Source organism: Yersinia sp. SCPM-O-B-9106 (C-191) (assembly GCF_026183365.1).
GTDB classification, from domain to species: Bacteria; Pseudomonadota; Gammaproteobacteria; order Enterobacterales; family Enterobacteriaceae; genus Yersinia; species Yersinia rochesterensis.
Genome location: NZ_CP110791.1, coordinates 920,026 through 1,842,771, shown reverse-complemented (window position 1 = coordinate 1,842,771; position 922,746 = coordinate 920,026). Strand labels below are relative to the sequence as shown.

Sequence of the window (922,746 nt, the reverse complement as noted above, 5' to 3'; positions counted from 1 at the left end):
GTAAAGAAGACTAAAATAACTACGGCTGATATTACCCGTAACAGCTTGCTTTTATCTTCAAAACGACTGGTGAAATAGTCCGGTAAGGTCAGAGCATTATTATTCGCTTCGGTATGAACCCGTAAACGGCCAGCCACTAATTTCCAGTTTAAATAAGCACCAATGGTCAAACCTATAGCTATCCAGCTCTCGGATATACCCGACAAGAAGATAGCCCCCGGTAATCCCATTAATAACCAGCCGCTCATATCGGAAGCCCCAGCGGACAATGCCGTCACCACGCTCCCTAAACTTCGCCCGCCTAGAATATAGTCATCAAAGCTTTTGGTCGCCCGATAAGCCACAAGACCAATGAGGATCATCCCAACAATGTAAACTAAAAAAGTCACCAACATCGGTGTATTCATGGTCATGCTATATCTCCATTTTGTATATTATCGTTTTAATATCCCATGATATTGAGTGTTTGCCCTGTAAGGCTGCACCATGCTTTCTCTCTGGTTTGTCGGAACGTGACACTGAGTTGCACCAGAGATGGGCGCTAAAATCTGAAATACACTACACGTTAGCAAATGGCTATCTTGCGGTTGCTATCTTGTGGTTGCTATCCTAGTTGAGTCTTTTCTTCCGCCACAACAATTTAAACAAATTTATTACAAAAATTTCACTCTGCGTCACATTAAGCCCTGTTGGTAGTGACACCCAACACGACAAAATGAGTGATACTTAAGGTAAACCCCCTAAAAACCTACTGTTATTAGTGCCAGCCACAGTTTTACTTAATATTTGAACAATCTGGATCACCGGATAATTGTTAAAAACAAGACTGAATTCACACTTCGCTTATACAGCCGATTTAACACGGTTGCACAAAGTTGCAACATGCTTGATATTGTTTGCATTAAAATACTAACCCCCCTGATTAAGGAGCCGGACAGTATGGCTAGCACTACAATGGGCGTGAAGCTCGACGAAGCAACACGCGACCGAATTAAGGCCGCCGCACAACGTGTTGATCGCACACCACACTGGCTGATTAAACAGGCCATTTTTAACTATTTGGAGCGGCTGGAAAATAACAGCGAATTACCGGAACTCCCAATGGCACAGACGTCCTCTTCATCTGAAGCGGACGATATTATGCCGCAAATTACTGAGAATAATCATCAACCTTTCTTAGAATTCGCCGAACAAGTGTTGCCACAATCCGTTACCCGAGCAGCCATTACAGCGGCCTACCGCCGCCCGGAAACAGAAGCCATTCCTATGTTATTGGAACAGGCCCGTTTACCCGAAGATTTAGCCCAAGCAGCGCATCAACTCGCTTATTCCATTGCTGAGAAACTAAGAAATCAAAAAAGCGCTAATGGTCGTGCCGGTATAGTGCAAAGTTTGCTGCAAGAGTTTTCCCTGTCGTCCCAAGAGGGCGTGGCATTGATGTGTCTTGCGGAAGCACTGCTGCGTATTCCTGACAAACCAACTCGTGATGCGCTGATCCGCGATAAAATCAGCAATGGCAATTGGCACTCTCACTTAGGCCGTAGCCCGTCCATGTTTGTCAATGCGGCGACCTGGGGCTTACTGTTTACCGGCCGTTTGGTCTCAACTCATAATGAAACCAAACTTTCCAGTTCATTAAATAGGATTATCGGTAAAGGGGGGGAGCCGCTGATCCGCAAGGGCGTAGATATGGCAATGCGCCTGATGGGTGAGCAATTCGTCACCGGTGAAACTATCGCCGAAGCCTTAGCCAATGCGCGCAAACTGGAAGATAAAGGGTTCCGCTATTCTTACGATATGTTAGGGGAAGCGGCGCTGACGGAAGCCGATGCTCAGGCCTATTTGCTCTCCTATCAGCAGGCTATTCATGCTATCGGCAAAGCCTCCAATGGCCGCGGTATCTATGAGGGGCCGGGGATCTCAATCAAACTTTCGGCCCTACACCCGCGCTATAGCCGTGCCCAATACGAGCGCGTAATGGATGAGCTTTACCCACGTTTGCTGTCTCTGACTTTACAAGCCCGCCAATATGACATTGGAATTAATATTGACGCGGAAGAAGCCGATCGTCTGGAAATTTCACTCGATCTGCTGGAAAAACTCTGCTTCGAGCCAAAATTGGCCGGTTGGAATGGTATCGGTTTTGTGATTCAGGCTTACCAGAAACGCTGCCCGGCCACCATTGATGCAGTGATTGAACTGGCGCAGCGCAGCCGCCGCCGGCTGATGATTCGCCTGGTCAAAGGGGCATATTGGGACAGCGAAATAAAACGCGCTCAAGTGGATGGTTTGGAAGGTTATCCGGTTTATACCCGCAAGGTTTATACCGATGTTTCTTATCTGGCCTGCGCGCGTAAGTTATTGGCCGTCCCTAGCCTGATTTATCCACAATTTGCGACACACAACGCACATACTTTATCTGCAATTTATCATCTGGCCGGACAAAACTACTATCCCGGCCAATACGAATTCCAATGCCTACATGGTATGGGCGAACCGCTGTATGAGCAGGTGGTGGGTAAAGTTGCTGAGGGCAAACTGAACCGCCCATGTCGCATTTATGCCCCGGTTGGTACTCATGAAACCTTGCTGGCTTATCTGGTACGCCGCCTGTTGGAAAACGGGGCCAACACTTCATTTGTCAACCGCATTGCGGATGCCACACTGCCGCTGGATGAGCTAGTGGCTGATCCGGTCAGTGCAGTAGAAGCCATTGCAGCCAGTGAAGGCCAACTTGGTTTACCGCACCCGCGCATTCCTTTACCGCGTGAGTTGTATGGCGAGAAACGAGCTAACTCCAGCGGTTTGGATCTGGCGAACGAGCACCGTCTGGCATCTCTTTCCAGCGCTCTGCTGGCCAGCGCGAGCCAAGTGTGGCGGGCAGAACCGCTGATTAATGCAGAACTTGATAGCGGCGCGGAACAGGGTAATAAAATGGAACAGCCGGTCATCAACCCGGCAGAACCGGCAGATATCGTCGGCTACGTTCGTGAAGCAACCGATGCAGAAGTCAGCCGTGCATTGGATGCAGCCGCCAGTGCCGGGGCGATTTGGTTTGCTACTCCCCCTGTCGAGCGCGCCGCTATTTTAGTGCGTGCTGCCGAGTTGATGGAAAATCAGATGCAAACACTGATGGGCATACTGGTGCGCGAAGCCGGTAAAACCTTCAGTAACGCGATTGCAGAAGTCCGTGAGGCGGTTGATTTCCTGCATTATTATGCCGGAATGGTGCATGATAACTTTTCCAATGATAGCCACCGCCCACTCGGCCCAGTGGTTTGCATCAGCCCGTGGAACTTCCCGTTGGCGATATTTACCGGTCAGGTTGCTGCCGCATTAGCCGCTGGTAATAGTGTTTTGGCAAAACCGGCGGAGCAAACCCCGCTGATTGCTGCTCAAGCAGTGCGTATCTTGCTGGAGGCCGGTATCCCACAAGGTGTGCTCCAATTGCTTCCCGGCCAGGGTGATAGTGTCGGCGCAGCCTTAGTTAATGATGCCCGCGTGCGCGGCGTGATGTTTACCGGTTCAACTGAAGTGGCGGCTATTTTACAACGCAGCATCGCCGGCAGACTCGATCCACAAGGCCGTCCAACCCCGCTGATTGCCGAAACTGGCGGTTTGAATGCCATGATTGTTGATTCCTCGGCGCTCACTGAGCAAGTGGTGACCGATGTAGTCGCCTCAGCCTTTGATAGCGCCGGTCAGCGCTGCTCGGCCTTACGGATCCTCTGTATTCAGGATGATGTTGCCGAGCACACGCTACAAATGCTGCGGGGCGCCATGGCTGAATGCCGCATGGGTAACCCAGAGCGCCTGTCTACCGATATCGGGCCGGTTATTGATTCGCAAGCCAAAGCGGGTATTGAACGACATATTCAAGCAATGCGAGCTAAAGGGCGCAAAGTGTATCAAGCCGCCAGAGCCAATAGTTTGGACGAAACAGAGTGGCAGCGCGGGACTTTTATCAAACCGACATTAATAGAACTGGATAGCTTTGATGAGCTACAAAAAGAAGTTTTCGGCCCGGTTCTGCACGTCGTGCGCTTCCAGCGCCAAAATATCAGTGCGCTAGTCGACCAAATTAATGCTTCTGGTTATGGTTTAACGTTAGGTATTCATACCCGTATTGATGAAACCATTACTCAAGTCACTGAAAAAGCCAAAGTGGGGAATCTCTACGTCAACCGCAATATGGTCGGGGCCGTAGTTGGCGTCCAACCTTTTGGCGGTGAAGGCCTCTCCGGGACGGGGCCTAAAGCCGGTGGCCCACTGTATCTGTATCGCCTCCTGTGTAGCCGGCCAGAAGATGCAGTAATCAACACGCTTGTTCATCAGGATAATGGGCAAGTGCAAAATATCTTAGGCCGTGAAGCACTACAAACGGCCCATCATGCTCTGGCTAAATGGGCTAATGAGCACCAAAATACTGCATTAATTCAGTTGGCTGCGCGTTATGGTGAGCTGGCACAAGGCGGCACTGTCCGGCTATTACCGGGGCCTACCGGTGAACGAAACACCTACGCCCTGTTACCTCGTGAACGTATCCTGTGTCTGGCAGATACAGAGGCGGATGCACTGACACAATTGGCTGCAGTTTTAGCGGTCGGGAGTGAAGTGCTATGGCTGGAAAATACGCTACAAAAAGACTTATTCCGCACATTACCCACGGTTGTAAAATCACGCATTACTTTCGCGAAAGATTGGCAAACAGCTAACATCACCTTTGATGCCGTTATCTATCATGGAGATGCAGATCAACTACGCACCTTATGCGAGCAGATAGCGCAAATTGATGGGCCAATTGTCTCAGTACAAGGCTTTGCACGCGGTGAAACCAATATCCTGCTAGAGCGTTTGCTCATTGAGCACTCATTGAGTGTCAATACTGCAGCCGCGGGTGGGAATGCCAGCTTGATGACTATCGGCTAAGCTTTCAGGTAATGAATATGTATAAGTGAGTTTCATCTACCAAGGCCCTTCGGGGCCTTATTTTTGACTTAAGCAATAACACCGCCAGCGGAATCTTTTCCGAGAGTCCCCGCAATTCGGGGTGCAAAACTGCAAGCATCTTCTTTTTCTCCAGTCATATCCTGCATCATTGAACTAGCGCCCTTGTGTCCTGAAGTGAGTCTAACCCATTATTAATTAAAACAAACCGCTGGGCGGTACATGCGCTTAGCTTTCTTCTTAGTGAATATATTGTGTACAACAACATTCAGAGGTGATAATTATATTCATGGCTGATAAAAAGATTATCAATGAAACGCATCAAATTGCTAGCCGACGGGGAAATGGTCAATTGCGCCGTGAAATATGGGTTGACCGTTTCGGTACCATCACCCGTTATAATTTGGCTTATATTAATCACTGTCTATCGCAAGGTGATAATGGTCGGGTCATCGGTTATGACAATGCCCATGGTTTTCATCACCGCCATTACTTGGGCGCAATTGAATCAGTTGATTTTGTCAGCTTTGAACAGATAGAAGATTGCTTTCAAAAGGATTGGACTTCACTAAGGAGAAGTTAATGGACAAGCTAGTTATCAAAACAGCAACGGAAGATGATTTTTTTAAACGAGGCAAAAAACTCGCTACTCTCGCCGATGCGGGGCAAACATTACCGGAAGAGCACACCATTACGTTCGAAGACCCGCTAGAGATGGTACGGGTATTAAGTGCCGCACGGATTGTTCTGCTACGAACAGTGAAGATGTATCCGGGTTCTATCACCTCCCTCTCTACTCGCCTAAAAAGGGATCGTAGTGCCGTCACTCGTGATGTGGCTATTCTGAAAAAAGCCGGGTTGGTCACTGTTGAACAAAAAGTGTTACCGGGCCATGGGCGGATGAAAGAAGTTAAAACAACAGCTTATCGCCTTAAACTCGAGGCCTTCCTTTAGAATTCTTGCCAATAAAACCATTATCAATAAAACTATCGCCAAAACGGGGGCTAGATGATTGCCCCCACAATGACTTGGCATGTCTCGCTGGAAATCAGGTTAATCAGCGATTATTCAAAAATTTATCAAGGAACTGCCGCGTACGTTCATGCTGTGGATGAGCAAACAGCTCTTTTGCTGGCCCTTGTTCAACAATGCGCCCGTGGTCCATAAAGATAACGCGGTCCGCCACATCACGAGCAAAACTCATTTCATGAGTGACGATAACCATCGTCCGCTTTTCTTCTGCCAGTGCGCGAATAGTGCCTAATACTTCGCCCACCAGCTCCGGGTCCAATGCAGATGTCGGTTCATCAAACAGAATAACCTGAGGTTGCATCGCCAGTGCTCGTGCTATAGCTACTCGTTGTTGCTGCCCGCCGGATAAGCGGCGAGGATAGGCGTCTTCCTTGCCACTTAACCCAACTTTTGCCAGCAACTCACGCGCACGTTTTTCAGCCTCTGCTCGTTTTTCGCCTTTGACGATAACCGGCCCTTCAATAATATTTTCCAGCACCGAACGATGCGGAAACAAATTGAAGCTCTGGAAGACAAACCCGACTTTCTGCCGCAATGCCCGAACTTGCCGCTGCTGCTTGCTAATAGGGATACTGCCATCAATCTCTATATCACCGACGCGAATAATTCCAGAGTCAGGGATCTCAAGCAGATTGATGCTACGCAACAGAGTCGTCTTACCGGAGCCGCTCGGGCCAATGATCGCAACAACTTCACCGCTATTCACTTCAAGTGAGATACCGTGCAGCACCTGTTGACCTTTAAACTGTTTGGTCAGTTTTTTAACGTCGATGGTACTCATGGTTACTCCTGATCCTGACGATTAACATGCGCTTCCAAGCGATTTTGTAATGCTGACAACACTGTTGCCATGATCCAATAAATCAGCGAGGCTGCCAGATACATAGTGAAAACTTCCAAGGTGCGGGAGGTCACCAATTGCGCTTGTCGGAAAAGTTCGGGAACCTGGATAGTCGCGGCCAGAGAAGTGTCTTTGACTAAACCGATAAAACTGTTACCTAACGGGGGCAAAGCAGTACGGCCAGCTTGCGGTAATATCACCCGATAGAGGGTTTGCCACCGCGTCATCCCGATACTGGCGGCGGCTTCCCACTGCCCTTTCTCAATGGATGAAATAGCGGCTCGTAATGTCTCTGATGTATAAGCTGCGGTATTGAGTGATAAGCCAATCAAGGCGGCAGGCATAGGATCCAGCTCAATCCCAAATTGCGGTAAACCGTAATAAATCATAAACAGTTGGGCAATTAATGGGGTACCACGGAAAATGGAGACGTAAAAGCGAGAGAGAAGTGAAAGGGGCAAGAAGCGAGATAACCGCATCATGGCTAACATAAAACCTAATGCCAGACCAAAGAACATCCCCCCCAGACTAAGCTGGAGGGTAAACCAAGCACCTTTCAATAAAAATGGTGCTGAATCCAGCACCAATTGAATACTTTCTTGCATTATTTAGTGACATCCGCGCCAAAATATTTTTCGGAAATCTTGGCCAAAGTGCCGTCTTCTTGCATTTCAGCAATGGCTTTGTTGATAGCCGCTAACAACTCAGGGTTGTTCTTACGCAAAGCTATACCAGATTCCTGACGGGCAAATGCCGGGCCTGCAGCCGCTAAAGTGTTATTGGTTTTCTTCACCAAATCCAATGCCGCTAAACGGTCAACTAAAATAGCATCTGTACGACCTACACGAAGATCTTGATACTTAGTTGGGTCATCATCATAGGTACGAATATCAACATCTTTTAGATTCTCACGTAACCATTGCTCATAGTTACTGCCCAACCCGACACCCACTTTTTTGCCGACCAGATCTTCAGGCTTGTTGAAATTGCCTTCATTACCTTTTTTGGTCAGAACCTGAATACCCGAAACTGTATAAGGCGTTGAGAAATCGTATTTTTTCTTGCGCTCATCTGAAATGGTAACTTGGTTAATCGCCACATCAATACGCTTAGATTCCAATGAGGCCAACATACCATCCCATTTGGTCGGGGTGATTTTTGCTTTGACGCCCATATGCTGCGCCAGAGCATTGGCGAAATCCACTTCAAAACCCGTAAGCTTGCCGTCTTCACCTTGGAAACTAAACGGTGGATAAGTTCCTTCCAACCCGACAATCAGAGTTCCTCGATCCTTAACCTGATCTAGCAGGTCACCCGCAGCGTAAGATTTCACATTCAGGCCTGTTGCCAGCGCAACTGCCACCATACCCAAGACCATCCGACGACGTACAATTGAAAAGCCCATACATACTCCAACTGTCATGTTTATTTTTGATATTCAACACTTTATCAGTGTTTTTAATGGATTAAAGGAATATAAACTAATAACGATAGCTATAAATGGAATAAGCAATAACCAAAGACTACACCTGCGGATGATAAGCAAATAGCGCAGGTGCACCGCCGGTATGAATAAACAAAATCGGGCCATCATCGCGAAACTTGTTCTGCTCGAGGCCATCCAGTAAACCAGCCATCGCCTTACCGGTATAAACCGGATCCAACAATATCCCCTCCTGCCTTGCCAACAGCCCAATTGCCGCCAGCCCTTCTTCGTTGGGCATGCCATATTGCGGTGCGAAATAATCATCCCACAGGGTAATGTCTGCCAACGCGTCGGTGAACCCAAGAGATTCGGCGAGTGTTTTCTGGATATCTGTCACTTTCGGGCGCTGTTCTTGTGCTTTACGCGAGACAGTGACGCCAATCAGTTCTGCTTGGGGTAACAGTTGCTGTAAACCCACGGCCAGCCCTGCATGGGTACCCGCGCTACCGGAAGCGACAACCACCGAACTAAAGGTGACATTCCCGGCCGACTGAGCCGCAATTTCCAATGCGCATTGCACATATCCCAAGGCACCTAGAGCATTAGATCCCCCGACTGGCACGACATATGGACGAAAACCCTGAGCCTCGATACGGGTTGCCAACTCAGCCAATTGTTGGTTTGGATCATGTAATCCATCGCACATCACCACATCAACATTAAACAAATCCAGCAGCAATCGATTGCCATTGGTCAGATAGTTTTCCTGCGAGGTACCGATAGGATTCTCAAGTAATGCAACACAATGTAATCCCAATTTTGCAGCAACCGCCGCCGTTTGCCGCACATGGTTAGATTGGATAGCGCCAGCGGTAATCAGTGTATCAGCGCCCTGTCTCAGTGCATCCGCCGCTAAAAACTCCAATTTACGCAGCTTATTGCCCCCAAGCGCCAGCGGCGTGACATCATCACGTTTGATATAAATTTCACGTCCCAGATAATCGGAGAGTCGCGATAGTTTTTCCAACGGCGTGGCATTACCGACCAGATCCAAACGCGGAAATTGCGCCAATTTGTGTTGAAGCGTCACAGGCCCCCCAAGAAATTAATCAAGTTATTTTAACTCTGTCCCAAAGCAATTGGCGTTAAAGATCAACAGTATGCGAACCCCAATGAACTGATTTAAGCCAGTGACTCGGGTAAGTGGGTGCTGCTAACCCTGCTACTTCAAGTACAAAATGGAAATATAGATTTATCAGAAGTAATCGTAATAATCACTTATTTTTATTATAGATGCCGGAGAACAATAATGCAGGGGAATGCATTAGATAATAAAACGCCCAGTCAAGGAAAACCTTGCTGGGCGCGGAATCACTGAAAATATTGATTTAATAATTTTACGTTATATTAGCGGTAGTCTCGGTAAAAACACCGAGTTTTCTCAACTAAGGTCAACCCGTCATTAGCCTTAGTAGCTTTTTTGCCATGCTAAATATTGACCATATTTACGCAAAGCAATACGGTAATTGTTATGTGCGGCATTTGGCAGTTCATCAATAATACTTTGATGAAGAGTTTCACTGGCGCATGTTTCTCTGGTAAATGTTTCTGCTGGATAATTTCTTGCAACCAGCATTTCATCTAAGCGACGTAGACGCACAACATATTCGCGCACAGTGCTATGGCTCATTTCAGTTTGTTCAAATAAATACTGTTTGAACGCCATAATATCGAAATAACCCGGTGTGCTATTGCAATATATCTCACTGCAAAAACGGCATAACGCGGTTAATTCATGCTGAAGCTTTAACCAGACTTGATCATCAATCGGTTGATCCATTCCGGCAATGGCTTCTTTATTGATAATTTGTCCGCGAAAAACCAACGCCATACGATCAAGCTGTTTATGGCAATGTGAACAATGAGTTTGGCCGTGCTTATAATCTTTTAAATAACGGCTCAGCGGCCGCTTTTTTAACTGAAGTCCTGGCATAAGAAGACCTGCATTAATAAAGTTAAACACTGTGATGTCACTGAGCGAAAATGAATTAAGAGTCGTTATTCAGGCGGCTGCGTAAGCGTTTTATCGCCTGGCTATGAAGCTGACTGACGCGGGATTCCCCCACTTCCAGCACGGCTCCGATTTCTTTCAGGTTCAGTTCTTCCTGGTAATACAGCGTCAACACCATTTTTTCACGTTCCGGCAGGGCCTCGATCGCTTCAATGACACGTTGGCGCAGATTTCCTTCCAATAAATGTTGTAGCGGGTTGGCATCCTCATGCCCTTCCAGCATGGGCTCGACACTTTCACCCTGTTCTTCCCGCCATTCGTCATAGGAAAAAAGCTGGCTGTTGTTGGTGTCCAACAAAATCTGACGGTACTCCGCCAAATCGATATCAAGAATTTGTGCCACTTCTTGCTCAGTCGCCGGACGCCCAAGCCGTTGTTCAACTTTTTGCATGGCACTGGCTACTTCGCGCGCATTGCGCCGCACACTACGCGGTGCCCAATCTCGGCTGCGCAGTTCATCCAACATAGCGCCACGTATACGTTGTACCGCATAAGTGGTAAATGCAGTTCCTTGTAAAGCATCGTAACGCTCAACAGCATTCAGCAGACCAATCCCCCCAGCCTGCAGCAAATCATCCAATTCCACACTGGCGGGCAGGCGCACCTGTAAACGCAACGCTTCATGGCGAACCAGAGGAACATAGCGTTGCCAGAGGGAATTCTTATCCATCACGCCTTCGGCGGTATACAGATCACTCACTAGACAGGCACCTAAGGGTAAGAGGGTCGTACCATTATCCTGTCCGGTCAGTCAGACAATCGCCTGAATAGGCCTATAAAAAGGCGGCTATTTGACTTATGCCCATTACTTTTACTGTTAACCTATTGCAAGGACTGCAAAAATAGAGCGCTAAATAGCGGTGAAAAAAACCTGAAAATAAACAATTCACGCCCGATTTGAACTTATATTCTGAGGAAATAACCCTGTCGATTATTTCCTCAGCGTAAAATTCCTATCGCGATATAAAAACCCCGCCAAAAAGGCGGGGCTGAATAATGCAGTATTTCTGAGGAATTAACGCAGCAGAGACAATACAGTTTGTGGAACCTGGTTTGCTTGAGACAGTACAGAAGTACCTGCTTGTTGCAGAATCTGTGCACGGCTCATGTTTGAAACTTCAGTCGCGTAATCAGCATCTTGGATGCGGCTACGTGCTTCAGTCAGGTTGTTTACTGTGTTGTTCAGGTTGGTGATGGTAGAGTTGAAACGGTTTTGAATCGCACCCAATGAGCTACGCAGGGAGTCGATTTTATTGACCGCGCCATCCAAAGTTTCCAACGGATTAGCAGTTTTAGCGGTGGCAGTTTTAGCATCAGTGGTGATGGTGCCATCAGCTTGTTTGAATACTGCTTTACCTGAACCGTTAGTGACTGAACCATCCGCTTGCGCGAAATAGCTAACTTGGTTGTTAGTGGTTAAGGTGCCATCTTTGGCAACAAAGGTATTCGCTGCTTTACCGGCAGTATCAACAGCAGTAGAGCCCGCAGTGAATGCAACACCCGTCGTTGCAGTGCCAAATGCTTCAGCACTCAATGCCCCTTTTACGGTGAATGTCCCAGTAGTACCACCAGCGGTGGTCAGTGTTGCGCCACCTGCAGTAGTGATAGTTGCAGGGATAGCAGTACCACCACCGTTTTTCATTACGCCATCAAGGGTAGCAAGAGCAGGGCCACCTGCGCTGTTTTTAGTCAGGTTACCAGTTGTATCCAGGTAAAGTGCCGCGCCATCATCTGCCGCAGTGATTGCCCCTGCTTTGTCGATAATAACGTCTTGTTTTGTGCCGCCAATATCAATTGTTGCTTTAGTGGTATCACCTGCTTTTGGATTCAGATAATTAATCGCATCTGCCGAAGCAACCGTTGCCACACTAAAGTCGAATGACTTGCTTGCTGAATTATAGGTGAATGCTGCGGTAGTAGACGCCCCCAAACCTACATCCGTAGCAGGAGTAGTCGTAACAGCTGTACCATTTGCCAAATTACCTAATACATCAGCACTGGTCGCACCTTTCAGGCCAGCTGAACCGCTATATTCATTAGTTCCACCAACTTGTGTAAAACCGGCAGTTTTCAAATCTGCTAAAGATGCTGCAGTATTGGCTACGCCGCCTTTACCATTGACGTTGAAACCATCCAGACCCAAGGTCTTAGAATTGATTTCTTTCAGATCCAGTGAGATAGTTTCGCCGTCGTTTGCGCCAACCTGAATTTTCAGGCTGTCAGTTGAAGCCAACACTTTAACGCCGTTAAATTGGGTTTGGCTGGATACACGGTCGATTTCATCTAAACGTTGTTGAATTTCGTCTTGGATTGAATCCAGGTCGGTTTGTTTGTTGCCTTCAGAAGAAGCCTGAACCGTCAGCTCACGAACACGTTGTAAGTTGTTGTTGATTTCGTTCAGTGCGCCTTCAGTGGTCTGAGCGATAGAAATACCATCGTTAGCGTTACGTGCCGCCTGAGTCAAACCACGGATGTTAGAAGTAAAACGGTTAGCGATCGCCTGACCTGCGGCATCGTCTTTCGCGCTATTAATACGCAGACCAGAAGACAAACGCTCAATGGCGGTGCCTAAAGAAGACTGGGATTTGTTCAGGTTGTTCTGAGTCAGCAGAGACAAGCTGTTAGTGTTAATTACCGCCATAGTGTTATTCCTTAAATGCTATTGGGTTATGGTTTGGGCTTACTGCCCACGGCTTCATCACCGTCACAACTTGTATCGGCGCTCTTTAAGGAACCTTTAGTCATTCAGGGAAATAATTTTAAAAATCTCCGGAAATCTCTCCTTACCTCAGTCCTAATCAGTGATTTATTCAATGGGACAAATAGCACCCTGTTATCCCCCGTTATTCCGCCCATCATAAATTCTGTTTTATGTGTAAACTTTTTTCCTCTCTGGCCGATAACCTGTTAACGACACTTGAATATTAAGGATTAGACATGGCAAGTATCAGTTCTCTGGGTAGTGGGTCAGGAATGAATTTAAACGAATTGTTAGATCAGCTAACAACATCGGAAATGACTCGCTTAACCCCGCTGACTAACCAGCAGTCTAGCTATAAAAGCAAGCTTACTGCATTTAGCGTCCTGCAAAGTTCCTTGGCAAAACTAGAAACCGCATCTGCGACATTAAAAAAAGCGGACACATTAAACTCCACAGCGGTCAGTAGCACGAATACTGCGTTTAGTGCTACGACAGACAGTAAAGCCACTGCGGGAAGCTATGTCATTGAAGTAACAAATCTGGCGAAAGCACAATCCTTATTATCTAAAGATGTCCCTAATGTGACAGATAAATTAGGCAATGATAATGCTACCCGCACTATTACTATTAGCCAACCGGGCCAAGAAAAACCGCTAGAGATTACATTAACTAATGAACAAACTTCTCTGGCAGATATCCGAGATGCAATTAATAAAAAAGAAGGTAATGTCAACGCCAGTATTATGAAAGCGGATGATAATACCTATTATCTAGCATTAACTTCTAGAGACACTGGCACAAAATCAGAAATGAACATCAGTGTTACTGGTGATGAAACTTTAAATGATTTTCTGAATTACACGTCAGGTAGCACTGGCGGCAGTGGTGCAATGACGCAGAAAGTCAAAGCGGAAGATGCGCAATTAACAGTCAATGGCGTATCAATTACCCGCCAAAGTAATACCATTACGGATGCGCCACAAGGCGTTACCATTAATCTGAAAGCAGAAACTAAAGCAGGCACACCAGAACAACTGATAATAACCCGCGACAGCAGCGCGACAAAAGCGGCTATTCAGGGTTTTGTCGACGCCTATAATTCTTTGCAAACTACATTTGCGTCACTGACCAAATACACGGCGGTGACAGCAGGTAAAGATCAATCCAGCAGCAATGGGGCTTTAGTTGGTGATGGTACATTAAGAACTATTCAGACTCAGTTAAAAGGTCAATTAGCCTCTACTCAATCCGGTGATTTGCAAACACTGGCTAGTATGGGGATTACTCAAGACCTGGACGGCAAATTAGTCATAGATTCCACGAAACTAGATACTGTATTAAAAGATAAACCTAATAGTGTGACCGCTTTCTTTGTCGGTGACGGCAAAGCGACGGGTTTTGCTACTCAAACTGATAATCTACTTAATGGTGCTTTGGATACGACAAAAGGCACATTAAAAGCTGTCACTGACGGCATTAATAAATCATTAAAAAGTCTTGATAACCAAGTCATATCCACGACTGACAGTATCAATGCCAATATTGAACGATACAAAGCACAATTCACACAGCTGGATAAAATGATGAGTTCATTAAATAACACTTCCAGCTTCTTAACGCAGCAGTTCTCTTAAAGGGATAGAGCATGTACAACCGATCAGGGAGTCAGGCCTACGCTCAGGTAGGATTAGAGAGCGGGGTAATGAGTGCCAGCCCCCATCAATTGATCGTGATGCTATTCGACGGGGCGCAAAGCGCCCTGGTTCGTGCCCGCATCTTGATGAATCAAAGAGATATTCCTGCTAAAGGGGCCGCGATCTCTAAAGCGATTGATATTATTAATAACGGCCTGAATGCCGGGCTAGATTTGGAAAAAGGCGGTGAAATGGCAGAGAATTTGTCGGCTTTATATGACTATATGTCTCGGCGTTTGCTGCATGCCAACTTGCATAATGACGAACAAGCTATTACAGAAGTGCTCGCTTTGCTCGAAAACATTGCGGATGCCTGGCGGCAGATCGGCCCCAATTATAAACCAGATTAGGACCCCATTAAATGGAACGTCACCAGCACCTTTTGTCCGATTATCAACAAATCCTGACCCTCAGTGAGCAAATGTTAGTGCTGGCGACCGAGGGTAATTGGGATGCGCTGGTTGATCTAGAAATGATTTATCTTAAAGCAGTTGAAAGCACTGCTAATATCACTATTTCTTCATGCTCATCGCTAGCACTGCAAGAGTTATTACGAGAAAAGCTTCGTGCTATCTTGGATAATGAAATTGAGATTAAGCGTCTATTGCAATTGCGTCTTGATGCATTAAGTGAGTTGGTTGGCCAATCAACAAAGCAACAGGCGGTGAATAATACTTATGGTCAGTTTCCTGACCATGCATTATTGTTAGGTGAAACTCAGTAATATTCAATTCATAAAATCATAAAATATCGATGAATTACTGAGCAATAGGATAAATTTGAAATTATTAACATGAAGATAGATTTTTATTATCATTTTTTAACATGAGGTTATATTGGCGCTAACAATTACTCATATCTAACTGGCTATTATTCTCACTCCTAATACTTTTCGTCAAGATAGTCGGTTATTGTCATTTTTCTATTAAAATAAGTTGCCAGCCAGCTATTCAAAGCGTAAAGATATTCTCAGGCTAAAATTGTGAAATGAATGTCGATGGAACGTATAATTAATTTTTGCCCTGGAGTGGGTAGCTCTGCACATATTATTCAACACACAGAACTACTGCTCACCTCCGTCTATATTGAGCAACCTTTGCTCATTATGGTTAACCGTGGGCATAAAATTATTCGCTGGAATAATCAGGAATACACTATCCGAGCAGGTGAAATAGTTGCTATCAGTAGCGGCCAGACAATTGATATTATTAATGGCTTATCTGACGATGGGTTATTTTTTAGTCACCAACTGCGTTGTGACCCGCATTTGATAGCGACCTTTGCTAATCATCCCGCATCAACTGGCCTTAGCGTTATTCCTGGAGTTATGCCAGTGCGTAATTTAGCACCGGAATTTATGAATACATTCGGGAGTACATTTAAAGCAATATCCGATATAGGTGATATTCCCCCGGCGATCATCAGGCACCGCATGCTGGAGTTGTTACTTTGGTTAGCACAATGTGGTGTTAAATTTAGATTAAACGATGACCTGTCATTAAGTGAGAAGGTGCGCCGTTGTCTGGCACTTGACCCACACAAAATATGGTCAGCGGCTACAGTTGCCGATCATATGGCAATGAGTGAAGTTGTATTACGGCGAAAATTAGCGGCCGAAAATATACTCTTACGGGATTTGATGATTGATGTGCGCATGACCAGCGCTCTACGTTTGTTACAAGGTACCGACTGGCCAATTTCATTGATTGCTAATCAGGTAGGTTATGAGAGCGCATCACGTTTTGCCGAACGTTTTCGCAAACGTTTTGGATTTGCTCCTACAGCCATACGTGGGCATCATCGTTTACAACCTCCCAATAACGATCCACCAGAAGTCAATTATCATCATTATTTAAACCTGATTTAGGGCCTAGTACACATCATACTTAAAATTGCCTGTGTGCCCACTATCAACGCCTACATCCGTATTTAGGTATCCACATCTTTTATCGATAATCATCCTGACTGCTAAATACTGCTTTTAGATATTCCACACGTTAAAACCTTATTTTTTAATACCATCACTAGATTTTTCTTCCAATAATATTGGATTGATATCAATAAAAATCTTTACAATCATGTGATTAGACATAACTTACTGAAAAAAATAAGAATATGCTAGTTAGACAGGTGCATTCTATGATTAAGATTGATTAAATAATAAACTATCAGGATGGACATGATGCCCAGTAACCTGTTCAAACTAAAAAAACGCTATCCTTTGCATATTCAGATCGCAGCCTTTTTCACTCTGCTGATTATCTCAATTGGTACCGTGATCATTATTTTTGGTTATAGCCAACTGACTAAACTGACTGAAATTAGCACCAATAGCCAATATCAAAAAACAGGGGAGGCTATTGCGGCAGAATTAGATGCGATAACACGACCAATGATGATGTCCGTTAACCTCCTCGCCAGTATGCAAATCACAGAATTATCGACACTTGAACAGCGGATGGCTTTTGTGAGTAAATTTGTTGAAGTTCTGAAACAGAATGACTACGCCAGTGCTGTGTATAGCGCTTATCCTAATGGTGATTTATTTATGCTACGTCGCCTAACAGAGGCTAATCGTACATTATTTCATGCGCCAGAAGGTGCTGAGTGGATGATTCAAAGTAATCGTTTTCTCGATAGCTTACCGGAGAAACGTTTTATTTATCTGAATGAGAAACTGCAGCCCATTGCTGTAATGCCACGCGATAATGATAACTATGATCCCAGGAGGCGAGATTGGTTTATTCTGGCCTCGGCAAGCCCCAACTTGGTCACCTCCCCTATTTATATTTTCAAAGGTACTGGTGAAACTGGTTTTACCTATAGTCGCCGATCTGAAAATAATCAGTCAATTATTGGGTTAGATGTTTCCCTAGCCTCGTTATCACAATTTTTAATAAGACAAAATCTACCTCTGGGTAGCCAAGCCATTATTATAAATTCTCGTGGTGAAATTATCGCGAGCCTACCTAATCCGCAAGAAAGCACAGCAAACCCAATGGATGCGGACAAACAGATTTCGGTATTACAAACATTGCTAAACACCCAAGAGAATAACGCTGAGTACAATATTGATAATAGCCGTAGTATCATTTTTGATGCACAAGATAAGCGTTGGTACGGCTCAATTGTCGACATTAATAATAGCGGAAATAAATATCAGTTGGTCATTGCCACTCCAGCAAGCTACCTTACTGCTGATGCGAATTCAATTCGTCATTATTCAACCTTTATTGCATTTATCCTACTGTTACTCAGCTTACCTCTTGTTTGGTATTTCTCACGCAAAATATCCAATCCACTGATTCGTCTTCGCAAAGATGCTGACGCTATAAGCAACTTATACTTCGAAGAAGGCCAATCAGAGCAATCCATGATTGAAGAAGTCGATGAGTTGCACAAATCAATGTCAAAAATGAAATCAACACTGAAGCAATTCATTTCAATGGGCAATATGTTGACGGCAGAAAACAGCTTCTTCCGACAAATGCAGGGGTTATTAAGTGAAACGACAGAAATTGCAGCAATGACTGGTGGGATTATATTTCTTGCCGATAAAGATGGAGGGATATTTACACCGACGGCGTTTCGCTGGAATGGCGAAAATATTCCAGTGGCAGAAATGGCGTCATTAGATATAAAAGAAAATAATTTCGCCACTTTCCAGCCAGTGCTAGAAGGGCAAACCATTGCTGGAACTTTAAATGAAAATAATATATTCAGTCAATTACAAGACTTTCTGCAACCTTATTTGCCACTGCGTTTTGTTGCTGTACCCATGAAAACTCATGATAAACAACTCTTGGGTTTTTTATTGCTATTTACCCCGTATCAATTAAATGCAGAGCGTGAAAATTCTAAAATTCAATTAGTTAATGCACTGGTCGGTAGTTTATCTGTTTCAGTAGAAACTCAGAAGTTATTACAAGAGCAAAAAAACCTGCTCAATGCATTTATTGAGCTCATTGCGGGTGCTATTGATGCCAAAAGTGCTTATACCGGTGGGCACTGTCAGCGAGTGCCCCAAATAACCAAAATGCTCGCCAGAGCTGCGGTGAATATCAAAGAAGGGCCTTTCGCTAACTTTAGTTTATCTGAGAATGAGTGGGAAGAACTGCATACAGCATGCTGGTTACATGACTGTGGCAAGATAACCACACCTGAATTTGTGGTGGATAAATCAACTAAACTGGAGTTAATTTATGACCGTATCCATGAAATACGGATGAGGTTTGAAGTCTTAAAATGCGAAAAAGAGATCGATTTCTTGCGCCGCCATGCCACGATTAATGCTAATGACACTGAACAACAATTATTGGTGGCTGAATTGCGTCAGTTAGATGATGACTTTTACTTTATCGCGCACTGTAATATCGGCGGTGAATTTATGTCCGATGACGCCATAGCGCGTATCCAGCACATTGCCGGGTATCACTGGACTCGCACATTAGATGATAATGTCGGTATTGCTCACGAAGAACGCGAGCGTAAAGCTCGACAGCCAGTTGCCTCAATACCCGCGCAAGAACCGATGCTGGCAGATAAGGAAGAACATCTCATTTACCGAGATAGTAACAATAAGCGCAAGGAATATTATGATTTCAAAGTACCAGAACCGACTTTGCTTTATAACCGAGGTGAGATTTATAACCTCAGTATTCGGCGTGGAACATTGACCGAAGAAGACCGCTATAAAATTAATGAACACATTATGCAAACAATTGTGATGCTCAAAAAACTGCCTTTCCCGCGCACCATGGCAAATGTAGCCGCTATTGCTGGTGGGCATCATGAGCGCATGGACGGTAAAGGATATCCTTGCCAACTCACTTATAAACAGATGAGTATTCCAGTACGAATGATGGCTATTGCCGATGTATTTGAAGCCCTGACCGCAGCCGACCGCCCTTATAAACCAGGAAAGTTATTATCCGAAGCACTGAATATTATGCTAAATATGGTGAATGAAAATCACCTGGATAGAGAACTGTTTATTTTATTCCTACAATCCGGCATCTGGCAGGAATACGCCATTACCTACCTGCAAGCCGATAAAGTAGATAATATTGATATTTCAGCTTTACTGCAAAAACTTGGCAACCAGGATATTTCGCTGGCAGAAACTGTTTAAAAGACAAGAAAGAGAGAGTAATGGCTGAACAGTAACGCTATGCTAAATCTCATCTTGAGAGGTTTTTATTGGAGTCAGCGAATGTTCTACAACTACGGTGAGATAGAGATTAATCATCTTAAGCGGCGGGACAAAAAGATGGCGGCGGCTATTGAGCGGCTCGGAATGATAGCCCGCCCATTATCACCGGATTTGTTTGCTGCATTAATCAGAAATATCGTTGACCAGCAAATATCAGTTAAAGCGGCGCTCACTGTTAACGCACGCCTGTTGGCATTATTGGGTACAGTGACACCGCTCACGGTTGCCGCTGCGTCTATAGAAGCAATTCAAGGCTGCGGGATGACCATGCGTAAAGCCGGATATATCAAAGGCGCAGCCGACGCGGTACTCAATGGTTCACTGGATTTATCCGTTATTTCTCAGTTACCCGATAATGAGGTTATTTCCCAGCTATCAAATCTTAATGGTGTGGGTATTTGGACCGCAGAAATGTTGCTTATTTCTTCACTTTCTCGCCCAGACATTCTCAGTTGGGGAGATTTGGCCATCCGCCGCGGTATGATGAATTTATATCGCCACAAAACGCTACCGCGAGAACGTTTTGAACAATATCGCCGCCGCTACACGCCTTATGGCACAACTGCATCATTGTATTTATGGGCATTGTCACATGAAGAAATGGTATGACACAGTTTATAGCGGTTATTGATATATTTCTCTATTCCTCAAGATACTGTCCCCCCATTCTGTCTAAAGCATTTGCCAGCCATCTAATATTATTGCATGACGGGTTTGGGGCCCCAAACTTTGAAGTACAGGAACTTTTCATCTGCCCAACCCAATAGGCTTTAAGAATGGATACATCAACTAACTTCATGCATGTAATTCGTTCTTTAGTGACATACCGATTACTGCAAACAGCTTCAGAGACTTTCATTATGGCAGGGACGGGCAAGATAGATTGCGGTTCAGCAGCACCGGCAAAAATAGGAAAAGAAACGAAGAATATGATCAAAAAACTTCTCATAGCAGCCACCTATATAAATTCATTTAAAGGATAAATATCGCTTTAAATTGTTACATAAATGTTGAATGAGAAATTGTTCTGTGGTGCGAACTCAATTATCACAATAATAAAAGTATCTCTTGGGCTGGCATTTCATTGCTCAAAGCCCAAGTTATTTTATTCAGCCGTCTGAAAAACCGTCACACACCCATATTCATGACATCTTGATAAGCGGCAACTAGCTTATTACGCACTTGGATACCGAGCTGCAAAGAGACAGATGATTTCTGCATATTCACCATCACATCATTTAGGCCGACACCGGGCACACCTAATTCAAAATTCTGCGCCAGAGTACGGGCTGTCTGCTGGTTATCACTGATTTTACCAATAGCCGCTTTTAATTCGCTGGCAAAACCGGCCTCAGCGGGCAGTGTTCTTGCTGAACCCGATGCTTGCAATGCAGTCACTTGCAATTGCTGTAAAACCCCTTCAATACCTTGAACAGACATGCTCATCCCCAAAATGCGTCAGTAGGCCAATAACTGCGTGGCAAATAGGTGCGCTAATGCGGATATTTGCCATCCAGCAGGTATTACTTTTTTCAGGTTGACACCCTAACACATCATTTTTGCGCTAAAGCGGCTAAATAGACCCAAAAATACCGGCTTATTGAGCCATCAAATTTCCACTTACAGCAAATAATGGCATGCCGATATAGTCCAAATAATTCGAGTTGCAGGAAGGCGGCAAGGGAGAGAATCCCAATGAGCTTACTGTAGTAAGTGATTCGGGTGACAAATCTGCCGAGAGCAGATTTGAACGCTGCCTGCGGCGGCCTCACAGAGGCGAGGCCCATGGACGGGCCGAGTAACGAGCGTGGCCAACGCACATGCGGCTTGAAGTATGGCGAGTATAACAGGGGATATCAGCTATTGATGCTTTATCGCTCACAGCACTTGGGAGTCTGTTTTGTTCCAACACATTAGTTACATAAAAAATACTAACTCAAACGTTGTTCAGCTTGGCCAAGGACGTGTATGAATGCCTCGATAACTGGCGGTGAAAATCGTGAGAATAACTTTACGACGACACTGGCACGCCTACGCGCGAATCCGAAAATCCCACTGTTGATTGCAGCGGCTGCGGCCATCGCTATTATTGTCGCGTTGATGTTATGGGCTAAAAGTCCAGATTATCGCGTCCTTTATAGCAACCTGAGTGATCGTGATGGCGGTGATATCGTCACGCAATTGACGCAACTGAATATTCCCTATCGTTTCGCGGATACTGGCGGAGCGCTGTTGATCCCGGCAGATAAAGTGCATGAAACTCGTCTGCGTCTGGCACAACAAGGTTTACCTAAAGGTGGTGCCGTCGGTTTTGAATTGCTGGATCAGGAAAAATTTGGCATTAGCCAATTCAGCGAGCAAGTCAACTATCAGCGAGCACTGGAAGGTGAACTCGCTCGAACTATCGGCACACTTGGCCCGGTACTGAATGTCCGGGTACATTTAGCAATACCGAAACCTTCGCTATTTGTTCGTGAGCAAAAATCGCCAACAGCCTCTGTCACACTCGCCTTGCAACCTGGCCGCGCACTCGATGATGGTCAAATCAATGCCATCGTCTACATGGTTTCCAGCAGTGTGGCGGGTTTACCCCCTGCAAGTGTCACTGTGGTGGATCAAACAGGCCGTTTGCTGACGCAATCTGATAGCGCGGGCCGCGACTTAAATGCGGCACAACTTAAATTTACTAATGAAGTGGAAAACCGTTTCCAGCGCCGCATTGAAACTATCCTGGCACCGATGGTGGGTAGCGGCAATATTCATGCGCAAGTCACCGCACAAGTTGATTTTGCCAGCCGTGAACAGACCGATGAAGAGTACAAACCGAATCAGGCCGCCAACCAAGGAGCAGTACGCTCTCAACAAGTCAGTACCAGCGAACAACTGGGCGGCACTAATGTCGGCGGAGTTCCGGGGGCATTGTCTAATCAACCATCAGTGACCCCAGTTGCACCAATTGAAGTCCCTCCAGCCACCCCCGCAGCGGGTGCCGGTGCAGCTACGAATACTGCCAATGCAGCGAACCGCCCGGCGGTGACCACGACTGCTGCTAAACAGACGGCGACGTCAAGTAATAGCCGCCACGACCAAACCACCAACTTCGAAGTTGACCGCACTATCCGCCACACCCAGCAACAAGCAGGTATGGTGCAGCGCCTCTCCGTCGCCGTGGTCGTCAATTACGGCATGGATAAAGCGGGCAAACCTATTGCGCTGAGCAAAGAGCAATTAGCGCAGGTGGAATCACTGACACGCGAGGCCATGGGCTTCTCTACTGACCGTGGCGACACTCTCAATGTGGTCAATACGCCATTTAATGCTACTGGCGAAGATACCGGTAACAGTCTGCCATTCTGGCAGCAACAGTCGTTCTTTGATCAATTGCTTAATATTGGTCGCTATTTGCTCATCTTACTGGTCGCGTGGATCTTATGGCGCAAACTGGTTCGCCCACTGATGGAGAAAAAACAAGTAGCGGATAAAGCAACAGCGTCGGTCAATAGCATAGTACAGACCGCACAAGCTTCTGAAACAGCGAAACAAACTAAAGAAGAGCTGGCCCTGCGTAAGAAAAATCAGCAACGAGTGAGTGCTGAAGTTCAGGCCCAGCGTATACGCGAACTTGCGGATAAAGACCCACGTGTTGTCGCGCTGGTTATCCGTCAATGGATGAGTAATGACCAATGAGCCTGACCGGAACTGAAAAAAGCGCCATCATGCTGATGACACTGGGCGAAGACCATGCCGCAGAGGTATTCAAACACCTTTCCTCGCGCGAAGTGCAACAGCTCAGTACCACCATGGCCAGTATGCGGCAGGTTTCTCACCAACAGTTGGTTGATGTATTGGCTGAGTTTGAAGACGATGCCGAGCAATATGCGGCTCTGAGTGTGAACGCCAGCGATTATCTACGCTCGGTGCTAATAAAAGCATTGGGCGAAGAACGTGCATCCAGCTTGTTAGAAGACATTCTGGAATCACGCGAAACCACCAGTGGCATGGAAACCCTCAACTTCATGGAGCCGCAGATGGCGGCCGACCTGATCCGCGACGAACATCCGCAGATTATCGCCACTATTCTGGTTCACCTGAAGCGCGCTCAAGCGGCCGATATTCTGGCGCTGTTCGACGAGCGTCTGCGCAACGATGTCATGCTGCGTATTGCGACCTTCGGTGGGGTTCAACCAGCCGCATTGGCGGAATTGACCGAAGTGTTGAACAATTTGCTGGATGGCCAAAACCTCAAACGCAGCAAAATGGGCGGTATCCGCACTGCGGCCGAGATTATCAACCTGATGAAAAGCCAGCAGGAAGAAACCGTTATGGACGCAGTACGCGAATACGACGGCGAGCTGGCACAGAAAATTATCGACGAAATGTTCCTGTTCGAGAATCTGGTCAGTGTCGACGACCGCAGCATCCAGCGTTTACTACAAGAAATCGACAACGAATCGCTATTGATTGCCTTGAAAGGTGCCGATCAGGCGCTGCGCGAGCGCTTCCTCAGCAATATGTCACTGCGTGCGGCAGAAATTCTGCGCGACGATCTGGCCACCCGTGGGCCGGTGCGTATGTCACTGGTCGAAAACGAGCAGAAAGCCATCTTGCTGATTGTCCGTCGTTTGGCGGAAAGCGGCGAGATAGTCATCGGCGGCGGCGAGGATATCTATGTCTGATAGGATTAATGCCCTGCCCTGGCAGCCCTGGTCACTAAATGATTTTGCCAGCCAACCAGAACCTACTGCTGCCACCGCGCCGCCGGATATCAGTATGTTGTTTACTGATGAGCAAAAAGCGGATACCGCGCCAACGGAAAGTGATCAGCAACAAACACTGATGAACCTGCAACTCGAAGCCGAGAAACAGGGCCGCCAGCAAGGGTTTGCCAAAGGGTTGCAAGAAGGCTTGGATAAAGGTTACCAAACCGGTTTGGAAGAGGGACACCAGCAAGCGCTGGCAGATGCTGAGAAACAGTTAGCCCCGATCACCGCGCACTGGCAAACCTTAGTCGATGATTTTCAAAACACCCTTGATGCGCTGGACAGTGTGATTGCCTCGCGATTGATGCAAATGGCCTTAGCAGCAGCAAAACAAATTCTCGGGCAACCGGCAATTTGCGATGGCACCGCGTTACTGGCTCAAATCCAGCAAATGATTCAACAAGAGCCGATGTTTGCCGGTAAACCGCAATTACGGGTGAATCCGAATGATTTAGCCGTGGTGGAACAGCGCTTAGGCTCGACTTTGAGTTTGCATGGCTGGCGCTTATTGGGTGATAGTCAAATTCATCCCGGCGGATGCAAAGTCAGCGCCGAAGAAGGCGATTTAGATGCCAGCCTGGCAACACGCTGGCATGAGCTGTGCCGCCTGGCAGCACCGGGAGAATTATGATGACCGCTCGCCTTGGCCGCTGGCTCGCATCGATGGACAAGTTCGAAGAACGTATCAGCCAATCAACCACCATTCGCCGTTACGGGCGGTTGACGCGCGCCACAGGTTTGGTGCTAGAAGCCACCGGTTTGCAACTTCCCCTCGGCGCAACCTGCCTCATTGAACGCCATGATAACGGCGAAGTTCAAGAAGTTGAGAGTGAAGTGGTGGGTTTTAATGGCCAGCGTCTGTTCTTGATGCCGCTCGAAGAGGTCGAGGGAATTGTGCCCGGCGCCCGTGTTTATGCCCGCATCACCACCGGCGGGGCTTCTGCCAGTAAACAATTACCACTCGGCCCAGAATTACTGGGGCGTGTATTAGATGGCAGCGCCAAGCCGCTTGACGGCTTACCTGCACCAGAAACCGGTTATCGGGCTCCCCTGATTACCCCCCCCATCAATCCATTACAACGTACCGCGATTGAACAGGTTTTGGATGTTGGCGTGCGCACAATTAATGCCCTGCTGACGGTCGGTCGAGGTCAGCGTATGGGCTTGTTCGCCGGCTCCGGGGTGGGGAAAAGTGTCTTGTTAGGCATGATGGCCCGCTACACCCAAGCAGATGTCATTGTGGTTGGGCTTATCGGTGAACGTGGCCGTGAAGTTAAAGATTTTATCGAAAATATTTTAGGTACCGAGGGGCGCGCGCGCTCGGTAGTTATCGCCGCCCCCGCTGACGTATCGCCGTTGCTGCGCATGCAAGGCGCAGCCTATGCCACCCGTATTGCAGAAGATTTCCGCGACCGTGGCCAACATGTGTTGCTCATCATGGACTCCCTGACGCGCTACGCCATGGCACAACGCGAGATAGCACTGGCAATCGGCGAACCCCCGGCAACCAAAGGTTATCCGCCCTCCGTATTCGCCAAATTACCGGCACTGGTTGAACGCGCGGGTAATGGCGTGTCTGGTGGCGGCTCGATTACAGCATTTTATACGGTACTGACCGAGGGCGATGATCAGCAAGACCCGATTGCCGACTCTGCGCGCGCCATTCTCGATGGTCATGTGGTGTTATCTCGCCGTCTGGCAGAATCCGGTCATTATCCCGCTATTGATATCGAAGCTTCTATCAGCCGTGCGATGACCTCACTGATTGATGAGAATCACTACAGTAAAGTTCGCCAATTTAAACAGTTACTTGCAAGTTTCCAACGCAACCGCGATTTGGTCAGCGTAGGAGCCTATGCCGCCGGTAGCGACCCATTGTTGGATAAGGCCATTACCCTCTACCCGCAAATGGAAATCTTCTTGCAGCAAGGTATGTATGAACGCAGCAGTTACGAAGATGCCTGTCAGCATCTGAAAAGTCTGTTTCCGGGCTAATAGCTAACCCCCTGCTGCGTCAAGCACGAAATATATGTCTGCCCAAAGTGGTTGCCGCTGCAGGTAGGCAGCAAGAGAAGGAATCCCGATGAGCTGACTCTCGTCAGTGATTCGGGTAAGTGAACGTAGCTAACAACCCTGCGGCGTCAAGCACGAAGGGTATTGAGGAATACGATGAAAAGTCAGTCACCTCTCATCACCCTGCGCGACCTGGCTCAAAAGGCGGTTGAACAGGCAACGACCCAATTGGGGCAGGTGCGCTTGTCCTATCAGAATGCTGAGCAGCAACTGAGTATGTTGCTGTCTTACCAGGATGAATATCGGGTGCGGCTGAATGACACGCTGAGTAATGGCATGGCCTCCTCCAGTTGGCAAAATTATCAGCAATTTATTCAAACATTGGAGCAAGCCATTGAGCAACATCGTCATCAGTTGGCCCAGTGGAATGTAAAAGTTGAACAAGCAGTGAAGCATTGGCAAGAAAAGCAACAGCGGCTAAATGCATTTGAAACGCTGAACGAGCGAGCTGAAACCACCGCACGTTTGCACGAGAACCGTTTGGATCAAAAACTGATGGATGAGTTCGCCCAGCGCGCCTCACAAAGGAGTCTACATTCATGAATCTATCTCTCTTGCCTACTGCTATCACTGCAAGTGAAGCCGAGGGCGCAGCATCCTCGACATCTATTGCCGCGTTGTTTACCGACGCGGGATTGCCGGCCGATTTTGCCAAACTTCTAGGCGACCAGTTGGGAAAAGAACTCACCGCCCTGGATGCTTCAACCCTAAAATCATCTTTAGCCGCGGCGACTGACATCACCCCTGAAGTTGACAGTAGTAAGTCAACCGTCGGTAACAGCAAGTTGAATCAGTTGTTGGCCGCATTGGGGGATATCAGTGCTGCGCTGCCAGCGGGTTTAACCCATGCAGGACAAACTGGCGATGCCGCAGGCATCAAGAAAACCACCATCAATGAGAGTGGCAAGCCGGATAGTGCCAGTGATAAAACTCACGATAAAGTCGACCCCGCCGCATTACAAACCTTGCTGGCAATGTTGCCGCATCAGGTGGCTAACACATTGAGCGGGCAAAAAGCCCCCCAGACTGATACTAATGGCCTGACGAACAATAAAACGACGGCCAAGCAAGATATTGCCACTCTCACCAGCTTGACCTCACAAGATAAAGGTTTAGCCGCACTGATTGGTGGCACCCTGGTCAGTATGAAAAGTGATAAGGCCATGGACAGTGTAAAAAATGATAAAGCCATAAACAGTGACGATGTATTGGCGGGTGTAGCCACGAAAACAAAAATAACGGCTGCGTCGGATAAGCCAGCCCCGTTGAGCGCGAAAGATATCGACAACAACACGCTCAATGCGAAAGCCGCCCCACTGGCAGCACAAGCTGAAACCATCACGCCCGCCGCTGCGGTGGATAAAACCTTGGTCAGCTCAGCTCCCCAGGCCCATTCTCTTCCCCCGGTATCCAGCCCTCTTTTGCCAACTACAGCTACCGCCAGCGCCCATGTCAGTGCGCCCGTCAGTGGTTATTTAAGTGCGCAACTGGGCAGTCAAGAATGGCAACAATCACTTGGGCAACAAGTGATTATGTTCAGTCGCAATGGGCAACAAAACGCCGAGTTGCGGCTCAACCCGCAAGAGTTGGGTGCGTTGCAAATCAGTCTGAAAATAGAAGATAAGCAAGCACAATTACATTTTGTTTCAGCTCATAGTCAAGTTCGGGCCGCGATTGAAGCCGCTATGCCAAGCTTACGCACCGCCTTGGCCGAAAGTGGTATTGAGTTAGGCCAAAGTAGTGTCGGCAGTGAAGGTCAATGGCAACAAGCACAGCAACAGAGCCAACAAAATCAGCAAGATTTCGCCTCACGCGGTCAGCCAGGTTATGGTGAAGTCGCCTCTGGCGAAGCACAGGTGAGCACGCCGCTGGTCACACCAGCCGCATTGCAAGCTCTGGCCAATGGCAATGGTGGCGTTGATATTTTCGCCTAAAAGGCGCTGTTAATTTCACCAAAAGGGGACAAACGGACAAGCTAGGCCGTTTTTCTCCACCTATTCTGCCTATTGGGATTAAGGATAAGCGGGATAATCATCAGCAATAATTCGGATAGCTTGGTGTCAGTGGCCCCAGGCTGTTATACCCAAAATAATTCGAGTTGCAGGAAAGCGGCAACTGAGCGAACCCCCAAGAGCTTACACAGGTAAGTGACTGGGGTGATTGAGCGCAGCCAACGCACATGTAGCTTGAAGTCTGACGGGTATATTGTGATCCACCGGTTTGATACCAAAACAGGAATTTGCCTTCTCCATGTCTCAAAATACCTTCCCGGCCAAGCGTAAGAGTTCAATCTGGGTGATCCTGCTGGTGCTGATTGCGGTGGCAGCAACTGCGGGTGGCGGTTATAGCTGGTGGGCACTCAAGAAGAGTCAACCAACCACAGCGAAAGTCGCTCCTGTCATCCCGGTATTCATGCCCTTGGAGACCTTTACGGTCAATCTGATCACGCCGGATAATAATCTGGATCGTGTGCTTTATATCGGATTAACGCTAAGGCTCCCCGACGATAGCACGCGTGCAAAACTCAATGACTATCTGCCGGAAGTGCGCAGCCGGTTACTGTTACTGCTCTCTCGTCAATCCGCTGATAGTCTGGCGAACGAAGAAGGCAAGCAGCGCTTAGTCGGTGAAATTAAAAACGTTCTTAGCCCGCCAATGGTTAAAGGTCAACCTAATCAGGTAGTCAGCGATGTGCTGTTTACCGCATTTATATTGCGATAATCATTATGGGCGATAGTATTCTTTCACAAGCAGAGATTGACGCACTGTTAAACGGTGACAGCGGGGGTGATGAACCCGAAGCCGTCACTGGAAACGAGACAGACGTTAAGCCTTATGACCCGACGACCCAGCGACGTGTGGTGCGTGAGCGCCTACATGCGCTGGAGATAATCAATGAGCGGTTTGCCCGTCAGTTTCGGATGGGGCTGTTTAACCTGTTACGCCGCAGCCCGGATATCACGGTTGGCCCAATAAAAATCCAGCCATATCATGATTTTGCCCGCAACTTGCCGGTGCCAACCAACCTCAACTTAATACATTTGAAACCATTACGCGGGACGGCGCTGTTTGTTTTCGCCCCGAGTCTGGTGTTTATTGCCGTTGATAACTTGTTTGGTGGTGATGGCCGCTTCCCGACAAAAGTGGAAGGGCGCGAATTTACCCACACAGAACAACGCGTGATTAACCGGATGCTACGGCTAGCGCTGGATGCATATCGTGATGCTTGGGCTCCCATCTATAAAATTGATGTGGAATATGTCCGCTCTGAAATACAGGTGAAATTCACCAATATCACCACCTCCCCTAACGACATCGTGGTCACGACACCTTTCCAGGTGGAGATCGGCGCGTTGAGTGGGGAGTTTAATATCTGTATTCCGTTTGCCATGATTGAGCCATTGCGCGAACTGCTGACCAACCCGCCACTGGAAAACTCCCGTCAGGAAGACAGCCATTGGCGTGAAACGCTGGTCAAGCAAGTTCAGCACTCTGAGCTGGAATTGGTCGCTAACTTTGTCGATATCCCGCTGAGATTGTCGCAGATACTCAAACTACAGCCGGGGGATGTGTTACCGATAGATAAACCTGAGCGACTGATTGCGCATGTCGACGGCGTGCCAGTGCTGACCAGTCAGTACGGGACATTAAACGGGCAATATGCCCTACGTGTTGAACATTTGATTAACCCTATTTTGAATGCTCTGAATGAGGAACAGCCCAATGAGTGACCCTAAGTTTCCGTCTGATGATGGAAAGGAATCCGTGGATGACCTGTGGGCTGATGCGTTTAATGAGCAACAGGCAGTGGAGAAACCAGCGGCCACTACCGAAGGCGTATTTAAATCACTGGAAGCACCCGATGTCCTGGGCAACCTGCAAGATATTGATTTGATTCTCGATATCCCGGTGAAACTGACCGTCGAGCTGGGCCGCACCAAAATGACTATCAAAGAGTTGCTGCGCCTGTCTCAAGGTTCAGTCGTTTCCCTTGATGGCCTGGCGGGTGAACCTTTGGATATTCTGATTAACGGTTACCTGATTGCACAGGGTGAAGTCGTGGTGGTTGCGGATAAATACGGCGTGCGCATCACTGACATTATTACTCCATCAGAACGTATGCGTCGTCTGAGCCGCTAATGACCGCAGCACAAAGGGTGGCAATAACATCAACTGAATCAACATCGGCAGCTGTTGCTCCGGTAGCGGCGAAGACTTCAGTAGCAACTGATATTCCGGTGACTACGCCGCAGACCCCCGTCACCGGATTTGCCGCCAGCCACCCCGGCACCGCCACGCAACAAACAGCCCCGGCGATGCCCGCAGGCTCAGTGTTGACCCAAGTCGGCAGTGTGCTGGGGGGGATTTTGCTGTTGATTTTATTTGCCGCCTGGCTGGTGCGCCGATGTGGTTTTGCGCCACAAGCCCGCAACAATAAGCTATTGAATGTGCGAGCCAGTTGTCAGGTCGGCCAACGCGAGCGAGTGGTCATTGTCGAAGTAGACAACACTTGGTTGGTATTAGGTGTCACCGCCCAACAAGTAACGCCGCTCCACACACTGGAACGCCCTCCGGTTGACGAACCCAGTACCGCGCTGTCGTCTGACACAGGAAAACCGGCTGATTTTCGCCAACTTCTGAACAGCTATTTATTAAACAAAAAACCGCTATTAAGCAAGAACTCAAAACATCCGGAAAAATCGGCATGATGTCTCTGCGTCCGCTCATGAATAAAGTCCCTTTGCTGCTGCTCGGCCTGCTCTGCTCTCCGGCGGCATTAGCTCAATTACCGGGCATTATCAGCCAGCCGTTGGCGAATGGTGGGCAAAGCTGGTCTTTACCCGTACAGACGCTGGTTTTTATCACCACGTTGAGTTTCCTGCCCGCCGCATTGCTGATGATGACCAGCTTTACCCGCATCATTATTGTGCTTGGTTTGCTGCGCAACGCATTGGGCACCCCCTCAGCACCACCCAATCAGGTGATGCTAGGTTTAGCGCTGTTTCTGACGTTTTTCATCATGTCGCCAGTGTTTGACAAAGTTTATCAAGATGCTTATCTGCCCTTCAGTCAGGACAAGATAAGTATGGAAGTGGCGATGGATAAAGGCTCGCAACCATTACGTGAATTTATGTTACGCCAGACCCGCGAAACTGACCTGGCTCTGTATGCCCGGCTAGCTAATCTGCCGCCATTGGAAGGGCCGGAAGTGGTGCCAATGCGCATTCTGTTGCCCGCCTATGTCACCAGTGAGCTGAAAACCGCTTTTCAAATTGGTTTTACTGTATTTATTCCGTTTTTGATTATCGACCTGGTGGTGGCCAGTGTGCTGATGGCGCTGGGGATGATGATGGTGCCGCCCGCCAGTATTTCGCTGCCTTTCAAGTTGATGCTGTTTGTATTGGTTGATGGCTGGCAGTTGCTACTGGGTTCTCTGGCACAAAGCTTTTATAGCTGAGGTAGATACATCATGACACCAGAATCGGTAATGGCCCTCGGCGTTGAGGCAATGAAAATCGCCCTTGCATTGGCCGCGCCATTATTACTGGCTGCATTGATTAGCGGCTTAATTGTCAGTCTGTTGCAGGCCGCGACACAAATTAATGAAATGACACTGTCATTTATCCCTAAAATACTGGCTGTTTTTGCTACGTTGGTTATCGCAGGCCCATGGATGCTAAACTTGATCCTCGACTATATGCGTAATTTGTTTACCAGCTTGCCGACGTTGATTGGCTAAGCATGGTCTCTCTTGATACCACTCAACTCAGCGTCTGGGTCAGCCAGTATTTCTGGCCATTAATCCGCATATTAGCCTTGATAAGCACCGCACCGGTATTAAGCGAAAAGCAGATAAATCGCAAAGTCAAAGTCGGTTTAGCGGTATTAATTACCTTTCTGGTTGCCCCCTCCCTGCCCCCGGTCAATATTCCACTCGTCTCCAGCGGTGCGGTATGGGTCGCGGGTCAGCAGATATTGATTGGGGCCGCTATCGGGTTAACCATGCAGTTTGCTTTCGCCGCTATCCGCTTGTCTGGCGAAGTGATTGGTTTACAAATGGGATTGTCTTTCGCTACCTTCTTTGACCCTTCTGGCGGGCCAAACATGCCGGTTCTCGCCCGGTTGTTAAACTTATTGGCGATGCTGTTATTTCTCAGCTTTGATGGCCATTTGTGGCTAATTTCTTTATTAGCGGACAGTTTTCATACTTTACCTATTCAGTTCGAGCCGCTGAATGGCAATGGTTTCCTGGCATTAGCACAGGCCGGTTCATTGATCTTTATGAATGGGCTGATGCTAGCCTTGCCACTTATTACCCTGCTACTCACCCTAAATATGGCATTAGGCATGCTGAACCGCATGACACCACAACTTTCTGTTTTCGTTATAGGTTTCCCGCTGACATTGACGGTCGGTATTATTTCGCTGGGCTTAATTATGCCTCTGTTAGCCCCTTTTACCGAGCATCTGTTTGGCGAGTTTTTTGATCGGCTGGCGAGTGTTATCAGTGGCTTAGCGTATTGACTTATACCCAAAATAATTGGCTGGGTATCCTGTGGGGCTAGCCCACAGGTTGAAAGCAGATTATTTATTCAGTTGGAACAGAGACAAGCCCTGCATATTGGTGAATGTGGTGTAAGAAGCCTGTAAGGCGGCCTGCTGCATGACATAGGAAGAGATAGCAGAGTTCCAATCCACATCCACTAAATCACTCATCCGCTGCTTATTGATCAAAGTGCGATCCGCCCCCAAACTATCAAGATTGTCCAACTCTTGCAGTTGAGTACCAATTTCTGCCTGAACAGATAACACATTATTCAATGAGTTAGCCATACCACGGATGCCTTTGTCCATCGCCACATTTACTTGTTCTTTAACCTCATCGGTCGCACCTTGTATTGGCGTTTTGAGGGCATTGAGAGCAGTATCGATGGTGTTAAAGATATTCTTTTCAGCATCTACCGGCTTACCATCAACATCATTCGGCTCGGGTTTGGCATTGCTGGTCAGCGCCATAAAGACACTATCACCGGTGTGACCGACCGTCATTGACCGATTCGCATCGACTTTTTGCTCAATCGCCACATCTCCGCCCACATAAGTCACTTCACCGGTTTTGCTAACAGCAAAAGGCGGCTTATCACTTTGAAAACCCCCAAAAATATAGCGGCCATTACCATCAGTGGTGTTCGCCTGATTAACCAGTTGGTCTTTCAAACCCTGTAACTGAGTTGCATAAGAGGCGCGGTCATCATCACTCAAAATATCGCTCTTCGCGCTGATAATGACACTTTGAATTGACTGAATGGTGCTGGTGGCTTGTGCCAAAACCGTGGTTTCCAGTGATGAACTCTGGCGGGCGAAGCTACGTGCCAACGCGTACTGGTTATTCTCTGACTCGGCTTGTGACAACATCACCGCCTGAGATGCCGACATCGGGTCATCCGAGGGATTAACCACACGCTTGCCAGTGGAAAGTTGTTGGCCTGACTGCATCCAAAGGGATTGAGCATTGGTGATGCCCTGCATATTTTGCTGGTACAGCATGCTGGTACTTAAGCGCACGATGTCAGTTCCTTTTCGTAACAGCTTAGTCAGTCGGCCCACACAAACCGCCATTCTGACTAAACCTAAAATGAGATAAGCAGCGGCAATGCCGCTAACCAAAACTTAACCGCGCAGACTCAGCAACGCGTTAAACAGCGTCGAAGCGGTCTGGATAACTTGGGCATTGGCCAGATAATATTGCTGGAAACGCTGTAAGTCGCCGTACTCTTCATCCAGGTTAACCCCAGAAATAGACTGCTGTTCCGCTGACAACTGCTTGACGATATTGGCCTGTGCTGTGCTGTTAGTTTTCGCCGTCGCCGTCTGGTTACCGACATTACTGACCAACCCGGCATAAGCGCCAGAAAATGTCGCTTTACCATCAACCAGTTTTTGGGTTTGCAGATTCAATAGTGCTTGCGCGTTGACGTTGTCACTCGCGCCGCCATCCGCAGTACCGCCCGCAGCAATCATGCTGGAGTCCGTAATGGCGACCTGCAAATTAGCGGCAACATTGGAAACTGTTTTAATGGTGAATTTATCTTTGGCTTCTGGCCCTGGCGTACCATTAGTAACGCTGACCGCGATACCGTCGAAGTTCAGTGTGGGTTTGCCATCTTTATCAGTTCCGGCCGTGGTAGGAACTTTAGTATTGTCCGACAAGCGCGTGACTTGCCAATCCGTACCATCGAACTCCACCGTGTAATCACTGGCTTTGACTTTCGAGGTGTCGGTGTAACTGACGGTTAAGCTGGCATCACCCTGATTTTTCGCGTTTTTCAACACAGAAGGTTTAGCAAAACTAAAGAAATCTTCGCCCCCATCACCATTAGCATCAAAACCCGCTTTATGCTGAATATTAAAACTATCGGCCATCACCAAAGCTAATTGGCCCAATTGGTTGCGTGCGCTATCTAGCGCTTCACTGCGGAATTTCAGTGTTCCGCCGAGCGAACCGCTAGTCAGGCGACTTTCATCAATTTCAATGGTATCGCTAGTGCCGTGCTTATAGCCCAACGTGAGGCGGGTTGCATCGGCGCTGGAGGGAATGGCTTCCACTTTATAAGCATTCGGCCCTTGCACCAGTGATAAACCACCGGCAAATGACACATTGTAAGCATCGCCATCTTGCTGAGTGACTGCCACCGGCACAATCTGGTTTAACTCGGTAACCAGTTGATCGCGTTGGTCGAGCAAGGCGTTTGGTTCGCTACCGCTGCTACCGCGCAGGCGGGTAATCTGGTCATTTAACTTGGCAATTTGCTCAGCATAGTTATTAATTTGCGCCGCACTGTCACTTATCTTTTGATTGACGCCATTGTCCATATCACGCAGATATTTATCCGCATTCTGGAATTGGTTAACTAACCCTTCGGCCTTGCCCAAAACCGTTTTACGGGCTGCGTCATCACCCGCGTTACTCACCAGATTTTGCAAGTTGTTGAAGAAATCCTGCATGGTGGTTGAGATGTTATTGGAGGTGTTAGCCAGTAAATTATCAATCTGCGAGATTTGTTGATAATAGGTCGTCAGTCCACTGCTTTGGGTTTGTGATGCGCGTAACTGGTTGGTAATAAAGGCATTATACTCACGGTTAACACCGGTCACTGCCACGCCATTACCAATAAATCCCGCTGGACTTAATGTCCCGCCATTTTGGGCAAAAATAGTGTTCTGGCGGTTATAGCCAGCCACCTGAAAATTACTGATGTTGTTACTGACGGTGCTCAAGGCATATTGGGCTGCGCTCAGACCACTCATCGCAGTATTCATTAAACTATTGGACATGAAGAGATCCTTTTACCGCAGGCGATTTACATCACGCACCTGCATTTATTAATATTGGGATACTGCCTGAGGGGATCTACGCCCCCGCACAGCCTATTCAGAGTATCGGCCCGAGTTTGGAAAACTTGAGTAAAAATATGGGTGTAAACTGGGTTCAATTTTCAAAATGGCCAGTAAAATAACCTATTAGAAGAGAGAGTCCAGATTGCTGCTATAGGCTTTCACTGCTTGCTCGCCGGCATTCTTCATTTGCTGAATAACATTGACCAATTTTTGGGCATATTGCGGGTCAGTTGCATAACCAGCGCGCTGCAAAGCATGGGCACCTTGTTCAGGGCTTTGGGCGGCAGCCACATTGGCGTAGCGCGGGTTTTGGGTCAGCAATTTGACATAATCACTGACCGCCTCGACATAAGAGCCATATACCCGGAAGCGCGCAGTGGTTTTCTTCGCCACACCTTGCTCATATTCCGTGGTGGTAATTTCACTGACCGGGCCATCCCAGCTACTGCCCGCTTTAATACCAAATACGTTATAGCTGCTTTTGCCATCAGCCGTTGGGATCTCGCGCTGACCCCAACCGGATTCCAGCGCGGCCTGCGCCATAATAAGTTGGTGCGGGATGCCACTTTGCTGGCTGGCAATTTGCGCCGGAATAGACAGTCGCGCGACGAAATTACCGGTGCTTTGCGGCAGTGAAACTGGGCTATTGGCTGGCGGTGTCGGCATTGCCCGACGAACCATTTGCTCCAATGCTCGCGCCGGAAGAGTTTGCAAGACTTCATTATCCAGCATCATTGGCACCGTGCCGGCAGTTTCACTCGGTGAAGAGGTTCCTGAAAGCTGCTCCACCATCATGTCAGCCAGTCCAAGTCCCTTGAGCGACATTTGCTGCGCGATTTGCTGGTCATACATTGAGGTATAGAGCCGGGTCTGGTCACTGTTCATGATCCCCTCTTGCGGCAAGGCGGAGCGCATGCTTTTAAGCATCATCTGCACAAACATCCCCTCCACCTGCTGGGCAACCTTCTTTAGGTTGCCATCAGGATCTCTCGCCGCGTCACGTTTCAAGGTATTCAGTGATTGGGCATCATAGGCTGCTCCGAACATTTCATTGGCGCTGCCGGACATTGCCATCAAATCGCTCATTAGATAATTTCCAATTTAGCCCGTAAGCAGCCGGCACTCTGCATCGCCTGCAAGATAGACATCAAATCAATCGGTGTTGCCCCCAAGGAGTTCAAAGCGCGCACCACATTATTCAGATTCGGGCTAGCATTGACGCGTTGCAATGCGCCCCCCTGCTGCTGAACGGAAATCTGGGTATTCGGTGTCACGACAGTCTGCCCACCACCAAAAGGAGTATCTGGCTGGCTGACAGTATTCTGTTTATCAATTACCACTGACAAGTTCCCTTGCGCCACGGCACAAGAGTCAAGCATGACGTTGCGGTTCATTACCACCGAACCAGTGCGCGAGTTAATAATGACTTTGGCATCACCCGCATCAATATTCACCGGGATGTTTTGAATATCCGCCAGGAAACGCACTTGAGAACTGTTACCCCGTGGCACCAAAACCTGGATAGTGCGAGCATCGATGGCGGTCGCGGAACCAAAACCGCGTTGGCGGTTAATAGCATCACTGACCTGTTGTGCAGTGGTGAAATCTTCAGTATTCAATTGCAGATTAATCACCCCATCCGTGCCAAAGGTGGTGGGCAGCTCGCGTTCAATGGTCGCGCCATTGCTAATGCGCCCGCCAGTCAATTGGTTGACCTGAACACTGCTGCCGCCGGAGGAAGCACCGGCCCCGCCCACTAGCACGTTACCCTGCGCCAAAGCATAAACCTGATTATCAACCCCTTTCAGTGGGGTCATCAGCAAGGTGCCGCCACGGATACTTTTGGCATTCCCCATTGAGGACACCACCACATCGATGGTTTGCCCCGTGCGGGAAAATGCCGGTAGCTTGGCAGTGACCATCACCGCCGCCACGTTTTTGAGTTGCATATTGGTGCCCGGTGGCACGGTAATACCCAATTGCGACAGCATGTTGCTGAGACTTTGCGTGGTAAACGGCGTCTGCATGGTCTGGTCACCGGAACCATCCAAACCGACCACCAGACCATAGCCAATCAATGCGTTATCGCGCACTCCCTGAACGGTCACCAAATCGCGGATACGCTCGGCTGACGCCGGAAATGACCCCAGCGTAAACAGCACAATAAGCTGCATGATAAATAGGGTGAAAAGTGACTGTTTACGCATCAATGGGCCTCTTAGTATGGCGAAACATTAAGGAAGAACCGCTGCAACCAGCCCATGGTTTGCGCTTCATTGATATAACCATTGCCCACATACTCGATGCGCGCATCAGCCACCTGAGTTGAGGTCACTGTATTGCTGCCACTGATGGTGCGTGGGTTGACGACCCCAGAGAAACGAATGAATTCAGTTCCCTGATTAATGGCGATTTGTTTCTCACCCACCACATGCAAGTTGCCGTTAGCCAGCACTTGATCCACCGTCACCGTGATGGTGCCACTGAAGGTATTGTTAGCATTTGCCCCGCCCTTGCCACCAAAGGTGCTATCACCAGAAATATCCAAATCAGCACGCGCATTACCCAATAATCCCTCCAGATAGCGCGGCGCGGTGGCGACACCAAATTTGCTGGAACCGTTACGGCTGGCATTGGCAGAAGAACTTTTGCTGGCACTGACATTTTCCTGCAAGGTGATGGTCAGTGTGTCACCGATATTACGCGGGCGACGGTCTTCAAATAGCGGCTGATAACCATAATTCATCGGCTGGGCAGCTTGGAAAATAGAGCCATTTGGAAGTGGCGCACTGGCAGCGGCTGGTTGTGCTGACGTCGAGCCATCCACCAAGGGTTTATGTGGAATATACGCACAGCCATTGAGCAATAGCATCGCCATCAACGGCGCACTAATCCATCTCAACTCACCTAATTTTCGCAGCGGCGATGTATCCATCTCTGATTATCAATCCTGTAACCTGTTAGAGGCTGGCAAGGTCAGCCATTCTGCGGCTATCAGGGGGCGCTCTTGCCCCCCGAGAGCGGATTTACAGCTGTGTCAGTTTTTGCAACATCTGATCTGAAGTTGAAACCGCTTTACTGTTGATTTCATAGGCGCGTTGCGTCTGGATCATATTGACCAACTCTTCCGCCACATTGACGTTAGAAGTCTCAACATACCCTTGATACAACAAGCCACCGCCGTTCAGGCCCGGCGTCGTTTCATTCGGCGCACCGGAACTGGCAGTTTCCTGGTACAGGTTTTCACCGACACTTTCCAGGCCGCTGTTGTTAATGAACGTAGCCAGAGTCAGTTGTCCCACTTGCTGCGTGGCCGTTTGCCCCTGCAAAGTGACACTGACGATACCATCGCGCCCGACGGTCATACTTAATGCATTGGCCGGAATGGTAATCGCCGGTTGAATCTGAAAACCACTGGCTGTCACCAGTTGGCCATTTTGATCAACCTGGAAAGAACCGTCGCGGGTATAGGCATTGGTGCCATCAGGCATCTGCACCTGAAAGAACCCCTCGCCTTTGATAGCCACATCTTTGGTGTTATCGGTTTTGGACAGGTTACCTTGGCTATGTAAACGCTCAGTGGCCACCGGGCGAACACCGGTACCAATCTGCAAACCCGATGGCAAGGTGGTCTGCTCGGAAGATTGTGCTCCCGGTTGACGCATCGTTTGGTACAACAAATCTTCAAACACCGCCCGCTGACGTTTAAAGCCATTGGTGCTGACGTTCGCCAAGTTGTTGGCGATAACATCCATATTGGTCTGCTGTGCATCCAAGCCGGTTTTGGCAATCCAGAGTGATCGGATCATCAGTTTATTCCTCTGCGCCTATGCGCTTAGCTGATTGCTAACAGCTGGTTAGCGCGCTGTTCGTTTTCATCCACGCTGTGGATGACTTTCATCTGCATTTCGAAACTGCGGGCATTGGCAATCATATCGGTCATAGCTTCAACCGCTTTCACGTTGCTGCCCTCCAGCACCCCCGGCATCACTTTGATGAGCGGGTCATTAGCCAACTGAGCACCACGCGCCTGTTGGGTCGCGGCTGTCAGATGGAACAAACCGTCATCGCCGTGCATCACTTCACCGGCAGTGGCTCTCACTCGCTTAATTTGCCCCAACTGAGCAATGGTATTCGGTGAATCACCGGCGTTCAGTGCCGAGATAGTGCCGTCCGCAGCAATAGTGATCGCCGCCTGAGGGGGGACATCAATCGGGCCGTTGTCACCCATTAATGGATAACCCTGCACAGTCATCTGCCCGTCAGCTGAGATCTGAATATTCCCGTTACGGGTATAGGCTTCAGTGCCATCAGGCAATTGAACCGCTAAATAGCCATCCGGCTGCAAGGCCACATCCAACGGGCGACCGCTGTAGTTCATCGTCCCCTGGCTGATATCTACCCCTGGGGTCGACGCCGTGACCATAGTGCGCGTGGCCATACTTGGCCCATCAATAGGTACGGCCCGCATCGCCGCTAACTGCGCGCGGAAACCCGGCGTTGAGGCGTTAGCCAGATTATTAGCGGTAACCGCTTGCAGTTCGAGGGACTGCCGGGCAGCCCCCATTGCGGTATATATTGCGTGATCCATGAGCGAGTCCCGTCAGTGCGATTAACGCAGGTTAACCAGAGTTTGTAAGATCTGATCCTGGGTTTTGATGGTCTGCGCGTTCGACTGATAGTTACGCTGCGCCACAATCATGTTCACCAGTTCTTTACTCAAATCCACGTTAGAGGACTCCAGTGCGCCGCTGGTCAAGGTGCCAAAGCCGCCGCTGCCCGCCGTCCCAAGAATCGCGTTACCCGAGGAAAGGGTTTCTTTCCAGACGTTATTGCCCTCAGATGACAAGCCTTCTGGGTTAGCAAAGTTAACCATCACGATTTGGCCCAGCAATTGGGTCTGTTGGTTTGAATAAGTCCCGACCACCGAGCCGTCGTTGTTGATTTGGAAGCCAGTGAATTCGCCCGCTGCATAGCCGGTTTGGTTTTGGGTAACAATGCTGTCGGTGCCGGTATTTTGCTGCTTGCTACCCGCCACATTCAGCGCGAACTCTTGTGCCGGCGCACCATTAACGACCCCCATTGGGATGGTCATATTGAAATCAGTGGTGCTGGCTGCATTGGTACCATTTGTCACACTTTTCAGTGCACCATTAGTATCAAACAGCATTGAACCGCGTTTCTCGGCAACTTGTGCGGGAACGGCGCTGCTATCACGGGTGTAAACATCCCAAGAGTTACCATTTACAGCATCTTCGGAGCGCTTAACATAAAACACGTTGATTTCATGGCGGTTACCCAAGCTATCAAAGGTGGTCATGTTATTCACAAAGCTATAGGTATCGGGCTTATCGGGATCAAACGTCGGGGTGGTTACACCGCCACTGGTTGTATCGGCTGGAATGATGTCGTGCGTCGAGGTCAGGTTTGCCACCATATTACCGGCGGTGGTGGCTTTCGCTGGGATCATGCCCTGTGGGATAGACAGCGGAATCGGGTTGGCCCCTTGCTGTACTGTCGGCGGCGTCCCTGTGGCCGGGTAACCGGTCAGGTTGAGGCCCTGCATGTTGACGATATTGCGGTTCTCATCGAGCTTAAACTGACCGTTGCGGGCATAGAAGATGCCGCCGGTGCTGTCTTGCATGCGGAAGAAACCATTTTGGCTGATAGCCAGATCCAGACGGCGGTTGGTGGTGGTGGTGGTGCCGTCGTTAAAGTCCTGAGTAATTCCCGCAACCTTAACGCCCATCCCGGTCTGAGAGCCGGCGAACATATCGGCAAAAGAAACTGAACCGGCTTTAAAACCTGAGGTTGCCGAGTTGGCGATGTTGTTACCGATCACATCCAGGTTACTGGATGCTGCGTTCAAGCCGCTGACTGCTTGAGAAAAGCCCATTTTCTTCTCCGTTAAATTCGGGGTCCGTTACAGACCTAAAGCGTTGATGACATATCAAACGCTGTTTTTAATCATCAAGACCTGAGTGAATCACCGTCTTGTCTGTTGTGTTGTGCTGTTACGATTTACAAAATTTGGCGCACTTGATCCAGCGTGGTGGTACCCGCCAGACCCAAGTCCAGTTTGGAACCATCGGCTCCTTTGGTCACACCGTTGACAATGGCGAAGCTCAAAGGTGTCGCTACCACCGATGCACCGCCGTTAGTGGCAGTGATCGCCACGGTATAAGCGCCGTCCGGTGCATTACCACCGGCCTCCAGTGAGCCATCCCAGGTAAAGGCATGCACACCCGCCGTCAAGCCGCCAATCTCTATCGTTCGGACTGCCACGCCATTACTGTCGGTGATGGTGGCCGTCACTTTGTCAGCAGCTTGCACCAGCTCAACACCGAATGGGGTGGTGGTCACAACGCCGTCTTTACTCCCTGCCAACACATTGGTTCCTGGAATCATCACGCCGCGACCAATCAGGCTGCTAGCTTGCAATGATTGGCTGTTATCAATTTGGCCGGAGATAGAACCCAGAGTGGTGTTCAATTTTTCAATGCCGCTCACGGTGTTGATCTGCGCTAATTGCGTGGTCAACTCGTTGTTTTGCATTGGATTGGTCGGATCCTGATTTTTCAACTGTGCCACCAACAACGTCAGGAAACTGTTTTGCAGATCCTGGCTGGTGCTGCCGCTGGCTGAACCGGTGCCGCTAGTGCTGTTAATCCCGTAATCACTATCAGTCAGGGAATTCGTAATGGCCATGTGTACAGGCTCCTGTTATTGACCTAATGTCAGCGTTTTGAGCATCAACGACTTCGTCGTATTCAACACTTCAACGTTGGCCTGATAACTGCGCGAAGCTGAGATGGTGTTCACCATCTCGCCGGTGATATCAACGTTAGGCATCCGGACATACCCCTTGGCATCGGCCAGTGGGTTACCGGGTTGAAAAACCAAACGATCCGGCGCAGGGTCATCAACGACTTGTGCAACACGCACACCACCGGTTTCTTGCCCCGGCTGAGCCGCAACCTGAAACACCACTTGCTTAGCACGGTAGGGTTGACCATCCGGGCCAGTCACACTGTCGGCGTTTGCCATGTTACTGGCGCTGACGTTCATCCGCTGCGACTGAGCTGATAATGCTGAACCGGCAATATCAAAAATATTCAGTAAAGACATCCGTCTTATCCTTGTTGTAACACTGACATCATTCCTTTGATCTGACCGCCAAGAACGGTCAAATCGGTCTGATATTTCAGGCTGTTATCGGCAAAATTGGTACGTTCACGATCCATGTCCACCGTGTTGCCATCCATTGATGGCTGGTCTGGAACCCGGAATAATAAGTCCAGGTCAGGCGGCTGAACTGTGCTTGCAGGGATATGACGGGCTGACGTTAAACTGAGTGACACCCCGGTTCCACTGACTCGACCTTGCTCCATCACTTTTTTCAGTTGGCTGGAGAAATCAATATCACGTGCCTGAAAGCCGGGCGTATCCGCATTAGCAATATTGGACGACAGGATCTCCTGTCGTTGCGCGCGCAAATTAAGCGCCTCTTGTTGAAAACGCAGAGCACCGTCCAGTTTGTCGAGCATAGTCCCCCCGCAAGGTTAGAATTTGGAGTCGACAGCATAAACGCCGCACAGGGAAGCCTATCGTCAGAATAAGAGCAAAATGCGTCGCTATTTATCCCCTTAGCCTTGTCGAGGTACAGGTACACTAGTGTGCAAGAGGGGGAGACCCTGACATACCGGGTTGTGTGGACGGAGGGAATATTGATGACCATGAAAAGAAATGACATCCTAACAATAGCTTTCGGGCTAGTGTTTATGAGTCAAGCATTGGCGCATCAGGCGATGGCGGCAGATTTATCGGCACAGGTAAATCAATTCTTTCGCCAGCAATATCCCGATAAAAGCAGTCAGGTTAATGTCATCATCAAAACCCCGCAGAGCCAGTGGCCACAATGCGAGACGCCCGAAATTACGCTGCCAGCGAATGCCCGTCCTTGGGGAAATATCAGCTTATCAGTGCGGTGCGAGGGTTTACGGCGTTTTATTCAGACCCAAGTACAGGTTAGCGGCCATTATGCTGTGGCCGCCCGTCAACTGACGGCAGGGGCGAAAATCACACCGCAAGATATTGAAATGAAGCAAGGCCGGCTCGATACCCTGCCCCTGAGCACGTTATTGGAACCCAGCTTTGCTCAAGGCGCAGTGAGCTTACGGCAAATCAATGCCGGTCAACCACTGACTCGTAATATGTTGCGCCGCTTGTGGATAGTTAAAACCGGGCAAGATGTGCAGGTTTTAGCGCAGGGTGAAGGATTTAATGTTAACGGCAGTGGCAAGGCCATGAACAATGCCGCGGTACAAGATAATGTCCGGGTGCGCATGGCGTCGGGTCAAATCGTCAGTGGCACCGTGGCTGACGATGGTACAATTAAGATAATGTTATAGTGATTAAAGTTTTTTTAACCTTTGCCGATAATCTTAATATGCAGTTATTTGCAGGTTAAACAGTGACAATCCCGCCATTCTTTTGCTGAAAGATAAAAGTCTCGCGGGTCGATAAACGTCAATCCCGCTATAAAGGGAGCAACACCATATGAGTATTGAACGCACCCAACCGTTATTACCGGCAACACAAGTGCAACCACGGGAAACCAGTGATATTGCGCAGCAAACGCGGAAACAGTCTACCCAGACAAAAACGCCGGTGAGTGGTACTGAGGTTAAATTGAGTGATGCGCAGGCGAAATTGATGCAGCCGGGCAGTCAGGACATCAATGTAGAACGTGTCGAAACCTTAAAACAGGCGATTCGTTCAGGTCAACTGACCATGGACACCGGTAAAATTGCCGATGCTTTGCTCAGAAATGTCGCAGATGATCTGAAGAACAGCTAAACATAAAATAATCGTTAACCGTAAAATCGTTAACCGTAAAAGGATAGGTGGTGGTGGAAAGATTACAAACCAATCTGGACCAGCAACTGGAACTGCTTGAATCCCTGAAAGCTGTAGTAGCACAAGAACAGCAATTACTGTGCTCCGGTCGGATTCAAGGCATGGTGCTGCAAGGTGTCACTGAACAAAAAAGTTCAATTTTGGCTACCTTGGCTTATCTGGACCAGACCCGGCTCACCACAGAAAAAACTATCAATATTCAAGCGCCGTATAGCAGCGTGAATGAGTTAGCCACCCGCTGGCAACGTATATTGGCACTGGCCGAAAAGTTGCAATACAGTAACCTGCACAATGGGCTATTACTGCAACAGCATATTGAATATAACACTCAGGCGCTGGCTGTTCTGAACACGCGCCACGGCCAGACATTGTATGGGCCAGATGGTCACTCTAAAGGCGCCAGTTTGCTGGGCCGCAAGATTGGCATTTAACGGCACTCCGCCATCAGTGCACTCAAATTTAATTATCCCAGAATTGACTCATCCGCAGAATTAAATTGCCGCACAGCGGGGTTTAGGTCTGCGTGAACCCTCTACGTTAGCCTTTATTTTCAATCTTATCTGACGTTATTACAGCCTGCATAAAAAAGGATTTTTTCTCTTTTTCCGCGATGCGTTACTCTGACATTACTAGGCAAATACTGGCTTAGTTTAAAGGAGGAGACATGGAAAAACAGCGTGCAAGTTTATTGTTTAGCTTGGTTTTTGTCACCGTTATGGCGATGTCAGCACATTCAACAGCTCAAGCCGAGGAGCTCAATAGCAGACCTCCCTTGCCAATCCCAATGTGCTACGGTTGCTTTTCTCCGATAGGATTTTAGCGATAATTGACTATCACTTGGTTGCTAATCACTTGAAGTGGCGGATTTACCCGCCCTTTTCCTGCAATAAAGTACACAAAAGTCAGTTGAGTAGCAGCCGCTTCCCCCGCCAGCCCGCGGCTTTGCCCGCTGCCCCCTTCAAGGGGCATACAGCGGGTCGGCGTACACAATTTAACTTGTAAACCATCTGGTGCTGCCGACATTAATTGGTAGCGCCAACCTACCGACACAATTCGCGCATTTTCTTGAGCCAGTGCAACCGGTGATTGCAGCGGTTTGGCGGAAATAGCCACTCCGCGAAAACTCTGTGTAATGCCAATATCATCTGCCACCCACGTACCTGAAGCCGCAGCATTCAGCGGCAACATACTCAGCGAAAGCACACCACCCAGAATCAGTGGGAAAAGACGAGTTAGCATCAAGCGGCTCCTATGGTTGAAGTCATACGGATCTGGCGATTATCGCCAATCTCCAGATTAGACAGCACCACCATCTGCGGTAGGCTACGGCGCAAGAAACGCGCTAATAATGCACGGAGCGCGTGGTTAACCAGTAATACTGGCGGTGCGCCTAGCATTTCCTGACGTTGCAGTGCTTGTTTGGATTGTTCTAACAGACGGTCAGCCAGACCCGGTTCTAAGCCGCTGCCACCTTGAAGTGCCTGCAATAACAAGCGCTCTAATGCGGCATCCAGCCCAATAACCTGAATTTCGCCGGTTCCGGGGAACCATTGCTGGGCAATTGAGCGCCCCAGCGCAACGCGCACCACAGCAGTTAACTCATAAGGATCAGTTTGATTTGGCGCATGCTCAGCAAGTGTTTCAATAATAGTGCGCATATCGCGAATGGAGACCCGCTCCATTAAAAGGTTTTGCAGCACTTTATGCAGCGTGGTTAAGGTCACCACACCTGGGATAAAATCTTCTGTCAGCTTCGGCATTTCTTGTGAAACCCTGTCCAGCAGTTGCTGTGTTTCCTGACGTCCGAACAAATCGCTCGCATATTGGCTAATCAAATGATTCAAGTGCGTGGCAACAACTGTACTGGCCTCGACCACAGTAAAGCCCTGAATTTGCGCTTGTTCGCGTAATGCACTTTCAATCCATACCGCCGCCAAACCAAAGGCTGGATCATGGGTTGCTTCACCGGGCAATGTCCCGACAGCATTACCGGGGTTGATCGCCAGCCAGCGGCCCGGATGGGCTTCACCACTGCCAATTTCGACCCCTTTCATTAATATCCGATAACTAGCGGGCGGGAGTTCCAGATTATCTCTGATATGAACCACCGGCGGCAGATAGCCCATTTCTTGGGCAAACTTTTTACGAATACTGCGAATTCGGCCTAGTAACTCACCATTCTGCTGGAAATCGACCATCGGAATCAGGCGGTAACCGACTTCCATACCCAATGGGTCTTCCAACTGGACATCGGACCAAGTGGCTTCAGCGGTTGGCTGATTATCTTGTACCACTGGCGCTTCTGCCGCTGCCGGTTGCTGAGATTGTTTACCGCGCAAACGCCAGGCTAATGCTAACAACGCAGCAGTAAACAGCAGGAATACAAAGTTAGGCATTCCGGGCACCATACCCAGTAAACCCAATACCGCTGCACTCAAAACCATCACCCGCGGGTTGTTGAACAACTGGGTGACCATTTGCTGGCCAACATCCTGATCAGTGCTCACGCGGGTGACAATAACACCCGCCGCCGTGGAGATAACCAACGCCGGGATCTGCGCCACTAAGCCATCACCGATGGTCAATAATGTATAGGTTTCGGCGGCATGGCCCACGGCCATGTTGTGCTGAAGCACGCCCACTAATAGGCCGCCGACCACGTTAATCACCATGATCAGTAGCCCTGCGACCGCATCACCACGAACAAATTTACTGGCCCCGTCCATTGAGCCATAAAAATCCGCTTCCTGTGTAACATCAGAACGGCGCTTTTTCGCTTCGTCTTCACCAATCAAACCGGCATTTAAGTCGGCGTCGATGGCCATCTGTTTACCGGGCATACCATCAAGGACAAAACGCGCGCCAACCTCGGCAATACGCCCGGCCCCTTTGGTGATAACCATAAAGTTGATGATAACCAAAATGACAAAGACCACGATACCGATGGCAAAGTTGCCACCCACCAGAAAATGGCCAAAGGCTTCAACGACGCGTCCCGCCGCCGCTGCACCGGTGTGACCGTCCATCAGAATGATACGGGTGGAAGCAACGTTTAGGGATAAGCGCAATAACGTCGAGAACAGCAGAATAGTCGGGAAGGCCGCGAAATCCAAAGTGCGCTGGGTAAACATGGCAACCAGCAACACCATAATCGACAGCGCAATGTTGAAGGTAAACAACAAATCAAGGATGAAAGGCGGCAGCGGCAACACCATCATCGACAAGATCATTAAGATTAAGATTGGCCCGGCAAGAATTTGCCACTGGGTATCTTTGAAGTTGCCCGGTAAACGAAGCAGGGCGGCCAAATTAGCCATTAGTCAGTCTCACTCTCTGTTGCAAAATCCAGACCTTCCGGTACCGGTAGATGTTCAGGTTTTTTCGGGATTAGCCCACCTTCCCGCTTCCAGCGTTTCAGCTGATACACCCAGGCAAGGACTTCTGCCACCGCGGCATAAAGGGTGGCTGGAATATGTTGGCCCACATCACTGTGCCGGAACAAAGCCCTGGCCAGTGGTGGCGCTTCTAACAAAGGAATCCGATGTTCAGCGCCCAATTCACGAATACGCAATGCAACCGCCCCCGCTCCTTTCGCCAAAACTTTGGGCGCACTCATTTTTGCTTCGTTGTACTGCAATGCGACGGCATAGTGAGTTGGGTTAGTCACTATGACATCGGCTTTATGCACATCAGCCATCATCCGTCGGCGGGCCATCGCCCGTTGTTGTTGACGAATGCGCCCTTTCACATGCGGGTCACCCTCTTGATCTTTGAATTCATCACGTATTTCCTGTTTGGTCATACGCAATTTTTTAATATGGTTGGTTATTTGGAAAAACACATCAAACGCGACCATCGGAGTGAGGCCTAAAACCACCACCAATCCACAAAAAATAATCAAGTGGAGCGCATCACCTAAAGCCGCCACCGGTGGTGCGGCCATTAACCGCATCATATCTGGCCAGTTATGCCACAGGAATATTCCGGTCACCCAGCCGACCAAGGTGGCTTTCAAAATGGCTTTCAGTAGTTCAGCCAATGCCTGAGAGGAAAACATCCGTTTTAAGCCCGCAATTGGGCTCATCCGCATTAGGTCAAACTTGATTGATTCGCCGCTAAACAGCACGCCGCCCAACAGCATCGGAACTGCCAGCGCCACTATCACCAATCCGGCAAAAATGGGTATCATCGCTATTAGAGTTTGGCGCAGTAACATGCCAATTTGCCGCAGCATTTGCTTATCATCACTGATGATACCGTGATCAAAATGCAGCCCTTGGGTAATCATGGCGGCCAGTTGGCGTGCCATCGATTCCCCCGAAATCCACAGAATAGACAAACCGGCCCCAAGCATTAGCATTGAAGTCAGTTCGCGCGAACGCGGGATCTGGCCTTTTTCGCGGGCCTTCTCCAGCTTATGGGATGTGGGTTCCTCACTTTTTTCTGCATCGCTATCTTCAGCCACAGCAGGTTTTCCTGTTTAGCGTAAGCGTTCCCAAATCAGGGAAATGACTAAATATCAAAATTGCTGTCTAGGATGACAAAAATTCAGTAAGTCTATGGCTTGAACAACGTGATAATTGAGGGGTTATTTGCCGGATGAATGCATTAGAATAGCTGCGACTGTCTGTTAGCTGGCTAGTTGTAGTCAAATTTTGATAACCGAAAACGCCCATAGTTTATGATATTATTTGTTGAAATGTCACCCTACCCCGATGATTAAATCAAGCCGATAATTAAATTATTTTTAAGAAAAAATAGACATTCAGTGTTATATAAATATCAGGCTAGCATTAATTTAATATTTACATCTGAAAAAAACTATAAGTGCAGCACAAAAACCGGATTAGCCCTATTTTTATTAATTAGCCGGACATATTAAAAGGAAATTAAAATGAAACGATTTGACGTTACATATGATGTTCTTAATAATAAGCGCAAAAAAATCAGCCTAATAAAATCCGCTAATATCCTCATAATAAGAATGCATCAGGATGCTAACTTTGCCAACATAATGACCAATGTCATTAACAACAGTGGCATACAATATGAGGTTATTTTTAATATCTTCACGGCCAACACCTATGTCGTCAGCATAAAAACTTCAGAAAGTAACATTAGCGAGATAAAGGAAAGTATCGCCAATAATAAAGAGGTTAGATTCGCAGGGAATGCATTCATTAATGAAGAAAATAAAAATCCAGTTATTTACACTGAAAATCTTTTTATTCAGTTCAAAGATTATTTAACCGAGGATGAATGTGAAAAAACAATCAATGAATATAATCTAATCATTAAGAATAAAATATCATTTCTTAACAATGCTTACTTTGCTTCCACACCAGAAAATACTGGTGAAGATACTTTTACTATTGCCGAAAACATTTTAAATCGTGAGGATATTGAACACTGTCATCCGGAATTAATTCATCATAAAAAATCTAAAACCATTCATCCTAATCAGTGGCATTTAAAGAAAACCATCGTACATACTGAAGTTGAGGTAGACGCCAGCGCGAATGTTGAAAACGCCCATAAAATCACCTTAGGCAAGGGTACAACCATTGCTGTCATTGATGATGGGTTCGATCTTGGTCATCCAGAGTTTTGGCGTGAAGGTAAAATTGTCCATCCTTGTAACCTGAAATATGGGGATATAGGTAACTTCGAGGGGATAAGTGAAGATCCCTCACCAGAACCCGGTGACAACCATGGTACCGCTTGTGCTGGAGTCGCCTGTGCCGATGGCCACTATGGTGCTTCCGGCGTAGCCCCTGAAGCTAAACTGATGCCAATACGGCAAGCTGGGGGGTTAGGTTCACAGAGCGAAGCTTTCGCCTTTGTCTGGGCCGCAAGGCATGGCGCGGATGTTATCTCTTGCAGTTGGGGGCCAGCAGATGGCCTGTGGTTAGACCCAGATGCCCCAGAGCATAATGTAGTCGCCGAGATGCCAGCACTTACCCGAAAAGCCATTGATTATGCAGTAAAAAAGGGGCGTAAAGGTAAAGGCTGCGTTATCTTTTTTGCGGCCGGAAACGGCAATGAGCCCATCGAAAATGATGGTTACGCTAGCCATGAACAAGTGATTGCCGTCGCTGCCTGCAATGACCGGAGTAAACGTACCGTTTATAGCGATTATGGTCAGTCACTCTGGTGCTCCTTCCCCAGCGGCGACATCCCTGCACCTCACATGCGCCATCCATATCCTCTCACCAAGGGTATCTGGACCACTGATATACGTCTTGAAGACGGCTATAGTTCTGGCGATGTATTCACTGGAGATATTTTTGGTAATTACACCGCTATATTTGGGGGCACCTCAAGTGCCTGCCCTGGTGCTGCTGGCGTGGCTGCATTAATTCTCTCGGTGAATCCCTCACTGAAACATTATGACGTCAAAGACATAATCCGTTACAGCTGTGACAAAATAGATGAAGAATACGGGGAATATGATGAAAATGGCCACAGTAAATGGTACGGCTATGGGCGAGTCAATGCCGAGAGAGCGGTGATACTGGCCAAAGAATGGAAGAAATGAGCCACTCCGCCGGAAGTAACCTCAAACGATATTATTGCGAAAGTAAATAAAGCAGATGAGGGAGCCCTCATCTGCATTTAGGGTCGTCAGTCAGCTTAAAAACCTAAGCTATCGAGCAGGTCATCAACTTGATCCTGACTGGCAATAACGCCCGCACCATTTTTATCCATTTGCGGCCCATTGAGTAAACTGTCAGCTGGTTTTTGCGGTTTTGACGGCATATCTGGAATGTTCTCCATCAATACCATTAGCAACTGTTTCTCAATCTCTTGCACCACATCCATCATGCGCTTGATAACCTGACCGGTCAGATCTTGGAAATCCTGCGCCATCATGATTTCCAATAATTGCGCATTGGTAAATGAAGTGTGTTGCGGCACGACATCCAGATATGCGCGAGTATCTGTCACCAAGTCGCGGGCATCTGACAGCTCGATGGGATTAGCAAACCATTCATCCCAACGAACTTTGAGCGCCTTAGCTGACGACTCCAACTCATTCTGGCGCGGCTGTGCTGCTTCAACACAGTTCAATGCTCTTTCAGCGGCCTGTGCCGTCATATGAACCACATAGTCCAGACGGTCACGAGCATCTGGAATAGCTTCTGCAGCTTGAGCAATAGCTTGATCAAGACCCAATTCGCGCAGACTGTCACGTAACATCCGCGTCAATTGACCAATACGGCTTATTATATCACTGGCTGATGCCGCATCTGTTGCGGGCATTTGATGGTTACTCATCTCGCCTCCTTACATACCCAATTTTTCAAAGATCTTATTGAGTTTCTCTTCCAAGGTAGCGGCAGTGAAAGGTTTCACTACATAACCACTGGCACCGGCTTGCGCTGCTGCGATGATATTCTCTTTTTTAGCTTCGGCAGTTACCATCAGAACTGGCAGAGAACCAAGAGCACCATCACCACGGATAGTTTTTAGCAGGTCCAAACCATCCATATTCGGCATGTTCCAGTCAGAAACCACAAAATCAAAACCACCCGTTCGTAATTTATTCAATGCGTCTACGCCATCTTCGGCTTCTTCCACATTGTTAAAACCCAGTTCTTTCAGCAGGTTTCTGACAATACGACGCATGGTCGAAAAATCGTCTACCACTAAAAATCTGAGATTCTTATCCGCCATACCAACTCCTAAAGTTTGTTGCTCACCGCTGAGCGATTAAATACCAACGCCCGATTTCCACCGGAAAATTTCTACTAGATTCGCAGGGCTTGGCCGCTGCTTATCTGTGCCAACATGCGCTGACTTATCTGATTCAACTCCAAGATTTCATTAACGCCGCCCATCCCAATAGCTTCACGCGGCATGCCGAAGACCACACAACTGGCTTCGTTTTGTGCAATGGTATAAGCCCCTGCGCGATGCATTTCCAATAAACCCGCCGCACCGTCATTGCCCATTCCCGTCAGGATCACACCGACCGCATTGCGCCCGGCATACTGCGCTACTGAACGGAAAAGCACATCGACCGAGGGACGGTGGCGATTAACCGCAGGCCCGTCATGGATACGCACCTGATAGTTTGCCCCACTTCGTGCCAGTTCCATGTGCCGATCACCGGGCGCAATATAGGCGTGTCCGGGCAATACCCGTTCACCGTCTTCTGCTTCTTTCACCGTAATTTGGCACAATTTATTGAGCCGCTCGGCAAATGAACGGGTAAAGCCTGGTGGCATATGCTGTGTTATCAACAAGGCCGGGCTGGTCGGTGGCAACGGTTGCAATACCGTACGGATAGCTTCTGTTCCCCCCGTCGAAGCGCCGATCGCAATGAGTTTTTCGCTACTGAGCAACGGCGTATGAGTCAGCATCACAGGGGCATTTTCTGGGCCACGCTGGGGTAACCGAGCTTTAGCCGCCGTGCGGATTTTCTCCGCAATTAATTCACTGTAAGCCAGCATCCCTTCGCGAATACCCAGCTGAGGTTTAGTGACAAAATCAATTGCCCCTAACTCCAGCGCCCGCATAGTTATCTCGGAGTTTTTCCCGGTTAATGACGACACCATCACCACCGGCATTGGCCGCAGACGCATCAGTTTTTCAAGAAAATCCAAACCATCCATTCGCGGCATTTCAACATCGAGTGTTAATACCTGCGGATTAAATTTTTTAATTAAATCACGGGCAACCAACGGATCGGGTGCCGCGGCAACCATTTCCATGTCTGGGTGACTGTTAATAATCTCTGTCATTAACTGGCGCATCAACGCGGAATCATCAACGCACAATACTCTGATTTTACTCATCACCTCTCCTTGGTCAGCCCATAAACGGTCTGCCCGCGCAAATAGAATTCCCGACTAATTTGGCTGAAATTCTCCGAGTGGCCTGCAAACATCAAACCGCCGGGTTTTAGCAAAGGGACAAAGCGACGCAAAATGCGCTCCTGCGTTTCTTTATCAAAATAAATCATCACGTTACGACAAAAAATAGCGTCAAATTGCCCCGGCAATGCCCATTCGGGTGCTAACAGATTCAACTGCTGAAACTGAATCATATTGGCAAGCTCCGGCCGCACTCTAACCATGCCCTGATGAGGGCCGGTGCCACGCAGAAAATAGCGCTGCATTTGTTGTGCCGACAATGAACGCAATTCATCTTGGCGATACACACCGCTGGTAGCTTTCTCCAGAACTTGTGTATCAATATCACTGGCCAATATTTGGCAAGAACCCGACCGATTCCCCAATACATCACAGAGTGTCATGGCGATGGAGTAAGGTTCTTCACCGGTCGAGGCCGCGGTACTCCAAACCGAATAATTCCCTGACCGCTGGCGAGCATGCTCTGCCAGAATCGGGAAATGGTGCGCTTCACGGAAAAATGCCGTGAGGTTAGTGGTCAGAGCATTAACAAATGCCTGCCACTCTGCACTGTTAGGATCGGTCTCCAGCAAAGCCAAATATTGACCAAAATCATCAATTCCCAGCAATCTTAACCGCCTCACCAGGCGGTTATAGACCATTTCCCGTTTGTGGGAGGCCAGGACAATCCCAGCCCGTTGGTAAATAAGTTGGCAAATGCGTCGGAAGTGAACATCCGAGAGCGGGAGCCGTTGAATCATCTGGGTCAGGGGAGACCCAGACTCTTGGGGTGATGGTTTCATTCGGTCTCACCCCACCATGCCGTCTTTATTACACCGTTTGACAATCTGGGGTTTCCTTTGCAGCCGCTGTTTTCACAACAAATTGCTTACCACTGCTTGCTGCCACTTGCCCCTCCCCGCCGTCGCTATCCTGCTCCAAACGAAAAACAGACACTGCATCAGAGAGCATACCTGCTTGCTCTTCCAGTGCATTAGCCGCAGCCGCAGCCTCTTCTACTAATGCGGCGTTTTGCTGAGTGACCTGATCCATCTGTGTTACCGCGAGTGAAACCTGCTCAATACCTCGGCTTTGCTCATCCGAAGCGGAAGCGATTTCACCCATAATGTCGGTCACCCGAGTCACTGAGCGAACAATCTCTTCCATGGTGGTACCCGCATTTTCGACCAGTGTGGAGCCCTGGCGAACTCGGCTAACCGATTCATCGATTAACCCTTTGATTTCTTTTGCTGCTTGCGCACTGCGCTGGGCTAAATTGCGTACTTCACCGGCCACAACAGCAAACCCACGCCCTTGTTCACCGGCCCGAGCCGCTTCAACCGCAGCATTCAGTGCCAGAATATTAGTTTGGAAGGCAATGCCATCGATAACGCTGGTAATTGCGCCAATTTTCTGCGAACTGGTGGAAATATCATGCATTGTTTTCACAACACTGCCGGTTAACTCACCACCTTTGGCTGCCGTCCCCGATGCTTCTTGCGCCAGTTGTGTTGCCTGACGGGCATTATCGGCATTCTGTTTCACTGTCGCCGTCAATTGCTCCATACTGGCCGCAGTTTGCTCCAATGAAGCGGCCTGCTGTTCGGTTCTTGCAGACAAATCATTGTTACCGGCAGATATTTCCTGAATCCCGGTTAACATGGATTCTGTCCCATCGCGAACATGGCTAACCGTCGTGATAAGCGACTGTTGCATGGTGCGTAAACTGGCAAACATCTGGCTGATTTCATTGCGGCCAGCGACAGTAATCTGACCGGATAAATCCCCCTGAGCAATCCGGTCAAAATGAGCACGCATAATCTTCAATGGCGTGACGAACATGGTTCGTAGCCAGATAAGTGAAGAAATCGTCATCACGATCACCATCAGAATCGCCCCACCAAATATCCACATGGAGAGGTGATAAGCCTGTTGGTTCTCGCTGCCAGCATCCGCAACCGCTTCATTGGCATACTGCAAATACTGAATAAAATCGGCCTCAAACAGATCTTGGGTTTTCTGAGTGGGCTGATCCATAAAACTCTGTAAATTGCCGGCTTCCAGGAAATCGATTAATTGCCGTAAGGAAACACGTAAATTCTGATAACTGTTTTTTGTCGCGTCTAGCAACTCACCACCGGTATCACTCTCATCAAGACGAGGTACTGCCAAAAACTGATTAAAATACAGATCCGCTTTTTGTAGTGAACTACGCGCATTACCCATTAGCGCGTTGACTTGCTCCTGAGGGACTTTGAGAGCCGAGCGAGTCGCCGCCCGGTTTAAGGTATTACGCGCCTGAAGTAAGGATACCCAACTGAGGCTTAATGCATCCCGCTGCTGGCTACTGAGATCCACTCGATTTAAATTTTGATAGTCTGAACGAAAAGCAGTAAATGACAGACCACTTGAAATTAACTGTATCGAGCAAATCAATATCAGTAACAGGAAAAAGCTGGTAGAAATCCGGATTCGGCCAAACATCGTAACCTCTTCTCAGCCGGCTCGTTGGCCGGCTTTATTTATCCCCGTCATACTTCAAGCTGCATGTACGTTGGCTGCCTTCGCTACTCGGCCCATCCTTGGGCCTCGCCTCTGCGAGACCGCTGCAAGCAGCGTTCAAATCTACTTCATGCAGATTTTTCACCCCCGTCACTTACTTATGTAAGCTCCTGGGGATTTTCTTAGTTGCCGCCTTCCTGCAACTTGAATTATTTAGGGTATATGTTTTGTGTAGGGACTGGACTAGAAAGTTTCCCAATTATCTTGCAGGTCACTTCCCAGTGTTTTTTTAGCAGTACCGCTCTTATCCTGTGTCGGCTGCTTAGTTTTTTTCACATCTTTTTTGCTACTATCGTTATCCATATGCAGGACAAATACGGACATGGATTGGGTTAACATACTGGCTTGTTCTTCCAGTGCGGCGGCGGCGGAAGCAGATTCCTCCACCAAAGAGGCGTTTTGTTGTGTCACACGGTCCATTTCTGTCACCGCCTGACCTACTTGATCAATACCTCGGCTTTGCTCATCAGAGGCGGAAGCGATTTCGCCCATGATGTCAGTGACGCGGGTCACCGCATTCACGATATCGCCCATGGTTTCACCGGCACTTTCAACCAGCACAGAACCCATATCGACACGGTTAACTGAATCTTCAATCAACCCTTTAATTTCTTTGGCTGCTTGCGCACTGCGCTGAGCCAAATTGCGCACTTCACCAGCTACAACGGCAAAGCCACGGCCTTGCTCACCGGCACGGGCAGCTTCAACCGCGGCATTCAATGCCAGAATATTGGTTTGGAACGCGATGCCATCAATGACGCTGGTGATATCAGCAATTTTCTGCGAGCTACCGGCGATCTCATGCATGGTTTGCACCACATTAGCGACCACTTTTCCGCCTTTTTGCGCGGTTTCTGAAGCACTCAATGCCAGTTGGCTAGCCTGACGAGCATTTTCAGCATTCTGTTTCACCGTGGCAGTAAGCTGCTCCATGCTGGCAGCGGTTTCTTCCAGTGATGCGGCCTGTTGCTCGGTACGTGCTGACAAATCATTGTTACCGGCAGCAATTTCTGATGCACCGCTGTAAATAGCATCAGCACCTAAACGTACATCGCTGACGGTGGTAATCAATTCAGATTGCATATGTTTCAAACTAGCGGCCAAGGTGCCCATTTCATTGCGGCTCTGCACCTCAATATTCTGAGTTAAATCACCATTAGCAATATGTTTGATATGCTCAATCAAGTGTTTCAGCGGGTTAATCAAGATGTGCTGCATACCCAACCAAACAATGACAATTACAGCAAATACCGCAATCAGCACGAAAATAATGACACTCATCGCGTAAGTGAAAGAGCGGTTGCTGTCTTCTACTGCGGATGCATATAGACGATCGTTTTGGGTCAGATAAGTGTTGTAATCCTGCTCAAAAGCATTTTGGAAACTGGAGGTGGGTTGGTCAAAAAACTCATTGATCTTACCTGACTCCATTAATTGGATAAGCTCGGTCAATGCACCGAAGTATTGGTCATAGGTTTGTTTTAGTTTTTTAGCTGATTCAACATCTTGTTGGCTATCCAACGGAATTTGTTCGTAACTTTTAAAACGATCCGCCGCCATGCCCAATGTGCCTTTAGCTGAAGCCAAAAGGTCATTCACTGTTGGGCCACTGCCGGTATGATTCACATCCATCATATAGCGGATGCCGGCACGGTTCAGCGTATTACGTGTTTGCAACAGATTTACCCAGCTTTCATTCAATACTGATTGTTGCTGACGGATAACTTGTAAAACCTCAAAGTTTTCTTTGTCATTTTTCAATGAGTTGAAGAAAAGCCCGCCGGAAACCAGTTGTAAGGCACCAAATAGCACTAACACCAGCAGCAGGCTGGTGACCACTTTCATACGCTTGAACATGTTATCCCTTCATAAGTACGTCAAAATATAGGTATATCTAAATACGGGTACGCCAAAACATAAATGTTTAGTTAACTGTGTTATCGGCACTGTAAGAGGGAACTTTACCGGGAAGAGGGATTATTTTACCGGGGAGCTGCTGGAGTTACGGGGAGATACTGGCGTTAATCCGGTAAAATTTTGGCTTGATACCGGTTGAGTGTTGATATAAATGAATATGCAGAGTAGCCGTAATGGCTACTCTGATAATCAAATGAATAAGCAATAAAACTTACCCTTTCGCCACTGAATCAAGCAATGACATCTCTTCACTGCTCAGCAACTTCTCAATATCAACCAAAATCAGCATCCGCTCACCCAGTGAGCCTAAACCGGTCAGATACTCAGTCGCCAGCGTCACCGCGAACTCAGGAGCTGGGCGGATTTGCTCAGCGGTCAATGACAGCACATCAGATACGCCATCAACCACAATACCGACGACCCGCTGACCAAAATTCAGCACGATCACCACGGTATTTTCGTTATAGGTGACACCCTGTTGGGCAAATTTAACCCGTAAATCAATAATAGGAACTATAACGCCGCGTAAGTTAGTGACACCTTTAATGAAAGCCGGGGTGTTAGCGATGCGGGTCACTTGATCATAACCGCGGATCTCTTGGACTTTCAGAATATCAATGCCGTACTCTTCAGCACCCAGCGTAAAAATCAGGAACTCTTGTCCTACCGTTTCGCCAGCCAGCTTCGTGACGGTTGCTAGTCCTGCCATGTTTTTACCCTTCAATCAATAGGTTGAATTTATGTTTTTTTTCAAGGCTCTATTACGCGACGGCAACATCATCGGCCGTGACACGTTTTTCCCGGTTTAAGGCCTGCAATGCCGACACATCAACAATAAGGGCCACACTGCCATCACCCAATATGGTGGCGGCAGAAATACCTGGGACCTTCCGATAATTACTTTCCAGATTCTTCACAACCACCTGATGCTGGCCAATCAATTGGTCTACCAGCAGGGCATAACGGCGACCGGCACTTTGCAGAATCACAACAATGCCTTGGGTGGCTTCAGTTTTTGCATTTTCAACATCAAATACACGGAACAATTCCACCAGCGGTAAATACTCACCACGCACTTGCAATACGCGTTCACCACCAGCCAGTGGATGTAAATCCTCAGCCAATGGTTGCAGTGATTCCATTACAGCATTCAATGGCAAAATAAACACTTCATCACTGACTTTGACAGACATGCCATCAAGGATAGCCAGCGTTAATGGCAGCAAGATACGGATAGAAGTGCCTTTGCCCGCCTGGAAACTGACTTGCACATGGCCGCCCATTTCCTGAATATTTCGCTTAACTACATCCATCCCAACACCACGACCGGAAACATCGGTCACCTGCTCAGCAGTCGAAAATCCAGGCGCGAAAATCAACATCCCGACATCTTCATCAGTCATATGCTCATTAACAGCCATACCTTGAGACTGAGCTTTCGCCAGAATTTTCTGCCGGTTAAGTCCTGCTCCATCATCAAGAACTTCAATACAAATATTGCCGCCTTGATGTTCTGCGGACAGTGTCAAATTGCCTACCGGAGCTTTACCCGCCGCGATGCGGGTTGCAGGATCTTCAATACCGTGGTCCAAACTGTTACGCACCAGATGGGTTAAGGGATCGATAATGCGTTCAATCAGACTTTTATCCAGTTCAGTCGAACTGCCAAGCAGTGTGAGTTCAACTTGCTTATTCAGCTTACTGGCTAAATCGCGCACCAACCGCGGGAAGCGGCTGAAGACATATTCCATCGGCATCATACGAATCGACATCACTGACTCTTGCAAGTCGCGCGCATTACGCTCCAACTGCCCCATGCTATTGAGCAAATCGCCATTAATCACCGGGTCTAAGGTACTGGAGCGCTGAGCCAGCATAGATTGCGTGATAACCAGTTCTCCCACCAGGTTAATCAGTTGGTCAACTTTCTCAACCGCCACGCGGATGCTGGTTGACTCACTGGCTTTTGCTTTAGGTTTCACATGCTCGGCACTGGTAGCTTCGACCTTAGATATATTCTTGGCTTCTGCAATCGGGGCGGCGGCAACTGGCAGCACTTGCGCAGCAATCGGGGCAGCGACAGCCACCTCAACCACCGGCTCTTGCACTGATTCGGCCGGTACAAAGCTAATCTGCTCTGGTTCCAATACAAAACACAGCACGGCGCTGATATCATCTTCACTGACTGATGTAATCAGAGTCGCTTCAAGACTATCTGTCCCTTGCTCGGTATCTTTAACATCGCCAAGATTGCCCAATTCTTCCAGCATCAACGGAATTTCTTGTTCTTTCAAACCAGACAGCCGAATACGCATTCCCCCCTGAACCAACGCCGGAGACTTGCTGCTGGCCTTGGTTTCAGCACTTGAGGCCGCTGTCGCAACATGATTAGTGGTTTGCTGTTCTAAAGCTTCGAGTGCCAGTTGGCGTAATGCATGACAAATATACTCAAAGCTTTCTGCATTAGGTTCTTGAGAGGTTTTGTAGGCGTCCAACTGTTCCTGCATAATATCTTTCGTTTCCAAAAACAGGTTGATGATATCAGTGCTCAAACGCATTTCGTCGCGACGGGCACCATCCAACAGGTTTTCCAACAAATGGGTTGTTTCTTGTAATACCGAAAAACCAAATGTTGCGGCACCGCCCTTAATCGAGTGAGCAGCACGGAAAATAGCATTAAGTTGTTCATTATCTGGTGCCAACGGGTCCAGCAATAACAGGTGCTGTTCCATGTCTGCCAGCAGTTCATCTGCTTCATCAAAGAAAGTCTGATAAAACGCGGTAATATCCATGCTCACGGTGTCACCTCTACTGTGCGTCGCGGCTTGTCGGAGAGACCGGTGCATTACTTGCAGGTGCCGCTGGCAACGATGTCGTTGGCCCGCGGGCAACTTGAGTAACATTCTCCGTGCTCGATTGTTGTGTTTGTGATGCTGTTGCTGGCGGTACTTGCGCTTTCACCGGCTCAGCCGTTGCCGCTGACGAAGCGGTTGTTGCCGAAACCGTGCTTGTTGAAACCGCTATTGCTGCTTTTCCTGTGGTGCCAGGTTGTTCAGTAGGTAGCGCTGCCCCCGTAGCCACGGGTGGTGGCGCAACAGTATTAGGCGCAGTCACCGCAGGCGTCGTGCCAGTGGAATCAATCTGTTTTAAGCTTTCAGCTTTTTCTATATCAAGCGCCCTGTTATCTAAATTCTCATGCTCAATATCATGTTGAGTTTGTTTATTCAGCACCAAGATACTAATGCGGCGGTTAACAGGGTCATCTGATGCTTGCTCTTTTAGGCGCATTGTCGACGCCATGCCCACCACGCGTAATACTTTGCCCTCATCCAATCCCCCAGCCAATAATTCACGCCGTGAGGCATTGGCACGATCGGCCGACAGTTCCCAGTTACTGTACCCACGTTCGCCCGTGGCGTAGGGCAAGTCATCGGTGTGTCCAGACAAACTGACCTTGTTGGGGATGTCATTCAAGATTGGTGCTATAGCACGTAAAATATCGCGCATATACGGCTCAACCTGGGCGCTCCCCATTTTGAACATTGGTCGGTTTTGACTATCAATAATCTGAATTCTCAGCCCTTCATCCATCATGTTGATCAACAGATGTGGCCGCAAAGCTCTGAGCCTCGGATCGGACTCAATTAATTGATCCAGTTTTTCCCGTAATTTATTAAGCCGATACTCTTCTTTGCGACGTTCTTCGGAATCAATGTGCTTACGCACTTCACCCACTTGCTGGGTCGGGTCATCACCGCCGCCGGGAATCGGGCTGGTGCTATCACTGCTTTTCTCACCATGGGTCAGTGCGACTTTCAATGGCGTACGAAAATACTCTGCAATTTGTGTCAGCTCTTGCGGGCTGGAAACCGACAGCAACCACATCACCAGAAAGAAGGCCATCATTGCTGTCATAAAGTCCGCATAAGCAATTTTCCATGATCCGCCATGATGGGCTTGAGCATGTTTAGCTTTGCGCTTTTTGACCAGAATAACGGGGTGGTTCTGATGCTTCATGCGTCCTCTTCTGTCGCTTGCTGTGCCGGAGCTTTCACTCTGCGCACATGCTCTTCCAGCTCAATGAACGATGGCCGTTCCGTGGTGTAAAGTGTTTTACGACCAAATTCCACGGCAATTTGCGGGGCATATCCGTTCAAACTGGAAAGCAAAGTCACCTTGATGCACTGCATCATTTTGGTGGTTTCTGCGCTCTGTTGACGTAGCAATGTCGCCAATGGCGAAATAAATCCATACGCCAACAAAATACCCAGGAATGTCCCTACCATCGCATGGGCAATTAACGCCCCAAGCTCTGCGGCAGGTCGGTCTGCGGATGCCAAGGCATGCACCACCCCCATCACCGCGGCAACAATACCGAATGCAGGTAAAGAATCCCCGACCATCGCCAGACTACCTGCAGGCACTTCACATTCTTGCTCGTGAGTTTCTATTTCTTCATCCATCAAAGCTTCGATTTCAAAAGCGTTCATGTTCCCACTGACAATTAACCGCAAATAGTCGGTAATGAATTCCACCAATAGCTTATCGGCCAAAATCCTTGGATAATTAGAGAAAATTTCACTTTCCAAGGGACTTTCTATATCCCGCTCTAGCGAGAGCATGCCCTGTTGGCGGGATTTGGCGAGTAAGCGGTACAACAGCGCCATTAAATCCATATAGAGGACTTTGTTATATTTAGAGCGGCGCATCAGTTTTGGCATGGCCTTCAGCGTGGCTTTTATCGCTTTACCGTTGTTGCCCACAATAAATGCGCCAATACCCGCTCCGCCGATAATTAAAAATTCAGCGGGTTGATATAATGCACCGAGGTGACCACCGACAATGATGTAGCCGCCAAAAACCGCCCCTAAGACCACGATATAACCCAAAATAACTAACACGCGATATCCTTAGCAAAGTGTGTGGGTGGAAGGTGAGGCGTTAGCACCCTTTGAGTGCTATAAGTTGCCAATAACAGGCGACAGGGACGGTATCCATACCGCTGCTGTCACCCAAAATTCTGACAACTCAAAGAAACTCAAACTGCGCGTCTAACCTGCTCATCCAGCAGTTGTGAAGTTATATCGGCAGATTGCGGAGAAAGTTTACGTTTTTTTACTGCGCGGGAAGGTGGCTGGCAGAGACTGCAAACAAAGCTGTTTCGCGGTTGATGTGCATGGGTGATAAAAGTCCCACCACAGCAGTTACAGCCAGAAAGCTGCAACATGCCACTATCGACGAACCGAACCAAGGTCCAGGCTCGAGTTAATGCCAATAATGGCGGTATTCCGGACTGATCTGGACACTGTTCGAGATAAAGACGATAAGCCTTAATGACGGCCTCAACACCGGTGCATTGACCACTTTTTAGCAAAAAACTATAAGCGTTATAAAACATCGATGAATGGATATTCTGTTCCCAGGTCATAAACCAATCGGTCGAAAACGGCAACATACCTTTAGGCGGAGGACTGCCTCTCAGCTCTTTATAAAGCTTAATTAAACGCCCTCGACTGAGTTGCGTTTCGCTTTCTAACATCTGCAAACGCGCGCCTAAAGTTATCAACTCCATAGCTAAATGAATGTCTTTTGCTTCCTGAACAATACTTTTCTCAACCATCGGTCATGCTCTTTTCTTAGGCGCACTACCGTCTTTTAACGATAGCTCGTGGAGTAAATGACTCGACAATAAAATTCCTGTATGGATTTGCTGCAAGTCATCCACACGAGATTCTTTCGTCAGATGATGAATTGTATTGTGATCACTGAAACGGAAATGACAGACCAATTGGTTAGTCTCAGCTAATTTAACCATCTGCGGTAATGTTAACTGCGCTAGTGCATCGGCCATAGTATCCGTAATACCCAAGCGAAACATCGCTGAGGCTTTCTCATCGTTAATTAACCGCTGTGCTAAGAGCAAATATGACAAATTAATATCATAAATATGTTTGAGTAATTCAGACGTACTCATTTTATACATCCCGACTGATTATGCTTTAAAACATAAGTTGGATGATAGAATTCTTCACCCAAGACCTGGGATCCTTCCCGTTATACAGTTAATTAAAACCTATAGAACTAAAAGTAATAGAAGCTTACTGGTGCTACATGACAAAAAATACCGTTTTGTATGAAATAACATGTCATCTGCCTGACAGTTTGATTTTGTGTTGCTTACTGCTCTGATATTGCACCTTCGACATGTGAATTTTCTTACAAATTATTAGGAATATTCCTAAACAGGCCCAACTCTACTCCCGAATCGCTAGCACATACAATGTGACTAGCGATTTATTTTAAATGCAATGTGACAAAGGTCACAAAAATAAAATATAAAAAAGAAAAATCTCTCTTTTTTTGGTTGTTTTTTGACCTGAACAGTGTTCGAAAAATAGCCAAAAGTAAAAAAATAGCTAAAAAACTAAGGATATAGGGCCAATTCTTAGTACTTTTAGATCGGTTCGAACAAAAACACTTCCAAAACGAAATGGCAGGATATAAATCCGTCTTAATGGCAAATCATCAGAACTAAGATCTGACAAGTCACTTTATAGTTCGGCACCTCTATAGGTAACTATCCAAAACCATATTGGTTTAACGAATATTTATGCCGTGTTAAAAAGTGCCTTTCATCGTTTATTTATTAACCTATCTGTCTATTTACGTTAAAAGGGCCTAAAACCTGTATTAAAAAAGGTAACAGAGGTAACCATATGTTTCACTGTTACTCCCCTTCACGTATTTTTATCAAAAAAAATATTTTCAACCTAGGATGATATCCATTACTTTAATAAGGAAATTGTTCTTGGAATGTAAATAGAATTAATTAATTATTTTTAAATCATAAGTCTTAGATATCATTCTTTATAATTGTTTTTATTTAACTGCATGTTAAAAGGGACTTTTTTATTAGCTACTGCCAAATGTGATTTAAATCTCATTTCTTAAGTATATGATCCCCTAATCTTTATCCTACAGTCGCGCTTATGGGATCTTAATAATGGGATACAGTAATGTACTGGTCGCAGTGGCCCTTTCACCCGATAGCCAACAGTTGGTAGATAAAGCCGTTTCTATCGTGCGGCCTTATAACGGCCGGGTTTCATTGATTACGCTGACAACAGAACCCGAAATGTACAATAGCTACGCGGCCCCCATGCTGGGTGATTTACGGTCCGTTTTACAAGAGGAAGCTCAGTTATTTATGGATGAATTAGCTATCAATGCTGATTATCCCATCGAGAACCGAACGGTGGTTCATGGTGAGTTCGCTGACAGCATGGCTTATTTTTGTCAGCAACAACATATTGACCTAGTGATATGTGGCAATCACAGCACAAGGCTAATGAATAAATTTTCCTGCTCAGCTTCTCGCCTGATTAATACCAGCATGGTAGATGTTCTGATAGTCCCTCTTTGATAAAAACGAATGAGTGATGCACCGTTATATGCAGCTCTGGTTAATGCTGGAGATGGGGTGGCTGGGGTGCCGTCTCGCGGATTGAAGTGTCGCAACATCCAAACTTCCCGGTGGGAGTTTTAATGATTTCCTACTGCAAATACCCCCTTGGGTGGAGCAAGGAAACATCAAATTTCGCGAAGATTTTGTTGATGGGTTGGAATGCACCACAAGCCTTTATTGGGTTATTACAAGGTAAGAACTTTGACAAGCTAGTGATTCGCGTGGGTAATGAATAGTCATTATAGTTCCGGGGCCTATAGGCCCCGGATTTCTTTATCTTAAGTATCCATAAATTCTGTTAGAACCATTTGCCGAAGCGGCGGATATAAAACTGTTTCATCAGTTGCGCAACAACACAATAACTGATCAATGTTCCTGCCAACCATGGGAAATATTGCCATGGCAGTGGTTGTAGTCCGACTAATGTTCCTAATGGTGAGAATGGAATATAAATACCTATCGCCATGATAACCCCAGTAGTTAATAGCACTGGCAATGCAGCGGTGCTTTGAATAAACGGAATTTTCTGCGTACGCAACATATGAACAACTAATGTTTGCGACAACAAACCTTCAATAAACCAACCTGACTGGAACAAAGCCTGATGCTCGACACTGTTGGCCGCGAAAACAAACCACATTAGCGCAAAAGTTGTAATATCAAAGATCGACGAAGTCGGCCCAATCCACAGCATAAAGCGGCCAATATTTTTAGCATCCCACTTACGCGGTTTGCGCAAAAACTCTTTATCCATTTTATCCCACGGCAGAGAGAGCTGGGAGATGTCATACATCAGGTTTTGCAGCAGTAAATGAATGGCCAGCATCGGCAAGAATGGAATAAAAGCACTGGCAACCAATACAGAGAAAACATTACCGAAGTTAGAGCTGGCGGTCATGTTCAAATACTTGATAATATTCCCGAAAGTTTCGCGCCCTTTAATAACACCCTCTTCCAATACCATTAAATTCTTTTCGAGCAAAATGATATCAGCTGACTCTTTGGCGATATCGGTGCCGGTATCAACCGAGATTCCCACATCAGCATCGCGCAATGCCGGAGCATCATTAATACCATCCCCGAGGAAACCAACAGTATGACCATTGCTTTGCAGCATTTTCAGCACACGAGACTTTTGCAGCGGAGTCAGTTTGGTGAACACCGTGCGCAATTCCACTTCACGCGCCAGTGTTTCATCATCCATATGCTCAATATCAAGACCACTCAGTGGCTCTCCGGGTTCCAACCCAACATCGCGACAGATTTTAGCGGTAATAATCGGGTTATCGCCGGTTAATACTTTTACCGCAACACCATTTTCCCGCAATGCGGCAATCGCGGCCTCGGCACTTTCTTTTGGCGGATCAAGGAAGGTCAGTAATCCTTGCACAACCAACTCACGTTCGTCGGCAATACTTAAAGGGACCTCGCTGACTTCGGTGCCTAATTCGCGGGTTGCCAGTAGTAAAACACGAAAGCCGTCTTCATTATATTGCGTGGCTAATGCCAACAATGAGGCGCGGCGGGCTTCATCAAGCGGATAGATTTCATCGCCTTCGCGCACTGAAGTACAGATACTTAGCATTTCTTCTACTGCACCTTTGCAGATCAGTTTTTGATGTTGCTGATCATCTTTCACCACAATCGATAAACGACGGCGAATGAAATCAAAGGGTAATTCATCAACTTTATTGAAGCTGCGTAAAGCATCAATTTCTGGCTTGCCACGGCTGAATTTAATAACCGCCTGATCCATCAGATTGCGCATGCCGCTTTGATGGAAACTGTTAAGCCATGCCAGCTGTAATATTTTACTGTCATTGCTGCCAAGAACATTTAAATGGTGTTCAAGAATGATTCGGTCTTGCGTTAATGTCCCTGTTTTATCGGTACACAGCACATCCATCGCACCAAAGTTTTGTATTGCATTCAATCGCTTGACGACGACTTTTCGCCGTGACATCGCTATTGCACCTTTAGCCAGGTTAGAGCTGACGATCATCGGCAACATTTCAGGCGTTAATCCAACCGCCACTGCCAAAGCAAACAGCGCCGCCTCACTCCAATCCCCTTTTGTAAAACCATTGATCAGCAATACGATCGGCACCATCACCAACATAAAGCGAATTAATAACCAACTAACACTATTAACCCCTCGGTCAAAAGCAGTTTGAGCGCGATTGCCCACAATGGATTTCGCAAGTGACCCGAAATAAGTATGCCCGCCGGTGGCGACAACCACGGCCATGGCCGTTCCACTGGCAACGTTCGTCCCCATCAAACAAATATTAGATAACTCAAGTAATTCACTTTCGCTACTGGCATCTGCTTCCACTGATTTCGGTGCAATTGACCCCATTGCATCATATTTCTCAATGGGTATAGCTTCACCGGTCAGAATTGCCTGACTGATAAATAAATCTCTGGATTTAATCAGGCGCAAATCAGCTGGAATCATATCCCCGGCAGATAATAAAATAATATCGCCCGGTACCAACTGTTTAATAGCTATTTCCTGTTTTTTCGGCTGGGCACTATGGCTACTGCGACGCAATACCGTGGCCGTGGTACGCACCATTGATTTCAGCGTTTCTGCGGCTTTATTGGTGCGGTATTCCTGCCAAAAACGCAGTAATCCACTGATTAAAACCATGGTCACAATAATGCTGACACCGACAAGATCTGTTTCCTCGCCACGTTGTAGCGGTAACCAATAATCGGTTACAAAGCTGATTGCAGCCAAAATCATTAAAACAAAAATAAATGGGTTATTAAATGCAGCCAGTAATTGAATCAGAGCTGGCGGTGCTTTCTCATGCGCAACTTCATTAATCCCGTATAATTCCAGCCGCTCTTTGGCATCTTCCTCTGTTAGCCCATTCAAGTTAGCATTTAACTTAGATAATGTTTGATCCAAGCTATTTTTAGCCTCTAATGCAATAGTAAAAGGTTTTTTATTATTATTGCTACGGCTTGTACCTGTCTTTTTAAATTTGGTCATGACGCTTCTCTTTTAATTCTAAATGCACAGGATTTATCCGCTCCATTATTGAGAGATAAATGTGCCGAACTATTATTGCGCTGCCAATTTTATATTTAATCAGCAGCAGCTAATTAAGTTAACTCCGGGGTGATCGTCCATAACAACTCCTTACTACCACATGGGTCAGTATTATTGACTACTAATTTGAAATTAGATTGATTTCCCAACTTATGCTGGCAATTCTGATGCAATGCGCCAATGAATAGCACTGACACTCCGCTCCAGACTGACTCGGCAAACAATGCTTTCAATTTCTTTTTGTGCTGCTGGCGTCGCCATTATTTCAGCACAAACTTCTAGCTGACCGGGCTTGGCGATATCGGCACTGCATAATGATTGCAATCGTAATGCCATACCATTCAATGCCTGTAAAATCAGAGTGCGAACCAATACTTCATCTTCCGTACCACATGTCACGTGAATGCGGTAACGCACTTCTAAATCAACAGCTTGTTGTTGAGGTTGCATATTAATGCGTTGCGCTGCCTCGCGTAACAATATATTGGCACATAAAATAACGGCGGTTGCAGCAACAGCATTCCAATACAATCCCAGGCCGCAAAGCACGCCAATTCCAGCGGAACACCACAAGGTAGCCGCCGTATTTAAGCCCCGAATATTCATGCCTTCGCGCATAATAACGCCAGCCCCCAAGAAACCAATTCCTGAAACCACTTGAGCAGCAATACGGCCCGGACTATCAGGAGAGGTGGCATAAGAGCTGAGAATAAATACCGCCGCACCAGTCGCAACTAATGCATTAGTCCGTAAACCAGCCATACGTTGACGCCATTGCCTTTCGGCACCAATTAATGCGCCCAGGCACATTGCCAGTAATAAATTTATGACAAAAGGAGTTAATGCCATGATTCTCTCCATGAATTAATCATTGGTAGAATAATCATGTGCTATTTAGCACACAGGTAATTGTGCTGATATATACCCAAGGGTAAGTCAGCAGTAACCGGTGTTAGCGCCAGGAGGAAAGAGTGAGTGGCTATTAAATACCATAAAAAAACCCGAATTAATATCCTCGATGATTATCCATCGAGTAGAATCATTATTGGGTATGCACAGCTCGGGAAATACAGAGAAGGTGCTGCCCGCCATGTTTCGGCAAGCAACAAATCGGTCGGGAGATAAGTTAGCTTGCCTTGCTTATTTGACTACTACTTTGCGTATCCATTAGTTTCTCCACCGAAATTTTTCAAGAGTATAGTTGTCTGTGATAATCATGTAAAGGTTATATTTCTAAACAAAACTTAAACCGATTAAGAACAATTAAAATAATAATGATAATAGCGAAAATATAAGACGTAAATTAATCCTATTTCACTGCTGGATATCCTATTGCTATAAATAAGACCTCCCCAGAAAACAACAACCGAAGATTACCCCAAACTACCCAAAATAATTTATTGGAGAACGACGATATCGCCTCGTGGCAAAATACCTACGCGGTGAACTCCATTAACATTCCCAACCTAGCAAGTACAGCAAGGCATTGAACCAGGGACACCTATCAAGTCCTTGACGTTATTACATAAATACAATGAACCTTTCACCAAAAATGAGAGCGCGATCTCATTTATAACCCTAACTATTTTAGGTCTGTTGCCGATAGGTTCTTAAAGGAGTGTTGAGATTATTTTAGATATAGGGGTGGATTAATTTTAAGTAGCGATGCCAGTGCTCCAATTATTGATGTTACCGTCAGACAGCTGACAAAGCGGCAACTTCGAATGTATGAGTATATCAGGCAAGGACCTTTCCTCGAGCGACTATAGAAACGGAACTGACAATGAAACGTGGAAGTACGCATAAGCCATTGGATTTAAAAATAACGCCAGAACATAATAAAGAGACGAAAGTATTGTTTGTTAATAATATGCGTCTGGTTACTTTGTTTATCGCCATTTTGGCGGGAATATTGCTTTTATTTGCAGCGGCAATTGGTACATCTGGCTACTTCTTGAAACAAAGTAACCAATCGCTTGAAGAAGCGACTCAAGAACTGGATATACGCCTAGGGCTCTCTAACAGCTCAAACCACTTGCGTACTGCACGACTTATTCTGATTCAAGCAGCATCATCGGCACGTATTGGTGATGCCACGGGTTATCAACAGGGCTTGAAGAATGCAGAACATCTTATTACTCAGTCGCAACAGATGTTTGATCTCTACTATAACCGCCCCACTAAATCCGAAACTGATATCGCCTTAGATAGCCCACTGAAAAAAGCTTATGAACAATATCGCGACGATGGCATGAAACTCATGCTGGAAGCGACTAAAGAGGGGCATTTTGAAGAAGTTATCTCGTTAGAGGCAGAAAAACTTAATCCGTTAGATGACGCCTATAACGAGCCGCTGCTAAAAGCATTTAAATATCGTACAGAACTCGCCAACCAAATTAATCAGTCGGCTCAGCAAGAAGCGCACCTCGGTTACATACTGATGGGTGGTGCCTTTATTCTGGCTATTTTACTGACAATAATCGCTTTTTTAGTGATCAGCAAGGTCATTATCAAGCCGATTAACTGGTTGGTAGTGCGTATTCAACGTATTGCTCAAGGGGATTTAACACAAAGCCCCGTGGCATTTGGCCGCAATGAAATCGGTGTGTTAGGTCATAATATTCAACAAATGCAAGATTCGTTAGCTTCCACGGTTGAGGCTGTACGCAGCAGTGCCGAATCTATATATCAAGGCTCCAGCGAAATCGCACTGGGCAATACGGATCTTTCAGCACGAACGGAGCAACAAGCCGCTTCACTTGAAGAGACAGCAGCTAGCATGGAGCAACTGACTGCAACGGTTAAACAAAATGCGGAAAATGCCCACCATGCCAGCCAACTGGCTGCGAATGCATCAGGTAAAGCTGCCCAAGGTGGCGATATCGTGAATGATGTTATCGACACGATGGATAAAATATCCCTCAGCTCAATGAAAATTGCTGAAATTACTAACGTCATTAATAGCATTGCTTTCCAAACCAACATTCTGGCGTTGAATGCTGCGGTAGAAGCGGCCCGAGCAGGTGAACAAGGCCGTGGATTTGCAGTCGTCGCCAGCGAGGTTCGCCATTTGGCGCAGCGCAGCGCTGACGCAGCAAAAGAGATAGAATCGTTGATTGAAGTCTCGGTTGATCTTATTGGTGATGGCTCAATTCTGGTCTCTGATGCGGGTAAGACAATGAAAGAGATCGTCATGGCCGTCACGCATGTGACTGATATTATGGGCGAGATCGCATCAGCTTCTGATGAACAAAGCCGCGGCATCAGTCAGGTTGCGCAAGCGGTATCCGAGATGGACAACGTAACACAGCAGAACGCCTCTTTAGTGCAGGAAGCGTCAGCCGCGGCGGCTTCTTTAGAGCAACAGGCCGAGATACTGACCCAGGCGGTTGCAGTCTTCCATTTAAATGGTCGCAGTTCAACTCCCTCTCTTAAAACACCAACGCCTTCATCAGGGGGACAGAATAAAACTGGCGGAAATAAAAAGTCTGCCGATGACTCGCTGAATTGGGAAACTTTCTGAGTTCTCGCTAACGACAATTCAGCCGAGCTATGATTGCAAAAGCTGATAGCATAACCGGAGGTAAGGCTCTCGCCTTCCTCCGGTTTTTTATTGTCACTTGCTGTGCGTCAGGCAGATAAAAGGGTTGCAAACGCTATTGATGAAGTGGCTCAACAAAGGTGCCATCATGGCTATCAATTTCATTAAAGAACCAAACACCTGCGGGGTAATCTTCCAGTGAAACCAGATACATAACACCCTCGCTGAACTGTTCCACCTCTAAAACAACCCCCTCACGGCGTGGGCCACCATCGGTTTTTACTGTCACCCGATCATTTACTTTCATGATATTACCTTTGATTAAGTCAATGCTGCTAGTGTAGTACAAAATTAGGTGAGAATGATAAGGTTTACGCACAATCAAGTGTATGCTTTTGATGAATATATTTAAGCAGAAAAATGAGAGTGGACGATGTTCGTACCGAGAGTATGTAGAAGAAATCAGCAGGCGGGAGGAAAGTAAGAGTGAATAAGGCAGTTTGCTTCATACTAGAAAGTAAAAAACCCGCCTTAGCGGGTTTTTTTATAATCAGCCAAAGGCCAATTAGATTGCAGTTACGTTTGCTGCAGACGGACCTTTAGCACCGTTCTCGATAGAGAACTGTACATTCTGGCCTTCAGCCAGGGTCTTGAAGCCTTGATCTTGGATTGCAGAGAAGTGCACGAACACGTCTTTGCTGCCATCAGCTGGAGTGATGAAACCGAAGCCTTTAGACTCGTTGAACCACTTTACTTGACCTTTCATCATGTTAGACATGTGTATTTCCTTTATTAAAAAATTTTGCCACCATGGGCGTGTTATAGCCGGTTATCAGTCGTTACTTATGGAGGCACTATGAAGGAAATTCGTCAGTGAAGAGCTATCAACGATAACGCTTTAAATATGAACCACTTTACTCAAGATGTCGTGCATAAATAGGTCTGTACCACAGGCCGAGACGCATTAACTCATGACCGGCTTTTAATAGCAACTCTTTTTAGCAAGCAAGCGGAAGATTCTTGTGTGCATGACTAAAATAAGACCAAAAAAGCTATTTATTATACTCTTGAGGCTTTGTTTTAATGATGTTTGCTACTTGGGCTGAAAGTTTATCCCTTGAATTTGCTATCATAAACACTCACCTATTTTTGAGAGAAATACATGAAGCACAAGTCTGCCACTTTAGATGATGTCGCACGCCAGGCGGGTGTTTCTTATCAAACGGTATCCCGTGTTTTAAACCAAGCCCCTCATGTCTCGCTAAAAACCCGGAATAAAGTTGAATTGGCTATGGCTGAGCTGAACTATATTCCTAACCGGGTAGCACAGCAATTAGCAGGCAAGCATAGCCTGACTCTCGGGCTAGCGACCTCTGACCTTTCTTTACATGCTCCCTCGCAAATAGCTGCCGCAATAAAAAGAAAAGCCCGCCAACTGGGGTATAACGTGGTCATTGCCATGGTCGATGACCATAGTGAACATGCCTGCCAACAAGCTATAAACGAGTTACTGGCTCAACGAGTTGATGGGATTTTAGTCAATGTTCCTTTGAAGACAAAACGCAGCCATGAAATTACTGAACAATGTGCAGATACGCCGGTTCTTTTTCTTGATGTTGACCCCCGTTCTGGGGCTTTCAGCGTCTTATTTGATCCCAAAGTAGGCGCAATTCAGGGTGCAAACTACATCATCGCATTGGGCCATCAGCAAATAGTGCTTATCTCCGGCCCCAAAGATGCTATTTCAGCCCAATTGCGCCACCAGGGGTGGTTGCAGGCATTGAATAATGCCTCACTTTCACCACAAGCGGTTTATCACGGAGAATGGAATGCACAAAGTGGTTATCAGGCGACACAGAAGCTTATCGCCGGTAATACTCCATTTAGCGCCATCCTGGTCGCTAATGACCAAATGGCGCTAGGCGTACTGCGCGCTCTGCACGAATACAATATCGAGGTGCCGAAAGAGGTTTCTGTCATTGGTTATGACGATACTGCGGACAGCGCCTATTTCCAGCCTCCACTGACCACCATCAGACAAAACTTCAGATTATTAGGGGAAGAAAGTGTTTCCCGACTGATAGTCAGGCTACACCATACGATTGAGCCGCCCTCTCAATCGTTGTCATTAGAGACTGAACTGATAATACGCCAGACTACAGCCTCTTTTAATCCTGCACGGTACAAAAACGAATAAATGCGATCGTTCTCGACTATTTAACTCACAGCTATTTACTTTACTTTCGGCTGAATTCATCTTGAACGCATCAAAATTGTGAGCGCATAACATTTAATTACTGTTCAAAGTAGTGCTAACAAAACAAGCTCAATTTCGCAAAAGATAAGGCTGAAATGATGACGGTACAGCAAGAAGTTAAACAGCGGGTTAAACCAGCCCTATCACAGATTTTATCTCGCCGAGATTGGGAAAACCCGCAAATAACACAGTACAACCGCCTTGAAGCGCACCCTCCATTTTACAGTTGGAGAAATATCAGTGCCGCTCAAGATGATAATGATTCCCCACAGCGGCAATTACTGAATGGGCAGTGGACATTTAGTTATTTTACGCGGCCTGAATCAGTACCCGATGAATGGGCTGAGCAAGACTTCCCAGGATCAGCGTCAATACCAGTCCCTTCAAATTGGCAACTCCATGGTTACGACACCCCGATTTATACCAATGTGCGATACCCAATTCCCGTTGACCCACCGCGAGTGCCACAGGACAACCCGACAGGCTGTTATTCTTATAATTTTACCTTAGATCCCGATTGGCTCTCGTCAGGGCAAACCCGCATTATTTTTGATGGCGTGAGTTCCGCATTCTATCTGTGGTGTAACGGCCAGTGGGTTGGGTATTCCCAAGACAGTCGCCTGCCCGCCGAATTCGATCTCACTCCTTATTTGCAAGCAAACAATAACCGCATCGCCGTTCTTGTATTGCGTTGGAGTGATGGTAGCTATCTGGAAGATCAGGATATGTGGCGCATGAGCGGGATTTTTCGTGATGTCAGCCTACTACACAAGCCTGATATTCATTTGCGGGATGTTCATATCACAACGCATTTATCGCCCGAATTCAGCTCCGCCCATTTAGATGTGATGGCGGCAGTTAATATTCCATTGATTGATATCAATAACACGCAAGTGATCGAAGCCTATCAAATCCGGGTGCAACTTTGGTTGGCGGATACGTTAGTTACCAGTTTGCAACAACCTCTAGGTACTCAAGCAATTGATGAAAGGGGGAATTATGCTGATCGCACTCTCCTAAACCTACGGGTAGAGCAACCCTTATTATGGAGTGCTGAACAACCTACGCTCTATCGAGCCGTCATCTCGCTACTTGATAACCAGCAAAAACTTATCGAAGCGGAAGCTTATGATGTCGGTTTCCGCCAAGTGGCCATTCATCAAGGGCTACTCAAGATTAATGGTAAAGCGGTACTAATTCGTGGGGTGAATCGCCATGAGCATCACCCCCAAACAGGTCAAGCTATAGATGAAGAAAGTATGCTGCAAGATATCATTTTAATGAAACAGCATAACTTTAATGCCGTAAGGTGTTCACATTACCCCAATCACCCACTGTGGTATCGCCTGTGCGATCGCTACGGTTTATATGTTGTCGATGAAGCCAATATCGAAACACATGGAATGCAGCCTATGGGGCGGTTGGCAGACGATCCACAGTGGTTTTCTGCTTTCAGCGAACGAGTTACCCGGATGGTTCAGCGCGACCGTAACCACCCTTGCATTATTATCTGGTCATTGGGCAATGAATCAGGTCACGGCGCTAGCCACGATGCACTTTATCGCTGGATAAAAACCAATGACCCCACTCGCCCAGTACAATATGAAGGTGGCGGTGCAAATACCCAAGCTACTGATATTGTTTGCCCAATGTATGCTAGAGTGGATGAAGACCAACCTTTCCCAGCAGTACCTAAATGGGCGATAAAAAAATGGATTGGTCTACCAAACGAATCTCGTCCGTTGATTTTGTGCGAATATGCCCATGCAATGGGCAACAGTTTTGGTGGGTTTTCCCGCTATTGGCAAGCATTTCGCCAATACCCTCGGCTACAGGGGGGGTTTATTTGGGATTGGGTAGACCAAAGCATCAGCCGTAATGATGAAAATGGTCAGTCTTATTGGGCTTATGGCGGTGACTTTGGCGACAGCCCCAATGACCGACAATTCTGTATGAATGGATTAGTTTTTCCTGACCGTACCCCCCACCCAAGTCTGTATGAAGCACAATGCGCGCAGCAATTTTTCCAATTCGGGTTGCTTAGCACAACACCGTTGGTAGTCAGCATTACCAGTGAATATCTGTTCAAAAACAGCGATAACGAGCACCTGTATTGGCGTATCGAGTTAAAGGGAGAATCAGTTTTGGAGGGTAATCTCCCACTAGATTTATCGCCTGAAAGCACACAATACCTTACATTGGCAGATCAATTACCGACCATCAGTGAGCCAGGTGATTTATGGCTAAATGTTGAAGTCAGGCAAGTAAAAGAGACTGCTTGGTCACCAAAGCATCATCGTAGTGCATGGCATCAATGGCGTTTACCGCATTCACTCTCTGTTCCCCAAAATTCCTTAGCTAGCTTAGCTGAGTCTGATTGCCTCCAACTGCACCAAGATGCGGAATATATTACTGTGATTCATCAACAGCAGCGCTGGCTATTTAGCTGCCAAACCGGATTGATGGAACAATGGTGGGTCGATGGGAAAAATAGATTGCTCACTCCATTGCGTGATCAATTTGTCCGCGCACCGCTGGATAACGATATTGGTATTAGTGAAGCAACACAAATTGATCCTAATGCTTGGGTTGAACGCTGGAAAAAAGCAGGAATGTATCAACTGGAACAACGTTGTTTATCCTTACAAGCGGATATCTTGTCTCAGACTATACAAATCAGCGCTGAATATATCTATGAGTTTGCCCAAGAACAATTATTACATACTCATTGGTTATATCGCTTTGATAAACAAGGCCGTATGACCATTGATGTCCGAGTTCAAGTTGCCACATTGCTCCCCCCACCGGCCAGAATAGGTATGTGTTGCCAATTATCTGATATTTCTGAAAATGTTAGTTGGTTGGGATTAGGACCACACGAAAACTATCCTGACCGCCAACTCTCGGCACAATATGGTCACTGGTCGCAACCCCTTGAACAGATGCACACCCCCTACATATTCCCAAGTGAAAATGGATTACGTTGCAAAACTAATGCATTGAATTATGGAAATTGGCAATTAACGGGGCAGTTCCATTTTGGTATCAGTCGTTACAGCACACAGCAACTCATGATGACCAGCCATCAGTATTTACTTAAGCCAGAACCAGGTACCTGGCTTAATATTGATGGTTTCCATATGGGCGTTGGTGGTGATGATTCATGGAGCCCCAGCGTCCATATCGATAACTTACTGACATGTGAAACTTATCAATACCAGGTCTGCTGGCAATACAAAAGTGAGATATAACAGGAGACGAGAAGCTGATATTTTCACTGGGTTAATGCATAATTTCGGATTAATACCTATATAGAACCAAGAGAAACACCACTAATATCATTATGTTCCAAACATCTCTTAGTCCCGATTATTGCCATGCAATGAGTCATACATGTAGTACTCCTTTGTAAATTTATGCGCCCACCCTATTGGGCGCTTTTTTATCTTCTGCTCCCCTTTGATGATTTTGTCTTTTGCATATGTGTCATAAGTTAAGCACATTCACTCCATGAATTATTTACGTTACGGGGCTAAGATAATCACTCAATCATAGGCATAGCTTCTGACTCAGTATCTTCATGTTACAAGAGGAATATTATGACATTGTTAACTAATCTCCCAACGAACATGGTCACGATCGAGATTACTCAACCTGGCGGCCCTAAAGTCTTAGTCCCCGTCGATCGCCCGACACCTATGCCAGCTGCAGGTGAAATACTGGTTAAGATTTCAGCTGCCGGAGTTAACCGCCCTGATGTCATGCAACGCCGTGGACAATATGCACCACCAGCGGGCGCCTCCGATATTCCAGGATTAGAGGTCGCAGGTGTCGTGGTTGCTGTTGCGGCTGATGTCTCACGATTTAAAATTGGAGACAAAGTGTGTGGGTTAATCGCGGGTGGTGGTTATGCCCAATATTGCGTAATACATGAAACCAACGCTTTACCTATTCCACCTAACCTCACTGAAATTGAAGCGGCAGCGTTACCCGAAACTTTCTTTACCGTATGGACTAACCTCTTCCAACGGGGTCATTTTACCGCTGGTGAAACTGTCTTAATTCACGGAGGCTCTTCAGGTATTGGGACTACAGCAATAATGTTGAGCAAAGCATTTGGCGCAAAAGTAGTTATCGTCACTGTGGGGTCAGAAGAGAAACGTCAGGCGTGTTTGGCACTAGGTGCAGATATTGCTATTAATTATCACACTGACGATTTTGTTGCCGAGGCTAAACGAGTCACCGCAGGGAAAGGTGTCGATGTTATTGTCGATTTAATTGCTGGTGATTATGTCGCACGTAATTATGAAGCTGCCGCAATGAATGGTCGCATCGTGCAGATTGGCACTCAAAATGGGAATGCCAAGGACTTGAATTTGATGCTAATGTTGCTAAAACGTCTAACACACACAGGATCCACATTGCGCTCGCGTACTGTGGCAGAAAAAGCGCTCATCGCTAAAGAACTGGAGCAACACGTTTGGCCATTGCTGTGTAATGGTCAAGTAAAACCACTGATATTTAAGACATTTCCACTGAAAGAAGCCGCTAAAGCCCATGAATTAATGGAAAGCAGCACGCATATCGGTAAAATTGTCCTGACCACTGATGGCTGTTCAGCGCTATAATTAGCTTCACTATGAAATTTCATCAGGTGAAATTTCAGAAAAAACGATTGTTTTCATCTGATGAATGAATAATATATCTACTCAATTGCCTATTTAACTATAACAGTTTTGCTAACTAATTCCTTAAACTGATATACATTAAATTTAACTTTTCATGTTAAACTATAACAAACCATTATGGTTTAACTTTATTAGTTATTAATTACAAGGTCATCATTATGGACATAATTAAAAAAATATTAACCGACGACATCGCAAGAATAAATCAGAAAGAAAAAAGAGATGGTCGATTAAAATTTAACAGCGATTTTGTCTACAAGCACCCCTACCTTTGCCTTGCGATGCTAATATCATACTTTTTTGTCTTAATTTTAATGTACTTAACGCCCTACTTTGGCACGGGTTATATGATTGCCTTCACTGTTTTCTTTGTCTTGATGTCTGCTGTTCTCATGATGGAAATCAAACCCGTATTTAAATTCGACGATATTGGTATTCTTGATTTACGCGTTTGCTATAACGGTGAATGGTTCTTTAGCCGTGCGCTATCAACACAGGCAATTGATGAAATATTAAATAGCAAGGATATCAGCGATGATTTTAAAATCCGCTTTAAACATATTATTAGTAATAAAGGTGAAATAGACTTTTATGATGTCTATGACTTAGCCTATTTGCAAAAAAAATCTATGCGTACCAATGAGCCGAATCAAACTGCATCGTTGGCCAGTACCTCGGCTATCCGGTATTAATCACGACGATCTAACATGGCTTTGCCCTCTGCCGACCTCGGTAGAGGATATACTTTTGTGTATCAAATCTACTTTCTCAAAGACAAATCAGTAGCGGCGAGCACTACTGCTTCAATAGGCAATATTGTCCAAGCCTTTGTTGATGCGACTAACACGAACAAACACGCCTTTTTCTCATCAAACTCATTATATTTATTAGGAAAATTCCGCGAACATATTAAAATGACACCTATAATGATCCTATTGTTTCGAATCATAAAAGGTGGATAGGCATGGACAAGATTGATGAGCAATTGATTACTATTTTAGCAAAAAATGCACGGATATCTTTGAAGGACCTATCACAACAAGTCAACCTCTCCTCCCCCAGTACCTCTGAACGTTTACGACGTCTCGAAGAACGTCATATTATCCGCAGTTACACACTAGATTTGAATCAACAGGCATTCGGGTATAGCTTGCAGGCTATTGTACGTGTCAAACCGCGGGCAGGAATGCTACGGATAACTGAAGAAATGATTCAGGAAACACCTGAATGTGTTGAGTGTGACAAAGTGACCGGCGACGACTGCTTCATTAGTCGTTTATATATTCATTCAATGGAGCAATTGGATACGATTATTGACCGTTGGTCAGAACACGCCGAAATTCAGACCTCAATTGTTAAGTCATCCCCAATAATACGACGTTTTCCACCCTTAGTGCAGTTGATCAAGGAAAGTAAAATTTGAAATCTGTACCCTAGCCCTCATTTTATCTATAATTAAAAGTTATTCTTGACATAATTAATATATATAAGCGAATAGCTGATGAGTAATAATCAAAGCAACGCGTCAGATTCATCGATTCTTACGCTCCCCTATACCCGTTGGGGTCAAGATAACGCGCAAAACTCCAGTGCCGTCGAGGCTCTGGAGCAAGGTAAAGTGCTTTTTCTGCCTCATTTGGCATTTGAGCTGAGTGAACAGGAAATGCAACTGCTTGACCCCGCCTTGGTGGATGTAAAACGTAAAAATATCAGCTTTAAGCCGTTGGAGGGGACACTAACCGGCGTCACTGATGAAAGCAAAGTGACATTAACCCGCCAATTGCTCGAACGTTATTATCAGAATTGCCTCAGTCTGGTGAATCAATTACTGCCGGATTATATCTCTGCCCTGCACAGTCCAACTAATAGCCTACGTTTGCACCCGGTTACTGCCTGGCGTGATAAAACATCTTGGCGTAAAGATGATAGCCGCTTACATGTGGATGCTTTCCCTTCACGGCCTAATTATGGTGAGCGAATCATCCGAATCTTCACCAATATCAACCCTCATAATGAGCCACGCTCATGGCGTATAGGGGAAGATTTTTCGCAATTAGCCAGTCGCTATTTACCGCAACTCGACAGTTATTCCCCTGTCAGTAGTTGGTTGCAGCATAAAATCGGGATAACCAAGCGCCGCCGCAGTCATTACGATCATTTAATGCTTCAACTGCACGATAAAATGAAGTCAGACTCTGATTACCAAAAAAATGGTTTGCAGCAAGCTATTGATTTCCCAGCGGGTTGTAGCTGGATCTGTTTTTCAGATCAAACGCCTCACGCGGCGATGGGCGGGCAATTCATGTTGGAACAAACTTTCCTGTTACCGGTTGAGGGGATGAAGAACCCTCAACAATCCCCACTAAAAATACTGGAATCTTTAACGCAAAAGTCACTGATATAGCACATTGCTGGCGATTGAATACTGCCTACATAAAATCCGCTGACAATGCGGGTTTTTTATTCCAGCCTATACATGATAAAAAAATGCTTATACGACTTGATCTCTACTAAAAAAATAAATATCATTTTTCACAGTATGTAAGCCAACTCCATAATAGCTTAACTGAGGCAAACAAATTGACCTTATTGAGCGAAGTCTATAGATAAAAGTTATTTAGCTGTTCGGTTTTATGTTAACAATAGGTTTATATCTTAGATATTGGTTTTATTTTAGGTGTGAAATTTACACTCGATACCTATTGAACCTTATCAGATAACTATTGGAGGTTAATATGGTTAAGGTCTATGACAGAAATAGAAACCAAATTATTCCTGGCAAACGTGTCATGGTCGCACAAACAGGAGAAATTGACGTAGCAAAGGCTATTCATGCCGAGGGTTTGGCACCTATACAAGCTGAGCGCGAGCGGGTTGTAGAGCTGCTACATACCGGTGAACGCCATGTGCCTTTCGATTTAGTCAGACTAGGTTAATAATACTTAAATTGTAATGCTTCCGCTAATTGAACACTTGTCTTATTGATGCTATCACTTGCTTCTGGGGCTTATCTATATTTAATAGATAGCCCCAGCTTTTATTTATATAGCATTAATCATAATAAATCACTGTTAATAACCACAGATAATAAACCCACATTACACTGTGGTCTTTTGACTTATTCGACAATACGCATTAACTCCGAATAATTTCAGCCTAAATATGACATACAGGCTCGATCACTTGGGCGACTTTCTTTTGGAAAGTCTCAAGCTGACAAAGTTTGTTATCACCCTCGTTCTCACAACCTTCAATGGCAATCGGAACAATTCTTGCCGGGTTATTCTTCAAGTCTAACTTATCAGCATTGCGCAACTGCTCCATCGTTTGATAGAACATTTTCACGGCCACATAGTGTTGATGGTTATCCGGATTCTGCCATAATTCAAAAACGAGTCCGCCACCTGGCGGGGTGTTATCGGGCTGCTGCGGTAATTGCCAATTAGCTCCTAACATACCGGCAATGTTGGCGATATTGGTGTCATGTCCTCCGAGAAACAGCAATTTGGTTTGCGGTGATAGCGGCAAGGTTTGTCCCTGAGCATCACGTTGCAACACTAATGCCGTATCAATTTGCTGCAATAGCGGAGTTCCTTTATGCCGGGCGATATAAGGGGTTTTGGCCATCAAATCGAACTGTGCATTATGCAGTGACAATAATGAAACCCAATTTTCTTCACCGCTGAGACGGTGCCAGGCGACATCGGGCATGGCCTGCGAATTTTGTAACAGGAAAATTTCACCCAATGTCGACGATAGCGCCAGTGGCCCACTCAATGAAACTTTTGTCCCTTCTTTATTTACTTTGATTTCATTTGCTGCAAAAGTCGCGAAATCACAGCTTTTTCTGTTTTGTTGCAATGACTGACAATAAGGTGAAGCTGTAAAATTCAGCACCTCGCCCATCAGGGCAAAGGGCTTGGCATAGCGCTGACTCAGCTCACTTAATGGCCCACCCAGTCGTTCTTCAACAGCCTGATAAGTTTTCGTTGGGTCCAATTTACAGACCCCCGCCTCGACAGTGTGGAATAACGGGTCAACTTTTTTCAAATCAGCTTGATAATGTACTTTTAGGCCGCAATCCGGGGCGATACCGTCCAGAAATGCCTGTCCGGTTAAGCGGGTGCGTTGGTCAATATCAGCCTGCACATAGACGGCCCCGTCTGCCGGGCACCCCGCTGGCAACAGCCCATGGCTGCGGAAATACTCACCATAAAAACCGCCCATTAAGGTGACTAACTCTGCTCCTCGCGGCGTTAAATAGCCCGCTTTTACTGGCCATTGAGGCCATTTGTCAGGTGTGACATCATTCATTAACTGTGTTTGTTTCGTCGGGGAACGAACACCGTGGCGGCTCAAAATCACCACGCGCTCCAAAGTGTAACCGGTAGGTTGTGCTGCAAGCGGTGCAGCACTCAGCGTAGAACTACTCAGCACCAAAGTGAGTGCCGACAACCACAGATATTCTTTTGCTATTGTCATAATTTTATATCCTTATTAAAACTACGAATACTTTTGCCCTATCGAGTATGGTCGAGGATCACAAACCTAACAATGTAGAAAGCAATGCCACTCCATCCATGAAGTGAGTTGACGTAAAATTTCAACCTGAACACGCTAAATTTGATTCGCTTCTCATTGTTATAACGATAATTAGCCGATTATGTTATTGACGATACTTATACTTAAAGGAGGCATAAATCCGGTCATTATCCGGGCAGTATTTGGCACATTAGGATTGATGGATATAGCCCATAATCCAGCGGCTATACATACAAATGATAAGGAATCTGACATGCGGAAAGCAGGTGATATCGATAGAGTCATGTCGGCCAGACAACTTCCCAATAAAGCCGTAGCCCTGATTCTTGCAGGTGGTCGCGGTTCACGTCTTAAAGATCTTACGTCTGTCCGAGCAAAGCCCGCTGTTCATTTCGGCGGAAAATACCGCATTATCGACTTCGCACTATCAAATTGCCTTAATTCAGGTATTCGTCGCATCGGCGTGATAACGCAGTATCAGTCTCATACTTTGGTGCAACATATCCAGCATGGTTGGTCATTTCTCAGTGAAGAGATGAATGAGTTTGTGGACTTATTGCCCGCGCAACAACGCCAGGGGCGGGAGCACTGGTATACCGGCACCGCAGATGCGGTTTTCCAGAATTTAGATATTATTCGCCGCTATCATGCTGAATATGTAGTGATTTTAGCGGGAGATCATATTTATAAGATGGATTATTCTCGCATGCTGCTCGATCACGTAGAAAGTGGCGCAGCCTGCACCGTGGCCTGTATCGAAGTGCCCAAGGCGGAAGCAACGGCCTTCGGTGTGATGGAGGTCTCCGAAGAGTTACAAGTGAAAATGTTTTGGGAGAAACCTGAAGACCCTCCCACTCTGCCCGGAAAGCCTAATAGCAGTCTGGCCAGTATGGGGATTTATGTGTTTAACGCCGAATTCCTGTTTGGTCTACTTGAGAGCGATCACGCGGACGAAAACAGCAGCCATGACTTTGGCAAAGATATTCTGCCGAAAATCACCGAACAGGGCCATGTTTGGGCACATCCGTTCTCATTATCTTGTGTTTCCACTTCACCCGACGCCCCTGATTATTGGCGTGATGTCGGGACATTAGATGCCTATTGGCAAGCAAACCTCGACCAAGCGGCTATCACGCCAGAATTAGATATGTATGATTCACATTGGCCGATACGCACCTATGCCGAGCCATTGCCACCGGCAAAATTTGTACAAGATCGCTCTGGCAGCCATGGTATGACCATGAATACGTTGGTGTCAGGCGGCTGTTTTATCTCCGGCTCAGTCGTGGTCAACTCGGTGTTATTTTCTCGAGTACGAGTCAATTCATTCTGTAATATCGATTCTTGTGTATTACTACCCGACGTCAATGTGGGGCGATCTTGCCGGCTACATCGCTGTGTCGTAGACCGTGCCAGTGTTATCCCCGAAGGCATGGTGATTGGTGAAAACGCGGATGAAGATGCTCGTCGTTTTTATCGTTCGGAAAGTGGAATTGTACTGGTCACCCGAGAGATGTTAGCGAAGCTGTAAGGCCGTGGAGCTATCAATATTGAGTTGCCCAAGCATGGACAAGTAGGGAATAGTTTATATAATCAGGCCAAACGAATAAAAGGGTCTGAATATGTCATTTACTGAATGGGTCATTTTAGGTGTAGTGATTGGTTGTGCCGCTGGCGCTTTACTGAAGATTTTTGGCAAGAAAAAAGCCCCTTAGACCTTTCTGTTCCCTGATTAATAAAACGGCGCTGATACTGTGCCGTTTTATTATCTTTGCCAATAATAATTTCTCACTGCACAGCTATCAAGTCAGTCACGGGTGCAACAACCATTACCAACCACAATAATAAACTGCTGACCATCGCACGCCGCAACAATTTAGCCGCCCCTAGCCAGCGCGAGTCTAACGAGCGCCCATCCGTCGTTTTTTTCCCCCACAACTGTGCCAATGCAGCATCAAAATCTGCCGTTTGTGGCTCGTGGGCATAGAGCAATGTAAATAGGCGCTCATCAAGCCATAAGCGCCAACAATAATAATGTGTCACACCCGCCAACAGCAGTAACAATCCCGCGACAATACTATCGGCACCCCACAGGGCAAAGATTATCGGCGGCACAGTCAACGCAGCAAGATAACGCCAACTGGCAAGATGAATTGTCAGAACCTGCCCAGCCACCGGGTGATTTAACATGTAATTTTCCTTCTTTGCGCAAGAGCCTGCAAATGCTGAGGCTGCAATACCACTTGTGGGCGAACTTGCCGTAATAATTCAGCCGCTGCTTGCGGTGTAGCTACTCGCCCTTGATCAAGTAACCATGCGGCAATCACCAGCGCGCTGCGAGACATTCCCAGCGCGCAATGCACCAAAACTGTGCCATGTTGCTGATGTAATTGATTAAGTTTTGTGACCGCCAGAGCCAGTTGCTGCTGATTGGGCACCATTAAATCCATCAATGGGCAGCATATATAAGGTTTATTGCGGCTATAATCGCTGCGACTAAATTCTGCTGTGACATCCAATGTGCTTGCCTGTAATAGCGGTGCTCGTGGATAACTGCCGATAAAAACACCATCAGCCACCGGTACGGCTTGCGGCAAGGGGCGGGTGAACGCATACATCGACAGCCAGGCCCCCAATCGATAAGGCCATAATAGCAGCCGTGCTGACGGCGATAGTCTGCCATCGGCCTCTTTTTGGAACACCCCAATCCCCCAACCACAATAACCCGCCGTCACCGCGAGCAAAGAAAGTGCAGGCCACACCAGCACATAACCCCCACCTTGCAGCCCTAGTCCTAGCCCTCCCACTAATAAGGCGACGCTACCGTACCAAAGTGCCAGTTTCAGGGATGAGCGACTGGGTCGTTGCCAGCACCAATGGCTTTTTATCGGGATCAGATAACTGACAATCACTCCCGCTGCTAATCCCGTTGCAATATCAATGACATGGTGTTGCCAGGTAGTCAGGACAGATACTGCAATCAATGCAAACCAGCCAGTCATCAGCCAACGCCATATCCCTTGGCAATGTGGCCAAAAGTGCAGCCACAGCAACCAGGCCAGCATGATGTGCAATGACGGTGCCTGATTGTAAGGCAAATCAAACAGTTCGAGTTGCTGAAATAACCAGCCGAAAGGCCCATCAGTGACTGGGCGAATAAAGCTGAATTTGAGTGGAAACAGCAGGAAGCCCAAGCACGCCACCAGCGATGCCATGATTAACCTGAGTGCATGGCGAGTCTGTTCGCGCAACGAAGTGCAGATAAATAATGATAGACCATAGAGCAGGTCAATACTCCAATAGGGCACAATCGTCCATGGCAAAAAAGGAATATGGTGCTCCCAACCATACACCACACTACTTACCCCGGAGCGGCTGGCAGTAAACTGATTGGTCTGGCCGTAGCTGATAAAAAACAGTGGAGCCAGCAACAGCAGCCACAGCACAGCACGCCGCCAGAGTTGCTTGCGTGTTACCGTACTATCCCCCTCAGTCATCAGCACGGCGCACCGCCAGAGAGACCGTAAAAATGCCCCACTCATCAATCAGTTGATGACATTTATCAAAGCCGGCCTGCTCAACCAGAGCATCCATCTCGCCCTGACTGCGGACTCGCATAACCCACGGCTGTCCATCTTGATGGCTGGTCAATGCACGAGCAATCATTTTAAGTTGCGGATGCCAAGGTTGGCCGGTGTAAATCAATACGCCTCCGGCAGGAACCGCCGCCGCCAACCCCGCCAATGACGCCTCAATTATGTCATTTTGGGGGAATAACTCATATAAGCCGGAAACAATAGCCAGTGTCGGATTTGGGGCCAAACTTGCCAATGAATCTCGATCGAAAGCATCGCCTTTTTCAAAACGCGCAACCGCGGTCAAATTACGCTCTGCAATCATGGCTTGCCCTTTATCCACATTCAGCTCGCTATAATCTCGCAGTAGAATTTGCTCAACATCATGCTGGTCAGTCAGCGCATCCAACACATAGCGGCCATGACCTGCCGCAATATCCACAATGCGCAGCGGCATGTTTTTATCGCGCAACTGCTGAAGTGCCATTTGAATGCTTTGCTGCAAATGCACTTTGCGCATGCGAATGCCGCGCCAACCAATACTATTAAGGTATTGTTTATCAATATACTGCCCCAGCTTATTTTTGCCCTCCGGCTGGTTGCGGTAGACATAATCCAGCGTACTGCCCGAGTCAAAACCGGTTTCAAATCCCAAACGCACTCCGGTAGCACTGCTGCCCAACGTCTTCATGCCATAACGCAATGCGCTATAGTACAGCCCTTCGGCAGAGTAAGGTTTCAGCGGCACTTGCAGCGCACGATAGCAATCGGCACTGACGCTCCAGCGGTCTTCATAGCGGTAACTATGCTGAGGCAATTTTTCGCCATAGAGCCGTTCAATAAAGGCTCGCATCTTATCGAAGGCCAGTTGCCGGTCTTGCTCGCCCAAAGTATCGTGATAAAAGCCGGGCAATATATGCTGTTCTTTCACCGGGCTGCTGAGTCGCTGATAAAATTTCTGCTGCGGCGCACGGTGAACGACAAAATCATCGCCGGAAATCAGCAATTGTGTTGGTAGGGTTATTGCTGCGGCATCTTGCACAATGCGCTCGGCGGCACGGTAAAGATCCAACAGGATATTGACGGCAATCGGGCGGCTAACCAGCGGGTCGTTATCAAAACTGGCCACCCGCGATGCATCATGGGTCAGGAATTTACCTTTAACATAGGATTTAACGTAAAACAGCCCGCGAAACCGATGCATCAGAGTTAATCCTGGGCGAGCAAACGGCACATACAATTTCACCTTAAACGCTGGTGAGGCTAAAATCATACCGCGAATTTTGGGCGCATAATCATGTACCCAGGTCGAGACCAGCACCGCCCCAACACTTTGAGCAACCACCATAATATCCTGCATCGGCACTTGGCTATCAACAGCAGCAAAACGGACGAATTCATCAACATCTTGCACCGAACGCGCCAAACTTGGGCTGTATCCTCGGTCCCCCGGTGACTGACCATGCCCACGCGCATCCCAAGCATAAAATGTCACATCCGGCAGCATCAATTCATCAACAATATGCTGTAAGCGCCCCGAGTGTTCATGACCACGATGAAACAGCACTATCACACGTTTTGCCGGGCCATTCTGCGCGGGCCAGCAACGGTAGAATAATGCCGTCTTGTCACTGGTGGTGAAGGTCAGTTCCTGAGCAACACGATGTCCTTGAGTCACGGTATTTTCCTTGTAGCGAGCTGTTGCAAAGTGATAAACCGCTGCTGTAATTCGGTTCGGAATATCTGTTTGTCATCATGAAAATACAAAGGTTTATCAACATAAATATCAATAAAGAATGGCACTGGAATACGCTGTCCTTTACCCATCGCCCGCCCTAAACCCTGCATATATACTGGGGTTATCGGGGTGGTAGGGAATTGTCGGCTCAAATACCACAGACCCGATTTAAACTCAGAAAATTTCTCTGGCTCACCGCGCGTCCCTTCAGGAAATAGAATGACAATTTTATTATTGGCTAGCGCCTCAATACATCCTGCCAACGGGTCACTGCCCTTACCTGCGCCACCACGCGTTACCGGAATAATGCCAATCACTTTAATCGCGAACCAGGCAATAGCTCGATGACGTAAAAAGTAATCGGCAGCAGCCACCGGATGAACCTGCGACAAAGTTGAGAGTGGGAATAAGGTAAACAGCGTCAATATATCCAGATGGCTATTATGATTTGCCACTACAATAGCTGGCCCTTTAAGGGGCAATTGTTTTCGCTGCCAGACAGAAACCCCCAGCCATACCAGCACTACCGGATACGCCACGCATAATGTAAAAATCCAGCGTAATAGTCGGTTCACGACCAGCCCTTAATAATAAAAATAATGGATGAAATGGAAGAACAGCGGCGCGGTATAAATGAGAGAGTCCAGACGGTCGAGAATACCGCCATGACCGGGCAATAATTTGCCCGAATCTTTCACTCCAAGATCACGCTTAACCGCCGACATCACTACATCGCCACAGAAACCGGTTAACCCAATCAATAATCCGGCAAATAGTGAGAAAGTGAGATTCATCGGCGTTAATAGTGGCCCCAGAATACCTGCTAATACCATGGTTGTTGCTGTCCCACCCAGTAAACCAGCCAGGGTTTTATTTGGGCTGACCGTGGGTGTCACTTTGATGCGGCCGAATGATTTTCCCCATAAATATTGAGCAATATCATTCAGTTCGGTCAACGCCACCAAGAACACCACTAATAGCGCCCCCTGCCCACCAATACCACCCGGTAATACCAGTAAAAATGCCACATGGCTGAGGGCAAATACGGTGGTCATTAAACCCCAATGCATATTCGATACCGCATGTAAAAAACCTTTGGTATCACCAATCAGCACCATGCGTACCGGTAGAAACAGGAATGCATAAATCGGAATAAAAATAACGAACATGCCGTACCATCCCATACCAATCCACAGATAATGAATAGGAATAGCGAGATACATCCATAGCAAAGGAATATTGTCAGAACGGCGGGTAGAAATAAGAGTCAGGAACTCTTTTAATGCCAGAAAACTGATAAAACCAAAGATAACCAGTGACAGCCATTTGGGGCTAATCATCGCCACGGCAAAAACAATAATAATCAGCCACCAGCTAGTAATACGCTGACGCAGTTCCAGCCAATCTTTTTGCGGATAGCGCAGTATCAACCCCCCAATAATTAAACTGGCCAAGGTTAATAAAGCAAAAATAACCACCAAACTGAAAGTTAGCGTTGAGTTCATATTATGCCTCTGGCCTTAGCGCTGCCCGGCAGCGATTGATACATGTCCACAACAATAAAACTGATGCAAAAGCAAATAACCATCCGGAATACAGCAAAGCATTTGGCCACAAGGCAACGGCTAGCCCATACGCACCGAATAATAGCGCCCGGTCACTTTTTCCCAGCGGCCCCTGATATCCCCGTGGGCGGCCCAATGTTTGTGCCATCACACCGCAGAACTCAGTTAATAAGGCCAAGAATACCGCTAATATTACTAGCTCAGGGCGTGCATAAGGGAGCAAAGCAAAGGGCAGATAAAGTGCAATATCCGAAACAACATCGCCAATCTCATTCAGTAAAGCGCCTAAACGCGACTGTTGATTGAACTCTCGCGCCAACATGCCATCAATAGCATTCAGCGCCATGCGGAAAAACAGAAATAGGGGAAGCAGGAGAAACATCATTCGCGTGGGATAGATGGTTAATGAAATGCCGACTATCAGTGAAGCTATCAGAGTCAATAAAGTCACTTGATTCGCCGTCACTCCTTGCCGATATAACCGAGTCAAACATGGGCGAAGTAGCGCCTGAAACCGCGGTTTAATATCATAAAGCGTCATAAATACACCTGTGCATTGACCTGAGAAAGTCAGCAATAGCCTAATGGGTGGTTATTTGAATGATTCCACACCAAATGATTCTAGAAAGGTATCACTTGTGACCCAAGAGACCAACAGGAAAAACAAATAGAGCGAGATGCATCTAATTGATTTGTAGGAATTTTCTTACATTCAGTGCGGCTATTGAGTACACTGGCCGCCCTTAAAATTAAAAAGCAGCCATTATCGGCCGCCTTTCGCATTGACGAACTCACTCATCCTGATTAGCGCGAAACAGGAACAGCGACTTCCGGTTGCACAAAACCATAGCGGCTCAGTGGGGTAACTTTAACTGATGTAGGTGACGACTTAATCGCGAATTGCTTGGTGACACCCGGCATAATATAAGGGCTGCCCAAGGGAACAACTTCATTGCTCGGCACTAAAAACACCTGCGGGCCAAGGCGGACTACATGTTTACTCGGGTTCTTAATAATCAAGTTGTTGCCGGATGTAGAGATAACCAATTCCTGCCAAGGGGTTTTAATCTGTGGCACAGCATTTGGCTGAATGAGAAAACCAATTTCTTGACGAATTGGCATCACTGTTGCGTTACCCGGTACCTGTTCTACACCTTCAAATGAAGCTTTTAACAATACTTCTGAATCCAGTACCGTGCCTTTCTTTAATACAAAGTTAACTTGCTGACTTTGCCCGGCATCAATACGTGTTACCGGCGGAGAAATCAAAATTTGCTTACTCAGATTCTTACCATCTAAGTCAACCAATTTGGTCACCAGCAAGATCGGGTTCGCCGAGGTGTTTTCAATAGTGAAACTGGTGCGGCTATCACTTTCCTTTAAAATGACCGTGGTGCTTTCTAATTTGAAAGATGCATTAGATGCCAAACTCCAGCAGCTTAACAACACCAGTAAATTGAACATAAAAAACGATTTAACACGTTTGAGAATATGAGTATAAGCAGTCATTGCACTCATACTGTCATGACTAACCATCGTATTTTTCATAATAGATCCTATGTCTAAAAAATATTTACTGAGCACCTGCTTGTTGTTAAGCATTTAAAATTAATGACATACAGCGTCAGTAACTTCATATAATGCATCCGGATCAAACTTATCCGGCTCAACATAACTCACCACACATTCATTACGATTGGTGGCTTTAACACGTAACGTTGCACCAATCGCTTTGTTTTCCAACATAAAGTTGCCATCACCAATAATGGTTCCCAGGAAGTTACCCTTTTCATCAAGCACATTGGCCCCCACTGGCAACATTTCACCGTCGCTATCACGAATACTCAGCAACAACTGACGAGTTTCTGTTGCTTCAAAATTACGGGTAGCGACTGTGCCACGTGTCATCTTCAAATCTGCACTAGTACTGTTAAGGCGAATATTCAATGGCAATGTTTTAGTGCTTATTTGTGCTTTTGATGCCGTATAGGGCATTACTGAGGGCAATAATGCCGTCCCGGCATAATCAGTAATCGATGTGCCACTGCTGGGCGACGAAATACGCAAATTGGACTGACTCGGTATATTCACTACCGCAAAAGTATCACCAATTGCTGACGAAGAAGTGGCAAAAGTGCTATTGGCATAAGCCATTGAACCATTGGCAGAAATATAAGCTGAGCGGCTATTGTTGGTTGCCTGAGAAACCCCGCCCGCCAATTGTGTATACGCCGAATTCATATTCATGGCCCCATTAATGCGCCGCTGGCTATCACTGCCAGTTATACCCACTTGGTAACCTTTGTTGTCTCCCCAGCGGCCTTGATAGGTGCTACCTAAGGTCATATTGCCATTATTACGCTGCATCCGACCACTGAGCGATCCGTTGCCCAATGGCATAGTGATACCCACATATAGCGCATTTTGCCCCTGTGAAGTGGATTGAAAACTTAGCGTCGTGGTCACCCGGCCAAATTGTTCACTTGCTGAGAATGTATGTGAAACGCTATCAGCCGCCTGATAATACATATTATTAGACAAAACATAGGAAAAAGCGCCCCAGCGAGGATGCGCCCATGTCATCGCTGCCGACGTGGAGTTTTTCAGTTTGCCGTACACTAGATAATTCAGATTATTGCCACTGCTCAGGGCATTATCTGGCGACCAATAACTCGATGAGTCATATACTGTCGACAATGAAGCACTCAAATTGCCATTAATGGAGACCTGATTTTGTAAGGTAAACTGGTAACCTTGCCCGACATCTTTAGTATTAGAGTAACTTGCCGCTGCCGAAAACCAGGCATTCTCCAACCCACTATAAAGATTTTGTACATTGATATTTTGATAATCAGGGGAAAGCAGCCCAGCAGAAGTCATACGCAATGCGCTCATCGGGTTAAAAGACATCTCACCCGATACCAATAGTGGCGACTTGCTCTCACTGTCATTCAGACTATCGCGATAACGGCCTAATCCCAGTTGGTAGGTCGTCGCCTGCTGTTCAATGTTAGGATCCAGCGCATTCGATACTGTAAAATGCTGCTGGGTACCATCTTCCTCAATAACATCAACATCCGTAACCACCCCACTGGAAAAATTGCTGATATTAGATAATGAAAATGGGCCTGGAGGTACGACGGTGCGGTAAATAACCCGTCCACGCTGGCGAATTTCAATAGTGGCGTTGGTATTAGCAATACCTTCAATGGGAACCACTAACTGCGTATTATTTAATTGAGCATTATCGGAATATATCTGGGCACCGGCGATCGGTAAGCCGGAATATGTGTCACCGACCAAACCAAACTCACCTAACTGCACCACTGATTTCAATGATTCCACCGCGCGTAATGCGTAGGTTTCCTGATTATCGTAATGGCCTACTCCTTGATTATAGGTATAGGAGCCCCGGTTACGCAGTACCCAGTTATTAAAGTTAATTCCCGGCTGAAACTGCCCTTGGAATAAATTAAGATTATCGCTATTGCTCTCAATTCGCTGACCGAACAAATTATAGTTCAGTAATAATGCATGACCGCCACTTTGGTAATCACTGCCTTCCATCTCAGGATCAAATGCCTCTTGAGGCAACGTCATTTCCACCCGGAATTGGCCGGGAAATAGTTTTATAGCCACACCAGGCCATAAGGCTTCAATATTTTCACAACTGTCGCCACTGTCTTTGTGGCGGAGCTTCAATGCAATCAGCAACTTTCGATCTACACACAAATTCCCCTCACTGTCGAAGGTAACTTCAATATGATAGGTTTTATTGGCATTCACAATGATGGTGACATCATGCTGACCGGGTAAAAACTTATCTTTTTTGCTGAAAAAATCCGCTAACTCCGCTGAATACCCCAAATTTTCTAGTGTTTTTATATCAAATGTCACCGCGCCCTCTTTTGTTGCGGAGAAAACCGCTACAGGAAAGAGGGATAAGAGGAGTGCTGTAAATGAAAATGCAACACAACGCGCAAACACAATGGTGTCCTAAAAATAAGGAAAACGGGTGGGCTAATAGAACATATTGCTTTACGCAATAAAAAGTACAGCAGCTATTAAAAATTGAAAACAGTCTGATGTATAGGATTTTTATGAATTAAATACTAAAAGAAAAATTCATGGTCGCAGAACCATCAATATTGATATTTTCAGTGATAGCCCCACCCATGCTTGTTGAGCCTGCCAATGTCGGTGTTACCGTAAAATCGGCACTGAATACTTTACCTGCTTTTGCTGTAGTCGCATTTTCAGACCAGCCAAAGCGGAAATTATTGGTGAGCGTCTCTAAAGTATGTCCACCCTGCAATATGTTATTAGCATCAATAAAATAGAGTAAGCTGCTCACTCCATCGACAGTAGCATTGCTCATCGTGGTTTTATAAAAACCCAGTTTCCCGCTACCATTCACAAAACCTAAACCGAAATTGTGAATACCGGTGTTATCGCTCACAGAAGCTTTGCGGTTATCAATCGCGTTTAAGCTCAGATATGTCACACTATCACAAGTAACTGTCCAAGTTTTTGTGATCGATGGTAATACTGTCACTGCTGTGCCACTTTTTATCTGGCTTGATGAAATCTCACCGACATTATAAATACCGCCATCAGGTGCATTAATAGTACAGGTTGGAATACCAATCTTTCCTGTCACTTTTAATTCTGCAGAAGGCGGGGCCGCCTGTACGGTGGCAGATAGAATTAATGAGGTGAAAAGAACTAAATTGAAAGTATGCATTTTCATAAAATGATGAGTCCTTCCAATATATGAATATTGTCACACTTATCCATAACTATGCTCTTAAGACAAAATTGAGAGCAGAAATAAAAATCTGCCCTCAATTTATACCGTGACGAACAGGTTATTTAGATACCGAATGCAAAGTTCATCGTCAATGAACCGTCGATTTCTGCATCTTCAGTAATCGGGCCACCCATCGTCGTGGTACCCGCCAAAATCGGGCTAACAGTAATATCAGCAGTAAACACTTTACCGGTGCTCTGGGTGTTAGCAGCAGATGACCAACCGGTGCGCAGACCTGTTGTCAACGGAGCCGTTGTTGCTACAACGAAAGTTGAGGTCGCGGATGAGAAGACGTTGGATGTTTTGCCATCAACAGTGGCACTCTTCATCTGTGCAGTGTAATAACCAATTTTACCGGTGTTATTCACGTTACCCATACCGAAGTTAGTTGTTCCCGCAACACTGGCAGATGCCGTGCGGTTATCCACTGGTGTAAAGTTCAGGTAAGTTTCCGCATCACAGCTTATTGTCCAGGTTTTAGTCATCGGCGTCAGGGCCGTAGTCGCAGTACCTGATTTAACTAAAGATGAAGACAGGTTACCAAAATCGTAAACACCCTCATCCGGAGGTGAAATGGTGCAGCTTGGCACAGTCAACGTACCGACTACTTTTAATTCTGCAGTCGGTGCTTCTGCATTGGCGGCATTAATACCAAAAATTAAAGAAGACAGTACAGTAATTCTAGCCAGTTGCTTTTTCATTTAAATAGTCCTGATATAATGTTTATCGCGTTGCGATACCCAAAATTTATAGGCTGATGCCTGGGAGTTGAATTAACTTTTTATTGGGTTGACCAAAATAAAAAAATGAAATCAAAGTTTATGCAGCTATTAAACGTTTTAAGACATTCCTTGTATATAAGACTGCAAGCTAACTTGATGTAGGAAAGGTCTTACACACTGGTTAATCATGGCGTGATTTTGGCGAATAAACTCTCTTAATCTACTTTTAATCGCGAAAAAACGAGAGAACATATCGAAAAAAATATTTCAAAGAAAAATCAATTAAATAAATAACAGTTGATTTTTTATGGCTCTATTTTAATTTTATATTTCATTTGCCCCCCTGATGGAAAAATATATTAACCAGCAGTTTAATACTCAATTATTATAAATAATAATTCCACAGTGCTATTTGATACTCATTTCAATGAGTGTCTGGTGGCATCCGTCGATAACCTCACTCTATCCCCGCGCCCCGGCTATGCAAAACTGTAGTGGTCAACTTAAGCAGCAACCAGTTGCCTTGCCAGCTAAAGCATCTGCGGTATAGCGGCCGCCAATAAAATCAACCTGCTCACAATGGCGTAGAGCTACACTGATAGGGTCATTTGCGCTGGTATTGATTTGTGGGGTGAATATCAGCAAACGATTACCAGCAAGCAATGAGCAAGCCGGATGTATTATTTATCGCCTTGCTTTGCCAACTTACTGTGATAAAGATCGCTGAATTTTTTTTCTATAAGTGCTTGAATAATGAAAGAGCATGAGGCGTTTTGCCCCTCAGAAAACGGATATCTTCATCAGTTTGCGAGGCGGGCCTTTCAAGTGCTCGGGTATCTCTTCATGAAACGGTTGCGTTCATGCCCCTTTTTACGGCATGTTTACAACAACACTTCCCTGCTTTAGACGTTCGAATTATCACTTTGTGAGCAACCTGATGATTAAGTGGCTGTGGAAAGCAAATCAACCGCAAGCGGAGATGCTTGCACAGTGGCGTGAAGCGCTGAATATCCCTCTATTGGCACCTTTAAATGACGAGGAGCAACAGCGGCTGGTTTCTGTCGCCAGCCATTTGCTGCAACAAAAACGCCTGCTACCACTGCAAGGGTTAGTATTAACGCCGTTGATGCAGGCTCGCTTAACACTGTTATTCGCCCTGCCAGTGATGGAGTTGGGAGCTAAATGGCTAGACGGTTTCCATGAAGTGCTGATTTATCCGTCCCCTTTTGTGGTTGATGACGACTGGCAAGATGATGCGGGCTTGGTCCACACCGGGCAAACAGTGCAGTCCGGTCAGAGTTGGGAACAGGGGCCGATTGTACTGAATTGGCAAGATATTCAGGACTCGTTTGATTTGTCAGGTTTTAATTTGGTTATTCATGAGGCGGCCCACAAACTGGATATGCGCAATGGCGGTCACTCAAACGGCGTGCCACCGATTGCCATGCGTGATGTTGCGGCGTGGGAATATGACCTACATCAGGCGATGGATAATATTCAAGATGAGATAGATATGGTGGGTGTCGACGCTGCCAGTATGGATGCATACGCCGCCAGTGATCCTGCGGAATGTTTTGCGGTGTTATCCGAATATTTTTTCAGTGCACCTGAGCTATTGGAAAACCGTTTCCCGGCGGTTTACCAGCATTTCTGTACTTTTTATCGTCAAGACCCGCTGGCCAGACTAAAACGGTGGGAAAACGATAATAAAAACGCCGAGATCTTGCATCCACTGAATTAGTTATTGGCTCAACGCCTTAAACCATAAAGGCATAAAATGGCGAATTCACCTGATTTAGCCATTATCTCTCTCTGTCTTGCTCAGATGCTGAGCAGTCGAGCCAAATGTACCAATTTAGCGTTGACAGTATCGGGCATGCTAGATATCATGCGCCCCGTTCACACGATTCCTCTGTAGTTCAGTCGGTAGAACGGCGGACTGTTAATCCGTATGTCACTGGTTCGAGTCCAGTCAGAGGAGCCATATTAGAGAAGCCCGCTTAGGAAACTAAGCGGGCTTTTTGCTATTTAGCTGTTGGTGGGCGGTTATAGCAATCGGCGGCCAGATTCGCCAGCCAGCTGAAAGTTGGTTATTATCCCACCCCACTTCCCCTTCGGGCAACCTGATGTCTATGATTTACGATACCTTTATTGCCCCGCCGTGCCATGACAAGATAGAGATTCTCTATCAGGACGAGCATTTGGTGCTTATCAATAAACCTGCTGGGCTGCTCAGCCTTTCGGGGAAAAACCCACAAAATCTCGACTCGGTGCATCATCGGCTGGTACAAATATTCCCCGGCTGCACTCTGGTTCATCGCCTTGATTTTGGGACTTCCGGGCTGATGGTGATTGCCCGCAATAAAGTTATTAATGCTGCCCTCTGCCAGCAGTTCAGTCAGCGCACCGTAACCAAGGTGTACAGCGCACTGCTTTGTGGACATCTGGACGACAACGAAGGAATCATAGACGCGGCGATTGCCAAAGACCCAGCACTGTTCCCACTGATGTCGATTTGCCCAATCAACGGCAAACCCGCCCGTTCCCACTATCAGGTCATTGAGCGTTTTTATCACGAGTTGGAAGACAATAAGTTGGAAAACAATAGATTACTGCCATTGACACGGGTACAGCTAACCCCGGAGACCGGGCGTACCCATCAACTCCGCATCCACTGCCAGCAGTTGGGCCACCCTATTTGGGGCTGCGACTTATATGGCGGTCGCCTGCTACCAGGCACCGAGCAAACACCGCGGCTGATGCTGCATGCCAGTGAGCTACATTTTATTCATCCCATCAGCAAAGAGTGGATCAAAGCCCGTAATACCTGCCCGTTCTGAATGAGAGAAGCCCATTTAAGGTTAATGACAAAGTGCCCGCTATCCGCTGCGGCGCACCATTTTTTCGGGTAACCGCAGCGCTTGTTTCGCCATGTCCGACACCGGCTGGTGGGTGCTTAACCAGCGTTATCTTAGTGTCTGGATGTGATTTCTGAGATTGATCAGCAGCATATTGCATCGCTTCGCCATAGTTACTGTCTCGAGATGCCATCACAAATTCATTGGCCAGGACACCGAATGTGGTGGTCAATAACACGGTTGCCATCAATATACGCTGGAATATGAAATTTATATATTTACTTTTAAATCATATGGTTAACTAGATTAATTATTTGTGTGGCGACATAAAATAAATAGCCCACTGGAGGAAACCTCAGTGGTCTATTTGATGATTAGCTTGTTTTGCAGGAAAGTACTACCGCGTGTAAAAAGTGCTACAGCACATAAACAGTATTACAGCGCATAAAAAATCAGTGCAGCAATGCCACCAAATAAAATCCATTTAATCAGATAATAAATTGTGCGGTTCCAGGCTTTTAAGCGTTTACCCACCTTTCGTACCGCATAGATATATTTGAACGCTCGGTTGACACCACCGGTTCTATCCCCTTCTTCATTGGGGGCCGTGGCGGCACTCATTAAATGACGGCCCAACCAATGGTTAATCCATTGTGCCCAGCGATAGCGCATCGGGCGTTCAATATCACAAAATAAAATGAGCCGGTTTTGTCCACTGTGATTTTCGGCATAGTGAATATAGGTTTCATCAAACAATATTCCTTCACCGTCACGCCAGCTATAAGTGGTGCCATCAACATCAATAAAGCAGCGGTCATCATTCGGCGTTATTAAGCCAAGGTGGTAACGCAAAGAACCTGCATAAGGATCACGGTGGCGAGGTAAACGGCTGCCGTCCGGCAACTCAGCAAACATCGCCGCTTTCACCGATGGCAATCCTTTTAATAATGTGGTGGTGTGTGGGCACAATGTCATTGCCGATGGGTGGCTGTCTTCATACCATTTCAAGTAAAAGCGCTTCCAACCCGTTTTAAAAAAAGAATTAAAACCAGCATCATTATATTTATCTGATGCTTTGATTTGCTGGATTTCCATTAACGCCTGACCTTCTTCCCGAATTTTTAACCAGTTATCTCGCAACACGGTCAGTTCGGGGAAAAGATCCTGCTTTAAATAGGGCGTGGTGGGGACGCGTGAGAATAAATACATGAAGACATTGATCGGAGAAACAAATGTCGAATGGTCTGAGAGCTGACGCCAAAATCTATAACGCACTTTCCCACGGAAATGCACATAGGCTACACACAAGATGAAAACCAATAGCACTATATATTTCATGATGTCCTATCAATAAATATTTTTGGTAGCTAAATATTTAGTCTATTCCCATTAAATTTTCCAACTAAAAATAATTTAAAATAATGACAAGGCCGATAACAGCAGATTAGGAGCTATCCTTCAATCTATTGAAGTCATGTATAAACTCGGCGTTTAGGCGCGCCTAATGGCCCTGGCCCTTGCTGAGGATCGTTTTTGTGGTCAAACTAAATGTATTCTTCGCTATGGAAAAAACCATTGGGATTGACATGAGCAACGCCATTTCACCAAGCTGGTCGTTTGACCTTAATAACTGTCTATTACCCCATTTTTGATATCAATTTGATTAGTATTAGGGATAAAATCCCCGCGAAAGCAGGGATAGGAAAGGTTAAAATATGTAACGTATACCCAATAAAAATTCGCTGGAAACCAAACGTGCTTTCATCTGTTCATCTTGTAATGCTCTGGCATTTGCAAACTGATTGAAACCACTTTGAACATCCCCCATATCAGTATAGCGATAGCCAAGGTCTAAAATCAGTGATTCTATAGGTGAATAACTAACACCGGTGCCAATTGTATAGGTCAGATTGTTCTGTGTGCTACTCGCGTATTGACGGGCAGGATTACCTTGCCATCCATCTGAGCTAATTTTTGCAACACCGATACCCAATGTGCCATATAAAGCGAAACCATGACTTAGCGCAATATCACGATAGCCATTTAGCATTAACCGCTCGGCATTGATATATTGATGATTAAAACTGGTTGGGAAGCGAGTAGAACCACTGGTGTAAGTAGATTTTTTTTTGGCTACATATTCACCTTCAGTACGCCAACCATTACCAAATTGATAACCGGCCGCTATTGAACCATTGTAAAAATTATCGCTATCTTGGCCAGAGACAAATGAACCAATTCCAGGACGGCTGCTGGTGTCCATATTTTTAGCATCCTGGAATGTTCTCAATACTTTGATTGAACCATAATAACCTTCTTGTTCAATACTATTGGCAGATACAACATTTGAAGTGGCTAATAGCAATCCTGTGATAATAGCGAAAGTGCAATTTCTATTCATTATATGTATTCCTTACATATTTTGTTTATTTACGATTCATACTGAAATTTTATTTATATTTATTTACCAAACGATTTGTGGCATTAGGCTATTTAAGTATCTAGCCATGTGAATGGTAATCATGTTTATATGAAGAGTAAATTCGTAGCACTACCCATTATTTAGGTATAAATACCTATTGTTGAGCTTTAAATTGAGGGCCTAAATGGGAGGATACCTTATGAAAAAGAGCTAGCTCTTTTTCAGTGACAGCAAGTTTCTCAGGATTAGTAAGCAATAAGTGTTTGTATATCGCTATCATTTAATGTGAAACAGCCAGTAAAACAGCGCCCTGCGGGAAAATCTCCACTTAACTCTCGTAATAATTGTAATTCAAAACGCCCCGTGTCCAGCGAGTAACTCAGTAATTGAGCTTCAAGAAAATCAAAATAACGTCCAAGCTGTGGGTATATCGCTTTAAATAAGCTTTCTTTCGCGGAAAAAGCCAATGTTAGCAAGTGATTAAAAGGTAATGGCCCATCTTGTAAATGCTGATATTCTTCTTCATTGAGAATACCCGGCCACAAGTTGGCAGCTCTTTCTACAGGAATTAAGCTTTCGATATCCAGACCAATACCATGCAATCGGCGCTGGGATTCTAAAGGCTCAGCAGCGGGTGTTATTATTTGTGCGGTGCACAAAGCGCGTTGATTATTATGGCTGATGCTGCCGATCAAACCGGTCGGCCACAGTGGTGCGCGATCGATGCCATTCGTCAGCGGATAATCGCGCACTTCCAACATATTGAGAACTTGCCTGGCAACAAAACGCCCGGCCAGATATTCAGCACGCCGTTTAGCAACCGCTTTTTGTAAACTGCCCGGAAACGCGATGCCATATACGGTAAACAACTCATCCCGATATTCATTCACATCAAAATCACATTTAGCCAGAAGCCCGTGAAACAAGGGTTGATCATTCAGACCGGCGGCGGGTAATGCAGCAAAGGTAAAATTACGGATAAATACCGACGTCACAGGTTCTCCTAATCATCTTAATTAATGGCGTTTCATAGTAGTAGTTAACCTTCTTTGTCACAACATCAGAACCCCGCTATTTAAACTAAAACGTTCTCTACTTCAAGTTGCACCTCATTTATAACCCGATAATTCATGTCTATCACCACGCGGTCAGTTGATTACAAGACGATATGAAATGACACTTCACAATTATTGAAACGCAGTTCCTTACGTTTCTTTTTCTGTGACACTGGTCAATTTAAAAGCAAATGTAACCCGCTAGGTTTATCACCTTGGGGATAAAGGAATAGCCCTTTTATATAAATATTCAATTATTAGAAATAATCTCTTTTTATCTACTCTTTTAATGACTTCTGGAGACCACTGAATGAAATTCCCTAAGCCGCTACCAACACTCTGTCTGGCTATTGCTGCTATTTTATTTAGCCCAATAGCCGCCGCCCAGCAAATTAAAGCTGCCGATGTTCATCCTAAAGATTATCCCAATGTAGTCGCAGTTAAAAATATGGGTGACAAACTGAAGACCGTGACTGACGGGCGATTGGAAATTAAAACTTTCCCCGGCGGGGTATTGGGTGATGAAAAGCAAATGATAGAGCAGGCTCAAATGGGGGCCATTGATATTATTCGTGTTTCCATGACCCCTGTTGCCTCTATTTTACCGGAGATCAGTGTCTTTACTCTGCCCTATATGTTCCGCGATGAAGATCACTTGCATAAAGTGCTTGATGGAAAGATTGGCCAGGAAATTGGCGATAAAATCACTAACAATAAAAACTCAAAATTAGTCTTCCTCGGTTGGATGGATGCAGGCACCCGTAATCTCATAACCAAACAGCCGGTCATTAAACCAGAAGATCTCAAAGGCATGAAAATCCGAGTGCAGGGCAGCCCTATTGCACTGGCAACACTAAAAGCCATGGGAGCCAACTCACTCAGTATGGGTGTCAGTGAAGTGTTCAGCGGGATGCAAACCGGGGTTATTGATGGCACCGAAAATAACGAGCCAACTTTTGTCGCGCATAACTACCTGCCAGTGGTTAAAAACTATACTTTGAGCGGCCATTTTATTATTCCAGAATTGTTCCTTTATTCGAAAGTTAAGTGGGATAAATTATCTCCTGAAGATCAGCAAACTATTCTAAAACTAGCAAAAGAAGCGCAGGTAGAACAGCGGGTCTTATGGCAAGCCTATGTGCAGCAATCTCATGACAAAATGAAAGCTGGCGGTGTGAAATATCATGAAATCGATCATGACTATTATTACCAAGCCACTCAGCCGGTACGTGATGAATTTGGTAAAGATTATCAGGACTTAATCCAGCAAATTAGCGCGGTCCAATAATATTCTTTTGGCGGTATTAATTATTTTAATACCATCGATATATACCCAAAGTCATTGGTGTTGCAGCAAGACGGCAAGTAAATCATTCCTGATGAACTGACACAAAGATTGTGATTCGGGTAAACAAGCGCCACTAACACCGCTGCAATACCAAAGACGAGGGGTAATCTGAGGTCTCCGCTATGGCTCGCTCTTATCTATCAACGATGGATGCTTTATATCGCCTGTCAGTTTGGGTGGCGGGTATTGCATTAATTATTATGGTTGCAGTTATTCCCATTGGGATATTCACCCGTTATGTCCTAAACGATGGTTTATCCTGGCCCGAACCCGTGGCTATTTTATGCATGGTGACATTTACCTTTGTGGGCGCGGCGGCCAGTTACCGTTCGGGTTCACATATTGCTGTCAGCATGGTTACTGACCGGCTCTCTGAAGCGGGTAAAAAAATCTGCCTAATATTGGTGGATTTGCTGATGATATTAATCAGCCTGTTTATTCTGGTTTACAGCTTTATTTTGTGTAGCGAACTTTGGTCACAGCCCGTGGCGGAGTTCCCATTACTGACTGCCGGGCAAACTTATGTTCCTCTGCCGGTAGGCTCGGCAATTACCCTGTTGTTTATTATCGAGCGCTTGTTCTTTGGCTCGCAGACCCACCGCCCGGTAGTCATGATTGGCAATTCATAATTTGGGGAACTTTGCCTTATGGACGCATTTATTTTAGTTTTTACCTTGGCAATTTTGTTGGCTATTGGTGTGCCGGTGGCTTATGCCGTCGGCTTGAGTGCCATTGCTGGCGCATTTTGGATTGATTTACCGCTGGAAGCGGTAATGATTCAAATTACCAGCGGCGTCAATAAATTCTCATTATTGGCTATTCCCTTCTTTATTCTGGCCGGTGCCATTATGGCTGAGGGAGGAATTGCGCGGCGGCTGGTGAATTTCGCCTATATCTTCGTCGGGTTTATCCGTGGCGGTCTGTCACTGGTGAATATCGTCGCCTCGACTTTTTTCGGTGCTATTTCAGGGTCTTCAGTGGCGGATACCGCCTCTATTGGCTCGGTGATGATCCCGGAAATGGACAAAAAAGGTTACCCTCGTGACTTTGCGGCGGCGGTTACTGCCAGTGGTTCGGTTCAGGCAATATTGACGCCACCTAGCCATAACTCAGTGATTTATTCATTAGCCACCGGCGGTACTGTCTCGATCGCGGCGCTGTTTATTGCTGGGATCTTGCCGGGTCTGCTACTCAGTTTTACGCTGATGTTAATGTGTGTCGGCTTTGCTTATAAGCGGGGTTACCCCAAAGGTGAGCGGGTGCCGTTCCGTCAGGCGCTTAAAATCTTTGTCGACACATTATGGGGGCTGATGACGGTGGTCATCATCATGGGCGGGATCCTTTCTGGCGTGTTTACTGCCACTGAATCCGCCGCTATTGCCTGTTTATGGTCATTTTTCGTGACCATGTTTATCTATCGTGATTACAAATGGTCAGAGTTACCCAAGCTGATGTATCGCACGGTAAAAACCGTCACTATCGTCATGATTTTGATAGGCTTTGCCGCCAGTTTTGGCGCGATCATGACCTATATGCAATTACCCGAGCGTATCACTGAGTTCTTTACCTCGGTTTCAGACAATAAATACGTCATTCTGATGTGTATCAATATCATGTTGCTGCTGATTGGCACCTTGATGGATATGGCCCCGCTGATTTTGATACTGACGCCAGTGCTGATGCCAGTCACCAATTCATTGGGTATTGATCCGGTGCATTTCGGTATGATTATGTTGATTAATCTGGGAATTGGCTTAATTACACCGCCGGTGGGGTCGGTGCTGTTTGTTGCCAGTGCGGTGAGTAAACAGAAAATTGAGCAGGTGGTAAAAGCCATGTTACCGTTCTACGGCGCACTGTTCTTAGTTCTGATGCTGGTGACGTATATACCGGCAATATCGCTGTGGTTGCCAAGAGTCTTTGGTGTCTACACCGGCTAACCGCCATCTATCATAAATAAGTCGGGCCGCTGACTGGCCCGACATACAGAAACACTTCTAAATCAATACCATAAACTCATTATTGGCCACCCCACCAGCAGCAACATGGTAATGTAGAACACCCCCATGATCCCACCCAGCCGCCAGTAATCTTTCGATTTCACATAGCCGCAGCCATAGATAATGACGCCAGGGCCGGTAGCATACGGGGTCAGAACCCCCATGATCCCGATGGATAATACTAACAGCATGGATAAATGCTCCATCGGCACCCCGCTCAACCCTTTACCAACGGCTAAAATCACCGGTAGCATGGTGGCGGTATGGGCAGACAAACTCGCGAACAGGTAGTGGGAGAAATAGAACACCAACACCAATGCCACCACCGTCATATTTGGCGAGAAACCGTCAAGATGAGTGCTCATGGTGTTAGCGAACCAATCAATAAAGCCGGAGCGGGTCAGGCCATTGGCCATTACGACTAATGTTGCCAGATTGACCAAGGTGTTCCAGGCGCTAGAATATTTAGTGATGTCTTTCCACGACACCACATGCAGCGCCAGCATCAAGGATACCGCCAGCAAACCCACTGCGGTTGCATCAATAAACTTACCGCCAAACACCCATAAACATAGGCTCAACAGCACCAAACCAATCAGAATCATCTCTTTGCGGGTCAGCGCTCCCATTTCACTTAGCGCTGTTTGTGCCCAAGCCGCGACCTCATCACTTTTGGTGACTCCGGGCTTATACAGCACGTAAGAAAGCCACGGCGCGACGATCAGTAAAATCAAGCCGACGGGCAGGAATGCCAGGAACCACTGCATCCAGCCGATATGAACACCAGCAATTTTATTCACAAACTCAATACCCAACACGTTAGGTGCTGCGCCAGTGACAAACATTGAGGAGCTGATGCTGGTACCAATAACCATCATCCACATCAGATAGCCGCCGATCCGCCGTGACGAGGGATCATGCGGATAGGAGTCAAACAGTGGCGGCAGGTTTTTCACCACCGGGAATACCGTGCCGCCGGTTCGGGCGGTGTTCGATGGTGTGAATGGAGCCAATAAGATATCAATAATAACAATGGCATAGCCTAGCGTCAGTGTGCGTTTGCCCATGAATTTCACCATGAACAGGGCAATTCGACGGCCCAACCCGGTGGCTTCATAGCCGAGCGCAAAAATAAATGCCCCGAATACTAGCCAGACAGTGGTACTGGAGAACCCTGCCAGCCCCCACTTCAATGATTCTTTACCGCCATTAAAGCTGGCATCCGCCACTTCAGCGGGACTAAATAGCACCCAGTCAGCACTCAGCACGCAAATAGTCACCGCGATAAAACTTATCGCCGTGGCCGGAATCGGCTCTAAAATCATCCCGACAATCATGGCGACAAAAATTGCAAAATAGCGCCAGGCTTGAGGTGGCATACCTTCCGGGGTGGGTATCAACAGCAGAACGGCCAACACCACAAAAGGCGCGAGCGCTTTCCATAATTTCTCTTGCGACTTCAACATAGAGAGACTCCTATAGCGGCTACGGGGCCAATAGCTATTGCTGGCCCAATAACAACGTTATTATTTTTGTGAGGGAGATGATGTGGGAATTGCGCCAGAAACCAGGTCAGGATCAGCAGGTCAGCACTGCCGCCAGGGCTAAGGTTGCGGGCGATACATTGGGCGTCAAACATTCGCACCCTCAATTGGCTAACAGGGTCGTCCATCCCTGCCGGTGAGAGTGAGGCCAGCAGCTCTGTCGCCTGTTGTTGCAGCCATTGCAGCCCCGCCATACCGCCACGGGAGACCACATTGGTATCGCGATTGACGGACATCAACATCAGCAAGGTATGCAATAAGGCATGGTCAGGTTGTACCCCATCGGCGAGTAAGCGCCGATACAGGGGTAAAGCATGGGTTAATACTGTTGCAAAGCCGGATTCAGCTTCACCACGCGCGCCCGTCAGACCATGTTGATAAAACAGGCGCTGCCCGGCGGTGTGTTGTGGGTTTGATTGGCGCAGTTCGCGCTCAGTCAGCCCACGGCATAAGCTGGCAACCTCCTGACACAGCGTCTGCGCGCTTATCAGGGCCGCACGCGCTTTCAACCGCCCCAGCGCACAGCAAATCAGCCCCAGAGAAAAAATACTGCCTTTATGGGTATTTACCCCGCCAGTGGCTAAAAACATCCTGTTTTCACACGCCAGTCCCAATGGCCGTAGGCCGGTCAGTGCCGCCTGTCCGTGCAAATGACTGTGACGGATGCCGTGCTCAATAAAACGGGGCAGCCATGGCGCAATAGCATCAGCGCTGTGATAAAAATCTTGCAGCGTCATGTCCTGATGGGCACCACAATTAACACGATCGACTAAACCGGGCTTGGGTGTCAGGTTGACTTCGGCCAACATGGCCTGAAAAGCTAAATTGCCATACTTTTTGCTAAAGTCACCGCCAGCCCAAACAGCAGGCGACGAAACCGCCATGTTGTCAGTGCGTTGCAGTTGTGGCATTGAGCATCAACTCCATCTGGGCCAATAATTCGTCAAGCGAGTGAGTCTGCGCTCGGGCGCAAACATTGGCTGGGCGATGACATAGCAAGCAACGGCGCGGAGCCAAACCCACATCACGGCGCGACAAAATTCGCCCCGAAACATCCAGCACATCGATATCCCATAATCTGCCCTGCGGATGCTTTAGCTCGAGTAACAGCGCGGCGTCTTTGACTTGCTCGGCGGGGAGATCAACCGCTATCAAGCCCTCACAGCCGGTCGGTAGCGGGAAAACCTCTTGCTGCAATACTGGCCAACATTGCTGTTGACCAAGTGCGGTGATCGCCTGCCACGCTAGCGAAAATAGTTTGCGCGTCAATGGGTTATCTTTGACCGCTCCCGGTGCCACCAATGTCAGTGAAATCAAGGTGACTGAATGACGGGCCAGCCAGGCCTGTTGTCGGCTCTGGCGGGACTCACGGCTGGTCAACAATTCCGGCAAGCTAATAGGCCGATTAGCGGCTAATGCAGGGGAAAGTGTATTCATCGTCTACTCCTGTATCTGATGAACAACATCAATCACCGAACCGTCGCGGTAGCGCACCACCGCCACTACCCGGTCAGTGAATTTGATCGGTTGCGGTTCGCCAGTCAAAATCAACGCGCGCTGATAGAGCCAGTCGATGGTCACTACCGGTAACCCCGCTTGCTGCAAACGCTCCGCCAATTCTGGCCGTGCCGGATTCACCGCAATACCATGATCGGTCACTAAAATATCCACACTAGAGCCGGGTGTGACGCAGGTCGTCACTGCCTTGACCAAAGTCGGAATACGCCCGCGTACCAATGGCGCGACAATGATTGACAGCCGGGCAGCAACCGCCGTATCACAGTGACCGCCCGATGCCCCGCGCAACACGCCATCGGAGCCGGTCAGCACATTGACATTAAAACCGGTGTCAATTTCCAGCGCGCTCAGCACCACCACATCCAGTCGGTCGACTGACGCGCCTTTCGAGCTGAAATTGGCATATTGGTTGGCACTGATTTCGATATGACGTGGGTTACGGGCCAGCGAAGAAGCCGCTTGTTTATCAAAACTTTGCACATCCAGCAGCTTGGTAATCAGCCCTTTTTCGTGCAAATCCACCATAGTTGAAGTGATGCCGCCGAGTGCAAAGCCGGCAGTGATATTGCGGCGTAACATTTTGTCTTCGAGGAAGCGCGCCACCGCCAGTGATGCCCCGCCAGTCCCGGTCTGCAAAGAGAAACCCTCAACAAAATAACCCGAACCGGCGATCACTTCCGCTGCACGGCGAGCAATCAGTAACTCGCGCGGATTGGAGGTCATTCGGGTGCTATCTGCGCCAATCTTGTCGGCATCCCCCACTTGTTCGACCTGAACAATCAAATCTACTTGATCTTGGGTAATACTCGCCGGGTGATGAGGATAAGCCACCAGCGCTTCAGTCAGCAGCACCACGCAATCAGCATATTCGGCATCAACACGGGCATAACCCAAGGAACCACAACAGGCATTGCCACTAAAACCATTGGTATTACCGAACTCATCGCAGGCCGGCACCCCAATAAAGGCGACATCAATGCTCAGCTCGCCGGACTCAATCAAATTCACGCGACCACCGTGGGAATGAACTTGCACCGGTTTAGCTAATAACCCACGGGAGATTTCCTCCGCCAGCGGCCCGCGCATGCCGGAGGTATAGATTTCGCTAACCACACCATTACGGATATGCTCAACCAGCGGCGAATGACACTCGCTCAGGGAACTGGAAGCCAAACGCAAGTTTTTGAACCCCATGGCGGCAATGGCATTCATCACCAGATTTAAGGTCAAATCACCAGCACGGAAAGCATGGTGGAAGGAAATGGTCATGCCATCTTGCAACCCACTGCGGCGAATGACATTTTCCAATGAATCACAAATTTTGATATTGCGCGGCTTCTGCGCCTGTAAATTTGCTTTAGAGGTGTTTTGATATAAGTGATACGCCGGGCTGTTATCCTGACAGTGACTTAAGCTTTCAACTCGTTGTTGCCTATTCATTTTTTATTCCTCACGCAGGCCGCTGACCGCACGTTGCAAAACCAACCGCGCCCGTTCAATCACCGGGCTGTCCACCATCTTGCCGTTCAGGGAAACCACACCGCGCCCTTCGGCTTCGGCCGCAGCTGCGGCATTGACCACCGCTTGGGCATGGCGGACTTCTTTCTCAGTCGGGGCATAGAGGTTATGTAACAGTTCGATTTGGCGGGGGTTTATCAAGGACTTGCCATCAAAACCCAGTTGCTTGATAAGTGCTGCTTCCTGCAAAAAACCGGCTTCGTTATTGGCATCGGAATACACGGTGTCAAAGGCCTGAATCCCAACGGCGCGGGCGGCCTGCAAAATTGAACAGCGGGCAAACAGCAGCTCAATGCCTTCGGGAGAGCGCTCGGTGCGCAAGTTGCGGACATAATCCTCGGCCCCCAGCGCAATGCCCATTAAGCGCGGCGACGCCTGTGCAATAGCCAGCGCCTGAGTGATACCCTGCGCCGATTCAATCGCCGCCAACAGGCCGGTGCTACCCACTTCACGGCCACATTCCGCCTCAATACGGCTGATTTCGTGCGCCATATCTTCGACATCTTTCGCGCTATCCGTTTTCGGCAAACGCACAATATCCGCGCCCCCGCGCACCACGGCGTCTAAATCAGCCAGGCCATAAGCAGAATCCAACGCATTGACTCGCACAATGGTTTCTACATCTTGATAAAGCGGATGTTGCAAGGCGTGATAGACCAAACGACGAGCGGCATCTTTTTCGCGCAGAATAACCGAGTCTTCGAGGTCAAACATCAGCGCATCCGCCTGATAAATAAAGGCGTTACTGACCATAGCGGCATTGGCACCGGGCACAAATAACATGCTGCGGCGCATTCTGTTTTTCATTTCGGGTTTCATCAATGCGCTCTCCATGGCAGAATTTTTTCATCGCAGGCTCTCAGCAACGCGGTTTCCAGCCGTGCTTGCAAAACGCAATCCAGCGCGCCTTTGTCGTCAATGATCAGTTGCACCCCAGTTACCCGATATTGTTCCAGCAACGCCAATACGCTGTAGCGAATGGCTTCGCCAAACTGTTTGTCTACACTGCTGTGTATTTGCAGATCTATTTCGGGTGGATTTAATGGCGCGATACGCACCATAACGTCGCTCGACTCCAATGTTCCGGCGACGGCCTCTCTAATAATTTTCATTTTTCACCTGATTAACTTGTCTTCAAATTCGTGGTCTCTGACTTACCCGTCAGTCCCTATTTTGGTGCCCTGCTTTAATCGGCTGCTTTTAGTCAGCTATCTTTAATCCGTTAAAGCGGGGCTTAACTCTTTACTAACGTTGCACTTTTCTCTGGGCTAGTTGCCTTTTGCGCGCGCTGAGCCAGCAGACGTTGTAAGTAATGGCAGGTAGCGATGGGGACTAATTTGCGAATAGTTTCGCCGTCTCCCTGCGCCAGTAATTTGCGAACCCATGAGGCGGAAATAGCGGTGTTGTGATATTTAAGGCGCTCAATTTCCACCAGCAAAATTGGCGGATAAGGCAAGGACGGTGTTTCCAGCCAGAGGCTCATGTCGTGGTTATATTTGGCGGTGACTGTGCAAAATGGCTCCGTGCCGACAAAGCGATGAGTGATACCCAGTGCCGGAGCCAGGTATTGGCGGAATATTTTCAGATCGATTTCGGTATAACAATCATCCGCTACACCTTGGTCTTTAATGAAATAACAAGGGAAAGTCGCGCGGGAAATCATATATTCCGAGCCGGGGTGTACGGTAAGGTTGGCAATATCTTGTGTGCCCTCGAGCACTAATTGCAGCCGGTCTTCATACGGAAAACGCGAATTGTCTTCTTTCACCAAAAATAGATGTAACCAATCGCACTGGGCGGCGGCTTGCCGCACCAAATATTGATGCCCGCGCGTAAATGGATTGGCATTCATGACAATTGAGCCAATTTTCTGCCCCGGCTGGCGTAGTTGACTTAATTGTTTGGCATAGCGCAATAAACGGCAGTCGCTATTTTCCATCAACACCACAATGTCCGGGACACTGGCTATAGGATAAAAGCCACAAGCTTTAAATAAGCTCTCATTTTTAGTTTTGGTATAAATAAACAAATGGCTGTGATGGCGCTCATAGGCCAGATTGACCAGCTCTGTTGCCAATGTTAGCGCCAGCCCTTCGCCCCTCACCTGCTCACTGATTGCTACACATTTGATAATATTGCCTGCAATACCACCGCAGGCCAGCAGCGTTTCATTACGACTTACGGTAATAAACACCTCAACGGTGGTATCTATATTCAGATCATTCGCACGCAAGAATCGTGTTATTTCTGCAATCTGTTGATGGTCTGAACGATTAATTCGATTAAATACCGTATCCATAACTCACTCTCTGCCATAACGTTTATATAACAAATAAAAAACAAGTCAAAAAATCAGCAATTAAATAAACAATTACTGATCATTTAAATAAAAATTCACATAAAAACAACAAGATAAAATATCATCATGTGGCTTTGTTTTTAATTTTAATTAATTTGTGAGCACATGCTAAACATAAAAATAGCGCGGTTAATTGACCTATTTCACATATAAGATAGTAAATATAAGTTATTTAATGGTTTTAATTTTCTTAATTATTAATATATTATTTTATTTCTCTTAGCTATTTAATTATTGACTGAATTAACTTATGTTAATGCCAGTGCAATAGCCCATATGTTAATTAAGGTGAGTAATGTGTCGATCCCCTCTGCCGATCTCTTCACATCAGGCAAATTAAAATGGCGCAGCCGGATATGGAGCCGGTTGCAAAACATGGCTTTCCCACTGCGCATATTTCTCCTGCTATTAACTGTCTCTATTCTGTTAGTCGGGGCGCTGGATCGCTTTCTCAGCCATAATTTTGAGCAATATCTGCTGGATCAAGTCAGTAAAACTGCAATGAATCAGGCCAAAATAATCGCCTCAATGGATTCTGTAGTGAATGCGGTTAAGCATCGCGATAAAGCCCAATTAGCCCACATTGTCGACCGGCTGGGGAATAGTTCGGACCTTGATTACCTGGTGATTGGGGATACTCAGTCCATTCGCCTTTATCACCCTAATCCGCAAATGATTGGCTACCCAATGCAATGGACTAAACCCGGTGCCTTGGAAAGGGGCGAGAGCTACATTATTTTCGGTAAAGGATCTATCGGCGAAGCTATGCGGGCTAAAACCCCCATCCGCGATGAGCAGGGAAAAATCATTGGCGTGGTTTCTCTGGGTTACTTGATCAGCAAAATAGACCACTGGCGATTAATTTATTTATTGCCACTCACCCACTCTTTTATTCTCGTGTTGGGTGTATTGCTGCTGCTGTCATGGTTGTTTGCTCACCATATCCGCCGCCAAATGATGGGGATGGAACCGAAAGAAATAGCGCGCGTGCTGCGCCAGCAAGAAGCCTTGTTTGGTGCAGTATTTGAAGGACTGTTAGCGGTTGATCCTGAGGGCAGGATCACTGCAATCAATCAAAATGCGCGTAAAATGTTGCATATTTCCGCCACGCCACAGCAATTGATTGGTCGCAAAGTCAGTGAGGTGGTTTCTCCTGACCACTTTTTCCTCGATCAAAGTGGTGATAATCGCCAGGATGAGCTGTGTACCTTAAATGGCTTGAATGCCATTGCCAACCGAGCGGGTATTTGGTCAGAAGAGGGGGTATTTCAAGGCTGGGTGGTGAGTTTTCGCAGTCAGGATGATATTCATACTCTCAGTGCCCAACTCAGTCAGATTAAGCAATATGTCGAAAATCTGCGCACCGTGCGCCATGAGCATCTCAATTGGATGTCGACCATGAGCGGGCTGTTGCAGATGAAAGAGTTTGACCGGGCGTTGGAAATGGTAAAAACCGAATCCTCTTCTCATCAAGCACTGATTGATATGCTGCGCACCGCATTTAATAACCGACAGATTGCCGCGTTATTATTTGGCAAATACCACCGGGCCAAAGAGTTAGGGCTGACATTGAATTTTGTCCCCGGCTGCCAGTTACATCATTTGCCCGCCACTATTGGCGAAAATGAATTGGCTGCCATTATGGGGAATCTGCTGGATAATGCTTTTGAGGCTAGCCTCAAAAATGCTGAGGGTGATAAACAAATTGAAATTTATCTGTCCGATGAAGGTGATGATGTGATTTTAGAAGTCGCCGATCACGGGTGCGGTATCGACCCACAATTTCAAGATAGTCTGTTCGAACGGGGTATCAGCTCTAAAAATTCAGATGAACACGGCATTGGCCTGTATCTGGTCGCCACCTATGTGCAGCAAAGTGGCGGCACCATTACGATAGAAGAGAATCCGCCACGCGGCACCTTATTTACCGTCTTTATTCCGAAGACACATTAATTTCAAAGACGGGGAGACCCCATGGAATGTCTTAATATTTTAGTGGTAGAAGACGAAACACCACTGGCAGAAATGCATGCAGAATTTATCAAGCAAAGCAGCCATTGCCATGAAGTCTGGTTGGCGGGCAATTTACAGCAAGCCCGCAGCATGGTGGCTCGCTTTCATCCTGATTTGATTTTGTTAGACAATTATCTGCCCGATGGCAGCGGTTTGGCCTTATTACGCGAGCTGACCTTACAGGGGTTTTCTGGTGGAATTATTTTTGTCACTGCGGCCAGCGACAGCGAAACGGTCTCTGAAGCTATCCGCTATGGGGTTTTCGATTATCTGATAAAGCCGGTGGCCTACGAGCGGCTCGAACAATCTCTGGCTCGCTACAGTCATCGCCATCAAGTCTTGCAAGATGGCACCAAAGTCAATCAGCGCCAAATTGATGAAATGTACAATACCTATGCGCGTGGCGAGCAAAAAGTGACCTTGCCATTGGGTATCGACCAAATGACATTGGATAAAATTCAGACATTATTTAGTGATAATGTCGATGAATACACCGCTGAAAATGTCGCGAAAATGCTCGGGTTAAGCCGCACTACCGCCCGCCGGTATCTGGAATTCTGCGCCGCTAATCATGCCCTACAAGCAGAAATTATTTACGGTAAAGTGGGCCGACCACAGCGTATCTATCGCAGTAAAAAACCGGTGTAATCATTACCGAACGCCCTCTTCGCGCTCCCTACCCTCCTGTGGAGCGCTGAGTTTTTCACTGAGAATAGCTTATTTCTCCATCAGATTTTTCCCGCATATGTTAAGCCTCTTACATTTTTGATAACAATTATTGCCACCCTAATGATTGATGAGCATCATGCACGTCTATGTTCCGCAATAATGAAAAATTATGATTAATGTCGCGTTGATAGATGACCATATTGTTGTCCGCTCTGGTTTTGCCCAATTGTTATCGCTGGAGAGAGATATACGCATTATTGGCGAATATGGTTCGGCGGCAGAGGCCTGGAGCAATCTGCCCATGACAGATGTACACGTCGCCGTGATGGATATCTCAATGCCGGACGAAAGCGGGTTAAGTCTGCTCAAGCGCCTGCGCCAGAAAATGCCACATTTTCGTGCCATTATTTTGAGTATTTATGACACCACCGCCTTTGTGCAAAGTGCCATGGATGCTGGTGCCAGCGGCTATTTAACTAAACGCTGTGGCCCGGACGAATTGGTTCAGGCGCTACGCACCGTCAATGGCGGTGGCCTCTATTTATGTGCTGATGCCCTGCGCGCCTTGCGTCATATGCCGCAGCAGCCGCAACAACTGGCGGTGTTAACACCGCGCGAGAAAGAGATTTTCCAGTTATTAATCAATGGAATTAGTGTCAAATCCATTGCTGAGCAACTATCACTCAGCCACAAAACCGTCCATGTTCATCGGGCCAATATTCTGGGTAAACTGAATTGCGAAACCACGGTCGAACTGGTGCACTTTGCGCTGCAACATCAATTACTGGCAGGGAACTGACATGTGGCAATTGCGCTCAGTGGGGCTATCGCTGTTTCTGGCTATTTTCTTCTCACTGAGTTGGCTGGCGCTGTGGACGATTAGTTTTTATCTGAGTGACGATGGTTTACACGCCGTTTTATTACTGCCGCAAGGTCTGCGGCTGGCCTTGATGATATTGCTGCCGCGCCGCTATTGGTCAGTCTTGTTACTGACAGAGTGCGCCGCATTGTGGTGGCTGCACAGTGAACAATTGCAACCTACCGTGTTGATTATGCTGTCACCGTTCCTCAGTTTGCTGCCCGCTGAGCTGACCCAACGTTTTTGGCACCATTACACGCTTTATTGGCAGCGGCTGTTATTGTTGCTTGCCGCCGTCACCGGTAACAGCCTGCTACACGGGTTGGTGCTGGGCTTCTGGCTGCCATTGCCGTTAACCCAGACGCTGCTCGCCACCTTTACTGGCGGCATTTTGTTAGTGCCATTCACCTATCTCATCTATGAATATTTAAAGCAGCAGCATATCCGAAACTTGTTTTCGCAACAGATGCCAGACCCACCGCTGCGCACCTCGCTGCTGATTTGGTGCTCGCTAATTTTTGCCATTGGGGTTTGTGTGCAAATCGCTATTGCCCCCAATATGGAGCGATTGCTACTGATTTTTGTCTTTCTGCCCAATGTGTTTATGGCTTACAAATTCGGCTGGCAAGGCGGGGTATTGGCGGCGGTGTTAGGTAGCCTGATGATAACCGTGACCCGTCAGGCCAGTGGGGCATTTCATGATTTGGCGGAACTGGAATTATTTCTCTCCACTCAAGCACTGTTAGGGCTGACGCTGGGGATCGCCATCAGCCGCCAACAGCAGTTGGCGCAACATCTGCACCGTTACCGCAATCAGTTGGAGCAAGAACTGCAAACCCGCCGCAAACTGATGAAACGGTTAGTACGCACCGAGGAAGATGTGCGCAAAGAAATTGCTCGCGAGCTGCACGACGAAATCGGCCAGAACATCACCGCCATTCAAATTCAGGCGATGCTGGTCAACCGCAGTGCGCCCTCCCCGGCGGCACAATCTGCGGCTAATCAAATCAGCAGCTTATCGCAACGTATTCACCAAACCACCCGCCAACTGCTACGCCAATTACGCCCACCGGTGTTGGATGAAATGCCACTGGATCAAGCCCTGCACCATCTGGCAGAAGAATTCGCTTTCGCCGAGCAAGGTATTCATTTCCAGTTGGATTATGCGCTGCCCGCGCCCCCCGGCGAAGACGTGGTGGTGTTTACGCTTTACCGGCTGGTGCAAGAACTGCTCAACAACATTAATAAACACGCTAATGCCAGCAATATTCAGGTTAGCCTGCGCCTGTCCGACAATATCATCACACTGGAAGTCCGTGATGACGGCACGGGAATTCCAGTGCAGCCGCAAGGTGGTGGATTAGGTTTACGCGGTATTGAAGAGCGCGTGCGCGCTCTGGGCGGCGACTGGTTATTGCAACGCCGTTTAGGAACCCGAGTGGTGGTCAATCTGCCGACCCATGTCCGCACCAGCGACTCTGTGAACCTGCCCACAGAACTGAATCAAACCCCCTCATAACTAAGCATTATTCCTAACCATCTACAACCTTGTCTCATCTCTTTTACTTTTTCCTTCCTTACACTCAACACAATTACCGGAGGAGTCCATGTCAGCACCGTCATTGTCGTCAAAGACTATATCCCCTGAGCCTTTGACGCCGGAACAGGTGAATGCGCGCTACCGCTACTGGCGACCGCGCCTGATGGCCGCCATGGTGATGGGCTATGCCGCCTTTTATCTGACCCGCAAAAGTGTTAATTACGCCATGCCAGTGATGCAACTGGAGCTGGGGTTAGATAAAGGGGACATCGGCTTGCTGGGCACCCTGTTTTATTTGGCCTATGGCGGCTCAAAATTTGTGTCCGGCATTGTCAGTGACCGCACCCAAGCGCGCTGGATTATGGGCATCGGTTTGATGATGACCGGGATACTGAATGTGGTGTTTACCCTGTGCCACTCCCTGCCCGCCTTGTTGGTGGTCTGGACTTTAAATGGTTTCTTTCAGGGCTGGGGCTGGCCGCCTTGTGCCAAATTACTGAGCACATGGTATTCCCGCAACGAACGCGGGACTTGGTGGGGCTGCTGGAATACCTCAATCAGTATTGGCGGTGCCGCCGTACCTTTGTTATCGGCCTTTCTGGCCTCGCACTATGGTTGGCAGTCCGCACTGTTAGTGCCAGGGGCCATCGGCATCGTATTAGGTATTTGGTTGTGTTGGCAATTGTGCGACAAGCCACAACAGCAAGGTTTGCCGACCATCGGCCAATGGCGGCGTGACCCACAAGATCAGTGGCAGGAGCAGCAAAGCCCCCCCATGCCGATGGGCCGTATTTTTCGCGATGCTATTTTGCGCAACCGCACCATCTGGTTATTAGGGGTTTCTTATGTGCTGGTTTACCTGATCCGCATCGCACTCAATGATTGGGGCAATATTTGGTTGGCGGAGAGCCATGGCGTCAATTTACTCAGTGCCAACGCCACTTTATCGCTGTTTGAGTTAGGTGGGTTATTTGGCGCGTGGTTCGCTGGTTGGGGATCAGATTTGTTATTTCGCGGTCAGCGCGCACCAATGATTTTGTTATTCGCACTGGGGCTGTTTCTGACCATGACGGCCCTGTGGCTGGCACCGGTAGATAACTATCCACTGCTGTCGGTGACATTTTTCAGTATCGGTTTTTTTGTTTTTGGGCCACAGATGCTCATTGGCCTGGCAGCCACCGAATATACCCATAAAGATGCTGCCGGTACGGTCACTGGGTTTCTCGGGTTATTTGCTTATCTCGGGGCAGCACTGGCGGGGTGGCCGCTGGCGCAAGTATTACAACATTATGGCTGGCAAGGCTTTTTTGCCCTGCTAACACTGGCATCGGCTGGCGTTGGGTTGTTATTGATGCCGCTGTTGATGGCCGGTATTAATCGATTAAAAACAGTTCGTTAAGTCAATAAAAGTACGTTAAGTAAAGTAAGTCATACCTCTACAATTGTCATCTTTATAACTGTCATATTTATAACTACAACTCTGCTTGCCCCGCACAACGGGCGCATAAGAATATAAAAAGGATAATGTTATGAAACTTACCTCTCTCTCAGCACTGATAGCCGCGGGCCTCGCACTGAGTGCTTTTACCACTGTCGCCAAAGCGGAAGGCCGTTTGGTGATTTATTGCAGCGCCACCAACGCGATGTGTGAAGAAGAAGCCAAAGCGTTCGGCGAAAAATACGATGTCAAAACCAGCTTTATTCGCAATGGTTCCGGCAGCACACTGGCCAAAGTCGATGCAGAGAAAAAGAACCCACAGGCTGATGTTTGGTATGGCGGCACTCTGGATCCGCAGTCTCAGGCCGGTGAAATGGATTTACTCTATCCCTACGCCTCCCCTAATCTGGCGCAAATCATGCCGCAATTCCGCGATCCGGCAAAACGCAAAGGTAACTATTCCTCTGCGGTATATATCGGCATTTTAGGGTTGGGTGTGAATACCGACCGCCTGAAAGAAAAAGGTCTGCCAGAACCTAAGTGCTGGAAAGACCTGACCAACCCAATTTACAAAGGTGAAATCCAGATTGCCGATCCGCAAAGCTCGGGTACCGCCTACACCGCGCTGGCCACTTTCTCACAATTGTGGGGTGAAGATGCCGCATTCGATTACCTGAAAAAACTCAATGCCAACGTGTCGCAATACACGAAATCGGGCATCGCCCCAGCCCGTAATGCTGCACGTGGTGAAACCACCATTGGCATTGGCTTCTTGCACGATTACTCGCTGGAAAAAGAAAAAGGTGCACCGCTGAAACTGATTTCACCTTGCGAAGGTTCTGGCTATGAAATTGGCGGCGTCAGTATTCTGAAAGGCGCACGTAACCTGGATAACGCCAAGCTATTCGTTGACTGGGTATTGTCAAAAGACGCGCAAGAATTGGCATGGCAGAAAGGCCAGTCTTACCAAATTCTGACCAACACCACCGCAGCGACCTCCCCTAACTCACTCAAGCTCGATGACTTGAAATTGATTAATTACGACATGGACACTTACGGTGCTACCGAAATGCGTAAGAAGTTGATCACCAAGTGGGTCAATGACGTCAAGATGGGCAAATAACAGCCTACAAAATCAGCGAACCATAAAATAACTTAGCGCTTTTTCTATAACCGAGCCATTGGCGTTGTAGCGAACACTGCTGCAACGCCAAGGATGAAGGTTAGATCTGGGGAACACCATGACTCACTCACATGTTCTGCGGCTCCCGCAGACACGGGATACCATTTTCTATTGGTTGGCTTTCTCCGTGGCTGCTTTTGCCTTACTACCTGCGTTCAGTTTGGATTATGGCCTACTTGATGCCAGCCGTTCTGAGCTACTTGCCGCCTATGGCTGGTCCAGCTTAAATATCAGTATTGTATGGTTTGCCTTGCCATTAGTGCTGCTTTTCCGACCGTTTTCCCCACAAGGGCGCGAACATCGTGCTCGCCACCTATTTGATGCTGGATTCGCCCTATTTTGCGCCTTATTCGTGGTGATCACCTCAGCCTGGGTTGAGCGCGGACTGGGCTTTGCAACTATCGGGTTGTTTATCGCCTTAGGCGCGGTCATTACGTTAGCGCTAGCTCGCCTTGAATGGCTGGGAGGCGATCGTTTTGTCCTCGGATCGCTGGTCACCATTATCGCGTTGATCACTGTTTTTATTCTGTATCCCAGTATCGCTATCTTCATTCCGATGTTTACCGATGAAAGCGGGGCTTTTGCGCCATGGCAATTTATGGCCATCCTCGGGCAAGCGCATATCCTGCAAGTGATCTGGAATTCATTCATGCTGTCGGTGGCAGTGGGTATTGGCTGTACTTTCTTTGGCATGGTTTTAGCCATATACACCACGAGAATTGCTAAACGCTCAGCATTGTTGGGGCGAATTTTCTCAATTTTGCCGATTGTCACCCCGCCATTTGTGGTTGGGTTGGGTGTCACCTTAATGATGGGCCGTTCCGGTTACGTGACCGAGTTAATGGTCACTTGGTTCGGGCTGACAAACACTAACTGGCTCTATGGTTTTACCGGTATTTGGTTGGCGCAAGTTTTGGCCTTTACGCCGATGTCATTTATGATCCTCGACGGCGCGATTAAAACAATTCACCCGTCACTGGAAGAAGCTTCCTATACCTTGCGCGCCAGTCGCTGGCAGACTTTTCGGCAAGTGTTTCTGCCGCTGTTAAAACCGGCATTGGCGAACTCATTCTTAATAGTCATCGTGCAATCACTGGCTGATTTCAGTAACCCGCTGGTCTTGGGGGGGAACTTTGACGTGCTCGCCACGCAAATTTACTTCTATATTACCGGCGCTCAACTTGATTATCCGGCGGCCTCGACCCTGGGTGTCATTCTGCTAATGTTCTCGCTGTTTATCTTCTGTATCCAGTATATGTGGATAGGCAAGCGCTCCTACGTCACCATCTCCGGTAAGTCCTCGCGTGGCGATGTCCAACCCTTGCCGGTTTCACTGGTATGGGGCACTACGGCCATGCTGTATGTGTGGATTGCCTTTAACGTGTTGTTGTACGGCAGCATTTTCTACGGCAGTTTCACCGTCAACTGGGGGGTTGATTACACCCTGACACTGAATAACTTTAACCAGCTATTTGGGCAAGGTTTCAGTGATGGCGCATGGCCTTCGTTGCTCGATACGCTGCTCTATGCCGGTATTGCCGCCCCTATCACCGCCGCTCTGGGGCTACTCATTGCCTATATCGTGGTACGCCAGCAATTCCGTGGCAAAAAAACCATCGAATTCAGCACGATGCTATGTTTCGCCGTGCCGGGTACTGTTGCTGGGGTCTCCTATATTCTGGCCTTTAACAGTGCGCCAGTGTATCTGACCGGCACTGCGGCCATCGTCATTATCTCGATGGTGATGCGAAATGTGCCCGTCGGGATACGTGCCGGGATTGCGGGTCTTGGACAACTGGATAAATCGCTGGATGAAGCTTCGCTCAGCTTACGAGCGGGTTCGCTGCGTACTGTGATTTATATTTTGCTGCCATTGCTGCGCCCGGCGATTTTATCAGCGCTGATTTATAGCTTTGTGCGGGCGATGACCACCGTCAGTGCCATTGTTTTCCTGGTGACGCCGGACACGCGAGTCGCCACCTCCTACATCCTTAATCGGGTGGAAGATGGTGAATACGGCATCGCAATTGCTTATGGCTCCATTCTGATTGTGGTGATGCTCGCCATCATCTTCCTGTTTGATTATCTGGTTGGCGAAGCGCGTATTGCCCGCTCGAAAGCCAGTAATGCTGAATAACGGCGCACTGATAAGGTTTAATATGATGACTAACGAAAACTATGAATCTGATAAAAATCATGGGTCTGATAAGAAACATTTTGTCGAACTCAAACATATCACCAAGCGTTTTGGCACCAATACCGTTATCGATGATTTAAATCTGGCTATTCCAAAAGGCGAAATGGTCACCCTATTGGGGCCATCCGGTTGTGGCAAAACTACCGTATTACGCTTGGTTGCTGGGCTGGAAAAACCCACTGGCGGACAAATCTTTATCGACGGTGAAGATGTGACGGATAGATCTATCCAGCAACGCGATATCTGTATGGTATTTCAGTCCTATGCCCTGTTTCCGCATATGTCGCTCGGCGAAAACATTGGTTATGGTCTAAAAATGTTGGGTCGCCCAAAAAATGAAATTCGCGACCGGGTGAAAGAAGCGCTGGCACTGGTTGATTTAGAGGGGTTTGCTGACCGTTTTGTTGATCAAATATCGGGGGGGCAACAACAACGCGTGGCGCTGGCAAGGGCGCTTATCCTGAAGCCCAAAGTGCTGCTGTTTGATGAGCCGCTCAGTAACCTGGATGCCAACCTGCGCCGCAGCATGCGCGATAAAATTCGTGAATTACAGCAGCAGTTCAATATTACTTCGCTGTATGTCACACACGACCAAAGCGAGGCTTTTGCCGTTTCTGATACCGTATTGGTCATGAATAAAGGCAAAATCATGCAAATTGGCGCACCGCAGACATTATACCGCCACCCAGCTTCTCACTTTATGGCCAGTTTTATGGGGGATGCCAACGTCTTCCCAGCACGGATCAACAGTGATAGCGTCGAAATTTTTGGTTATCACATTCCGCGTCCACAGGGATTTGCTGATGGATATCAGCAAGCTACCGTGGGAGTAAGGCCTGAGGCCATTACGTTGAGCCAACAAGGTGACCCAAGCCAGCTCTGCACTATCAATAAAGTGGCTTATATGGGGCCACAATATGAAGTTCTGGTCGATTGGCAAGGCCAATCATTATTGTTGCAAGTGAATGCCACACAATTACAACCCGCTCCCGGCGACAGCTATTACCTGCAAATTCATCCGTATGGCATGTTTGTCTTAACGGATGCCCCACAATAAATGCCCCGGCGGGCAGTCTGATCACACCACTGCCCGCCATTTTACTGGTTATCAAATCGTTTTTTTTGTGGGTAAACATTGAGCTAAAAGCTAAAAATCTCAACAAGTTGCACAAACTGTAAGCAAACAATCCAAATTTACTGTTTCCCCTTTGACATGTACCTCATACCCCGCTATTATTCGCCCCGTTCACACGATTCCTCTGTAGTTCAGTCGGTAGAACGGCGGACTGTTAATCCGTATGTCACTGGTTCGAGTCCAGTCAGAGGAGCCATATTAGAGAAGCCCGCTTAGGAAACTAAGCGGGCTTTTTGCTTTGGTTTTGATCTCACCATTTATCGTAATAGCGAGATTCTTAAAGCACCATTATGAATTTTTCATTCCCTCGCCCTGATTAATCCATTATAAAATAATTTGCTATCTATCTGATATTTATACTGGAATAGGATAAACGACATATCATGGAAGTTTCCTACATGCAGTAATGAAAAATCGGATATTTTTACAGTTAGAATGATTATTTGACTATTTTTTCTCTTTTTTTGAATGATTAATTCGAATTTTAATAAAAAAAATCCCAACTCTTTTATAATCAATTCACTAAGCAGAATAAAGCTGATGGTATGAATTTGGTTAAGCAGCCACTACATGAGTAAGAATCTTTTCTTGATAATCTATAATTAGAGATTAAAATCACCGAAATAGTACCTTACATATACGCTAAATAATTCGTGTGGCAGGAAAGCGGCAAGCAAGAGAACTCTGATGAGTCAATGATTTGGGTGATTAAAGGTAGCTAACGCACATACAGTTTGTAGTATGGCGGGTATAATAATAGTTTGAGCATCGGCAGTAGCAGTTCTTGTTTATCTCATCTTGGGTAATCATTTAAAGTCGATCGGTGCTAACGAGCAGCAGTGAATTAACTCTGCGAATCCCAAGATATAACGGTTTACGGAGATAACATGACAAAATCAGTAATGATAGTTGATGACCACCCAGCAATTCGTGTCGCTATTCGTGCTTTACTGTCACAAAGCAATGAGTTTTCAACTATTTACGAGTCAGTTGACGGCAGTGAAGCCCTAGAAACATTAAAAAATAATCCTGTTGATCTGGTTATTATCGATATTGAACTGCCGAACTTTGATGGTTTTTCATTGCTGAAAAAACTACAGCAACGTGGTTTTACCGGTAAGTCATTATTTTTGTCCGCTAAAAATGAGCAGGTTTTTGCTGTGCGAGCATTACAAGCCGGCGCGAATGGCTTCATTAGTAAAAATAAAGATATTAGTGAAATTCTTTTTGCTGCACAGAACGTATTACGTGGGTATTCTTTCTTCCCATCTGAGACTTTGACCCAATTAGCTGGGCAACCCTCAAGTCATGATCCTGTCAATCGGGCTCGCTTGTTGTCAGAACGCGAGATTAATGTTTTACGTTACCTGGTCAATGGTCTCTCTAATAAACAGATTGCCGATGAGATGTTTATCAGTAACAAGACTGTCAGTACCTATAAAACACGTATCCTAACTAAACTAGGACTAAGTTCTGTAATTGAACTGGCGGATTATGCGCATACCCATAATTTGGTCTAGCTCAGACTGGTCTAATTTACCGCGTACCGCGTTATCTTTATATCGTTTGTTCTCTTTACGCATTTTACTGTGCTGTTTGCTATTACTAAGTGGGCAACTTTATGCAGCCCCAATGACAAGCCGTCAGGGATGTGATACTGGTCAACCATTGACAATACACAGTATCGCGAACAGTTACAGTGAAGACTTACTGCTGCCCCCGTCCACTGACGCGCGCCAATCAAGCCGGCGTACTGTGAAAGTGGGGGTGGTTATTGATGCTAATACACCCTTTGTCGTGAATCGCGATGATACTTCTATTGAAGGTATTGTTGCGGATTATCTAAAAATCATCAGTGATGCCAGCCAACTCTCTTTTCAGATGATTGGTTATTGTGATTATGGCTTGGTATTGAATGCATTAGAAAATGGTCAGGTTGATTTAATGGCTGGCACCCCTATGCCCGCTCAACCAGGGCTGATTGCTTCCCATGCTTTCTTTACTAACCGGCATGTGGAGGTTCGCAGCAAAAATTGGGACCCCACCAAACGCACCCATCCGGAAACGGTGGCCATCGTGAATAATGAGCCACTCTCACCGGAGTTTTTGTTTAATTATCATGCCGATAAAATCGTTGCTTATCCGAATCAATTGCAAGGATTACTGGCTGTAGCCTATGGTAATGCCGATGTGTTTGTCTCCAACGCCACATCAGCCAACTATTTGATTGACCAATTGCAACTGCTGACATTGCAAATTCGTAATTTTGCCCCTTATCACCCCGCCCCTTACACCTTTCTGGCGCTGGAAAAAAATCAAAAACTGATCGATTACATTAATCAGATTCTGGAATTACTGCCCAGCCGGGCCACGGGTGATATTCAACAGCGCTGGTTTGGCAGTAAGCATCATTACAATATTGATGCCAAATTACTTTTGACAGAACAAGAAGTTGCCTGGATTCAACATCATCCGGTGGTGAGTTATGTGGCGCCATTGGATCTGGCTCCGCTGATTTTTCGTGATCGCCAAACAGGCGAAATGGCCGGTTTTTCTATCGATCTCATTGATATTATTTCACGCCGAACCGGGATTAAATTTAAACCGGTTTATAGCAAAGATACCGGTGAGTCGATGCGTGATTTTATTGCTGGGAAAATAGATATGCTGCCCATTGTGGCAGTCCGTAATGGGCAATACGGCAACAACCTTTACTCCTTGCCTGTCGCCCAATCTTTGTGGGGCATCTTGACGCGAGAAGATCGCATTGATATCAACAACGTAGCGGATTTAGCGGGCAAACGGGTCGGTATACAAGCGGGCAGCACTTCCGGTGGAATTATTAGCAACCCTCTTTTAGCCCAAAAAATCACCTTTGTAGACGCGCCTGATACCATGACATTAGTGCGTTGGTTACAACAAGGAAAAGTCGATGCGATTATCAAGAATATGATGACCGCTAACTACCTGTCGGCACAGAACTTCACTCCCAATATTAAAACGGTGGCCGTCACCGGAGAAGAACCCTTGATGATGGCATTTGCCATCAGCCCGAAATTACCTGAATTAAAAGCCATCATTGATAAAGTCATTGAGTCAATTCCTCCGGAAGAGTTAGACAATCTGATCAGTGAGTGGAGTACATTCAAACCTAAACCGACCTCCTTTGATGAGCATTCATTGGAGAATGAATGGCTAATGTTGGCGCTAAAAATAAGCTCCGGTCTGCTGTTGGTCTTCGGCTTGTATCTTTGTTATCTGGTGTTCAATAAACGCCGCCAGGCCAAGTTGTTACAGGCTCGTTTACGGCAACAAGAATCCATTATTAATGCCCTGCCATTCGCTGTTTTTATTCGCACTAAAAAAGGTGAATTAGCGGTTTATAACAGTCACTTTGCCGCTGCACATCAAGATAAGCTGAACGACATGCTCAATCAGAAGACTGAGCAAGCCCACTGGCCAATGACCAGCCCACTTGATCGTGAGATAGATAAATATTGTCGTTATGTCTTACGAGACAGACAGCCCCAAATGGTGGATTTGTCTCTTGAGATCAACAAGGAATTGCGTGATATTTTCCTGTGGATTATTCCACTGGATAATGCGGAACGCAGTCTGCTGGGCGGCTGGCTGGATATCAGCCAACGCAAAACTGTTGAGCGCGAACTGGAAGCCGCCCGTGTCGAAGCCGAAAGTGCTAACCGCACTAAGAGTACGTTCCTGGCGACGATTAGCCATGAACTGCGCACACCAATGTACGCCATTATGGGGTTATTGGAGCTGGAAATACGCAGTGACCAGCCGGTGGATAAAAACACGCTGGTGACAGTTTCCAAATCAGCTCAATCACTGATGCTACTGCTGGATGACATCATCGACTCCGCCAAAATCGAAGCCGGGCAGTTGAGTGTTCACCCTGCTGTGGTGGATTTCCGTCAGGAAATAGAGCGGATGTTCACGATTTATCAGCCTATCGCCGATGAACGCAATCTAAGATTCTCTGGCTGGCTGGATGACCATATCCCTGATTTGGTGATGGTTGACATGCTGCGGGTACGGCAGGTAATGGGCAATCTATTGGGTAATGCCCTGAAGTTTACCGAACAGGGCGGTGTGTCAGTGGATATCACCTGGGAATCTATCGATGAGAAGCATGGCATAATGAATATCGATATTACAGATACCGGTATTGGCATTTCCCCTGCGGCACAGGCCACATTATTCCAACCATTCAGCCAAGCTAACGAGGGTAAATCACCGCGTTTCGGTGGCTCCGGTCTGGGGCTGTGGATCTGTCATCAATTGATTCACAAAATGGGTGGGGAAATAACATTAGAAAGTCAGCTTGGCAAAGGAACCAGTCTGTTTATTACATTGCCGCTGGAAATTGCCACAATCAGTGATTTGCCACCAGATTCAATCATTATTGACGTAGATGAAAATCAACTTAATCAGTTGAAAAACTTGCGTATTTTGGTGGTGGATGATTTACCCGCTAACCGCCAATTGCTACAGCAACAATTAGCCTTTATTGGTATCGAGCAAGTCATGAGTGCCGAAAATGGCGCTGAAGCTTGGCAAATATTGCAGCATTATAGTTTTGATGCTGTCATCACGGATTACAATATGCCGCTGATGAATGGTTACGAACTGGCCACCCACATCCGTAATAGTGCGACGATGAAAGATATGATCATCATTGGTTGCACCGCTGATGCGCGGGAAGAAAGTGCCACCCGTTGCAATGATGCAGGGATGAATGACTGCATGGTTAAACCCGTGACTATCGATACGCTGCGCACCACTTTGCTGCGTCAGGAGATTATTGGCAGTTATGTGGATACGGGACATCATCACACTGTGATTAATGATGTTACAGTGCAGAATCGCGGTCAGCAGGAAGAGATAAATTCAGGTGAGAACGAATATCTTGTTGTTACTAAACAACAATCTCCTCTAGTAGCAGCGCAGGATAAACTAAAATCCCTATCGGGAGGCAATGCTGAAGTGGAGTTGCAATTATTACAATTTTTACTGGAAAGCAATGTGCACGATACCGGGGTGCTGACACAACTGTATACGCGCCTCACTGTTGATGATGACAACACAGTTTCTGCTGATATTTATAAAGAAATGGCGAGTTTGGTTCATCGGATTAAGGGTGGTGTACAATTAATTGATGCCCAGATACTGGTAGATAGTTGTATTAAATTCGAATCCTTACTGCACGAACAAGATAGACATGCTGCTTTGGCTCATGGTACTGGCTATCTGGCGCTATTGGCTGAGATGAACCAATTATTGGTAGATTTGATAGCTTCATACTCTGAGATAGACAGCCCGTCGCCATAAAATAGAAATTAAAATGATGTTATTACTGAAAGCTCGTCAGAATTTTGACGGGCTTTTTTAATTTCTGATTATTTATATTTAATGACGAAAATATAGCTTTATATAAGAATCCATCATAACTCATTGTAATAAATGAAAATTATAATTCAACCTCATTTTAAAAGGACAAGTTCCTACAGGTTTTGTGGGAAATTTCACATATAAAACAAGGACGCCTCTCATTCTGTCGCTCAGGCTTTCCCCTTACACTACCACCGGCCCCAAAACCGGGTAGTGAATACACATAATGGAGGATCATCTTCAACGTAATAATCGCTTATTTTGTTGAATGATAAAGATCGCCGTTTACAAAAAAATATACCCTAAATAATTCGAGTTGCCGTCAACACACATGCAGCTTGAAGAATGATGGGGAGAAACATCATAAATTTAAGTGGGAATCTCATGGGAAAAACACTAATAGCGTTGGCGCTACTCACCCTACCGAGCATAGCGTTAGCTGCGACTTCAAATAACACTATCAAGTTTCAGGGAGAAGTTGCCGAACAAACTTGTATGGTTGATATCAATGGCACAGCCAACACCCCCGTTGTTCTGTTACCAACCGTCTCGACCAGTAACTTGAATCAAGTTAACTCAATCGCCGGTAAAACTAATTTCACTATCAACCTTACTGGCTGCAACATCGCCATACAAGACACCAAAATTAGTTCCGTTTTTCAAGGGATGAATGTCACACCCGCAGGTAATTTGGGCAATGTTGGGACAGCAAAAAACGTCGCTATTCAGTTACTTGACACTAATGGCGCACCAATCCGTATGTCTGGAGGCAGTGTTTCAGTTCCTGGAATTACGCTGGTCACTGGCGCGACATCCGCATCACAGGATTTAGCTGCTCAATATATTACGGAAGAAGGTCGCGCGACTGCAGGGAGCGTTATCGCTTCAGCTCAATATGCGATCACCTACCCCTGACTATTCGTGAAATCCGAACGACTTCATGAATATGTTGGCCAACCGGTAACGGAGCCGATACAAACTAGAAAAAACAAGGATAAGTAAGCACTATGACACTGATTGCCCACAAAATTATCGCCTGCTCGTTGTTGCTGCTTAGCGGCGTACCCTTATGGACGCAAGCCAGTGTTGTCATGACAGGGACACGAATCATTTATCCTGAGGGTACACGGGAGAAAGTGTTACAGCTCAGTAATAAAGATAACCACCCCAATTTGGTCCAATTATGGATGGATGACGGAAATAATCAGTCTTCGCCATCAAAAAGTGATGTCCCTTTCGCATTGACGCCACAAATATTCCGTATGGAAGCACAAAGTGGGCAAGTAGTCCGTTTGTCATATATCGAGCATAATTTACCTAAAGATCGCGAATCGGTTTTCTATCTGAATTTCTTACAAATTCCCGCCTTAAAAAAAGAAAATACACAATCTGAGAACAAGCTTGTTTTGATCGTTAATAACCGGTTGAAAGTCTTTTATCGCCCAGCAGCATTAAAAGAAAATGTCGACACCTTAGGTGAAAAGATTCGTGTCAGTGTGGAAAGTACCAGCAGCGACAAAATCAAGATAGATAATCCCACAGCTTATTATATCAGCCTGCGCGATGCCAAACTGGTCAGTGATGGGAAAACTATTTCATTTGCTACCAATGAGATGTTTGCTCCTAACTCAACCACTGACCTGGCTTTTCCTGCTGGGGTGAAAGCCAAAAAAGGCGAATTGTTGACGCTGAACATGGTTAATGATTATGGCACCAGCATCTCCTACGACTACCATTTGTAATGCTGCTGTGATAATGACCCTGAACGCGCCTGACGACAGAGATAACCCGTGAGGTTTGCTCCTTGGCTATCCTATTTGCTCACACAGAGTCTGTTAGTCAGTCATTCCGTGTCAGCGGCAGATGAGAGCAAACAAGACGAATATGTGTTTGAAGATGCGCTATTGCGCGGCTCAACCCTCGGCTTGGGTTCCATCTCCCGCTTTAATAAAAAAGACAGTTATGAAGCAGGCAAATACCAGGTTGATATCTATATGAACAGCAAATTTGTTGATCGTATCGAGCTGATGTTTATCACCAAAGGTGATGCTGTTGTTCCCTGCTTATCAGTGTCACAACTGCTACAAGCTGGCGTTAATGAAAATGCGCTAGAAAATGCCAATCCGGAAGATAACTGCCTGGATTTTAAATCCCTGCTGCCAGCCAGTGACTATCACTTCGATTATGCCAAATTGCGTTTTGATTTATCGGTTCCGCAACTGTTTGTTAAGCATGTCCCGCGCGGCTATGTTGACCCCCGTAATCTTACGGCGGGAGAAACTATTGGTTTCAGCAATTACAACTTAAACCAATATCATGTGAGCTATAACAAAGAGGGAATTAAACGCAGCACCAATTCAAGCTATTTGAGTTTGAACAGTGGTATCAATGCTGGGATGTGGCGCTTTCGTCAGCAAGGTTCTTTGCGCTACGACGATATTCGTGGAGCAGACTGGACATCTAACCGGTTGTACAGCCAACGCGCCCTGCCCACTATTGGCAGTGAAATAACCTTGGGTGAGACATTCAGCTCAGGCCAATTTTTCTCCAGTCTCGGGTTTAGCGGCATAGCCCTAAGCACGGATGACCGCATGTTGCCGGAGTCGCAACGGGGCTATGCTCCTGTTGTCAGAGGGATTGCCAGGACTAATGCAAAAGTCACGGTATATCAAAATAATCGGTCAATTTACCAAAGCACCGTTTCACCCGGCCCTTTTGAATTCAATGACTTATCTGCCACCAATTTTGGTGGCGACCTCACTGTTGAGATTCAGGAAGCCGATGGCAGTATCAGTACCTTCCAAGTACCTTTCTCCTCTGTACCCGAATCATTACGCCCCGGATATTCCCGCTACAACTTTGCAGTCGGCCAGGTTCGTGATCTTGGTAGCCATGAGGTATTCAGCGAACTGACTTACCAACAGGGGGTCAGTAATGCTATTACGGCCAATACTGGGGTGCGCATAGCCTCTGGATATCAGGCCGTTATGCTGGGAGGCGTTTTCACTCACTATATTGGGGCCTTGGGGTTGGATGCGACCTATTCACATGCCAACCTCCCCGGTAATATCAATTCACCCGATAATAGCGATTCATCCCGCAATACAAAACAGAATGGCTGGATGGCGCGTGCTTCTTTCAGCCGTACCTTTGAAGCAACCAACACCACATTATCCGTCGCAGGCTACCGCTATTCCACTGAAGGTTATCGTGATTTAAGTGATGTTTTGGGCATACGGGCGGCAAGTCATGGCAAAGCATGGAGCTCAGGGACTTACCAACAGCGCAGCCGGGCTGAGATATCACTTAACCAGAATCTCAACAATTACGGTTCGCTGTATTTAACCGCCTCTTCGCAGGATTATCGTAATTCGCGCAAGCGGGATACCCAGTTGCAACTGGGTTATGCCAATACCCTATGGCGCAATACCAGCTTTAACCTTGCGGTTTCACAGCAAAAAACCGGTGGCGGCAACAATGAAATTTACTTTGTCGACCCCGGCAGCGGTATGCCAGCAGCCAACGGAGCGAATCAGCTCGCGACTAATGAGACTGTGGTGCAAATGTCCATTTCATTCCCATTAGGGGGCAGCCCACAAGCACCTTATATCTCCGCTGGAGCGGTTAACAGCCGGGTCAGTGGTGCGAGTTATCAAACCTCCCTCGCCGGTGTGATGGGTGACGATCAGTCTTCCAGTTACAGTATGGACTTCGCGCGCAGTGAACAAACCAAAGAAAACACCTTTAGTGGCAGTTTACAAAAACGTTTGCCAAGTACTAGCTTAAGCAGCAGTGCATCACGCAGCCCTGGTTATTGGCAAGGTTCCACCAGTGCGCGAGGTGCGGTGGCCTTCCACAGCGGCGGTGTCACGTTGGGGCCATATCTGAGTGATACTTTTGCGCTGATAGAGGCCAAAGGTGCCAGTGGGGCCAAAGTGATGTATGGACAAGGGGCGAAAATTGACCGTTTCGGTTATGCCTTGGTCCCAACCTTGACGCCGTATCGCTACAATACCATCACCCTCGATCCCGATGGGATGGATTTCAATACTGAACTTCAGGACGGCGAGCGGCAAATTGCTCCCTACGCGGGTTCAGCGGTGAAAGTTAAGTTCCGTACCCTCAGCGGATACCCCCTCTTAGTGACGGTCAAATTGTCTGATGGTAGCCAAGTGCCTATGGGGGCGGTGGTTTACAGCACCATAGGCACCGCTGATAACAAGGACGGCGATGCCCCTCAACATGTGGAGATCGGGATGGTAGGCCAAGCCAGTCAGGCCTATTTACGCGCTGAACATGCCAGTGGGACGCTGTTATTGGTATGGGGAGATGCCGTCAATGAAAGTTGCCTGTTAGATTACGATTTAGGCACGCCGAACAATGATAAACAGCTGTATAAACTCGATGCCTTGTGTGTCGTTACCCAGCATTGAAGCAGAGAAACAGTATGAATCCTATGATACGCCACCGCACTCATCTCTACCGAGATAAGCCCCTTTTCTCTCGTCGCTTGCGATTATTTTTCTCACTCGTTTTATTGAGTTTCGCGATGCCCGGCTATGCTCAATGCGTCTGGAAAGGTGCCAATATCGGCGGCGATAACTACGGCGCTTCATTGCAACTCGGCAGCGTCAATATAACCAGCAATTACATTCAACCCGTTGATTCAATTTTGGCTTCCAGCATCATCAGCCTAGTCCCTGCCCGCTTCTGGTCAGACCCTGAAGCTGTTATCTATGAGTGTGATGTGGCCGATAAAGACAGTTTATTTGAAGTGTTTGCCACTAATGGCGACAGCAATGTCGGTGGCTACACCAATATGGGCGACAACTATTTTCAGACCTTTTTCCCTTATACCGCATTAAAACTGATTCACGTCGAGAGTGGCATCGAGTTCAACCGAATCTGGCAGCAAGTCCCGCTAAAAAAATACGATATAGTGGGTAATAAAATTCAGATTAAAGGCAAGCATTTCAGTCAAATACGTGCAGAGTTGAAAAAGGTGGGTTCGGTGGATCGCACTCCAGGCCCTTCCAGTTGGGGGTGCCCTGGACCTGCGGCAGACAACTATTCCGGCAGCTACACCTGTAATCAGCCTAATGGTTATGTGGTATTCAAAGGCCCCGGCATGCCAGTGCCGGAAACCGGATATGATTCAGCGACTAATTATCAGACTTGGGGAACAGGTCGCTATATGGCATTTGGTATGAATACCTCGCCGGTTTCTATCCTGACACGTAAAAATACCTGTGTGGTGCGCAATGTTACGCCTTATGTGGTTTTCCCCATTATCACCGTCAATGAACTCAATGATAATCAAACACGTAGCGCAGAAATCACCGTCGATATCGAATGCCAATCCGGCACAGAATCGGGTATTAATCGTGGACAAACAGCGCTGGGTATCCAAACATCATTACCGGGGTATTTGATAGCGCAAGGGTTAGGGTTGGTCAATTCTGCTGGCGGGGTCAGTTACTTACTCTCCGATCATTATGGCACTGATAGCCGTATTGCCACTGGCGTTGGGATCAGTCTCAGTGACAGCAGCGGAAATGCCATGAATTTTGTCGGCTGGGGCGGGTGTATCAGCAATTGTGCCGCCACGACCAGTGCCGGTTGGTACCCGATTCTCACAGGAGCCAGTGCCAATGGCAGTAACGCTGCGGGATTCAACAATTATCTACATCACTTTACCGCGACATTAAAAAAACTGCCTAACGGCACTCCGACAGCCGGTAAAGTGGATGCCACCGCCTATGTTTTGGTGAAAATACAATGAGATACTTTTGTCTATTTTTGCTTATATTCAGTGTTAATCAACCGGCTATCGCGGGCCTGGTTGCAGCCTCAACCCGAGTCATTTATCAGCCAGAGTCACGCGAACGCACGCTGATGCTGGCGAATACCAATGATTACCCAGTCGTGGTACAAACTTGGATAGATGATGGGGATGTGGACAGCACACCAGATCAAGCTAAAGCGCCCTTTATGGTGTTACCTGCGGTATTTAAAATGCAGCCCGGAGCTGCACAAGGGCTGCGAATCATTAATAAAGGTGACAATCTACCCACGGATCGGGAATCCGTGTACTGGCTTAATTTGTATGAAATCCCACCAAAATCAAACCGCAATGCTGAGGCTTATGCTCAAGTGGCGATAGCAATGAACACCCAGATGAAGATTTTCTATCGTCCCAATGGATTAACACCTAAACCCGATGAAGCAATGAAAAAGGTCAGTTTTACCCTGCAAAAACAAAATCAAAAATATGCTCTCACTGCTCATAACCCCACGCCATATCACGTTTCATTCGGTCAGATTCAGCTAAAAGACCGGCAGAAAAGCCATATCATCGCGCAGGAGATGAACATGATGATGACTCCATTCACCCAGCGGCAATATCAATTTGAGTATCCCCCCACATCACTCAGCGGTGAACTCACCTTGGACTATATATATTTTGATGATGCTGGTAACCAAGTAAAAAACAGTCAGTTAGTAAAAGTGACACCGTAACACTGACCAAAGAATCTGAATCAAAATTCAATAAAAGACTAGAAAATGCACAAGTTTGCTGAAAAACAAGCCAATAAGCTCATTCTCTCAGCAAACGCGCATTTTTAATGTTTTTCTACTTTGACAAACGGCACCACCCCCGCTATTATTCGCCTCGTTCACACGATTCCTCTGTAGTTCAGTCGGTAGAACGGCGGACTGTTAATCCGTATGTCACTGGTTCGAGTCCAGTCAGAGGAGCCAAATTTTAGCGCCCTGGAATTCTTTTGAATTCCGGGGCGTTTTCTATTTCAGCGCTCAATACCGTCACGACAACACCGCACGATCAAATTGCCAACATGCTGGCACGCGCGACTGCTGGGGATGAATTTCTTGATGCGGCTAAAAAAGCTTTATGGGGTGAAAAATAGCATTTTAGCCACCAATAAATGCTCAACAGCCCCGCCCTACTGAACTCTCCAGCAGAGAAAGGCCGTCGAGGATAATGCTCATATTACTGATTCAAGGCTTTTTTGGCATCCAACGCCTTGTGGATAGCGGCTTCCAATTCGTTAGCTTCGAATTTCGCTACATAGGCATCGGCCCCTACTTTGCGGACATGGTCTTCATTCGCGCTGCCCGATAACGAAGAATGGATAATGACCGGGATATTCTTCAGGAACTCATCCCGTTTGATATTCAACGTCAGTGTAAAGCCATCCATCTCCGGCATTTCTAAATCGGTTAGCACAAATGAGATTTTATCCGAAATTGGGCGGCCTTCGGCCCTTGCCTCTTCCGCTATCTTCTTGATTTTATTCCACGCTTCCAGGCCGGTGATATGCATTTCTGCGGGAATATCCATCATTTTTAGCGCCTGTTCCAGCATGGAGCGGGCGACTTTAGAATCTTCAGCGACTATGGCCACCGCGCCCGGTTTCAAATCGAAAGTTTTGGTCTTCTCGCTATCAATTTGGACATTGCGGTTGGCCGGAATAATGTCATATAAAATCTGTTCAACATCTAATACCAGCGCCAGCCGGTTACTGGCTTTATCATTGTCGAGACGCGCGATGCTGGTGATATTACGGCTGTTGACCCCCGCGTCGGCCGCCAGCACCTGGCTCCATTCCAGGCGGACAATATCATCAACAGACTCCACCGCAAATGCCTGGGTACTGCGGGCATATTCCGTCACCAGTAAAATGTTCAACCCAGTTTTGGGTACACAGCCGACGATAGCCGGGAGGTCAATCACAGGAATGATTTCCCCACGAATATTCGCCATGCCCATCATGGGTGAAGCCATACCCGCCGCTTTGGTTAAGCTTGGCATCGGGACTATTTCACGTAATTTGAATACGTTAATACCGTACAGTTCAGACTGTTGTTCCTCCTGAGATTCCCCCAAACGAAACAGTAACAACTCAAATCTGTTAGAGGAGGTGAGATTCGTTCTCTCTTCAATCTCTTTTTGAAAATTATCCATACTTTCCCCGGTACCTTTTTTCTAAAATAGAGAAACTTGTCTCTCTATTATTATCGGCAATGGGTAGAAAATGCTTAATCATTCGACTGATGAAACCGAGAAAACTTTTCAATCCGCGCGCTAAACTGCTACTGACCCGCAAACACTCTTTCACTAAGAAAATCGATAAATACCCGTAATTTAGGCGTGATATAACGCCCGGAGGGCCACACGACATGCAAGCTGACGGTGCGTTTCATATAGCCGTCCAGCAAGGTGCGCAACTTACCTTCCGCCAGTGTATTTCCCATAGAAAAGTCCGGCAGGCAAGCAATCCCCAACCCGCGCAGAGCAAAACACATTCTGGTTTCAATGTTATTGCACACCATCGAAATGGGGATTTGCAAATCCGGCTCATTGGGCAACGGCCAGGTTTCCAATTTGCCACTGTTGGGATAGCGGTAGTGCAGGCAAATATGGTTAGCCAGCTCACTCGGGTGCATCGGCTCCCCATACTGTTCCAGATAGGCGGGTGAAGCCACTAGCAGCACGTTGGACTGCCCCAACTTACGGGCAGATAGACGGGAATCTGTCAGTTCACCGGTGCGGATCACCGCATCAAACCCCTCTTCGACTACATCAACAATCCGGTCACTGAAATCCAGATCCAGTGCAATATCGGGATAAGCCAACATAAAATCAGCCAATACCGGCAACAGCAAGGTGCTTACCAAGGGAAAACTGACCCGCAATTTACCGCGTGGCTTATCAGCTAATTGCGACATTTCCAGCTCAGCAGCCTCGACCTCGGCTAAAATTCGCCGACTGCGCTCAAGAAAAAGTGCGCCTTCAGAAGTCAGTGCAATACTGCGAGTGCTGCGGTGAAACAGCCTTACCCCCAACCGAGCTTCAAGCCGGGCAATACTTTTACCGACCGCTGAAGCAGAAACGCCCAAGACACGCCCTGCCACCACAAAGCTGCGGGTCTCGGCCACTTGGACAAACACCGCCAGACTGCTCAAGTTATCCATCACATCTCCTATTGCGGACATTCTTGTCCTTTAACACTGGAAATCTACCCCACTTTATCCGGATTGAGTAGCTATCTATTGTTAGATTGCAATCCAGAGTTAAGTCATCATTCATTCAGATTAAGGAATTACTATGTTTGCCAATTCGTTAGCGCCAACACAGCCAGAACTGCTGGCAATCAGAATTAATGCCGTGATTGACAAGGCGCTCGCCGAACAGCGCTTGGTCGGTGCTGTGGTCATGGTGGCGCTTAATGGCGAAACCCATTTCAACCGAGCAGCGGGTTGGGCGAACCGCGAAAACGAACATCCCATGGCGACCAACACTCTGTTTCGATTCGCGTCCATCAGCAAACCGATTGTTTCCACCGCAGCCATGGTGTTAGTCGCACAAGGTAAACTCGACCTTGATGGCGATATTCGCCGCTGGTTACCTGACTTTCAACCACGACTGGCTGACGGGGAATTACCCCAAATTACGGTGCGCCAATTACTCAGCCATACCGCCGGTTTGGGCTATCGTTTTGTTGAAGCGGATGAAAATGGGCCTTATGCGCGCGCGGGCATCTCCGATGGCATGGACCAATCAACCATCACACTGAGTGAAAATTTACGTCGATTGGCGCAGGTGCCGCTGTATTATGCGCCGGGAACCGCATGGGCTTATTCATTGGCAATTGATGTTTTAGGCGCAGTGATTGAGCAAGTTTATGGTCAGCCATTAGATAAAGCCGTGCGGGCGTTGGTCACCGGGCCGCTACAGATGGATGATACTGACTTTTTTGCCCATGATGTCAGCCGGTTAGCGACACCTTATGTCAATGATATTCCTGCGCCCCACCCCTTGCAGGAAGGGGAAATTGCCGTGGTGTTTCCAGATACCGTAGGTATTGAATTTTCCCCTGCTCGCGCGCTCAATCGCGATGCTTTTCCTTCTGGCGGTGCCGGGATGGTGGGCAGTGCCAGCGATCTATTGCGCCTGTTGGAAACCCTGCGTCAGGGCGGTTCGCCCTTATTTCCGGCTGAATGGGTTGATGAGATGGGCCAGGATCAAACTCGCGGTATGACCTTACCGGATTCCCCCGGATTGGGCTTTGGCTTAGGTTTTTCCGTCCTGCGCTCGCCACTCGAGGCCAACTCCCCCGAGTCCGTCGGTACATGGAGCTGGGGCGGCGCGTATGGCCACTCATGGTTTGTTGATAAGATTCAAGGAATAAGCGTCGTCGCTTTGACCAATACTCTCTACGAAGGGATGTCCGGACAGTTTGTTAACGACCTGCGTGATGCTGTCTATGGTGTTGGAGAGCATGGTGTTGGAGAGCATGGTGTTGGAGGCCAATAATGAAAACAGCACCCTTTCCTCTCGCGGCCTTATTGGCACTGGCGATGACCGGCTTTATTGCCATCATGACCGAGACATTGCCCGCCGGATTATTGCCACAAATCAGCCAGGAATTGGGCGTTTCACAAGCATTGGCGGGCCAATGGGTCACTCTTTATGCTCTGGGTTCGTTAGTGGCGGCCATCCCATTGATTGCGCTGACCCGCAGTTGGGGGCGGCGTAAAGCCTTACTCAGCGCTATTGTCGGGTTTTTCTTATTCAATACACTGACGACTATTTCGCCGTGGTTCAGCTTAACCTTGCTGGCCCGTTTTATGGCCGGTGCCGCGGCAGGACTGGCCTGGGGACTGATTGCCGGTTACGCTCGCCGCATGGTGCAACCTCATCAACAAGGGCGCGCAATGGCGGTTGCCATGACCGGCACACCGCTGGCATTGGCGCTGGGTGTGCCGTTGGGAGCCTGGTTGGGCACAGTGCTCAGTTGGCGCAGCGCATTCGCCATTATGTCAGGATTAACTTTGCTGTTGATTGTCTGGGTTATCGTGAAAGTACCTGATTATCCGGGGCAATCGGCCAAACAGCAGCAACCCGTGCGCAAAGTCTTCATCACCCCCGGCGTGCGCCCCGTTTTGTCGGTTATCGTCCTGTGGATGCTGGCGCACAATATTCTTTATACCTATATTGCGCCTTTTATCGCTCCAGCAGGGTTAGGAAATCAGGTCGATAAAGTGCTGTTAGTCTTTGGGATCAGTGCGCTGGCGGGAATTTGGCTGACCGGGTTAGTGGTGGATCGCTGGTTGCGTGGCGCGGTATTACTGAGCATTGGCACCTTTGTTTTGGCGGCATTGATATTGGCTATTGAAGGAGGAACGCCCGCCGCTATTTACGGCAGCATGGTGTTGTGGGGGCTGAGTTTTGGCGGCGCACCCACCTTATTGCAAACTGCGTCGGCGGACGCCGCAGGGCAAGATGCTGATGTGGCGCAGTCAATGATTGTGGTGGCGTGGAATCTGGCGATTGCGGGCGGTGGGATAGTCGGTGGCTTGCTGCTACAAAGCGCCGGTGCAGCCAGTTTCCCATGGGCGGTGCTAGGGTTATTATTCCTGGGGTTAATTATTGTGTGGCAAGCTCAGCAATACGGCTTCAAGCCGGGCATTCGTAGCGCAATGCGCGCTGCAAAATGTTGAAGTGATAAGTCTATACCCTAAATAATGCGAGTTACAGGAAGGCGGCAAGCGAATGAGAGCAGCCAACACACATGCGGCTTGAAGTATAACGAGTTTAAAACACCCACTATTCGGTGGGTGTTTTAAATAGAATTAATTGGCGTAGATAATTTTATCGGAATAAAGTGCTTCAATTGCTTGCTTATGTATATTTTTCTTTTTGTCGGTGACAATAATATCAATATCGTTGATATCACTTATTTTCATTAACCCGCTTTGACCAAACTTACTGGTATCACATAAAATCACTTTCTGTCGGCCCATTGCCAGCATTTTCTTAGCTATACGCCCTTCATCCAGATTTTTCACCATCACACCAAAGTCACTGTCTATTCCGCCCACCCCAACAAAGGTGAAATCAGTATGAATGTCATTCATTTGTTCAATTGTCTGAATACCTAAATTCGCTTTATAAGTATGATTATATTCGCCGCCTAAGACATGCACGACAGCCATATTATTTTTACTTTTTATTTGATCGGCAATTAAGGATGAATTGGTAAAAACGGTGAATTTTACTAATGGTAAGAATGAAGCGAAAATAAGTGTGGTAGTACACGAATCAATAAATAAGCTATCGTTTTCAGTCACCAGTGAGGCGGCATATTGGCCAATTAACATTTTTTCCTGGCGATTTAAATCCATTCTTTGGGCAAAACTGCCCTCTTGTATATTCTGAACCTTTATCGCACCGCCGTGGACTTTAGTCACTTCGCCACTCTTTTCCAAATAGGAAAGATCTCTGCGGATCGTTTCAGACGTCACACCCAATTCCTCGGACAAACCAATAACAGAAACCTCACCAAGACTATCCAGCTTTTCCAAAATAAACTGTTTACGTTTGATCTGATTCATAAGAATAAAGGCCCGAAGCTGTGCAATATATTTCGTGTCATTCTACGCAATAATTTCATGAAAAAAAAGGCGATTCAGTCACAGTGGCCAGAGTTGATTAATGGCAAAAGCAACCCCGTGCTGGTTATTATCCTGACTGACTCTATCTGCGCAAGATTTGACAAAATCACTGGCATTGCCCATGGCCACGCCGACAGCAGAAAACTGAAACATACTGATATCATTCTCCTGATCGCCAATACTGACCACAAATTTTGAGCTAATATTTAAGTGCTGAGATAAGTAATGCAATGCTTCCCCCTTAGTGATGCCCTGTTTCATTATTTCATAATAATGGTGACTGGTTTTACTGAGTGAGTATTGGTGGTGAAAATCTTCATCTATTTTATCGGCAACACTATTAATAAAATCAGCCGAACCGACAATAGAGATTTTAACAATATCATCTCGCTGAGTAATATCCTTAGGTTCAATAGACACCAATTTCATAGCAAAGAGTTGAGATTCATAGCGCGTGTAATCACTGACATTCGCTGAGCTGGATATAATATTATCGCGGGTAAAAAAATGATGTGGGAATTCATTTTCTGCCAGCATGGTTATTGCATTTTGCACCGCCCCGCAGCTCAATGGTGTAAAACAAATATCTTTCTTCTCAACTGCGTCATATATCCATGCGCCATTAAACGAAATAAAGTAGCGAATCAGAGGCTCTAACTCAGTATTATGGACAACAGCTGCGATAGCCTTAACCGGCCGGGCTGAACATAAAACCACCGTGCCCTGATGATGAATAACATGCTTTATTGCACGGATATTCTCAGCTGATATTTGGTTTTCCTGATTGAGTAAAGTGCCATCAAGATCAAGAGCCAATAACCTATACATATTTTAACTCCAATAAAAAAGGGAGAAAATATTATTGCTAATACATTCTCCCACCTGGCTAATATCCTACCATCAGTGAGTAATAAACTGCGTTACCACATTTTTGGCCGCATTGCAGACCACATTATCAATCGCGGTGCCCACCACCAGAATATTAACGCCGGTATCTTTAAATGCTTTGGCATTTTCCAAGTTAATACCGCCCTCGGCTAACGTCGGGACAGAAACCGCGCCGACCAATGCCAACAGGCGCTGTTTGATAACATCAGGAATATCGCCAGCGCCAACACCTTCATAGCTCATGCCGGTCATTAAACCAATCATATCAACACCTAATTCCTCCATCTTTTTCGCCACTTCAGCAACATCCGCCGGAGTTTCAGCCGCAATACCGAAGGTATGCAAATCACTCGGGTGACCAATATAAGCATCCACTGTCAGGCCATATTTATGGGCTAAATCGACCAATTCTTTTAAATCTTCAAAACTGGATTTATGGGTATGTAAACCATCAGCACCAGATTGAGCTATCAATAAAATATCCTGTTCAGTCACCGGAGTGGGCACTGTTTCAGTAAAGCCTCCGGCAATTCCGACAGTAATGAAAATATCGTCCGCCACCACATTGCGCACCCCCTGCACCGCTTCCGCCATTTGCCCGATAGTTATTTCATGGCGGATACGCTCGGCAGCATGCATATTCGTCACACCATTATGGCCACGCGCCAATGCTAATGCCGGGTGATTCGGTTCTAATAATTTAACACCTGAATCGCATACTGCTTTCGCTAAGCGAGCATCATCTCCGGTTATTCCAGTACTCAGAATAGTTTGACCGCCATGTAACGCAATTGCGTTGCGTACTTTATCCATAGCGACGGAACGTTTTTTACTCATATCAGCGTTGAACATATTTACCTCTACTTGATTTATATAAAACTGCTTTTTTAATTGTTAACTTTTAGCCGAAATCCCTGGTGTTGGTGATTCGGGTACAGCCTTTTTAATTGCTACAAATTTATTAGCTAACAGAGTGATAACGCAGGTCAACACCAGTGTTACCGTCATAACTATCGCCATATAAAAAGCGTTATTTGATAAGAATGGTGAGGCGAAAGCAGGGACATAAGCCACACCTTTAATATTTAAGAATCCCAGTAACATTCCGCCGACACCGGCTGAGAATATCGCGCCAGCGAAGACGACTTTATTAGAGAACATAAACGGATAAGCTGATTCGACGAACGTCCCGAAGCCCAAGTTAATTAATAATCCTGGGGCGGCAACCGCAGCTTCACTTTTTTCTCGTGGTGCAATGACGTTTGCCAGGTTAATGCCGGCCGCAACCATCACCAGCCCGACCATATCCACGGCACCAAGGAAACTGACACCGGATTTTTCCATTTCCAGCAAGACCAGTGGCAATATTACGGCGTGATAAACTCCCCCCAGAATAGCTGGCCAAATAACCAAACCTGCCAGTAATCCCGCTAAAATTGGGCTGAAAGCCAGGGTGGCTTCGATAGCCAATTTAATATAGTCACCTGCAGCTAAGGCCAGTGGACTAAGCAGGTAATACATCACCAAACCGGAGAATAAACCGGACAAACCGCCCGCCACAATGTTGGTAGTGGTCATTGGGAATTGCCATTTCAGACACAGCCCGAACAGATAGCGCACCATAATACCCGCGCCGATCCCGCCCAGAATACCGCCAATTAACCCGCCTTCAACTGATAGCACACCGGCAACCACACCCGCCACAATCGACACTTCATCTAGCTCGGAAACCTGTTTGGCCGCAATAACCGCGACAATCACCGGCAGTCCCTTGAGCAACAATTCAAAGATAGCATTCAGTGATTGCAGCCCTGGGATATGGCTGAGCGCCAACACAATAGCCATGGCGATAAAACCGGGTAAAGCCGGGATCATGATGCTGCGAATATTGATTCTTTTTAACAGACTTTTATCGCTACCCGGCATATTGGCATCGGCGCTGCCCAATACTGGGGTATATTTTATCTGCCAGTGTTTGCACAAAGAGGCAGTAAAAGAGATGGCCCGGGTACGGCTATTGGTGCCAGTGGTGCCGGAGGTGGCAATCACATTGGCACCTTTGGAAGTGATAATCGCCATTGAGGTGCCGCCAGTGCCGACAATTGGGATTTTCTTTTCTATCGCCGCCAGAATAGCTTCTTTATTACTGCGATCAGGATCAGCACTCATAATGATGATGCCGTCGATAGCACCGGCTCGGATTTGGGCCGCAATGGCTGCATCCGAGGATTTTACCGCGTTATTCACCTCTGACAATTTTCCCTGGAAGCTAATCTGGGGTTTATCGCTGTCCTCTGCGGTAATTGAATACACAGCAGCGGCGGTGGTCGGTTTTGCCACATCCATTGATTCTTCCGCTGCAATAAATTGCACCGCACTGACACCTAACCCCACAGAGTGAAGTTGAGTATAAATTTCTTGTAGAAGTCTTTCGGGGTATGCACCACCGAGATTGAACAGATTTCCCCCGCTGCTTCCGAGTATTGCTACATTTTTCATGTCGGGCCTCAAAAGATAAGAAATGTTATAAAGTGTTATTATGTTTTTAACTGCAATTCACAATCACAGAAATAACAATTCAAAGCAACATTAAACAACATAACATCACTTATTAGCCCCATTAACCTAATAGCTATTAACTTCATCAAGAAAGTAAAATCCTCAACAATTTAAACCAATATTCTTTAAAATTAAGATAGGTCAACATTAAAAGCCACAAAGTTGCTTTTTGTTGTTTTATTTTGTTTTGTTGTTTTCGTGATGAAGTTCAAATATTAGCGACGATCGTCACTTAAAGAGGGAAATCAAACAGAAGAATGCAGAGTGGCTTATTGCAGACATAATCGATAGCGGCTAATAAGCCGCCATGACTGCCATCATAATCAAGCCTTTGGCCGATAACGCCATAACCAGCGGCCAGTGGACATGCGGCGATAAAACAACACGCCGCGCACTATCCAATCAAGGAACATCCCCATCCAAACGCCGGTAACACCAAACCCTAATGTCACCCCCAGAATATAACCAGCGACAATACGGCATCCCCACATTCCGGCGAGTGCCACCCACATGGTGTAACTGGCATCTTTCGCCCCTTTCAGCCCTGAGGGCAGCACCCAAGCCGCCGCCCAAATCGGCATAAATAGCGCATTAATCCAAATTAGGTGCTTAACGACTGCGATAACCCCTGGTTCATGGGTATATAACGACGCCAGAAATCCGGCACTGGGGATCGACAGCAGGGCAATAAAACACACCCCAAGAGTCGATAACCAAAAGATATGTTTGAGTTGACGGATAGGCTGCAAAATCTGCCCTTTCCCCAAGCGAGTCCCGATAATGATCGTCGAGGTATATCCCAGCGCATTACCCGGTAAGTTAATCAGCCCGACGATGGAAAACGCGATAAAGTTACCCGCTATCACTTCGGTGCCCATTCCAGCGACAAAACGCTGTGTAATTAGTTTGCCGATGTTAAACATCACCGACTCAACACTAGCAGGAATACCAATACTTAAAACCTCAAACATAATGGCTGAGGTAAAGGGCATAAAATAGGCTTTAAAGGGGATCCGCAGCGTATTATTTGCCCCGAAAATCAGCACTAACACCACCACCAAAGCGCCTAAGTAACGGGAAAGCGTGATGCCGATACCCGCCCCGACAAAGCCCAGTCCCGGCCAACGCCCCACGCCATAAATCAGCACGCTACTGATAGCAATATTGAGAATATTCATGGCGATATTGATAAACATCGGCAACCGCGTATTACCGGCACCGCGCAATGCGCCGCATCCCACCAGAGTTATCGCCATTGCCGGGTAATTCCACACCGTCAAATGCAGATAGGTCAGCGCCATCTTTTTGACTTCAGGATCAGCCTGGCTGGCCATCAGATTGATAATGGTGTCTCCGGCAAAATGTACCAGCAGCACCAATAATAGCGAGATTAAGACCAGCAGAGAGATGGATTCGCGCGCTGCGGTTTGTGCCTGTTTGCGCTTACGTTGCCCCAAACTGAATGACACCACCACCGACGTACCAAGCGCTACAGAGGCAAAAAAAGCGGCGATGAGCATATTGAAGCTGTCGGCTAACCCGACTGCGGCCATGGCTTCTTTGCCCAACCAACTGACTAACAGAGTGCTAAACACCCCCATCAGCAGCACACACAGACCTTCAATAAACAGTGGGATCGCCAGCGGCGTTATCTCTCGCCAAAACAGCACTCGATAGGATTTCCGCTTTTTATACCATGCATTTTCGCAAAAGATTTTCAACTTAATATACTCGAATTATTTAAGGTATATACTCGATAAAAGTCGATATACACATTATAACAGAACAGTAAATTAATTTATATGAAACATCATTTCACAAAAACACCAATGAAATAGTTATGCAATAAAACACACATAAATATGCGAAATCTCTTTGACTCTACCCCTAGTTTTGCGATATCAATGTAGGCATTGAAACCTTTGCCAGACAGACCTAATTTATACAGGATTTAATTGATGACAACTATTCTCAAACACCTTCCTATTAATCAGCGTGTTGGTATTGCTTTTTCTGGTGGTTTGGATACCAGCGCGGCCCTATTATGGATGCAGAAAAAAGGGGCGATTCCTTACGCCTATACTGCCAATCTGGGCCAGCCTGATGAAGAAGATTACGAAGCTATTCCACGTAAAGCCATGGAGTACGGTGCAGAGAAAGCTCGCCTGATTGATTGCCGTAAACAACTGGTTGCTGAAGGGATTGCCGCTATTCAATGTGGCGCTTTCCACAATACCACCGCGGGTGTGACTTACTTTAACACCACCCCACTGGGCCGTGCGGTCACTGGCACCATGCTGGTTGCCGCCATGAAAGAAGATGGCGTGAATATCTGGGGTGATGGCAGCACTTATAAAGGTAACGATATAGAGCGTTTCTATCGTTACGGCCTATTGACTAATGCTGAACTAAAAATTTATAAACCTTGGCTGGATACCGATTTTATCGATGAATTAGGTGGCCGCCATGAGATGTCCGAATTTATGATTCAATCCGGTTTCGACTACAAAATGTCGACCGAGAAAGCCTATTCCACTGACTCCAACATGTTGGGGGCGACTCACGAAGCCAAAGATCTGGAATACCTGAACTCTAGCGTCAAAATCGTTAATCCGATTATGGGCGTAAAATTCTGGGACGAAAATGTCGTGGTGAAAGCGGAAGAAGTGTCTGTCCGTTTTGAGCGCGGGTATCCGGTTGCGCTAAATGGTGTGGTGTTTGAAGACAGTGTAGAACTGATGATGGAAGCCAATCGTATTGGTGGGCGTCATGGTTTGGGGATGAGCGATCAGATTGAAAACCGTATTATCGAAGCTAAAAGCCGTGGTATTTACGAAGCCCCAGGAATGGCATTGCTGCACATTGCTTATGAGCGCCTGCTGACCGGTATTCATAACGAAGATACCATTGAGCAATACCATGCTAATGGCCGTGTTCTGGGCCGTTTGCTGTATCAAGGCCGTTGGTTTGATCCACAAGCGCTGATGCTGCGTGACTCGGCCCAGCGTTGGGTTGCCAGCGAAATCACCGGTGAAGTGACACTGGAACTGCGTCGTGGTAATGACTATTCCATCTTGAATACTGTGTCTGAAAATCTCACTTATCAGCCAGAGCGTTTGACCATGGAAAAAGGCGACTCTGTATTTTCACCAGATGACCGTATTGGTCAGTTGACTATGCGTAATCTGGATATCACTGATACCCGTAAGAAACTCTTTAGCTACGCCACCACTGGGTTATTATCTTCTTCAGCCGAGGTAGGTTTGCCACAGGTGGATAATAATAATTTGGGCGCGCGCGGGATTCAGGATAAGAACAAGTAACTCTTTTTAAATACCAACCGGATCAGTTTTAAGTGATCCGGTTTTTTTTGCAATGGCGTTCCACTTTAGAACGCCACTTAAAATCATAATAATCAATGTGATAACTGCCGTTCTTTAAACTCAACTGGGTCATGTTTATATTGGAAAGCAAAAACAAAAATAATCACCAGAACAACAGTATACGCGGCAAAAGATAACCAAATACTATTCCAATCCTTTACACCATTGACGGTAAAATAATCAACCACATGCCCACTGGCTATCGCGCCGACATAAGCTCCGACGCCATTGACCATCGTCATAAATAAGCCTTGTGCGCTGCCTCTGATATTATGATCGACTTCTTTCTCGACATAAATTGCACCAGAAATATTAAAGAAGTCAAAGGCACAACCATATACCACCATGGATAACAGTAATAAAAAGATGCCAGTGGCAGACGGGTCACCATAGGCAAACAAGGTGAAACGTAGAGTCCAGGCAATCATACTGACCATCATCACGCGCTTAATACCAAAGCGAGATAAGAAGAACGGAATGGTGAGAATGAAAAATACTTCGGCGATTTGTGCCATCGATAATAAAATTGATGGGTATTGAACTACCAGACTGTCGTGATAAATCGGATTTTTTGCAAAATCATGCAGGAATGGACTGCTGAAAGTATGACTAATTTGTAATGAGGCACCCAGCAACATAGCAAACAGGAAGAAAATGGCCATCTTCTTCTGTTTAAATAATACGAAAGCATCAAGCCCTAAAATATTAACCCACGTGCGGTCTTTTTTAATATTAGAGGTTGGACAGTTGGGTAACGAAAGAGCGTACATCGCTAATATCAATGCAGCACCTGAAGCAATATAAAGCTGAATATTGCTCAATTCAAACCCGGACAAACTGATCGCCCACATGGCAAAAATAAAACCAATGGTGCCAAAAACGCGCACTGGCGGGAAATCTTTAATTGTATCCAACCCGGCTTTTTCTAAACAAATATAAGAAATGGTGTTAGCTAATGCAATCGTCGGCATATAAACCATCGCATTGAACAGCATAACAAAGAACATAAAATTAGGGTCTGTGATATTCGCCGCAATCAGCAATGCAATTGCCCCCAATAGATGGCAACAAGCATAGAGAATATTGGCTTTTATCCAACGGTCAGCAATGATACCAATAATACTCGGCATTAAAATACAGGCAATTCCCTTGGCCCCATAGACCAAACCGACTTGTGAACCGGTAAAATTCAGCGTATTCATCATGTAAGCGCCCAGTGTCACTAACCAAGCTCCCCAGATGAAAAACTGCAAAAAGAACATAACTTTAAGCCGTTTTTTTATTATCATTTTTATTCTCCGTGATACTAACGTGTCGAGGGAGTTATTTTTGCTTATTGAGTTTGTAGGGGACTTCCCTCTTCAGAGATATCCTTTCGTACTTGAAATTGCGCGGTTATGAGCGGTAACACCAAATACGAAAGGGTTAGAGTTTGTCGATCAGCTTTGTGCTTTGCTTTTCAAGAAAGCTTCAATCAGTTTGGTGAAGTTAACTGACGCTAATTTTGCACATTTTAAGGTTTGTTCATGGGATAGAACCACATCGGAAAGGCCTTCAGCCAAGTTAGTAATCGCGGTCAATGCAATCACTTTCAAACCACAGTGTGCTGCAGACAAAACCTCTGGCACCACAGACATGCCCACTACGTCACCGCCAATAATTTGCATCATGCGAATTTCAGCTGGCGTTTCAAAACAGGGGCCAGGATAAGAGACAAACACCCCCTCGGTCAGAGGAATATCAAGTTGTTGGGCAATATTAGCCATATCGGCGCGCAAATCTTTATCATAGGCATTCGCCAGACTAAAGAAACGTGGACCAAAACGATCGTCATTAGGCCCAACCAGTGGCGTGCCCGGCATGGTATTAATATGATCTTTCAGCATCACCACTGAACCTGGTAATACTTCTGGCCGTAATGAACCGGCAGCATTAGTACAGAAAAGGAATTCGCAACCCATGAGTTTAAATGTGCGCACTGGGTTGGTCATGATACTCATGCCCTTACCTTCGTAAAAGTGGCCACGGCCTTTCATGCACATCACAGGAACACCAAATAGGGTGCCTAAAACTAATTCACCGGCATGACCGTGAACTGAGCTTACGGGGAAACCGGGGATATCAGCGTAGCTAATGGTGGTTTCATTGCTAATTTGGGCGACTAAATCACCGAGTCCTGAACCTAAAATAAATGCAATTCGGGGCTTAAATCCGGGTTTTATTTTCTGAATAACATCGACAGCTTGAAATGGTAATTCACTGAAATCAGCATCAATATTTGAATTTACTGTTGTCATAATAATAACCCTTAATTATTTTCATTTAATGTCTATCAAATAAGCATGTTAAATAATAAATATTGTAGAGACATAGGTAATCTATCGTAGTGGGTTATGACGTAACCAATACTAAAAACCTGCTTATCGATACTTAAAAGGTAATGGTTCAGTGTCTGTTTCCACGTAATTATCGTCGATCACAAGATGGTAATAGGGATAGACATGACAACCAGGATACTTAAAGCACATTTACAAATGCTGGGATTTACCGCGCTACTCGGCGGTTCTTTTATTGCCAGCGCAACCATCAGTAATGCATTACCGCCCATGGTTATTACTTGGCTGAGATATGCCATCGCCAGCCTGCTTTTTATTGTTTTGCTGGTAAGCCAGGGTTTACTAAAGCGACCTAACTATCGCGACGTAGGCCGCTATACTCTCATTAGCCTGCCACCGCTGCTCTATTTTGCTTGTATGATATTTTCACTTCAGACGACCAGTGCATTAAATTCAAGTGCGTTATACACCACTGTGCCCTTAATGAGCATGATAATGAGCGGGGTATTACTGAAAGCAAGATCCACATGGTCAGTATTTACAGCTTTATTAATGGGTATTTTGGGGGCATTACTCATCATTTTTAAAGGCGACTTGTCCCAGTTATTGCAATTGTCATTAATTCCATCTGATTATCTATTTCTATTTGGTTGCCTGGGTATGGCACTGAATCCTATCGTGGTGAAAAAATTACATCGAGGTGAACCCGCACTGGTTTTGACTGGCTGGAGTTTAATTTGTGCCACGTTATTATTGACAGCGATCGTTGTTTATCAACTTCCTAAGATTGAATGGCGCAATATCAGCGTAATAACCTGGAGTGGCGTTTTTTACCTTGCCACTTTTGCTACCGCATTAAGTTTCTTTTTGTTCCAAAAAGCCTGTATTGTGCTGTCTCCAGCCAAAGTCTCCGGTTATGTGTATCTGATTCCGCTGTCAGTTATTGCGACAAATGTGATGTTAGGACAGGTAATAAATTGGCAGGAGATAGCCGTTGGAGCCGTTTTAGTCATTATCGCGATGGCTATTTTAGTCAAGGCTAAGTGATATTGACTCAGCCCGCATTTAAAATAACTCAAGCAGCCGCTCTAATGCCTGAGTCATCGCGCCAGGATGATAAACGGCAAACAAATCGGCAGAGAGATTTTCTTTCAGTGGGATAAATTTAATATTTGGCCAAGGAATTTCCTGCATGCTTTCAGGAACTAAGGCGATACCCAGATTGCTGTTTACAAAAGCCAATTGGGTTTGTGGCTCATCAAATTGGTAAATAGTCCGCGGCTTACAGCCAGCACTAAGGCAGCTATTATATATATTTTTTGAGTAACCGGAGTTAGTAAAGGTGAGAAAGATTAAGTTCTGACCCGATAAGTCTTTTAGAGAAAGTATTTCACTCTCGGCCAGTTCACTCTCATGAGATACCGCCACCGCTACGCGTTGCTTTTCGACCCGCTGATAGACTAGCGCAGGATTCTGTTCCAAATCAGCACAGCGCCAAAATCCGATATCAAGTTTCTTATTTAATAATGCTTCATACTGCTTACTCGGCGGGAATTCATGCAAAGACCACGTGGTATTAGGATTAAGTGTATTGAAGTTCTTAAACTTCTCTAATAGCTGATGCCAAAGAGCTGAACCAATGATACCGATATTAAGGTGGCTTTGTTCATGGCGAGCAATATAAGAGACACGGCTTAATGAATTTTCAATATTCTCGAAAACTTCTTTCATTTCAGCCTGCATCATTTCGCCAGCAAGGGTTAATACAACATTGCGGCTATCCCGTATAAACAAAGGGAATCCTAAGGCATCTTCTAATTCTTTAATTTGTAAACTGAGTGGCGGCTGAGAGATATGTAGGCGTTCAGCGGCTTTTCCGAAGTGCAATTCTTCTGAAACGACTAAAAAATAGCGAATCATTTTTAAATTGATACGGCCGGAAAAAAGAAGCTTCTGCATGCATTATATCCAATTATTTTACTGCTTAACCTGCATTATGTTTTTGATACTAACATTATCTGATCACCCAATGACTAAAAAACCACCCGAATGATTCAAAGCCATTGGATTTTCAGATAGATATAGCTAACACCCCTGCAATGTTTAGGGCGACGGGGGCGCGGGCAATTCGATATTACTCTCCGCCAACGAACCCATATTGTTATACATCGCACAGGCCGCATCCACTAAATGCATAGCAAGCGCTGCGCCGCTGCCCTCGCCTAACCGCATGTCCATTTGTAAATAAGGTTCCAATTGCAAATGATTTAGAGCAATAACCGCGCCTTTTTCGGCCGACAAATGAGACGGAATCAGGTAATCACGCACTTTGGGTTCGATACGGCAAGCTGCCAATGCGGAAGCATAGGAGAGAAAACCATCCAGCACTACCGGCAAACCCGCCGCCGCCGCGCCTAACATCACCCCGGTCATGCCCACCAGATCAAACCCCCCCACTTTCGCCAGTACATCAATACCATCATTGGCGTCCGGTTGATTGGTTTCAATCGCGCGCCGCACTACGGCGATTTTGTGATGTAATTGCTCGCTGGGGAAGTTCGCGCCGATGCCTACCACTAATTGTGGGTCGCTGTCGGTAAACACACTAACCATCGCCGCTGCGGGGGTGGTATTCGCTATACCCAGCTCACCGACGCCAAACACTTTCACTCCGTCCGCCGCCTGCTGTAATGCTAACGTGGCGCTGGCAACCAGTAACTCTTCGGCCTGTTGGCGAGTCATGGCCGTTTCACGTGCAATATTGCCACTGCCACGCGCCACTTTCATATCGATCACGCCGGGGAGTGTATCGCTATCGATGCCCACATCCACTATCTTCACTTCCGCACCCGCGTTAGTCGCCAACACGCAAACACCGGTTACGCCTTTCACCATATTCAATGCCTGAATCATCGTCACGGCCCGCGGTGAGATAGCCACTCCCTCATCGAAAACCCCATGGTCGGCCGCCATGACAATGATTTGCTTGCGATCAACTTGATGGCCGTATAAACCGCGCATTCCTGCCAATTGGATAGCCAATTGCTCCAAACGGCCTAAGCTGCCGCAGGGTTTGAGCAGGCCATCTAGCCGCACTTTTGCTCGGCTCATCGCCCTACTATCCAACGGCCCAATCCTGCGCAGAATGGATGAAAGTGTTTGCATGCCTTTAACCTCGTGTTGCGGGCTGCCAAACAGCCCGGCTGTTGAACGCACGCAGAGTGACAAATCCATCATGGATTTCCAACACGCTGTATGCCCCTTGCTCAAAATGAAAATGCCACATGGCGACCGCTGGCATAGCCAATAAGCGCGCCAGCATCAAGCTTAAGACCCCTTGATGGGCCACCACTAACTGATTTTTTTCGCTATCTTTGGTTGAAAGCAGTGACTGAACCACACTTTCTATTCGGGTTGAAAATTGTGGAAAAGACTCCCCACCGGTGGGGCTGGCCTGTTGCCAGTCAGCTACCCATGCCGCCCACGCATCAGGATCTTCATGTTGTAAATCATGATGATGGCGCATTTCCCATTCACCGAAATTCATTTCATTTAATTGGTCATCAACTGATTTGTTATCAACTGATTTATTATCAACTTCCGCATTGAGTGAATGCCCCGCCAGCACGATATCGGCGGTATGGCGGGCGCGCAGCAATTGGCTGCTAGCAGCGTGAGCAAACTCCACCTCCGCCAACCAACCCGCGACATTACCGGCCTGCTCTACCCCCAATGGGGTTAACGGCACATCGGTCAGCCCGCAAAAAACACCGCGTAAATTAGCTTCAGTTTGCCCATGGCGCACTAGAAAAAGTCGCATAGAATGGCTCATTAAGAGTTCCCAGAAATCGGCAATGTCATAGCAGCGCCAGTAAGAATACCAACTCGCCTACTTCAGCCGCCGCGCCCAGCGTGTCACCGGTTTGCCCACCTAAACGGCGGTGCAGATAAGCGGCCAATAACAGCACCACCATCATGCTGATCACCAGCGCTAATAGCGCCGCACCTTTGCCGAGTAACAGGGTTAATATCGCGCCAGCCACCAATGTGACGGCCGTTTGTTTCCCCGTAACTTTGCCGATATAAATATTGCCCAACCCGTTGCCTTCACGGGCATAGCGCTGGCGATACATCAGCAGCACAATCACCGTGCGCCCGACCACTGAAGCCGCGGTGAGCATCATTAGCATAGGCGCATCGCGCAGGGCCAGCTCACTGACCACCAGCACTTTTGCCACCACGATAAATATCAGCGCCAAACCGCCATTGGTGCCGAGGCGGCTATCGCGCATGATCTCCAACATTTGTTCGCGTTTGCGGGCAGAAAATACCCCATCACAGGTGTCGGCCAGCCCGTCGAGATGAAAAGCACCGGTAATGAGCGCCAGCGCCAACACATACCCCAAAGCCGCCAGTGGTATGCCACACCAAGGTGACAGCACGCTAAAAACTATCGCGCCGAGCACCCCGACAATCAGGCCAATGAGGGGGAAACCAATAATTCCGCGCTCATAGTTATCCATCGCCAGCCCTTGAGTCCAGCGCTCTGGCACTGGAATGCGGGTCATAAACTGCAATGTTGCGAGAAATAAACGCAGGCTCATTTAATCTTTACCTCGATGCCCGACACCACTAAATACACCTCATCAGCGGCGGCGGCCAGGCGCTGGTTAACTCTGCCAGCGATGTCGCGGAAATGCCGCGCCAGCCGGTTTTCCGGCACTATCCCCATGCCCAATTCATTGGTGACCAAATAAATGGGTGCATGGCTACGGGTGCAAGCGGCCAGCAACTCAGTCATTTGCTGCTGAATATTCACTTCAAGCGCCGCAAAATCCATCTGCTCCGGCGGCGTATCGCCCGCCAGCTCAAACAATAAATTGGTGATAAGTGTGGTAATGCATTCCAACATCACAGCTTCGCCGGGTTCGACCTGCTGCTCCAGTACCGCACCCAAATCCTGATAACCTTCCCAAGTTCGCCAGTGTGCTGGGCGGCTGGCGCGATGTAATGCAACCCGCTCGGCCATTTCCGCATCCGTCACCACCGAGGTGGCAATGTAAAACACGCGATCGGCAGCTTGCGCTGCCAAACGTTCGGCTAATGAACTCTTGCCACTGCGCGCTCCGCCGGTAATTAAAATCACTGCACGCGCTCCTGTTGATGTGCTGCCATTAGTTTAATAATTCTATCTATATCAATATTTTCCCGCATGCTTGATGCCAGAATATCGAACTGTTGTTGTTTATGTTCAGCATAATTCACTGTCACGCCGTCGAAGGCGGTCAGCCCTTTGCGTTGGCGCAAGCTATCCAATAACGCGCGGGTAAAATGGTGGCTGTCAAACAGCCCGTGGATATAGCTGCCCAATACGCTGCCCTCAGAATTCACCGCGCCATCCCCCCACTGCTCGGCTTGCCCATTGCGTAAGGTTAAGCGCGCAAAAGGGGTCGCGCCGCTGCCCAACAAGGAAACACCCATGTGGATTTCATAGCCTTCAAGTGAGTGATCAGCGCAATTTTCTAGTATTCCCGGCAGGTTAGTTTGGCAATAGCCACTCACTCGCGTGGTCACTTTCTCTGGCGCGAACTCAGTTTCTACATCCAATAACCCCAAGCCATCCATCTGCTCAAGACCCGACTCCACGCCGTCAATAATGCGTTTCCCGAGCATTTGATAACCGCCGCAAATCCCTATCACTGGCACATTATGCTGATGTTGCGCCAATAACGCCGCCGCTAGCCCGCTGTGGTGCAACCATTGCAAATCCCCCAGCGTATTCTTGCTGCCGGGCAGGATAATCAGGTCTGGCTGGCCCAACGCAGACAACTGCGAAACATAGCGCAGGCGCACATCGGGCTGAGCGGCCAGTGCATTAAAATCGGTAAAGTTGGCGATATGTGGCAAGCGGATTACCGCAATATCCAGTGCCTTTTCTGCCGTATCCTGATATTTACCCTTTTGTAGCGCGACACCATCTTCATCTTCCAAATCAATATCTAACCACGGCATCACCCCCAACACCGGGACATTTGTCAGGGCTTCAATCTGTTCCAGGCCGGAAGTCAGCAGCGCGATATCACCGCGAAACTTATTGATTATCACCCCTTTGACTCGCGCTTTTTCATGTGGATGCAGCAAGGCCAAAGTGCCATAAATAGCCGCAAAAACACCGCCGCGATCAATATCGGCCACCAGCAATACTGGCGCATCGGCCATTTCAGCCATACCCATATTGACGATATCACGGTCGCGCAGATTAATTTCCGCCGGGCTGCCCGCCCCTTCCAGCACCATGACGTCATATTCGCGCGCCAGACTGTGGTAAACCTCGCTGATTTGCTGTTGTAATTGCGGCTTGTATTGATGATATTCCACCGCATCCATATTGCAGGCCACTTTGCCCATTAAAACCACTTGTGCCTTGCGGTCACTGGTGGGCTTGAGCAACACCGGGTTCATGCGGACATCCGGCGCTATTCCAGCGGCTTCGGCCTGAAAAATCTGCGCCCGCCCCATCTCTTCACCTTGCGGTGTAATGCCCGAATTGAGCGCCATATTCTGCGATTTAAACGGCGCACAGCGATAGCCATCTTGCATAAAAATGCGGCATAACCCTGCCACTAATACACTTTTACCGACGTCAGAGGCGGTGCCTTGCACCATTATCGATAAATTCATCACTGGGCGACTCATCGCACTTCCTCCGTTTCCCGCTGACGCATCAGCGCAAAAAGTTGTTCTTCCGTTTTACACAGCGGCAAACCCAGCTCAGTGTGCATTTTGACCAACCACGGCTGAACCAGCCCAGCGGCTTGTAGTTTATCTTGTTGCAGGAATACCTCGGTGGTTTCACCGGCAATCATCAGGTGGCCATGGGATAAGACATAAAGGTAATCACAAACCTTATAAATCAAATCAATATCATGGCTGGAGAGAATAACCCGTTTTCCCTCTGCAACAATACGCTCAATGAGAGTAATCATGTGCTGCCGCCCTGCCGGGTCTAGCCCTGCGGTGGGTTCATCCAGCAACAGATATTCCGCCTCCATCACCAACGCACCAGCAATGGCCACCCGTTTTTTCTGCCCATGACTCAAATGTTGGATAGATTTATGGCGAAATCCCTGTGCATCAACCAAGGTCAATGCCCGGTCAACCCGCTGGGCAATAATATCTTCTGGCATGCCCAAATTACGCAGGCTGAACGCGATGTCGCTGTCAATATCAGTATAAAAAATCTGCTGCTCTGGGTCTTGAAATACCGTCGTCACTCGCTGGCGCAATTCACGTAAGCTAGCTTTCTTATAATTAAGCGGCTCGCCTTGCCACAATACCGCACCTTGCTGGGGTTGCAGAATACCGGTCAGATTCATAAATAACGTGGATTTACCACAACCATTGGCCCCCAAGACACCGGTGACCGCATGCTGACTGAAATCCAGTGTCAGGTCATGCAATACCTGCTCATCTTGATAGCTGAAACCTAGCTGCCGGGTGGCTAACATTACATTCTGCCTTACAGGTGGAAATCGCCCTGATAGAGTTTCATATCCAGCGAGATGACCATCTGCTGATAGCGAATCATCACGCGGGTAAATAGCATACCAACCAACATTGCTAGCGAGTGGTAGCCGGTACGCAATGAGATATAACCAAATCGCAAAGACTGCGCCTGTTGAATCGCGGCCGCCTCTTCAATCAGAATAAAGATAAAACGCCAGGTCAGCAGAATTTGCTCGGTCAACAAACGCGGCGCATGACAGCGCTTAAGTATCTGAATAAGCTGTGGGAAAGGCGTATTCAGCACAAACCAGAAGGTGGCTGCCAATGCCGCCAAACTGCGCCACAGGGTTTGATTGGCGGTGGTTAAACCGACTCTATCCAGCCCAAACCACCAATGACCGACCTGTACGCCCCACCACAAACTCTCCGGTTGGCGCGAGAGGGATAGCACAATGATCACCAATCCCACCAACAGGAAAGAAAGTGGTATTGCCAGCCAGCGCAAATAGCGGCGCGGCCCCACTCGCAGCAGATAACATGTCAGCCCGGCGATAAACACCAATAACAGCGCCTGATACATCGGCGGGCTAAGCATTGCCAACAAGAGGAAAACGGCATATAGCACCAGTTTTCCCATTGGGTCGGCCTGTCGCCAGCGGCTTTGATAACTTAGTTTATCAATCCCCAGCATGCTCACCGCGTTTCCCCCGGTAATAGCCCAAGATATAAAAGATCACCGCCGCGCCAATAGAACCTTGTAAGGTGAACAGCAGACTTTCGATTTCACCACTGGCCGGTTCATACAGCGGCGTGAACCACGGCTGATAATCAGGAGCCGTCACCTGGATCAGGGCTTCAGCTTCACCGTCTGAGCCGCCGAATTCGCCGCCGTGATCAATAAAGAATGGCAATATGACCAGCGCGATAACCATCGCCAGCAAAATAAGTGTCTTTTTCATGTTAGTGACTCCCTGCGGGAATTAACTGCCGTTTGGTTAATTGGTCATAAATCATCACCGTCAATAAACCTTCAGCAATGGCAATCGGGATCTGGGTAATGCAGAACACACCCATAAATTTGATAATCGAACCGCTGACACCAAATTGCGGGTCAGGGAAGGCCAAACCAAGCTGCACCGAGGTGACAAAGTAAGTGGTTAAATCCGCCTGCATGGCGCAAAGGAACACCCCGACATCACGGCGCAACCCCGCTTTACAGGCCAGTTTCCATACCATGTAACCCACTACCGGCCCAATAACCGCCATTGACATGCCGTTAGCGCCTAAAGTCGTCAAACCGCCGTGCGCCAGTAATAACGCCTGGAACAGCAGCACAATGGCCCCCAGTACCGCCACCACCACCGGCCCGAACAGAATAACCGCCAGCCCGACACCGGTCGGATGTGAACAACTGCCGGTCACTGATGGGATTTTCAGCGCCGATAACACGAAAATAAACGCCCCGCACAGCGCCAGCAGCACTTTTTGATTGCTGTCTTCGGAGACAATCTGCTTTAAGCGCACCAACCCCATAAACAAGCACGGCAGGAACAACACCCACCAGGCCAGCGCCCACATCGGCGGTAAAAAACCTTCCATGATGTGCATGGCGAAAACATCATTCGGGGCCATCGTTAGCAGGATTGCCATAACAACCCCGGTGTACGAAAGTTTTTTTAACTCTTTTTCCATTTCCATGAGTGACTCCCATCACGTTGAGCATCTAAGTAGAATCAGATAATCATTTGTTTTTAAATAACTCTCTGCTGCTTATTCACTAAAATGGTCGAGAAATAGGGCAATGGCTGATCAGCGGCAATACTATCCAACTGCCGCCAGCACACTTCTCCCGGCAATGAGGCTTCTGACATCAACAGCGCGTGTGGGAACAGATTGAGCCGGCCCAATAGCGCCTGAATTTGCGCAAAGCGGCCATAGACTTTCATCAGCACCACGCAGTCGTGGTCTTGCAGCGCGCGCTCCAGCGCTGCTTCTGGGGCGGTGCAAGACATAATCGCCAGCGATTGTTGCTCCATCGCCAATGGCAATGCAGCGCGGGCGGCAATGGCAGCAAAAGAAGTTACACCCGGCACAATTTCCAACCAATCTGGCCGACCAATACGCTCTAGCAAAAATACCCAGGTGCTGAATAACATGGCATCGCCGAGGGTGATAAAGCCCACCTGACGGCCTTTGGCGACTTCCGCCTGTAACTGCTGCGCCACTTCATCCCAGACCGCTTGTTTTTCATTGTTATCCGCACTCATCGGGAAATGGCAGGTGCGAATTTCAGTATTTGGCGATAAATATTCGCGCACAATGGACAGCGCCAGACTGTCGCCGCCTTTGCGCCCCGCCGGGGCATACAGCACATCCAGTTTGGCTATCAACCGGGAGGCCCGCACCGTGATTAAATCACTGGCTCCGGGGCCGACGCCCAATGCATAAAGTCTGCCGCTCATTACGCTGCCTCCTGTTGTTTTTGCTGTAAAGCGAGGCCCAAATGCCCGACAAACATCTGGCGAATCAATGGGTTTTCCCCCAATCCTTGCAACCATGACTGAGCACTGATACCGGCGGACTCCAGTTGTGTGCGCCATGAATCTGGCTCGTCAGAAGCCATGTCATTGATGGCGTGATCGCCCGCCACCAGCATCAATGGCATTAAGTGCACTTTGCGCACCCCCTGTTGCTGTAAGCGGGTAATGATGTGGCTGATTTCCGGGTAACTTTCAACCGCACCAACCAAGGCAGGGAAGTTCAGCGAGGTCATTAAATGGTCAAGACAGGCATAAGCTGAGAAAGCATAGTGACTGGCTCCGTGGCCCATAAATACCACCCGCTCATCCACCGCCAGTGGGGGCATTTGCGCTTGCAGCGCCACCAGCAATTGCTGGTAATCGGCAAAACTGCTCAACAGCGGCGTACCAAGCACCAGATGACGAAAAGAGTCGTTAAAACTGCGCACTTCATTGGTGATTTTTTCGTATTCATCACCATTAATCACATGCAATGATTGGATGGCGACATCTTGATAACCTTGCTCAGCCAGTTGTTTCAGCGCTTCTCGCGGATTATTGATCTGCAAGCCATCGCGTTTGCGTAGCTTGCGAATGATCATTTCTGAGGTGAATGCGCGGAACACATCGCGATCACTGTAAGCCGCCGCTAATTGCTGCTCGCAAGCATCAATATTCTTTTGCCGGGTGTGTTCATAACTGGTGCCGAAACTGATCACCAACAGTGCTTTTTTCATTTTATTGTCCTCGTTGTTCTTGCCAGTGGGTCAGATTGCTGCCAGTGCATCAGATGTTGGGTGAATTCATCCAATGAAGTCACTTGTTGCCCAAAACTGCCCAACACCACGGCGGCCGGGCGGCGCACCACAATGCAGGGAATATTCAGGGCCAGACAGGGAGCCACTTTTTCTTGATAGCCACCTTGCGCGCCAGACTCCTTGGTGATGACCACATCAGGCTGACAAAACTCATACAGCGCGTGATTGAATTGCGCGCTAAATGGCCCGCGCAGCGCAATAATATTGTCCACCCCCAGCCCCAGAGCCTCACATTGACTCAACACTGCCGCCGTCGGTAACACTCGCGCTAATAGGGTTTTACCGGTCAGCCCCTGTTGATACTCCGCCAACTGTTTGCTGCCCGTGGTCAATAACACTCGAGGCCCCAAGTCTTGCGCCACAGCACAAGCTGCCGCTGCACTGTCGACTTTGTAGAGCAGTGGGTGATTGAGCGCTGCAATTTCACTCGGGCGCTGATAACGTGTCAGCGCCACTTTAGATTGCCCGCAGGCGGCGGCGACATTGTCACTGAGCAGGTCGGCGTAGGGATGTGAAGCATCGACCACCCACCGCACTTGCCGATTGATAAGAAAATCGGCCATTTCCGCCGCATCCATCCGCCCGACCAATATCTCGCCACCAATATCACCCGCCAGTTGTTTACCTGCATCAGTGGCGACCGACAGGCTGTAGCGCTCGCCAGCTTCATCCAGCAATTGACAAATCAGCCGTGCATCACTGGTTCCACCGAAAATATGGATAGGCGGATAGCCCTTGGTCATAATGAATAACCCCGGGGGGTAATCATTAGCCCGTTACGGCAATAAGTGGCCTGATTGCCAACAATCACCAAACTGGTCATGTCCACCGGCTCGTAATCCATGTCACCTAATGTAGTGAGCCATTTTTCCTGTTTTTTGCGCCCCGCTGCTTTCACCACACCCACCGGTGTTGCGGCTTTCTTCCACGGCTGCATCAGCTCAAACGCCCGCGCCAAATGCCCTTCGCGGCCACGGCTGCGCGGGTTATAGAAACAAATAACAAAATCCGCCTGCGCCGCCGCGATAATGCGTTTTTCAATCACGGCCCACGGCGTCATCAAATCACTCAGACTGATATGACAAAAGTCATGCATCAGCGGCGCGCCGAGTAAAGAGGCGGCTGCAATACTGGCGGTGATACCGGCGACCAGTCGCACTTCCAAATCCAACTGTTGCTGGGTGACCAGTTCCAACACCAAGCCCGCCATACCGTAAATACCGGCGTCACCGCTGCTGATCAGCGCCACCTTATGACCGGCCAGTGCCAGATCAATCGCCGCCTGACAGCGCTCAATTTCTTTACACATACCCGTTTTGATCACTTGCTTATCCAGGGTCATGGACTTGACCAGATGGGTATAGGTTTTGTAGCCGACAATAATTTCCGCCTCGCGGATAGCGGCGATAGCCTCCGGTGTCATCATTGATTCACTGCCCGGCCCGATGCCAATCACGGTTAACATTAATGCGATACTCCCAGAGTGATGGTGACGCCCTGCTGGCGCAGAGTATTGCCAACCAATTTACCGTCGCTCATCAGCCAGGCGACCGGTTGTGAAACGCTGCCGACACCCACCGTTTGGCGGACAAAATCAGAAGCAGGAAAACGTTGCTCGTGGCGGCTCAGTTCGCCGACACTGAACAGTTCGAAAGGCACCCGCCAGCATTTCGCCAACTGATGCAGCGCCGGCTCATCTTTTTTGATAGTGACACTGCCGATGGCTCTCAATGCCATGATATCGAAGTGATTTTCAGCCATTTGCTGTTGCAGTAATTCAACCAGTGTTTGCAGCGAGGTCGCGCGGCGGCAACCAATCCCTGCTACCACCCGGCGCGGCACCAGCTTATAAACCGGTAAGGCGGCGAGTTGCTCGGCGGGCAGCGGCAAAATATCGCGCAGCGTGATGCACACCAATGCATCCAGCGCGGGCAATTGATCCAAAGAGTCAACCGGCACGAACCCTCGCGTGTCGCAGCGATCCCGCTCCGCCAACAGCGGTGCATCCCACCACAGCCCGACTTTTTGGCTGCTCACCAACATTTGATTGACCACTTTGACCGCGTGGCGGAAATCCTGCATTTCAGCATCCAATTGGGTCGCCAGTGTGTCCAGCGCCGCCATTTCGTTAACATCCGTGGCGGTGGTTATCACCGGATCGGCCCCCAAAATTCCTGCCAAATAGCGGGTTAAGGTATTCGCCCCACCCACATGACCCGACAGCAAACTGACGACGTGTTGCCCGCGCTCATCAATCACCACCACCGCAGGATCGGTCATTTTGTCATTCACCAGCGGTGCAATAACGCGCACTGTCAGGCCAATTGCCCCCACCACCACCAGCGCTGAATATTGCTTGAATGCCTCGCGCAGGGTATCGCCAAAGCTGCCGTTGAAGGGCAAAAAACCCGCTTCCAATAGCTTGTCACTGGTAAAACAAGTCAGCGGTAAGTGGGTCTGCAAGCGCCGTGCCAGCCGCACTCCGCCGGGGGTCAGACAAAATACCGCGATTGATTCAGGCTTGACGATATTCATGGCTAAACCCCGCGTCATACAGTTTGGAATAGTGGTATTCATCGCCGAGGAACGCCCCCACCAAAATCAGCGCCGTTTTATGAATGGCTGCTGTCCGCACCAACTCGGCGATATCTGCCAGCGTGCCGCGTACCGTGCGACTTTCAGCCCAAGTGGCTTTGTACACCACTGCAACCGGCGTATTGGCAGGATAGCCACCGGCGATTAAGCGCTCGGCAACTCTGTCCATTTCTTGTACCGACAAGAAAATCGCCATTGAGGTTTGGTGAGCGGCGAAAGCTTCCAGTTGCTCCAAGGGTGGCATCGGGGTGCGCCCCTCAATACGGGTGATAATCAAGCTCTGCGCCACTTCCGGCACGGTATATTCCACCCCCAGTTGAGCAGCGGCCCCCAAGAAAGCACTGACGCCCGGTACGGAAACAAAGCCTATGCCGTGCTCGCCCAGCACTTCTCCCTGTTCACGAATAGAACCGTACAAAGAGAGATCCCCGGTTTGCAACCGCACTACCAACTTGCCCGCGCGCACACCATCCACCATCAGGGTGATGATTTGCTCCAGATTCAAGCCCGCACTGTCGTGACATTCCGCTTGGGGGGAGCAATACGCCAACAGCTCGGTATTAATAAGCGACCCGGCATAAATGACCACCTGCGCCTGTTGCAGCAAGCGGTAGCCTTTTAGCGTAATCAGCTCTTTGTCACCCGGCCCGGCACCAACAAACCAGACCTTTTGCGTATCCCAGGAGGGTATAGCAGAGGTAGGGATAACCGGTGTCGATACGGTATTAGGATGCTCGGACATTGCTCGCCTCCATGTGGCAGGAAATAAGATAAGTAGGATTATTCGGCTTAAAATAGTGCCCGCTACCCAAAGGGGTCAGAGTGGAGAGTTGCAATTGCACACAATCCAATTCACTAACGGCACAGGTCTGTAAATGGCTTAGCGCCTCATTGAGGTTATTGAGCAAAATAAAGGTCAGAACCAAACGACCACCGGGGTTAAGCGTCTTCAGCGACCAGTCGATAAGATCAGTTAAATGGCCGCCGCTGCCGCCAATAAAAATGGCATCGGCTTTATCGGGCAGAGGAAGAGGGGCTACACCGGCGACGATGTTCACATTGCTGCACCCTAGCCGCTGGCAGTTTTCATTAATCAACTCAAGGGCGGCCGGGTTGCGTTCAATGGCAGTGACGCGTAAATGAGGGAAACGCAACGCCGCTTCCAATGCCACGCTGCCGGTACCCGCGCCAACATCAATCAGGTGAGTCGCATCCGACAAATCCAGCCGCTCCAGCGCTAACACTCGCACCGCTTCTTTGGTCATCGGGACTTTTTGTCCGCGCGTATTTTGCCCACGAATAAACAGCTCATCTTTCATTGAGGATCACCACCACATTCATGTTATAACTCGCCGCCACGCACTCAACGGGCAGGCGATGAATTCGTTCGTCGGGTTGCGAAAGGTTTTCACCAATAATCAAGGTGCGCGCGAGGCCGCGTTGCTGGAGCGCATCCGCAATAGCCCGTGGGCCAATAATGTTGTCGGTCACCATCGCCACTTTGTCGTGCTGGAAGATCCAGTCAAAATCGGGTTCTCGACCATGGCTGCTGGTGAGGAAAAGGTCATTCATGTCCAACGCCACTTTGGCGCACAGATATTGAATCGCGCTGATGCCGGGGACGATATGCAATTCCTCGGCGCTGAAGTTTGCCGCCAGCAATTTGCCGATGCCGTATAGCAGAGGGTCGCCCGAAGCCAACACCACAATGGCGCGGTTTTTATTGTTATCCAGCCACTCTAATAGCCCCAGTAGGTCGGCATCCAACAAGCGCGACTCTTTGATACCGCAGCTAAATGTCGCCAGATGGCGTTTGCCCCCCACCAGCACCTCGGCATGCTCAATCGCTCTTTGTGCTGTTGGCGTCAGATAATCAGTATTACCGGGGCCGATGCCCACCACAGTTATCATCGAAATACCTCCACAATCTCATCCAGTGCTCGGCTGCTACCCAGCACCTGATTATCAAAAGAGAATAAAATGGCATCGCACTGGGGCGGATTAACCGAGAAGCGCATCATTTCGCTAATACGCTCACAAATGCGCTCCGCGATACGCGAATACACGCCCTGCCACCCCTGTTCAGCAATCAGTTCCATTGCCGCCTCAGTGGTATCGCACTGATTAACTTCGAGTAATAGCGCATGCGGCGCGCCCATTAATGCTAAATTCGCCACCAGCGTTTCCATGCGCCCATCGGCAATGTGGCTGTGAGTGTGGAAGATACCGGCGGCCACTTTGACTAACTTACCGGGGTGCCCGACCAACAAGACCTGGCGGAATCCCAATCGCACGGTTTCTTGCAGCATATAGCCGACAAAATTACTCATCGTGACCACCTGCTGGCTATCCAGCCCCAAATGGTCGCGGACAAAGCGCTCGCCGTGATTACCCGGCACCAGAATGACGCGATCCTCACCGGCTGCCCGTTTCATCTCTAACTCCAACGCCAACGAACGTTTCCAGCTCTCTTCAGACATCGGCGTGACAATGCCGGTGGTGCCGATGATGGAAATTCCGCCCAGAATCCCTAGCCGCCCGTTGTAGGTTTTCTTCGCTCGTTCCTCGCCTTCCGGCGCGAAGATTTCGACTTCTGCACCGCGTAACGGGCCAATAACCTCGCGCACGGCGGCCTCGATGGTCTGGCGCGGTGTGCGATTAATGGCGCTGCTGCCGATCGGCAGACCAATGCCTTTGCGGGTGACAGTTCCAACCCCCTCACCGCCACGCAAGGTGATTTCAGCCTGTTCAGTGAGAGTTACACGAGCAAAAATCAGCATGCCGTGGGTAGCATCGACGTCATCGCCACCATCTTTGCGAATCGCCGCCGTGGCTTGCTGGCCTTCAATTAGCGGCTGCTCGACATTCAGACACAAGGTGATGCCAGACGGAGTGACAATGGAAATCTGGTCAATCACTTGTTGCCGCAGCACCATCAGCGCCGCTACTTTGGCCGCCGCCGTGGCACAGGAGCCAGTGGTATAGCCTTTGCGGTATTGCTTGCCGTTATGCCAAATGCTGTCTAATTGCTGGTTTTGCCGCGCAATATCATCACTGACCCGACCGTCACTCATAGCTCGCCTCGCCACTTCTCCCTTCACAACTGCGCACCTCGCAACTGGTAGAGGATGGCGTTGATAATCGCCGCCGCCACATTGCTGCCCCCTTTGCGCCCCAATGCAGCAATGCACGGCAAATGACTTTCGGCCAACGCCTCTTTGGATTCTGCCGCGCCAACAAACCCCACTGGCACGCCGATGACCGCCACGGGTGCAGCTTGCCGCTCTAATAAACGGAATAACGCGGTCGGGGCATTGCCGAACACAAACAACTTTTCGCCCGGTTCCTCCAGCGCCACATCCACCGCCGCCATTGAGCGGGTAATGCCCTGCGCGGGCGCAGTTTCCACCACTCGCGGGTCACTGATATAGCAGCGGCATTCGCATCCCATTTGCTTCAGCAGCGTTTTGTTAATACCCGACATCGCCATGGTGGTGTCGGTGTACAGCGTGCATCCCCGGCCTAATCCCTCGGCAATGTGGGCCAGCACATCCGGTGAGAAATGCAGAATATCCAGCCAGTCAAAATCCGCTGTGGTGTGGATAACCCGCTTGATCACCGCTTGGTGCATCTCACTGGCGAAACGATAGTCCGGCCGCTCAGTGGCAATAATGTCGCCAATAATGACAAAGCTATTTTGTTCTATTTCCTGCGGATTTTTCATATAGTTCATGGGGTTATCCTTATTAAATACCGACCAACAGCAAGTGGATCAGGGCGAACAATAACAGGGCCAATAGCGACGCCATCATCATCAAATGGATGCTGCGCGGAATATCACTCAGCGCGACTTCGCGCCGGTCATCACCAATCCACGGCTTCTCGACCCGCTCACCAAAGTAATCATTCGGGCCGCCCAGACGAATGCCCAGCGCCCCAGCTACAGTGGCTTCCGACCAGGCACAGTTAGGGCTGGAATGCTGATAGCGATCGCGCCAGCCAATACGCAGAGCCTGACGATAATCAGCTTGGATCAGCCAGGCCGCGGCACTGAGCAGCAGCCAGCTCAGGCGCGCGGGAAGCCAATTGGCCCAATCATCCATTCGGGCGGAGACATAACCCATCGCGCGGTATTTCGGCGTTTTATAGCCCACCATCGAATCAAGGGTATTGACCGCTTTGTAGGCCATTGCCAGCGGCGCGCCCCCTAACAGCAGGAAAAACAGCGGCGCAATCACGCCATCGACACTGTTCTCCGCCACGGTTTCTACCACTGCGCGGGTCATTTGCGGCGTCTCCAACTGCGAAGTATCGCGCCCGACAATCCATGACAGTTTTTCGCGACTTTGTGCCAAAGAACCCTGCTGTAGCGCATCAAAGACCAACAATGCCGCGTCACTCAAACAACGCCCAGCCAGCAAGGTGTAAATCATCCACACTTGCGCCAGCCAGCCGAGCCACGGGTTAATCTCTGTCATCAGCCATAAAAATCCCCAACTGACGAGCCAGGTGATGCCCACCACCAACACCCACAACAGGGCACCGCCCCATTTCAGGGCCAGCTCGCTATGACACACAGCACGAATCCTCCGTTGCAGCCCGGTAATCAAGTTGCCAATCCACCGCACCGGATGCGGCCAACGCGGCGGATCGCCGAGCCAATTGTCCAATAGGAAAGCCACAAACCACGCCGCGAGGGTCATAGCACACTCCGGGCAGCGGTCAGCCAGCCATTCAATAAACCGGGGCGTTGGGCAAAGTGAATATGCAGATAGCTGGCTTGGGTACGTTGCACTTGATAGCCACTGTGCCAGCGCTGGATAACCTCGCCGTCGCGCCATTTACTGCTATCAAAAACGGGTGTCAGCGGGCTGGTAAAATCGGAGTAATGGAACTCATGGCCGCGCAATATTTCGCCTTGCGCAGCTAATAATGTGTCACTGTGGGCTTGCGCCTGACAGTAACCAAAGCGGGTCAAGCGCTTCCCCATGCGGCTTTCACCGGGCAAAATCCCCACCATCCCATGGCGCTGCCCGCGGTCATCGGTAAGACCGTCACCCAAATACATCAAGCCACCACATTCGGCATACAAAGGGATTTGCTGGCGATGAGCTTGCTGTAATGCGGTGTGCATGGCGGTATTTTCTGCCAGCGCACTGGCGTGAATCTCGGGATAACCGCCGCCCAAATAAATCATCTGGCAATCAGGCAAGCTGCGGTCATGCAGCGGACTAAAGCGCTGGATACGCACTCCAGCCAGCTCCAGCAAATCAAGGTTATCGGGGTAATAAAAATTGAAAGCTTCATCTTCGGCTAAGGCCAGTGTCAGCCCGTCGGCCAAAGCTTGAGGTGGTAATGTCGGCGGGGTTCCAACCGGAAGTTCAGTGCAAGAGGTCAGGGCCAGTAACCGGTCAAGATTGATAAACTCTTCGACCTGTTGGGCCAACTGCTGCCAGCGTGGCGAATTATCGGGTTGTTTGGATAGCCCACCGGCTCGCTCCTGTGCCGGAATCAGCCCTAAATGGCGCGATGGCAAAACCACATCGTCCATGACCGGCAAGCGGCCCAAAACTGGAATTCCGCAATAGTGTTCAATAGCGTGGCGAATAAGTTGATAGTGATTTTCTGAATTGACGCGGTTAACAATCACCCCAGCAATGGTGAGGTCAGGGTCGAATTGACAGAAGCCCAGTACCGTCGCCGCCACGGATGTCGACACCGCTTTGCCATCCACCAGCAAGATAACCGGGCAGCCCAATTGCTTGGCCATCGCCGCACTGCTGCAATAATCGGGGTCAGTGCCATAGCCGTCATATAGCCCCATGACACCTTCAATCACGGCGACATCAGCATGGCGCATATGTTGGTTATACAGCCCATTGAGGGTGGCCGGCGGCAACATAAAAGCATCGAGGTTACGCGACGTCACGCCACTGACTGCGGTATGCCAGCCAGTATCCAGATAATCCGGCCCGACCTTAAACGGCTGCACCGACAATCCACGCGCCATCAGCGCCCGCAAAATACCCAAGGTTACGGTGGTTTTACCGCACCCGCTGCCGGTTCCTGCGATGATAAATGCTTGTTTGCCTGAGCATTGCATAAAAAAATCCCGCCATTTCAAGCGGGATATGCAGTGTCAAAAAGGTGCATCTACGCAACGTCACCGCTGCGCGCATCTGATGACAACCCGCTTCCCACCGAAGGAGTTGAAACTCTTTTACTGATTTGGCTGGTCTTCTGGCTTAGCGTCACCCTCCCCCGCTACCTTCCCAATCCTGTGGATCAGTGGTTTCAGCGGGTTCGTCAGCATCACAGCAGCGGGGGCTGCGGGGGATTGTCACCCCCTTCCCAATCATGTCTTGAGGACAAGCACACGACATAACCATTTCAGTAACTACAATTATCTAATTACAGTAGATTCTGTTATTTAATTTCTTGTTTCGTTATCTCATTTATCTCTTTATTTACACTGTTATAACAGAGTGTTTATTCATTATTAGTCTGATGGAATTTCTTAAAATTAATATACTCTTTTCTGTTCATAAAAAATGGTGAATTTGATTTTTTGATAGGGATTTTTTTGCATCACCACAACAAATTATTGTCGAAACCATGAGTAATTTAAAATTAAAAACAGTAACTTACAAAGTTTTAAGTCCACTTGGCCTATAGCAAATTATTGTCATTAATTATTTTAAGTAGTTAATTTTTAGTTTGTTTATTTAAATAGAAAACCCAAGTGCACGACCAAATTGCATAATATTAAATCAATGATGGTTACTCCATCTTGCTGCGTTCAGAAGAAAGTGAGCGAAATACCTGCGGTGTCACATTGTAGGTCTGACGGAACACTTTGCAGAAATAGCTGGTCTGGGAAAAACCTAGATTCTTAGCAATGCTAGCAATGCTCCAATCACTGTGCTGCAACATCTCTCTGGCATTAGCCATCCGTTGCTGATTGACCCAGGCATTAAAGCCGATGCCGTGATATTTTTTAAACAACTTGCTGAAATAGTAAGGGCTGAGATACACCTTAGCCGCGACTTCTTCCAGCCGCAATTCTTCCGATAAATGCGCATCAATATAACGCAGTGCTTTCTTCATTTTGCTGTCATGGGGGTGAACCGGCCGTATTCTGCCGGGTTCTTTGCTGCCCATGTTGTCATTGATAACCACAAAGTTGAGATGTTTTTTGAGACAATTTTCAACAATCAGCTTTAATAAATCTGCCGACGCAATCACGCGCGAAAAATCGATAATGGGCACATTGTGGAATTCATCCATCAGTGCCGGATCTTGCTGCCAATGATTATCAACATTAAGAATATCAATAAGATAAACATCTGAGTGCAACCGCACCTGCCCGCATAAAACAAACCCTACCAAATGACCGGCAATAACCAGCGGAATAGAGAAGTCAGTTAACCCGGCGTGGCAGCGATAAATACAAGGTTCATTGGATTTTGAGGCTTCCAAACCACCGCAACGATCACTCATGCGGCAACGAAGATGATTCACCGGGTCTTGTCGCATCAATTGACAAAATGGCGTGAAATTAAAGAGATCAGAAATTTCTTCGCCGTGAATATTGACCACCACCACAGCCAGCCCAGTTGCCTGAGCAAAATCCTGCGCGATTTTATTTATGAGCTCTGAGTTTAGAGAACTGGCAGAAATCATGATAAAACCTCTCAGTTAATTTATTGTTATTAGTTTTTTGTTTGTTGCCATATATCATCCCTGAAATGATTAATGTGTTATTTTTTTGTTATATTTTACTCCTATTTACCCAGTAGAAACCTATTTCCCTATCAAGGTTTATGTTTTGGTAAAATGAAAAAAATACCAATTCACTTTACCAGAGTCATAATCAACAGGGGACTATAATCAGCCCATTAGCCCGAATAGATCACGAAATTTCCTCATCCCGTTTCACTCTTTCAAGATGAGGAAACTGGCATTCATTTATATACTGGCTTCCTCATCCTCTAACTTGCAGGTATTACACGGCAGGTTTTTGCCAATGAAGAAGCGATAAACCGCTGCGCCGAGGCAGGCCCCAATAATCGGTGCGATAATCGGGATAATGAAATAAGGGATATCACGACCACCGGTCATCGAGATTTTTCCCCAACCGGCAAAGAAGGTAAACAATTTAGGGCCAAAATCACGGGCCGGGTTCATGGCAAAACCGGTTAATGGCCCGGTTGAAGCCCCTATCACCGCCACCAGAATACCAATCAATAACGGCCCTAATGCGCCGCGCGGTACTCCGTTACCATCATCCGTCAGCGCCATAATCAGCCCCATCAATATCGAGGTAATTATGATTTCAACAAATGCAGCTTGCCATACACTGATAGCCGGTGAAGGGAAAGTACTGAAAATACTGGCTAATTGCAGGCTTTCCAGACTACCGCGCACCATCTGATGGGCAGTTTCAAAATCAGTAAATAAGTTGTGATACAACATATAAGATAGCGCTGCGCCACCAAAAGCACCGGCAATCTGTGCAATGCTGTAAGGAATCACTTTGCGCGCGGGGAAACAAGCAAACAGCCAGAGAGCAATAGTGATGGCGGGGTTGAGGTGAGCACCGGAAATCCCGGCGGTTAGATAGACCGCCAGTGAAATCCCCAGCCCCCATACAATACAAATTTCCCACAAACCAAAACTGGCACCAGCCACTTTCATCGCCGCCAAACAACTAATACCAAAAAATAAAAATAGCCCGGTGCCGAGAAATTCAGCCATACATTGAGCTTTGAGCGAGTCGTTCATAGGGTTACCCTGCTTACGGTTAAATTAATACGTTATATACCCTAAATAATTCGAGTTGCAGGAAGGCGGCAATTGAGTAAATCCCCAGGAGCTTACATAAGTAAGTGACTGGGGTGAACAAAAGCAGCCAACGCATATGCAGCTCGAAGTATGACGGGTATGGTATTGCACGGCCCTTGACGCAACCACTATAAAGAGACGGGAAATGAAAGTGTTGTTGTGATTCGCCATTAATTAAACAAAAAATAGAGTTTCTATAACAAATTATTGCTATTACCCACGCCAGAACCCTCTTGGAACCCAGTCAATACGCAATTTATGATTTAATTAAAAAATGTGACTTTATTGCTTTTTATTCTTTCCGTTATTGCAATCAAGCTCGCATTTCCTGCTTTAATATGAGCCATATTTCATCTTTTCATTGTGTGCGCGATTATCAAATAAAATACCAATTGTCATCACCTTAATTGTAATTATGAATATGCAAAAACCAATTATTATCACCTATCCATTAATAAATAGACTTATAAAATAATCAGTTAAATAATTTCGTGACAATAATTTGTTATTTCATCGCTAACCATTCCCGCCAGTAAATTCAATACAGCCATTCTTTTTCATTGCTTGTTTGTATATTCAGTCTCAGCACGAACCTGACAACGTTATTACTGAATATAACAACATTACTTTTGAACATGGCAATTCAAGCCAAAGCAATACCCTAAATAATTCGAGTTGCAGGAAGGCGGCAATTGAGTAAATCCCGATGAGCTTACTCAGGTAAGTGATTCGGGTGAACGAAAGCAGCCAACGCACATGCAGCTTGAAGTATGACGGGTAAGGGCACCTGATATTCGTCGAGGTATATATGCAACAAGAAGCACTAGGAATGGTGGAAACCAAAGGGTTGGCCGCAGCCATTGAAGCTGCTGACACCATGGTGAAATCGGCCAATGTGACATTAGTGGGCTATGAAAAAATTGGATCTGGCCTGGTCACCGTTATCGTCCGGGGTGACGTGGGGGCCGTTAAAGCCGCCACTGATGCAGGCGCGATTGCCGCCGCTAACGTGGGCGAAGTGAAATCTACCCATGTTATCCCACGCCCCCATACCGATGTAGAAGCTTTTTTACCAAAGGGCAATTTACCTAAGGGAAATAAACCATGAGTAGCAATGACCTGGTCGACCAAATCATGGCGCAGGTGATAGCAAAAGTCAGCGAGCACGCCCCAGCGTCTTCTGCACAACCCTCTTATAAACAACGAGGTACGGCTATGGCTGAGAAAACTTGCAGTTTAACGGAATTTGTTGGAACCGCGATCGGCGACACAGTCGGACTGGTGATCGCTAACGTCGATAGCGCCCTATTGGACGCCATGAAGCTAGAAAAACGCTATCGCTCGATTGGCATTTTGGGCGCACGTACTGGCGCTGGCCCACACATCATGGCAGCTGATGAAGCAGTAAAAGCCACCAATACCGAGGTGGTCAGTATTGAATTACCCCGTGATACCAAAGGCGGTGCCGGTCATGGCTCGCTAATTATCTTCGGCGGTGATGATGTTTCTGACGTAAAACGCGCCGTCGAAGTGGCATTGAAAGAGTTAGACCGGACATTCGGCGATGTTTATGCCAATGAAGCTGGCCACATTGAACTGCAATACAGCGCTCGCGCCAGTCATGCCCTGGAAAAAGCTTTTGGCGCACCACTGGGCCGCTCTTGCGGCGTGATCGTCGGCGCACCAGCTTCGATTGGTGTTTTGATGGCCGATACCGCCGTGAAATCCGCCAATGTTGATGTGGTGGCTTACAGCTCCCCCGCACAGGGCACCAGCTTTAGTAACGAAGTGATTCTGGTTATCTCCGGCGATTCTGGCGCAGTCCGTCAGGCAGTTATTTCTGCCCGTGAGATTGGCAAAACGGTATTAGCCACTTTAGGTGCTGAACCGAAAAACGACCGCCCGTCTTATATCTGACGCCACAGTGAGGCTGTTTCATGAAATCGAAAAGATTTGAAGCGTTGGCGAAACGCCCGGTTAATCAGGACGGCTTTGTCAAAGAATGGATCGAGGAAGGCTTTATTGCCATGGAAAGCCCGAATGATCCAAAACCTTCCATCAAGATTGTCAATGGTATGGTGACCGAGCTAGACGGCAAACCACAAAGCAGTTTTGACCTGATTGACCACTTTATCGCCCGCTACGGTATTAATCTGGAGCATGCGGAAGAAGTGATGAAGATGGATTCCATCAAGCTGGCCAATATGCTGTGTGACCCCAATGTGTCGCGCCGCACCATTGTGCCACTGACGACCGCCATGACACCGGCCAAAATCGTCGAGGTGGTTTCCCACATGAATGTGGTGGAAATGATGATGTCGATGCAGAAAATGCGCGCCCGTCGGACTCCATCACAGCAAGCTCACGTGACCAACGTGAAAGATAATCCGGTGCAAATTGCCGCCGATGCTGCGGAAGGCGCATTCCGTGGTTTCGATGAGCAAGAAACTACCGTGGCTGTTGCCCGCTATGCACCATTCAACGCCATTGCGCTGTTGGTCGGCTCGCAAGTTGGCCGCCCCGGTGTACTGACTCAATGTTCGCTGGAAGAAGCCACCGAGCTGAAACTGGGAATGCTGGGCCACACCTGTTACGCCGAAACTATCTCGGTTTATGGCACTGAGCCGGTGTTTACCGACGGCGATGATACCCCATGGTCGAAAGGTTTTCTCGCCTCATCTTATGCATCACGCGGCTTGAAAATGCGTTTTACCTCCGGCTCCGGCTCTGAAGTCCAAATGGGCTACGCCGAAGGGAAATCCATGCTGTATCTCGAAGTGCGCTGTATTTACATCACCAAAGCCGCCGGGGTTCAGGGGCTACAAAACGGCTCGGTCAGTTGCGTCGGTGTGCCGTCTGCGGTGCCATCCGGCATTCGCGCCATTTTGGCCGAAAACCTAATTTGTTCGGCGCTGGATTTAGAATGCGCGTCCAGTAACGACCAAACCTTTACCCACTCAGATATGCGCCGTACCGCCCGTCTGCTGATGCAATTCCTGCCGGGCACTGACTTTATTTCCTCTGGTTATTCTGCGGTGCCGAACTACGACAACATGTTCGCAGGCTCCAACGAAGATGCCGAAGACTTTGATGATTACAACGTGTTGCAGCGCGATCTGAAAGTCGATGGCGGCCTACGCCCGGTATTGGAAGCTGACGTGGTGGCCATTCGCAATAAAGCCGCGCGCGCCCTGCAAGCAGTATTCGCCGGAATGGGTTTACCGCCAATTACCGACGAAGAAGTGATTGCCGCAACTTATGCCCACGGCTCGAAAGATATGCCGGAGCGTAACATCGTCGAAGACATCAAATTCGCTCAAGAAATCATCAGCAAAAACCGCACCGGCCTGGAAGTGGTGAAAGCCCTGGCGCAAGGCGGCTTTGAAGATGTGGCGCAAGACATGCTCAACATCCAGAAAGCCAAAATTGCCGGCGACTATCTGCATACCTCGGCCATCATCAAAGGTGACAATCAGGTGTTGTCGGCGGTGAATGATGTCAATGACTACGCGGGACCAGCGACCGGTTACCGGCTGGAAGGTGCACGTTGGGAAGAAATTAAAAATATTCCAAACGCGCTTGATCCGAATGAGCTTGGCTAAGGGGTTCACGAGATGGTGGATATTAACGAAAAACTGTTACGCCAAATTATTGAGGGCGTATTACAGGAAATGCAGGGAGACAAAAATACTGTTTCCTTTAAGCAAGATACCCAGCCCGCGGCAGCGGCTGTTGCGTCCGGGGATTTTCTCACTGAAGTCGGTGAAGCCCGTCCCGGCACTCATCAGGATGAAGTCATCATCGCTGTCGGCCCGGCATTTGGCTTGTCGCAAACCGCCAATATCGTCGGTTTATCGCACAAAAATATTCTACGCGAAGTCATTGCCGGTATTGAGGAAGAAGGTATCAAAGCGCGGGTGATCCGCTGCTTTAAATCCTCCGACGTGGCTTTTGTCGCCGTTGAAGGTAACCGCCTAAGTGGCTCCGGAATTTCTATCGGCATCCAGTCAAAAGGAACCACGGTAATTCATCAGCAAGGTCTGCCGCCGCTCTCGAATTTAGAGCTGTTCCCACAGGCCCCGCTGCTGACACTGGAAACCTATCGCCAGATTGGTAAAAACGCCGCTCGTTACGCCAAGCGGGAATCACCACAACCGGTTCCGACCCTGAATGACCAAATGGCACGGCCAAAATATCAGGCCAAATCCGCGATTCTGCACATTAAAGAAACCAAATATGTGGTGACTGGCAAGAATCCTCAGGAACTCCGGGTGGCGCTTTAACAAAGGAAAACACAATGAATTCCGAAGCTATTGAATCCATGGTTCGCGATGTGCTCAGCAAGATGAACAGCTTGCAAGGCCAAACGCCAACTGCCGCTTGTGCTCCAGCGGTCAGTTCGCGCAGTGATGCCAAAGTCTCTGATTATCCGTTGGCGAATAAACACCCTGACTGGGTGAAAACCGCCACCAATAAAACATTGGATGACCTAACACTGGCGAATGTTTTAAACGGTAGTGTCACTTCACAGGATTTGCGTATTACCCCGGAAATCCTGCGTATTCAAGCATCTATTGCCAAAGACGCGGGCCGCCCGCTGCTGGCAATGAACTTTGAGCGCGCCGCTGAGCTGACTGCGGTACCGGATGACAAGGTGCTGGATATCTACAACGCCCTGCGACCATTCCGCTCCAGTAAAGAAGAGTTGAATGCCATCGCCGATGAGCTGGAACAGACCTACAAAGCGACCATTTGTGCCGCATTCGTGCGCGAAGCCGCCGTTTTGTATGTCCAGCGCAAGAAGCTAAAAGGCGACGATTAACCCAGTGATATCAATCAAGGGGAAGCGTGCCCTGGGCGCGATAGCCCCGTTGATCACGACATCCAGTTATTAGTCATTTGAGGATCGGATATGGATTACATCGTCGGTGTAGACATCGGCAACTCATCAACAGAAGTCGCATTGGCACAATGCATGGCTGACGGTCAGTTGCACTTTGTTACCAGTACCCTGACCGAAACCACCGGTGTCAAAGGGACGCAGCGCAACATTTTTGGCATCACTAAGGCGCTGAATATGTTGGTGGAAAAGGCCGGTATCACGCTGAGTGATATCAGTCTAATCCGCATCAACGAGGCGACCCCGGTTATTGGTGATGTGGCGATGGAAACTATCACTGAAACCATCATCACTGAATCCACCATGATTGGCCACAATCCGAAAACCCCCGGTGGGCTGGGGTTGGGTGTTGGGCTGACCATCACTCTTGATGAGCTAGTCACTCGCGATCCTACCCAGCCTTACATTCTGGTGGTGCCCTCCGCAGTTGATTTTGCCGATGTCGCAGCCGTGGTGAATGCCGCTAACGGCGCGGGATTTCGCATTACCGCGATTATCTTGCAACGGGATGATGGGGTGCTGGTCAGCAACCGCCTCACTCACCCGCTGCCCATCGTCGATGAGGTATTGCATATCGACCGTATCCCGATGGGCATGCTGGCGGCGGTTGAAGTTGCCATGCCGGGTCAAGTCATTGAAACCCTCTCGAATCCTTATGGTATTGCCACGGTCTTCGGGCTGAGCGCTGAAGAAACCAAAAACATCGTCCCAGTGGCGCGCGCCTTAATTGGCACGCGCTCTGCGGTGGTGGTGAAAACCCCCGAGGGCGATGTTAAAGCCCGCTCTATTCCGGCTGGGCATCTGGAGCTATTTGCCAATGGCCGTACCCTGCGGGTGGATGTCGCAACCGGTGCTGAGGCCATCATGACCGCGGTCAACAGCTTCCGCCATCTGGACAATGTCAGTGGCGAAGCGGGCACCAATATCGGCGGCATGCTCGAACACGTCCGCCAAACCATGGCTGAACTGACCAACAAACCCACCAATGAAATCTTCATTCAAGATTTACTGGCGGTTGATACTGCGGTGCCAGTTAATGTCACTGGTGGTCTGGCGGGTGAGTTTTCGCTGGAACAGGCGGTGGGTATCGCCTCAATGGTGAAATCTGATCGCCTGCAAATGGCGCATATCGCCAGTGAAATCAAAAAAAGCCTGAATATTGAGGTGCAGGTCGGAGGGGCAGAAGCTGAAGCAGCGATACTCGGCGCGCTGACCACACCTGGGACGCGACGGCCACTTGCCATCCTCGATTTAGGGGCTGGATCTACCGATGCCTCGATCATCAATGCGCAAGGTCAAATCGTTGCCACCCATCTGGCGGGTGCTGGCGATATGGTCACGATGATAATCGCCTCTGAGCTGGATCTCCAAGACCGTTATTTAGCTGAAGACATCAAAAAATACCCCTTGGCAAAAGTGGAAAGTTTGTTCCACCTGCGCCACGAAGACGGCAGCGTTCAGTTCTTCCCACAACCGCTGCCGCCTGAAGTTTTTGCCCGATTAGTGGTGGTCAAACCGGATGGTTTGGTGCCACTGCCGGGAGATTACGCGCTGGAAAAAGTACGCAATATTCGCCGCTCTGCCAAAGAGCGGGTGTTTGTCACCAATGCACTTCGTGCTCTACGGCAAGTCAGTCCGACCGGCAATATCCGCGATATCCCCTTCGTGGTGCTGGTTGGTGGCTCCTCACTGGACTTCGAAATCCCGCAATTGGTTACCGACGCTCTCTCCCACTACAAGCTGGTGGCGGGTCGCGGCAATATCCGTGCCAGTGAAGGCCCGCGTAATGCGGTCGCCACCGGGCTGATTCTGGCCTATCAACGGGAGAGTTATTGATGAACTTTACCCAGGATGCGCCCGCGATTGTTATCAGCCTAACCCCGTCAACCCCCGAGGCGGTCTGGCACCCGGTATTACTGGGAATTGAGGAGGAAGGCATTCCCTGGCAGTGGCAGCAAGACGATGACACGGATGCCGTACAACGCGCCTGGCAGGCGGCGACTCGCTCTCCATTATTGGTCGGGCTGGCGTGTTCTGCCGACGAAGTGATTGTGCATTTTCGCCATTTACCGCCCGCCAACCCGCTGTTCCGGCAGCCACTGGCACAAGACGAAGACCCATTACGGCGGCTGGGCAACAACGCCGCCCGGTTAGTCAAAGGCTTACCGTTTAAATAATCACACTCAAATTAACAAGGAACTCATATCTATGAATAACGCATTAGGACTTATCGAAACCAAAGGACTGGTCGCGGCCATCGAAGCGGCTGACGCCATGGTCAAATCGGCCAACGTACAACTAGTGGGCTATGAAAAAATCGGCTCCGGTCTGGTGACTGTCATGGTTCGCGGCGATGTCGGCGCAGTGAAAGCCGCTGTTGACGCCGGTTCTGCGGCAGCCAGCGCGGTGGGTGAAGTGAAATCTTGCCATGTGATTCCGCGCCCGCACAGCGATGTAGAAGCCATTTTACCGACCTCTGCCTAAAGGTAAGAAGAGGAGCACAGCGTGAAAACGTCACTGGGTTTACTGGAAGTTAGCGGTCTAGCGCTGGCAATTGGCGCGGCGGATGCCATGGCAAAAGCGGCATCCGTTGCCCTTATCGGAATAGAAAAAACCAACGGCTCCGGCTGGATGTTAATCCGCCTGACCGGTGATGTTGCTTCAGTTCAGGCGGCAATCAGCACCGGTGCTGCCTTTGCTGAACTGCATCACGGGCTGGTCTCAAGTGCCGTGCTGGCCCGCCCAGCAGATGCCCTGATGGCGCACTGGCAAGCCCCCAAAATTGAGCCGATGGCCGCCGAACCGACCACCTTGAGCCAACCTGCACACGAGGTTGTCGTCGCGGCGGTTATGACTGAGATATCCGCAGATGAGGAGACGGAGGCTGAAGAGGCAGAGACCCCACCGCCTGCCAATAGCGCCACCGATGATGCACCAGAAATTGCCTTGGGTGTGGCAATAATGGATTTGGATGTAGCAAGACAAAGTGCAGAAAGTGAGGCCCCGCCAGCTCCTCGTGTGAGCTGCAATCTCTGCCTCGACCCGGCTTGCCGACGCCATAAAGGTGAGCCTCGCTTTCGCTGTATCCACTTGGGTAAACGAGGAAAAATCTGATGGAAAAAGCGTTACTGGAACCCGTTGTCAGCAAGATCCTCGACGAAATGCGTCTTCGTCCGATCCCGCTTGGGGTTTCCAACCGTCACCTGCATCTCTCAGTGCAGGATTATCAACAATTGTTCCCCAATCAGCCGCTGATGGAGAAAAAAGCGCTGCTCCAGCCCGGCCAGTATGCCGCCGAACAGACTGTAACCTTGGTCGGGCCGAAAGGTAGCTTGAAAAACGTCCGAATTTTGGGGCCACTGCGTCGCCACAGTCAGGTCGAAATCTCCCGTACCGATGCCCGCATACTGGGTATCAATGCCCCTCTGCGCATGTCGGGCAATCTGGACAACACACCTGCAATCCGGTTGGTCAGTCCATATGCCGAGTTGGAATTGCCGCAGGGTGTGATTGTGGCGCTGCGCCATATTCATATGTCACCGCTGGATGCCCTTATCTATCGGGTCAAGCACGGCGACCGAGTGCAGGTGGCGATTCAGGGCAGTGGCCGCCGGTTGATTTTGGATGATGTTGCTATCCGCGTTTCACCGCAAATGAAACTGGAAATGCACATTGATACTGACGAGGCCAATGCAGCGGGCGCTGACGACCCCGCCGCGTTCGCCACGTTATTAGGCCCGTCACGGACAACGCAGCCATGAATCTGACTCAGGCGCAAACCGAACAGCTGGTCAGCCAGATTGTCACGCGGTTGGCTGAGCGCGAACGCCGGGTTCACGCCCTGCGGCTGCCGCAGCTACGCGCCGGGCTGGACTCATCGATATTCGTGCTCCATGCCACGCTGCACGTAATGTTGCCGGATTTGGCGTTTATCCACCGACTGGCGCAGTTCGATGCCACTTGCCCGGCGGTGGCGGCGCTGAATGAGGCCTGGTCGTGGGGCATGAAAGTGCATATCAGTTTGCACCGCCAACTGCTGCCAGCCCTGCCCACCGCGGCACTGCGCCCATTACCACTGAGTTTCAGTGACAGCCAAGGTCTGGCGGTGCGGCTACACGCTGGCAAGGTGTTGAGTTATCGCGATATTGCCACACTTGGCCCCGGTTGGTTGCTGATTGACCACCACACCTTGGTTACACCGCTGGCACAAGAAACGCTGTCAGTCCGTCACATTCAACTGTTAAGGCAGGAGTAAATCATGCAACTGGCCCGAGTGGTAGGTTCTGTGGTCTCAACGCAAAAGTCACCGACGCTGATTGGTAAGAAACTGCTGTTGGTGCGCCGCGTCGCTGGCGATGGCTCATTGCCACCGGACAGCAACACGCCGGATGAAGTGGCGGTCGACTCCGTCGGTGCGGGTCAGGGCGAGCTAGTGCTGCTGTCCGGTGGTTCCAGTGCTCGGCGTGTTTTTGCCGAACCTAATGATGCTATCGACTTGGCAATTGTCGCCATCGTCGATGAATGCTCTTACTGATGATGACTGTTCTTACTGATTAAACGGTGATTTTATGAGCATCTATACCAAAACCGGCGATGCGGGCACCACAGCCCTGTTCACCGGCCAGCGAGTCAAAAAAAGTCATCCTCGGGTGGAAACCTACGGCACCCTGGATGAGCTGAATGCGGCACTTAGCCTGTGTGCCCGCGTGGCACAAGGTGAAGAAAACCTTCAGTTACTTGATGCCGTACAACATCAACTATTTTATTTCAGCGCCGAGCTGGCCAGCGAAGGGATCGAAACCCCTCCGGTCGGGCGGAAAAGTATTAGCGAACAAGATATTCAGGCGCTGGAACAGGCGGTGGACCGCTGCATGGCGCTATTGCCGCCGGTTCACGGCTTTATCTTGCCCGGCAACACTGAAGCAGGGAGCCGCTTACATTTTGCCCGCACCTTGACGCGGCGCTGTGAACGTCGGCTGATTGAGTTAGCAGAGCAAGTGCCGGTGCGCCCGGTGTTATTGCAATACCTTAACCGGCTATCCGATTGCTTGTACGCCCTGGCCCGTGATGAAGATCAACGCCAGCAATTACAGCAAACAGCACAAACGGTGGTGGCACGCTATTTAGCGGCAACCACGGAGAAACCGACAGCCGCGACGACTCAACCCTTGACCACAGGACTTGAATTTTCTGATGTTCATCAGTTAGTTAAGTTAGCCGTTGAGGCCGCCATGACATTACAGATTGCAGTGGTGGTAGCACTGGCCGACCGCCACGGCAACCTGATAATGACCTACCGCATGCCCGATACCCTGCTAGTCAGCAGCGAATTAGCACCGAAAAAAGCCTGGACCGCCGTCGCCTTAAAAACCGCTACTCACCAACTGAATGCGGCTATTCAACCGGGGGCCGACCTGTTCCAACTGGAGGCCAGCACTGGCGGCAAAGTGGTGAGCTTTGGCGGCGGCTACCCATTATGGCGCGGCGGCAAATTGGTCGGGGGTTTAGGGATAAGTGGCGGTAGCGTTGCACAAGATATGCACATAGCAGAAGCGGCCATATCGGCTTTACATCTGAGGAATGAATAATGAATACCAATGACCTTGAATCTCTCATTCGCACTATCCTCACCGAGCAACTGACGCCCGTAACGGCCTCGGCCTCCAGCGCCATTTTTGCCAGCGTGGATGAAGCCATCAATGCCGCTCACAGCGCATTTTTGCGCTATCAGCAAAGCCCAATGAAAACCCGCAGCGCCATTATCAGCGCAATTCGTGAGCAACTAAAGTCACAACTGATTTCCCTATCTGAGCGCGGTGCCAGTGAAACCGGCATGGGTAATAAAGAAGATAAGATCCTGAAAAATAAAGCGGCATTGGAAAACACACCGGGCATTGAAGATTTGTCCACCACCGCCCTGACTGGCGACGGCGGCATGGTGTTATTCGAATATTCGCCATTTGGTGTCATTGGGTCGGTCGCCCCCAGCACCAATCCGACCGAAACCATTATCAACAACAGTATCAGTATGTTGGCGGCCGGTAATGCGGTGTATTTCAGCCCACATCCCGGCGCTAAAGCCGTGTCACTGGATTTAATCGCCCAAATCGAGGAGATCATTTTCAACAGTTGCGGCATCCGCAATCTGGTGGTGACCGTGCAAGAACCGAGTTTTGAAGCCACTCAACAGATGATGGCCCATGACAAAATTGCTTTACTCGCCATCACTGGTGGCCCCGCCATTGTCGCCATGGGCATGAAAAGTGGCAAGAAAGTGGTTGGGGCCGGGGCCGGTAATCCGCCTTGCCTGGTGGATGAAACTGCCGAATTAGTCAAAGCGGCGCAGGATATCGTGGCTGGCGCTTCATTCGACTACAACCTGCCGTGTATTGCCGAGAAAAGCTTGATTGTAGTGGAAAGTGTAGCTGACCGTTTATTGCAACAGATGCAAGCCTTCGATGCATTGCTCATCAGCCAGCCACATGAAGTGGACAGCCTACGCCAAGCCTGTCTCACCCCGCAGGGTCATGCCAATAAAAATTTGGTGGGTAAAAGCCCGATTGAATTGCTGAAAGCGGCGGGCATCGCCTGCCCGGCTAAAGCACCGCGTCTGTTACTGGTCGAAGTGGCCGGTGACGATCCATTGGTCACCACCGAACAATTGATGCCGCTGCTACCGGTAGTGCGGGTAAAGGATTTTGATGCTGGTCTGGCGCTGGCGCTGCAAGTCGAAGGCGGTCTACATCATACCGCAACCATGCATTCGCAGAATGTCTCGCGCCTAAATCTGGCCGCCCGCCTATTGCAGACTTCCATTTTTGTTAAAAACGGCCCGTCTTATGCCGGGATCGGCGTCGGTGGTGAGGGCTTTACCACCTTCACCATCGCCACCCCGACCGGGGAAGGCACCACTTCGGCGCGCACCTTTGCCCGCCAACGCCGCTGTGTGCTGACTAACGGTTTCTCCATTCGCTGAGCGAGGATGTATGAAAACTTTTTTCCTGCAAACGCGCATTTATAGCGGGGAAGGCAGCCTCAAAGTGCTGCAACGCTTTCATCAGCGCAAAATTTGGATAGTTTGCGACGGTTTTTTGGCGACCTCGCCGCTGTTGGATAAGCTCAAACAGGCGCTGCCCGCAGACAACCACATAACTTTGTTCAGCGATATCACGCCGGATCCAAATATCGCCACAGTGGTGAAAGGGATTGAGCAGATGCAAGCACTGCGCCCCGACATGGTGATCGGTTTTGGTGGCGGCTCGGCACTGGATGCCGCCAAAGCCATTGTCTGGTTTAGCCGCAAGCAGGGGCTGGAGATAGAAACCTGTATCGCCATCCCTACCACCAGCGGCACCGGCTCGGAAGTCACCAGCGCTTGCGTGATAAGTGACCCAGAAAAAAGTATTAAATATCCGATATTTGACGATGATATTTACCCTGACATTGCCATTTTGGATGCCGCATTGGTGGCCAGCGTGCCGCCCGCGATTACCGCCAATACCGGGTTGGACGTACTGACTCATGCACTGGAAGCCTATGTTTCACCGCGTGCCAGTGATTTTACCGATGCACTGGCAGAAAAAGCGGTGCAACTGGTATTCCGCCATCTGGTAACCGCCTGCCGTAAAGGTGATTGCTTGATAACCCGTGGAAAAATGCACAATGCCTCGACACTGGCGGGCATGGCATTCAGCCAGGCGGGGCTGGGGATCAATCACGCCATCGCCCACCAATTAGGCGGGCAATTTCATATTGCTCATGGTTTGGCGAATGCCCTGCTGCTGGTGCCAGTGATTCGCTTTAACGCCGCCGATGCCCGGGCGCGTAAACGCTATGCTCGGCTGGCGAAACTGTGCCATTTCAGCCCGGCCAATGGTGACGATCGCGGGGCGGTCAATCAGCTTATTCACCAAATAGAATTGCTGAAACGCCAGTGCGGGCTACCTCAGCCGTTGGCGGCAATGAAAATCAATGAACGCCAGTTGCAGCAACACATTCCAGACATGATTGCCGCCGCTCAGGCCGATGTGACATTGCGCACTAATCCACGCCCAGCTGACGACAAAGATATCCGCGGAATTATCGAGGCGCTTTATGAGTGATATTCAGATGCCGGATACTCATTTTCTGTGCACTCCCTCCGCTGATAGCGAGCTGGTGCAATGTGACGCCGCGACTATCCAACAGCGGGTGCGGGATGCTGGTGTGGTTGGGGCGGGTGGTGCCGGGTTCCCCACGGCGATGAAATTACAGGCGCAGGCGGAAATTTTTCTGGTTAATGCCGCTGAGTGTGAACCGCTGCTGAAAGTAGACCAACAATTAATCCCTCGTCAGGCGGCAAGATTGGTGCGCGGCGTGCTGTATGGCATGGTCGCCACCGGTGCGCGCGAAGGCATCATTGCCTTAAAAGCCAAATATGAGGAAGCCATTGCGGCGCTGACACCGCTGCTACCACCGCAAATTCGGCTGCATATTTTACCCGATGTTTACCCCGCTGGTGATGAAGTGATCACCATCTGGTTGGCGACCGGTCGCCGGGTTCCGCCCGCCGCGCTGCCCATCAGCATTGGCGTGGTGGTGAATAATGTGCAAACTTTGCTCAATGTAGCTCGAGCAGTGGAACAGCAATGGCCGGTGACCCGCCGCACTCTGACAGTCAACGGCACAGTGGCACGGCCCTTAACCTTGACGGTGCCACTGGGTACGCCTTTGCGAGAGGTGCTGGCACTGGCTGGTGGCGTGACCATCAACAATCCGGCCTATATCAATGGCGGCCCAATGATGGGCCATGCCCTGCATGACCTTGACCAGCCGGTGACCAAAACCACTGGCGGCCTGCTGGTGCTACCCGCTGACCATCTGCTGATTACCCGCCGCGCCCGCAGTGACCAGGATGTGCTCGCCATCGCCCGAACCGTCTGCGAGCAGTGCCGCATGTGTACTGAACTCTGCCCACGCCACCTGATTGGCCATGAACTGCCGCCACATTTACTGGTGCGGGCGATTATTTATCAGCAAGTCTCCACGCCAGACATCTTGCTCAGCGCCCTGACCTGCTCAGAATGCAGTCTGTGTGAAAGCTACGCCTGCCCGGTAGATATCTCGCCAATGCGCATTAACCGCCTGCTGAAAACCCAGTTGCGTGCGCAAGGTGCCCGCTATCAAGGAGAACTGCGCGCAGCCGACCCAATGGCAAATTACCGCCTGGTGCCGACATCACGGCTAATTGCTCGTTTGGATCTGACTGACTGGTATCAAGCCGCACCTTTCAGTGAAGAAAACTATTTGCCGCAGCAGGTGATATTGCCGCTGCGCCAACATATCGGTACTGCCGCACAAGCCATTGTCACAGTCGGAGATCAGGTAGAACACGGCCAGTTGATTGGGCACCTCCCGCATGACGCCTTGGGCGCACCGCTACACGCCAGTATTCGGGGTGTCGTCACGGATGTCAGCGCCAACACCATCACGATTCGTCGCGGCATTTAACAGGAGTAAGCATGTCACAAGCCATTGGAATTGTTGAATTAAGCAGTATCGCCAAAGGGATGGAAGTCTGCGACTTAATGCTGAAAAGTGCCAATGTCGACCTGTTGGTCAGCAAAACTCTGTGCCCCGGCAAATATTTGCTGATGGTCGGGGGCGACATCGGAGCGGTGACTCAGTCGGTGCAAAACGGCGAACGGCATAGCGGGCACTTATTGGTCGATAGCATCGTGCTACCCAATCTTCACCCGTCAGTATTACCCGCCATCAGCGGCTTAAATCGGGTGGAGAACCGCCAGGCAGCAGGTGTGGTGGAAACCTGGAGTGTAGTGGCCTGCATCACTGCCGCTGACCGGGCAGTAAAAGCCGCCAATGTCACTTTGGTGCGTATTCATATGGCTTTTGGTATCGGCGGCAAATGTTATCAGGTGCTCAGTGGCGATATTGCTGATGTGCAAACCGCAGTCGAAGTCGCCAGCCAATGTGCCGGTGAAAAGGGATTATTGATTTACAGCTCAGTTATCCCGCGTCCCCATGAGGCGCTGTGGCGTCAGTTAGTTCAGGAGGCATGATGGAAACCAACAATACCCCCGAGCGCGTGATTCAAGAATATGTTCCCGGCAAACAGATAACTCTCGCGCATCTGATAGCCAACCCGAATAAAGCACTTTACAAAAAACTGGGACTAAACGATGTCAGCAGCGCCATTGGTATTCTGACCATTACCCCCAGTGAAGCTTCGATTATTGCCAGTGATATCGCCACCAAATCGGGTGCGGTCGAGATTGGTTTTATTGACCGTTTCACTGGCGCAGTGGTGTTTACCGGCGATGTTTCTGCGGTGGAGTACGCGTTGAAACAGGTGATTCACACCCTCGGCGACATGATGAAGTTTACCGCCTGCCCGATGACCCGGACTTAATGCCATGCAGCGCATCATGTTGATTGGCCCCAGTCAATGCGGCAAAACGTCGCTAATCCAGCGTTTGCATGGCGAAGCGCTGAATTACCAGAAAACCCAGTCCATTATCTGGCAGGACAATGCCATAGATACACCGGGTGAATATCTGGAAAACCGCTGCTTATACAGTGCGTTACTGGCGAGCGCTTGTGAGGCCGATGTGGTGGGGTTGGTGCAAAACGCCGATGCCACACAGAGCTGGTTTGCGCCAATGTTGGCACAGGTTTTCAACAAACCGGTGATCGGCATTATCAGCAAAGCCGATACCGTCAGCCACGCCGCTCAACTGAGCTGGGCGGCGGACTGCCTGACGCAAGCAGGCGCACAACATATTTTTATCACCTCGGCGCAAACCGGCGAGGGGTTAACTGACCTTATGACTTATTTAAAACATTGTGGAGAGTCGCATGCCCGGTAAGATTATGGCGATTAACGCCGGCAGTTCTTCGTTGAAATTTCAGCTTTTTTCCATGCTAAATGGTGAACAAGTGCTATGTCAGGGATTAATTGAGCGCATTGGTATGAATGATGCGGTATTTAATCTGCGGGCCGGTGATGTGCAATGGCGAGAAACTCTCCCCATCGCGGATTGCCGCCAGGGGGCTGAATACCTGCTCAGGGCGCTGATTGAGCACAATATTATTGACTCGTTGGATGAAATTATCGGCGTCGGCCATCGGGTTGCCCATGGCGGTGAGACCTTTGCCGATTCAGTGCTAATAACCCCGCAAGTGTTGAGTAACATTGAACAACTTTGCGCATTAGCGCCCTTACATAACCCGGTGAATGCACTGGGTATCCGGGTGTTTCAACACGCCCTACCCCATGCCCACGCGGTGGCGGTGTTTGATACCGCGTTTCACCAAACACTCAGCCAAACCTCATATTTATATCCATTACCCTGGCGTTATTATGCAGAACTGGGCATCCGCCGTTACGGCTTCCACGGCACCAGCCATAAATATGTCAGTGCAGTCTGTGCCGAGCGCATGGGGCGGCCCGTGGAAACACTACGCATTGTCTCCTGTCACCTTGGCAATGGCTCCAGTATTTGTGCTATCAGCAATGGCTGCTCGGTGAATACCTCCATGGGCTTCACCCCACAAGCGGGTGTGATGATGGGAACCCGCAGCGGCGATATTGACCCGTCTATTCTGCCTTTTATTCAGCAAACGGAAGGCAAAAGTGCGGCCGAAATTAACCATCTGATCAATAACCAATCCGGCTTGCTGGGTATTTCCGGCATTTCTCATGATTATCGTGATGTGGAACACGCCGCCGACAATGGCAACCGCCGCGCCGCAGTAGCCCTTGAGCTGTTCGCCGAGCGGATCCGTGCCGTGATTGGCAGCTATATCGTGCAACTGGGCGGGATTGATGCGCTTATCTTTACTGGCGGCATTGGCGAAAATTCACGTAGCGCCCGCCAGCAGATATGTCGGGAATTGGCGTTCCTTGGTATTGAACTGGATAAAGAGAAAAACCTCAAAAATCAGTTTTTTATTCAACAAGATAACGCCCCAGTACAGATTGCCATCGTCAATACCAATGAAGAATTAATGATTGCCCGTGATGTCCTGCGCGTGGCACTGAATCTGCCGGTACAACCGGCCCTCGCCGCACAATGAGAGGCAATATGAAAAGTGGGAAAGTTTGGCTAGTGGGCGCGGGGCCGGGGGATGCGGCGCTGATTACAGTCAAAGGCTTACATGCTATTCGCCGCGCCGAAGCGCTGGTCTATGACCGGTTGGTTTGTGCGGAATTATTGGCTGAAGCCCCGGACGGCTGCGAAATGATCAATGTGGGTAAAACGCCCAATCATCATTTGGTGCCGCAAACACAAATTAATCAAATTTTGGTGGATTGCGCCCAGCGCGGCCTGAATGTGGTGCGGCTCAAAGGCGGTGACCCTTATGTGTTTGGCCGCGGCGGTGAAGAGGCTGAAGCATTGGCATTGGCGGAGATTCCGTTTGAGGTGGTGCCGGGGATAAGCTCAGCCATCGGCGGGCTGGCCTATGCTGGGATCCCGGTGACTCATCGTGATTATGCTTCAGGTTTTCATGTGGTTACCGGCCATTTGCGCCAAGGTAATGAGCCGCAGGACTGGGCGACACTGGCAAAATTGGACGGCACTCTGATTATCCTGATGGGAATGACGCAACTGACGACCATTTGCCAGCAATTGATTGCTGCGGGTAAAGCGCCGAACACCTCCGCAGCGGTGGTGATGTATGCCAGCCATCAACAGCAACAAGTCGCCAGTGGCACCTTGACCACCTTAGCTGATCAGGTGGCTGCACAAGGGTTAACTGCGCCGGCGTTGATTGTGATTGGTGATGTAGTGCGCTTGCGCGAAATTCTGGCATTCACGCCAGAAGCGCTGTCGCTAAACTCAATTCCCTCGCTTATGGTAATCTAATGCATAACCTAAATAGGGGAATAACGCAGCAATGAGTGAGCATGGTGGGAATGTGCTGGAAATGGCACTGAAAATCGGCACAGATGCAGAAAACATCCTTGATTTCAGTGCCAATATTAATCCGTTGGGAATGCCAGACTCCCTAAAAATTGCCATTATTGAACAGTTAGCGCGCGCGGAGCATTACCCTGATGTTGAGTATCGCCAATTACACAGTGCGCTAGCCCGCGCTCACCATTGTTTGCCGGAAAACATCATGGCAGGCAATGGGGCTACTGAACTGATTTATGCCGTGGTGCATTATCTGCAACCGCGCAGTGCCCTGTTGCTGACACCGGGTTTTGCTGAATATCGCCGCGCCCTGCAACGAGTCGGTTGCCAGATTCATGATTATCAGATGAGTGAAGCTGATGGCTATCAGCCCGATGAGCGGTTACTAGACGTTTTAGTGCAATTGCGCCCTGATTGCCTGTTTTTAGCAACGCCGAATAACCCCACCGGCCTGATGCCTGATGCGGCGCTGTTGCAAGCTATTGTGCAGTGCTGCCATCAACACCACATTGCGCTGATTGTCGATGAGGCCTTTATTGATTTCCTGCCCAATGCGCCGGGGCTTATCCCACAATTGGCTGATTTCCCCCAACTTTATGTCTTGCGTTCCCTGACTAAGTTTTTCGCGATCCCAGGGTTACGTTTGGGTTACCTGCTCAGTGGCAATCTGGCGGCTATGGCGCAAATGAAACAGCAGCGCGAACCCTGGACTATCAATGCTTTCGCCGCGCTAGCGGGTGAGGTTATTCTTGATGACCAACCTTATATTCAGGCGACGCATGAGTGGCTCAAACAGCAGCGGCCTTGGTTATATCAGCACTTAGCGGATTTACCCGCATTGCAGGTGTGGCAAGGGTGCGCCAATTACATTTTCCTGCGCTGCCTAAGGCCAGAAATCAACCTGCAACAAGCATTATTGCAGCAGCATATTTTGATTCGCCACTGTGCCAATTACCCCGGTCTGACCGGCGACCATTACCGTGTGGCCATCAAAAGTGCAACCGATAATCAGCGGTTGGTCACCGCCTTGCAGCAGGTTTTGGGTCATGGCTGAAGCCCGCTGCCCCGCGTCCTGTGGTGAGTTAATTCAGGGCTGGATATTGGGAGGGGAAAAGCTGATTTCCTGCCCGGTAAACTGGTTTAGCACCGTGTCAGTCACCGACGGTGTTCCAGACGGCCACGAACGGCCACGTATGCGCCAAATGCTAAGGGCGGTATTAGCTTACTTCGACCAACCAGCAGAGATGGCCCGTGGCCTGCATATCAGTTTTGATTCCACTATTCCGGTGGCAAAAGGGTTGGCCAGCAGCACAGCCGACATTGCTGCTACCGCACTGGCCACCGCCCGTCATCTGGGTGAAACACTGGATGAAGCCGCCCTTGCTACTTTGTGCGTCAGTCTGGAGCCCACTGACAGCACTTTATTTCGGCGGCTAACCTTATTTGACCACCAAACCGCCGCCACGCAGATTTCTTATGATTGGCAGCCTTCCATGGACATTCTGCTGCTGGAAAGCCCGCATATTCTCAACACTGAAGATTATCATCGTCGTCATCGCCAACCCACATTGTTGGCGGGTGCCGCCTCACTGGAGCGGGCATGGCAACTGTTTACTCAGGCCGCCGAACGCCACGATAACGCCCTGTTGGGCCAATCCACCACCCTTAGCGCACAAGCCAGTCAGCACTTGTTGGTCAAACCGGACTTTTCCGCCCTCTTGGCGTTAGTGGAGGAATTGGATTTATATGGGCTGAATGTGGCACACAGCGGCAGTGTGGTGGGGTTGCTATTAGATCGCCAACTTCATGATGTAGAACACATTCATTGGCAATTACAACAACGCAACATTAGCCAGAATTATCCGCGCCAACACTTATTAACCATGGTACCCGGCGGGGTACGATAGCCTTCATAGGCCGCCATTCAACTCTAACTAGCCGTGATTATCATCAAATTCATCAAACCAGAATGTCCATGCAATACGCGCTGCAATTCCCTTTACGCCGACCATTTCGATGCAACTCTCTTGACTTCCCCCCTCAGAACCATGACCTCAGTCACAAACCAGGAAAGCAGCCATTTTATCCATGTAAATAGCATTCAAAGATATGGGGAAAATAGCCACCGAGGCAGTAGAGTCCACCTACAGGAAATGTAGTGCATATGTAAAATCTGCTTCCTGATAAATCTTCATTTTATTAAAAACATAAATATAACTTAAGTCATACAGAATATTACGCCAACACCTAACTACGATAGCCTCAACCTACATGAACTCCCGGAGCCTTAGATGAAAAAACTGAGTGTAAAAACGTTATTAGCAGCTAGCCTGTTCAGCATGATCGCCTGCTCGGGCAGTGCATTGGCGCAAGAAGTGGAAGTCGTCAATATCTCGAAAATCGCCGGTATGCCATGGTTCAATCGCATGGGCGAAGGGGTGGAACGCGCCGGTAAAGATCTTGGGATCAAAGCCTATCAAGTCGGCCCTTCCAGCACTGATGCCCCACAACAAGTTAAAATTATTGAAGATTTAATCGCCAAGAAAGTCAGTGCCATCAGCATTGTACCGAACGATGCCGATGTACTGGAGCCCGTATTTAAGAAAGCGCGTGAAGCTGGAATCGTGGTGTTAACCAACGAGTCTCCTGGGCAGCCAAGTGCTAACTGGGATATTGAGATCATCGATAATGCCAAATTTGCCGCAGATAATGTGGAAGAAATGGCAAAAGCGATGGGCGGCAAAGGCGGTTATGTGATTTATGTTGGCAGCCTGACCGTGCCACAACATAACCTGTGGGCAGATCTATTTGTTAAATACCAAAAAGAGCATTATCCAGAAATGTTTGAAGTGACCAGCCGTATGCCGGTCGCCGAGAGCATTGATGACTCACGCCGCACTACACTGGACTTGATGAAAGCGCACAGTGATTTGAAAGGCATCGTCGCTTTCGGTTCACAAGGCCCGATTGGTGCTGGGCGCGCAGTGAAAGAAAAACGCGCGAAAAACAATGTTCATGTGTTCGGCATGATGATCCCGTCTCAGGCGGCATCACTGGTGAAAAGTGGTGACATCGCGATGGGTGTGACTTATGACCCAGGTTCAGCCGGTTATGCTATGACTGCGGTGGCTGATAAAGTGCTGAAAGGCGAGAAAATCGAAACCGGCATGGATGTTCCCGGGGTGGGTAAAGCGGAAGTTAATCAAGATAAACGTCTGATTCAATTCCATAATGTGTTGCGCGTAACCAAAGATAACGTGGATTCACTGTATTGATTTACTGAGTTATCGCAGAGCCGGATGCCCTGTCCGGCTCTGTCATTAATATCCGCTTGGATCGAGAGGAAGTAAGATCTATGCAACCATTTATTACCCTGGAAAACATCAGTAAAACCTTTTATGGCGTTAAAGCGCTCAATAAGGTGGCTATGACCCTGTTACCAGGTGAGGTTCATTGCCTCGCAGGGCAAAACGGTTGTGGCAAATCCACACTGATCAAGATTATCTCCGGTGTTTATCAACCCGATGCCGATGCCGCGATGACTATCGATGGCAAAACCTATTCAACCCTGACCCCCATTGAATCTGTCCGGCTGGGGATTCAGGTTATTTATCAGGATTTATCATTATTCCCCAATCTGACCGTGGCTGAGAACATTGCCATGAATCATTATCATCATCATCTATGGGTGAATAAACGTCAGATGCGGGAAACCGCCGAGCGCGTCATCAATAGCATTGATGCCCATCTTAATCTGGATGAATTGGTTGAGGATTTACCCATCGCCCAGAAGCAGTTAGTCGCTATCTGTCGTGCGCTGGCGCAGGATGCGCGTTTGATTGTGATGGATGAACCCACCGCGTCTCTGACCCGGCAAGAAGTTAACGGCTTGCTGCGGGTGGTGCATGAACTGAAATCACGCAATATTTGCGTGGTATTTGTTAGCCACCGGTTGAGTGAAGTGCTGGAAATTTCAGACCGCATTACGGTGCTAAAAGATGGTAATTGGGTCGGAACCTACCCCGCCGCTGAAGTTGATAACCCACGGCTGGCTTGGCTCATGACCGGTATGAAGTTTGATTTTCAGGTCTTACCCGCTTACACCCCATCACGCCCGCCAGTGCTGGTGGTGGAAGAACTTTCCCGTGGCAACGAATATCACAATGTCTCACTGACTTTACATCCGGGCGAAATTATCTCGCTGGTCGGCCTGTTGGGTTCCGGGCGAACCGAGTTGTGTCTCAGTTTATTCGGTTTAACCACTCCCGAGTCGGGAACCATTCGTATCAATGATAAACCAATGTATTTCAGTAGTAACCGCGATGCCATCGCCGCCGGTGTGGGTTATGTTTCGGAAGACCGCATGAGCACCGGACTGATTATGGCGCAATCCATCCGCGACAATATCAGCGCCACAGTTTTACACCGGCTGAAAAACACCTTCCACCTGATGCGTACTGAGCGGGTCGATACATTGGTCGAAGACATGGTAAAGCACCTGTCGATTAAAATTGGCAGCAGTGACTTACCGGTCAATACCTTATCCGGTGGGAATGCGCAGCGCATTGCTATCGCCAAATGGCTGGCAACTGAGCCGCAAATATTAATCCTCGACTCTCCGACAGTCGGGGTGGATATCGCCAACAAAGCCGGTATTTATAATATTATCAATGCATTGTCAGCGCGTGGCATTGCGGTATTGATGGTGTGTGATGAGATTGATGAAGCTTACTTTAACAGCCACCGTATTTTAGTCATGCGGGCCGGCCGACTTGTGCAGGAATTCTTGCCAAGTAACAGCAGCGAAGCAGCCATTGCGGAGGTAGTAAATGGCTAACCCCCATGCACTCAATAAATCGGATGTCGGTAAAACAGGTTTATTCAATAAAGAACATCTGAAACGCCATGAAGTTATGTTGGCTTTCACTATATTGGTTATTTCGACTTATCTGACTTTCGCCAGTCCCGATTTTCTGACACTCGCCAATATTTATGACTTGATAAATAACTATGCCATGTTAACCATTTTGGCCTGTGGTTTATTTATCGTGTTGATTTCTGGCGGTATTGATATTTCATTCCCGGCGATGACCATCATCTCGCAATATGTCATGGTGACATTAATTGTGAAGTTCGGTGGTAACTTCCCGGTGGCATTCGCACTGGCGGGCGGTATCGGCTTATTGCTGGGGCTGATTAATGCGCTGTTAGTTAATCGCCTGCGCGTGCCGTCCATCATTATTACCATTTCCACGCTGAATATATTCTACGGATTACTGCTGTATCTCAGCCGAGGAATTTGGCTGTATACCTACCCAGAATGGTTCGAACATGGGCCGATGCTGTTCGCCTTTACCGCTGCTGATGGCTATGACTATGGCCTTTCGCTACCGATTTTGACTTTGCTGACGACGATTATCGTCACAGCTTTGCTGATGACTCGCACCAGTATTGGTCGGCAAATTTATGCCTTAGGCGGTAATCAGGAAGCCGCCTCCCGCATGGGGTTCAGCATCCTTAAGCTGCAACTGTTTGTTTATGGCTACATGGGCTTTTTATCCGGCATTGCCGGTGTGGTGCAGTCTTACACCGTTTTGACGGTGGCCCCAGATTCACTGCTCGGCTATGAACTCACTGTATTGGCGGCGGTAGTGCTGGGCGGCACCAGTATTATCGGCGGGCGCGGCACTTTAACCGGTACCCTGCTGGGAGTGATTTTGCTGGCGATATTGCAAAATGGTTTGAATTTACTGGGTATTTCGTCGTACTGGCACACCGTGGTTATCGGTCTGGTGATTGTCATCAGTATCAGTGTGACGGCCTGGGGCCAACGTCATAAGGTAGGGATATAACCATGTCGAAAACAACTCAACGGGATCATACCGAGCGCTGGCTGGTGGCACTGCTGGTGTTGGTGGCGGTGGTGTTCAGTGTGCTGATCCCACAGGTATTCTGGTCTGCGGCTAACTTCCAATCCATTGCCTCACAAATCCCCGTCGCTGGGGTATTAACACTGGCAATGGCAATCACTATGCTGACCGGAGGGATTAACTTATCAATCATTGCTACCGCCAATGCCAGTGCGCTGGTGATGGCCTGGGTTTGTACCCACCTTGAGCCAACATTCAGCTCAATGATGCTGATGCTATTGGCCGGAGCCTCAGTTGCTTTGGTGGTTGGGCTGATCAATGGGGTACTTATCTCGGTGGTCCGCGTCTCCCCTATTCTGGCGACATTGGGCATCATGACCTTGCTCAAGGGCGTGAATGTGCTTATCTCCAAAGGGTCGGCGATTTCTAACTTCCCCAACTATGTGCTGGCATTGGATCGCAATAACTTTCTCGGGGTGCCGGTGCCGTTATATTTGTTCATCGCGGTCGCTCTGATTATCTGGTTAATACTGGCCAAGACCCCGCTGGGCCGTCAGATATATCTTTCTGGCTCCAACGAAAAAGCCACCTTTTTCTCCGGGATTAATACCCGCCGCACACTAATTTGGGTGTATGTGATTTCATCGTTACTCTGCACTGTCGCGGCGTTGTTGATGATGTCCAAACTCAACTCCGCCAAAGCGTCCTACGGCGAGTCACTGTTACTTATCACTATTCTAGCAACGGTATTAGGCGGGGTTAATCCTGATGGCGGGTTTGGTAAGATTTTCGGCATTGTATTAGCGCTGTTCTTGCTACAAATGCTGGAAAGCGGGCTGAATATCATGGGGGTGAGTAGCTATATCACCATGGCATTGTGGGGTTCGTTGCTGCTGGCGTTTATCTTTGTCAAAGGAATCAACATTCCAGCGTTTCGTTTCTTGCGGCAAAATAAACCGTCAAGTTAATGTATTGATAGAAAAAAGAAAAGGCTGGCAATTGATGCCAGCCTTTCTATTAATAGCTACAAAAAAACTATCCCGCTTGAGCTAAAGTTACTTAACTTCACCCATCGCTTTCAGTTTTTTCGACAATTCACGACGTTCTTTAGACAGATCGGCGTTTTTGATGATGTAATCATCAACACGATCTTCGTAGTCACCACGCATGTTAGCGATAATGGCCTGAACCTCTTCAATGCTCATCCCTGGCTTGATGTATTCACTCAGGTTATCGAGCAACAGAACGCGTTTTTGGTTATCACGAATTTTCTTTTCGTTATCAACGATTTCACGCTGTAATTTATTTTTGCGACGGAACATACGCACAAACTCCAAAACGTCCTGGAAAGTTGGCTTAGTTGCATTATCCATTTTCATACCTTCACTTAAGTTTTACACAAATTCAATTGCTGGTGACCAGGCTACCTGCACCATACCGCTTTGCCGTACCTGGTGACAAGATTCATTGACTTATCTTACCTGCTTTACCCGCCAGACAGAAATATCATCTGCCTTAAAACCGGATTGATCACCTGCGCAAGGTCATATTAATCAGATCGTCCAATTCCTCAAGTTGTTTGGTTAACTCCAGACTCAGCCAAACATAGCCGTAAATTGGCGTTTCTATCTGCTGTTCTTGTGTGACAACCAACATCAATGATTTCAATTCGGTTGAAATTTCGCTCAACTCACCCGCGACTTCCCGCTCTCGAGCCGGTGAACCATCGCGCAAACTGTCACTTAAAGTATTAAGCGTACGGGCCGTCATCAATTGGGCGCTGCGCAGCCCTTTGGCATTGAGCATAATAAAATGACTTTCTCGCGATGACCAATAAGCATCCACCAGTAATTCCAGTGTGCAAATCAGATTGCGGCTGAGTGTCTGGATAGCCTCAAAAACATCTTTATTAATATGAGATTCTTTACTGGCTGGTGCAATAAAAGTACGCATTTTAACCGATTGATTGAGCGCAGCTTTTAATTTTGGCTCTAATCGCGGACGATCGATAACATTCGGCGATAAGTAGGCGGTGTAAATTTGGCTGATAGCGCGCAAGTTATCACTCATTTGCATACGCCAATGGGTAAAGGCGCGTTGCGGATAGACACTGGTAAAAACTAACGCCAATAATGAGCCAAAAATAACATCGCCGCTGCGCCACAGTGCCGTGTTCATATCCCCCGGAGCTGACCCACAGACCACTGCCAGCGTGATACCAATCAGCAGAGCCATATAGGGGCGTTTGCCCAGAGTCAGATAACCACACAGGAACATTACAGCGCCACACCAAACCAGCATCAGAGTGAGAGAATATGACTCAAGATAAAGGGCGATCAGACCGGATATTGCGCCAAAAACAGTCCCGCCAATGCGCTGCATAGCTCTGGACAACACATTCCCCCAATAGGATATCGGCCCCATGACCACCACTAAGGTGATCAGCGGCCAAGTTCCTTCAGGGACGGCCAACAAGCGGATAATCAGGAATGTTAGGATAAAAGCCAGAGTAATACGCAAAGCATGAGTCAGGCGGTAATGGGTGTAAATCAGGTTATCCAGCGGCGATATTTTTTTATTCAAGCGCACGACAGACCTACTTCCAATAAGATACTAAAAACTAAGTCTAGCTGAGTTATTACACTCTGGCATCGGATTAACCGTTACTAAAAGTGGCGGGAATAAATCGGAGGGAACTAAATAATCCCCGTCAGCGATGGCTAAACGGGGAAATAAGCTTATTTAAAATCAACTGCCATTTGTTGTTGGATTGTCATGCCAAAGCTCGATTCTACACAACAAGCAATATAATCGGTAAAACGGGGCGACCTTGGCATCCCCAAACTGAGCAATCGCTCATTACTGAAACGTACATTTAGCACGGCAAAAGAGCCGTATAAGCGCATGGCTTTCAACATTAAACGCTCATTACATGGGCCGAAAATACCTTTCAGTTGCTTACGCATCTGCACCAAAGCACCATATTCTACCTGGCGATAATCTGCCCCCATGGGTTGTTGTCGAGCTGCTGACGACATGGCCTGATCAATCTCAGCAAAACTGACACTGTCTTTCTCTCCAGCAGAAATATGATAGATATTTTCCGGTAAGTTTGGATGCAGCAAAATACACACTAAGGCGTCAGCACAATAATCGACTGGAATAACATCAATATAGTCATCCAGAGAGCACATAAACTTGCGCAGCATTAATGCCATGCGGAATACCCAGAAGATGCTGCTAGAAGGTTGGCAGCCCAAACGAGTATGCCCGACAACAATTGATGGCCGGGCAAATACCAATGGCAACCCCGGACATTCTTCCGCCAATAAGCGCTCAATGGCCGATTTAGATTTAGTGTATTCCACTAAATGTGCATCATCTTCTGCCGATAGGATCTGCTCATTCACTACAGTATCGGCATCGGGAGTACAAGACATGGCGGTGCCCACATGAATGAATCTTTGTAAACCGGCGACCTGAGACATTCTTTTGCCGAAGGCTAATGTGCCGTCGACATTAACTTTCCAGATTAATGGGTTATTACCAAATGATGCGACGGCGGCACAATTAATAACATGCGTCACTTCATTGATACGCGGGTCATTAATAAAACTGTCAGGTTCAGCTAAATCCCCTAATAGAATATGATGTGTCATTATTTTATTCAGCCGCCCAGCAGGCAGATAAAACTTTGCCAGATTTTCTCGAATACGGGTTAATCCCTGCTCCGGTGTTTTGGCCCTAACTAATAATAAATAATTAAAATCTGAGTTTTCCAACAATAATTTTTCAAGCACTGCTCCGCCCAAAAAACCTGTGGCACCGGTTAACAGAAGTGTTTTCACCATTAATCCTACATATTTTATTAAGTATGCAGATTATATAAGTAGCTAATTAAACAGCAGGTAAATATTAGTTAGAACGACACTGATTGACTAAAACATAATTATTTCAAAATAAATCCTGACACCCTAACCCGCCTGAAATGATATTCTAGCACTAATGCCATGGGTCACTGCGACTGACCGCGGCGGTGTCCCATCATAAAGAATAGCCATAAGAATTAAGGGTTAAACTGAATAATGTCAGATAAAAATAAGTCACCAACATTTTACATTCACGATTATGAAACCTTTGGTCAGCGCCCGGCGTTAGACAGACCCGCGCAGTTTGCCGGAGTGCGTACCGATTTGGAGTTCAATATCATCGAGGAACCATTGGTGGTTTACTGTGCCCCCGCCGATGACTATCTGCCGCAACCAGAGGCCGTGATGATAACCGGCATCACCCCGCAACATGCCTTAGCCAATGGGGTTAATGAAGCCGAGTTTGCCCGCCAAATTCATCAAGCTTTCAATGTGCCCGGCACCTGTATTCTCGGCTACAATAATATTCGTTTTGATGATGAAGTTAGTCGCAATATTTTCTACCGCAATTTCTATGATCCCTATGCTTATAGCTGGCAAGGCGGTAATTCCCGTTGGGACTTGCTCGATGTCATGCGCGCTTGTTATGCCCTGCGTCCAGAAGGCATTGTCTGGCCAGAAAACGAAGATGGCTTACCCAGTTTTAAACTTGAGCATTTAACTAAAGCCAATGGTGTCGAGCACTTACATGCCCATGATGCGATGTCCGATGTGCACGCCACCATCGCCATGGCAAAGTTGGTCAAACAAGCGCAACCCCGGCTGTTTGATTACCTCTATCAGCACCGCAGCAAACATAAAATTAACGCATTGATTGATATTGCAGATATGACGCCACTGGTTCATGTGTCTGGCATGTTTGGTGCCGCGCGGGGCAACACCAGTTGGGTTGCGCCGCTAGCATGGCATCCTGAGAATAAAAATGCGGTAATTATGTGCGATTTGGCGGGTGATATGTCGCCACTATTGGAGCTGGATAGCGATACTCTGCGTGAGCGGCTGTATACCCGCCGCGATAAACTCAATGCTCAAGACGCGGCCGTCCCCTTGAAGTTGGTGCACATTAATAAATGTCCGGTATTGGCACCGGCGAAAACGCTGCTGGCTGAGAATGCCGAGCGGCTGGGGATTGATCGTCAGCGCTGTCTGCAAAACCTGCAACTATTGCGGCAAAACCCGCAAATACGCGAAAAAGTGGTCGCTTTGTTTGCTGAAGCGGAGCCTTTTGCAGTGTCTGATGATGTAGATGCCCAGCTGTATAATGGATTTTTCAGTGATGCTGACCGCGCCACCATGAAAATCATTTTACAAACTGAGCCACAAAATCTACCCGCGCTCGATCTGACCTTCCAAGACCCACGTTTGGAAGCGCTGCTATTTCGCTTCCGCGCCCGTAATTATCCGAATACTTTGACGGACAGTGAGCAACAGCGCTGGTTAGAGCATCGTCGCGAAGCACTTAATCCAGAAAGAGTGCAAGATTATGTACTGCAACTGGAACAGTTTTATAACCAGTATGAGGGCGATAAAGAGAAGTTGGCACTACTGAAAGCCCTGTTTGACTATGCCAGAGATCTGGTGAGCTGATATTGATAATGGATTTAATCCAATAAAAAACGGAGCCGTCAGGCTCCGTTTTAATCAGCAATAACACCATATCCAATCAACAAGAACACATGGCGTTACTGTGCAAGCTCACCAGTAAACTGAGGTAATGCCTGACGGAAAGCGCGAGTTTTCCAGACCATATAAAGCAGGCCAATTGCGCCCCATACCAGCCCCAGAGTCATAGAGCTACTTTCCAGATTAACCCACAGTACACCCACTGTCCCTGCACCAATCATCGGTAGAATCAGGTAGCTGATATGATCCCTAACTGTGCGGTTGCGGCGCTCGCGGATATAGAACTGTGAAATCACCGACAGGTTAACGAAGGTGAAAGCCACCAGCGCACCAAAGTTAATCAATGCAGTTGCCGTGACCAAATCAAAGGAAATAGCAGACAATGCCACGCCCCCCACCAACAATACGTTGATGGCTGGAGTACGCCATTTTGGATGCACGTAGCCAAATATTCTCTCAGGGAATACCCCATCGCGCCCCATCACATACAGCAAGCGCGAAACGCCGGCGTGTGCCGCCATACCTGATGCCAACACCGTGACACAGGAGAAGCACAGAATCACTGACTGGAAGAATTTGCCGGCCACAAATAGCATGATTTCCGGCTGTGATGCATCGGGGTCAGTGAAGCGCGAAATATCCGGGAAATAGAGTTGCAAGAAGTAAGACACGACAATAAAAATCACGCCGCCAATCAATGCAGTCAGGAAAATCGCTTTCGGGATCACTCTCCCGGCATCTGGCGTTTCTTCAGACAGCGAACTGATGCCATCAAAGCCAAGGAATGAGAAGCACAGTATCGTGGCCCCGGTTATCATCGGCACCAAATGAGCATTTTCAGAATAGAACGGACGTGGGCTAACCAGCGTACCTGTCCCTTCACCTTGATAAACACCGTGAATCAGCAGCCCCATAAAGACCACCATGACAGCGACCTGAACCACAACGATGATCGAGTTCAGGTTAGCGACCACATTAATGCCACGCAGGTTGAATAGCGTCATCAAGCTGACCAATGCGCCAACAAAAATCCATGATGGCACACCTGGGAAAATCGCTTCGAGATAAATTTTTGCCAACAGAATGTTAATCATCGGCATGAACAGGTAGTCCAGCAGTGATGACCAACCCACCATAAAGCCAACATTCGGACTAATGGATTTCTGGGCGTAGGTATAAGCCGAACCCGCAGACGGGAAACGCTTAACCAATTTGCCATAGCTGACGGCAGTGAACAGCACTGCTATCAACGCAATGGCGTAAGAAGTCGCGACGTGACCATCGGTCAGGCCGGAGACAATACCAAAAGTATCGAAAATGGTCATCGGCTGTAAATAAGCCAAGCCCATCATCACCACTTGCACCAACGTCAGTGTTTTTCTGAGCTGAACGCGGTTATTGGTGCCAGTTTGATTGGTGCCGACTGCAACAGTAGCATTATGCGTCATGATTCAGCCTCCCCATACCTTTGACCCAATTTGCAAGTGTAGCTCGCAGGTCAGAGGTGACGGGGAAACTTCGTATCTGCCTGGGACACGTAAGTGGGGAAATAAGAGCGGTGTAACGGGTATTTGCCATACCTGTTGCGCCATAATCGCTGCATGTGCAGCGCATACCGGTGGGCACCGGTGCCAGTGTAAATAATTGCCCCATCTTTCTTTCCTCATAACGGCGATTTTCGTATGTGAATAATCGCTCGCGGACCTGTTTATCTATCCGGATCGTTGTCCGGCCTCTTGATTTGTGAAAACACGAATGCAAAAAAATAACCGACGCGTTTAAACGTCGGCTATTCCATGGCGCGTATTTTGCCCTAACTTGAGAGCAAAAAACAAGATGTTAAACGGCTTGAAACAATATTCTTATGGCAGTTTGATCTAAACGGCTATTTCTATGCTGTATCAGTGCTGAGCGGCAATTTCTACCCGCTCAATTGCTGTCCATATTTTGTCTGAACTCAGCTCAACAGGCAGATAATGAATTGACTCGCTCGGCTTCAGAATTCGACTAATCACACGCTCAATAGCATCACGGTCATTAATATCAACATCCAGCGCAGCCAAATGCGTTGGTAAACCTAATTTATTAAACGCCACAATCAGTGATTGCAGTGCTTCATCTTGCTCCAGCAGGGCTGTTTGAACCAAAATTCCATAGGCAACTTTGGTGCCATGCAGGAAATGCTCGGTCTGGGGCAGCAGTGTCAGCCCATTGTGTACTGCATGAGCCGCCGCAACACGGGTATAGCGCTCGCCCAGCCCACCGACCATGCCCCCACCGGCAATAATTGCATCCACTACATCAAGGAAATCTTGCGTTAGTTCCCCCTGCTCCACCGCCTGTAATGCAGATTCGCTCTGTTTGAGCAGCACATTGCGAATGTCCAGCGCGGCCTGTAAACCCAAACGAACGGTCAAAGACAATGTTTCCGGTTGCGGGCTTAGCACCACCGCTTCGTACCATTTCGCCAATGTATCGCCAATTCCCGCCAATAGATATTCCACTGGTGCCTGCAAAATAATACGCGGTTCTACTAACACCAACTGGTTGGAATCTTTAAATATTTCAAAATTTAGCGCTTGCCCGGCATCGTTATACCACACGGAAAGTGGTGTCCAGGCCGCGCAGGTTGCCGCGATCGTGGGAATAGCCACCAGTGGCAAGCCAAGTTTACGCGCCACCACCTTGGCCGTATCCAATACTGCACCACCGCCAATACCGATCACCACTTGTCGGTCACTGCCCGCAGCCTTCACTAAATCAGCAACAGTAGATTCACTGCAATGACTGGAAAATAAAGCTCGCACCGCTTGTGGCCCATGGAAAGCCGCTGGAAGATAATCACTGGCCGCCGCCAAGGCGCGCTCACCATAGATCCACAGCGCATTTTCCAATGTTGCTTGAGGATAAAACTCGCTCAGCTTTTCGATAGCGCCTGGAAAAGAAAAATAGTTGGCAGGCCCCACCTGCACTCGGATTGCGTTCGTGCTCATGGCGCGTTCCTTTTAAAGGATGATCTCATCAGTATTTTTCTCATCTTAAAGGCTAAGTTGCCAATGTTTAATAACTTTTTGATATACCTTAACTATTTTAGTTTGTTGCGAATAATGGAAATTGTGTTAAAAAGAAGTCTACCGCAGCATTATTGACTGCCTATTCCGTCAAAATACTTCATAGGGCAGTGATAGAAATTTATGTCCAGTATCACCTCATCCTCCCGCCTTGAGATGCGGAATATATCTATCTCATTTTCTGGATTCCATGCCCTACAACAAGTTGATTTCACACTGGAAGGTGGGTCTACTCATGCGCTAGTCGGGGCTAATGGTGCAGGGAAATCGACGCTGATGGCGATTCTTTCCGGCGCTCACAATCACTATCGCGGCGAGATCTATATTGATGGCCAGCAGATAGACATTCACTCCCCCCGCCAGGCAAAGCAGCACGGTATCCATGTGGTTCAGCAAGAGGTTGATGTCGCATTGATCCCTACCCTGTCTGTGGCGGAAAATATTATGCTGGATACGCTGGCGGAACAGGGGCATCTGTTTAATTGGCCACAACTTTATCGCCAGGCAGAAGCGCTACTCGGGCAGCTTGACCTCAAGTTGAATGTGCGCCAGCGGCTGGAATCCTGCACATTGGCGGAGAAACAACAGGTTCTATTGGCCCGCGCCCTTTCCCATCAATGCCGTTTTCTCATTCTGGATGAACCCACCGCCCCCTTGGATCAAGAAGAGAGTGCGCGTCTGTTTAAAGTGGTGCGCCGCTTGCAATCCGAAGGGATGGCCATTGTGTTCATTTCGCACCGCATCCATGAATTGCGCGAAATTTGCGATCAATTGACCGTATTACGCGATGGTCGCAAAGTCAGCCATGATGCAATGGGTGACCTGAGTGGTGAGCAAATTGTCGAAAAGATGCTCGGCCACACTTTGGATGATATTTTCCCACCCCGACGAACGGCGTTTAGTGAAAAAATATTATTGTCTGTCAGTGGGTTACATGACCAACACAAATTACGCGATATTTCCCTGACATTGCATGAAGGGGAAATATTAGGGATTGCCGGGTTAGCTGGCGCGGGAAAAACCGAATTGTGCAAAGCATTGTTTGGTGCTACGCCCAGCCGTGTTGATCAGGGTGAATTACAGGGCAAACCTTGGAAACCGCGTTCACCGGATCGCTCCGTCGAGCAGGGGCTAGCTTTAGTGCCCGAAGAACGGCGCAAAGAAGGTATTTTTATCCACGAAGGTATCCCAATGAACCTGAGTGTGGCCGCTGATGACAGTTTTTCCCGCTGGAGTATTTTTAGCCGCCGCCAAGAGTTGAGCTGGGCCAAAGAGTTGATTGCGCGCTTGGGGGTGCGAACGTCTTCGCCGCAGCAAAAACTCGCCCGCTTGTCGGGGGGGAATCAGCAGAAAGTGGCGATCGGCAAATGGTTGCGCGGCGATGCGCAGGTATTGATTTTTGATGAGCCAACCAAAGGTGTGGACATCAAAGCCAAGCAGGATCTGTTCAAGCTGATTGACGGGTTAGCGCAACAGGGAAAAGGCATTATTTATGCATCCGGTGAATTCTCAGAATTGGTCGGTTTATGCTCTCGTATCTGTGTGTTGTGGGATGGGCGAATTGTTGCCGAGCTAAACGCCGCAGATGTCGATGAAGAAACATTATTATTATTTTCAACCGGAGGAACCCCTCAGTGAGCAAAGAAATACCCCTGCCGGACGCGCAGCCATGGCGTCACCAGTTGTTTGATTTTCTCTACAAATGGGGGATGTTGCTCACCGTCGTGGCGCTAATCGCGCTATTTGGTCTGGCCTCAGATAACTTCCTCGACCCAAACAATATCATCAATATATTGCGATCCATTGCCATAGTGACAGTGATTGCTATCGGGGTGTCTATTTCCCTGTCTGTGGGGGGGTTTGACTTATCGGTCGGTTCGACTGCTTCGCTGGCCAATGCCATCGTGGTTTCACTCTTTGTCTGGTACGGATTTGGCACCGCTGGGGCAATTATCCTGACCTTGCTCATTTGTACATTAGTGGGGCTATTTAACGCATTTCTGATTGTGGTGCTGAAGATCCCCGATATGCTGGCGACCCTTGCCAGTCTGTTTGTCATTCAGGGCGTGGCGATGACGTACAGCTACGGCGGCTCTATCACGCAGAATATGTTGCTGCCGAGCGGCGATATGGCGGAGGGCGTCATTCCTGAGATATTCTCAGCGCTGGGTCAAGTGCCGGTTATCGTGCTAATCATGTTGGCGGTGACTATTGTAGTGCAGTTGTATTTGTCATTAACCAAGCATGGTCGCCGGATGTATGCCATTGGTGGCAACCCAGAAGCGGCGCGGCTGGCGGGCATCCGTACCGTACGTTATCGGGTGTTGGCTTATGTATTTTCATCTTTGCTAGCGGCACTGGGCGGGATTTTACTGGCATCACGCATTGGCTCGTCACAAGTCAACGCCGGCGGTGGTTACCTGATGGACGCCGTTGCTGCCGCCTATATTGGCTTTTCACTCGCGGGTTCCGGCAAACCCAATGCTTTCGGCACCTTAATTGGCGCGGTTATCCTTGGTGTGCTGCAAAACGGGCTGGTGATGCTGTCAGTACCTTACTACGCAATGGATATCATCAAAGGGTTGGTTCTGGCGCTGGCCTTAGCCCTGACTTATATTCATCAGAAGCGGTGATTGGGTATTGATCCTTATTTCGTAATGTTTTCAATGCCCATCCATTCGAGGCGTAGCGAGCGAAAGTATTTTGGGCTTGGGCAGTGCTCAAGCCCAAAATACAAACGCGCAGTAGCCGTATCATTAATTCAAAGGCATTCTGGCTGGATCGGGGTACTGATACTCAAACCCCAACTCACTGCAAATCTTACTGCCATCAATCTCGCGAATGGGTTCTTCAATATCTTCAGGCGCAAACTCGGGCGGAGTCAGTTGTAACGCGCGCGCGCATTCAGGATAAAAATCCCGTTTTCGTGGGTGAATTGGCGCGCACAAATTATAAATATGCCCGCCTCTGGGCAGGTTAAGCAGCAGTTCGATGGCGGATATCACATCCTCCTGATGCACCAGATTTACCCCCTGCGAGCCACCTTTCACATTGGTTTTACCCGCCAGAAAACGGCCCGGATGGCGATCAGTCCCCACCAACCCCGCCAGACGCAAAATATCCACCGAAGTATTCGGTAATTTATGCAGCCAGAGTTCAAGTTCTGCCAGCGTTTTACCCGCTGTGGTCACCGGTTGCAGTGGAGAACTTTCTTTAATTCGGCCCCGAGTTTCGCCATACACTGAGGTCGAGCTGGTAAAAATAATGCGCGGCACACCAAACGCCAGTGCACTGTCGACCACCATCTGTACCGCTTGAAAATACTGTGCCCCGCCGTCAGCCGTGCGGCTGGCGGGTAAGGTGATAACCAGCGCATCCACCGTCATCAGTTGTGCCAAATCATCTGGGTCACAAATCAACTCGGGGGTGAGTTGCAATTGAAAGCAATTAATCCCGCTCATTCTGACGGCTTCGACGCCATCCGGCGTGGTTTTACTCCCCACAACCTCAATTCCACGACGAACCAATGATTGCGCCAACGGCATACCCAGCCAGCCCAATCCAATAATGGCTACTTTTTTCATCTCAATTGCCCTCGACCGGTTCATACCGCCACACTCCATACTAATAACCTACGAGAATTAATGTAACTTAATAATTGCTCGATATTATGAATCTGTTTTTGTTCGTTGGCGTAATCGCCATATGTAACAATTTCCTGCTTAAACTGACATCAAATAGAGTGATAATCGCTAAAAATAAAACCAGCGCCAGCAGATGGCACGTGGTGTACCGCCGTAAAATAAAATCATCAGGTGAAAAAAAGGTTGCGCGGTACTAGTCAGATGGTTTACGTTGATTGACAGAAATTATGTCAGAAAGCCCAAATAGAGAAATTATTATGAATCGCGTTCAATTTAATCACCATCATCACCATCATCCTGACTAGTCTTGCAGGCCGATGTGTGCTGGAAGACGGTTAACGAATCTTCCAGGTGGCGGTAGAACGCAATAGAGAAAGCCCTCGGAAGATTATCTTCCGAGGGCTTTTTTGTTGCCCACCATTTTATAAATTAGATTTATAAATTAATAGATTAAGAGGATTACCATGTTGGATAAAACGCGTTTACGCATTGCGATGCAGAAATCAGGCCGCCTAAGTGACGATTGCCACGAATTATTATCGCGCTGCGGAATTAAAATTAATTTACAACAACAGCGCCTGATCGCTTTCGCGGAAAACATGCCGATCGATATCCTGCGAGTACGTGATGACGATATCCCAGGGTTAGTGATGGATGGTGTGGTTGATCTGGGGATTATTGGCGAAAACGTGCTGGAAGAAGAGTTGCTGAGCCGCCGTGCTCAAGGTGAAGACCCACGTTATTTCACTTTACGCCGTCTGGATTTCGGTGGTTGTCGCCTGTCACTGGCCGCCTCACTGGATACCGAATATACCGGCCCGCAATGTTTACAAAATAAGCGCATCGCCACTTCTTACCCGCACATTTTAAAACAATATCTTGATAAACAAGGGGTAACTTTCAAATCCTGCTTGCTCAACGGCTCAGTTGAAGTAGCTCCACGTGCCGGTTTAGCCGATGTCATCTGTGACCTGGTATCCACTGGCGCCACATTGGAAGCCAACGGCCTGCGCGAAGTTGAAGTGATTTACCGCTCTAAAGCCTGCCTGATTCAACGTGATGGCGAAATGCCAGCCGATAAGCAACAGCTGATTGACCGCCTGATGACCCGTATTCAGGGTGTGATTCAAGCGCGCGAATCCAAATACATCATGATGCACGCGCCAAGTGAGCGCCTGGATGAAATCATCACCCTGCTGCCGGGTGCCGAGCGCCCTACCATTCTGCCACTGGCCGGTGACAAAAGCCGCGTAGCGATGCACATGGTCAGTAGCGAGACCCTATTCTGGGAAACCATGGAAAAACTGAAAGCGCTGGGTGCCAGCTCCATTCTGGTGTTGCCGATTGAAAAGATGATGGAGTAAAGAATGCAGCCGACGAATTTCAATACCTTAATCAACTGGCAGCAATGCAGTGAAGAGCAGCAAAAAGCGCTGTTGAGCCGCCCAGCTATTAATGCATCAGAGCGAATCACCGCAACAGTCAGTGAAATCCTTGACCGGGTGAAAATCGAGGGCGATAGTGCTTTGCGTGATTTTAGCCAACGTTTTGATACGGTTAAAGTTGCTGACATCCGCATCAGCCGCGATGAGATAGCCGCCGCCGCAGGGCGCTTGGGTGACGACATCAAACAGGCCATGGCGCAAGCGGTGCGTAATATTGAAATCTTCCATAACGCGCAGAAAATGCCGGTGGTGGATGTTGAAACGCAACCGGGTGTGCGCTGTCAGCAAATCACCCGCCCGATTGCCTCCGTCGGCTTATATATTCCTGGCGGCTCAGCTCCGCTGCTTTCTACCGTGCTGATGCTTGGCACTCCGGCGCGTATTGCCGGTTGCCAGCGCGTGATTTTATGCTCCCCACCGCCGATTGCCGATGAAATTCTGTATGCCGCGCAATTATGTGGCATTCAAGAAGTGTTCCAAATTGGCGGAGCGCAAGCGATTGCTGCGATGGCATTTGGTAGTGAGTCAGTGCCGAAAGTGAATAAGATCTTTGGGCCGGGCAATGCTTATGTCACTGAAGCAAAACGTCAGGTCAGCCAACGTTTGGACGGTGCGGCGATTGATATGCCGGCTGGCCCATCTGAAGTATTGGTTATCGCCGACAGCGGCGCTACACCGGCGTTTATTGCCGCTGACTTGCTGTCTCAGGCCGAGCACGGGCCGGATTCTCAAGTAGTCTTACTGACGCCAGATGCCGCGATTGCTCAAGCCGTTGCGGTCGAAGTTGAGCGCCAACTCCAGCAGTTATCGCGCGCGGATATTGCCCGTCAAGCATTGGAAAGCAGCCGCTTGATCATCACTAAAGACTTGCAGCAATGTATTGAAATCAGCAATCAATACGGGCCGGAACACTTGATTCTGCAAATCCGCCAGCCGGAAGAAATCATTGATCAGATCGATAACGCCGGTTCGGTGTTTATGGGTGACTGGTCGCCAGAATCGGCCGGTGATTATGCCTCTGGCACCAACCACGTATTGCCGACTTACGGTTATACCTCAACCTATTCCAGTTTAGGGCTAGCCGATTTTGTTAAGCGCATGACCGTGCAGCAATTAACCCCGCAAGGTTTGCTGGGACTGGCATCAACCATTGAAACGCTGGCTCAGGCTGAACAACTGACCGCCCACAAAAACGCCGTTACCCTCCGTGTCGCTGCCCTGACAGCCGCTAATAAGGAGCAAGCATGAGTAACTCTGCCAATGTCACTGATTTAGCCCGGGCCAATGTCCGCGCACTGACCCCTTATATGTCAGCCCGCCGCTTGGGCGGTAATGGCGATGTGTGGCTCAATGCCAATGAATATCCGCTGGCCACTGAATACCAGTTGACGGCGCAAACCTTTAACCGCTACCCCGAGTGCCAGCCCAAATTGGTTATCGAGCGCTATGCGGCTTACGCCGGTTTAGAAACTGACCAAGTCTTAGTCAGCCGTGGGGCCGATGAAGGGATTGAGCTGTTAATTCGCGCCTTCTGCGAGCCGGGTCAGGATGCTATTCTGTTCTGCCCGCCAACCTATGGTATGTATGCTGTCAGTGCCGAAACTTTTGGTGTTGAGCTTCGCACCGTGCAGACCAAAACAGATTGGCAATTAGATGTGCCCGCGATTAAAGAAAGCTTAGATCGGGTGAAACTGATTTATATTTGCAGCCCGAATAACCCAACCGGTAATTTGATCAACCCGGCTGACTTACGCGCAGTGCTGGAACTAGCACAAGGCCGCGCTATCGTGGCTATCGACGAAGCTTATATAGAGTTCTGCCCACAGGCCTCGGTGAGCGGTTGGCTAAAAGATTATCCGAATTTAGTTATTTTGCGCACCTTATCGAAAGCTTTTGCATTAGCCGGTTTGCGTTGTGGCTTTACGTTAGCGAACAGCGATATCATCCAACTGCTGCTTAAAGTGATTGCGCCGTACCCATTATCAACACCAGTGGCGGATATTGCTGCACAGGCGCTCAGCCCACAGGGCCTTGAGCAAATGCGCCAACGGGTCAGCGAAGTAAAAGCCAATCGTGAATGGCTACAAAATGCGTTACAAAACTGCGCCTGTGTTGAACAAGTGTTTACCAGTGAAAGTAACTACTTATTAGCGCGATTCACAGCCTCCAGCAGTGTGTTCAAAACACTGTGGGATCAGGGCATTATTTTGCGAGACCAAAACAAGCAACCGAGCCTATCGAATTGCCTGCGTATCACGATAGGTACCCGCCAGGAATGTGAGCGAGTGGCTGCCGCCCTTGCTCCTTTACCTGGTGTTGATAGCCCGAATAACACTAATACCTCCAGCCTCCGTAAGGAAACGATATGAGCCAGAAATTTCTTTTTATTGACAGAGACGGCACCCTGATTGCTGAGCCACCAGCGGACTTTCAGGTTGATCGGCTGGACAAGCTGGAGCTGGAGCCAGACGTCATTCCAGCATTGCTGGAACTGCAAAAAGCAGATTATCGTTTGGTGATGATAACTAATCAAGATGGGCTGGGCACTGCCAGTTTCCCGCAAGAAACTTTTGATCCGCCACATAACCTAATGATGCAGATTTTCAGCTCTCAGGGGATCAATTTCGAACAGGTTTTGATTTGCCCGCACTTACCGGCAGATAACTGTGATTGTCGTAAGCCAAAAACAGCATTAGTCGAAAACTATCTGGCCGAAGGTGTGATGAACAGCGCCAACAGCTATGTTATCGGTGACCGCGAGACTGACCTGCAATTAGCGCAAAACATGGGTATCAGCGGCTTGCGGTATCAGCGCGATGGGCTGAATTGGTCACAGATTGCCAAACAACTGACCCAGCGTGATCGCCATGCTCACGTTAACCGTGTCACCAAAGAAACTGCCATTGATGTTGATGTCTGGCTGGACCGCGAAGGCGGCAGTAAGATCAAAACCGGCGTAGGTTTCTTCGACCATATGCTGGACCAAATCGCAACACACGGCGGTTTCCGGATGGATATTCAGGTCAGTGGCGATCTGTACATTGATGACCACCACACCGTGGAAGATACTGCGCTGGCGCTGGGTGAGGCTATTAACAACGCACTGGGTGACAAACGCGGTATTGGGCGTTTTGGTTTTGTGCTGCCAATGGATGAATGTCTGGCTCGTTGTGCATTAGATATTTCCGGCCGTCCACACTTGGAATACAAAGCAGAATTTAACTATCAGCGCGTGGGCGACCTCAGCACTGAGATGGTCGAGCACTTCTTCCGCTCTCTCTCTTATGCCATGGCCTGCACCCTGCACCTGAAAACCAAAGGCCGCAATGATCACCACCGGGTGGAAAGCCTGTTTAAAGTGTTTGGTCGTACTTTGCGCCAGGCAATCCGTGTTGAGGGCAACACCCTGCCAAGTTCCAAGGGAGTGCTGTAATGGATGTGGTGATTCTGGATACCGGTTGCGCCAACCTCTCCTCTGTCACCTACGCGGTGCAGCGTTTAGGTTATGCGCCGGTTATCAGCCGCGACTCGGAAATCGTGCTGCGGGCCGATAAGCTGTTTCTACCTGGCGTGGGTACCGCTCATGCAGCAATGGAGCAATTGAAGCAACGCGAGCTTATCGAGTTGATTAAAAGCTGCACCCAGCCAGTGCTGGGTATTTGCCTCGGAATGCAGTTGCTGGCAACCAGCAGCGAAGAGAGCGGCGGGATTGAGACGCTTGGCATTATCGATACACCGGTAAAACAGATGACAGACTTTGGTTTACCGTTACCGCATATGGGTTGGAACCAGATCACGCCACAGGCGGGAAATCATCTGTTCCGCGGTATCCCAGACGGAACTTATTTCTACTTTGTGCACGGATACGCAATGCCAATATGCCCAAATACCATCGCCCAAGCCAATTACGGCGAGCCGTTTACCGCCGCAGTCGAAAAAGACAACTTCTTTGGTGTGCAGTTTCATCCGGAACGCTCCGGAGCGGCTGGAGCCCAACTGCTGAAAAACTTTTTGGAGATGTAAGCACCATGATTATTCCCGCTTTGGATTTGATCGAAGGCAAGGTGGTGCGTTTGCATCAAGGCGATTACGGTCAACAGCGTGATTATGGCAATCACCCGTTACCGCGCTTACAGGATTATCAGCAGCAAGGTGCTCAAGTATTGCATTTGGTTGATCTGACTGGCGCTAAAGACCCCGCAGCCCGCCAAATCCCATTATTACGTGAGTTACTGGCCGGTGTTGATGTGCCGGTGCAAGTTGGCGGCGGTATCCGTAATGAGCAAGATGTCGTCGCACTACTGGAAGCTGGCGCAACACGCGTTGTTGTGGGTTCAACCGCGGTTAAACAACCGGAAATGGTACAGCAATGGTTTGAACGCTATGGTGCCGAGGCCATTGTGCTAGCGCTGGACGTGCGTATCAATGATGCAGGCCGCAAAGAAGTCGCAATCAGCGGTTGGCAGGAGAATTCTGATGCCACGTTAGAGCAAATTGTCGAACAATACCTACCTTTCGGCCTAAAACATGTGCTCTGTACAGACATCTCACGCGATGGCACCTTAAGTGGCTCAAATGTTGAGCTGTATCAGGAAGTGTGCCAGCGTTACCCGCAAGTGGCATTCCAGGCCTCCGGTGGCATTGGTTGTCTGGATGATATTGCTCGTTTGCGCGGCAGTGGTGTACAAGGCGTGATCGTGGGCCGCGCGCTCTTGGACGGCAAATTTAACGTGAAGGAGGCGATTGCATGCTGGCAAAACGTATAATTCCTTGTCTGGATGTGAAAGACGGCCAAGTGGTTAAAGGCGTCCAGTTCCGCAATCATGAAATCATTGGTGATATCGTGCCGCTGGCACAACGCTATGCACAAGAAGGCGCTGATGAGTTGGTATTTTACGATATCACGGCCTCCTCTGATGGCCGAGTGGTCGACAAAAGCTGGGTATCACGGGTTGCGGAAGTGATTGATATTCCATTCTGCGTTGCAGGTGGAATTAAGAGTGTGGAAGATGCCGGTCAAATCCTAACCTTCGGTGCGGACAAAATCTCCATCAACTCACCAGCACTGGCTGATCCGACGTTAATTACCCGCTTGGCCGACCGCTATGGCGTACAATGCATTGTGGTGGGCATTGATACTTGGTATGACGCAGAAAGTGACAGTTACCAAGTTTATCAATTTACCGGCGATGAAAAACGGACCAAAGCCACCACCTGGCAAACCGAGGATTGGATAAAAGAAGTTCAATTACGTGGGGCCGGTGAGATTGTGCTAAATATGATGAATCAAGATGGCGTGCGTAACGGTTATGATTTGCGCCAATTGAAACAGATGCGAACTCTCTGCAATGTCCCGTTAATCGCCTCTGGCGGTGCCGGAACACCAGAACACTTTCTGGAAGCATTCCGTGATGCAGATGTCGATGGTGCGCTAGCAGCCTCCGTATTCCATAAGCAAATCATTAATATCGGCGAATTGAAAAAGTATTTGTCTGAACAAGGTGTGGAGATAAGAGTGTGTTAAGCGAACAACAAATTAACCAACTGGATTGGGACAAAGTCGACAATCTGATGCCAGCCATCGTTCAGCATGCCGTATCCGGCGAAGTTCTGATGATGGGGTATATGAATAAAGAAGCGCTGGCAGTGACAGAAGAAACCGGCAAAGTCACTTTCTTCTCTCGCACTAAACAGCGCTTATGGACCAAAGGCGAAAGCTCCGGCCATTTCCTGAATGTAGTGAATATCTACCCTGACTGCGATAATGATACCCTGCTGATTCTGGTCAATCCTATCGGCCCAACCTGCCATTTAGGTAATAACAGTTGCTTCGCCCCAGCGGCCAGCGATTGGGGTTTCCTATATCAACTCGAGCAGTTGTTGGCATCACGTAAGTCAGCAGATCCAGACAGTTCTTACACCGCAAAACTGTATGCCAGCGGCACCAAGCGTATCGCGCAAAAAGTGGGGGAAGAAGGAGTGGAAACCGCCCTTGCTGCCACGGTGAATGATCGTGAAGAACTGACAAATGAAGCATCGGATTTGATGTATCACTTGCTGGTTTTATTACAAGATCAGGATTTAGATCTAAGCAAAGTCATTGGCCGCCTGCGCGAACGCCACGAGAAGTAATTTTCTTATTGGTTCTCTTACTGGCAAAAAAACGCCCTCGACTCAGCATCGAGGGCGTTTTTATTAAGGCAAACTTTTAAAATCAGCGACTGTCTGTTCTTTCTAAGTTTGTCTTAATAGCAAACCTATTCAAGGCGTAGCGAGCAAAGGCAGTCTGGGGGCGCCCAGCGTGGAGTGACCCGGAGCGTACACGAAGTACGTGAGGAGTCCGAGCACTGCACAATCCCATAATGGCAAAGCGCAGTAGCCGTTAAATAGATTATTCCATCCACTCGGTGTGGAACACGCCTTCTTTATCTGTACGCTTATATGTATGTGCGCCGAAATAGTCGCGCTGCGCCTGAATCAAGTTAGCTGGCAGTACGGCTGAACGGTAGCTGTCATAATAGTTAATCGCCGCAGAGAATGTTGGTGTTGGGATACCGTTTTGAACCGCATAAGACACAACATCACGCAACGCTTGCTGATATTCATCAGCAATTTGCTTGAAGTAAGGTGCCAACAGCAGGTTTGCGATATCCGCATTTTCTGCGTACGCGTCAGTGATTTTTTGCAGGAACTGAGCACGAATAATACAACCAGCACGGAAAATCTTGGCAATCTCGCCGTAATGCAGATTCCAGTTATTTTCTTCGGAAGCCGCTTTCAACTGAGAGAAACCTTGCGCGTAAGAAACTATTTTACCCAGATACAATGCGCGACGAATTTTCTCAATGAACTCAGCTTTATCACCAGTGAAAGGCTTCACTGTCGGGCCAGTGAGCACTTTAGATGCCGCAACACGCTGATCTTTCAGGGAAGACAAATAACGAGCAAACACAGACTCAGTGATCAATGTTAATGGCTCACCTAAGTCCAGAGAACTTTGGCTGGTCCATTTACCGGTACCTTTATTTGCTGCTTCGTCCAGAATGACGTCAACCAGATATTTACCTTCTTCATCTTTCTTGGTAAAGATGTCTTTAGTAATATCAATTAGATAGCTGTTCAGTTCACCTTTGTTCCACTCAGCAAAGGTGCTTGCTAACTCTTCGTTGCTCAAGCCCAAAGACTGTTTCAACAGAGAATAAGCTTCAGCGATCAACTGCATGTCACCGTATTCAATGCCATTGTGAACCATTTTAACGTAATGGCCCGCACCGTCTGCACCAATATACGCAACACAAGCATCGCCATCATCAGCACGAGCAGCAATTTTCTCAAGAATAGGAGCAACTAACTCGTAGGCTTCTTTCTGACCACCAGGCATGATGGATGGGCCTTTCAATGCCCCCTCTTCGCCACCGGAAACACCAGTACCGATAAAGTTAAAACCTTGTGCAGAAAGTTCGCGATTACGACGGATGGTGTCTTTGTAGTAAGTATTACCACCATCAATCAGAATGTCGCCTTTATCCAAGTGCGGCGTCAGTGAAGCAATCGTTTTATCAGTGGCTTCACCCGCTTTCACCATCAGCAGGATACGGCGCGGCTTTTCTAGTGAATCAACAAACTCTTCAACGGTGTAACTCGGCACCAGATTTTTACCTGGATTCTCAGCAACTACTTCATCGGTTTTGTCTGATGAACGGTTAAAGATAGAGACGGAATAGCCGCGGCTTTCGATATTGAGCGCCAAGTTACGGCCCATCACTGCCATACCGACAACGCCGATCTGTTGTTTGGACATTAAAAAACTCCTGTCTGAAGAGATGACACCTGTTATCGGCCTTGAAGCCAACAGGTTTTTGATGTGGGAAACATGTTAACTCAGGATTATGTCCGCTGGGTAGTGATTGGTGCGATAGATAGCACAACTGACTAGTTGCTGTTCGCACACGTTTGCTTTATCAAAGTGAACAGTGAATGTGATTTAATTTATCATGCTGATTTGTAGAAAAAAAAAGCAATCACCAAGATTGCTTTTCATATATCGCTGCATTGGCTTACGCCAGAAATTCTTTCAACCAGGCCTTAAACTCAGCGCCTTGCTTTGGATGACGTAAACCGTAAGCAACATATGCCTGCATATAACCGAGTTTCTCACCACAGTTATAAGACTTACCAGTTAATCCAACAGCTTCTACTGATTTAACTTCAGCCAGAGCATCAATAGCATCTGTCAGTTGAATACGCCCCCAAGCTCCGGGCTTGGTTTGTTCCAACAGTGGCCAAATATCTGCAGACAGGACATAGCGCCCCACAGCAGAAAGATTTGATTGTAAGTCAACTGGGCTTTGCGGTTTTTCAACCATGGCCTTAATACGGCTACTTTCACCAGGTTCCAAATCAGCTTTTTCACACGAAATGACCGAGTAGTTTGATAAAGCCTCTGGTTCAACCGAATGTACTAATACTTGGCTGTTGCCGGTTTCTTCGAAACGTTTAACCAATTGAGCCAGATTATCTCGGGTTAAATCCGACATTGCGTCATCAATCAGCACATCCGGCAACAACACCGCGAATGGTTCATTCCCTACCAGGGGTTTGGCACATAATACTGCATGGCCTAATCCTTCTGCATGCCCTTGGCGAAGGTGCATAATCGTCACTCCCGGCGGGCAGATAGATTGCACTTCTTCCAATAATTGGCGCTTAACACGCGCCTCCAGCATGGCCTCTAGCTCATAAGAAGTATCAAAATGATTTTCTACCGCATTCTTTGACGAATGAGTTATTAAAATAATTTCTTTAATACCGGCAGCAACACACTCATTAACTACATATTGGATTAATGGCTTATCGACAATAGGTAGCATTTCCTTGGGGATAGCTTTGGTGGCGGGAAGCATTCTCATGCCTAAACCGGCCACAGGGATTACTGCTTTCAATTTGGTCATAATTAACCTACTGATTTTTAATGCAAATTTAAAATCATTCTCTATTCTGGCACTAAACCGATATTAATCGATTTGTTTTTTCAGCCAAGCAGTAAAATTTTCACCTTCGGTGTTATGGCGAACGCCATAAGTGACAAAGGCTTTCATATAGCCTAATTTGTCGCCGCAATCGTGAGATTTACCCGTCATATGGAAAGCTTCAACCGGTTCTTGCTCCATTAACATCGCAATGGCATCAGTAAGCTGAATTTCATCGCCAGCACCGCGCGGAGTTTTTTTCAGTAATGGCCAAATATCTTTAGACAACACATAGCGCCCAACCACAGCAAGATTAGAAGGCGCATCAGCTACAGAAGGCTTCTCTACTACAGCTGTCATCAGGGTGCTTTCACCTGGTTTTAAATCAACATGGCCACAATCAGCAATACCGTACTTGGAAACGTCCGCTTGAGGCACCGGCTCGACCATGATTTGGCTATGCCCAGTTTTCTCAAAGCGCTGAATCATACTGGCAAGATTCTCTTTAGACAAATCAGCTGTTGAATCGTCAAGTAGTACATCTGGCAGCAGCACAATAAATGGGTTATCGCCCACCATCGGTTGAGCACAAAGTACTGCGTGCCCCAGTCCTTTGGCATGGCCCTGGCGCACTTGCATAATGGTGACATCGGGCGGGCAAATATTTTTAATCTCTTTTAATAACTGCCGCTTAACCCGTGACTCCAGTGCCGCCTCCAATTCAAATGAGGTATCAAAATGGTTTTCTATCGCATTTTTGGACGAATGGCTTACCAGCACGATCTCTTTGACTCCGGCGGCAACACATTCATCTACGATATATTGAATCAGAGGCTTATCAACCACTGGCAGCATTTCTTTCGGAATCGCCTTCGTCGCTGGCAACATGCGGGTGCCAAGCCCGGCAACAGGAATAACGGCTTTCAAACACTTCATTGCTATGACCTCTTCAACTTTAAACAGTTAAATCTGGTTGGATTAATTCTGTACACTTGGCGAAATAAACTGGGATTATCCCTTATCCATCTACTCGCATCAAAGTTTACATCAGAATTTTTCTGATTACATTCTTAAAATACCTGTAAACACCTCATTTTTGTCAATCATCAGACAGACTGAATTAACATTGCATTATCAAAAAAAATTTATAAAATTATGTAATGAAATATTATCTATCAATAATTTCATTATTGAGAACAATATAACCAGACACTATTTTCTCAGAAATAAAATATTCTAAATAACGTGTTCTTGAATTACGTCCTAATTTTTCAGATAGCTCAAATATTACTCCATAAGTTATCCATCGCTGCTCTTAATGCTTTTGGATCTGATGGCGGTACAAGCAATCCTATCTATTGACCGGTATTAATAAATGTTGTCTTAGTTTCTATTTCACTTGAAATTAAAGGTTTGTCATGCATCGCACCTTCTAATAAAGCAATACCAAAAGCTTCAAACGTCAATGAACGAGGAAAATCACAGCACAGCAAAGTGTTAAAAGTGCTGTTTTATCTTCATTAGAAGATAACTCCAATCGGTTAAATCCGATGTATAATGTGGCCTTTGAGGTTTACTCTGGCCACGCAATATTTATTGTTTCTGTTATGATCCAGCTCTGGTTTATCGCCATGGGTAGAATCCTAAAAACTAGAACCGTTTTCGTTGTCGTGAGTGTCACTCTGTATTCCAACTGACCAACACTTCTCAGGTCAGAAAACTCAGAGTAAAAGGGTAAATCATTGACAAAACCTTCAACGGCGCAGGCGTTTGGGATACGGCAAGAACCCTAAAAGTCTAAATTTTCTTTGATAAAGGCATGTTCTACTTTTGACAGGATAGGTGCTTTACACTCATCATGATTTCTACTGATTATCCAGTATAGAATATTAAATTTAACTAGGAGAATTCTGTTAGCTCTCTTTATCTGGTTGACACGCTAATTATAAATTAGCGTAATTATTTCATTACGTTATCTTCATTGATTTCCTTTTTACGTTTGTATTTCTTGTCATGAATATCAGCTATTTCTTATATTAAATTTGAAAATTTGATCTTATAAGCCCATTATTCGTTTTAGTGTCATAATTCGTAGAAATAAAAGGTGAAGTTAGATATATGGAATGGATCGCAGATCCTACTATTTGGGCGGGGCTAGCAACGCTGGTTGTGCTCGAAATTGTATTGGGTATTGATAATCTAATATTTATTGCTATTTTGGCGGAGAAGCTACCCCGTCATTTACGAGATAAAGCGAGAGTAACAGGGCTGTTGTGCGCACTGCTGATGCGCTTGGTGTTATTGGCGAGTATCTCTTGGTTAGCGACATTAACTGCGCCATTTGTCACACTTTCTGGGCATCCATTCAGCGCTCGTGACTTGATCATGCTAATCGGTGGGATATTCTTGTTATTCAAAGCCACCATGGAGCTCAATGAGCGCCTTGAAGGTAAGGATCATCAACAAAATCAGCAGCGCAAAGGCGCTCGTTTTTGGCCTGTCGTGGCACAGATCGTGGTGTTGGATGCTATTTTCTCCCTCGATTCGGTGATTACCGCCGTCGGCATGGTCGATCATCTGGCGGTCATGATGGCTGCGGTCTGTATTGCAATTGGCCTGATGCTATTAGCCAGTAAGCCATTGACTCGCTTCGTGAATGCGCATCCAACGATTGTCATTCTCTGTTTGAGCTTCTTGCTGATGATAGGTTTCAGTTTAGTGGCTGAAGGCTTTGGTTACCGTATTCCGAAAGGTTATCTGTATGCGGCTATTGGTTTCTCAGTCATTATTGAATCACTGAATCAGTTTGCACAATTCAACCGCCGCCGCTTCCTATCGACTGTCCGTCCTTTACGTGAAAGGACAGCAGAAGCGGTGCTGCGTATGCTCAGTGGCAAGCATGAAGAAGCTGAATTGGATAACCATACAGCTAATCTGATTGCTGATAATACTCGGGTGGGTCAAGAGGTGTTCAACCAACAAGAACGCCGGATGATTGAGCGGGTGTTAGGGCTGGCACAGCGGACGGTGAGTAGCATCATGACCTCACGCCATGATGTTGAGTATCTCGACTTGAATGATCCGCCAGAAAAATTGACTCAGTTGCTGACGAAGAATATGCATACCCGAATTGTCGTCACCGAAGATAGTTCAACAGATGAACCGCTCGGCGTTATTCATGTCATTGATTTGTTGAAGCAACAATTAACCAATGAAAAACTCGACTTGCGAGCATTGATTCGTCAGCCTTTAATTTTCCCTGAGCAAGTCTCTTTGCTGATGGCGCTTGAACAATTCCGCCAGGCACAGACCCATTTTGCCTTCGTGGTGGATGAATTCGGCTCTATCGAAGGGGTGGTGACGCTGACCGATGTGATGGAAACCATTGCAGGTAATCTGCCTGTTGCAGGTGAGGAATTAGATGCCCGTCATGATATTCAGCAAACCGATGATGGCTGCTGGATAGCCAATGGCTATATGCCGTTGGAAGATTTGGTGCTCTATCTACCACTGCCGATTGATGACAAACGTGAATATCATACATTGGCTGGATTATTGATGGAGTATACCCAGCGGATCCCTCAGGTCGGTGAGCAACTGAAAATTGGTGACTATCTGTTCGAACCTCTTGAGGTGAGCAGTCACCGCATCTTAAAGGTGAAGATAACGCCACTGAAGGTTCCGGATCCTGATTATGAAGTGTAATTAGTGGGTAGCGTAATATTTAGGCCGCAGAAATTGGCCATGTGAATGATAAAAATAGAACCGGGTTGCTTATTGCTACCCGGTTTTTTTATCATTATTTGTGCTTTTTATGACAATTTTTAGATGTTATAAGTGCACAGGAACCAGAATTTCAGTAGCGACAATCACCACCACTAGCCCAACTAATACCGGAACTGAGGTGCGTTTCACTACTTCGAAAGGTGAGATTTTTGCCATCCCCGCCACCGCAACTACCACGCCAGAAACCGGGGACAATGTACGCCCCAAATTTGAAGCTTGTAGCATTGGGATCACCAGATAAGCCGGGTTAATTCCCATTTGTCCTGCCAGTTTCGGGATCAATTCAACAAATGCATAGAATGGCGCATTACCTGAGCCGGTCGTCATCGCCGCCAGCATGGTGATAGTGACCAATACCAGCATCATAATAATGCCACCTGTGCCGAATGATTGTGCCAATCCAATCAGCCCGCTGATAAAACCAACGGTACTCAAACCCTGCGCAAATACCCCAGCAGCAACTAACAGCATGACCACTGTCGCGAATGCATCAGCCATCCCCCGATAAGCAACCTCGAGTCCGGTAAAGACCGTTTTTGCATTGAAACTGCGCAAGAACTCAATCACTGCAGCAATCAGCATACAGATGACCAATACCGTAATGATGTGTAGTTCCGGCCCCCATTTGCCATCAAATATCAGCACACCAATAATAGGTGTGAAAGGTAAAATGGCGTAAAAACTCGGGGCATTGGTCGTGATGTCATTAACATCCATCATTTCATGCTTTTCCTGGCTTTTGCTATCCAGATAACGCTGCCAGAAAAAGTGAGCAATAGCCATGCAGACAATCGCCGCAATGGAGATGGGTAATGTGGTTTTAAAAGCAAAATCGACCAGCGGCATTTCAGAGGCTTTTGCTGCCAGCACAACATCGCCAGAGGTGGGGGCCAGAATGATAGCTGCGGGTGATGCACAAATTGCGGCAGCAGCCCCCCGACTGATACCCACGTTAACCATCACTGGGAACAATGTCGCCATCAATAATACGCCCAACCCGGTTGCCGATGACACCGCCAAAGACATCAAACAGGCCACAATATAGGCCGCGACCATCAATAAATACGGGGAGTTGATCATTTGTAGTGGTTTGGATGCAATCTTAACCACCACATCATTCGCGCCAATGTGGGTCATATACGCGGCAAAGCCACATAACATCATGATCATCATACCGAGGTCGCCACCACGGCTCATCAGCAAGATTTTGACGTACTCAACAATGTCTGTCGCCCGCCAACCGGTTGGCGTCGCACTGGCGGGTAACACGTTTTTGCCCATCAGGGCACTGATAGTTAATAACAATAAACCGCCGACCATGAGCACGCCGGTGGCTGAATAGCCTTTAATAATATAACGGCCAACACCAATGGCCACTACAACCCCAATCAAAAGATCTAACATATACCCTCTCTTACCGAAAAATCGCCTGTTGCTGAATACCCTGCGCTTTCAACACCACCGCACCGCTAGTGGCCCGCTAATTACTTGGGGTGTAAATCATTATTGTTGTTAAGACACGGAAATTGCTCTGCACTCTGCCCAAAGTCCATGGGCGAGTTTATGACATCTATCAATGATTCGCAGAGATTTTAGAAACAAATGTTAGTTTGTGAGCAAGAGAGAGGATTTTATGTTTAGAAAGGCGACATTGGAGAACAATATTATAACTGAAGAATAACAAAGTCAGACCACCACCTCCGATAACTATCATTGCTATCGAAGATGGCGCCCTTTTTTAAAGCTTATCAATCAGCTTCTTAAGATCCTTACTTCCGCGGCTCTGCTGAGTACGTTCAGCCCAATCACTGAGTGCTTTTTTAGCCCGCTGTTGTAATTCATTCCGCAAAAGCTGCTCAACATTCAGTTGATAGCTGAGTTGAGCCCATGGACCATAAATACGCAGTGGAATGTCCGTATTTTGCAGCATTTTGACCAAGCTATCTTGCCCGCTCCAACCTTGCATCACACGTACTGACAGATTCATGTCAGCTTGCTTCGCCGGTAGATTGAGTTCTCCGCTGCCTTTAATCGCAATCAAAGTAGAGTCTGCAACCAGATTGCTGACATTCATCCGCCCTTTGTTCAGAGTCAAATTTGCTTGCAGCTGTTTAACCGCGGTATAGCGCTCATCGCGGTCTTGAGCTTTAACATCATTGGAACTACGAGTGACCGCCTGCTGAATGAGTTTCTGAATATTCAGCCCCTCTAACCTTGCATCATTCATGCTGAACTGCGCATCCCCCTTCCAACGATGAGTGAATGCCTTAACATTAATGCCATCGCCGGACAACTGCGCTTTCATGGAGAATTTACCGGTCATCATCTGCGGTAAATCTGCTGCCGCTAATACCGGCCCTAATTCCATATGGTTTATCACCGGATTAATCGCGGTGAGGATTTTCTTGCCCGTGACATCCAGTGAACCCGGCAGTGAAAAATCACCGCCCAAAGCGCTGCCCGTTAAACGGCTAATCTGGACATCACCTTGTTGGTTTGATGCTTGTAAATTAAATTGGCTGACTTTTATTGCACGATAAACCACATTATTCGCAGTCAGTGTCATTTGCGCCGAAAAATCACGGAATGCCTGTAAATCCTGCCCAACATCATCATCGACTTGAATAGCAATAACTGGTGCGGTTACCGTCGCCGCTTTGGCCGTGGCTTTAGTGTCGGCGGTGCTCTTGGGTTGCCAACCGAAAATGGAATCCAAGTTGAGATTATCAGCAGCCAAATTAATAACATACTCAGGAACTGGGCCAAAAGTCGCTTTGGCACTGCCTGTCAGTTGGTTATTATTTGCCTTGAAACTCAGTTTATTGAGCAACAATTGCTGAATATCGCGTTGATAACTGGCTTCTAATGTCCCCTCGCCGCTCACACCACCGACAGGAATATCTGCACCTTCCAATTTATAGGTAAATTGGCTGATATTCGCGCTGAACTGCTGTGGATAATGGCGCATATCGGCGTCGGCAACCAAGGAGAAAGTGACATCCCGCTGATTGCGGTTAACACGGCTGTCGAGTGTTATATGGACTTGTCGTTGAGGGTCTTGGCTAAGTTCAAGATTAATATCGCGAACATTCACTTGATCATTATCTGACCGTTGCCAAATTAGCAGACTGTCAGCAACCTGGACTTTATTGATATCGAGTTTCCAGGCGCGATGTTCATCAAGAGGTGCATTACCCGCTGGCGCAACCGGCGCCCCTGGTTCCTGCTGTGCCTCACTATCCGGCGTTAAACGGATAACCGCACCTTTTAGCATGACCTGTTTAACATCAAGCTGATGCGATAACAGTGGCCAGAGCTTAACATCCAGGCGCATATTTTCAGCACTGACTACCGGCGCAGCAGCACCGGGGGCCGTTAACGCAGTCCGACCCGCAATGATGCTAAGTTGAGGCCAGACATGCCAACGTAAATCACCGTCCAGTTGCAGATGATAGCCACTTTTTCTTTCAACCTGTTTGACCATATAAGCACGAAAGTCATTAGGATTTACTAGCAATACCAATGCGCTCATTCCTGCCACCAGCACAACCAGCAGGATAATCAACGTCGTTAGTAATCGTCTCATGACATCCTCTTGTCTTATTAAGCTAAAGGTCTTATCAAGTTAAAAGTCTTATCAAGCTACAAGCCTTATCAGGCGAAAATCTCAGCGAGAAAAGGACTAATCTTTATCAATACGGCTGGCTACAGCACCTTGTTGGCCACGATATTTGGCATCCTGACGGCTATTATAAGGGCGGGCAGCGGGGCCTGAGAGTGGCTCAAAACTCAGCGCACCAATCAGCATGCCAGGGCGCAGTGCCAATGGCAGCTTACCTGAATTATAGAACTCCAGCACAATCCTACCTTGCCAGCCGGGATCTATCCTGTGGGCGGTCACATGCACCATCAATCCAAGGCGGGCCAAGGAAGAGCGGCCATCAAGCCAGCCGACCAAATCATCGGGAATAGTCACTGATTCCAGTGTAACCGCCAGCGCCAACTCACCGGGATGCAGGAAGAATGCTTCTCCTTCAGGCAGAATGATTTCATCACTCATGACCCGTTCCAGCGCTGCGCTGACTTCATCTTTCGGGCCGCTTAAGTCAATAAAACCCGCAGTATGCCCGAGGAAGACACGAAATTTATTCCCTAAGCGGACATCGACTGTCGCACCATTAATACGTTCTACTGGCGGGCGGGGGTCAATCCCCAATTTACCGCTGTCCAGCCAAGCTTCTATGTCACGGTCGCACAGTCTCATTGCTAAAATCTCCATCAAAATTCGCATGTTACAGCTTGCATACTATGAAAGCTGCCATATTAAGAAGCAAAGATCCAGACGAACATTACTCAAAGAACTGGCTAATTTTCGCTTTTAGAATATCGATCGCAATACGGTTTTTGCCGCCGCGCGGAACGATAATGTCAGCATATTGCTTGGAAGGCTCGATAAACTGCAGGAACATTGGGCGCACTGTTTTCTGATATTGAGCCATGACGGAGTCCATGGAACGGCCACGTTCATTAACATCACGCTTCATACGGCGCATCAAACAGATATCCAAAGGGGTGTCGACAAAGATAGAAAAGTTCATTTCCTGGCGCAGACGAATGTCAGTCAACAGTAAGATCCCTTCCAAAATAATCACTTTTTTCGGTTCTAAATGGACGGTTTCTTTTTTACGCGTGTGCTCAGTATAACTGTAAAGCGGCAGTTCAATCGGCTTGCCTGCTTTCAGTGATTGCAGATGTTCCAACAATAAATTGTGGTCCATGGCGCTGGGATGGTCATAGTTAGTTTTGACCCGCTCTTCCATTGACAGGTGACTTTGGTCTTTGTAATAACCATCCTCAGGAATGACGCCAATATGTTGGTCACCAACCTGTTCACGCAATTCACGATACAGCGTACTGGCGATAAGACTTTTTCCGGAGGCTGAGGCACCCGCTATCCCGATAATGACGCACTGGTGTGCTTTGTCAGTCATAAAATTAAAGACCTGATTACGAAGTGTGAGGGGAGACAAAGCACGCTAAGTGCTTCGATCGCGCCAATTATAAGGAGTTAACGGGTTTGATGCCAGCACAATACCCTGCGTCTTTGGCGTTGCAACTGTGTTGACTGCGCAACGCCAAAGACTTTAGAGAGAGAAATAACCGCGATTACACCGCGCGGAATGAAATTTCCGTCGGAATCGCTTCGCCCTGCCAGTACATTTCTGCCGCAACGTTGGATGCCAGTTGGCGATAGATATCAGCAAATTCGCTATCAGGATGACTGACAACCGTTGGCTCGCCGCGGTCGAGGTCTTCGCGCAGTGAAATATGCAGCGGAATTTGGCCCAGTAGTTTGCAATGATATTTCTGCGCCAGTTTCTCTGCCCCGCCGGTACCAAAAATAGGTTCCAGATGGCCACAATTACTGCAAATATGCATGCTCATATTCTCAATAATACCCAGCACCGGCACATGCACTTTCTCAAACATCACAATGCCTTTCATGGCATCAATCAGGGCAATATCCTGTGGCGTGGTCACCACCAGCGCACCGGTGACTGGAATATTCTGTGACAGCGTCAGTTGGATATCACCGGTACCTGGCGGCATATCAATGACCAAATAATCCAAATCCGGCCATAAGGTATCTTGCAGCATCTGCATTAAGGCCTTGCTGGCCATCGGGCCGCGCCACACCATCGCGTTTTCGTCAGTCACCAAATAACCAATCGAGTTAGTGGCAATACCGTGGGCCATAATCGGCGCCATATGTTTGCCATCAGGGGATGTTGGCCGCTGCTGGGTGGTGCCCAACATATTTGGGATGGAGGGGCCATAAATATCAGCATCCAGAATACCGACTTTTGCGCCTTCCTCCGCCAAGGCCAATGCCAGGTTCACAGCGGTGCTGGATTTCCCCACCCCGCCTTTACCGGAACTGACCGCGACAATGTTACGCACGCCTTTGACGCCCGGTTGATCATTGGCGCGTTTTAGCGTGGTGATATTATGAGAAAGTTTCCAGTCAATGGCCTTAGCACCGGTCACTGCCAGCAATTCTCCGCTGGCCGACTCTTTCAATGCATCAAAACCAAATTGCCAGGCAAAAGGCATCACCAGCTCGATATGCAGCACATTGTCCAATAGGGCACAGTGATGAATAGCGCGCAACTCAGTTAGGCTCTTTTGCAAGGTTGGGTGTTTAAAGGCAGCAAGAACCTTTGAAATTTGTAATTGCAGCAGGTCAGGGGTGGTCTGCTCGGGGGATTTTTGGCTCATCCCGGCTCCTTGTATTTATCGTTATTAACCAACAATCGTTTTTAACCAAAATATACTCTAAATAATTCGAGTTGCAGGAAGGCGGCAATTGAATAAATCCCGATGAGTTGACTTCAGTCAATGATTCGGGTGAATGAGAGCAGCCAACGCTCATGCAGCTTGAAGTATGACGAGTATATAGTGTACCAGAACTCCGTCATGCCTGTGTCGTCAAAGTAAATCGATTATAACTTAAGGCAAAGTGCAGGTTTCCTACCCTAGCGACGAGCCGGTATATCGGTTAACATCAAAGACCCTTTAATCGACATAAAGAAAGCAATTTCCCACTATGGCTCAAGTCGCGAAAAAAATATTGGTGACGTGCGCGCTACCATACGCTAACGGTTCTATACATCTCGGTCACATGCTCGAGCACATCCAGGCAGACGTATGGGTCCGTTTCCAGCGAATGCGCGGCAACCAGGTTCATTTTATCTGTGCAGATGATGCCCACGGCACCCCAATCATGCTAAAAGCTCAGCAATTGGGTATCGAACCAGAGCAGATGATTGCCGAAATGAGCCAGGAGCACCAACAAGATTTCGCCGGTTTCGCTATCAGTTATGATAACTATCACTCGACTCACAGTGATGAAAACCGTGAACTGTCGAGCCTGATATACGGCCGCCTAAAAGCGAACGGTCATATCAAAAATCGGACTATTTCTCAGCTCTATGACCCTGAGAAAGGTATGTTTCTGCCCGATCGCTTTGTGAAAGGCACTTGTCCGAAGTGTAAAGCGCCGGATCAATATGGCGATAACTGCGAAGTTTGTGGCGCAACCTACAGCCCGACTGAACTTATTGACCCAAAATCTGCGGTTTCCGGTGCTACGCCGGTCATGCGCGAATCTGAGCATTTCTTCTTCGACTTACCTGCTTTCAGCGATATGTTGCAAGCCTGGACACGTTCTGGCGCACTGCAAGAACAAGTTGCGAATAAAATGCAGGAATGGTTTGAGTCGGGCCTGCAACAGTGGGATATCTCCCGTGATGCGCCTTACTTTGGTTTTGAAATCCCCGATGCGCCAGGTAAATATTTCTACGTCTGGCTTGATGCCCCTATCGGCTATATGGGCGCATTCAAAAATCTGTGCGATAAGCGCGGCGATTTAGATTTTGATGAGTTCTGGCGTAAAGATTCTACAACCGATCTGTATCATTTCATCGGTAAAGACATTGTTTACTTCCATAGCTTGTTCTGGCCAGCCATGTTGGAGGGCAGTAACTTCCGCAAGCCAACCAATCTGTTCGTCCATGGTTATGTCACGGTAAACGGCGCAAAAATGTCGAAATCCCGTGGCACATTCATTAAAGCGGGCACTTACCTGAAACATCTGGATGCCGATTGCCTGCGTTATTACTACGCCGCCAAGCTCTCTTCACGTATTGATGATATCGATTTGAATCTGGAAGATTTTGTCCAGCGCGTTAATGCCGATATCGTCAATAAAGTGGTCAATCTGGCTTCCCGTAATGCCGGTTTTATTAACAAGCGTTTTGCTGGTAAGTTAGCCGGGAACCTTGCTTCACCTGAATTATATAAAACCTTTACAGATGCCGCCGTCAGTATTGCGGATGCTTATAATAGCCGCGAATCAAGCAAAGCGATTCGTGAAATTATGGCGCTGGCCGATGTTGCCAACCGTTATGTTGATGAACAGGCTCCTTGGGTTGTGGCGAAAGAAGAAGGCCGTGATGCTGACTTGCAAGCTATTTGCTCCATGGGCATCAACCTGTTCCGGGTCTTGATGACTTACCTCAAGCCGGTGCTACCTGCGCTGACCGAACGTACCGAAGCTTTCCTCAACACTGAATTAACTTGGGATAGCATCGAACAACCCCTGTTAGGTCATCAGATTAATACTTTTAAAGCGCTATTTAACCGTATTGATTTGGATAAGGTGAACGATATGGTCGCTTCTTCTAAAGAAGATATGGCTGCGACAGCAGTGACAGTAACCGGTCCATTAGCCGATGACCCGATCCAGGAAACCATCAGTTTTGATGATTTTGCTAAAGTGGATATGCGCATCGCGCTGATTGAACAAGCAGATTTTGTCGAGGGTTCAGATAAGTTACTGAAACTAAAACTGAATCTCGGCGGTGAAACGCGTCAGGTCTTCTCTGGCATTCGTTCGGCTTACCCTGATCCGAAAGTCTTAGAAGGTCGACTCACCATGATGGTGGCAAACCTGGCTCCACGTAAAATGCGCTTTGGTATTTCAGAGGGTATGGTGATGGCAGCCGGCCCTGGCGGCAACGATATCTTCCTGCTTAGTCCGGACAGTGGTGCTCAACCCGGCATGCAAGTAAAGTAATATCGAGCTAGAAGACGAAAAAGCCAGTCATGGGAGTCCTGACTGGCTTTTTATTGCCAACATATTGATTGAAATCTGACCGTTACTCTCTATGCGTGATAGGTTGCTGCTCACGTTGCCGAGCTTCCAACCAAAATAGGATATTAATAAATAAACTGAGTGAGAAAATTAAAAATAAAATACTGTCCAGTAAAGAAATCTTAATAAGTGCATCAATAATAATATTCTTATGATGTTTTACTTCCACAAATCCTGACGAGAAAAACCAGAACAAACCAACGGCCCCCACGATATTCAATGCCACCACCGGCCAATACCACTTAGCCAGTAAAAAGAAAATCCACGACAACATCATTAACGCAATAATGGCATCATCTAACTCAAATAATAGAAAAAAGCTTAGATATAATAAACTAAAGCTGATCAGTGCCAATCCGAATGGATATTCGTTAGGTAAGGCAGAAGCCCATTGTTTTCTACGTTCACATGCGAGTGGTTTTATATCAAAAATATTGATAAGTATCAGATAAAGTAAAAATGAACCCAACAAGAAAAACATCAGTACGCCGTGCAAAAAACAATAAGCGAACGGAAGAAAGTGGAACATCAATAAACAGGGACTTAACTTTTGGCTCGCCAAACGGTATGAACAAGGTAGCAACAACACCAATGAAAGTACGGGAAAGAAGGACGAAACTGAAAGATACAAAACGTCATCAGTCAAATCAGGAAATAAAATCGTCACCAGAAACACAATAACCATTAATGCGAATAAATAACGAAAAAATAGAAAGAAGAACTCACTACGCGACATATAGCGGCAAATAGGGTTATCAATAAATCCATTATTGATAAGATAATCTAAATCCATTTTCGCCATCTCAACGCCATCTTTCCTGAATTTATATAGGTTGCTAATTTTACCCATAGTGACTTTAATCCTTTAAAAATCATTAAACTTAAAACGATGAAAATTGACTCATTTCATGACAGTTAACATCTTTTATTTTATTGTTGTGGCTCAGGTCTATTTAGAATACCAGTCATGAGTATGCAGTGAAATAAAATATTAACCCTGATGTTCGTTGTAATAAAAATAGACCATAAAACTTCTATTGAAATAAAACCACTAAAACAAAAAGGTTATTGGTATTATTTGCTCTCATTATACTCACCCCCTCTCCGTCTTTCGCTGTTTATTTCAGCTATCCAAACTAAAAGACATAAGGCAATCCAAAAATTCATAACAAAGTTAATTCCTTATCTAAATAGTTATGGTTATGATGTTCCACAGAGACAGATAGACGTCTAGACACAAAGATAGCCATAATAATGATAGCAACGTACACATTGCATAACATATCAACACCATGACGGAGTTCCAGATGAAAAAATTTTCTTCCCCATTACTGGCCCTGAGCCTATTGACGGCACTGCCAGTATTCGCTGCGGACACCGCCACAGTAGCCCCAATTCCAGACGCGATAGCCAACCATGAAGGGCAGATTAAAATTGCGGTAATTCGTAATTTGGGTTCTGACGACAACACAACACAGTTCTTGTCAGGTGTATTAAAAGAGGGCAAAAAGCTCGGTTTCAAAGTCGATACTTTCTTGAGTAATGGCGATGATGCACGTTTTCAGGACTTTGTTAACCAAGCTATTAGCCAAAAATATGATGGAATTATCCTTTCCCAAGGCCGTGACCCTTACTCAACTGAACTGGTTAAACGTATTGCCGCCAGCGGCATTGCGGTGTCTGTATTTGATACCGCCATTCAGGGCGATATCCCCGGCTTAACTGTGACTCAACAAGACGACGCCTCCTTGACCAATGAATCTTTCGGTCAATTAGTCAAAGATTTCAACGGGAAAGCAAATATTATTAAACTCTGGGTAGCCGGTTTCCCACCAATGGAACGTCGCCAGGCCGCTTATCAGACATTACTAAAACAGAATCCGGGCATTGTTGAACTGGAGTCTATTGGTGCTGTTTCATCTGATGTTCAAGGTGATACCGCGAATAAAGTGGGTGCCGTCTTGGCAAAATACCCAAAAGGTAAGATCGACGCTATCTGGGGAACTTGGGATGCCTTTACTCAGGGCGCTTATAAAGCCTTGCAGGAAAATGGCCGCACTGAAATCAAGCTGTACAGCATTGATATCTCGAATCAAGATTTACAACTGATGCGTGAAGCTAATAGCCCATGGAAAGTCAGTGTTGCTGTCGATCCTAAGCTCATTGGGGCGGTTAACTTGCGCCTGATTGCCAAGAAGATTGCTGGTGAAGAAACCCCCGCTAGCTATGAATTCCGTGCAGCCTCTATTCCACAAGCCCTGTTGGCAAGCCAACCCGGCCCGGTTAACGTTGCTGGTTTGAGTAAAATTATCCCTGGCTGGGGCCAATCTGATGATTTCAACTCGCCTTGGTTTGCTACCCTTGCGGCCAAGAACGGTCAGTAATGAACCCGTAAAAATCAATGTGGTTAATCGATTTGGAGTGAAATAAATGGCAGCGCAAGGAGTCTTGCCGACACCAGAATACAGCCGCAATATGCGGCTGATTGGTCATAGCGATCAGGGCGGCAAACCAGATGGTGTGCAGGTGATGGTGCATCGCGGTTACGCCTATGTCGGCCATATGGTGTCGCAGGGTGTCTCAATTATTGATGTTCGAGATGCCAAAAATCCCCGCCCCGCGGGTTTTATTGCCGCACCACCCAATACCTGGAATGTGCACTTACAAGCCCATGATGACCTGTTACTGGTGATTAATGCTCGTGACCTCTTCGCTGACGCCAGTTTTGCCGAAGAAAAAGTGTATTACACCCAGTCAGTTGCCCAAACGGTCAGTACCCAGCAAGAAGGCCGCGGTTGGAGTGCCGGTTTACGCATTTTTGATATTTCGACACCGGATAAGCCGCGCGCGATAAGTTTCCTGCCACTTGACGGCATTGGTATCCACCGAATCTGGTATGTCGGCGGGCGTTGGGCTTATGTTTCTGCGCTGTTAGATGGTTACAGTGATTATATCTTTCTCACCATTGACTTGGCTGACCCGCAAAAACCGCAGGTTGCTGGCCGTTATGCTTTACCCGGCATGCATACTGCGGCGGGTGAGCAAGCCACTTGGCCAGACGGCAAACGCTATGCATTGCATCATGCCATTATCAGCGGCGACACTGCATATGGCAGTTGGCGCGATGGCGGCCTAACCTTGTTAGATGTCAGCGACCGCTCTGAGCCAACGCTTATCAGTCATCGTAACTGGAGCCCACCATTTGGCGGTGGCACACATACTGCATTGCCCCTGCCCGACCGCGATTTATTGGTGGTGCTGGATGAAGCGGTACTGGATAACCAAGAGGATGGCGAGAAGCATATTTGGTTATTCGATATTCGTGAGCCGAGCAATCCGGTGAGTATCTCAACCTTCCCGGTGCCTGATGAGCAGGATTATGTGAAAAAAGGCGCTCATTTTGGCCCACATAATTTGCATGAGAACCGGCCTGGTAGTTTTATCAGCTCATCACTGATTTTTGCAACTTACCAGAATGCCGGGGTTCGTGCTTATGACATCAGCAACCCCTATCAGCCGAAAGAGACGGGGGCTTTAGTGCCCGCTGCGCCGGAAAAAATGATGGATAAGCGACCCGGTCGCCCACAAGTCATTCAGTCGTGTGATGTGTTTGTTGATGCTCAGGGGATTATCTACAGCACCGATTATAATGGTGGTTTATCTATCATCGAATATTTAGGTTAAAAACCTATAAATGGCTGGTCGATTCAGGTCGATCGGCTATTTGCAAAAATTTTTCTTCCTCCCCCTCTCTTTAGTTCCTGCAATAGTCTACTGTAATTGGCTGAGCCGCTCTGTGGTAATGCTGTTCGAGTCATTCTTTTGATTGAAAAAACCGCATAGAAACAGTTCATTACCCAAAATAATTATCAATAAGAAAATGCCATGAAAGGATTTCCATCGCGAGTCACTAATCTGCTGATTGCCTCATTGGTCTTGACCATTGGGCGAGCCGTCACACTCCCCTTTATCACCATCTATTTGGCCGAGCATTTTCAGTTGGCTCCCGATAAGGTTGGGCTGGTGCTTGGGGCGAGTTTAACCTTAGGTATTTTCACCAGTTTATACGGCGGCTATCTGGTGGATAAATTCAATAAGAAACAGTTGATTCTGCTAGCCGTCACCCTATTCTCGGTGACCTTTTTTAGCTTGCCGTGGGTTGAACATCCGGCGTGGATTATCCTGATTCTGGCATTATTGCATTCGGCGTACTCGGTCTACGCTATTGCCATTAAAGCCTGTTTTGCTGACTGGCTACCGGTTAATGAACGTATTAAAGCTTTTTCGGCTAACTACACGTTAGTGAATGTTGGCTGGGCGATCGGCCCAGGGTTAGGGGTGTTGGTCGTCAACATCGGCCCGCAAGTCCCTTTTATCATTTCGGGAATACTGGCGTTATTGGTGGCCATTATCTTGAAATTCAGAATAAACAGCGCTGATATGTCAATCGCCGAACAGACACAGACCGAATCCGTGCCAGATTTCCGCCAGACATTCCGTATTTTGCGCCATGATAAGCGGCTGATTTATTTCACTATTGGGAGCATGCTCAGTGCAGTGGTTTTTGGCCAGTTCTCCGGCTACTTATCTCAATACCTGATTACCGTGTCTGATGCCAAATTTGCTTATCAAGTGATTGGTGCCGTGATGACGGTCAATGCGGCCATTGTCATTACTTTGCAATACCTATTAAGCCGCCGTATGAATCAACAAAATTTAATGCGTTGGCTAATGCTCGGCACACTGTTCTTTATTATTGGCTTGTTCGGATTTATGGTGGCTCAGCAGTCAATTCCCGTGTGGATGCTGGCGATGGCGATTTTCTCATTGGGTGAGATTATTGTTATCCCGGTCGAATACCTGTTTATCGATTTTATTGCCCCAGCAAATCTTAAGGGTAGTTACTATGGGGTACAGAATCTCGGTCAGTTAGGTGGTGCGGCTAATCCGGTACTTTGCGGCTTTTTGTTAGCTTATGCAGCACCAGAAATGATGTTCTATATGCTGATTGTTGCAGCTATTTTGGGGCTGGCATTCTTCTATCGCGGCTACCAACTGGCTAAAAGGCAAGAAGAGCCGACAGCCAGCCCCCTGTAATTTGAAAAATGATGGGTATTTTATTCATACTGTGATGACTGGCACAGTGCTAAACTTAATTGTATGATGAATACATTCTGTCACTCAGGACTCTTTTTATGCGCAATGTGACTTCACTTTGCTGGCAGTATCTGCGGGCTTTCGCCATTATCTACCTGTGCTTATGGGCGGGTAAGGCGCTGGCCTTGCTGCTGCCCATCACCATCCCCGGTAGCATCATCGGCATGCTGATTTTGTTTGCCTTGCTTGCCTCACAGGTTTTGCCTTCAACCTGGGTGAAGCCCGGCTGCCACCTGTTGATCCGCTATATGGCGCTACTGTTTGTGCCGATCGGTGTCGGCGTAATGCAATATTATGATCAACTGACCAAGCAATTTGGCCCGATCGTGGTTTCCTGTTTTGTCAGCACCCTGATTGTAATGTTGGTGGTGGCTTACAGCTCGCATTATGTCCACCGTGAACGCAAAGTGATTGGTTCTCCGACCCACACGGAGGAAGACAAATGATCAGCAACTTATGGTGGTCACTACCACTGACTCTCATTGTGTTCTTCAGCGCCCGTCGTTTGGCCCGCTGGCTGAAAATGCCGCTGCTCAACCCATTATTGATATCAATGGTTGTCATCATTCCATTGTTGTTAGTGACACATATGCCCTATGCCAACTATTTCGCGGGCAGCAAAATCCTGAATGACCTGTTGCAGCCGGCAGTGGTGGCATTGGCTTTCCCGCTGTATGAACAGCTGCATCAGATCCGTGCCCGCTGGAAATCTATCATTAGCATCTGTTTTATCGGCAGTATTACCGCCATGGTCAGTGGCACTGCCGTTGCCCTGTGGATGGGGGCAACCCCTGAAATTGCAGCCTCAGTATTGCCGAAATCCGTCACTACGCCGATCGCCATGGCCGTGGCCGAATCTATTCATGGTTTACCGGCCATCAGTGCGGTATGCGTTATTTTTGTCGGCATTCTGGGGGCCGTTTTTGGTCACAGCTTGTTGAATCTGTTAAAAATCACCACCAAAGCCTCGCGCGGCTTGGCAATGGGAACCGCTTCGCACGCCCTCGGTACTGCCCGTTGTGCGGAGTTAGATTTCCAGGAAGGGGCGTTCAGCTCGCTCGCCTTGGTTATCTGCGGGATTATTACTTCACTGCTGGCGCCCTTTTTATTTCCGATACTGCTACATTTATTTGGCTGAGGATGACGGTATAAATTTGAGATACATCTCTCATTTGGGATTTTACTTGCATAGATTTCATATATAACGAGATCCACATCACACCAAGAAAACCCTAAGCTGCCTAAAATAGTTTCCCGTAACTATTGGAGAGAACCCTATGCAAGCACGTTTCCATGACGCTTGGGCTACGTTGCCCGCCTCACTGCAATCCGCCCTTGAACCTATCTTGAGCGCAAACGATTTCCCTGCAATGCTGACAGCTAAGCAAGTTGAAACAGTGAAGAGCATCAGTGGGTTAGATGACGATGCGCTAGCATTTTCGTTGTTACCACTGGCCGCCGCTTGTGCGCTAACGCCTATCTCCCATTTTAAGGTCGGGGCCATTGCCAGGGGGGTTAGCGGTAATCTCTATTTCGGTGCCAATATGGAGTTCAGTGGTGCCCCATTGCAACAAACCATTCATGCCGAACAGTGCGCTGTCACCCATGCATGGCTGCGCAATGAGGCCAGCTTGGTTTCTATTACCGTTAATTACACGCCATGTGGTCATTGCCGCCAGTTTATGAATGAATTGAACAGCGGAACTGGCCTGCACATTCATCTACCAGGCCGCCCGGCTTCAACACTGGGACAATATTTACCTGACTCTTTCGGTCCGAAAGATCTGGATATCACCACCCTGCTGATGGACCCGGTCAATCACGAATATAAAGTGACTGACACTGACGCCTTGACTCAGGCGGCACTTAATGGTGCAAACCACAGCCATGCACCTTACAGCCTTTCTCACAGCGGCGTGGCATTAGAAACTGCAGATGGCAACATTTATGCAGGCCGTTATGCTGAAAATGCGGCATTCAACCCGAGTTTGCCACCACTGCAAGCCGCATTGATCCTGACCAATCTTTCAGGCAAAGATTGTGGTGCTATTCGCCGCGCAGTGCTGGTCGAAGGCAGCCAGCCGATACTGACTCAGTGGGCTGCAACTCAAGCCACACTGGCCTCCCTTGGTTGCTCTGATGTAAAACGCGTGACATTTTAAACGAATAGCGCTTAATCCGGGGTTATCTGACTAACCCCGGTTATCACTTTGCTCAGTCACCACCCGGCTGGCGACAGTCAGTAATAAATCAGTCCCCACCACGGCCTGAAGGGCTATCAGCAAATGAGGCTGTACCAGATACTCCTCCAATGTGATGTTTTTTTGTGCCAGCAGGTGAGTTTTATCTGCCATGCAAACAAAATGCTCCTCGAATGACAACGCAGCATGCAATGGCATGCGGGGTATTGCGCAATAAAACACCGCATGTTGCTGATTAGCTATTGAATCTGTAAGTTGGCTCGCACTTTTACCCACAGTTGTTTTATTTAACTAACAAAAGCTGTACATATTTTTCTTATCTTTTAGGATCGGGGTAACAATTACTGTCTCTACCCAAAGTCAAAGAGTAAAACTCATGGAACTGGAATACGAAAGTAAGCGCCCCTTGTACATCCCTTACGCTGGCCCCATCCTATTGGAATTCCCTTTATTGAATAAAGGTAGCGCCTTCACTAATGATGAGCGCAGCCACTTCAATTTACACGGCTTATTACCGGAAGCGGTTGAAACCATTGAGGAACAGGCCGAGCGTGCTTACCGCCAGTATCAAGATTTCAAAAACGACGATGATAAACATATTTATCTGCGTAATATTCAAGATACCAATGAGACTCTGTTTTACCGCCTGCTGGAAGCCCATCTCAGTGAGATGATGCCCATTATTTATACCCCGACTGTAGGCGAAGCTTGCGAACACTTTTCGGATATCTATCGCCGCGCGCGCGGGTTATTTATCTCCTATCCGAACCGTGAACACATTGATGACATGCTGCAAAATGCCACCAAGCAGAATGTTAAGGTTATCGTGGTCACCGACGGCGAACGTATTCTTGGCCTTGGCGATCAGGGTATCGGCGGTATGGGCATTCCCATTGGGAAACTCTCACTGTATACCGCGTGTGGTGGTATCAGCCCAGCTTATACTTTGCCAGTGGTGTTGGATGTGGGCACCAACAATCCACAACGCCTGAATGACCCGCTGTATATGGGCTGGCGTCACCCGCGAATTTCCGGCGATGAATATTATGCATTTGTTGATGAGTTCATTCAGGCAGTAAAACGTCGCTGGCCGAATGTGTTGTTGCAGTTTGAGGATTTTGCTCAGAATAACGCGACTCCGCTGCTTAACCGCTATCGTGATGAGTTGTGCTGTTTCAATGATGATATTCAAGGTACTGCAGCGGTCACCTTGGGTAGCCTGATTGCCGCCAGTCATGCCGCTGGTAGCCAGTTGCGCGACCAAACAGTCACCTTCCTCGGTGCCGGTTCTGCCGGTTGTGGTATTGCTGAGCAAATCATCGCACAGATGATCTCAGAAGGATTGAGCGAAGAACAAGCCCGGGCGCGCGTCTTTATGGTCGACCGTTTCGGCCTGTTGACTGACAAACTCCCTAATTTGTTGGATTTTCAAAGTAAACTGGTGCAGAAGAGTGATTCACTGCAGGGCTGGAATCTGAGCAGTGACTCAATCTCATTGCAGGATGTCGTGCGTAATGCCAAGCCCACTGTCCTGATTGGCGTTTCTGGTCAGCCAGGGCTGTTTACCGAAGAATTGATCCGTGAGATGCACAAACACTGCGCGCGCCCAATCGTGATGCCACTGTCGAACCCAACATCGCGGGTAGAAGCACGGCCAGAAGACATTATTAACTGGACCGATGGCGCCGCACTGGTGGCGACGGGCAGTCCTTTCTCACCCGTGAGTTATAAAGATAAACTGTATCCAATTGCTCAATGCAATAATTCCTATATCTTCCCCGGTATTGGCTTGGGAGTATTGGCATCCGGCGCCAAACGCGTGACTGACGGCATGCTAATGGCTGCCAGCCGCGCATTAGCCGGGTGTTCACCACTAGCGCTTAATGGTGAGGGGGCATTGTTGCCGAATATCGACGATATTCAAGCTGTGTCAAAAACCATTGCAATGCAGGTCGGTAAAGCCGCACAGTTGCAAGGCGTCGCCATTGTGACCTCAGAAGAAGCACTGGCAAAAGCCATTGAGCATAACTATTGGCAACCACAGTATCGTACCTACAAGCGAACTTCGTTCTAAATCCTACCCGGCCCGCACTTTTACGTTGGCCGAGTAACGAATGCAGCTAACGCCGTTGTAGCGCCAAGGGCGAAAAGACATTGGCATTACAGCCAGGCTGGCTGTAAGAGAATCCCGAATCACTGACTCAAGTCAGTGATTCGGGTGAACGAGCGCAGCTAACGCAGTTGTAACCCTAAGGGCGAAAGATATTATGTTGCGCGGCATGGGCAGGTACAGTAGCCTTGCAACATCACCAGTGAGTTGAATGCATTAAAGGCCTCAGAATGTGGAAACGCCTGATTATTAGCTTAATTATCATCGCAGGGTTGCTGATGGTGACAGCTATTGCGCTCGATCGCTGGATCAGCTGGAAAACAGCCCCTTTTATTTATGATGAGCTACAAGACTTACCCCATCGGCAAGTCGGTGTGGTGTTGGGTACTGCCAAATATTACCGTACCGGTGGTATTAATCAGTTCTATCAATACCGCATCCAAGGAGCATTAAACGCCTATAACAGTGGCAAAATCAGTTACTTACTGCTTAGCGGTGATAATGCTCTACACAGTTATAACGAGCCAATGACCATGCGCCGTGACCTGATCGCCGCAGGGGTTGCCCCCTCTGATATCGTGTTGGATTATGCAGGTTTTCGCACGCTAGATTCTATTGTGCGCACTCGTAAGGTGTTTGATACTAATGATTTTATTATCATTACTCAGCGTTTCCATTGCGAGCGGGCATTATTTATTGCTCTGCATATGGGGATTCAAGCGCAGTGTTTTGCCGTGCCATCCCCCAAAAATATGCTCAATGTCCGGGTCCGCGAGATCTTTGCCCGCCTCGGCGCACTGTCTGATCTCTATGTTCTGAAACGTGAGCCGCGCTTCCTTGGGCCATTAATTCCTATCCCTGAGGTACACGTCATACCCGATGATGCACAAGGCTATCCGGCAGTATCGCCAGAACAGTTAGTTGAACTGGAACAACGGCTGGCAGAAGAAAAAGCGAAAAAAACTGCATCTACACCTACACCTACACCTACACCTGCACCTGCACCTGCACCTGCACCATGATTTTGAATTGGTTTTTACTCTTGCCCCGCTTTTGTTTTTGCTCTTGTTTTGCTTTTGCAGTTAAGCGCAATCAGAAATATTGCCGACAAAGATTGCAGGCCGAATGAGCCGCATGGATGCGGTGAAAGGGGCTGTCGAGCTGGAATGCGACAACACTGCGTAGCAGTTTTGAACAACGCTTGTGTTGGCCCGGAGGGTAGCCTCGAAGAGGCTATAGTCGGCCCCGGTTCGATTAGCATGCAAACTGCCGGAGGGTACTGCGAACAGCAGTAATATTTCGCGCCAGCGCGTAATTCCACAAGGGGGCCGCCACCCCCTTTGGCTGTTGGTTCACTCAAGGACAGGTGAGCCGTGAAGCACTGACAACCGAACCGGATCACTGAATATCTAACTTACTGAATTTGTGAACTCCTGAATCAACACCACTGGACTATAAAAAACTCCCCCTTTGCCCTAGAAATTCCCCCACATCGCTTTCAACCTCCCCCATTTCCTGCAATAACTGCAAGGTTTCCAGTGCTTCATCCTCATCCAGCCGACTCATGGCGAACCCCACATGCACCAAAACCCAATGACCGATTAATGCTGCACTGGCCTGCTCATCTGCGGCCACCAGCATAATATTCACCGAGCGACGTACACCGCAGACATCCACCCATGCCGTGCCCGGTTGAATGTCATCTAGCGCGACAACTTGCCCTGGGATCCCTATACACATAATCCGGCTCCTGCTGTATCACGGCATAAAAAAAGTAAATTCATTCCACCTCCAACCGCTTAATCATCACGCCATCATCAGCCGCGCCAATACGCAAATGACTGCCGCCACACAATGGACAGCGAGTCACTTTACTGCTGAGCAAATTAATGGATTGCTGACAGTCATGGCACCACACTTGTGATTGCTGCTGGCTAAGATGCAAAACGCAGCCTTCAGCCAAAGTGCCACGGCACACCAGCTCAAAGCAGAACTCCAATGCCTGCGGCTCGACACAAGAAAATGCGCCGGTTTCCAGCCACACCCCGGTAATTCTCTGCGCACCATGCAGCCGTGCCTGCTGTTCCATCATGGCAATAGCGTTTTGGCACAAGGTAATCTCATGCATGACTGTTCTCCCTGTGTGGATTTAACTTACAAAAATAATGCAAAGACGGTGCCAGTAATTCCGCGCTTTCTACTGAAACGACATTCAATTTAACAAACTGATAAATAATGATATTTACCAAAATCCCCTCGCAATAAATTCACTGGATGAATAATTACTGTCGAAGTGTCATCAAACAGCGGCAGTTTCGTCACTAATGTCGACACCGACCTGTGGCAATCCCCCTGTTTTTACTGCCTTTTAAATTCATCCCCTTTATCTGCAATCACCTTAATGCCCTACTGGCGGGGCTTCACCGCTCTTTTGTATTGGCCTCCGCCGGACTGGCACAGAATATGCTTTGTCGCTGGGAAATGATTTCTATCTGCCTGACTGTCACCAGATTTTTGTCCCGGAGGGTATGGCCATGAACCGCTTTGTGATTGCGGAGCCAAGGCTTTGTATTGGATGCAATACCTGTATGGCTGCTTGCAGCCAGGTGCATAAAGCCAAGGGTTTACAAGAACATCCCAGATTGACCGTGATGCGTAACGCCACGGTTACGACGCCAATTCTCTGTCGCCACTGCGAAGATGCATGGTGCGCACGAGTTTGTCCGGTCAATGCCATCACCCTGACCAATAACGCCGTCGAATTGGATGAAACCACCTGTATCGGCTGTAAGCTTTGCGGTATCGCCTGCCCATTTGGCGCTATCACCCCAGCGGGGAGTAAACCATTGGGGGTGCCAGAAACTTTCCCTGAATACATTCCGATGACCACGTTATCTGATGTGCCATTCAGCCCGGTCAATATGAATCCGTTCCTTGCCTGGAATGCCGGAGTTCGCACTGTCGCAGTGAAATGCGACTTATGTAGCTTCCAACCGCAGGGGCCGGAATGTGTACGGGTTTGTCCGACCAATGCCTTGATGTTGGTGAATGAACACAGCATTGAGCAGGCTAATCGCGCCAAGCACCTGGCCGCCGCCAGCGGATTTGCCAACGAGCTGCCCTTTATGGCCACGGACACCGCGTACGCCATCTCTCACGAGGAGCAGAAAAGATGATGAGTTCGCTTGAGCTATTATGGCTCTCCTTACTGCTGTATCTGGCTGGCGCATTGCTTTCTCTGCTTTTGGCACGGCGCGAAACACTGGCGATTTATGCCTCTGGGCTGGCGTCATTACTGGGTGGCGTTGTTGGTCTGTTGGCTGCTGCGCCCACACTGCTGGGGGGCGGGATAATCACTTTCATCACCGCCGGGCCATTCCCATTCGCGGCATTCAGTTTGCGCCTTGATCCATTAGCGGCATTTATGCTGATGGTCATCTCACTGTTGGTGGTGATAACCGCCCTCTATTCACTGGCCTATGTGCAGGAATACAAAGGGCGCGGGGCATGGGGAATGGGGGTCTTTATGAACTTATTCATCGCCTCAATGGTGGCGCTGGTGGTGGTGGATAACGCTTTCTACTTTATTATTTTCTTCGAAATGATGTCATTGGCATCTTACTTCCTGGTGATTTCCGATCAGGACGACGACGCCATCAGCGCGGGCTTGCTCTATTTTCTGATTGCCCACGCCGGTTCCGTGCTGATCATGATTGCTTTCTTCCTGTTGTACCGCCTGAGCGGCAGTCTGGAGTTTGCTGCTTTCCGTCAAGCTAACCCGCAGCCGATCATGGCCTCGGTTATCTTCTTGTTAGCTTTCTTCGGTTTTGGTGCCAAGGCCGGGATGCTGCCGCTCCATGGCTGGTTGCCACGGGCGCACCCTGCTGCCCCGTCCCATGCTTCAGCCCTGATGTCCGGTGTCATGGTTAAAATTGGTATCTTCGGCATCATCAAAGTGGGCATTGATTTGCTCGGCGCGAGCCAGCTTTGGTGGGGCGTGGTGGTCTTGGGCTTTGGCGCAGTCTCCTCCGTGCTCGGCGTGCTGTATGCGCTGGCGGAGCACGACATCAAACGCCTGCTGGCATACCACACCGTCGAGAACATCGGCATCATCCTGATGGGTGTTGGGGTCGGCATGATAGGGATTGCCAGCCATCAGCCAGTATTAGCCGCTCTTGGCTTACTTGGCGCACTTTACCATCTGCTTAATCACGCCGTCTTCAAAGGGCTGCTGTTCCTTGGGGCCGGTGCGGTCATTTATCGCTTACATACCAAAGACATGGAGAAGATGGGAGGCTTAGCCAGAATGATGCCTTATACCGCGCTGGCCTTTCTGGTGGGATGTATGGCGATTTCCGCCCTACCGCCATTCAATGGTTTTGTCAGTGAATGGTTTACTTATCAATCGCTGTTTACCATGACCAAAGATGGCGGCTTTATTATTCGCCTGGCCGGGCCGATTGCTATCGTGATGCTGGCAATCACCGGCGCACTGGCGGCGATGTGTTTTGTGAAAGTTTACGGCATTAGTTTCTGCGGGTTGCCGCGCACAGAAAAAGCAGCCCTCGCGCGGGAAGTCCCCTGGCCGATGACCGCAGCTATGCTGTTGTTGGCACTGCTGTGTTTGGTATTAGGGATAGGTGCCACCCACGTCGCACCGGTGATTGCCCGCATTGCCGCTAGCTTGATAACCGCCCCGCCAGTGCCTTCTTTGCAGGTCGCCCAAGGCGCGGTGTTATTCCCGCAACACAGTTCTCAGGCCATGCTGTCCACCCTGTATATTTTCTTCGGTTTACTGATATTGCCACTGGTGATTTTGTTAGTCGTCAGCCGCTACAAAGGCAGCCGTTTAGCATTTCGCCATGGCGGTGATCCTTGGGCTTGCGGCTATGCCTGGGAGCAGGCGATGACTGTCTCTGCCGGTGGTTTTACTCAACCTCTGCGAGCCATGTTTGCCCCACTCTATCGGCTGCGTAAAACACTCGATCCCGCGCCAATGATGCAACGCGCGCTGGAACATTCCGTCAGTGGCGCGGGCCGGGTGGAACCGGTCTGGGACGACAAAATTGTGGCTCCGCTTATCCGTTTGATCCAATGGCTCAGCCAACGAATTCAATGGCTGCAACAGGGCGATTTCCGCCTCTACTGTCTGTATGTGGTCGCCGCGTTGGTTACCCTGCTGATCATTGCGGCTATTTAAGGAGACGAGCAATGCCAACTATTGATATGCCCGCGGTCTCTATGATTGCTTTCGCCATCGTGCAAGCGCTGGTGATGCTAGCGCTGGCACCGCTGATGGCGGGGATCTCGCGCATGGTGAAAGCCCGGATGCACTCGCGCCGTGGGCCGGGCGTCCTGCAAGAATATCGAGATTTAGCCAAGCTGCTGAAACGCCAGGATGTAGCCCCCGCCAATGCTGGGATTATTTTCCGCCTGATGCCCTATGTACTGCTGGGCAGCATGTTGTTGATTGCCATGGCGCTGCCCATTTTCACTCTGGCCTCCCCCTTTGGGGTGGCGGGCGACCTGATAACCCTGTTGTATCTGTTCGCGTTGTTCCGCTTCTTCTTCTCACTGGCGGGTCTGGATAGCGGCAGCATCTTCGCCGGTATTGGTGCCAGTCGAGAGTTGACGCTGGGGGTGTTGGTCGAACCGACATTAATTCTGTCACTGCTGGTGGTCGGGTTAATTGCTGGTTCCACCAATATCGGCACCATCAGTACCGCCTTGTCTCAAGGGCACTGGCAATCACCGACGGCAACGGCTCTGGCGCTATTGGCCTGTGGTTTCGCGGTGTTTATCGAGATGGGCAAAATTCCGTTCGATGTCGCCGAAGCAGAACAAGAGCTACAAGAAGGGCCTCTGACTGAGTATTCCGGCGCGTCACTGGGCTTGGTCAAATGGGGCATTAGCTTAAAACAGGTGGTGGTAGCGCAGCTTTTCCTCGGCGTATTTATCCCCTTTGGCAAGCTGGCGGTACTGAGTGGGCCGGGCTTGCTATGGGCGCTGGTGGCCGGTGTTATCAAATTGGTGGTGCTGTTTGTACTGGCCTCCATCGTGGAAAACAGTATTGCCCGCGGGCGCTTCCTGTTGACCTCCCGTGTTACCTGGCTGGGGTTTGGCGTCGCCGCCCTGTCTCTGGTTTTCTATCTCACCGGCCTTTAAGGAGCTAATAAACCCATCATGGATAACATGGCTCTTATGGATTCAGTCCTTATAAACATCGCCCTTGCGACCATTCTGCTGCCGTTTGCCGGTGCCATCCTCACGGCCTGTTTACCACAACAATGGGCAAAATGGTCTTGCACTTTCTTTTCACTGCTGGCCACTCTCGGCACTGTGCTGCTGGCTTATGCCTATCTGAGTGGCGGCAAGATTGATGTCACTTTTGATCTGATTCATTACGGTGATATGGCGCTGTTCGGCCTGACCATCGACCGCATCAGCACCTTGATTGCTTTCGCCGTGGTGTTCCTCGGTTTGCTGGTTAGCATTTATTCCACTGGCTATCTGACATTAGGTAATCGCGAGCATCCTCACGAAGGCACCAACCGCTACTATGCGCTGTTATTAGTATTCATCGGCGCGATGGCTGGGCTGGTATTATCATCCACGATACTGGGTCAGTTGTTCTTCTTTGAAATTACTGGCGGCTGCTCGTGGGGATTGATTGGCTACTATCAAAGCCAGAAGTCACTGCGCTCAGCGCTAAAAGCTTTGCTGGTCACTCATGTGGCCGCTATCGGCCTGTATTTGGCGGCGGCAGTGCTGCTGGTCAATACGGGCACTTTTGCTTTAACCGCGCTAGCGCAACTGGATAACAACACCAAAATCATGGTGTTCGGTGGCATCCTGTTTGCCGCTTGGGGGAAATCCGCCCAACTGCCACTGCATATCTGGTTGCCAGATGCGATGGAAGCGCCGACCCCAGTCAGTTCCTATCTGCATGCCGCCTCGATGGTCAAAGTGGGCGTCTATATCTTCGCCCGTGCCATTTATTCTGCCGGTGACGTGCCGCAAATTATCGGCACCGTCGGCATGGTGATGGCGGTTATCACCCTAATTTATGGCTTCTTTATGTATCTGCCGCAAAAAGATATGAAGCGGCTGCTGGCCTACTCCACCATCACCCAGTTGTCTTATATTTTCTTCGCGCTGTCTCTGGCTATCTATGGGTCAAAACTGGCCTTTGATGGCGGCATTGCCTACATCTTCAACCACGCGTTTGCCAAGAGCTTATTCTTCCTGGTCGCCGGGGCGCTGAGCTACAGCTGCGGTACCCGCATGTTACCCAAACTCAAAGGCATCATGGGCAAAATGCCGCTATTGGGCGTTGGATTTTGTGTCGCCGCACTGGCTATCACCGGAGTGCCGCCGTTTAACGGTTTCTTCAGCAAATTCCCCATTTTCGCCGCCGGTTTCTCACTTTCTGGTGAACATTGGCTGCTAATACCGTTATTGGTGCTGGCCCTGATTGAATCAGTAGCGAGCTTCGGCTGGTTCCTCTACTGGTTCGGGCAAACCGTGCCCGGCAAACCATCAGAAGCCGTCGCCAGTGCCAAACCGCTGCCGTTGGCCATGCAGGGCGTGTTGGTGGTGCTGGTGATTATGTCTGTGTGCTCAAGCTTTATTGCCGTCGCCTGGCTCGGATAAGGGAGTAAAAAATGACCGGAACACTTCTTGTCAACAATATGGTCGTCAACAACCTAGCTGGCCTGCTGATCATTACCTCGCTACTGGTAATTATTGTCAAAAAGCCCGCCACCTCGGCGCTGTTTTATGCGCTGCAGTCACTGGTCTTGGTGCTGATTTTCCTGGTATTAGCCGAAACCTTGCACGCCCACGAGCTGTATATGTGGTCGCTGACCGCCTTTATCACCAAGGTGATCTTGGTGCCGTGGATTATGTACCGCGCTTTTCGCCAGATGGAAGACCCCAAAGCCGACGGCGGTGTGATAGGGACGGCCAGTCTAATATTTATCGCCGCCATTATCATTTTACTGAGCTACTTCGTGGTCGAGCCGGTGCAATTGCCGATGGTCAGCGCCCTGAAACCGGCGCTGGCGGTGTCACTGGGGCACTTCCTGATTGGCCTGCTGTGTATCGTCACCCAGCGCAATATCCTGAAAAATATCTTCGGCTACTGCCTGATGGAAAATGGCGCTCACCTGATGTTGGCGTTACTGGCTTTCCGCGCACCGGAGTTGGTCGAGATTGGTATTGCTACCGATGCCATCTTCGCGGTGATTGTGATGACGTTAATGGCGCGCAAAATTTACCGCACACTGCACACGCTGGATGTTAAACAACTGACAGCGCTAAAGGGGTAATGAAATGAGTCATACTGACCTGCTGCTGTTACTGCTGGCGATACCTCTGATAACCTCGCTGCTGGCATTTGCTTGCCGGGCTTTGGGCCGTGCCGCCCGCATGGCAACCACTTGGGTACATTTTGCCGGCATCAGTTTATTGCTCATAGTGGCCTTGATGGTGGTATGCCGGATCGCCGTTGGCGGGGAAATTCTGGCGGTTCACAACTGGCTGCATATTGACAGCCTCAGCGCGTTGTTCCTCGCTATTCTGGGGGTTATCGGTTTTATCACCGGCCTTTACTCCCTCGGCTATATGCGCCATGAAGTGAATAACGGCGAAATTACCGTCAGCACGCTGTGCAATTATTACGGCTTTTTCCATCTGTTCCTCTTCACCATGCTGTTGGTGGTGACCAGCAATAATCTCATTCTGATGTGGGTCGGCATTGAAGCCACCACTCTCAGTTCGGCCTTTTTGGTGGGATTATACGGCCAGCGCTCCTCACTGGAGGCGGCGTGGAAGTACATTATCATCTGTACCGTGGGGGTGGCTTTCGGGTTATACGGCACAGTATTGGTGTATGCCAATGCGGCCAATGTGCTGGCAGACCCCAGCAGTGCCATCTTCTGGACAGTCGTCGCCGAACATGCCAAAGAGCTAGACCCTAGCCTGATGCACCTGGCATTTGTCTTTATTCTGATTGGCTTTGGCACCAAAACCGGCCTGTTTCCCATGCACTCATGGCTACCGGATGCCCACAGCGAAGCCCCCAGCCCGACCAGCGCCTTGTTATCCGCCGTGTTACTCAACTGCGCGCTGCTGGTGATCATTCGCTATTACATCATTATCAGCGCCGCTATCGGGCCGCATTTCCCACAAATGTTGCTGTTGGTCTTCGGCATGATGTCAGTTGCCGTTTCCGCATTCTTTATTCTGGCGCAGCGCGATATGAAACGTTTGCTGGCTTACTCCAGTGTGGAGAACATGGGCTTGATCGCCGTGGCATTGGGCATTGGTGGCCCGCTCGGGGTATTGGCCGCACTATTCCACACTATGAATCACAGCCTGGCAAAAACCTTGCTGTTCTGCGGTTCGGGGAATGTGCTGCTGAAGTATGGCACGCGAGATATGGGCGCTATCAAGGGCATTATCCGCGTTGCGCCATTCACGGCGGTGATGCTGGCTGGCGGCGCATTGGCACTGGCCGGGATGCCGCCGTTTAACGTGTTTGTCAGTGAATTTATGGTGGTCGCCGCCGCGATTAAAGCCGGTCATATCACCTTAGTGATTATCTTGCTATTGCTGCTAACCCTGGTACTGGCCGGGTTGGTGCGCATGATCGCCAGCACTGTATTGGGCACTCCACCGGAGGCGGTCAGCAAAGGTGAATTGGGCATTCTGACCACTGCGCCAATGGCTATTTTATTGCTGTTGATGCTGTTGCTCGGGGTACATATTCCCGCACCGGTCACCCGTTTGCTGACTGATGCGGCGCAGATTGTGCTCAATAATGACAGTCGTGACCCCGCCCAGCAGCCTTTTATCTTGCCGTGGCAACAAATTTCTCCACCCCCAACGATAACTCAGCCCATTCCATCCGTTGCACAAAGCCATACCGTTGTACAACTTACCCCGACTCGTCAGGAGATGTAACGTGACTCACGAACCCCCTATTTCAGTTTCAGGGCAACCGCCACATGGTGGTGAAAAACTGGGCGCCGCTTATGTAGCCCGCCTGCGGGAACAATTTCCGGCAGCAATCCTTGATGAAGAGTGGCAAACCCCAGACCAACTGACGATTACCATTAAGCTGAACAGTCTGCCGGATGTGGTTGAACACCTTTATTATCAACAAGGTGGTTGGCTGTCAGTGCTATTCGGCAATGACGAACGCAGTTTGAATGGCTATTTTGCTATTTACTATGTGTTGTCGATGGAGGGCCGCGAACAATACGGCGTTGATACCGGCAAAGAATACGGCGACAAATGCTGGGTGATTGTCAAAGCGCTGATTAGCCCCGAGCGCCCCGAGTTCCCCTCCGTGACACCACGAGTTCCGGCGGCGGTCTGGGGGGAGCGCGAAGTGCGCGATATGTATGGCTTGCAGCCCATTGGCCTGCCTGATGAGCGCCGTTTAGTGCTGCCCGATGATTGGCCGGACGACCTTTATCCATTGCGCAAAGACACCATGGATTACCGCCAGCGCCCAACCCCCACCAGCAACACTGAAACCTATCAGTTTGAAAATGAAGCGGGCAGCAGCAGCCGGGTCGTGCCCATCGGCCCGATGCATATTACCTCCGATGAGCCGGGCCACTTTCGGTTGTTTGTTGACGGCGAAGACATTATTGACGCCGACTATCGCCTTTTTTATGTGCATCGCGGCATGGAAAAACTGGCTGAAACCCGCATGGGCTATAACGACGTAACTTTCCTGTCAGATCGCATCTGCGGTATTTGCGGCTTTACTCACAGTGTCGCTTACACCTCGTCGATTGAGAATGCGCTCGGCATTATCGTGCCACCACGGGCGCAGATGATCCGCACTATTTTGCTGGAAGTCGAGCGGCTGCACAGCCATCTGCTCAATATCGGATTGTCCTGCCACTTTGTCGGTTTTGATACCGGTTTTATGCAGTTCTTCCGTGTGCGCGAAAAAGCCATGACCATCGCCGAGATGCTCACCGGCGCGCGTAAAACCTATGGCCTGAATCTGATTGGCGGGGTACGGCGCGATATTCTGAAAGCCGACCGCCTCAAAACTCTACAATTGGTCTCAGAGATGCGCGCCGATATCAGTGAGTTGGTGGATATGCTGATGAGCACCGCCAATATTGAGCAGCGGACTGTCGGTGTTGGCTTGCTGGACCGCAAAATTGCCCGTGATTTCAGCCCAGTTGGCCCGATGATCCGCGCCAGTGGCTATGCCCGCGATATGCGCCATGACCACCCTTACGCCAACTACGCCAATGTCCCTAAAGAGTTGTTTAGTCTTGATGGCTGTGATGTACATTCGCGCCTGCTGGTGCGGGTGCGGGAATTCTTTGACTCGCTGGTGATGATTGAATACGGGCTGAACCATATGCCGGGCGGGCCGCTGCTGGAGGAAAAAGTCCATTATCAGCCATACAAATTTGCGCTCGGTTTTTCAGAAGCGCCACGCGGCGAAGATGTCCACTGGAGTATGACCGGCGACAATCAAAAGCTGTTCCGCTGGCGCTGTCGCGCCGCCACCTATGCCAATTGGCCGGTGCTGCGCTATATGTTGCGCGGCAACACAGTTTCTGATGCGCCATTGATTATTGGCAGTCTCGATCCCTGCTACTCCTGCACCGACCGGGTGACATTGGTGGATGTGCGCAAGCAGAAATCCGTCACCGTGCCGTACAAAGAGATCGAACGCTATGGCATTGAGCGCACCCATTCGCCGCTCAAATAGAGGGATGAAGAATGTTAAAACTGTTTAAAACCATCCTGAAAGTTGGCGATACCACGGTGAAATATCCGTTTAAGCCGCTTGAGGTCAACCACGGCTTCCGTGGTAAACCACAATATGATGCCGAGCAATGCATTGCCTGTGGTGCCTGTACCATGGCCTGCCCCGCCAATGCGTTGACCATGGAAACCGACCTTACTGGCGGGACTCGACAATGGCAATTGTTCTTGGGGCGCTGCATTTTTTGTGGTCGCTGTGAGGAAGTCTGCCCGACCCGCGCCATTGTGTTATCACAAGAATTTGAGCTGGCGGTATTCAATAAAGCCGATTTATATCAACGCGCCAGTTTTACTCTCGCCCATTGCCAGCAGTGCCAGCAGCCCTTTGCGCCGAAAAAAGAAGTGGATTACGTCATGGCGCTACTGATTCACTCCGGAATGAGCGCTGAAGATGTCGAACAACAACGGCCTCATTTTGAAACCTGCCCGGAGTGCAAGCGGAAACAGAATATTGTTAGTCAGCATAATGTGATGCTCAATCAGCACCGCAATGAGGGGATCAACTCATGAGCCAACTAGATTCATTAAAACCGGCCTGGGGGCACCATATCAGCCAGCCAGTTGCGCTTGACTCTTCTATCGCCCAGCTAAAAAGTAAATTACTCAAAGATATCAAACGCTCGGCTTATGTATATCGAGTGGACTGCGGCGGCTGCAATGGCTGTGAAATCGAGATTTTCTCCTCGATTACGCCGGTATTCGACACTGAGCGCTTTGGTATTAAAGTGGTGGCCTCGCCGCGCCACGCCGACATTTTACTGTTTACTGGCGCAGTCACTCGCGCCATGCGCACACCGGCCTTACGCGCCTATGAATCGGCCCCTGATCCTAAAATCTGTGTCTCTTATGGCGCTTGCGGCTGCGGCGGGGGCATCTTCCATGACTTGTATTGTGTCTGGGGCGGTAGCGACACCATTGTGCCGATTGATGTTTATATCCCCGGCTGCCCTCCTACCCCCGCCGCCACCATTTATGGCTTTGCGGTAGCGCTGGGTTTGCTGGAGCAAAAACTCAAAGCTGAGGATCATCAAGAAGCCGCCGATGAGCGCGTGGCGCTGATCCACCCGGATGCGCCACTCACACTGCGGGTATTGTTAGAGCGCGAGGCCCGCCGCATGGCCGGTTATCGTCAAGGGCGGGAAATCACCGACAGTTTCTTATCACTGCTGGTCAATCAACCGCTGCAAGAGCTGGAACAGCGCTGTCAAAGTTACCTCCACCAGCAAGATGACCCGCGCCTAAGTGAGATATTTGCCAGCCTGCAACAGATAACTCTGCAACAACTCACTCTATAACAACTGGCGGGAGGGTATGTTGATGGCCGCTAAAGTGATTTTTTATGCGCTAAACCAGAAGTTCCTCGACAGTGATGAGGATATGCCCGAGCAAGCGCAGCAAGTGATGTATTACTCGCTGGCTATTGGCCACCATGTTGGAGTCATTGATTGCTTAAAAGCCATCATGGAATGCCCGCTGAATGAGTATGAACAGTGGTTCAGCCAGTTACCCGAGGGCGAAGCTCGCCGCAAAATGGCCGGCTTGCTGAAATTTGGTGAAATCACCATCGACAGCACCCATACCCAATTACTGGCCCAAGCCTTTGCGCCACTGGCTGAAGACCCTACTTCGCTGCACCCGCAGTGGAGCCAACAACTGCTGCAAACCCTGTACGATATTGAGCAGGAACCGGCCATTTATTTAATGGTGAAACGCCGCCCATGAATCATCAACATCCCATCACAAATTTAGTATTAACCGTCGGCAATAGCATGATGGGCGATGACGGCGCAGGCCCGCTGCTAGCCGAGCGCATGACCCAGCAACCCTTAGCTGACTGGCAAGTTATCGACGGCGGCTCGGCACCGGAAAATGTGGTGCATCGGATTCGTGCTTTGCACCCCACGCGCTTGATTATCGTTGATGCCGCCGATATGGAACTGCCGCCAGGTGAGATTCGTATTATTGATCCGCAGCGAATTGCCGAGATGTTCATCATGAGCACGCATAATTTACCGCTCAATTTTCTGATTGATCAGTTAAAGGAAGATATCAGCGAAGTTATCTTCGTCGGTATCCAGCCCACCTTAGTGGCGTTCTACTTCCCGATGACCGACATTGTCAAACAGGCCGTCGAAACACTGTATCAACAACTACCCCATTGGCAGGGTGACGGCGGTTTTAGCCACCTTTGATTAGGTGACGGTGTGGTGTCGTCAAATTTGCCGACGTCACACCCGCCGACAGTTTTTTCCAGTTATCTCCCCTCGATAAAAAACCATAAATCCTTTTAAAACAATTAGATTGATTAACTTCTATCGAACCTCTTCAACTTGGCATAAACCATGCAATATGTGAGGTAATGAGCCAGATTTGCGAACCTAAATGCAAATCTGCCAGAACTTTCTATTTGGAACCGTAAGGAGAGGAAACAATGAACCGGTTCATAATCGCAGACCCAAAAAAGTGTATTGGCTGCCGCACCTGTGAGGTTGCCTGCGTGCTGGCACACAATGGCGGCAAACTGGACACCATGACCAAAGCCAATTTCGCCCCGCGCTTGAAAGTGGTCAAAGGAATGAATGTCAGCACCGCCATTATGTGTCGTCACTGTGAAGATGCCCCTTGTGCCAATGTTTGTCCGAATGGCGCGATTGTGCGGGCCGCTGACAGCATCCAGGTATTGCAGGAGAAATGTATTGGCTGCAAAACCTGCGTTGTTGCCTGCCCTTACGGTGCCATGAATGTGGTGACCAAACAGGTCGAAGTGATGTTCAACGGCCTCTCACAGGGCTTTTGCCTGAAAGCTGAAGCTCAAAAGTGTGATTTATGTGAAGGTCGCGCCGCCGGCCCGGCCTGTATCTCGGTGTGTCCGACTCAGGCGCTACACCTGATTGGCCGCGACACCCTGCAAGCCATGCTACGCAAGAAACAAATGCGCGCCGCACTGGACGAAGCCAACGAGATGAACTTTTGAACGAAGGATAATTAATATGCACAAGGCACTCACTGTCTGTCCTTACTGCGGCTCCGGCTGCAAAATCAATTTACTGGTCGAAAATGGCAAAGTTGTTGGCGCTGAAGGGGCAAATGGCGTCACCAATCAGGGTGAACTTTGTCTGAAAGGCTATTATGGCTGGGATTTTCTCAATGATACCAAGCTACTGACCCCGCGCTTAAAACAGCCGATGATTCGTCGTCAAAAAGGCGGCAAGCTGGAAGCAGTTTCTTGGGACGAAGCTATCGAATTCGCCAGCAGTAAACTGCGCGCTATTAAAGAAAAATATGGCCCGGAAGCCATTATGCACACCGGTTCTTCCCGTGGGCCGGGCAATGAAACCAACTATGTAATGCAAAAATTTGCCCGCGCCGTCACTGGCAGCAACAACATTGACTGCTGCGCTCGTGTGTGTCACGGCCCATCAGTGGCGGGTCTGCAAGTGACATTGGGTAACGGCGCGATGAGTAATTCCATCTGCGAGATTGAAGATACCAAATGCATTTTAGTGTTTGGCTATAACGCCGCAGATTCTCACCCTATCGTGGCCCGCCGCATTCTCAAAGCTAAAGAGAAAGGCGCTAAAGTCATTGTTTGCGATCCTCGCCATATTGAAACAGCGCGCATTGCCGACCTGTGGCTGCCATTGAAAAACGGCTCCAATATGGCGCTGGTGAATGCATTTGCCAATGTGCTGATAACTGAAGAACTATACGATAAAGACTATGTTTCGCGTTATACCGAAGGTTTTGATGAGTATCGCGAAATTGTTGCCAAATACACACCGGAATATGTCGAAAGCATCACTGGCTTGCCAGCACAAACCATCCGTGAAGCAATGCGCATCTATGCTGCCGCGCCCTCTGCCACCATTTTGTGGGGCATGGGAGTAACCCAATGGGGTCAGGGCGTAGATGTTGTTAAGGGATTATCTGGATTGGCATTACTGACGGGCAACTTAGGCCGCCCGAATGTTGGCGTTGGCCCGGTGCGTGGACAAAATAACGTGCAAGGTGCCTGCGACATGGGCGCATTGCCCAATATGTACCCCGGTTACCAACCCGTTACTGACCCCGCGACACTAGAAAAATTTGCCAAAGCTTGGGGTGTTCCTTCGCTTTCCAACAAAATTGGTTACTCGCTGACCGATGTTCCGCACAAGGTTAAAGAGGGAAAAATCAAAGCCAACTACGTGATGGGCGAGGATCCGCTGCAAACTGAACCCGACCTTTCGATGATGCGCGAAGCATTCAGCGAATTGGAATTGCTGATTGTGCAGGACATATTTATGACCAAAACGGCTGCCGAAGCGGACGTCATTTTCCCGGCAACATCGTGGGGTGAACATGAAGGCGTTTATTCTGCCGCCGACCGGGGCTTCCAACGTTTTGAAAAAGCTGTAGAACCCCAAGGTGATGTAAAACCGGATTGGGCAATTATTAGCCTAATGGCTACGGCGCTCGGCTATCCGATGAAATACAACAATACTAAAGAGATTTGGGACGAACTGCGCGAGCTGTGCCCACTGTATTACGGCGCAACTTACGAAAAAATGGCCGGTTTAGGCTATATTCCGTGGCCTTGTACCACGGAAGACAGTCCCGGCACACCGTGGCTATATGCCGGTAATAAGTTCGACCGCCCTGGCGGCAAAGGACTGTTGTTTGCCAGCGAATGGCGCGCGCCAATGGAACTGGTGGATGAGGAGTATCCGCTGGTGCTGTGTACCGTGCGTGAGGTCGGCCACTATTCCTGCCGCTCAATGACCGGTAATTGCTCAGCATTACAAACACTGGCCGACGAACCAGGTTATGTGCAAATCAGCCCGCAGGATGCTGATAAAATGCACTTGCAAGACCAGCAATTAGTGTGGGTTGAATCACGGCGCGGCAAGGTTATTACTCGCGTGTCAGTCAGTGAGCGTATCAATGTTGGTGCGGTATATATGACTTATCAGTGGTGGATTGGCGCTTGTAATGAGCTGACACTGGACCATCTGGACCCTATTTCCAAGACACCGGAATATAAGTATTGTGCGGTGAAACTAGAGGCCATTACAGATCAAACGTGGGCGGAAAACTACGTGCAGCAAGAGTATAGCCAGTTGAAGGCGCGGTTACGTCGAGAAGCCGAAGTAAGTTAATAGACTAACGGCTACTGCGCTTTGCCATTCTGGGTTTACGCAGTGCTCGCCACCGTCATGTACTTATGTACACTCCGGTGGCTGTGCGCTGGGCGCGCCCAGACTGGCTTTGCTCGCGACGCCTAGTCCGAGTAGAAAGATTTATCACGCCTTGGTTCAACAGGGTGACCGGTAATTAGATATGGATCTTATTTTTGAGTTACTCCATTCCATCTTCATCTTCGATACTTTTTACTGATATTCCTAGCCGCTGCATGCGGGATAACAGTGTCGTACGTTTCAGCCCTAACTTAATTGCCGCCCCTTTTGGCCCGGCAACCACGCCATTAGTTTCCCGTAATACCCGAATAATTCGCGCACGTTCGGATTCTGAAAATTCCGGTTCTTCACTCTCAGGTAATAAAACTTTGTGAACAACCTTTTCAGACACCGGTTTGGCTACTTCTAATGGTGATAAATGATATTCCAGTTCTTGTAACTGTAAATTTAACGTGGTGCCACGGCTGAGGATCACCGCCCGCTCAATCACATTTTCCAGTTCACGAATATTACCCGGCCAAGGTAAGCGACTGAGCAAACGCAATGTCTCACTCGGAATGGTATCGATAGTGCGGTTCATACGTTTGGCTATTTTCTGAGTAAAGAATTTCACCAGTAAAGGAATATCTTCAGGGCGTTCACGCAAAGGTGGAATCACAATTGGGAAAACATTAAGTCGATAATAGAGATCACTGCGGTATTCCCGATTCACCATCATCGTTTTTAAATCGCGGTTGGTTGCGGCAATTAGCCTAACATCAACCGGAATAATTTTACTGCCCCCCAATCGTTCTATTTCGCGCTCTTGTAGTACCCGTAGGAGTTTCGGTTGCAGCTCAAGAGGAATATCACCGACCTCATCGAGAAATAACGTACCGCCATCTGCCATTTCAAATCGGCCAATGCGCTGTGATGATGCGCCGGTATAAGCTCCTTTTTCATGACCGAATAAGTCACTCTCCATTAAGCCGGAGGGGATAGCCGCACAGTTCATTTTCACCATGCGTTTATTCTTACGGGTGCTCAAATTATGGATAGCGCGAGCAATTAACTCTTTACCTGTTCCTGTTTCACCCAAAATCAGCACTGTACAATCACTGGAGGCCACCATTTCAACCTGTTCCAGCACCGCTTGAATAGCGCTACTTTGGCCGATGATTTCACCAAACTCTTCATTATGAATAATTTGATCAGTCAAATAGAGATTTTCATTGACCAGTGAATCTTTCAAACGGGTAATTTCGTTATAAGCCAAAGCGTTATCGACTGCGATAGCAATTCGCGCAGCTATTTGTCGCAGCAACTTGAGGTTACTGTCGGTGAAAATATCACTTTGGCATTGTGCTAGTTTTAATACGCCCAGCATCTTATGACCGAAAAATAGAGGTAACAGACAGACTGCCTGTAAGCCAGCGTCCAGCATATTTTCCAGTTGTTTATCATCCGGAGCCAAGAGAGCAATATCAGCCAGATTGACCAGCAATAATTCCCGGCTATGTAAAACCTGCCCGGCTAATGTACCTGTTATATCCACCCAGGATTGCTGATGCTGCACCGCTTTACCAGACTGATAGCGGGTAGAAAAAACATTCAGTTTATTTTTGTCATTGTGGGTGCCACATATTGCCAAACTGATGTAATCAATATTGAAAAAGCGATGTATTTCTTTCGAGACTTCTGCTGCTAATACATCCAACTCCAGTTTAGAAATAACCGTATTGGTGACATCAACTAATATCCGGAAATGATCCCGTTCAAAGCGTAACCGTTCACGCTCGGAAAATGCTCGGTTTATCTCAGTAATATTGTTCACCGCAATGGCCACTACCTCGGCCAATAATTCCAGTAAAGTAATATCTTGCTCATCAAACTGGCTGTCATCGGTTTTAATAAACTCAACACAGCCCGACCAGTGGTTATCATGGCCCAAAGGAAAATGGCAACCAGAATGTAATTCCTGATACGGCGCTAAATCGCAGACAGCAGAAAACTCCCTTTGCATACGCTGATGGTCAGTTTGCAAAGGCGTTTGTTGCTGCCAGGCCTGGCCACCAGGGCCTTCGGCAAATAAAATATTTTGCGACTCCACGACAGTATCAGACACATCATCATGGGTATAGAGGGTCATTTGGTTATACAGGGGGTTAAGCAGTAATAAATTGACCCGTTGGAAACGGATGACAGAAAAAGAGAGTTTCCTGAGTTCATTAACTAAATCGGTTATATCCCGCAGTAATAATAACTTTTTCGATACCCTGAACAATGTGTCTTGCCAAACTTGAGCCAATGTGGGACGGGGTAGTTTTTTTGCGCTATCCATATATACCCAAAGTAATTAAGCCCAAAAAATGGATGATAACTACTTTAATGTATTGAAATGAACAAATATATATTAACCAACGATAAGCTTGATCTGGATTAATAAACTATTTCACCACATTAGCCTATGACAATTCATGATTGAAATCACGTCTCATTCAGATTAAAAAATCCAATAAAACATTAAGTTACATTAAAACATATCGTGACAATTTATATCCATCACCGGCACATCGATGTATAGATTATTATATAGCGATATGACTAATACTGACTGAAAATCACCAATAGAAATACTTAATCTGACTCATCACCCAATTTATAATCGCCCCATCTGTTTCATGGTATGGAAAATGCATGAAACTCCTGCCACTAAAATAAATATTTATTTTTATCTTAACAATAAAATAAGCAACAAGGAGTTATCAATGAGTATTGAAAATCCCTTTGATCTACGACTTCCGGTTGATATGGCAAAACTTGCAGAGCAAGTTGGTATATATAAGGCCACTAAGAATCCCGCTACAACCTTTTATTTAGCCATGACAGCAGGTGTTTTTATCTCCATTGCTTTTGTCTTCTACATTACAGCTACCACCGGCACCGCAGGTGTGGCATATGGGCTGGCAAAATTAGTCGGCGGTTTATGTTTCTCCCTCGGCCTGATTCTGGTAATTATTTGTGGTGCTGATTTATTCACCTCTACAGTGTTGATTGTGGTAGCGAAAGCCAGCGGCAAGATAAATTGGCGGCAATTAATGGCCAATTGGATCAATGTCTATTTTGGTAATTTGATTGGCGCATTGTTTTTTGTTGCTCTGATTTGGTTTGCTGGCCAGCATACCGCGGCGAATGGTTTATGGGGCTTAAATGTGCTGCAAACAGCCGACCATAAATTGCACCATACCTTTGTAGAAGCTGTGTGTTTGGGGATATTAGCTAATCTGATGGTCTGCCTGGCTGTATGGATGAGTTATTCAGGCCATACTTTGACAGACAAAATCGTGGTGATGCTACTTCCCATTGGCATGTTTGTTGCCAGTGGATTTGAGCACAGCATTGCTAATATGTTTTTGATCCCATTAGCTATTGTGATTCGTGATTTTGCATCACCTGAATTCTGGCATTCAATTAATGCAGCACCAGAGCAATTCCCTGCCCTCACAATGTCTAATTTTATTATTAATAATCTTATTCCGGTGACTCTCGGTAATATCATTGGTGGCGGATTATTAGTAGGTTTGACCTACTGGATTATCTATCTGCGTAATCCGGCTCACTGAATTTAGTGCGCCAGACATCATGGTATCTTTCGACAATTATGACGAAAAAAATGACAATTAAAAGCCAGCCGAGTTTGACTCTGGCTGGCTTTTTTGACTGCTAATGGTCGATTATTTCTTCTTAGCGTATTTCAGTGAGTCCAGTGCTACCGCAAAGATAATAATCGCGCCCTTAATAATGTACTGCCAATACGGGTTCACACCGATATAAGTCAGCCCGTAGTTAATCACAGTAAAGATGATTACCCCGGTCACCACGCCGATAACCGTACCGACACCGCCGCTGAATGACACCCCGCCGACCACGCAAGCGGCGATTGCGTCTAACTCATACATGAAGCCTAAGTTATTCGTCGCACTACCGATACGGCCAGCTTCCAACATCCCGCCGAATGCATAGAACACACCAGACAGCGCATAAATCATGATTAAGTTTAGTGGCACATTCACACCAGAAACTTTTGCTGCCTCTGGGTTACCGCCGATGGCGAAGATATTTTTACCAAAGCGCGTTTTATTCCACAGTACCCAAACAAAAACGATAGCAATCACAGCATAGAAAGTAATGTAAGAGAGTTTGAAATCACCAAATCGCAAGAACCCTTGTGCAAAGGTTGAGAATGCAGGGTCAAAACCGGCAATCGGTGATGCGCCCACGAAGTCGTAATACAGGGAGTTAATCCCGTAAACAATAATCATGGTGCCCAATGTGGTAATAAATGGTGTCACATTCAGGTAAGCAATGATAATACCGTTGACCAATCCGATAATCGCACCAATCAAACACACGGTTAAAATAACGATCGGAATAGGTACAGTCTGCAAATCTGGGAAAACTTTATTAACGTTATCCATGGCTTGCAGCATTGTAGCTGCAACCACTGCCGCTAACCCCACCTGACGACCGGCGGATAAGTCAGTCCCTTGAGTCACAATCAGCCCCGCAACACCGAGCGCGATAATAATACGCACAGAAGATTGGGTCAGAATATTACTTAAGTTCATCAGGCTTAAAAATGTCGGGTCCTTGACAATAATTATTGCCAGCAATACGAATAATACGACGTAAATCCCGCTCTCTTTAAGGTAAGTGAGCATGCTTTTCTTATTTAACGCATTCATAATAAGAACCTTCGACTAGATTAGAGATGCAAGGATGCAAGACGTAATATTTCATTTTGCGTGGTTTGTTTTGTTTCAACAATTCCCGCAACCTGACCATTACTCATTACCAAAATTCTGTCAGTAATCCCTAATAGCTCAGGCATTTCAGAGGAAATAATAATAATTCCTTTGTCTTTCTTCGCTAGTTCAGTCATTAACTGATAGATTTCAAACTTAGCACCGACGTCAATCCCCCGAGTCGGTTCATCCAACATTAATATTTCTGGTTGAGTCAGTAACCAACGGCCAATAATAACTTTCTGCTGATTCCCACCCGATAAAGAACCAATACTGGTGCGATGACCGGGTGTTTTTACTCGCATAGCGTCAATAACCCATTGGGTGTCGCTTTTCATGCGGGTATTATCCAGCAGCCCAAATTTATTTTTATAATTACGAATATTAGAAATTAGGGAATTAAAGCCAACATCGAGATAAGCATAAATCCCGGTTGAACGGCGCTCTTCCGTCACTAAGGCAAAACCGTGATTAATAGCTTCATTGGCGCTGTGATTATTAATACTCTTACCATGCAACTTAATAGTGCCAGCAACTTTTTCACGGATACCAAATAAAGTTTCAACAATATCGGTGCGCTTTGCCCCCACCAACCCGGCAATTCCCAGAATCTCACCTTTATGCAAATCAAAGGACACATCACGGATTGAAGGTTGGCGCAATGAGGTCAGATTTTTCACTTCCAGAATGACTTCACCGGGCTTATTAAGGCGATCTGGGAAACGTTGACTCAGTGAACGCCCGACCATCATTGAGATTATCTGGTCCATGGTCAGCCCTTCCAGTGGTTGGGTCACAATCCACTGACCATCGCGCAAAATAGTAATTTCATCACACAGCTGGAATATTTCTTCCATTTTATGGGAGATATAAACAATTCCGCAGCCGCGACCTTTTAATTTGCGGATAATCGTAAATAAATGATTAACTTCTTTCTCAGTTAATGAAGAAGTGGGTTCATCCATAATGACGATTTTGGCATTGTAAGAGAAAGCTTTGGCAATTTCGATCATTTGCATTTGGGATACCGATAAAGTGGCAACTTTATCGCGTGGATCAATATCAATATCCAATTCATCGAAGATTGCTTTGGTATCTTTGTACATTTTATCTTGATCGACAAAGAAACCCTTAGTTGGATAACGCCCCAACCACATATTATCCATTACGGTGCGTTGTAATACCAGGTTTAACTCCTGATGCACCATAGAAACACCATGTTCCAATGCTTCTTTAGAACTTTTAAATTCTATTTCTTGCCCCTGAAAGATAATACTTCCAGAGTCTTTTTTATAGATACCAAACAGACATTTTAATAGCGTTGACTTACCTGCACCATTCTCTCCCATTAAGGCATGGATCGAATTTGGCCGCACTTTAAGATTTACGTTATCTAACGCCTTTACGCCCGGAAATGATTTATCAATATTACTCATTTCCAGCAACCACTCACGAGGTTGTGCTGTATTAATATCGGCCATAGTTGTACCTGGCTAAGAATTGCCACTGACGTCCTGGATATATACAGCACCAGTCGTTTAGCGCATATTCAAAATAAGGATCAATGCAAAAAAACCTTCCGCCCCGGTGCTGGTCACCCAAGAACGGGGCCAGAAGGTTATTAATAACGTCTTTACCCATAGCGGTTAGAGCTGCTGTGGGTACATCCCATCACGGCTACTGGCTATTATTTAGTAAATTCAGCCAAGTTATCTTTATCAACACCTACATATGGAATTCGTACGATTTTGTTTTCGATTTTCCATTTAGTGCCTTCGGCAGCAGGTTTGCCATCGGCCAGATTTTTAGCCAGATCAAAGGTCGCTTTAGCTTGATTGTTGGCATCGTTCAGAACAGTACCGGCCATTTTACCTGATTTCACCAGAGCTAATGCTTCTGGTAAGGCGTCAACACCAAAGACTGGAATGCTGGTTTTGTTATGCGCTTTCAATGCTTCCACTGCGCCCATTGCCATGGCATCGTTATTAGCGATCACCACTTCAATTTTGTTGGCGTTCGGGCCAGATAGCCACGCATCCATCTTATCTTTAGCCTGTGCGGTATCCCACATTGCGGTATCTAACTGCAATTGTTGTGTCGGGATGCCTTTCTCGTTAAGGGTCTTGATAACATAGGTGGTACGAGCTTCTGCATCTGGGTGACCTGGCTCGCCTTTCAACAGCACAAATTGAATTTTGCCGTCTTTGTTCAAATCCCAATTTGGATTGGCTTGCCAATGTTTGGCGATTAACTCACCCTGGATAACACCAGATTCTTTGGAATCAGTCCCTACATAATAAGCTTTGTCATAGCTATCAAGCGCTTTGCGTGAAGGTTCTTTGTTATAGAACACGATTGGAACATCGTTTGCGCGGGCTTTATCAATAACCACCGGCGCTGCGGCTGGGTCAACCAAGTTGATTGCCAACGCTTTTACGCCTTTCGCCAGCAACACGTCGATTTGATCGTTTTGCTTGGATTGGTCATTCTGAGAGTCATTCATCAGTAAGGTAACATCAGGAGATGCTTTAGCATCTTTCTCGATAGCTTTACGGACCACGGACATAAAGTTGTCATCATATTTATAAATAGTGACACCAATACGGGTATCAGCTTGAGCCGCCGCGCCGAACATCATGCTGGCAACCAGAGTCGCTAATGTGAAAACCTTCTTATTCATTTGTATCTCCGGGTTTATGTAGGGTAGTACAGGGTGATAACACCATCGCCTTAACGTGAGAAAAACCCATCGTTCAAAGCAGCTGACACTCATATCTTTCGTCCTTGAACACACTCCACTCCGAAAAGCTGCCTGAGTCGTCAAAAACCATGTCATTTACAAACTCGTCGTTTGCGGAACTCGCGTTTGTAAATCGCTATTCTAAAACCCGCTACCGTGTATTTTTTTATCCGGTAACTGATGACATATTGATACATTCAGGTAGAAAACAACTAGAGCATAGACGGGCCGTTGTTAAGAATCTGTGAATTTTCTCACAGATTGAAAACGGTTACACAAGAATAAATACCGAACTAGTGAGCAACACCACAAATTGCGACAGAATGCCGGGGCACCAGCGTAGGATTAAAACAATAGACCGCATGTGAGTCTGGCGCACGGCTGGCACCTTCAAGCGCCAGCTCTGTGGCTAAAGTTGCCATAGAAACAATAGGATAGCGGACTGTGGTTAATTTAGGGCTGGTATAGCGAGCAATCGGGATATCATCAAAACCCACCAGCGAAAACTGCTCAGGGACACTGATACCATTTTCTTTTAGCACCGCCAGTGCGCCAGCAGCCATTGAGTCGTTATAGGCAAACACTGCACTGAGTTGCAAATTGCGCCCCAGCAGGTCAATCATAGCCCGCTCTCCTCCGGCTAAGTCCGGAGTACCATAGGCGCGCCAAGTATCAGGTACAGTAATACCGGCACCCTCAAGTGCCTTGAGGTACCCAATCTGGCGCTGCATTACATCATCTATGGGGTGATTAGAACCGAGGAAACCAATGCGCTGATGACCATGTTTGAGCAGCAGGCGACACGCCATTTGCGCACCGCTAACATTATCTAATCCGACGCAACGATGCTCAAACCCGGGAATTATTCGATTAATCAGAACCATGCCGGGAACTTGGTCCAAAAAGGCAATTAATTCACCGTCACTCAATGCCTTAGCGTGAACCACCAAAGCATTACATCGCTGGCGGAGTAACACCTCAATGGCGTGCCGCTCCTTATCTGCTTGGTGATAACTATTGCCAATTAATAGATATTTTTGATGTCGCTGTGCAACAGTGTCTACCGCTTTCACCAATGCACCAAAAAAGGGATCTGATACATCCATCACGACCACACCGACCGTATCACTGCTTTGAGTTGCCAGCGCCTGTGCATTGGCATTAGGTCGGTAGCCCAGCTCTGACACCGCTTTCAGCACGGCAGCCCGAGTTTCTGGCCGAATAGAGGCGCTGTTATTAAGCACTCTTGAAACTGTGGCCAGCGAAACGCCCGCCCGTGAGGCCACATCGCGAATTGTAATACTGTTTCCAGTTGAATGCAGAGCGGCCATGACCTTATCCTGTGAGTCTTATTTTATCAATAAGTCGCCATGCATACGTTGAGCACAACCTGTCATGGCAGGTGGCCTATCCTACCCAGTTTATTGAGACTGCCACGTGAAATACGTCACAAGAAAGAAAACGTTTACATACAAATTTGCAACTGTTCAATCATTATCCTGTTTTAGACGCATTCAAGACTTGGTGTTGCGCGGCTGTAACGATTGACCACAAGCATAGGCGGTCAATTTACGCCAAAGCCATTCGACTGGCCCTTGGGCAAAATAATGCAGCCATAACAAGGAGAAGAGGATATTACATAGCCAGACCAATGGAACTACAGCTAACAATTGCAGACGATCTAGCTGCTGATAGAAGCCGAGATGATAGAAGATAAAAGTGCATATCAATGTCTGCAATAAATAATTGCTCAGTGCCATGCGGCCAACCTGTGCCAACCAATGGCTAACTCGCCAGCCCGCCAATGTCGGCCAGAAGCCATAAAGCAAGGCCAAATAACCTACCGCCTGCAGAGGCGCGCCCAGCTCACGCGGCACTTGTAGCAAAAAGCCGGTCCAACGGAAATCCCATCCGACCAACCATTGCAGCGCCACACCCGGTATTTGGATAACTAATGAAAGCGGTATCAAACAAGCAGCCAGCACCCGATAATGGCGCAAACTGAATTCCCCACGTAGCCAACCGCAACGCATCAGCCCGGCCCCCAAGAGCATTGAGCCTGCCAGTTCCCAGCCATATTGCGCGCCGATAGCAATCAAATTGGATGACAACAGATCCAGCCGGTTTTTCCAAGCCTCCGCCCCACCCTGTAATTTCCAGAATTGCTCATATTGCAAATCTGCTGGCCCCGGTTGCCAAAAGCGGCCCGGCTCGCCGCTGGTGACAAAACCCAGTAGCAATAACACCGCCACCCCCAGCAAATAAAGCACCGCCCCGGTGCGCAATAAACTGGTTGCATCTTTAGCATCACGAATCATTCGCCAGCACACCAGGCCGATCAAACCATAAGCTAAAAGAATATCGCCATCCCAGAAGAAAATGCCGTGAATCAACCCTAATAACAATAAGAGGGAAAGCCGCGCCCGTATCCAGCCTTTGCCACGTTTAAGCAGCAGTTCAAGGCCAGCACCAAATAAAATGGCAAAAATAGAGAGGAACTTTGCTTGAGCGACAATATCAAGAATGGCCCATGTCCAGCTATCAGACACAGAGGGAAGACCAAGATAAGCAGGATTAAGATAAGCAGCCTTGGGAAGGCCAAAAGCACTAATATTGAGCAGAAGAATGCCAAGAATGGCCAGACCTCGCGCGCTGTCTAACGTTGCGATGCGTTGACGCATACCCGACATCCTGTATAGGGGCACCCAATGGTGCCCTTTTTGGCAAAAGGCTAATTAACCGTGGTGATATTAGCTATTATGACGAACAGCGCGCAGGAATTCCTGGCGAGTATTCTGACTGGATTTGAACAACCCGCCCAATGACGTGGTGGTGGTCGCACTGGTCGCATCGCGAATCCCACGCGCTTTCACACAATAATGCACGGCATCAATAGAAACAGCGACATTATTTGTCCCTAACAAGGTCTGCAAGGCCAGCAGGATTTGCTGCGTCAGCCGCTCTTGTACTTGTGGGCGCTGGGCGAAAAACTGCACAATACGATTGATTTTGGATAAACCAATCACACTGTCTTTCGGGATATAGGCCACTATTGCCTTACCATCGATAGTCACAAAATGATGTTCACAAGTGCTGGTCAGGGTGATATCACGCACCGTAACCATCTCATCGACCTTCATTTTATTTTCGATCAGGGTAATTTTAGGGAAGTTCTCGTAATCCAGACCGGAGAAAATCTCATCAACATACATCTTGGCGATACGTCTTGGTGTATCGGCCAAGCTATCGTCAGATAAATCAAGATTCAGCAATTGCATAACTTGCGTCATATGCTCCTGAATCCGGGTCTTGCGCGTTTCGGCATCTAATTCTTGTTTGCGCAATGGGGTTTCAAGACCACGGGCCAGCAGTGCTTCATGAACCAGCTCAGCTTCTTTACTCAGCGATGACATTCTTTTCTCCAACAGGCGTACGTGTCTGAGCGAGATAAACATGATGTAGATCACGTTCAGATTTTGCTCTCCACTTTAGTTGAGAGCAAAATGATTATCCAGTGATTGTTCTTGATATCCAATGATTGTTCTTGATCTCCGATGATTGTTATTGATCTCCGATGATGGTTATTCATCTGCAGCGGCACTTTTATCATGATGAAATTGTTGCGTCTGGATGAGCAGCAATCTCCCGCGCACGGGCTGGGGTTTTAATCACCAAAGCCCCGGCAATCATCAGTGCCACTATTGCGACATATAATGCGGGTTCCAACCGGTGGGTCAATGCGGTCGAAATCGCGGATAATATCGGCCCAACCAACTGCCCGATAGCATAGCCGGTGGTCAATAAACCGGCCATATACCGGGTGTGTTCCGGGGCCAATTCGCGACCATGTTGCAAAGAAAGTTGGACGACACTCAAAAAACCACCGCCGGTTAATACAGCACCCAATGCCAGTCCGCTCACACCTGGCACCCATTCTGCACACAGCACCCCTAAGGCCTGTACCCACAGGGTTAATGCCAGCCGTGTTTGTGATGTCAAACAATGGCGCGTCAGGATACCGAGGGTAATACCTATTACGGCGGCACCACCGAAAACAGGCCAGACAAACTGCGCAAATAGACTATCAGGGAAACGGGCTGTGGCCATCTGCGATAAAAACGTGGCGGGTAAAATATAGCCAAACCCCGCCAGACTGTAACTCCACACCAACCGTTTCAGTGCTGGAGTTAAAGTCAGTGGCACAGCGGCAAGATGAGGACGATGCAATTCCCCACTGCGCGGTAAATTAATACTAATGGCAGCAACAATAATCAACGCCAATACGCCATACACTAGCCAAGCTTCTCCCGCCGATAAGCCATAGCTATGGATTAGCACAGCCAACATGCCGCTGATGAATATGCCAGCCCCCGGCCCAGCAAAGACAGCCGCACTCAGCGCAGGGCGGCCAAAATGTGCCAATCGCTCATTGGTCCAGGCGGCAACCAGCACCATCGACCAGCCACTGGCCCAGCCAATAGCAAAACGTACCACGCCATGCCACCACGGCCCGTCAACAACAGCGGATAGCAGTGTCAACGCCGCCGCCCCCCATATCCCTAGCCATAAGCGGCGTTCAACATGGCGGCTGGCCCGCATGGCATCAAAAGCACCAAATAAATATCCCAGATAATTAACTGCCGCAACCAGCCCTGCCCCGGTCAGGGTGAATTGATGTTCCGCTATCATCAGTGGCACTTGGGGAGTGAAAGCAAAACGCCCTATCCCCATAGCCACCACTAATGCCAGAAAGCCACTCAATGCAATTCTTAATGCCATCAGCCCCGCCTATCTATTTCTGTCAGCTCATTACCGCAGACAATCTGTTAAAAGAAAGTTGCGAATATCATGCCTGAGCATTAGAATCACAAAAAATGAATAATAGTCACTAAGTTCATCACAAAAAGAGAACACTTATGGATCTGACCCAGCTGCGCATGTTTTGTTGTGTAGCAGAAACAGGTTCCGTTGCCCGAGCAGCGGAGCAGATGCACCGCGTCCCCTCAAATTTGACGACACGCCTGCGCCAGCTTGAAATAGAGTTGGGTGCAGACCTGTTCATCCGTGAAAAACAGCGCCTGCGCCTTTCGCCCATGGGTCACAATTTTCTTTGCTATGCCAACCGAATTCTGGCGCTGAGCGAGGAGGCTATGAGCATTACTCATGCAGGTGAACCTGCCGGTAATTTCCCTCTCGGCTCGATGGAAAGTACTGCGGCCACTCGCCTGCCCAATCTGCTCGCGGCTTATCACCAGCGCTATCCCAAGGTCTCTTTATCACTGACCACCGGGACTTCCGGCGAAATCATTGAACAAGTCCGAGCCGGAACACTGGCGACCGCATTGGTCGATGGCCCGGTGCAGCATGATGAACTGCATGGTTGCCGCTCTTTCGAGGAGCAATTGGTGATCATTTCCTGTCTGGATCACCGACCTATTCTGCAAGCCCGTGATGCCGTGGATGAAACTTTGTTTGCTTTTCGTCCCAGTTGTTCATATCGGCTACAGCTGGAAAGCTGGTTCCGTCAGGCGGGCTGTTTACCTGGACATATCATGGAAATCCAGTCCTACCACGCCATGCTAGCTTGTGTGGCTAGCGGAGCGGGGTTAGCGCTGATACCGCATTCAGTATTGACTCTGTTACCCGGCCACGAGCGAGTACAGGTGCACCACCTGCCACCCGATATTGCCGAGACGGCAACCTGGCTTATTTGGCGCAAAGATGCCTTTAGCCCTAATGTTCGCGCCCTCAAAGAATTAATCATTGAACAGATTGAAACTCAGTAATTGAGCGGGCAGAGCTACTTTTTCCGGTCATAATTTATACAAGTATCGTTTGCTGTTATCGGTAACGATCACATGAAACATATATGATACATGTATGTTTCATAAAGAATATATTTACACCCTAAATAATTCGAGTTTCAGGTAGGCGGCAACGAAATGAACCCAAGGAGTTGAGATAACTCAATGACTCGGGTGAGTGATGGCAGCCAACACACCTGCAACTTGAAGTATGACGGGTATAACACTCATTACGCAGAAACTATAGGAGCAACACCATGGAGATGATTAAAACCCGCGCCGCAGTCGCATGGGGGCCAAACCAGCCGCTATCCGTTGAAGAAGTCGATTTAATGCCGCCACAAAAAGGCGAAGTCCTGGTGCGGATTGTCGCCAGTGGGGTTTGCCACACTGACGCCTATACCTTATCGGGTAAAGATCCTGAAGGCGTATTCCCGGCCATTCTGGGTCACGAAGGTGGCGGTATTGTAGAAGCCATTGGCGAAGGCGTGACCAGTGTTGCAGTGGGTGACCATGTGATCCCACTGTACACACCTGAATGTGGTGAATGTAAATTCTGTCGCTCCGGCAAGACCAACCTGTGTCAGGCGATCCGCAGCACACAAGGTAAAGGCCTGATGCCTGATGGCACGACTCGCTTCTCTAAAAATGGCCAGCCAATTTTCCATTACATGGGCACCTCGACTTTCTCCGAGCTGACCGTCGTGCCAGAAATATCACTGGCAAAAATCAATAAAGAAGCGCCATTAGAAGAAGTTTGCTTGCTCGGTTGTGGCGTCACCACCGGCATGGGGGCCGTTATCAATACTGCCAAAGTAAAACCGGGCGATACCGTGGCTATCTTCGGCTTGGGGGGCATTGGTTTATCGGCGGTTATTGGCGCACAAATGGCCGGTGCCAGCCGAATTATCGGGATTGATTTGAATACCAGCAAATTCGAGCTGGCCCGCAAACTGGGCGCGACTGACCTGATCAATCCGAAAGATTATGATAAACCTATTCAGGATGTGATTGTCGAGCTGACCGATGGCGGCGTAGATTTCTCATTTGAATGTATTGGCAACGTCAATGTCATGCGTTCAGCTTTAGAGTGCTGCCATAAAGGTTGGGGCGAATCAGTGATTATTGGTGTCGCCGGTGCCGGTGAAGAGATCTCAACCCGTCCATTCCAACTGGTGACCGGCCGCGTCTGGCGTGGCTCTGCATTTGGTGGTGTAAAAGGCCGTTCAGAATTACCGGGCATTGTGCAGCAATACCTGGATGGAAAATTCGCCCTGAATGATTTCATCACCCATACCATGGGGTTGGATCAAATCAATGAAGCCTTTGATTTGATGCATGAGGGCAAATCCATTCGTACCGTGATTCATTTCGGCGATTCTGCCCAAAAACATACTTTACAAAACAAATAGATCAGGAAGGCAGACAACGCATGAATACGTCACTTGAACTTCTCGAAGAGCACCGGATGTTTGGTGGATGGCAGCAACGCTATCGCCACGCCGCCAGCAGCCTGAATTGCAATATGACGTTCAGCATCTATCTGCCACCACCACGGGATGATAACCCGCCGCCGGTAGTTTACTGGCTATCGGGGCTAACCTGTAATGATGAAAACTTCACGCTAAAAGCGGGCGCACAGCGTATCGCGGCTGAGCTAGGATTGGTGCTGGTGATGCCGGATACCAGCCCACGCGGTGATGACGTACCTAATGATGACGGTTATGATTTAGGCCAAGGAGCTGGGTTTTACCTGAATGCAACACAAGCCCCTTGGTCTAAGCATTTTCATATGTACGATTATATCAGTCAGGAGTTGCCGGCATTAATTCGCCAGCACTTTAGTGTCAGTGGGCGTCAATCTATCTGTGGTCACTCAATGGGCGGGCACGGTGCGCTGATGTTAGCGCTGCGTAACCCGCAGCAATATCAATCGGCCTCAGCTTTCGCGCCGATAGTCAATCCGTGTCAGGTTCCGTGGGGCCGTAAAGCCTTTAGTGCCTATCTGGGGGCAGATGAAAGCCAATGGTTACAATATGATAGCTGCCATTTACTAACACATGCAGAAACCCAGTTGCCGATGTTGGTGGATCAGGGAGATGTCGATCAGTTCCTTGCCGATCAACTACAACCGGCAAAATTAGCCGAGTTGGCACGTCAGCGTAGCTGGCCTCTGACTCTGCGTATTCAGCCTGGCTATGATCACAGCTATTTCACCATAGCGACATTTATTGAAGATCATCTGCGTTTCCATGCGGAACATTTACACCCATAACGGATACAACTAATTAGATTACCCATATTAAATAGCTTAAGCCCCTTCGGGGGCTTTTTATTTGATAGCAGATATATAACTTATTATCGTTACGAAAATAACTAATAAGTGGAAATTTTAATAATATAATTAATAAACATCTATAAAAAACATGTCGAGAAAAACATTGATAAAATCGTAAAAAAGAATTACAAATAACTGACTCAACACTTCTCGAAATTGAGTAAAAGCAAAAGGAAATGACTTAAATGGAGAGTTATATGTATACTTCACACCAACCCAATAGAAAAACAAATAATGCCAATTTAGCGGCATTGAAAACCAAGTTAGAATCGTTAGAGCAATCATTTAAAAAAAACTTACTCTCGATAAGTGACGATGAGATAGAAAACCTAATAAACAGTAATATCAATAATAAAATTACCGCATGGAATTGGTCAAAAAGCTTCACACAATAGCAAATTAACTAATGCGATTACTTTATAGCAACAGAATTAAGATGCTTTTATTAGCATCTTAATTCTTGGGGCCGCATAGCTTAATATAAAGGTAAAAGATATCACTATTAATTATAAATTAACCATTATTATATTTTATTAAGAACAGTGAGATATCCATGTTAACCAGTGAGTTTATCAATGATCTGAAACTAAGCCCAATATCAAGTCTGTTAGCAATTCTAATAACAGCTATCGGATTAATATCATTGTTTTTTGTATTACTCATTTATTTAACAAACTCACGTATTGAAAAACATCATGAAAACTACAAAGATATCTATCGGATAGAGACATTATTTAATCTGCCTAATGGGGATGAGGTGAAATCAGCACAAGCTCCCCTGCCACTTATTTCAGTATTAAAAAATGATAACAACATCAAACATGTCGACTTTATAGCCCGTATTTTTACCCGTTTACAGGTTAACGATAAGATACATTCAAATGTTGATATCTATGCAGTAAGTGCCGAGTTTCTTAACACATTAAATCTTTTTCAACAAAAAATTCCCCATCTGGCACAAAATGAGATTATTATTACCCCTGAATTTAATCGGCAATACCTTCATCTGGAAAATCCTCAAGGGCAAGTTATTACATTGGGTGATAAAGGCCAGTTCGTCATTAAAGATGTGGTTGAGTTCAATAAATCTAGCCGGTTTAAAACCACTGCGGTTATCGCATTCGCTCCCGAAATAATAGATGATTATCATGATAAAAGACATGATTGGTATGATATGCATGCCTATGTTTTTATCACGATGAAATCAGGAATGAAACCAACCCCAGAACAACTGAACTCATTCGTTATCAGACACGCACCTCAACTTCCCGGCGCCCCATTTAGCCCCGAAGAATTCATTCGGCTATCAGCGCGTAATATTGCTGATATCCATTACGACAATGCACTACCGGATGAAATAAGCACGGTAACTTCACCATTATACTTAAACATTTTATACGTTTCAGGCCTATTTGTCTTTTTTACTACCACTATGAATTTCTTTAATATTAATAATGTAATAAACGCAAAAAAGAGAAACAGTTTTTATATAAAAAAAGCAATCGGTGCATCTCGTTATCAGCTAATCACAGAAGCATTTTTTATCGCTACATTACAAACTACATTAGTGCTTTTACTTGCTCTTTTTAGTTTAATGGCGCTTACGCAGTTTTCCTATAGCATCAAGGAACTTATATTTACCCAAGGTAACAATGACTTCTCAACCGCATTTTCTATTACTGCAGCGATAACTTATGCCGCTATTTTACTCGCACATTATACTTTTTTAATGACTTTTATCTTACCCAATAACAGTTATTATAGTGGAATTTATACGCAACCGCCTCACTCTCTTCGCATAAATAACATTATGTTCTGCATACAGATTATTATTGCTGGAATTATCATTTACTTGTGGTCAGGAATAATGACACAAATACATTTCATGAAAAATTACAACTTTGGTTATGATAAAGAGAGTGTAATAACATTCGAATTAAGTGATGAGTTAAAATCAAATACTGCCATCAATAGTTTACAGGATGAATTAATGAGTAAAGTTGGCATTGTTAATATTGCCATAAGCAGTTGGCGACCATTTGATATGTCTCGCAGTAATATTCATGTATTCCATAACCATCAACAAGAAAAAGATAAATTAGTTACAGTCAACACCCTTAGTGTAAATGAGAATTTCATTAGCACCTGGGGTATAAAAATAATAGCAGGTGACAAAAACCCACTATTACCCAGTGATAACAGCAATATCCACCATGCTATTGCCACAAAGTCTTTTATGACATTAATGGGAATGCAATCCTATGAACATACACTTAATACTTTATTTTATATTAATGAAAATGATTCACAACAATCCGTTAGAGTTTTGAAAATAATAGATGATTTTTATCTTGCAGGTCGAGAGGAGACTCCCTCTCCATTACTTATCTTTATTAAAAAAGATAGTCCTCAACGTTATGGATCTATCAAAATTAAAAATATGCCGGATATAGGAAAGATAGTCGATATATTAAAACGTTACCATGTTAATAGCGAACAAATAGTATCAGTCAATAATTTACATAAAGAATATTTTAATGACAACATACTAATACAGAAAACAATCAATGCTGTAACACTGTTTTCAGTAATGTTAATGTTGATGAGTACCACAATAATTGGAATTTCGGAGACAAAACGGCTCGATAAAACCTTACAAATAATGGAGACAATTGGTGGTTCTATTTACACCCATATTACTTTCTTTATACAACAAAATATTATACCCATCCTTATCGCATCGGTAATATCACTCCCTATAAGTTTGTTGCTATTGCATAAATGGTTGGCACAGTACAGTTTGGTCAAAGGGCTATCCTATGTCTATGCCACAGGATCGCTCATTATTTTCATTTTAAGTATTGTTGTTATTATGGTCATCACGTTCATTTTCAGTAATATACTGAAAAATAGAAGTAATAAATAAAATTATGGATATAAAAATAGAACCATCCGACTCTGTGAATATAACAGCTAAATTAGTGGTTTTTAGTTTATTAATTATTTTTTTTGCGGGGATTTATTATATTTATTATTTATCTTCTACTCAACGTATATTACTCATTTCTCGAGAAGATGCTGTTTTTCATACGACCAAAGCAGAAGTGTATCAGGATGTACTGATTACCCGAGCCACCACTGTACCGAGAGAAAGCATTATTGTATCAAGTGAACGCGGTGGGAAAGTGACTGAAGTCGTCAAGCAGGCATTTGATACTGTCGTAAAAGGTGATGTCATTGCTCACTTATCTAACTACGAATTTATGCTGGAAGCGACATCGCGGATAGCGAATATTACCGAACAAATAAATAATCTTCGTAATATGAAAATGCAGTTGGAACAAGATGATCGAGATACAAAACTTAATTTACAAGAAGCTCTACATCAAATAGTTATAATATCTAAAGATTTGAATCGGCACCAAGTTCTTGATAAAGCATCCATGATTGCAAAGTCGGAGCTGGAATATAAAACAGACATATTGAAAAATTGGAAAATAAAAAGTGACATATTGAGAGAACATGATGAAAAAAATAAAAAATCATTTCCATCACAATTTAAAAACATAGATGATTCTATTTTTCTACTTGAGAGAATGATGAAGACTATTGAAAATGGTATGAAGCAATTAGTCATAAGCGCACCTATTGATGGAACTTTATCGGTTCTGGATATTGAATTAGGTCAGCAAATAAAACCAGGAGGAAAAATAGCGACAATCGATAATTTAACATCATATTATTTTAATGTTTACTTTAGTGAATATTACCTCGATAAAATAAGACCACAAAGCCATATTATTTCATCAATAAATGGTAAAAATATAAAACTATTTATTGAATCGGTTTCAACTATTGTTGAAAATGGTAAATTCAAAGCAAAATTGGTACCACTACAAGAAACTATTATGCCACTTAAACGGGGACAATCTATAGAAATACAAATCCCATTACAAGAAGAAAAAAACAATGTGTTAATGGTTCCCACTGATAGTATTTTTTCGGACAAGCAAGGGAGTAATTATATCTATATTTACCAACCAGAAGATGATAATGCAATTAAATATCAAGTTGAAATTAACCGCCGCAACTCAATGAAAACAGAAGTCACAGCAGGATTGAAGATAGGACAAGTCATAGTGATGCCTCCAGCCACCAATAATAATGAATACGACATCATAGGGTTCAAATAACATGTTGAACATGCAAAATGCTGAAAAGTGTTATACCACCAAAACGATTAAAACCAGAGTTATTAATCAAATTAGCTTTAGTGTTGAAGAAGGGGATTTTGTTTCTATTATGGGGCCGTCAGGATCGGGTAAATCAACATTGCTTAATATTATTGGTATGTTTGACAACCTTGATAGTGGATCATTTACCTTGGCAGGAAAAGAAATCGTCCGCATGAGTTACTCTCAAAAAACAACATTAAGAAGAAACTTGATAGGTTATATATTTCAATCATTTAATCTAATTCCACATTTATCTATTTTTGATAATATTGCCTTACCCCTTAAGTATCGCGGTATTGCCAAAAAAGATCGTATTGAAAAGGTAAGTCAAGTTTTAAGTCTTTTTGGTATCGATAACCGTAGCGGGCATAAACCGGTGCAATTATCAGGTGGTCAACAACAAAGAGTCGCAATTGCCAGAGCAATGGTATCTAACCCTGCGTTGCTCTTAGCTGATGAGCCAACTGGAAATTTAGATAGCAAAAATGCCCATACGGTACTTCAGCAGTTGAAAAATATAAACCAAAAAGGAACCACTATTATTATGGTAACACACTCAGATGAAGCTTCAACATTCGGAAATAGAATAATAAAAATGAAAGATGGTAAACTAACATGATAAAATAGGAATGTATTATGGAAAATAAAATACCGGTAAAAAACATTGATTACGTTACAATTAACGGTATAGATAGATATAACTTGGAAAAACTAGATGCATGTGAATATAAAACCCTATCAGCCTATCTCATAGGTAAAATACCAGCAGAGCAATTACTCGATACCAATGAACTGGAGATATTCAATAAATCATTAAAAAGAAATATTTCGGTAAAACCTATTAAAGCAAAAAAACTGGTTATCGTATTGAAGGCGACTCGCTTATGTAACCTTCGTTGTACCTATTGTCACTCATGGGCTGAAGGCCCTAATCAGACAGTTTCATTTCATACACTAGCCCATACAGTTCGGCAGATCCTAGCTATTCCTAATGTAAATAGATTTGAGTTTGTCTGGCATGGCGGTGAAATTACACTGTTAAAGCCAGATTTTTTCAAAAAACTCATTTGGCTACAACAGCAATTTAAGCGGCCAGAACAATATATCACTAATACGATGCAGTCAAATATCGTGAATCTTTCTGAAGAGTGGTTAACCTTTATTAAGGGCATCGGAATGAACGTTGGGATCAGTCTCGATGGTATACCCGCAGTTAATGATAAACGGCGAGTTGACTACCGAGGAAAGGGTACATCTGAACGGATCGCCAGCGGGATAAAAAAACTACAGCATTACAATATATTATATGGTGCACTGATAGTTGTTGACCGCGAAGTATATCAAACCGACATGAAAGAGATGTTGACTTACTTTATTTCAATAGAATTGACTGGCATTGAGTTTCTTAATATTGTACCAGATAATCGCTTGACCACAGGGGAATATGTTGGAAATAATTTCATCAGTTATGCTGAATTCATCAAATTCTTATCAGATCTATTTATTATTTGGATAAAAGATTATCGTGAAAAAATACACATTACTATTTTCGAGGATTTTATTAAGGTGTTGGAACATCCTGATAAAAAACTCACTGCCTGTTATTGGTCTGGCAATTGCTCACAAGAAATCATTACACTGGAACCTAACGGAGATGTATCTCCCTGTGACAAATATAGAGATGATGCCAATAGTATTTATGGCTCGATATTGAATACTGATTTAGCCGACCTGCTCGCAAACTCATTACATAATCAACAAGCTATCAGTGAAGAAAAAGAGGCAACTGAGAAAATGCGCCATTGTGAATGGTTTTCTATTTGTCACGGCGGTTGCCCCCATGACCGAGTTATTAATCGTAGACATACCGAAGGATATAATGATGCATGCTGTGGGACTAGAGACTTACTGGAAACTATTCGGCGTTATTTAGTGAGCACTAACTGAAGCTATGGCGGATAATACTTTTCTGACATTAGCGGAAAGTATCTTGCGACACTCTCCGCTAACTTTAATGCGAACAACACTGATATTGCAATTACCTCACCAAAATCGACCAAAACATAGTGCTGGTTTATTCGCGCTGACTTATTTAGTGTACCGGTGCTATCGCATGTGAATAGTCAGATACTGGTTGTACATTATCAGGCTTTGGTTCTTTCACCTTGACAACAACTTTTGGTTTTAACGGTTTCACGGTGAATATATTCCATTCTACCGGTTTGCTCGCATTAACCACCTCAGCTTCGGCCAAGGTTTTAGTACCGTTGTGATTAATCACAACATCTTTTGTCCCATAAAAACCTGACATCTCAGTAATACCTTGTTTATTGGTATTACTACCTGAACCGCCAAACTCTGCCATTTCATCGCCCGCAAAGTCAGTCGTCCCCATATAGGATAGATTTAATCTAAAATCTTTGTTATCAATAAGATAAAACTCTTTAACACTTTGAATATGCAAATTACCGCCAATATCAGCCCGCACACTATCGACAACTACTTTTTCCCCTTTCAGCAACATATCTTTGCCGTTTTCTAAGAAAGTGCGTTCGGTGTTTATACGACTATTCTGATGTTTAATAACCCATTGGTTATTTTTATCATCTTTAATATTAAAACTGCCTCCTGTTAACTTGTGTTCTGTAGGAGTATCTGTATTTAAACCTGATATTGTTGAACCACTGGCACTGGCTGAAATAAAGAAGTCTATATTATCTTTAGGGGCTTGGCTTTGTGCTGATTCTAATAATATGCCTCCGTTTGCTGCGGTGATATCAACCTGCCGAGCTTTAACCTGTAACCCCTGAGCATAAATGGCTTCTTTATTGTCACTCTTAGCGCTAATAGCAACATTACCGCCACTGTAAATAGTGGCTCCCTCACTAAACAATGTTGATTCATTAACTCTCTTTTCTTCAGCCGTAAAACCAATACCGCTTTCCGTTGTACTATTATCATTAGAGCTAGCTTTGCTTATACTGAGCACCAGACTACCACCGGCTTTATCTTCACGAATTGCACTATCAGAAACCGATGCTAACAGCTTAATATTATTCCTAGAGAATAATTTAACATTTCCTACCGATTTATCCTCGTTGTCAATATTAGTACCTGCCAATATCAAGTCACCATTACCCGCTGCTAACCTCACATTCTCCAGAGTAGTAATGCTGCTTTTGATGGCATTATTATAAAAACTATTTTTTTGCTCTGTATGGCCCTTCCCCTCAACGGCTAAGCTTTGAGAGCCGGACTTCAAACCAAGTTTAACCCCCCCTTCTATTTGTGTTGCTTGAAAGTAGCCACTATCAGTGATGTCAATTTTAACCCCCAATTCGGACTGAAACACACTAGGTAGTGCTTCCTGGGTGTAAAAACCATTTTTATACACTCTGCCTTCCCCCTTACCAGAGATTTTTATATCATTACCCGTGCTGGTTGCCACTCTCAGGTCCCCCTGCCCACTCAGCTTTCGCTCATTATCTTTTTCACTATTAATAGCCGATTTATTAAAGTAATTTTTAGCATGAAGATTTATTAGCTCGTCACTCTGATATTGAGTTCCTTCGTCAATAAACTTATTATTATCTGGCAGTTTAATCTCCCCTCCGGCACGGATTGAAGTCACAAACACCACTGTACTGTCTTTATATTTATCGGTTTGACTGCCTTGTGCCGTGATATCTACACCTGCAGTAGGCACTTTTAGCTTGGGCAGAACTACACCATTTTTAGCTATATCGTTCTCTAGCACTTTTTTAATCGGTCGTATTATCCCACTGTAATCAATATTGAAACCGAATCCGCCTGAGATATCTTCTTTATCCGTTTTTCCAAATGAACTATTGTGACTGGCTAAATTAGTGATATTTTTCCTTCAGCCAACAACTCGCTCACTGCCACATGCTGAGCGCCTTGTTGAATAATATCGCCATGAGTATAAATACTAATGTCTTGCGCACTATCTAAACGGGAAACAATACCACTATTCGTAGCAAGGTGACTTTTCTCATTATTAACATTAACACTTACTCCATTCCCGGATTTATTTATACCACCGGTGTAATAAGCGCCACCACTAGTAAACTGACTTGTCTTATCAGTAACATTGCTATTTCTGGCGGCAAAAAGACCGATATTCTGAAGACTTCTAAAAATTATACGATCTGTAGTTTTTTTTAATGCCGCAACATAAAGTTCTCCCCCCCAGAGTTGAATTAATATTGATCCCGCCCGCGGTTATTGTGGACACGTTTTACTCACTTATTGAGCTAATCTCTGTGTCTTTGACATGCTTAATCATAAAATCTGCATTGTATTGATCTTTAAGAGGAATCAAATAAAGGAAAAGAGTCATACTGCTCAAGGTAGTATCAGACTGTGGCCTCTTTGCCCCCTATCAATTCACCCGCATAACAATCTCTGCCATAATGCCTCTCTCAATTGATAGATTGCCCAGCACCCGTTATAGCTTCTGGCGACGGTGCCCTCAGATCACGGAGTTCAGCATGGATCACGGTAATACCTCGGATTTACTCTCTCTGGAGCAAGCGCTGACGAAAATGCTGTCGCAGATCACGCCATTACAGACCAGCGAAACCATAGCGCTCACTGATGCTGCGGGACGTATCACAGCTAGTGCAATTACATCACCGATTGCCGTGCCACCTTTCGCTAATTCAGCTATGGACGGTTATGCTGTGTGCTGTAATGAACTTAGCAGTACCCTGCCATTACCGGTGGCGGGTAAAGCTTTCGCAGGCGCCCCCTTTAAAGATGAATGGCCAGCAAATAGCTGTATTCGGATCATGACCGGCGCACCTATTCCCGCAGGTGCCGATGCTGTTGTCATGCAAGAACAAGCGGTTGTGAGCGAGCAGGGTGTTACATTTAGCGGCAATATACATGCTGGACAAAATATCCGGCTGGCAGGTGAAGATATTCAGCAAGGGGCGGCTGTTTTTCCTGCCGGCGTTAAACTCGGTGCTGCACAGTTACCGCTATTGGCATCATTAGGGATTGCCGAACTTACCGTGTTCCGTACATTGAAAGTGGCTATTTTCTCTACCGGTGATGAATTGAAGCCAGTCGGTCAGCCCTTGGGAGAGGGGGAAATTTACGATACCAATCGCTTTGCGGTACGTTTAATGCTGCAGCAATTAGGTTGCCAAATCATTGATCTTGGCGTCATCCGTGATGACCAACAAGCATTACGCAATGCATTTGAACAAGCCAATGCATCTGCTGATTTGGTCATTAGTAGCGGTGGGGTTTCCGTCGGCGAAGCGGACTATACCAAACAAATGTTGGAAGAACTGGGTGATGTAGGTTTCTGGAAATTAGCGATAAAACCCGGTAAACCTTTTGCTTTCGGTAAATTAGAAAATGCCTGGTTCTGTGGCCTACCAGGTAACCCCGTCTCTGCGGCACTGACATTTTATCAATTGGTACAACCTCTCATTGCTAAACTTTCCGGTCACTCTGATTGGCAGCCACCGTTACGTTTGAAAGCAAAAACAATAACAAAATTGAAAAAAACACCGGGCCGGCTAGATTTCCAACGTGGCGTTTTCTCAACTAATGCTCAAGATGAGTTGGAAGTGCGCACGACAGGCCATCAAGGTTCACATGTATTTAGCTCATTTAGCCAAGCTAACTGTTTTATCGTCCTTGAGCGGGAACGTGGTTCAGTAAACGTCGGCGAAGTTGTTGAAATAGAACTATTTAATGGATTATTGATTTAGTGAATTATTTTAACAAAAAATTACTAGGATACTGATATGTTGCCTGAACTTTCCGATGCACAAACTCTGCGTTATAACCGGCAAATCGTTTTGCGGGGTTTTGATTTTGACGGACAGGAAAAACTCAATGCAGCCAAAGTATTAATTGTTGGATTAGGCGGTCTCGGGTGTGCAGCAGCACAATATCTGGCAGTAGCAGGTGTAGGCCATCTGACATTACTGGATTTTGACACAGTTTCTCTGTCCAACTTGCAACGGCAAGTTCTGCATCGTGATGACCGTATCGGTGTGTCTAAGGTCACCTCAGCAGCAATAACTTTAGCGGAGATGAATCCTGGCCTGACACTTAAAACAATTGATATTCAGTTAGATGATGAACAGCTTGCTATTGCCATAGCTGAGCATCAATTGGTGCTGGATTGTACCGATAATGTCGCCAGCCGTGAGCAACTTAACCGTCTATGCCATACCCAACGTAAGCCACTGATTTCTGGTGCGGCAATTCGCATGGAAGGACAAGTGAGTGTCTTTACATATCAAGAGGATAAACCTTGCTATCGCTGTCTCAGCCGCTTGTTTGGTGATAACGCTCTGACCTGTGTTGAGGCCGGAGTAATGGCTCCATTGGTGGGTATTATTGGTAATTTGCAGGCGATGGAAACGATAAAACTACTGGCTGATTATGGTCAGGTGATTTCAGGCCGCATATTAATGTATGACGCCATGACGGCAGAGTTTCGCAGTTTAAAGCTGGTAAAAGATGCCAAATGTGAGGTTTGCGGTCAAGACTGATGAGATATGGGCATAAAAAAAGCTGATGCATTGCATCAGCTTTCTTATCAACACTCAATCAAATAATCAGGACTGAATACCTTGGCTACGCAGATAATCTTCGTAGTTACCGGTAAAGTCGATCAGCTTGCTTGGTGTCATTTCAATCACTCTGGTCGCCAATGAACTCACAAACTCACGGTCATGAGAAACGAAGATTAACGTGCCTTCGTACATTTCCAATGCCATGTTAAGAGCTTCAATCGATTCCATATCCAAATGGTTAGTTGGCTCATCCATTACCAGAATGTTAGGCCGCTGCATCATCAGCTTACCAAACAGCATCCGTCCTTTCTCACCACCAGACAAGACCTGTACTTTTTTCTTGATATCGTCCTGGCTAAACAGCAAACGGCCCAGCACACTGCGCACAGCCTGCTCGTCATCTTTTTCCTGTTTCCACTGACTCATCCAGTCAAATACCGTCAGATCGATTTCAAAATCGCTGGCGTGATCCTGTGCATAGTAGCCGATCTTACTGTTTTCAGACCATTTTACGGTACCCGCATCCGGCTCATAATCCCCTACCAACGTTTTCAGCAAAGTAGATTTACCGATACCGTTCGGCCCGAGGATCGCCACTTTCTCACCCACTTCCAGCCGCAGATCCAGCTTTTTAAACAGTGGGCCGTTATCAAAACCTTTGGTTAGCAATTCAACTTCCAGTGCATTACGGAACAGCTTTTTATCCTGATCAAAGCGGATAAACGGGTTCTGGCGGCTGGAGGCTTTCACTTCATCAAGCTGAATTTTATCAATTTGACGAGCGCGTGAAGTTGCCTGTTTGGATTTCGAAGCGTTGGCACTAAAGCGGCTAACGAAAGATTGTAACTCAGAGATCTGGGCCTTTTTCTTGGCGTTATCAGAGAGCAGACGATCGCGAGCTTGAGTCGCCGCCGTCATGTATTCATCATAGTTACCCGGATAAACGCGCAGTTCGCCGTAATCTAAATCCGCCATGTGAGTACACACCATATTCAGGAAGTGGCGGTCATGGGAAATAATGATCATGGTGCTGTTACGTTCGTTTAGAATTTGTTCCAACCAACGGATAGTATCGATATCCAAGTTGTTGGTAGGTTCGTCGAGTAACAAAATTTCCGGATCGGAGAACAAGGCCTGTGCCAGCAATACACGCAATTTGAAGCCGGGAGCGATTTCGCTCATCAGACCATAATGTTGTTCAACCGGAATACCGACACCGAGCAACAATTCACCAGCACGGGCTTCTGCACTGTAACCATCCATTTCACCATAAGCCACTTCTAGATCAGCGACTTTATAGCCGTCTGCTTCGCTCATTTCGGCCATGGCGTAAATACGATCGCGCTCTTCTTTTACTTCCCACAGTTCGCCGTGACCCATAATAACGGTGTCGAGCACTGTGTTGTTTTCAAAGGCGAATTGGTCCTGACGTAACTTACCCAGGCGCTCATTCGGGTCAAGGAATACGTTACCACCGCTGGGTACTAAATCACCGCCAAGGATTTTCATGAAAGTGGATTTACCACAACCATTAGCACCGATTAGGCCATAGCGATTACCGCCACCGAATTTTACTGAGATGTTTTCAAACAGCGGCTTGCTGCCGAATTGCATGGTGATATTGTTAGTACTTAGCACAGAGCTCGCTCTCGATTGGATTACTGAATAGGGATATTCAAGAATTATAGAAAATGTGATTCGGCGCGCATTATGCCACAAGATGGCAAGAGTATCGCCTCCAGTTTGCATGAAATCTCAGCAAGAGTGGAAAAGCGGGTGAGATTAAGGCTAAAAGCTGGGGTACAGTTTAACCGCAGCGTTTTATATCAATGTGCCATTTGCTGAGTAAGCATATGAAATCTTATCGCTAACTCATCTTATCCTGAACTTGATAAATAAAAGAGGCTATATTGCACGACCAATACAATATAGCCCTCCGCCCTGACTCCCACATAACCTACTACCCTATAACCACTTCGGATTTCGGGTAAACGAGATGGTTAGCCAGCGATGCGGCCCAGATTCACCAATTGCGCGGGATATCTCATCGCGTATTTGGTCAAAATAAGATACACCGCTATTCTCCATTTCAGGTGGAATAACCACATGAATCTCAACAAACAAACCTCGACCAATGCGAGTAGCGTAATGTGAATAATCTATAAATTGATATTTCGCCATTAGCTTATCCATTATATTTTCCATGGAAGCATCCAGCGTATCCGGTGTCATTTGTAATACTTCACGGACGGCGGCAATGACGGTTTTTATCGGAACGGTTATCAATATCAGTGTTAACAGCGCCAATACACTAGGGTCAGTATAAACGATCAAATGCTCATAGCGGGTGCCTTCCATACTCCAGGAAAGCAAAAAGGCCACTAATAAAGCCGAGCTGATACACGCCGACATCAGCCAACTTTTGGTATCTAATGCGATTAACTCAGACTTAACGCGTTTATTTAAACGACGTTGCTTTAGGAAGATAGTAAAACAGAAAATGCTGACTACCAGAGCATACACAATCGCCCAACCTAGCTCTAATTCACGCCCGCCATCAATAATGCCTTTAATCGCGTTAACAAAAGCATACAAACAGAGGAAGGCCAGTAAACTACCATTAAAAGCCAAGACTAGCGGCTCTACATGCCAAAAACCATATTGAAAACGCCGGCTGTTCGGTTGACCCAACAATCGGGATACTAATAGAGATAAACTGCACATCCCTGCGTCTAAAGCAGAGAACATACCATCGAAAATAATCGACATAGACCCACAGACAATACCAAAAACAATCCCCATGATAGCAATGAATAAAGTACAAAAAATCGAACGTCGTAAAATCTGCTGTTCAAGTTTAGTATCGTGCAGCATCGGTGCTGCTTGTCCACTATATGTCGTCATGATTACAACCTATTTTATAGTTATCTACTTTATAGTAACCTACTGTTTTATAATCATATATTATCACCCGCCCAACTTGACGTGTAAATCTCGACAGAAACAATGAAAGTTAATCAGGCCAACAATAGTGTGTCATATTATTCCCTTTTTACCAGTAAATTACGTTGTCACGCCGGAACAGTAAGCGGGTTAATGTCTTGTTTTTACATATTTAAAATAAGATATTTTTTGTTATAAGGGAGGGATAGCGTTAATGAAAGAAAATGACTATTCATCAATATAGTATTTCTACATTAGGATATATAGCGACAAAACTTAATATTCTATTACAGACGAAAAAAATCCGCCCGAAAGCGGATTTTTCCAATACAGTATTCACCCTTAGAGATGAATGCTGATTATCCTAAGCAGTTGCTTAGAAAGTGTAACCTACGCCAGCAACCCAAGTGCCAACGTCAACGCTACGAATGCGGCTTTGCTCGTAAGAAACGTCAAAGGCAACATTTTGCATTGGGTTGAACTGCACGCCTGCACCATAAGTGAAGCCGTAATCGCTGGTGCTGTTTTTGTCGCTAGGAGACGTTGGGTAGTTCTGGCTGAAACGGCCATAACCCACACCTACTAAGCCATAAACGCTAGCCCAATCGTTGATACGGTAAGCTGGGCCACCGGTGATCGCGTTGTATTGTGCTTTGTTGTAAACAGATGCGCTGTCGCCGAAGCTGCTTTTTTCAGTGTGAGTGAAAGAGGTAATGTAACCCAGTTGGGAATCGCTCCACTCGTAACGGTACTTCAGGTTGAAGCCTGAAGATTTGTTAGCAACACCTTGGTAATCGCTCTGGGCATAACCACCAGAAACGGTGCTTTGACCTGCAAAGGCTGACCCTGCGGTCACTGCTAATACACAAGCTGCTACAGCTGAAAGACATGCAATTTTATTCATAACCACCTCGAAAAACGCAAATTATTAGATGAAACTTGAAAACGATGAAATTATAACAAAAAATAGTATGAAACTCTGCCCATGAATGATTGTCTAATTATTTATTTGGTGTAACAAAGAGTTTCAAGTATCTTCTATCTTACTAATACGTTTACGAATTTTGGGTATTCTACGCCATTTTGTGACACTCATCACCAAAACCCATTCCAGACTAATCTTAATTATTCAGTTCAATAAAACACCAGGAAAAGTATTAAAAATAAGCAGCATTAGAAAATATTTTTTTATTTCCGCTTTTTCTTCGCCATTTTTATGTCAATTGGTAATTTTTAAACACTTAACAGACATTTCATTTACACTGGCAAGGATTGATATCTACTATTTTTCTTTGAGGTTCAAAAGGATGTCCTTGTCTCCTTCTTCCAAAAATTCACTCCCGTTACTCCCGATTCTCTTGCTCGTGATCGCCATGATCTCAATACAAAGTGGCGCATCGTTGGCGAAGAGTCTGTTCCCGCTGGTCGGCGCACAGGGGATAACCTCATTGCGACTGGGTATCGGCACGCTGATTCTGTTTGTTATTTTTAAACCCTGGCGGATGCGGTTTGAAGCCGGTAGTCGGTTGCCCTTATTGATTTATGGAATTGCCTTGGGTGGCATGAATTTCCTTTTTTACCTGTCATTGAAAACAGTGCCATTAGGTATTGCCGTCGCGTTGGAATTCACCGGCCCACTGGCAGTCGCTATGCTCTCTTCACGCCGCCCGGTCGATTTTATCTGGGTCGGGTTGGCGATTTTGGGCCTATGGTTCCTGTTACCGCTGGGAAACAGCATCGGAACCATTGATCTATTTGGAGCGGCCTGTGCTCTGGGCGCAGGTGTCTGCTGGGCGCTTTATATTGTTTCGGGGCAAAAAGCCGGTGGTGATCATGGGCCGGGTACCGTAGCGATTGGCTCTCTGATTGCTGCGATAATTTTCTGTCCAATTGGTGTAGCTTATAGCGGTATGGCACTGTTCAGCCCGGCAATTCTGCCAGTGGCATTGGCTGTAGCTATTCTGTCAACGGCATTACCTTACTCACTTGAAATGGTCGCACTAACCCGCTTGCCCACCCGCACATTCGGCACATTGATGAGTTTAGAGCCAGCATTAGCAGCGATTTCAGGGCTGGTATTCTTAAATGAACATCTGACACTGATTCAATGGCTGGCACTGGCATCTATTATCAGCGCCTCCATCGGCGCTACCCTGACCATCAAACCTAAACCGCAAATTGACGAAATTGCTTGAACAGGAGCCACAGATGAAAATCAGAATTGCAACAACAGCCGATTTTGCTGAAATTTGGCCACTTTTTCAGGCGGTAATCCGTAGCGGCGACACCTATGTGTTCACCCCAGACACGCCCGAACAAGATGCTTATGATTACTGGTTTGGTATCGGAGTGCGGTGCTGGGTGGCGTTGCATGAGGGACGAGTTGTCGGTATGTATAAATTAATCGATAACCAGCGCGGCCTGGGTAATCATGTTGCGAATGCGTCTTTTATGGTCGATGGAAATGCACGCGGTCTGGGCATTGGCAAAGCACTTGGAATCCATTGTATTGAACAGGCAACAGCCCTCGGTTATCGCGCCATACAATTCAACTTTGTGGTCAGCACCAATACCCTCGCGGTTGCTCTGTGGCAAAAGCTAGGTTTTGAAATTCTCGCCACACTGCCAGGCGCGTTTAACCACAGCCAATTGGGTTATGTGGATGCCTATGTTATGCATCGAGCACTGGTTCCTCATCAGAGCTGACGCTCAGTTCCCCCAGAGAAACTTTATCGAGTACGCCAGCCCAGTCATTCCGCGAGCTGGCGTTTTTTATTGATTATTTCTCATTTTTTGCATCCAAAACACCTAGCTGATTCGTATAGGTAGAGGTGAGGCACGACTTCACCTCAATCCACCCACGCTCTAAATAATTCGAGTTGCGGGAAGGCGGCAAGAGAGAGAACTTCGATAAAATTACATAAGTAATTGATTCGGATGATAAATAGGTCTGGAGCAGATTTGAACGCTGCTTGCAGCGGCCTCACCAAGGTGAGGCCCATGGACAGGCCGAGTAACGAACGCCGCCAACGCACATGCAGCTTGAAGTATGACGAGCATAGAAGGAATACATTATGAAAACGCTTATTCGTACCACTGTGCTCGCGTCCTTAGTGTTCAGCAGTATTTCTATGGCCGCTATGAACTCCGAAGATGTCATGGTGGGCGGGGCTTCAATGTTGCCAAGCAAAAACATCGTCGAAAATGCGATGAATTCCAAAGATCACACCACCTTGGTGGCCGCCGTTAAAGCGGCCGGGCTGGTGGATACCCTAGAAGGCCCCGGGCCATTTACCGTATTTGCGCCCACCGATGCCGCGTTTGCAAAATTGCCCGCAGGTACGGTTGAAAATCTGGTCAAACCAGAAAATAAAGCCATGCTTACCCAAATCCTGACCTATCACGTGGTGCCGGGGAAATACGATATGCAGCAGTTAGCAAGCAAAATTAAAGCGGGCGGCGGGAAGGCTGAGCTGAAAACTGCAAATGGCGAATCATTGTGGATCATGAACAATGGGCCGCATAACATTCAGTTGAAAGATGCTAAAGGGAATGTCGCCAATATCAGCATCTATGATGTACAACAGAAAAATGGTGTGATCGACGTTATTGATACTGTTCTGATGCCTAAATAAAACCCGTCTATACTTGCACCTTACGGGTTTTTTAGGGATAGGCGCATGAATGAATGTTCTGTAGAACAACAGATTGGACTGATCGATGCTATTGCTCAAGGCGATCAGTCCGCTTTTGAACAGCTTTATCGTCTGACCTCCCCCCGATTATTCGCCGTCGCATTACGAATCCTGCGTAATCATGCCCGGGCAGAAGAAGTTTTACATGACAGTTTCCTCAGCGTCTGGAATCGGGCGGGAAATTACAACGCGAAGTTAAGCTCGCCATTAACCTGGCTGACGCATATTGTCCGTAACCGTGCCATTGACCTGATGCGCGGCTGTGATAATAGTTTGCAAGTGCTTGATGATGAACAAACCGATGCGCTGGCTGATAATGCGCTCACGCCACTGGCGCAATTGCAGCAAGACAGCGAAGCCAAAAAGCTGGCTGAATGTTTAACACATCTGCCCACAGAACAGCGACAAAGCCTTATGCTGGCTTACTACCAAGGGCTGTCACACGGGGAGATTTCAACTCATCTGCAACAACCTCTTGGCACGATAAAGAGCTGGATTCGTCGTGCGCTGGATCATCTGAAGGATTGCGTAGGATTATGAAAAATAGACGCGAATATGACTCAGCACTGGCCGCAGAATATGCGCTGGGTACCCTACGAGGGCTGGCCAGAATGCGTTTTACCCGAAGAATTCGCCGCGATCCTCAACTGGCGGCCGATGTTGCCAGTTGGCAAAGTCTGTTTACGCAGTTGGATAATCAATTAGCTCCTTTAGCCCCGCCTGAACGGGTCTGGAAACGACTGGAATTGCAATTGCCGCCAATTAATATCCGGCTGGTTAATAACAATCGCTGGCCTTATCTGGGCTGGGCGGTGGCCGCCGCATTGGCCGTATTTTTGCTGATTCCACGTTTATTGGTGTCCCCACCCACCACCTTGCCGGTAGCGGTCTTGTCAAATAGTCAGCAAACTAGTCAATGGGTGGTCACTCTGGAAAAATCGACCCGCAGTTTGACCTTAACACCCTTGAATCTGGTCGCCATCAGTGACAGTAATAGTCTTGAATTATGGCGTATTCCCGCCGGAGAAAAACCACATTCATTGGGGTTATTAAATGCTCAGGGGCCGACACACCTGACACTGGCTGAAAACCAGTTAACCGGCGATTCATTACTGGCAATCAGTTTGGAACCTCACGGCGGGTCGCCCACTGGCCAGCCCACCGGGGCCGTATTGTTCAGTGGACCACTACAAAATCTGTGATTTTTCTCTCGGAGGCCATACATGCAAGACTGGGATCCTGATTTATATCGCCAATTTGAAGCAGAACGCACCCGCCCCGCTCACGACCTGCTAGCACATATTCAAGCAGCAACACCGCAGCGTATCAGTGACTTAGGTTGTGGGCCGGGTAATTCCACGCAATTGCTGCGCGAGTATTTTCCTGATGCCCAACTGGTCGGCATTGATAACTCCCGCGCCATGTTGCTCAGTGCGCAACAGCGCTTGCCCGATTGCGCTTTTCTCGAAGCCGATATCCGCCAATGGCAACCTTCAGAGCCGCAAGACCTGATTTATGCCAATGCATCGCTACAGTGGCTCACTGACCACCAGCAACTCTTCCCTTACCTATTTTCTAAACTAGCTGCCAACGGAATACTTGCCGTCCAGATGCCGGATAATCTTGATGAGCCGAGCCACAGGGCAATGCGAGAGGTCGCCGCAAACGGCCCATGGCAGCAAACGCTACAGGAGGCTGGGGCTGAGCGGGTAAAGGTGCTCACCGCCAATCAGTATTATGATTTGCTGGCTCCTCATGCTGAACAAGTCGATATTTGGCGCACCACCTATTATCACCCGATGCCCTCCGCGCAGGCGATTGTCGATTGGCTACGCGCAACCGGTTTACGCCCTTTCCTTGAGCCGCTCTCTGAATCTATGCGATTGGATTTCCTGCAAGATTACCTGACTATTATTGATGCGGCATATTTACAACAAGTTGATGGTCGGCGCTTACTCGCGTTCCCGCGCTTATTTATTGTTGCCCGAGCACGGTAATAACCCTTTGAGTATGCCGGTTAAATTAATTTTCCGGCATACTGGAATGATATAACGCAGTAAAATAGTCAATGAAGAAAATAATCTATATTTAAAATATAAAAATACATATAAATCATAGTGATAAATATTATCAATTGAGCACAATAATAAGAATGATAATATTTTAGCAATGAAACATTAAATGACACTTTAAAACACACTTAGCAATAAGCTATTTAATTGATAGGCACTATCTGCCCCACAAAATTAAATATCTTTGTTATACTTATCCCGGTGAAGAAATTGGTAATCAACTCAATAAAGGGATACCTATTATGAGTACAGCAAAACTGGTAAAAGCAAAATCTTCCGAACTCATCTATACACGAAATGACGTTGATGAACATACTAAAGAGCTTACGATTAAGCTATTAAATGAGCTGGTTATTCAGTTTATTGATCTGTCACTTATCACCAAACAAGCTCACTGGAATATGCGCGGAGCTAATTTTATTGCGGTCCACGAAATGCTGGATGGCTTCCGCACCACCATTAACGACCATCTCGATACTTTTGCAGAACGCGCGGTACAATTAGGGGGCATTGCACTTGGCACTGCACAGCTAGTGACTGAAAAAACCCCATTGAAGAGCTATCCGACTCGTATTCATAGCGTGCAAGACCACCTGAAAGAGTTAGCCGACCGATATGGTGTGGTGGCGAACTTTGTGCGTAAAGCCATCACTGAAGTCAAAGATGAAGATAGCGCAGACATGTTTACTGCCGCCTCACGCGATCTTGATAAGTTCTTGTGGTTCCTCGAAGCCAATCTTGAAGATCAGCGCTAATATCGCCGATAGATTTCAAAGCGCAGGAAAACATTAACTGAGAACAGCCAACATTCCTGTCATTTGAAGCAAATAAGACAGGGCCGGTTATCCGGCTCTGTTCACGAAGATGCCCCCTCTCTTCCCTCCCTGCCCGATTTTCAAACCAAAACCCGATACAGTTAACAATATTGTTACATAAGCGTAAGCTATAGATTGTTTATTATTGACTATATAGTTAATAATAAGTAAACAATTGAATGGTTGCACCAAAATGATATTTTTGCACCATTTAAGGGCGTCAATTTGGTGCAAAAATCGCAGACTAAGTATTCGCCTACTAATTACTTAGAGAAATGTCTCTATTTTTAAATAACTTGCATTTCTGGCACGTTTTTTTCATATTGCACACTGAAACATAAAAATGGATCCCCATGCCCCACGCCATTGAGGTTGCAGTTTGGCTGCAATATCGACAACAAAGGGTATATCCACAAAAGCACAAAGGAACTCCCACTTATGAAGTCACTTGTCAAAGTTTCATTGGCCGCTCTCGCGCTGGCCTTTGCCGTTAGCTCCCACGCCGCAGAAAAAGAACTGATTGTTGCCACAGACACCGCTTTCGTTCCTTTTGAATTCAAACAAGGGGATAAATACGTCGGTTTCGATATCGACTTATGGGATGCCATCGCGAAAAAACTGGATCTGAAATACACCCTGAAGCCAATGGATTTCAGTGGCATCATTCCTGCGTTGCAAACCAAAAACGTGGATCTGGCACTGGCTGGGATCACCATCACCGACGAACGTAAAAAAGCCGTCGATTTCTCTGATGGTTATTACAACAGCGGCCTGCTGGTGATGGTCAAAGCGAATAACAACGACATCAAAGGCGAAGCTGACCTGGCAGGCAAAGTGCTGGCAGTGAAAAGCGGCACCGGCTCTGTCGATTATGCTAAAGCCAACATCAAAACCAAAGACTTGCGCCAATTCCCAAATATCGATAATGCGTATTTGGAGTTAGGTACTGGTAATGCTGACGCCGTATTGCATGACACACCAAACATCCTTTACTTCATCAAAACTGCCGGTAATGGCCAGTTCAAAGCGGTGGGCGACTCCATTAAAGCTCAACAGTATGGTGTAGCATTCCCACAAGGCAGTGACCTGCGCGAAAAAGTTAACGCCGCGCTGAAATCCCTGAAAGAAGACGGCACTTACGCTGCAATTTATAAAAAATGGTTCGGCGTAGAACCTAAGTAATTCATTTTTTTGAAATTTTTATACTCTGAAAGTTCGAAGTATGACGAGTATAGACCAGGAGAATATCCATGCAGTTTGAATGGAGCGCTATTTGGCCCGCCATCCCAATCCTGCTTGAAGGCGCCAAGTTAACCCTATGGATTTCGGTCCTGGGGTTGCTTGGCGGCCTGATTATTGGGGTTATAGCAGGTTTTGCCCGCGCCTATGGCGGTTGGCTGAGCAGAAATATCGCATTAGTATTTATTGAATTGATCCGTGGCACGCCGATTGTGGTGCAGGTGATGTTCATCTACTTTGCGCTGCCGATGATGATGCCCGTGCGCATCGATCCCTTCTCAGCAGCCGTTGTGACGATCATGATTAACTCAGGTGCCTATATTGCGGAAATTACCCGTGGTGCAGTGCTGTCAATCCACAATGGGTTCCGTGAAGCTGGTCTGGCGTTAGGTTTGTCCAAACGCGATACCTTGCGCTATGTTATTGCGCCTTTGGCTCTGCGCCGCATGCTACCGCCATTAGGTAACCAATGGATCGTCAGCATCAAAGACACCTCACTGTTTATCGTGATTGGCGTAGCCGAACTGACTCGCCAGGGTCAGGAAATTATTGCCGGTAACTTCCGCGCCATGGAAATTTGGAGTGCGGTTGCGGTTATCTACCTGATAATCACCTTGGCTCTGAGCTTTGTTCTGCGCCGGTTAGAAAGAAAGCTGAAAATAATATGATTGAATTCAAAAACGTCTCCAAACACTTTGGTAAAACCCAGGTGCTCCACGACATCAATCTGAATATCACCAAGGGAGAAGTGGTGGTGATTATTGGTCCTTCCGGCTCGGGTAAATCCACCTTGCTGCGTTGTATCAATAAACTGGAAGTCATTACCAGTGGTCAGTTAATTGTTGATGGCCTTGATGTCAATGACCCCAAAGTGGATGAACGCCTGATTCGCCAAGAAGCGGGGATGGTGTTCCAACAGTTTTATCTGTTCCCACATCTGACTGCGCTAGAAAACGTGGCATTTGGCCCAGTTCGTGTGCGCGGTGCTTCTAAGGAAGCCGCCAATAAGCTCGCGATGGAGTTATTGACCAAAGTTGGGTTGGAAGAACGCGCCCATCATTATCCGGCAGAGCTATCCGGTGGCCAACAACAGCGTGTGGCTATCGCCCGTGCATTGGCGGTAAAACCTAAGCTGATGCTGTTTGATGAGCCGACCTCGGCACTGGACCCTGAGTTGCGTCATGAAGTTTTGACCGTAATGAAAGATTTGGCCGAAGAAGGCATGACCATGGTCATCGTCACCCACGAAGTGGGCTTCGCGCAAAAAGTAGCATCGCGCCTAATCTTTATTGATAAAGGCCGGGTAGCACAGGACGGTGACCCAGATAGCTTGATTTCAAATCCACCCAGTGAACGTTTACAGGAATTCCTGCAACACGTTTCCTGATGTGTATTTTATTATCACGTTAAAATGACGACGTTAGAATAGATGATGGCGGGTATCTTCACTGATATCCGCCATTTTTTATGCTGACAGCTGGTTATACATGAGTTTGCTGATTCTTGACCTGAGAAAACGCTGTCATCAACTTCACCACATCCTGCATACCTATATTCACTTGATGAATGACTTCACCGGCATCTTGAGTCAGCGTGACCCCACCTCCGGCCTGCTCAACACAAACGCCCATCCCCTTGATGGCCGCCATAGCACCATTTTGAATAGTCTTGGTCATCTGCTCGATTTCAGTAGCGGCCTTACGTGAACTTTCTGCCAGAATTCGCACCTCACTGGCCACCACAGAAAAACCTTTGCCGTGTTCACCCGCATGGGCAGCTTCTATTGAAGCATTGATTGCCAATAAATTAGTTTGCGAGGAAATTTTGCGAATGGCTTCCACAATGGTGCCGATCTCTTTCGAGCAACGCCCTAACTCACTGATAACCGCCGAGGTTTCGCGCGCCACAGATTCCACTTCCTGCATGCCGCGCACCGCCTGTTGAACAATCTCCGCCCCTTGTGATGCCGAGCGGTCAGTGGTTAATGATAAATGGTGTACATCGCGAATCAGGTTTTCTTCATGTTCCTGCTGCAACATCAATTGTGTAATATCCTGAGCAATCTTCACCACTTTTAGCACTTGCCCCTCTTTATCCATAATCGGGTTATAACTCGCCTCCAGCCAGACCCGCTCGCCGCGGCTGTTCACGCGTTCAAAGCGCCCGACAATAAACTCACCTTGAGCTAGCCGCTGCCAATGCTGACGATATTCGTCTGAGTGCGCAAATTCAGGGAGACACAAAATCTGATGAGACTGATGCCGAATATCGGCCAGTGAATAACCAATAACATGCAGCAAATTATCATTGGCATCTAAAATAATACCCTGCGGCGTGAAAGTAATCATTCCCATTGAACGATTAAGCGCTGCCAATAAACTCTGGTGTTCCTGAGATTGCACAATACGCTCAGTCACATCACTGGCAATTTTAATAATTTCCACCACTCGCCCTTTATTATCGAGCACCGGCGTATAGGTTCCTTGCAGCCAGATAATAGAGCCATCTTTACGAATGCGCTTAATATTATCGGTAATAGGCCGCCCTTCATTGAGTAATTGCCAGTGACGACGATAAGCATCACTTTGCACATAATGTGGGTCACAAAACAATCTATGATGCTTCCCGAGGACCTCCTCCCGTTGGTATCCCATTGATTGTAAAAATAAGGTATTAGCGTGTTTTACTGTGCCATCCGGCTTGAAAATAATCATGGGGATTGCATTGTCAATCGAGGTCAGTTCGGCGCGCTTCGATGCATGAGATGAGCTGAAATTGAACAACATAAGTCGCGTCCTTATGGTGAAAGATTGAACTGCAAATAAGTCATGTGACTATCAACATGTTTGCACGACAAAAAACCAGAAAATCAGAATAGAATTTTCTTTACGTTTTATTCTTCACCCTGGACGATGAGGTAGTTGGTTAGTAAAAATAAACACAGAAAAAAATCAAAATAAAACTTACACTTGTCGGCTATTTTGCCTGACTAAGAATTATCTTAATTAGCATAGCCGAAAGTATTTAGATTGACAGCCAATTGAGTAATATTGAAATAAAACAGTAGAAAATAGGGCTGTATCCAGATAATTAAATATTGCCTATAGGCGGCAAGTAAACGTATCCCGATGAGCTGACAAAGGTCAGTGATTCGGGTAAGTGCATGCAGCCAACACCCCTGCGACGCCTAGGGCGACGGGGATTACCAGCGCTCAGCTTTCCAGGCGACCTGCTGCTCCGGCGTCAGGAAAGTCCATGCCACAAACCGGCTGACTTTCTGCCCCTGTGCCATATCAATGGTACGAACTTCAACTGCATTGGCATAACGCAGAGCATGATAAATCGCCGGTAATGTGGTTTTTTTCGAAATAAGTGAAGTAAACCAGAAGCAATTTTGCGCTTTCGTCGCGCTCTCTGCCACCATGCGGCTGACAAAACCTTCTTCCCCGCCCTCACACCACAGCTCACTATTTTTTCCGCCAAAGTTTTGCACCGGTTTAGCGGCAACTTCACCTTTACCCAATTTGTGCAATTTCCGGCGAGTGGTTGCGGCCGCTTCTTCTGCTGAACCATGGAATGGCGGGTTACACAATGTGGCATCGTAACGTTCATTCACCGCCAGAATACCTTCGAAAATCGCCTGCGGATCTTTTTGTTGCTTAAGTCGCAGAGTATTTTTCAGTGTTGGATTCATGGAGACCACCATTTTCGCCGCACTGAGAGCTTGCGAGTCAATGTCAGTGCCGGTGAAACGCCAACCGTATTCCCGTTGACCAATAATGGGGTAAATGCAATTGGCACCGACGCCAATATCCAACACCGCAATATTCTTACCTTGCGGGATAACACCGTCATTGCAGCTGGCTAATAAATCGGCCAGATGATGCACATAATCCGCACGACCAGGAATAGGTGGGCACAAAAAGTCTGCGGGAATATCCCAATACTCAATGCCATAGAAATGTTTTAACAATGCCTTGTTCAGCATTTTGACTGCCAGCGGGGAGGCAAAATCGATAGAAATATCACCGTAGGCATTCGGGGCCAAAAAAGGGATTAATTCAGGGCAACTGACTGAAAGCGCATCAAAGTCATAACGCGAGCGATGACGGTTGCGCGGGTGCAATCCACTTTTTTCTTTAGGGAATACTTTTTTGTTTTCCATCGTACTGACTCTCTGATAAGCATTTTCTGGCGCGTAAGATAGCATAAATTCGCGGCGAACGGGCCAGCAGCGCAAGAGACAGCTCGCTATCTGCCGATTTATCTCAAAGATTGCCGATGGTTATCACTTTGATTTTTTATATCCTGAGGATATGAACCCAGATAATTATCAATCAAATATTTTGAATAATTAACTCAATTGTATCCGGTTTTAAAATCTCTGCAAGGGCGTAATATAGCTTCCATCGAAAGGGAGCGCCCTTTCAACCTTAAAATCGAATAGGAATACATCATGAAAAACATCAAAAATTTCGTTGCAGTTATCGCCCTGTCTACTCTGTCTTTCGCTAGCTTTGCCGCAGAACACATCAACAGCCAAGATGCGGCTAAATTAGAACAAGTCGGTGTTATCTCCGTTAGTAACGTCACTGACCTGAGCAGCTTGAAAGCACAACTGGCCGAAAAAGCAGATGCCGCCGGTGCTAAAGCTTTTACTATTACCTCAACAACCGGTAATAACTTGATGCACGGTACTGCGACTATTTATAACTAATTGATATTTATATTATATTTTAGCAATGCTCGCTGCCCTTATTGAGCCATAGCATTTCTGAAAGAGAAAAAGCCCATCAGCCAACCTGATGGGCTTTTTTATGTCGACAAAACACCGAATCACATTGATAGGAGTCGGGCATTTATTGCACTGGCAAATGTGCGACACATGGCCTCATCACCTTGCTGATTGTCAGCCAGTTGCTCATCTCCATCAACCACCCGCATAGTCACGTTTAAGTCAAAATCTGCTACCGGTTGTGGGCGTATTGCCGCCAGTTTAATTGTTTTCAGGGCTTCATCCCAAGCTTCTTCAACGGTTTGATTACAAACCTTCGCCAGATAATCTGGATTGAAGCTTTCCCCTGTCAGGCTGCGCAATGTTTCATCGTGAGTGACACTGTTGCCGGGCCGCCAATAATGTTCTGCAAGATCGGGGCCGATAGCGGGGTTGTCCGTCAGATAACCATCGCGGTTGAGGAAGAATGCTCGTGTTTGTTCTACCGCCATCAATGCCAATAAATAACCTTGATAGGAGCAAGCAGACTCCATTGATAATAAATGCGGAATAGCCAGTGTCGGGCGTGGGCTGCCACTGACACCCAGAATTTTTAATTCAATGTCTCGGGCCAGTTGAGTTATCGCTTCTGGTGTGCGTTGTGCATCATCCCACTGATAAAGTTGCCATTCAAAATAGGGCACTAATAAAATATGCCGATCATTAAAAGCTCGCATGGGTTGTCGCGCCTGAATGCTTTCCTGAATCAATACGTCAGGAATCGATTCGCCCTGACTGTTCTTAGCATAACGTTTTAACCAATCGGCATCATCAAGCAAGCTATCGCAGAACATAGATTGCGTTTCGGCGTAGGCCATTGAGGTTGGAGGGAATTCTTGTGAAAAACAGGGAGCATTTTGCACAATATTAGAAAAATGGGCCGCATGCCCACCTTCATGAAATAAGGTATTTAGCCCCGACGCCCCACTTCCAACCTGATCGGGCTTGGCCAAACTGGTGAAATTGATGCGCGCCGGAACCCAGTGGCCTTGGTCAACAAAAGGCGGCACCGGCCCATGCATAAAACCATTTTCATATTTCCCTTTACGCACCAGCAGATCCAAATTCATCTGTGCGCCGCGAAAACCAACATGTAGCCGCTTAAAACTATTAACCCAGCGGTCAAGTGACTCGGCAAAGGGAAAATAAGGATCTAGTAGGCGGGTGACATCTCCCCCGCTGGCAAAGCGAATATTCCACGGCTCCAGCGTTTCAAGGCCTTTTTCCTCAACGAGTTGCTGCAAACTACGCAAATTAGCCTCGTGAGTTTGTTCTTCAAAACGATCCAAAATGGCAAATAACTGTTCCGGCGTCATCTGCTCGGTTTTATTCACTTTGTAATCAAAGTAATTGCGATAACCCAATTTCCGCGCAAAACGATTACGCAAACTAATTAATTCTGGCAAGCCATTATGCAATAGCCATTGTTCCAACTCTCGCAATGCCAAGTGCGAACTGTGCCGACATTCTGCATTTTCATTAGTGCCCTGGTTCGTCAATAACTCACCCAGAGAGGCGGAAACCCGCTCACCGGCAGCATTTAAATGGGTTAGAGTGAAGCTTTTTCGCCGTTGGTAAAGGGATGATTCTGCGGCAATAATTTCATCAAGTAGGGCTTGTGTGTTGAGGTCTTCAATAGCATTACAATCAAAAAAACGGTACCACCCTTGCAACCCGTGCAGTAGTGCATCGCGATCCACGGTGGATGGCTCGTTTTCCAACTGGGCAATCAAGTCACGCAGTTCTTTCAAGCGGTGGCTCTGTGCGATAAAACGCTTATAAACACTCTCGGCTGTAGAGAATTGCTGAGCAATATCCTCCCCACCTAGCCCCATATAATTCTGCCAAAAAAGATCTTCTTTAGCCTGATGGACAGCCAGGTAATCCTTATTCAGAGCAGTAAAGTAGTCCAAAGCTTGTCGCATAGTGTTCCTTTTCAGCAATTATTCATTAATATCAATTTAAGTCAGTAAAAATCAAATAATAGTGAGTTTATCACCCTCAAAAAAAGACAACAAAACATGATTAAATTAAATTAGCAAAACCATTAAAATCAAATAGTAATAAAAAGACAAATACAAAAAAAAAACATCACGGATGTAATATTTAAATTATCCACTAAAAATACACATTAACTATAGCCATCTACCGAATGATAGTAATGCCTTATAAGTCATTAATTTGTTGCCGTGCCTGTTCGATAGTCTCCGCCCGCCCAACGGCTACCAAACAGCAAGCAAGCTGCTTTTGGATAGAATCTGGAATGGGTACAACACTGGCCAAACAATCTTCAATCCAGCGGGCGGTAATGGCAGCCTCTTTCGACGAGGGTAATGCCAGTTCGGCCGGCTCGGGTTGGCGTTCCAACAAAATTTGCTGCTCACCATTATCGATATAATGGATGGGTGGGCAACGTAATGGGTTGGCATAAACCTCCCCTTCAGTCCCTTGCTGTAACAGGGCCGGAGCACTGATCGCCTGGAAGAAACCGCCGACTTTTTGCATATATTCTGGATGAGAAACACTGGCAAGGCGCAGTGCTTGGTCGCGAACAAATGGCGTTGCCAATTTTGCCAATGTATGGCTGCTATTTCGCACCCCCATACGCCAGCGTTGCTGTAATTGATCGTCTAATTGAGCGGACAATGCTGAAACAGGAATAAACACCGGCAGCCCATCATCCAGACGCTGTTGAGCCTCTGTAGCACTGTGTGACCAAGGGATATTCAGGTGTTGGAAAATCTCGGCGCTGGTCACCCGGCTACTGTCTTCTGTCACGCCGTGTACCACCACCGGTAGCCCAAGGCGGGCTAGCAATAACGCCAATAATGGGGTGAGATTAGCTTGTTTACGTGCGCCGTTATAACTCGGAATAACCACTGGTAATGGGCGATTTTGCGGTGCCCGCAGTGACATCACCTGTTCCTGCATCGCCTGATAAAACCCCAAAATCTCCTGTTCAGATTCACCTTTAATACGAAATGCAATCAGAATGCCACCCAGTTCCAGCTCCGGTACTTGCCCGGCCAACATGGCTTTATATAGTTCATATGCGGTCGTCTGATCCAGATCCCGGGCATGATTTTTACCGCGCCCAATCTCTTTGATAATTTTGCTGTAATCCATGGTGCGGTATTTCGCCTCTCAATGTTCCGTAACTCTATACCCGTCATCCTGCAAGTTGCCTGTGTTGGCTTTTTTTATTACACGGCCGCTGCAACTCGAATTATTCAGAATATAAATAAGTTGAATACTTCTGAAACTTTATCACCAATAGTGATGAATGTGCCCGAAATTGTTACTGCGGTGAATATGGAGTAAAGGCCCCGACCAGCGCTTCAATCTCCAGTGCGGGATATTGATCGGCCAAAGTGAGTAATCCACAGCAATGAGCTGAATGTCTCTATGGATTGTCCAGCTCTTCGGGCCGGCTAAATAGCACTTGATAAATAGCGCCGCCCAAAGCTCCGCCCACCAAAGGGGACAACCAAAATACCCATAATTGTTGCAAGGCAATTCCACCGGCAAAAATAGCCACACCGGTGCTACGAGCAGGATTTACCGAGGTGTTATCCACTGGAATACTGATTAAATGAATCAATGTATAAAATAGGCCAATGACTAAAGGGCCGACTACTGCGGGGGTCGCTGCATCCGTCACCCCCATAATCACCATGACAAAACCCATGGTTAAAATCACCTCGGCCAGCAATACCGAGAGTAAACTGTAACCTCCGGGGGAGCGCACGCCAAAACCGTTACTGGCAAACCCGGCACTGACATCAAAACCGACTTTGCCACTGGCGATTAAATATAAAACTGTTGCGCCAGCTAATCCCCCAAGCACTTGCGAAAGAATATAAGGCAGTAATTGCGCGCCAGAGAAACGGCCACCCACCCATAAACCGAGTGATACCGCAGGATTAAAATGCGCACCAGAGATATGCCCTAATGCATAGGACATCGTGACCAGCGCCAGCCCAAATGCCAACGCCACACCGAGAAACCCAATCCCCGCCTCCGGGAACATTGCAGACAATACTGCACTGCCACATCCGCCTAATACCAACCAGAAAGTGCCAATAAATTCAGCCATTAGCTGTTTCATATTGATCGACCTCAGTCCGCTAAATATATTGATAGCAGTTAGCATTGCCGCGAATCAATAGCAGCAATGTACACCGGAGGTACCACTTGACGTGTTAGTGTCTGCTTACCCGCGGCTGGTATAAGCTTAGTCACTGAATTTATGTCTATCAGAAAAGATGTCAGATCAAATTATTTTTTAAAATATAATTAATAAAGGCAATGAGTTTTGCTGTGATTTGAGGTTAGATGCGAGTGGAATTCGCTTATCAGAAAGGCAACCTCGACTATAAATAATCAATCGCCCCGCTCTGATAACCGAATCCTATTATAAAGACGCCCGTTTCTTCCGCACTCTCTTACCCGCCTTAGCGGCCACTTTCACCGGCAGTGCAGGAATACTTTTTCCCTCGGGCATATCTGGCTGCTCAATGGGGAAAATCGGCAACGCCGCCAATAACCGCGAGCCATAGCCCTTGGTTAACAAACGCCGGTCATAAATAACAATTTCACCGTGACATTGATGACTTCGAATCAAGCGCCCGACCTGCTGTATCAAGTTAAATGAAGCACTTGGCAAGCTCTGCACTTCAAATGGATAGCGTTTCAATGACTTAAGCCATTCACCCTCGGTCAAAATAACCGGGCTGTCGATAGGTGGAAATGAAATTTTGTGAATATGAACCTGAGTCAATAAGTCCCCTTTCAAATCCAGCCCCTCGGCAAAAGATTGCAAGCCAATCAACACACTGGCGGTGCCATTCTTCACCCGCTTACGGTGTTCTTCAACCAGCCGATAGCGCGGTTGATCACCTTGGACTAACAGCATTAAACGCAAATCGGTAACATGGCTGAGAAAAGTTTGCATCGCCCGATGGCTGCTAAACAGGACCAACATACCTTTATGTCGCCCACTGGCTTGCTGCGCGCGGAAGAAATGCGCCATTTCTGCCAAATGCTCAGCTTCATGAGCCATAGTCGGCTCAAAGCGCATTTTGGGAATAATCAGCTTCCCTTGCTCAATATGATTAAAGGGTGATGACAAGGTTTCAAACCGGTCTCCGGCCTTTTCGCTCAAACCGCTCAATTCCTGCAAACGCGCAAAACTATTGAGTGAACGCAATGTAGCTGAAGTGACTATTACATGGGGCACTTTGCGCCACAGCATTTTATCTAGTTGATCACTAACACGAATTCCCACGCAATGAAAATAGAGATGAGTTTGGTTCTCGCGATAATCCCGAGTAATCCACTTGGAAATCGGTGCATTCGACGCTTTTTCCATGGCAGCCAAACGCCAAAGCTTACTCATGGCCTCGAGATAACCCAATGTCCGGCTCATTTGCAAAATGGCACGATGTAACCGCACAATATCGTGCTTACCGGTTTGTTCGCTCAAATCATTAAGAACAAACTCAGCCAGACCACGTAGGGCATCCGTCAACTTGAATAATTTGGCGCAATCTTCCGTCAAACTGCCCGGTAACTCGCCCATTTCGAAGCGATATACTGCCGGGCTACCATCGGCGGGTAAAAGTTGACTAACTTGCTGTTCTACACTCAACATCAGCTCACGCAACTGCTCGCAGTGATCCTTCAAACGCTCAGGATTCGCCAGACCCGGCGGGTTTTTCGGCCGGTATTGCACCATGCATTGATCTACCAGCCGGGCAATCATATCCAGCTGCATATTGGCAAAAAAAGCGGTGATTTCACCCTCAATTTCTAGCGCATCCCGTGCTACATCGGGCAGATGATGGCCCTCATCCAATACCAGCAGCAGCTCTTTGGGATTGGGCAATACGGATTCAGTTTCCAATGCCGCCATGACTAATGCATGGTTGGCGACCACCACATCAGCATTTTCGATTTCTTTGCGGGCAATAAAAAATGGGCATTCACGAAAATAATGACAATTACGCCCGAGGCAGTTGGCCTTATCGGTACTTAATTTGGCCCACAAACTGTCACTAAGTGATAACTGATGATGGTCACGCAGGCCATCCCAAACATGACTATTCAAAGACTTAGACAGTGCCAGGCACGTAGCCTGTTCCTCACCATTAGCAGGGGCTAATTCATCACCGAGAAAAAGTGATAAATCCCCTTGTCCGGACACATCCGTGCACATCGCCGCAAGATTACGTGGACAAACATACCGCCCGCGCCCAAAGGCACCGGTGAACTTGAGGTCAGGAATAATCTTCTTCAACAGCGGCAAATCTTTACTGTAAATCTGATCCTGCAACGCCACATTTGCGGTACTGACCACCAGCGGCTTGCTTTCTGCCCGGCTGACGGCAATGCCGGGGATCAGATAAGACAGTGTTTTGCCAACACCCGTCGGGGCCTCAATAGCCAAGTGACGGCCTGCGTCGCCGGCCAGTGTTTTTGCCACTTCGGCAATCATCTGGCGCTGTGGAGCACGGGAAATAAAGTCCGGGATCTGTTGCGAAAGAGCCTTATACCACTGACTAATTTGTTCTTTTACTGCTGGGGACAACGCCATGCATATCTTATCTAAACTGAATGTTGCCCTATTGTCCCACACCGTCGCGCTCACGTCAGCCCGAAAGCACTATACCCGTCATACTTCAAGCTGCATGTGCGTTGGCTACGCTCAATCACCCGAATCACTTACAACAGTAAGCTCATCGGGGTTCTCTCTCTTGCCGCCTTCCTGCAACTCGAATTATTTAGGGTATAGATAAGTGTCAGTTTAGTGCAGCTGAAAATGCATAATATTTACGCAAAATCGTAGTTATTTATATTTTGTCATAAATATATCACACAGATGCGGTAAAAATTCTGCGCTGGATGAATTCAGACAGATATTGAATACAGCAAAAAATTCTACTATTCGCGTCTTTTCAAATAAGAGAAACAGGGCATAAATATGAAACGTAATATTCTGGCAATCCTAATACCGGCTTTATTAGTTGCCACTTCTTCACACGCAGCAGAAATCTACAATAAAGATGGTAATAAACTGGATTTATACGGGAAAGTAAAAGCTCTGCATTATTTCTCTGATAATAGTAAAAGTGATGGTGACAAATCTTATGTTCGCCTTGGCTTTAAAGGTGCCACCCAAATCACCGACCAATTAACTGGTTATGGTCAGTGGGAATATAACTTCGCCGCTAACTACGCTGAAAGCCAAGAAACAAAAGACAACAAAACACGCTTAGCATTTGCGGGTTTACGTTACGGTAAATTAGGTTCAATCGATTATGGTCGTAACTATGGCGTATTATATGACATCGCGGCCTGGACCGATATGCTGCCGGAATTTGGTAATGACAGCTACACCAGAACAGATAATTTCTTGACTGGCCGTACGACTGGCGTGGCAACTTACCGTAATACAGATTTCTTCGGTCTGGTTGATGGACTGAAATTCTCCCTGCAATATCAGGGTAAAAATGGCAACGAATCCGACAACACCAATGGCCGTGCAGATGCCACCAAACAGAATGGCGACGGCTTCGGCATGTCTTCCAGCTACGCAATTGGTGCGGGTGTCAGTGTGGGTGCAGCTTATTCTTCATCTAACCGCACCACAGCCCAGAAAGAAGGTCGATTTGGTAAAGGCGATAAAGCTGATGCCTGGACAACTGGCCTGAAATATGATGATAACGGTGTTTACTTAGGTGCAACTTACGCTGAAACCCGCAATATGACACCTATTTCTGGTACTGCGGTTATTAATAATGTTTCAACTGGCGTTAGTGGTTTTGCTAATAAAACTCAGAATATTGAATTGGTCGCACAATATCAGTTCGATTTCGGTTTAAAACCTTCTTTGGCTTATATTCAATCTAAAGGAAAAGATATCGAAGGTGTTGGCGATGCTGACCTGGTCAAATACATTGACATCGGTGCTATATATTACTTCAATAAAAACATGTCAACCTATGTAGATTATAAAATAAACCAGTTGAACAATGATAATAAACTGAAACTGAATACAGATAACGTTGCTGCGGTTGGCCTGGTCTATCAATTCTAATCTGGTGATTTAGCATTATCCTCATTGCTTTATTGTTTGAATGTTTCATCGTGTTTTGTGAATTTATTTTATTAGCAGTCATCACATTTTGCCGGGAGGTCACTCCCGGTTTTTTTATTACTTATTAATAATTTATTTATTAACAGGAACAGATAATAACCCGACGCCACGCAGCGCTTCAGTTTTGTACATTTGACTCGCTGTATCGGAAAAATCAGCCTGTTCAATCCCTTTCTGCAATCGATCTTTCTCTTTATCTTCCGCGATAACCCGTTGATTATGTTGCAGCGCACGGGTAGATAAAAAAATGTATTCACTCTGTGCTGCCTCAGCGATGGGCATAAAAAGCAGTGCCAACAGTGTCGCCAGGCCGAAATAAGAACGTGTCAGATTAATAATACGCATCCTAATCTGGCCCCCCATCAGCAAACGTATTGCCCCATAACCCACTCACCTTATTTGATAATTGTCATATAGGCTCAGTTGTGTACCCTGATTTTATGCATCATCCCTTAAGCAATTTGTACTTTCTTGATAAGAGTAGGTTTTGTCACTGCTTATTAAACCAACTGGTATTGATTATAAGAATAACTATCTGTTTTAACGAAAATTTTAGACGAAAAATTAAAACGTAAATAAATGATAAAAACCTTTGCTAACGATAGCTATTCTCATGTTTACTGGTACATCTCTATTTTATTGTTCCTTTCCTATTGAATAACTATGCTGAAGCAAAATAGCCGTAATCTGTGGTTGCTGGTCGGTTCACTTTTCACCTTATACTTCGTCTGGGGTTCTACTTATTTGGTCATTCGAATCGGGGTCGAAAGCTGGCCACCGCTGATGATGGCAGGATTACGCTACCTGATTGCCGGGGTATTATTGTTCAGCTTCCTGGCTATTCGTGGTCATGCCCTCCCCACTTTGCGCCAATGGATGGGTGCCAGCACGATCGGTATTTTATTATTGGCTATCGGTAATGGGTTAGTCACCATTGCAGAACACCAGCATGTTCCCTCCGGCATTGCCGCCGTGATGGTGGCAACTGTTCCACTCTTCACTTTGTGTTTCAGTATGTTATGGGGGATGCGGAATACTAAACTGGAATGGTCAGGCATTGCTCTTGGGCTGGTAGGTATTATATTGCTCAATACCGGCAGCAACTTATTAGGCAATCCACTGGGCGCGCTGCTGATATTACTGGCTTCTGCTAGTTGGGCTTTTGGCTCGGTCTGGAGCTCACGAATCGCGTTACCTAATGGGCCGATGTCCGGTGCAGCGCAAATGCTGGTCGCTGGCGTTGTTTTGCTGCTTGCCAGTACGCTAAGTGGCGAAGAACTGACCCAAACTCCCTCGATGGCGGGCATTCTGTCACTACTTTACTTGATTGTTTTTGGCTCAATGCTTGCCATCAGTGCTTATATGTTCCTACTGAAAAATGTCCGCCCAGCGGTGGCAACCAGCTATGCCTATGTAAACCCAGTCGTTGCAGTATTGTTGGGTATTAGTTTTGCCGGTGAAAGTCTCTCTACCCGAGAGTGGTGGGCATTAGCCGTCATTGTTTCTGCGGTGGTTTTGGTCACTTTGGGGAAATTTCTGTTTAAATCTCGTTAATCTCTATGCTCTAAATAACTCGAATCGCAGCTTGAAACATCACGAGCATATACAGCAAGAATGCAACATGGTTGTTTCATTTAGTAAACAGGATATAATTCACGCTATTTAGATAAAAAGTGAAAATAATTATGCTGAGAAAAGCACTCATTATTCTGATTGCAGTTATGGCTCTGAGTTCTTTAGGTGGCGTTTTTCTGGCTGGGTTGAACATTTATACCCGTTCAACAACTCCACATGAAACTGAAACCACGGAATCCAGTCCATTGTCTGATATTGGCCCTGCGGGCTTGTCCAACAATGGTCAGGAATCACCGTAAGCACCCATCCAATAGCGGTATTTCTGCTGCAAAAAAATCTGCAAGCCCCTGACCCGTTCAGACACCAATGAACTGTGGGGGCATAATAGATTTAAGGGTAAAACTTCCCCCTACCAGTGCCCAATGCCCGGTAATTTCACCATCATCACTGATATATTTGCCAGTCATATAGTGACCCCCCTGAATATCGCCTTATCCATTGGTCATCATGATCATCAAGACGGCCATTACACTGATATAATACCGAATGATAATTCACCAATTGGACTGATGTCTGCCACACAGCATTCAGGAAGAGATAGGCTGGGCTGGCGTAACAGAAATAAAAGCCTATGACAGCATGAACAATACACAACACCAGACCATATTTGCACAGGTGAGTATTTCACTGTTAGTGAAAAAATAATTTAACAAATTGATATTTATACTATTTTTTTGCTGAGAAGTTCTTCATGACTGGCTGCGTGATTGAAGTTTAGGATGGCTGTTTTACTATTGTCTTTATACCTCTGCCTTAGCCTATCTCATCGAGAATCAAGGCTTCCTTATTGCCTGTTTTAAAGGGTTATTACGCCTAATGCAGCAGCCTTTTCTTGCATCTGTTTAATAACGTTATAGGCCGACCAGGGTAATACGCTAAATCCATTGATCAATAATATAGCCTTAGCTGAAGTCGCCGCTGGCGAATTGACTGTGGCTCTGATGGCCTGACGTATCTGGATAAGCTCTTTTTCAGATGTTGTCACCGAAGTAATAAGTGGTAACCCAGGTGCAACGTCAGTTTTCGCGATAATCTTTAACCCGGTAACGGCCGCTGGATTATCACGCTGTAATAATGCGAAGCTAACACAATCTATCGCGGCAATATCTGCTTGCCGTTGTTGAATCATTTCAATTGAACGATAGTGGCTACCCGAGGCTACACGACGCGAAAAGAAACGCCCATTAACCGCCAATGGGGCAATCAAAACACGTAACGCATTATACCCTGATTGGGAGTTTGTGCTGTTGTAGACAACTGTCCGATGACGAAAGTCAGACAATTGCTCGCCTTGTTCGTCGCCACGAACAACCACTAAACTGCGGTAATATTCACCAGAACAATAAGGTGATTGATAACTGAATACCCCAACCAACCGTACCTGTTGTTGCAGCTGAGTCACCAGAGGAAAACCACAAGTCTGGCTCAACAGCAGTGTAGGGTCGCGCCAATGCTGTAATAAATCTAAAGGCCAGAGTAACTGTTCACTTACTCCTGACACACCATGCCTGCGCAGCTGTTGCGATAATAACTGCCAAAAAGGCCGTACATCTTGTTCCGGCCGAACCCCATACATGGGCAGTGAAATCATTATAGCCACCTACTTAAAAAGAGCAGCAGACTGGAGGATCAGTTATGTTTTACGGCAGGGAGAGATTGTAATTCCCGCCAACGAGACAAACGCCGGTTCCAACGGGTAAAAATCATATCCGTAATAATTGCCAATAAGGCGACTACAATTGCGCCCTGGATAACATAAGCAGTATTAAAACCGCTTAGTCCGATAATAATTGGAGAACCTAGAGTTTTCGTCCCGACAGTTGAAGCGATAGCAGCAGTACCAATATTGATAATGACTGACGTTCGGATGCCCGCGACAATAACCGGTGCTGCCAAAGGCAATTCCACACGCCATAAAATCTGTCGGGCGCTCATCCCCACCCCTTCGGCTACCTCACGGATATCCCTGGAAACAGACTCAATACCCGTAATAGTCCCCTGTAAAATAGGTAATAAACCATAAAGCACTAAGGCAATAATGGCAGGTTTTTCGCTAAAGCCCATCACAGGGACGGCAATAGCGAGTACCGCAACAGGTGGAAATGTCTGCCCCATCGCGACAATAGTTTCTACCACCGAACGAAACTCTTTCCCTGCCGGGCGAGTCACTCCAATACCTGCGCTAACCCCAATGAAAACAGCGATAATACTGGAAATCAGTACTAAAAAAACATGGGCAATCACCAGTGACCAAAATGTATCCTGCATATAAATAGGTCTGTCGAGATCAGGGAATAGCGCCGAAAAAAAACCGCCCAAAGACGTCATACCAAAAACTAAGCCTGCCAGTAAGAGTAATGCCCAACAGAGAGGGTCTTTTAAACAATACAATAATCCTGACTTGAGTTTTTCCAGAGGGATCTCTTTCACATCACCTGTTTTGACAGCAGTCGGTTTCATGATCCCCCCTTATCCGCATCAGCTATCAGATCAGCAAAATAAAGCACCCCCAATGATTGCCCATATTCGTCAGCAACCAGTAATTTATCTGTCTGACGCGACACAAACAGGGAGAGTGCTTCACGCAAGCTAGTCGTACCGAGTATTGGTTGTCCAACCAAAGTTTCACCACGCCTTACTCGTTGTTCAGCCCGTCCAAGTGATAACAGCTTGATACCAAGATCACTGCGACCAAAGAAATCACGAACAAAGTCATTAGCGGGTTGAATTAACATTTCAAGAGGTGTCCCTTGCTGAATAACTCGCCCGCCATCCATCAACACTATACGATCAGCCAAACTCAAAGCTTCATCAATATCATGAGTGACCAAAACAATAGTCCGACCCGATAACTGGTGAATACGGGTAATTTCGAACTGCAATGCTGAACGTGTCACTGGGTCTAATGCACCAAATGGCTCGTCCATCAACAATACTTCTGGATCTGCCGCCAAAGCTCGGGCAACACCTACCCGTTGTTGCTGCCCTCCTGATAATTGATGAGGATAGCGATGAAGAAACTGTTCGGGATCCAGGTGCAATAACTCAAGCAATTCAATAACCCGTTGACGGATTCGCTCCTGAGGCCATTTGAGCAATTGCGGTACGGTGCCAATATTGCGTTCCACAGTCCAATGGGGGAAGAGCCCTATGGATTGGATTGCATAGCCCATGCGACGTCGTATATCTTCGGACTTATAATTACGAATCTCCTCACCAGCAAAATGGATCTCCCCCTCATCATGTTCAATAAGTCGGTTAATCATTTTTAATGTGGTCGACTTACCGGAACCCGAGGTTCCAATCAGCACAGTAAATTCCCCTTTAGCAATCTGTAACGTTAGGTTATCTACTGCCCGTTTGCCGGCAAAATATTTAGTTACCTGATGGAAATGAATCATCGATGCGAAGTATCCATAAAAATAATGATGAATTTAAACAGCGAATCAACTAATACCGCCATCACTATCACGGGGATTACGCCCAACAGCACCAAATCCAATGCACTGCTCAGTAAACCTTGAAATACAATCGCGCCCAATCCCCCCGCCCCAATCAACGCAGCGACAACAGCCAACCCGACGGTTTGCACAGCAATAATACGAACTCCGGATAAAATAAATGGCATTGCAATCGGTATCTGAACCTGAAAGAACAGCTGAGTGCGGGTCATTCCCATCCCTCGCGCCGATTCAACAACACTGTCAGGTACGGCCTCTAACCCAGCAACTACATTGCGTACTAATGGCAATAAAGCATAAAGCACCAGTGCAACGATAGCAGGAGCTAACCCGATACCACTCACCCCATGCTCCGCTAACCAAGGAATAGCCGCAGCCAACCCAGCTAAAGGGGCTATCAGCATGCCAAACAAAGCAATGGATGGAATAGTTTGAATAATATTCAATGTTGAAAAAATGGTGCCTTGAAAGCGATGAGAGCGAAAGCAGAATAGACCAAGGGGAATGCCCAAGAATACGGCAGGTATCAGTGTTGCCAACAGGATTTGAAAGTGTCGCCATAATGCATCATCAAACACATCTTGGCGATTAACGTACTCTTTCATTAATGACAATTGATCAAGTTGCCCGGTTGCCAACAATATTACCACTGGCAGAACTAACAAAACACTCGCCAAACTACGCCAAACAGGATTCACAACCGCACGGGCCAAGCTATCAACAGCAATCAATATGCTCATCCCACTCATCAACCAAAATCCACTACCGAGTGACGTGCGCGCGAGGCTTTCTTCGCCACCAGCAAGTTGTGTAGCTGTTGTTCCAGCCAGTAACAACAGGCTGAACAACAGTATTTCGGCTATCAAAACTGTTGACCAAAACACCACAATATTTTGTTTAAAGAATGCAAAAGCAGATAGCATCAGTATCGGCACTAACAGCCACCAAACAGGCCCTGCTATCAATGATATTAATGAAATACCCTGACCAGAGATCAACCGATTCGGTGCATGGCTCACAAAAGAAAAGCCTACCCCCGATAAAATCATTAAAAGAACCAGCGCCAGCAGAACTCGGTTTTTTACAACCATAAACCCCATCTCCCTGACAGATAATCCTTTTATAACAATAGATTATCTGTTTATTCGATGGCGCTATAGGCGATAGAATAAATACCTATAGCACCATCCCAGATATACATCACTATCCTTTAACAAACCCTTTTTCTTTCAGATAATTAGCAGCAACTTTCTTCGCATCCTGACCTTCTACTGCAATGCGAGCATTCAGTTTTTGTAGGGTTGCACTATCAAGTGTGGCAAATACGGGATCAAGTAAAGCAGGAATATTAGGATGCGCTTTCAATGTGGCTTCACGAATTATTGGGGTTGGTGCATAGATAGGTTGTACACCTTTAGTATCTTCCAATGTTCGTAGCCCTAATGCAGCGACCGGACCATCAGTTCCATACGCCATGGCGGCGTTAACTCCAGAGGTTTGCTCAGCAGCCGCTTTAATTGTTACCGCCGTGTCACCACCAGCCAATGACAGCAGTTGGTCTTGATTTAATGTGAAACCGTATGCTTGTTGGAAAGCTGGCAGGGCATCAGGCCTTTCAATAAATTCAGCTGAGGCAGCCAATTTGAATTTGCCCCCCGCATTTATCCATTTACCTAAATCATCTAATGTTTTCAAATTATTCGCATTAGCTAGATCCTGGCGAACAGCAATGGTCCAAGTGTTGTTCGCTGGCGCAGGTGAAAGCCACACCAACTTATTCTTCTCATAATCCAATTTTTTTACTTTTTCATAGCCTGCTTTTGCATCTTTCCAGGCAGGGTCTTTTTCATCAGAGAAGAAAAAAGCGCCGTTACCCGTGTATTCAGGGTAAATATCAATCTCACCAGCGGTGATAGCTCCACGCACCACTTTGGTAGTGCCCAACTGGGATTTATTGGTTGTTTTAATTCCATTAGCATCAAGAACCTGCACTATAATATTGCCCAGCAATGAGCCTTCAGTATCAATTTTTGAGCCAACACGGACAGTATCAGCAGCCTGTGATGCTCCGCCTGACACAGCCAATATTACTGTGGCTAACGCAAAAATCCGGCTACGGGTTAGGGTCTTTGCCATGCTTTACCTCTATGTGCTCAAGGGTTAATGAAAGTTATCTCGTTAATGTCTGTAAAACGCCGATACTAACAAGGCATAAAACCAAAACCATTAACAAATCAGCAATCATATTAGATTTAGTCAAAAACAAACCAAATAACCAATTGATATTAAATATATTATTCAAGCCAAACTAGGCTAGAAGGCTAATCTATCTTATGCATAACAGTATGATAGCTAAGTATTTAAAAGAATTTTGCTGATAAGATTAACCGTTAAGATTACACAAATAGCTGTATATAACAACAGTAAAATACGGGTCGATGAAAACAAGTCCTATGGTTTTATAGGTATCCCAGCGTCCTCGCTTTCACTTTGATCGGCGCTTTAGACTGACTCGGGCCGCCTATCTCCACTGTCAATCACAGTGTCTCGTATACTCTCAGTCAGAGCTTTATTTTCACTATCGTAAAAGGGATGGATTTCTATCTCCAAAGCTGTAAAAACAAATGCTTCGAACCATTCAGTATAGCCGTTCACCACGAATTGCTCGCTGCGATGCTGATATTGGACTCGACTTTCCAGATAAATCTGGCGTAACCCATACCAAGGTAAAGCAGGTAAATCATGATGGACCAAATGATAGTTGAGGTTTAAAAATAGTAGACGCCACGGCCATGCCGCCTCATTTAAGGTAGAACGTGCTGCGCTATTTTCAGCTGCACGATGCTCAAAAAAGGATCTAACTTTGGTCAGGCTAAGTGCTGGATAGCTAATCACCAAAATATAGAAAATAGCCGAAATACCATAACCAGCCATCCAGTGAAACAATAAGCCAAGTAAACCAAAATGAACCAACCACATCGTAATGGCAGGGCGATCGCCAGTAATAAATGCACTGATTGCGCTGCGAATAGTATCAATGATATCCAGTGCTGGCCCTAGAATTAATCGGCCAATAAAAGTATTGCTAATACGCACAATGCTTTTGAATAATGGCGGCAAACGCTGCCATTGTTCTGCAGTGTAATAATAGCACTCTGGATCTTTTTCTGGGTGAGTCAAGTCTTCGTCGTTGTGGTGCTGAATATGGGAATCACGATAAAGACCATAGGGATACCAAACTGCTAATGGCAAAGTGCCTAATAGTTGATTAAACCGTCGCCAGCGAGTTGGATGACCGTGGATCAGTTCATGTTGTAGCGACATATACCACGCGCTTAATAATATTAGCAATGTACTACCAAGCACCAAGCCTAATTGCTGCCAATAGATAACGCAGGCAAACCAGCCAGTATAAATAATCCCAATCAATATCCAGGTAGGCAATTCCAATCGCCATATCCAAGAACGAAATAACAATTTTATCCGCGCTCGTTGCTGCTCGTTAAGGTAATAAGCGACTCCGGCTTCACGGTGATTCAATTTGGTATCAGCAGAAGACATATTAAAGGCTCATACTTGGCATAATTCCAGCCAGTATTAACTTAATAATCTCTGCTGCTAACTAACTTAAAATACTATGTAAATCTGAGAATGAGATAATCATCCTATATAATGATGTAACAGAGGTCGAAAAACATTGAGCTATTGTCAACCATATCAGTCTTCTACTACATTAACCCAGCACAACTCTTCTGCTGAAATAGCAATAGCATCTAGCACTTTGGAGACTTTCCAACCTTCTTCGAAATCTGGCCACATACGATCTCCAGCAGCAATTCCGTTAATCAAATCACGGATTTCGACCGTTTTTTGGTCGTTAAATCCAATACCATGCCCAGAACTCACACAAAATGCTGCGTAGTCCGGATGTAATGGCCCTGTAAGCAATGTTTTAAATCCTTGCCTGGACTGAGGTTCATCATGACGATAGAGTTGTAATTCCGCCATGCGCTCTTGGGAATAACTAATTGTGCCCTTAGTTCCCGTGACCACATAGGTCAAACCCATTTTACGGCCACATGCAATACGTGATGTCTCTATAGTCCCCATTACTCCATTAGCAAAACGCACGAGTGCTCCTGCCTGATCTTCATTTTCTACCGTCCGTAACAAAGAGGGATTTTTCGGGTCGGGCCGCTGTTTAATGACTGTCTGCATATCCCCACATACACTTGTGATATCACCTACCAGATAATGGGCCATATTGACTATATGGGCGGCTAAATCGCCCAATGCTCCTAACCCTGCCTGCGCCTTAGTACAATGCCAATCTAACGGTGTCTGCGGGTCTGCCAGATAATCTTCATTATGAGTGCCGTAAAAATGCACGATCTCGCCAATCTCGCCATTGGCAATAATCTCCCGTGCTAACTGACTGGTGGGATTCTTTATATAGTTAAATCCCACCAGCGTTTTCACACCTTTTTCACGTGCCGCTTCAGTCATTTCTTTGGCATCTGCTGCATTAAGAGCCAGAGGTTTTTCGGAATAAACATGCTTGCCATGGCTTATAGCCGCGAGAGCAATTTCCTTGTGTAAGAAATTTGGTGCACAAATATCTACTACATCAATAGCTGGGTCGGCTACCAATTCTTGCCAATTTGCAGTCGATCGGGAGAAACCAAACTCAGCAGCACGTTGCCGGGCCAATTCTGGCGTGACTTCTGCCAGCATTTCTAATATCGGTACCCCCTTTAAAGGAAAAACAGTCGCAACCTGTGCATAAGCAATGGCATGGCAACGACCAATATATCCGGTGCCGATAAGGCCAATTCGAACCTTTTGCATTTTATTTCCTCGTCTGGTTAAGATTAACTCCACACCAAAAAACTTTGCATGTTAAGGGTTATACGAAATTAAAATTTCACATTCAAGTGGAGGATGAAATTAAAAATCCTTTTTGCGAGCTAGTACAATTAATCGGTTAAACCCAATGAAAACTTGCATTAATAAGTATTAAATCTCACCATCCAGCTCACAAAACTAAAGTATAAAACACAAAAAATGAATTATTCATTTTCTTTCATTATAAAAATGAAAAAAAACCTCAATTTTCGAGGCACTACGCATCACTGATAACTCAAGGTTTCAATACCGTCATTTCGTTATATAGTAAGCACTGCAATGAAGCATTTAACTAAGCTGCTTCTGTATAACTTCGACAGGAAATTTGCGATGAACTCACCTTTTCTGGTAACACCACGATGGCTGGCAGATCATATTAATGATATCGATATCACTATTCTGGATGCCAGAATGTCACCTCCGGGACTGACCCCTAAAAGAAATATTCAGGCCGAGTTTGAACAAGGGCATATTCCTGGGGCTGTTTACTTTGATATTGATGCAGTTGCAGATAACAACACCGGTTTACCTCATATGTTGCCATCCCCACAAGTATTCAGTGAGATGGCTGGTCAACTAGGGATCAATGAGCAGCAAACCCTAGTCATTTATGATGATGGCAATTTGTTTTCAGCACCGCGAGTTTGGTGGACATTCCGTATATTTGGTGCCAAAAAAGTATATATATTGGCTGGTGGCTTTAGTGGGTGGCAGCAAGCAGGTTTTACATTAGAGAGCGGCCCGACACACCCAACACCTCAAACCTTCAAAGCAATATTCAATGGCGCCGCAGTCAAAAGTGTTGATGAAGTTTTAGCCGCACTAGGAAACAATGAAATACAAATTATAGATGCTCGCCCGGCTGGTCGATTTAAAGCACAAGATCCAGAGCCGCGTCCCGGCCTGCAGTTGGGCCGTATTCCCGGTAGTATTAATGTGCCTTGGGGAAGCCTGATTGAAAATGGCAATCTGAAATCACCACAAGAACTGAAGAGTATTTTTGCCACCCAAGGTGTGGACTTGGCCAAACCTATTATTACCAGCTGTGGCTCAGGGGTTACGGCTGCGGTGATTGTTCTGGGATTAGCTGCAGTAAATGCAACATCGGTGTCTTTATATGATGGCTCTTGGGCCGAATGGGGATCATCAGATTCTCTACCAATCGATAACACTCGACTGCCATAAAGTCACTTAAATAGTAGACAGGACACGGATACTATCAAGCTCGATATTAGTATCCTGTCCTCCTACTCTAGATAAAAATCGAACGAAGTTTGAATTCCTAGATATTTCTATTCCAAATATTATCACTATGAAAATAATCTCGTAACCTCTCATTTGCCGTATGCAAGTCAATATATAGTGTGAAATACTTTACCGTCCCACGACTCTCGAAAAATGGATATTCATCAAAAGGATGCGAGGATTACATTTAATTAAAAAGGGTAGAAAATTGATATTTTAAATGAATTAAACTATAAGAAATATATTTAAATAAAAAAGGAATAGCATAATGCCACTCCTTCTTTACTTGAAATTAATATTGGCCTTTTATATCAAAATAATTAATTTTATTTTTTAGGTCCACGAATACGCAATGTCAAACCTTTAAGGAAATAACGCAATACCTGATCACCACAAGGACGGAAGTTTTTACTGCCTTCTTTACGGAACAATGCATTTAACTCAGGCTTAGATACTGGGAATTCGACCGCGTTGAAAACATCGTGCATATCGGTATCTTTCAATTCAAATGCCACACGTAGTTTTTTTAGCACTATATTGTTCGTAATGACTGGCTCTACCGCTGGCGCAGGGAACTTGTCATCCTTACCACGTCTAAAGAAAATCAGGCCATTGAGGAAATGTGCCATCACCAGGTCAGGACAATCCTGATATCCAGCTTCGTCTTCTTTTTTAAGAAAATTAACGACATCCGCATTGTCCACGTCAAAATCAGCCAGCTTAATGATCTCTGTTATCTTGGTATCGTTTACGTTAAGCATATAGCGAACACTACGGAGCACATCGTTGTTGATCATATTACTGCCCTATTCCTATTATTTAGATTAGGCGCGCGCGAATATCGCAAGAAAAAAATCGTCTTTAACGCCTAGCGGGCAGTATTGTATAGATCAACACCGATTTTCTCAATGTAAATCTGGCTGATAATAAAAATACACATATAGCAAAAATTGAAAACCATGACATATAATTATTTATTAGTTATTTCTAATAAATAACTAATAAGGGTAAGAGATAAACAAACAATAAACTTAACCATTAAAATACATATTAAGTCTTAGCTTTAATATTATTAGTTGGTTGATAAAGTAGAATTTCCTCACCAATAATATATTTCTTCCGTAAAGTGGAAGAAACTTTATCCATGATCATTACAATGACAACCATTATTAAAGTAATAAACATAACAACATCCCAATTCCATAGTCTCATATTCTCAGCATAAACTAAGCCTATACCGCCAGCGCCCACAAAACCTAATACTGCGGCCGAACGGGTATTGGATTCAATCTGATAGAGGCTGAGAGCTAAAAAGGTGGGAAAAGATTGAGTGAAAATGCCAAAACGCTGTTTTTGTAATGCATTAGCTCCCAGAGCAGTTAAACCGCGATTAGGTGATTTATCTACCGCTTCATGCCCTTCTGCATAGAGTTTACCGAGTAAGCCCATATCTTGCATAATAATCGCCAGCACCCCAGCAAGTGGCCCCATCCCGACAGCACGGACAAAAATCAGCCCCCAGATCGCCATATCAATACCACGGAAAATATCCAAGAAACGGCGCACGACAAATGAAATAAGGCGTAAACCCGGCGTCGACATCACATTTCGCGCAGCCAAAAATGAAAGAGGCAAAGCAATCAAGGTTGCAGTGATTGTTCCGGCAAAAACAATTGCTAAGGTAATAAAAATCTGACCGAAGTAATATCTAAATGGCCAATTAACAAAATCATGCCAGACAAACATCCGTAAAAAATACCGGCTTATTTGCTGGCTACCATTAACAAATGTCTGCCAGGGAATACCAAAGGTTTTGAAGAAAAAAAGATAATATAAAAAAATGCCTACAGCAATTATCGTGACCGATTTTATATACCGTTTTTGCTGTAAGAAAATCTGCGGATGCTGTTGTTTCACTATTGCCAGCTGCTCGGCGCTCAAGTGGTCTGTCAACATTATGACACGCCCTCTACAACTCGTTTGCGTAATTTACCGGATGTATAATCCAGTAACGAAACTACAATAATAATCAGTAATAATGTCATACTCACCTGATCATAACGATCCAGTTTTATTGAGGTCATCAACTCCTGACCGATTCCCCCCGCCCCCACCAAACCCAAAATGGTCGATTGGCGAAAATTAATTTCCAACCGCATAAAACTATAGGAAAGAAATATGGGTTTTACTTGTGGCCAAAGCGCAAAACGCATCCGTTGTAATTTACCGGCACCACAAGCAGCAAGACCGCGAACAGGTTTATCTGATGCAGTTTCCAATGACTCGTAAAACAACTTAGTTAAGCTACCAATAGTATGTAATGCCAACGCCAAAAAACCGGGAATAGCCCCAATACCAAAAGCCATGACGAACATCACCGCCCATGCCAATTCTGGCATAGTGCGTAAAAAGGCAACAAAGGTGCGAATAGATAATCTCAACCACGATGGACTATGAGTATTATTCGCTGCTAAAAAGGCAAAAATAATAGCAACCATAACCGACAAAATCGTCGATGCCACCGCCAGTTGTAGAGTTTCCCAGATTAGCGGTAACTGAATTGGCAGACGATAACCCCAATAAGCCAAGGAGCCTTCCGTATGACCATCTGCAAATAATTTATGCCAATGGAGTACGGGAATAGTTTCAACTAGATAATCAAAAAAATGCGGAATAGAAATAAAAATAGTATGTAAATTAAACTCAGCAATATTTCCTGCACCAAGATAGATAATTGCCAACATCAATGACCAAATCAACGTTTCACGTTTTTGTTTAGCGCGAACCTTTTGATAGTAATAGTTAAAGTCTGTATTCAAAATTAGCTACCACCTAAAAATGATAGCCCCGATAAACCAGAGCTATCATATTTTATCCGCAGGACCGACTTAACGGTCGCCTTTGGTTAATTCGCGCTTCATATCAATAATAGTTTGATACTCGCTGAGTGATGTTTCACCAATATGCTGTTTGCCACCCATCGCTTTGATGAAACAACCATGATCTTCTTTATCCAGTTTTTTAACCGCAGCCACTAGCTGCGCTTTAAACTCAGGTGGCAAAGCACCGCGGACTAAAATCGGGCCATTAGGAATAAGGGGAGATTCCCAGATAATACGGAGCTGCTTCATTAAATCTGGGTGATCCATACGAATCATGCGGGTAAATGCGCCGCTAGTATATCCAGTATTATAATCACCGATCATCGATGCCCAAGTTACTGCACCGTCAAATTGGCCATTAATGACCCCAAGAATATCTTGCTCATGCCCGCCAGAGAATGTCACGCTAGAGAAAAAATTGTTATATTTGTTATCTGGTGTCCCGCCTAATTTCTGTTTAAATATCTGATTGGGGATCAAGAAACCAGAGGTTGAATCTGGGTCAGCAAAGCCAAATGCTTTACCCTTTAAGTCTTCAATCTTCTGATAAGGGCTATCTGCTTTTACGACGACGACAGAGTGATAGCCGCGAGATTGGTCAGTATCATCAATAGCAATACCTACAATATCAACAGCTTTAGGATCTTTGATATAAACAGAAGCAAAAGAGGAAGGAGACATACTTAATACTAGGTCAATCTTTCCACCTAACAAACCTTGAATAACGCCGGAGTAATCAGATGCGTTATGCAAATTTGTTTTAACATTTAATTCCTTCTCTAAGAATTCCTTAACACATATATTATCGCCAATTTGCTGTGTTGCATTCTGCCCGCCAAGGATACCCAGATTAATTTCTTTTGGTGCATCCGCTGCTGTGGCATTAAATATCATTACACTTGCCACTAATGAGGTAAGACAAAGTACTTTCTTCATTAAAATAACCTATTCTGATAAAGGGATAAGTGGGAGTTAATGCAAAAGCTCAGGTGATTCGTCACTATATATATCCTGAATAATGGTGTCATTTAGCATAGAGGGATGACCGTCAAAAATAATTCGCCCATGAGCAATACCAATAACTCTAGTACAATAATCTTTCACTAAATCGACAGAGTGTAAATTAACAACCACCGCAATATCATTTTCACTTATTTTCTGTAATGTATTCATAATACGAGTCGTATTCTTAGGGTCCAAAGAAGCGACAGGCTCATCAGCCAATAATATTTTTGGGTTTTGCATCATGGCGCGGCAAATAGCAACACGCTGCATTTGTCCACCCGAAAGGTTTTCTGCGCGTTGCAAAGCATGCGGCAGCATATTAAGCCACTGTAATAATTCGATGGCTCTGGCGCGATCCTGGTCCGCAAATATCTTAAAAAATGATTTTAGCGTGGAGGTGTAACTGAGGCGACCTAATAAAACGTTAGTTATAACATCAAGGCGAGGAACCAAACAGAAATCCTGAAAAATCATACCACATTTAGCTCGCCATTTACGCATCTGCTTTGTCGTCAGGGCGGCTATATTTTGTGTTTCGTTATTATCATGGTAATTAATAATTTCACCAGCACTACTGGGAATAGTGCCATTTAAAACATGTAGTAACGTAGATTTACCAGCACCAGAACGACCAATTATTGCGACGAATTCACCCGCATGAAGCTCAAAATTAATATCATCCAGAACTCGGTGTTGTGACTTATACGCCTTAACCAAACCTTTAACAGCAAGTACCTTTTTACGCGGTTCTGACACCGCAGCTGGGTAATCAGCCATAGTGAGTTTGCATAATGCCTGGCCCATGTCATATTTCTCATATTGCCTTTAGTCATGTGCCATTAACGAATATTTCTATTACATATTGATGATATTTTTATGAGAGAAAGGTGACAAAATTTAGCCACCTTTCTTATATTCTTGATGAGCGAGCATTTTCTTGTTTAATGCTTATTTAGTCAAAAAATAATTATTTAAAATCACTATAATAAACACCTGAAAAGTTGCTAACTTCTTAACTTTCGATAGACAAGCAGCACAACCAGTGAGCCAATAACCGCCACCACAAAGCTACCAAGGTTAAATCCATCAACCTTACCCATCCCAAAGAAAGTACTAATATAGCCACCAACTAACGCACCTACCACACCAAGGATTATAGTCATAATAAAACCACCGCCATCCTCTCCTGGCATAATCCATTTAGCTAAAATCCCAGCGATAAGACCAAAAATAATCCAAGATAGTATGCCCATAAACACCTCCATAAAATTAATTTTCACTGATAGCTGGCTTGCCTATCTCACTTATTACAAACTTAACATTACGGCCTTAAACCACTATCGTCATAGTTAAGTTAAGACCCAAATAACAAAATCTGCAAATCAGATCTGTCATGTCCAGTTGAAATTAAATAATGGACTCACGGGGTGAAAAAATATGATTAACCCCCTGTTGCTGTAGCTTTTTCAGTAAATCATACCCGCCATTCGGCACACTATGGGCAAATTCTCTTTCGCTGGCAAAAATGGGGCTGGCCCAATATATATTAACCGGGTCATCTTGCTGGAGAGGCAATATTAGGCTGTCTGCATTAGCATAAAGCTTTGATGACAAGACATAACCCTCATACCCTTGAGGGGCGACTTCTGATTCCAATGTATGCCCCTCCCCCAGCCAAGTTATTTTACTCCAAGGTACATGAGCAAAACCTGCCAACGCACTAGCCATATGGATAGCATTGTCCTCATTAACAAATTGGCTATCAATCGCTATAGCCATTTCGAAACGCCGATATTTAGCAGCATCGTCATTAAATAATATTTCGACCCATGGTTGGGGACGAATACTAACCCCCAACGTCAGAAAGTAATATATTCCCTCTTTTTCGTGCTGTGAGATAGCCATAGGCGGCCACTTACCTTGATCGATGGCATAATATTTAACCGATGGACCAAAGTGTTGTTCATAGCACTGAATATACTCAGCCTGCAATGCAGGCCATGGATTCCCTTCCTCCTGCTGCCAAACCCGCCAAAATTGGCGAGTATTTTGTGCATGAGTATATTGGGGGTTAGTAGAAGCAGACCCCAAAGGTAATGTTAGCGGATTGTCTTTAATGCAACTGGCAGAATAACAAACAGAGTGATCAATATATAAGCTCCACCCGGGAATAATCGCCAGTAATTGCCCCTGATACCATAATGCTGCGCCATCATCACTTTCTGACCAGATAATCGAAATAAACTGTGCATCAAGTTCAGCCTCGCCAGCTACATTACGGCAAAACTCTGCCGCCAAACGCGGAGCTAGTCCTTGTTCAAGGGCGGTATTATCAGCCGATATTGGAGCTGCGACCAAATTTCTCACCCAGCAAGCGCGGACGGGGAAACGTTCTTCAAATGCTTCTTGCGGATAAATATAGAAGTAGACAACCCGTTGGTCTTGTTGCACCACAGCTACTAATGTCTGGTTTTCATTACTGACTTCGGCCAGTACCTCAGATTCTTTCATATCGCCTCAACTCTATCGGCAAAGGATTTCAGGCTAAACACGCTGTATTGCATGCCGTAAAATAAGTCTATTAGCGGGAGTACACATAATCTTATGCCAATAACTCTATACTGAATAATATAAAAAGGTGATCATAAAAACTCAGTGATAGTGTAAAACGACTTATCCCTTTAAATCATCAGCAAAAGTCTCAAAAATTATCAGTATCAACATGAGTATCTAGACATATATTTTTATAACTGATTCAATATGTTCCTACAGAAGCAGACTCTAATGAGGAAGTATGGCCTAAAGATTAATAGCCAATAGTTGATAGTCTACCGTCTGTTTTCACGCTAAAATGCAAACATTGTTTCTCGTAGAATTGAAGGCTGATATGGCATATATACCGAAGAACTACGCGCGTCTAGAAAGTGGGTATAGGGAGAAAGCATTAAAGATTTTTCCGTGGGTTTGCGGTAAATGCTCACGAGAATTTGTTTATTCCAACCTGCGAGAACTAACAGTTCACCATATTGACCATGACCATAGTAATAACCCAGAAGATGGCAGCAATTGGGAGATGCTATGTCTTTTTTGTCATGACCATGAACACTCTAAATATACAGAAGCAGACCTGTATGGCTCGACGGTGATTGCCGGGGATGATGCGCAGAATGATCAGGGTGTTGCCACCCATAATCCATTCGCCAATTTGAAGTCTTTGATGAAGAAATAAACCTATTTGGCCGTGATACGCAGAGCGGCCAAGACTTTATAATGACAAATCATACAATAGTTAGAAACCGAGCAATTGCCGGTATGAACGGTTTTCTTGTTGTTCTACTAATAATCCCAATCCGTTAGCTAACTCTCGGCATTCTGCCTTAAGATTATCAAGGGCAGCAAAATCATCAGTCATGATGGCTATTTCAGCAAAATTACCTAACTCCGCCAAACTATCAACCGTAACGTGGAACTTCCCAATAAAATAGATGCTACGTTGTTTTTCTAGTGTAAACGCGGGTTGATACCCTAGCGTTGACAACATGCTCTTCACTTTATCGATATCTTCAATATTGCTCGCTTCACAGCGTTCCGTACCCGGCCCCTTGACTATCCATAAACGAATGCCTGATGGATTCATTTCGCGTAAAAGCATACTGATCTGTTTAGCCGCTAAATCGCCACCATTAGCTTCCAGATAGATATCTTTTTCATGATTATTGACAGTAAATGGCACTGCTTTATGCATTGCTAACTGTTCATGTAATTGAGTGAGGTTCGATACTTGAAACTTCAACTCAACTTCATATTTACCCACAAAATGCTCACTCATAAAATACCTTATTAATCAGCGTAGTTCTTGTATCCGATCCTATACCTCATCGCGTAATGATCAAAACTCTTATCAAGATATTAAAGGGCGAATCCATCACTATCCTCTGTCTTGCCCTCTCAATTAATCATCAGAGTTAGTAATATTTAAAACACAGTAATGTGAATACTGAATGCTTTTTAAGCAAAAAAAATGTGAGCAAACTCGCAAAGTACACGTTTTATCAGGAAAGCATTCCGCCCCTCATGTTTACTTCATTGCACCAAAATAGCTGTTTCATATCGGACTGAACGCGGGTGTGAGGTCCAACGCTATAAAAAGTAAATGTCATTACAGGGAGCCGCACGAATGAATCACTCTTATGATGAAAAAACGCAAACCTTACTGACTCAATTACAACATATCGTAGGCGCGCGCTACTTATTGACTGGCGAGCGACAAACTGAACGCTATCGTTCAGGCTTTAGGTCAGGGGCAGGTTCTGCCCTCGCGGTTGTGTTCCCCTCTACATTGTTACAGCAATGGCAGTTGCTGCAAGCCTGTGTTGCAGCCGATACTATCGTTATAATGCAAGCGGCTAATACAGGGCTGACTGAGGGGTCGACCCCTAGTGGTGATGATTACGACCGCCCCATTGTTATATTAAATACATTGCGCCTTAATCAAATTCAGCTACTCAATGATGGTAAACAAGTCATTGGTTTTCCTGGTAGTACATTGAATCAATTAGAAAAACGCTTAAAACCTTATGATAGAGAGCCTCATTCTGTCATTGGATCTTCCTGTATTGGTGCTTCCGTCATCGGAGGTATTTGCAATAATTCAGGTGGTTCATTGGTTCAAAGAGGCCCTGCATACACGGAAATGGCGCTATTCGCACAAATTGATGCACAAGGTGAATTGCAATTAATTAACCACTTAGGAATTTATTTAGGCGATACACCAGAAGAGATTTTACAATGCTTGGAGCGAGGCAATTACCCTGTCAGTGATATTGATCAGGGGACCCAACAAGCATCCGATCATGAATATGCGACGCGAGTGAGAGATATTGATGCGTCAACACCGTCACGTTTTAATGCCGATCCACGGCGTCTCTTTGAGGCCTCTGGATGCGCAGGTAAATTAGCTGTATTTGCTGTTCGGTTAGATACATTCCCCAGTGACAAACAGCAGCAAGTTTTCTATATCGGTACCAATCAGACTCAGGTCTTAACTGAGTTACGGCGTGCTATTTTACGTGACTTCAAACATTTACCCGTTGCTGGCGAATATATGCATCGCGATATTTTTGATATTGCAGAAGTGTATGGCAAAGATACATTTGTGATGATCAACAAAATGGGCACCAATAGCATGCCGCGTTTTTTCACCTTAAAAGGTAAAATTGATGCCCGCCTTAATAAGGTTCCCTTTCTAATAGATCATTTAACTGACCGTATTATGCAAGGTTTCAGCCAGGTACTCCCCAATCATTTACCCAAGCGTCTTAAGAGTTACCGTAGTAAATATGAGCATCACTTGATGCTGAAAATGTCAGGTGAAGGGATAGCTGAAGCACAGCAATTTTTAAAAGATTTTTTTGCCACGGCCGAAGGTAATTTTATTACCTGTACTGCTGATGAAGGTAAAAAAGCTTTTTTACATCGTTTTGCCGCGGCAGGAGCGGCTATTCGTTATCACGCAGTTCATGCCGATAAAGTAGAAGATATACTGGCACTGGATATTGCTTTGCCGCGTAATGAGGAACAGTGGTTTGAGACGCTACCACCCGAAATAGATCAATGTCTGGTCGCCAAACTCTATTATGGTCATTTTTTTTGCCACGTTTTCCATCAGGATTACATCGTGAAGAAAGGGGTCGATACGCACGCCCTAAAACAAAAAATGTTGGCGCTTCTGAATGACAAAGGGGCGGAATACCCAGCTGAACATAATGTCGGGCACCTCTACATAGCCAAGCCGGCATTGAAGGCGTTTTACCAGCAGATCGATCCTACTAATAGTTTTAATCCAGGGATCGGCAAAACCTCGAAACTTAGATATTGGCAGACAAAATAACTGTGTTGAGGACGGATATCTGACAAATTAAAATAACTTAAGCATTATCCGAATTCCTGCAACATACCGTATGAATTCTTCCAGACAAACTATAGTCATAGTCTGACACCAACGAAAGTTGGTGTGGCTATCACATGTTGGTTTTGATACGGAGTCTGGGAGAACAAATGAAAATAATACTGTGGATTATTGCAATCATTTTTATTGTCGGTTTATTGACCATTACTGGTGTATTTAAACTGATTTTCTAATTGTTATCAGTAAGGCAATAGCTATTAATCCAATACTATAGGCAGAGTTGCAGGCTGGTTGCAAACTCTGCCTTTCAGTGACTATTACTGTATTTATTCAGTCACTTGAGCTAAACGCCCTTGAGCATCTTTTTGCTGACGATAACTTTTTGCGGCCCCAGGAATGGGTGCAGCCTTGCCAGTTTCCATCCAACTGCGCAGGCGGTTCGCATCCGCAAAATGAGTATATTTGCCAAAAGCATCCAAAATAACCAATGCAACAGGGCGATTACCAATAACAGTACGCATTGCCAGACAATGCCCGGCCTGATTGGTAAAACCGGTTTTAGTCAGCTGAATACTCCATTTATCGTTATAAACCAGATGGTTAGTATTGCGGAAAGGCAACGTATAATTGGGGTCACGGAACGTAGCCATTTTCTCGGTCGTGGTACTTAATTGACCAATAAGTGGGTATTGTTTGGACGCTATCAATAATTTAGTGAGGTCACGCGCCGTCGACACATTATTGATCGACAGACCGGTCGGCTCGACATAGCGAGTTTTCGTCATTCCTAGCGATTTAGCTTTTGCATTCATCGCCTTAATAAAGGCGTTATATCCACCGGGGTAATGATGAGCCAAACTGGCTGCTGCGCGGTTTTCCGACGACATGAGTGCCAGCAACAGCATATCTTTTCGGCTAATTTCACTGTTCACTCGAACCCGAGAAAATACCCCTTTCATTTCTTTGGTTTGATGGATATCAACCGAAATAATCTCATCAAGCGGCAACTTGGCATCTAATACCACCATTGCTGTCATCAGTTTGGTGATTGAAGCAATCGGCACAACTTCATCTGCATTATTGGCATAAATGACTTTATTTGTTTGTAAATCAACAACCATCGCGCTCCCCGAAGCCAATTCAAGAGGGGCCTTTCCTTTAACTTCATTGCCTCCGCCACTCGCTATCGCGGCAGGGACGACACTGATAGAAGTAGATAAAAGCAAGAAACTTAATAGTGCAAAACGGATTTTCACATGCATGTTAGTCAGCTTAAATAGGTTGTCTGGAGACATTATGGTTGATCCGGCGCATTATAAATTACAGTAATGCCCTACGCACCACACATTCTTAAAATGATTGTTACAAAGATTAAAACTGCCTAATCACTGCTCAACAGTAAACATTTCAGAAAGAAAACAAAGCCGAAATTATGATAATGACTATTTTGAAAGATAGTTTTTGTTTATAAAACAATCAACATGAAACGGTAGGCTAGCTTCTGCTGTCAACATTAAATCTTAGTAAATGTATCACCGGACATTTTAATTAATCAAAATAATCTCAACGGTGTATCAATAATGAGAAAAAAAATATGTATTAGATTAAATATCACCCTATACTTGCCAACATAAATTTTTAGATAAATCTAATTTTTAGGTGCTTATATGGGAACAACAATTTTTGGCATTCTCTTCGGAGTATTTTTAATCGCAGCGGGCCTTGCTGACATTCATGATGAAAACTTGGCATCTTTGACATTTTGGGTTGATGCGTTGCTGATTTTTGTTGGGGCAGTATTCCTATTAGGTATTGCTAAATTTATCGGCCGCAAGAAAAAGTAACCTCCAGTTCTTTATCAAAAAAGGCGCTTAAAGCGCCTTTTATTTGCGTTTACCTTACGCCAAATCTGTCATCACCCGTTGAGCAATTTCAAAGTAAATAATCAGGCCAGTGCCATCAATAAAGGTCGCAATAAAGGGGGCCGACACCACCGCAGGATCTATCGATAAGCGCTTTAATACCATCGGAATAATGGAAGAGATAATAGCGCTCCATACTGTGATAGCAACGACAGTTAAGCTCACGACGATAGTGACTTCCATTCCTACCCCAAGGAACCAGGCGCGGATCCAAGCAGCTAAACCAATAGTTGCCGCGACCATTAGAGAAGTAGAAACCTCTTTACGCAATACTGCGCCGATATTGCGTAAACTAACTTCACCTAATGCCATCGCTCGTACTAAAGTGGAGGTAATTTGTGTTCCACTGTTCCCACCCGTACCAATTAATAATGGGATAAAAAATGCCAAGGCAATAGCGGCTTCGAGTTGTTCCTCAAACGCTTTTAATACCGTGCCAGTATAAGCCTCTGCGACAAATAGTAGTAATAACCAAACAACCCGTTTGCGCCATAATGTTACTGGGCTGGTTTGTAAGTATGGCTCATCAAGAGGAAAACTAGCGCCTTGTCTTTGGGCATCATCGGTATTTTCATCTTCAATCAACTCAGCAATATCTTGAGCCCTTAATACTCCCATTAATTTGCCGTGACTTAATACTGGAACGATATCTAAACCGTTTTTTGACAATAGACTGACCGCCTCATGACGCTTCTGGTCTGGCGATACTGAGAAGTAATTTTGATTTATAATTTGAAAAACTTTTATATCTTGCTGTTCTTCCGTCAATAATTTTTTAACTGAGAGTAAACCAAGCAAATGCCGATTATCATTAGTGACCAATAATTGTGTCGGTATTTCATCATCAGAGATATTCTGCAAGAAATAAGTTTTAGCCTCAGCGACTGACATATCAGCAGACACCGTAATATAGGCATCACTCATATAAGCGCCTAAAGTCGATTCCTTATCTTCGCCTGAATGGAGCTGTCCTTGCTTTTGCAAGGCTAAATCGAGATGTGAACTCATAAAAGACCCTATTACTGTTATTAATTAATTAAACAGTCCTCACATAGGGGCGTAACCAGATTAGAGAGTGCTCTATGGCTATCTCCGTGTCTAAGTTTTAGCACTATACAACGTATCTGATTTCTCAGAAGTTACTTTGGGCTATACCTTAATCCGATATAGCCTGTCCTAACCTTGGGCGTCTCTGGACGTCGTCAGATCAGTAACCTGTGTTTGTATAGGAGCCTCGCCTAACGAGATACTGCATTTAAAATGCCCGCACACTATAAGCGTGATACTTAAAACAAATCAAAAAAATAACCATTCTCGTTTAAGGTGTATTTAGTTTTCGCTTAAAATAATAATTAATATTTATTAATGTTTTATTGCTATTTAATCAATTTGAAATAACTCCTGAGATGGTCATTATTCCGACTGTACGAGTATATCCACTTAGGTTATATTCCTTTAAATCCCAGTAAAAATGCCATTATGGTATAGCTATCATCTATATAACATCACCAGAATAAGAAGGAACTTATTGATGCGAATCTTAGTTAATACATCTATATTATTTATGTGTTCTGTCGTAGGGGCGGGGTCTGTATCCGCTAATGAAATAATCTTATGGCGAGAACCCGCTCCTATTGTGAAAGAAGGAAAATATTACAGTCTTATCGTCGATCGGGGGCAACTACAAAAAGCAGTCAAGAATACCAATAATGATTATCTTTTTTCTGAAAAAGGGAACGGTATTAAGCCGTTAGTGTTAATTGGCTCTCCTCTTGAGATTTCAGAGTTTTTGCTTAAAAACGAAACTCGTGGTATCGAAAACCATATCAAAGAACTACCAGATATCTATATGGGCATCACGAATTATGTGCCCCAGAAACGTTTTACCGGGTTATTTCCATTACATGACTTATTAACCAAAAGTGTTGAGCAAGCACTAAAATTCGTGCCAGTAGGTACTATTCTGACTGATGCAGCCGGTATTCCTTCAGATCTAAACGAAATGTATGATGTGATTAAGATATTGAAAAATAAAGACAAAAGTGATGGGAGACTTCTTTATGTCAAGTTTAGCTATCTACCGGAGGATGGAATGAAAAAGGTGGGTAGAAAAACAGTCAGTTTCGGTAAGATACTTAAACAAATGCAGGATGGTAAGAAATAAGCCAACAACGAATAGCAGCAAAAACGGCACCCTGGCAAACACTTTCAATTAGTTCCTGAGTCAGTGCTTGAAATGCCTAAAGCTAAATACGTTGAATAGCGAGCGCAATTTCTTTCGAGGTTTTTAACGCGCGGATTTCGCCAAATAAATCCGTGGCTTCAGCATATTCTTTACGCAAATATCCTAGCCACTGTTTGATACGGGCAACATGATATAAGCCCGTATCGCCCTGCTTTTCTAGCTGAACATATTTTTTCAACAGTTTGACCACTTCCGGCCACGGCATTCGCGGTTCGTTATACTTCACGACTCGGCTCAAGTTTGGCACATTCAGCGCCCCTCGGCCTAACATTACGGCATCACAGCCCGTCACTTTCATACACTCTTGTGCGCTCTGATAATCCCAAATTTCACCGTTGGCGATCACCGGAATAGTGAGCCGCTGGCGGATCTCACCGATCGCCTGCCAGTTAATGCGTTCAGCTTGATAACCATCTTCTTTGGTACGGCCATGTACCGCCAGTTCTGTTGCACCCGCTTGTTGTACCGCATCGGCAATTTCAAACTGACGATCGCCCGAATCCCAGCCTAGACGAATTTTTACTGTTACCGGTAAATGAGCCGGAACAGCCTCGCGCATGGCTTTGGCTCCCCGATAAATCAGCTCGGGATCTTTCAGCAAGGTAGCCCCACCACCACTGCCATTAACCAGTTTTGACGGGCAACCACAGTTCAAATCGACCCCGTAAGACCCCAAATCAACCGCACGAGCGGCGTTTTCCGCCAGCCATTCTGGGTATTGGCCTAACAATTGGATACGAACCTGAGTGCCGGAGGAAGTGCGGCTCTGATGATGCAGTTCCGGGCACAGGCGATAGAAAGATTTTGCCGGCAATAGCTGATCGACCACCCGTAAAAACTCGGTGATACAAAGGTCGTAATCATTGACTTCACTAAGAAGCTCGCGCACCAGTGAGTCTAATACACCCTCCATCGGCGCCAGTATTACCCGCATGCTAATGACCCCACCCCTCTATCCACGCCGTGAATAAGCCCTGCCCAGTGCCTATAAAACCAACATAGTATAATAGTAAAAAAGACCGGCAATGATACGGGGGAAGCAGGGGATAAAACAAGGGATAACCCAGTAATGACATGAATTCAGATGAAAAAAAAACCGCCTCCGAAGAAGCGGTTTTATCAGCGAATACTTTCTAGCTTATTCGCCTGGATTGCGGCTACGACCACGTGAAGACGGGCCTGCTGGGCGGCGTTGACCATCAGCCTGGCTGCGTGGACGGCTGGCACGACTATCACCGCGACCTGCTGCACCACCACCATTTTGTGGACGACCCGCACTGCTACCACGGCCCATTCCAGGGCGCTGCGCACCGCGGCCCTGACGACCATTTTGAATCGGATCCGCTTTAATGCTTGGGTCCGGCTCATAGCCATCAAGTGCAATACGCGGGATTTCACGTTTCAGTAAGCGCTCAATATCACGCAACAGTTTATGTTCATCAACACAAACCAGTGAAATCGCCTCGCCAGTGCGTTCCGCGCGGCCTGTACGGCCAATGCGGTGCACGTAATCTTCCGGTACGTTTGGCAACTCATAGTTAACTACATGAGGTAACTGATCAATATCCAAACCACGCGCGGCGATATCAGTCGCTACCAATACACGGATTTTACCATCTTTAAAATCAGCCAGCGCACGGGTACGCGCACCTTGGCTCTTGTTGCCGTGAATTGCGGCGGCTGTAATACCGTCTTTATTCAATTGCTCGGCTAAATGGTTAGCGCCGTGTTTGGTGCGGTTGAACACCAATACTTGTTGCCAGTTGCCTTCGCCAATCATCTGAGACAGCAACTCACGCTTGCGGTTTTTATCAACAAAATGAACGCTTTGTGCAATTTGTTCAGACGCTGTGTTACGGCGCGCGACTTCAACAGAAGCAGGGTTATGCAACAACTTGCTGGCTAACCCTTTAATCTCATCAGAGAAAGTAGCAGAGAACAGCAAGTTTTGGCGTTTGGCTGGCAGTTTGGCCAAGACACGACGGATATCGTGAATAAAGCCCATATCCAGCATGCGGTCAGCTTCGTCCAATACCAAAATTTCAATTTTGGACAAATCAACAGCGTTCTGATGTTCCAGATCCAGTAAACGGCCAGGGGTGGCGACCAAAATATCCACACCACCGCGCAATTTCATCATCTGTGGGTTAATGCTAACGCCACCAAATACCACCAGCGAACGCAGCTTCAGGTATTTGCTGTAACTCTGTACGTTTTCGTCAATCTGCGCAGCCAGTTCGCGGGTTGGCGTCAAAATCAACGCACGCACCGGACGACGGCCTTTAATTGGCTGTTGATCCTGACTCAGCAGTTGCAACAACGGCAAGGTGAAACCAGCGGTTTTACCCGTACCGGTTTGTGCACTGGCCATTAAATCACGGCCTTCCAGTACCACAGGGATTGCCTGACGTTGAATCGGTGTCGGCACAAGGTAGCCCTGCTCTTCAACAGCACGCAGGATGTCGGCGTTTAGGCCGAGAGAATCAAATGACATATTACGAGAAGCTCCAGATCTTCCCAATCCTGGCGATAACGTCAGGTGCAGTTTCAAGGGAAGATTATCAGACGAGGCATGAATTGAGGCATTACCACGAGGATTGGCACAAACTGCAGTGCACCATTGCGGCTGATTATAGCAGATGTTGGCAAGAAAAGGGAGATTTACGCATTTCTTAAGAATTTTATTAACTCAAACATCAACAGAATTGATTTATTAGCATCGATTAACCCATTCAGGATCACAAAAACAGGGCGAATTGCGGCCATAACTTTACATATTCTCAGTAGAGACCTAAAGTTAATCATACGATTGATTTGCTATTTGGCTATCATTATTATTAGCGCAAATCTTATCCACATAGACCCAAAGTTTGGGTAATAGCATTGAGTATGGAGCCTATGTCCCATTCCACACCTCACGTTTTAACACCATCAATACCGATGACAACCCGCGGTGAACAAGCGCGCCAACAACTGATACAGGCTGCGACCGAACTGTTCGGCGAACTGGGTTTGAAAGGGGCAACCACCCGCGAGATTGCACAACGGGCAGGACAGAATATTGCCGCGATTACCTACTACTTCAATTCTAAAGAAGGTTTGTATCTGGCGGTAGCACAACAAATTGCGGATTTTATCCGGCAGGCATTTGCGCCACTGGCATTGGATATTGACCAGTTTCTGCGGCTGCCGAGCCAGGAGCAAAGTCCAGAGCAGCAGTTACATTTTATTCGCCGTGGTTTGCTGGAATTCAGCCATTTAATGACACAGCCGGAAACGCTAAATATCAGCAAAATCATGGCGCGTGAGCAACTCTCTCCCAGTGATGCATATCTGCTGATTCATGCTCAGGCTATTGCGCCCTTACACCAAAAACTGAATTTGTTGCTGGCGGCATTCATTGGTGCTGATGCAAGTGCGACGAAAACCATTCTTCATACTCATGCATTGATTGGCGAGGTTCTGGCTTTCCGCATGGCGCGGGAAACTATCCGCCAGCAAGTGGGTTGGCTGGAGATTGGTAAATCTGAAAGCGAGATGATTAATCAAGTGCTTATCGAACATATTGACCTGCTGCTTTATGGGCTGCGGGCTAAAACATCACGGTGAAATCATTGACCTTGTAGTCATAAAAAATCGGTAATAGATAGGGAGCATTATGAATCGCAAGAAGATTATAGTGGCCGTCGTCATCGTCGCTTTGCTGGCGACCATCGGTTACGGATGGAATTATTATCGTCAACAACAGGACGCGACATTGACATTATATGGCAATGTCGATATTCGCACCGTGAATCTTGGCTTTAGGGTCGGTGGTCGGCTGGCTTCTCTGGCGGTTGATGAGGGGGATAAAGTTCAGCCGGGCGAAGTCTTGGGCAAACTGGATGACGGCCCGTATCTCAATGCTCTCAAACAGGCCCAGGCCAATGTGCAAAGTGCGCAAGCCCAGTTGGATTTACTGAAAGCGGGCTACCGAGAAGAAGAAATTGCCCAAGTGCGGTCTGAAGTCTCTCAGCGCGAGGCCGCATTCAGTTATGCCGACAGCTTCTTAAAACGCCAACAAGGGCTATGGGCAAGCAAGGCCGTATCAGCCAATGAGCTGGAAAATGCCCGTACCGCGCGCAGTCAGGCCCTGGCTAATCTGCAAGCATCAAAAGATAAACTCGCCCAATACTTGAGCGGTAACCGCCCGCAAGAAATCGCGCAGGCCGAAGCGAATCTGGGGCAAAGTGAAGCTGAATTGGCGCAAGCCCAACTCAACTTGCAAGACGCCACCTTGCTTTCGCCTTCTGGCGGAACCGTGCTGACGCGCGCAGTGGAGCCGGGCACTATTTTGTCTGCCAGTAATACCGTATTTACACTCTCACTGACGGATCCGGTTTGGGTGCGGGCCTATGTCAGTGAACGCCACTTGGGACAAGCCATACCGGGGACTGAGGTCAAAATCTTTACCGATAGCCGCCCAGGTAAACCTTATCACGGCAAAATTGGCTTTGTTTCACCGACCGCCGAATTTACCCCTAAGAGTGTGGAAACACCGGACTTGCGAACCGACCTGGTTTATCGCTTGCGAATTATTATTACCGACGCTGATGAGTCACTACGCCAAGGTATGCCGGTCACCATCAGTTTTGCACAACCTTAAGGCGGCATAAGTTATGAATGGCATTCAGCATCTTATTACTCTGGAAGGTGTCGAAAAATCTTTCCCCGGACTAGAAAGTCCGGCGGTTGCCAGCCTAACTACTGAAATCCGCAGCGGGGCAGTCACCGGTTTGGTCGGGCCAGACGGTGCAGGTAAAACTACGCTGTTACGGATGTTGGCCGGGTTGCTTAAACCCAGCCAAGGCAAGCTGACGGTCGTCGGCCTTGACCCTGTAGAAAATGACCGCCAGTTGCATTCCATCCTCGGCTATATGCCGCAAAAGTTTGGTTTATATGAAGATTTGACGGTGATGGAAAACCTGACGCTGTATGCCGATTTACGGGGCGTTACCGGTGAACAGCGCCGCCAGACCTTCGAGCGCCTGCTAACTTTTACCGATTTGACCCGTTTTACGGAGCGGCTGGCGGGCAAGCTATCCGGCGGCATGAAGCAAAAATTGGGCTTGGCCTGTACTTTGGTCGGGCAGCCCAAAGTCTTGTTGTTGGATGAGCCGGGTGTCGGTGTCGACCCCATCTCGCGCCGCGAGCTATGGCGCATGGTTCATGAGTTGGCGAGCGACGGTATGCTCATTCTCTGGAGCACATCTTATCTGGATGAAGCCGAGCAATGCCGCGAGGTTTTGCTACTCAATGAGGGCAAATTGCTCTATAGCGGCGCGCCACAAGAGCTGACGCAGCGCATGAGCGGCCGGACTATTCTTGTCGCAGCCCAAACCGGCACTAATCGCAAATTACTACAACACGCTTTGGCGCTACCTCAGGTCAGTGATGGCGTTATTCAAGGCAAATATGTGCGGCTAATTCTCAAGCCGGGCGTAGACCATGGCCAGATATTATCCCTGTTAAATCAATCTAATGGCGAGATTCTTGAGGCTGAACCACGCTTTGAGGATGCCTTTATCGACTTGCTGGGCGGCGGCCCGGCCAGTGAATCCGCACTGGCGAAAATCATGCCCAAAGTCGAGGGCAACCATGATGAAACTGTGATTGAGGCCCAAGAATTAACCAAGAAATTTGGTGACTTTGCCGCCACCGACCATGTGAATTTTCAGGTCAAACGCGGGGAAATATTTGGTTTGCTCGGGCCGAATGGTGCCGGTAAATCGACCACATTTAAAATGATGTGTGGTTTGCTGGTTCCCAGTAGCGGCAAGGCTTTGGTGCTGGGTATGGATCTGAAAACCAGCTCCGGTAAAGCGCGCCAGCATTTGGGGTATATGGCGCAGAAATTCTCACTGTATGGCAATCTGACGGTGGAGCAAAATCTGAAATTTTTCTCCGGTGTTTATGGCCTACAAGGGAAAACTCAACGCGAAAAAATAGCCGATATGACGTCGGCGTTTAATTTCACACCCATTCTCAAGCAAACGCCCGACTCACTGCCACTTGGGTTTAAACAGCGCCTGGCGCTAGCTTGCGCTCTGATGCATGAGCCAGACATTCTGTTTCTGGACGAGCCGACCTCCGGTGTTGACCCCCTCACCCGCCGTGAATTTTGGCTGCATATCAATGGGATGGTAGATAAAGGGGTGACCGTCATGGTCACTACCCACTTTATGGATGAGGCCGAATATTGCGACCGCATCGGGCTGGTTTATCGTGGCAAAATTATTGCTGCGGGCACGCCAGATGAGCTAAAGCAGCAAGTTGCCACGGATGAAAAACCTAATCCATCAATGGAAGAAGCATTTATCGGGTTGGTTCTGCGCTATGACCAGCAAAACGATAAGGAGCAGCAATCATGACCGAGCCATATGATTCCCATGTAAATAAATCGCCGGTAAATGAGAGTGAAACTTATCAAGACACCGGATTTTCTTGGCGTCGCCTGCGGGCGCTATGTCGTAAAGAAACCCGGCAAATTCTGCGCGACCCCAGCAGCGGGCTGATCGCCTTTGTTATCCCATTGTTATTGCTGTTTATTTTTGGCTATGGCATCAACCTGGACTCCAGCAAACTGCATGTCGGCATTCTAATGGAGCAACAGAGTCAACCGGCGCAAGATTTGGCTAACGCGTTCGCCAGTTCGCCCTATATCTCCCCGCAAATCAGTGATAACCGTCAGGCGCTGATTCAAGCTATGCAAGCCGGTAAAATTCGCGGGCTTATTGTGATTCCAAATGATTTTGCCGAGCAACTCGCACGGCCAGAGAGTAAAGCACCGATTCAGGTGATTACTGACGGCAGTGAGCCGAACACCGCCAACTTTGTGCAAGGTTATGCCCAAGGTGTATGGCAAATCTGGCAACAACAGCAAGCGCAAAATCTGGGGCAAAAGAATGATCCGCTGATAGAAATTCAGGTGCGCTATTGGTTTAACCCCGCCGCCATCAGCCGACATTTCATCATTCCGGGCGCAATTACCATTATCATGACAGTGATTGGCGCGATCTTGACGTCACTGGTCATCGCGCGCGAATGGGAACGCGGCACCATGGAGGCGCTACTTTCTACTCAGGTCACGCGCAGTGAGTTATTACTGTCAAAACTTATCCCCTATTATGTGCTCGGGATGGTCGCCATGACGCTATGTATGGTGGTCGCAGTGTTTATCCTCGGGGTGCCTTATCGCGGCTCATTGTGGATACTATTTGTCATGACCAGCTTATTCTTAGCCAGCACACTGGGCATGGGGCTGCTGATTTCGACCATCACGCGCAACCAGTTTAATGCGGCCATGGTGGCACTGAACGCCGCATTTCTACCCGCGGTTATGTTGTCAGGATTTATTTTCCAAATCGACAGCATGCCCGCCGTGGTCCGCGCCGTCACCTATATTATTCCTGCCCGCTATTTTGTCAGCAGCTTGCAAACTCTGTTCCTGGCGGGTGATATCGGTACCGTTTTGGTGATTAACCTGTTGTTTTTAATTGCATCTGCCGCCGTATTTATCGGCCTGACGGCATGGAAAACGAATCGTCGATTAGATTAGGTCGTCGGCCAGATTAACCGAAGGGAGTTAACGATGTTTCATCGCCTTTACACATTGATTATTAAAGAGTTGCAGTCGCTGCTGCGCGAACCGCAAACCCGGGCGATATTAATCATGCCGGTGATATTGCAGGTGATTTTATTCCCATTCGCCGCCACATTAGAAGTGACCAATGCCACTATCGCCATTTACAGCGAAGACAGCGGTAAGGCGTCAATAGAACTCACTCAGCGCTTTGCTAAAGCCGAAGCATTTTCTCATGTGTTGCTGCTGCACAGCCCACAAGAAATTCAGCCGGTGATTGATAACCAGAAAGCCTTGCTGTTAATTCGTTTTCCTGCGCAATTCAGTGCGGATTTGGCCAATGGCAAAACCACTCAGTTACAGTTGGTTCTGGATGGTCGCAATTCCAACAGCGCCCAAATAGCAGCAAATTACATTCAGCAAATCGTACAAGAATACCAATTAGAATTGACCAAGGGACAAATCAAACCCAATAACAGCGAGCTAGTGATTCGAAATTGGTATAACCCGAACTTGGATTACAAATGGTTTGTGGTGCCATCATTGATAGCGATGATTACAACTATTGGCGTATTGATTGTCACGTCACTGTCAGTCGCACGGGAGCGGGAACAAGGGACACTGGAACAGCTTTTGGTTTCACCACTGACAACCTGGCAGATATTTATCGGCAAAGCCGTTCCGGCCCTGATAGTCGCCACTTTCCAGGCCACTATCGTATTGTTTATCGGCATATTTTTCTACCAAATCCCCTTTGCAGGGTCACTGGCACTGTTTTATGGCACTATGCTGCTCTACGGCTTGTCACTGGTCGGTTTTGGTTTATTAATTTCATCGCTATGTTCAACTCAGCAACAAGCCTTTATTGGCGTATTTGTCTTTATGATGCCCGCAATATTGCTTTCTGGTTATGTCTCTCCGGTAGAGAACATGCCTATTTGGCTGCAAAATATCACGTGGATCAATCCTATCCGCCACTTTACTGATATCACCAAACAGATTTACCTCAAGGATGCCAGCTTCGACATCATTTGGCACAGTTTATGGCCGCTGTTGGTAATAACCGCTACCACGGGGAGCGCGGCCTACGGGATGTTTAGACGAAAAATCGCGTAACACCGCCATTTTCTGTACTCACGAAAAACAAAAAGGACACCAATACGGTGTCCTTTCAAATTTAGAGTTGCGTACGCCGGGCAAGTTTGCCGCGCCGCAGCCCTTAATCAACCAACTTAGCGGCGGTTGCCGAAAATCCGCAACAGCATCAGGAACAGGTTGATGAAATCAAGATACAGGGTCAATGCGCCGACGATGGCATACTTACGGAAACCATCTTTATCATTGGCATCTAACTGCGCGCCCATGTTTTTCAATTTCTGGGTATCGTAAGCCGTCAGGCCAACAAATACCAAAACACCGATGTAAGTCACAGCCCACATCAACGCCGGGCTTTTTAGCCAAATGTTAACCAAAGACGCCAGAATGATACCGATCAGGCCCATAAACAGGATGCTGCCCATACCACTCAAATCACGTTTAGTGGTGTAGCCATAAAGGCTCATAGCACCAAACATCCCGGCACAAATGACAAAAGTGCTGGCGATGGATGCGCCGGTGTACAGTATCAAGATGCTGGAGAGTGTCAGCCCCGTGAGTGCAGAGTACAGCATAAACAGTGAGGTTGCGGCTGATCCACTCAGGCGATTAATCATGCCGGAGATAACAAAAACCAAACCAAGCTGAGCAATAATCAACCCGAAGAACAGGATTTGATTTGACTGCAAAGCAAAAATAATTGAAGGGGTGTTCGCTGCGTACCATGCGACTACCGCTGTTAATAACAGACCACAGGTCATCCAGCCGTATACCTGCGCCATATATGCCTGAATGCCAGAGTTGGCACGTTCGACAATTGAACCATTAGAGCGTGGATAGCGATCCATGGTAGTTACCTTATGCATATAAATAATGATACAGGCCATCAACTGACAGCCCACCGACTCTTTTAGGGTACCACAGAAATAGGGCAAACAAGGGAGTAAAAATAGGTATTTAGGGCCAATCTTTACACGGGTTTACTTACAGTTTACCAGCGCTTAGCTGCGGCATGATCACTGTCGCGTGATTCAACCCAACGTTCGCCATCAGTGGTTGCTTCGCGTTTCCAAAATGGTGCCCGTGTTTTCAGATAGTCCATAATAAACTCAGCAGACTCAAACGCCATGCTGCGATGAGCGCTGGTCACGCCAACAAAGACGATTTCATCTCCGGGGAACAATGGCCCAACCCGATGAATCACTGACACGCGCTGTAAGGGCCAGCGGCTACGTGCTTGAGCAATAATTTCAGCCAGCGCTTTTTCTGTCATGCCAGGGTAATGTTCTAGTGTCAACGCACTGACATTGCTACCCAAATTATGATTACGGACTTTGCCGGTAAAGGTCACCACCGCCCCGTCTTCATCACACTGCGACAACCAAGTGTATTCTTCGCCGACATTAAATGCTGCTGGCCCGACACGAATGCGCGTGTTGTCCATCATTAACCTCCCGTCACCGGTGGGAAGAAAGCCACTTCATCCCCTGCGGCTAAGGGGTGTTGAGCATTGACCAGCGATTGATTCACTGCCGTGAGCAATTTCCCTTCTTCAAGAGCCAACTGCCAGCGGTCACCTCGTTGACACAAGGATTGGCGCAAAGCGTCGACGGTTGAAAACTCAGCCGCCACTTCCAAGCGATCAACCCCCACCAGCTCACGCACCTGAGCAAAAAATAGAATCTGAATCATGGGTTCACCTTAAAATCACCGGATTTCCCGCCACTTTTCGCCAACAGGCGAACCGGGCCAATTATCATGTCCTTTTGTACGGCTTTACACATGTCGTAAATGGTCAGTGCTGCGACGGATGCCGCTGTCAAAGCTTCCATTTCCACCCCAGTTTTACCCGTCAGGCGGCAGCAGGACTCAATGCGAACCCGATTGTGTTCCGGCTGTGCTTCCAACTGAACTTCGACTTTGGTCAGCAATAGCGGGTGGCACAGGGGAATCAATTCCCAGGTTTTTTTTGCGGCTTGAATACCGGCGATCCGTGCGGTGGCAAACACATCGCCTTTATGATGGCTACCATCAATAATCATCGCCAATGTCGCGGCATGCATTTCAACAAAAGCTTCCGCACGCGCTTCACGCACAGTTTCCGCTTTGGCAGAGACATCCACCATATGGGCTTCGCCGGCGGCATTAATGTGAGTCAATTGGGTCATATATAACCTCTGTTCTTAATGTTGCAGCCGATCAGCCACCAATAAATGATAAATTTTGCGTAATGCCGCTATTCCCTTGATGCAAGAAATGAGTTTGCTTCTTGGTTTGCAATGCACTTTGAATGCGCGCCATTAATTCATATTGCTGGTCATCACTGCCTAGCAAATCACGCAGCGAAATACCCTGCTCGCCAAATAAGCATAAATGCAGGTTTCCCAGTGCAGAAACACGCAGACGGTTGCAACTGGCACAGAAGTCTTTCTCATACGGCATGATAAGCCCAATCTCCCCTAAGTAGTCCGGGTGATGGAAGACTTGAGCTGGGCCATCACTGCGCGCGCGCTCTTGCTGTTGCCAGCCTTGCAGGAGTAGTTGCTGACGAATGACATCACCGGAAACATGGTGTTTGCGGAACACATTGCCGCCCTCACCGGTCTCCATCAATTCAATAAATCGCAGTTGAATGGGGCGAGATTTTATCCAGTTAAGGAATGCCCCAAGATTCTTGTCATTAACATCCCGCATCAACACCGCATTGATTTTGACTTTCTCAAAACCCGCATCAAAAGCCGCATCAATACCTTGCATCACTTGATGGAATTTATCTTGCCCGGTGATGGCATGAAATTGTCGAGGGTCGAGGCTATCAACACTGACATTAATCGCCGTCAACCCCGCCTCGCGCCACTGAGCGGCATCACGCGCTAAACGATAACCATTGGTGGTCACCGCCAAAGTGCGGATTGCGGAATTTTGACGAATGGTGGCGATAATATCGGTGAAATCGCGGCGCATGGACGGCTCGCCGCCGGTTAAACGGATCTTTTCAGTTCCTAGCATAGCAAATGCACGGCTGACGCGACTTATTTCGTCAAGGCTCAGGAAACTTTTTAATCCGTCCGGGCGATAGCCATCGGGCAGGCAATATGTGCAGCGAAAATTGCACACATCAGTAATCGATAGGCGCAAATAATAGAATTTGCGCGCAAATGCGTCTGTAAGTTGTACCATAACACCTTTCCAAATACGGGAGATGCAGGCATTTCTACCTCGCACCCTGGTGGCATAAAGCCACGGCCAGAGCATCATATTGTCCATAAAAGCAACAACGTAGACACCAAGGCTAGGAGTTTGCGCTCAGGTGCTGCTTGCTCACAGCTAACTGAACCATGGTTAAAAAGCAAAATTCGTTACAGCGGCTAGCGGCTAAAAACCTTACTTTCTTTACAGATTCTAACGCTAAAACGGCAAGATAGCCAATCGCTGTTTTACGTTATATATTTTTATATACAACGACTTACAATACAAAACCCAAGGTTATTGAGCTTATTTTATTCCGAAGCTAATACTTTGTTTAAAATCACGAAAACCATGGCTTTTATCGCGTTTTGGCAGCAAATCCGTTAACTTATGCAGCAATTTCCCCATTAGCTATGCTTATTACAATATTTAGGCAGGAAAAATATGCGAAATCGCACATTAGCGGATCTCGACCGGGTAGTTGCATTAGGTGGAGGCCATGGGCTGGGGCGGGTGATGTCAGCTCTTTCTTCTTTAGGTTCACGCCTGACCGGTATTGTTACCACCACTGATAATGGGGGTTCGACCGGCCGCATACGCCGATCCGAGGGTGGAATTGCCTGGGGGGATACTCGTAATTGCCTGAATCAATTGATCACTGAACCCAGTGTAGCTTCCGCAATGTTCGAATACCGTTTTACTGGCAATGGTGAGCTAGCGGGCCATAATCTGGGCAATTTAATGCTCAAATCGCTGGACCATCTTAGTATCCGCCCTCTTGAAGCCATTAATCTGGTGCGTAGCTTGCTGAAAATCGATGCCTGGTTGATCCCAATGTCAGAACAGCCCGTCGACTTGATGGCCATCGATGCTGAAGGGCACCCGATTTACGGTGAAGTCAACATTGACCAACTTGCACATATGCCGAAAGATTTGCTGCTATCACCCCATGTCCATGCGACGAAGGAAGCAATTGAAGCTATCAGCCAGGCGGATGTTATCTTAATCGGGCCGGGCAGTTTTTTGACGAGCTTAATGCCACTGTTATTGCTCGATGACCTCACTCAAGCTCTACGGCGCAGCTCTGCCAGTATGATTTATATTGGCAACCTGGGGCGCGAGCTAAGTGTTGCCGCCGCTGAGTTGTCTTTGCACGAAAAGCTGACAATAATGGAAAGTAAGATTGGCAGAAAAATCATTGATGCCGCAATTGTCAGCCCACGCATTGATATCAATGGTGTTAGGGACAGAATCATTGTACAACAGCCCTTGGAAGCCAAAGATATCCCTTATCGCCATGATCGGGAGCTACTGCGCCAAGCACTAGAAACCACCTTACAGCAATTGGGTGGGGCTAATTCTGTGTCAGTGGGCTAGTCCTGTGAGTGACGAAATTTTTCTTCCAAAGCCGCAGTATCATTCATGTGGATATATAGCTCTTCCACTTTAGTGCGCGCCCACGGAGTTCGCCGCAAAAACTTCAAACTAGATTTAATACTCGGTGAGCTGATGAAACAGTTGATCCGAATGCGGTGTGCTAACTCTTCCCAGCCATAGTGCTCGACCAGTTTGGTCAACAGTTGTTCAAGGGTAATGCCGTGTAACGGATCTTTTGATACATGGTCGCTCATCATTTGCCCTGTTTATTTATCTATTAACCCTAAATTTAGCGGCACACCTTACGAGGAATCGAGGTATGCCGCAAGATATTAAGATATAGCGATGAATTGCTGGCGCAACTGGTGTACTTGATCGCGTAATTCTGCCGCCTGTTCGAACTCCAGATTTTGCGCGTGTGTGTACATTTTCGCTTCCAACTCTCGGATTTTTTGGTCAAGCGCTTTCGGTGCCAGAGATTGGTAATCATGGATGTCAGCCACTTTACCGCCCCGCCCTTTCCCTTTACCGCGCAGTGAAGGTTGGCCCAATTGCAAAATATCGCCGACTTTCTTGTTAAGCCCCTGTGGAATAATGCCGCGCTCTTCATTGTAAGTTTGCTGCTTAGCCCGGCGGCGCTGCGTTTCACCAATGGCTTTCTCCATCGAGGCCGTAATTCTGTCACCATAAAGAATTGCTTTACCATTGAGGTTACGTGCTGCACGGCCAATGGTCTGGATTAAGGAGCGCTCGGAGCGCAGGAACCCCTCTTTATCAGCATCAAGGATAGCGACAAGAGAAACCTCCGGCATATCCAGCCCTTCTCGCAGTAAGTTGATCCCCACCAGCACATCAAACTCGCCCAGACGCAAATCGCGAATAATCTCTACGCGCTCAACGGTGTCAATATCCGAATGCAAGTAACGCACCCGCGCACCATGTTCTACCAGATACTCCGTTAAGTCTTCGGCCATCCGCTTAGTCAGCGTGGTCACCAGTACCCGCTCATTAATCGCCGCGCGGATGCGGATCTCTGACAGCAAATCATCCACTTGTGTTGCCACCGGGCGCACTTCAATCAATGGATCGAGCAAGCCGGTTGGGCGCACCACCTGTTCAATAATATCTCCACCGGATTTCTCCAGTTCGTATTTACCGGGAGTGGCAGAGACATAAATGGTTTGCGGCGCCAGCGCCTCAAACTCTTCAAAGCGCATTGGGCGGTTATCCAGTGCCGATGGCAGCCGGAAGCCATATTCCACCAAGGTTTCTTTCCGCGAACGGTCACCTTTGTACATGCCGCCGATTTGCGGGATGGTAACGTGGGATTCATCCACAATCAGCAAACCATCCGCCGGGAGGTAATCAAAGAGGGTTGGCGGCGCTTCACCTGGGCCACGACCAGAAAGATAGCGAGAATAGTTTTCAATGCCGGAGCAGTAGCCCAGTTCATTCATCATTTCGAGATCAAACTGAGTTCGCTGTGTAATCCGCTGTTCTTCAACCAATTTATTGTTGGCTAATAACACCTGACGCCGCTCAGCTAGCTCAATTTTGATGTCTTCCATCGCCTGTAAAATACGCTCCCTCGGGGTAACGTAGTGCGTTTTAGGATAGACAGTAAAACGGGGAACTTCATGCTGTAGTTGGCCGGTGAGCGGATCAAAAATGGACAGTCGCTCAACTTCTTCATCAAATAATTCAACCCGCACCGCCCACTCATCAGATTCCGCTGGGAAGATGTCGATAACCTCGCCACGCACCCGGAAAGTGCCGCGCTGAAACACTTGGTCATTGCGGCTATATTGCAATTCTGACAAGCGCCGTAAAATTGCGCGCTGATCAATTATCATGCCCTTGGTTAGATGCAGCATCATTTTCAGGTATAAGTCGGGATCACCCAAACCATAAATGGCGGAGACCGAGGCCACCACCACCACATCGCGTCGCTCCAGCAGGGCTTTAGTCGCTGACAGCCGCATTTGCTCAATATGCTCGTTTACCGAGGCATCTTTCTCAATAAAGGTATCAGAGCTTGGGACATAGGCTTCGGGCTGATAATAGTCATAGTAGGAGACGAAATATTCCACCGCATTATCGGGGAAAAACTCTTTCATCTCGCCATAAAGCTGTGCCGCCAAGGTTTTGTTGGGCGCTAATACCATAGTGGGCCGATTCAAATCAGCAATAACATTGGCAACCGTAAAGGTTTTGCCCGACCCCGTCACCCCCAACAGCGTCTGATGGGCCAGACCATTTTCCAGCCCCTCCTCCAGTTTACGGATGGCCTCAGGCTGATCACCCGCTGGCTTAAACTCAGAATGTAGTTTGAATAATTTACTCATGAATTTGCTACCCGCCGGAGAAATACACACTGTCAGGAGGCTAATTATGAAAGCCCCATAGATTTTTTCCACTGCTATGATACTGGATATAAAACCAGCTTCAAGCAGCAAAATGCCGAAATAGCTCTCAATGCGATATCCTTTGCATTGTTACAGTGACATGTTGCTAACATTTGCACCCTAAACGTATTTTATCCCCAGCCGTTCACATAAATACATTATTGATAGTCAATTGATTAAAGTTCATCCATATGTATGAACTATATTTTTGAGTGCTTGATTTTAATTAACTAATTGAAATTTAAATAAATTACAAAAAAGCCGAGAATCCGGACAACATGAGCGTAAGCCGCGTCCGCTCTCGCTTGCCATCAGTTTTCTATGGCTAATGCACAAGGTTATCCACAGGAATGGTGGATAACTCATTCAAGCCCATAAGGGCCGCGTGTTGGCGAAAAGCAAAGCTTAGCGATTTAATTGTGACAAACTGGCTTTTTTAGTGTTTTTTTTACATATTTATTTCACCGCATATTTCAATTAGTGCTAATAAATCTATTTGCTAATTCTATAATTTCAGCATCCTACGTGTACAAACTTAACAATCACCTGCGTGACTATATTTTTTGCACCATGTTATGCTTGATAGCACTGCTTAAGTGCAAAAAAATGCCACTCCCCTCCGATCCCTCCCACGGTTTGGGCTATTTGAGTATATCTTCGCGCGCCAAAACTATTTACAGCCCATTAACATACATATTTTAGCTCGCTTCAGCGCAACTTGGCCCAAGAGTTGCTTGATCTTGATAGAGAGATACTCACAACCACTCGTCAAAAAGATGGTTTTTATGCTGTGCTGCCGCTACCCAGTATGCAGATTTGCTGGTTAATCCTCACTAGCCGTTACAGAACACCGGGATACCTGTGAACAACTGAGACTGACTAAGGAGAAGCACTGATGCTGAGTTTAACCGCTGTAAATCAATACTATGGGCAGAATCATATCCTTTGGGATATCAATCTGGAGATTCCTCGCGGCCAATGTACCTGCCTAATTGGCCGCAACGGCGTAGGGAAAACCACGTTAATTAATTGCATCATGGGCCATCTGCCAATTAAAAGTGGCACCATGACCTGGCAGCCTAACCATGAACCACCACAGAATTTGCTACAGCATCCTGTCGAGGAGCGCACCGCGCTGGGTATCGGCTATGTTCCTCAAGGGCAACAGATATTTTCCCAAATGAGTGTCGAGGAGAATATGTTGATAGCCGTGTTGGCTGGCCGCCATCCATCGCGCCATATTCCGGGCTGGGTTTTTGAGTTGTTTCCCCAGCTATATGACAAACGCAGTCTGCGGGGTGGCGAACTGAGCCGCAATCAGCAGCAGCAGTTGGCTATTGCTCGTGCACTGGTGACCGAACCGGAGTTGCTTATCCTTGATGAGCCGGGCAGTGGTGTATTGCCGCCATTACGTGAAGAAATCGGTAATATATTGCACCAACTCAGCAGCAGCTTTGGCATGACAGTATTGTTAGTCGAGCATAGATTGCCGTTTATTCAACATGTTGCGGATAGATTCTGTCTGATGGCGGACGGCAGAAATGTGGCACAAGGGACATTAGATCAGTTGGATGAAAATATGATTATTGAGCATTTAGCCCGTTGATATGGCGCAGGCAAGCTCCGTCAGCAGCATATTGGTGCCAAAAGAAAAAGTGGGCTAATAACCGGTATTAGCCCTTTTCAATACCAACTAACTAAAAATGCGTATTTACCGCGCCACAGCCAGCAAACTTAAATCCAGATAGTCACCCAGATCAGAGCGCGTCGTCGCAGGATTATCAGCCAGATCATCCAAATGAGGAATCACGCCCAATAAGGGGGCGCTGATCATCTGTGTCAGTGTTGCCATGTATTCAGTTTGTCGCCGCCCCGCTGGGATCACTTCATTAGCGACCCAGCCCACCAGACTCAGCCCCGCCTGCTTAATAGCCAAAGCGGTCAACAATGCATGATTAATGCACCCCAATTTTATCCCAACAACCATAATCACCGGCAATCGTTCTTGTTGCACCCAATCAGCAAAAGTGGCTTGTGAAGAAAGTGGCGTAAACCAGCCACCCGCCCCCTCGACCAGTATCCAGTCAGCGGATTGCTCAAGCTGGCGCAACCCTTCAGATAACACAGACAAATGAATCTCTTGCCCTTCACTTACACTGGCAATATGTGGCGAGGTCGCCTCCAGCAATGTCAGCGGGTTCACCTGTGCATAAGACAATACTTGAGTGCTGTTGGCCTGTAATGCCAGCGCATCACTGTTACGCAAACCATCAGCCGTCATCTGGCTGCCCGAGGCCACCGGTTTATAACCGGCAGTGCGATATCCCTCAAGTGCAGCAGCTTGTAATAATGCACAGCTGGCAACTGTCTTTCCGACATCAGTATCTGTGCCGGTGATAAACCAACGTTTAGTCACGATAAATAACCCCATAAACTAAATGGTAACTCAGCGGGTAATAACCGGATTGCCTGTTATAAGCGCACTCTAAGGCCATTAGGCGTTGGCGGCCACTCAACCCAGCCTCACGCCCCTGATGCACATGTGTGGCACCAATGCCCTGTAGCGAACGCATAAGCGCAATGACATTCGGAAATTGTTGCTGATATAACTGCGGTGTCAGAGTGTGTCGGTAATCTTGGCAGGCCGCGCTAATATGTTGAAATGGCAGGAAATCATTCACATGCCGCTTGCCATCAACCTGTTGCCATGCCCGCCCCAACTCATCAAGCGAGCCACTCGCCAGTGTTGAAAACAGAATGACTCCCCCACGGCGTGTAACCCGATACAGTTCAGCCAGCGCCACCGGTAAATCAGCGCACCACTGCACCGCTAAGTTGCTAAAACTGATATCAACTGATTGATCAGAAAGCGGAATATTTTCAATATCAGCAAGAAGATAGTCATCGGCAACCTGGTGTTGGCGGGCGTGCTCCAGCATCCCAGCCGCCAAATCCAATGCAATAACCTGCTTATCGCGCTCGCGCCACAGGCGAGAAAAATGCCCGGTGCCGCAGCCCGCATCCAAGACAGTTCGCCCCGGATGCTGCGCGCCGAGGGCCAGCAAGGTATGGCCGGTTTCCCGCTGTAAATCGGCGGCGGTGTCGTAGCTGCCAGCCGCCCGACTAAAAGCTGCGGCAATCGCCGGTTTATTCACTTTTGATTTATTCACTGTCGGCTGATTCACTGCCCGCTTCTTACCCCATACGGGCGGTGCATTCTCAGTGGCAAACGCCATATAGCACCTCCAGCAGCTGGTCGATATCTTCACTTTGATGAGCCGCACTCAGGGTAATGCGCAATCGGGCACCACCAGGGGGAACTGTCGGCGGGCGAATAGCCGTGACCCACAACCCCGCTGCGCGTAGCTGTTCCGCTAATATCAGGGTCTGCTGATTGTCTCCCACCAAAAGCGGCTGGATGGCGGTTTCAGATGCCCCTAATGGCAGCGGTAAATCTGCCGCGCCGTGACGAAATTGCACAATACGTTGCTGAAGTTGTTGCCGTAAATCATCACCTTGCTGAATACGCAGCAATGCGGCTTGTAACGCACAGGCCTGTGCTGGCGGCATTGCGGTGCTGTAAATCAGGTGACGCGCATATTGCAGTAAATATTCGGCGACAGGTTCCTGACACAATACTGCCGCGCCGCTTAACCCAAACGCCTTGCCAAAAGTGACCACCAATAGCTCGGGTTTCACCCCTTGTAACTGGCAACTGCCCCGCCCCGCGTCACCCCGCACGCCGATACCGTGGGCATCATCCACTAATAACCAGCCCCCTGCCGCCGCAGTGTGTTGGTGTATAGCCGCCAATGGCGCGCTGTCGCCATCCATGCTAAAAACGCCTTCCGTCACCACCAAAGTTTGCCCTGAACACGGCTTATTGAGCAGTTTTTGCAGGGAATCGGGGTGATTATGAGCAAAACGCCGCAGTTGAGCTGGCGAGTGTGCAGCGGCCTCCAGCAAAGAGGCGTGACTGAGTTTATCCGCCAAAATTCGGTCATCGGCGGCAGTTATCGCCGCCAATACCGCCTGATTAGCCGCATAACCGGAGATAAATAACAACGCGCGCGGGTAACCCAGCCAGTCAGCCAATTGCTGTTCCAATTGGGCATGAGGCAAGCTGTAGCCCGTCACATGGCCGGAGCCACCGCTACCCACGCCATAGCGCTGCGCCCCTTGCTGCCAGGCCGCAATCACCGCGGCATCCTGACTCAATCCCAAATAATCATTACTGGAAAAGTTAAGATATTGCCGTGCGCCGGTCTGCAACCAGCGCCCATTAGCGCCGTCATTCATTTGGCGACTGCGATAAGCGGCTGCATCGCGCCGTTGCTGCAAACCCTGCTCTATTTTGTCTTGCCAGCTCATCAGACAGCCGCGTTATAAAATTGAACTGAGTCTTCGGGCGATGAGTCGCCGTGTAATAATTGATCGGCCAAGACTTGCTGCTGTTCACGATCGCCGTGATGAGTTGCCGTCTGTTGTGGATTCAGCCCCAATTTGCGGAACAGTTGTAAATCTTTATCTTCTTCCGGGTTCGGTGTGGTGAGTAATTTGCAGCCGTAGAAAATGGAATTGGCCCCCGCCATAAAGCACATGGCCTGGGTCTGTTCATTCATCTGCTCGCGGCCAGCAGAGAGCCGCACATAGGAGGTGGGCATCATGATGCGGGCAATCGCGATAGTGCGAATGAATTCGAAAGCATCCACATCTTCGTTATTTTCCATTGGGGTGCCTTTCACTTTGACCAGCATGTTGATCGGCACACTTTCCGGCGGTTTCGGCAAATTCGCCAGTTGCACTAATAGCCCGGCGCGGTCACGAACCGTCTCCCCCAGCCCGACAATCCCACCGGAGCAAACCTTGATGCCGGCATCACGCACTTCGCTTAGGGTATCGAGCCGCTCCTGATAACTGCGGGTGGTAATGACACTGCCATAGAACTCCGGCGAGGTATCCAGATTGTGATTGTAATAATCCAACCCGGCATCGGCCAAACGGTGGGCTTGCTGCTTGTCCAAGGTGCCAAGTGTCATGCAGGTTTCCATGCCCATCGCCTTGACACCTTCGACCATTTTTTCCAGATAAGGCATATCGCGTTCATGAGGGTTTTTCCAGGCCGCCCCCATACAGAAACGCGTTGAACCCGCCGCTTTGGCTTTTTTCGCTGACTCCAGCACTTGCTCGACCTGCATTAATCGCTCACTTTCCAGCCCGGTTTTGTAGCGCGAACTTTGTGGGCAATATTTGCAATCTTCCGGGCAAGCACCGGTTTTAATCGACAACAAGGTACTGACCTGAACCTGGCGCGGATCAAAATGCTGACGATGAACAAGTTGTGCTTCAAACAATAAATCCAACAAAGGTTTTTCAAACAGGGCTTGGGCTTGCCCGACTGTCCAGCGAATATAATTTGCCATTACGGCCTCTCTAAGGAAGAGAAAAAAGTGTCGTCAGTGTAAATAAACTCGATATACTGTCAACCATTCTTGCATCAATTTGGTTTACAACAGATCCTCATGACACCTTCTGACCTGGCTTTTGACCAACGCCATATTTGGCACCCCTACACCTCAATGACCGACCCGCTCCCTTGCTATCCAGTGGTGGCGGCTGAGGGCGTTGAGCTACAACTGGCTGATGGTCGGCGGCTGATTGATGGTATGTCGTCATGGTGGGCAGCTATTCATGGATACAACCACCCGGCACTGAATCAGGCGGCACACCAACAGTTGGATAAAATGTCGCATGTGATGTTTGGCGGTATCACCCATCCACCAGCAGTGAAACTCTGCCAACAACTGGTCGCCATGACACCATCGGCGCTGGAATGTGTGTTTTTGGCCGATTCGGGTTCGGTGGCGGTCGAGGTTGCCCTGAAAATGGCATTGCAATACTGGCAAGCAAAAGGGGAGCGGCGGCAGCGGATTTTGACCCTACGCCATGGTTATCATGGCGATACCTTCGGCGCGATGTCAGTGTGTGATCCGCAGAATTCCATGCACAGTTTGTATCAAGGTTATTTAGCTGAAAATCTGTTCGCGACCGCGCCACAATGCCGCTTTGATGAGGAGTGGAACCCAGAAGACATCACGGATTTTGCTGCGATGATAGCAAAACACTCTGGTGAGATTGCGGCGGTGATTTTAGAGCCAATAGTGCAAGGCGCGGGCGGGATGCGGATTTACCACTCCAGCTACCTGCGCGAAGTGAGAGCATTGTGCGATCAGCATAAAATTTTGTTAATTGCCGATGAAATCGCCACCGGTTTTGGCCGCACCGGTAAGCTTTTTGCCTGTGAACACGCACAAATCGTGCCGGACATTCTCTGTCTGGGTAAGGCGCTTACAGGCGGATATTTGACTTTATCGGCCACACTGACCACCCGTAAAGTGGCAGAAACCATCAGTAATGGTGATGCCGGGTGCTTTATGCATGGGCCGACATTTATGGCAAACCCGCTGGCTTGCGCGGTGGCCTCGGCTAGTTTGAATTTATTGGCTGAAAATCACTGGCAACAGCAAGTTTCCGCCATAGAAATACAATTGAAACAAGCACTTTCACCATTAGCAGAGCATAAAGCTGTTGCTGATGTGCGGGTATTAGGGGCCATCGGGGTAGTGGAAATGAAACAGCCGGTTAACGTCGCCCGCCTACAACGCGGCTTTGTCAAACACGGCGTGTGGATCCGGCCCTTTGGCAAGCTGATTTACCTGATGCCGCCTTATATTATTTCGTCGGAGGCATTATCTCGACTGACTGATGCAGTGGCTTCTGCGGTGGACAGTGCCAATTAGAAAAATGACCTTATTGGCGTCATTGTCGCAGTCAGTTTGGATGCGGGCAGCGCACAGTAACCGGAGCGTACAAAAAGTACGTGAGGATTACGAGCACTGCCCAAATTCAAAATGGCAAGTAAAATAGCCTATTTCGCCAAAATACTGACCCACATCGGGCCTTTCCCGACCGGATAGCGATTTAGCGTGGTCAGCTCGCCGCTGTTCTGGTCAATACGATACACGGCAATATGATCAGATTTCTGACCAGAAGAGATCAAGAACTGGCCGCTGTGGTCAATATTGAAACCGCGCGGCTGTGCTTCAGTCGGATGATGCCCGACCAAGGCAATTTCTCGCCCATCTTCAGAAACACTGAAAATCCCCAACAAACTGGCGGTACGGTCACTAATATACAAATGACGGCCATTTGGCGTGATATGAATATCAGCTGCCCAACGGGTATCACTAAAACCAACCGGCATGGCATCCAGTGTTTGAATAATCTTATATTCTTGTCCGTTATTACTGATTTGGTATACATCAACCGAGCTATTCAGCTCATTCACACAATAAGCCACCTGCTGATTAGGGTGGAAAGCCATGTGACGCGGGCCAGCGCCAGCGGTAACTGTCACACTCGCCTGTGCGTGTGGTGTTAATTTGCCCGCAGCACTCAAATCAAATAAACGCACTTTGTCTTCTTTCAGACAAGGCACCAACAGGATTTGATTGGTCGGGTCAATATTTGCCGAGTGCGGCGCAGGTAAGTCATCAAGCTGCTGAATGGGTGCCTGTACCACACCATGCTCATCAATGGGGCTGATACTGACACAGTTGAAACTGTAAGAAGCAGAGAACAAGAAACGGCCTTGTAAATCCGTACCAATATGAGTTGGGCTGCCCGGCAGTGGCGCCATACCGGCGGCGGTCAAGGTGCCATCGTCGCCAATATTGTAGCTAACAATACCAAAGTCAGGGCGAACTCCAACATACAGATGGCGCTGGTTGGGGTTGATTGTCATCGGCTGCACCTGGCCCGGTACTTCCACCGTTTGCAGTAAAGTTAATGCACCAGAGGAATCTAATTGCCAGACATGAATCTGTTGACTGTCTGGGCTTGCCACGTAAACCACTTGCTTCATCTTTACTCCTTAGTCGAACCTGTTGGGCAATGCTATTAACATATTATTTATACCCTAGATAATACAACAGTCCGCCGTCGCGCGGCTCAAAACTTATCCCGCTTATTTTTAACCGATTATGCCCCCCACTCCCAAGCCAGGTTTAATCAGCCTGCTATCCGGTGTACCATCAGAAAATACTATCCAAACATATTATTTATATACTTTTTAATAAAACCGGGGCTGCCATGACATACCGTATTATTGCATTGGATCTGGATGGAACACTTCTCGACAGCAAGAAACGCATTTTGCCAGAATCTTTATCCGCACTGGCCCAAGCACGGGCTGAAGGTGTGAAAGTGGTGGTGGTCACTGGCCGCCATCATGTGGCGATTCACCCGTTTTATCAGGCTTTAGCACTAGACACCCCCGCAATTTGCTGTAATGGCACCTATATTTATGATTATAAAGCCAAAAAAGTTTTGGATTCCAATCCATTACAACCCCAGCAGGCGGTTCAGGTATTACAATTGCTGGAACAAAGTGATATCCACGGGTTGATGTATGTCGATGACGCTATGCTCTATCAGCAAACCAGCGGGCATGTGGTTCGTTCCCTGAGTTGGGCCGAGTCATTGCCGGTTGCCCAGCGCCCAACACTGCTGCATGTCGAGAGCTTATTAGATGCTGCCCATAGCGCCAATGCTATCTGGAAATTTGCAACTTCCCATGCCGATATTGAGCAATTAAAAGCATTCGCCAACAAAGTAGAAAATGACATGGGGCTGGCGTGTGAATGGTCGTGGCATGACCAGGTGGATATTGCGCAAGCCGGTAATAGCAAAGGGATGCGCCTGCAACAATGGGTTGAATCTCAAGGTTTGAGCATGAAAGATGTGGTGGCTTTTGGCGATAACTTTAATGATTTAAGCATGCTTGAGACCGCCGGTTTGGGTGTGGCGATGGGCAATAGCGCCGATGCCATCAAACAACGGGCTGATTTGGTGATTGCCGATAACGAACAGCCGGGTATTGCCGCCGTTATCCGCCAGCATGTATTGGCTTAATCATTAAGTCTAAAGACTAAAAAAGCGCCTTGATGATGGGCGCTTTTTTATTTCTTTCATTATCAGTATGTTGAGCTTAATTTTTGCGATTAAACGACACACTTTTTATCTGTGCGTAAACCCACTGACCGGGCTTCAGCCCCAGCTCATCCCGCGCCCATGGTGTAATTCTGGCCCATAACCATTGGTCGCTAACGGCCAGTTTGACATCAATCTGCCCATCAACTTCAAGACATTCGGCTATTTTTACCGGCAAGATATTACGAATACTGCTGTTTTGCGGTGGCTGCAAGACTAATGAAACATCGGCCGCATTAATCCGGATACGCATTGAGTCGCCCTCTTGCGCCTCCAGCTTGCCGACCCACAACCGCTGGTCGCCTAATGCCAATGCCGTCATTGCATAGCGGTCATGATGACCAATGACACTCACCCGCAATATGCTGCTCGGCTCTTCCCGTTGCAGCCATGGGCGCAGTGCGCTACTGGCCCACACTTCCTCCAATCCACCTACCGCCCGAACTTTACCGGCATCCATCACCATCACTTGATCCGCCAGACGCAAAATCTCATCCATACTATGGCTGACATACAATATCGGCGTATTGACGTCTTGCGCCAAGCGCTCCAAATACGGCAATAGCTCACGTTTACGCGGCAAATCCAGCGAAGCCAAGGGTTCATCCATCAGCAGTAGCTCAGGGGCGGTCAGTAATGCACGGCCAATGGCCACCCGCTGTTTTTCGCCACCAGACAGGGTGAGTGGGAAGCGGCCTAATAACGCCTCGATACCCAGCAAACCGACAATGGTATCAAACTGCCCGCGCATGGACGGGCTCATGCCGTATTGCAAATTGCCCATCACGCGATAATGGGGGAATAAGCGGGCATCCTGAAAGACATACCCCACACGGCGTTTTTCCGGCGGCAGATAAATCCGCTGTTCTGTATCCACTAATACCCGGCCATTGAGCACAACTTTGCCTTGCTGCGGGCGGGTTAGGCCGCCAATCACATTGATCAATGAGGTTTTGCCGGCTCCCGACAAACCAAAAATAGCCGTAATCCCTTGCGCCGGTAAATTAGTGGAAACTTGCAGATTCAAATCACCCAATTGTTGAGTGAAATCCAGTTCTAGCATGGTGCCCCCATGCGTTTTTTACCCCAACGAGCCAACCATTCCGACAGCAACAGAGAAACCAGCGACAGAATAATGGCGATAATACACAGCCGCGCAGCCGCAGCTTCAGCACCGGGTGTTTCAATTAAGGTGTACATTGCCAATGGAATGGTGCGGGTTTCGCCGGGGATATTGGAAACAAAGGTGATGGTCGCGCCAAACTCCCCCAGTGAACGGGCAAAAGACAATACTGTGCCAGCAATGACGCCCGGTAAAGATAGCGGCAGTGTAATGGTGAAAAACACCCGCCACGGATTTGCCCCAAGGGTACGTGCAGCCAGTTCCAGGCGGGTATCGACCGCTTCCAGCGCCAGTCGGATGGCCCTGACCATCAACGGGAAAGCGACCACCGCCGAGGCCAACGCCGCACCGCGCCAACTGAAACTGAAATTGATGCCAAACCAGCTATAGAGCCATTCGCCAATAAAACCGCGCCGACCCATGCTTATCAACAGCAAATAACCAATCACCACTGGCGGTAGCACCAGTGGCAAGTGAATCACGCTGTCTAACAAGGACTTACCGGGAAAGCGGCAGCGCACTAAAATCCATGCCATTAAAATACCTAATGGCAAACTGAACACCACGGCAACACCAGACACCTTCAGGCTCAGAATGATGGCCTGCCACTCATACTCGCTCAATATCATTAGCGTGTAGTAAATCCATATTTTTCGAAAATAACTGCCGCTACTGGGCTTTTCAGGTAATCATAAAAAGCTGTAACGGTAGGATTTTCATGACCTTTGACAATCGCCATTGGGTATTCAACCGGCTTATGACTCGCTGCCGGGAATACCCCCACAACTTTCACTTTATCGCTGGCAATAGCATCTGAACCATAGACGATACCCAGTGGCGCTTCGGCCCGTTCGACCAGTGCCATAGCACTGCGGACATTATTGGCCCGCGCCATTTCTGGGGCTAAAGTTGACCAGGCACCTAAATTCTCCAGTGACTCTTTGGCATAAATCCCAGCAGGAACATGATCAGGATCGCCGACAGCCAGGCGGCCGCCCTCTAACAATTTCTTCCAATCGGTTTTTTTATCAATCTCGACTTTATCAATTTTGCTGTCTTTTGGCGCGATCAAAACCAGCTCATTACCTAACAAGGTATAGCGGGTGTTAGCCACCATTTGTTGTTTATCAATGACATAATCCATCCATTGCTGGTCAGCAGAAATAAACAAATCCGCCGGTGCGCCCTGTTCAATCTGGCGTGCCAGAGTCGAAGAGGATGCATAAGAAGCCACGACATCAACTTGCTTCTCTTTTTTATACTGTGCCGCAATGTCTTGCAGCGCATTGGTCAAAGAGGCAGCAGCAAAAACTGTCATGTCAGCCGCCATGGCCGAACTGGAAAATGCCGCTAACAGTGCTGCACTCGCGACCCATTTATTCACTTTACCGTATTGATTCTTCATCTTATTCTCCACATGAGTGATATCGTTATATACATTGAAATATAACGCAACACTCCGGGCAGGTCATTCAGTTTATCGGCAAGATGTGAGGTAACTTGAGTTGTCGCAAGATAGCGCAAGAAATGTAGCAAAAGATAAAAACGAAAATGCCCGGCGTTCGTCCGCCAGGCATTTATAAGATGGATACCAACACGTCAAAAAATTTTAATGACTTTAGATTAAGCGCGTTCTTTCTTATTACTGCTTTTGGAGATGATGTTAAATACCTCACCCAGCCCATAGATCAGGCCCAAAATCACTGCCATCACTACTGGGACCATGACCACAGCAAAGAGCAGACTTTTCAATAGATCTAACATATCAACCTCTCATGACCACTTTATAGCGCGATAAACCACGTTATCACAATAACCAATAGATATCATTCGCTGTAATTTATATGATCAATGAATGAATCCAGTTATTTTAACCCACACTAAAAGAATGTAACCTGCCAAAAGTGCGGTTTGAGCCTCGGTGCTATCCACTTGATGTTCATTAACTATAGACCGACTGTTGAGTCATCACCCCCGTTTCCCGCTGGAGCAAATCATCATGCAGGCCGAAATCCTACTTACGTTAAAACTTCAGCAGCGACTGTTTGCCGATCCGCGACGAATTTCATTACTTAAACAAATACAAAATACAGGATCTATCAGTCAGGGCGCGAAACTCGCCGGAATTAGCTATAAAAGTGCCTGGGATGCCATTAATGAAATGAATACATTGGCAGAGGAAACACTGGTCGAACGCGCGACTGGTGGCAAGGGCGGCGGCGGCACGTTTCTGACCCGTTATGGCGAGAGATTAATTCAACTCTATGATTTACTTGCGATAATTCAGCAAAAAGCATTTGATACTCTGAAAGACGACTCAATGCCGCTGGACAGTTTACTCGCGGCCATTTCTCGTTTTTCACTGCAAACCAGCGCCCGTAATCAATTTTTCGGTACCCTGATTGAACGCGACCACCAGCATGTCCAGCAACACGTCAATATTCTTTTATCTGACGGGAAAACCCGGCTATCTGCGGCGATAACCCAGCAAAGTGCTGACCGACTACAACTGACAACCGGTAAAGAAGTATTAGCACTTATCAAAGCGCCTTGGATAAAACTGGTGACTGACCAGGCGTTGGCGGGTGCAGCCGATAACTCTCTGCCAGGGACGGTAAGCAGTATTGAGCAGGGTAATGAGCACAGCGAAGTTATCCTGACCTTAGCGGGAGGTGCTAGCCTCTGTTCGACACAGAATAACAGTGAACTGCATAAGCTTAATTTACGCGTGGGCAGCCCAGTTATTGCACAGTTCAATGCTGATCGAGTCATTATCGCGACACTTTGCTAAATAATTCAGATTAGTTATTAACCGTGGGCAAGATATTTACCTGTTGACATTTAACCCTATACCACCTATCCCTACACTATTATTACGTTGCAGAATATGGGAAAAGTGATGTCTGAGTTGCAAATATCGCAAGGTTGTTTTCGTCTGAATGACACCAAGACACTCATCTTGCCCGAGCTTTCTATTTCCTCCGGTGTTCAGCAACAACCTGGCGATAGCTGGGCATTTGTCGGTGCCAATGGCAGTGGAAAATCGTCATTGGCCAAAGCCTTATCAGGGGAACTGACCCTGCTTAACGGTAGCCGCCAGAGCAATTTCAACCATATTGTGCGCTTGTCCTTCGAGCAACTCCAACAATTAGTCAGCGAAGAATGGCAGCGTAATAACACCGATTTACTCAGCGTCGATGAAGATGATACCGGGCGTACCACGGCCGAAATCATTCAGGAAGAATGTAGTGACCCGCCGCGTTGCCAACAGTTAGCCGAGCAATTTGGCATCAGCCACTTACTCTCACGCCGTTTTAAGTATCTTTCGACCGGCGAAACCCGCAAAACACTGCTGTGCCGGGCATTAATGCCGCAACCCGACTTGCTGATTCTGGATGAGCCGTTTGACGGTCTGGATGTGGCCGCCCGCGCGCAGTTGGCGGGCATGTTGTCCACACTGTCGGCCCACGGGGTCACACTGGTTTTAGTGCTTAACCGCTTTGATGATATTCCCGATTTTGTGCAACACGTTGGCGTGCTCGCCGATTGTCAATTGACCCATACCGGCCCGCGCCAACAGATCCTTGCCGAAGCTCTGATTGCTCAACTGGCACACAGTGAAAACATTGATGGTTTGTTATTGCCCGAGACGGAAAACCCACAGCAACACACCCGTCCTCCACAAGATAACCCGCTGATTATATTGCGTAATGGGGTAGTTGAATATAATGACCGCCCCATTTTGCATAACCTGAGCTGGCAGGTTAACCCCGGAGAACACTGGCAAATTATCGGCCAGAATGGCGCAGGGAAATCAACTTTACTCAGTCTGATTACTGGCGACCATCCACAAGGTTACAGTAATGATTTGACACTATTTGGCCGCCGCCGTGGCAGCGGGGAAACCATCTGGGATATCAAGCGCCATATCGGTTATGTCAGCAGTAGCTTGCATTTGGACTACCGTGTCAGCACTAACCTGCGTACCGTGATTTTATCCGGCTTTTTCGATTCAATTGGTATTTATCAGGCGGTATCAGACCGCCAGCAGCAGCTTGCCGATCAATGGCTGGCTTTGCTGGGGTTTACCGCCGCAACTGCCGACCAGCCTTTCCACAGTTTATCTTGGGGGCAACAGCGCTTAGCACTGATCGCCAGGGCGCTGGTCAAGCACCCCGCACTATTGATTCTTGATGAGCCGCTACAAGGTTTGGACCCACTCAACCGCTTGTTAGTGCGACGTTTTATTGATGTGATGATCGGCGAGGGGGAAACTCAACTGCTGTTTGTCTCTCACCATGCAGAAGATGCTCCGCAGTGCATTACCCACCGGCTGACCTTTGTTCCCGATGGTGATATTTATCAATATCAGCAGGAGAAATTGCCCCTCTGAATGCGGTTAAAATATTCATATAATTATATTATACTGAAAAATAACAACCTCTTTTCATCCCCATTCTGGGGGTTATTTACAGTCATTTATGCTACTATTCCCGCCGTCAGATATGATTCATGCTGACGGCGGGGATGGTTTCGATTATCTGGTTTAAAATAGTTAGGATTTAACAACTAAAGGGACGATTTATGTGGGGCGTACTTGCTGCATCACTGCTTTTCTTATCAATTAACCGGGTACTTTCCCTGTTTCTTTTGGCTTTATCATTATCTGTAGCCCTTTATCACGGCGTTCTGACCCTACCCTCTGCGGGGTTCTTGCTGCTGACACTGATAGTTGCCCTGCTGCTAAAGAAATACCGCCAACAAAAATGGCTTGCCGCCGGGCTAGAATTGCTCTTAGTACTCGCTGCTATCGCCTTATTCCTGCATCTGGTTCCTGGTTTTAATAACCTAAAAATATTAGATAAAGTCAAGGTTGGGCCGCTCAGTGCCGCCTTTAGCATGTATTACAACCTTGATAAGGCGCTGGTACCCTTTATTTTACTTGCTTGCCTGCCCACCTTGTTTGTTGCGAAAAAGCATCTATCTGTCGGGCGGCTCGGCTGGGTAAGTTTGATTGTTAGTATCCCGGCATTGCTACTGCTGGCGGTCGCCTTAGGTGGTTTGAAAGTTGAAATGCACACGCCAGCATGGGTTGGCTCCTTTGTTATCGCCAACGTGTTTTTTGTGTGTTTGGCCGAAGAAGCACTCTTTCGCGGCTATTTGCAGCAACGCCTAAGCCAATGTGTGGGGAATTATCCCGCGCTGCTGCTCACTGCCCTACTATTCGGTGCTGCGCATATAGCAGGTGGCCCACTATTGATGGTATTTGCCGCATTGGCTGGGGTGATTTATGGTTTGGCGTGGCTATGGAGTGGCCGTTTATGGGTGGCCGTGGCCTTTCATTTTGGCCTGAATTTAATGCATTTGTTGTTCTTTACCTATCCGCTGTATTCCGCTCACTGATTTTTACTGACTATCTTTTGCTGACTACAGCTTTTTACTGACAACAGAATCTTTACTGGCTACAGCCCGGCCCGATGCCATTTTCCCCACGGCATCAGGCCGTGGCTATCACTAACAGTGATATTCCTGCTAAATTTATGGGTGAGAACGCTACCATTTCCCTTCTGTTTATCATGCCCAAAGTTTCTGCATCTTTGTCCATTCTGACTAATTGCCCTGTATTTATACCCTGATAGAGATTAAGCTAAACTAAATTTAAATGTAAACGATTCCATTGTTGAGCGCAGATCACCTTTTCTCACATAATGGCATGCTATCTTTCTGAGACAAAAATGATTCGAGGAGCCTTTATGTACGTTCTGGTAACAGGTGGTAGCGGTTACATTGGTAGCCATACCTGTGTACAGTTGATTGAAGCGGGTTACAAGCCCGTTATTATCGACAACCTTTGCAACAGTAAATCCAGCGTATTAGCTCGGATACATCAATTGACCGGCTACACACCTGAACTTTATCAAGGTGATATCCGTGACCGCGCCCTACTCGACCAAATATTTGCAGCTCATTCTATTCATGCTGTCATTCATTTTGCGGGCTTAAAAGCCGTGGGCGAATCTGTCAGTAAGCCGCTGGAATATTACAATAATAATGTCTTCGGCACCTTAGTGTTGCTGGAAGCGATGCGCGCCGCCGGGATCAAAAACCTTATCTTCAGTTCTTCCGCCACGGTGTATGGCGACCAACCGCAAATTCCTTATGTTGAAAGCTTCCCGACCGGTTTACCTTCCAGCCCATATGGCCGCAGCAAATTAATGGTTGAGCAAATTCTGCAAGATGTTCAATTAGCTGATCCGCAATGGAATATGACTATCTTGCGCTATTTCAACCCGGTGGGAGCGCACCCGTCAGGGCTAATGGGGGAAGACCCACAGGGCATTCCGAACAACTTGATGCCGTTTATTGCGCAGGTTGCAGTAGGCCGCCGTGAATCACTGGCGATATTCGGCGATGACTACCCGACCCCTGATGGCACTGGGGTGCGTGATTATATTCATGTAGTCGACTTAGCTGATGGCCATGTCGCGGCGATGAAAACACTGCACAACCAGCCCGGCGTACACATCTTCAATTTGGGTGCAGGTGTTGGCCACAGTGTTTTACAAGTGGTCGAAGCTTTCAGCAAAGCTTGCGGTAAGCCCCTGGCTTACCATTTTGCACCACGTCGCGCCGGCGATCTCCCAGCTTATTGGGCAGACGCCAGCAAAGCCGCAGAACAGTTGGGCTGGAGAGTCAGCCGCTCACTGGATGAAATGGCCGCTGATACCTGGCGTTGGCAATCACATAATCCTCAGGGCTATCCCGATTAAGGTATTGTTATGACTAATTTTAACCCTGTGGATCATCCACATCGCAGATATAATCCACTAAGCGATCAGTGGGTATTGGTTTCGCCGCATCGGGCCAAGCGCCCATGGCAAGGTCAGCAGGAAGCACCCGCGACTGAGAGTTTACCCGCGCACGATGCTGATTGTTTCTTATGCCCCGGTAATACTCGGGTGACCGGCGACGTCAACCCTGACTACCCGTCAACCTATGTATTCACTAATGACTTTGCCGCGCTCATGCCCGACACCCCCGACGCGCCGCAAAGTGATGATCCGCTGATGCGCAGCCAGAGCGCACGCGGCACCAGCAGGGTTATTTGCTTCTCACCGGATCACAGTAAAACATTGCCGCAACTGACATTACCCGCACTGGAAGATGTCATCCAAACCTGGCAACAACAAAGTGCCGAGTTGGGTAAAATTTACCCTTGGGTACAAGTATTTGAAAATAAAGGCGCGGCCATGGGCTGCTCGAATCCCCATCCGCATGGGCAAATTTGGGCCAATAGCTTCCTGCCCAATGAAGCTGCGCGCGAAGACCGGCTACAACAGCAATATTTCCAAGAACATCAATCACCTATGCTGCTCAATTATGCCGAACGTGAGCGCCGTGACGGCAGCCGGACGGTGGTTGAAACCGAGCATTGGTTAGCCGTGGTGCCCTATTGGGCGGCGTGGCCGTTTGAAACCTTGCTGCTGCCCAAAACCCATGTCCTGCGTTTAGAGGATTTATCCGATGAACAGCGCCGTGATTTGGCTATTGCCCTGAAAAAGCTGACCAGCCGCTACGACAATCTGTTCTCATGCTCTTTCCCTTACTCAATGGGATGGCACGGCGCGCCTTATAACGCAGACAACAACAAACATTGGCAGTTACATGCACATTTTTATCCGCCATTACTGCGCTCTGCGTCAGTACGGAAATTTATGGTGGGTTACGAAATGCTGGCCGAAATCCAGCGCGACCTGACAGCAGAACAGGCGGCTGAACACCTGCGGGCAGTCAGTGATGTTCATTATCGAGAAGCCGGAGTCAAATAATGAGTTTAAAACAGCATACCCAGGCCATTTTCCGCCAACAGTTTGGTCATGAATCGGACATCACCATTAAAGCGCCGGGGCGCGTCAATCTGATTGGCGAACATACCGATTATAACGATGGCTTTGTATTGCCCTGCGCCATTGATTATGAAACCGTGATAAGCATTGGCAAACGCGATGACCGCCAGATTCGTGTCATTGCGGCTGATTATGAAAATCAACAAGACATATTCTCGCTCGATGAGCCAATTGTCCCACATGCGCAATACCGTTGGGCAGATTATGTGCGCGGGGTGATAAAACACTTGCAGCTGCGCCATGCCGATTTTGGTGGGGCAGACTTAGTCATCAGCGGCAATGTCCCACAAGGTGCTGGCCTGAGTTCATCGGCTTCTTTAGAAGTGGCTGTCGGACAGGCGCTGCAATCCCTCTATCAGTTGCCCCTGAGTGGCGTGGAACTGGCGCTCAATGGGCAAGAAGCTGAAAATCAGTTTGTCGGCTGTAACTGCGGCATCATGGATCAGCTGATTTCAGCACTCGGCCAGCAAGACCATGCGCTGCTGATCGACTGCCGCACGCTTGAAACTCGCGCAGTAGCGATGCCCGAAAACGTGGCAGTGGTGATTATCAATTCCAATGTGAAGCGCGGTTTGGTTGATAGCGAATACAACACCCGCCGCGAGCAATGTGAAACCGCAGCGCGCTTCTTTGGGGTTAAAGCCCTGCGCGATGTTGACGCGAAACTGTTCTTCTCTATTCAGGATGAGTTAGACCCGGTGGTAGCTAAACGTGCTCGCCATGTGATTACCGAAAATGAGCGCACTTTGGCAGCGGCGGATGCATTGGCGGCTGGCGATTTGAAATTGATGGGGCAATTGATGCACGAGTCTCATATTTCAATGCGTGATGATTTTGAGATCACAGTTCCGCCGATAGATAGCCTGGTGGATATTGTGAAATCTGTTATTGGGGAACAAGGTGGTGTCCGAATGACTGGCGGTGGTTTTGGCGGCTGCATTGTCGCGCTAATGCCAAACTCGCTGGTCGAGCAAGTTCGTGCGGCTGTCGCGCAGCAATATCCGGCATACAGTGGCGGCAGGACTGAAACCTTTTACGTTTGCCAAGCTTCACAAGGAGCAGGTTTATGCTGAAAAACGACTCTGCATCACCAAGCAGTGTTGACCAGTTAGCACCGGATGGTCACCCCTTTGAATTGACCGAATTACATAATAAAGCGGGCATGAGCGTGACGCTGATGGATTGGGGCGCTACCTGGTTATCAGCAATATTGCCACTAAAAGGGGGCGAAAAACGTGAGTTGCTGCTGGGCTGCCAAACCCCGGCCGATTATCTGCATCAAGCGGCTTATCTCGGCGCGACAGTTGGCCGCTACGCCAACCGCATCGCGAAAGCACAAATCACCGTGGAGGGCGAAATCCTCCATCTGATACCCAATCAAGGCGAGAACCAACTACATGGTGGCCCGGAAGGGTTCCATAACCGGCGCTGGACAAAGGTTAAACAGGATGAAAAACAGGTGACTTATCAACTGTTTTCTCCTGATGGCGATCAGGGTTTCCCCGGTAATCTAACCGCCGAAGTGCAGTATCTGCTGACCGAGGATAATCGCCTGGAGATTCGCTATCAGGCTCAGGTTGATAAAACCTGCCCGGTAAACTTAACCAATCATGCGTACTTTAATCTCGATGGCGAAGGGCGAGACGTGCGGGCACATCGATTACAGCTGTTTGCTGACCGCTATTTACCGGTCGACAGTGATGGGATACCAACCGGCGGACTCGAAAGTGTTGAAAAAACCGGCATGGATTTTCGTCAAGCGAAAACGCTGGCACGCGACTTCCTGCAAGACCGTTGCCAACAGCGGGTTAAGGGCTACGACCATGCCTATCTACTGCATCGCACCTGTGGTGCTACCGAAAGCCCGGCGGCGCACCTGTGGTCGTCTGATAATCAAGTTCAAATGAGCGTTTACACCACCGCACCCGCATTGCAGCTCTATAGCGGTAATTTCCTCGGCGGAACACCCGCACGTAATGGCGGAACCTATGCCAGTTACACTGGCGTCGCTCTGGAAAGTGAATTCTTACCTGATAGCCCTAATCACCCGGAATGGCCACAACCCGATTGCTGGCTAAAGCCGGGGAAAGCCTACCACTCAACCACTGTTTATCACTTTATTGCGCTTTAACTTTATTTCGCTATACGCTGTTAGCATTACCACTCCGGTGGCAATGCTAATGGCATAATATATAACCAAAACCTACCCTTATTGATAAACAGCATCTACGCTTAAGACATCTGTCAGGCGGTCATACTGGCATCTTGCTCGCCCTTTCAGACCCTAACGTTACTGAATAAACAGTGCTTAAATAAAGGGAACTCTTATGCGTCTAACTACCCTATGGTTACTCTCAGCCGGATTACTACTCAGTGCAAATGTGATGGCGGCGGAGACAGCAGTGAAAACACCCTCGCCCGCTCAGGCAGCGCAACAGAAAAAAATGACCGACTGTAATCAGCAAGCTGCGACTCAATCGCTGAAAGGCGATGACCGCAAGAAATTTATGAGCCAATGCTTGAAAGCACAGGTTCATCCAGATGAAAAAGCCCTCACACCACAACAGCAGAAAATGAAAAGTTGTAATGCTGAAGCTGCGACCAAAGCGCTAAAAGGCGATGCACGCAAAACTTTCATGAGCACTTGCCTGAAGAAAGCCGCTTAACTTTATGGGGTCAGTTCAAACCCCGCAATCTATGGGGTATTTACCACCCCATAGATTAATTAGTTATAGCTATAGCAGAATCGATTCGACTCCCTACCTTACGTTCCCTTAAAAAATTGGCTATGGTTAAACACAAACGATTGCTGTCTGTGGCAATCACGCAATATAATGATAATAGTTATCATTGAATAAGTTAGATTGAGGAGTTTGAACTATGGCAGTAACAAAGCTGGTTCTGGTACGTCACGGCGAAAGTCAATGGAACAACGAAAACCGCTTCACCGGTTGGTATGACGTTGACTTGTCTGAGAAAGGTCGTACTGAAGCAAAGGCAGCAGGCAAGCTGTTGAAAGATGAAGGTTTTACTTTTGATTTCGCCTACACCTCAGTATTAAAGCGCGCTATCCATACCTTATGGAGCATTCTGGACGAACTGGATCAGGCTTGGCTACCAACGGAAAAAACGTGGAAGCTGAATGAACGTCATTACGGCGCATTGCAAGGTCTGGATAAATCAGAAACTGCGGCAAAATACGGTGATGACCAAGTCAAACTGTGGCGTCGTGGTTTTGCTATCACCCCTCCAGCACTGGATAAAAGTGATGAGCGCTTCCCAGGCCATGACCCGCGTTATGCAAAATTAACCGATGCAGAGCTGCCAACCACTGAAAGCCTGGCTCTGACGATTGACCGCGTTATCCCTTACTGGGAAGAAGTGATCAAACCACGTATCGCCAGTGGTGAGCGCGTTATCATCGCCGCCCACGGTAACTCACTGCGCGCGCTGGTTAAATATCTGGATAACCTGAATGAAGACGAAATTCTTGAGCTAAATATCCCAACTGGCGTGCCTTTGGTGTATGAGTTTGATGAAAACTTCAAACCAATCAAACACTACTATCTGGGTAATGCTGATGAGATCGCGGCTAAAGCTGCTGCGGTAGCCAATCAGGGTAAAGCGAAGTAATCATTCCTGATTCGTGCCATTAAAAAACCCCCGCGCATCATGGATGCCGGGGGTTTTTATTTGCCAGTGATTGGGAGGAATACCGCCCGAATTCAAAATGACAAGTACGATAGCCGTATTTTACCAGTAGGCGTTATCCGCGTAGGCAGTTTGGACGCGGACAGCGCGCAACAACCGGAGCGTACACAAGTACGTGAGGATTGTGAGCACTGCCCAAATTCAAAATGGCAAGTACGATAGCCGTATTTTACCAGTAGGCGTTATCAGCGTAGGCAGTTTGGACGCGGACAGCGCGCAACAACCGGAGCGTACACAAGTACGTGAGGATTGTGAGCACTGCCCAAATTCAAAATGGCAAGTACGATAGCCTACTAACGGCGTTCTTTCACCGCGTCAGCCAACTGGCGTAGCAACACTTCAGTATCTTCCCAACCAATACACGCATCGGTGACACTTTTGCCGTAAGCCAGTGGTTCGCCACTTTCCAGATTCTGGTTACCTTCTATCAGATGGCTTTCAATCATCACGCCCATAATAGATTTTTCGCCCTGCGCAATCTGGCGACAAACGTCGGTTCCCACTTCCATTTGCTTTTTGAATTGCTTACTGCTGTTAGCATGGCTGAAATCAATCATAATTTGTGGTTCGAGGCCGGCTTTGCTTAAGCCTTCCTTCACCGCCGCCACATGCGCACTGCTGTAATTCGGCTCTTTACCGCCACGCAAAATGATATGGCAATCATCATTACCGGCAGTGTTTACAATCGCCGAATGACCCCATTTAGTCACTGACAGGAAACAGTGTGGCGCGCTGGCAGCATTGATAGCATCAATAGCGACTTTAATGGTGCCGTCGGTGCCATTTTTAAAACCAACCGGGCAAGACAGCCCAGAGGCCAGTTCGCGATGAACTTGTGATTCAGTGGTACGGGCGCCAATAGCCCCCCAGCTCATCAGGTCAGCCAAGTATTGCGGGGTTATCATATCCAAAAACTCACCCGCAGCCGGTAAGCCACTCTCGTTAATGTCTAATAGCAACTTGCGCGCAATACGCAGACCATCATTGATGTCGTAGCTACCATCCATATGCGGATCGTTAATCAGACCTTTCCAACCCACCGTGGTACGCGGTTTTTCAAAATAGACGCGCATCACCACTTCAAGCTCACCTTGTAGCTCTTCACGCAATGTCAGCAAACGGGCCGCATATTCTTTGGCCGCTTGGGTATCGTGAATTGAGCATGGGCCAATCACTACCAGCAAGCGATCATCCTGAGCGCGCAAGATGTTGTGAATAGCAGTACGGGTCTTGGATACCGTCTCTGCTGCATTGTTACTGGCCGGAAACTTCTCTAACAGGGCAACAGGTGGGAGGAGTTCCTTAATTTCATTAATCCGTAGGTCATCATTCAGGTAGTTCATAGCTCTTCCATTAAGTCTTGTGACGATCATCGCACAACGTCTGTCTGTATTAATCTAGTTGAACCAATCTAACGGGTGAATGGGACGCTGTAAATCGACTTTATTGTATTAGGGGCTCAGTACAGATAAACAACGATATAGCTATTATCTATAATACATATCAATCATTGAATGAAATCCTATCAGAGTTAACTTTCTCGTCCTGTTTTCACCTTTTATGGTTAAAGGATAAATATGTCTGCATCATCATTTTTCCCGCAAGACAGCAACAGCAAACGTCTGCTAGTCGCTTTCGCGGTCACCACGGTGTTTATGGTGGCTGAGGCCATTGGTGGCTGGCTATCAGGCTCACTGGCGCTCTTAGCCGATGCCGGGCATATGCTGACGGATTCTGCTGCATTATTTATCGCCTTAATGGCAGTCCATTTTTCGCAGAGGAAGCCGGACTCTCGCCATACCTTTGGTTATTTGCGCCTCACTACGCTGGCTGCTTTTGTTAACGCCGCCGCATTATTATTGATTGTGATGCTGATTTTTTGGGAGGCGGTTCGGCGCTTTTTTACCCCTCATGAAGTGATGGGCGGGCCGATGTTAATCATCGCCATCGCGGGGTTATGCGCGAATATTTTCTGCTTCTGGATACTTCATCGCGGTGAGGAAAAAAAGAATATTAATGTGCGAGCCGCCGCTTTGCATGTCATGGGGGATTTATTAGGTTCAGTCGGGGCTATCGTGGCGGCAGTGGTGATCCTGACCACCGGCTGGACACCAATAGACCCGATTTTGTCAGTATTGGTCTCGGTATTAGTGTTACGCAGTGCCTGGCGGCTGTTGAAAGAAAGTTTTCACGAGCTATTAGAGGGGGCACCGCTAGAGATTGACATCAATAAACTGCGCAAAAATCTCTGCACCAGCATATATGAAGTGCGGGATGTCCATCACGTCCACTTATGGCAAATTGGTGACCAACGGCTGATGACGCTGCATGTGCAAGTGATCCCGCCGCAAGATAATGATGAGTTACTGCAACGCATTCAGCACCATCTGCTGCATCATTATAATATTGGCCATGCCACCATTCAGATGGAATACCAGCACTGCAAAGCACCAGATTGCGGCATTCATCAAGCGGCCAGCGCAGGAGAGCACCATCATCACCATCATTAATAGCCATCAGTCAGGCGCATGCTCTGTAGCACCTCGCCTGACTGACATTTCCATCAACAGCTATTGGGATTAAGTATTAATCACTCTGAGTAGACAGTGGGCGTGAATGATTCCGCGCCGCACTCTTAATCCACAACCAAGAACCATTCAGGGCGATCAGGGTCAGTATTACATACTCCAACGCCATGGCGTAGACGCCCTGATAGGCGAAAATGGCCACACTGATGACATCAATAACCACCCAAATCAGCCAGTTTTCAACATATTTCCGAGTCATCAAAATCATCGCCACAATGGATAAGACCATCATAGTAGAGTCCCAGAATGGGAAAGCATCTGGCTGCAATTCAGGCATTTGGACATTGGCACCCAAGCTTTGCATCACTGTCACTGCCGCGCGGGTCAGCCAGGCAAAGACGGTATCAATATGCAACGTCATCAAAGCGATGCCCGCCACGCAGACGGCACCCCACGCCAATGCTTTCGGCAAAGATAGCCAGCGGATTTTCAATTCAGCTTGGTTATCAGGAGTTTGTTTGCTCCAGGCATACCAACCATAAATATTGGCAACAAAGAAGAACAGCTGTAACAACAAGCTGGCATAAAGTTGAATCTGGAAGAAAATCACCGCAAACAACGTCACGTTTATCAACCCAAACAAGTAGTTGATGATTTTCTCTTTGCTGGCAAACCAGATACACAGCAACCCGAACAGTGTCCCAATCGCCTCTATCCATGAAAGGTCATACCCGCCCGCACCCAGCGGAATATGAACTAATATATTGCTGGTACTGAAGAAATCCATCTGGTGACCCTTTTGCAGTTAATACATCTGTTTTATAGCTGGTGGAGTGAAGGGTTTACCACACCTACGGGCACTCCGGCGACTCACGTCGCTACGACCCGAACGGCACAATTCCCCTTCATTTGGCTTTGCCGTCAGTATGAAATGTTTAGGCATTGCCTTTGATCTGTAACTTCAACTGATTGGCAAAATCCAACATGCGATTTAGCGGTATCAGTGCCTGCTGACGCAATTCTTCATCAACATGTATCTCATGCATTGCTCCACCCTGCTCCAGCCCCTCAGCAATCGCTCTGAGGCCATTCATCGCCATCCACGGACAGTGAGCGCAACTTCTGCATGTCGCACCTTCACCCGCCGTCGGTGCTTCAAACAATTCTTTATCGGGGCAGGCCTGCTGCATCTTGTAAAAAATGCCACGGTCTGTTGCGACGATCAGTTTCTTTTGTGGCAATGTTTTTGCCGCCGTAATTAACTGACTGGTTGAGCCGACAGCATCAGCCATATCGACCACCGCTTGCGGTGACTCTGGGTGAACCAAGACAGCGGCGTCCGGGTGTAAGGCTTTCATTTGGGCCAGCGCCTGGGTTTTAAACTCGTCATGGACGATACAGGCCCCTTGCCAGCACAATACATCCGCGCCACTCTTTTTCTGCACGTAGCTACCCAGATGCTTGTCGGGTGCCCAAATTATCTTCTCGCCCAAGCTATCGAGATGCTCGATTAACTCAACCGCAATACTGGAAGTAACCACCCAATCCGCACGGGCTTTTACTGCCGCCGAGGTATTGGCATACACCACCACGGTGCGGTCAGGATGGCTATCGCAAAACGCCGCAAACTCATCAGCTGGACAGCCTAAATCCAGTGAACATTCAGCATGGAGAGTTGGCATCAATACTTGTTTTTCAGGATTGAGTATTTTGGCCGTTTCCCCCATAAAGCGCACACCGGCGACCAATAAAGTCGATGCCGGATGATTATTGCCAAAGCGCGCCATTTCAAGGGAGTCAGCGACACAACCGCCGGTTTCTTCAGCCAGTGCCTGAATTTCAGGATCGGTATAATAGTGAGCGACTAACACGGCATCGCGTTGCTTCAGCAGTGTTTTGATTTTCTCACGGTAAAAGGCTTTTTGATCCACATCCAATGGGACTGGCCGCGCAGGGAAAGGATAAATAGCCGCATTCACATCAAAAGTTTCGCTCATCGCTCACATCTCTATTGCCAGTTATTCCGGAGCCAGTATATCACTCAGGCCACCAGTAAGATTAGTTTGTTTTTTATCCTAAACAAAATACTCAATATTTAGCGAAAAGTCGCTCAAATTTGTCTGATAATGGCGAAAATGTTTAATAGAGTTAAATATGAGGCAAAAAGTTGAGTGATAGAAAGGATATCAGAGGATTATAGGGGTCTGTTTGGCGTTCTAGAATGAGAAGTATAAATGAGATTGTAGGGGAAAGGTATAACCGGGTGAAAGATAACGTCATAATGGTGGGTCGTGCGGGATGATTCGTCCTGCGGACTCGCCCTTCGGGTCAACGCTAGCGCGTTGCTGTCTCGCTTCGCTCGGCTCGAACCTGAACGCAGGATCTCACCCACACGATACTGTGTAGTATGCGGCTTCTGAGTCTGGGGGGATATTTCGATACTTGAAATAATGGTGGGTCGTGCGGGATGACTCGTCCTGCGGACTCGCCCTTCGGGTCAACGCTAGCGCGTTGCTGTCTCGCTTCGCTCGGCTCGAACCTGAACGCAGGATCTCACCCACACGATGCTGTGTAGTATGCGGCTTCTGAGTCTGGGGGGATATTTCGATACTTGAGATAATGGTGGGTCGTGCGGGATGACTCGTCCTGCGGACTCGCCCTTCGGGTCAACGCTAGCGCGTTGCTGTCTCGCTTCGCTCGGCTCGAACCTGAACGCAGGATCTCACCCACACGATGCTGTGTAGTATGCGGCTTCTGGGTCTGAGGGGATATTTCGATACTTGAGATAATGGTGGGTCGTGCGGGATGACTCGTCCTGCGGACTCGCCCTTCGGGTCAACGCTAGCGCGTTGCTGTCTCGCTTCGCTCGGCTCGAACCTGAACGCAGGATCTCACCCACACGATGCTGTGTAGTATGCGGCTTCTGAGTCTGAGGGGATATTTCGATACTTGAGATAATGGTGGGTCGTGCGGGATTCGAACCTGCGACCAATTGATTAAAAGTCAACTGCTCTACCAACTGAGCTAACGACCCGCTGTAATGCGGTACTTCATAACATAATGGTCGGTCGTGCGGGATTACTCGTCCTGCGGACTCGCCCTTCGGGTCAACGCTAACGCGTTGCTGTCTCGCTTCGCTCGACTCGAACCTTTACGGTTCTCATTCCTACGATTTGATACCCTGATAATTCTTCATAATGGTGGGTCGTGCGGGATTCGAACCTGCGACCAATTGATTAAAAGTCAACTGCTCTACCAACTGAGCTAACGACCCATTATGTTTACTGCTTGATGACAATTCACTGCCAGTCGTGTGGAATAAATCCACTCGAGGTATTTTAGACAAAACAGGAAGAGGAATATCTATGCGATGATTTCAACTTCTTACATTCAAACCAAACTGCGAAAGAATGGTGGGTCGTGCGGGATTCGAACCTGCGACCAATTGATTAAAAGTCAACTGCTCTACCAACTGAGCTAACGACCCGCTGTAATGCGGTACTTCATAACACAATGGTGGGTCGTGCGGGATTACTCGTCCTGCGGACTCGCCTTTCGGGTCAACGCTAACGCGTTGCTGTCTCGCTTCGCTCGACTCGAACCTTTACGGTTCTCATTCCTACGATTTGATACCCTGATAATTCTTCATAATGGTGGGTCGTGCGGGATTCGAACCTGCGACCAATTGATTAAAAGTCAACTGCTCTACCAACTGAGCTAACGACCCATTATGCTTACTGCGAACGATAATTTCCTGTTGCTTTAACGTTTTACAAGTTGTCTTGGCAACGGCGGCATATATTACTAATTTCTCTTCACAGTGCAACTTAAATTTCTGTAAAGACGTCTAACTGCTTGTTCTTCGCTCGCTAAAGCCCAGAAATTAGTCAATAAGACCAATTCCTGGGCTCGAAAAAAGCTAAAGTGCAGATAAACGTTTCTGTGCCTGTTTAGCAGCATCAGTGTTGGGATATTGCTTGATCACTTGTTGATAAACCGCCTTAGCTTTATCACTTTGGCCTTTATCCTGCATGATCACCCCGACTTTAAACATCGCTTCTGAACTTTTTGGGGACTTTGGATAATTTTTTACAACAACAGCATAATAATACGCAGCATCGTCTTTCTTACCTTTGTTGTAATACAACTGCCCTAACCAGTAATTGGCATTAGGCTGGTAAGTCGACTTTGGGTACTGTTTCACAAAACCTTGGAAAGCAGTGATCGCTTGATCGTATTGCTTTTTCTCAAGAGCCAGAGAAACGGCTGTATTGTAATCGCTGTTTTCATCACCAGTACTTGCTGCAGGTGCCGCTGTAGCCGCTGCTGCGCCTGCGGTGGCAGCATCAGAACTTCCAGCCGTTGCATTATCTGCCGCAGCGCCAGCAGCCGCAGGCGTTGAAGTAGACGCCCCCTGACCACCGCTCAGACTATCCATCTGCTGATAGATCTGTTTTTGCCGCTCAACAATTTGATTGAGCTGATACTGATTTTCTTGGATCTGACCGCGTAAACTATCTACATCGCGTTGCGAATCTGATAGTTGTTGCTGAAGTTGAGTTAATAGTTGGCTGTGAGCGTTGGAAATACGCTCAAGTTGAGTGACCCGATCTTCTACCGAGCCGGAGCCGACATTACTGATTGGCGCTTGGGCAGTAGCGGCCCATGGGACCGCTACGCCAACCAATAACGACAGACCCACTAAGTGACGTCTGAAGTTACTGTTCATGCGATTCTCTTAGTAAACCAGAACTGCACGACGGTTTTTAGCAAATGCTGCTTCGTCATGGCCCAGTACTGCTGGCTTCTCTTTACCGTAAGAAACGATAGAGATTTGGTCAGCAGAAACGCCTTTACCTTGCAGATACATTTTCACTGCGTTTGCACGACGCTCGCCCAACGCGATGTTGTATTCTGGCGTACCGCGTTCATCCGCGTGGCCTTCAACAACAACTTTGTAAGATGGGTTGCTACGCAGGAATGCAGCATGTGCATCCAGCATTTGAGCGAAGTCAGAACCGATATCGTATTTATCGAAACCGAAGTAAACGATATTGTTCTTTTGCAGTTCTTGCATCTGAAGACGCGCTTGCTCTTCGGAAGACAGGTTGCTGCCGTTTTCTGTACCAGTGCCAGCGCCCATGCCAGATTGGTCATTATTTGCGCTTTTGTTGGAACTACAAGCCGCTACAGCCAGAACTGGCAAAGCCAACATTAGCCCTTTTAGCACTTTGTTCAGTTGCATCTCTTTGATCCTTTTTTATAGTTTGCCATACATACGTATTTACACATGCATCACAGATACGGCGACCAGGCAGGAAATTTGACCTGTCCATCAGTTGCCGGAAGACGCGCTTTGAAACGCCCATCAGTCGAGACCAGCTGTAACACGGCTCCCAGCCCTTGTGTCGAGCTATAGATAACCATGGTGCCGTTAGGCGCGATACTAGGCGTTTCATCCAGGAACGTGTCCGTTAATACTTGAACGGCTCCCGTTACCAGATCCATTTTGGCGATGTGTTGTGCCCCACCATTGGAACTAACCAATACCAGGAACTTACCATCAGGACTCACATCTGCGTTCTGGTTCTGAGAACCTTCCCACGTGATTCGCTGTGGCGCACCGCCATTAATATTCACTTTATACACTTGTGGACGACCGCCCTGATCCGAGGTATAGGCCAGGTTTTGGCTATCCGGGAACCAGCTTGGTTCAGTGTTATTGCTACGGCCATCGGTCACCTGGCTGATTTGGCCAGACCCCAAGTCCATAACATACAAATTCAAGCTACCGCTTTTAGACAAAGCGAAGGCCAATTTGGTACCGTCTGGTGAGAAAGCTGGCGCACCATTATGACGTGGGAATGAGGCCACTTGTCTGATTGCACCATTTGCCAGCGTCTGAATAACCAGTGCTGATTTGCCACTCTCAAAAGTTACATAAGCAATTTTGCTACCATCTGGAGACCAGGCTGGTGACATCAAAGGCTCTGGAGAGCGGTGAACCACAAACTGGTTGTAGCCATCGTAATCAGAAACTCGCAATTCATGTGGGAATTTGCCGCCGTTGGTTTGCACCACATAAGCAATTCGGGTACGGAACGCACCTTTAATCCCGGTCAGCTTTTCAAAGACTTCGTCACTGGCAGTATGCGCGGCATAACGTAACCACTGTTTAGTCACTTTATACTGATTTTGCGCCAATACACTACCCGCAGCACCAGAGGTATCCACTAACTGGTAAGAAACCACGAAGCTGCCATCAGCACTTGGCTGAACCTGCCCTACAACCACGGCATCAATACCCAATGCAGTCCAGGCAGCAGGTGTCACTTCAGCTGCAGTAGACGGTTGCTGTGGCATACGCGCCGCATCAATTGGGTTAAATTTACCACTGTTGCGTAAATCTGCGCCGACGATCGCGCCAATCTCTTCCGGTGGTGTACCTGGCCCCATCCATTTGAATGGCACAACGCCAATTGGACGAGCAGAATCTACCCCTTGGGTAATTTCAATGCGAACTTCCGCGTGTAAAACAGAAGCCCATAAAACTAAAAAGCCTAGCGCAACTCGACATGCCTGCTTCATCTTGTCTCCCTTACCCGAGCGGGATGCCCGCGATAATTAGCAGAATTTTAACAAACCAACGCAAACAAAACTACATAATACATGGTTGCTTAACAGAGTATATCCCCGTCAATCAAACCTTATTGAGGTTTAAATACAAGCGGAGCATTCTTAAACACCTCATAAACATCAGAACTTGGTGGTTTAGGGATCTTCGCTTGTTTTGCTGCGGCGATTGCAGCCTGGCACAGTGCCGGGTCGCCCCCTTCCGCTTTAACATCAATTAATAGACCATCTGGTGCCAATTTAATTCGCAGATCACAGGTACGGCCTTTGTAAAGATCTGCATCATAAAATTTACTTTGGATCGCGGCAGTAATCTGGCCTAGATAGCCACTGACCTCCGCGCCTGATGCCCCGCTCTTCTTGCCACCACCTTTACCGGCAGCGGCGGCACCGGCACCTGATCCACTTTTCGGCGCATTCTTGGAATTTGCCAAGCCACCGAATAAATCATCAACATCTGTTGCCGCGGCAGCTTCTGCGGCAGCTTTCTTTTTGGCCTCAGCAGCAGCGGCTTTCTTAGCGTCAGCAGCTGCTTTTTTCTCAGCATCAGCGGCGGCTTTCTTTTCAGCGGCCTCTGTTGCAGCTTTTTCAGCAGCTTCTGCGGCTTTCTTCGCATCAGCATCAGCTTGCTTCTTCGCAGCAGCAGCGACTGCAGCCTCTTTCTTGGCCTCAGCTTCCGCTTTTTTCTGTGCTTCAGCCTGCGCTTTCACCAGCTTATCCGCTTCTGCTTTGGCTTGAGCTGCAGCGGCCTCGGCCTGCTTCTGCTCCTCTTTAGCTTTCGCCGCAGCAGCGGCGGCCACTTTTTGTTGCTCAGCCGCTTCTTTTTGCTGTTCAGCAGCCTGTTTTTTCTGTTCTTCAACCGCCTGCTTGGCATCTTCTTGTGCTTGCAGACGCTCTTTTTCCAATTCTTTCAGACGTTGTTGCTCAGTCGCCTGTTTTTGCTGTAATTCTTCAGCTTGCTGATCGGCTTTCTTCTGGCGTTGTTGTTCCGCCCGTTTAGCGTCCGTCTGCTGCTGTTGCTGGCGGTTATACTGCTCTGTCACCGCGCCCGGGTCGACCATAACGGCATCAATAACTTCGCCGCCAGCACCGCCGCCGCCCATTTCAGTCGTCTGCGTCAGAGAGCCCCAAATCAACAGGGCAATCAATACGATGTGCAGAACCACCGACACTATAACAGCGCGATTCAGCTTATCATTTTGCTCGGTTGCCTTACCCACGCTCGATTTCCACACTCGATGTCCGCGCTCTATTGCTAAAAAACGGAACTGCCAAAAACAGGGTATCTACTGGCTGGATTTACTATCAACCCAGCCAATATCAACGCAAATTTATATCGGTTGAGTCATTAAGCCTACCGATGTCACTCCAGCCTGATGCAGCATATTAAGGGCCTTAATAATTTCATCATAAGGAACCTCTTTCGCGCCGCCGATCAGAAATACAGTTTTCGGATTCGATTTCAACCTTGCTTGAGCCTCTGCCACCACTTGTTCTGAGGGTAGTTGCTCCATCCGCTGATGGTCAATAACCAGCGAGTATTGGCCCACACCTGAGACTTCGACAATCACCGGAGGATTATCATCGCTGGAGACAGTTTTTGAATCCGTCGCGTCAGGTAAGTCCACCTCAACGCTTTGCGTGATAATCGGCGCGGTCGCCATAAAGATCAGCAATAGCACCAGCAAAACGTCGAGCAAGGGAACAATGTTAATTTCAGACTTAAGCTCGCGCCGTTTACGACCACGTCCTCGCGCCATACAACCCCCTACTTATTTGCTCTCGGCGCTGGCAAAAGCCTGGCGATGCAGAATAGCAATGAACTCTTCCATGAAGTTGTCATAGTTTTGTTCAAGTTTATTCACACGCTGATTCAGGCGGTTATAAGCCATAACAGCAGGGATAGCGGCAAACAAGCCGATCGCCGTGGCAATCAGTGCTTCAGCAATACCCGGTGCGACCATTTGCAATGTCGCCTGCTTGACTGCACCCAGAGAAATAAAGGCATGCATAATCCCCCATACTGTACCAAACAGACCGATATACGGGCTGATGGAACCAACAGTACCAAGGAAAGGAATATGAGTTTCCAGCGCTTCTAATTCGCGGTTCATCGAGATGCGCATCGCACGGGAAGCACCGTCAATCACCGCTTCAGGCGCATGGCTATTTGCACGATGTAAACGCGCAAACTCTTTAAATCCGGAATGGAAGATTTGCTCGGAACCACCCAGCGTATCACGGCGAGCCTGACTCTCTTGATACAGGCGAGACAGCTCTATACCGGACCAAAATTTATCTTCGAAGGCTTCAGCATCGCGGGTAGCCGCATTCAGAATACGCGTTCGCTGAATGATTATCGCCCATGAAGCAATAGAAAAGCCCATCAATACCAGCATGATAAGCTTAACGAATAGGCTTGCCTGCAGGAATAAATCCAGAATGTTCATGTCAGCCACTACTTAAACTCCGCGACAATAGACTTAGGAAGCGCTCTTGGCTTCATTTGGTGTGGATCGATACATGCGATCAATACTTCTGCACTACTCAGAAGATTGCCATGTGAGTCGAGAATTCGTTGAGCAAACGAGAGAGAAGCCCCACGCATTGCGGTAATTTCACTCTGAACCTCCAGCATATCATCAAGACGTGCAGGTGCCAGGTATTCTACCGTCATGCGGCGGACAGCGAAAGCGACATGCTCACTGAGCAATTGCTGCTGGTGAAAATTGCGTTGGCGCAACATTTCTGTGCGCGCCCTTTCATAAAAGGCAACGTAGCGTGCGTGGTAAACCACGCCACCAGCATCAGTGTCTTCAAAGTAGACACGAACCGGCCATCGAAACAACGTATTACTCACTCTACTTCCCAGTAATGCAGTTAACGGACACACTATACTGAAGAGTGATAAGGTTTGGAATCACTTGCAAGAATAGAACGAAAATAATTATGGGCCAGGCGGCCCATAAAGGAGAGTTTGTGTTCAGATTAGGCGAAATATGACCAGATTAGACAAAAAAGTAGAATAATCCCGCGCCCAAGATCACAATTGCTGGAAGTGGTGAGAAAAAAGCGCGTAACCACATCCGTTTTGGACGAAAACCAACGCCATGAATCACACCGGTACAAACCGCCCACACGATAAACACCTCTTGCCAGACTTCCAGTGAGCTAGTTGCCGCCGCAAAACGCGAAGGGTCCCAGAACACACAAAAAGCCACAGCAAATGCGAGCACCAGTGAAAGGGCTCGTAGCGAGCCCTTGTCCATTAGATTGTATAGCTTATCGGACAACATCATCTTCGCCATTATTAGCGGCTTTCGCTGCTGCGTTGGCTTCACTCTGCTCCAGCGCCAGGGCAGTAATGATACCAAAGGAGCAGGCCAGAAGTGTCCCTAGAATCCAGGCAAAATACCACATGCTTTATGCTCCTTAGTACAGTGAATGCTTGTTGTTTTCGATGAACTCTTTATCAATGCGCCCGAACATCTTGTAGTAACACCAGCTGGTGTAAATCAGGATGATAGGAACAAAGATTATCGCAACAATGGTCATCACTTTCAGCGTTAACAGGCTTGATGTTGCATCCCACATTGTCAGACTGACATTTGGCACTGTGCTTGACGGCATAACGAATGGGAACATAGTGACCCCAGCAGTCAGTATCACACAGGCAATGGTCAGTGATGAGAACAGGAACGCCCAAGCCCCTTTTTCAAAGCGCGATAACAAGATGGTGAACAGAGGCAAAATCACGCCCAGTGCTGGCAGCGCCCACAAGCTTGGATACTTGTTGAAGTTAATCAACCATGCACCTGCTTGATGTGCAACTTCTTTGCGCATCGGGTTAGATTGAGCTGCTGTATCCAATGCTGAGGTCACAACAAAGCCATCAATACCATTAACTAACCAGATACCGGCCAGCAGGAAGGCAACGCCCATCACCAACGCAGAGATTTGCGCCGCAGCACGGGAACGCAAGTGCAACTCCCCACGGGTACGCATTTGCAGGTAAGTCGCACCCTGTGTGACCAGCATGGTCAAGCTGACCACCCCTGCCAGTAAACCAAACGGGTTTAACAACTGGAAGAAGTTACCGGTGTAGAACAGGCGCATGTAGCTGTCCATATGGAACGGCACACCTTGCAGCAAGTTACCGAACGCCACACCGAACACCACCGCAGGCACGAAGCTACCGACAAAAATGCCCCAGTCCCACATATTACGCCAGCGGCTGTTTTCCAGCTTAGACCGGTAATCGAAACCGACCGGGCGGAAGAATAACGCAGCCAACACCAAAATCATCGCAATATAGAAGCCGGAGAATGCCGCGGCATACACCATTGGCCAGGCAGCAAACAGCGCCCCACCCGCAGTTATCAACCAAACCTGATTACCATCCCAGTGAGGGGCAATCGAGTTAATCATAATGCGACGTTCTGTATCATTCTTCCCGATGATGCGCAGCAGGATACCGACACCCATATCGAAACCATCAGTGACTGCGAAACCAATCAGCAGTACACCGATCAGCAGCCACCAGATAAATCGTAATACTTCATAATCAAACATAAGTGGACTCCTGTTTACCGTGCTTCCTGCACTGGGGCAGTCGGCTGCTCAAAATGATAACGGCCAGTTTTCAGGCTGCTAGGCCCAAGGCGCGCGAATTTGAACATCAGGTACATTTCTGCCACCAGGAACAGCGTGTACAAACCGCAAATCAGCCCCATGGAGAATAAAATATCCCCGGCGGAGACGGATGAGTTTGCAATTGCTGTCGGTAGCACCTCACCGATGGCCCATGGTTGGCGACCATATTCCGCCACAAACCAACCTGCTTCGACTGCAATCCACGGTAACGGAATACCGAACAATGCGGCACGCAGTAACCATTTCTTCTCACCAATCCGACCACGAATCACATTATAGAAGGACAGGCCGATGATAATTAACATCAGGAAACCACAGGCCACCATGATACGGAAGGCAAAGTACAGCGGCAGAACGCGTGGAATGGAGTCCTGTGCTGCTAACTGAATTTGCTCTTCAGTCGCATCGGTAACGTTTTGTGTATAACGCTTCAGTAATAGACCGTAGCCCAAGTCTTGCTTCGCCTTACTGAATGCTTCACGCACGGCTGGGTCAGTATTACCGGAACGTAATTTTTCTAACAGACTGTAAGCATGGATACCATTACGGATACGGACTTCGTGCTGAGACATCAAATCACGTAAGCCGATAACTGGCGTATCCAATGAACGGGTCGCAATTATCCCCAGAGCGAATGGAATCTGAACCGCAAACCGGTTCTCCATGGTTTCCTGATTGGGGATGGCAAATAGCGTGAAAGCCGCCGGAGGTGGCTGAGTTTCCCATTCTGCTTCAATCGCAGCCAATTTGGTTTTCTGCACGTCACCCATCTCATAACCGGATTCATCACCCAGCACGATAACAGACAGCACGGCAGCCATACCAAAACTCGCAGCAATAGCAAAGGAACGTTTGGCGAACGGAATATCACGGCCTTTCAATAGATAGTAAGAACTGATACCCAGAACAAACATCGCGCCAGTGACATAACCAGCGGCCACAGTGTGAACGAATTTCACCTGAGCAACTGGGTTTAGCACCAACTCTGAGAAGCTCAGCATTTCCATACGCATGGTTTCAAAGTTGAAGTCAGATGCAATCGGGTTTTGCATCCAGCCATTCGCAACCAAGATCCACAGTGCAGAGAAGTTAGAGCCTAATGCAACCAGCCAGGTTACTGCCAAATGCTGGTGTTTACTCAGACGATCCCAACCGAAGAAGAATAGACCGACGAAAGTAGATTCTAAGAAGAACGCCATTAAACCTTCGATTGCCAGAGGGGCACCGAAAATATCACCGACGTAATGTGAGAAATATGACCAGTTGGTCCCGAATTGGAACTCCATAGTCAGACCAGTAGCAACACCCAGAGCAAAGTTAATCGCAAATAACTTACCCCAGAACTTGGTCATATCTTTATAGATTTGTTTGCCAGACAGCACATAAACCGATTCCATAATTGCCAACAAAAACGCCATACCCAGCGTTAATGGGACAAATAAGAAATGGTACATTGCCGTTAAGGCAAACTGTAACCGTGACAGTTCGACAATATCAAACATCTTGACTCCTTGCTCCTCGCACGAAGACTCCGACTTGCGGCAACTGGACCTCCGTTATATTGGAAGTTTAGTCATTACCCGCAGTGAATGCCCAAAAAACACAACAAAAATAACAATATCAACTACCCAGTATTACACCGCGGTAATAGTACGCTTCTAATCCCACACAATAAATAGGATTTTACGTGACCCAGCTTCGAGTTCTGGATACAGGTCAATAAATAGGCCATTTGCCTATCATATCGTAATTTGATCCAGAACAATTTAAGCCCATATGAACATTATTGCTATATTCAAAAGTTGATTTAGAACAATTATTTCTTTCTAATGTTAATTAAAAGTTCAATTGTTTTTATATAATCCACAACTGTTAACGGAATGTAATTTTATAGTTTAGTTCGTGCTTTATTACGTGGTTATTATGCGATCCAGGTTAACTTTTAAATTTATTATTTTCAGAGTGAGTTAAATCACATTTCCGAGTTTTACATGAATATATTAGTCCATCCTGAGGGAAGCGTTCGCAAGTGTTGCTATTTTGTTGCATGATAAAGTGCTATTACCTGATAAATGAATCTCCTACAATGAAAAAAATAGCACTCACCACATTACTCTGTATCAGCTCCCCCGCTTTCGCTGCACCACAAATTGATATTACTATCTTGGGAACCTCTGATTTACATGGCACTTTCGTACCATGGGACTATGCCAGTGACAGTGAAAATCTGGCCGGTAGCCTAAGTCAAATAGCCACCAAAGTGCATAAAATACGGGCTGAACAACCGAATATTATTCTGGTGGATGCCGGCGATACTATTCAGGGCAACTTTGTCGAAACCTTTAAAAACGAACCTATCAGCCCAATGATCCTTGGCTTTAATGCTTTGAAATATGACGCCTGGGTGATGGGTAATCACGAATTCGATTTTGGCTTGAAAGCTCTTTCTACCTCATTAAAGCAATTTGACGGCGCAGCACTGGCGGGCAATATTTTCTGGGATTCAGGTAAACCCTACCTGCCCTCTTACAAAATAATTGAGCGCCAAGGGGTTAAAATCGGCATTATCGGGATGGATACTCCGATGACCGCCGAGTTTGCTCAGGGTACTGACCGTATTAATGGCATCCATTTCACTGATCCAGTGCAGGAAGTGAAAAAGGTCATTCAGCAGCTCCAGCCACAGGTAGATGCCATTGTTCTGGTAGCGCATATGGGAATCGACAATGAGAATCAGCGGCCCGGAACCGGTGTTGGCGATATCGCCAAAGCCAATCCAGAACTTGCTGCCATTGTCGCGGGCCATATGCATGTAAAAATTGATAAAGCGGTGGTCAACGGCGTCATTATTACTGAGCCGGATAAATATGGCCGTGCCCTTTCCCGTATTGACCTGAAATTTGAGCAACGCGACGGGAAATATCACCTTATAGAGAAAGACAGCTACACCTACCCTATCAAGGGGATTGAGTCTGATAAAACGCTGGAATCACTCTATCAACCTTACCACGATATTTTGCGCGCCAATGCTAATCGAGTGATTGCGAAACTGAGCGGTACAAATTTAGTCCCGCCGGATGAGATTAAAGGTATTCCGCAAGTCCATGTGCAAGACACCGGTATCAGTGCACTCTATCAAGAAGCCGCCCATTATTATGCCCCGCAGGCCCAAGTCATCGCCTTGCAGATTGATAATGACCGTCCCAAAATGGATGTGGGTGATATCACGGCTAAAGACATTGCATTCAACTATCAATATGCTGGCGGTGAAATTACGGTTTATGCCCTGACTGGCAAAGAACTGAAGCAATATATGGAGTGGTCGGCTGACTACTTTAACCAAGTTAAGCCGGGCGACGTAACCTACAGCTTTAACCCGCAGCGCCGTGCCTCTAAATATTCTACTAATGACTTCTTTGATGGGGTGACATACACCATCGATTTACGTCAACCCGCAGGGATGCGTATCACCGACCTGCGTCTCAATGACGGAACCCCCGTCACAGATATCACTCCCATACATTTGGGCATGAACAGTTATCGGATGGGGCATTTAACGCAAAAAGGCGGCGTGCTGGAAGGACAATCATTCCCGATATTATCGGACAGCAAAGCCCAATATGGTGAAGAAGAAGGCACTATCCGTAACCTAACAATTCACTATCTGACGGATGTTAAAATGGGGAAATATGAGGGAAAACCTCAACAGCGCTGGCATTTGGTGGGACTGGAAGGCTATGAGAAAGAGCGGCAGATTGTTAAACAACTGATTAATAACGGCACCATAGCAGTGCCAGCCACGGATGATGGCCGCTATACCAACATTGCATCGATCAACATAAAAGATAAGCTGTTCAAAGATAAAACCAGTTACGACGCAGCGCTGACGACATTGCAGCAACAAGTGTCGGGCAGCAAAAATGAGCAAGTTAAACAGCAGGCTCAAACAGATATCGCTCTTATTACGGAGCTGAATAAATTCTGATTAGGTATTAAAAAGGCCACCCTAAGGTGGCCTCTATATCACAAGATTATTATCACAAGATTATTTATTGCTCTGATAAACTGCTTTAACAGCATTGCCGATTTCAGCCAGGCTACGGACGGTTTTCACCCCCGCAGCTTCCAGCGCAGCAAATTTATCATCCGCAGTTCCTTTACCGCCTGCAATGATGGCGCCCGCATGGCCCATACGCTTGCCTTTTGGTGCAGTCACACCAGCAATGTAACCCACGACAGGTTTGGTCACGTGATCTTTAATGTAAGCTGCGGCTTCTTCTTCTGCGTTGCCGCCGATTTCACCGATCATCACAATCACTTCAGTTTGCGGATCTTCCTGGAACAACTTCAGGATATCGATGAAGTTAGAACCTGGGATCGGGTCGCCACCGATACCAACACAAGTGGACTGACCGAAACCGATATCAGTAGTTTGTTTTACTGCTTCATAGGTCAAAGTACCTGAACGGGAGACAATACCCACTTTGCCCAGCAAATGAATGTGACCCGGCATGATGCCAATCTTACATTCACCTGGGGTGATAACACCAGGGCAGTTCGGGCCGATCATCCGTGCATCAGACTGTTCTAATCTGACTTTTACCACCAGCATATCCAGTGTTGGAATGCCTTCAGTAATACAGATAATTAATTTAATACCGGCGTCGATAGCTTCCAGAATCGAGTCTTTACAGAACGGAGCTGGTACATAGATAACAGAGGCCGTAGCACCGGTCGCATCTACCGCTTCACGTACAGTATTGAATACTGGTAAGCCCAAATGCTGGGTGCCGCCTTTGCCTGGCGTTACGCCACCCACCATTTTTGTGCCATAAGCAATAGCTTGTTCGGAATGGAAAGTCCCTTGGCTACCGGTAAAACCCTGGCAAATAACTTTGGTGTTTTTATCAATTAAAATAGACATTATTTAGCCCCCACTGCCGCTACAACTTGCTGAGCCGCATCTGTCAGGCTGGTCGCAGCAATGATATTCAAACCGCTGTCTGCCAGTTTTTTGGCACCCAGTTCGGCGTTATTCCCTTCCAGACGAACGACCACTGGCACATTGACACCCACTTCTTCAACTGCACCGATAATGCCGTCAGCAATCAGGTCACAACGCACAATCCCGCCGAAGATGTTCACGAAAACCGCTTTTACTTTGTCATCAGACAAAATGATTTTGAAGGCTTCAGTCACACGCTCTTTAGTAGCACCACCGCCGACATCAAGGAAGTTAGCCGGCTCACCGCCGTGCAGTTTCACGATGTCCATAGTACCCATGGCCAGACCAGCACCATTTACCATGCAGCCAATGTTGCCATCCAGCGCCACGTAATTCAGTTCCCACTGCGCAGCATGAGCTTCACGGGCATCTTCCTGGCTAGGATCTCGCATTTCACGCAGTTCGGGTTGACGGAACAAGGCGTTGCCATCAGCACCCAATTTGCCATCCAAACAAATCAGATCGCCCTGCTTGGTGATAACCAGCGGATTGATCTCAACCATCGCCAAATCGCGTTCCAAGAACAAGGTCGCCAGACCCATAAAGATCTTGGTGAACTGAGTCACTTGCTTACCGGTCAGACCCAGTTTGAAAGCCAACTCGCGGCCCTGATAAGGCTGCGGGCCAGTCAATGGATCCAATGCGATTTTGTGGATCAGTTCTGGTGTTTCTTCAGCAACTTTCTCAATCTCAACACCGCCTTCGGTGGATGCCATAAACACCACCCGACGGGAGCTACGGTCAATAACCGCGCCCAGATATAGCTCTTTGTCGATATCAGTCGCCGCTTCAACTAAAATTTGGTGAACGGGTTGGCCATGTGCATCAGTCTGGTAAGTCACCAGTTTTTTGCCCAACCACTGTTCAGCGAAAGCACGAATATCTTCTTTGCTATTAACCAGTTTCACGCCGCCCGCTTTACCGCGACCACCAGCATGCACCTGACATTTAACCACCCACGGGCCAGCACCGATTTTAGATGCGGCTTCTTCTGCTTCACGCGGTGTGGTACAGGCGTAGCCAGTTGGCGCTGGCATGCCATACCGAGCAAACAGTTGTTTTGCCTGATATTCGTGTAAATTCATGATGTTCTATCCATATAAGGTCTGAGTTGAGCCGAAGCCTACCAGGTAGCCTGATTGCACGGAGGCAGGTAATCAACACCTTGCAATCAGACTGACCTTGTCATTTATCTTTTTTATACGTCGAGCAGTAAGCGAGCTGGATCTTCCAGCATCTCTTTTACCGTCACCAAATAACCAACGGATTCACGGCCGTCAATCAAACGGTGATCGTAGGACAGTGCCAGATACATCATTGGCAGAATCACTACCTGACCATCTACCGCCATAGGCCTGTCTTTAATGGCATGCATGCCAAGGATTGCGCTTTGTGGCGGGTTAATGATCGGAGTCGACATCAATGAGCCGAATACACCGCCATTGGTAATAGTGAAATTACCACCGGTCAGTTCTTCAACTTTCAATTTGCCGTCACGGCCTTTTATAGCCAGTTCTTTGATTTTCTTCTCAATATCAGCCATGCCCATGGTGTCCACATCACGCAATACCGGAGTAACCAGACCACGCGGAGTAGAAACGGCAATACTAATATCAAAGTAATTGTGGTAAACCACGTCTTCGCCATCGAGGGAAGCATTCACTTCTGGATAGCGTTTCAGTGCTTCAACGACCGCTTTGATATAGAAAGACATAAAGCCCAAACGGACACCGTGGCGCTTCTCAAAAGCTTCGCCATACTGCTTACGCAGATCCATAATTGGCTTCATGTTGATTTCGTTAAACGTGGTCAACATCGCGGTGCTGTTTTTAGCTTCCAACAGACGCTCGGCAACACGTTTACGCAGACGCGTCATCGGCACGCGTTTTTCACTGCGGCCAGCAAGAGCGGCTACAGGTGCAGCGGCTTCAACTTTGGTTTCCACTGCGGCTGGAGCCGATTTCCGGTTTGCCAGATGACTATCGACATCTTCACGCGTGATACGCCCGCCCACACCACTGCCTTTAATGGCCGAAGCATCAAGGCTATGTTCAGCAATCAGGCGACGAATCGCTGGGCTGAGAGTATCGTTGCTTTCAACTTCCAGGCTAGCAGTCTGGCGCTGAGCCGGAGTTGACTCCGTGCTTTGGCTTTTTTCTTCCGTCGGTAAGCCGGAACTGTCACTGGGGCGAATACGGCCCAATACCTGGCGTGAGAGCACGGTCGCGCCCTCATCTTCCAAGATGACATCCAAGATGCCGTCCTGACTCGCCGGAACTTCCAGAATCACTTTGTCCGTTTCAATTTCGACCAGCACTTCATCACGTTTGACACTATCGCCCGGTTTCTTGTGCCAGGTTGCTACAGAGCCATCGGCGACAGACTCAGGGAGGTCAGGAACATTAATATCTACGCTACTCATTCTCTATCCTTTATGTGTTAACCGGTCGCTATTCAACAGTCAGCGCGTCATTAACCAGCGCTTGTTGTTGTTTTTGGTGTACGGAAATGTATCCAACTGCCGGTGAAGCTGATGCTGGACGGCCTGCATAACGCAAGGATGCGCCAAATGGGATCACTTCACGGAAGTTATGCTGGCTGCAATACCAGGCGCCCTGGTTAAGCGGCTCTTCCTGACACCAAACGAAATCATGCACATGAGCAAATTGTTCCAGCACCGCTTGTACCGCGTGATGTGGGAACGGATAAAGCTGCTCGATACGCACGATAGCAACGTCGGTTTGCCCGTTTTTGCGTCGCTGTTCCAGCAAATCATAATAAACTTTGCCAGAGCACATCACGACACGCTTAACGCCTTTCGGGTCCAGCTCATCGATTTCACCAATGGCGGGTAAGAAGCTACCATTAGCCAATTCATCCAGCGAAGAAACTGCTAATGGATGACGCAACAATGATTTAGGTGACATCACCACCAGCGGACGGCGCATACCACGTAATGCCTGACGGCGAATCATGTGGTAAACCTGTGCAGGTGTTGAAGGGATACACACCTGCATGTTTTGTTCGGCGCAAAGTTGCAGATAGCGTTCCAATCGTGCCGAGGAGTGCTCTGGCCCTTGCCCTTCATAACCGTGCGGCAACAGCATAACCAGACCACACATACGGCCCCATTTCTGCTCGCCGGAACTGATGAACTGGTCGATAACGACTTGAGCACCGTTGGCAAAGTCACCGAACTGCGCTTCCCAGATAGTCAGAGTGCGTGGTTCTGCAGTGGCATAACCATATTCAAACGCCAAAACAGCTTCTTCCGATAACACCGAGTCCCATACCTGGAAATCGCCCTGCCCGCTGTGAACATTAGCCAATGGCACATAAACTGAGCCATTTTTCTGGTTATGAATCACCGCATGGCGATGGAAGAAAGTCCCGCGCCCAGCATCTTCACCAGATAAGCGAATGGGGATCCCTTCATCGACCAGAGTGGCGTAAGCCAGTGTTTCAGCACCGCCCCAGTCAAATGGTTTCTCGCCGCTTGCCATCAAAGCACGGTCGCCATAGATTTTGGCTACACGGGATTGCATTTCAATGGCTTCTGGCGCATGGCTGATACGGCGCGCCAGCTCTTGCAGGCGTTTCATCTCAACTTTACTTGGATACTCTTCATCCCATTCGTGGTTCAGATAGGGTGACCAAGTGAAGGATTGAAGATTCATTGGACGCCATTCTTCCACCACACAGTCACCATGATCCAGTGCATCACGGTACAGGTTGACCATTTCCGTGGCATCTTCCAGGCTGGCGATATTTTGCTCAGTCAGCTTGTCAGCATAGATTTTGCGCGGCGTCGGGTGTTTTTTGATCTTCTGATACATCACTGGCTGTGTTGCACTTGGCTCATCGGCTTCGTTATGCCCATGGCGGCGGTAGCAAACCAGGTCGATCATCACGTCACGTTTAAAGGTGTTACGGAAATCCAACGCCAGACGAGTCACAAACGCCACAGCTTCAGGATCATCAGCATTCACGTGGAAAATTGGGGCCTGTACCATTTTGGCGATATCAGTACAGTATTGGGTAGAGCGCGCATCCAGTGGGTTCGAGGTGGTGAAACCAATCTGGTTGTTGATAACAATGCGCACTGTCCCGCCCACTTCATAGCCACGGGCTTGAGACATGTTCAATGTTTCTTGTACTACGCCCTGCCCGGCAATCGCCGCATCACCATGAATAGTGATTGGCAATACCATATTGCTGCGCGCTTCATCCAGACGATCACGACGAGCTCGCACAGAACCGATGACTACTGGGCTAACAATTTCCAAATGTGAAGGGTTAAAGGCCAGCGCCAAGTGAACCAGGCCGCCTTCGGTTTCCACATCGGATGAGAAACCTTGGTGATATTTAACGTCACCAGTCCCCAGATGCTCTTTATGTTTGCCGGCGAATTCATCAAACAAATCTTCCGGTTTTTTACCCAACACGTTAATCAATACGTTCAGGCGGCCACGGTGCGCCATTCCCAGAACTACTTCACGTGTTCCGTTTTTACCGGCATGGCGAATCATTTCTTTCAACATGGTGACCAGCGAATCGCCGCCCTCCAGCGAGAAACGCTTAGCACCAGGGAATTTAGCCCCTAAATAACGCTCCAAACCTTCAGCTGCAGTCAGTTCGCTCAGGAAGCGGCGCTTTTCTTCATCGCTGAATGTTGGTTTCCCGACCACCGACTCAATCCGCTGCTGAAGCCAACGTTTCTCTTCAGTATTGGTGATGTGCATGTATTCAGCGCCAATCGAACCACAATAGGTCTGTTTCAGGGCCGCATACAAGTCAGACAGCTTCATGGTTTCTTTGCCGATAGCAAAAGAACCCACATTGAAAGTGTTCTGGAAGTCGGATTCGGTCAGATGGTGATAAGCTGGGTCAAGGTCTGGAACAGACTCCTGCTTCCACAAACCGAGTGGGTCTAGGTTGGCATGTTGATGGCCGCGGAAGCGGAAGGCATTGATTAACTGCAACACCTTAACTTGCTTGGCATCATTTTCAGGATCACTGATGGATGAGTTATAACGAGAGGGATCCTTCGCCAGGCGACGGAAATACTCACGTGTTTGAGAGTGGAACTGATCAGGTTTTACACCCGTCGTAGGTAGTTGTAGAAAAATTGAACGCCAACTATCATCAACGGAACCAGGATCGGTTAAAAAGTCTTCATAGAGCTGCTCTATGTAGGACTGGTTCGCGCCCGCCAGATAGGAGGAATCCAGCCAGGCCTTCATTGCGCCGTTCTGCATCATGATCCCTTAAGCTTTGAAGCTTCAGTTTTCGCCGTGGTTAACATATACACCGTAATATCAACGGTTTGCCGTAAAAACGGTTCACTCGACGTGCTTAATACACGTTCTGTTATGGACCTTAACGGTCCCGTTCAAGGAACCTCTAAAAACGGACAATTTGTCGGCTTTTAGAGATTCCCTACCTTTAAGCAACCTGGGGAAACATCCCCAGGTTAATAAACTCACATCATGTACTACGTTGCAACTATCATGTGCACTGTAGCGCTTATCATGCGCTACGCTGTGACTATCATGCACTACGCTGTAACAACATAGACTTAATGTGACCAATTGCTTTGGTCGGGTTAAGGCCTTTAGGACAAACACTGACACAATTCATGATGCTATGGCAGCGGAAAACACTAAAAGCGTCGTCCAGATCATCCAAACGTGCTGTTGTTTCAGTATCACGGCTATCTATCAGGAAGCGATAGGCAGCCAGTAACCCTGCTGGGCCAACAAATTTATCCGGATTCCACCAAAATGACGGGCAAGATGTGGAGCAACAGGCACACAGGATACATTCATACAAACCATCCAGTTTTTCGCGCTGTTCCGGCGATTGTAAATGCTCACGTGCTGGCGGATTTTTGCCATCATTCAACAGGTAAGGTTTAATTTTCTCATATTGAGTATAAAACTGCCCCATATCGACCACTAAATCCCGCACCACCGGCAACCCCGGTAATGGGCGAATCACAATCTTTTTACTGCCTTTTTGCAAAGCCGAAACCGGTGTAATGCATGCCAGCCCATTTTTGCCATTCATATTCAACCCGTCTGAGCCACAAACACCTTCACGGCATGAGCGACGAAACGACAGCGTCGGATCTTTTTCTTTTAACTGGATAAGGGCATCCAGCAACATCATATCCCGACCTTCTTCCGCTTCGAGGGTATAATCCTGCATATGCGGCGCGTTATCGACATCCGGGTTATAGCGATAAATTGAAAACTCAAGCTTCATGACCTTTTCCTCCGCAACGGGTTAGAATTTAACCCTATCAACACAACACATGCATTAGTAAGAACGCACTTTCGGCGGGAAGGCCGCGCGTAGCTTAGGTTGCATGTTTACCTCACGGCGGGTCATGCTTTCGGTGTCTGGCAAATAGAGCGAGTGACACAACCAGTTAGCATCATCACGTTCCGGGAAGTCGAAGCGGCTATGCGCGCCACGGCTTTCGGTACGGAAGTTTGCAGACACGGCAGTGGAAAACGCGGTTTCCATCAGGTTGTCCAATTCCAGACATTCAATACGCTGGGTATTGAATTCACTGGAGGTGTCATCCAAACGGGCATTTTGCAGACGTTCGCGGATAGTTTTTAGTTCTTCCAAACCATTGGCCATAGCATCACCTTCACGGAACACCGAGAAGTTATTCTGCATACAGGCCTGTAATGCTTTGCGGATCTCAACCGGATCTTCACCTGAGCGGGTGTTATTCCAACGGTTCATGCGCTCCAGTGATGCTTCGATATCAGAATCACTGGCATCGCGGCTAGCGCCCTGCTCCATCAAAGACTCTTGCAGATGCATACCGGCTGCGCGACCAAATACCACCAAGTCCAGCAATGAGTTACCTCCCAAACGGTTTGCACCGTGGACGGAAACACAGGCAATTTCACCCACAGCAAACAAACCTGGGATGACAACATCTTCACCCTTTTCATTAACTGTAATGGCCTGGCCAGTTACTTTGGTCGGAATTCCGCCCATCATATAATGACAAGTTGGGATAACCGGGATAGGTTCTTTAATTGGGTCAACGTGAGCAAAGGTGCGTGATAGCTCAAGAATGCCCGGCAGGCGGGATTCCAGCACATCTTTACCCAAGTGATCCAACTTCAATTTGGCATGCGGGCCCCACGGGCCATCACAACCACGGCCTTCACGGATTTCAATCATAATGGAGCGCGCGACAACATCACGACCCGCCAAATCTTTGGCGTTTGGCGCATAACGCTCCATAAAGCGCTCGCCGTGTTTATTCAGCAGATAACCGCCTTCACCACGGCAACCCTCGGTCACCAACACACCCGCCCCGGCGATACCCGTCGGGTGGAATTGCCACATTTCCATGTCCTGCACCGGAACACCGGCACGCAGGGCCATGCCCACACCGTCACCGGTATTAATGTGCGCATTCGTGGTTGACTGGTAAATACGTCCAGCACCGCCGGTCGCCAGCACAGTCGCCCGCGCTTTGAAATAGACCACTTCACCGGTTTCAATGCAGATAGCGGTACAGCCCACAAAAGCGCCGTCCTGATTCTTCACTAAATCCAGTGCATACCATTCGGAGAAAATCGTGGTGTGATTTTTCAGGTTTTGCTGATAAAGGGTGTGTAACAGTGCATGCCCGGTACGGTCAGCCGCCGCCGCAGTACGCGCCGCTTGCTCACCGCCAAAGTTGAGCGACTGCCCACCAAATGGCCGCTGATAAATGCTGCCATCTTCTAAACGGGAGAAAGGTAGCCCCATGTGTTCCAGCTCAAGGACAGCTTCAGGGCCGGTTTTACACATATACTCAATGGCATCCTGGTCACCGATATAATCGGAACCCTTTACCGTGTCATACATATGCCATTCCCAGTTATCTTCATGGGTATTACCCAGCGCAACAGTGATACCCCCTTGCGCAGATACGGTATGGGAACGGGTTGGGAAAACTTTGGATATCAGGGCGCACGACAGCCCCATTTGTGAAATTTGCAGTGCCGCGCGCATACCTGCGCCGCCCGCACCAACAACAACAGCATCAAACTCTCTGACCGGCAGTTTCATTTAAGCACCCCACACCACAATGGTTCCATATAATAGATAAACCAGCAGCGTAATCACGACGGCTAGTTGCAACACCAATCGTATCGCTATCGGCTTGATATAGTCCGTTAATACCTGCCACAAACCAATCCAGGCGTGAGCCAGAATCGACAGCAATGTCAGCAGGGTAAACACTTTTGTGATGTGCGAAGCAAAGAAGCCACGCCAGATTTCGTAGGTGATATCTGGGACAATGACGACAAAGCCCAGAATATAAAGAACATACAGAGTGATGACGATCGCAGAAGCACGTAGTAACAGCCAGTCGTGTACTCCATTACGCCCTAACGCAGAAGCATTGCTTACCATACAAGGACTCCAGCTAAAACTGACAGCACCAAGGTTAACACCATTGCTACTTGGGCGGAGCGGGTCCCCGCAGCCAAGCTCTCTTCGATATAGCCGAAATCCATTAACAAGTGACGGATGCCACCGCAAATGTGATAGGCCAGCGCAGTCAGTATTCCCCAGAAGATGAATTTAACAAAAAAGCTATTCATGACAGCCGCAGCTTGTATGAACCCTTCTTGCGAAGAGACAGACAAACCTAACAGCCAAAGGAGGATACCCACGGCAACGAAAGTAATTACGCCAGAGACTCGGTGTAAAATGGACGCTATCGCAGTAACAGGAAATCGAATCGTTTGCAGATCCAAATTGACAGGTCTTTGTTTTTTCACGGTTTTGCCCACACAGCTCTTATTATTTTCCTTCCTCCGGGCCTGGGCGTGGATCAGACAGCGTTAAGAGCCGAAACCCTTCACATCGCACATTTAAACATAACATCCTGAATGCTTAGATGACGTGTTCTATATAACGCTGGGTGCTCCTACTTCAGGGTAATCCGGAGACCTGGCGGCAGTATAGGGGGTTCACATTCTTATTACAATTCCCACACAATCTGATTGGTAACATTTCCCCTGAACAGTGATTACGATCACGATTTACATAATTGGCATAAAATTAATTATCTGATTTGACAAAGAATAAACATTTAAATTACAACTATGGTGAAAACAAACCCTATCATTCACTAAAGGTGTGCGGATACACTTCCCCATAAGCTTAAGTTATGCAACAGTGTACTCAGTAATTACCCCCATATGTTTCGTAGGAAAATGAAAAACGAATTATAAGAAATCAACAAATCTCTAACAAAAAAGCAACGTCAGTTGACGATTCGCATGATTGAGTCGTCCGCCGCATTGGTAAGACACTCTGTACCCTAATTCACTTTTCAAGGTGAACACAGAGACGTGCTGATGAGGGAATGCCCTGCGGGTATCCAAGACATTTAGATTGTTAGGGGTTTTAAAATAAGCGCTAAGGAGACTGTAAATGGCTAACAAAAAAGCGACGCTGAATCTGGACGGCGAAGCTGCGATCGAACTGGGCGTGCTATCCCCGACCATCGGCACTGACGTTATTGATGTTCGTGCCCTAGGTTCTAAAGGTTATTTTACCTTTGACCCCGGTTTTACCTCTACCGCATCCTGCGAATCAAAAATCACTTATATTGATGGTGACGAAGGTATTCTGCTGCACCGAGGCTTCCCAATTGCCCAATTGGCCAAGAACTCTACTTATCTGGAAGTTTGCTACATCTTATTGTATGGCGAAACTCCGACCGCAGAAGAGTATGAAACCTTCAAAGCGACAGTCACCCGCCACACCATGATCCACGAACAGATAACCAGCCTGTTCCGCGGATTCCGCCGCGACTCACACCCAATGGCCGTGCTCTGTGGGGTGACGGGCGCACTGGCGGCTTTCTACCACGATGCGCTGGATGTCAATAATGAGCGCCATCGTGAAATCACCGCTTTCCGCCTGCTGTCCAAAATGCCGACGGTCGCCGCGATGTGTTACAAATATTCCATCGGCCAGCCATTTGTTTATCCGCGTAACGACCTGTCCTATGCCGGTAACTTCCTGAACATGATGTTCTCTACACCTTGTGAGAAATACGAAGTTAACCCGGTACTGGAACGCGCTATGGATCGCATTTTCATCCTGCATGCCGACCATGAGCAAAATGCTTCGACATCTACGGTGCGCACCGCCGGGTCTTCTGGTGCGAACCCGTTTGCTTGTATCGCTGCGGGGATCGCTTCCCTGTGGGGGCCAGCTCACGGCGGTGCTAATGAAGCCTGTCTGAAGATGCTGGAAGAGATTAAAACTGTTGAGCACATTCCAGAGTTTATCCGTCGTGCAAAAGATAAAAATGACTCATTCCGTCTGATGGGCTTCGGTCACCGTGTGTATAAAAACCACGATCCGCGCGCAACTGTTATGCGTGAGACCTGCCATGAAGTGCTGAAAGAGCTAAAACTGGAAGACGACTTGCTGAAAGTGGCGATGGAGTTAGAGCATATTGCGCTGAACGACCCGTACTTCATCGAGAGAAAACTGTATCCAAACGTCGATTTCTATTCAGGTATCATCCTGAAAGCGTTGGGAATTCCATCTTCTATGTTCACGGTAATCTTTGCTATCGCCCGTACCATTGGCTGGATTGCTCACTGGAATGAAATGCACGACGAAGGCATTAAAATTGCCCGTCCGCGCCAACTTTATACCGGTTATGCAGAACGTGATTTTAAGAGCCAACTGAAGTAATAGGCCGACTTTTTGCTATTTGATGTAAAAACGCCACCCTCTTAGGTGGCGTTTTTTATACCCAAACTCATTGGAGTTACAGGTAGGCAGCAAGCAAACACCCCTGTAGCTTCAAGGACGAAAGGTAGGATCAGTGGATTGCACCACCGGCAATATGCGAATCATGATCAATTTGTAAGGCGATGGAAATCGCCAGTTCCAAAGCAATCACCACGGAGTGCGCTGACATACTTGGCGCGCCAGGGTGGTTTACTGCCTGTTCCGGTAAATAAGGGATATGAATAAAACCGCCCTTAACTTCATCATTAGCCTGATGTAACCGATGTAATAAACCGTACATTACGTGGTTACAGACATAGGTTCCGGCAGTTTGAGACACTGAGGCCGGAATTCCCGCCTCGCGAATGCCCTGCACCATGGCCTTGATAGGCAGACGGGTGAAGTAGGCTGCCGGGCCATTTTCCACTATTGGCTGGTCTATGGGCTGCTTTCCCAGATTGTCTGCAATGCGGGCATCGTCAATATTAATGGCCACCCGCTCGATGCTAATCTCGGCACGACCTCCCGCCTGACCAATAGCCAACACCAATACTGGCTGAACTTCATCTATGGCGGCATTCAGCGCGATCAGGGCTTCGCCAAAAGCGCAAGGTAATTGGCGGGCCACCACTTTGGCCCCGCCGAGCATCAGATCATTGAGCTGTTTGACCACTTCCCAGGAAGGATTAACCCGCTCCCCGTCAAATGGCTCAAACCCGGTAATTAATACACTTTTCATCGTCTCTCCTAGAGGAACATCAAGAAATACAGTAAAAATACGTTAACAATCAAGAGAGTGACCCCTGTTGGGATCTGAGCTTTGATCACCGCATTTTTATCTGGCAGCTCCAATAATGCAGCAGGAACAATGTTAAAGTTGGCCGCCATTGGGGTCATTAGAGTACCGCAATAACCTGAGAACATCCCGATAGCGGCCATCACTGCGGGGTTACCACCGTGCTGCAACACTAAAATTGGGATACCAATACCGGCAGTGACAATAGGGAAAGCCGCAAAGGCATTACCCATGATCATGGTTAACACCGCCATGCCAATAGCATAGACTGCCACGGCAATAAGGCGATGATCTACCGCCAGATATTCCTGAGTCAGATGGGCAATCGCCGTCCCAACACCCGCAGTAGTAAACAGCAGGCCGAGCGTCGCCAGAATCTGCGGCAAAATAAATGCCCAGCCGATGGAATCCAGCAAACGCCGCGCTTCTTGCACTGGTTGAGCAGCCGTTTCGCGGGTTAGGAACACCGCAATCAGCAAGCCGAGTACACAGCCGACCGTCATCGAGAATAAGGTCACCAAAGTGGCGTGGTTACCGGCACCAAATAACCACAGATCCAAAGCCGGAATATTATTAAACAGCAGCACGCCGATAACCGTCACCACAGGGATGGTCAGTGCCGGAAGAAACAGCCGGTTACCGAGGCGCTTGGCGCTCACTTCGCGCTCTTGCTCGGTGCGCTGATGATAACTGCCCAGTTTTACCCCGCCGAAACCGGCAATTAGCGCCATAATAATGACCACCACACCGACAGTGATATTGAGAACCCGTTTCTCATCTGGCCCTTCGCCCGCCAAGGTATTTGCCAGGCGGTAAGTCCAATCTCCGACCAGGAAAATCAGCCCGTACAACCCCCAAAACAGCCCGGTTGTCACACGGCGCGGGTTAGCTTTATCGCGAAACGACATCACTGCGACCATCAGCAATACAGCGCCAGCTAGCCAATATAAATATTGTTGTTGGAAAATCATTTGTTGTCTCCCTTGGTTGCCAGGGCAGACTGATTCAACGCGGTTAATTCAGCGGCGAGATGTTTATCTAAACGTTGTAAGCGATAGGCATGAATCAAGAAAGCACAAATCGCCGTCGGGATCCCCCACAGGGCGATATGCAGCGGCTCAGTTTGGATACCACCGGACTCCAGCATAAAGTTATGCATAAAAATGATGGCACCGAAGGCGACAAAAATATCCTCACCAAAGAACAACCCCACGTTATCTGTCGCGGCCGACATGGCGCGCAGACGATAACGTACTTTTTCCGGCAGCTCGCCATAACGGGTTTTCGCCGCCCCTTCCGCCATCGGAGCCAATAGCGGCCGCACCATCTGTGCATGACCGCCGAGGCTGGTTAACCCCAGCGCTGCCGTGGCTTCACGGACAAATAAATACACAATCAATAAGCGGCCAGAAGTGGCACTTTTAATTTGCGAAATCCACGCCTGCGCCCGCTCTTTCAGGCCATGACGCTCCAGCAAGCCAATAACCGCCAACGGCAGTAACAGAATCAGGGGCAGATTACGGGTGTTGAGAAACCCCTCACCCAGTTTTTCTAAAATGGTGGCTATTGGCATCAATGCTGCCACGCCCGTGATGATCCCGGCGCTTATCACCACCAAGACGGCGTTAATGCGCAGTAAAAATCCGATTATAATTGCCGCGATCCCTATCAGCGGCCAAAGGTTGACTGTTTGTTCCAAGATGACGCTCCTGTCATGATATTGAAAATGTTATAGATTTATATCTGTAATGCTATTGCGATCAGGACTGGCGCTTATGATCAAAATAGAGTTTTAATGTCTCTTATTGCGCGGTGATGATGATATTTTGCTGCTGAAAACTGTCACGTAAACGGCGGGCAAAATGCAATGCATGGGCACCATCACCGTGTACACAAACCGTGTCCGCCTGCACCGGCACCCAGTTGCCATCACGCGCCTGCACTTGATGACGTTGCACCATGTCTAAGGTTTGTGACAAAGCCAAATCGTCACTTTCGATCAGCGCATCAGGTTGATTGCGCGGCACCAAGGTGCCATCGCCTTGATAGCGGCGGTCAGCAAATACTTCTTGTCGAGTCACTAAGCCCACTCGCTCACCGGCGCGGATGAGTTCGCTCCCCGCTAATCCCACCAAGCGCAACGACGGGTCGACAGCCTTAACCGCCTGAGCAATAGCCTCTGCCAGTTGCGAATCCAATGCCGCCTGGTTGTACAACATGCCGTGCGGTTTCACATGCTGCATAATCCCCCCTTCGGCTTTCACGATGGCGGCCAGCGCACCCAGTTGGTAAACCACTTGCGCGAAAACTGTCTCGGGCGGTAATTGCATGGCGGTGCGACCAAAATTCTCGCGATCCGGGAAGCTCGGGTGTGCGCCAATAGCGACCCCATACTCCATAGCCCAGCGCACTGATTGGCGCATGGTCTGCGCGTCACCCGCATGAAAACCACAGGCGATATTGGCGGAACTGACTAATTGCAACAGCGCCTGATCATTGGCACAGCCCTCGCCTAAATCTGCATTTAAATCAACTTTCATTTTGCCTCCGTGCATTTAGCTTCCGTGGCATCGAACCCTTGCTGTAAACCCCATTCAATCTGCTGTAGATAATGGCGTTGTTCTGACTTGGCACGAAGTGCCTCTTCGACGCTGCACTGAACAAAATGCACTGACTCCCCAAGTCGAAGTTGCGCCAAATGGTAGAGATCCGCTTCAATCACGCAGGCAATACGCGGGTAACCGCCAGTCGTTTGCGCGTCCGCCATCAACACAATGGGCTGGCCGTTATGCGGCACTTGCACCACGCCGGGCAATAACCCGTGCGACAGCATCTCGCGTGAAGTGGTGCGGGTTAACTCACGCCCCGTCAGGCGATATCCCATCCGATTACTTTGCGGGCTGAGTTGCCAGGCTTCGCGCCAGAAAGCGCCCTGCGCAACATCGTCAAATTCATGATATTCCGGCCCCGGTACCGCGCGCACCCGGTTACCAAATAACATTTGTTTTATACCAACAGATTCACGCGGTAAACGCGTCGGCTGGCCCAATGGCAAGTTGTCGCCCTCTTTAATCAACCGTCCCTGATGACCACCAAAGCCCGCTTTTAAATCTGTACTGCGCGACCCCAAGCATTCCGGCGCATCAATACCGCCGGAAATCGCCAGATAACTACGCATACCATGGTGCGGCACACTGAGTTTTAACTGTTGACCGGGCTTGACCGGGTAACGCCAGCCCGTCCAGAGCAGTTGATCACCCAACATCGCCTCACAGCCCGCGCCAGTGACCGCAATCCAGCCCGGTTGGGTAAATTCAGCCATAAATTGGCCCAATGTAATTTCCAACCCGGCAGCGCCAGCATCATTCCCTACTAGCATATTCGCCATACTCAGCGCCGGTAAGTCGAGCGCACCGCCCTGACTGATACCTAAACGGCGAAAACCGCCGCGGCCACTGTCTTGCACTGTGGTATAAATACCTGCACGAATTATTTTCAGCATACGCCCTCCTTTAAGGGCAGGAAGCGCACATTGTCACCAGGCCGCAATAAGGTTGGCGGCATTTCTAACGGATTAAAGAGCGCCAATGATGTGCGGCCAATAAGCTGCCAGCCACCCGGTGTTGCCAGCGGATAAATACCCGTTTGGCTCCCGCCAATCCCGACTGAACCCGCAGGAACCACCAGCCGTGGCTCAGCGCGCCGTGGTGTTGCCAGTTGTTCCGGCATTCCCCCCAGATATGAAAAGCCCGGTTGGAACCCGAGAAAATAGACGATATAACTCACCCCCGCATGGCACTCAACCACCTGACGCTCAGTCATACCGGTATAACGCGCTACCTCCGCCAAATCAGGCCCAGCCTCACCGCCATAAATAACCGGGATAGTGACATCGCGCGATTCAGGCACTAATGACTCGCTTTCTTCCCACCAGCGTTGCAGCCGTTCAATGGCATCCAACGCGGTATGCTGTGGATCGGTCAGCAATAAAGTCAGGTTATTCATTCCGGGGATAGCTTCCAGAACATCGGGATGATGAATCAGGCGATCAGCTAGCCCCCAAATCCGTTGCTGGCTTATTAATGTGACTGGCGGCTCTAGCTCCAGAACCACCGCACTTTCTCCCAGTAAATAGCATCGAGCTCGTTGCACTCCCGTCCCCTATCGCTTTCGTTTTTATTAGATATATAGCAGTTATAAGAACATATTTATGCGTTAGCACCTAGCCGCTGTCAATAGAACAGAACTAACCCATAGCTACTAACAATGACTAAACCGGGTGAAAAGACCGATATTCATCACTGTAAAAGCTTATTTTTAAGGTTTTTTAACAAAAATAGCGGGAACTGTATTATTTTTTCTTATTTAGAATCAGGGGAAAGCGCGGAGATATTCTTAAAAATTGCCGTTTTATCATTCAAATGCAGCCAGAGGAGTATTTCAAATAGCTGAATAGCCGATAAACCATTTATTTTGTGTGGTTTAATGCTGCGTGATGGAGGGGATATCAACGGCAACTTATGCACCGAGACTGATCGCCGGTGCATAATGCTGCATTAGGTCAAGCGGGGTTAGGGATATCAATAAAGATAACGTCGAGTTGATAATGGGTTGCGAGCCATTCACCTAGCGCTTTAATACCATAGCGCTCGGTTGCATGGTGCCCAGCCGCATAAAAATTCACTCCCATCTCACGGGCGATATGAATAGTTTGCTCAGAAACCTCGCCAGTTATAAATGCATCGACACCAAACTCAGCGGCTTGCTGAATATATCCTTGCCCGCCCCCGCTACACCAGGCGATACGGCGCACATCCGTCGGCGCGTGTTCGCCACAATGTAACACCGGACGCCCCAATAATTTTTCCAATCGCTCACGTAAAATCACAGCATTTAGTGGCGCATCAAATTCACCATACGGCAGCAGAGATTCAATTTCTCCCTCCACCCGAATTCCCAGTAATTTCGCCAGTTGCGCGTTATTGCCTAATTCCGGGTGTGCATCCAGCGGCAAATGGTAGCCATACAGATTGATGTCGTTGATTAATAAGGTTTTCAATCGGTTACGTTTCATTCCCCGCACCACTGCCGGTTCATTTTTCCAGAAATAACCGTGATGCACCAAAATGGCATCCGCCTGCTGCGCCACTGCCGCATCCAGCAGCGCCTGACTGGCCGTGACACCAGTAACAATACGCTTTACCTCCGCCTTTCCTTCAACCTGCAAACCGTTGGGTGCATAGTCTTGAAAAGCTGAGATATTAAGCTGATTATTGAGTAGAGTTTCGAGTTCGGTATTACGCATTTAATCAGTCCCATGAATATATGCTATTAAATAAATTCTATTAAGATATATACCCAAAGTAATTGTAGGTGCAGGTAGGCAGCAAGTGAATAACAAATCGGTCGGGAACCGATTTGAACAGCATTTATGCTAGCCCGTAGGGTGAGCCTCAAGGATGAGGCTCATTAATCCCGATGAGCTTACTCAAGTAAGTGATTCGGGTTTGTGAACGTAGCTAACACCCCTGCGGCTTCAAGTACGAAGGGAATATTTAAAATTTCCGGCTATCACCTTGATCCATAATGATAAAATCAACCCCCATATCATTACCTTGCGTAAGCTCGGCCGCAATCACTTTGCGCACATCCTGGCCCTGTTTGAATGAGGGTTTGATATGGCTAATGACCACCGGTAAGCCTTTTAATGGCTGCCCTTCGCCGCTGTACTTCTCAAGATTCTTCAATTCTTTCAGTAACCACTTGGGGGTCATGTGGCCATACAATTTGCCATCATCCACTTCATTAGGATATGAAACTTCAATAATCATCCCTTTCAACTGCTGCTTTTGGACCTTTTCAGCCAACTTGCGCCACACTGTATCCAGATTTTTTGACTTTTCTATCTCATCCGGGCCGGTATCGCCAAAATAGGCAAAAGCCGCCTTATTGCTGGCGATAATATTGCTGCTAATCAGCAACATAGAAGATGGCGATTTATCATGACTGAGCGGATACATTTCGCCGGTTAAACGGGTTAGTCCTAAGCTTAAAGGCTGATTCGGGCGCACCAGTTGCATGCGATAGGTCCCCAAACGTGTGCCACTGCCACTGTCGGTAAAATTGGGCCAAACACGCCAGTTAAAATAGTAGTTCCGCAATACATCAATAGTATCGGCTGATGCATAAATAGTTTTTTTACTGTCTTCCGGTGAACCAATAATCAGGCCAGATACATGGTCAAGATGGGCATGGCTAATAAAATAGCTGTTGATGCTTTGGCGAAAAACATAACCCTGCCGAGTGAGCGGAGCGGCCTGTTCGGCTGTCACATCAGAAAAATGACCTTTATCTAGCGCCTTGGCTATCCCCGGCAACACCGAACCGGCATCCAACGCCAAATACACTGGCTGGCTATCATCACGAATCAGATAGGAAGTCAGATTGCCATCACTGACACCGCCATCTACCCCCAGAGCCACCACTTCAAACCCTGCCGCCGCCAAGGTGCTATAAAGGCTAAAAGAGAAAACCAATCCGGCGTTAAGCAGCCGGTTACGGCGCTTATTACTGCTGACTTGACTGACAGTTGCTGCCGATTGAGTCGAAATATAAGTCAAAAACATGAAGGCTCCAGGTGATTAGGGATCCTTGCTGCCATCCCGCTTAGCGGCTTCAAATGCCGCGAGTGTAGCCAATCTGGCCTGCTTATGGTCCACCAGCGGTGGTGGGTAATCCAATGGTTGCTGCTGTCGCTCGGCCCAACGCCATGGTTGATGGATATCGCTGTCGGGTACTGCCGCCAACTCAGGTAACCAGCGGCGAATAAAAGCGCCATCTTTATCAAAACGCTCTCCCTGCGTGGTGGGATTAAAGATGCGAAAATAGGGTGCGGCATCAGTCCCGGTTGATGCTGCCCACTGCCAACCGCCATTATTAGCGGCCAAATCACCGTCCAATAATTGCGACATAAAATAGCGTTCGCCGTGCCGCCAGTCGATCAACAAGTCTTTGACCAGAAAACTGGCACTGATCATCCGCAAGCGGTTATGCATCCAACCTGTGGCATTGAGCTGCCGCATTGCTGCATCAACAATAGGATACCCTGTTCGCCCCTGCTGCCAGGCGATTAATTGCTGTTCTGAGTGGTTCCATATTACTGCATCAGTCCAGGTAATAAAGGGATGGTGCTGGCATAACCGAGGATAGGCTACCAGTAAATGACGATAAAATTCACGCCATATCAATTCATTAAGCCAGATAAAGGCCCCACCATCGGCATTCTCCAGCACCTCCGGACATTCAGCGCGTAGGCGATTAACACATTGACGAGGCGAAAGTATTCCCAGCGCCAGATAAGGTGACAGGCAACTGGTGCCCGCAACTGCGGGGAAATCACGTTGCTGCTGATAGTCCGGCGCATCCTCGCGACAAAAACGGCGCAAGCGCTGTAGCGCGGCCTCTTCCCCCGCAGGGAATAGCTGATTATCAACCGGCTGTTGTGGGTAATCGAAAGGAGCCAAGGGTTGCGCGGGGGGCACAACTGCGGTGGCACGGGCTTTCGGTGCCGGAACACTGCGGCAATCACTCATCATTAACCGCTGGATAAATGCACGGCGAAACGGAGTGAAAACTTTATACATTTCATTATTGCCCGTCAGGACAGTGCCCGGCGGCAATAGCACACTGTCATGAAAGCCGTGACAGGCGATAGCGCGTTGACTCAGTAATGTCGTCAATGCCTCATCGCGCACACGTTCATTCAACTCATACTGTTGGTTATAAAACAGCGCATCCACATGCTGTTGCTGACAAAAATCATTCAGCCAGATTATCGAGGCCTTAAAATCATCACACTGATGATAGTGCAGCGGGATTCCCCGTGCGGCGAGCGCATCCTGCAATAATTGCAGATTTTGCAGCAAAAATGCCGCCTGTCGCGGTGCCATGTCATGCGCCGCCCATTGGGCTGGCGTGGCGATAAATACTGCCATTACAATGGATTGTGGATCCTGACATGCCGCGTGTAGCGCCAGATTATCAGTTAGACGTAAATCATTACGGAACCAAATAAGATGTGTAGCCATGCTTTAGCCTTGCGCTGAATAAAACGTAAAATAGTGCTGCCCAGCCAGATAATCATTTGGGAATTCAACCTGATAGGTCGCTATCTGCGCAATCGGCGTGCTGAGAGGCAATTTACCTAAACGATATTGATCAATAAGCTGTGCCAAAGCCTGACGCTGCGCTGAGGTGAGATAAGGCCGAAAATAGCCCTGCACATGCATCAGCACATTAGTGTGGTTAGCCACCGTCGGAGAATGGGACAGTAAATGCAGTAAACGCTGGCGATACTCAGCAGTAAACTCAATCAATGATGGCCATTTATCCATTGCCGCAATAAAAGGTCCAATTTCACGGTATTCCGGTTGTGAATGCGCTAATAACACTAATTTATATCGGCTATGAAACTCCATTAATTTGCCACGGGTAATACCCGCCTCACAGAGGGCATCGAGTTCATCGCGCGCATGGCAATATACAATACTCGGTGTTTGCGACATCTGACTGTTTTGCGGCATTTTATTCTCCATAGCTTTGGCTGTGTTGAACAATTTATTTCATCATAACAGCTGTAGCCAAAGAACCACGGTATTGGTTGATCTCTTTATATAAAAGCACTCTGTGTTCGCAATAAAAAAATGCCACTCAGCATTAGCTGAATGGCATCACGAAATCTTATCTACAACGCGCTATCAATAGGCTTTATCGCTATGACGCACACAGGGTAGTGTTAGCCCACAGCCCAGCTATTTTTTGTTGTATTTGAGTATCCATTTGCCCAATAAAGCTGGATTTTCCATCAGATACAGGGAAGTTGTTCATATTCTGAACCAAGCCATCAATGGCGGAATCTGTCAGGGCCTCATAGCCATGAGGTGAGCCATTGACTCCCTTATCACTCACCACAATCGCGGCGCGTTTACCATTAAAGTAATCATTAAAGGTCACTGAACCCACTCGCTCAAAATCACCTTGTGCCGAATCATCAGCAATTGGCCGTCTGACTAAAATGGTCAAATCATAACCACTGCGCTGGAGCCACAAGTCACGCCAACTGACATTATTAATCAGAATTTTATCTTCGCGACTGATATCAGTAACCGTACAATCAATCACCGATGTGCTGACGACAAAGCTATCAACCCCATCAAGGCCGCTAAATTTGTTCTGATAGCCGCCGAGTTCAAGCATGTCATCACCCTCGCCGCCCAAAAACTCACTGAATTTTGAAATAACGTCGGCAATCAGATGATCATTCCCATCACCGCCCATAATGACGCTTGAGTAACCCATCAATTTTATCGTATCGCTACCTTGATCTCCTGACACGCTATTTTCATTACCAAATACGACACCGTAATCATTGCCTTCCCCTAACTCAGCAACATTATTATTGCCCATAAGAACAACGTAATCCTGACCTTGCTTACCGTCAGTGCGATTATAATGACCGGCGACGACGGCATAATCGTCCCCATCCCCCATGTTGACAGTTCCAGCCTCACCGAAGATAAATGCTTTATCATTACCGGCGCCCAAGTTGGCATGATTTATCCGCCCAGCAAGAACAGCAGTATCATCACCTGCCCCGCCAAACATTGTGTTTTCACGGCCCATCAAGACGCCAGTATCATTGCCCTGACCACCGGTGAAAACGTTGGAAATCCCCATGCCATAGAATGCATCATCTCCCTGCCCACCCCAAAAGTTGTTATTATCGCCAAGATAAGCACCTAAATCGTTACCATGCCCGCCCAGTGTGAAGTTGTAATTCCCCAATGACCAATTCAGGTCGCCATCCCCACGTAGATAACCGCTATTACGCAAGAAATCGAACGTTTTCTCTTCCATATTAAGCAGATCTTGGGCCATATTCTGTTTCAGATTACTGACCCTATCCGCCATTTCAGTTTGCTTGTCTTTATTGAATAACGTAGCAAACAGGTTAGGTAAATTAAGAGAACTGAAACCAAATGCCTGATCTGTACTTTCTGGGGGCTGGGTAGTTCTGGACCCCGATGCATTAACAGTCGCGGTCTCATCTCCTTCATTTGGAGCCTGGTCTTGCAAACCATGAGTTTGGGCGAAAGAGGTAATCGCATTTTCACCCATACTTAAATTCGCTTTTAAGTCATTCAGTAATTTCTGCGGATCACTCAGTGCATTAAGCTTTTCACCACCAAATTCGGCCACAACCTCTATCATTTCTTTTAATATTTTTTCTCCATCGATATCTTCGCCGGTACGGGAAACAATATTACCCGCAGCATCATAATCAACACCAAAAACATCACCTAACGTCATATCACTTTCGACTAATGATAATTTAGCAATTAACTGATTTTGAATCTGCCTTGGCATATCATCAATACTATAAGTCATGGTGGTTTTGACTCTACCCGACCGGGTAACCTGCTGGGTACTGATAGCAAACAACGAACCCAAATTAATATCCATAATCGATTGAATATTACCGCCAAAAGTAAAGTTCCAGTTACTGTTGGTCACAATGATATCGGCCCCTTGACCACCGACTGCAATATTAAAGACCATAGTGTCATTTAACTTACGCAACTTATCTGCTTTGGTTGTTTTTACCTGATGGCTATCTTCTGTAGTAGATGGCTTTCCTAACCATTGGTTATATTTCTTATTCAATGTCGCATTAATATCACTTTTTAGGCCACGTCCACTACGAATAAGTTGAGAATCTATTTCAATCAAACTGTGATATTCCACATTACTGGTACTGTCCAATGCAGATAAGTCGTTGAGATATTGTTTCGCACCAGAGAAGGTCCACTGCTGTGCTTGGGCCTGCAACCAATCACCACCATACCCTTCAGTAGCAATATTCTCTAATGCAACGCAGATTCGTGTCGCACCATCAAATGGATTAACTAATGGTGGGGATAGCACGGTTTTTTCTGTCATAAATATCAAGTCATTACTGTGACCATAATTAAAACTAATATTGCGAGACCCCATAAATGCTTGTACGCCTTCAAAGGCCTGATAACCGCCAATATTAACGCTGTGTTTACTCATACCATCACCAATATGGATCATGATATTATTATCACCAAACGCTAAGGTTTTAAATCCACCATGACCGACTTTTATACCCAGATTTGAGGTACCCCAATTGATCGAGGTAAATTCATCATCACCAATCTGAATATTTATATTACCAGCGTAACTTACCGCCTGATCATTATCAGTAGATGGGGCTACAGTATCAATCCTTTGTTTCCTTTCTGGCGGGGAAAACTCTTCTGTATTACGACCAATAGCGCCACTTGCGGGTGAATCAATATCCTTAGCACCAACGCGATGAATATCGATTTCAGCCAAGTGCACATTGTTATTGACTTTTTCTGTAATACTTTCTATTTGCCCCTCACTGTTCAGCCGTAATATGACTTTATCACTACCCACTTTGTGTTTTAAGTTGCCATTATCATCCAGTGTAACTTTACGCCCTTGCTCATTAACAAGGACTCGAGTATTTCGTGCTGCAACATCAGCTTTAATGCCTTGCTGGCCTAATTCCGTAATAAATTGTCGGGCAAAACCTTGCTGTCTGCTTTTATCTACCAGTGAACATCCTACCAGGCTAATATAGTTTGGCGTGCTTTTGATATGGTAATCATTATTGAGTTTATCTTTAAAACGTTTCATTCTGCTGGCTAATTCAGTAGCAGAGACATTAGCCATGGTTTGATTATCTTGACCATTTTTGCCATCACGCCCATGGCCAACTAACTGCCAACGAAGATGACCTTGTAATGAAGCAGGATCGCCCGCTACCACTCGGTACTGCCCATCTGAATCAAGCTGAACCAAAATAGAACCTGGATGTTTGGCCGCTAAATTAACCGCCGCTTCAGCGACAATAGGGTCGTTTTCTAATTGAACAATAATTTGGGAATGGTATCGGCTGCCGTCATTCACTTGATCTTCCGTCACCGGTCTGTTATACGATTCGTTGATTTTTAGTGGGTTATACTCACCATCACCCAAAGTTTTTAAGCGGGATAATGGTACGGTTAGTACATCTTCTGCTTGCCCCAAAGGATCATTATTAACGAAGCGAACACTATCTTGATCCGCAATCATAAGTAAGTGTCTATTGCCCTTCAGTTTATTTATCTTACTAACGTAAGGCGTTAGTTTATTGGTGGCACTGACAATATCAGATTCCTGCACCTTAATACTGTGGGTGAAATTATTGTTTTTATCTGATAATTCAATCGTAATTGAGGTTATACTATCATTATTTTTAGCATCTTTACCTGTGGTAAAGTCAATAACCTTCCCATTAGTTTTCTTATCGAATTTAAATACATCCCCTGAATTTTTAAACTCATTGATTATAAATGTATCCTTACCTCTGCGCCGCAAATCCCAAACACCCTCAATTTTTTTAATTTCTTTATCTGATGTAAATATATTAAATTCTAAAGCAAAAAGCTGATCTTTTCTCCCACTCGGCTCATATGAGTTTCTATTCTTTGTAAAGCCATCCATAAATTCTTTAAATGATTTATAATCATGAAATGAAACACCACCATAATTAGGTTCGAAGAACGACCAGATATGGCCACCTTCCTTCTTATGGATAGCAATAGACATAGCATGATCTTTTGATTGTATTGCAACAAATGTATCTTCTGTCGGATTCTCCAACCTCCCCATCGTGTCTACATAGCCTTCTTTAGATGGATTAAGAGCGTCATTTATATTCACTGATTTTAATCCATATCTCGCTAGCTCCCCACCATAATCATTATTAGCTTCGATATTTTGAAGTTTAAACTGCTCAACCATCCGATCAGATATTTCCGCAGAACTTGCGGTCTCGCCGAAATAGCTTAATATTTTTTCATCAAAACCTGGTTTTTTTGTTAAACCATATGGGGCCATAAATTTATTCAAATCACCAAGGTGTTTTTTAGTATTAACCTTGTCATTTTTATGCTCTTTCTCGAAATTATATATCTCATCAATAATCTCGGCACTTGAGTAGAAAGACTGACTGTCTTGCAACTTTAAAGTACTGACTAAATCCATATCACGCGTTTTTTTATCATAACTGAGAGAAAATCTATTATATGTGTTTCTAACATCACTATTAATGATATCCTTAGCATTTTTAGAATTCACCTTATTCAGGTTTTCAATGTAAGAAAAATAGTCTTTCGCTCCCTCCGGACCATAATTACGAACTGCTATTATATGTTTGGCTGACAATCCGAAACAAACGCCTGACCACATACCCATTGCACTTTTAACCTTTCCATGAGTTACATGCTGTTTACTTAGTTTAAGAATAGTCATCTTGCTAGGAAATAATATTGCCGAAGTTTGTGAGAAATCAAAAGATAGTGCTTTATCATTTTTGTGATGACTGTATTTTCCCATCCCTTGCTTACGAAACCAATTCATCAAAAACGAATGGTTAACTATATCTGGATAATCCGTATTGCTCTTTGCCGTCGCAACTAATGACTGCTCCCTTAATTTTGACTGACCTGTAGTAAGACCCTCTTCTACCGCCGAACTATTGGATATTTCATTGGTAATTCTCCCATCAGCGGGAGCCAAAGGTTGTCTATCAGGAATGAAACTTTCATCAGGAGAAATAGAAGCATCAGAGACCTCTTTAACATCGGTATGGTAGGCTTTTTGGCTTTGATTCAGACCGCTGCCCCCAGCCTCCCGCCTATTTTTGGGTGTATCGCTTTCACTACGTTTAACACTTTTAGCCTCTCTTGCCGCAGCATCCGCCTCGTTATTAGCCTCTTTAAGATGGCCCTCACCACAGCTTTCAGCGGTAACGACATCTTCCTGAGCCTTTCTATTTGCTTCATTAGCCTTTGTGTTCTGTTGCTGAGCCTCTGTTTTTCTTTTCTCTGTTTCTAACTCAGCAGTGGCTTTTGCGACATCTGCTTTATTTTTATCCTGCTCACCTTTTGCTAATGCAGACTCAGACTGAGCAATCGCGTCATTCATCGTAGATTTGTACTCATTAGCTTTAGCTTGAGACTTATCTAAATTATCATGCGCAGTTTTTAAAGATTCGCCGAGTTTCTCGTTTACGTCCTTTAATAGAGTTTCAGCAAAGTGTTGTCGATAACTCTCTCCCGTTTCTGTATTTTCATCAACAGAAATACCTTTAATGCTCTTACCTATTCTTTTCTGCTCAGTTAATAATTCATTTGCCTGTTGCTCCATTTGTTGCTGGTAATCTGCACCAGTGGCTGCTAAAGCCGCTTTATCAGCACCCTCTATCTGCGACTGGATAACAGACGCATTTTCAGTCTGCTTATCCTTATATCGCTGGAACTGTTCAGCATCGTCCTCTGCCCGAGCCTTATCTCCACCAACTTTTTTCTCAATTTCAGAATGAGTTTCAGAGTGCTGAACATCGTCTTTTATTGACGTATCATCAGAACCACCTAACGCCTTTGATGCATTATTTCTTGTACTTTCTAAGTTGGGTGCATCTATATTAGTCACATTATCGCTTTTAGCATTAAAATCATAAGCTGCACTTTCAGACTCAAAACTACTACTGACCGCAGTCTCATTTAAGTTGAAACCATTAAGATTATTGACCTCTGGTAAATTAAAGCCACCATGGCCATTTCTGAATCCGGTCGTCTGCCCTTCATTGCCATTAACCAGATAGTCAATCGCCTGGCTACCTGACCGACCCAGCAGATTTTGTTTTATGTTACCAAACAATGCTGATAATTTATTGCTCTGTGTATTACTGGATGCTACAGATAAACTATAATAATCTCCATTACCCACTTTGATAGAGACATTATTACGTCCATAGATTGCGACTACAGATAAACCATCGCCAACATTGATATTAGCATTGGCTTGACCTTTCATCACCGCAACATTTAATCCATCACCAACTTTGGTGTTAACATTATATTTACCCCAAGCAACATTAACTGAAGTACCATCACCTATTTTAGTATTGATATTGGTATCACCATAAACAGCGGTAACATTTAACCCATCACCAATATCTGTCGTGATATTAATCTTCCCTTTAGCAACGGTTATTGTATTGCTATCGCCGACAGTAGTAGCGATATTATTATCTGCCCATAATACATTGTAGACATCTCCATCACCTACTTTCATCACAATATTATTATTGGCCTTCGCCACTACCACACTGTTGCCGCTACCGACAGCAGTAATAATATTCTGCTTACCCCATGCAAAAGTATAGTTATCAATATCCCCTATAGCACTAACAATATTAGCATCACCTTTTGTTATAGTGACTTCCTGACCATTTCCTACTCTAGTAATAACATTACCTTTACCTTTGACAAAATTATATCGATCGCCATCGCCAACCTGAGTAATAACATTCAGTTCTCCCCACACTGCATTGATGCCAGTACCATTACCTATTTTTGTAATGATATTTCCTTTCCCTTTAGCAATGCCAATGGTCATACCATTACCAATATGGGTCATAATATTGCCAGTTTGGGATATTAATAAACCAATAGTAGTATCATTACCCACTTTAGTGAGAATATTACCTTTTCCGTGTAATACAACCGCGGTTATTCCTGTTCCCACATGAGTGATAACATTCCCATCCGCTTTTGCCAAAATACCCATAAAACCATCGCCGACTTTGGTAATGATGTTCCCTTTAGCTAAGGCTATTCCGCCAGTAATACCGTTACCAATATGGGTCATGATATTCGCTTTGCCGACCATAATGGCGAGTGCAGTTCCATCACTAACCTTGGTCATTACATTTAGCTTACCAATGAAAACCCCGATACCTATAGATTCACTTTTATGATTATTTATCTGAGAATAAACATTTATATTTCCGACCATGACGGCAACAGTCAGCCCGGAACCTACCTTGGTAAATATATTTGCCTTTCCGATCATTAACGCAAAGGTTTCTCCATGACCAATGTGGGTCATCACATTAGCAATACTGATCATCGCCGCTAATGTCACACCATCACCAACTTTAGTGAGAATATTCCCCCCCTTGGCCAGCATTAAAGCAAATGTTTGGCCATTACCTACTTGGGTTAGAATATTTCCTTTGGCAATCATTAACGCTAAAAGATCACCATCACCGACTTTAGTTATCACATTTCCTAAAGCAGCCATTAATACATAGGTATTACCATCCCCTATATGAGTCATAATATTACCGGCGGCAAGCATAGCTGCAATCGTGGTTCCATCACCTACTTTAGTATAGATATTTCCACCGCCAGCCATCACACCTAAAGTCTGGCCATCCCCCACATGAGTAAATATATTCCCTAAGCCAAACATAATACCGTTAGCGCTGCCATTGCCTACTTTGGTTAGAATATTCCCGCCACCTAACATGATAGCATTGGTGTTCCCGCCACCAATATGGGTTAATACATTCAAGCCGCCAGCCAGAATAGCTCGCATATCTCCACGGCCTTTTTTAGTCACGATATTTGCCGCCGCTACAGCAATAACAGTTGTCCTGGCATGGTGTTCATCATCACTAATATGGGTGATGATATTCCCCAAGCCAAGAGCAATAATGGTCAAATCCCCCTGACCCATGCTGGTTAGCACATTGCCACCACCACCGACGACAGAAAACAGTGACCCTTGTCCTTTTTTGGTCAGCACATTTAAACCGCCAGCAGCAATCCAGAAAGCCTCTCCATCGCCAATTTGAGTATGCGTATTTAATCCACCTAGCATCTTCACAATACTATTTCCATCACCACTGTGGACAGAAATATTACCTAAAGCGATCAGTGTGACATCATATTGACCATTACCTAGACGCACCATGACATTAACTGCACCACCAGCATTAACTTTCATGTCCCCTTTTTGACTTTTATGCACTAATACATTAGCCAGCCCACCGCCGTTAAATATCAGGTTGCCCTCACAGCCACTCTTAACAATAATATTGGCTATCCCACCACCGGTAAAATCGGTATTACCTTTAACTGCTGCATGGGTGATGATATTTGCTGCACCGCCACCTGTAAAAGTAACATTTCCAGTAACAACATCAGACTCGATAACATTGGCAATACCTCCCCCTTCAAAGTTTATATCATCACTTGAGTTAATTAAGTTCATATTTGTGATATTTGCTACTGCATTAGGTTTTAGTCTATTTAATTGTTTATCTACCATAACCTCTTTATTAATATTAAATGAAATACTGTCAATAGTCGGTACATTGGCCGTGTTCACAACGCGTCTATACCGACCAATATTAGCAGAGCCAGTACGTTCTACTAATCCATCAGGAATTTTATTTATTTTAGCGTTGGGAGTATAAATCCGTCCTTTTCGTACGGAACGTTGATAAGGTATAATTTTCATTCCCTGACAGGGTGTCAATATCGTCTCATCGTCAATATTGACACGCGTATAAGCATCACTTATTACAATTTCATAAATATAATCTCTACTCACAAAATAATAAGCACCTGGCTTACCTGTTGATTTAATTGCCGAGAGTGAGTTACCATCTGAAAGCTTAATTGCATTTAATGTTAAATTATCCTTTTTTAAAAGTAGTTCATTTTTATATTTCAACAGTATGCTGTCTCCTCCAAACCATTCTTTCGACAGCTCACCTGAATACTCATTTTTTATCTTTGTTGCTTTAAAATTATAATTAATATCAACCAAATCATTCAAGCCATAACCATCTCCAGAAGTTCTATACCACCTGTTTGATATTATATCAAACGAAAATATAGTTGTAGTTTTTTTAGTTTTTACATCTCCTGTTTTTTTATCCTGAAATAGGTACACTTTAGTCAAAGCTTTAAAATCATCACCAGCATGGTGATACCTGTGTACATATAAATAGTAACCCTCCTTTTTTACAGCACTAACTTTACCGGTGCTAATACCAAGCGTTTCATTTTCAAAGCGAGCATCCCCTAAAACAATATCGTCTAATGTTAACTTGCCATTAGTACCATAGCCTTTTGATTTACGAGTAATCTTATTATATGCACCTATAGCGAAAACATTCATGCTGCCACTGTTTCCAGTGTGGTTTATAATATTAGCACCAGAAACTACAGTGGCATCAATATTACCGTCTCCCTCCTTAATGATATTCATTGCCCCTGTGCCACCGTTCACGGTTAACTTCCCCGTAGTATCTAAAACCTCCAGATATGCTGCTCCTCCTTTTATCGTATCATCACCGCTCCCAGTTTCGACCTTTGCAGCAATAGATCCGACGAAAATATCATCATCTCCGCCACGGGCATATATCACTCCACCAAGACCGATCGCATCAATATCATTATTACTATCATCGCCATTATAAACACCGGTAAAAAAATACTCTGCACTTCGATTAGATGCTTTACTCATGGAATATCCTTATTAAGTTAAATTTTAAACCATTGGATTTTGGGTTTATCTGAAGAACATTGTTTATTGAGTTGCCCCCGGATAGCACACACCCTTTCTCCCTTTCTGGAAGAATGTATATTCCTGCGCAAATCAGTTACCATCATTTTTGCATGACCGTAAGGGGCTATCATTTCTGGGAAAAACATATTACTGCCAGACTGCCAATCTTCTTTTCTAATATCACGCTCACCTGAAAGTATTTCGTTCATGTTTTTTTCAGATAAAAACGCCCAATTGCAAAATGCAAGTGGGTTACCCTGTTCATCTTCATAATAACGAAATTGATTTAATATAATCGCCGGGTAAATCTGCTGAAACCATTCCGAAACAAAATAAGCTCTATGCAGCGGAGAACGCTGCGTTAACAGCATTACTCCACCCATTATTTTTTGTATTTCGGATGATTCTAGCGATGTGAATTTATTTTTTATCACTACCAACCACCAACCTATTATTCCATTAACTTATATTTTATTTTTTAGTGTTTTTTCTCCGTCACTTTTAATTTCATCATTACCTTCCCCATCACCACTAAGTGGTAATAAGTTGGCATTAATCATATTGTCAATTTCCTGCTGCATTCGAGGATCTTCTAGCATATTCTTTACCATTGATACCATATACATAAAACCGGATGCTGGCATATGTACAACTTGTTTTAACTCAAGTTCGCTATCGTTTTTAGCCGCCATGCCCTTTGCCATTTGCTGCTGATTTTGACTAACAAAATAGAGTGAAAAAACACCTTTGTTATAATTGACTAACGATGTTGTCTGTACGTAAATCTCCATATTATCTCCATATACAATTAATAGCTAACCATGCTTAGCAGATTTATGCTGCATCATAAAGAATGGTAATTGAATTAAAATCAAATAAATAATAATGATATTAATAAAATATAAGCACTTTAATTGCGAATGAATTCGAATTAAGAATTGGTTTATAATATGGGTTGGTCATTATTTAATGCTGAAAGAGTGCATCAATGAAAAGGCCCGTGAACACATCATGTTCACGGGCCTTGTGTTGAACTATTCTTTTAGATCAATAAAAATCTTGCGGCGCCATTTCAGACTGTGCCAGCCAGACGGGTTTATCACTGGTTTTGAGCCAGACACGGTGCAGATAGCTATAGAAGCGGGCGCGGTCTTTGCGGAAAAGCATCACTGGCAGCGCCAATAACCCCATCAGAATCACTGCGATACGACGCAAGATAACCTGATGCAATGGGTATGCGTTGTACATGGACATAATAACCCTCCTTTAAAACGCCTTTATGTAACCGCTAGCCCTAATTCGCAGAGGGCCGATTACCGCGTGGCGTTGAAAGTAAAATAAACAAAATTGGTAACTGGACAAAATTTTACCGCATTGATTGAAAGTTTACCACTCATCCGACCACTGAATCATGTAAAAAGCACAAAAAAACCACCAATTCTGTAATTTTGTTACAGGTAAGTTAATTTAATTTTATAATTTGTTTCACGTAGGCTAATAACCCTGTGAATTAGAAAGCCGAACACATTCACCAAAAAAATATCGATCCAGATAACTCGATTGACTAGATTACATCGGCGCTGAGTGATTTACACTCACTTCTTGGTTATTTATTGACCGTTTTTATACTTTTTTTACACCTCTCACCGCTTTTTTATCAAGAACTTTTCTTACAACTTCCTAAGCTGCTGTTATCAAAACTTGGTTATCAAAACTTGATCATCAAAAAACTGGGTTATCAAAAAATAAGACCTGTGGAGGTATATCGTGAGTGTCAGCATCATTTGTGGTGCGCTGCTGGTTCTGCTGCTACTGGGCTATCTGGTTTATGCCTTATTTAATGCGGAGGACTTTTAAATGGCGGCATCAGGATTTCTGCTTATTGCCAGCTTTATGTTGGTGTTGTTGGTGCTGTCCCGTCCATTGGGAAGTTTCTTGGCGCGTCTTATTGAGGGTGAACCTTTCGCGCCATTACAAAAGGTCGAGGCCGGTTTATGGTGCTGTAGTGGGGTAAAAAACCAGGAAATGAACGGCTGGCAATATGCGCTGGCCATTCTCAGTTTTAACCTGCTGGGCGTGGTGCTGCTGTTCGCACTATTAATGATGCAAGGCTCGTTACCACTGAATCCGGAAAATATGCCGGGGCTATCATGGCATTTGGCGCTGAATACTGCGGTGAGTTTTGTCACTAACACCAACTGGCAAGCCTATAGCGGGGAGAATACCCTCAGTTATCTGAGCCAAATGGCCGGTCTGACAGTACAAAACTTCCTGTCAGCGGCTACCGGTATTGCGGTGGCTTTTGCGCTGATCCGCGCATTTGCCCGCCATTCAGCCAGCACACTGGGCAATGCTTGGGTCGATTTGGTTCGCATCACTTTATATGTCTTATTGCCAATTTCACTGCTCATTGCGCTGGTTCTTGTCAGTCAAGGCGTCTTACAGAATTTGGACGGTTACCTGCATATCACCACCCTCGAGGGGGTAAAACAGACCTTGCCGATGGGGCCGGTGGCCTCGCAAGAAGCCATCAAAATGCTGGGTACCAATGGCGGCGGTTTCTTTGGTGCTAACTCCGCACATCCGTTTGAGAACCCGACGGCGTTTAGCAACTTTGTGCAAATGCTGGCGATTTTCCTGATCCCCTGCGCATTGTGTTTTTCTTTCGGCCAAGTGGTCGGGGATAACCGTCAGGGCCATGCACTGATCTGGGCCATGTCACTGATTTTTGTGGTGGCGGTGGTGGTAGTGATGTACGCCGAGCTGGCCGGGAACCCGCATTTGATGCTGTTGGGTGCCGACAGCAATATCAATATGGAGGGTAAGGAATCCCGCTTCGGTATCCTGGCGACCAGCATGTATGCCGTGGTCACCACTGCAGCATCTTGCGGTGCGGTTAACGCCATGCATGACTCCTTTACCGCGCTGGGTGGCATGGTGCCCATGTGGTTGATGCAAATTGGTGAAGTGGTGTTTGGAGGCGTCGGTTCCGGTTTGTACGGCATGCTGTTATTCGTGCTGCTGACCGTGTTTATTGCCGGGCTGATGATTGGTCGTACCCCTGAATACCTCGGCAAGAAAATTGACGTATTTGATATGAAAATGACCGCGCTGGCGATTTTGGTCACGCCAACGCTCGTGCTGTTAGGCACCGCACTGGCGCTCTGTACTGATGCTGGTCGTGCAGGGATTCTTAACCCCGGTGCGCATGGTTTTAGTGAAGTGCTTTACGCCCTTTCCTCAGCGGCCAATAACAACGGCAGCGCCTTTGCTGGCCTCAGTGTCAATACACCGTTTTATAACCTGCTACTGGCTGCGGCGATGTTCTTGGGTCGCTTCGGGGTGATTCTGCCGGTGCTGGCGATTGCCAATTCATTGGTGGCGAAGAAACGGCAACCGGCTGGCAACGGCACCCTCCCTACTGCCGGGCCACTGTTCATCGGCTTGCTGGTGGGCACCGTATTATTGGTGGGCGCATTGACCTTTATCCCAGCTCTGGCTTTAGGCCCGGTCGCCGAACATCTACAAGTTTGGTTAACACTTTAATTTTACTACCCAAAGAAGAGAATAACTATGACCCGCAAACAACGCGCAATTTTTGAGCCAGCACTGGTTCGCACTGCGCTGCTTGATGCCGTGAAGAAACTGGATCCGCGCGTCCAGTGGCGCAATCCGGTGATGTTCGTGGTGTATCTGGGCAGTGGGCTGACCACCCTGATTTGGCTGGCCATCTTAAGCGGCCAGACCACCGGCAGCGCCATGTTTACCGGCAGTGTTGCCCTGTGGCTATGGTTTACCGTGCTGTTCGCCAACTTTGCCGAAGCATTGGCCGAGGGGCGCAGCAAAGCGCAGGCGGAAAGTCTGCGCGGAGTAAAAAAAACCAGTTGGGCGAAAAAACTGACCGAAGCCCGCTTTGATGCGCCGCAACAAAAAGTCTCCGCTGACAGTCTGCGCAAAGGTGATGTGGTGCTGATTGAAGCCGGTGACACCGTGCCCTGCGACGGTGAAGTGCTGGAGGGCGGAGCCTCGGTGGATGAAAGCGCCATTACCGGTGAATCTGCGCCGGTTATCCGTGAATCCGGCGGCGACTTCTCCTCGGTAACCGGCGGGACTCGGGTGCTGTCAGACTGGCTGGTGGTTCAGTGCAGTGTTAACCCCGGCGAGACTTTCCTCGACCGCATGATAGCCATGGTGGAAGGGGCCAAACGGCGCAAAACCCCCAATGAAGTGGCGCTGACCATTTTGTTGGTGGCACTGACCATCGTCTTTTTACTGGCGACCGCGACTTTATATCCATTTTCGGTCTTCAGTGTTGAAGCCAACCATGCCGGTTCACCGGTCACCATCACCGTGTTGGTGGCGCTGCTGGTTTGCTTGATCCCCACCACCATCGGCGGGTTGTTATCCGCCATTGGTGTGGCCGGGATGAGCCGCATGTTAGGGGCCAATGTGATAGCCACCAGCGGGCGCGCTGTCGAAGCTGCCGGTGATGTCGATGTGCTGCTGCTGGATAAAACCGGCACCATCACGCTGGGTAACCGCCAGGCATCAGAATTTTTACCCGCACCGGGAGTGACCGAGCAACAACTGGCGGATGCCGCGCAACTCTCATCGCTGGCCGACGAAACCCCGGAAGGCCGCAGTATTGTGGTGCTGGCTAAACAGCGCTTTAACCTGCGCGAACGCGACTTGCACAGCTTGAATGCCACCTTTGTGCCCTTCTCAGCACAAACTCGCATGAGCGGCGTGAATGTACAAGACCGAATGATTCGCAAAGGTGCGGTCGATGCAATTCGCCGCCATGTGGAATCCAATCAGGGTCACTTCCCACGCGCGGTAGAAGATGCGGTGGAAAGTGTGGCGCGCACCGGCGGCACCCCTCTGGTAGTGGCTGATGGCCCTCGGGTGCTGGGGGTGGTGGCGCTGAAAGATATCGTCAAAGGCGGAATTAAAGAACGTTTTGCTGAACTGCGCAAAATGGGCATTAAAACGGTGATGATTACCGGTGACAACCGCCTGACTGCGGCGGCGATTGCGGCTGAAGCTGGAGTCGATGATTTTCTGGCCGAAGCCACACCGGAGGCTAAGCTGGCCTTGATTCGCCAATATCAAGCAGAGGGCCGACTGGTGGCCATGACCGGCGATGGCACCAACGACGCCCCGGCACTGGCACAGGCAGATGTGGCGGTGGCGATGAACTCCGGGACTCAAGCCGCCAAAGAGGCGGGCAATATGGTGGATTTGGACTCTAATCCGACCAAGTTGATTGAAGTGGTGCATATCGGCAAACAAATGCTGATGACCCGTGGCTCGCTGACCACTTTCAGTATCGCCAACGACGTCGCCAAATATTTCGCCATCATTCCGGCGGCGTTTGCGGCCACTTATCCGCAACTTAACGCCTTGAATGTAATGCAATTACATTCACCGGCTTCGGCAATATTGTCGGCGGTTATCTTTAATGCGCTGGTGATTGTGTTCCTGATCCCGCTGGCGCTAAAAGGAGTCAGTTACAAGGCGATGAGCGCCGCCGCCTTACTGCGCCGCAATCTGTGGGTTTATGGTCTGGGCGGGTTACTGGTGCCGTTTGTCGGAATCAAACTCATCGACCTGGTGCTGACGGCGTTAAATCTGGCCTAAGGCCGCTTAATGTAAACTAAGACAATAATGTATTTCGTCACGACCACTGCCACCTTGGGTGGCCGGTTTTAAGACCCAAATTGAGGTAATAAAAGATGTCATCGACCACGAATATGTCATCCACAAGCCGCATGTCCTACCTGCGCCCTGCATTGGTTTTGCTGATATTACTGACACTTATCACCGGAATAGCTTATCCTCTGTTGACCACTGGGCTGGCAAAACTGATGTTTCCACAGCAAGCGAATGGTTCACTGGTGATGCTGGGTGATGAGGTGGTCGGCTCTCGCTTGATCGGCCAAAACTTTACTCAACCGGGTTATTTTGCCGGCCGCCCATCGGCAACCGCCGATATGCCTTATAATCCAATGTCGTCCGGCGGCAGCAACTTGGCTGCCAGCAACCCGGATTTGGATAAAGCCATCAGTGAGCGCGTTAAATTACTGCGCCAGGCAAACCCAACACAAACAGGGCCGGTGCCAGTTGATTTGGTGACCGCTTCCGCCAGTGGTCTCGACCCGCAAATTTCACTGGAAGCAGCCTATTATCAAGCTCCACGCATTGCCAGCATTCGTCAAATGCCGCTGTCTGAGGTCAAACAATTGATTGATGGCAATGTACAGAAAGCAACGCCAAATTTCTTCGGTGAATCCGTTGTCAACGTGCTAAACCTGAACATGGCACTGGATGCCCAAAGTCACGTGAAAATCCCAGCTACTCCGGTAAAATCTTAAGGACATAACATGGTGGATGCAGAACCAACCCGCCCAAACCCCGACAGTCTGCTTGCGGCCGCGAATGAAAAATCGCGTGGCCGACTAAAAGTCTTTTTTGGGGCTTGCGCCGGAGTGGGCAAAACCTACGCCATGCTACAAGAAGCCCAGCGCCTGCGGGCGCAGGGACTGGATGTGTTAGTCGGCGTTGTCGAAACTCACGGGCGCAGTGAAACCGCCGCCTTGCTGGAAGGGCTGACAATCCTGCCACCAAAGCGGATTCATCACCGTAATCGGCAGGTTCGTGAATTTGACTTGGATGCCGCCCTCGCCCGCCACCCCGCCCTTATCCTCATGGATGAACTGGCCCACAGCAATGCCCATGGCTCCCGCCATCCCAAACGCTGGCAGGATGTTGAAGAGCTGCTGGATGCGGGCATTGATGTGCTGACCACCGTCAATGTGCAGCATTTGGAAAGTCTGAATGATGTGGTCGGTGGCGTCACTGGTATTCGGGTGCGGGAAACAGTACCCGACCATATGTTTGACGAGGCCACGGAAGTGGTCTTAGTCGATCTTCCCCCTGATGACCTCCGCCAACGGCTCAATGAGGGGAAAGTCTATATTCCAGGGCAGGCCGAACGCGCTATTGAGCATTTTTTCCGCAAGGGTAATTTGATTGCACTGCGCGAGCTGGCTCTGCGCCGCACAGCGGATCGGGTTGACGACCAGATGCGCGCCTTTCGCGACACTCAGGGGCGCGAGCGTGTTTGGCATACCCGCGATGCTATTTTATTGTGTATCGGCCACAACAGCGGCAATGAAAAACTGGTGCGGACCGCAGCCCGGCTGGCGGCGCGATTGGGCTGCATTTGGCATGCAGTTTATGTTGAAACCCCACGGCTGCACGGCCTGCCGGAAGCCAAACGTCGCGCCATTTTGCGCGCCCTAAAACTGGCGCAAGAGTTAGGGGCTGAAACCGCAACTTTATCGGAACCCAGTGAAGAGCGGGCGATATTACGTTACGCCCGCGAACATAATTTGGGCAAAATCATTATTGGCCGCCGCACTGAACAACATTGGAAACTGCGTGGCAGCTTTGCCGACCGTCTGGGTAAACTCGGGCCGGATTTAGACTTGGTCATTATTGCACTGGAGGGGGATACCCCCGCCAATGTCGTGAAAGAGGCCGACTCGCGAACTTTCACTGAAAAATGGCGGATGCAATTACGCGGCTGTGTCGCGGCCATCGGCCTGTGTGCGCTGATCACGGTATTATCACAGTGGCTAATACCGGGGTTCGACCAAGCCAACCTGGTGATGGTTTACTTGCTCGGCGTAGTGATTATTGCGCTGTTTTATGGCCGCTGGCCTTCCGTCTTGGCCGCATTTATCAATGTCGTCAGTTTCGATCTATTTTTTGTCCAACCGCACTGGTCACTGGCGGTTACTGATGTGCAGTATTTACTGACTTTTGGCGTCATGCTAATTGTTGGCATCGTGGTGGGGAACCTAACAGCCGGGGTGCGTTATCAAGCCAGAATTGCCCGCTACCGCGAGCAACGCGCCAGACATCTGTATGAAATGTCACGCGGATTAAGCCGCGCCCTCACCCCAGCAGATATTGCCAAAACCAGCCGTCATTTTCTTTCCAGCAGTTTTCAGGCCAAAACCGACCTGCTGCTGCCACAAGAAGATGGGCGCTTACAACAAATTACTACCGATGAAGGAGGCGCGCTTTCCGTCGATGAGGCCATTGCCCGCTGGAGCTTTGACAAAGGTGCGCCAGCTGGCGCGGGTACCGATACCTTGCCGGGTGTACCTTATCAATTGCTGCCGCTGACGGCATCAAAACAAACTTACGGGGTGCTGGCGATTGAACCGGCCAACCTGCGCCAGCTTATGGTGCCGGAGCAGCAGCGCTTGCTACAGACTTTCACCAGCTTGATTGCCAACGCGCTGGAAAGGTTGCATCTGGCTCGCAGCGCCGAATTGGCCAAACTGGATGCGGAACGCGAGCAACTGCGCAACTCCCTGCTGGCGGCACTTTCCCATGATTTGCGTACGCCGCTAACCGTGTTATTCGGTCAGGCGGAAATCCTGACACTGGATCTGGCTGCCGAAGGTTCACGGCATGCGCCGCAGGCCAATCAAATCCGCCAACAAGTGCTGAGCACCACCCGGCTGGTCAACAATTTACTGGATATGGCCCGCATTCAATCGGGCGGTTTTAACCTGCGCAAAGAGTGGCAGTCACTGGAAGAAATCGTCGGCAGCGCCCTGCATATGCTGGAAACCACATTAAGCCATCATCAAATTAAGGTCGAATTACCGGATGAAATGGTGTTAATCAACTGTGATGGCAGCTTGTTGGAGCGGGTGTTTATTAACCTACTTGAAAATGCCCATAAATACGCCGGTTACGCAGCATTATTGGGGATTAGAGCCAAGGTGCAAGGCGAGTGGCTGAATGTCGAAGTCTGGGACAATGGCCCCGGAGTCACAACTGGGCAGGAACAACTGATTTTTGATAAATTCTCCCGTGGTAACAAAGAGTCAGCTATTCCGGGGGTGGGCTTGGGTTTAGCCATTTGCCGTGCCATTATTGATGTACACGGTGGGCGTATCTGGGTGGAAAAAAGTCAAGATGGCGGCGCGAGCTTCCACTTTACCTTGCCACTGGAGAAAGCCCCGGAAATTGACAGTGAAAACATTGATACTGAGGAAACGTGACGATATCCCCGACTAACATCCTAATTGTTGAAGATGAAAAAGAGATCCGGCGCTTTGTTCGAATTGCGCTGGAGGGTGAAGGCTGGCGCGTATTTGAAAGTGAAACCCTACAACGCGGCCTGATTGAGGCCGGAACCCGTAAACCCGACCTCATTATTTTAGATTTGGGTCTGCCGGATGGTGACGGTTTGACCTATATTCAGGATTTACGTCAGTGGAGCGCCATCCCGATTATTGTGTTATCGGCCCGTAACAATGAAGAAGACAAAGTGGCCGCACTGGATGCTGGCGCTGATGATTATCTCAGTAAACCCTTTGGTATCAGTGAATTACTGGCGCGAGTGCGAGTTGCTTTGCGCCGTCACAGTGGGGGCAGCCAGGAAAGCCCGCTGATAAACTTTTCAGATATCAGCGTGGATTTGATTAACCGCCAAGTCACCCGTGCCGGTGTTGACCTCCACCTGACCCCGATTGAATTTCGGTTACTTTCAGCATTATTGGCAAATGCGGGTAAGGTCATTACCCAACGCCAATTACTCAACCAAGTTTGGGGGCCAAATTATGTCGAACACAGTCATTATCTGCGCATTTATATGGGCCACTTGCGTCAAAAATTAGAAACCGACCCTACCCGCCCTAAACATTTATTAACAGAAACGGGGGTGGGTTATCGCTTTATTCCGTAACGGTTTATTCACTATAAAATCCCTCTCAAGGCTATGAAAAATAAACTTAACGGCGTAGCATCAGGTTTTTAATGATAATAGGTCTTATTTATTATGAGCACTTGGTTGATTTATGCCCTACTGTCCGCTGTTTCAGCATCTTTAGTCGCCATCTTCGGTAAAATCGGCCTGCAACATTTGGATGCCAATACCGCAACCGCCGTGCGGGCTGTGGTGATGGCGCTATTTTTGGTCGGCGTGGTGGTGGTTCAGGGAAAATTCAATCTGGTCGGCACCGTATTAGCCGATAAAAAAGCGCTACTTTTTGTGGTGCTCAGTGGTGTAGCGGGGGCGTTATCCTGGCTATTCTATTTTATGGCCATCAAGAATGGTAATGTCTCACAAGTTGCGCCCATTGATAAACTCAGTGTGGTTTTTGCCGTGATTCTGGCCTTTATCCTGTTTGGCGAAAAGATTTCATTAATTGCAGGGCTAGGTGTGGCACTCATTACTGCGGGTGCATTGATGGTGGCATTGGGGTGATTTTTATCTTATGCAACATTATATATGACCTCAAAACAATGGACTAGTGAACTGAGCCACTAACCGTATTGTATAAAATCATCTTCTTTAAATATAAGCCATATGTTTAATAATACATTCCACACCACACATGTCTTGCTTAATATCAATTAAGATATAAAACATTTCACACTAAAAAATAATGAATAATAATGTCATTGAACTTTATTTAAATAAGCTGATTTTATAAAATATAAATCAGACACAATGTCTAACATTAGATAAAAGGATTTCATCTTGCAAAAACATACAAAAAAATCAAATAGTAGAAAAACGCCACTATTGGGAGAATTAATACAGAATGGTAATTCTGAATCTATTTTTATTGATTATATATCACCTGAAAAAATATTCTTCGAATATTCGGACTCGACACTGACTATAAAATTCCGGGATAAAAACGGTGACATCTATGCTATAAAAAAGCACAATGTAATTAAAGATGGTCAATTCTTGATTAAATCCATCATGATCCGCGATAAAGAGGGAGTCAAGCACGAATTATTTTTAACCTTAACAAAAACCCACAAAAGAGAAAATTTTTACGACGGCCCCGATAAAGATCTTTTGCTCACCAGAGAAGACCTACCAAATTACTCAGCACATCACCTCATCACCAATACCCCCCCCCTCTAAAGAAACCACACTGAAAGATAATGATAGTTTCGTCGGGCATAAATATATGAGAAATGTGGTCACCGGCGGCAAGGGTGACAATATCATTCAAGGTGGCGATAAAAATGATAACTTAGGGGGCGGCACCGGAAACGATATTATCTATGGTCATGCCTCTTTTGACGCCCTATTTGGTCAAGAGGGTGATGATATTTTAATTGGGGGGGAAGGCAATGATGGCTTAGCCGGTGGTGCTGGCAATGATATTCTGGATGGTGGTGATGGTAACGATGAACTACACGGCGATGCGGATGCCTTTGCCTGTTTTGCCAGTGAAAGCAGTTGGCGCGGCAATGATATAATATTTGGTGGAAAAGGTAACGATAGAATAGAGGGACAAAAAAACAATGACTATTTAGCTGGTGGAACCGGCAATGATTTATATGTCTTTTCTGCTTATGATGGCATTAATATGATAGTTGAATACAGTGGCGAAGAAAATACAATTAGCATTGACGATTATTTCTTTCACCAACTAAAGCTTAATCGTTATGGCAATCACTTGATGATATCGAGTACCGAAGAACATCCTAATAACCTGGTCATTGTCATCAAAGACCAATATTCTGAAGATGGCTATAAAGTTAAAAACTTACAGACGAAATCGTATCTTAGTCATGGCAGTGAGTCTGATAAAAAAATTCATGCAGTAATGATTAATAATATAGTGAAAAAATACAATGGAGATTCTGAAAAATTAATGGCTGCATTGAGCAAGATAAAAGATTTTGGTGATTCTTATCAAACTGAACTCTCTGATGTTTTTTGTGAAAAAACACCTGATTTTGAACAAATAACAAGGGGAAACCTGACTAATGTACTTATTGAGAAGAATAATGCATTGCGAGAAATGTATGAAGAAAAATCTTTCTATTTTGGTGATAACTTGCCTGACATAACTTATATTACTCAGGCGCTCTCTTCTTTTGCTCCCAAAGAAGCCTATCAATCCAATATAAAATATTTAAAATCCCCAATACCGATGGATAGTTTTTCTGGCGGCTTGGTCACTGTCGAATATTAACAACAGCGAGTATCGCCGTTGTTTTTTTGCTTATATGGGTGTTGGCGAAATAGCGCCAACTGGCGCTATTTCTTACCTGTAATGGCTATTTACCGGCTAATACTGCACTGACAATATCGACGGCTTCCTGCTCTATCTTTTCGCGATGCTCCGCGCCTAAGAAGCTTTCACAATAAATCTTGTAGGCGTCTTCGGTACCCGATGGACGCGCAGCAAACCAGCCGTTGTCGGTCATCACTTTCAACCCTCCAATGGATGCGCCATTACCTGGGGCAGCCGTCAGACGGGCAGTGATTGGGTCACCAGCCAGCGTACTGGCTGTCACCATTTCTGGTGACAACTTGGACAGGGCGTTTTTCTGTGCTTGGGTTGCTGGCGCTTGAATACGGTTATAACTTGGTGCGCCAAAGCGTTTCGCTAAATCGTCATAATGGTGCTGTGGATTTTTGCCGGTAACCGCGGTGATTTCAGCGGCCAGCAAGCACATGATAATACCGTCTTTATCCGTCGACCAAGGTTTGCCATTAAAGCGCAGGAAAGATGCCCCAGCGCTCTCTTCACCACCAAATCCAAAGCTGCCGTCGTGCAAACCCTCAACAAACCATTTGAAACCGACCGGAACTTCCACCAATTTACGGCCTAAATCAGCCACCACTCTATCAATCATCGCGCTGGATACCAGCGTCTTACCCACCGCCACATCAGCGCCCCATAGTGGGCGATGCTGGAACAGATAATTGATTGATACTGCCAAATAATGGTTCGGGTTCATCAGGCCAACTGGCGTCACAATACCGTGGCGGTCGTAATCGGGATCATTAGCAAAGGCTAAATCGAATTTATCACGTAAAGCCAGCAAGCCCGCCATCGCACATTCTGATGAGCAATCCATGCGGATCACACCATCATGATCCAGATGCATAAAGCGGAAAGTCTGATCGATAGAATCATTAACTAACGTCAGATCTAACTTATAATGTTCGCCAATACGCTGCCAGTAGGCGATACCTGAACCGCCTAGTGGGTCAACACCTAATTTCAGACCAGCCTGCTGAATAGCAGGAATATCAACGACATCGACCAAACCTTCAACATACGGCTGAATCAAATCCTGCTCACGCAGATGGTTGCCGCGCCAGGCCTTATCCAACGTTTGACGTTTGACACCCTCTAACTTCAGACTGAGTAACTGATTGGCGCGTTTTTCTATCACCGAGGTCAGATTAGTATCAGCCGGGCCGCCATTCGGTGGGTTGTACTTGATACCGCCATCTTCAGGGGGGTTATGGGATGGCGTGATGACAATGCCATCGGCCAAATTTTTACCCTGCGCGTTATAGCAAAGAATGGCATGAGAAATCGCCGGGGTAGGAGTGAAGCCATTATCTTGCTGCACCACAACATCGACACCATTCGCCGTCAGCACTTCCAGCACCGAAATAAAGGCCGGTTCAGACAGCGCATGGGTATCTTTACCCACATAACATGGGCCAGTAATGCCGTGCTGATGGCGAACTTCAGCAATCGCCTGCGCGATGGCCAGAATATGCGCTTCATTAAAACTGTGGCGCAATGAGCTGCCACGATGGCCCGACGTCCCAAACCTGACTGCATGGTCCTGATTTTCAGCATCAGGTTGCAATACATAATATTGCGACGTCAACTGAGCAACATTAATCAAATCGCTTTGCTGAGCAGCTTGCCCAGCACGAGGGTGATTAGCCACAGTCACTACTCCCTATCTCCCCTTCACACTTGAAATCGCAGGATTGTTAGCTGCAACTCCAAGTTGTTTGGGTATTGTTTCAACGAAATTAGATAGTCCCGCACACTTTATCGGTCAAGTCTGGCGGGAACTGCATTGTCAGCATGATATGTTGCACCATACTGCGTTTACGCTCGGTATTGGTATTAGTAATCACCCAGTATGGCGTACCGGGGACATGTTTGGGCTTGGTGTGTGTCCCGTTTTGCAACAAAGTCTGTTGGTCACCAGCAAAATAAACTCGAGTACGGCCATGTAAAGATTCGGTCGCCTCGGCAAATGCCTGTGCATCCAGGGTATAAAGTGTTGATAACACCAACATAAAGCGGTTAACCGCCCTATTTTGCTCAGCATACTCATCGGACAGCAGCAACTCACGGACTGCGCGTACGCGATCCCGTGGCGCCGAAGCTGGCGCTATTTTGGCTACTTCATTATTAGCTGATAAGTTATGAGTAGATAAGCTGGGTATCGGCTGACCGGCCGTAAACTTCAACATGCGCCGCAAAATATCGGACGCGCTCTCACCAATGTGTTGCGTATGGCTGGCGATATAGCGATAAAGCTCTTCGTCGAGTTCAATAGTTTTCATCTTTATCCAAAACAATAATTCAATTGATTTTTATATATTCTTTATGACAGTTCATGAAAAATTTAATTTTGATCTACATTTTTCAACCATCTGGTTTCACGATACTTCGCCACTTTCCGTTAGATTAACAGACTCTAGGGGGGCATCCAACTTTCCCCTCAATGACTTTGGATTGCCGCCAATATGATTGGATCACTAAACAGCATGATTAGATAGGTAATTAAGCAGCAGAGGGTTATTTATCAGCATCCAAGAGCAGCAGTGACCAATACTTAAATTGGAGAACCTCATAGGATGAAGATGCTGTAGAAATACTAACCACAGAAAGGATTGATTGATTTATCTGCCCGGATAATGGCAGATAACATTCATTCTCACTTTTGGTTTCAAGTACATTCAGTCATGCTAACCTAAGCAGAATGTCTCTCTGTATGAACATCGCCATGAAATTAAACTTCCGCTTACAAAATGCACTTTCTCCTAGCCCTTCCCTACCCATTATTCTGATCCATGGGCTATTTGGTAACTTGGATAACCTCGGGGTACTGGCCCGTGACTTACATCAAGACCATGACGTGATTCAGGTCGATTTGCGCGACCACGGTTTATCCCCTCGCTCACCCACAGTGAATTACCCTTGCATGGCGCAGGATGTGCTGGAGTTGATGGATAACCTCAGGATAGAAAAAGCGATTATTATCGGCCATTCCATGGGCGGTAAAGTGGCAATGGCCATGACGCCAATCGCACCCGAGCGCATTGAAAAACTGGTCGCGATAGATATCGCGCCGATCAATTATCAAGTGCGCCGCCATGAAACCATTTTCGCCGCCCTTAATGCGGTCAGTGCCGCAGGGGTGACGCAACGCCAGGAAGCCGCTCAGTTGATGCGCGAATTCATAAAAGAAGACGGCGTTATTCAGTTCTTATTGAAATCATTCCACAATGGAGAATGGCGGTTTAACGTGCCCGCATTGTGGGATCAATACGAAAATATTGTTGGCTGGCAGCCGATCCCCCCTAGCTCACACCCTATTTTGTTTATTCGCGGTGAACTGTCGCCCTATATTCAAGACAGTTATCGCGATGAGATTGCGCGCCAGTTTCCGCAAGCCCGAGCTCATGTCGTTGCCGGAACCGGCCACTGGGTTCATGCGGAAAAACCGGATTCTGTGTTACGCGCAATTCACCGATTTATAGATTAAAGCTGTTTTATCACTGAAAACAGCCGCGGCGAAAAATAGTGCTGAACAAAAAATGAACCGCGCGCAATGGATGTTGATTAAAAATCATACCCTGGGGAAAAGAAATGTATTTCCTGTGGAAAAATTGTGCAAAAAAGAATGAATTAGACCAATCTAATCACAGTAAAGCATTGTCGTTGCTCGGTTGGCTAGGGTATTATGGCGCGCTATAAATTTGCTGCGGAGTTTGGTGGCAAATGCAAATTCAGGCTGTTAGTTCATACTGAAATTAGTTGACATTGCAGGGTTATGAGCGATGTCAACTAATGAAGGTATCGGCCTGAAACGTGTAAACCGAATCATCAGAAATTTCTGATGTAAATCCCTTGTAGTACCGCTACCTATGGCAAAAGAACAAACGGATCGCACGACGCTGGATCTGTTCGCAGATGAACGCCGTCCGGGGCGCCCGAAAACAAACCCATTATCCCGTGATGAACAGCTTAGAATTAATAAGCGAAATCAACTACGGCGCGATAAAGTACGTGGCTTACGACGCGTGGAACTGAAGATTAATGCCGATGCCGTCGATGCTCTCAATAGCCTTGCTGAGCAGCGTAACATCAGCCGTAGTGAACTGATTGAACAGATGTTACTGGCTCAATTAGAACACTCACAAAAAGGGTTTTAATCCTGTCGGTTTTAGCCCCCATTGGTTTCAACCCCATTGGTTTTACCCCCATTGGTTTTACCCCCATCGGTTATCACGACGGCGTGGCGTAAGTGATTACGCCACGCCAATATCCTTACAGTCGTTTTTGAAAAACAGTCTTTGAAAAATAGAGCTAGAAAGTTTCCCAGTTTGTGTTGTTATCCACCTTACTCGTCGGCGTCGCCGCTAAAACCGTAGCCCGAGGTTTGGTTACCGGTTTGGCTCGCTCATCATCTGACCGCAATTTAAACACGGCTACCGCTTGGTTTAACTGAGCCGCCTGTTCCTCCAGCGAAGCCGCCGCTCGGGAAGCTTGCTGCACCAGCGCAGCATTTTGCTGAGTCACACTGTCCATCTCCGCCACCGCCTGCCCGACCTGAGTGATGCCTTTACTTTGCTCATCAGACGCCGAGGCTATCTCGCCCATTAAATCGGTGACATTGGTGATGGAACGAACAATTTCATCCATAGTTATCCCGGCACTTTCTACCAATGCCGAACCGCTGCTAACACGGCTTACTGATTCGGTTATTAAGCTATCAATCTCTTTCGCCGCCTGTGCACTGCGCTGAGCAAGATTGCGGACTTCACTGGCGACCACGGCGAACCCCCGACCTTGCTCTCCGGCTCTGGCCGCTTCAACGGCGGCATTTAGTGCCAGAATATTGGTCTGGAAAGCAATACTGTTAATTACCGTGGTAATTTCGGCTATTTTGCGTGAACTAGCGGAGATATCATCCATGGTATGCACCACATCGGCCACCAGCGCCCCCCCTTTTTTGGCGGTGATAGAAGCATTTGCCGCCAGTTGACTGGCGTGATGTGCATTATCTGCATTGTGTTTTACCGTTGCCGTCAACTGCTCCATACTCGCGGCTGTCTCTTCCAACGCCGCCGCCTGCTGCTCAGTGCGCGATGATAAATCCGTATTACCGGCAGAAATTTCTGCCGCCCCGTGATAAATCCCATCCGTGCTGCTGCGGATAGCTTTTACCGTGTTAGCTAAACTGGCCTGCACATCACGTAGCAGTGGAAACAATTGCCCGACACAGTTACGACCAAAATCCGCGATGGGCTGCCCAAGCTGGCCTGAAGCAATCACCCGAAAATGTGCGCGAATATTATCCAGCGGGCGCACCATGTTGATGACCAGGTAGCGATCCGTTACTAGCAAAATCACTAATCCCGCCACCAAAGCAGAGATTAATATCATGCTACTGATTTTGGTCAGACGAGCAAATTGCTCTTTAGCCACACCGATGGCTTTAGAGGCGGCATGATTAAAATCCTCCGCAACAGATCCATATTGGCGACTTAGCGCTGGCACTGTTTTTTTGGCTAAGTCCTCATAGACCGCGCTATTGTTATCCATTGCCGCCTGATACAGCGGCGTCACACCCTGATCAATTAATCCGCTCCACCCATCAATCACCCCATTCACCAATGCGGGGTCAATTTGTGCATGGTCGATGGCTTTAAACTGCGCCAACTTTTTTTTCAGATTCTCAAGTGCAACATTGGATGATTTGAGTTCTTTATCGGCATCCGCAATATTACCGCCCTGTCGATAATCTACTGAACGGGCCAGGCGTGTAACCATCCGAAAATATTGATCCGTCCCCTGATTGACCAAATTCATATTTTCAACCAACACACTGCTGGCATTAGTGGATTGTGTTAGTTGATTCAGTGATAACAATGTATAACCCGATACTCCGCCCCATAGCAGGCAAAAAGCCCCAAGCACCCAAAGTAGTGCGGCTCTGATGGTAATATTTCTTAAAAACTGCATGTTAGTTCCCCTTATATATCGGATACTTACCGTTAAAATCCTGGTGTTATTTGATGACCGAAAAGCAATAAAGGACGTTCCATACAGCTAACGACAACTCCTTTCCCGGCAAATTTTCATTTGACGGTTTCCCCCCTGGCACCGCAAATTGCAACCTTTCGGTTACATGAAGGTTATCGGCAATGACGTTATAAGGTTGAGCGACTCACAAAAATTTTATATCGCATAAACTTGATATCGGCCTGGCGAGATTTTCTGGCATTATATGGCCCTATACATGTGTTATATTATTGGGCAGAGCGCTCAGTAATTTGCATAACTATTTGAATTTAAGGGTATTAAGTTATATGGCAACTGTAGGCATTTTCTTTGGCAGCGATACTGGCAATACCGAAAACATTGCCAAGATGATCCAAAAGCAACTGGGCAAAGATGTTGCTGAGGTTCATGACATTGCCAAAAGCAGCAAAGAAGATTTAGAAAGCTTCGATATTCTGCTGATCGGTATCCCAACCTGGTATTACGGTGAAGCCCAGTGTGATTGGGATGATTTCTTCCCGACACTGGAAGAGATCGATTTCAACGGCAAGCTGGTCGCGTTGTTCGGTTGCGGCGACCAAGAAGATTACGCAGAATATTTCTGTGATGCGATGGGGACTGTGCGCGATATCATCGAACCACGCGGTGCTGCTATTGTCGGCCACTGGCCAACCGCAGGCTACCACTTCGAAGCCTCCAAAGGCTTGGCGGATGATGATCACTTTGTCGGTTTAGCTATTGATGAAGATCGCCAGCCAGAATTGACGAATGAACGTGTTAGCGCTTGGGTAAAACAGATCAGTGAAGAACTGAATCTCGCTGAAATTACCGGTTAACTTGCCGTGTCGGAAACGCGAGGGTGATGTTAAACATCAAACCGCGTTTCCGTTACCTCTAACGCCTCTCGCTATATACCCTAAATAATTCGAGTTGCAGGAAAGCGGCAAGTGAGTGAGGCCCGAATCATTGACTGGCCGAGTAACGAGAGCAGCCAACGCACATGCAGCTTGAAGGATGACGAATAGACTTGTTAAGCCGCCCACAGATCCGCATATTCATCCGTGCAAAATGAAAATAAACCGCTACAAATTTGTAACGTTACACCCAGCAACCATATACTTAAATGATGCAACAATCCCACCCATCAATACATTGCATGATTAATGGGGCAAAGTGTGCAATTATATCTTTGTTAACAACCACGGTTTTCATTTGGGGCTAGCAGTTCTATAATGAGACGCAATTGAGAATATTGCGCCACGGATGTCATAGGCTGAACGGCCTTAATTTGAATCGATAGTAATAGGACTGAATCCGCATGACTGACAACAACAAAGCCTTAAAAAATGCAGGCCTTAAAGTAACGCTGCCCCGGCTTAAGATTCTGGAAGTGTTACAAGATCCGGTTAACCATCACGTCAGCGCGGAAGATCTTTATAAAAAGCTGATCGATATCGGTGAAGAAATTGGTCTGGCGACGGTTTACCGCGTACTGAACCAGTTTGATGATGCTGGTATTGTGACCCGCCACAATTTCGAAGGCGGTAAATCAGTCTTTGAATTGACGCAACAGCATCATCACGATCATCTGATTTGCTTGGATTGCGGCAAAGTGATTGAATTTAGCAATGAAGAGATTGAAAAACAGCAACGTGATATTGCTGAAAAGCATGGCATCAAGCTGACCAATCATAGCCTGTATCTCTATGGCCACTGTGCCACTGGCAATTGCCGTGAAGACGAGTCTGCGCACGATCCAAAATAATATGGTTTTATCTCATTGATCATATAAAGATTTTCACATAATGCTGAAATAAGCAATTCGCAAGATGGCCGCCTTTCCCACAAGTTATTTCAGTTGGGAGTCAGGTGGTCATTTTTGTTACTGATCTCCTGCATCCCTCTCTTCGTGACAAATTCATTTTTTCATTACTCATTTAATGGCCATTCACATGAATTTGAAACAAAAAAAACCCCGGACTCGCCGGGGAAAAAACCATCAACTCAACTTCACATAATGTTGTTTACCTATACCCTAAATAATTCGAGTTGCAGGAAGGCGGCAATTGAGCGAATCCCTAGGAGCTGACACAAGTCAGTGACTGGGGCGAACAAAGACAGCCAACGCACATGCAGCTTGAAGTATAACGGGTATAAAAGCCTGGCAAACAGGAGTTAACATCAGACACAGCACTTTGACAGCAATAATCAGACTTTAACCGGCTCCGCACGGCTACTACGTTTACCATCCGGACTTGTCGAGCGAATCAACACGTCACCGCTGACTTTAGGTTGGGCTTTGACATCATATTTCTGCCATTGCTTACCGCCATCAGTGGAATACTCGATAATCAGCCCCGGCAAGGAAATGTTAGCTTCCAACTCCCCTGTAACGACACGCGCCCCCGGAACCGGTAAGCGGTAAGCAACACCGGCTTTATCCAGTTTCGCCAATTCACGTTGTCCCATAATATTGGCAAAACGCTGCCAATCTGAGTTCAACGCCTTAGTATCGACCATATGGGTTTCGCCACCTTTGTACTCGCGGCCCGCTTTATAATCTTGCTCCCATGGCGCACGATGCCAGGCACGTTCGGCCAGTGGTAATACCCGCGGAAAAATCATGTATTCCATCTGTTCGTCAGTCCGAACAGTTTCATTCCATGATTGGCCTGAAATACCGTGCACACCCGGCCAAGGTTTATCACTCTTGGCGCTGAAGTGATTACCGTCGCGGTCGACCGAGGTTTCAGCATTTTGCGGCATGTTATCCGGCGCGAAACTAAAGACTTTGGCTTCGTCGTTGAAGCGAGTTGCCCAGTAATAACCGCGTTCATTTGGGTTAACTTCATACGGCATGTCGAAATAGACATAATCTGGGTTGGACGCGACCACTTCATAGCCTTTATTGGCCCAATCATTGACTGAATCGGCCCCGCCCCAATAGAGGGTATCCCAGAAGTTAACGCCCACACGTTTGGTCGCAAAATCTTTCGAATCTTTGGCATCTTTAAGGCCATCTTGCCAGGCTTGCATTTTTTCGATGCCGTGGGCATTCACCAGCTTGCTGACTTCAATGGCGAAGTGGCTGGAAAGATGCTCAACATCCTGAATTTTTCCTTGCTTGACCATGTCCTGACAAACCTGTGATTTGGCCCACGGCTTATCTTCAACACTCTTATCAATGATGCCTTTGCCCGGCTCAATCGGGCTATTTTTGTCCTGGAACCCGGCCCCCAGACGGATGTTCTTGGCCTCATCGCCGCCAAAATGCCAAGTGTTTAGCGGCATACCGGCTTCTTTATGCATCTGAGCCATTTCGCCGATCACTTTGTCGACAAAGCGCTTAGAAGAATCCAGACATGGGTTGAGATAACTTTTGCGCTCATACAGTTGAACCGAGGTCGTTTGAGAATCATCAGTCGGGTCAACCAGACGGAATTCGTTGGCTTCTTTTTCTTTGCCCTGCTTCATCAAATTGTTGTAGCGGGCTTCCATTGATACCACGGCCGCACGAGCATGGGCTGGCATATCAATTTCAGGAATGACATCAATCTGACGCGCTTTAGCGTATGTGAGAATATCGATGTAATCAGCGCGGGTAAAATGGCCGGAACCCAGATTATTGCTATCCGGGCCAGAACCCAATTGTGGCAATAAACAGGTGGTTTCCGTTAAATCGTGGCAACGTTTGCTACCGACATCCGTCAGTTCTGGCAAACCTGGGATCTCAATACGCCAGCCTTCATCATCACTGAGGTGGAAATGGAATTTGTTCAGCTTGTAAGCGGCCATTTGATCGAGTAAACGCAGCACCGCATCTTTGGTTTTGAAGTTACGCCCGACATCCAGGAAGACACCACGATATTCAAAGCGCGGCGCATCTTTGGCCTCCAATGTTGCAATCTTCTTGCTACCGTCAACCGGCACTAAAGAAAGAATCGATTGCAAACCGTAGAACACCCCAGCAGGGTCAAAACCTATGACTTGCGCCCCTTTTTCGCCGATTTTCAGCTCATAGGCACCAGAAACGGCTAAATCACCTTTAAAAGCAGACGGTTGAATCAGCGTTTTAATCGGGAAGCCAGCAGAATCCGACTTCAAACCCAGTAACTCAAAACGCTGTTGTGCAGCATCAGCGGCTGGTTTTGGTAAAGCGCTCAGGTCAAGAGCAACGCCTTGACTCAAATCAGCATCTTGTTTGTGAATCTTCACTTCCATCGGCGTCGGGATAATCTGCCCGCGCAGGTTAGCTGCTGCCAACCTTTTCACTGCTTCGTTTTTAACAAAACGGGATTCCGGCGTCATCAGCACATTATTGTCGTCTTTAGTGCGCTTCCACTGATCGCCAGTAAACTGAGTCAGATATTCATTAATATCCTCAGTATCGGTGCTTTTCAGGACTTTTGGTTTCGCATCACCTGAAGTGGCATACCAACGCGGCATAAAGTCAGTGGCAAATAACTGCCAGTATTCGCCGGTGATCGGGATTTCAACCGCCTGATTGGCGGGGAAGCCAGTGAATTTAGCGGTAGGTTCAATTTTATGCAGGTCGCCAGTCAGGTGAGTAATTTTGAATTGGTCGTCATCGGTAGTCAGAATCCGACGGATGCTGTGGAAGTAAATGGCCCAATCTTGGCCTTTGATCTCATCCCCGGTGTTGGTCAAAGTAATCAAGACCTTATTACATGATGCCCAGTCAGCCCCCAACTTGGCACAATCCACGCCATTTTCAGCAGCGCGGTTATCTAGTATTTTATAGTTAACTTTCAACGTGCTGAGTTGATCCACAAGCTGTTGGTTAGTGGTGTCCGCATGCGCGTACCCCATCAAGCCAAAGGTTGCGGTTATTGCCGCTAACGCGTTCAATCTGAATTTGTTCATCACTAACCTCATCCGTAATGAATAATCACTGCCAAAATCGCTACTGGCAGTCATTATTGTTAGTTCAACTTTTGTCGTGAACTTAATTAATTGTTTTTGCGAATTTCTTGCCACAGCTTGCCACACTGCGCGTCATAGGCTTGACCATTGCCGGTATGGGCTGCATCAATACAACGCTGATAATCCAATACCCGGACAGTCTCTTTGTCCGTAAAAGCTTGATGTGCTTTTTCTTGTTTCAAGACGTTCAGCACCGCCTGACACGGGATCAATCTTTCTGGTTGGCCTTCGCTGGCATTGATACAAGCACTGTAAGCTTGCTTAAGTTTGCTGTCTTCCGGCTGGACTGGGCCTTGTGTGGCGCAAGCACTTAATCCCATTACTGCGGCAATGATAAAAAGGACTTTTTTCATGGTGGCACTCCATTATGTCCCCGGCACGGTGGCCGGGGATGGCAATCAAACGGGGTAAAATCAGAAGATAGTAAATGGCGCGATCACGATGAATTTGACGTCTTTTTCATCCTGGAATACGTTGCCGAAACCGCCACCATAGCTTGGGATATTGGTGTGGTTGTCATACATGGTGTAATGCAGTTTGAATAATGTGCCTTTCGCCCGGCCTTCTTGCAGGGTATACAGCACGTCAAAGTTCCATGCAGATTCTTTCAAACGCACATTCTGGTCATAAATTGGATTGGTGCTTGGTTTGGCATCCCAACCATAAGCATAAGAAGTCCCGACTGACCAACCGGCCATATTCCAGTTTTTCAGGTCATACATCACGCCACCAAACAGCGCTTTTTCGCCGTTGGCGTTGAAGTCAGAGCGGGAATCCCACCACACGTCCAAGCGACCATTGGAGGTTGCGTAGCCTGGGGTCATACGTTGCAGGAAATAGCCTTGGTTACCGTCAGCTTTGGCCCAAGTCCCCTCCAGGCGTAAATCAAATGGCCCAGTGGTATAGCCGAGAGTCAATGCTTGCAGCCAGGCAAGGCCGTCATAGACGTCATTAACATCTTTGAAACCGCCATCGACTTTGTCTTTCGCACCGTAGAATTGATAAGAAGTCCGTAGATCATTACCCGCAACTGGGAAAGCATAAGAGGCTTTAGCAAAGTATTGGTCCATGTAATCTTTGGCTTGACCGAATGCGGTTTCCAGTACCAGCTTGTTTTTAAAGTCGTATTTGGCACCAATTGAGTGCAGGTAACTTATGCCGGTCTTACCATCAGCTTGACGGAAGTTGTACATATTCTGATACCAAGGCGCTTTATATTCATCAGTCCACATGTAAGACATGGACAGTGCGCCCGCTGTATCAAAATCAAATTTCGCGCCGCCTTCAGCACCACGATAGGTGCCTGGCATAAAGCTCCAGTGTGGAGCTAACAGTGTCTGGCCAGTCGGTTGGATATAACCACCACGCGCCCAGAAATCACCTAATTTAAATTTGGCTGCTGCTTTGTAAATACTGACGCCACTCTTATCGCCGGTCCATTTTTCATCCCAACGGGTTTTGGCATCACTGAAGCCAATTTCGTTTGGGGCCGCTGGGCCGCTGTTAGTCATTTCAACTGCGCCGAAAGCCGCTAAATCAATACCGAAGATATCTGCGGCATAGCCGGATGAGAAATCGAGATTGGCGTTAAAGGTGGAGTGATGCAGGTTAGCGACATACTTGCCATACTCTGCGCTACCCGGCGTTAAATCCTTACGGTCACGCTGACGCTGCCAATAGTAAATACCACCCGTCAGTGATGAATCATCAACAAAGCCTTCTGCCTTGGCTTCAGGGGCTGCCATAAACCCCGTTCCTAACAATGCACCCGCGACTGCGAGCGCTAATGTTTTACGTTTAGCACCGTGCGTAACCATATGAAAAAATTCCTCTTTGACATCACATTTAAAGTGCCGTCCCTGTGTCCACCACAGCTCACAGGTTTAGCCTCAAAAAACCCTAGTGGGTAAAGTTTTGCTGGGAAGAAACCTCCACCAGCAGTTGCTCATAAAAAACAAACTTCGCTGTCGAAATACACACTCACGAAGCTTGTTGCTGGAAGATAGACTATTTTTCGCGACGCGAATTATCAATCAAAAAAGGAGCTAATTATTCAAAGTATGACAATGAGCACATAACTATGAAAAAATATTACAGAGTTCACAAAAGCTTAAAAAACAATGCATAAGAGGATATTTATAAAGCAAAATCGTCTCATATTGACATCTTGAATGGTTTCAGCTTAACCAATAAAACATAAGATTTATCCGATTAAAATGGTGTTATTTACTTAGTTAATTCGTAAAGCGAATATTTAAGAAAGACTTACAGACAGCCACTCAAAGGAGGGAAAAGAATACAATCAGTCGAGATTGACCAAAGAAGAGGATGGGAAAGAGAGAAAATTGAAAGGATAGGGCCGTGTTTAGTAAAACTAACAATAACCCTATAATGGGCATAAAAAAGGCGTGGACTAAGCCACGCCAATTAAGGTAAATCCAGCAATTATACTCTAAATAATTCGAGTCGCAGGAAGGCGGCAAGCGAGATAATCCCGATGAGCTTACTGTAGTAAGTGATTCGGGTTATTGAGCGAAGCCAACGCACATGCGGCTTGAAGTATGACGAGTATAAAATTAGTTAGTCACCTTAGCAGCCCAGGTATCACGCAGACCCACAGTGCGGTTAAACACCAACGCATCGGGGCGTGAATAGCGACTATCCGCACAGAAATAACCTTCTCTTTCAAACTGATAGGTTCTTTCTGGCGTCGCATCAGCCAAGCTTGGTTCAACAAAGCCCTGACGGATAATCAAAGACTCAGGGTTGATGGTGGATAAGAAATCTTCCGCCGCCGCTGGGTTTGGCACACTAAACAAACGGTCATATAAACGGATTTCCGCTGGCAATGCATGCTTGACTGAAACCCAATGAATAACGCCTTTCACTTTACGCCCATCAGCAGGGTCTTTGTTTAAAGTCTCTGCGTCATAGCTGCAATAAAGTGTCGTGACATTGCCTTCTGCGTCTTTTTCAACACGCTCAGCTTTGAGCACATAAGCATTACGCAGGCGCACTTCTTTACCCAGAACCAAGCGCTTGTATTGCTTATTCGCTTCTTCACGGAAATCAGCGCGATCAATATAAATCTCACTGTCGAAAGGTACCTGGCGGGTGCCCATATCCGGGTTATTCGGGTGATTTGGCATGGTCAGCCACTCTTCCCCTGGCGCACGGTTCTCGATAACCACCTTGATGGGGTCAAGAACGGCCATAGCCCGTGGCGCATTTTCGTTCAGATCATCACGGATACAGGATTCCAGCGCCATCATCTCAACGTTGTTATCCTGCTTGGTGACACCAATACGGCGGCAGAATTCACGGATTGATGCTGCGGTGTAGCCACGACGACGTAAGCCAGAGATGGTCGGCATACGGGGGTCATCCCAACCCTCTACCACTTTCTCGGTCACCAATTGGTTCAGCTTACGCTTCGACATAATGGAGTATTCGAGATTCAGGCGAGAAAACTCATACTGACGCGGATGACATTCAATGGAGATATTATCCAGCACCCAATCATACAAGCGACGGTTATCCTGGAACTCTAAAGTACAGAGTGAATGGGTAATTCCTTCGATCGCATCAGAAATACAATGGGTAAAGTCATACATCGGGTAGATGCACCACTTGTTACCTGACTGGTGATGCTCAGCAAACTTAATGCGATACAACACCGGATCACGCATGACCATAAAAGGTGAGGCCATGTCGATTTTAGCGCGCAAGCAAGCGGTGCCTTCAGCAAAACCACCGGCACGCATCTTCTCAAACAGTGCCAAGTTTTCTTCCACACTGCGATCGCGATAAGGGCTATTTTTACCCGGTGCGGTCAGCGTGCCGCGATATTCGCGCATCTGCTCGGCAGTCAGTTCATCCACATACGCCAAGCCCTTGTTAATCAGCTCTACAGCGTACTGGAACAATTGATCAAAATAGTCTGAGGAGTAACGGACATCACCGCTCCAGGTGAAGCCTAGCCACTCGACATCGCGTTTAATCGACTCGACGAACTCGACATCTTCTTTCACCGGGTTGGTGTCATCAAAACGCAGGTTGCATTGGCCCTGATAGTCTTGTGCAATACCAAAATTCAGGCAAATAGACTTCGCATGACCAATATGCAAGTAGCCGTTTGGCTCAGGCGGAAAGCGGGTATGAACCGACGTGTGTTTGCCGCTGGCTAAATCTTCGTCAATGATCTGACGGATAAAATTACTCGGGCGGGCTTCTGCCTCACTCATTGTTCTATTCCTCAATGCAAACGCAACAAATATAACCGCATATAATCCAACAAGCCCGGCCCGGAAACAACCGTTTGTTACAGGAAATAAAACAAAAAAACGGGAAGAGATCGCTCTCTTCCCGCTGCTTTGATTAAAACTCAGGCCAGTGACTCAGTACATCAGCACTTTTTCACTGCGAATCTTAAACTCATTATTTACCTTGGATCTCAAGTTATTTGCCTTGGATCTCAAACAACTGGCTTTGGCCGGCAACCACAGAACCCCCCGCCAATACCGAGATACCGGCATAATCATCAATATTACTGACGACAACTGGGCTAATCATTGAGCGCGCATTAGCATTCAGATAAGCCAAGTCCAGCTCCAATACCGGTTGCCCAGCAACCACAGTGGCACCTTCTTCAACCAGCCGTGCAAAGCCCTGGCCGTTCAGTTTCACCGTATCAATCCCGATATGAACCACAATTTCAGCGCCGGTTTCAGTTTCCAGGCAGAAGGCATGGTTAGTATTGAAGATTTTTACGATGGTGCCGTTCGCCGGAGAAACCACTATTTTATCCGTCGGACGAATAGCAATACCCTCACCTACCGCTTTGCTGGCAAAGGCTTCGTCAGGAACTTCTGCCAAAGCGACAACATCACCAGTAATTGGAGAAACCAATACCAGGGAAGCTGTTTTTGTGGTGTTAATGACCGCCTGAGGCTTGGCCGCAGCAGGAGCAGCAGAGCTACTTGCCGCAGGAACCGGGCCACCAGCCAATACCGTACGCATTGCCGAAGCAATCAGTTCCGCACGGGTCCCCACAATCACTTGCACACTTTGTTTGTTCAGACGAATAACACCTGAAGCGCCTAAACGCTTGGCGACACTGTCATTGACCAATGCAGAATCTTTCACGTTCAAACGCAGACGGGTGATGCAAGCATCAATACCTGTCAGGTTATCTGAACCGCCAATGGCACTAATGTAACGACGCGCTAAACCATTAATTTCGCTTTCGTTAACTTCAGGTGTCTTATCAACATTGACGTCATAACCATCTTCTTCACTGCCTTCAACAGCCAGTTCACGGCCTGGAGTCAGCAAGTTGAATTTCTTGATGGTGAAACGGAATACCACGTAGTAAATAGCGAAGAACACCAGACCTTGCGGGATCAACATGTACCAATGTGTCGCCAGCGGGTTACGCGAAGACAACACCATATCCACCAGACCGGCGCTGAAACCAAAACCTGCAATCCAGTGCATACTGGCTGCAATGAACACAGAAATACCGGTCAGCACGGCGTGGATGAAGTACAACACTGGAGCCACGAACATGAAGGAGAATTCAAGCGGCTCAGTGATACCGGTAAAGAAGGCAGCAAATGCCCCCGCCAACATGATACCCGCCACTTTCGCTCTGTTTTCCGGACGGGCACAGTGATAAATCGCCAGCGCAGCACCCGGTAAACCAAACATCATGATTGGGAAGAAACCAGCCTGATAACGACCAGTGATACCGACAACAGCTTTACCACTATCGATGGACTGTTGGCCACCCAGGAAGTTAGGAATATCGTTAATACCAGCAACGTCAAACCAGAACACAGAGTTCAGGGCATGATGCAGACCGACAGGGATAAGCAAGCGGTTGAAGAAAGCATAGATACCCGCGCCCACAGAACCCATATCTTTGATGTATTCGCCGAAAGTCACCAATGCGTTATAAATCAGTGGCCAAACGTACATCAGAATGAAGGCAACCACGATCATCAGGAAAGACGTCAGAATCGGAACCAGACGGCGACCGCTGAAGAAAGAGAGTGCTTTTGGCAATTCAACGCTGCTGAAGCGGTTGTACAACTCAGCTGAGATGATACCCACCAGGATACCCACGAACTGGTTGTTGATTTTGCCGAAAGCAGCAGGAACCTGATCAACCGGAATCTTTTGAATCATCGAAACCGCGGCTGGCGAACACAGAGTCGTCAATACCAGGAAGCCTACAAAGCCGGTCAGTGCAGCAGCACCGTCTTTATCTTTTGACATACCATAAGCCACACCAATGGCGAACAGCACGGACATATTATCGATGATGGCGGCACCGGACTTGATAAACAATGCCGCTAGCGCATTATCACCACCCCAGCTGACCGGGTCTATCCAGTAGCCCACACCCATCAGTATCGCGGCTGCAGGCAGTGTGGCCACTGGGACCATCAGAGCCCGACCTACTTTTTGCAAGTAACTAAGAATATTCACCTTTCCCCCTATTCGTCCGATATCGGACCCTTTAAGTAGTTTATTTATTTGACTCACTACCTTTTAGAAAAACGCATGGCACACTTTCTATTTATTCACGGCACGTATTACTCATTGCGGAGTGTAAAAAATTTATTTCGTAACGCAAATTAAAACCCCCTATTTTGTGATAAATGTCACCAAAAACCAGTCAAAAAGCACCAATGCACTAGCCATGACACAAAACTTATTTTATCATTCGAAAAATGAACAAAGCATTGTACCAGCGCATGAGTCAAAATCTGAGTTACGCTTATCTGAATGATTCAATCCGCGTAGAGTATAGCCACTATTAGTAATCAAAGAGGTGCAAGATGAGACTTATCCCACTGAAAAACACCACAGAAGTTGGTAAATGGGCCGCACGTTATATCGTTAACCGCATCAATGCATTTAAACCAACCGCCGAGCGTCCATTTGTACTGGGTCTGCCCACTGGCGGCACACCGATGGAAGCGTATAAGCACTTGGTTGCGCTGTATAAAGCAGGCGAAGTTAGCTTCAAGAATGTGGTCACTTTCAACATGGATGAATATGTTGGGTTGCCGCAAGAGCACCCAGAAAGCTACTACACCTTCATGCACACAAACTTCTTTGATCATGTCGATATCCCTGCTGAAAATATCAATCTGCTGAATGGTAACGCGCCTGATATCGATGAAGAATGTCGTCGTTACGAAGAAAAAATGAAGTCTTACGGCAAAATTAACCTGTTCATGGGTGGCGTGGGTGTTGATGGCCACATTGCCTTTAATGAACCGGCCTCTTCTTTAGCCTCTCGCACCCGCATCAAAACCCTGACCGAAGAAACTCGCATCGCGAACTCACGCTTCTTTGGTGGTGATGCAAACCTCGTGCCGAAATATGCACTTACCGTCGGTGTAGGCACATTGTTAGATGCTGAAGAAGTGATGATTCTGGTGACCGGTCGCGGTAAAGCGCAAGCCTTGCAAGCCGCAGTCGAAGGCAGCATCAACCACATGTGGACCATCAGTTGCCTGCAACTGCATGCTAAAGCCATCGTGGTGTGCGATGAACCATCGACGATGGAATTGAAGGTTAAAACTGTAAAATATTTCAGCGAGTTAGAAGCTGAAAACATCAAGAATCTGTAAAAATCATTAGGGGGCTAAGATGTACGCTTTAACTCACGGCCGTATTTATACCAGCCATGAAGTACTGGATAATCACGCTGTTGTCGTGGCTAACGGATTGATCGAACGTATCTGTCCTGCCGATGAACTTCCGGCTGGCATTGAGGTACGCGACTTAGGTGGTGCCATTCTGGCCCCCGGTTTTATTGATGTTCAGCTTAATGGCTGTGGTGGTGTGCAATTCAATGATTCGCTTGAGGCCATCTCCGAAAAGACGCTGGAAATCATGCAGCGCGCGAATGAAAAGTCAGGATGCACCAGCTTCCTGCCAACACTGATTACTTGCAGTGATGAATATATGAAGCACGGCATTGATGTCATGCGTGCATATCTGCAAAAAAACCAGCATCAGGCTTTAGGCCTGCATCTGGAGGGGCCTTATATTAGCCCACAGAAAAAAGGCACTCATAACCCGGCGTTTATCCGTAAACCTAGCGCTGAAATGATTGATTATCTGTGTGCCAATGCTGATGTCATAACCAAAGTGACTTTGGCTCCAGAAATGGTTGACACCAAATATATTCGTCAGCTGACAGAAGCCGGTATTTTGGTTTCTGCCGGTCATTCAAATGCGACATATCCGCAAGCTCGTCAAGGTTTTGCCGCCGGTATCCGCTTTGCCACGCATCTTTATAATGCAATGCCTTACATCTCTGGGCGCGAACCGGGCCTGATTGGGGCAATTTTCGACACGCCAGAAGTGTACACTGGCGTCATTGCTGATGGGTTACATGTAGATTGGGCCAACATTCGTAATGCGAAGAAGCTGAAAGGCGAAAAGTTGGTGCTGGTCACTGATGCAACTGCTCCGGCTGGCGCGGGTGCTGAAATTGATCAATTTATTTTTGCTGGTAAAACAATATACTATCGCAATGGTTTATGTGTGGATGAGAATGGCACACTAAGCGGTTCAGCACTGACCATGATAGAAGCGGTACAAAATAGTGTTGAGCATGTTGGCATTGCACTGGACGAAGCATTGCGCATGGCGACACTTTATGCGGCCCGCGCGATTGGCGTGGATAAGCAGTTAGGGAGTATTGAAGCTGGCAAAGTGGCCAACCTGACTGCCTTTACCCGCGATTATAAAATCACTAAAACCATCGTTAACGGCAACGAGGTTTTAAAATAAGCGAGTAATTTTATTGATGAGCACCGGCGTACAGTCACAAATTGGTAATGTGGATCTTGTGAAACAACTCAATGGCGCCGTTGTTTATCGGCTTATTGATCAGCAAGGCCCGATTTCGCGCATTCAAATTGCCGATCTCAGCCAGCTAGCTCCCGCCAGTGTCACCAAAATTACTCGTCAACTGTTGGAGCGCGGGCTGATCAAAGAAGTCGATCAGCAAGCCTCCACCGGTGGTCGCCGGGCGATTTCTATCGTGACCGAAAATCGCCAATTCCATACCATCGCTGTCCGTTTGGGCCGCCATGATGCCACTATCACACTGTTTGATATGAGCGGTAAGTCGCTGGGTGAAGAGCACTATCCCCTACCTGAGCGCACACAAGAAACTCTCGAACACGCATTATTTAATATAATCAGTCAGTTTATTGAAGCTTATCAGCGCAAATTACGTGAACTGATCGCCATCGCCGTCATTCTCCCCGGATTAGTTGAGCCGAGCAAAGGTATCGTGCGCTATATGCCACATATCAATATTAGCAACTGGCCGTTAGTCGAAAATCTGCAAAATCGGTTTAATGTCACCAGCTTCGTCGGCCACGATATTCGTAGTTTGGCACTGGCTGAGCACTATTTTGGTGCAACCCGTGACTGCGAAGACTCCATTTTGGTTCGTCTGCACCGCGGTACTGGCGCCGGTATCATTGTTAACAGCCAAATATTTTTAGGCAGCAATGGCAACGTAGGTGAGATAGGCCATATTCAAATTGATCCCCTTGGCGAGCGCTGCTATTGCGGTAATTTTGGTTGCCTGGAAACCGTGGCATCTAATGCGGCTATTGAAAACCGCGTACGCCACTTGCTCACGCAGGGCTATCCGAGCAAGTTAACCTTGGATGATTGCCATATTAGTGCCATCTGCAAGGCTGCGAACAAAGGCGATTTGCTGGCAAGTGAGGTGATTGAACACGTCGGCCGCTACTTGGGGAAAGCCATCTCCATTGCGATCAACTTGTTTAACCCGCAAAAAGTCGTGATTGCCGGGGAAATTATTGAAGCCCATAAAATCCTGCTCCCCGCCATTCAAGGTTGCATAAATACACAAGTGCTGAAAAACTTCCGCCAAAATCTCCCCGTGGTCACTTCTCAGCTTGACCATCAATCAGCCATTGGGGCTTTTGCCTTGGCCAAGCGCGCCATGTTGAACGGCGTATTACTGCAACGCTTGTTAGAAAATTAATCCCTTATAGATAAGACTTTGGCAGGGTCAACTTCACCATCGGCCATGTTATAGTGGCTCATTGCTGCGGCTAAAAGAGTAATTTAAACAATGACAATTAAAAGCGTTATTTGCGATATCGATGGTGTATTGTTGCATGATAATCACCCAGTACCCGGTGCTGATGTATTTCTGGCCCGAATTCAAGAAGCCGGAATGCCGCTGGTTATTTTGACCAACTATCCCTCACAAACAGCTCAGGATCTGGCTAACCGTTTTCATTCTGCGGGGCTGGAAGTGCCGGAAAGTGCTTTTTATACCTCAGCAATGGCAACGGCCGATTTTCTGCGCCGTCAAGATGGTAAAAAAGCCTATGTGGTGGGTGAAGGCGCATTAGTTCACGAATTGTATAAAGCAGGTTTTACCATTACTGATATCAATCCTGATTTTGTGATTGTGGGTGAAACCCGCTCATACAACTGGGATATGATGCATAAAGCGGCCTATTTCGTCGCCAATGGGGCGCGTTTTATTGCCACCAACCCCGATAGCCATGGTCACGGTTTTTCACCGGCCTGTGGCGCATTGTGTGCACCTATCGAGAAAATTTCTGGCCGTAAGCCATTTTATGTCGGCAAACCTAGCCCATGGATTATCCGTGCTGCACTGAATAAAATGCAGGCGCATTCAGAAAGCACCGTCATTGTGGGGGATAACCTGCGTACTGATATTTTGGCGGGCTTCCAGGCGGGTCTTGAGACTATTTTGGTGCTATCCGGTGTCTCGACATTAACGGATATTGAAGCGATGCCATTCCGCCCAAGCTATGTTTACCCCTCCGTTGCAGAAATTGACATCATCTAATTTCAGTTGGCGGTCATGGCCGCCATACTCCCCTTTTCGCCGCTATCCTTTTCCAAGTTGCGCCCTTTTTTAGTGCAACGCACCAAAGTTTCTTGCCATTACGCCCTCTTTTGGCGCATTTTCTTTTTATACCCTGAGTCCTTAAAGCTGCAGGGTTGTTAGCTGCGCGCACTTCCCCGTAGCATCATAAATTGGCGTATTTTTTGCATGTTTTCTACAAACTAATCGGATGAATGCATCGTCATTGGGCATAGCTTGCATCAATCACAGGCAAGTATGAGAAAACAGTTCCAGCGATGACTGACTAAAATTCAACATCCTCACCGCCAAAGCAGAAAAGTTAGGGAGATTATTATGTGTTCTATTTTCGGGGTCCTCGACCTTAAAACCGACCCCATTGAATTACGCAAAAAAGCGCTGGAAATGTCACGTTTAATGCGCCACCGCGGCCCAGACTGGTCTGGTGTGTGGGCAAATGATAAAGCCATACTCGCCCATGAACGCTTATCTATTGTTGACGTCAATACAGGTGCTCAGCCACTGTATAATGCTGCTCACACGCACATTCTGGCAGTCAATGGTGAAATCTATAATCATCAAGCATTGCGCCAGCAATACGCTGACCGCTATGAATTCCAAACCGGGTCTGACTGCGAAGTTATTCTGGCACTGTACCAGGAGAAAGGGCCTGAATTCCTTGATGATTTGCAAGGCATGTTCGCTTTCGTTTTATACGATACAGAAAAAGATGCCTATCTGATTGGCCGTGATCATTTGGGTATTATCCCGCTGTATATGGGCCATGACGAACACGGTAATATGTTCGTTGCTTCCGAAATGAAGGCCTTGGTGCCGGTTTGCCGCACCATCAAAGAATTCCCTGCTGGAAGCTATCTGTGGAGCCAGGATGGCGAAATTCGCGAATATTATCATCGTGACTGGTTTGATTTCGATAATGTCAAAAACAACGTAACTGACAAAGTTGAACTGGCGAACGCATTAGAAGACGCGGTAAAAAGTCATTTGATGTCTGACGTACCTTACGGCGTGCTGCTGTCCGGTGGGCTGGATTCCTCTGTGATTTCTGCCATCACCAAAAAGTTTGCCGCTCGCCGTGTCGAAGACGATGAGCGCAGTGAAGCTTGGTGGCCACAACTGCACTCCTTTGCTGTTGGCCTGATTGGCTCGCCCGATTTGCGTGCGGCCAAAGAAGTTGCCAACCATTTAGGGACTGTGCACCATGAAATTCATTTCACCGTGCAGGAAGGTCTGGATGCCATCCGTGATGTGATTTATCACATTGAAACCTATGATGTCACCACCATCCGCGCCTCAACACCAATGTACTTGATGTCACGTAAAATCAAGGCGATGGGTATCAAAATGGTGCTGTCGGGTGAAGGCTCTGATGAAGTCTTTGGTGGTTATCTCTATTTCCACAAAGCACCGAACGCCAAAGAATTGCATGAAGAAACTGTGCGCAAGCTATTAGCCCTGCACATGTATGACTGCGCCCGTGCCAACAAAGCCATGTCTGCCTGGGGTGTTGAAGCCCGAGTCCCCTTCCTGGATAAAAACTTCCTTGATGTCGCGATGCGCATTAACCCACAGGATAAAATGTGCGGTAATGGCAAAATGGAAAAACATGTCCTGCGTGAATGTTTTGAATCTTATCTGCCACATAGCGTCGCCTGGCGTCAGAAAGAACAATTCTCCGATGGTGTGGGTTACAGCTGGATTGACACATTAAAAGAGAAAGCAGCCGAGCAAGTCACTGATCAACAGATGGAAACTGCTCATTTCCGTTTCCCATACAATACGCCGTCTTCAAAAGAGGGTTATTTGTATCGCGAAATTTTTGAAGAGTTATTCCCACTACCAAGCGCCGCTGAGTGCGTACCTGGCGGCCCGTCAGTCGCATGTTCATCAGCTAAAGCTATTGAGTGGGATGAATCATTCAAAAGCATGGATGACCCATCAGGGCGCGCTGTAGGTGTGCATCAGGATGCCTATAAATAATTGAACCCAATGGCGGGGTGTGACTCTGCTTGTTCGACTATGTTGCTTTCAAGGCCGCCCACGGGTGGCCTTGTCTTTTGTTGGCAAATTCAACAATTAATCACTATAAGTGCTGCTTTAATCACCAGACTGTTCACAAGCCAAACAAACAAACCCCTTCAGCGCTTTTTTGGGAAAAAATTAGTTGACGCAATTCGGCCATATACGCATAATGCGCCCCGCAACGCCGATGAAGGTTGTGCAGAAAAAAGATGGCTACGTAGCTCAGCTGGTTAGAGCACAGCACTCATAATGCTGGGGTCACAGGTTCGATTCCCGTCGTAGCCACCATCTTTTTTTATGTATGCGGGAGTGGCGAAATTGGTAGACGCACTAGATTTAGGTTCTAGCGCCGCAAGGTGTGCGAGTTCAAGTCTCGCCTCCCGCACCATTTTCATCGGTTGTCACAGTAGATGGGATATCGCCAAGCGGTAAGGCACCAGGTTTTGATCCTGGCATTCCCAGGTTCGAATCCTGGTATCCCAGCCATTTCTCTGAAATGGTTTGTCGTTAAACACAAACACTGTTAGACGCGAGTTGTACTAAGTCAGTAAAAGAATTGTATTTCAGTTGGGATATCGCCAAGCGGTAAGGCACCAGGTTTTGATCCTGGCATTCCCAGGTTCGAATCCTGGTATCCCAGCCATACAATTTCTCAAGGTTAAAGATTTTAAGATGGCTACGTAGCTCAGCTGGTTAGAGCACAGCACTCATAATGCTGGGGTCACAGGTTCGATTCCCGTCGTAGCCACCATCTTTTGGGGTATCGCCAAGCGGTAAGGCACTGGATTCTGATTCCAGCATTCCGAGGTTCGAATCCTCGTACCCCAGCCAAATTTAGAAAAGCTCGCTTCGGCGGGCTTTTTGCTTTTCTGAATTTTGTTTTTTCACTGCGATGAAATTTGAGTTTTGCTTTTCAGCATTTGAGTTTTGCTTTTCAACAAAATGTTGAAAACTGCGCCCACAGTCGCCAGGAAACAATTTTTCTGGCGACAATTCATTAAAATATCTACAACCCTAATGCATACTTCAACGCGTGCTCTTTAAGTTTACCGGCGCGTTGAGCTGCCATCAGTGCCAAATTACGCGCAAATTTCACGGCGGGTAAATCATTACTAAATGCAGTGTAAAACACATCCATCCCACTTTGCATAATCAGATTATCGGTACGGCGACGGCGCTGATAACGTAATAACACCGGCTCACTGTGCCAAGATTCAGCCTGTTCGCGGGCCTGATTCAATACCTCCAGCAAAGCATCCACATCCCGATATCCCAGATTAACCCCCTGCCCGGCCAACGGATTAATGGTATGAGCTGCATCGCCCAATAATACTAACCCCGGCTGCACATATTGCTGCGCATGGCGGCGAACCAAGGGGAAAGAACCTGCAGCAATGGCCTTAACGGCCCCCAGACGGGACGGAAAAGCTGCGGTAATTTCTTGATTCAATTGTGCCATCGGCATCATTTGAAGCTGCCGAATGCGCTGCGGGCTGTCGTACCAAACCAATGATGCCCAGTTATCAAACAAAGGTAGGAATGCTCTTGGACCAGAAGGGAAAAACTGCTGCCAGGTGGTGTCTTGCTGAGCAGTATCGGTCTCGACAGTAATTAACATACAGGACTGCCGATATTGCCAACCACTGGTGCCAATTCCGGCTAAACGACGCACCAAAGAATTGGCTCCATCCGCGCCTATCACTAAATGGCCCTGTATCTCTTGCTGCGCATCTAAGGTAATTTTCCAGTAGTCTTCTACTCTGACCATCGTTTGCAGCCGTGATGGGCACAGTAACGTCAAATTGGGGCATTCTGCCATCTGTTGCCATAGCGCCAACTGTAAAACCCGGTTCTCGACCATAAAACCTAATTCAGGTAAAGACAGCGAGGCCGCATCAAAGACGACTTGAGAACCCGGCTGTTCCCATGTCTCCAGCCGGCGATAAGGCGCATAGCGCATCTGCTGCACCGGTGACCAGGCCCCAAGCTGTTTAAGCAAAGACACCGACGTGCATCCAATCGCAGAAACTCGCAAATCCGGAGCACTTTCAGCTTCAAATGGCAGCGGAGCCTCATGCTCCAGTAACGCCACTGACCAGCCAGTTTGTGCTAACCCAAGTGCGGCGGCAGCCCCAACCATACCGCCACCCACGACCACAACATCATAATTTGGTTGCGATTTATCCATTTTGGCTATTCTTCAAAGTTAAAATAATACCTGCATTTTGTCTGCATGCAGTGTACCGGATTTTTCATCACTCCACAGAATAAGTAAGCCGTTATGCGGTGGTCATCGCAACTGCAAATGACTACAATAGCCCCATAATCATGGAGCCTTTGTGCTACCCACTATTCTATGACGGCACACAGCCCAGAGCACTGCGCCGAACGCGATGTGACTTTTAAGATGAATTCTTGGCGGTAGATAGACAATGACAAAAAAACTACACATCAAAACTTGGGGCTGCCAGATGAACGAATATGATTCATCTAAAATGGCTGATTTACTGGCCAGTACCCATGGTTACCAGTTGACAGATATCCCGGAAGAAGCGGATTTATTGCTGCTCAACACTTGCTCCATTCGCGAAAAAGCCCAAGAAAAAGTGTTTAGCTTGCTAGGCCACTGGAAACTGCTAAAAGAAAAAAATCCGGAACTCATTATCGGTGTGGGCGGTTGTGTCGCATCACAAGAAGGTGAGCATCTGCGCCAGCGCGCCCCTTGTGTTGATGTGATTTTTGGGCCACAAACTCTGCACCGCTTGCCGGAAATGATTAACCACGTAAAAGGTACTCATAGCCCAGTGGTGGATATCAGTTTTCCAGAAATTGAAAAATTTGACCGTTTGCCGGAGCCGCGCGCTGATGGCCCTACGGCCTTTGTCTCCATCATGGAAGGTTGCAATAAATACTGCACATTCTGTGTTGTACCTTACACCCGAGGTGAAGAAGTCAGCCGACCAAGTGACGATATCTTGTTTGAAATCGCACAGTTAGCAGCTCAAGGCGTACGGGAAGTGAATCTACTCGGGCAGAATGTAAATGCTTATCGTGGCGCCACTTATGACGGCGATATCTGTAGTTTTGCCGAGCTATTGCGGCTAGTTGCCGCTATTGATGGTATTGATAGAGTGCGTTTCACCACCAGCCATCCGATTGAATTTACTGATGATATCATTGATGTTTATCGAGATACGCCCGAGCTGGTGAGTTTCCTGCATCTACCGGTACAAAGTGGCTCTGACCGCATTTTGACCATGATGAAACGGGCGCATACCGCACTGGAATACAAAGCGATTATCCGCAAATTGCGTCAGGCGCGTCCTGATATCCAGATTAGCTCTGATTTTATCATTGGTTTCCCCGGTGAAACTCAGCAAGATTTTGAGCAAACCATGAAGCTGGTCGCGGATATTCGTTTTGACACCAGTTACAGCTTTATTTACTCCTCACGCCCCGGCACACCTGCGGCAGAACTCCCGGATGATGTTTCTGACGAGGAGAAAAAACAGCGATTACACATCCTACAAGAGCGCATTATTCAGCAAGCAATGGAAATTAGCCGCGAGATGGTGGGCACCGTGCAGCGCATTTTGGTGGAAGGCACATCCCGTAAAAACCTCATGGAATTGGCAGGCCGCACCGAAAATAACCGGGTGGTCAACTTTGAAGGCACTCCTGAGATGATCGGCAAATTCGTTGATGTTGAAATTGTTGATGTTTATGCCAGTTCACTCCGCGGCATGTTGGTGTGTACTGAGGACCAAATGGATCTGCGGACTCATGAGTCACCGCAATCAGTCATTGCCCGAACCCGCAAAGAAAATGAGATAGGTGTCGGCCTTTATCAGCCCTGATTTCGATTTTTCGAGCCAGCCCGCACCAGCAGGCACTGCATTGTCAGTGCCTATTTTATTTTAGCGGCGCGCTGCGCAGATTCGGATTTTTTAAGTTGCGCCATTCATGAGCCGCTATTTCAATAGGGGTCGAAGGCACGGATTCATAAGTAAACTTGCGTCAGTACCGTGCACCATGAATAATTCACAAATGACATGTATGATTGACGTATAGCCGTGATATCACACAACCAATTTTTGTGAATGATATCCCCCAGCAATGGGAGTTACAGCCAAGTTTCAAATAAACCGGCCCTAAGTGACCCAGAGGAACGCAGTGACTCAGAGAAACAGTTTGCACGTAGTGACACAAGAAATCTTGCTGGAACCCGCCGATAATCAGCGCCTGCTGAGTTTGTGCGGCCCTTTTGATGACAATATCAAGCAGTTGGAACGCCGGTTAGGTATTGAAATTAATCGTCGTGATAACCGTTTCAAATTAGTCGGTAAGAATATCTGCGTTGTTGCAGCGGCAGATATCCTGCGCCATCTGTATGTCGATACCGCTCCGATTCGTGGTGTTATCCCAGATATCACACCAGAAGATATCCACCTCGCGGTGAAGGAAAGCCGGGTGTTAGAGCAAACCGCTGATAGTGTGCCGGATTACGGGAAAGCCGTGACCATCCGCACCAAACGCGGGATGGTTAAGCCTCGCACACCAAATCAGGCACAATACATCGCCAATATTCTCGACCATGATATTACTTTCGGGATTGGCCCTGCCGGTACCGGTAAAACCTACCTGGCTGTTGCTGCAGCTGTCGATGCTTTGGAGCGCCAAAATGTACGGCGTATTTTGCTGACGCGCCCAGCGGTTGAAGCCGGTGAAAAGCTGGGTTTCTTACCCGGTGATCTCAGCCAAAAAGTCGACCCTTATCTACGCCCGCTCTATGATGCTCTGTTTGAAATGCTGGGCTTTGAGCGCGTTGAAAAACTGATTGAGCGCAATGTAATTGAAGTGGCTCCGCTGGCGTATATGCGCGGCCGCACACTGAATGACGCGTTTATCATTCTGGATGAAAGCCAAAACACGACAGTTGAACAGATGAAAATGTTCCTGACCCGCATGGGCTTCAACTCCAAAGCGGTGATTACTGGTGATGTTACGCAAACTGATTTGCCACGCCACCAGAAATCCGGCTTAAGCCATGCCATTGAAGTGTTATCAGAGGTAGAGGAATTGAGCTTTAATTTCTTCCATAGCGAAGATGTGGTGCGCCACCCAGTTGTCGCTCGCGTCGTCATTGCCTATGAAGCTTGGGAAGCCGCAGAACAAAAACGTAAAGATGTGATTGCCGAACAACGTAAGCGGGAAACCCATACCCCGTCTGAGCAGGAGGCTCCGTGAGCCAAGTTATTCTCGATTTACAAATTGCCTGTGCCGATAGCCAGGGTTTACCGACCGAAGCCGATTTTCAACATTGGTTGGAAGCTGTATTGCCGCAATTTCAGGAAGTCTCCGAAGTCACTATCCGTGTGGTTGATGAAGCAGAAAGCCATGAGCTGAATCTGACCTATCGCGGTAAAGATAAATCGACCAATGTCTTGTCTTTTCCCTTTGAGGCCCCACCTGAGATTGAACTGCCATTACTCGGTGATTTAATCATTTGCCGTCAGGTAGTTGAACAAGAAGCAGTTGAGCAAGAGAAAGCACTACTGGCTCATTGGGCGCATATGGTTGTTCACGGCAGTCTCCATCTGCTAGGGTATGACCACATCGTTGACGATGAAGCAGAAGAAATGGAGTCGATTGAGACTGAAATAATGCAAAGTTTGGGCTACCCAGACCCGTATATTTCAGAGAAAGACCCCGAGTAACCCCGTTATACAGGGTGTATACCACCCCGTTAATTGGGGTAAAGCTGTCGGCAGTGTGTGTTTACCACTGCCGATAAAATATAATCTTACATGGGTAAACTTAACTAAAACGCCATGAGCGACGACCACTCACAAAACAATGATAGCCCCAGTCCCAAGAAAGGGTTCTTTACTCTCATCCTTAACCAGTTATTCCACGGCGAACCCAAAAACCGTGGTGATCTGGTAGAGCTTATCCGTGATTCTGAGCAAAACGATTTGATCGATCCCGATACCCGCGACATGCTGGAAGGGGTGATGGATATCGCCGAACAGCGCGTACGGGACATCATGATCCCCCGCTCTCAGATGGTCACACTAAAGCGTAATCAAACGCTGGATGAGTGTCTGGATGTGATTATTGAATCTGCTCACTCCCGCTTTCCGGTGATCAGTGAAGATAAAGATCACATCGAAGGTATCCTAATGGCCAAGGATTTGCTGCCGTTTATGCGCACAGATTCCGAGCCATTCAGTATTGATAAAGTCTTACGGACGGCGGTTGTAGTGCCGGAAAGTAAGCGTGTCGATCGGATGCTGAAAGAGTTCCGCTCCCAACGCTATCATATGGCTATTGTCATTGATGAGTTTGGTGGCGTTTCAGGCCTGGTGACCATTGAAGATATTCTTGAGCTGATCGTTGGCGAAATAGAAGATGAGTATGACGATGAAGAAGATAGAGATGTTCGTCAACTCAGTCGGCACACATACACGATTCGTGCGCTGACACCCATTGAAGATTTCAATGAAGTCTTCAACACCCATTTCAGCGACGATGAAGTGGACACTATTGGTGGTTTGGTGATGCAGGCGTTTGGTCATTTACCTGCCCGCGGTGAAACCATTGAAATTGAAGGTTACTTATTTAAAGTTGCCATGGCAGATAGCCGACGTATTATTCAGGTTCATGTGAAAATCCCGGATGATGCTCCGCAACCAAAACTGGAAGAATAAATCCTCGATGCCTATCGCTTCACTCCTTCAACGCCAGTGGGTTCGCGCCCTACTGGCGCTATTTTTTGGCGCCTGCGGTACGCTGGCCTATTCACCATTTGATAGTTGGCCCGCAGCCATTGTTTCACTGTTTGGTTTACTCAGCCTGACATTGAATCGCAGCACCAAACAAGCCGCTTTTATCGGCTTTTGTTGGGGTATGGGGCTGTTTGGCACTGGCGTTAACTGGGTTTATGTCAGTATCTCTGAATTTGGCGGCATGCCGACGGCCATCAATATCTTCCTGGTGGTATTGCTGGCGGCGTATCTTTCGCTCTATACCATGCTGTTTGCCGGTGTATTAGCCCGCATATGCCCGAAGGCGACTTGGTGGAGACTGGCGATTGCGGCCCCCGTGGTGTGGCAGTTGACTGAATTCTTGCGCGGTTGGGTATTAACTGGCTTCCCATGGCTACAATTTGGTTATAGCCAAATCAATGGCCCACTACGCGGTATTGCCCCCATTCTTGGCGTCGATGGCATCACTTTCATGCTGATGTCGATCAGCGGATTACTGGTTTACGCCTGTTATCAACGCCGGATAACTGCGGCAATTATTGCAGTAGCCATGTTATTACTGCCGTGGCCGCTGCGCCAATTACATTGGTTCACACCGGAACCTGAACGCGCGGTTAATGTGGCGATGGTGCAAGGTAATATTGCTCAGTCAATGAAGTGGGACCCTAAAGTCCTGCTCTCGACCCTGCAAGTCTATCTGGATGAGACCCGCCCATTTATGGGTAAAGCTCCCATTATCATCTGGCCAGAATCTGCCATTCCTGATATTGAAACTGATCAAACCGGCTTCCTGACGATGGTTGATGACCTAATGCGGGCCAATCACAGCAGCTTGATCACCGGGATTGTAGATGCACAGCGCCGGCCGGAGGGTAATGGTTACCACTTCTTCAACAGTATCATTGTGTTAGGCGATAAAGAACCCTACCAATATCCGACCCGTAATCGCTATAGCAAACACCACTTGGTACCCTTTGGTGAGTTTGTGCCGCTTGAGTCCCTGCTGCGCCCACTGGCACCGCTGTTTGATTTACCTATGTCGACATTCAGCCGCGGCGATTATGTGCAGCCACAGTTAAATGTGGCCGGGTTTAACCTGACTGCCGCTATTTGTTATGAAATCGTCTTGGGCCAACAGGTTCGAGATAACTTCAGGCCGGATACCAACTTCTTGCTAACGGTCTCTAATGATGCATGGTTTGGTCACTCTATCGGGCCATGGCAGCATTTCCAAATGGCACGCATGCGCGCCCTCGAATTAGGTCGCCCTCTGTTGCGCAGTACCAATAATGGTATTACGGCGGCAGTTGGCCCAAGCGGTGAAGTCTTGGCACAAATTCCACAGTTCACCCAGCAAGTCCTGGAAGTTAAAGTCACGCCAACGATCGGCATGACCCCTTATGCCCGCTTTGGCTCGTGGCCAATGTGGATTATCACCTTGGTACTGGCGGCATTGACGTTATATCGTGCTGTCCGCTGTCGCCCTGACAAAAATAAACCAAAGTAACCTGAGCGCCTTATGTCATTGAAACCTGAATATATCCTCACGACTGAAGCACAATTAAGTGAGCATTACGCCTCGCCCAATCAGAACGTGTTGAAAAAACAAATAGATCACATTGATGATTATGCCAAAAAGCTGATTGCCGCCGCACCTTTCGCGGTGTTGGGGACTCTGGGCGCTAATGGAATAGACTGTTCGCCCAAAGGCGGGGATGCGGGTTTTATTCATGTGCAGGATAGCAAAACACTGATGTTGCCAGACAGGGCGGGCAATAACCGCCTGGATGGTATTCGTAATTTGCTGCATAACCCATTTATCGGCATCTTGTTCTTGATCCCCGGTTGGACTGAAGGTTTCCGGGTGAATGGCCGGGCAAAAATATCCATCGACCCACAACTGTGTGAGCGTTTTAGCCAAAACGGCCACCCCGCTCGCAGCGTGTTAGTGATTGAAGTCGATGAAGTATTTATCCACTGTGGCCGCGCAATCACCTTTGCTGACTTGTGGAACCCAGAGAAACATGTAGAGAAAGAAAACGTTCCAACAGCGCTGGAAGTTTTTAAAGCTCATTTGGCTATCAATAATCATCAATTAAGTTAGTCATCAATTAAGCTAACCTGCTGTTAAAATGAGGCAATACTTAAGCTAATTGATAGTATTTCATGATTGGCTACAGGTTAATTAACTCATCTCCCCCAGATAATTTTTCTTAGCCCTGATAAACAGGGCTATTTATCCGCACGACTTTCCCTCGACTGGCACAGACCTTGCATCGTTTCTAATCAAATAGTGTTAGTTATTTCCTCATATCTAGCTTGTATTCAGCCATCAAAGGGGATTCCCTCAGTGAATCGGCGAAGGTCAGTTTCGAATGAAGAAATAGCAGTTATTCGCCCGCACATTTATGGGGCGCATCACGCACCCTAATAGTGCGGCACTGTTTTACTGCCTCTATTTGGTGCGATTTGCGTCCCAAAAAACAAACATTTATTCATCATTTGCATAACAATTTGCTATTTTTTAAAGATAATCTGATACAAGTAACAATGAAAATAGCGGGTTGACCAACAAATATCTTTGGTTATGCAAGCACCAAAAAATAAGACGATTTTTGGATATTTCTTGTTTTTAACATGACTACATTTTAAGTATCACAACATCGAGTTAGAAAATATTAAGTAAAAAACAACATTAGAGGAGTTGGACCATGCATATGCGTAAATTGGCGTTAGCGCTACTGTTAGCTGGGATGGCAAGTGGTGTAGCCCAAGCAGAAGAAGCAGTAAAGGCAGATGCTTCTGCTGACACACTGAAGAAGATCAAAGATAACGGCGTTATCGTGGTCGGCCACCGTGAGTCTTCCGTTCCATTCTCTTATTATGATAATCAACAGAAAGTGGTTGGTTATTCACAAGATTATTCCAACTTGATCGTCGATGCGATCAAGAAAAAACTTAATGCACCCGACCTGCAAGTGAAACTCATCCCCATTACTTCGCAGAACCGCATTCCGTTACTGCAAAATGGAACCTTTGATTTCGAGTGTGGTTCCACCACGAATAACCTCGAGCGTCAGCAACAAGCCGCATTTTCTAACACCATTTTTGTTGTCGGTACCCGTTTACTGACCAAAAAAGGTTCTGAAATCAAAGATTTCAAAGAGTTAGCTGGAAAACCTGTGGTCGTGACATCGGGCACCACCTCTGAAGTCTTGCTCAATAAATTGAATGAAAAAGACAACATGAATATGCGCATCATCAGCGCCAAAGACCACGGTGACTCTTTCCGTACCTTGGAAAGTGGTCGCGCAGTGGCCTTTATGATGGATGATGCTTTGTTGGCTGGCGAGCGAGCAAAAGCCAAGAAACCGGATCAATGGGACATCGTCGGTACTCCGCAATCTCAGGAAGCTTACGGCTGTATGTTGCGTAAAAACGACCCAGCCTTTAAAGCTCTGCTGGATGAAACCATTGCCACCGCACAAACCTCTGGTGTGGCTGAAAAGTCCTTTGATCGCTGGTTCAAAAACCCAATTCCACCTAAAAATCTTAACCTTCATTTCTCACTGTCTGATGAAATGAAGGTGCTGTTCAAAGCCCCTAACGATAAAGCATTGAACTAACAATAATAATCAGGGTGGGCGATGCCTACCCTACAGATTGATGATGAACCGATGGGATACAGGAAATGAATGCGGGGTGGCCGTTCCCCACTCCGCATTTTTTTGTTAACCCTCGGGAAGCCGCAACGCATTGGATCATCAGTCATCAGGGTGGCTTATCCATCCTTTTAAGGGAGTTTGTTATGTCAATAGACTGGAACTGGGGCATTTTCTTGCAACCTGCCCCTTTCGGTAATACCACCTATTTCGGCTGGATTTGGTCCGGCTTTCAGGTCACTGTCGCATTATCATTGTGCGCTTGGGTTATCGCTTTCTTCGTAGGTTCATTATTTGGGATTTTAAGAACAGTTCCCAACCGCATTCTGTCTACCATAGGGGCCACTTACGTCGAGCTGTTCCGTAATGTGCCGCTTATTGTGCAATTCTTTACCTGGTATCTGGTGGTCCCTGAGCTTTTACCGGCCAATCTTGGCATGTGGTTCAAAAGTGAGTTAGATCCGAATATCCAGTTCTTCCTTTCATCAATGATGTGTCTGGGTTTATTTACCGCCGCTCGTGTTTGTGAACAGGTACGTGCCGGGATTCAATCACTGCCTCGAGGTCAAAAAGCGGCGGGTTTGGCGATGGGGTTAACTCTGCCGCAAACTTACCGCTATGTTTTATTGCCCAATGCCTATCGGGTCATTATTCCCCCGATGACCTCAGAAATGCTCAATTTGGTTAAAAACTCAGCGATTGCATCAACAATCGGGCTGGTGGATATGGCGGCACAAGCAGGGAAATTGCTGGATTACTCAGCTCACGCCTATGAGTCGTTTACTGCCATCACCCTTGGTTATGTATTGATCAACGCTATCATCATGTTGTTGATGCGATTAGTTGAAAAGAAAGTGCAGTTGCCCGGCAATCTGGGGAGTAAATAATGTACGAATTTGATTGGAGTTCCATCGCCCCCAGCCTACCATATCTGCTGCAAGGTTTGGCCGTTACCGCCAAAATAACCCTTATCGCCATTGTCTTTGGGATTATCTGGGGCACGATTCTGGCCGTGATGCGGCTGTCGCCGATTAAAGCCATCCGTTGGTTTGCCACCGCCTATGTCAACGTGTTCCGCTCTATTCCTTTGGTGATGGTGCTGCTGTGGTTTTATCTGGTGGTTCCGAGCTTATTACAAAATGTGCTGGGCTTATCACCAAAAACTGATATTCGCTTAATCTCTGCCATGGTAGCCTTTTCATTATTTGAAGCGGCTTATTACTCAGAAATTATCCGTGCCGGGATCCAAAGCATCTCTCGTGGGCAATCCTCTGCAGCTCTGGCGTTGGGCATGACCCAAGGTCAGTCAATGAGACTGGTTATTCTGCCCCAGGCTTTCCGCGCCATGGTGCCATTGCTGTTAACCCAAGGGATTGTATTATTTCAGGATACATCGCTGGTATATGTCCTTAGTCTGGCGGATTTCTTCCGCACCGCGACCACTATTGGCGAGCGGGACGGGACTCAGGTCGAAATGGTGCTGTTTGCCGGTTTGGTGTATTTCGTTATCAGTTTTTCCGCGTCGATGCTGGTTAACTATTTGAAGAAAAGGACTGTTTGATGATTTCCCTGAAAAATGTTTCTAAGTGGTACGGCCACTTTCAGGTGCTGGCTGACTGCACCACCGAAGTAAAAAAAGGCGAGGTCGTGGTGGTCTGCGGCCCTTCTGGCTCAGGTAAATCGACCTTAATCAAAACTGTTAATGGGCTGGAACCAATTCAAAAAGGAAACATTACAGTAAATGGTATTGCTGTGAATGATAAGGGCACCAACTTGGCGCAATTACGCTCCAAAGTCGGCATGGTGTTCCAGCATTTTGAACTGTTCCCACACTTGTCTATCATTGAAAACCTGACACTGGCACAAGTCAAAGTGCTCAAACGCGATAAAACAGAAGCGCGGGAAAAAGGACTAAAATTGTTAGAGCGTGTCGGTCTTACCACCCACGCAGATAAATTCCCCTCTCAGTTATCTGGTGGCCAGCAACAGCGTGTGGCGATTGCCCGCGCACTGTGTATGGACCCTATCGCCATGTTGTTTGACGAACCGACTTCAGCCCTTGACCCAGAAATGATCAACGAGGTGCTGGATGTGATGGTCAAACTGGCGCTAGAGGGCATGACCATGATGGTAGTGACCCACGAAATGGGCTTCGCCCGTAAAGTCGCTAACCGGGTTATTTTCATGGATGAAGGGAAAATCGTCGAAGACAGTAACAAAGATGATTTCTTTAACAATCCTAAATCTGACCGTGCCAAAGACTTCCTGGCGAAAATCCTGCATTAACCGCCCTCCTCCCCTGCGCCGGTGGGGGAGGAAATTTGCTCTGGTTCTCTTTTTACACCCGCCGAGATTGCTTATCCATTTTATTGTGCGCATCCTCCAAAGAATGCTGCCACTAAAAGAGGAAAAGTGATGTCCCGCTCTATTATCATTGATTGCGATCCCGGCCATGACGATGCTATTGCGCTGATTTTGGCTCTGACCTCCCCCGAACTGAATGTACAAGCCGTGACCACCTGTGCTGGCAACCAAACCCCTGATAAGACTTTGCGCAATGCGCTGCGGATTTTAACATTACTTGAGCGCCAGGATATTCCGGTGGCTGGGGGGGCATTGAAGCCGCTACTGCGCGAACTGATTATTGCTAACAATGTTCACGGTGAAAGTGGTTTAGATGGCCCATCGCTACCTGATCCGGGCTTCGCGCCACAAGCTGAGAATGCCGTGGAACTAATGGCGAGAATATTGCGTGACAGCCCTCACCCCGTGACCTTGGTGGCAACCGGCCCGCTGACTAACGTCGCTTTGTTACTGGCTGGCCATGGTGCTCTGGCGGCCAAAATAGACCGCATCGTTATCATGGGCGGGGCGGTGATGTTAGGAAACTGGACGCCTGCGGCTGAATTTAACATTTTTGTTGACCCCGAAGCAGCTGATCGTGTCTTTAAATCGGACATCCCCATTACCATGGCGGGGTTGGATGTCACTCATCAAGCACAAGTGATGGATGAGGACATTGACAGAATTCGTCAGTTGAATAATCCAATCGCCGAGGTAGTTGCGGACTTATTGGATTTCTTTATGTTGTATCACCGACAAGAGCGCTGGGGTTTTCAAGGTGCGCCATTGCATGATCCTTGCACCATCGCCTGGTTATTGGCACCGGAATTATTCACCAGTATTGAACGTTGGGTCGGTATCGAAACCCGTGGTGAATATACCCAAGGGATGACAGTGGTTGATTATTACCAACTCACTGACAATAAACCTAATGCAGAAGTTCTGATGGGCATTGATCGAAAAGGATTTATTGATTTACTGGTCGAACGTATTGCTCGCTACGGCAAATAAGCTTTTGACACTCCGCCAGCGCGGAGTGTCTCTTTTAGCCTAAATCAGCTTTAGGGCTGGAAAGGCCGGCGATTAAATTGGTCATGACCACATTTAGGGCAAAGCGGCAACACTTCTGGGGTATAGAAAGCCAGGTGATAATGGCATTTTTCACAGACCAGGTTCCCCAGCCCGACCACCTCGCCACTGTGATAAACCCCATGGTGGCTGACATCTTTGAACACCTCACGCCACTCCAACTGTGTTTTGTCGGTGATATCAGCCAGCTCCTGCCATAAACTTTCTTTAATAACTCGCATAAATACGCTATCAGTAAATTCATCCTTACTCTCTTCATAGCTACGAGCAAATTCCTCCAGATCTCGCCGCACCGCCTGAATAATTTGCTCGACTTCACTGCGAGTTAAGTCTTCTAACGCATCTAGCCGCTGCTCAGCGCTGTCCACCAGCTTGTCGATATCACGTTCACCATTTTTCAAGCGTTCAGTCAGTGATGCCACCAACTCACGATAATATTGAGCTACCTTGTTCATACAGTCTCCTCGATCCACGGTTGTGATAAAGCAAATTGTGATAAAGCAAAAGTTGTGACAAAGAAATAGGGATAAAGTGCCTGTTTTGCTTACTTCGCTCCTGTTATCTGCGGGTACTTACTCTGATATTAAAGCTAACGTTAATAATTTTAGTCGTAAATGACTGAAGTCACGTCATCATCAGGTTGTTCTCGCGTCACTTTGATGATTTCTGCCATTCACTGCGCAGAAAATGCCTCCTGTAGGATGCAGAGTGTTGTTGCCGCTGCCGCTTATCAGCTATGCTATGCGGATCTCTCTTTATGATATGAAACAGATGATGCTACAGGCGTAGCTGTTTTTCACTATAGGACCACCGGCCGCCATGCAAGAGCAATACCGCCCAGAAGATATCGAAACGCAAGTACAGCTTCACTGGCAAGAGAAGCAAACTTTTAAAGTCACTGAAGATACCAGCAAAGAAAAATATTACTGCCTATCCATGCTGCCGTATCCGTCAGGGCGCCTACATATGGGGCACGTTCGTAACTACACCATTGGTGATGTTATCTCCCGTTACCAGCGCATGCTGGGCAAAAACGTGTTACAGCCTATCGGTTGGGATGCATTTGGCCTGCCAGCTGAAGGCGCGGCGGTCAAAAACAACACCGCACCTGCCCCTTGGACTTACGACAACATCGAATATATGAAGAACCAGTTAAAATTACTGGGCTTCGGTTATGACTGGGATCGCGAGATTGCCACCTGTAAACCTGATTATTACCGTTGGGAACAGTGGTTCTTCACCAAGTTGTATGAAAAAGGCATGGTCTACAAAAAGACCTCGGCGGTTAACTGGTGTCCACACGACTTAACTGTGTTGGCTAACGAGCAAGTGATCGACGGCTGCTGCTGGCGCTGTGATACCAAAGTTGAACGCAAAGAAATTCCACAGTGGTTTATTAAAATCACCGATTACGCTGACCAATTGCTTAATGACCTGGACACGCTGGAAAGCTGGCCAGAACAAGTTAAGACCATGCAACGTAACTGGATTGGCCGCTCTGAAGGGGTTGATATCGTTTTCGATGTCGCCGACAGCGAAGAGAAATTCTCCGTCTACACCACTCGCCCAGACACCTTTATGGGTGTGACCTACCTGGCGGTTGCTGCGGGCCATCCATTGTCATTGCAAGCCGCGGCCACCAACCCGGCACTGGCTGATTTTGTTGCTGAATGCCGTAACACCAAAGTTGCCGAAGCTGAAATGGCCACGATGGAGAAAAAAGGCATGGCAACCGGCCTGTATGCCATCCATCCACTGACGGGTGAAAAACTGCCTATCTGGGCGGCTAACTTTGTCTTGATGGATTACGGCACCGGTGCAGTCATGGCGGTTCCAGGCCACGATGCTCGTGACTGGGAATTTGCGACCAAATATAACCTGCCAATCAAGCCGGTCATTTTGGCGGCTGACGGCAGTGAGCCAGACTTGAGTCAGGAAGCGATGACCGAAAAAGGCACCCTGTTTAACTCGGGTGAGTTTGATGGTCTGAATTACGAAGATGGTTTCAATGCTATCGCCGACAAACTGGTCGCACTGGGTGTCGGTCAGCGCAAAGTCAATTACCGTCTGCGTGATTGGGGTGTTTCCCGTCAACGCTATTGGGGCGCGCCTATCCCGATGGTAACACTGGAAGACGGCACTGTAGTGCCAACACCTGAAGATCAACTGCCGGTCATCCTGCCGGAAGATGTCGTCATGGATGGTATTACCAGCCCGATAAAGGCCGATCCTGAGTGGGCTAAAACCACCGTCAATGGTATGCCTGGCCTGCGTGAAACCGATACTTTCGATACCTTTATGGAATCTTCCTGGTATTACGCGCGCTACACCTGCCCACAATATGATGAAGGGATGCTGGATCCGGCGGCGGCTAACTACTGGCTGCCAGTCGATCAATACATCGGCGGGATTGAGCATGCCATCATGCACCTGATGTATTTCCGCTTCTTCCACAAACTGCTGCGTGATGCCGGTCTGGTGAATTCAGATGAACCCGCCAAGCGCCTGTTGTGTCAGGGTATGGTGCTGGCGGATGCCTTCTACTACACCGGCACTAGCGGTGAGCGCATTTGGGTTTCTCCGGCTGATGCCATTGTTGAGCGTGATGACAAAGGCCGCATTGTTAAAGCAGCGGATGCCGAAGGCCATGAACTGGTTTATGCCGGTATGAGCAAAATGTCGAAATCGAAAAATAACGGTATCGACCCACAAATCATGGTAGAAAAATACGGTGCCGACACCGTGCGCCTGTTTATGATGTTTGCTTCACCAGCAGAAATGACGCTGGAGTGGCAGGAATCTGGTGTAGAAGGCGCTAACCGCTTCCTGAAACGCGTCTGGCGCTTGGTGTTTGACCACACCACTAAAGGGGCGGTAGCCGCACTGGATATCGCCAGCCTGACGGAAGAACAAAAATCTTTACGTCGTGAGTTGCACAAAACAATTGCCAAAGTCACTGATGACGTGGGCCGCCGTCAAACGTTCAATACCGCCATTGCTGCGGTGATGGAGTTGATGAACAAGCTGGGCCGCGCACCTCAGGAAACTGAGCAAGACCGCGCTCTGTTGCAAGAAGCATTGCTGGCAGTGGTGCGTATGCTATATCCATTCACCCCTCACGTTTGCTTCAGCTTGTGGCAAGCTCTGGGTGGCGAAGGTGATATTGATATCGCACCATGGCCAATTGCAGATGAACAAGCAATGGTCGAAGACTCTAAATTAGTGGTCATACAGGTTAATGGCAAAGTGCGGGGCCGAATTACTGTGCCTGCCGATGCCACTGAGCAGCAAGTCCGTGAGCGCGCTGGTCAAGAGCACTTGGTGGCTAAATACCTGGATGGCGTTACCGTGCGTAAAGTCATCTATGTCCCAGGCAAACTGCTTAACCTGGTTGTAGGTTAAGACAAGGAGGAGTTGTGCGACATCGTATTCTGACGCTGTTGCTGGGGTTGGCGGTGCTAGTCACCGCTGGCTGTGGCTTTAATTTGCGAGGCACCACTCAGGTGCCACCTGAGCTACAAAAACTGTTGCTGGAAAGTAGCGATCCTTATGGCCCGTTAACTCGTGCGATACGCCAACAATTGCGTTTAAGTAACGTCACTATTGTTGATGACCCGATGCGTAAGGACCTACCGATACTACGGATTATTGGCTCATCCCAGAGTCAGAATACAGTGTCAGTCTTCCGTAACGGTGTGACGGCGGAGTATCAGTTAGTCTTGCATGTACAGGCGCAAGTTCTGATTCCAGGTCATGATATTTACCCAATACAGGTCAATGTCTTCCGTACTTTCTTCGATAACCCGCTAACAGCACTGGCGAAAGCGGCGGAAGCCGATGTTTTACGTCAGGAAATGCGTGATCAGGCGGCTCAACAGTTAGTGCGTAAGCTTTTGGTTGTGCATGCTGCTGAAGTGAAAAATGCACGGGAAAATGGCGATGCACTAACGAAAGGTAATACTGCTCCTGGTGCCGCTAAAACGGCTGTTGTCGAAGAAATCAATATTGGCAAACCTGCTGTCAGTACCCCGGCCCAATGATCCGAGTCTATCCTGAACAACTTGTCGCGCAGCTCCATGAGGGGCTGCGTGCTTGTTATCTGTTATGTGGTAACGAACCCTTATTGTTACAGGAAAGCCAAGACCATATTCGCCGTGTAGCAATATCCCATGATTTCACCGAGCATTTCAGTTTCGCGCTGGATGCTCACACTGAATGGGACAATATTTTTAGTCTTTGTCAGGCACTGAGTTTATTTGCCAGCCGCCAAACTCTTCTATTGAGTTTCCCGGACAGCGGATTGACCGCGCCAATGAATGAACAGTTAGTTAAATTATCTGGCTTGCTTCACCCTGATATCTTGCTGATATTGCGGGCAAACAAGCTGACTAAGGCGCAAGAAAACAGCGCTTGGTTTAAGGCCCTCAGCCAGAATGGTGTTTTTGTCAGTTGCCAAACACCAGAACAAGCGCAGCTTCCACGCTGGGTAAGTATTCGCGCTAAGAGTCTGAATCTAGAGGTAGATGATGCCGCCGTTCAACTGCTTTGCTACTGCTATGAAGGTAACTTGCTGGCGTTATCACAAGCATTGGAGCGGCTCTCCTTGCTTTACCCTGACGGCAAACTAACACTGCCCAAAGTAGAGCAAGCCGTCAACGACGCCGCACATTTCACCCCGTATCACTGGCTTGATGCCTTACTGGCAGGGAAAAGCAAACGCGCCTGGCATATTCTGCAACAATTGCAGCAGGAAGACAGTGAGCCAGTTATCTTACTGCGCACACTTCAGCGCGAATTATTACAGTTGTTAACGCTAAAGCGCCGAATGGAGCAAGTGCCACTGAGAACCTTATTTGACCAATTCAAAGTGTGGCAAAATCGCCGTCCGATGATGACTCAAGCACTACAGCGCCTTTCCATGCAACAACTGCAACAAGCTGTGCATTTATTAGCACAGATAGAAGTCCGTCTGAAACAGGACTATGGTCAGTCAGTCTGGCCGGAGTTAGAAACACTATCTATGCTGATGTGTGGAAAAAATTTACCTGAGAGTTTTTTTGATGCCGAATAAATCCCCGACTCGCACGCTGTATGCCCTGTTCGGTGGGACTTTTGACCCCATTCATTATGGTCATTTAAAGCCAGTTGAAGCATTGGCTCAACAAGTCGGTTTACAACACATTATTTTGTTGCCTAATCATGTCCCTCCGCATCGTCCACAACCTGAAGCCAATGCACAACAGCGGCTAAAAATGGTCGAGCTGGCAGTGGCCGACAATCCTTTGTTCAGCGTTGATTCACGCGAGTTATTACGCGATAGCCCGTCATTCACCATTGATACACTGGAAGCACTGCGTAAAGAACGTGGTGCTACACGGCCTTTAGCGTTTATTATTGGGCAAGACTCATTACTGTCGCTGCATAAATGGCATCGCTGGCAATCATTGCTAGATGTGTGTCACTTGTTGGTTTGCGCTCGGCCTGGCTACTCGCAAACACTGGAAACACCTGAATTACAGCAATGGCTTGATGCCCATCGTGTCTTTGAACCAGAGGCGTTAAGCCTGCGGCCCCATGGGGCAATCTATCTGGCAGACACACCTTTATTGAACATTTCTGCTACCGATATTCGCCATCGGCGTCATAATGGCGAAAGTTGCGATGACTTACTGCCTCGTGCAGTACAGAGATATATTGAGTTACAAGGTTTGTATCGCCAAAAAAATTGAAGTTGCAGGTAGGCAGCAAGAGAATGACAAATCGGTCTGAACCGATTTGAACAGCATTTATGCTAGCCCGTAGGGTGAGCCTCAAGGATGAGGCTCATTAGCCCCGATGAGCTTACTCAGGTAAGTGATTCAGGTGAGTGAACGTAGCGAACACTCCTGCGGCTTCAAGTATGAAGGCGGTTCGTGGCTGAGGGTTTATATCGCGATGCATTTACCCATGTTATACTCCGCCGCTAAATTTCAGGTATTCGCTGAAAAAACGTTACATTCTAACTGTTCATACCGGTAACTGTTCGCGGGATCTCCTGCAAACAATACTTAAGAACGTTATATACCCAAAGAACTTGACGTTGCAGGTAGGCAGCCAGCGCACGAATCCCGAAGAGCTTACATGAGTAAGTGACTCGGGTGAGAAAGTGTAGCTAACACCCCTGCTACTTCAAGTACGAAGGGTATAGACAGAAATCACCCGAGGGGGAACCTTTGCAAGGTAAAGCGCTCCAAGAATTTGTTATCGACAAGCTCGATGATTTAAAAGGCCAAGACATTATCACTCTGGATGTTCAGGGTAAGTCCAGCATCACTGATTTCATGATTATTTGTACCGGGACGTCCACTCGCCATGTTATGGCACTGGCAGATAACCTGGTTCAGGAATCGCGCGCGGCTGGCATGATACCTTTTGGTATCGAAGGTCAGGGTGTCTCTGACTGGGTCGTCGTCGACTTAGGCGAAGTCATTGTGCATGTGATGCAAGAAGAAAGTCGCCGTATTTACGAACTGGAAAAACTCTGGAGCTAAGCGGTGAAACTGCAACTGGTAGCCGTCGGTACAAAAATGCCAGACTGGGTGCAGACAGGTTTTATCGATTACCTGCGCCGCTTTCCCAAAGATATGCCCTTCGAGCTGGTAGAGATACCCGCAGGTAAACGGGGTAAAAATGCGGATATCAAACGCATTTTGGAAAAAGAAGGCGAGCTAATGCTGGCGGCGGTTGGGAAAAACAACCGTATTGTCACGCTGGATATCCCAGGGACCCCCTGGGAAACCCCACAATTGGCTCAACAATTAGAGCGCTGGAAGCAAGATGGCCGAGATGTCAGTTTGCTGATTGGCGGGCCGGAGGGGTTAGCCCCAGCCTGTAAAGCCGCCGCCGAGCAGAGCTGGTCGCTCTCTCCGCTGACGCTACCTCATCCTTTAGTCCGTGTTTTAGTTGCCGAGAGCCTCTATCGCGCCTGGAGTATTACGACCAATCACCCTTATCACCGGGAATAGGTGGGCGATGAATCTGAGTGAAATGATAACCCTGAATAGAGTGAAGCCAGTAGCAGGATGAAAAAAGAACTTAATCCTTTTCGCGACTATTCGGCTGAATCAGCCTTGTTTGTCCGTCGTGCCCTGGTGGCCTTTCTCGGTATCCTGCTGCTTAGCGGAATATTGGTCGCAAACCTATACAATTTGCAGATAGTCCGTTTTGAAGACTATCGCACTCGTTCCAATGAAAACCGCATTAAGCTGGTTCCCATCGCCCCAAGCCGTGGCATGATATTTGACCGTAACGGCACCCCGCTGGCGATGAACCGGACAATTTATCAGTTAGAGCTGATGCCGGAAAAAATTGAAGACCTCCCCGCCACCCTCAATGCACTGCGCCCCGTAGTGGATCTGACGGATGAGGATATCGCCAATTTTGAAAAAGAGCGTAAGCGCTCACGCCGATTTACTTCAATTGCGGTCAAAACACCACTCTCCGAAGTACAAGTCGCTCGCTTCGCCGTTAATCAATTCCGCTTCCCCGGCATTGAAGTCAAAGGCTATCAGCGCCGCTTCTACCCTTATGGTTCAGCACTGACACATGTCATTGGCTATGTTTCCAAGATTAATGATAAAGACGTCGAACGTCTGGATAAAGACGGAATTCTCGCTAACTATGCAGCAACGCACGATATCGGTAAGCTAGGTATTGAACGCTATTATGAGTCTGTGCTGCACGGAAAAACCGGTTATGAAGAAGTTGAAGTGAATAACCGTGGCCGGGTCATTCGTCAACTGCATGAGCAGCCACCACAGGCCGGTAAAGATATTTATCTGACGATTGATTTGCATCTGCAAACCTATATTGAGCAATTGTTGAGTGGCAGCCGCGCGGCTGTTGTTGTTACCGACCCGCGAACCGGTGGAATTTTAGCCTTGGTATCCAACCCCAGCTATGACCCTAACCTGTTTGTCGATGGCATCTCCAATAAAGATTATCAGGGGCTATTGAACGACCCGAATCGCCCACTGATAAACCGTGCCACTCAAGGTGTTTACCCGCCCGCTTCGACGGTAAAACCCTATATTGCTGTTTCGGCTCTCAGTGCCGGTGTTATCACCAAAAACACCAGTCTGTTTGACCCCGGCTGGTGGCAACTCCCCGGTTCAGAAAAACGTTTTCGCGACTGGAAGAAATGGGGCCATGGCCGGTTGAATGTCACCAAAGCGCTGGAAGAGTCGGCCGACACCTTCTTCTATCAGGTTGCTTATGACATGGGGATTGACCGCTTATCCTCCTGGATGACCAAATTCGGTTATGGTGAATATACCGGTATCGACTTATCCGAAGAACGAGCTGGCCTGATGCCGACTCGCGAATGGAAACAAAAACGCCATAAAAAGCCATGGTATCAAGGGGATACTATCCCCGTGGGCATCGGTCAGGGATATTGGACTGCCACCCCGATCCAGATGGCAAAAGCATTGACGACCCTGATTAATGATGGTGCGGTTAAAACACCGCATTTGTTGCAAAGCACCCGTATTGATGGCGTTTTAGTGCCTTATAAACAAGAAGATACCACCCAAATTGGTGATATCCATTCCGGTTACTGGGAAATCGCCAAAGATGGCATGTATGGTGTAGCCAATCGCCCTAACGGAACCGGCCGTAAATTCTTTGAAGGTACGCCGTATAAGGCTGCGGTAAAATCCGGTACGGCGCAGGTTTACAGTTACGAAACCTACAATGCTCATAAAGTGGCCGAGCATTTGCGTGACCATAAATTAATGGTCGCCTATGCCCCCTACGAAAACCCGACGGTCTCTGTCGCCATGATCTTAGAAAATGGCGGTGCCGGGCCTGCGGTGGGGACAATTACTCGCCAAATTCTCGACCATATATTGTTGGGCGATAACAACACTGAATTGCCGGACGCAACTCCTCTGCCTCCGGGAGTTGAAGCAGACTAGCGAAGGCAAATTAGTTGAAGCGGATTAAGGTAACTCATGACTGATAATCAACAAAAAGGCTCTTTGTGGTACAAAATGCACATTGACCTGCCGTTTCTAATTTGCGTATTGGCGCTGCTGGCTTATAGCGCCTTCGTGATGTGGAGCGCTAGTGGTCAAGACATCGGCATGATGGAACGCAAGGTAGGTCAAATTGCGATGGGCTTGGTTGTGATGCTGGTGATGGCGCAGATACCGCCCCGCGTCTACGAAAGTTGGGCGCCCTATCTCTATTTCGTTTGTGTCATTTTACTGGTGCTGGTCGATGCATTTGGACAAATCAGTAAAGGGGCGCAGCGCTGGCTGGATTTAGGTTTCATCCGCTTCCAACCCTCTGAAATTGCGAAAATTGCGGTTCCATTGATGGTCGCCCGCTTTATGAACCGTGACGTCTGCCCGCCCTCATTGAAAAATACCGGCATCGCACTGATTTTAATCTTTATGCCGACTTTATTAGTCGCCGCGCAACCCGACCTTGGCACCTCTATCCTGGTCGCCGCCTCCGGGTTATTCGTTTTGTTCCTTTCCGGTATGAGCTGGCGCTTGATCGCGATTGCCGCGGTTTTGGTTGCCGCATTTATTCCTATCCTGTGGTTCTTCCTGATGCATGGCTACCAGCGCGATCGCGTGATGATGCTGCTCGACCCGGAAAGTGACCCACTTGGGGCTGGCTATCATATTATTCAGTCTAAAATTGCTATTGGTTCCGGTGGGTTATCAGGGAAAGGCTGGCTACACGGAACTCAGTCACAGTTGGAATTCTTACCCGAGCGCCATACAGACTTTATCTTTGCCGTGTTAGCCGAAGAATTGGGCTTAATTGGTGTGCTGGTGTTATTAGCCCTTTATCTGTGCCTTATTATGCGCGGCCTGGTGATTGCGGCCCACGCGCAAACCACCTTCGGCCGGGTGATGGTCGGGGGGTTAATGCTGATACTCTTTGTCTACGTGTTTGTTAACATCGGCATGGTAAGTGGAATTTTACCTGTGGTTGGCGTACCTTTGCCTTTGGTCAGCTATGGAGGCTCGGCGCTGATAGTGCTGATGGCCGGGTTTGGTATCGTGATGTCGATACATACTCATCGAAAAATGTTATCTAAGAATTTATAGAGGTGAGCAATGCGTAAGGAATGGCTTTGGATAGGCATCGCAGGCGTGCTGTTATCAGCATGTACCAGTCAGCCTCCGGCACCCCAGCAACAAGTGCAGCAGACATACAACGGCCCGGTGGAAGAAATCGGCGGTGCAGAACCACGCTATGAGCCATTTAATCCTAGTTTTAATCAGGATTATAAGGTTAATGGCCAGTCCTATAGCATTGTCAAAGACCCGCAAAACTTCAGTCAGATTGGCCTCGCAGCGTGGTATGGCGAAGAAGCCAATGGCAACACCACGGCTACTGGCGAAACTTTTGATCCCAATGCATTGACAGCGGCCCACCCCACTCTGCCTATCCCAAGCTATGTGCGAGTCACCAACATCAGCAATGGTCGCCAGATTGTGGTTCGAGTCAACGACCGCGGCCCTTACACGCCTGGTCGGGTGATCGATTTATCCAAAGCAGCAGCCGATCGCCTAAATATTTCAAATAATACCAAAGTGAAGATTGATTTTATCAATGTGGCACCGGATGGCTCATTATCTGGCCCCGGCATGGTTGGTACCACTATCGCGAAGCAAAGCTATGCATTGCCAAGCCGCCCAGACCTGACGTCCAGCGAGATGGGAACCCCGGTTCAGCAAGATGCTCCCGCAGTCAGTGCGCCTGTCCGCCCTATTGATAATAGTCATTTGTCCGGTGCAGATACTAACCAGCCAGTGGCCCCACAAAGCAGCGGCTTCCTGCGTGCATCAACGCCAGTCCCGGCGGGCGTGCTAGAAAGTTCAGAACCCACGACAGTGAGTTCACAACCTGTACAGCCGCCGGTGGTCGCCAACCCCGGCCCGGTGACCTCATCAGAGGCCGCGACACCATCATCGGGTGGTTATGTGGTTCAAGTCGGTGCGTTGAGTGATGCACAGCGCGCGCAAACTTGGCAGCAAAGTTTGAGTCAACGTTTTGGTGTGCCGGGGAAAGTGGCCGCCAATGGCAGCGTACACCGCGTTCAACTTGGGCCATTCAGCAGCCGCCAGCAGGCCGTTGAACTGCAACAACGCCTGTCGAGCGAAGCTCAGCAGCAGTCATTTGTGGTTGCGGCACCTTAAATCATACATACCTTGTAGCAATTTAAGGCCCGTCTACTAAAAATAACCGTAACTCTCAGTCCAAACAGGATGTTACGGTTAAAACTATAAACGCTACATACGTTTATAACCCAATTAATTGGCGTTGCAGCAAGGCAGCAACGTCAAGTAAGAAGGCTATGGTATGATGTAGCACTTTTTTAACTTACTCCCACGGATGTTGTTGTCCTGATCATGAAATATGTAACTACTTCTCGCATTATCAAGAGCTTGATGCTCGGCACTGTCATTGTTATGAGCGCAGCTTCTGCTGCAAACGCTGATGACGTCAATTTAAAAACCATGATCCCCGGTGTGCCACAGATCGACGCGGAAGCCTACGTTCTGATTGATTACAACTCCGGCAAAGTATTAGCAGAAATGAATGCGGATACGCGCCGCAACCCGGCTAGCCTGACAAAAATGATGACCAGCTATGTTATTGGGCAGGCAATCAAATCAGGTAAAATCGGGCCAGAAGATATGGTTACCGTGGGTAAAGATGCTTGGGCGACTGGCAACCCAGAGTTCAAGGGCTCCTCGTTGATGTTCCTGAAACCAGGCGACCGTGTGCCGGTATCTAAACTGACCCGTGGTATCAACTTGCAATCAGGTAACGATGCCTGTGTCGCGATGGCCGATTACGTTGCCGGTAGCCAAGACTCATTCGTAAACCTGATGAACAACTATGTTAAAGCGCTGGGCCTGCAAAATACCCAGTTCAAAACCGTTCACGGTTTAGATGCTGAAGGGCAGTACAGCTCAGCACGCGATATGGCATTGATCGGGCAGGCGCTGATCCGCGATGTCCCGGATGAATACGCCATTTATAAAGAAAAAGAATTTACCTTCAATAATATCCGCCAGACCAACCGCAATGGTTTGTTGTGGGATACCAGCTTGAATGTTGATGGCATCAAAACCGGCCATACCGAAGCGGCGGGTTATAATCTGGTAGCCTCGGCTACCGATGGGCAGATGCGTTTGATTTCGGTGGTGTTAGGCGGCCATACCTTTAAGGGCCGTGAAACTGAAAGCAAAAAACTGCTGACCTGGGGCTTCCGTTTCTTTGAAACCGTAGCGCCACTGAAAGTCGGTAAAGAATTTGCTTCTGAACCGGTCTGGTTTGGTGATAGCGACCGTGTACAATTAGGGGTTGATAAAGACGTTTACCTGACAATCCCACGTGGCCGGATGAAAGATCTGAAAGCCAGCTATGTACTTAATACCCCTGAAATTCATGCACCACTGGCGAAGAATCAAGTTGTCGGGATGATTAACTTCCAGTTAGATGGTAAAACCATCGATCAACGCCCACTGGTGGTGATGAACGAAGTTAAAGAAGGCGGTTTCTTCAGCCGCATGGTGGATTACATCAAGCTCATGTTCCACCGCTGGTTTGGCTAAGCCCTAGCTTGAAAAACCACAAATAAGTCCCATATTATAAATAATGTCAAACTCCCGCCTCGGCGGGAGTTATAATTTTATAGTCGGCAATAATTTTTCCGACAACAAACTGTCCGTCAACCCCAGGAGCGCACATGAAAACTAAACTGAATGAACTGCTTGAGTTCCCTTGCCCCTTTACCTACAAAGTCATGGGCATTGCTGAACCTCAACTGGTTAACCAGGTGGTTGAAGTGGTACAGCGCCATGCTCCGGGCGATTATACCCCCGAAGTAAAACCGAGCAGCAAAGGCAACTATCACTCTGTTTCCATCACCATCACAGCGACCCATATTGATCAGGTGGAAACGCTGTATGAAGAATTAGGTAACCTGGAACTGGTCAGAATGGTGCTGTAGCGCTATTCCAATACTGCCTTTTCACCTATGGTCCGAACTGCTGACTCAGCTTTCGGGCCTTATTTTTATCTCTAAATTATTCTTTCAATCACCAAACTATCTCTTTCAATCGCCAAAACAGTGGCTCCTCACTGCTGGGCTGGTATACTGACACCACCATTTCTGTAACCAGATGATGCCTCGCTTGCAACAACACAAGATCATTTTACGCCAGCTAGGGTTACAACCCTATGCCCCCGTATCTCAAGCCATGCATAATTTCACTGAGTTTCGCACCGATAGCAGCGCAGATGAAATCTGGCTGGTTGAGCATCAACACGTTTTTACTCAGGGTCAGGCAGGAAAAGCTGAACATGTTCTGATGCCCGGAGATATTCCGGTTATCCAGAGTGACCGAGGGGGTCAGGTCACCTACCATGGCCCTGGTCAGCAAGTCATGTATATCATGATTGACCTCAAGCGCGCCAAATTGGGCGTGCGGCAATTAGTCACCGCGATTGAGAATACTGTCATTGAGACGCTGGCTCATTTTGACATTGATTCACGGGCTCGCCCGGATGCTCCCGGTGTGTATGTTGGCCAACAAAAAATTTGCTCATTGGGCCTGCGTATTCGTCGAGGCTGTTCATTTCACGGCCTGGCACTCAATGTTGCCATGGATTTGGAGCCATTCCAGCGCATCAATCCATGCGGTTACGCCGGCATGCAAATGACTCAGGTCAGCGCGCTAAAAACGGGTACCACTATTGCCGATATCCAACCCATATTAGTGCGCGAGTTTACCCGTGAATTAGGCTATTCACCGGCAGAACAGCAATCCTGGGCATTGGCGGACTATTTACCTGTTGGTACCCAATAGCTCAATAACTGTCAATATGTGGTATTCAAACGCCCTATAGCATCCCATTTACAAACGCCTACAAAATTGGGGGCTGAATGGGACGGGCTAAAGATGATATAATTTTTAAACAATTTTCAAAAATTTTTTAACGAACGCCACATCCTGTTGAATTTAATAAAAAATCTCAAATTGAGAGATTCAGAACTGGAACCTGTACGATTATGAGTAAACCGATTCAGATGGAACGCGGCGTCAAATACCGCGACGCAGATAAAATGGCGTTAATCCCGATTAAAACCGTGGTTACCGAACGCCAAGAGCTGCTACGAAAACCCGAGTGGATGAAAATCAAGCTTCCTGCTGACTCCAGCCGCATTCAGGGTATCAAGGCTGCAATGCGTAAAAATGGTCTGCACTCGGTTTGCGAAGAGGCCTCCTGCCCTAACCTGTCGGAGTGCTTTAACCACGGTACCGCGACATTTATGATCCTCGGGGCAATTTGTACTCGCCGTTGCCCATTCTGCGACGTTGCCCATGGCCGCCCGGTAACACCGGATGCCAATGAACCAGAAAAACTGGCTCAAACTATTAAAGATATGGGTTTGCGCTATGTCGTTATCACCTCTGTTGACCGGGATGATTTGCGTGATGGGGGGGCTCAGCACTTTGCAGATTGCATCTCAGCGATTCGAGCCAAGAATCCAACAATTAAAATAGAAACGCTGGTGCCTGATTTCCGTGGCCGTATGGATCGCGCATTAGATATTCTGACTGTCACGCCACCGGATGTGTTTAACCATAATCTGGAAAACGTTCCCCGTGTATATCGTCAGGTTCGCCCAGGGGCTAACTATGAGTGGTCGCTTAAATTATTGGAGCGCTTTAAAGAAGCTCATCCAGAGATTCCTACCAAGTCTGGGTTAATGGTGGGTTTAGGTGAGACTAATGCCGAAATCGTGGAAGTTATGCATGATTTACGCCGCCACGGCGTCACTATGCTGACGCTAGGGCAATATTTACAGCCGAGCCGCCACCATTTACCGGTACAGCGCTATGTCAGCCCGGCAGAGTTTGATGAGATGAAAGCGGAAGCAATGGCAATGGGCTTCACTCATGCAGCTTGTGGCCCATTTGTGCGATCCTCTTACCATGCAGACTTACAAGCAAAAGGGTTGGAAGTAAAATAAGCAAATTGGCCTGAATAAATGCTCAGGTTAATTTGGATGAAATATTTTATTACACCTTAAATAATAAATAATCAAAAACGGATTTCCATTGGAGATCCGTTTTTAATTTTCAGCCTGTTTCCATTATCAACCACAGAAGAATTGCCGATAAGACCCCGGCTAATTCATGATCATTCTTCTATAGCAACCGAAATGGCAGCCAAGCAAGCATAATCAGTCTTTATGCTCGATCGGCGGTTTGGCTTCTGTTGCTGTTTTAGACTCAGCGGTCGTGTTGGCTGGCGGAGCATCATCATTGCCCATGGCTTTTTTAAAGCCTTTCAAGGCCGCACCTAAGTCAGCACCCAGTGTGCGCAGTTTGCTGGTACCAAACAACAACACAATTAATATGCCGACTACCAATAATTTGGTAATACTGAGACCTTCCATATGCACCTTCTTGATTAGCACTGTTTATTAAAACATGGGCTATTTACGAATAAATTGCCGATTAAAACAAGAGTAATATGTAACAGATTTCGTTAGTGAACTATGATTTACTCAGAGTCTTTTCTCACTTATTTTGACTCATTCCGGATGAGACATTGCCGTTAACATCCCCCCAAAGCAGAAACAACGAGGGAATCGCCAATTGCCTTATTCAAGTAGAATAAACACCCGCAGATCTGGGTTAAGTTTTGCTAAAAGGACTTATTTACCTCGCGTATTTGGCTTAGGCGTTGGTATGTTTTGTGTCGGCTCAGTACTCTACACCCAGAATGCTCCATTATGGCTTTGGTTCATGCTCGTCCTTAATGGATTAGTCTGGCCACATATTTCATACCTATTGGCTACACGCTCTGAACAACCGTTTGAACAAGAAATCATAAATATGAAAATAGACTCAGCACTGGGTGGTGTCTGGGTCGCAATAATGTCATTCAATGCTCTGCCATCCGTCGTGATTCTTTCAATGATGAGCATGAACAATATTGCTTCTGGCGGGAAAAACGTTTTTTGCAAAGGCCTTGCATTGCAGATTGCCTGTAGTTTACTGACTGCATGGATATTTAATTTACCCTTTAAACCTGAAACCTCGCCACTCCAGGTCTATGCCTGTCTACCGATGATAATTATCTACCCCTCCCTACTTGGATTAGTCACCTACCGAACCGCAAAACGCCTGGCCGAAAATAAAGAAGAGTTATTGCGTATTAGTGTTAGGGATGGATTAACCGGGCTTTATAATCGCAGGCATTGGGAACATCAACTACATAATCAATTTGATAGTTGCCGACGCTACCAACACGGTGCCACACTTATTTTACTTGATATTGATAACTTCAAATCGATTAATGATACCTTTGGTCATGCCGTGGGTGATGAAGCTATTACTGTTCTTGCCGAAGAATTATTGCTAGGACTGCGGGCCATCGACATTGTTGGCCGTTACGGCGGGGATGAGTTCGGTGCTATTTTGCCTAATACTACGGCAGAACAAACACGGGAAGTATTAATGCGAATTCAGGAAAAACTGGCTGATTTAGTTTTTACCCACGCTCCATCCTTACAGCTTAGAGTCAGTGCTGGTATCGCAGATTACCGACACGATATGATTAACTATCAGCAATGGCTAAAAGCCGCCGACTCTGCGCTGTATCTGGCAAAAGACAATGGCCGTAACCGCATTGAACTGGCAAGCTAAATAACGGCAAAGTACCGGCATAGTGTTATCTCTAAAGAAAGGTGTTTATGTTTAATACATTACTGGCAGTATTTATTGGTGGTGGAGTGGGTAGCGTCGCTCGTTGGCTAGTCAGTATGAAGCTAAACAGTTTTTCACCCAATATCCCCGTGGGTACGCTTATTGTAAACTTGGTTGGCGCTTTTATTATCGGCCTGACATTAGCACTATTCACCCGAATCACACACATTGACCCCGTTTGGAAATTACTGATTACCACGGGTTTCTGCGGTGGCCTGACGACATTTTCAACCTTTTCAGTTGAAGTTGTCTATTTACTTCAGGATGGGAAATTAGCTTGGGCTGCTGGTACAGTTGCACTTAATCTGGCCGGTTCACTGGCTATGACTATGCTGGCTTTCATGTTAGTTAATTACTTTGCGGGTCAATAAGCGCGGGCATGACAGCACTATTTTTTACATCGTCTTAATGTTTTATTAATCTACAGACTGGATAATTATTTAGTTAAGAACAGTTAACAGCTGGGGTGACTGATGTGCTGGATAAATCCCATGTTTAGTTTACCTAAAACAGGAACCGAATGGCTGGCAGTCATTTTTTGCCTATTGATCACCGCCGCTTTCTTAAAGGCATATCTCTTTTAGTTAATTCCCTCGGGGCTAGAAATAAAAAACCCGCCTGATAAGAATGAGGCGGGTTTTAAGAAATATTGGCTACTTAGATAGCGATAACATTAGCAGCAGATGGCCCTTTGGCACCGTTCGTGATTTCAAATTCTACACGCTGGCCTTCAGCAAGAGTTTTGAAACCGTTGCTAGCGATGGCTGAGAAATGAACGAAAACGTCTTTACTGCCATCTTCTGGGGTAATGAAGCCAAAACCTTTAGATTCATTGAACCACTTAACGCTACCTTTAATCTTAGACATCAAACTTACCTTTACGTGAATGTTGGACACAAAATGTGTGTCCAATACAGTACAGCAATAGAACCGTTTTTTGTCCACGGTAGAGATCACAAAAATTAGATAAAAAGTGAAAAAGCCATCTTTTCTGCTCAATTACTAGCACAGAAATCCATATTTTTTTCTTTTACAACACAGCCTAAAGGGCTCAAAGAAAGTACCAGACTGTATCTGAAAGCGATTCACCTGTATTATACTTACCCATTGGATACGCTAATATGAGATGCATGATGAACGGTAGAATAACAACTTTTTTTGAAGATAAAGGTTTTGGTTTTATCACCGATGAGAACGGAGATAACCGTTATTTTCACGTTATTAAAGTTGCTAATCCCGAGATGATCAAAAAAGGCGCGGAAGTCACTTTCGAGCCGACAACCAATACTAAAGGGTTATCCGCATTTGCAGTGAAAGTGGCCATTGAGAGCAAATACATATTCATTGCTAATGAGAGAATCAAACTCACCAGTATCAAATCATTCAATACCTTTACTAAAGAAGTTCCTGCGCAGGCTGAGATCGATAAAGCCAACACCATCCTTTCAGTCAACTTACTGATGAATAAAATTCGGCCGCAGGAAGAAGATATTTCAGAAAAAACCGTGCCATTGAAAATGTTATCAATAACTACGTTCCAAAATACCACCTACACATTCTCTGAGCATGAGGTTGATATCGACAGTACGATTGCCAAGTTGAAGAGTATTTAGTCTGTTTTTTACTGAAATAACGCGGCATCGCAACCCATAAACAGCCCCAAATAACTTTGGGGCTGTTTGGGGGGCTCCCCAGGGTTTTGAAGCTGGCATCCCTGCCCGCTAGCACAAGAAAATCCCTTTGGTATTCTCTGGTGTCGACGGAAAAAGCAACCAAAATTCAGTCCATTTTCATATTAACTATTTGAACATAAACATTTTAATTAACTCAACATCAGTACGGGCACCCAGCTTTTTCATGGCAGACCGTTTTTGCCCACTAACTGTTTTCTCACTCTTTTTCAAAATTCTGGCGATATCCCCGCCCGAAAATCCTTCATTGAACAATTTCAATACGATATTTTCATTAGGCGTCAAATATTGTCGCTCTGACGATGGCTGACTTAATACTTTCGGGGATTTTCGCTCAGTTAGACTCTCTTTAAGTCCGCGAACCTTACGTTTAAAAACAGTTGAAATCTTGTTGGTAACAGTATCGATGGAGTCTTCTCTGAAGATCATCGTGACATTACTGAACCTTGGGATACCCTGTAAAAAGCTATTCAATCGGGAATCACAAATTAAAAAAACATCTGCTTCTGAAGGCGCTTTATCCAGACGTTTTAGAGCATCAAAAAAACTAAACTCATCAACTCCAATAAAAATGATATCTGCTGAATAAAATGCTTTACGATAGAATTTAATCTCTTTTTTAAACCCTAACGATGTAAATATCTTTTTTACGATGGTTACCATACCCAACGTTTGATATTTGTCGTTATCAACGATCATACAGCTTATCATATTGGCTACACCCGCTAGTGCTTCAGCACCCTATGAATTGTTAACTCACATCTATTTGTGATGAAATAAAAGCTATTAGAAATTATGTAGATAGCCCAGAACACACCTTACTTTGCAGTAAACCATAAGGGAACGAGGATATATATAGGATGTCAACACCGGAGAGTGTAGGAAACGTCTTTTTCTAAAAAGAATATTTCTTAGTTGTTTATTTAGCTTTAAGTCTACCAGACGTGACAGCAATGGGATTATATGTAAAAATAGTGAGAAATTAGTAGCCTAAACAGGAAGGTTCTAATGCTATACCTACGTTATCTGAAGCTGGATATCTCGTTTAACTTTATTTTAAGCCAAACAACTTTATGAGAAACGTCGGTTTACATGCGCTGAAAACATTAAGCTGTTTTTCTGCCGTTACCTTTTATTCTGCCAGTAAAACTTGTACTGAACAGTGTTTTCTCGGTGGAGAAGTGATGGGTGTTCTGTACTTTTTATCGATCATCGCAACCCCACTTTTCTTTATGATTATTGGTTATATCGACTCAAATGATGAGATAGATCAGGCAGATATACTCAGAAAGTTAAAATCTATAATAACTATTATTATTTTCTGGAACGTACTTTTCTACTTTATCAACGAAGATGGCTTCAAGCGGGGTTACTTCCTGCAAAGTTGGCTTTTATTCAGTATTGCTATTATTTATCTAATCAACCCAATAATCTCTAAGATATTAAAAAGTAACAGAACAGCAATCATAACCCTCTCATGCTTGGTTATATTTTCTGTTTCTATCGATTTAATCAGTGCATTCAGTGAAAAACCCTACCTAATTGATTTTCCGCAATACTTTAGATTATGGACGTGGATCTTCTATTATATGACCGGCAGGTTCCTTTGCTCCAAAGTTTGCCAAAGAATAACCAAAATGCCGAGAGTACGTCTTGCAGCAAAAGTTCTTCTTATCCCGACAGCAGTTTCCATGTATTTCTATGAAAGTTTTATGTCGATGTATGTCTATAAAACAGTAAATGCCAGCTATTTCCTCGATAACCTACATGTTTTAATACTGAGTTTATGCTTATTTGTCATATTTGATAACTTTGACACTAAACATGAATGGATAAAGAAAACATTAGCCTATATCAGCCCATCCATGATTGGGGTTTATATTTTGCATGATGGAATTTTCTATTTCATCGCCAGCGCATATAACTTATCGGATGTCACATTGAGGTTCACACTGCTGTTATCCGTATTTGCTGCATCAGTGCTGTTATCACGGATTTTATTACTCAATAAATATACGTCGCGCTTTATCTCATTTTGATTTATTTCATCGCTAACACATATCCATTTTTTCTGTGACACATGGGCATCACGCCTGTACTCCTGTAAGTGTATTTGGTCAGATGGGGGGTCGGGCTGGAATCTCGTCTGGCACGATGTCAATTTGACATGACCATGAGGGAATACGATGTCTACCTCTGCACTAAACCAGTTATTTGGAACAGTCCATGCCATTGTTGAAGGTTCAGCCACCAATGAAAGCCTGGAAGAAATGGCGCTATCGGTAGGAAGTGAAGTCACTGCATTATTTAAAGCATCAAGTGTCATTCTTGCTACCAAGAAAGCATAAGAGCGCCCTATCTTCATAGATTCTATTTTTATAATAGAATAAGCCGCCATCAGGCGGCTTATTTAATGTCGAATGCAGGACAAAACCGCCGCATGATCACTGCGGTCGGTATATATCTCTGTAATGAGCTAATCTCTCCTGGAAGAAATCGCATTCATCCGGCGAAAGTTTCGCTTCAATTTCATCAACATTTATTTTCTTTTTTTGGTTTTCCATAAAAGCAACCGTGGATGCCACAAAGTCCAGGCTGGTATGGCAATATGCTGAAACGAGTTTCTCAAGTGCTGACATATTATCCCCCTTATGTGACAATGCACATCATGAAAGTTAACACAAATAATTATATTAAAAATGAGATCAATATCAACTTAAACAGGATTCATCTCCTGTAAGAGCCCCGCCCTGTGTGACTTGATTGATTTTACTGACATTACCCTGAAACTGGATATTTTGTCGCGGATAGCTGTTTTTTAGCGGGATTTACGTTATCGTTTGGCTAGCCAACTTGAAACTCATCATTTATAACGAGAATTGAAATGAGAAAAACGACGATGATTATGATCGCGATTGCGCTGGTAGTATTCGCTTACACGCATTTTACCGGAGCCTAGCGCTATTAGACCTATGTTAAAAGTCATTGCACAAGATTTTATAAAACCTGAGCACATCAGTGATGTCACGCCACTCTATAAAGAATTAGTGGAAAGAACAAAACTTGAGCCACTATGTATTTCCTATGATTTATTTATCGATCATAAAGATCCCGGCAACTTTATTTTTATCGAAGAATGGCCAGACCAAGCGGCATTAGATATACATTGCGCTTCAGAGCATTTCAGGCGACTGGTTCCACAAATCAATCAATATCAGCGAAAAGAGTGCACACTCATCTTTATGCACTCTTTTAAATAGCCTTTAAAAACAAAGCGCTATGGTGCAAGTTGCTCCTCTTCATGATATTGATTCTGCCACATGGCCGCGTACTGGCCATTTTTCAGCAATAACGCCTCATGCCGCCCACGTTCAACTATTGAGCCCGCTTCCATCACAATAATTTCATCGGCATCAATAATGGTGGATAAGCGGTGAGCAATGACCAGAGTAGTATGGTCGCGGCTAACTTCGCGCAGGTGGGCCTGAATTTCGCGCTCAGTATGAGTATCTAACGCGCTGGTCGCTTCATCAAAAACCAAAATAGCTGGGTTTTTAAGAATAGTCCGCGCAATCGCCACTCGCTGTTTCTCACCCCCCGACAACTTAAGCCCACGCTCCCCTACTCGCGTGTCATAACCATCTGGCAAACTAATGATAAAATCATGAATATGGGCCAGTTTCGCCGCGCGTTCTATTTCTGTAAAACTGGAAGAAGTTCTGCCGTAAGCAATGTTATAACGCAGCGTGTCATTGAAGAGCACTGTATCTTGCGGCACGATGCCAATAGCCTCACGTAAACTTGCTTGAGTTACATTGCGGACATCTTGATCATCAATATAAATCGCGCCATCAGTGACATCATAAAACCGGAATAATAGACGAGATAGTGTTGATTTGCCGGCTCCCGATGCGCCAACAACCGCCACTGTTTTGCCCGCAGGGATAGTGAAACTCACTTTATTCAGAATAGGTCTACGCGGATCATAACCAAAACTGACTGAGTCAAACCGCACTTCCCCCTTTGTAAGATGTAAAGCCGGCGCATCAGGGCGATCAGTAATCTCTTTTTCCACCATCAACAAATCGAGCATATTCTCCATATCAATCAATGCTTGTCTGATCTCAGAATAAATAAACCCAAAGAAATTGAGCGGCTGGTACAGCTGAAGAAGGTAAGCATTTACCAACACAAAATCACCAATGCTCATACGGCCTTGTGTGATACCTTGCGCCGCCATGGCCATCATCACCACCAACCCGATGGAAATAATTGCCGTCTGCCCGAGACTTAACGCCGTAAAACTGAACTGATTTTTAATTGCAGCATATTCATACAGTTGGCGCGAAGTATTAAAGCGCTCAGCTTCAAACTCTTCATTACCAAAATATTTTACCGTTTCATAATTTATCAGGCTGTCGATAGACTTGGTGTTAGCGTCTGAATTAGCTTGATTTAGCTCACGCCGAAAACGGGTTCGCCAACTAACCGCCACAACAGTAAATAGGATATAGCATGCCACTGTCGCCAGAATGGCGACCGCAAACCAGCCATCTAGCAAATGCCACATGATAAGAGAGACCAGGGTTATCTCAAATAAAATGGGGAATATAGAGAACAAAATGCGGGAAAGCACTGTCGCAACCGCTTGTGTACCGCGTTCAATAGATAAAGATAACCCGCCGGTTTGCCTGTCCAGATGAAAACGCAAACTTAGTTCATGTAATTGTTTAAATACCCGTAAACCAAGTAATCGAGTCGCATTCTGGCTGACGTGCACAAACATCACGTTACGCAATTCTTCGAATAGGGAGGCACTAACTCTCGCGACCCCATAAGCAATTATCAAGGTGATGGGGATAGCCATCATCTTGGCATTTTCACTGCTTAATGTGTCGATCATCGCCCTGTAAGCAAGGGGCACAAGTGTGGTACTGACCTTAGAAACCACCATAAATATGACGGCGGCAATCAGGTAATACCGGAGTTTCGAGTTATTTTTAGGCCACAAGTAAGGTAATAGAAATTTGAGTATACGGGAGCGATCCATATTTATGTATTTGTCATCTCAGGTGAAATGGGAATCATTACTTTTTATATTCTGCCACGTATCAAGGTAATAGCCTAATAAACAAGGCAATATCTTGCTCTAAATAATCATGCGTTTTTGATAATTTATCGGGGACTGGCTGGATACCCGCTAACGGGCATAGGTAGGGTGCGGCTTCCGAATTGGCTCATAATATACGCTTTCGAAAACCGCTATTAAAAATATAATTATTCGTTGAAGAACCAGTATCCCTGATTAACCAACTCAGTTAACTCCGCAATGAAAGCCGGATTACGGAGTGCCTCACCCAGCTCTTCCTTGCCGAGAATAGTATAGCGACACAGCGCATCAGCGGCTGTAGAGTCACAGATTTCCAACCGCTCACTATTGATAAAGAAACTGTCGCCCACTTGTAGAACCCGCAGCCCACTAAGGCGAGTCAAGGCTTCACCATCCGTCAGGGCGTCGACAATCTCTTTCGGCTCGTAAGGCGGCTCCGCCGGAGCAATGTCCAACTCATGGCGCGGTGTCGTTGCAAAGCGGCCAAACCATTGCTTAAAGTCTTCTGGTTGATTAATCATCTCGATCATCATCCCACGCAGGCGGTCGAGTTCATATTCTTCAACCCGGCCTGGATGTTCTCGACAGGTTAAATCAGGGTCGCTGTAATGCTCATTACCAAGATCGTTTTCCAGCGCATAGTCAGCAAAACTGCTGATTAAATCCCGCCCATTTGGCCCGCGAAAACCCACCGAGTAGTTAAACGCCGTTTCGTGAGTGAAACCATCGTGTGGGAAGCCCGGTGGAATATATAAAATATCGCCCGGCGCTAAATCTTCATCAATAATGGGGGTGAATGACTCAACATGCAGCAGTGCCGGATGTGGGCAAAACTGCTTTAACGGTAGCTTATCGCCAACCCGCCAACGGCGGCTGCCCATCCCTTGGATAATGAACACATCATATTGATCAATATGCGGCCCAACTCCGCCACCAGGGACAGAAAAGGAGATCATCAAGTCGTCTAAACGCCAATCTGGCAGCACACGAAACGGCCGAACTAATTCAGCTGAGGGGGCATGCCAGTGGTTAACCGCCTGAGCCAACAGTGACCAGTTGGTTTCACCTAGATTATCAAAGTGCTCAAATGGCCCATTACTCGCCTGCCACTGGCCATTTGTATGGCTGACCAGACGGCTATCTACCTCAGCTTCCATTGCTAAGCCCGCCAACTCGTCCGGCGTAATCGGATCGACAAAATTCGGGAAGGCATTTTTTAATACAACTGGCTGTTTTTGCCAATATTTCTCTAAAAACTCGGGCCAATTAAGGTTAAGTTGATAAGCCATACTTTCATACCACTGAGAAAATAAATGGCCTTGATTATAAAGTGGAGCCACCCCGACTGCCTTGTCATGGGTCAATGACACTCATCAGTTAAGTAAAAACAGATCATCTGTATGCTCCGTGAAGCCAAGGCTGGGATTTTGGGCGTTCAGGTCATGCGTATTCTGAACAGCATGACGTTATTCCTTGGCTATCCGCATAGGGACAATGACAAACCTATCCTTTAATGTGATAAAATGTGTAGAACAGGTGAATATCAATACAATAGCCTGTTATTTGTCACTTTTTTATATTTATTAATTTTAATTTCAAGAGGTTAGCGTGATGGGTTTACCAAACTGTCCGAAGTGTAGTTCTGAATATACATGGCAGGAAGGGGAAAAATTAAATTGCCCAGAATGTGGTCATGAGTGGTCGGAAAATAGCGATTCTGCAGCAGCCGATGAAGGCCTGGTGGTGCGTGATGCCAATGGTAATTTACTGGCTGACGGTGATGCGGTAACTGTTGTTAAAGACCTAAAAGTAAAAGGCAGCTCTTCAACCCTGAAAATCGGAACCAAAGTGAAAAGCATCCGTCTGGTTGAAGGTGACCACAATATCGATTGTAAAATTGATGGATTTGGCCCAATGAAGCTGAAATCTGAGTTTGTGAAGAAAAGCTAATAGCTTAACCAGCTGTTTTCCCCTTGCCCAGTGCGGTTCTGCGGAGCAAGGGGATTTGCTAGCACCGCCTATGATTGCGGCTTAGTTTCCTGCTTGAGAAAATCACTCAGGAAATATTGCGCATTGCCCTCATTAGAAAGCAATTCACTATACATAATAGGATGGTCGCCTTTCTCGCCAGGTAAATATAATTTCCCTAAATTATTGTTATTAATGATCAAAACTACAATTTTCTTCCCATTAACATTGACACTATAGTCACTGCGCTCGTCTTTCTTCTCAACATCCATAATTTGAATTTTCTTATCCCAATCATGGTCGGCATTTGTTATCTGTACTAATGCCTTATTTTCAGAGCGAGGGCCATAACGCAATGTCCAAACTTCAATACCTTCATTGCCTTGCCAGGCCTTAACAGAATCAGCAACTTCAGGGCGAACAGGTTCGGCAGCGAAACTTGTAGCGGATACCGCACATAACAGAGTAAGAAAGAAAAGTTTTTTAAACATCCAAGAGTCCTTTTGTGTTAATTGAAAACGACAATCCTAATATCGTCGAAATACCTATATCTATCTGCAAATGACCGCAAAAGAAAAATTTAATTTTATACTAACCAGAAAAATTGTACTCAAGGTTTTATTAAAACCCATAAAAATAGAGACAATTCTTGATGATTCAATCGATCATTACTCTCAGTTTTAGTCTAAAACGGAATGGCGACTGAAAAATTGTGTCATGGTTCTGCTCCATCGCACCGTCCCATCCCCCCCAATTTTACAATCCCCTCCAGTTATTCTGATAAAAAACGCATTTAGATATATCTTTTTCACATCCTCCTCTTGCCAATTTCGATATATCGATATAAATTAGATATATCGAAATTGTTTCGATATATCTAAAGGAGATTCATTATGTTTGGTTTTTCAAAACGTGGTCATCATTGTGGTGGAGAACACCATGAAGGGCAGCACCATCGCAACGAAAGAATGCATCGCGGCGGTCGCCACTCTATGGCAGCAGAAACAACCGAAGCCGCAAGAGGCGGCAGACGTGGGCGTGGCGAAAAAATGCATCGCCTGTTTGAACATGGTGATTTGCGGGTTGTCCTGCTAGCACTACTTGATAAAAAGCCCTGCCATGGCTACGAACTGATTAAAGCTATCGAAGAGGCATCCTCAGGATTATATGTTCCAAGCCCAGGTGTTATCTATCCCACTCTGACTCTGTTAGAAGAACAGGATTTTGTTACCCCAATTGCAACTGGCAATGGGCGTAAAAGCTACCAAATCACGGATGCTGGGAAAGCTGAATTGCAGCAAAACCAACAGATGGTTGATGTTATTTTTTCACGACTGGCGCAGGTAAATCGCCGCCCAGAGGGAAACTTGGCTGAAGGGATTTCTGAGGCCATGCACCGTTTACGCCACATTCTACGCAGCAGTATGATGCGCTCAGATGTGACGCCACAACAGGTTGAGCATATTAATGCAGCATTATTGACGGCAGTAGAAACCATTGAAAAAGAGTTAGAACCCAAGGCGGCAGAGACTCAAGAAGCGGAGAAAAACTAATGCCGGGATATCGCTATAGGATCACCATTGAGCCACTGACTGATCGCAAAGGTGAAGCCATAGATAAAGCCCCGGTAACATTCGAAGCCGAGAATCACGATGAGATCCTCGGCATCATCGAGCGGTTACAGGCGCGCGAAGACTTAGACTTTGGTAAAGAGAAAACAGCCGCATTTGCATTAGGTCTGAAGCTGTTTTCGGAAACTATGATGGAGAATCGTAAACACCCGATATTTACCCCATTGCGAACTGCATTTATGGATTTTATGATCAACTTGAAGAAAGGCTCGACACGCGATCGTAGCGAGTAACACATCAAAAACTAATAATAAAAATACTGCTGTATTCGAATAAAATGCATTGCCGGGAATATAAGTCATAGACGTCATTCCCGGCGAATTATTTAACTCAAATCAGCACCATTACTGGCAATAACTTTTTTATACCAATAGAAAGATTTCTTTTTCTTACGTGCTAAGGAACCCTTTCCCAAATCATCGCGATCAACATAGATAAAACCATAGCGTTTGCTCATTTCCCCGGTAGAGGCGGAAACCAGATCAATACATCCCCATGAGGTATATCCGATGACCGGAATACCATCATCAATGGCCTCACCCATGGCTTTAATATGTTCACGTAAATAACTAATACGGTAATCGTCTTCAATTTCACCCTGCGGGTTAATTTCATCTTTAGCACCCAGCCCATTTTCAACTAAGAAAAGTGGCTTCTGGTAGCGGTCATACATCATATTCATGGTGATGCGTAACCCTAAAGGATCAATTCCCCACCCCCATTCACTGACCTGAATATGGGGATTTTTCAAGGATTTAACAATATTAGCGGCGCTGCTGTTATGTTCATTCATATCCGCCGAAGCACAGCGCGAGGCGTAATAGCTGAAGGAGACGAAATCTACTGTATGTTTAAGAATATCGTCATCCCCCTCTTGTGTGGTAATTGAAATACCTTTCTCCCTGAAAAGGCGTTTTGTGTAAGCGGGATAAGCTCCACGGGCTTGCACATCAATGAAAAATAGATTTTCGCGGTCTTTTTCCAGCGCCGCCCAAACATCTTCGGGTTTACAGGTTCGTGGGTAAAAGTTCCCTCCTGCCAGCATGCAACCTACCTGATTTTCAGGATTGACCTCATGAGCAATTTTGGTCGCTAATGCGCTGGCGAGCAGTTCGTGATGGGCGGCTTGGTATTTGACTTGTTCCTGATTCTCATTCGGCTCAAACACTAATCCCGCCCCAGAGAATGGGCTATGGAGAAGAATATTAATTTCGTTAAATGTGAGCCAATACTTCACCAAACCATCGAAAGCTTCAAAGCATGTTCGGGCATAGTCGGTGAAAAATTTAACCATTTTTCGGTTACGCCACGAGCCATATTCCGTCACCAGATGCATGGGAACATCAAAGTGACATAGTGTTACCAGCGGCTCAATATTGTACTTTTTACATTCATTAAAGAGGTCGCGGTAAAAAGCAATACCCTCGGCGTTAGGTGCCATTTCATCACCATTAGGGTAAATCCGGCTCCATGCTATAGATGTACGGAATACGGTAAATCCCATTTCCGCCATTAATGCGATATCCTCTTTATAGCGATGATAAAAATCAATTGCCTGATGGCTTGGATAAAACTCATCATCTCTTAAGGTAAAACGCTTTTCCTGCCCTAATTTTACGGCCAAACGGTGTGGCCCATGAGGGATCATATCTACCGTCGTCAGCCCTTTTCCACCTTCAAAACAAGCACCTTCGGCCTGGTTTGCGGCTAATGCGCCGCCCCATAAGAAACCGTCGGGAAATGTTGATACTGACATTCAATACCTCTTCATTTAGTTAATTTTTACTGCACTGTGCGAAACAGCAGGGTCAGTAGAATCGGCGCTGCCACCTACACTGTCTTCAACAGGAATATCTTCAAATCCCAGTAAAAGTGTCGTGACGAAAGAGATAACTATCGCCAGAACCATGACGCCAAACACCCATACAATACTCATTGGATTAGCCGGATCGAAGAACTGAACACTGGTAAATAACCCAGGCGAAGCCATGGAATGGCTAGCTAACCCGCCAATTCCGGCCACCGCGCCACAGATAAATCCACTGATAAGGCTGGCGATTAATGGGCGTTTGAGCCGCAATGCCACTCCATAAAGTGCCGGTTCAGAGATACCCGCTACAATCGCTGAAGCTGCGGCGGCCAACGCCGTTTGCCGCAACTCCGGATTTTTGGTGCGCCAGGCAACCGCCAGAGATGAGCCGCCCAATGACAGATTTGCACCAATTTCCGATGGCATCACCATGCCCTCTTTCCCTGTCTCGGCAATGGTCTGAATAATGGTTGGCGTAAAAACACGGTGCATACCCGTCATAACCAATAATGGCCAGAGCGCGCCCATAATCGCCACAGAGAGCCAACCCAGATAATCATGAACGGTATAGACCAAAGAAGAAATGCCGCTACCAATCCATATTCCCAATGGCCCAATAAACATAATGGCAATAGGCGCTGAAATCAGCACGATCAGCATCGGTTTAAGGAAGTTTTTAGTCACTGCAGGAGTGATGTGGTCAACCCATCGCTCAATATAAGACAGCAACCAAGTCATACAAAGTGCCGGGATAACCGTATAGGTATACTTCACCGCAGTGACAGTTACGCCCATAAATTCAACATGTTGGCCTTGCGCGGCTTTTGCCATTAAATCAATAAAGGCTGGATGAACCAATACCCCGGCAATAGCGATAGCCAGCGACATATTGGTTTTGAATTTTATCGCCGCAGAAGCCGCCACCATCACTGGCAGGAAGAAGAAAGCACCATCACCAATGACATTGAGAATAATGAGAGTTGATGAGCCTTTCTCAAAGATGCCGGTCATATCCAGTATCATCGCCAGCAGTTTCACCATGGAGCCGCCGATGATGGCAGGAATCAAAGGTGACATGGTGCCAATCAATGCATCCAGTATCCCTGCCCCTATTCGCTTTAAGGTGATTTTATTCTTCTGGGGCAGCGCGTTTGCCGGTAATGCGCCTTCCGGGAGCAGTTTCATCACTTCAGCAAAGGCATAGCTCACATTATTGCCAATGATAACCTGGCACTGATTCTCACTATGTACTACACCCAGCACACCGGTTATAGCCTTCAACTTAGCCAAATCAACCGCACTTGCATCATTGAGTACAAAGCGTAAACGCGTCATACAATGAGTCACAGCCCCGATATTATTGGCCCCACCAATAGCATCAACGATTTGCTGTGATACTGCGGCATAATTTTTTGACATGAGTAACAACTCCCCGTAATGGCACGCGCCGAGCTAAGTGTCCTTTCTGTGCTGAGATAAAACTCCCCATCGCCACAAATCCACAGTTAGCCATTAAATTCATATAGTTATACATTATTCATTGACCGGAAAGGTGTTGTCACTAGCCATTCCCTGACACATAGGTAACCGGTTCCACATGAGAATCTTAAAATATGAGGTAAAATTCAATAGATGAATTTATTCTATTTTAATTCTGTGATGGTGATCGATATCAGAATCTTGCAAACGGGTATGGTTCGCAGCGACGGCCAAGTCACGAATGCCGCTAACTCTTCTGCAATTTCAAGGGCGAAGAGTATAGAATGACAATAATTTCAACGTGTCAGGAAGGGCCTATGTCTACAATGCAAGAAGTGGCAAAGAAAGCCGGTGTTTCAAAAGCCACTGTTTCGCGGGTTTTGTCGGGCAAAGGCTATGTCAGTGATGCAACTAAAAATCAGGTTTTTAAAGCGATTGAAGAGACTGGATATCGGCCAAATTTACTGGCGAGAAATCTGGCGACAAACAAGTCCGAATGCATCGGATTAGTGGTAACCAATACCCTGTATAACGGCAGTTACTTTAATGAAATACTGTCTCAGGCAGCGCAAAAATTAGAAAATAATGGCCGTCAGTTGGTACTGGTTGATGGGAAACACAGTGCGGAAGAAGAACAAGATGCCATTCAATTTCTCCTCGATTTACGCTGTGATGCCATAATCATTTATCCCCGTTTTTTAACTGTTGATGCTATGGATCTGATTATTGATAAATATAAACAGCCGATTATGGTGGTTAACAGAAAACTGCGAAAAAATCATAGCCATTGCATTTTCTGTGATCATAAAGGCTCGAGCTATAATGCAACTAAATATCTTATTGACCAAGGTCATCATGATATCGCCTTTATTACGGGTTCACTTGATTCACCTACTGCCATTGAGCGGCTTTCTGGATATAAAGCAGCATTAACTGAATTTTCGCTGCCAGTTCAAGATAAACTTATCGTGCAAGGCAAATGGACACCAGCAAGTGGTGCAACGGCGATTGAGTCTTTATTAACCAGTCAGTTACCTTTCAGCGCAATTATCGCCAGTAATGATGATATGGCCATTGGGGCGATGAAGAAATTAAATGAAGCCGGTTTAAAAGTCCCTGAGGATATTTCCATCATTGGGTTTGATAATATTCCTATTGCACCTTTCCTGCTCCCGCCATTATCCAGTATTAAAGACCCCGTCAGTGGCATGATAAATGAAGTCATTAATCGGCTGATATCCATGCTAGATGGCGGATATTTATCAAATGAAAATATATTCCAATCTGAATTACTCATCAGAGATTCTGTCAATAAAGGGCCTTTTTTTAACTCACCCAAAATAAAATAGCGATTATTGACTATAACATGAGCAATAAAAAAGGAGCCAAAGGCTCCTTCAAATAAAGCAACAAAGGTTATTTAACCCGAACACCTTCGACTGACAGAATAAGTTCAACTTCCTGTGAAGCTGGGCCTAAGTCAGTGGTGATATTAAAGTCTTTCAGTTTAATATTACCATTAGCTTCAAAACCGGCACGATAACCGCCCCATGGGTCATTACCCTGCCCAGTTAGTTTACTTTCCAAGGTCACTGGTTTAGTGACGCCATTTAATGTCAGATTACCAACCACAGTATAACCTTCGGCATTTTTCTTCACTTCGGTAGACTCAAATGTCGCCTGTGGGAATTTACTGACATTCAGGAATTCTTTACTGCGCAGATGTTTATCACGCTCAGCATGATTGGTATCAACGCTATTAGTGTTGATCACCACATTGACTTTATCAGCCGCAGGATCTTTCTCATCAAAAGTGAAAGACCCATCGAAATCATTAAAACTGCCATATAACCAGCTATAGCCTAAGTGTTTAATCCGAAACTCAATAAAGGCGTGTTGACCTTCTTTATCAAATTTATATTCGGCGGCTACAGCGCTACCTGCGGTAAACATCAGTGCGCCTACAGTCAGGCCCAAGAGGGTCTTATTAAACATGCTTAATTCTCCATAATACAGTTGGTTAATCGGTGCTACGTCCCAGCATCCGTTTGAGGGTAATATCACCATCAATAACATGGTGTTTAATTGCGGCGAGTCCATGTAATAGTGAAAGCACTACAACAGCCCAGGCCAGATAAAGATGTACAGTACCAGCGGTATCAGCTTGATCAGGTAAACCCGTTAATGTGGCAGGAACAGCAAACCAGCCAAACACATTGATTGGTTGCCCATCAGCCGTCGAGATTAAATAACCACTAAACATAATACAAAATAAAACAATATATAAAACCAGATGCGCTAATAACGCGCTAACGCGTGTAAATCGGCTATAACTTAATAATGGCTTTGGGGGTGGCGAAATAAAGCGCCAGATGACCCTAAATAACATTACAGCAAATAATATACAGCCAATACTTTTATGTATCTCTGGCGCCTGATGATACCAGCCATCGTAGTAGCCTAAAGTCACCATCCATAAACCAAGCGCAAACAGTGAATATACTGTTAATGCCACCAGCCAGTGGACACTAATAGTGATGCGACCAAACTGCTCCTTGGTATTTTTCCAAAGCATAATGATTCCCTTTTGCTCAATTCATAGAGCAATAGTCAAACATTATTAAATATAAAATCAACACTTATTTGACATAAGATATATTTTTGTAACTGCGGTCAGTTATTTTGCAACAGATGATCATTAGTCAGTCAATATAACTGTCGGACTTTACTTAACCTGACATATATCCGTCATACTTCAAGCTGCATGTGCGTTGGCTACCTTCGTTCACCCCAGTCACTTACTTGTGTAAGCTCCTGGGGATTTACTCTCTTGCCGCCTTCCTGCGACTCGAATTATTTAGGGTATATTTGAGATGAAGATAACCCTTTAACTGAGAAGACAATTACTGAGGAGACTGTTGCAGTGTCCAGTTCAATACCTGTGAGGCCAACTGATCACTTGCCAAGCCAAAGGCCGCCACCACTTCATTCATCTGCGCACCGTTAATAGGCTGGCGAACTTCAAAATGGCGAGTCGCCATAATTCTGCGATCTGAAATCCTCACCAGCCGGGCATCAAAACGGATCAATACTTCACTGTTACCCGCTTGATACACGCCCTGAAATGCCGATAAGTCGCCACTCAACTCCACATCAGCTTGAAGACTATCATCATCACTGCTGACGGCGGGAATTCGGCCATCAGTGCGGAATTCTTGAATCAGGCGATTACGCACCAAAATAGGCGCGGGATCAGTCCAACGCGAATTTTTGTAGACTGCAATTTCCTGCCCCTCGGGCTGAACAGCAATACGCGAGCTATTAATAAACTGGTTGGTCGCCGGTTGTGAAACCCGCAGTGACCAATTCACTGTCTGCGCGCGCGGTGCATTTGCCGCTGGGGGTACCGGCAGCAGATAAACCTGGGATATCGGCGCAGTCGGTAAAATAGTGCAAGCTGACAGTAACATCGCCAGCGTGGATAACATCAACAGCCCGATGCGGCGGCCCGCAAAGCGCATTATCTTCAGAGATATCATCGAGGCGTAAACTCCTGTGTTCTTTCACGACCACGCAGCAGAGCCGCAGGGTTTTCTTCCAAACGGGAAACGGCAGCTCGCAATGTCGCTAATGTTCTGCGTAATTCATCAACAGCTGGCCCCAATTCATTCATCCCTTGCATACCATTATTGAGTGAAGTTTGATTTTCACTGACCAATTTATTAAGGATAATGCTGGTATTTTGCAATGATGCCATGGTCTTAGCGGCATCATTAACCAGTTGTTTGCCCTGCCCGTCCATCAAGCCATTGGCATTGCGCAGTAAGCGGTTGGTTTGTGTCAATGTCTCATTGGCCTGTTTGCTGGCTTGCGCTAACTGTTGCAGCATGGTGCGAATATCTTGGCGTTGATCAGCGACAGTCTGGGTGACAAGCGCGAGATTATCCAACGTGGTGATAAGTCGCTTTTGATTATCAGGTGCCAGTAGTTGGTTCAACCGCATCAGCACTTCATTGGCGTTACTCATGAAATTCTCACCATTAGCCAGCAATTGGCTCATCGGTGACGGGGTGGCGATAATGACAGGAATTTCGCCATCTTTACCCTCCAATAGCGGGCTTGACGGGGTACTGCTACTAAATTGAATATTTGAGGTGCCAGTGATTCCTGCAACTGTCAGCCGGGCTTGAGTATCTTCGCGGATAGGCGTCGAAGCAGACACACGAATACGCGCCCAAACCTTATTGGGGTTTTCGCTGTCCAAACGCAACTGAATTACTTCGCCCACCCGAATGCCACTGTATTGCACGATGCTGCCCTGAGACAGCCCGCTCACCGGCTCATTGAAGACGATATCGTATAGCTTGAACTGGCGATTAGAACCGGCGTTGGTCAGCCATAGGCAGAATAACAGTGCGGCGCTGACCACAATGAGAGTGAACAAACCAATGACAACATGGTGAGCACGGGTTTCCATTTACAACCTCTCTTCGCTATTAATCGCTGCCGCCGCCTGATAAGCAGCTCGCCCACGTGGGCCATGAAAATACGCTTGAATCCAATCATCATCAGTTGCAGCCACATTATCCAAGGTATCCACCACCAACACTTTCTTTTGTGACAACACGGCCACGCGGTCACACAGGGTATAGAGCGTATCCAGGTCGTGAGTGACCAGAAATACCGTCAAATTGAGTGCATCGCGCAAGGTGCGGATCAAACTGTCAAACGCCGCTGCACCAATAGGATCAAGGCCCGCCGTCGGCTCATCGAGAAATAGAATATCCGGGTCTAATGCCAACGCGCGGGCCAAAGCAACGCGTTTGACCATCCCGCCCGACAGTGAAGCGGGATATTTACTGCCGGCCCCCGGCGGTAACCCCGCCAATGCCAACTTAACTTGCGCTAACCGCTCGGCCTCGCCACGCGGCAAGCCCGCATTTTCGATGAGTGGCAAGGCCACGTTTTCCGTCACCGTCAAAGAGCTAAATAATGCGCCGCGTTGAAATAATACACCAAATCGGCGCTCAACCTGGGAACGGGCCAAGCCCGATAATGTCATTAAATCCTGGCCAAATACATGAATCTGCCCGGCGGTTGGGCGGCGTAGCCCGACAATACTGCGCAACAACACCGACTTACCGGTGCCTGACCCGCCAACAACACCAAGAACTTCGCCGCGCTGCACATCAAGATTGAGATCTTGATGCACACACTGTGGGCCAAAGCTGTTAACCAGATTACGAATTTGAATGATTGGGTCTTGGGTTATTTGGCTCACCATCCCATCTCCATGAAAAATAGCGCTGCGACGGCATCAAGCAAAATCACCACAAAGATAGAATGCACCACACTGGTGGTGGTGTGCACCCCGACAGACTCAGCACTGCCAGTGACTTTGAACCCTTCAAGACAACCAATAATCGCAATCAGGAAGGCGAAAATGGGCGCTTTGCTTATCCCCACCAGAAAATGCTGCAATCCATTACTGTTTTGCATAATCGAGAGGAACATGGTGGGGGAAATATCGAGTGCTAAAGCGCAAACCACCATGCCGCCAAAAATGCCGCAAACCATGCCAATAAAGGTCAACATCGGTAGTGAAATCAACAGCGCCAACACTCGCGGCAACACCAATAACTCCACCGGATTTAACCCCAGAGTTTGGATGGCGTCGATTTCTTCATTGGCTTTCATCAGCCCGATTTCAGCCGTAAAGGCGCTGGCGGTACGCCCTGCCATCAAAATGGCGGTGAGCAGCACGGCAAACTCGCGCAGAAAAGAAAACACCACTAAATCGACGGTGAAAATACCCGCACCAAAAGTGGTTAATACCGTGGCCCCGAGAAAAGCAATAACCGCCCCGACCAGAAAAGTCAGCAGCATAATGATGGGAACTGCATTCAGGCCAATTTGTTGAATATTGGCAATCAGCGAAGTCATGCGCCAGCGTGAGGGCCGGAAAATAGTGCTAAATAAGGCCTCAAGTGTCAGGCCGACAAAACCCAGCAACGATTTGATATCTTGCCATAAATTGTCCACCGACCGGCCGGTATTCGCCAATAACTCAAGCCAAAATGACGGCGATTTTTCTGATGGTTCGGCGGCTAAATCCGGCAAAACACGGCTCACTGTTTCCAACAAAATGCGGCGTTCTTCTGGCAACTTAGGGGCCAGTTCACGCAGATGGCTGATGCGCCCCTCTCCCAGCAGCAAGGCTAATAAGGTGGCACCCGCAGTGTCCAAAGCGCCCAATTGGTTGAGATCAAAGACCACTGATGGGGGCGGATTAGTGCGAAATTGCGCCACGACCGGTTCTAAATCACGGTAATGCGCCAGCACCCAATCCCCTTTAATAGAGACCCGGACAGGTTGAGCTGAGCTGTCGATATCGAGTTGTGTTGTGAAAAGCCGCGCGGTCATAGAAAAAGCCTTACTCTTTATTGGAATACGGTTTTGATACTATTTAGCTATAAAAACTATTTAGCTATAAAAACTATCCAGCTATCAAAACTCACACCGCTACCTTAAGTAGGTATATCACACACTTTACTCAGTGTAATGGCTAAAGAGTAAGGACTATTTATTTACTGAGAATTTAACCTCTGGCGGCTAATTTGTGGCGTTGTCACGCGGAGCTTTTTCCCACTGCGACACGCGCTGCCCCGGCATGGCGAACCACACAATAACGGCAAGCAGAATCAACAAAATGCTGGCGGTGCCCAAGACCAAACTGTGCGAAGCGGAGAAAGCAAGCTTCGCACTATTGAGCAGAGCTTCATAGCCACCAAGGTTATTTACCACCTGAATAGTTTCGCTAATGGAGGCTCTGGCCTGCTCGACTAAACTCAGCGGCAAATCCTCTGGTAGCACAATGGAGGCGGTATAGGCCCGCGATAGCATCAAACCAAAGATTGCCACCCCCAGCCCGGCACCCAATTCATAGGCCATGCCCTCGACCGCACCCGCCGCACCGGCTTTTTCAGGGGGGGCGGCACTCATGATTGCCGCAGTGGAAGCCAATAGAGAAGCTTCAATACTGAAACCGAGCAATATCATCCACCCCCATGCCAGATAAACCTGCGTGGCAAAATCTGTCCAAGCCAATCCCAGAAAACTCAATGAACTCAATGCAATACCGGCACTGGCGACGGTGCGCAGCCCCAGTTTAGCCACTAACCAGCCCGATAGCGGCCCACTTACCCCGCTGGCTATCATCAGCGGCAGCAAAAATATCCCCGCTTCAAGTGGAGTTTTTCCTAACACAAATTGCAATTCTTGAGTCAGAAGTAATTCAAACCCCACCAGCGTTATCATCGCCGTCATCGCCATGACCATACCCACGGCGATAACTCGCTGACTTATCAGCCGAAAATCGATCATTGGAGCGGATGCCGATAATTGATGGCGTACAAAAGCAAATAACATCACGCCGCCCACCAATGCCGCCAGTGACGTCATCAGCGGATCGCCGTTACCGCGCAGCCCGGTTTTGGCGGCATAAACCAACATCAGGATCGCGGTCACCAATACCAATGCAGGGGCTAATTTCCACGTCTGTTCGGTGCGCATTGGCTGATGAGGAATAACCACCAATGTGGCAATGACTACCACAATAACAATGGGAATATTGATCAGGAAAACTGAGCCCCAATAAAAGTATTCCATTAATAGCCCGCCGACTAACGGCCCCATCGCCGCGCCCATGGTGCCGATAGCGACCCAAATCCCTAGCGCCAAAGCCCTTTCGCGTTCATCGGTAAAGATATGGCGCACCGCAGATAAAGTGGCGGGCAGAATCATTGCCGCACCAATCGCCAAAAAGGCGCGCGCAGCAATTAACGCTGCCACCGAAGGTGCCAAAGCCGCCGCCAAAGAAGCCAAACCAAACAATACCGATCCCAGTAAAGCCAGGCGTTTAAAACCGATGCGGTCACCCAGCGCCCCCATCGGGAGTAATAAACAGGCCATCACCAATGAGTAAATATCAATAATCCACAGTAACTCACTACCGGTGGCCGCCAAGGCGATCCCCAGCCGCGGGGCAGCCACATGGAGCACTGTTGCATCAATAGAAACAGGGAGATACATCAGAATAATAACGTAGAAAATCATCCACTTTTTAGACATACAAACACTCAAATAAATAAAGTTGAATACAAATAAATAAAGTTGAACACCTGTTCAATTTTATAATAATAGCGGAAAGTTGAACTAACGTCCAATTCATCACATAATGATGAAAACACTAATGAGTCAGATAAAGGAATCTCTTTGGCCTATTTGAATCGTGAAGAGCGGCACAACACCATTTTGCAAGCAGCGATGCGTGTTGCAATCACCGAGGGGATGGCCGCCACTACCGTGCGCCGTGTCGCTAGTGAAGCGGGGGTGGCTATCGGGCAAGTGCATCATCACTTTTCGTCCGTTTCGCGGCTGCGGGCTGATGCTTTTCTATTATTAGTGAAACAATCTTTGGCCGCTTTTGCGCTAGACAGCCAAAACTTACCTGCCCACGAGCGAGTGCTCTTGGTATTGGGCTATCCGCAAGATGAAGCCGGCAAACGCGAAACCCGGTTATGGAATGAAATCTCGATACTCGCCGAGCGCGATGACTTGATTAAGGCGGCCTGCGCTACCTCAATGTCGGATTGGCATCAGGCCACCGTCGAAGTGATTAATGCAGGAATAGCCAATAATGAATTCCGCTCTGATATCAATGCCAGTGATATCGCATGGCGCTTGATTGGGCTGGTCTGTGGTCTGGATGGATTGACACAATTAACCGAATTAGGTTTTTCCGAAGCCGAGATCCTGCGCCATCTGACGGTCATGATAAAAACTGAGTTACTCCAAAACACTTAACTTAACACCAGCCTCAGCCGGTCTCTTATCACAGGTTTGACTCGAGACACCGGCCATGCTGGTTATATATCCACCCATTCCCAACGTCATTGGCGTTGTAGCACGATGGTGAAAACTGCTGCAACATCAAGGAAGAAAGGGATTATTGAGAGCCAACTATGACTCAACAATCTACTGTCGCCGATGTTATCTATTATAACGGCACGATTTACACGGCTGATGCCAATAACCAGGTTTGCAGCGCTATCGCACTGGGCCAGGGCTATATTCTGGCGACTGGCGGTGACGAACTGATCCCCCAGTTCTCTTCCCCGAAAACTCAACTTATCGATCTGGCGGGTAAGTTTATGATGCCTGGCCTTATCGATAGCCATATGCACCCCTTTTGGGGCGGTAAGCAGCTGATTGGTTGTAATCTTAATTATGCGGCACTGAGTGTTGAGCAGACGTTGGATATCATCCAGCAACATCTCGATAGTGACCCGTTTAAGGGCGAAAATGACTGGCTAACCGTCCGCGCCTGGCAACGCCAAGCTATGACGCCGGTCGGGGCCGATATGAGCCGAGCCGCCCTCGATTCACTCAATACTCGTCGCCCGGTGGCTTTATTCTCAAATGACTGCCATACACTGGCGGCGAATAGCCGCGCGCTTGAGTTGCTGGGAATTGACGAAAACACCCCCATCCCGCCGGACGGCAAAATAGCCCGTGATGCGAACGGAAAACTCACCGGTATTTTGGAAGATGCGCCCGCCATGCGCGCTTTTGACAGCATTCCTTCTGCTACGCCAGAAAAAAATGTGCAGATTGCCGCCCATGTGCAGCAAGTTTTGAATGCTCAGGGCGTCACAACAGTGATGGATACGCGTGTATTTTCCGAGCAATTAGTCGCCTTCCATCAATTATATCAACGCAATGAGCTGACTTTGCGGGTTTTGGGGGCCAAAGAAGTCACGCCAGATAGCCTACAAGGGCCGGAAGATGCCGCGCGCGTGGTGCAGGAAGTAGTGGAATTTGGCCGCCTATGGGGGAGTGATGAGTGGACACCGGCACCGGGATTTGCTGTTGATCACTTGAAACTGTTTATTGACGGCGTATTACAGCCGCCGACCATGACCGCCGCCCTGCTCGAACCTTATCGTGCCAATCACGGCACGGCCGAAAACCCAGACTGGCAGCCAACTGAGCACTATGGCGACCTCTATTTTACCGCGCCGGTGGTCAATGCGGTGATTCTGGAATGTGCCCGCGCCGGTCTTCATCCGCACACTCACACGGTGGGTGATGGCGCAATCGAAATGGTGCTGGACGCAGTGGAACAGATGCGCGCCGCCTTGCCGGGCAAAGATATTCGGCCGGGGCTTGCTCACAATGAGCTGGTGGCTCCCCATCAGTATGACCGTTTCGCCAAATTAGGGGCCACTGCGGTGCTCTCTTTCCAGTGGGGCGGCTTGCCGGGGGTGCTGATTGATGAAGAGCGCGAGATGCTGGGCGAAGCCCGTTTCCAACATATGGAGCCAGCGGCACGTTTCCTCGATGCCGGGGCGCGTATTGCTTATGGTAGTGACTGGCCGATTGACCGCTTGGATGAATGGTACAATCTGCAAGTGGGGATGACCCGCCGTGCATGGCATCTTGACGGCAATCCTGCCGGCCCTCGGCTGGATAATGACCGCGACTTAACCCTGATTGAGACATTGCGCTCGGCGACCATTGATGCGGCTTATATGATTGCCAAGGAGCAATATATTGGTTCACTGGAAACGGGCAAATTCGCCGACATTATCATTCTGAAAAATAACCTGTTTGAGCAGTCACCAGAGGTGATTTATCAAACTCAGGTAGAATCCACCTTAATCGGCGGTAAAGTGGTTTATCTGGCCGGATAAATAAGCATTAGCCCCCGAACCACTGGTGTAATTTGGTGATTCGGGGGATAAACAGGCCAAAATCAGCAGCAATTCCTTTTAATAGTCTAATTCATCAATCTGGCGAATAACGCGGCAATATCAAGTCGGAAAGGTATTGGCTTTCAAACCTGTATCTCTTGTGTCAGAATCCGCTCCTTTATATTTTAAAGCTGTGAAATACAGCTTAGCGGTGCTTGTCCACACCAGGAGATGATACGGTAATGCCACAAAATATTCAGTTGCGCAGAGTGCTTAAAACCCCCGCGCTGGTCGCTTTCGGGCTTGCCTATATGGTGCCTTTGGGCGTATTTACGACCTACGGACAGGTGACTGTATTAAGTCAGGGGCATTTACCCATTGCCTACCTGGTTACCGTCGCCACCATTCTATTTACCGCCCTCAGTTATTGCCGGATGACTAGCGCCATGCCGCTATCAGGTTCCGCCTATTCTTACGTTCAGCGTAGTTTTGGTGGAAAAACCGGTTTTCTGGTGGGTTGGGCGCAAATTTTGGATTATCTGTTCCTGCCAATCCTTAACTATTTGGTTTTAGGCATTTTCTTGCACGAGGCATTCCCGGCGATCCCTGCTCCGGTCTTTATTATTGCGTCTATCGTCAGTGTCAGCCTGCTGAATATTCTGGGTGTGCGTCTGCTTACCTCAGTGAATTTCTCGCTGATCGCCGCACAGATGGTTTTTATCGTCTTATTTATTGCACTTTCTTTCAGTCAGGCGGATTTAAGCCCAGTGGCATTAATGAAGCCACTACTGGTCAATGCTGGTGATATGTCGGGCTTATTATCCGGCGCTGCGGTGCTTTGTCTGGCATTCCTCGGTTTTGATGCCATTGCCACCATGGCAGAAGAAGCCCACGATGCTAAGCGCACCCTGCCCCGCGCCATTCTGTTCACGGTGATAAGCGCCGGTGCCATCTTTATTGCGGTGTCTTATGCTGCACACTTGGCTTATCCAGACTGGAAATCATTAATTCCTTATCAGGACACCGCCAGCCTGATTATCTCCGAGCATGTCGGCGGGAAGTGGATGTATAACTTCTTTATGGCCACTTACCTGACCGGCGTTTATGCTTCGGCGATGACCGCACAAACTAGCGTGTCGCGTATTTTCTATGCCATGGGGCGCGAAGGTGTGTTGCCGCGCAAAGTATTTTTCCATCTGCATCGCAAGTTCCATACACCCTGGCGCGCTATTTTATTCGTGGCGACCATCTCGCTGCTGGCGCTGTTCCTTGACCTGAATTTAGTGGTGTCGATGATAAGCTTTGGTGCGCTCGGCGCGTTCACTTTTGTGAATTTGAGTGTCATAAAACACTTTATTTTCAATGAGAAACGGCGCGGCGCTTCAGCCATGTTTAAATACGGGCTGTTGCCAATGATGGGGTTTGTGATGTCAGTCTGGCTGTGGGTTCACCTTGAACAGCGCGCGCTGGAAGTGGGCCTGCTGTGGTTGCTGGCGGGCTTTATTTACCTGCTTTGGCTCACTCGCGGCTGGCGTCAGTCCCCGCCATCAGTTCATCCGGATGATATTTCCCATCTGATGGATTAGTGAAAAGGGCCACTTAATGTGGCCCTTCCCTTGTCAGCAATATATACCCTATAGATTTCATGCCGCAGGGTGAGCCTCAGGGATGAGGCTCATTAATCCCGATGAACTTACATCAGTAAGTGATTTGGGTTATCGAGAGCAGCCAACACACCTGCAACTTGAAAGATGACGGGTATTAACCCCGGCGCGACCGGCCTACCGCCTCACCCAACTGCCACACGGCCATGGCGTAATGGGTGCTGTGGTTGTAGCGAGTGATAGTGTAGAAGTTGGGCAAACCATACCAATATTGATAACCGGTGCCGACATCCAGGCGTAGCAAGCTGGCTTCCTGAGAATCCCCCAGCGAACCCGTTGGACTTAGCCCTGCGGCAGATAAAGTCGAGACCGGATATTTGGTCTTAAAGCCATTGTCGAGATTCGGCGCTTGCCCGTTTGCTGGTACTGCGACCACCGCCCCTTTGGTCCAGCCGTGTGCTTTAAAGTAATTCGCCACACTGCCGATAGCATCCACCGGATCCCACAAATTGATATGACCATTACCATCAAAATCAACAGCATAATCTTTGAATGACGAAGGCATAAATTGGCCATAACCCATGGCACCGGCATAAGAGCCGCGTAAACTGAGCGGGTCATTGCCCTCGGCCCGCGCCATCAGCAAAAAGGTTTCCAGCTCGCCGGAGAAATACTCGGCACGGCGTGGATAAGCAAAGGAAAGTGTTGCCAGCGCATCAATGATACGGGTCTTACCCATCACTCTGCCCCAGCGAGTTTCAACACCGATAATGCCGACGATAATTTCTGGTGGAACCCCGTAGACCTCATAAGCGCGTTGCAGGGCATCTTCATATTGATTCCAGAAATTCACACCATTCTGCACATTACCCGGAGTAATAAATTGGCTGCGATAGCGGTTCCAGGCACCATTTGGCCCTGAGGGGCGGCCAGAGGTCGGCGCTTGCTTATCCATCAAGCGGATAACAAAATCCAGTTTTTTAGTTTGTGCCAATACATCATGGAGTTGCTGACGTTCAAAGCCATGCTCACGCACCATCTTGTCAACAAAGCGGGCGGTATCTGCATTATAGGCAAAATCACCGTTTGGCACGTGGCCCATATGCTGAGGTTCAAGTAAAAAACCGCTGCGAGTCAGGCTATCTGACGGCGTCGCAGCAACAGGAGGCGTCGGTTTGCTGCTACAGGCGGAAAGCAAAATGAGTGAGGAAAGAATGACAGCTAAGTGACGCATCGTATATCCATAAACCATGCCAAAAAGTAATAGCTATGTTAAGTCATTGTCTGTAACGAACAAACAGGAAAATGCGGGATACTCCGCAGTAATTGATCAAGGAATTGCGCTCACCACCCTTCATTTATCAGGACAAATTGCACTAAACCCCTTGAACAATAAGGAATTATAGCAACATTAGTGAAACATTTCGTAGCAAATAATACGAATGATTTTCACTATTATTAGTACTAATTTTCTATACAATCGAGCTGTTTCGTTGTTGCCTGACTCTTTCGTTTTCTTCTTTGACCTGTTAAAGGATGTCTTTATGAAGTTACGTTTATCCTCTCTCGGCCCCGCAGCTCTATTGGCTTCCTCAATGATGCTGGCGTTTTCCGCTAATGCGGCATCCAATGACGAAGGCATTGTGGTGTATAACGCCCAACACGAAAATCTGGTGAAATCCTGGGTTGACGGCTTTACCAAAGATACCGGAATTAAAGTGACCCTGCGCAACGGTGGGGACAGCGAGTTAGGTAATCAGTTAGTTCAGGAGGGTAGCGCATCACCCGCAGACGTTTTCTTGACAGAAAACTCCCCCGCCATGGTGCTGGTTGATAACGCAAAATTGTTCGCGCCATTGGATGCGGCAACACAAGCTCAGGTGGCCAAAGAATATCGCCCTGAACATGGCCGCTGGACCGGCATTGCCGCCCGCAGCACGGTTTTTGTCTATAATCCGGAAAAAATCAGTGAAGCCGAGTTACCTAAATCTATTATGGATTTGGCAAAACCTGAGTGGAAAGGCCGCTGGGCGGCATCACCATCCGGAGCTGATTTCCAGGCAATTGTTAGCGCCATGCTGGAACTGAAAGGCGAAAAAGCCACATTGGAGTGGTTAAAAGCCATGAAAGCCAACTCCACCGCGTATAAAGGCAATAGCACGGTAATGAAAGCAGTCAATGCCGGCCAGATTGATGGTGGGGTTATCTATCATTATTATCGCTTTGTTGATCAAGCCAAAACCGGCGAGAACAGCGGCAAGACTCAATTGCACTACTTCAAACATCAAGATCCGGGTGCCTTTGTGAGTATCTCAGGTGGCGGTGTGCTGGCGTCAAGCAAGCATCCGCAAGAAGCCCAAGAATTCATGAAATGGATAACCAGTAAATCCGGTCAGGATATCTTGCGCACTAATAATGCTTTTGAATATGCCGTGGGTGTCGATGCTGCGTCTAACCCTAAATTAGTGCCGCTGAAAGATCTGGATGCGCCAAAAGTAGAACCGTCTAAACTGAACAGCAAGAAAGTGGTTGAGTTGATGACAGAAGCTGGCTTGCTGTAATAAAGTCAACCTGCTGAAAATAAAGTCAATCTGCTGAAAATATGTACTTTTAGCCCGTCGAGTTCCTGACCCGACGGGCATTAACACGCCGAGTGCCTTGACGATTATGGCCAATGTAAACCCCGATGTTATCCCAATGTCACTGAGTCAAGCCGCTCAAGTGCAATATAGCCGCCGCCCCGGCTCTGGGATTGTGGCTATTGCCGTGATGCTTTCGTTGCTATCCTTATTGCCACTGGGGTTTGTTATTGGCATTGCCATTGATACTGGCTGGCCAACAGTAAAAGCGCTGGTTTTCCGCCCTCGCGTCGGGGAGTTGCTACTTAACACCGCATTACTGGTGGCATTCACCTTGCCGCTCTGCGCCATTATTGGTGTGGCTTTGGCATGGCTCACTGAACGCACTGCTCTACCCGGCAGGCGAATTTGGTCACTACTGGCTATCGCCCCACTGGCTGTTCCTGCTTTTGTGCAAAGTTATGCCTGGATTAGCCTGATACCCTCAATGCATGGACTGGGCGCAGGTGTATTTATCTCTGTTATTGCCTATTTTCCTTTTATTTATCTGCCCGCTTCAGCAGTATTGCGCCGCCTTGATCCCGGCCTTGAAGATGCCGCCGCCTCACTGGGTAGCACGCCTACCGCAGTATTTTTCCGGGTGGTATTGCCACAATTAAAATTAGCCGTTTGGGGTGGTTCGATACTGATTGCACTGCATTTATTAGCAGAATATGGGCTATACGCCATGATCCGTTTCGATACTTTCACCACCGCGATTTTTGATCAATTCCAATCTACATTTAATGGCCCTGCGGCCAATATGTTGGCGGGTGTTCTGGCGTTATGTTGCTTAGGATTATTGCTAATTGAAGCCACCAGCCGCGGCTATAACCGCTACGCGCGCGTGGGTTCCGGTAGCGCACGCAGACAAACTGCTTATTCAATGGGAACCGCCCTCACCTTACTGTGTTTGCTGTTACCGCTGGTAATGACAACCCTCTCGCTCGGCGTGCCCTTTATCACTCTCACCCGCTGGCTCTATATTGGCGGTATTGATATATGGTTGAATGCTGAACTACTGCCAGCATTAAAACAAACGTTGGCATTGGCGCTGAGCGGTGCGGTAATTATCACCCTATGCGCCATACCGATGGCCTGGTTATCCGTGCGCTACCCAAGCCGTTTACACCGGGTCATGGAGGGCTGTAATTATGTCACCAGTTCGCTGCCCGGCATTGTGGTCGCACTGGCGCTGGTGACCATCACTATCCGGATGGCCCGGCCACTGTACCAAACTGAATTCACTCTTTTACTGGCCTATTTATTGATGTTTACGCCACGCGCCTTAATCAGTTTACGGGCCGGTATTGCGACCGCGCCGGTCGAACTGGAAAACGTGGCGCGCAGTTTAGGGAAAACGCCCACTCAAGCTATCTGGAGCACCACGATGCGCTTGGCGGCCCCCGGCGCTGCGGCTGGCGCGGCCTTGGTATTTTTGGCTATATCCAATGAACTGACCGCCACCTTGTTATTGGCCCCGAATGGCACCCGCACATTAGCGACTGGGTTTTGGGCATTGACCAGTGAAATAGATTACGTTGCTGCATCACCTTACGCCCTGCTCATGGTGGCGCTCTCCCTGCCGCTAACCTGGCTTCTTTATTCTCAATCTCAACGTACGGCAGGATTATGAGCACGCTTGAACTTCAACAAATCGGCAAGTCTTACCAATCGGTCAATGTATTAGACGGCATTGATTTACAGGTTACGGCGGGGAGCCGCACGGCGATTGTCGGGCCATCTGGCTCAGGTAAAACCACCTTACTGCGTATTATTGCCGGTTTCGAAACGCCGGATAGCGGTAAGGTGATTTTGCAAGGGAACCCCGTATTTGACCACTCAATCCAGGTGCCGGCTCATAAACGAGGGATTGGCTTTGTCCCACAAGATGGTGCGTTGTTTCCACATTTTACCGTGGCGGGCAATATTGCTTATGGACTAAAAGGCAGTAAGCAGGATAAAGCCCGCCGGGTTGATGAATTAATGGAAATGGTGGCGCTAGACCGGCGATTAGCGCAGCTTTGGCCCCATGAAATATCCGGCGGTCAGCAACAACGAGTCGCACTCGCCAGGGCATTGGCGCAAAGTCCGGTATTGATGTTATTGGACGAACCCTTCTCAGCGCTGGATACCGCCTTACGCGCATCAACCCGCAAAGCGGTGGCTGAACTGCTGTCACAAGCCAATATCGCCTCCATTTTAGTTACACATGACCAAAGTGAGGCGCTTTCTTTTGCCGATCAGGTGGCCGTAATGCGCGCGGGCAAGTTGGCTCATGTTGGCCCACCGCAAGAGCTTTATCTGAGGCCGATTGATGAGCCGACCGCCACATTCCTGGGTGAAACGCTAATTCTTTCTGCTCATATTGAGGCCGGATGGGCCGATTGCGCACTAGGCCGAGTCAAAGTTGACGATGCAACCCGTCATGGGCAAGCACGCATTATGCTGCGCCCCGAGCAAGTGACCATCACACCGCTGCCCGCAGTTCATCATTATCCAACTCACTGTCTGGCTAAAATTATCAGTATTGATTTTGCTGGTTTTATTTCGACGCTCACTTTATCAATTGTTCAGCATGAGAAAATTGTTCAGCATGACAAAATTGTAGAAATTAAAACCATCAGTCGCGAAGGGCTCCATATTGGCTTAATGGTTGATTTGACGATAGTGGGTCAGGCCCATATTTTTGCTGACTGACGACACATTTCTATTCACTGAATGCAATAAACACGATTAATGCGCTGTTCGCTCCCGCAGATTACATTATGCTACTGAAATCACGACTACCGGAGCCGCACAGAATGGACGAAATGCACGTCATCATATTGACCATCGGGCTATTTGTACTCACATTTATCAATCCCGGCGCTAACTTACTTATTGTGGTGCAAACCAGTCTCAGCTCTGGCAAAAATGCAGGTTTACTCACTGGGCTGGGCGTGGCTTTGGGGGATGCAATTTACTCAGGATTGGGGTTATTTGGTATGGCGGCACTAATTGCTGAGGGCGGCGCATTGTTCTCGGCAATTAAAATCGGCGGCGGTTTGTATCTGATTTGGTATGCCTACAATATGCTGCGCCACCCTCAGGAACTGCATATGGGTATGGGGGCTGTCGCCACTTCCTCGGTTACACCTTGGTATGTGTTCTTCCGTCGTGGGCTATTGACTGATTTATCTAACCCACAAACCGTGCTGTTTTTTATCAGTATTTTCTCGGTAACACTCACCCCGACCACACCAGCATGGGCAAAAATAGTCGCCTGGCTCGGCATTGTTCTAGCCTCTATCCTCTGGCGGTCATTGCTTAGCATGGCGTTCTCACGCCCGGCGGTGCGGCGCGCATATGGTAAAGTTCAACATCTGTTAAGTGGTATTATCGGTGTTGCCGTGGGGGCGTTTGGGCTGCGTTTGATTTATGAAGGCATCACCCGCCGCGGATAGCCAAATAGCTATTTAATCGCTATTACAACGGCCTCGCTTGGGGCCTCTTTTGTTCCAGTCGCAACTGCCGATACTCCAGCACCGTCAGCACGATAACCACCACATCCAGCAGCGTTATCAGGATCAAAAGCACCGAATGAGTAAAGGTATAACGATAGAGTTGATAGACAATAAACAAGCTAAAAATCACTATTGCCGCAGGGTAATAACCTAGCTTTTTGCGCCACAATCCAATAATGACCCACAGCTTAACAATGCCATGTATTAGTAAATAAAAAGCGGCAAAGTGCAGACTGCTGATGGAAAGGCTTTGTGCCGCATGCAATACATAATTGGCGACCACATCGCCCCGGTCTTCGATAAACTCAACTTGTGTGAGGCGATGCAATATATTCAGTAAAAACTGGGGAGTAATAAAGAAGGTTAAAATACCCGCCACAACCTCCATGATAGCTAATATTGCTTTCAGCAGTAGGCTGACTTCAAAAACAGCATGGATATTTTTCTCTCCGAAGAGGTTATTACGCTCAAATCGGTTTCTCATATTCAACATCACACTCATTCCCTGCATGGTAACACTATGAAGAGTATCAATATAGAATAGCAGGTTACTCAGGGCTGATCTAAAAATCGTGATGCTAATTTTCTCTTTCGTTAGAAAAAAACAAACTCATATTTTTAGCCAATATTCGCATGATTCTCATGCCCTTGAATTCCATTTTACAGAGGGAATAGTCACTAATAATCAGTAGCCATTTATTAAGATTTTTCTCAAAAAATTAAGTAAAATTAAATAAACTCGCAAATAGTAATATATTTCTTTCATTTGAGATTGATTCTTTATTACAGAATTTAATCACATTAAAGATATTAATTTTATGTATAGAAAATAGTTAATATCTCGCGTTAAATCATTAATAACCCTCGGCATGCTCACATAAATAAGGTCTCTATTTTCGTTATCCCGTCTTAATTGATTTATATCATATGAAAGTAACAAATTATTTCCTAAGGTGGGACATTAGCACTCTATTCTATGTTTTATTTTCGTCAAAATAATGTCCTTCGCAAAGGGAATGTCGATGAATAACAATAAAAGATCTATCGCTGGCTCACTGAGCCGCCGTGAATTCATTCAAACATCTGCCGCAGTCACCGGGGCTGCGGCAATTGCCGGTTCAATCACCCTACCTTTTTCGGTGCAAGCCGCGCCAGAACAGGCAGCTCCAGTCAGCAAAGAAACCATTAAATACAGTGCTTGTCTGGTTAACTGCGGTAGCCGCTGCCCGCTAAAAGTACATGTCAAAAATGGTGAAATTGTTAAAATTGCTAATGAAGCTATTTATGATGATTCCACCTTTGGCGAGCATCAAATTCGGCCCTGTTTACGTGGCCGTTCAGTCAGATGGAAAACATATAATCCTGACCGAGTAAAATATCCCATGTTGCGAGTGGGCAAACGCGGCGAAGGCAAATTCAAACGAATCAGCTGGGATGAAGCCACCACAATTGTGGCTGACAATCTAAAAAAAACCATTCAACAACATGGTAATGAAGCCATTTATTATCAATATGGTTCTGGCTCTACCGGGGCTAATTTACAAGGCCGTAATGCTTGTAAAAGAATGCTCAGTTTGCTCGGTGGTTTTCTGGATCAGCACGGCACCTACTCCACGGCGCAAATTAATACCGTGATGCCTTATATTTATGGTAATGCCGATGAAACTCTGCTGGATGAAATTAAAAACTCCGACTTAGTAGTGATGTTTGGCCATAATTTGGCAGAAACACGCATGTCAGGTGGTGGCCAATATATTGAAACGGTTCATGCGCTGGGGAAGAGTAAAGCTAAAGTCATTATTATCGACCCACGGATGACTGACAGTGTCACCACCCTCAATGCCGAATGGATCCCTATATTTCCCGGCACCGATGCCGCACTGGTCGCCGCATTGGGTTATGTATTAATTAAAGAAAACCTGACCGATGAGGACTTCCTGAAGGAATATTGTGTAGGGTGGGATGCCAGCACATTACCCGCCTCTGCTCCGGCCAATAGTTCATATAAAGATTATATTTTAGGTCTGGGTATCGATGGCTTAGAAAAAACACCGCAATGGGCCAGTGAAATAACCGGTATTGCGCCAACCCGTATTATCCAACTCGCACGCGAGTTAGGAAATGCCCGTGCTGCTTGGATTTCCCAAGGTTGGGGCATTCAGCGCAGCGCTAATGGTGAGCAAGCTGCGCGCTCAATTATGATGCTGCCATTGATGACCGGTAATATCGGCAGAGCCGGCACCAATACCGGAGCCTGGGGCGGGAATGTTAAATATCCAGTGCCGGGATTCAATATTCCCAATCCTGTAAAAACAGCGATTCCTTGTTTTATGTGGACAGACGCTATTTTCCGTGGCACTGAGATGACCGCTAAAAATGCCCATGTGAAGAATAAAGATAAACTTGATACCAATATTAAGTTTATGTGGAATTACGCCAGTAACGTGATTGGAAATCAGCATTCTGACCTGAATAAAACCCACGGTATCTTGCAAGATGAATCACTGTGCGAATTTATTTTAGTGTGGGAAAACCACATGACCCGCTCGGCTAAATATGCTGATTTATTATTACCCGATGTCACCTCGGTGGAATCAAATGATTTGATTGATAACTCCTATGCCAGCGGGGCTTATCACTATGTGACGCGGCTGCAAAATGCTATCGAACCTATGTGGGAATGTCGCCCGTCTTATGATGTTTTAGCCGAAATTGCCACCAAATGTGGCATTGGGGAAGCCTTTACCGAAGGGCATTCCCAGCAAGAATGGATTGAAATCAGTTATAACAAAATGCGCGAAAAGAACCCGGCACTGCCGCCCTTTGAGCAGACCAATGACAAAGGAATAATTGACCGGATTTATGCTGACAGCAGTCAATATATTGCCTTAAAAGACTTCCGCGATGACCCGCAAAATAACCCATTGAAAACCCCATCCGGCAAAATTGAGATCTACTCTGAAGCGCTCGCCACATTGGAAAAAGAGTGGCAATTGGCCCCCGGAGATCGTATTACCGCCGTCGCTGAATATTGCCCGACATTTGAAGGTGTTGGTGATGTAGAAACCCTGAAAACCTACCCACTGCAGATGACCGGTTTCCATGTTAAAGGCCATTGTCACTCATCTTATTATAATGTCGCCATGTTGCGTGAAGCAGTGCCACACCAGTTTTGGATGAACCCCATCGATGCGCAGGCCCGTGGCATTCAACCCGGTGATATGGTCGAAATATTCAATAGCCGGGGGCGGATGCGTATCGCGGTTAAAATTACCGAGCGCGTTTTACCCGGTGTCATTAGCGTGCCACAAGGAGCATGGCGCAATATCAACAAGGAGGGCATTGATGTGGGCGGTTGTATCAATACCTTGACGACCCAGCGCCCTTCGCCATTAGCGAAAGGTAACCCGCAACACACTAACCTCGTTGAAGTTAAACGCGCATAAGGAGTTGAAAAATGAAGCAATATGGTTTTTTTGTCGACTCCACCAAGTGCACCGGGTGCAAAACTTGCCAAATCAGCTGCAAGGATGAGAAGAACTTGGATCTCGGGCCAAAATTACGCCGAGTTTATGAATATGGCGGAGGAAGTTGGACGCAACAGGACAATATTTGGGTACAAAATGTCTTCAGTTATTACCTGTCCATTGCCTGTAATCACTGTTCGTCGCCGACTTGTGTCACCGGCTGCCCGACCGGCGCGATGCACAAACGTGAAGAAGACGGCTTGGTGGTGGTGAATCAGGATTTGTGTGTGGGTTGCCGTTACTGTGAGATGCGCTGCCCCTATGGTGCGCCGCAATTTGATGCCAAAAAGAAACTGATGACCAAGTGCGATGGTTGCTATCAAAGAGTTGCCGAAGGACATAAGCCAGTTTGTGTCGAATCTTGCCCGCAGCGGGCATTAGATTTCGATGAAATCACGATATTACGTGATAAATACGGCCAAGAAAATGCGGTAGCGCCCTTGCCTCATGCCCATCTAACACACCCTAATCTGGTTATCAGAAGCCATCGTGATGCCAAACCATCCGGTGATACATCAGGCCGCATCCAAAATCCGGCGGAGGTATAAAATGCACGAATTACCTTTGGTATTCTTCACCGTACTGGGGCAAACCGCCGTTGGGTTGTTTGCTTTAGTGTTCTTAAGCCACCAACTCGGCCTGACCACGGCACAGCAGCTCAAACAGGCTAATATTCTCGGCCTGATTTTGATGCTTGTGGGCTTAGTCATTGGCGCGCTGCATGTTGGGCAACCCCTACGCGCGATGAACATGTTACTCGGCGTCGGCCGCTCCCCGATGAGCAATGAAATACTGCTCAGCAGTCTGTTTGTGGCGATGGCTTGTGGCACGGTCTTCTTCTCCGTCATGGTGAAGAATGCCATGCTGGCAATGCTGTGTAATGTGGCGACAGTGATTTTTGGCTTAGCCTTTGCGTGGTCAATCACTCAAGTTTATCAATTGACCACAGTGCCTAACTGGGATACCTCATACACCTCATTGCAGCTATGGATGACCGTATTGGTCGGCGGCGGCGCTTTCGCCATCCTCACTGGCGCACGTCAGTTGGGTGCCACGGCATTGTTAGTCGGCGCTATCGTGACATTGGTGAATAAACCCGGCTATTTAAGTTTCTTGGGGCACAGTTCTGTGGATCTAAGCAGCCAACAATCTGTATTTTGGGGAGTGCAAATCCTGCTGCTCACATTGGGTATTTTCGTGGCCGCAGCTGCATTACTGAAAGACCGAATTCCCCGCACGACACTGGCGGTGAGTGCCTCAGCGCTAGTCATCGGTGAATTGGCTGGGCGCATTGCTTTCTATAATCTCTGGCAAGTCCCGATGTAATTCAACTCACTGATTTTTCTTAATAACCGAGTAGCCGCCTTCCCCTGCGGCTACTCAAGACGAAAGTGACCGGGCCAGGAGAGAGAAGATTTTGACGTTATTAAACACCACCTTACCACGCATTCTCGGCGCATGTTTTTACTATCCCCCGCAGTCCGATACAGTGCGGCGTCTCTGGCCATTGCTGCCACAAATAAAAGATCTTTTCCCATGGCCCCATCCGGCCAACATTGCCCGCTGCTGCCAACAGATACCTGATATTTCACCAGAACAATTGGAATATGACTTCTCGGTGCTGTTTGAGGGGCAAGGTGAAATGCCCGCGCCGCCGTGGGGGTCAGTTTATCTGGATAAAGAAAATATTCTGATGGGCACCAGCACCCTGCAATATCGTGAATTTCTATCAACATTAGGGCTGGCAAGTCAGAGTGCTATTCATGAGCCGGAAGACCAGTTTGGGTTAATGCTTTTGGCTTTGGTGCATCTCATTGAACAGCCACATTTAACTCAGCAACAGCCAACTGACGCGGCAATAATGCTGCTCACCGAGCACCTGCTACCCTGGGCCTACCGCTATCTTGAGCTGGTCAAAAATGCACAGCTCGAGCATCAGGTTTATCCGCTTTTAGCTGAGATTACCGAGTGTTACCTAAAAACCCTGCAACTGAAATTGGGTTTATTCCCCCATCCCTATGAGCTATATCGGTGATAAAAAAAATCGATGAATAGAGACGAACGCTACTATAAAGCCTATATGGAAAGTCGGGTTATTAGCCGCCGGGGGCTATTTCGTGGCTTATTAAAAGGGGCGGCTAGCGACTCATCACCGGCAAGTCACCCTCATCCGGTAATAAAAAACCCCTGCCAGAATACTTATATCTATTGTGACAGTTGCGCCGATTATTGTGAAAAACAAGCGCTAGTCTGGCGGATCAACCAGCCTCCAATTTTAGTTGATGAACTGTGCGATGGCTGCGGTGAGTGTGTGGTTAAGTGCCCGGCAATGGCACTGGAGATGGCATTAACAAGCTAGAAATAAGTAACCCCGCATTGCTGATGCCAGTACAATGTCCGCATCTTGAAGTACCTTGTTCCCACAGGAGCTACACCGTGCAACATTACCCAGCCAGCTATACCCATGATGAAGTCAGCGGCGAATATCATATTCATTATCGCGACTTTCCAGAATCAGGTTCAGTGACTTACTCGGTCGACGACATAGAGTTAGAAGCTCAAGACGGTATTAAAAATGGCATTGCCACACAAATAGAAGAACAGCGCCCTGTCCCTGCTCCATCAGCGTTGCAATCGGGTGATATTGCTATTCACGTGCCTATTTTAGTGCGCCTGAAAGCAGAATTGCACAATGCTATGCTCACCACCCAAACCCGCAAAGCCGATATGGCGCGCAAACTGAGCCTAAATGCTGCTCAGATGGATCGCCTGCTGGATGTGTATTACGCCTCGAAGGTTGAAGCTCTGGAACAAGCCCTTTATTTACTGGGCTTTGAAGCGGATGTGGCAGTAAGAAAAATCTAAAAATAACGCTGACGCTCCCGTTATCGCTTAAATTTGAGTCAAGAGAGTAACAAATTGTTATTAGACGATAATTTAAAAAAACGTTAATAGCTTCACACTTCAATACATTGACTAACATTCATTACTGTTTTTGTACAAAAATGTGATCTGATGCATGAAATTACAGTATTGAAAATCGCTCTCTATTGGGATTACATTAGCGCCATTGACTCGCAGAAGTGGCTGAGTGACTCAGTCTGGCGAGGTGGCTCCAAGGAGGAGTGGTCAATGAAGTATTTCTTTATGGGTATCTCAATTATGTTGGTGGTTTGGGTTGGCACTTTCATGATGATGGTCGAATAATCATCGGCTGAGATATTCACTACCTGACATCGTATAAAGGACGCATTTGCGCCCTTTATCATTTTAGGGTTCACATCATTCCCCCGGCATCATTCTACGCAAAGTATCATCACGGCGGATATAATGATGATAAAGTGCCGCCAACGCATGCGCCCCAATCACAAAGTATCCTAAATTAGCAATTAACTCATGGGTTTGCTTGAGATACACCCGCGCATCATCATTGGGTGTTACCCACTGTGGAACTTGCCAACCGAGCAAGAACCACGTTTTTCCTCCATAGGCCTGCGCCAAAACCCCCAATATTGGCAATGATAAAAACATCAAATACAGGCACCAATGTAAAATATGCGCCCCTAATAGCTGCCAATCCGGTAATTTGGGCGTGATCGCCGGTGTCACATTTTGATGCCGCAGCCAGAGCCGCACCAGCATGAGTAACCAGACAGAAATACCAAAATTGAAATGCAGGTTTTTCACCAAGGTTCTATCTTCATCAGGTACCGAGTCACTGAGTAACATCGCCGCATAGGTCAAAATGATCATCAATAACGTTAGCCAATGTAAGGTTATCTGAGGTAATGAATAGCGATTTCTCATAGCCGCACACTCCACTGAAATAACTCAATTAATCATAAGTATGGTGTAAACAGATGAAGAGAACATGAAGAATGGATGGGTAATAGAGTGAAAAAGTGTTTTTATTCTGACTGAAGGTCTAAGCCACCAGCCAGAATAAGTGTATACGCCGCTAAAAATCGCTAACGGATTAAACCGTTTCCCCCGGAGTGGATTTCCCCGGTTTCAGCAAACCATCAGCACGGAACATACTTTTAATCCCGCGCACCGCCTGGCGGATCCTGTCCTGATTCTCAATCAGAGCGAAACGGACATGGGTATCACCATAATCTCCGAATCCAATCCCCGGCGAGACACAGACTTTTGCATCAGATAGCAAGCGCTTGGCGAATTCCAGCGATCCTAAATGGGCGTAAGGTTCGGGAATTTTCGCCCAAACATACATTGATGCTTTTGGATTCTCGACCATCCAACCCGCTTCGTGCAACCCACGAACCAAGGCGTTACGGCGCTGGCGGTATTGTTCGGCGATATCACGCACGCACTGTTGATCCCCTTCCAGCGCAGCAATGGCTGCTACCTGCAATGGGGTAAAGGTGCCGTAATCGTGATAGCTCTTAATTCGCGCCAATGCATTGACCAGTTCGGGGTTACCGACCATAAAACCAATACGCCAACCCGCCATATTGTAGCTTTTAGATAAGGTAAAGAATTCGACCGCAATGTCTTTCGCCCCCGGCACTTGCATGATTGATGGCGCTTTCCAGCCATCATATACAATGTCGGCATAGGCCAAATCATGCACCACCAGCACATCATATTGCTTTGCCAACGCCACTACGCGCTCAAAAAAGTCCAGCTCCACACATTGCGCCGTTGGGTTAGACGGGAAACCAAGGATCATCATTTTCGGTTTTGGAATGGTTTCACGAATGGCGCGTTCCAGTTCACCAAAGAAATCAATACCTTCAGTCAGCGGCACCGAACGGACTTGTGCGCCCGCAATCACCGCACCATAAATATGAATGGGATAGCTGGGATTGGGCACCAACACGGTATCACCGTGATCCAATGTGGCCAGCATCAAATGCGCCAGCCCCTCTTTCGAGCCGATGGTGACAATGGCTTCACTTTCAGGGTCAATATCCACCTGATAACGATCCGCATACCAGCGAGAAATCGCCCTGCGCAAGCGTGGTATCCCGCGCGAAGTTGAATAGCCGTGGGTGTCTTCACGTTGCGCGACACTGCACATTTTCTCAACAATATGCGGCGGTGTCGGGCCATCCGGATTACCCATACTAAAATCAATGATGTCCTCACCACGGCGACGCGCCGCCATTTTCAACTCAGCAGTGATATTGAAAACATAAGGGGGAAGACGATCAATACGGGCAAAGCGACGTTTGGAAGGGGATTCAGCCATAATTTCCTCGAAGATACGTGAGCGCCCGGACCGTCCGAGCGACGCTGACCATCAAATGGTCTAACATGAAACATATCCTAGCGCTTGATAGCTGTCGATAGGCTGATAACAAATTTCCAACTCATCGGAGTTCAGCGCGATGGCGGACATTCACCGGCTAATAACCCCAATATCCAATCATCACACCACTGTCCATCAAGCTGAAAATTATCACGCAAAGTGCCTTCCAATTGGAAACCACAACTCTCCAGCGTTCGCCGCGAAGCATGATTTCCCACGGTGACTGTGGCTTTCATTTTATGGAATTGGCATTGTTGGAAGCCAAATGCCAGCACCGCCATCAGTGACTCTTTCGCAAAACCCTTACCGTGATAAGAGGGCAAGATCGCATAACCCACCTCGGCTTGCTGGAGCGGCAACCATTCCGCCAAAAAACCCGTCAGCCCCATCGCCTGCCCACTTTCTTTTTCGCGGATAACCAAACATAACCAGTGGTTGGAGGTTTTCTCCCACGGCATTACACGTGACTCAAAACGGGCGCGTATTTCGGCCATTTCCAGCGGGTCCGCAATATAGCGCTGGACGTCCGGGTCTTGATGTAGCTGCAAAAATAGCGGCCAATCTTGTTCATTAAGGCTATCCAGAACCAACCTTGGCGTCCGCAAAGAAATGGGGGAGTGGCTAAACATCGGGATCACAGGCACTTTTTTTCCTTTAATTTTAAGATGTTAATCGTAAAAAGAGCGGCAAAAATTAAAGAGGAAATTTTGCCAAAACCTCATCCCTTTATTCTTCTCTATTTTACTTAAATAATGTCACCTCAAGATAACAAAAAATAAACAAATGCTCAGTAAAACGCAAACGCCTTACCGCGACCTCAACCTACAGCTATTGGAGAGTCAACATCATGGCTTCATTACAAATCGACGATATTCCCGCAGCCATCAAAGCGGTGAAGCAACAATTGCGCCAAGCGCTCCCCAATTATCGGCAGGTTTTCCACGCCGTGGAAGAGAATATCCGCCAACAAGTGACTGAGATCCGCCGTAGTCTGGCTCAAGGCGAGAATCCGGTCCCTCGCATTCATGCCGATGATATTATCAATGGCAAAGTCACCGACGAACAGAAAGCACAAATCAAAAAACGGGGCTGCTGCGCCATTATCGGGGTGTTCCCGACAGAGAAAGCCGCAGCATGGAACCGTGAGATCGGCAATTATCTGGATCGTAATAATTTTGTCGAGCGCCTGAAAAATGCTGCGGAAGATAACTACTTTGGCACGCTGGCGGCCAGCAAACCCCAAATTTACGGCATTTACTGGTCAACACCGCAAGTCGAAGCCCGCCAAGATCCGCGCATGAATGCAGTGCAGATATTCTTAAATAATCTGTGGCAAACCAAAAGCAATGGCAAGCAACACTTTGATGCTAATCAGGTCGTGACCTATGCTGACCGCACCCGCCGCCGCCCGCCAAAATCCTCATCTTTGGGCCTATCGCCTCATGTGGATGGTGGCTCAATTGAGCGCTGGTTAGATGAAAATTTCCGTCATGTTTATCGCCACGTGTTTTCCGGTGAATGGCAACAATACGATCCTTTCGCAGCTGAAGGCCGCCCGGAAGTGCGAGAGTTTCCGTCACCGGCGGTGTGCTCTATGTTCCGAACATTCCAAGGGTGGACGGCGCTGACACCACAGCGCACCCATGCCGGGACGCTAAATGTGATCCCGATCGCCAATGCCATGGCCTACATCCTGTTACGTGCTTTGCAAGACGATGTCGCCGATGATGACTTGTGCGGTGCGGCACCGGGCCGTGCTTTATCGGCCTCTGAACAGTGGCATCCTCTTTTAATGGAAGCTATTTCCCCTATTCCAGATCTGGAAGCCGGTGACACTGTATTTTGGCACTGCGATGTCATTCATTCAGTGGAAAACGAACATCACGGCGAGTTTGACAGCAATGTGATGTATATCGCCGCTGCCCCAGGATGTGAAAAAAATGCTGCCTACTTACCGCGCCAGTTAGCCAGTTTTATAGATGGCCGTTCACCGCCAGACTTTGCTGCCGATGATTTCGAAGTCGATTTCACCGGCCGGGCCACAGTCGATAATTTGACAGATATTGGCCGACAACAACTGGGGATGACAAAGTAGCCGTATTCCGCTTGATACTCTGCCGGAGTTTATTCCTCCGGCAGCCTTCCCCGGCTATTCGGCTCAATAGCACGGATAAAGTAGCAGTCGACCACTATTTTCCTTATAGTTAGCCGCTTACCCGCCTCAAGATCTGATAGTTAGAACCCAAGATCCCCCGGTTGTTGCCAACAGTAAATGTTGCTAACAGAAAATGTTGCCAAGAGAAAATAGTGTGCACCAGATATTTGAAATGCTACTGGCGGTATTTGATCGCGCCGCACTGATGTTAATTTGCTTGTTCTTCCTGACCCGCACCCGCCTATTTCGTCAGTTACTACAAAAAGAGAAACATACGCCGCTGGAATTAGCCGCCGTCACCGCGATCTTTTCGCTGTTTGCTATTTTCGGCACCTATTCCGGCATTAATGTTGAAGGTTCTCTGGTGAATGTGCGGGTCATTGCCGTCATGTCCGGCGGTATTTTATTTGGCCCATGGGTCGGGATTATTACCGGGCTTATCGCGGGTTCTCATCGCTATTTAATTGATATTGATGGTATTACTTCGGTACCCTGCTTAATTACCAGTATTATTGCGGGCTTGATGTCGGGTTATATCAACCTGAAAGTCAAAAAAGAGCGCCAATGGAGTATTGGCATTCTGGCCGGTATGATTTGTGAATCGCTGACTATGCTCTTGGTGGTTATATGGGCCAAACCGACAGCACTGGGTATCGATATTGTGTCTAAAATCGCGATTCCGATGATTTTAGGGGCGGTCTGTATTGGGTTAATTGTGCTGCTGGTGCAGAGTGTCGAGGATGAAAAAGAAGTCATTGCTGCGCGACAAGCAAAATTGGCGCTGGATATTGCGAATAAAACCTTGCCCTATTTTCGCAATATCAACGGTGAATCATTGCGCAGTGTCTGTGAAATTATTCGCAATGATATCAAGGCTGATGCAGTCGCCATCACCGACACTCAACATATTTTGGCGTATGTCGGCGTCGGGGTGGAAACCTATAATATTGGCCATGAAATAATCAGTGATATCACCAAAGAAAGTATTCAGCGCGGTAAAATTACCATCCGCAATAATGATGAAGTCCACCGGACTCCCCAAATTCATTCCCTGATTATTATCCCGTTATGGGAAAAAGGTGAAGTCACTGGCTCGCTGAAAATCTATTATTGCCATGCCCACAAAATCACTTACTCACTCAAAGTCATGGCGGTAGGATTATCGCAAATCATTTCAACCCAGATTGAGGTTTCGCGTATTGAACACCTGCGCAAAATGGCCAATAAGGCGGAATTGCGCGCGCTGCAAAGTAAGATTAATCCGCACTTTTTATTTAATGCTTTAAATGCTATTTCCTCGTCAATTCGTATCAATCCAGATACCGCGCGCCAATTGATCATTAATTTGTCTCGTTATTTGCGCTATAACCTTGAATTAAATGATGAACAAATTGATATCCGTAAAGAACTGCATCAAATTCAAGACTATATCGCCATCGAACAGGCGCGTTTTGGCAGCAAGTTGACTGTCATTTATGATATTGACGATGATATTGCGCTAAAGATCCCCAGCTTGTTGATCCAGCCGTTGGTGGAGAATGCTATCGTGCATGGTATTCAGCCGTGCCGCGGTAAAGGTGTGGTGGTGATCGCAGTTAAAGACAGCGGCGACCAGATAAAAATTTCAGTGAAAGACACTGGCAATGGAATTAATCAGGAGACCATTGCGCGCGTGACTAATAATGAAATGCCAGGCAATAAAATTGGTTTACTGAATGTCCATCATCGAGTGAAATTACTCTATGGCGAGGGTTTGCAGATACGCCGAATGGAACCGGGCACCGAGATTTCTTTTTATATCAGCAAGAATGGTGGAAAAGTCCATGCAGAACCCAGTATTTCAGCCGGAGTTTAACCCGTGAAAGCAATTATTGTCGAAGATGAGTTTCTGGCTCAGGAAGAATTAAGTTATCTTATCCGCCAGCACAGTAATATCACCATCGAAGCCACCTTTGAAGATGGGCTGGATGTACTTAAATACCTGCAAAATCATCAGGTTGACGCCATTTTCCTCGACATTAACATTCCATCATTAGATGGGGTTTTGCTAGCGCAAAATATCAGCAAATTTGCCCATAAACCCTATATTATCTTTATTACGGCTTATAAAGAGCATGCGGTAGAAGCCTTTGAAATTGAAGCTTTTGACTATATTTTAAAGCCTTACCACGAATCACGCATTGTCACTATGCTGCAAAAATTGAAAGCGCTGCATAAGCGTGATCACCAAAATAAAGAGCAAAACAACAGCCCCAGTCACCGCCCGGCAGCCCATACCATCAATCTGATGAAAGATGAGCGCATCATCGTCACGGATATCAATGATATTTATTATGCAGCGGCGCAGGAAAAGGTCACTTTAGTTTACACGCGGCGCGCAGAATTCATTATGCCGATGAATATCACCGAGTTTTGCAGTCGCCTGCCTGAAGAGCACTTTTTCCGCTGTCACCGCTCTTATTGTGTGAATTTAGCCAAAATCCGCGAAATTGTGCCCTGGTTTAATAACACTTATATCCTGCGACTCAGTGAGTTGGACTTTGAAGTCCCCGTTAGCCGCAGCAAGATAAAGGAATTTAGGCAACTGATGCGCCTTTAAATGCATTTCATTCCTCTCTGAATGCAGCTCATTCCCCTTTCGATCTATAGTTATTAGCCCGCCCGTATACTGGTTTCATTCGGCGGGCTGATAACACCTCAATACCAGATTTCCGGTGCTCCATCAGCGCGTAATTCTTAGGCTCCGACGCCATTACTGACCACTATCACGTCAGTAATAGCCATATTCGGGCCGTATGCATTGATGTTTAAGGAGTCCGGCATGAGCAGTAAACCGGTAAATCGTTGGCTAATTGTTGTTGGTACCATCATCGTTCAGATGGGGTTAGGCACTATCTATACTTGGAGCTTATTTAATCAGCCACTGGGAGAAAAATTCAGTTGGTCACTGGGCGCGGTGGCGACCACTTTCTCTATCACCAGTTTCTCTCTGGCTATCGCCACGTTATTTGCGGGCCGCCTGCAAGAGCGCATTGGTATCCGTAAACTGACACTAATTTCCGGCATCATCCTCGGTTTGGGGTTGATTGCCAGCTCTTTTGCCACTTCGCTCGGGATGATTTATCTGCTGGCGGGTATTGTAGTGGGCTTTGCTGATGGCACCGCCTACATCACCACTCTATCGAATCTGATTAAATGGTTCCCAGAACGTAAGGGGTTGATTTCAGGTATTTCTGTGGGTGCATTTGGCACCGGCAGCCTGTTGTTCAAATACGTGAATGCCAGTTTAATTGCTAACCAAGGTGTTTCGCTGGCTTTCTTCTACTGGGGCATTATCGTGATGGTCTTGGTTGGGGCCGGTTCTTTCTTGTTGCGGGAAAAAATCGTCGCGCCACAAGCCGCTAGCTTACAATCTGCCCATACTGGCCGTGATTTCAGTGTTAAAGAGATGCTGGCGGTCAAAGAATCTTACTTCCTGTTTGTCATTTTCTTCACCGCCTGTATGAGTGGTTTATATCTGATTGGTATCGTGAAAGATTTAGGCGTGCAACTGGCAGGAATGGATTTAGCCACCGCAGCCAATACCGTGTCCGCCATCGCCATTTTTAACACCGCCGGACGTATTATTCTGGGGGCGCTATCCGATAAAGTTGGCCGCCTGCGGGTTATCAGCTTTACCTTGCTGGTGACCACCTTGGCAGTATCCGTATTAAGTTTTGTCCCGCTGACTCACGCCCTATTCTTCTTGTGTGTTGGTGCCATTGCTTTCTGTTTTGGTGGCAATATCACGGTATTCCCAGCGATTGTCGGCGACTTCTTCGGTTTAAAAAATCACAGCAAGAATTACGGGATTATCTATCAAGGGTTTGGTTTAGGCGCACTGGCAGGATCATTTATTGCGGCACGTCTGGGCGGGTATCACGCGACCTTTATCGTCATTGCGGTGATGTCTGTGGTTTCCTTGCTGTTAACCCTGATTATCAAGCCGCCAAAAGGGGCGACTGCCGAGACAAAAAATATCTCAACAGCCCCAACTGCGGTCACTGCTAGCAGTCACGCGTAATCATTCTCTGCCGTAAAAAAGCAGAGCATTGGCTCTGCTGAGGTTAATAACAAAACTGTTGATAACTGAGTGAGTGAAGGGTCGACCGCACCTAGGGGCACTTCGACGGCTTACGCCGTTACGACCCTAGCGGCACGTTTCCCCTTCATTTGACTTTGTCGGCAGTCGAAGCAGAAAGTAATAAATACGGCATCAAGGATGAAGGGTATGCCCTAATTTCTGACGCAAATAAGCCCCCGCCCCCAGCAAACCGGGTTGCTGATGAGTAATCATATAGACCGGAATATCCTGCAAGAAATCTTTGAAACGGCCTTTATCTTCAAAAGCACCGCGAAAACCGGAAGCTTTGAAGAACTCCATAAAGCGCGGCACAATACCGCCAGCAATATAGACACCGCCAAAGGTGCTGAGATTTAAGGCCAGATTGCCGCCAAAGCGCCCCATAATCACGCAAAACAGGGATAATGCGCGGCGACAGTCAGTGCAACTGTTAGCCAGAGCGCGTTCAGTCACATCTTTCGGGGCCAGATTCTCGGGCTGGCGGCCATCAGAAATCACAATTGCCCGATATAGATTGACCAGCCCCGGCCCGGAAAGCACCCGCTCGGCGGAAACGTGGCCCAGTTCCTGACGCAATACCGCCAAAATCCGGTCTTCTTCTTCACTATTGGGCGCAAAATCCACATGCCCGCCCTCACCCGGCAAGCTTATCCAGCGACTATCCACATTCACTAAATGCGCTACCCCCAACCCCGTCCCCGCACCATAGACCGCAACCGGTTTGCCCGGCTGTGGCGCTGTGCCGCCAAATTGCAGTACATCCTGCGGCGACAACATCGGGATCGCCATTGATACCGCGGTGAAATCATTGATGATTTCTAAGTGCTTTAGCCCCAGATTTTGCTGCATTTCGGCGATAGAAAATGCCCAAGTGTGATTGGTCATTGCTACCCAATCGCCAGTAATCGGGCAGGCAATGGCAATACAGCCGTGCTCTACAGTGACCTTATACTCTGATAAATATTGCCTAATAACAGCTTCCAGACTGTCGTAATCTAAACCTGAATATGTTTTTGCTTGTGATATTTCGCCGGTCGCCACAGCGCAAAGCGCCAAACGGGCATTAGTGCCACCAACGTCACCCACCAGGGCATAGCTCGTCATCAGAAACTTCTCCATTACAGATATTCTTAACTTCAATTATGCTCACTGTAAAATCAGGCTGGGGAAACAACAATCTCAATGCTGGAAACCGTTTCGCTTTGGGATAAAGATCACATAAAAACGTTTCAGCAGCGGCCACTTGCCACTGCTGACGGTAAAAAAATGCTGGGTAATGAGGTCAAAAATCAGTTTGAACCGCGCCCTTCGTCAGAAGCGGGCTTGAGTGCTACGGGCTGACGTGAGCGAATAATTCGCGCCCGCAAACTGTCATAGGCCCAGTTGTAAAACATCGTGTAAGGCAGGAAGAACAGGAAGAAACCAATCTCCAGTATCAATGCCTGTAACAGAGAAACCCCCAATACACCGGCCGCAATCGGCAAGCCAATTAAGATAAACCCACTTTCAAAGCCCAATGCATGGAATGCTCGCACACGGAGGGTTTTAGCAACACGGCTAACCGGCCAGAAGTGGTCGAATAAGCTGTTGTAAATAATATTCCACAGCATCGCCACTGAGGAGAGCAGCACGGTTAAGGTGCCCATCTGTAATATTGAACGATCCAGCAGCCATGCGCCAACGGGTGCACAAATCGAGATAGCAATGACCTCAAAACCCACGGCATGGATAATCCGCTCAAATAAAGATTTGCGATGAACTTGCATAAAACACCCACTTAATTAATCAGAAACAGATTGTCGATGGTGATTATCATCGATTTTTAAGATAGATTAAAAATAGAACCCATCGATAAAATAGATAGTTTATGCATTATTCCCCCGAAGCACTGATTGCGTTTGTCGAAGCCGCTGCCCTCGGCTCATTCTCAGCAGCTGCCCGCAAGCTGCGCAAAAGCCAGTCGACCATCAGCACCGCTATCACCAATTTGGAGGCGGATCTGGGTTTAACATTGTTTGATCGACAAGCCCGCCTACCGGTGTTGACTGACCATGGGCGGCGAGTGCTCTCCCATGTGCAGGAAATTCTAGCTGCCAGTGAGCGGCTGGATAACCTCTCCATCCGTTTGGCGGCCCAGGTTGAGACCCGGCTGACATTTGTATTGTCTGATACCTATCAGCCTACCCATCATGAAAGCTTATTGCGCCGCTTTGAACAGCGTTATCCTGATATCGAATTTGAGTGTTTAATTGCCGAAGATTTCGATGTGATTGACTTACTGCAACTTAGGCGGGCGCATATTGGCGTGGTGGAAGTTCAGCATCATTACCCGCCGGACATTGCTGCTAACCGATTACCCGCCCAGACGGAAATGGCAATTTTTGTCAAACCCGACCATCCGCTGGCGCAGTTACCCCATGTCCACCCCGAACAATTAGCCACCACCCGACAACTTCGCCTGAATACTTATAACCGCACCGAGCGCAATCAGTCGCAGGGGCTAATGTGGTCAGCGCCGAGTTATTTGATGTTGCTGGAAATGGCAGAGCAAGGCTTCGGTTGGGCTATTTTACCGCGCTGGTTAGTTGAGCAATACAGTCATAAAAAACTGGTCGCCTTATCGACCCTTGGTTGGCCTAAAACTATCTCAATTGACGCCGTTTGGTCGAAAAAAAACCCGCCGGGGCCAGCAGGTTATTGGTTGTTGGATCAATTGACCGGTAAGACAAATAACGGCCAGTGAAGTCAGAGCGCTGTATTACCGGCCTGAAGAGATTTGGCTATATTGACCAATAATTCAAGCGCATCCATTTGCGGCAATACCACCACGATAAAAGCCAATCGTTATAGCTCTGCTGCGGCCCATAAATAGTTCGTTCAACCACATACCCTTGGTTATTGATCAGAAAAATAATGGGATTTAATCCACCACGCAGCATTGATCCTAACTGACCAAATTCAGTGACCAAAAGCAGACTCTGTGATCTCGCCAACTTACGCAATCAGTGGAAACGCATACATTAATACGTCGTTTACTCTCATCAATAAGGGGCATCATGGTCTACCAAGCAGCTTCCTCCCGCTATCAGGAAATGGAATATTACCGTTGTGGCCGTAGTGGATTAATGCTGCCGGCTATTTCTCTCGGCCTGTGGCATAACTTTGGCGATAGCACCTTGTATGAAAATAGCCGTAATCTGATTCATCGGGCTTTTGACCATGGTATTACCCACTTTGATTTAGCCAATAACTATGGCCCGCCCCCTGGATCCGCTGAGCTGAACTTTGGCCGAATATTGCAGCAAGACTTACGCCCTTACCGTGATGAACTGATTATCTCGTCCAAAGCGGGCTATACCATGTGGCCCGGCCCTTATGGGGATTGGGGTTCAAAAAAATATCTGGTCGCGAGCATCAATCAAAGTTTGCAGCGCATGGGTTTGGATTATGTTGATATTTTCTATCATCACCGGCCAGACCCTAATACCCCGCTAGAAGAGACCATGGCGGCACTGGATTTACTGGTGCGCCAAGGCAAAGCCTTGTATATCGGCTTGTCGAACTACCCTGCGGCACAAGCGCGCCAAGCCTGTGAAATTCTCGCTCAGCTCGGCACCCCCTGCCTGATTCACCAACCTAAATACTCTATGTTTGAGCGCTGGATTGAAGCCGAGTTACAAGATACGTTGGATGAATATGGCGTCGGTTCTATTGCTTTCTCGCCACTGGCGGGCGGCTTGTTAACTGACCGCTATCTGGCAGGAATTCCATTGGATTCTCGGGCAGCCAGTGACAGTAAGTTCCTGAATCCCGAGCAGCTTTCAGCAGAAAAACTGGTCAAGGTTCGTCAATTAAATGAACTGGCGCTTGATCGCGGGCAGAAACTGTCGCAAATGTCGTTAGCTTGGGTATTACGTGGTGGGCGGGTGACGTCAGCCCTGATTGGGGCCAGTAAAACCAGCCAAATTGATGATGCCGTCGGCATGTTGGCAAATACCGAGTTCAGTGACGCAGAAATAAAAGCGATTGAAGATATTTTAGTGTAAACGTTCTCTTTTTAATCACTAAACAGGGGGGATGCCCCCTGTGCCCCTCTTCATTATCCCCACAGATAAATCCTAAATCCGTATTTTACAGTTTTATCCGAATCTCAACGGCTGACTTTCTGTTTAAGATGACGCCATAGCCTATAAGGCAAAAAAAGGATAAATAATGTTAAAGACGGCCATATTTAAATCAACAATGTTAAAGCTGAGTATCCTGAGGCCGAGAAAGATAAAACCTTGGCCGTCGATAACCATATTGCTGATAACAATATTAGCCTGGTTCCCTCTTATCCCCATGGCGAATGCCGAGAGCATTGAATTGCTGCCCAGTATTTCTTTACACATTGGCGAACAGGATCGCAATGGTAATTATTGGGATGGTTATGACTGGCGCGACCGCCAATGGTGGAAAAATCATCAAGGGCGAGATTTAGGCGAGCGTAATCGTCATGGTCATTACTGGGATGGTCACCGCTGGCAAGAGAGAAATTGGTGGAAAAAGAACTATTATTACCGCGAAGGGCGCTACTGGAAACATGACAAGCATCATGACAACCGCGGCAAAAAACATCACCGTGGCCAAGGGCGTAACCATCACCATCACGACTAACTCGCGTGCAGTCTCTCAGACGGGTTTATATCTTTAACCCGTCTGACTGATAAACCTAAAGCAGACTCGCCAGCAGATAACCATTTAATCCAATTACGCACAAGACAACAAATTTACCCAGAATCTGAGTCAGTTTGTTATCAACCAACTCCCCCATCAATTCTTTATTGCCGGTGAATACCAATAACGGCACCAGCGCCAATGCAATGCCAAAGCTCAGTAAAACTTGGCTCATCACCAGTATTTTAGTCGCGTCCATGCCGATCATAATGACAATAAAGGACGGCAACATAGTGATCGCGCGGCGTAGCCACATTGGAATATAAAAGTGCACAAACCCCTGCATCACCACTTGCCCAGCCATGGTGCCCACCACTGTCGATGACAGGCCGGCGGCAACCAAACTCAAGCCAAAAACTGTAGCGGCAGCATTGCCCAGCAAGGGTTGCAAGGTCAAATAGGCTTCTTCGATTTCGGCAACATGTTGATAACCATTGAAATGGAAAGCCGCAGCAGCGGTTGCCATCATGGCCAAATTCACAAAACCAGCAATCGTCATGGCAATCGCCACATCAAACTTGGTTGAGGCGTAGCGCTCAGTTTTGGATTCTTTGCTTTCCGTCTGTGTTAATGCTGAATGCAGGTAAATGACGTGCGGCATAATTGTCGCCCCCAAGACCCCGGCGGCTAAAAACACCGCGTTACTGTTAGGTAAGCTCGGAATAATCATCCCGCGCCCCAGGGCCGCCAGTTCAGGTTGAGAGAAAATCAGTTCAACAATATAAGATGCCGCGACGAACAAAAGCAGCCCACCAATCACCATTTCGATTGGCTTTTGCCCACGGTTTTGCAGCATAAGAATGAGGAAAGTGGCGATGCCAGTCAGTACCGCACCTTGTAGCAGTGTTACACCCAGCAGCAATTTGAAGCCGATAGCGGCTCCGATAAACTCGGCCAAGTCTGTTGCCATCACGATAATCTCGGCCTGCACCCAGTAAGCCCATACTACCGGGCGTGGGAAACGATCACGAATATGCTCCGCCAGATTCTTACCGGTCGCGATCCCAAGTTTTGCTGACAGCAATTGGACTAACATCGCCATGACATTAGCCCACACCACCACCCATAAGAGAGTATAGCCAAAGGTAGCTCCGGCTTGAATGTTAGTCGCAAAGTTACCGGGGTCGATATAGGCAATGGCAGCAATAAAGGCAGGCCCCATCAGGGAGAGTTTGATCCTCCTTGAGTTACGGCGGGGTGTATCGACAGCACGGCTATTCAACATTCAGTATTACCCTTGGAAATTTACGGCTACTCTCTTATCACCCATAATATCTAAATGATAATAATTATCAAGCGCATTTAGAATGGTGAAACTTATCTCTCTGATAGCTAATACCGCGTAATCTGCCGTGCAGTAAGGGAGGCGCTCTTGGTTTCTGAAAAATTGTGTTAAATACTGCATCGCAATTTCCGAGCTCGCTCACTACAATTGTTCAAACTAGCATATTTACACTATCCCTGTAGCATATTATTAACATCCTATTTTTTGTGATCAACCCCACTAATTTGTTTGCATTTATGAAAGTGAATTTCTATATTTGCGGTCTATATCTCGTTTTTAATGTAGCCGTTACATAAAATGTCCACCAAAACCTAGTCTGCCTCTAATTTGGAGCACATATGTCCCATATTCTACAGTTTGCGTTGGCCTTAGTCGTAGTGGCCATATTGGCTCTTGTTATCTGCAAAGATCGCAAAAGCATCCGCATTCGGTTTGTTATTCAATTATTGGTTATTGAAGTGTTGCTGGCGTACTTCTTCCTCCATTCAGAAGTTGGATTAGGTTTTGTGAAAGGATTCGCGGGCTTTTTCGACAAATTACTGGGGTTCGCTGCTACCGGCACTGATTTTGTCTTCGGTAACATGGGGGATAAAGGCCTCGCATTCTTCTTCCTGAGAGTGCTGTGTCCTATCGTCTTTATTTCTGCTCTCATTGGTATTCTGCAGTACATTAAAGTTCTGCCCGTCATTATTCGTATTATTGGGACTTTATTGTCCAAAGTTAACGGCATGGGTAAGCTGGAATCATTCAACGCAGTCAGTTCACTGATTCTGGGCCAATCTGAAAACTTCATCGCCTATAAAGATATTTTAGGCAAAATGTCTGAAAAACGCATGTACACCATGGCAGCAACGGCAATGTCGACAGTCTCGATGTCAATTGTCGGTGCTTATATGTCAATGCTGGACGCGAAATTCGTGGTCGCCGCGCTGGTGCTTAACATGTTCAGCACCTTTATCGTGTTGTCGCTAATCAACCCGTATAAAGCTGAGGATGAAGAAGAGTTACAGCTGAGCAACTTGCATGAAGGTCAAAGCTTCTTTGAAATGCTGGGTGAATACATCTTGGCCGGTTTCAAAGTTGCCATTATCGTAGCAGCAATGCTGATTGGTTTTATCGCATTGATTGCTGCGATGAATGCTCTGTTTAGCCTGCTGTTTGGTATTAGCTTCCAGGGTATTTTGGGCTATGTCTTCTTCCCGTTTGCTTGGGTAATGGGCATTCCTGCTCATGAAGCCTTGCAAGTCGGCGGTATAATGGCAACCAAATTGGTTTCTAACGAATTTGTGGCCATGATGGACTTGCAGAAAGTGGCATCAGAATTGTCACCACGTAGTGTGGGTATTCTGTCCGTATTCCTGGTTTCATTCGCTAACTTCTCTTCCATCGGCATCGTCGCCGGTGCGATTAAAGGCCTGAATGAGCACCAAGGTAATGTCGTTTCTCGTTTTGGCTTGAAGCTGCTGTACGGCTCTACACTGGTCAGTGTGCTGTCTGCGTCTATCGCGGGCCTGGTACTCTAAGTATCAGAAAATAATCTCTAAAGAGGCGCTACGGCGCCTTTTTTTATGCCTGTGATTCGAGGGCATGCTATTTGATGTAATGATGCTTATTGGCAGGTTAAAAAGCTAAAGATATAAGTCGGTAAAAAGAAATGGGGGAAATAGCTATTTGGAAGTTTTGGGGGGTTACTAAGATACTAGATATAATGGTGGGTCGTGCGGGATGACTCGGCCGCTGGCCTCGCCCTTCGGGTCAACGCTGAAGCGTTGCTGTCTCGCTTCGCTCGGCTCGAACCTGAACGCAGGGTCTCACCCACACGATATCGTGTAGTATGCAACTTCTGAGTTTGAGGGATTTAATAAGATACTAGATATAATGGTGGGTCGTGGGATGACTCGGCCGCTGGCCTCGCCCTTCGGGTCAACGCTGAAGCGTTGCTGTCTCGCTTCGCTCGGCTCGAACCTGAACGCAGGGTCTCACCCACACGATATCGTGTAGTATGCAACTTCTGAGTTTGAGGGATTTAATAAGATACTAGATATAATGGTGGGTCGTGCGGGATTCGAACCTGCGACCAATTGATTAAAAGTCAACTGCTCTACCAACTGAGCTAACGACCCATTATATAATGCTGAAAGTATAGAAGTGGTGGGCGATACCAGATTCGAACTGATGACCCCCTCCGTGTAAAGGAGATGCTCTACCAACTGAGCTAATCGCCCACTTCTACTACTTTGATACTTCAAAACAATGAGGGATGAGTGGTGGGCGATACCAGATTCGAACTGATGACCCCCTCCGTGTAAAGGAGATGCTCTACCAACTGAGCTAATCGCCCTCATCTATCTCATTTAATGCTTTGTATTTCATTTACTTTATAACACGTCGAGTTTGGTGGGCGATACCAGATTCGAACTGATGACCCCCTCCGTGTAAAGGAGATGCTCTACCAACTGAGCTAATCGCCCCGCCGTGTTGTTGGAGTCGCATTATAGGGATAGTTCGAAGTGAGTCAACGGTTTTTAAAACGAAAACAATCGTTCGCCGCAAATTTAAACAGGATGCGATATTTATCGCCACTATGAACCTTGGCATACCGGTAACATCGTTGAGGAATTGTCTCAGGGTGGTAGAATGTCGCCTACTTTTTCGAATTTCGAGCAACAGCCAGCTTTTGCTGGTCGGCGTAGCGTAATAAGGCATCGAACCCAATGAAAATCAAAACCCGTTTTGCACCCAGTCCTACCGGCTATCTTCACGTCGGTGGCGCACGTACCGCGTTGTATTCCTGGTTGTTCACTCGCCACTTTGGTGGTGAATTTGTTTTGCGTATTGAAGATACCGATCTTGAGCGCTCAACTCAGGAAGCTATCGACGCCATTATGGACGGTATGAACTGGCTAAATCTGGATTGGGATGAGGGCCCGTATTTCCAAACCAAACGTTTCGATCGCTACAATGCGGTCATTGACCAAATGTTGGAAAACGGCACTGCTTATAGATGCTATTGCTCCAGAGAGCGTCTGGATGAATTGCGCGAAGCCCAAATGGCCAATGGTGAAAAACCCCGCTACGATGGCCGCTGCCGCGATAGCCAGTGTACCCATGGTGCTGATGAACCTTCTGTCGTGCGTTTTCGTAACCCACAGGAAGGCTCGGTTATTTTCGATGATAAAATCCGTGGCCCAATCGAATTCAGCAACCAAGAGCTGGATGATTTAATCATCCGCCGTACCGATGGTTCGCCGACTTATAACTTCTGCGTGGTGGTTGATGACTGGGATATGGAAATCACCCATGTTATCCGTGGTGAAGACCATATCAATAATACCCCGCGACAGATTAATATCTTGAAAGCGCTAGGCGCGCCGGTTCCTGAATATGCCCACGTTTCAATGATTTTGGGTGATGACGGCAAAAAACTGTCTAAGCGCCATGGCGCGGTCGGTGTGATGCAATACCGCGATGACGGCTATCTGCCAGAAGCGCTGTTGAACTACCTGGTCCGCCTGGGCTGGTCTCATGGTGATCAAGAAATATTCTCTGTTGCTGAGATGACCGAGCTATTCACACTGGATGCGGTCAGCAAATCTGCCAGTGCTTTCAATACTGAAAAACTACAATGGCTGAATCATCACTATATCAATAGCTTGCCGCCAGAACAGGTTGCAGTTCACTTGTCATGGCAGGTTGAGCAGTTGGGTATTGATACTCGCAATGGCCCTGAGTTGGCCGAGATAGTTAAGTTATTAGGTGAGCGCTGTAAGACATTAAAAGAAATGGCCGAATCTTGCCGCTATTTCTACGAAGAGTTTGATGAGTTCGATGCAGACGCGGCGAAAAAACATTTGCGCCCTGTGGCCCGTCAGCCCCTGGAGGCAGTTAAAGCCAAACTGGCTGCTATCACCGAATGGACGACTGAAAACGTTCACAATGCCATTCAGGGCACCGCTGATGAGCTAGGTGTAGGTATGGGCAAAGTTGGCATGCCGCTGCGTGTTGCTGTCACTGGCGCAGGCCAATCACCGGGTATGGATGTCACTGTTCATGCCATCGGGCAGGCGCGCTCGCTAGCACGTATTGATAAAGCTCTGGCTTTTATCAGTGAGCGTGAAGCGCAGCAATAAATTCTAACTCATTTATTAGGCGGCTGACTAAAGTCGCCTTTTTTATGCTGTTTTCTCACTGATTTGGCGGCTTTTTCAGCGCTTAACCTAAGAAATAGAATTAGCCGTTGACACTGTTTCAGGGGTTTCATATCATGCGCCCCGTTCACACAATTTATTATGTGCGCATTGGGGCTATAGCTCAGCTGGGAGAGCGCTTGCATGGCATGCAAGAGGTCGACGGTTCGATCCCGTCTAGCTCCACCAAATTTCTTGTTTGGTAAAGTTTTCAAACTCGATAAGTGGATGGCATATAATTCAATACGAACAACCACATTTGTGGGGCTATAGCTCAGCTGGGAGAGCGCTTGCATGGCATGCAAGAGGTCGACGGTTCGATCCCGTCTAGCTCCACCACTCTTTAAAAGACCGGCCTATGGCCGGTTTTTTGCCTTTTAAGCTTTGCTCCCGTTATTCTCTAATTTATCATTCCGCACTGTTATTCTGTTTTTCTTCAAATCTGTTTTTTCTTCAAATACATTGATTACAGAGGAAGTAGCCGATGAACCAACGACAGCAAATCATTGAATGGTTACGTGCCGACCCCTATCGGATGCAAGCTTTATCTTTTGCCCGTGAACTTCGGTTAAACCAGTGGTGCTTGGCCGCAGGATTTGTCCGTAATCTGGTGTGGGATAAGCTGCATGGATACCCTTCCTCTACCCCACTTAATGATATTGATTTAGTCTATTTCGATGAGCAAAACACCCGCGAGCAGCATGATTCACAGCTTGAAGATCAACTTAATCACTCAACATCAGCCCGGCATCAATCATTCCCGTGGTCAGTCAAAAATCAGGCCAGAATGCACCTGCGCACTGGACGCCAACCTTACACCAGCACCGAAGATGCCATCAGCTATTGGGTTGAAGTGGAAACGGCCATTGGTGCCAGCCTTAAAGAGAATGGCGATATTGAGCTGGTCACCCCGTTCGGTTTGGCTGCTTTGTTTAGTAAAACTATTACGTTGAACAGCAAAAATGGTGAGATCGATACTTACTATCAGCGAGTCAATAGCAAAGGTTGGCAACAACATTGGCCTGAATTACGCTTAGTGGTTTAGCCACATAGCATTCACATAACTGCTCAAAAAAACGCCAAGTGATAAGATTGTGTAAAACCGCCCTTAGAAGTTAAAGATTAATATCCCCCTCGTCGATAAGCATTACTCCACTCACGTTATTTCAAGGAATAATGATGTCGAACACAATCTCTACAACATCAATCTCTGTGAGCAGTAGTAGCTCGTCGGACAACAGTAGCGCGGCACAGATTAAATCGATTAATCAAGAGATCCAAAAACTGACCGAGAAGTTAAGCACTTTAAAAGATTCTGGTTTGACTGCTGATGAGTTGCAAAAACAGCAACAGCAAATTCAAAGTCAAATTGCCGCACTACAAGCTGAAGTTGCGCGTATTCAAGCTAAAGAGTCGGAGAAAACCAAAGAAGGGGACAACAATACTGTCAGCGCACCGGCCGGTGATGGCGTCAACCGCCCTTCGGCACAGAACCAGATTGACGTTTATATTTAATGCCGGTGATGCCTTAAAAAACAAGACTATGGCGATGACGGGCATCCGCCCATCGCCATATTTTAGAATGCCAGATTAGCCGCGTTTAAGTGGTTTAACTAAACTATCCAGCCCTTCAATCCTGATGGCCAGAGTCATCTCCATCAGCATACCCAGCTTGCCTTGAGGAAACTCACCTTTGCGCGCAAACCAAAGCAGATACTCCTCCGGAAGATCGATCAATACCCGGCCCTGATATTTACCGAAAGGCATACGGGTATTGGCGATCTCAACTAAATTTTCTTTTTCCACATGCCCCTCCGAATGCCCTTTCGTGAGTAAGATTATTCACCAAGCAAAAGGATCATTTCTGCTTCATCGATAACCTTAATCCCCAGTTCCTGCGCCTTCACCAATTTTGAACCAGCAGCTTCACCCGCAATCACCAGATCCGTTTTCTTGGAAACACTGCCACTCACTTTTGCCCCTAAAGCAGTCAGGCGATCTTTTGCTTCGTCCCGTGAGAGAATGGTCAGCGAGCCAGTCAGCACCACGGTTTTTCCGGCAAATGGGCTGTCGATCTCTTCGGCAATAATTGGTTGAGGCTCCGGCCAACTGATCACTTTTTCCAGCGCTTCGATCACTTTCTGATTGTGTTCTTCACCGAGGAAATTCCGCACATGTTTGGCCACTATTTCACCCACATCCGGCACACTTTTTAATGCTTCAATATCTGCCGCACGCAGATTTGCCAGATTACGGAAGTGAGCCGCTAAGTTAGCCGCTGTCGCCTCCCCCACCTCACGAATGCCCAAAGCATACAAAAAGCGGGCAAAAGTGGTTTGTTTCGCTTTTTCTAGCGCCGCTATCAGATTTTGTGCGGACTTCGGCCCCATCCGGTCCAACCCGGTCAGCTTGCCCGCGGTCAGTGTGAATAAATCAGCAGGATTCTCAACATACTGTTTTTCCACCAGTTGCTCGATAATCTTGTCACCCATACCTTCGACATCCAGCGCCCGGCGCGAAACAAAATGCTTCAATGCCTCTTTGCGTTGCGCGGCGCAGAATAACCCACCAGTACAGCGAGCGACCGCTTCGCCCTCAACCCGCTCAATATCAGAGCCACACACTGGGCAGTGTTCAGGGAAAGTAATCTCTTTAGCATCCTGCGGGCGCTGCTCCATCACTACGCCCACCACCTGCGGAATAACATCTCCGGCACGGCGGACAATTACGGTATCGCCAATGCGTAAACCCAAGCGCTCGATTTCATCGGCATTATGCAGAGTGGCATTGCTGACAATCACGCCCGCCACTTGTACTGGCTCCAGCCGGGCTACCGGGGTAATCGCACCGGTGCGCCCCACCTGAAATTCTACTTCACGGACTTGAGTTATCTGTTCTTGTGCCGGGAATTTAAATGCCGTCGCCCAGCGCGGGGCGCGTGCCACGAAACCCAACTGCTCTTGCAAGTCGAGTGAATCAACTTTGATGACCACACCATCAATATCAAAACCTAAACCGGCGCGGTCTTGTTCAACTTGACGATAGAAAGCAATGACTTGCTCGCTGCCAGTGCACAGTTTGACCCGATTACTGACCGGTAAGCCCCAAGCTTTAAACTGCATTAGGCGCTGAATATGACTGCGGGGAAGTTCACCGCCCTCCAATAAACCCACGCCATAGCAGAAGAAGGTTAATGGCCGTTTAGCGGTAATACGCGGGTCAAGCTGGCGCAGTGAGCCAGCAGCCGCATTACGCGGGTTAGCAAAAATTTTGCCCCCTTTGCGGCGCGCCTCGTCATTCAGTTGCTCGAAACCGGCCTGTGGCATAAAGACTTCGCCACGAACTTCAACCCGACGCGGGATATTATCCCCTTGTAAACGCAGCGGAATAGCCCGGATAGTGCGCACATTGGCAGTGATATTTTCACCGGTGGTGCCATCACCACGGGTTGCGGCCTGTACCAGTTCACCCTCTTCATACAACAAACTCACCGCTAAACCATCAAGCTTCAATTCACAGCAAAATGTCAGCGGCTCCGCGCTTTTCAGCCGGTCATGCACCCTTTTATCAAAAGCCAGATAACTCTCTTCATCAAAGACATTATCCAGAGACAGCATCGGGACTTCATGTTTAACCTGCTCGAATGCATCAAGAGGCGCGGCGCCTACCCGTTGAGTCGGTGAGTCATTGGTAATCAGTTCGGGATGTTGTGCTTCCAAATCGCGCAATTGCTGCATCAACCGGTCATATTCAGCATCAGGGATCTCTGGCGCATCCAGCACATGATATTGATGCTCGTGATGGCGCAATGAGGTTCTTAGTTGATTAATTTGCTGAATTATCGATTCCATGGCTCACCATCAAAGATAAAAAACCCCCGGCATGCGGGGGTTCGGGTTAATTCAATTCATTGCGAGGCAACATTATCAGGCGGTTGCGTTTGCATCCAACACTTCGCGGATGCGGGCCTTGTACGTTTCCAGTTTTTGCGGGGTCATCATGCGGCGCTCATCATCCAACACCACACCGCCGACATCATCAGCAATACGCTGGGCTGATTGCAGCATCAACTTAAAGTTTTGATGTGCATCGCCATAAGACGGCACCATCATAAACATTGAGACACCCGGCGTTGAGAAGTCAGACATAGTGTCAGGGTCAAAAGAACCCGGTTTCACCATATTTGCCAAGCTGAATAATACTGGGCCACTGCCTGCTGGGCTAAGATGGCGATGGAAAATCCCCATTTCACCAAACTGGAAGCCAGACTGAAGTACACTTTGTAGTAGCACTTCCCCCCCAAGAGCCCCGCCATGATGGGCTGCAACATGCAGCACCAAAACGGTTTCTTTCAGCTTTTGTGGTTTCACTTCAGGAGCTGGAGCGACAGGCTCTGGTTGTGATTCCACAGGTTGCGGAGCCACCCGAGCGGCATGTGTAGCCACAGGTTGTGGTTCTGCGTGACGCGGTTGTGAGTCATATTCCCCAACCGAGCCAAACAAAGGATCACGCTGTGATTCATGCGGTGGTTGCTCAGCAGATAGCCCACCCAAAAGAGGGTCATCGTTTTCTATTTCCACTGAGCCTGTTTGCACTGAAGCAAAAGGTTTCTGGCGAGGTTCCGCCTTAGCCGAAGCCGGTTTGGTTTCAGTATGCTGAATTACCGGCAATTCATCGTCGTCTTCATCAAGATGATTAAACGAAGGCTTCTCTTGTGGATGAGCAGTGCGGACGCGCACTTCTCCCACCCCTTCATCGAGAGTCTCGATCGGGGTTTCAATTCGTTCTTGTTTCGGACGTTTAACTGGGCGATCGCGAAAAATTGATGAGCGTTCTTTACGGCTGGTCCATAAACCATGCAATAACAACGCTATTATGGCGATCGCGCCAACAACGATTAATATCAGACGCAAATCCTGCATCATTACTATCTCTGTTGTTCCTATACATTGCCACCGCGGCAAACATTCACCCTTTAACTCTATTTCCCAACGTACACAAGTGCAAGTCCGTGCTCAATTTTCTTCAAAGAAAGATGATTATACTAGATGTTTTGCTTATTTTTCGCACAAAATGTGACTATGCAGTGGGAAATCATACCGATATGATACACCGGTCAACAAGCTTATAGAGAACTGAATGGCATGGCGTATACGCAAAAAGCAGTAAAAAAGGTCAATGGTATCCATTATTTTGCCCAAGGATGGCAGTTAATTTCCCGTCCGGGTATCCGGCGATTCGTGATTTTGCCTTTATTGGTGAATATTCTGCTGATGGGAGGGGCTTTTTGGTGGTTATTCAACCGGATAGGTGACTGGGTTCCCCAGTTAATGAGTTATGTCCCTGACTGGTTGCAGTGGCTCAGTTATTTATTGTGGCCTGTAATGGTGATTTCAGTGCTACTGGTGTTCAGTTATCTGTTTAGTACCCTCGCCAATTTCATTGCGGCCCCCTTTAACGGTTTGCTGGCCGAACAGTTAGAAGCCAGCCTGACCGGTAAACCGCTACCGGACACCGGTATTATGGGTATCCTGAAAGATCTGCCACGGATTATGGCGCGTGAATGGCGGAAATTAGCCTATTACTTGCCACGGGCTTTGGTGCTATTGCTGCTGTACTTCATTCCCGGTATTGGCCAAACCCTCGCTCCGGTTCTGTGGTTCCTGTTTAGCGCCTGGATGCTCTCGATACAATATTGTGATTACCCTTTTGATAACCATAAAGTGAGTTTTCAGCATATGCGCAGTGCTCTGCGTCAAAATAAGGTCGATAACCTGCAGTTTGGCGCTTTAGTGAGTTTATTCACTATGATTCCTTTCCTCAACTTGGTGATTATGCCAGTCGCGGTCTGTGGTGCCACAGCAATGTGGGTCGAGCGCTACCGCGATCAGTTTGTTCAGTCATCACAATAATTTTGCCTGGGCGTGCTGGTCGCGCCCCTATTGCCGAGAATAAAAGTGATTTACCAAGATTAAAAGTTATTGGGATTAAAACTTATTTCCTAATAACATATCGATATACCAATTCCTTACTTCCATAGCCATACTGTTAGCGTATGCTTTGAACGATTCCTACATTTTCATAGAGTTAAAGGACGGGCTATGAGCAAGATATATGAAGACAACTCTTTAACAATCGGCCATACGCCGCTGGTTCGTCTGAACCGTATCGGTAACGGGCGCATTTTGGCGAAGGTTGAGTCACGCAATCCAAGTTTCAGTGTTAAATGCCGTATCGGTGCCAATATGATTTGGGACGCCGAAAATCGTGGCATTCTGACCAAAGACAAAGAACTGGTAGAACCGACCAGTGGTAATACCGGTATCGCGCTGGCATTTGTTGCCGCCGCACGCGGTTATAAATTAACTCTGACCATGCCCGAAACCATGAGTATTGAGCGCCGTAAACTGCTCAAAGCACTGGGGGCCAATTTGGTGCTAACCGAAGGCGCCAAAGGGATGAAAGGGGCCATTGCCAAAGCAGAAGAAATTCAAGCAACCGATCCAGACCGCTATCTTATCTTGCAGCAATTCAGCAACCCAGCGAACCCAGAAATTCACGAAAAAACCACCGGCCCAGAAATCTGGGAAGATACTGATGGCGAAGTCGATGTTTTTATCGCGGGTGTCGGTACCGGCGGTACCCTAACCGGTGTCAGCCGCTACATTAAAAATACCAAAGGCAAGGCGATTACCACGGTTGCGGTTGAACCAACAGATTCTCCGGTCATTACTCAGGCATTAGCTGGCCAGGAAATAAAACCCGGCCCGCACAAGATTCAAGGGATCGGCGCTGGCTTTATTCCCGGTAACCTCGACCTGAGTCTGGTTGATCGTGTTGCACTGGTCACCAATGATGAAGCCATCTCGATGGCGCGCCGTTTAATGGATGAAGAAGGCATTTTAGCCGGTATTTCTTCTGGTGCAGCCGTTGCAGCAGCGGTCAAGCTTTCTGAAGAAGATGACTTTACTGACAAAACAATTGTGGTTATTCTTCCGTCCTCGGGTGAGCGCTATTTAAGCACGGCGTTGTTTGCAGATTTGTTCACTGAACAAGAGCTGCAACAGTAGTCAGGCCGTCGCACTAAATGCTAAAAAAGCACCCTCGTGGGTGCTTTTTTTGTGGCGCGCTTCAAAGTTTTTACTACATAAAGATTGATTTTACCCTCTGGGTTTAGTATTTAACCGGTCAATTATTTCGATACGCGAAATTAATCACGTATTGAGCGCCTCTCTGGCTGAATCGATTTATCAATTATGCAACACAACAAAAAATGTCATCACTGAACGCTGATTGAAGACATAACGCAAAGAGAGCATTATTCTTAAAACTGATAGTGATGATTTTAGACCTGAATTAGGGTTGCATCAGAAACTGTCTTTGTGACTTGTCACTGGTTGAGGCATAGTCATGCGCGAGTTGAATGATGAGTTATGCGCGCACCAATACAGGCTAAAGTTTGGTTTTTACACTAAACTTTAGCTCCACAACATAAATCCAATAAGTTGGGGAAATACAATGTTCCAGCAAGAAGTTACTATTACAGCACCAAACGGTCTGCATACCCGCCCTGCTGCCCAGTTCGTAAAAGAAGCAAAAGGCTTTGCAAGCGAAATTACCGTGATTTCTAACGGTAAAAGCGCTAGTGCCAAGAGCCTGTTCAAACTGCAAACTCTGGGCCTGACCCAAGGGACTGTTGTTACGATCTCGGCCGAAGGCGAAGATGAGAAGAAAGCTGTTGAGCATCTGGTAAAACTGATGGCAGAGCTTGAGTAATCACGCGCGCTTTTTTAGTTAACACCAGTCAAGAGTAAGGTAGGGTTATGATTTCAGGCATTTTAGTATCACCGGGTATCGCTTTTGGTAAAGCACTTTTACTGAAAGAAGATGAGATTGTCATCAACCGGAAAAAGATCTCTGCTGACCAAGTGGAGCAAGAAGTCGAGCGTTTCAAAACTGGGCGGGCTAAAGCTGCTGAACAGTTGGAAGCGATCAAGACCAAAGCTGAAGCCAGTCTCGGCGAAGAGAAAGCTGCCATCTTCGAAGGGCATATCATGCTGTTGGAAGACGAAGAGCTTGAGCAGGAAATCATAGCCCTCATCAAAGATGATAAGCAGTCTGCGGATGCCGCGGCTTATTCCGTCATTGAAGGCCAGGCGAAAGCACTGGAAGAACTGGATGACGAATACCTGAAAGAACGTGCGGCTGACGTACGTGATATCGGTAAACGCCTTCTGAAGAACATTCTCGGCCTGACCATTGTTGATTTGAGCGCTATTCCGGATGAAGTGATTCTGGTTGCAACCGATTTGACCCCGTCAGAAACCGCGCAGCTTAATCTGGATAAAGTGTTAGGGTTCATCACCGATTTAGGTGGCCGCACCTCTCACACCTCGATTATGGCTCGTTCACTGGAATTACCGGCTATCGTCGGGACCAGTAATGCGACCAAAGAAATCCAGAATGATGATTATTTGATCCTCGATGCGGTCAATAACAAAATTTATTTAAACCCAACGACTGAAGTGATTGAGCGACTGAAAGCGGTGAAAGCTCAGTACATCACCGAAAGAAATGATCTGGCCAAACTGAAAGACTTGCCTGCAATAACCCTTGATGGTCATCAGGTTGAAGTGGTTGCCAACATCGGCACAGTGCGTGATATCGCCGGTGCTGAACGTAATGGCGCTGAAGGTGTAGGTCTGTATCGTACCGAATTCCTGTTCATGGACCGCGACTCTCTGCCGACTGAAGAAGAGCAGTTCCAGGCTTATAAAGCCGTTGCGGAAGCCATGGGCTCTCAGGCAGTTATCGTCCGTACTATGGACATCGGCGGTGATAAAGACCTGCCGTACATGAACTTGCCAAAAGAAGAAAACCCATTCTTGGGCTGGCGTGCCATCCGTATTGCAATGGATCGCAAAGAGATTCTGCACGCACAGCTGCGCGCCATCTTGCGTGCATCGGCGTTTGGTAAATTGCGTATCATGTTCCCGATGATTATTTCGGTTGAAGAAGTACGCGAACTGAAAGCAGAACTTGAGCTGCTGAAAAGCCAATTACGTGAAGAAAATAAGGCCTTTGATGAAACTATCGAGGTCGGTGTGATGGTTGAAACACCTGCGGCGGCGGTCATCGCTCGCCATTTAGCTAAAGAAGTTGACTTCTTTAGTATTGGGACAAACGATCTAACTCAGTATACTCTGGCTGTAGATCGTGGCAATGAGCTGATTTCTCATCTCTATAATCCAATGTCGCCATCGGTATTGGGCCTGATCAAACAGGTAATTGATGCATCTCACGCTGAAGGTAAGTGGACCGGTATGTGCGGTGAACTTGCTGGCGACGAACGTGCTACACTGTTGCTATTGGGCATGGGGCTGGATGAGTTCAGCATGAGTGCGATTTCGATCCCACGCATCAAGAAAATTATCCGTAATACGAATTTCGAAGATGTGAAAGTGTTGGCGGAGCAAGCACTAGCTCAGCCAACAGCGAAGGAATTGATGGATTTGGTTACCACATTCATCGAAGAAAAAACGCTCTGCTAATTCCACGATACTGGACTGCTGCCCAATATAAACTCTAAATAATTCGAGTTGCGGAAAGGCGGCAAGTGAGAGAGTCCCGATGAGCTTACTGTGTTGTAAGTGATTCGGGTGATTGAACGCAGCCAACGCATATGCAGCTTGAAGTATGACGAGTATAAATACTTAGGAGAAGATCATGGGTTTGTTCGATAAACTGAAATCACTGGTTTCAGATGATAAAAAAGACAGTGGCACTATTGAAATCGTCGCGCCGTTGTCTGGTGAGATCGTCAACATCGAAGATGTTCCTGATGTTGTTTTTGCAGAGAAAATCGTTGGTGATGGGATTGCCATCAAGCCTTCAGGCAATAAAATGGTTGCTCCTGTTGACGGCACCATCGGTAAAATTTTCGAAACTAACCATGCTTTTTCTATCGAATCAGACAGCGGCATTGAGCTGTTCGTCCACTTCGGTATTGATACTGTTGAACTGAAAGGCGAAGGCTTCAAACGCATCGCTGAAGAAGGCCAACGCGTCAAGAAAGGCGATGTAGTTATTGAGTTCAATCTGGCCCTGCTGGAAGAGAAAGCCAAGTCTACTTTGACGCCGGTGGTTATCTCCAACATGGACGAGATTAAAGAACTGATTAAACTGTCCGGTAGTGTCACCGTGGGTGAGACGCCGATTATTCGTATCAAGAAATAATTTCATACGAATATGGAAAACGGCGCCTTTGTGCGCCGTTTTTGTTTGATAATTTATTCTATCGCACTCCAACGCGGCACTCGCAAGATAATCACCAACCCACCCTGCTCGCCGTTTCTTGCTTCAACCTGCCCACCATGCGCCAAAATCACCTTGCGGGTGATGGCCAGACCCAGACCATAGCCTTTGCCAGAGAGAGCTGATTGGACCCGGACAAAGGGATCAAAAATACTGGAGAGTTTACTCTCTTCAACACCCGGCCCTTGATCAGAAACCTGAATCTGGTAACTCTTATCAGTCAATGAAAGCACCACTTTTACCTGTTGGCCTTGGGCGGAGAATCGCAACGCATTACGGACAATATTATCAATCGCCCGCCGCATCAGCTCGGCATTCCCCTTGACGGTATAGTCAACTTGCGGTGATACCTGTAGCAGTATTTCAACACCCGGCACCTGTGCTTCATAGCGAGCATCATTGACCACCACCGCCACTAACTCGTACAAATCGAAATACTCGTCATCATCGGCGATATTGTGATTTTCGGTGCGAGATAACGCCAATAACTCACCAATCATCTTATCCAGCCGTTCAGATTCATGTTCAATGCGCAGCAATGAATTTTCGACATTTTTGGGGTTTTGACGTGCTAATCCAATCGCTAATTGCAAGCGAGCCAGTGGAGAACGTAATTCATGAGAAACGTCGTGCAATAATTGCTCGCGGGCACTAACCAACTCTTTCAGCCGCTCAGCCATTGAATCAAAATCACGCGCCACTTCGGTCAGTTCGTCATGGCGACGACGCATAACAGGCAACAGCCGCACCGACAAATCGCCCTGCGCCACCCGTTCGAAACCGGCACGCAGTTGGCGCATTGGCCGCGTTAGGTTCCAGGCCAGCAAGGTACTGAAGAACAAGCCGCCCAGCACTCCCATCCAAATCATAGGGATCGGAATGTTCAATATTTCATGGCGGCCCCCATCGGATCTTCCCTGTTGATTAATTTCCCGCAATCCATCAATGTCGTAACTGATACGATAATTCTGACCATCCGATCCTTTGACCCAAGCTGTAACTTCTCTACTGTAAAACTCTGGCCCTCGACCTTTGGCTGGCAACGTTTTATCCGGTGATTCTGTCGTCACTTGGGGTATTTCTGTCGCTGGCAATACCGAAAAGTGATTTTTATCTGTTTCCGGCCAGTTCGCCGTCATGGCATTTAGGGCTGGCAGGCCACCACTTTGTAGCACCGAGGCCGCAGAAGCGACCTGTAACTTAGCAATCTGGCGTATCATTTCGCGCTCAAGCGGTTCATGGCGATTGCCGTAAAAGGAAAATACCACCCAGAGCATCTGGGTCATTAAAATAAAGGTCAGCCAAAACCCCAGTAGGATTTTCCAGAATAACCGTCCACGCATACTTAACTGACTCCACCAATGGCAATTATCTGATGCGGTAGCCAATGCTACGGACCGTTTCAATATTTAACGTATTCCCCGGCAATGCCGCGAGTTTCTGTCTGATATTGCTGATATGCACATCGACACTGCGGTCATAGGCTTCCCGCGGCCGGCCTAAGCCTTTGTCAGATAACTCATCTTTGGTGACCACCCGCTCTGACGAGCGCAATAACAATTCCAATAAATTAAACTCAGAAGCTGTCAAATCAAAGGGTTTACCCTGCCATTCACTGCTGCGGGTCGACGGATTGAGCATCAAGTCGCTATGTGTAATGACACTATCATCCGCCGAAAGCGCATCGGGGTGCTCGTCAAAACGGCGTAATACTGCGCGCAGTCTGGCCACCAATTCACGTGGGTAACACGGCTTCGGCATATAATCATCAGCGCCCATTTCCAGGCCGATAACACGGTCAATATTGTCGCCTTTGGCCGTCAGCATAATAATGGGTAAACGGCTTTTTTTACGCACTTGGCGCAAAACATCGATGCCACTCATGTCAGGCAACATAATGTCGAGAATCAAGGCGGTATAGTCCCCAGACAAAGCCGCGGCAATGCCCGCTTTACCGGTGACGACCAATTCGGCATTAAAACCCTCGCCGCTTAGGTATTCCCTCAGCATGCTGCCCAGCTCAACATCATCATCGACTAACAAAATTTTCATCTCTTCGCTCTCCAGCCTGATTTCGGCTATTTTCATGCCTATTTGACTTGCGCGCAGCCGATTTTACTCAATCCTTACATATCCTTGAGTTTTATTTGATTCACCCTCATCGGCTTTGATGGGTCAATAATCCCATGGCCGTTGGTTTCACTCTTTTCTTCATTGTAGCTCAAGGAATTTTGACCGATTATGCAATAGGTTACAGCCGATGAATATCATGCGGGTCTGCGCTACAGCGCGCCCAAAAGATGGGGGTGACAATAGGGTTTGGGATTGAGTAGGGTTTGAAATTTTTGCAATGTGTTATCGAGCAGGACGTGATTCAAACCCGGCTCGAACCACAATGAATCATCAAGATAAACGCTAACCCAATGATCTGTTTTGGGTTCATCAAGGGGAAAATCCCCTTTAATTACTCAAAAACTCCAGTTGATAAATAGCGGTCCCCGCGATCACAGATAATCGCCACAATCACCGCACCTGGGTTTTCGGCGGCTACTCGCAATGCCCCGGCCACTGCACCACCGGAGCTAACACCGCAGAAAATTCCCTCTTCTGTGGCCAGGCGGCGCATGGTTTGTTCGGCTGAAATCTGCGAGATATCCAACACCTGATCCACCAGTTCGGGGCGGAAAATTCCTGGCATATAGGCCGCAGGCCAGCGGCGGATTCCCGGAATACTACTGCCCTCGGCGGGTTGCAGACCAATAATCGTAACATCCGGATTTTGGCTTTTCAGATACTCGCTAACACCGGTAATGGTGCCAGTAGTCCCCATGCTGGAAACAAAATGGCTGACTTTCCCGGCGGTTTGCTGCCAAATTTCCGGCCCGGTGCTGGTAAAATGCGCATATGGATTGTCAGTATTATTAAACTGATCCAGCACCTTACCCTGCCCTCGTGCTTGCATCGCCAGTGCTTGATCCCGCGCGCCCTCCATACCCTGCTCACGGCTGACCAAAATCAGCTCGGCCCCATAGGCGCGCATGGCGGCCTGCCGCTCTTGGCTCATGTTTTCCGGCATCAGTAATTTCAGCTTATAGCCCTTGATGGCGGCAATCATCGCCAGCGCAATGCCGGTATTACCACTGGTGGCTTCAATCAATACATCGCCCGGAGATATTTCTCCGCGCAATTCCGCTTGCTGGATCATGGCCAGTGCCGCCCTGTCTTTCACCGAACCGGCCGGATTATTGCCCTCCAGTTTGACCCAAATCTGTGCATTCAGCCCTTGGCTCATGCGTTGCAGTTTTACCAGTGGGGTGTTGCCGATGCAGTGTTCGAGGGTCGTCACATTCATTACCTTTAGATACCCTTTCTTCTTGAAGCGGCAGCGGTGTTCGCCGCTCCAATGACTTTGGGTATGACTCTGTGTTTACAAAAAGAAGAAAAACCTATCAGGCGCTTTGGGCTAAAGCAATGGGTTGCAGCAATTGATCGCCAGAATATAAGCGCGCATTTAACCCGCCAACATAATAGCGATTGCCGCGCACCGGGGCGTCAATGTTACCTTCTGGCAAGACCACGCTGATAGGATCCTGATGCCAACCAATAGGTTGCACTGTTAATTGCCAGAAGTGGCCGCGCGGGCTGACTTCAAGCACCTGAACCGGCAGCGGACAGCGGGCACTTGATTGAATGTTGACTTCCATCTCCCAAGGGCGCAGGAAGAGATCCACATTGCCTTGGTGCATTGGGGCTAAATCCAGCGGCCAATGATGGGCACCAATAAACAGCTGTGACCCGCGAATTTCACCGCTCAGGCGGTTAACTTCACCGAGGAACTCCAACACAAAGCGAGTCGCGGGGTCGCGCCACACTTCATCGGGTGTCCCGACCTGTTCAATATTGCCCTGACTCATCACCACCACCCGATCAGCCACTTCCATGGCTTCTTCTTGATCGTGCGTGACAAAGACGCTGGTAAATTTCAATTCATCATGCAACTGGCGCAACCAGCGGCGTAGCTCTTTGCGCACTTGCGCGTCCAGGGCACCAAACGGCTCGTCCAGCAACAGAATTTGTGGTTCAACCGCCAACGCGCGCGCCAAAGCCACTCGCTGCTTTTGGCCACCTGAAAGTTGTGATGGATAGCGGCTAGCCAAGTGGCCCAATTGCACCATTTCCAGCAATTGCGACACTTTCTGCTTGATAGCCGCCGCATTTGGGCGCTCACGGCGAGGTAACACTGTCAAACCAAAAGCAATGTTATCGAACACCGTCATGTGGCGGAACAGCGCGTAATGCTGAAATACAAACCCAACACGGCGGTCACGGGCATGCAAGCGGCTCACATCAGTGCCGTGGAAACTTAAACGCCCGGCGTTTTGGTTTTCCAACCCGGCAATAATGCGCAATAAAGTGGTTTTTCCCGAACCAGAAGGGCCAAGCAAAGCCACCATTTGGCCTGAAGGAATATCAAGTGTGATGTTATTCAGCACTTTGGTGCGGCCAAAATACTTACTGATATTATCAATCTCAATGCTCATGCTTTTTGCTCCTGTTCGAGACGAACAACCTGACGCGCTAAGCGCCATTGCAGGCCGCTTTTCAGAAAAAGGGTCACTATTGCCATCAGCGTCAACAACGCGGCGGCGGTGAAGGCCCCGGCGGTGTTGTAATCCTGATGCAATAACTCAACTTGCAGCGGCAAGGTGTAGGTCTCGCCACGAATAGAACCGGAAACCACCGAAACCGCACCAAACTCACCAATAGCGCGGGCGTTGGTCAACACCACGCCATACAGCAATGCCCAGCGAATGTTCGGCAAGGTCACACGGCGGAACATTTGCCAACCTGAGGCCCCCAACAACACGGCGGCCTCATCTTCCTGACTGCCCTGACTCATCATCACCGGCACCAGTTCACGCACCACAAATGGGCAGGTGACGAAGATGGTGACCAGCACCATTCCGGGCCAGGAGAACATCAATTGGATATCGTGAGAATCCAACCAACCGCCCACCACGCCGTTTGAGCCGTAAAACAACAGATACATCAGACCGGCAACCACCGGTGAAACGGCAAACGGAATATCAATTAATGTCATCAATAACTGGCGACCGGGGAAAACAAACCGCGTCACCAGCCAAGCCAGTACCACACCGAATACCAGGTTCACCGGCACGGTAATCAGCGCCACCAGCACCGTCAGCCAAATGGCGTGCAGCATATCGGGGTCAGATAAGTTCTGCCCGACCACCTCGATCCCTTTCGAAAATGCGGTGATAAAGATCCACACCATCGGGATCACTAGCAGTAAAAACGAGAACAGTGCGCCGATGGCGATCAGAGTCCATTTGCCCCAGTTGATGGGCGGGCGGGCCACACCATTAAATTCTGTGATATCAGCCATCAATGCCCCCCTATCCGCCGACCAAAGCGACTTTGTAACGTGTTAATCCCGAACAACAGCACCAGTGAAACCGCCAGAATGACTGACGCAATGGCGCTGGCTGCCGGGTAATCAAACTCTTGCAAGCGGATGAAAATCATCAGCGAAGTCACTTCCGTCTTCCAGGCGATGTTACCGGCGATAAAAATCACCGCGCCGAATTCACCCAAACTACGAGTAAAGGATAATGCAGTGCCCGCCAGCAAGGCCGGAGCCAATTCCGGCATCACCACCAGACGGAAACTCTGCCAGCGGCTGGCCCCTAAAGTTTCCGCCGCTTCTTCATATTCTGGCCCTAACTCTTCCAATACCGGCTGCACGGTGCGCACGACAAACGGCAAGCTGGTAAAGGCCATGGCGACCGCAATCCCTAACCAGGTAAAGGAGACTTTGATCCCCAAAACATCGTATAACCAGGCACCGTACCAACCGGTGGTGGAGAACAAGGTTGCCAGTGTCAAGCCCGCTACCGCCGTGGGTAAGGCGAAGGGTAAATCCATCAAACCATCAAGTAAACTGCGGCCGGGGAATTGATAGCGCGTCAAAATCCAAGCCATCAACATGCCAAATACCGCATTGAAAATACTGGCTACACCAGCGGCCAGTAAGGTGACTTTATAAGCGGCGACCACCTGAGGGTTGGTTATCACCTCCCAATACTGTGCCCAACTCATCTGAGCAACTTGCATCACTAACGCGCTGAGTGGTAATAACAAAATCAGGCAGGTGTAAAGCAGGCTGCTCCCAAGACTGAGGGTAAATCCGGGCAGAACCCGTTTACTCGATGCCGACATCATTACTGATGACCTTCTGCTAACAATTTATCCAGCACGCCGCCAGTGGCGAAGTGAGTGCTCATCACCTGTGGCCAACTACCGAATTGCTCTTCAACGCGGAATAATTTGGTATCAGGGAATTGGGATTTAGCCGCTTCCATCGCCGCTTTATCATAAACACGGTAGTTAAAGCTGGTGATTACCTGCTGTGCCGGTGGACTGTAGAGGTAATTGAGATAAGCTTTGGCGGCTTTTTCAGTGCCATTTTTCTCGACATTTTTATCCACCCAAGCTACTGGGAATTCCGCCAGAATATCGACTGGCGGGACAATGACTTCATATTTGTCGCTGCCATACTCTTTGCGAATATTGTTCACTTCAGATTCGAAACTGATCAGCACATCACCCAAGCCGCGCTCAACAAAAGTGGTGGTCGCCCCTCTACCGCCGGTGTCAAAAACCACCACGTTTTTCAGGAAACGCTTCATCCAATCACGGGTTTGGGCCTGGTCTTTACCATTGGCTTGTTCAGTTGCCCCCCAAGCGGCCAGATAGGTATAACGGCCATTACCGGAGGTTTTTGGATTCGGGAATACCAGCTTGACGTCTTCACGCACCAAATCATCCCAGCTATGGATGTTCTTTGGATTGTCCTTACGCACCAGAAAAGCCATGGTGGAGTAGAACGGCGAGCTGTTGTTAGGTAAACGCGCTTGCCAGTCAGCCGGGATGAGATTGCCGCGGTCATGCAAGATTTGCACATCAGTGACTTGGTTATAGGTCACCACGTCCGCTTTAAGCCCTTGCAAGATGGCCAACGCCTGTTTGGAGGAACCGGCATGGGATTGTTTGATGGTCAGCTTGTCACCAGGATTTTGCTGTTCCCACTGTTTTTCAAAACCGGGGTTTAAGGCGCTGAATAACTCGCGGGACACATCATAAGAACTATTAAGTAGCTCGGTGGCACTCGCGGTTGCACTGCCGAAGATTAGCGCGCTAAATAAGGCAACTCGGGTCCATCCATTTTTCTTTATTGAAATCTGTTTCATTTTGCACCTTATTCACTGGGTTCATTCGGCAGCAAGCTTCTTCATTGAGAATGTTGTGCCCTTAAATTATGTTCAGTGTATTTATAACTAGGTGCATACCTATAACGCTTTTATATACCGTTTAGTGATGTTCAAGTATCAAATGCTCTAAGCCAGTCACGATGCTGGTCGCCAGCCACCTATTTCACTTATGTCTGGTCAATAAAAAGCCCGGCCAACCTGCACCGGGCAATAAAAAGTTATTATTTTACTTCTGTGTCACCACACTGACATGATTTGGGCCAACAGCACCACTGAATGGCTTGCCGTCAATGGCATCCACCATCCGTAAACCCGATGGGCGCACCCAGCGCTGCACACGGGATGGCATATCAAAACCAATGAGCAGAATCACGACGAATGTCAGGCTAAATGAGAGTGAACCCAACGCCGTACCGAGGCTGAGATGCTGAGCAATTGAAGCCCCTAGAATGGGTGCTAGCGCCCCGCCCAATGCGCCAACGTTATAGGTAAAGCCCAATCCCGCAGCACGTTGTTCAGTGTCAAAGTAGCCGCCCAGCAGTTTTGGTAATAACCCGGCAATCCCTTGGCCCAACATCTGTTGCAGGAACAATAACCCGCCGAGGAACAGGATGCTGCTGCCCTGAATGGCAAACAGTGGAATTATCAGTAATTGTGAAATCAGCAAACTGGTGACATAAGCTTTACGCGTTCCCAGCCAATCCCCCAGGAAGCCCCCGACACAGCAGCCCACCGCGGCACCAAACCCACTAAAGAACAATATATTGCCCACAGTATGCGGGTCATAGCCCAAATCCATTTTCAGATAAGTGGGCAATAATGCCTGAATCGGCCATGAGTAGAGGAAGGCACAGAACACCACCACCATCAGCATCACACCGGTCGGCCAGCGATCACCACTGGTTTGTACCATAAAGTAGACGAATACTGCCGCACAAAGAATACCAAGGATCACCACGACTGGGGTAGATACCATGCCGGTGAAACAAGCATAAAGGGCGGCGGAGGCAAAAATGGTCAGCGCAATATTCAGGTAGCTCAAGTTGCTGCGATACAGAATATCCACCATGTTGCGGTCATTAGTCTGCTTCGACTGCTGTTGTTTACTTTGTGCTTTTTCCCAATCTTCTGCTTCCGGCAGATTTTTACGCAACCACAAAGCAAAGATAATTGGCAGTAAGCCAATGTAGAAAAGCATACGCCAGCCGAATGCCGGGACCACATAGCTATAAGCCTGAGCGGCTAATACGGCACCAATAGAGAAACCAGAAATCAGGAAACCGCTGGCTTTGTTACGCATATTCTTCGGCCAGCTCTCCATCACGTAGGTAGAACTGGAGCCATACTCCCCTGCCATCCCGATACCAATAATCAGTCGGGCAATAAACAGCGTGGTGTAACCCGGTGCCAAACCACAGGCCAAGGTACCAAAGGAGAACAGCACAATACTGGTGATCATGGCTAATTTACGGCCATAACGATCACCCATAGCACCCAGCACCAAGCCCCCGAACCAGCGCGAGATAAAGGCCGCTGAAATCAGACTGGTTGCTTGAATCAGCGTCAAACCGAATTCTTGTTTAATATCAGTCAGAACCAGAGTAATAAGAACAAAATCAAAGCCGTCCAGGGCATAACCGATCCAGGCGGCAATAAATGCCTTCCATTGTGCAGGGGTGAGCTGCTTATACCAGCGCAATGGTTTATCCCCACGAGGTGGTTGGTCCGTTTGTGGTTGTACTGAAGTGCTCATATCGTCGCTCTCTCCACCACCAGCTAAGTTCACTGGCAGAAACTGTTTTCCTCGCGGCAGGTAAACCCTAGCAACTGATTGTTTAAAATCACTTAATCTGTCACTACCCGAAGGTTCTCGCCACATTTATATTTATGTGGTTTTACTCCAAACAAAACACGCAAGAGGAGTAAAACTCCATTTGAGTGTATAAGATCAGCCCGCTATTTCAATCACAATGTGTCTAAAACGTGACAAAGATAGCGAAATGCCAGAGTGAGTAAGATAAGCAACAGAATGATGGGGTATTTACCACTGCGGGCGAAAGATCTCCGCAGCAGCAGCTAGATATGGCAGCAGAAAAAGATTACCGGTCATCCATTTTGACTGACGGCTTGGGTTGTTTTACGTTTAATGCTTTCTGCCTGAGCAGGATCCGCTTTGACTAACAGGGCATAAATCAGATCCAAAACAAACAATTGCGCAATTTTGGTGCCGATGGAGTCCCCTTGCAACTGCCCCTGACGGTTGCCGTTAATCAGCACATAATCGGCCAGTTCCGTAATGGTGGAGCCCATATTGTGCGTCAGCGCCACTGTAGTGGCACCGGCCTGCTTCGCCAGTTTTAGTGCTTGCACGGTTTCAGCTGAGGTACCCGAATGGCTGATACCTATTGCCACATCACCGGGGCGCATCAAAGAAGCCTGCATATACATGAAATGATTATTTGTGGCCGCATCGACCCGCAATCCGATACGCATCAATTTACCTTTGGCATCTTCCGCAGTGATACCGGATGAGCCAACACCAAAAATACAGATGCGATCAGCCGGGCGCAATAGCTTAACCACCTGTTCAACACTCTCAAAAGACAGCAGATTCAGAGTTTCAGACAGCACATTATTAATTGCCGATTGCAATTTATTGCCAATCGCCAATGCATCATCGCCCTCTTGCACATCAGCATCTAACAGGCTGTTTTCACTGTGATGGCGGGTTGCCACCTCAATGGCCAAATCCATTTTGAAATCTTGGAATCCTTTATAACCCAGTGTGCGGCAAAAACGGATGATAGTGGCTTCACCGGCCTGTGTCAGGGAGGAAAGGTCGGCAATAGAAAGCTGAGTAACTTTGGCGGGTTCCGCCAAAATATAGGCGGCAATGCGCTGCGCTGAGCGGGTCAGGCTATTTTGCATCGCACCCAAGGCATCAAGAATTTTACCTGGCTTAAAACGGGGGGCACCAGTATTCACGCGGACACCTCAAGGGAAAGAGAATTGACGGATAAGGACGCTTCTGCCGCGCATCATGACATAATTGGCCCATTTCGTGAAGACAAATGGCGGTATTGTGCGGGGTGAGATCAATAAAAAAACCCCGGGGGTCCGGGGAAGATGTCAAAGATAACGTGCTTTCTTATTATTTAAAAATCATAGAGATAATTCGTTATGCAATAAACTATGATGAACTTTCACCACCACTTTCTTGATAGTGCCCGCCCCCGCAATCTGGCAACCTGGCTTATGAGGTTCGCCCGGTAGAAATACCGCAAACATCCCCGGTAGCATGCGTAATTGGCTTTTATCTGGAATCTCGGCAATCAGTTGATAGTCATCGTCAGCATGATAAGGTTCGAGATGCTCAGTGGGTGTCAGAGTCGAGTATTCAATGCCTTCAATGCCACTTATCAGCAGTTGAACATCTGCATAAGTCCGGTGCATTTCGGCCTTCTTATTTTCAGCCGGTTGGGTCTCAAACTCCATCACATTCATGAAAACAAGCTCGCCGTCTATTTCATGACGCCCGCAACTTAGCTCCGCCAACGGCGTCTTAGCCAAATAGGCTAAAACCCATTGCAGACGTTCTGGTAACCCACTGAAAAAAGCTGTTTGTGTTAATGATCCGCTGATCATATTGACCTCAATATTCAATCATAAAATATATACTCAAAGTCATTGGTGTCGCAGCAAGGCAGCAAACAAACGAATCCCGATGAGCTTACTCAAGTAAGTGACTCGGGTGAGCGAGAGCCGCTAACACCGCTGCGGCTTCAATGACAAAGAGTATTTTTGGCCCACAGTGCCGCGCCCAACAACCCGCTATCTTGCTGGTGATGGGCAGCCTGAACTGGCACACGATAGATTTCCGGCAATATATTTTGTGCCCCAATAACCCGCTCCAGATACCCCGCCGCCAGCCCAACACTGCCGCCCAAAATGACTATTTCCAGATCCAATGCCATTTTCATATCGGCCAGCATTTGAGCAATCGCAGTCGCGGAGCGGTTAATAATATTTTCCGCATGAATATTACCAAGTTGTGCCAATTCAAATACTTTGGCGGCAGCAACCGGTTGTTTCCAACCCAGTGTTTCTGCGCCGATTGCCGTCCCGGAGGCGACACTTTCAACACATCCTCGACGGCCACAGCCACATAACAGGCCGTGGGGATCTGCCAATGTGTGGCCAATGTGACCGGCCAATCCATGATGACCAACCAGCAATTTTTTATCCAACACGATGCCGCCGCCCACACCGGTGGAAACCGTCACGAACATCATATTTTTTACAGAAATTATATTGTTTACCGAAATTTCATTGTTACCATCACGACTTAACGCCTGATACTCAGCCCAAGCGGCCGCCTGCCCATCATTGAGCAACACACAAGGCAAATCAGCGATCGACTGGATGCAATCTTGTAACGGAAAATCCGCTAAACCGCCCAAATTCGCAGGATTAAGTGCCGTCAAGCGGCCACCATTGATAATGCCAGTTGAAGCAACCGCAATAAAATCAACCAGATGCCGATAAGGTGCAATCAGCGTTTCCAGTGCTATCGCCAGCTGTGCTGCCCCGCCATGTGGTGTCGCTATCTGCTGACGGCCAACTAACATGCCGCTCTCAGTCACCACCGCCGCAGCAATCTTTGTTCCACCGATATCCAGTGCCAACACTTTTCCCATCTGGCGCAACCCTCTATATCTGTAATGATGTTGATAGGATGACTATGACAATTTTCTTGTCACAACTCCATTATTATTTTCATATTGGAGTTGTGCTCCACAATAAATACTTTTTGACCCGATTAATGAAAGGTTGACCATTGCACCCTACAGATAAAAGATCTAACATAATGGAGTAAAACTTCATTTAAAATATTTTATCGGAGCTAAAGACCGTGAGCAATCTGAACCTAAGTAAAAAAAGTCGTCTCCGCCACCAGCTCCAAAATGGCCTTATCGCCTCGTGCCAACCTGTCCCCGGCAGCGCCATGGATACGCCAGAAATTGTGGCGGCAATGGCATTAGCATCACTGGCGGGTGGTGCGGTTGGTCTGCGTGTTGAGGGCATTAGGAATATTGAAGCGGTGCGCCGGGTTACCGATGCCCCCGTTATTGGCATTATTAAACGTGATTTGTCTGACTCAGAAGTCAGAATCACCCCCTGGCTGGAAGATGTAGATGCGTTAAGTGCCGCCGGAGCCGATATTATCGCTTTTGACGTCACCTGCCGCCCTCGTCCAGTTTCAGTAGAAGATTTATTCCAGCGGGCAAAAGCAACAGGCTGCCTGACAATGGCAGACTCCTCTAATATTGAAGACGCTCTGTTAGCGCACCGGTTAGGTATCGATTTTATCGGCACCACATTGTCGGGCTATACCCAAACGTCAATTCCCACCGAACCGGACTTAGAACTGGTAAAACAGTTATCCCAAGCGGGCTGTAGAGTGATTGCAGAGGGCCGTTATAACTCGCCAGCATTAGCCGCAGCGGCAATATCAGCAGGCGCTTATGCTGTCACCGTCGGTTCTGCCATTACGCGTATAGAACATATTTGCAGTTGGTTTTGTGAAGCTATTCAACAAAATACATCACAAAAACACGAAGCAGCAAAACAGACGAAAAACTGATCACACGAGATGTCACTTGTACCCAAAACTATTTTGGCTAACCATGCCCCCACTCTCTCTGATTTATTAAGGATGCGTATGAAAAAGTTAACCGGCCTGATCGCAGCTCCGCACACTCCCTTTGATGAGCAGGGTGAAGTTAATTATCCCGTCATCGACCAAATTGCCGAGCATCTGGTCAATGATGGTGTGACAGGGGTCTATGTGTGTGGCACCACGGGTGAAGGTATTCATTGCTCAGTAGAAGAGCGCAAAAAAGTTGCCGAGCGCTGGGTAAAAGCGGCGCAAGGTAAACTGAGTATTACCTTACATACTGGCGCATTGAGCATTAAAGATGCCGTCGACCTTTCTCGCCATGCCGAAACACTGGATATCTTCGCAACCTCGGCCATCGGCCCTTGCTTCTTCAAACCGGGTAATATTGACGACCTTATTGCTTATTGTCAGGCAATCGCGGCAGCGGCTCCCTCGAAAGGCTTTTATTATTATCATTCCGGAATGTCCGGTGTGAATTTGGATATGGAACAATTCCTCATCAAAGCCGAATCAAAAATCCCAAACCTGTCAGGGATTAAATTCAATAATGCGGATTTGTATGAATTCCAGCGCTGTCTACGTGTCAGCGGCGGTAAATTTGATATTCCATTCGGGGTTGATGAGCATTTACCGGGTGGTCTGGCCGTCGGCGCTATTGGCGCAGTTGGCAGCACTTATAATTATGCAGCGCCGTTGTTCCATAAAATTATTGCTGATTTTAATGCAGGTAACCAAGTTGCTGTGCAACGCGGTATGGATCAGGTTATTGCACTTATTCGCGTCTTGGTTGAATTTGGTGGTGTTGCCGCTGGTAAAGCAGCAATGCAATTACACGGCATTGATGCCGGTAATCCGCGCTTACCCTTGCGCACACTGACCAAAGAACAGAAACAGACCGTCGTCAACAGAATGCGCGACGCAATAGCGATGTAATTACAATACCGAATAAGTCACCAAAAGATAAAGGCCGGGAAACCGGCCTTTTGTCATTCAGAATAAGAGCAATTATAAAGACAATAATTTAGTTAGCGACGGCGCAAAGTAATAACTGCCGGTCACTGGCTTACTAAAACCTAATAACAGATCGTGCTTGCCGTCAATTGAGCCGAACATGCTCAATAATTGCTGCTCGATATTGTGTAAGCGCGCGCAATAGGCAATGAAATACAAACCGTGTTTACCGCTGGCGGTGCCGTAAGGCAAACTTTGACGTAGAATTTTCAGCCCTTTGCCATTCTCTTTAAGGTCAACCCGGCTAACATGGGAAGTATCAGGGCGCTGGTCCGATGGCAACTCTTCGCTGTCATGCTTGGTCCGCCCCACAATTTGTTCTTGTTTATGTTCCGGGATACGCTGCCATTTTTTCAGGTCATGCTCATAGCGCTGAACTAATACATAACTGCCACCGGCATCTTCTTCGCCCTCAGCAATGACAGCAACTTCTGGCCGACTTTCTCCTTGCGGATTCTCTGTACCGTCAATAAAGCCAGTAAAATCACGCTCTTCCACCCAACGGAAACCATGGGTCTCTTCTTCAACTGCAATAGCATCACCAAAAGCGACAATAGCGGCTTGTGCTAAAGTAAAGTTAATATCTTGGCGTAATGACTGAATATGAATCAATAAATCACGTTGGGTGGCAGGAGCAATCATCGGCGCTTTGCCCAAGGCAACAAAAGGCTTTAATTCTGGTGCACCTTGACCATTGGATAGGTCATGCCAAATATCTGAACCAAACGCGATAACTGCGCCCAAATGCTCATTAGGGAATTTTTGTTGTAACTCTTGCAATGAAAGGCAGAATTTTTTACACCCTTGGCGAATGGCATCAAATTCGCCCTGTACTCTTGCTTCCATAAAAATGGCAAAACGGCAATGCTCCAGCAAAATGCCACTCTGAACTTGAGTCATTTCTTTTCCTCACTAAAAAACCATATCGATTATGCCAAATATCATAACTGAAGCGATTAAAATAACCTTGTGTCAACGCAAAATAAAATTGGGTGAAGGGAAAAGGGTTTTTAACGAGATGGGATTATTATTAAGGCGCTAAATGTAAGCCGCGCCTTAACAGGGTAATAATATTTATTCGCTTTTAGCACGCCAGATAATCTTGCTCACTTTCCAGCTTTGCAAAGTATCGTCAGATGGCATTAAGCCCTCAGGGCCATGCCAGTTGCCCGCAAATAAATAGCTAACATGCTTGCTATCGGGCGCGGCACATTCTATTTGCCCACTATCATCACCAGTGCCTTTCTGACAAACACCAAAAGCTTTTTTATATAACTGACTGAATGGCGCACCAATACTAACGCCCCATTGGCTCGGAATATCTTTATCCATGACATCAATGCGCTCTACCGTGCCTTTGGGCTGACCAGAGATAACCAACTTAACTTGGTTTTCTTTCATGGCTTGGTAGAAAGAAACCAGCTTGCCATCATTAGTTGCCATACCGCTGCGCAACCGATAATCACCTTTCAGCCCTTCTTTAATCTCATTTTCGCTCAAAGGGGTACTGGCCGTGATACCACCGACACCATTATCAGTCACTTGCATACTGCTGCTGCCACTAAACCAATTAAGCGGAGACAAACTTGACCAAGAAAACCCGGACGTGGCTGAACACCCGGCCAATAACAGAGGGGCCCCCAGTAATAACAAGCGCACCCCAGACAACTGTGGGCGAATATTCATCTAAAGCTCCTTAAAAAACCACTGCATCCAATCAGCTTGTCTGCAAAGAACATTTTCTACAAAGAACTTTTTTGCAGAGAACTCTACACAGAAGCAAAAGCATGGCAGTTGAAATATGATAACCAGAGATTGGAGTCCAGCTCGCTGAAAAAGTGCCATAACAGGGTCGGCTTTCATCATTCTTTCTTATTATCGGTATAATCAAACGAATAGTGTTTCCAAAGAAAAAACACTCAATCCGGTTGATTAAATAGACTTTATCCCCATTTATATTCATCAAACAGCCCTTTTCGGCATGGGTTGCTTTCTTATTAGACAAATTCTAATGTGATTTTAGTCTAGTATTGGGTAGCGAGGCCGAAAAGGTCTCTGGTTTCAAATGCAATAATTCATTCATTGAAGGAGCAATAAAATGAAGAAACTGACCTTAGCTGCCACCTTGGTTATGTTATGCAGCACGCCATTACTGGCGCAAAGTGCGACAAACACTGCGCAAGGGGGTTTTGACGGCCCGGCCACAACACAGACTCAGCCCGCAACGCAAGGCGGTTTCTCTGGCCCGAGTGCGACAAATACCACTGTGGATAAAGTGAAAAGCATGCGTGATGATGCCCGCGTCACTTTAGAGGGGAATATCGTAGAGCGGCTCGGCCATGATACTTATACTTTCCGCGATAGCACCGGCACCATTACGGTGGATATCGACAGCAAGCGCTGGAAAGGCCAAACCATTACGCCACAAGATAAAGTCCAAATCGAAGGGAAAGTAGATAAAGACTGGAACTCTGTGGAAGTCGATGTGAAAAACATTACCAAGATTAAATAATCAATCTGATAGCTAAAATTATGGGAGTCGCAGCTCTTTGGCTTGCGACTCCAGATAATAATGTCACGCCGCACAATCATTGGAAGCGCAGGTAAGCAGCAAGTGAATAACAAATCGGTCGGGAACCGATTTGAACAGCATTTATGCTAGCCCGTAGAGTGAAGCTCATTAATCCCGATGAGTCTATTTATTTTAAGGTCAACGGGCAGTCAGTGATTCGGCCAGGCAGACACTAACACCTTAATTCCCTCAGCAGGTATGAATTAAATATATTTAAAATTCAACCCACTAAACCCTCAATACTCCTGATCGACAATCAACCGTTTGCCCAGCATGATGCTGTCTTGGGTTTCATAATCCAGCTTTTCATACATGCCAATTACCGCGTCATTGTCTTCGCGCACCATGATATTCAGCTTCGGGCAGCCACGGGCAATCAATTTCTTTTCCAGACGGCTGATCAGCGCATTGGCAAAGCCACGACCACGAAAGTCAGGGTGAACTCCCAGATAATAAGCGGAGCCTCGGTGGCCGTCATAACCGCCCATCACCGAGCCGACAATCGCGCCGCTGACTTCCGCTACCAGGAACAATTCGGGGTCATGATTCAGCTTACGCTCAATATCCATTTCTGGGTCGTTCCATGGCCGCAACAAGTCGCAATGCTCCCACAGCAGAATCACTTCTTCAAAATCGCCTTGCTGAAATACGCGGATTTCCATGGATATTCGCACCCTTGAGTAAAATGAATATGTTGATCACTACGCCCTATTATATCACGCAATAATAAAGTGATATTTCCCATAGTGATAGTCCGTAATGATATTTGAGAAGATCCAGATAAATCTCGCCAGAATATTTCCCATTCAGCACTCATACGCACCGAGAGTACAACAATGACAGTAAATCGGGGTATACTTGGCTCCTGATAATTTCCCGGCTACTAGAACCTTTCTGATGAATTTACCCGATACAGACCAAATCAAAACTTACCTGCTGGGTTTGCAGGATAAAATCTGTGCCGCACTGGCTCAAGCTGATGGCAGCGCTGAATTCACAGAGGAAAATTGGGTCCGTGAGGAAGGCGGGGGTGGCCGCAGTCGGGTATTGGTCAACGGGGCGGTATTCGAGCAGGCGGGTGTTAACTTCTCGCATGTTTCAGGCGCAGCATTACCAGCATCGGCCACAGCACATCGCCCTGAACTGGCAGGTCGCAGTTTTCAGGCGCTGGGCGTGTCATTGGTCATTCATCCGAACAGCCCTTATCTGCCTACCAGCCATGCTAATGTGCGTTTTTTTATTGCTGAAAAACCCGGCGAAAATCCCGTGTGGTGGTTTGGCGGCGGATTTGATTTAACCCCCTTCTATGGATTTGAAGAAGATGCGGTTCACTGGCATAAAACCGCCAATGAACTGTGCCAACCCTTTGGTGAGCAAATCTATCCGCGCTATAAAAAATGGTGCGATGATTATTTTTATATTAAGCACCGCAATGAAGCCCGTGGTATTGGTGGCCTGTTCTTCGACGATTTAAACAGCCCCGATTTTGCTACCTGCTTCAATTTCACTCAGGCGGTCGGCAATGGTTTTCTTGATGCTTATATGCCGATTGTTGCACGGCGCAAAGCACTGAGTTGGGGTGAACGCGAGCGCGAATTCCAGCTTTATCGCCGTGGTCGTTATGTTGAGTTTAATCTGGTCTGGGACCGTGGCACATTATTCGGTCTGCAAACCGGGGGCCGCACAGAATCTATTTTAATGTCCCTACCGCCACTGGTGCGCTGGGAATATAATTATCAACCAGCGGCAGACAGCGCTGAGGCGGCATTGTACCGCGATTTTCTGCCAGTCAAAGACTGGTTGGCCGCAGGAGAACACCACTGATGCAAATTTGGGTTGATGCAGACGCCTGTCCGAATGTCATTAAGGATGTATTATTTCGTGCCGCAGACAGAACCGGCATGATGGTCACTTTGGTGGCAAATCAGCCACTTAAAACACCGCCCTCGAAGTTTATCCGCACCTTACAGGTTGCTTCCGGCTTTGATGTTGCCGATAACGAAATCGTGCAGCGCGTCGAAAAAAACGACTTAGTGATCACCGCCGATATTCCGCTGGCGGCAGAAGTGATTGAAAAAGGGGGTATTGCGCTAAACCCTCGCGGTGAGCGTTATACCCCGGATACCATTCGTGAGCGGTTGAATATGCGCGACTTTATGGACACCATGCGCGCCAGTGGTATTCAAACCGGTGGCCCCAACACCTTAAATCAGCGGGATCGCCAGCAATTTGCCAACGAGCTGGATAAGTGGTTACAGCAGGCCAGCAAAAACCGCCGAAATACCCTTCGTTCTTGAAGCCGCAGGGTTGTTAGCTGCGCGCACTCACCCGAATCACTTACAAGTGTAAGTGATTCGGGATTTGCTTGCTGGCTGCCTACCTGCAACTCCAATTACTTTGGGTATAAGTTTTTCATTTCACAAAAAACTACCGAAGCGGAAGAGGTTTTATAGTGGCTCGGTTTGTGCTTCAACCACCGCCAACGCCACCATATTCACAATTCGGCGCACCGAAGCAATCGGCGTCAGAATATGCACCGGTTTTGCTACCCCCATCAGCACTGGCCCGACTGTTACGCCCTCTGAAGAAGTTACGCGCAGCAAGTTATAACTGATTCGCGCCGCTTCCATATTCGGCATAATCAGCACGTTAGCCGCCCCTTTCAGTGGGCTGTCCGGCATCAGGTTATGGCGGATACTTTCCACCAGCGCCGCATCACCGTGCATTTCACCGTCGATCTCCAGTTCAGGTGCCATCTGATTCACCAATTCCAGAGTGCGGCGCATTTTACGGGCCGCAGGGCAATTCGAGGTACCAAAACTTGAATGAGACAACAACGCTACTTTTGGCTCAATACCAAAACGGCGCACCGTTTCAGCCGCCATCAAGGTAATCTCGGCTAGCTGCTCTGGCGTCGGGTCATCATTGACGTAAGTGTCGGCGATAAACGTGTTACCGGTGGGCAACAGCAGCGCATTCATTGCGCCCGCCACATGCGCGCCCTTGCGGAAACCGAAGACTTTCTCAACCACATCATAATGCTCATGATAAGTGCCAATAGTGCCGCAAATCATCGCATCGGCTTCGCCCCGATGAACCATGATGGAGCCAATCAGTGTTGGGTTGCCAATCACGGCGCGCCGCGCTTGTTCCTGTGAAACGCCACGGCGCTTCATGATTTGATAGTATTCATGCCAATAATCTTTAAAACGCGGGTCAGATTCATTATTAACCACTTCGAAGTCTTTCCCGGCAGTAATTTGCAGGCCCAATTTCTTCAGTCGAGTCTCAATCACACTCGGGCGACCAATCAAGATTGGATACGCCAACCCTTGAGAAATCAGCTCTTGAGTAGCATGTAATACGCGCTCTTCTTCACCTTCAGCCAACACCACCCGCTTCATCTCTTTTTTCGCCTGCGAGAAAATCGGCTTCATAAACAGGTTGGTTTTATAGACAAATTCCGACAGTTTCTCGACGTAAGCACTAAAATCTGTGATTGGGCGCGTGGCCACACCGGACTCCATCGCCGCTTTCGCCACCGCCGGTGCAATTTTCACAATCAAACGCGGGTCGAATGGTTTAGGAATGATGTATTCAGGGCCAAAGGAAAGGTCTTGTTCACCATAAGCGGATGCCACCACATCACTCTGTTCAGCCAGTGCCAGATCGGCAATGGCATGCACACAAGCCAGTTTCATCTCTTCGTTAATGGTGGTCGCGCCTACATCCAATGCACCACGGAAGATAAACGGGAAGCAGAGTACGTTGTTGACCTGATTAGGATAATCCGAGCGGCCAGTGCAGATAATCGCATCTGGGCGCACCGCTTTGGCTAATGGCGGTAAAATTTCAGGTTCCGGGTTCGCCAACGCCAGAATCAGCGGGCTAGGTGCCATGGTTTTGACCATGTCTTGCGTAAGCACTCCGGGGCCGGAGCAGCCGAGGAAGATATCCGCACCTGGCATAGCATCGCCCAGTGTGCGCTGACCATTATCTTCAATTGCGTAAGCCGCTTTAGTTTCCGCCATATTGGCTTCACGGCCTTTATAAATCACGCCCTTGGAATCACATGCAGTGATATTGTGTGGCTTTAATCCCAGTGCGACCAGCAAGTTCAAGCAGGCAATGGATGCCGCCCCAGCCCCAGAGACCACCAATTTCACATCACTAATATCTTTCTTCACCACCCGCAAGCCGTTGAGCACCGCGGCGGTACAGATAATCGCCGTGCCGTGTTGGTCATCATGGAACACCGGGATTTTCATGCGCTCGCGCAGTTTCTTCTCAATATAAAAACATTCCGGTGCTTTGATATCTTCCAGATTGATACCGCCGAAAGTGGGTTCCAGCGAAGCAATAATGTCGATCAGTTTGTCAGGATCGAGTTCATCTATCTCAATATCAAACACATCAATACCGGAGAATTTCTTGAACAGAACCCCTTTCCCCTCCATGACCGGCTTACCCGCTAATGCGCCAATGTTGCCCAGCCCCAGTACCGCAGTACCGTTCGAAATAACCGCGACCAAGTTCCCGCGCGCAGTATATTTATAGGCGGCCAGTGGATCGGCAGCAATTTCCAGACAGGGTGCAGCAACACCAGGAGAATAAGCTAGCGCCAAATCCCGTTGGGTCGCTAGCGGTTTGGTTGGCGACACCTGAATTTTCCCTGGAGTAGGATATTGGTGAAAATCAAGCGCACTCTGTTTCAATTGTTCGTCCATTGTAGGTTCCCTTTGCTTTTATGCTTTGAGGTGGTATGACCAATAACAGAACCAGTATAGTGAGTGAATTATCACAATCTATGAAGCAGGCCATACTCTGCATAACATTTTTGCATCAACAGAAGAATTTACTTATCAATCAGGGGGAATAATCAACAATCGGGGGAGTTATCAACAATGGGAGAATTAAGTGCCGCGAAATCACGGCAACAACATAGCGCTGTAATCCACATAAGAAGATTATTAATTTAATAAGCCGTGAATTTGCGCATACTGCAACAGCATAATGGTTTTACCATCTTTAATTCGGCCATCTGCCATCATGGCTATGGCTTCAGTGAACGGCAACTCCACCACTTCAATAACTTCGTCCTCCACACCGACATCATCGGTGACTTTCTGATCCGGATGATATTCAGCGGCAAAGAAATGGACAATTTCAGTCACTCCGCCCGGTGACATATAAGCCTCAAACAGTTTTTGTACTTTATCGACCTGATAACCAGTCTCTTCAACCGCTTCACGGCGAATACATTCTTCCGGTGAATCGTTATCCAGCAAGCCGGCACAGGTTTCCAGCAACATACCGTCGGAATTACCGTTTACATAGGTTGGCATGCGAAATTGGTTAGTCAGCACCACAGTGCCATTGGGACGGTTATATAACAGAATAGTCGCGCCATTCCCCCGGTCATACACTTCACGAGTTTGTTGTACCGGGGTTCCATTATCGGTTATTAAATCAAAGGTATATTTATGTAGTTTGAACCAGTTTTTTGATAACAGTTCTTTTTGGATATTTTCAATTTTGACTGACATAGCACCTTCTTTAGCGGGCTAACAATAATTAGCGTAATCTTTCACTGGCAAGTTTATAAACCTCGCTACGTTCTCTTTTTCCTACTGCAACCACAGCAACTATCAAAATATCATCAATAACTTCATACACTAGTCGGAAACCTGAGGACCGTAATTTAATTTTGTAACAGTCTTTCATCCCACGTAGTTTAGCACTCTCAATATGTGGATTATCGCTGCACTTTTTTAATTTTTTGGCGAACTGCTGTTGTATCGTCTTATCCAGTTTGTGCCATTCCTTTAGCGCTTCTTCTCTGAACTTAACGGTATAGATCATAAATAGCTTTCCAAATCAATATCATGAAGTGGTTGGTTACGACGTTCGTTAACCAACTTAGCCAATTCATTATCGTCAAGCGCTTCCATTATTTGTTCATAAAGTTCAGCAGGCACACAATAAAACGCAGGTTGATTACGGTTCAGGATAGCAACAGGGAAACCAGCTCCGGCATTCACTGTCGCCATGGGATTTTTCTTCAGTTCACTCACACTCGCGCTAGTGTCTGACAAAATTACACTTGGCATAAGCACCTCCAAAAGACCAGTTAACAGGTCTTATTATGCAAAAGGATACCTAATATAGCAATAAAAAATGCCCTGTCGACACGCAGTCCACAGAGCATTTGATTCGGGTTCACGAGCGCAGCCAACCCGGTTTTAAGTTCGCAGGGGATTAGAAACCGGTCGGCACATCCTTCATATCCGGCAACTTATGGGCAATGCCTTTATGGCAATCGATACAGGTTTTACCTGCTTCAATGGCTTTACTGTGCATTTTCGCCGCCACCGTTTTCTGTGCCGTGAAGTCCATATTGTCGAAATTATGGCAGTTGCGGCATTCTTGCGAACCATTGGCTTTCATTCGCGCCCACTCATTTTCAGCCATGGTCAGGCGATGAGCCTCAAACTTCTGCTGCGTGTCAATCAAACCAAAAGTTTTGGCATACAATTCCTTGCTGGCCTTGATTTTACGCACCATTTTCGGCCCCCACTCATGGGGAACATGGCAATCCGGACAGGTCGCCTTCACACCACTGCGGTTACTGTAGTGGATGGTTCCCATGTATTCCTGATAAACGTTGTCTTTCATTTCATGGCAGCTAATACAGAATTTCTCAGTATTCGCCATTTCCATGCCGGTATTAAAACCGCCCCAGAAAATGATGCCACTAACAAAGCCAATCAGCAGTAACGTCCCGAGTGCCAGCCGGCTAGGCCTGCGCCACCACTGCCATAATCGTTTGATAATACCGGGCTTTTTAGTCTCATTCATTGTTTATTCTCACAATAACCATCTTACTTATTGACCAAAACCAGGTGCTGGCTGGAAGCTATTACCGACAATTGGTGCTGCATCAGTTTGCGGCACATGGCATTGCAAGCAGAAGTAGCGACGCGGCGAAACTTCACTCGATACCTTGCCATCGCGGTCAATAAAGTGGGTTGGGCTCACACGCGGCGCGCCCGTAGCCCGGTAATGTTCAACACCGTGGCATTGTAGACAGCGGTTGGTGTTTTTGCTGACCTGATAACCATCCACACTGTGTGGCACCATCGGCGGTTGGTTAACATAGTTCAGTGCCATCCGCTGTTGCTGTTTGGGCATTTTCACCGTCCCCTCCGCCGTGCCGGAGACCTCGGGCGATTGGCTTAAATCCATCTCGACATTGCTGGCAGCATTAACAACACCGGCCACTACCAACACCGCCAGTAGTGATATCACAGAGATTACCCGGCGGCTGAATGCATGAAACATCGTGTTATTCATTATTTTCTCCTGAAAGACCGCGTCTTTTGCACAATTACGCAACAACCCGCGCCAATTTCACTGCGCATTTCTTGAAGTCAGTTTCTTTGGATAAGGGATCAGTGGCATCCAGCGTCAGGTTATTCACCAGCTGCGCGGCATCAAAGAACGGCATATACACCAGCCCTTGTGGCGGGCGGTTACGGCCACGAGTTTCGACCAGCGAAATCACTTCGCCACGGCGTGAAATCACTTTCACTTTGTCACCGCGCCGTAAATCACGGGCTTTAGCATCCAATGGGTGAATGAATAGCACGGCTTCTGGGAAAGCACGATGTAACTCCGGCACACGGCGGGTCATGGAACCGGTGTGCCAATGCTCCAGCACGCGGCCAGTGGAGAGCCACAGGTCATATTCCTGATCCGGGCTTTCGGCGGCGGGTTCATAAGGCAGCGCGAATATCACCGCTTTACCATCCGGTTTGCCATAAAAACGGACATCCTCGCCTTTCGGTACAAAGGGGTCAAAACCTTCGCGATAACGCCAGAGAGTTTCTTTACCATTCACCACTGGCCAGCGCAGACCGCGCTCTTGGTGGTAGCGGTCGAACGGCGCTAAATCATGACCATGGCCACGGCCAAATTCGGCATACTCTTCAAACAACCCTTTTTGCAGGTAGAAACCGAAGTCGCGCGCTTCATCATTTAATTGGTCAGCAGGAATCTCACTCAACGGATATTTATTCACCACATTGTTGGCAAACAGCACGTCATACAGTGTCTTACCGCGATATTCCGGTTTTTTGTCAATAAGCTCGGCTGGCCACACTTCTTCAACTTTGAAGCGTTTGGCAAACTCAACCATCTGCCATAAATCAGATTTTGCCTCACCCGGTGCCGGCACTTGTTGTCGCCAGAATTGGGTACGGCGCTCGGCATTACCGTAAGCGCCCTCTTTCTCGACCCACATGGCGGTCGGCAAGATAAGGTCCGCGGCCAGTGCACTGATGGTGGGATAAGGGTCTGAAACCACAATAAAGTTACGCGGATCGCGCCAACCCGGCATGCGGTCTTCATTGATATTTGGCCCGGCCTGCATGTTGTTATTGCACATCACCCAGTAGGCGTTGAGAGTGCCATCTTTCAGCGCGCGGTCTTGTGCCACTGCATGTAAACCGACTTTTTCTGGAATAGTGCCCGGCGGTAGCTGCCATTTGGTTTCGGCAATTTGGCGATGTTTTTCATTGGTGACCACCATGTCGGCGGGCAGGCGGTGGGAGAAAGTCCCCACTTCACGGGCTGTACCGCAAGCAGAAGGCTGGCCGGTCAGAGAGAAAGGCCCAGAACCCGGTTTAGAAATTTTGCCGGTTAACAGGTGCAGGTTGTAGCACATGTTATTGGCCCACACACCACGGGTATGCTGGTTAAAGCCCATGGTCCAGTAGGACACCAGCTTCACTTTAGGGTCTGCATATAGCTGCGCCAGTGACTCCAATTGGTCTTCCGGCACGCCGCTCATTTTGGCGGTTTTTTCCAGTGTGTACTCGGCCACAAAAGCTTTAAAATCATCAAAGCTCATTGGCTCAGAGGCATCGCTACCGGGGTTTTTAGCCGCTTTTTCCAGTGGATGTGTTGGCCGTAAACCATAACCGATGTCCGTCGCACCCCGGCGGAAATTCACATGGCGGTCAAGGAAGCCCTGATCAACTGCATTATTTTGAATAATGTAATTGGCGATATAATTCATAATCGCCAAATCGGTCTGCGGGGTAAAGACCATCGGGTTATCGGCCAGTTCAAAGCTGCGATGCTCAAAAGTAGACAGCACAGCGATTCTGACATTGTCATCAGTCAGGCGACGGCTGGTCATGCGCGACCATAAGATAGGGTGCATCTCCGCCATATTGGAGCCCCAGAGCACAAAGGCATCTGCTTCTTCAATATCATCAAAGCACCCCATCGGCTCATCCATACCAAAGGTGCGCATAAAGCCCACCACGGAAGAAGCCATACAGTGGCGTGCATTGGGATCAAGGTTGTTGGAGCGGAAACCGGCTTTCAGTAATTTGGATGCTGCGTACCCTTCCCACACCGTCCACTGGCCGGAGCCGAACATGCCTACCGCCGTCGGGCCTTTTTCTTTCAGCGCATTTTTAAATTTCAGTTCCATGATATCAAAGGCTTTTTCCCAGCTTACTGGGGTGAAATCGCCCTCTTTATCATATTGACCGTCTTTCATGCGCAGCAGCGGCTGAGTCAGGCGGTCTTTGCCGTACATGATTTTAGGCAGGAAATAGCCTTTTATGCAGTTCAACCCACGGTTGACCGGTGAATCCGGGTCACCTTGAGATGCCACGATTCGGCCATTTTGCGTGCCGACCAAAACACCGCAGCCAGTACCACAGAATCGGCAAGGCGCTTTATCCCATTTTATTGCATTTGTTGTCTCGCCCACAGCAGCCTTGGCGACAGTGGGTATGGTCAATCCGGCAGCGCACGCCGCCGCAACTGCGGCATTGGCCTTCATAAAATCCCGGCGACTGAGTTTCATGGCATTTCCTCACCTTGCTGATCCTGCTGGTGATAAACCAGCGATACAGCCAACACACCATCCAGATTGCGTGCTGACTCAATATAATTCAGGAGCACGTCTGAGCGCGCTGCCTGCATAACCACCACCAATTTACCCAGAGCGGTATCACTGGTGGGTATTTCTGTTCCCGGAATCGCCAATAGGCTGTCGATTAGCGGCGCTATTCGCGCAGGTTTGGCTTGTATTACCAATCCACAGACATGCCATTCTTTATCGTCCATCTTCACTCCGGGTGAGGGTTACTGCCTGGACTGGGCAACTGGGTACACAGGCACCACAGCCGGTACAAGCAGGAAGGTCTAATTCGGGTTGAGCAATACCATTTAGCCGTGGGCGGAATTTAATCGCCCGCGGTTCACAACTGTCCTGACAACTGCGACATTCAATATTGTGAAAAGGTAAACAGCGGTCTGATATGTTGATTTTTAGCGACCAGGCGGGCAGTGCGGTCGCGGTGAAAACACCCGCTTCACAGGCCTGCACACAGGCTTGACAGAAATTGCACTCGGCACGCTGAAAATCTATTTCGGGGAACCCACCACTACCAGCAATCAACACGCCAGTTTCACAAGTGGCAACACAGTCATGGCAACGCGTACAGCCAGCAATAAAGTCGCTTTCGATGACTGACCACGGTGGCCGAATCACTGAGGGCTGCTGCTTACCGGCTTGCCAAAAGCCAGTCAACAAGTTACGCCGTGATAAATCAGTCATGCTGATATCCTTAACATCTACTGGCGCGCGTGCGTATACGTGAGCAAAGTGTTCATTTAAAGTTTGGTGAGTTACACCAATATAATGATAATAATTCTTATTTGTATTAAAGAAGATTCCCCAGTGTTGAGGTATTAGATACAGAATAATGAGTAATAAAATAATTACTCTTTAGAGTTAATCGTCGGTAGATATTGAGCAAGATCAATTAATTTAGTGGTTATTTGCGTGGTTTCTCACTGTTAAATCTATTTGCGTTATCACATTTTTTATATAACGATTCATTTGATGAGAATAGCTATCAAAAAGAAATGCAATTTAGTCATTATTCTTCAGATAAATTGCCGCTGTTAAATGAATTTGGCCGGCGTTTTAAGGTACACTCAAAGCGTGGTTAAACTAACTATGATGGATAACATGGTCGGCCAAATTAACGACCCCAAATAATCCACGATCAACAGCCAATCATTTAATGTTATTGGTTACAGGGACCTTACTTATCATGACCCAAAATCACACCATTATGATCGTTGATGATCATCCTCTCATGCGCCGTGGGATAAAACAGTTACTTGAACTGGATAGCAATTTTAATGTGATTGCTGAAGCCAACTGCGGCAGCGATGCTATTACCAAAGCGGCCGCGTGTCAGCCGGATGTCATTCTGCTTGATCTGAACATGAAAGGAATGTCTGGGCTGGATACCTTGAAAGCATTACGCAATGAAGGCATAGACGCGCGAATTATTGTTTTGACTGTCTCTGATGCGCGCAGTGATGTGTACGCAATGATAGATGCTGGTGCAGATGGCTACCTGCTCAAAGACAGCGAACCTGAAATATTGCTAGAAAATATCCGTCTTGCTGCAAAGGGTGAGAAAGTATTCAGTGATGAGGTCACACAATATTTATCTTCCCGACACGAACAGGTTAATCCATTCTCTGAATTAACCGAGCGGGAATTAGATGTTTTGCAAGAGGTCGCACGCGGAATGTCCAATAAACAGGTCGCGTTTGAGTTACACATTTCCGAAGAGACGGTAAAAGTGCATATTCGTAATTTATTACGGAAACTGAATGTTCGCTCGCGTGTTGCGGCAACCATCCTATTTTTAGAAAATAAAAAATACTAATAACTACCCTATTATCTATACCCTAAGTAATTCGAGTTGCAGGAAGGCGGAAAGAGAGAAAATCCCGATGAGCTTACTGTAGTAAGTGATACGGGTTATTGAACGTCGCCAACGCACATGCAGCTTGAAGTATGACGGGTATAATAGCAGCCAAGCTATTAGGTTATTCAATGGCTGCTAAAATAAAAACATGGTTATCGTCTATCCATTTTTTATTCAGTGGCCCCCAGCTATCTAACCGGTAATATCCAGCATTATTGCGCACCCCATCCTGCACAAATGTCATTGTAATGCCCAATCCTGGCAGCGCTTTCAAGACATCCTGCAATGTGCGCCGCGGCCACCCCGTCAATTCCATTAAGCGCGGCACATTCAATGACTCCCCTCGGCTGATAAGCCAGCAAAGGTAGAGACGACGAGCAAATACCGGGTTAAGTTCCATAATACCTTCCTAGGTTGGATAGCTACTCAATAGTCTACTTGATAGCCGAAAAAACGCCTGTTTATCATTCTTATCACCATCAAGATGAATTAACTCAAATTTTAACGATGTTATTTACAGCTTCTCCTTATTTTCTTCACGTTTTATGCCGGATTCCCGCGTAAAGTGCACGGTAGATTCTGCTGCATTTAACTTGAGAGGCTGGCACTGCATGGCAAATTTTTTCATCGACCGCCCAATCTTTGCTTGGGTATTGGCGATAATTTTGTGTCTTACTGGCGCATTGGCAATCTCCACCCTCCCGGTTGAGCAATATCCCAACCTTGCACCGCCAAATGTGCGCATCAGTGCCTCCTATCCCGGAGCTTCGGCGCAAACACTGGAAAATACTGTCACGCAGGTCATAGAACAAAGTATGACCGGGCTGGATAACTTGCTGTATATGTCGTCACAAAGCAGCAGCGCAGGTACGGCCACCGTCACGTTGACTTTCCAGGCGGGCACTAACCCCAATGAAGCTATGCAGCAAGTGCAAAACCAGCTGCAATCGGCGACCAAAAAACTGCCGCAGGATGTCCAGCAGCAAGGTATTTCAGTCTCCAAATCCGGTGATAGCACCTTGATGATGCTGGCCTTTGTATCCACCGATGACAGCATGGATAAACAAGATATTGCCGACTATGTCGCCAGTAATCTACAAGATCCACTGAGCCGAATCGAAGGGGTTGGCAGTATCAATGCTTTTGGCTCGCAATATGCAATGCGGATTTGGCTCGACCCCAATAAGCTCAATAATTATCAACTGACGACACAAGATATTGTCACCGCCATCCAATCACAAAATAGCCAAATTGCGGTGGGCCAGCTTGGGGGGACGCCCGCGGTAGACAGCCAATCTTTGAATGCCACGATTAATGCACAATCCCAATTGCAAACACCCGAGCAATTCAGAGCTATCACGCTGCGAGTCAATCAGGACGGTTCGTTGGTCACCTTGGGTGATGTCGCAAAAGTCGAATTGGGTGCAGAGAATTACAATTACCTTAGCCGCTACAATGGCCAGGCCGCATCGGGGATGAGTATTCAGTTGGCTTCCGGTGCCAACGAATTGCAAACCGATGCTCTGGTGAAAGCGCGTATTGCCGAACTAACGCCTTTCTTCCCCCATGGCCTTGAGGCAAAAGTCGCTTACGAAACCACCCCCTTTGTGAAAGCTTCCATTAAGGATGTGGTGAAAACATTGCTGGAAGCCATTTTGCTGGTTTTCCTGGTGATGTATTTGTTCTTACAAAACTTCCGCGCCACACTCATTCCGACTATCGCCGTGCCGGTGGTGTTATTGGGCACTTTCGCGATACTGTCGGCATTCGGTTTCAGTATCAATACCTTAACCATGTTTGCCATTGTGTTAGCCATCGGCCTGTTAGTCGATGATGCTATCGTGGTGGTGGAAAACGTGGAGCGCGTGATGAGCGAAGAAGGGCTTGATCCGCGCGAAGCCACCCGTAAATCTATGGGGCAAATTCAGGGCGCACTGGTGGGCATTGCGCTGGTGCTGTCGGCGGTGTTTATCCCGATGGCTTTCTTCGGTGGCACCACCGGGGCCATTTACCGCCAGTTCTCCATTACTATCGTCTCCGCCATGGTGCTTTCCGTACTGGTGGCTTTGATTCTGACCCCGGCACTTTGCGCCACCATGCTCAAACCCATCAAACCGGGGCATCATCATGCCAAACGCGGTTTTTTTGGCTGGTTTAACCGCATGTTTGACCGCAATGCGCACCGCTACGAGCGGGGCGTAGCGCGCGTATTGCACCATAGTGCGCGTTATATGTTGCTGTATGTATTGCTGTTAGGTGGGCTGGCACTGCTGTTTATCAAGTTACCGACTTCATTCTTGCCGCTGGAAGACCGTGGCGTGTTTATGGCGCAAGTGCAACTTCCTGTCGGCTCCACTCAGCAACAAACACTCAAAGTGGTGCAGAAAGTCGAGAATTACTTCCTGACAGCAGAGAAAAATAATGTGCTGTCGGTATTCGCCACCGTGGGGTCTGGCCCCGGCGGTAATGGCCAAAACGTCGCGCGCTTGTTCATTCGGCTGGCAGATTGGGAACAGCGAAAAGACAGCAATGACTCATCTTTTGCCATTATTGAACGCGCCACCAAAGTGTTTAATAAAATTGTCGAGGCCAGAGTCTCTGTCAGCAGCCCACCGGCCATTTCAGGTTTAGGTGGCTCATCAGGTTTTGATATGGAATTACAAGATCACGGCGGCTTAGGCCACGATAAACTGATGGCCGCCCGTGACCAATTACTGCAAATGGCTGCCCAAGACCCCGCGCTGACTCGCGTGCGCCATAACGGGTTAGATGATAGCCCGCAATTGCAGATAGATATTGATCAGCGCAAAGCACAAGCACTGGGCGTGTCATTGGATGATATTAACAACACGCTAAAAACCGCGTGGGGTTCGACTTACGTTAATGACTTTGTTGACCGCGGCCGAGTGAAGAAAGTGTATGTCCAATCCGAAGCCACGGCGCGGATGCTGCCGGAAGACGTCAACAAATGGTTTGTGCGCAATAAAAGTGGCAGCATGGTGCCTTTCTCGGCATTTTCTACCACCCGCTGGGAATATGGGTCGCCGCGGCTGGAGCGCTACAACGGCTATTCGGCATTAGAAATTGTCGGCGAAGCCGCTCCGGGCGTCAGTACCGGTACCGCCATGAATGTGATGGAAGGGTTGGTTAAACAACTGCCCAATGGATTCGGCCTCGAATGGACGGGAATGTCCTATCAGGAGCGGCTATCTGGCTCACAAGCGCCGGCGTTGTATGCTATCTCGCTGTTAGTGGTGTTTTTATGTCTGGCGGCGTTATATGAAAGTTGGTCGATACCCTTCTCGGTAATGTTAGTGGTGCCGCTCGGGGTGATTGGGGCGGTCGCTGCCACCTGGATGCGGGGCTTGGAAAATGATGTCTATTTCCAGGTCGGATTGCTGACCATTATTGGGCTATCCGCCAAAAATGCCATATTGATTGTCGAATTTGCCAGTGAGTTGAACCATAAAGGCAAGGATTTGGTGGAGGCGACGCTTGAAGCTTCCCGCCTGCGGTTGCGGCCAATTCTGATGACATCACTGGCATTTATCTTTGGTGTATTACCGATGGCTATCAGTCAAGGCGCTGGCTCAGGTAGCCAACATGCGGTGGGTACCGGCGTGATGGGCGGGATGATTTCTGCAACTGTGCTGGCTATTTTCTTCGTGCCACTGTTCTTTGTCTTGGTTCGCCGCCGCTTCCCTGGCAGACCGCCGCGCGTGAAACAACAATAGGCCAACACTGGCGGCTTGAAAGATGACGGGCATAAAAAAGGCAGACACCGCACAAACGGTTCTGCCTTTCTGCGAGCGAAGCCTCGCCCCTTGGTGTGTATCGATAAAACAACAAAAGATATCAATTCTTACTGCTGGTTTATTCGCTTATGCCTTGCGCAGCATAGCCTCGATAAACTCTTTCCACGTACTTAATTCAAAATCGACCATAACTTCCTCTTCAATTATCGCGACTCATTATACGCCTATTTTTTGAACAGTCAAAATTGAAAACCGCCGAATGAGAAAGCCAGCGAATGGGCGACAAACCCGGCCTACTTTGCGGGAAGCTGGCCGGGGTCACCCAGTTTATTAATGCTGCAAGGCAGATTTACACTTTAGGGAAGACCCATAAATGCTCCACAGGCAAAGAGAGCTGGCAGAGTTCTTCCTGCCCCACTTTCGCGCCATAAGCACGGATGACAAAATCCTCAGCCGCCGTGCGGAACAGGTATTCCCAGCGGTCTCCCAGATACATGCTGGTTAGCAGAGGTAAAGTCAGTTGGTTGCCATTCGGGTCATCCCCCAGACAGACGCGCTCCACGCGGATCACCGCCGTCCCCTCCTGACCAGCAATAACCCCCTCAGCAGCCCGTCCCCATAAGGCCCAATCTTTACCCTCGATTCGCGCCTTACCCTCATGTACCTGCGTAACCTTGCCGTGTAAGCGGTTATTGCTGCCCATAAATTCAGCCGTGAATAACGTCGATGGCGAGCCGTACATTTCCTGTGGCGTACCTTGCTGCTCAATTTTCCCATTATTAAGCAATAAGATACGATCCGATATTGCCATGGCCTCGTTTTGGTCATGGGTGACCATAAGTGCGGACAAGCCGAGTTTAATGATCAATTCGCGCAAGAATACCCGCGCTTCTTCGCGCAGTTTGGCGTCCAGATTCGACAGCGGCTCATCCAGCAAAATCACCGGCGGGTTGTAAATCAGTGCTCGACCAATGGCTACACGTTGCTGCTGACCACCGGAAAGTTGGTGAGGATGACGATGGCCCAATTCCCCCAGTCCCAATTGATCCAGTACATTTTGTACCCGTCGGGTGATTTCTACCGCCGAGATTTTGCGTAATTTCAACGGGTAAGCAATATTCTCAAACACCGTTTTATGTGGCCACAAAGCATAAGACTGGAACACCAAGCCCAGATTGCGTTCTTCAGCAGGGATTTCATGGCGCGACATACCGTCATAAACTGTATTTTCACCAATGATAATGCGCCCTTGCACCGGCTTTTCCAGCCCGGCAACTGCCCGCAATAACGTCGTTTTGCCACTCCCCGATGGCCCCAGCAGTGAGACGACCTCACCGCGCTTTAATTGCATCGATACCCCTTTTAATACGGGGTTATCGCCATAAGTTAAATGCAAGTTATCTACTGAAAGTTCAATCATTTAATTTAACTCCAAAGCGCAATGCAACACCCAGCCCCAACACCACCAGCAGGATATTAATAAAAGAGAGTGCGGCGACGATATCAATCGCACCAGCCGCCCACAGCGAGACCAACATTGAGCCGATCGTTTCCGTCCCCGGAGAAAGCAGATAAACCCCGGTGGAATATTCGCGCTCAAAAATCAAGAACATCAGCAACCACGAGCCAATCAGACCATAGCGGGCTAACGGAATGGTGACATGGCGAGTGACCTGGCCCCGGCTGGCCCCATTGCTGCGCGCCGCTTCTTCCAACTCTGGCCCCACTTGTAGCAATGTCGAGGAAATCAGCCGTAGACCATAGGCCATCCACACCACGGTGTAGGCCAACCAAACGCTGAAGATGGTGCTGCGCAAAGAACGGAGCCACACCACCAGGTGTTCCCGCAACCATTCAGCCATCGGCAAGACAGATAACCAGCCCTCTTTCAATGAGTTATCCAGCCACATTGGCAAAAACAGGAACACCCAGAGGAATGCCAGCCCCGCCAGCAAGCCCGGAACCGCACGCGGCACCAGCACGCTGTAGTCGAGAAAGCGCGTGACGCCATCCGGCTTGCGGTGCATGGCAATGCCGATAAACAGATAACAGATAACCGCCAGCGCACCGCCGAACACCCCGATGGCCATTGAGTTGACGATAGCGCGCAACAGATTAGGTTGCTGCCAAATAGTGCGGAAAGTCTCGAGAGATAACTCATCCCAGATAGATATCCCCACCCCCCAGTTGGACACAAAAGCACGCAGCACCACCCCCAGCAGCGGGACGCCAATAGTGACGGTTAGCCAAAAGGCCACCACGCCCCCCGCCACCCAACGCCATTTGCCCAATGGTAAGAGTCGCGCCTGAGCAGCTTTGCCTTTGACTGTCACGAAACGATTAGCGGTGCGCATCAATACGCGCTGTAACATCACTAACGGAATAGTGATGCAGATAAGCACCACGGCAACCGCGGCCATTAGATGGTAGGACGGAGTACCCAGTTTATTGGTCAACTGGTAGAGATAAGTTGCCAGCACCAGGTTGCCCTCAGGATCACCCAATACCAACATCAGCCCAAACACTTCCAGCCCGAGGAAGAACAGCAATACCGTGGCATAGAGGATTGACGGGCGCACCATCGGCAAACTCACCGAACTCATGACCTGTAGAGGAGAGGCCCCCGCCGTGCGCGCGGCTTCTTCAACATCAGAACCCACACTGCGTAATGCCGATGATATATACAAATAAGCATGGGGAACATGCGTTAAGCCGGCAATCACCACAATGCTGGACATGGCATAAATATTCCACGGCACCACGCCCAGTAAGGTTTCCGCCCACAAGGACATAAAGCCCACCGGCCCGACCGCCACCACGTAACCAAACGCCAGCACCATCGGGGAAACAAAAATAGGCACCAAAATTAAGGGTTCTATTATCCGCCGCCCCGGTAAGTCCGTCCTGACCATCAGAAAGGCCAGGATCCCCCCGAGCGGAATAGCAATAACCACCAGCCCGAAGGCCAGAATAAATCCGCTTTTCAGTGCCTTATAAAAATCAGGATCAGCAAAAATAAAGCGGAATGCTTCGAAGCTGAGCACTTTGGCGGGTGAGAAGAAAGGGGCTGAAAGGAAACTTTGAATAACAATAAATGACAGCGGTATGTAAATAACCAAAGTTGTTATCAACACTACCAAGCCGCGCGGCAAGCCCTGCCACTTTCTGCGCAATGCTTTCATAATGAGTCCTGTGGGTTAAATATCCATGAATAACAAAGGGTAAATCAGGGGTGCGCACCGCCATCGGCAATACGCACCAGAGGAGGCCTTTATTTCGCCGCAGCAAGACGCCATTGCTTGATATAGTCCAGACGCTTAGCCTGCCCCATATATTCCAAGAGACTTTCATCAACCGGGATAGGCTTGAGTGCCGCCCCCAGTTTTTTGGTCATACCGTCGATGTCATTACTGCCATCGATATCATTGCGGATAGAAGGAATATCGGACTGATTAGCCAAAATATTTTGGCCTTTTTCCGATAGCACATAATTAAGCCACAGTTTGGCCGCATTATTATTGCCTGCATTTTTACTGATGAAAATGACGCGCGACAGCACCAAGGTGTAGTCCTGCGGGTAGGCAATCCCAAGAGAAGGGTCGGTTTTGGCTCGAGCTTCCGCGTAAGAACCGAGGAGATTGAAACCAATCAGATTTTCGCCGGATGACACTCTTTCCATCATCGTGCCGGTGGAAGACTGCACTGTCAGCCCCCCTTTGGCCATATCCGCCAAGGTCGCGAAATAGTTAGGATCAGCTTTGAAATCCTGTACTGACAGCATGAATCCTAAACCTGACTTTTCAATATCATAGGTGGTGACTTTCTTTTTGAATTTATCCGGCTGGCTGGCGATAAATTTGGCCAGGGCGGCGTGGGTGGTTGGGAAGTCGGCTGGCGGTATCAGCCGCTTGTTATAAATAAACACCACCGGCTCGTAAGTGGTGCCATAGGCTTTATTTTTCCATACCGCCCATGTGGGCAATTCTTGCTGTTCTGGCGAGAGATATTCCTGCGCATAATCGATCGCCAATTTCAGGGCAGTATCCATAGAGGAACTCCACACCACGTCACCACTACCACTGCCCGATGCTTGTTCACTGATATAACGGTTGTATAACTCGGTGCTATTCATGTCGTTATATTCAACTTTAATCCCCGGATAGGCGGCTTCAAACCCCTTAATCAGTGGGGCGGCAGCTTTGATATCCGTGGAGGCATACACCACCACTTTGCCCTCCTTTTGGGCACCTTCTACAATTTTTTGATAATCAGCGGGGTAATAAACTGGGGGTTGCGCTGCGGATTGAGCGGACATAGAGAAAGCCGCCAGTGCCACTGCGTTGATCATAAACACCTTAATCTTCCATAACATAGAATTAACTCCAATTTACATTTATGAAACCAATTACGAACATATATTCAATATCCATTAATTAGCAATGAAGTTAATTCTTTGTCTTCCTATTTTGTGATAGTGCTCGTTTTTTAACCTTAACTTAGTGTAATTATCACTCAATAAAATTATCCACAAAGATTAGAGTGGAATACAAAAGGGGCCGATTAGTGAGTAAACCGCCACTTTGCTTGCCTGTTAGGTAATTCCGGAGTAGCGTGCACAGATATCCCCTTCGCACTTGAAGCTGCAGGGGTGTTCGCTTGCGGCCTACCTGCAACGCCAAGTTCTTGGGATATAGCAAGTTCTTTGGACATATATTGGTAAAATACAGAGTAAAACCATGAAGCATTCTATTGATTCGCTGAAAGAGTTGGGCCGTTATGATGATGCGGTGGCAATGGCGCAAAACTTACTGCGCGGTGATCCCCATAACGCCAGCCTGCTGTATAAGATTGCCTCGCTGTATGATGTGCAAGGGTTAGAGTTGCAAGCGATCCCCTTCTATCGTGCTGCTATCGAGCATAATCTGGCGGGTCAAGAGTTACAGGAGGCTTATCTGGGGCTGGGTAGCACTTATCGGGCTTTAGGGTTATATCAAGAATCATTGGATACTTTTGATCGCGCGCTGGTGAGTTTCCCACAGGCCAAAGAAATAACCTTGTTCCGGGCGATGACACTGTACAATCTGGGTGAAACCAAAGAAGCGGTCGCCACCTTATTGATATTGCTGGCTGAAACTTCAAATCATCAGGATATCAGCCTCTACCAGAAAGCCATTCGCCAATATGCTGCTGACCTTGACCGGATTGGCTAAAAACTCTTGGCTGCATTTTCGCCCTTATAGCCATCTGAATTAAAACCCCATTTTTCGTATTATGGGCAAGCTAAAAAACAAAAAGGCCGCGTGACTGTGGCCCTCCCGCTTAAAGAATTGCAGAATACTTTTTCATTGTGGTAACTATTTCAAATAGCACAAACTTTCTGATTTTGCATATTTTGTTGCCATGCCGGGCATCCAACCGGACGGTATGCCTCTGCATTTAGTATAACCTTGTTCAACTAACTTCCCTGTATAATAATAATTAAAACCTAAATTCACCACAAAACCAATAATCATCAATAAATACAGCAACTTGGAGCATGCCGTTTGTAACATAATCGATGCTCTACGGCCTTTAAAAATTGGTTCAATAGAAATAATGACTAATATTATTAAAAATAGTGGGGCTATTACTCCGGCGGCTATACTAAGTGAAGAAAAAACCAGAATGTCTGGGGATTCTGACCAATCTCTTAACTCATCAACCAGTATATACATTATGAAAATACATAGTGGTGTAAGAAGAAAGACTATAAAAGAAAATGCAATGCATCTCATTTTTAGTGGTATCTTTTCCATCAAAAATGCCCTCTAATTAACTCAGACATTACATTTTTAATGTATTTTCTCACTTCATATTGAGTAAATTCAATTCCCTTATCAAGCATTGCATCCATTTCAAGAGCAACAATGTCAACAATCCCTTGTTTTAAATCATTAGCTTTTTGTGCAATATCTTGTTGTGACTTTTCAATTAACTCAATAAGTTTATCTGTTATGCCAAATTTTTCATCAAGAGCGTTTAGACCTATTGCAGCAAAAAAACCAACAGTCACAGCAACAACTACTGGAGCAAGGGCTGATGCAAAGAATACTGTGGCTATAGTTCCCCCAAGCCATGCTGCACCAGAGAATATACCTATTTTAACAATATCAGTTGCTAAACTGCCTATAAATTTAGCTAATGAAATTTCATCATTAAGAATATAATCAAGTGTCCTGAAAGCCGCTGCCACATAGAATGTTAATCTGGCTCCCTGTACAATTGAATTATTCAAACCATATTTACCAATACCTAAATCAACAACCTTAGAATTTTTCGCCGCAAATACCGGAGCATTAAGTACTTTTCGGATTCCGGGGTATCCGGTTAATTTAATTAACTCAGTACCTTTATGATTAAAATAAGTTGTCGCCTGAATACCAAAACCACCGAGATCAACAATAAGTTTTGACGTAGTGACCACATCCTTGATATTTGTCCCGTAGTTAATAACTATCTGTCCAGCCGCATTATCAGTAAGATTTATCCACCCTTTTTGATATGTCCCCCAATCGGCAAGAACTTCATAAGCTTCTTCTGGCGTCAGGAACATAATGTCATGATTATTGTTGCGCAATAAATCACGGACTTTTAAATCGGGTAAATCCCTTGTATTACGCAGTACCGGATAATCAGGTAAAAACTCGGAGGGCGGCTTGTCGCCAGTAAGATACGGCGGTGGACTGGCTTTTTTGGCTGACTGGGCGAACTGCTGTGGCTCGGCCACTGACGAATCAACCACTGAGCGAGAAGTGGCGGCCTGCGCTCCTCCTTGATAAGGGCCATGAGATGCCCACGTCTGCGACGGAATAAAAAAGGCTTTGCACGGGCAGGTTGAACGGCTGTATAGCGTGCTGGCGACGTAATTCCCATGCACTATCTCGCCCGGATGCCCTCCACCCACGCTGTAGCTGCCGGGGTGTTTTCCACATGAGACTTTACTGCCATTTACCGCAACCGGGTGGTTGGCAAATGTCCTTTCCGCCATACCCTGATGCACTATCCCGCCACAGCTGGTTTTGTCACCTTTAACTATCCAGTAGCCAACTGACATTAAACTTATTCCTTGTTTTATATAACATATCCATGGGCCGATTTTAGTCCTTTAGTGTTGATGAGTGTAATAATATTTGGGTTAAGGGAAGATTTAATTTTTTTGGTATATGACTCTAGCCTTCCTCGATCCTCTCCCCACCCAATTCAGCACTTCCCCCCCGATCCACGATTAGTTCATATTTGGGATCAAAGTCGTAGCAACTTGCGTTATCATCGAAGTATCTAGTCAACATTGATTCTTGGCGATCTAAATCATCGCCAGATAATTGTTGTTCGGAACTAACACGCACATATAGGTATTATTTTCCCATGTCAGATAACCCAGCAGCCCCATTATTGCGCCTTTATGGCATTAAAAATTGTGACACCATAAAAAAGGCCCGTCGCTGGCTGGAAGAGCAAGGTATTACCTATCAGTTTCACGATTATCGCGTGGATGGATTGAGTGACGAGCAGTTGCAAGGTTTTATCGATAAACTGGGTTGGGAGCCGTTGCTGAACACCCGTGGTACCACCTGGCGCAAACTGCCGCAGACCCAGCGCGATACAATCACTGATGCGCAATCGGCCAAATTACTGATGCTGGAGCAGCCCGCTATCATCAAACGCCCGCTGCTGGAAGCCGCCAATGGCGAGATGCTATTGGGCTTCAAAATAGAAAGTTACCAACTATTTATTCAGCAACATCTGGCGCAACAAAACATGACCCATAACCAAAACGCTATTGAGGTGCAATAACATGATCTGTCCGGTAATCGACCTGGCCCAACAATTGATTAAACGCCCGTCGCTCAGCCCAAATGATGCGGGCTGCCAGGAGATCATGATTCAGCGCTTAGAGGCTATCGGCTTTACTGTCGAGCCGATGAATTTTGGTGATACCCTTAATTTCTGGGCATGGCGTGGCGAAGGTAAAACACTGGCGTTTGCCGGCCATACCGACGTGGTTCCTACCGGCGATGAAAGCCACTGGAACAGCCCGCCATTTGAACCGACCATCCGCGACGGCATGCTGTATGGCCGGGGTGCCGCCGATATGAAAGGTTCGCTGGCAGCCATGGTAGTTGCGGCAGAGCGCTTTGTTGCCGCACACCCTAATCATCAAGGCCGGTTGGCATTTATGATTACCTCCGATGAGGAAGCCAAAGCCATTAATGGCACCGTTAAAGTGGTTAACGCCCTGATGGCGCGCCATGAGCGGCTGGATTATTGTCTGGTGGGTGAGCCATCCAGCACCGACCGCGTCGGTGATGTGGTGAAAAATGGCCGCCGCGGTTCAATCACTGCCAACTTGCATATCCACGGTGTTCAAGGGCACGTGGCTTATCCTCATTTGGCTGACAACCCGGTTCACCGCGCGATGCCCGCCCTGAATGAGCTGGTTGCCACGCAATGGGATGAAGGCAATGAGTTTTTCCCCGCTACCAGTATGCAAATCGCCAATTTGCATGCCGGAACGGGCAGTAATAACGTGATCCCCGGTGAGTTCTATGTGCAGTTTAACTTCCGCTTTAGCACTGAACTGACTGACAGCATGATTAAGCAGCGAGTTGAAGCTTTGCTAGACAGCTATCAACTCAATTACACCCTCGAATGGGTATTATCTGGCCAGCCATTCCTGACCGCCCGTGGCGCATTGGTGGATGCCGTAGTCAACGCCGTCGAACATTATGCTGAAATTACGCCACAATTATTGACCACCGGTGGCACTTCCGATGGCCGCTTTATTGCCTTAATGGGCGCGCAGGTGGTTGAGCTGGGGCCGGTCAATGCCACGATCCATAAAGTGAATGAATGCGTTCACGCCGCTGATTTACAACTGCTGAGCCGAATGTATCAGAGAATCATGGAGCAACTCATCGCATGACATCTAATACATTGACACCACAGATGCTTACCGGGCGCTCAACGGCGCATTTAGTGGTGTTAACCGGTAACCACCGCTTGCAGCCAGCGGCTGTTGATGCCTTTCGGGCCATGCAACAGGCGGCTAAAGTGGCGGGTTTGGATTTACAGCCAGCCAGCACTTTTCGCGATTTTGACCGCCAATTGGCTATCTGGAATGGTAAATTTCGCGGCGAGCGGCCAGTATTAGATAAAGACAGCCAGCCGATAGACATTTCTCGGCTTGATGCCGCCGCCCGTTGCGAAGCTATTTTGCACTGGTCTGCCCTGCCGGGGGCCAGCCGTCATCATTGGGGCAGTGATTTAGATATTTACGATCCATCACTGTTACCCATGGGGGAAAAACTGCAACTGGAGCCGTGGGAGTATCAAGCGGAGGGTTATTTTTATCCGCTAACTCAATGGCTTGATGCGCACATGACTGAATTTGGTTTTTACCGGCCCTTTAGCAAAGACACCGGCGGTGTTGCCGCAGAGCCTTGGCACCTGAGTTACCACCCTCTGGCGGCAACGGCGCAGCATTTACTGACACCAGCAATCCTACTGGAAGCTTGGCAAGCACAGGATGTAGCGGGTAGTGAGTGGCTTGTCAGCCATTTACCCATGATTTTTTCACGATTTATAACTATACCCAATGGGTTTCAAGACACAATTGCTTGAAATATGACGGGTAAAGGAATTTAACATGCATTGGCTAGCTGATTACTGGTGGGTCATTCTTATCATACTTGTCGGCATGATCTTAAATGGCATCAAAGAGTTACGTCGTCTTGATCATAAGAAATTTTTGAGTAATAAGCCGGAGATCCCTCCCCACCGCGACAATAATGCGCAGTGGGATGACGACGACTGGCCGGACAAAGACAAGAAAAAGTAAATGGCCGGAGCACGGTTTACCTGAGTTAATTCCCCGCAAAATCCTGGCGCAAATGGGCAATAGCCCGCGCCAGCATCGGCTGATTAATGCCATGCCCAGTATTGGCATCCAGATCCAATGTCACAGAAGCCCCCAATGCCGTTAAGCACCGCGCTGCGGCGGTGGCCTGTCCAACCGGAATAACACCATCCTGTTCGCCATGAATCAGATGGACGGCCACGTCAGTGATAGGTTGCTGCGGCAAAGTGGCAAAACGCCCACTGAACCCGATGACCTGTCCGGCTAATTGTGGCTGAACTTTCACCCCTTCCAATGACATTATGGTGCCCTGTGAGAACCCCACCAATGCAGTTTGCCGTGCGCCAAGCCCACTTTGTTGCTGCCAATGGCGCACAGTGGCAATAAATTCGGGCATCACTTCATCAATACGCCCTTGCCGCCCCTGCTCGGTTATCCCCTGCACGGAAAACCACTGCCGCCCACTGCCCATTCCGCTGGCAAACGGCCCATCAATACTGACCACCAGCGCCTGAGGAAAAGCTTGAGCAAAATGGCTACCGACCGGTGCCATCCCGGCAGCACTGTCGCCAACACCATGAAATAACAAAATTAATTGTTCGGGTTGTGCCGGTTGTTGCACCACAATGTATTTTTTACTCATCTCGCAGCCTTTAGTATCAAAATAATTATACGGTTAACTATAGGCGGCTGGTTTGAAAAGGATATTGGGTTTTATTGATGAAGTTGGTGCAGAGAATTGAAAGAGTGGCATTGTTCATCCCACTCTTGGGAATTCATGCAGTCAAAGCGGGGCCGGAATGTGTGTTTTATCAACATCAATCGCCGCCATCCCCTCGGCGGCCTCCTGCCGCCACTTAGCCACCAATGCTTTGCGCCCGGAAAGGCCCAATTGATGAACAATTTCCGCTGCCGTATGCCCCTGCTGCAAATATTGCCGCAAGGCGGGAAGCGGTAATTCTGTTTGTAATAATTTATTTTGTAATAGTAACCGCTGTAACGCGGGCAAACTCGCCTCTAACGGGCGGAAAGCAAAAGCAAAACCGGCCAACTCACGCCAATCATCATCATTTAAGGTGATATCAGGTTGCTCTGGCGGCAGTAAGGATACTGGCGTTTCCAGACCAATCCATTGCTGCAACCAATACCAATCACGCACTAATTGCTGCCGCGCGGCCTCACAGAGCATTTCCCCTGCCGGACTGAGGGGCAGCATGGCCATTGCCGCGTAACAGCCGCTACTGGCCTCTTTGTGACTGCCCATGCGCACCAGTTGAAAACCGCAGGCACACCAAAAACACGCTAATTCTGCGGTATAGCCAAAACTGACCGAAAGAAAATCTAGCCCTTCCCGTTGCGCACGAGCTTGTTCGGCAACAATCATCTGCCGGGCAATCCCTTGTTTTCGCCAGGATTGCGCTACCGCAACGCGACTGATTCGTCTGGATAATAAGGTCGGTGCTTGCCATTGACCGCTGTGAGCGGCTAGCGATTGCGCCACCAAACTGCCCTTTGGCCGCCGCCTGCCCGCCCAAATCTCGAGCGCTAATCGGCTATCCAGCCCGCCCTCATCCACCAGCCACAAAGCGCCTATCACTGAATCCGCCATCTTGGCGGCAGAAAAATGCATGCCCGGCGCATCCATCAAACGCCGTAAATCCAGCGGAGTGGTGCGGTAATGGGCACTGGAAAGCAAGCCGTAAAAACGGCGCAATAATTCGGGATTATTCAGCCAATCAGACTGTTCACAAGCAGAGATTTCGATCTGTGCAATGGCGGATGCTGTCGGCGACAATATATCATTCACCCAATCATCATTAAGCCGGTCATCATTAAATAACATGATGTCGTCGATAATCTGTTCCAGTGGGTCATGGCTAGCCCAGCGGATCGGGTTGGTCAATGTTAAATGATGCCAATCACTCAAGGTCGCGCAAAACTTTAATAAAAATCCGCGCCCGGTGCCTTCATAGCCTTGCACCGTGGTGGTTAACAATGCCCGTGGGAAGTAGGCCAAAAGCGCCGACAGTAGCGCGGTTGGGATGGCGGCGGCCTCATCAATCAATAGCCAGTCAACATCACTGACATCATTGCGCTGACAGAAATCTAGCAGCGCATCTGGTGCCCAAAAACGCGCGCGCTCTCCGGCTCGCTGGCTTAATACTTGAGTTGCTGCCTTGCCCGGCCCGGTGACCCAGCATTTGCCCGGCCACTGCGCCACCAACATACCCGCCAGTGTCGACTTACCGCGCCCACGAGCCGCCGTCAGCACCCAAACACCTTGTTTGGCCTGCATCAAGCGCTGAAGAATATTTTGCTGTTCTGCGGTGGGCGTGCCGTCGGGTTGCTGCCAATGTGGGCGAATATCAAACTGCAGTTCTGGCGGCAACTGCCCCTGCTGCCACAAAACGACATCGGGAGAGGCCAGAAGTTGGCGCTGTAGATGGCGGATAAAATTTGGCGTCGTGATGGGGGCATTCTGCTCACTCCAACGCAAACTGTCGGCATCGGGTAAAAGTGGCCAACTGCCCCACTCTGGCACCAACATCACCAACCAACTGCCAGCCCGCAATGTCCCCGCCAACACCGCCAGCGCTTCTGTATTCAGGCCATTGCTGGCATCAAACACACCGTGTAGCCCCTCCTGCCCCAACAAGGTTTTGGCCGCAGTAGGCCGGATGCCATTAATACTTGGCGGCAGAGATTCCCCAATCCACCACCAATCTCCGGGCAATTGCTCGGACAGATTTATCGCCTGCTGCCGCGCCCAATCAGCACTGCCACTGAGCACCAGTAAACGCCGATGTCCCTGCTGCGCCATCAGCGCTTGGCTGGCGATAATGCCGTTGGTCACCTCAGGATTTACCGATAACCAATGAGAGCAATCCGGCGGCAATCAATGGCCCGACCGGTACACCGCGGAACAGGGCCACGCCCAACACCGTTCCGACCAATAATCCCGCCACTACAGAGGGTTGATGGGTCATTAGCGAGACACCCCGCCCACCGAGCCAGGAAACAGCTACCCCGACCACAATGGCTAAAATAGATTTCCACTGAACAAAGGAGTGCAGCACTTCACTGGCACTGATTTTCCCACTGGCAATTGGCGTCATCACGCCAATAGTTAGAATCAATATGCCGATGGTTAAACCGTATTTCTCTATCCACGGGAAAAACTGATTCAGCGGAGTAATACGCACCGCGATTAATGTCAGAATAGCGAGTGTGACAGTCATGTTGTGGCTGATAATGCCGAGTGCAGCCAGCCCCAAGAGAATTAATAAAGTTGGATCAAGAGCGGTCATGCCTATCCCTGCCTTGCAATGAAGTGCCGGCGACGAGTGCGCCGGCAAAAAGTTTTCTTATAATAGTCTCTGCTTACGTGAGGTTCTAGCGCTATTAGCGGGTGGCAAAGGTGTTGCAGTTATTAGGATCGCCACTGTCGAAACCCCGTTTAAACCACGTATAACGTTGTGCTGAAGTACCATGAGTGAAGCTATCTGGCACCACCCGCCCTTGACGTTGTTGCTGTAATCTATCATCACCAATGGCCTGCGCGGCATTCAACGCTTCTTGTAAGTCGCCGATTTCCAACACATTTTGCTTTTCCATCGCTTTGCCCCATACACCAGCAAAGCAATCTGCCTGCAATTCCATTTTGACTGATAGGCGATTAGCTTCTGCTTCAGAGACACCCTGCTGCTGTTGCCGCACTTTGGTGTCAATGCCCAACAAATGTTGCACATGATGCCCAACTTCATGAGCAATCACATAGGCTTGAGCAAAGTCACCGTCCGCACCCAGTTTGTTTTTCATATCTTCATAGAAAGATAAATCGATATAAACCGTGCTGTCCGCCGGGCAATAAAATGGCCCCATCACCGACTGACCGGTGCCACACCCGGTGCGAGTTGCACCACGGTACATCACCAATTTTGGCTCTTGGTAACTGCGGCCCATTTTTTGAAAAATAGGTTTCCAGGTATCTTCGGTGTCAGCCAGTACCACGGAGGTAAATTTGGCATATTGATCATCTTTGGCGCTGACAGCGCTTTGTGATCGAGGTTGAGTCTGGGTTTGAGACATAGGGTCACTGCCATTTAGCAATGGCGTCAAGTCAACCCCATAATAACCCGCCACCAGCACGACGATGAGGATGACTAGGCCGCCTTTGCCGCCAATGGGTGGCCGAAAACCGCCACCGCCGCCAGAGGAATCACCCCGCCTGTCTTCTACATTGTCACTTTCGCGACGACCTTGCCAACGCATAGCTTTGCCTCCAGATATATTCCTTATGTATTATCGTAGGAAATCCGTAAGGCGAATACCATTAAAAGAACAAATGATTAATGCCGCAGGGGGAATAAGAAGAATAAGGGGAGATAGAGGTTATCTCCCCTTATACCCGTCATACTTCAAGCTGCATGTGCGTTGGCTGCTCTCGCTCACCCGAATCATTGACTGGTGTCAACTCATCGGGATTTCTCAATTGCCGCCTTCCTGCAACCCGAATTATTTAAGGTATAAAACAGTTATGTCAGAGAACGTAATCGATTGCGCAGTTAGTCTAATTTTACGCCGATACGGTGCGCAACTTCTTCGTAGGCTTCAATCAAACCACCCAAGCTTTGGCGATAGCGGTCTTTATCCATTTTGTTCAGGGTTTTCTTATCCCACAAACGGCTGCCATCAGGAGAAAACTCATCACCCAACACCACTTCGCCATTGAACAGGCCGAATTCCAACTTGAAGTCCACCAGGATTAAACCAGCATCATCAAACAACTTGCTCAGCACGTCATTGGCCAAATAGCTCAGTTCTTTCATCCGCGCTAATTGTGCTTCTGTCGCCCAACCAAATGTTTTGCAGTAAGACTCATTGACCATCGGGTCATGCATGGCGTCATTTTTCAAGAACAAGTCAAACAGCGGTGGATTCAGTTCCAGACCTTCTTCGATACCCAAACGCTTTACCAAAGAACCTGCGGCACGGTTACGGATAACACACTCAACCGGGATCATTTCCAGCTTTTTCACCAGCACTTCGGTGTCTGACAGCAAGCTTTCCATCTGGGTTGGAATACCGGCTTCTTCCAATTTAGCCATAATGAAATGGTTAAATTTGTTGTTTACCATGCCTTTACGATCGAACTGCTCAATGCGCTGACCATCTAGTGCTGACGTATCATTACGGAACTCCAATACCAACAGGTCAGGATTTTCGGTGGTATAGACGGTCTTCGCCTTGCCACGATACAACTCAGCTAGCTTTTGCATCTTATTACTCCAGTAATGTGAAAGTGTAACTCGCATAAAATGAATAAAGGGGCCGAAGCCCCTTTTAGGTATTATTGGGTGCTTGTAGCACTCGTCTGGCTAAGCGCCGCCTGGAACACTGCGACCAGCGCATCATTCTGCGACTGAGTCAGAGGCTGCCCTTTAGGGCCGATGAATTGTAAGCTACTGCGGTTATCGAGGTCGCCGACTTGCAGCTTATAATCGCCTGTTGGCAATTCTGGGTCTTTGGCACCCAACGCATCCCAGCTACTGCTACTCATGGATTTACTGGTCACGTTAATTGTGCCCAGTGGACGGCTACGGTCAGTCACCTTCATGCCGACTTTCTCAAGCGCGGCTGGCAGACGTTCCCACAGCACAGCATAAGGTGCGCGAACAATCAGTTGCGGTAAGCCAGTATCATCGCTACCACTTTGAACATCCAAAGTACCGACTTTACGTGCCGCCTGGCTGCTTTCGCTATCAGAACGCACCTTATCCAAACCTTCGATAATGGCATTCAGCATTGCGCCATTGTAGCGCTGGATTTCGGTATAGCTGGTAATTGGTTTACCACCTTGTTGTAATTCAAGGGATTTCACCACCAGAGCTAACTGATAACCTTGCTCCTGCACACTTATCTGATAACGGCCTTCAAACTGGACGTCTTCATCTGCGCGATTCCATTTAACCCAATCAGTTGTCAACGTTTGGCTGGCATCCTGACGGCTGGCAATCGCCCAGTTTTTATCCTGTAGAACGCGGGTAACCTGCGCCCACAGATTGCGATTTTGCGGGCTATTCTCTAACAATAGCTTGCTGGTATCGTTAGCATTTTCAGCGCGAGAGCCGCTTAACAATGCCAATGATTGTACCGGAGGACGGATGTCCAACTGTTTGCCCACCGCGCCTTGAGTGTTAACGGAACGGACATCAAAATCACCATTTTGCACAGGCAGAATCATCCCGGCTGGTGAGTTCAGCGGCTTCAGCGCCGGAGCTTCAAGATAAGACTCGTCACCGCTAACCTGGCGTTTGTAGCGTTGGTCAGTGGTACAACCTGCCAGCAACATCGCCAGCGAAATTCCCACAACCGTTACCACCGTCGACTTTTGCAATGTTATTGCCATCAAATTTCCCTAAGAGTTACAGCAAACCTGCGCTTTTCAGCGCGTCTTCCACAACCCGTTGAGCCGGGTCAGTCAGTGGAGTCATTGGCAGACGCATTGTGTCATTCGCCATTAACCCCAGCTTCTTCGCGGCCCATTTCACCGGAATTGGGTTTGCTTCTACAAATAAATGCTGATGCAACGGCATCAAGCGCTGATTCAAACGGCGTGCCTCTGCAAAGTTACCCTGTGCAGCCAATGCGCAAAGTTCAACCATTTCGCGCGCAGCAATGTTTGCTGTCACCGAAATAACCCCTTTGCCACCCAATTGCATAAAGTCTAAACCGCTCGCATCGTCACCACTGAGCAGGATGAAATCTTCATCATCAACCAGCACTTGGATCTGACTTACACGACTTAAGTTCCCTGTTGCTTCTTTAACAGCAACAATATTTTTAATCTTAGCTAAGCGGGCAATGGTCGGCGGTAACATATCGCAACCGGTACGCGATGGCACATTATAGAGAATTTGTGGCAAATCGGTACTTTCAGCAATCGCTTTGAAGTGCTGATATAACCCTTCCTGCATCGGGCGGTTATAATACGGTGTTACCGTCAAGCAACCCACCACACCGGTATTATTGAACCGCTGTGTGAGAGAAATCGCTTCGGAGGTGGCATTCGCGCCTGTTCCGGCAATGATTGGAATGCGGCCATCGGCCAATTCGAGGGTTTGCAAGACCACATCGACATGCTCATCATGATTCAGTGTTGCTGATTCGCCGGTCGTGCCGACGGAAACAATCGCCGCAGTGCCACTGGCCACATGATAATCGATAAGTTTTTTAAGGCTCGCGCGATCGACAGCACCCTTGTTGTCCATCGGCGTTATCAGTGCAACTATGCTTCCGGTAAACATTCGATTTTCTGTAAATTCTGGACTTCCCATAAACATTGCCCACCCACTCCTTAAACAAGTTCCTCATGGTACTTTTGACCTCTACCCAAAAGCAAGTAAACAACTGTGTTGTAAGCGCTTGGCAGCAGGTTTTTTTTATGTTTACCATGGTAACCCCAAAGAGCATGACAGGAAGAGCGATTTTGCCGCAGCTTGAACATTATCTGGTCATTACCGCACTCGGTGCTGACCGCCCTGGAATAGTGAACACCATCACCCGCCATGTCAGTAGCTGCGGTTGTAATATTGAAGATAGCCGGCTGGCCATGTTCGGTGAGGAATTCACCTTTATTATGCTGCTTTCGGGCAGTTGGAACGCCATCACCCAACTGGAATCCACCTTGCCGCCAAAAGGTGCAGAGCTTGATTTGCTGATTGTGATGAAACGGACCAATGCGCAAAATCAGAAAGCCATGCCTGACACCGTATGGGTCAAAGTTGAAGTTAATGATTCCCCCCATATTATTGAACGGTTTACCAATCTGTTTCATTGCCACAATATGAATATTGCGGAGCTGGTTTCCAAGACTCAACCGGCTGAAGGTGACCTTCCTGCGCGATTGCATATCCAGATAAGTGCCCACAGCCCAGCCAGCCAAAACAGTTCGATAATCGAAGACGCTTTTTATCAGCTATGTACAGAACTCAACGCACAAGGCAGTATTAGCGTTGTGAACTATCCACAGCATGACTCACGAATGGAGAGTTAGTAATGAGCCCATTGAAAGCCGGTGATATTGCGCCGAAGTTTAGTTTGCCCGACCAAGACGGCGAGCAAATTAGTTTGGCCGACTTCCAGGGACAACGTGTCTTGGTCTATTTTTATCCGAAAGCCATGACACCTGGCTGTACTGTTCAGGCCTGCGGTCTGCGCGACAATATGGATGAATTGAAAAATGCAGGTGTTGAAGTGCTGGGTATTAGCACCGATAAACCTGAAAAGCTGTCACGTTTTGCCGAAAAAGAGCTGCTGAATTTCACTTTGCTGTCTGATGAAAATCATGAAGTTGCAGAGCAATTTGGCGTCTGGGGCGAGAAAAGCTTTATGGGGAAAACCTACGACGGCATCCATCGCATCAGCTTCTTAATAGGTACTGATGGCAAGGTGGAGCATGTGTTTGATAATTTCAAAACCACTAATCACCACGATATCGTTTTGGACTATTTACGCCAAAGTGCTTGAGTCATAACACACCGGCCCTGACCGATAAATTGCAAAAAAGAGCGCTCAAACGCTCTTTTTTATTGGCAATAAATCGAATGATCCCCAAAGCCATTGCTGTTGCAGCAAGGCAGCCAGCGAACTCATCCCGATGAGCTGACTCCGGTCAGTGATTCGGGTGACAAATCTGCCGGGAGCTGATTTGAACGCTGCTTGCAGCGGCCTCAACGAGGCGAGGCCCATGGATGGGGCGAGTAGTGAGTGCAGCTAACACCGCTGCGGCATCAAGGGCACAGGGGATAGTTAATCCGCATCCGGGATAAACTCCTCCGGCCAGGCATGAATAACGGCTTTGACCAAAGTCGCCAACGGGATGGCAAAAAACACCCCCCAAAAGCCCCACATCCCACCAAAAATAATCACTGACAAGATAATGACCAGCGGATGCAAATTCACGGCTTCCGAGAACAACACTGGCACCAACAAGTTGCCATCCAGCCCCTGCACCACCAAATAGGCGACAAAAAGCGTCCAGAAATCTGCGCCAATGCCCCATTGGAATAACGCCACTAACACCACCGGAATGGTCACAATCACCGCGCCAATATACGGAATCAGAACAGAAAAACCGACCAACACCGCCAGCAACAGGGCGTAATTCATCCCCAGCACGAAGAACACCAAGTACGTGGCGATACCAACCACCACCATTTCCAGCACTTTTCCGCGAATATAGTTGGTAATCTGTTGGTTCATTTCCAGCCAAACCTGCCCCGCCAAACCCCGATTGCGCGGTAAAATACGGCGCACAGCATTCAGCATTTGTTCTTTATCTTTGAGCAGGAAAAACAGCATCAGCGGCACTAAAATCAAATAGATAGCCAATGTCAGTAAGCCGATTAATGAAGCTAGCGAAATTTTCACCACTGACTCGCCCATACCAGAGAGCTTGCTGCGCAGATTTTCCGCCATCATATCGACAATACCGGCATCCACCAATGCGGGGTAGCGCGAGGGTAAAGTTTGAGCAAACGCATTGAATTTATTAAGCATTTTCGGCATATCTGACATCAGATTATTGCCCTGTTGCCAGACGGTGGGAGCAACAACAAACACCGCCAACAACGCAATACCGCCGAACACCACCAACACAATACTGGCCGCCCACGGGCGCGAACAACCAATACGCTGTAACCGAGCCGTCGGCCACTCTAACAGATACGCCAGAACAATCGCCGCCAATAGCGGGGCCAAAATACCGCTAAAGAAGTAGAGAATACAGAACCCAGCCAACAGAATAACCAGTAACGCGATAACCTGCGGGTCGGTAAAACGACGGCGATACCATTGTAACAACAGCTCTAGCATCCGAAATTGCTCCTTAAGTACCATGAGGAATCCGCAGATTGGGGAATTCCTTAAACAACCCCATCATACAGGGGCATAACCCGAAGGTCAGTTTTACGCGCCAGCCGTTTCTTTATCGCCATTGCCTTAGCCGCCATTCCTTTATATAACTATTTCTTTATACCTATATGCTGACTAAGATAGTTGCGAGTCTCAGTTAGGGATGATGAGCTTAACCTTTGACCTATTTAAGACTATTTTTGTGATCTAGTTCGCTTCCGTGATGATTGTACTGGAGAGCAGTGCAAGGAAGAAGAACTCTTACACATCTCGGAGTCTAATTGTCATTACATCAGTAGGGGCAACCTCGTTTATGACAGATAAGCTAAGTCAAACAAGTCAATTAAACAAAACAGGTCAGTTAAATAAAACTGGCCGGGTAAGTAAGACGGTAATTGCTACACTGCTCAGTAGCTTACTGCTTACCGGCCCTGTCGCTGTCAATGCTGAGACACAGACCCAAGACCTGCTGCCCGATATCGGTACTTCAGCGGGTGCAACATTAAGTATTGATCAGGAAAATGCCATGGGGGACTTTTATGTCCGCCAGATGCGCGCCAGCGCCCCACTGATTTATGACCCATTATTGACACAATATATCAATTCGCTGGGTAACCGCTTAGTCGCCAATGCTTATTCGGTGCGTACACCATTTCATTTCTACTTGGTGAATAACGATCAAATAAACGCCTTTGCATTCTTTGGCGGCAATGTCGTGCTGCACTCGGCTCTGTTCCGCTATACCGATAACGAAAGTGAATTGGCATCAGTATTAGCCCATGAAATATCGCATGTGACTCAGCGCCACTTGGCGCGAGCGATGGAAGAACAACAGCGCATGGCCCCCCTGACGTGGGTTGGCGTGCTCGGTTCTATTCTGCTAACCATGGCCAGCCCACAGGCGGGTATGGCGGGTTTGAGCGGTACATTAGCCGGTGCTCAGCAAGGGATTATCAGCTTTACTCAGGGCAATGAACAGGAAGCCGACCGAATTGGCATTCAAGTGCTGCAACGCTCAGGATTTGACCCACAGGCAATGCCGAATTTCCTGCAAAAATTAGCCGATCAGTCGCGATATGCTTCTAAGCCACCGGAAATGCTACTGACTCACCCATTACCTGACAGCCGATTATCTGATGCACGTAACCGGGCTAATCAGATGAAACCGCACCCGATTGCCTCGTCGCAAGATTATTTGTTCGCCAAAGTTCGCATTTTGGGCATGTATGGTTCGACGGAAAAGAGCCTGACGCCAGATCTGCTGGAAACCCTGAGTAAAGGGACGACGCGCGAACAATTGGCTGCTAAATATGGCCAGGCCATTTTGCTGTATCAAGCTAAAAAATATGATGAAGCCCGTAATCAGTTGCAACCGCTGTTAACGCAACAGCCGGGCAATATTTGGTTTCTCGATTTAATGACTGATATCGATTTGGGGCAAAACAAAGCCGCCAGCGCCATTAGCCGCCTGCAAACCGCAATGGCCAATCTGAAAGACGAGCAGCCGGTATTACAACTGAATCTGGCCAATGCTTATGTTGAGGGCGGAAAACCGGCAGAGGCCATCAAGATATTGCGCCGTTATACTTTCAGCAATCCGAATGACCCTAACGGTTGGGATTTATTGGCACAAGCGGCAGCGGCACTGGGCCTGCGCGATCAAGAGCTAGCAGCGCGCGCAGAAAGCTTGGCCTTGGGCGGCAAATTGACTCAAGCCATCGGTTTACTCAGTGATGCCAGTGCGCGAGTGAAGCTAGGGAGTTTAGAACAGGCTCGCTATGATGCCCGTATTGACCAATTACGCCAATTGAATGAGCGCTTCCGTAAATACCAGAAGTCCTAAGGAAAGTTACTATGAAAAACGTCACGATTTACCACAATCCGCGTTGCTCCAAAAGCCGGGAAACACTCGCATTAGTTGAGCAACAGGGCATTCAACCGCAAGTGGTATTGTATTTAGATACCCCGCCCTCGGTGTCGACGTTAAAAGAATTACTGCAACAATTGGGCTTCAGTGACGCCCGCCAATTGATGCGCACCAAGGAGGAACTCTATAAGGAGTTGAATCTGGCAGATAACGCGCTGACACAACAGCAATTGCTGCAAGCCATGAGTGATAACCCTAAGCTTATCGAGCGCCCAATTGTGGTTTATCACGGCAAAGCGCGTATTGGCCGCCCACCAGAACAAGTATTAGAAATTTTGAAGTGATTTAATCAGTCGTTAAAAGATAATGATTGAACGAATGCGAGGCCGCTTATTCGTTCAATATCTATAATCCGAGGATCTCTTTCACAAAGGGGATGGTCAGTTTGCGCTGCGCAGTAATAGAGGCGCGATCAAGCTGATCCAGCGTCATAAACAGCGTACGCATTTCCCTGTCCAGGCGCTTTAGCAGAAAACGGCCGACATCTTCCGGTAATTCAAAACCCCGCAATTTGGCGCGTAATTGCAAAGCTTGCAATTTTTCATCATCAGACAAGGGCTGCAATTTATAGATTTGCCCCCAATCAAGCCGGGAAGCCAGGTCAGGTAAACCGAGATTCAACTGCCGCGGTGGGCGATCGCCGGTAATCAGTAAGCGGGTACGCCCTGTTTCTACAATGCGATTATAGAGATTAAATATCGCCATTTCCCACTGTTCATCACCCGCAATGCACTCAATATTATCAATACAAATCAGAGCCAATTGCTCCATGCCATCCAACACTTCCGGCACAAAATAAGCGCGTTTATCCAGCGGGACATAACCCACCGCCTCACCTTTTTGCGATAACTCAGCACAAGCAGCATGCAACAAATGACTGCGGCCACCGCCTTCGCGCGACCAGAAATAGATATAACTGCCATGAGACTGGTGAACAGCAGACTGGATCGCCGCTAATAGGGATGGGTTCTCCCCCGGATAAAAACTAGCAAAAGTTTCATCATCGGGAAGATAAAGTGGCAGTGAAAGCTGTGCCGGCGTATTCAGAAGCACCTCAACCAACAAAACGGGCGGGAAAACGTGACAAGTTTACCACAAAAACGGGCAACAGCATAAAAACCTGATCTGAGGCGAAAAACTGGCCGAACCGACAAACGCGGCTCGACCAGCAATCACTTTATTTCAGTGTCAGCTCTTCTTCCGTGGCCTCAATAATCTCTTCTTCAGTGCGGATCAAACTGATCACCTTGAACAACAGGCTCAGGCCGATGCCTACTACTGTTGCCAGCGCCATGCCTTTCAGTTCAGTTGCACCAATGTTCACTTTCGCGCCACTCACCCCAATAATTAGGATGACGGAGGTTAAGATCAAGTTTTGTGCTTTGTTGTAGTCCACTTTGGACTCGATCAACACACGGATACCTGACGCCGCAATAACACCGTATAGCAGCAGTGAAACACCGCCCATGACTGGCACTGGAACCGCCTGAATTGCCGCAGCCAATTTGCCAACACAAGAGAGCATTATCGCCAGAATCGCGGCACCACCAATCACCCACGTGCTGTAAACGCGGGTAATTGCCATAACCCCGATATTTTCACCATAAGTGGTATTCGGTGTGGAACCGAAGAAGCCGGAAATCACAGTCGAAATACCATTGGCAAACATTGAACGGTGCAGGCCGGGATCACGAATTAAATCCTTTTTCACAATATTCGCCGTTACCACCAAATGCCCAATATGCTCGGCAATCACCACCAATGCGGCGGGCAAGATGGTCAGAATGGCAAACCACTCAAAACGCGGGGTATAGAATGTCGGTAAAGCAAGCCAGTGGGCATCGCGAATAGGGGCCAAATCAACCACGCCCATCACAAATGACAAGGCATAGCCCGCCAACACACCAATCAGAATAGGGATAATGGCGAAGAAACCGCGAAATAGCACCGAGCCGAGGATGGTCACCCCCAAGGTCACCATTGAAATGATGATAGTGCTTGAATCGACGGTTACCCCCTCCGCAGGTAGTAGCCCAGCCATTCCCGCAGCTACGCCAGCCAATTCAAGGCCGATAACCGCAACAATCGCTCCCATCGCCGCAGGTGGGAATAGCACATTCAACCAACCGGTACCGGCTTTTTTCACAATCAGCGCCACCAGGCAGAACAGCACGCCGCACATGATAAAACCGCCCAAGGCGACTTCGTATCCCAATGGCAACAACAGTAATACCGGTGAAATAAAGGCAAAACTGGAACCCAAATAGGCCGGAATTTTTCCCTTACAAATGAATAAGTAAAGCAAGGTTCCGACACCGTTAAATAGCAGCACTGTTGCCGGATTAATTTTAAACAGAATAGGAACTAAAACAGTGGCACCAAACATCGCAAACAAGTGTTGGAAACTCAGGGGGATCGTCTGGAGCAGCGGTGGACGCTCGCTGACGCCAATGGTGCGACGGCTCATTTTCTCTATCCTCTAATGAAAGTTATAGGGTGTTGTGTTGAATGCTAAAAATTATTCAAAAAAAAGCCGACTATCGAGTCGGCTATCTAGAAGTTATTTGGTTCCGAAAATCTTATCACCGGCATCACCCAATCCTGGGATGATGTAGCCGTGCTCATTTAGGCCTTGATCGATGGAAGCAGTGTACAGCTCGACATCTGGATGAGCGGCCTCCAGTGCTTTAATACCTTCAGGTGCGGCAACCAACACCAACACTTTGATGCTCTTACAGCCAGCATTCTTAAGTAAATCAATGGTCGCAATCATTGAACCACCGGTTGCCAGCATCGGGTCAACCACCAGCGCCATGCGCTCATCAATATTTGACACCAGCTTCTGGAAGTAAGGTACTGGCTTCAGCGTTTCTTCATCACGATAAACCCCTACCACACTAATTCGCGCACTAGGGACATTTTCCAAGACCCCCTCCATCATGCCCAAACCGGCACGTAAAATGGGCACTACCGTGATTTTCTTACCTTTAATCTGTTCAATCTCAACCGGCCCATTCCACCCTTCGATGGTGACTTTTTCAGTTTCTAAATCGGCGGTTGCTACATAAGTCAGTAAACTTCCCACTTCAGACGCTAACTCGCGAAAACGCTTTGTACTGATATCATTCTCACGCATCAAACCAAGTTTATGTTTTACTAGCGGGTGTTTCACCTCAACGATCTTCATTATTTTTCTCCTGGTTAGGCGACTGGCGGCCAAAAAAATCGCGAGATTATACCGCCTTTTTTTTTGAACACCACAATGAATAGCCTGATTCAGATCAATAGAAAACCATTATTAAGTCAAGTAAGCTAAAAATCAGCGTGATATCACAAGCCACTCGCAAACGTTTGCCTGCGCTGTTAGAATTGTCGCGTTTTCTTCCAAAGCTCAACCACGGGGACCTCGCAGTGACCAACAAAACCTCTCTCAGCTATAAAGACGCAGGTGTAGATATTGATGCCGGCAATGACCTTGTTGATCGCATAAAAGGTGTGGTTAAACAAACTCGTCGCCCAGAAGTGATGGGGGGATTGGGCGGGTTCGGTGCCCTGTGCGCTTTGCCACAAAAATACCGTGAACCTATTCTGGTTTCAGGCACTGACGGCGTCGGCACCAAGCTGCGTCTGGCGATGGATCTGAAACGCCACGATACCATCGGTATCGATTTGGTCGCCATGTGTGTTAACGACTTGGTGGTCCAAGGTGCTGAGCCACTGTTTTTCCTTGACTACTTTGCGACTGGTAAACTGGATGTGGATACTGCCGCCAGTGTGATTACCGGGATTGCCGAAGGGTGCAAACAGTCAGGTTGTGCACTGGTTGGGGGCGAAACCGCCGAAATGCCGGGGATGTACCACGGCGAAGATTATGACGTAGCAGGCTTTTGTGTCGGCGTGGTCGAAAAATCTGAAATCATCGACGGCAGTAAAGTCGCGCCGGGCGATGCTCTGGTGGCTTTAGGTGCCAGCGGCCCGCATTCTAATGGCTATTCACTGGTGCGTAAAATTCTGGAAGTCAGCAATACTGACCCAGAACAGACTCAATTAGACGGTAAATCTCTGGCCGACCATTTGCTGGAACCGACCAAAATCTATGTAAAATCCATTCTTAGCTTGATTGAGCAACTTGATATCCATGCAATTGCTCACTTGACCGGTGGCGGCTTCTGGGAAAATATCCCACGCGTATTACCACAAGGAACTCAAGCGGTTATTAATGAAAATAGCTGGCAGTGGCCCGCAGTATTTAGCTGGTTGCAAGAGGCCGGTAATGTTAGCCGCCACGAAATGTACCGCACATTTAACTGCGGCGTCGGCATGGTTGTTGCCTTACCTGCGGAACTGGCAGATAAAGCGGTTGAGTTGCTGACAGCCTCTGGCGAAAAAGCTTGGAAAATTGGTGTCATTGCGGCGGCGGCAGATGGTGTAGAGCAAGTTATTATCAATCCATAACATCGCCAACACCCCTGCAGCTTCAAGTCCGAAGGGTCTTATGAAAAAAATAGTGGTTTTGGTCTCGGGCCAAGGCAGTAATTTGCAGGCACTGATAGACGCCCAGCAGCAAGGGCGTATTTCAGGCGAGATTAGTGCTGTCTTCAGTAATAATCTGCAAGCTTATGGATTAGAGCGTGCTGAATTGGCGGGCATTGCACACCATGCAATAGATGCCAAATCTTATGCCTCGCGTGCCAGTTTCGATTTGGCATTAGCGCAAGCTATTGATGAATATCAGCCTGATTTAGTGGTACTGGCGGGCTATATGCGCATTCTCAGTCCAGAGTTTGTCCAGCATTATGCTGGTCGGATGTTGAATATTCACCCCTCACTGTTACCGAAATATCCCGGCTTGCATACCCATCGTCAAGCATTGGAAAACGGCGATCTTGAGCACGGTACTTCAGTCCATTTTGTGACGGAAGAACTGGATGGCGGCCCGGTCATCCTGCAAGCCAAAGTCCCGATTTTCAGTGATGATACTGAAGAGGATGTGGTCGAGAGAGTCCAAACTCAAGAACACAGTATTTACCCGTTAGTGGTCGGTTGGTTTACTGATGGCCGTTTAGCAATGCGCGAGAATGCAGCGTGGTTAGATGATAAACGTTTGCCACCACAGGGTTATGCGGCTGAGTAAAGACAGGTTAAGTGATATTGATTAAAGGCGTAGCCATTTAAGGTGAGCGCCTTTTTTAATTCCCCTGTGCTTATACCTTGTGCTAATAGTATAATTTTTAGGGCAGCAGCCGCTGTCGTCATATGAGGAATCAGCATGTCTACCACTAGCAGCGTCCGGTTACGTCCGTTGGAACGGGATGATCTGCCGTTTGTACATCAGTTAGATAACAATGCCAGCGTTATGCGCTATTGGTTTGAAGAGCCTTATGAGGCTTTCGTCGAGCTGTCTGATCTGTATGATAAACATATTCATGATCAAAGCGAACGCCGCTTTATTATTGAAAGCCAGGGGACAAAAGTCGGTCTGGTTGAGTTAGTTGAAATTAATCACATTCATCGCCGTGCTGAGTTTCAGATTATTATCGACCCAGCCCATCAAGGCAAAGGTTATGCCGGTTCAGCAGCAAAGTTAGCAATGGAATACGGTTTTTCCGTACTGAACCTCTATAAACTGTATTTGATTGTGGATAAAGAAAATGAGAAAGCAATTCATATCTACAGCAAGTTGGGCTTTGAATTGGAAGGCGAGTTAAAACAAGAGTTCTTTATCAATGGTGAATATCGCACTGCCATTCGCATGTGTATTTTCCAGCCGCAATATTTGGCTAAATATAAAACGCCATCGATAAAGAGTGCTTAATTTTTCGGGGCTAATTCAGTTGGCCCCAACATCCATTTACGTCAGCAGCGATAATAAGGGGAAATCCTCTTTTAGCGCTAAATCCATGACATCTTGTTTAAACTTCTGGCTTGAGTTATCAGTGGAATCACGACACGCATGGTAAGAATATATGATATCAATCACGTGATTTTCGGTTATCTCTCCGTGATGGCTAACATGGGCTGAGATGAGTGCTTTCAGAAAGAAGAAATCTATCACTTGAAGATTAAATACAGTAACCGCCGACTTATCCCCCATGGCTAATTGGTCATGATGAATACGATAAAGAAAATAATTACGCAATACTGAATTGTGCTGCATGAAAAATGGCAATGCATACTGATGCCAGGCATCACTTAATTTCTGTTCAATACTCTTCGGACTCGTCAGTTTATCGCTGAGAATTATCTGCAAAGTATTTGCATAGGCCGCCAATACATTTTTGCCACGGATATCGGGCATTTGTGCCATAAAATGACGAAAGTAATCTAATAGCTCGCAACGAATTGCGGGAGAATAATCTATAGCCATTAAGGCATCAGCCGCTTTCCCCGAGGCGACGGCGGATATTAACTTGGCACGTAAACTATCAATCTCGGCCATTTTATTTTTATTCACATCTGAACCCATTAGGTCCATCTGCAAAAAAAGGTTTATTGCCCATAGGCTTTCTTCAATAACATTACTCTCTTCACTTGCAGCAATAATAGCGACACAAGCACGATTGGCTAGCCGCTGGTCAATAATAATATCCGGAGCTTTATAATAATCATATTGATGGATAGTCGAAAATCGCAATGTTAATGCTTCCGGAGAAAATAAGACTTTCCGCGTAACCTCCGGGCAGGAAAGTGACATACTTTTTATTTTCTGATTTTTATAAATATGCTCAATGCGGGGATAAGTCGCACAACAGTTACTCAGTGCATTAGCGCCTGCATGTTTGTGAATTTGACATAACTGTTGTTCATCAAGAAAGGGGCAACACCCTTGGCTGTCGGGGTGGATATTGGCCCAAGAGGCAAGGCTGTCTTGGGTAACGGAAATATGGCTAATGGCAATACGTTTGATATCTGCGTAAGGGCTTTTAATATATTTTTGATAACGATTTCTATCCAGCGTGACATTTTGACCTTTACAGCAATGTTCACGACAAGCTGTACCGACACAGTTAAATGTCTCCATAAAATCAGGCTGAGTTATCAATAGCTCTTTCACTTAATGCTTCCATTCAATAGTCACCTCAATAACAAGCGGCACATGAAAGTATAAACTTAAATCGCAATTGATAAATAAAGAGAACACCTTAGAAAGGTGGAGTGGTCTGCTATGACTCTATAATCTGGCTGATTAGCCGTAGCGCCCGGTAATATAATCTTCGGTACGTCGCTGATGTGGCGAAGTAAACAGCGCGTCAGTGTCATTATATTCCACTAAACACCCTTGGTGGATAAATGCAGTATAATCTGAAACCCTGGCTGCCTGTTGCATATTGTGGGTCACTAAAACCACGCTATATTGCTGTTTTAATTCAGTAATAAGCTCTTCGATAGTCAATGTCGAAATAGGGTCTAATGCCGATGTCGGCTCATCCAACAAGAGTACCTCCGGCTCAATCGCAATCGCTCTGGCTATCACTAAGCGCTGCTGTTGACCACTGGAAAGACGAAAAGCATTTTCACGCAACCGGTCTTTAACTTCATGCCACAGTGCGGCGGCCCGCAATGAGCGCTCTACAGCTTCATCAAGCACCCGCCGGTCGCGGATCCCCTGCAAGCGCAGGCCATAAACCACATTCTCATAAATAGATTTTGGGAAAGGATTAGGCCGCTGGAAGACCATGCCGACTCGCCGACGCAAAGCAGCAACATCAGTGTTTTTCTCAGTAATCGCTTCATTACCAAGAAAAATTTGACCTTCGAGGCGGCAGTTATCCAGCAAATCATTCATTCGATTAAAGCAGCGCAACAAAGTTGATTTGCCACAACCAGAGGGGCCAATCAGCGCAGTAACACGGTGCCGGGGCACATTAAAAGAAATATCGTGCAGCACCTGTTTGTCGCCATAAAATAAATTGAGCTTTTTGACCGCCAGTGCAGTTTGCTCATGAGTTAATTGCTGCACATCTAATAGCGGCAGCGAATCCGGCATCAAAAGTCCCATAAATTATCCTGCGGGTTAAAAAGTTTAGTCATAGCATTAAACCACGATATTTTTCGCGTAAATGATGGCGAATACCTATCGCCGCTAAATTAAGACCAACCACAATAATCACCAGTAATAACGCGGTGGCAAACACTAATGGCCGGGCAGCTTCTACATTGGGACTTTGGAATGCCATATCGTATATTTGGAAGCTTAAATGCATAAATTTACGTTCTAAATGCAGGAAAGGGAAAACACCATCCACTGGCAAGAGCGGTGCTGATTTCACCACCCCCACCAGCATCAATGGGGCCGTTTCCCCTGCGGCTCGCGCAACCGCTAAAATCAGCCCGGTAATCATGGCGGGAGCGGCCATTGGCAACACAATATGCCACAATGTCTCGGCTTTGCTCGCCCCCAACGCCAAGGAGCCATGCCGTAAGTTGGCCGGGATGCGAGATAACCCCTCCTCGGTCGCCACAATCACCACCGGCAATGTCAATAAAGCCAGTGTTAATGCCGCCCATAGCACACCCGGCGTACCGAATGTCGGGCTGGGCAGAGCTTCGGGATAAAATAGTTTATCCAGTGAACCGCCAATCAAATAGACAAAGAAACCGAGGCCAAATACTCCATAAACAATGGACGGCACGCCCGCTAAATTCACCACGGAAATACGAATCATCCGGGTCAGCGCATTTTTTCCTGCATATTCGTGTAAATAAACCGCCGCAATCACCCCCAGTGGCATGACCACTATGGACATTAATATCACCATCAGCACGGTACCAAAAATAGCGGGAAACACACCGCCATCAGTGTTGGTATTACGTGGATTATCGGTCAGAAACTTATTCATTTGCACCGTAAAATGGCGCAGTTTCTGCCAGAGGCTCATATCATTAGGGTACCAGGCGCGGTCGATTTGGCTCAGCGGCAGTGGATGAACTTGCCCATTCATATCCCGCAACAGCAGGGTGTAGCGGTTTTGGTCCGTTTGCAGGCCGCGCAATTTTTCCATCATCGCCTGATGACTTCGCTGGAGTTCGCCCCATTCCGCTTCAATTCTGTCTTGCGATTTGCTGTCAAAATCATTCGTCATTTGCAGGCGTTTTTTCTGTAACCGCAGTGCTTCAAACTGCTGATTCAGCATGTTCATTTGGCGGAACTGAATATCCTGGGACTGCCTAACCAGCGCTTGTATCACCGGAATGCGCTTTTGCAGCTCCTGCGCTAAATTATCCCCCACGACGGGCTGGCCGTTATCCCGCATTCCTGCGAGAAAACCATATGCCGTGCCATTGTTTTGTCTTTCTAATACCAACAAATCTTTGGGCTGACTGCGCTGTTGAATATCCGTGTCCAGCAGCCGATGAAAATCTTGCCCTTGTATCTCGCGGTTGCCGGTCTTAATCAGATAACGGGTCACTGTCTCACCCGCCTCTGGCGGTAAAATAATGCCCGCCTGCTCTAACTGCTGGCGCGGGAGAGACTGTTGCTGATAAATTTCGCCAATGACCCTAACTGGGCCGGCGGCAGTTTGCTTGAGTTCAAACACGTAAACTGGGCTGGGCCAGAAATAACGCATCCCCTGCCCCGCCAATAATAAGACCACACCCAGTAAGGCCAGCAAGCTGATACTCACCGCCCCGGCAGTCAGCCAGATCCACGGCGAACCGGATGCAAACCACTTTTTAGTCGATCGGGTCATCACGCAGTTGGCTCCATTTGATAGCGTTCACGTAACCGCAGGCGAATGGATTCGGCGAGTGTATTAACTAAAAATGTGAAACAAAACAGCACTAACGCCGTCAAGAATAGTACCCGATAATGGCCACTTCCTATTACGGCCTCCGGCATTTCAATGGCAATATTGGCGGCCATTGCCCGTAGCCCTTGGAAAATGCTGCCATCGATAATTGGCGAATTCCCGGTCGCCATCAGCACAATCATGGTTTCCCCCACCGCGCGGCCAAAACCAATCATTAACGCCGAGAAAATACCCGCATAAGCCGATGGTAAAATAACACGAATTAATGTCTGCCAAGGTGTCGCCCCCAATGCCAGTGAGCCTTGGCTCAGTGATGGCGGGACACTAAATAGCGCATCTTCAGCCAGTGAGAAAATAACCGGAATCAGGGCAAAACCCATGGCAACCCCAACCACTAAAGCATTGCGCTGAGAATAATTATCGCCCAACCATTCATGTAACGGCCCCCCCAGCCCCCCTATCGCCAGTTTCGGCCCTAGCCAGAGTGCCAGCCAGCCAGTCAACAGAATAACCGGCAGCAAAATAATGATATCCCAGCCCGCGGGCAATTGGCGTTGCGTTTTTGCCGACAATCGCGCGCTCCCCCAGCCACACAATAAAATTGTCAGGGCCAGCAATGGCGGCAACAACAAGATGCCGGTCAAATAATGCTCAATGACCGGTGCCAGCCAAATACCGGCAATCAAACCGATAACCACCGTCGGAAATGCCCCCATCATCTCAATTGTCGGTTTAACAATTCGCCGTAAGCCCGCCGACATAAAATAAGCAGTATAAATAGCACCGGCCAATGCCAAAGGTACGGCGAATAACATGGCATAACCCGCCGCTTTTAATGTGCCGAAGATGATGGGTATCAGACTGAATTTAGCTTGATAGTTCTCTTGTGCCGAACTTGACTGCCAGACATAAGCCGGTTCGGGATAATTTTCATACCACACCCGCTGCCATAGACTACGCCAATTGATATCAGGATAGCGATTGTCTAATTGATAGGTAGACCAACCGGCTGCATTCTCTACCAGCAGACTATCGCCCCAGGGGGAGAACGCGGCATGGGTAATACCCGCAGCCAGTTTATGTTGTAATAGCGGTGCAGACTGGATGCTGGAAAAGAGCGATAACTCACCTTGTGGCGATAATGAAGCAAATACCCGCCGCGCATTTTCAGTCGTCAGTAAGCCCTTACTTGCGGGAGTAAAGCTGCGAATCTGGGTCAAATGATATTGATTGTTCGGCTCTTCGGGCACATCAAACCACTGCGTAACAACACCGTCCGGCGCTTGAACCAGCAGTGACTTCCCCCCTGCCAGTAGAGAAAGTATCAATGGCCCTTGCGGTGGGTGTTTATCATCCGCCGATTTATCCGCTAACAAAGGGACAATTTCACGCAAGGTAAGCTCAGTGCCAAATTGATAAATATATAGCTGATGGCCGGATAGCAGATAGAGCAAACGCCCGTCGGGCGTCAATAATAGCTGGTCAATGGCCTTGGCCACATCCGTCAGCTCAGTGAGTTGCTGCCCTTGAGCTGTAAATATGCCAGCCATTAAACGGCCATCATCCGTGGTGGCGGCCAGAGAAAAGTGCTGAGGTTGCGGTTCAGCCAACACCAAATGCCGCAGATTTTGGCCTTTCAAATCCAGAAAACGCGGCTGTTCACCCAGAGGGAATTGCCAACGGGGTGGTGTTGCTGAAAAATCGGGTTGCAGTAGCATAAAACGGCCATTACTCAGACCAATGCCATACAAAGGTTGCCCACCCACAGCGCGACTGATTGACACCGGCGGCGGTGATAACTGTTGCTCACTGATAAGGCTCCCGGCGGGAGATTCCCCCTGCGGATTTAGCCAGATGAAATAGCCTTTTCCTTTATCATCAATGCGATACCCAACCTTCCCTTGGGCATCTACCCCCAGAGCAAGAGTGGGTGCTGTGCGATCCACAGCAAACTGATTATCTAAATTGATTGAAGCTGGCTTAAACAGAGGTAACGCGGCGTACAATAAATAAACAAAAATCAGCATTAATGTCAGCAAAACCAACAGGCCACTGCCCGTCACTAACATCCGCACCAGACGTTCAATGACAGCCCGGCGCTTATCTCTCCCTGATGTTGTTACCACGCCCGCTTGCTGCATAATCTGCTGTTGCCCCATGCCCTTTCAGTGTTTTTCGTCTATTTTGTCAATCCAAGCGCCCATCTTTAATAGATATAGCGCCGGATGACCGTGCATCTTATGTCAGTTTTGTGGCGTTTGCATGACTATGTTGGCGTTATTAACGAACAAAGTTAACTAATGATATCTGTTGGACTTTCTTGTCAAACTTTCGCAATAATGATTAAGGACACTAGATACTCCCACAATAATCTTACTGGAGTTGCAATGGGTCAGGAAAAGCTCTACACCGAAAAAGAACTCAGTTGGTTATCTTTTAATGAGCGGGTATTGCAGGAAGCGGCGGATAAGAGCAATCCACTTATCGAGCGGATGCGTTTTCTTGGCATTTACTCCAACAATCTCGATGAATTTTATAAAGTCCGTTTCGCCGATCTGAAGCGGCGCATTCTGATTAGCGAGGAGCAAGGCTCTGCCGTGACTTCCCGCCATTTGCTTAAAAAAATCCAAAGCAAAGTAGTGAAAGCGGATCAAGAATTTGACGGGCTTTATAATGATCTCTTGCTGGAAATGGCACGTAATCAAATCTTCCTGATTAATGAGCGGCAAATTTCCGAAAACCAGCAAGTCTGGTTAAAGCAATATTTTAAACAGCATTTGCGCCAACATATCACGCCGATTCTGATTAACCACGACACCAATCTGGTGCAATTTTTAAAAGACGATTACACCTATCTGGCGGTAGAAATCATTCGCGGTCAGGATATTGCTTATGCCCTGTTAGAAATTCCTTCAGATAAAGTGCCGCGCTTCGTTAACTTACCACCAGAAGCTCCACGCCGTCGCAAACCAATGATATTGCTTGATAATATTCTTAGGTATTGTCTCGATGAAATTTTCAAAGGCTTCTTTGATTACGACGCACTGAATGCCTATTCCATGAAAATGACCCGCGATGCAGAATATGATTTGGTCACTGAAATGGAATCCAGTTTGTTGGAATTGATGTCATCAAGCTTAAAACAGCGCCTAACGGCTGAGCCAGTACGCTTTGTTTATCAACGCGATATGCCGGATGAAATGGTGGAATTACTGCGCAATAAGCTGGGTATTTCTAATGATGACTCGGTTATTGCCGGTGGCCGTTATCATAATTTCAAAGACTTTATCAGCTTCCCGAATGTGGGCAAAAGCAATCTGGTGAATAAACCCTTACCGCGCCTGCGCCATATTTGGTTTGATAAATTCCGCAATGGTTTTGATGCTATTCGCGAACAAGATGTGCTGCTGTATTACCCTTATCATACTTTCGAACATGTATTGGAATTGCTGCGTCAGGCATCATTCGACCCCAGCGTTTTAGCCATTAAAATCAATATTTATCGCGTCGCGAAAGATTCGCGCATTATTGAGTCGATGATCCATGCGGCCCATAATGGCAAGAAAGTGACGGTGGTGGTGGAATTACAAGCGCGTTTCGATGAAGAAGCCAATATTCACTGGGCCAAAAGCTTAACGGCCGCCGGTGTACACGTTATTTTCTCCGCACCGGGACTAAAAATTCATGCCAAGTTATTCCTAATCTCCCGTCTTGAAGGCGAGGAAATCGTGCGTTATGCCCATATTGGTACCGGCAACTTTAATGAGAAAACAGCTCGAATTTATACTGACTATTCCTTGCTGACGGCTGATGCACGGATTACCAATGAAGTGCGGCGGGTATTTAACTTTATTGAAAATCCTTACCGCCCGGTCAAATTCGATAATTTGATGGTGTCACCACAGAACTCGCGCTTGATGCTGTATCAACTGATCGACCAGGAAATTATTAATGCTCAGGCGGGCGAAAGCGCCGGTATCACCCTGAAGATAAATAATTTAGTGGATAAAGGCTTGGTAGATAGGTTATATAGCGCCTCCAGTGCGGGGGTGAAGATCCGCTTATTAATACGTGGGATGTGTTCTTTAATCCCAAATATGCCGGGGATCAGCGATAATATTCAAGTCACCAGTATTGTTGACCGCTTCTTAGAGCATGACCGAGTGTACGTTTTTGAGAATAAAGGCGACAAACTGGTCTATCTCTCTTCCGCTGACTGGATGACCCGTAACATTGATTATCGTATTGAAGTCGCAGTGTCATTACTGGACCCGAGGTTAAAACAGCGGGTGCTGGATATTTTAGAGCTGTTATTCAACGACACGGTAAAAGCCCGTTATATTGATAAAGAACTGAGTAATCGTTATGTACCGCGTGGAAATAGGCGCAAAGTACGTGCACAGATTGCCATCTATGATTATTTAAAAGCGCTGGAACAACCAGACGTATCGAGCTAAAACTATGCCGCTAACCAATAATTCAACTACCATAAAACCGCAAGAAATTGCGGCTATCGATCTGGGTTCTAACAGTTTTCATATGGTTATTGCCCGTGTCGTTAACGGCGCATTGCAGGTTTTAGGCCGCCTAAAGCAGCGCGTGCATCTGGCTGATGGTCTGGATAGCAATAATATGCTCAGCGAAGAAGCTATTGAACGGGGTCTGGCTTGTCTGGCCCTGTTTGCAGAACGTTTGCAAGGTTTCTCGCCAGACAACGTCTGTATCGTGGGTACGCATTCACTGCGACAAGCCGCGAATGCAGAGACTTTCCTCAAACGCGCCGCCGAGGTTATTCCTTATCCGATCGAAATCATTTCGGGTCAGGAAGAAGCGCGTCTGATTTTCATGGGAGTCGAACATACTCAGCCGGAAAAAGGCCGCAAACTGGTGATTGATATCGGTGGTGGTTCAACCGAGTTGGTTATTGGCGAAGATTTCGAACCTCTGCTGGTAGAAAGCCGCCGTATGGGGTGTGTCAGTTTTGCTCAACAGTTTTTCCCACACGGCGAAATCAGTAAGACTAACTTCAAACGTGCCCGTCTGGCTGCCGCGCAAAAGTTGGAAAACCTCGCCTGGCAATACCGAATTCAAGGTTGGCAATATGCTCTGGGAGCATCCGGCACCATAAAAGCCACTTATGAAGTCTTGGTGGAAATGGGCGAGAAAGACGGTTTGATCACCCCAGAGCGCCTCGAAATGCTGGTTGAGCAAGTGCTGCAATACAAACACTTCTCAGCATTGAGCCTGCCGGGGTTATCGGAAGATCGCCAGTCGGTATTTGTGCCCGGTTTAGCTATTTTGTGTGGTGTGTTTGATGCATTGGCAGTCAAAGAGTTACGTTTATCCGACGGTGCGCTGCGTGAAGGCGTGCTGTATGAGATGGAAGGCCGCTTCCGCCATCAAGATATCCGTCAGCGCACGGCTAAAAGTTTAGCAGAACACTATAATATTGACCGGGAACAAGCTCGCCGGGTGCTGGAAACCACTGAGCAGCTTTATACCCAATGGTTGGCGCAAAACACCAAGCTGGTACAACCGCAACTTGAAGCATTGCTAAAGTGGGCGGCCATGCTACATGAGGTCGGGCTGAGTATTAATCACAGCGGGATGCATCGCCATTCTGCCTATATCTTGCAAAATACCAACTTGCCGGGCTTCAATCAGGAGCAGCAATTGCTATTGGCAACTTTGGTGCGTATGCATCGAAAAGGGATTAAGCTTGATGAGTTGCCGCGCTTGAATTTATTCAAGAAAAAATATTATTTGCCGCTAATTCAATTATTACGGTTAAGCACTTTATTGAATAATCAGCGTCAATCGACCACCACCCCGGAAACTCTGCGGCTGATAACTGATGACAGCCACTGGACATTGCGTTTCCCTGCAGGTTATCTGGCACAAAATAACCTGGTACAACTAGATTTTGAACGTGAGCAGGCTTATTGGGATGACGTGGTGGGCTGGAAGCTTTTCATTGAAGAAGAACCCTCGGAAGAAGCCGATTCTGAAGCGCCCAAAGCATGATCAGATTGAATCCCGATGAGCTTATTTATACAGAATCAACAACAAGTCAGTGATTCGGGTGCGTGAAGGCAGCTAACTTTTGCTGATACCAATAAGCTGCTATTTCAAGAAAGAAGGGTAAAAATGATGAAAAGAAGGCCATCGACACCACTAACAAAAATTATCTTACTGGTGAGCTTTCTCATTCTATTTGGTCGCTTATTGTTTGCAGGGATCGCTTCTATTTCTCATCATCAAGAGCGGCGTGAAGCACAACGGATCGAGCAGTCCGTGGACGGTGAACTCCCTGGCCCCCATGAAACTGACCTCAGTCCCTAAACTTTCGTACTCATACGCTCGTTTCATATACACGGACATCACACATTATGCCAGTACCAATCATTCCGGTTTCGTTTTCTGCCGCGGCAAAAAAAAGCACTAAAAATAATGCGAAAAAACTGGCAGAAATCCGCAATCGAATACTTTCGCTATTACTGAATAATAAAGACTTGGTCGATGGTATTCTTGGCCGTCAGGAAGACCGCGAAAAGATCAGTGATGAGCAACTTGCTGAAAAAACATTAGAAATCAAAACGCTGCTCGACGATTTACACGCAGCTGACCTTGCCGACTTACTCGAAGCCTTACCCAATGATGAGCGTTTGGCATTGTGGCGGTTAGTCAAAAACGAGAAACGCGGACAAACGCTGGTCGAAGTCTCTGAGACAGTGTGGGACACGCTTATCAAAGAGATGAGCGATAAAGATCTGTTAAAAGCGATGCGCACCTTGCATGTCGATGAACAGGCTTATCTGGCCGAATATCTGCCGCGTAACTTAATGGGCCGCTTACTCACCTCACTTGACCCTGACCAACGGGCCAGAGTGCGGGAAGTTATCCAATATGGTCGCGATACTGTCGGCCAAATGATGGATTTCGAACTGGTGACGGTGCGGGCTGATGTCACCCTCGGCACGGTACACCGCTATTTGCGCTATCGGAAAAACATTCCCGATGCCACGGATAAAATCTTCGTTATTGATCGCAAGAATACCTTACTCGGTGAACTGCCTCTGACCGCGATCCTCCTCAACTCACCGGATACGAAAGTATTCCAAGTGATGGAGAGCAACCCGACCACTTTCCAGCCGGAGCAAAAAGCGGAAGATGCTGCGGGTGCCTTTGAACGTTATGACTTAATCAGCGCCGCGGTGATTGATGCCAAAGGCAAACTAATGGGCCGGCTGACCATCGAAGAGATAGTCGACGTCGTCAATGAAGAGAGTGACACCACGTTAAGGCGCATGGGCGGTTTGAGTCCGGAAGAAGACGTGTTCTCCCCGGTAGGCCGTGCGGTTCGAACCCGTTGGTCATGGCTGGCAATCAATCTCTGCACCGCGTTTGTGGCCTCAAGGGTCATCGGGTTATTTGAAGATACTATCTCGCAATTAGTCGCATTGGCGGCATTAATGCCAATCGTCGCAGGTATTGGCGGTAACACCGGTAACCAAACCATCACCATGATTGTCCGCGCCTTGGCATTGCACCATATTCAGCAGGGTAATGTGACTTTCCTGATGTTCAGAGAATTGGGTGTGGCGCTAATCAATGGTTTGATCTGGGGCGGGATTATGGGGTTTGTCACTTATCTGCTCTATGGCGATCCGGCCATGGGTGGCGTGATGACGTTGGCAATGATCCTTAACTTGTTAATGGCCGCGCTAATGGGGGTCATTATCCCGATGACTATGGCCCGTTTAGGCCGTGATCCGGCTATCGGTTCCAGTGTCATGATCACAGCCATCACCGATACTGGCGGCTTTTTCATTTTTCTGGGACTTGCCACCCTATTCTTAGTTTAATGATTATGATAATAAAAAAATAATTAATTGAGCATGGAGTAAACAAATCACATCTATCCATGCTCAGCTATACTAAACTATTGAATATGACCGCGTTTCAAATACAGTATATTTTTATGTGATGGGTTTCCCCTATCATAATCAAAATTCTTGCGAGCAAAATAAGGCGCTATATGGATCTCAGTGCAGCCGAAAAACCAGCTCCTGACAATAAAGCGATTATTCACATTACTATCATCAGCATAGTGGTGTTTTTGCTCGCACTTTTTTGTATTCGCCTTTCTGAGCAATCAGAAAACCTGGCTCCGTTATGGTTCCCGACCGCCGTATTGGTCGTAGCGTTATTCCACCTCCCAACACGCTATTGGTCGTGGCAATTATTAACCGCCGGAATATGTATTGTTGCCGCTAATTTTATTTTATATGGCATCAGTGGGTTCCCCCTGCCACTGACATTCATCAACCTCGCGGAGTCGGCTGCTGGCGCGTGGTTACTGCGTAAACTTTTGCAACCCAAAGACCCCCTTAATAACCTTTTTAGTTGGCTCAAATTCGCCCTTTGTGCTGTGATTTTGGTTCCTCTAATCAGCGGATTAGCAGCGGCTTGGTATTTAGCGCCGCAAAACGGCAGCTTTACCCAAGTGCTGACAGTGTGGTTTATGTCCGAAGCTATCGGCATGTTGGCTTTAGGCCCGGTTGGCCTGCTTTATCGCCGGGGTTATTTCAATCTCGCGACCAAAACCAAAGCGCTGTTTGATATGACGTGGATAATGATAGTCTCGCTGACCGCTTGTTATATCAGCCTGATTTATATGCCTTATCCTTTTACTTTCGTTATTATGGCGCTGATCTGGACATCTATCCGCTTACCCCGTTTTGAGACTTTTACTCTCTGTTTTCTGGCCACATTGCTGATTGCAATGATGATCAACTTCAACCTATTTACCCTTCAGGCGGACGCCAAACTATCCGTTCAGGCATTTTCTTTTATTCCATTATTGATGGTGCTGATTCCTCCGCACGCCATGGCCATGGTGATGCACGCCTTTCGCATGGAAAAAAAACATATTATTGAAAGTGAAAACCGCTTTCGTAATGCCATGGAATACTCGGCCATCGGCATGGCATTGGTGTCGCCGGAAGGTAAATGGATGCAGGTCAATCAAGCGCTGTGCAAATTATTGGGTTACCGCCAAGAAACCTTGCTCACCCTGAATTTTCAGCAAATAACTCACCCGGAAGATCTCTCCGCCGACTTGAAATTGCTCGAGGATCTATATCATGGTCGCATTCCCAGTTATTCGATGGAAAAACGCTATATCCGCAGTGATGGCGAGGTGGTGTGGGCGCTGTTGGTGGTGAGCGTGGTACGCGACCATGAGCAACAGCCGCTTTATTACATTTCACAGGTCGAAGATATTAATGACCTGAAAAAGAGCGAAATCGTTAACCGCCGCCTGATGGAGCGCATTACGCTGGCGAACGAGGCCGGTGGAATTGGTATCTGGGAATTGGATATCAGAAAGCAGCAGATCAGTTGGGATAAGCGAATGTATGAGCTTTATCATGTCCCGCTCAACACCCCAGTTGATAATGATGTTTGGCAGCAATACATTCACCCTGATGATATTAACCGCGTTAATCGTGAATACAGCGCTGCACTCAATCAACGCAAGCCCTACCGGCTCGAATTCAGATTATTGTTACCGAATGGCGATATTGTTCATTTGCGCAATCAGGCCAATATGATTTGCGACAAAAATGGCGATATTCTGCGCCTGATGGGCACCACGCTGGATATGACCGAAATCAGAAATCTGACCGAAGCGCTGCATGAAGAAAAAGAGCGGCTGCATATCACTCTGGACTCCATCGGCGAGGCGGTGGTCTGTACTGATCAGGATATGAATATCACCTTTATGAACCCGGTCGCGGAGAAAATGACCGGTTGGGCCAATACCATCGCGCTGGGTCAGCCCGTGCATCATATTATTAAGTTAACCGACGGCGTTGATGGGCCGGAAATTGATAATCCAATAGAACATTGTCTCACCCATCGCCCTTACTCCTCGCTGAATGAGTCGATGGTATTACATCATCGCGACGGACATTATTACGACATTCAGGAGTCTGTCGCCCCACTGAAAACGCTGGAAGGCACTATTGTTGGGGCAGTTTTGGTGTTCCAGGATGTCGGCGAATCGCGCGCGATGATGCGCAAACTCAGCCACAGCGCGTCACACGATAATCTCACCGGCTTGCCAAACCGCGCTAATTTCGACAATAAATTAAAAGCGGCTATCCAGAAAAGTGTCGATTCTAACCAACAACACGCGCTGGCTTTCTTGGATCTGGATTATTTTAAAGCTGTTAACGACACCGCCGGGCACCCAGCTGGAGATGCACTGCTCAAAGAACTTAGTCAGTTAATGCGTCAACATTTACGCAATAGTGACTGTGTCGCACGACTGGGGGGCGATGAATTCGGTTTACTGATGCTTAATTGCACCCTATCTCACGCCAAAGCCATTACCCAAAGTCTGGTATCCATGATCAATGACTATCATTTCTACTGGGAAGATAAACTGTACCGTATTGGTGCCAGTGCTGGCGTCACGCAAATCAGCAGCAACAACAGTCAGCGCAGTGAGATTATGGCGCAAGCTGACATCGCCTGTTATACCGCCAAGCACAGTGGGCGCGGTCAGGTTTATCTCTACCAGCCACGACAAAAACAGCTGCTAGCCCGCCAGCACGGGCTACTCAGCCGAGAAGATGTCGAAAATATTCTCCGTGAAAATCAATTATCGCTACAGATGACCCCGACAGCACCACCGAAAACGCCGCTATCGGTCTGCTTCTATCAGGTCAGTTTCGAGATTAATCGGCCACAAGATATTGCCGTTAGCCAGTCTGCCTTTGAGGAAGCGGCGGTATTGTATAATTTGCAGCCGGAAATCGACCATTGGGTCTGCGAGCAACTGTTAGTGGAGCACGCCCCAGCACTACAGCGTAAAGGGCTGGCACTGGCTATCCCGCTGTCGGAAGTGGCTCTGCTCAAAGAAGATTTCCGCCAGTCACTGCTCACATTGCTACCACAGACCCCCTTGCCACCACAAAGTCTCTATTGGATGGTCGATGAAGCCACATTGCTGCAATATCCGTTTGCGATTGGTAATTTCCTCGCCAAACTGCAACTACTGGGCTGTAAACTTATTGTGAAAGAGTTTGGCCATAACCTGAATGATTTTGAATTATTAGCGGCGCATACCATTGATTATCTGAAATTTAACAGCAATTTAATTTCTAATATTCATACAAATCAAATGGATGAGGTTCTGATATCCATCATTAACGGCACAGCACAACGGGCGAATATCGCCACATTGGCTGGCCCGGCAGAATTACCGCCGACCCTCAGTAAGTTAATTGATATCGGTGTTGATTTAGTCGATGGCGAAACGATTGGCCGCACGCAACCTTTGTCAGAGGTGCTTAACAGTGGATATTTCGCGATAAAATAGCGCGATAACCTGACTTGACGATTGCCCCGCCGCTCACTCTGGGGTAAAGTCGCGCCCTTTATTTGGCCTGGGGGCAATTATGTTCATTGGATTTGACTACGGCACAGCAAACTGCTCGGTTGCCGTGATGCGGGACGATGCGCCCGAATTGCTAGTGCTGGAAAATAATGACGTTTATTTGCCCTCGATGCTGTGCGCCCCGACGCGGGAAGCCGTAAGTGAGTGCCTGCACCGCCATTGGCAGGTGCCAACAGGCAGTGACGAAAATCAGCAACTATTACGCCGGGCCATGGCGTTCAATCGCGAAGAAGATATTCCGGTGGCCGCCGACAGCTTGATGTTCGGCTTGTCTGCACTGGCTCACTATATTGAAGATCCCGAAGAAGTTTACTTTGTAAAATCGCCTAAATCTTTCTTGGGTGCCAATGGGTTGAAACCGCAACAGTTGGCGCTGTTTGAGGATTTAGTCTGCGCCATGATGTTCCACATCAAACGCCAGGCGGAAGCGGTATTGTCATCAGAAATTAGCCAGACGGTGATTGGCCGCCCAGTTAACTTCCAAGGTTCCGGCGGTGAAGAAGCCAACCGACAAGCCGAGGGGATTTTGCTGCGTGCCGCGCAACGTGCGGGTTTTCGCGATATCGCCTTCCAGTTTGAGCCGGTGGCTGCGGGGCTGGATTTTGAAGCCACACTGACCAGTGAAAAAACCGTTTTAGTGGTGGATATCGGCGGGGGAACCACGGACTGCTCGGTGCTATTAATGGGGCCAAAATGGCAAGGTTTGGCCGACCGCCAGCAAAGTCTGCTGGGTCACAGCGGTTGCCGTGTCGGGGGGAATGACCTTGATATCATGTTGGCATTTAAGCAACTGATGCCGCTGTTTGGTATGGGCGGCGAGACCGAAAAAGGCATTGCGATGCCGTCATTGCCCTACTGGAACGCGGTTGCCACCAACGATGTTCCCGCCCAGAGTGATTTCTATAGCACCGTGAATGGCCGTTTCTTGCGAGATTTAATCCGTGATGCGGCTAACCCACAGCAAGTTCAGCGCTTGTTGAAAGTCTATCAACAACGTTTAAGTTACCGCCTGGTGCGCGCCGCAGAAGAGAGCAAGATTGCGCTGTCCGAGCAACAACAAGTCGCCGCAGCACTGGATTTTGTTCAGCCGGAATTAGGGCAAACTATCAGCCAGCAGCAGCTTGCTGAAGCTATCGCCCAACCCCTGCAACGCATTCAAGAGCAAGTCAGCCTGGCGCTAGCCACCAGCCACATCACGCCCGATGTGATTTACCTGACTGGCGGCAGTGCCCGCTCGCCATTACTGCGTGCCGCCTTACAGCAGCAATTGCCGGGTATCCCACTGGTGGGGGGCAATGATTTTGGCTCCGTCACCGCCGGGTTGGCGCGTTGGGCACAGACACTTTATCGGTGATATTTTTATATTGATGTTGATGTTGATGTTGATGTTGATGTTGATTAAGTGATCTGGTTCGGTTGTTAGAGCACCGGAGCATTGTTTCGGTTGATAGTCATTCAGTGATTACTTAATCCCAGTCGCCTCAACCGAGCAGGAGGGCTAGCCGGCCCTCCTGCACCTGCGGCTTGCGCGAAACATTACTGCTATTCGCAGTCCCCTCCGGCAGCCATTGGCCTCATCGAGCCAGCGCGAGTCGCGTCCTGCTCCAGCGCGCTTTTCGCCGCCGTCCATGGCGGCTCACTCGGGCCATCGTCTTTGTCGGTAATATTCCTGATTGCGCTCAACATCAAAATCAAAACTATGGTTTTGACCTTGATGTTAAAAGCACATTTGAGCCGCCGAGTGAAGAATGAAGGTAGGACGCGAGGCATGGATGCCGAGCGAGGGCCGCTTGAGCATGGATGCGAATCGGCCCGGTCCGTTAGCGAAATGATGAATGAGGGAACCCACGGAGTGGGCAGGCGATACGTGCGAAGCGCGGGATTCCACAAGGGTGCGCGCCCGCACCCTTTGGCGGTTGGTTCATCGGGGGATAAGTGAGTTCGGTGCTTTAACAACCGAACCCGATCACTAATCACCAAATCGACTCTCAACCAAATCAATGATCAAATACTTAATCAACTAAAACACAAATCCCCCCAAACCTTGACAATATTTTCATATTTCCTCCATTTTTATCCGGTAAATCCCCGCTAAACTAGTAACATATCTATACCCGTCATCTTTCAAGATACAGGTGTGTTGGCTGCGCTCGTTACTCAGCCCATCCTTGGGTCTCGCCTCTGCGAGGCCGCTGCAAGCAGCGCTCCTGAATCTCGAAATCTATGGGGTATGAATTTTTATTTTTTGCACCTGTGTGCGCATAAACAGATCAATAAAAGGGACTCACCGCATCATGAAAGCTCAATCCAAACGCACTTCCCGATTGCTGACTTTATTGGGAATCGTGGTGGCGATTATTGTTGCTGTGTTTGTCTGGCGTCATTTCAGTGCTGCCCCACCAAACAGTGCGCCGGGGGCACAGCAAAATGACGGAGGGAGTAGCTCCGCACGCGCGGGTGGCCGCCGTAATATGCCGATGTCTCCAGTGCAAGCCGCCACCGCCACCGAACAAGCTGTGCCGCGTTATCTCACCGGCTTAGGGACAGTGATTGCCGCGAACACCGTCACGGTCACCAGCCGGGTTGATGGCCAGTTAATGGCTATCCACTTTACTGAAGGCCAGCAGGTCAAGGCCGGTGACTTACTGGTCGAAATTGACCCGCGCCCTTACCAAGTCCAACTGACTCAAGCTCAAGGGCAACTGGCCAAAGACCAGGCCACACTGGACAATGCTCGCCGCGATTTGGCCCGCTATCAAAAACTGGCTAAAACCGGCCTGATTTCACAACAAGATTTAGATACTCAAGCCTCATTGGTGCGCCAGAGCGAAGGCAGTGTAAAAGCCGATCAAGGGGCTATCGACAGCGCCCAACTGCAACTGACGTATAGCCGCATTACCGCGCCCATCTCCGGTAAAGTCGGGTTAAAACAAGTGGATGTCGGCAACTACATTACCAGCGGCACCGCCACCCCGATTGTGGTTATCACTCAAACACATCCTGTTGATGTGGTCTTCACCCTGCCGGAAAGTGATATCCCGGCCATTATGCAAGCACAGAAAAATGCAGCAAAAAACAATACTACCGTGCCGGTTGAAGCATGGGACCGCACCAATAAGCAGATGCTAGCCCAAGGTTATCTGCTCAGTATTGATAACCAAATTGATACCACCACCGGTACCATTAAGCTGAAAGCCCGCTTTGCCAATGAAGATGACGTGCTGTTCCCGAATCAATTTGTGAATGCGCGTATCAAAGTGGATTTACTGCAAAATGCCGTGGTGGTGCCAACCGCGGCGGTGCAAATGGGTAACGAGGGGAGTTTTGTCTGGACATTAAATGACGAGAATAAAGTCAGTAAGCACTTAGTCACCACCGGAATTCAAGATAGTAAACAAGTGGTTATCAGCACCGGGCTGGAAGCTGGTCAGCGCGTGGTCACTGACGGTATTGATCGCCTGACGGAAGGTTTGCAAGTTGAAGTGGTCACTCCGCGTTCAGCGGATGCTGCGCCAGCCAATGTGGCAGAAAAATCGGCTACGACCGAAAAAGGCACACACCGTCGAGGTGAAAAACCGGCGACTGATGCACCGGCTGGCACCGCCCCAGCAGCGGAGAAATCCTGATGCAAGTGATGCCTCCAACACCCGGCGGCGGGCCATCACGGCTGTTTATCCTGCGCCCAGTCGCCACCACATTATTTATGGTCGCCATTCTGTTAGCGGGGATTCTCGGCTACCGCGCCTTACCGGTTTCCGCCCTGCCGGAAGTCGATTATCCGACCATTCAGGTAGTCACCCTCTATCCCGGCGCTAGCCCGGATGTGGTGACCTCCGCCATTACTGCGCCATTAGAGCGCCAGTTTGGTCAGATGTCTGGCTTGAAACAAATGGCGTCACAAAGCTCCGGTGGCGCATCGGTCATCACTTTGCAATTCCAGCTCACTTTGCCGCTGGATGTAGCCGAGCAAGAAGTGCAGGCGGCGATTAACTCCGCCACAAATCTGCTGCCCAATGACCTGCCCTATCCGCCGATTTACAGCAAAGTGAATCCGGCGGATCCGCCCATTCTGACTCTGGCGGTGACCTCCACCGCGATCCCGATGACTCAAGTGGAAGATATGGTCGAAACCCGCATTGCGCAGAAAATCTCGCAAGTGACCGGGGTTGGTTTGGTCACCATCTCTGGCGGTCAGCGCCCAGCAGTGCGGGTAAAACTCAATGCACCGGCGGTAGCCGCCTTAGGGTTAGATAGCGAAACCATTCGCACCGCCATCAGCAATGCCAACGTCAACTCCGCCAAAGGCAGTCTGGACGGGCCAACTCGCTCGGTCACCTTGTCGGCCAATGACCAAATGAAATCCGCCGAGGATTACCGCGACCTGATTGTGGCTTACCAAAATGGTGCGCCAGTGCGCTTGCAGGATGTCGCCACCATCGAACAGGGCGCAGAAAATAACAAACTGGCCGCCTGGGCCAATACCCAACAGGCGATTGTGCTGAATATCCAGCGCCAGCCGGGGGTTAATGTGATTGCCACTGCCGACAGTATTCGCGAAATGCTGCCGGATTTGATCAAAAGCCTGCCGAAGTCGGTTGACGTCAAAGTGCTGACTGACCGCACCACCACTATCCGCGCCTCGGTCAGTGATGTGCAGTTTGAATTAATGCTAGCGATTGTATTGGTGGTGATGGTGATTTACCTGTTCCTGCGCAATGCAGCAGCCACCATTATCCCCAGCATTGCCGTGCCGCTGTCACTGATTGGGACATTCGCCGCGATGTATTTCCTTGGTTTTTCAATCAATAACCTGACATTAATGGCCCTGACCATTGCCACCGGTTTTGTGGTCGATGATGCCATCGTGGTGATTGAAAATATCTCGCGCTATATCGAAAAGGGCGAGAAACCGCTGGATGCCGCGCTAAAAGGGGCTGGTGAGATTGGATTTACCATTATTTCTCTAACTTTCTCATTGATTGCGGTGTTGATTCCGCTGCTATTTATGGGTGATATCGTCGGCCGCCTGTTCCGCGAATTTGCCGTCACACTGGCGGTGGCTATCCTGATTTCAGCGGTGGTTTCCCTGACACTGACACCAATGATGTGCGCACGGATGCTCAGTTATGAATCTCTGCGCAAGCAAAACCGCCTGTCGCGCGCCAGTGAAAAATTCTTTGACTGGGTCATCGCCCATTATGCAGTCGCATTGAAAAAAGTGCTTAATCATCAATGGATTACTCTGGGTGTCGCCCTAAGCACTCTGGTGTTGACCGTGTTGCTTTACTTATTGATCCCTAAAGGCTTTTTCCCCTTGCAGGACAATGGACTCATTCAGGGCACTTTGGAAGCGCCGCAATCTGTTTCATTCAGTAATATGGCGGAACGCCAGCAACAAGTGGCTGCTATTATCCTGAAAGATCCGGCGGTCGAAAGCTTGACCTCATTTGTCGGGGTCGATGGCACCAATGCCACTCTCAACAATGGCCGGTTGCAGATTAACCTTAAGCCGTTGAGCAGCAGAGAGGATCGCATCCCAGAGATAATCACCCGCTTGCAGCAGAGTGTGGCCGGAATTCCGGGGATTAAACTCTATTTGCAGCCGGTGCAAGACTTGACCATTGATACCCAACTGAGCCGTACCCAATATCAGTTCACTCTGCAAGCTACCTCACTGGAGGAACTGAGCACCTGGGTGCCGAAATTGGTCAGTGAATTACAGCAACAAGCGCCATTCCAGGATGTCACCAGCGACTGGCAAGATCAGGGGTTAGTGGCCTTTGTTAATGTCGACCGAGACAGCGCCAGCCGTCTGGGGATCACCATGGCAGCCATCGACAACGCGCTCTATAACGCCTTTGGCCAGCGGTTGATTTCCACCATTTATACCCAAGCCAATCAGTATCGGGTGGTGTTGGAGCATGATGTCAAAGCCACACCGGGGCTGGCGGCTTTCAATGATATCCGCCTGACTGGCAGTGACGGCAAAGGTGTGCCGCTAAGCAGCATTGCCACTATTGAAGAGCGTTTTGGGCCGCTTTCTATCAACCATTTGAATCAGTTCCCATCAGCCACCATCTCATTCAATTTGGCGCAGGGCTATTCTCTGGGGGAAGCCGTCAATGCCGTGACCCAAGCGGAGCAGGCAATTGAGCTACCGGCGGATATTATGACCCGCTTCCAAGGTTCGACACTGGCGTTCCAGGCCGCACTGGGCAGCACGCTATGGCTGATTATTGCCGCTATTGTGGCGATGTATATCGTGCTCGGGGTGTTGTACGAAAGTTTTATTCACCCGGTGACTATCTTATCCACCCTGCCGACCGCCGGTGTCGGGGCTTTGCTGGCCCTGATGTTGACCGGCAATGAGCTGGATGTGATCGCCATTATCGGGATCATTCTGCTGATCGGCATCGTGAAGAAAAACGCCATCATGATGATCGACTTTGCGCTGGCCGCCGAGCGGGATCAGGGCATGACGCCGTATGATGCAATTTATCAAGCTTGTTTATTGCGCTTCCGCCCTATTCTGATGACCACATTGGCCGCGCTGTTTGGCGCGTTGCCACTGATGCTCAGTACCGGTTCCGGGGCCGAATTACGCAATCCTCTCGGGGTCTGTATGGTCGGCGGACTGATTGTCAGCCAGGTGCTGACCCTGTTCACTACGCCAGTTATCTATCTGTTATTTGATAAACTGGCACGCAATTCTCATGGCAAAAATCGCTATCATCATGAAGATATTGAGACGCCAGAATTGCCAGATGGGCGGGAACAGCCGTGAAATTCTTTGCTCTGTTCATCCAGCGCCCGGTCGCCACCACCCTGCTGACACTGGCCATCACCCTCAGCGGAATTATCGGCTTTAGCTTATTGCCGGTATCACCGCTGCCGCAGGTCGATTATCCGGTGATTATGGTCAGTGCCTCCATGCCCGGTGCCGACCCCGAAACCATGGCGTCATCCATTGCCACACCACTGGAACGCGCACTGGGAAGAATTGCTGGCGTCAATGAAATGACTTCAACCAGCTCGCTGGGCAGTACGCGAATTATTCTGCAATTCTCCCTCGACCGCGATATTAATGGTGCGGCCCGTGATGTACAGGCGGCGCTTAATGCCGCGCAAAGCTTGCTCCCCTCGGGCATGCCAAACCGCCCGACCTATTTCAAAATGAACCCGTCTGATGCGCCAATTATGATCATGACGCTGACCTCGGATACTTTCAGTCAGGGCCAATTATATGACTTTGCCTCGACTCAATTGGCACAGAAAATTGCTCAGACCGAGGGCGTCAGTGAGGTTTCCGTCGGTGGCAGTTCACTGCCTGCGGTGCGGGTAGAGCTTAATCCTAGCGCACTGTTCAACCAAGGTGTGTCACTGGATGCGGTGCGTCAGGCGATTAGCGCGGCCAATGTGCGCCGCCCGCAAGGTTCCATTGATAGCAATGAGCAACATTGGCAGGTGCAGGCCAATGATGAGATCAAAACTGCCGAGGGTTATCGCCCGCTTATCATTCACTACAACAATGGATCCGCAGTGCGGCTGCAAGATGTCGCCAATGTCGTCGACTCCGTGCAGGATGTGCGCAATGCCGGGATGTCTGACGGTAAACCCGCGATTCTCTTGGTGATCAGCCGTGAACCGGGGGCGAATATTATCGCCACGGTCGACAGAATTCGGGCCGAACTCCCAGCCCTGCGCGCTTCTATTCCGGCCTCGATTCAATTGAATATTGCGCAAGATCGCTCGCCGACGATCCGCGCCTCACTGGATGAAGTGGAGCAATCGCTGGTGATCGCCGTGGCATTGGTGATTCTGGTGGTGTTCCTGTTCCTAAGATCAGGCCGCGCCACCTTGATCCCCGCCGTTGCGGTGCCGGTTTCGCTGATTGGCACCTTTGCTGCTATGTATTTGTGCGACTTTAGCCTTAATAATCTGTCATTGATGGCGCTGACCATCGCCACCGGATTTGTGGTCGACGACGCCATTGTGGTGCTGGAGAATATTTCTCGCCATCTGGAGGCCGGGGTCAAACCGATGGTTGCCGCCCTGCGCGGGGTGCGCGAAGTCGGTTTTACTGTGCTGTCGATGAGTATTTCTCTGGTGGCAGTGTTTATTCCGCTGCTGCTGATGGAGGGGTTACCGGGGCGGTTATTCCGTGAGTTTGCCGTTACATTGTCGGTGGCTATCGGTATCTCGTTAGTTATTTCGTTGACCCTAACGCCGATGATGTGCGCCCATTTGCTACGCGCCCATCCGGCCGGTCAGCAGCAACGTATTCGCGGTTTCGGTAAAGTGCTGCTAGCTATTCAGCAAGGTTATGGCCGCTCACTCAATTGGGTGTTGGGCCATACGCGCTGGGTAATGGCCGTGCTGCTTTCCACTATTGCGCTGAATGTTTGGCTCTATATCAGTATCCCAAAAACCTTTTTCCCTGAGCAGGATACCGGCCGCATGATGGGCTTTATTCAAGCCGATCAGAGTATTTCTTTCCAGGCAATGCAGCAAAAACTGAAAGATTTTATGAAAATTGTCAGTGCCGATCCGGCGGTCGACAATGTGACTGGATTTACCGGCGGTTCGCGCACCAACAGCGGTTCGATGTTTATCTCATTGAAACCACTGAGTGAACGCAGCGAAACAGCCCAACAAGTGATTGCCCGGCTACGCGGCAAGTTGGCAAAAGAGCCGGGGGCCAGTTTGTTCCTCTCTCCGGTGCAGGATATTCGCGTCGGTGGCCGTCAATCCAACGCCAGCTATCAATTTACGTTATTGGCGGATGACTTAACCGCCCTGCGTGAATGGGAGCCAAAAGTCCGAGCTGCCCTGAGCAAGTTACCGGAGTTAGCCGATGTGAACTCCGACCAACAGGATAAAGGCTCGGAAATGGCGCTGACCTATGACCGCGAAACCATGGCGCGGCTGGGTATTGATGTGTCAGATGCCAATGCGTTGCTCAATAACGCCTTTGGTCAGCGGCAAATTTCCACTATTTATCAGCCACTAAACCAATACAAAGTGGTGATGGAAGTCGCGCCTCAATACACGCAGGATGTGAGTTCACTGGACAAAATGTTTGTGATTAACAGCAACGGTCAGTCAATTCCACTGTCTTATTTTGCTAAATGGCGGCCGGCGAATGCCCCGCTGGCGGTCAATCATCAAGGTTTATCAGCCGCCTCGACTATCTCATTTAACTTACCCGATGGCGGTAGCCTGTCTGCAGCCACCGCCGCAGTTGAGCGGGCAATGACAGAGTTGGGGGTGCCGAGCACGGTGCGCGGCGTGTTTGCCGGTACCGCGCAGGTGTTCCAGGAAACCTTGAAATCTCAGCTTTGGCTGATTATGGCGGCGATCGCCACGGTGTATATCGTGCTGGGGATTTTGTATGAAAGTTATGTTCATCCGCTGACCATATTATCAACGTTGCCCTCCGCCGGGGTCGGGGCATTACTGGCGCTGGAACTGTTCGATGCGCCCTTTAGTCTCATCGCCCTGATTGGCATTATGCTATTGATTGGTATCGTGAAAAAGAACGCCATCATGATGGTCGATTTTGCTCTCGATGCACAACGCAATAGCAATATTAGCGCCCGCGATGCCATTTTCCAGGCCAGTTTGCTGCGCTTTAGACCGATTATGATGACCACACTGGCCGCCTTATTCGGCGCGTTGCCGTTGGTCTTGGGCAGTGGTGATGGCGCTGAATTACGCCAACCACTCGGGATTACTATTGTTGGCGGGTTGGTCATGAGCCAGTTACTCACCTTATATACCACGCCAGTGGTTTATCTCTATTTTGACCAGCTACGCAGCCGCTTTAGTAAAAAGCCGTTGATGAGACTGGAATAATGGCAAACGCTATAGACTTAAAAGTGCAGCCAACACACCTGCGTGTTTAAAAATGATGGATATGGCAATTATTATCGCGCTACCTGCCCTGATATTTAACCGCGTACCACCGGATACCAGCATTAATCGTAATCTACCCCGCCCGTCCGCGAAACCGGCTAACCGATAAAATAGGTGGAAATAGCATGAGAATCGGCATTACCGGAAAACTGTTTATGGCGATATTTGCCACCTGCATGCTGGTGCTCATCACCATGCATTGGGGAATAAGAGCCAGCTTCGAGCGCGGCTTTATTGATTATATCAAGCAAACTAATGAACAGCGGATAGCCATGCTAGGAGATGCGCTTGAAGTTCAATATCAGCGCTACGGTAATTGGGATTTTTTGCGCAATAATGATCAAGTTATTTATCAGATAATGAAGTCTCTCGAGCAAAGTAGTGATAACAGCCGCAACTTGCCCCCACGCGGTTGGCGCACTCAATTTTGGGTGGTGGATAATGATAATAATCTGCTGGTTGGGCACACCGGGAAGCTCCCCAAAGAGGCCAGCAGCAGGGCAATAACCGTGAATAAACAGGTGGTTGGCTGGGTGATATCTACCCCACCGGAAAAACTAACCCGCAATGCTGATATTAATTTTGATCAGCAACAGCGCCGCACCAGTTGGATTATTGTCGCCTTGTCGACTTTCTTGGCCGCTGCTGTGACCTGGATTTTATCGCGCGGCATGTTGGCTCCAGTAAAACGCTTGGTGGAAGGGACTCATCGGCTGGCTGCCGGTGATTTCAGCGCCCGCGTGGCGGTCAGTAGCCGCGATGAATTGGGCCGTTTGGCGCAGGATTTTAACCAGTTAGCCAGTTCACTGGAGAAAAATGAACAGAATCGGCGCGACTTTATGGCCGATGTCTCCCACGAGTTACGCACTCCACTGGCGGTATTGCGCGGTGAACTGGAAGCTTTGCAAGATGGCGTGCGCGCGCCAACACCAGAATCGCTGATTTCACTGCAAGCTGAGGTCGCCATACTGACAAAACTGGTGAATGACTTACACCAACTTTCGCTCTCTGATCGAGGGGCGCTGGCTTATCGTAAAACCCAGTTAGATGCCACTCGCCTGCTGCAAATTGCTATTGCCAGCTTCCATGGCCGCTTTGAAAATAAAAATATCCGCATCACCACCCACCTACCTGAACAAGCTGTCATGTTTGGCGACCCCGACCGGCTAAATCAGCTGTTTCACAACTTGTTGGAAAATAGCCTGCGCTACACCAATGAGGGGGGGCAATTAGAAATCAGCGCTCAGCTTGCAGAAGAAACCTTAACGCTAAGCTGGCAGGACACTAAACCGGGCCTTAGTGATGAACAGTTACAACGCATCTTTGAGCGCTTTTATCGCACTGAAAGCTCACGTAACCGCGCCAGTGGCGGCTCGGGGCTGGGCTTGGCAATTTGCCACAATATTGTTGAAGCACATGGCGGTAAAATCAGTGCCGAACATTCGCCTATGGGCGGCCTGCGGATTACGGTAGTATTTCCGCTATTCCATTCAATAGGGTAATTCATCTTATGCACGAACAGCTACAGTCTACCAGCCAGTTTGGTACCGTATTGATTGTTGAAGATGAGCCCAAACTCGGCCAGTTATTGGTCGATTACCTGCAAGCCGCAGGTTACAGCACTCAGTGGCTCACCAATGGTGCCGAAGTGGTCGCCGCCGTCCGCCAGGCTCCTCCCGCCATCATCTTGCTGGATTTGATGCTACCCGGCACTGATGGCATCAGTATTTGCCGTGAAATCCGCCGTTTTTCCGATGTCCCTATCATGATGGTCACGGCGAAAACGGAAGAGATTGACCGGCTATTGGGGTTAGAAATAGGGGCTGATGATTATATCTGCAAACCCTATAGCCCACGGGAAGTGGTGGCGCGAGTCAAAACTATCCTGCGCCGTTGCCAACAACAGCGGGAACAACCCAGTGAAAGCGCACCGCTGCTGATTGATGAATCCCGCTTCCAGGCAAGCTATCAGGGCCATTTACTGGAGCTGACCCCAGCGGAGTTTCGCCTGCTAAAAATCCTGGCAACCCAACCGGGCCATGTCTTTAGCCGCGAGCAACTGCTGAATAATCTGTATGACGATTACCGCGTGGTGACTGACCGCACTATCGACAGCCATATCAAAAATCTGCGGCGAAAATTGGAAGCCCTTGATGGTGAGAAGCCCTTTATTCGCGCGGTTTATGGAATGGGGTATCGCTGGGAGGCCGAGATTTGCCGTTTGCTGTAATTCGCTCTTTACTAATGTTGGTGGTGTATGAGTCGTTGACTACACTCTAATAGGCATATCACCAAAAGGAGCAACATTATGGCCACCGGTCACTATGAGATTAAGAAAGCAAAAAATGGGCAGTATCATTTCAGTCTGAAAGCCAGTAATGGCGAAATAATTCTCACCAGTGAGATGTACGCCAGTAAAGCTTCCGCTGAAAACGGCATATCATCGGTACAAAGTAACTCTCCACTGGAAAGCCAATATGAGTTAAAGCTCAACACGAAAAATGAGCCTTATTTCGTGTTGAAAGCGAAAAACCATCAGGTTATTGGTGTCAGTGAATCCTACAGTTCCGAAGCTGCCGCTAAAAAGGGAATTGCTTCTGTCGTGAAAAACGGCCCGACCACCATAATTAAAGACCTGACACTGTAATCTTATTGATTCGATAGCACTATTTTGCCGAGCTACCCTGCTAAGAATGTATTCGCGCGGAGTATGTGACCGCGCTTTTCTCTCCTCATATTGATCCAGATCATTTAAACCTTACAAAAATTGTGCAATGGCTGATTTTCACGATGGGCAAGGTTACAATCCTCGGCTTTTAGCCACTCCCTCGGGCGTGGTTCTGACTTGAACTCAGACTGAGAGCCGTGATATGTCCTTACCAAAAGAGTCGTCATCATCAATATCTTCACCAAATATGCCTTTTACACCGGAATTGTTATCCCCTGCCGGCACCCTTAAAAATATGCGTTATGCTTTTGCTTATGGCGCAGATGCGGTTTATGCCGGTCAGCCGCGCTATAGCCTGCGAGTTCGTAATAATGAATTCAATCACGAGAATCTGGCATTAGGTATTCAGGAAGCCCATGATTTGGGCAAGCGCTTCTATGTGGTGGTGAATATCGCCCCCCACAACTCCAAACTGAAGACCTTTCTACGTGATTTAAAACCGGTAATTGATATGGGGCCAGATGCCCTGATTATGTCTGACCCCGGTTTAATCATGATGGTGCGAGAAGCTTTCCCACAGATGGATATTCACCTGTCGGTGCAAGCCAATGCTGTTAACTGGGCGACCGTTAAGTTCTGGCAGCAAATGGGCTTGACCCGCGTGATACTTTCCCGTGAATTATCATTGGAAGAAATCGCTGAAATCCGCGCACAAGTGCCCGACATGGAGCTGGAAATTTTTGTGCACGGCGCACTTTGCATGGCCTATTCCGGCCGCTGCCTGCTCTCCGGCTACATTAATAAACGTGACCCGAACCAGGGAACATGCACCAATGCCTGCCGCTGGGAATATAATGTTCAGGAAGGCAAAGAAGATGATATTGGCAATATCGTGCATATCCATCAGCCTATTGCGGTGAAGAATGTCGAACCCACATTGGGTATCGGCGCCCCAACCGACAAAGTATTTATGATAGAAGAAGCCCAACGCCCAGGTGAGTACATGACGGCGACTGAAGATGAACATGGCACTTACATCATGAATTCCAAAGACTTGCGTGCTATTCAACATGTAGAGCGCTTGACCCAAATGGGCGTGCATTCGCTGAAAATTGAGGGCCGCACTAAGTCATTCTATTATTGCGCCCGTACCGCGCAGGTTTATCGCCGCGCTATTGATGATGCCGTGGCCGGTAAACCTTTTGACCCGACTTTGCTAACCACATTGGAGGGCTTGGCTCACCGCGGTTATACCGAAGGTTTCCTACGCCGTCATGTGCATGAAGATCAACAAACTTACGACTACGGCTATTCAGTTTCAGAACGCCAGCAATTTGTCGGCGAGTTTACCGGTGTTCGCCGTGATGGGCAGGCTGAAGTCATCGTCAAAAATAAATTCTCAGTCGGTGACAGTGTTGAGTTGATGACTCCCCGGGGTAATATCCAGTTTATCCTTGAAAGTATGCAGGATAAAAAGGGTCAACCGGCAGATATCGCGCCGGGTAACGGGCACATCATGTATTTGCCTATTCCCGAAGACATTAATGTAGAATATGGCTTACTGATACGGAATTTGAACGGAACAAATAGCCGTAATCCTCACGAAAAAGCCTAAGAAGCTGTAATACCAAATAATGCCATCGTTCAGATGGCATTTTTAGCAAATATTAGAAATGGATCACATCAATTATAATAACACTGGGGTAGGATAGCTCGAGTACAATCAAGAACTAAAAAAGTTTTACAGCAAGACTAGGAACCACCTCCTTGGCTAGCCCAATCTCCCTTGGGCTGGCCTTTTCTTTTTACCCTCCTAACCTGTTGATTATAGATAATTTGTCTCATTTATTTATTATTAGTGGTTCTTGTTATACTGTTTAATAATAACGAGAATTATCTCCTTCCATGAATAATCCCACACCAAATAAAAATCATCTTAGTTAAATAAATATTCCAGTAAAAATAAAAACTATTTTATTAGGGCCAACTATTACTGATATTCTCCATTATTTATTGAATAATCTGATAGATAAATTAAACAAGTGTGGGTTATTGTTAAGTTTATTGCAAAAACGCTCTGGAGCAAGTTATGACCTCAATGCCACAGACACTCCTCATCCTTAATGGTAAAGGAGCGGGTAACCAAGATGTTCGCAATGCCGTCAAAAACTTGCGCGAGGAAGGTGTGACTCTCCATGTTCGTGTTACTTGGGAGCACGGTGATGCAAAACGCTATGTCGAAGAAGCCGCATTATTGGCGGTTGATACAGTCATTGCCGGTGGTGGCGATGGCACTATCAATGAAGTCGCCAGCGCACTGATAACATTACCGGAGGAAAATCGCCCCTGTTTGGGTATCCTGCCATTGGGGACGGCCAACGATTTCGCCACCAGTTGCAGCATTCCTCTGCAAATAGAAAACGCATTGCAGTTAGCGGTGAAAGGCCGCGTGGTTGCCATTGATTTAGCGCAAGTGAATGATAAACACTATTTTATCAATATGGCTACCGGGGGCTTTGGTACTCGCATAACTACCGAAACGCCGGACAAACTCAAGGCAGTGTTAGGTGGCGCGTCTTACTTTATTCACGGTCTGATGCGCATGGACGCCATTAAAGCTGACAGCTGTGAAATTCGCGGCCCTGGCTTTGAATGGTCTGGCGATGCTTTGGTAATAGGAATTGGCAATGGCCGACAAGCCGGTGGCGGGCAACCGCTCTGCCCTGATGCTCTGATTAATGATGGTTTGTTACAATTGCGTTTGTTGATCGCCGAAGAATTACTGCCCGCGCTATTGGCCAGCGTCTTCAGTGGCGAGAAAAACAAGAATGTCATTGAAACATCGCTACCCTGGCTCGACATCACCGCGCCGCATGACATTACTTTCAATCTGGATGGAGAGCCATTATCAGGAAAAAACTTTCATATTGAGATAATCCCCAATGCTATCCAATGTCGCCTCCCTCCGAATTGTGAGCTGCTAGGCTGACTATCTACACAAGGGCTAGCAATCGTTAGCCCATGATTATTCTCTATTTTATCCCTATTTTAACTTCTGCATCTTTCATTTCAAATCCGACGTCATCTTAGACGGTCACATTTTCACCATACGAAAACCTTTCATTTCGATTTAATTTTCTTTTATTTTTAATATTCACTTTGAAAGCTTTTTCTTTCAAAGTGTGATCTATATGCGATAAATAGATCTAAAAAATGATTATGGTAGTGCACATGGCGACAAACAAGATGCTGAAGTTCATTCTGAACTCTCCGTGTTTTGAAACCGCTTTAGCAGGCGGAACATTAAATTTCTTTTGATAACAAAAGTTTATAAAAACAGCCATAACCTCGATTACAGGAGAAGAAGAATGATTGAACTTATAACCCATGGAGCCGAGTGGTTTATCGGACTCTTCCAGAAAGGGGGAGAAGTTTTTGTTGGAATGGTCACCGGGATTTTACCTTTATTAATTAGTTTGTTAGTCATCATGAATGCGCTGATCAAATTTGTCGGTCAGGACAGGATTGAACGATTGGCGCAACGTTGCGCGGGGAACCCTGTTTCTCGTTATCTGCTGCTGCCAGTGATTGGTACCTTTGTATTCTGTAACCCGATGACATTAAGTCTCGGGCGCTTTATGCCAGAAAAATACAAACCAAGCTATTACGCCGCAGCGTCTTACAGCTGTCACTCAATGAATGGTTTGTTCCCACACATCAATCCAGGTGAATTATTCGTCTACCTCGGTATCGCCAGTGGTTTAACCACACTGGGCCTGCCATTAGGCCCGCTGGCGGTGAGCTACTTCCTGGTCGGGATGGTGACCAACTTCTTCCGCGGCTGGATTACTGACCTGACGACATCCATTTTCGAACGCAAAATGGGCATCCGCCTAGACCGTGACGTACAACTTTAATATGTAATTCAAATACATACTGTGTGGAGCAGATCATGAGTGAATTTATCCGGATTGAAAAAGGCGAAGGCGGTTGGGGTGATCCATTAGAGTTGCCAATCGTCCCCGGTAAAAAAATTGTCTATATCACTGCCGGAACCCGCCCGGCCATTATTGACCGCATCAGCGAACTGACTGGCTGGGAAGCCGTCGATGGTTTCAAAGAAGGCGAGCCGCCAGCGGAAGAAATCGCCATTGCCATTATTGACTGTGGGGGCACCCTGCGCTGTGGTTTGTACCCTAAGCGCCGTATACCTACCGTCAACATCCATTCAACCGGTCAATCTGGGCCGATGGCGCAATACATACTGGAAGATATTTATGTCTCCGGCGTCCGTGAAAAGAATATCCAGAAAATCAGTAAAACCGACAGTGCAGCCGCCGCCGCTCCGACAGTAGAAGCCACACCCAAAGCGGCGAACACCCCTGCTGCCAAAGGGGGGCGTGATTACGATACCACCAAGAAAATCACCGAACAAAGTGACGGTTTGCTGGCAAAAGTGGGGATGGGCATGGGTTCTGTTGTGGCCGTGTTCTTCCAGTCAGGCCGCGACACCATTGATACTGTACTGAAAACCATTCTGCCATTTATGGCCTTCGTCTCGGCATTAATCGGCATCATCATGGCATCCGGTTTGGGTGATTTTATTGCCCACGGCTTAACGCCGCTGGCCAGCAGCCCGATTGGCTTAGTGCTCTTGGCGCTGATTTGTTCCTTCCCGCTGTTGTCACCATTCTTAGGCCCAGGGGCAGTTATTGCGCAAGTTATCGGCGTATTGGTTGGGGTACAAATTGGTTTGGGGAATATCCCACCGCAATTAGCCCTGCCAGCATTATTTGCAATTAATGCTCAAGCAGCATGTGACTTCATCCCGGTCGGCCTGTCTCTGGCTGAAGCGAAGCAAGATACCGTCCGCGTGGGTGTTCCATCCGTCTTGGTTGGCCGCTTCCTGACAGGTGCGCCGACGGTATTGATTGCTTGGGCAGCATCTGCCTTTATTTATCAATAAGATGTTATTAGCAAGAGAGAAGAATTAGACTTTCTGTAATAAATTCAACGGTTAAGGATGTACGTGTGAATACTATTTATCAGACAACTATTACCAATATCGGAGACAGCGCCCGTGAGGCGCTGCTGGATGACATGCTCATCACCTTCCGCGAAGGGGCACCTAAAGATATTGAAGAGTTCTGTTTTATCCACCAGCACAGCGCCACTGATGGGGAATTACAGGCTGGCAACATTATGGAATTGGCCGAGATGCGCTATGTCATCACCGCCGTGGGCGAAGTGGCGACGCAAAACCTCCGTGAATTGGGTCATATCACCATCCGATTTAATGGCGATGAGCAGCCAGAGTTCCCAGGTTCTATTCATGTTATTGGCCCGACACCAACTGATATTTCTGTTGGCAGTTCGTTGAAATTTATTCGTTAATTTATTTATTAATTTATATCCGACGTTTTGAAGTTGCAGTGCGTAAAGCTAATACCGCTGCAATTTCAATCACTAAGGATAAATTGGGAGGTCGTTATGTCACAACAAGTAGCAGTAGTGATTGGTGGTGGGCAAACTCTGGGTGCATTTTTGTGCCATGGTCTGGCCGAAGCAGGTTATAAAGTGGCGGTTGCTGATTTGAATTCAGATAACGCACAGTTGGTCGCGGACCAGATTAATGCCGAATATGGTACCGACAGCGCACAAGGTTTCCAGGTTGATGCAACCAATGAAAACAGCGTACAGATGTTGGCAAAAGCGGTCGATCAGCGCTTCCATCAAGCTAATTTGCTGGTTTACAGTGCTGGCATTGCTAAGGCCGCGCCTATCACTGATTTCCCGCTGGATGATTTTGACCGCTCACTGCAAGTGAACCTGGTAGGTTACTTCTTATGTGCTCGCGAATTCTCCCGCCTGATGATCCGTGATGGCATTGCCGGGCGCATCATCCAAATCAATTCTAAATCAGGTAAAGTCGGCAGCAAACACAACTCGGGTTACAGCGCCGCGAAATTTGGTGGTGTTGGTTTGACACAATCATTGGCGCTCGATTTGGCGGATTACGGCATCACCGTGCATTCACTGATGTTAGGAAATCTGTTAAAATCGCCGATGTTCCAATCACTTTTGCCGCAATACGCTGCAAAATTGGGCATTAAACCCGAAGAAGTTGAAAAATATTATACCGATAAAGTGCCACTAAAACGCGGCTGCGATTATCAGGATGTGCTCAATACGCTGTTGTTCTACGCCAGTGATAAAGCCGCGTATTGTACCGGCCAATCTATTAACATTACCGGCGGGCAAGTGATGTTTTAAAGTAATAATTTTTAAAGCAATGAGTTATCAAGCCCGAATCACTGACTCGCACCAGTGATTCGGGTGCATGAGTGCAGCTAACACCGCTGCGGCGTCTAGGGCGAAGATATGACTCAAAGCCATTGGCGTTGCAGCAAGGCAGCCAACGAGTAAATCTCGATGAGCTGACATCAGTCAGTGATTCGGGTGCATGAGTGCAGCTAACACCGCTGCGGCGTCTAGGGCGAAGATATGACTCAAAGCCATTGGCGCTGCAGCAAGGCAGCCAACGAGTAAATCTCGATGAGCTGACATCAGTCAGTGATTCGGGTGCATGAGTGCAGCTAACACCGCTGCGGCGTCTAGGGCGAAGAGTAAAAGGGTAAATTATGTCTCCTACATCAGCACTGATCAGTATTGTCATCATCGCCTGGGTACTTCAGATTTTGCTCGGATGGTGGCAAATCAACCGCTTTAACCGTGCTTTTGATAGGCTTTGCCAAAACAGTAAATCGGTCGGAGTGGGCCGTTCTGGTGGGCGTTTTAAACCGAGAGTGGTGATGGCGCTGGCTTTTGATGAGAATATGCGCGTCAGTGACAGCATGATCATGCGTGGCATCAGTGTTTTTGCCCGCCCACGCGCATTACCGCACCTTCATGGATTACATCAGCAGGATTTAATCCCGGATGTGATCTTCCCTACGGATACAGCATGTCAAACTGCACTATCATTAGCGATTAAACCGAAATCATGATATTTTCACAATGAAAGTTATTCTTTTTCATGTGAAAGTTATGCCTGAAAAAGAGGCAATGGAAATACTTGAGCAGGAATCGTTATGAAACCAAAGCAGCGACAAGTCGCTATCCTGGAATATCTCCAGCAGCACGGTAAAACGGCGGTTGATCAACTTGCCGCCCATTTTTCGACCACTGGCACGACAATCCGCAAAGATTTAACCAGCCTCGAAAATGAAGGTGCAGTGATTCGCACCTATGGCGGGGTAGTATTAAATCGTGATGATGTTGAGCAACCCATCGACCGTAAAACCCATATAAATACCGAGAAGAAAAAACAAATCGCCAAAGCGGCCAGTAAGCTGATTAAAGATGGCGATAGTCTGGTTTTTGATGCGGGCAGTACCGTACTGCAAATGGTGCCGCACCTGACTAAATTCAATAATATTACGGTGATGACCAACAGCTTGCATATCGTCAATGAATTGGTTGAGCTGGATAACGATCAGACTATCTTGATGCCGGGCGGCACTTATCGTAAAGGTTCAGCATCTTTTCATGGTAGCTTGGCAGAATCCGCCTTTGATAACTTCAGCTTCGACAAGCTCTTTATCGGCGCAGATGGCGTCGATCTCAAAGCAGGTGTCACCACGTTTAACGAAGTTTATCATGTCAGTACCGCTATGTGTCACGCCGCCAGCCGTATTATTCTGCTGGTCGACTCTTCCAAATTTGGCCGTAAAAGTCCCAATGTTGTTTGTGCACTGAGTGCCGTCGATACTCTGATTACCGATAAAGGTATTAGCGACGAATATTTGCAGGAACTGCAGAAAATGGGCATTAACATCATTCTGGTTGATAAAGATGACTAATCCATTACTTACCTATGCCCGTGAAACACTGGAAATTGAGCTAACAGAAGCCCAGCGCTTGTTATCACGTTTAGATGATAATTTTGTCCAAGCTTGCGAGCTATTGTTGAGCTGTACCGGCAAAGCGGTTGTTTCTGGCATTGGCAAATCCGGTCATATTGGTAAAAAAATTGCCGCTTCACTGGCCAGCACCGGCACCCCGGCCTTTTTCGTGCATCCAGCCGAGGCATTGCACGGTGATTTAGGTATGATTGGCCCGCAAGATGTGCTGATTTTTATCTCTTATTCGGGCCGTGCTAAAGAACTGGATATGATCCTACCCTTGCTAGCCGACAGCCATATTCCAGTGATTGCAATTACCGGCGGTTTAGAGTCGCCATTAGCGCTGGCGGCGGCTTGCGTGCTGGATATCAGTGTTGAGCATGAAGCTTGCCCGATGGGTCTAGCGCCAACATCCAGCGCCGTCAATACTCTGATGATGGGTGACGCGCTGGCAATGGCATTAATGCGCCATCGTGGTTTCAATGCAGAAGACTTTGCGCGCTCACACCCCGGTGGCAGTTTGGGGGCGCGGTTGCTCAACCGAGTTCATCATTTAATGAGAACCGGTGACCGCTTACCGGTGGTAAATGAATCCGATAGCGTAATGGAAGCGATGCTGGAATTGAGCCGCACCGGATTAGGGCTGGTGGCGGTTTGTGATCCAAATCAACGGGTGGTCGGGGTATTCACTGATGGTGATTTACGCCGCTGGTTGGTTAAAGGCGGCACTTTGCAACAGCCGCTCGGCGGCGCAATAACTCGCCCGGGTTACCGCTTGCCAGAACAATGGCGTGCGGGTGAAGCACTGGAAGCTCTGCATCAGCATCATATTAGTGCGGCACCGGTGGTTAATCTTGATGGGAAACTGGTTGGCGCTATCAATCTGCATGATTTGCACCAGGCAGGCGTTGGCTGATATCCCCCTCATCTTTCAAGTTGCAGGTGTGTTGGCTGCTTTCCTGCAACTTGAAAACAATCAAGAATCAGTGCCAGTTAGGATCTTGCTCTAATTGTTTTTTCAGCAAAGTCTGAACACTCTCACTCGGGCGACCAAGCCATTGATAAGTGGCGAACTTGCTCGGAGTATTGAGCGCTTCTGGCTTATCCTCTACCGACACTCGCATCCCCCATGCCTGCCAAACTTGTTTTTTATCCTTGCTAAAAGCCACCCACATAAAATTATTACTGCAATCATGAGGTTTGCAAATTCGCCCCACTTTATACTGCTGGCCTTCCCAATTGATGACTTCATACGGCGAGGATGTCCCTACCCCTTTACGCGCCCATGCAGGCAAATTTTTCTGACTCTTCACCATTTTTTGCCAGCTATTTTTATACACCGGTTGTTGTAGAAGATCAGCGGTGGTGGGAAGGGGCTTAGCAGGTGCGCCCTGAACAGGCGCTGAGTCTGATGGAGCCGAAACAACATTCATCGCTGGCTGCGCGAAAACCCAGGAACTGGCACTGAGTATCGCCGCAGCAACAAGACAATGGAGGGTTTTATGACCTTTCATTATCGAAATCCTTATTATCTGATTAATCTATACCCTAAATATATTGAACAGGCCTCAATGCAATAAATTGGCATGCGTGATAGTAGTTTGCATATTTATGACCCTTAACAGTAGGAAAAGTTGATCCATAGCACGAATTTTCATCCTAATTCTCGTTATACCGCAATCTGTATGACAGCTTGAGGTAAGCTATAAACCAGTAGATGATGAGTTGATAACCACCCGCGAAAAAGGCCCTGCTATGTTGACCCTTGAGTTACCCGAAGCCCCTAAGAAGCTGTATTACTCTGCTGGGGATGCCCATCCGCTAGATAAGCTTGAGAGCGATAAAATCGTCCAAATGGTGGTCGATCTGGATGTTGCCAACTCTGACAGTGAGCACTATGTTACCGGCTGGATGGGGCTAAATAGCGTGGTGGTGATACGGAATTATCAAAATAAGCGCGGCACCGCCAATGGCTTTGTGTTGAACAAAGGGGATAGCTATCGGCTGAGTATTCAGTCGATTGAGTTTCGTATCCCCAAGGTGGTGTTGTGGATGAGTTTTCGCCGCAAGCCCCGCACCATGGAGTTAATCACTTACGAAACATTAGGCGAGCAACCCAGCGGGATGCAGCAATATCGTAATATTCTCGAAGAGGAATTACGCCAGCAACTGGATGAAGATTGGCGTGAACTGAACGATTATCTGGGCGCGGCTTGCTGGCAAATCGAAAATAATGTTCCTTTGTGGCAACAAGCTCATCGAGAAATAACTTTGGCTGCCGTCAGCCAGCTCGCGGCAGCCCCCATTTTCCAAACCAAACCTTTGCAAGCTGACGGCAATTATGCCGGTTTCTGGGCCGGAGAATACTTTTTCGCCGTCAGACAACCCACGGCAGATAACCCGTTGCCAGCAATACAAATTTCTTGGCGGGAAGACGAAAAAAGCATCGGCAGTTATCAGTTCGACCTGATCAAAGATGAAGCTGGCGAGCCGAAGTTGCTACTGTGTATTCGCCCACGCAAAGCGGCTAAAAGTTACCTGCTTAATCGTTTTGATGCTCATCATTTGCAACGTGCCATCGCGATGTTTACGATGACACAGCGCTATTTACTGGCGTAATAATTTCATCGACTTCAGCCTCCAAAGTCAATGGAATTGCAACCAGACAGCCCCCTGCGGTTTCAAGGTCGAAGGGGATTACCACCATTGATGGAAATGGTGCACCGGCCCGATCCCCTGCCCCACCTCGAGGGTGTCGGCTTGTTCCAGTGCCCCTTGCAGATAATCTTTAGCTACACTCAGGGTAGCGGCCCAATTCGCGTGCCGTGGCCGTAATGCCGCCAGTGCAGCCGACAAGGTGCAACCGGTGCCGTGGGTATGTCGGGTATTAATCCGCCGTGTCACAAAGCGCTGCTCACTTTGCGCGGTAAACAGCCAATCTGGGCTTTCTTCGCCACTCAAATGCCCCCCTTTCATCAATACCCCCTGACAGCCGAGAGCTAACAATGCCCGCCCTTGTTCACACATTTCTTGTTCATTATGCGCGGGTTGGCAATCAAGCAATGTTGCGGCTTCCGGTAAATTAGGTGTAATCAAATCAACTTGCGGGAGCAATAAGCGGCGCACCGCATCAACGGCCTCTGGTGCAAGTAACGGGTCCCCGCTTTTGGCAACCATCACAGTATCTAACACTACAAATGGAATGGGATAACGCCGTAGTTGCGTAGCAACAATATCGACAATTTCCGCATTTGCCAGCATACCAATTTTGGCGCTATCGATACGCACATCACTGAGGACAGAATCTAGCTGAGCAGCAACAAAAGCGGGTTCGATGGGATAAACAGACTGTACACCACCGGTGTTTTGCGCCACTAAAGCGGTAATAACACTGGTGCCGTAGGCCTGTAATGCAGAAAAGGTTTTCAGATCAGCCTGGATACCGGCACCGCCGCTTGGGTCAGTTCCGGCAATAGTTAACACATTGATACGCTTCATTAATATACTTCCCTACGCTGGCATTATCCAGATCAGGTAATACGGGTAATATCTCAGCCATTCCACTATTTGTGGCAGGCACCCCGAGTCAGAATTGTTATTATCACGGGCAGATGATAGAAGGTCAATAATACATTCACTAAGCAAATGGCTTAGTGATATAAATAGCATGTGATAAAAGGGAGCCAAAGCCCCCTTATTCTTCTTCATTATTCTCCGCGTAATGCTTTAACATCATCGGCTTTGATATTCAGTGTGGGTTGCCCAAACTGCTGCAATAGATAATTACTCAAACTGACAACCTGCTCATCAGTTAATGTGTTGGCAAAACCGGGCATAAAGACCTCGCCATCATTGGTTTTGCGCGACACGCCGTGGAGAATGACATTAATCAGGTTATTTTGCGCGGATGCCCCGACCACCGAATTCTTCATCAATGATGGGTAATAACCATCTTTCACGCCCTCACCGGTAAAACTGTGGCAACTGGCACAGTTCCCCAAATACAAGCGCGCGCCGTCAGTGTTATTGTTCCCCGTAACAGTATCCGCCGTGAAAGGTACGCCACGTAAGGTATTAACACTGGTCGCCGACTGCCCCCAATCCGAACGGCTCTTAGTTTCGTCATTTGGATTTAATGGCTTCAGCGTGCGCAGATACACCGCCATTGCATTCAGATCACTGTCAGTCAGATGTCGGGTGCTGTTTTCAATCACTTCCGCCATCGGCCCAGCCGCTTGTGCTTTACCGTCAACATGGCCGCTGCGCAGATATTGCACGACCTGTTGCTGGCTCCAGCCCCCAATCCCAGCATGCGGATCTGAGGTAATATTGAATGCCGTCCAACCATCAATATCAGCACCGGCATAAGCTTTACTGTCTTTCATTCCCATGGTGATATTGCGCGGAGTATGACATTCACCACAATGCCCCAGCGCCTCAACAAAATAAGCCCCCTGGTTCCATTGCGCATCTTTGCTGGTATCGGGCTGGAAGCGCTGCCCCTCAAAATTCACCAGATTCCAGAACCACAGCCCCCAGCGCTGATTGAATGGGAACGGCATGTCATTTTCGCGATTCGGTTGATGCACTGCCGGTAAGCTGAACAAATAAGCTTTTATGGCTTTAACATCATCATCCGTCAGCAAGGTATAAGAGGTATAAGGGAAAGCAGGATAGAGATTCTCGCCGTTTTTGCCTTTCCCTTCATGCAGTGCGCGCAAAAACTCTTCATCCGTCCAACCACCAATTCCGGTTTCTTTATCGGGGGTAATATTCGGCGAATATAAGGTGCCCATCGGGGTTTTAAAGGCCAATCCACCGGCAAAGGGTTTGCCATCTTTGGTGGTGTGGCACGCCACACAGTCTGCGGCTTTGGTCAAATACTCACCCCGCGCAATCAGGTTAGCATCCGCACGAGCATATCCAGTTGCAGCGAATCCCAATGCTATAAACAGGAATGTCATTGAGTGACCTAGGGTTAGCTTTTTCATCTTACACCTCGGCCTTTAAAGTTTCAGCGATACGCAGAGAGAGAGCGGCAATCGTCAAAGTACAGTTCACTGAACCGACAGTTGGCATCACACTGCTGCTGGCGATAAACAAATTTTTGTGGTCATGGCTGCGGCAATCACTGTCCACCACGGAATCTTTGGGGTCATTGCCCATAATGGTGGTGCCAGTAATATGGTTATTATTGGCAAAGTTATTGTGGAACTGCACTTCAGTGCCGCCCATCAATCTGGCCGCTTCGGCATAGACTTGCTGAGTATGCACTGCACTTTTGCGCACATAATCATCCATTGCATAGTAAAATTCCGGCTTCGGAATGCCAATGGCGTCTTTCTCTGTCGGGCTGGGAATAATACGATTTTCCACATGCGGCAAGATTTCATGGAAACTGTCGAATTGCACAAAACGCGCCGCCCGATCGCGGATTTTGGCGTCAAGCTGCGGCCCGAGTTGTAATTCTCCTTGCTTGAGCAACTCAATGGTGACTTGATCTGTGCGGGACAAATTAGATAAATGAATCTTTTTCGCCGCATATTCAGCACGGAATGCGCCATCGCGGAACCCAATCAAAGAGGTCATTTCCTGCGGGCCACGCCCCGGCCAGAGCGGCTCACTAGCCATAAAGGTGACGCCAGTTCCGGGGTGGTCCATCAGATTGCGCCCGACCATATCGGAGCTATTCCCGACACCGAGTGGATTTTTATCATTGGTGGACATCAGCATCAGTTTCGGCGTTTCAATGCCATTGGCTGCCAACACAAAATACTTGCCCTCAGCGCGGTGCTCATTACCTTGTGCATCCTTAAACAAAGCGGCGGTAATTTGCTGCTGATCATCCACTTCCAGCTGATAAACCACCGCTTGTGGGCGAATAATAGCCCCCGCCAGCTCGGCTTTTTCAACATGAGTTATGGCGTTATACATCGCCCCTATCGGGCAAATTGGCATACAGTTATTGTTGCCGCAGCAAGTGGGACGGCCATCATAAGGGCGACTGTTGCGCGCCACCGGCTCAGTCACAACATCAAAACGACTGCCATTAAAAGTGTGGCTGTTGAGCACGGTTTTAATGCGCTGTTCATTCCACGATAACGGCAGCGGTGCCATCGGGTAAGGCGCACTACGCGGGGAGCCAAGATCTTCATCACTCGGCCCCCAAACACCGAGTTCCTGCTCTGCGCGTAAATACCATTTTTCCAGCGCGGCATAGTCAATCGGCCAATCGCGCCCGACGCCATAGATTGTTTTTAGCTTGAAATCATTCGGCAGAAAACGCCAGGCCGATGCTGCCCAGTGCCAGGTGGTGCCCCCTACCGCGCGAATATATTGTACATCGTAGGGGTGCTCACCCTTTTGAATCAAATAGTTATTATTAGGGTTAGATTCAGGATGGGGGGCATAAGATGTTGAGGGGTAAGGCGCCATATTGTCTGATTTGTCGGGCTGATTGCGGAAGTTTTCCACAATTTCCCAACGCGAAAGGCGCGGCCCCGCTTCTAAAACCAATACTGACTTACCAGCCATCGCCAATTGATGCGCGACTAAACCGCCAGCAACGCCCGAGCCAATGACGACGATGTCCGCCTTGAGTGTGTCAGCCATAAATGTATCCTCCAAAATTATAAGGCGACATCAGGCTTTACAGCCCAGTATCCGGGTTTATTCGGGCAATAAGAGCGAATAACCAACACATCGGATACCGCATCGAACATTAATGCATTTTCATAACTGATGACTGCCGCATCAGTTCCTTCACCAATCACTCCCACATACCAACCTTGCAAAATCTGCCGGGCAATCTGCTGCTGTAGTGGCGGCCATTGATGAGGTTCGCCGCTAGGTAAAGGTTGTAATAAGGCCAGTTTCTGGTCAAAACCACCGATTTTACCGAGTAAAACCTGATAGAGGCGCTGACCAACCTGCGCATTAAGTTGGCGCTTGCCCGTCAGTGCGCGGGAGACCAACATGAATCTTTCAAAGTGCTGCGGCGAGGTTTGAGTTGATGCTGCGAAAGCATCCAAAGAAAGGGGGTTCATCAGGCTGCTGACCAGCCCAACACCGACATACCCGAGTAAACGCCGACGTGAAATGCCGCGTAGCTGAGGTATCGGAGAGCGAGTTACCGACATGTTTTTTCTCCACAAAAGAGCATGCACGCAGTGTTCATCTGTTGATCATGCTGTTAATCAGCATAGTCAATAGATGCGGGTGACTGCGGGCGAAACCACCGAGTAAGGTACTCTCGGCAGTGGCAATCTTGACGAATAATGAATGGAATTCCCGCCTTATGGCGATGTGAATTATAAGATGAAGATGTTAAATATTTAGTTTAGTTGTAAAGATTCGTCAAGATTATACCCCTCTTAATGAGAGGGTAAAGTTAAATGTGACGCAAGTCACATTTTGTAACTATGATGCCGAGTTATTGCCCCATTCGATTAATACATCAACACGATTAAGAACATGTGCAGCCTGATACCAAATTTTGGTGTATTTAGTTGAGTTGTAAGTTTGTAAAAACGCGATTAACAGCGCTTTTGTTTGCTCCAATGCTGTTTTATCGGTCGGCTGATTTTTATTTTCTTCAAACAGGGTCTCCAGAGCTTCAAGCTTGTGCAGGAAAGCAGCCAATTCATCAGTCCATTCATCTTGATGTAGCCTATTGGCTATTTTTGACAGTAACCAGGGAATATAGTCGTGACTGAGGCTGATATTCTGTACGTGATAATGAGTTGAAGACCAAGTGGTATCAAGTCCCCCACATTGATCGCCAGTTTTATCGCGCATAGACCTCAGTTCACAAACCTCCTTCTCCATATCTAAAGCATATCCTAATGTCTGAGTGCTAATAAATATCGCACCCTGCGGATTTCGCTCATTAAAATTAACAGCATGAGCAATACGAGCGCCTAATTCAGGCCCCATTAATTCACCACGATAATCCATTTTTTGTGGGGTTTCATTGGTATAAAAATGTAGAACTTTATTTTCACGACCATTCACTAAATAGAGAAACTGATGATCAGCTATAAAATTCCACTGCTGATTATAGCGATTATAGGCAATGCCATTATCACAACGATAGCCAATTGAGTTGTCGCTATAACTACTGCGATTATAGGTGAAACTGATCGGGAAATACTGACCTACAGGATTATTTACCAATGAAAGACATGATGATTCTATTAACATACGTTCGGTATTTGACTTACTGTAAGCAATTAAAGCCCTAGTCTCCGCATTATAGTAAATATTCTGCCCTATTTTATCACCTCCTAAATAGATATTAACATCATCAATTTTATCCAAATGATTAACAACAATATCCCGATAACCCACCTCATTTAATGACATCAATGTTTCTTTATATTGTAAAAAAGGTCTTACAGCCAACAACTTCATTTCTTCAATATATTTCTCATCAAACCATATTGTATCATGGTTAATTTGAACTTCAGGGCCATAATCTTGTTTCCCTCGACCAAATAGATGGTTCGATAATATTGGCTTGTTTTTTAAATTAATATAAAACCCTTCATCATCCAGTGACAAGGCCGTACTTGTCCCCTGATTAACTAATACTATTTTATTCGCTATTTTTTGCGGCAGCCACCTCTGCCCCGGATTGCTAAAGTCACAATAACTAAATGTCACACCCGCCTTTAAATTATCTTTCCTCCGGTCTGCTGGGAGCAAGCAATAGATATTGCGATCAAAACCTTGCCCGGTAAAGGCGGTCATAATCTGCCCGGTATGGCTGTAAAATATAGAGGAGCTTTGGCTGTCGACATCTGAGGGCTGGCTTTTTCGACTTAAAAGAATACTGTGCCCACTGCTCAAATAATAATTGTAGCCAATATACTTTTCTTGAAACAGCTTAGAGCGATAGCTAAAGATAATTCGTTTATTACTTGGATATAAAGTTTTTGGAAATACACGATAAGAACTGATATCAGAGGTCAGTCCATTTCTTTCCAATTCAGCAGCATTGGTATTTTTATAAAGTGATACTGATTTTCCGGAAAATGAAAAATCACTAAAGACATCGACTTGAAAATTTAATGGTATCTTAATAGATGAAATATTATTATTCCACTGACTAAACAGCCATTCATCTTCAGTATAGGAGGGTACACAAAATTTTTTAGAATCGCCTTTTTCAATATAATTATCGACAGAATAAAAACAGACATTATCATCATCAAAACTATTGGATATTGCACTAAATGAGATAAAAACTAAACTATAAAAAACCTTACATACTTGAACATTGATATTCATGCTTCACCTTTAAAGAGTAAGCTAGCAGAAACATGCTATTTTGCATGAGCCAATAAGTAATAACTTGATTTTTTATACTCACACAAACATAAACGACATCAAAGAACAATCCACATAAAATGAATTCATTTTTTACTGATATTTAAAGGCAAAATAATAAATACATTTTTTCTTATAGCTAAAATAAAAATAAAAAACCCCCGAAATATCGGAGGTTTTATTTATATCAGTGGAAATATCTTATTGATAAAATAAAATATTTATTCCCACTCAATGGTTGCTGGTGGCTTGCCGCTAATATCATAAACCACACGAGAAATACCATTCACTTCATTAATGATGCGGTTTGACACGCGACCTAGGAAATCATATGGCAGATGCGCCCAATGCGCAGTCATGAAATCGATGGTTTCAACAGCACGCAGTGAAACAACCCAATCATATTTACGGCCATCACCCATTACGCCGACGGAACGAACCGGCAGGAAGACGGTGAAGGCTTGGCTGACTTTATTGTACAGATCCGCTTTGTGCAGCTCTTCAATAAAGATCGCGTCGGCGCGGCGCAGTAAATCGCAATATTCTTTCTTCACTTCGCCCAATACACGCACCCCCAAACCTGGGCCTGGGAATGGATGGCGATATAGCATGTCGTACGGCAGGCCCAGCTCCAGACCAATCTTACGCACTTCGTCTTTAAACAACTCTTTCAGTGGCTCGACCAAGCCCAACTTCATCTCTTTCGGCAAGCCGCCCACATTATGGTGAGATTTAATCACATGCGCTTTACCGGTAGCGGATGCTGCTGACTCAATCACATCTGGGTAGATAGTGCCCTGTGCCAGCCATTTCACCTGTTCTTGTTTGCAAGCTTCTTCATCAAACAGCTCTACAAACACGCGACCGATAATTTTACGTTTTGCTTCTGGTTCATCAACACCAGCCAATGCCGTCAGGAAACGCTCTTCCGCGGCTACATGGACAATATTCAGACCAAATTTATCGCCGAACATTTCCAATACTTGATCGGCTTCGTTCAAGCGTAACAGGCCGTTATCAACAAACACGCAAGTCAGGCGTTTGCCAATCGCACGGTGCAGCAGCATCGCGGTTACTGAAGAATCAACACCACCGGATAAGCCCAAAATCACGTGGTCTTCACCGATTTGCTCACGCAGGCGCACAATCGCATCTTCAATAATGGTGGCTGGGGTCCACAGCGCTTCACAAGCACAGATATCCAGAACGAAGCGCTCCAACAGGCGTTGGCCTTGCTTGGTGTGTGTCACTTCAGGATGGAATTGCACACCATAAAAACGTTTTTCTTCATTGGCCATAATGGCAAACGGGCAGGTATCCGTGCTGGCAACCGTCACAAAGTCAGACGGGATTGCAGTCACTTTGTCGCCATGGCTCATCCACACATCCAATACGGCTTCACCCGCTGGATTGATCGCATCTTTGATATCGCGAATAAGTGCGCTGTCAGTTTTAATCTCAACCTGCGCATAACCAAATTCGCGCTGGTTTGACCCTTCAACTTTACCGCCCAACTGCATAGCCATGGTTTGCATGCCGTAACACACACCCAGCACAGGGACACCGGCAGTGAACACATAATCCGGCGCGCGTGGGCTGTCGTGTTCAGTGGTGCTTTCAGGGCCGCCAGAAAGAATAATGCCGCTTGGATTAAAATCGCGGATCTGGGCTTCAGTCACGTCCCACGCCCAGAGTTCACAATAGACACCAATTTCACGAACACGTCGCGCCACCAGTTGGGTGTACTGCGAGCCGAAATCGAGGATAAGGATGCGATGCTTATGAATATTTTTTGTCATGTGTGCCGCTTTTAAAAATAATTAATTAAATTAAATGGTTACCAGAGTTACTTCCGTCGGAAAAACCAACAAGCTAGTTAGTTAATGTCCGCAGCCCAGCATGCGCAGTTGACACCAAGTCAATGAGCAATGCGAGCAGCGGACAATCACCAAATTCGCCGGTTTAGCCCTTGGAATTAACCCATCCGATAATTCGGGGATTCTTTGGTGATGGTAACATCATGCACATGGCTTTCTTGAATCCCAGCACCACTGATACGCACAAACTCAGCTTTGGTACGCAATTCATTGATAGTGCCGCAGCCGGTCAGCCCCATACAAGAGCGCAAGCCCCCCATTTGCTGATGCACAATCTCTTTCAACAAACCTTTGTATGCCACACGCCCTTCAATACCTTCCGGTACTAATTTATCGGCAGCATTATCGGTCTGGAAGTAGCGATCTGAAGAACCTTTGGACATCGCGCCCAATGACCCCATACCGCGGTAAGATTTGAATGAACGGCCTTGATAGAGTTCGATTTCGCCGGGTGATTCTTCTGTCCCTGCCAGCATCGAGCCGACCATGACACATGAAGCACCCGCAGCAATGGCTTTAGCAATATCACCAGAGAAACGAATACCACCATCCGCAATAACCGGGATACCAGTGCCTTCCAGCGCTTCGACGGCATCAGCAATTGCAGTAATCTGTGGCACACCAACGCCAGTCACAATACGGGTGGTGCAGATTGAGCCAGGGCCGATACCCACTTTAACCGCACTCACACCAGCATCAGCCAATGCTTTCGCACCTGCCCCTGTCGCGACATTACCACCAACAATTTGCAGGTTAGGATATTTGGCTCGGGTTTCGCGAATGCGCTGTAACACGCCCTCGGAATGACCATGAGATGAGTCGATAAGTAAAACATCAACACCCGCAGCGACCAGCGCGTCGATACGCTCTTCATTGCCCGCACCGGCACCGACAGCGGCACCAACACGCAGACGGCCATGCTCGTCTTTACAGGCGTTTGGCTTGCGTTCTGCTTTTTGGAAATCTTTCACGGTAATCATGCCGCGCAGATGGAAGCTATCGTCAACGACCAGCACTTTCTCGACACGTTTTTCATGCATTTTTTGCAGTACAACTTCGCGGGCTTCGCCTTCTTTGACCGTTACCAAGCGCTCTTTCGGTGTCATCACCGCCGTCACGGGTTGGTCCAGATCAGTCACAAAGCGCACATCACGGCCAGTAATGATCCCAACCAGCTCGTAATCTTCGGTCACTACCGGATAACCGGCGAAACCGTTACGGACGGTCAGTTCTTTAACCTGACGGAGAGTTGTGGTTGGCGTTACAGTCTGTGGCTCAGTCACCACGCCACTTTCGTGTTTTTTCACGCGGCTGACTTCTTCAGCCTGGCGCTCAATGGACATATTTTTGTGGATGAAACCTAAACCGCCCTCTTGTGCCAGCGCAATGGCCAGACGAGCTTCGGTTACGGTATCCATTGCTGCGGACAGCATAGGGATATTCAGGCGGATAGTTGCAGTCAGTTGGGTACCAAGTTCTGCTGTATTAGGCAAGACTGTGGAGTGGGCTGGAACCAGGAGAACGTCGTCAAATGTTAGAGCTTCTTTCGCGATACGTAGCATGGGCAATATCTCACCAAGGTGAATGTGAAAAAGATAAAATATTGCCGTGGCATTATACAGAGCGTAATCGGTTGCCTCCAGCACTTTCTCATTATTTTTCTTGCTATGCGGTTTGAGGCAGGTAATATCGATCAATTAAGTGCTTGTTTTAAAATTTGATCCAGGTCACATGTCACAAACTTCTGCGTCATCAATTTTTACCGTCAGCCGCCTTAATCAGACGGTGCGACAACTGCTGGAAATGGAAATGGGCCAAATTTGGCTCACGGCCGAGATTTCCAATTTTTCTCAGCCTTCGTCTGGTCACTGGTATTTCACCTTAAAAGACGACCGGGCGCAGGTGCGCTGCGCGATGTTTCGCAACAGCAATCGCCGAACCACTTTCCGCCCGCAAAATGGCCAGCAAGTTTTGGTCAGGGCATCAATTACCCTGTATGAGCCGCGCGGTGACTACCAGTTAATTGCTGAAAGTATGCAACCTGCTGGCGACGGGCTACTGCAACAACAGTTTGAGCAGCTTAAACAACAACTGGCCACAGAAGGGCTTTTTGATCAAAGTCACAAGCAACCACTGCCCAGTCCAGCCAGACAAGTCGGGGTGATAACCTCATCTAGCGGCGCGGCTCTGCACGATGTTTTGCACGTTTTACAACGCCGTGATCCATCACTGCCAGTGATTATTTATCCAACAGCAGTGCAAGGTGCCGATGCCCCCCTACAGATAGTCCGAGCCATTCACTTGGCTAATCTGCGCGGAGAATGTGATGTGCTGATCGTCGGGCGGGGTGGCGGTTCACTGGAAGATTTGTGGAGTTTTAATGACGAGCGAGTCGCCCGCGCCATTTTTAACAGCCGAATTCCCATTGTCAGTGCGGTCGGCCATGAAACTGATGTCACCATTGCGGACTTTGTCGCAGATTTACGCGCCCCAACCCCGTCAGCCGCCGCTGAACTGGTCAGCCGTAACCAAATTGAGCTAGTTCGGCAAATTCAGGGGCAGCAGCAGCGCATGGAAATGGCGATGGATTATTATCTGGCGCAGCGTAGCCAGCAATTTAGCCGCCTTGAGCATCGGCTCCAACAGCAACACCCACATTTGCGCCTAGCGCGTCAGCAAACACTGCTGTTGAAGTTACAGCGCCGTCTGGAAGACAGCGCGCAAAACCAAATTCGCTCATTAGGCCGGCGCACTGAACGGCTCCAGCAGCGCTTGATTCAAGTTCAACCGCAAGGGCAAATTCACCGTTATAACCAACGGGTACAGCAGCAGGAATACCGCTTGCGCCAAGCATTAGAGCGCCAACTGAATGGTTATCGTCAGCGCTTTGGTATCGCCTGCTCGCAATTGGAGGCAGTCAGTCCATTAGCTACATTGGCCCGCGGCTACAGTGTCACACAGACCCCCGCAGGCACCTTGCTTAAGACGACCAAACAAGTGCATACCGGCGACAAGCTAACGACCCGACTGCAAGATGGCTGGGTGGAAAGTGAAATCACTCAAATCAATGTGACAAAAAAGCCCCGTCAGCGTAAGCCGACCCATTAGCCAAGTCGCCACCTTTGAAATAATTTGATGTTGCCGGTAGGCGGCAAGAGAGAGACAAATTGGTCGGGAACCGATTTGAACAGTATTTATGCTCGCCCGCAGGGTGAGCCTCAGGGATGAGGCTCATTAATTCCGAATCATTTACCCAAATAAGTGATTCAGGTGAGCAATCAGACTGTCGGCAGATAACTAAAACGAACGCGGCTTTTCGAAATCAACCCATGACCATTCTGGCAAAAATAATCAACGGCCCCACAAGCTTTCAACACTTGGAGCGGTTTGGCGCAATCAGGGCAATCGGCCTGTTGCTGATAGTTGCCGTGGCAGTTAGAGCAGTGAAAGTGACCACTCACTTGCGTCATTGCTTTCTGACAAATCGGACATAATGCATCCATCATTTCTCTCCTCGAATTCACTTAAAAACTCACATCACGCCCAGCGCGCGTAAGAAATAAATCCCAATAGCCGTCGTGAAAAATGAGCCGACGGTAGTAATCGCAATAATATTCGCAGCCAGCGTCGCATTTCCCCCCATCGCCCGGGTCATGACATAGCTACCCGCAGCAGTCGGAGTTGCAGAAAATAGAAAAATAATCCCTAAGGTTGCACCACGGAACCCCATCAGCAAACCGCCTAAAGTCATCAATATTGGCACGATGAATAATTTTGCCACTGAGGATAACGCAGCCACATTAGAGGAGCGGAACATCGCATGCCAATCCAGACTCGCGCCAGTGCAGAGTAATGCCAGTGGGAGTGCCAAGGCGGAGATATAACTGCCTGTCTGGACAATGACTTGAGGAATAGGTAGACGGGTTTGAGCATAGGCCAAACCACACACCAAACCAATAATCAGAGGATTGGTGACAATGCTGCGTAGCAATGCCAATTTGCTGATTTTCCCGCCCTGCCCACCTTGTAAGCTGCGGGTCAGTGTTATCACTGACAGCATATTAAATAATATGACGGTCACCGTCAGGTACATCGAGCCCAGCGCTACCCCTTCGGCACCATAGGCTGTCATGGCAAATGCCAAGCCGACAATCGCGGTATTAGCTCTGAAACCACCCTGCACGAACACACCGCGCTCACGCGGGTCTTTTACCAGCCACTTGGCGGCAATTTCGAGTAATAAAAATGTCACTAAGGTGCCAACCGCACCATAGATCACTAAGGGCAAGTTATCCATCAAGCTGACATGATTGGTCGCAACACTGAAAAACAGCAAACAAGGAAGCGCCAGATTGAAGACAACTCGGGTTGCACCATCGCAGAACCGATCATCCATCAAGCCATAGCGCCGTAACAATACACCCAGTAACATCATCAATAAGTTGGGCACTGTTACACCAAACGCGAAACTCCAGGTTTCCCAAGACATGGCTGACGTTCAACTCCTTTTGTTTTGCGCGACTCACCCCAGAGAGCAGCCCCTAAGAGGGTGCGCTAAAAATGCAAAAAGCGCGGGATGCCCGCGCTTTGCTGCTATTACTTACCTTTTTTCAGGTGCGACATCAAACGCTTACGTTTCCGCATCTGATTTGGCGTCAGAGTATTGCGCTTGCCCGCAAACGGGTTCTCACCCTCTTTAAACTGAATGCGGATTGGCGTACCCATAACTTTCAATGAACGACGGAAGTAATTCATCAGGTAGCGTTTGTAAGAATCAGACAAATCAGTGACCTGATTGCCATGGATAACCACGATAGGCGGGTTATAGCCACCGGCATGCGCGTATTTCAACTTCACTCGACGACCACGAACCAACGGAGGCTGATGGTCTTCCTCTGCCATTTGCATTATACGAGTCAGTAAGGAAGTACCTACTCGCTTAGTTGAACAGTCATAGGCTTCCTGAATGGATTCAAACAGGTTGCCGACGCCACTGCCATGCAAAGCGGAGATAAAGTGAATACGAGCAAAGTCAACAAAGCCGAGGCGCAGGTCTAGCATATCTTTAACCTGAGCACGGGCTTCTTCTGTCATGCCATCCCATTTATTGACCGCAATAACAAGTGAGCGCCCACTATTGAGAATAAAGCCTAACAGAGACAAATCTTGATCTGAAATACCATCACGGGCATCAATAACCAACAGCACCACATTGGAATCTTCAATTGCCTGTAAGGTTTTAATCACTGAGAATTTTTCAACTGTCTCAGTAATTTTACCGCGTTTACGCACACCCGCAGTATCAATCAGAATATATTCACGCTCATCGCGGGTCATTGGAATATAAATACTGTCGCGGGTGGTACCCGGCAGGTCATAAACCACCACACGGTCTTCACCGAGGATACGGTTAGTTAGTGTGGACTTACCTACGTTAGGACGCCCGACGATAGCCAGCTTGATTGGCAGAGTTCGCGGGTCAAAATCATCTTCTTCGTCTTCTGGGATTTCATCTTCGTCAGCTTCCTGCGCTGCCCAATAGGCCGCATTAGCTTCTTCGTCTGTCAGCTCGACTTCTGGCTCTTCGGCGTCCATATAAGGCGCCATAACATCTTCAATCAGCTGAGTCACACCACGGCCATGGGAAGCCGCAATAGCATGAACTTCACCTAATCCTAATGAATAGAAATCGGCGGCAGCAGTATCGGCGTCAATACCATCAGTTTTGTTGGCAACCAGGAAGGTGGCTTTCTCACGGCTGCGTAAATGCTGGGCAATGCCCTGATCCGCTGGCATCAACCCGGCGCGCGCATCGACCATAAACAGGACAATATCGGCTTCTTCAATCGCCAATAACGATTGACCCGCCATCTTGGTTTCTACGCCATCTTCTGTGCCATCAATACCTCCGGTATCGATAACAATAAACTCATGACCCTCGACCTCGGCACGACCATACTTACGGTCACGCGTTAGCCCGGGAAAGTCCGCAACTAACGCATCACGGGTGTGCGTTAAGCGGTTAAATAAAGTGGATTTACCCACATTCGGGCGCCCGACCAGCGCGATGACAGGTATCATTTTTGGAGCCTCATTACTTAATTTTCAAAGCGTTACAGCGCTGTATCGAATATTCGACAGCGCAGTTTTTTAGAATACAAACGGCCCCTGAACCTCAGGAGCCGTTTAAAAACCTTTGTCCTTGAAGTTACAGCGGTGTGACTTACTGCAACGCCAAGGCACTCAGGTATTAGCCTGTTAAACAGGCGCTAAATCAGGATTAACGGGTGAACGCGTATACCGTGCCGCCTCTTGCCTGCACCAGCAACTTATCGCTGGCAACCACAGGCGCACTCAGGAAGCCAGAGCTGTCTACACTCTGCTGAGCAACAAAACGACCATCATCGGTATTCACCCAATGCAGATAACCTTCGGCATCACCTACAACCAGATAACCATTATACATCACTGGCGCGGTCAAGTTACGATGTAATAAATCGCTTTGACTCCAAAGGGTTATGCCGCCATCGGTCTTCAGTGCAACAATGCGGTCATTCTGATCGACCAGATAAATACGGCCACCGTCGACAATGATGTCATTGACTGAACCCATTTCGCGTTTCCACAAAATCTGGCCAGAGCGCAGATCCAGTGCAGTCAGATTACCGTTGTATGCCAGAGCATAAACCACGCCATCAACAACGACTGGGGTGGTATCGACATCATTTAGGCGGTCAATTTCAGTGGTCCCGGTCACTTGGGAAATACGTTGCTGCCAAATCAACTGGCCCTGTTCCATCATCACCGCGCTAACACGGCCATTATCACCACCGACAATAGCTGCACCGAATGCCACTGTTGGGGCTGATTCACCACGCAGAGACAATGCAGGAGTATCGAGGTTTAGAGTCCACTTAATTGCACCATCAGACTCATTCAGTGCTTGCAGCATGCCATTGGAAGTATGGATCAGTACCACACCATCGCTGACAACCGGACGGGACAAGGCTTCGCCCGCAACCGCCGTCTGCCATGCAACCTTACCATCGTCAGAATTAAGGGCATACACCACCGCTTTCTCACTGCCGACATACACATGAGCACCTGAAGCGGTTACGCCGCCAGATAACATTGCAGAACGGTTACTGGAGAGGAAGTTGGTTTTCTCAGACAGGTCGGTTTGCCAAATTTGCTTGCCGGTATCGGCTTCCATGGCTTTTACCAGACCTTTACGGTCTGCCGCAAAGACAGAAGTCCCCTGCCAGGCTGGGCGCAGATGAGAGTAGTAATCACCAACACCACCACCAACAGAAGTGCTCCACACTTTAGTCGGTGTGAATTGATTCTCAACTTTTGGCAGTGGCGACATGGTAACCACATCTTCTTCACTGTTGAACAGTGAACAACCACTCAATAGGGCAACAGATACCAGTCCTACTAAGAGTGTTTTACGCAATTGCATGGGAATACCCCTTAGCTGGACAAATTATTCAATTTCATGCGCAGCAAAGCTTGCAGCGCCTGAGAAGCATTTGATTCGACGCCTTTACTGTAAGCTGCCCGTGCACCTGCGGTATCACCTTTGCTTAATAATGCATCGCCACGAACATCTTGCGCCATCGCAGTCCAGCCATCACCTTGCACTGCATCCAGAGTTTTCAATGCTTCATCTGGTTTTTTCAATTGCAGTTGCAAACGAGCAAGACGCAGATTAATCAGCGACAACAGATTTTCATCTTTTGTCTGGCCCAATGCTTGGGTAAGTTGCTGTGCCGCTTTATCAAACTCGTTTTGCTCAACAAAGTGGTGAGCCAGTTCTAACCCGGCCAATACGCCGTAGTTATTTTTATTGCCCTGAACAAATTTTTCAGCAAGAGCAACGCCATCAGCACTATTGGCTGATAAAGCATCACTGGCTTGCTGATAGGCAGAGGAGGCTTCCGTCAAGACAGTGTTCTGATGACTCTGCCAGTAACGCCAACCCACTAACGCACCAATCCCGAGCACCACACCCACGGCTAGCGCTTTACCATTCTCACTAAAGAAACGGCGTACTGCATCAACCTGGTCATTATCAGTGGTATAGACTTCCACGGTGTCTCTCTCCTTAAACCAACATCAAAGCCAGACGCGCAGCAACATCCGCTTGCGCCAGCGTTTCTTGTTCACCCGTTCGCAAATCTTTTACGACCACTTGCTGTGCAGCCACTTCGCTTTCACCAAGTATTAATGCTACGCGGGCACCCCATTTATCAGCGCGGGTAATTTGTTTTTTGAAATTACCGCCGCCGTAGTTAGTCATCAACTTTAGCGTTGGCAAATCATCACGCAGGCGCTCAGCAAGTTGCATAGCAGCACTTTGTGCCCCCTCACCCGATGAAATGAGATACACATCAATTGTCGCTGGCACTTGGAAGTCAGGATTAACTGCCTGTACCAACAGGACTAAACGTTCAAGCCCCATAGCAAAACCAACAGCAGGTGTTGCACGACCACCCAGTTGCTCTACCAAGCCGTCATAGCGCCCACCGGCACAAACTGTACCTTGTGCGCCCAAACTGTTGGTTACCCACTCAAATACCGTGCGGTTGTAATAATCCAAACCACGGACTAAACGCTCATTGACGGTATATGGGATACTGGCCTGGTCTAAAAGTTCACACAAGCCCGCAAAATGTTGTTTGGATTCTTCATCCAGATAATCAGACAGTTTAGGCGCGTCATTAAGTAACAGCTGAACATCCGGATTTTTGGAATCCAACACCCGTAATGGGTTGCTGTACATGCGGCGCTTACAATCTTCGTCCAGCACGTCAACATGTTGTTCCAAGAAAGTGACCAATGCTTCGCGGTAATCTGCGCGCGCATCCAATGAACCAATAGAGTTCAATTCAAGCTGTACATGCTCTGAAATCCCCAACGCACGCCACCAGCGGGCAGTTAGTAGAATCAATTCTGCATCAATATCAGGCCCTTGTAGACCAAAGACCTCTGCGCCCAACTGATGAAACTGACGGTAGCGCCCTTTTTGTGGACGCTCATAGCGGAACATCGGGCCGATATACCACAGACGCTGTTCTTGATTGTACAGCAGACCATGTTCAATGCCTGCGCGCACGCACCCTGCGGTGCCTTCCGGGCGCAGTGTCAGACTTTCGCCATTGCGATCGTCAAAGGTATACATCTCTTTCTCAACCACGTCGGTAACTTCACCGATAGCGCGCTTGAATAACGGGGTCTGCTCTACAATCGGCATGCGGATTTCGCTATAACCGTAGCCCGCCAGCACTTGTTTTAAAATGCTTTCAATACGCTGCCATATCGCCGTATCGGCTGGCAGGTAATCGTTCATACCACGGATGGCTTGAATGTTCTTTGCCACGTCTGTTCTCTGTAGTTTTATGTCCGGTCTACTTGATGTTGCAGCGGTGTCGGCAGCAACGCCAATGACATTGGGCATAGTGCAAAAAATAAAGCCGATTATAGAGGCTTGCCACCCACATATTCAATGGCGACAGTTTGTTATACCCGTCATACTTCAAGCTACATGTGCGTTGGCTACGTTCAATCACCCGAATCACTTACTGATGTAAGCTCATCGAGATTCCCTCGCTTGCCGCCTTCCTGCAACTCGAATTATTTAGGGTATAGCTCTACAGGCTCAATATAAAGCGGGCCACGCCCGCTTTTTTGTATTCATCGATGACAAATAGCCCGAGATACTTATTTATCATCCAGCATATTGATAACTATACGGTTATTCGCATCAAGCATCGATGCCTTTGCACGAATTTTCGCTTCTAACTGGTCGATCATCTTTTCGTTATCAAAACGTTCTTTCTGACGAACACCATCTTCGTAGAAACCACTCTTATTATGTGCACCCGTCACACCGATAGTCGACACCAATGCTTCGCCCGGCCCATTGACCACGCAACCAATAATAGAAACATCCATTGGGGTAATCAGATCTTCTAACCGCTGCTCCAGCGCATTTACCGTACCGATAACATCAAACTCTTGGCGGGAACAGGTTGGGCAGGCGATAAAGTTAATCCCACGAGAACGGATCCGCAGTGATTTCAGGATATCAAAGCCAACTTTGACTTCTTCGACCGGATCGGCAGCCAACGAGATACGCAAAGTGTCGCCAATGCCTTCTGACAGCAACAAGCCCAACCCAATAGCCGATTTTACCGAGCCACTGCGCGCACCACCCGCTTCAGTTATCCCTAAATGCAAAGGATTATTAATTTGCTTGGCCAACAAACGGTAGGAATTTACCGCCAGGAAAACATCGGAGGCTTTTACGCTGACTTTAAACTGATCAAAATTGAGGCGATCAAGAATATCAACATGCCGCATCGCTGATTCAAGCAGGGCTTCTGGCGTAGGTTCACCATATTTCTCCTGAATATCTTTTTCCAGCGATCCGCCATTGATACCAATACGGATAGGAATATTGTGGTCACGGGCACTAGCCACCACTTCCCGAATACGGGATTCGTTACCAATGTTACCGGGGTTAATTCGCAAGCAATCAACACCGTACTCAGCGACTTTCAGCGCAATACGGTAATCGAAATGGATATCAGCAACCAGCGGCACATTTGACTGCTGTTTGATTAACTTAAACGCCTCAGCCGCATCCATCGTCGGTACTGAGACTCGCACGATATCTACGCCAACACGCTCTAATGCCCTTATTTGAGCAACAGTTGCATCAACATCAGTAGTCTTGGTATTGGTCATTGATTGCACAGCAATCGGTGCACCATCACCAATGGGTACTTTACCGACGTAAATCCGAGTCGATTTACGGCGGATAATGGGGGATTCATTATGCATTACACACTCTCCTTTACAGTCGTGTAGTTTTCGCAACTAAGTGGTCTTCCAAAACCACGATCTTTCTCAAGACGTTCTCTCTCAAGACAATGGCAGTTTGTTAGAACCACAAAGTTGTTTGTCAAAAACACAATATTACTCTACACCGACAGTCAGGCGGGCTACGCGATTAGCTTTAATGTACTTGCTCAAATCTACTGGATTACCCTGATACATAATCGTCAATGCACTCGGTGCACCAATGGTCAGTTTATAGGGCGATTTTCCTGATAGATTGAGGGTCGCGCCTCCTTTTTGGATACCGCTAAATAATGTCTTTCCGCTCGCATCAACTACCTGTAACCAGCAGTCAGCGGTGAAATTCATGACCAATGAGCCGACAGATGAGGCAGCACCCGTTACCCCAGCATCTGCTGTAGGTAATGGTGATTGTGCGGTAGGGACATCAGGCATAGGTGCCTGACTGGGTGAAACGACCGCAGGCTCCGCTGAGGCCGTTCCTTGGGGATCAATTGTGGCAACACGGTTATTCACCGTATCTGCCGGTGCTGCACTGTTCGTCGCTGGTGCAGTACCGTTTTCTATTGGAGTAGATGGTTGGCTATTTGCGACCGGAGCTTGAGTCTCTGCTGAGGTCGCAGGTTCGCTATTATCATCAGTGAGCGGCACAGATTGACCGTCATTTTGCGACAACTGAGCAGAGGATTGATCAGCCATACTGACTATTTCTGCTTGCTGCGCCTGATGATTTTGCCACCACCATGCTCCCGTTAGGCCGAGCACAACCAACACAATAAGCCAGGTGAAACTCATCAACCAGCCATCACGTTTTTTATGCTTTTTACCCAATGAGAAACTTTGCATCGGAGCCACTTTTTCCGCTCTGATCGGTGCTTGTTTTTCCAACATTGGTAATAGTTCATCTTCAGGAAGGTGAACCAGTTTAGCGTAAGAACGAATGTAACCACGGTGGAATGTTGAGGCGAGATTAGCTTGTGCTTTATCCTCCTCAATATCACGGATTGTGGATACTTTCAGACACAGACGTTCTGCAACCATCTGCTGAGTTAGCCCTAGTGCTTCACGGGCTTGACGCAGGCGCACACCTGTCGTCTCTGGAACAGTTTGATCTTGGGAGGCTTCAGTATTCATTAGCTAGAAAATGCTGGTACTGTTTGGATTGTGGAAAACTTCGCGCAAGCTGCTTGCCATAGCGTTGAACACTATCTTGACGGCCTGCTAGCGCGGCGAAACGAATTTGTAACCATAAACTTTCAGCACTGGCTGGAAGGATATGTTGATAAACATCCAGTAATAATTGCGCCTGAGCGCGATTCCCTTCTCCAAAATGCCTTTCAGCTTCTGTGAGCAACGGCTCACCTTTATCCGGATCATACTTCAATGCCCGGCTCAACAATACCCGAGCCTGGTCATTTTGATTCGCCCGTAAAAAGCAATATCCCGCGTTTTCCAGACTATCTGCAACCTGACCGTAATCAGGCGACAGCACCGCTGCGCTAAACTGTTGTTGGGCCGGTACATACTGCCCTAAACTACACAGAAACGCACCGTAATTATTCAGTACAGTGCCATTTCCCGGTGCCAGTTTCATTGCTTGTTGATAACGCTGCTCTGCGGCGCTGTTTTCACCGATGCGTTGCTCATAAAAAGCCATACCTAATTGAGCACGATAATCCTGTGGATCTGCCGCTACAGCCTTCTCAAGGTTCTGCCGCGCAGCATTAAGATCACCTTGCGCCAGATACTCTAAACCCAGTTGCAAACGAGTCTGCCCTGCGGCGGATTGGCTCACTTTTTCCGGCGATGAACCAGAACAGCCTGCCACCAATGCGCCCGCTATCAGGCAAACTCTCCACAGTTTTATCAGCTTCATGCTTTCTCAATTATCCTTATATGTGAAGATACCCGTCATCTTTCAAATTGCTAATGTGTTAGCGGCTCTCATGATGCGGCCCATCCATGGAGTTCACGTCTACCTGACCACTGCAATTTTAAACTCTCTGGGTATAGAGCGCTCAACGAATTATAAGTTGAATAACAAATAGTTATACACAAACAATTAGCATTATGAATCAGACTGTTTTAATGGCGATAGGTTCACCCGCCATTTTCTTTTTCAAAGTGCGCTTAGTACGGTCAATGACTTCACCGGCCAATTGACCACATGCCGCATCGATATCATCACCACGCGTCTTACGAACTATTGTCGTAAACCCGTATTCCATCAATACCTTAGAGAAACGATCCACCCGGCTGTTCGAGCTACGGCCATAAGGTGCCCCTGGGAACGGGTTCCATGGGATCAAGTTAATCTTACACGGCGTATCTTTCAAACATTCAGCTAGTTGATGAGCTTGCTCGGTGCTGTCATTGATGTGATCCAGCATAACGTATTCAACCGTAACCCGCCCACCATTGGCATTCGATTTCGCTAAATAGCGGCGAACGGCGGCCAGAAAAGTTTCAATATTGTATTTACGGTTGATAGGCACAATTTCATCACGGATATCGTCTGTAGGGGCATGCAGCGAGATGGCCAAAGCCACATCAATCATATCACCCAATTTATCCAGCGCCGGAACCACACCGGAAGTGGATAATGTCACTCGACGTTTGGATAAACCGAAACCAAAATCGTCCATCATGATATCCATGGCCGGTACCACGTTATTCAGGTTCAATAAGGGTTCGCCCATCCCCATCATCACCACGTTAGTAATAGGGCGGTTACCGGTTGCCTTTACTGCACCAATAATCTTGGCCGCACGCCATACCTGGCCGATGATTTCAGACACCCGCAAGTTACGGTTAAAACCTTGCTGTGCCGTTGAGCAGAATTTACATTCTAAAGCACAACCCACCTGTGATGACACGCACAAGGTCGCGCGGTCCCCTTCAGGGATGTACACCGTCTCGACTTGCTGATCGCCAACTTTGATGGCCCATTTAATGGTGCCGTCGGTTGAGCGCTGTTCTTCCGCCACTTCAGGTGCGCGGATTTCGGCCACGCGCTGTAACTTGGCGCGCAGCACTTTATTAATGTCGGTCATTTGCTCGAAATCGTCGTAGCAATAGTGATACATCCACTTCATGACCTGGTCGGCACGGAAAGGCTTCTCGCCCATCTCGGCAAAAAACTCGCGCATTTGCTGACGATTTAAATCCAGCAGATTGATTTTGCTGGTGGCTGATGCTGCGGTGGCAACCGCGTTGTCAGGCTGAGGGGCAGCATCAATTGGCGTTGATGCAGTTAATAATTGTTCAGACATGAGTTGTCGTGGCCTCGTTATTACACTTTACGGCGCTGCGCTTTAAACCGGGTACGGCTTTCGAAACGGCGATGAATAAATAGATGAATAAATAATAGAACGCCCCAGCGGAGTTGTCTCCACCGGGGCGCGGCATTGTACGAATTTTAAAGCAGGGATTCCATGATTGGAAAGGCGCACAAGCAACTTTATTGTTTCAGTTGATTAAATAGCAGCCATTTCTACATCGAATCAATTAATTAGCTGCGAGGAAAAATTTCATTCGCAGCAAAGAAATAAGCAATTTCCCGCTGAGCTGATTCAACCGCATCAGAACCGTGTACGGCATTAGCAGTGAAACTATCAGCAAAATCAGCACGCAGAGTACCCGCCAGCGCGTTATCCGGGTTAGTTGCGCCCATAATATCACGGTGGCGCTGAACGGCATTTTCACCTTCCAAAACCTGAACCATGATTGGGCCAGAGGTCATAAACTCAACCAAGCCATCGAAGAATGGGCGGCCTTTATGTTCAGCGTAAAAACCTTCCGCTTGTTCTTTGGTCAGGTGCAGCATTTTTGCAGCAATGATTTTGAAACCAGCACTTTCAAAACGCGCATAGATGGCACCGATGTCATTATTGGCAACAGCATTGGGTTTGATAATGGAGAAAGTACGTTCTAAAGCCATGATAACCTCTATTGGATTTTTAATATTAACCGGACTCGGAACACGCCCCGATAAGTATCATAAATAAACACTTAAACTTGGCTGGTGGACAGTTCCTTTACGACAAAGTTATGCCGTCCTTTGTACAGTGGCCGCCGATTATATGTGCGCGCCTCACACTTGCCTACGGGAATTACAACATTTCATTAAAAAAATTTTATCTTAATTGCTCATTTTTATGCACAACTCACATTTTAGATACAAACCTGTTTTATCACTGCCCCCTATTAAAAGGCAACTCCCTGGCAGCACAGGTGAATTTGGGGTCAGAGCTCATCAATAAACTTAAATCCCACTTTCTTTTTGACAATGGCCGAAGGCTTACTGATAACGTCGGATACTAGCGCTCGTTTGCCTTTTTTACTCAAGTGCTCAGCCAAAGCCCGGATCGCTGCAGTTCCTGCTCCTCTTATTGTGCCTTCTGCCTCTGGGTGTAATACATAATCAGGATGAGTCAGTGAACCCGCAATCCCAACATCAAACTCATTGATATCAATAGCCATTGTGATGCTAATTATCTGCCCGGACAGGCGGGCAACCACATAGATATAGTCATCACTGCTGGTTCGCAACCAACTTTGAGCAACATCACTAACGATGCGCGCAGCTTCAATAATTCTATCATCAGTTGCGACCGCATCATTAATGTCGACTACCTCACCAATATTGCTACCAGCACCAGTTACAGCTTTATCATCCCGACTAACCTGATCATTCCCATGTTCATCGGATGCAGGTTCCGCTTGAGACCGTTGCTTAGCATGGCGATACGCCCCTCGCCATTCATTAATCACTGGAATGACATTTTGCCGAGCAACCAGTGTGTCATCCGTCGTTCCACTAATTACCTCGATATCAAAATTTAATTCAGAATCTTCTACCCAATCTCCCCCCCGGCGTATACGAGGTGGGGTCACGATAAATTGAAAGTTTTGCAGCGCTAATTCATAACGTCCTAACGGTAGCTCCTGTACTAGCACCGGTGAATGGGCGCTATTATCAGCATCATGGTGGCGCAAATAATCGGCATAAGTGAGTTGTGAAAAATCAAACGCCGTTTTGATGTGTAAAAAGTCCGCCGCATTTTCAGCGAGATGTGCCTGAACACTTTCAATCAAACGCGTTTCAACTGGGCTATTCGGCTGTGCATGGCCCATATCCCCTTCTTTAATTATGCGTTCAATCACCCGACCAAAATTTTCAGCATTCCAATGGTCAACACTATCACCAAACAGCGAAGTGAAATCAGTCAAAATACTTAATGTCCAATCAACACAATGCGAGGTAATATCACGCCGATAACGTAGATTAGGCAGTAATTGTTCTTTCATCGGCACCTTGCAGGCCAACGCAGTCGCTGGCATGGTTAATGCGTTACCCCACATATCGACATTAATATGTGTTAATTCCGCCTCAACTTTAAAAGAAGAACCTGTAATCTTCGTTGCAAACTCAACAGTATTATTAATATTTATTTTCGGTAAAGGTTTAGCGGAACCGGATAGTTGTAAAATCTTATTATTATCACTAGCAAAAAAGGCAGAGGTATCTTTTATAAATCTGTCGACTTGATTACATTTACCCTGGACTGCATAGTTATAAATATTAATAATGGGTATAACCCAGCAGGCTGCGGTTCCGATAAAACTTCGTTCCTGTCGAGGTAATGCTTTCTCTGCTGTTAGGACGATTTTATTAATAATCAGAGGTTTGGTTTCATATTCGTTTTCATTTCTAACCACTAATTTTATATTAGAAGATTCAAGATTAAACAAAGACCCGACTAAAGGAGATATATATATTGCTTTACTCTCAATAGACTCAATAAACTGAATTTCAGAATATCCGCCATTAAAACGCAATAGAAATGACAGTGTGTCACTATTCTCATTTAATTCAAATATATAACTATTCTCTTGGTGGTGTTTATGAGTCAATAGTATCACTCGCCCCATAACCCTGATAATTCCATCATCAAAAAGATTAATGGAATAATCATCGTCCCCACTAAGACTAAAACTAATCAACACCTCTTTATATTTAATCCTATCATCTAACCAATATTTTCCAAATTCACGCCCAAAAGGAATGGAAAATGTATCTTTCACAATACAATATTGGTCACAAATAAAGTATTCTTGTTGAGAGACTTTTATGCTGGTTATGCTTTTATTCATACCAATTTTTTCTAAATCACCAACAGAAACATCATTTGTTATTACATAATATCTCCCAGTGTAATTATCATCTTCATAAATAGTCACTTGAGTATCCGGTGGTAGCTGTATAGAACTTATATTATCATTAAATATATTGACGACACGATATTTACGGTCGGCAGGGTCACTGTCATGATAAAGATCTAAATTTTCATTACCGGACAGACAAAACGAATCACCAGCAAACGCATCAAGTTCATAAAAACATGCGGCGCTTCTGACCTTAAAAGAACTGATCTCATCATTTAAATTTGCCCAACGTAGGGAGGATAATGAATCTACATTATTTTTCAATGTTAATGTTCTGCCAGAAAAGTTGATATTTTTAAAAACAGAAACCACTAACCCATGAGGAACAGAAATTGATGATATACTATCATTCCACTTAAGAGGTAATTCATTAATAGCATTCCCCTCTGTAGTACAAAGAGATTCCCCCTGATAATTTTCATCAATGAAAAAACAAACTTTTGGCTTACTAGATAACACCTCAAAACTTAACATTGAAACCAATGATAACAATATAAATAAAAGCATCGTCTTTATCATATTCGCTCCAATACTTTATTTATTATAATTAATTTCACTTAATTAAAGTGAGGATTTTAAAGAATTAAGCATGAGAAAGTTTATAACTTAAAGATAATCATATGAGAATGGCTTCAAACATATTACATAAAAATAAAGAAATTCATTAATATAATTTTTATCACAAGCGTATTATTTTCGTGAAATAGATTATTATTTAAAGGAATAGTACTAATCCAACTTAAATACCAAATTACTGACCTGCCCACTCTCATCCAATACATTAAGTTGATAGCGGCCCGGTGTTGTAAATGTTTGTACCCACGACTGATTATTCTCAGTCACCGCCACCTGCTCCCCATTGAGGAACCACCATCTTTGTCCACGCCCGCCTTGTGCTTCTAAGCGGAGGTCGAGACGATTTTGGCCCGGCAAGCGCTTCACAACCGCACCATCACGTATGCCTAAAACCAACAATGGTGCCGCCTCAATATCACCTTGTGGTGGGCATTCACTGCTGGCTGCGGGGAGTCTTTGGCTACGGCGCTCTGCCAGCGGTAGCCAAGGCTCAAGCGGTAACGGCCAAAGCGTTAATTGTGCGGGCTTAGCACCAGGGCAATCTGCTGCAACTCGTTTGCCCTGAGGATTTAACCACACACTGAGTTGGCTGCCCTGCATATTTTCCTGGCCGGGTGCTGCCAAGGTTGGGGGCAAAGTGCCGTCAAGAATCCAGCTTTGCCGCCGCTGTCGGCAGTTACTATCCCCCGCAGCAAGCGGTTGCCCACCCGGCCAGCAAATTTCTTCGCGGCTAACAGAAGATGGGCGGGGATCAAGAGGCAACTGGCGGCCATTTTGCTGTAATCCCGTCATCAGTAAGTTATTGACCTGATTAAGAATAGGAATGGCAGTGGCATAACCAAACTGCCCGGCGACCGGTGTACCATCTGGCCGACCAACCCACACGCCAATGGTATAACGCGCGTTAATACCTATCGCCCAAGCATCACGATAACCATAGCTGGTGCCGGTTTTCCATGCCAGCGGCACAGTGGCCGGTAAAATATCATCCGGTAATGGCCGGGCTTCCCCCGCCATGATTCGCCGAGTAATCCATGCTGCGCCTGGCGAAAATAACCGCCGCTCCTGCACCTGCTGTTGGGGTTCGAACCGCAAGCTGGCCGCCATTCCGCCGCGCGCAAAAGCACTGTATGCCGCAACCAACTGATCCAGCCGTGACCCCGTTCCTCCCAGAATCACCGCCAAACTGGGTTCACTGTGCAGTGGAAAACGTAAGTTCAAACCGCCATTACGCAAATTAGCCGTAAAACGTTTAGGGCCATAAGCTTCCAATAATTGCACCGCCGGTAGATTTAATGAGCGCACCAATGCCTCACTGGCACTGACCGGGCCGTGGAATCCAGTATCAAAATTGCCGGGGCGATAATCACCAAAGCGGCGCGGCACATCTTGCAGCAATGACTCCGCATGGATCAGGCCATCATCCAAGGCCATCGCGTAGAGAAATGGCTTCAATGTTGACCCCGGCGAGCGCCAGGCGCTGACCATATCCACATGGCCGAAGCGGCGGTCGTCTTGAAAATCGACCGAGCCGAGGTAAGCACGCACTTTCATGCTGCTGTGCTCCACCACCAGCAATCCCAATGAGGTTTTCTCGGGAAGTTGATGACGCCAACCTGCGGCCATATCTTCCAATTGCCGCTGTAACCCGGCATCCACTGTGGTTTGAATCACTTCCCGCTGATTGCCCGTCGTCAAGCGCCGAGCCAATAATGGCGCTAATTGCGGCACCTGACGCGGAGCCAGCCAAATATCTTCTTGTTTTATATCAGCCACTTGCTTCGCCGGCCACACCTGGTAATCCGCCAGTCTACTTAGCACTTTATCGCGTGCAGCTTTAGCCCGCAGCGGATAGCGATCCGGGCGCAAACGGCTCGGTGCTTGCGGCAACGCGGCCAATAATGCCGCTTCTGCGGGAGTTAATTCAGAGGGCGGTTTGCCCAGATATGTCCAACTGGCCGCGCCAATCCCTTGCAGTGTGCCGCCGAAAGGGGCGCGATTAAGGTAAATTTCGAGAATTTGGTCTTTAGAAAAGTGCCATTCCAACTGAAACGTTCGCCAGACTTGGCGCAGTTTACCGGCTAACGTGCGGGGATGTGGGTCGATTAAGCGGGCAACTTGCATAGATAGCGTGCTGCCACCGGAAAGAATCTTACCCGCCCGCAAATCCTGCCAGGCGGCGCGGGCCAGCGCCAATGGGTTCACACCAGGATGAGCATAAAACCAGCGGTCTTCAAAGGTCAGCAGCGCTTGCAGATAATAAGGAGAAACCTGTGGCAGTGCCACCGGATAGCGCCACACCCCGTCAGCATCGGCAAAGCGCCATAGCGGCGTGCCATCTTCGGCGGTCACCACTCGCGCTATCTGTACTTCGGTCAGCGGAAGCGGCCAGCGTTTATCTGCCAGCCACAATAGGGCCGGAAACAGCACAACAATGAGCGCCAACAGCCAAACTTTACGGCGATGACGGGAAAAACCTGTTTTTAGCATCAAGACTATTTCGCTCCCCTTTTACCGGTACCGCAAAAGGGGAGTAAGTGTTTACTTCACTATTTCGAGCTGCGACACCGTGCTACCCAGTGCTCGCCAGTCCGGAACATACATAGATTCCACCTGTGGCGCAGGCACTTGATAGACTCCCGGTGTTACCGCGCGCGCCAGGTATAGCAAGGTGGTGTGGCGGTATCCATCGACATTGACTGCGGCAACATAGCGGTCATCGCGGAATTCCTGATGCTTGATATCCGACTGCTGCATATCTTGCATCAACTCCGTCACACTGCTGGCGCTCTCCCCCAGACTGGCGCTGCTGTCGCCCAAGTTTTGGTTTTCCAATTCCAAACCGGCGGGCAGTAAATCGACCACCAGCGCATCTGGCACTCGTTTATCGGCCCAGACATCTAAATGCACCAAAACTAACTCGCCACTTTTCAACTGTGATAAGCGCAGCGGCTGGCCATCAAGCCCAATATAACTGCGGGTGATATGTAAATTATTGCTAAATGGCGCAGGCGTTTGCTGCGGGTATCCCACGATATCCACACGGCTATACAAAGCAACATCGCCACGGTTTTGTAATTGCATTCCGCTCGCCAGCTGTTGCGCCGACCAGTTTTGGTTCAATGCCGTGCTTTGCGTCAATGTTGCTACCTGTTCGATCGGCTCAACCTGTGGAGCTATCGCCACCTGCCACGGCGTTTCTGCCCCACTCATCAATGTGCGGCCCGCAAGGAATACCGCATTGCTCTCCTGCGTGGACAGATAGTTGCGGCTGGTCAATGCATCAGACAGTGCCAACAGCCGGGTATCACGCGCTTCCGGCAGTAAATTGTTATCAGTTAACAGGGCTAAAATCAGCGCATCATCGCGCAGTGAACTGCCGTAATCTTCCAGCCAATAATCTTTATCACTGCGGCTGGTGTTCAGCCCTTGGGTAATGGCCTCTTTAGCTCGTGGCATATCCCCCATCAATTTCAGCGCCACGCCCAGTTGCACCAACGGCAAACCGGAGTGCGCATCATTGCTGCGGCTATACAATTGGCGCAAAGCCCCCAATGAAGCTTGCTGCTGCTGGGCTAATACCAAGCCCGCGTAGGCCTGCACCGCAAAACGGGTATGTTTAGTTTGTTCGCTGTAGCGAATTTCAATTTGGCTCGGGTCTTGTAAATAGCGCTGCAAACGATTATTCGCCGCAGTGAGCGCCGCTACTGGCACACTGTACCCTTGCTGGCTGGCGCGATAGAGGAAATCAGTGGCATAAGCCGTCAGCCAAAATTCTTCTGGGCTATTATTGCTCCATAAGCCGAAACCGCCGTTATAGCGCTGCATACTGAGCAAATGCTCGATACCGACATCAATGCTTTTGCGCCGTTTTTCATCACTGTCGGCCTTGATACCCAGCGCCGTCAATTGAGCATAATTACTGTATAAAGAGGGATATAGCCCACTGACTGTTTGTTCCAGACAGCCATAAGGGTAAGCATATAACTCGCTGATATAACGCGCTAAATTGAGAGGCGGTCGGCTGCTTATCAGCAATTTCCCTTGCAAGGTTTCAGCAGCCAGCCCTGCGGTAGCTTCTGCGGGTAAACTCCAGCTATCACCACTGTGCAACACATTGGCGAAATGGCGAGTCTGAGCCGGATACGCGGGCCGCACTCCAATTTTCCAATGATGCTGGTAATCCGGCAGCTTTTCATTCGGTAAAACCATCCCCGTGATGGTCAGGCCGATATCACCCTGCCCAAAGCCATTCAAGGCCCGCACCGGGATCAGCACCGTTTTGCGCTCGCCATTGGCCAGCGAGATAGCTTGGTTTTGTGCGCCATTGAGTGCCAGTAAATCGCTGGCGGCCCATTGAAGTGACAAAGTTTGAGGTTGGCCCGATAAATTGCTCAAATCCAAGGCCAGTTGGGTACTATCCCCTCCGGCCAGGAAACGCGGGGTGGCGAGTTGGGCGATCAATGGGGCCGCGACCACCACTTTAGCTTCCGCTTTACCGAAATCTTCTTCGCTCCAAGCTTGTGCCATCAAGCGCAGCTCACCGTTAAAGTCAGGGATAGCCAGTTCAATGGTGCCCTCACCCTGTGCGTTTAATGTCACCGGCTGGGCTTGTTGCGCCACAATAGTGACTTCCGTAATGGGCTTTTTACCACCACGGGAAAGCGCATCTTCGTCATCCCCATCCCCACCAAAACGCAGACTCGCCAACCGCCCCTGCCCTTCAATTAATTGCCCATAAACATCATATTGATCAGCACTGTAGCGTTTGCGACCAAAGAAAGCGTCATAGGGATCTGGCGTGGCGTAATCCGTGATATTGAGAATCCCGCTGTCAACCGCCGACAACAATACTTGCACTTTTTCGGGTAACGGCGCACCGGTGCGGCTAGCTTTCACCTTGACCGTCAAGGTCTGATTCGGGCGAATTCGCTCCGGTGATTCCAGCTCGAGCGCCAGTTTGCGGGTTTCATCCACCAGCGGCAGATGCAGCAAACCAATGGCGCGTTTGGGCGTTGCTTGCTGTGACTTATCACCAGGGCGAATTACTGTCGCGCTAAGATATAAATCATGACGATTCCATGCTTTGTTAATCGGCACTTCAACCTCAGTGCCCCCCGCCGGAATGGTCACCTCCTGCCACCACAATGGGCCGTCACTGGACTCCACCAGCAAATAGCCATTACCGGCAGCCGGGGCTTCAATGTGTAATTTTACTTTTTCGCCCGGGCGATAAGCCGGTTTATCCAGTGTCAGTTTGACTTGATCGGGCCGAACCGCGCCACTGCCGCCGGTATTATCCTGCCAGCTATACCCCGCCCAGAAACGGGAGCTACTGACTAATTCATTATCTGGATTACTCACCTCAATCCGATATGCGCCCCACTCCACCGGGAAGCTGACCTTGGCGCTGCCGTCGGCAGGAATATTCACCGACTGCTCTGCCAATGTCAGATCTTTTTTGTCATACAATGACTGCCAGCCATCACTTTCTGACCACTGCCAATAGTAATCGCGGCGCTCACGCACCAGTTTGACTTTCAAACCATTGACCGCCAGTTTTTCACCCTCGGCATTGGCATAGACAATGTCGAAATCAGCGGTGGTGTCTTGATCAACCATGGCCTGCGATTTATAGCTGTCACTGCGGTAATCATAAACTTGCTGCTTGTTAAACAACGGGCGAATCCCAACCAGCGCATCGGCTGGCCACAATGCTTGCTCAGCGCGTCGTGTGACCGGCCGCCCGCCGGATTCCAGCAAACTGGCCTGTAAAATCAGTTTCAGCGGCGATTGCGCATTCTGCCAACTGTTATCGACTTCGATGTCAGTTTGGCCATCACTGTCGAGTGTGGTATCAAACTCATCCAAGGTGCGCGAGAGATTTTCTTCAATAACTGAACCGAATTCAAAACCGGGTAATGATGCCACCGCTTCCCGCAATGGGCGCAGGAATAACTGCCCTTGCAACCGGTTACCGGATGCTGGAGCGCCATAAAGATAGCGGCCAGTGATGGCAAAGCTCGCTTCGCTGTCGGTGGCAATGGGTTCTTGACTCGTGGCAATCTCTAATGCCATGCGTTCTGGCAGAAAATCTTCGACTTTAAATTTATACAGGCGCGGCTGGTTATCGCCCAGATTCATGCGCAGTGACCATTCACCGGTGGGGCCGCCTTCCGGAATGGCGTATTGATATTGATACAAACCGGCTTGCGGCTGCCAAACAAAGCTGCGCACCACTTGGTTATCGGGCTTGAGAATATCCACTTTAACCGGCTGGGTGGTCAGGGGTTTACCATCAGCGTCACGCAGTAACCCATTGACAATTAACGTTTCTCCGGGGCGATAAAGGTCTCGCGGGCCAAAAACAAAAAATTGCTTTTGGAAACCTTCCGGCCCGGCGATATCAAACTCGGCCAGATCCAGCGCCGGTGTATTGAAATCAATCAAGCTGATTTGGCCGTTTTGCGAAGCCAGCAGCAATTTCGCCTTAGCATTCTTTTCCAACTGCGCATGGCCCTGACCGTCAGTTTCAACCTGTGCCAGCACTTGGCCTTTTTCATCCAGCAATTGCAGCTGCACCCCTTTCAAGGCCGCCCCGCCAGCTAATGCTTGGGTAAAGACATCCATCCGGTCATGGTAGCTGTGCAGCGAAACACCAATATCACTAAGCGTAAATAAGGTGGCCGCATTGGTGTAGCTGTAACGCCCGGCTTGTTGCATCACCGCCAAATAAACACCGGATTCTTGCAGCGGCTTGATTTCGGCTAATGGAAGCATCAGTTTTTCGCGGGTATTGGCGGTAGGATTGAGGTCAAAACGGCCGGTATAGACTAGATCGGCCATTTTCAACAATTCGTCCGATTCCCAATTCGACAGCGCGCTGCGGTACTGCCAGTTCGCCAGGAAATTAGCCAGGCTGCTTTGCTTAATGCGGAAAAAGTTAACATCAATGCTATCAACATTGAGCGCCATCACCGGCAAGCCCTGTGCCAATTTACCCGGTAATAAAGAACCTTTACTGGCAAACCCGACACTCGGCTTGATATCGCGGGTGGTTATTTGCTGCTGTTGTTGTTTACCCAGCTCAGTACCGCCGATCCCTTTCAAGGCACTGTCGACGGTCAGTAGCAATTTACGTTCAGGTTTAAGATGGCGTAACCGCAGCTCCATCAGATTGTCGGACAGCTCCCAAGCCCCGTCGATTTTGCCGCTAACAGTATCAACCAAATGCACCAGAGAGGAGAAATCTTGCTTGGGATCCAATGGCTGCGAGAAAGTCAGCACCATGGCACTGGCACCATCGAGTTGTAACTCAGAGGCATCCAGTAAGGTTAGTGGCTGACCCGCATGCTGTTTTGTCAGCTCCGCCAACTTATTTACATCGTCTATTTTGCTCACCGCAACTTTGGCTGCCGGTTCACTGGTCTGTGTCGTGACCGGGGTAGATGGAGCGGCAACATCCTTATTTTTACTCTCATCATCACAGCCCGCCAATAACAGCACGGCACTGACCAAGAGTGCCATTTGACGCCCTTTTATTTTCGACATTAACCGATGCAAACCCTTGTGATTCATATCTCTCTCCCTGGTTGATGGCAAGATTATAGCATTCACCGGAAAGGGAATATAGACAGATAAACCGACCATTTCTATATAGAGAATATTCTCATCTTTTATCGAATTAGTTTTAGATAAATAGAATAAAACAAAAAAAAACACACAAAAATCATATTTAATATTTTTTTAATAAAAAATTAAATTAATGAACCCATAAAATAACCAATTACAGAATGCAATATTTTATACAACAAAAACAATGAATTAAAACGATAAACCCAAATAGAAATAAAACAAAATATAAAATAAATATAAAAAACCAATTTTTATTTTTTAATAAGTAGGCATGGCAACCTCATGCCATTATATTTCACCCAACACCTTCCCGTTATTAAAAATCTTTATTCCATGTCTATAAAAATTAATCTTTAAATAGGAACCTATAAAACCATGAGTCATCACAACACTCTGAATACGCGTTTATTACCTTTATCTATCTTGATTTCTTCGCTGGTGTCAGGTGGGGCTGTAGCCGCATCAACACCAGCTGTCACTCTAAGTAAACTTCAGGATTATCTGAATCAAGGTGTAATGACCTCAGAACAAAAAGGAATGCTGGTAACCCAGTTAGCCGATAAAAAAATCAGATTAGATACGCAAGCAGTGGCTAAACAGGCGCAGGAAGCAGCAAAACAAGAAAACGTCAAAGCAACATCGGACAAACTCTCTCTCAGTGTTAAATCAAGCGTTCTTAAAGCCCTCGCTAAAAAAACTGAAACAGCAAAAACGAATGCTGAACTTGAGTTAACTAGACTTGATACAGAAAAAACGGCGGCGATTACAGCGGTAGACCCAACTTGGAATGCAAACACGCCAGATCTCGCAAAAGAGTTACAGGACTTGATTGATAACTCAGCGACTTCCCCTGCAGATAAAGCTAAAGCTAAAGTAGCCCAAGAGGCCATCGCAAAAGCAGCAGCTGCAGATCAGTTATTTCAAGATGCGACTACTGCACACACCACTGCCGAAAATTCCGCCCAGGATACAACCACTCAGTATCAAACTGCCCAGCAGCATAAAATTGACGCAATTGCTGCACTGGCAACCAAAACAACCGAAATGGATGCTGCAATAGCAGCAGTCGCTCAGTTAGATAAAGTGACGGATCCGACTATTGCTATGCCGGTATTTGAGCAAACTATTGCCCAAAGTGAGCAGCAAACCGTCGCGGCAAACACGCTTGCATTTGCCACTCAGGTGGCGGGTGGGACGCAAAATGTTGAAGACGGCGGCAAAGCCCTTGATAGCATTATTAGCGACGATGGCACCCTAAACCTGGCAACTGGCGCACTGGCGAATAACACGGTTATCACCAAAGGTATCATTAATAACAATGGCGGTACTGATCACGATTCGGTCATCAATGATGGCGGCACGTTGGTACTGACAGGGGCAAAGACACAAGATGCAAATGGCAAGGATGTCATAAACACCGCAGAGTCCCATGGCGCGAAAATCCTTAAAGGCGGTACAGCGACAGTTGGTGAATTTGCCGAAATTCATAACCTTAGCAGCACAGAAGGGACTGTTGAGCTAAATAACGGGGCCAAAGCTGATGGCACCAGCATTAAAGGTGGGACACTGACCATCGCCGCGGGCGCTAGCGCAGAAAATACTTCATTGACTAATGCCTCACTAGAGTTGGTCGATGGCGCAACGGCTAATAGCACTAAACTCGCTGAAGACGCAGTGTTTACTTTAAAGGCCAATGCTAAAACCAGCGGGACTGAGCTGCATGCTGACAATAGTGAATTTATCCTGGAGAAGGGTTCGTCAGCCTCCGCAACCTCTGTGACTAATGGCACGATGACCGTTAATGACGGTGCCAGTGCGAATGGAGTCAATGTCACTGATGAGGGTACTCTGATTCTCAAATCGGGTGCCGTAGTTAAAGGCGCTCAGATATTTGATAGAGCTGCCACATTTGCCCTCGAAAGCGGTGCCACAGCCTCTGACACTCAGTTGCATTTTGCCGAATTAGAGTTGGTAAAAGGTGCCACGGCGGATGACACCACACTGTTGGACGGTTCAACCTTTACGCTGCTCGAGGGCGCGGAAACAAAAAATACCTCTATTGGCAGTGATAGTAACTTTATTGCCAATACCAAGGCGACGGCGAATAACACGACAATAAATGGCGGTAAATTTAGACTGGAACAGGGTGCAATCGCTAACATCACCGCCCTTGATAGTGGCGAATTTATTGTTGATGGCACAGCCAATAACACCACGGTTAAAGGCGGCAAATTTGCGCTTAATCAAGGTGCAACGGCCAACACTACCACTTTGAATGACGGCGAATTTATTGTTGATGGCACAGCCAAAGACACCACAGTTAAAGGCGGCAAATTTGCGCTTAATCAAGGTGCGACGGCTAACATCACCGCCCTTGATAGTGGTGAATTTATTGTTGATGGCACAGCCAATAACACCACGGTTAAAGGCGGCAAATTTGCGCTTAATCAAGGTGCAACGGCCAACACTACCACTTTGAATGACGGCGAATTTATTGTTGATGGCACAGCCAATAACACCACGGTTAAAGGCGGCAAATTTGCGCTTAATCAAGGTGCAACGGCTAATATTACCACCTTGAATGACGGCGAATTTATTGTTGATGGCACAGCCAAAGACACCACAGTTAAAGGCGGCAAATTTGCGCTTAATCAAGGTGCAACAGCCAATATTACCACTTTGAATGACGGCGAATTCACCGTGAAAGCGGGTGCGAAAACCACTGCAACAACAGTCAATGGCGGCATATTTGATGTTCAAGCGGGTGCTGCTATCGAAGATACTGTGTTCAATGCAGTTGATTTCACACTAGTTGATAAGGCAACGGCTAATAACACCACAGTTAACGACAGCAAATTGACGATTAATGAAGGTGCCATTGCTAACAATACTAAAGTCAAAGGCGGTAAATTTGATCTGATGGCCCGAGCACAAGCGCATAAGCTGGTGGTTGAAAATGGCCACTCCCTGATTTCAGGTCATTTGATGGATGCGACATTCAATAACAGTACCGTCATTTTCGATAAAACCGCAGATATTAACGGCATTATTGATGCTAATAAAAACAGCTTCCTCAGTGTGCAGGGTGGCGCAACCACGCAAAATGCAGACCTGAATTTAGCCGGTAACATGCAGTTATTCGCCGTAGATGCCCCATTAACCGCAGTGCAATCTGCTTCCCGCGCTGCTTTTGCTGGCAATAATGGTAAACCAGCACAGTTTGCTTTTAAAAATGTCAGGCTGGCGGGTGGTAGTATTGATATGAGCAAATCTAATACTCAGCTAACCATGGCATCACTGGCAGGCCGAGGCCTCTTTAATTTAGGTTCAGCGCTGTTCTCTCAGTCAAGCGCGCCGCTAAAGGTTGCAGGCGATGCTGCAGGTACTTTTGATGTTCAGATCAATAACAGTGGTGTAGCCCCAGCGAATCTGAATGTCGTCGATGTAAAAGGGAAAAATACTGCCCACTTCGTTCTGGCCAATGGGCCGGTAGACTTGGGTAACTATAAGCACTCACTGGTCAGTGATGGCAAAGGCAGTTTCAAACTGGTCGCAGATAAAACAAAAGTGACGTCAAATACGGCGGGTATTTTGGCCGTCGCCAATACCATGCCAGTTATCTTTAACGCCGAATTAAGCTCAATTCACAATCGGTTAGATAAACAAAGCTCTGCGGCCAATGAAAGTGGTGTGTGGTTAACTTACCTGAATGACAGTTACGACGTGAAAGGTACCGCAACCAACTTCAATCAGAAGCTAAGTGGCGTAACTTTAGGTGGCGATAAAGCCATTGAGTTGGGTAATGCCGTATTCAGTGTGGGTAGCTTCGCCAGCCATACCAGCTCCAATATCAAATCTGATTACCAGAGCAGCGGCAGTGTGGAAAGCAACTCATTGGGCGCTTACGTGCAATATTTGGCTAACAGCGGCTATTACCTGAATGGTGTGTTCAAAACCAACCAGTTTAAACAGAACCTCAGTGTGGCGTCACAAGCTAATAACGCGACTGGAGCGGCTAACTTCTCCGGCATGGGGCTGGCAGTAAAAGCGGGTAAACATATCAATATTGATGCGATGTATGTTTCCCCTTATGTCGCCCTGAACACCTTTAGCTCGGGTAAAAGCCAATATAAATTGTCTAACGGAATGGAAGCGCAGAACCAAGGTTCACGTACGACAACCGGTACTCTGGGCATGAACACGGGTTATCGCTTTGTGTTGAATAGCGGCGCAGAAATTAAGCCTTATGCAATTTTCTCGGTAGACCATGACCTGATGGCAAGTAACAAGGTGATGATTAACAACGAGATGTTTGATAATAACCTGAAAGGGACTCGTGCTAACGTCGGTATGGGGATCAATGTAAACCTGACGTCTAACCTGTCTATCGGCTCAGAAGTTAAAGTGTCTAAAGGTAAAAACATTGCCACCCCAATGACTATTAATATGGGTGTTGCTTACACTTTCTAAATTACACAGTAATTTCTTCATGTAGCAATGATGATTATCTGTCATAAAAAGGGAGCCAAATTGGCTCCCTTTTCTCATTAATGGCTGGTCGAAGGAATAATATTCCTCAGCCAACTGCCCCATCTGCGCTGGTAAAATGCTTGGGTATGCGTCATCAGGTAATGGCTTACCCCCCGCTCTTTCTCATTCACCACGCAAAAATCTACCGGGCCATCATCCGGTGCATGGTCACTGGCAACATTACCGGCCTCTTGAATCAGTTGGTCAATCTCATCATCTGTGCCATCCACTTCCAGCCCAACCAATAAGTTAGGTTTATCATCCACGCTCTTATCATGCATCAGTGCCAAAAAAGCACGCCGCACTGGTTTACGCTGGCTAAACAGCTGGATCAGGGCATCCACCATTGCTGCGGGATATTCTTCCGGCTGCCCCAACAGAATTTGGCTCTCTTTATCCACCACCATTTCGGCTGATTGGGCTAAACCGCCATTTTCCAGCAGCATCGCCACTTCTTGTGGCCAAAACTCTTTACCATGCTCTGATTTTGGGTTCAAAAACAGATGCGCACCTTGGGTCATTTCAAATAACACCCGCACTGGCATGGCGATAAAAGGCTGTTTTACTGACAGTTTTTCACTATCAACCTGTTGATCTTCGGCGATATCCAGCGCTTGCTGGAGCACCTCTACCGAGGTAAAGAAGGGAATGACCGATTCACCATCCTGCTTTTCCCAATGCAGAATATTCACCCCATCGCCTGTTGTGAAGGCCATCTCACCCTCTTCATCGCCCTGCTCTGACCCGTCCACCAGCACCAAAACCGTGGCATCCAACAGTGTGCGAAAAAAAGCGGTGCGATGAATTGATTCCGTCGCCGCCAGTTTCAGCAAAGACTCCAGACTTTGGTCTTCATCATGATGGTGACTATCGTGGCTATCAGCAGCAGGGGGTTGTAGCAAACTCATGCTCTACTCCAGAAAAACATAAAATAGATCGAACAAAGGGACGCAAATGCGCCCCCGAGACTCTTTTCAAATCATTAAGATGATTATTTTGCTTTCGCCAACAACAAGTTAGCAATAGTACGAACCCCCAGGCCTGTAGCACCGGCAGACCACTGATCAACCGCACCTTTACGGTAAGTCGCGGAGCAGTCAATGTGCAGCCAACCTTGCTGATAGTCTTTCACGAAATGTGACAAAAATGCGGCGGCAGTGCTGGCACCCGCACTGTAGGCCGCCCCCGCGACATTATTCAACTCAGCAAAGTTGGATGGCAGTTGGCTGCGATGGAATTCAGCTAACGGCAAGCGCCAGAAAGGCTCATGCTCACTTTGTGCGCTGCTCAACAACTCTTGTGCCAATTCATCATCAAAACTAAATAGCGCGTGGTAATCATTACCCAACGCCGTTTTTGCCGCGCCGGTCAAAGTGGCAGCATCAATAATCAGCGGTGCATTCTGCTCTGAAGCATCAATCAGACCATCAGCCAAGACTAAGCGCCCTTCAGCATCAGTATTCATGATTTCGACAGTCTTGCCATTGCGATAGCGAATGATATCACCCAGCTTAAAGGCATTACCGCTAACCATATTATCCGCACAACACAAATACAGTTTCACCCGCTCTTTCAAACCACGGGCTGCTGCTAATGCCAATGCGCCCGTGACTGTCGCCGCACCGCCCATATCGGACTTCATAGAGTCCATAAATGCGCTCTGTTTCAGGCTGTAACCGCCTGAATCAAAAGTAATTCCTTTGCCAACCAAACATGCCATCACCGGCGCATCTGGGTTACCGGTTGGGTTATAGTCCAAAGCTAGCAACACCGGCGCACGATCAGAACCACGGCCCACAGTGTAAATCCCGGCATAGCCCTGTTCACGCAGATCTTCGCCTTTGGTAATGCGGTAGCTGACAGCATCACATGATACTGCGCACAGCAAATCAATCGCGTTTTTAGCCAGTTGCTCTGGCCCTAAATCTTCTGCTGGCGCATTAATGGTATCGCGCACCCAGTCAATGATTTTTAGCCGTTGTTTTAGCTCGGTTTTTTCGTTCTCTGGCAGTTCTGCCCACTCCACACTGCGCTGGCCTTTTGGCCCACGGAAACCTTGCCAAAATGCCCAGCTTTGCTCCAGACCCCAGCCTTCACCGGCCAGTTTTACCTGTTTGATACCTTGCCCATCTATTTTGCGGGCGGCGCGTTGAATGGTACCCAATTCATTTTTACCCGTCAGGTGGATAGTCATCCCCTCGGCATCGGTACTCAACTGGGCTTTCTCTCCCCAACGGGCGTCGGCTGGGGTATTTGATAAGGTTACTTGCATCATTTCTGTTGTCATGAACTACCTCTTCATTATTATTTTTTGCTGTTATTCAGCTGCTTATACGCGGCCCTGTGTTAGCCACGGCGGATCAAAACGTTCTACTCTAAAAAATACTGTCTGCTATACAGTAACAGCCAGCTATAAAGTAACAATAGAAAAAAGGGCCGCTCGTGCGACCCTCAGGTATTTATTCAAATTCATCTAACCAGACGAGCAGGATGGCTTCCAGCACTTTTTCATTTGATCCTTGCGGATCGTCATCGAAATCTTCTAAATCACAGATCCATTGGTGCATATCGGTGAAACGCACTGTTTTAGGATCGGTATCCGGAAATTGATCATACAGCGCTTCGCCAATTTCGCGAGTATCTTGCCAGGTTAAGCTCATATCATGTTCTCGTGTATATACTCTAAATAATTCGAGTTGCAGGAAGGCGGCAAGCCAACGCACATGCAGCTTGAAGTATGACGAGTATAATTAATGTTCTCGCGCATGGTTGATAGTATAACGCGGGATCTCAACCACCAAGTCTTCATCCGTCACTGTCGCCTGACAACTCAGGCGGCTTTCTGGCTCCAGACCCCAAGCTTTATCCAACATATCATCTTCCAGCTCACTGCTTTCTGGCAGCGAATCAAACCCTTCGCGCACGATACAGTGGCAAGTCGTGCAAGCGCAGGATTTCTCACAGGCATGCTCGATGTCGATTCCATTGCGCAGGGCAACGTCCAGTATAGTCTCACCTTGGGTTGCTTCCAGCACTGCACCATCCGGGCAAAGGTCTTTATGGGGCAGAAATACTATTTTGGGCATGATTAAACCTCATCCACTGAATGGCCAGCCAAAGCACGGCGAATAGAGGCATCCATCCGGCGCGCGGCAAAATCTTGCGTTTGTGCATCTAACGCTTTTATCGCAGCTTCGATTGCATGTGGGTCAGTGCCCTGCATCTGCTGCTGTAATGCCGCCATCGCCTGAGCGATAGCAGTACTTTCTTGCTCACTGAGTAGTGCTGCGTCTTGTGCCAATGCGCCTTGTAAACTTTCCAACACGCGGGAGGCTTCGACTTGTTGTTCCGCCAGCTTACGTGCGCCAATGTCGCTGTGCGCGTTCGCCATCGAATCTTTAATCATATTGGCAATTTCATCATCAGACAGCCCATAAGAGGGCTTCACCTGAATCGATGCCTCCACGCCGGTGGATTTTTCCATCGCCGTGACACTCAACAAACCGTCCGCATCCACCTGGAAAGTCACACGAATATGCGCGCCCCCCGCGGGCAGCGGCGGTAAACCCCGTAAACTAAAGCGGGCGAGAGAACGGCAATCTTGTACCAGTTCGCGCTCACCTTGCAGCACGTGAATCATCATCCCGCTCTGGCCGTCTTTAAAGGTGGTGAATTCTTGCGCGCGGGCGACCGGAATAGTGGTATTGCGTGGAATGATTTTCTCCACTAAACCGCCCATGGTTTCCAGCCCTAATGACAGCGGGATAACATCAAGCAGCAGCATGTCACTGTCGGGTTTATTCCCCACCAGAATATCGGCTTGAATCGCCGCGCCAATAGCGACTACTTTATCGGGATCAATCGAAGTCAGTGGCGTGCGGCCAAAAAATTGCCCAACCTGCTCGCGCACCAAAGGTACACGGGTCGAGCCGCCGACCATTACCACTTCCAGCACTTCATCGGCCGTGACGCCCGCATCTTTTAACGCGCGGCGACAGGCCATTAATGTGCGTTTAACTAATGACGCTATCAGAGATTCAAACTGCTGACGGGTGATTTGCCCTTGCCAGCCAGCCACGGAGACATCAGCAATCTCAGCATCACTCAAGGCAATCTTAGCCGCGATGGCCGCATCCAATAATTGCCGCTGGACACCATGGTCATCACGGGAATCAATACCAGCTTGCTCACGCAGCCAATCGGCTAATAGGTGGTCAAAGTCATCGCCCCCCAGTGCCGAGTCGCCGCCAGTTGCCAGCACTTCAAACACGCCGCGGCTCAAGCGCAAGATAGAGATATCAAATGTCCCGCCGCCCAAGTCATAAACGGCGATCACCCCTTCCTGACCTGAATCCAGACCATAGGCGATAGCCGCAGCGGTCGGCTCATTGAGCAAACGCAACACATGCAACCCCGCCAGACGAGCAGCATCTTTGGTGCCCTGCCGTTGAGCATCATCAAAATAAGCGGGGACAGTAATGACCACGCCGTCCAACTCCCCTTCCAAGGCCGCCTGTGCCCGCTGTGCCAATGATTTGAGAATATCTGCAGACACTTGCACCGGATTAACCAACCCGCTCGCCGTCTGGATCATCGGTAAACCATTTTCACTGGATTGGAATTGGTAAGGCAGATTAGGGTAGCGCTGCACGATATCGGCCAAAGAACGGCCCATCATGCGTTTAACTGAACTGATGGTATTGACCGGGTCCAATGCCGCTAAATTGCGCGCATTCCAGCCGACATCAATGCCATTTTGTTGATAGTGAACCACTGAGGGCAAAAGATCCCGCAGTTGTTCATCTGCCAGCGTTTGCGCTTTACCGCTGCGCACGGTGGCGACCAAAGAATTGGTCGTACCTAAATCTATCCCTGCGGCCAACCGGCGTTGATGCGGCGGTGCAGTTAAACCAGGCTCACTAATTTGTAATAAGGCCATGTTGAGATTCCATCAATCTATACTCGTCATACTTCAAGCTGCATCTGCGTTGGCTTGCCGCTTTCCTGCAACTCGAATTATTTAGAGTATATAAAACGTTAACGACACGCTCTAATAAGAAGTAGCCGCGCATTTCGCGCCATCAATAAATTTATTTTTTATTTTTATCAATCAGATACAATTTTATTGCCTTATTACGTTCTCAGGAAAAATCATCAAACAGGCGTTCTTCTAGCTGTTCAACCTGCTGTCCTAACTTATCCAGAAAACGTAATTTTCGAACCGTGTCAGCGGCTTGTTCCCACTGTTGTTGATCCAATTGCTCGACCATCAGTTGGCTGCGCGTTTTCGTCATCAGTGCCAAACGGCGACTGAATGCAGCAAGTTGCGCCTCAGCATCTGAGTGGCGTTCGATAGCATCAAGCTCTTCCCGCAGCTCCAATTGCTCCATCAGAAACGCGGTATCACGCATAGTATGCTGTTCGTTGCCTAAATCAAAACCCTGCAAAGATAGCATATACTCAGCCCGTTTTAACGGGTGCTTGAGGGTTTGGTAAGCATCATTGATGGTCGCGGCTTGTTGCAATGAGGCCAAACGCTCGCGTTCAGGCTGATTTGCAAAACGGTCAGGATGGAATTGGCGTTGCAATTCTTGATAGCGGGTCGTGAGTTGGTTGCCGTCAATCAGGTACTGAGCCGGCAGCCCGAATAATGTGAAGTAATCCATAGCATGCTCTGGGGTTATCCCCTTCGTCCTTGGAATTGCATGGGTGTTAGCTGCACTCACGCCCTCGAATCACTCACTTGTAGTTGACCTACTTGAATAAGCTCATCAAGATTTGTTTGCTGGCTATCTACCTGCAACTCCAATGACTTTGGGTATATAGGCATCAAGTTCCTGAGGCAGGAACAAAAACAGGGGTCAGACGTTAAAGCTTTCACCACATCCGCACTCATTGGAGACGTTCGGATTGTTGAATTTAAAGCCTTCGTTCAGACCTTCTTTGACGAAATCCAGCTCGGTGCCGTCAAGATAGACCATGCTTTTGCCGTCGATGATCACTTTCACGCCTTTGTCTTCAAAAACGATATCGTCATCGTTCATTTCATCAACAAATTCCAGGACATATGCCATACCGGAGCAGCCCGACGTCCGTACGCCTAAGCGCAGACCTAAGCCCTTACCACGGTGATTTAAAAAGGCGCTGACCCGTTGTGCAGCACTGTCGCTGATTGATATCGACATAGACCTTCCTCAACGCTGAAAACCAGCTCATATCCTCGTTATCTTTCAAACTGCACGTGTATTAGTATGCAGTATTTTGAAATCCTTAGGAAAAATGAGCCAGTTATTAATAACCTATTTTACAACTACTTGGCAGTATGTTTGCTTTTGTAGTCGGCGATAGCTGCTTTAATGGCATCTTCAGCCAAAATTGAGCAGTGAATTTTGACTGGCGGTAACTCCAGCTCTTCTGCGATCTGAGTATTCTTGATCGCTTCAGCCTGCTCGAGAGACTTACCTTTCATCCATTCAGTTACCAGAGAGCTGGAGGCAATAGCAGAGCCGCAGCCATAAGTTTTGAAACGTGCATCTTCAATGATGCCAGCGTCGTTAACTTTAATCTGCAACTTCATGACATCACCACAAGCGGGTGCGCCAACCATTCCGCTACCAATGGTAGGATCTGCGTTGTCGAATGACCCGACGTTACGTGGGTTTTCGTAGTGATCGATTACTTTTTCGCTGTAAGCCATGTGATTACTCCTGAGTCTTAAAATCTGGAATTAATGGTGCGACCATTCAATGCTGCTGATATCCACGCCCTGCTTAAACATATCCCACAGCGGAGACAAGTCACGCAGACGGCCAATGGATTTGCGAACCAGCGCAATGGCGTAGTCGATCTCTTCTTCAGTGGTGAAACGCCCCAGAGAGAAACGAATTGAACTGTGAGCCAGTTCGTCGTTCATCCCCAACGCACGCAACACGTAAGAAGGTTCCAGACTCGCGGAAGTACAGGCTGAACCCGATGAAACAGCTAAATCTTTCAGTGCCATGATGAGCGACTCACCTTCAACATAGTTGAAACTGATGTTCAGAATGCCAGGTGCGCCATTCTCTAAATCGCCATTCAGGTAAACTTCTTCGATATCTTTGAGACCATTCCACAACCGCAGACGCAGTGAACGCAGGCGCGCAGCTTCGCTTTCCATCTCTTCTTTGGCGATACGGTAAGCTTCACCCATGCCAGCTATCTGATGAACGGGTAAAGTCCCTGAACGCATACCGCGCTCATGACCCCCGCCGTGCTGCTGTGCTTCAATGCGAATGCGAGGTTTACGACGAACAAACAGTGCGCCAATGCCCATCGGGCCATAAACTTTATGGGCAGAGAAAGACATTAAATCGACTTTCAGTTGGCTCAGATCGATGGGTAATTTACCGACGCTTTGTGTCGCATCAACATGGAAAATGATCCCGCGACTACGGCACATTTCGCCGATTGCCGCGATATCCTGCACCACACCGATTTCATTATTCACGTGCATGATAGAAACCAGAATGGTGTCTTCACGCATGGCGGCTTCAAGCTGTTTCAGGTCGATAATGCCGTTAGACTGCGGTGCCAGATAAGTCACTTCGAAGCCTTCACGCTCCAACTGGCGACAAGTATCCAACACTGCTTTATGTTCGGTCTTACAGGTGATGATGTGCTTGCCTTTCTTCTGGTAGAAGTTAGCAGCACCTTTAATCGCAAGGTTATCGGACTCAGTTGCACCGGAGGTGAAGACTATCTCGCGAGGGTCCGCACCGACTAATGCAGCAATATCATTACGTGCAATATCAACAGCTTCTTCTGCTTGCCAGCCAAACTTATGAGAACGAGAGGCGGGGTTACCAAAAATACCGTCCAGAGTCAGGTACTGCATCATTTTTTCAGCGACACGAGGGTCTACCGGGGTCGTTGCTGCATAATCCAGATAGATCGGTGTCTTTATTTTTGATTCGGTCATTGCTCTTATGCTCCGTACATCACTTCCAAAACGTAAAATTCCGCAGATTCTGCTTATGCGCGCAGATTGACGTTAATCGTCTCTTGCGGTCGGCCATTGGCCGTACGGCGCGTATCGTTATTTTGACGATCCGCAACCTCAAGAATATCTTGGTTATTAACCAGTTCTGCCAATGTGATGTTGTTGAGGAAGCTGCTAATGCGCTCACTCAAATCACGCCACAAAGTATGAGTCAGGCAACGATCGCCACCCTGACAACCTTCTTTACCCTGGCAACGGGTGGCATCGACAGATTCGTCAACGGCAGTGATAACCGCACCGACCGCGATTACTGAAGCATCTTTACCCAGCAGGTAACCGCCACCTGGACCACGAACGCTGGCGACTAAGCCATTTTTGCGTAACCGTGAAAAAAGCTGTTCCAAGTAGGATAATGAAATCCCCTGACGTTCAGAAATATCGGCCAGAGGAACTGGCCCGTCATGGGAATGTAATGCTACATCAAGCATAGCGGTCACGGCATAACGGCCTTTGGATGTCAGTCTCATAGCTAAGATTACCTGTTGGTGAGAACAAGCCAGAACTTTGACATACCCGAGTGTTTCAGTCAACTATTTAACCTAGTAAATCGCTCAAGTATTATTTAACAATTTCATTTTCAATAATATGGAACAGTTTCTATAATAACCAATTGATATAAGACATTAATCTTTGTTGTTATGCTCACTGGCATCAGCACCACGCTGCGGGTATTTATCTTGTTTCTCAATGGATGTCAGCATCCCACGCAGAATATTCAGCTCTTGAGCTTCCGGGCGCGCACGGGTAAACAGGCGGCGTAACTTGCTCATAATCTGCCCCGGATGGGCCTGGCGAATAAAGCCAGTATGAGACAAAACCTGCTCCAGATGCAGATAGAAACGCTCCAAATCATCCACTAATGGATAAGGCGCTTCCTCTTCTACGACTACTGGCGCCGCTGCTTGCTGGCGGTCAAGGAAAGCCACTCGCACTTCATAGGCTAAAATTTGCACCGCCATGGCCAAATTCAGTGAACTGTATTCCGGGTTAGCCGGGATTGCCACATGATAATGGCACTTTTGTAGCTCATCATTCGTCAAGCCAACCCGCTCACGACCAAACACCAGTGCTACCGGCGCATGTTCAGCTTCACGTGCGCTGCGCACGCCACATTCACGCGGCTCTAGCATAGGCCAAGGCAAGGTGCGCGAACGGGCGCTAGTACCAACCACCAAGCTGCATCCCGCCAGCGCTTCATCCAGGGTATCCACGATGGTGGCATTGCCAATCACATCACTGGCACCCGCAGACAATGCAATAGCCTGAGAATCAGGTTTAACCAAAGGATTAACCAGATACAAATTGGTTAATCCCATTGTTTTCATGGCCCTAGCTGTCGAACCCATATTGCCGGTGTGTGAGGTTTCAACCAAAACGATACGAATATTGTGTAGCATACAAACTCTGAGGATAACGGGGAATCGGCATATCTTAACACAGACATAGGAATTTATCCGATCCCCTGCTATACTACGCGCCGTTTCTCGTTCTTTAACATCCTAGTGGAAGATACCCATGCATCCGATGCTGACTATCGCCATACGCGCTGCGCGTAAGGCCGGTAACCTGATTGCCAAAAATTATGAAACTCCGGACGCTGTCGAAGCGAGCCAGAAAGGCAGTAATGACTTTGTTACCAATGTTGACCGCGACTCAGAGAGTCTGATTGTTGACGTTATCCGTAAATCTTACCCAAAACACACTATTATTGGTGAAGAATGTGGTGAGTTGCTCGGCGAAGACGATGATGTGCAATGGGTTATTGATCCACTGGATGGCACTACCAACTTCATCAAACGTCTCCCTCACTTCGCCGTATCTATCGCCGTACGCATCAAAGGCCGTACCGAAGTTGCCGTAGTTTATGACCCAATGCGTAACGAACTGTTTACAGCTACCCGTGGTCAAGGCGCTCAATTAAACGGCTACCGTCTGCGTGGCACCAATGCCAAAGATTTAGACGGCACTATTCTGGCTACCGGTTTCCCATTCAAAGTGAAACAACATGCTCCCGCTTATCTGCGCGTTGTGGGTAAACTGTTTGAACAGTGTGCTGATTTTCGTCGCACCGGTTCAGCGGCGCTGGACTTGGCTTATGTCGCCGCAGGCCGTGTTGATGGTTTCTTTGAAATTGGCTTGAAGCCTTGGGATTTTGCTGGTGGCGAACTGTTAGTTCGTGAGTCTGGCGGTGTGGTAACTGACTTTGCAGGCGGCCATAACCACTTCAGCTCCGGCAATATCGTGGCCGGTAATCCGCGCGTTGTGAAAGGTATTCTTCAGTCTATCATTCAGGCCGAAGTGAGTGACGCCTTAAAACGTTAATTAAACACGATTAACGGATGCACATTAAAAAGCCAGTCGGCTAACCCTGACTGGCTTTTTTTATTGTGAGAATTAGCGACCGAATGGCCTTATCCCCCCCATCATGTCCGGCTGACTGGAAAGATAAAGCAGAGCGCCGGCAAACAGCAGAATAATTCCGCCAGTTAATGCCAATGTCGCCCAAGCTATCGCCCCCCATGCTGCGGGCGCCCGCTTACGGCTTAAATGCACCGCCAGCCGCCGTGCATAGTGAACAAATAGCGCCAGTAACGAGATGGTCAATGAGGTGCCGATGGCCATCGCAATGGCTGAAAAAATACCCCACCAATAAACTCCAATGACTTTAGCAAACAACAGCACCATAATCGCACCGGAGCAAGGCCGCATGCCCATCGCCAAAACAATCGCCAGACGAGTGCGCCAATCATTACCCGCTTGTAGTTCTTGAGAATTGGGCATATGGCGATGCCCACAGCCGCAACTTTCACTGTGAACATGAGTCGCACTCAATGGCTGTAGGCGCTGAATGCTGATTTTCTGCGGTTTTAATAACTTCACTTGATGATAAAGCCGCTTTATTGCACGGAAACACAATAAAACGCCGAGCGCGATAACCAACAGAAAACTGCCTTTCTCCAACCAAAAGCTGCTTTGGTGCAAATAGCGGGAGGAGAGTTGCAATATGCCCAACAGCACAGTAACCAGCAAGATAGCGACGCCCCCTTGCAATATCGACGCCGCAAACGTCAGTTTCAAACTGTTTTTAAGTTGCGCCGGGTGGGTGGCAAGATAAGTCACTATCACCACTTTGCCATGCCCCGGCCCTACGGCATGTAGCACGCCGTAAATCAGGCTGAACATCATCAGCGCTAAACCGGCCTGATGCGGATTGGCTTTCACCTGTTGCAGTAACTGGGCCATCTGCTGATGCATACTTTTTTGCCAAGCCACTGTTTTAAATAACAGTTCCGGCCAATAAAGCCATGCCACCTGCGCGGCAGCGGCCAGCAACACTAAAAACAGCACCAGTGGCCATAAATTTATTAGCCAATGTTTTGGCCGCGACACAGTGGCGAGACCTACTGGCATTGCACGGTGACCCGTTGGGCGAATTGTTTGCCAAGTTCCATATCTTCTCCTGGTGAATCACTTTTATCCAAAGACAGTGCGTAAGCTTGTAATGATGTATTGGGGTTGGGCGTGAATAAGGTTAATTTGCAGCTTTTCGCCATTTCATCCGACAGCCTTACCGCCTTATTACCGTCATAAGTCATATCCACAAAATAGGTAGGGTCGTAAGTCGAGATAATAAAAGGCTTTCCGGCCAGCGGCTGCGGTTCGGCCAAGGGCAAAATAAATTCTAGAACCGCCTGATGCCCCTTGCGCGACAAATGATATTCTGTCGGCAAATTTTTATATTTCACCGGCTTACCGTCACGGTAGATATCAGTGAAATAGTGCTGTCCCAGCACATTCGCCATCACTTCAGCCGCCAGTTTTTTCCAGATTTCCGAGTCACTTTTGGCATTTTCTGCGTCATATAACAGATCTGCGGAAGTAATTTCATCCATCGTCCACACCATTTTTATTCCCACCAACGTCTGTTTTTCACTGACGAAGCTGGCATCCATATCGATAAAACTATGAGGGTGGGCCTGAGCCAGTGGGCTGAAAACAAGAGCGCCCCCCGTTAACAGCAAGGTAATCAGTCGGTTAATTACGCCAGATTTGTTATAACATAACATATAGTGCATTAATCAATCCTTGGAAATTCCACGATAACTGTGATGTAAGTTGTAAGTCGATGTAAAAGCTCCCAGCCCTAACCTACTGAATGAATCTCTTTTGCTATGCTTAAGCATGATGAATAACAACACATCCATCACGGGCGGTTATATGCACTTGGACACGTCTTCTGTGCCGCTGTTATCCAGTCAACCACTGTCCGGGCAACAACGCCGCTGCCATATGTTACTGATGCTCTTCATGCCCACAAGCAGGGTACAACTGGAGGCTATCAGCCAAATCAACGGCGTCGAGCAGCCCACTACCCGGCAAGATATAGCCGAGGTTACTCATGAAATCCAGTGTTTCTACCATTTGCAACTGAGGGCCAATGTCGATGACATCTGTTTGATTCAGGGCAGTCGGCTCGACAAAAGGCTGTGTTTAATCCACTGGCTGCGCCGAGGCATTCGCTATTGCCCTGAGTTTATTGAACACTATTTTGCGCCTAGTTTATATCATGCTCTCTCATGGGATAATCGGCTGATTTCAGAGGATTTACCCAACATAATCGCCCAATGTGAACCCTATCTGAACCGCCATCTCAATGAAAAAGATCGCCAGTTTTTGCAACTGTATTTAGCTTATTGTGCTTGGGAAAATCGGCAGCATGCTCTGCCAGAATTATCCCTCGCCCAGCAACAATGGCTAACACGTAAACCCGCGCTGGTAGCTGCTGACAGCTTATTTGATTTATTTAATCCGCTGCTGGGCGACCCGCTCGATAAAATCGAACGCGACGTGCTCATCCTGATGCTGACCATGATTAAGGCGCATAATTATCACGGTTCTCAATCAGTGGAAGATTCACGTCTAAACAAGGCCATCGACCAGTTAGTCATGCATTTTCAACAACTTTCCGGTATGACACTGAGCAGCAATAAGCGGTTAATGAACCAGCTTTTTGCCCATCTCGCCCCAGCTATTGAGCGCTGTTATTTCAATATCGGCATTGATAATTCATCGCTGGAAGAAGTTAACCGCCAATACCCCCGGCTGTTACGAACCACTCAGCAAGCGCTGGCGGCGTTCGAACAAGAATATCAGATTCAATTCTCTGCCGACGAGGCGGCCCTGATAGCCATTAGATTTGGTGCCTGGTTGATGCAGGGAAATGCATTACAAGAGAAGCAAATTTTGTTGCTGACAAGGAATAACTCAGAGTTGGAACAACAAGTTGAACAGCAAATTCGCGAGCTAACTCTGTTGCCGTTGCATATTAAATATTTGCCCCATGATGTGTATTTGCAATCCGGTGCGCCCGCCGGAACTGCGGTGGTGCTGACCCCTTATGCCGTGGGGCAACCTGAATCAACACCTCCGCTGATTCAGGTATTATTACCCATGAGCGCGCAACAAAATCAGCAATTACGCCGCCTATTAGATTTATCCTAACGGGCGAGGTCTTCCGGGTTTGCCACCACCCGAGGGCGAATAAACAGTACTGGAATCACGATTAATGCCATCACCCAGAAAACACCGCCCTGATAATGTTCGAACAAGAAACCCGAGATAATGGTCATCACCGCAATTCCTCCGCCCATCGCCAGTGCAGAATAAACCGACTGCAAACGAATCACATCTGCCCCGCGCCGGGCGGCAATAAAGCGCATCGCCGCCAAATGGCACACAGTAAATGAGCCACAATGCAGAATTTGAATCAGAATAAGCCACGACAACTCCGTGGTGGAAGCCATCAAACTCCAGCGGATAATGCCACTCACAGCAGAAAGCAATAACAGGCTGCGGGCAGTCCAGCGGCGGAAAAGGACATTACTGAATGCAAATACCAGGATTTCGGCCACCACCCCCAAAGACCATAAATAGCCAATGGTTGCGGCAGAATAACCGGCCTCTTTCCAGTAAATAGAACTGAAACTGTAATATCCGGCATGTGCGCCTTGCAAGAGAGTCACACACAGCAAAAAGCGCCATACCTGCGGCTCAGAGAGCAATACTTTCCAGTCTGTGGCGGCCACATTACGGTGTTTAACCTCGCCTTGCGGCATCACACTCGGTTTCAGCAATGCTCCCAGTAACATGGCTGAAACGCCGAACAGCAAGCTGTAAAGAATCGCCGGATGGCCCCAAACCGAGACCAACTTGCCGGTTAATGCGGAACCAATAACAAAAGCCAGTGACCCCCACAGCCGGACTTTGCCGTAATCCATGGTTATCTGTTTTTGCCAGGTCGCTGCCAGCGCATCAGTCAGTGGCACTAATGGGCCAAAAAATAGGTTAAAACCGGCAATAATCACCATTAGCCAAGCCCAGCCATTGCCAAACCAAAAACCCACGGCGAAAGCCAATGTCAGAAGCGCCAGAATGCGGATTGCAGTCACCAGATGGGATGGGTCTTTAACACTGGGGGCAATAATTAAACTGCCGAGAAAACGGGAAATTAATCCAGCGCCCAGCAAAATACCAATGGTTTCAGGCGGGATCCCTTCCCCTTGTAACCAAATGCCCCAGAAAGGCAGGAAAATCCCATAAGAAAAGAAATAAGTGAAATAGCTGAGCGACAGCCAACGTGTTGATTGCAATACCATGAATCCCTCCGAGGTCAGCCGGTCACTGTGACAGAGGCCCCGCCTGCTAGCAAATTTGTCATTAGGTAAACATGTAATTTGAGATTAGCTTCACATTTACTTAACGCTAATCACAAAAAAACCCGCATTGTGCGGGTTTTTATTAGAAAAATTCAATCGGCCGAAATTATGCGTAAACCGGGAACCGGGCGCAGATAGCCAAAACTTTCTGTTTGATACGTTCGATAGTGGCTTCATCAGTGATGTTATCTAACACATCACACATCCAGCCAGCCAGCTCGCGAGATTCTTCTTCTTTAAAACCACGGCGAGTAATAGCTGGGCTGCCGATACGCACACCTGAAGTCACAAACGGGCTTTTCGGATCGTTTGGCACGCTGTTTTTGTTCACGGTGATATTGGCACGACCCAAAGCAGCATCGGCATCTTTACCGGTGATGTCTTTATCTACCAAATCAAGCAAGAACAGGTGGTTATCTGTACCGCCAGAAACCACTTTGTAGCCGCGTTCCAGGAAGACCGCCACCATGGCTTTCGCGTTCTTAGCCACTTGTTGCTGGTAAACCTTGAACTCAGGTTCCATAGCTTCTTTCAGCGCAACCGCTTTGCCCGCAATAACGTGCATCAATGGGCCGCCCTGGTTCGCTGGGAACACAGACGAGTTCAGTTTTTTGTACAAATCTTCATCGCCGCCTTTCGCCAAAATCAAACCGCCGCGTGGGCCAGCCAGTGTTTTGTGCGTGGTAGTGGTCACGACGTGTGCATGTGGGACGGGGTTAGGATAAACGCCCGCAGCCACCAAACCGGCGACGTGCGCCATATCGACAAAGAACCATGCGCCGATGCTGTCGGCGATTTCGCGCATTTTTGCCCAATCAACAATACCGGAATAGGCAGAGAAGCCGCCGATGATCATTTTTGGTTTATGAATTTCGGCCTGACGCGCCATATCTTCATAATCAATTTTGCCAGATTCATCGATACCGTAAGGAACGATATTGTACAGTTTACCGGAGAAGTTAACCGGTGAACCGTGGGTCAAATGGCCGCCGTGTGCCAGATTCATCCCCAGAACAGTGTCGCCGGGTTTCAGCAATGCTGAGTAAACCGCCACGTTCGCCTGAGAACCAGAATGCGGCTGAACGTTGGCGTAATCCGCGCCAAACAACTCTTTTGCACGATCAATCGCCAGTTGCTCAACAATATCGACATACTCACAGCCACCGTAGTAACGCTTGCCCGGATAGCCTTCAGCATATTTATTCGTCAACTGAGAACCTTGTGCTTGCATAACACGCGGGCTGGTGTAGTTCTCAGAGGCAATCAGCTCAATGTGCTCTTCCTGGCGCACCACTTCTTGCTCCATTGCACGCCATAGATCTGCATCATAATCGGCAATGTTCATTTCACGCTTTAACATCCGGCTCTCCTGACTTAGCTAACAAAATAGATCTGGTGGACTGCCCTTCTGGGCTTTAAGACACAGTGTAAACTGTTTCCCCCTCGTTAAGATAGGTCTTGACAGAGGTTTTTACGCAAACGATTGGCTCCAGACTGCGTAAGGCTTTGACCTGTTCAGACTTCATTCAATGCAACGGAATTATCCTCATATTCATTATGTGCTTTTTTCACATTCTGTGAACTGACACGGCGGAGTCATCTCAGGTAAGGGCAATGTGCATTTACAAATTACAGGGCATTCTATAAGATGCATTTAAAATACATGTATTGATTTGCACATTAATAACACCCAAGTCATTGGCATTGCAGTCAGGACGCAGGGGATAAATCTTTAAGGAGCATCACATGCTGGATAGCCAAACCATCGCCACTGTTAAATCCACTATTCCGTTATTGGCCGCCACCGGCACCAAACTAACGGCACATTTCTATGACCGTATGTTCGCGCACAATCCTGAACTCAAGCACATTTTCAATATGAGTAATCAGTTTAATGGTGACCAACGCGAAGCCCTGTTCAACGCCATTTGCGCTTATGCGGCAAATCTTGAAAATCTGGCCGTTTTATTGCCCGCAGTTGAACGTATTGCCCAGAAACACACCAGCCTAAACATTCAGCCCGAGCATTATTCGATAGTCGGTCATCATCTGATAAACACACTGGATGAGCTGCTCTCACCGGGCCAGGAAGTGTTAGATGCCTGGGGTAAAGCTTATGGGGTGCTGGCTGATGTGTTTATTACGCGGGAAAGTCAGATTTATCAACAAGGTGAGTCTGCAACTGGTGGCTGGCGAACCTTGCGCCGTTTCCGCATCATTAAAAAAGAGATGCAGAGCGAAGTGATTTGCAGCTTTTTATTAGCACCAGAAGACGGTGGTCGAGTGCTGGATTTCAAGCCAGGCCAATATTTGGGCATCTATATCGAAGATGAGCGGCTTGAATATCAAGAAATCCGCCAATATTCCCTGACCGCTGCCCCTAACGGAAAAACCTACCGCATTGCGGTGAAACGCGAAGAACAAGGAACGGTTTCAAACTATTTGCACCGTGAATTGAACGAAGGGGACAGTGTTCGCATCGCCCCTCCTCGTGGCGATTTCTTCCTGGATATTACGCCGGAGACACCTGTGGCGCTGATTTCTGCTGGTGTGGGCCAAACCCCAATGTTAAGTATGCTTAATACCCTGCATAAACAGCAACATTCCGCGCCGATTCATTGGTTACATGCGGCTGAAAATGGACAAGTTCATGCTTTTGCCGAGGAAGTCGCCGCGATAGCAGAAAATATGCCCAATATCAGCCGCCATGTTTGGTATCGCGAACCAACGGAGCAGGATAAGCGCGGGGAGAATTATCACAGCGAAGGATTAATGGATCTCAGTTCACATCAGTGGCTCGCAGCCGATCCCAACCGACATTATTACTTCTGTGGCCCACTCGCTTTTATGCAATTCGCCGGCCGCCAATTATTGGCGCAAGGGGTAGCATCCGAGCGAATTCATTATGAATGTTTTGGCCCACATAAAGTCATTTAACCATTGAATTTTATTTAACTTCACAGGGGATGCTCTCAGTGCTCCCCTGCATATCTGTTATAAAAAAACCTTCTACTTATTGCTTTTAAATGTGGTAGAACGTGATTTAGATCTCATATATCCTAATTTAATATTGCCACGATGAGGCATTCGGATGAATGTCTAAATATTCATACAACTGAAAATTAATAGTGTGGCTAACTTTGTCCCTCACTATTCATTGCCCTGTCATTCGGGGTGAATTAAGGCTGAATTGATCTACCATGAGCAAGAAATTCATAAAAAAAGAAGGATTGGCATTGGTATCCATGGCGCGCTATCTAATTGGTGAGTGCCCTGGCAATCGGCTTAAAACTATTGATGAGTTATCCGATAATTTCGGTATCTCCGTCGGAGTAGTACAGCATGCTTTAAAAGTGCTGGAAGCGGATGGCGCTATTATTGTTGAACGCCGTGGCCGTAATGGAACCTTACTGGTTGATCTGAATATGCCGCTGTTGCTGCAACAAGCGGATCTGGGCAATATGGTGTGCGCCATGCCACTGCCTTACACCAAGCTTTATGAAGGTTTGGCCAGTGGTTTAAGAGAGCAATTTACCTTACTTCCCCTTTATTTTGCCCATATGCGTGGGGCAGAAGTGCGGATTGAATGTCTGATAGACGGCATTTATGACATGGCGGTGGTTTCGCATCTGGCAGCTAAAAGTTATCTCGACCAAGGAAAAGTCGCATTGGCGTTGAATTTGGGCAATGGCTCTTACGTGGATGGTCATCAACTTATTTGCCGCCGTGGCGAACAGCATAAAATTCGTAGAGTCGGGTTAGATCCGCGCTCACCCGACCAATGTCTGCTGACTGAAATTAAATTTGCCGGGCAACCTATAGAATTAGTCGAATTACCTTATAGCGACTGTATCGCACATATAAACCGTGGTGATATTGATGCCGCCATTTGGAATCTGGCAGATAATATTTCCCATGAAGGTTTACAGGCAATAAAGCTGCAAGGCGATGAGCGTTATATTCAAGCCTCGCAAGCCGTTATTCTTATCCGGCCCGATAATCACCCCATCAAATTACTGCTGGAAAAAGGGATTAATGAAACATTGCTGCTTAACCACCAGAGAGCTGTACAGCACGGCGAGATAGAACCTCGCTATTAATTATATCAATCTGGCAGAAAGCCAAGCTATTTTCAGGAGGCCACTCTTTGAAGATTTGTATTAATGCACGTCTTAATATTTTGTGTCAGTCAGGGGTTATTGATCACGATATCGGCCAAGGATTAGACCAGGTTATCAATCGCTTAGAGAATTTTTGGCAATTGCCAGTGCAGAGTGAGCAAGGTGTTATGGCGATCACCCATATGGCGAATGCATTAATGCGTACCCGCCATGGTGAAGAAATCCCCCCGCTGGACCCAGCAATATTAGCGGAAATTATCCAAAGGGAAGAAATTCACTATATCCGAGAGATAAATCAGGATTTGTTGGCCTATTTCTCCCTAAAACCAGCAGAAAATGAAATTGGATATTTACTCGCTAACCTTTACGGTTTATATCTTTCTAGTGACACGCCCCTGCTGCGTTAAAACATATTGGTGGGGGTGATGTGCGGAAATACAACACTAGGTTTTTTTCATTATAAATACTCAAAATAATAATAATTTAACAGTCATTATTATGCAGGACGACCAAGAGAAAAAATATTTAAAAAATTCCATTAAAACAAATTGTTATGCTCATTTGTGCGGCTATCTCATTCTGACACCAGGGAAAATTTCAGCCCCGCAGCGATGTTATCGAGGTGGAACAAACTAAAGCCAATAACTTTAGCGTTAGAAATAAAAAAAGCCCGTATCGTTTTGTGACGATCGGGCTTTCTTATTGGATAACAGACTGAAGTTAAATAGCTTCTTCGTCTTGTTCGCCGGTACGAATACGCACCACACGGGAGACATCAAAGACAAAAATTTTGCCGTCGCCAATCTTACCGGTCTGAGCCGTTTGCATAATGGCTTCTACGCAGGTATCCACGATATCGTCAGCAACAACAATTTCGATTTTTACTTTTGGCAAGAAATCCACCATATATTCAGCGCCACGGTATAGCTCGGTATGCCCTTTCTGGCGGCCAAAACCTTTTACTTCTGTCACCGTCATCCCGGTAATACCGACTTCAGCCAGTGCCTCACGGACATCATCGAGTTTGAATGGCTTAATAATCGCGTCAATTTTTTTCATGGTGAATCCCTGTTTTACCAATTCTTGCGGCCAAAGCCTGATGTAATCGGATAGCGTCTATCTTTACCAAAGTTGCGGGCAGTGATACGCGGCCCGACAGCAGACTGACGCCGTTTGTATTCGTTGATATCTACCAGGCGGATGACTTTACGCACGATAGTTTCATCAAAACCGTCAGCAACCAAATCGGCCACTGACTTATCTTGCTCGACATACCCTTCGAGAATGGCGTCCAAAATATCATAAGGTGGCAGGCTATCCTCATCTTTCTGATCAGGCGCCAGCTCCGCTGACGGTGGCCGGGTAATCACCCGCTGCGGAATCACGTATGAAACGGTATTACGATATTCGGATAGTTTAAATACCAACGTTTTGGGCACATCTTTCAGCACATCAAAACCGCCCGCCATATCACCGTACAATGTGGCGTAACCGACCGCCATTTCGCTTTTGTTACCGGTAGTTAATACGATGCTGCGGCGTTTGTTTGACAAGGCCATTAGGACCACCCCACGGCAGCGCGCCTGAAGGTTCTCTTCCGTTGTATCGCGCTTGCTGCCAGCAAACATCGGTGACAATTGCCCCATAAAGGCATCGAACATCGGCTCGATAGAGAGCACATCAAATTCGACACCCAAAATTTCGGCTTCTTCTTTGGCATCAGCAATACTGATATCGGCGGTGTAACGGAACGGCATCATCAATGCCTGAACCTTATCTTTACCCAGCGCGTCCACAGCAATCGCCAGTGTTAATGCTGAGTCAATCCCGCCCGATAGGCCAAGAACCGCGCCATTGAAGCCGTTCTTCGTCACGTAATCGCGCACCGCCAAAACCAATGCCTCATAGACCTGGGCCAACGGCGGTAACTCTGCGGCAGGCGCTGTCATCGGCACCACTTCGCACTCATTGAGCTGCAATAAGGTGGTTTGCTCAGCAAATGCCGCCAAACGGTGAGTCATATTACCGGCAGCATCGAATACCTTGGAACAGCCATCAAAAATCAGTTCATCCTGACCTCCGATTTGGTTGAGATACACCAATGGCAATCCTGTGCGCTGGCAGTGAGCCGCCATCAGCGTTTTGCGGATATAGGGTTTTTCCCGATTGTATGGAGAGGCATTGATAGACAACACAATTTCTGCACCTGCGGCTTTAATCGCATCGACAGGGCCATCAAACCATAAATCTTCACAAATCAGCAGGCCAAGACGATAGCCTTTCAGCTCCACGACACAACTTTGATGACCGGCTGAAAAATAGCGTTTTTCGTCGAAGACACCGTAGTTGGGTAATTGCTGTTTGAAATAGCGCCCTTGCAATTTACCGTCAGCAAACAGTGATAGCGCATTATACAGTTCGCCCTGTTCGCGCCATGGGTGCCCGACCAACACCGCCGTCTGCTGCGTTGCCGCCTGCAAACGATTTAATTGCGCTTCGCAGCGTAGGTAGAAATCATCACGATACAGCAGATCTTCTGGCGGATAACCGGACAAAGCCAGCTCGGAGAACATGACTAAATCAGCTCCCGCCTTCTGCTGCTCATGTAAAGTCTGCAACATGCGTTCAGTGTTGCCTTCGATATCGCCGACCAGCCAATTTAACTGGGCTAATGCAATGGAAAGTGATCTGCTCATTAGGATTTAAACTCGGTTGTCAGTGTTGTCATTAATTAACAACAGTTATTCTTTGAAATCGTTGGCATCTAGCTCATGGCGCGACAACAATTTATAAAACTCGGTACGGTTACGCCCCGCCATCCTTGCAGCCTGAGTCACATTACCTTTAGTGATTTGTAGCAGTTTACGCAAATAATTCAATTCGAATTGATTTCGGGCCTCAACAAAGGTTGGTAATGCTGTATTTTCCCCTTCCAATGCCTGTTCAACCAAGGCCTCACTGATAACAGGCGCAGAGGTTAATGCCACGCATTGCTCAATCACGTTAACCAACTGGCGCACATTACCCGGCCAGCTGGCGGTCATGAGCCGTTTCATAGCATCGGTTGAGAAGCTACGAACAAAGGGCTTATGCCGTTTCGCTGATTCACGTAATAAATGGTTAGCTAACAACGGAATATCTTCTGAGCGCTCATGCAGCGCGGGGATCTTGAGATTCACTACATTCAAACGATAGTAGAGATCTTCACGAAATTCATTTTTTGCCATTGCTTTGGGCAAATCACGGTGAGTCGCTGAAATGATCCGCACATCAATACTTAAATCACGGTTACTGCCCAATGGGCGTACTTTGCGCTCCTGCAAGACTCGCAGCAATTTCACCTGTAAAGACAGCGGCATATCGCCGATTTCATCTAAGAACAGTGTCCCGCCTTCGGCGGCCTGAAATAGCCCTTCGCGGCTACTAACTGCACCGGTAAATGCGCCTTTAGCATGGCCGAATAACTCGGATTCCAGTAACTGCTCTGGCAATGCACCACAGTTGATGGCAATAAAAGCCTTTTTCGCCCGTGGGCTGGCAGCATGAATAGCTTGCGCCAACACTTCTTTACCTGTGCCGCTTTGCCCATTGATCAACACGCTGACATCCGATTGCGCCACCATTTTGGCTTGCTCCAGCAAGCGCAACATTACTGGGCTGCGGGTGACTATCTCTTCACGCCAAGTATCATCACCGGCAGGAATAGAAAGTTCTAGCGCTGCATCAATTGCTTTATATAAAGCATCACGATCAACTGGCTTGGTCAGGAAACTGAACACTCCCTGCTGAGTGGCGGCCACGGCATCAGGAATGGAACCGTGGGCGGTCAGAATAATCACCGGCATACCCGGTTGATGCTTCTGAATTTCAGCAAATAGCGCCATGCCATCCATTTCATCCATACGCAAGTCACTGATAACCAAATCAATTTTCTCACGCATTAACAAGCGCAATGCTTCCTGCCCGCTTTCGGCGGTGGTGACATTAAAACCTTCACTGGTTAAACGCATCCCCAGCAACTTCAGTAAGCTGGGGTCGTCATCAACCAGCAGTAGATTGGCCGGTTTGCGTGGCGTCATGAGATTCCTTATTCGTCGCAGGTGGAACATCAGTTGGGGGGACTACTGGCGGTGTATAAGTATCAGCCGGTTTTTCTCCCGGTTGCGGCGCAGGTTTATTGTCTGCTGGTGACTCTGTTGGCTTATTTTCAACCGGAGCAGGCGCGATAGGTTTAGTTTCAGTCGGTTTAGTTTCAGCCGGTTTAGCTTGAACTGGCTTGGTTTCGGCCGGTTTAACGTTCGCAGGCTTAGTTTCAACCGGTTTGACTGGCTCTACTTTTGACTGAGAATCAGCCTCGGCTGACTTAAGTGCCGCTGCGGCTGCAGCTTTGCTATCCGCATCAGTTTCAGGAATCTCATTTTGCATTTGCTTACGTGATGAAAGCTGCCGTTCAATATCGGTTAGATTTTCCAGCTTGCGGGTGGTATCTAATAAATTATATTGCAACCGAACCTGGCTTTCTCTCAGACGGTCAATTTGCGCGTCGGATTCCTCTTGCAAGCGCTGATAACGCGTGCGCTCTTCAGCCAGAGAAATGCGCAGCACCTGCTGCTCACGCCACAGTTGAATCAGTGGGCGCACAGCGCCGGGGAAGCTTTGAGTATAACTGTTTAAGCGCTCAACCACCTGACGGCGCTCAGCAATCGAAGGCTCAGAGCTGCTCACCAGAATACCCTGCTTAAAGGCGGCTGACCAGGTGACGACCGGTAAAGACGCGGCTAATGCTCGTGCTTGAGTTGAACCCAAACGCTCAGCACAATCCATCGCCCGCAGCCAATAAAGGGAGTTTTCCAGTGTCTCTTTATCATCAAGACTCCACAGCACATCGCAGGGTAGAGTTCGATAATCAATGATTTTCGTTTCCGGTATCACCATCTGAACTGCTTGGGAAAAACGGCCAACGGTCGGATTATCAGTACATCCCGTGAGTAATAGCGGGGCCAGCAATAAAGCTCGCCAAAAAATACCCGAGCCAGACTGACCCACCAGCTTATTGGCGGTAGTTGATGTCCGGCATGACAAAAAGACGGTCTTTTTCATTATGTTGCTCATAGACCATTTGTACATTATTTATTCATTCTCGGCGGTTAATGGCAATTCAACACGGAAGCAGACTGCGGCGTAATCCACTGACACCAATTGCAAGTCACCCTGCATACGTTTGATGCAGTCCTGAGCAATACTCAACCCCAGCCCGCTGCCTTTGACAGCCCCTTTTCGCTGATGGCTTCCCTGGAAAAAAGGCTCAAATATCATTGTTTCTTCAGATACCGGGATCGAGGCTCCGGTATTGGCAATATCAATTTGCACGCGGTTATTCACCTGACGGCTACGAATCCAAATGGTACCGGATTCCTCACCATAGTGCACCGCATTGGAGTAGAGATTATCTAATACCCGCATCAATAGTGTTGGATCGGCCCAACAAATGTCCGCCTTTAAGTCCGTCTCGGTGCGAATCATCTTAGCTCGTGCCGGTAAGCTATGGGCCGAAATCACATCTTCGACCATTTCTACCAGTTCAACATTTTCAAGCTCACCGGGGCCATCGGCCAGTTTACGGTTATAGTCCAATAATTGTTCAATTAATAATTGTAAATGGCGGCTACTATTATCAAGGATAGCCACCACCTCTTTCTGATCTTGAGTCAGCGGGCCGGCAACCTCATCGGCTAATAATTCAGTACCTTCGCGCATACTGGCCAGCGGTGTTTTCAACTCATGGGAGATATGGCGCAAAAACTCATGGCGCTGTGATTCAAGCCAAGCTAAACGTTCGCTGAGCCAAATAATACGCTGTGCCAGAGAGCGCAACTCGCGCGGCCCCTTAAACAGCGCGGTATTGCCCAGTGGCCGCCCTTCCCCCAGCCGATTAATCATTCGCTCGATGCCCTTAACCGGCCCGATAATCATGCGGGTGAATAACACCACCAACAGCACACTGACCAAAAACAGTAACAAGGATTGCCAACCAAAAAATTGGCCGCGTTCGGCAATATCTTTTTGTAACTGTTGCCCACGGGAGAAGATTACATCCCTCGTCGCCTGCACCATTTCGGCATTCGATCGGGAAAATTGCTCTAATAAAGTTGAAGCGTTTTGCTCTGGGCCGCTATTTTTACATTGGATATCAGAAAGTTGGGTCAGCAACCCACGCAACGTTTGGTAATAGCGGGCATCGGGCAGAATCGGGGCATGGGTATCCAACATTTGAGCGTACTGTTTACGCTGATGCTGATAGAGCTTAGCCAGCGTTACATCATCTAACACACAGTATTGACGATAGCTGCGCTCCATTTCGAGCGCCACGCTGGTCATCGCTTCGCTGCGGCGAGCATCAGCCAACGTAGTGCGGTTAATGTCAGCCGCTTGGGTGCTCAGATGGTCAAGACTTTGATAAGCCTGATATGCCAGCACCAATAAAGGGAGCAGCACCAACAGAAATGCCATGAGTACCAATTGCCGTAAAGAACGGGGGAACAAACGCCATCTTTTCAACGAAATCATCTCATTACCTATCATTCTGTTGTGATGCTAACTGACTCAGCCAGGATTACAATGCCTGTGACCCAATTTATGCGGGCATGTCCGCAACTTGTCCGTTTGGTTGGCAACTTGTCCGCTTGATTAAAGTAAAAAAAAAGCACTTAGCGTGAGCGAAGTGCTTTAAGTTAAGGCTGCTTATCCATTATCGTCAGAATCATCATCAGGCCTGCTTTTATCGTCAGTTGCCGTGAAAACGGGAAGCTTTACCTTATCTTTGACCATAATAAGATGTGACAACGGGGCAATAAATTGCCCCGTCGCAGAATATGTGGATGCCCTTAAATATCGTCTCCAGTTTGATGAAGCCGAGGCAATCATCGGGAGGATGAGACGAATAGCATCCAGATATGTCCAATATTGATGAACTACTCATCACAGTAGGACATAGGCGGCACCTCACTCAACGTGTCGTCCGATGTTTGATATGTGCATTCACACAATATCGGTTTAGGTGGACGATAGGTACCAGTCTTTGGCATCATTCGGTGGCTTATGAAGTGCATATTCCGCTTGACGGCGGGACTATCATAAAGAGGTGAATGAGCAACTAATAAAGATATTGCAGGTATCGTGCCAACTTCACACAAACAAACATAACACATTGATTTTAATTAATATTTAATTTAACCATTAAATGAGAAAATCAATATCACTCACCAAATAGGGGGATAAATCTTTGTTTTGTCGCTAATCCCCGACACTCAATGACTAAAAAAAACAAACCCATATAAATCAAATAATTAAATGTCTCCCATTTGAGACACACTAACCCGCCAGTGTCGCAACTTCCCGACAAAATAAATAAAAGCATTAATAATCAATAAATTAAAAACCGCATTCTTACTGCACCCTCTAAGCTTCAAAGCAAAAAACATTATCAACTCATTACCTAACAGCCAAAATTACTATCGCATTATAAATTATGATATTTAATCACCATGAAAAATAGGTCACGCTAATTATCTGGCTCTGGTCAATGTTAAAAATCGCCAAAAGTCAGAACACGCAAACACCGGTAACAGCTTATGCCGATAAAAGTGGCTTATCGTTTTTACCGCAGAGTTTCTCTATTACCCAGTCATTAGAGAGGTACTCACATGAGAATTATCCCTACCACATTCACTAGCGCCATGGGCCTCATAATAATTTGCTTTAATGCTAGCGCCATCAAGCCACCACTTGAGGTTATGAATGTAACGACAAAATTAATTAAACCAACGAGTAGTTTCATGATGTCTGACAATACTGTCCCCCCCACCTTTCAAGTCGAGGATATAAAAGATAGATATGCATTGGTGGAAGGGAGAGCAAAAGTTAAATTCAATATAAGCACAGATGAATATATCAATTACTTCGCTTATGTCAGAAAAAACAATACGTTATATGGAGAGGCTTCCGGATATATTAACCATTCATCAAAAGACGTTACCCTTTTAACGAATGAGGTTAATAGTGGAGATTACGAATTAGTTGTAGAGGTTTATAATAATGACCAAAAATCATCGCAACAAACATTTGATATTAGATTAGGGCAATAAGATAGAAAATTGCATTGTATAAAAGTAAAAAAGGGCATCAACCTGATGCCCTCTTCTATTAAGTCCATTTAGCCCAATTGCTTACGAGCATTACGGAACATACGCATCCATGGGCTATCTTCGCCCCATTCTTCCGGATGCCATGAATTACTGACAGTGCGGAAGACGCGCTCCGGGTGCGGCATCATGACGGTGGCCCGCCCGCTGACACTGGTTACTGCCGTAATACCATTCGCTGAACCATTCGGGTTAGCCGGATACTGTTCAGTGACCGCGCCTTGGTTGTTCACAAAGCGTAATGCCACCAAGTTGCTTTGTTCCAATATCGCCAGATGCGCCGCATCGCGCACTTCAACCCGGCCTTCACCGTGTGAAACCGCAATTGGCATGCGGGAACCGGCCATATCCTGCATAAACAGTGATGGGCTGTTTGCTACTTCAACCAGACTGAAACGCGCTTCAAAGCGATCAGACAGATTGCGAACAAATCGTGGCCAGTGCTCAGCACCCGGAATCAGCTCGCGTAGATTAGACATCATCTGGCAGCCGTTACAAACGCCCAACGCCAGTGTTTCTGGGCGGTGGAAGAAAGCCTCGAACTCATCACGCACGCGGTCATTGAACAGAATGGACTTCGCCCAACCTTCGCCTGCGCCCAATACATCGCCGTAAGAGAAACCGCCACAAGCGACTAAAGTCTGGAAAGATTGCAAATCAGTGCGCCCCGCCAGCAAGTCACTCATATGCACGTCAACAGCATCAAAACCGGCACGGTGGAAAGCAGCAGCCATCTCAACGTGGGAGTTAACTCCCTGCTCACGCAGCACCGCAACTTTTGGTCGCGCCTGTTTGATAATATAAGGTGCGGCGATATCTTCAGCGGGATCAAAGGTCAGTTTCACATTCAGGCCAGGGTCGCGCTCATCCTGTTTAGCTTGATGCTCTTGATCGGCGCAATCTGGATTATCGCGCAAGCGCTGCATCTGCCAAGTGGTTTCAGCCCACCACAAGCGCAGGGTGCTACGTTTTTCGCTGTATACCAGGTCAGTACCGCGGTGGATGTCAAAAATATCGCCTTCAACAGCACGGCCCAGATAATGGACACAGTTTGTCAGGCCATGGTCTGCCAGCACTTTCTCCACTGCGGCTCGCTGCTCGGCACGCACCTGAATCACCGCCCCCAACTCCTCGTTAAACAAGGCGGCCAGCGCATCGTCACCCAAGGATTGAATATCAACTTGCACACCACAATGACCGGCAAAGGCCATTTCAGCCAATGTCACTAACAGACCGCCATCAGAGCGGTCGTGATAAGCCAACAATGCTTGATCGGCGACCAAACGCTGCATCGCGTTGAAGAAGCCCGCCAGTTGTTGCACATCACGTACATCTGCCGGTTTATCCCCTAACTGACGATAAACCTGAGTCAACGCCGTGGCCCCCAGTGCATTATGGCCCGCACCCAAATCAATCAGCAGCAGCGCATTGTCACCTTTGTCAGTACGCAACTGCGGAGTAACGGTGTGACGGACATCTTCAATACGGGCAAAAGCAGTAATCACCAATGATAGCGGCGAAGTCATTTCGCGCTGTTCATTCCCTTCCTGCCAACGGGTTTTCATCGACATAGAGTCTTTGCCCACCGGGATGGTAATTTCCAGCGCCGGGCATAACTCTTCACCCACGGCGCGCACTGCTTCATACAAACCGGCATCTTCACCGGGGTGACCGGCGGCGGACATCCAGTTGGCTGACAGTTTAATGCGCTTGAGTTCGCCAATTTGGGTCGCGGCGATATTGGTCAATGCTTCGCCAACCGCTAAGCGGGCTGAAGCGGCAAAATCCAGTAAAGCCACTGGCGCACGTTCGCCCAGTGACATCGCCTCGCCATAGTAACTGTCCAGGCTGGCGCTGGTTACTGCACAATCTGCCACCGGAATCTGCCACGGGCCGACCATCTGATCACGGGTGACCATGCCGGTCACAGTGCGGTCGCCAATGGTGATCAGGAAGGTTTTCTCTGCTACCGCCGGTAAGTGCATCACACGTTTTACCGCATCAGCAATGCTGATTTCAGCCCGTTGCAGAGCCTCACCCTGAGCCTGTAGGCGGGTGACATCGCGCAGCATTTTCGGCGTGTTACCTAGCAGCACATCCAACGGCATATCAATAGGTTGATTATCGAAATGGCGATCATTCAAAGTCAGATGTTTTTCTTCAGTCGCTTCGCCGATGACGGCATATGGCGCACGTTCACGGCGGCAAATTTCATCAAACTGTGCCATCTGCGCAGGAGCAATGGCCATGACATAGCGCTCCTGAGATTCATTACACCACACTTCCAACGGGCTCATGCCCGGTTCGTCGTTAAGAATATCACGCAGTTCAAAACGGCCGCCACGACCACCATCACTCACCAGTTCTGGCATCGCGTTGGACAAACCACCGGCACCGACGTCATGAATAAACAGGATGGGGTTGTGGTCGCCCAACTGCCAGCAGCGGTCGATCACTTCCTGACAGCGGCGTTCCATTTCTGGGTTATCGCGCTGTACCGAAGCAAAATCCAGATCCGCATCAGATTGGCCGGAGGCCATGGAAGAAGCCGCACCGCCCCCCAAACCAATGTTCATTGCGGGGCCACCCAGCACCACCAGCTTGGCGCCCACGGTGATTTCCGCTTTCTGCACATGATTAGCACGAATATTGCCAATCCCGCCCGCCAGCATGATCGGCTTATGATAGCCACGTAGTTCCGTGCCGTTATGGCTATTGACGCGCTCTTCATAGGTACGGAAGTAACCCAGCAGCGCCGGGCGACCAAATTCATTGTTAAACGCCGCGCCGCCCAATGGGCCTTCGGTCATGATATCCAGCGCGGTCACAATGCGATCGGGTTTACCGAAATTCTCTTCCCATGGCTGTTCAAAACCGGGGATACGCAAGTTAGACACCGAGAAGCCCACCAAACCGGCTTTCGGTTTAGCACCGCGCCCGGTGGCCCCCTCATCACGGATTTCCCCGCCCGAGCCGGTAGCGGCACCCGGCCACGGTGAAATCGCCGTCGGGTGGTTGTGAGTTTCAACTTTCATCAGGATATGCGCCTCTTCCTGATGGTAGCCATAAACGCCATTTTCTGGCGCAGCAAAGAAGCGCCCGACTTGAGAACCTTCCATTACCGCCGCATTGTCTTTATAGGCCGACAGCACGTAATCCGGGGTGTGTTCAAAGGTGTTTTTGATCATCTTAAACAGCGATTTAGGCTGTTCAACACCATCAATTTTCCAGTCCGCATTAAAAATCTTATGGCGGCAATGCTCAGAGTTTGCCTGAGCAAACATATACAGCTCGATATCTGTCGGGTTGCGCCCAAGGCCAGTAAACGCGGCCAACAGATAATCAATTTCATCCGGAGCCAGTGCCAGGCCCAATTTAATATTGGCCTGATCCAGTGCACTACGGCCCTGCGTCAAGATATCCACCCGTTGTACCGGGGCGGGCTGATGGTGAGAGAACAGTTGCTCGGCTTGCTGTAAATCAGTGAAGACCGTTTCCATCATGCGGTCATGCAGCAATGCTGACAATTGCTGCCATTGGTTTTCACTCAGATTCGAGCCTTGTATATAGAAGGCCAGACCGCGCTCCAGGCGCAAAACCTGTGGCAGTGCACAATTATGTGCAATATCAGTCGCTTTGGAAGACCACGGAGAAATCGTCCCCGGTCTTGGCGTCACCAATAATAAACGCCCTTCTGGCGCATGTTCTGGGAGAGATGGCCCATACTTAAGCAGCCGCTGGAGTCTGGCGTGTTCGTCAGCACTCAAGGGGGCGCTAACATCGGCAAAGTGAACATATTCGGCGTAGACATCATCTACCGGCAGATGAGCATCCTGGCAGCGGGACAGCAGTTTGGTAATTCGAAAAGCCGACAAAGCGGGCGAACCACGCAGTATTTCCATAATCAAAGTTTCTCTCTCTTCGAAGCGACTGGGACAGCACTTCATTGGGCGCAGCATGCATTGACGCAAAACAGGGGAAAACGCGCGCTATTATAGTGAATCTGAGCCGCCGACGAAACCGTTTGCGTAGCTATTATTCATAATTGCGTCAGAAAGTTTTGTTAGAGATATACATCGAATACCTGATCAATAAGCTCGCAATAAAGTTGCACACTGACGAATTATTACGCAAAATGCCGCTCCACTGGGGATTTAACCATGTCGAATTATGCTTCAAAATACACATATAAAGAGCGCTGCCGAGAGATAACTATTTGACGCGCATAAAATTAAATTACTTTGTCATCGGGCTAGTTGCCTTACTTCTGGCTCTCGCGTTGTGGCCCAATATTCCTTGGCGCAATGGGCAAGAAGGGCAACTGGACCGTATAAAAGCCCGTGGTGAACTGCGAGTTAGCACAATAAGTTCACCACTGATCTACTCTACCGGAAAGGACGGATCTTCCGGCCTCGACTATGAGCTGGCACAACGGTTTGCTGATTATCTGGGGGTTAAGCTGGTGATGACCCCCCATCATAATATCAACGACTTATTTGATGCTTTAGATAGTGACGATGCCGACCTCATTGCTGCTGGGCTGATTTATAACCGCGAACGCCTTAATCGGGCGCGTACTGGCCCTGCCTACTATTCCGTGTCGCAACAATTAGTCTACCGTTTGGGTTCACCGCGGCCTAAATCATTTAGTGACCTGAAAGGCCAGCTGATTATTGCCTCCGGCTCGGCCCATATGACCACCTTGAAACAGCTTAAAAAGACCAAATATCCAGATCTGAACTGGGGGTCATCGGTTGATCGCTCCGGTAAAGAATTACTGGAGCAAGTCGCTGACGGTAAGCTCGACTATACCCTTGGGGATTCTGTCACTATTGCTCTGCTGCAACGTATTCACCCACAATTAGCAGTGGCTTTTGACGTCACGGATGAAGAACCGGTGACTTGGTATTTCCAGCAAAGTAATGATGACAGCCTGTATGCGGCGATGCTTGATTTCTACAGTGAGATGGTAGAAGACGGCAGTTTGGCGCGTCTGGAGGAAAAATATCTCGGCCATGTCGGCAGTTTTGATTATGTCGACACCAAAACATTCCTCTCCGCCATTGATAATGTACTGCCCTCTTTCCAGCCCTTATTTGAAAAGCATGCCGGTGAAATTGACTGGAAATTACTGGCCGCGATCGCCTATCAAGAATCCCATTGGAATCCGCAAGCAACCTCACCCACAGGGGTGCGCGGCCTGATGATGCTCACACGGGCCACCGCCAGTGGCTTGGGCGTGAAAGACCGAGTTGATCCTGAAGAGAGTATCAAAGGCGGTTCGATTTACTTACAACGGCTGATGCGAAAAGTGCCGGAGACCATCCCAGAAGATGAGCGAATTTGGTTCGCACTGGCGTCATATAATATGGGTTATGGCCATATGCTTGATGCCCGCAAGCTGACCAAAAAACAAAATGGTAATCCAGACAGTTGGGTGGACGTAAAAATGCGCCTACCGATGTTGAGCCAGAAGAGCTACTACCCGAGCACCACCTATGGCTATGCCCGGGGTCACGAGGCCTATAACTACGTCGAAAACATCCGCCGCTATCAGGTGAGTTTGGTGGGTTATTTGCAGGAAAAAGAGAGAAAAGCCGCTCAACATGCCGCGATTGAAGCCGAACTGGGTAAAGCCTATCCGGTCGTCGGCCCCGGCTGGTCAATCAATAACTAATATACTATTCTTACTTGAGTAAGCTCATCGGTATTAATGAGCCTCATCCTTGAGGCTCACCCTGCGGGCTAGCATAAATGCTGTTCAAATCGGTTCCCGACCGATTTGTCTCTCAGTTGCTGCCTACCAGCAACCCCAATGACTTTGAGTATGGCTTATTTATCAGTTGCGGCGCGTTTCAAGGCTTTTTGTTGTTCGCGCCGCAAGCGGAAAAAGGCGCTCAATTGGTGGGAACAAGCATCGGCCAACACTCCTGCCGTTATCTCTATCTGATGGTTCATTCCAGGGTGGCGTAAAATATCCACCAATGATCCCGCCGCACCGGTTTTTAGATCATTAGCGCCATAGACCAGCCGGCGAATGCGGCTGTGTACCATAGCACCAGCGCACATCACACAGGGTTCCAGAGTGACATATAAAGTGGCATCTATCAGACGATAATTCTGCACTGCTTGCCCCCCCTGGCGTAGCGCCATGATTTCAGCATGCGCGGTGGGGTCATTATCACCAATAGAGCGGTTCCAGCCCTCGCCAATTATCTGATTATCCAGCACTAATACCGCGCCCACCGGGACTTCGCCCTCTGCTTGCGCGCGCAACGCCAATGCGAGTGCCCGCTGCATCCAGTACCCATCACTATATTCAGTTGGCGAATCACATTCAGAAGAAAAATTATTATCAATGGACACATTAACCTCTCTGGCACTTTTGCGGCGTGCATTATACACAGCAATCACTATCGCCACTAAATTCACTATAAAGTAGCTCAACATATAATGATCAGTTAATGTTCCGTCAGAATAGGAATCGTTTCTGATGCATATAATGTGCAACTGTAGAGGGAAACCAGAGCAATGAAACTCAGCAAGAAAAATGCGGCAATTGTGCGCAAAACCCTTGATGGATGGGCCAAAGAAAGTGTTATTCCCGCAGAAGAACATCAGCGTTTGTTGGCAAATATTGATGTTCAACCTTTCGACTGGCGCAGGCTGGCGGGTTATGCCTTCCTTGCTGCACTGGCCTCACTGGTCATCGCGATTGGCAGCTTGATGGCTGATACTTTCCTATTAGCCTGGATCAGTCAATTTTTCCGCTTTGATCCTCCGGTTCGGGTGGCGGTCACCGCCATCTTAGCGGCGGCTTTTTACGGCTGGGGATTTCACCGCCGCCGACAAGACGCCAGCAAAATCTATAGCAATGAGGCCGTGTTGTTCCTCGGTGTCATTTTTACTGCCGCTGCTATCGGCCAACTTGGCGAATGGCTAGATAATGGCAGTGGCCGCATCTCGGTATTATTGTTGCTCGGCACCCTGATTTACGCGGCGGTCGGCTGGTTTGGCCGCGCCCCCCTTGTCTGGCTATTTGCCTTGCTGTCACTGGGGAATGCGTTTGGTGCAGAAACTGGCTACATGTCTGGTTGGGGCGCTTACTGGCTGGGAATGAGCTACCCAACCCGCTTTATCGCCTTCGGCTTACTGCTGTGCGCCAGTGCATTGGCATTACAACCACAACTCGCGGCACGTCGGCTGGACAGGGTTTCGCAGGCTATGGGGCTGCTTTATCTGTTTATTGCCCTGTGGCTATTGTCTATTTTTGGCAATTACGGCGATATCGACCATTGGTATCAAATACGCCAGATTGAACTGCTCCATTGGAGTTTATTATTTGCTCTCGCCGCCGCGGCAGCCATCTGGCTGGGGTTAAAGCGCGATGATGCCATGCTACGCGGCTTTGGTCTGACATTTTTGGCTATCAACTTGTATACCCGTTTCTTTGAATTTTTCTGGGATGCCATGCCGAAAACTATTTTCTTCCTGTTGCTCGGCATCAGTTTGTGGTTACTGGGGCGGCATGCAGAGCGGATCTGGCGGGTCGGTCACCATGAAAATGATGTGACTCACTAGAGAAACGTGATGAATAACTTCAGTGGGCTTTGGCACTCGGTGGCTTATTCTAACTGTTGTAATTCGCCGGTTTTACTGACTCTCCAGCGGTGTTCACAAAAATGCAGCAGCGGATTATCCTGCTTACTGTCACTGTAACCGCTGTGGAGTTTCAGTGGCGACCCCAAGCGCTGTTCTAATTGCAGCACTTTTTCTGGCCCTAAACAGCGCAGTGGCAATACCCACCCGCCATTGCGCCGTGCCATGCGGCTACCCACCAGCCGTAAATGCTGAATAAAGTCTGAATCGTGATAAACCTGCTCGACCAGCCGTTGCGGTGAGCCGGTAATCAGCCACACCTGAGCATCGCTGCTCTCGAGATATTGGCGCAAGCGCATCATCACCACCGGAAATTCAGTCACTTTTTGGCGAAAATCATTCACAAAGCGCAGTTCTAAATCTCTCAGATGGGCTTCAGGGCGGCCAAAAGTGATGGCCCACAGCAATAAACTTATTGGCCAACGAGCGCAACGCCCGCCCACCAATAGCCCCAATCCAATAACTGGCAGCAATGGAATGACCAACAATATATTCAGTGGCAAATGGCGCAGCAGAAAACGCAAAAAGCTGCCAAACATATCCTGTTGATGCAAAGTACCGTCTAAATCAAAGAAGACAACACGCTTGACACTTTCCGCTGGCGGTTCAGTCGTGTCAGTTTGCTCTGCGTTCAAAACCTTTATCATTGAAATTCCATACGTTTAATCAATAAGTTAATCAATGAGTACGGGGGCAATAGGGGGACAATCGCCCGATGCAAATCAGCCTCACAATGCGGCGCGTAAGTATCCATTATGCCGCTGTAAATCCTGATGAGCTTGCTCCGCACTGACTCCTTTTAGAATCATCAATATAGCCGGTTTGACTTCAAATTCAGTTTGCGACAATGCATTTTCCGCCTCTGTACGGCTGGCTCCGGTAGCTTCAACCACAATGCGGCATGCGCGATCGATTAATTTTATATTGGTCGCTTTTACATCCACCATCAGATTTTGATAGACCTTTCCGAGCTTCACCATCGCGCCAGTCGATAACATATTTAACACTAATTTTTGTGCCGTGCCCGATTTCATGCGGGTCGAGCCGGTCAGCGCCTCTGGCCCAACGACAGGCGAAATCGCGATTAGCGCTTCTTGCGCGATAGGAGAATCCGGGTTACAGGAAATGGCCGCAGTAGGGCACCCAAGCTGGCGGGCATACCGCAGCGCGCCAATGACATAGGGGGTGCGGCCCGAGGCAGCTAGCCCGACCACCATATCCGTCGAGGTCAACTGTAAATTTTGCAAATCCCGCTCGCCGAGTGACATATCATCCTCAGCGCCCTCCACCGCTTTGAGCAATGCGCCGGGGCCACCGGCAATTAAACCGATGACCATGCCATGCGGCACGCCAAAGGTCGGCGGGCATTCCGAAGCATCTAAAACACCAAGCCGCCCGCTGGTACCCGCCCCCAGATAAATCAACCGGCCTCCGGCCTGCAAGGCGTTAGCCGCTAAATCTACCGCCTGAGCAATACTGGGTATCACCAAACGAATCGCCCCCGCCACTTTACTGTCTTCATCATTAATGCGGGTGAGCATCTCCAAAGTGGAGAGTTTATCCAAATCCATCGTGGCCGGATTGCGACTTTCAGAAATCAAAGCGCCCAAGTTCATGATTTTTTCCTCATTGATAGAGTTTATAGCGCGCATAAAAATCATATCATTTAACAAATATGTCTTATAGTGCTTATCATAATTCAACGGCTAATCTTCTTTCTTATTCTAGCTTCTCTATTTATTTTCTCTCCTGAATATGGGTCATAATATCTTGTCGGCCATATTTCTGATGGATGAACGTCTAAGAAATCGGCAATGATATACTCGCCTTTAGGCCACGGGCGGGTTAGTGCATTGGTCAGGGTACTTGAACTTAAACCTGAATTTCGTGAGACCGCAGAGAGAGAAGATCCTTTTTTGCGTATCGCTGCTATTATATCCGCAGGATGCCAATCCGATATTTTCTTAATCATAAAGTCCTCTTTAAATATAATCACCAAATACAAAAAAGTTAATTTAAAACGCAGTGAATAATAAAGATCGCCATCAAAACCTTGATGCCAAATATCTCTATCAACTTATTATGAGTATTGTACACATATAGACAAACGATAGCAGTGGCACTAAGGTACAATCCAATGCTGCACTTTAAAATGTAACGTTATTTTTAATTAATAGAAATATTTTATTATTAGCCAGATTCTAAACATCACTTACCATATCAAATATATTTATATTAAAAAGTATTATCAGGGCGAATCCGTTCGGAATATTTATTACTATAACTTATCAGGCAGTTGATTATTTACAGATAAATCCACTTGGTATACTATCCCTTAATAAAAATGGATTTTATTAAGGATATGGACCTTGAATAAATTATTTTTCAAAAACGAATTAATTAATTCTACAATAAAGAAACAACTTGAACGAAAACTCGAAAAATACAATAATATCAAATATGCATATGCAATAATGAATAAGAGAAGCCCGTCTAATTTCTCGGTCATTTCAAACTGGGAAAGAAAATGGTGTGAGTTTTATACACAACATAACTTTCAGTTTACAGATCCTGTTCTTCTCGCCGCAGCGCATCGTATTACGCCATTCTCTTGGAGCGAAAATATTATATTAAAATTACCAAAATTATTTTATATGGCAAAGGAGTACAATGTAGTTAATGGATATACTTTTGTCCTGCACGATCAAAATCATAATCTTATCGTTCTTTCTCTTGTTGCGGATAAAGACAGTAGTGAAGATGCAAAGGAGATATTAGATAAGGATAAAGGTAATATTCAGTTGCTATTGATGACCACTCATGAAAAACTCACGTCACTTTATAAAGATCTCAATAGCAAGAGTGATTTTTATAACATGAATATAAATGAATTAATATTAGGCCATAAATCAAATAGATGAAGAAGTGCATTAAATATTAATAAAGATAAATTAATAAATAAAAATTTAGCCACACATGTAACAGATTACATTAACAGCAATTTAAAATACTACCAGCCCCGCAACGGCTAACCGAAAATTAAATGTCCTTATTGAGTTTTCTATTCGTAGTGATTGAGTTGTCATTGAAATGGATAAAACTGGATGTTTCCTTGACCTATTCACCGGACTCTCACAAAAAAGGGTGTTATGCTCCAACAATTGGCCTTTGATTTCATTATTTATGGGTATTATTAACCAACTTGGCAGAATAACCCCATATTCAGGAACTGATTTATGAGTAGTCTTCTTCGCATTCGTCAGCTCTATCCAACGCTGGCACAAAATGATCGTAAGTTAGCCGATTTCCTGCTGACTAACCCCGAACTGGCACGCCACCTCAGCTCACAAAAACTGGCACAACAAACTGGCGTTAGCCAATCTGCGGTGGTCAAATTTGCCCAAAAATTAGGCTATAAAGGCTTCCCAGCACTTAAACAAGCATTGAGTGAAATTGTGGCCACTCCTGAGCAGGCGGTCACTCTCCACAACCAAATTTTGAGTACCGACAGTTTAAAAACAGTGGGCGAAAAGTTATTAGCTGAAAAAGTTGCCGCACTACGAGCGACTTTGGATATCAATAGCGAACAGCGCTTAGCAGAAGCACTGGCGATGCTACGGGCGGCGCGAAGGATTATTTTGACCGGTTTGGGGGCATCGGGCTTAGTGGCGAAAGATTTTGCACATAAGCTATTGAAAATAGGCGTTATGGCGGTGTCTGAAACGGATATGCATGCACAACTGGCGGCGGTACAGACCCTGGATAGCCGAGACTTACTGCTGGCGATCTCCTTTAGCGGAGAGCGTCGTGAGCTTAATTTGGCAGCAGAAGAAGCACAACGCTGCGGTGCTAAGGTGTTGGCGCTGACCAGTTTTACCCCAAATAGCTTGCAGCAGCGGGCTGACCATTGTTTGTATACTATTTCGGAAGAGCCAGCCATTCGCAGCGCAGCCATTTCGTCGAGCACTGCCCAATACGCGCTGACTGACTTGCTATTTATGGCGATGATCCAGCAAGACCTTGAAAGTGCTCAGGAGCATATTAAGTACAGTGCGGCGCTGGTGAAAAAACTGGTCTAAGGATACCAGAGGGGTATAATCCACCGCTGTTAAGAACACCCGACCTAAGGTAAGAGGAACCATGGCCCTGTTGATCACTCGTAAATGTATTAATTGCGACATGTGCGAGCCGGAATGCCCTAACGAGGCAATTTCCATGGGTGCAGAAATTTATCAAATTGACCCGATGCGCTGTACAGAATGCGTCGGTCATTACGAAACCCCAACTTGTCAGTTGGTCTGCCCTATTGATAATACAATTTCTATCGATCCCGCTTGGGTAGAAACTAACGAGCAGCTATGGGACAAGTTTGTCCAATTGCATCACGCCGATCGTCTCTAACTTTATGAATGACTTTCCTATGAAGTAAATTATCAGTGCCTCCGCAGAAGCACTGATAATAAAATCAACTCAAAGCTACATTAAATAAACAAGCTGATCAGCAACACCATCGCCAAGCCAACCACTGAGTTAGTTAACTCTAGCAAGCCCCAAGTCTTCAGTGTGTCTTTAATCGACAGATCAAAATACCCTTTGAACAGCCAGAATGAAGCATCATTAATATGAGTGAAAGTATTAGAACCTGCCGCCGTTGCCAGTACCAATAGTGCCGGATCGACGGAGGTAATCGTATGTGTTACAGGGTCCATAACTGCGGCACCAATAATACCTGCGGCAGTCATTGCCGACACCACACCCTGCCCGGTTGACAGGCGGATAAGCACGGTAATCAGCCAGGCCATGATGTAAGGTGACACCCCACCAGCTGACATCAACATACCAATGGTATCGCCAATGCCAGTATCAATGATGACCTGCTTTAGCGCCCCGCCCGCACCAATGATCAAGATGACCATGGCTATGCCTTTCACCGCCCCTTCAAATGAGTGCATGACCCATTCCATTTTATGGCCGCGCCCGGTGCCAAACAGTACAAAAGCAACCAGCATGGCGATAAACATGGCAATGGGTGATGAACCCAAGAAGTTAAGGATGGTGTACGACGTTGTCCCTTTCACCAGCCAGATATTGGCAATGGTGGTAAAAATCATAATGAAAGCAGGGATTAACGGCACCAGAATCGAGGTGCTGAACGACGGCAGGTTGTTTTCATCAAGCGGATTTTCTGCTTTCAGGAAAGTTGGAATTGGTCGTTCCAAATTACCGAGAAACTTCGGCAAAATCAGACCCGCACAAATAACAGAAGGGATGGCAACCAAAACCCCATAGATATAAACCATCCCCATATCAGCACCATAGGCACTAACCAGTGCAACTGGCCCTGGCTGTGGTGGGAAAAGGGAATGCGCAGTGGTCGCGGCAGCTACTGCCGGGATCGCCAGTTTGAGGAATGGGATCTTGGCTTCAACGGCAATAGCAATGATCAATGGTGCCAAAATAATAAAGGCAACCTCATAGAACATCGCCAAACCAAAGATCAGGCCAATGATGATGACCGCAAACTCGACATACTTAAGCCCAAATTGGCGTAAGAGTGTTTGAGCTATCTGATGAGCAGCGCCGGAATCGACCATCAACTTGCCGATCACAGCACCAAATACGACAATTATTGCCAGTTCACCGAGCGTCCCACCAAACCCCGCTTTAATGGTATGCAGAAGTTTGAGCAGATCCATACCGGCGAGAGTGCCCACTAACAGAGCCGCTAACAGCAAGGCAATCATTGAGTTAATCTGATAGCGTATATTTAGCACTAGCATTAAGCCAATGCCCAATACCACCCATAGGATATTAATCCATTCCATCTTTTATTTTCCCCAGTTATGAAACATCAAATTTTTTCTAGTATCACTATTCTTATATTGGTCAGACCAATCCTAGTGATTTTTTGTTGATCGAAAATCGCTGTCATACTGCTATTTCTGTTTTAATTTTGTACTCGCATGAACAAACTGTCTGTGACGCCCAACAATTTGGTATTACAAGTACCATTAATTGGGCGACCAAATGAAGTATTGGTTAACCAACTTGTTGGGCTGATCGCAAAATTAAGATTTATTTCGGTGAGTTTTCGTCCGGCGGCGATGTATAACGTGCACAAATTTCAGACGGAGAATTGGAAAGAGGTATGGGAGTGAGAACTTACAATTAGATAAAATAAAGACAAAAAAGGGCGGTATTTTCATACTCGCCCTTCCATTCCCGTTCACCGCGTCTTGATGGCAATAACGAGTTTTAGCTTTCGATAATCACAGTGGCGCAGGCATAACGCCGTTCATCTGCCAAGGTTACATGCAAAGATTTGACTCCGAGTTCGGCCGCCAACTCTGCCGCTCGTTGATGTAAACGTAGCGTTGGTTTGCCCAATGCATCGTTAACCACTTCGAACTGGTTAAATGCCAAACCATTACGGATACCGGTGCCGAATGCTTTAGCGGCAGCTTCTTTAACGGCAAAACGTTTGGCCAAAAAACGGATTGGCTGTTGGTGCTGCTGATAATGTTGCCATTCCGATGGGCTGAGAATACGCCGTGCCAGCTTATCACCACTGCGTTCAACCACGGCTTCTATCCGAGAAATCTCAACAATATCAGTACCTAACCCAATAATAGCCATTACCGACGCGCTTCTCGCATCAATACTTTCATATCGGTAACAGCAGCAGCAAGCCCCGACATAACGGCCTGGCCAATGATTGCATGACCAATATTTAGCTCATGCATCTCTGGTAAGGCGGCAATGGGTTGGACATTATGATAAGTCAGGCCGTGACCCGCGTTAACTTTCAGCCCTTTGCTGGCAGCATAGGTCGCCGCTTTGGCGATCCGCATTAATTCAGCCTGACGAGCTAAATCTGAAGAAGCATCAGCATAAGCGCCAGTATGAATTTCAATGTAAGGTGCCCCGACAGTCACAGCGGCATCAATTTGGCGCATATCAGCATCGATAAACAGTGAAACCAGAATACCTGCCTCAGCAAGCCGTCTCACCGCGACAGTCATTTTATCAATTTGACCTGCAACATCCAGCCCACCCTCAGTAGTGACTTCCTGCCGTTTTTCCGGTACCAAACAGCAAAAGTGTGGGCTTATCTCACAAGCAATACCCACCATTTCATCAGTGACAGCCATTTCCAGATTCATGCGAGTTTGGATGGTTTGGCGCAGAATGCGTACGTCACGATCCGTGATATGGCGGCGATCTTCGCGTAAATGGACGGTAATACCGTCAGCGCCGGCTTGTTCTGCAATAAAAGCGGCCTGAACAGGATCGGGGTAAATGGTCCCACGTGCATTTCGTAATGTCGCAATGTGATCAATATTAACGCCCAGCAACAAATCAGCCATGACAGCCCTCCAGGTATGGATGCATCTTTGATAGATTAATAGGCATGCAAGAATGCTTGCCAATAAACGCGTAAGTGTCTGGCAGTTTACACCGAGTCAGTGGGCAGCGGATAGGCACAGTAAAGGAAAGTTGGTGAACCGCAATGTAAACAATGGGTTGCAGGTACTAGGGCAAGGGTTCTGCTGGCGGTTTAATCACAAATTGGCGGAACAGTTCGCGGCTTTTTAAGGGCTTCCCCCCCAAGTAAGGTTTCAGAGCAATTCGGGTAAAACGCTTGGCTGCACGCAACGTATCAGCATCAGGAAACTCACGGTTAGCCAGAGCCAATAATTGGCGGCCAGTAAAGCTGTAGTGATCAACCACCAAACTGGCAATAAATCCTTTTTCCTCGCGGTAACGGTAAGTCATGGTATCAGACACCGGCTGGCCACTCCCCGCGCAATGAAGGAAATCAACGCCATAGCCAAGATGAGCCAATATCGCCAATTCAAACTGGCGCAAAGCATATTCAGGAGAGCCATCGCTACCAGCCAATGATTGTAAACAATGCAGATAGTCGAAGAATAGAGCGGAGTAATTGGTTTGGTGTTCGAGGACGCGCGCGAGCAGCTCGTTGACATATAGGCCGCTGTACAACATTGAGCCAGTCAATGGGAGAGCCAGTGAAACCGGCTCGGCACTACGCAACGTTTTAACTTCACCACGCCCAGTCCAACGAACCAGTAATGGCGTAAAAGGCTGCAAGCAGCCTTTTAGATTGGAACGGCGACTTCGCGCACCTTTTGCCAACACCCTCATGCGGCCCTCCCCCTCAGTGAATAAATCCAGCATTAAACTGGTTTCACTGTAAGGTCGCCCATGCAGGACAAATGCGCGTTGCCAACCTTCCATCGGCGAGCTTATTTCAGGTCGTCGGTATAGCCTAAGCTGCGCAATGCACGTTCGTCATCTGCCCAGCCTGATTTCACTTTCACCCACAGCTCAAGATGCACTTTAGCTTCGAACATCTGCTCCATGTCCTGGCGGGCTTCGATACCGATAGTCTTGATTTTTGAACCTTTATTACCGATGACCATTTTCTTCTGGCCTTCGCGCTCGACCAAAATCAGCCCATGGATGTTATAGCCACCGCGTTCATTTGGTACAAACTGTTCAATTTCAACTGTCACCGAGTAAGGTAATTCCTCGCCCAAGAAGCGCATCAGCTTTTCACGAATGATTTCCGACGCCATAAAACGCTGGGAACGGTCAGTGATATAATCTTCCGGGAAGTGATGCACTGCTTCCGGCATATGCTTGCGCACAATACTGGCGATAGTGTCCACATTCATCCCTTTCTCCGCAGAGATCGGAACAACGTCCAGGAAATTCATCTGCTGGCTTAAGAACTGGATATGCGGTAACAGTTTTGTTTTATCAGTAACGTTATCGACTTTGTTAATGGCTAATAATACTGGACACTGCAAACTGCGCAGTTTATTCACCACCATTTCATCGTCGGCAGTCCAGTTAGTGCCTTCAACCACAAAAATCACTAATTCCACGTCACCGAGAGAGCTGCTTGCTGCACGATTCATTAAACGGTTAATCGCACGTTTTTCTTCAATATGCAGCCCTGGGGTATCAACATAAATAGCCTGATAAGGCCCTTCAGTATGGATCCCCATAATACGGTGGCGTGTGGTTTGTGGTTTACGTGAAGTGATGGAGATTTTCTGCCCCAGCAATTCATTCAGCAAGGTAGATTTACCCACATTTGGGCGACCTACAATTGCAATAAAACCACAATACGTTTTTTCTACTTCGCTCATTCAAGCTCCAACTTTATCAGCGCTGCTTCCGCTGCCGCCTGCTCAGCTTTACGGCGACTTGAGCCGGTGCCTATTACCGGTTCATTCAAGCCACTCACCTGGCAGTGGATAGTAAATTCCTGGTCATGTGCTTCACCGCGAACCTGCACAACCAGATAAGAGGGTAATGGCAGATGACGGCCCTGCAAGTATTCTTGCAAACGCGTTTTGGGGTCTTTCTGCTTATCACCTGGGCTGATTTCGTCTAACCGACTGCGATACCAGTCGAGAATCAGCCGTCCAATCGTATGAATATCGCTGTCTAAGAATATACCGCCGATTAAGGCTTCGACTGTATCTGCCAAAATTGATTCACGGCGGAAACCACCACTTTTCAATTCACCCGGCCCAAGGCGCAAACATTCACCAAGGTCAAACTCACGGGCCATTTCGGCTAGCGTATTGCCTCTGACCAATGTCGCTCGCATCCGACTCATATCCCCTTCATCAACACGGGGAAAACGGTGGTATAGCTCATTGGCAATAACGAAACTTAATATAGAGTCACCCAGGAACTCCAAGCGTTCATTATGTTTGCTACTGGCGCTACGATGAGTCAGTGCTTGCAGCAAGAGCTCCTGCTGTTGAAAAGTGTAGCCCAGCTTCCGCTGTAGCCTATTTATTACGATGGGGTTCATGAGTTACCAATAGATCAAGAATGCGTCAAAAACTACAGCATACGGAACAGGTCTGATTGGCCAATATTACCAAAACAAAACTGTTTCGTTTGCAGTGGCCCCCATAAAAGAGCCAACTGTTATCGCTCGAAAGGTTATTCTACAACGAGTGGAAATATAATGCTGCGTTTAAATGTCCTGCGAACTTGAAGTGACAGCGTATTTATCCCCACTGTCACTTCAATGACTCAATATAGATTAATGAATTCCGCCAATACGACTTAAACGTACACCCGTTGGCCATTCACCTTCTTGCTTTTCAAAACTCATCCAAATAGCCGTAGCTTTACCCACCAGATTACGTTCTGGCACAAAGCCCCAATAGCGGCTATCGGCACTATTATCCCGGTTATCACCCATCATAAAGTAATGACCTTCTGGCACAACCCACACGCCTAACGGCTGATTAGGTTGCTGATAATAAGCCCCAACCTGTTCTTGCCGGCCCGGCACTGTGAGGATCTGATGAGCAACTGGGCCGAGGGTTTCGGTCCGCTCACGTAGACGAACTCCACCATCTGGCACTGCCTGATTTAACGGAATTTGGAAGAAACCAGCAGAGGCCTCACCATTACCGCTATAACGGAATGTCTGTACGAAATCACTTGGTTCTGATGCACTGTAAGTAATCGGCAATGCACTGTCACAAGAAATCCCTGTATTACAAGCAGGTTGAACCGTCACTTCTTTACTGATTGGATTGTAACTTACCCGGTCACCCGGCAAACCCACCACTCGCTTGATATAGTCCAAACGAGGGTCTAGCGGATATTTAAACACGGCGACATCACCGCGTTTCGGATGCCCGGTAGGGATCAGTGTAGTTTGCGTAATAGGATCTTTAACTCCGTAAGCAAACTTCTCTACCAGAATGAAATCACCGATCAATAATGTGGGCATCATCGAGCCAGATGGGATCTGGAAAGGCTCGTAAATAAACGAGCGCACGATAAATACCAGAGCTAACACCGGGAAGACTGAAGCACAAGTCTCAATCCAACCAGGCTGTCTTGCAGCTGGCGCGAGAGTCTTGTTATCTACCGCACTCCCGGTTTGCGCCTTGATAGCCGCAGTTTGGGCGTTAACAGCCGCAACTTTTGCCTGACGGGCTGGCCCCCATTTAAACCGCTCGAAGCACCAGATAACGCCAGTCACCAACGTTGCTATCGCTAAAATCAAGGCAAACATGTTAGCCATCAAAACTCCTTATTTACTGTCTTTTCCGACATGCAGAATAGCCAGGAAAGCTTCTTGCGGTAATTCAACGTTACCGACCTGCTTCATACGTTTTTTACCATCTTTCTGTTTCTGCAGAAGTTTCTTCTTACGACTAACATCGCCGCCATAACACTTCGCCAATACGTTTTTCCGTAACTGTTTCACCGTCGAGCGAGCAATGATGTGGTTGCCGATAGCCGCCTGAATCGCAATATCAAATTGCTGACGTGGAATCAGTTCCTTCATTTTCTCAACCAGATCACGGCCGCGGTACTGCGCATTGTCACGGTGAGTAATGAGCGCCAGCGCATCAACTCGCTCATTGTTGATTAATACATCAACACGCACCATGTCGGAAGGCTGGAAACGTTTAAAATTGTAATCTAATGATGCATAACCACGAGATGTAGATTTCAGGCGGTCAAAGAAATCGAGCACCACTTCAGCCATCGGAATTTCATATGTCAGCGCCACTTGATTGCCGTGGTAAACCATGTTGGTCTGCATGCCGCGTTTTTCAATACACAATGTAATGACGTTACCTAGGTATTCCTGTGGCAACAGCATATGGCATTCAGCAATAGGTTCGCGCAATTCCTCAATGTTATTCAAGGCTGGCAGCTTGGAAGGGCTATCGACATAAACCGTTTCCTGAGCCGTTGTAATCACTTCATACACCACCGTTGGTGCTGTAGTGATAAGCTCCAGATCGTACTCACGCTCCAAACGTTCCTGAATGATTTCCATATGCAGTAAGCCCAGGAAACCACAGCGGAAACCAAAGCCCAGTGCTGTAGAACTTTCTGGCTCATAGAACAAAGAGGCGTCATTAAGACTCAGCTTGCCTAATGCATCACGGAAAGCTTCATAGTCATCGGAGCTAATCGGGAACAGACCCGCATAAACCTGTGGTTTGACTTTCTTAAAACCAGGTAATGATTTTTCAGCTGGGTTACGAGCCAATGTCAGTGTATCGCCGACCGGTGCGCCCAAAATATCTTTTATCGCACAGACCAGCCAACCTACTTCACCGCAGTTTAGTACATCACGATCAACACGTTTTGGTGTAAAGATACCCAAGCGTTCAGCGTTGTAGCTCTGCCCGGTACTCATAACTTTAACTTTATCGCCTTTACGCAACGAACCATTCTTGATACGGATTAATGATACGACGCCCAGATAGTTATCAAACCAGGAGTCAATAATCAGTGCCTGTAATGGGCCATCTGGATCGCCCTGAGGCGGCGGAATATCACGCACCAGTCGCTCAAGAATATCAGGAACACCTACGCCAGTTTTTGCTGAGCAACGCACTGCATCAGTCGCATCAATGCCGACAATGTCTTCAATCTCTTCAGCAACACGCTCTGGATCCGCCGCAGGTAAGTCGATTTTATTCAGAACTGGAACAACTTCCAGATTCATTTCCATCGCCGTATAGCAGTTTGCCAGCGTTTGTGCTTCAACGCCCTGCCCTGCATCAACCACCAATAAAGCCCCTTCACAAGCCGCCAACGAGCGGGAAACTTCATAAGAGAAGTCAACGTGACCGGGAGTATCGATAAAGTTGAGTTGATAGGTTTGACCATCTTTTGCGTGGTAATCAAGTGTCACACTTTGTGCCTTGATGGTAATGCCACGCTCGCGCTCCAGATCCATAGAATCCAGCACTTGAGCGGCCATTTCTCGCTCAGATAAACCGCCACAAATCTGAATAATACGATCCGACAGTGTCGATTTACCGTGGTCAATATGGGCAATAATAGAAAAGTTTCTTATGTGCTTCATTTATATGAATTTTTCTCTAGTCGTTGTCTTTAATTAATTATTGGTGGACACAGCGATGGACTCAAACCCAAAACTACCCACATAAATATGCACGCATCTTACACTGTAAGTCAGCCTCGTGAAAGGCATCACACTTAGCTTGTTATCTCATTTATGCTGTTAAAATGTATCAGCACCTCTCAATGGGCAGTTATCGTCAAGATGCCATCCTGACTCAACGACTCATCCCCCTTCTTATTCCATAAATCTTCATCAAAACACTTTAGGAAAATGCTCATTTACCCTCTTGATAAAGAGCCTAAAGTATTAATGTAATTCAATAATAACCGAGTGAAATATCTTCTCAGCGGCCGGATGGAGTATATTATGATCGACGAAGGAAAAATACTTAGCCGCCATGAGTTGAAAAATAAAAACTCAAAATTAACTATTGGCATAATAGTATTTATATTAGGATTGAGTTTTGTAGTAATTAGCTTATCAATGGCTACATCTATCTTTTCAACACCTTCAATCCTTTCAATACTATGCGTTGCTATTGCCGGTATATCATTAAGTCTATTAATTTATTCGCGTTTATACGAAAGCCCCATATTTACCTATTTTCTTTATGAAAAAGGTATTCGTGTTTTTAATCATAGTGATGGAAATGTTTATTTTATCTCATTTAATAAAATAGAAAATATTTATAAATATCACACAGGAATAAATCCTAATGGTAGAATTAATGCCATGGCATTCCGCACAACAAAAAACAAACCTTGGAATATTATTTTTAATAATATAACTAATGCATATCCACTCATAAACACGATAATTCATCAACAAGTTATGCAAGTCGGATTAATAAGCTTAAACGCATTATCGCGAGGTAAAACAATCGTATTTGATATAGTGCGAGGAAATGATTTTTGGTCAAAATCACTCCTATTTAATGTCAGTAAAATGAAAAGAATTCAGATGGATACGATCCCCCTGTCACTCAGCGCACACTCATTAGTGACAAAAAAAGGTACAATTAATATTGAGGATATATTGCGCATCGAAACCTTGCGTGAAGCACATCATGACAAGATAAGATTATTTGATGCGAAAGGTAATATACTATTTTCGATAGATTATTCATCAGTTATCAGTGCTGATCTTTTTATTGCCTTACTGGAGCATATGATACAAAACAGAATACCCGCCTATTATGGCTAATAGGTAGCGAAGAATTACTCTTGTTGAATACGCATAACTGCTGGCGGCAAACCAATTTGCAAGACAGTAGGTTGATAATCACTTTTTCTTTCAAAATTAATAGCCACAGCTCGAGCCAATAAAAAGCCTAAACCCGCACCTAAAATAGCACCAAGCGCTGTAAAAGCATCGGTGACAAATAAATTTTGAAACAAAGCCCCCCCCATTATTAAACCAACTAATGGGGTCAAATAAACCAAAGCAGCAGAACGCAATAAGCTACCTTCACTGATTCCAACCTCAACTTTTTGCCCAGGTTCGAGTGGTTGTGAAATCGCTATTTTTAATTGATGTTCAGATTCTGGCCCTAATTCATTCAATAAATGACTGCCACATCCTGAACGTGCATTACAGCTCCCACACCCCGAATGCGGTTCGCAACGTAAAAGTGCCACCCCATTTTCCCATGAGATAACTGTTGCCCATTCTTTCATCATTTAGCCGACTCCAAAACCACACTATCGGCAATACGTTTTGCCGTTGATGGAGGTAACTCACCGACTACGGTGATTTCTACATTATTACGAGTTTCAGAATGGACAGTACGACGCCCTTGGCGCAGTGACTGTTCGGAAAGCGCATCTTTACCCGCTGGGTTCACATTCACCGAAAAACTAAAAAGACCATCAGAATAGAGTCGTGATTCAGTTGGCGTATCCATATTAGGTAATGTACGGCGACTATGAGAAACCTCAGTCACCCCCTCAGGTAACCAACGCGGAACCCAACTAAAATCCACCTTGGTTTTTGCTGGTAAAGCAAGCAATGGCGGTAAGGATAGTTTTAATACTCCCCGCAGAATTTCCTGAATAGGCTCGCCGACAGCAAAAGAAATCACCCGGAACTGCTCGAGTGTTTCACCATCGCGATCTAACAAATCTATCCGCATAGGAAGTTTTGTTGTCTCATCCATCCAAATAATATAACTGTATCTCGTACTGTCACGGGCGACTACTCTGATAACCTGGCATGGTCTATCAGCTACACGAGCACGACCGAGTGCAATATAGTTATAATGTTTTGATAGTTTTTCAAAATCGGGGAATACCACAGAAGGCAAAGCATCAACAATATGCTCACCACTCAACGTAAAAGAGTCAAATCCTGGCTCGAAATAACTTATTTCATCACCACGTTGTATGATCTCAGTACGAGGGCCATCCATACGCAGCAATTGCGCTAACGTTTTTTTATCCAAGATGGCATGGCGATAGCGAAGAGAATCGATCCCTTGCTTGTTAACATTTATGTACGATAGCTCATAATTGAGCGATTGACTGGCAGCGCTCATACCCTGCAGCATTGCTATCGGCGCAGTATCCGCCGAAGCAATTGCTGGCATGAACAGGCTGCCCGCCATTAAACAGACGGAAAACCAAAATTGCTTCATTACTGCTGCTGCATTCCTAAGGACTGAGTTCCAGGGACCTGAATAGCGGCTTGTGTTGATGCTGAAGGCACCTGCGACAACTCAGTTTGTGGTAAACGGCGTTGTAATTCAAAATCTTGCAACTGCGTCATCATATTCACGCGACGACGTTGCTCTTGAACCTGATGCTGTTGAGTTGTCCCAAAAGAACCATCAGCAGGCACACCAAAACTGACCGGTGAAGCTTTACCCATCATCGGTAACGTATTAAAAGCAGGTGCTTCTGGCTGTAAATTACCAGATGCTGGTTGGTTATATTGCTGAACGCCAACAATAACGGCGAGAGAAACACACGCAGCAACCCCAACTTGGGTAATTTGGCTGGCCCATGGGCGAACTTTTTGCCAGAAAGGCATTTTTTGCCAAACATGTGGTTGCGGCTGAGATTCAGGTACAGCAATAGGAACAAAACGAGCTGGCTCATTTTTGAGCGCCTCTGCGACACGACTGGCGATATCCAGATGCAAGACTTCACCAACGTCCCCCCGCAGGGTATCACGGATTAAATGATAGCTCTGCCAGCTTTGCTGTAATGCTTTATCTTTCGATAAAGAACCCATCAGCTCACTATCAAGAGTTTCTCCGTCCATCAGAGCGGAAAGCTTTTCTTTCTGCATGCAAATACCCTTTGTGTGTCCGCTTATCGCTGAATCAGCGGCTGAACTTTATTATCGATAGCCTCTCTGGCACGGAAGATACGGGAACGAACAGTACCTACCGGACAGTCCATAATGACGGCTATCTCTTCATAGCTTAGACCATCTAACTCCCTGAGTGTAATCGCCATCCGGAGATCTTCAGGAAGTGACTCTATGGTTTTAAAAACTATCTGCCTCAATTCTTCAGACAACATTAAGTTCTCAGGGTTCGATATTTCTTTCAATGCACCCGCATTTTCGTAATTTTCAGCATCATTTGCATCTACATCACTGGATGGTGGGCGCCGCCCCTGAGCGACTAAATAGTTTTTTGCTGTATTAACAGCGATACGGTAAAGCCAAGTATAAAAGGCACTGTCGCCACGGAACGACTCTAGGGCGCGATAGGCCTTAATAAAAGATTCTTGAACTACATCAGGAACATCACCCTGAGGTACATAGCGGGATACGAGGCTCGCAACCTTATGCTGGTATCGAATTACCAGTAAATTGAACGATTGCTGATCACCTTTCTGGACCCGTTCAACCAGCATTTGATCCGTTAACTGCTCGCTCATCCGAGGTGAACTCTCCCGAAATCTATCCCCACGCTAAAAAGAGTACTGCCAGCCATATATTTATTTTCCTGAGCAAGCACACGCTTGGAGTTTATAAAGTTTGCAAAGTTCCATGATGCCAGATTATTTGTCTGAATATTCTTTAGACATCTTATAGCCATAGCTTTTGCTCTGGCAGATAGGCTAACATGAATTTCACTCTTCTTCTGCACACATCATACGATATGCCATCATCATCTGAACACGTTAGCGATGTATTGATCATCGGGAGTGGCGCTGCCGGTTTGTCATTGGCTTTGCGTCTTGCACCACATTGTAAAGTCACTGTTCTGAGCAAAGGGCCACTTAATGAAGGCGCCACTTTTTATGCTCAGGGAGGTATTGCTGCCGTTTTTGATGAAACTGACAGCATCAGTTCACACGTTGATGACACTCTAATTGCTGGCGCGGGGCTTTGCGACAAAGAAGCTGTCGAGTTTATCGCCAGCAATGCACGTTCTTGTGTGCAATGGCTGATTGATCAAGGTGTCCTTTTTGATACCGAGACCAATGCCAGCGGCGAAGAACGTTATCACCTTACCCGTGAGGGCGGCCACAGCCATCGGCGTATATTACATACCGCGGATGCTACAGGCAAAGAAGTAGAGACCACCCTGGTAGGCAAAGCAAGCACCCATCCGAATATTTTAGTCAAAGAGCGCTGCAATGCAGTCGATCTTATCACGTCCAATAAAATTGGTCTGGCGGGGACGAAACGCGTCGTTGGCGCTTATATCTGGAACCGCGAGCTAGAGAAAGTTGAAACTTTTCGGGCCAAGGCCGTTGTGTTAGCAACAGGCGGTGCCGCTAAAGTTTATCAGTACACTACCAATCCAGATATTTCCTCTGGTGATGGAATTGCCATGGCATGGCGTGCCGGTTGTCGGGTCGCTAATCTGGAATTTAACCAATTCCATCCTACTTGCCTGTTCCACCCGCAAGCTCGCAACTTTTTACTGACCGAAGCCTTGCGCGGTGAGGGCGCTTACCTTAAACGCCCTGATGGTAGCCGTTTCATGCTCGATTTTGACGCACGAGGCGAACTCGCACCACGCGATATCGTCGCGCGCGCCATTGACCACGAAATGAAACGCCTTGGTGCTGATTGTATGTACCTCGATATCAGCCATAAACCCACTGATTTCGTCATGCAACATTTCCCGATGATTTACGAAAAACTGCTGTCTTTGGGGATCGATCTAACCAAAGAAGCCATTCCAATCGTCCCAGCCGCACATTATACCTGCGGCGGTGTGATGGTCGATCAACACGGGCGCACGGATTTGGATGGGTTATACGCGATTGGCGAAGTCAGTTATACCGGCTTACATGGCGCTAACCGTATGGCATCCAATTCATTACTAGAATGCCTTGTCTATGGTTGGTCAGCTGCTGAGGATATTCTTTTGCGTCTGCCGACAGCTAAGCTGGCCCCGCATTTACCTGATTGGGATGAAAGTCGTGTTGATAACTCCGATGAACGCGTTGTCATTCAACATAACTGGCATGAATTACGCTTATTTATGTGGGACTACGTCGGCATTGTTCGGACGACCAAACGCTTAGAACGTGCCCTGCGCCGGATTAATACATTGCAGCAGGAAATTGATGAATATTATGCCAATTTCCGTATCTCGAATAACTTGCTGGAATTACGCAATCTGGTGCAAGTTGCCGAGTTAATTGTGCGTTGCGCCATGGAGCGAAAAGAGAGCCGAGGATTGCACTATACTCTTGATTATCCTGATCAAATTGACAATCCAAAACCCACTATTCTCCATCCGTAATACATTTAAGGGCGCAATATTTTTTGCGAATATAAAATATCGCGCCCTCCAGCACCATTTCCACGGTTTTGGCAACTTGCTAATAGTTTAGATAAAACTCACTGATTAACGCGCAAAACTCCGGTGAATACACACCTTCCGATTGACGCAAATCCAATTGCTGGAATTCAGTTTCGCCGGATTGAAGTGATAACATCAGCAACATGCGATGTAATGGTTTACCGGGACGATCTCTGATATCAACTTGGCAACGGATAAACCAATTTTGTTGTACTGCAAGACGGCTGAGCTCGACACCTAAATCGTGGGGCAAAACCACACAAAATAGCCCCTCCTCTGTGATAAGCTTCTCAGCGCAATTTAACAAAGCATCGTGAGTTAAGGATCCGGTGTAACGTGCGGTATCTCTAGCTTCATCGCGACAAGCAACTGCTGGAGCAAAATAAGGTGGATTACTGACAATCAGGTCATATTGATGAAGATGGTTTTCAGCAAACTGGTGTACATCTTGCTCATAAATACGAACCCGATCCGCCCACGGCGATTGCGCCGCGTTACTGATGGCTTGCTGTGCCGCCTCAGATTCCAGCTCTACACCGTCAATCATGACCTCAGATGCCGAGCGCTGGGCTATCATCAAAGCAATAAGTCCGCTGCCGCAGCCAATATCCAGCACTTTGCGCGCTTTTTCTACCGGTGCCCAAGCACCCAGTAGGACACCATCTGTGCCCACTTTCATCGCGCAGCGATCATGTGCCACAAAGAATTGTTTAAACGTGAAACCACCACTACGCAACGCCAGTTTTTTTTTCAATTGCTCGCCCACATTAGTCATCAAAATCTACAACTGGCGTAGCATAGGACAATATGATTGAAGGGAAAAGACATCATTACCGCTTAAACAGGTGAAGAATTCGGCTAACCCGTCTATAATCGGCGCCCCAAGTAGAGGAAGACCATGACTGTAACCACTTTTTCCGAACTCGATCTCGATGAACGCCTAATTGACGCATTGCGCGACAAAGGCTATGAGCGCCCGACTGCCATTCAAGCTGCGGCTATCCCCCCCGCTATGGATGGGCGTGATGTATTGGGTTCGGCGCCCACAGGTACGGGCAAAACTGCCGCCTTTTTGCTGCCCGCCTTGCAGCATTTGCTGGATTTCCCACGCAAAAAATCTGGCCCACCACGAATTCTGATCCTGACGCCAACCCGTGAGTTAGCCATGCAGGTTGCGGATCAAGCCCGTGAACTGGCTAAGCATACTCAACTGGATATCGCGACGATTACCGGTGGTGTGGCTTATATGAACCACGCGGAAGTCTTTAGTGAGAATCAGGATATTGTAGTGGCGACAACGGGCCGCTTGCTGCAATACATCAAAGAAGAAAACTTTGACTGTCGGGCAGTAGAAACCCTGATTCTGGACGAAGCTGACCGTATGCTCGATATGGGCTTCGCTCAAGATATTGAAACGATCTCGGCAGAAACCCGCTGGCGCAAGCAAACCTTACTCTTCTCAGCCACACTGGAAGGGGAAGCTATTCGTGAATTTGCAGAGCGTATCCTGACTGAGCCGGTAGAGCTGGAAGCCGACCCATCACGCCGTGAACGTAAAAAAATTCAGCAATGGTATTACCGTGCTGACGATATTGAACACAAAACGGCCTTGCTGGTGCATTTGCTTAAGCAACCGGAAGTGCAGAAATCCATTATTTTCGTGCGTACCCGTGAAAAAGTGCATCAGTTGGTCAGTTGGTTACGTGAAGCAGGGATTAACGCCTGGTTCCTTGAGGGCGAAATGGTACAGGCCAAGCGCACTGAAGCCGTTATCCGTCTAAGTGATGGCCGGGTTAATGTTCTGGTGGCTACTGATATTGCTTCACGCGGCTTGGATATTGACGATATCAGCCATGTATTCAACTTCGATCTGCCACTTACTGCTGACGTCTATCTTCACCGCATTGGTCGTACTGGCCGTGCAGGGCGCAAAGGTGTCGCTATTTCACTGGTTGAAGCACATGACCACTTATTGCTGGGTAGAATTGGCCGTTATCTGAAAGAGCCACTGAAGCCACGTGTGATTGATGAACTGCGGCCAACCAGCAGGGCTCCGAGCGAAAAAAGCACGGGCAAACCGTCTAAAAAAGTTTTAGCGAAGCGTAAAGAGCTAAAAGAGGCGGGCAAAGAGAAAGCGAAGGTTAAAGTTCGTCATCGCGACGCTAAAAATGTGGGTAAGCGCCGTAAGCCAAAAGACAAGCCAGAGACTAAGAGTTAACTCAACACTCTGACAAAAAAGCCGCTTATCAACAGCGGCTTTTTTATTTTTTATCAACTAGATAAAATCCTCAGAACTACATTTCTCAGTAAAGTATTTCAGCCCAAAACTAACAAATTGAACACTATTGCTGATAAACCGCTGCAAGTTTTTTACCTCGAAGCCAGGCATTCAATTGCTGATATTTTTGTTGTATTTCGACGCGTTGGATATTCAGCGGTGTCATCGCTAAATGCTGTTGCAATGTCGCCCCTGCTTATTGCACACCTCAGGATCAACACCTGGATCTCGCGCCCGGCTATGATCGCGGCAGCAAAACTTTCGGGTTGTTGCTATTGAGTCAGGCCCAATAGCTTTATCTATCGATACATCGGATGAGTTATTAAATAGATTTGATAATATTTATATAAGCTAAAGATGGTGATCACCGTCTGACTTCCCGACGAATAAATCACAGGAACAAAAAAAGGGAGCCGAAGAGGCTCCCTTAACATTTTCAAATTTAACGTTTTGAAAATTAATTACTATGACAAGAATTACAGACTTTCAGTGAAAGTACGCGTAATCACATCACGCTGTTGTTCTGGTGTCAGTGCGTTGAAACGTACGGCATAGCCGGATACACGAATCGTCAACTGAGGATATTTCTCTGGATGTTTGACGGCATCTTCCAGTGTTTCGCGGCGCAGAACGTTTACGTTCAAATGCTGACCACCTTCAACACGTACAGTTGGCTGCACTTCCAGCGGAACTTCACGATATTCGATCTGGCCTAACTCACTGGCCGGAACGATTTGGTCTTCTGCGTAACCAGCTTTAGCGCAAACACAGCGCAATTCAGATTTTTCATCATCTAACAGCCAGAAAGAGTTCAGCAAGGCTTCATTGTTAGCTTTAGTAATTTGAATACCAGTAATCATTTGGGGCCTCCGTAATACGGCTATAAATTCCAAGGGGGAAAAACTATCTTGGTTATTTGGTAAAACCATTGTTGTCTTATTGTTCTATATACCAGTCAGGCAGCTGGGTTTCTTTGACATAAATCAATCTTTTAACCTCCACAGCAATCGCGTCACTGGCAAATTTATGTTTTATATCAATTTTATCAATCTGACTCACAGCAATTATTTTTGTAAAATTTCAACATTTTTTGCATACAAAGGTCAAAAAAACATCATCACATCACAGACTCTGGTTTAACAGTTTCACTCACAGGTTTGAACCGGTAAGCTAGCGCATATCAATATATTAGAGAAACCAAGGAGAGTGATTATGTCCGCCTCCCTTAGCTGGCACGATGTGATCGGCCACGAAAAAGAGCAACCTTACTTTAAAGATACGCTGGCCTATGTAGCAGCAGAACGCAGTGCTGGCAAAACCATCTACCCGCCACAAAAAGATGTCTTTAATGCCTTTCGTCTGACTGAATTGGATCAGGTCAAAGTCGTTATTTTGGGCCAAGACCCATACCACGGCCCTAATCAGGCTCATGGATTATCATTTTCCGTCTTGCCCGGCGTACCCGCACCGCCCTCTTTGGTCAACATCTACAAAGAGCTGGCCACTGACATTCCCGGCTTCCAGCGCCCCAACCATGGTTTTTTACAAAGTTGGGCTGAGCAAGGTGTATTGCTACTCAATACTGTGCTGACAGTCGAAGCGGGTAATGCACACTCTCACGCCAACCTCGGCTGGGAAACCTTTACCGATAAAGTTATTGCAGCGCTGAATGAACATCGTGATGGTGTAATTTTTATGCTGTGGGGAGCACATGCGCAGAAAAAGGGCCGAATCATTGATACCCAGCGCCATTTTATTTTGAAAGCTCCACACCCATCACCACTCTCCGCACATCGCGGCTTTCTTGGCTGTAAACACTTTTCACACGCTAACCAACTATTGCAGCAGCATGGTCAGCAACCAATTGATTGGCAACCTAAGCTGCCAACGGCAGAATAATACGTCATTGGCTAAAGAGAAAATAAAAAAGGCACCCATCAAGGTGCCTTTTACCTATCAGGACACCTTTAATCTTTTGCTTTAGATACCGCGACCATCGCCGGGCGTAACAAACGGCCATTCAGCGTATAGCCTTTCTGCATCACCATCATGACGTGGTTTGGCTCGTGATCAGCAGATTCAAGCATCGTCATTGCCTGATGAACTTCAGGGTTAAACGGTACATTTGTCTCGCTGACAACTTGAATACCATATTTACCTACGGCATCGAGCAATGATTTTAGGGTCAGCTCGACGCCTTCTATCATCGCAGTCAATTCCGCATTGGTTTTGTCGGCAGTATCCAGCGCGCGTTCTAGATTGTCGATCACAGGCAATAATTCTGATGAGAATTTTTCCAACGCAAATTTATGCGCTTTTTCAACATCCTGTTCGGTACGACGGCGGATATTCTCAACTTCAGCCTTAGCGCGTAGCAAGCTTTCGCGCTCACGTTGTAAGGCCGCAGCCAACTGCACTTCAAGCTCGGCAACACGCGGTTCTATACCTTCACCCGTCTCTTGTGTCGCTTCCACTTGCTGCTCTGCTGCATTTTCCATTTCTTCCGAGACTTGCTCGTTTGGTGCTTTCTGTTCTTTACTACTCATGGATATCTCCGCGTTTTAGCATTAATCTCGCTACTTGGCTTATTATGGGGATCAAAACCGGGGATTCAAGGGAACCGGTCATAATCTGGGGTAAAAGACACCCCAGTGAGGAAAATCACGGCAATGAATAATAAAAGATTCAAATGTATTGGTATTGTCGGTCACCCACGCCACCCGGCCGCACTTGCCACCCATGAAATGCTCTACCGATGGTTAAACACCAAAGGGTATGACGTTATGGTTGAACAACAGATTGCTAACGATCTCAATTTAACCGACGCCGTTACGGGTAGTTTGGCTGATATTGGCCAAACAGCTGATTTAGCTGTCGTGGTCGGCGGTGATGGCAATATGCTGGGCGCCGCTCGGGTACTTGCCCGTTATGATATCAAAGTGATCGGCGTCAACCGAGGCAATCTGGGCTTTTTGACTGATTTAGACCCTGATAATGCGCTGCAACAACTTTCCGATGTACTGGAAGGCGAATACATCAATGAACAACGTTTCTTGCTGGAAGCACAAGTCACACGAACAGATCAGCAAAGCCGTATCAGTACCGCAATCAATGAGGTGGTTTTGCACCCCGGCAAAGTAGCCCATATGATCGAATTCGAAGTGTATATTGATGATCGCTTCGCATTTTCCCAACGCTCTGATGGCCTGATCATCGCCACTCCTACTGGTTCAACCGCTTATTCACTTTCTGCGGGTGGCCCAATATTGACACCAACACTGGATGCCATCGTCTTGGTTCCCATGTTCCCACACACCCTAACAGCTCGACCACTCGTCATTAATAGTAGCAGCACCATTCGCCTTAAGTTTTCCCAAATCACCAGTGACCTGGAAATTAGTTGTGACAGTCAGATAGCACTGCCAATTCAGGAGGCTGAAGAAGTTTTAATCCGGCGCAGTGATTTCCACCTCAATCTTATTCACCCTAAGGACTACAGCTATTTCAATACGTTAAGTACAAAGTTGGGTTGGTCAAAAAAATTATTCTGAAAAGTGCCTCAGGGCCTTTACTGTATATAAAACCAGTCTATACTGTATTCAAATACAGCCATGTGTTTATGTACAGGAGATTTACCATGCTGGCCCAGTTAACCATCAGTAATTTTGCAATTGTACGTGAGTTAGAGATTGATTTTCAGCCCGGAATGACAGCAATTACTGGTGAAACTGGGGCTGGTAAATCCATAGCCATAGATGCATTAGGGCTGTGCCTTGGCAGCCGTTCAGACGGCAGCATGGTACGTTTAGGGGCAACTCGTGCAGATATTTGTGCTCGTTTCTCACTAGCAGATACTCCATCAGCCCGTCAGTGGTTGGAAAACAACCACCTTGATGACAGTAATGAATGCTTGCTACGCCGAGCTATTGGCACTGATGGCCGCTCAAGGGGATTCATTAACGGAACAGCAGTACCTTTGTCCCAATTGAGGGAACTGGGCCAACATTTGATCCAAATTCACGGCCAGCATGCTCATCAATTGTTGCTAAAATCTGACCATCAAAAGCAATTATTGGATGCCTACGCAGGCCAGTCTACCCTGTTGGCAGAAATGAAAGCAGCTTATCAACTTTGGCATCAAAGCTGCCGCGCGTTGGCACTGCATCAACAACAATCGCTGGAACGTAATGCTCGTCACGAGCTATTACACTATCAGTTAAAAGAACTGAACTCATTTGCCCCACAAGCTGGGGAATATGAACAAATTGATATCGAATATAAACGCCTGGCAAACAGTGGACAGCTGTTGTCACTCAGTCAACAAACATTGCAGTTACTGTCAGATGACGAACAGAATAATATCCTCAGCCAACTTTACTCAGCCAAGAATCAGTTAACAGAACTAGCAGGAATGGATGAGCAATTTAATAATCTGTTGAATATGCTGGAGGAGGCCTCTATCCAAATCAGTGAAGCCAGTGATGAATTACGCCACTATGCCGAAAAATTTGATATGGATCCGAATCGTCTGTATGAACTGGAGCAGCGGTTATCTCGCCAATTAAATCTGGCCCGCAAACACCATGTTGCACCAGAAGAGCTACCGCAATTTCATCAGCAATTGCTCGATGAGCAAGAACAACTATCACAACAAGAAAATGATCACGAACAACTCAGCCATGTAGTCAATACTCACTATCAGCATGCATTGGCTATCGCCAAACGCTTACATGAAGAGCGCCAGTATTATGCTGACGAATTGGCCGGGCTGATCACTGAAAGCATGCGCGAACTATCTATGCCGCACGGCAAATTCGCTATTGAAACCCAGTTTGAACCGGAGCACCTGAGTGCGGAAGGTGCTACTCGAATTGAATTCGGTGTCACCACTAACCCAGGTCAACCGCTGCAACCACTGGCTAAGGTTGCTTCAGGTGGTGAACTTTCGCGCATCGCATTGGCTATTCAGGTCATTACAGCGCGTAAAATGGATACCCCCGCACTAATCTTTGATGAAGTCGATGTAGGTATTAGTGGGCCAACCGCCGCCATAGTGGGCCGCCTATTGCGCCAGTTAGGCGAATCAACTCAGGTGATGTGTGTGACTCATCTACCTCAAGTTGCAGGTTGTGGCCATCAACATTTCTTTGTGAGTAAACAAACTGATGGCACTGAAACCGAAACCCATATGCATCGGTTAGATAAAAAAGCCCGCTTGCAAGAGTTGGCGCGCCTTCTGGGTGGTAGTGAAGTGACGAAAAACACCTTGGCAAATGCAAAAGAATTACTCGCAGCGTAGAAAAGATTAACTTTTTTCCTTTCTAGAGGTCATACAGGTGCCCTGTAAAGGTTCCCAACTGCTGCAAGGTCTATTATCATCGTCATCCTACGCCCTAAAGGAATGTGATTACTATGCGCTGTAAAATGCTGACTGCCGCCGCTGTGATGCTTGCAATGCTTACTGCGGGTTGTTCAACGCTGGAGAAGGTGGTCTACCGGCCTGATATTAATCAGGGTAACTATTTATCACCTAATGATGCGTCCAAAATTCATAAGGGTATGACCCAGCAACAAGTGGCATATACCTTAGGCACCCCAATGTTGCAGGATCCGTTTGGAACTAAAACGTGGTTCTATGTATTCCGTCAACAACCTGGCCACGAAAAAGTTACACAACAAACATTAACGTTGACCTTTGATAGCAGTGGTGTACTAACTGATATCAAAAATGAACCAACGTTAGTAGGAAATTGATTTAACCGACGATTGCAGAACAGGTTGAGGAAAGGATTACTGATTAGAGTTTGGGTACACTGCCTATTAATACTTACGCAGCCACACAATAGTTCATATTCTTCTTCAATGGCAGTCTGGGGCTGCAACAAAAAATAAGGCGCAGATTGTGCCTTATTTTTTTGCTTGTTCAGCACGCTGCCGGCGCAATTCTTTAGGATCTGCAATTAATGGGCGATATATCTCAACCCTATCACCATCATTAAGCTTATCGCCAAGCTTAATCGGGCGACTATAAACACCCACTTTATTTTTTGTTAGATCAATATCTGGTCGTAATTCAAGCAGACCTGAAGCTCTGATAGCTTCCTCTACGGTGCTTCCTCCTTTAAGGGAAACAACCCGCAAATATTGGCGTTCGGGTAAGGCATAAACCACCTCAACGCGAAGATCAGACACTGTAAACCTCTTTAGCCCTCTGGGTGAATGCTTGCACCATATTGCCAGCTAACTCCTTGAATATTTTACCAAAAGCCAGTTCAATCAACTTATTGGTGAACTCAAAATCAAGGTGTAATTCAACTTTACAGGCATCTGCACTCAGTGGCGTAAAATACCATCCCCCCATTAACTTACGAAACGGTCCATCCACCAGTTGCATATCAATACTCTGGTTATCAGTTAATGTATTACGTGTCGTGAAAGTTTTACTTATTCCGGCCTTAGCAACATCGACAGCAGCCGTCATTTCATTTTCAGTAGCATCAAGGACCCGGCTTCCAGTACAACCAGGTAAAAATTCTGGATAAGAGTGAACATCATTAACCAGTTGATACATCTGTTCTACGCTAAATGGAACCAACGCAGAGCGGCTAATTTGTGGCATAACATTTCCTGTGAGACATAAAACGCGCTGATAATACCATTTATCCACCGCCAGACAAAAAATCTGCTAGGCATTCTTCACAACAAATGAGACAAAATGCATAGGCATCCTGCGGGAAAGGATTTCATTCGCCTCCGCATACAGTATAATGATCAATACTATGACAAAGAAAAAAGCATACAAACCCGGTTCCGCAACCATTGCGCAAAATAAACGCGCCCGCCATGAATACTTCATTGAAGAAGAGTTCGAGGCAGGTCTTTCACTGCAAGGTTGGGAAGTAAAATCTCTGCGTGCTGGCAAAGCCAACATTAGTGATAGCTACGTAACCTTTAGAAACGGTGAGGCATTTTTGTTTGGTGCCACCATTACGCCGTTAAACGTGGCATCGACGCATGTTGTCTGCGAACCAATGCGTACCCGTAAACTGCTACTAAACAAACGCGAGCTGGACTCACTGATAGGTAAAGTTAATCGCGACGGTTTTACCGTTGTTGCCCTTTCCGTATATTGGAAAAACGCTTGGGTTAAAGTTAAAATCGGTGTCGCTAAAGGTAAGAAAGATCACGATAAACGCGATGATATCAAAGATCGTGAGTGGAAGTTAGACAAAGCGCGCATCATGAAGCACGCAAATCGTTAAGTGACTGGCTTAGCAGGACATAGTTCTGTTATACTAGCGAAGTTCTTTGGGGCTGATTCTGGATTCGACGGGATTCGCGAAACCCAAGGTGCATGCCGAGGTGCGGAGGCCTCGTAAAAAACCGCAAAAAAAATAATTGCAAACGACTCGCAATACGAATCTGCTGCTTTAGCAGCTTAATCAGCCTAAGAAACTGAAGATTCCCTCTCTCCCTAGCCTCCGCTCTTAGGACGGGGATCAAGAGAGGTCAAACCTAAAAGAGATCGCGTGGACACCTTGCCTGGGGTGAAAGCGTTAAACCCAATCAGGATAGTTTGTTAGTGGCGTGTCCGTCCGCAGCTAACCGGCGAATGTAATGACTGGACTAAGCATGTAGTGCCGACGGCGTAGTAATTTCGGACGGGGGTTCAAATCCCCCCAGCTCCACCACTTTTGATAGGACAGTGACCGGACAGTATCATATAAACCAGTAACTTATGATAAATGACCGGACGAAGCGCTGACCTAGTTTGGACCAAAAAGGATACGCAAAAGATACGCGGCTCCTTTGAAGATTAAAAAGCCTCTGCTAACCCAGAGGTTTTTTTTCGCCTATAGAACGCCGTCATGGGGTGTCGAGGATCAAAGGTTCAAATCCTTTCATGCAGACCAAATATCCCAAAGAAAACCAATTCATTAGGGTTGGTTTTCTTGTTTGTAGGGTTTGGCTGGTGTGGCGGTGGTGTGAAACCGTTGACGAATTACATACAAACGGTCCTTAAGGCGGGTCAGTTACTATCAGGTCAATGCAGTTATTAAGCAGGGTTTTGATATAACAAAGAGAATCAGCGTTAATAACGCTATCACTGTTTAAATAAATAGTGTTTTTCATAAGCCATTCTACCGTTTCTTGGTAGGCTCAGACCTGCTTTGTGCACACACGCTTTGGGCCTTGGTTCGCCTGTGACTTTCCAAACAGGCGAATGGCAGAAGCAATGTTACCAGCACTTTTCTGCCGCCCATTCCACAAACAAAAAAACCTGACTAAAAGTCTGGGATTTTCATTTTTGGGCGACTTATACAACACAAAACCCCGCACAAACTAGAATTTAACAATCCAGATACGATCCCAAACGATAACCACGATCGGCAATAGTTTGTTTTAATGCTGGTGACGTAAGAATATCCAACTCGGTCAACCGTGGATAACAATAGCCACTGGTCATCAGGATTTTGTCGATAAATGCTGGGTGGCACATCACTTCAACAGAGTTAATTGTATTTTGGTCTGCATAATCTAACAATTGCAGAAATGACTGTTCCGTCAAATTCTCGCCATAAAAACCGGCATCAAACCACTCTGTGCTGCGGGGCTTGTGGAGCACAATGTTCTGCTGTTGTGCCTCTTGGCGATCAATTCGTAATGGCAGTGATTTTTCGTGAGCAAAAGATTCAATCAACGGATAAATCTGCGGCAACATATGGACATGGTGATGACTGTCAATATGAGTAGGGGGACGGCCAAACACAGTGACGAACGTATCAAACTGAGCTGTCAGTTCTTGGGCGATTTCATCCAGATTCAACTCGCCCGCCTCGGCCCGCGCCCACAACCACTTGCCCAACTCACCTTGGTCATCAACCAAGGATGGCATAGCCGTTAAGGGCCGACCATAAGTCAGCACAAAATGCATGCCCACTGGCAATGCAGGATTTTGCTTGCTCAGTTCTGCTGCATGATAGATATCTGCACAATTCATCATTGCGGTGGTTGATGAGACAATACCATGCCGAAATGCTTCAATAATCCCATAGCTTTGGCCTTTGCATAAACCAAAATCATCAGCATTAACAATAAGTAGCTTTTCCATTGAGAGCACCTTGTAAGGCCATTTCAATAACAGATATCTGGCCGGAAACTAATCGGATAACCCATCTCTAACGCAGTTGAATTTTTTACGGTAGTTCCCTGGCGTAAAAGAAGTGAGTTTTTTGAAGTTTTTAATAAATAACGTGGTATCACTGTAACCGGCTTCAAAGGCAATATCTGAGACTAAGTAGTTCGTCATTTCAAGCTGGGTTTTGGCAAAGTTAACTCTGATTTCATTAATAATCTGCATCGGCGTTTTTTGGTAATAACGCCGAGTCGCGCGAGTCAGATACTCTTGAGTTTTGCCCGAAAGCTCAATCATATTCACTAGTGCTTTTTCACCAAACATCGATTTGTCATGCATTTTGTCAATACTGGTTTTTAGCCACAGCGGAATATCGTCATTGACCTCAGTCTCTTTATAATGGCTAATGCGATTAGTGACATAAAATGTCAGCAGCTCAACCAACTCGGTTAATTCGTCTTCCCTAAAGTGCGGCGCAGAAATCGCTGATTCAATATAAGAAAGAAAATCACCTTTTAGTCGATAAGCTTGTGAGGCAACGATAGGTCTGGAGAGCAAATGAAAATAGTGTTCTTCAAAGAAAGATTTTCTGATCCCAACATTTAGAATTCGCGTCGCGCCAAAGTCATAGAAACTTTGATGATGGGAGCCCATGGGGATAAAAACAAAATCGCCACGTTCTAAAAAGACGCGTTTACCATTAATTTCCTGATAACACATGCCGGTTAATATCAGAGTGTATTCATAATAGTCATGCTGATGTAGACCTGTCGCACTCTCCGTTTTGTTATAAATAAATAGATGGAACTCTTTTCCGTTAAAAAAGTCTTTTTCACGTACTAATCTGACTTCCATCTTATTTACCTTCACTCTCTTATTTGAAAAAACGGGCAGATATTTGCGCGGTTCAGCTTACCTTTTGATGTAATTCGATCAACTCTGCAATTAACTCACGAGCTAACATCGCGTTCATTAAATGGTCCTGAGCATGCACCAATACTAGCGTGACTCGGGTTTTCCCCTCACCTTGATCGGCTTCAATAAGCTGAGTCTGTACCAAATGTGCTTCATTCAGCGCCATGCGCGATTGTGCCATTAACTCTTCTGCTTGAGCAAAATCACCTGTTTTAGCATGCTTCAACGCTTTATAGGCCAAACTCCGGGCTTGTCCTGCGTTGATAATCAACCCCATGACTATATCTTCCAGTTCATCAGTAGGTTGAACATCATCAACGATTTTATCTAAATCAAACATACTGTTGCTACTCCGTAAATTAAAGCTGTTAATTAAAGCCGTTTTGTCTTGCAACATTCGCAAACCAATAACCACTTTTCTTTATGACTCGCGATTGATCTGCGATATTCAATCGCACTAATCCATAACGATTTTTATAAGCATTAAGCCAAGACCAGCAATCAATAAAAGTCCACAGATGATAGCCTTTGCAATTACTGCCCTCTTGCAATGCTTGATGCAACCATTTTAGATGCTCGCGAATAAACTCAATGCGATATTCATCATCAACCTGACCGGATGGGGTGATAAATTGCTCTTCGCCCTCAACACCCATGCCATTCTCAGAGATATAGCAAGGTATGTTGCCATAATTTTGTTTCAGGTCTGTCAGAATGTCATACAGCCCTTTTTCATAAATTTCCCAACCACGATGCGGGTTAATTTTCCGCCCCGGCATCTCATAAAAACTAAACAAGTCTTCCGGCGTTTTCACCGGCCCCTGAGGCGTTGGAATATCTTTCGCTTTGACCCGTCTTGGCTGGTAATAGTTAACACCTAATAAATCGATGACCCCCTTAGCAATAAGCTGGCAATCATCAGATTCAATCTGCGGTAATAAGTCGTGCTCACGCAGCAACGCAATCAGTTCATCAGGATAAACACCTTTAGTGACGGGATCGAGGAAGCTACGGTTAAGCAGTAAATCAGCACGATTGGCGGCAATCTGGTCTGGTGCGCTGTCAGAGCGAGGATAGGTCGGGGTGAGGTTCAAAATGATACCAATATCACCGCCCTGCTTAAGTTCTCGATATTTTTCAACCGCTTTGGCGTGAGCCAGGACACTATGGTAGGCCACAGTTACCGCGCGGCCAAAATCTACCACGCAAGGATAATGTAAGTCGTTCAGGTAGCCCGCTTCAACTGGCACCACCGGTTCGTTAAAGGTAAACCAGTGTTTTACTCGGTCACCAAATAAGGTAAAACAGATTTTGGCATAGCGCGCATAAGCATCCACCACTGCGCGGCTTTCCCAGCCCCCTTTATCTTGCATGCACAGTGGCATATCAAAATGGTAGAGGTTGATAAACGGCGTAATACCGTTCGCCAGTAAAGAATCAATCACGGCGTTATAAAAAGCGACGGCTTTGGGATTAACCTCACCGTCACCATTTGGGATCAGTCTCGACCATGAAATCGATGTCCTGAAAGTGTTATGTCCCAATGCTTTTAACAGCAAGATATCCTGCCGATAATTATCGTAAAAGGTGGAGGTGTTTTCCGGGCCAATTTGGCCATGAAAACGTTCTGGTGCAATGTCATACCAATAATCAAAGATATTCTGGCTCTTGCCATCCTGCAATGACGCCCCTTCAGATTGGGTTGCAGAAGTGGCACTACCCCACCAAAAATCCTCGGGAAATTGATATTTCATTCCAGCCTCCAACCTTATACGCTAAATGGGTTTTACAATTAGAATTTCAAGCTGTCAGCGATTTCTTCTTCGCTTTGAACTTCACGATCTATTTCGGTTTGCGCTTTATTGGCAATAATCACAAACGGCAGATAAATCAGTGTTGCGATGCCAAGGTTGAACAAACTTAATAACATCGCAGCAATACTGCCGTTGGTGTTAAAGAAAGCTCCCAACCCGACTGGCATCGTCCACGGCGCAATATTGGTAATTGGCGGAATTAAACCGGTGTAATAGGCAATGGAAGTAATAATGGCTAATACCGGCTGAACCAGAATAAATGGAATGAAGAACAGCGGGTTCATAATAACCGGTAAGCCAAACAGAATCGGTTCGTTAATCTGGAAAATACTTGCCGGCGCGCCCAGTTTTGCCACTTGGCGATAATCTTCACGACGGGAACCAATAAAGATAGCAATAACCAGCCCAAGTGTTGCCCCTGTTCCGCCAAGGAATATATAGGAGTCAACAAAAGGTTTAGCCCACATGTGGAATTCTTTGCCAGCAGCCAATGCCGCCGCAACCGAGCCATATTGGGTATAGGTTGCCACGTTTTCTAGCGCAAATGGCATCATAATGCCACTTTCCAGCGCAGATAACGCCATCGCCCCGTGTATCCCGAAGAACCACAACAGTGAGGAACACATCACATACACCCAACCTACAACACTGCCCATTTTAGACAATGGAGCGGAGATGGTGTCCATAATGATCTGGTGGAAGTTAGTTCCGTGCAATGCAAGGGCATAGGAAATCACACCCATAATGGACAGAATAATAAAACCAGGAATCAATGCAGAGAAAGAGCGAGAGACTGATGTCGGCACACTATCAGGTAAGCGGATAACCCAGTTACGGCGCACGATAAAGGCGAAAACTTCTGCTACCACCAAGCCGATAATAATACCGGAGATAATATTCGCCCCCCCTAACCAATTAGCACCCACCGCATAGGCATCGCCAACACTGTATGGGGTTACGGTCATAAAGGCAGCAATCGCCAGCAATGCCGAAGCCAGAGGATCGACTCTTTTCTCTTCAGCCAAGGCCATACTGATAAAGAATGGCGTCATTAACGACATGATCCCGAGGGTACCGTTATAAACGTTACCGCCGATCGCTTTAAAACCATTGAGCGTGGTGATGGTATCTGCATCCAGACGAATACCCATCGAGAAGAAGAACGACCCTTCACCAAAACTTAAGAAAACGTTATTAATAAGAACAAACATGGCACCTGTCAGGGTTAACGGCATCAGCCGAATAAACCCATTCTTGATGGCATTAATATGTTGCTGTTTGCCAATTTTAATGGCGAAGGGCAATATGGCCCTTTCCAGAGAATTAATAAATGCGCTCACAGTGCTCCCCTTATTGTTTTGCTTTTTTTATTGCGGCAACAGCAGCTTTTAATACCCCTAGACCATCAACTTTGCCGTACAAGATAGAATCGATCACTTCAACAGGTTTGTTAGGGAACATTTTGGTGATTTCTGGCAGCATGTAAGCTATTTGCGGCCCTAATAGGATCACATCTGCTTCAGTGCCATGCTGCGCGGCCAGTGCTTCCGGGTAAGCATTGATAGTCACTGGCACTTCATACTTCTCTGCTTGCACTTTCATTTTGGAAACCAGTAGCGAGGTAGACATACCAGCAGAGCAAAACAGATAAATTTTTTTCTTTTCCATACCCAACACCTTTTGAGGTTCAAAAGACACAAGTTATTCATATGCCAGTGCAATGGTGAATTCCCTTTATCTGAACTTTATCGTGCCCCTTGCCCAGCTCCATTGTTTCTGGTTGTCGTCAGTATACGGAGTTAACAGACAATCCAGTAATTCAAGCATAACAATAATCGTCTCTAATTGACTTTTCACATTGATAGCCTTCACATTTCTTAGCTATTACAATGTGATGGTTATCGCAAAATGATTATTTTTTTGCTCGGCGAATTAAGTTTAATTCATTTGTATTTCATGTGGTTAGTTTTTATTGGCAGATTATGAAACAACAAAGCACGGCAATAAAACCTCTTGAAACCAATAAAAGGTTAAATTAGGAAATCTTATTGGTTTGATAATTGTTTCATCCAAACCTTCTCACTTTTACCCCAGTGTAGCGCGTCGCGTAAAATGAAAAAGTGTTTCACGTAATTTGGTAAACACCCATACACAGTGCATTTTATCAAATTACGTGGCGCGGATTATGTCCTGAGGAATTGCTGGCCACTCGATATCAGGGGCAGTCGATACATCGACTTTAGTCAGCTCATAACGATATTTTTGCCATTCGGCTAAACGCGGAATATCTTCATCATCAATATAACCGCCGTCTTTTGCATCACGCATCGGATCAATAACCTCTGATGCATATGCAATAAGTTCTGCCTTTTTTTGCTGTGCCAATAAAATAAGTTCTTCCGGAGTCGGCGGGGGATTAGTCATCAGCATGGCTTCTTCTTCTGTGATTGATGACAACCCCTTTTTAATAAACTCATCTACGCAATCATCTTCATACGCGTACACTTCATTTTTCTGGTCTTTGTAGTATTTCATTATCTCAATTCCTTCCAAATCCCAATGGTTCCAGCAGCAGTGACACGGTATGTATCGCCCGGCACAACGATAAATGTCGCATTGTGCTGTATGTACTCAGAACCCCCACCGCGTGGATAAGCAATCGTGCCAGCAGAGCCAGTCTGACAATTTAATGCTGAATTTGGCCCATAGTCCGTAGTAACCGATATCATGATCGGCTTACCGGTATTGTTTGTGTACCACGCCCCTGACACACGACCTGACAGGACATCTGTCCATGCCTGACCTGCACCAAATTTAGAATATCTGGCGTCAAAATTTGAATAGTCACCGGGCGTTATTGCGCCTGTTGATGATATTGGCCGTCTGAATGACATTAACGTTGGACTCAAATCTGCAGCGTAACCTGAATTGTCATTCCAAAAGTAAATTACTCCGCTTGAATGCAATCCAATACCTGCGCCGCCTGGGTTTGTGATGCCGCCATTTGCCGGGGTCAAGAGACAACTTCTGTATCCGCCTGGCCCCAACGGCTCACTATGTGTGCCGTTGATTGCTAACGGCCCAGTCAGTGTTCCGCCAGCGATGGGTAGTGCGCCAACATCATCAGCACCAATTGATATATTCGCTGTCCCATCAAACGATTTACCCGCAATAGTGCGTGGTGTGGCCAGTTTTGTCGCTGCTGCTGCGGTTCCGTTGCTCGGCAATGCTCCCACGTCCCCAGCGGCAATAGTGATGTTCGCTGTTCCATCAAATGACTTACCCGCTATCGTTCGCGCATTAGCCAGCTTTATTGCAGAAACAGCGGTGCCATTTGCCGGTAACGCCCCGATATTTGAAAGCGTTGTCGCGACTGACGCCGCGCCTAATGCTTTAATTTCTGCTAAACATCCAGCGGCCTTAAGGTAGCCTACATTTTCATTGGTAATAAGTTTTTTGATGGCTTTTGATAACTGAGTCAGGTCAGTTTTAATTGGGGCAATACCCGCATCAGCAAGTACGTTTAAAAGCTCGGCCTGAAACATATTAAACCAGTCTTGCCCCGGATAGCTCGGAGCTTGTCCGGCACCGCCTTCGGTAAACCATAAGGGGGTGGCGCTAACCTTAGGGGAGACTGTGGGCATGACGTTGATACCGCTCGTGTTATCTAGTCCGTACATGATTAATCCTCGTATATAAAGATGAATTCTGTTTCAGCAGGGGCATAACGCTCAAGCAAGCACTCAAGGTCTGCTGCATCCGCTACCCGTAAACGTTGTTTGCAATTGTCCAGTACAGTCGAGTAATGGGTGATTGTAGAGGCCACATAAACAAAGACGCGAAACCAGTTCGCTTCGGGGTAAATCGGATAATTACAGTCCCGTAGGCAGTGGTGTGGATACTGCTCAACTAACGTGATGTTGTAACCGCGAGAGGCGGCAAGTTGCTTATAAAACGGAAGGCATAAACTCCCGGCCATCGTCAGCTTAGTTTTGAGTGCGTTTCGACGGCTTTCAATCGTCGCTTCGCGGTCAAGACTGCAATCAGGCAAACCGGCAAAGTCTTCCCAATCATTCAGTAACATAAAGGCGCGGTCTGCGTGCATCTCATTCAACAGCGCATCATTGACGCTATCAATCCGTGCAAATTCTTCACCGGTGGCTAGCATCAGTTGTGCCATCTCGCCGCCCGGTTTTTTCGCCCAGGCTTTCCCATTCGGCAGCAGATTCAGCCCGGATTGCTGATAATCTTGCGCTGTCATCGCCATGCAATATTCCCCAGAACAAACAGCTCATTCTCAGCTGCATACTGGTCTGCAACAGGAGAAATAACGGTGTTATCGGTCTCTCCGGGGGCGTTCGATATCGTCGCCCTGAGCTGGGATAACAGAGCCGTACCGCCGCGCGGAAGAGTGGCAATATAGTTATTTAAACTGTCAATAACTGCCGCTCTTACTTCTTCGGTATTCGGGACAATTCGGATGACAGGATTTAAAGGTAGAGGTTTAGGGCTTTCAACAATCAATTCAGCGCCGATGGTCTTTCCCTCGACCTGATTGGTCACAGGGTTGATGTGCGCGGTCAGGTAATCTTTGACGCGGGCAATATCCTGCGGCGTTGGAAAGATATTCACCTCTTCATCAAGGACAAACATCACGCCCACTGTGCCGTAGCCACGGTAGCGAGGAATGCACCAGGCGCGGGTAACACCGGCACACTCTAGTGCCCAGCGGACATAATCAAACTGATTGCCACCGGATGGCGGATATTGCACCCTGAACAACAGACGCACACCCAGCGAGTCAATGCTCTCCAGTTCGGCACCGCCACTGATAGTGGTCTGGCTGACCAGTGCTTTGCTCTGAACAAATGCCACGGCGGAAACCAGTTCCAGCACTACGTTAGCGGCAGTATTGCCGTTCTTCCCGGCGTCAAGTGCCACCACAGCGACGGCCACTGTTCCGGCCCCGGCTCTGACTTCGGCGACTGATTCAAACAGCACACCGTCAGGGCGTTGCCAGCGGGTGCCCTGCGGAATAACGCTATTACTGACCAGTGTCACCGTCAGGAAGCCTGCGGCCGTCGCGGCGGGTTTACGCCACACACCCCAAAACTCGCAATGCTCTAACAACTTATCTTCATCGGCCAGGTGCGGGATGATTTGGCGTGATGTCCAGGCTAAATGGTGATGCAGCCCTGCGGTATTCCCGGCATTGGCAAACGCAATGGCTCCCGCCGTACTGAATCGGGGTTGTGCGAAAGTCCCCGGTAAACGGCTTTCGATATCCGCCTGGCCACGGGCCAGCAATGTTGATAGTGCAGGAGGTTTATACGCCATTTAAATACCGTTTAAATTGGTGTTAAACGACAGGGGGACGGTGCTGCCGTTGGGGAGGGTCAGGGTGATGGCCAGATGTAACACCCCTTGTCGGGGCGCAGTGGCGATAACCTGCACATGTCTGACATGCTGCTCATCAGTCAGCCAGCTTAATGCTTCGGCGGCGTAGGTCTTGGCCCGTGTTAGCACGGATGCCATTTGCTTCTCACGGGACAGCAGCCACAGGCGACTCCCCATTGGTCGGGATTGGAAAGCATCGCCCCACCAACCGCGCTTGTCTGTATTCGGCCCAGCGGGCAAGACATCAGAGTCCAACGCCCGTCGGTCAGTAAACAGGGAAATAATCACGGCAGTGCTCAGTGAGTCATCAAGCAGAATATCCGCGTTCCCCACGGCAATGTCAGCGCTATCGGTTTGCCAAATCAACGCAATATCAGTCATTTATTTGGCCCTCCGGTGCTGTAGCCATCATGTTCTGGGTGGATGTGGCCAGCGCCACTAATCCCATTGGATTGGTGGTCGCGAGCGTTACTGAGTCCCACAATATCAACATCACCGAGAAAGCGGGTTTGGGGTGAGTCAAACAGGATTTCGTTTTCAGCAACCACCTCCAGACGCTTGCAGACAATCTTGATAACGCCGTCTTTGGTGAGCAAAATCTTGTGACCTTCCAGGTGATAAACAGCGCTGTCACCGGCTTCCAGACTGCCCAGTCGTGAGTTTTTATCATCCACGGCGATGGCCACAAGATGCTGACGAATCCCCCCCACGGATAAAATAATGGCCTCACTGCCTGCGGGTGGCACACTGCTGTGGCCGTAGTTCTGGAAACGTTCAACATCGTCCGCTGTTTCATCAGCCATCATGGACACCTGAAGGTTCTGTGTCTTCAGGCTGTCGTTGGTCATGTTGACCACACCACGGGTGATAAGCAGACGCAGACGGCGCTGAAAACTGGCTGTGATTTTATTTATCTGTCTTATCATCGCCATAGCCCATCATTGAACTTCGCGTCAGGTTGTGCCGGTTCTTCGAAACCTTCACGGGGCATCAATTCCAGTTCGGTGACCGTGCCACCGTCTTGTGTTAAATCAAAGGTAACGGTAGTGATTAACAAATCCTGTTCGGATAATCCCGCCGCCGTGGCCTTGACGGTCACCAGTTGATTGGGTGACCAGAGCTGACCCTGTTGATCAAACCAATCCTGCACCGTGGCGCTGGCAGTGGTGGAATGGGCCATTGACCGCTTTTGTTCCCAGCTTCCCCGCGCGTTACCTTTGTCTTTGGTGAAGTTGTCATCGGCGATAATAATCGTCGGACGGTAGCGGGTGATATCAGGGTCAACCACATCAACATGCACGGAAGTGGACTGACTGGCTGTTTGCGTCTCCCCCCATAACCCACCGCCGCTGCACCCGCCTTTGACGCGAAACAGACTAAATCTCTCGGCCCATGACAGGTGAGTTTTAAGTGACAAGATGCGAGTGCCTGGTGCTTTTTTATCGCTACTGTCAGTCCCCAGAATTAACGTGCCCGCCCGGTTTTTACTGGCGGTGGTGAAAACCAGGTCACCATTCGCGTTGCTGGTGATCAACACGCCACGATGCCGTGCGGCCCGTGACAACATATCGAAGACGGTTTCCCCTGGCTCAATCTGCCAGACCTTGAATTTTGCAGCAGCAGCGGGTAGTTGAACCTGCCAGATAACGGACACGCCAAAAGGACGACAGACGTCTTGAGCAATGGTGGCCAGCGAGACATTACGCCACTGCCCCTTGCCGTGTATCGCGGCACAATCCACCAGGTCGCCGGTTTTATCGCGCCCGGTGACCGTCGTGGTGCGGCTTGTTCCCTCGACGTCTATCTCAACCGTATCAACGTAACCGGTAATAATACGTTGACCATTAATCTCCAGTTTGCAGGCTGTACCGGCTTTTAATACCAATGGCGAATCACCGGTGTTCACCGTGACGCCCAGCGTAAACTGCCCGGCGACCTCTTCGAGACTCCGGGTGATACTCAGTTCTTTCCAGCCGCTGTATATTCGGTTGCCTAAATACAACTCAATGCGATGTGTCATTGATTATCTCCACGTCAACGCCACCGGTGACAAAGGCCGGATGTCGAATACCGTTGCGGCGAATAAAGCGGTCAAGATTGAGAACGTCACCTGTATGACGGTACAGCGCAACCAGCGCCGGTTCTGTTCCCGTGAGGTGTACGGCCCTGGCTGTCGGCAAGTTTTGCGCAGTGGCCATCATGTGTTGGATAAAGGTCAAACGGTAGGTTCGCACCTGATTGGATGACTGAAACCAGCCCATGTCTCCTGTGTCTATTAGCGCGTCCAACAGGATATTCCCCAACTCGGTCACCGCTTTAATGCTGTCTTCCAGTGTTTCAATCGCGGCGGCTTTCGTCTCGGTATCAGCCTCAGCACTGGTCTTGGTGCTGGTTTTGGCCTCAGACGTGGAGGGGGACGTTAATGACAGCCCATAGTTGCCCCCCGTTAACGCTGCACCGCCAGGAGTCACCTGCGCGCTTTCTTTTGCTACCGCTAATGTCACCCCTGCCAGTTCAGCCGCGATATAGGTCGTCACTGCGGTATTCATGACCTGTTGAATATGAGCACCCGCAGGTTCATTCGAGGTGAATTGTGTCTGTACTCCGACCAGCGTTTTTTGCAATGCCCGGCTGGATACCGCAGAAGTGCCCGTTTGGGCTATTCCTTTAATGAGACCAAACATGTCACCAAAGAGTTGGCCTGGGGTGTTAATCAGGTTTTTGATTGACCCTTTTAATGCCAGCGCCGCCGCTAATAATGATGCGCCCCCCGAACTGGAGGTTAACCCGCGCACACCGTTAGTCAGGGTATTAACCGTTTTTTCCACTTCATTCATCGCCGCTGCCGCGTCTGCCATTTTTTCGGTAGCAGTTGTCCAGGCTGACTGGACATCACTCAACAAGCTATCCGCTAGGTTGTCACTGTTGAGCTGCGTATCCTCGGCCTCAATCGGTGCCGTATCATCCGCCGCTGGCGAAAAGGTAATAGAAAAAATGGCCGTACCCTGTGCTCCGCAGGACTCGCGCACCGTATAGCTTTCTATCTGGACGTTTAAGGTGCCCCAGTTCGGGTGGACAAGCTCGGCGACGCCCTCGGCCTCAAGAGCCTCAATCAGCGCATCTCGCAGGTCAAAGTAGTTATCGCCAAACACCACCGCCGTAAAGGCATACTGGCGCAGGGCTTGCCCCATGTCTTCGGTCTGGCCATCATCGCGCAACGGGTACTCATGGCGCACAATGCGACGTCCGCCCGTCAGTGTTGCGTCTTCAATCATCCAGAACGGCACACCCCGAAAAGTGCCTTTGCCGTCAGCAAGACGGCCCCGCCATGAGGTATCGTTAAACAGCGCAGTGATATCCATTACATACCCCCGCCGTAGGTGTAGCCGGTGTTGACCCGCAAATCGACGCCTTTGGATTTCACCTCAGTAGTTTTGACCTGTAAGCCACTGTCTTTTGACAACAGCTCAACAGTGATTTGGCCTTCCGGTGGTGTAATGGTCTGGCGAAAATCACGAGGGTCAGTGGGTGCCGCGGCTTGCGACTGGTTCCATTGCTCGCCCAGTGTTCTCCCCTGCGAATAAGGAGATGGTGTGGGGCCTTTCTCTTCGAGTTGCTTGTCACGGTCTTGCAACCAAATATCAATCGGGGCAGGAAGCCAGGTATGTTTCGCCTTGCGGCCATCGGGGTATAGCTCATCATTCAACTGTTCTACTCGTTGTTTTGATTCTTCATCTGATGGCATAAAACTCATGATTTCTTGAGCTGTCTTGATTGCCGAACCTACCAACCCCCCTTTATTAGATTTATCACCACTACTCGTTTCAGAGTCTTTATTACTGTTGCCGTCTTCCCAATTGGTGACATAGACCGGCACTACCGAACCATCGCCCCCCAATTCGCCACCGCCAGCACCTTTTTTACCTGGCCCCATCAGCAAGTCTTTACCCCATTTACCGGCCCGATAGGCATAACGGGCAGCAACTGCCGCACCAATGGCATAGGTGGCTTTTTCTAAAATACCGGTGTATTTGTCGAGTTCTTCAGGGGACAGGCCATTAATGGCATCGGCCAGGTCTTGCACCGGTTTTGCCAGCTTAAGTTGAGCGAACTTCTCACCAGCATTGGTGAGCGACGTTATTGCACTGTTTAACGTCTGGATATTCTTTGATGCTTTCTCATCTGTGAATCCGTCTTTAACATTCGTCGGGTTCATTAACCCGTTGAGTTGTTGTTGCTTATCTTTATCGGCTAATCCCATCATCATTTGCAGGGCGTTACCGTTAAAAATATCCTTAAAATTATGTTCTTTCTGTTTTGCTGCTTTACCTATTTCCAGAGCTAAATCTGCGGGAGGTTTATAGATACCCTGTTTTCTATCTTTATAAACTTCGACCCCATTTCGCCGCAGGATTTTTTGATTATCTTTGTTTTTGATTGAGTCAAAAAAGTCACTGGTCGCACTGGCCGCTTGAGAGGGATCATTAAACTGCGAGTTGGCCAGCCGCTGCATACCGACAATTTGCGCGATATCTTCAGGTTTTTTCCATGAGGTATTTTTGATGATGCCTGGCACAGACTGCACCTGATCGGATAGGTTGCCGGTGCCAATCAGAGAAACAGATGAAAGGCCGTCAAGGGCTTGGGTCATCGCCTTGACGTCTTTTGTACCGCTGGTATAGAACGCACTGACCAAATCCCCGGCATCTTGTGCATTCAGCCCGATCCCTTTCATCGCTAAGGCGATGTTATCCATCTGCTGGATGGAGCCATCAACATCATTCGTCCGCTCCAGAAACTTCTCTGTCGCGGTGATCAAGTCGGTATAGGTGGTCTTGCGGTTGCCAGCAGTTTGCCAGACCGCCTGATTAAAACTATTGACCTGATCTTCAGTCAGGTTGTAGCGCGTGCCCAGCTCGGTGAGCAGTTGGCTCTGTTCACCGACGCGCTTACCGGCCATGACCAGACCGCCGCCCGTGGCGAATCCCACCAGTTTGTTATCAAACTTGTCCAGGATACCATTCGCACCACTAACCGAACGCGACAACAGGCGCATGGACATACTGCCGTCAGCGCCTAACTGCCGGATGCTGCTACCAAAGTTACGGGCACGCTGAGACACGTTACCCACCAGGTCAATAATGAATTTCGCGCGGTTCTCAGTGGCCATTTATTTCTTCTTCGTCCAGTGCTGGTAAAGGGTGAGTTTTGACAGCGGGAGGCCCAACGCCCAAACCGGGCCACCCTTCAAGATAATGCCGACTTGCAAGGCAGTACGTTCGATGCTTTTGACGTACCGCAGACTATCGCCCCTCGTCTATCACCTGTTTTACCGTCGCCATGGCTGCATCGCTCTGCACGCTTGTGGCAGTCAGTAACAGTTCCAAATCATCCTGATGCAAGGTTTTCAGCAAGGTCATCGAGAGTGGCCCCTGAATAACACCGATGCGAGCAATGCTGCGGCGTACCATCTCATAGCCCATCGTGGCTGGACTGGAGAGCAGAGCTGGCCCTTTGGGCGTCATGACCATGCGTTCGCTGGCCTGTTCTGCCTCAATCAAGTCACCGGCATTCAGCTCCCGCAACTCCACGTCAAACTGCTTGACGTCTTCGTCACCTTTGCCATAAGACAATCCATGTATTAACTGGATATTCATCACTTAAATCTCCTTCGATTCACGGGCATCAAACGCAGTGGTAATGTCACCTGAGTCCGTCAGCGTGGATTCGCCGGTGTTCCATGCGTTGGCCATCATGAACCGCTGACCGGTATCACTTTCAAACTCCAGCGTGACATCATCCAGGCCGTTAATATAAAACAGAGAAATACCTAGCCCCTGCGGGATAGTACAAGTGAGTTTGGCCTCCTTCGGTTTCCCTTGCCAACCGTAAACACGGGCACCAACCACCGGCTGGCGACTGATGCCACCCGGTGTAAAGGTGGCCCCTTCTTTGGTGGGGTACTCTTTACCGTTCACCCGGACATAAGCCACGCCGGTGTATTGATATGGACTGCTCATTCAGCTCACCTTTACAAAATAAATTGGATAGCGTGCGCATAAATCCGGAACTGATTCACCAGGTCAGGATTATCACGCACGTTCACACGGTTACGATCATTGGCATCACGTTCAACCAACAACGATTTTTTATAGTCCTCAAACCCTTCAACCAGCCCGGCCCACTCGTGCTCAGTAAACAACGCCAGCAACTCGGTTTTCACCACTGCCGGGGTAACGATGGCTTGTCCCGGACTGACCCGAATACCGTCACTGGCCAGCTTGTGACGCGGGAACTTTTGCGTGATACGGGTGCGGGTGGAATAGCGCAGATAAGACAAGGTGGCGATGGTTTCCACATCCAGATAACTGGGGTCAGGGTCACCAAAGCTGTTTTCACGGTACATGGTGATCAAACGTTCAATCTGCACCACATTGCCCGCCGCCACGCTGTAGGTTGAAATTCCGTCATACAGCAACAGGTTGCGCTCATTCAACGCCCAACGTTCACCCATTGACGGCGGCAGCAGTCCGGGCAATTGCAAGGTTTGCAACGGGCGGGCGGGGTCGATACTCAGCGAGGCAACCGCCACCCCAGCAATTGTTGCAGCCCAAAGATACGGCGGTTGCGGCACTATCCCCGTACCGACAGTCGAGAACAGATAGTCATTGCGTTGAGTACCAAAGGTACTTGTCACCGCGTGGGTGCCACGGAACCCCATAAAGCACTGGCCATCAATCTGACGCAGTGGCCCCCAGCGGCTCACCAGTTCCAGCTTGAGCAAGTCGAGGTTAGCGGTATCGGTGAACGGGTTAACCAGGTAATTCCACCACGTATCACCAAAGGCCGCGATAGCATCGGCCAGGTCAGGATTACCGACCCCACCTGTCATGGCGCTACAGATACAGCCCACACCGGATGGCAGCATTTCACCGTCGTAATAGTTCACCCGGATATCAATATCATTGCCGGTGGCACCGCTCCAGTGGGCAGTCAGCGTCACGACACCCTCGGCGGACTCCGCCGTCACTGGCAAGTTTTTACGGGCATTGATGGCCGTCGTGATTTTGGTGGCCATCGCGGCGGCGGTGTCTCCGGCCAACACGGTCACCCGTACCGGCGTGCCGGCAATCATCAGCGCGATTTGCCCCGGAGCGGCACAAACACCGGACAGGGTGACCGTGCCGGTGGCCTTGACGCCTTCTTCATCGTCATCAATGGCAATGGCCCACAGGTCACTGTAGGCATTGGCCTGAATAAAGCCGCTGGCCATTGTGGCCAGCATCGAGCCACGACCAAATGCGTCTTCGGCAGCACTGGCGGAGGTGATGCGGAAGGGTTGACCCGCCGGAACGCTACCGGCTGCCAGTCGCAAGCCCAGTAGCAAGGTTTTATGCAATGCCTGCGGAGTGCCCTTGACCGCCGCGCTATTATCGAACTCGATATAACAGAGCGGCACACGAACATTGTTCGGGATTTCGGTAAATGAAATGGCCATTATTTATCGGCTCCTTTCTTCGGTGCGACGGTTTCAGCGGCGGCAGTCACAGTCACGACGTCGCCGTCTTTGAGTCTGCGCAACCAAAAACCGGTGCGCGGTTTCTTTTCACCCTTGGCGGCTAATGGCTCGTAAGAATCAGGGTCACGAACCATCAGCCCTGGGGCCGGTTTGAGATGTAACTCAGTCATGTGGTTTATCCTGGATAGGAAGGGAAATAAATGCCTCTTGCTCCGGCGTACCGGCAGGCTCCGCCCATTGTTGGTAGTGGGTGGCGTAGTCACCGATATCGTCATCATTGAGGTCAATCGCATCCGGCAACTGCTGCGGTGCCTCAAAATACAGACCGTAGACCGCCACACCGCCCGCACTCTGGATATCACTCCACAGGTTGCCCGCCTGTGTCAGCACAAAGCGACCCGCCGGATCAAGTCGTCGCCCGTGCAGCCAGCCAGTCAGACGCTCAACGATTTGATAGATACCAGGTGAATCATGGGTACGACCATTCAACACCTGAGCGCTGATAAATATCCCCCAGGTACTGACCATCGTCTGGCGGATGGTGCCTGGACGGCCCCCCAACCACGCCACATAAACAGCGGGGGCCGTGTTGATAATGGTTTTAACGGCGCTGTCGCTCCACTGGCCCGGATGGGTCTCCACCTTGCGTAAGGTTTTGCCAAACAACTGGCGGATACCGGCAAGCAGTGCGTCAGAGATTTCGGTGGTCACAGAAACAGGAACCGCCATATCAGATAAAACCTCTGGATTTGTCGCGACTGAAGACACTGCCCGCGCTGCTCATCATGGCCACATCGCCACCGTCGGGACGCTCGGCCTCTTTACTGAGGCCTAGGCTGATATCCCCGGCGGCGACTTTCTCCAGTAGCCGTAATACGTCTTCACTGTCTTTGGTGGCTTTATCCGTTGCTGCACCGTCTTCAAGGGCAAAACGGGCCAGCACACAAGCCACCCTGACCAATACCTGTGGCACGGTTTTTAACGGCAACGTGGCCCGGCTGTCGATATAACCATCAATAGTCGCGGCGGCATCATCCAGTGCAATCTGGATCAAGCGCCCCCGCTCAATAGTCAGTTCCGCTTCGTCCAGGTCGCCCCAGTTATCAATTTTGCTGTCCACCAGGGTATGCAGGGAACCCGTGCTGTAACGGCTGTAAATATCGGTCAGGGTGGCGTAACTCATGCTTGTGCGTCTCCCGTCAATGCCAGGGTGATCTCTTCGGCAGTCAGGTCATCGCCGACCAGCGAACGCCATTTATCCATGCGCGGCGTGCCACTTTTGGTATAGAAAACCAGAGGGTCGGTTTCCAGTTCGGCGCACATCACCGCACCCAACAACAGTTCGGCACGGGTGGGTTGTACGCCTACCACGTCAGGTAGTACGGAATCGTCCAGCCCCCGCGACGGCAAATCGTCCGTAGCTGCCGCGATAACCGACACAGACAGACGCGGGTCTGCTTCCAATGCATGCCACTGCTGCGCAGTGACCGGCGGCAAAACATTGTCACCCAAGGCGAGAACAAACCCCGCCCGGCGATAGCCGTTATGTGCCGTATTGACCACGCTAACGCCGACCATATCGACGTGTTCCATACTCGTTTCATTTGGGTTTGGCATGACATCCAACTTCCTTAAATAAGGTTTAAACAGGGTTTTCACCCTGTTTAAAAGGGCATTAAAACGGGTTTGTCTCGGCTTACAGATAGTCACCGATGATCAACTCCAGACGGCCTTTCATTTCGTTGCTAACGGTGCCGCCCTCACTGTCAACGGTCAGTTCACGCTCAAGGAGCTGCGTGGCCAGTTTTTCCATCGACGGTGGAACCACCAGGTGAGTGGGACGAATGGCCAACGGACGGCCCCCATCAGCACGCATCGAACGCTGAGACTGAATGACCTGCCACAAATTGTCGGCATTGAGCGGCGCTTTAGCGGCATACGCCAATTGCCAGAAGGAATAGCCTGCTTCGCAACGGGTATCGACCCCGTAACGGATGAGCTTGCGCATGAAATTATCTTCATCATCAACCTTATCCATCGCCACCAGTTCGGGTGATTTGCGGTTCTGGAAGATGACCGGTTTGATGGCGCGGGAGCAGTCCAGCACGAACCATGGCTGACCGGTGTACCCCTCAGCTGACAGGATATTGCTGATGCTGACAGCAGTGCCGGTGCCGTCCACTTTTGGATAGACCGGATGGTCGGTATCAAAGAAGTTCTGGCGGTCATAACACAGGGTGTCAAAACCCTGCGACAGCGCACCGAATGTCAGTTCGTCAGGTTGGACACCTGCCGCGCGGCCCATTTCGGTAAACAGCGGGGCGTAAATACCCACGTTGTCATCGTCGATATCATCGCGATTTACGCCGACGGTGCTTTCAAACGGACGGTTAACCAGTTGATAGCCGTGTGCCTGCATATCTTTAATGACACGATCGCCAATCCATTCTCGCATACCGGGGAACTGACCCAGCCAGCCATAGGTATTGGATTTCGTGGTGCTCGGTACAATGGTGGCGATTTTTTCATACTGACTGGCTGCACCATCCAGACCGTTCTGGAAGTCACCATTCCAGCCGGTAAACAGCGCCTTAATCAGTGCGGGGGTCACGATAGCCATTATTTAGCGGCTCCTTTCTTGCGTTTCAGGTATTCCGCTTCAGTTAATCCCTGAAGGCGGGCAGCGTCTTTTTCCACAGCGGAGAGAACGGCCAAACGGGCAGGCGGCTTACTGAGGCCGTTAGTCTGACGCGCTCTTAAGGCCACGACAGGCTTGCGGCCACCAATGGCTGCGGTTAGCTCAGCCACACCGTGCTGTTTACCCAGCGCACGCAGATAAGGCACTTCTGCGGCAGTGACACGCCCCGAACGGCGGGCATTCTGGATAACCGTTTCCACATTGCCGCCCCGTGAACGGGCCGACAGCACGGCGGCACGACGCGCCAGCAGTTGATAGGCTTTCGCCGGGACAAATTTGGTCAAGTCCACGCCATTCAGTGCGGCTTCTTCCAAAATCTGTTCGGCTTCAACGATATCTGTCGCTGCACCGTCCACCACGTCCAACACATCACTGAGGGCATCTTCAGGATTAGCCGCGTCTTCAATGGCCGACGATGCATCCACCGCCACTTCAGCCGCCGTCAGAATGGTATCCAGCGCACTGAGCGCTTGTTGCCACAGCTCACCCAAACCGTCTTCCGTGAGTGAGTCCAAATCGTCGGGGAGTTCAATGCCAAGCCGTTCTAACAGTTGGCGAATGTAGTCATTCATGTTGTTGGTTACCTTTTCCGGGGAGATATCTATCAGAGATTGCGCCGCGAGGGCGGCAAGTGAGGCCATGCCGGTCAGACCGGGGTCGTTGGTTAATGCACCCATCCGCAGGAACAGCGGATAGCCTTGTTCGTCATAGGGGAAAACAGCAGAGAGGTAGGCCCATTCGCTCGCATCAATGGCGGCCTGTGCGGCCGGGGTAAAGGAGAGGCGTACATACAACCCTTGACCGTCACGCCATTGCATATTTTCACGCGGATTTTTCAGCCAGGCAGCGGCAATGGCTTCGCGGGCGGCGGTGGCATCGTCGTCTTGTTTGAGGGTGACGTGGTTGTAATCGAACAGTACCGGCTGATTGACGGCTACCGTGGCCTGGATAAAGGCTTCAGCAATTGCGGCATCCATAAACCAGGTGCCACTTGCCACGTCATCAGGGCGACCATCGCGAGCGCTGAAATGACCGGCGGGCAGCAATTGATACCAGCCGTCATTCGAACCGGATAAGGTCGAATTGAGGATGGCTAAACGTGAGTGGGTCGGCTTTTTTGTTTTCATTCCGCCATTGTCGGCGGGTCTGATAATCAGGTGGGTTTGTGGTAGATCACACCATCGGCGAGAGGCCCATGAGGATAAAAACGGAGAATAACGGATGAGGTGGCACTATACCCCCTTTAAACCCCGTTTAAAAATGCTGTGGCACGTTTAACACTTTTTAAATGTAAACCTGCATCGATTACGCCTTTAATGCCTTAGCGTGCTGCTCATTGATAATGGCGAGGATATCAGCCACCCCTTGCTGAGATACCCCCATATACTCACGCGCGGGAACGGCTGCCGGGCCGGGGGGCATATGCGGCAAGCCGCCCCATTGGTGGAGAGGGCCATACACTTTATTGGTGCCGATAGCGGCACTGACGGCATCATATTCGGTAGACAGTGACATCGCCAGTCCGCCCTGGCTGCGCTGGAGCATATTACCGGTCTTGCCTTTTTTCTCCAGCCGGGCTTTATAACTATCCGTCAGCGGTGCCCACTTCTTACCGGTAGTCGGGTCGGTCTCACGGGCGAAAGCATCTTCGCTCTCGCTGGCCAGTACGGCGGCGATGGCGCGAGTAATGGGAGTGGTATCTTTCCCCAGTGTTTCCAGCCGCTTAAACGCCTTGACGATACTGCTGTCATCAAATTTGTAATCAATCTGCATTTACAGTGCCCCCTGTAACAATTCGTATTGCCCGCTGTCCATGCCTTTTTTCAGGGCAGACAAGGGGACGCGCTGCGGTGTGACCACCACATCCAACGTATCGACGCGCCCGGTTTGCCACGGTGCATTGACCACGGTTTTCAGCGTGCTGCCTGCCTCCCCACTGATGTACATCAGGCGCTGGGTCTGCGTATCCCACAGCACCGCCGACGGATTGGCTACCACACGGGGCAGTGCCTGATACTCGGCCAACGTCAGCGACAGTCCTTTCTTTTGGCGTTTCACACGGTCAGCCTGCACCAACTCTTTTTCACTGATGGCCAGCAGCCGCGCCGCCGGTTTGCCGGTTCTGGCTTCTACTGCCGTGGCGATATCCTCCGCCATAAACCCCAGCGGTTGCACGCTGTTGCCAATGCTGCGGGTGGTCAGCACATTACCCACCCACTGCGAAAAGGCGGCTTGTCGGGCCGGGGCATTGTTTAACGACTGGATAACCTGCTGACGTAACTGCCGGTTTTGTAGCTCAACCAGCTTACGAGCCATATTGACGTCAGCCCCCATGGCCAACTGTCCGGCGTTGTGCGCCCACCCCGTACCGGTGGTCATGCGCTGCTTACCGCGCGTAAAGGTGGTGACATCAGACTCATACACTTCACCGGTGTGCTTATCGACGCCTGATTCTACTGTTTGGGTGGTAATGGCCCCGACACTGGACTCCACCGTGAGGCCCATCCGCTTGACCTGCTCGGCGGTCAGTGCCCGGACACGGCAGCGACATCCCCAGTCGTTCGGCGGATACAAGGTATCCCAGATTGGATCATCGAAACGGAAGACCCGCCCATGCATGGCCGCATGACTTTTACGGGTATTGCCATCCATGATGGCGATATATTGCCAATAGGGATGGGTCTCAGTGCTGCCCAGTTGCTGCTGATAGCGTCCCGCCTGATAGGACGTGGCCAGATTGGTGCGGTAGATGGTCGCCAGCCGCGCCGGACTGCCCAGTTGAACCTCTTCAATGCCTCCGGCGCTGTCAACGATCATTTGCTTCCCCCACCATCCCTGCTCTTGCAAGCGCGGGGTGAGGGTCTTGATAAATTCACGCTCTGTAGTGCCTTCGCTCAATGCCCTGTCAACCTCACTGTTAATCGAGGTCAGCACATCCATACGCACCGCTTTGGCTACAGTAAAGGCCTGTGCATGAGTGGCGGCCCTCGTCTCCTGCCAGTTCCAGCTAATGACGTAGCCTTTAGAGCGGAAGTAATCGACGGCAAGTTTAGGCTCTAATGTCGCCGCATAACCCAAATCAACCGGCTGTGGCATTCAGTCGCCCCCAGGTCTCGGCCACAAACATGGCCCGGTGCAGGATGTCCGTGATTTGGGTGTCATCCATCCCCACATACAACTCATCAGCTTTGGCCCTGGCTGCCGTATAACCGCCGGTATTCAGCGCCTCAATTATCGGTGTCAACAGCGGGTCGATGGCGGCTTGCCACTGCTCACCACTCACCGCCTCTGGCATCACATCCGTTGGCTGTGGGGCGGCTGTCAGGGCTGCGACACCAGGGCGAACGGCATGAGCACTGAGTAATGCCTGGGAAAAGTCAGGAGCCGGTGCTATGGCCTTGAGACAATCCTCATCCTTGGCGGCAATCGGGATTTGCAGCTTGTCATGCGCCCACTGAACGGGGATTTTCATGCCCATGCCGACCAGCCCCGGTAATGCGGTGGCATAGGCGCTGACGTCTTCCGGTTCGGAGAGGTCAAATTCAAAGCGCGGATGACGACGCTGATTGTTATAGGACTGGCAGTTAAACACATACAGCGGGAACAACAGGTCACGGGTCAGGGTGGCGGAGAGTTGGGTGGCATCGCTGGAACGCACTTCAAAGCGCACCTCATTATGGACGTTGCCCAGTGCATTGGTGCTGCTGGCCCCATCGGCCTGACTGGTCAATGTACCGCCCAAAATGGCTTTTGACATACTGAGTTCTGCCCAGGACATCATGGCAAGGAACGGATCAGCTGTGCCATCGGCGGCGGCTTTAAAATCAATCAGCATTGAGCGGGGAATAATGCCCCCGGCATTATGGCCAATCGACATCACCGCTTGCAGCAGGGTCTGCTTCTCTTTATCGGTGGCTCCGGCGGGGTATTGGCCAACACGGATAGGTAAGCCGTAAATCTCCAGAAATTCGGCCAGATCACGAACAGAGTAGTTTTTAAAGATAAACGGCCAGACCAGCGTGCGAATTAAGCCGGTGCGTGCCAGATAACCGGATTTTGATTTGGCATAATGCTGTATCCAGCCGAACGGCTGGAGTTCGGCACCGTGATAGCTGCCATCACGCAACCGCAGATTATTACGGTCATCCGGATGCGTCTGGAACCAGGCGGGGTCGCGCCACTCAATCTCGCGCGGTATCAGTAACCCTTCGACATTCTCCCACTCGATTTCCTGACATGAGAAGCCTTTCAAAATAGCGTCAGTGGCATCAAAGATACAATCAGGCAAATATGACGCATCCAGCAGAATTTCAGTTAACAGTTCGGCGTCTCTGATTTCTTCACGGCTGGCGTTCGGCGGGGGCTTGATTGTCCACTTGAGAGACTGGATAGCCCGGCGACGCTTACCCAGTTCAGACTGAAGGTGAGAGTCTTTCTCTTCCATATCCTCGGCCAGGTCACACTGGTCAAGCAACATCCCCCGTTCCGCATCCACCAGAATTTCAGCGGCACGGGCAGGTGTCAGACCACTGACCGGATGGTCACTGTAATGGCGGCGCAACTGGCCCAACCGTGACTCATCAGACCCGGTTTGCGGTTCATTCTTGAACCAAAAACGACGCCCAAAGGCGTCAACCAATCGACTGAGTATTTTCACCAGCATCCCCTCCCAAAATCAGGTAAATCATCATCTTCGCTGGGAACGCTGTTTTTGCCCGGCAAAGGGGTAAATTCAATAATCTGACCGTCCATGTAGCTGGCCCTGACGGCCATCATGTAGGAGACGCAACTGTCGCCGTGTCGCTTGTTCCCATCCGCGCCGGTGCTGCGGTTCTTGTCAATTTTCGGGACACCTCGAATGACCTGAAGGTGGCGCTGGTCGGTGATGATGTCTTCATCTTTCGGGATTTCGATATAACCGGACTCAAACAGCGCCTTATACTTCGGTGCCCATTCGCGATACCAACTTTCACTCAACTGGATAGCGGCCACCATATCCTCCCCCCAGTGCAGCAATACGGCTTCAGCCAGATAGCCGCCATTGCCCCCGGCGTCCAGTGCCACTCCGACCAAGCGCGGTGTACCGTGCAGCATAAAGAAGATAATTTCCCGCTGCTGATTGTAGGGAACACTGCGTAATTCCACCGTCAAACGCAGACGGCGGCGGGTATCTTGCTCGATACTGGACACGCTGAAGATAGACAGGTCAGCGATACGGGCAAAGTCCCCGCCAACACTGTGACGGACATCCGAGTCAAGCAGCGTCAACAGTGTGGCCAACTCTTCTTCGCACCAGGTGGCCACAGTTTGATGACGTTCCTCTTCTGTCCACTCCATATGGCCATCTGGCATGGTAAAGCGCAGAACGGGATGCTCTTCACGGGTGGCACGGTCAATCAACACGCGGGGGATGTAGGCACCGGATCCTTGCTTCGGTACGCAGTAATATTCCTCCAGTGCGTCTTCTTCCGTGGCGGTGTCTTTGAGCAGGTTGGCTTTCCATTCATCCTCTTTCGCCTGTGACCAGACCTGTTTTGATACCTGGCAGATACGCCGATACAGCCCATCATGACAGGCATCATCGAGCGTAATAGTGTGGATGGAATAGCGTTTACGCCCGGCGCGGGAGTCCTGGATCAACTCATTGAACAGGTTTTCATTGCCATTGTGGGTGGAGATAATGCGGACTTTTGCCCCCCACATGGTCAGCGCCAGTGCGGATTTAAGCACCTCGGCCAGCCGCTCATGGTGACCGGCTTCATCGATGGTCACATTACCCTGCATACCGCGCAGGTTCTTGGGGTTACTCGATAGCGCCTGCACTTTGTAACCACTGGCGAAATAGATGATAAAGGTCAGGATATCTTTGTCTTCATCTTCAAAGACTTCCTCCCCAACTTCTCCCGCTGCCAGCCCATAAGCTTTGGCCCACATGGCGGCAGCATCGATAAACTCCCGCGCCATCTCTTTGTTAGAGCCAATATAAAAATGGTTGGTTCCGCCCGCTTCGCGGGACTTGGCGGCGGTTAACGAGGCATCCGCCGCCTCCGCCCAGGTCAACCCGGTTCGGCGCGATTTCTCGGCAATTTTTAACGGTGAGTCATCGGCAATCCATTTTTTTTGATACCCCAACAGGACATCGCTGTAATCATCGCTAAATGCCTGCGCGGTTGAGATAACAAACTGCGCGGCGGGTGTGAGTTCGGTGGTCAGCATCAGACGATCCCCAAAATTTGACGGCGAATATCCGCAGCGGCATCGGCTGTCAGGCCCGCCTGTTTAACTATTTTCTCGGTTTTGTCGGCGGCTTCAGCCGCGAACGCGGCGCGGATCTCTTTCTCACGTTTGAGGCTGGTCATCGCCGCCTGCTCAACGCGCTGGATGGCGAGAGCCAACTGGCTGATGGCTTTGGGTTCAACGGTTTCCCCGCCCTCGCTCATCTTCATAGAGGTTTCAAACGCCAGCGTTCTGACCACTTCTTGCAGCAACTTACCGACATCAGAGGTCGGGGCGTCGCCCAGTTTGGCGCACCACACTTCAGCCACTTCCCGCGACTGACGGATTTTTGAGCCGATCTCTTCCATCCGGCTGGCATAGCGGTTTAAGCCGGTGCGGCTGAGTTTCATGTCATCACCCAACCCATGACCGTCAATCAGTTCATTGACCGCTGCGCGGATATCTTCTTGCGTGTGCCGCTTATCCCGTAACAAACCGTGCAATTGGTCGCGAATGGCGGAAGGCAGGAGATCGATTTTAGACGGACGTCCACGGGTGCGTTTATCACTCATGGAGGTCTGCCTTTGCTCTTGCCAGTTGTTCTTTCCGAACCGCTATTATTTCTTTTTGCAGTTGTTTCCAGACACGATTGTGGTCTGGATGAGTGGCCAAAAAGTGATTAACAAAACTGTCTTTTGCCCGTGTGTTGTAGGGTTTGCCGCTCGTTTCTTCCAATTGGGGCTTAATGACATGGGTTTCAATTTCCTGGCAAACATAGATATTGGCCATCATCCGCACGATATTTTTTTGCCCGGAGGTTAACGGTTTAAGTTTCATTTTATCCCCTTGGCCGTGGGCGTTTTACGCCGGGGACGGTACTGCGACCCTCAGCCACATCAGCACCACGACCCGATAATGTGGCCACCAGGCAACCGGAAACATCTTTCACCGATAGCAACCCTTGCTCGGCTAACCAATGGCAATGTGTCCGCACTCTGTCGCGGCTGACACGGTGCCCATAGGCATCGAGGCAGGTCTGCAACACCGATTCGTTCGCATCGCCCCCGCACTCGGTCAACGTGCGTAACACTACCAGGCGTTGGTCTGCGTCTAAGATTTCCTGCATGTTCAGTCCTTATTCTTCAATTCGTTTTGCAACAGTAAATCGCTCATGTGCCGTAACTGTCGCAACTCCGGCACTGCCGCCTTTAAGTCACCGCGTAACTCCGCGATATCCAGTTGCAAGGCGTGCAGATCCTTTTGATTGGGCAGCGAGGAAAATGACGTTTCAAGCCCACTCAGACGGGTTTTGAGGATTTCAACCTCATCCCGTTTGGCGTAGGTTTTTGCCAGAGAAAACAGGATGACGTTGAAACCTACTGTTCCCAGCGCCCACAAGATGGCCCAGTGCTCTCTAATAATGTCTAACAACGTGGGCCTCCCTTTTCTCTTTCGACGCCTGGCAGGTAATGCAACGGGAAAACGTGGGGTCAATCGCCAACCGTTTGGGTTCAATATCGCCACCGCAATGGGTACAAATGCCATCACTGGGTAGCCGGTTACGGGTGGTGTGTGCCGTGATAATCCGGTCTCGCACCTGTTGTTCTAGTTCACTTGCATAATCAGCGTCGTCAGCCATGACTCTATTCCTGGTTAATTGCCTGCCAGTGCTGGATGGCTATCAGCCTGCTTTCCAACGTCTGGCTCCACTCCCCGTAGCGGCTGGCGTGCATCAGGAGTGCTTCGGGACTCCCCGACGTCGGCGGTGCGGGTTTGAGGGGGATTTGTGTCAGGGCGTTCGGTAGCCGTGGACACACGGTTATCACTGGGGCCGGTTCGATAGCCAAGAGCGGCGGTGTAGACCCGCAAGCTGTCAGGGCCAATACCGGTATAAGTCTTGCCATCTTTGCCAAGTGCATTGGGGATACTCCGGTCATGCTGCTGTTTTGCCTGGGCCAGCGCGGTGGTGGTGGCATACAAATCGGCGGTCAGTTGCTCATTGGTCGCATTCAGGGCCTGCTGTTTGGCAGCCGCTTCACGGAGTGCCTGATTATTGAGGTCAGCGGCATTTTTTTGTGCCTGAACAAAGGCAAACTGAGCATCGCTTAATGCGCGTTCAGCCGTTGTTATCAAAGGGGCTAATTTGGCTGTAGTGACGACCTGACCAAATGAGAATCCCAATGACATACAGGCAATGCAGAAGAGCAGCGACCAGCCGTATTGGCGTAACAGGTTAATCATTGGGGGTTACCTCGCGATCACGTTTGATAGAAGCCTGCTTTGATGCCTGAGTATTAAAGACCCAGGCAGTGAGATAGCCGATATAGAGCCACTCATCCATTCGCCCCAGCCAGGCATACCAGAGCAACACCGCCGTACTGGCGACGAAAGCCCCGCACAGCATGGTGTCAGAGGTGGAAAGGTGACCACGGGGGTTACTGATAAGTTGCTTGAGATTAGTGAGCATGTGGCTCCCGAAAGAGTTTTTCGATTTTTTGCCGTGCCACTTCAGCACTCATACCCACGGTTTTAGCCAGGCGAATATCTTGCTCAGTCACGCTCTGCCAGCCCTGACGATAAAAGGACTGATAGGTGGCGTTGTGGCTGTAGAGTGGCACCACATCAATTGACTCACCCGCCAGCGCACGGCGCAGACAGCCGTTTCTCGCCTCAAAATAGGTACGGCGATAGCGTGGATTACGCAGTTCGGGGATCAGCTTTTGCAACAGGCAAATAGAAGTGGTAGGCAAGGTCATTACAACACCTCCCAAACAGCTGTTGTCAGCTTATCCAGACGGTTAAACCATCCGTTCATGAAGCGGATTTGCACCGGAGAATTAGCAATAATGCGGGTGTAGGTCTGTGAACGCTGGTTCATCAGCCGGGCAAAGAGCAACCGTGGCATGACTGCCTCTACCGCCGCTAATGTCTTGGCACCGATGACACCATCATCGACAACCCGCAAGGCTCGCTGTAGCTGCTGGATAGCCGTTTTATAGCCGTGTTGCACCACGCCGTCGAACATGGCCAGAGAGATACCGGCAGGCAACTGGTCACAACGAACCTTTAACCAATAATCACGGAAGTAAATTTCAGTAGCTTGCTCTGGGGTCAGTGTGGCGATATTGAGAGTGGGATAGCTGCGCTTACTGATGCCGTATTTTGTTTCCCCGCCCTTATCGGTAGGGTCATTAACATAGCCACCTTCTGCCGCGAGCATGTAATCAATGGCATGAATAAATGTAACGCTGTAAGGGGTCATAATAGCTACCTGTTGATAATCGGTAGCTCATCATGATGTATGGGGGTAATTGGGTGGGTTTGTGACGGGTCAAACAAAACCCGCCGAAGCGGGTTGGATTTAGTCGAATAACTCGGCTTGGTAACGTTTGCGATGTAAAGAAAGTTGCTGTCGCAAAATAGCATAAACCGTCGAATTAGTAAGAGCGTATTTTCGCGCGAGGCCGTCAACATTTCCTTTTGAACTGCTCCACTCATTAAACAGCTTATTATCACGTAAAGCGGCTTTGAGTGCTTCTCCGGTTGGGAGATAGACGGCGCGGCCACCGAAATAATGCGCTAATGCTCCTGCCAGTTTACTGGCAGTCAACCTGGCGGCTATTTCATCGTAGCCCTGACGCTGTAACTCAACACCAAAGAGATCGATTAGGTCAGCCAGCAATTGAGGCCAACGTGCGTGTAATTCACTTGATGGGATATCATCCATTCTATCCAAAAGCTGACCCAACTCAGTATGATCATCAGCAAAGAGCGGTAAGTTTTCCATTAGATAATCCGTCAGTCTCTCAGGTGGAAAAACCAGAAAATGAACACACTCAGCGTTGCAAGAATAAGTATGCCCAAATTTTTGTCACTATTAACGGGGTGAGCTTTTGCGTTTGTGATCAGTTGACCACGTTGAATCAGATACCAGGGAAGATATATAAATACTATCAGTAGCACCGCAATCCCCCACCAAACTGGCGAACGGCCATGTGTTTTTTGCTGCTCATCGCGGTAAACACCAATGTGATTGGTGCAGGTATCAAAAAACACCCAGAATGAACATGCAATCGGCACCAGTGTTAATAAGAAAGAACTTTCCATCTAACCTCCAATTTGTACTATTTTGTAACTCCCTCTCTTTGCTGATAATGAGTTTATCACCAAATAACTGAGGGTGGCTTTTCATATGTTCGTTTGCGTTTTGAGCCAGTTGGCTCCTCCCGGCAGCGTTGCAATATCAACCCCAAGTCGCTGCATTCGTTTGAAATAATCACCATGATGCTCGGCGTTGCGGGCTTTCTCTTGCTGCTGTTTTTCCCTGGCGTTGACAGTGCTGGTTTGAGCGAAAATCTGTTCAGACGATTGGTATACCGTTTTCAAATAATTGTGGTTCGACAGCGGTTTCTTATCCCCCAGCGCGCGCTTCTCGCGGATACGTTCAACGGTTTCACTGAGCGCATGGGACAGAATGCGCCCCGGTGTATAGATTTCCAACACATCGGACATCAGCTTAAGCGCCCGGCTGTTGCTCAGATTGGACTTTTCACGGCGAAATAAACCGATATAAGCAACAAGGTGACGGCCACAACTCCCTGGTAAATCGGCGATTATTTTGAGGAGTTGGCGACTGGAATCATCTTCGCACAAGGCTTCCAGATGCCAGTCGGTATGGCAGATGGGGCAGCGGGACAGTTTCATAGGCTGGCCTCGTAGGCATTTGCAATAACCGGATAATCACGCGACTCATCACCGGTCACAGGATTAACCGGCAGAGCCTTGCGACGGTCTACCATAGACTTGAGCATGAGCCGGATATGCCATTGTTTGATGCATTCCAGCACTCGGAATGCCAGCCAGCCGTCAAGCCAACCAACTTCATCAACTCCCACACCTTTATTGAGCTTCGAGGTCATGCGCTTAACGTAGGCATTCAGTGCCAGCTCATCATCGCTACCCACAAAACCATGCAAGAACATGGTGTTCCAGATGGCACGAATTTTGGGTATTTCCTCCGCTCTTGAGCAGCCTTTTGAATCCGGTTTAACGCGCGTTGCAGGTTTTTTAAAACGGCGTTTAAATCCCCGTTGCTGGAATTCAGAATAAACATCTTGCAGCTCCTGATGAAACATAACAGAGCAGCTTGTTTTGCCGTTGGCGGCATTGGCCAGCAAGACACGATAGGTATCGTCATCGAGTTTTAATTGCCCTTTGGCAATGTGGATTAGGCGGATAAGTTGCGGCTTATTCATGGCCTTGTTCCTTATTCAGACGGTTTTCTAACCACTCACGCATATCCGGCCACGGTACATAATTGCTATAGCTAGGCCATCCGTCAGCGTATTCTGAGTTCTTTTTTAAGTCGGGTTTATTAACTTCCATAATATGGGCACCTCTTGATTTAGGCGTAAGCCAGCCCTGACGGGTTTACGCCATATTTAAAGTGATTTAATAAAGTTCTAAATTATCCTGCGGGAGTTAATGCCTTAATATTGGCAAACCAAGGTTCAAGACTTATTTCAACAATAACGCCCTGATTAAAGTCACCCGCCAGTGCAACCGTCCTGACAGCTTTGCCACCCCGTAATACTTTGTTGGGCTGATAAATAAAGCTGCTGCCAACCGGGTGTTTTTTATTAAACTCTTTAGCGTTCATATTTACACCGCCGCAATATTAATAGGGATGTTGACCAGCTTGCCCTCTGAGTTTTTCCTGCGAAAGTTGATATAGGTTTTTGATACCGCTACCTGTAACGACTCTGATATGGCTTCCATCGCCTGATGCCAGCGCGGGTCATCAATTTTGATACGACGCAAAGACAATATGCGGCTGGTGCTCAGTTGCCCCTCTTTATCCACGGCAAAGGCATCCAGAATAATTGCCCGTAAGTTTTCATTAGCATCTACAGACCATTCGCTAATGCATTCATCTATCAGTTCTTTGGCTATCTGTAACTCAGGGCCAAAGGTCAGTGAATCCTGTACCGCAATGCAGATTTGCTCGCTGCCATCGTAACTGGGAAAGGTCACATTGCCTTTAGCGCCACCACGGGTTTTTCCGTACTTTTCAGCAACCAAATCAAGCCAGGCGTAGCATTCATTAAAGGACTTGGCTTTAAACGCCTTGATACGAGCGTTTTCCTCTAACGCCTCGGCAACCTGAGCACGGACAAAGGCATCCATTTCAAGGTCGAAATCAGACACCTGACTAATGGGAACCAAGCGCGATTTGCGGTCTAACATATAGCCTTCAGGTAATGCTTTTTTATTTTCCATGGTGCTGATCTCTCAATGAACAATGGATTGGTTGGGACGAATATCGACTTCGGTTACTTTTTTATCGTTCACCTGGTCAAGGGTGTTATCTATTGCCACCGGGTGGAATTTGCCGAATGCATCCATATAGGCATCAGCAAAGTCGCTTGCAGCCTGTTGTCCCTGACATTTAATTTCTGACCTTATACCGTTCTCACCGATAAATATGTCAACAGTCAGTGTCATGACCTTAACCGGTTGTTTAATAGACATAATGAACCTCCGCACGCCAATGAATAATGCATCCCTGTACCATCGCGGTATACGCTTTGCGCACATGGCCATGACTGGTTTCAGTAATTTCCTTAGAGCGGCGAATCAAGTCAGGACAAGGGGTGACAATCTCCAGCATGGGTCTGGCCCGTTCAGCATTAACCCGCTTGATTTCAACGTTACGGCGTTCGAGCCAACCCACCGCATTTACTAACTGCGTTGCTTTACGTTTCATGCATGTACCCCTTCAAGGTCTTTGACGGCCGCACGAATGTGCTTTTCAGTCAGGGCTTCGTTACTGCCTTTGGCAAACATCGCCGCGAGGCGGAGTGTATGGGAGACGGTGCGCAATGCGCCGGGACGCTCGGATAAGGTCTGGATCAACGCGCGCTCGGCTTTACCCGTCAGGCCCCAGGCATCGGAAATAGCCGTGATGTCATCCCGTTTGGTTTTGAGAATGGCCACTTTCTTGGCGATTCGACTAAACAGACGGGCAAAGTCAACACTGCGAGAACTGCCGCCGGTCAGCTTGGCATACACCTGATGGTTCCCAACCAGCGCCAGACCAATGCCGGTTTCCTCCTGCAAGATACGCAACTCTTCCAGCACCGGATAATCAAGGTGGTCAGCTTCATCGATAATCAGCAAGCCATTCGTGCCGCGCAATTTACGGCGAACTGCGCGGCCCAGTTGCCCGGCACGGCGGGGGGCATCACCAACGCCCAGTTCCAATGCCAATTCATAGAGCGCTTCGCTGAGGCTGGCACGGGACGGGGAGACAGTGACTAACCAGACATTCGGGCGCTCGGAAACAAACTGCTGCAATGAGCGAGTTTTGCCGACGCCGGGACTGCCATAGATAACGGTGATGCATTGTGCCAACTGTGCATATTGCAGTGCAGACCATATCTGACGTGCTGTTTTGGTCTGCACAAAATCAGGGGCTTCCGGCATTTCATTCGCGCGGCGGCTACGATTTTCCAGCCAGATAGAGAGTTGCCCGGCGATTTTACTGTTATCACCCCGGTAACTTTCACTCATGAACTGTGACAGTGCGGTGCCTGAAATAGCACTTTCACGGGCGATAGTGCTATAGGTCACATCGTCACGCTCAACGATACCGCGTATCTCGGCGCGAACATCAGCCATTGCGGTTTGGGCATGGGCTAAATCCATTACATTACTCATGATAATTATTCTCCTACAGGCTGTTTTTCTGTGACTGCTCATGCAATTGAGCAACCGCATTTTCAAAGGCATAGTCATAGTCTGTCTCAGACTGTTCCTCTACCAGTTCACGCCGCACGGTATTACCGACAGGGCGATAGATTTCAACCACTCGGCTTTCAGGCGGTTCCGGTGGCAAGGTGTCAGGCATCAGCTCGGCAACTTCCAGCGCGGTCATGCGACTCTGTGCTGCTGTTGCCTCTTTGGTGCGTTTAACAAATCGGGTTCTGTTTCTGTGATGTTCACGGGCGGCTTGCGTGTCACCGAACCCGGCTTTCTGAATACAAGTGGCTTCACAGATGAAACGCCCATCAAGGGTGTAACACAGCACACTGGCGTGTAGTTGTGCCGGGTCAAACCGCACCACAATCTTATTGGGCTTGATACCCAGTAACTGTTCGTTGTAGTAGCGATTCTCACGGCCCTGCAACTTCCCGCCAGCCTTCAGCACAAAGGTGCCATCATTAACCGTGACCGCCTCAGATGGCAGCAGTAACAAGTGCCGTTGCTCTGCGGTAGCTTTGCGCACGGTGCTTTCCTGATAGCTTTGCTCAAAGGCGGCATCAAAGGAGAGGATACCCCGACATACCTCGGTATCGCGCTTAGGACGGCGATTCCAGAAGGCGATCCCTTCGGCCAGCGCTTTTAAAAAGACTTCGGCATCAACCACCCGTTCACCGTAATTATCCGGCTTGGCCATAGGGTTGGCACCGGTATACGCCCCCTCCAGTGAGGGGTGTTTATCGACAACCTCACCCAACCCACCGTGTGAGAATGCGCGTTCAATCGGCTTGGCCTGACCGTGCCCCTGACCGAATAGCACACTTGTCCAGTGCAGTTTGATACCCAATAAAGGAATAATGCCCTTCGGGTCATCCTCTTTAACTTTGAAGCGGTAACGGTTTGGCACACCACCGGTCATCCACTTGTTGGCTGCTGCGCGGGTGTTATCGATGGTGATATGTTTGGGTATGCCGTATTGCTCGACCACATCGGCCAATGCCAGACGAATAGAATCACTGTTTTCTGACACATCGGTGCGGTAGCCCAAAATCTTACGAGTACGAATATCCTGCCAGACCCATGTTTTAGGTCGGATAACTTCACCGTTAAACCAGCGTACAAACACGTTATGTTGGTAACCATCGCCGTTTATCCATTCCATGGCATCCAGTTCAAGCACACTGCGCTCCTGAGCCGGATATAGACGCATCAGGGCATGTTCCCCTTCGCGTAACAAAACGACTTGCTCTGCCGGAACTTCACGCTCTAGCTTGCGCCGCAGCGAGGATAAACTCGGAATCGTCCAGTTATGGGCGGCGGCAGCTTCTTCCAATCTCGCGTAACAGGTGCGTAATGCCGGTTGCGCCGGACGTAGAAAATCAGCAAGAAAGAAATCCCAAGCCTTAGGGGAGCACTCAGCCTCTTTCATTTTACGGGCGGTCAGGTTGTGGCCATGTTTACTGACCAGAGCCGCCAGCCAGTCAGTGCGGTCAAACGGCTTGGCGAGGTAATACCAGCGCCGAACGTTGGCTGATGACACCTTGAGGGCTTCACCCACAGAATCAAATGCCGTCAAGGTATCAATACTGGCATCAATCAATCCGGCCACCGCCATGACGGCCTCGCATTTCTCTTTTGCTTTTTCACGCTGTTTATTGCTGGCGTTATTCCAGTGTTGCCACAATGACTCGCGGCAATAGGCATCCGACGGGCGTTTGATGATGTCAAAATGTTGGTTGTTGATCTCAACCGTGCCCTGAGTTTTTAAGACTGAGGCGCGGGCGACGGGAGGCAGACAATTAATGTGATACTCAAATGCTTTAGACCCGGCACGCTTACGCCGTTGCTCTCCCGCTAATTTATCGAGATTGGCACGAATATTATGCTGCATGCTGGGTAAGCCGGGTAAACCCACACACTCTAGCGCTGTGACCCAAATATCCATTATTCACACTCCACGACAAATCAAGTCGTTTTACGGGTTCAGTTATGCGTGATTAAAAGTGTGAACATCAGTTGTGTTGTTCAGCTTTATATAACGGCTTGGCCAGATAACCTCTGGATTAACACCAATGGCATGAGCGATTAAACGCTCGCCTTTTGGCCAAGGCCGAACCAGGGCATTGCGTAAAGTGTCTTTGGACAGACCTGCTGCAACAGATAGGGTTCGTAGATTAGTGCCACTTTTTTCTAACGCCGCGCGAATATCTGCGCGATGCCAGTCTTGTCTGTTTGTCTGCATTGTGTGATCCTCATGGGTTTATCTGCGCCGATAATCTCTAGCGCTTATCGGTATGAGTACAAATATATGGCACAAAAAACCGAATGTAAAGCCAAGTTCGGTTTTTTGTGCAAATTAATTTAACCCTATTGATTTTGGAGCAAACCCTCTCGTGACAAGTTCTTACAAAGAAAAAACTGATATTGAGGCAAATAAACCGGAACAGTTTATTCCTGACCCTCGAATAATCCGGTTCGGTGAGCGGTTGCGACAAGCAATGAAGGGGGAGTCAAACAATTCATTTGCCAAGCGATGCGGGATGTCAGAGCGGGTGATTAGAAATTACTTGGATGGTTCTACCTATCCATCAATAGACAGATTGGCAATATTGGCCAAGGCTAGTGGGGTATCGTTGGAATGGCTTGTATCAGGTCAACCAGGTTCAGATAAAAATGCAGCATCGGATATAAGTGCCGAGAAAGAAGAAGCTACACCGCCATCAGAAAAGCAGTTACAAGCATGGGTTGAGATTCTTGAGAGAATGAAGCCAGAAGAGAGAGAGACGGTAATAGATAAGGTGTTCAGGCAAGGTATCAGTGTATTGCTTGCTGCTGTGCAACCCAGCACTCAGACTGCACAATCAAAATTGCCTTTGCCAGATGACCTTCCTGAAAGGCTTGGTATATCTCATGATGGAATGGCTATGGGAATGCTATATGACTCCCTGCCAAATAAGGATCGCCAAAAGATTTTAGCGGATATCGCAATGCAACAGTTGTTAGCATCTGGTCACGAACCAAGTGACAAGCAAGCTGGTTGAGGGGCTGCGTTAGCCCGTTGTGTAAAGGCCATTTAAAAATGTTTTAAACGGTGATTGGCGCAATCCCTCGCTTTATTAAAGTAAGTGAACCAAAACCAGATTCAGAAAATTTTTTCTCATTTCGAATCATGCAGTTTTCTTAGTAGACTTAATCTATAACATAGCGTTACAAGCCGCACCACAACTCGATTCTATTCCCGCGAAATCCCGTTTATTTTCGCCAAATCCCTATCTATCTTGGTTTCTCATTCTTGGTGACTCATAACACCCAGGTTCAACGCGATAGCTTTATTCGTGAAGCGAAGTTCATCGCCACTACTTCCTTACTCATTCGCTCCACGCACATCCTTTTAGGGCCGAAAATAGCCGATTTCTGATTAATACTCTAAAGTTAACAGGTGGTTGCCTATTTATGGAGTGAGTAATGACCTTATTGGGAAATAAAACACTGGCCTCTCGGCTGCGTTTACAATTATTCAAATCACTCTTATTGAGTGTATTTATCCCGCTACCGGCCCTAGCCGCCCCAACCCCCACAGTGACAGTGACTGAATTGCAAAATGGGCTGGATCACCCCTGGTCACTGGCCTTTTTGCCGGATGACGGGGGCATTTTAATCACTGAACGTTCCGGGCAATTAAGATTATGGCAACCAGAAAAAAACCTGTCAGAGCCTTTAAAAGGGGTGCCTGCGGTGTATGCCAAGGGGCAAGGCGGCTTACTGGAAGTGGCGTTATCACCGAAATTTTCCCAAGATCGCCGCATTTACCTCAGCTTCGCGGAAGAAGGGAAGGATGGAAAAGCTGGAACTGCGGTGGGCTATGGTCGTCTTAATCCGCAAGGAACCGCCATTGAAAAATTCACTGTCTTTTTCCGCCAACAGCCAAAATTATCAACCGGCAATCATTTTGGCGGCAAACTGGCTTTTGATGAACAAGGCCATCTTTTTATTACCTTAGGTGAAAATAATCAGCGCCTAACAGCACAAAACTTGAGCTTGCACCAAGGTAAAATAGTCCGCCTGACCCTCGACGGTAAGGTGCCGAAAGATAATCCCCTCACCAATCAGTCACCGGCAAGACCAGAAATCTGGTCTTATGGTCATCGTAATCCGCAGGGGTTAGCCCTGAATCCCTGGACCGGCGTGGTGTGGGAGAATGAGCATGGCCCTAAAGGTGGCGATGAAATCAATATCCCTATAGCTGGGAAAAACTATGGTTGGCCATTGGCAACACACGGAATGAACTATTCAGGTTTGCCCATCCCAGAAGCCAAAGGTACCCATATAGAGGGGACTGAACAGCCCACCTATTACTGGGAAAAATCACCAGGTATCAGTGGGATGGCATTTTATAATGCTACCCGTTTCCCGACCTGGCAACATTCGCTGTTTATCGGCGCATTGGCACAGAAAGAGTTAATTCGCTTACAACTAGATGGCGATAAAGTGATTGCTGAAGAGCGTTTGCTGGGAGATCGCGGCGAACGTATCCGCGATGTACGCATCGGGCCTGACGGCTATGTTTATCTCTTGACGGATGAGAGTGATGGTAAGTTACTGAAAGTAGGCCTTTCGGCTAACAACTAGTTTATGAGCAACAAATTCACTCTAAAAAAGCCGGAAAATCTTCCGGCTTTCGCATTATCACTGACAAAATTTATCGTGGCAAATTAGCGATCCGATGAAGCTTGCCACAAATTAAGTCGCCCATCAGTAACATGCTGATCAATAGCACGTAATTCTTCCGCACTGAAGCTCAAATTACCGAGTGCTGCACAGTTTTCCTCAAGCTGTTCTGGACGGCTGGCACCAATTAAAACTGACGTAACGCGGTTATCTTTCAATAGCCAGCTCAAGGCCATTTGCGCCAATGACTGCCCACGTTGTTCAGCTAATTCATTCAACCGCTTGATGCTGATCAGATTTTCCTCCGACAACATATTTTCTTTCAACGAGCCGCCAGCCTCTTTCTTCATTCGAGAATCATCCGGGATACCATTGAGATATTTCCCAGTTAATAATCCCTGTGCCAAAGGTGTAAAAGCGATACAGCCAACACCGTGTTTATCCAAAGTATCTAATAAATTCGTTTGCTCAACCCAGCGATTAAGAATGTTATAAGAAGGCTGATGGATAAGCAGAGGAATCTTCCATTGCTGCAATAATTCCACCATTTTGGCAGTCCGTTCAGATGAATAGGATGAAATCCCGACATATAAAGCTTTACCGCTTTGTACCGCCTGAGCTAATGCTGATGCGGTTTCTTCCATCGGCGTATTTTCATCAACACGGTGGGAATAAAAAATATCCACATAATCCAGCCCCATCCGTTTTAAGCTTTGGTCCAAGCTGGCAAGCAGATATTTTCGTGAACTGCCAGCACCATAAGGGCCGGGCCACATGTTATAACCCGCTTTAGTCGAGATTATCAGCTCGTCACGATAAGGCTTAAAATCGTCTTGCAATAACTTACCGAAATTTTGTTCTGCTGACCCCGGTGGTGGGCCATAGTTATTGGCTAAATCGAAGTGGGTAATTCCCAGGTCAAAAGCTTTGCGCAGTAAGGTCCGCTGCGATTCTAATGTATTGTTAAAACTAAAGTTATGCCAAAGTCCAAGTGACAGTGCCGGAAGTTGCAAACCACTTTTTCCACAAAAGCGATATTGCATTTGGTTGTATCGGGAGGGATCTGCGTTGTAAGGCATGATAGCTTCTATCTCCGTTTATTGTATTTTTTTGAAACAGCATTCCTATTTTAATACTATCCCTTGTCACTGCAAGCACCTCCCTCTATCTGCATAAATTCTCACCTTATAATTCATATATCCGAATACTCGCAGCGTCTATTTGTACTACTATTATTACCACTCTAGTAAATAACGATGGAGGGCTTTTTATGACTGCAATCGATGTAATGTGGGTTGGGCTAGGTGGAGGGATTGGCTCGCTATTACGATGGTGGATAGGGCTAGGTGTTGGGAAAATATACAAAGGGAATTTTCCCCTCGGCACTTTTCTAATTAATATTTCGGGTGCATTTGTGATTGGCTATCTAAGCATTCTTTTTAGTGTCGACTGGCGCGATCGCTATGGCGATTTAATTAATGCGGCGGTGTTAACTGGTATTTTAGGCGGCTATACCACCTTTAGTAGCATGCAATTAGATGCGGCAAAACTATCGACAACCCGGGGCAGAGCCATTGCTGCTGGATATCTGATTATTTCTGTATTATTCGGTTTAGCTGCGGCCGCATTGGGTGCATGGTTGGCTTATTAATCGGAGAGAATGATTATGCCAAATCTTATTATTTTAGTGTTTATCGGGGGTGCTTTTGGTGCTATGTGTCGTGAATTTATCATGCTGTCCGTACCACGGTTGGCAGATGGCTTCCCGATGGATATCTTTGTCGCCAATATCATCGCCGCATTTTTATTAGGGTTAGCTACCTCTTTCTTTAAAAACGGTAAAATTAACCAATATGTACACTTGATGGTGGGTACCGGTATCATGGGCGGCTTGTCGACATTTTCCAGTTTCGTATTTGGTGCTGTCGAAATGATGAAAACCCCGAGTGGCATTTTAGTTTCAATCTGTTATTTAGTTGCCAGCTTGATTGTCGGTTTTATTGCTGTCGAATTGGGTTTAATGGTCGGCCCTAAAGATAAACCTAAAGATCCACAAACTGCCATGGAATAATAGGATTCAGGGAGAATATCTACCAGGCATAAAAACACCCTCATGATGAGGGTGTTTTTATACATCTGATAACCCAATAGATTTAATCTAATTTCTGGCAATTACCAAAGAACATTTCGGCAATGAGGGAGTTATTGATTGTATCGCCATTTAAGGTTCTGACCAGCAACTCACTGCCTAGTAATGGCAGTGAGAACACCATATCAGGATTAACCCGTTTCACTTTCTGCATATTCTGTGTTTCATTGACTAACGCCAATGTTTTCGTCCCCTCACCAGCAATTTCTTTTGCCGCGAGAATAGTAAAGGTGTTGTCGGCATCATTGTTGCACAATGCAATAATATATTTTGCCTTGGCGGCCCCCGCCAGTTTCAGTGTTTCTACCGAAGAGGGGTCTCCCTCGATAATATCTGCATGTGGAGGAAAATTGTGTTGGCTGCCAACTGGGCAAACAACAGTGACATCATCACCCCGGTCACGCAGCCCATTATAGACATTGAGTGCCAAAGAATTGGAACCGACAATAATAAAATGATTTTTACGTTCCACGTGATAAATCCTACCTTTAACTATGCGTTTAATATTATTACTGATTATCGGGCCGGCAATCGAAGCAATCGAAGCCGCAAAGACAGTAATACCAGCAATAATCACCGTGAGTGTGAACATTCTCGCTACAGTGGTATGTGGAATAATATCCCCGAAGCCCACTGTTGACATACAAACAATCGCGAAATAGAACGCAGTGGGTAAATCGGTCACTGCCGGTGCGAACTCATCGCCCATGTAGAGTGTACCCAACATGCTATAGACGATTAATGAACAAATACTCGCGATCGCAAAGAATGTTGCACTTCCGAGACTGTAATGATCAAACTCACGCCAATAAAATAGTAAAGCGACAACAACAATAAGGGAATAAGTCGTCAATTTACTCTGATCTTTCAGAATAAAGATATTGATAGCAACAATAGTAAACAACAATAATACCGTGAGAAACCATGCCGTACGGATTTTCATCGCGACGGAAAATGACATCAATATCAATAACAGACCGATCATAAATCTCGGAATTTCAAATAATTCAAGAAAACTTAATGCCTCTTTCCAAGTGCTGAAATTGTTTATCGCCTCTGTTGAATGAGAGAACGCCCGGAAAAGCACGGGGCTTAACACCAGATACCCATTAATGGCCACTAAAATGGCCAACAAAAGTGGTATCGACACCTTAGTCTTAATTTCCTGTAGTATCTTCATCAATAAAGTGACTAAAATTGTTATAGGTAAATTAAGTATAGATAAAAAATGATAAAAATCATGGTCAAATATGATTATTTTTGACAAAAATCAAATGATTGTTCGGTCATCACCATAAATAATTTCACCACACAGCTTATGTTACATTCTGTAAAGTTATTTATACTAAATAATGAGTAAAATAATAAACCCACAGTTGGCATTAATACTGTTTTGGTTAATAATATAAGAGTTCCTCGGCATATCAGATATACCGAAGCTCGTAGACTTGAGTGATATCTATCACCCTTAATTTAAGTGTCTTAAATATTTAATCATATTTAACAGATAAATAAGGAAATAAGCATGTCCTACAAATCACTTCGTAATATTGCATTGACTGGTTTATTACTTTCCGCTGCCGCAGCCAGCTTTGCAGCGACCACTAGCGCAACAGCGACTACCCCGAGTGATATGACCTGCAAAGAATTCCTGGATCTGAATCCTAAGTCATTTACTCCTGTGGTTTATTGGGTATTAAATGATGATACTCAATATAAGAAAGGTGATTATGTTGATTTGCATGAGACTGATACTATCGTGACACCGAAAGTAGTCGAAGTTTGTAAGAAGGCACCTGAAAGTAAACTCTCTGAAATTAAACAGGATATTTTAGGTTTTGCTAAAAAACACATGTAAATTGTAAGTGTCATTTCTTATAAAAAAGGCGCTTGATAAGCGCCTTTTTATTAAATTATAGCTACCGAGTAATACTTAATTTATCATAACCGCGAATATAGTAATTAACTGCAGAAACAATCCAACACAATATAAACATCCCAATAATCCAGTAACCTATCTCGCCTAAGTTTTCACTGATATTATTTATTGGTTTCCATATCCCACCGGTTAAATTAAGTTTATCTGCAATAAGTCCTAATGCTTCAATCCCACCAATGAAGAATGCAATGATCACTGAAGCTGCCGTGATGGTAATGTTGTAATACAATTTCCGCACAGGTTTAGAGAAAGCCCAACCATAAGCACCAATCATGACAAAATTATCAAGTGAATCGATCAAGGCCATCCCAGAAGCAAATAAAACAGGGAAAATCATAATTGACCATAAATTCATACCATGAGTTGCACTGGCGGCTGAAATCCCTAAAACCCCAATTTCAGTGGCGGTATCAAACCCTAAACCGAATAAAAAACCAACGGGATACATATGCCAACTTTTATTCACCATGTTAAATACACGTTTGAATACTCTGGCCAGGAACCCTCCGTTATTGGTGACCAACAGGTCAAGTTCTTCATCTTTATAAACATGCCCTGCTTTGACCTGTTTAAATTTTTTATAGACTGAAATCAGAATAGTTAAATTAAGAAAACCAAATAACAATAAAAACAGAGAGGAAACGAGTGTACCAATTAAACCACCGGTTTCGTGGAACCACGCCATATTGTTTTTAAATGCCATCGCGGTCGCAGCGATGGCGAGTGATGCTAATATAACAATGGTCGAATGGCCGAGGGAGAAAAATGTTCCCACCGCAATCGGAGTCTTCCCCTGTTGCATCAGTTTACGGGTTACGTTATCAATGGCAGCAATATGATCAGCATCGACGGCATGACGCAAACCAAAGCTATAGGCCAGAAATGCCATCCCCATCAACACCGCATTATCATTAAATTCAGTAAAAGCCCAAACCCACGCCAGCCCATTGATCACCAGTAAGCCAATTAATAAATAAATGGCGCGGCGTTTAGTTTGCTGATTGCCAAAAGCACTCCGTTTCTCTATCCCAGTCGTCATGTTAGTACTCCAGAATAAAATCACTATTGTCTATGTGCTGGCATCACTTCTTTATTAGGGACCAGGAATAACCATGAAGCGAGAACAAAAGGCATGGTCAACGTAGGAATACCCACCGGGGCCAGGAAGATATTTAGCGCACCCTGTACGATAACCGTAAAAATAACGCCGACGATGGTATAAGCCAAAACACGCCAGCTCGGTTTATTAAATGTCGAACCTAAGGCAATCGCTGTCAGTACCGCACTGAATGCATAAAGTCCGACATCAATACTGCTGGGATTTGCCCCGAGGAATATGGCGGTAAAAAGTGCCAATAGCGAGCCACCAAGAGCAAAAACTGCTGCCCACAGTGATTCCACCGCCAGCCCAATGATAAAAAGAATGCCGCCAATTAAACTACTGAATAGAAATACCTGCGAAACACCATTAAACATGCTGACGAAAATATTGCCACCAGCCGCCGCGCTGGTCTCTAACATCAATTGATGGGGCAGTGCTGGTGCTGGTAATCCACTACTTTGCAGACCGGAAAAGGCGTAGCTGGCCAGCAATATCATCCAAGTGGTTAGAACAAAAGGTGCGGTTAATGCTGCAACTTTCCAGGTTTTTAAAATATCGGCGATACAAACCATGACAATGACCGACACAATACTGCCCAAAACAATACAGGCCCAGACAACCGGCGTGACGACCAAGAATGTCGGCAGTGCCGCCCCTACCAGACAGCCGTTATAACCGTATAATCCTGAGCGCCACGATTTACGGTCCCGCATGGTTAACCCCGTAAGTGTGGCAACCACAGTACCCAATACACAGCCATAGGCTACAGCTGGGTTTCCTTCGCCATAGGCTCCGACAAATATGGCAATAAAAAAGAATAGCCCAGTGAGTGGGTTATTCTGGAACATGACTTGAGCACAGCCGCGCAACGTTGTATCGATAAATTCAATGAAAACATTCGAAGCACTCAGTTGTGCCCAACCGGATTGGTGACCTGTTTTTGCATTCATTATTTTTACCCTTCTGACTTGAAGCTGTAAATGCATGAGGCCGATGACTAGGCCTAAGCTCTTAGCGCCACAAGAATTTTTCTGGCAATGTAATACCGAGAATTTCCTCTCGAGCTATTTTCCAGAACTCACGGATTTCATTCTTAACGCCAGCACTGTCGATACCCAGTGCTTTAAATACCAGACCGCAATCATTCGGTAGACGCGTCGCCCCACTGGCAATGCCGCCTTTCATATCAAAATGGGCCGGTACTCTCGCCAGAATTCGATCGTGATGCTCTTTAGGCGTTAATAAAATCACATTGCCAAACGCATCAAAGGATTGCATAACTCCGATGGCATCCAGGCTTTCTGACTTTGGTTCCAGCACATATTTTTCTACAAATAGCTCTTTACCCGCTGGCAGTTCTTTACCCAAAAAAACGTGTGCCGCCACTCGGGATGAATAAACATCAAAACCAAAGCGTTCGTCCGCATGGTGATATTTACGCCCAGACATCAGCACTTCCGAATAAATCGCAGTCGCCGTAGGATGAATATTAATGGTGGTGTCGGTAATAAAGCGCGAATTACGGTGTGGAATAAGCGGGTCCGGCATAAATTCCAGATAGCCGCCCTCTTCTACAGTAAAATTTTGTATCTGCGATGCATAGTTCGCATTCATCATGTGGACTTTAGTCGCCGACTGTGTGGTGACATGGGCACAAGCCCCCGCCTCCACAATCACATCAGTGGCCAGCCGGTCCCCTTGTAAAATGCACCCTGAGGTCGAAATCATAGTGACACACGGCAATTCTGGCATTTCTTCATCCCAATACAGCGCTTTTTGCACCATCGACGGCACCCGCCGCTCCATTTCTGCCAAAATACTGCGATGCTCACGTTTGGCAAATCTCAGCTTGAGATAGCCACTTTTCCCTACGGCCCCGCTACGCATTTGCGCCGGTTCATCTTGATATTCCGCTAATTCCGGCGCGTTAACACCTAATGCGTGAGCGCGAACCCGTGAAGGAGTTTCCACGATATTCTGGCTCTGCGATGTCATGCATGCTCTCCTTGCGGCTGTACGTGAGTAAACAAGAAATCGCGCATAATCATATCCACCAGCTCTTCAATGCCCTGACCCGTTTTGCAGTTGGTCAGAATATAAGGGCGCTCGCCGCGAACCACTTTGGTATCACTTTCCATCACATCCAGACTGGCACCAACATAAGGGGCGAGGTCAATTTTGTTGATAACCAGAATGTCCGCCTGAACCAAGCCCGGGCCATTTTTACGCGGAATTTTTTCCCCTTCCGCCACATCAATAACATAGATATAGAAGTCTGCCAGTGCCGGGCTGAAGGTTAGCGTGAGGTTGTCACCGCCACTTTCAATCATAATCAAGTCACTGTCAGGGAAGCGCTCTTCCATCTCCTCCACCGCAGCAATATTCATGCTTGGGTCTTCACGCACCGCAGTATGCGGGCAGGCACCAGTTTCAACGCCAAGGATCTTTTCTTCATCCAGAATGCCTTTCAGGGTGCGTTTTACCTGTTTGGCATCCTCGGTGGTGACAATGTCATTGGTAATGATCAGTGGCTTAATGCCCCGTTTGATCAGAATCGGGGTAATAACTTCGATAATGGCGGTTTTACCTGAACCTACCGGGCCACCAATACCAATGCGGGTAATCTTTTTGCGTTTATCGGTTGAATGGCTATTCACGGGGTCATCCTCTCAATTTAATCTGTTTTTGGCTCTGTACTCGGTTAGCAGAAAAAACCCAGCACTCAGAATTCATTTTTATCGGTCACTGAATGCCCGATCAGTTACTAAATAAGCGGACGTGCGCTTTCACGTGTACCGCCGCCAGAACATCCACAATAGGGACATAAGAAGACATCTGGTTAATATCGCCAATTTCGGCAATATCACAGAACTTCTCAATGTCGTGGTTCAATTCAAACAAGATATGTTGTGTGTCGAAATGGGTTACGCGCATCAACCGCATGGCCGCACTTAATATCGTCATCGCCACGCCATATTGGTGCATCACCACCACTTCGCGCTGCCCTATCCCCTGTGCTGCCATGACTACCGCCTGAGTGACCGGATAAGTCCCTGCGGTATTGCCACTTTTTATCTGCTCCAGCCACCAGCTGATCAGCGGATGCTCCACCACGTGGATTGACATCTCCGCCAACTTTTTCCCCATACGGGTTGCCATCAAGCGGCTTTCTTCATTTAATTTACGGTTATGCACGGCCCAATCAGCACGGATAATATCGTCACGAGAGTCGGCTACCACTGCTCGGTGGGCAACAACAACCCCCATTCCATCACAGCTGGCAGCCTGCTTTAGCGCCGTCAAAACAAAGCCTTTTAACGTCTGCACGTCATGCACGACGCCTGTTTGAATGGCAGATTCCACACCATTGGAAAACGTAAAGGCCCCGACCGGCAGAACGGAATCACCAAATTGCATGATACGAATGAGGTCTGATGCATTCATTGCGGTGCCTCCCTGCGTGAATCAGTGTTTATGGTCGTGGTCATGATCGCCGTGGCTATGACTGTGGTCATGGTCATGGTCATGTGAATGCCCATCACCGTGGGAATGAATCGCGTGAATATGTAAGCCGGAACCATGGGGTTCATCCAAAGGGCTGGCGACATGAACATGAGTATCGGTATCTTCAGCACCGCCAAATAGCAGGCGCGCTTCAGAATTACTGAGCAGCGGCAGAATTTCTGCCCCCTTAACAAAACGGAAAGGTAAATGCTGGAAGCCATGGGTTCTCATCACGGAATCCATCATGGTGGTGGCTACCGTCAGAGGCACATAAACTTCATTATGTTTCGTTACCGCTTTCCAGTGCTGGTTACCCAGTGCATGCCCCAGCTCAAAACAGGTTTTAATCAGTTCATCTGGAGAACGACTTTTCAGTTCACTCAAGTCAATCACCATGACATCGCGCAAATTGATTTGCACCACTACGGCGACACGGTTTTTTTCATCCCATGCCAGCACATCGCCATCAGCAAGGACGACGTGTCGATCGAGCGAAATACCGAGATCTAATCCCTGAGTGCTGAGTTTACGGCAGCGACTTTTTTGCGCTTCCCGTTGATCCAAAACCAAGAGATCAAAAGTGGCGTCTTTGAGCTTCTCTTGCCAAATCGGATCTTTTTTCACATTGCCAAGAATGTGCTCTATCAAAATCATGTTATTGACTCCTTGCCTGTATTTTTGGCAAAAGCCAGTTGCCCAAAGTAATAAAATCCGTTTATGTGCCACTCATCCCAGCCATTTTCGCGGCCCATCCTTGAGCCAGATGACACTTACCCTGGGCAAGCTGAATACTTAAGAACTGGATTTACATCCAGACTCATCCGTTAGCCAAAGCTTTTACTAACCAAAGCTTTCATTAACCAAAGCTTTCATTAACCAAAGAAGTAGCGTTGGTTCATTGACGCGGTCTCAATTGGCTCACAGGTGGCATGTACGCCGTTCACTTTCACCGCAAAGGTTTCAGGGTCCACTTCAATGTTTGGTGTTTGGTCATTACGCACCAAGTCATGTTTAGAAATGGTACGGCAGTTTTTAACCGCTATAACCTGACGATCCAGCCCAGCTTTCTCTTTCACACCGTCATCCAGTGCAGCCTGAGAAACGAAGGTGACGCAAGTGTCTTGCATGGTTTTACCCATGGCACCAAACATTGGACGGTAGAATACCGGTTGTGGCGTCGGCAATGATGCGTTCGGGTCACCCATCGCCGCCCAGTTGATCATGCCACCTTTGATAACCATTTTAGGTTTAGCGCCGAAGAAACGTGGGTCCCACAGCACCAGGTCGGCCATTTTGCCCACTTCAACAGAGCCGATGACATGGCTAACACCTTGCGTAATCGCCGGATTAATAGTGATTTTTGCCACATAACGCAGGACGCGGAAATTATCGTTGCCCGGCGCATCTTCTGGCAATTTGCCGCGAGATGCTTTCATCGCGTTAGCGGTTTGCATGACACGCAACCAGTTTTCCCCAACACGCCCCATGGCTTGTGAGTCACTGGAGAACATGGAGATAACCCCCATATCGTGCAGGACGTTTTCTGCCGCGATGGTTTCCGGGCGCACACGGCTTTCGGCGAAGGAGACGTCCGCGGGCACATTCGGGTTAAGGTTATGACACACCATAATCATGTCGAACAGTTCGGCTTGACTATTGACCCCATACGGCAGGGTTGGGTTAGTCGAACTTGGCAGTACGTTAGGCTGGCTGGCGACGCGAATGATATCCGGCGCATGGCCCCCACCCGCACCTTCAGTATGGAAGGTATGGATTGTGCGGCCTTCGAATGCATCAATGGTATCTTCAACATAACCACATTCATTCAGGCTATCGGTATGTACCGAAACCTGAATATCCATCTCATCTGCCATCCGCAATGAATGTCGGATCGCATTGGCTGTCGCACCCCAGTCTTCGTGGACTTTATAGCCGACAACACCGGCGATCGCCTGTTCTATCAATGGGCCACGGCCGTAAGAGTTACCTTTACCCAGAATACCGATGTTGACAGGAAGACCTTCGACTGAGCGCAGCATCTGGCGGATGTTCCACGGGCCAGGTGTTACCGTCGTCCCATTGGTACCATCGGTTGGGCCAATACCCCCGCCGAAGAAAGTCGCCACACCATTAGATAGCGCATGGTAAGCCTGCTGCGGAGAGATTAAGTGAATGTGACTATCAATACCCGCGGCGGTCAGAATCAAATGTTCACCGGAAATAGCATCAGTGCTGACACCCACCACCATGCCAGGTGTCACGCCATCCATCACGCCTGGGTTGCCGCTTTTACCTATCCCGGCAATTTTGCCATCACGGATGCCAACGTCAGCTTTAATCACCCCTAAGCGGGCATCAACAATAGTGACGTTGGTTATCACTAAATCCAGTACGCCATTATCACGGGTTAGATGGTTATTGGCGCCCATCCCATCGCGTAATGACTTACCCCCGCCGTAAACTGACTCTTCACCATATCCACGCAGGTCTTTTTCGATTTCGATAAACAGATTGGTATCACCCAAACGGATTTTATCGCCCGTCGTTGGGCCAAATAGACCCGCGTATTCTTGCCGAGAAATTTGAGGCATCTGTCGCTCCTTTTCCGGTGCGTGTAGTTGTTAGCTAAATAGTTTTATAACTAAATACACGTATGCGAATTTCGATGATTTTTATTGAAATAAAGTGTCATTTAGACGATTTGAAACCACGCTCAGCCGCGCGGCGGATAGCTTCGAGCTTATCCGGGCGCTCGCTATTAGGCACCACGCCCTCACCGGTCCAACCATCCACCAGGTTATTAAAGCCATACAGTGTTTGCTTGCCACCGAAAGGGATCAGCGGAACTTCGGTTTCATCACCGGGTTCAAAACGGATTGCAGTTGTTGAAGAGATATTCAGTCTTTTTCCGTAAGCCGCAGCACGGTCAAACTCCAGAGCGCGGTTAACTTCAAAAAAGTGGAAATGTGAGCCAATTTGTATTGGCCGGTCACCAGTGTTACGGACCTTCACTTTAGTAACAGGCTTATTCTCATTAAAGGTGATCGGCGTATCAGCTAAAATGCAGCCACCGAGCGGGGTATTTTGTTCTGAATAAGCGGTACTTGATTTCGTTCCTCTGTTCGTCTTTGTGCTCGTTGCCTTTGCGGTACTTGCCTTTGTGGTATTTGTTTTTGTGCTCATGCTTTAATCCTCTGCAATGTTCAGTTCAGGTTTTACTCGCATGCTGCCGTCATTCATTTAATGGGGTCGTGCACCGTGACCAAACGGCTACCGTCGGTGAAAATTGCTTCAACCTGAACATTTGGAATCAAATCAGCCACGCCGTCCATCACATCATCTTTTGTGAGAACTTTACTGGCTTCTTTCATCACATCTTCTACAGATTTGCCATCTCTGGCCCCTTCCATTGCAGTCACTGTGATAATAGAAACGGCCTCCGGATAATTGAGTTTCAAGCCACGCGCTTTGCGTTTGAACGCCACATCAGACAGCGTGTAGATCATGAGCTTTTCAACTTCTCTTGGGGTGAGCTGCATAAGCCCTCCTGTATCGTGTTAAAAAAGTGAAAGTGAGAAAAACAACCAACTGAAGACGACCAATAACCGCAGTGGCACAGTTGAGAATCACAACTGTGTTAGTCGGGTTATCCCGTCAGATTTATTTGTATGATGATTTGTTCGGATAGGTGTTTTTTACCGCTTTTAGTTATCTCAATCAATAGTAAAAGAGTGTTCATTAATAATTTCTTACTAAAACAGAAAAGAATAACTGCCTTTATCCATAGTGAAAGATACAGAGGAAAATCGATTAATCGTTTGCGTTCTATAGCTAATGTCATAGCTACTAAATCCCTGTATTCAACACCTAGTTTCGGTCTATTTTTTTGTAGCAGAGATGTCTATAAATCAATATTTTGCTATAAAAAAATCATCTCTAACCAATATAGACCAAAACCTGAAAAATTCATTACTAATTGAAAATTTAATAAAAATTGACGTGTAAAACACAAAGAAACCAAAAAATAACCATATAAAATCAATATGATATATTAAAATTTCTATTGGTTTATATTTGTCGCGAATGAAGTTTTCATGGAATTTAAATAGAGGGTTTATGCTAAAAAAATATTTAGGATAAAAAGCAAGCAGGATAAATCACAAGGAATATCAACCTTGTAAAATGATGTATAAAAACACACCCCAACATTAGAAATACTCTGGAATTAAGTTCACACTCATTACAAATGAATATTTACCGGCACATCATCGCAATGATAAAACCTTATCCATCCGCTATGTTAACAGTTACTCCTCCTATCTGGCAGATAACAGTTTTAACTATTTAAAAATAACATGACCCTAGTCAAGATATTTTTAATTTTATGTCTATAAAAACTACTTATTTAGTCAACCATTATTACTTTATTGTAGATTTTTTATTTACCTCCCATTAATGATCACCGAATTCAGCCTGTTTTTATCATGGACAAACCGAGATGAGGATTTAGCTCTGGCCGCGAATAAGGCGGTTTTTCATGCTCTCTTTCAGGTATCCATATACGTGAGCAGACTTTCTCCAATAGGGATTTATTGTGGCTGAAAACAATTAATCCTAACGGGCGGCGGGCGGCCTCCTCCAATAAAACTAGCCAAATTTGTGCTTGAACATGGGCATCTAATTGCGCGGTGACTTCATCGGCAATCAAATAACGGGTTCGGGGATCCAAAGCTCTCAACAGGGCAATGCGGGCTAATTCCCCGCCAGATAATTCATCAGGCCGCCGTTTTAGCCAAACCGGATTAACCACCATTCGCTCAAGCCACTGTGCATCAGGCCGCCAGGCATCATGCAAACTCTCACCTGTTGTCCGATAAGGATTGAAGCTTTGTTCAGGATGCTGAGGTACTAATTGAACAGGGCAATAACCCTTTTTAGCCAGTGGCGCGCCATTGATTAAAATTTGCCCTGATATTGCCGATTGCCATTGTGCCAACACCCGCCCCAAGGTGGTTTTACCAAAACCACTGGGTGCTGAAATCCCCAATCGCTCTCCCGGTTTCAACGAAAATGAGACCGAATCCCACAGCCGTTTTCCCCCTTGATCAATAGTCAGGTGGTCGACACTAAACATATTCTGCCACCTCCGCTGGCGATATCGGCTGGCTGACAAATTGCTGCTCCGGCAATGCCGCCCATAGTGATTGCAACCACGGGCTACCGCCGTTATTTTTCAGCTCATCGGCACTCAATGTTTCGTGCAATTCACCTTTATGTAACACCGCAATTTTATCGGCAAACCGCGCTGCCAGCGCCAAATCATGAGTGACCCATAAAATCCCCCGCCCTTGCTGGCAAAAAGCGCGCAAATGGGTCAGTAGTTGGCAGGCGTGCTCATCATCCAGCCATGAAGTCACTTCATCAGCCAGAATATAGCGAGCATGGGTCAGGGTTGCACAACTGGTCAGTACCCGTTTTGCCATGCCGCCAGAAAGTTGGCGCGGAAAGTCATGTATCAACCCCGGTGCGAGATTATAGGTTTGTAGTTGCATCGCGACATCTTCCAGCCGCAGTTTTACGCCACTGAGTTGTGCTGCACGGGTCATTTGCGACCCCACTTTTATCAGGGGGTTCAAGGCACTAACCCCTTGAGGGACATAACATAATGTTTTGCCGCGCCGCTCAATTTTGTCTTGCGCGCACAAAACGTCGCCATCCAGAATAATCTCGCCACGGCAACGCATGTTTTCTGGCAACAACCCCAGCGCACTTTGCAAGAGCAGACTTTTACCCTCACCACTGCCGCCGACAAGCGCGACTAACTCCCCAGGGTTCACCTCCAAAGAAATATTACTCAGTAAAGGGTGCCAGCTTTTTCGACCAAGCCAACGATAATGAGCAACATCAATGGCAAATTTTGAAAATCTCAACATCAGGCTATCCTCACCCAGAGTTGTTGCAGTGATCGGGCAAACTGGTCAAATATCAATACCAACCCGACCAAAATCAGACCTGGGAAAAATGCTAGCCACCATGCACCACTGCTCAAATAACGAAGTGCATCGGCCAATAAAATCCCCAACGACGGCTCATGAGGTGACAACCCAAACCCCAAGAAACTGAGTGCCGCGCTGTGTAACACTGCATGGGGGAACATCAGCAGCGTGCCAACAATCCACTGTGGCAGTAATAACGGTAGCAGATGATGACGCCAACGGTAGAAATTACTGTTACCTAAACGATGTGAAAGCATTACATAGTCAGTTTCACGAATACGCAAAATCTCGGCGCGCAAAATCAAGGCCAGTTTCGGCCAGTGGGTTAATGCCACCGCCAAAATAACGCCGTGCTTCCCTCCCCCTAAAGTGAAGCAAATCAGCACCAATAACAGTAAATGCGGCAGGGCCAACATACTGTCAACCAACCCACGAATCAGATAATCCAATGTTTTATTTATTGAACATAAACTGGCAGTAATCATCGCCAACAAACCACTGGCAAAGGCAGCAATCAAGCCAATTTGCAGGCTAGTGGTCATTCCCTGAAAACAGCGCAGCCACAGATCACGGCCTAAGCTGTCAGTTCCAAACCAATAGGCCAATGACGGCGGTTGGCGGCGGGCCATTAAATCCATTGGGATTTCAATAGGGTATATCGCCCAGCCATAGATAATTAAAATGGTTAATAGCGCTAATGAAACAAAAAGCCGAAATAAAGCTCGATTTGGGTTATAAGTCATAATTGCCGCGCAGCCCCTCTATTCAAGCGGTGTAACAGCACATTGGCAATGCTGTTCCCACAAAAGACCAAGATGGCGCAAAACATGACAATCCCCATCAATAACGGAATATCGCCGTGTAACCCGGCATCAATGGTCGCCTGCCCTAACCCTGGGTAGGCAAAGACTTTTTCTGCTAATAAAGAACCGCCCAATAATTCACCTACCGAGGCAAATTGCAGACACAGCGCCGGAGTAATGGCATGGCGCAAAATATGGAAATTGACTAAGGGCCAGCCTTTATCCCCTTGCGCTTGTGCATAGCGGATAAATTCACTGTTCATCACTTCGGCCACTTTGGCGCGGGTATGTAGCGCAATATTACCAACCCCCAACAATCCTAAGGCCAACATCGGCAGAATAAGATGATGCAGTTTGTCACTCCAACTGGCGGTTTCCGCGTTACTCCCAGGGGTCCATGCACAGCAAATGGGCGCCCAATTCAGTTTTACTGCAAATAATGACAACAGTAATAAACCAATCCAAAAAGTGGGTAATGACGCTAATAAATAGGACAAACTAGAAATCACACGATCCGGCCAGCGGTTAAGGTAGCGCCCCGCCGTCAGCCCCATCAATAGCCCGACAATGCCAGAGAATAACCAAGCCGAGAATAGCAATGCAAACGAGGTAGCAAAACGCTCGCCGATGACTTGTGAAACCGGCGCGTTGTACAACATCGAATAACCAAAATCCCCTTGTAATACTTGAGTAAACCAGTGCAGGAAACGCTGCCACAAAGGTAAATCCAGCCCCCAACGTGCAGCAATCAGTGGATACTGCTCCGGTGGAACATGCAGCAAATCACTACCAATATAGGCGCGGATTGGGTCAACTGGGGAGAAACTCAGTAACGTAAAGGTGCCGACTGCCGTAACCAGCAGCAGGCAAGCTAAACGCAGAGTAAATAGCGAAAACCCTTTCATTACTGACAAGTCCATTTCCAGCTATCAAGGCTATTGAGCAGCGACCACGAGCCGTGGATTTCCGGCGCTCCCTTACCTAAATCGACACATTTATTCGCCAGATAAGTATGCTGAATATTCAGTAACCATGCCCATGCCGCATCGCCACGAATACCGGTACCGGTCGTCCCATCCCAATCCACTTGTTGCCAGAACGGCACGGCTTGCTGCCAGGTTGGGGCATCCAGCGCTTGTTGCAGATGTTTATCCACTACCGGGTTCTGATAGTAGCCAGGATTATAATATTCCACACCCGCCGCTTTGCTGCTGTAATGATGATAAAGCTCCATCGGGTCGAGGCTTCCCCAACCAAACAGGGTAGGATTGGCATGCATATTCCGCTCTACGGTTTCCCAACTACCGGATTTCAAATCAACCTCAATACCGATAGGTTTGAGCATGGAACGTATCGCCTGCGCTAAGTCGCGGCGAGTGGTGTCCCCGCTGGTATACCAAAGTGTGATTTTGGCCGGGACGCCATTTTTCTCTCTGATACCCGCACTGTTTAGCGTCCAGCCAGCTTGCTCCAATATCTGTTTGGCTGTTTCAATATCACCATCTTTGATGGCAGAATCCGGATTATTCCATGGCAAACCCTGCACGCCGGTATAGGCGGGGATTGCATGACCCTCCATGATTTGGTCGGCCAACAGTTGGCGGTTGATGGCATAGTTAATGGCACGGCGAATCGCGACATCCGCAGTGACATCATTCCCAATCGGGTAACCCTGTGCATCCTTTTTACCTGCCGGAAGGGTCGGGAATACGATGCCGCGGTTTTCTACACTTGGCCTGACCCATAACTTCATATTATTAACCGGGCCAACCGCCATGGATGGAGGAATACGGACGACACCTAACTGCCCACTTTGGGCTGCTGCAAAAGCACTGTCTTCATCAAGGAAAACAAAAATTAGCTTATCGAAATCATTTTTATTACCCGAATAGTAAGGGTTCGCTTCGACAATCATTTGTTGGCCCGGCTGGAAGCTCACTAGGCGGTAGGGGCCAGCACCAATAGGCTTTTGTGCATAGGTTTTTGCGTCGTATTTATCCGCTGAAACAATACCCAGTGAACCCAAAACATTCACAAAAGTGCTTTGTGGCGCTTTCAGTTGAATACGAACATTAACAGGGTCAATTTCTTCTGCGCTAAGGAAGTTACCCATATCAACTTTGCCGCCGCTGGCCGCCGCATTATTGTAAGTAAACACCACATCTTTGGCTGTCAGAGGTGAACCGTCGGAGAATTTGAGGTCAGGTTTAAGTGTCAGAGTCCAGGTTTTGCCGTCATCGCTGGTTTTATAGTCATTCAGCAAAAAACTATTCCAGCTGAGATCTTCATTTTGTTTGAGTAAAGGGCTATGCAGCAGCAGATAACTCCCATGGCTCCAGCCGAGCATGGGGTCAAAACCTTCGGTCGGCTCATCACCGATAGCCAATTGTAGTGTGTGAGTTGTGGCACTCACTGGAACAGAAAAAGCACTTAATAAAGCGGCTGTCAGCAAGGTATTTCGGAGCCATAGACGTTTAGACATGAATCATCCTTTGATAAATTAGCTAGCGAATATAGGGCATTGCCTGTCAGACAAAGATTCAACAAGTAATTAAGCGTAGCACTAAACATTAATATGGGTAATACACACCATAATTAGCATTAATGACTAATCTTCACCTTATTTATTGGTGCATTAAAGTATTTATGTGACAAATATCAGGTTTAGATGAGGGAAATCAAAAAAAACCAAGGCAGAAATAAAATGCATTATAAATAAAATTGATCTACATCTATAAAAGTCACAAAAAACAGTGAGATCAAAAGGGTAGGAATAATCTTTCTCCTGCGAATTAGCAACAACATTTGCCTATTAGTCACCCCAAACCAAGAGACTCAACCTATTAGTTAGGCTGCTTACTAGTTAGGGGGGTAATCGAAGTGATGAATGACATCTCAATTCCTTTGGCTATCATCATTTATTCAAAATAATCAGCAAGAGCACGAAATAATAAAATTAGCCCCGGCGACACACGATTATCCACTAATTAAAAGTTATCATAGCCGGAATGAGAAGAGAGTGATTAAGTAGACATTCTTGAGTATAGAAATGTCTTTAGTGCCTAATCTGAAAGCAATTATCTTTTATTCCCCTCCACTCGATTGAACAAAAAATAACCATCACATTGCTCAAAAAGAATTCTAACGGTCAACTGAATACAAAAGACTGACTCTGGAGGTATGAATATTTGGAAGACAGGAAAAGTCCCCAATTTCGCTCGGATTAATCTGTTAGTAATAAATATTAACATAATGAAACTATTTAATAGTGACTTATATTAAAAATATTAATATAGCGCGAATATATTGGGTTTAGGGCTATTGATAGAAAAGTTTACTGTGGAGTTTGATATGTCATTTCGTAAAAATAATCACTAAATGGCAGTTCATAAATAGCATGGGTACTTTCCAATAGTGGAGGCAAAACTCTCGACTCGCAGTGTATCGAGTCTTCGGTGGGATATTCGCGCTGACAATAACCCCGAGGGCTATCAATAAAACCCATTTTTGGAGTTCGTTTGAGCACCAGAACTTTCCCTTCATTAACATTCGCCTGAGGCTCAATGAAAAAGAAGCTGAATTGTGATACCAACGCAGTGATGATAATTGCCACCACGACCACCCACAGATAAACAGAGCGCATACTGAATTCCCGAAATGAACTAAACCGCGACTACTCTACCAGCTACTCCATAATAAGTGCCAAGAATAATAGTGATAATGACAGCGATTCACAAGAAAGAGAGGCAAATTCAAAGATGGCAACCACAGCTAGCTGTATCACCGATTTTATCAGCCAAATCATTCAAAGATAGCCCCTCATCGCGCCATCCCGTCACCCCGCCGATCATCTCTTTAACCCTATAACCATATTGGCTAAGTTTGACCGCCGCACGGTGAACACCGTTGCAATGTGGCCCGGCGCAATAAATGACAAATAAAGTTTCTATTGGATAATGAGAAAGCAAAGTTGCATCCATTAATCGGTGGGGAATATTGATAGCGCCCGGCACATGTGCCGATGCAAATGCGGCCTCATTGCGCACATCGACCAAAACAAAGTCCACTGTCCCCTGTTGCTGGCTGGTGTATACATCCGAGCAATCAGTTTCAAATACCAAACGCTGAGAAAAGTGCTGCAATGCCCGGTCAGGAGAGGCCGGGGGAGTCTGGCTCACTAAGCTGCTCATATGATGTCTCCATTAAATATTTTGAAGCATCACTTTATGAAATAATATAAGCCAATTACAGTGGCAGAAATGACAATAAACCACTGAGATCCGCCAATGAATCATTTAGCTTCCCATGGTGTGAAACAAGATCCCGGTCTGGTCGCGACCTTGGCTTATGACGGACTGTGCTTGTTTGAGTTCGGTATTGCGCAGGAAATATTCGGTCTGGCTCGCCCAGAATTTGATTTCCCTTGGTATCAGCATCAAGTGGTTGGTGTCGATAAACATATTTCCACGGCCAATGGTCTTTTACACATTCAAGTTGATGCCGGGATAGCCTTGCTGGAACAGGCTAAAACCATTGTGATCCCCGGCTGGCGCAGCCCTGACTCCCGCCCTTCACCGGCGCTAATTGATGCATTACAGCAAGCGTTCGCACGCGGCGCACGTATTATTTCTATCTGTTCCGGTGTTTTTGTGCTGGCAGCGGCGGGGTTATTACGCGGTAAAAGCGCCACTACACATTGGCGCTACACCGACTATCTGGCGCAGCATTATCCCGATATTCGTGTCGATGCGAATGTCCTGTATGTCGATGAAGGACAAATTATTACCTCGGCAGGTAGCAGCGCCGGTATCGACGCCTGCTTACATCTGATCACCCGTGACTTTGGTACCCAAATCGCCAATCAGGTGGCTCGGCGGTTAGTGATGGCCCCGCAACGCCGGGGGGGACAACAGCAATTTATTCCCACGCCGGTCGTCAAAGAAACTCACCGCGATATGGCGAAATTGATGGAGAAAGTACGCGAAAGTCTGGATGAAAATTGGTCAATTAATCAGATGGCGGCACAGTTAGCGCTCAGTGAAAGAACCTTTTTACGGCATTTTTATCTGGCAACCGGCCAAACCCCTAAAGTTTGGTTACAACACGAGAGAATGCATAGAGCGAAGGAATTATTGGAAAGGGACCAAATCAATATTGCAGGTATCGCCGAACATTGTGGATTTCAGACTATTGAAGGTTTTAGAAATGCATTTCGCCAAATAGTGGGGATCACACCCGCAGTATATCGGCGGCAGTTTAAATATTCGGAATAATAAAAAAGCCACATTCAACTAAGAACGTGGCTTTCTATTACAGCGAAACGTGTATTACAGCAGTGTAAATTACAGTGCGATTACGTTTACAGCTGAAGGGCCTTTCTGGCCTTGCTCGATGCTGAACTCTACGTTCTGGCCTTCATCAAGAGTTTTGTAATCAGTACCTTGGATTGCAGAGAAATGTACGAATACATCTTTGCTGCCGTCTGCTGGAGAAATAAAACCAAAACCTTTACCTGCATCAAACCATTTTACTAAACCAGTCATTTTAGTAGACATAGAGATATTTCCTTCATTATTTTGTGCCAATACGTGGCAATTGAGGTCTGTTTATCAAGAGTTACTTATGGGGGCACTAAAGAAGGAAATTCGTCGGAGAAGTGATGTCTAAAAATATCGCTTTAACTAGGAACTGCTTTACTTAAATGGCTTACATAAATAGGTCTGTACCACAAACCGATGAAAGTATTAACGCATGCTAAGACATTAATAGCAAGGCTTATTTATTTCATGGATTAATGAAAGATTAAAAAAAATTGTGATAAAACATCACAGTTATGTTGCTAATACCTGCAATGAAAGACACATTCTAGCGGGTGAGGTTATGCTCAGATTTCGCTATACTGCCACTGAAAATCGGAAGCCGTCATAAAGGAAAAGCAATGATAATGCGTGAGATTGAAACCAAGTTTCTTAATGCAATGAGTGAGTTGCAGTCAACTTTTGAAAAGCAACATCAGACATGGCAGGCAAGTTACAACGCGCTGCAACATGAGCTGGAGCAGTCAAAAGCGCGGGAAACAGCATTGCGTGCTAAAAATGACATGCTACTGAGAAAGCTTAACACCGCGAATACCTTGCCCGAGCAACATTCTCTGGTCAGGCAGATCAAAATGCTGGGTGCTCACCTGGATGCACTAGCGAAAGATGCCGCCGCGTTTAACCACCATCTGAATAATCAGCAGAAAAATAGTGATAACTTCAGTGGCAATAATCAGTAATCATTTCGTTGATTTATCGAGGACGGCGATTTAACAGCCAGATAATTTTACGTTGTCAATTTCACCTTTTATGGCGCAAAGAAACACTACATGACGTGGATAATTATTGCTGTTTTAATCGTGGTTTTTATTGTGGGTTATCGTGTAATGACCTCAGATACTCGCAAAGCCGTGGATACGCTGGCTAATTTACTGAAGATAAAACCAATTTATATTGAATCAATGCTGCAAGAAATGGGGCAGCGTCAAACACAAATGTTTATTCGCTCCACCAGCAATGGTTATGCCGAAGATGTCAGAAAGGCGGCTTATCTGGTCTTTATCTACCAAACCTTTATCAAAGACCCTTCCGACGAAAATGTGATGCAATGGCGAAATACGCTGGTTCGCTCGCATATCTCCCCCATGCTAACAGCCGAACATACTGAAGCGGCTTTGTTCTATTTTGCTGAGTTGGATTTGGATGCCTTTGAATTAGCGCAATTTCGCCGCAATTATAATCTGCAATTTAACCAAGAAGCCGACGCCGTGCTGCATTAATGATGGCATTACGGCGCGCTGAAATAGAGTGCGGCAAGGATAGGAAAAATTTACGGGAACATACTGTTCAGGTAGCGCAATAACATTTCTCTTGAGCTAAAACCGTGGGCAATACCGTAGCGATCTTCTGTTTCCCCAGCAAGATAAAGCGGAAACTCGGGATACTTATCACTGATACGAAGTGTTGCCGTGGGTGTGGCAAACAACAAACTTTTCTCTTTTTTCGCTGGGTGGATAATTAATGCTGTCCTGCCCATGCGGGCTTCTCGGTTGACATAAACGTAATGCTCCGCTTTCCGATAACCGTAAGCCTGATCAACCGTATAATCCCGCATAAAGCCAGCACTCTCCAGGACTCTAGCCACTTCATCTGGCCGCAAATACATGTGTTTCCCCTTTTTTTAACTACTATTGAGCGACCTTACCGTAATAAATAAGGGAAACCACGTCTTTATTGGCTCAAACCGACTATTTCAGAATAGTCTACACGCCATCAAGCCGGATGGCGTTATCTCGGCGCTGTTGTTGCTGTAATAACCGCAGTATGAGCAATACTCCGAAAGCCACAATCAATGCCGCCCCCCAAATCAGTAACAAACCGACGATTTCTATCAGGAAAGAAACCACAGTCACTTTCAAACCACCATGACGGTCAATACTATTGCTGAATAACAGCCGGATCCCGACAAATGCGACACTGAACAACGTCAGAGAGAATGCAGCACCGCCCCCTTGCTATTGATTGACGCCTACTATTTTATTACCCCCAATGAGTCACTGAATCTGGGCGGCGAAATGGGAAAAATTGCATCAACAAACCGTGCAGCAAATCATAACCTATCTGTATCGGCAGCATATTTTGCCTTGATGTTAGATGACCGAATCGGTGAGAAACAGCGCACAGGCGAGTGATACACCACACAGTGTGATCACACTGAAAATCAGTTCGAACAGATAGCGATTGATCATGATGATTAGCCTATAAAAAAAGACACCCGGTATTAACCGGGTGTCTAAAGTTGGCTCGACTGTGCGGGGCAATATCGCCCGCCTTCCGGCGTTATTATGCAGCTGGCGCAGTTACTGATTTTTTAGCGGCTTTATGGTGTTTTTTAGCGGCTTGTGCTTTTTGAGCTGGTGCTTTTTTCACATGTTTTTTAGCAGCCTGTGCTTTTTGAGCTGGTGCTTTTTTCTCGTGTTTCTTAGCTGCTTGTGCTTTTTGCTCGGTAGTTTGTTTAGTTGCTTTGTGTTTTTTGTGATGAGTTGCTTTAGCTGGTGCAGCTTTTTCTGCAACTGGAGCAGCAGCAGTAGTGCTGGTTGCAGCTGGTGCTGCTGTAGCGGCCGCAGTTGTTTCGGCAGCGAAAGCAACAGAAGACAGACCCATGGTTGCAGCAACGATCAGCGCTAATACTTTTTTCATTTTAAAATCCTCAGAGTTTGTTTCGCTAAGCCCCCGGTGGGGCCGTTGGAAGAATCATAGAGGAATGGATTTTTTCTTTCCGTGAGTGATTGGTTTCGCTGAGTAACCAAATGTACAAAGCATGTTCTTACTGTTTATTGCCTATTCGGATGACTCCTGAAGCTGAGTACCGATGCTGTGATGGTCTATGCTTAATGTTCATCAAACAGAACGGAGAGTCAAATGTTCAGGAAATCAGAAAAAGTGGAAAGAGATCTCGATCAGGACGTTACCCTTCTGGCGGATACTCTCGACGATGTTTTGCGCTCATCAAGTGACAAAACAAAAGAGGAACTTACTAAGGTGCGCCACAATGCTGAAGGGGTCTTACGCGATGCCCGAGCGCGTTTCAGCGGCTCGACCAGTTTGAAACAACATGCGCGTGATGTTGCCGGTAATGCCGATAGTTATGTACATAATAAACCTTGGCAAGGTGTCGGTATTGGTGCTGCTATAGGCCTGGTACTGGGTGTGCTGCTGACTCGCCGCTGATATCTTTTTGCTGGCCGATAAACCCACAGCCCACCACCCTCATTGCTGTGTCTACGGTGGTTTTGCTGTTTGTTTATCGGTGGCCCGGGTGATATTCACGGCGGGCTAGGTTTTTATGACGCCGATATCTTATGCTCCCGCTAAAATCACTTTCGCCAAGTTAGCGACCTGTTTGTCGACCTCAGCTTCAGAAATAAAATTGGTAAACCCCATCAGCAGTGCATTATCCACCCGGCTGTTTCTTTCCAATGCCCAGTCTGACACGGCTTCAATCGCCAACCCTTGGCGCTGTGCGCGCGCGGCAACCATGCTGTCGGAAAAACGCCGATCCAGCCGAGCCAACAATTGAATTCCGCCCGCCTGTTGTTCAACATCTATAACCCCCGCCAATTGGCGCATTAGACTAACTGCCAGCATTTCACGGCGCTCAGCATACAAATGGCGCATACGTTTAAGATGGCGGTAAAAGTGCCCCTGATGAATAAACTCCGCCACACTGGCCTGTATCAGTGGCGGGCTGGCACAGCTGCGCAGTTGGCAGCGGTGATTAAAAACAGCCACCTGCTCAGGTGGCACCACCAGGTAGGCCAGCCTTAGCGCAGGAAACATCACCTTACTGAATGTACCGGCGTAAAGCACTCTCCCGTGTCTATCCAGGCTTTTCAATGGAGGAAGTGGCCGCCCCTGATAGCGAAACTCACTGTCATAGTCATCCTCAACTATCCAAGATTGCTGTTGCTCTGCCCACTCCAGCAGAGCAATACGCCGCGCTAAACTGAGCGCCACACCCAGTGGGCTTTGATGAGCCGGAGTGATGATAGCGAAGCGTGCATTTGGGCAATCATTGATTGCGGCCATCACATCCATGCCATCACTGTCGACATTGACCGGGTGCGGAAGAAGCCCAGCCTCGCGGATCAATTGCTGAGTGGCGGGATATCCGGGGTTCTCCAGCCAACCGCGATCGCCCGGTTTCAATACCGTATTGACCACAAGATCCAGCAATGACTGATAACCCGAACAAATAAATACCTGTTCAGCTTGGCAGCTAAATCCTCGAGATAACTGCAAATAATGGGCGATTGCCTCACGTAAAGCCGGTAATCCGGCCGCGGGAGGGTGTCCGAGAGAGGTGGCGGTCAGGTTATGCAACTGTTTGCTCATCAGCCGCCCCCATTGCGCCCGTGGGAAAGCATCCAGCGCCGGTAGCCCCAGTTGGAAGGGCCGCGCCATCATACGGTCGGCGGATAAAGAATGATTAACCACAATCGGTTGCTCGCATTGTTCAACCATATTTAGGGGAAGTAGAGGAGCATCGAGTAATTGAGCGGAAACATAAGTCCCCCCCTGCCCACGGCTTTGTAAAAAGCCTTCGGCAATTAATTGTGCATAGGCATTTTCCACTGTTCCCCGCGCCACGCCCACCTCGCTGGCCAGCACTCTCACTGAGGGCAAGCGCGTATCTGGCAACAGTGTGCCCTGAACTATTGCATCTTTAATCCGCTGATAAATCTGCCGATATACGGGTTCTTTATGTTGGCGATCCAGCTTAAACAGATGTGAAAATGCTTTCATCATGGCCCACTAAAATAAGTCATTTATGGCCCTATAGTATAGGCCATAGTGTTGCTAAAGTAGCATCCATTGCAGAGCCAACATCACAGGTAAATATCATGGTTGAACAACGTCTTTATTTTTCCGAACTCTCGCCAGTCACCTACAAAGCGCTGGTCAGCGCCTCTATGTCACTCGATAAAAGTTCGTTGCCAAAAACGCTGATAGAATTGATTTTTATGCGGGTATCACAGATCAACGGCTGTGCATTTTGCCTGGATATGCATGGCAAGTTCTTGCGCGATCATGGTTTTGACAATGCCAAAATGGATGTCATCGCTGGCTGGCGGCTCAGTAATCTGTTTAGTGAAGCTGAGCGCGCGGCATTGGATTGGGCGGAAGCAGTGACTCACATCACCACCAGCGGCACACCTGACAGCACATTTAATGCTTTAAAAGCGCATTTTTCTGATGCCCAAATTTCTGACTTAACTTTCGCTATCAGCATTATGAATGCTTTTAATCGATTAGCCGTTAGCCTGCGCCAGTAAAACGTCCGTGTTAGTAAATAGTCATCCCCACCAAAATCCTGCGCTATAAATATTTTTATCCTGCTGACTATCATCAAACTCTACCGCCAGCCCCGTGCTGGCGGTCTTGTCTCTGAGTTCCCCCTACCCCTGATCAAATTACTACATATAGTGTGGTTGAATTAAATAAACACTAGATATAGTATTTAATTTATCACCTGCGAGAATGAAATCGAGGTTGATAATCGGGGCAGGTAGTCGAGAGATACTAATAGTCTGCTAATTTTGCCTTTTCTCAAGATTGAACCGGAATGCAAATCATGATCATTATTATTTACAGTAAACCCGATTGTGTCCAGTGCAATGCCACTTATCGTGCATTGGATAAACAAGGAATTACTTATCAAGTTGTTGATTTAACTGAAGATCAACAAGCTTTAGACCATGTGAAATCTTTGGGTTATCAACAGGTTCCCGTGATTGTCGCAGGTGATGAGCATTGGTCTGGCTTCCGCCCAGACAAAATAAATGCATTGGTTCAGGCGGTCGGTGCCTGATGAGGGCAACACAATGAATCCGTTGGTGTATTTTTCCAGCTCGTCGGAGAACACCCACCGTTTTGTCGGAAAGTTGGCACTCCCGGCAATACGCATTCCCATTGCGGGGGCGCGGGAAAAGTTACGGGTGGAGCAGCCCTATATCTTGTTGGTACCCAGTTATGGCGGTGGCAGCCCGGTCGGGGCGGTGCCTATTCAGGTCATTAGATTTCTGAATGATCCCCATAACCGCTCATTAATTCGCGGTGTTATTGCTGCGGGTAACACTAATTTTGGCGACGCCTATTGCCTGGCGGGGAAAATTATCTCCCAAAAATGTCAGGTTCCTTATCTGTATCGTTTTGAACTACTGGGTACAGCAGAAGATGTGGCAAACGTTCGCAAGGGAGTAACTGAATTTTGGCAACGACAAAACTGAAAATCACCCATCCATCCAACAGTGACCTAGACTATCACTCACTGAATGCGATGTTGAACCTCTATGATGCCGACGGGCGTATCCAGTTTGATAAAGACCGCCTGGCTGCACGGCAATATTTCTTGCAACACGTTAATCAAAACACCGTGTTCTTCCATAATTTACAGGAAAAACTCGATTATCTGGTTGAAGAAGGCTATTACGAGAAAGAGGTGCTGGAGAGGTATGATTTCAGCTTTATCAAGAGCTTATTCCAACAAGCTTACAGTAAAAAATTTCGCTTCCCAACCTTCCTTGGCGCGTTTAAATACTACACCAGCTATACCCTGAAAACTTTTGATGGCAAACGCTATCTGGAGCGCTATGAAGACCGTGTTTGTATGGTTGCCCTAACATTAGCCGCCGGTCATCAACAAGTTGCACGAGATTTAGTCGAAGAAATCATCTCTGGCCGCTTCCAACCGGCCACCCCTACTTTCCTCAATTGCGGCAAGAAACAGCGCGGTGAATTAGTTTCCTGCTTCTTGTTGCGCATTGAAGACAATATGGAGTCCATTGGCCGCTCCATTAACTCGGCGCTGCAATTATCTAAGCGCGGCGGCGGTGTCGCTTTCCTGCTGACCAATATTCGCGAAGTGGGTGCGCCGATTAAACGCATTGAAAATCAATCATCTGGCGTCATTCCCATTATGAAAATGCTGGAAGATGCTTTTTCCTATGCCAATCAATTAGGGGCTCGCCAAGGTGCCGGAGCGGTCTATCTCCATGCCCATCACCCTGATATTTTGCGTTTTCTTGATACCAAACGCGAAAATGCCGATGAAAAAATACGCATTAAAACTTTGTCATTGGGAGTGGTTATACCGGATATCACTTTTGAGTTGGCGAAGAATAATGAAGAAATGTACCTGTTCTCTCCTTATGACGTAGAACAGATTTACGGCGTCCCTATGTCGGAAATCAGTGTCAGCGAAAAATACCGCGAGATGGTTGATGACAAGCGTATCCGAAAAAGCAAAATCAAAGCGCGTGAGTTTTTCCAAATTCTGGCAGAGATCCAATTTGAGTCCGGTTATCCTTATATGATGTTTGAGGACACCGTGAACCGCGCCAATCCGATCAAAGGCCGGATCAATATGAGTAACTTGTGTTCAGAGATTTTGCAGGTTAATTCACCAACTGAATACAATGACGACCTTAGTTATCGCCATATTGGCAAAGATATCTCCTGTAATCTTGGTTCGCTGAATATTGCCCACACCATGGATTCACCAGACTTTGGTAAATCGATTGAAACCGCCATTCGCGGGCTAACGGCGGTCTCTGATATGAGCAATATCCGCTCAGTGCCATCAATTGAAAAAGGTAATCAGGAATCCCATGCCATTGGCCTGGGGCAAATGAACTTGCATGGCTATCTAGCGCGCGAACGTATTTTTTATGGCTCAGAAGAAGCATTAGATTTCACCAATATCTACTTCTATACCGTGGCCTACCACGCCATTCGCGCCTCCAACCAGTTGGCGATAGAACGCGGCAGCTACTTTAAAGGTTTCGACGAGTCGGCTTATGCTTCGGGCCACTATTTTACTAAATATATAGAACAAAGCTGGCAGCCTAAAACAGCCAAAGTGCGCGCACTGTTTGCCGACGCAGGAATTTCCGTTCCAAATCAACAGGATTGGGCAGATTTGCGCCAGTCAGTGATGGTGCACGGAATTTATAACCAAAACTTACAAGCAGTGCCCCCGACGGGATCTATTTCGTATATCAATCACTCGACATCCAGCATCCACCCGATTGTCTCCCCAATTGAGATCCGCAAAGAGGGCAAGATTGGCCGCGTGTATTATCCAGCACCTTATATGACTAACGATAATCTTGAATATTATCAGGATGCTTATCAGATAGGGCCGGAGAAAATTATCGATACCTATGCTGAAGCTACCCAGCATGTTGATCAAGGGCTGTCACTGACCCTGTTCTTCCGCGATACCGCCACGACCCGCGATATCAATAAAGCGCAGATATATGCTTGGAAGAAAGGGATTAAAACCATTTATTACATCCGACTGCGTCAGATGGCGCTCGAGGGCACGGAAGTTGAAGGTTGTGTTTCCTGCTCATTGTAATAAATAAAATGGCTAATAAGGAAGTGATGATATGAGTGCAACAAAAATAATAAAACACGTTAGCGCCATCAATTGGAATAAAATTGAAGACGATAAAGATCTGGAAGTCTGGAACCGCCTGACGGCTAATTTTTGGTTGCCGGAAAAAGTCCCACTATCCAATGATATTCCCTCTTGGGCCAAGCTAACTGCCGAGGAGCAACAGCTGACTATCCGCGTTTTTACCGGCCTGACGCTGCTTGATACGATTCAAAATACCTTGGGCGCACCAGCGCTGATCAAAGACGCAATCACTCCCCATGAAGAAGCGGTATTTTCCAACATCAGCTTTATGGAGGCGGTGCATGCCCGCTCTTATAGCTCTATATTTTCTACCCTTTGTTCAACACCTGATGTAGACGAGGCTTACCGCTGGAGTGAGGAAAATAACTCGCTACAAAAGAAAGCCCATATTATCCTCGAGCATTATAATAATGACGACCCTCTGAAGAAGAAAATTGCCAGTGTATTTCTGGAATCATTTCTATTCTATTCTGGTTTCTATTTACCTATGTATTGGTCAAGCCGCGCCAGATTAACCAATACCGCCGACCTGATTCGGTTAATAATTCGCGATGAGGCCGTTCACGGCTATTATATCGGCTATAAATTCCAGAAAGGATTAGAGAAAGTTGATATTAGTCGCCGCCAAGAGATAAAGAATTTTGCCTATAATTTGCTGCAAGATTTATATGACAATGAAGTGCGCTATACCGCAGACCTTTATGATGGTGTCGGCTGGACAGAGGATGTCAAAAAATTCCTCCATTACAATGCAAATAAAGCATTAATGAATTTAGGTTATGAAGCCTTATTTCCAGCAGATCAGGCCAATGTCAACCCGGCTATTTTGGCGGCATTATCACCCAATGCTGATGAGAATCACGATTTCTTTTCCGGCTCTGGATCATCATATGTTATCGGTAAAGCAGTCAATACTGAGGACGAAGACTGGGATTTCTAAGCTTTCTTAACTTGCACATTCTCCCCTTTTCATTCGCACGACAAAGGGGAGATTCCGCCCCACTTGCCGTTATGATGAACTGGCCCGATTCAGCAGCCAAAACCTAAATTCTCATTGAGTGCCCTATTCGGCTACAGGCCAGAGTATCAGGGGGATTCAGCGCCGTTACCTCAGGAAATAACCCCCTTAATAATATTGGAAGTATATTGCCGATATATGGACAATATTTACTCTATTAACTTTCAAATTAGCCATTAGGCTCATCAGTCATATTAGGTAATTCATCAAACGTCAAAAACCACAATATTAACGCAAGTAAATTAACAGGTTAAAAAGATATATATTGACATGAGGAGCATCTCACAATTGATTATAAGAACATTGAGGGTTGTCTCAGATTCTCATTGTGTTAGGGTATATGGCGCTCTATTTTTTCATCAGGATAATATTGATCGAATAAACATAATTTAAAATTTACAGGGGAATACACCAACTGCATGGCAATTAAACTCGAAGTAAAGAATTTATATAAAATATTTGGTGAGCATCCAGATCGAGCTTTTAAACTACTTGAATCAGGTAAGAATAAAGAGCAGATATTTGCCAAAACTGGTTTGTCCGTTGGCGTTAAAGATGCCAATCTGGCCATTGAAGAAGGCGAGATATTCGTCATCATGGGGTTATCCGGTTCCGGTAAATCCACCCTGGTACGCCTTCTCAATCGTCTGATAGAACCCACCCGCGGTGAAGTGCTGATCGACGGCGAAGATATTGCCAAAATATCTGATAGCGCCCTGCGCACCGTACGCCGTAATAAGATAAGCATGGTCTTCCAATCCTTTGCCTTAATGCCCCATATGAATGTGCTGGATAACACTGCATTCGGTATGGAGTTAGCCGGCGTCCCGCAACAGGAACGTCACGAAAAAGCCTTGGAAGCATTACGTCAGGTGAGTCTGGAAAACTACGCGTATTCTTATCCCGATGAGTTGTCCGGTGGGATGCGCCAGCGCGTGGGTTTAGCCCGCGCCATGGCCAACAACCCCGATATTCTGTTAATGGATGAGGCTTTCTCCGCACTCGACCCCTTAATCCGTACCGAAATGCAAGATGAGCTGGTCAAATTACAGGCCAAACATCAGCGCACTATCGTCTTTATCTCTCATGACCTGGACGAAGCCATGCGTATTGGCGATCGCATCGCCATTATGCAGGGCGGTGAAGTGGTGCAAGTCGGAACGCCGGATGAGATCTTGAATAACCCGGCCAATGACTATGTACGCACCTTCTTCCGTGGCGTCGACATCAGCCACGTCTTCAGTGCTAAAGACATCGCGCGCCGCCGCCCGGTGTCCTTGATCCGCAAAACACCGGGTTTCGGCCCGCGTTCGGCATTAAAACTGCTTCAGGATGAAGACCGCGATTACGGCTATGTGCTGGAGCGCGGGCAGAAGTTTATCGGCGTGGTATCGATCGATTCACTGAAAAAGGCATTGGCAGAGAACCAATCACTGGATAGCGCCTTATTGGCCGATCCGGCACCGGTTCCCGCCGACATGCCCCTCAGTGAGCTGATTTCATTGGTTGCACAGGCCCCGTGCGCGGTTCCTGTGGTCGGTGAGGACAGCAGTTATATCGGTATTATTTCCAAAGCCATGCTGTTGCATGCCTTAGATAAGGAGACGCCAAATGAGTAATCAAATCCAAAGCGGCACCCCCGTAGACAGCAATCCATGGGCGACAGCTGCACCGGTAGCAACCGACTCTGCCCCTCAGACCCTGTCAGCGGCGGCTGACCCATGGGGAGCCAGCATGGCCGAGGGTAGCCAGCGCGCCGCCAATGCAGGCCACGAGGTTGCTTCTCAGGCCGTGCAGAGCCAAGCTGCACAAAGTACCGATTGGCTGAATAGCGCGCCCGCGGCCACTCCTGAACATTTCAGTCTAATGGACCCATTCCATAACACTTGGGTGCCACTGGATTCGTGGGTTACTCAGGGTATTGACTGGGTGGTACTGCATTTCCGCCCGCTGTTCCAAGGTATTCGCGTGCCGGTTGATTTTATTCTCAGCGGCTTCCAACACCTGTTACTGGGCATGCCTGCACCGGTGGCGATTCTGGTTTTCGCCCTGATTGCGTGGCAGTTTTCTACCTTAGGGATGGGCGTGGCGACATTGGTCTCCCTGATTGCTATCGGCGCTATTGGCGCATGGTCGCAAGCTATGGTGACACTGGCGCTGGTTCTGACCTCGCTGTTCTTCTGTATCCTTATCGGACTGCCGCTCGGGATATGGCTGGCACGTAGCAATAACGCCGCCCGAATTATTCGCCCGCTACTGGATGCGATGCAAACCACACCGGCTTTCGTCTATCTGGTGCCCATTGTCATGCTGTTTGGTATTGGTAATGTGCCCGGCGTAGTGGTGACGATTATCTTTGCCCTGCCGCCCATCGTCCGTCTGACTATCTTGGGTATCAAGCAGGTGCCGGAAGACCTCATTGAAGCCGCTGAATCCTTCGGTGCCAATCCGCGCCAATTATTGTTCAAAGTACAGTTACCACTGGCGATGCCGACCATCATGGCGGGTGTCAACCAAACCTTAATGCTCGCATTGTCGATGGTGGTTATTGCTTCAATGATTGCTGTAGGGGGCTTGGGCCAAATGGTACTGCGCGGTATTGGTCGCCTTGATATGGGGCTAGCCGCTGTCGGTGGTGTCGGTATCGTGATTCTGGCGATTATCCTCGACCGTCTGACTCAATCATTAGGCCGTGACCGCCGCAGCAAAGGCATTGGCCGCTGGTATGCCACCGGCCCTATCGGGCTTATCACCAAACCATTTTTAAATACCAAGTAATTTCAATTCATTACACTAAAATTATACCCAAAGTCATTGGCGCTGCGGCAAGGCAGCAAGCGAGTAAATCCCGATGAGCTTACATCAGTAAGTGATTCGGGTGCGCGAGCGCCGCTAGCACAGCAGCAGTGTCATGGACAAAGGGGATAGGGGAAAATTATGCGTAAGACCGGAGTTTGGGTATTAGCCCTCACCACACTGATCAGCACTCAGTTATCCGCCGCAGAATTACCGGGCAAAGGCGTTACTGTCCAACCACTGCAAAGCACCATTTCGGAAGAAACCTTCCAGACCTCACTGGTCAATAAAGCGCTGGAGAAGCTCGGTTACGACGTCCAGCCCACCAAAGAAGTGGATTACAATGTCGCTTACTCTTCCATTGCCGCAGGCGATGCCACTTATTTGGCGGTAAACTGGGATCCGCTACATAATGACCAATATGCAGCCGCCGGTGGCGATGCTAAGTTCTACCGTCAGGGTAACTTTATTGAAGGGCTGGCGCAGGGGTATTTGATTGACAAAAAAACCGCCGATAAATACCACATCACCAATATTGAGCAGCTAAAAGATCCGAAAATCGCCAAATTGTTTGATGCAAATAATGACGGCAAGGCCGATCTCACTGGCTGTAATCCAGGTTGGGGTTGTGAAGCCCCGATTAACCACCAAATCCAAGCTTATGGCCTAAGCGACACGGTAACCCATAATCAGGGTAACTATGCCGCGATGATTGCCGATACCATCACGCGCTACAAAGAAGGCAAGCCAATTCTGTATTACACTTGGACGCCGTATTGGGTCAGTGACGTGCTGGTTCCCGGCCGTGATGTGGTGTGGTTACAGGTGCCATTCTCTTCCCTGCCGGATAAGACTATCGACACCCAGCTTTCTAATGGTGCGAACTACGGCTTCCCGCCGAGTGTGATGCATATCGTCGCCAACAAAAAATGGGCAGAAGCTAACCCTGCTGCCGCCAAGTTGTTCTCCATCATGAAACTATCCATTAATGATGTGAATGCCCAGAACATGCGGATGCATGCCGGTGAATCTTCAGATGCCGATATTGAACGCCATGTGAATGGTTGGATCCAAGCTCATCAGACGACCTTTGATGGCTGGGTGAAAACTGCTGCTGAAGCCGGTAATGCGAAAGCTACGCAGTAAATTCTAAATGGGTTTATTGATCTGTTACCCAAGGGGGAGTTCTATTATTTTGCCCCCTGCGGCTTCAAGTGCCAAGGATATACCCAAAGTAATTGGAGTTGCAGGTAGGCAGCAAGCGAATGCATCCCAATGAGCTTACTCAAGTAAGTGATTTGGGTAAGTGAGCGTAGCTAACACCCCTGCGGCTTCAAGTACGAAAGGTATAGATACAACGAAGCCCTGAGTTAGCAATAACTCAGGGCTTCTGAATGTTGGCGGTGCGGACGGGACTCGAACCCGCGACCCCCGGCGTGACAGGCCGGTATTCTAACCGACTGAACTACCGCACCACGCTGCTGTTCCGGTTAAGAACGACTCGAATATTACGGATGCAATGCAATCTCGTCAATACTTTTTCCAGTAAAATAAGCCGTTTGCACAGTTTTCCATCTGGATGCCGTTTTATTCTGCATTCGCACTGTCTTCTGTCTCCAGCGGCATGCGCCATAAACAGCTACCGCCCTTTTTCATCACCAAATCCAGACGAGATTCATGAGCGGCTATTTCCTCTTCAGCGGCATAAATTATTTTCAACCCAGATGCTGGGCGAGTAATGCGCAGGATGTCGTCTGAGGAATTATTCTGCGACTGATCACCCTCCATTGAAAAAGAAAGCGACGTCTGGCCGCCGGTCATCGCCAGATAAACTTCCGCCAAAATTTCGGCATCGAGTAACGCGCCGTGCAATGTCCGCTTGGTATTGTCTATCAGGTAGCGGTCACACAGCGCATCAAGGTTATTTCGTTTGCCGGGGAACAGGCGGCGCGCCAGCAACAAGCTGTCAGTGATGGTGCAGAAAGTTTCCGTTTTCGGAATGTCCTGCTGCAACATGCGGAATTCATAATCCATAAAGCCGATATCAAACGCCGCGTTATGGATGACTAACTCAGCGCCACGGATAAACTCAAGAAACTCCGGCGCTATATCTGCAAAAGTAGGCTTATCCGCCAAAAACTCATCACTAATACCATGGATACCGTAAGCTTCTGGGTCTACCAGCCGGTCAGGTTTGATATAAACATGGAAATTTCTGCCGGTCAGACGGCGGTTGATCACTTCAACGGCACCGATCTCAATAATCTTATGGCCTTCATAATGAACGCCCAGCTTATTCATACCGGTGGTTTCAGTATCCAGAACAATCTGTCGGGTCGGTGTAACTTGCATATTGCCAGTGCTCATAGCGCTCGTTTATGTCAGACTTAACGTTTAAACAGATAGGAAGAGTCTACCAGAGATGACTAAACAGGTAGAAATTTTCACCGATGGATCTTGCCTTGGCAATCCTGGCCCCGGTGGTTACGGCGCAATTTTGCGTTACAAGCAACATGAAAAAACCTTTAGCGCTGGCTATTTCCTGACTACAAACAACCGCATGGAGCTAATGGCCGCTATCGTAGCATTGGAGGCGTTGACCTCACCTTGCGAAGTCACACTCAGCACTGACAGCCAATATGTGCGCCAGGGGATTACTCAGTGGATTCATAACTGGAAAAAGCGCGGCTGGAAAACCACTGACCGCAAACCGGTGCGTAATGTCGATTTATGGCAACGCCTTGATTTGGCTATCCAAACTCACGTAATTCAATGGGAGTGGGTCAAAGGCCATGCCGGTCATCCAGAAAACGAACGCTGCGATGAATTGGCGCGCGAAGGCGCAAATTCACCGACGATGGAAGATACCGGGTATATTCCTAATTAATACGTCACTGCCAACTCAGGGTTGATCACGATAGCTTTTGGTAGCGCCTACTGCCCGGCTGAACCAAGGTTTACGTGCGCCAAACTTCATCGGATTAAACGTCAATGGGATAGTGCGTTTACGAGCAACAATCAAGCTGACACAACCCAAGGCTGGCAGATGGGTGCTGATAAAGCGCCCACCTTCTTTATGCCACGGCAACACATGAAAACGCGACAGATGTAAAACTTCATAATTCAACAAACTCAACCAGTCCAACAAGCGCATCTGAGTAAACATGCGGCTAACATGGGGTTGTCGCTGGCGCAATAATGGCACCAGTTTCCCAGCGCCTAGTAGACTCATGGGGTTAAAGTTGCTGATAACCAGCCAGCCGTCATCAATCAGCACCCGATCCACCTCACGTAAAATACGGTGCGGATCAGCGGCATAGGCTAAAGTATGGGACAGTAAGCAAGCATCCACAGATTTCTCAGCAAAAGGTAACTGATATGGGCTGGCAAGCACCTGCATATTCTTGCCCTGCGCCCCCACATTCACCTGATGGGAGATTGCGCATTTATCGCTAGCAATTTCAGCGCTTAAATGGCCTATCTTCAATAAATGGAAACCAAAGAATTTCGGCCACCAGGGCTGCAATTGCTGCTCAATCGCCGCACGATAATACTCTCCCCAAGGTAACTCAGCCCAAGATGCGGGCGCATCGATCTTTTGGCGTGTTTGTGCTGGTTTCATGTTTTAACGTCTTCTTTCAAACTGTTGCCAATAAAAGAGGTATCTAATGAATCTTATCAGCATTCCGGCATTTCAAGACAATTACATTTGGTTATTGGCTGACGAACAAAAACACTGTGTCATTGTGGACCCCGGAGAATCAGCTCCCGTGCTGGCAGCTCTGAGCCAAGGCCAGTACCTTCTTCAAGCCATATTATTGACCCATCACCATAATGATCACGTCGGTGGAGTCGCAGATTTACGCCGCCATTACCCCGATATTCCAGTCTATGGGCCACAAGAAACCGCGAATAAGGGTGCGACAATTATTGTAAATGGGGGTGATAACCTGACCATTAGCGGCCAAAAATACCAAGTTATTGCCGTTCCTGGCCACACACTTGGGCATATCGCATACTACAGCAAACCTTATCTTTTCTGTGGTGATACGCTATTTTCCGCGGGCTGTGGCAGGCTATTTGAAGGCACTCCAGCGCAAATGTACAAGTCTATTCAACAGCTCGCGCAACTCCCTGACGAAACCTTAATTTGCAGCGCGCATGAATATACTCTCGCGAATCTTAAGTTTGCCCGTTTTATTCTGCCATCAGACAAAGACATTGCTACATATCAGCATGAAATCATGCAATTACGGGCAAAAGATCGACCTAGTTTACCCGTAAAATTGCAAATTGAGAGGAAAATTAATGTTTTCTTACGTTGTGATGACATTGATTTACAAAGGAAAATAGGCGTAATGTCACCGCCAGAGTCGCTTGTCTCAGTTTTTTCCGAATTACGTGCACAGAAAGACCGTTTCTGAGCTTTTAGTTGTGTTTTTTATCGAAGCAAAGTATGATTGCTCGTCTTTTAAGCAACTACATTGACACACACATGAAGACCAAAGCGATATTTCTCGCCTCAGTCTTGCTTGTTGGGTGCCAGACGTCCAAGACGGGCGTTCAGGCTCCTGTACAGCATGCACAGAGTTTGTCTTCGGCAGGTCAAGAAAGTGAAGCAGGAGAGTACACAAATAGCGCCCGAGAGGGTAGCGCGCGATGGCTGGATAGTGACAGTGGCCTCGCGCAGCAAGATTTGTGGAACTTCATTAGCGACGAGCTGAAGATGAAGGTTCCGGAAAATTCTCGGATCCGTGAACAGAAACAAAAATACTTAAAAAATAAGAGCTATCTCCACGATGTAACATTACGGGCAGAGCCGTACATGTACCTGATAGTCGAGCAAATTAAGAAACGTAATATGCCGATGGAGCTGGTACTGCTACCCATAGTGGAGAGCGCTTTTGACCCACACGCGACATCATCCGCCAACGCCGCAGGGCTGTGGCAGATAGTGCCAAGTACCGGTCGAAATTATGGCTTGAAACAAAACCAATGGTATGACGGCCGCAGAGATGTGGTGGCGTCTACCAAAGCAGCGCTTGATATAATGGAGCGCCTGAACAAGATGTTTGACGGTGACTGGTTGTTAACAGTCGCTGCCTATAACAGCGGTGAAGGCAGAGTTATGCAAGCGGTGAAAGCAAATAAGGCAAAGGGTAAACCGACGAACTTTTGGGCATTGTCGCTTCCTCGTGAAACGTCAATTTATGTTCCAAAAATGCTGGCCTTGGGTGATTTAATCAAGAACAGCAAAAAGTACGGTATAAACTTGCCTGACACCGACAAAGACCGTGCATTAGCGCGCGTTGATGTTGGTCAGCAGATAGAGCTAACTCAGGCGGCTGAGATGGCGGGGATGTCACTGACAAAGTTGAAATCCTTTAATTCTGGGTATAAGCGCAATGTAACGGCACCAGCTGGACACGGTCCTCGTTATATTATGTTGCCGAAATCCCATGCTGAGCAGCTTAAAGATTCATTGGCAGATACTGATATTGCCGCAGTTCAACCAACCAAGTTGGCACAGAACAGCACAAAATCAGCATCAAACTCGCAGTATAAAGTTCGCCCCGGCGACACCTTATCTACGATAGCCAAGCGGTTGAATATCAAGACCAGCGATTTGCAGAGTTGGAACAACTTACATGCCAAGAGCACCTTAAAAGTTGGGCAAACCCTGCAACTGGCAAGCAATACAACTAGCAGCAACAGCATCACCTATCAAGTTCGTAAAGGTGATTCTTTTGCCAGTATTGCCAAGCGTCACGGTGTAAACACCGACGATGTGATGCGATGGAATTCGGTAGTCAGCAAAGCTAATAAATTGCTGCCAGGTTTGAACTTGACGCTGTTCGTTAACGGCAAATCAACCCCGGACGCATAAAGTCAGAATCGCTATTAAAGCTGTTAAAAAGCACCCTTCGGGGTGCTTTTTTTATGGCCGAAACTCAACCAGAAGCGGATTATGATCAGAAGCTCGCGTCACTAATACCGAAGCATCTGCCAGCGTAAGGCCACGGTAAAAAACGAAATCGAGAGGCTTACCAAAAGCGCGGCTACGATTATCTGTAGGAAACTCAACTTCTTCCAAACCCGAACCCTGAGCAAAACACTGTAATGCGTTAACCCGCTGGCGACTCCAGGCATTGAAATCCCCAGCCAGAATAACCGGGCCACGGTGCATAGCTATTTGCTCTCCAATCGGCTCTAACTGTTTACTGTAAACATCGACACCAAGACTGAAATTCACAGCATGAATATTCACGACCATCAATAATCGACCATCATGAATGGGATAAACAGTGACTAGTGCCGACTTAGACAAGCGCAGCAGTGGTTCTCGCTCTCGCAATGGGCAACAGTAGACTGGGTGAGTGGCCGCTAACGTCATCACGCCAGAGGGGTGCTGAGGTAGCGCAAAGGCTGGAACCTGATCTGCCGCTTGATAATGGGACGTAGCAAACCTCACCAGCTCGGGTGTTGTTTGTGCTTCTTGCAGTAGCATCAGTTGCGCATCACTCCCGAACTCTTTGAGCACAGACAGCCATTCAGCCCGCTGTTGCTTAAAGATATTCCACACCATCACCCGTAGAAATTCCGTGGTCGGCAAAGGGGTGCCTGGAGGTAACCCTTGCCCCAATAATTTAGTAGAGCCAGGGAAAATCTGTTCAACCGGTTGACCTGCAACATACCGCATTGCATATGTTCGTTTCGGCACTTTGATGGCCTATTCCTTATTCGAAATCACTCTGGCTTGTAAGATAACCGCAGTGGATAGTTCACTGATTATACGCTCAGATGTTCCGGTCAGTAATGTCTTTTACCTATATTGCTTTTTTGATATTGGGATGCTCAAGGATAGATTCAATCTATGTTATTCATAATGCACTAATAAGACTTCTATTAACAAAGAAGCCCGCCAGGCGGGCTTAATGTGGAAACTAGTTTGTAGCAACCTGACTTGAGTGTTTTTTATCCAGCTCACCACTTAGTCTTACCAGTAATAATGCAGCGATGACGATAACTCCACCGATCCATGGTGTCTGCGCTAAACCAACTCGAGTAACCGCCTGCCCACCAAGAATTGACCCTAACGCAATACCTACGTTAAATGCTGCGATATTCAAACCAGAGGCGATATCAACCGCATATGGTGTATATTCTTCCGCCTTTTGCACCACATAAACCTGTAAACCGGGGACATTACCGAAAGCGAAAACCCCCATAATTAGCAAGGTAATCAGTGCTGCAATACTGTGGTTAGCACTGAACTGGAAAACAAATAACAAGCCAGCCAATGCAGTAAAGATAAAGCTCAAAGCAGGCACTGCACCATAGCGGTCAGCCAGTTTGCCCCCCCAGATATTACCAAACGCGACTGACACCCCATACGCTAACAAAATCCAGCTCACGGCGGCAGCCGAGAAGCCCGCCAACTCTTGCATAACCGGAGCAAGGAAAGTAAACATGGTAAAGAAACCGCCGTATCCTAATGCCGTAATAGCATAAATCAACAATAAACGTGGGTGGGTAACTACCTGAAACTGTTGTTTTAACGTGGCTGAAGCTTTATTGGGAATATTACTTGGCACCAAAATAGCACTGGCGATAATGGCAATAATCCCAATCAGTGATACTGCAAGAAAAGTTTCACGCCAGCCAAAATACTGCCCAATGAATGTCCCTAATGGAACCCCAGTCACCAGTGCTACAGTCAAGCCGCCAAACATAATAGCGATAGCCGAGGCGGCCTTCTCTTTGGGCACCAGACTGGATGCAATAGTCGACCCTATTGAGAAAAATACCCCGTGCGCCAAGCCGGTTAATAAACGAGCGATAACCAATGATTCATAACCCGGTGATTGCCATGCTAATAAGTTGCCTAACGTGAACAAAACCATAAGGCCAATCAATAACATTTTACGCGGAATCCGCCCTGTTAATGCAGTCAGCACCGGAGCACCAATCGCCACCCCCAATGCGTAAATTGAGACTAATAAACCGGCGGAAGGGACAGAAACGCCCAGTTGTTCGGCGATCGTCGGCACCAATCCGACAATAACAAATTCTGTGGTACCAATAGCGAATGCACTGATGGTCAGTGCCAGTAAAGCGAGCGGCATTATCGACTCCAGAAAACAGTTAATGAAAAACAAGTCAATTTGATAGCGGCTATTATGTGCCTATGTTTAAATGACAAAAATGCTCAAAATATCAAAATATTTTTGCTGGAGTGGCAACAATGAAAGCAAACTCAGATGAACTGATTACCTTTGTAACAGTGGTGGAATGTGGCAGCTTCAGCCGTGCAGCAGAGCAGCTTGAACAAGCAAATTCAGTAGTAAGCCGAACAGTAAAGAAGCTAGAGAATAAGCTGGGTGTCACTTTGCTCAATCGCACCACTAGGCAAATCAGTCTGACTCAAGAAGGTGAGCACTATTTTCGGCGGGTACAAAATATTTTGCGTGAGATGGCAACAGCAGAGAATGAAATCCTAGATAATCAATTGAATCCTAAAGGATTACTTCGTATTGATGCCTCTACTCCAGTAGTACTGCATATTATCGCGCCATTGATGGCTGAGTTTCGTCAGCGCTATCCTTTGGTGACTTTATCGCTGGTTTCGTCTGAGACATTCATCAATCTTATAGAGAGAAAAGTAGATATTGCTATCAGGGTGGGGACTTTACAGGACTCAACTTTGCGAGCCAGAAAACTAATGACCAGTTATCGCCATATTCTGGCCTCACCGGCATACTTGAAGCAGCATGGTACGCCACAGACAGTAGCGGATTTACAGTATCATTTATGCTTAGGGTTTAATGACTTACCCGCATTAAATCGCTGGCCTTTAGCTGGAGCTGATGGCCAACTTTATGAAATTAATTCAGATTTGACATCAAATAATGGAGAAACTCAGCGCCGCCTGTGTCTTGAGGGGAATGGTATTGCCTGCCTATCAGATTTCATGATCCAGCAGGATCTACAACGTGGAGATTTGATACCGATACTTCAAGAACACACTTTGCCAGTCGCAATGCCGATTAATGCCGTGTATTACAGTGACCAGGCTGTCAGTAATCGGCTGCGCTGTTTTATTGATTTTATCAATGATCGCCTGATATCAATCAGCTCTACAAAATAAAAAACCACCCCATGTGAGGTGGCTCAGTTTATTGCTGTAGTTAGTCCCACTTTGGTGCCAGACCATCAGGGCTAACCAAACGCTCCTCGCGATCTAGCGTAGCAATTAGCGCCATATCTTCTGCGCTTAGGTGTAAATCACGAGCTAACAGATTGCTGGCTAAATTAGCCACTTTCGTTGATGAAGGAATAACACTGTAGCCCAATTGCATTGCCCAGCTTAAAATGACCTGTGCAGGTGTAGCACCGCACTGCTCAGCAATGGTCTTGATGATCGGCTCTTCTAATGCCTTGCCATAAGCTAGTGTCATATAAGAAGTTATTGCAATGCCATTTATCTGAGCGAACTCAACAACCTTACGGTTTTGCAATAATGGGGATAATTCAATTTGGTTAGTTGCGATTTCCTCAGCCCCCACTGCTGCTATAGCCTGCCGCATTAAATCAATGGTGAAGTTAGAGATACCAATCTGGCGCGTTAATCCCAATTCTTTGGCTTTCATTAGCTCAGCCATAGACTCAGCAACAGAGACTTCATCATTTGGTGACGGCCAGTGAATCAATGTTAAATCTACATAATCAGTTTTCAGCTTCTGTAAACTCTCTTGCAGGCTCGGAATTAATTTTCCTTGCGCTAAATTCGCCACCCAAATCTTGGTCGTGATGAACAACTCATCACGTTTTACCCCACTTTCTGCGATAGCTTGACCAACTGCAGCTTCATTTTCATATATTTGTGCTGTATCGATTGCACGATAACCTAATTTCAATGCTTGGTTAACTGAATCTATAACAACTTGATCTTGAAGACGAAAAGTTCCAAGCCCGAATGCAGGTATGCTCATTATCATTCCTTATTTTTTTGATGGTAAGTGTATCTTGAAAAGCAATTAAGAATTTTCATGCCGTCGTAAATCATGGGGCTGATGAAAAACTAAATTAATTATGACAAGAGTTTTACCAACAAAAAATGGGGTATTAAGCATAATACTTATGATTATAAATCAAATATCACACTCAATAAGCTAAATGTATTCAGTTAAACGGAGTTATGTGGCCATTGCATAAGTGGGATATTCAGTGACTAAGATAAGAGAATACTTAGGAGTGGAAATCTAGAGAGGAAGAGGCAAAAAATATTAACAACTGTTGGAATGCAAAAAGACCCTGAATCTAGGATTCAGGGTCTTTGCAATAAGTGGCGGAACGGACGGGGCTCGAACCCGCGACCCCCTGCGTGACAGGCAGGTATTCTAACCAACTGAACTACCGCTCCACCGATTCTTTTACGTGTATCTTCCCGATACTTACCCTCTACAGGGCCAGCGCTCCGCGCTGTGCAAAACCGCCTTTGGCGATTTTGTTAGTCACCAGATGTCATTCTGATAACTCGTGTTTGATGCCTGGCAGTGTCCTACTCTCGCATGGGGAGACCCCACACTACCATCGGCGCTACGGCGTTTCACTTCTGAGTTCGGCATGGAATCAGGTGGGTCCACCGCGCTATGGCCGCCAGGCAAATTCTGTTTCAATTAACCCGCTATGTAATATCACACAGCCAGCCAATCCAATCTCGGAACTTCGCTGAAAATCTTAATTTCTCTCAAATCACCAAAACACCTTTGGTGTTGTAAGGTTAAGCCTCACGGATCATTAGTACTGGTTAGCTCAATGCATCGCTGCACTTACACACCCAGCCTATCAACGTCATAGTCTTTAACGTTCCTTCAGGGGGCTTAAAGCCCCAGGGAAGACTCATCTCGAGGCAAGTTTCCCGCTTAGATGCTTTCAGCGGTTATCTCTTCCGAATTTAGCTACCGGGCAATGCCATTGGCATGACAACCCGAACACCAGTGATTCGTCCACTCCGGTCCTCTCGTACTAGGAGCAGCCCCTCTCAATCTTCCAACGCCCACGGCAGATAGGGACCGAACTGTCTCACGACGTTCTAAACCCAGCTCGCGTACCACTTTAAATGGCGAACAGCCATACCCTTGGGACCTACTTCAGCCCCAGGATGTGATGAGCCGACATCGAGGTGCCAAACACCGCCGTCGATATGAACTCTTGGGCGGTATCAGCCTGTTATCCCCGGAGTACCTTTTATCCGTTGAGCGATGGCCCTTCCATTCAGAACCACCGGATCACTAAGACCTACTTTCGTACCTGCTCGAGCCGTCACTCTCGCAGTCAAGCTAGCTTATGCCTTTGCACTAACCTCACGATGTCCGACCGTGATTAGCTAACCTTCGTGCTCCTCCGTTACTCTTTGGGAGGAGACCGCCCCAGTCAAACTACCCACCAGACACTGTCCTCACCCCGGATTACGGGGCCGAGTTAGAACATCAAACATTAAAGGGTGGTATTTCAAGGTTGGCTCCATGCAGACTGGCGTCCACACTTCGATGCCTCCCACCTATCCTACACATCAAGGCTCAATGTTCAGTGTCAAGCTATAGTAAAGGTTCACGGGGTCTTTCCGTCTTGCCGCGGGTACACTGCATCTTCACAGCGAGTTCAATTTCACTGAGTCTCGGGTGGAGACAGCCTGGCCATCATTACGCCATTCGTGCAGGTCGGAACTTACCCGACAAGGAATTTCGCTACCTTAGGACCGTTATAGTTACGGCCGCCGTTTACTGGGGCTTCGATCAAGAGCTTCGCCTTGCGGCTGACCCCATCAATTAACCTTCCAGCACCGGGCAGGCGTCACACCGTATACGTCCACTTTCGTGTTTGCACAGTGCTGTGTTTTTATTAAACAGTTGCAGCCAGCTGGTATCTGCGACTGGCTTCGGCGCCGGGAGCAAGTCCCTTTACCTAATGCCAGCGTGCCTTCTCCCGAAGTTACGGCACCATTTTGCCTAGTTCCTTCACCCGAGTTCTCTCAAGCGCCTGAGTATTCTCTACCTGACCACCTGTGTCGGTTTGGGGTACGATTTAATGTTACCTGATGCTTAGAGGCTTTTCCTGGAAGCTTGGCATCAACTACTTCATCACCGTAGTGACTCGTCATCACACCTCAGCGTTGATAAGCAACCGGATTTACCAAGTCGCTCCGCCTACATGCTTAAACCGGGACAACCGTCGCCCGGCTAGCCTAGCCTTCTCCGTCCCCCCTTCGCAGTAACACCAAGTACAGGAATATTAACCTGTTTCCCATCGACTACGCTTTTCAGCCTCGCCTTAGGGGTCGACTCACCCTGCCCCGATTAACGTTGGACAGGAACCCTTGGTCTTCCGGCGTGCGGGTTTTTCACCCGCATTATCGTTACTTATGTCAGCATTCGCACTTCTGATACCTCCAGCAACCCTCACAGGTCACCTTCAACGGCTTACAGAACGCTCCCCTACCCAACAACACCTAAGTGTCGCTGCCGCAGCTTCGGTGCATGGTTTAGCCCCGTTACATCTTCCGCGCAGGCCGACTCGACCAGTGAGCTATTACGCTTTCTTTAAATGATGGCTGCTTCTAAGCCAACATCCTGGCTGTCTATGCCTTCCCACATCGTTTCCCACTTAACCATGACTTTGGGACCTTAGCTGGCGGTCTGGGTTGTTTCCCTCTTCACGACGGACGTTAGCACCCGCCGTGTGTCTCCCGTGATAACATTCTTCGGTATTCGGAGTTTGCATCGGTTTGGTAAGCCGGGATGGCCCCCTAGCCGAAACAGTGCTCTACCCCCGAAGATGAGTTCACGAGGCGCTACCTAAATAGCTTTCGGGGAGAACCAGCTATCTCCCGGTTTGATTGGCCTTTCACCCCCAGCCACAAGTCATCCGCTAATTTTTCAACATTAGTCGGTTCGGTCCTCCAGTTAGTGTTACCCAACCTTCAACCTGCCCATGGCTAGATCACCGGGTTTCGGGTCTATACCTTGCAACTAGACGCCCAGTTAAGACTCGGTTTCCCTACGGCTCCCCTATTCGGTTAACCTTGCTACAAAATATAAGTCGCTGACCCATTATACAAAAGGTACGCAGTCACACCACGAAGGTGCTCCCACTGCTTGTACGTACACGGTTTCAGGTTCTATTTCACTCCCCTCGCCGGGGTTCTTTTCGCCTTTCCCTCACGGTACTGGTTCACTATCGGTCAGTCAGGAGTATTTAGCCTTGGAGGATGGTCCCCCCATATTCAGACAGGATGTCACGTGTCCCGCCCTACTCATCGAGTTCACAGCAAGTGTGTTTTTGTGTACGGGAGTATCACCCTGTACCCTGCGACTTTCCAGACGCTTCCACTAACACACAAACTGATTCAGACTCTGGGCTCCTCCCCGTTCGCTCGCCGCTACTAGGGGAATCTCGGTTGATTTCTTTTCCTCGGGGTACTTAGATGTTTCAGTTCCCCCGGTTCGCCTTGCATGGCTATGTATTCACCATGCAATAGTGCAACGAATTGCACTGGGTTTCCCCATTCGGGTATCGTCGGTTATAACGGTTCATATCACCTTACCGACGCTTTTCGCAGATTAGCACGCCCTTCATCGCCTCTGACTGCCTAGGCATCCACCGTGTACGCTTAGTCGCTTAACCTCACAACCCGAAGGTGTCTTTACAGACAACTTGCGTTGCGATTATTTGAGAGACTCTAATACAGGTTAGTCCTTATCTCAGTACATCTACGGAGAGATAAGTTTCAGCTGTATTGTTTCAATTTTCAGCTTGTTCCAGATTGTTAAAGAGCAATATCTTAAACACGACTTGGTAAAGTCATCTTTAAGATATTCAGTTGATAATGTCTTTCACACATTATCGGATTGGCGTCCCCAAGGGGATTCGAACCCCTGTTACAGCCGTGAAAGGGCAGTGTCCTAGGCCTCTAGACGATGGGGACACGAAGTTCCGATTAAACCGAAATCTAACCGTTTCGCATCAGCATGAGTCGAAACTCACGACATCAACAGGTGCTCTTGCTCATTTACATTCATCAGACAATCTGTGTGGACACTACGCAATGCGTATCGTTAGGTAAGGAGGTGATCCAACCGCAGGTTCCCCTACGGTTACCTTGTTACGACTTCACCCCAGTCATGAATCACAAAGTGGTAAGCGCCCTCCCGAAGGTTAAGCTACCTACTTCTTTTGCAACCCACTCCCATGGTGTGACGGGCGGTGTGTACAAGGCCCGGGAACGTATTCACCGTAGCATTCTGATCTACGATTACTAGCGATTCCGACTTCATGGAGTCGAGTTGCAGACTCCAATCCGGACTACGACAGACTTTATGTGGTCCGCTTGCTCTCGCGAGTTCGCTTCACTTTGTATCTGCCATTGTAGCACGTGTGTAGCCCTACTCGTAAGGGCCATGATGACTTGACGTCATCCCCACCTTCCTCCGGTTTGTCACCGGCAGTCTCCCTTGAGTTCCCACCATTACGTGCTGGCAACAAAGGATAAGGGTTGCGCTCGTTGCGGGACTTAACCCAACATTTCACAACACGAGCTGACGACAGCCATGCAGCACCTGTCTCACAGTTCCCGAAGGCACCGAAGCATCTCTGCTAAGTTCTGTGGATGTCAAGAGTAGGTAAGGTTCTTCGCGTTGCATCGAATTAAACCACATGCTCCACCGCTTGTGCGGGCCCCCGTCAATTCATTTGAGTTTTAACCTTGCGGCCGTACTCCCCAGGCGGTCGACTTAACGCGTTAGCTCCGGAAGCCACGCCTCAAGGGCACAACCTCCAAGTCGACATCGTTTACAGCGTGGACTACCAGGGTATCTAATCCTGTTTGCTCCCCACGCTTTCGCACCTGAGCGTCAGTCTTTGTCCAGGGGGCCGCCTTCGCCACCGGTATTCCTCCAGATCTCTACGCATTTCACCGCTACACCTGGAATTCTACCCCCCTCTACAAGACTCTAGCTTGCCAGTTTCAAATGCAGTTCCCACGTTAAGCGCGGGGATTTCACATCTGACTTAACAAACCGCCTGCGTGCGCTTTACGCCCAGTAATTCCGATTAACGCTTGCACCCTCCGTATTACCGCGGCTGCTGGCACGGAGTTAGCCGGTGCTTCTTCTGCGAGTAACGTCAATCAATCGTGCTATTAACACGACTGCCTTCCTCCTCGCTGAAAGTGCTTTACAACCCGAAGGCCTTCTTCACACACGCGGCATGGCTGCATCAGGCTTGCGCCCATTGTGCAATATTCCCCACTGCTGCCTCCCGTAGGAGTCTGGACCGTGTCTCAGTTCCAGTGTGGCTGGTCATCCTCTCAGACCAGCTAGGGATCGTCGCCTAGGTGAGCCATTACCCCACCTACTAGCTAATCCCATCTGGGCACATCCGATGGCGTGAGGCCCGAAGGTCCCCCACTTTGCTCTTGCGAGGTCATGCGGTATTAGCTACCGTTTCCAGTAGTTATCCCCCTCCATCAGGCAGTTTCCCAGACATTACTCACCCGTCCGCCGCTCGCCGGCAAAGTAGTAAACTACTTCCCGCTGCCGCTCGACTTGCATGTGTTAGGCCTGCCGCCAGCGTTCAATCTGAGCCATGATCAAACTCTTCAATTTAAGATTTGTTTGATTTGCTATGAGTTAACATAGCGATGCTCAAAGATTACTTTCTGCAAATATGCATTCGAACCGAAGTTCAAATGTGTACTGCTTTGGTCACTCTTCAAGACTTTGATATTTCTTCTGCCTGCCGAAACAGGCTTCGATATCGTCTTGCGAGTGCCCACACAGATTGTCTGATAAATTGTTAAAGAGCGTTCGTTACCCGTTTGCCTTTCGGCGAATCTTACGGTAACGCGGGAGGCAGATAATACGCTTTCCCGCTGAAGAGTCAAGGATTTATTTGTTTTCTTTCGAAGTCAAAATCATTCTTTTCTCTTCCTGACCCGGCGAAGTATGTTTCGTTGTTCCCGGTCAGTGGAGGCGCATTATAGGGAGTTCCTGACAGGCTGCAACCCCTAATTTGAAAAAACTTTTCAACCGCTCATTAATACGGCAAAAACACCGATTCCGGCGAAAAAGACAACAAAAAGGGGGCGATTTCTCGCCCCCTCAAGCATTAACCATTACTGCTTAGCAATGATATGCCCATTTTCTACATCCAGAGTTACTGGAACTCCCGGTATTAATTTGCCGGAAAGTATCTGTTGCGCCAATGGATTCTCGATTTCCTGTTGAATAGCGCGTTTCAATGGCCGCGCACCATAAACAGGGTCGAAACCAGTTTCACCCAAGAACTCCAACGCAGGCTGAGTAATGGTGACCTGATAGCCACGTTCTTCCAGACGTTTGTATAGACGCGCCAGTTGGATGCTGGCAATAGAAGCCAGATGCGCGCGACCTAACGGATGGAAGACAACAACCTCATCTATACGGTTGATAAATTCAGGGCGGAAGTGATGAGTAACAACTTCCATCACCATTTCCTTCATTTCGGCATAACTTCTTTCACCGAAACGTTCCTGAATCAAATCTGAACCGAGGTTCGAGGTCATGATGACTACTGTATTACGGAAGTCGACCGTTCTGCCCTGCCCGTCAGTCAAGCGCCCATCATCCAACACCTGCAAGAGTATGTTGAATACATCCGGATGCGCTTTTTCCACTTCATCCAGCAGAATGACAGAATAAGGACGACGGCGTACAGCTTCCGTCAAATACCCACCTTCTTCATAGCCTACATAGCCTGGAGGCGCACCAACCAACCGAGAAACAGAATGTTTTTCCATAAACTCGGACATATCGATACGCACCATGGCATCGTCACTGTCGAACAAGAACATTGCCAGCGCTTTACACAGTTCGGTTTTACCGACCCCTGTTGGCCCTAAGAATAAGAAAGAACCAATCGGCCGATTCGGATCTGACAACCCAGCACGACTACGACGGATAGCATTGGAGACAGCTTCAACCGCTTCATCCTGTCCAATCACGCGTTTATGCAGGTCATCCTCCATGCGCAGCAACTTATCGCGTTCACTTTCCAGCATGCGAGATACTGGAATACCCGTCCAACGCGCCAGCACTTCTGCAATCTCTGCTTCAGTTACCCGGTTACGCAGCAACTTCATGGTTTTCCCTTCAAGCGCCGTTGCCGCCGCTAGCTGTTTTTCCAGCTCAGGAATTTTACCGTACTGAAGTTCTGACATCTGAGCCAAGTCACCCACACGCCGAGCCTGCTCTAAAGTGATTTTGGCTTGTTCCAGTTCAGTTTTAATATTCTGAGTACCCGTGAGGGCAGCTTTTTCCGCTTTCCACTCTTCTTCTAACTCAGAATATTCACGTTCTTTCTGCTCTAACTCAGTGTTGAGCATTTCGAGACGTTTTTTGCTGGCGTCATCAGACTCTTTCTTCAGCGCCTGCTGTTCCAGCTTCAATTGGATAATTCGCCGTTCCAGGCGATCCAATGATTCTGGTTTTGAATCCATCTGCATACGGATGCTGGAACCGGCCTCGTCAATAAGGTCGATGGCTTTATCCGGTAGCTGGCGATCCGAGATATAGCGGTGCGACAGCGTTGCCGCAGCCACAATTGCCGGGTCGGTTATCTGCACATGGTGATGCAGTTCATAACGCTCTTTCAGCCCGCGTAGAATGGCAATAGTGTCTTCAACAGTCGGCTCCGCCACATACACTTTCTGGAAACGCCGCTCCAGCGCCGCATCCTTCTCTATATATTGACGATACTCGTCGAGTGTCGTTGCACCAACGCAATGTAATTCACCGCGCGCTAATGCAGGTTTGAGCATGTTGCCCGCATCCATCGCCCCGTCGCCTTTACCTGCGCCGACCATGGTATGCAATTCATCAATGAACAAGATCACACTGCCTTCTTGTTTTGATAAATCATTCAACACGCCTTTCAAGCGCTCTTCAAACTCACCGCGATACTTCGCACCCGCAATCAGTGCGCCCATATCTAATGAAAGCACACGTTTATGTTTCAAGCCTTCCGGCACTTCGCCGTTGACGATTCGCTGTGCCAGACCTTCAACAATGGCCGTTTTACCAACACCAGGCTCACCAATTAACACTGGGTTATTTTTGGTCCGGCGTTGTAATACCTGGATAGTGCGGCGAATTTCTTCGTCACGACCAATAACCGGGTCGAGCTTGCCTTGCTCCGCACGCTCAGTCAGGTCGATAGTGAATTTTTTCAATGCCTGGCGCTGGTCTTCGGCACCTTGGTCATCAACTTTGTCACCACCACGCATATCTTCAATTGCCTTATTTATTTTATCTTTTGTTGCACCGACTGCTTTTAACATGTCAGTCAAGGTGCCGCTGCTTTCAAGTACCGCCAGCACAAACAGTTCTGACGAGATAAATTTATCTGCACGTTTTTGCGCTAATTTGTCACAGAGATTCAATACACGGACCAGCTCGTTTGATGGTTGAACATCACCGCCAGTCCCTTCGACTTGTGGAAGACGACCTAATGCTTGCTCAATGTCGCTGCGCAAATTAGCGACATTAACTCCCGCTGAGGTCAACAATGGGCGAACCGTCCCCCCATCCTGATTGAGCAGTGCGCTCATCAAATGTAACGGTTCAATAAATTGATTGTCGCGCCCAAGAGCTAAAGATTGGGCATCGGCGAGGGCAAGCTGGAATTTGCTAGTAAGACGATCCAGACGCATAACACCTCCAATATTGGTCAAAATTGCTACTGGAGATTAGATGAGGTCATCCCTCAAATTTTCAAGGTTATCTTGACACTAAATATTCAAAGTGAAACGTTATGCGCCAATGGATCGTCTTAATTCAATAGGTTATATCAACCAGACTAAACTTGCCATACGCCCGGTAATTCCATCGCGCCGATAAGAGAAAAATTGCTGATTTTCAGTCACAGTGCAATGGTCGCCACCATAAATAGCGTGAATCCCCACAGCCTGTAGCCGTAATCGAGCTAATAAATAGATGTCGGCGAGATATTTAGAGCCGGAAGGTGTGAATGCAACAGCGGATTGCGCGTCAAAATTGATAAAGGCCTGTTTAACCTCTTCGCCCACTTCGAACTGCTGCGGACCAATGGCCGGGCCTAACCAGGCAATAATAGAAGAAGGATTTGCATTGAACTGAGTGAGCGTTTGTTCCAGAACACCGGCACAGAGGCCACGCCACCCCGCATGAGCTGCGGCCACTTCATCACCCGCCAACGAGCAAAACAGCACAGGCAAGCAATCTGCTGTCATTACCGCACAAACTTGCCCAATAACATGGCTGTAGACCGCATCAGCCTGTACATCAGAAACAGCCTTGCCATCCAGATGCAGGACACGAGTGCCGTGCACCTGTTCAAGCCAAACGGGCATTTGCGGCAATCCCGCTTGTTCCACTAAATATTGGCGGTTTGCAGCTACACTCGCCGCGATATCCCCTACATGGGTGCCAAGATTTAATGAATCATAAGGGAATTCGCTGATACCACCATGACGAGTCGTGCTACATGCCTTAACGCCAGCAGGCAATGGCCAATCGGGGAGTATCAGCTTGTTCATTACCAATCCATCTGATCTTTGAATTCTTCGGTATCAGCTTTCAGCGCATTAATCAGCTCAACCATATCGTCTGGTAATGCCGCATGCCATTCCATTTGAATGCCACTGATAGGATGATACAAACGCAGCATAGTTGCATGCAGCGCCTGGCGGTCAAAGCCACGCAAAATAGCAATAAAGGAGTCCGATGCGCCGCGTGGTGGGCGCGGGCGGCCACCATAAAGCTGATCACCCACCAGCGGATGGTTGATATGGGACATATGCACGCGGATCTGGTGCGTACGGCCCGTCTCTAAACGTAAGCGCAGACGAGTATGGGCACGGAAGTGCTCCATAATACGGTAGTGAGTTGTCGCCGGTTTACCCATCGGATGCACCGCCATGTGTGTCCGCTTGGTAGAGTGACGAGAAATAGGCTCGTCAACTCTGCCGCCAGCGGTCATATTGCCGATGGCCACAGCTTCGTATTCACGGGTAATTTCGCGTGCTTGCAGTGCTTCAACCAAGCGAGTCTGAGCCGGAACAGTTTTCGCCACCACCATCAAGCCGGTGGTATCTTTATCCAGGCGATGTACGATACCTGCCCGTGGTACATCCATGATTTCTGGATAATAATAGAGCAATGCATTCAGAACTGTGCCATCTGGATTACCGGCCCCAGGGTGCACCACTAAACCGCGGGGTTTATTAATAACCAGAATATCGTTATCTTCATAGACGATATCCAGTGGGATTTCTTGAGGCGCCCAGCGGGCATCTTCCTCAATTTGCGCGTCAATTGCGACGAGCTCGCCACCCAACACTTTTTCTTTAGGTTTGTTAATTGTTTTACCGTCGACAGTGACTCGGTCTTCCAAGATCCATTCTTTTATGCGAGATCTTGAATAATCAGGGAACAATTCGGCCAAAGCCTGATCTAACCGTTGACCGAGTTGTGATTCGGCCACCGTTGCGCTGAGTTGTACTTGTTGTGCCATATGCAGCTTCTTGTTCGTTAACGTTGGGTTTTGACGGCGATGCCGTTTAATATAATGTGCTATTGTATCTAGATCTTTATCGGGAGCTTAACGGACAGTCTCCCGGAATAACACTTCGAGGATAATCAAAACGTCATGACGCGTATGAAATATCTGGTGGCTGCCGCCACGTTGAGCCTGGTGCTGACCGGTTGCTCCAGTAACAAGGACGTGGTTCCCGATAACCCGCCTTCTGAGCTCTATGCTACCGCTCAGCAAAAACTGCAGGACGGTAACTTTAAGGGAGCCATTACGCAACTAGAAGCGTTAGATAACCGCTATCCTTTCGGGCCTTACTCTCAACAAGTTCAGCTTGATTTGATTTATGCGTATTATAAATCTGCTGATCTGCCGTTGGCGCAAGCCTCAATTGATCGCTTTATGCGCCTCAATCCCACACATCCTAACATCGATTACGTTTTATATATGCGTGGTTTGACTGACATGGCTCTGGATGACAGTGCATTGCAAGGCTTCTTCGGGATTGATCGTTCAGACCGCGATCCGCAACATGCTAAAGCCGCTTTCCGCGATTTTAACCAGTTGATTCAAAGCTATCCGAACAGCCAATACGCAACTGACGCGCAAAAACGCCTAATATTCCTGAAAAACCGTCTGGCCAAGCATGAACTGGCCGTGGCGCAATATTACACTAAACGAGGCGCTTACGTCGCGGTAGTTAACCGTGTTGAACAAATGCTAAGAGATTATCCTGATACTCAAGCCACTCGCGATGCGTTGCCGTTGATGGAAAATGCTTATAAGCAATTGCAACTCAATGCTGAGGCAGACAAAGTTGCCAAGATAATTGCGGCGAATCCAGCCTGATACTGTTTGTAACGAAAATAGGTCTGGAACGATAAAATAACAAACGGCAGCTCAAGCTGCCGTTTTCAATTCTGCTTTATCGCCACAAAACGATGAGATTCATGTTGTTAGATTATCGCGCTGAGATCCTATCTAAAATGCAAAAATAATGCGTTTTATAACTATATCCAGGCAATATAACTTATCGATAATGCGGCATTACAATCAATGATTCAAGCCCCCGACACCCATTCCTGACGTTAAATCACAGTTCCCATGACCTTTGCAAAAAGTGACAAAAATAAGTGATCTTGATCATACATTTTGTGAAAAAGAGAGGTATGCTGAAGTTATCCAAGACGGAGCAGACAGAGAGGTAAGTCATATGACAGTCAACATTACCAGTAAGCAAATGGATATCACCCCAGCAATTCGCAAGCATGTTGAAGACCGTCTCACCAAACTGGATAAATGGCAGGCCCAGTTAATAAACCCACATATTGTACTGTCTAAAGATCCACAAGGATTCGTTGCCGATGCAACTATCAGTACACCGATGGGGCCCTTGGTTGCCAGTGCCAAACATGATGATATGTATGCTGCAATTAATGAACTTATCACCAAACTAGAACGCCAATTAAATAAAGTTCAACACAAAGGTGAAGCTCGCCGCGCAGCAAGCAGTGTTAAAGAGGCTAATTTGGAGTCAGCAGATTCAGTAGATGTCGAAGAAGAGTCCGAGCAGGAACAATAGCCGGGACAATCCATCTCATTTCGGATCTAACGCGCTTTCGGGCGCGTTTTTTATTGACAGCAATTCAGACTGGCGGTTATGTTTGTTTTGGCTATAACATGTTATTTCCGTCAGCATCAACAACAGGTAACCAGCAACGATGATCAATAAAGTGTTTTTCTTCGCATTCTTTTTTACCTTCCCCTGATTGGGAGGCGTTTCGTCGTGTGATAAATAATGCGAAGACGAACAACAAAGCCTCCCAAGCCGGGAGGCTTTTTTTATTTAGAAAAAATAATAAGGCCAACCCCTATGACCGATAATCCATTACTGGTGCTACGTGAGCGCATCAGCGCACTAGACTTAAAACTGCTGGCGTTGCTGGCAGAACGGCGTGAATTGGCGGTGGATGTGGCTAAAGCCAAACAACTCCATCATCGCCCGATTCGCGATAAAGAACGTGAACGTGATTTGCTGGATGCACTTATCACCGCCGCAAAACCTTATGACCTGGATGGATTTTATATCACCCGTCTGTTCCAACTGATTATTGAAGATTCAGTATTGACTCAGCAGGCACTGTTGCAGCATCAGCTTAATCAAACCGCCCAACACTCTGCCCGTATCGCCTTTCTTGGCCCCAAAGGCTCTTACTCACATTTAGCCGCGCGCCAATATGCTGCTCGTCACTTTGAACAATTGATTGAGTGTGGTTGCCAAAAATTCCAGGATATTTTTACTCAGGTAGAAACAGGTCAAGCGGATTACGCCGTATTACCCATAGAGAATACCAGCTCAGGTTCCATCAATGACGTATATGACTTACTGCAACACACCAGTTTGTCGATTGTCGGGGAAATAACCAATCCTATTGACCACTGTGTATTGGTCGCCACCGAAACTGATCTGAACCAAATTAAGACCGTTTACAGCCATCCACAACCTTTCCAGCAATGCAGCCAGTTCATTAACCGTTTCCCACATTGGAAAATTGAGTATTGCGAAAGCACAGCCGCTGCAATGGAAAAAGTAGCGCAGTTGAACTCTCCGCAAGCAGCGGCATTAGGGAGTGAAGCGGGTGGCGCGCTTTATAACTTACAGGTGCTGGAACACAATTTGGCGAACCAGCAGCAGAATATCACTCGCTTTATTATTCTAGCCCGTAAATCCATTGATGTTTCTGATCAGATCCCAGCAAAAACCACGTTAATTATGGCGACAGGTCAGCAATCAGGGGCATTAGTGGAGGCGCTACTCGTGCTGAGAGATCACGGGGTTGTCATGACCAAACTTGAATCACGGCCAATTAATGGTAATCCGTGGGAAGAAATGTTTTATATCGATGTGCAGGCCAATTTGCGTTCTGAATCTATGCAAAAAGCGCTGGCAGATTTAACACCGATAACTCGGTCATTGAAAGTATTAGGCTGCTACCCAAGTGAAAACGTGGTGCCAGTCAATCCAAGTTAACCAGCCTCTTGACCTTAATAGTCAAAAGCCACCTCGACACTGCCGGGGTGGCTTGGGGAAAACAGATAAGTTATAGATGGCAGTTATTGACGATTGTCATTCGCCTGACGCAATAATGAACGGCTCTCCATCAAGAAACGCTCCGCATAATCACCAAACCAGTGCTCAACTTTCTGGAAACTTTGCACAAAGGCTTGTTTGTCACTTTGTTCCAACAAAGTGATCGCCTCGCCAAAACGTTTGTAATAGCGTTTAATCAGCGCCAAATTATCTTCTGATGACATAATAATGTCGGCATAAAGCTGTGGATCTTGCGCAAACAGCCGCCCCACCATTGCCAATTCCAAACGATAAATCGGCGAAGACAGCGCTAATAGCTGTTCAAGCTGCACATTCTCCTCTGCTAAATGTAATCCATACGCAAAGGTCGCAAAATGGCGCAATGCTTGAATGAACGCCATATTCTGGTCATGTTCAACCGCACTGATACGATGTAACCTTGCTCCCCATACCTGTAGCTGTTCGAGTAGCCACTGATATGCTTGTGGGGAACGACCATCGCAATACACCACAACTTGCTTTGCCAAACTGCCAACATCTGGCCCAAACATCGGATGTAAGCCGACAACCGGCCCTTCATGGGCGGCGAGCATAGCTTGCAATGGCTTATTTTTGACAGAAGCGAGATCCAACAAAATACAATCTGGCGGTAATTTTGGTAATCGGGCTATCACTTCTTCAGTGATATGGATGGGCACACTGACAATCACCATCCCGGCATCTGCCAGAATAGATTCAGCCTGCGGCCAGTCCTCTTGTTCCAGCGTTTTTACCTGATAACCGGACAGAGTGAGCATTCGGCTGAATAGCCGCCCCATCTGCCCGTCACCGCCGATGATAACCACCGGGCGTAACTGAGGGCATAGCGTCTTAAACCCTTTGTCATTCTCGCTGGTGTAAGACTCTCGCATTACCCGGCGCAATACATCTTCAATCAAATCAGGCGGGACACCTAAAGCCTCAGCTTCCTGTCGGCGTGAGGCTAACATCGCCGCCTCACGATCCGGAACATAAATAGGCAAACCATAACGGCTTTTAACTTCACCTACTTCAGCCACCAAATGCAGGCGCTTTGCCAACAAATCCAGCAGTGCTTTATCCACTTCATCAATTTGATCGCGCAAAGCGGTCAGTTCAGCCACCATAACTTACTTTTCCTCTACAGTCCGGGCCGCCAGCGCTGAACGTAATTCCTGATGCATGCCACGTAACAGGGTTTCGGTACTTTCCCAATCAATGCAGGCATCGGTCACCGAAACACCGTAGCGCATATCGGCGCGTGGTTGCTCAGATGATTGATTGCCCTCATGAATGTTACTTTCCAGCATCACACCAGTGATAGAACGATTGCCAGCCTTGATCTGTTCAACCACAGATTCAGCGACCGCAGTCTGACGACGGTAGTCTTTATTCGAATTACCATGGCTGCAATCTATCATTAAGGATGGAACGAGTCCCGCATCCTGCATCTGTTTTTCACACTGAGCGACATCTTGCGCGCTGTAGTTAGGGGTTTTGCCGCCACGTAAAATCACATGGCCGTGCGGATTCCCCTGAGTTTGCAATAAGCAAACCTGGCCCGACTGATTAATCCCCATGAAGCGGTGTGGCATAGCAGCAGCGCGCATAGCATTGATTGCCGTACCCAAACTACCATCAGTGCCGTTTTTAAACCCAACCGGCATGGACAAACCGGAAGCCATTTCACGGTGAGTTTGTGATTCAGTGGTACGCGCACCAATAGCTGACCAGCTAAATAAGTCGCCTAAGTATTGCGGGCTGTTCGGGTCCAGAGCTTCGGTTGCCAGAGGTAGGCCCATGCCCACTAAATCCAGCAATAATTGACGAGCAATATGTAATCCTCTTTCCACATCGAAAGAGCCATCCATTGCCGGGTCATTGATTAAGCCTTTCCAACCCACAGTCGTACGGGGTTTTTCAAAATAGACACGCATAACGATATACAGGCTGTCACTCAATTCTGCAGAAAGAGTTTTCAAACGACGCGCATAATCCAGAGCAGCATCCACGTCGTGGATAGAACAGGGGCCACAGACCACTAATAAACGTGGATCATGTCCCTGAATAATATCAGCAATGGTTTTGCGGGCAGCTTCAATCGCATACTGATCATTTTCGCTCAATGGAAACTGGTTCTTCAGTTCTTCCGGGGTTATCAATACTTGTTCGGCACTGATATGGACATTATTGAGCGCATCTTTTTGCATGATCATATTCTTTACCTATCTCTGTTTAGCGGATGTCGTTTAGCGTGTTTATCGTTTGGGAGCACCACAATATCATGCTGTGTAAAGTTTTCAATCCATATGTGTAAATAAATAATTACCACTAATTTTACAGGCGCATTTATATCTGACTTTTGCGGTAAGTCTCAGTTTCTGCAGATGGTCCTAACCTCCCTCTGAGGCCATGATAAAATGCGGAAAATTTGTGGAGGCTGTATGTTAAGAGTCATCATTGTCGACGATGAACAACCTGCGCGTGAAGATTTACGCGAAAGATTAACTGAAGAACATGATATTGAGATCGTCGCCGAATGTAGCAACGCACTAGAAGCAATCCCCGCAATACAGCGCCTGCAACCCGATGTGATATTTCTCGACATCCAAATGCCAAGAATTAATGGCCTGGAATTAGCCTCAATGCTAAATCCAGAAAGCATGCCGCACATCGTGTTTGTCACGGCTTACGATGAATATGCCATCCGAGCTTTTGAAGAGCATGCCTTTGACTATCTGCTAAAACCTCTCGACCATCAACGGTTAGAAAAAACGTTAATTCGCTTAAGAAGAGGTGTTGGTGTAAATAATAATTTACATAAAATAGCAGAGCCGATGTTGCGTCATATCCCTTGCTCTGGTCACAACCGCATTTTTTTACTGAAAATTGAAGAAGTAGAATATCTCAGTTCTGAACTCAGTGGAGTGCATGTTATCGGAACCGTACAATCTGGCTATACCCAGTTATCACTCAAAACGTTGGAAGAGAAAACACCCTTTGTCCGCTGTCATCGACAATATATGGTCAATACTGAACAGTTGGGTGAGATACAATTGATGGATAATGGTTCTGCTGAAGTAATCACCCGCAGTGGTAAACATATCCCCGTGAGTCGCCGTTACTTAAAACCCTTAAAGGAGAAATTGGGAATTAACTAAAAGCTATTTGGGCCTGGAATATATTTATATGTTGCGTCATTGTGCTATTGGTGAGTTTTTTAAAAACAATATTAATACATTACTTTCACAACCAGATTTTATATTCTATTAATACCGTTCTATTCCACTTTAATTAGTTAGAAAAGTCCGGGCTGATATAAAAATAGAGGCAGATCTCAGATTTAATTAGTTACATAACTGAACAATATAGCCTTGATATTCGCAAGTTTTTAATCAATGCCAATTGTGCTCTGATAGATAAAACGAGTATGAGCCATGTTCATTGCTTAAAAAAGCCAATATACAACCTAATTTTATTCATATTGGAAGCAAGGTAAAGTTATGATAACACTACAATTTATAATTATAATTCTCTGTCTATTAGTCGGTACACGCTATGGGGGCATGGGGCTGGGGTTAATAAGTGGTATTGGCTTATTTATTCTGACCTTTATCTTTGGCCTCGAACCCGGAAAACCACCAGTCGATGTCATGCTCACAATATTAGCCGTTATTGGTTGTGCTGCTGTATTACAAACTGCTGGCGGATTAAATGTAATGATGCAATTTGCTGAGAGATTATTACGGCGACATCCTCAGCATATTACGCTACTTGCACCATTTACTACTTGGTCATTAACCTTTTTATGCGGCACTGGACATGTTGTTTATACCATGTTCCCGATTATTTCTGATATTGCGATTAAAAAAGGTATTCGTCCAGAGCGCCCAATGGCGGTGGCATCTGTTGCCTCGCAAATGGCGATTACAGCTTCCCCGGTCTCGGTGGCGGTAGTGTCATTGGTATCAATTATTGGTGCCAATCACGGTATAGGCCATGCTTATAGCATTCTAGAAATTTTGGCAATTTCTGTCCCAGCTTCACTTGTCGGTGTACTGGTAGCCGCCTTATGGAGCCTACGCCGCGGTAAAGATCTCGATAAAGACCCTGATTTCCAGGCAAGAATCAAAGATCCTGAGCAGCGCGACTTTATCTATGGCTCAACTGATACATTGTTAAATCAGGTTTTCCCGAAACAAGCTTATTGGTCTACCTGGATATTTTTCGCGGCTATCATACTGGTGGTATTACTGGGTGCATTTGCAGACCTGCGCCCTGCTTTTGAAGTTAAAGGCAAAATGCAGTCATTATCAATGAACCTGGTTATTCAGATGATGATGCTGATTTCTGGTGCAGTTATTCTTATTGGCTGTAAAGTTAAACCCAGCGATATCTCTAATGGCGCCGTATTCAAAGCCGGTATGGTCGCCATATTCTCTGTATTCGGTGTTGCCTGGATGAGCGATACCTTCTTCCAAGCCCACATGGGCGACTTAAAACTGGTACTGGAAGACGTGGTAAAAAGCCAACCTTGGACTTATGCCATTGTGTTGTTCTTAGTTTCCAAGTTGGTCAATAGCCAAGCCGCAGCATTGGCAGCAATCGCCCCCATGGGTTTGCAGCTCGGTGTTGAACCTAAAATGCTCATTGCTTTCTTCCCTGCAGCTTATGGCTACTTTGTTTTACCAACTTACCCAAGTGACCTTGCTTGTATCGGCTTTGACCGCTCGGGCACTACTAAGATTGGTAAATTTATTATTAATCATAGTTTTATCATTCCTGGCCTTATCGGTGTCGTCTGTTCGTGCATCACTGGCTACCTGCTGGTAACCACTTTTATGTAGTTAATGAGTAACAGTTGAGCTAAGAGCCAGAGCAATTCTGGCTCTTTTCATTTTTTCTTTTCGCCAGTATTCAAATACAAATTCATTTCTATTTATGACATTTTAAGAATGAACTCATCAAAAAATCCCTCTTATTATAATTAATTATTCAATCTGAAAGATCTTATGAGTAAGTAGGATCACAACTGCTACAATGCGGGCCGCATCACAAAAACCATCTTTTTTCACCATGGGCCTATTATGTTTTCTTTGCGTCATACCAGGGCGTTGCCGTTTTATATCAGCACACTCGCATTATCTCTCGTCAGTACCGCTGTTCTTGCTGACGCAACCGTTTTTACTGCTTTAGACGATCCTGCCACGGCCAAAAAGAGCTTCGATGGAACCGTTGAAGCAGGTTATACCGCACAATCAGGCAATACCAACAACTCAACATTGACGGCTAACTCAACGTTGACCTGGTTCCAGCCTAATACTGCTTATAGTTTGTGGGGGGCGGCGCGGAATACCAGTTCTAATGATCAACGCTCTTCTGAACGTTATCAATTGGGTGGCCGTACTCGATATAATCTGACGGATAGAAACTATTTATTTGGGCAGGCCGGTTGGTTAAATGATCGCTATAACGGTTTTGATTCCCGCTCTGTTTTAACCACAGGTTATGGTCGTCAGATTATGACCACTCCGCTGCACAATCTGCGAGTGGAATTTGGTCCAGGTGTCCGTCACGATGAATATTATCAAGGTGGCCGCTCGACGAGAGCCTTAGCTTATGCGGGTGGTAACTATACTTACCAACTGACTGACAACACCGTGTTCAGTGAAGGGGTTTCAGCACTGGCAAACGAAGAAACAACATTGAACTCAGAAACGGCGTTGAATGTTGCTATCAATAAAAGCTTCGCATTGCGTTTAGCCTATGTTGTGACCTATAACACCAAGCCACCAGCCAGCGCACCAAAGAATACTGATACTACAACATCAGTGACTCTGGTTTACGGCCTGTAATCATTTATTCAATATCCATAGCGTGGTGTGATGCCACGCTAATTCCCCTCTGATATCCCTTCTATTTATCTTCTATACCCTAAATAATTCGAATTGCAGGAAAGCAACTAACGCATATGCAGCTTGAAGTATGACGAGTATAGAAATAAAAAAAGGGGTCAGCCAATGGCTAACCCCTTCATAACTATTAACTTTTGGATGAAGCCTGAGCTGTACCTTAGTTAGTGCGGTTAAGACGCTCTTTGATACGAGCAGACTTACCAGTACGCTCACGCAGATAGTACAGTTTCGCTTGACGAACGGCACCACGACGTTTCACAGTAATGCTGTCGATTACTGGGGAGTGAGTTTGGAATACACGCTCAACACCTTCGCCGTTGGAAATTTTACGAACGGTGAACGCAGAATGCAGACCGCGGTTACGAATAGCGATAACCACGCCCTCGAATGCCTGCAGACGCTTTTTAGAACCTTCAACAACCCATACCTTAACTTCCACGGAATCACCCGGACGGAATGCAGGCACGTCTTGCTTCATCTGCTCTTGTTCGATTTGCTTGATAATATTGCTCATAATAAGTCTCTTACCCTAGGTAAACTGATATATCAGGAAGTTGGCACACGGCACAACGTTCCTTTCATAGTTCTGTTGCTCAGGGCTTGTGTTCCCGTTGGAACTCAGCCAGCAACACCATTTGCTCGTCAGTCAGAGCTAGGCTTTCTAGAAGTTCAGGTCTTCTAAGCCAGGTACGGCCCAGCGACTGCTTTAAGCGCCAGCGACGAATCTCGGCATGGTTGCCCGACAGTAAAACTGGCGGAACTTCCATCCCTTCTAACACCTCAGGACGAGTGTAGTGTGGGCAATCCAGCAACCCATCAACAAAGGAATCTTCCTCTGCTGAGGCCTGATGACCCAGCACGCCCGGGATAAAACGGGATACTGAATCTATCAGAGTCATTGCCGGCAGCTCGCCACCGCTGAGAACGTAATCGCCAATTGACCATTCTTCATCAATTTCAGTTTTGATTACGCGCTCATCAACTCCTTCGTACCGACCACACACCAGAATCATCTTCTGGTTGGTCGCCAGTTCGCAAACACCCTGTTGGTCCAGTTTGCGTCCTTGAGGTGACAGATAAATCACCTTTGCTCCCTCGCCTGCCGCTGCTTTTGCTGCATGAATGGCTTCCCTTAACGGTTGCACCATCATCAGCATTCCCGGGCCACCGCCATATGGGCGGTCATCCACGGTACGATGCCGGTCGTAGGTGAAATCACGAGGACTCCAACACTGCACGCTCAGCAGGCCATTTTTTACTGCCCGGCCAGTTACCCCGTAATCGGTTATTGCGCGGAACATCTCGGGAAATAGGCTAATAACACCGATCCACATTGTTTTGTTCCACTCATCTTTGCCGTTTAATTCGGAGGTCAAAAACCAGGATCCCAATCTACTTCAACACGTTGAGCAGTGAGATCGACATTCTTGATAACCTGCCCATGAAGAAACGGGACCAACCGCTCCTTCATACCGAATGCATCTTTCAGGTTTGCCTTTACTACCATCACATCGTTAGAACCGGTTTCCATCATATCGATGATTTTACCCAGTTCGTAACCCGTGGTTGTTACTACCTGACAGCCCATAAGGTCTTTCCAGTAGTAATCATCCTCTTCCAGTTCAGGTAGTTGTTGAGAATCTACGATAATTTCGCAATTAGTCAGTAAATTCGCGGCATCCCGATCATCAACGCCTTTTACCTTGATGATCAGATCCTGACTGTGGCGCTTCCAGTCTTCCAACTCGACATGCTGCCACTTACCACCCTGCTGGATAAACCACGGCTGGTAATCAAAAATACTTTCGGCGTTCTCGGTGGATGAAAATACTCTGAGCCAACCGCGAATGCCGTAAGTTGAACCCATTTTACCGAGAACAATCGGCTGTTCGGGAACCACTGGATTGAGTTGCTTGCTCATAATAACCACCACCGCGACAGATTAAGCTGCTTTCTTAGCGTCTTTGATCAGCACAGATACGCGATCAGAAACGGTTGCGCCCAGGCCAATCCAATGTTCGATACGGTCCAGGTCCAAACGCAGAGCTTCAGCCTGACCAGATGCGATCGGGTTAAAGAAGCCTACACGTTCGATGAAACGGCCGTCACGAGCATTACGGCTGTCAGTCACTACTACTTGATAGAACGGACGCTTTTTAGCGCCGCCACGAGCCAAACGAATTGTTACCATAACATCCTCTTTAGTTAATAAAACAACTGGACCCCATCGGGGAACGGGGTCCAGTTGCAATATAAAAAGCCCGAAAATTTTACTCATTTTGGCGCAAAAAGCAATCTAAAGCGTAGATTCCTATGCGCCAGTTTTGTAATAAGCACAATTTTCTTCGTTTACCGCTGTTTTCAGCGGGAAATCTTTACTCATTTCACACCGGTTAACATCACAGCGTGAAATATACCCTTCGTACTTGAAACCGCAGGGTTGTTGGCTGCGCGCACTAACCCGAATCACTTACTTGAGTAAGTTCATCGGGATTAGTTTACTGGCCGCCTACCTGCAACCCCAATCACTTTGGGTATGACCATCAACGGCCTGGGAAACCCGGTGGCATCATACCTTTCATGCCACGCATCATTTTGGCCAAACCGCCATTTTTCATTTTCTTCATCATGCGCTGCATATCATCGAACTGCTTCAGCAAGCGGTTAACATCCTGCACTTGCACACCAGAACCAGTGGCGATACGGCGCTTACGTGAGCCTTTAATGATTTCTGGTTTAGCGCGCTCTTTCAGCGTCATCGAGTTGATGATAGCCTCCATCCGCACGGTTACCTTATCATCCATCTGCGACTTCACGTTATCTGGCAACTGACCTGCGCCCGGCATTTTACTTAGCATGCTGGCCATGCCGCCCATATTGCGCATTTGTTTTAGCTGATCAAGAAAGTCATTAAGATCAAAGCCATCGCCTTTTTTCAGCTTAGTTGCCAGTTTTTCCGCTTGTACGCGGTCAACTTTGCTTTCGATATCTTCAATCAGCGACAGAACATCGCCCATCCCCAGAATACGTGAAGCCACGCGGTCTGGGTGGAACGGTTCAAGTGCATCTGACTTTTCGCCAACACCGAGGAATTTAATCGGCTTGCCGGTAATATGGCGGATAGACAGCGCAGCACCACCACGAGCATCACCATCAACTTTGGTTAACACCACACCGGTGAGTGGCAGCGCTTCATTGAATGCTTTCGCTGTATTGGCGGCATCCTGACCGGTCATGGCATCAACAACAAACAAGGTTTCAACCGGATTAATCGCGGCATGAACTTGTTTGATTTCGTCCATCATCGCTTCATCAACGTGCAAACGACCGGCAGTATCGACAATCAGGACATCATAAAACTTAAGTTTCGCCTGTTGCAGAGCCCGATTGACAATATCAATCGGTTTTTCCTGTACATCAGACGGGAAGAAATCAATGCCAACACCTTCAGCCAGAGTTTCCAACTGTTTGATCGCCGCAGGGCGATAAACGTCGGCAGACACCACCAGCACTTTTTTCTTCTGTTTTTCTTTAAGGAACTTACCCAGTTTAGCCACACTGGTGGTTTTACCCGCACCTTGTAGGCCAGCCATTAACACCACTGCCGGCGGTTGCGCTGCCAGATTCAGTTCGTTATTGACCTCGCCCATGGCGGCAATAAGTTCATTCTTAACGATTTTGACGAATTCCTGACCCGGCGTGAGGCTTTTGTTCACCTCATGCCCGACAGCACGCTCTTTTACCCGGTTAATAAAGTCACGAACCACCGGCAGAGCTACGTCAGCCTCCAATAACGCCATGCGTACTTCACGTAGCGTTTCTTTAATATTTTCTTCTGTCAGCCGGCCACGGCCGCTGATATTGCGCAGTGTGCGCGACAATCGATCAGTTAAGTTCTCAAACATTGTCTCATACTCAACGTGGAAACAGGCCGCTCTGGCGACACAATGGGGGGATTATAACACGAAGCTTAAACGATCTCTGCCCTCACATCGGAGAACGGTTGGAGAGGAACGCTCTCAACGCTATACTGGCTATCTAATTCACTTAGCCGATGCCCATATACCGCTATGCCCGTGTTCTCCATTTTGGCTTTGATTGCTTACTCGCTCAGTCTGGGCTTGATTGTCCCAAGTCTGGTGCAGAAAAATAGTGCTTACCGGCGCCTAGCGCTGATTTCTGCCGTCGTGGCGCTAGTGTGCCATGCTATTGCTCTGAAGCATCAGATTTTTGATGTCGGCGGCGGTCAAAATCTTACTTTATTGAATATCGGCTCCATTGTCGGGCTGATGATCTGCACTATTATGACTATCGTCGCCTCACAGGGGCGCGGTTGGTTCTTATTACCGATTGTCTACAGCTTTGCCATGATTAATCTGGCACTTGCCAGTTTGTTGCCAGGTGAATTTATTACCCATCTGGAAGCCAGCCCTGCCATTTTTGTCCACATTGGGCTAGCCCTCTTTGCCTATGCAACACTTATCATCGCAGCACTGTATGCCCTGCAATTAGCTTGGCTCGATTATCAGTTAAAAAATAAGAAAGTCACCTTTAATGCTGATATGCCGCCCTTGATGAGCATTGAACGTAAAATGTTTCATATCACCCAAATTGGGGTGGTCTTACTGACCTTAACGCTGTGTACTGGCCTGCTTTATATGGATGATATATTCAGTAAAGAAAACGTCCATAAAGCGGTGTTATCAATCATGGCCTGGTTTGTCTATATTGTCTTATTGTGGGGCCATTACCATGAAGGTTGGCGCGGGCGTAGAGTGATTTGGTTCAGTTTTGCAGGCGCATTCTTGCTAACTTTGGCCTATTTTGGCAGCCGCTTACTGCAGGAAATTATGATCTCTTAGCCGTAACCATCCGCACATGACCCTGTTGAACTGAACTAGCAGGGCTTTCATATCATTAAGGAACGCTGTGTTGGATCATGTTTCCACTAGCACGCTGATCATCATCCTGGTCATTATGGTCGTGGTTTCGGCTTATTTTTCTGCCTCCGAAACCGGCATGATGACTCTTAATCGCTATCGATTACGCCATTTGTCCAAACAGGGTAACCGTGCCGCACGGCGGGTTGAAAAGCTGCTGCGCCGCCCTGACCGCCTGATAAGTTTGGTCTTAATCGGCAATAATCTGGTCAATATTTTAGCCTCAGCACTGGCAACAATTGTTGGCATCCGGCTCTATGGCAATGCTGGGGTTGCTATCGCCACTGGCGTATTAACTTTTGTGGTCCTAATTTTTGCTGAAGTTATGCCGAAAACTATCGCCGCCCTTTATCCTGAGCGCGTTGCATTCCCCAGCAGTGTTTTACTGGCCCCATTACAAAAAATCATGCTGCCACTGGTATGGTTGCTCAATACCATCACCCGTGGACTGATGCGCCTGTGTGGCATTCGCGGAAATGTACACCGCAGTGATGCGGTCAGTCAGGATGAATTACGCAGTATTGTGAATGAATCACACTCACAAATTTCTCGTCGTAATCAAGATATGTTGATATCGGTGCTGGACTTGGAGAAGGTCACTGTCGGCGATATTATGGTGCCGCGTAATGAAGTGGTCGGCATTGATATCAATGATGATTGGAAATCAATCATGCGGCAGCTAACACGCTCACCGCATGGTCGCATTGTGTTGTATCGCCAATCATTGGATGATGCTATCGGTATGCTACGGGTGCGGGAAGCCTATCGGCTGATGACCGAAAAAAAAGAATTCAATAAAGAAAATTTGCTGCGCGCTGCCGATGAGATCTATTTTATTCCTGAAGGCACACCATTGAATGTGCAACTGGTTAAATTTCAACGTAATAAAGAGAAAGTCGGCATGATCGTCGACGAGTACGGTGATATTCAAGGGTTGGTCACAGTTGAGGATATCCTGGAAGAGATCGTCGGCGATTTTACCACATCCATGTCTCCTAGCCTGGCCGAAGAGGTTAATCCGCAAAGTGATGGCTCAGTGCTGATTGATGGCAGCGCCAATGTGCGTGAACTGAATAAAGCATTCAACTGGTCACTTCCTGTTGATGCCCGCACTATCAATGGCATGTTATTGGAGGAGTTGGAGGATATCCCCCAGATAAATACTCAGATTCGTGTTGGAAATTATCTGATTGATGTGCTGGATGTACAAGAAAACATGATTAAGCGGGTGCGAGTGACACCTATCCTACCGGATAATCATGTTGGGTAATCCCACGACTCGGTGATATCGACGGACATAAAAAAGACGCCTTTGCAGCGTCTTTTTTGCATTTATCTACCGAACATCAAAATCGACAACTGAAAACTAGATATGTAATTCAGTCAGTTTTTCTTTCGGCAATGCCAGTTCTTCGTTGTGATTGATACGCACGCCGCGGTCGATAATCCCTTTGGCAATCTCCTGCGCCTCTTCCAGCGAATGCATATGGTAAGTACCACACTGATATTCGTTCAATTCAGGAATTTTTCGCTGGTCGGTCACTTTCAATACATCAGCCATTGCCGCTTTCCAGGCGTCAGCAACGCGTTGCTCATCTGGCGTACCTATCAGGCTCATATAGAAACCGGTACGGCATCCCATTGGGGAGATATCGATAATCTCCACGCCATTACCATTGAGATGGTTACGCATAAAACCGGCAAACAAGTGCTCAAGTGTATGAATCCCTCGTTCTGACATCACTTCTTTATTTGGCACACAGAAACGTAAATCGAATACCGTTATCTCGTCGCCATGAGGGGTTTTCATCGTCTTAGCAATGCGTACAGCCGGAGCTTTCATAATGGTATGGTCTACGGTAAAGCTATCCAATAATGGCATTTAGTTACCTCCTCATAAAAAAATAATTTTTATTCGATCTTTTTTTCGCAACCGGTGAAACTTTTTGGTATCCCGCACGTCTTAATATGTGAAAGACGCGCATTTGTTATCATCATCCCTGTTTTCAGAGATGTTAATTTGGCCACAGCAATGTGGCCTTTTCTTTTTTATTGGCCGCCGTGAAGCGCCAAATACTCTTCAAAGCTTAGCTTATCTTTCGACTCCAGCTCACGTTGACGCACCCAAGAGGCTGTGCCCTCTTCAGATAATTGCTCTTCAGTTAGCAATTCCAAAGGTTCTGTTTGCAGCATTTCCCGGTAGCGTTCGGCTAACTCAAGACCAACACCACCAATACCACCTTCTTTCATTGCTTGCAAAATACGCGCTGAGAACGTCAAACTCGGATCATCAAAGAACGCGACAAGTTCGTCACAAACCTGTTGATATTCAGTGCTATCTTTACCATCCAATACTTCGGCAACACGGCGCAAGTCGGCAAACAGATCTTTACCCACTTTCTCCAGCGGCTCACGGGTATCATTACAACCCATACCGATAGTCTGACCGGGTTTACGCCCTTCCAAAATGACCCGATTCCAGTTTTTCCGAGTACACAGTAATTCGTCACTGCTCATTTCAGGCGCATCAGCCAACACACACCAAATCAAGAATAAATCGAGGAACCGCGCCTGTACGGCATCAACACCGATAGGTGAGAATGGGTTAATGTCCAAAGAGCGAACTTCAATATATTCAATCCCACCGCGCAACAAAGCATCAGAGGGGGATTCGCCAGCACGAGTCACTCGCTTAGGCCGAATTGGGGCATAGAGTTCATTTTCAATCTGTAACACATTGGTGTTCAGTTGCAGATGACGCTCACCATCTTTTAGCCCCAATGCTGCATATTCTTCTGATGGCGTTTTAATTGCGCGCTTCAGCCCAGCAACATAGGTATGCAGGTCATTAAACGTAATACCCAAATTACTCTGTGATTTATTGGTATAACCCAAGTCACTCAAGCGTAATGAGGTGGCATAAGGCAGATAACACATTCCTTTATCATTGCGTTCAAACGGCAAGGCAGTTTCACGCCCTTGCAGGAATGACGCGCAAATTGCCGGTGAAGCACCAAACAGATAAGGGATAACCCAGCCAAAACGATAATAATTGCGGATCAGGCGGAAATATCCGGCGGAAATTTCTTCCTTGCCACTTTCTTCATCGGTAACACCCGCCCATGCCTGCCAAAACTCTAGCGGCAAAGAGAAATTATAGTGCACACCTGAAATCGTTTGCATCAAGGCACCATAACGATTTTTCAAACCCTCACGGTAAAGTGTCTTGAAACGACCAATATTAGAAGAACCATATTTAGCCAGCTCAATATCCTGCTCTGCACCAATAAAGCAAGGCATGCTCAGTGGCCACATGCGCTCATCACCCAACTTACGGGCGGTATAGCGATGGATATCGCGCAAAAAAGCCAGCAGATGGTCAATATCGCCATCTACCGGTGTAATGAATTCCAGCAATGCCTCAGCAAAGTCGGTGGTAATCCACTGATGTGTTAATGCGGCACCCAATGACTCTGGATGGCCCGTCGAGGCTAATTGGCCATCGGCAGTCACTCTCAATGTTTCCCGCTCGATACCACGACGGATACCTTTCAGGGCTTTAGGGTGCGCTTCCAGCCAAGTTAGCGCGTGTGATACATCCGGGATCAAATCGACCTCCCGCTCTTGAAAACCATAACTCGCCAGCATACTGAAACTGCATAGATGTGACTATGTAAGTTTGTCACACTCTTTACTGCCACCAGGCAATTCCTTGTAGCGTGACTACCGTTAACACGATATAACGCAATGCTTTTCCCAGACACAGAAAAAAAACCACAAGACCCCAGGGCATACGCAACCAGCCTGCTAACACACACATCAAATCGCCCACCACCGGTAGCCAGCTCAATAATAAAGCTGCCGGGCCAAAACGTTGAAGCCAGCCAAGAGCTGTACTCATCCCGCGCTGTGGCTTTAGTTCCGGTAGTAAGCGGCCTATAACAACATTAGTTAGCCCCCCAAGGGTATTTCCGACGGTAGCAGACAACACCAGCATCATGGCCGGCGCACTCCCTGCCGTTAAGAGGGTGACTAACAGAATTTCCGAATTTCCCGGTAAGAGCGTTGCGCTAAGAAAGCTACTCCCAAATAATGAAGCAATAGCTAGCGTACTACTCACAGTAGACGCACATCAACTACTGCCATATTGGCTCTTTTTGCCGCCTCAACACCAAAATCAGCATCTTCAAAGACCACACATTTCTGTGCAGGCACACCGAGTAACTGCGCGCAGCGCAAGAATGTCTCAGGTGCTGGCTTATGTTGAGTAACATCATCGGCACCGACAATGACATCAAAATAGTCACGTAATCCTAAGTGGCGTAAAAGCAGCTCTGCCATGGCGTGTTCGCTTCCAGTGCCAACAGCCATAGGTTTACGCCCATGATAGGCTTTAACCACGCCTATGAGCGGCAGAGGCTTCACATTATCCATCAACAGTGATTTAAACAATGCGGTTTTTTCAGCAGCCAACAAATGGGGATCCAGATCCGATTGATGATTAGCAATAATTACGCTAGCAATTTGCCACGTAGGTGCGCCATTCAAAGCGACCAAGGCCTGCTCGTCAAAAGCCATACCATAAGGCGTCAGCACCTGCCGCCATGCCTGACGGTGCGTGGGCTCTGTATCCAGGATGGTGCCATCCATATCAAAAATCAGGCCTTCATAGCGATCGTACATCGTGACCCCACGACCAGGGAAAAAATGAAAAGCTACTTTATCGCAAACTAACTAAATTGTCGCTCACTGTATAATCAATTGAATTTAATCAAAAAAACACCACTCCCAAAAGGAAATAGCGCTATAACACATAGTGAAAATCAATGAGTTGAAAAGGGATAAAAGATAAGAAGCTGAAAACATTCAAATGGCAGTGCGGCGTAAGGTCTAAAAAGCAGAAAACCCCGCCGTAGCGAGGTTTCTTAATATGGTGCACCCAGGAAGATTCGAACTTCCGACCGCTCGGTTCGTAGCCGAGTACTCTATCCAGCTGAGCTATGGGTGCAATTTTTTATTTCTAATTTTACGAGGGTGTTTCAGCGAGTGAAACTTAACAACAAGATTGATGACCTAGAAGATGGTGCACCCAGGAAGATTCGAACTTCCGACCGCTCGGTTCGTAGCCGAGTACTCTATCCAGCTGAGCTATGGGTGCAATTAATTCTTTGACACTACCTGATGTTCATTTGACTATTTCACCATACTGCAAAATATGGTGCACCCAGGAAGATTCGAACTTCCGACCGCTCGGTTCGTAGCCGAGTACTCTATCCAGCTGAGCTATGGGTGCATAGTAAATGGCGGTGAGGGAGGGATTCGAACCCTCGATACAGCTTTTGACCGTATACTCCCTTAGCAGGGGAGCGCCTTCAGCCTCTCGGCCACCTCACCATACGCTTCTTTCGAATTGTGCCTAACTTGCTTTTGAAGAAGCTCATCGGCACTGCGTGGCGCACATATTACTTTCCCGCACTTATAAGTCAAACAATTTTTCCTAACTCACGTTCATTTGCACAATTCACACACAACATGGGCAGTTTCACGTCAAAAAGAGTGTTTTATCAACAGGGAAGATAGCGTTTATTGTGGTGTAGCTAGAGAGCGAGAAAAAAGAAATTATCCTGTTCACCCCATTAGATTAGTCGTGAGCAGATAATTATTACAGAAATAAGAACACAAAAAGGGGATGAAGAGCGAAATGAGGGGGAGAATAAACAGCAGTAGCGCCTCGTGTAACACGAGACGCTTCTTCAAAATCAGTAAGTCGTCGGTTGAGACTTTTCTGCTTGGATACGCTGGTAGATTTCTTCACGGTGAACAGAAACCTCTTTCGGAGCATTTACACCAATACGGACTTGGTTGCCTTTAACCCCTAATACAGTAACCGTAACCTCATCGCCAATCATGAGTGTTTCACCAACTCGACGAGTCAGAATAAGCATTCTTTGCTCCTTGAAAAATTAAAAGAGTCGGGTCTCTCAGTTTCCCCGCCATTATCCATCATACACCGTGAAAACGTAAGCTATCACATTCACATAAAATGTAAGTAGCTTGGTCAAGTCTCTAACTAATACAAGTTTAGCTGAAGTAAACAACTTTGCGTTTAACTTTGTTTTCGAACTATGACAGGAAAATTGAAAAACGCCATACCCAACATACAGATATGGCGTATTGATTTAATAGGCCATTACTGACTTATAATCGGGATGCTACCCATGCTTCAACACTGGCTAACGCTGATGGCAATGCTTGCACATCGGTACCACCCGCCTGAGCCATATCAGGGCGCCCACCGCCTTTACCGCCGACCTGCTGGGCAATATCGGCGATTAACTCACCCGCTTTTACTTTACCGGTGAGATCTTTGGTTACACCAACGATTAGGCTGACCTTATCATCTGCGGTAGTTGCCAGCACAATAATTGCAGAACCCAGTTGATTTTTAAGATCATCAACCATAGTACGCAACATTTTTGGCTCAACATTATCCAACTGGCTAACTAAAAGTTTCACACCATTGATCAATTTCGCACTAGACGATAATGAAGCACTTTCCTGAGCAGCTTGCTGATCTTTCAATTGCTGGAGTTCACGCTCGAGCATTTTACTGCGATCCAGCACCGCACGAACTTTATCGGCTAGATTATGGGTATCACCTTTGACCAAATGAGCGACATCCGAAAGCAGGTCACTCTGCTGGTGCAGTAGCGCAATAGCACCCTCGCCAGTGACTGCTTCAATACGGCGAATTCCCGCGGCAGTACCTGATTCAGACAGAATACGGAACAAACCGATATCACCGGTACGACTAGCATGAAGACCACCACATAGCTCAGTTGAGAAATCCCCCATGGTCAAGACTCTCACCTGGTCATCATACTTCTCGCCGAACAGAGCCATAGCGCCTTTTTCTTTCGCCGCATCCAACTCCATCACTTCGGTTTGAACGGGCATATTACGGCGAATTTGCTCGTTAACTATGTCCTCTACCAGGCGAATCTGTTCCGGTTTCATTGCTTCAAAATGCGAGAAATCGAAACGCAGGTATTTATCATTAACTAATGAGCCTTTTTGAGCAACGTGCTCGCCCAGTGTTTTGCGTAATGCTGCATGCAGTAAATGAGTTGCAGAATGGTTCAAACGAATACGGTTACGCCGTGCAACATCCACCTGAGCATCAATGCTGTGATTAACTCGCAATGTTCCATGAGTTAACTGCCCTAAATGGCCAATAGCCTGACCATATTTCTGAGTGTCAGCCACAGCAAAAGTTGCAGTCGCATTTTTCAGTTCGCCTTTATCGCCAACCTGGCCGCCAGACTCACCGTAGAATGGGGTTTGACTCAGAACAACAACAGCCTCTTCACCTTCATGAATCTCATCAACAGCTTCGCCATTGCGGAACAACGCGGTCACAGTTGACTGCTGCTGAGCATGATCATAGCCAGAGAACTCACTTGCTCTGTCAACACGGATCAAGCTGTTATAATCGGCACCAAAACCACTGGATTCACGAGCTCGGCGACGTTGCGCTTCCATTGCTTGTTCAAAACCGGCTTCATCCACTTTCAGATTACGTTCACGGCAGACATCTGCGGTTAAATCAACCGGGAAGCCGTAGGTATCGTACAGGCGGAAAGCAGTCTCGCCATCGAGGGTATCACCGGTCAATTTACTAAGTTCTTCATCCAACAGAGCTAAGCCGCGCTCTAATGTCCGCGCAAACTGTTCCTCTTCGGTTTTCAGAACCTGTTCAACCATCGCCTGCTGTTGCTTCAATTCATCAGCAGCAGACCCCATTACAGCAATCAGCGGAGCAACCAGTTTGTAGAAGAAAGTCTCTTTCGCGCCCAGCATATTGCCATGGCGGATAGCTCGACGAATGATACGGCGCAGTACATAACCACGGTTTTCATTCGACGGAATAACACCATCAGAAATAAGGAAAGCGCAAGAGCGGATATGGTCAGCAATAACTCGCAGCGACTTGCTAGAAAGATCAGTCGCACCAGTAACTTCCGCTACCGCTTTGATCAAATCGCGGAACAGGTCAATCTCGTAGTTCGAGTTAACATGTTGTAATACCGCAGCAATACGCTCAAGCCCCATGCCGGTATCAACCGATGGCTTAGGCAATGGCAGCATAGTGCCATCAGACTGGCGGTTGAACTGCATGAAGACGATATTCCAGATCTCAATATAGCGATCGCCGTCTTCTTCTTCTGACCCTGGAGGGCCGCCCCAAATATGGTCGCCATGATCAAAGAAAATCTCTGTGCATGGGCCGCAAGGGCCAGTATCACCCATTTGCCAGAAGTTATCTGATGCAAATGCACCGCCTTTGTTATCACCAATACGGATAATACGCTCACGCGGGATCCCGATATCATTAGCCCAGATTTCATAGGCTTCATCGTCGGTTTCGTAAACGGTTACCCACAGTTTCTCTTTCGGTAAATTAAACCACTGTTCGCCAGTTAATAACTCCCAAGCGAAACTGATGGCATCATGTTTGAAGTAATCGCCGAAGCTGAAGTTACCTAACATTTCAAAGAATGTATGATGACGCGCGGTATAGCCTACGTTTTCAAGGTCATTATGCTTACCACCTGCTCGCACACAGCGCTGAGAGGTTGTCGCCCGGGAGTATGCCCGTTTATCCAAACCTAAGAAAACATCCTTAAACTGGTTCATCCCGGCATTGGTAAACAACAGCGTAGGGTCATTATTAGGGACCAAAGAGCTGCTTGATACAACCTGATGTCCCTTGCTATGGAAGAAATCGAGAAACGCTTGACGAATCTCAGCGGTGCTCTTGCTCATAATTGCCCCGGAAACAAGCTAAAAGAATAGCCCGCGAGCGGATTGCGTTACTTTAAATAGCAACACAAAGGGTAAGCTCACGAACAAAAAGTGGGACTAAGATAAATTTTCTTCGAGGGGAAGTAAAATCCTGTGTGCATTCATTCGACAAAATCATTGTAAATCGACTGAATTTCCTCCTGGAGGAAACCTCGATAGAGCAGATAGCGCTGAACCTTAGCCTTTTCTTTCCATTCAACAGGTAAAACTTCACTAAATTTACGCTGCGCGATCTCTTTGGCCAGTAAGCACCAATCTATTTCACTGATTTCAAAAGCAACCTGAATGAGTTCTTTATCAACGCCCTTTTGTATCAATTCAGAGCGGATACGCTGTGCGCCATACCCTTTACGACTACGACTATTAATGTAACTGGTCGCAAAGCGAGAATCATCTAACCAATTATGTTGGTAGCAATAAGCAACAATTTGCTCAATAACTTTCGGATCGATTTCTGTGGCAGGTTCGCAATCCCCACTACCAGTACGTTTCCCCCAGTTTCCTTTTGCCGAAAATGGTTGTGCCGCTAGCTTGCGACGCAATTCAGATTCACTATGGTCACGTTGGGAGAGGAGCCTCATAGCACGGCTTAGTAGGTCATTCATAAATATCCTTTTTACTTGGGCCACAGCAGTGTTAGCAACTCTTATGACTCGGCCCGTCTATGGCCTCACGGCTGCAAGCTTATTCAATTCAGTCCCCAACGCTAATTGTTTCTAGAAGTTGTCACCCTAATTACTGACTAAAATATTCATTCGTTTGTAGACTTACTTCCACTTCGATTATGTTGGGTACGAACATAAATTGAGATTATCGCGCACACCCGGATTGGCGAAAACGGATACATCATTTACTAAAACGGCCCACCTATTTAGGCGAGCCGCATATTAAATACTTAATTTACTAACCAGGCCGATAGCCTTACAAATTAAAACTCTTCGCTGGTTTCATCAGCTTCATCAGCAAGTGCTACTGTGGCTATAGGTTGTTCACCATTACCACCATTGAGAAGCATTTCGCGCAATTTCTTATCCAACTCAGCAGCAACCGCTGGGTTTTCTTTTAAGTAGTTACTGGCATTCGCTTTACCCTGACCAATCTTGTCACCGTTATAGCTATACCATGCGCCAGCTTTCTCAATCAGTTTGTGTTTAACACCCAAATCAACCAATTCGCCGTTAATATTGATTCCTTCACCGTACAGGATCTGGAATTCAGCTTGTTTAAATGGTGCTGCGATTTTGTTTTTCACCACTTTAACGCGAGTTTCACTACCCACAACCACATCACCGTCTTTTACTGCACCAATACGGCGAATGTCCAAACGCACGGAGGCATAAAATTTAAGGGCATTACCACCCGTCGTGGTTTCTGGGTTACCAAACATAACGCCGATTTTCATACGGATCTGGTTAATAAAGATCAATAAGGTATTAGCGTTCTTCAGGTTACCTGCCAACTTACGCATCGCCTGGCTCATCATACGTGCCGCGAGGCCCATGTGAGAATCACCGATTTCGCCTTCGATTTCAGCTTTTGGTGTAAGTGCGGCTACGGAGTCAACGATAATGACATCAACTGCACCAGAGCGAGTCAACGCATCACAGATTTCCAGGGCTTGCTCACCCGTATCTGGTTGAGAACACAGCAAGTTATCAATATCTACACCTAATTTTTTGGCATAAATCGGGTCAAGTGCATGTTCAGCATCGATAAATGCGCAAGTTTTGCCTTCACGTTGTGCGGAAGCAATAACCTGTAAAGTCAGTGTTGTTTTACCTGATGATTCTGGGCCATAAATTTCAACAATACGCCCCATTGGCAGGCCACCAGCCCCCAATGCGATATCAAGAGAAAGTGAACCGGTAGAGATGGTTTCAACATCCATTGAGCGGTCTTCGCCAAGGCGCATGATAGAGCCTTTGCCGAATTGTTTTTCAATTTGGCCCAGTGCTGCTGCTAACGCCTTTTGTTTATTCTCATCAATAGCCATTTTTACTCCCTCTCTGGGATGCAGGATTGCCCCTATCATCACCACTGAATGTTGTTTTGTGCAGGAAATTACCACTAATTATACTGTACAATCATACAGTATCAAGACTAATTTTGCAGAAAATCATCTAATAGTGTTTGTAGTGCGAAAACAGCTGCTTGCAGCCTGACCTCGTCACGATCACCGGGAAAAATTTGTTTTGTAGCACTGACCTGACCGTCGCGCGTAGCAAAAGCAAACCACACGGTACCGACTGGCTTCTCTGCTGTGCCGCCATCAGGCCCGGCAATCCCGCTGATCGATACCGAGAAGTCCGCACTAGCTGCATGCAATGCGCCCTGTGCCATTTCCTGGACAACAGCTTCACTAACAGCACCGTATTGTGCCAATGTGCTTTCTTTTACACCCAGTAAATCATGCTTTGCCACATTGCTGTAAGTGACAAAGCCACGATCAAAATAGGCTGAACTGCCCGCGATATCCGTCAGAGCTTTGGCGACCCAGCCGCCAGTACAGGACTCAGCACAAGTCACCCAAGCACCACGGGCCTTTAACTTACGACCAATTGCAATACTGAGCTGACGTAATTGTATCTCGCTCATTGTTGCCCCTTATTCTTATCAAATCTTCTGGCGCTGATAGTAGCACTTCTTTAGCCCGTAACGGCAACCACTGTCAGTTATGCGAAACACTTCGCAAGGTACAATGAAAAAAAGCGCTTTTTCTTACAAAGCTTTACCTCAGAGACTCAGCTGTTAGTATCAAAATAAAGAAGATGCGCTGGCAATCAGTGGTACCGGTGATTTATCCGGAATGATGAACTAAGGACGTGGCAGTGAAAAAAATTCTTAATGCCTTCTTCCCCCTCTATAGCGCAACCGTGTTGATGTTATTGGGTTCAGGTTTATTGACTACCTATATCTCGTTACGGTTGACTGCCATACATGTCTCAGGTGCATTAATCGGGGCAATTATCGCCGCGAACTATATCGGTTTGGTTATCGGTGGCAAGGTAGGCCACTTCCTGATTGCTCGGGTGGGTCATATTCGCGCCTATGTGGCCTGTGCCGGTATTATTACGGCTGCGGTATTGAGCCATGGGCTTACCGAATACATCCCTGCCTGGGTGGTTCTACGCTTGATTATTGGCCTGTGCATGATGTGTCAGTTTATGGTACTGGAAAGCTGGCTTAATGATCAGGCCGAGTCCAATCAGCGCGGTACCGTATTTGGCTTTTATATGGCGGCAACCTATGCCGGTATGGCATTAGGTCAGGTGGTATTAATGCTTCAACCTGAATTGGGGTTAAGCACACTCATGATCATTGCTTTGTTCTTTGCTCTCTGCCTGGTACCGGTCGCACTGACGACTCGCAGTAATGCCCAGCAGATGTCACCAGCGCCCATGGAGCTAAAGTTCTTTATCCGCTCGATCCCCAAAATACTGGCTTCAACATTAGTCATTGGTATGATTGTCGGCTCGTTTTATGGCCTGGCACCGGTCTATGCCAGTTTACAATCGCTTTCAACGCAAGAAACTGGCTTGTTCATGGCGTTATCTATTTTTGCCGGATTGGTTGCTCAGCTTCCGCTCAGCTGGTTGTCCGACCGCTATAACCGCACGCTATTGCTCCGTATTAACGCATTATTACTGGCATTAACTGCGCTGCCACTGGCGCTAGTGCCCCATATCTCGTTTCACTTTTTATTGGGTTTAGGCTTTATAGTCAGTATGTTGCAGTTCACTCTTTATCCGTTGGTCGTTGCGTTAGCCAATGACCTGATTGCCCCAGAACGGCGAGTTTCTTTAGCCGCGTGTTTACTGATGTCATTCGGGGTAGGCGCCAGTATCGGCCCGCTTGCTGTGGGGGCGTTGATTGCACCTCTGGGAGGCAATATTCTGTATGCGTTTTTCTCACTGTGCGGTTTAAGTCTGATAGCATTCAGCCGAACGGTTAAACAGGATCAAGACGAATTTGTTAACGATGCTCCGGTGCCGCATATGGCAATACCCGACAGCTTGGTCAGTTCCCCATTGTCCCCGGCACTCAATCCTAGTTTTGATGAACAATTGATCCACGACATTATGCCGCCACCCGATCAATCTGAAGCAGAACAAGAGCCCGCAGAAAACCCGCCCAAGGATAATTCTCAACAGCCATAATACCTGCGCTGATATGTGGAGTGAGAACAAGAAAAGTAGCAGTTGGCCACCGGTGAGTCGATCGAGGAAAATGCTAACTAAAACAATAAAGAAAAGTATTGAGAAAAGGCGTTTTTTATAAGAAAAACCCATCATGAAGATGGGTTTAAAGAGATTATGTGGTTCAGTGATATATCTCAACCACTGCTGGAGTTACCTGCAATTCATGTTGCCAATGGGTAAGTGTCAAAGTTGCCAGTTCGGCCAACCCTTGATAAAACGGATGCCCAGCAACTGATTGCTGCAACGCCAAATAACGATACCCCCATGGCAATAAATGATCTGCCAGTAGCTCGGGTAAATCGGCGGGTTGATGTTCTGCCAGCCAGGCCGCCATCATGAGCATTAGACCGAACTGATCCTCCGGTTCCCCCTGCTCCAATGTTACTTCTACATGCTTCTGCGCCATCCAGTTACGCAGTTTTAAGGTGGAGTCGCCAAATAACACAATGTCTTTATCGAGATAGACGGAGCCCCAAGGCGGCGCGGGCAAAGCATAAGGGCCAATAAACAGCCGCTGCCAAGCTTCTTCCCGTGTTTCGTCATTTTCCAATTGCGCCAACAAAGCCGCAATTGGCAGCAATTGCTCTTCAGAACCATAAGGCCACTGTGCCGCCCATGAACCATTGCTCAATTGCGCCACAATATCACTGCATTCTGGGCTATCTGGCTCACAATAAAACAGTATCCCCAAGGCTCGTCCTGTCAGCTCAATATGCTGATAAATCATGTCATTCCCACCGTCATATGCAGCCCATAAAACACGCCACGGCCAATCAATTCAGCAATAATAATTAATAACATGGCAAAAATCATCCCGAGAGTCATCGGGGTGCGCCCTCGGATTAACGGGCAAATCCAGCATCCCAACCCCAATACCAACAATACCAAGCGCCAGACCATCAAGGTGCCATAATGAGGAATAAGCTCGGAAGCTTGCTGTACTGAGCTGTAAATCAGCGGCAAACTCGCCGCCTGCATAATGACACTGGCGATACTGATAATCAGCGCCAATACACTGATCATCGGCAATTGCAGCATTGCTCGCCCATGAATATCAGCCAATTGCAGCAGCAGATAACCCAAAATCGGCCCGCCGATAAAGACGGTTAGCACAAAACTCAGCGGAGTATAAAGATTATCCCACGTCGGAACCGTATCAATGGAATAAACCCGGCACATGGCATAAACGAATACCACGCCCAACATCATCGCCACCACTAGCCAGATCTTACCCAGTACAGCGGGCATCTTATCCAATACGGCCAGTAACCAGTAAAAACCCGCTACGGCAAAGAACAGCGAACCGGCCGCTATCTCATTGCTCAGTGCTGATTCTCCGATGCGATTTAATGAGTTGAATGCCCGCATCGGCGAGCCAAGGTGCAGCGTCGAGGCGATAAAGGCCAGCGCCATTAGCACCCACAAGACAAACATACTGCGGTGAACCCGCTGTTGCTGTCCGCGGCTCAAGCCGCCAAATAGCAGTGTCAGCCCCAGGACAATAAAGCCCCCGACCACGCACTGCCCCAGTACTGTAAAGACCATTAGTGGCCATTCATGCCATCCCATACCCATGTTATACCTCCTTCGGATTTGCCAGATGACCGGTGGTATCTCTGACCGGGCGGCTGTTGGCATTTGGTTTCACGACAATATTCGGTAAGGTAAAATGCGCGGCTGGCAGTGGTGCGACTTCGGCTAACTCACCATATTTCTCTCGCAATTCATCGATAGGGGCCATATCCAGCGCCCGCAATGGACAGGAATCAACACATATCGGTTTTTTACCTGCTGCCACTCGCTCGTAGCAACCGTCACACTTAGTCATATGCCCTTTTGCTTCGTCATATTGCGGTGCGCCGTACGGGCAAGCCATATGGCAGTAGCGGCAACCAATACAAATATCCTCGTTCACCACCACAAAACCATCATCGCGCTTATGCATCGCGCCACTCGGGCACACTTTGGTACAGGCGGGATCACTACAATGGTTGCAGGCGATAGACAGATAGTAAGCAAACACATTCTGATGCCATGCACCGTTATCCTGCTGCCAGTCACCTCCGGCATATTCGTAAATGCGCCGGAAACTGACATCAGTTGATAAGTTTTTGAAATCCTTGCAAGCCAGTTCGCAAGTTTTGCACCCCGTGCAGCGGCTGGAGTCGATGTAAAAACCATATTGCGTCATCAGTTAGCTCCTTAAGCCTTGGTTACTTGAACGAGGTTGGTATGGGATGGATTCCCTTTCGCCAACGGAGAGGGGCGCTGTGTGGTCAATACGTTAATACTGCCGGCCCTGTCGATGCGGTTTTTATCCGGGCTGTACCACGCCCCCTCCCCTAGCGCCACCACACCTGGCATCATGCGCGGTGTGACTTTTGCATCAATTTGGACTTCACCACGGCCATTGAAGATCCGCACAAGATCGCCATTTTTGATGTCGCGCTCTCTGGCATCGAGTGGGTTAATCCACATTTCCTGGCGGCAGGAAGCTTTTAGTACATCGACGTTGCCATAAGTCGAGTGAGTTCTGGCTTTGTAATGGAAGCCGGTGAGTTGCAATGGATATTTCTGGTTTAACGGGTCGTCAAAACTCTCGAAACCCGCGGCGTACACTGGCAATGGATCAATAATATCGTCCGGCTGCAACTCCCAAGTGGCGGCGATTTGTGCCAATTCGGCAGAGTAAATTTCGATTTTTCCCGATGGAGTCGTTAACGGATTAGCCAAGGGATCGGCGCGGAATGCTTTATAGGCAACATGGTGCCCTGCCGGATCGCGTTTTTTAAAGATGCCCTGCTCGCGAAACTCCTCGAATGAAGGCAACTCAGGAATAGCCTGTTGTGATTGCTGATAAAGATGGCGCAACCAACCCTCCTGCGTACGTCCTTCAGTAAATTGCTGCTCAACCCCCATGCGTTTTGCCAGCTCACTGGTCATTTCATAGATGTTTTTGCATTCAAAGCGCGGTTTGATGGCCTGATCAGCAAAAATCACATAGGCCATATTGCCGCTGGAAGCATCAAGGCAGAAATCCATCTGCTCAGAGGCGGTGCAGTCTGGCAGGATAATATCGGCATATTGGGCTGACGAAGTCATGTGGTTATCAATGATCACAATCATTTCGCATTTTTTATCATCTTGCAGAATGTCATGGGTGCGGTTGATTTCAGCATGCTGATTAATCAGGCAATTACTGGCGTAGTTCCAGATGAACTTGATTGGCACGTCCAGTTTATCTTTGCCTCGCACCCCGTCGCGGGTGGCGGTCATTTCTGGGCCGCGCTCAATGGCATCAGTCCACAAGAACATTGAAATACTGGTTTTAACCGGGTTTTCCAAAGTCGGCATACGGACAAACGGCAAGCTATAGGACCCCTCACGCGCACCTGAATTACCGCCATTGATCCCCACGTTGCCCGTCAGGATCGCTAGCATGGCAATGGCGCGGCTGGCCGTTTCACCATTGGCATGGCGCTGTGGCCCCCAGCCTTGCGCAATATAAGCGGGCTTGACCGAGCCGATTTCGCGCCCCAATTTAATAATTTTCGCCGCCGGAATACCGGTGATGGCCTCCGCCCATTGCGGTGTTTTAGCGGTTTCATCCGCACCTTGCCCTAAAATATAGGCTTTATAATGGCTATTTTTCGGCGCACTTTCCGGTAGCGTTTTCTCGTCATAGCCAACACAGTATTTATCGAGGAACGGCTGATCCACCAAATTCTCACTGATCATCACATAAGCTAGCGCAGAAGCGAGTGCGGCATCCGTCCCCGGTCGCAGCGGGATCCATTCATCCTCACGACCGGCGGCGGTATCGGTATAACGCGGATCAATCACAATCATCTTGGCATTGGATTTCTCCCTTGCCTGCTCCAGATAATAAGTCACGCCACCGCCGCTCATCCGGGTTTCGCCGGGGTTATTACCAAACAACACCACCAGTTTGCTGTTTTCAATATCTGAAGGACTATTACCGTCGGCCCAGCCGCCATAGGTGTAATTCAGGCCAGCAGCAATTTGTGCTGTGCTGTAGTCACCATAATGATTGAGATAGCCGCCACAGCAATTCATCAACCGAGCCAATAAGGTGGAACCCGGCGGCCACGAGCGGGTCATGGTGCCGCCCAGTGTACCCGTGCCGTAATTCAGATAGATGGCTTCGTTTCCATATTCCTTGATGATGCCTTTCATGCTGGCGGCGAGGGTATCAAAAGCCTCATCCCATGAAATACGTTTGAACTTGCCTTCCCCGCGTGCGCCGACACGTTTCATCGGGTATTTCAACCGGTCAGGGTTATACACCCGGCGGCGCATGGAGCGGCCACGTAAACAAGCTCGCACTTGATGCAAACCTTCAAAATTGTCGTCACCGGTATTGTCGGTTTCAACGTATTTAATTTCATCATCAACCACATGCATGCGTAATGGACAGCGGCTGCCGCAGTTAACGGTGCAAGCGCTCCATATCACTTTGCCATCATTAGCCGGGTTTATAGCAGATTGAACCGCGCGGGCAGTGCGCGAAAAGGGTAACGAAAATGCCCCAGTCGCCACGGCGAGGCCGCCGATAAGAGTGGTTTGGACTAGTTTTCGGCGAGAAACTTCTGCCGTAAACAGCCGGGATTCATTGGTCTCTTTCATAAGATGCCCACTTGGTTGCATTCCAGAAAATAGATAACACCCCAAGGGATGGAATCCGATTAATTCAAAAAAATGAGTAATTCAGCGGGAGGGAGATTAAGACTGAGCGCAGTGGCCCAATGACAGCAATTGTTATAATTAGGATAATAAATAGCCCGTCCCGCACCAGCAACCCTACCTCTTTTGAGTGGGGCGGGAGTTGTTTGGTATCAATAAAGCTCTGAGGATGACGTTATCTCCATGGCTTTATGGCCAATTTGTGACAGACACCCTTATTTATAGAATGGGTCATTGAACCCAAAAGCGCGGATCAACAGGTAGCGTTTAGCGGTGCTATAGCCAAAATAATGGGAGTTGTAGGCAGGCGGCAAGCGAATGAATCCCGATGAGCTTACTGAAGTCAAGTGATTCGGGTGAGTGAGCGCAGCCAACAACCCTGCGACTTCAAGTATGAAAGATATGTACTGGCGGTCGGCCAGTGTCCCACCAACGTCCTGCCAAAACCATCGATAAGTGCGGAAAATGAGACCCACCCTTTATTAAGGAGCTGGAGCCGTCGCCTCGCGTTAACAATCTATAGTAAGATCATCGCCAAAGTCAGAGTTAAAAAAATATCGACTTGGCTCAGCTAATGGTTCCACTAACGATTGTTTCTGTTATCGAACACTTTCGCTAACAGATGTTGAATGTGAGAAAAATATGTCAAACAAACCGTTCCACTATCAGGATCCCTTCCCACTAAAGGAAGACGATACTGAGTATTACCTTGTCAGTAATAATCACGTCTCGGTTACACAGTTTGAAGGCCACGACATTCTGAAAGTCGAGCCAGAAGCCCTGACCCTCCTCGCCCAACATGCTTTCCATGACGCTTCATTCTTGCTCCGCCCCGCGCACCAAAAGCAAGTCGCCGCTATTTTGGATGACCCCGAAGCCAGCGAAAATGACAAATATGTTGCCCTGCAATTCCTGCGTAACTCAGAAATTTCGGCCAAAGGAATTTTACCGACCTGTCAGGATACCGGCACCGCCATTATCCAGGGCAAAAAAGGTCAACGCGTCTGGACTGGCGGTAACGATGCCGAAGCCCTGTCGCGCGGCGTGTATAACACTTTTATTGAGGATAACCTGCGCTACTCGCAAAACGCGGCGCTGGATATGTACAAAGAAGTGAACACCGGCACCAACCTGCCAGCGCAAATCGATCTGTACAGCACCGAGGGCGAAGATTACAAATTCCTGTTCGTCACCAAAGGTGGCGGCTCAGCGAATAAAACCTATCTGTATCAGGAAACTAAAGCGCTGCTGTCACCGGGGAAGTTGAAAGACTATCTGGTTGAGAAAATGCGCACTTTGGGTACGGCGGCTTGCCCACCATACCATATTGCTTTTGTTATCGGCGGCACCTCGGCTGAGAGCACGCTCAAGACCGTCAAGCTGGCCTCCACCAAATATTATGATGGCCTGCCGACAGAGGGGAATGAGCACGGGCAAGCTTTCCGCGATGTTCAGCTTGAACAAGAATTATTGGCAGCCGCGCAAGACTTAGGTCTGGGCGCACAATTTGGCGGTAAGTACTTTGCTCACGATGTGCGCGTGGTTCGCCTGCCACGCCACGGTGCATCTTGCCCGGTTGGGATGGGAGTTTCCTGCTCTGCTGACCGTAATATCAAAGGCAAAATTAACCGCAAAGGTATCTGGCTGGAAAAACTGGAGCAAAATCCGGGGAAATATATCCCTGAGCATCTGCGCAACAGCACTGAAGGCAAAGTGGTCAAAATCGACCTTAATCGCCCGATGGCCGATATCTTAAAAGAGCTGTCGCAGTATCCGGTTTCTACCCGCTTGTCATTGACCGGAACTATTATTGTTGGCCGCGATATTGCCCATGCCAAATTAAAAGAGCGGCTGGATAACGGCGAAGGTTTACCGCAATACATTAAAGATCACCCGATTTACTACGCGGGGCCAGCCAAAACACCAGAAGGTTATGCTTCCGGCTCACTCGGGCCAACCACGGCGGGCCGCATGGATTCTTATGTCGATCTGCTGCAATCCCACGGCGGCAGCATGATCATGCTGGCGAAAGGGAATCGCAGCCAACAAGTGACGGATGCTTGTCACAAACACGGCGGTTTCTATCTGGGCAGTATCGGCGGCCCTGCGGCGGTGTTGGCGCAAAATAGCATCAAAAGTCTGGAATGTGTGGAATATCCTGAATTGGGGATGGAAGCCATCTGGAAAATTGAAGTAGAAGATTTCCCGGCCTTTATCCTGGTGGATGATAAAGGTAATGATTTCTTCCAACAGATTCAGGCAGCGAAATGTAACCGCTGCGGTTAACAGCAAAAGCCAACCTCGGTGATTTCGCCGGGGTTGGCTTTATGAGAAATGAAAAGATGACAAATAAAAATCTTACCGATAAAAACAGACAAAATATTGAATAAACTTTAAGCACTCCACTGGTGCAATTTATTAACCTCCACCGCCATATTCCACAAGTTTTTCCTGCCTAATCTCACCGCTTTGCTCTTCCTCACCCGCCGTTAGCGCTTGCGCATTAATGAGCTATTTTCGTGCAACAGAAAGCCCTGATTTAGTGCAACGATTTTCAATTTTACTATTTGATTTTTATTGAAAATTCTTCGTTGACAACCACTCGAAATGCTTTTTATAGTGGCCATGACTTCTCCGCAAGAACGCCAACGTTGTCGGCTTGTGGTTATGGCAATAGAGCCCTCGCAATGTCATCTGACTTTGCCGGGCTTTTTTTTTGGCTTTTTTTCAGACCCACTTTTTAACCAATGCCGGGGTACTTATGTTCAGAACAAAATGGTCCAAAATAAAGTGTCATCACACCACGCTGTCAATTGCGCTGGCAGCTGCATTTGCCGTGTCCTACTCAGGTATGGCGATGGCGGCAGAAACACCGGTGAAAATCGGTTTATTGGAAGATGCATCCGGTAACTTTGCCTTACCGGTGATTCCCAAAATTCATGCCACAGAGCTGGCTGTAGAAGAAATTAATGCTAAAGGCGGCATACTCGGACGCCAAATCGAGCTGGTCAAATACGATACGCAATCCGATAACACCCGCTTTCAACAAATGGCTCGTCGCTTAATTAAAAATGACAAAGTGGATGTGATATTCGGGGCATTTTCCAGTGCCTCGCGCGAAGCTATCCGCCCAATAATGGATCGCGAAAAGCAGCTCTATTGGTATAACAATCAGTATGAAGGCGGGGTGTGTGACTCCAATGTGTTTGTCACCGGTGCCGTGCCTGAACAGCAATTCTCCACCTTGATCCCGTGGATGATGGAGAAGTACGGCAAAAAAGTTTACACCATTGCCGCCGACTATAACTTTGGGCAAATCTCGGCTGAATGGGTGCGCAAAATTGTCGAAGAGAATGGCGGCACCATGGTGGGCGAGGAGTTTATCCCGCTGAGTGTTTCACAATTTGGTCAAACCATTCAAAACATCCAGAAAGCCAAACCTGATTTCGTGATGACCTTGCTGGTCGGGGCCAACCAATCCTCTTATTACGAGCAGCAAGCGGCGGCAAAACTGAACTTACCTATGGGCAGCTCGGTGAGTGTCGGCCAGGCTTATGAGCACAAGCGCTTTAAAGCCCCGGCGCTGAAAGATATGTATATCACGGCTAACTACATTGAAGAGGTGGATAGCCCCGCCAGCAATGATTTCAAACAGCGTTTCCATGCCAAATTCCCGAATGAACCTTACATCAATCAGGAAGCAGCCAATGCTTATGATGCAGTTTATCTGTACAAAGCAGCCGTAGAAAAGGCGGGTAGCACAGATATGGACGCAGTGCGTAAGTCACTGGAAAGCGGTGATATTTGTACCGATGGCCCCTCAGGAAAAGTCTGTATCGATCCGAAAAGTCATCATTTGAGCCACACCATCTATCTGGCTCATGTGAAAGACGACCACTCGATCGAAATCCCGAAAGTGTGGACGGACATCAAACCTTATTGGTTGGGTGAAGCGGGTTGTGATTTGCCGGTGAAACCTGATAACAGCCAATACACCCCATCATCTCCACCGAAAAAAGCCTAAATAGAGTCATTTTGTCGGGAAGTGACCGCCTCAGGCGGGCTTCCCTGTGTTCTCCATTTTCAATGGTGTCAATCAGGACACCCAGGATTGCCAAACAATGTTAACGCTATCCTTTCTCTATTCGGTGATTTATCAGTTTGGCGATAACTTCGCCTATCTGGTGCTGGCAGCACTGGGGCTGGCGGTTATTTTTGGCATGATGGGCGTGATCAATCTGGCGCACGGCGAATTCATTATGTGTGGTGCTTATGTCACCATTCTGATGAATAAAGCGGGCTTGCCTCTGCCTTTTGCCATGCTGGCCGGCACTTTGGCGGCGGCGTTCTTCGGCGGTGTAGTCGAGCGCCTGGTGGTGCGCCATCTCTATGGCCGTTTGTATGATTCGGTGGTCGCCACTTGGGCTATCAGTTTGATTGTACAGCAAAGTATGTTGCTGATTGCCGGCCCGTCACTGGAGGGGTTGTCGACACCTTTCGGCTCTTTCACCCTCGGCGACTACTCGTTTGCCACTTACCGTGCATTACTGCCCTTCTTCGCCATTGCCATTTTAATGGTGCTCTATTGGCTATTTTTCCACACCAATTACGGTGTTTGCGCCAGAGCCACTATTCAAAATGCCCGCATGGCTTCTTGTTTGGGTTTGGAAACTGACCGGATTTATACCCTGACATTCGCGCTAGGGGCTGGGCTGGCTGGATTAGCAGGGGCCATTTATGCCCCAACACTGACCGCCGTCCCCACCATGGGCAGCAGTTTTATCGTGCAAGCCTTTGTTTCGGTGGTTGTGGGGGGCGCAAATGTACTTGTTGGCACCATTCCTGCAGCGATTGCATTAGGCGCAATACAAACTGGGCTGAATTCCTGGTATGGGCAATTAGCTGGGCAAGTTGGCTTATTGGTTACCGCCGTCTTGGTTATCCGCTTATTACCTAACGGTATTGGCAGCCTGTTTACCCGTAACCGCTAGGAGCTGCATGTGACAACAACTTCTGTTCATTTATCGGCGGCAAAACAACGCACGCCGTCCACCACTCGGCTGGCTGCGCTGCTTATTCTGGCGGGCGCTCTCGCCCTGCCGTTGGTGGTCGATAGCGCCATGATCGGCGACTTTTCCTACTTCCTCCTGTGGACATTCTGTGCCATCGGGTTGGCGGCAATGTGGGGGCATGGCGGCATTTTATCTTTCGGGCAGACCGCCTTCTTTGGCCTTGCCGGTTACACCTACGGCGTGATGACGTTGAATTTCGGCGATGGTGTGCTCTCCACCTGGTCGGGCTTGATTATGGCCTTGCTGGTGGCCGCTGCGGTGGCTGCGGCACTGGGTTACTTGATGTTTTACGGCGGAGTGACCGGCATTTTTATCGGCATCGTGACCCTGTCTTTCACTCTGGTGCTGGAAACTTTTATGTCGCAGACCGCTGGCCCGCAATGGACTATCGGCAGTGCGCGACTGAATGGTTTTAATGGCATGTCCGGCATGCCGCCACTCTCCCTGCCGTGGTTCGACGGCAAATTGCTGACACTGGAAGGTAATGCCTTTTACTACCTGATTATTCTGCTGCTTGCTGGTGTTTACTGGGGGGTTCGGCGGTTATTGCGCTCTAATTTTGGCCTGACACTGGCCTCTATCCGCGAGAACCCGCGCCGGGCAGAAATGCTGGGGATTGATATCCGCCGCTACCAATTACTGGTGTTTGTGCTCGGCGGTGTGCTCTCCGGGTTATCCGGTGCGCTGTATACCTTATGGGGGTCTTATATCACGCCGTCCTCCATGGGGCTGACCGCCGCCGCAATGCCAGTTATTTGGGTAGCGACCGCCGGGCGTAAAAATATTTTTGGTACTGCGGTCATCACCGCCCTGCTGGTGTGGCTATCCCAATGGCTGGCTATTTACGGCAGCGAATACGCCATGATTTTGCTGGGTGCCATTTTGCTGTTTGTGGTGCTAGCCGCGCCCAACGGCCTCTTGCCTTGGTTGGCGGAGAAAATCACCCGTTGGTCTGCCGCTCGTCAGAAAAAAGGGGAATCGCTATGAATCAAACAGCGCAAGATTTGATCCTCGAAACCCGTGGGCTAAGCAAACGTTTTGGCGGCATTCAGGTTATCAATCAAGTTGATTTGCAAATCCGCCGTGGCGAAGTCCGCTGTGTGATTGGCCCGAATGGCGCGGGTAAAAGTACCTTTTTCAAATTGCTGACTGGCGAACATACGCCAAGCGATGGGGATATCCGCTTCTTTAATCGGCGGCTGAATACTCTGCCGCCCTTTCAGCGCATTCGCATGGGCATGAGTATTAAGTTTCAGATCCCCGGCATTTTCCCGGAACTGACTGTTGAGCAGCATTTACAGTTATCACTCAGTCACTTACGCCCAGAAGTTCGCTCGCAAGCGGTCAGTGTCGATGAGCTATTAGAGCGCTTTAAGCTCAGCACTGAATATCACCAACTGGCCGGTAATTTATCTCACGGCAAGAAACAGTGGTTGGAAATTGCCATGGCGGTGTCGCTACAGCCCACTCTGCTGATGCTTGATGAGCCAGTCGCCGGTTTATCTATCGATGAAACTTATCTCACCGGCGAACTTATCAAGCAGATGCAAAATGATGGCCTGACGCTGATGGTGGTAGAGCACGACATGACATTCGTGCGGCAAATAGCTTCACAGGTCACCGTCCTGCATGGCGGACAAGTTTTTGCTGACGGCAATGCCGCCGAGGTGCTGGCGCGCGAGGATGTGGCGGATATCTATTTGGGGAAAGCGGTATGAATAACGTGGTTTTGCAAATAGAGGGGCTGACTGGCGGTTATGGCGGCGGGCAAGTGCTCAATGGCGTCGTGCTGCAATTGCACGCGGCAGAAGTCTTGGGGTTGATTGGCCGCAATGGCGTGGGGAAAACCACCTTAATGCGCACGTTGATTGGCGCAGTTCCGGCGAAAAAAGGGCAGATTTTGTTAGGGGAAATTGACATCACTCAAGCCTCGCCGCAGCGCCGCGCCCGGTTGGGGATTGGCTATGTACCGCAAGGGCGGGAGGTATTTGCTGGCCTGACGGTGGCAGAAAATCTACAAGTCGGCATGCAATTTGTCCGTGAACACCGCGAGTTTGCCAAAGACTTGCTGGAGCGGGTACTGGATTACTTCCCGATTTTGCGTCAGAGACTCAAACAAAAAGCCGGCACCATGAGTGGCGGCGAGCAACAACAGTTAGCTATCGCCAGAGCCTTGGTCGGATCGCCAAAAGTGTTATTGCTGGATGAACCCTCTGAGGGTGTTCAGCCCTCTATCGTCAACATCATTGCCGACACTTTAGTGCGCATTGCCCGCGAGCTGCATGTGGCGGTGATTCTGGTCGAGCAGGATATCGCGATGATCCAGCGGGCCGCGCAACGTTGTGCGGTAATGGATAAAGGCCAGGTGGTAGAAAACCTTTCACAACAACAACTTGCTGATGATCTTTTAATGCGTCGTCACCTGGCTTTGTAGCCGGATACCCTAATTACGTGGAGAATTGCTAATGAAATGGCTGGAAGAATCAATCATGGTCAAACGCGGTGTCGGTGCGGGACGTAAACCGGTAACCCACCATTTGACGGAAGAGATGCAAAAAGAGTTTCACTACACTATCGGCCCTTACTCAACGCCGGTGCTGACCATTGAACCGGGCGATCGGGTGATTGTGGACACGCGAGATGCTTTCGAAGGGGCGATTAGTTCGGAGCAAGATATCCCAAGCCAACTGCTCAAAATGCCGTTTCTCAACCCGCAGAATGGCCCAATCATGGTCAATGGCGCGGAGAAAGGCGATGTTATTGCGGTCTATATTGAATCCATGTTACCGCGTGGGGTTAACCCGCACGGCATCTGCGCCATGATCCCGCACTTTGGTGGGCTGACCGGCACCGACTTGACCGCCATGCTCAATGACCCGCTGCCGGAAAAAGTGCGCATGATTAAGCTCGACAGTGAAAAAGTCTACTGGAGCGAGCGCCATACCCTGCCCTATAAGCCGCATATCGGCACCCTGAGTGTGTCGCCAGAAATTGACTCTATCAATTCTCTAACGCCGGATAATCACGGCGGGAATATGGACGTGCCGGACATCGGGCCGGGCAGCATTACTTATCTGCCAGTGCGCGCCCCCGGCGGCCGCCTGTTTATTGGTGATGCTCATGCTTGTCAGGGGGATGGCGAGATTTGCGGCACTGCGGTGGAGTTCGCCTCCATCACCACCATCAAAGTGGATTTGATTAAAAACTGGCAACTCTCCTGGCCACGGATGGAAAACGCCGAAACCATCATGAGTATCGGCAGCGCACGCCCATTAGAGGATGCCACCCGCATTGCTTATCGTGACCTGATTTACTGGTTAGTGGCCGATTTTGGCTTCGAACAGTGGGATGCCTACATGCTACTGAGCCAATGCGGCAAAGTGCGGCTGGGCAATATGGTTGACCCGAAATACACCGTCGGCGCGATGCTTAACAAAGAACTTTTAGCGTAATAATCCCTACCCCTCGGCATACGCCGGGGGGTTATGCGCATTCGCACAATCATCCTTTTAATAGTGTAAGCAGGTGCCTATGAGTTCAGATATCCCGGTCAATATTGGCTTGCTCTACTCTTTCAGTGGAGTGACGGCGGCACAAGAATTGTCGCAATGGCGTGGGGCGACACAGGCGATTGCTGAAATTAACCACCATGGTGGCATCAACGGCAGGCCGCTGAATGCGATTCATTTTGACCCACAATCTGATGATGCGCAGTTCCGTGCTTTGGCCGAGCAACTCATTGTCGAACATGAGGTTAATGTGATTTTTGGCGGCTATACCTCCAGTAGTCGCAAAGCTATGTCGCCGATTGTAGAAAAATATCGGCGGCTGCTGTTCTATTCGCAACTGTATGAAGGTTTTGAATTTTCTGACAATATTTTCTATGGCGGTGCTGCGCCCAATCAAAACTGCGTACAACTGGCAGATTATTTAACTGGGCAGTTTGGCGCGCGCGTGTATTTGATTGGCTCGCGCTATATTTACCCCTACGAATGTAACCGCAACATGCAGGAGCTAATTCTGCAACGCCATGATGGTGCGGTTATCGGCGAGCGCTACCTTGATCTGAATGCCCCTTATGAAGCTTTCTTGCCCATCATTGAGGAAATAAGCAAAAAGCAGCCAGATTTCATCTTTAGCACTGTGGTCGGACAAACTGTCCCTTTCTTGTATCAAGCTTATCAAGCCGCAGGGCTAGATCCTGCCCATATACCTATTGGCAGCCTGAATACATCAGAAACAGAGATTGCCATTATGGGGGCGGAAGTGGCACAGGGTCATTTCAGTTCAGCCCCTTATTTCCAAAGTATTGGCACCCAAGCCAATCAATCAGCACTCAAACAATTTCATCAACAGTTCGGGCCGGAACTCACCACCGACATGAATTGGGAAGCCACCTACAGTCAGGTGCATTTATTCGCCAAAGCTATGGCGGAGTGCGGCAGTGACCATATTTATCCGCTTTCTGCCGCCCTGCGCGGGAGCCAGTTTGATGCGCCACAAGGCCGCATTCGTATTGATCCGCTGAATCAACATACTGGGCTTTATCCGCGCATTGGTATGGCGAATGAAAGTGGGCAATTTACTATCGTGCAGGAATCTCGCCGTATCGTCGAACCCGACCCCTATATGACCCACCAGATTCAGGGCGATTGGGTCACGAAACTCACGACAGTGGGGTATCCACATGCGACCTAGCGATAGCAGAATCAGCCCAACCGCCCTCTTACTCAGCCGCGGAGTCCGCTGTGTCGTGTTACACCCCGACGACGATGATGGCGAAACGCTGACTAATCATTTGCGCCGGATGGGGTTTAAAGTTCAAGCTTTCTGGCCCATTCCCGAACAACTCCCCGCCGACACTGATTTAATTTTCTATGCATTACAGTCAGATAACCCAGAACCGGATGTTTCCTGGTTCGCTCCCAACAAACATGCTCTGATAGCGGTTATCGCCTATGAAAACCCCACATTCATTGACCAAGCACTCAAAATGGGCGCGGACACCACAATCACTACCCCCCTGCGCGCCTCCGGTTTGCTATCGGCGATGGTGTTTGCTTTGCACCATGCCCAACAGCAGCGACAGATGAGTGAACGTATTGAGCGGCTGGAGAAAAAAGTGCTGGGAGTCCGCCAGGTCAGTGAGGCCAAAGCCATCCTGATGCGGATGCACAGCATTGGTGAAGAACAGGCCTACGAGATCCTGCGCCATCAGGCCATGGACAAACGCATTACCGTCGAAGAGATTTCATGCGCACTGATTCAGGCCAATGATATTTTCTCCTGGACCACCCCAGGAGCCGCCAACAACCGGAAAAACTGAGTTTCGATTATTCGGAGCCACCCCAATACATCATTAAGAATTTATGAGGATAATCATGTCGATAGCCCCTTATCTTGCAGCCGTCATTCAGTTTGAACCCCTCATGTTTGCCAAAGAGGCAAATGTGCAGCAGTTATTGGCATTGGTAGAACAGGCGGCACAAAAAGGTGCTCGCCTGATTACTACCCCCGAAATGGCGACCACCGGCTACTGTTGGTTTGACCGACAGGAAATCGCGCCAATGGTCGAAACCGTCCCCGGCGAAAGCACCGCCCGATTCACTGAATTAGCCCAACGTTATCAATGCTATATCGTGTTAGGAATGCCGGAGGTAGACCCGCAAACCGCGCTGTATTACAACAGTGCGGTACTCATCGGGCCGCACGGGGTCATTGGTTGCCATCGCAAAAGTCATCCTTATATTTCAGAACCTAAATGGGCCGCCGCAGGGGATGTCGGGCATCAAGTGTTTGATACGCCGCTGGGGCGTATTGGCATGTTGGTCTGTATGGATATTCACTTTCCCGAAACCGCCCGTTTGCTGGCGCTGGATGGCGCTGATGTAATTTGCCATATCAGCAATTGGCTGGCGGAGCGCACACCCGCACCTTACTGGATCAGCCGAGCCATGGAAAATGGCTGCTATTTACTGGAAAGCAATCGCTGGGGGCTAGAGCGCGGAGTCCAATTTAGCGGCGGTAGCTGCATTATTGAACCTGATGGCAACATTGCAGCAGTGGTGGATGACGGCAACGGAATAGCTTATGCCGAAGTTGATATCAGCCGCAGCCGCCAGCGCCTGGTCTTGGGCGAATTGGTGTTTGAGCAGCGCCGCCCTGACTATTATCACTCACTATTAAGTGACAGTTTTTTATGGAATCCGCAGGATTTCTTTGGGCTTTACGGGCAGCAGCCTTTGCCTGCGGGCAAACAGAGCCGCATCACGGTGGCGCAGTTCTGCTCAACTGAACAGGTAGAGGACAATCTGGCGACCATTACCGCCATGACAGAAAACGCCGTTTTACAACAAGGTAGCGAACTAATTGTCTTCCCGGAATTAGCCCTAACCGGCTATCACGCAGGCGCGGCTGATGCTCAAACACCAGAAAGCCCAGCCGTGCAGGCGTTAGCTCGCCTGGCTATGAAATTGCGGGTCTATCTGGTGGTGGGGATGGCCGAAAAACAGCAGGATAAAAACTACAACACACAGGTTTTGTTTGGGCCAGAGGGGATAATCGGCACTTATCGGCAAATCCATCTTTCTCAACAAAATCAACAGTGGGCCAGCGCAGGGGAACACTGGCGGGTGTTTGATACGGCGCTCGGCAGGGTCGGATTGCTATTGGGCCATGATGCTTTGTTACCTGAATCAGCGCGCATTTTGGCCCTGATGGGTTGCGATATTATCGCCTGTTCCGCCGCCCTGCCGGCCGGTTTTACTGCCGCGCATAAGGGCAGTGCTGTGGTACAAAATTACCCCATTCCGACTGGAGCCGACCCACTGCACTGGCACTTATTCAGAACCCGCGCAGGGGAAAATAATCTTTATCTGGCCTTTGCTAATGCCGTCGATGACATCAATGAGCGCGGGGGATATAGCGGAGTATTCGGGCCAGAAACCTTTACTTTTCCACGGCTTGAGCGGCTGCTTTGGCAAGAAACGCAAGCCGTCACACAGACAATTGATACTCGCTCACTCGCGGGCAGCCCCTACCCTACCAATGTCGTGCGCCGTAAAGATTTGGTCGCCATGCGCCAGCCCCATCACTATAAACCGCTGCTGAATTAAGCCCCTGCCCAGATAACTCTCGGCTAATTATCGCCGGGAGTTATTCTGCAATAGACTTTATTTGCACATATGTGCAAATCCCACACTATTACGCAAAATAAAAATGTGATCAAAATCGAATATTTGTTCGGAATAAAGTAGACCGACACAAAAACCGCTTTTCCAATTATGTAATATAAATCATACCATTAAAGATAATTGCACAGGTGTGCGATATCTGAAGTTAATTTAAAGATGATAATTAGTGGATTATTGTACTGTTGTAATGAGATTCATTATTTTGTGCTTTTGACTTAAAAAATAGAAAGTGATTATATCAAGTCATAGATAACTTAATGAAATCTGCACAAATGTGCAAGAGGCTGAAATGGAAAAGAGCGATGATCTGCGCCTGATGGTGAAAGTTGCACAAATGTATTATGAGCAAAATTTCACACAAGCTGAGATAGCGCGGGCGCTGGGGATTTACCGCACCAGCATCAGCCGAATGCTCAAAAAAGTACGCGAACAAGGCATTGTCACTATTTCAATCAACTATAACTATAACGAAAATTTGTTGTTGGAACAGCAATTGAAATCGCGCTTTAAATTACGTGAAGCAATTGTTGTTTCTTGCGAACAGGACTCATCGCCAGAAAATCAACTAATACTGATGGCAAAACAATGCAGCGCATTACTGAATAGAATTATTGAAAATGGCGATATTCTGGGCTTCTCCTGGGGCAGTGCGATTGCCACACTGGTTGAGCAGATGGATACCTCGTCGGTATCGCGCCAATTAACCTGTATTCCTATGGTTGGCGGCCCTTCAGGTAAGTTGGAAAGCCGCTTTCATGTTAATACGCTGGTCTACAGCGCTGCGATGAAATTAAAAGGCGAGTCATTGTTGATCGATTTCCCGGCCATTCTGGAAGAAAGTGTTATCCGCGATGGCATTGTGCAATCTCAGCATTATCAGGCGATTGCTGATTATTGGCAGCGGTTGGATATCGCTATATTCGGTATTGGCTCTCCCAATATTTCGGGAAACTCTACCTGGCGCGCTTTTTATGGTAACGATGTTATTGACCACTTTAATGACCGGCAGGTCGCCGGGGATATCTGCTCGCGCTTTTATGATTTACAAGGTAATCAGGTAGAAACTTATATCTCGGATAAAACCATTACTATTCAATTAGACAAAATTAAGAAAGCCCGTTATTCCATTGGAATTGCACACTCTCACGATAAAATCAGCGGAATCATCGGCGCGATTAAAGGAAAGTATATTAATAGTCTGGTGACTACCAAAGAAACTGCCGAGGAGATATTAAAACTCACGGCGTAATTTATTCACTAATAATGACAGTGGGGTTAACGCCCCCTTAATACCTAAAGACCCTTTAACAAATCATACTTTCGGTATGTGGCCGAGTATTATCCAAAATTAGATAGACAGGGAAATTTCATGAGCGATTGGCTAAATTTAAAAGATAAAGTAGTGATTGTCACCGGTGGTGCGTCAGGAATTGGTTATGCCATTGTAGAAGAATTACTGGCGGCAGGAGCCAAGGTTCAATTAGCTGATGTTAATCCACTTGAGGGTGAGATCAAAAATAATCCACAGTTGAATTTTATTCAGCTGGATATTTCTGACCGCACCAGCGTACAAGCCGCAATAGATAATATTTTGGCTAGACATGGGCATATTGATGCACTGGTCAACAATGCGGGGATTAATCTCCCGCGTCTGTTGGTCGATCCCAAACAAAGTCATAGCCAATATGAATTGAAAGATAATGAATTTGAAAAAATGGTCAATGTGAATCAGAAAGGCGTATATCTGATGTCACAAGCGGTGGCGCGCAATATGGTGGAAAACAAAAACGGCGTCATTATTAACCTTACTTCAGAAAGTGGCTTAGAAGGTTCTGAAGGGCAAAGCTGCTATGCCGCCACTAAAGCCGCACTATACAGTTTCACCCGCTCGTGGGCTAAAGAACTGGGGAAATACGGTATCCGCGTGGTCGGTGTTGCCCCCGGTATTTTAGAAAAAACCGGTTTGCGCACACTCGACTATGAAGAAGCTCTGGCGTACACCCGCAATATCACCGTTGAACAATTGCGCGACGGTTATACCAAGAATGCCATTCCAATTGGCCGAGCCGGGAAACTATCAGAAATTGCCGATTTTGTGACTTACCTATTATCCGAACGCGCCAGCTATATCACTGGTGTGACCTATAACATTGCCGGTGGCAAAACTCGCGGCTAATAGGAAGCATAATGGTTAATGTCATTTTTTGTGCCCACGGTGATTTAGCTGTTTCAATGCTCAACTCCGTCAATATGGTGTATGGCGAAACACAGAATATTACCCCGTTGCTGTTTAACCGAGGTGAGAACGCCGAAGACTTAGTGAAGAAAATGCAGGATGTCATAGCAAAAAATCAAAATGATACCTGGCTGATTGCGGTGGATTTACAAGGTGGCAGCCCTTATAACGCCGCCGCGCGGTTAGCCTTTAGTGATAGCCGAATTCAGGTCATCAGTGGGTTATCTTTGCCCTTAGCACTGGAAATTGCCGATAACCAGCACGTGATGGCGGCAGAAAAGCTGACGGACTATTTACTCGATATTGGCACCCAGTGTGTGCAGTCATTCCGACACCAACAAAATAGCGAAGAAGAAGAGGCTGACTTTATATGAAAATCAATCTGGCAAGAATTGACGACCGGCTGATTCATGGTCAGGTCACCACGGTTTGGGCCAAAGAAGCCAAAGCCGGGCGTATTATTATTTGTAGCGACGACGTTTATAACGATGAAATCCGGAAAACACTATTAAAACAAGCTGCGCCTCCGGGAATTAAAGTAAATGTCGTGAATATTGAAAAGGCGGTAGCCGTTTATCACAACCCAAATTACATCAACGACACAGTTTTTTATTTATTTACCAATCCAACTGATGTTTTAAGATTAGTGGATCAGGGCGTGAAAATCTCCGTGATTAATATTGGCGGCATGGCCTTTAAACACGGGAAAACACAATTAACCAAGGCTGTATCAGTTGATCAAGATGATATTAATGCCTTTTACGCATTAGCTGAACGCGGCGTTCATTTAGATTTACGGGTAGTCACGTCCGATCCTGACGTGGATGTGATTAAAAAATTACGCGAGTTGGAGTCTAAATAACGGCACGTCAATTAATAGATAAATAATAACTCAGGTTTTATTAAAAATTTAAATCCGATTAATTAACCTGGGCAATACAGCCATTTAATTATGATTCATAGCTATAGCAGCGATGACGGCGTTGTATTGTCCAAAGGGGTCCACCATGGAAATAAGTTTACTACAAATAATCTTAATCTTTATTTTCTCATGCATTGCCGGTATCGGCAGCGTGCTGGATGAATTCCAAACTCACCGACCATTAATTGCTTGCACCATTACAGGCTTGATTCTTGGCGATATGACCACTGGCGTTATCCTCGGCGGTACGCTGGAGTTAATCGCCCTTGGTTGGATGAACGTAGGTGCTGCGCAATCTCCTGATTCTGCACTCGCCAGTATTATCGCCACCATTCTGGTGATTGTCGGTCATCAGAATATTGCCACCGGGATCGCCATTGCCCTACCAGTAGCCGCTGCTGGCCAAGTATTAACCGTCTTTGCCCGCACCATTACAGTCGCGTTCCAGCACGCAGCAGACCGAGCCGCAGAAAAAGCCAATTTTGCCATGATTGATTTTATGCATGTGTCGGCATTGTTGGTTCAGGCCATGCGAGTCGCCATTCCGGTATTAATCGTGTCTATCTTTGTCAGCGCCGATACCGTTAGCCATATGCTCAGTGCCATTCCAACGGTAGTGACCCATGGGTTGCAAATTGCGGGTGGATTTATCGTGGTGGTCGGCTACGCCATGGTGCTCAATATGATGGGCGTTAAATATCTTATGCCCTTCTTCTTCCTCGGTTTTATTGTCGGAGGTTACCTCGGTTTCAGCCTGCTCGCGTTCGGCGGCATCGGCCTGATTATTGCTTTGCTGTATATCCAGTTAAACCCGCTTTATCAGAAACCGGCAGCGCCTGTAGCCCAAGCCAGCCAAGCCAAACTTGATGAATTAGAAGATTAGGAGACGCCGACATGACCACATTAAACAAACGATTAACCCGGTCTGATCTGTTTAAAATGTTTTTACGCAGTAACTTGCAACAGGCCTCTTTTAACTATGAACGTATTCACGGCCTGGGTTTCTGCTATGACATGGTGCCAGCTATTAAGCGCTTGTATCCGCTGAAAGAAGACCAAATTGCCGCGTTGAAACGCCATTTAGTGTTCTTTAACACCACTCCAGCAGTTTGTGGGCCGGTGATTGGCGTCACCGCGGCGATGGAAGAAGCACGAGCCAATGGTGCTGATATTGATGAAGGGGCAATCAATAGCTTGAAAGTCGGGCTGATGGGGCCGCTGGCCGGGGTTGGTGACCCGCTGATTTGGGGAACTTTGCGCCCCATCACAGCAGCTTTGGGAGCCTCGCTGGCACTGAATGGCAATGTGCTGGGGCCGATTCTGTTCTTCTTGTCCTTTAACTCTGTGCGTCTGGCGCTGAAATGGTTCGGTCTGCAATACGGTTTCAATAAGGGCATCAATATCGTCAAAGATCTTGGCGGGAATGTGCTGCAAAAACTGACCGAGGGGGCCTCCATTTTGGGCTTGTTTATCATGGGGGTATTGGTCACCAAATGGACCAGTATCAATGTGCCGCTGGTGATATCGAAAACACCGGGTCACGACGGCACCACTGTGACCATGACGGTGCAGAACATTCTGGATCAGCTGTGCCCAGGTTTGCTGGCGCTTGGGCTTACCCTGTTAATGATGCGTTTACTCAAACGCAAAATTAACCCTATCTGGCTCATCTTCTCCCTGTTTGGCCTCGGAATTTTAGGCTCATGGCTTGGCATTCTTTCCTGATTAATGCCAGGGAGTTTTTTATTCGACCTGCTGTTTTTGTATTTAAAAATAATTGAGGTGGTTCCAAATGAAAACTAAAGCACTGCGTTTATATGGCAAGAATGACCTGCGGTTGGAAAGCTTCGACTTACCGGAAATAGGCGACGATGAAATTCTGGCCACTGTCGTGACCGACAGTATTTGCCTCTCTTCGTGGAAAGAAGCCAATTTGGGAGCTGACCATAAAAAAGTGCCGGATAATGTGGCAGAAAATCCGATTATTATTGGTCATGAGTTTTGTGGCGATATTTTGCAAGTTGGTAAGAAGTGGCAGCATAAATTCAAACCCGGCAGCCGTTATGTGATTCAGGCTAATCTGCAATTACCCGACCGCCCAGATTGTCCCGGCTATTCTTTCCCTTATGTAGGCGGTGAAGCCACTCATGTGGTTATTCCCAATGAAGTTATGGAGCAAGATTGCTTGCTGCCATATGAAGGCGAAAGTTATTTTGAAGGTTCATTGGTAGAGCCACTGTCTTGTGTTATCGGTGCATTTAATGCCAATTACCACCTGGTTCCCGGTACTTATCAACATAAAATGGGGATCAAACCCGGCGGTAATGTATTAATTCTGGGGGGCACCGGCCCGATGGGATTATTAGCCATTGATTACGCGTTGCATGGGCCAGTTAATCCGGAATTATTGGTTATTACCGACCGCCACCAGCAAAAATTGGATTATGCAGCCCGCTTGTATCCGAGCGAGCCGCAGACTCAAGTTCATTATCTTAATACCAAACAAACTGATGATCAGTTTGAACGTTTAATGGCACTGACTGAGGGCAAAGGTTATGACGATATCTTCGTTTTCGTCCCCTCAGCGGAATTGGTCACATTAGCTTCTAGCCTATTAGCACCGGATGGCTGCTTTAATTTCTTTGCCGGCCCACAGGATAAGAATTTTATGGCGTCGGTTAATTTCTACGACCTCCATTATTCCTTTACCCATTATGTCGGAACCTCAGGGGGCAATACCGAAGACATGCGCGAAGCAGTGAAGTTAATTGAAGCGAAGAAAGTGAATGCCGGCAAAGTGGTATCCCACATTCTTGGGCTAAATGATGCGGCGGAAACCACCTTGAATTTGCCGCAAATTATCGGCGGTAAAAAGTTGGTTTATACCGGTAAAAATATGCCGCTGACCTCATTAAGTGAACTGATGAGCACCGAGCAAGATTCGCCGTTATTACAGGAACTACAAGTCATTTTGCGCAAAACTGATGGGTTGTGGTCAAAAGCAGCAGAAGATTTTGTATTGGCACACGCCCAAGAGATTTAACCTGTTAATCGGGGGCGGTGAATATGATAACCGCCCTCAACTCACTCTCCCGGTAGATGTTTTGCCGTCGACTCATCGGTAGTAGCATCATTGGCTACCGCATTGAGCAACACATCCAATAAGCCGGGGAAGCGGGCATCAATATCATCGCGTCGCAGTGATAACAAACTCTCACGCCCGCAAGGCCGTTGCCAGATAACACCACTTTCCCGTAATACGCGCCAATGATGGGTTAAGGTCGATTTAGACAGCCCGTGTACCAAAGTGCCACATGCATGTTCCCCCCCCGCCGCCAGCCTACGCACTACAGCCAACCGCAGTGGATTACCTAAAGCCGTCAGCACATTTTCCAACCGAATCTGCTCACGCTCAGGATGATTCGCAATCATAGTGTTCCTAATAAAATAAATGACAATCCGCAGGGAAATTTCCCGTCAAACTGCCGGATTCGGCCATATCAAGCGGCCCTTGACGGGCGGCAATATAGCCTATACTCCATCTTGACCCTACTAATAATTCTAGTGCAATGATGAAAACCCCCTCAACCATTGCCCACCACTATTATTGCACAGTTTCAGAACAAATAATTAAATTGTACGTGTATATTAGTACAATGAGACTATACTAATGGCGATCAAGAGATCATGAGCAGTAATACTGAACATAAGCCCTAAATAATTCGAACGGCAGGAAGGCGGCAACTGAGCAAATCCCTACGAGCTTACATAAGTAAGTGATTGGGGTGAACGAAGGCAGCCAACACATATGCGGTTTGAAGTATGACGGGATAAACCAACAACTTCCCGGTAGGGCATAAAATCGCCCACCCCGAAATTGCCATTATCATTAAGGACTTAATATGGCACGTAAAACTCCTATCGAGCGCTATCGCAACATTGGTATCTCCGCCCACATCGACGCTGGCAAAACCACCACCACCGAGCGTATTTTGTTCTATACCGGCGTCAGTCATAAGCTGGGTGAAGTGCATGATGGCGGCGCGACTACTGACTGGATGGCACAGGAGCAGGAACGTGGCATTACCATTACATCGGCTGCCGTGACCTGTTTCTGGAAAGGGATGGACGGAACCTTACCCGAGCACCGCATCAACATTATCGACACCCCCGGACACGTGGATTTCACGATAGAAGTGGAGCGTTCCATGCGGGTGCTTGATGGTGCGGTCATGGTGTATGACGCGGTCGGTGGCGTGCAGCCACAATCCGAAACTGTCTGGCGTCAGGCCAATAAATATCGTGTTCCACGTTTAGCATTCGTTAATAAAATGGACCGCCCCGGCGCTGATTTTTTCCGCGTCCGCCAGATGATGATTGATCGTCTGAAAGCCAATCCAGTGCCCATTGTGATTCCCATCGGCAGTGAAGAGCACTTTACCGGCGTGGTAGATTTGCGGCTGATGCGCGCGATTATCTGGGATGAAGCTTCTCAGGGCATGACGTTTAGCTATGAACCCATCCCGGAAAACTTGCTGGCGACCGCGAATGAGTGGCGCGAAAAAATGGTCTCCGAGGCGGCTGAAGCTTCTGAAGCACTGATGACCGAATATCTGGAAACCGGCGACCTGACGGTGGATGAAATTACCCAAGGTCTGCGCATCCGGACTATTGCCGGTGAAATTCAGCCAATGATGTGCGGCAGTGCTTTTAAGAACAAAGGTGTGCAGCGCATGTTGGATGCAGTGGTTGAACTAATGCCATCGCCAATAGATATTCCGCCGGTCAGCGGCACAGATGAAGACGGTAACGAAGTGAGCCGCAAGGCCGATGATAATGAAAAATTCTCGGCGCTGGCGTTCAAATTGATGACCGACCCCTATGTCGGCCAGCTGACTTTCGTGCGCGTCTACTCAGGTGTATTGAGCAAAGGCGACAGTGTTTACAACCCGATTCGCGGCAAAAAAGAACGTATTGGCCGTATTGTTCAGATGCATGCCAATAACCGGATTGAAGTGGATGAAATCCGCGCCGGTGATATCGCCGCCTGTGTCGGCTTGAAGGATGTCACCACTGGGGAAACCCTGTGTGACCCAGATGCGGTGATTACGCTGGTGCGAATGGAATTCCCTGAGCCGGTAATTTCACAAGCGATTGAACCTAAGACCAAGGCCGATCAAGAGAAAATGGGGCTGGCACTGCAACGTCTGGCATCGGAAGATCCGTCATTCCGTATCCGGACTGACGAGGAGTCCGGCCAGACCATTATCTCCGGCATGGGTGAATTGCATCTGGAGATCATTGTCGACCGCATGAAACGCGAGTTCGGTGTGGAAGCCAATATCGGTAAACCACAAGTCACTTACCGCGAAACCGTGCGCAAAACCGTCACAGATGTTGAAGGCAAATTTGTTCGTCAATCCGGCGGTAAAGGGCAATACGGCCATGTGGTCTTTACTCTCGAACCGCAGGCTCCGGGCAGCGGCTTTGCTTTTGTTGATGCGACTAAAGGCGGTGTAGTGCCGCGTGAATATATCGGTGCCGTAGAAAAAGGCGTACTGGAAGCCACCAATACCGGGGTTCTGGCCGGTTATCCGGTGGTGGATGTGAAAGTGACCTTGACGTTCGGTTCTTATCACGAAGTGGACTCATCGGAACTGGCGTTTAAAATGGCCGCCATCTTTGGTTTCAAAGAAGCAGTCAAGCGCGCCTCACCGGTGATCCTTGAGCCAGTGATGAGTGTCGAGGTGGAAACACCGGAAGAGTATGCCGGTAATGTGATGGGCGACCTTTCCTCTCGCCGTGGCTTGGTGCAAGGCATGGAAGAGATGGTCGGTGGCGGGAAAATCATCCGGGCGGAAGTGCCGTTATCAGAAATGTTCGGTTATTCCACCGTGTTGCGTTCCATGTCACAGGGGCGCGCGACTTATACTATGGAATTCAAGCATTACGCTGAAGCACCACGTAATGTGGCCGATGCCATTATTGCCGCACGAGGCACTAAAGCCTAACTCAGCCCTACACGTAAAATAACAAACCAAGCCGCCAGTGGATCATGTTTCCGCTGGCGGTTTTTTATTGGCGAGCCACTTTATTATCAACTAAATAGCAACCCGGCGGCAGATCTCCACCCCTTTATCACTCGGCAGATGATAATAATTGGTCACATGAATGAAATTTCTGACCATGAAAGCAAAGCTGCTCCGTTCCAATGCGGGTAATCTCCTACCATCCTCACGGCCCACAATGGTTTTATGACCTGAAAAATAAGTCACATCATCCAGTTCAAACTGACAATCCATATCAGTAATGCCTTGTAATAACGCCGGAATATCCGGCCATTCCATAAAACCGTACTGTGCGGTGCCGCGCCAATAACTCGGCGTTTGCTCGGTAATTACCAACCGCGCTCTTATTCCATAGGCAAAGACTATCTCAATGATAGGCAAAGCTGCTCCAGTAGCTTGATAAAAGTCAACCATCCCTCAGCACAACCCAGAGATAATCCCATTAAATAAATAAGGTTATTAGCAGGGTAAATACATAAATGTGAAAGCGAATACCGCTTTCCACACAACAAAGGAGTGCTGCTGTGATAAGAAAATGGCTAATTGGCGGAGGTATATTAGTAATTGCAGGTTATCTGGGCGTAGCAGGTTATATCTACATGACGGATAACGCACGCAGTAACACATTAATCAACGGGGAAAAAAAACGATCTCAGGATACATCCCCCTCGGCAAGCAATACAAAAATAACTAACCAACAAATCAGCAATCTGTTTTATCAAAAGGGTTGCGATTATTGCCATACCAGCAGTGCATCTCTGCCTTTTTATGCTGTGCTCCCAGGCGTGAAACAATTAATGGATTACGATATTCAACAAGGTAGCCAATATTTCTCACTGGAACCTACCTTATTGGCGATTAAAGAAAATCGCGCAGTACCGGAGGCTGATTTAGCAAAAATCGAATCGGCCATTGCTCGCGAACAAATGCCACCACAGCGTTTTGCTGTTTTACACTGGGCTTCAGGTCTCAATGTTGAAGAAAGAAATCAGATTCTTGATTGGGTGAAAGCACAGCGGGCGGAACATTTCCCCTCCACCAGCAGCAGCGACATGCAACATCTGACATTACAACCGCTGCCAGATGCCTTGCCCATCGATAGTCAAAAAGTGGCATTGGGTTCCCGCCTCTTCCACGACCCACGGTTGTCCAGCGATAACACCGTCTCCTGCGCCAGTTGCCACCTGCTCTCCAAAGGTGGGGTCGATAATTTGGCGACCTCAACCGGCGTTGATGGTCAGAAAGGCGGAATAAATGCGCCAACAGTCTTCAATGCCGTGTTCAATGTGAATCAATTCTGGGATGGTCGCGCCGTTGATTTACAGCAACAGGCTGGTGGGCCACCATTGAATCCGGTAGAAATGGCATCAGCCTCGTGGGCTGACATTATTAATAAACTGCAACAGGATGCACAATTAACACAGGAGTTTGTTCAAGTTTATCCGCAAGGCTATTCCGAGCACACTATTACTGATGCTATTGCTGAGTTTGAGAAAACTCTGACCACGCCGAATAGTCCTTTTGATCGCTATTTGAAAGGCGATGTTAATGCTCTGACTGCCAGCCAAAAAAACGGCCTGGCTTTATTCCAGCAAAATAAATGTGACACTTGCCACGTGGGTAAAAATATTGGTGGGCAGTCCTATGATCTCATGGGATTAAAAAGTAATTACTTTGCAGATCGCTCAAAAGAGCTGACAACCGATGACCAAGGACGTTTTAATGTCACTAAAGATCCCCGTGATATGCACCGCTTTAAAACACCGGGCCTGCGAAACATTGCTTTGACAGCACCTTATTTCCACGATGCACAAGCCGAAGATTTAAATCAGGCTGTTGAAATGATGTTGAAATATCAAGTGGGGACTAGCCTGCCACCGCAAGACGTCAAAGATATCGTCGCATTCCTTGAAAGCCTAACTGGGGAATATATTCCACATCAATAGTCGTGATTAATATCAAAAAACGGCCAATCCAGAAAAACATCCGTAGTGTCGATAAACTACGGATGTTTCACTCATAAAATCATTGATTAAAAATAAGACATCACGTTATTCTCATTTTGAATTTTATAAAAAAGCAGGAATAAAATGAAGAAATTACCTCTGGGAATTATGGTCGTAGCATTAATTAGCAGCCAATCGCTTTTAGCGAAAAATTGGCAAGAAATAAAACAAAGTGGGGAATTACGGATTGGTGTTCCCGGTGACTACGCCCCTTTGGCCTTTCATAATAAACAGGGGGAATTGATTGGTTACGATATTGATATGGCAAAATCTCTGGGTGAAAGTCTGAAGCTTAAAGTCAATTTTGTACCAAGCAGTTGGCCAACACTTTCTGAAGATTTAGCGGCAGACAAGTTTGATATCGCGATGGGTGGCGTCACAGAAACACCCGGCCGCGCAGCGCAATTCTCATTATCCAGCCCGGTGGTGAAGAACGGCAAAATTGCCTTAGCTAATTGCCAGCAATCCAAAAAATTCCCCACATTGGCGGCGATTGATCGCGAAGCGGTAAAAGTTATTGTCAATCCAGGAGGTACCAATCAATCGTTTGTCGATGCCAATATCAAGCAAGCCCAAATCATCCGAACCCAAGATAACGTGGCTAATTTGCAGGGAGTCCGAGATCAAAGTGCGGATATTATGTTTACTGACTTAATCGAAGGGGATTATTACCAGAGCAAAGAGCCTGGCGTATTTTGTGTCGCAACACCGGAAATATTACCCGGCACCGGCAGCTACAAAGTGTATATGATGGCGAAAGATAATCAGCCATTATTGAAAGAAGTCAATCAGTGGCTGGCAGGTGAGACAAAATCCACATTAGCGCATAAATGGAATATATCCGAGTAGCGACTTTTGATTGCCAGCGCATATGGGCTGGCAATAGCCTATGACTTTGATGACATTGCCATCCATGGCAACTTTCATCACGCCGTTAACCCACCATCCAACACCAAGGTCTGGCCAGTCATATAGCGGCTATCATTACCGACCATAAAAGCACTGACACGAGCAACTTCCTGCGCACTTCCCAAACGCCGTAAAGGTATTTGTTTACGCAACCCTTTTAAGGCATCGGCAGGCATGTCGCGCGTCATATCGCTGTCGATCACCCCCGGCAATAGGCAGTTAACTCGAATATTAAAGCGGCCCATCTCAAGCGCCAGTGAGCGGCCAAGGCCAATCATCGCCGCTTTACTGGCACCATAAGCGCTCTGGCCGATATTGCCTTTTATCGCGGTCACTGAGGACATCAGCAACACGGCACCTTCGCCCTGCATCATCATTGCTGGCAAAACATGCTTATTCCAGTAGAAAACCGCATTCAGATTGGTATCCAGCACATTGCGCCAGTTATCACCATTCTGCTGAATATGTAAGCTGTCACCGGTAATACCGGCATTATGAATTACCGCGCCGGGTGGGCCATACTTCTCTAACAATTGCGGCGCAAGTGCATCGACATCCGCTTCATTGCTGCCATCACAGCGATAGCTGGTCACCTTACCGGGCAACCCTTCACAGCTGTCGATAACATCGCGGCTCTGTTGCTCACCATTGCGCCAGGTAAACACCACATTCCACTCTTTAGCCAGTTCTTCGACCAAAGCGCGACCAATACCGCGGCTGCCGCCGGTAATTAACACCCATTGCTTGCTCATAATATTATTTCTTTTGCTCGGCCAACTTCTGGCAAAGCTCTCCTAAAGTCATGTCCGGATTTTCCATAAACATTTCAGCATTCAGCGTCGCGCCGAATTCGCGCTTTGCCAGCACCATCAATTCGACATAATCCAGACTGTCGAGTTTTAACTGATGCAGTGGCATTTCAGGTGATAATGCAGACATCTCTAAGTCTTTGGCGTCACACAACATTTCACATACAGTGTCATAAACGTGTTGATACTTTTCCATGATCTTATCCTTTTTTAATGCGCGGCTAACGGCCACGTTTTCAATGTTACAGCTGTGGTAATTAATGGCCCTAAGTCGGAACGGGCCGCAATAGCCGCGCGCAATACCCAGCCATCAGTCGGGTTGCCGACAATCAGTGTCGGCTCGATGGCGTAGTGCAATGCACTGCGGACAAATAAATTCGGGTTATTGATGCGCAGTAAATCTGCACTGAAATGCACATCATGGTGAGTTTGGATAACCGGCACATACTTGAAAACATCAATCAAAGTTTCCGCCTCAATCCCCGGTAATACCTGTTTGGCGGTGGCCAGTGTTTGCGGCGCAGCAACCAACAATTTAAATAGCAGGGCATCAAAAAATCCCCAGCATTCAGCCGGTTGTGATGCGTCACCCAGGAATTGCTGGCTTGACTGGAAAACCTCGTCCGCAGACAAAGATGCCCACTGTTCGTTGTCAGTTTGTACCAGTGCGGGCGCACTGCGCAGCTTGCCGTTAAAGCAATTCTCACCGCTGCTAATATCAATCAGATTGCCACTCACCTGCTCTGGCGTTTGACTGACTTGCAGCTGATACGGCATATGGCACTGTACCGGTTGACGTAAGCGGGCGTTAAAACGTAGAAACTCCACTGGCGGCAATACCGGCAATAACGCCGTGCTGAGCTGATACTTGATATCCAGCATGGCGCGCATCCCGTGGACAGTCAGTTGTTCCTGCCCCAAATGCTGTGCATGTTGCAGATCAAAATGGATCGGGTTGTAATCGCCGGAAAACTCCGCCCAACGCTCCGCATCACTGAGGTTATAGTTATAGTTGTAGTTAAAAATCGAGTTAAACGTCGTGTTAACAGTCATGCTTAATCCAACCCGATAACCAATGCAGCATTCGCGCCACCAAAGCCGAAACTCAGGTTTAGCGTGTTGCGCAAAGCTTTTGGCCGATGCCCTTCGCTGATGTAATCAAGGTCACATTGCGGGTCAGCATTTTTCAGATTACAAGTCGCGGGCATTATCTGATGCGCCAACGCTTGCAGACAAATAATAGATTCAAAGCTGCCCGCCGCCGCAATCAAATGGCCGGAATAGGATTTGGTGCTGGACAGTGGCGTAGTATAAGCCGCAGCGCCAAAGGCCTGTTTAATGGATTGGGTTTCATTCAGGTCATTAAGCTGAGTCGAGGTGCCGTGCAAGTTCACGTAATCAATCTCGTCGGCGCTCAAACCCGCTTGCTGCAAGGCATGCTGAATAGTTTTCACCCGAGCAACCCTGTCTTCCGCCGGTGCAGTGAAATCAAAGGCATCGGAATAGTTACCGTAACCTTTAATTTCGCCGAGAATGTTGGCACCACGAGCAATCGCCCCTTCCCGCTCTTCCAGACACAATACCGCCGCGCCTTCGGATAATACAAAGCCGTTTCGGTCCAAACTGAATGGGCAGCTGGCTTTGCTGGCATCTTCTTGCTCGCGCGCCAATGCACCTAAAATATCGATATTCCACACTGCTGCATCACTGCGTAGAGATTCACCCGCTCCCGCCAACATCATTGATGCTCGCCCGCTACGGATGATTTCAAATGCATCGCCGATCGCAATGGTGCCGGTCGCACAGGCAGCAATCGGGGAATTCTGATAGCCGCGCAACCCCCAGTACAAACTACAGGCGGCGGTACCGGCATTCGGCATCGACAAGAAACAGCCGAACGGCGTGCCCAGCCCGGTTTCCAGATAGCCTTCATAGTTATCGTGGGTTTCATCCTGCCCAGCCCAGCCGCTGCCGATAATGGTGCCGCAATCGAGCAAATCATAATAATCTGCGACAGATTTTTCAGCGAACGCCATCTCCATCGCTTCGCGAGCAGCGGCCAATGCCAACCGGGCATAGCGCGGCAGGCGGCGGCGTATTGCCGCTGGAACTGACTTCAAATTGGGTTCCGCATCCAACAGGCCAAAAAAGCGCGATTTAATGCCCTGCTCGGATTTATCGTAATAGCGATAACCTAATTTGTTATCCATAATGGCGGCCCAGCTTTGCTGCGCGGTCATTCCCAGAGGCGTTACCGAGCCGTAACCGGTGACAACAACCCGGCGCTGTTTAACTGTATTTGTCATGATTTAATTCCTTTACTGTCCCTGCTGTTATCAACACCGCCACCTAATGCTAACCACAATTTCATGGTGGCATTCAGATAGTTATATTGAAGTTCGAGCAAACTGGTTTCACTGGTCAGCAGGGCATCCTGCGCATCCAGTAAGGTCTGAAATGAAACGGCACCTGCTTGATATTGGCTGTTCGTCAGGCTAAGCCGACGCTGGCTGAGTTGCAGGTTCTGCCACTGATTCTGTTTTTGTTGCTGATAACTCAACCGCCCTATCATGGCGTCGTCGACATCTTTCAGTGCGCTGTAGACTTTGGTGCGGAAATCGACAGCGGCTAATTTCACATCCAGCTTTGACTGGTCGATGGTGAGCTGCACCGTATTCCACTGCAAGAAAGGCAGCGCACTGTTGACACTGAGTGTCCGGCTCGGGTTACTAAACCATTGCGAAAACACCGAGTTACCGGCGTCCAATGCAGCCCCCAGCGAAAGTGTCGGGTAGAAATTCAGCTTAGCCACATCCGATCCCGCTAAAGCGGCGCGCAAACGCCACTCGGCAGCCTGTACATCAGGCCGCTGGGCAATAACTTCTAGCGGTAAACTGGCGGCAATCGGCACCTGTTGCTGTAAATCCAATGACTGGCGCTCCGCCTGACGATAATTAGGGGCGCGGTTAAACAGCAACGCCATGGCGTTACGCGCAACTTCGCGCTGCTGCTCGATATTTTGATACTGATTTTGCCTGTCCAGCAAAGCTTGCTGCGCCTGCAACAGCTCGATTTCACTGGCATCCCCCGCCTTCAGTCGCGCGCTCACAATTTTGAGAGTGTCTTGCGAGATAGCCAGCGCCGTCTGTTGGTAACCTAACTGCTGGTTAAATTTCGCAATCTGCCAATAAAGATCGGCCGTGGTTCCAATCAATAACAGGGCAGTGACCTGCCGATCCTGTTCAGTGGCATTGACCAACCAGGCGGATTGCTCACGAGCGCGGGCCAGTTTGCCCCACAAATCCAGCTCGTAACTCAACCCAAACGAGGTGTTATAGTTTTCACGCGGCTCGGTATTCTCATTCAGAGATCGGGTGTTACTCCCCCCTCCAGTCAAGGTGACATTCGGGGTCATATTGGTATTGGTCAGCCCAGCCGTCAAACGCGCTTGCTGTAACTTCAAGCCCGCAGTGGTCAAGTCATTATTACTGACCAACATGCGGCTGATGCTTTCTGACAATTGTGGGTCGTCGAAATTTTCCCACCAGTGCACACTGTGATGCAGGTAATTGCCGCCACTGTCTTTAATCCGCCATTCGTCGGGGATTGACACCATCGGGCGCTGATAGTCACTTTTCAGTAATGCACCGCAGCCCGCTAGCACCAAGCTGGTCATTAGCACTAAGCTTTTAAATAACATGGCGTTAATTAATCTTTTCATTCTCGTGCCAATGCCTCTGTGGGGTGCAAACGAGCGGCATTGCGCGCTGGGAAAAAGCCAAAACCTAACCCGATAAGTGCAGAGAAACTGCACGCCATCACTAACGGCGGCCAGGTGAAAATCATGGTGAATTCTTGGGTAACCCACGAGAAAACCACCCCCGCCAACGCGGAGCCAACAATACCAATCAAGCCACCGAGGGTGCAGATAACCACCGCCTCAATCAGGAACTGGGTCATGATGTCACTCGGGCGGGCACCTACCGACAGGCGGATACCGATTTCATGGGTGCGCTCAGTCACCGACACCAACATGATATTCATCACGCCCACCCCACCCACCAGCAGTGAAATCGCGGCGATGGAGGTGATCAGCAGCGTCATCGAATCAGAGGTTTTCTGAATCGCTCGGTTCATCTGGTCATTGCTCAGAATGAAAAAGTCCCGCTGACCATGCGCCCTGTCCAGCACCTTTTCGATATCGCGCTGCACTTCATTCAAGCTGTAGTTTTCACCAATCTGCACAGCTATAGATTCCAGCGGAATATCACCCGAAATACGCTCAGAGAGAGAGGTATAGGGCATCCAGGCCGTCAATAATCCGCCATAGGACGAACCGGCGCGCTTAGCAACACCAATCACCCGCAAGGGGATGCCGTCCAGTTGGACAATTTCGCCAATAGGATTTTGCCCGGCAGCAAACAGGGTATCGCTAAGCTCGGGTTGCAAAATAACCACCGGCTCGCGGGCATTAACATGCTGTTGTCTAAGGCTATCGCCGGTCATAATATTCAGCCCGCTCGCCTTGAAGAAACCCTGGCCGACCCCGGAGAGCAAAATCATCACTTGTTTGTCCCCATGAATCGCCGTCACCGTTTTACTGACCACTGGCGACAGGTTCTCGACATAGGGCTGGCGGCTGAGTAAATCGACATCCGCCACACTGAGGGCGCGCTCAAAATCAGGGCGCGGCTTATCCCAGCCAAGTCCTGGGCGAATTTCCATGTTACTGACACCCAGTTGGCTGATTTCACTCAGGATTTCCTGACGAGCACCTTCCCCGACCGCCATGGAAGAAACCACCGACGAAATGCCGATAATGATGCCCAGCATGGATAAAAAGGCGCGAATTCGGTGACCCAGTAGGGCGCGCCACGCCATCTTGATAGCTTCTCTCACACTCAACCACCAGTGTGGGCGGCCCGTGGCAACCGGGTTAGGTAACGCGGCGTGAATAGCGGTTGTGCCGATAGCCTCATTATTGCGATCTGCAATGATTTCACCGTCACTAATCTCGATGATACGCTGCGCCTGATTGGCGATATTGCGGTCATGAGTCACGATAATAATGGTGTGGCCAGACTGGTGTAGGCCGTGCAAAATGCCCATCAGCTCCTGCCCGCTGGCGCTGTCGAGTGCGCCGGTCGGCTCATCGGCCAGAATAATCCCGGCACCATTCATCAGCGCGCGGGCAATACTCACCCGCTGCTGTTGCCCGCCCGACAACTGTGCCGGTTTGTGCAACAAATGCTGGCCCAGCCCCAGACGGCGTAACAAATAAGCTGCGCGCTCCTGACGTTCGGCGGTGGTCATCGCGGTATAAAGTGCCGGGATCACCACATTCTCCATTGCCGTGAGATACGGCATCAGATGATAGCGCTGAAAAATAAAACCAATGTATTGGCTGCGTAATTGCGCCAACTGTTCACTGCTGGCCTGCCGCGTCGGAATGTCGTGGATTGACATCTCGCCCTGCGTCGGTTTATCCAGACAGCCGATGATATTCATCAACGTCGATTTACCCGAGCCGGAAGCCCCAATAATCGCCACCATTTCGCCACTGTGAATTGACAGCGAAATATCCTTAAGCACCGCCACCGACTCTGTGCCGGACGTAAAATGACGATAAATCCCCTTGAGTTGAATCAATGGGTTGCGGTTAGCATCAGCGGTATGAACAGCATTAATGTGCATTGTTAGCTCCCGACGGCATCCCCGTCAGCACGACCTGTTCACCCGGTTCCAGCCCCTCTTTTACTTCGGCATATTGGTCATTACGCAAGCCGAGCAACACCCAACGCACCGTGGTTTTCTGGCCTTTACTGCCGCCATTTTGACTCACAACAACGCGATAGCGTTTATCCGACTGTTGCTCACCAAGAGCCGCCAGCGGCACCCGCAGCACATTTTTTGCCTGTGCGGTAATGATGAATACTTGCGCAGTCATTGAGGTGCGTAATAACCGCTCACTGTTGGCGATATTGAATATGCCATTGTAATAAACCGCTGAAGGTTGCTGGTTTGTCTGTGGCACGGTGCTGTCTTCGCGCAAACTGTCGGTAGAGGCCGCCTGGATAGCCCCCATCTGGCTTTCATAGCGGCGCTCGGGGTCAGCCACCACATAGAACCACAATGGCTGCCCAACACTGACTTTAAGAATGTCGGTTTCTGAAATGCGGGTGTTGACCGTCATGGTATCGACATTCGCCAACACCAGAATGGTCGGGGCTGTCTGTGAGGAAACGATGGTTTGCCCCTCTTTGGTGACGATGCCCAACACTTCGCCGTCAATCGGTGCCATGATGCGAGTAAAGGCTAAATTAGCTTTTGCAGTTTCCCGCGCGACCTGATTTTGCTCAATCAATGCTTCGTTAACACGGACTTGCGCTACCTGACTTTCGTATTGCGCCTGCGCTTTCTCCAGCGCACTTTTCACGCCCGCGTTTTCCGAGACCAATGTTTGCTGACGGCGGAACTCCAACTGATATTGGCGTAATAGAGCTTGAGCCACCTGTTTTTGCGCCTGCGCACTTTGTAATTCGGCTTCTGATTTACGCAATTCATTCTGTTGCAAGGTCGGGTCAATCTCTGCCAACAGCTGGCCACGGGTCACGCGGTCGCCCTGTTTGACATAAAGTTTGGTTAACTGCCCGTTAACCTGCGCGCCCACATTGACCTGTAATGACGGTTTTAAACTGCCGGTCGCCATGACGTACTTTTCAATATCACCGCGCCCAATGGTTTCAGTGAGCTGCGGGGCATCCTGCTGATTGTCCGATAATGACAGCGCAATCCCAATCCCGCCGGCAACCAGCAGCAACACGAATATCAGCGCTAAACGCAGTTTCTTGTTCATCATATTGATACGCATCAGTTAACCGCCGCTGGGGTAAAGCGACTTGATGTCGCAGGCTGAGTAAAATGCGCCAACTGGCCGTCATCCAAGCGGACAACCTTATCAAACAGCGGCAAGACACTTTCACTGTGGGTCACCGTTATCAATGTTTTCTGATATTCACGGCAATGGGCCAACAAAGCCTGCATCACCTGCTGGGCGGTGTCTTCGTCCAGATTGGCGGTAGGTTCATCCAACACCAAAACCGGGCAATCGCTGTACATGGCACGGGCCAGTAACAACCGCTGGCGTTGTCCTAAAGAGAGTGCGGAGTGACTTTCTCGCACCAGCGCACTGAGGCCGCCGGGCAACTTATTGATAACTGAAGTTAATTGTAACCCTTGCAGTGAGCGCTCGATGCGTTGAAGTTTATCGGTGTCCAGATTCCCATCAAACAAAGTGATGTTTTGTAACACCGAGGCATTAAACAGGATGTCTTCCTGACTTTGTAGGAAAAACAGCGCATGGGCCTGTTGGAAATCGACAACTTCGCCATCGACCAATACCTGCCCTTGTTGTGGCGGCATCAATCCCGCCATCACTTTCAGCAAGGTACTTTTCCCGGCACCGGACTCACCGATGATCGCCACACTTTGTCCGCGTGTCAGTGACAACGACAAATCGCGCAATACCGGCTGGTTGGCGTCGTAGGCAAAACGGATATTCTGATAAACCAGCTTATGCGCAAATGTTGGCGGTGCTGCTGGGATAACTGAACTTTTCTCCGACGGCGTTGACTGCCCGGCAGGGAACAGGTCACGCGCGCGGATATCAATGACGTGCAACTGGTTTTTTTGCAAAATGGCATAGAAAATCTTGGTGATGTACGAGGTGAAAATCTCGCGCACGAAACTGTAGGCAAAGAATTCGCCCAAGCTCAGTGTCCCCTGCTTCAACAATGGCAAAGCCAGCAGCATAAAGAACACCATTTCCAGACTGCCAATCAGCTGATACAGGCTATTTTTAACCTGATCGTAGATTTTCTTTTTCTGTAACGCCGTGAACAATGACAGCGCAAGGCCCGCAAACATCCCTTGGCGTTGGCTGGATAAACCGGCGGATTTAATGGTGGAAAAACCTTGAATGGTTTCCAGAATAAAATCACTTTGCTCAGCACTTTTCACCTGTAACTGCTGAGTGTAATAGCGGTCACGATAGATGGCCCAAATACTGATAAGCCCCATCAACATAACGCCGATAGCAGACACCATCGCCAACAGTGGGCTCATATAGCACATCACTGCCAGCGCGATGGCACCGATTATCCAGTCGGTACGCAGGCCGTTATCCAGCTCTATTTTTTGGGTTGCGGCCATCTGCCAGTTCGAGAATCGGCTGAAGATGTCACCCGGCGCTCGCTTATCAAAGAAGTTAAGCGAGTGGCTTAGTAAGCGGGAGAAACCGGCAACACTGTTAAGCACCACAAAGTGTTTGATATATCGCTCGGTGATGTATCGCACGCAAAAAGCGAGTGAAGTGGACACCACAAAAGCCAAGAGGAAATAGAAATAAGGAAAATCTTTATCGCCCGCAGAAGAAAACACGTCATTAATGGCGCTGCTGACCATGGTCGGCATAATAAACAGTGTCAGGGAGATCAAAAATGCCAGCGTCATCAGCCAGTAAATACCCCGAACGCTGGCAGTTTCTTTCAAACTCATGCAGTCGAGCGCACTGAGCCGCTTGCTGTGTTCAATCTTCTTAGCCGCTTCAGGGTCCGCAGGTGTTTCTGGATCAAGCACCAGCGCGTAGCCGCTGATTTCTGCTTTTAACGCATCCATCGGCAATAATTGCTGCCCGATAGCCGGGTTCATGACACAGACATAATTGCCTTTACGGTAGGCGAGCAAGACATAATGGTTTGCACCATAGTGCAAAATAGCCGGCAGCGGTAAAGCCGACAATTCCTGATGTTCAAACACCACCGGATAAGCCGGTATGGCCAACTCAGATAAAATAGTACAAAGCGTAGCCAATGACGTGCCGTGTGCAGAGGCAGGATAGCGCTCCCGTAAGCTTTCCAGCGGTGCGTTGATGCCTTGCGTTTGTGCTAGCATCGCAATACAGGCCAAACCACACTCATTGGTTTCGCTTTGAAAAACTAACGTTGGGATTATCTTTTCCATTTTCTACTATTCTTTGTAAGTGACATTATTCATTAATAAAAAATAATGAATGTGAGTGCCATAACAGCCAATCTTGCGGATGCTGCGTCATTGATGTTTCAATCAATTCAGGTAATTTACTTTTTATCTCCCGCGCACTAAGCGCAGGATAAATGTGAATTTTTATTTCTTTGTCGTAATACAGATAATAAAAAACCACCTGCGCTGACAGTGCTCTGGCAAGGCGAATAATGCCGCTGTGCAAATTAGCAGGGCGGTTAAACAGCTGGCAGGACATTTTTGCCGTTTCTGCTGGCTGGTTATTGACGGTGTAATCCGGCGTAATATCCGGAAAAATCATAATATTCCGCTTATGCTCGGCAGCTTCCATGATGGCATCCATCAAGTTACCGGCGATTGCACGGCTGTCAGCATGGATAGAACAATAGGAAATATTCACTCCGCCCATTTGCCGCGCCTGCTCTTCATAAGCTTCAGCACTGGCTGAAACCACCACAGTGGCCTGCCCCGGATAAGTCCCCGCGCCCACCATACCCGCAAGCACATCAGAAACCATGTGCAGAGGCGCGAGAATAACCGGCGAACCAGCCTCATGTAGCGCACTCACCTGGATATCTAGCTGCTCAGTACAGGCCGCTAACTGCGCTAAAATCCGCCGATTTTGACCATAAGTTGCGGCCAACTCCAACACCTGACGGCGCTGTGCGGTACGAATAAAATTCTGTGCCGATGGGCGATTGTGACTGTCTAATAAACACTGGCTATTCGCCGCCGCCACCCGTGCCAGATTTTTCTGATGCCGTGAAACCAAACCTAAAGCCCGGCGCAAAGCGCCGAGCATCAGTAAGAAGCGATAATCACCGTGCCGCAACAACCAGATAGCTATTTTTGCCTGCCAGCGGGCGAGTAAACGCCCACTAAACGCCAGTTTGTCGAGCTGGTTTCTCCAGGCGAAATAGCTCCATACGGCTAACAGTCTCATTATTTCTCCAGCGCCTTATCGTGCTCGAGTAATGACAAGAGATGATCCGAAAACTCCGGGAATTGACGATCCTGTAGCGCTATCCATTTTTTACCGACAATAAAGGTCGGGGTGGCATCAATTTTGTAATGCGCGGTCACTGCCGTCATATAGGCTAACAATTCTTTCACTTCAGCTGACTGGCTGACTTGCTGATATTTGGCAACGTCAATGTCATTGGCTTTTAACCAAGTTTCGAGCTGGCTGTTATCACTCAGGTCGATGTTGTCTTCAAGCACCGCTTTGTAAGCACTTTGGCGATGTTGCGGTTCAATGCCCATGACCGATAAGGTCGCGAAAATAGGTGCAAAACGCCCCAAGCCGGTGGTTTTATCGCTGCTGATATGTAGGCGGACAAAACGCGTCCCTTCTGGCATGCGGTTTTCTAATTGGGTCACATTCTCTTCATTGATGGCGCAGTAATGGCAGCCATAAGAGAAGATCTCGATAATAGTTTTATCGTCTTTGATTGGGCTGTTTTCAACTTCACTGCTGCTGACAGCGAATAGGGTTTCCTGTTCATCCTGATTAAGAACGAAATAGTGGAAATAGGCCGTTGTTATCAATGAAGAAATAAGGATAACTAACAGTGTATAGCCTATAAAAAATCCCTTACTCCTAAACATATTTTTTTCAGTAGACATAGATTCAGTTCTATTCACAATCAGAGTTCAGGTAAGACATAAACAGAATTAAATAACATTTATGCCCACGAAATAGTCTTTCTAACACTCAGTTAATGCGAAAATTCTTGAATTTAAGCATCGGTGATACATTTGAAGAAATAAATCAGGCAAGTACAGAAATCCCTCCCGCACTTGCCTGGGATACTATTAAATATCGATAAAAATTAACGAATACTTAATTTATATCTTATTTACAGTTAGCAATGTTGGTAGCTGTAGCTGTACGGCTAGTCACTTTACCGTGCTTGTCAGTACAAGTAGTAACAGCCTGGCAAGTCAAAGTAGTGCTACCTGACAGCCACTCATAAGTATCTTTACAAGTTACGCCAGTACCGCCAACGATTGTATTTGCTTCAGCCATGTTCATTTTTTTCATGAGAAAGATCCTTAAAGGAAAATAAAAATTTATAGCCTATTATTTAATAGCCCATTGAAGTATGCGTTTTTAATTTCAGGTTTATTGCTAACACCTCATTAATCTAACGCAGTGAATTTATACTATATTAACGCAATGCATTACAACCAAAATATAACATTTATTTAATTTCAAAAAAAACACAAATAAATGCCACGGGCGCCCACTGCCATAATAAAACAACAGTAAAACGACCCGAAATACAAATATAAAAATAGCGAATTTAAAGCGCTATTTTATATTTATATTAATCATGTACTCAGCCAGTGAGTACATATAAATCTGTATTTAGAGGTATGACATAATAACCACTCCACTACCACTAAACGTACCCGAATCAGGTAATCCTACCGAATGCAGTGTTGATTCAATCGGGAAAGGCGTCTGCCCAACACCAGCGGTTACTGTGACACCATTGACATTGGACAAGTCTTGCCCTGACATTTTTAATGTTGATGTCAGCTTGCCATTTTGCCCAAGATTAATACTTTTACTTCCCACCAGAGTTAATTTCAACGATGTTGTGACCGTACATCTGATGTTTAATGGCTCACTTTTTATTGCACCATCAACATTTTGCTGATTAAGTGAACCATAATTGATATAGACATCACCGGTAATTTCACAGGTTTCTGGAGTCGGCGGGACCGCGCCACAATAAGAGCCGGGAATGACTCGGCCGGTAAGGTTATTACCCTCAGCCCCTTGCCAATACATCACACCAAAGCAGCTACCGGCGGCATATAACGGAAGAGTTGTATTTGTAGCCCAGCTTCCCGACACCCCATTTTTAGCAACAAAAGCCGCTCTCATAACCTCTGCAGTCGCCCCCTGAGAAACAACAACTCGCGTCAATGCGTTCTGCGGGTTACCACATATCTCAGCATTGGTCGCCGTCGAGTAGTGACATATCGCCACAGAGCAAGATGCAGCAGTACAAAGTACCCCCTGCATTTCTTCGCTCGGCCAAGAATATGTCCCTTGGTATTGTTGCCCTACCCGCGTTTGGGTCGACACCCAGGCACTGGCCTGGCTATAAAGTGGAAATAAAAACAGCACGCAAGCAATTAGCCAGAAATATTGACTACTTAAGCGTATATTAGGCTGTGTCATTCGTTTAAGTTCCATTGTCTCTATCCGCATATCGGCATTTAAGCTGTTGATAATAAATTTCAGCATTGAAATATTCTTATTGAAATAAAATTAGTGGGGGAACCCATTAATAATATTGCAGATTAAATGTTGCAACGGCACTGAACTCACCGCGTTTAATCGTGCGTTGAGTTATTGCATCTGGCTCACCCTGAACATAAGCTTTCAAGGTAATAATGTTGTTACCTGTATCAAGCGCAATATCATCACTTGACTGATTAAGGGGCAAAGCTTTCCCTGCCAATGTTTCAAGACCAATGGCTATTCCGACATCATTACCGTCGACAGACAATAATCCGGGTAATTTAAGGTTATCATTACCGGTAAACTTAATATTGGCGGTTGTACCCAGACTAATGTCACAATCAACCAAGTGTATTTGAAATTGTTTTCCCAAAGTACGCTGATTCGAATATAGATATTTGTCGACTACCGTACCAAAATTCAAACTAATGGCTTCATCGCCAGGACGAATCGTGCAAGGTTCGGCAACTAATGCACCATGAAAACGCATATTGTCAGCAGCCGATGCCGGTATAGCCCAAAAAATATTCAGAATCAGAATACTTAAAATGGTTCGCCCACGACGCATCAGCAGATTTAAATTAGTCATCATTTGATCCTATTGATAATCCACTAATAACGTGGCGGTAGCCTCAAAACTGCCTTCACTTAATGTTGCGCCCGTGGCCTTAATAGGAACGGCTTTCAGTACCGGCGGGTTATTTTTGTCATAAGCAACACGGGTATTCAGCGGAAAAGAAACACCATTTTTCAGAATACGGATACCCAAGTCCCTAACATCAGTTTGTATTGCTGCTGGGTCAAATGTGGCAACAGATGCACTCACAATTGTTAGACCCAAATCCAAACTGCTACTAACCGTTTCACAAGTAATGCTGTAAGGCACTGTCTGGGTATAATTGATGCCATCAATCTTGTTCACACCCAGATTTTCCCCAAAAGGTACATCAATAATTTTCCCCCCATTAATCACACAAGGGGCGGGATTGATTAGTGTGCCGGTGAACAGCATGTCTTCCGCATACGCTAATGTGCTACCCAGTGTCAGTACTACTGCAATGGAACAACGCAATACTCGTGAGACATTTTTCATTACTGATACTCCACAACCATGGTCGCGGTACCGTAAAAAACACCGGTACTCAGCGTCGCACCGGATTGCTTGACCGGTACTGCTTTCAGCACAGGAACCGTCGGATAGGAAAACGTGAACGCCGTATTCAGTGCCAATGCTTGATCATTGCGCAGCAGTTTAATCCCCAGAGCTGAATTATTGGTGCTCAAAACACTGGGTTCAAAATTTGCGCCATTACCCTTGATAGTCATTTTCAGTGCATTGGAAACAGCCCCAGTGCAGTTCAATGTATAAGTCACGGGTTTCATATACTGAGTACCGTCAACTCGCGATGTCAGAATATCATCGCCAAAATCAACAGTAATAGTGCCAGTATTGTTAATCACACAAGGCGGAGGATTAATTAATGTGCCCGAGAACAGCATGTTGTCTGCATGGGCCAACGTACTACCAAGAACCAGTACCGTCGCAACAGAACAGCGCGAAATAAATGAATTCATTTTCATTATTGATACTCCACAACCAGGGTTGCTGTGCCGGAAAAGTATCCCGTGCTCAACGTTGCATTTGTTTGTTTGACCGGTACCGCCTGTAATACTGGAACATTTGGATAGGTGAAACTGGATGTCGCATTAAGTGCCAGTGGCAGCCCATCACGTATCAATTTGATCCCCAAACCTGAATTGCTGGTTTTCAAGAGACTAGTATCAAAAGTCGCACCATTCCCCTTGATACTTATTTTCAGCGCATTAGATGCTGCCGCAGTACAGTTCAACGTATAGCCCACCGGCTGCATATAGTTGACACCATCAATATTTGATGTCAGGACGGTATCGCTGAAATCGACGTTAATCGTATTATTGTTGTTAATCACACAAGGCGGTGCAGCAAAAATAGTGACTTCAACCGTGACCGTTGCCGTCTTAGTTAGCGCCCATGCAGAGCTGCTTAACAATAATGTCATCACTGCGGTCGCCGCCCCTGCAATGGCTGTCATCTTAATGATGGACATCATGGCCATCGGAGTCAGCCGGGTAACTATTCCCCTAAAAACAACAGTCATCCCATATTCCTTATTCATTGTTCAGCCTGACATCCGCCCTGTCTTCTTATGCAGCGCCCAGAAATACGCTGTTACTTGATGCTTTCAACCACAGAACACGTGCTACCCGTGCAACCAAATACCAGTTTTGGTCGGCCACCGAAATCATTGACATAAGTCAGCACTGGTTTACTACCCAATGCGGCGGCACTGACATCCAACATACCCTGCGCTTTTGGTGCAATCATAAGTGGCTTGAAGCCCGCTGCTGTTTTCCCGGTTTTGCTCTCACTGGCATCGACCAATGTGATGTAATACGGTGTCGGGTTATTAACCTGATAACTATCGCCCTGACGAGTCAGCTGTAACTTCTCCTGCCAAGGTGTCGACATGTCGGCCTTTTGGGGCACGATGCCCACTGGGCGGTAGAAAAGTTTGATGCGCGTTTGCAAAGCAATTTGCAAAGTATTGGGCTTGTCCGAGCGCGGTGGAATTTCACGCAAGTTAAAATAGAACACGGTTTCCCGGTCTTGCGGTAACTGACTCACTGCCGGCAATGTCTGTATTTTTAACTGACTCATCGCACCGGGTTCTACACGCTGAACCGGTGGAACCACCGTCAACGGTGAATTGATCTTGTTACCCTGCTCATCTTCAATCCAACCCTGCGCCAGATAAGGTAGTTCCTTATTCTGGTTGCTGATATTCAAGCTGATGGATTTCTCGCCGCCATTAAGAATGGCCCGAGTTCTATCCAGTGCAATCGCTGCTGTTGCTTGCTGAGTCATAAGTGCTGTCACCAAAATCGTGGTGATACGCAGTTTGTTATTCAATTTCATTACTTTTTCCTTCGAATTAATTTTGTCAGAACCTGGTGGCACCGAATATTTTCTCTTATTAGAACCCGCGGTTATCCGCAGGTTCATTACCAAAGCTTTCTACTCTGATGCCGGGGGCTCATTCCCCGCCGCTATCGGCTGGCAAGGCAGCAGTAGATTCGCCAGTATTGCCGGAGAAAGTGCCTTCGGTAAGGTGATGCTGCATTGCGCCTTCCCATTCCAGTTTACTAACATAGTTTCACCGGCTTTTATCCCACTGAGATAAGTGGAACCGTCGTCGTTAACAATGCCGGTCTCTTGCTGATTTTTATTTAATACGGTGGCCCCAAATGGCGGTGATGTACCATCTGCCATGCGTATCATGGCCATCGTTTTTTCGCCGGAAATCACATTAAAGCGGCGATAACCAATAGCACCTTCAGTCAGTGTGACTTGTGCTACGGTTCCTCTGGCCTCAACATTATCCGCCAGGTTATCAATATCTATACTGGCCCGGTTGCGGTAATAACTGTTCACATCACCGACCACGGCTTTACCAAACCGGTTGGTGCGTATTGACGAGCCATATCCCTGAACCGGAACACCAGATACCCCTTGGGTATCAAGTAATAATCGGGTTCCACCAAGAGTATTCACCCGATGTAGTGCCCCGCCTTCAGCCGTGATAGTGGCCCCGCCCTGAACACCGACACCAACGGAAGAATATTGGCCTTCCTGATAACTGGCATTGGCGTTAATATCCATGCTATTACCGATGTGGTTATAGTTACCACTGACCAACGCGCCGCTACGTGCTACGCCGGTATTGATCTGGTAGTTGTTATGAGCATCTATGCGATCGGAATACCCCACTCGCTGGCTGTTTTCACGGCCATTGACAGACGCGCTATAACTGATTGTTGCACTGTTACCAATCGGCATAGACAAGGACAGATACACCCCATCATCATTGCTTTCGTTATAACGGTTCCGGAAAGCCGAGAATGTCATACTGACGTTTTTCACTTTGCCAATATCAAAATAGCGGGAGAGTGACAGGTTATAGCGGTCATTCGCCGAGCGATCCCAATATGTTTGATGGCTATAGTTCAAATACGCGCTCAGCCCCAGATCCTGAAATTGCTGGTTGAAGCTGATGGTGTACATCTCTTTATTGCCGCCCACACTATTACCGCGATAACGTGTGTCGAGATATTCCGTCATAGTCATAAAATTACGTTCAGAGAAGCGATAGCCAGCAAAGGTCACCTGACTGCCTGTTTCCTGAAAGTTTTTCGAATAGTTGACTCGATAAGAGCCACCACTCAAAGTGCCTTTCTCGGGTAAAGTGGCCCAAGATTGGGTCATATCAACCGACACTGCACCAAATTCCATCAAGTCACGGCCAATCCCCATGGATGCCGCTTGATATTCGTTTTCGCCACTGATCCCACCACCAAACAATGACCAGCCGCTATTGATCCCCCAAGAGAATTCCCCGGTACCAAATACCGGCCCTTCAGACCGATGCCCGATACTCGAAGGCTTACCCGCAGCCACTCGGTAGCGCACCATCCCAGGGCGGGTCAGGTAAGGAATACTGGCGGTATTCACCTGAAATCGTTGAACTTGTCCATCAAGCTCTTCGACTCGTACATCCAGCGTCCCAGAAACAAAACTGTTCAAGTTCTGGATGCGGAAAGGACCGGCTGCGACCAGTGTTTCACTCAACACACGCCCTTGTTGACTCACGATGACCCGCGCATTGGTTCGGGCAACACCGGTAATCTCAGGTGCATAGCCACGCAAATTCGGCGGTAACATATTGTCATCCGTCGCCAAGCTAGCGCCGTTGAAGCGGAAGCTATCAAAAATGGCGGAGTTCAAAAAGTCTTCGCCCAGTGTCAACTTCGCACCCAAATTCGGAATGGCGCGATAAGCGTAATAACGGCTCCAATCCCATTGGTGATTAGACTCTGCATCAGAATTCTGATCGATACGCGACTGCCAATCTGCACGCAGGCGCCAGGCACCTAAGTTAGCGCCGGTGGTTCCGTTCCCGCTCAATGTATTATTGCTGGTATTGCTCTTTTGCTGGCGGTTCAACTGGCCTAACAGGTTGTAGTCAAATAGCACGCCGGGAAGACCGTCTTCCCAACGAGACGGCGGATCCCAATTCGGTTCGCTGTATTCCAACCAAGCTTGCGGCACACTCAGGTGCAGCGATGAAGTGGCCAAATCGCCCTCCACAGTCAAGCCGGGCAAGCTGCTGATCTCCAGACATTCACCATCACGCGACCAGGTTAGCTTTTTGAAGCTATCTTCTTTCAATGCCAGTAATTCAATTAACTGAGGTGATAAACACGCCTCACTTTTTTTGGGATCATTCTCAGAAACATAGAATACAATCGGCTGTTCACTGAGTTCCTGCTTATTCATACTAACCAATAAGTTATAACTCCCGGGCATGATATAACCGCGTTGGGAGAACTGGCTCAGGTCAAAGTTAGCGCGATCCTTGGTATCCAGCACATCTGTATTAAACTGAATATCATCACTAGCAAACACACCATACGCATTGCCACTTAATGCAACAGCAATCAGAATTCGCAATAAATCACGACAGGCAATACCGGAGGTAATGGAACGAGCGGATACCATGGGATATGTCACCTTACTCATTGAAATCAGTAATAATCCAATTTGAAACGAACGCTAGAATGATAAGTTCCAGCACGCAGCATCTTGCCATTGCCCACTAACCGCAGGGCATAATTGAGTTTCAGATCAGCAGGGATGATATTTATTTCCGGTGATGCTATCCCTGGAGTTGAAGCAATGCCTTTATCATCAATAATTTGCATTGCTACTCCTTCAGCTTCTCCGTAAACCGCAAAATTATTACCGTCCGCAGCACCGTCAAATGTCACGGCAAAATGCTGCCGGTTCGACTTGTCAGGGTCGGCGTGAACTATCGTGCAATCTAGCAAACGGATGGCAAAGGGATGGTCATCTCCAACGCCGTTCTGAACCAACTGGCCGATAGGCAGAATCGCCATATCAATGGTCTGTTCCAAACTTCCGGGATCTATAGCACAAGCAGTATCAGTAATACTTCCTTCCATACTCACGCGGCCCCAATCTGTTTTTATGGGATCAGCCATTACCGGAAGACTCAGCAATGACGCCATCAGTAAGGAAGGAGGCACTATCAAAAAAAATGACTTGGACATAAATCACCTAACTCATCCAGCACGTATCTTTTTCAAGAGAAAAGACATGCGGAAAAATCCGCATGTCG

836 protein-coding genes, 26 tRNA genes, 3 rRNA genes, 9 other RNA genes, 7 pseudogenes, 4 riboswitches and 2 other annotated features (1 of these 887 only partly in view) are annotated in these 922,746 nt (G+C 47.7%); of the genes and pseudogenes, 383 read left to right on the top strand and 498 right to left on the bottom strand.

The window, feature by feature from the left end:
• Positions 1-413: the 5' portion of a sodium/proline symporter PutP gene (gene putP, locus OP863_RS08470; protein WP_038633681.1), read on the bottom strand. The gene continues 1,072 nt to the left of window position 1, outside the view; only the first 413 of its 1,485 coding nucleotides appear in the window; the start codon lies at positions 411-413; its stop codon lies beyond the left edge, outside the window.
• A gap of 526 nt (positions 414-939) precedes the next feature.
• Here putP and putA point away from each other — a divergent pair.
• From putA to OP863_RS08455, 3 genes are all read left to right on the top strand, one after another.
• Positions 940-4,929 (top strand): trifunctional transcriptional regulator/proline dehydrogenase/L-glutamate gamma-semialdehyde dehydrogenase, encoded by a 3,990-nt coding sequence (gene putA, locus OP863_RS08465; RefSeq protein WP_265526107.1) that lies wholly within the window; start codon positions 940-942, stop codon positions 4,927-4,929.
• 307 nt (positions 4,930-5,236) lie between these two features.
• On the top strand, positions 5,237-5,530 hold the full coding sequence (locus OP863_RS08460; RefSeq protein WP_038633685.1) for a toxin-antitoxin system TumE family protein: 294 nt from the start codon (positions 5,237-5,239) through the stop codon (positions 5,528-5,530).
• Positions 5,530-5,901: a MarR family transcriptional regulator gene (locus tag OP863_RS08455; protein WP_038633687.1), complete on the top strand. Its 372-nt coding sequence runs from the start codon at positions 5,530-5,532 to the stop codon at positions 5,899-5,901. Before OP863_RS08460 ends, OP863_RS08455 begins: the two co-directional genes overlap by 1 nt.
• Positions 5,902-6,004: 103 nt before the next feature.
• On the opposite strand, the gene tcyN is transcribed toward OP863_RS08455, so the two are convergent.
• The 7 genes from tcyN to OP863_RS08420 form a co-directional block, all read right to left on the bottom strand.
• Positions 6,005-6,760, bottom strand: coding sequence for an L-cystine ABC transporter ATP-binding protein TcyN (gene tcyN, locus OP863_RS08450; RefSeq protein WP_038633689.1), 756 nt, complete (start codon positions 6,758-6,760; stop codon positions 6,005-6,007).
• A gap of 2 nt (positions 6,761-6,762) precedes the next feature.
• Positions 6,763-7,425 (bottom strand): cystine ABC transporter permease, encoded by a 663-nt coding sequence (gene tcyL, locus OP863_RS08445; RefSeq protein ID WP_032820934.1) that lies wholly within the window; start codon positions 7,423-7,425, stop codon positions 6,763-6,765.
• Complete coding sequence (tcyJ, locus tag OP863_RS08440) at positions 7,425-8,225, bottom strand: cystine ABC transporter substrate-binding protein (RefSeq protein WP_038633692.1); 801 nt, start codon at positions 8,223-8,225, stop codon at positions 7,425-7,427. Before tcyJ ends, tcyL begins: the two co-directional genes overlap by 1 nt.
• A gap of 118 nt (positions 8,226-8,343) precedes the next feature.
• A complete protein-coding gene (locus OP863_RS08435) occupies positions 8,344-9,336 on the bottom strand; it encodes a D-cysteine desulfhydrase (RefSeq protein WP_038633694.1) in 993 nt (330 codons plus the stop codon).
• A 378-nt stretch (positions 9,337-9,714) separates the two neighbouring features.
• Positions 9,715-10,239, bottom strand: coding sequence for a flagella biosynthesis regulatory protein FliZ (gene fliZ / locus OP863_RS08430; protein ID WP_038633696.1), 525 nt, complete (start codon positions 10,237-10,239; stop codon positions 9,715-9,717).
• A 55-nt stretch (positions 10,240-10,294) separates the two neighbouring features.
• Complete coding sequence (locus OP863_RS08425) at positions 10,295-11,017, bottom strand: RNA polymerase sigma factor FliA (protein WP_145589105.1); 723 nt, start codon at positions 11,015-11,017, stop codon at positions 10,295-10,297.
• A gap of 315 nt (positions 11,018-11,332) precedes the next feature.
• Positions 11,333-12,958 (bottom strand): FliC/FljB family flagellin, encoded by a 1,626-nt coding sequence (locus OP863_RS08420; protein WP_265526106.1) that lies wholly within the window; start codon positions 12,956-12,958, stop codon positions 11,333-11,335.
• Positions 12,959-13,254: 296 nt separating this feature from the next.
• Here OP863_RS08420 and fliD point away from each other — a divergent pair, with 296 nt between their 5' ends.
• The 7 genes from fliD (at position 13,255) to OP863_RS08385 (ending at position 20,907) form a co-directional block, all read left to right on the top strand.
• Entirely contained in the window at positions 13,255-14,652 is a 1,398-nt protein-coding gene (gene fliD / locus OP863_RS08415; RefSeq protein ID WP_145589102.1) for a flagellar filament capping protein FliD, read from the top strand.
• Positions 14,653-14,663: 11 nt separating this feature from the next.
• Entirely contained in the window at positions 14,664-15,062 is a 399-nt protein-coding gene (gene fliS, locus OP863_RS08410) for a flagellar export chaperone FliS (protein WP_265526104.1), read from the top strand.
• A gap of 11 nt (positions 15,063-15,073) precedes the next feature.
• Positions 15,074-15,436, top strand: a complete 363-nt coding sequence (gene fliT / locus OP863_RS08405; RefSeq protein WP_145589100.1) for a flagella biosynthesis regulatory protein FliT — start codon at positions 15,074-15,076, stop codon at positions 15,434-15,436.
• A gap of 273 nt (positions 15,437-15,709) precedes the next feature.
• Complete coding sequence (locus OP863_RS08400; RefSeq protein WP_145591013.1) at positions 15,710-16,579, top strand: helix-turn-helix transcriptional regulator; 870 nt, start codon at positions 15,710-15,712, stop codon at positions 16,577-16,579.
• A 315-nt stretch (positions 16,580-16,894) separates the two neighbouring features.
• Entirely contained in the window at positions 16,895-19,843 is a 2,949-nt protein-coding gene (locus tag OP863_RS08395) for an HD domain-containing phosphohydrolase (RefSeq protein WP_265526249.1), read from the top strand.
• 81 nt (positions 19,844-19,924) lie between these two features.
• Positions 19,925-20,533 carry a DNA-3-methyladenine glycosylase family protein gene (locus tag OP863_RS08390; protein WP_265526103.1) on the top strand — a complete coding sequence of 203 codons (609 nt, stop codon included), beginning with the start codon at positions 19,925-19,927 and terminating at the stop codon, positions 20,531-20,533.
• A gap of 167 nt (positions 20,534-20,700) precedes the next feature.
• Positions 20,701-20,907, top strand: a complete 207-nt coding sequence (locus tag OP863_RS08385) for a hypothetical protein (protein WP_186368225.1) — start codon at positions 20,701-20,703, stop codon at positions 20,905-20,907.
• 145 nt (positions 20,908-21,052) lie between these two features.
• Here OP863_RS08385 and fliE read toward each other — a convergent pair whose 3' ends face one another.
• Positions 21,053-21,364, bottom strand: a complete 312-nt coding sequence (gene fliE, locus OP863_RS08380; protein WP_038633717.1) for a flagellar hook-basal body complex protein FliE — start codon at positions 21,362-21,364, stop codon at positions 21,053-21,055.
• Between the two features lie 528 nt (positions 21,365-21,892).
• Here fliE and fliF point away from each other — a divergent pair.
• From fliF to fliR, 13 genes are all read left to right on the top strand, one after another.
• Positions 21,893-23,611, top strand: coding sequence for a flagellar basal-body MS-ring/collar protein FliF (fliF, locus tag OP863_RS08375; RefSeq protein WP_145509450.1), 1,719 nt, complete (start codon positions 21,893-21,895; stop codon positions 23,609-23,611).
• A complete protein-coding gene (gene fliG / locus OP863_RS08370; RefSeq protein WP_038633724.1) occupies positions 23,608-24,600 on the top strand; it encodes a flagellar motor switch protein FliG in 993 nt (330 codons plus the stop codon). Before fliF ends, fliG begins: the two co-directional genes overlap by 4 nt.
• A complete protein-coding gene (fliH, locus tag OP863_RS08365; protein ID WP_145589098.1) occupies positions 24,593-25,315 on the top strand; it encodes a flagellar assembly protein FliH in 723 nt (240 codons plus the stop codon). The genes fliG and fliH overlap by 8 nt, the downstream gene beginning before the upstream one ends.
• Positions 25,315-26,679: a flagellar protein export ATPase FliI gene (gene fliI, locus OP863_RS08360; RefSeq protein ID WP_038639588.1), complete on the top strand. Its 1,365-nt coding sequence runs from the start codon at positions 25,315-25,317 to the stop codon at positions 26,677-26,679. Before fliH ends, fliI begins: the two co-directional genes overlap by 1 nt.
• Before the next feature lie 174 nt (positions 26,680-26,853).
• Positions 26,854-27,300, top strand: coding sequence for a flagellar export protein FliJ (fliJ, locus tag OP863_RS08355; protein WP_004392162.1), 447 nt, complete (start codon positions 26,854-26,856; stop codon positions 27,298-27,300).
• Positions 27,297-28,691 carry a flagellar hook-length control protein FliK gene (locus OP863_RS08350; RefSeq protein WP_186368224.1) on the top strand — a complete coding sequence of 465 codons (1,395 nt, stop codon included), beginning with the start codon at positions 27,297-27,299 and terminating at the stop codon, positions 28,689-28,691. Before fliJ ends, OP863_RS08350 begins: the two co-directional genes overlap by 4 nt.
• A gap of 316 nt (positions 28,692-29,007) precedes the next feature.
• Entirely contained in the window at positions 29,008-29,478 is a 471-nt protein-coding gene (fliL, locus tag OP863_RS08345; protein ID WP_038633731.1) for a flagellar basal body-associated protein FliL, read from the top strand.
• Between the two features lie 5 nt (positions 29,479-29,483).
• Positions 29,484-30,488: a flagellar motor switch protein FliM gene (fliM, locus tag OP863_RS08340; RefSeq protein ID WP_038633734.1), complete on the top strand. Its 1,005-nt coding sequence runs from the start codon at positions 29,484-29,486 to the stop codon at positions 30,486-30,488.
• The gene (gene fliN / locus OP863_RS08335; protein WP_038633737.1) at positions 30,481-30,897 is read left to right on the top strand and encodes a flagellar motor switch protein FliN; all 417 of its coding nucleotides are present in this window, start codon (positions 30,481-30,483) and stop codon (positions 30,895-30,897) included. Before fliM ends, fliN begins: the two co-directional genes overlap by 8 nt.
• Positions 30,897-31,466 (top strand): flagellar biosynthetic protein FliO, encoded by a 570-nt coding sequence (gene fliO / locus OP863_RS08330; RefSeq protein ID WP_145591012.1) that lies wholly within the window; start codon positions 30,897-30,899, stop codon positions 31,464-31,466. Before fliN ends, fliO begins: the two co-directional genes overlap by 1 nt.
• Entirely contained in the window at positions 31,463-32,215 is a 753-nt protein-coding gene (gene fliP, locus OP863_RS08325) for a flagellar type III secretion system pore protein FliP (protein WP_145589095.1), read from the top strand. The genes fliO and fliP overlap by 4 nt, the downstream gene beginning before the upstream one ends.
• Before the next feature lie 12 nt (positions 32,216-32,227).
• Positions 32,228-32,497 carry a flagellar biosynthesis protein FliQ gene (fliQ, locus tag OP863_RS08320; protein WP_038633745.1) on the top strand — a complete coding sequence of 90 codons (270 nt, stop codon included), beginning with the start codon at positions 32,228-32,230 and terminating at the stop codon, positions 32,495-32,497.
• A gap of 2 nt (positions 32,498-32,499) precedes the next feature.
• Positions 32,500-33,282, top strand: coding sequence for a flagellar biosynthetic protein FliR (fliR, locus tag OP863_RS08315; RefSeq protein WP_145589094.1), 783 nt, complete (start codon positions 32,500-32,502; stop codon positions 33,280-33,282).
• 60 nt (positions 33,283-33,342) lie between these two features.
• Here the strand turns inward: fliR and flgL are convergent, their stop codons facing one another.
• The 11 genes from flgL to flgB form a co-directional block, all read right to left on the bottom strand.
• Positions 33,343-34,323, bottom strand: coding sequence for a flagellar hook-associated protein FlgL (gene flgL, locus OP863_RS08310; protein WP_145591029.1), 981 nt, complete (start codon positions 34,321-34,323; stop codon positions 33,343-33,345).
• A gap of 105 nt (positions 34,324-34,428) precedes the next feature.
• Positions 34,429-36,093 (bottom strand): flagellar hook-associated protein FlgK, encoded by a 1,665-nt coding sequence (gene flgK / locus OP863_RS08305; protein WP_145589093.1) that lies wholly within the window; start codon positions 36,091-36,093, stop codon positions 34,429-34,431.
• A gap of 186 nt (positions 36,094-36,279) precedes the next feature.
• Complete coding sequence (gene flgJ / locus OP863_RS08300) at positions 36,280-37,242, bottom strand: flagellar assembly peptidoglycan hydrolase FlgJ (protein ID WP_038633751.1); 963 nt, start codon at positions 37,240-37,242, stop codon at positions 36,280-36,282.
• Positions 37,242-38,363 (bottom strand): flagellar basal body P-ring protein FlgI, encoded by a 1,122-nt coding sequence (locus OP863_RS08295; protein ID WP_038633753.1) that lies wholly within the window; start codon positions 38,361-38,363, stop codon positions 37,242-37,244. Before OP863_RS08295 ends, flgJ begins: the two co-directional genes overlap by 1 nt.
• 11 nt (positions 38,364-38,374) lie before the next feature.
• Positions 38,375-39,091 carry a flagellar basal body L-ring protein FlgH gene (flgH, locus tag OP863_RS08290; protein ID WP_038633755.1) on the bottom strand — a complete coding sequence of 239 codons (717 nt, stop codon included), beginning with the start codon at positions 39,089-39,091 and terminating at the stop codon, positions 38,375-38,377.
• A gap of 91 nt (positions 39,092-39,182) precedes the next feature.
• Positions 39,183-39,965, bottom strand: coding sequence for a flagellar basal-body rod protein FlgG (gene flgG, locus OP863_RS08285; protein ID WP_038633757.1), 783 nt, complete (start codon positions 39,963-39,965; stop codon positions 39,183-39,185).
• Positions 39,966-39,991: 26 nt separating this feature from the next.
• Entirely contained in the window at positions 39,992-40,747 is a 756-nt protein-coding gene (locus OP863_RS08280; RefSeq protein ID WP_038633760.1) for a flagellar basal body rod protein FlgF, read from the bottom strand.
• A 21-nt stretch (positions 40,748-40,768) separates the two neighbouring features.
• A complete protein-coding gene (gene flgE / locus OP863_RS08275; RefSeq protein WP_038633762.1) occupies positions 40,769-42,052 on the bottom strand; it encodes a flagellar hook protein FlgE in 1,284 nt (427 codons plus the stop codon).
• A 125-nt stretch (positions 42,053-42,177) separates the two neighbouring features.
• Entirely contained in the window at positions 42,178-42,864 is a 687-nt protein-coding gene (gene flgD, locus OP863_RS08270) for a flagellar hook assembly protein FlgD (protein WP_145589091.1), read from the bottom strand.
• 15 nt (positions 42,865-42,879) lie between these two features.
• Complete coding sequence (flgC, locus tag OP863_RS08265; RefSeq protein WP_038633767.1) at positions 42,880-43,284, bottom strand: flagellar basal body rod protein FlgC; 405 nt, start codon at positions 43,282-43,284, stop codon at positions 42,880-42,882.
• 5 nt (positions 43,285-43,289) lie between these two features.
• On the bottom strand, positions 43,290-43,703 hold the full coding sequence (gene flgB / locus OP863_RS08260) for a flagellar basal body rod protein FlgB (RefSeq protein WP_038633770.1): 414 nt from the start codon (positions 43,701-43,703) through the stop codon (positions 43,290-43,292).
• A 183-nt stretch (positions 43,704-43,886) separates the two neighbouring features.
• Between flgB and flgA the strand changes: the two genes are divergently transcribed.
• From flgA to OP863_RS08245, 3 genes are all read left to right on the top strand, one after another.
• Entirely contained in the window at positions 43,887-44,567 is a 681-nt protein-coding gene (gene flgA / locus OP863_RS08255; RefSeq protein WP_145589090.1) for a flagellar basal body P-ring formation chaperone FlgA, read from the top strand.
• A 148-nt stretch (positions 44,568-44,715) separates the two neighbouring features.
• Positions 44,716-45,015, top strand: coding sequence for a flagellar biosynthesis anti-sigma factor FlgM (flgM, locus tag OP863_RS08250; RefSeq protein ID WP_038633776.1), 300 nt, complete (start codon positions 44,716-44,718; stop codon positions 45,013-45,015).
• Between the two features lie 50 nt (positions 45,016-45,065).
• On the top strand, positions 45,066-45,506 hold the full coding sequence (locus OP863_RS08245; protein ID WP_038633779.1) for a flagella synthesis protein FlgN: 441 nt from the start codon (positions 45,066-45,068) through the stop codon (positions 45,504-45,506).
• A 385-nt stretch (positions 45,507-45,891) separates the two neighbouring features.
• Here the strand turns inward: OP863_RS08245 and OP863_RS08240 are convergent, their stop codons facing one another.
• The 3 genes from OP863_RS08240 to flhB are packed head-to-tail and all read right to left on the bottom strand — an operon-like array spanning position 45,892 to position 49,540.
• Positions 45,892-46,314 carry a flagellar protein FlhE gene (locus OP863_RS08240; protein WP_032820654.1) on the bottom strand — a complete coding sequence of 141 codons (423 nt, stop codon included), beginning with the start codon at positions 46,312-46,314 and terminating at the stop codon, positions 45,892-45,894.
• Positions 46,314-48,392: a flagellar biosynthesis protein FlhA gene (flhA, locus tag OP863_RS08235; protein ID WP_038633782.1), complete on the bottom strand. Its 2,079-nt coding sequence runs from the start codon at positions 48,390-48,392 to the stop codon at positions 46,314-46,316. The genes OP863_RS08240 and flhA (OP863_RS08235) overlap by 1 nt, the downstream gene beginning before the upstream one ends.
• On the bottom strand, positions 48,392-49,540 hold the full coding sequence (gene flhB / locus OP863_RS08230) for a flagellar biosynthesis protein FlhB (RefSeq protein ID WP_038633785.1): 1,149 nt from the start codon (positions 49,538-49,540) through the stop codon (positions 48,392-48,394). Before flhB ends, flhA (OP863_RS08235) begins: the two co-directional genes overlap by 1 nt.
• Positions 49,541-49,969: 429 nt before the next feature.
• On the opposite strand from flhB, the gene OP863_RS08225 reads away from it, so the two are divergent.
• Positions 49,970-51,613, top strand: a complete 1,644-nt coding sequence (locus tag OP863_RS08225; RefSeq protein ID WP_265526101.1) for a S8 family peptidase — start codon at positions 49,970-49,972, stop codon at positions 51,611-51,613.
• A gap of 95 nt (positions 51,614-51,708) precedes the next feature.
• Here the strand turns inward: OP863_RS08225 and cheZ are convergent, their stop codons facing one another.
• The 12 genes from cheZ to flhD form a co-directional block, all read right to left on the bottom strand.
• On the bottom strand, positions 51,709-52,353 hold the full coding sequence (gene cheZ / locus OP863_RS08220; protein ID WP_038633791.1) for a protein phosphatase CheZ: 645 nt from the start codon (positions 52,351-52,353) through the stop codon (positions 51,709-51,711).
• Between the two features lie 9 nt (positions 52,354-52,362).
• The gene (gene cheY, locus OP863_RS08215; protein ID WP_032820649.1) at positions 52,363-52,752 is read right to left on the bottom strand and encodes a chemotaxis response regulator CheY; all 390 of its coding nucleotides are present in this window, start codon (positions 52,750-52,752) and stop codon (positions 52,363-52,365) included.
• A gap of 74 nt (positions 52,753-52,826) precedes the next feature.
• A complete protein-coding gene (locus tag OP863_RS08210; RefSeq protein ID WP_038633794.1) occupies positions 52,827-53,876 on the bottom strand; it encodes a protein-glutamate methylesterase/protein-glutamine glutaminase in 1,050 nt (349 codons plus the stop codon).
• Positions 53,876-54,694 (bottom strand): protein-glutamate O-methyltransferase CheR, encoded by an 819-nt coding sequence (gene cheR / locus OP863_RS08205; protein ID WP_404273967.1) that lies wholly within the window; start codon positions 54,692-54,694, stop codon positions 53,876-53,878. Before cheR ends, OP863_RS08210 begins: the two co-directional genes overlap by 1 nt.
• Positions 54,695-54,764: 70 nt before the next feature.
• Positions 54,765-56,417 (bottom strand): methyl-accepting chemotaxis protein, encoded by a 1,653-nt coding sequence (locus OP863_RS08200; protein WP_038633799.1) that lies wholly within the window; start codon positions 56,415-56,417, stop codon positions 54,765-54,767.
• Between the two features lie 261 nt (positions 56,418-56,678).
• Complete coding sequence (locus tag OP863_RS08195) at positions 56,679-58,352, bottom strand: methyl-accepting chemotaxis protein (protein ID WP_145589087.1); 1,674 nt, start codon at positions 58,350-58,352, stop codon at positions 56,679-56,681.
• 271 nt (positions 58,353-58,623) lie between these two features.
• A complete protein-coding gene (cheW, locus tag OP863_RS08190) occupies positions 58,624-59,121 on the bottom strand; it encodes a chemotaxis protein CheW (protein WP_038633803.1) in 498 nt (165 codons plus the stop codon).
• Between the two features lie 52 nt (positions 59,122-59,173).
• Entirely contained in the window at positions 59,174-61,204 is a 2,031-nt protein-coding gene (gene cheA, locus OP863_RS08185; RefSeq protein WP_186377402.1) for a chemotaxis protein CheA, read from the bottom strand.
• Between the two features lie 16 nt (positions 61,205-61,220).
• Positions 61,221-62,429: a flagellar motor protein MotB gene (motB, locus tag OP863_RS08180; protein WP_265526100.1), complete on the bottom strand. Its 1,209-nt coding sequence runs from the start codon at positions 62,427-62,429 to the stop codon at positions 61,221-61,223.
• Positions 62,426-63,313: a flagellar motor stator protein MotA gene (gene motA, locus OP863_RS08175; protein WP_038633811.1), complete on the bottom strand. Its 888-nt coding sequence runs from the start codon at positions 63,311-63,313 to the stop codon at positions 62,426-62,428. Before motA ends, motB begins: the two co-directional genes overlap by 4 nt.
• A gap of 137 nt (positions 63,314-63,450) precedes the next feature.
• Positions 63,451-64,032, bottom strand: coding sequence for a flagellar transcriptional regulator FlhC (gene flhC / locus OP863_RS08170; protein WP_005164496.1), 582 nt, complete (start codon positions 64,030-64,032; stop codon positions 63,451-63,453).
• Between the two features lie 3 nt (positions 64,033-64,035).
• Positions 64,036-64,386: a flagellar transcriptional regulator FlhD gene (flhD, locus tag OP863_RS08165; protein ID WP_038633816.1), complete on the bottom strand. Its 351-nt coding sequence runs from the start codon at positions 64,384-64,386 to the stop codon at positions 64,036-64,038.
• Between the two features lie 1,029 nt (positions 64,387-65,415).
• On the opposite strand from flhD, the gene uspC reads away from it, so the two are divergent.
• Complete coding sequence (gene uspC / locus OP863_RS08160) at positions 65,416-65,835, top strand: universal stress protein UspC (RefSeq protein ID WP_038633819.1); 420 nt, start codon at positions 65,416-65,418, stop codon at positions 65,833-65,835.
• A 118-nt stretch (positions 65,836-65,953) separates the two neighbouring features.
• A pseudogene (locus tag OP863_RS08155) lies at positions 65,954-66,113 on the top strand (NADP-dependent oxidoreductase); the annotation flags it as partial.
• Positions 66,114-66,175: 62 nt separating this feature from the next.
• Here OP863_RS08155 and mgtA read toward each other — a convergent pair.
• A complete protein-coding gene (gene mgtA, locus OP863_RS08150; protein WP_265526099.1) occupies positions 66,176-68,878 on the bottom strand; it encodes a magnesium-translocating P-type ATPase in 2,703 nt (900 codons plus the stop codon).
• Between the two features lie 210 nt (positions 68,879-69,088).
• Positions 69,089-69,787 (bottom strand): MgtC family protein, encoded by a 699-nt coding sequence (locus OP863_RS08145; protein ID WP_004392115.1) that lies wholly within the window; start codon positions 69,785-69,787, stop codon positions 69,089-69,091.
• 934 nt (positions 69,788-70,721) lie between these two features.
• On the opposite strand from OP863_RS08145, the gene OP863_RS08140 reads away from it, so the two are divergent.
• Positions 70,722-72,461: a methyl-accepting chemotaxis protein gene (locus OP863_RS08140; protein ID WP_038633826.1), complete on the top strand. Its 1,740-nt coding sequence runs from the start codon at positions 70,722-70,724 to the stop codon at positions 72,459-72,461.
• Positions 72,462-72,594: 133 nt separating this feature from the next.
• Here the strand turns inward: OP863_RS08140 and dsrB are convergent, their stop codons facing one another.
• Positions 72,595-72,786 carry a protein DsrB gene (gene dsrB / locus OP863_RS08135; RefSeq protein WP_004708108.1) on the bottom strand — a complete coding sequence of 64 codons (192 nt, stop codon included), beginning with the start codon at positions 72,784-72,786 and terminating at the stop codon, positions 72,595-72,597.
• Between the two features lie 258 nt (positions 72,787-73,044).
• A complete protein-coding gene (gene cspE, locus OP863_RS08130) occupies positions 73,045-73,257 on the bottom strand; it encodes a transcription antiterminator/RNA stability regulator CspE (RefSeq protein ID WP_002210893.1) in 213 nt (70 codons plus the stop codon).
• Between the two features lie 384 nt (positions 73,258-73,641).
• On the opposite strand from cspE (OP863_RS08130), the gene OP863_RS08125 reads away from it, so the two are divergent.
• From OP863_RS08125 to ydfZ, 7 genes are all read left to right on the top strand, one after another.
• Positions 73,642-74,676, top strand: a complete 1,035-nt coding sequence (locus OP863_RS08125; protein ID WP_145589589.1) for a LacI family DNA-binding transcriptional regulator — start codon at positions 73,642-73,644, stop codon at positions 74,674-74,676.
• Between the two features lie 158 nt (positions 74,677-74,834).
• Positions 74,835-77,987: a beta-galactosidase gene (locus tag OP863_RS08120; protein WP_265526247.1), complete on the top strand. Its 3,153-nt coding sequence runs from the start codon at positions 74,835-74,837 to the stop codon at positions 77,985-77,987.
• Between the two features lie 348 nt (positions 77,988-78,335).
• Positions 78,336-79,364, top strand: a complete 1,029-nt coding sequence (locus OP863_RS08115; protein ID WP_265526097.1) for an NAD(P)H-quinone oxidoreductase — start codon at positions 78,336-78,338, stop codon at positions 79,362-79,364.
• Between the two features lie 218 nt (positions 79,365-79,582).
• Entirely contained in the window at positions 79,583-80,116 is a 534-nt protein-coding gene (locus OP863_RS08110) for a YlaC family protein (RefSeq protein ID WP_145589587.1), read from the top strand.
• A gap of 272 nt (positions 80,117-80,388) precedes the next feature.
• Positions 80,389-80,847 carry an Lrp/AsnC family transcriptional regulator gene (locus tag OP863_RS08105; RefSeq protein ID WP_038633840.1) on the top strand — a complete coding sequence of 153 codons (459 nt, stop codon included), beginning with the start codon at positions 80,389-80,391 and terminating at the stop codon, positions 80,845-80,847.
• 78 nt (positions 80,848-80,925) lie between these two features.
• Complete coding sequence (locus tag OP863_RS08100; protein WP_186368376.1) at positions 80,926-81,828, top strand: Kdo hydroxylase family protein; 903 nt, start codon at positions 80,926-80,928, stop codon at positions 81,826-81,828.
• A gap of 331 nt (positions 81,829-82,159) precedes the next feature.
• A complete protein-coding gene (gene ydfZ, locus OP863_RS08095) occupies positions 82,160-82,360 on the top strand; it encodes a putative selenium delivery protein YdfZ (RefSeq protein ID WP_038633846.1) in 201 nt (66 codons plus the stop codon).
• 220 nt (positions 82,361-82,580) lie between these two features.
• Here the strand turns inward: ydfZ and OP863_RS08090 are convergent, their stop codons facing one another.
• Positions 82,581-83,906, bottom strand: coding sequence for an AppA family phytase/histidine-type acid phosphatase (locus OP863_RS08090; protein ID WP_145591972.1), 1,326 nt, complete (start codon positions 83,904-83,906; stop codon positions 82,581-82,583).
• A gap of 313 nt (positions 83,907-84,219) precedes the next feature.
• On the opposite strand from OP863_RS08090, the gene glgC reads away from it, so the two are divergent.
• Positions 84,220-85,497, top strand: a complete 1,278-nt coding sequence (gene glgC, locus OP863_RS08085) for a glucose-1-phosphate adenylyltransferase (protein ID WP_145589585.1) — start codon at positions 84,220-84,222, stop codon at positions 85,495-85,497.
• Between the two features lie 257 nt (positions 85,498-85,754).
• On the opposite strand, the gene OP863_RS08080 is transcribed toward glgC, so the two are convergent.
• The 10 genes from OP863_RS08080 to OP863_RS08035 all read right to left on the bottom strand — a co-directional run bounded on the left by OP863_RS08080 (position 85,755) and on the right by OP863_RS08035 (position 96,355).
• Positions 85,755-86,156, bottom strand: coding sequence for a hypothetical protein (locus OP863_RS08080; RefSeq protein WP_265526095.1), 402 nt, complete (start codon positions 86,154-86,156; stop codon positions 85,755-85,757).
• Positions 86,150-87,463, bottom strand: coding sequence for a phosphatase PAP2/dual specificity phosphatase family protein (locus OP863_RS08075; RefSeq protein WP_265526093.1), 1,314 nt, complete (start codon positions 87,461-87,463; stop codon positions 86,150-86,152). The genes OP863_RS08080 and OP863_RS08075 overlap by 7 nt, the downstream gene beginning before the upstream one ends.
• Entirely contained in the window at positions 87,456-89,219 is a 1,764-nt protein-coding gene (locus OP863_RS08070; RefSeq protein WP_265526091.1) for a bifunctional alpha/beta hydrolase/class I SAM-dependent methyltransferase, read from the bottom strand. Before OP863_RS08070 ends, OP863_RS08075 begins: the two co-directional genes overlap by 8 nt.
• Positions 89,216-89,854 (bottom strand): lysophospholipid acyltransferase family protein, encoded by a 639-nt coding sequence (locus OP863_RS08065; protein WP_038633862.1) that lies wholly within the window; start codon positions 89,852-89,854, stop codon positions 89,216-89,218. Before OP863_RS08065 ends, OP863_RS08070 begins: the two co-directional genes overlap by 4 nt.
• A 9-nt stretch (positions 89,855-89,863) precedes the next feature.
• The gene (locus tag OP863_RS08060) at positions 89,864-90,784 is read right to left on the bottom strand and encodes a phosphatidate cytidylyltransferase (RefSeq protein ID WP_265526089.1); all 921 of its coding nucleotides are present in this window, start codon (positions 90,782-90,784) and stop codon (positions 89,864-89,866) included.
• Between the two features lies 1 nt (position 90,785).
• Positions 90,786-91,385, bottom strand: a complete 600-nt coding sequence (locus OP863_RS08055; RefSeq protein WP_145591969.1) for a CDP-alcohol phosphatidyltransferase family protein — start codon at positions 91,383-91,385, stop codon at positions 90,786-90,788.
• Between the two features lie 263 nt (positions 91,386-91,648).
• Positions 91,649-92,380: a fimbria/pilus chaperone family protein gene (locus OP863_RS08050; RefSeq protein ID WP_373919226.1), complete on the bottom strand. Its 732-nt coding sequence runs from the start codon at positions 92,378-92,380 to the stop codon at positions 91,649-91,651.
• 72 nt (positions 92,381-92,452) lie between these two features.
• Positions 92,453-94,831 (bottom strand): fimbria/pilus outer membrane usher protein, encoded by a 2,379-nt coding sequence (locus OP863_RS08045; protein ID WP_416222823.1) that lies wholly within the window; start codon positions 94,829-94,831, stop codon positions 92,453-92,455.
• A 118-nt stretch (positions 94,832-94,949) separates the two neighbouring features.
• Complete coding sequence (locus OP863_RS08040; RefSeq protein ID WP_373919224.1) at positions 94,950-95,588, bottom strand: DUF1120 domain-containing protein; 639 nt, start codon at positions 95,586-95,588, stop codon at positions 94,950-94,952.
• 128 nt (positions 95,589-95,716) lie between these two features.
• Entirely contained in the window at positions 95,717-96,355 is a 639-nt protein-coding gene (locus OP863_RS08035) for a DUF1120 domain-containing protein (RefSeq protein ID WP_038633881.1), read from the bottom strand.
• A gap of 958 nt (positions 96,356-97,313) precedes the next feature.
• Between OP863_RS08035 and mtfA the strand changes: the two genes are divergently transcribed.
• From mtfA to OP863_RS08020, 3 genes are all read left to right on the top strand, one after another.
• The gene (gene mtfA / locus OP863_RS08030; protein ID WP_145540924.1) at positions 97,314-98,117 is read left to right on the top strand and encodes a DgsA anti-repressor MtfA; all 804 of its coding nucleotides are present in this window, start codon (positions 97,314-97,316) and stop codon (positions 98,115-98,117) included.
• 167 nt (positions 98,118-98,284) lie between these two features.
• Positions 98,285-98,360: transfer RNA gene (locus OP863_RS08025), tRNA-Asn, on the top strand.
• 142 nt (positions 98,361-98,502) lie between these two features.
• Positions 98,503-99,216: an RluA family pseudouridine synthase gene (locus tag OP863_RS08020; protein ID WP_145591220.1), complete on the top strand. Its 714-nt coding sequence runs from the start codon at positions 98,503-98,505 to the stop codon at positions 99,214-99,216.
• Here the strand turns inward: OP863_RS08020 and OP863_RS08015 are convergent.
• From OP863_RS08015 to OP863_RS08000, 4 genes are all read right to left on the bottom strand, one after another.
• Complete coding sequence (locus OP863_RS08015; RefSeq protein ID WP_145589576.1) at positions 99,188-99,481, bottom strand: hypothetical protein; 294 nt, start codon at positions 99,479-99,481, stop codon at positions 99,188-99,190. The genes OP863_RS08020 and OP863_RS08015 overlap by 29 nt on opposite strands.
• A gap of 188 nt (positions 99,482-99,669) precedes the next feature.
• A complete protein-coding gene (gene lpxO / locus OP863_RS08010) occupies positions 99,670-100,572 on the bottom strand; it encodes a lipid A hydroxylase LpxO (RefSeq protein WP_038633890.1) in 903 nt (300 codons plus the stop codon).
• Between the two features lie 370 nt (positions 100,573-100,942).
• Positions 100,943-101,635: an outer membrane protein gene (locus tag OP863_RS08005; protein ID WP_145589575.1), complete on the bottom strand. Its 693-nt coding sequence runs from the start codon at positions 101,633-101,635 to the stop codon at positions 100,943-100,945.
• A gap of 266 nt (positions 101,636-101,901) precedes the next feature.
• Positions 101,902-102,651: a 4'-phosphopantetheinyl transferase family protein gene (locus OP863_RS08000; protein ID WP_145591217.1), complete on the bottom strand. Its 750-nt coding sequence runs from the start codon at positions 102,649-102,651 to the stop codon at positions 101,902-101,904.
• Between the two features lie 370 nt (positions 102,652-103,021).
• Between OP863_RS08000 and OP863_RS07995 the strand changes: the two genes are divergently transcribed.
• From OP863_RS07995 to OP863_RS07985, 3 genes are all read left to right on the top strand, one after another.
• Positions 103,022-103,999 carry a TRAP transporter substrate-binding protein gene (locus OP863_RS07995; protein ID WP_265526085.1) on the top strand — a complete coding sequence of 326 codons (978 nt, stop codon included), beginning with the start codon at positions 103,022-103,024 and terminating at the stop codon, positions 103,997-103,999.
• Positions 104,000-104,181: 182 nt separating this feature from the next.
• The gene (locus OP863_RS07990) at positions 104,182-104,688 is read left to right on the top strand and encodes a TRAP transporter small permease (RefSeq protein ID WP_038633903.1); all 507 of its coding nucleotides are present in this window, start codon (positions 104,182-104,184) and stop codon (positions 104,686-104,688) included.
• 18 nt (positions 104,689-104,706) lie between these two features.
• Positions 104,707-105,999 carry a TRAP transporter large permease gene (locus OP863_RS07985; protein WP_145589573.1) on the top strand — a complete coding sequence of 431 codons (1,293 nt, stop codon included), beginning with the start codon at positions 104,707-104,709 and terminating at the stop codon, positions 105,997-105,999.
• Positions 106,000-106,061: 62 nt separating this feature from the next.
• Here OP863_RS07985 and OP863_RS07980 read toward each other — a convergent pair whose 3' ends face one another.
• The 7 genes from OP863_RS07980 to citC form a co-directional block, all read right to left on the bottom strand.
• Positions 106,062-107,525, bottom strand: a complete 1,464-nt coding sequence (locus tag OP863_RS07980; RefSeq protein ID WP_038633907.1) for an anion permease — start codon at positions 107,523-107,525, stop codon at positions 106,062-106,064.
• Positions 107,519-108,514 (bottom strand): triphosphoribosyl-dephospho-CoA synthase CitG, encoded by a 996-nt coding sequence (gene citG, locus OP863_RS07975; RefSeq protein ID WP_265526083.1) that lies wholly within the window; start codon positions 108,512-108,514, stop codon positions 107,519-107,521. Before citG ends, OP863_RS07980 begins: the two co-directional genes overlap by 7 nt.
• On the bottom strand, positions 108,492-109,040 hold the full coding sequence (gene citX / locus OP863_RS07970; RefSeq protein WP_038633912.1) for a citrate lyase holo-[acyl-carrier protein] synthase: 549 nt from the start codon (positions 109,038-109,040) through the stop codon (positions 108,492-108,494). The genes citG and citX overlap by 23 nt, the downstream gene beginning before the upstream one ends.
• A 3-nt stretch (positions 109,041-109,043) precedes the next feature.
• On the bottom strand, positions 109,044-110,561 hold the full coding sequence (gene citF / locus OP863_RS07965; protein ID WP_265526081.1) for a citrate lyase subunit alpha: 1,518 nt from the start codon (positions 110,559-110,561) through the stop codon (positions 109,044-109,046).
• 3 nt (positions 110,562-110,564) lie between these two features.
• Positions 110,565-111,458 (bottom strand): aldolase/citrate lyase family protein, encoded by an 894-nt coding sequence (locus OP863_RS07960; RefSeq protein WP_186368253.1) that lies wholly within the window; start codon positions 111,456-111,458, stop codon positions 110,565-110,567.
• Complete coding sequence (citD, locus tag OP863_RS07955) at positions 111,458-111,751, bottom strand: citrate lyase acyl carrier protein (protein ID WP_025377851.1); 294 nt, start codon at positions 111,749-111,751, stop codon at positions 111,458-111,460. The genes OP863_RS07960 and citD overlap by 1 nt, the downstream gene beginning before the upstream one ends.
• A gap of 122 nt (positions 111,752-111,873) precedes the next feature.
• Positions 111,874-112,938, bottom strand: coding sequence for a [citrate (pro-3S)-lyase] ligase (gene citC, locus OP863_RS07950; protein WP_265526079.1), 1,065 nt, complete (start codon positions 112,936-112,938; stop codon positions 111,874-111,876).
• Positions 112,939-113,373: 435 nt separating this feature from the next.
• Between citC and dpiB the strand changes: the two genes are divergently transcribed.
• From dpiB to OP863_RS07860, 18 genes are all read left to right on the top strand, one after another.
• On the top strand, positions 113,374-114,951 hold the full coding sequence (gene dpiB, locus OP863_RS07945; RefSeq protein ID WP_050291665.1) for a sensor histidine kinase DpiB: 1,578 nt from the start codon (positions 113,374-113,376) through the stop codon (positions 114,949-114,951).
• Between the two features lie 21 nt (positions 114,952-114,972).
• The gene (gene dpiA, locus OP863_RS07940; protein WP_145588161.1) at positions 114,973-115,659 is read left to right on the top strand and encodes a two-component response regulator DpiA; all 687 of its coding nucleotides are present in this window, start codon (positions 114,973-114,975) and stop codon (positions 115,657-115,659) included.
• Positions 115,660-115,849: 190 nt separating this feature from the next.
• Entirely contained in the window at positions 115,850-116,479 is a 630-nt protein-coding gene (locus OP863_RS07935) for a response regulator (protein WP_145588159.1), read from the top strand.
• Between the two features lies 1 nt (position 116,480).
• Positions 116,481-118,058 (top strand): MASE1 domain-containing protein, encoded by a 1,578-nt coding sequence (locus tag OP863_RS07930; RefSeq protein WP_145588157.1) that lies wholly within the window; start codon positions 116,481-116,483, stop codon positions 118,056-118,058.
• 88 nt (positions 118,059-118,146) lie between these two features.
• Positions 118,147-119,478, top strand: coding sequence for an MFS transporter family glucose-6-phosphate receptor UhpC (uhpC, locus tag OP863_RS07925; RefSeq protein WP_038633937.1), 1,332 nt, complete (start codon positions 118,147-118,149; stop codon positions 119,476-119,478).
• A 130-nt stretch (positions 119,479-119,608) separates the two neighbouring features.
• Positions 119,609-120,640 (top strand): ABC transporter substrate-binding protein, encoded by a 1,032-nt coding sequence (locus OP863_RS07920; RefSeq protein WP_038633940.1) that lies wholly within the window; start codon positions 119,609-119,611, stop codon positions 120,638-120,640.
• A gap of 118 nt (positions 120,641-120,758) precedes the next feature.
• Positions 120,759-122,837 carry an ABC transporter permease gene (locus tag OP863_RS07915; RefSeq protein ID WP_265526077.1) on the top strand — a complete coding sequence of 693 codons (2,079 nt, stop codon included), beginning with the start codon at positions 120,759-120,761 and terminating at the stop codon, positions 122,835-122,837.
• A 25-nt stretch (positions 122,838-122,862) separates the two neighbouring features.
• Entirely contained in the window at positions 122,863-123,954 is a 1,092-nt protein-coding gene (gene fbpC / locus OP863_RS07910) for a ferric ABC transporter ATP-binding protein (RefSeq protein WP_038633945.1), read from the top strand.
• Positions 123,955-124,152: 198 nt separating this feature from the next.
• Positions 124,153-124,228 (top strand) — tRNA-Asn (locus OP863_RS07905).
• Between the two features lie 691 nt (positions 124,229-124,919).
• A complete protein-coding gene (locus OP863_RS07900) occupies positions 124,920-125,552 on the top strand; it encodes a response regulator transcription factor (RefSeq protein WP_004391176.1) in 633 nt (210 codons plus the stop codon).
• A 112-nt stretch (positions 125,553-125,664) separates the two neighbouring features.
• Entirely contained in the window at positions 125,665-129,384 is a 3,720-nt protein-coding gene (locus OP863_RS07895; RefSeq protein WP_186368326.1) for an ATP-binding protein, read from the top strand.
• Positions 129,385-129,828: 444 nt separating this feature from the next.
• Positions 129,829-130,359, top strand: coding sequence for a fimbrial protein (locus OP863_RS07890; RefSeq protein WP_038639610.1), 531 nt, complete (start codon positions 129,829-129,831; stop codon positions 130,357-130,359).
• 92 nt (positions 130,360-130,451) lie between these two features.
• The gene (locus OP863_RS07885) at positions 130,452-131,186 is read left to right on the top strand and encodes a molecular chaperone (RefSeq protein ID WP_145588533.1); all 735 of its coding nucleotides are present in this window, start codon (positions 130,452-130,454) and stop codon (positions 131,184-131,186) included.
• 48 nt (positions 131,187-131,234) lie between these two features.
• Positions 131,235-133,877 (top strand): fimbria/pilus outer membrane usher protein, encoded by a 2,643-nt coding sequence (locus OP863_RS07880; RefSeq protein WP_145588535.1) that lies wholly within the window; start codon positions 131,235-131,237, stop codon positions 133,875-133,877.
• Between the two features lie 14 nt (positions 133,878-133,891).
• Positions 133,892-135,226 (top strand): fimbrial protein, encoded by a 1,335-nt coding sequence (locus OP863_RS07875; protein ID WP_265526075.1) that lies wholly within the window; start codon positions 133,892-133,894, stop codon positions 135,224-135,226.
• On the top strand, positions 135,223-135,963 hold the full coding sequence (locus OP863_RS07870; protein WP_145588537.1) for a molecular chaperone: 741 nt from the start codon (positions 135,223-135,225) through the stop codon (positions 135,961-135,963). The genes OP863_RS07875 and OP863_RS07870 overlap by 4 nt, the downstream gene beginning before the upstream one ends.
• A gap of 167 nt (positions 135,964-136,130) precedes the next feature.
• A tRNA-Asn gene (locus OP863_RS07865) sits at positions 136,131-136,206 on the top strand.
• A 23-nt stretch (positions 136,207-136,229) separates the two neighbouring features.
• Positions 136,230-136,373, top strand: a complete 144-nt coding sequence (locus OP863_RS07860; protein ID WP_186368284.1) for a hypothetical protein — start codon at positions 136,230-136,232, stop codon at positions 136,371-136,373.
• An 83-nt stretch (positions 136,374-136,456) separates the two neighbouring features.
• Here the strand turns inward: OP863_RS07860 and OP863_RS07855 are convergent, their stop codons facing one another.
• Both OP863_RS07855 and OP863_RS07850 read right to left on the bottom strand, forming a co-directional pair.
• On the bottom strand, positions 136,457-137,431 hold the full coding sequence (locus OP863_RS07855; RefSeq protein WP_038634015.1) for a chemotaxis protein: 975 nt from the start codon (positions 137,429-137,431) through the stop codon (positions 136,457-136,459).
• A gap of 128 nt (positions 137,432-137,559) precedes the next feature.
• Positions 137,560-138,441, bottom strand: a complete 882-nt coding sequence (locus OP863_RS07850) for a LysR family transcriptional regulator (RefSeq protein WP_145588583.1) — start codon at positions 138,439-138,441, stop codon at positions 137,560-137,562.
• Between the two features lie 133 nt (positions 138,442-138,574).
• Between OP863_RS07850 and OP863_RS07845 the strand changes: the two genes are divergently transcribed.
• Both OP863_RS07845 and OP863_RS07840 read left to right on the top strand, forming a co-directional pair.
• The gene (locus OP863_RS07845; RefSeq protein ID WP_265526073.1) at positions 138,575-139,783 is read left to right on the top strand and encodes a serine hydrolase domain-containing protein; all 1,209 of its coding nucleotides are present in this window, start codon (positions 138,575-138,577) and stop codon (positions 139,781-139,783) included.
• Positions 139,783-140,970, top strand: a complete 1,188-nt coding sequence (locus OP863_RS07840) for an MFS transporter (protein ID WP_145588541.1) — start codon at positions 139,783-139,785, stop codon at positions 140,968-140,970. The genes OP863_RS07845 and OP863_RS07840 overlap by 1 nt, the downstream gene beginning before the upstream one ends.
• Positions 140,971-141,102: 132 nt before the next feature.
• On the opposite strand, the gene OP863_RS07835 is transcribed toward OP863_RS07840, so the two are convergent.
• The 5 genes from OP863_RS07835 to OP863_RS07815 form a co-directional block, all read right to left on the bottom strand.
• Positions 141,103-141,864: a DeoR/GlpR family DNA-binding transcription regulator gene (locus OP863_RS07835; RefSeq protein WP_145588543.1), complete on the bottom strand. Its 762-nt coding sequence runs from the start codon at positions 141,862-141,864 to the stop codon at positions 141,103-141,105.
• A gap of 78 nt (positions 141,865-141,942) precedes the next feature.
• Positions 141,943-142,752, bottom strand: coding sequence for a Cof-type HAD-IIB family hydrolase (locus OP863_RS07830; RefSeq protein ID WP_145591402.1), 810 nt, complete (start codon positions 142,750-142,752; stop codon positions 141,943-141,945).
• 72 nt (positions 142,753-142,824) lie between these two features.
• A complete protein-coding gene (locus tag OP863_RS07825; RefSeq protein ID WP_038634032.1) occupies positions 142,825-143,664 on the bottom strand; it encodes a histidine biosynthesis protein in 840 nt (279 codons plus the stop codon).
• Between the two features lie 42 nt (positions 143,665-143,706).
• Positions 143,707-145,311, bottom strand: a complete 1,605-nt coding sequence (locus OP863_RS07820; protein WP_265526071.1) for a PTS sugar transporter — start codon at positions 145,309-145,311, stop codon at positions 143,707-143,709.
• Positions 145,312-145,694: 383 nt separating this feature from the next.
• Positions 145,695-147,092, bottom strand: coding sequence for an EmmdR/YeeO family multidrug/toxin efflux MATE transporter (locus tag OP863_RS07815; RefSeq protein ID WP_050291662.1), 1,398 nt, complete (start codon positions 147,090-147,092; stop codon positions 145,695-145,697).
• Between the two features lie 237 nt (positions 147,093-147,329).
• Between OP863_RS07815 and argG the strand changes: the two genes are divergently transcribed.
• A complete protein-coding gene (gene argG, locus OP863_RS07810) occupies positions 147,330-148,694 on the top strand; it encodes an argininosuccinate synthase (protein WP_038634044.1) in 1,365 nt (454 codons plus the stop codon).
• A 92-nt stretch (positions 148,695-148,786) separates the two neighbouring features.
• Here argG and OP863_RS07805 read toward each other — a convergent pair whose 3' ends face one another.
• On the bottom strand, positions 148,787-150,043 hold the full coding sequence (locus OP863_RS07805) for a nucleoside permease (RefSeq protein ID WP_265526069.1): 1,257 nt from the start codon (positions 150,041-150,043) through the stop codon (positions 148,787-148,789).
• 150 nt (positions 150,044-150,193) lie between these two features.
• Positions 150,194-151,051, bottom strand: a complete 858-nt coding sequence (xapA, locus tag OP863_RS07800) for a xanthosine phosphorylase (RefSeq protein ID WP_145588547.1) — start codon at positions 151,049-151,051, stop codon at positions 150,194-150,196.
• A gap of 237 nt (positions 151,052-151,288) precedes the next feature.
• Between xapA and OP863_RS07795 the strand changes: the two genes are divergently transcribed.
• Positions 151,289-152,137, top strand: a complete 849-nt coding sequence (locus tag OP863_RS07795) for a DMT family transporter (protein ID WP_265526245.1) — start codon at positions 151,289-151,291, stop codon at positions 152,135-152,137.
• Between the two features lie 18 nt (positions 152,138-152,155).
• Here OP863_RS07795 and OP863_RS07790 read toward each other — a convergent pair whose 3' ends face one another.
• The 24 genes from OP863_RS07790 to pduF all read right to left on the bottom strand — a co-directional run bounded on the left by OP863_RS07790 (position 152,156) and on the right by pduF (position 173,312).
• Positions 152,156-153,049 (bottom strand): LysR family transcriptional regulator, encoded by an 894-nt coding sequence (locus OP863_RS07790; protein WP_145588551.1) that lies wholly within the window; start codon positions 153,047-153,049, stop codon positions 152,156-152,158.
• Between the two features lie 144 nt (positions 153,050-153,193).
• Positions 153,194-154,255, bottom strand: coding sequence for a nicotinate-nucleotide--dimethylbenzimidazole phosphoribosyltransferase (gene cobT / locus OP863_RS07785; protein ID WP_265526243.1), 1,062 nt, complete (start codon positions 154,253-154,255; stop codon positions 153,194-153,196).
• A gap of 4 nt (positions 154,256-154,259) precedes the next feature.
• Positions 154,260-154,910, bottom strand: a complete 651-nt coding sequence (locus tag OP863_RS07780; RefSeq protein WP_265526068.1) for an adenosylcobalamin/alpha-ribazole phosphatase — start codon at positions 154,908-154,910, stop codon at positions 154,260-154,262.
• A gap of 37 nt (positions 154,911-154,947) precedes the next feature.
• Positions 154,948-155,694, bottom strand: a complete 747-nt coding sequence (gene cobS / locus OP863_RS07775; protein ID WP_265526066.1) for an adenosylcobinamide-GDP ribazoletransferase — start codon at positions 155,692-155,694, stop codon at positions 154,948-154,950.
• Positions 155,691-156,236 (bottom strand): bifunctional adenosylcobinamide kinase/adenosylcobinamide-phosphate guanylyltransferase, encoded by a 546-nt coding sequence (gene cobU / locus OP863_RS07770; protein ID WP_038634069.1) that lies wholly within the window; start codon positions 156,234-156,236, stop codon positions 155,691-155,693. The genes cobS and cobU overlap by 4 nt, the downstream gene beginning before the upstream one ends.
• Entirely contained in the window at positions 156,233-157,771 is a 1,539-nt protein-coding gene (locus OP863_RS07765; protein WP_145591404.1) for a cobyric acid synthase, read from the bottom strand. The genes cobU and OP863_RS07765 overlap by 4 nt, the downstream gene beginning before the upstream one ends.
• Positions 157,772-157,782: 11 nt before the next feature.
• Positions 157,783-158,598: an ATP-binding cassette domain-containing protein gene (locus tag OP863_RS07760; RefSeq protein WP_145588559.1), complete on the bottom strand. Its 816-nt coding sequence runs from the start codon at positions 158,596-158,598 to the stop codon at positions 157,783-157,785.
• Between the two features lie 11 nt (positions 158,599-158,609).
• Entirely contained in the window at positions 158,610-159,287 is a 678-nt protein-coding gene (locus OP863_RS07755) for an energy-coupling factor ABC transporter transmembrane protein (protein ID WP_265526065.1), read from the bottom strand.
• Positions 159,274-159,555 carry an energy-coupling factor ABC transporter substrate-binding protein gene (locus OP863_RS07750; RefSeq protein WP_038634077.1) on the bottom strand — a complete coding sequence of 94 codons (282 nt, stop codon included), beginning with the start codon at positions 159,553-159,555 and terminating at the stop codon, positions 159,274-159,276. The genes OP863_RS07755 and OP863_RS07750 overlap by 14 nt, the downstream gene beginning before the upstream one ends.
• Before the next feature lies 1 nt (position 159,556).
• The gene (gene cbiM / locus OP863_RS07745; RefSeq protein WP_265526064.1) at positions 159,557-160,294 is read right to left on the bottom strand and encodes a cobalt ECF transporter S component CbiM; all 738 of its coding nucleotides are present in this window, start codon (positions 160,292-160,294) and stop codon (positions 159,557-159,559) included.
• A 53-nt stretch (positions 160,295-160,347) separates the two neighbouring features.
• Positions 160,348-161,058: a cobalt-factor II C(20)-methyltransferase gene (locus tag OP863_RS07740; RefSeq protein WP_038634083.1), complete on the bottom strand. Its 711-nt coding sequence runs from the start codon at positions 161,056-161,058 to the stop codon at positions 160,348-160,350.
• Entirely contained in the window at positions 161,058-161,852 is a 795-nt protein-coding gene (gene cbiK, locus OP863_RS07735) for a sirohydrochlorin cobaltochelatase (protein WP_038634086.1), read from the bottom strand. Before cbiK ends, OP863_RS07740 begins: the two co-directional genes overlap by 1 nt.
• A complete protein-coding gene (locus OP863_RS07730; protein ID WP_145540284.1) occupies positions 161,849-162,676 on the bottom strand; it encodes a cobalt-precorrin-6A reductase in 828 nt (275 codons plus the stop codon). The genes cbiK and OP863_RS07730 overlap by 4 nt, the downstream gene beginning before the upstream one ends.
• The gene (locus OP863_RS07725) at positions 162,673-163,398 is read right to left on the bottom strand and encodes a precorrin-3B C(17)-methyltransferase (RefSeq protein WP_050291653.1); all 726 of its coding nucleotides are present in this window, start codon (positions 163,396-163,398) and stop codon (positions 162,673-162,675) included. The genes OP863_RS07730 and OP863_RS07725 overlap by 4 nt, the downstream gene beginning before the upstream one ends.
• On the bottom strand, positions 163,398-164,468 hold the full coding sequence (cbiG, locus tag OP863_RS07720) for a cobalt-precorrin 5A hydrolase (protein WP_145591397.1): 1,071 nt from the start codon (positions 164,466-164,468) through the stop codon (positions 163,398-163,400). Before cbiG ends, OP863_RS07725 begins: the two co-directional genes overlap by 1 nt.
• Entirely contained in the window at positions 164,449-165,270 is an 822-nt protein-coding gene (locus OP863_RS07715) for a cobalt-precorrin-4 methyltransferase (RefSeq protein ID WP_145588567.1), read from the bottom strand. Before OP863_RS07715 ends, cbiG begins: the two co-directional genes overlap by 20 nt.
• A complete protein-coding gene (locus tag OP863_RS07710) occupies positions 165,254-165,847 on the bottom strand; it encodes a decarboxylating cobalt-precorrin-6B (C(15))-methyltransferase (protein WP_050291651.1) in 594 nt (197 codons plus the stop codon). The genes OP863_RS07715 and OP863_RS07710 overlap by 17 nt, the downstream gene beginning before the upstream one ends.
• Entirely contained in the window at positions 165,837-166,439 is a 603-nt protein-coding gene (locus OP863_RS07705) for a cobalt-precorrin-7 (C(5))-methyltransferase (RefSeq protein ID WP_265526063.1), read from the bottom strand. Before OP863_RS07705 ends, OP863_RS07710 begins: the two co-directional genes overlap by 11 nt.
• A complete protein-coding gene (gene cbiD / locus OP863_RS07700) occupies positions 166,436-167,602 on the bottom strand; it encodes a cobalt-precorrin-5B (C(1))-methyltransferase CbiD (protein ID WP_145588573.1) in 1,167 nt (388 codons plus the stop codon). Before cbiD ends, OP863_RS07705 begins: the two co-directional genes overlap by 4 nt.
• Before the next feature lie 23 nt (positions 167,603-167,625).
• The gene (locus tag OP863_RS07695; RefSeq protein ID WP_265526061.1) at positions 167,626-168,261 is read right to left on the bottom strand and encodes a cobalt-precorrin-8 methylmutase; all 636 of its coding nucleotides are present in this window, start codon (positions 168,259-168,261) and stop codon (positions 167,626-167,628) included.
• Positions 168,262-168,274: 13 nt separating this feature from the next.
• Positions 168,275-169,231 (bottom strand): adenosylcobinamide-phosphate synthase CbiB, encoded by a 957-nt coding sequence (gene cbiB / locus OP863_RS07690; RefSeq protein WP_145588577.1) that lies wholly within the window; start codon positions 169,229-169,231, stop codon positions 168,275-168,277.
• On the bottom strand, positions 169,228-170,631 hold the full coding sequence (locus tag OP863_RS07685) for a cobyrinate a,c-diamide synthase (protein WP_265526059.1): 1,404 nt from the start codon (positions 170,629-170,631) through the stop codon (positions 169,228-169,230). The genes cbiB and OP863_RS07685 overlap by 4 nt, the downstream gene beginning before the upstream one ends.
• A gap of 109 nt (positions 170,632-170,740) precedes the next feature.
• A riboswitch (cobalamin riboswitch) is annotated at positions 170,741-170,920 on the bottom strand.
• A gap of 388 nt (positions 170,921-171,308) precedes the next feature.
• On the bottom strand, positions 171,309-172,211 hold the full coding sequence (gene pocR, locus OP863_RS07680) for a transcriptional regulator PocR (RefSeq protein ID WP_050291650.1): 903 nt from the start codon (positions 172,209-172,211) through the stop codon (positions 171,309-171,311).
• A gap of 285 nt (positions 172,212-172,496) precedes the next feature.
• The gene (gene pduF / locus OP863_RS07675) at positions 172,497-173,312 is read right to left on the bottom strand and encodes a propanediol diffusion facilitator PduF (protein WP_038634121.1); all 816 of its coding nucleotides are present in this window, start codon (positions 173,310-173,312) and stop codon (positions 172,497-172,499) included.
• Positions 173,313-174,180: 868 nt separating this feature from the next.
• Here pduF and pduA point away from each other — a divergent pair.
• The 27 genes from pduA to OP863_RS07540 all read left to right on the top strand — a co-directional run bounded on the left by pduA (position 174,181) and on the right by OP863_RS07540 (position 198,027).
• Positions 174,181-174,480, top strand: a complete 300-nt coding sequence (gene pduA / locus OP863_RS07670) for a propanediol utilization microcompartment protein PduA (RefSeq protein ID WP_038634124.1) — start codon at positions 174,181-174,183, stop codon at positions 174,478-174,480.
• Positions 174,477-175,289 (top strand): propanediol utilization microcompartment protein PduB, encoded by an 813-nt coding sequence (pduB, locus tag OP863_RS07665; RefSeq protein ID WP_038634127.1) that lies wholly within the window; start codon positions 174,477-174,479, stop codon positions 175,287-175,289. The genes pduA and pduB overlap by 4 nt, the downstream gene beginning before the upstream one ends.
• A gap of 20 nt (positions 175,290-175,309) precedes the next feature.
• Entirely contained in the window at positions 175,310-176,974 is a 1,665-nt protein-coding gene (pduC, locus tag OP863_RS07660) for a propanediol dehydratase large subunit PduC (protein WP_265526058.1), read from the top strand.
• A 15-nt stretch (positions 176,975-176,989) separates the two neighbouring features.
• Positions 176,990-177,655 carry a propanediol/glycerol family dehydratase medium subunit gene (locus OP863_RS07655; protein WP_162472786.1) on the top strand — a complete coding sequence of 222 codons (666 nt, stop codon included), beginning with the start codon at positions 176,990-176,992 and terminating at the stop codon, positions 177,653-177,655.
• A gap of 14 nt (positions 177,656-177,669) precedes the next feature.
• A complete protein-coding gene (pduE, locus tag OP863_RS07650; RefSeq protein WP_145587757.1) occupies positions 177,670-178,194 on the top strand; it encodes a propanediol dehydratase small subunit PduE in 525 nt (174 codons plus the stop codon).
• A 90-nt stretch (positions 178,195-178,284) separates the two neighbouring features.
• Complete coding sequence (locus OP863_RS07645; protein WP_145587759.1) at positions 178,285-180,108, top strand: diol dehydratase reactivase subunit alpha; 1,824 nt, start codon at positions 178,285-178,287, stop codon at positions 180,106-180,108.
• Entirely contained in the window at positions 180,108-180,449 is a 342-nt protein-coding gene (locus OP863_RS07640) for a glycerol dehydratase reactivase beta/small subunit family protein (RefSeq protein WP_038634141.1), read from the top strand. Before OP863_RS07645 ends, OP863_RS07640 begins: the two co-directional genes overlap by 1 nt.
• A 31-nt stretch (positions 180,450-180,480) precedes the next feature.
• On the top strand, positions 180,481-180,756 hold the full coding sequence (gene pduJ, locus OP863_RS07635) for a propanediol utilization microcompartment protein PduJ (RefSeq protein ID WP_004388818.1): 276 nt from the start codon (positions 180,481-180,483) through the stop codon (positions 180,754-180,756).
• Between the two features lie 21 nt (positions 180,757-180,777).
• Complete coding sequence (locus tag OP863_RS07630; RefSeq protein WP_265526056.1) at positions 180,778-181,386, top strand: BMC domain-containing protein; 609 nt, start codon at positions 180,778-180,780, stop codon at positions 181,384-181,386.
• Positions 181,386-182,033: a phosphate propanoyltransferase gene (locus OP863_RS07625; RefSeq protein WP_038634178.1), complete on the top strand. Its 648-nt coding sequence runs from the start codon at positions 181,386-181,388 to the stop codon at positions 182,031-182,033. Before OP863_RS07630 ends, OP863_RS07625 begins: the two co-directional genes overlap by 1 nt.
• Positions 182,030-182,527 carry a microcompartment protein PduM gene (gene pduM, locus OP863_RS07620; protein WP_145592047.1) on the top strand — a complete coding sequence of 166 codons (498 nt, stop codon included), beginning with the start codon at positions 182,030-182,032 and terminating at the stop codon, positions 182,525-182,527. Before OP863_RS07625 ends, pduM begins: the two co-directional genes overlap by 4 nt.
• Positions 182,528-182,530: 3 nt before the next feature.
• Complete coding sequence (locus OP863_RS07615; RefSeq protein WP_004699362.1) at positions 182,531-182,806, top strand: EutN/CcmL family microcompartment protein; 276 nt, start codon at positions 182,531-182,533, stop codon at positions 182,804-182,806.
• A gap of 34 nt (positions 182,807-182,840) precedes the next feature.
• Positions 182,841-183,860, top strand: a complete 1,020-nt coding sequence (locus tag OP863_RS07610; protein ID WP_265526054.1) for a cob(I)yrinic acid a,c-diamide adenosyltransferase — start codon at positions 182,841-182,843, stop codon at positions 183,858-183,860.
• A complete protein-coding gene (locus OP863_RS07605; RefSeq protein WP_145587768.1) occupies positions 183,860-185,248 on the top strand; it encodes an aldehyde dehydrogenase family protein in 1,389 nt (462 codons plus the stop codon). Before OP863_RS07610 ends, OP863_RS07605 begins: the two co-directional genes overlap by 1 nt.
• Before the next feature lie 10 nt (positions 185,249-185,258).
• Positions 185,259-186,374: a 1-propanol dehydrogenase PduQ gene (locus OP863_RS07600; protein ID WP_145592049.1), complete on the top strand. Its 1,116-nt coding sequence runs from the start codon at positions 185,259-185,261 to the stop codon at positions 186,372-186,374.
• Positions 186,367-187,761, top strand: a complete 1,395-nt coding sequence (locus OP863_RS07595) for a 4Fe-4S dicluster domain-containing protein (RefSeq protein WP_265526053.1) — start codon at positions 186,367-186,369, stop codon at positions 187,759-187,761. Before OP863_RS07600 ends, OP863_RS07595 begins: the two co-directional genes overlap by 8 nt.
• A gap of 11 nt (positions 187,762-187,772) precedes the next feature.
• Positions 187,773-188,330 (top strand): BMC domain-containing protein, encoded by a 558-nt coding sequence (locus OP863_RS07590; protein ID WP_038634195.1) that lies wholly within the window; start codon positions 187,773-187,775, stop codon positions 188,328-188,330.
• Positions 188,330-188,680, top strand: coding sequence for a propanediol utilization microcompartment protein PduU (gene pduU, locus OP863_RS07585; RefSeq protein WP_038634198.1), 351 nt, complete (start codon positions 188,330-188,332; stop codon positions 188,678-188,680). Before OP863_RS07590 ends, pduU begins: the two co-directional genes overlap by 1 nt.
• Before the next feature lie 4 nt (positions 188,681-188,684).
• Positions 188,685-189,137 (top strand): EutP/PduV family microcompartment system protein, encoded by a 453-nt coding sequence (locus tag OP863_RS07580; RefSeq protein WP_145509775.1) that lies wholly within the window; start codon positions 188,685-188,687, stop codon positions 189,135-189,137.
• On the top strand, positions 189,127-190,347 hold the full coding sequence (locus OP863_RS07575) for an acetate/propionate family kinase (RefSeq protein WP_265526051.1): 1,221 nt from the start codon (positions 189,127-189,129) through the stop codon (positions 190,345-190,347). The genes OP863_RS07580 and OP863_RS07575 overlap by 11 nt, the downstream gene beginning before the upstream one ends.
• 8 nt (positions 190,348-190,355) lie before the next feature.
• Entirely contained in the window at positions 190,356-191,138 is a 783-nt protein-coding gene (gene cobA, locus OP863_RS07570; protein ID WP_038634207.1) for a uroporphyrinogen-III C-methyltransferase, read from the top strand.
• Positions 191,139-191,169: 31 nt separating this feature from the next.
• On the top strand, positions 191,170-192,243 hold the full coding sequence (gene cobD / locus OP863_RS07565) for a threonine-phosphate decarboxylase CobD (protein ID WP_265526050.1): 1,074 nt from the start codon (positions 191,170-191,172) through the stop codon (positions 192,241-192,243).
• On the top strand, positions 192,236-193,096 hold the full coding sequence (locus OP863_RS07560; protein WP_038634213.1) for a GHMP kinase: 861 nt from the start codon (positions 192,236-192,238) through the stop codon (positions 193,094-193,096). The genes cobD and OP863_RS07560 overlap by 8 nt, the downstream gene beginning before the upstream one ends.
• A gap of 432 nt (positions 193,097-193,528) precedes the next feature.
• Positions 193,529-194,464 carry an autoinducer 2 ABC transporter substrate-binding protein gene (locus tag OP863_RS07555; RefSeq protein WP_230852344.1) on the top strand — a complete coding sequence of 312 codons (936 nt, stop codon included), beginning with the start codon at positions 193,529-193,531 and terminating at the stop codon, positions 194,462-194,464.
• A gap of 80 nt (positions 194,465-194,544) precedes the next feature.
• Positions 194,545-196,026 (top strand): sugar ABC transporter ATP-binding protein, encoded by a 1,482-nt coding sequence (locus tag OP863_RS07550; protein ID WP_038634218.1) that lies wholly within the window; start codon positions 194,545-194,547, stop codon positions 196,024-196,026.
• Between the two features lie 76 nt (positions 196,027-196,102).
• Complete coding sequence (locus OP863_RS07545; protein WP_038639616.1) at positions 196,103-197,041, top strand: ABC transporter permease; 939 nt, start codon at positions 196,103-196,105, stop codon at positions 197,039-197,041.
• Between the two features lie 2 nt (positions 197,042-197,043).
• Complete coding sequence (locus OP863_RS07540; protein WP_038634221.1) at positions 197,044-198,027, top strand: ABC transporter permease; 984 nt, start codon at positions 197,044-197,046, stop codon at positions 198,025-198,027.
• Positions 198,028-198,114: 87 nt separating this feature from the next.
• Here OP863_RS07540 and tmaR read toward each other — a convergent pair whose 3' ends face one another.
• The 3 genes from tmaR to OP863_RS07525 all read right to left on the bottom strand — a co-directional run bounded on the left by tmaR (position 198,115) and on the right by OP863_RS07525 (position 200,907).
• Positions 198,115-198,432: a PTS system regulator TmaR gene (gene tmaR, locus OP863_RS07535; protein WP_032819099.1), complete on the bottom strand. Its 318-nt coding sequence runs from the start codon at positions 198,430-198,432 to the stop codon at positions 198,115-198,117.
• Positions 198,433-198,589: 157 nt separating this feature from the next.
• Positions 198,590-199,648 carry an FUSC family protein gene (locus OP863_RS07530; RefSeq protein ID WP_145592051.1) on the bottom strand — a complete coding sequence of 353 codons (1,059 nt, stop codon included), beginning with the start codon at positions 199,646-199,648 and terminating at the stop codon, positions 198,590-198,592.
• 149 nt (positions 199,649-199,797) lie between these two features.
• Entirely contained in the window at positions 199,798-200,907 is a 1,110-nt protein-coding gene (locus OP863_RS07525; RefSeq protein WP_265526241.1) for an SDR family oxidoreductase, read from the bottom strand.
• Between the two features lie 237 nt (positions 200,908-201,144).
• Here OP863_RS07525 and sbcB point away from each other — a divergent pair, with 237 nt between their 5' ends.
• Entirely contained in the window at positions 201,145-202,575 is a 1,431-nt protein-coding gene (sbcB, locus tag OP863_RS07520; protein ID WP_265526048.1) for an exodeoxyribonuclease I, read from the top strand.
• A 95-nt stretch (positions 202,576-202,670) separates the two neighbouring features.
• Here the strand turns inward: sbcB and OP863_RS07515 are convergent, their stop codons facing one another.
• From OP863_RS07515 to OP863_RS07510, 3 genes are all read right to left on the bottom strand, one after another.
• Entirely contained in the window at positions 202,671-204,059 is a 1,389-nt protein-coding gene (locus OP863_RS07515; protein WP_145587780.1) for an APC family permease, read from the bottom strand.
• Positions 204,049-204,264: a hypothetical protein gene (locus OP863_RS19950; protein WP_038634233.1), complete on the bottom strand. Its 216-nt coding sequence runs from the start codon at positions 204,262-204,264 to the stop codon at positions 204,049-204,051. The genes OP863_RS07515 and OP863_RS19950 overlap by 11 nt, the downstream gene beginning before the upstream one ends.
• A 248-nt stretch (positions 204,265-204,512) precedes the next feature.
• The gene (locus OP863_RS07510; RefSeq protein WP_120011193.1) at positions 204,513-205,604 is read right to left on the bottom strand and encodes an oxidoreductase; all 1,092 of its coding nucleotides are present in this window, start codon (positions 205,602-205,604) and stop codon (positions 204,513-204,515) included.
• Between the two features lie 201 nt (positions 205,605-205,805).
• Between OP863_RS07510 and OP863_RS07505 the strand changes: the two genes are divergently transcribed.
• Positions 205,806-207,320, top strand: coding sequence for a sugar ABC transporter ATP-binding protein (locus OP863_RS07505; RefSeq protein ID WP_265526047.1), 1,515 nt, complete (start codon positions 205,806-205,808; stop codon positions 207,318-207,320).
• Complete coding sequence (locus tag OP863_RS07500; protein WP_145587782.1) at positions 207,317-208,315, top strand: ABC transporter permease; 999 nt, start codon at positions 207,317-207,319, stop codon at positions 208,313-208,315. Before OP863_RS07505 ends, OP863_RS07500 begins: the two co-directional genes overlap by 4 nt.
• 123 nt (positions 208,316-208,438) lie before the next feature.
• On the opposite strand, the gene OP863_RS07495 is transcribed toward OP863_RS07500, so the two are convergent.
• A complete protein-coding gene (locus tag OP863_RS07495) occupies positions 208,439-209,266 on the bottom strand; it encodes an SDR family oxidoreductase (protein ID WP_038634244.1) in 828 nt (275 codons plus the stop codon).
• Positions 209,267-209,583: 317 nt separating this feature from the next.
• Here OP863_RS07495 and hisL point away from each other — a divergent pair, with 317 nt between their 5' ends.
• From hisL to hisIE, 9 genes are all read left to right on the top strand, one after another.
• Complete coding sequence (hisL, locus tag OP863_RS07490; protein ID WP_002231208.1) at positions 209,584-209,631, top strand: his operon leader peptide; 48 nt, start codon at positions 209,584-209,586, stop codon at positions 209,629-209,631.
• Positions 209,607-209,737 (top strand) — a sequence feature (His leader region). (Overlaps the previous gene by 25 nt.)
• 53 nt (positions 209,738-209,790) lie before the next feature.
• A complete protein-coding gene (gene hisG / locus OP863_RS07485; RefSeq protein WP_004388789.1) occupies positions 209,791-210,690 on the top strand; it encodes an ATP phosphoribosyltransferase in 900 nt (299 codons plus the stop codon).
• Between the two features lie 3 nt (positions 210,691-210,693).
• Positions 210,694-212,019 (top strand): histidinol dehydrogenase, encoded by a 1,326-nt coding sequence (hisD, locus tag OP863_RS07480; protein ID WP_038634249.1) that lies wholly within the window; start codon positions 210,694-210,696, stop codon positions 212,017-212,019.
• Positions 212,016-213,140 (top strand): histidinol-phosphate transaminase, encoded by a 1,125-nt coding sequence (gene hisC / locus OP863_RS07475; protein ID WP_038634252.1) that lies wholly within the window; start codon positions 212,016-212,018, stop codon positions 213,138-213,140. Before hisD ends, hisC begins: the two co-directional genes overlap by 4 nt.
• The gene (gene hisB / locus OP863_RS07470; RefSeq protein WP_038634254.1) at positions 213,137-214,204 is read left to right on the top strand and encodes a bifunctional histidinol-phosphatase/imidazoleglycerol-phosphate dehydratase HisB; all 1,068 of its coding nucleotides are present in this window, start codon (positions 213,137-213,139) and stop codon (positions 214,202-214,204) included. The genes hisC and hisB overlap by 4 nt, the downstream gene beginning before the upstream one ends.
• The gene (gene hisH / locus OP863_RS07465; RefSeq protein WP_265526046.1) at positions 214,204-214,794 is read left to right on the top strand and encodes an imidazole glycerol phosphate synthase subunit HisH; all 591 of its coding nucleotides are present in this window, start codon (positions 214,204-214,206) and stop codon (positions 214,792-214,794) included. The genes hisB and hisH overlap by 1 nt, the downstream gene beginning before the upstream one ends.
• A 5-nt stretch (positions 214,795-214,799) precedes the next feature.
• On the top strand, positions 214,800-215,537 hold the full coding sequence (hisA, locus tag OP863_RS07460) for a 1-(5-phosphoribosyl)-5-[(5-phosphoribosylamino)methylideneamino]imidazole-4-carboxamide isomerase (protein WP_038634260.1): 738 nt from the start codon (positions 214,800-214,802) through the stop codon (positions 215,535-215,537).
• Complete coding sequence (gene hisF / locus OP863_RS07455; RefSeq protein WP_038634263.1) at positions 215,519-216,295, top strand: imidazole glycerol phosphate synthase subunit HisF; 777 nt, start codon at positions 215,519-215,521, stop codon at positions 216,293-216,295. Before hisA ends, hisF begins: the two co-directional genes overlap by 19 nt.
• Entirely contained in the window at positions 216,289-216,903 is a 615-nt protein-coding gene (gene hisIE, locus OP863_RS07450) for a bifunctional phosphoribosyl-AMP cyclohydrolase/phosphoribosyl-ATP diphosphatase HisIE (RefSeq protein ID WP_145509777.1), read from the top strand. Before hisF ends, hisIE begins: the two co-directional genes overlap by 7 nt.
• Before the next feature lie 259 nt (positions 216,904-217,162).
• Here the strand turns inward: hisIE and gndA are convergent, their stop codons facing one another.
• The 3 genes from gndA to galU (OP863_RS07435) form a co-directional block, all read right to left on the bottom strand.
• A complete protein-coding gene (gene gndA / locus OP863_RS07445) occupies positions 217,163-218,572 on the bottom strand; it encodes an NADP-dependent phosphogluconate dehydrogenase (RefSeq protein ID WP_038634269.1) in 1,410 nt (469 codons plus the stop codon).
• A 256-nt stretch (positions 218,573-218,828) separates the two neighbouring features.
• A complete protein-coding gene (gene galU / locus OP863_RS07440) occupies positions 218,829-219,722 on the bottom strand; it encodes a UTP--glucose-1-phosphate uridylyltransferase GalU (RefSeq protein WP_145587786.1) in 894 nt (297 codons plus the stop codon).
• Positions 219,723-219,785: 63 nt separating this feature from the next.
• Positions 219,786-220,676, bottom strand: a complete 891-nt coding sequence (gene galU / locus OP863_RS07435; RefSeq protein ID WP_038634276.1) for a UTP--glucose-1-phosphate uridylyltransferase GalU — start codon at positions 220,674-220,676, stop codon at positions 219,786-219,788.
• A 655-nt stretch (positions 220,677-221,331) separates the two neighbouring features.
• Here galU (OP863_RS07435) and OP863_RS07430 point away from each other — a divergent pair.
• Positions 221,332-221,538, top strand: a pseudogene (locus OP863_RS07430) (IS1-like element transposase); the annotation flags it as partial.
• A 320-nt stretch (positions 221,539-221,858) separates the two neighbouring features.
• Positions 221,859-223,445 carry a TerC family protein gene (locus tag OP863_RS07425; RefSeq protein WP_038634279.1) on the top strand — a complete coding sequence of 529 codons (1,587 nt, stop codon included), beginning with the start codon at positions 221,859-221,861 and terminating at the stop codon, positions 223,443-223,445.
• 126 nt (positions 223,446-223,571) lie between these two features.
• On the opposite strand, the gene dcuC is transcribed toward OP863_RS07425, so the two are convergent.
• The 5 genes from dcuC to apbC all read right to left on the bottom strand — a co-directional run bounded on the left by dcuC (position 223,572) and on the right by apbC (position 229,805).
• On the bottom strand, positions 223,572-224,930 hold the full coding sequence (gene dcuC, locus OP863_RS07420) for an anaerobic C4-dicarboxylate transporter DcuC (protein WP_145592056.1): 1,359 nt from the start codon (positions 224,928-224,930) through the stop codon (positions 223,572-223,574).
• Positions 224,931-225,264: 334 nt separating this feature from the next.
• Positions 225,265-227,112: an outer membrane assembly protein AsmA gene (gene asmA / locus OP863_RS07415; RefSeq protein ID WP_145588818.1), complete on the bottom strand. Its 1,848-nt coding sequence runs from the start codon at positions 227,110-227,112 to the stop codon at positions 225,265-225,267.
• Positions 227,113-227,208: 96 nt separating this feature from the next.
• A complete protein-coding gene (gene dcd / locus OP863_RS07410; RefSeq protein ID WP_005168320.1) occupies positions 227,209-227,790 on the bottom strand; it encodes a dCTP deaminase in 582 nt (193 codons plus the stop codon).
• Positions 227,791-227,875: 85 nt separating this feature from the next.
• Entirely contained in the window at positions 227,876-228,517 is a 642-nt protein-coding gene (gene udk, locus OP863_RS07405; RefSeq protein ID WP_005162352.1) for a uridine kinase, read from the bottom strand.
• A 175-nt stretch (positions 228,518-228,692) separates the two neighbouring features.
• Positions 228,693-229,805 carry an iron-sulfur cluster carrier protein ApbC gene (gene apbC, locus OP863_RS07400; protein WP_050291644.1) on the bottom strand — a complete coding sequence of 371 codons (1,113 nt, stop codon included), beginning with the start codon at positions 229,803-229,805 and terminating at the stop codon, positions 228,693-228,695.
• A gap of 328 nt (positions 229,806-230,133) precedes the next feature.
• Here apbC and metG point away from each other — a divergent pair, with 328 nt between their 5' ends.
• Positions 230,134-232,164 carry a methionine--tRNA ligase gene (metG, locus tag OP863_RS07395; RefSeq protein ID WP_145592058.1) on the top strand — a complete coding sequence of 677 codons (2,031 nt, stop codon included), beginning with the start codon at positions 230,134-230,136 and terminating at the stop codon, positions 232,162-232,164.
• Positions 232,165-232,246: 82 nt separating this feature from the next.
• Here the strand turns inward: metG and OP863_RS07390 are convergent, their stop codons facing one another.
• A complete protein-coding gene (locus tag OP863_RS07390; RefSeq protein ID WP_265526045.1) occupies positions 232,247-233,092 on the bottom strand; it encodes a hypothetical protein in 846 nt (281 codons plus the stop codon).
• Positions 233,093-233,549: 457 nt separating this feature from the next.
• Between OP863_RS07390 and OP863_RS07385 the strand changes: the two genes are divergently transcribed.
• The 6 genes from OP863_RS07385 to cdd all read left to right on the top strand — a co-directional run bounded on the left by OP863_RS07385 (position 233,550) and on the right by cdd (position 239,561).
• A complete protein-coding gene (locus tag OP863_RS07385; protein ID WP_186368325.1) occupies positions 233,550-234,626 on the top strand; it encodes a sugar ABC transporter substrate-binding protein in 1,077 nt (358 codons plus the stop codon).
• 46 nt (positions 234,627-234,672) lie between these two features.
• Positions 234,673-235,926 carry an LVIVD repeat-containing protein gene (locus tag OP863_RS07380; protein WP_145591642.1) on the top strand — a complete coding sequence of 418 codons (1,254 nt, stop codon included), beginning with the start codon at positions 234,673-234,675 and terminating at the stop codon, positions 235,924-235,926.
• A 201-nt stretch (positions 235,927-236,127) separates the two neighbouring features.
• Positions 236,128-237,339, top strand: a complete 1,212-nt coding sequence (locus OP863_RS07375) for an MFS transporter (RefSeq protein ID WP_145588820.1) — start codon at positions 236,128-236,130, stop codon at positions 237,337-237,339.
• A gap of 98 nt (positions 237,340-237,437) precedes the next feature.
• Positions 237,438-237,845 (top strand): CidA/LrgA family protein, encoded by a 408-nt coding sequence (locus OP863_RS07370; RefSeq protein WP_145591643.1) that lies wholly within the window; start codon positions 237,438-237,440, stop codon positions 237,843-237,845.
• Positions 237,842-238,537, top strand: a complete 696-nt coding sequence (locus tag OP863_RS07365) for a CidB/LrgB family autolysis modulator (RefSeq protein ID WP_038634304.1) — start codon at positions 237,842-237,844, stop codon at positions 238,535-238,537. Before OP863_RS07370 ends, OP863_RS07365 begins: the two co-directional genes overlap by 4 nt.
• Positions 238,538-238,676: 139 nt before the next feature.
• Positions 238,677-239,561: a cytidine deaminase gene (gene cdd / locus OP863_RS07360; protein ID WP_265526044.1), complete on the top strand. Its 885-nt coding sequence runs from the start codon at positions 238,677-238,679 to the stop codon at positions 239,559-239,561.
• 30 nt (positions 239,562-239,591) lie between these two features.
• Here the strand turns inward: cdd and OP863_RS07355 are convergent, their stop codons facing one another.
• Positions 239,592-239,753 (bottom strand): hypothetical protein, encoded by a 162-nt coding sequence (locus OP863_RS07355; protein WP_155483403.1) that lies wholly within the window; start codon positions 239,751-239,753, stop codon positions 239,592-239,594.
• A 223-nt stretch (positions 239,754-239,976) separates the two neighbouring features.
• Here OP863_RS07355 and OP863_RS07350 point away from each other — a divergent pair, with 223 nt between their 5' ends.
• Both OP863_RS07350 and sanA read left to right on the top strand, forming a co-directional pair.
• Positions 239,977-241,674: an NAD-dependent malic enzyme gene (locus OP863_RS07350; protein WP_265526043.1), complete on the top strand. Its 1,698-nt coding sequence runs from the start codon at positions 239,977-239,979 to the stop codon at positions 241,672-241,674.
• A 266-nt stretch (positions 241,675-241,940) separates the two neighbouring features.
• The gene (gene sanA, locus OP863_RS07345) at positions 241,941-242,732 is read left to right on the top strand and encodes an outer membrane permeability protein SanA (protein ID WP_265526042.1); all 792 of its coding nucleotides are present in this window, start codon (positions 241,941-241,943) and stop codon (positions 242,730-242,732) included.
• A gap of 430 nt (positions 242,733-243,162) precedes the next feature.
• Here sanA and OP863_RS07340 read toward each other — a convergent pair whose 3' ends face one another.
• On the bottom strand, positions 243,163-243,450 hold the full coding sequence (locus tag OP863_RS07340; protein WP_265526041.1) for a HypC/HybG/HupF family hydrogenase formation chaperone: 288 nt from the start codon (positions 243,448-243,450) through the stop codon (positions 243,163-243,165).
• A 40-nt stretch (positions 243,451-243,490) separates the two neighbouring features.
• Positions 243,491-243,838, bottom strand: a complete 348-nt coding sequence (gene hypA, locus OP863_RS07335; RefSeq protein ID WP_145591647.1) for a hydrogenase maturation nickel metallochaperone HypA — start codon at positions 243,836-243,838, stop codon at positions 243,491-243,493.
• Positions 243,839-244,244: 406 nt separating this feature from the next.
• On the opposite strand from hypA, the gene OP863_RS07330 reads away from it, so the two are divergent.
• The 13 genes from OP863_RS07330 to fdhF all read left to right on the top strand — a co-directional run bounded on the left by OP863_RS07330 (position 244,245) and on the right by fdhF (position 258,656).
• Complete coding sequence (locus tag OP863_RS07330; protein WP_265526040.1) at positions 244,245-244,886, top strand: 4Fe-4S dicluster domain-containing protein; 642 nt, start codon at positions 244,245-244,247, stop codon at positions 244,884-244,886.
• Entirely contained in the window at positions 244,883-246,910 is a 2,028-nt protein-coding gene (gene hyfB / locus OP863_RS07325) for a hydrogenase 4 subunit B (protein WP_145588826.1), read from the top strand. The genes OP863_RS07330 and hyfB overlap by 4 nt, the downstream gene beginning before the upstream one ends.
• A gap of 11 nt (positions 246,911-246,921) precedes the next feature.
• A complete protein-coding gene (locus OP863_RS07320; RefSeq protein ID WP_265526039.1) occupies positions 246,922-247,875 on the top strand; it encodes a respiratory chain complex I subunit 1 family protein in 954 nt (317 codons plus the stop codon).
• A gap of 18 nt (positions 247,876-247,893) precedes the next feature.
• Positions 247,894-249,363 carry a hydrogenase 4 subunit D gene (locus OP863_RS07315; RefSeq protein ID WP_038634325.1) on the top strand — a complete coding sequence of 490 codons (1,470 nt, stop codon included), beginning with the start codon at positions 247,894-247,896 and terminating at the stop codon, positions 249,361-249,363.
• A gap of 11 nt (positions 249,364-249,374) precedes the next feature.
• Positions 249,375-250,040, top strand: a complete 666-nt coding sequence (gene hyfE / locus OP863_RS07310; RefSeq protein ID WP_145588827.1) for a hydrogenase 4 membrane subunit — start codon at positions 249,375-249,377, stop codon at positions 250,038-250,040.
• Positions 250,041-250,044: 4 nt separating this feature from the next.
• Complete coding sequence (locus tag OP863_RS07305) at positions 250,045-251,676, top strand: hydrogenase 4 subunit F (RefSeq protein ID WP_265526038.1); 1,632 nt, start codon at positions 250,045-250,047, stop codon at positions 251,674-251,676.
• A gap of 1 nt (position 251,677) precedes the next feature.
• Positions 251,678-253,462, top strand: coding sequence for an NADH-quinone oxidoreductase subunit C (locus OP863_RS07300; protein ID WP_145588829.1), 1,785 nt, complete (start codon positions 251,678-251,680; stop codon positions 253,460-253,462).
• Between the two features lie 11 nt (positions 253,463-253,473).
• Positions 253,474-254,028: a hydrogenase 4 subunit H gene (gene hyfH / locus OP863_RS07295; RefSeq protein ID WP_265526037.1), complete on the top strand. Its 555-nt coding sequence runs from the start codon at positions 253,474-253,476 to the stop codon at positions 254,026-254,028.
• The gene (locus OP863_RS07290) at positions 254,025-254,813 is read left to right on the top strand and encodes an NADH-quinone oxidoreductase subunit B family protein (RefSeq protein WP_145591737.1); all 789 of its coding nucleotides are present in this window, start codon (positions 254,025-254,027) and stop codon (positions 254,811-254,813) included. The genes hyfH and OP863_RS07290 overlap by 4 nt, the downstream gene beginning before the upstream one ends.
• 22 nt (positions 254,814-254,835) lie before the next feature.
• Positions 254,836-255,240, top strand: a complete 405-nt coding sequence (locus tag OP863_RS07285) for a formate hydrogenlyase maturation HycH family protein (RefSeq protein WP_050291719.1) — start codon at positions 254,836-254,838, stop codon at positions 255,238-255,240.
• Positions 255,237-255,710: a hydrogenase maturation peptidase HycI gene (gene hycI / locus OP863_RS07280; protein ID WP_265526036.1), complete on the top strand. Its 474-nt coding sequence runs from the start codon at positions 255,237-255,239 to the stop codon at positions 255,708-255,710. Before OP863_RS07285 ends, hycI begins: the two co-directional genes overlap by 4 nt.
• Before the next feature lie 239 nt (positions 255,711-255,949).
• Positions 255,950-256,492 (top strand): 4Fe-4S binding protein, encoded by a 543-nt coding sequence (locus OP863_RS07275; protein WP_145540780.1) that lies wholly within the window; start codon positions 255,950-255,952, stop codon positions 256,490-256,492.
• A 16-nt stretch (positions 256,493-256,508) separates the two neighbouring features.
• Positions 256,509-258,656, top strand: a complete 2,148-nt coding sequence (gene fdhF, locus OP863_RS07270) for a formate dehydrogenase subunit alpha (RefSeq protein WP_145591738.1) — start codon at positions 256,509-256,511, stop codon at positions 258,654-258,656.
• A gap of 199 nt (positions 258,657-258,855) precedes the next feature.
• Here fdhF and flhA (OP863_RS07265) read toward each other — a convergent pair whose 3' ends face one another.
• A complete protein-coding gene (flhA, locus tag OP863_RS07265; protein ID WP_145509577.1) occupies positions 258,856-261,015 on the bottom strand; it encodes a formate hydrogenlyase transcriptional activator FlhA in 2,160 nt (719 codons plus the stop codon).
• Positions 261,016-261,442: 427 nt separating this feature from the next.
• Between flhA (OP863_RS07265) and focA the strand changes: the two genes are divergently transcribed.
• Positions 261,443-262,297, top strand: a complete 855-nt coding sequence (focA, locus tag OP863_RS07260) for a formate transporter FocA (RefSeq protein ID WP_265526035.1) — start codon at positions 261,443-261,445, stop codon at positions 262,295-262,297.
• Positions 262,298-262,408: 111 nt separating this feature from the next.
• On the opposite strand, the gene mglC is transcribed toward focA, so the two are convergent.
• The 7 genes from mglC to OP863_RS07225 all read right to left on the bottom strand — a co-directional run bounded on the left by mglC (position 262,409) and on the right by OP863_RS07225 (position 270,998).
• The gene (mglC, locus tag OP863_RS07255; protein ID WP_145588834.1) at positions 262,409-263,419 is read right to left on the bottom strand and encodes a galactose/methyl galactoside ABC transporter permease MglC; all 1,011 of its coding nucleotides are present in this window, start codon (positions 263,417-263,419) and stop codon (positions 262,409-262,411) included.
• A gap of 20 nt (positions 263,420-263,439) precedes the next feature.
• Positions 263,440-264,960 carry a galactose/methyl galactoside ABC transporter ATP-binding protein MglA gene (gene mglA, locus OP863_RS07250; protein ID WP_265526034.1) on the bottom strand — a complete coding sequence of 507 codons (1,521 nt, stop codon included), beginning with the start codon at positions 264,958-264,960 and terminating at the stop codon, positions 263,440-263,442.
• A 206-nt stretch (positions 264,961-265,166) separates the two neighbouring features.
• Entirely contained in the window at positions 265,167-266,159 is a 993-nt protein-coding gene (mglB, locus tag OP863_RS07245) for a galactose/glucose ABC transporter substrate-binding protein MglB (protein ID WP_038634361.1), read from the bottom strand.
• A gap of 353 nt (positions 266,160-266,512) precedes the next feature.
• The gene (galS, locus tag OP863_RS07240) at positions 266,513-267,550 is read right to left on the bottom strand and encodes an HTH-type transcriptional regulator GalS (RefSeq protein WP_038634364.1); all 1,038 of its coding nucleotides are present in this window, start codon (positions 267,548-267,550) and stop codon (positions 266,513-266,515) included.
• Positions 267,551-267,733: 183 nt separating this feature from the next.
• A complete protein-coding gene (gene yeiB, locus OP863_RS07235; RefSeq protein ID WP_145591326.1) occupies positions 267,734-268,900 on the bottom strand; it encodes a DUF418 domain-containing protein YeiB in 1,167 nt (388 codons plus the stop codon).
• 69 nt (positions 268,901-268,969) lie between these two features.
• Positions 268,970-269,632 (bottom strand): GTP cyclohydrolase I FolE, encoded by a 663-nt coding sequence (gene folE, locus OP863_RS07230; RefSeq protein WP_038634369.1) that lies wholly within the window; start codon positions 269,630-269,632, stop codon positions 268,970-268,972.
• 193 nt (positions 269,633-269,825) lie between these two features.
• On the bottom strand, positions 269,826-270,998 hold the full coding sequence (locus OP863_RS07225; protein WP_265526033.1) for a YbfB/YjiJ family MFS transporter: 1,173 nt from the start codon (positions 270,996-270,998) through the stop codon (positions 269,826-269,828).
• Between the two features lie 137 nt (positions 270,999-271,135).
• Here OP863_RS07225 and ptrR point away from each other — a divergent pair, with 137 nt between their 5' ends.
• The 8 genes from ptrR to darE all read left to right on the top strand — a co-directional run bounded on the left by ptrR (position 271,136) and on the right by darE (position 280,543).
• A complete protein-coding gene (gene ptrR / locus OP863_RS07220) occupies positions 271,136-272,005 on the top strand; it encodes a putrescine utilization regulator PtrR (protein ID WP_265526032.1) in 870 nt (289 codons plus the stop codon).
• Between the two features lie 275 nt (positions 272,006-272,280).
• Entirely contained in the window at positions 272,281-273,435 is a 1,155-nt protein-coding gene (locus OP863_RS07215; protein ID WP_186368272.1) for an S-(hydroxymethyl)glutathione dehydrogenase/class III alcohol dehydrogenase, read from the top strand.
• Positions 273,436-273,455: 20 nt separating this feature from the next.
• A complete protein-coding gene (gene fghA / locus OP863_RS07210) occupies positions 273,456-274,298 on the top strand; it encodes an S-formylglutathione hydrolase (protein WP_145588838.1) in 843 nt (280 codons plus the stop codon).
• 248 nt (positions 274,299-274,546) lie between these two features.
• Positions 274,547-274,756 carry a darobactin family peptide antibiotic gene (gene darA, locus OP863_RS07205; protein WP_416222822.1) on the top strand — a complete coding sequence of 70 codons (210 nt, stop codon included), beginning with the start codon at positions 274,547-274,549 and terminating at the stop codon, positions 274,754-274,756.
• Positions 274,757-274,914: 158 nt separating this feature from the next.
• Positions 274,915-277,287 carry a darobactin export ABC transporter permease subunit gene (gene darB / locus OP863_RS07200; protein WP_265526031.1) on the top strand — a complete coding sequence of 791 codons (2,373 nt, stop codon included), beginning with the start codon at positions 274,915-274,917 and terminating at the stop codon, positions 277,285-277,287.
• A 4-nt stretch (positions 277,288-277,291) separates the two neighbouring features.
• Positions 277,292-278,554, top strand: a complete 1,263-nt coding sequence (darC, locus tag OP863_RS07195; protein ID WP_265526030.1) for a darobactin export ABC transporter periplasmic adaptor subunit — start codon at positions 277,292-277,294, stop codon at positions 278,552-278,554.
• Position 278,555: 1 nt separating this feature from the next.
• On the top strand, positions 278,556-279,215 hold the full coding sequence (gene darD / locus OP863_RS07190) for a darobactin export ABC transporter ATP-binding protein (protein ID WP_265526029.1): 660 nt from the start codon (positions 278,556-278,558) through the stop codon (positions 279,213-279,215).
• Positions 279,216-279,232: 17 nt separating this feature from the next.
• Entirely contained in the window at positions 279,233-280,543 is a 1,311-nt protein-coding gene (gene darE / locus OP863_RS07185; protein WP_265526028.1) for a darobactin maturation radical SAM/SPASM protein DarE, read from the top strand.
• A 145-nt stretch (positions 280,544-280,688) separates the two neighbouring features.
• Here the strand turns inward: darE and OP863_RS07180 are convergent, their stop codons facing one another.
• Positions 280,689-282,353, bottom strand: coding sequence for a hemagglutinin repeat-containing protein (locus tag OP863_RS07180; RefSeq protein ID WP_265526027.1), 1,665 nt, complete (start codon positions 282,351-282,353; stop codon positions 280,689-280,691).
• 754 nt (positions 282,354-283,107) lie between these two features.
• Here OP863_RS07180 and moeA point away from each other — a divergent pair.
• Both moeA and moeB read left to right on the top strand, forming a co-directional pair.
• Complete coding sequence (gene moeA, locus OP863_RS07175; RefSeq protein WP_265526026.1) at positions 283,108-284,343, top strand: molybdopterin molybdotransferase MoeA; 1,236 nt, start codon at positions 283,108-283,110, stop codon at positions 284,341-284,343.
• A gap of 36 nt (positions 284,344-284,379) precedes the next feature.
• Complete coding sequence (moeB, locus tag OP863_RS07170) at positions 284,380-285,135, top strand: molybdopterin-synthase adenylyltransferase MoeB (RefSeq protein WP_265526025.1); 756 nt, start codon at positions 284,380-284,382, stop codon at positions 285,133-285,135.
• A gap of 66 nt (positions 285,136-285,201) precedes the next feature.
• Here moeB and OP863_RS07165 read toward each other — a convergent pair whose 3' ends face one another.
• From OP863_RS07165 to ompX, 3 genes are all read right to left on the bottom strand, one after another.
• Positions 285,202-286,797 carry an ABC-F family ATPase gene (locus OP863_RS07165; RefSeq protein ID WP_071841807.1) on the bottom strand — a complete coding sequence of 532 codons (1,596 nt, stop codon included), beginning with the start codon at positions 286,795-286,797 and terminating at the stop codon, positions 285,202-285,204.
• 327 nt (positions 286,798-287,124) lie between these two features.
• On the bottom strand, positions 287,125-288,063 hold the full coding sequence (locus OP863_RS07160; RefSeq protein ID WP_038634409.1) for a cation diffusion facilitator family transporter: 939 nt from the start codon (positions 288,061-288,063) through the stop codon (positions 287,125-287,127).
• 415 nt (positions 288,064-288,478) lie between these two features.
• Entirely contained in the window at positions 288,479-289,006 is a 528-nt protein-coding gene (gene ompX, locus OP863_RS07155; RefSeq protein WP_038634412.1) for an outer membrane protein OmpX, read from the bottom strand.
• A gap of 403 nt (positions 289,007-289,409) precedes the next feature.
• Here ompX and rhtA point away from each other — a divergent pair, with 403 nt between their 5' ends.
• The 10 genes from rhtA to glnQ all read left to right on the top strand — a co-directional run bounded on the left by rhtA (position 289,410) and on the right by glnQ (position 297,310).
• Positions 289,410-290,297 carry a threonine/homoserine exporter RhtA gene (gene rhtA / locus OP863_RS07150; RefSeq protein ID WP_145510245.1) on the top strand — a complete coding sequence of 296 codons (888 nt, stop codon included), beginning with the start codon at positions 289,410-289,412 and terminating at the stop codon, positions 290,295-290,297.
• 13 nt (positions 290,298-290,310) lie between these two features.
• Entirely contained in the window at positions 290,311-290,808 is a 498-nt protein-coding gene (locus tag OP863_RS07145) for a GNAT family N-acetyltransferase (protein ID WP_038634417.1), read from the top strand.
• A 368-nt stretch (positions 290,809-291,176) separates the two neighbouring features.
• Positions 291,177-291,737, top strand: coding sequence for a fasciclin domain-containing protein (locus tag OP863_RS07140; protein ID WP_038634421.1), 561 nt, complete (start codon positions 291,177-291,179; stop codon positions 291,735-291,737).
• A 45-nt stretch (positions 291,738-291,782) separates the two neighbouring features.
• Complete coding sequence (locus OP863_RS07135; protein ID WP_038634424.1) at positions 291,783-292,337, top strand: RNA polymerase sigma factor; 555 nt, start codon at positions 291,783-291,785, stop codon at positions 292,335-292,337.
• Positions 292,334-292,999 (top strand): anti-sigma factor domain-containing protein, encoded by a 666-nt coding sequence (locus OP863_RS07130; RefSeq protein WP_265526024.1) that lies wholly within the window; start codon positions 292,334-292,336, stop codon positions 292,997-292,999. Before OP863_RS07135 ends, OP863_RS07130 begins: the two co-directional genes overlap by 4 nt.
• Positions 293,000-293,020: 21 nt before the next feature.
• The gene (tam, locus tag OP863_RS07125; RefSeq protein ID WP_145587866.1) at positions 293,021-293,794 is read left to right on the top strand and encodes a trans-aconitate 2-methyltransferase; all 774 of its coding nucleotides are present in this window, start codon (positions 293,021-293,023) and stop codon (positions 293,792-293,794) included.
• Positions 293,795-294,111: 317 nt separating this feature from the next.
• Positions 294,112-294,624 carry a DNA starvation/stationary phase protection protein Dps gene (gene dps, locus OP863_RS07120; RefSeq protein WP_038634431.1) on the top strand — a complete coding sequence of 171 codons (513 nt, stop codon included), beginning with the start codon at positions 294,112-294,114 and terminating at the stop codon, positions 294,622-294,624.
• Between the two features lie 498 nt (positions 294,625-295,122).
• A complete protein-coding gene (gene glnH, locus OP863_RS07115; protein WP_004388693.1) occupies positions 295,123-295,866 on the top strand; it encodes a glutamine ABC transporter substrate-binding protein GlnH in 744 nt (247 codons plus the stop codon).
• A 68-nt stretch (positions 295,867-295,934) separates the two neighbouring features.
• A complete protein-coding gene (gene glnP / locus OP863_RS07110) occupies positions 295,935-296,591 on the top strand; it encodes a glutamine ABC transporter permease GlnP (RefSeq protein WP_005168189.1) in 657 nt (218 codons plus the stop codon).
• Positions 296,588-297,310: a glutamine ABC transporter ATP-binding protein GlnQ gene (glnQ, locus tag OP863_RS07105; RefSeq protein ID WP_038634434.1), complete on the top strand. Its 723-nt coding sequence runs from the start codon at positions 296,588-296,590 to the stop codon at positions 297,308-297,310. Before glnP ends, glnQ begins: the two co-directional genes overlap by 4 nt.
• Before the next feature lie 94 nt (positions 297,311-297,404).
• On the opposite strand, the gene OP863_RS07100 is transcribed toward glnQ, so the two are convergent.
• Complete coding sequence (locus OP863_RS07100; RefSeq protein ID WP_186368379.1) at positions 297,405-298,709, bottom strand: methyl-accepting chemotaxis protein; 1,305 nt, start codon at positions 298,707-298,709, stop codon at positions 297,405-297,407.
• Positions 298,710-299,125: 416 nt separating this feature from the next.
• On the bottom strand, positions 299,126-300,088 hold the full coding sequence (gene rlmF / locus OP863_RS07095; protein WP_186368378.1) for a 23S rRNA (adenine(1618)-N(6))-methyltransferase RlmF: 963 nt from the start codon (positions 300,086-300,088) through the stop codon (positions 299,126-299,128).
• Between the two features lie 291 nt (positions 300,089-300,379).
• Here rlmF and bhsA point away from each other — a divergent pair, with 291 nt between their 5' ends.
• Positions 300,380-300,640, top strand: a complete 261-nt coding sequence (gene bhsA, locus OP863_RS07090; RefSeq protein ID WP_038634441.1) for a multiple stress resistance protein BhsA — start codon at positions 300,380-300,382, stop codon at positions 300,638-300,640.
• Positions 300,641-300,759: 119 nt separating this feature from the next.
• Here the strand turns inward: bhsA and OP863_RS07085 are convergent, their stop codons facing one another.
• The 4 genes from OP863_RS07085 to dinG all read right to left on the bottom strand — a co-directional run bounded on the left by OP863_RS07085 (position 300,760) and on the right by dinG (position 307,292).
• On the bottom strand, positions 300,760-302,622 hold the full coding sequence (locus OP863_RS07085; RefSeq protein WP_265526023.1) for a M3 family metallopeptidase: 1,863 nt from the start codon (positions 302,620-302,622) through the stop codon (positions 300,760-300,762).
• A gap of 241 nt (positions 302,623-302,863) precedes the next feature.
• Positions 302,864-303,823 carry a DNA-binding protein YbiB gene (ybiB, locus tag OP863_RS07080; RefSeq protein WP_038634447.1) on the bottom strand — a complete coding sequence of 320 codons (960 nt, stop codon included), beginning with the start codon at positions 303,821-303,823 and terminating at the stop codon, positions 302,864-302,866.
• A 277-nt stretch (positions 303,824-304,100) separates the two neighbouring features.
• On the bottom strand, positions 304,101-304,805 hold the full coding sequence (gene aqpZ, locus OP863_RS07075; protein ID WP_265526022.1) for an aquaporin Z: 705 nt from the start codon (positions 304,803-304,805) through the stop codon (positions 304,101-304,103).
• 306 nt (positions 304,806-305,111) lie between these two features.
• Positions 305,112-307,292: an ATP-dependent DNA helicase DinG gene (dinG, locus tag OP863_RS07070; protein ID WP_265526021.1), complete on the bottom strand. Its 2,181-nt coding sequence runs from the start codon at positions 307,290-307,292 to the stop codon at positions 305,112-305,114.
• Positions 307,293-307,679: 387 nt separating this feature from the next.
• On the opposite strand from dinG, the gene ompF2 reads away from it, so the two are divergent.
• On the top strand, positions 307,680-308,795 hold the full coding sequence (ompF2, locus tag OP863_RS07065; RefSeq protein ID WP_038634454.1) for a porin OmpF2: 1,116 nt from the start codon (positions 307,680-307,682) through the stop codon (positions 308,793-308,795).
• 132 nt (positions 308,796-308,927) lie between these two features.
• On the opposite strand, the gene OP863_RS07060 is transcribed toward ompF2, so the two are convergent.
• Complete coding sequence (locus tag OP863_RS07060; protein WP_265526020.1) at positions 308,928-309,200, bottom strand: hypothetical protein; 273 nt, start codon at positions 309,198-309,200, stop codon at positions 308,928-308,930.
• 318 nt (positions 309,201-309,518) lie between these two features.
• Between OP863_RS07060 and yedA the strand changes: the two genes are divergently transcribed.
• The gene (yedA, locus tag OP863_RS07055; protein WP_050291424.1) at positions 309,519-310,409 is read left to right on the top strand and encodes a drug/metabolite exporter YedA; all 891 of its coding nucleotides are present in this window, start codon (positions 309,519-309,521) and stop codon (positions 310,407-310,409) included.
• A 131-nt stretch (positions 310,410-310,540) separates the two neighbouring features.
• Entirely contained in the window at positions 310,541-310,729 is a 189-nt protein-coding gene (locus OP863_RS07050; RefSeq protein ID WP_025377722.1) for a hypothetical protein, read from the top strand.
• A gap of 557 nt (positions 310,730-311,286) precedes the next feature.
• Here the strand turns inward: OP863_RS07050 and OP863_RS07045 are convergent.
• From OP863_RS07045 to OP863_RS07015, 7 genes are all read right to left on the bottom strand, one after another.
• On the bottom strand, positions 311,287-312,081 hold the full coding sequence (locus OP863_RS07045; RefSeq protein ID WP_265526019.1) for a phosphate/phosphite/phosphonate ABC transporter substrate-binding protein: 795 nt from the start codon (positions 312,079-312,081) through the stop codon (positions 311,287-311,289).
• Between the two features lie 38 nt (positions 312,082-312,119).
• Entirely contained in the window at positions 312,120-312,818 is a 699-nt protein-coding gene (locus tag OP863_RS07040; protein WP_271301885.1) for an ABC transporter permease, read from the bottom strand.
• Between the two features lie 128 nt (positions 312,819-312,946).
• Entirely contained in the window at positions 312,947-313,891 is a 945-nt protein-coding gene (locus OP863_RS07035; RefSeq protein WP_145587878.1) for an ABC transporter ATP-binding protein, read from the bottom strand.
• Positions 313,888-315,042, bottom strand: a complete 1,155-nt coding sequence (locus OP863_RS07030; RefSeq protein WP_145587880.1) for an ABC transporter permease — start codon at positions 315,040-315,042, stop codon at positions 313,888-313,890. The genes OP863_RS07035 and OP863_RS07030 overlap by 4 nt, the downstream gene beginning before the upstream one ends.
• Before the next feature lie 112 nt (positions 315,043-315,154).
• Entirely contained in the window at positions 315,155-316,087 is a 933-nt protein-coding gene (locus tag OP863_RS07025) for an ABC transporter substrate-binding protein (RefSeq protein ID WP_145587882.1), read from the bottom strand.
• Positions 316,088-316,453: 366 nt separating this feature from the next.
• Positions 316,454-317,512, bottom strand: a complete 1,059-nt coding sequence (locus tag OP863_RS07020; protein ID WP_145585815.1) for a fatty acid desaturase — start codon at positions 317,510-317,512, stop codon at positions 316,454-316,456.
• A 156-nt stretch (positions 317,513-317,668) separates the two neighbouring features.
• Positions 317,669-318,799: a Gfo/Idh/MocA family protein gene (locus tag OP863_RS07015; protein WP_038634483.1), complete on the bottom strand. Its 1,131-nt coding sequence runs from the start codon at positions 318,797-318,799 to the stop codon at positions 317,669-317,671.
• 387 nt (positions 318,800-319,186) lie between these two features.
• Between OP863_RS07015 and sseA the strand changes: the two genes are divergently transcribed.
• Positions 319,187-320,041, top strand: a complete 855-nt coding sequence (gene sseA / locus OP863_RS07010; protein ID WP_265526017.1) for a 3-mercaptopyruvate sulfurtransferase — start codon at positions 319,187-319,189, stop codon at positions 320,039-320,041.
• Positions 320,042-320,427: 386 nt separating this feature from the next.
• Here the strand turns inward: sseA and OP863_RS07005 are convergent, their stop codons facing one another.
• From OP863_RS07005 to OP863_RS06975, 7 genes are all read right to left on the bottom strand, one after another.
• Positions 320,428-320,898, bottom strand: a complete 471-nt coding sequence (locus tag OP863_RS07005; RefSeq protein ID WP_032820273.1) for a DUF1456 family protein — start codon at positions 320,896-320,898, stop codon at positions 320,428-320,430.
• 253 nt (positions 320,899-321,151) lie between these two features.
• Complete coding sequence (phnE, locus tag OP863_RS07000) at positions 321,152-322,057, bottom strand: phosphonate ABC transporter, permease protein PhnE (RefSeq protein ID WP_038634490.1); 906 nt, start codon at positions 322,055-322,057, stop codon at positions 321,152-321,154.
• On the bottom strand, positions 322,057-322,920 hold the full coding sequence (phnE, locus tag OP863_RS06995; RefSeq protein WP_038634492.1) for a phosphonate ABC transporter, permease protein PhnE: 864 nt from the start codon (positions 322,918-322,920) through the stop codon (positions 322,057-322,059). The genes phnE (OP863_RS07000) and phnE (OP863_RS06995) overlap by 1 nt, the downstream gene beginning before the upstream one ends.
• A gap of 69 nt (positions 322,921-322,989) precedes the next feature.
• Positions 322,990-323,919, bottom strand: coding sequence for a phosphonate ABC transporter substrate-binding protein (gene phnD, locus OP863_RS06990; RefSeq protein ID WP_038634495.1), 930 nt, complete (start codon positions 323,917-323,919; stop codon positions 322,990-322,992).
• Between the two features lie 36 nt (positions 323,920-323,955).
• Positions 323,956-324,792 carry a phosphonate ABC transporter ATP-binding protein gene (phnC, locus tag OP863_RS06985; protein ID WP_265526016.1) on the bottom strand — a complete coding sequence of 279 codons (837 nt, stop codon included), beginning with the start codon at positions 324,790-324,792 and terminating at the stop codon, positions 323,956-323,958.
• Positions 324,793-324,992: 200 nt separating this feature from the next.
• Entirely contained in the window at positions 324,993-325,241 is a 249-nt protein-coding gene (locus OP863_RS06980; RefSeq protein WP_004391521.1) for a GlsB/YeaQ/YmgE family stress response membrane protein, read from the bottom strand.
• Between the two features lie 154 nt (positions 325,242-325,395).
• Positions 325,396-326,499 (bottom strand): suppressor of fused domain protein, encoded by a 1,104-nt coding sequence (locus tag OP863_RS06975; protein ID WP_050291426.1) that lies wholly within the window; start codon positions 326,497-326,499, stop codon positions 325,396-325,398.
• A 376-nt stretch (positions 326,500-326,875) separates the two neighbouring features.
• On the opposite strand from OP863_RS06975, the gene yajD reads away from it, so the two are divergent.
• Entirely contained in the window at positions 326,876-327,217 is a 342-nt protein-coding gene (yajD, locus tag OP863_RS06970) for an HNH nuclease YajD (protein WP_005158894.1), read from the top strand.
• Positions 327,218-327,277: 60 nt separating this feature from the next.
• Here yajD and OP863_RS06965 read toward each other — a convergent pair whose 3' ends face one another.
• On the bottom strand, positions 327,278-327,817 hold the full coding sequence (locus tag OP863_RS06965) for a class IV adenylate cyclase (RefSeq protein WP_145509487.1): 540 nt from the start codon (positions 327,815-327,817) through the stop codon (positions 327,278-327,280).
• Positions 327,818-328,165: 348 nt separating this feature from the next.
• On the opposite strand from OP863_RS06965, the gene dld reads away from it, so the two are divergent.
• Positions 328,166-329,878 carry a D-lactate dehydrogenase gene (dld, locus tag OP863_RS06960; protein ID WP_265526015.1) on the top strand — a complete coding sequence of 571 codons (1,713 nt, stop codon included), beginning with the start codon at positions 328,166-328,168 and terminating at the stop codon, positions 329,876-329,878.
• A gap of 344 nt (positions 329,879-330,222) precedes the next feature.
• Here the strand turns inward: dld and pbpG are convergent, their stop codons facing one another.
• On the bottom strand, positions 330,223-331,158 hold the full coding sequence (gene pbpG, locus OP863_RS06955; protein WP_038639635.1) for a D-alanyl-D-alanine endopeptidase: 936 nt from the start codon (positions 331,156-331,158) through the stop codon (positions 330,223-330,225).
• Positions 331,159-331,563: 405 nt separating this feature from the next.
• On the opposite strand from pbpG, the gene OP863_RS06950 reads away from it, so the two are divergent.
• A complete protein-coding gene (locus tag OP863_RS06950) occupies positions 331,564-331,740 on the top strand; it encodes a hypothetical protein (RefSeq protein WP_004391528.1) in 177 nt (58 codons plus the stop codon).
• 54 nt (positions 331,741-331,794) lie between these two features.
• Here OP863_RS06950 and OP863_RS06945 read toward each other — a convergent pair whose 3' ends face one another.
• Complete coding sequence (locus OP863_RS06945; RefSeq protein ID WP_120011178.1) at positions 331,795-332,826, bottom strand: magnesium transporter; 1,032 nt, start codon at positions 332,824-332,826, stop codon at positions 331,795-331,797.
• A gap of 75 nt (positions 332,827-332,901) precedes the next feature.
• Positions 332,902-333,071: riboswitch (M-box (ykoK) riboswitch) on the bottom strand.
• A 278-nt stretch (positions 333,072-333,349) separates the two neighbouring features.
• Between OP863_RS06945 and OP863_RS06940 the strand changes: the two genes are divergently transcribed.
• Entirely contained in the window at positions 333,350-333,982 is a 633-nt protein-coding gene (locus OP863_RS06940; protein WP_265526014.1) for a hypothetical protein, read from the top strand.
• A gap of 82 nt (positions 333,983-334,064) precedes the next feature.
• Here OP863_RS06940 and dusC read toward each other — a convergent pair whose 3' ends face one another.
• The gene (gene dusC / locus OP863_RS06935; RefSeq protein ID WP_145589178.1) at positions 334,065-334,997 is read right to left on the bottom strand and encodes a tRNA dihydrouridine(16) synthase DusC; all 933 of its coding nucleotides are present in this window, start codon (positions 334,995-334,997) and stop codon (positions 334,065-334,067) included.
• 204 nt (positions 334,998-335,201) lie between these two features.
• A complete protein-coding gene (rhlE, locus tag OP863_RS06930) occupies positions 335,202-336,557 on the bottom strand; it encodes an ATP-dependent RNA helicase RhlE (RefSeq protein ID WP_145589177.1) in 1,356 nt (451 codons plus the stop codon).
• Positions 336,558-336,961: 404 nt separating this feature from the next.
• Between rhlE and cecR the strand changes: the two genes are divergently transcribed.
• Genes cecR through OP863_RS06905 form a run of 5 tightly spaced genes read left to right on the top strand, consistent with a single transcriptional unit; the run spans position 336,962 to position 342,800 of the window.
• Positions 336,962-337,672: a transcriptional regulator CecR gene (gene cecR / locus OP863_RS06925; protein ID WP_145589176.1), complete on the top strand. Its 711-nt coding sequence runs from the start codon at positions 336,962-336,964 to the stop codon at positions 337,670-337,672.
• Positions 337,673-337,721: 49 nt separating this feature from the next.
• Entirely contained in the window at positions 337,722-338,708 is a 987-nt protein-coding gene (gene hlyD, locus OP863_RS06920; RefSeq protein ID WP_265526013.1) for a secretion protein HlyD, read from the top strand.
• A gap of 13 nt (positions 338,709-338,721) precedes the next feature.
• Positions 338,722-340,473 (top strand): ATP-binding cassette domain-containing protein, encoded by a 1,752-nt coding sequence (locus tag OP863_RS06915; RefSeq protein WP_145591966.1) that lies wholly within the window; start codon positions 338,722-338,724, stop codon positions 340,471-340,473.
• Positions 340,470-341,660: an ABC transporter permease gene (locus tag OP863_RS06910; protein ID WP_038634534.1), complete on the top strand. Its 1,191-nt coding sequence runs from the start codon at positions 340,470-340,472 to the stop codon at positions 341,658-341,660. The genes OP863_RS06915 and OP863_RS06910 overlap by 4 nt, the downstream gene beginning before the upstream one ends.
• A 33-nt stretch (positions 341,661-341,693) precedes the next feature.
• Positions 341,694-342,800 (top strand): ABC transporter permease, encoded by a 1,107-nt coding sequence (locus tag OP863_RS06905; protein WP_038634538.1) that lies wholly within the window; start codon positions 341,694-341,696, stop codon positions 342,798-342,800.
• A gap of 116 nt (positions 342,801-342,916) precedes the next feature.
• Here OP863_RS06905 and OP863_RS06900 read toward each other — a convergent pair whose 3' ends face one another.
• The 5 genes from OP863_RS06900 to moaA all read right to left on the bottom strand — a co-directional run bounded on the left by OP863_RS06900 (position 342,917) and on the right by moaA (position 345,959).
• Positions 342,917-343,627, bottom strand: coding sequence for a Bax inhibitor-1 family protein (locus tag OP863_RS06900; RefSeq protein WP_038639638.1), 711 nt, complete (start codon positions 343,625-343,627; stop codon positions 342,917-342,919).
• A 143-nt stretch (positions 343,628-343,770) separates the two neighbouring features.
• On the bottom strand, positions 343,771-344,223 hold the full coding sequence (gene moaE / locus OP863_RS06895; RefSeq protein WP_038639641.1) for a molybdopterin synthase catalytic subunit MoaE: 453 nt from the start codon (positions 344,221-344,223) through the stop codon (positions 343,771-343,773).
• Positions 344,224-344,225: 2 nt separating this feature from the next.
• On the bottom strand, positions 344,226-344,471 hold the full coding sequence (gene moaD, locus OP863_RS06890) for a molybdopterin synthase sulfur carrier subunit (RefSeq protein WP_038634541.1): 246 nt from the start codon (positions 344,469-344,471) through the stop codon (positions 344,226-344,228).
• A complete protein-coding gene (gene moaC / locus OP863_RS06885) occupies positions 344,468-344,947 on the bottom strand; it encodes a cyclic pyranopterin monophosphate synthase MoaC (protein WP_265526012.1) in 480 nt (159 codons plus the stop codon). Before moaC ends, moaD begins: the two co-directional genes overlap by 4 nt.
• A 31-nt stretch (positions 344,948-344,978) precedes the next feature.
• A complete protein-coding gene (gene moaA / locus OP863_RS06880; protein WP_050291430.1) occupies positions 344,979-345,959 on the bottom strand; it encodes a GTP 3',8-cyclase MoaA in 981 nt (326 codons plus the stop codon).
• Positions 345,946-346,090: riboswitch (molybdenum cofactor riboswitch) on the bottom strand. Its footprint overlaps the gene before it by 14 nt.
• Before the next feature lie 322 nt (positions 346,091-346,412).
• Here moaA and yvcK point away from each other — a divergent pair.
• Entirely contained in the window at positions 346,413-347,345 is a 933-nt protein-coding gene (yvcK, locus tag OP863_RS06875; RefSeq protein WP_038634551.1) for a uridine diphosphate-N-acetylglucosamine-binding protein YvcK, read from the top strand.
• Here yvcK and OP863_RS06870 read toward each other — a convergent pair.
• Together OP863_RS06870 and uvrB are read right to left on the bottom strand one after the other, a co-directional pair.
• Positions 347,342-347,599 carry a VF530 family DNA-binding protein gene (locus OP863_RS06870; protein WP_038634553.1) on the bottom strand — a complete coding sequence of 86 codons (258 nt, stop codon included), beginning with the start codon at positions 347,597-347,599 and terminating at the stop codon, positions 347,342-347,344. The genes yvcK and OP863_RS06870 overlap by 4 nt on opposite strands.
• 78 nt (positions 347,600-347,677) lie before the next feature.
• A complete protein-coding gene (uvrB, locus tag OP863_RS06865; protein WP_145589174.1) occupies positions 347,678-349,690 on the bottom strand; it encodes an excinuclease ABC subunit UvrB in 2,013 nt (670 codons plus the stop codon).
• A 955-nt stretch (positions 349,691-350,645) separates the two neighbouring features.
• On the opposite strand from uvrB, the gene OP863_RS06860 reads away from it, so the two are divergent.
• On the top strand, positions 350,646-351,356 hold the full coding sequence (locus OP863_RS06860; RefSeq protein WP_145589173.1) for an ABC transporter ATP-binding protein: 711 nt from the start codon (positions 350,646-350,648) through the stop codon (positions 351,354-351,356).
• A gap of 105 nt (positions 351,357-351,461) precedes the next feature.
• Here the strand turns inward: OP863_RS06860 and bioD are convergent, their stop codons facing one another.
• The 4 genes from bioD to bioB are packed head-to-tail and all read right to left on the bottom strand — an operon-like array spanning position 351,462 to position 355,173.
• Entirely contained in the window at positions 351,462-352,166 is a 705-nt protein-coding gene (bioD, locus tag OP863_RS06855) for a dethiobiotin synthase (protein WP_145589172.1), read from the bottom strand.
• The gene (gene bioC / locus OP863_RS06850; protein WP_265526011.1) at positions 352,159-352,986 is read right to left on the bottom strand and encodes a malonyl-ACP O-methyltransferase BioC; all 828 of its coding nucleotides are present in this window, start codon (positions 352,984-352,986) and stop codon (positions 352,159-352,161) included. The genes bioD and bioC overlap by 8 nt, the downstream gene beginning before the upstream one ends.
• Positions 352,970-354,121 carry an 8-amino-7-oxononanoate synthase gene (gene bioF / locus OP863_RS06845; RefSeq protein WP_265526010.1) on the bottom strand — a complete coding sequence of 384 codons (1,152 nt, stop codon included), beginning with the start codon at positions 354,119-354,121 and terminating at the stop codon, positions 352,970-352,972. The genes bioC and bioF overlap by 17 nt, the downstream gene beginning before the upstream one ends.
• Positions 354,121-355,173, bottom strand: coding sequence for a biotin synthase BioB (bioB, locus tag OP863_RS06840; protein ID WP_145591964.1), 1,053 nt, complete (start codon positions 355,171-355,173; stop codon positions 354,121-354,123). The genes bioF and bioB overlap by 1 nt, the downstream gene beginning before the upstream one ends.
• A 99-nt stretch (positions 355,174-355,272) precedes the next feature.
• Here bioB and bioA point away from each other — a divergent pair, with 99 nt between their 5' ends.
• On the top strand, positions 355,273-356,550 hold the full coding sequence (gene bioA / locus OP863_RS06835; protein ID WP_265526009.1) for an adenosylmethionine--8-amino-7-oxononanoate transaminase: 1,278 nt from the start codon (positions 355,273-355,275) through the stop codon (positions 356,548-356,550).
• A 128-nt stretch (positions 356,551-356,678) separates the two neighbouring features.
• Here bioA and pgl read toward each other — a convergent pair whose 3' ends face one another.
• Complete coding sequence (gene pgl, locus OP863_RS06830; protein ID WP_038634574.1) at positions 356,679-357,674, bottom strand: 6-phosphogluconolactonase; 996 nt, start codon at positions 357,672-357,674, stop codon at positions 356,679-356,681.
• 227 nt (positions 357,675-357,901) lie between these two features.
• Here pgl and OP863_RS06825 point away from each other — a divergent pair, with 227 nt between their 5' ends.
• On the top strand, positions 357,902-358,723 hold the full coding sequence (locus OP863_RS06825) for a pyridoxal phosphatase (RefSeq protein WP_038634576.1): 822 nt from the start codon (positions 357,902-357,904) through the stop codon (positions 358,721-358,723).
• Positions 358,724-358,799: 76 nt separating this feature from the next.
• Here OP863_RS06825 and modC read toward each other — a convergent pair whose 3' ends face one another.
• The 4 genes from modC to OP863_RS06805 all read right to left on the bottom strand — a co-directional run bounded on the left by modC (position 358,800) and on the right by OP863_RS06805 (position 361,688).
• Entirely contained in the window at positions 358,800-359,864 is a 1,065-nt protein-coding gene (gene modC / locus OP863_RS06820) for a molybdenum ABC transporter ATP-binding protein ModC (protein WP_265526008.1), read from the bottom strand.
• Positions 359,858-360,553 (bottom strand): molybdate ABC transporter permease subunit, encoded by a 696-nt coding sequence (gene modB, locus OP863_RS06815; RefSeq protein ID WP_038634579.1) that lies wholly within the window; start codon positions 360,551-360,553, stop codon positions 359,858-359,860. The genes modC and modB overlap by 7 nt, the downstream gene beginning before the upstream one ends.
• Positions 360,553-361,329, bottom strand: coding sequence for a molybdate ABC transporter substrate-binding protein (gene modA, locus OP863_RS06810; protein WP_145589168.1), 777 nt, complete (start codon positions 361,327-361,329; stop codon positions 360,553-360,555). Before modA ends, modB begins: the two co-directional genes overlap by 1 nt.
• Before the next feature lie 218 nt (positions 361,330-361,547).
• The gene (locus tag OP863_RS06805) at positions 361,548-361,688 is read right to left on the bottom strand and encodes an AcrZ family multidrug efflux pump-associated protein (protein WP_038634585.1); all 141 of its coding nucleotides are present in this window, start codon (positions 361,686-361,688) and stop codon (positions 361,548-361,550) included.
• 235 nt (positions 361,689-361,923) lie between these two features.
• Between OP863_RS06805 and modE the strand changes: the two genes are divergently transcribed.
• The 9 genes from modE (at position 361,924) to gpmA (ending at position 371,464) form a co-directional block, all read left to right on the top strand.
• Positions 361,924-362,715, top strand: coding sequence for a molybdenum-dependent transcriptional regulator (gene modE / locus OP863_RS06800; RefSeq protein ID WP_038634588.1), 792 nt, complete (start codon positions 361,924-361,926; stop codon positions 362,713-362,715).
• 108 nt (positions 362,716-362,823) lie between these two features.
• On the top strand, positions 362,824-364,317 hold the full coding sequence (gene modF, locus OP863_RS06795) for a molybdate ABC transporter ATP-binding protein ModF (protein ID WP_265526007.1): 1,494 nt from the start codon (positions 362,824-362,826) through the stop codon (positions 364,315-364,317).
• A gap of 191 nt (positions 364,318-364,508) precedes the next feature.
• Complete coding sequence (locus tag OP863_RS06790; RefSeq protein ID WP_145589166.1) at positions 364,509-365,327, top strand: CPBP family intramembrane glutamic endopeptidase; 819 nt, start codon at positions 364,509-364,511, stop codon at positions 365,325-365,327.
• 350 nt (positions 365,328-365,677) lie between these two features.
• Positions 365,678-366,694 (top strand): UDP-glucose 4-epimerase GalE, encoded by a 1,017-nt coding sequence (gene galE, locus OP863_RS06785; RefSeq protein WP_145589165.1) that lies wholly within the window; start codon positions 365,678-365,680, stop codon positions 366,692-366,694.
• A 9-nt stretch (positions 366,695-366,703) separates the two neighbouring features.
• Complete coding sequence (gene galT / locus OP863_RS06780) at positions 366,704-367,753, top strand: galactose-1-phosphate uridylyltransferase (protein ID WP_265526006.1); 1,050 nt, start codon at positions 366,704-366,706, stop codon at positions 367,751-367,753.
• On the top strand, positions 367,753-368,904 hold the full coding sequence (gene galK, locus OP863_RS06775) for a galactokinase (RefSeq protein ID WP_145591958.1): 1,152 nt from the start codon (positions 367,753-367,755) through the stop codon (positions 368,902-368,904). Before galT ends, galK begins: the two co-directional genes overlap by 1 nt.
• Positions 368,898-369,962 carry a galactose-1-epimerase gene (gene galM, locus OP863_RS06770; protein ID WP_038634607.1) on the top strand — a complete coding sequence of 355 codons (1,065 nt, stop codon included), beginning with the start codon at positions 368,898-368,900 and terminating at the stop codon, positions 369,960-369,962. Before galK ends, galM begins: the two co-directional genes overlap by 7 nt.
• Before the next feature lie 196 nt (positions 369,963-370,158).
• Entirely contained in the window at positions 370,159-370,497 is a 339-nt protein-coding gene (locus tag OP863_RS06765) for a PsiF family protein (protein WP_038634610.1), read from the top strand.
• Positions 370,498-370,711: 214 nt separating this feature from the next.
• The gene (gpmA, locus tag OP863_RS06760) at positions 370,712-371,464 is read left to right on the top strand and encodes a 2,3-diphosphoglycerate-dependent phosphoglycerate mutase (protein ID WP_004391569.1); all 753 of its coding nucleotides are present in this window, start codon (positions 370,712-370,714) and stop codon (positions 371,462-371,464) included.
• A gap of 371 nt (positions 371,465-371,835) precedes the next feature.
• Here the strand turns inward: gpmA and aroG are convergent, their stop codons facing one another.
• Positions 371,836-372,885, bottom strand: coding sequence for a 3-deoxy-7-phosphoheptulonate synthase AroG (gene aroG / locus OP863_RS06755; RefSeq protein ID WP_038634613.1), 1,050 nt, complete (start codon positions 372,883-372,885; stop codon positions 371,836-371,838).
• Positions 372,886-373,119: 234 nt separating this feature from the next.
• Between aroG and zitB the strand changes: the two genes are divergently transcribed.
• Entirely contained in the window at positions 373,120-374,052 is a 933-nt protein-coding gene (gene zitB, locus OP863_RS06750; RefSeq protein WP_265526005.1) for a CDF family zinc transporter ZitB, read from the top strand.
• Positions 374,053-374,128: 76 nt separating this feature from the next.
• On the opposite strand, the gene pnuC is transcribed toward zitB, so the two are convergent.
• The 23 genes from pnuC to cydA form a co-directional block, all read right to left on the bottom strand.
• On the bottom strand, positions 374,129-374,857 hold the full coding sequence (gene pnuC, locus OP863_RS06745) for a nicotinamide riboside transporter PnuC (protein ID WP_145589162.1): 729 nt from the start codon (positions 374,855-374,857) through the stop codon (positions 374,129-374,131).
• A 148-nt stretch (positions 374,858-375,005) separates the two neighbouring features.
• Positions 375,006-376,067, bottom strand: a complete 1,062-nt coding sequence (gene nadA / locus OP863_RS06740; RefSeq protein WP_038634621.1) for a quinolinate synthase NadA — start codon at positions 376,065-376,067, stop codon at positions 375,006-375,008.
• A gap of 285 nt (positions 376,068-376,352) precedes the next feature.
• A non-coding RNA gene (locus OP863_RS06735) (RtT sRNA) lies at positions 376,353-376,478 on the bottom strand.
• Positions 376,479-376,521: 43 nt separating this feature from the next.
• Positions 376,522-376,647, bottom strand: a non-coding RNA gene (locus OP863_RS06730) — RtT sRNA.
• Between the two features lie 43 nt (positions 376,648-376,690).
• Positions 376,691-376,816: non-coding RNA, RtT sRNA (locus OP863_RS06725), on the bottom strand.
• A gap of 43 nt (positions 376,817-376,859) precedes the next feature.
• A non-coding RNA gene (locus tag OP863_RS06720) (RtT sRNA) lies at positions 376,860-376,985 on the bottom strand.
• 43 nt (positions 376,986-377,028) lie between these two features.
• Positions 377,029-377,104: transfer RNA gene (locus tag OP863_RS06715), tRNA-Lys, on the bottom strand.
• A 27-nt stretch (positions 377,105-377,131) separates the two neighbouring features.
• A non-coding RNA gene (locus OP863_RS06710) (RtT sRNA) lies at positions 377,132-377,254 on the bottom strand.
• A 14-nt stretch (positions 377,255-377,268) separates the two neighbouring features.
• Positions 377,269-377,344 (bottom strand) — tRNA-Lys (locus OP863_RS06705).
• A 137-nt stretch (positions 377,345-377,481) separates the two neighbouring features.
• Positions 377,482-377,557: transfer RNA gene (locus tag OP863_RS06700), tRNA-Lys, on the bottom strand.
• A gap of 27 nt (positions 377,558-377,584) precedes the next feature.
• Positions 377,585-377,707: non-coding RNA, RtT sRNA (locus OP863_RS06695), on the bottom strand.
• 14 nt (positions 377,708-377,721) lie between these two features.
• Positions 377,722-377,797: transfer RNA gene (locus OP863_RS06690), tRNA-Lys, on the bottom strand.
• A gap of 192 nt (positions 377,798-377,989) precedes the next feature.
• Positions 377,990-378,799, bottom strand: a complete 810-nt coding sequence (cpoB, locus tag OP863_RS06685; RefSeq protein WP_038634624.1) for a cell division protein CpoB — start codon at positions 378,797-378,799, stop codon at positions 377,990-377,992.
• Between the two features lie 9 nt (positions 378,800-378,808).
• A complete protein-coding gene (gene pal / locus OP863_RS06680) occupies positions 378,809-379,315 on the bottom strand; it encodes a peptidoglycan-associated lipoprotein Pal (protein WP_005278500.1) in 507 nt (168 codons plus the stop codon).
• A gap of 50 nt (positions 379,316-379,365) precedes the next feature.
• Positions 379,366-380,658 carry a Tol-Pal system beta propeller repeat protein TolB gene (tolB, locus tag OP863_RS06675; RefSeq protein ID WP_038634628.1) on the bottom strand — a complete coding sequence of 431 codons (1,293 nt, stop codon included), beginning with the start codon at positions 380,656-380,658 and terminating at the stop codon, positions 379,366-379,368.
• Positions 380,659-380,777: 119 nt separating this feature from the next.
• Complete coding sequence (gene tolA, locus OP863_RS06670; RefSeq protein WP_038634631.1) at positions 380,778-381,923, bottom strand: cell envelope integrity protein TolA; 1,146 nt, start codon at positions 381,921-381,923, stop codon at positions 380,778-380,780.
• A gap of 111 nt (positions 381,924-382,034) precedes the next feature.
• Entirely contained in the window at positions 382,035-382,463 is a 429-nt protein-coding gene (tolR, locus tag OP863_RS06665; RefSeq protein WP_038634634.1) for a colicin uptake protein TolR, read from the bottom strand.
• 12 nt (positions 382,464-382,475) lie between these two features.
• On the bottom strand, positions 382,476-383,162 hold the full coding sequence (gene tolQ, locus OP863_RS06660; protein WP_004393307.1) for a Tol-Pal system protein TolQ: 687 nt from the start codon (positions 383,160-383,162) through the stop codon (positions 382,476-382,478).
• Positions 383,162-383,563, bottom strand: coding sequence for a tol-pal system-associated acyl-CoA thioesterase (gene ybgC / locus OP863_RS06655; RefSeq protein WP_038634637.1), 402 nt, complete (start codon positions 383,561-383,563; stop codon positions 383,162-383,164). The genes tolQ and ybgC overlap by 1 nt, the downstream gene beginning before the upstream one ends.
• Before the next feature lie 148 nt (positions 383,564-383,711).
• Positions 383,712-383,999, bottom strand: a complete 288-nt coding sequence (gene ybgE, locus OP863_RS06650; protein ID WP_050112730.1) for a cyd operon protein YbgE — start codon at positions 383,997-383,999, stop codon at positions 383,712-383,714.
• Entirely contained in the window at positions 383,986-384,123 is a 138-nt protein-coding gene (cydX, locus tag OP863_RS06645; protein ID WP_004393309.1) for a cytochrome bd-I oxidase subunit CydX, read from the bottom strand. Before cydX ends, ybgE begins: the two co-directional genes overlap by 14 nt.
• Positions 384,124-384,135: 12 nt before the next feature.
• Entirely contained in the window at positions 384,136-385,275 is a 1,140-nt protein-coding gene (gene cydB / locus OP863_RS06640) for a cytochrome d ubiquinol oxidase subunit II (RefSeq protein ID WP_038634643.1), read from the bottom strand.
• 14 nt (positions 385,276-385,289) lie between these two features.
• Positions 385,290-386,858, bottom strand: coding sequence for a cytochrome ubiquinol oxidase subunit I (gene cydA, locus OP863_RS06635; protein ID WP_038634645.1), 1,569 nt, complete (start codon positions 386,856-386,858; stop codon positions 385,290-385,292).
• 584 nt (positions 386,859-387,442) lie between these two features.
• On the opposite strand from cydA, the gene OP863_RS06630 reads away from it, so the two are divergent.
• Positions 387,443-389,341: a metallophosphoesterase gene (locus OP863_RS06630; RefSeq protein ID WP_265526004.1), complete on the top strand. Its 1,899-nt coding sequence runs from the start codon at positions 387,443-387,445 to the stop codon at positions 389,339-389,341.
• Positions 389,342-389,401: 60 nt separating this feature from the next.
• On the opposite strand, the gene sucD is transcribed toward OP863_RS06630, so the two are convergent.
• The 8 genes from sucD to sdhC all read right to left on the bottom strand — a co-directional run bounded on the left by sucD (position 389,402) and on the right by sdhC (position 399,180).
• Entirely contained in the window at positions 389,402-390,280 is an 879-nt protein-coding gene (sucD, locus tag OP863_RS06625; RefSeq protein ID WP_265526003.1) for a succinate--CoA ligase subunit alpha, read from the bottom strand.
• Positions 390,280-391,446 carry an ADP-forming succinate--CoA ligase subunit beta gene (gene sucC / locus OP863_RS06620; protein ID WP_145588603.1) on the bottom strand — a complete coding sequence of 389 codons (1,167 nt, stop codon included), beginning with the start codon at positions 391,444-391,446 and terminating at the stop codon, positions 390,280-390,282. The genes sucD and sucC overlap by 1 nt, the downstream gene beginning before the upstream one ends.
• A 113-nt stretch (positions 391,447-391,559) precedes the next feature.
• Positions 391,560-392,783, bottom strand: a complete 1,224-nt coding sequence (gene odhB / locus OP863_RS06615; RefSeq protein ID WP_145588600.1) for a 2-oxoglutarate dehydrogenase complex dihydrolipoyllysine-residue succinyltransferase — start codon at positions 392,781-392,783, stop codon at positions 391,560-391,562.
• A 28-nt stretch (positions 392,784-392,811) separates the two neighbouring features.
• Positions 392,812-395,619, bottom strand: a complete 2,808-nt coding sequence (gene sucA / locus OP863_RS06610) for a 2-oxoglutarate dehydrogenase E1 component (protein ID WP_038634658.1) — start codon at positions 395,617-395,619, stop codon at positions 392,812-392,814.
• 292 nt (positions 395,620-395,911) lie between these two features.
• Entirely contained in the window at positions 395,912-396,628 is a 717-nt protein-coding gene (locus OP863_RS06605; protein ID WP_265526002.1) for a succinate dehydrogenase iron-sulfur subunit, read from the bottom strand.
• Between the two features lie 54 nt (positions 396,629-396,682).
• Positions 396,683-398,449, bottom strand: coding sequence for a succinate dehydrogenase flavoprotein subunit (sdhA, locus tag OP863_RS06600; protein ID WP_038634661.1), 1,767 nt, complete (start codon positions 398,447-398,449; stop codon positions 396,683-396,685).
• Entirely contained in the window at positions 398,450-398,797 is a 348-nt protein-coding gene (gene sdhD, locus OP863_RS06595; RefSeq protein ID WP_004393318.1) for a succinate dehydrogenase membrane anchor subunit, read from the bottom strand.
• Complete coding sequence (sdhC, locus tag OP863_RS06590) at positions 398,791-399,180, bottom strand: succinate dehydrogenase cytochrome b556 subunit (protein ID WP_038634666.1); 390 nt, start codon at positions 399,178-399,180, stop codon at positions 398,791-398,793. Before sdhC ends, sdhD begins: the two co-directional genes overlap by 7 nt.
• A gap of 646 nt (positions 399,181-399,826) precedes the next feature.
• On the opposite strand from sdhC, the gene OP863_RS06585 reads away from it, so the two are divergent.
• Positions 399,827-401,107 carry a citrate synthase gene (locus tag OP863_RS06585; RefSeq protein ID WP_038634668.1) on the top strand — a complete coding sequence of 427 codons (1,281 nt, stop codon included), beginning with the start codon at positions 399,827-399,829 and terminating at the stop codon, positions 401,105-401,107.
• Positions 401,108-401,237: 130 nt separating this feature from the next.
• Here OP863_RS06585 and pcp read toward each other — a convergent pair whose 3' ends face one another.
• The 14 genes from pcp to OP863_RS06515 all read right to left on the bottom strand — a co-directional run bounded on the left by pcp (position 401,238) and on the right by OP863_RS06515 (position 421,718).
• Entirely contained in the window at positions 401,238-401,885 is a 648-nt protein-coding gene (gene pcp, locus OP863_RS06580; RefSeq protein ID WP_038634670.1) for a pyroglutamyl-peptidase I, read from the bottom strand.
• 8 nt (positions 401,886-401,893) lie between these two features.
• Positions 401,894-402,913, bottom strand: a complete 1,020-nt coding sequence (locus OP863_RS06575) for a DUF979 domain-containing protein (protein ID WP_038634671.1) — start codon at positions 402,911-402,913, stop codon at positions 401,894-401,896.
• The gene (locus OP863_RS06570) at positions 402,910-403,641 is read right to left on the bottom strand and encodes a DUF969 domain-containing protein (protein ID WP_038634673.1); all 732 of its coding nucleotides are present in this window, start codon (positions 403,639-403,641) and stop codon (positions 402,910-402,912) included. The genes OP863_RS06575 and OP863_RS06570 overlap by 4 nt, the downstream gene beginning before the upstream one ends.
• Before the next feature lie 103 nt (positions 403,642-403,744).
• On the bottom strand, positions 403,745-404,482 hold the full coding sequence (pxpA, locus tag OP863_RS06565) for a 5-oxoprolinase subunit PxpA (protein WP_038634675.1): 738 nt from the start codon (positions 404,480-404,482) through the stop codon (positions 403,745-403,747).
• Positions 404,479-405,444 carry a 5-oxoprolinase subunit PxpC gene (gene pxpC, locus OP863_RS06560; protein WP_145588597.1) on the bottom strand — a complete coding sequence of 322 codons (966 nt, stop codon included), beginning with the start codon at positions 405,442-405,444 and terminating at the stop codon, positions 404,479-404,481. The genes pxpA and pxpC overlap by 4 nt, the downstream gene beginning before the upstream one ends.
• On the bottom strand, positions 405,438-406,094 hold the full coding sequence (pxpB, locus tag OP863_RS06555) for a 5-oxoprolinase subunit PxpB (RefSeq protein WP_145588595.1): 657 nt from the start codon (positions 406,092-406,094) through the stop codon (positions 405,438-405,440). Before pxpB ends, pxpC begins: the two co-directional genes overlap by 7 nt.
• Before the next feature lie 409 nt (positions 406,095-406,503).
• Positions 406,504-407,247: a type 2 GTP cyclohydrolase I gene (locus OP863_RS06550; protein WP_050291439.1), complete on the bottom strand. Its 744-nt coding sequence runs from the start codon at positions 407,245-407,247 to the stop codon at positions 406,504-406,506.
• A 250-nt stretch (positions 407,248-407,497) separates the two neighbouring features.
• Positions 407,498-408,568 carry an MBL fold metallo-hydrolase gene (locus OP863_RS06545; protein ID WP_186368294.1) on the bottom strand — a complete coding sequence of 357 codons (1,071 nt, stop codon included), beginning with the start codon at positions 408,566-408,568 and terminating at the stop codon, positions 407,498-407,500.
• Positions 408,569-408,583: 15 nt separating this feature from the next.
• Positions 408,584-410,029 carry a deoxyribodipyrimidine photo-lyase gene (gene phrB / locus OP863_RS06540; RefSeq protein WP_265526001.1) on the bottom strand — a complete coding sequence of 482 codons (1,446 nt, stop codon included), beginning with the start codon at positions 410,027-410,029 and terminating at the stop codon, positions 408,584-408,586.
• Positions 410,030-410,032: 3 nt separating this feature from the next.
• Positions 410,033-410,524, bottom strand: coding sequence for a YbgA family protein (locus tag OP863_RS06535; RefSeq protein ID WP_072089022.1), 492 nt, complete (start codon positions 410,522-410,524; stop codon positions 410,033-410,035).
• Between the two features lie 190 nt (positions 410,525-410,714).
• Positions 410,715-420,422: an MARTX multifunctional-autoprocessing repeats-in-toxin holotoxin RtxA gene (gene rtxA / locus OP863_RS06530; RefSeq protein WP_265526000.1), complete on the bottom strand. Its 9,708-nt coding sequence runs from the start codon at positions 420,420-420,422 to the stop codon at positions 410,715-410,717.
• A gap of 17 nt (positions 420,423-420,439) precedes the next feature.
• Entirely contained in the window at positions 420,440-420,898 is a 459-nt protein-coding gene (locus OP863_RS06525; protein WP_265525999.1) for a toxin-activating lysine-acyltransferase, read from the bottom strand.
• A 30-nt stretch (positions 420,899-420,928) separates the two neighbouring features.
• Positions 420,929-421,255: a peptide chain release factor 1 gene (locus OP863_RS06520; protein WP_265525998.1), complete on the bottom strand. Its 327-nt coding sequence runs from the start codon at positions 421,253-421,255 to the stop codon at positions 420,929-420,931.
• A gap of 256 nt (positions 421,256-421,511) precedes the next feature.
• Entirely contained in the window at positions 421,512-421,718 is a 207-nt protein-coding gene (locus tag OP863_RS06515) for a YbfA family protein (RefSeq protein WP_038634697.1), read from the bottom strand.
• Positions 421,719-422,231: 513 nt separating this feature from the next.
• On the opposite strand from OP863_RS06515, the gene OP863_RS06510 reads away from it, so the two are divergent.
• The 9 genes from OP863_RS06510 to OP863_RS06470 all read left to right on the top strand — a co-directional run bounded on the left by OP863_RS06510 (position 422,232) and on the right by OP863_RS06470 (position 432,496).
• Entirely contained in the window at positions 422,232-422,321 is a 90-nt protein-coding gene (locus OP863_RS06510; protein ID WP_032819844.1) for a K(+)-transporting ATPase subunit F, read from the top strand.
• Positions 422,322-424,010 (top strand): potassium-transporting ATPase subunit KdpA, encoded by a 1,689-nt coding sequence (gene kdpA / locus OP863_RS06505; RefSeq protein WP_265525997.1) that lies wholly within the window; start codon positions 422,322-422,324, stop codon positions 424,008-424,010.
• Between the two features lie 27 nt (positions 424,011-424,037).
• Complete coding sequence (kdpB, locus tag OP863_RS06500) at positions 424,038-426,104, top strand: potassium-transporting ATPase subunit KdpB (protein ID WP_265525996.1); 2,067 nt, start codon at positions 424,038-424,040, stop codon at positions 426,102-426,104.
• A 95-nt stretch (positions 426,105-426,199) separates the two neighbouring features.
• The gene (kdpC, locus tag OP863_RS06495; RefSeq protein ID WP_265525995.1) at positions 426,200-426,838 is read left to right on the top strand and encodes a potassium-transporting ATPase subunit KdpC; all 639 of its coding nucleotides are present in this window, start codon (positions 426,200-426,202) and stop codon (positions 426,836-426,838) included.
• A 9-nt stretch (positions 426,839-426,847) separates the two neighbouring features.
• A complete protein-coding gene (kdpD, locus tag OP863_RS06490) occupies positions 426,848-429,550 on the top strand; it encodes a two-component system sensor histidine kinase KdpD (RefSeq protein WP_145591856.1) in 2,703 nt (900 codons plus the stop codon).
• Entirely contained in the window at positions 429,547-430,236 is a 690-nt protein-coding gene (gene kdpE, locus OP863_RS06485) for a two-component system response regulator KdpE (RefSeq protein ID WP_145509445.1), read from the top strand. Before kdpD ends, kdpE begins: the two co-directional genes overlap by 4 nt.
• Before the next feature lie 93 nt (positions 430,237-430,329).
• Positions 430,330-430,758 (top strand): EamA family transporter, encoded by a 429-nt coding sequence (locus OP863_RS06480; RefSeq protein ID WP_145509446.1) that lies wholly within the window; start codon positions 430,330-430,332, stop codon positions 430,756-430,758.
• A 276-nt stretch (positions 430,759-431,034) separates the two neighbouring features.
• Complete coding sequence (locus OP863_RS06475) at positions 431,035-431,433, top strand: hypothetical protein (RefSeq protein WP_265525994.1); 399 nt, start codon at positions 431,035-431,037, stop codon at positions 431,431-431,433.
• 46 nt (positions 431,434-431,479) lie between these two features.
• A complete protein-coding gene (locus tag OP863_RS06470) occupies positions 431,480-432,496 on the top strand; it encodes a calcium-binding protein (RefSeq protein WP_265525993.1) in 1,017 nt (338 codons plus the stop codon).
• Between the two features lie 85 nt (positions 432,497-432,581).
• On the opposite strand, the gene pgm is transcribed toward OP863_RS06470, so the two are convergent.
• Positions 432,582-434,222, bottom strand: a complete 1,641-nt coding sequence (gene pgm / locus OP863_RS06465; RefSeq protein ID WP_145589751.1) for a phosphoglucomutase (alpha-D-glucose-1,6-bisphosphate-dependent) — start codon at positions 434,220-434,222, stop codon at positions 432,582-432,584.
• 88 nt (positions 434,223-434,310) lie between these two features.
• Positions 434,311-434,853, bottom strand: a complete 543-nt coding sequence (seqA, locus tag OP863_RS06460) for a replication initiation negative regulator SeqA (protein ID WP_038634715.1) — start codon at positions 434,851-434,853, stop codon at positions 434,311-434,313.
• Between the two features lie 443 nt (positions 434,854-435,296).
• On the opposite strand from seqA, the gene ybfF reads away from it, so the two are divergent.
• Together ybfF and ybfE are read left to right on the top strand one after the other, a co-directional pair.
• A complete protein-coding gene (gene ybfF, locus OP863_RS06455) occupies positions 435,297-436,058 on the top strand; it encodes an esterase (protein WP_145589752.1) in 762 nt (253 codons plus the stop codon).
• A 382-nt stretch (positions 436,059-436,440) separates the two neighbouring features.
• The gene (gene ybfE, locus OP863_RS06450) at positions 436,441-436,728 is read left to right on the top strand and encodes a LexA regulated protein (RefSeq protein ID WP_004390567.1); all 288 of its coding nucleotides are present in this window, start codon (positions 436,441-436,443) and stop codon (positions 436,726-436,728) included.
• Between the two features lie 154 nt (positions 436,729-436,882).
• Here the strand turns inward: ybfE and OP863_RS06445 are convergent, their stop codons facing one another.
• Entirely contained in the window at positions 436,883-438,541 is a 1,659-nt protein-coding gene (locus OP863_RS06445; RefSeq protein ID WP_265525992.1) for a methyl-accepting chemotaxis protein, read from the bottom strand.
• A gap of 347 nt (positions 438,542-438,888) precedes the next feature.
• Between OP863_RS06445 and fldA the strand changes: the two genes are divergently transcribed.
• Positions 438,889-439,416 (top strand): flavodoxin FldA, encoded by a 528-nt coding sequence (fldA, locus tag OP863_RS06440; protein ID WP_145591821.1) that lies wholly within the window; start codon positions 438,889-438,891, stop codon positions 439,414-439,416.
• Between the two features lie 482 nt (positions 439,417-439,898).
• Positions 439,899-440,345 carry a ferric iron uptake transcriptional regulator gene (gene fur / locus OP863_RS06435; protein WP_004390570.1) on the top strand — a complete coding sequence of 149 codons (447 nt, stop codon included), beginning with the start codon at positions 439,899-439,901 and terminating at the stop codon, positions 440,343-440,345.
• 443 nt (positions 440,346-440,788) lie between these two features.
• Here the strand turns inward: fur and OP863_RS06430 are convergent, their stop codons facing one another.
• The 5 genes from OP863_RS06430 to nagE form a co-directional block, all read right to left on the bottom strand.
• Positions 440,789-443,464 carry a beta-N-acetylhexosaminidase gene (locus OP863_RS06430; RefSeq protein ID WP_265525991.1) on the bottom strand — a complete coding sequence of 892 codons (2,676 nt, stop codon included), beginning with the start codon at positions 443,462-443,464 and terminating at the stop codon, positions 440,789-440,791.
• An 86-nt stretch (positions 443,465-443,550) separates the two neighbouring features.
• Complete coding sequence (chiQ, locus tag OP863_RS06425; RefSeq protein ID WP_038634731.1) at positions 443,551-443,877, bottom strand: ChiQ/YbfN family lipoprotein; 327 nt, start codon at positions 443,875-443,877, stop codon at positions 443,551-443,553.
• 60 nt (positions 443,878-443,937) lie between these two features.
• Positions 443,938-445,341 (bottom strand): chitoporin ChiP, encoded by a 1,404-nt coding sequence (chiP, locus tag OP863_RS06420; protein WP_050291445.1) that lies wholly within the window; start codon positions 445,339-445,341, stop codon positions 443,938-443,940.
• A gap of 759 nt (positions 445,342-446,100) precedes the next feature.
• Positions 446,101-447,768, bottom strand: coding sequence for a glutamine--tRNA ligase (gene glnS, locus OP863_RS06415; RefSeq protein ID WP_265525990.1), 1,668 nt, complete (start codon positions 447,766-447,768; stop codon positions 446,101-446,103).
• Between the two features lie 214 nt (positions 447,769-447,982).
• Positions 447,983-450,016 (bottom strand): N-acetylglucosamine-specific PTS transporter subunit IIBC, encoded by a 2,034-nt coding sequence (gene nagE, locus OP863_RS06410; RefSeq protein WP_265525989.1) that lies wholly within the window; start codon positions 450,014-450,016, stop codon positions 447,983-447,985.
• 353 nt (positions 450,017-450,369) lie between these two features.
• Here nagE and nagB point away from each other — a divergent pair, with 353 nt between their 5' ends.
• The 11 genes from nagB to OP863_RS06355 all read left to right on the top strand — a co-directional run bounded on the left by nagB (position 450,370) and on the right by OP863_RS06355 (position 457,313).
• Positions 450,370-451,170 (top strand): glucosamine-6-phosphate deaminase, encoded by an 801-nt coding sequence (nagB, locus tag OP863_RS06405; RefSeq protein ID WP_145589758.1) that lies wholly within the window; start codon positions 450,370-450,372, stop codon positions 451,168-451,170.
• 19 nt (positions 451,171-451,189) lie between these two features.
• Positions 451,190-452,341 (top strand): N-acetylglucosamine-6-phosphate deacetylase, encoded by a 1,152-nt coding sequence (gene nagA, locus OP863_RS06400; RefSeq protein ID WP_038634744.1) that lies wholly within the window; start codon positions 451,190-451,192, stop codon positions 452,339-452,341.
• A gap of 16 nt (positions 452,342-452,357) precedes the next feature.
• Positions 452,358-453,578, top strand: coding sequence for a DNA-binding transcriptional regulator NagC (gene nagC, locus OP863_RS06395; RefSeq protein ID WP_050291447.1), 1,221 nt, complete (start codon positions 452,358-452,360; stop codon positions 453,576-453,578).
• A gap of 90 nt (positions 453,579-453,668) precedes the next feature.
• Positions 453,669-454,421, top strand: coding sequence for an HAD-IIA family hydrolase (locus tag OP863_RS06390; protein WP_038634749.1), 753 nt, complete (start codon positions 453,669-453,671; stop codon positions 454,419-454,421).
• A gap of 354 nt (positions 454,422-454,775) precedes the next feature.
• Entirely contained in the window at positions 454,776-456,440 is a 1,665-nt protein-coding gene (asnB, locus tag OP863_RS06385) for an asparagine synthase B (RefSeq protein ID WP_004390582.1), read from the top strand.
• Between the two features lie 253 nt (positions 456,441-456,693).
• Positions 456,694-456,770, top strand: a tRNA-Met gene (locus tag OP863_RS06380).
• Positions 456,771-456,785: 15 nt separating this feature from the next.
• Positions 456,786-456,870 (top strand) — tRNA-Leu (locus OP863_RS06375).
• Positions 456,871-456,893: 23 nt separating this feature from the next.
• A tRNA-Gln gene (locus OP863_RS06370) sits at positions 456,894-456,968 on the top strand.
• Between the two features lie 82 nt (positions 456,969-457,050).
• Positions 457,051-457,125 (top strand) — tRNA-Gln (locus tag OP863_RS06365).
• Positions 457,126-457,156: 31 nt separating this feature from the next.
• Positions 457,157-457,233, top strand: a tRNA-Met gene (locus OP863_RS06360).
• Positions 457,234-457,238: 5 nt separating this feature from the next.
• Positions 457,239-457,313 (top strand) — tRNA-Gln (locus OP863_RS06355).
• A gap of 175 nt (positions 457,314-457,488) precedes the next feature.
• On the opposite strand, the gene ubiF is transcribed toward OP863_RS06355, so the two are convergent.
• On the bottom strand, positions 457,489-458,670 hold the full coding sequence (ubiF, locus tag OP863_RS06350; protein ID WP_145589759.1) for a 3-demethoxyubiquinol 3-hydroxylase: 1,182 nt from the start codon (positions 458,668-458,670) through the stop codon (positions 457,489-457,491).
• Positions 458,671-458,914: 244 nt separating this feature from the next.
• Here ubiF and miaB point away from each other — a divergent pair, with 244 nt between their 5' ends.
• The 11 genes from miaB to rihA all read left to right on the top strand — a co-directional run bounded on the left by miaB (position 458,915) and on the right by rihA (position 470,265).
• Positions 458,915-460,339 (top strand): tRNA (N6-isopentenyl adenosine(37)-C2)-methylthiotransferase MiaB, encoded by a 1,425-nt coding sequence (gene miaB, locus OP863_RS06345; RefSeq protein WP_265525988.1) that lies wholly within the window; start codon positions 458,915-458,917, stop codon positions 460,337-460,339.
• A gap of 316 nt (positions 460,340-460,655) precedes the next feature.
• Positions 460,656-461,729 (top strand): PhoH family protein, encoded by a 1,074-nt coding sequence (locus tag OP863_RS06340; RefSeq protein ID WP_265525987.1) that lies wholly within the window; start codon positions 460,656-460,658, stop codon positions 461,727-461,729.
• Positions 461,726-462,199 (top strand): rRNA maturation RNase YbeY, encoded by a 474-nt coding sequence (gene ybeY, locus OP863_RS06335; RefSeq protein WP_038634758.1) that lies wholly within the window; start codon positions 461,726-461,728, stop codon positions 462,197-462,199. Before OP863_RS06340 ends, ybeY begins: the two co-directional genes overlap by 4 nt.
• A gap of 114 nt (positions 462,200-462,313) precedes the next feature.
• Positions 462,314-463,192 carry a CNNM family magnesium/cobalt transport protein CorC gene (corC, locus tag OP863_RS06330; protein ID WP_005158416.1) on the top strand — a complete coding sequence of 293 codons (879 nt, stop codon included), beginning with the start codon at positions 462,314-462,316 and terminating at the stop codon, positions 463,190-463,192.
• Positions 463,193-463,199: 7 nt separating this feature from the next.
• On the top strand, positions 463,200-464,756 hold the full coding sequence (gene lnt / locus OP863_RS06325) for an apolipoprotein N-acyltransferase (RefSeq protein WP_145589791.1): 1,557 nt from the start codon (positions 463,200-463,202) through the stop codon (positions 464,754-464,756).
• 12 nt (positions 464,757-464,768) lie between these two features.
• Positions 464,769-465,353 carry an MSMEG_1061 family FMN-dependent PPOX-type flavoprotein gene (locus tag OP863_RS06320; RefSeq protein ID WP_038634765.1) on the top strand — a complete coding sequence of 195 codons (585 nt, stop codon included), beginning with the start codon at positions 464,769-464,771 and terminating at the stop codon, positions 465,351-465,353.
• A 607-nt stretch (positions 465,354-465,960) separates the two neighbouring features.
• Positions 465,961-466,875 (top strand): amino acid ABC transporter substrate-binding protein, encoded by a 915-nt coding sequence (locus tag OP863_RS06315; protein ID WP_265525986.1) that lies wholly within the window; start codon positions 465,961-465,963, stop codon positions 466,873-466,875.
• Positions 466,876-467,057: 182 nt separating this feature from the next.
• Positions 467,058-467,798: an amino acid ABC transporter permease gene (locus OP863_RS06310; RefSeq protein WP_145589762.1), complete on the top strand. Its 741-nt coding sequence runs from the start codon at positions 467,058-467,060 to the stop codon at positions 467,796-467,798.
• The gene (gltK, locus tag OP863_RS06305; RefSeq protein WP_032819850.1) at positions 467,798-468,472 is read left to right on the top strand and encodes a glutamate/aspartate ABC transporter permease GltK; all 675 of its coding nucleotides are present in this window, start codon (positions 467,798-467,800) and stop codon (positions 468,470-468,472) included. The genes OP863_RS06310 and gltK overlap by 1 nt, the downstream gene beginning before the upstream one ends.
• Positions 468,472-469,197, top strand: coding sequence for an amino acid ABC transporter ATP-binding protein (locus OP863_RS06300; RefSeq protein ID WP_004390594.1), 726 nt, complete (start codon positions 468,472-468,474; stop codon positions 469,195-469,197). Before gltK ends, OP863_RS06300 begins: the two co-directional genes overlap by 1 nt.
• A gap of 129 nt (positions 469,198-469,326) precedes the next feature.
• Complete coding sequence (gene rihA / locus OP863_RS06295) at positions 469,327-470,265, top strand: pyrimidine-specific ribonucleoside hydrolase RihA (protein WP_265525985.1); 939 nt, start codon at positions 469,327-469,329, stop codon at positions 470,263-470,265.
• Positions 470,266-470,315: 50 nt separating this feature from the next.
• On the opposite strand, the gene OP863_RS06290 is transcribed toward rihA, so the two are convergent.
• The gene (locus tag OP863_RS06290) at positions 470,316-470,798 is read right to left on the bottom strand and encodes a zinc ribbon-containing protein (RefSeq protein WP_145589763.1); all 483 of its coding nucleotides are present in this window, start codon (positions 470,796-470,798) and stop codon (positions 470,316-470,318) included.
• A gap of 364 nt (positions 470,799-471,162) precedes the next feature.
• Between OP863_RS06290 and leuS the strand changes: the two genes are divergently transcribed.
• From leuS to lipA, 13 genes are all read left to right on the top strand, one after another.
• The gene (gene leuS / locus OP863_RS06285) at positions 471,163-473,745 is read left to right on the top strand and encodes a leucine--tRNA ligase (protein ID WP_145591815.1); all 2,583 of its coding nucleotides are present in this window, start codon (positions 471,163-471,165) and stop codon (positions 473,743-473,745) included.
• A gap of 14 nt (positions 473,746-473,759) precedes the next feature.
• The gene (lptE, locus tag OP863_RS06280; protein WP_145589765.1) at positions 473,760-474,383 is read left to right on the top strand and encodes an LPS assembly lipoprotein LptE; all 624 of its coding nucleotides are present in this window, start codon (positions 473,760-473,762) and stop codon (positions 474,381-474,383) included.
• Positions 474,380-475,414, top strand: coding sequence for a DNA polymerase III subunit delta (gene holA / locus OP863_RS06275; RefSeq protein WP_145591814.1), 1,035 nt, complete (start codon positions 474,380-474,382; stop codon positions 475,412-475,414). The genes lptE and holA overlap by 4 nt, the downstream gene beginning before the upstream one ends.
• The gene (gene nadD / locus OP863_RS06270) at positions 475,404-476,072 is read left to right on the top strand and encodes a nicotinate-nucleotide adenylyltransferase (protein WP_145591813.1); all 669 of its coding nucleotides are present in this window, start codon (positions 475,404-475,406) and stop codon (positions 476,070-476,072) included. Before holA ends, nadD begins: the two co-directional genes overlap by 11 nt.
• 483 nt (positions 476,073-476,555) lie before the next feature.
• A complete protein-coding gene (rsfS, locus tag OP863_RS06265; RefSeq protein WP_004390601.1) occupies positions 476,556-476,873 on the top strand; it encodes a ribosome silencing factor in 318 nt (105 codons plus the stop codon).
• Between the two features lie 3 nt (positions 476,874-476,876).
• Positions 476,877-477,347, top strand: a complete 471-nt coding sequence (gene rlmH, locus OP863_RS06260; RefSeq protein ID WP_004390602.1) for a 23S rRNA (pseudouridine(1915)-N(3))-methyltransferase RlmH — start codon at positions 476,877-476,879, stop codon at positions 477,345-477,347.
• Positions 477,348-477,404: 57 nt separating this feature from the next.
• A complete protein-coding gene (mrdA, locus tag OP863_RS06255) occupies positions 477,405-479,300 on the top strand; it encodes a peptidoglycan DD-transpeptidase MrdA (protein WP_050291452.1) in 1,896 nt (631 codons plus the stop codon).
• A gap of 36 nt (positions 479,301-479,336) precedes the next feature.
• The gene (mrdB, locus tag OP863_RS06250; RefSeq protein WP_038634793.1) at positions 479,337-480,449 is read left to right on the top strand and encodes a peptidoglycan glycosyltransferase MrdB; all 1,113 of its coding nucleotides are present in this window, start codon (positions 479,337-479,339) and stop codon (positions 480,447-480,449) included.
• A gap of 9 nt (positions 480,450-480,458) precedes the next feature.
• Complete coding sequence (rlpA, locus tag OP863_RS06245) at positions 480,459-481,544, top strand: endolytic peptidoglycan transglycosylase RlpA (protein ID WP_145589768.1); 1,086 nt, start codon at positions 480,459-480,461, stop codon at positions 481,542-481,544.
• Positions 481,545-481,757: 213 nt separating this feature from the next.
• Complete coding sequence (gene dacA, locus OP863_RS06240) at positions 481,758-482,969, top strand: D-alanyl-D-alanine carboxypeptidase DacA (protein ID WP_145589769.1); 1,212 nt, start codon at positions 481,758-481,760, stop codon at positions 482,967-482,969.
• A gap of 134 nt (positions 482,970-483,103) precedes the next feature.
• Positions 483,104-483,367 (top strand): DUF493 family protein YbeD, encoded by a 264-nt coding sequence (ybeD, locus tag OP863_RS06235; RefSeq protein WP_005158389.1) that lies wholly within the window; start codon positions 483,104-483,106, stop codon positions 483,365-483,367.
• A gap of 172 nt (positions 483,368-483,539) precedes the next feature.
• Positions 483,540-484,226, top strand: a complete 687-nt coding sequence (gene lipB / locus OP863_RS06230; protein ID WP_265525984.1) for a lipoyl(octanoyl) transferase LipB — start codon at positions 483,540-483,542, stop codon at positions 484,224-484,226.
• 203 nt (positions 484,227-484,429) lie between these two features.
• Positions 484,430-485,395 carry a lipoyl synthase gene (gene lipA / locus OP863_RS06225; RefSeq protein ID WP_032819853.1) on the top strand — a complete coding sequence of 322 codons (966 nt, stop codon included), beginning with the start codon at positions 484,430-484,432 and terminating at the stop codon, positions 485,393-485,395.
• A 213-nt stretch (positions 485,396-485,608) separates the two neighbouring features.
• Here the strand turns inward: lipA and tatA are convergent, their stop codons facing one another.
• Positions 485,609-485,824 carry a Sec-independent protein translocase subunit TatA gene (gene tatA / locus OP863_RS06220; RefSeq protein WP_038634802.1) on the bottom strand — a complete coding sequence of 72 codons (216 nt, stop codon included), beginning with the start codon at positions 485,822-485,824 and terminating at the stop codon, positions 485,609-485,611.
• A gap of 202 nt (positions 485,825-486,026) precedes the next feature.
• On the opposite strand from tatA, the gene OP863_RS06215 reads away from it, so the two are divergent.
• Together OP863_RS06215 and crcB (OP863_RS06210) are read left to right on the top strand one after the other, a co-directional pair.
• A complete protein-coding gene (locus tag OP863_RS06215) occupies positions 486,027-487,079 on the top strand; it encodes a diguanylate cyclase (RefSeq protein ID WP_265525983.1) in 1,053 nt (350 codons plus the stop codon).
• A 47-nt stretch (positions 487,080-487,126) separates the two neighbouring features.
• Complete coding sequence (gene crcB, locus OP863_RS06210) at positions 487,127-487,510, top strand: fluoride efflux transporter CrcB (protein WP_145591811.1); 384 nt, start codon at positions 487,127-487,129, stop codon at positions 487,508-487,510.
• A 286-nt stretch (positions 487,511-487,796) separates the two neighbouring features.
• On the opposite strand, the gene cspE (OP863_RS06205) is transcribed toward crcB (OP863_RS06210), so the two are convergent.
• Positions 487,797-488,006, bottom strand: coding sequence for a transcription antiterminator/RNA stability regulator CspE (gene cspE / locus OP863_RS06205; protein WP_002210315.1), 210 nt, complete (start codon positions 488,004-488,006; stop codon positions 487,797-487,799).
• Between the two features lie 266 nt (positions 488,007-488,272).
• Between cspE (OP863_RS06205) and OP863_RS06200 the strand changes: the two genes are divergently transcribed.
• The gene (locus OP863_RS06200) at positions 488,273-488,752 is read left to right on the top strand and encodes a cold-shock protein (RefSeq protein WP_038634807.1); all 480 of its coding nucleotides are present in this window, start codon (positions 488,273-488,275) and stop codon (positions 488,750-488,752) included.
• A gap of 186 nt (positions 488,753-488,938) precedes the next feature.
• Here the strand turns inward: OP863_RS06200 and OP863_RS06195 are convergent, their stop codons facing one another.
• Positions 488,939-489,529 (bottom strand): helix-turn-helix transcriptional regulator, encoded by a 591-nt coding sequence (locus OP863_RS06195; protein WP_145509479.1) that lies wholly within the window; start codon positions 489,527-489,529, stop codon positions 488,939-488,941.
• A 374-nt stretch (positions 489,530-489,903) separates the two neighbouring features.
• On the opposite strand from OP863_RS06195, the gene OP863_RS06190 reads away from it, so the two are divergent.
• Both OP863_RS06190 and OP863_RS06185 read left to right on the top strand, forming a co-directional pair.
• A complete protein-coding gene (locus OP863_RS06190; RefSeq protein WP_038634812.1) occupies positions 489,904-490,869 on the top strand; it encodes an acyltransferase in 966 nt (321 codons plus the stop codon).
• 156 nt (positions 490,870-491,025) lie between these two features.
• Positions 491,026-491,178, top strand: a pseudogene (locus OP863_RS06185) (TOBE domain-containing protein); the annotation flags it as partial.
• 96 nt (positions 491,179-491,274) lie between these two features.
• Here OP863_RS06185 and OP863_RS06180 read toward each other — a convergent pair.
• Positions 491,275-491,469 (bottom strand): glycogen synthase, encoded by a 195-nt coding sequence (locus tag OP863_RS06180; RefSeq protein WP_038634818.1) that lies wholly within the window; start codon positions 491,467-491,469, stop codon positions 491,275-491,277.
• 333 nt (positions 491,470-491,802) lie between these two features.
• Here OP863_RS06180 and OP863_RS06175 point away from each other — a divergent pair, with 333 nt between their 5' ends.
• Positions 491,803-492,090 carry a putative quinol monooxygenase gene (locus OP863_RS06175; RefSeq protein ID WP_038634821.1) on the top strand — a complete coding sequence of 96 codons (288 nt, stop codon included), beginning with the start codon at positions 491,803-491,805 and terminating at the stop codon, positions 492,088-492,090.
• A gap of 17 nt (positions 492,091-492,107) precedes the next feature.
• Here OP863_RS06175 and OP863_RS06170 read toward each other — a convergent pair whose 3' ends face one another.
• Positions 492,108-493,880, bottom strand: a complete 1,773-nt coding sequence (locus tag OP863_RS06170) for an ABCB family ABC transporter ATP-binding protein/permease (RefSeq protein WP_145589772.1) — start codon at positions 493,878-493,880, stop codon at positions 492,108-492,110.
• 227 nt (positions 493,881-494,107) lie between these two features.
• Positions 494,108-495,229, bottom strand: a complete 1,122-nt coding sequence (locus tag OP863_RS06165) for a cupin domain-containing protein (protein WP_145591847.1) — start codon at positions 495,227-495,229, stop codon at positions 494,108-494,110.
• Between the two features lie 319 nt (positions 495,230-495,548).
• Between OP863_RS06165 and OP863_RS06160 the strand changes: the two genes are divergently transcribed.
• Complete coding sequence (locus OP863_RS06160; protein WP_162472775.1) at positions 495,549-495,890, top strand: zinc ribbon domain-containing protein YjdM; 342 nt, start codon at positions 495,549-495,551, stop codon at positions 495,888-495,890.
• A gap of 68 nt (positions 495,891-495,958) precedes the next feature.
• On the opposite strand, the gene OP863_RS06155 is transcribed toward OP863_RS06160, so the two are convergent.
• A complete protein-coding gene (locus tag OP863_RS06155; protein ID WP_145589773.1) occupies positions 495,959-496,399 on the bottom strand; it encodes a hypothetical protein in 441 nt (146 codons plus the stop codon).
• A 402-nt stretch (positions 496,400-496,801) separates the two neighbouring features.
• Here OP863_RS06155 and OP863_RS06150 point away from each other — a divergent pair, with 402 nt between their 5' ends.
• Both OP863_RS06150 and OP863_RS06145 read left to right on the top strand, forming a co-directional pair.
• Positions 496,802-497,461, top strand: a complete 660-nt coding sequence (locus OP863_RS06150) for a PadR family transcriptional regulator (protein ID WP_145589774.1) — start codon at positions 496,802-496,804, stop codon at positions 497,459-497,461.
• Positions 497,461-497,772, top strand: a complete 312-nt coding sequence (locus OP863_RS06145; protein ID WP_145589775.1) for a DUF3861 domain-containing protein — start codon at positions 497,461-497,463, stop codon at positions 497,770-497,772. The genes OP863_RS06150 and OP863_RS06145 overlap by 1 nt, the downstream gene beginning before the upstream one ends.
• 92 nt (positions 497,773-497,864) lie before the next feature.
• On the opposite strand, the gene OP863_RS06140 is transcribed toward OP863_RS06145, so the two are convergent.
• Together OP863_RS06140 and ascF are read right to left on the bottom strand one after the other, a co-directional pair.
• Entirely contained in the window at positions 497,865-499,295 is a 1,431-nt protein-coding gene (locus tag OP863_RS06140; RefSeq protein ID WP_265525982.1) for a 6-phospho-beta-glucosidase, read from the bottom strand.
• A gap of 15 nt (positions 499,296-499,310) precedes the next feature.
• Complete coding sequence (gene ascF, locus OP863_RS06135; protein WP_038634840.1) at positions 499,311-500,768, bottom strand: PTS cellobiose/arbutin/salicin transporter subunit IIBC; 1,458 nt, start codon at positions 500,766-500,768, stop codon at positions 499,311-499,313.
• Between the two features lie 377 nt (positions 500,769-501,145).
• On the opposite strand from ascF, the gene OP863_RS06130 reads away from it, so the two are divergent.
• Entirely contained in the window at positions 501,146-502,177 is a 1,032-nt protein-coding gene (locus OP863_RS06130) for a LacI family DNA-binding transcriptional regulator (RefSeq protein WP_038634843.1), read from the top strand.
• Between the two features lie 67 nt (positions 502,178-502,244).
• Here OP863_RS06130 and OP863_RS06125 read toward each other — a convergent pair whose 3' ends face one another.
• From OP863_RS06125 to OP863_RS06095, 7 genes are all read right to left on the bottom strand, one after another.
• On the bottom strand, positions 502,245-502,823 hold the full coding sequence (locus tag OP863_RS06125; RefSeq protein ID WP_038634846.1) for a YceI family protein: 579 nt from the start codon (positions 502,821-502,823) through the stop codon (positions 502,245-502,247).
• Between the two features lie 25 nt (positions 502,824-502,848).
• A complete protein-coding gene (locus tag OP863_RS06120) occupies positions 502,849-503,403 on the bottom strand; it encodes a cytochrome b (RefSeq protein WP_145589777.1) in 555 nt (184 codons plus the stop codon).
• A 328-nt stretch (positions 503,404-503,731) separates the two neighbouring features.
• Positions 503,732-504,367: an ABC-type transport auxiliary lipoprotein family protein gene (locus tag OP863_RS06115; RefSeq protein WP_038634852.1), complete on the bottom strand. Its 636-nt coding sequence runs from the start codon at positions 504,365-504,367 to the stop codon at positions 503,732-503,734.
• Positions 504,364-505,305 carry an MlaD family protein gene (locus tag OP863_RS06110; RefSeq protein ID WP_145589779.1) on the bottom strand — a complete coding sequence of 314 codons (942 nt, stop codon included), beginning with the start codon at positions 505,303-505,305 and terminating at the stop codon, positions 504,364-504,366. The genes OP863_RS06115 and OP863_RS06110 overlap by 4 nt, the downstream gene beginning before the upstream one ends.
• Positions 505,306-506,112 (bottom strand): ABC transporter ATP-binding protein, encoded by an 807-nt coding sequence (locus OP863_RS06105; RefSeq protein ID WP_038634858.1) that lies wholly within the window; start codon positions 506,110-506,112, stop codon positions 505,306-505,308.
• A complete protein-coding gene (locus OP863_RS06100; protein WP_265525981.1) occupies positions 506,106-507,251 on the bottom strand; it encodes an MlaE family ABC transporter permease in 1,146 nt (381 codons plus the stop codon). The genes OP863_RS06105 and OP863_RS06100 overlap by 7 nt, the downstream gene beginning before the upstream one ends.
• A gap of 189 nt (positions 507,252-507,440) precedes the next feature.
• On the bottom strand, positions 507,441-508,958 hold the full coding sequence (locus OP863_RS06095; RefSeq protein WP_145589780.1) for a SmvA family efflux MFS transporter: 1,518 nt from the start codon (positions 508,956-508,958) through the stop codon (positions 507,441-507,443).
• A 144-nt stretch (positions 508,959-509,102) separates the two neighbouring features.
• On the opposite strand from OP863_RS06095, the gene OP863_RS06090 reads away from it, so the two are divergent.
• From OP863_RS06090 to OP863_RS06080, 3 genes are all read left to right on the top strand, one after another.
• Complete coding sequence (locus OP863_RS06090; protein WP_265525980.1) at positions 509,103-509,693, top strand: TetR family transcriptional regulator; 591 nt, start codon at positions 509,103-509,105, stop codon at positions 509,691-509,693.
• 158 nt (positions 509,694-509,851) lie between these two features.
• Entirely contained in the window at positions 509,852-511,582 is a 1,731-nt protein-coding gene (locus OP863_RS06085; protein WP_145589781.1) for an amidohydrolase, read from the top strand.
• A 242-nt stretch (positions 511,583-511,824) separates the two neighbouring features.
• Positions 511,825-513,168 (top strand): APC family permease, encoded by a 1,344-nt coding sequence (locus OP863_RS06080; protein ID WP_145589782.1) that lies wholly within the window; start codon positions 511,825-511,827, stop codon positions 513,166-513,168.
• 175 nt (positions 513,169-513,343) lie between these two features.
• On the opposite strand, the gene mltB is transcribed toward OP863_RS06080, so the two are convergent.
• A complete protein-coding gene (mltB, locus tag OP863_RS06075) occupies positions 513,344-514,420 on the bottom strand; it encodes a lytic murein transglycosylase B (RefSeq protein WP_186368348.1) in 1,077 nt (358 codons plus the stop codon).
• 310 nt (positions 514,421-514,730) lie between these two features.
• Here mltB and OP863_RS06070 point away from each other — a divergent pair, with 310 nt between their 5' ends.
• From OP863_RS06070 to OP863_RS06055, 4 genes are all read left to right on the top strand, one after another.
• Positions 514,731-515,747: an iron ABC transporter substrate-binding protein gene (locus OP863_RS06070; protein ID WP_145589784.1), complete on the top strand. Its 1,017-nt coding sequence runs from the start codon at positions 514,731-514,733 to the stop codon at positions 515,745-515,747.
• Positions 515,748-515,853: 106 nt separating this feature from the next.
• The gene (locus tag OP863_RS06065; protein ID WP_145591841.1) at positions 515,854-517,440 is read left to right on the top strand and encodes an ABC transporter permease; all 1,587 of its coding nucleotides are present in this window, start codon (positions 515,854-515,856) and stop codon (positions 517,438-517,440) included.
• On the top strand, positions 517,437-518,504 hold the full coding sequence (locus OP863_RS06060) for an ABC transporter ATP-binding protein (RefSeq protein WP_038634879.1): 1,068 nt from the start codon (positions 517,437-517,439) through the stop codon (positions 518,502-518,504). Before OP863_RS06065 ends, OP863_RS06060 begins: the two co-directional genes overlap by 4 nt.
• 104 nt (positions 518,505-518,608) lie before the next feature.
• Complete coding sequence (locus OP863_RS06055; RefSeq protein ID WP_265525979.1) at positions 518,609-519,250, top strand: LysE family transporter; 642 nt, start codon at positions 518,609-518,611, stop codon at positions 519,248-519,250.
• A gap of 22 nt (positions 519,251-519,272) precedes the next feature.
• On the opposite strand, the gene OP863_RS06050 is transcribed toward OP863_RS06055, so the two are convergent.
• A complete protein-coding gene (locus tag OP863_RS06050) occupies positions 519,273-519,803 on the bottom strand; it encodes a DUF2127 domain-containing protein (protein WP_145589788.1) in 531 nt (176 codons plus the stop codon).
• A gap of 529 nt (positions 519,804-520,332) precedes the next feature.
• Here OP863_RS06050 and OP863_RS06045 point away from each other — a divergent pair.
• The 7 genes from OP863_RS06045 (at position 520,333) to ypdK (ending at position 526,044) form a co-directional block, all read left to right on the top strand.
• Positions 520,333-522,756: a DmsA/YnfE/YnfF family dimethyl sulfoxide reductase gene (locus OP863_RS06045; RefSeq protein WP_265525978.1), complete on the top strand. Its 2,424-nt coding sequence runs from the start codon at positions 520,333-520,335 to the stop codon at positions 522,754-522,756.
• Between the two features lie 11 nt (positions 522,757-522,767).
• Positions 522,768-523,385: a DMSO/selenate family reductase complex B subunit gene (locus OP863_RS06040; RefSeq protein WP_038634891.1), complete on the top strand. Its 618-nt coding sequence runs from the start codon at positions 522,768-522,770 to the stop codon at positions 523,383-523,385.
• A 1-nt stretch (position 523,386) separates the two neighbouring features.
• Entirely contained in the window at positions 523,387-524,163 is a 777-nt protein-coding gene (locus OP863_RS06035) for a dimethyl sulfoxide reductase anchor subunit family protein (protein WP_145589129.1), read from the top strand.
• A gap of 91 nt (positions 524,164-524,254) precedes the next feature.
• A complete protein-coding gene (locus OP863_RS06030) occupies positions 524,255-524,872 on the top strand; it encodes a TorD/DmsD family molecular chaperone (protein ID WP_038634897.1) in 618 nt (205 codons plus the stop codon).
• 12 nt (positions 524,873-524,884) lie between these two features.
• Entirely contained in the window at positions 524,885-525,196 is a 312-nt protein-coding gene (locus OP863_RS06025; protein ID WP_038634900.1) for a 4Fe-4S binding protein, read from the top strand.
• A gap of 77 nt (positions 525,197-525,273) precedes the next feature.
• Positions 525,274-525,702 carry a hypothetical protein gene (locus tag OP863_RS06020; RefSeq protein WP_038634911.1) on the top strand — a complete coding sequence of 143 codons (429 nt, stop codon included), beginning with the start codon at positions 525,274-525,276 and terminating at the stop codon, positions 525,700-525,702.
• Between the two features lie 267 nt (positions 525,703-525,969).
• Positions 525,970-526,044 (top strand): membrane protein YpdK, encoded by a 75-nt coding sequence (ypdK, locus tag OP863_RS06015; protein ID WP_098057507.1) that lies wholly within the window; start codon positions 525,970-525,972, stop codon positions 526,042-526,044.
• A 75-nt stretch (positions 526,045-526,119) separates the two neighbouring features.
• Here the strand turns inward: ypdK and OP863_RS06010 are convergent, their stop codons facing one another.
• The 3 genes from OP863_RS06010 to OP863_RS06000 all read right to left on the bottom strand — a co-directional run bounded on the left by OP863_RS06010 (position 526,120) and on the right by OP863_RS06000 (position 528,738).
• Positions 526,120-526,644, bottom strand: a complete 525-nt coding sequence (locus OP863_RS06010) for a cytochrome b (RefSeq protein ID WP_050291458.1) — start codon at positions 526,642-526,644, stop codon at positions 526,120-526,122.
• A 169-nt stretch (positions 526,645-526,813) separates the two neighbouring features.
• Positions 526,814-528,049 carry an alanine transaminase gene (gene alaC, locus OP863_RS06005; RefSeq protein WP_038634919.1) on the bottom strand — a complete coding sequence of 412 codons (1,236 nt, stop codon included), beginning with the start codon at positions 528,047-528,049 and terminating at the stop codon, positions 526,814-526,816.
• A gap of 131 nt (positions 528,050-528,180) precedes the next feature.
• Complete coding sequence (locus tag OP863_RS06000) at positions 528,181-528,738, bottom strand: GNAT family N-acetyltransferase (RefSeq protein ID WP_265526238.1); 558 nt, start codon at positions 528,736-528,738, stop codon at positions 528,181-528,183.
• A 218-nt stretch (positions 528,739-528,956) separates the two neighbouring features.
• Here OP863_RS06000 and OP863_RS05995 point away from each other — a divergent pair, with 218 nt between their 5' ends.
• The 4 genes from OP863_RS05995 to OP863_RS05980 all read left to right on the top strand — a co-directional run bounded on the left by OP863_RS05995 (position 528,957) and on the right by OP863_RS05980 (position 534,327).
• The gene (locus OP863_RS05995; RefSeq protein ID WP_265525977.1) at positions 528,957-530,204 is read left to right on the top strand and encodes a DUF1479 domain-containing protein; all 1,248 of its coding nucleotides are present in this window, start codon (positions 528,957-528,959) and stop codon (positions 530,202-530,204) included.
• A 214-nt stretch (positions 530,205-530,418) separates the two neighbouring features.
• On the top strand, positions 530,419-532,119 hold the full coding sequence (locus OP863_RS05990; RefSeq protein WP_038634925.1) for a sensor histidine kinase: 1,701 nt from the start codon (positions 530,419-530,421) through the stop codon (positions 532,117-532,119).
• A 3-nt stretch (positions 532,120-532,122) separates the two neighbouring features.
• Positions 532,123-532,863: a LytR/AlgR family response regulator transcription factor gene (locus OP863_RS05985; RefSeq protein ID WP_265525976.1), complete on the top strand. Its 741-nt coding sequence runs from the start codon at positions 532,123-532,125 to the stop codon at positions 532,861-532,863.
• A gap of 222 nt (positions 532,864-533,085) precedes the next feature.
• On the top strand, positions 533,086-534,327 hold the full coding sequence (locus OP863_RS05980; protein WP_038634930.1) for an OFA family MFS transporter: 1,242 nt from the start codon (positions 533,086-533,088) through the stop codon (positions 534,325-534,327).
• 192 nt (positions 534,328-534,519) lie between these two features.
• Here OP863_RS05980 and glk read toward each other — a convergent pair whose 3' ends face one another.
• Both glk and OP863_RS05970 read right to left on the bottom strand, forming a co-directional pair.
• On the bottom strand, positions 534,520-535,491 hold the full coding sequence (gene glk, locus OP863_RS05975; protein WP_145589131.1) for a glucokinase: 972 nt from the start codon (positions 535,489-535,491) through the stop codon (positions 534,520-534,522).
• A 185-nt stretch (positions 535,492-535,676) separates the two neighbouring features.
• A complete protein-coding gene (locus OP863_RS05970) occupies positions 535,677-536,153 on the bottom strand; it encodes a multidrug/biocide efflux PACE transporter (protein ID WP_038634936.1) in 477 nt (158 codons plus the stop codon).
• A gap of 101 nt (positions 536,154-536,254) precedes the next feature.
• On the opposite strand from OP863_RS05970, the gene OP863_RS05965 reads away from it, so the two are divergent.
• The 3 genes from OP863_RS05965 to OP863_RS05950 all read left to right on the top strand — a co-directional run bounded on the left by OP863_RS05965 (position 536,255) and on the right by OP863_RS05950 (position 539,043).
• Complete coding sequence (locus OP863_RS05965; RefSeq protein WP_145510161.1) at positions 536,255-537,130, top strand: LysR family transcriptional regulator; 876 nt, start codon at positions 536,255-536,257, stop codon at positions 537,128-537,130.
• A gap of 313 nt (positions 537,131-537,443) precedes the next feature.
• Positions 537,444-538,433, top strand: a complete 990-nt coding sequence (locus OP863_RS05955) for an aldo/keto reductase (RefSeq protein ID WP_050291460.1) — start codon at positions 537,444-537,446, stop codon at positions 538,431-538,433.
• A 166-nt stretch (positions 538,434-538,599) separates the two neighbouring features.
• A complete protein-coding gene (locus OP863_RS05950) occupies positions 538,600-539,043 on the top strand; it encodes a DUF2502 domain-containing protein (RefSeq protein WP_265525975.1) in 444 nt (147 codons plus the stop codon).
• Positions 539,044-539,098: 55 nt separating this feature from the next.
• On the opposite strand, the gene OP863_RS05945 is transcribed toward OP863_RS05950, so the two are convergent.
• Positions 539,099-540,328 (bottom strand): Nramp family divalent metal transporter, encoded by a 1,230-nt coding sequence (locus OP863_RS05945; protein WP_145589135.1) that lies wholly within the window; start codon positions 540,326-540,328, stop codon positions 539,099-539,101.
• 398 nt (positions 540,329-540,726) lie between these two features.
• Here OP863_RS05945 and OP863_RS05940 point away from each other — a divergent pair, with 398 nt between their 5' ends.
• Complete coding sequence (locus OP863_RS05940; RefSeq protein WP_038634955.1) at positions 540,727-541,911, top strand: NupC/NupG family nucleoside CNT transporter; 1,185 nt, start codon at positions 540,727-540,729, stop codon at positions 541,909-541,911.
• Positions 541,912-542,097: 186 nt separating this feature from the next.
• On the opposite strand, the gene OP863_RS05935 is transcribed toward OP863_RS05940, so the two are convergent.
• From OP863_RS05935 to OP863_RS05910, 6 genes are all read right to left on the bottom strand, one after another.
• A non-coding RNA gene (locus OP863_RS05935) (RtT sRNA) lies at positions 542,098-542,223 on the bottom strand.
• A gap of 41 nt (positions 542,224-542,264) precedes the next feature.
• A non-coding RNA gene (locus OP863_RS05930) (RtT sRNA) lies at positions 542,265-542,391 on the bottom strand.
• A 44-nt stretch (positions 542,392-542,435) separates the two neighbouring features.
• A tRNA-Lys gene (locus tag OP863_RS05925) sits at positions 542,436-542,511 on the bottom strand.
• A 26-nt stretch (positions 542,512-542,537) separates the two neighbouring features.
• Positions 542,538-542,613 (bottom strand) — tRNA-Val (locus tag OP863_RS05920).
• A gap of 40 nt (positions 542,614-542,653) precedes the next feature.
• A tRNA-Val gene (locus OP863_RS05915) sits at positions 542,654-542,729 on the bottom strand.
• A 54-nt stretch (positions 542,730-542,783) separates the two neighbouring features.
• Positions 542,784-542,859, bottom strand: a tRNA-Val gene (locus tag OP863_RS05910).
• A gap of 243 nt (positions 542,860-543,102) precedes the next feature.
• Here OP863_RS05910 and gltX point away from each other — a divergent pair.
• The 5 genes from gltX to OP863_RS05885 all read left to right on the top strand — a co-directional run bounded on the left by gltX (position 543,103) and on the right by OP863_RS05885 (position 546,090).
• Positions 543,103-544,518 (top strand): glutamate--tRNA ligase, encoded by a 1,416-nt coding sequence (gene gltX / locus OP863_RS05905; protein ID WP_050290567.1) that lies wholly within the window; start codon positions 543,103-543,105, stop codon positions 544,516-544,518.
• Positions 544,519-544,688: 170 nt separating this feature from the next.
• Positions 544,689-544,764 (top strand) — tRNA-Ala (locus OP863_RS05900).
• A 74-nt stretch (positions 544,765-544,838) separates the two neighbouring features.
• Positions 544,839-544,914, top strand: a tRNA-Ala gene (locus OP863_RS05895).
• A gap of 145 nt (positions 544,915-545,059) precedes the next feature.
• Positions 545,060-545,620: a nucleotidyltransferase family protein gene (locus tag OP863_RS05890; RefSeq protein WP_145591513.1), complete on the top strand. Its 561-nt coding sequence runs from the start codon at positions 545,060-545,062 to the stop codon at positions 545,618-545,620.
• Between the two features lie 134 nt (positions 545,621-545,754).
• On the top strand, positions 545,755-546,090 hold the full coding sequence (locus tag OP863_RS05885; protein WP_145588897.1) for a FlxA-like family protein: 336 nt from the start codon (positions 545,755-545,757) through the stop codon (positions 546,088-546,090).
• Between the two features lie 75 nt (positions 546,091-546,165).
• Here OP863_RS05885 and OP863_RS05880 read toward each other — a convergent pair whose 3' ends face one another.
• The 3 genes from OP863_RS05880 to zipA form a co-directional block, all read right to left on the bottom strand.
• On the bottom strand, positions 546,166-546,381 hold the full coding sequence (locus OP863_RS05880) for a DUF3820 family protein (RefSeq protein ID WP_265525974.1): 216 nt from the start codon (positions 546,379-546,381) through the stop codon (positions 546,166-546,168).
• Between the two features lie 32 nt (positions 546,382-546,413).
• Positions 546,414-548,426 (bottom strand): NAD-dependent DNA ligase LigA, encoded by a 2,013-nt coding sequence (ligA, locus tag OP863_RS05875; RefSeq protein ID WP_038634971.1) that lies wholly within the window; start codon positions 548,424-548,426, stop codon positions 546,414-546,416.
• Positions 548,427-548,501: 75 nt separating this feature from the next.
• The gene (gene zipA / locus OP863_RS05870; RefSeq protein ID WP_038634973.1) at positions 548,502-549,500 is read right to left on the bottom strand and encodes a cell division protein ZipA; all 999 of its coding nucleotides are present in this window, start codon (positions 549,498-549,500) and stop codon (positions 548,502-548,504) included.
• A 219-nt stretch (positions 549,501-549,719) separates the two neighbouring features.
• Between zipA and cysZ the strand changes: the two genes are divergently transcribed.
• The 5 genes from cysZ (at position 549,720) to crr (ending at position 554,811) form a co-directional block, all read left to right on the top strand.
• The gene (gene cysZ / locus OP863_RS05865; protein WP_038634976.1) at positions 549,720-550,487 is read left to right on the top strand and encodes a sulfate transporter CysZ; all 768 of its coding nucleotides are present in this window, start codon (positions 549,720-549,722) and stop codon (positions 550,485-550,487) included.
• Between the two features lie 189 nt (positions 550,488-550,676).
• Positions 550,677-551,645 (top strand): cysteine synthase A, encoded by a 969-nt coding sequence (gene cysK / locus OP863_RS05860; RefSeq protein ID WP_145588888.1) that lies wholly within the window; start codon positions 550,677-550,679, stop codon positions 551,643-551,645.
• 448 nt (positions 551,646-552,093) lie between these two features.
• Positions 552,094-552,351, top strand: coding sequence for a phosphocarrier protein Hpr (gene ptsH / locus OP863_RS05855; protein WP_004393588.1), 258 nt, complete (start codon positions 552,094-552,096; stop codon positions 552,349-552,351).
• A gap of 47 nt (positions 552,352-552,398) precedes the next feature.
• Positions 552,399-554,126 carry a phosphoenolpyruvate-protein phosphotransferase PtsI gene (ptsI, locus tag OP863_RS05850; protein ID WP_038634982.1) on the top strand — a complete coding sequence of 576 codons (1,728 nt, stop codon included), beginning with the start codon at positions 552,399-552,401 and terminating at the stop codon, positions 554,124-554,126.
• A gap of 175 nt (positions 554,127-554,301) precedes the next feature.
• Positions 554,302-554,811: a PTS glucose transporter subunit IIA gene (crr, locus tag OP863_RS05845; protein WP_004392561.1), complete on the top strand. Its 510-nt coding sequence runs from the start codon at positions 554,302-554,304 to the stop codon at positions 554,809-554,811.
• Positions 554,812-554,864: 53 nt separating this feature from the next.
• Here the strand turns inward: crr and OP863_RS05840 are convergent, their stop codons facing one another.
• From OP863_RS05840 to OP863_RS05790, 11 genes and pseudogenes are all read right to left on the bottom strand, one after another.
• Positions 554,865-556,232 carry an ATP-binding protein gene (locus OP863_RS05840; protein ID WP_145591515.1) on the bottom strand — a complete coding sequence of 456 codons (1,368 nt, stop codon included), beginning with the start codon at positions 556,230-556,232 and terminating at the stop codon, positions 554,865-554,867.
• A gap of 25 nt (positions 556,233-556,257) precedes the next feature.
• A complete protein-coding gene (locus OP863_RS05835) occupies positions 556,258-556,941 on the bottom strand; it encodes a response regulator transcription factor (RefSeq protein ID WP_050291523.1) in 684 nt (227 codons plus the stop codon).
• Positions 556,942-557,353: 412 nt separating this feature from the next.
• On the bottom strand, positions 557,354-558,235 hold the full coding sequence (gene cysM / locus OP863_RS05830; protein ID WP_145591516.1) for a cysteine synthase CysM: 882 nt from the start codon (positions 558,233-558,235) through the stop codon (positions 557,354-557,356).
• Positions 558,236-558,338: 103 nt separating this feature from the next.
• Positions 558,339-559,430: a sulfate/thiosulfate ABC transporter ATP-binding protein CysA gene (gene cysA / locus OP863_RS05825; protein WP_038634987.1), complete on the bottom strand. Its 1,092-nt coding sequence runs from the start codon at positions 559,428-559,430 to the stop codon at positions 558,339-558,341.
• Positions 559,420-560,296 (bottom strand): annotated as a pseudogene (gene cysW / locus OP863_RS05820) (sulfate/thiosulfate ABC transporter permease CysW). Before cysW ends, cysA begins: the two are co-directional and overlap by 11 nt.
• Entirely contained in the window at positions 560,296-561,132 is an 837-nt protein-coding gene (cysT, locus tag OP863_RS05815; RefSeq protein WP_038634993.1) for a sulfate/thiosulfate ABC transporter permease CysT, read from the bottom strand. The pseudogene cysW and the gene cysT overlap by 1 nt, the downstream one beginning before the upstream one ends.
• Positions 561,132-562,160, bottom strand: coding sequence for a sulfate ABC transporter substrate-binding protein (locus tag OP863_RS05810; protein ID WP_038634996.1), 1,029 nt, complete (start codon positions 562,158-562,160; stop codon positions 561,132-561,134). The genes cysT and OP863_RS05810 overlap by 1 nt, the downstream gene beginning before the upstream one ends.
• A gap of 247 nt (positions 562,161-562,407) precedes the next feature.
• Positions 562,408-563,934, bottom strand: a complete 1,527-nt coding sequence (locus OP863_RS05805) for an MFS transporter (RefSeq protein WP_038634998.1) — start codon at positions 563,932-563,934, stop codon at positions 562,408-562,410.
• A 353-nt stretch (positions 563,935-564,287) separates the two neighbouring features.
• On the bottom strand, positions 564,288-565,166 hold the full coding sequence (locus tag OP863_RS05800; RefSeq protein WP_038635000.1) for a MurR/RpiR family transcriptional regulator: 879 nt from the start codon (positions 565,164-565,166) through the stop codon (positions 564,288-564,290).
• Positions 565,167-565,343: 177 nt separating this feature from the next.
• Positions 565,344-565,826 carry an N-acetylneuraminate anomerase gene (gene nanQ, locus OP863_RS05795; RefSeq protein ID WP_050291467.1) on the bottom strand — a complete coding sequence of 161 codons (483 nt, stop codon included), beginning with the start codon at positions 565,824-565,826 and terminating at the stop codon, positions 565,344-565,346.
• 137 nt (positions 565,827-565,963) lie between these two features.
• Positions 565,964-566,878 (bottom strand): N-acetylmannosamine kinase, encoded by a 915-nt coding sequence (locus tag OP863_RS05790; protein WP_145588885.1) that lies wholly within the window; start codon positions 566,876-566,878, stop codon positions 565,964-565,966.
• 275 nt (positions 566,879-567,153) lie between these two features.
• On the opposite strand from OP863_RS05790, the gene OP863_RS05785 reads away from it, so the two are divergent.
• Together OP863_RS05785 and OP863_RS05780 are read left to right on the top strand one after the other, a co-directional pair.
• Positions 567,154-567,825, top strand: a complete 672-nt coding sequence (locus tag OP863_RS05785; RefSeq protein WP_230852345.1) for an N-acetylmannosamine-6-phosphate 2-epimerase — start codon at positions 567,154-567,156, stop codon at positions 567,823-567,825.
• Positions 567,826-567,903: 78 nt separating this feature from the next.
• The gene (locus OP863_RS05780; protein WP_038635011.1) at positions 567,904-568,794 is read left to right on the top strand and encodes a dihydrodipicolinate synthase family protein; all 891 of its coding nucleotides are present in this window, start codon (positions 567,904-567,906) and stop codon (positions 568,792-568,794) included.
• Between the two features lie 72 nt (positions 568,795-568,866).
• Here OP863_RS05780 and OP863_RS05775 read toward each other — a convergent pair whose 3' ends face one another.
• Positions 568,867-569,772, bottom strand: coding sequence for a Dyp-type peroxidase (locus OP863_RS05775; RefSeq protein ID WP_145588884.1), 906 nt, complete (start codon positions 569,770-569,772; stop codon positions 568,867-568,869).
• Between the two features lie 174 nt (positions 569,773-569,946).
• Positions 569,947-570,558 (bottom strand): RpoE-regulated lipoprotein, encoded by a 612-nt coding sequence (locus OP863_RS05770; protein ID WP_145510182.1) that lies wholly within the window; start codon positions 570,556-570,558, stop codon positions 569,947-569,949.
• A 412-nt stretch (positions 570,559-570,970) separates the two neighbouring features.
• On the opposite strand from OP863_RS05770, the gene OP863_RS05765 reads away from it, so the two are divergent.
• The gene (locus OP863_RS05765; RefSeq protein WP_145586183.1) at positions 570,971-571,384 is read left to right on the top strand and encodes a YgiW/YdeI family stress tolerance OB fold protein; all 414 of its coding nucleotides are present in this window, start codon (positions 570,971-570,973) and stop codon (positions 571,382-571,384) included.
• A gap of 296 nt (positions 571,385-571,680) precedes the next feature.
• Here the strand turns inward: OP863_RS05765 and OP863_RS05760 are convergent, their stop codons facing one another.
• Positions 571,681-572,106, bottom strand: coding sequence for a GNAT family acetyltransferase (locus OP863_RS05760; protein ID WP_004392525.1), 426 nt, complete (start codon positions 572,104-572,106; stop codon positions 571,681-571,683).
• 235 nt (positions 572,107-572,341) lie between these two features.
• On the opposite strand from OP863_RS05760, the gene hemF reads away from it, so the two are divergent.
• Positions 572,342-573,268, top strand: coding sequence for an oxygen-dependent coproporphyrinogen oxidase (hemF, locus tag OP863_RS05755; RefSeq protein WP_265525973.1), 927 nt, complete (start codon positions 572,342-572,344; stop codon positions 573,266-573,268).
• Positions 573,268-573,741 carry a YaiI/YqxD family protein gene (locus tag OP863_RS05750; RefSeq protein ID WP_038635028.1) on the top strand — a complete coding sequence of 158 codons (474 nt, stop codon included), beginning with the start codon at positions 573,268-573,270 and terminating at the stop codon, positions 573,739-573,741. The genes hemF and OP863_RS05750 overlap by 1 nt, the downstream gene beginning before the upstream one ends.
• A 150-nt stretch (positions 573,742-573,891) precedes the next feature.
• Here OP863_RS05750 and maeB read toward each other — a convergent pair whose 3' ends face one another.
• The 9 genes from maeB to napF form a co-directional block, all read right to left on the bottom strand.
• On the bottom strand, positions 573,892-576,171 hold the full coding sequence (gene maeB / locus OP863_RS05745; protein ID WP_038635031.1) for an NADP-dependent oxaloacetate-decarboxylating malate dehydrogenase: 2,280 nt from the start codon (positions 576,169-576,171) through the stop codon (positions 573,892-573,894).
• A gap of 243 nt (positions 576,172-576,414) precedes the next feature.
• Positions 576,415-576,990, bottom strand: coding sequence for a GDP-mannose pyrophosphatase NudK (nudK, locus tag OP863_RS05740; RefSeq protein ID WP_038635033.1), 576 nt, complete (start codon positions 576,988-576,990; stop codon positions 576,415-576,417).
• A 28-nt stretch (positions 576,991-577,018) separates the two neighbouring features.
• Positions 577,019-577,306 (bottom strand): type II toxin-antitoxin system RelE family toxin, encoded by a 288-nt coding sequence (locus OP863_RS05735; RefSeq protein ID WP_038635036.1) that lies wholly within the window; start codon positions 577,304-577,306, stop codon positions 577,019-577,021.
• Positions 577,303-577,554, bottom strand: a complete 252-nt coding sequence (locus tag OP863_RS05730; protein WP_038635039.1) for a type II toxin-antitoxin system Phd/YefM family antitoxin — start codon at positions 577,552-577,554, stop codon at positions 577,303-577,305. Before OP863_RS05730 ends, OP863_RS05735 begins: the two co-directional genes overlap by 4 nt.
• 148 nt (positions 577,555-577,702) lie before the next feature.
• Positions 577,703-578,302 (bottom strand): cytochrome c-type protein NapC, encoded by a 600-nt coding sequence (gene napC, locus OP863_RS05725; protein WP_145588881.1) that lies wholly within the window; start codon positions 578,300-578,302, stop codon positions 577,703-577,705.
• 27 nt (positions 578,303-578,329) lie between these two features.
• Complete coding sequence (napB, locus tag OP863_RS05720) at positions 578,330-578,785, bottom strand: nitrate reductase cytochrome c-type subunit (RefSeq protein WP_072089045.1); 456 nt, start codon at positions 578,783-578,785, stop codon at positions 578,330-578,332.
• Between the two features lie 46 nt (positions 578,786-578,831).
• Positions 578,832-581,327 carry a nitrate reductase catalytic subunit NapA gene (gene napA, locus OP863_RS05715; protein WP_038635047.1) on the bottom strand — a complete coding sequence of 832 codons (2,496 nt, stop codon included), beginning with the start codon at positions 581,325-581,327 and terminating at the stop codon, positions 578,832-578,834.
• The gene (gene napD / locus OP863_RS05710) at positions 581,324-581,590 is read right to left on the bottom strand and encodes a chaperone NapD (protein WP_019081761.1); all 267 of its coding nucleotides are present in this window, start codon (positions 581,588-581,590) and stop codon (positions 581,324-581,326) included. The genes napA and napD overlap by 4 nt, the downstream gene beginning before the upstream one ends.
• The gene (gene napF, locus OP863_RS05705) at positions 581,580-582,083 is read right to left on the bottom strand and encodes a ferredoxin-type protein NapF (RefSeq protein ID WP_265525972.1); all 504 of its coding nucleotides are present in this window, start codon (positions 582,081-582,083) and stop codon (positions 581,580-581,582) included. The genes napD and napF overlap by 11 nt, the downstream gene beginning before the upstream one ends.
• Before the next feature lie 502 nt (positions 582,084-582,585).
• Between napF and narP the strand changes: the two genes are divergently transcribed.
• Entirely contained in the window at positions 582,586-583,215 is a 630-nt protein-coding gene (gene narP, locus OP863_RS05700; protein ID WP_038635054.1) for a nitrate/nitrite response regulator protein NarP, read from the top strand.
• A 163-nt stretch (positions 583,216-583,378) separates the two neighbouring features.
• On the opposite strand, the gene OP863_RS05695 is transcribed toward narP, so the two are convergent.
• Complete coding sequence (locus OP863_RS05695; RefSeq protein WP_038635056.1) at positions 583,379-583,657, bottom strand: winged helix-turn-helix domain-containing protein; 279 nt, start codon at positions 583,655-583,657, stop codon at positions 583,379-583,381.
• A gap of 211 nt (positions 583,658-583,868) precedes the next feature.
• Here OP863_RS05695 and acrD point away from each other — a divergent pair, with 211 nt between their 5' ends.
• Entirely contained in the window at positions 583,869-586,991 is a 3,123-nt protein-coding gene (gene acrD, locus OP863_RS05690) for a multidrug efflux RND transporter permease AcrD (protein WP_038635059.1), read from the top strand.
• Positions 586,992-587,361: 370 nt separating this feature from the next.
• Here acrD and OP863_RS05685 read toward each other — a convergent pair whose 3' ends face one another.
• From OP863_RS05685 to OP863_RS05675, 3 genes are all read right to left on the bottom strand, one after another.
• Positions 587,362-588,432, bottom strand: coding sequence for an ABC transporter ATP-binding protein (locus OP863_RS05685; RefSeq protein WP_145588877.1), 1,071 nt, complete (start codon positions 588,430-588,432; stop codon positions 587,362-587,364).
• Positions 588,425-590,194, bottom strand: coding sequence for an ABC transporter permease (locus OP863_RS05680; RefSeq protein ID WP_145588876.1), 1,770 nt, complete (start codon positions 590,192-590,194; stop codon positions 588,425-588,427). Before OP863_RS05680 ends, OP863_RS05685 begins: the two co-directional genes overlap by 8 nt.
• Positions 590,195-590,283: 89 nt before the next feature.
• Complete coding sequence (locus OP863_RS05675) at positions 590,284-591,384, bottom strand: ABC transporter substrate-binding protein (RefSeq protein ID WP_145588875.1); 1,101 nt, start codon at positions 591,382-591,384, stop codon at positions 590,284-590,286.
• Between the two features lie 364 nt (positions 591,385-591,748).
• On the opposite strand from OP863_RS05675, the gene OP863_RS05670 reads away from it, so the two are divergent.
• The gene (locus OP863_RS05670; protein WP_038635072.1) at positions 591,749-592,222 is read left to right on the top strand and encodes a tetratricopeptide repeat protein; all 474 of its coding nucleotides are present in this window, start codon (positions 591,749-591,751) and stop codon (positions 592,220-592,222) included.
• Between the two features lie 144 nt (positions 592,223-592,366).
• Here the strand turns inward: OP863_RS05670 and OP863_RS05665 are convergent, their stop codons facing one another.
• Both OP863_RS05665 and OP863_RS05660 read right to left on the bottom strand, forming a co-directional pair.
• On the bottom strand, positions 592,367-592,807 hold the full coding sequence (locus tag OP863_RS05665; RefSeq protein WP_265525971.1) for a DUF1240 domain-containing protein: 441 nt from the start codon (positions 592,805-592,807) through the stop codon (positions 592,367-592,369).
• Positions 592,807-594,105, bottom strand: coding sequence for a PAAR domain-containing protein (locus OP863_RS05660; RefSeq protein WP_265525970.1), 1,299 nt, complete (start codon positions 594,103-594,105; stop codon positions 592,807-592,809). Before OP863_RS05660 ends, OP863_RS05665 begins: the two co-directional genes overlap by 1 nt.
• Positions 594,106-594,416: 311 nt before the next feature.
• Between OP863_RS05660 and OP863_RS05655 the strand changes: the two genes are divergently transcribed.
• From OP863_RS05655 to OP863_RS05640, 4 genes are read left to right on the top strand one after another with little or no spacing between them, the layout of a single operon-like run.
• Positions 594,417-594,845, top strand: a complete 429-nt coding sequence (locus OP863_RS05655; protein ID WP_038635080.1) for an ArsC family reductase — start codon at positions 594,417-594,419, stop codon at positions 594,843-594,845.
• A gap of 1 nt (position 594,846) precedes the next feature.
• Entirely contained in the window at positions 594,847-595,974 is a 1,128-nt protein-coding gene (gene dapE, locus OP863_RS05650; protein ID WP_038635102.1) for a succinyl-diaminopimelate desuccinylase, read from the top strand.
• The gene (locus OP863_RS05645) at positions 595,971-596,672 is read left to right on the top strand and encodes a M15 family metallopeptidase (protein ID WP_145591526.1); all 702 of its coding nucleotides are present in this window, start codon (positions 595,971-595,973) and stop codon (positions 596,670-596,672) included. Before dapE ends, OP863_RS05645 begins: the two co-directional genes overlap by 4 nt.
• Positions 596,673-596,697: 25 nt before the next feature.
• Positions 596,698-596,889, top strand: coding sequence for a YpfN family protein (locus OP863_RS05640; protein ID WP_038635152.1), 192 nt, complete (start codon positions 596,698-596,700; stop codon positions 596,887-596,889).
• 25 nt (positions 596,890-596,914) lie between these two features.
• On the opposite strand, the gene ypfH is transcribed toward OP863_RS05640, so the two are convergent.
• From ypfH to dapA, 7 genes are all read right to left on the bottom strand, one after another.
• Entirely contained in the window at positions 596,915-597,550 is a 636-nt protein-coding gene (ypfH, locus tag OP863_RS05635; RefSeq protein ID WP_145588871.1) for an esterase, read from the bottom strand.
• Positions 597,551-597,691: 141 nt separating this feature from the next.
• Positions 597,692-599,761, bottom strand: a complete 2,070-nt coding sequence (locus OP863_RS05630; protein ID WP_271301904.1) for a tRNA(Met) cytidine acetyltransferase TmcA — start codon at positions 599,759-599,761, stop codon at positions 597,692-597,694.
• Position 599,762: 1 nt separating this feature from the next.
• Positions 599,763-600,215: a DUF441 domain-containing protein gene (locus tag OP863_RS05625; protein ID WP_038635159.1), complete on the bottom strand. Its 453-nt coding sequence runs from the start codon at positions 600,213-600,215 to the stop codon at positions 599,763-599,765.
• A gap of 94 nt (positions 600,216-600,309) precedes the next feature.
• Positions 600,310-601,179, bottom strand: coding sequence for a neutral zinc metallopeptidase (locus OP863_RS05620; protein ID WP_145591528.1), 870 nt, complete (start codon positions 601,177-601,179; stop codon positions 600,310-600,312).
• A gap of 293 nt (positions 601,180-601,472) precedes the next feature.
• Positions 601,473-602,186, bottom strand: coding sequence for a phosphoribosylaminoimidazolesuccinocarboxamide synthase (purC, locus tag OP863_RS05615; protein ID WP_005162080.1), 714 nt, complete (start codon positions 602,184-602,186; stop codon positions 601,473-601,475).
• Between the two features lie 71 nt (positions 602,187-602,257).
• Entirely contained in the window at positions 602,258-603,316 is a 1,059-nt protein-coding gene (gene bamC, locus OP863_RS05610; protein WP_038635164.1) for an outer membrane protein assembly factor BamC, read from the bottom strand.
• A gap of 16 nt (positions 603,317-603,332) precedes the next feature.
• Positions 603,333-604,214, bottom strand: a complete 882-nt coding sequence (dapA, locus tag OP863_RS05605; RefSeq protein WP_038639679.1) for a 4-hydroxy-tetrahydrodipicolinate synthase — start codon at positions 604,212-604,214, stop codon at positions 603,333-603,335.
• A 182-nt stretch (positions 604,215-604,396) separates the two neighbouring features.
• Here dapA and OP863_RS05600 point away from each other — a divergent pair, with 182 nt between their 5' ends.
• Entirely contained in the window at positions 604,397-604,963 is a 567-nt protein-coding gene (locus tag OP863_RS05600) for a glycine cleavage system transcriptional repressor (protein ID WP_038635167.1), read from the top strand.
• Between the two features lie 2 nt (positions 604,964-604,965).
• Positions 604,966-605,436 carry a thioredoxin-dependent thiol peroxidase gene (bcp, locus tag OP863_RS05595; RefSeq protein ID WP_038635170.1) on the top strand — a complete coding sequence of 157 codons (471 nt, stop codon included), beginning with the start codon at positions 604,966-604,968 and terminating at the stop codon, positions 605,434-605,436.
• 282 nt (positions 605,437-605,718) lie between these two features.
• Here the strand turns inward: bcp and OP863_RS05590 are convergent, their stop codons facing one another.
• Positions 605,719-606,783, bottom strand: coding sequence for an AI-2E family transporter (locus OP863_RS05590; protein ID WP_038635173.1), 1,065 nt, complete (start codon positions 606,781-606,783; stop codon positions 605,719-605,721).
• A gap of 352 nt (positions 606,784-607,135) precedes the next feature.
• Between OP863_RS05590 and OP863_RS05585 the strand changes: the two genes are divergently transcribed.
• Together OP863_RS05585 and arsC are read left to right on the top strand one after the other, a co-directional pair.
• Positions 607,136-608,665 carry a tetratricopeptide repeat protein gene (locus tag OP863_RS05585; protein WP_050291478.1) on the top strand — a complete coding sequence of 510 codons (1,530 nt, stop codon included), beginning with the start codon at positions 607,136-607,138 and terminating at the stop codon, positions 608,663-608,665.
• A gap of 11 nt (positions 608,666-608,676) precedes the next feature.
• The gene (gene arsC, locus OP863_RS05580) at positions 608,677-609,033 is read left to right on the top strand and encodes an arsenate reductase (glutaredoxin) (RefSeq protein WP_038635182.1); all 357 of its coding nucleotides are present in this window, start codon (positions 608,677-608,679) and stop codon (positions 609,031-609,033) included.
• Between the two features lie 61 nt (positions 609,034-609,094).
• Here arsC and hda read toward each other — a convergent pair whose 3' ends face one another.
• The 3 genes from hda to upp form a co-directional block, all read right to left on the bottom strand.
• Positions 609,095-609,802 carry a DnaA inactivator Hda gene (gene hda, locus OP863_RS05575; protein ID WP_032820160.1) on the bottom strand — a complete coding sequence of 236 codons (708 nt, stop codon included), beginning with the start codon at positions 609,800-609,802 and terminating at the stop codon, positions 609,095-609,097.
• Positions 609,803-609,926: 124 nt separating this feature from the next.
• Entirely contained in the window at positions 609,927-611,216 is a 1,290-nt protein-coding gene (gene uraA / locus OP863_RS05570) for a uracil permease (protein ID WP_145510185.1), read from the bottom strand.
• A gap of 93 nt (positions 611,217-611,309) precedes the next feature.
• Complete coding sequence (gene upp, locus OP863_RS05565) at positions 611,310-611,936, bottom strand: uracil phosphoribosyltransferase (protein ID WP_038635186.1); 627 nt, start codon at positions 611,934-611,936, stop codon at positions 611,310-611,312.
• A 224-nt stretch (positions 611,937-612,160) separates the two neighbouring features.
• On the opposite strand from upp, the gene purM reads away from it, so the two are divergent.
• From purM to speG, 3 genes are all read left to right on the top strand, one after another.
• Positions 612,161-613,204, top strand: coding sequence for a phosphoribosylformylglycinamidine cyclo-ligase (gene purM / locus OP863_RS05560; RefSeq protein WP_145588868.1), 1,044 nt, complete (start codon positions 612,161-612,163; stop codon positions 613,202-613,204).
• Between the two features lie 40 nt (positions 613,205-613,244).
• Entirely contained in the window at positions 613,245-613,883 is a 639-nt protein-coding gene (gene purN, locus OP863_RS05555; RefSeq protein WP_038635189.1) for a phosphoribosylglycinamide formyltransferase, read from the top strand.
• Positions 613,884-614,018: 135 nt separating this feature from the next.
• Positions 614,019-614,564 (top strand): spermidine N1-acetyltransferase, encoded by a 546-nt coding sequence (speG, locus tag OP863_RS05550; RefSeq protein WP_038635191.1) that lies wholly within the window; start codon positions 614,019-614,021, stop codon positions 614,562-614,564.
• 36 nt (positions 614,565-614,600) lie between these two features.
• Here the strand turns inward: speG and fliB are convergent, their stop codons facing one another.
• From fliB to OP863_RS05530, 4 genes are all read right to left on the bottom strand, one after another.
• Entirely contained in the window at positions 614,601-615,803 is a 1,203-nt protein-coding gene (gene fliB, locus OP863_RS05545; protein ID WP_145591531.1) for a flagellin lysine-N-methylase, read from the bottom strand.
• A 132-nt stretch (positions 615,804-615,935) separates the two neighbouring features.
• Positions 615,936-616,748, bottom strand: a complete 813-nt coding sequence (gene pstB / locus OP863_RS05540; RefSeq protein ID WP_145510186.1) for a phosphate ABC transporter ATP-binding protein PstB — start codon at positions 616,746-616,748, stop codon at positions 615,936-615,938.
• A gap of 28 nt (positions 616,749-616,776) precedes the next feature.
• Positions 616,777-618,441, bottom strand: a complete 1,665-nt coding sequence (pstA, locus tag OP863_RS05535; protein WP_265525969.1) for a phosphate ABC transporter permease PstA — start codon at positions 618,439-618,441, stop codon at positions 616,777-616,779.
• On the bottom strand, positions 618,441-620,642 hold the full coding sequence (locus OP863_RS05530; protein ID WP_265526236.1) for an ABC transporter permease subunit: 2,202 nt from the start codon (positions 620,640-620,642) through the stop codon (positions 618,441-618,443). The genes pstA and OP863_RS05530 overlap by 1 nt, the downstream gene beginning before the upstream one ends.
• Before the next feature lie 246 nt (positions 620,643-620,888).
• Here OP863_RS05530 and ppk1 point away from each other — a divergent pair, with 246 nt between their 5' ends.
• The 6 genes from ppk1 to yegD all read left to right on the top strand — a co-directional run bounded on the left by ppk1 (position 620,889) and on the right by yegD (position 631,322).
• On the top strand, positions 620,889-622,958 hold the full coding sequence (ppk1, locus tag OP863_RS05525) for a polyphosphate kinase 1 (protein ID WP_038635197.1): 2,070 nt from the start codon (positions 620,889-620,891) through the stop codon (positions 622,956-622,958).
• Positions 622,959-622,962: 4 nt separating this feature from the next.
• Positions 622,963-624,525, top strand: a complete 1,563-nt coding sequence (ppx, locus tag OP863_RS05520; RefSeq protein ID WP_038635207.1) for an exopolyphosphatase — start codon at positions 622,963-622,965, stop codon at positions 624,523-624,525.
• A 126-nt stretch (positions 624,526-624,651) separates the two neighbouring features.
• Positions 624,652-624,843, top strand: a complete 192-nt coding sequence (locus OP863_RS05515) for a YfgG family protein (RefSeq protein ID WP_038639690.1) — start codon at positions 624,652-624,654, stop codon at positions 624,841-624,843.
• Positions 624,844-624,890: 47 nt separating this feature from the next.
• A complete protein-coding gene (mgtE, locus tag OP863_RS05510) occupies positions 624,891-626,366 on the top strand; it encodes a magnesium transporter (RefSeq protein ID WP_145588863.1) in 1,476 nt (491 codons plus the stop codon).
• A gap of 173 nt (positions 626,367-626,539) precedes the next feature.
• A complete protein-coding gene (locus OP863_RS05505) occupies positions 626,540-629,890 on the top strand; it encodes a diguanylate cyclase (RefSeq protein ID WP_265525968.1) in 3,351 nt (1,116 codons plus the stop codon).
• Positions 629,891-629,969: 79 nt separating this feature from the next.
• The gene (gene yegD, locus OP863_RS05500) at positions 629,970-631,322 is read left to right on the top strand and encodes a molecular chaperone (RefSeq protein ID WP_038635214.1); all 1,353 of its coding nucleotides are present in this window, start codon (positions 629,970-629,972) and stop codon (positions 631,320-631,322) included.
• 188 nt (positions 631,323-631,510) lie between these two features.
• Here the strand turns inward: yegD and OP863_RS05495 are convergent, their stop codons facing one another.
• A complete protein-coding gene (locus OP863_RS05495; protein ID WP_186368307.1) occupies positions 631,511-631,654 on the bottom strand; it encodes a hypothetical protein in 144 nt (47 codons plus the stop codon).
• A gap of 608 nt (positions 631,655-632,262) precedes the next feature.
• On the opposite strand from OP863_RS05495, the gene OP863_RS05490 reads away from it, so the two are divergent.
• The 15 genes from OP863_RS05490 to gutQ all read left to right on the top strand — a co-directional run bounded on the left by OP863_RS05490 (position 632,263) and on the right by gutQ (position 651,371).
• On the top strand, positions 632,263-633,594 hold the full coding sequence (locus tag OP863_RS05490) for an MdtA/MuxA family multidrug efflux RND transporter periplasmic adaptor subunit (RefSeq protein WP_265525967.1): 1,332 nt from the start codon (positions 632,263-632,265) through the stop codon (positions 633,592-633,594).
• Positions 633,594-636,752, top strand: coding sequence for an MdtB/MuxB family multidrug efflux RND transporter permease subunit (locus OP863_RS05485; RefSeq protein ID WP_145588859.1), 3,159 nt, complete (start codon positions 633,594-633,596; stop codon positions 636,750-636,752). The genes OP863_RS05490 and OP863_RS05485 overlap by 1 nt, the downstream gene beginning before the upstream one ends.
• Positions 636,749-639,823: a multidrug efflux RND transporter permease subunit MdtC gene (gene mdtC, locus OP863_RS05480; RefSeq protein ID WP_265525966.1), complete on the top strand. Its 3,075-nt coding sequence runs from the start codon at positions 636,749-636,751 to the stop codon at positions 639,821-639,823. The genes OP863_RS05485 and mdtC overlap by 4 nt, the downstream gene beginning before the upstream one ends.
• A gap of 185 nt (positions 639,824-640,008) precedes the next feature.
• Complete coding sequence (baeS, locus tag OP863_RS05475; protein ID WP_265525965.1) at positions 640,009-641,385, top strand: two-component system sensor histidine kinase BaeS; 1,377 nt, start codon at positions 640,009-640,011, stop codon at positions 641,383-641,385.
• An 8-nt stretch (positions 641,386-641,393) separates the two neighbouring features.
• Positions 641,394-642,113, top strand: coding sequence for a two-component system response regulator BaeR (baeR, locus tag OP863_RS05470; RefSeq protein WP_145588856.1), 720 nt, complete (start codon positions 641,394-641,396; stop codon positions 642,111-642,113).
• A 78-nt stretch (positions 642,114-642,191) separates the two neighbouring features.
• Positions 642,192-642,530: a YegP family protein gene (locus OP863_RS05465; protein ID WP_038635235.1), complete on the top strand. Its 339-nt coding sequence runs from the start codon at positions 642,192-642,194 to the stop codon at positions 642,528-642,530.
• A gap of 316 nt (positions 642,531-642,846) precedes the next feature.
• On the top strand, positions 642,847-644,166 hold the full coding sequence (gene yegQ / locus OP863_RS05460; protein WP_265526234.1) for a tRNA 5-hydroxyuridine modification protein YegQ: 1,320 nt from the start codon (positions 642,847-642,849) through the stop codon (positions 644,164-644,166).
• A gap of 483 nt (positions 644,167-644,649) precedes the next feature.
• Positions 644,650-645,540: a lipid kinase YegS gene (gene yegS / locus OP863_RS05455; RefSeq protein ID WP_072089049.1), complete on the top strand. Its 891-nt coding sequence runs from the start codon at positions 644,650-644,652 to the stop codon at positions 645,538-645,540.
• A gap of 379 nt (positions 645,541-645,919) precedes the next feature.
• Positions 645,920-646,468: a PTS glucitol/sorbitol transporter subunit IIC gene (locus OP863_RS05450; protein ID WP_038635245.1), complete on the top strand. Its 549-nt coding sequence runs from the start codon at positions 645,920-645,922 to the stop codon at positions 646,466-646,468.
• Positions 646,469-646,503: 35 nt separating this feature from the next.
• A complete protein-coding gene (locus OP863_RS05445) occupies positions 646,504-647,517 on the top strand; it encodes a PTS glucitol/sorbitol transporter subunit IIB (RefSeq protein WP_265525964.1) in 1,014 nt (337 codons plus the stop codon).
• Between the two features lie 65 nt (positions 647,518-647,582).
• A complete protein-coding gene (gene srlB, locus OP863_RS05440) occupies positions 647,583-647,945 on the top strand; it encodes a PTS glucitol/sorbitol transporter subunit IIA (RefSeq protein ID WP_265525963.1) in 363 nt (120 codons plus the stop codon).
• Between the two features lie 96 nt (positions 647,946-648,041).
• Positions 648,042-648,824: a sorbitol-6-phosphate dehydrogenase gene (gene srlD, locus OP863_RS05435; protein ID WP_038635254.1), complete on the top strand. Its 783-nt coding sequence runs from the start codon at positions 648,042-648,044 to the stop codon at positions 648,822-648,824.
• Positions 648,825-649,192: 368 nt separating this feature from the next.
• On the top strand, positions 649,193-649,558 hold the full coding sequence (gene gutM / locus OP863_RS05430; protein WP_038635257.1) for a transcriptional regulator GutM: 366 nt from the start codon (positions 649,193-649,195) through the stop codon (positions 649,556-649,558).
• Between the two features lie 84 nt (positions 649,559-649,642).
• Complete coding sequence (srlR, locus tag OP863_RS05425; RefSeq protein ID WP_038635260.1) at positions 649,643-650,413, top strand: glucitol operon DNA-binding transcriptional repressor SrlR; 771 nt, start codon at positions 649,643-649,645, stop codon at positions 650,411-650,413.
• On the top strand, positions 650,406-651,371 hold the full coding sequence (gene gutQ, locus OP863_RS05420; RefSeq protein ID WP_038635263.1) for an arabinose-5-phosphate isomerase GutQ: 966 nt from the start codon (positions 650,406-650,408) through the stop codon (positions 651,369-651,371). Before srlR ends, gutQ begins: the two co-directional genes overlap by 8 nt.
• A 67-nt stretch (positions 651,372-651,438) precedes the next feature.
• On the opposite strand, the gene OP863_RS05415 is transcribed toward gutQ, so the two are convergent.
• Entirely contained in the window at positions 651,439-651,969 is a 531-nt protein-coding gene (locus OP863_RS05415; RefSeq protein WP_265525962.1) for an inhibitor of vertebrate lysozyme family protein, read from the bottom strand.
• A 241-nt stretch (positions 651,970-652,210) separates the two neighbouring features.
• Between OP863_RS05415 and OP863_RS05410 the strand changes: the two genes are divergently transcribed.
• A complete protein-coding gene (locus OP863_RS05410) occupies positions 652,211-653,074 on the top strand; it encodes a hypothetical protein (RefSeq protein ID WP_265525961.1) in 864 nt (287 codons plus the stop codon).
• A 78-nt stretch (positions 653,075-653,152) separates the two neighbouring features.
• On the opposite strand, the gene thiD is transcribed toward OP863_RS05410, so the two are convergent.
• The 7 genes from thiD to guaB form a co-directional block, all read right to left on the bottom strand.
• Entirely contained in the window at positions 653,153-653,953 is an 801-nt protein-coding gene (gene thiD / locus OP863_RS05405) for a bifunctional hydroxymethylpyrimidine kinase/phosphomethylpyrimidine kinase (protein ID WP_050291482.1), read from the bottom strand.
• Positions 653,946-654,049: riboswitch (TPP riboswitch) on the bottom strand. (Overlaps the previous gene by 8 nt.)
• A 113-nt stretch (positions 654,050-654,162) precedes the next feature.
• On the bottom strand, positions 654,163-655,446 hold the full coding sequence (locus OP863_RS05400) for a cytochrome c (RefSeq protein WP_145591540.1): 1,284 nt from the start codon (positions 655,444-655,446) through the stop codon (positions 654,163-654,165).
• 1 nt (position 655,447) lies between these two features.
• Positions 655,448-657,067, bottom strand: a complete 1,620-nt coding sequence (locus tag OP863_RS05395; protein WP_038635282.1) for a GMC family oxidoreductase — start codon at positions 657,065-657,067, stop codon at positions 655,448-655,450.
• A 17-nt stretch (positions 657,068-657,084) separates the two neighbouring features.
• Complete coding sequence (locus tag OP863_RS05390) at positions 657,085-657,594, bottom strand: sugar dehydrogenase complex small subunit (protein WP_120011144.1); 510 nt, start codon at positions 657,592-657,594, stop codon at positions 657,085-657,087.
• A gap of 280 nt (positions 657,595-657,874) precedes the next feature.
• Complete coding sequence (locus tag OP863_RS05385; protein ID WP_265525960.1) at positions 657,875-659,746, bottom strand: hypothetical protein; 1,872 nt, start codon at positions 659,744-659,746, stop codon at positions 657,875-657,877.
• Positions 659,747-660,006: 260 nt separating this feature from the next.
• A complete protein-coding gene (gene guaA / locus OP863_RS05380; RefSeq protein ID WP_038635417.1) occupies positions 660,007-661,584 on the bottom strand; it encodes a glutamine-hydrolyzing GMP synthase in 1,578 nt (525 codons plus the stop codon).
• A 176-nt stretch (positions 661,585-661,760) separates the two neighbouring features.
• Positions 661,761-663,224, bottom strand: a complete 1,464-nt coding sequence (guaB, locus tag OP863_RS05375; protein WP_145587704.1) for an IMP dehydrogenase — start codon at positions 663,222-663,224, stop codon at positions 661,761-661,763.
• 169 nt (positions 663,225-663,393) lie between these two features.
• On the opposite strand from guaB, the gene xseA reads away from it, so the two are divergent.
• The gene (gene xseA / locus OP863_RS05370; protein WP_038635420.1) at positions 663,394-664,770 is read left to right on the top strand and encodes an exodeoxyribonuclease VII large subunit; all 1,377 of its coding nucleotides are present in this window, start codon (positions 663,394-663,396) and stop codon (positions 664,768-664,770) included.
• Positions 664,771-664,940: 170 nt separating this feature from the next.
• Here the strand turns inward: xseA and OP863_RS05365 are convergent, their stop codons facing one another.
• The 14 genes from OP863_RS05365 to OP863_RS05300 all read right to left on the bottom strand — a co-directional run bounded on the left by OP863_RS05365 (position 664,941) and on the right by OP863_RS05300 (position 686,910).
• On the bottom strand, positions 664,941-665,165 hold the full coding sequence (locus OP863_RS05365) for a zinc ribbon domain-containing protein (protein ID WP_038635423.1): 225 nt from the start codon (positions 665,163-665,165) through the stop codon (positions 664,941-664,943).
• Positions 665,166-665,194: 29 nt separating this feature from the next.
• Positions 665,195-666,151: an AEC family transporter gene (locus OP863_RS05360; protein WP_038635426.1), complete on the bottom strand. Its 957-nt coding sequence runs from the start codon at positions 666,149-666,151 to the stop codon at positions 665,195-665,197.
• Positions 666,152-666,258: 107 nt separating this feature from the next.
• Positions 666,259-667,743: a ribosome biogenesis GTPase Der gene (gene der, locus OP863_RS05355; RefSeq protein WP_004391234.1), complete on the bottom strand. Its 1,485-nt coding sequence runs from the start codon at positions 667,741-667,743 to the stop codon at positions 666,259-666,261.
• Positions 667,744-667,942: 199 nt separating this feature from the next.
• Positions 667,943-669,124 (bottom strand): outer membrane protein assembly factor BamB, encoded by a 1,182-nt coding sequence (gene bamB / locus OP863_RS05350; RefSeq protein ID WP_038635430.1) that lies wholly within the window; start codon positions 669,122-669,124, stop codon positions 667,943-667,945.
• Positions 669,125-669,135: 11 nt separating this feature from the next.
• Positions 669,136-669,756: a YfgM family protein gene (locus tag OP863_RS05345; RefSeq protein WP_038635435.1), complete on the bottom strand. Its 621-nt coding sequence runs from the start codon at positions 669,754-669,756 to the stop codon at positions 669,136-669,138.
• 13 nt (positions 669,757-669,769) lie between these two features.
• Complete coding sequence (hisS, locus tag OP863_RS05340; protein WP_038635437.1) at positions 669,770-671,044, bottom strand: histidine--tRNA ligase; 1,275 nt, start codon at positions 671,042-671,044, stop codon at positions 669,770-669,772.
• 341 nt (positions 671,045-671,385) lie between these two features.
• A complete protein-coding gene (ispG, locus tag OP863_RS05335) occupies positions 671,386-672,510 on the bottom strand; it encodes a flavodoxin-dependent (E)-4-hydroxy-3-methylbut-2-enyl-diphosphate synthase (protein ID WP_145587706.1) in 1,125 nt (374 codons plus the stop codon).
• Between the two features lie 135 nt (positions 672,511-672,645).
• Positions 672,646-673,662: a cytoskeleton protein RodZ gene (gene rodZ / locus OP863_RS05330; RefSeq protein ID WP_145587709.1), complete on the bottom strand. Its 1,017-nt coding sequence runs from the start codon at positions 673,660-673,662 to the stop codon at positions 672,646-672,648.
• Entirely contained in the window at positions 673,652-674,404 is a 753-nt protein-coding gene (pilW, locus tag OP863_RS05325; protein WP_265525959.1) for a type IV pilus biogenesis/stability protein PilW, read from the bottom strand. The genes rodZ and pilW overlap by 11 nt, the downstream gene beginning before the upstream one ends.
• A gap of 199 nt (positions 674,405-674,603) precedes the next feature.
• Positions 674,604-675,800 carry a bifunctional tRNA (adenosine(37)-C2)-methyltransferase TrmG/ribosomal RNA large subunit methyltransferase RlmN gene (locus OP863_RS05320; protein WP_038635448.1) on the bottom strand — a complete coding sequence of 399 codons (1,197 nt, stop codon included), beginning with the start codon at positions 675,798-675,800 and terminating at the stop codon, positions 674,604-674,606.
• Positions 675,801-676,039: 239 nt separating this feature from the next.
• The gene (gene ndk / locus OP863_RS05315; protein ID WP_038635451.1) at positions 676,040-676,468 is read right to left on the bottom strand and encodes a nucleoside-diphosphate kinase; all 429 of its coding nucleotides are present in this window, start codon (positions 676,466-676,468) and stop codon (positions 676,040-676,042) included.
• Between the two features lie 305 nt (positions 676,469-676,773).
• Positions 676,774-679,275 carry a peptidase inhibitor family I36 protein gene (locus OP863_RS05310; protein WP_265525958.1) on the bottom strand — a complete coding sequence of 834 codons (2,502 nt, stop codon included), beginning with the start codon at positions 679,273-679,275 and terminating at the stop codon, positions 676,774-676,776.
• A 210-nt stretch (positions 679,276-679,485) separates the two neighbouring features.
• Complete coding sequence (gene pbpC, locus OP863_RS05305; RefSeq protein ID WP_265526233.1) at positions 679,486-681,822, bottom strand: peptidoglycan glycosyltransferase PbpC; 2,337 nt, start codon at positions 681,820-681,822, stop codon at positions 679,486-679,488.
• A 51-nt stretch (positions 681,823-681,873) separates the two neighbouring features.
• A complete protein-coding gene (locus OP863_RS05300; RefSeq protein WP_265525957.1) occupies positions 681,874-686,910 on the bottom strand; it encodes an alpha-2-macroglobulin family protein in 5,037 nt (1,678 codons plus the stop codon).
• A gap of 432 nt (positions 686,911-687,342) precedes the next feature.
• On the opposite strand from OP863_RS05300, the gene OP863_RS05295 reads away from it, so the two are divergent.
• Positions 687,343-691,437 carry an autotransporter outer membrane beta-barrel domain-containing protein gene (locus OP863_RS05295; protein WP_265525956.1) on the top strand — a complete coding sequence of 1,365 codons (4,095 nt, stop codon included), beginning with the start codon at positions 687,343-687,345 and terminating at the stop codon, positions 691,435-691,437.
• Between the two features lie 77 nt (positions 691,438-691,514).
• Here OP863_RS05295 and sseB read toward each other — a convergent pair whose 3' ends face one another.
• From sseB to trmJ, 11 genes are all read right to left on the bottom strand, one after another.
• Positions 691,515-692,405 (bottom strand): enhanced serine sensitivity protein SseB, encoded by an 891-nt coding sequence (sseB, locus tag OP863_RS05290; protein ID WP_265525955.1) that lies wholly within the window; start codon positions 692,403-692,405, stop codon positions 691,515-691,517.
• An 83-nt stretch (positions 692,406-692,488) separates the two neighbouring features.
• Positions 692,489-693,784, bottom strand: a complete 1,296-nt coding sequence (gene pepB / locus OP863_RS05285) for an aminopeptidase PepB (protein ID WP_038635464.1) — start codon at positions 693,782-693,784, stop codon at positions 692,489-692,491.
• Positions 693,785-693,956: 172 nt separating this feature from the next.
• Complete coding sequence (gene iscX, locus OP863_RS05280) at positions 693,957-694,157, bottom strand: Fe-S cluster assembly protein IscX (protein WP_004702435.1); 201 nt, start codon at positions 694,155-694,157, stop codon at positions 693,957-693,959.
• Positions 694,158-694,247: 90 nt separating this feature from the next.
• Positions 694,248-694,583, bottom strand: a complete 336-nt coding sequence (gene fdx, locus OP863_RS05275) for an ISC system 2Fe-2S type ferredoxin (protein WP_038635467.1) — start codon at positions 694,581-694,583, stop codon at positions 694,248-694,250.
• A gap of 2 nt (positions 694,584-694,585) precedes the next feature.
• On the bottom strand, positions 694,586-696,436 hold the full coding sequence (gene hscA / locus OP863_RS05270; RefSeq protein ID WP_050291489.1) for a Fe-S protein assembly chaperone HscA: 1,851 nt from the start codon (positions 696,434-696,436) through the stop codon (positions 694,586-694,588).
• A 202-nt stretch (positions 696,437-696,638) separates the two neighbouring features.
• Positions 696,639-697,163 carry a co-chaperone HscB gene (hscB, locus tag OP863_RS05265; protein WP_038635472.1) on the bottom strand — a complete coding sequence of 175 codons (525 nt, stop codon included), beginning with the start codon at positions 697,161-697,163 and terminating at the stop codon, positions 696,639-696,641.
• A gap of 195 nt (positions 697,164-697,358) precedes the next feature.
• Entirely contained in the window at positions 697,359-697,682 is a 324-nt protein-coding gene (gene iscA / locus OP863_RS05260; RefSeq protein ID WP_004393580.1) for an iron-sulfur cluster assembly protein IscA, read from the bottom strand.
• A 125-nt stretch (positions 697,683-697,807) separates the two neighbouring features.
• Entirely contained in the window at positions 697,808-698,194 is a 387-nt protein-coding gene (gene iscU / locus OP863_RS05255) for a Fe-S cluster assembly scaffold IscU (RefSeq protein ID WP_004393581.1), read from the bottom strand.
• Positions 698,195-698,224: 30 nt separating this feature from the next.
• On the bottom strand, positions 698,225-699,439 hold the full coding sequence (locus OP863_RS05250) for an IscS subfamily cysteine desulfurase (protein ID WP_050291525.1): 1,215 nt from the start codon (positions 699,437-699,439) through the stop codon (positions 698,225-698,227).
• A gap of 68 nt (positions 699,440-699,507) precedes the next feature.
• On the bottom strand, positions 699,508-700,002 hold the full coding sequence (iscR, locus tag OP863_RS05245; protein WP_038635476.1) for a Fe-S cluster assembly transcriptional regulator IscR: 495 nt from the start codon (positions 700,000-700,002) through the stop codon (positions 699,508-699,510).
• A 156-nt stretch (positions 700,003-700,158) separates the two neighbouring features.
• On the bottom strand, positions 700,159-700,932 hold the full coding sequence (trmJ, locus tag OP863_RS05240) for a tRNA (cytosine(32)/uridine(32)-2'-O)-methyltransferase TrmJ (RefSeq protein WP_265525954.1): 774 nt from the start codon (positions 700,930-700,932) through the stop codon (positions 700,159-700,161).
• Between the two features lie 118 nt (positions 700,933-701,050).
• Between trmJ and suhB the strand changes: the two genes are divergently transcribed.
• Positions 701,051-701,857: an inositol-1-monophosphatase gene (suhB, locus tag OP863_RS05235; RefSeq protein WP_038635480.1), complete on the top strand. Its 807-nt coding sequence runs from the start codon at positions 701,051-701,053 to the stop codon at positions 701,855-701,857.
• Between the two features lie 72 nt (positions 701,858-701,929).
• Here the strand turns inward: suhB and OP863_RS05230 are convergent, their stop codons facing one another.
• Both OP863_RS05230 and OP863_RS05225 read right to left on the bottom strand, forming a co-directional pair.
• Positions 701,930-702,946, bottom strand: coding sequence for a nickel/cobalt transporter (locus OP863_RS05230; protein ID WP_265525953.1), 1,017 nt, complete (start codon positions 702,944-702,946; stop codon positions 701,930-701,932).
• Positions 702,937-703,602, bottom strand: coding sequence for a DUF1007 family protein (locus OP863_RS05225; protein ID WP_416222825.1), 666 nt, complete (start codon positions 703,600-703,602; stop codon positions 702,937-702,939). Before OP863_RS05225 ends, OP863_RS05230 begins: the two co-directional genes overlap by 10 nt.
• A 151-nt stretch (positions 703,603-703,753) precedes the next feature.
• Here OP863_RS05225 and csiE point away from each other — a divergent pair, with 151 nt between their 5' ends.
• Complete coding sequence (gene csiE, locus OP863_RS05220) at positions 703,754-705,037, top strand: stationary phase inducible protein CsiE (protein WP_050291492.1); 1,284 nt, start codon at positions 703,754-703,756, stop codon at positions 705,035-705,037.
• On the opposite strand, the gene OP863_RS05215 is transcribed toward csiE, so the two are convergent.
• Both OP863_RS05215 and glyA read right to left on the bottom strand, forming a co-directional pair.
• Positions 705,034-706,191, bottom strand: a complete 1,158-nt coding sequence (locus OP863_RS05215) for a 3-phenylpropionate MFS transporter (RefSeq protein WP_050291493.1) — start codon at positions 706,189-706,191, stop codon at positions 705,034-705,036. The two genes, csiE and OP863_RS05215, sit on opposite strands and share 4 nt — an antisense overlap.
• Before the next feature lie 166 nt (positions 706,192-706,357).
• On the bottom strand, positions 706,358-707,611 hold the full coding sequence (gene glyA, locus OP863_RS05210) for a serine hydroxymethyltransferase (protein WP_050291494.1): 1,254 nt from the start codon (positions 707,609-707,611) through the stop codon (positions 706,358-706,360).
• A 386-nt stretch (positions 707,612-707,997) separates the two neighbouring features.
• On the opposite strand from glyA, the gene hmpA reads away from it, so the two are divergent.
• From hmpA to OP863_RS05195, 3 genes are all read left to right on the top strand, one after another.
• Positions 707,998-709,188, top strand: a complete 1,191-nt coding sequence (gene hmpA / locus OP863_RS05205; RefSeq protein WP_050291495.1) for an NO-inducible flavohemoprotein — start codon at positions 707,998-708,000, stop codon at positions 709,186-709,188.
• Positions 709,189-709,451: 263 nt separating this feature from the next.
• On the top strand, positions 709,452-710,351 hold the full coding sequence (gene yhfZ, locus OP863_RS05200) for a GntR family transcriptional regulator YhfZ (protein ID WP_038635498.1): 900 nt from the start codon (positions 709,452-709,454) through the stop codon (positions 710,349-710,351).
• A 47-nt stretch (positions 710,352-710,398) separates the two neighbouring features.
• The gene (locus tag OP863_RS05195; RefSeq protein ID WP_265525951.1) at positions 710,399-710,779 is read left to right on the top strand and encodes a PRD domain-containing protein; all 381 of its coding nucleotides are present in this window, start codon (positions 710,399-710,401) and stop codon (positions 710,777-710,779) included.
• Positions 710,780-711,092: 313 nt separating this feature from the next.
• On the opposite strand, the gene glnB is transcribed toward OP863_RS05195, so the two are convergent.
• Genes glnB through OP863_RS05170 form a run of 5 tightly spaced genes read right to left on the bottom strand, consistent with a single transcriptional unit; the run spans position 711,093 to position 716,939 of the window.
• Positions 711,093-711,431 (bottom strand): nitrogen regulatory protein P-II, encoded by a 339-nt coding sequence (gene glnB, locus OP863_RS05190; protein ID WP_002231018.1) that lies wholly within the window; start codon positions 711,429-711,431, stop codon positions 711,093-711,095.
• 14 nt (positions 711,432-711,445) lie between these two features.
• A complete protein-coding gene (locus OP863_RS05185) occupies positions 711,446-713,068 on the bottom strand; it encodes an NAD+ synthase (protein ID WP_145589796.1) in 1,623 nt (540 codons plus the stop codon).
• A 45-nt stretch (positions 713,069-713,113) separates the two neighbouring features.
• Positions 713,114-714,451, bottom strand: coding sequence for a two-component system response regulator GlrR (gene glrR / locus OP863_RS05180; RefSeq protein WP_005159455.1), 1,338 nt, complete (start codon positions 714,449-714,451; stop codon positions 713,114-713,116).
• Positions 714,414-715,472, bottom strand: coding sequence for a two-component system QseEF-associated lipoprotein QseG (gene qseG, locus OP863_RS05175; RefSeq protein ID WP_265525950.1), 1,059 nt, complete (start codon positions 715,470-715,472; stop codon positions 714,414-714,416). Before qseG ends, glrR begins: the two co-directional genes overlap by 38 nt.
• Positions 715,473-715,502: 30 nt before the next feature.
• Positions 715,503-716,939 (bottom strand): sensor histidine kinase, encoded by a 1,437-nt coding sequence (locus OP863_RS05170; RefSeq protein WP_038635508.1) that lies wholly within the window; start codon positions 716,937-716,939, stop codon positions 715,503-715,505.
• Positions 716,940-718,075: 1,136 nt separating this feature from the next.
• On the opposite strand from OP863_RS05170, the gene OP863_RS05165 reads away from it, so the two are divergent.
• The gene (locus tag OP863_RS05165) at positions 718,076-718,516 is read left to right on the top strand and encodes a hypothetical protein (RefSeq protein WP_145589798.1); all 441 of its coding nucleotides are present in this window, start codon (positions 718,076-718,078) and stop codon (positions 718,514-718,516) included.
• Positions 718,517-718,584: 68 nt separating this feature from the next.
• On the opposite strand, the gene purL is transcribed toward OP863_RS05165, so the two are convergent.
• The gene (gene purL, locus OP863_RS05160) at positions 718,585-722,475 is read right to left on the bottom strand and encodes a phosphoribosylformylglycinamidine synthase (RefSeq protein ID WP_145589799.1); all 3,891 of its coding nucleotides are present in this window, start codon (positions 722,473-722,475) and stop codon (positions 718,585-718,587) included.
• 314 nt (positions 722,476-722,789) lie between these two features.
• Here purL and mltF point away from each other — a divergent pair, with 314 nt between their 5' ends.
• The gene (gene mltF / locus OP863_RS05155) at positions 722,790-724,250 is read left to right on the top strand and encodes a membrane-bound lytic murein transglycosylase MltF (protein ID WP_038635514.1); all 1,461 of its coding nucleotides are present in this window, start codon (positions 722,790-722,792) and stop codon (positions 724,248-724,250) included.
• 155 nt (positions 724,251-724,405) lie between these two features.
• Here mltF and tadA read toward each other — a convergent pair whose 3' ends face one another.
• A complete protein-coding gene (gene tadA, locus OP863_RS05150; RefSeq protein ID WP_038639729.1) occupies positions 724,406-724,978 on the bottom strand; it encodes a tRNA adenosine(34) deaminase TadA in 573 nt (190 codons plus the stop codon).
• 126 nt (positions 724,979-725,104) lie between these two features.
• Here tadA and OP863_RS05145 point away from each other — a divergent pair, with 126 nt between their 5' ends.
• Complete coding sequence (locus OP863_RS05145; RefSeq protein ID WP_145589800.1) at positions 725,105-726,154, top strand: DUF2157 domain-containing protein; 1,050 nt, start codon at positions 725,105-725,107, stop codon at positions 726,152-726,154.
• 44 nt (positions 726,155-726,198) lie between these two features.
• On the opposite strand, the gene yfhb is transcribed toward OP863_RS05145, so the two are convergent.
• From yfhb to OP863_RS05130, 3 genes are all read right to left on the bottom strand, one after another.
• Entirely contained in the window at positions 726,199-726,879 is a 681-nt protein-coding gene (yfhb, locus tag OP863_RS05140) for a phosphatidylglycerophosphatase C (protein ID WP_038635519.1), read from the bottom strand.
• An 81-nt stretch (positions 726,880-726,960) separates the two neighbouring features.
• Positions 726,961-727,848 carry an N-acetylmuramic acid 6-phosphate etherase gene (gene murQ / locus OP863_RS05135; RefSeq protein WP_265525949.1) on the bottom strand — a complete coding sequence of 296 codons (888 nt, stop codon included), beginning with the start codon at positions 727,846-727,848 and terminating at the stop codon, positions 726,961-726,963.
• 83 nt (positions 727,849-727,931) lie between these two features.
• Complete coding sequence (locus OP863_RS05130) at positions 727,932-728,204, bottom strand: helix-turn-helix domain-containing protein (protein ID WP_265525948.1); 273 nt, start codon at positions 728,202-728,204, stop codon at positions 727,932-727,934.
• A 397-nt stretch (positions 728,205-728,601) separates the two neighbouring features.
• Here OP863_RS05130 and OP863_RS05125 point away from each other — a divergent pair, with 397 nt between their 5' ends.
• The 3 genes from OP863_RS05125 to OP863_RS05115 all read left to right on the top strand — a co-directional run bounded on the left by OP863_RS05125 (position 728,602) and on the right by OP863_RS05115 (position 730,633).
• A complete protein-coding gene (locus tag OP863_RS05125) occupies positions 728,602-729,153 on the top strand; it encodes an autoinducer binding domain-containing protein (RefSeq protein ID WP_265525947.1) in 552 nt (183 codons plus the stop codon).
• Between the two features lie 315 nt (positions 729,154-729,468).
• Positions 729,469-730,311, top strand: a complete 843-nt coding sequence (locus OP863_RS05120; protein WP_145589447.1) for a MurR/RpiR family transcriptional regulator — start codon at positions 729,469-729,471, stop codon at positions 730,309-730,311.
• Between the two features lie 61 nt (positions 730,312-730,372).
• Positions 730,373-730,633, top strand: coding sequence for a YfhL family 4Fe-4S dicluster ferredoxin (locus tag OP863_RS05115; protein ID WP_025379234.1), 261 nt, complete (start codon positions 730,373-730,375; stop codon positions 730,631-730,633).
• Between the two features lie 80 nt (positions 730,634-730,713).
• Here OP863_RS05115 and gntP read toward each other — a convergent pair whose 3' ends face one another.
• From gntP to lepA, 8 genes are all read right to left on the bottom strand, one after another.
• The gene (gene gntP, locus OP863_RS05110) at positions 730,714-732,057 is read right to left on the bottom strand and encodes a gluconate permease GntP (RefSeq protein ID WP_038635531.1); all 1,344 of its coding nucleotides are present in this window, start codon (positions 732,055-732,057) and stop codon (positions 730,714-730,716) included.
• Between the two features lie 430 nt (positions 732,058-732,487).
• Entirely contained in the window at positions 732,488-732,868 is a 381-nt protein-coding gene (gene acpS / locus OP863_RS05105; protein WP_038635534.1) for a holo-ACP synthase, read from the bottom strand.
• A complete protein-coding gene (gene pdxJ, locus OP863_RS05100; RefSeq protein ID WP_038635537.1) occupies positions 732,868-733,599 on the bottom strand; it encodes a pyridoxine 5'-phosphate synthase in 732 nt (243 codons plus the stop codon). The genes acpS and pdxJ overlap by 1 nt, the downstream gene beginning before the upstream one ends.
• Before the next feature lie 166 nt (positions 733,600-733,765).
• Positions 733,766-734,491: a DNA repair protein RecO gene (gene recO / locus OP863_RS05095; RefSeq protein WP_038635540.1), complete on the bottom strand. Its 726-nt coding sequence runs from the start codon at positions 734,489-734,491 to the stop codon at positions 733,766-733,768.
• 8 nt (positions 734,492-734,499) lie between these two features.
• Positions 734,500-735,411 (bottom strand): GTPase Era, encoded by a 912-nt coding sequence (gene era / locus OP863_RS05090; protein ID WP_032819824.1) that lies wholly within the window; start codon positions 735,409-735,411, stop codon positions 734,500-734,502.
• Positions 735,408-736,088 (bottom strand): ribonuclease III, encoded by a 681-nt coding sequence (rnc, locus tag OP863_RS05085; protein WP_038635542.1) that lies wholly within the window; start codon positions 736,086-736,088, stop codon positions 735,408-735,410. Before rnc ends, era begins: the two co-directional genes overlap by 4 nt.
• A gap of 237 nt (positions 736,089-736,325) precedes the next feature.
• Positions 736,326-737,324 (bottom strand): signal peptidase I, encoded by a 999-nt coding sequence (lepB, locus tag OP863_RS05080; protein WP_038635545.1) that lies wholly within the window; start codon positions 737,322-737,324, stop codon positions 736,326-736,328.
• 9 nt (positions 737,325-737,333) lie between these two features.
• The gene (gene lepA, locus OP863_RS05075) at positions 737,334-739,133 is read right to left on the bottom strand and encodes a translation elongation factor 4 (RefSeq protein ID WP_038635548.1); all 1,800 of its coding nucleotides are present in this window, start codon (positions 739,131-739,133) and stop codon (positions 737,334-737,336) included.
• A 366-nt stretch (positions 739,134-739,499) separates the two neighbouring features.
• Between lepA and OP863_RS05070 the strand changes: the two genes are divergently transcribed.
• Positions 739,500-740,336 (top strand): hypothetical protein, encoded by an 837-nt coding sequence (locus OP863_RS05070; RefSeq protein WP_265525946.1) that lies wholly within the window; start codon positions 739,500-739,502, stop codon positions 740,334-740,336.
• Between the two features lie 14 nt (positions 740,337-740,350).
• Here the strand turns inward: OP863_RS05070 and rseC are convergent, their stop codons facing one another.
• From rseC to rpoE, 4 genes are read right to left on the bottom strand one after another with little or no spacing between them, the layout of a single operon-like run.
• Entirely contained in the window at positions 740,351-740,812 is a 462-nt protein-coding gene (gene rseC / locus OP863_RS05065) for a SoxR-reducing system protein RseC (protein WP_145589437.1), read from the bottom strand.
• Entirely contained in the window at positions 740,809-741,765 is a 957-nt protein-coding gene (gene rseB, locus OP863_RS05060; RefSeq protein ID WP_038635557.1) for a sigma-E factor regulatory protein RseB, read from the bottom strand. Before rseB ends, rseC begins: the two co-directional genes overlap by 4 nt.
• The gene (rseA, locus tag OP863_RS05055) at positions 741,765-742,421 is read right to left on the bottom strand and encodes an anti-sigma-E factor RseA (protein ID WP_050115779.1); all 657 of its coding nucleotides are present in this window, start codon (positions 742,419-742,421) and stop codon (positions 741,765-741,767) included. Before rseA ends, rseB begins: the two co-directional genes overlap by 1 nt.
• A gap of 23 nt (positions 742,422-742,444) precedes the next feature.
• A complete protein-coding gene (gene rpoE / locus OP863_RS05050; protein ID WP_005159396.1) occupies positions 742,445-743,020 on the bottom strand; it encodes an RNA polymerase sigma factor RpoE in 576 nt (191 codons plus the stop codon).
• A 224-nt stretch (positions 743,021-743,244) separates the two neighbouring features.
• On the opposite strand from rpoE, the gene nadB reads away from it, so the two are divergent.
• Positions 743,245-744,846: an L-aspartate oxidase gene (nadB, locus tag OP863_RS05045; RefSeq protein ID WP_186368236.1), complete on the top strand. Its 1,602-nt coding sequence runs from the start codon at positions 743,245-743,247 to the stop codon at positions 744,844-744,846.
• A gap of 79 nt (positions 744,847-744,925) precedes the next feature.
• Here the strand turns inward: nadB and trmN are convergent, their stop codons facing one another.
• On the bottom strand, positions 744,926-745,672 hold the full coding sequence (gene trmN / locus OP863_RS05040) for a tRNA(1)(Val) (adenine(37)-N(6))-methyltransferase TrmN (protein WP_265526231.1): 747 nt from the start codon (positions 745,670-745,672) through the stop codon (positions 744,926-744,928).
• Between the two features lie 132 nt (positions 745,673-745,804).
• Between trmN and srmB the strand changes: the two genes are divergently transcribed.
• A complete protein-coding gene (gene srmB / locus OP863_RS05035; protein ID WP_038635566.1) occupies positions 745,805-747,124 on the top strand; it encodes an ATP-dependent RNA helicase SrmB in 1,320 nt (439 codons plus the stop codon).
• 124 nt (positions 747,125-747,248) lie between these two features.
• Here the strand turns inward: srmB and OP863_RS05030 are convergent.
• Together OP863_RS05030 and grcA are read right to left on the bottom strand one after the other, a co-directional pair.
• A pseudogene (locus OP863_RS05030) lies at positions 747,249-747,406 on the bottom strand (phospholipase); the annotation flags it as partial.
• 254 nt (positions 747,407-747,660) lie between these two features.
• A complete protein-coding gene (gene grcA, locus OP863_RS05025) occupies positions 747,661-748,044 on the bottom strand; it encodes an autonomous glycyl radical cofactor GrcA (protein WP_004390501.1) in 384 nt (127 codons plus the stop codon).
• 352 nt (positions 748,045-748,396) lie between these two features.
• Here grcA and ung point away from each other — a divergent pair, with 352 nt between their 5' ends.
• Entirely contained in the window at positions 748,397-749,083 is a 687-nt protein-coding gene (gene ung, locus OP863_RS05020) for a uracil-DNA glycosylase (RefSeq protein WP_038635570.1), read from the top strand.
• Between the two features lie 68 nt (positions 749,084-749,151).
• Here the strand turns inward: ung and grpE are convergent, their stop codons facing one another.
• Positions 749,152-749,730: a nucleotide exchange factor GrpE gene (grpE, locus tag OP863_RS05015; RefSeq protein WP_038635573.1), complete on the bottom strand. Its 579-nt coding sequence runs from the start codon at positions 749,728-749,730 to the stop codon at positions 749,152-749,154.
• Positions 749,731-749,853: 123 nt separating this feature from the next.
• Between grpE and nadK the strand changes: the two genes are divergently transcribed.
• The 3 genes from nadK to bamE all read left to right on the top strand — a co-directional run bounded on the left by nadK (position 749,854) and on the right by bamE (position 752,938).
• On the top strand, positions 749,854-750,735 hold the full coding sequence (nadK, locus tag OP863_RS05010) for an NAD(+) kinase (RefSeq protein WP_038635576.1): 882 nt from the start codon (positions 749,854-749,856) through the stop codon (positions 750,733-750,735).
• 86 nt (positions 750,736-750,821) lie between these two features.
• A complete protein-coding gene (recN, locus tag OP863_RS05005; protein WP_265525945.1) occupies positions 750,822-752,483 on the top strand; it encodes a DNA repair protein RecN in 1,662 nt (553 codons plus the stop codon).
• A gap of 113 nt (positions 752,484-752,596) precedes the next feature.
• Positions 752,597-752,938 (top strand): outer membrane protein assembly factor BamE, encoded by a 342-nt coding sequence (gene bamE / locus OP863_RS05000; RefSeq protein WP_038635582.1) that lies wholly within the window; start codon positions 752,597-752,599, stop codon positions 752,936-752,938.
• A gap of 153 nt (positions 752,939-753,091) precedes the next feature.
• Here the strand turns inward: bamE and OP863_RS04995 are convergent, their stop codons facing one another.
• Both OP863_RS04995 and OP863_RS04990 read right to left on the bottom strand, forming a co-directional pair.
• Positions 753,092-753,376, bottom strand: a complete 285-nt coding sequence (locus OP863_RS04995) for an RnfH family protein (RefSeq protein ID WP_050291498.1) — start codon at positions 753,374-753,376, stop codon at positions 753,092-753,094.
• Positions 753,369-753,803, bottom strand: a complete 435-nt coding sequence (locus tag OP863_RS04990; protein WP_038635588.1) for a type II toxin-antitoxin system RatA family toxin — start codon at positions 753,801-753,803, stop codon at positions 753,369-753,371. The genes OP863_RS04995 and OP863_RS04990 overlap by 8 nt, the downstream gene beginning before the upstream one ends.
• A 160-nt stretch (positions 753,804-753,963) precedes the next feature.
• Here OP863_RS04990 and smpB point away from each other — a divergent pair, with 160 nt between their 5' ends.
• Positions 753,964-754,446 (top strand): SsrA-binding protein SmpB, encoded by a 483-nt coding sequence (gene smpB, locus OP863_RS04985; RefSeq protein WP_005166313.1) that lies wholly within the window; start codon positions 753,964-753,966, stop codon positions 754,444-754,446.
• 48 nt (positions 754,447-754,494) lie between these two features.
• Positions 754,495-754,875, top strand: a transfer-messenger RNA (tmRNA) gene (gene ssrA / locus OP863_RS04980).
• Between the two features lie 331 nt (positions 754,876-755,206).
• Here the strand turns inward: ssrA and OP863_RS04975 are convergent.
• The 50 genes and pseudogenes from OP863_RS04975 to OP863_RS04730 all read right to left on the bottom strand — a co-directional run.
• A pseudogene (locus OP863_RS04975) lies at positions 755,207-755,317 on the bottom strand (site-specific DNA-methyltransferase); the annotation flags it as partial.
• Positions 755,318-755,534: 217 nt separating this feature from the next.
• Positions 755,535-756,296 carry a chitin disaccharide deacetylase gene (chbG, locus tag OP863_RS04970; RefSeq protein WP_265525944.1) on the bottom strand — a complete coding sequence of 254 codons (762 nt, stop codon included), beginning with the start codon at positions 756,294-756,296 and terminating at the stop codon, positions 755,535-755,537.
• A gap of 48 nt (positions 756,297-756,344) precedes the next feature.
• On the bottom strand, positions 756,345-757,175 hold the full coding sequence (gene chbR, locus OP863_RS04965; RefSeq protein WP_038635645.1) for a transcriptional regulator ChbR: 831 nt from the start codon (positions 757,173-757,175) through the stop codon (positions 756,345-756,347).
• A 52-nt stretch (positions 757,176-757,227) separates the two neighbouring features.
• Positions 757,228-757,575 (bottom strand): PTS N,N'-diacetylchitobiose transporter subunit IIA, encoded by a 348-nt coding sequence (chbA, locus tag OP863_RS04960; protein WP_265525943.1) that lies wholly within the window; start codon positions 757,573-757,575, stop codon positions 757,228-757,230.
• 28 nt (positions 757,576-757,603) lie between these two features.
• Positions 757,604-758,989, bottom strand: a complete 1,386-nt coding sequence (locus OP863_RS04955) for a glycoside hydrolase family 1 protein (protein ID WP_145591415.1) — start codon at positions 758,987-758,989, stop codon at positions 757,604-757,606.
• A gap of 38 nt (positions 758,990-759,027) precedes the next feature.
• A complete protein-coding gene (gene chbC, locus OP863_RS04950) occupies positions 759,028-760,389 on the bottom strand; it encodes a PTS N,N'-diacetylchitobiose transporter subunit IIC (RefSeq protein ID WP_038635653.1) in 1,362 nt (453 codons plus the stop codon).
• Positions 760,390-760,399: 10 nt separating this feature from the next.
• Positions 760,400-760,717, bottom strand: a complete 318-nt coding sequence (locus OP863_RS04945) for a PTS sugar transporter subunit IIB (protein WP_038635656.1) — start codon at positions 760,715-760,717, stop codon at positions 760,400-760,402.
• 501 nt (positions 760,718-761,218) lie between these two features.
• On the bottom strand, positions 761,219-761,584 hold the full coding sequence (locus tag OP863_RS04940) for a tail fiber assembly protein (RefSeq protein ID WP_099529339.1): 366 nt from the start codon (positions 761,582-761,584) through the stop codon (positions 761,219-761,221).
• Positions 761,584-762,729 (bottom strand): hypothetical protein, encoded by a 1,146-nt coding sequence (locus OP863_RS04935; protein WP_265525942.1) that lies wholly within the window; start codon positions 762,727-762,729, stop codon positions 761,584-761,586. The genes OP863_RS04940 and OP863_RS04935 overlap by 1 nt, the downstream gene beginning before the upstream one ends.
• A 2-nt stretch (positions 762,730-762,731) precedes the next feature.
• A complete protein-coding gene (locus tag OP863_RS04930; RefSeq protein ID WP_099528889.1) occupies positions 762,732-763,316 on the bottom strand; it encodes a YmfQ family protein in 585 nt (194 codons plus the stop codon).
• A complete protein-coding gene (locus tag OP863_RS04925) occupies positions 763,307-764,386 on the bottom strand; it encodes a baseplate J/gp47 family protein (RefSeq protein ID WP_099528888.1) in 1,080 nt (359 codons plus the stop codon). The genes OP863_RS04930 and OP863_RS04925 overlap by 10 nt, the downstream gene beginning before the upstream one ends.
• Entirely contained in the window at positions 764,387-764,827 is a 441-nt protein-coding gene (locus OP863_RS04920) for a phage GP46 family protein (protein ID WP_099528887.1), read from the bottom strand.
• Positions 764,824-765,378, bottom strand: coding sequence for a phage baseplate assembly protein V (locus OP863_RS04915; protein ID WP_245834982.1), 555 nt, complete (start codon positions 765,376-765,378; stop codon positions 764,824-764,826). The genes OP863_RS04920 and OP863_RS04915 overlap by 4 nt, the downstream gene beginning before the upstream one ends.
• Entirely contained in the window at positions 765,369-766,466 is a 1,098-nt protein-coding gene (locus OP863_RS04910; protein ID WP_099528886.1) for a phage baseplate assembly protein, read from the bottom strand. The genes OP863_RS04915 and OP863_RS04910 overlap by 10 nt, the downstream gene beginning before the upstream one ends.
• Entirely contained in the window at positions 766,450-767,808 is a 1,359-nt protein-coding gene (locus OP863_RS04905) for a DNA circularization protein (RefSeq protein WP_099528885.1), read from the bottom strand. The genes OP863_RS04910 and OP863_RS04905 overlap by 17 nt, the downstream gene beginning before the upstream one ends.
• A complete protein-coding gene (locus tag OP863_RS04900) occupies positions 767,808-769,616 on the bottom strand; it encodes a hypothetical protein (RefSeq protein WP_099528884.1) in 1,809 nt (602 codons plus the stop codon). The genes OP863_RS04905 and OP863_RS04900 overlap by 1 nt, the downstream gene beginning before the upstream one ends.
• Positions 769,617-769,749: 133 nt before the next feature.
• Positions 769,750-770,103 (bottom strand): phage tail assembly protein, encoded by a 354-nt coding sequence (locus OP863_RS04895; RefSeq protein ID WP_099528883.1) that lies wholly within the window; start codon positions 770,101-770,103, stop codon positions 769,750-769,752.
• Between the two features lie 3 nt (positions 770,104-770,106).
• Entirely contained in the window at positions 770,107-770,466 is a 360-nt protein-coding gene (locus OP863_RS04890) for a phage tail tube protein (RefSeq protein ID WP_099528882.1), read from the bottom strand.
• An 11-nt stretch (positions 770,467-770,477) separates the two neighbouring features.
• A complete protein-coding gene (locus OP863_RS04885) occupies positions 770,478-771,944 on the bottom strand; it encodes a phage tail sheath subtilisin-like domain-containing protein (protein WP_099528881.1) in 1,467 nt (488 codons plus the stop codon).
• On the bottom strand, positions 771,944-772,135 hold the full coding sequence (locus OP863_RS04880) for a DUF2635 domain-containing protein (protein ID WP_099528880.1): 192 nt from the start codon (positions 772,133-772,135) through the stop codon (positions 771,944-771,946). The genes OP863_RS04885 and OP863_RS04880 overlap by 1 nt, the downstream gene beginning before the upstream one ends.
• Positions 772,128-772,694 (bottom strand): DUF1834 family protein, encoded by a 567-nt coding sequence (locus OP863_RS04875; RefSeq protein ID WP_099528879.1) that lies wholly within the window; start codon positions 772,692-772,694, stop codon positions 772,128-772,130. The genes OP863_RS04880 and OP863_RS04875 overlap by 8 nt, the downstream gene beginning before the upstream one ends.
• A 1-nt stretch (position 772,695) precedes the next feature.
• A complete protein-coding gene (locus tag OP863_RS04870) occupies positions 772,696-773,148 on the bottom strand; it encodes a gp436 family protein (protein ID WP_099528878.1) in 453 nt (150 codons plus the stop codon).
• Positions 773,145-773,582 carry an HI1506-related protein gene (locus OP863_RS04865; RefSeq protein WP_099528877.1) on the bottom strand — a complete coding sequence of 146 codons (438 nt, stop codon included), beginning with the start codon at positions 773,580-773,582 and terminating at the stop codon, positions 773,145-773,147. Before OP863_RS04865 ends, OP863_RS04870 begins: the two co-directional genes overlap by 4 nt.
• Before the next feature lie 79 nt (positions 773,583-773,661).
• Positions 773,662-774,585 carry a Mu-like prophage major head subunit gpT family protein gene (locus OP863_RS04860; protein ID WP_099528876.1) on the bottom strand — a complete coding sequence of 308 codons (924 nt, stop codon included), beginning with the start codon at positions 774,583-774,585 and terminating at the stop codon, positions 773,662-773,664.
• Positions 774,585-775,790, bottom strand: a complete 1,206-nt coding sequence (locus OP863_RS04855; RefSeq protein ID WP_099528875.1) for a phage protease — start codon at positions 775,788-775,790, stop codon at positions 774,585-774,587. Before OP863_RS04855 ends, OP863_RS04860 begins: the two co-directional genes overlap by 1 nt.
• A 178-nt stretch (positions 775,791-775,968) precedes the next feature.
• The gene (locus OP863_RS04850) at positions 775,969-776,436 is read right to left on the bottom strand and encodes a phage virion morphogenesis protein (protein ID WP_099528874.1); all 468 of its coding nucleotides are present in this window, start codon (positions 776,434-776,436) and stop codon (positions 775,969-775,971) included.
• Complete coding sequence (locus OP863_RS04845) at positions 776,437-777,759, bottom strand: phage minor head protein (protein WP_099528873.1); 1,323 nt, start codon at positions 777,757-777,759, stop codon at positions 776,437-776,439.
• Positions 777,743-779,326: a DUF935 domain-containing protein gene (locus OP863_RS04840; protein ID WP_099528872.1), complete on the bottom strand. Its 1,584-nt coding sequence runs from the start codon at positions 779,324-779,326 to the stop codon at positions 777,743-777,745. The genes OP863_RS04845 and OP863_RS04840 overlap by 17 nt, the downstream gene beginning before the upstream one ends.
• The gene (locus OP863_RS04835; protein ID WP_099528871.1) at positions 779,317-780,879 is read right to left on the bottom strand and encodes a terminase family protein; all 1,563 of its coding nucleotides are present in this window, start codon (positions 780,877-780,879) and stop codon (positions 779,317-779,319) included. Before OP863_RS04835 ends, OP863_RS04840 begins: the two co-directional genes overlap by 10 nt.
• Positions 780,879-781,451, bottom strand: coding sequence for a DUF3486 family protein (locus OP863_RS04830; RefSeq protein WP_099528870.1), 573 nt, complete (start codon positions 781,449-781,451; stop codon positions 780,879-780,881). Before OP863_RS04830 ends, OP863_RS04835 begins: the two co-directional genes overlap by 1 nt.
• Positions 781,444-781,716 (bottom strand): hypothetical protein, encoded by a 273-nt coding sequence (locus OP863_RS04825; protein WP_099528869.1) that lies wholly within the window; start codon positions 781,714-781,716, stop codon positions 781,444-781,446. Before OP863_RS04825 ends, OP863_RS04830 begins: the two co-directional genes overlap by 8 nt.
• Before the next feature lies 1 nt (position 781,717).
• The gene (locus OP863_RS04820; RefSeq protein WP_050320471.1) at positions 781,718-782,005 is read right to left on the bottom strand and encodes a hypothetical protein; all 288 of its coding nucleotides are present in this window, start codon (positions 782,003-782,005) and stop codon (positions 781,718-781,720) included.
• Positions 782,006-782,007: 2 nt separating this feature from the next.
• Positions 782,008-782,310 (bottom strand): DUF2730 family protein, encoded by a 303-nt coding sequence (locus OP863_RS04815; RefSeq protein WP_172439438.1) that lies wholly within the window; start codon positions 782,308-782,310, stop codon positions 782,008-782,010.
• Entirely contained in the window at positions 782,294-782,518 is a 225-nt protein-coding gene (locus OP863_RS04810) for a TraR/DksA C4-type zinc finger protein (protein WP_099528867.1), read from the bottom strand. The genes OP863_RS04815 and OP863_RS04810 overlap by 17 nt, the downstream gene beginning before the upstream one ends.
• 14 nt (positions 782,519-782,532) lie before the next feature.
• The gene (locus tag OP863_RS04805; protein ID WP_099528866.1) at positions 782,533-783,120 is read right to left on the bottom strand and encodes a hypothetical protein; all 588 of its coding nucleotides are present in this window, start codon (positions 783,118-783,120) and stop codon (positions 782,533-782,535) included.
• Positions 783,113-783,346 carry a hypothetical protein gene (locus OP863_RS04800; RefSeq protein ID WP_099528865.1) on the bottom strand — a complete coding sequence of 78 codons (234 nt, stop codon included), beginning with the start codon at positions 783,344-783,346 and terminating at the stop codon, positions 783,113-783,115. The genes OP863_RS04805 and OP863_RS04800 overlap by 8 nt, the downstream gene beginning before the upstream one ends.
• Positions 783,336-783,635 (bottom strand): hypothetical protein, encoded by a 300-nt coding sequence (locus tag OP863_RS04795; RefSeq protein ID WP_099528864.1) that lies wholly within the window; start codon positions 783,633-783,635, stop codon positions 783,336-783,338. Before OP863_RS04795 ends, OP863_RS04800 begins: the two co-directional genes overlap by 11 nt.
• The gene (locus OP863_RS04790; RefSeq protein ID WP_099528863.1) at positions 783,635-784,141 is read right to left on the bottom strand and encodes a glycoside hydrolase family 108 protein; all 507 of its coding nucleotides are present in this window, start codon (positions 784,139-784,141) and stop codon (positions 783,635-783,637) included. Before OP863_RS04790 ends, OP863_RS04795 begins: the two co-directional genes overlap by 1 nt.
• A 99-nt stretch (positions 784,142-784,240) precedes the next feature.
• Positions 784,241-784,666 (bottom strand): Mor transcription activator family protein, encoded by a 426-nt coding sequence (locus OP863_RS04785; protein WP_099528862.1) that lies wholly within the window; start codon positions 784,664-784,666, stop codon positions 784,241-784,243.
• An 11-nt stretch (positions 784,667-784,677) separates the two neighbouring features.
• Positions 784,678-784,986: a hypothetical protein gene (locus OP863_RS04780; RefSeq protein WP_099528861.1), complete on the bottom strand. Its 309-nt coding sequence runs from the start codon at positions 784,984-784,986 to the stop codon at positions 784,678-784,680.
• An 81-nt stretch (positions 784,987-785,067) separates the two neighbouring features.
• The gene (locus OP863_RS04775; RefSeq protein ID WP_099528860.1) at positions 785,068-785,583 is read right to left on the bottom strand and encodes a hypothetical protein; all 516 of its coding nucleotides are present in this window, start codon (positions 785,581-785,583) and stop codon (positions 785,068-785,070) included.
• Complete coding sequence (locus OP863_RS04770; protein ID WP_099528859.1) at positions 785,580-786,134, bottom strand: gp16 family protein; 555 nt, start codon at positions 786,132-786,134, stop codon at positions 785,580-785,582. Before OP863_RS04770 ends, OP863_RS04775 begins: the two co-directional genes overlap by 4 nt.
• Positions 786,127-786,264 carry a hypothetical protein gene (locus OP863_RS04765; RefSeq protein WP_265525941.1) on the bottom strand — a complete coding sequence of 46 codons (138 nt, stop codon included), beginning with the start codon at positions 786,262-786,264 and terminating at the stop codon, positions 786,127-786,129. The genes OP863_RS04770 and OP863_RS04765 overlap by 8 nt, the downstream gene beginning before the upstream one ends.
• Before the next feature lie 82 nt (positions 786,265-786,346).
• Positions 786,347-786,538 (bottom strand): hypothetical protein, encoded by a 192-nt coding sequence (locus tag OP863_RS04760; RefSeq protein ID WP_099528858.1) that lies wholly within the window; start codon positions 786,536-786,538, stop codon positions 786,347-786,349.
• Positions 786,539-786,540: 2 nt separating this feature from the next.
• Positions 786,541-787,158, bottom strand: a complete 618-nt coding sequence (locus OP863_RS04755; RefSeq protein ID WP_245834980.1) for a DUF3164 family protein — start codon at positions 787,156-787,158, stop codon at positions 786,541-786,543.
• 12 nt (positions 787,159-787,170) lie between these two features.
• Entirely contained in the window at positions 787,171-787,410 is a 240-nt protein-coding gene (locus OP863_RS04750) for a hypothetical protein (RefSeq protein ID WP_099528857.1), read from the bottom strand.
• Complete coding sequence (locus OP863_RS04745; protein WP_099528856.1) at positions 787,400-787,645, bottom strand: hypothetical protein; 246 nt, start codon at positions 787,643-787,645, stop codon at positions 787,400-787,402. The genes OP863_RS04750 and OP863_RS04745 overlap by 11 nt, the downstream gene beginning before the upstream one ends.
• The gene (locus tag OP863_RS04740; protein ID WP_099528855.1) at positions 787,642-788,598 is read right to left on the bottom strand and encodes an AAA family ATPase; all 957 of its coding nucleotides are present in this window, start codon (positions 788,596-788,598) and stop codon (positions 787,642-787,644) included. The genes OP863_RS04745 and OP863_RS04740 overlap by 4 nt, the downstream gene beginning before the upstream one ends.
• A gap of 13 nt (positions 788,599-788,611) precedes the next feature.
• Positions 788,612-790,585 (bottom strand): transposase domain-containing protein, encoded by a 1,974-nt coding sequence (locus OP863_RS04735; protein WP_099528854.1) that lies wholly within the window; start codon positions 790,583-790,585, stop codon positions 788,612-788,614.
• Positions 790,586-790,627: 42 nt separating this feature from the next.
• Entirely contained in the window at positions 790,628-790,882 is a 255-nt protein-coding gene (locus OP863_RS04730) for a helix-turn-helix domain-containing protein (protein ID WP_099528853.1), read from the bottom strand.
• Between the two features lie 151 nt (positions 790,883-791,033).
• Between OP863_RS04730 and OP863_RS04725 the strand changes: the two genes are divergently transcribed.
• On the top strand, positions 791,034-791,681 hold the full coding sequence (locus tag OP863_RS04725; protein WP_099528852.1) for a helix-turn-helix domain-containing protein: 648 nt from the start codon (positions 791,034-791,036) through the stop codon (positions 791,679-791,681).
• A gap of 424 nt (positions 791,682-792,105) precedes the next feature.
• The gene (locus OP863_RS04720; protein ID WP_265525940.1) at positions 792,106-793,269 is read left to right on the top strand and encodes a PQQ-dependent sugar dehydrogenase; all 1,164 of its coding nucleotides are present in this window, start codon (positions 792,106-792,108) and stop codon (positions 793,267-793,269) included.
• Positions 793,270-793,352: 83 nt separating this feature from the next.
• Here the strand turns inward: OP863_RS04720 and mgrA are convergent, their stop codons facing one another.
• A complete protein-coding gene (gene mgrA / locus OP863_RS04715) occupies positions 793,353-794,387 on the bottom strand; it encodes an L-glyceraldehyde 3-phosphate reductase (RefSeq protein ID WP_145587893.1) in 1,035 nt (344 codons plus the stop codon).
• A gap of 191 nt (positions 794,388-794,578) precedes the next feature.
• Between mgrA and OP863_RS04710 the strand changes: the two genes are divergently transcribed.
• Both OP863_RS04710 and crcB (OP863_RS04705) read left to right on the top strand, forming a co-directional pair.
• Positions 794,579-794,959, top strand: coding sequence for a fluoride efflux transporter FluC (locus OP863_RS04710; RefSeq protein WP_038635666.1), 381 nt, complete (start codon positions 794,579-794,581; stop codon positions 794,957-794,959).
• A gap of 15 nt (positions 794,960-794,974) precedes the next feature.
• Complete coding sequence (crcB, locus tag OP863_RS04705) at positions 794,975-795,379, top strand: fluoride efflux transporter CrcB (protein WP_038639745.1); 405 nt, start codon at positions 794,975-794,977, stop codon at positions 795,377-795,379.
• An 82-nt stretch (positions 795,380-795,461) separates the two neighbouring features.
• Here crcB (OP863_RS04705) and kch read toward each other — a convergent pair whose 3' ends face one another.
• Positions 795,462-796,637: a voltage-gated potassium channel protein gene (gene kch / locus OP863_RS04700; protein ID WP_145587897.1), complete on the bottom strand. Its 1,176-nt coding sequence runs from the start codon at positions 796,635-796,637 to the stop codon at positions 795,462-795,464.
• Between the two features lie 345 nt (positions 796,638-796,982).
• Between kch and hdeB the strand changes: the two genes are divergently transcribed.
• Entirely contained in the window at positions 796,983-797,315 is a 333-nt protein-coding gene (gene hdeB, locus OP863_RS04695; RefSeq protein WP_038635671.1) for an acid-activated periplasmic chaperone HdeB, read from the top strand.
• A 61-nt stretch (positions 797,316-797,376) separates the two neighbouring features.
• On the opposite strand, the gene OP863_RS04690 is transcribed toward hdeB, so the two are convergent.
• From OP863_RS04690 to OP863_RS04615, 16 genes are all read right to left on the bottom strand, one after another.
• Entirely contained in the window at positions 797,377-798,435 is a 1,059-nt protein-coding gene (locus tag OP863_RS04690; RefSeq protein WP_265525939.1) for a HoxN/HupN/NixA family nickel/cobalt transporter, read from the bottom strand.
• 23 nt (positions 798,436-798,458) lie between these two features.
• Complete coding sequence (yut, locus tag OP863_RS04685; protein WP_038635680.1) at positions 798,459-799,448, bottom strand: urea transporter; 990 nt, start codon at positions 799,446-799,448, stop codon at positions 798,459-798,461.
• A gap of 61 nt (positions 799,449-799,509) precedes the next feature.
• Entirely contained in the window at positions 799,510-800,493 is a 984-nt protein-coding gene (locus OP863_RS04680) for an urease accessory protein UreD (protein WP_038635682.1), read from the bottom strand.
• Positions 800,490-801,155 (bottom strand): urease accessory protein UreG, encoded by a 666-nt coding sequence (ureG, locus tag OP863_RS04675; protein WP_004390399.1) that lies wholly within the window; start codon positions 801,153-801,155, stop codon positions 800,490-800,492. Before ureG ends, OP863_RS04680 begins: the two co-directional genes overlap by 4 nt.
• Before the next feature lie 100 nt (positions 801,156-801,255).
• Positions 801,256-801,942, bottom strand: a complete 687-nt coding sequence (locus tag OP863_RS04670; protein ID WP_038635686.1) for an urease accessory protein UreF — start codon at positions 801,940-801,942, stop codon at positions 801,256-801,258.
• Between the two features lie 21 nt (positions 801,943-801,963).
• Positions 801,964-802,656 (bottom strand): urease accessory protein UreE, encoded by a 693-nt coding sequence (gene ureE / locus OP863_RS04665; RefSeq protein ID WP_145589556.1) that lies wholly within the window; start codon positions 802,654-802,656, stop codon positions 801,964-801,966.
• A gap of 218 nt (positions 802,657-802,874) precedes the next feature.
• On the bottom strand, positions 802,875-804,593 hold the full coding sequence (locus OP863_RS04660; RefSeq protein ID WP_145589557.1) for an urease subunit alpha: 1,719 nt from the start codon (positions 804,591-804,593) through the stop codon (positions 802,875-802,877).
• A 97-nt stretch (positions 804,594-804,690) separates the two neighbouring features.
• The gene (ureB, locus tag OP863_RS04655) at positions 804,691-805,185 is read right to left on the bottom strand and encodes an urease subunit beta (RefSeq protein WP_038635694.1); all 495 of its coding nucleotides are present in this window, start codon (positions 805,183-805,185) and stop codon (positions 804,691-804,693) included.
• A 53-nt stretch (positions 805,186-805,238) separates the two neighbouring features.
• Entirely contained in the window at positions 805,239-805,541 is a 303-nt protein-coding gene (locus OP863_RS04650; RefSeq protein ID WP_002215288.1) for an urease subunit gamma, read from the bottom strand.
• Positions 805,542-806,470: 929 nt separating this feature from the next.
• Positions 806,471-807,136: an ATP-binding cassette domain-containing protein gene (locus tag OP863_RS04645; protein ID WP_038635700.1), complete on the bottom strand. Its 666-nt coding sequence runs from the start codon at positions 807,134-807,136 to the stop codon at positions 806,471-806,473.
• Entirely contained in the window at positions 807,129-807,935 is an 807-nt protein-coding gene (locus OP863_RS04640; protein WP_145588915.1) for an ATP-binding cassette domain-containing protein, read from the bottom strand. Before OP863_RS04640 ends, OP863_RS04645 begins: the two co-directional genes overlap by 8 nt.
• The gene (locus OP863_RS04635; protein ID WP_042562330.1) at positions 807,935-808,741 is read right to left on the bottom strand and encodes an ABC transporter permease; all 807 of its coding nucleotides are present in this window, start codon (positions 808,739-808,741) and stop codon (positions 807,935-807,937) included. The genes OP863_RS04640 and OP863_RS04635 overlap by 1 nt, the downstream gene beginning before the upstream one ends.
• Positions 808,738-809,706, bottom strand: coding sequence for an ABC transporter permease (locus OP863_RS04630; RefSeq protein WP_072089037.1), 969 nt, complete (start codon positions 809,704-809,706; stop codon positions 808,738-808,740). The genes OP863_RS04635 and OP863_RS04630 overlap by 4 nt, the downstream gene beginning before the upstream one ends.
• Positions 809,706-811,283: an ABC transporter substrate-binding protein gene (locus OP863_RS04625; RefSeq protein ID WP_145588914.1), complete on the bottom strand. Its 1,578-nt coding sequence runs from the start codon at positions 811,281-811,283 to the stop codon at positions 809,706-809,708. The genes OP863_RS04630 and OP863_RS04625 overlap by 1 nt, the downstream gene beginning before the upstream one ends.
• Before the next feature lie 852 nt (positions 811,284-812,135).
• Positions 812,136-812,444, bottom strand: a complete 309-nt coding sequence (locus OP863_RS04620; RefSeq protein ID WP_038635712.1) for a hypothetical protein — start codon at positions 812,442-812,444, stop codon at positions 812,136-812,138.
• Positions 812,445-812,553: 109 nt separating this feature from the next.
• A complete protein-coding gene (locus OP863_RS04615; RefSeq protein WP_038635715.1) occupies positions 812,554-812,991 on the bottom strand; it encodes a rhodanese-like domain-containing protein in 438 nt (145 codons plus the stop codon).
• A gap of 96 nt (positions 812,992-813,087) precedes the next feature.
• Here OP863_RS04615 and ftrA point away from each other — a divergent pair, with 96 nt between their 5' ends.
• Entirely contained in the window at positions 813,088-814,074 is a 987-nt protein-coding gene (gene ftrA, locus OP863_RS04610) for a transcriptional regulator FtrA (protein ID WP_265525938.1), read from the top strand.
• Between the two features lie 69 nt (positions 814,075-814,143).
• Here the strand turns inward: ftrA and OP863_RS04605 are convergent, their stop codons facing one another.
• Positions 814,144-814,356, bottom strand: a complete 213-nt coding sequence (locus tag OP863_RS04605) for a cold shock domain-containing protein (protein WP_038635721.1) — start codon at positions 814,354-814,356, stop codon at positions 814,144-814,146.
• Positions 814,357-814,739: 383 nt separating this feature from the next.
• Between OP863_RS04605 and OP863_RS04600 the strand changes: the two genes are divergently transcribed.
• On the top strand, positions 814,740-815,078 hold the full coding sequence (locus tag OP863_RS04600; protein WP_038635724.1) for an MbeD/MobD family mobilization/exclusion protein: 339 nt from the start codon (positions 814,740-814,742) through the stop codon (positions 815,076-815,078).
• Between the two features lie 90 nt (positions 815,079-815,168).
• Positions 815,169-815,618 (top strand): DUF1198 domain-containing protein, encoded by a 450-nt coding sequence (locus tag OP863_RS04595; protein WP_004390382.1) that lies wholly within the window; start codon positions 815,169-815,171, stop codon positions 815,616-815,618.
• A gap of 50 nt (positions 815,619-815,668) precedes the next feature.
• On the opposite strand, the gene OP863_RS04590 is transcribed toward OP863_RS04595, so the two are convergent.
• From OP863_RS04590 to asr, 3 genes and pseudogenes are all read right to left on the bottom strand, one after another.
• Positions 815,669-816,004 carry a DUF2002 family protein gene (locus OP863_RS04590; RefSeq protein WP_145591412.1) on the bottom strand — a complete coding sequence of 112 codons (336 nt, stop codon included), beginning with the start codon at positions 816,002-816,004 and terminating at the stop codon, positions 815,669-815,671.
• Between the two features lie 97 nt (positions 816,005-816,101).
• Positions 816,102-816,344, bottom strand: a pseudogene (locus OP863_RS04585) (hypothetical protein); the annotation flags it as partial.
• A gap of 337 nt (positions 816,345-816,681) precedes the next feature.
• Positions 816,682-817,038 (bottom strand): acid resistance repetitive basic protein Asr, encoded by a 357-nt coding sequence (asr, locus tag OP863_RS04580; protein WP_145588912.1) that lies wholly within the window; start codon positions 817,036-817,038, stop codon positions 816,682-816,684.
• A 222-nt stretch (positions 817,039-817,260) separates the two neighbouring features.
• Here asr and OP863_RS04575 point away from each other — a divergent pair, with 222 nt between their 5' ends.
• A complete protein-coding gene (locus tag OP863_RS04575) occupies positions 817,261-817,569 on the top strand; it encodes a DUF883 family protein (protein ID WP_038635735.1) in 309 nt (102 codons plus the stop codon).
• A 129-nt stretch (positions 817,570-817,698) separates the two neighbouring features.
• Here OP863_RS04575 and OP863_RS04570 read toward each other — a convergent pair whose 3' ends face one another.
• Positions 817,699-819,147, bottom strand: a complete 1,449-nt coding sequence (locus tag OP863_RS04570) for a PLP-dependent aminotransferase family protein (protein ID WP_265525937.1) — start codon at positions 819,145-819,147, stop codon at positions 817,699-817,701.
• Between the two features lie 95 nt (positions 819,148-819,242).
• Here OP863_RS04570 and OP863_RS04565 point away from each other — a divergent pair, with 95 nt between their 5' ends.
• From OP863_RS04565 to proX, 8 genes are all read left to right on the top strand, one after another.
• Positions 819,243-819,674, top strand: coding sequence for a carboxymuconolactone decarboxylase family protein (locus tag OP863_RS04565; protein WP_145588910.1), 432 nt, complete (start codon positions 819,243-819,245; stop codon positions 819,672-819,674).
• A gap of 299 nt (positions 819,675-819,973) precedes the next feature.
• Complete coding sequence (locus tag OP863_RS04560; RefSeq protein ID WP_038635744.1) at positions 819,974-820,210, top strand: redoxin NrdH; 237 nt, start codon at positions 819,974-819,976, stop codon at positions 820,208-820,210.
• 13 nt (positions 820,211-820,223) lie between these two features.
• Entirely contained in the window at positions 820,224-820,628 is a 405-nt protein-coding gene (gene nrdI / locus OP863_RS04555) for a class Ib ribonucleoside-diphosphate reductase assembly flavoprotein NrdI (RefSeq protein WP_038635747.1), read from the top strand.
• Positions 820,610-822,760, top strand: a complete 2,151-nt coding sequence (gene nrdE, locus OP863_RS04550; protein ID WP_265525936.1) for a class 1b ribonucleoside-diphosphate reductase subunit alpha — start codon at positions 820,610-820,612, stop codon at positions 822,758-822,760. The genes nrdI and nrdE overlap by 19 nt, the downstream gene beginning before the upstream one ends.
• Before the next feature lie 31 nt (positions 822,761-822,791).
• Entirely contained in the window at positions 822,792-823,763 is a 972-nt protein-coding gene (gene nrdF, locus OP863_RS04545; RefSeq protein WP_038635753.1) for a class 1b ribonucleoside-diphosphate reductase subunit beta, read from the top strand.
• 497 nt (positions 823,764-824,260) lie between these two features.
• Positions 824,261-825,460, top strand: coding sequence for a glycine betaine/L-proline ABC transporter ATP-binding protein ProV (proV, locus tag OP863_RS04540; protein ID WP_265525935.1), 1,200 nt, complete (start codon positions 824,261-824,263; stop codon positions 825,458-825,460).
• Positions 825,453-826,619 (top strand): glycine betaine/L-proline ABC transporter permease ProW, encoded by a 1,167-nt coding sequence (gene proW / locus OP863_RS04535; RefSeq protein WP_038635758.1) that lies wholly within the window; start codon positions 825,453-825,455, stop codon positions 826,617-826,619. Before proV ends, proW begins: the two co-directional genes overlap by 8 nt.
• A 159-nt stretch (positions 826,620-826,778) precedes the next feature.
• Entirely contained in the window at positions 826,779-827,783 is a 1,005-nt protein-coding gene (proX, locus tag OP863_RS04530; RefSeq protein ID WP_265525934.1) for a glycine betaine/L-proline ABC transporter substrate-binding protein ProX, read from the top strand.
• Between the two features lie 252 nt (positions 827,784-828,035).
• Here proX and OP863_RS04525 read toward each other — a convergent pair.
• Together OP863_RS04525 and dnaQ are read right to left on the bottom strand one after the other, a co-directional pair.
• Positions 828,036-828,112 (bottom strand) — tRNA-Asp (locus OP863_RS04525).
• Positions 828,113-828,224: 112 nt separating this feature from the next.
• Complete coding sequence (gene dnaQ / locus OP863_RS04520; protein ID WP_038635763.1) at positions 828,225-828,989, bottom strand: DNA polymerase III subunit epsilon; 765 nt, start codon at positions 828,987-828,989, stop codon at positions 828,225-828,227.
• 70 nt (positions 828,990-829,059) lie between these two features.
• Here dnaQ and rnhA point away from each other — a divergent pair, with 70 nt between their 5' ends.
• Positions 829,060-829,524, top strand: coding sequence for a ribonuclease HI (gene rnhA / locus OP863_RS04515; protein ID WP_004390359.1), 465 nt, complete (start codon positions 829,060-829,062; stop codon positions 829,522-829,524).
• Positions 829,525-829,539: 15 nt separating this feature from the next.
• Here the strand turns inward: rnhA and OP863_RS04510 are convergent, their stop codons facing one another.
• On the bottom strand, positions 829,540-830,259 hold the full coding sequence (locus tag OP863_RS04510; protein ID WP_145588345.1) for a class I SAM-dependent methyltransferase: 720 nt from the start codon (positions 830,257-830,259) through the stop codon (positions 829,540-829,542).
• Between the two features lie 46 nt (positions 830,260-830,305).
• Between OP863_RS04510 and gloB the strand changes: the two genes are divergently transcribed.
• Both gloB and mltD read left to right on the top strand, forming a co-directional pair.
• Positions 830,306-831,061 carry a hydroxyacylglutathione hydrolase gene (gloB, locus tag OP863_RS04505; protein ID WP_265525933.1) on the top strand — a complete coding sequence of 252 codons (756 nt, stop codon included), beginning with the start codon at positions 830,306-830,308 and terminating at the stop codon, positions 831,059-831,061.
• A 71-nt stretch (positions 831,062-831,132) separates the two neighbouring features.
• Positions 831,133-832,524 (top strand): murein transglycosylase D, encoded by a 1,392-nt coding sequence (gene mltD, locus OP863_RS04500; protein ID WP_038635772.1) that lies wholly within the window; start codon positions 831,133-831,135, stop codon positions 832,522-832,524.
• Positions 832,525-832,575: 51 nt separating this feature from the next.
• On the opposite strand, the gene OP863_RS04495 is transcribed toward mltD, so the two are convergent.
• Both OP863_RS04495 and OP863_RS04490 read right to left on the bottom strand, forming a co-directional pair.
• Positions 832,576-833,337, bottom strand: a complete 762-nt coding sequence (locus OP863_RS04495; RefSeq protein ID WP_265525932.1) for an endonuclease/exonuclease/phosphatase family protein — start codon at positions 833,335-833,337, stop codon at positions 832,576-832,578.
• Positions 833,338-833,581: 244 nt separating this feature from the next.
• Positions 833,582-834,763, bottom strand: a complete 1,182-nt coding sequence (locus OP863_RS04490; protein WP_265525931.1) for an MFS transporter — start codon at positions 834,761-834,763, stop codon at positions 833,582-833,584.
• Between the two features lie 119 nt (positions 834,764-834,882).
• Between OP863_RS04490 and yafC the strand changes: the two genes are divergently transcribed.
• Positions 834,883-835,785 carry a DNA-binding transcriptional regulator YafC gene (yafC, locus tag OP863_RS04485; RefSeq protein ID WP_038635781.1) on the top strand — a complete coding sequence of 301 codons (903 nt, stop codon included), beginning with the start codon at positions 834,883-834,885 and terminating at the stop codon, positions 835,783-835,785.
• A 40-nt stretch (positions 835,786-835,825) separates the two neighbouring features.
• On the opposite strand, the gene dkgB is transcribed toward yafC, so the two are convergent.
• The 9 genes from dkgB to rluD form a co-directional block, all read right to left on the bottom strand.
• On the bottom strand, positions 835,826-836,629 hold the full coding sequence (dkgB, locus tag OP863_RS04480) for a 2,5-didehydrogluconate reductase DkgB (protein ID WP_145588339.1): 804 nt from the start codon (positions 836,627-836,629) through the stop codon (positions 835,826-835,828).
• Positions 836,630-836,983: 354 nt separating this feature from the next.
• A tRNA-Asp gene (locus OP863_RS04475) sits at positions 836,984-837,060 on the bottom strand.
• 125 nt (positions 837,061-837,185) lie between these two features.
• Positions 837,186-837,301 (bottom strand): 5S ribosomal RNA (gene rrf / locus OP863_RS04470).
• Positions 837,302-837,416: 115 nt separating this feature from the next.
• Positions 837,417-840,323, bottom strand: a 23S ribosomal RNA gene (locus OP863_RS04465).
• A 225-nt stretch (positions 840,324-840,548) separates the two neighbouring features.
• A tRNA-Glu gene (locus tag OP863_RS04460) sits at positions 840,549-840,624 on the bottom strand.
• Between the two features lie 135 nt (positions 840,625-840,759).
• Positions 840,760-842,302, bottom strand: a 16S ribosomal RNA gene (locus OP863_RS04455).
• Together the 16S, 23S and 5S rRNA genes with 2 tRNA genes alongside form the textbook arrangement of a ribosomal RNA operon.
• A gap of 509 nt (positions 842,303-842,811) precedes the next feature.
• A complete protein-coding gene (gene clpB, locus OP863_RS04450; RefSeq protein WP_038635787.1) occupies positions 842,812-845,385 on the bottom strand; it encodes an ATP-dependent chaperone ClpB in 2,574 nt (857 codons plus the stop codon).
• Positions 845,386-845,517: 132 nt separating this feature from the next.
• Positions 845,518-846,249: a purine nucleoside phosphorylase YfiH gene (yfiH, locus tag OP863_RS04445; RefSeq protein ID WP_145587301.1), complete on the bottom strand. Its 732-nt coding sequence runs from the start codon at positions 846,247-846,249 to the stop codon at positions 845,518-845,520.
• On the bottom strand, positions 846,249-847,226 hold the full coding sequence (gene rluD, locus OP863_RS04440; RefSeq protein ID WP_038635793.1) for a 23S rRNA pseudouridine(1911/1915/1917) synthase RluD: 978 nt from the start codon (positions 847,224-847,226) through the stop codon (positions 846,249-846,251). Before rluD ends, yfiH begins: the two co-directional genes overlap by 1 nt.
• 135 nt (positions 847,227-847,361) lie before the next feature.
• On the opposite strand from rluD, the gene bamD reads away from it, so the two are divergent.
• The 3 genes from bamD (at position 847,362) to pheA (ending at position 850,275) form a co-directional block, all read left to right on the top strand.
• Complete coding sequence (gene bamD / locus OP863_RS04435; protein WP_038635796.1) at positions 847,362-848,093, top strand: outer membrane protein assembly factor BamD; 732 nt, start codon at positions 847,362-847,364, stop codon at positions 848,091-848,093.
• A gap of 364 nt (positions 848,094-848,457) precedes the next feature.
• Positions 848,458-848,826: a ribosome-associated translation inhibitor RaiA gene (gene raiA / locus OP863_RS04430; protein ID WP_038635800.1), complete on the top strand. Its 369-nt coding sequence runs from the start codon at positions 848,458-848,460 to the stop codon at positions 848,824-848,826.
• Positions 848,827-848,964: 138 nt separating this feature from the next.
• Positions 848,965-849,090 (top strand) — a sequence feature (Phe leader region).
• A 27-nt stretch (positions 849,091-849,117) separates the two neighbouring features.
• Complete coding sequence (pheA, locus tag OP863_RS04425) at positions 849,118-850,275, top strand: bifunctional chorismate mutase/prephenate dehydratase (protein WP_145587299.1); 1,158 nt, start codon at positions 849,118-849,120, stop codon at positions 850,273-850,275.
• A gap of 83 nt (positions 850,276-850,358) precedes the next feature.
• On the opposite strand, the gene tyrA is transcribed toward pheA, so the two are convergent.
• Together tyrA and OP863_RS04415 are read right to left on the bottom strand one after the other, a co-directional pair.
• The gene (tyrA, locus tag OP863_RS04420) at positions 850,359-851,480 is read right to left on the bottom strand and encodes a bifunctional chorismate mutase/prephenate dehydrogenase (protein ID WP_265525930.1); all 1,122 of its coding nucleotides are present in this window, start codon (positions 851,478-851,480) and stop codon (positions 850,359-850,361) included.
• 3 nt (positions 851,481-851,483) lie between these two features.
• A complete protein-coding gene (locus OP863_RS04415; protein WP_038635810.1) occupies positions 851,484-852,563 on the bottom strand; it encodes a 3-deoxy-7-phosphoheptulonate synthase in 1,080 nt (359 codons plus the stop codon).
• 234 nt (positions 852,564-852,797) lie between these two features.
• Between OP863_RS04415 and btsR the strand changes: the two genes are divergently transcribed.
• From btsR to OP863_RS04400, 3 genes are all read left to right on the top strand, one after another.
• Positions 852,798-853,514: a two-component system response regulator BtsR gene (gene btsR / locus OP863_RS04410; RefSeq protein WP_038635813.1), complete on the top strand. Its 717-nt coding sequence runs from the start codon at positions 852,798-852,800 to the stop codon at positions 853,512-853,514.
• 342 nt (positions 853,515-853,856) lie between these two features.
• Complete coding sequence (locus OP863_RS04405; protein ID WP_265525929.1) at positions 853,857-855,200, top strand: anaerobic C4-dicarboxylate transporter; 1,344 nt, start codon at positions 853,857-853,859, stop codon at positions 855,198-855,200.
• A gap of 240 nt (positions 855,201-855,440) precedes the next feature.
• Complete coding sequence (locus OP863_RS04400; RefSeq protein WP_038635819.1) at positions 855,441-856,208, top strand: DUF481 domain-containing protein; 768 nt, start codon at positions 855,441-855,443, stop codon at positions 856,206-856,208.
• Positions 856,209-856,425: 217 nt separating this feature from the next.
• Here the strand turns inward: OP863_RS04400 and rplS are convergent, their stop codons facing one another.
• The 5 genes from rplS to ffh all read right to left on the bottom strand — a co-directional run bounded on the left by rplS (position 856,426) and on the right by ffh (position 860,173).
• The gene (gene rplS / locus OP863_RS04395; RefSeq protein WP_004393427.1) at positions 856,426-856,782 is read right to left on the bottom strand and encodes a 50S ribosomal protein L19; all 357 of its coding nucleotides are present in this window, start codon (positions 856,780-856,782) and stop codon (positions 856,426-856,428) included.
• Positions 856,783-856,861: 79 nt separating this feature from the next.
• Entirely contained in the window at positions 856,862-857,602 is a 741-nt protein-coding gene (gene trmD, locus OP863_RS04390; protein ID WP_004393426.1) for a tRNA (guanosine(37)-N1)-methyltransferase TrmD, read from the bottom strand.
• 38 nt (positions 857,603-857,640) lie between these two features.
• Complete coding sequence (gene rimM / locus OP863_RS04385) at positions 857,641-858,189, bottom strand: ribosome maturation factor RimM (RefSeq protein ID WP_038635823.1); 549 nt, start codon at positions 858,187-858,189, stop codon at positions 857,641-857,643.
• 21 nt (positions 858,190-858,210) lie between these two features.
• Positions 858,211-858,459 carry a 30S ribosomal protein S16 gene (rpsP, locus tag OP863_RS04380; RefSeq protein WP_002209458.1) on the bottom strand — a complete coding sequence of 83 codons (249 nt, stop codon included), beginning with the start codon at positions 858,457-858,459 and terminating at the stop codon, positions 858,211-858,213.
• Positions 858,460-858,811: 352 nt separating this feature from the next.
• On the bottom strand, positions 858,812-860,173 hold the full coding sequence (gene ffh, locus OP863_RS04375) for a signal recognition particle protein (protein WP_038635825.1): 1,362 nt from the start codon (positions 860,171-860,173) through the stop codon (positions 858,812-858,814).
• A gap of 165 nt (positions 860,174-860,338) precedes the next feature.
• On the opposite strand from ffh, the gene OP863_RS04370 reads away from it, so the two are divergent.
• The gene (locus OP863_RS04370; protein WP_004393421.1) at positions 860,339-861,130 is read left to right on the top strand and encodes a cytochrome C assembly family protein; all 792 of its coding nucleotides are present in this window, start codon (positions 860,339-860,341) and stop codon (positions 861,128-861,130) included.
• 70 nt (positions 861,131-861,200) lie between these two features.
• Positions 861,201-862,478 carry an HlyC/CorC family transporter gene (locus tag OP863_RS04365; RefSeq protein ID WP_186368247.1) on the top strand — a complete coding sequence of 426 codons (1,278 nt, stop codon included), beginning with the start codon at positions 861,201-861,203 and terminating at the stop codon, positions 862,476-862,478.
• 96 nt (positions 862,479-862,574) lie between these two features.
• Here the strand turns inward: OP863_RS04365 and luxS are convergent, their stop codons facing one another.
• From luxS to pncC, 13 genes are all read right to left on the bottom strand, one after another.
• Positions 862,575-863,090 (bottom strand): S-ribosylhomocysteine lyase, encoded by a 516-nt coding sequence (gene luxS / locus OP863_RS04360; protein WP_265525928.1) that lies wholly within the window; start codon positions 863,088-863,090, stop codon positions 862,575-862,577.
• A gap of 167 nt (positions 863,091-863,257) precedes the next feature.
• Positions 863,258-864,856, bottom strand: a complete 1,599-nt coding sequence (gshA, locus tag OP863_RS04355) for a glutamate--cysteine ligase (protein ID WP_265525927.1) — start codon at positions 864,854-864,856, stop codon at positions 863,258-863,260.
• Positions 864,857-864,899: 43 nt separating this feature from the next.
• On the bottom strand, positions 864,900-865,328 hold the full coding sequence (locus OP863_RS04350; protein WP_038635833.1) for a YqaA family protein: 429 nt from the start codon (positions 865,326-865,328) through the stop codon (positions 864,900-864,902).
• The gene (gene yqaB, locus OP863_RS04345; RefSeq protein ID WP_145589464.1) at positions 865,325-865,891 is read right to left on the bottom strand and encodes a fructose-1-phosphate/6-phosphogluconate phosphatase; all 567 of its coding nucleotides are present in this window, start codon (positions 865,889-865,891) and stop codon (positions 865,325-865,327) included. Before yqaB ends, OP863_RS04350 begins: the two co-directional genes overlap by 4 nt.
• A gap of 248 nt (positions 865,892-866,139) precedes the next feature.
• Positions 866,140-866,216, bottom strand: a tRNA-Arg gene (locus tag OP863_RS04340).
• 73 nt (positions 866,217-866,289) lie between these two features.
• Positions 866,290-866,366, bottom strand: a tRNA-Arg gene (locus tag OP863_RS04335).
• Positions 866,367-866,424: 58 nt separating this feature from the next.
• A tRNA-Arg gene (locus tag OP863_RS04330) sits at positions 866,425-866,501 on the bottom strand.
• 8 nt (positions 866,502-866,509) lie between these two features.
• Positions 866,510-866,602, bottom strand: a tRNA-Ser gene (locus OP863_RS04325).
• 365 nt (positions 866,603-866,967) lie between these two features.
• On the bottom strand, positions 866,968-867,153 hold the full coding sequence (gene csrA, locus OP863_RS04320) for a carbon storage regulator CsrA (RefSeq protein WP_002209449.1): 186 nt from the start codon (positions 867,151-867,153) through the stop codon (positions 866,968-866,970).
• A 253-nt stretch (positions 867,154-867,406) separates the two neighbouring features.
• Positions 867,407-870,034 carry an alanine--tRNA ligase gene (alaS, locus tag OP863_RS04315; protein ID WP_145589463.1) on the bottom strand — a complete coding sequence of 876 codons (2,628 nt, stop codon included), beginning with the start codon at positions 870,032-870,034 and terminating at the stop codon, positions 867,407-867,409.
• A gap of 140 nt (positions 870,035-870,174) precedes the next feature.
• Complete coding sequence (recX, locus tag OP863_RS04310; protein WP_145589462.1) at positions 870,175-870,678, bottom strand: recombination regulator RecX; 504 nt, start codon at positions 870,676-870,678, stop codon at positions 870,175-870,177.
• A 323-nt stretch (positions 870,679-871,001) separates the two neighbouring features.
• Entirely contained in the window at positions 871,002-872,066 is a 1,065-nt protein-coding gene (recA, locus tag OP863_RS04305) for a recombinase RecA (protein ID WP_145589461.1), read from the bottom strand.
• Positions 872,067-872,173: 107 nt separating this feature from the next.
• Positions 872,174-872,668: a nicotinamide-nucleotide amidase gene (pncC, locus tag OP863_RS04300; RefSeq protein ID WP_145589460.1), complete on the bottom strand. Its 495-nt coding sequence runs from the start codon at positions 872,666-872,668 to the stop codon at positions 872,174-872,176.
• 233 nt (positions 872,669-872,901) lie between these two features.
• Between pncC and OP863_RS04295 the strand changes: the two genes are divergently transcribed.
• Entirely contained in the window at positions 872,902-874,230 is a 1,329-nt protein-coding gene (locus OP863_RS04295) for an MFS transporter (protein WP_145591174.1), read from the top strand.
• A 163-nt stretch (positions 874,231-874,393) separates the two neighbouring features.
• Here the strand turns inward: OP863_RS04295 and dmsD are convergent, their stop codons facing one another.
• Genes dmsD through dmsA form a run of 4 tightly spaced genes read right to left on the bottom strand, consistent with a single transcriptional unit; the run spans position 874,394 to position 878,919 of the window.
• Entirely contained in the window at positions 874,394-874,999 is a 606-nt protein-coding gene (gene dmsD, locus OP863_RS04290) for a Tat proofreading chaperone DmsD (protein ID WP_145589458.1), read from the bottom strand.
• Positions 874,996-875,847, bottom strand: a complete 852-nt coding sequence (locus OP863_RS04285) for a dimethyl sulfoxide reductase anchor subunit family protein (RefSeq protein WP_145589457.1) — start codon at positions 875,845-875,847, stop codon at positions 874,996-874,998. Before OP863_RS04285 ends, dmsD begins: the two co-directional genes overlap by 4 nt.
• A gap of 1 nt (position 875,848) precedes the next feature.
• Positions 875,849-876,466 carry a DMSO/selenate family reductase complex B subunit gene (locus tag OP863_RS04280; RefSeq protein ID WP_032819231.1) on the bottom strand — a complete coding sequence of 206 codons (618 nt, stop codon included), beginning with the start codon at positions 876,464-876,466 and terminating at the stop codon, positions 875,849-875,851.
• Between the two features lie 8 nt (positions 876,467-876,474).
• Complete coding sequence (gene dmsA / locus OP863_RS04275; RefSeq protein WP_265525926.1) at positions 876,475-878,919, bottom strand: dimethylsulfoxide reductase subunit A; 2,445 nt, start codon at positions 878,917-878,919, stop codon at positions 876,475-876,477.
• 699 nt (positions 878,920-879,618) lie between these two features.
• Between dmsA and fumA the strand changes: the two genes are divergently transcribed.
• The 17 genes from fumA (at position 879,619) to OP863_RS04190 (ending at position 897,442) form a co-directional block, all read left to right on the top strand.
• The gene (gene fumA / locus OP863_RS04270) at positions 879,619-881,262 is read left to right on the top strand and encodes a class I fumarate hydratase FumA (RefSeq protein WP_145589455.1); all 1,644 of its coding nucleotides are present in this window, start codon (positions 879,619-879,621) and stop codon (positions 881,260-881,262) included.
• 571 nt (positions 881,263-881,833) lie between these two features.
• The gene (locus tag OP863_RS04265; RefSeq protein ID WP_172667624.1) at positions 881,834-883,000 is read left to right on the top strand and encodes an urea ABC transporter substrate-binding protein; all 1,167 of its coding nucleotides are present in this window, start codon (positions 881,834-881,836) and stop codon (positions 882,998-883,000) included.
• A 97-nt stretch (positions 883,001-883,097) separates the two neighbouring features.
• Positions 883,098-883,967: an ABC transporter permease subunit gene (locus OP863_RS04260; protein ID WP_038635863.1), complete on the top strand. Its 870-nt coding sequence runs from the start codon at positions 883,098-883,100 to the stop codon at positions 883,965-883,967.
• A 9-nt stretch (positions 883,968-883,976) separates the two neighbouring features.
• Positions 883,977-885,035, top strand: a complete 1,059-nt coding sequence (locus OP863_RS04255) for a branched-chain amino acid ABC transporter permease (RefSeq protein WP_145589454.1) — start codon at positions 883,977-883,979, stop codon at positions 885,033-885,035.
• Complete coding sequence (locus OP863_RS04250) at positions 885,032-885,766, top strand: ABC transporter ATP-binding protein (RefSeq protein WP_038635870.1); 735 nt, start codon at positions 885,032-885,034, stop codon at positions 885,764-885,766. The genes OP863_RS04255 and OP863_RS04250 overlap by 4 nt, the downstream gene beginning before the upstream one ends.
• Positions 885,763-886,482, top strand: coding sequence for an ABC transporter ATP-binding protein (locus OP863_RS04245; protein WP_038635872.1), 720 nt, complete (start codon positions 885,763-885,765; stop codon positions 886,480-886,482). Before OP863_RS04250 ends, OP863_RS04245 begins: the two co-directional genes overlap by 4 nt.
• A gap of 31 nt (positions 886,483-886,513) precedes the next feature.
• Positions 886,514-887,500: an acetamidase/formamidase family protein gene (locus OP863_RS04240; RefSeq protein ID WP_038635875.1), complete on the top strand. Its 987-nt coding sequence runs from the start codon at positions 886,514-886,516 to the stop codon at positions 887,498-887,500.
• 79 nt (positions 887,501-887,579) lie between these two features.
• Positions 887,580-888,746: a transporter substrate-binding domain-containing protein gene (locus tag OP863_RS04235; protein WP_265525925.1), complete on the top strand. Its 1,167-nt coding sequence runs from the start codon at positions 887,580-887,582 to the stop codon at positions 888,744-888,746.
• On the top strand, positions 888,736-889,374 hold the full coding sequence (locus tag OP863_RS04230; protein ID WP_038635881.1) for an ANTAR domain-containing response regulator: 639 nt from the start codon (positions 888,736-888,738) through the stop codon (positions 889,372-889,374). The genes OP863_RS04235 and OP863_RS04230 overlap by 11 nt, the downstream gene beginning before the upstream one ends.
• Positions 889,375-889,429: 55 nt before the next feature.
• Positions 889,430-891,163, top strand: a complete 1,734-nt coding sequence (locus OP863_RS04225) for a nitrilase-related carbon-nitrogen hydrolase (RefSeq protein ID WP_265525924.1) — start codon at positions 889,430-889,432, stop codon at positions 891,161-891,163.
• A gap of 367 nt (positions 891,164-891,530) precedes the next feature.
• Complete coding sequence (locus OP863_RS04220) at positions 891,531-892,490, top strand: sugar-binding transcriptional regulator (protein ID WP_265525923.1); 960 nt, start codon at positions 891,531-891,533, stop codon at positions 892,488-892,490.
• 120 nt (positions 892,491-892,610) lie between these two features.
• The gene (locus OP863_RS04215; RefSeq protein WP_145589450.1) at positions 892,611-893,417 is read left to right on the top strand and encodes an SDR family oxidoreductase; all 807 of its coding nucleotides are present in this window, start codon (positions 892,611-892,613) and stop codon (positions 893,415-893,417) included.
• A gap of 11 nt (positions 893,418-893,428) precedes the next feature.
• On the top strand, positions 893,429-893,851 hold the full coding sequence (locus tag OP863_RS04210) for a PTS sugar transporter subunit IIA (protein ID WP_265525922.1): 423 nt from the start codon (positions 893,429-893,431) through the stop codon (positions 893,849-893,851).
• Positions 893,848-894,339, top strand: a complete 492-nt coding sequence (locus tag OP863_RS04205; RefSeq protein ID WP_145591170.1) for a mannose/fructose/sorbose PTS transporter subunit IIB — start codon at positions 893,848-893,850, stop codon at positions 894,337-894,339. The genes OP863_RS04210 and OP863_RS04205 overlap by 4 nt, the downstream gene beginning before the upstream one ends.
• A gap of 145 nt (positions 894,340-894,484) precedes the next feature.
• Entirely contained in the window at positions 894,485-895,282 is a 798-nt protein-coding gene (locus OP863_RS04200) for a PTS mannose/fructose/sorbose transporter subunit IIC (RefSeq protein ID WP_050114126.1), read from the top strand.
• 11 nt (positions 895,283-895,293) lie between these two features.
• Positions 895,294-896,124, top strand: a complete 831-nt coding sequence (locus OP863_RS04195) for a PTS system mannose/fructose/sorbose family transporter subunit IID (protein ID WP_145589433.1) — start codon at positions 895,294-895,296, stop codon at positions 896,122-896,124.
• Between the two features lie 67 nt (positions 896,125-896,191).
• Positions 896,192-897,442 (top strand): zinc-binding dehydrogenase, encoded by a 1,251-nt coding sequence (locus OP863_RS04190; protein WP_145589432.1) that lies wholly within the window; start codon positions 896,192-896,194, stop codon positions 897,440-897,442.
• Between the two features lie 41 nt (positions 897,443-897,483).
• Here the strand turns inward: OP863_RS04190 and OP863_RS04185 are convergent, their stop codons facing one another.
• Positions 897,484-897,831 carry an ArsR/SmtB family transcription factor gene (locus OP863_RS04185; protein ID WP_145589431.1) on the bottom strand — a complete coding sequence of 116 codons (348 nt, stop codon included), beginning with the start codon at positions 897,829-897,831 and terminating at the stop codon, positions 897,484-897,486.
• A 470-nt stretch (positions 897,832-898,301) separates the two neighbouring features.
• Between OP863_RS04185 and fusA the strand changes: the two genes are divergently transcribed.
• Entirely contained in the window at positions 898,302-900,410 is a 2,109-nt protein-coding gene (fusA, locus tag OP863_RS04180; protein ID WP_050292249.1) for an elongation factor G, read from the top strand.
• A 90-nt stretch (positions 900,411-900,500) separates the two neighbouring features.
• On the opposite strand, the gene OP863_RS04175 is transcribed toward fusA, so the two are convergent.
• Positions 900,501-900,848 (bottom strand): KUP/HAK/KT family potassium transporter, encoded by a 348-nt coding sequence (locus tag OP863_RS04175; protein ID WP_265525921.1) that lies wholly within the window; start codon positions 900,846-900,848, stop codon positions 900,501-900,503.
• Between the two features lie 143 nt (positions 900,849-900,991).
• Here OP863_RS04175 and OP863_RS04170 point away from each other — a divergent pair, with 143 nt between their 5' ends.
• The gene (locus OP863_RS04170) at positions 900,992-902,413 is read left to right on the top strand and encodes a cytochrome c peroxidase (RefSeq protein ID WP_265525920.1); all 1,422 of its coding nucleotides are present in this window, start codon (positions 900,992-900,994) and stop codon (positions 902,411-902,413) included.
• Between the two features lie 144 nt (positions 902,414-902,557).
• Positions 902,558-903,322, top strand: a complete 765-nt coding sequence (locus tag OP863_RS04165) for a transporter substrate-binding domain-containing protein (RefSeq protein ID WP_265525919.1) — start codon at positions 902,558-902,560, stop codon at positions 903,320-903,322.
• A 77-nt stretch (positions 903,323-903,399) separates the two neighbouring features.
• Here OP863_RS04165 and OP863_RS04160 read toward each other — a convergent pair whose 3' ends face one another.
• From OP863_RS04160 to OP863_RS04070, 19 genes are all read right to left on the bottom strand, one after another.
• Positions 903,400-904,134: an SDR family NAD(P)-dependent oxidoreductase gene (locus tag OP863_RS04160; RefSeq protein ID WP_038635906.1), complete on the bottom strand. Its 735-nt coding sequence runs from the start codon at positions 904,132-904,134 to the stop codon at positions 903,400-903,402.
• Positions 904,135-904,138: 4 nt separating this feature from the next.
• Positions 904,139-904,387, bottom strand: a complete 249-nt coding sequence (locus OP863_RS04155) for an acyl carrier protein (protein WP_038635910.1) — start codon at positions 904,385-904,387, stop codon at positions 904,139-904,141.
• A 14-nt stretch (positions 904,388-904,401) separates the two neighbouring features.
• Positions 904,402-905,244, bottom strand: coding sequence for a MaoC family dehydratase (locus OP863_RS04150; protein WP_145589427.1), 843 nt, complete (start codon positions 905,242-905,244; stop codon positions 904,402-904,404).
• Positions 905,245-905,246: 2 nt separating this feature from the next.
• On the bottom strand, positions 905,247-906,497 hold the full coding sequence (locus OP863_RS04145; RefSeq protein WP_145589426.1) for a beta-ketoacyl-[acyl-carrier-protein] synthase family protein: 1,251 nt from the start codon (positions 906,495-906,497) through the stop codon (positions 905,247-905,249).
• On the bottom strand, positions 906,494-907,912 hold the full coding sequence (locus tag OP863_RS04140) for an efflux transporter outer membrane subunit (RefSeq protein ID WP_265525918.1): 1,419 nt from the start codon (positions 907,910-907,912) through the stop codon (positions 906,494-906,496). Before OP863_RS04140 ends, OP863_RS04145 begins: the two co-directional genes overlap by 4 nt.
• Positions 907,909-909,885, bottom strand: a complete 1,977-nt coding sequence (locus OP863_RS04135) for an ABC transporter permease (protein WP_265525917.1) — start codon at positions 909,883-909,885, stop codon at positions 907,909-907,911. The genes OP863_RS04140 and OP863_RS04135 overlap by 4 nt, the downstream gene beginning before the upstream one ends.
• Complete coding sequence (locus OP863_RS04130) at positions 909,875-911,062, bottom strand: efflux RND transporter periplasmic adaptor subunit (protein ID WP_145591164.1); 1,188 nt, start codon at positions 911,060-911,062, stop codon at positions 909,875-909,877. The genes OP863_RS04135 and OP863_RS04130 overlap by 11 nt, the downstream gene beginning before the upstream one ends.
• A complete protein-coding gene (locus OP863_RS04125; protein WP_145589423.1) occupies positions 911,062-913,212 on the bottom strand; it encodes a peptidase domain-containing ABC transporter in 2,151 nt (716 codons plus the stop codon). The genes OP863_RS04130 and OP863_RS04125 overlap by 1 nt, the downstream gene beginning before the upstream one ends.
• A 25-nt stretch (positions 913,213-913,237) precedes the next feature.
• Positions 913,238-914,194, bottom strand: coding sequence for an ABC transporter (locus OP863_RS04120; protein WP_265525916.1), 957 nt, complete (start codon positions 914,192-914,194; stop codon positions 913,238-913,240).
• Positions 914,194-914,877 carry a DsbA family protein gene (locus OP863_RS04115; RefSeq protein ID WP_186368244.1) on the bottom strand — a complete coding sequence of 228 codons (684 nt, stop codon included), beginning with the start codon at positions 914,875-914,877 and terminating at the stop codon, positions 914,194-914,196. The genes OP863_RS04120 and OP863_RS04115 overlap by 1 nt, the downstream gene beginning before the upstream one ends.
• Positions 914,878-915,106: 229 nt before the next feature.
• On the bottom strand, positions 915,107-915,295 hold the full coding sequence (locus OP863_RS04110; RefSeq protein ID WP_145512882.1) for a DUF4762 family protein: 189 nt from the start codon (positions 915,293-915,295) through the stop codon (positions 915,107-915,109).
• Between the two features lie 327 nt (positions 915,296-915,622).
• Positions 915,623-916,447 (bottom strand): exotoxin, encoded by an 825-nt coding sequence (locus tag OP863_RS04105; protein ID WP_373918592.1) that lies wholly within the window; start codon positions 916,445-916,447, stop codon positions 915,623-915,625.
• A 106-nt stretch (positions 916,448-916,553) separates the two neighbouring features.
• The gene (locus tag OP863_RS04100) at positions 916,554-917,099 is read right to left on the bottom strand and encodes a fimbrial protein (protein WP_145589435.1); all 546 of its coding nucleotides are present in this window, start codon (positions 917,097-917,099) and stop codon (positions 916,554-916,556) included.
• 9 nt (positions 917,100-917,108) lie between these two features.
• Positions 917,109-917,603, bottom strand: a complete 495-nt coding sequence (locus OP863_RS04095) for a fimbrial protein (RefSeq protein WP_145589420.1) — start codon at positions 917,601-917,603, stop codon at positions 917,109-917,111.
• Positions 917,603-918,091: a fimbrial protein gene (locus tag OP863_RS04090; RefSeq protein WP_145589419.1), complete on the bottom strand. Its 489-nt coding sequence runs from the start codon at positions 918,089-918,091 to the stop codon at positions 917,603-917,605. The genes OP863_RS04095 and OP863_RS04090 overlap by 1 nt, the downstream gene beginning before the upstream one ends.
• On the bottom strand, positions 918,091-918,648 hold the full coding sequence (locus OP863_RS04085) for a fimbrial protein (RefSeq protein ID WP_145589418.1): 558 nt from the start codon (positions 918,646-918,648) through the stop codon (positions 918,091-918,093). The genes OP863_RS04090 and OP863_RS04085 overlap by 1 nt, the downstream gene beginning before the upstream one ends.
• A gap of 71 nt (positions 918,649-918,719) precedes the next feature.
• Positions 918,720-919,466, bottom strand: coding sequence for a fimbria/pilus periplasmic chaperone (locus OP863_RS04080; RefSeq protein ID WP_186368243.1), 747 nt, complete (start codon positions 919,464-919,466; stop codon positions 918,720-918,722).
• Between the two features lie 99 nt (positions 919,467-919,565).
• Positions 919,566-922,106, bottom strand: coding sequence for an outer membrane usher protein (locus OP863_RS04075; protein ID WP_186368242.1), 2,541 nt, complete (start codon positions 922,104-922,106; stop codon positions 919,566-919,568).
• Between the two features lie 26 nt (positions 922,107-922,132).
• Positions 922,133-922,636 carry a fimbrial protein gene (locus tag OP863_RS04070; RefSeq protein ID WP_186368246.1) on the bottom strand — a complete coding sequence of 168 codons (504 nt, stop codon included), beginning with the start codon at positions 922,634-922,636 and terminating at the stop codon, positions 922,133-922,135.
• Positions 922,637-922,746 lie beyond the last annotated feature (110 nt).

Coding starts and splice junctions, on each gene's coding strand:
- putA (WP_265526107.1), top strand. CDS start 940: ATGGCTAGCACTACAATGGGCGTGAAGCTCGACGAAGCAACACGCGAC.
- OP863_RS08460 (WP_038633685.1), top strand. CDS start 5,237: ATGGCTGATAAAAAGATTATCAATGAAACGCATCAAATTGCTAGCCGA.
- OP863_RS08455 (WP_038633687.1), top strand. CDS start 5,530: ATGGACAAGCTAGTTATCAAAACAGCAACGGAAGATGATTTTTTTAAA.
- tcyN (WP_038633689.1), bottom strand. CDS start 6,760: ATGAGTACCATCGACGTTAAAAAACTGACCAAACAGTTTAAAGGTCAA.
- tcyL (WP_032820934.1), bottom strand. CDS start 7,425: ATGCAAGAAAGTATTCAATTGGTGCTGGATTCAGCACCATTTTTATTG.
- tcyJ (WP_038633692.1), bottom strand. CDS start 8,225: ATGGGCTTTTCAATTGTACGTCGTCGGATGGTCTTGGGTATGGTGGCA.
- fliZ (WP_038633696.1), bottom strand. CDS start 10,239: ATGCCAGGACTTCAGTTAAAAAAGCGGCCGCTGAGCCGTTATTTAAAA.
- OP863_RS08420 (WP_265526106.1), bottom strand. CDS start 12,958: ATGGCGGTAATTAACACTAACAGCTTGTCTCTGCTGACTCAGAACAAC.
- fliD (WP_145589102.1), top strand. CDS start 13,255: ATGGCAAGTATCAGTTCTCTGGGTAGTGGGTCAGGAATGAATTTAAAC.
- fliS (WP_265526104.1), top strand. CDS start 14,664: ATGTACAACCGATCAGGGAGTCAGGCCTACGCTCAGGTAGGATTAGAG.
- fliT (WP_145589100.1), top strand. CDS start 15,074: ATGGAACGTCACCAGCACCTTTTGTCCGATTATCAACAAATCCTGACC.
- OP863_RS08400 (WP_145591013.1), top strand. CDS start 15,710: ATGGAACGTATAATTAATTTTTGCCCTGGAGTGGGTAGCTCTGCACAT.
- OP863_RS08395 (WP_265526249.1), top strand. CDS start 16,895: ATGCCCAGTAACCTGTTCAAACTAAAAAAACGCTATCCTTTGCATATT.
- OP863_RS08390 (WP_265526103.1), top strand. CDS start 19,925: ATGTTCTACAACTACGGTGAGATAGAGATTAATCATCTTAAGCGGCGG.
- OP863_RS08385 (WP_186368225.1), top strand. CDS start 20,701: ATGGATACATCAACTAACTTCATGCATGTAATTCGTTCTTTAGTGACA.
- fliE (WP_038633717.1), bottom strand. CDS start 21,364: ATGTCTGTTCAAGGTATTGAAGGGGTTTTACAGCAATTGCAAGTGACT.
- fliF (WP_145509450.1), top strand. CDS start 21,893: ATGAATGCCTCGATAACTGGCGGTGAAAATCGTGAGAATAACTTTACG.
- fliG (WP_038633724.1), top strand. CDS start 23,608: ATGAGCCTGACCGGAACTGAAAAAAGCGCCATCATGCTGATGACACTG.
- fliH (WP_145589098.1), top strand. CDS start 24,593: ATGTCTGATAGGATTAATGCCCTGCCCTGGCAGCCCTGGTCACTAAAT.
- fliI (WP_038639588.1), top strand. CDS start 25,315: ATGACCGCTCGCCTTGGCCGCTGGCTCGCATCGATGGACAAGTTCGAA.
- fliJ (WP_004392162.1), top strand. CDS start 26,854: ATGAAAAGTCAGTCACCTCTCATCACCCTGCGCGACCTGGCTCAAAAG.
- OP863_RS08350 (WP_186368224.1), top strand. CDS start 27,297: ATGAATCTATCTCTCTTGCCTACTGCTATCACTGCAAGTGAAGCCGAG.
- fliL (WP_038633731.1), top strand. CDS start 29,008: ATGTCTCAAAATACCTTCCCGGCCAAGCGTAAGAGTTCAATCTGGGTG.
- fliM (WP_038633734.1), top strand. CDS start 29,484: ATGGGCGATAGTATTCTTTCACAAGCAGAGATTGACGCACTGTTAAAC.
- fliN (WP_038633737.1), top strand. CDS start 30,481: ATGAGTGACCCTAAGTTTCCGTCTGATGATGGAAAGGAATCCGTGGAT.
- fliO (WP_145591012.1), top strand. CDS start 30,897: ATGACCGCAGCACAAAGGGTGGCAATAACATCAACTGAATCAACATCG.
- fliP (WP_145589095.1), top strand. CDS start 31,463: ATGATGTCTCTGCGTCCGCTCATGAATAAAGTCCCTTTGCTGCTGCTC.
- fliQ (WP_038633745.1), top strand. CDS start 32,228: ATGACACCAGAATCGGTAATGGCCCTCGGCGTTGAGGCAATGAAAATC.
- fliR (WP_145589094.1), top strand. CDS start 32,500: ATGGTCTCTCTTGATACCACTCAACTCAGCGTCTGGGTCAGCCAGTAT.
- flgK (WP_145589093.1), bottom strand. CDS start 36,093: ATGTCCAATAGTTTAATGAATACTGCGATGAGTGGTCTGAGCGCAGCC.
- flgJ (WP_038633751.1), bottom strand. CDS start 37,242: ATGAGCGATTTGATGGCAATGTCCGGCAGCGCCAATGAAATGTTCGGA.
- OP863_RS08295 (WP_038633753.1), bottom strand. CDS start 38,363: ATGCGTAAACAGTCACTTTTCACCCTATTTATCATGCAGCTTATTGTG.
- flgH (WP_038633755.1), bottom strand. CDS start 39,091: ATGGATACATCGCCGCTGCGAAAATTAGGTGAGTTGAGATGGATTAGT.
- flgG (WP_038633757.1), bottom strand. CDS start 39,965: ATGATCCGATCACTCTGGATTGCCAAAACCGGCTTGGATGCACAGCAG.
- OP863_RS08280 (WP_038633760.1), bottom strand. CDS start 40,747: ATGGATCACGCAATATATACCGCAATGGGGGCTGCCCGGCAGTCCCTC.
- flgE (WP_038633762.1), bottom strand. CDS start 42,052: ATGGGCTTTTCTCAAGCAGTCAGCGGCTTGAACGCAGCATCCAGTAAC.
- flgD (WP_145589091.1), bottom strand. CDS start 42,864: ATGGCCATTACGAATTCCCTGACTGATAGTGATTACGGGATTAACAGC.
- flgC (WP_038633767.1), bottom strand. CDS start 43,284: ATGTCTTTACTGAATATTTTTGATATTGCCGGTTCAGCATTATCAGCT.
- flgB (WP_038633770.1), bottom strand. CDS start 43,703: ATGCTCGACAAACTGGACGGTGCTCTGCGTTTTCAACAAGAGGCGCTT.
- flgA (WP_145589090.1), top strand. CDS start 43,887: ATGACCATGAAAAGAAATGACATCCTAACAATAGCTTTCGGGCTAGTG.
- flgM (WP_038633776.1), top strand. CDS start 44,716: ATGAGTATTGAACGCACCCAACCGTTATTACCGGCAACACAAGTGCAA.
- OP863_RS08240 (WP_032820654.1), bottom strand. CDS start 46,314: ATGCTAACTCGTCTTTTCCCACTGATTCTGGGTGGTGTGCTTTCGCTG.
- flhA (WP_038633782.1), bottom strand. CDS start 48,392: ATGGCTAATTTGGCCGCCCTGCTTCGTTTACCGGGCAACTTCAAAGAT.
- OP863_RS08225 (WP_265526101.1), top strand. CDS start 49,970: ATGAAACGATTTGACGTTACATATGATGTTCTTAATAATAAGCGCAAA.
- cheZ (WP_038633791.1), bottom strand. CDS start 52,353: ATGAGTAACCATCAAATGCCCGCAACAGATGCGGCATCAGCCAGTGAT.
- cheY (WP_032820649.1), bottom strand. CDS start 52,752: ATGGCGGATAAGAATCTCAGATTTTTAGTGGTAGACGATTTTTCGACC.
- OP863_RS08210 (WP_038633794.1), bottom strand. CDS start 53,876: ATGAGTAAAATCAGAGTATTGTGCGTTGATGATTCCGCGTTGATGCGC.
- cheR (WP_404273967.1), bottom strand. CDS start 54,694: ATGATTCAACGGCTCCCGCTCTCGGATGTTCACTTCCGACGCATTTGC.
- OP863_RS08200 (WP_038633799.1), bottom strand. CDS start 56,417: ATGTTTGGCCGAATCCGGATTTCTACCAGCTTTTTCCTGTTACTGATA.
- OP863_RS08195 (WP_145589087.1), bottom strand. CDS start 58,352: ATGTTCAAGCGTATGAAAGTGGTCACCAGCCTGCTGCTGGTGTTAGTG.
- cheW (WP_038633803.1), bottom strand. CDS start 59,121: ATGGCAGGACTAGCAACCGTCACGAAGCTGGCTGGCGAAACGGTAGGA.
- cheA (WP_186377402.1), bottom strand. CDS start 61,204: ATGGATATTACCGCGTTTTATCAGACTTTCTTTGATGAAGCAGATGAA.
- motB (WP_265526100.1), bottom strand. CDS start 62,429: ATGAAGCATCAGAACCACCCCGTTATTCTGGTCAAAAAGCGCAAAGCT.
- flhC (WP_005164496.1), bottom strand. CDS start 64,032: ATGGTTGAGAAAAGTATTGTTCAGGAAGCAAAAGACATTCATTTAGCT.
- flhD (WP_038633816.1), bottom strand. CDS start 64,386: ATGAGTACGTCTGAATTACTCAAACATATTTATGATATTAATTTGTCA.
- uspC (WP_038633819.1), top strand. CDS start 65,416: ATGGGATACAGTAATGTACTGGTCGCAGTGGCCCTTTCACCCGATAGC.
- mgtA (WP_265526099.1), bottom strand. CDS start 68,878: ATGACCAAATTTAAAAAGACAGGTACAAGCCGTAGCAATAATAATAAA.
- OP863_RS08145 (WP_004392115.1), bottom strand. CDS start 69,787: ATGGCATTAACTCCTTTTGTCATAAATTTATTACTGGCAATGTGCCTG.
- OP863_RS08140 (WP_038633826.1), top strand. CDS start 70,722: ATGAAACGTGGAAGTACGCATAAGCCATTGGATTTAAAAATAACGCCA.
- dsrB (WP_004708108.1), bottom strand. CDS start 72,786: ATGAAAGTAAATGATCGGGTGACAGTAAAAACCGATGGTGGCCCACGC.
- cspE (WP_002210893.1), bottom strand. CDS start 73,257: ATGTCTAACATGATGAAAGGTCAAGTAAAGTGGTTCAACGAGTCTAAA.
- OP863_RS08125 (WP_145589589.1), top strand. CDS start 73,642: ATGAAGCACAAGTCTGCCACTTTAGATGATGTCGCACGCCAGGCGGGT.
- OP863_RS08120 (WP_265526247.1), top strand. CDS start 74,835: ATGACGGTACAGCAAGAAGTTAAACAGCGGGTTAAACCAGCCCTATCA.
- OP863_RS08115 (WP_265526097.1), top strand. CDS start 78,336: ATGACATTGTTAACTAATCTCCCAACGAACATGGTCACGATCGAGATT.
- OP863_RS08110 (WP_145589587.1), top strand. CDS start 79,583: ATGGACATAATTAAAAAAATATTAACCGACGACATCGCAAGAATAAAT.
- OP863_RS08105 (WP_038633840.1), top strand. CDS start 80,389: ATGGACAAGATTGATGAGCAATTGATTACTATTTTAGCAAAAAATGCA.
- OP863_RS08100 (WP_186368376.1), top strand. CDS start 80,926: ATGAGTAATAATCAAAGCAACGCGTCAGATTCATCGATTCTTACGCTC.
- ydfZ (WP_038633846.1), top strand. CDS start 82,160: ATGGTTAAGGTCTATGACAGAAATAGAAACCAAATTATTCCTGGCAAA.
- OP863_RS08090 (WP_145591972.1), bottom strand. CDS start 83,906: ATGACAATAGCAAAAGAATATCTGTGGTTGTCGGCACTCACTTTGGTG.
- glgC (WP_145589585.1), top strand. CDS start 84,220: ATGCGGAAAGCAGGTGATATCGATAGAGTCATGTCGGCCAGACAACTT.
- OP863_RS08080 (WP_265526095.1), bottom strand. CDS start 86,156: ATGTTAAATCACCCGGTGGCTGGGCAGGTTCTGACAATTCATCTTGCC.
- OP863_RS08075 (WP_265526093.1), bottom strand. CDS start 87,463: ATGACTGAGGGGGATAGTACGGTAACACGCAAGCAACTCTGGCGGCGT.
- OP863_RS08060 (WP_265526089.1), bottom strand. CDS start 90,784: ATGAACTCAACGCTAACTTTCAGTTTGGTGGTTATTTTTGCTTTATTA.
- OP863_RS08055 (WP_145591969.1), bottom strand. CDS start 91,385: ATGACGCTTTATGATATTAAACCGCGGTTTCAGGCGCTACTTCGCCCA.
- OP863_RS08050 (WP_373919226.1), bottom strand. CDS start 92,380: ATGGTTAGTCATGACAGTATGAGTGCAATGACTGCTTATACTCATATT.
- OP863_RS08040 (WP_373919224.1), bottom strand. CDS start 95,588: ATGCATACTTTCAATTTAGTTCTTTTCACCTCATTAATTCTATCTGCC.
- OP863_RS08035 (WP_038633881.1), bottom strand. CDS start 96,355: ATGAAAAAGCAACTGGCTAGAATTACTGTACTGTCTTCTTTAATTTTT.
- mtfA (WP_145540924.1), top strand. CDS start 97,314: ATGATTAAGTGGCTGTGGAAAGCAAATCAACCGCAAGCGGAGATGCTT.
- OP863_RS08020 (WP_145591220.1), top strand. CDS start 98,503: ATGTCTATGATTTACGATACCTTTATTGCCCCGCCGTGCCATGACAAG.
- OP863_RS08015 (WP_145589576.1), bottom strand. CDS start 99,481: ATGGCAACCGTGTTATTGACCACCACATTCGGTGTCCTGGCCAATGAA.
- lpxO (WP_038633890.1), bottom strand. CDS start 100,572: ATGAAATATATAGTGCTATTGGTTTTCATCTTGTGTGTAGCCTATGTG.
- OP863_RS08005 (WP_145589575.1), bottom strand. CDS start 101,635: ATGAATAGAAATTGCACTTTCGCTATTATCACAGGATTGCTATTAGCC.
- OP863_RS07995 (WP_265526085.1), top strand. CDS start 103,022: ATGAAATTCCCTAAGCCGCTACCAACACTCTGTCTGGCTATTGCTGCT.
- OP863_RS07990 (WP_038633903.1), top strand. CDS start 104,182: ATGGCTCGCTCTTATCTATCAACGATGGATGCTTTATATCGCCTGTCA.
- OP863_RS07985 (WP_145589573.1), top strand. CDS start 104,707: ATGGACGCATTTATTTTAGTTTTTACCTTGGCAATTTTGTTGGCTATT.
- OP863_RS07980 (WP_038633907.1), bottom strand. CDS start 107,525: ATGTTGAAGTCGCAAGAGAAATTATGGAAAGCGCTCGCGCCTTTTGTG.
- citG (WP_265526083.1), bottom strand. CDS start 108,514: ATGCCACAACTGCAACGCACTGACAACATGGCGGTTTCGTCGCCTGCT.
- citX (WP_038633912.1), bottom strand. CDS start 109,040: ATGAATACACTTTCCCCTGCATTAGCCGCTAATCGGCCTATTAGCTTG.
- citF (WP_265526081.1), bottom strand. CDS start 110,561: ATGAATAGGCAACAACGAGTTGAAAGCTTAAGTCACTGTCAGGATAAC.
- OP863_RS07960 (WP_186368253.1), bottom strand. CDS start 111,458: ATGAAACCCGAAATGAAAAACAGAATGCGCCGCAGCATGTTATTTGTG.
- citD (WP_025377851.1), bottom strand. CDS start 111,751: ATGAAAATTATTAGAGAGGCCGTCGCCGGAACATTGGAGTCGAGCGAC.
- citC (WP_265526079.1), bottom strand. CDS start 112,938: ATGGATACGGTATTTAATCGAATTAATCGTTCAGACCATCAACAGATT.
- dpiB (WP_050291665.1), top strand. CDS start 113,374: ATGGCTTTCCCACTGCGCATATTTCTCCTGCTATTAACTGTCTCTATT.
- dpiA (WP_145588161.1), top strand. CDS start 114,973: ATGGAATGTCTTAATATTTTAGTGGTAGAAGACGAAACACCACTGGCA.
- OP863_RS07935 (WP_145588159.1), top strand. CDS start 115,850: ATGATTAATGTCGCGTTGATAGATGACCATATTGTTGTCCGCTCTGGT.
- OP863_RS07930 (WP_145588157.1), top strand. CDS start 116,481: ATGTGGCAATTGCGCTCAGTGGGGCTATCGCTGTTTCTGGCTATTTTC.
- uhpC (WP_038633937.1), top strand. CDS start 118,147: ATGTCAGCACCGTCATTGTCGTCAAAGACTATATCCCCTGAGCCTTTG.
- OP863_RS07920 (WP_038633940.1), top strand. CDS start 119,609: ATGAAACTTACCTCTCTCTCAGCACTGATAGCCGCGGGCCTCGCACTG.
- OP863_RS07915 (WP_265526077.1), top strand. CDS start 120,759: ATGACTCACTCACATGTTCTGCGGCTCCCGCAGACACGGGATACCATT.
- fbpC (WP_038633945.1), top strand. CDS start 122,863: ATGACTAACGAAAACTATGAATCTGATAAAAATCATGGGTCTGATAAG.
- OP863_RS07900 (WP_004391176.1), top strand. CDS start 124,920: ATGACAAAATCAGTAATGATAGTTGATGACCACCCAGCAATTCGTGTC.
- OP863_RS07895 (WP_186368326.1), top strand. CDS start 125,665: ATGACAAGCCGTCAGGGATGTGATACTGGTCAACCATTGACAATACAC.
- OP863_RS07890 (WP_038639610.1), top strand. CDS start 129,829: ATGGGAAAAACACTAATAGCGTTGGCGCTACTCACCCTACCGAGCATA.
- OP863_RS07885 (WP_145588533.1), top strand. CDS start 130,452: ATGACACTGATTGCCCACAAAATTATCGCCTGCTCGTTGTTGCTGCTT.
- OP863_RS07875 (WP_265526075.1), top strand. CDS start 133,892: ATGAATCCTATGATACGCCACCGCACTCATCTCTACCGAGATAAGCCC.
- OP863_RS07870 (WP_145588537.1), top strand. CDS start 135,223: ATGAGATACTTTTGTCTATTTTTGCTTATATTCAGTGTTAATCAACCG.
- OP863_RS07855 (WP_038634015.1), bottom strand. CDS start 137,431: ATGGATAATTTTCAAAAAGAGATTGAAGAGAGAACGAATCTCACCTCC.
- OP863_RS07850 (WP_145588583.1), bottom strand. CDS start 138,441: ATGGATAACTTGAGCAGTCTGGCGGTGTTTGTCCAAGTGGCCGAGACC.
- OP863_RS07845 (WP_265526073.1), top strand. CDS start 138,575: ATGTTTGCCAATTCGTTAGCGCCAACACAGCCAGAACTGCTGGCAATC.
- OP863_RS07840 (WP_145588541.1), top strand. CDS start 139,783: ATGAAAACAGCACCCTTTCCTCTCGCGGCCTTATTGGCACTGGCGATG.
- OP863_RS07835 (WP_145588543.1), bottom strand. CDS start 141,864: ATGAATCAGATCAAACGTAAACAGTTTATTTTGGAAAAGCTGGATAGT.
- OP863_RS07830 (WP_145591402.1), bottom strand. CDS start 142,752: ATGTATAGGTTATTGGCTCTTGATCTTGATGGCACTTTACTCAATCAG.
- OP863_RS07825 (WP_038634032.1), bottom strand. CDS start 143,664: ATGTTCAACGCTGATATGAGTAAAAAACGTTCCGTCGCTATGGATAAA.
- OP863_RS07820 (WP_265526071.1), bottom strand. CDS start 145,311: ATGAAAAATGTAGCAATACTCGGAAGCAGCGGGGGAAATCTGTTCAAT.
- argG (WP_038634044.1), top strand. CDS start 147,330: ATGACAACTATTCTCAAACACCTTCCTATTAATCAGCGTGTTGGTATT.
- OP863_RS07805 (WP_265526069.1), bottom strand. CDS start 150,043: ATGATAATAAAAAAACGGCTTAAAGTTATGTTCTTTTTGCAGTTTTTC.
- xapA (WP_145588547.1), bottom strand. CDS start 151,051: ATGACAACAGTAAATTCAAATATTGATGCTGATTTCAGTGAATTACCA.
- OP863_RS07795 (WP_265526245.1), top strand. CDS start 151,289: ATGCTGGGATTTACCGCGCTACTCGGCGGTTCTTTTATTGCCAGCGCA.
- OP863_RS07790 (WP_145588551.1), bottom strand. CDS start 153,049: ATGCAGAAGCTTCTTTTTTCCGGCCGTATCAATTTAAAAATGATTCGC.
- cobT (WP_265526243.1), bottom strand. CDS start 154,255: ATGCAAACACTTTCATCCATTCTGCGCAGGATTGGGCCGTTGGATAGT.
- OP863_RS07780 (WP_265526068.1), bottom strand. CDS start 154,910: ATGCGACTTTTTCTAGTGCGCCATGGGCAAACTGAAGCTAATTTACGC.
- cobS (WP_265526066.1), bottom strand. CDS start 155,694: ATGAGCCTGCGTTTATTTCTCGCAACATTGCAGTTTATGACCCGCATT.
- OP863_RS07765 (WP_145591404.1), bottom strand. CDS start 157,771: ATGAATTTATCGATAATGGTGCAAGGCACCGCCTCTGACGTCGGTAAA.
- OP863_RS07760 (WP_145588559.1), bottom strand. CDS start 158,598: ATGTTAGCCACCCGGCAGCTAGGTTTCAGCTATCAAGATGAGCAGGTA.
- OP863_RS07755 (WP_265526065.1), bottom strand. CDS start 159,287: ATGCTGGGGATTGATAAACTAAGTTATCAAAGCCGCTGGCGACAGGCC.
- OP863_RS07750 (WP_038634077.1), bottom strand. CDS start 159,555: ATGAAAAAGACACTTATTTTGCTGGCGATGGTTATCGCGCTGGTCATA.
- cbiM (WP_265526064.1), bottom strand. CDS start 160,294: ATGGAAATGGAAAAAGAGTTAAAAAAACTTTCGTACACCGGGGTTGTT.
- OP863_RS07740 (WP_038634083.1), bottom strand. CDS start 161,058: ATGAGCGGCAGACTTTATGCATTGGGCGTCGGCCCCGGAGCCAGTGAT.
- cbiK (WP_038634086.1), bottom strand. CDS start 161,852: ATGAAAAAAGCACTGTTGGTGATCAGTTTCGGCACCAGTTATGAACAC.
- OP863_RS07730 (WP_145540284.1), bottom strand. CDS start 162,676: ATGACCAAGGGCTATCCGCCTATCCATATTTTCGGTGGAACCAGTGAT.
- OP863_RS07725 (WP_050291653.1), bottom strand. CDS start 163,398: ATGTTAACCGTGATTGGCATCGGGCCGGGCAGTGAATCAATGATGACA.
- cbiG (WP_145591397.1), bottom strand. CDS start 164,468: ATGAATATCGTCAAGCCTGAATCAATCGCGGTATTTTGTCTGACCCCC.
- OP863_RS07715 (WP_145588567.1), bottom strand. CDS start 165,270: ATGTCCGAGCATCCTAATACCGTATCGACACCGGTTATCCCTACCTCT.
- OP863_RS07710 (WP_050291651.1), bottom strand. CDS start 165,847: ATGAAAGATGAGCTGTTTATTCGTGGGCAAAATACGCGCGGACAAAAA.
- OP863_RS07705 (WP_265526063.1), bottom strand. CDS start 166,439: ATGATAACTGTGGTGGGCATCGGCCCCGGTAATACTGATTATCTGACG.
- cbiD (WP_145588573.1), bottom strand. CDS start 167,602: ATGAGTGACGGTCGGGTCAGTGATGATATTGCGCGGCAAAACCAGCAA.
- OP863_RS07695 (WP_265526061.1), bottom strand. CDS start 168,261: ATGAACTATATGAAAAATCCGCAGGAAATAGAACAAAATAGCTTTGTC.
- cbiB (WP_145588577.1), bottom strand. CDS start 169,231: ATGACCCTCGCGGCGTGGTTTGTGGCTTTCCTATTGGACAATTGGCTC.
- OP863_RS07685 (WP_265526059.1), bottom strand. CDS start 170,631: ATGCAATGCTCAGGCAAACAAGCATTTATCATCGCAGGAACCGGCAGC.
- pocR (WP_050291650.1), bottom strand. CDS start 172,211: ATGATTTCTGCCAGTTCTCTAAACTCAGAGCTCATAAATAAAATCGCG.
- pduF (WP_038634121.1), bottom strand. CDS start 173,312: ATGAACGACTCGCTCAAAGCTCAATGTATGGCTGAATTTCTCGGCACC.
- pduA (WP_038634124.1), top strand. CDS start 174,181: ATGCAACAAGAAGCACTAGGAATGGTGGAAACCAAAGGGTTGGCCGCA.
- pduB (WP_038634127.1), top strand. CDS start 174,477: ATGAGTAGCAATGACCTGGTCGACCAAATCATGGCGCAGGTGATAGCA.
- pduC (WP_265526058.1), top strand. CDS start 175,310: ATGAAATCGAAAAGATTTGAAGCGTTGGCGAAACGCCCGGTTAATCAG.
- pduE (WP_145587757.1), top strand. CDS start 177,670: ATGAATTCCGAAGCTATTGAATCCATGGTTCGCGATGTGCTCAGCAAG.
- OP863_RS07645 (WP_145587759.1), top strand. CDS start 178,285: ATGGATTACATCGTCGGTGTAGACATCGGCAACTCATCAACAGAAGTC.
- OP863_RS07640 (WP_038634141.1), top strand. CDS start 180,108: ATGAACTTTACCCAGGATGCGCCCGCGATTGTTATCAGCCTAACCCCG.
- pduJ (WP_004388818.1), top strand. CDS start 180,481: ATGAATAACGCATTAGGACTTATCGAAACCAAAGGACTGGTCGCGGCC.
- OP863_RS07625 (WP_038634178.1), top strand. CDS start 181,386: ATGGAAAAAGCGTTACTGGAACCCGTTGTCAGCAAGATCCTCGACGAA.
- pduM (WP_145592047.1), top strand. CDS start 182,030: ATGAATCTGACTCAGGCGCAAACCGAACAGCTGGTCAGCCAGATTGTC.
- OP863_RS07615 (WP_004699362.1), top strand. CDS start 182,531: ATGCAACTGGCCCGAGTGGTAGGTTCTGTGGTCTCAACGCAAAAGTCA.
- OP863_RS07610 (WP_265526054.1), top strand. CDS start 182,841: ATGAGCATCTATACCAAAACCGGCGATGCGGGCACCACAGCCCTGTTC.
- OP863_RS07605 (WP_145587768.1), top strand. CDS start 183,860: ATGAATACCAATGACCTTGAATCTCTCATTCGCACTATCCTCACCGAG.
- OP863_RS07600 (WP_145592049.1), top strand. CDS start 185,259: ATGAAAACTTTTTTCCTGCAAACGCGCATTTATAGCGGGGAAGGCAGC.
- OP863_RS07595 (WP_265526053.1), top strand. CDS start 186,367: ATGAGTGATATTCAGATGCCGGATACTCATTTTCTGTGCACTCCCTCC.
- OP863_RS07590 (WP_038634195.1), top strand. CDS start 187,773: ATGTCACAAGCCATTGGAATTGTTGAATTAAGCAGTATCGCCAAAGGG.
- pduU (WP_038634198.1), top strand. CDS start 188,330: ATGGAAACCAACAATACCCCCGAGCGCGTGATTCAAGAATATGTTCCC.
- OP863_RS07580 (WP_145509775.1), top strand. CDS start 188,685: ATGCAGCGCATCATGTTGATTGGCCCCAGTCAATGCGGCAAAACGTCG.
- OP863_RS07575 (WP_265526051.1), top strand. CDS start 189,127: ATGCCCGGTAAGATTATGGCGATTAACGCCGGCAGTTCTTCGTTGAAA.
- cobA (WP_038634207.1), top strand. CDS start 190,356: ATGAAAAGTGGGAAAGTTTGGCTAGTGGGCGCGGGGCCGGGGGATGCG.
- cobD (WP_265526050.1), top strand. CDS start 191,170: ATGAGTGAGCATGGTGGGAATGTGCTGGAAATGGCACTGAAAATCGGC.
- OP863_RS07560 (WP_038634213.1), top strand. CDS start 192,236: ATGGCTGAAGCCCGCTGCCCCGCGTCCTGTGGTGAGTTAATTCAGGGC.
- OP863_RS07555 (WP_230852344.1), top strand. CDS start 193,529: ATGATCGCCTGCTCGGGCAGTGCATTGGCGCAAGAAGTGGAAGTCGTC.
- OP863_RS07550 (WP_038634218.1), top strand. CDS start 194,545: ATGCAACCATTTATTACCCTGGAAAACATCAGTAAAACCTTTTATGGC.
- OP863_RS07545 (WP_038639616.1), top strand. CDS start 196,103: ATGTTGGCTTTCACTATATTGGTTATTTCGACTTATCTGACTTTCGCC.
- OP863_RS07540 (WP_038634221.1), top strand. CDS start 197,044: ATGTCGAAAACAACTCAACGGGATCATACCGAGCGCTGGCTGGTGGCA.
- tmaR (WP_032819099.1), bottom strand. CDS start 198,432: ATGGATAATGCAACTAAGCCAACTTTCCAGGACGTTTTGGAGTTTGTG.
- sbcB (WP_265526048.1), top strand. CDS start 201,145: ATGTCAGATAAAAATAAGTCACCAACATTTTACATTCACGATTATGAA.
- OP863_RS07515 (WP_145587780.1), bottom strand. CDS start 204,059: ATGACGCATAATGCTACTGTTGCAGTCGGCACCAATCAAACTGGCACC.
- OP863_RS19950 (WP_038634233.1), bottom strand. CDS start 204,264: ATGGGGCAATTATTTACACTGGCACCGGTGCCCACCGGTATGCGCTGC.
- OP863_RS07510 (WP_120011193.1), bottom strand. CDS start 205,604: ATGAGCACGAACGCAATCCGAGTGCAGGTGGGGCCTGCCAACTATTTT.
- OP863_RS07505 (WP_265526047.1), top strand. CDS start 205,806: ATGTCCAGTATCACCTCATCCTCCCGCCTTGAGATGCGGAATATATCT.
- OP863_RS07495 (WP_038634244.1), bottom strand. CDS start 209,266: ATGAAAAAAGTAGCCATTATTGGATTGGGCTGGCTGGGTATGCCGTTG.
- hisG (WP_004388789.1), top strand. CDS start 209,791: ATGTTGGATAAAACGCGTTTACGCATTGCGATGCAGAAATCAGGCCGC.
- hisD (WP_038634249.1), top strand. CDS start 210,694: ATGCAGCCGACGAATTTCAATACCTTAATCAACTGGCAGCAATGCAGT.
- hisC (WP_038634252.1), top strand. CDS start 212,016: ATGAGTAACTCTGCCAATGTCACTGATTTAGCCCGGGCCAATGTCCGC.
- hisB (WP_038634254.1), top strand. CDS start 213,137: ATGAGCCAGAAATTTCTTTTTATTGACAGAGACGGCACCCTGATTGCT.
- hisH (WP_265526046.1), top strand. CDS start 214,204: ATGGATGTGGTGATTCTGGATACCGGTTGCGCCAACCTCTCCTCTGTC.
- hisA (WP_038634260.1), top strand. CDS start 214,800: ATGATTATTCCCGCTTTGGATTTGATCGAAGGCAAGGTGGTGCGTTTG.
- hisF (WP_038634263.1), top strand. CDS start 215,519: ATGCTGGCAAAACGTATAATTCCTTGTCTGGATGTGAAAGACGGCCAA.
- gndA (WP_038634269.1), bottom strand. CDS start 218,572: ATGTCCAAACAACAGATCGGCGTTGTCGGTATGGCAGTGATGGGCCGT.
- galU (WP_145587786.1), bottom strand. CDS start 219,722: ATGACCAAATTGAAAGCAGTAATCCCTGTGGCCGGTTTAGGCATGAGA.
- galU (WP_038634276.1), bottom strand. CDS start 220,676: ATGAAGTGTTTGAAAGCCGTTATTCCTGTTGCCGGGCTTGGCACCCGC.
- OP863_RS07425 (WP_038634279.1), top strand. CDS start 221,859: ATGGAATGGATCGCAGATCCTACTATTTGGGCGGGGCTAGCAACGCTG.
- dcuC (WP_145592056.1), bottom strand. CDS start 224,930: ATGTTAGATCTTTTGATTGGGGTTGTAGTGGCCATTGGTGTTGGCCGT.
- asmA (WP_145588818.1), bottom strand. CDS start 227,112: ATGAGACGATTACTAACGACGTTGATTATCCTGCTGGTTGTGCTGGTG.
- dcd (WP_005168320.1), bottom strand. CDS start 227,790: ATGAGACTGTGCGACCGTGACATAGAAGCTTGGCTGGACAGCGGTAAA.
- udk (WP_005162352.1), bottom strand. CDS start 228,517: ATGACTGACAAAGCACACCAGTGCGTCATTATCGGGATAGCGGGTGCC.
- apbC (WP_050291644.1), bottom strand. CDS start 229,805: ATGAGCCAAAAATCCCCCGAGCAGACCACCCCTGACCTGCTGCAATTA.
- metG (WP_145592058.1), top strand. CDS start 230,134: ATGGCTCAAGTCGCGAAAAAAATATTGGTGACGTGCGCGCTACCATAC.
- OP863_RS07390 (WP_265526045.1), bottom strand. CDS start 233,092: ATGGGTAAAATTAGCAACCTATATAAATTCAGGAAAGATGGCGTTGAG.
- OP863_RS07385 (WP_186368325.1), top strand. CDS start 233,550: ATGAAAAAATTTTCTTCCCCATTACTGGCCCTGAGCCTATTGACGGCA.
- OP863_RS07380 (WP_145591642.1), top strand. CDS start 234,673: ATGGCAGCGCAAGGAGTCTTGCCGACACCAGAATACAGCCGCAATATG.
- OP863_RS07375 (WP_145588820.1), top strand. CDS start 236,128: ATGAAAGGATTTCCATCGCGAGTCACTAATCTGCTGATTGCCTCATTG.
- OP863_RS07370 (WP_145591643.1), top strand. CDS start 237,438: ATGCGCAATGTGACTTCACTTTGCTGGCAGTATCTGCGGGCTTTCGCC.
- OP863_RS07365 (WP_038634304.1), top strand. CDS start 237,842: ATGATCAGCAACTTATGGTGGTCACTACCACTGACTCTCATTGTGTTC.
- cdd (WP_265526044.1), top strand. CDS start 238,677: ATGCAAGCACGTTTCCATGACGCTTGGGCTACGTTGCCCGCCTCACTG.
- OP863_RS07355 (WP_155483403.1), bottom strand. CDS start 239,753: ATGGCAGATAAAACTCACCTGCTGGCACAAAAAAACATCACATTGGAG.
- OP863_RS07350 (WP_265526043.1), top strand. CDS start 239,977: ATGGAACTGGAATACGAAAGTAAGCGCCCCTTGTACATCCCTTACGCT.
- sanA (WP_265526042.1), top strand. CDS start 241,941: ATGTGGAAACGCCTGATTATTAGCTTAATTATCATCGCAGGGTTGCTG.
- OP863_RS07340 (WP_265526041.1), bottom strand. CDS start 243,450: ATGTGTATAGGGATCCCAGGGCAAGTTGTCGCGCTAGATGACATTCAA.
- hypA (WP_145591647.1), bottom strand. CDS start 243,838: ATGCATGAGATTACCTTGTGCCAAAACGCTATTGCCATGATGGAACAG.
- OP863_RS07330 (WP_265526040.1), top strand. CDS start 244,245: ATGAACCGCTTTGTGATTGCGGAGCCAAGGCTTTGTATTGGATGCAAT.
- hyfB (WP_145588826.1), top strand. CDS start 244,883: ATGATGAGTTCGCTTGAGCTATTATGGCTCTCCTTACTGCTGTATCTG.
- OP863_RS07320 (WP_265526039.1), top strand. CDS start 246,922: ATGCCAACTATTGATATGCCCGCGGTCTCTATGATTGCTTTCGCCATC.
- OP863_RS07315 (WP_038634325.1), top strand. CDS start 247,894: ATGGATAACATGGCTCTTATGGATTCAGTCCTTATAAACATCGCCCTT.
- hyfE (WP_145588827.1), top strand. CDS start 249,375: ATGACCGGAACACTTCTTGTCAACAATATGGTCGTCAACAACCTAGCT.
- OP863_RS07305 (WP_265526038.1), top strand. CDS start 250,045: ATGAGTCATACTGACCTGCTGCTGTTACTGCTGGCGATACCTCTGATA.
- hyfH (WP_265526037.1), top strand. CDS start 253,474: ATGTTAAAACTGTTTAAAACCATCCTGAAAGTTGGCGATACCACGGTG.
- OP863_RS07290 (WP_145591737.1), top strand. CDS start 254,025: ATGAGCCAACTAGATTCATTAAAACCGGCCTGGGGGCACCATATCAGC.
- OP863_RS07285 (WP_050291719.1), top strand. CDS start 254,836: ATGGCCGCTAAAGTGATTTTTTATGCGCTAAACCAGAAGTTCCTCGAC.
- hycI (WP_265526036.1), top strand. CDS start 255,237: ATGAATCATCAACATCCCATCACAAATTTAGTATTAACCGTCGGCAAT.
- OP863_RS07275 (WP_145540780.1), top strand. CDS start 255,950: ATGAACCGGTTCATAATCGCAGACCCAAAAAAGTGTATTGGCTGCCGC.
- fdhF (WP_145591738.1), top strand. CDS start 256,509: ATGCACAAGGCACTCACTGTCTGTCCTTACTGCGGCTCCGGCTGCAAA.
- flhA (WP_145509577.1), bottom strand. CDS start 261,015: ATGGATAGCGCAAAAAAACTACCCCGTCCCACATTGGCTCAAGTTTGG.
- focA (WP_265526035.1), top strand. CDS start 261,443: ATGAGTATTGAAAATCCCTTTGATCTACGACTTCCGGTTGATATGGCA.
- mglC (WP_145588834.1), bottom strand. CDS start 263,419: ATGAATGCGTTAAATAAGAAAAGCATGCTCACTTACCTTAAAGAGAGC.
- mglA (WP_265526034.1), bottom strand. CDS start 264,960: ATGGCCGATATTAATACAGCACAACCTCGTGAGTGGTTGCTGGAAATG.
- mglB (WP_038634361.1), bottom strand. CDS start 266,159: ATGAATAAGAAGGTTTTCACATTAGCGACTCTGGTTGCCAGCATGATG.
- galS (WP_038634364.1), bottom strand. CDS start 267,550: ATGGCCGCTCTGCATTCAACTGGAAACAGTATTACAATTCGCGATGTG.
- yeiB (WP_145591326.1), bottom strand. CDS start 268,900: ATGCGTCAACGCATCGCAACGTTAGACAGCGCGCGAGGTCTGGCCATT.
- folE (WP_038634369.1), bottom strand. CDS start 269,632: ATGTCATCGCTGAGTAAAGAAGCTGAGCTGGTTCATGAAGCACTGCTG.
- OP863_RS07225 (WP_265526033.1), bottom strand. CDS start 270,998: ATGGCATTAAGAATTGCATTGAGTGGCTTTCTGGCATTAGTGGTGGCT.
- ptrR (WP_265526032.1), top strand. CDS start 271,136: ATGGATCTGACCCAGCTGCGCATGTTTTGTTGTGTAGCAGAAACAGGT.
- OP863_RS07215 (WP_186368272.1), top strand. CDS start 272,281: ATGGAGATGATTAAAACCCGCGCCGCAGTCGCATGGGGGCCAAACCAG.
- fghA (WP_145588838.1), top strand. CDS start 273,456: ATGAATACGTCACTTGAACTTCTCGAAGAGCACCGGATGTTTGGTGGA.
- darA (WP_416222822.1), top strand. CDS start 274,547: ATGGAGAGTTATATGTATACTTCACACCAACCCAATAGAAAAACAAAT.
- darB (WP_265526031.1), top strand. CDS start 274,915: ATGTTAACCAGTGAGTTTATCAATGATCTGAAACTAAGCCCAATATCA.
- darC (WP_265526030.1), top strand. CDS start 277,292: ATGGATATAAAAATAGAACCATCCGACTCTGTGAATATAACAGCTAAA.
- darD (WP_265526029.1), top strand. CDS start 278,556: ATGTTGAACATGCAAAATGCTGAAAAGTGTTATACCACCAAAACGATT.
- darE (WP_265526028.1), top strand. CDS start 279,233: ATGGAAAATAAAATACCGGTAAAAAACATTGATTACGTTACAATTAAC.
- moeA (WP_265526026.1), top strand. CDS start 283,108: ATGGATCACGGTAATACCTCGGATTTACTCTCTCTGGAGCAAGCGCTG.
- moeB (WP_265526025.1), top strand. CDS start 284,380: ATGTTGCCTGAACTTTCCGATGCACAAACTCTGCGTTATAACCGGCAA.
- OP863_RS07160 (WP_038634409.1), bottom strand. CDS start 288,063: ATGACGACATATAGTGGACAAGCAGCACCGATGCTGCACGATACTAAA.
- ompX (WP_038634412.1), bottom strand. CDS start 289,006: ATGAATAAAATTGCATGTCTTTCAGCTGTAGCAGCTTGTGTATTAGCA.
- rhtA (WP_145510245.1), top strand. CDS start 289,410: ATGTCCTTGTCTCCTTCTTCCAAAAATTCACTCCCGTTACTCCCGATT.
- OP863_RS07145 (WP_038634417.1), top strand. CDS start 290,311: ATGAAAATCAGAATTGCAACAACAGCCGATTTTGCTGAAATTTGGCCA.
- OP863_RS07140 (WP_038634421.1), top strand. CDS start 291,177: ATGAAAACGCTTATTCGTACCACTGTGCTCGCGTCCTTAGTGTTCAGC.
- OP863_RS07135 (WP_038634424.1), top strand. CDS start 291,783: ATGAATGAATGTTCTGTAGAACAACAGATTGGACTGATCGATGCTATT.
- OP863_RS07130 (WP_265526024.1), top strand. CDS start 292,334: ATGAAAAATAGACGCGAATATGACTCAGCACTGGCCGCAGAATATGCG.
- tam (WP_145587866.1), top strand. CDS start 293,021: ATGCAAGACTGGGATCCTGATTTATATCGCCAATTTGAAGCAGAACGC.
- dps (WP_038634431.1), top strand. CDS start 294,112: ATGAGTACAGCAAAACTGGTAAAAGCAAAATCTTCCGAACTCATCTAT.
- glnH (WP_004388693.1), top strand. CDS start 295,123: ATGAAGTCACTTGTCAAAGTTTCATTGGCCGCTCTCGCGCTGGCCTTT.
- glnP (WP_005168189.1), top strand. CDS start 295,935: ATGCAGTTTGAATGGAGCGCTATTTGGCCCGCCATCCCAATCCTGCTT.
- glnQ (WP_038634434.1), top strand. CDS start 296,588: ATGATTGAATTCAAAAACGTCTCCAAACACTTTGGTAAAACCCAGGTG.
- OP863_RS07100 (WP_186368379.1), bottom strand. CDS start 298,709: ATGTTGTTCAATTTCAGCTCATCTCATGCATCGAAGCGCGCCGAACTG.
- rlmF (WP_186368378.1), bottom strand. CDS start 300,088: ATGGAAAACAAAAAAGTATTCCCTAAAGAAAAAAGTGGATTGCACCCG.
- bhsA (WP_038634441.1), top strand. CDS start 300,380: ATGAAAAACATCAAAAATTTCGTTGCAGTTATCGCCCTGTCTACTCTG.
- OP863_RS07085 (WP_265526023.1), bottom strand. CDS start 302,622: ATGCGACAAGCTTTGGACTACTTTACTGCTCTGAATAAGGATTACCTG.
- ybiB (WP_038634447.1), bottom strand. CDS start 303,823: ATGGATTACAGCAAAATTATCAAAGAGATTGGGCGCGGTAAAAATCAT.
- aqpZ (WP_265526022.1), bottom strand. CDS start 304,805: ATGAAACAGCTAATGGCTGAATTTATTGGCACTTTCTGGTTGGTATTA.
- dinG (WP_265526021.1), bottom strand. CDS start 307,292: ATGGCGTTGTCCCCAGCAGTAAAAGAACAAATTAGTCAGTGGTATAAG.
- ompF2 (WP_038634454.1), top strand. CDS start 307,680: ATGAAACGTAATATTCTGGCAATCCTAATACCGGCTTTATTAGTTGCC.
- OP863_RS07060 (WP_265526020.1), bottom strand. CDS start 309,200: ATGCGTATTATTAATCTGACACGTTCTTATTTCGGCCTGGCGACACTG.
- yedA (WP_050291424.1), top strand. CDS start 309,519: ATGCTGAAGCAAAATAGCCGTAATCTGTGGTTGCTGGTCGGTTCACTT.
- OP863_RS07050 (WP_025377722.1), top strand. CDS start 310,541: ATGCTGAGAAAAGCACTCATTATTCTGATTGCAGTTATGGCTCTGAGT.
- OP863_RS07045 (WP_265526019.1), bottom strand. CDS start 312,081: ATGATTTCACTGCCCATGTATGGGGTTCGGCCGGAACAAGATGTACGG.
- OP863_RS07040 (WP_271301885.1), bottom strand. CDS start 312,818: ATGACGTCTTTGGGCGGTTTTTTTTCGGCGCTATTCCCTGATCTCGAC.
- OP863_RS07035 (WP_145587878.1), bottom strand. CDS start 313,891: ATGATTCATTTCCATCAGGTAACTAAATATTTTGCCGGCAAACGGGCA.
- OP863_RS07030 (WP_145587880.1), bottom strand. CDS start 315,042: ATGGTTGTAAAAAACCGAGTTCTGCTGGCGCTGGTTCTTTTAATGATT.
- OP863_RS07025 (WP_145587882.1), bottom strand. CDS start 316,087: ATGGCAAAGACCCTAACCCGTAGCCGGATTTTTGCGTTAGCCACAGTA.
- OP863_RS07020 (WP_145585815.1), bottom strand. CDS start 317,512: ATGTCTTCTGCTGATACCAAATTGAATCACCGTGAAGCCGGAGTCGCT.
- OP863_RS07015 (WP_038634483.1), bottom strand. CDS start 318,799: ATGCAAAAGGTTCGAATTGGCCTTATCGGCACCGGATATATTGGTCGT.
- sseA (WP_265526017.1), top strand. CDS start 319,187: ATGAACTCACCTTTTCTGGTAACACCACGATGGCTGGCAGATCATATT.
- OP863_RS07005 (WP_032820273.1), bottom strand. CDS start 320,898: ATGATCAACAACGATGTGCTCCGTAGTGTTCGCTATATGCTTAACGTA.
- phnE (WP_038634490.1), bottom strand. CDS start 322,057: ATGTTGACAGACCACTTGAGCGCCGAGCAGCTGGCAATAGTGAAACAA.
- phnD (WP_038634495.1), bottom strand. CDS start 323,919: ATGAAGAAAGTACTTTGTCTTACCTCATTAGTGGCAAGTGTAATGATA.
- phnC (WP_265526016.1), bottom strand. CDS start 324,792: ATGGGCCAGGCATTATGCAAACTCACTATGGCTGATTACCCAGCTGCG.
- OP863_RS06980 (WP_004391521.1), bottom strand. CDS start 325,241: ATGGGCATACTATCTTGGATTATTTTTGGTCTTATCGCTGGGATTTTA.
- OP863_RS06975 (WP_050291426.1), bottom strand. CDS start 326,499: ATGAAAGAATCTGAGGTACTGGCCGAAGTCAGTAATGAAAACCAGACA.
- yajD (WP_005158894.1), top strand. CDS start 326,876: ATGGCATATATACCGAAGAACTACGCGCGTCTAGAAAGTGGGTATAGG.
- OP863_RS06965 (WP_145509487.1), bottom strand. CDS start 327,817: ATGAGTGAGCATTTTGTGGGTAAATATGAAGTTGAGTTGAAGTTTCAA.
- dld (WP_265526015.1), top strand. CDS start 328,166: ATGAATCACTCTTATGATGAAAAAACGCAAACCTTACTGACTCAATTA.
- pbpG (WP_038639635.1), bottom strand. CDS start 331,158: ATGCATGTGAAAATCCGTTTTGCACTATTAAGTTTCTTGCTTTTATCT.
- OP863_RS06950 (WP_004391528.1), top strand. CDS start 331,564: ATGGGAACAACAATTTTTGGCATTCTCTTCGGAGTATTTTTAATCGCA.
- OP863_RS06945 (WP_120011178.1), bottom strand. CDS start 332,826: ATGAGTTCACATCTCGATTTAGCCTTGCAAAAGCAAGGACAGCTCCAT.
- OP863_RS06940 (WP_265526014.1), top strand. CDS start 333,350: ATGCGAATCTTAGTTAATACATCTATATTATTTATGTGTTCTGTCGTA.
- dusC (WP_145589178.1), bottom strand. CDS start 334,997: ATGCGGGTAATACTGGCGCCGATGGAGGGTGTATTAGACTCACTGGTG.
- rhlE (WP_145589177.1), bottom strand. CDS start 336,557: ATGTCATTTGATTCTCTCGGCCTAAACGCCGACATCCTGCGTGCTGTT.
- cecR (WP_145589176.1), top strand. CDS start 336,962: ATGTCCCATTCCACACCTCACGTTTTAACACCATCAATACCGATGACA.
- hlyD (WP_265526013.1), top strand. CDS start 337,722: ATGAATCGCAAGAAGATTATAGTGGCCGTCGTCATCGTCGCTTTGCTG.
- OP863_RS06915 (WP_145591966.1), top strand. CDS start 338,722: ATGAATGGCATTCAGCATCTTATTACTCTGGAAGGTGTCGAAAAATCT.
- OP863_RS06910 (WP_038634534.1), top strand. CDS start 340,470: ATGACCGAGCCATATGATTCCCATGTAAATAAATCGCCGGTAAATGAG.
- OP863_RS06905 (WP_038634538.1), top strand. CDS start 341,694: ATGTTTCATCGCCTTTACACATTGATTATTAAAGAGTTGCAGTCGCTG.
- OP863_RS06900 (WP_038639638.1), bottom strand. CDS start 343,627: ATGGATCGCTATCCACGCTCTAATGGTTCAATTGTCGAACGTGCCAAC.
- moaE (WP_038639641.1), bottom strand. CDS start 344,223: ATGGACAACACGCGCATTCGTGTCGGGCCAGCAGCATTTAATGTCGGC.
- moaD (WP_038634541.1), bottom strand. CDS start 344,471: ATGATTCAGATTCTATTTTTTGCTCAGGTGCGTGAGCTGGTGGGGGTT.
- moaC (WP_265526012.1), bottom strand. CDS start 344,947: ATGACCCAATTGACTCACATTAATGCCGCCGGCGAAGCCCATATGGTG.
- moaA (WP_050291430.1), bottom strand. CDS start 345,959: ATGGTACAACTTACAGACGCATTTGCGCGCAAATTCTATTATTTGCGC.
- yvcK (WP_038634551.1), top strand. CDS start 346,413: ATGCGAAATCGCACATTAGCGGATCTCGACCGGGTAGTTGCATTAGGT.
- OP863_RS06870 (WP_038634553.1), bottom strand. CDS start 347,599: ATGAGCGACCATGTATCAAAAGATCCGTTACACGGCATTACCCTTGAA.
- uvrB (WP_145589174.1), bottom strand. CDS start 349,690: ATGAGTAAATTATTCAAACTACATTCTGAGTTTAAGCCAGCGGGTGAT.
- OP863_RS06860 (WP_145589173.1), top strand. CDS start 350,646: ATGCTGAGTTTAACCGCTGTAAATCAATACTATGGGCAGAATCATATC.
- bioC (WP_265526011.1), bottom strand. CDS start 352,986: ATGGCGTTTGCCACTGAGAATGCACCGCCCGTATGGGGTAAGAAGCGG.
- bioF (WP_265526010.1), bottom strand. CDS start 354,121: ATGAGCTGGCAAGACAAAATAGAGCAGGGTTTGCAGCAACGGCGCGAT.
- bioB (WP_145591964.1), bottom strand. CDS start 355,173: ATGGCAAATTATATTCGCTGGACAGTCGGGCAAGCCCAAGCCCTGTTT.
- bioA (WP_265526009.1), top strand. CDS start 355,273: ATGACACCTTCTGACCTGGCTTTTGACCAACGCCATATTTGGCACCCC.
- pgl (WP_038634574.1), bottom strand. CDS start 357,674: ATGAAGCAAGTGGTTTACGTGGCAAGCCCAGACAGTCAACAGATTCAT.
- OP863_RS06825 (WP_038634576.1), top strand. CDS start 357,902: ATGACATACCGTATTATTGCATTGGATCTGGATGGAACACTTCTCGAC.
- modC (WP_265526008.1), bottom strand. CDS start 359,864: ATGCTAGAACTGGATTTCACTCAACAATTGGGTGATTTGAATCTGCAA.
- modB (WP_038634579.1), bottom strand. CDS start 360,553: ATGATATTGAGCGAGTATGAGTGGCAGGCCATCATTCTGAGCCTGAAG.
- modA (WP_145589168.1), bottom strand. CDS start 361,329: ATGAAGAATCAATACGGTAAAGTGAATAAATGGGTCGCGAGTGCAGCA.
- OP863_RS06805 (WP_038634585.1), bottom strand. CDS start 361,688: ATGTTAGATCTATTGAAAAGTCTGCTCTTTGCTGTGGTCATGGTCCCA.
- modE (WP_038634588.1), top strand. CDS start 361,924: ATGCAGGCCGAAATCCTACTTACGTTAAAACTTCAGCAGCGACTGTTT.
- modF (WP_265526007.1), top strand. CDS start 362,824: ATGTCTGAGTTGCAAATATCGCAAGGTTGTTTTCGTCTGAATGACACC.
- OP863_RS06790 (WP_145589166.1), top strand. CDS start 364,509: ATGTGGGGCGTACTTGCTGCATCACTGCTTTTCTTATCAATTAACCGG.
- galE (WP_145589165.1), top strand. CDS start 365,678: ATGTACGTTCTGGTAACAGGTGGTAGCGGTTACATTGGTAGCCATACC.
- galT (WP_265526006.1), top strand. CDS start 366,704: ATGACTAATTTTAACCCTGTGGATCATCCACATCGCAGATATAATCCA.
- galK (WP_145591958.1), top strand. CDS start 367,753: ATGAGTTTAAAACAGCATACCCAGGCCATTTTCCGCCAACAGTTTGGT.
- galM (WP_038634607.1), top strand. CDS start 368,898: ATGCTGAAAAACGACTCTGCATCACCAAGCAGTGTTGACCAGTTAGCA.
- OP863_RS06765 (WP_038634610.1), top strand. CDS start 370,159: ATGCGTCTAACTACCCTATGGTTACTCTCAGCCGGATTACTACTCAGT.
- gpmA (WP_004391569.1), top strand. CDS start 370,712: ATGGCAGTAACAAAGCTGGTTCTGGTACGTCACGGCGAAAGTCAATGG.
- aroG (WP_038634613.1), bottom strand. CDS start 372,885: ATGAACTACCTGAATGATGACCTACGGATTAATGAAATTAAGGAACTC.
- zitB (WP_265526005.1), top strand. CDS start 373,120: ATGTCTGCATCATCATTTTTCCCGCAAGACAGCAACAGCAAACGTCTG.
- pnuC (WP_145589162.1), bottom strand. CDS start 374,857: ATGGATTTCTTCAGTACCAGCAATATATTAGTTCATATTCCGCTGGGT.
- nadA (WP_038634621.1), bottom strand. CDS start 376,067: ATGAGCGAAACTTTTGATGTGAATGCGGCTATTTATCCTTTCCCTGCG.
- cpoB (WP_038634624.1), bottom strand. CDS start 378,799: ATGAACAGTAACTTCAGACGTCACTTAGTGGGTCTGTCGTTATTGGTT.
- pal (WP_005278500.1), bottom strand. CDS start 379,315: ATGCAACTGAACAAAGTGCTAAAAGGGCTAATGTTGGCTTTGCCAGTT.
- tolB (WP_038634628.1), bottom strand. CDS start 380,658: ATGAAGCAGGCATGTCGAGTTGCGCTAGGCTTTTTAGTTTTATGGGCT.
- tolR (WP_038634634.1), bottom strand. CDS start 382,463: ATGGCGCGAGGACGTGGTCGTAAACGGCGCGAGCTTAAGTCTGAAATT.
- ybgE (WP_050112730.1), bottom strand. CDS start 383,999: ATGTTGTCCGATAAGCTATACAATCTAATGGACAAGGGCTCGCTACGA.
- cydX (WP_004393309.1), bottom strand. CDS start 384,123: ATGTGGTATTTTGCCTGGATTCTAGGGACACTTCTGGCCTGCTCCTTT.
- cydB (WP_038634643.1), bottom strand. CDS start 385,275: ATGTTTGATTATGAAGTATTACGATTTATCTGGTGGCTGCTGATCGGT.
- cydA (WP_038634645.1), bottom strand. CDS start 386,858: ATGTTTGATATTGTCGAACTGTCACGGTTACAGTTTGCCTTAACGGCA.
- OP863_RS06630 (WP_265526004.1), top strand. CDS start 387,443: ATGAAAAAAATAGCACTCACCACATTACTCTGTATCAGCTCCCCCGCT.
- sucD (WP_265526003.1), bottom strand. CDS start 390,280: ATGTCTATTTTAATTGATAAAAACACCAAAGTTATTTGCCAGGGTTTT.
- sucC (WP_145588603.1), bottom strand. CDS start 391,446: ATGAATTTACACGAATATCAGGCAAAACAACTGTTTGCTCGGTATGGC.
- odhB (WP_145588600.1), bottom strand. CDS start 392,783: ATGAGTAGCGTAGATATTAATGTTCCTGACCTCCCTGAGTCTGTCGCC.
- sucA (WP_038634658.1), bottom strand. CDS start 395,619: ATGCAGAACGGCGCAATGAAGGCCTGGCTGGATTCCTCCTATCTGGCG.
- OP863_RS06605 (WP_265526002.1), bottom strand. CDS start 396,628: ATGAAGCTTGAGTTTTCAATTTATCGCTATAACCCGGATGTCGATAAC.
- sdhA (WP_038634661.1), bottom strand. CDS start 398,449: ATGAAACTGCCGGTCAGAGAGTTTGATGCTGTTGTTGTTGGTGCGGGC.
- sdhD (WP_004393318.1), bottom strand. CDS start 398,797: ATGGTAAGCAATGCTTCTGCGTTAGGGCGTAATGGAGTACACGACTGG.
- OP863_RS06585 (WP_038634668.1), top strand. CDS start 399,827: ATGGCTAACAAAAAAGCGACGCTGAATCTGGACGGCGAAGCTGCGATC.
- pcp (WP_038634670.1), bottom strand. CDS start 401,885: ATGAAAAGTGTATTAATTACCGGGTTTGAGCCATTTGACGGGGAGCGG.
- OP863_RS06575 (WP_038634671.1), bottom strand. CDS start 402,913: ATGATTTTCCAACAACAATATTTATATTGGCTAGCTGGCGCTGTATTG.
- pxpA (WP_038634675.1), bottom strand. CDS start 404,482: ATGAAAGTTGATTTAAATGCAGATTTAGGCGAGGGCTGTGCCAATGAT.
- pxpC (WP_145588597.1), bottom strand. CDS start 405,444: ATGCTGAAAATAATTCGTGCAGGTATTTATACCACAGTGCAAGACAGT.
- OP863_RS06550 (WP_050291439.1), bottom strand. CDS start 407,247: ATGCGTAATACCGAACTCGAAACTCTACTCAATAATCAGCTTAATATC.
- OP863_RS06545 (WP_186368294.1), bottom strand. CDS start 408,568: ATGTTTTTGACTTATATTTCGACTCAATCGGCAGCAACTGTCAGTCAA.
- phrB (WP_265526001.1), bottom strand. CDS start 410,029: ATGGCTACACATCTTATTTGGTTCCGTAATGATTTACGTCTAACTGAT.
- OP863_RS06535 (WP_072089022.1), bottom strand. CDS start 410,524: ATGCCGCAAAACAGTCAGATGTCGCAAACACCGAGTATTGTATATTGC.
- rtxA (WP_265526000.1), bottom strand. CDS start 420,422: ATGAGTAAAGCATCTAATCGAAGTGCAGAGTATTTTTTTACCGGTGTT.
- OP863_RS06520 (WP_265525998.1), bottom strand. CDS start 421,255: ATGGAGATTTACGTACAGACAACATCGTTAGTCAATTATAACAAAGGT.
- OP863_RS06515 (WP_038634697.1), bottom strand. CDS start 421,718: ATGTCCATGTACAACGCATACCCATTGCATCAGGTTATCTTGCGTCGT.
- kdpA (WP_265525997.1), top strand. CDS start 422,322: ATGGCGGCATCAGGATTTCTGCTTATTGCCAGCTTTATGTTGGTGTTG.
- kdpB (WP_265525996.1), top strand. CDS start 424,038: ATGACCCGCAAACAACGCGCAATTTTTGAGCCAGCACTGGTTCGCACT.
- kdpC (WP_265525995.1), top strand. CDS start 426,200: ATGTCATCGACCACGAATATGTCATCCACAAGCCGCATGTCCTACCTG.
- kdpD (WP_145591856.1), top strand. CDS start 426,848: ATGGTGGATGCAGAACCAACCCGCCCAAACCCCGACAGTCTGCTTGCG.
- OP863_RS06480 (WP_145509446.1), top strand. CDS start 430,330: ATGAGCACTTGGTTGATTTATGCCCTACTGTCCGCTGTTTCAGCATCT.
- OP863_RS06470 (WP_265525993.1), top strand. CDS start 431,480: ATGAGAAATGTGGTCACCGGCGGCAAGGGTGACAATATCATTCAAGGT.
- seqA (WP_038634715.1), bottom strand. CDS start 434,853: ATGAAAACTATTGAACTCGACGAAGAGCTTTATCGCTATATCGCCAGC.
- ybfF (WP_145589752.1), top strand. CDS start 435,297: ATGAAATTAAACTTCCGCTTACAAAATGCACTTTCTCCTAGCCCTTCC.
- ybfE (WP_004390567.1), top strand. CDS start 436,441: ATGGCAAAAGAACAAACGGATCGCACGACGCTGGATCTGTTCGCAGAT.
- OP863_RS06445 (WP_265525992.1), bottom strand. CDS start 438,541: ATGCAGTTTTTAAGAAATATTACCATCAGAGCCGCACTACTTTGGGTG.
- fldA (WP_145591821.1), top strand. CDS start 438,889: ATGGCAACTGTAGGCATTTTCTTTGGCAGCGATACTGGCAATACCGAA.
- fur (WP_004390570.1), top strand. CDS start 439,899: ATGACTGACAACAACAAAGCCTTAAAAAATGCAGGCCTTAAAGTAACG.
- OP863_RS06430 (WP_265525991.1), bottom strand. CDS start 443,464: ATGAACAAATTCAGATTGAACGCGTTAGCGGCAATAACCGCAACCTTT.
- chiQ (WP_038634731.1), bottom strand. CDS start 443,877: ATGAAAAAAGTCCTTTTTATCATTGCCGCAGTAATGGGATTAAGTGCT.
- chiP (WP_050291445.1), bottom strand. CDS start 445,341: ATGGTTACGCACGGTGCTAAACGTAAAACATTAGCGCTCGCAGTCGCG.
- glnS (WP_265525990.1), bottom strand. CDS start 447,768: ATGAGTGAGGCAGAAGCCCGCCCGAGTAATTTTATCCGTCAGATCATT.
- nagB (WP_145589758.1), top strand. CDS start 450,370: ATGAGACTTATCCCACTGAAAAACACCACAGAAGTTGGTAAATGGGCC.
- nagA (WP_038634744.1), top strand. CDS start 451,190: ATGTACGCTTTAACTCACGGCCGTATTTATACCAGCCATGAAGTACTG.
- nagC (WP_050291447.1), top strand. CDS start 452,358: ATGAGCACCGGCGTACAGTCACAAATTGGTAATGTGGATCTTGTGAAA.
- OP863_RS06390 (WP_038634749.1), top strand. CDS start 453,669: ATGACAATTAAAAGCGTTATTTGCGATATCGATGGTGTATTGTTGCAT.
- asnB (WP_004390582.1), top strand. CDS start 454,776: ATGTGTTCTATTTTCGGGGTCCTCGACCTTAAAACCGACCCCATTGAA.
- ubiF (WP_145589759.1), bottom strand. CDS start 458,670: ATGGATAAATCGCAACCAAATTATGATGTTGTGGTCGTGGGTGGCGGT.
- miaB (WP_265525988.1), top strand. CDS start 458,915: ATGACAAAAAAACTACACATCAAAACTTGGGGCTGCCAGATGAACGAA.
- corC (WP_005158416.1), top strand. CDS start 462,314: ATGAGCGACGACCACTCACAAAACAATGATAGCCCCAGTCCCAAGAAA.
- lnt (WP_145589791.1), top strand. CDS start 463,200: ATGCCTATCGCTTCACTCCTTCAACGCCAGTGGGTTCGCGCCCTACTG.
- OP863_RS06320 (WP_038634765.1), top strand. CDS start 464,769: ATGTCATTGAAACCTGAATATATCCTCACGACTGAAGCACAATTAAGT.
- OP863_RS06315 (WP_265525986.1), top strand. CDS start 465,961: ATGCATATGCGTAAATTGGCGTTAGCGCTACTGTTAGCTGGGATGGCA.
- OP863_RS06310 (WP_145589762.1), top strand. CDS start 467,058: ATGTCAATAGACTGGAACTGGGGCATTTTCTTGCAACCTGCCCCTTTC.
- gltK (WP_032819850.1), top strand. CDS start 467,798: ATGTACGAATTTGATTGGAGTTCCATCGCCCCCAGCCTACCATATCTG.
- OP863_RS06300 (WP_004390594.1), top strand. CDS start 468,472: ATGATTTCCCTGAAAAATGTTTCTAAGTGGTACGGCCACTTTCAGGTG.
- rihA (WP_265525985.1), top strand. CDS start 469,327: ATGTCCCGCTCTATTATCATTGATTGCGATCCCGGCCATGACGATGCT.
- OP863_RS06290 (WP_145589763.1), bottom strand. CDS start 470,798: ATGAACAAGGTAGCTCAATATTATCGTGAGTTGGTGGCATCACTGACT.
- leuS (WP_145591815.1), top strand. CDS start 471,163: ATGCAAGAGCAATACCGCCCAGAAGATATCGAAACGCAAGTACAGCTT.
- holA (WP_145591814.1), top strand. CDS start 474,380: ATGATCCGAGTCTATCCTGAACAACTTGTCGCGCAGCTCCATGAGGGG.
- nadD (WP_145591813.1), top strand. CDS start 475,404: ATGCCGAATAAATCCCCGACTCGCACGCTGTATGCCCTGTTCGGTGGG.
- mrdA (WP_050291452.1), top strand. CDS start 477,405: ATGAAAAAAGAACTTAATCCTTTTCGCGACTATTCGGCTGAATCAGCC.
- mrdB (WP_038634793.1), top strand. CDS start 479,337: ATGACTGATAATCAACAAAAAGGCTCTTTGTGGTACAAAATGCACATT.
- rlpA (WP_145589768.1), top strand. CDS start 480,459: ATGCGTAAGGAATGGCTTTGGATAGGCATCGCAGGCGTGCTGTTATCA.
- dacA (WP_145589769.1), top strand. CDS start 481,758: ATGAAATATGTAACTACTTCTCGCATTATCAAGAGCTTGATGCTCGGC.
- ybeD (WP_005158389.1), top strand. CDS start 483,104: ATGAAAACTAAACTGAATGAACTGCTTGAGTTCCCTTGCCCCTTTACC.
- lipB (WP_265525984.1), top strand. CDS start 483,540: ATGATGCCTCGCTTGCAACAACACAAGATCATTTTACGCCAGCTAGGG.
- lipA (WP_032819853.1), top strand. CDS start 484,430: ATGAGTAAACCGATTCAGATGGAACGCGGCGTCAAATACCGCGACGCA.
- tatA (WP_038634802.1), bottom strand. CDS start 485,824: ATGGAAGGTCTCAGTATTACCAAATTATTGGTAGTCGGCATATTAATT.
- crcB (WP_145591811.1), top strand. CDS start 487,127: ATGTTTAATACATTACTGGCAGTATTTATTGGTGGTGGAGTGGGTAGC.
- cspE (WP_002210315.1), bottom strand. CDS start 488,006: ATGTCTAAGATTAAAGGTAGCGTTAAGTGGTTCAATGAATCTAAAGGT.
- OP863_RS06200 (WP_038634807.1), top strand. CDS start 488,273: ATGAACGGTAGAATAACAACTTTTTTTGAAGATAAAGGTTTTGGTTTT.
- OP863_RS06195 (WP_145509479.1), bottom strand. CDS start 489,529: ATGATCGTTGATAACGACAAATATCAAACGTTGGGTATGGTAACCATC.
- OP863_RS06190 (WP_038634812.1), top strand. CDS start 489,904: ATGAGAAACGTCGGTTTACATGCGCTGAAAACATTAAGCTGTTTTTCT.
- OP863_RS06180 (WP_038634818.1), bottom strand. CDS start 491,469: ATGTCAGCACTTGAGAAACTCGTTTCAGCATATTGCCATACCAGCCTG.
- OP863_RS06175 (WP_038634821.1), top strand. CDS start 491,803: ATGTTAAAAGTCATTGCACAAGATTTTATAAAACCTGAGCACATCAGT.
- OP863_RS06170 (WP_145589772.1), bottom strand. CDS start 493,880: ATGGATCGCTCCCGTATACTCAAATTTCTATTACCTTACTTGTGGCCT.
- OP863_RS06165 (WP_145591847.1), bottom strand. CDS start 495,229: ATGGCTTATCAACTTAACCTTAATTGGCCCGAGTTTTTAGAGAAATAT.
- OP863_RS06155 (WP_145589773.1), bottom strand. CDS start 496,399: ATGTTTAAAAAACTTTTCTTTCTTACTCTGTTATGTGCGGTATCCGCT.
- OP863_RS06150 (WP_145589774.1), top strand. CDS start 496,802: ATGTTTGGTTTTTCAAAACGTGGTCATCATTGTGGTGGAGAACACCAT.
- OP863_RS06145 (WP_145589775.1), top strand. CDS start 497,461: ATGCCGGGATATCGCTATAGGATCACCATTGAGCCACTGACTGATCGC.
- OP863_RS06140 (WP_265525982.1), bottom strand. CDS start 499,295: ATGTCAGTATCAACATTTCCCGACGGTTTCTTATGGGGCGGCGCATTA.
- ascF (WP_038634840.1), bottom strand. CDS start 500,768: ATGTCAAAAAATTATGCCGCAGTATCACAGCAAATCGTTGATGCTATT.
- OP863_RS06130 (WP_038634843.1), top strand. CDS start 501,146: ATGTCTACAATGCAAGAAGTGGCAAAGAAAGCCGGTGTTTCAAAAGCC.
- OP863_RS06125 (WP_038634846.1), bottom strand. CDS start 502,823: ATGTTTAATAAGACCCTCTTGGGCCTGACTGTAGGCGCACTGATGTTT.
- OP863_RS06120 (WP_145589777.1), bottom strand. CDS start 503,403: ATGCTTTGGAAAAATACCAAGGAGCAGTTTGGTCGCATCACTATTAGT.
- OP863_RS06115 (WP_038634852.1), bottom strand. CDS start 504,367: ATGATATCTCTGAAGATAATGCGCTTTGCGGGCCGCCGCATCGGGCTG.
- OP863_RS06110 (WP_145589779.1), bottom strand. CDS start 505,305: ATGGAAACCCGTGCTCACCATGTTGTCATTGGTTTGTTCACTCTCATT.
- OP863_RS06105 (WP_038634858.1), bottom strand. CDS start 506,112: ATGGTGAGCCAAATAACCCAAGACCCAATCATTCAAATTCGTAATCTG.
- OP863_RS06100 (WP_265525981.1), bottom strand. CDS start 507,251: ATGACCGCGCGGCTTTTCACAACACAACTCGATATCGACAGCTCAGCT.
- OP863_RS06095 (WP_145589780.1), bottom strand. CDS start 508,958: ATGTCTAAAAAGTGGATGATTTTCTACGTTATTATTCTGATGTATCTC.
- OP863_RS06085 (WP_145589781.1), top strand. CDS start 509,852: ATGACTCAACAATCTACTGTCGCCGATGTTATCTATTATAACGGCACG.
- OP863_RS06080 (WP_145589782.1), top strand. CDS start 511,825: ATGCCACAAAATATTCAGTTGCGCAGAGTGCTTAAAACCCCCGCGCTG.
- mltB (WP_186368348.1), bottom strand. CDS start 514,420: ATGCGTCACTTAGCTGTCATTCTTTCCTCACTCATTTTGCTTTCCGCC.
- OP863_RS06070 (WP_145589784.1), top strand. CDS start 514,731: ATGAAGTTACGTTTATCCTCTCTCGGCCCCGCAGCTCTATTGGCTTCC.
- OP863_RS06065 (WP_145591841.1), top strand. CDS start 515,854: ATGGCCAATGTAAACCCCGATGTTATCCCAATGTCACTGAGTCAAGCC.
- OP863_RS06060 (WP_038634879.1), top strand. CDS start 517,437: ATGAGCACGCTTGAACTTCAACAAATCGGCAAGTCTTACCAATCGGTC.
- OP863_RS06055 (WP_265525979.1), top strand. CDS start 518,609: ATGGACGAAATGCACGTCATCATATTGACCATCGGGCTATTTGTACTC.
- OP863_RS06050 (WP_145589788.1), bottom strand. CDS start 519,803: ATGTTGAATATGAGAAACCGATTTGAGCGTAATAACCTCTTCGGAGAG.
- OP863_RS06045 (WP_265525978.1), top strand. CDS start 520,333: ATGAATAACAATAAAAGATCTATCGCTGGCTCACTGAGCCGCCGTGAA.
- OP863_RS06040 (WP_038634891.1), top strand. CDS start 522,768: ATGAAGCAATATGGTTTTTTTGTCGACTCCACCAAGTGCACCGGGTGC.
- OP863_RS06035 (WP_145589129.1), top strand. CDS start 523,387: ATGCACGAATTACCTTTGGTATTCTTCACCGTACTGGGGCAAACCGCC.
- OP863_RS06025 (WP_038634900.1), top strand. CDS start 524,885: ATGAATAGAGACGAACGCTACTATAAAGCCTATATGGAAAGTCGGGTT.
- OP863_RS06010 (WP_050291458.1), bottom strand. CDS start 526,644: ATGAGAAATCGCTATTCATTACCTCAGATAACCTTACATTGGCTAACG.
- alaC (WP_038634919.1), bottom strand. CDS start 528,049: ATGGCTGAATCCCCTTCCAAACGTCGCTTTGCCCGTATTGATCGTCTT.
- OP863_RS06000 (WP_265526238.1), bottom strand. CDS start 528,738: ATGTTTAGCCACTCCCCCATTTCTTTGCGGACGCCAAGGTTGGTTCTG.
- OP863_RS05995 (WP_265525977.1), top strand. CDS start 528,957: ATGGCTTCATTACAAATCGACGATATTCCCGCAGCCATCAAAGCGGTG.
- OP863_RS05980 (WP_038634930.1), top strand. CDS start 533,086: ATGAGCAGTAAACCGGTAAATCGTTGGCTAATTGTTGTTGGTACCATC.
- glk (WP_145589131.1), bottom strand. CDS start 535,491: ATGACGAGCTATGCCCTGGTGGGTGACGTTGGTGGCACTAATGCCCGT.
- OP863_RS05970 (WP_038634936.1), bottom strand. CDS start 536,153: ATGCAAGTTCATCGCAAATCTTTATTTGAGCGGATTATCCATGCCGTG.
- OP863_RS05965 (WP_145510161.1), top strand. CDS start 536,255: ATGCATTATTCCCCCGAAGCACTGATTGCGTTTGTCGAAGCCGCTGCC.
- OP863_RS05955 (WP_050291460.1), top strand. CDS start 537,444: ATGGTCTACCAAGCAGCTTCCTCCCGCTATCAGGAAATGGAATATTAC.
- OP863_RS05950 (WP_265525975.1), top strand. CDS start 538,600: ATGTTAAAGACGGCCATATTTAAATCAACAATGTTAAAGCTGAGTATC.
- OP863_RS05945 (WP_145589135.1), bottom strand. CDS start 540,328: ATGTTGAATAGCCGTGCTGTCGATACACCCCGCCGTAACTCAAGGAGG.
- OP863_RS05940 (WP_038634955.1), top strand. CDS start 540,727: ATGTCCCATATTCTACAGTTTGCGTTGGCCTTAGTCGTAGTGGCCATA.
- gltX (WP_050290567.1), top strand. CDS start 543,103: ATGAAAATCAAAACCCGTTTTGCACCCAGTCCTACCGGCTATCTTCAC.
- OP863_RS05890 (WP_145591513.1), top strand. CDS start 545,060: ATGAACCAACGACAGCAAATCATTGAATGGTTACGTGCCGACCCCTAT.
- OP863_RS05885 (WP_145588897.1), top strand. CDS start 545,755: ATGTCGAACACAATCTCTACAACATCAATCTCTGTGAGCAGTAGTAGC.
- ligA (WP_038634971.1), bottom strand. CDS start 548,426: ATGGAATCGATAATTCAGCAAATTAATCAACTAAGAACCTCATTGCGC.
- zipA (WP_038634973.1), bottom strand. CDS start 549,500: ATGATGCAGGATTTGCGTCTGATATTAATCGTTGTTGGCGCGATCGCC.
- cysZ (WP_038634976.1), top strand. CDS start 549,720: ATGGCGTATACGCAAAAAGCAGTAAAAAAGGTCAATGGTATCCATTAT.
- cysK (WP_145588888.1), top strand. CDS start 550,677: ATGAGCAAGATATATGAAGACAACTCTTTAACAATCGGCCATACGCCG.
- ptsH (WP_004393588.1), top strand. CDS start 552,094: ATGTTCCAGCAAGAAGTTACTATTACAGCACCAAACGGTCTGCATACC.
- ptsI (WP_038634982.1), top strand. CDS start 552,399: ATGATTTCAGGCATTTTAGTATCACCGGGTATCGCTTTTGGTAAAGCA.
- crr (WP_004392561.1), top strand. CDS start 554,302: ATGGGTTTGTTCGATAAACTGAAATCACTGGTTTCAGATGATAAAAAA.
- OP863_RS05840 (WP_145591515.1), bottom strand. CDS start 556,232: ATGCGTGGACGGTTATTCTGGAAAATCCTACTGGGGTTTTGGCTGACC.
- OP863_RS05835 (WP_050291523.1), bottom strand. CDS start 556,941: ATGAAAATTTTGTTAGTCGATGATGATGTTGAGCTGGGCAGCATGCTG.
- cysA (WP_038634987.1), bottom strand. CDS start 559,430: ATGAGCATTGAGATTGATAATATCAGTAAGTATTTTGGCCGCACCAAA.
- cysT (WP_038634993.1), bottom strand. CDS start 561,132: ATGATGTCGGCATCGAGTAAACGGGTTCTGCCCGGATTTACCCTCAGT.
- OP863_RS05810 (WP_038634996.1), bottom strand. CDS start 562,160: ATGAAACAGATTTCAATAAAGAAAAATGGATGGACCCGAGTTGCCTTA.
- OP863_RS05805 (WP_038634998.1), bottom strand. CDS start 563,934: ATGAGCACTTCAGTACAACCACAAACGGACCAACCACCTCGTGGGGAT.
- nanQ (WP_050291467.1), bottom strand. CDS start 565,826: ATGATCAGCGGATCATTAACACAAACAGCTTTTTTCAGTGGGTTACCA.
- OP863_RS05790 (WP_145588885.1), bottom strand. CDS start 566,878: ATGGGAAAAGTGTTGGCACTGGATATCGGTGGAACAAAGATTGCTGCG.
- OP863_RS05780 (WP_038635011.1), top strand. CDS start 567,904: ATGAAAAAGTTAACCGGCCTGATCGCAGCTCCGCACACTCCCTTTGAT.
- OP863_RS05775 (WP_145588884.1), bottom strand. CDS start 569,772: ATGACTCAAGTTCAGAGTGGCATTTTGCTGGAGCATTGCCGTTTTGCC.
- OP863_RS05770 (WP_145510182.1), bottom strand. CDS start 570,558: ATGAATATTCGCCCACAGTTGTCTGGGGTGCGCTTGTTATTACTGGGG.
- OP863_RS05765 (WP_145586183.1), top strand. CDS start 570,971: ATGAAGAAACTGACCTTAGCTGCCACCTTGGTTATGTTATGCAGCACG.
- OP863_RS05760 (WP_004392525.1), bottom strand. CDS start 572,106: ATGGAAATCCGCGTATTTCAGCAAGGCGATTTTGAAGAAGTGATTCTG.
- hemF (WP_265525973.1), top strand. CDS start 572,342: ATGAATTTACCCGATACAGACCAAATCAAAACTTACCTGCTGGGTTTG.
- OP863_RS05750 (WP_038635028.1), top strand. CDS start 573,268: ATGCAAATTTGGGTTGATGCAGACGCCTGTCCGAATGTCATTAAGGAT.
- maeB (WP_038635031.1), bottom strand. CDS start 576,171: ATGGACGAACAATTGAAACAGAGTGCGCTTGATTTTCACCAATATCCT.
- nudK (WP_038635033.1), bottom strand. CDS start 576,990: ATGTCAGTCAAAATTGAAAATATCCAAAAAGAACTGTTATCAAAAAAC.
- OP863_RS05735 (WP_038635036.1), bottom strand. CDS start 577,306: ATGATCTATACCGTTAAGTTCAGAGAAGAAGCGCTAAAGGAATGGCAC.
- OP863_RS05730 (WP_038635039.1), bottom strand. CDS start 577,554: ATGCCAAGTGTAATTTTGTCAGACACTAGCGCGAGTGTGAGTGAACTG.
- napC (WP_145588881.1), bottom strand. CDS start 578,302: ATGAATGAGACTAAAAAGCCCGGTATTATCAAACGATTATGGCAGTGG.
- napB (WP_072089045.1), bottom strand. CDS start 578,785: ATGTTTCATGCATTCAGCCGCCGGGTAATCTCTGTGATATCACTACTG.
- napA (WP_038635047.1), bottom strand. CDS start 581,327: ATGAAACTCAGTCGCCGGGATTTTATGAAGGCCAATGCCGCAGTTGCG.
- napD (WP_019081761.1), bottom strand. CDS start 581,590: ATGGACGATAAAGAATGGCATGTCTGTGGATTGGTAATACAAGCCAAA.
- napF (WP_265525972.1), bottom strand. CDS start 582,083: ATGACTGATTTATCACGGCGTAACTTGTTGACTGGCTTTTGGCAAGCC.
- narP (WP_038635054.1), top strand. CDS start 582,586: ATGACCCAAAATCACACCATTATGATCGTTGATGATCATCCTCTCATG.
- OP863_RS05695 (WP_038635056.1), bottom strand. CDS start 583,657: ATGGAACTTAACCCGGTATTTGCTCGTCGTCTCTACCTTTGCTGGCTT.
- acrD (WP_038635059.1), top strand. CDS start 583,869: ATGGCAAATTTTTTCATCGACCGCCCAATCTTTGCTTGGGTATTGGCG.
- OP863_RS05685 (WP_145588877.1), bottom strand. CDS start 588,432: ATGATTGAACTTTCAGTAGATAACTTGCATTTAACTTATGGCGATAAC.
- OP863_RS05680 (WP_145588876.1), bottom strand. CDS start 590,194: ATGAAAGCATTGCGCAGAAAGTGGCAGGGCTTGCCGCGCGGCTTGGTA.
- OP863_RS05675 (WP_145588875.1), bottom strand. CDS start 591,384: ATGTTATGGAAGATTAAGGTGTTTATGATCAACGCAGTGGCACTGGCG.
- OP863_RS05670 (WP_038635072.1), top strand. CDS start 591,749: ATGAAGCATTCTATTGATTCGCTGAAAGAGTTGGGCCGTTATGATGAT.
- OP863_RS05665 (WP_265525971.1), bottom strand. CDS start 592,807: ATGGAAAAGATACCACTAAAAATGAGATGCATTGCATTTTCTTTTATA.
- OP863_RS05660 (WP_265525970.1), bottom strand. CDS start 594,105: ATGTCAGTTGGCTACTGGATAGTTAAAGGTGACAAAACCAGCTGTGGC.
- OP863_RS05655 (WP_038635080.1), top strand. CDS start 594,417: ATGTCAGATAACCCAGCAGCCCCATTATTGCGCCTTTATGGCATTAAA.
- dapE (WP_038635102.1), top strand. CDS start 594,847: ATGATCTGTCCGGTAATCGACCTGGCCCAACAATTGATTAAACGCCCG.
- OP863_RS05645 (WP_145591526.1), top strand. CDS start 595,971: ATGACATCTAATACATTGACACCACAGATGCTTACCGGGCGCTCAACG.
- OP863_RS05640 (WP_038635152.1), top strand. CDS start 596,698: ATGCATTGGCTAGCTGATTACTGGTGGGTCATTCTTATCATACTTGTC.
- ypfH (WP_145588871.1), bottom strand. CDS start 597,550: ATGAGTAAAAAATACATTGTGGTGCAACAACCGGCACAACCCGAACAA.
- OP863_RS05625 (WP_038635159.1), bottom strand. CDS start 600,215: ATGACCGCTCTTGATCCAACTTTATTAATTCTCTTGGGGCTGGCTGCA.
- OP863_RS05620 (WP_145591528.1), bottom strand. CDS start 601,179: ATGCGTTGGCAAGGTCGTCGCGAAAGTGACAATGTAGAAGACAGGCGG.
- purC (WP_005162080.1), bottom strand. CDS start 602,186: ATGCAAAAGCTAGCTGAGTTGTATCGTGGCAAGGCGAAGACCGTCTAT.
- bamC (WP_038635164.1), bottom strand. CDS start 603,316: ATGGCAATAACATTGCAAAAGTCGACGGTGGTAACGGTTGTGGGAATT.
- dapA (WP_038639679.1), bottom strand. CDS start 604,214: ATGTTTACCGGAAGCATAGTTGCACTGATAACGCCGATGGACAACAAG.
- bcp (WP_038635170.1), top strand. CDS start 604,966: ATGAGCCCATTGAAAGCCGGTGATATTGCGCCGAAGTTTAGTTTGCCC.
- OP863_RS05590 (WP_038635173.1), bottom strand. CDS start 606,783: ATGCTAGAGCTGTTGTTACAATGGTATCGCCGTCGTTTTACCGACCCG.
- OP863_RS05585 (WP_050291478.1), top strand. CDS start 607,136: ATGACAGATAAGCTAAGTCAAACAAGTCAATTAAACAAAACAGGTCAG.
- arsC (WP_038635182.1), top strand. CDS start 608,677: ATGAAAAACGTCACGATTTACCACAATCCGCGTTGCTCCAAAAGCCGG.
- uraA (WP_145510185.1), bottom strand. CDS start 611,216: ATGAGCCGTCGCACCATTGGCGTCAGCGAGCGTCCACCGCTGCTCCAG.
- upp (WP_038635186.1), bottom strand. CDS start 611,936: ATGAAGATCGTTGAGGTGAAACACCCGCTAGTAAAACATAAACTTGGT.
- purN (WP_038635189.1), top strand. CDS start 613,245: ATGAAAAAAATAGTGGTTTTGGTCTCGGGCCAAGGCAGTAATTTGCAG.
- speG (WP_038635191.1), top strand. CDS start 614,019: ATGTCTACCACTAGCAGCGTCCGGTTACGTCCGTTGGAACGGGATGAT.
- pstB (WP_145510186.1), bottom strand. CDS start 616,748: ATGGGACTTTTGATGCCGGATTCGCTGCCGCTATTAGATGTGCAGCAA.
- pstA (WP_265525969.1), bottom strand. CDS start 618,441: ATGACCCGATCGACTAAAAAGTGGTTTGCATCCGGTTCGCCGTGGATC.
- OP863_RS05530 (WP_265526236.1), bottom strand. CDS start 620,642: ATGCAGCAAGCGGGCGTGGTAACAACATCAGGGAGAGATAAGCGCCGG.
- ppk1 (WP_038635197.1), top strand. CDS start 620,889: ATGGGTCAGGAAAAGCTCTACACCGAAAAAGAACTCAGTTGGTTATCT.
- ppx (WP_038635207.1), top strand. CDS start 622,963: ATGCCGCTAACCAATAATTCAACTACCATAAAACCGCAAGAAATTGCG.
- OP863_RS05515 (WP_038639690.1), top strand. CDS start 624,652: ATGAAAAGAAGGCCATCGACACCACTAACAAAAATTATCTTACTGGTG.
- mgtE (WP_145588863.1), top strand. CDS start 624,891: ATGCCAGTACCAATCATTCCGGTTTCGTTTTCTGCCGCGGCAAAAAAA.
- OP863_RS05505 (WP_265525968.1), top strand. CDS start 626,540: ATGGATCTCAGTGCAGCCGAAAAACCAGCTCCTGACAATAAAGCGATT.
- yegD (WP_038635214.1), top strand. CDS start 629,970: ATGTTCATTGGATTTGACTACGGCACAGCAAACTGCTCGGTTGCCGTG.
- OP863_RS05495 (WP_186368307.1), bottom strand. CDS start 631,654: ATGTTGAGCGCAATCAGGAATATTACCGACAAAGACGATGGCCCGAGT.
- OP863_RS05490 (WP_265525967.1), top strand. CDS start 632,263: ATGAAAGCTCAATCCAAACGCACTTCCCGATTGCTGACTTTATTGGGA.
- OP863_RS05485 (WP_145588859.1), top strand. CDS start 633,594: ATGCAAGTGATGCCTCCAACACCCGGCGGCGGGCCATCACGGCTGTTT.
- baeS (WP_265525965.1), top strand. CDS start 640,009: ATGAGAATCGGCATTACCGGAAAACTGTTTATGGCGATATTTGCCACC.
- baeR (WP_145588856.1), top strand. CDS start 641,394: ATGCACGAACAGCTACAGTCTACCAGCCAGTTTGGTACCGTATTGATT.
- OP863_RS05465 (WP_038635235.1), top strand. CDS start 642,192: ATGGCCACCGGTCACTATGAGATTAAGAAAGCAAAAAATGGGCAGTAT.
- yegQ (WP_265526234.1), top strand. CDS start 642,847: ATGCGTTATGCTTTTGCTTATGGCGCAGATGCGGTTTATGCCGGTCAG.
- yegS (WP_072089049.1), top strand. CDS start 644,650: ATGCCACAGACACTCCTCATCCTTAATGGTAAAGGAGCGGGTAACCAA.
- OP863_RS05450 (WP_038635245.1), top strand. CDS start 645,920: ATGATTGAACTTATAACCCATGGAGCCGAGTGGTTTATCGGACTCTTC.
- OP863_RS05445 (WP_265525964.1), top strand. CDS start 646,504: ATGAGTGAATTTATCCGGATTGAAAAAGGCGAAGGCGGTTGGGGTGAT.
- srlD (WP_038635254.1), top strand. CDS start 648,042: ATGTCACAACAAGTAGCAGTAGTGATTGGTGGTGGGCAAACTCTGGGT.
- gutM (WP_038635257.1), top strand. CDS start 649,193: ATGTCTCCTACATCAGCACTGATCAGTATTGTCATCATCGCCTGGGTA.
- srlR (WP_038635260.1), top strand. CDS start 649,643: ATGAAACCAAAGCAGCGACAAGTCGCTATCCTGGAATATCTCCAGCAG.
- gutQ (WP_038635263.1), top strand. CDS start 650,406: ATGACTAATCCATTACTTACCTATGCCCGTGAAACACTGGAAATTGAG.
- OP863_RS05415 (WP_265525962.1), bottom strand. CDS start 651,969: ATGAAAGGTCATAAAACCCTCCATTGTCTTGTTGCTGCGGCGATACTC.
- OP863_RS05410 (WP_265525961.1), top strand. CDS start 652,211: ATGTTGACCCTTGAGTTACCCGAAGCCCCTAAGAAGCTGTATTACTCT.
- thiD (WP_050291482.1), bottom strand. CDS start 653,953: ATGAAGCGTATCAATGTGTTAACTATTGCCGGAACTGACCCAAGCGGC.
- OP863_RS05400 (WP_145591540.1), bottom strand. CDS start 655,446: ATGAAAAAGCTAACCCTAGGTCACTCAATGACATTCCTGTTTATAGCA.
- OP863_RS05395 (WP_038635282.1), bottom strand. CDS start 657,067: ATGGCTGACACACTCAAGGCGGACATCGTCGTCATTGGCTCGGGCGTT.
- OP863_RS05390 (WP_120011144.1), bottom strand. CDS start 657,594: ATGTCGGTAACTCGCTCTCCGATACCTCAGCTACGCGGCATTTCACGT.
- OP863_RS05385 (WP_265525960.1), bottom strand. CDS start 659,746: ATGAATATCAATGTTCAAGTATGTAAGGTTTTTTATAGTTTAGTTTTT.
- guaA (WP_038635417.1), bottom strand. CDS start 661,584: ATGACAAAAAATATTCATAAGCATCGCATCCTTATCCTCGATTTCGGC.
- guaB (WP_145587704.1), bottom strand. CDS start 663,224: ATGCTACGTATCGCGAAAGAAGCTCTAACATTTGACGACGTTCTCCTG.
- xseA (WP_038635420.1), top strand. CDS start 663,394: ATGTCACAAACTTCTGCGTCATCAATTTTTACCGTCAGCCGCCTTAAT.
- OP863_RS05365 (WP_038635423.1), bottom strand. CDS start 665,165: ATGGATGCATTATGTCCGATTTGTCAGAAAGCAATGACGCAAGTGAGT.
- OP863_RS05360 (WP_038635426.1), bottom strand. CDS start 666,151: ATGTCTTGGGAAACCTGGAGTTTCGCGTTTGGTGTAACAGTGCCCAAC.
- der (WP_004391234.1), bottom strand. CDS start 667,743: ATGATACCTGTCATCGCGCTGGTCGGGCGCCCGAATGTGGGTAAATCC.
- bamB (WP_038635430.1), bottom strand. CDS start 669,124: ATGCAATTGCGTAAAACACTCTTAGTAGGACTGGTATCTGTTGCCCTA.
- ispG (WP_145587706.1), bottom strand. CDS start 672,510: ATGCATAATGAATCCCCCATTATCCGCCGTAAATCGACTCGGATTTAC.
- rodZ (WP_145587709.1), bottom strand. CDS start 673,662: ATGAATACTGAAGCCTCCCAAGATCAAACTGTTCCAGAGACGACAGGT.
- pilW (WP_265525959.1), bottom strand. CDS start 674,404: ATGAAGCTGATAAAACTGTGGAGAGTTTGCCTGATAGCGGGCGCATTG.
- OP863_RS05320 (WP_038635448.1), bottom strand. CDS start 675,800: ATGTCTGAACAATTATTAACTGCATCAACGCCAATTGATGCTGCCCCT.
- ndk (WP_038635451.1), bottom strand. CDS start 676,468: ATGGCTTTAGAACGTACTTTCTCCATTATCAAACCCAATGCTGTTGCC.
- OP863_RS05310 (WP_265525958.1), bottom strand. CDS start 679,275: ATGATAAAGACGATGCTTTTATTTATATTGTTATCATTGGTTTCAATG.
- pbpC (WP_265526233.1), bottom strand. CDS start 681,822: ATGCTAAAAACAGGTTTTTCCCGTCATCGCCGTAAAGTTTGGCTGTTG.
- OP863_RS05300 (WP_265525957.1), bottom strand. CDS start 686,910: ATGAATCACAAGGGTTTGCATCGGTTAATGTCGAAAATAAAAGGGCGT.
- OP863_RS05295 (WP_265525956.1), top strand. CDS start 687,343: ATGAGTCATCACAACACTCTGAATACGCGTTTATTACCTTTATCTATC.
- sseB (WP_265525955.1), bottom strand. CDS start 692,405: ATGAGTTTGCTACAACCCCCTGCTGCTGATAGCCACGATAGTCACCAT.
- pepB (WP_038635464.1), bottom strand. CDS start 693,784: ATGACAACAGAAATGATGCAAGTAACCTTATCAAATACCCCAGCCGAC.
- iscX (WP_004702435.1), bottom strand. CDS start 694,157: ATGAGCTTAACCTGGCAAGATACTCGCGAAATTGGCGAAGCGCTGTAT.
- fdx (WP_038635467.1), bottom strand. CDS start 694,583: ATGCCCAAAATAGTATTTCTGCCCCATAAAGACCTTTGCCCGGATGGT.
- hscA (WP_050291489.1), bottom strand. CDS start 696,436: ATGGCCTTATTACAAATTAGTGAGCCTGGTTTAACTGCACCGCCGCAT.
- hscB (WP_038635472.1), bottom strand. CDS start 697,163: ATGGATTACTTCACATTATTCGGGCTGCCGGCTCAGTACCTGATTGAC.
- iscA (WP_004393580.1), bottom strand. CDS start 697,682: ATGTCGATATCAATCAGCGACAGTGCTGCACAACGGGTCAGCGCCTTT.
- iscU (WP_004393581.1), bottom strand. CDS start 698,194: ATGGCTTACAGCGAAAAAGTAATCGATCACTACGAAAACCCACGTAAC.
- iscR (WP_038635476.1), bottom strand. CDS start 700,002: ATGAGACTGACATCCAAAGGCCGTTATGCCGTGACCGCTATGCTTGAT.
- trmJ (WP_265525954.1), bottom strand. CDS start 700,932: ATGCTACACAATATTCGTATCGTTTTGGTTGAAACCTCACACACCGGC.
- suhB (WP_038635480.1), top strand. CDS start 701,051: ATGCATCCGATGCTGACTATCGCCATACGCGCTGCGCGTAAGGCCGGT.
- OP863_RS05230 (WP_265525953.1), bottom strand. CDS start 702,946: ATGCCAGTAGGTCTCGCCACTGTGTCGCGGCCAAAACATTGGCTAATA.
- OP863_RS05225 (WP_416222825.1), bottom strand. CDS start 703,602: ATGTTATGTTATAACAAATCTGGCGTAATTAACCGACTGATTACCTTG.
- csiE (WP_050291492.1), top strand. CDS start 703,754: ATGCACTTGGACACGTCTTCTGTGCCGCTGTTATCCAGTCAACCACTG.
- OP863_RS05215 (WP_050291493.1), bottom strand. CDS start 706,191: ATGGTATTGCAATCAACACGTTGGCTGTCGCTCAGCTATTTCACTTAT.
- glyA (WP_050291494.1), bottom strand. CDS start 707,611: ATGTTAAAGCGTGAAATGAACATTGCCGATTATGATGCAGATCTATGG.
- hmpA (WP_050291495.1), top strand. CDS start 707,998: ATGCTGGATAGCCAAACCATCGCCACTGTTAAATCCACTATTCCGTTA.
- yhfZ (WP_038635498.1), top strand. CDS start 709,452: ATGAGCAAGAAATTCATAAAAAAAGAAGGATTGGCATTGGTATCCATG.
- glnB (WP_002231018.1), bottom strand. CDS start 711,431: ATGAAAAAAATTGACGCGATTATTAAGCCATTCAAACTCGATGATGTC.
- OP863_RS05185 (WP_145589796.1), bottom strand. CDS start 713,068: ATGAGCAGATCACTTTCCATTGCATTAGCCCAGTTAAATTGGCTGGTC.
- glrR (WP_005159455.1), bottom strand. CDS start 714,451: ATGACGCCACGCAAACCGGCCAATCTACTGCTGGTTGATGACGACCCC.
- qseG (WP_265525950.1), bottom strand. CDS start 715,472: ATGAAAAAGACCGTCTTTTTGTCATGCCGGACATCAACTACCGCCAAT.
- OP863_RS05170 (WP_038635508.1), bottom strand. CDS start 716,939: ATGATTTCGTTGAAAAGATGGCGTTTGTTCCCCCGTTCTTTACGGCAA.
- OP863_RS05165 (WP_145589798.1), top strand. CDS start 718,076: ATGAGAATTATCCCTACCACATTCACTAGCGCCATGGGCCTCATAATA.
- purL (WP_145589799.1), bottom strand. CDS start 722,475: ATGGAAATACTGCGTGGTTCGCCCGCTTTGTCGGCTTTTCGAATTACC.
- OP863_RS05145 (WP_145589800.1), top strand. CDS start 725,105: ATGAAACTCAGCAAGAAAAATGCGGCAATTGTGCGCAAAACCCTTGAT.
- yfhb (WP_038635519.1), bottom strand. CDS start 726,879: ATGATAAAGGTTTTGAACGCAGAGCAAACTGACACGACTGAACCGCCA.
- murQ (WP_265525949.1), bottom strand. CDS start 727,848: ATGAACTTGGGCGCTTTGATTTCTGAAAGTCGCAATCCGGCCACGATG.
- OP863_RS05130 (WP_265525948.1), bottom strand. CDS start 728,204: ATGATTAAGAAAATATCGGATTGGCATCCTGCGGATATAATAGCAGCG.
- OP863_RS05120 (WP_145589447.1), top strand. CDS start 729,469: ATGAGTAGTCTTCTTCGCATTCGTCAGCTCTATCCAACGCTGGCACAA.
- OP863_RS05115 (WP_025379234.1), top strand. CDS start 730,373: ATGGCCCTGTTGATCACTCGTAAATGTATTAATTGCGACATGTGCGAG.
- gntP (WP_038635531.1), bottom strand. CDS start 732,057: ATGGAATGGATTAATATCCTATGGGTGGTATTGGGCATTGGCTTAATG.
- acpS (WP_038635534.1), bottom strand. CDS start 732,868: ATGGCTATTATTGGGTTAGGTACTGATATTGTTGAGATTTCTCGGATA.
- pdxJ (WP_038635537.1), bottom strand. CDS start 733,599: ATGGCTGATTTGTTGCTGGGCGTTAATATTGATCACATTGCGACATTA.
- recO (WP_038635540.1), bottom strand. CDS start 734,491: ATGGAAGGTTGGCAACGCGCATTTGTCCTGCATGGGCGACCTTACAGT.
- era (WP_032819824.1), bottom strand. CDS start 735,411: ATGAGCGAAGTAGAAAAAACGTATTGTGGTTTTATTGCAATTGTAGGT.
- rnc (WP_038635542.1), bottom strand. CDS start 736,088: ATGAACCCCATCGTAATAAATAGGCTACAGCGGAAGCTGGGCTACACT.
- lepB (WP_038635545.1), bottom strand. CDS start 737,324: ATGGCTAACATGTTTGCCTTGATTTTAGCGATAGCAACGTTGGTGACT.
- lepA (WP_038635548.1), bottom strand. CDS start 739,133: ATGAAGCACATAAGAAACTTTTCTATTATTGCCCATATTGACCACGGT.
- OP863_RS05070 (WP_265525946.1), top strand. CDS start 739,500: ATGATCGACGAAGGAAAAATACTTAGCCGCCATGAGTTGAAAAATAAA.
- rseC (WP_145589437.1), bottom strand. CDS start 740,812: ATGATGAAAGAATGGGCAACAGTTATCTCATGGGAAAATGGGGTGGCA.
- rseB (WP_038635557.1), bottom strand. CDS start 741,765: ATGAAGCAATTTTGGTTTTCCGTCTGTTTAATGGCGGGCAGCCTGTTC.
- rseA (WP_050115779.1), bottom strand. CDS start 742,421: ATGCAGAAAGAAAAGCTTTCCGCTCTGATGGACGGAGAAACTCTTGAT.
- rpoE (WP_005159396.1), bottom strand. CDS start 743,020: ATGAGCGAGCAGTTAACGGATCAAATGCTGGTTGAACGGGTCCAGAAA.
- nadB (WP_186368236.1), top strand. CDS start 743,245: ATGCCATCATCATCTGAACACGTTAGCGATGTATTGATCATCGGGAGT.
- srmB (WP_038635566.1), top strand. CDS start 745,805: ATGACTGTAACCACTTTTTCCGAACTCGATCTCGATGAACGCCTAATT.
- grcA (WP_004390501.1), bottom strand. CDS start 748,044: ATGATTACTGGTATTCAAATTACTAAAGCTAACAATGAAGCCTTGCTG.
- ung (WP_038635570.1), top strand. CDS start 748,397: ATGTCCGCCTCCCTTAGCTGGCACGATGTGATCGGCCACGAAAAAGAG.
- grpE (WP_038635573.1), bottom strand. CDS start 749,730: ATGAGTAGTAAAGAACAGAAAGCACCAAACGAGCAAGTCTCGGAAGAA.
- nadK (WP_038635576.1), top strand. CDS start 749,854: ATGAATAATAAAAGATTCAAATGTATTGGTATTGTCGGTCACCCACGC.
- recN (WP_265525945.1), top strand. CDS start 750,822: ATGCTGGCCCAGTTAACCATCAGTAATTTTGCAATTGTACGTGAGTTA.
- bamE (WP_038635582.1), top strand. CDS start 752,597: ATGCGCTGTAAAATGCTGACTGCCGCCGCTGTGATGCTTGCAATGCTT.
- OP863_RS04990 (WP_038635588.1), bottom strand. CDS start 753,803: ATGCCACAAATTAGCCGCTCTGCGTTGGTTCCATTTAGCGTAGAACAG.
- smpB (WP_005166313.1), top strand. CDS start 753,964: ATGACAAAGAAAAAAGCATACAAACCCGGTTCCGCAACCATTGCGCAA.
- chbG (WP_265525944.1), bottom strand. CDS start 756,296: ATGGAAAAGCTACTTATTGTTAATGCTGATGATTTTGGTTTATGCAAA.
- chbR (WP_038635645.1), bottom strand. CDS start 757,175: ATGGAAGTCAGATTAGTACGTGAAAAAGACTTTTTTAACGGAAAAGAG.
- chbA (WP_265525943.1), bottom strand. CDS start 757,575: ATGTTTGATTTAGATAAAATCGTTGATGATGTTCAACCTACTGATGAA.
- OP863_RS04955 (WP_145591415.1), bottom strand. CDS start 758,989: ATGAAATATCAATTTCCCGAGGATTTTTGGTGGGGTAGTGCCACTTCT.
- OP863_RS04945 (WP_038635656.1), bottom strand. CDS start 760,717: ATGGAAAAGAAAAAAATTTATCTGTTTTGCTCTGCTGGTATGTCTACC.
- OP863_RS04940 (WP_099529339.1), bottom strand. CDS start 761,584: ATGAAATACTACAAAGACCAGAAAAATGAAGTGTACGCGTATGAAGAT.
- OP863_RS04935 (WP_265525942.1), bottom strand. CDS start 762,729: ATGTACGGACTAGATAACACGAGCGGTATCAACGTCATGCCCACAGTC.
- OP863_RS04930 (WP_099528889.1), bottom strand. CDS start 763,316: ATGGCGATGACAGCGCAAGATTATCAGCAATCCGGGCTGAATCTGCTG.
- OP863_RS04925 (WP_099528888.1), bottom strand. CDS start 764,386: ATGGCGTATAAACCTCCTGCACTATCAACATTGCTGGCCCGTGGCCAG.
- OP863_RS04920 (WP_099528887.1), bottom strand. CDS start 764,827: ATGACTGATATTGCGTTGATTTGGCAAACCGATAGCGCTGACATTGCC.
- OP863_RS04915 (WP_245834982.1), bottom strand. CDS start 765,378: ATGGCGATGATAAGACAGATAAATAAAATCACAGCCAGTTTTCAGCGC.
- OP863_RS04910 (WP_099528886.1), bottom strand. CDS start 766,466: ATGACACATCGCATTGAGTTGTATTTAGGCAACCGAATATACAGCGGC.
- OP863_RS04905 (WP_099528885.1), bottom strand. CDS start 767,808: ATGGATATCACTGCGCTGTTTAACGATACCTCATGGCGGGGCCGTCTT.
- OP863_RS04900 (WP_099528884.1), bottom strand. CDS start 769,616: ATGGCCACTGAGAACCGCGCGAAATTCATTATTGACCTGGTGGGTAAC.
- OP863_RS04895 (WP_099528883.1), bottom strand. CDS start 770,103: ATGAATATCCAGTTAATACATGGATTGTCTTATGGCAAAGGTGACGAA.
- OP863_RS04890 (WP_099528882.1), bottom strand. CDS start 770,466: ATGAGCAGTCCATATCAATACACCGGCGTGGCTTATGTCCGGGTGAAC.
- OP863_RS04885 (WP_099528881.1), bottom strand. CDS start 771,944: ATGGCCATTTCATTTACCGAAATCCCGAACAATGTTCGTGTGCCGCTC.
- OP863_RS04880 (WP_099528880.1), bottom strand. CDS start 772,135: ATGACTGAGTTACATCTCAAACCGGCCCCAGGGCTGATGGTTCGTGAC.
- OP863_RS04875 (WP_099528879.1), bottom strand. CDS start 772,694: ATGGCGGTTCCTGTTTCTGTGACCACCGAAATCTCTGACGCACTGCTT.
- OP863_RS04870 (WP_099528878.1), bottom strand. CDS start 773,148: ATGAGTTACGCCACCCTGACCGATATTTACAGCCGTTACAGCACGGGT.
- OP863_RS04865 (WP_099528877.1), bottom strand. CDS start 773,582: ATGCCAAACCCAAATGAAACGAGTATGGAACACGTCGATATGGTCGGC.
- OP863_RS04860 (WP_099528876.1), bottom strand. CDS start 774,585: ATGGCTATCGTGACCCCCGCACTGATTAAGGCGCTGTTTACCGGCTGG.
- OP863_RS04855 (WP_099528875.1), bottom strand. CDS start 775,790: ATGAAAACAAAAAAGCCGACCCACTCACGTTTAGCCATCCTCAATTCG.
- OP863_RS04850 (WP_099528874.1), bottom strand. CDS start 776,436: ATGCAGATTGATTACAAATTTGATGACAGCAGTATCGTCAAGGCGTTT.
- OP863_RS04845 (WP_099528873.1), bottom strand. CDS start 777,759: ATGCCACAGCCGGTTGATTTGGGTTATGCGGCGACATTAGAGCCTAAA.
- OP863_RS04840 (WP_099528872.1), bottom strand. CDS start 779,326: ATGCTGGTGAAAATACTCAGTCGATTGGTTGACGCCTTTGGGCGTCGT.
- OP863_RS04835 (WP_099528871.1), bottom strand. CDS start 780,879: ATGCTGACCACCGAACTCACACCCGCCGCGCAGTTTGTTATCTCAACC.
- OP863_RS04830 (WP_099528870.1), bottom strand. CDS start 781,451: ATGAGTGATAAACGCACCCGTGGACGTCCGTCTAAAATCGATCTCCTG.
- OP863_RS04825 (WP_099528869.1), bottom strand. CDS start 781,716: ATGAAACTTAAACCGTTAACCTCCGGGCAAAAAAATATCGTGCGGATG.
- OP863_RS04820 (WP_050320471.1), bottom strand. CDS start 782,005: ATGCAGGAAATCTTAGACGCAGACCAACGCCTGGTAGTGTTACGCACG.
- OP863_RS04810 (WP_099528867.1), bottom strand. CDS start 782,518: ATGGCTGACGACGCTGATTATGCAAGTGAACTAGAACAACAGGTGCGA.
- OP863_RS04805 (WP_099528866.1), bottom strand. CDS start 783,120: ATGATTAACCTGTTACGCCAATACGGCTGGTCGCTGCTCTTCTGCATT.
- OP863_RS04800 (WP_099528865.1), bottom strand. CDS start 783,346: ATGCTCACTAATCTCAAGCAACTTATCAGTAACCCCCGTGGTCACCTT.
- OP863_RS04795 (WP_099528864.1), bottom strand. CDS start 783,635: ATGACCTTGCCTACCACTTCTATTTGCCTGTTGCAAAAGCTGATCCCC.
- OP863_RS04790 (WP_099528863.1), bottom strand. CDS start 784,141: ATGACCCCTTACAGCGTTACATTTATTCATGCCATTGATTACATGCTC.
- OP863_RS04785 (WP_099528862.1), bottom strand. CDS start 784,666: ATGGAAAACTTACCGCTCTTTGCTGATGATCATACTGAGTTGGGTCAG.
- OP863_RS04780 (WP_099528861.1), bottom strand. CDS start 784,986: ATGGAAAGTTCTTTCTTATTAACACTGGTGCCGATTGCATGTTCATTC.
- OP863_RS04775 (WP_099528860.1), bottom strand. CDS start 785,583: ATGAAACTGTCCCGCTGCCCCATCTGCCATACCGACTGGCATCTGGAA.
- OP863_RS04770 (WP_099528859.1), bottom strand. CDS start 786,134: ATGAATAAGCCGCAACTTATCCGCCTAATCCACATTGCCAAAGGGCAA.
- OP863_RS04765 (WP_265525941.1), bottom strand. CDS start 786,264: ATGGAAGTTAATAAACCCGACTTAAAAAAGAACTCAGAATACGCTGAC.
- OP863_RS04760 (WP_099528858.1), bottom strand. CDS start 786,538: ATGAACGCTAAAGAGTTTAATAAAAAACACCCGGTTGGCAGCAGCTTT.
- OP863_RS04755 (WP_245834980.1), bottom strand. CDS start 787,158: ATGGAAAATAAAAAAGCATTACCTGAAGGCTATATGTTAGACCGCAAA.
- OP863_RS04750 (WP_099528857.1), bottom strand. CDS start 787,410: ATGTCTATTAAACAACCGGTTAAGGTCATGACACTGACTGTTGACATA.
- OP863_RS04745 (WP_099528856.1), bottom strand. CDS start 787,645: ATGAAACGTAAAGCAACGCAGTTAGTAAATGCGGTGGGTTGGCTCGAA.
- OP863_RS04740 (WP_099528855.1), bottom strand. CDS start 788,598: ATGAGTAATGTAATGGATTTAGCCCATGCCCAAACCGCAATGGCTGAT.
- OP863_RS04735 (WP_099528854.1), bottom strand. CDS start 790,585: ATGGATATTTGGGTCACAGCGCTAGAGTGTGTGGGTTTACCCGGCTTA.
- OP863_RS04730 (WP_099528853.1), bottom strand. CDS start 790,882: ATGCAGACAAACAGACAAGACTGGCATCGCGCAGATATTCGCGCGGCG.
- OP863_RS04720 (WP_265525940.1), top strand. CDS start 792,106: ATGACCTTATTGGGAAATAAAACACTGGCCTCTCGGCTGCGTTTACAA.
- mgrA (WP_145587893.1), bottom strand. CDS start 794,387: ATGCCTTACAACGCAGATCCCTCCCGATACAACCAAATGCAATATCGC.
- OP863_RS04710 (WP_038635666.1), top strand. CDS start 794,579: ATGACTGCAATCGATGTAATGTGGGTTGGGCTAGGTGGAGGGATTGGC.
- crcB (WP_038639745.1), top strand. CDS start 794,975: ATGCCAAATCTTATTATTTTAGTGTTTATCGGGGGTGCTTTTGGTGCT.
- kch (WP_145587897.1), bottom strand. CDS start 796,637: ATGAAGATACTACAGGAAATTAAGACTAAGGTGTCGATACCACTTTTG.
- hdeB (WP_038635671.1), top strand. CDS start 796,983: ATGTCCTACAAATCACTTCGTAATATTGCATTGACTGGTTTATTACTT.
- OP863_RS04690 (WP_265525939.1), bottom strand. CDS start 798,435: ATGACGACTGGGATAGAGAAACGGAGTGCTTTTGGCAATCAGCAAACT.
- yut (WP_038635680.1), bottom strand. CDS start 799,448: ATGAATGCAAAAACAGGTCACCAATCCGGTTGGGCACAACTGAGTGCT.
- OP863_RS04680 (WP_038635682.1), bottom strand. CDS start 800,493: ATGACATCGCAGAGCCAGAATATCGTGGAAACTCCTTCACGGGTTCGC.
- OP863_RS04670 (WP_038635686.1), bottom strand. CDS start 801,942: ATGAATGCATCAGACCTCATTCGTATCATGCAATTTGGTGATTCCGTT.
- ureE (WP_145589556.1), bottom strand. CDS start 802,656: ATGATTTTGATAGAGCACATTCTTGGCAATGTGAAAAAAGATCCGATT.
- OP863_RS04660 (WP_145589557.1), bottom strand. CDS start 804,593: ATGCCTCAAATTTCTCGGCAAGAATACGCGGGTCTATTTGGCCCAACG.
- ureB (WP_038635694.1), bottom strand. CDS start 805,185: ATGAGCACAAAAACAAATACCACAAAGGCAAGTACCGCAAAGGCAACG.
- OP863_RS04650 (WP_002215288.1), bottom strand. CDS start 805,541: ATGCAGCTCACCCCAAGAGAAGTTGAAAAGCTCATGATCTACACGCTG.
- OP863_RS04645 (WP_038635700.1), bottom strand. CDS start 807,136: ATGTTTAGTGTCGACCACCTGACTATTGATCAAGGGGGAAAACGGCTG.
- OP863_RS04640 (WP_145588915.1), bottom strand. CDS start 807,935: ATGTTGAGATTTTCAAAATTTGCCATTGATGTTGCTCATTATCGTTGG.
- OP863_RS04635 (WP_042562330.1), bottom strand. CDS start 808,741: ATGACTTATAACCCAAATCGAGCTTTATTTCGGCTTTTTGTTTCATTA.
- OP863_RS04630 (WP_072089037.1), bottom strand. CDS start 809,706: ATGAAAGGGTTTTCGCTATTTACTCTGCGTTTAGCTTGCCTGCTGCTG.
- OP863_RS04625 (WP_145588914.1), bottom strand. CDS start 811,283: ATGTCTAAACGTCTATGGCTCCGAAATACCTTGCTGACAGCCGCTTTA.
- OP863_RS04620 (WP_038635712.1), bottom strand. CDS start 812,444: ATGCGCTCTGTTTATCTGTGGGTGGTCGTGGTGGCAATTATCATCACT.
- OP863_RS04615 (WP_038635715.1), bottom strand. CDS start 812,991: ATGAGCAGCTTAGTGAGCCAGACTCCCCCGGCCTCTCCTGACCGGGCA.
- ftrA (WP_265525938.1), top strand. CDS start 813,088: ATGAATCATTTAGCTTCCCATGGTGTGAAACAAGATCCCGGTCTGGTC.
- OP863_RS04605 (WP_038635721.1), bottom strand. CDS start 814,356: ATGTCTACTAAAATGACTGGTTTAGTAAAATGGTTTGATGCAGGTAAA.
- OP863_RS04600 (WP_038635724.1), top strand. CDS start 814,740: ATGATAATGCGTGAGATTGAAACCAAGTTTCTTAATGCAATGAGTGAG.
- OP863_RS04595 (WP_004390382.1), top strand. CDS start 815,169: ATGACGTGGATAATTATTGCTGTTTTAATCGTGGTTTTTATTGTGGGT.
- OP863_RS04590 (WP_145591412.1), bottom strand. CDS start 816,004: ATGTATTTGCGGCCAGATGAAGTGGCTAGAGTCCTGGAGAGTGCTGGC.
- asr (WP_145588912.1), bottom strand. CDS start 817,038: ATGAAAAAAGTATTAGCGCTGATCGTTGCTGCAACCATGGGTCTGTCT.
- OP863_RS04575 (WP_038635735.1), top strand. CDS start 817,261: ATGTTCAGGAAATCAGAAAAAGTGGAAAGAGATCTCGATCAGGACGTT.
- OP863_RS04570 (WP_265525937.1), bottom strand. CDS start 819,147: ATGATGAAAGCATTTTCACATCTGTTTAAGCTGGATCGCCAACATAAA.
- OP863_RS04565 (WP_145588910.1), top strand. CDS start 819,243: ATGGTTGAACAACGTCTTTATTTTTCCGAACTCTCGCCAGTCACCTAC.
- OP863_RS04560 (WP_038635744.1), top strand. CDS start 819,974: ATGATCATTATTATTTACAGTAAACCCGATTGTGTCCAGTGCAATGCC.
- nrdI (WP_038635747.1), top strand. CDS start 820,224: ATGAATCCGTTGGTGTATTTTTCCAGCTCGTCGGAGAACACCCACCGT.
- nrdF (WP_038635753.1), top strand. CDS start 822,792: ATGAGTGCAACAAAAATAATAAAACACGTTAGCGCCATCAATTGGAAT.
- proV (WP_265525935.1), top strand. CDS start 824,261: ATGGCAATTAAACTCGAAGTAAAGAATTTATATAAAATATTTGGTGAG.
- proW (WP_038635758.1), top strand. CDS start 825,453: ATGAGTAATCAAATCCAAAGCGGCACCCCCGTAGACAGCAATCCATGG.
- proX (WP_265525934.1), top strand. CDS start 826,779: ATGCGTAAGACCGGAGTTTGGGTATTAGCCCTCACCACACTGATCAGC.
- dnaQ (WP_038635763.1), bottom strand. CDS start 828,989: ATGCAAGTTACACCGACCCGACAGATTGTTCTGGATACTGAAACCACC.
- rnhA (WP_004390359.1), top strand. CDS start 829,060: ATGACTAAACAGGTAGAAATTTTCACCGATGGATCTTGCCTTGGCAAT.
- OP863_RS04510 (WP_145588345.1), bottom strand. CDS start 830,259: ATGAAACCAGCACAAACACGCCAAAAGATCGATGCGCCCGCATCTTGG.
- gloB (WP_265525933.1), top strand. CDS start 830,306: ATGAATCTTATCAGCATTCCGGCATTTCAAGACAATTACATTTGGTTA.
- mltD (WP_038635772.1), top strand. CDS start 831,133: ATGAAGACCAAAGCGATATTTCTCGCCTCAGTCTTGCTTGTTGGGTGC.
- OP863_RS04495 (WP_265525932.1), bottom strand. CDS start 833,337: ATGCGGTATGTTGCAGGTCAACCGGTTGAACAGATTTTCCCTGGCTCT.
- OP863_RS04490 (WP_265525931.1), bottom strand. CDS start 834,763: ATGCCGCTCGCTTTACTGGCACTGACCATCAGTGCATTCGCTATTGGT.
- yafC (WP_038635781.1), top strand. CDS start 834,883: ATGAAAGCAAACTCAGATGAACTGATTACCTTTGTAACAGTGGTGGAA.
- dkgB (WP_145588339.1), bottom strand. CDS start 836,629: ATGAGCATACCTGCATTCGGGCTTGGAACTTTTCGTCTTCAAGATCAA.
- clpB (WP_038635787.1), bottom strand. CDS start 845,385: ATGCGTCTGGATCGTCTTACTAGCAAATTCCAGCTTGCCCTCGCCGAT.
- yfiH (WP_145587301.1), bottom strand. CDS start 846,249: ATGAACAAGCTGATACTCCCCGATTGGCCATTGCCTGCTGGCGTTAAG.
- rluD (WP_038635793.1), bottom strand. CDS start 847,226: ATGGCACAACAAGTACAACTCAGCGCAACGGTGGCCGAATCACAACTC.
- bamD (WP_038635796.1), top strand. CDS start 847,362: ATGACGCGTATGAAATATCTGGTGGCTGCCGCCACGTTGAGCCTGGTG.
- raiA (WP_038635800.1), top strand. CDS start 848,458: ATGACAGTCAACATTACCAGTAAGCAAATGGATATCACCCCAGCAATT.
- pheA (WP_145587299.1), top strand. CDS start 849,118: ATGACCGATAATCCATTACTGGTGCTACGTGAGCGCATCAGCGCACTA.
- tyrA (WP_265525930.1), bottom strand. CDS start 851,480: ATGGTGGCTGAACTGACCGCTTTGCGCGATCAAATTGATGAAGTGGAT.
- OP863_RS04415 (WP_038635810.1), bottom strand. CDS start 852,563: ATGCAAAAAGATGCGCTCAATAATGTCCATATCAGTGCCGAACAAGTA.
- btsR (WP_038635813.1), top strand. CDS start 852,798: ATGTTAAGAGTCATCATTGTCGACGATGAACAACCTGCGCGTGAAGAT.
- OP863_RS04405 (WP_265525929.1), top strand. CDS start 853,857: ATGATAACACTACAATTTATAATTATAATTCTCTGTCTATTAGTCGGT.
- OP863_RS04400 (WP_038635819.1), top strand. CDS start 855,441: ATGTTTTCTTTGCGTCATACCAGGGCGTTGCCGTTTTATATCAGCACA.
- rplS (WP_004393427.1), bottom strand. CDS start 856,782: ATGAGCAATATTATCAAGCAAATCGAACAAGAGCAGATGAAGCAAGAC.
- trmD (WP_004393426.1), bottom strand. CDS start 857,602: ATGTGGATCGGTGTTATTAGCCTATTTCCCGAGATGTTCCGCGCAATA.
- rimM (WP_038635823.1), bottom strand. CDS start 858,189: ATGAGCAAGCAACTCAATCCAGTGGTTCCCGAACAGCCGATTGTTCTC.
- rpsP (WP_002209458.1), bottom strand. CDS start 858,459: ATGGTAACAATTCGTTTGGCTCGTGGCGGCGCTAAAAAGCGTCCGTTC.
- ffh (WP_038635825.1), bottom strand. CDS start 860,173: ATGTTTGAGAACTTAACTGATCGATTGTCGCGCACACTGCGCAATATC.
- OP863_RS04370 (WP_004393421.1), top strand. CDS start 860,339: ATGCCCGTGTTCTCCATTTTGGCTTTGATTGCTTACTCGCTCAGTCTG.
- luxS (WP_265525928.1), bottom strand. CDS start 863,090: ATGCCATTATTGGATAGCTTTACCGTAGACCATACCATTATGAAAGCT.
- gshA (WP_265525927.1), bottom strand. CDS start 864,856: ATGCTGGCGAGTTATGGTTTTCAAGAGCGGGAGGTCGATTTGATCCCG.
- yqaB (WP_145589464.1), bottom strand. CDS start 865,891: ATGTACGATCGCTATGAAGGCCTGATTTTTGATATGGATGGCACCATC.
- csrA (WP_002209449.1), bottom strand. CDS start 867,153: ATGCTTATTCTGACTCGTCGAGTTGGTGAAACACTCATGATTGGCGAT.
- alaS (WP_145589463.1), bottom strand. CDS start 870,034: ATGAGCAAGAGCACCGCTGAGATTCGTCAAGCGTTTCTCGATTTCTTC.
- recX (WP_145589462.1), bottom strand. CDS start 870,678: ATGAATGACCTACTAAGCCGTGCTATGAGGCTCCTCTCCCAACGTGAC.
- recA (WP_145589461.1), bottom strand. CDS start 872,066: ATGGCTATTGATGAGAATAAACAAAAGGCGTTAGCAGCAGCACTGGGC.
- pncC (WP_145589460.1), bottom strand. CDS start 872,668: ATGAGCGAGATACAATTACGTCAGCTCAGTATTGCAATTGGTCGTAAG.
- dmsD (WP_145589458.1), bottom strand. CDS start 874,999: ATGATTTATCAGCATATTGAGCTGACAGGACGAGCCTTGGGGATACTG.
- OP863_RS04285 (WP_145589457.1), bottom strand. CDS start 875,847: ATGGGTATGGGATGGCATGAATGGCCACTAATGGTCTTTACAGTACTG.
- dmsA (WP_265525926.1), bottom strand. CDS start 878,919: ATGAAAGAGACCAATGAATCCCGGCTGTTTACGGCAGAAGTTTCTCGC.
- fumA (WP_145589455.1), top strand. CDS start 879,619: ATGTCAAACAAACCGTTCCACTATCAGGATCCCTTCCCACTAAAGGAA.
- OP863_RS04265 (WP_172667624.1), top strand. CDS start 881,834: ATGGCGGCAGAAACACCGGTGAAAATCGGTTTATTGGAAGATGCATCC.
- OP863_RS04260 (WP_038635863.1), top strand. CDS start 883,098: ATGTTAACGCTATCCTTTCTCTATTCGGTGATTTATCAGTTTGGCGAT.
- OP863_RS04250 (WP_038635870.1), top strand. CDS start 885,032: ATGAATCAAACAGCGCAAGATTTGATCCTCGAAACCCGTGGGCTAAGC.
- OP863_RS04245 (WP_038635872.1), top strand. CDS start 885,763: ATGAATAACGTGGTTTTGCAAATAGAGGGGCTGACTGGCGGTTATGGC.
- OP863_RS04240 (WP_038635875.1), top strand. CDS start 886,514: ATGAAATGGCTGGAAGAATCAATCATGGTCAAACGCGGTGTCGGTGCG.
- OP863_RS04235 (WP_265525925.1), top strand. CDS start 887,580: ATGAGTTCAGATATCCCGGTCAATATTGGCTTGCTCTACTCTTTCAGT.
- OP863_RS04230 (WP_038635881.1), top strand. CDS start 888,736: ATGCGACCTAGCGATAGCAGAATCAGCCCAACCGCCCTCTTACTCAGC.
- OP863_RS04225 (WP_265525924.1), top strand. CDS start 889,430: ATGTCGATAGCCCCTTATCTTGCAGCCGTCATTCAGTTTGAACCCCTC.
- OP863_RS04220 (WP_265525923.1), top strand. CDS start 891,531: ATGGAAAAGAGCGATGATCTGCGCCTGATGGTGAAAGTTGCACAAATG.
- OP863_RS04215 (WP_145589450.1), top strand. CDS start 892,611: ATGAGCGATTGGCTAAATTTAAAAGATAAAGTAGTGATTGTCACCGGT.
- OP863_RS04210 (WP_265525922.1), top strand. CDS start 893,429: ATGGTTAATGTCATTTTTTGTGCCCACGGTGATTTAGCTGTTTCAATG.
- OP863_RS04205 (WP_145591170.1), top strand. CDS start 893,848: ATGAAAATCAATCTGGCAAGAATTGACGACCGGCTGATTCATGGTCAG.
- OP863_RS04200 (WP_050114126.1), top strand. CDS start 894,485: ATGGAAATAAGTTTACTACAAATAATCTTAATCTTTATTTTCTCATGC.
- OP863_RS04195 (WP_145589433.1), top strand. CDS start 895,294: ATGACCACATTAAACAAACGATTAACCCGGTCTGATCTGTTTAAAATG.
- OP863_RS04190 (WP_145589432.1), top strand. CDS start 896,192: ATGAAAACTAAAGCACTGCGTTTATATGGCAAGAATGACCTGCGGTTG.
- OP863_RS04185 (WP_145589431.1), bottom strand. CDS start 897,831: ATGATTGCGAATCATCCTGAGCGTGAGCAGATTCGGTTGGAAAATGTG.
- fusA (WP_050292249.1), top strand. CDS start 898,302: ATGGCACGTAAAACTCCTATCGAGCGCTATCGCAACATTGGTATCTCC.
- OP863_RS04165 (WP_265525919.1), top strand. CDS start 902,558: ATGAAGAAATTACCTCTGGGAATTATGGTCGTAGCATTAATTAGCAGC.
- OP863_RS04160 (WP_038635906.1), bottom strand. CDS start 904,134: ATGAGCAAGCAATGGGTGTTAATTACCGGCGGCAGCCGCGGTATTGGT.
- OP863_RS04155 (WP_038635910.1), bottom strand. CDS start 904,387: ATGGAAAAGTATCAACACGTTTATGACACTGTATGTGAAATGTTGTGT.
- OP863_RS04150 (WP_145589427.1), bottom strand. CDS start 905,244: ATGACTGTTAACACGACGTTTAACTCGATTTTTAACTACAACTATAAC.
- OP863_RS04145 (WP_145589426.1), bottom strand. CDS start 906,497: ATGACAAATACAGTTAAACAGCGCCGGGTTGTTGTCACCGGTTACGGC.
- OP863_RS04140 (WP_265525918.1), bottom strand. CDS start 907,912: ATGAAAAGATTAATTAACGCCATGTTATTTAAAAGCTTAGTGCTAATG.
- OP863_RS04135 (WP_265525917.1), bottom strand. CDS start 909,885: ATGCACATTAATGCTGTTCATACCGCTGATGCTAACCGCAACCCATTG.
- OP863_RS04130 (WP_145591164.1), bottom strand. CDS start 911,062: ATGCGTATCAATATGATGAACAAGAAACTGCGTTTAGCGCTGATATTC.
- OP863_RS04125 (WP_145589423.1), bottom strand. CDS start 913,212: ATGGAAAAGATAATCCCAACGTTAGTTTTTCAAAGCGAAACCAATGAG.
- OP863_RS04120 (WP_265525916.1), bottom strand. CDS start 914,194: ATGAGACTGTTAGCCGTATGGAGCTATTTCGCCTGGAGAAACCAGCTC.
- OP863_RS04115 (WP_186368244.1), bottom strand. CDS start 914,877: ATGTCTACTGAAAAAAATATGTTTAGGAGTAAGGGATTTTTTATAGGC.
- OP863_RS04110 (WP_145512882.1), bottom strand. CDS start 915,295: ATGAAAAAAATGAACATGGCTGAAGCAAATACAATCGTTGGCGGTACT.
- OP863_RS04105 (WP_373918592.1), bottom strand. CDS start 916,447: ATGACACAGCCTAATATACGCTTAAGTAGTCAATATTTCTGGCTAATT.
- OP863_RS04100 (WP_145589435.1), bottom strand. CDS start 917,099: ATGACTAATTTAAATCTGCTGATGCGTCGTGGGCGAACCATTTTAAGT.
- OP863_RS04095 (WP_145589420.1), bottom strand. CDS start 917,603: ATGAAAAATGTCTCACGAGTATTGCGTTGTTCCATTGCAGTAGTACTG.
- OP863_RS04090 (WP_145589419.1), bottom strand. CDS start 918,091: ATGAAAATGAATTCATTTATTTCGCGCTGTTCTGTTGCGACGGTACTG.
- OP863_RS04085 (WP_145589418.1), bottom strand. CDS start 918,648: ATGACTGTTGTTTTTAGGGGAATAGTTACCCGGCTGACTCCGATGGCC.
- OP863_RS04080 (WP_186368243.1), bottom strand. CDS start 919,466: ATGAAATTGAATAACAAACTGCGTATCACCACGATTTTGGTGACAGCA.
- OP863_RS04075 (WP_186368242.1), bottom strand. CDS start 922,106: ATGGTATCCGCTCGTTCCATTACCTCCGGTATTGCCTGTCGTGATTTA.
- OP863_RS04070 (WP_186368246.1), bottom strand. CDS start 922,636: ATGGCGTCATTGCTGAGTCTTCCGGTAATGGCTGATCCCATAAAAACA.